The organism is Mycobacterium sp. 48b, from assembly GCF_048282725.1.
Lineage (GTDB): Bacteria > Actinomycetota > Actinomycetes > Mycobacteriales > Mycobacteriaceae > Mycobacterium.
In genome coordinates this window covers 6,053,465-6,960,256 of record NZ_JBLVUL010000001.1, presented here as the reverse complement: position 1 = coordinate 6,960,256, position 906,792 = coordinate 6,053,465, and the positions used below count along the sequence as shown (strand labels likewise).

At 66.6% G+C, this 906,792-nt stretch carries 887 protein-coding genes, 5 tRNA genes, 12 pseudogenes and 3 riboswitches (2 of these 907 only partly in view); of the genes and pseudogenes, 528 read left to right on the top strand and 376 right to left on the bottom strand.

Annotation, left to right across the window (positions count from 1 at the left end; genetic code table 11):
• Positions 1-1,629, top strand: partial view of an RND family transporter gene (locus tag ACNQR1_RS34075; RefSeq protein ID WP_418049915.1) — the 3' portion only. 1,251 nt of this gene lie to the left of the window's left edge; the window shows 1,629 of its 2,880 coding nt (coding positions 1,252-2,880); its start codon lies beyond the left edge, outside the window; the stop codon is at positions 1,627-1,629.
• 5 nt (positions 1,630-1,634) lie between these two features.
• Entirely contained in the window at positions 1,635-2,270 is a 636-nt protein-coding gene (locus tag ACNQR1_RS34070) for a TetR/AcrR family transcriptional regulator (protein ID WP_418050609.1), read from the top strand.
• A gap of 7 nt (positions 2,271-2,277) precedes the next feature.
• On the opposite strand, the gene ACNQR1_RS34065 is transcribed toward ACNQR1_RS34070, so the two are convergent.
• A complete protein-coding gene (locus ACNQR1_RS34065) occupies positions 2,278-3,231 on the bottom strand; it encodes a GlxA family transcriptional regulator (protein WP_418049914.1) in 954 nt (317 codons plus the stop codon).
• 30 nt (positions 3,232-3,261) lie between these two features.
• Between ACNQR1_RS34065 and ACNQR1_RS34060 the strand changes: the two genes are divergently transcribed.
• The 4 genes from ACNQR1_RS34060 to ACNQR1_RS34045 all read left to right on the top strand — a co-directional run bounded on the left by ACNQR1_RS34060 (position 3,262) and on the right by ACNQR1_RS34045 (position 5,840).
• Positions 3,262-4,065, top strand: coding sequence for an HD domain-containing protein (locus ACNQR1_RS34060; RefSeq protein WP_418049913.1), 804 nt, complete (start codon positions 3,262-3,264; stop codon positions 4,063-4,065).
• 110 nt (positions 4,066-4,175) lie between these two features.
• Positions 4,176-5,030, top strand: coding sequence for an oxygenase MpaB family protein (locus ACNQR1_RS34055; RefSeq protein ID WP_418049912.1), 855 nt, complete (start codon positions 4,176-4,178; stop codon positions 5,028-5,030).
• 178 nt (positions 5,031-5,208) lie between these two features.
• A complete protein-coding gene (locus tag ACNQR1_RS34050; protein WP_418049911.1) occupies positions 5,209-5,337 on the top strand; it encodes a hypothetical protein in 129 nt (42 codons plus the stop codon).
• Positions 5,334-5,840, top strand: a complete 507-nt coding sequence (locus ACNQR1_RS34045; protein ID WP_418049910.1) for a DUF5994 family protein — start codon at positions 5,334-5,336, stop codon at positions 5,838-5,840. Before ACNQR1_RS34050 ends, ACNQR1_RS34045 begins: the two co-directional genes overlap by 4 nt.
• 55 nt (positions 5,841-5,895) lie before the next feature.
• Here the strand turns inward: ACNQR1_RS34045 and ACNQR1_RS34040 are convergent, their stop codons facing one another.
• From ACNQR1_RS34040 to ACNQR1_RS34030, 3 genes are all read right to left on the bottom strand, one after another.
• Positions 5,896-6,099: a cold-shock protein gene (locus ACNQR1_RS34040; RefSeq protein ID WP_418049909.1), complete on the bottom strand. Its 204-nt coding sequence runs from the start codon at positions 6,097-6,099 to the stop codon at positions 5,896-5,898.
• A gap of 212 nt (positions 6,100-6,311) precedes the next feature.
• Positions 6,312-7,274: a DUF808 domain-containing protein gene (locus tag ACNQR1_RS34035; protein ID WP_418049908.1), complete on the bottom strand. Its 963-nt coding sequence runs from the start codon at positions 7,272-7,274 to the stop codon at positions 6,312-6,314.
• 35 nt (positions 7,275-7,309) lie between these two features.
• Positions 7,310-8,722, bottom strand: a complete 1,413-nt coding sequence (locus tag ACNQR1_RS34030; RefSeq protein WP_418049907.1) for an NCS2 family permease — start codon at positions 8,720-8,722, stop codon at positions 7,310-7,312.
• Between the two features lie 304 nt (positions 8,723-9,026).
• Here ACNQR1_RS34030 and ACNQR1_RS34025 point away from each other — a divergent pair, with 304 nt between their 5' ends.
• The 3 genes from ACNQR1_RS34025 to ACNQR1_RS34015 all read left to right on the top strand — a co-directional run bounded on the left by ACNQR1_RS34025 (position 9,027) and on the right by ACNQR1_RS34015 (position 13,200).
• Positions 9,027-9,644 (top strand): sigma-70 family RNA polymerase sigma factor, encoded by a 618-nt coding sequence (locus ACNQR1_RS34025; RefSeq protein ID WP_418049906.1) that lies wholly within the window; start codon positions 9,027-9,029, stop codon positions 9,642-9,644.
• A gap of 221 nt (positions 9,645-9,865) precedes the next feature.
• A complete protein-coding gene (locus ACNQR1_RS34020) occupies positions 9,866-10,294 on the top strand; it encodes an MmpS family transport accessory protein (protein WP_418049905.1) in 429 nt (142 codons plus the stop codon).
• Complete coding sequence (locus tag ACNQR1_RS34015; protein WP_418049904.1) at positions 10,291-13,200, top strand: RND family transporter; 2,910 nt, start codon at positions 10,291-10,293, stop codon at positions 13,198-13,200. Before ACNQR1_RS34020 ends, ACNQR1_RS34015 begins: the two co-directional genes overlap by 4 nt.
• Positions 13,201-13,301: 101 nt before the next feature.
• Here ACNQR1_RS34015 and ACNQR1_RS34010 read toward each other — a convergent pair whose 3' ends face one another.
• Genes ACNQR1_RS34010 through ACNQR1_RS33995 form a run of 4 tightly spaced genes read right to left on the bottom strand, consistent with a single transcriptional unit; the run spans position 13,302 to position 15,427 of the window.
• The gene (locus ACNQR1_RS34010) at positions 13,302-13,556 is read right to left on the bottom strand and encodes an Ada metal-binding domain-containing protein (protein ID WP_418049903.1); all 255 of its coding nucleotides are present in this window, start codon (positions 13,554-13,556) and stop codon (positions 13,302-13,304) included.
• Positions 13,553-14,272, bottom strand: coding sequence for a 2OG-Fe(II) oxygenase (locus tag ACNQR1_RS34005; protein WP_418049902.1), 720 nt, complete (start codon positions 14,270-14,272; stop codon positions 13,553-13,555). The genes ACNQR1_RS34010 and ACNQR1_RS34005 overlap by 4 nt, the downstream gene beginning before the upstream one ends.
• Entirely contained in the window at positions 14,269-14,880 is a 612-nt protein-coding gene (locus tag ACNQR1_RS34000; RefSeq protein ID WP_418049901.1) for a methylated-DNA--[protein]-cysteine S-methyltransferase, read from the bottom strand. Before ACNQR1_RS34000 ends, ACNQR1_RS34005 begins: the two co-directional genes overlap by 4 nt.
• Positions 14,873-15,427 (bottom strand): RNA polymerase sigma factor, encoded by a 555-nt coding sequence (locus ACNQR1_RS33995; RefSeq protein ID WP_418049900.1) that lies wholly within the window; start codon positions 15,425-15,427, stop codon positions 14,873-14,875. The genes ACNQR1_RS34000 and ACNQR1_RS33995 overlap by 8 nt, the downstream gene beginning before the upstream one ends.
• Before the next feature lie 74 nt (positions 15,428-15,501).
• Here ACNQR1_RS33995 and ACNQR1_RS33990 point away from each other — a divergent pair, with 74 nt between their 5' ends.
• Genes ACNQR1_RS33990 through ACNQR1_RS33980 form a run of 3 tightly spaced genes read left to right on the top strand, consistent with a single transcriptional unit; the run spans position 15,502 to position 18,710 of the window.
• Positions 15,502-16,725 (top strand): MFS transporter, encoded by a 1,224-nt coding sequence (locus tag ACNQR1_RS33990; RefSeq protein WP_418049899.1) that lies wholly within the window; start codon positions 15,502-15,504, stop codon positions 16,723-16,725.
• Positions 16,725-17,876, top strand: coding sequence for an acyl-CoA dehydrogenase family protein (locus tag ACNQR1_RS33985; protein ID WP_418049898.1), 1,152 nt, complete (start codon positions 16,725-16,727; stop codon positions 17,874-17,876). Before ACNQR1_RS33990 ends, ACNQR1_RS33985 begins: the two co-directional genes overlap by 1 nt.
• A gap of 27 nt (positions 17,877-17,903) precedes the next feature.
• The gene (locus ACNQR1_RS33980) at positions 17,904-18,710 is read left to right on the top strand and encodes an acyl-CoA thioesterase (protein ID WP_418049897.1); all 807 of its coding nucleotides are present in this window, start codon (positions 17,904-17,906) and stop codon (positions 18,708-18,710) included.
• Here the strand turns inward: ACNQR1_RS33980 and ACNQR1_RS33975 are convergent.
• Complete coding sequence (locus tag ACNQR1_RS33975; protein ID WP_418049896.1) at positions 18,700-20,178, bottom strand: PucR family transcriptional regulator; 1,479 nt, start codon at positions 20,176-20,178, stop codon at positions 18,700-18,702. The two genes, ACNQR1_RS33980 and ACNQR1_RS33975, sit on opposite strands and share 11 nt — an antisense overlap.
• A 112-nt stretch (positions 20,179-20,290) precedes the next feature.
• On the opposite strand from ACNQR1_RS33975, the gene gabT reads away from it, so the two are divergent.
• Together gabT and ACNQR1_RS33965 are read left to right on the top strand one after the other, a co-directional pair.
• The gene (gene gabT / locus ACNQR1_RS33970; RefSeq protein ID WP_418049895.1) at positions 20,291-21,637 is read left to right on the top strand and encodes a 4-aminobutyrate--2-oxoglutarate transaminase; all 1,347 of its coding nucleotides are present in this window, start codon (positions 20,291-20,293) and stop codon (positions 21,635-21,637) included.
• A gap of 32 nt (positions 21,638-21,669) precedes the next feature.
• On the top strand, positions 21,670-23,124 hold the full coding sequence (locus ACNQR1_RS33965) for an NAD-dependent succinate-semialdehyde dehydrogenase (protein WP_418049894.1): 1,455 nt from the start codon (positions 21,670-21,672) through the stop codon (positions 23,122-23,124).
• Between the two features lie 8 nt (positions 23,125-23,132).
• Here ACNQR1_RS33965 and ACNQR1_RS33960 read toward each other — a convergent pair whose 3' ends face one another.
• The 3 genes from ACNQR1_RS33960 to ACNQR1_RS33950 form a co-directional block, all read right to left on the bottom strand.
• Positions 23,133-23,414: a hypothetical protein gene (locus ACNQR1_RS33960; protein WP_418049893.1), complete on the bottom strand. Its 282-nt coding sequence runs from the start codon at positions 23,412-23,414 to the stop codon at positions 23,133-23,135.
• A 185-nt stretch (positions 23,415-23,599) separates the two neighbouring features.
• Positions 23,600-25,489: an acyl-CoA dehydrogenase family protein gene (locus ACNQR1_RS33955; RefSeq protein ID WP_418049892.1), complete on the bottom strand. Its 1,890-nt coding sequence runs from the start codon at positions 25,487-25,489 to the stop codon at positions 23,600-23,602.
• 136 nt (positions 25,490-25,625) lie between these two features.
• The gene (locus ACNQR1_RS33950; protein WP_418049891.1) at positions 25,626-26,102 is read right to left on the bottom strand and encodes a nitroreductase family deazaflavin-dependent oxidoreductase; all 477 of its coding nucleotides are present in this window, start codon (positions 26,100-26,102) and stop codon (positions 25,626-25,628) included.
• A gap of 63 nt (positions 26,103-26,165) precedes the next feature.
• Between ACNQR1_RS33950 and ACNQR1_RS33945 the strand changes: the two genes are divergently transcribed.
• The 4 genes from ACNQR1_RS33945 (at position 26,166) to ACNQR1_RS33930 (ending at position 29,155) form a co-directional block, all read left to right on the top strand.
• The gene (locus ACNQR1_RS33945) at positions 26,166-26,675 is read left to right on the top strand and encodes a MarR family winged helix-turn-helix transcriptional regulator (protein ID WP_418049890.1); all 510 of its coding nucleotides are present in this window, start codon (positions 26,166-26,168) and stop codon (positions 26,673-26,675) included.
• A 41-nt stretch (positions 26,676-26,716) separates the two neighbouring features.
• Positions 26,717-27,079, top strand: a complete 363-nt coding sequence (locus ACNQR1_RS33940) for a nuclear transport factor 2 family protein (protein WP_418049889.1) — start codon at positions 26,717-26,719, stop codon at positions 27,077-27,079.
• A gap of 64 nt (positions 27,080-27,143) precedes the next feature.
• The gene (locus tag ACNQR1_RS33935) at positions 27,144-27,884 is read left to right on the top strand and encodes an SDR family oxidoreductase (RefSeq protein ID WP_418049888.1); all 741 of its coding nucleotides are present in this window, start codon (positions 27,144-27,146) and stop codon (positions 27,882-27,884) included.
• 59 nt (positions 27,885-27,943) lie between these two features.
• Complete coding sequence (locus ACNQR1_RS33930) at positions 27,944-29,155, top strand: CaiB/BaiF CoA transferase family protein (RefSeq protein WP_418050608.1); 1,212 nt, start codon at positions 27,944-27,946, stop codon at positions 29,153-29,155.
• A gap of 147 nt (positions 29,156-29,302) precedes the next feature.
• On the opposite strand, the gene ACNQR1_RS33925 is transcribed toward ACNQR1_RS33930, so the two are convergent.
• From ACNQR1_RS33925 to ACNQR1_RS33915, 3 genes are all read right to left on the bottom strand, one after another.
• On the bottom strand, positions 29,303-29,617 hold the full coding sequence (locus tag ACNQR1_RS33925; RefSeq protein ID WP_418049887.1) for a hypothetical protein: 315 nt from the start codon (positions 29,615-29,617) through the stop codon (positions 29,303-29,305).
• Positions 29,614-30,000, bottom strand: coding sequence for a heme-binding protein (locus tag ACNQR1_RS33920; RefSeq protein ID WP_418049886.1), 387 nt, complete (start codon positions 29,998-30,000; stop codon positions 29,614-29,616). The genes ACNQR1_RS33925 and ACNQR1_RS33920 overlap by 4 nt, the downstream gene beginning before the upstream one ends.
• A gap of 133 nt (positions 30,001-30,133) precedes the next feature.
• Complete coding sequence (locus tag ACNQR1_RS33915) at positions 30,134-31,150, bottom strand: AraC family transcriptional regulator ligand-binding domain-containing protein (RefSeq protein WP_418049885.1); 1,017 nt, start codon at positions 31,148-31,150, stop codon at positions 30,134-30,136.
• Positions 31,151-31,303: 153 nt separating this feature from the next.
• Here ACNQR1_RS33915 and ACNQR1_RS33910 point away from each other — a divergent pair, with 153 nt between their 5' ends.
• The gene (locus ACNQR1_RS33910) at positions 31,304-33,643 is read left to right on the top strand and encodes an arylsulfatase (protein ID WP_418049884.1); all 2,340 of its coding nucleotides are present in this window, start codon (positions 31,304-31,306) and stop codon (positions 33,641-33,643) included.
• 169 nt (positions 33,644-33,812) lie between these two features.
• Here the strand turns inward: ACNQR1_RS33910 and ACNQR1_RS33905 are convergent, their stop codons facing one another.
• From ACNQR1_RS33905 to ligD, 5 genes and pseudogenes are all read right to left on the bottom strand, one after another.
• Positions 33,813-34,262 carry an STAS domain-containing protein gene (locus ACNQR1_RS33905; RefSeq protein WP_418049883.1) on the bottom strand — a complete coding sequence of 150 codons (450 nt, stop codon included), beginning with the start codon at positions 34,260-34,262 and terminating at the stop codon, positions 33,813-33,815.
• 146 nt (positions 34,263-34,408) lie between these two features.
• On the bottom strand, positions 34,409-35,029 hold the full coding sequence (locus ACNQR1_RS33900; RefSeq protein ID WP_418049882.1) for a LutC/YkgG family protein: 621 nt from the start codon (positions 35,027-35,029) through the stop codon (positions 34,409-34,411).
• Positions 35,026-36,491 (bottom strand): annotated as a pseudogene (locus tag ACNQR1_RS33895) (LutB/LldF family L-lactate oxidation iron-sulfur protein). The gene ACNQR1_RS33900 and the pseudogene ACNQR1_RS33895 overlap by 4 nt, the downstream one beginning before the upstream one ends.
• On the bottom strand, positions 36,488-37,222 hold the full coding sequence (locus tag ACNQR1_RS33890; RefSeq protein ID WP_418049881.1) for a (Fe-S)-binding protein: 735 nt from the start codon (positions 37,220-37,222) through the stop codon (positions 36,488-36,490). Before ACNQR1_RS33890 ends, ACNQR1_RS33895 begins: the two are co-directional and overlap by 4 nt.
• A gap of 14 nt (positions 37,223-37,236) precedes the next feature.
• Positions 37,237-38,469 carry a non-homologous end-joining DNA ligase gene (gene ligD / locus ACNQR1_RS33885; protein ID WP_418049880.1) on the bottom strand — a complete coding sequence of 411 codons (1,233 nt, stop codon included), beginning with the start codon at positions 38,467-38,469 and terminating at the stop codon, positions 37,237-37,239.
• A 54-nt stretch (positions 38,470-38,523) separates the two neighbouring features.
• Here ligD and fadD2 point away from each other — a divergent pair, with 54 nt between their 5' ends.
• Genes fadD2 through ACNQR1_RS33870 form a run of 3 tightly spaced genes read left to right on the top strand, consistent with a single transcriptional unit; the run spans position 38,524 to position 41,917 of the window.
• On the top strand, positions 38,524-40,197 hold the full coding sequence (gene fadD2, locus ACNQR1_RS33880) for a long-chain-fatty-acid--CoA ligase FadD2 (RefSeq protein WP_418049879.1): 1,674 nt from the start codon (positions 38,524-38,526) through the stop codon (positions 40,195-40,197).
• 29 nt (positions 40,198-40,226) lie between these two features.
• Positions 40,227-41,009, top strand: coding sequence for an SDR family NAD(P)-dependent oxidoreductase (locus tag ACNQR1_RS33875; RefSeq protein WP_418049878.1), 783 nt, complete (start codon positions 40,227-40,229; stop codon positions 41,007-41,009).
• Positions 41,010-41,056: 47 nt separating this feature from the next.
• The gene (locus ACNQR1_RS33870) at positions 41,057-41,917 is read left to right on the top strand and encodes an SDR family NAD(P)-dependent oxidoreductase (protein WP_418049877.1); all 861 of its coding nucleotides are present in this window, start codon (positions 41,057-41,059) and stop codon (positions 41,915-41,917) included.
• Here the strand turns inward: ACNQR1_RS33870 and ACNQR1_RS33865 are convergent.
• The 6 genes from ACNQR1_RS33865 to ACNQR1_RS33840 form a co-directional block, all read right to left on the bottom strand.
• A complete protein-coding gene (locus ACNQR1_RS33865; protein ID WP_418049876.1) occupies positions 41,910-42,221 on the bottom strand; it encodes a hypothetical protein in 312 nt (103 codons plus the stop codon). The genes ACNQR1_RS33870 and ACNQR1_RS33865 overlap by 8 nt on opposite strands.
• Before the next feature lie 17 nt (positions 42,222-42,238).
• On the bottom strand, positions 42,239-42,526 hold the full coding sequence (locus tag ACNQR1_RS33860) for a hypothetical protein (RefSeq protein ID WP_418049875.1): 288 nt from the start codon (positions 42,524-42,526) through the stop codon (positions 42,239-42,241).
• Between the two features lie 126 nt (positions 42,527-42,652).
• Positions 42,653-44,848 carry an acyl-CoA dehydrogenase gene (locus tag ACNQR1_RS33855; protein WP_418049874.1) on the bottom strand — a complete coding sequence of 732 codons (2,196 nt, stop codon included), beginning with the start codon at positions 44,846-44,848 and terminating at the stop codon, positions 42,653-42,655.
• Positions 44,849-44,933: 85 nt separating this feature from the next.
• Entirely contained in the window at positions 44,934-45,923 is a 990-nt protein-coding gene (locus tag ACNQR1_RS33850; RefSeq protein WP_418049873.1) for a 2-hydroxyacid dehydrogenase, read from the bottom strand.
• Positions 45,899-47,026, bottom strand: coding sequence for an alpha/beta hydrolase (locus tag ACNQR1_RS33845; RefSeq protein ID WP_418049872.1), 1,128 nt, complete (start codon positions 47,024-47,026; stop codon positions 45,899-45,901). The genes ACNQR1_RS33850 and ACNQR1_RS33845 overlap by 25 nt, the downstream gene beginning before the upstream one ends.
• The gene (locus tag ACNQR1_RS33840; protein WP_418049871.1) at positions 47,023-47,652 is read right to left on the bottom strand and encodes a TetR/AcrR family transcriptional regulator; all 630 of its coding nucleotides are present in this window, start codon (positions 47,650-47,652) and stop codon (positions 47,023-47,025) included. Before ACNQR1_RS33840 ends, ACNQR1_RS33845 begins: the two co-directional genes overlap by 4 nt.
• A 99-nt stretch (positions 47,653-47,751) precedes the next feature.
• Here ACNQR1_RS33840 and ACNQR1_RS33835 point away from each other — a divergent pair, with 99 nt between their 5' ends.
• Positions 47,752-48,330, top strand: coding sequence for a VOC family protein (locus ACNQR1_RS33835; protein ID WP_418049870.1), 579 nt, complete (start codon positions 47,752-47,754; stop codon positions 48,328-48,330).
• Positions 48,331-48,590: 260 nt separating this feature from the next.
• On the opposite strand, the gene ACNQR1_RS33830 is transcribed toward ACNQR1_RS33835, so the two are convergent.
• Positions 48,591-49,427, bottom strand: a complete 837-nt coding sequence (locus ACNQR1_RS33830; protein WP_418049869.1) for an SAM-dependent methyltransferase — start codon at positions 49,425-49,427, stop codon at positions 48,591-48,593.
• 7 nt (positions 49,428-49,434) lie between these two features.
• A complete protein-coding gene (locus ACNQR1_RS33825; RefSeq protein ID WP_418049868.1) occupies positions 49,435-50,316 on the bottom strand; it encodes a helix-turn-helix transcriptional regulator in 882 nt (293 codons plus the stop codon).
• 101 nt (positions 50,317-50,417) lie between these two features.
• On the opposite strand from ACNQR1_RS33825, the gene ACNQR1_RS33820 reads away from it, so the two are divergent.
• Positions 50,418-51,320: an MBL fold metallo-hydrolase gene (locus ACNQR1_RS33820; RefSeq protein ID WP_418049867.1), complete on the top strand. Its 903-nt coding sequence runs from the start codon at positions 50,418-50,420 to the stop codon at positions 51,318-51,320.
• Complete coding sequence (locus tag ACNQR1_RS33815) at positions 51,317-52,726, top strand: carboxylesterase/lipase family protein (protein ID WP_418049866.1); 1,410 nt, start codon at positions 51,317-51,319, stop codon at positions 52,724-52,726. The genes ACNQR1_RS33820 and ACNQR1_RS33815 overlap by 4 nt, the downstream gene beginning before the upstream one ends.
• On the opposite strand, the gene ACNQR1_RS33810 is transcribed toward ACNQR1_RS33815, so the two are convergent.
• Together ACNQR1_RS33810 and ACNQR1_RS33805 are read right to left on the bottom strand one after the other, a co-directional pair.
• Entirely contained in the window at positions 52,710-53,525 is an 816-nt protein-coding gene (locus tag ACNQR1_RS33810; RefSeq protein WP_418049865.1) for a helix-turn-helix domain-containing protein, read from the bottom strand. The two genes, ACNQR1_RS33815 and ACNQR1_RS33810, sit on opposite strands and share 17 nt — an antisense overlap.
• Before the next feature lies 1 nt (position 53,526).
• Positions 53,527-54,141: a TetR/AcrR family transcriptional regulator gene (locus ACNQR1_RS33805; protein WP_418049864.1), complete on the bottom strand. Its 615-nt coding sequence runs from the start codon at positions 54,139-54,141 to the stop codon at positions 53,527-53,529.
• A 76-nt stretch (positions 54,142-54,217) separates the two neighbouring features.
• On the opposite strand from ACNQR1_RS33805, the gene ACNQR1_RS33800 reads away from it, so the two are divergent.
• The 13 genes from ACNQR1_RS33800 to eccE all read left to right on the top strand — a co-directional run bounded on the left by ACNQR1_RS33800 (position 54,218) and on the right by eccE (position 70,735).
• The gene (locus tag ACNQR1_RS33800) at positions 54,218-55,120 is read left to right on the top strand and encodes an oxygenase MpaB family protein (RefSeq protein ID WP_418049863.1); all 903 of its coding nucleotides are present in this window, start codon (positions 54,218-54,220) and stop codon (positions 55,118-55,120) included.
• Between the two features lie 30 nt (positions 55,121-55,150).
• A complete protein-coding gene (locus ACNQR1_RS33795) occupies positions 55,151-56,044 on the top strand; it encodes a class I SAM-dependent methyltransferase (RefSeq protein WP_418049862.1) in 894 nt (297 codons plus the stop codon).
• A gap of 126 nt (positions 56,045-56,170) precedes the next feature.
• The gene (eccA, locus tag ACNQR1_RS33790) at positions 56,171-57,997 is read left to right on the top strand and encodes a type VII secretion AAA-ATPase EccA (protein WP_418049861.1); all 1,827 of its coding nucleotides are present in this window, start codon (positions 56,171-56,173) and stop codon (positions 57,995-57,997) included.
• Positions 57,994-59,547: a type VII secretion protein EccB gene (gene eccB / locus ACNQR1_RS33785; protein ID WP_418049860.1), complete on the top strand. Its 1,554-nt coding sequence runs from the start codon at positions 57,994-57,996 to the stop codon at positions 59,545-59,547. The genes eccA and eccB (ACNQR1_RS33785) overlap by 4 nt, the downstream gene beginning before the upstream one ends.
• On the top strand, positions 59,544-63,512 hold the full coding sequence (gene eccCa / locus ACNQR1_RS33780; RefSeq protein WP_418049859.1) for a type VII secretion protein EccCa: 3,969 nt from the start codon (positions 59,544-59,546) through the stop codon (positions 63,510-63,512). The genes eccB (ACNQR1_RS33785) and eccCa (ACNQR1_RS33780) overlap by 4 nt, the downstream gene beginning before the upstream one ends.
• Entirely contained in the window at positions 63,512-63,823 is a 312-nt protein-coding gene (locus tag ACNQR1_RS33775; protein WP_418049858.1) for a PE family protein, read from the top strand. Before eccCa (ACNQR1_RS33780) ends, ACNQR1_RS33775 begins: the two co-directional genes overlap by 1 nt.
• A gap of 1 nt (position 63,824) precedes the next feature.
• Complete coding sequence (locus tag ACNQR1_RS33770) at positions 63,825-65,408, top strand: PPE domain-containing protein (protein WP_418049857.1); 1,584 nt, start codon at positions 63,825-63,827, stop codon at positions 65,406-65,408.
• A gap of 61 nt (positions 65,409-65,469) precedes the next feature.
• The gene (esxG, locus tag ACNQR1_RS33765; protein WP_418049856.1) at positions 65,470-65,763 is read left to right on the top strand and encodes a type VII secretion system protein EsxG; all 294 of its coding nucleotides are present in this window, start codon (positions 65,470-65,472) and stop codon (positions 65,761-65,763) included.
• Between the two features lie 29 nt (positions 65,764-65,792).
• Positions 65,793-66,080 (top strand): WXG100 family type VII secretion target, encoded by a 288-nt coding sequence (locus ACNQR1_RS33760; protein WP_418049855.1) that lies wholly within the window; start codon positions 65,793-65,795, stop codon positions 66,078-66,080.
• Positions 66,081-66,089: 9 nt separating this feature from the next.
• Positions 66,090-66,995 (top strand): ESX secretion-associated protein EspG, encoded by a 906-nt coding sequence (locus ACNQR1_RS33755; protein ID WP_418049854.1) that lies wholly within the window; start codon positions 66,090-66,092, stop codon positions 66,993-66,995.
• A gap of 2 nt (positions 66,996-66,997) precedes the next feature.
• On the top strand, positions 66,998-68,425 hold the full coding sequence (eccD, locus tag ACNQR1_RS33750; RefSeq protein ID WP_418049853.1) for a type VII secretion integral membrane protein EccD: 1,428 nt from the start codon (positions 66,998-67,000) through the stop codon (positions 68,423-68,425).
• A 7-nt stretch (positions 68,426-68,432) separates the two neighbouring features.
• On the top strand, positions 68,433-69,812 hold the full coding sequence (gene mycP, locus ACNQR1_RS33745) for a type VII secretion-associated serine protease mycosin (RefSeq protein WP_418049852.1): 1,380 nt from the start codon (positions 68,433-68,435) through the stop codon (positions 69,810-69,812).
• Positions 69,809-70,735 (top strand): type VII secretion protein EccE, encoded by a 927-nt coding sequence (eccE, locus tag ACNQR1_RS33740; RefSeq protein ID WP_418049851.1) that lies wholly within the window; start codon positions 69,809-69,811, stop codon positions 70,733-70,735. Before mycP (ACNQR1_RS33745) ends, eccE begins: the two co-directional genes overlap by 4 nt.
• On the opposite strand, the gene ACNQR1_RS33735 is transcribed toward eccE, so the two are convergent.
• Positions 70,691-71,881, bottom strand: a complete 1,191-nt coding sequence (locus tag ACNQR1_RS33735; RefSeq protein WP_418049850.1) for an alpha/beta hydrolase family protein — start codon at positions 71,879-71,881, stop codon at positions 70,691-70,693. The genes eccE and ACNQR1_RS33735 overlap by 45 nt on opposite strands.
• Before the next feature lie 23 nt (positions 71,882-71,904).
• Positions 71,905-72,783 (bottom strand): amidohydrolase family protein, encoded by an 879-nt coding sequence (locus ACNQR1_RS33730; RefSeq protein WP_418049849.1) that lies wholly within the window; start codon positions 72,781-72,783, stop codon positions 71,905-71,907.
• Between the two features lie 47 nt (positions 72,784-72,830).
• Here ACNQR1_RS33730 and ACNQR1_RS33725 point away from each other — a divergent pair, with 47 nt between their 5' ends.
• On the top strand, positions 72,831-73,598 hold the full coding sequence (locus ACNQR1_RS33725; RefSeq protein ID WP_418049848.1) for a trans-aconitate 2-methyltransferase: 768 nt from the start codon (positions 72,831-72,833) through the stop codon (positions 73,596-73,598).
• A gap of 53 nt (positions 73,599-73,651) precedes the next feature.
• Positions 73,652-74,494, top strand: a complete 843-nt coding sequence (locus ACNQR1_RS33720) for an alpha/beta fold hydrolase (protein WP_418049847.1) — start codon at positions 73,652-73,654, stop codon at positions 74,492-74,494.
• On the opposite strand, the gene cysC is transcribed toward ACNQR1_RS33720, so the two are convergent.
• The 4 genes from cysC to ACNQR1_RS33700 form a co-directional block, all read right to left on the bottom strand.
• On the bottom strand, positions 74,491-76,392 hold the full coding sequence (gene cysC, locus ACNQR1_RS33715) for an adenylyl-sulfate kinase (protein WP_418049846.1): 1,902 nt from the start codon (positions 76,390-76,392) through the stop codon (positions 74,491-74,493). The two genes, ACNQR1_RS33720 and cysC, sit on opposite strands and share 4 nt — an antisense overlap.
• A gap of 83 nt (positions 76,393-76,475) precedes the next feature.
• Positions 76,476-77,390, bottom strand: coding sequence for a sulfate adenylyltransferase subunit CysD (gene cysD / locus ACNQR1_RS33710; protein WP_418049845.1), 915 nt, complete (start codon positions 77,388-77,390; stop codon positions 76,476-76,478).
• Positions 77,387-78,190 (bottom strand): trehalose 2-sulfotransferase, encoded by an 804-nt coding sequence (stf0, locus tag ACNQR1_RS33705; protein WP_418049844.1) that lies wholly within the window; start codon positions 78,188-78,190, stop codon positions 77,387-77,389. Before stf0 ends, cysD begins: the two co-directional genes overlap by 4 nt.
• A 78-nt stretch (positions 78,191-78,268) precedes the next feature.
• Complete coding sequence (locus ACNQR1_RS33700) at positions 78,269-79,639, bottom strand: sulfatase (RefSeq protein WP_418049843.1); 1,371 nt, start codon at positions 79,637-79,639, stop codon at positions 78,269-78,271.
• A 112-nt stretch (positions 79,640-79,751) separates the two neighbouring features.
• Here ACNQR1_RS33700 and ACNQR1_RS33695 point away from each other — a divergent pair, with 112 nt between their 5' ends.
• Positions 79,752-80,486, top strand: coding sequence for a TetR/AcrR family transcriptional regulator (locus tag ACNQR1_RS33695; protein ID WP_418049842.1), 735 nt, complete (start codon positions 79,752-79,754; stop codon positions 80,484-80,486).
• Here ACNQR1_RS33695 and ACNQR1_RS33690 read toward each other — a convergent pair.
• From ACNQR1_RS33690 to ACNQR1_RS33680, 3 genes are read right to left on the bottom strand one after another with little or no spacing between them, the layout of a single operon-like run.
• Entirely contained in the window at positions 80,462-81,892 is a 1,431-nt protein-coding gene (locus ACNQR1_RS33690; protein WP_418049841.1) for an FAD-dependent oxidoreductase, read from the bottom strand. The two genes, ACNQR1_RS33695 and ACNQR1_RS33690, sit on opposite strands and share 25 nt — an antisense overlap.
• On the bottom strand, positions 81,892-82,887 hold the full coding sequence (locus ACNQR1_RS33685; RefSeq protein ID WP_418049840.1) for an AurF N-oxygenase family protein: 996 nt from the start codon (positions 82,885-82,887) through the stop codon (positions 81,892-81,894). The genes ACNQR1_RS33690 and ACNQR1_RS33685 overlap by 1 nt, the downstream gene beginning before the upstream one ends.
• 52 nt (positions 82,888-82,939) lie before the next feature.
• Positions 82,940-83,422 carry a hypothetical protein gene (locus ACNQR1_RS33680; RefSeq protein ID WP_418049839.1) on the bottom strand — a complete coding sequence of 161 codons (483 nt, stop codon included), beginning with the start codon at positions 83,420-83,422 and terminating at the stop codon, positions 82,940-82,942.
• A gap of 58 nt (positions 83,423-83,480) precedes the next feature.
• On the opposite strand from ACNQR1_RS33680, the gene ACNQR1_RS33675 reads away from it, so the two are divergent.
• Positions 83,481-84,152, top strand: coding sequence for a phosphatase PAP2 family protein (locus tag ACNQR1_RS33675; protein WP_418049838.1), 672 nt, complete (start codon positions 83,481-83,483; stop codon positions 84,150-84,152).
• Here the strand turns inward: ACNQR1_RS33675 and ACNQR1_RS33670 are convergent.
• Positions 84,106-85,569, bottom strand: a complete 1,464-nt coding sequence (locus tag ACNQR1_RS33670; protein ID WP_418049837.1) for a bifunctional phosphatase PAP2/diacylglycerol kinase family protein — start codon at positions 85,567-85,569, stop codon at positions 84,106-84,108. The genes ACNQR1_RS33675 and ACNQR1_RS33670 overlap by 47 nt on opposite strands.
• A 78-nt stretch (positions 85,570-85,647) precedes the next feature.
• Between ACNQR1_RS33670 and ACNQR1_RS33665 the strand changes: the two genes are divergently transcribed.
• Positions 85,648-86,301, top strand: a complete 654-nt coding sequence (locus ACNQR1_RS33665) for a L,D-transpeptidase family protein (RefSeq protein ID WP_418049836.1) — start codon at positions 85,648-85,650, stop codon at positions 86,299-86,301.
• Between the two features lie 3 nt (positions 86,302-86,304).
• Here the strand turns inward: ACNQR1_RS33665 and ACNQR1_RS33660 are convergent, their stop codons facing one another.
• On the bottom strand, positions 86,305-86,763 hold the full coding sequence (locus ACNQR1_RS33660) for a nuclear transport factor 2 family protein (RefSeq protein ID WP_418049835.1): 459 nt from the start codon (positions 86,761-86,763) through the stop codon (positions 86,305-86,307).
• 302 nt (positions 86,764-87,065) lie between these two features.
• Here ACNQR1_RS33660 and ACNQR1_RS33655 point away from each other — a divergent pair, with 302 nt between their 5' ends.
• From ACNQR1_RS33655 to ACNQR1_RS33645, 3 genes are all read left to right on the top strand, one after another.
• The gene (locus ACNQR1_RS33655) at positions 87,066-88,889 is read left to right on the top strand and encodes an Hsp70 family protein (RefSeq protein ID WP_418049834.1); all 1,824 of its coding nucleotides are present in this window, start codon (positions 87,066-87,068) and stop codon (positions 88,887-88,889) included.
• 49 nt (positions 88,890-88,938) lie between these two features.
• The gene (locus ACNQR1_RS33650; protein WP_418049833.1) at positions 88,939-89,379 is read left to right on the top strand and encodes a cupin domain-containing protein; all 441 of its coding nucleotides are present in this window, start codon (positions 88,939-88,941) and stop codon (positions 89,377-89,379) included.
• Between the two features lie 87 nt (positions 89,380-89,466).
• Positions 89,467-90,345, top strand: coding sequence for a family 16 glycosylhydrolase (locus ACNQR1_RS33645; RefSeq protein WP_418050607.1), 879 nt, complete (start codon positions 89,467-89,469; stop codon positions 90,343-90,345).
• An 80-nt stretch (positions 90,346-90,425) separates the two neighbouring features.
• On the opposite strand, the gene ACNQR1_RS33640 is transcribed toward ACNQR1_RS33645, so the two are convergent.
• The 4 genes from ACNQR1_RS33640 to ACNQR1_RS33625 are packed head-to-tail and all read right to left on the bottom strand — an operon-like array spanning position 90,426 to position 94,803.
• Complete coding sequence (locus tag ACNQR1_RS33640) at positions 90,426-91,439, bottom strand: zinc-binding dehydrogenase (protein ID WP_418049832.1); 1,014 nt, start codon at positions 91,437-91,439, stop codon at positions 90,426-90,428.
• A complete protein-coding gene (gene phnE / locus ACNQR1_RS33635) occupies positions 91,415-93,010 on the bottom strand; it encodes a phosphonate ABC transporter, permease protein PhnE (RefSeq protein ID WP_418049831.1) in 1,596 nt (531 codons plus the stop codon). Before phnE ends, ACNQR1_RS33640 begins: the two co-directional genes overlap by 25 nt.
• Entirely contained in the window at positions 93,007-93,819 is an 813-nt protein-coding gene (phnC, locus tag ACNQR1_RS33630) for a phosphonate ABC transporter ATP-binding protein (protein WP_418049830.1), read from the bottom strand. Before phnC ends, phnE begins: the two co-directional genes overlap by 4 nt.
• A 6-nt stretch (positions 93,820-93,825) precedes the next feature.
• Positions 93,826-94,803 (bottom strand): phosphate/phosphite/phosphonate ABC transporter substrate-binding protein, encoded by a 978-nt coding sequence (locus ACNQR1_RS33625; RefSeq protein WP_418050606.1) that lies wholly within the window; start codon positions 94,801-94,803, stop codon positions 93,826-93,828.
• A gap of 177 nt (positions 94,804-94,980) precedes the next feature.
• Here ACNQR1_RS33625 and ACNQR1_RS33620 point away from each other — a divergent pair, with 177 nt between their 5' ends.
• The 4 genes from ACNQR1_RS33620 (at position 94,981) to ACNQR1_RS33605 (ending at position 99,421) form a co-directional block, all read left to right on the top strand.
• Positions 94,981-95,697: a GntR family transcriptional regulator gene (locus ACNQR1_RS33620; protein WP_418049829.1), complete on the top strand. Its 717-nt coding sequence runs from the start codon at positions 94,981-94,983 to the stop codon at positions 95,695-95,697.
• Positions 95,698-95,919: 222 nt separating this feature from the next.
• Positions 95,920-96,603, top strand: coding sequence for a hypothetical protein (locus ACNQR1_RS33615; RefSeq protein WP_418049828.1), 684 nt, complete (start codon positions 95,920-95,922; stop codon positions 96,601-96,603).
• Between the two features lie 57 nt (positions 96,604-96,660).
• The gene (locus ACNQR1_RS33610; RefSeq protein ID WP_418050605.1) at positions 96,661-97,575 is read left to right on the top strand and encodes a hypothetical protein; all 915 of its coding nucleotides are present in this window, start codon (positions 96,661-96,663) and stop codon (positions 97,573-97,575) included.
• Between the two features lie 22 nt (positions 97,576-97,597).
• The gene (locus ACNQR1_RS33605; RefSeq protein WP_418049827.1) at positions 97,598-99,421 is read left to right on the top strand and encodes an ABC transporter ATP-binding protein; all 1,824 of its coding nucleotides are present in this window, start codon (positions 97,598-97,600) and stop codon (positions 99,419-99,421) included.
• Here the strand turns inward: ACNQR1_RS33605 and ACNQR1_RS33600 are convergent.
• The 3 genes from ACNQR1_RS33600 to ACNQR1_RS33590 all read right to left on the bottom strand — a co-directional run bounded on the left by ACNQR1_RS33600 (position 99,418) and on the right by ACNQR1_RS33590 (position 103,441).
• Positions 99,418-100,047 (bottom strand): maleylpyruvate isomerase family mycothiol-dependent enzyme, encoded by a 630-nt coding sequence (locus ACNQR1_RS33600; RefSeq protein ID WP_418049826.1) that lies wholly within the window; start codon positions 100,045-100,047, stop codon positions 99,418-99,420. The genes ACNQR1_RS33605 and ACNQR1_RS33600 overlap by 4 nt on opposite strands.
• A gap of 219 nt (positions 100,048-100,266) precedes the next feature.
• Entirely contained in the window at positions 100,267-102,588 is a 2,322-nt protein-coding gene (locus ACNQR1_RS33595; RefSeq protein ID WP_418050604.1) for an arylsulfatase, read from the bottom strand.
• Between the two features lie 367 nt (positions 102,589-102,955).
• Entirely contained in the window at positions 102,956-103,441 is a 486-nt protein-coding gene (locus tag ACNQR1_RS33590) for a MarR family winged helix-turn-helix transcriptional regulator (RefSeq protein WP_418049825.1), read from the bottom strand.
• 223 nt (positions 103,442-103,664) lie between these two features.
• Here ACNQR1_RS33590 and ACNQR1_RS33585 point away from each other — a divergent pair, with 223 nt between their 5' ends.
• Entirely contained in the window at positions 103,665-104,315 is a 651-nt protein-coding gene (locus ACNQR1_RS33585; RefSeq protein ID WP_418049824.1) for a rhomboid-like protein, read from the top strand.
• Between the two features lie 44 nt (positions 104,316-104,359).
• Here ACNQR1_RS33585 and ACNQR1_RS33580 read toward each other — a convergent pair whose 3' ends face one another.
• The 3 genes from ACNQR1_RS33580 to ACNQR1_RS33570 all read right to left on the bottom strand — a co-directional run bounded on the left by ACNQR1_RS33580 (position 104,360) and on the right by ACNQR1_RS33570 (position 106,455).
• The gene (locus tag ACNQR1_RS33580; protein ID WP_418049823.1) at positions 104,360-105,001 is read right to left on the bottom strand and encodes a TetR/AcrR family transcriptional regulator; all 642 of its coding nucleotides are present in this window, start codon (positions 104,999-105,001) and stop codon (positions 104,360-104,362) included.
• A gap of 53 nt (positions 105,002-105,054) precedes the next feature.
• Complete coding sequence (locus ACNQR1_RS33575; protein ID WP_418049822.1) at positions 105,055-106,185, bottom strand: TIGR03857 family LLM class F420-dependent oxidoreductase; 1,131 nt, start codon at positions 106,183-106,185, stop codon at positions 105,055-105,057.
• 196 nt (positions 106,186-106,381) lie between these two features.
• Positions 106,382-106,455: transfer RNA gene (locus tag ACNQR1_RS33570), tRNA-Gly, on the bottom strand.
• 363 nt (positions 106,456-106,818) lie between these two features.
• Between ACNQR1_RS33570 and ACNQR1_RS33565 the strand changes: the two genes are divergently transcribed.
• The 8 genes from ACNQR1_RS33565 (at position 106,819) to ACNQR1_RS33530 (ending at position 115,761) form a co-directional block, all read left to right on the top strand.
• Entirely contained in the window at positions 106,819-107,850 is a 1,032-nt protein-coding gene (locus tag ACNQR1_RS33565) for a hypothetical protein (RefSeq protein WP_418049821.1), read from the top strand.
• Between the two features lie 16 nt (positions 107,851-107,866).
• Entirely contained in the window at positions 107,867-108,436 is a 570-nt protein-coding gene (gene dcd / locus ACNQR1_RS33560) for a dCTP deaminase (RefSeq protein ID WP_418049820.1), read from the top strand.
• Between the two features lie 201 nt (positions 108,437-108,637).
• Positions 108,638-109,981 carry an ammonium transporter gene (locus ACNQR1_RS33555; protein ID WP_418049819.1) on the top strand — a complete coding sequence of 448 codons (1,344 nt, stop codon included), beginning with the start codon at positions 108,638-108,640 and terminating at the stop codon, positions 109,979-109,981.
• A gap of 221 nt (positions 109,982-110,202) precedes the next feature.
• Entirely contained in the window at positions 110,203-111,837 is a 1,635-nt protein-coding gene (locus ACNQR1_RS33550; RefSeq protein ID WP_418049818.1) for a hypothetical protein, read from the top strand.
• A 99-nt stretch (positions 111,838-111,936) separates the two neighbouring features.
• Positions 111,937-113,268: a UDP-glucose dehydrogenase family protein gene (locus tag ACNQR1_RS33545; protein ID WP_418049817.1), complete on the top strand. Its 1,332-nt coding sequence runs from the start codon at positions 111,937-111,939 to the stop codon at positions 113,266-113,268.
• A gap of 38 nt (positions 113,269-113,306) precedes the next feature.
• A complete protein-coding gene (locus ACNQR1_RS33540; RefSeq protein ID WP_418049816.1) occupies positions 113,307-114,620 on the top strand; it encodes a cytochrome P450 in 1,314 nt (437 codons plus the stop codon).
• 1 nt (position 114,621) lies between these two features.
• Entirely contained in the window at positions 114,622-115,374 is a 753-nt protein-coding gene (locus ACNQR1_RS33535) for a maleylpyruvate isomerase family mycothiol-dependent enzyme (protein WP_418049815.1), read from the top strand.
• An 18-nt stretch (positions 115,375-115,392) separates the two neighbouring features.
• Positions 115,393-115,761, top strand: a complete 369-nt coding sequence (locus tag ACNQR1_RS33530; RefSeq protein WP_418049814.1) for a nuclear transport factor 2 family protein — start codon at positions 115,393-115,395, stop codon at positions 115,759-115,761.
• Here the strand turns inward: ACNQR1_RS33530 and ACNQR1_RS33525 are convergent.
• Both ACNQR1_RS33525 and ACNQR1_RS33520 read right to left on the bottom strand, forming a co-directional pair.
• Entirely contained in the window at positions 115,736-116,983 is a 1,248-nt protein-coding gene (locus tag ACNQR1_RS33525; protein ID WP_418049813.1) for a YibE/F family protein, read from the bottom strand. The genes ACNQR1_RS33530 and ACNQR1_RS33525 overlap by 26 nt on opposite strands.
• 41 nt (positions 116,984-117,024) lie before the next feature.
• Positions 117,025-118,314: a pyridoxal phosphate-dependent aminotransferase gene (locus ACNQR1_RS33520; RefSeq protein WP_418049812.1), complete on the bottom strand. Its 1,290-nt coding sequence runs from the start codon at positions 118,312-118,314 to the stop codon at positions 117,025-117,027.
• Positions 118,315-118,550: 236 nt separating this feature from the next.
• Here ACNQR1_RS33520 and ACNQR1_RS33515 point away from each other — a divergent pair, with 236 nt between their 5' ends.
• On the top strand, positions 118,551-118,796 hold the full coding sequence (locus ACNQR1_RS33515; protein ID WP_418049811.1) for a hypothetical protein: 246 nt from the start codon (positions 118,551-118,553) through the stop codon (positions 118,794-118,796).
• 69 nt (positions 118,797-118,865) lie between these two features.
• On the opposite strand, the gene ACNQR1_RS33510 is transcribed toward ACNQR1_RS33515, so the two are convergent.
• The 3 genes from ACNQR1_RS33510 to ACNQR1_RS33500 form a co-directional block, all read right to left on the bottom strand.
• Complete coding sequence (locus ACNQR1_RS33510) at positions 118,866-121,880, bottom strand: heterodisulfide reductase-related iron-sulfur binding cluster (RefSeq protein WP_418049810.1); 3,015 nt, start codon at positions 121,878-121,880, stop codon at positions 118,866-118,868.
• Positions 121,881-122,099: 219 nt separating this feature from the next.
• A complete protein-coding gene (gene iniR, locus ACNQR1_RS33505; RefSeq protein ID WP_418049809.1) occupies positions 122,100-124,607 on the bottom strand; it encodes an isoniazid response ATPase/transcriptional regulator IniR in 2,508 nt (835 codons plus the stop codon).
• A gap of 10 nt (positions 124,608-124,617) precedes the next feature.
• Positions 124,618-126,387: an Hsp70 family protein gene (locus tag ACNQR1_RS33500; RefSeq protein ID WP_418049808.1), complete on the bottom strand. Its 1,770-nt coding sequence runs from the start codon at positions 126,385-126,387 to the stop codon at positions 124,618-124,620.
• Between the two features lie 198 nt (positions 126,388-126,585).
• On the opposite strand from ACNQR1_RS33500, the gene ACNQR1_RS33495 reads away from it, so the two are divergent.
• From ACNQR1_RS33495 to ACNQR1_RS33475, 5 genes are all read left to right on the top strand, one after another.
• The gene (locus ACNQR1_RS33495) at positions 126,586-127,134 is read left to right on the top strand and encodes an Rv0340 family IniB-related protein (RefSeq protein WP_418049807.1); all 549 of its coding nucleotides are present in this window, start codon (positions 126,586-126,588) and stop codon (positions 127,132-127,134) included.
• Between the two features lie 282 nt (positions 127,135-127,416).
• A complete protein-coding gene (locus ACNQR1_RS33490; protein ID WP_418049806.1) occupies positions 127,417-128,472 on the top strand; it encodes an IniB N-terminal domain-containing protein in 1,056 nt (351 codons plus the stop codon).
• Between the two features lie 94 nt (positions 128,473-128,566).
• Positions 128,567-130,420, top strand: a complete 1,854-nt coding sequence (iniA, locus tag ACNQR1_RS33485) for an isoniazid-induced dynamin-like GTPase IniA (protein ID WP_418049805.1) — start codon at positions 128,567-128,569, stop codon at positions 130,418-130,420.
• Between the two features lie 67 nt (positions 130,421-130,487).
• Positions 130,488-131,990, top strand: a complete 1,503-nt coding sequence (locus ACNQR1_RS33480) for a dynamin family protein (protein WP_418049804.1) — start codon at positions 130,488-130,490, stop codon at positions 131,988-131,990.
• Between the two features lie 30 nt (positions 131,991-132,020).
• The gene (locus ACNQR1_RS33475; RefSeq protein WP_418049803.1) at positions 132,021-133,868 is read left to right on the top strand and encodes an Hsp70 family protein; all 1,848 of its coding nucleotides are present in this window, start codon (positions 132,021-132,023) and stop codon (positions 133,866-133,868) included.
• Positions 133,869-133,926: 58 nt separating this feature from the next.
• On the opposite strand, the gene ACNQR1_RS33470 is transcribed toward ACNQR1_RS33475, so the two are convergent.
• The 8 genes from ACNQR1_RS33470 to ACNQR1_RS33435 form a co-directional block, all read right to left on the bottom strand.
• On the bottom strand, positions 133,927-134,862 hold the full coding sequence (locus ACNQR1_RS33470) for a type IV toxin-antitoxin system AbiEi family antitoxin domain-containing protein (protein ID WP_418050603.1): 936 nt from the start codon (positions 134,860-134,862) through the stop codon (positions 133,927-133,929).
• A 122-nt stretch (positions 134,863-134,984) separates the two neighbouring features.
• A complete protein-coding gene (locus ACNQR1_RS33465; protein ID WP_418049802.1) occupies positions 134,985-135,440 on the bottom strand; it encodes a hypothetical protein in 456 nt (151 codons plus the stop codon).
• A gap of 19 nt (positions 135,441-135,459) precedes the next feature.
• Positions 135,460-135,942: a hypothetical protein gene (locus tag ACNQR1_RS33460; RefSeq protein ID WP_418049801.1), complete on the bottom strand. Its 483-nt coding sequence runs from the start codon at positions 135,940-135,942 to the stop codon at positions 135,460-135,462.
• A gap of 39 nt (positions 135,943-135,981) precedes the next feature.
• Positions 135,982-136,911 carry an LLM class F420-dependent oxidoreductase gene (locus ACNQR1_RS33455; protein WP_418049800.1) on the bottom strand — a complete coding sequence of 310 codons (930 nt, stop codon included), beginning with the start codon at positions 136,909-136,911 and terminating at the stop codon, positions 135,982-135,984.
• A 21-nt stretch (positions 136,912-136,932) separates the two neighbouring features.
• Positions 136,933-144,768, bottom strand: a complete 7,836-nt coding sequence (locus tag ACNQR1_RS33450; RefSeq protein ID WP_418050602.1) for a BTAD domain-containing putative transcriptional regulator — start codon at positions 144,766-144,768, stop codon at positions 136,933-136,935.
• Between the two features lie 177 nt (positions 144,769-144,945).
• Entirely contained in the window at positions 144,946-145,569 is a 624-nt protein-coding gene (locus tag ACNQR1_RS33445) for a TIGR03085 family metal-binding protein (protein ID WP_418049799.1), read from the bottom strand.
• Positions 145,570-145,614: 45 nt separating this feature from the next.
• Positions 145,615-146,181: a hypothetical protein gene (locus ACNQR1_RS33440; protein WP_418049798.1), complete on the bottom strand. Its 567-nt coding sequence runs from the start codon at positions 146,179-146,181 to the stop codon at positions 145,615-145,617.
• A gap of 19 nt (positions 146,182-146,200) precedes the next feature.
• Entirely contained in the window at positions 146,201-146,920 is a 720-nt protein-coding gene (locus tag ACNQR1_RS33435) for an MBL fold metallo-hydrolase (RefSeq protein WP_418050601.1), read from the bottom strand.
• A gap of 96 nt (positions 146,921-147,016) precedes the next feature.
• Here ACNQR1_RS33435 and ACNQR1_RS33430 point away from each other — a divergent pair, with 96 nt between their 5' ends.
• Positions 147,017-147,799: a hypothetical protein gene (locus ACNQR1_RS33430; protein ID WP_418049797.1), complete on the top strand. Its 783-nt coding sequence runs from the start codon at positions 147,017-147,019 to the stop codon at positions 147,797-147,799.
• Positions 147,800-147,805: 6 nt separating this feature from the next.
• Here ACNQR1_RS33430 and ACNQR1_RS33425 read toward each other — a convergent pair whose 3' ends face one another.
• From ACNQR1_RS33425 to ACNQR1_RS33410, 4 genes are read right to left on the bottom strand one after another with little or no spacing between them, the layout of a single operon-like run.
• Positions 147,806-148,777, bottom strand: coding sequence for an ABC transporter substrate-binding protein (locus ACNQR1_RS33425; RefSeq protein ID WP_418049796.1), 972 nt, complete (start codon positions 148,775-148,777; stop codon positions 147,806-147,808).
• A gap of 30 nt (positions 148,778-148,807) precedes the next feature.
• The gene (locus ACNQR1_RS33420; protein WP_418049795.1) at positions 148,808-149,566 is read right to left on the bottom strand and encodes an ABC transporter ATP-binding protein; all 759 of its coding nucleotides are present in this window, start codon (positions 149,564-149,566) and stop codon (positions 148,808-148,810) included.
• 1 nt (position 149,567) lies between these two features.
• Entirely contained in the window at positions 149,568-150,407 is an 840-nt protein-coding gene (locus ACNQR1_RS33415; protein ID WP_418049794.1) for an ABC transporter permease, read from the bottom strand.
• The gene (locus tag ACNQR1_RS33410; protein ID WP_418049793.1) at positions 150,404-151,729 is read right to left on the bottom strand and encodes an aryl-sulfate sulfotransferase; all 1,326 of its coding nucleotides are present in this window, start codon (positions 151,727-151,729) and stop codon (positions 150,404-150,406) included. The genes ACNQR1_RS33415 and ACNQR1_RS33410 overlap by 4 nt, the downstream gene beginning before the upstream one ends.
• A gap of 187 nt (positions 151,730-151,916) precedes the next feature.
• On the opposite strand from ACNQR1_RS33410, the gene ACNQR1_RS33405 reads away from it, so the two are divergent.
• On the top strand, positions 151,917-152,900 hold the full coding sequence (locus tag ACNQR1_RS33405; protein WP_418049792.1) for a LacI family DNA-binding transcriptional regulator: 984 nt from the start codon (positions 151,917-151,919) through the stop codon (positions 152,898-152,900).
• Here the strand turns inward: ACNQR1_RS33405 and ACNQR1_RS33400 are convergent.
• Together ACNQR1_RS33400 and ACNQR1_RS33395 are read right to left on the bottom strand one after the other, a co-directional pair.
• The gene (locus ACNQR1_RS33400) at positions 152,897-153,523 is read right to left on the bottom strand and encodes a TetR/AcrR family transcriptional regulator (protein ID WP_418049791.1); all 627 of its coding nucleotides are present in this window, start codon (positions 153,521-153,523) and stop codon (positions 152,897-152,899) included. The genes ACNQR1_RS33405 and ACNQR1_RS33400 overlap by 4 nt on opposite strands.
• Positions 153,507-154,352, bottom strand: a complete 846-nt coding sequence (locus tag ACNQR1_RS33395; RefSeq protein WP_418049790.1) for an oxidoreductase — start codon at positions 154,350-154,352, stop codon at positions 153,507-153,509. The genes ACNQR1_RS33400 and ACNQR1_RS33395 overlap by 17 nt, the downstream gene beginning before the upstream one ends.
• Positions 154,353-154,508: 156 nt before the next feature.
• Positions 154,509-154,599, top strand: a riboswitch (glycine riboswitch).
• 256 nt (positions 154,600-154,855) lie between these two features.
• On the opposite strand from ACNQR1_RS33395, the gene ACNQR1_RS33390 reads away from it, so the two are divergent.
• Positions 154,856-156,235, top strand: a complete 1,380-nt coding sequence (locus ACNQR1_RS33390; RefSeq protein ID WP_418049789.1) for an L-serine ammonia-lyase — start codon at positions 154,856-154,858, stop codon at positions 156,233-156,235.
• A 16-nt stretch (positions 156,236-156,251) separates the two neighbouring features.
• Here the strand turns inward: ACNQR1_RS33390 and ACNQR1_RS33385 are convergent, their stop codons facing one another.
• Positions 156,252-157,559: a DUF445 domain-containing protein gene (locus ACNQR1_RS33385; protein WP_418049788.1), complete on the bottom strand. Its 1,308-nt coding sequence runs from the start codon at positions 157,557-157,559 to the stop codon at positions 156,252-156,254.
• Between the two features lie 4 nt (positions 157,560-157,563).
• Positions 157,564-158,388, bottom strand: a complete 825-nt coding sequence (locus tag ACNQR1_RS33380; protein WP_418049787.1) for an Abi-alpha family protein — start codon at positions 158,386-158,388, stop codon at positions 157,564-157,566.
• Between the two features lie 384 nt (positions 158,389-158,772).
• On the opposite strand from ACNQR1_RS33380, the gene dnaK reads away from it, so the two are divergent.
• Genes dnaK through ACNQR1_RS33360 form a run of 4 tightly spaced genes read left to right on the top strand, consistent with a single transcriptional unit; the run spans position 158,773 to position 162,830 of the window.
• The gene (dnaK, locus tag ACNQR1_RS33375) at positions 158,773-160,632 is read left to right on the top strand and encodes a molecular chaperone DnaK (RefSeq protein ID WP_418049786.1); all 1,860 of its coding nucleotides are present in this window, start codon (positions 158,773-158,775) and stop codon (positions 160,630-160,632) included.
• Positions 160,629-161,240 carry a nucleotide exchange factor GrpE gene (grpE, locus tag ACNQR1_RS33370; protein ID WP_418049785.1) on the top strand — a complete coding sequence of 204 codons (612 nt, stop codon included), beginning with the start codon at positions 160,629-160,631 and terminating at the stop codon, positions 161,238-161,240. Before dnaK ends, grpE begins: the two co-directional genes overlap by 4 nt.
• Before the next feature lie 40 nt (positions 161,241-161,280).
• Entirely contained in the window at positions 161,281-162,447 is a 1,167-nt protein-coding gene (dnaJ, locus tag ACNQR1_RS33365; protein ID WP_418049784.1) for a molecular chaperone DnaJ, read from the top strand.
• Positions 162,444-162,830: a heat shock protein transcriptional repressor HspR gene (locus tag ACNQR1_RS33360; RefSeq protein ID WP_418049783.1), complete on the top strand. Its 387-nt coding sequence runs from the start codon at positions 162,444-162,446 to the stop codon at positions 162,828-162,830. Before dnaJ ends, ACNQR1_RS33360 begins: the two co-directional genes overlap by 4 nt.
• Positions 162,831-162,898: 68 nt before the next feature.
• Here ACNQR1_RS33360 and ACNQR1_RS33355 read toward each other — a convergent pair whose 3' ends face one another.
• Genes ACNQR1_RS33355 through ACNQR1_RS33345 form a run of 3 tightly spaced genes read right to left on the bottom strand, consistent with a single transcriptional unit; the run spans position 162,899 to position 166,007 of the window.
• Positions 162,899-163,801, bottom strand: a complete 903-nt coding sequence (locus tag ACNQR1_RS33355; RefSeq protein WP_418049782.1) for an aldose 1-epimerase — start codon at positions 163,799-163,801, stop codon at positions 162,899-162,901.
• 18 nt (positions 163,802-163,819) lie between these two features.
• Complete coding sequence (locus tag ACNQR1_RS33350; RefSeq protein WP_418049781.1) at positions 163,820-164,986, bottom strand: FAD-binding oxidoreductase; 1,167 nt, start codon at positions 164,984-164,986, stop codon at positions 163,820-163,822.
• Positions 164,973-166,007: an ABC transporter permease gene (locus ACNQR1_RS33345; RefSeq protein ID WP_418049780.1), complete on the bottom strand. Its 1,035-nt coding sequence runs from the start codon at positions 166,005-166,007 to the stop codon at positions 164,973-164,975. The genes ACNQR1_RS33350 and ACNQR1_RS33345 overlap by 14 nt, the downstream gene beginning before the upstream one ends.
• A 100-nt stretch (positions 166,008-166,107) precedes the next feature.
• Here ACNQR1_RS33345 and ACNQR1_RS33340 point away from each other — a divergent pair, with 100 nt between their 5' ends.
• Positions 166,108-166,737, top strand: coding sequence for a TetR family transcriptional regulator (locus ACNQR1_RS33340; RefSeq protein WP_418049779.1), 630 nt, complete (start codon positions 166,108-166,110; stop codon positions 166,735-166,737).
• A 16-nt stretch (positions 166,738-166,753) separates the two neighbouring features.
• Here the strand turns inward: ACNQR1_RS33340 and ACNQR1_RS33335 are convergent, their stop codons facing one another.
• From ACNQR1_RS33335 to ACNQR1_RS33305, 7 genes are all read right to left on the bottom strand, one after another.
• The gene (locus ACNQR1_RS33335) at positions 166,754-167,473 is read right to left on the bottom strand and encodes an EspA/EspE family type VII secretion system effector (RefSeq protein WP_418049778.1); all 720 of its coding nucleotides are present in this window, start codon (positions 167,471-167,473) and stop codon (positions 166,754-166,756) included.
• Between the two features lie 85 nt (positions 167,474-167,558).
• Positions 167,559-168,359: a DUF2510 domain-containing protein gene (locus ACNQR1_RS33330; RefSeq protein WP_418049777.1), complete on the bottom strand. Its 801-nt coding sequence runs from the start codon at positions 168,357-168,359 to the stop codon at positions 167,559-167,561.
• A gap of 25 nt (positions 168,360-168,384) precedes the next feature.
• Positions 168,385-168,972, bottom strand: a complete 588-nt coding sequence (locus ACNQR1_RS33325) for a hypothetical protein (RefSeq protein ID WP_418049776.1) — start codon at positions 168,970-168,972, stop codon at positions 168,385-168,387.
• Positions 168,973-169,071: 99 nt separating this feature from the next.
• Positions 169,072-169,389: an ESX-1 secretion-associated protein gene (locus ACNQR1_RS33320; RefSeq protein ID WP_418049775.1), complete on the bottom strand. Its 318-nt coding sequence runs from the start codon at positions 169,387-169,389 to the stop codon at positions 169,072-169,074.
• 129 nt (positions 169,390-169,518) lie between these two features.
• Positions 169,519-170,142, bottom strand: a complete 624-nt coding sequence (locus ACNQR1_RS33315; RefSeq protein WP_418049774.1) for a hypothetical protein — start codon at positions 170,140-170,142, stop codon at positions 169,519-169,521.
• Between the two features lie 37 nt (positions 170,143-170,179).
• Positions 170,180-170,848 carry a GAP family protein gene (locus ACNQR1_RS33310; RefSeq protein ID WP_418049773.1) on the bottom strand — a complete coding sequence of 223 codons (669 nt, stop codon included), beginning with the start codon at positions 170,846-170,848 and terminating at the stop codon, positions 170,180-170,182.
• Between the two features lie 19 nt (positions 170,849-170,867).
• On the bottom strand, positions 170,868-171,236 hold the full coding sequence (locus ACNQR1_RS33305) for a nucleotide disphospho-sugar-binding domain-containing protein (RefSeq protein ID WP_418049772.1): 369 nt from the start codon (positions 171,234-171,236) through the stop codon (positions 170,868-170,870).
• A 935-nt stretch (positions 171,237-172,171) separates the two neighbouring features.
• Between ACNQR1_RS33305 and clpB the strand changes: the two genes are divergently transcribed.
• The gene (gene clpB / locus ACNQR1_RS33300; protein WP_418049771.1) at positions 172,172-174,718 is read left to right on the top strand and encodes an ATP-dependent chaperone ClpB; all 2,547 of its coding nucleotides are present in this window, start codon (positions 172,172-172,174) and stop codon (positions 174,716-174,718) included.
• Between the two features lie 86 nt (positions 174,719-174,804).
• Positions 174,805-176,142, top strand: a complete 1,338-nt coding sequence (locus tag ACNQR1_RS33295) for an alpha/beta hydrolase domain-containing protein (RefSeq protein WP_418050600.1) — start codon at positions 174,805-174,807, stop codon at positions 176,140-176,142.
• Here ACNQR1_RS33295 and ACNQR1_RS33290 read toward each other — a convergent pair.
• Positions 176,132-177,211 (bottom strand): dihydrodipicolinate reductase, encoded by a 1,080-nt coding sequence (locus tag ACNQR1_RS33290; protein ID WP_418049770.1) that lies wholly within the window; start codon positions 177,209-177,211, stop codon positions 176,132-176,134. The genes ACNQR1_RS33295 and ACNQR1_RS33290 overlap by 11 nt on opposite strands.
• Positions 177,208-178,239 (bottom strand): Rieske 2Fe-2S domain-containing protein, encoded by a 1,032-nt coding sequence (locus ACNQR1_RS33285; protein WP_418049769.1) that lies wholly within the window; start codon positions 178,237-178,239, stop codon positions 177,208-177,210. The genes ACNQR1_RS33290 and ACNQR1_RS33285 overlap by 4 nt, the downstream gene beginning before the upstream one ends.
• Before the next feature lie 68 nt (positions 178,240-178,307).
• Here ACNQR1_RS33285 and ACNQR1_RS33280 point away from each other — a divergent pair, with 68 nt between their 5' ends.
• The 8 genes and pseudogenes from ACNQR1_RS33280 to ACNQR1_RS33245 all read left to right on the top strand — a co-directional run bounded on the left by ACNQR1_RS33280 (position 178,308) and on the right by ACNQR1_RS33245 (position 184,195).
• On the top strand, positions 178,308-178,946 hold the full coding sequence (locus tag ACNQR1_RS33280) for a TetR/AcrR family transcriptional regulator (protein ID WP_418049768.1): 639 nt from the start codon (positions 178,308-178,310) through the stop codon (positions 178,944-178,946).
• 59 nt (positions 178,947-179,005) lie between these two features.
• Positions 179,006-179,872, top strand: a complete 867-nt coding sequence (gene ttfA / locus ACNQR1_RS33275) for a trehalose monomycolate transport factor TtfA (RefSeq protein WP_418049767.1) — start codon at positions 179,006-179,008, stop codon at positions 179,870-179,872.
• Between the two features lie 34 nt (positions 179,873-179,906).
• Complete coding sequence (locus tag ACNQR1_RS33270; RefSeq protein ID WP_418049766.1) at positions 179,907-180,683, top strand: SDR family NAD(P)-dependent oxidoreductase; 777 nt, start codon at positions 179,907-179,909, stop codon at positions 180,681-180,683.
• A gap of 18 nt (positions 180,684-180,701) precedes the next feature.
• Positions 180,702-181,313 (top strand): annotated as a pseudogene (locus ACNQR1_RS33265) (hypothetical protein); the annotation flags it as partial.
• A gap of 113 nt (positions 181,314-181,426) precedes the next feature.
• Positions 181,427-181,603 (top strand): annotated as a pseudogene (locus ACNQR1_RS33260) (IS1380 family transposase); the annotation flags it as partial.
• A 116-nt stretch (positions 181,604-181,719) separates the two neighbouring features.
• Entirely contained in the window at positions 181,720-183,123 is a 1,404-nt protein-coding gene (locus ACNQR1_RS33255; protein ID WP_065204061.1) for an IS1380 family transposase, read from the top strand.
• Between the two features lie 129 nt (positions 183,124-183,252).
• Positions 183,253-183,549, top strand: a pseudogene (locus ACNQR1_RS33250) (hypothetical protein); the annotation flags it as partial.
• Positions 183,542-184,195, top strand: coding sequence for a TrmH family RNA methyltransferase (locus ACNQR1_RS33245; protein ID WP_418049765.1), 654 nt, complete (start codon positions 183,542-183,544; stop codon positions 184,193-184,195). The pseudogene ACNQR1_RS33250 and the gene ACNQR1_RS33245, both read left to right, overlap by 8 nt.
• Here the strand turns inward: ACNQR1_RS33245 and ACNQR1_RS33240 are convergent.
• The 3 genes from ACNQR1_RS33240 to cynR all read right to left on the bottom strand — a co-directional run bounded on the left by ACNQR1_RS33240 (position 184,161) and on the right by cynR (position 186,207).
• Entirely contained in the window at positions 184,161-184,688 is a 528-nt protein-coding gene (locus tag ACNQR1_RS33240; RefSeq protein ID WP_418049764.1) for a nucleoside deaminase, read from the bottom strand. The two genes, ACNQR1_RS33245 and ACNQR1_RS33240, sit on opposite strands and share 35 nt — an antisense overlap.
• A 25-nt stretch (positions 184,689-184,713) precedes the next feature.
• On the bottom strand, positions 184,714-185,184 hold the full coding sequence (gene cynS / locus ACNQR1_RS33235; protein ID WP_418049763.1) for a cyanase: 471 nt from the start codon (positions 185,182-185,184) through the stop codon (positions 184,714-184,716).
• 132 nt (positions 185,185-185,316) lie between these two features.
• Entirely contained in the window at positions 185,317-186,207 is an 891-nt protein-coding gene (gene cynR, locus ACNQR1_RS33230; RefSeq protein ID WP_418049762.1) for a transcriptional regulator CynR, read from the bottom strand.
• A 170-nt stretch (positions 186,208-186,377) separates the two neighbouring features.
• Here cynR and ACNQR1_RS33225 point away from each other — a divergent pair, with 170 nt between their 5' ends.
• On the top strand, positions 186,378-187,490 hold the full coding sequence (locus ACNQR1_RS33225; RefSeq protein WP_418049761.1) for a glycoside hydrolase family 76 protein: 1,113 nt from the start codon (positions 186,378-186,380) through the stop codon (positions 187,488-187,490).
• Between the two features lie 3 nt (positions 187,491-187,493).
• Positions 187,494-188,402 carry an LLM class F420-dependent oxidoreductase gene (locus ACNQR1_RS33220; RefSeq protein WP_418049760.1) on the top strand — a complete coding sequence of 303 codons (909 nt, stop codon included), beginning with the start codon at positions 187,494-187,496 and terminating at the stop codon, positions 188,400-188,402.
• 4 nt (positions 188,403-188,406) lie between these two features.
• On the opposite strand, the gene ACNQR1_RS33215 is transcribed toward ACNQR1_RS33220, so the two are convergent.
• Complete coding sequence (locus ACNQR1_RS33215; protein ID WP_418049759.1) at positions 188,407-189,363, bottom strand: LysR family transcriptional regulator; 957 nt, start codon at positions 189,361-189,363, stop codon at positions 188,407-188,409.
• A 28-nt stretch (positions 189,364-189,391) separates the two neighbouring features.
• Positions 189,392-190,420, bottom strand: coding sequence for an LLM class flavin-dependent oxidoreductase (locus tag ACNQR1_RS33210; protein WP_418049758.1), 1,029 nt, complete (start codon positions 190,418-190,420; stop codon positions 189,392-189,394).
• An 85-nt stretch (positions 190,421-190,505) separates the two neighbouring features.
• Between ACNQR1_RS33210 and ACNQR1_RS33205 the strand changes: the two genes are divergently transcribed.
• The 8 genes from ACNQR1_RS33205 to ACNQR1_RS33170 are packed head-to-tail and all read left to right on the top strand — an operon-like array spanning position 190,506 to position 198,940.
• A complete protein-coding gene (locus ACNQR1_RS33205) occupies positions 190,506-191,654 on the top strand; it encodes an XdhC family protein (RefSeq protein ID WP_418049757.1) in 1,149 nt (382 codons plus the stop codon).
• Between the two features lie 56 nt (positions 191,655-191,710).
• On the top strand, positions 191,711-192,613 hold the full coding sequence (locus tag ACNQR1_RS33200) for an FAD binding domain-containing protein (RefSeq protein ID WP_418049756.1): 903 nt from the start codon (positions 191,711-191,713) through the stop codon (positions 192,611-192,613).
• Positions 192,614-192,616: 3 nt separating this feature from the next.
• Entirely contained in the window at positions 192,617-193,108 is a 492-nt protein-coding gene (locus ACNQR1_RS33195) for a (2Fe-2S)-binding protein (protein WP_418049755.1), read from the top strand.
• Complete coding sequence (locus ACNQR1_RS33190; protein WP_418049754.1) at positions 193,105-195,504, top strand: aerobic carbon-monoxide dehydrogenase large subunit; 2,400 nt, start codon at positions 193,105-193,107, stop codon at positions 195,502-195,504. Before ACNQR1_RS33195 ends, ACNQR1_RS33190 begins: the two co-directional genes overlap by 4 nt.
• Before the next feature lie 11 nt (positions 195,505-195,515).
• Positions 195,516-196,241, top strand: coding sequence for an XdhC family protein (locus ACNQR1_RS33185; RefSeq protein ID WP_418049753.1), 726 nt, complete (start codon positions 195,516-195,518; stop codon positions 196,239-196,241).
• A 25-nt stretch (positions 196,242-196,266) separates the two neighbouring features.
• The gene (locus tag ACNQR1_RS33180) at positions 196,267-197,121 is read left to right on the top strand and encodes an AAA family ATPase (RefSeq protein WP_418050599.1); all 855 of its coding nucleotides are present in this window, start codon (positions 196,267-196,269) and stop codon (positions 197,119-197,121) included.
• Positions 197,118-197,753 (top strand): SRPBCC family protein, encoded by a 636-nt coding sequence (locus ACNQR1_RS33175; protein ID WP_418049752.1) that lies wholly within the window; start codon positions 197,118-197,120, stop codon positions 197,751-197,753. Before ACNQR1_RS33180 ends, ACNQR1_RS33175 begins: the two co-directional genes overlap by 4 nt.
• Entirely contained in the window at positions 197,750-198,940 is a 1,191-nt protein-coding gene (locus ACNQR1_RS33170) for a vWA domain-containing protein (RefSeq protein ID WP_418049751.1), read from the top strand. The genes ACNQR1_RS33175 and ACNQR1_RS33170 overlap by 4 nt, the downstream gene beginning before the upstream one ends.
• Here the strand turns inward: ACNQR1_RS33170 and ACNQR1_RS33165 are convergent.
• Positions 198,937-199,587, bottom strand: a complete 651-nt coding sequence (locus ACNQR1_RS33165; protein WP_418050598.1) for a DedA family protein — start codon at positions 199,585-199,587, stop codon at positions 198,937-198,939. The two genes, ACNQR1_RS33170 and ACNQR1_RS33165, sit on opposite strands and share 4 nt — an antisense overlap.
• 119 nt (positions 199,588-199,706) lie before the next feature.
• Between ACNQR1_RS33165 and fbaA the strand changes: the two genes are divergently transcribed.
• Positions 199,707-200,744: a class II fructose-bisphosphate aldolase gene (fbaA, locus tag ACNQR1_RS33160; RefSeq protein ID WP_418049750.1), complete on the top strand. Its 1,038-nt coding sequence runs from the start codon at positions 199,707-199,709 to the stop codon at positions 200,742-200,744.
• Here fbaA and ACNQR1_RS33155 read toward each other — a convergent pair.
• Complete coding sequence (locus tag ACNQR1_RS33155) at positions 200,741-201,331, bottom strand: CHAP domain-containing protein (RefSeq protein ID WP_418049749.1); 591 nt, start codon at positions 201,329-201,331, stop codon at positions 200,741-200,743. The genes fbaA and ACNQR1_RS33155 overlap by 4 nt on opposite strands.
• 9 nt (positions 201,332-201,340) lie before the next feature.
• Positions 201,341-202,141: a DUF4878 domain-containing protein gene (locus tag ACNQR1_RS33150; RefSeq protein ID WP_418049748.1), complete on the bottom strand. Its 801-nt coding sequence runs from the start codon at positions 202,139-202,141 to the stop codon at positions 201,341-201,343.
• A gap of 64 nt (positions 202,142-202,205) precedes the next feature.
• Between ACNQR1_RS33150 and ACNQR1_RS33145 the strand changes: the two genes are divergently transcribed.
• A complete protein-coding gene (locus tag ACNQR1_RS33145; protein WP_418049747.1) occupies positions 202,206-202,622 on the top strand; it encodes a DUF3151 domain-containing protein in 417 nt (138 codons plus the stop codon).
• Positions 202,623-202,624: 2 nt separating this feature from the next.
• On the opposite strand, the gene ACNQR1_RS33140 is transcribed toward ACNQR1_RS33145, so the two are convergent.
• The 3 genes from ACNQR1_RS33140 to ACNQR1_RS33130 are packed head-to-tail and all read right to left on the bottom strand — an operon-like array spanning position 202,625 to position 204,962.
• Positions 202,625-203,521: a cation diffusion facilitator family transporter gene (locus ACNQR1_RS33140; RefSeq protein ID WP_418049746.1), complete on the bottom strand. Its 897-nt coding sequence runs from the start codon at positions 203,519-203,521 to the stop codon at positions 202,625-202,627.
• A gap of 40 nt (positions 203,522-203,561) precedes the next feature.
• Entirely contained in the window at positions 203,562-204,341 is a 780-nt protein-coding gene (locus ACNQR1_RS33135) for a site-2 protease family protein (RefSeq protein ID WP_418049745.1), read from the bottom strand.
• Positions 204,342-204,380: 39 nt separating this feature from the next.
• Positions 204,381-204,962 carry a hypothetical protein gene (locus tag ACNQR1_RS33130; protein WP_418049744.1) on the bottom strand — a complete coding sequence of 194 codons (582 nt, stop codon included), beginning with the start codon at positions 204,960-204,962 and terminating at the stop codon, positions 204,381-204,383.
• 105 nt (positions 204,963-205,067) lie between these two features.
• Here ACNQR1_RS33130 and ACNQR1_RS33125 point away from each other — a divergent pair, with 105 nt between their 5' ends.
• Positions 205,068-206,363 (top strand): adenylosuccinate synthase, encoded by a 1,296-nt coding sequence (locus ACNQR1_RS33125; RefSeq protein ID WP_418049743.1) that lies wholly within the window; start codon positions 205,068-205,070, stop codon positions 206,361-206,363.
• On the top strand, positions 206,360-206,986 hold the full coding sequence (locus ACNQR1_RS33120) for a PaaI family thioesterase (RefSeq protein WP_418049742.1): 627 nt from the start codon (positions 206,360-206,362) through the stop codon (positions 206,984-206,986). The genes ACNQR1_RS33125 and ACNQR1_RS33120 overlap by 4 nt, the downstream gene beginning before the upstream one ends.
• A 2-nt stretch (positions 206,987-206,988) precedes the next feature.
• Here the strand turns inward: ACNQR1_RS33120 and ACNQR1_RS33115 are convergent, their stop codons facing one another.
• Positions 206,989-207,735, bottom strand: coding sequence for an SDR family NAD(P)-dependent oxidoreductase (locus tag ACNQR1_RS33115; protein WP_418049741.1), 747 nt, complete (start codon positions 207,733-207,735; stop codon positions 206,989-206,991).
• A gap of 62 nt (positions 207,736-207,797) precedes the next feature.
• On the opposite strand from ACNQR1_RS33115, the gene ACNQR1_RS33110 reads away from it, so the two are divergent.
• Positions 207,798-208,469, top strand: coding sequence for a hypothetical protein (locus ACNQR1_RS33110; RefSeq protein ID WP_418049740.1), 672 nt, complete (start codon positions 207,798-207,800; stop codon positions 208,467-208,469).
• Between the two features lie 42 nt (positions 208,470-208,511).
• Here the strand turns inward: ACNQR1_RS33110 and ACNQR1_RS33105 are convergent, their stop codons facing one another.
• From ACNQR1_RS33105 to ACNQR1_RS33085, 5 genes are read right to left on the bottom strand one after another with little or no spacing between them, the layout of a single operon-like run.
• On the bottom strand, positions 208,512-208,706 hold the full coding sequence (locus ACNQR1_RS33105; protein WP_418049739.1) for a ferredoxin: 195 nt from the start codon (positions 208,704-208,706) through the stop codon (positions 208,512-208,514).
• Positions 208,707-208,711: 5 nt separating this feature from the next.
• Positions 208,712-209,917, bottom strand: coding sequence for a cytochrome P450 (locus tag ACNQR1_RS33100; protein ID WP_418049738.1), 1,206 nt, complete (start codon positions 209,915-209,917; stop codon positions 208,712-208,714).
• Complete coding sequence (locus tag ACNQR1_RS33095) at positions 209,914-210,732, bottom strand: alpha/beta fold hydrolase (RefSeq protein ID WP_418049737.1); 819 nt, start codon at positions 210,730-210,732, stop codon at positions 209,914-209,916. The genes ACNQR1_RS33100 and ACNQR1_RS33095 overlap by 4 nt, the downstream gene beginning before the upstream one ends.
• A 24-nt stretch (positions 210,733-210,756) precedes the next feature.
• Positions 210,757-212,763 carry an MMPL family transporter gene (locus tag ACNQR1_RS33090; RefSeq protein ID WP_418049736.1) on the bottom strand — a complete coding sequence of 669 codons (2,007 nt, stop codon included), beginning with the start codon at positions 212,761-212,763 and terminating at the stop codon, positions 210,757-210,759.
• On the bottom strand, positions 212,756-214,348 hold the full coding sequence (locus ACNQR1_RS33085) for a Na+/H+ antiporter (RefSeq protein WP_418049735.1): 1,593 nt from the start codon (positions 214,346-214,348) through the stop codon (positions 212,756-212,758). Before ACNQR1_RS33085 ends, ACNQR1_RS33090 begins: the two co-directional genes overlap by 8 nt.
• A 43-nt stretch (positions 214,349-214,391) precedes the next feature.
• On the opposite strand from ACNQR1_RS33085, the gene ACNQR1_RS33080 reads away from it, so the two are divergent.
• From ACNQR1_RS33080 to ACNQR1_RS33055, 6 genes are read left to right on the top strand one after another with little or no spacing between them, the layout of a single operon-like run.
• A complete protein-coding gene (locus ACNQR1_RS33080; RefSeq protein ID WP_418049734.1) occupies positions 214,392-214,694 on the top strand; it encodes a UBP-type zinc finger domain-containing protein in 303 nt (100 codons plus the stop codon).
• A 24-nt stretch (positions 214,695-214,718) separates the two neighbouring features.
• Complete coding sequence (gene purT, locus ACNQR1_RS33075) at positions 214,719-216,017, top strand: formate-dependent phosphoribosylglycinamide formyltransferase (protein ID WP_418049733.1); 1,299 nt, start codon at positions 214,719-214,721, stop codon at positions 216,015-216,017.
• Between the two features lie 6 nt (positions 216,018-216,023).
• A complete protein-coding gene (locus ACNQR1_RS33070) occupies positions 216,024-216,479 on the top strand; it encodes a lumazine-binding protein (RefSeq protein WP_418049732.1) in 456 nt (151 codons plus the stop codon).
• Complete coding sequence (locus ACNQR1_RS33065) at positions 216,476-216,901, top strand: rhodanese-like domain-containing protein (RefSeq protein WP_418049731.1); 426 nt, start codon at positions 216,476-216,478, stop codon at positions 216,899-216,901. Before ACNQR1_RS33070 ends, ACNQR1_RS33065 begins: the two co-directional genes overlap by 4 nt.
• Before the next feature lie 18 nt (positions 216,902-216,919).
• Positions 216,920-218,128 carry an O-succinylhomoserine sulfhydrylase gene (locus ACNQR1_RS33060; RefSeq protein WP_418049730.1) on the top strand — a complete coding sequence of 403 codons (1,209 nt, stop codon included), beginning with the start codon at positions 216,920-216,922 and terminating at the stop codon, positions 218,126-218,128.
• 3 nt (positions 218,129-218,131) lie between these two features.
• A complete protein-coding gene (locus ACNQR1_RS33055; protein ID WP_418049729.1) occupies positions 218,132-218,545 on the top strand; it encodes a hypothetical protein in 414 nt (137 codons plus the stop codon).
• Here the strand turns inward: ACNQR1_RS33055 and ACNQR1_RS33050 are convergent.
• Positions 218,542-219,405 (bottom strand): SDR family oxidoreductase, encoded by an 864-nt coding sequence (locus ACNQR1_RS33050; RefSeq protein ID WP_418049728.1) that lies wholly within the window; start codon positions 219,403-219,405, stop codon positions 218,542-218,544. The two genes, ACNQR1_RS33055 and ACNQR1_RS33050, sit on opposite strands and share 4 nt — an antisense overlap.
• A gap of 73 nt (positions 219,406-219,478) precedes the next feature.
• Here ACNQR1_RS33050 and ACNQR1_RS33045 point away from each other — a divergent pair, with 73 nt between their 5' ends.
• From ACNQR1_RS33045 to ACNQR1_RS33030, 4 genes are all read left to right on the top strand, one after another.
• Positions 219,479-220,558, top strand: a complete 1,080-nt coding sequence (locus ACNQR1_RS33045; protein WP_418050597.1) for a class I SAM-dependent methyltransferase — start codon at positions 219,479-219,481, stop codon at positions 220,556-220,558.
• 581 nt (positions 220,559-221,139) lie between these two features.
• Positions 221,140-221,652, top strand: coding sequence for a GNAT family N-acetyltransferase (locus ACNQR1_RS33040; RefSeq protein WP_418049727.1), 513 nt, complete (start codon positions 221,140-221,142; stop codon positions 221,650-221,652).
• Between the two features lie 8 nt (positions 221,653-221,660).
• Entirely contained in the window at positions 221,661-222,755 is a 1,095-nt protein-coding gene (locus ACNQR1_RS33035) for an LLM class flavin-dependent oxidoreductase (protein WP_418050596.1), read from the top strand.
• 66 nt (positions 222,756-222,821) lie between these two features.
• Positions 222,822-223,103 carry a hypothetical protein gene (locus ACNQR1_RS33030; protein ID WP_418049726.1) on the top strand — a complete coding sequence of 94 codons (282 nt, stop codon included), beginning with the start codon at positions 222,822-222,824 and terminating at the stop codon, positions 223,101-223,103.
• On the opposite strand, the gene ACNQR1_RS33025 is transcribed toward ACNQR1_RS33030, so the two are convergent.
• Complete coding sequence (locus ACNQR1_RS33025; RefSeq protein ID WP_418049725.1) at positions 223,100-223,834, bottom strand: MBL fold metallo-hydrolase; 735 nt, start codon at positions 223,832-223,834, stop codon at positions 223,100-223,102. The two genes, ACNQR1_RS33030 and ACNQR1_RS33025, sit on opposite strands and share 4 nt — an antisense overlap.
• A gap of 62 nt (positions 223,835-223,896) precedes the next feature.
• On the opposite strand from ACNQR1_RS33025, the gene fgd reads away from it, so the two are divergent.
• Positions 223,897-224,907, top strand: a complete 1,011-nt coding sequence (gene fgd, locus ACNQR1_RS33020) for a glucose-6-phosphate dehydrogenase (coenzyme-F420) (protein WP_418049724.1) — start codon at positions 223,897-223,899, stop codon at positions 224,905-224,907.
• 10 nt (positions 224,908-224,917) lie between these two features.
• Here the strand turns inward: fgd and ACNQR1_RS33015 are convergent, their stop codons facing one another.
• Positions 224,918-225,679 carry a GntR family transcriptional regulator gene (locus tag ACNQR1_RS33015; protein WP_418049723.1) on the bottom strand — a complete coding sequence of 254 codons (762 nt, stop codon included), beginning with the start codon at positions 225,677-225,679 and terminating at the stop codon, positions 224,918-224,920.
• A 244-nt stretch (positions 225,680-225,923) separates the two neighbouring features.
• Between ACNQR1_RS33015 and ACNQR1_RS33010 the strand changes: the two genes are divergently transcribed.
• From ACNQR1_RS33010 to ACNQR1_RS32995, 4 genes are read left to right on the top strand one after another with little or no spacing between them, the layout of a single operon-like run.
• Positions 225,924-227,480, top strand: coding sequence for an APC family permease (locus tag ACNQR1_RS33010; RefSeq protein ID WP_418049722.1), 1,557 nt, complete (start codon positions 225,924-225,926; stop codon positions 227,478-227,480).
• Between the two features lie 30 nt (positions 227,481-227,510).
• The gene (locus ACNQR1_RS33005) at positions 227,511-228,836 is read left to right on the top strand and encodes an aspartate aminotransferase family protein (RefSeq protein ID WP_418049721.1); all 1,326 of its coding nucleotides are present in this window, start codon (positions 227,511-227,513) and stop codon (positions 228,834-228,836) included.
• A 16-nt stretch (positions 228,837-228,852) separates the two neighbouring features.
• Complete coding sequence (gene pta / locus ACNQR1_RS33000; protein ID WP_418049720.1) at positions 228,853-230,937, top strand: phosphate acetyltransferase; 2,085 nt, start codon at positions 228,853-228,855, stop codon at positions 230,935-230,937.
• Positions 230,931-232,067: an acetate kinase gene (locus ACNQR1_RS32995; RefSeq protein WP_418049719.1), complete on the top strand. Its 1,137-nt coding sequence runs from the start codon at positions 230,931-230,933 to the stop codon at positions 232,065-232,067. The genes pta and ACNQR1_RS32995 overlap by 7 nt, the downstream gene beginning before the upstream one ends.
• 6 nt (positions 232,068-232,073) lie before the next feature.
• On the opposite strand, the gene ACNQR1_RS32990 is transcribed toward ACNQR1_RS32995, so the two are convergent.
• Positions 232,074-233,030 (bottom strand): TauD/TfdA dioxygenase family protein, encoded by a 957-nt coding sequence (locus tag ACNQR1_RS32990; RefSeq protein ID WP_418049718.1) that lies wholly within the window; start codon positions 233,028-233,030, stop codon positions 232,074-232,076.
• A 90-nt stretch (positions 233,031-233,120) separates the two neighbouring features.
• On the opposite strand from ACNQR1_RS32990, the gene ACNQR1_RS32985 reads away from it, so the two are divergent.
• Positions 233,121-233,843 carry an IclR family transcriptional regulator gene (locus tag ACNQR1_RS32985; protein ID WP_418049717.1) on the top strand — a complete coding sequence of 241 codons (723 nt, stop codon included), beginning with the start codon at positions 233,121-233,123 and terminating at the stop codon, positions 233,841-233,843.
• Here the strand turns inward: ACNQR1_RS32985 and ACNQR1_RS32980 are convergent, their stop codons facing one another.
• From ACNQR1_RS32980 to glnX, 3 genes are read right to left on the bottom strand one after another with little or no spacing between them, the layout of a single operon-like run.
• On the bottom strand, positions 233,844-236,120 hold the full coding sequence (locus ACNQR1_RS32980; protein ID WP_418050595.1) for a serine/threonine-protein kinase PknG: 2,277 nt from the start codon (positions 236,118-236,120) through the stop codon (positions 233,844-233,846). It lies immediately after the preceding gene.
• Positions 236,120-237,058, bottom strand: a complete 939-nt coding sequence (locus ACNQR1_RS32975; RefSeq protein WP_418050594.1) for a glutamate ABC transporter substrate-binding protein — start codon at positions 237,056-237,058, stop codon at positions 236,120-236,122. The genes ACNQR1_RS32980 and ACNQR1_RS32975 overlap by 1 nt, the downstream gene beginning before the upstream one ends.
• Before the next feature lie 38 nt (positions 237,059-237,096).
• Positions 237,097-238,416 (bottom strand): protein kinase G-activating protein GlnX, encoded by a 1,320-nt coding sequence (glnX, locus tag ACNQR1_RS32970; protein ID WP_418049716.1) that lies wholly within the window; start codon positions 238,414-238,416, stop codon positions 237,097-237,099.
• A gap of 135 nt (positions 238,417-238,551) precedes the next feature.
• On the opposite strand from glnX, the gene ACNQR1_RS32965 reads away from it, so the two are divergent.
• Positions 238,552-239,058, top strand: a complete 507-nt coding sequence (locus ACNQR1_RS32965; protein ID WP_418049715.1) for an NUDIX hydrolase — start codon at positions 238,552-238,554, stop codon at positions 239,056-239,058.
• Here the strand turns inward: ACNQR1_RS32965 and thiE are convergent.
• Entirely contained in the window at positions 239,042-239,713 is a 672-nt protein-coding gene (gene thiE, locus ACNQR1_RS32960) for a thiamine phosphate synthase (RefSeq protein ID WP_418049714.1), read from the bottom strand. The genes ACNQR1_RS32965 and thiE overlap by 17 nt on opposite strands.
• 39 nt (positions 239,714-239,752) lie before the next feature.
• A riboswitch (TPP riboswitch) is annotated at positions 239,753-239,867 on the top strand.
• On the opposite strand from thiE, the gene thiO reads away from it, so the two are divergent.
• The 8 genes from thiO (at position 239,857) to ACNQR1_RS32920 (ending at position 245,070) form a co-directional block, all read left to right on the top strand.
• Positions 239,857-240,876, top strand: coding sequence for a glycine oxidase ThiO (thiO, locus tag ACNQR1_RS32955; RefSeq protein ID WP_418049713.1), 1,020 nt, complete (start codon positions 239,857-239,859; stop codon positions 240,874-240,876). Its footprint overlaps the riboswitch before it by 11 nt.
• On the top strand, positions 240,873-241,073 hold the full coding sequence (gene thiS / locus ACNQR1_RS32950) for a sulfur carrier protein ThiS (protein ID WP_418049712.1): 201 nt from the start codon (positions 240,873-240,875) through the stop codon (positions 241,071-241,073). The genes thiO and thiS overlap by 4 nt, the downstream gene beginning before the upstream one ends.
• On the top strand, positions 241,066-241,824 hold the full coding sequence (locus ACNQR1_RS32945) for a thiazole synthase (protein WP_418049711.1): 759 nt from the start codon (positions 241,066-241,068) through the stop codon (positions 241,822-241,824). The genes thiS and ACNQR1_RS32945 overlap by 8 nt, the downstream gene beginning before the upstream one ends.
• 80 nt (positions 241,825-241,904) lie before the next feature.
• The gene (locus ACNQR1_RS32940; RefSeq protein WP_418049710.1) at positions 241,905-242,672 is read left to right on the top strand and encodes an SGNH/GDSL hydrolase family protein; all 768 of its coding nucleotides are present in this window, start codon (positions 241,905-241,907) and stop codon (positions 242,670-242,672) included.
• Between the two features lie 44 nt (positions 242,673-242,716).
• The gene (locus ACNQR1_RS32935) at positions 242,717-243,016 is read left to right on the top strand and encodes a WXG100 family type VII secretion target (protein WP_418049709.1); all 300 of its coding nucleotides are present in this window, start codon (positions 242,717-242,719) and stop codon (positions 243,014-243,016) included.
• Between the two features lie 16 nt (positions 243,017-243,032).
• Positions 243,033-243,323: a WXG100 family type VII secretion target gene (locus tag ACNQR1_RS32930; RefSeq protein WP_418049708.1), complete on the top strand. Its 291-nt coding sequence runs from the start codon at positions 243,033-243,035 to the stop codon at positions 243,321-243,323.
• A gap of 47 nt (positions 243,324-243,370) precedes the next feature.
• Positions 243,371-244,315: an ABC transporter ATP-binding protein gene (locus tag ACNQR1_RS32925; RefSeq protein WP_418049707.1), complete on the top strand. Its 945-nt coding sequence runs from the start codon at positions 243,371-243,373 to the stop codon at positions 244,313-244,315.
• Complete coding sequence (locus ACNQR1_RS32920) at positions 244,312-245,070, top strand: ABC transporter permease (protein WP_418049706.1); 759 nt, start codon at positions 244,312-244,314, stop codon at positions 245,068-245,070. Before ACNQR1_RS32925 ends, ACNQR1_RS32920 begins: the two co-directional genes overlap by 4 nt.
• A gap of 7 nt (positions 245,071-245,077) precedes the next feature.
• Here ACNQR1_RS32920 and ACNQR1_RS32915 read toward each other — a convergent pair whose 3' ends face one another.
• Positions 245,078-245,779: a slipin family protein gene (locus tag ACNQR1_RS32915; RefSeq protein ID WP_418049705.1), complete on the bottom strand. Its 702-nt coding sequence runs from the start codon at positions 245,777-245,779 to the stop codon at positions 245,078-245,080.
• A gap of 389 nt (positions 245,780-246,168) precedes the next feature.
• Between ACNQR1_RS32915 and ACNQR1_RS32910 the strand changes: the two genes are divergently transcribed.
• Positions 246,169-248,847, top strand: coding sequence for a TIR domain-containing protein (locus ACNQR1_RS32910; protein ID WP_418049704.1), 2,679 nt, complete (start codon positions 246,169-246,171; stop codon positions 248,845-248,847).
• A gap of 111 nt (positions 248,848-248,958) precedes the next feature.
• On the opposite strand, the gene ACNQR1_RS32905 is transcribed toward ACNQR1_RS32910, so the two are convergent.
• Complete coding sequence (locus ACNQR1_RS32905; RefSeq protein ID WP_019348132.1) at positions 248,959-249,360, bottom strand: hypothetical protein; 402 nt, start codon at positions 249,358-249,360, stop codon at positions 248,959-248,961.
• A gap of 18 nt (positions 249,361-249,378) precedes the next feature.
• Here ACNQR1_RS32905 and ACNQR1_RS32900 point away from each other — a divergent pair, with 18 nt between their 5' ends.
• Positions 249,379-250,110: a DUF6933 domain-containing protein gene (locus tag ACNQR1_RS32900; RefSeq protein WP_019348133.1), complete on the top strand. Its 732-nt coding sequence runs from the start codon at positions 249,379-249,381 to the stop codon at positions 250,108-250,110.
• 24 nt (positions 250,111-250,134) lie between these two features.
• Here ACNQR1_RS32900 and ACNQR1_RS32895 read toward each other — a convergent pair whose 3' ends face one another.
• On the bottom strand, positions 250,135-251,478 hold the full coding sequence (locus tag ACNQR1_RS32895) for an IS256 family transposase (RefSeq protein WP_074328301.1): 1,344 nt from the start codon (positions 251,476-251,478) through the stop codon (positions 250,135-250,137).
• A 95-nt stretch (positions 251,479-251,573) separates the two neighbouring features.
• On the opposite strand from ACNQR1_RS32895, the gene ACNQR1_RS32890 reads away from it, so the two are divergent.
• From ACNQR1_RS32890 to ACNQR1_RS32865, 6 genes are all read left to right on the top strand, one after another.
• Positions 251,574-253,235: a WD40 repeat domain-containing protein gene (locus ACNQR1_RS32890; RefSeq protein ID WP_418049703.1), complete on the top strand. Its 1,662-nt coding sequence runs from the start codon at positions 251,574-251,576 to the stop codon at positions 253,233-253,235.
• Positions 253,236-253,285: 50 nt separating this feature from the next.
• Positions 253,286-254,791, top strand: a complete 1,506-nt coding sequence (locus ACNQR1_RS32885) for a M28 family metallopeptidase (protein ID WP_418049702.1) — start codon at positions 253,286-253,288, stop codon at positions 254,789-254,791.
• Positions 254,788-256,221 carry a M28 family metallopeptidase gene (locus tag ACNQR1_RS32880; protein WP_418049701.1) on the top strand — a complete coding sequence of 478 codons (1,434 nt, stop codon included), beginning with the start codon at positions 254,788-254,790 and terminating at the stop codon, positions 256,219-256,221. Before ACNQR1_RS32885 ends, ACNQR1_RS32880 begins: the two co-directional genes overlap by 4 nt.
• A gap of 78 nt (positions 256,222-256,299) precedes the next feature.
• Positions 256,300-257,367 (top strand): type III polyketide synthase, encoded by a 1,068-nt coding sequence (locus ACNQR1_RS32875; RefSeq protein ID WP_418049700.1) that lies wholly within the window; start codon positions 256,300-256,302, stop codon positions 257,365-257,367.
• Positions 257,367-257,876 (top strand): isoprenylcysteine carboxyl methyltransferase family protein, encoded by a 510-nt coding sequence (locus ACNQR1_RS32870; protein WP_418049699.1) that lies wholly within the window; start codon positions 257,367-257,369, stop codon positions 257,874-257,876. The genes ACNQR1_RS32875 and ACNQR1_RS32870 overlap by 1 nt, the downstream gene beginning before the upstream one ends.
• Positions 257,873-258,898 carry an NAD(P)/FAD-dependent oxidoreductase gene (locus ACNQR1_RS32865; RefSeq protein ID WP_418049698.1) on the top strand — a complete coding sequence of 342 codons (1,026 nt, stop codon included), beginning with the start codon at positions 257,873-257,875 and terminating at the stop codon, positions 258,896-258,898. Before ACNQR1_RS32870 ends, ACNQR1_RS32865 begins: the two co-directional genes overlap by 4 nt.
• Here ACNQR1_RS32865 and ACNQR1_RS32860 read toward each other — a convergent pair.
• A complete protein-coding gene (locus ACNQR1_RS32860) occupies positions 258,879-260,153 on the bottom strand; it encodes a uracil-xanthine permease family protein (protein ID WP_418049697.1) in 1,275 nt (424 codons plus the stop codon). The two genes, ACNQR1_RS32865 and ACNQR1_RS32860, sit on opposite strands and share 20 nt — an antisense overlap.
• A gap of 56 nt (positions 260,154-260,209) precedes the next feature.
• Between ACNQR1_RS32860 and ACNQR1_RS32855 the strand changes: the two genes are divergently transcribed.
• The gene (locus ACNQR1_RS32855) at positions 260,210-261,892 is read left to right on the top strand and encodes a SulP family inorganic anion transporter (RefSeq protein ID WP_418050593.1); all 1,683 of its coding nucleotides are present in this window, start codon (positions 260,210-260,212) and stop codon (positions 261,890-261,892) included.
• 12 nt (positions 261,893-261,904) lie between these two features.
• Here the strand turns inward: ACNQR1_RS32855 and ACNQR1_RS32850 are convergent, their stop codons facing one another.
• Genes ACNQR1_RS32850 through ACNQR1_RS32840 form a run of 3 tightly spaced genes read right to left on the bottom strand, consistent with a single transcriptional unit; the run spans position 261,905 to position 264,290 of the window.
• Positions 261,905-263,134 carry an APC family permease gene (locus ACNQR1_RS32850; protein WP_418049696.1) on the bottom strand — a complete coding sequence of 410 codons (1,230 nt, stop codon included), beginning with the start codon at positions 263,132-263,134 and terminating at the stop codon, positions 261,905-261,907.
• Between the two features lie 24 nt (positions 263,135-263,158).
• Positions 263,159-263,761 (bottom strand): PaaI family thioesterase, encoded by a 603-nt coding sequence (locus ACNQR1_RS32845; protein ID WP_418049695.1) that lies wholly within the window; start codon positions 263,759-263,761, stop codon positions 263,159-263,161.
• Between the two features lie 4 nt (positions 263,762-263,765).
• Positions 263,766-264,290, bottom strand: coding sequence for a flavin reductase family protein (locus ACNQR1_RS32840; RefSeq protein WP_418049694.1), 525 nt, complete (start codon positions 264,288-264,290; stop codon positions 263,766-263,768).
• Positions 264,291-264,415: 125 nt separating this feature from the next.
• On the opposite strand from ACNQR1_RS32840, the gene ACNQR1_RS32835 reads away from it, so the two are divergent.
• The gene (locus ACNQR1_RS32835) at positions 264,416-265,090 is read left to right on the top strand and encodes a PadR family transcriptional regulator (protein ID WP_418049693.1); all 675 of its coding nucleotides are present in this window, start codon (positions 264,416-264,418) and stop codon (positions 265,088-265,090) included.
• Between the two features lie 17 nt (positions 265,091-265,107).
• Here the strand turns inward: ACNQR1_RS32835 and ACNQR1_RS32830 are convergent, their stop codons facing one another.
• A complete protein-coding gene (locus tag ACNQR1_RS32830; RefSeq protein ID WP_418049692.1) occupies positions 265,108-266,811 on the bottom strand; it encodes a 3-ketosteroid-delta-1-dehydrogenase in 1,704 nt (567 codons plus the stop codon).
• Positions 266,812-266,913: 102 nt separating this feature from the next.
• Between ACNQR1_RS32830 and ACNQR1_RS32825 the strand changes: the two genes are divergently transcribed.
• Together ACNQR1_RS32825 and ACNQR1_RS32820 are read left to right on the top strand one after the other, a co-directional pair.
• Positions 266,914-268,059, top strand: coding sequence for a Rieske 2Fe-2S domain-containing protein (locus tag ACNQR1_RS32825; RefSeq protein ID WP_418049691.1), 1,146 nt, complete (start codon positions 266,914-266,916; stop codon positions 268,057-268,059).
• A gap of 2 nt (positions 268,060-268,061) precedes the next feature.
• Positions 268,062-268,340 carry a ferredoxin gene (locus ACNQR1_RS32820; protein ID WP_418049690.1) on the top strand — a complete coding sequence of 93 codons (279 nt, stop codon included), beginning with the start codon at positions 268,062-268,064 and terminating at the stop codon, positions 268,338-268,340.
• A 17-nt stretch (positions 268,341-268,357) separates the two neighbouring features.
• On the opposite strand, the gene ACNQR1_RS32815 is transcribed toward ACNQR1_RS32820, so the two are convergent.
• The 5 genes and pseudogenes from ACNQR1_RS32815 to ACNQR1_RS32795 form a co-directional block, all read right to left on the bottom strand.
• A complete protein-coding gene (locus ACNQR1_RS32815) occupies positions 268,358-268,915 on the bottom strand; it encodes a TetR family transcriptional regulator (protein ID WP_418049689.1) in 558 nt (185 codons plus the stop codon).
• A gap of 28 nt (positions 268,916-268,943) precedes the next feature.
• Positions 268,944-269,311: pseudogene (locus ACNQR1_RS32810) on the bottom strand (nuclear transport factor 2 family protein).
• 95 nt (positions 269,312-269,406) lie between these two features.
• Entirely contained in the window at positions 269,407-270,189 is a 783-nt protein-coding gene (locus ACNQR1_RS32805; RefSeq protein WP_418049688.1) for an SDR family NAD(P)-dependent oxidoreductase, read from the bottom strand.
• A gap of 18 nt (positions 270,190-270,207) precedes the next feature.
• Complete coding sequence (locus tag ACNQR1_RS32800; protein WP_418049687.1) at positions 270,208-271,284, bottom strand: hypothetical protein; 1,077 nt, start codon at positions 271,282-271,284, stop codon at positions 270,208-270,210.
• A 130-nt stretch (positions 271,285-271,414) separates the two neighbouring features.
• Positions 271,415-272,014, bottom strand: coding sequence for a TetR-like C-terminal domain-containing protein (locus ACNQR1_RS32795; RefSeq protein ID WP_418049686.1), 600 nt, complete (start codon positions 272,012-272,014; stop codon positions 271,415-271,417).
• A gap of 153 nt (positions 272,015-272,167) precedes the next feature.
• Here ACNQR1_RS32795 and ACNQR1_RS32790 point away from each other — a divergent pair, with 153 nt between their 5' ends.
• Entirely contained in the window at positions 272,168-273,058 is an 891-nt protein-coding gene (locus ACNQR1_RS32790; protein ID WP_418049685.1) for an LLM class flavin-dependent oxidoreductase, read from the top strand.
• Between the two features lie 36 nt (positions 273,059-273,094).
• Here ACNQR1_RS32790 and ACNQR1_RS32785 read toward each other — a convergent pair whose 3' ends face one another.
• The gene (locus ACNQR1_RS32785) at positions 273,095-273,712 is read right to left on the bottom strand and encodes a TetR/AcrR family transcriptional regulator (RefSeq protein ID WP_418049684.1); all 618 of its coding nucleotides are present in this window, start codon (positions 273,710-273,712) and stop codon (positions 273,095-273,097) included.
• A gap of 67 nt (positions 273,713-273,779) precedes the next feature.
• Here ACNQR1_RS32785 and ACNQR1_RS32780 point away from each other — a divergent pair, with 67 nt between their 5' ends.
• Positions 273,780-274,652, top strand: coding sequence for an alpha/beta fold hydrolase (locus tag ACNQR1_RS32780; RefSeq protein ID WP_418049683.1), 873 nt, complete (start codon positions 273,780-273,782; stop codon positions 274,650-274,652).
• A 33-nt stretch (positions 274,653-274,685) separates the two neighbouring features.
• Here the strand turns inward: ACNQR1_RS32780 and ACNQR1_RS32775 are convergent, their stop codons facing one another.
• The 9 genes from ACNQR1_RS32775 to ACNQR1_RS32735 form a co-directional block, all read right to left on the bottom strand.
• Entirely contained in the window at positions 274,686-275,624 is a 939-nt protein-coding gene (locus ACNQR1_RS32775; RefSeq protein ID WP_418049682.1) for an alpha/beta hydrolase, read from the bottom strand.
• A gap of 1 nt (position 275,625) precedes the next feature.
• Positions 275,626-276,489: an SDR family oxidoreductase gene (locus ACNQR1_RS32770; protein ID WP_418049681.1), complete on the bottom strand. Its 864-nt coding sequence runs from the start codon at positions 276,487-276,489 to the stop codon at positions 275,626-275,628.
• Positions 276,486-276,977: a polyketide cyclase gene (locus tag ACNQR1_RS32765; RefSeq protein WP_418049680.1), complete on the bottom strand. Its 492-nt coding sequence runs from the start codon at positions 276,975-276,977 to the stop codon at positions 276,486-276,488. The genes ACNQR1_RS32770 and ACNQR1_RS32765 overlap by 4 nt, the downstream gene beginning before the upstream one ends.
• 68 nt (positions 276,978-277,045) lie before the next feature.
• The gene (locus ACNQR1_RS32760) at positions 277,046-278,104 is read right to left on the bottom strand and encodes an acyl-CoA dehydrogenase family protein (protein WP_418049679.1); all 1,059 of its coding nucleotides are present in this window, start codon (positions 278,102-278,104) and stop codon (positions 277,046-277,048) included.
• Positions 278,101-279,216, bottom strand: a complete 1,116-nt coding sequence (locus ACNQR1_RS32755; RefSeq protein ID WP_418049678.1) for an acyl-CoA dehydrogenase family protein — start codon at positions 279,214-279,216, stop codon at positions 278,101-278,103. The genes ACNQR1_RS32760 and ACNQR1_RS32755 overlap by 4 nt, the downstream gene beginning before the upstream one ends.
• Complete coding sequence (locus ACNQR1_RS32750; protein ID WP_418049677.1) at positions 279,201-279,977, bottom strand: crotonase/enoyl-CoA hydratase family protein; 777 nt, start codon at positions 279,975-279,977, stop codon at positions 279,201-279,203. The genes ACNQR1_RS32755 and ACNQR1_RS32750 overlap by 16 nt, the downstream gene beginning before the upstream one ends.
• Positions 279,974-281,398 carry an aldehyde dehydrogenase family protein gene (locus ACNQR1_RS32745; RefSeq protein ID WP_418049676.1) on the bottom strand — a complete coding sequence of 475 codons (1,425 nt, stop codon included), beginning with the start codon at positions 281,396-281,398 and terminating at the stop codon, positions 279,974-279,976. The genes ACNQR1_RS32750 and ACNQR1_RS32745 overlap by 4 nt, the downstream gene beginning before the upstream one ends.
• Before the next feature lie 18 nt (positions 281,399-281,416).
• A complete protein-coding gene (locus ACNQR1_RS32740; RefSeq protein ID WP_418049675.1) occupies positions 281,417-282,550 on the bottom strand; it encodes a zinc-binding dehydrogenase in 1,134 nt (377 codons plus the stop codon).
• Between the two features lie 9 nt (positions 282,551-282,559).
• On the bottom strand, positions 282,560-284,146 hold the full coding sequence (locus tag ACNQR1_RS32735) for an acyl-CoA synthetase (protein ID WP_418049674.1): 1,587 nt from the start codon (positions 284,144-284,146) through the stop codon (positions 282,560-282,562).
• Between the two features lie 103 nt (positions 284,147-284,249).
• Between ACNQR1_RS32735 and ACNQR1_RS32730 the strand changes: the two genes are divergently transcribed.
• The 3 genes from ACNQR1_RS32730 to ACNQR1_RS32720 are packed head-to-tail and all read left to right on the top strand — an operon-like array spanning position 284,250 to position 288,371.
• The gene (locus ACNQR1_RS32730; RefSeq protein WP_418049673.1) at positions 284,250-286,175 is read left to right on the top strand and encodes a flavin-containing monooxygenase; all 1,926 of its coding nucleotides are present in this window, start codon (positions 284,250-284,252) and stop codon (positions 286,173-286,175) included.
• Positions 286,172-287,059, top strand: a complete 888-nt coding sequence (locus ACNQR1_RS32725; protein WP_418049672.1) for an SDR family NAD(P)-dependent oxidoreductase — start codon at positions 286,172-286,174, stop codon at positions 287,057-287,059. The genes ACNQR1_RS32730 and ACNQR1_RS32725 overlap by 4 nt, the downstream gene beginning before the upstream one ends.
• A gap of 43 nt (positions 287,060-287,102) precedes the next feature.
• Positions 287,103-288,371 (top strand): HNH endonuclease signature motif containing protein, encoded by a 1,269-nt coding sequence (locus ACNQR1_RS32720; RefSeq protein WP_418049671.1) that lies wholly within the window; start codon positions 287,103-287,105, stop codon positions 288,369-288,371.
• Between the two features lie 9 nt (positions 288,372-288,380).
• Here the strand turns inward: ACNQR1_RS32720 and ACNQR1_RS32715 are convergent, their stop codons facing one another.
• Positions 288,381-289,025 carry a Dabb family protein gene (locus ACNQR1_RS32715; protein ID WP_418050592.1) on the bottom strand — a complete coding sequence of 215 codons (645 nt, stop codon included), beginning with the start codon at positions 289,023-289,025 and terminating at the stop codon, positions 288,381-288,383.
• A 445-nt stretch (positions 289,026-289,470) separates the two neighbouring features.
• On the opposite strand from ACNQR1_RS32715, the gene ACNQR1_RS32710 reads away from it, so the two are divergent.
• Positions 289,471-290,676 (top strand): NADH:flavin oxidoreductase, encoded by a 1,206-nt coding sequence (locus tag ACNQR1_RS32710; RefSeq protein WP_418049670.1) that lies wholly within the window; start codon positions 289,471-289,473, stop codon positions 290,674-290,676.
• Here the strand turns inward: ACNQR1_RS32710 and ACNQR1_RS32705 are convergent.
• The 6 genes from ACNQR1_RS32705 to ACNQR1_RS32680 form a co-directional block, all read right to left on the bottom strand.
• Positions 290,653-291,576, bottom strand: a complete 924-nt coding sequence (locus tag ACNQR1_RS32705) for an alpha/beta hydrolase (RefSeq protein WP_418049669.1) — start codon at positions 291,574-291,576, stop codon at positions 290,653-290,655. The genes ACNQR1_RS32710 and ACNQR1_RS32705 overlap by 24 nt on opposite strands.
• Positions 291,573-292,412: an IclR family transcriptional regulator gene (locus ACNQR1_RS32700; protein WP_418049668.1), complete on the bottom strand. Its 840-nt coding sequence runs from the start codon at positions 292,410-292,412 to the stop codon at positions 291,573-291,575. Before ACNQR1_RS32700 ends, ACNQR1_RS32705 begins: the two co-directional genes overlap by 4 nt.
• Before the next feature lie 188 nt (positions 292,413-292,600).
• The gene (locus ACNQR1_RS32695; protein ID WP_418049667.1) at positions 292,601-294,067 is read right to left on the bottom strand and encodes an FAD-dependent oxidoreductase; all 1,467 of its coding nucleotides are present in this window, start codon (positions 294,065-294,067) and stop codon (positions 292,601-292,603) included.
• Positions 294,064-294,972, bottom strand: a complete 909-nt coding sequence (gene bphC, locus ACNQR1_RS32690) for a biphenyl-2,3-diol 1,2-dioxygenase (RefSeq protein WP_418049666.1) — start codon at positions 294,970-294,972, stop codon at positions 294,064-294,066. The genes ACNQR1_RS32695 and bphC overlap by 4 nt, the downstream gene beginning before the upstream one ends.
• Before the next feature lie 13 nt (positions 294,973-294,985).
• Positions 294,986-296,167: an acyl-CoA dehydrogenase family protein gene (locus tag ACNQR1_RS32685; protein WP_418049665.1), complete on the bottom strand. Its 1,182-nt coding sequence runs from the start codon at positions 296,165-296,167 to the stop codon at positions 294,986-294,988.
• A gap of 98 nt (positions 296,168-296,265) precedes the next feature.
• Complete coding sequence (locus ACNQR1_RS32680) at positions 296,266-297,330, bottom strand: 2Fe-2S iron-sulfur cluster-binding protein (protein WP_418049664.1); 1,065 nt, start codon at positions 297,328-297,330, stop codon at positions 296,266-296,268.
• Between the two features lie 146 nt (positions 297,331-297,476).
• Between ACNQR1_RS32680 and ACNQR1_RS32675 the strand changes: the two genes are divergently transcribed.
• The 10 genes from ACNQR1_RS32675 to ACNQR1_RS32630 are packed head-to-tail and all read left to right on the top strand — an operon-like array spanning position 297,477 to position 304,486.
• Entirely contained in the window at positions 297,477-299,075 is a 1,599-nt protein-coding gene (locus ACNQR1_RS32675) for a flavin-containing monooxygenase (protein WP_418050591.1), read from the top strand.
• The gene (locus tag ACNQR1_RS32670) at positions 299,075-299,878 is read left to right on the top strand and encodes a mycofactocin-coupled SDR family oxidoreductase (protein WP_418049663.1); all 804 of its coding nucleotides are present in this window, start codon (positions 299,075-299,077) and stop codon (positions 299,876-299,878) included. The genes ACNQR1_RS32675 and ACNQR1_RS32670 overlap by 1 nt, the downstream gene beginning before the upstream one ends.
• The gene (locus ACNQR1_RS32665; protein ID WP_418049662.1) at positions 299,875-300,708 is read left to right on the top strand and encodes a mycofactocin-coupled SDR family oxidoreductase; all 834 of its coding nucleotides are present in this window, start codon (positions 299,875-299,877) and stop codon (positions 300,706-300,708) included. Before ACNQR1_RS32670 ends, ACNQR1_RS32665 begins: the two co-directional genes overlap by 4 nt.
• A gap of 8 nt (positions 300,709-300,716) precedes the next feature.
• Positions 300,717-301,511, top strand: coding sequence for an SDR family NAD(P)-dependent oxidoreductase (locus ACNQR1_RS32660; RefSeq protein WP_418049661.1), 795 nt, complete (start codon positions 300,717-300,719; stop codon positions 301,509-301,511).
• A 2-nt stretch (positions 301,512-301,513) separates the two neighbouring features.
• Positions 301,514-302,365 (top strand): LLM class F420-dependent oxidoreductase, encoded by an 852-nt coding sequence (locus ACNQR1_RS32655; protein ID WP_418049660.1) that lies wholly within the window; start codon positions 301,514-301,516, stop codon positions 302,363-302,365.
• Positions 302,362-302,856 (top strand): nuclear transport factor 2 family protein, encoded by a 495-nt coding sequence (locus ACNQR1_RS32650; protein ID WP_418049659.1) that lies wholly within the window; start codon positions 302,362-302,364, stop codon positions 302,854-302,856. The genes ACNQR1_RS32655 and ACNQR1_RS32650 overlap by 4 nt, the downstream gene beginning before the upstream one ends.
• 9 nt (positions 302,857-302,865) lie before the next feature.
• Positions 302,866-303,177, top strand: a complete 312-nt coding sequence (locus ACNQR1_RS32645) for a hypothetical protein (protein ID WP_418049658.1) — start codon at positions 302,866-302,868, stop codon at positions 303,175-303,177.
• Positions 303,178-303,185: 8 nt separating this feature from the next.
• Positions 303,186-303,341: a hypothetical protein gene (locus ACNQR1_RS32640; RefSeq protein ID WP_418049657.1), complete on the top strand. Its 156-nt coding sequence runs from the start codon at positions 303,186-303,188 to the stop codon at positions 303,339-303,341.
• 21 nt (positions 303,342-303,362) lie between these two features.
• On the top strand, positions 303,363-303,641 hold the full coding sequence (locus ACNQR1_RS32635; RefSeq protein WP_418049656.1) for a hypothetical protein: 279 nt from the start codon (positions 303,363-303,365) through the stop codon (positions 303,639-303,641).
• A gap of 2 nt (positions 303,642-303,643) precedes the next feature.
• Complete coding sequence (locus ACNQR1_RS32630; protein ID WP_418049655.1) at positions 303,644-304,486, top strand: SDR family oxidoreductase; 843 nt, start codon at positions 303,644-303,646, stop codon at positions 304,484-304,486.
• A 7-nt stretch (positions 304,487-304,493) separates the two neighbouring features.
• On the opposite strand, the gene ACNQR1_RS32625 is transcribed toward ACNQR1_RS32630, so the two are convergent.
• On the bottom strand, positions 304,494-305,297 hold the full coding sequence (locus ACNQR1_RS32625; protein WP_418049654.1) for an IclR family transcriptional regulator: 804 nt from the start codon (positions 305,295-305,297) through the stop codon (positions 304,494-304,496).
• Positions 305,298-305,463: 166 nt separating this feature from the next.
• On the opposite strand from ACNQR1_RS32625, the gene ACNQR1_RS32620 reads away from it, so the two are divergent.
• Positions 305,464-306,108, top strand: coding sequence for a TetR/AcrR family transcriptional regulator (locus ACNQR1_RS32620; RefSeq protein WP_418049653.1), 645 nt, complete (start codon positions 305,464-305,466; stop codon positions 306,106-306,108).
• Here ACNQR1_RS32620 and ACNQR1_RS32615 read toward each other — a convergent pair.
• Positions 306,105-306,983: an alpha/beta fold hydrolase gene (locus ACNQR1_RS32615; protein WP_418049652.1), complete on the bottom strand. Its 879-nt coding sequence runs from the start codon at positions 306,981-306,983 to the stop codon at positions 306,105-306,107. The two genes, ACNQR1_RS32620 and ACNQR1_RS32615, sit on opposite strands and share 4 nt — an antisense overlap.
• Before the next feature lie 237 nt (positions 306,984-307,220).
• On the opposite strand from ACNQR1_RS32615, the gene ACNQR1_RS32610 reads away from it, so the two are divergent.
• The 8 genes from ACNQR1_RS32610 to ACNQR1_RS32575 are packed head-to-tail and all read left to right on the top strand — an operon-like array spanning position 307,221 to position 316,466.
• Complete coding sequence (locus ACNQR1_RS32610; RefSeq protein ID WP_418049651.1) at positions 307,221-307,991, top strand: MlaE family ABC transporter permease; 771 nt, start codon at positions 307,221-307,223, stop codon at positions 307,989-307,991.
• The gene (locus tag ACNQR1_RS32605; RefSeq protein ID WP_418049650.1) at positions 307,988-308,839 is read left to right on the top strand and encodes an MlaE family ABC transporter permease; all 852 of its coding nucleotides are present in this window, start codon (positions 307,988-307,990) and stop codon (positions 308,837-308,839) included. The genes ACNQR1_RS32610 and ACNQR1_RS32605 overlap by 4 nt, the downstream gene beginning before the upstream one ends.
• A 12-nt stretch (positions 308,840-308,851) precedes the next feature.
• Positions 308,852-310,039 carry an MCE family protein gene (locus ACNQR1_RS32600; RefSeq protein WP_418049649.1) on the top strand — a complete coding sequence of 396 codons (1,188 nt, stop codon included), beginning with the start codon at positions 308,852-308,854 and terminating at the stop codon, positions 310,037-310,039.
• Positions 310,036-311,067: an MCE family protein gene (locus ACNQR1_RS32595; RefSeq protein WP_418049648.1), complete on the top strand. Its 1,032-nt coding sequence runs from the start codon at positions 310,036-310,038 to the stop codon at positions 311,065-311,067. The genes ACNQR1_RS32600 and ACNQR1_RS32595 overlap by 4 nt, the downstream gene beginning before the upstream one ends.
• On the top strand, positions 311,067-312,149 hold the full coding sequence (locus ACNQR1_RS32590; RefSeq protein ID WP_418049647.1) for an MCE family protein: 1,083 nt from the start codon (positions 311,067-311,069) through the stop codon (positions 312,147-312,149). Before ACNQR1_RS32595 ends, ACNQR1_RS32590 begins: the two co-directional genes overlap by 1 nt.
• Positions 312,146-313,603, top strand: coding sequence for an MCE family protein (locus tag ACNQR1_RS32585; RefSeq protein WP_418049646.1), 1,458 nt, complete (start codon positions 312,146-312,148; stop codon positions 313,601-313,603). Before ACNQR1_RS32590 ends, ACNQR1_RS32585 begins: the two co-directional genes overlap by 4 nt.
• Positions 313,600-314,910 carry an MCE family protein gene (locus ACNQR1_RS32580; RefSeq protein WP_418049645.1) on the top strand — a complete coding sequence of 437 codons (1,311 nt, stop codon included), beginning with the start codon at positions 313,600-313,602 and terminating at the stop codon, positions 314,908-314,910. Before ACNQR1_RS32585 ends, ACNQR1_RS32580 begins: the two co-directional genes overlap by 4 nt.
• Positions 314,910-316,466 (top strand): MCE family protein, encoded by a 1,557-nt coding sequence (locus ACNQR1_RS32575; RefSeq protein ID WP_418049644.1) that lies wholly within the window; start codon positions 314,910-314,912, stop codon positions 316,464-316,466. Before ACNQR1_RS32580 ends, ACNQR1_RS32575 begins: the two co-directional genes overlap by 1 nt.
• 76 nt (positions 316,467-316,542) lie before the next feature.
• Here ACNQR1_RS32575 and ACNQR1_RS32570 read toward each other — a convergent pair whose 3' ends face one another.
• Entirely contained in the window at positions 316,543-317,055 is a 513-nt protein-coding gene (locus ACNQR1_RS32570; protein ID WP_418049643.1) for a hypothetical protein, read from the bottom strand.
• A 190-nt stretch (positions 317,056-317,245) separates the two neighbouring features.
• Between ACNQR1_RS32570 and ACNQR1_RS32565 the strand changes: the two genes are divergently transcribed.
• The 4 genes from ACNQR1_RS32565 to ACNQR1_RS32550 all read left to right on the top strand — a co-directional run bounded on the left by ACNQR1_RS32565 (position 317,246) and on the right by ACNQR1_RS32550 (position 319,383).
• Positions 317,246-317,578, top strand: a complete 333-nt coding sequence (locus ACNQR1_RS32565; protein WP_418050590.1) for a hypothetical protein — start codon at positions 317,246-317,248, stop codon at positions 317,576-317,578.
• Entirely contained in the window at positions 317,544-318,029 is a 486-nt protein-coding gene (locus ACNQR1_RS32560) for a hypothetical protein (RefSeq protein WP_418049642.1), read from the top strand. The genes ACNQR1_RS32565 and ACNQR1_RS32560 overlap by 35 nt, the downstream gene beginning before the upstream one ends.
• A 104-nt stretch (positions 318,030-318,133) precedes the next feature.
• Positions 318,134-318,787 carry a hypothetical protein gene (locus tag ACNQR1_RS32555; protein WP_418049641.1) on the top strand — a complete coding sequence of 218 codons (654 nt, stop codon included), beginning with the start codon at positions 318,134-318,136 and terminating at the stop codon, positions 318,785-318,787.
• Entirely contained in the window at positions 318,784-319,383 is a 600-nt protein-coding gene (locus ACNQR1_RS32550) for a twin-arginine translocation pathway signal (protein WP_418049640.1), read from the top strand. The genes ACNQR1_RS32555 and ACNQR1_RS32550 overlap by 4 nt, the downstream gene beginning before the upstream one ends.
• A gap of 36 nt (positions 319,384-319,419) precedes the next feature.
• Here ACNQR1_RS32550 and ACNQR1_RS32545 read toward each other — a convergent pair whose 3' ends face one another.
• The 3 genes from ACNQR1_RS32545 to ACNQR1_RS32535 are packed head-to-tail and all read right to left on the bottom strand — an operon-like array spanning position 319,420 to position 321,863.
• Complete coding sequence (locus ACNQR1_RS32545) at positions 319,420-321,279, bottom strand: DUF222 domain-containing protein (RefSeq protein WP_418049639.1); 1,860 nt, start codon at positions 321,277-321,279, stop codon at positions 319,420-319,422.
• A 22-nt stretch (positions 321,280-321,301) separates the two neighbouring features.
• The gene (locus tag ACNQR1_RS32540; protein WP_418049638.1) at positions 321,302-321,628 is read right to left on the bottom strand and encodes a hypothetical protein; all 327 of its coding nucleotides are present in this window, start codon (positions 321,626-321,628) and stop codon (positions 321,302-321,304) included.
• Positions 321,629-321,638: 10 nt separating this feature from the next.
• Entirely contained in the window at positions 321,639-321,863 is a 225-nt protein-coding gene (locus ACNQR1_RS32535) for a hypothetical protein (RefSeq protein WP_418049637.1), read from the bottom strand.
• A gap of 96 nt (positions 321,864-321,959) precedes the next feature.
• Here ACNQR1_RS32535 and ACNQR1_RS32530 point away from each other — a divergent pair, with 96 nt between their 5' ends.
• On the top strand, positions 321,960-323,207 hold the full coding sequence (locus ACNQR1_RS32530; RefSeq protein WP_418049636.1) for a TetR/AcrR family transcriptional regulator: 1,248 nt from the start codon (positions 321,960-321,962) through the stop codon (positions 323,205-323,207).
• Here the strand turns inward: ACNQR1_RS32530 and ACNQR1_RS32525 are convergent.
• From ACNQR1_RS32525 to thiC, 9 genes are all read right to left on the bottom strand, one after another.
• Complete coding sequence (locus ACNQR1_RS32525; RefSeq protein WP_418049635.1) at positions 323,174-323,443, bottom strand: hypothetical protein; 270 nt, start codon at positions 323,441-323,443, stop codon at positions 323,174-323,176. The two genes, ACNQR1_RS32530 and ACNQR1_RS32525, sit on opposite strands and share 34 nt — an antisense overlap.
• A gap of 16 nt (positions 323,444-323,459) precedes the next feature.
• Positions 323,460-324,944, bottom strand: a complete 1,485-nt coding sequence (locus tag ACNQR1_RS32520; RefSeq protein ID WP_418049634.1) for a flavin-containing monooxygenase — start codon at positions 324,942-324,944, stop codon at positions 323,460-323,462.
• A gap of 42 nt (positions 324,945-324,986) precedes the next feature.
• Positions 324,987-325,913, bottom strand: coding sequence for a DUF5996 family protein (locus ACNQR1_RS32515; RefSeq protein WP_418049633.1), 927 nt, complete (start codon positions 325,911-325,913; stop codon positions 324,987-324,989).
• Between the two features lie 106 nt (positions 325,914-326,019).
• The gene (locus ACNQR1_RS32510; RefSeq protein ID WP_418049632.1) at positions 326,020-326,289 is read right to left on the bottom strand and encodes a DUF3303 domain-containing protein; all 270 of its coding nucleotides are present in this window, start codon (positions 326,287-326,289) and stop codon (positions 326,020-326,022) included.
• Positions 326,286-327,665 carry a cytochrome P450 gene (locus ACNQR1_RS32505; RefSeq protein ID WP_418049631.1) on the bottom strand — a complete coding sequence of 460 codons (1,380 nt, stop codon included), beginning with the start codon at positions 327,663-327,665 and terminating at the stop codon, positions 326,286-326,288. The genes ACNQR1_RS32510 and ACNQR1_RS32505 overlap by 4 nt, the downstream gene beginning before the upstream one ends.
• Before the next feature lie 46 nt (positions 327,666-327,711).
• Complete coding sequence (locus ACNQR1_RS32500) at positions 327,712-328,275, bottom strand: septum formation family protein (RefSeq protein WP_418049630.1); 564 nt, start codon at positions 328,273-328,275, stop codon at positions 327,712-327,714.
• A complete protein-coding gene (locus ACNQR1_RS32495; RefSeq protein ID WP_418049629.1) occupies positions 328,272-328,904 on the bottom strand; it encodes an alpha/beta family hydrolase in 633 nt (210 codons plus the stop codon). Before ACNQR1_RS32495 ends, ACNQR1_RS32500 begins: the two co-directional genes overlap by 4 nt.
• Entirely contained in the window at positions 328,901-329,737 is an 837-nt protein-coding gene (gene thiD / locus ACNQR1_RS32490) for a bifunctional hydroxymethylpyrimidine kinase/phosphomethylpyrimidine kinase (RefSeq protein ID WP_418049628.1), read from the bottom strand. The genes ACNQR1_RS32495 and thiD overlap by 4 nt, the downstream gene beginning before the upstream one ends.
• Complete coding sequence (gene thiC / locus ACNQR1_RS32485) at positions 329,734-331,341, bottom strand: phosphomethylpyrimidine synthase ThiC (protein ID WP_418049627.1); 1,608 nt, start codon at positions 331,339-331,341, stop codon at positions 329,734-329,736. The genes thiD and thiC overlap by 4 nt, the downstream gene beginning before the upstream one ends.
• A riboswitch (TPP riboswitch) is annotated at positions 331,332-331,441 on the bottom strand. Its footprint overlaps the gene before it by 10 nt.
• Before the next feature lie 226 nt (positions 331,442-331,667).
• Between thiC and ACNQR1_RS32480 the strand changes: the two genes are divergently transcribed.
• The 4 genes from ACNQR1_RS32480 to ACNQR1_RS32465 are packed head-to-tail and all read left to right on the top strand — an operon-like array spanning position 331,668 to position 335,762.
• A complete protein-coding gene (locus ACNQR1_RS32480; protein WP_418049626.1) occupies positions 331,668-333,425 on the top strand; it encodes an MFS transporter in 1,758 nt (585 codons plus the stop codon).
• 51 nt (positions 333,426-333,476) lie between these two features.
• Entirely contained in the window at positions 333,477-334,343 is an 867-nt protein-coding gene (locus tag ACNQR1_RS32475; protein ID WP_418049625.1) for an LppU/SCO3897 family protein, read from the top strand.
• A 43-nt stretch (positions 334,344-334,386) separates the two neighbouring features.
• Positions 334,387-335,028 carry a class I SAM-dependent methyltransferase gene (locus ACNQR1_RS32470; RefSeq protein WP_418049624.1) on the top strand — a complete coding sequence of 214 codons (642 nt, stop codon included), beginning with the start codon at positions 334,387-334,389 and terminating at the stop codon, positions 335,026-335,028.
• Positions 335,025-335,762, top strand: coding sequence for a TIGR00730 family Rossman fold protein (locus ACNQR1_RS32465; protein WP_418049623.1), 738 nt, complete (start codon positions 335,025-335,027; stop codon positions 335,760-335,762). The genes ACNQR1_RS32470 and ACNQR1_RS32465 overlap by 4 nt, the downstream gene beginning before the upstream one ends.
• A gap of 12 nt (positions 335,763-335,774) precedes the next feature.
• Here the strand turns inward: ACNQR1_RS32465 and ACNQR1_RS32460 are convergent, their stop codons facing one another.
• The 3 genes from ACNQR1_RS32460 to ACNQR1_RS32450 are packed head-to-tail and all read right to left on the bottom strand — an operon-like array spanning position 335,775 to position 338,119.
• Complete coding sequence (locus ACNQR1_RS32460; protein WP_418049622.1) at positions 335,775-336,587, bottom strand: exodeoxyribonuclease III; 813 nt, start codon at positions 336,585-336,587, stop codon at positions 335,775-335,777.
• Positions 336,588-336,604: 17 nt separating this feature from the next.
• The gene (locus tag ACNQR1_RS32455) at positions 336,605-337,513 is read right to left on the bottom strand and encodes a GNAT family N-acetyltransferase (protein WP_418049621.1); all 909 of its coding nucleotides are present in this window, start codon (positions 337,511-337,513) and stop codon (positions 336,605-336,607) included.
• A gap of 12 nt (positions 337,514-337,525) precedes the next feature.
• On the bottom strand, positions 337,526-338,119 hold the full coding sequence (locus ACNQR1_RS32450) for a peptide deformylase (RefSeq protein WP_418049620.1): 594 nt from the start codon (positions 338,117-338,119) through the stop codon (positions 337,526-337,528).
• Between the two features lie 138 nt (positions 338,120-338,257).
• Between ACNQR1_RS32450 and ACNQR1_RS32445 the strand changes: the two genes are divergently transcribed.
• From ACNQR1_RS32445 to ACNQR1_RS32425, 5 genes are read left to right on the top strand one after another with little or no spacing between them, the layout of a single operon-like run.
• On the top strand, positions 338,258-338,569 hold the full coding sequence (locus ACNQR1_RS32445; RefSeq protein ID WP_044515534.1) for a DUF3263 domain-containing protein: 312 nt from the start codon (positions 338,258-338,260) through the stop codon (positions 338,567-338,569).
• Positions 338,570-338,618: 49 nt separating this feature from the next.
• The gene (locus ACNQR1_RS32440; protein ID WP_418049619.1) at positions 338,619-339,089 is read left to right on the top strand and encodes a LytR C-terminal domain-containing protein; all 471 of its coding nucleotides are present in this window, start codon (positions 338,619-338,621) and stop codon (positions 339,087-339,089) included.
• A gap of 10 nt (positions 339,090-339,099) precedes the next feature.
• Positions 339,100-339,810 carry a superoxide dismutase[Cu-Zn] gene (gene sodC / locus ACNQR1_RS32435; RefSeq protein ID WP_418049618.1) on the top strand — a complete coding sequence of 237 codons (711 nt, stop codon included), beginning with the start codon at positions 339,100-339,102 and terminating at the stop codon, positions 339,808-339,810.
• Positions 339,791-340,921, top strand: coding sequence for a glutamate--cysteine ligase (locus tag ACNQR1_RS32430; protein WP_418049617.1), 1,131 nt, complete (start codon positions 339,791-339,793; stop codon positions 340,919-340,921). The genes sodC and ACNQR1_RS32430 overlap by 20 nt, the downstream gene beginning before the upstream one ends.
• A gap of 11 nt (positions 340,922-340,932) precedes the next feature.
• Positions 340,933-341,352, top strand: coding sequence for a hypothetical protein (locus ACNQR1_RS32425; protein ID WP_418049616.1), 420 nt, complete (start codon positions 340,933-340,935; stop codon positions 341,350-341,352).
• Here the strand turns inward: ACNQR1_RS32425 and ACNQR1_RS32420 are convergent.
• A complete protein-coding gene (locus tag ACNQR1_RS32420; RefSeq protein WP_418049615.1) occupies positions 341,330-342,331 on the bottom strand; it encodes an Lrp/AsnC family transcriptional regulator in 1,002 nt (333 codons plus the stop codon). The genes ACNQR1_RS32425 and ACNQR1_RS32420 overlap by 23 nt on opposite strands.
• 61 nt (positions 342,332-342,392) lie before the next feature.
• Between ACNQR1_RS32420 and ACNQR1_RS32415 the strand changes: the two genes are divergently transcribed.
• Entirely contained in the window at positions 342,393-343,019 is a 627-nt protein-coding gene (locus ACNQR1_RS32415; RefSeq protein WP_418049614.1) for an LON peptidase substrate-binding domain-containing protein, read from the top strand.
• A 44-nt stretch (positions 343,020-343,063) separates the two neighbouring features.
• Here ACNQR1_RS32415 and ACNQR1_RS32410 read toward each other — a convergent pair whose 3' ends face one another.
• The 8 genes from ACNQR1_RS32410 to ACNQR1_RS32375 are packed head-to-tail and all read right to left on the bottom strand — an operon-like array spanning position 343,064 to position 350,812.
• On the bottom strand, positions 343,064-343,831 hold the full coding sequence (locus ACNQR1_RS32410; RefSeq protein ID WP_418049613.1) for a hypothetical protein: 768 nt from the start codon (positions 343,829-343,831) through the stop codon (positions 343,064-343,066).
• The gene (locus ACNQR1_RS32405; protein ID WP_418049612.1) at positions 343,828-344,742 is read right to left on the bottom strand and encodes an SAM-dependent methyltransferase; all 915 of its coding nucleotides are present in this window, start codon (positions 344,740-344,742) and stop codon (positions 343,828-343,830) included. The genes ACNQR1_RS32410 and ACNQR1_RS32405 overlap by 4 nt, the downstream gene beginning before the upstream one ends.
• A complete protein-coding gene (locus ACNQR1_RS32400) occupies positions 344,729-345,082 on the bottom strand; it encodes a cation:proton antiporter (RefSeq protein WP_418049611.1) in 354 nt (117 codons plus the stop codon). Before ACNQR1_RS32400 ends, ACNQR1_RS32405 begins: the two co-directional genes overlap by 14 nt.
• Entirely contained in the window at positions 345,079-345,363 is a 285-nt protein-coding gene (locus ACNQR1_RS32395) for a monovalent cation/H+ antiporter complex subunit F (protein WP_418049610.1), read from the bottom strand. The genes ACNQR1_RS32400 and ACNQR1_RS32395 overlap by 4 nt, the downstream gene beginning before the upstream one ends.
• A gap of 1 nt (position 345,364) precedes the next feature.
• A complete protein-coding gene (locus tag ACNQR1_RS32390) occupies positions 345,365-345,898 on the bottom strand; it encodes a Na+/H+ antiporter subunit E (protein ID WP_418049609.1) in 534 nt (177 codons plus the stop codon).
• A complete protein-coding gene (locus ACNQR1_RS32385; protein WP_418049608.1) occupies positions 345,895-347,493 on the bottom strand; it encodes a Na+/H+ antiporter subunit D in 1,599 nt (532 codons plus the stop codon). Before ACNQR1_RS32385 ends, ACNQR1_RS32390 begins: the two co-directional genes overlap by 4 nt.
• The gene (locus tag ACNQR1_RS32380; protein ID WP_077742554.1) at positions 347,490-347,948 is read right to left on the bottom strand and encodes a Na(+)/H(+) antiporter subunit C; all 459 of its coding nucleotides are present in this window, start codon (positions 347,946-347,948) and stop codon (positions 347,490-347,492) included. Before ACNQR1_RS32380 ends, ACNQR1_RS32385 begins: the two co-directional genes overlap by 4 nt.
• Positions 347,945-350,812 carry a Na+/H+ antiporter subunit A gene (locus ACNQR1_RS32375; RefSeq protein WP_418049607.1) on the bottom strand — a complete coding sequence of 956 codons (2,868 nt, stop codon included), beginning with the start codon at positions 350,810-350,812 and terminating at the stop codon, positions 347,945-347,947. The genes ACNQR1_RS32380 and ACNQR1_RS32375 overlap by 4 nt, the downstream gene beginning before the upstream one ends.
• A gap of 130 nt (positions 350,813-350,942) precedes the next feature.
• Here ACNQR1_RS32375 and ACNQR1_RS32370 point away from each other — a divergent pair, with 130 nt between their 5' ends.
• Positions 350,943-352,367 carry an FAD-dependent monooxygenase gene (locus tag ACNQR1_RS32370; RefSeq protein ID WP_418049606.1) on the top strand — a complete coding sequence of 475 codons (1,425 nt, stop codon included), beginning with the start codon at positions 350,943-350,945 and terminating at the stop codon, positions 352,365-352,367.
• A 5-nt stretch (positions 352,368-352,372) separates the two neighbouring features.
• On the opposite strand, the gene ACNQR1_RS32365 is transcribed toward ACNQR1_RS32370, so the two are convergent.
• Genes ACNQR1_RS32365 through ACNQR1_RS32355 form a run of 3 tightly spaced genes read right to left on the bottom strand, consistent with a single transcriptional unit; the run spans position 352,373 to position 354,161 of the window.
• Positions 352,373-353,659, bottom strand: a complete 1,287-nt coding sequence (locus tag ACNQR1_RS32365; protein ID WP_418049605.1) for an SLC13 family permease — start codon at positions 353,657-353,659, stop codon at positions 352,373-352,375.
• Between the two features lie 12 nt (positions 353,660-353,671).
• Entirely contained in the window at positions 353,672-353,827 is a 156-nt protein-coding gene (locus ACNQR1_RS32360; RefSeq protein ID WP_418049604.1) for a CBS domain-containing protein, read from the bottom strand.
• A 34-nt stretch (positions 353,828-353,861) separates the two neighbouring features.
• Positions 353,862-354,161: a CBS domain-containing protein gene (locus ACNQR1_RS32355; protein WP_418049603.1), complete on the bottom strand. Its 300-nt coding sequence runs from the start codon at positions 354,159-354,161 to the stop codon at positions 353,862-353,864.
• A 156-nt stretch (positions 354,162-354,317) separates the two neighbouring features.
• Between ACNQR1_RS32355 and ACNQR1_RS32350 the strand changes: the two genes are divergently transcribed.
• Positions 354,318-355,298, top strand: a complete 981-nt coding sequence (locus ACNQR1_RS32350) for a histidine kinase (protein WP_418049602.1) — start codon at positions 354,318-354,320, stop codon at positions 355,296-355,298.
• Position 355,299: 1 nt separating this feature from the next.
• On the top strand, positions 355,300-355,947 hold the full coding sequence (locus ACNQR1_RS32345; protein ID WP_418049601.1) for a response regulator: 648 nt from the start codon (positions 355,300-355,302) through the stop codon (positions 355,945-355,947).
• On the opposite strand, the gene ACNQR1_RS32340 is transcribed toward ACNQR1_RS32345, so the two are convergent.
• From ACNQR1_RS32340 to ACNQR1_RS32330, 3 genes are all read right to left on the bottom strand, one after another.
• Positions 355,914-356,363, bottom strand: a complete 450-nt coding sequence (locus ACNQR1_RS32340; protein ID WP_418049600.1) for a DUF1707 domain-containing protein — start codon at positions 356,361-356,363, stop codon at positions 355,914-355,916. The two genes, ACNQR1_RS32345 and ACNQR1_RS32340, sit on opposite strands and share 34 nt — an antisense overlap.
• 61 nt (positions 356,364-356,424) lie before the next feature.
• Entirely contained in the window at positions 356,425-356,919 is a 495-nt protein-coding gene (locus tag ACNQR1_RS32335) for a hypothetical protein (RefSeq protein ID WP_418049599.1), read from the bottom strand.
• Complete coding sequence (locus ACNQR1_RS32330; RefSeq protein WP_418049598.1) at positions 356,916-357,305, bottom strand: hypothetical protein; 390 nt, start codon at positions 357,303-357,305, stop codon at positions 356,916-356,918. Before ACNQR1_RS32330 ends, ACNQR1_RS32335 begins: the two co-directional genes overlap by 4 nt.
• Before the next feature lie 21 nt (positions 357,306-357,326).
• On the opposite strand from ACNQR1_RS32330, the gene ACNQR1_RS32325 reads away from it, so the two are divergent.
• Entirely contained in the window at positions 357,327-357,908 is a 582-nt protein-coding gene (locus ACNQR1_RS32325; protein WP_418049597.1) for a TetR/AcrR family transcriptional regulator, read from the top strand.
• Between the two features lie 9 nt (positions 357,909-357,917).
• Here ACNQR1_RS32325 and ACNQR1_RS32320 read toward each other — a convergent pair whose 3' ends face one another.
• From ACNQR1_RS32320 to ACNQR1_RS32310, 3 genes are all read right to left on the bottom strand, one after another.
• A complete protein-coding gene (locus ACNQR1_RS32320) occupies positions 357,918-358,226 on the bottom strand; it encodes an ESX-1 secretion-associated protein (protein ID WP_418049596.1) in 309 nt (102 codons plus the stop codon).
• Positions 358,227-358,271: 45 nt separating this feature from the next.
• Complete coding sequence (locus tag ACNQR1_RS32315) at positions 358,272-358,934, bottom strand: EspA/EspE family type VII secretion system effector (protein ID WP_418049595.1); 663 nt, start codon at positions 358,932-358,934, stop codon at positions 358,272-358,274.
• Positions 358,935-359,162: 228 nt separating this feature from the next.
• Positions 359,163-359,876, bottom strand: a complete 714-nt coding sequence (locus tag ACNQR1_RS32310) for a hypothetical protein (protein ID WP_418049594.1) — start codon at positions 359,874-359,876, stop codon at positions 359,163-359,165.
• 46 nt (positions 359,877-359,922) lie between these two features.
• Here ACNQR1_RS32310 and ACNQR1_RS32305 point away from each other — a divergent pair, with 46 nt between their 5' ends.
• A complete protein-coding gene (locus ACNQR1_RS32305; protein ID WP_418049593.1) occupies positions 359,923-360,375 on the top strand; it encodes an SRPBCC family protein in 453 nt (150 codons plus the stop codon).
• A 422-nt stretch (positions 360,376-360,797) separates the two neighbouring features.
• Here ACNQR1_RS32305 and ACNQR1_RS32300 read toward each other — a convergent pair whose 3' ends face one another.
• From ACNQR1_RS32300 to ACNQR1_RS32275, 6 genes are read right to left on the bottom strand one after another with little or no spacing between them, the layout of a single operon-like run.
• Entirely contained in the window at positions 360,798-363,011 is a 2,214-nt protein-coding gene (locus tag ACNQR1_RS32300) for an AAA family ATPase (protein WP_418049592.1), read from the bottom strand.
• Between the two features lies 1 nt (position 363,012).
• Positions 363,013-363,894 (bottom strand): CDP-diacylglycerol--serine O-phosphatidyltransferase, encoded by an 882-nt coding sequence (pssA, locus tag ACNQR1_RS32295; RefSeq protein WP_418049591.1) that lies wholly within the window; start codon positions 363,892-363,894, stop codon positions 363,013-363,015.
• Positions 363,891-364,589, bottom strand: coding sequence for a phosphatidylserine decarboxylase (locus ACNQR1_RS32290; protein WP_418049590.1), 699 nt, complete (start codon positions 364,587-364,589; stop codon positions 363,891-363,893). Before ACNQR1_RS32290 ends, pssA begins: the two co-directional genes overlap by 4 nt.
• Positions 364,590-364,624: 35 nt before the next feature.
• Positions 364,625-365,812: a gephyrin-like molybdotransferase Glp gene (gene glp, locus ACNQR1_RS32285; protein ID WP_418050589.1), complete on the bottom strand. Its 1,188-nt coding sequence runs from the start codon at positions 365,810-365,812 to the stop codon at positions 364,625-364,627.
• Positions 365,813-365,814: 2 nt separating this feature from the next.
• Positions 365,815-366,738, bottom strand: coding sequence for an SDR family NAD(P)-dependent oxidoreductase (locus ACNQR1_RS32280; protein ID WP_418049589.1), 924 nt, complete (start codon positions 366,736-366,738; stop codon positions 365,815-365,817).
• Between the two features lie 31 nt (positions 366,739-366,769).
• Entirely contained in the window at positions 366,770-368,065 is a 1,296-nt protein-coding gene (locus ACNQR1_RS32275; protein WP_418049588.1) for a flavin-containing monooxygenase, read from the bottom strand.
• 96 nt (positions 368,066-368,161) lie between these two features.
• Between ACNQR1_RS32275 and ACNQR1_RS32270 the strand changes: the two genes are divergently transcribed.
• From ACNQR1_RS32270 to ACNQR1_RS32250, 5 genes are read left to right on the top strand one after another with little or no spacing between them, the layout of a single operon-like run.
• Complete coding sequence (locus ACNQR1_RS32270) at positions 368,162-368,563, top strand: MerR family transcriptional regulator (protein WP_418049587.1); 402 nt, start codon at positions 368,162-368,164, stop codon at positions 368,561-368,563.
• Positions 368,564-368,608: 45 nt separating this feature from the next.
• Positions 368,609-369,604, top strand: coding sequence for an HAD family hydrolase (locus ACNQR1_RS32265; protein WP_418049586.1), 996 nt, complete (start codon positions 368,609-368,611; stop codon positions 369,602-369,604).
• Entirely contained in the window at positions 369,601-370,095 is a 495-nt protein-coding gene (locus ACNQR1_RS32260) for a PH domain-containing protein (RefSeq protein ID WP_418049585.1), read from the top strand. Before ACNQR1_RS32265 ends, ACNQR1_RS32260 begins: the two co-directional genes overlap by 4 nt.
• Positions 370,092-371,579: a PH domain-containing protein gene (locus ACNQR1_RS32255; protein WP_418049584.1), complete on the top strand. Its 1,488-nt coding sequence runs from the start codon at positions 370,092-370,094 to the stop codon at positions 371,577-371,579. The genes ACNQR1_RS32260 and ACNQR1_RS32255 overlap by 4 nt, the downstream gene beginning before the upstream one ends.
• Before the next feature lie 25 nt (positions 371,580-371,604).
• Positions 371,605-372,420, top strand: coding sequence for an HAD-IIA family hydrolase (locus ACNQR1_RS32250; protein ID WP_418049583.1), 816 nt, complete (start codon positions 371,605-371,607; stop codon positions 372,418-372,420).
• Positions 372,421-372,515: 95 nt separating this feature from the next.
• On the opposite strand, the gene ACNQR1_RS32245 is transcribed toward ACNQR1_RS32250, so the two are convergent.
• From ACNQR1_RS32245 to ACNQR1_RS32225, 5 genes are all read right to left on the bottom strand, one after another.
• Positions 372,516-374,744 (bottom strand): DUF1214 domain-containing protein, encoded by a 2,229-nt coding sequence (locus tag ACNQR1_RS32245; protein WP_418049582.1) that lies wholly within the window; start codon positions 374,742-374,744, stop codon positions 372,516-372,518.
• Positions 374,745-374,861: 117 nt separating this feature from the next.
• Positions 374,862-376,568, bottom strand: a complete 1,707-nt coding sequence (locus ACNQR1_RS32240) for a DEAD/DEAH box helicase (protein ID WP_418049581.1) — start codon at positions 376,566-376,568, stop codon at positions 374,862-374,864.
• A 178-nt stretch (positions 376,569-376,746) separates the two neighbouring features.
• Positions 376,747-377,649 (bottom strand): hypothetical protein, encoded by a 903-nt coding sequence (locus ACNQR1_RS32235; RefSeq protein WP_418049580.1) that lies wholly within the window; start codon positions 377,647-377,649, stop codon positions 376,747-376,749.
• Between the two features lie 2 nt (positions 377,650-377,651).
• Positions 377,652-378,158, bottom strand: coding sequence for a cupin domain-containing protein (locus tag ACNQR1_RS32230; protein ID WP_418049579.1), 507 nt, complete (start codon positions 378,156-378,158; stop codon positions 377,652-377,654).
• Between the two features lie 112 nt (positions 378,159-378,270).
• A complete protein-coding gene (locus tag ACNQR1_RS32225) occupies positions 378,271-379,194 on the bottom strand; it encodes an SDR family NAD(P)-dependent oxidoreductase (RefSeq protein ID WP_418049578.1) in 924 nt (307 codons plus the stop codon).
• Positions 379,195-379,310: 116 nt separating this feature from the next.
• On the opposite strand from ACNQR1_RS32225, the gene ACNQR1_RS32220 reads away from it, so the two are divergent.
• The 6 genes and pseudogenes from ACNQR1_RS32220 to ACNQR1_RS32195 all read left to right on the top strand — a co-directional run bounded on the left by ACNQR1_RS32220 (position 379,311) and on the right by ACNQR1_RS32195 (position 385,046).
• On the top strand, positions 379,311-379,856 hold the full coding sequence (locus ACNQR1_RS32220) for a TetR/AcrR family transcriptional regulator (RefSeq protein WP_418049577.1): 546 nt from the start codon (positions 379,311-379,313) through the stop codon (positions 379,854-379,856).
• A gap of 49 nt (positions 379,857-379,905) precedes the next feature.
• Positions 379,906-380,745 (top strand): LLM class F420-dependent oxidoreductase, encoded by an 840-nt coding sequence (locus tag ACNQR1_RS32215; RefSeq protein ID WP_418049576.1) that lies wholly within the window; start codon positions 379,906-379,908, stop codon positions 380,743-380,745.
• Between the two features lie 9 nt (positions 380,746-380,754).
• Positions 380,755-381,312: a hypothetical protein gene (locus ACNQR1_RS32210; RefSeq protein ID WP_418049575.1), complete on the top strand. Its 558-nt coding sequence runs from the start codon at positions 380,755-380,757 to the stop codon at positions 381,310-381,312.
• Positions 381,313-381,386: 74 nt separating this feature from the next.
• Positions 381,387-382,172, top strand: coding sequence for a polysaccharide deacetylase family protein (locus tag ACNQR1_RS32205; RefSeq protein ID WP_418049574.1), 786 nt, complete (start codon positions 381,387-381,389; stop codon positions 382,170-382,172).
• A 272-nt stretch (positions 382,173-382,444) separates the two neighbouring features.
• Complete coding sequence (gene groL / locus ACNQR1_RS32200) at positions 382,445-384,067, top strand: chaperonin GroEL (RefSeq protein WP_055110509.1); 1,623 nt, start codon at positions 382,445-382,447, stop codon at positions 384,065-384,067.
• Positions 384,068-384,213: 146 nt separating this feature from the next.
• A pseudogene (locus tag ACNQR1_RS32195) lies at positions 384,214-385,046 on the top strand (DUF559 domain-containing protein).
• An 87-nt stretch (positions 385,047-385,133) separates the two neighbouring features.
• Here the strand turns inward: ACNQR1_RS32195 and ACNQR1_RS32190 are convergent.
• Entirely contained in the window at positions 385,134-385,514 is a 381-nt protein-coding gene (locus ACNQR1_RS32190) for a pyridoxamine 5'-phosphate oxidase family protein (RefSeq protein ID WP_418049573.1), read from the bottom strand.
• Between the two features lie 102 nt (positions 385,515-385,616).
• Between ACNQR1_RS32190 and ACNQR1_RS32185 the strand changes: the two genes are divergently transcribed.
• A complete protein-coding gene (locus tag ACNQR1_RS32185; RefSeq protein WP_418049572.1) occupies positions 385,617-386,438 on the top strand; it encodes an SDR family NAD(P)-dependent oxidoreductase in 822 nt (273 codons plus the stop codon).
• Here the strand turns inward: ACNQR1_RS32185 and ACNQR1_RS32180 are convergent.
• Together ACNQR1_RS32180 and ACNQR1_RS32175 are read right to left on the bottom strand one after the other, a co-directional pair.
• The gene (locus ACNQR1_RS32180; protein ID WP_418049571.1) at positions 386,427-386,984 is read right to left on the bottom strand and encodes a carboxymuconolactone decarboxylase family protein; all 558 of its coding nucleotides are present in this window, start codon (positions 386,982-386,984) and stop codon (positions 386,427-386,429) included. The genes ACNQR1_RS32185 and ACNQR1_RS32180 overlap by 12 nt on opposite strands.
• Positions 386,981-388,705, bottom strand: coding sequence for an N-acyl-D-amino-acid deacylase family protein (locus ACNQR1_RS32175; protein ID WP_418049570.1), 1,725 nt, complete (start codon positions 388,703-388,705; stop codon positions 386,981-386,983). Before ACNQR1_RS32175 ends, ACNQR1_RS32180 begins: the two co-directional genes overlap by 4 nt.
• Positions 388,706-388,780: 75 nt before the next feature.
• On the opposite strand from ACNQR1_RS32175, the gene ACNQR1_RS32170 reads away from it, so the two are divergent.
• Positions 388,781-389,164 (top strand): VOC family protein, encoded by a 384-nt coding sequence (locus ACNQR1_RS32170; RefSeq protein ID WP_418049569.1) that lies wholly within the window; start codon positions 388,781-388,783, stop codon positions 389,162-389,164.
• A gap of 3 nt (positions 389,165-389,167) precedes the next feature.
• On the opposite strand, the gene ACNQR1_RS32165 is transcribed toward ACNQR1_RS32170, so the two are convergent.
• Both ACNQR1_RS32165 and ACNQR1_RS32160 read right to left on the bottom strand, forming a co-directional pair.
• Entirely contained in the window at positions 389,168-389,659 is a 492-nt protein-coding gene (locus ACNQR1_RS32165; RefSeq protein WP_418049568.1) for a hypothetical protein, read from the bottom strand.
• Positions 389,659-391,185 carry a protein kinase domain-containing protein gene (locus ACNQR1_RS32160; RefSeq protein ID WP_418049567.1) on the bottom strand — a complete coding sequence of 509 codons (1,527 nt, stop codon included), beginning with the start codon at positions 391,183-391,185 and terminating at the stop codon, positions 389,659-389,661. Before ACNQR1_RS32160 ends, ACNQR1_RS32165 begins: the two co-directional genes overlap by 1 nt.
• A 55-nt stretch (positions 391,186-391,240) precedes the next feature.
• Here ACNQR1_RS32160 and ACNQR1_RS32155 point away from each other — a divergent pair, with 55 nt between their 5' ends.
• From ACNQR1_RS32155 to ACNQR1_RS32130, 6 genes are all read left to right on the top strand, one after another.
• Complete coding sequence (locus tag ACNQR1_RS32155) at positions 391,241-391,759, top strand: mycothiol transferase (protein WP_418049566.1); 519 nt, start codon at positions 391,241-391,243, stop codon at positions 391,757-391,759.
• The gene (locus ACNQR1_RS32150; RefSeq protein ID WP_418049565.1) at positions 391,756-392,328 is read left to right on the top strand and encodes a PA-phosphatase; all 573 of its coding nucleotides are present in this window, start codon (positions 391,756-391,758) and stop codon (positions 392,326-392,328) included. The genes ACNQR1_RS32155 and ACNQR1_RS32150 overlap by 4 nt, the downstream gene beginning before the upstream one ends.
• A gap of 406 nt (positions 392,329-392,734) precedes the next feature.
• Positions 392,735-393,889, top strand: a complete 1,155-nt coding sequence (locus ACNQR1_RS32145) for a hypothetical protein (RefSeq protein ID WP_418049564.1) — start codon at positions 392,735-392,737, stop codon at positions 393,887-393,889.
• A 143-nt stretch (positions 393,890-394,032) separates the two neighbouring features.
• A complete protein-coding gene (locus ACNQR1_RS32140; RefSeq protein ID WP_418049563.1) occupies positions 394,033-395,562 on the top strand; it encodes an aldehyde dehydrogenase family protein in 1,530 nt (509 codons plus the stop codon).
• Between the two features lie 63 nt (positions 395,563-395,625).
• Positions 395,626-396,483 (top strand): polyphosphate kinase 2, encoded by an 858-nt coding sequence (gene ppk2, locus ACNQR1_RS32135; protein WP_418049562.1) that lies wholly within the window; start codon positions 395,626-395,628, stop codon positions 396,481-396,483.
• Positions 396,484-396,519: 36 nt separating this feature from the next.
• Positions 396,520-397,365, top strand: a complete 846-nt coding sequence (locus tag ACNQR1_RS32130; RefSeq protein ID WP_418049561.1) for a hypothetical protein — start codon at positions 396,520-396,522, stop codon at positions 397,363-397,365.
• A 50-nt stretch (positions 397,366-397,415) separates the two neighbouring features.
• Here ACNQR1_RS32130 and ACNQR1_RS32125 read toward each other — a convergent pair whose 3' ends face one another.
• Complete coding sequence (locus ACNQR1_RS32125) at positions 397,416-399,410, bottom strand: prolyl oligopeptidase family serine peptidase (RefSeq protein WP_418049560.1); 1,995 nt, start codon at positions 399,408-399,410, stop codon at positions 397,416-397,418.
• A gap of 68 nt (positions 399,411-399,478) precedes the next feature.
• Between ACNQR1_RS32125 and ACNQR1_RS32120 the strand changes: the two genes are divergently transcribed.
• A complete protein-coding gene (locus tag ACNQR1_RS32120; RefSeq protein ID WP_418049559.1) occupies positions 399,479-399,979 on the top strand; it encodes a DUF779 domain-containing protein in 501 nt (166 codons plus the stop codon).
• Here the strand turns inward: ACNQR1_RS32120 and ACNQR1_RS32115 are convergent.
• The gene (locus ACNQR1_RS32115; protein WP_418050588.1) at positions 399,963-400,826 is read right to left on the bottom strand and encodes a cyclopropane mycolic acid synthase family methyltransferase; all 864 of its coding nucleotides are present in this window, start codon (positions 400,824-400,826) and stop codon (positions 399,963-399,965) included. The genes ACNQR1_RS32120 and ACNQR1_RS32115 overlap by 17 nt on opposite strands.
• Positions 400,827-400,990: 164 nt before the next feature.
• Here ACNQR1_RS32115 and ACNQR1_RS32110 point away from each other — a divergent pair, with 164 nt between their 5' ends.
• Genes ACNQR1_RS32110 through ACNQR1_RS32095 form a run of 4 tightly spaced genes read left to right on the top strand, consistent with a single transcriptional unit; the run spans position 400,991 to position 403,447 of the window.
• On the top strand, positions 400,991-401,269 hold the full coding sequence (locus tag ACNQR1_RS32110) for a putative holin (RefSeq protein ID WP_418049558.1): 279 nt from the start codon (positions 400,991-400,993) through the stop codon (positions 401,267-401,269).
• Positions 401,262-401,756: a hypothetical protein gene (locus ACNQR1_RS32105; protein WP_418049557.1), complete on the top strand. Its 495-nt coding sequence runs from the start codon at positions 401,262-401,264 to the stop codon at positions 401,754-401,756. Before ACNQR1_RS32110 ends, ACNQR1_RS32105 begins: the two co-directional genes overlap by 8 nt.
• A gap of 30 nt (positions 401,757-401,786) precedes the next feature.
• Complete coding sequence (gene lpdA / locus ACNQR1_RS32100) at positions 401,787-403,181, top strand: dihydrolipoyl dehydrogenase (protein WP_418049556.1); 1,395 nt, start codon at positions 401,787-401,789, stop codon at positions 403,179-403,181.
• On the top strand, positions 403,178-403,447 hold the full coding sequence (locus ACNQR1_RS32095) for a hypothetical protein (protein WP_418049555.1): 270 nt from the start codon (positions 403,178-403,180) through the stop codon (positions 403,445-403,447). Before lpdA ends, ACNQR1_RS32095 begins: the two co-directional genes overlap by 4 nt.
• 107 nt (positions 403,448-403,554) lie before the next feature.
• Here the strand turns inward: ACNQR1_RS32095 and ACNQR1_RS32090 are convergent, their stop codons facing one another.
• From ACNQR1_RS32090 to ramB, 5 genes are all read right to left on the bottom strand, one after another.
• Complete coding sequence (locus tag ACNQR1_RS32090) at positions 403,555-404,106, bottom strand: carboxymuconolactone decarboxylase family protein (RefSeq protein WP_418049554.1); 552 nt, start codon at positions 404,104-404,106, stop codon at positions 403,555-403,557.
• 29 nt (positions 404,107-404,135) lie between these two features.
• The gene (locus tag ACNQR1_RS32085) at positions 404,136-404,693 is read right to left on the bottom strand and encodes a hypothetical protein (RefSeq protein WP_418049553.1); all 558 of its coding nucleotides are present in this window, start codon (positions 404,691-404,693) and stop codon (positions 404,136-404,138) included.
• Positions 404,694-404,758: 65 nt separating this feature from the next.
• Positions 404,759-406,249, bottom strand: a complete 1,491-nt coding sequence (locus ACNQR1_RS32080; RefSeq protein WP_418049552.1) for a hypothetical protein — start codon at positions 406,247-406,249, stop codon at positions 404,759-404,761.
• A 3-nt stretch (positions 406,250-406,252) separates the two neighbouring features.
• On the bottom strand, positions 406,253-406,549 hold the full coding sequence (locus ACNQR1_RS32075; protein WP_418049551.1) for a hypothetical protein: 297 nt from the start codon (positions 406,547-406,549) through the stop codon (positions 406,253-406,255).
• Between the two features lie 53 nt (positions 406,550-406,602).
• The gene (gene ramB / locus ACNQR1_RS32070; RefSeq protein WP_418049550.1) at positions 406,603-408,018 is read right to left on the bottom strand and encodes an acetate metabolism transcriptional regulator RamB; all 1,416 of its coding nucleotides are present in this window, start codon (positions 408,016-408,018) and stop codon (positions 406,603-406,605) included.
• 119 nt (positions 408,019-408,137) lie between these two features.
• Here ramB and ACNQR1_RS32065 point away from each other — a divergent pair, with 119 nt between their 5' ends.
• The 4 genes from ACNQR1_RS32065 to ACNQR1_RS32050 all read left to right on the top strand — a co-directional run bounded on the left by ACNQR1_RS32065 (position 408,138) and on the right by ACNQR1_RS32050 (position 412,511).
• The gene (locus tag ACNQR1_RS32065; RefSeq protein ID WP_418049549.1) at positions 408,138-408,959 is read left to right on the top strand and encodes an acyl-ACP thioesterase domain-containing protein; all 822 of its coding nucleotides are present in this window, start codon (positions 408,138-408,140) and stop codon (positions 408,957-408,959) included.
• Positions 408,960-409,237: 278 nt separating this feature from the next.
• Complete coding sequence (gene aceA / locus ACNQR1_RS32060) at positions 409,238-410,524, top strand: isocitrate lyase (protein ID WP_418049548.1); 1,287 nt, start codon at positions 409,238-409,240, stop codon at positions 410,522-410,524.
• A 98-nt stretch (positions 410,525-410,622) separates the two neighbouring features.
• Positions 410,623-411,483, top strand: coding sequence for a 3-hydroxybutyryl-CoA dehydrogenase (locus tag ACNQR1_RS32055; RefSeq protein ID WP_418049547.1), 861 nt, complete (start codon positions 410,623-410,625; stop codon positions 411,481-411,483).
• 152 nt (positions 411,484-411,635) lie between these two features.
• Positions 411,636-412,511, top strand: coding sequence for a cyclopropane mycolic acid synthase family methyltransferase (locus tag ACNQR1_RS32050; RefSeq protein WP_070185226.1), 876 nt, complete (start codon positions 411,636-411,638; stop codon positions 412,509-412,511).
• 131 nt (positions 412,512-412,642) lie between these two features.
• On the opposite strand, the gene ACNQR1_RS32045 is transcribed toward ACNQR1_RS32050, so the two are convergent.
• On the bottom strand, positions 412,643-413,509 hold the full coding sequence (locus tag ACNQR1_RS32045) for a polyphosphate kinase 2 family protein (RefSeq protein ID WP_418049546.1): 867 nt from the start codon (positions 413,507-413,509) through the stop codon (positions 412,643-412,645).
• Positions 413,510-413,513: 4 nt separating this feature from the next.
• A complete protein-coding gene (locus ACNQR1_RS32040) occupies positions 413,514-414,218 on the bottom strand; it encodes a TetR/AcrR family transcriptional regulator (protein WP_418049545.1) in 705 nt (234 codons plus the stop codon).
• Between the two features lie 106 nt (positions 414,219-414,324).
• Here ACNQR1_RS32040 and ACNQR1_RS32035 point away from each other — a divergent pair, with 106 nt between their 5' ends.
• From ACNQR1_RS32035 to deoC, 6 genes are all read left to right on the top strand, one after another.
• Positions 414,325-415,653, top strand: a complete 1,329-nt coding sequence (locus ACNQR1_RS32035) for a DUF445 domain-containing protein (protein ID WP_418049544.1) — start codon at positions 414,325-414,327, stop codon at positions 415,651-415,653.
• A gap of 90 nt (positions 415,654-415,743) precedes the next feature.
• Positions 415,744-416,139, top strand: coding sequence for a helix-turn-helix domain-containing protein (locus tag ACNQR1_RS32030; RefSeq protein ID WP_418049543.1), 396 nt, complete (start codon positions 415,744-415,746; stop codon positions 416,137-416,139).
• Positions 416,140-416,200: 61 nt separating this feature from the next.
• On the top strand, positions 416,201-416,845 hold the full coding sequence (locus tag ACNQR1_RS32025) for a heparin-binding hemagglutinin (protein WP_418049542.1): 645 nt from the start codon (positions 416,201-416,203) through the stop codon (positions 416,843-416,845).
• 73 nt (positions 416,846-416,918) lie between these two features.
• Positions 416,919-417,203 (top strand): DUF2516 family protein, encoded by a 285-nt coding sequence (locus tag ACNQR1_RS32020; protein WP_418049541.1) that lies wholly within the window; start codon positions 416,919-416,921, stop codon positions 417,201-417,203.
• A gap of 4 nt (positions 417,204-417,207) precedes the next feature.
• Complete coding sequence (locus ACNQR1_RS32015) at positions 417,208-417,624, top strand: DUF2599 domain-containing protein (protein WP_418049540.1); 417 nt, start codon at positions 417,208-417,210, stop codon at positions 417,622-417,624.
• Entirely contained in the window at positions 417,624-418,304 is a 681-nt protein-coding gene (deoC, locus tag ACNQR1_RS32010; RefSeq protein WP_418049539.1) for a deoxyribose-phosphate aldolase, read from the top strand. The genes ACNQR1_RS32015 and deoC overlap by 1 nt, the downstream gene beginning before the upstream one ends.
• A 16-nt stretch (positions 418,305-418,320) precedes the next feature.
• On the opposite strand, the gene ACNQR1_RS32005 is transcribed toward deoC, so the two are convergent.
• The 5 genes from ACNQR1_RS32005 to ACNQR1_RS31985 are packed head-to-tail and all read right to left on the bottom strand — an operon-like array spanning position 418,321 to position 421,879.
• Complete coding sequence (locus ACNQR1_RS32005; RefSeq protein ID WP_418049538.1) at positions 418,321-419,214, bottom strand: LmeA family phospholipid-binding protein; 894 nt, start codon at positions 419,212-419,214, stop codon at positions 418,321-418,323.
• Positions 419,211-420,026 carry a carbon-nitrogen hydrolase family protein gene (locus ACNQR1_RS32000; RefSeq protein ID WP_418049537.1) on the bottom strand — a complete coding sequence of 272 codons (816 nt, stop codon included), beginning with the start codon at positions 420,024-420,026 and terminating at the stop codon, positions 419,211-419,213. The genes ACNQR1_RS32005 and ACNQR1_RS32000 overlap by 4 nt, the downstream gene beginning before the upstream one ends.
• Before the next feature lie 27 nt (positions 420,027-420,053).
• A complete protein-coding gene (locus ACNQR1_RS31995; protein ID WP_418050587.1) occupies positions 420,054-420,863 on the bottom strand; it encodes a class I SAM-dependent methyltransferase in 810 nt (269 codons plus the stop codon).
• Positions 420,838-421,350, bottom strand: a complete 513-nt coding sequence (locus ACNQR1_RS31990) for a DUF2505 domain-containing protein (RefSeq protein WP_418049536.1) — start codon at positions 421,348-421,350, stop codon at positions 420,838-420,840. Before ACNQR1_RS31990 ends, ACNQR1_RS31995 begins: the two co-directional genes overlap by 26 nt.
• 22 nt (positions 421,351-421,372) lie before the next feature.
• Entirely contained in the window at positions 421,373-421,879 is a 507-nt protein-coding gene (locus tag ACNQR1_RS31985) for a DUF2505 domain-containing protein (RefSeq protein WP_418049535.1), read from the bottom strand.
• Between the two features lie 26 nt (positions 421,880-421,905).
• On the opposite strand from ACNQR1_RS31985, the gene ACNQR1_RS31980 reads away from it, so the two are divergent.
• Both ACNQR1_RS31980 and ACNQR1_RS31975 read left to right on the top strand, forming a co-directional pair.
• Positions 421,906-423,000 carry a UDP-N-acetylmuramate dehydrogenase gene (locus ACNQR1_RS31980; protein WP_418049534.1) on the top strand — a complete coding sequence of 365 codons (1,095 nt, stop codon included), beginning with the start codon at positions 421,906-421,908 and terminating at the stop codon, positions 422,998-423,000.
• Positions 423,001-423,006: 6 nt separating this feature from the next.
• Positions 423,007-424,335, top strand: coding sequence for a L,D-transpeptidase (locus ACNQR1_RS31975; RefSeq protein WP_418049533.1), 1,329 nt, complete (start codon positions 423,007-423,009; stop codon positions 424,333-424,335).
• Positions 424,336-424,453: 118 nt separating this feature from the next.
• On the opposite strand, the gene ACNQR1_RS31970 is transcribed toward ACNQR1_RS31975, so the two are convergent.
• Positions 424,454-425,203 (bottom strand): SDR family oxidoreductase, encoded by a 750-nt coding sequence (locus tag ACNQR1_RS31970; protein ID WP_418049532.1) that lies wholly within the window; start codon positions 425,201-425,203, stop codon positions 424,454-424,456.
• Between the two features lie 286 nt (positions 425,204-425,489).
• Here ACNQR1_RS31970 and ACNQR1_RS31965 point away from each other — a divergent pair, with 286 nt between their 5' ends.
• The 6 genes from ACNQR1_RS31965 to regX all read left to right on the top strand — a co-directional run bounded on the left by ACNQR1_RS31965 (position 425,490) and on the right by regX (position 431,348).
• Positions 425,490-426,740, top strand: a complete 1,251-nt coding sequence (locus tag ACNQR1_RS31965) for an ROK family protein (RefSeq protein ID WP_418050586.1) — start codon at positions 425,490-425,492, stop codon at positions 426,738-426,740.
• A 10-nt stretch (positions 426,741-426,750) separates the two neighbouring features.
• Positions 426,751-428,052, top strand: coding sequence for a D-inositol-3-phosphate glycosyltransferase (gene mshA / locus ACNQR1_RS31960; RefSeq protein ID WP_418049531.1), 1,302 nt, complete (start codon positions 426,751-426,753; stop codon positions 428,050-428,052).
• Between the two features lie 2 nt (positions 428,053-428,054).
• Complete coding sequence (locus ACNQR1_RS31955; RefSeq protein ID WP_418050585.1) at positions 428,055-428,555, top strand: YbjN domain-containing protein; 501 nt, start codon at positions 428,055-428,057, stop codon at positions 428,553-428,555.
• A gap of 23 nt (positions 428,556-428,578) precedes the next feature.
• Complete coding sequence (locus ACNQR1_RS31950; protein WP_418049530.1) at positions 428,579-429,322, top strand: phosphoglyceromutase; 744 nt, start codon at positions 428,579-428,581, stop codon at positions 429,320-429,322.
• A 143-nt stretch (positions 429,323-429,465) separates the two neighbouring features.
• Complete coding sequence (locus ACNQR1_RS31945; protein ID WP_418049529.1) at positions 429,466-430,653, top strand: sensor histidine kinase; 1,188 nt, start codon at positions 429,466-429,468, stop codon at positions 430,651-430,653.
• Positions 430,654-430,661: 8 nt separating this feature from the next.
• Positions 430,662-431,348 carry a two-component sensory transduction protein RegX gene (gene regX, locus ACNQR1_RS31940; protein ID WP_418049528.1) on the top strand — a complete coding sequence of 229 codons (687 nt, stop codon included), beginning with the start codon at positions 430,662-430,664 and terminating at the stop codon, positions 431,346-431,348.
• On the opposite strand, the gene ACNQR1_RS31935 is transcribed toward regX, so the two are convergent.
• Positions 431,330-432,151, bottom strand: coding sequence for a hypothetical protein (locus ACNQR1_RS31935; RefSeq protein WP_418049527.1), 822 nt, complete (start codon positions 432,149-432,151; stop codon positions 431,330-431,332). The genes regX and ACNQR1_RS31935 overlap by 19 nt on opposite strands.
• A 149-nt stretch (positions 432,152-432,300) precedes the next feature.
• Here ACNQR1_RS31935 and ACNQR1_RS31930 point away from each other — a divergent pair, with 149 nt between their 5' ends.
• From ACNQR1_RS31930 to ACNQR1_RS31890, 9 genes are all read left to right on the top strand, one after another.
• Positions 432,301-433,284: a hypothetical protein gene (locus ACNQR1_RS31930; protein WP_418049526.1), complete on the top strand. Its 984-nt coding sequence runs from the start codon at positions 432,301-432,303 to the stop codon at positions 433,282-433,284.
• Between the two features lie 19 nt (positions 433,285-433,303).
• Entirely contained in the window at positions 433,304-434,431 is a 1,128-nt protein-coding gene (locus tag ACNQR1_RS31925; protein ID WP_418049525.1) for an FUSC family protein, read from the top strand.
• 73 nt (positions 434,432-434,504) lie between these two features.
• Positions 434,505-435,350 (top strand): sugar phosphate isomerase/epimerase family protein, encoded by an 846-nt coding sequence (locus ACNQR1_RS31920; protein WP_418049524.1) that lies wholly within the window; start codon positions 434,505-434,507, stop codon positions 435,348-435,350.
• Between the two features lie 32 nt (positions 435,351-435,382).
• Positions 435,383-436,195: a thioesterase family protein gene (locus tag ACNQR1_RS31915; protein WP_418049523.1), complete on the top strand. Its 813-nt coding sequence runs from the start codon at positions 435,383-435,385 to the stop codon at positions 436,193-436,195.
• A 78-nt stretch (positions 436,196-436,273) separates the two neighbouring features.
• A complete protein-coding gene (gene proC / locus ACNQR1_RS31910; protein ID WP_418049522.1) occupies positions 436,274-437,134 on the top strand; it encodes a pyrroline-5-carboxylate reductase in 861 nt (286 codons plus the stop codon).
• Positions 437,135-437,272: 138 nt separating this feature from the next.
• Positions 437,273-437,500 carry a cell division/environmental response transcriptional regulator gene (locus ACNQR1_RS31905; protein WP_029110679.1) on the top strand — a complete coding sequence of 76 codons (228 nt, stop codon included), beginning with the start codon at positions 437,273-437,275 and terminating at the stop codon, positions 437,498-437,500.
• Positions 437,501-437,618: 118 nt separating this feature from the next.
• On the top strand, positions 437,619-437,720 hold the full coding sequence (locus ACNQR1_RS31900) for a 30S ribosomal protein bS22 (protein ID WP_003402602.1): 102 nt from the start codon (positions 437,619-437,621) through the stop codon (positions 437,718-437,720).
• A 29-nt stretch (positions 437,721-437,749) separates the two neighbouring features.
• Positions 437,750-438,886 (top strand): SDR family oxidoreductase, encoded by a 1,137-nt coding sequence (locus ACNQR1_RS31895; protein ID WP_418049521.1) that lies wholly within the window; start codon positions 437,750-437,752, stop codon positions 438,884-438,886.
• A 29-nt stretch (positions 438,887-438,915) separates the two neighbouring features.
• Entirely contained in the window at positions 438,916-439,989 is a 1,074-nt protein-coding gene (locus tag ACNQR1_RS31890) for a lysophospholipid acyltransferase family protein (protein ID WP_418050584.1), read from the top strand.
• A gap of 92 nt (positions 439,990-440,081) precedes the next feature.
• Here the strand turns inward: ACNQR1_RS31890 and ACNQR1_RS31885 are convergent, their stop codons facing one another.
• Both ACNQR1_RS31885 and ACNQR1_RS31880 read right to left on the bottom strand, forming a co-directional pair.
• The gene (locus ACNQR1_RS31885) at positions 440,082-440,615 is read right to left on the bottom strand and encodes an FAS1-like dehydratase domain-containing protein (RefSeq protein WP_090516009.1); all 534 of its coding nucleotides are present in this window, start codon (positions 440,613-440,615) and stop codon (positions 440,082-440,084) included.
• Positions 440,616-440,722: 107 nt separating this feature from the next.
• Positions 440,723-441,616 (bottom strand): HAD family hydrolase, encoded by an 894-nt coding sequence (locus ACNQR1_RS31880; protein WP_418049520.1) that lies wholly within the window; start codon positions 441,614-441,616, stop codon positions 440,723-440,725.
• 100 nt (positions 441,617-441,716) lie between these two features.
• Here ACNQR1_RS31880 and ACNQR1_RS31875 point away from each other — a divergent pair, with 100 nt between their 5' ends.
• The 10 genes from ACNQR1_RS31875 (at position 441,717) to ACNQR1_RS31830 (ending at position 449,379) form a co-directional block, all read left to right on the top strand.
• On the top strand, positions 441,717-441,962 hold the full coding sequence (locus tag ACNQR1_RS31875; protein WP_418049519.1) for a glutaredoxin family protein: 246 nt from the start codon (positions 441,717-441,719) through the stop codon (positions 441,960-441,962).
• Positions 441,963-442,014: 52 nt separating this feature from the next.
• Positions 442,015-443,373 carry a glutamyl-tRNA reductase gene (locus ACNQR1_RS31870; protein ID WP_418049518.1) on the top strand — a complete coding sequence of 453 codons (1,359 nt, stop codon included), beginning with the start codon at positions 442,015-442,017 and terminating at the stop codon, positions 443,371-443,373.
• Between the two features lie 24 nt (positions 443,374-443,397).
• Entirely contained in the window at positions 443,398-444,333 is a 936-nt protein-coding gene (gene hemC / locus ACNQR1_RS31865) for a hydroxymethylbilane synthase (protein ID WP_418050583.1), read from the top strand.
• Positions 444,330-446,009 carry a uroporphyrinogen-III synthase gene (locus ACNQR1_RS31860; protein WP_418049517.1) on the top strand — a complete coding sequence of 560 codons (1,680 nt, stop codon included), beginning with the start codon at positions 444,330-444,332 and terminating at the stop codon, positions 446,007-446,009. The genes hemC and ACNQR1_RS31860 overlap by 4 nt, the downstream gene beginning before the upstream one ends.
• A 130-nt stretch (positions 446,010-446,139) precedes the next feature.
• Positions 446,140-447,072, top strand: a complete 933-nt coding sequence (hemB, locus tag ACNQR1_RS31855; RefSeq protein ID WP_418050582.1) for a porphobilinogen synthase — start codon at positions 446,140-446,142, stop codon at positions 447,070-447,072.
• Positions 447,069-447,503, top strand: coding sequence for a hypothetical protein (locus tag ACNQR1_RS31850; protein WP_418049516.1), 435 nt, complete (start codon positions 447,069-447,071; stop codon positions 447,501-447,503). The genes hemB and ACNQR1_RS31850 overlap by 4 nt, the downstream gene beginning before the upstream one ends.
• A 21-nt stretch (positions 447,504-447,524) precedes the next feature.
• Positions 447,525-447,911, top strand: coding sequence for a hypothetical protein (locus tag ACNQR1_RS31845; protein ID WP_418049515.1), 387 nt, complete (start codon positions 447,525-447,527; stop codon positions 447,909-447,911).
• The gene (locus ACNQR1_RS31840) at positions 447,901-448,386 is read left to right on the top strand and encodes a DUF3093 domain-containing protein (RefSeq protein ID WP_418049514.1); all 486 of its coding nucleotides are present in this window, start codon (positions 447,901-447,903) and stop codon (positions 448,384-448,386) included. Before ACNQR1_RS31845 ends, ACNQR1_RS31840 begins: the two co-directional genes overlap by 11 nt.
• On the top strand, positions 448,383-448,610 hold the full coding sequence (locus ACNQR1_RS31835; RefSeq protein WP_418049513.1) for a hypothetical protein: 228 nt from the start codon (positions 448,383-448,385) through the stop codon (positions 448,608-448,610). The genes ACNQR1_RS31840 and ACNQR1_RS31835 overlap by 4 nt, the downstream gene beginning before the upstream one ends.
• A 4-nt stretch (positions 448,611-448,614) precedes the next feature.
• A complete protein-coding gene (locus tag ACNQR1_RS31830) occupies positions 448,615-449,379 on the top strand; it encodes an APH(3'') family aminoglycoside O-phosphotransferase (protein WP_418049512.1) in 765 nt (254 codons plus the stop codon).
• A 16-nt stretch (positions 449,380-449,395) separates the two neighbouring features.
• On the opposite strand, the gene ACNQR1_RS31825 is transcribed toward ACNQR1_RS31830, so the two are convergent.
• Positions 449,396-450,244, bottom strand: a complete 849-nt coding sequence (locus ACNQR1_RS31825; protein ID WP_418049511.1) for an alpha/beta hydrolase — start codon at positions 450,242-450,244, stop codon at positions 449,396-449,398.
• Between the two features lie 144 nt (positions 450,245-450,388).
• On the opposite strand from ACNQR1_RS31825, the gene ACNQR1_RS31820 reads away from it, so the two are divergent.
• The 4 genes from ACNQR1_RS31820 to ACNQR1_RS31805 all read left to right on the top strand — a co-directional run bounded on the left by ACNQR1_RS31820 (position 450,389) and on the right by ACNQR1_RS31805 (position 452,666).
• A complete protein-coding gene (locus tag ACNQR1_RS31820; protein ID WP_418049510.1) occupies positions 450,389-451,243 on the top strand; it encodes an oxygenase MpaB family protein in 855 nt (284 codons plus the stop codon).
• A complete protein-coding gene (locus ACNQR1_RS31815) occupies positions 451,230-451,868 on the top strand; it encodes a TetR/AcrR family transcriptional regulator (RefSeq protein ID WP_418049509.1) in 639 nt (212 codons plus the stop codon). The genes ACNQR1_RS31820 and ACNQR1_RS31815 overlap by 14 nt, the downstream gene beginning before the upstream one ends.
• A 63-nt stretch (positions 451,869-451,931) precedes the next feature.
• Positions 451,932-452,129 (top strand): hypothetical protein, encoded by a 198-nt coding sequence (locus ACNQR1_RS31810; protein WP_418049508.1) that lies wholly within the window; start codon positions 451,932-451,934, stop codon positions 452,127-452,129.
• A 93-nt stretch (positions 452,130-452,222) separates the two neighbouring features.
• A complete protein-coding gene (locus tag ACNQR1_RS31805) occupies positions 452,223-452,666 on the top strand; it encodes a pyridoxamine 5'-phosphate oxidase family protein (protein WP_418050581.1) in 444 nt (147 codons plus the stop codon).
• A gap of 495 nt (positions 452,667-453,161) precedes the next feature.
• Here ACNQR1_RS31805 and mddA read toward each other — a convergent pair whose 3' ends face one another.
• Both mddA and ACNQR1_RS31795 read right to left on the bottom strand, forming a co-directional pair.
• Positions 453,162-453,932 (bottom strand): methanethiol S-methyltransferase, encoded by a 771-nt coding sequence (gene mddA / locus ACNQR1_RS31800; RefSeq protein WP_418049507.1) that lies wholly within the window; start codon positions 453,930-453,932, stop codon positions 453,162-453,164.
• Between the two features lie 116 nt (positions 453,933-454,048).
• A complete protein-coding gene (locus ACNQR1_RS31795) occupies positions 454,049-454,330 on the bottom strand; it encodes a WhiB family transcriptional regulator (RefSeq protein ID WP_418049506.1) in 282 nt (93 codons plus the stop codon).
• A 220-nt stretch (positions 454,331-454,550) separates the two neighbouring features.
• Here ACNQR1_RS31795 and ACNQR1_RS31790 point away from each other — a divergent pair, with 220 nt between their 5' ends.
• Positions 454,551-454,733, top strand: a complete 183-nt coding sequence (locus ACNQR1_RS31790; RefSeq protein ID WP_418049505.1) for a hypothetical protein — start codon at positions 454,551-454,553, stop codon at positions 454,731-454,733.
• Positions 454,734-454,853: 120 nt separating this feature from the next.
• Here the strand turns inward: ACNQR1_RS31790 and ACNQR1_RS31785 are convergent, their stop codons facing one another.
• On the bottom strand, positions 454,854-455,900 hold the full coding sequence (locus ACNQR1_RS31785; protein WP_418049504.1) for an NAD(P)-dependent alcohol dehydrogenase: 1,047 nt from the start codon (positions 455,898-455,900) through the stop codon (positions 454,854-454,856).
• Positions 455,901-455,945: 45 nt separating this feature from the next.
• On the bottom strand, positions 455,946-457,523 hold the full coding sequence (locus tag ACNQR1_RS31780) for a DUF1254 domain-containing protein (protein WP_418049503.1): 1,578 nt from the start codon (positions 457,521-457,523) through the stop codon (positions 455,946-455,948).
• Between the two features lie 404 nt (positions 457,524-457,927).
• Between ACNQR1_RS31780 and ACNQR1_RS31775 the strand changes: the two genes are divergently transcribed.
• The gene (locus ACNQR1_RS31775; RefSeq protein ID WP_418049502.1) at positions 457,928-459,436 is read left to right on the top strand and encodes a DUF1254 domain-containing protein; all 1,509 of its coding nucleotides are present in this window, start codon (positions 457,928-457,930) and stop codon (positions 459,434-459,436) included.
• A 46-nt stretch (positions 459,437-459,482) separates the two neighbouring features.
• On the opposite strand, the gene ACNQR1_RS31770 is transcribed toward ACNQR1_RS31775, so the two are convergent.
• The 8 genes from ACNQR1_RS31770 to ACNQR1_RS31735 form a co-directional block, all read right to left on the bottom strand.
• Positions 459,483-459,863: a nitroreductase family deazaflavin-dependent oxidoreductase gene (locus tag ACNQR1_RS31770; RefSeq protein ID WP_418050580.1), complete on the bottom strand. Its 381-nt coding sequence runs from the start codon at positions 459,861-459,863 to the stop codon at positions 459,483-459,485.
• A 67-nt stretch (positions 459,864-459,930) separates the two neighbouring features.
• The gene (locus ACNQR1_RS31765; RefSeq protein ID WP_418049501.1) at positions 459,931-460,317 is read right to left on the bottom strand and encodes a nitroreductase family deazaflavin-dependent oxidoreductase; all 387 of its coding nucleotides are present in this window, start codon (positions 460,315-460,317) and stop codon (positions 459,931-459,933) included.
• 58 nt (positions 460,318-460,375) lie between these two features.
• A complete protein-coding gene (locus tag ACNQR1_RS31760) occupies positions 460,376-461,737 on the bottom strand; it encodes a cation:proton antiporter (protein ID WP_418049500.1) in 1,362 nt (453 codons plus the stop codon).
• Positions 461,738-461,753: 16 nt separating this feature from the next.
• Positions 461,754-462,584, bottom strand: a complete 831-nt coding sequence (locus ACNQR1_RS31755; protein ID WP_418049499.1) for an ABC transporter permease — start codon at positions 462,582-462,584, stop codon at positions 461,754-461,756.
• Positions 462,585-462,610: 26 nt separating this feature from the next.
• Positions 462,611-463,471 (bottom strand): ABC transporter ATP-binding protein, encoded by an 861-nt coding sequence (locus ACNQR1_RS31750; protein ID WP_418049498.1) that lies wholly within the window; start codon positions 463,469-463,471, stop codon positions 462,611-462,613.
• Positions 463,468-469,044 carry a type I polyketide synthase gene (locus ACNQR1_RS31745; protein ID WP_418049497.1) on the bottom strand — a complete coding sequence of 1,859 codons (5,577 nt, stop codon included), beginning with the start codon at positions 469,042-469,044 and terminating at the stop codon, positions 463,468-463,470. Before ACNQR1_RS31745 ends, ACNQR1_RS31750 begins: the two co-directional genes overlap by 4 nt.
• 41 nt (positions 469,045-469,085) lie before the next feature.
• On the bottom strand, positions 469,086-470,828 hold the full coding sequence (locus ACNQR1_RS31740; protein WP_418049496.1) for an NAD(P)/FAD-dependent oxidoreductase: 1,743 nt from the start codon (positions 470,826-470,828) through the stop codon (positions 469,086-469,088).
• A gap of 89 nt (positions 470,829-470,917) precedes the next feature.
• A complete protein-coding gene (locus ACNQR1_RS31735; RefSeq protein ID WP_418049495.1) occupies positions 470,918-472,468 on the bottom strand; it encodes an SDR family oxidoreductase in 1,551 nt (516 codons plus the stop codon).
• Between the two features lie 245 nt (positions 472,469-472,713).
• Between ACNQR1_RS31735 and ACNQR1_RS31730 the strand changes: the two genes are divergently transcribed.
• From ACNQR1_RS31730 to ACNQR1_RS31695, 8 genes are all read left to right on the top strand, one after another.
• A complete protein-coding gene (locus ACNQR1_RS31730; RefSeq protein WP_418049494.1) occupies positions 472,714-473,100 on the top strand; it encodes a nitroreductase/quinone reductase family protein in 387 nt (128 codons plus the stop codon).
• 57 nt (positions 473,101-473,157) lie between these two features.
• Complete coding sequence (gene hemL, locus ACNQR1_RS31725) at positions 473,158-474,468, top strand: glutamate-1-semialdehyde 2,1-aminomutase (protein ID WP_418049493.1); 1,311 nt, start codon at positions 473,158-473,160, stop codon at positions 474,466-474,468.
• 23 nt (positions 474,469-474,491) lie between these two features.
• Positions 474,492-475,079, top strand: coding sequence for a histidine phosphatase family protein (locus tag ACNQR1_RS31720; RefSeq protein ID WP_418050579.1), 588 nt, complete (start codon positions 474,492-474,494; stop codon positions 475,077-475,079).
• Entirely contained in the window at positions 475,080-475,688 is a 609-nt protein-coding gene (locus ACNQR1_RS31715) for a TlpA disulfide reductase family protein (RefSeq protein WP_418049492.1), read from the top strand. It abuts the gene before it with no gap.
• Positions 475,685-476,476, top strand: a complete 792-nt coding sequence (locus ACNQR1_RS31710; RefSeq protein WP_418049491.1) for a cytochrome c biogenesis CcdA family protein — start codon at positions 475,685-475,687, stop codon at positions 476,474-476,476. Before ACNQR1_RS31715 ends, ACNQR1_RS31710 begins: the two co-directional genes overlap by 4 nt.
• 80 nt (positions 476,477-476,556) lie before the next feature.
• Complete coding sequence (locus tag ACNQR1_RS31705; RefSeq protein ID WP_418050578.1) at positions 476,557-478,083, top strand: cytochrome c biogenesis protein ResB; 1,527 nt, start codon at positions 476,557-476,559, stop codon at positions 478,081-478,083.
• On the top strand, positions 478,080-479,078 hold the full coding sequence (ccsB, locus tag ACNQR1_RS31700) for a c-type cytochrome biogenesis protein CcsB (protein WP_418049490.1): 999 nt from the start codon (positions 478,080-478,082) through the stop codon (positions 479,076-479,078). The genes ACNQR1_RS31705 and ccsB overlap by 4 nt, the downstream gene beginning before the upstream one ends.
• Before the next feature lie 89 nt (positions 479,079-479,167).
• The gene (locus tag ACNQR1_RS31695; protein ID WP_418049489.1) at positions 479,168-480,571 is read left to right on the top strand and encodes an AAA family ATPase; all 1,404 of its coding nucleotides are present in this window, start codon (positions 479,168-479,170) and stop codon (positions 480,569-480,571) included.
• A gap of 5 nt (positions 480,572-480,576) precedes the next feature.
• Here ACNQR1_RS31695 and ACNQR1_RS31690 read toward each other — a convergent pair whose 3' ends face one another.
• Positions 480,577-480,738 (bottom strand): hypothetical protein, encoded by a 162-nt coding sequence (locus ACNQR1_RS31690; RefSeq protein ID WP_418049488.1) that lies wholly within the window; start codon positions 480,736-480,738, stop codon positions 480,577-480,579.
• A 75-nt stretch (positions 480,739-480,813) separates the two neighbouring features.
• Here ACNQR1_RS31690 and ACNQR1_RS31685 point away from each other — a divergent pair, with 75 nt between their 5' ends.
• Complete coding sequence (locus ACNQR1_RS31685; RefSeq protein ID WP_418050577.1) at positions 480,814-481,095, top strand: DUF4229 domain-containing protein; 282 nt, start codon at positions 480,814-480,816, stop codon at positions 481,093-481,095.
• Between the two features lie 147 nt (positions 481,096-481,242).
• Positions 481,243-481,473 (top strand): hypothetical protein, encoded by a 231-nt coding sequence (locus tag ACNQR1_RS31680; protein ID WP_418049487.1) that lies wholly within the window; start codon positions 481,243-481,245, stop codon positions 481,471-481,473.
• On the opposite strand, the gene ACNQR1_RS31675 is transcribed toward ACNQR1_RS31680, so the two are convergent.
• Positions 481,467-483,032 (bottom strand): GAF domain-containing protein, encoded by a 1,566-nt coding sequence (locus ACNQR1_RS31675; RefSeq protein ID WP_418049486.1) that lies wholly within the window; start codon positions 483,030-483,032, stop codon positions 481,467-481,469. The genes ACNQR1_RS31680 and ACNQR1_RS31675 overlap by 7 nt on opposite strands.
• Before the next feature lie 125 nt (positions 483,033-483,157).
• Between ACNQR1_RS31675 and ACNQR1_RS31670 the strand changes: the two genes are divergently transcribed.
• Positions 483,158-483,523, top strand: coding sequence for a LytR/AlgR family response regulator transcription factor (locus ACNQR1_RS31670; RefSeq protein ID WP_418049485.1), 366 nt, complete (start codon positions 483,158-483,160; stop codon positions 483,521-483,523).
• On the opposite strand, the gene ACNQR1_RS31665 is transcribed toward ACNQR1_RS31670, so the two are convergent.
• Positions 483,501-484,154: a response regulator gene (locus tag ACNQR1_RS31665; RefSeq protein WP_418050576.1), complete on the bottom strand. Its 654-nt coding sequence runs from the start codon at positions 484,152-484,154 to the stop codon at positions 483,501-483,503. The two genes, ACNQR1_RS31670 and ACNQR1_RS31665, sit on opposite strands and share 23 nt — an antisense overlap.
• Positions 484,155-484,201: 47 nt before the next feature.
• Positions 484,202-485,551: an MFS transporter gene (locus ACNQR1_RS31660; RefSeq protein ID WP_418049484.1), complete on the bottom strand. Its 1,350-nt coding sequence runs from the start codon at positions 485,549-485,551 to the stop codon at positions 484,202-484,204.
• Between the two features lie 211 nt (positions 485,552-485,762).
• Between ACNQR1_RS31660 and ACNQR1_RS31655 the strand changes: the two genes are divergently transcribed.
• Entirely contained in the window at positions 485,763-485,978 is a 216-nt protein-coding gene (locus ACNQR1_RS31655) for a helix-turn-helix domain-containing protein (RefSeq protein WP_418049483.1), read from the top strand.
• Between the two features lies 1 nt (position 485,979).
• Positions 485,980-486,546, top strand: coding sequence for a Clp protease N-terminal domain-containing protein (locus ACNQR1_RS31650; RefSeq protein WP_418049482.1), 567 nt, complete (start codon positions 485,980-485,982; stop codon positions 486,544-486,546).
• 216 nt (positions 486,547-486,762) lie between these two features.
• On the opposite strand, the gene ACNQR1_RS31645 is transcribed toward ACNQR1_RS31650, so the two are convergent.
• Positions 486,763-487,632, bottom strand: a complete 870-nt coding sequence (locus tag ACNQR1_RS31645; RefSeq protein WP_418049481.1) for a 1,4-dihydroxy-2-naphthoate polyprenyltransferase — start codon at positions 487,630-487,632, stop codon at positions 486,763-486,765.
• Between the two features lie 59 nt (positions 487,633-487,691).
• On the opposite strand from ACNQR1_RS31645, the gene ACNQR1_RS31640 reads away from it, so the two are divergent.
• Genes ACNQR1_RS31640 through ACNQR1_RS31630 form a run of 3 tightly spaced genes read left to right on the top strand, consistent with a single transcriptional unit; the run spans position 487,692 to position 489,949 of the window.
• A complete protein-coding gene (locus ACNQR1_RS31640; protein ID WP_418049480.1) occupies positions 487,692-487,979 on the top strand; it encodes a hypothetical protein in 288 nt (95 codons plus the stop codon).
• Positions 487,980-487,985: 6 nt separating this feature from the next.
• Positions 487,986-488,762 (top strand): S-methyl-5'-thioadenosine phosphorylase, encoded by a 777-nt coding sequence (locus ACNQR1_RS31635; RefSeq protein ID WP_418049479.1) that lies wholly within the window; start codon positions 487,986-487,988, stop codon positions 488,760-488,762.
• 59 nt (positions 488,763-488,821) lie between these two features.
• Entirely contained in the window at positions 488,822-489,949 is a 1,128-nt protein-coding gene (locus ACNQR1_RS31630) for a nitronate monooxygenase (RefSeq protein WP_418049478.1), read from the top strand.
• A gap of 14 nt (positions 489,950-489,963) precedes the next feature.
• Here the strand turns inward: ACNQR1_RS31630 and ACNQR1_RS31625 are convergent, their stop codons facing one another.
• Genes ACNQR1_RS31625 through ACNQR1_RS31610 form a run of 4 tightly spaced genes read right to left on the bottom strand, consistent with a single transcriptional unit; the run spans position 489,964 to position 494,099 of the window.
• A complete protein-coding gene (locus tag ACNQR1_RS31625; RefSeq protein WP_418049477.1) occupies positions 489,964-490,428 on the bottom strand; it encodes a DUF5078 domain-containing protein in 465 nt (154 codons plus the stop codon).
• Between the two features lie 16 nt (positions 490,429-490,444).
• Entirely contained in the window at positions 490,445-490,774 is a 330-nt protein-coding gene (locus ACNQR1_RS31620) for a DUF732 domain-containing protein (RefSeq protein WP_418049476.1), read from the bottom strand.
• On the bottom strand, positions 490,774-493,677 hold the full coding sequence (locus ACNQR1_RS31615) for an RND family transporter (RefSeq protein WP_418049475.1): 2,904 nt from the start codon (positions 493,675-493,677) through the stop codon (positions 490,774-490,776). Before ACNQR1_RS31615 ends, ACNQR1_RS31620 begins: the two co-directional genes overlap by 1 nt.
• Entirely contained in the window at positions 493,674-494,099 is a 426-nt protein-coding gene (locus ACNQR1_RS31610) for an MmpS family transport accessory protein (protein WP_418049474.1), read from the bottom strand. The genes ACNQR1_RS31615 and ACNQR1_RS31610 overlap by 4 nt, the downstream gene beginning before the upstream one ends.
• A 188-nt stretch (positions 494,100-494,287) precedes the next feature.
• On the opposite strand from ACNQR1_RS31610, the gene ACNQR1_RS31605 reads away from it, so the two are divergent.
• Both ACNQR1_RS31605 and ACNQR1_RS31600 read left to right on the top strand, forming a co-directional pair.
• Positions 494,288-494,950 carry a TetR/AcrR family transcriptional regulator gene (locus ACNQR1_RS31605; RefSeq protein WP_418049473.1) on the top strand — a complete coding sequence of 221 codons (663 nt, stop codon included), beginning with the start codon at positions 494,288-494,290 and terminating at the stop codon, positions 494,948-494,950.
• A 96-nt stretch (positions 494,951-495,046) separates the two neighbouring features.
• Positions 495,047-495,868, top strand: a complete 822-nt coding sequence (locus ACNQR1_RS31600; protein WP_418050575.1) for a GNAT family N-acetyltransferase — start codon at positions 495,047-495,049, stop codon at positions 495,866-495,868.
• Here the strand turns inward: ACNQR1_RS31600 and ACNQR1_RS31595 are convergent.
• The 3 genes from ACNQR1_RS31595 to ACNQR1_RS31585 are packed head-to-tail and all read right to left on the bottom strand — an operon-like array spanning position 495,862 to position 498,038.
• Entirely contained in the window at positions 495,862-496,476 is a 615-nt protein-coding gene (locus tag ACNQR1_RS31595) for a pyridoxamine 5'-phosphate oxidase family protein (protein ID WP_418049472.1), read from the bottom strand. The two genes, ACNQR1_RS31600 and ACNQR1_RS31595, sit on opposite strands and share 7 nt — an antisense overlap.
• Positions 496,477-496,506: 30 nt before the next feature.
• Positions 496,507-497,625 carry an o-succinylbenzoate--CoA ligase gene (menE, locus tag ACNQR1_RS31590; RefSeq protein ID WP_418049471.1) on the bottom strand — a complete coding sequence of 373 codons (1,119 nt, stop codon included), beginning with the start codon at positions 497,623-497,625 and terminating at the stop codon, positions 496,507-496,509.
• A 50-nt stretch (positions 497,626-497,675) separates the two neighbouring features.
• Positions 497,676-498,038, bottom strand: a complete 363-nt coding sequence (locus ACNQR1_RS31585) for a DUF3349 domain-containing protein (RefSeq protein ID WP_418049470.1) — start codon at positions 498,036-498,038, stop codon at positions 497,676-497,678.
• Between the two features lie 265 nt (positions 498,039-498,303).
• Here ACNQR1_RS31585 and ACNQR1_RS31580 point away from each other — a divergent pair, with 265 nt between their 5' ends.
• Genes ACNQR1_RS31580 through ACNQR1_RS31570 form a run of 3 tightly spaced genes read left to right on the top strand, consistent with a single transcriptional unit; the run spans position 498,304 to position 500,218 of the window.
• Complete coding sequence (locus tag ACNQR1_RS31580; RefSeq protein WP_418049469.1) at positions 498,304-499,578, top strand: anion permease; 1,275 nt, start codon at positions 498,304-498,306, stop codon at positions 499,576-499,578.
• 36 nt (positions 499,579-499,614) lie between these two features.
• Complete coding sequence (locus ACNQR1_RS31575; RefSeq protein ID WP_418049468.1) at positions 499,615-499,899, top strand: hypothetical protein; 285 nt, start codon at positions 499,615-499,617, stop codon at positions 499,897-499,899.
• Between the two features lie 10 nt (positions 499,900-499,909).
• On the top strand, positions 499,910-500,218 hold the full coding sequence (locus ACNQR1_RS31570) for a DUF3349 domain-containing protein (RefSeq protein ID WP_418049467.1): 309 nt from the start codon (positions 499,910-499,912) through the stop codon (positions 500,216-500,218).
• Between the two features lie 90 nt (positions 500,219-500,308).
• On the opposite strand, the gene ACNQR1_RS31565 is transcribed toward ACNQR1_RS31570, so the two are convergent.
• Both ACNQR1_RS31565 and ACNQR1_RS31560 read right to left on the bottom strand, forming a co-directional pair.
• Positions 500,309-500,692 carry a VOC family protein gene (locus ACNQR1_RS31565; RefSeq protein WP_418049466.1) on the bottom strand — a complete coding sequence of 128 codons (384 nt, stop codon included), beginning with the start codon at positions 500,690-500,692 and terminating at the stop codon, positions 500,309-500,311.
• Between the two features lie 45 nt (positions 500,693-500,737).
• The gene (locus ACNQR1_RS31560; protein ID WP_418049465.1) at positions 500,738-501,607 is read right to left on the bottom strand and encodes an SDR family oxidoreductase; all 870 of its coding nucleotides are present in this window, start codon (positions 501,605-501,607) and stop codon (positions 500,738-500,740) included.
• A gap of 65 nt (positions 501,608-501,672) precedes the next feature.
• Here ACNQR1_RS31560 and ACNQR1_RS31555 point away from each other — a divergent pair, with 65 nt between their 5' ends.
• Positions 501,673-502,167, top strand: coding sequence for a pyridoxamine 5'-phosphate oxidase family protein (locus ACNQR1_RS31555; protein ID WP_418049464.1), 495 nt, complete (start codon positions 501,673-501,675; stop codon positions 502,165-502,167).
• 58 nt (positions 502,168-502,225) lie between these two features.
• Here the strand turns inward: ACNQR1_RS31555 and ACNQR1_RS31550 are convergent, their stop codons facing one another.
• On the bottom strand, positions 502,226-503,143 hold the full coding sequence (locus ACNQR1_RS31550; RefSeq protein ID WP_418049463.1) for a 1,4-dihydroxy-2-naphthoyl-CoA synthase: 918 nt from the start codon (positions 503,141-503,143) through the stop codon (positions 502,226-502,228).
• A gap of 110 nt (positions 503,144-503,253) precedes the next feature.
• Between ACNQR1_RS31550 and ACNQR1_RS31545 the strand changes: the two genes are divergently transcribed.
• On the top strand, positions 503,254-503,532 hold the full coding sequence (locus tag ACNQR1_RS31545) for a hypothetical protein (RefSeq protein WP_044515776.1): 279 nt from the start codon (positions 503,254-503,256) through the stop codon (positions 503,530-503,532).
• Between the two features lie 40 nt (positions 503,533-503,572).
• Here the strand turns inward: ACNQR1_RS31545 and ACNQR1_RS31540 are convergent, their stop codons facing one another.
• Entirely contained in the window at positions 503,573-504,262 is a 690-nt protein-coding gene (locus tag ACNQR1_RS31540; RefSeq protein ID WP_418049462.1) for an HAD family hydrolase, read from the bottom strand.
• A gap of 80 nt (positions 504,263-504,342) precedes the next feature.
• Here ACNQR1_RS31540 and ACNQR1_RS31535 point away from each other — a divergent pair, with 80 nt between their 5' ends.
• The 4 genes from ACNQR1_RS31535 to ACNQR1_RS31520 are packed head-to-tail and all read left to right on the top strand — an operon-like array spanning position 504,343 to position 507,351.
• Positions 504,343-505,059, top strand: coding sequence for a glycosyltransferase (locus ACNQR1_RS31535; RefSeq protein ID WP_418049461.1), 717 nt, complete (start codon positions 504,343-504,345; stop codon positions 505,057-505,059).
• Positions 505,056-505,994 carry an acyl-CoA dehydrogenase family protein gene (locus ACNQR1_RS31530; RefSeq protein WP_418049460.1) on the top strand — a complete coding sequence of 313 codons (939 nt, stop codon included), beginning with the start codon at positions 505,056-505,058 and terminating at the stop codon, positions 505,992-505,994. Before ACNQR1_RS31535 ends, ACNQR1_RS31530 begins: the two co-directional genes overlap by 4 nt.
• A complete protein-coding gene (locus tag ACNQR1_RS31525; protein ID WP_418049459.1) occupies positions 505,991-506,731 on the top strand; it encodes a PIG-L deacetylase family protein in 741 nt (246 codons plus the stop codon). The genes ACNQR1_RS31530 and ACNQR1_RS31525 overlap by 4 nt, the downstream gene beginning before the upstream one ends.
• A complete protein-coding gene (locus ACNQR1_RS31520; RefSeq protein WP_418049458.1) occupies positions 506,728-507,351 on the top strand; it encodes an SAM-dependent methyltransferase in 624 nt (207 codons plus the stop codon). The genes ACNQR1_RS31525 and ACNQR1_RS31520 overlap by 4 nt, the downstream gene beginning before the upstream one ends.
• Here ACNQR1_RS31520 and ACNQR1_RS31515 read toward each other — a convergent pair.
• From ACNQR1_RS31515 to ACNQR1_RS31505, 3 genes are all read right to left on the bottom strand, one after another.
• Positions 507,348-508,577 (bottom strand): RNA polymerase sigma factor, encoded by a 1,230-nt coding sequence (locus tag ACNQR1_RS31515; protein WP_418050574.1) that lies wholly within the window; start codon positions 508,575-508,577, stop codon positions 507,348-507,350. The genes ACNQR1_RS31520 and ACNQR1_RS31515 overlap by 4 nt on opposite strands.
• A gap of 106 nt (positions 508,578-508,683) precedes the next feature.
• Positions 508,684-510,327, bottom strand: a complete 1,644-nt coding sequence (gene fadD8, locus ACNQR1_RS31510; protein WP_418049457.1) for a fatty-acid--CoA ligase FadD8 — start codon at positions 510,325-510,327, stop codon at positions 508,684-508,686.
• Between the two features lie 208 nt (positions 510,328-510,535).
• Positions 510,536-510,994 carry a YciI family protein gene (locus ACNQR1_RS31505; RefSeq protein ID WP_418049456.1) on the bottom strand — a complete coding sequence of 153 codons (459 nt, stop codon included), beginning with the start codon at positions 510,992-510,994 and terminating at the stop codon, positions 510,536-510,538.
• A gap of 207 nt (positions 510,995-511,201) precedes the next feature.
• On the opposite strand from ACNQR1_RS31505, the gene ACNQR1_RS31500 reads away from it, so the two are divergent.
• From ACNQR1_RS31500 to ACNQR1_RS31450, 11 genes are all read left to right on the top strand, one after another.
• Positions 511,202-512,821 (top strand): amidohydrolase, encoded by a 1,620-nt coding sequence (locus ACNQR1_RS31500; RefSeq protein ID WP_418049455.1) that lies wholly within the window; start codon positions 511,202-511,204, stop codon positions 512,819-512,821.
• Between the two features lie 29 nt (positions 512,822-512,850).
• Positions 512,851-514,416: a long-chain-fatty-acid--CoA ligase gene (locus ACNQR1_RS31495; protein WP_418049454.1), complete on the top strand. Its 1,566-nt coding sequence runs from the start codon at positions 512,851-512,853 to the stop codon at positions 514,414-514,416.
• An 88-nt stretch (positions 514,417-514,504) separates the two neighbouring features.
• Positions 514,505-515,467, top strand: a complete 963-nt coding sequence (locus ACNQR1_RS31490) for an esterase family protein (protein ID WP_418049453.1) — start codon at positions 514,505-514,507, stop codon at positions 515,465-515,467.
• 23 nt (positions 515,468-515,490) lie between these two features.
• The gene (locus ACNQR1_RS31485; RefSeq protein ID WP_418049452.1) at positions 515,491-516,462 is read left to right on the top strand and encodes an o-succinylbenzoate synthase; all 972 of its coding nucleotides are present in this window, start codon (positions 515,491-515,493) and stop codon (positions 516,460-516,462) included.
• A 45-nt stretch (positions 516,463-516,507) separates the two neighbouring features.
• The gene (locus ACNQR1_RS31480; RefSeq protein WP_418049451.1) at positions 516,508-517,653 is read left to right on the top strand and encodes an LLM class flavin-dependent oxidoreductase; all 1,146 of its coding nucleotides are present in this window, start codon (positions 516,508-516,510) and stop codon (positions 517,651-517,653) included.
• Between the two features lie 4 nt (positions 517,654-517,657).
• Positions 517,658-518,803: an LLM class flavin-dependent oxidoreductase gene (locus ACNQR1_RS31475; RefSeq protein ID WP_418049450.1), complete on the top strand. Its 1,146-nt coding sequence runs from the start codon at positions 517,658-517,660 to the stop codon at positions 518,801-518,803.
• An 80-nt stretch (positions 518,804-518,883) separates the two neighbouring features.
• The gene (locus ACNQR1_RS31470; protein WP_418049449.1) at positions 518,884-519,879 is read left to right on the top strand and encodes a GlxA family transcriptional regulator; all 996 of its coding nucleotides are present in this window, start codon (positions 518,884-518,886) and stop codon (positions 519,877-519,879) included.
• Between the two features lie 14 nt (positions 519,880-519,893).
• Complete coding sequence (locus ACNQR1_RS31465) at positions 519,894-520,619, top strand: DJ-1/PfpI family protein (RefSeq protein ID WP_418049448.1); 726 nt, start codon at positions 519,894-519,896, stop codon at positions 520,617-520,619.
• Between the two features lie 24 nt (positions 520,620-520,643).
• A complete protein-coding gene (locus tag ACNQR1_RS31460; protein ID WP_418049447.1) occupies positions 520,644-521,426 on the top strand; it encodes an alpha/beta fold hydrolase in 783 nt (260 codons plus the stop codon).
• A gap of 27 nt (positions 521,427-521,453) precedes the next feature.
• On the top strand, positions 521,454-523,148 hold the full coding sequence (gene menD / locus ACNQR1_RS31455) for a 2-succinyl-5-enolpyruvyl-6-hydroxy-3-cyclohexene-1-carboxylic-acid synthase (RefSeq protein ID WP_418049446.1): 1,695 nt from the start codon (positions 521,454-521,456) through the stop codon (positions 523,146-523,148).
• 32 nt (positions 523,149-523,180) lie between these two features.
• The gene (locus tag ACNQR1_RS31450; RefSeq protein WP_418050573.1) at positions 523,181-523,666 is read left to right on the top strand and encodes a DUF3592 domain-containing protein; all 486 of its coding nucleotides are present in this window, start codon (positions 523,181-523,183) and stop codon (positions 523,664-523,666) included.
• On the opposite strand, the gene ACNQR1_RS31445 is transcribed toward ACNQR1_RS31450, so the two are convergent.
• Complete coding sequence (locus tag ACNQR1_RS31445; RefSeq protein WP_418049445.1) at positions 523,650-524,342, bottom strand: DsbA family protein; 693 nt, start codon at positions 524,340-524,342, stop codon at positions 523,650-523,652. The two genes, ACNQR1_RS31450 and ACNQR1_RS31445, sit on opposite strands and share 17 nt — an antisense overlap.
• A gap of 89 nt (positions 524,343-524,431) precedes the next feature.
• Here ACNQR1_RS31445 and ACNQR1_RS31440 point away from each other — a divergent pair, with 89 nt between their 5' ends.
• On the top strand, positions 524,432-525,559 hold the full coding sequence (locus ACNQR1_RS31440) for a glycosyltransferase family 4 protein (RefSeq protein WP_418049444.1): 1,128 nt from the start codon (positions 524,432-524,434) through the stop codon (positions 525,557-525,559).
• Between the two features lie 23 nt (positions 525,560-525,582).
• Here the strand turns inward: ACNQR1_RS31440 and ACNQR1_RS31435 are convergent, their stop codons facing one another.
• From ACNQR1_RS31435 to ACNQR1_RS31425, 3 genes are all read right to left on the bottom strand, one after another.
• Positions 525,583-526,419 (bottom strand): alpha/beta fold hydrolase, encoded by an 837-nt coding sequence (locus ACNQR1_RS31435; RefSeq protein ID WP_418049443.1) that lies wholly within the window; start codon positions 526,417-526,419, stop codon positions 525,583-525,585.
• A gap of 4 nt (positions 526,420-526,423) precedes the next feature.
• A complete protein-coding gene (locus tag ACNQR1_RS31430; protein WP_418049442.1) occupies positions 526,424-528,421 on the bottom strand; it encodes an aconitate hydratase in 1,998 nt (665 codons plus the stop codon).
• Between the two features lie 62 nt (positions 528,422-528,483).
• Positions 528,484-529,308: an SDR family oxidoreductase gene (locus ACNQR1_RS31425; protein WP_418049441.1), complete on the bottom strand. Its 825-nt coding sequence runs from the start codon at positions 529,306-529,308 to the stop codon at positions 528,484-528,486.
• Positions 529,309-529,470: 162 nt separating this feature from the next.
• Here ACNQR1_RS31425 and ACNQR1_RS31420 point away from each other — a divergent pair, with 162 nt between their 5' ends.
• On the top strand, positions 529,471-530,163 hold the full coding sequence (locus ACNQR1_RS31420; protein ID WP_418049440.1) for a demethylmenaquinone methyltransferase: 693 nt from the start codon (positions 529,471-529,473) through the stop codon (positions 530,161-530,163).
• A gap of 163 nt (positions 530,164-530,326) precedes the next feature.
• Complete coding sequence (locus tag ACNQR1_RS31415; RefSeq protein WP_418049439.1) at positions 530,327-530,836, top strand: hypothetical protein; 510 nt, start codon at positions 530,327-530,329, stop codon at positions 530,834-530,836.
• Between the two features lie 56 nt (positions 530,837-530,892).
• On the opposite strand, the gene ACNQR1_RS31410 is transcribed toward ACNQR1_RS31415, so the two are convergent.
• From ACNQR1_RS31410 to ACNQR1_RS31360, 11 genes are read right to left on the bottom strand one after another with little or no spacing between them, the layout of a single operon-like run.
• Positions 530,893-531,561, bottom strand: a complete 669-nt coding sequence (locus ACNQR1_RS31410) for an oxygenase MpaB family protein (protein WP_418050572.1) — start codon at positions 531,559-531,561, stop codon at positions 530,893-530,895.
• 35 nt (positions 531,562-531,596) lie between these two features.
• A complete protein-coding gene (locus tag ACNQR1_RS31405) occupies positions 531,597-532,502 on the bottom strand; it encodes an oxygenase MpaB family protein (protein WP_418049438.1) in 906 nt (301 codons plus the stop codon).
• 39 nt (positions 532,503-532,541) lie between these two features.
• Entirely contained in the window at positions 532,542-533,153 is a 612-nt protein-coding gene (locus tag ACNQR1_RS31400; RefSeq protein ID WP_418049437.1) for a mce associated protein mas1a, read from the bottom strand.
• Positions 533,150-534,373, bottom strand: coding sequence for an MlaD family protein (locus ACNQR1_RS31395; RefSeq protein ID WP_418049436.1), 1,224 nt, complete (start codon positions 534,371-534,373; stop codon positions 533,150-533,152). The genes ACNQR1_RS31400 and ACNQR1_RS31395 overlap by 4 nt, the downstream gene beginning before the upstream one ends.
• On the bottom strand, positions 534,370-535,440 hold the full coding sequence (locus ACNQR1_RS31390) for an MlaD family protein (RefSeq protein WP_418049435.1): 1,071 nt from the start codon (positions 535,438-535,440) through the stop codon (positions 534,370-534,372). The genes ACNQR1_RS31395 and ACNQR1_RS31390 overlap by 4 nt, the downstream gene beginning before the upstream one ends.
• A gap of 6 nt (positions 535,441-535,446) precedes the next feature.
• Positions 535,447-536,550 carry an MCE family protein gene (locus tag ACNQR1_RS31385; protein WP_418049434.1) on the bottom strand — a complete coding sequence of 368 codons (1,104 nt, stop codon included), beginning with the start codon at positions 536,548-536,550 and terminating at the stop codon, positions 535,447-535,449.
• The gene (locus ACNQR1_RS31380) at positions 536,547-537,602 is read right to left on the bottom strand and encodes an MCE family protein (RefSeq protein WP_418049433.1); all 1,056 of its coding nucleotides are present in this window, start codon (positions 537,600-537,602) and stop codon (positions 536,547-536,549) included. The genes ACNQR1_RS31385 and ACNQR1_RS31380 overlap by 4 nt, the downstream gene beginning before the upstream one ends.
• Positions 537,603-538,655, bottom strand: a complete 1,053-nt coding sequence (locus ACNQR1_RS31375) for an MCE family protein (RefSeq protein ID WP_418049432.1) — start codon at positions 538,653-538,655, stop codon at positions 537,603-537,605.
• Positions 538,652-540,103 (bottom strand): MCE family protein, encoded by a 1,452-nt coding sequence (locus tag ACNQR1_RS31370; protein WP_418049431.1) that lies wholly within the window; start codon positions 540,101-540,103, stop codon positions 538,652-538,654. Before ACNQR1_RS31370 ends, ACNQR1_RS31375 begins: the two co-directional genes overlap by 4 nt.
• Positions 540,100-540,930, bottom strand: coding sequence for an MlaE family ABC transporter permease (locus ACNQR1_RS31365; RefSeq protein WP_418050571.1), 831 nt, complete (start codon positions 540,928-540,930; stop codon positions 540,100-540,102). The genes ACNQR1_RS31370 and ACNQR1_RS31365 overlap by 4 nt, the downstream gene beginning before the upstream one ends.
• A 23-nt stretch (positions 540,931-540,953) precedes the next feature.
• Complete coding sequence (locus ACNQR1_RS31360) at positions 540,954-541,766, bottom strand: MlaE family ABC transporter permease (RefSeq protein ID WP_418049430.1); 813 nt, start codon at positions 541,764-541,766, stop codon at positions 540,954-540,956.
• Between the two features lie 342 nt (positions 541,767-542,108).
• Here ACNQR1_RS31360 and ACNQR1_RS31355 point away from each other — a divergent pair, with 342 nt between their 5' ends.
• From ACNQR1_RS31355 to ACNQR1_RS31340, 4 genes are all read left to right on the top strand, one after another.
• On the top strand, positions 542,109-543,866 hold the full coding sequence (locus tag ACNQR1_RS31355; protein WP_418049429.1) for a hydroxysqualene dehydroxylase: 1,758 nt from the start codon (positions 542,109-542,111) through the stop codon (positions 543,864-543,866).
• Positions 543,867-543,909: 43 nt separating this feature from the next.
• Positions 543,910-544,851, top strand: coding sequence for a CobW family GTP-binding protein (locus ACNQR1_RS31350; RefSeq protein WP_418049428.1), 942 nt, complete (start codon positions 543,910-543,912; stop codon positions 544,849-544,851).
• A gap of 61 nt (positions 544,852-544,912) precedes the next feature.
• On the top strand, positions 544,913-545,194 hold the full coding sequence (locus tag ACNQR1_RS31345) for a pyrimidine/purine nucleoside phosphorylase (protein ID WP_418049427.1): 282 nt from the start codon (positions 544,913-544,915) through the stop codon (positions 545,192-545,194).
• 138 nt (positions 545,195-545,332) lie between these two features.
• Positions 545,333-545,815, top strand: a complete 483-nt coding sequence (locus ACNQR1_RS31340) for a TspO/MBR family protein (protein ID WP_418049426.1) — start codon at positions 545,333-545,335, stop codon at positions 545,813-545,815.
• A gap of 6 nt (positions 545,816-545,821) precedes the next feature.
• On the opposite strand, the gene menJ is transcribed toward ACNQR1_RS31340, so the two are convergent.
• On the bottom strand, positions 545,822-547,042 hold the full coding sequence (gene menJ, locus ACNQR1_RS31335) for a menaquinone reductase (protein WP_418049425.1): 1,221 nt from the start codon (positions 547,040-547,042) through the stop codon (positions 545,822-545,824).
• Positions 547,043-547,063: 21 nt separating this feature from the next.
• On the opposite strand from menJ, the gene grcC1 reads away from it, so the two are divergent.
• On the top strand, positions 547,064-548,071 hold the full coding sequence (gene grcC1 / locus ACNQR1_RS31330; protein ID WP_418049424.1) for a nonaprenyl/(2E,6E)-farnesyl/geranylgeranyl diphosphat synthase: 1,008 nt from the start codon (positions 547,064-547,066) through the stop codon (positions 548,069-548,071).
• A 74-nt stretch (positions 548,072-548,145) separates the two neighbouring features.
• Complete coding sequence (gene htpX / locus ACNQR1_RS31325) at positions 548,146-549,021, top strand: zinc metalloprotease HtpX (RefSeq protein WP_036441782.1); 876 nt, start codon at positions 548,146-548,148, stop codon at positions 549,019-549,021.
• A 426-nt stretch (positions 549,022-549,447) separates the two neighbouring features.
• On the opposite strand, the gene ACNQR1_RS31320 is transcribed toward htpX, so the two are convergent.
• Positions 549,448-551,610, bottom strand: coding sequence for a SulP family inorganic anion transporter (locus ACNQR1_RS31320; protein WP_418049423.1), 2,163 nt, complete (start codon positions 551,608-551,610; stop codon positions 549,448-549,450).
• Positions 551,611-552,087: 477 nt separating this feature from the next.
• Between ACNQR1_RS31320 and ACNQR1_RS31315 the strand changes: the two genes are divergently transcribed.
• The 4 genes from ACNQR1_RS31315 to ACNQR1_RS31300 all read left to right on the top strand — a co-directional run bounded on the left by ACNQR1_RS31315 (position 552,088) and on the right by ACNQR1_RS31300 (position 555,395).
• Positions 552,088-552,861, top strand: a complete 774-nt coding sequence (locus ACNQR1_RS31315; protein WP_328819280.1) for a response regulator transcription factor — start codon at positions 552,088-552,090, stop codon at positions 552,859-552,861.
• 7 nt (positions 552,862-552,868) lie between these two features.
• Positions 552,869-554,389 (top strand): sensor histidine kinase, encoded by a 1,521-nt coding sequence (locus ACNQR1_RS31310; protein ID WP_418049422.1) that lies wholly within the window; start codon positions 552,869-552,871, stop codon positions 554,387-554,389.
• A gap of 117 nt (positions 554,390-554,506) precedes the next feature.
• Positions 554,507-554,827, top strand: coding sequence for a hypothetical protein (locus ACNQR1_RS31305; protein ID WP_418049421.1), 321 nt, complete (start codon positions 554,507-554,509; stop codon positions 554,825-554,827).
• A 52-nt stretch (positions 554,828-554,879) separates the two neighbouring features.
• Positions 554,880-555,395 carry a hypothetical protein gene (locus tag ACNQR1_RS31300; RefSeq protein ID WP_418049420.1) on the top strand — a complete coding sequence of 172 codons (516 nt, stop codon included), beginning with the start codon at positions 554,880-554,882 and terminating at the stop codon, positions 555,393-555,395.
• Between the two features lie 105 nt (positions 555,396-555,500).
• Here the strand turns inward: ACNQR1_RS31300 and ACNQR1_RS31295 are convergent, their stop codons facing one another.
• Positions 555,501-556,526, bottom strand: a complete 1,026-nt coding sequence (locus ACNQR1_RS31295) for an NAD(P)H-dependent glycerol-3-phosphate dehydrogenase (RefSeq protein ID WP_418049419.1) — start codon at positions 556,524-556,526, stop codon at positions 555,501-555,503.
• Between the two features lie 54 nt (positions 556,527-556,580).
• Entirely contained in the window at positions 556,581-557,792 is a 1,212-nt protein-coding gene (locus ACNQR1_RS31290) for an MFS transporter (protein WP_418050570.1), read from the bottom strand.
• A 101-nt stretch (positions 557,793-557,893) separates the two neighbouring features.
• On the opposite strand from ACNQR1_RS31290, the gene ACNQR1_RS31285 reads away from it, so the two are divergent.
• The 16 genes from ACNQR1_RS31285 (at position 557,894) to ACNQR1_RS31210 (ending at position 574,766) form a co-directional block, all read left to right on the top strand.
• Positions 557,894-558,232 (top strand): ArsR/SmtB family transcription factor, encoded by a 339-nt coding sequence (locus ACNQR1_RS31285; RefSeq protein ID WP_418049418.1) that lies wholly within the window; start codon positions 557,894-557,896, stop codon positions 558,230-558,232.
• Positions 558,233-558,811: 579 nt separating this feature from the next.
• Positions 558,812-559,681 carry an MlaE family ABC transporter permease gene (locus ACNQR1_RS31280; protein WP_418049417.1) on the top strand — a complete coding sequence of 290 codons (870 nt, stop codon included), beginning with the start codon at positions 558,812-558,814 and terminating at the stop codon, positions 559,679-559,681.
• A gap of 1 nt (position 559,682) precedes the next feature.
• Positions 559,683-560,540: an MlaE family ABC transporter permease gene (locus ACNQR1_RS31275; protein WP_418049416.1), complete on the top strand. Its 858-nt coding sequence runs from the start codon at positions 559,683-559,685 to the stop codon at positions 560,538-560,540.
• A gap of 9 nt (positions 560,541-560,549) precedes the next feature.
• The gene (locus ACNQR1_RS31270) at positions 560,550-562,160 is read left to right on the top strand and encodes an MCE family protein (RefSeq protein WP_418049415.1); all 1,611 of its coding nucleotides are present in this window, start codon (positions 560,550-560,552) and stop codon (positions 562,158-562,160) included.
• Positions 562,157-563,212: an MCE family protein gene (locus tag ACNQR1_RS31265; protein ID WP_418049414.1), complete on the top strand. Its 1,056-nt coding sequence runs from the start codon at positions 562,157-562,159 to the stop codon at positions 563,210-563,212. Before ACNQR1_RS31270 ends, ACNQR1_RS31265 begins: the two co-directional genes overlap by 4 nt.
• Positions 563,205-564,251: an MlaD family protein gene (locus ACNQR1_RS31260; RefSeq protein WP_418049413.1), complete on the top strand. Its 1,047-nt coding sequence runs from the start codon at positions 563,205-563,207 to the stop codon at positions 564,249-564,251. Before ACNQR1_RS31265 ends, ACNQR1_RS31260 begins: the two co-directional genes overlap by 8 nt.
• Entirely contained in the window at positions 564,248-565,366 is a 1,119-nt protein-coding gene (locus ACNQR1_RS31255) for an MCE family protein (protein WP_418049412.1), read from the top strand. Before ACNQR1_RS31260 ends, ACNQR1_RS31255 begins: the two co-directional genes overlap by 4 nt.
• Positions 565,363-566,682, top strand: a complete 1,320-nt coding sequence (locus ACNQR1_RS31250; protein WP_418049411.1) for an MCE family protein — start codon at positions 565,363-565,365, stop codon at positions 566,680-566,682. The genes ACNQR1_RS31255 and ACNQR1_RS31250 overlap by 4 nt, the downstream gene beginning before the upstream one ends.
• Positions 566,679-567,929, top strand: coding sequence for an MlaD family protein (locus ACNQR1_RS31245; RefSeq protein ID WP_418049410.1), 1,251 nt, complete (start codon positions 566,679-566,681; stop codon positions 567,927-567,929). The genes ACNQR1_RS31250 and ACNQR1_RS31245 overlap by 4 nt, the downstream gene beginning before the upstream one ends.
• 13 nt (positions 567,930-567,942) lie before the next feature.
• The gene (locus tag ACNQR1_RS31240; protein ID WP_418049409.1) at positions 567,943-568,614 is read left to right on the top strand and encodes a tetratricopeptide repeat protein; all 672 of its coding nucleotides are present in this window, start codon (positions 567,943-567,945) and stop codon (positions 568,612-568,614) included.
• Positions 568,615-568,616: 2 nt separating this feature from the next.
• Positions 568,617-569,411, top strand: coding sequence for a mannan-binding family protein (locus tag ACNQR1_RS31235; protein ID WP_418049408.1), 795 nt, complete (start codon positions 568,617-568,619; stop codon positions 569,409-569,411).
• 139 nt (positions 569,412-569,550) lie between these two features.
• A complete protein-coding gene (locus tag ACNQR1_RS31230) occupies positions 569,551-570,582 on the top strand; it encodes an ABC transporter substrate-binding protein (protein WP_418050569.1) in 1,032 nt (343 codons plus the stop codon).
• Complete coding sequence (locus ACNQR1_RS31225) at positions 570,579-571,397, top strand: ABC transporter ATP-binding protein (protein WP_418049407.1); 819 nt, start codon at positions 570,579-570,581, stop codon at positions 571,395-571,397. Before ACNQR1_RS31230 ends, ACNQR1_RS31225 begins: the two co-directional genes overlap by 4 nt.
• Positions 571,390-572,241 carry an ABC transporter permease gene (locus ACNQR1_RS31220; RefSeq protein WP_418049406.1) on the top strand — a complete coding sequence of 284 codons (852 nt, stop codon included), beginning with the start codon at positions 571,390-571,392 and terminating at the stop codon, positions 572,239-572,241. The genes ACNQR1_RS31225 and ACNQR1_RS31220 overlap by 8 nt, the downstream gene beginning before the upstream one ends.
• Before the next feature lie 12 nt (positions 572,242-572,253).
• Entirely contained in the window at positions 572,254-573,591 is a 1,338-nt protein-coding gene (locus ACNQR1_RS31215) for an LLM class flavin-dependent oxidoreductase (protein WP_418049405.1), read from the top strand.
• A complete protein-coding gene (locus tag ACNQR1_RS31210) occupies positions 573,588-574,766 on the top strand; it encodes an MFS transporter (RefSeq protein ID WP_418049404.1) in 1,179 nt (392 codons plus the stop codon). The genes ACNQR1_RS31215 and ACNQR1_RS31210 overlap by 4 nt, the downstream gene beginning before the upstream one ends.
• Before the next feature lie 70 nt (positions 574,767-574,836).
• Here the strand turns inward: ACNQR1_RS31210 and ACNQR1_RS31205 are convergent, their stop codons facing one another.
• Positions 574,837-575,328, bottom strand: coding sequence for a YajQ family cyclic di-GMP-binding protein (locus ACNQR1_RS31205; protein WP_418049403.1), 492 nt, complete (start codon positions 575,326-575,328; stop codon positions 574,837-574,839).
• A 109-nt stretch (positions 575,329-575,437) separates the two neighbouring features.
• Here ACNQR1_RS31205 and ACNQR1_RS31200 point away from each other — a divergent pair.
• Positions 575,438-575,520: transfer RNA gene (locus tag ACNQR1_RS31200), tRNA-Tyr, on the top strand.
• Positions 575,521-575,585: 65 nt separating this feature from the next.
• Here ACNQR1_RS31200 and ACNQR1_RS31195 read toward each other — a convergent pair.
• Both ACNQR1_RS31195 and ACNQR1_RS31190 read right to left on the bottom strand, forming a co-directional pair.
• Positions 575,586-575,810 (bottom strand): hypothetical protein, encoded by a 225-nt coding sequence (locus ACNQR1_RS31195; protein ID WP_418049402.1) that lies wholly within the window; start codon positions 575,808-575,810, stop codon positions 575,586-575,588.
• 198 nt (positions 575,811-576,008) lie between these two features.
• The gene (locus ACNQR1_RS31190; protein ID WP_418049401.1) at positions 576,009-576,194 is read right to left on the bottom strand and encodes an excalibur calcium-binding domain-containing protein; all 186 of its coding nucleotides are present in this window, start codon (positions 576,192-576,194) and stop codon (positions 576,009-576,011) included.
• Positions 576,195-576,381: 187 nt separating this feature from the next.
• Here ACNQR1_RS31190 and ACNQR1_RS31185 point away from each other — a divergent pair, with 187 nt between their 5' ends.
• On the top strand, positions 576,382-577,590 hold the full coding sequence (locus ACNQR1_RS31185) for an RtcB family protein (RefSeq protein ID WP_418049400.1): 1,209 nt from the start codon (positions 576,382-576,384) through the stop codon (positions 577,588-577,590).
• Between the two features lie 16 nt (positions 577,591-577,606).
• On the opposite strand, the gene ACNQR1_RS31180 is transcribed toward ACNQR1_RS31185, so the two are convergent.
• Positions 577,607-577,831, bottom strand: coding sequence for a hypothetical protein (locus ACNQR1_RS31180; RefSeq protein WP_418049399.1), 225 nt, complete (start codon positions 577,829-577,831; stop codon positions 577,607-577,609).
• Between the two features lie 111 nt (positions 577,832-577,942).
• On the opposite strand from ACNQR1_RS31180, the gene ACNQR1_RS31175 reads away from it, so the two are divergent.
• Complete coding sequence (locus tag ACNQR1_RS31175; protein ID WP_418049398.1) at positions 577,943-580,663, top strand: cation-translocating P-type ATPase; 2,721 nt, start codon at positions 577,943-577,945, stop codon at positions 580,661-580,663.
• A gap of 24 nt (positions 580,664-580,687) precedes the next feature.
• Here the strand turns inward: ACNQR1_RS31175 and ACNQR1_RS31170 are convergent, their stop codons facing one another.
• On the bottom strand, positions 580,688-582,592 hold the full coding sequence (locus tag ACNQR1_RS31170; protein ID WP_418049397.1) for a hypothetical protein: 1,905 nt from the start codon (positions 582,590-582,592) through the stop codon (positions 580,688-580,690).
• Positions 582,593-582,775: 183 nt separating this feature from the next.
• Between ACNQR1_RS31170 and ACNQR1_RS31165 the strand changes: the two genes are divergently transcribed.
• On the top strand, positions 582,776-584,434 hold the full coding sequence (locus tag ACNQR1_RS31165) for a hypothetical protein (protein ID WP_418049396.1): 1,659 nt from the start codon (positions 582,776-582,778) through the stop codon (positions 584,432-584,434).
• Here ACNQR1_RS31165 and ACNQR1_RS31160 read toward each other — a convergent pair.
• The 3 genes from ACNQR1_RS31160 to ACNQR1_RS31150 all read right to left on the bottom strand — a co-directional run bounded on the left by ACNQR1_RS31160 (position 584,431) and on the right by ACNQR1_RS31150 (position 588,759).
• Complete coding sequence (locus ACNQR1_RS31160; RefSeq protein ID WP_418049395.1) at positions 584,431-586,083, bottom strand: PE-PPE domain-containing protein; 1,653 nt, start codon at positions 586,081-586,083, stop codon at positions 584,431-584,433. The two genes, ACNQR1_RS31165 and ACNQR1_RS31160, sit on opposite strands and share 4 nt — an antisense overlap.
• Positions 586,084-586,438: 355 nt before the next feature.
• Positions 586,439-587,152, bottom strand: coding sequence for a TetR/AcrR family transcriptional regulator (locus ACNQR1_RS31155; RefSeq protein ID WP_418049394.1), 714 nt, complete (start codon positions 587,150-587,152; stop codon positions 586,439-586,441).
• 41 nt (positions 587,153-587,193) lie between these two features.
• On the bottom strand, positions 587,194-588,759 hold the full coding sequence (locus ACNQR1_RS31150; protein WP_418049393.1) for a PE-PPE domain-containing protein: 1,566 nt from the start codon (positions 588,757-588,759) through the stop codon (positions 587,194-587,196).
• Between the two features lie 137 nt (positions 588,760-588,896).
• Here ACNQR1_RS31150 and ACNQR1_RS31145 point away from each other — a divergent pair, with 137 nt between their 5' ends.
• Positions 588,897-589,769 carry a cutinase family protein gene (locus tag ACNQR1_RS31145; RefSeq protein ID WP_418050568.1) on the top strand — a complete coding sequence of 291 codons (873 nt, stop codon included), beginning with the start codon at positions 588,897-588,899 and terminating at the stop codon, positions 589,767-589,769.
• Between the two features lie 3 nt (positions 589,770-589,772).
• On the opposite strand, the gene ACNQR1_RS31140 is transcribed toward ACNQR1_RS31145, so the two are convergent.
• From ACNQR1_RS31140 to ACNQR1_RS31125, 4 genes are read right to left on the bottom strand one after another with little or no spacing between them, the layout of a single operon-like run.
• The gene (locus tag ACNQR1_RS31140) at positions 589,773-590,048 is read right to left on the bottom strand and encodes a hypothetical protein (RefSeq protein ID WP_418049392.1); all 276 of its coding nucleotides are present in this window, start codon (positions 590,046-590,048) and stop codon (positions 589,773-589,775) included.
• Between the two features lie 14 nt (positions 590,049-590,062).
• On the bottom strand, positions 590,063-591,214 hold the full coding sequence (locus ACNQR1_RS31135) for an anion permease (RefSeq protein ID WP_418049391.1): 1,152 nt from the start codon (positions 591,212-591,214) through the stop codon (positions 590,063-590,065).
• A gap of 39 nt (positions 591,215-591,253) precedes the next feature.
• Positions 591,254-592,447, bottom strand: a complete 1,194-nt coding sequence (locus ACNQR1_RS31130; protein ID WP_418049390.1) for a Cmx/CmrA family chloramphenicol efflux MFS transporter — start codon at positions 592,445-592,447, stop codon at positions 591,254-591,256.
• Entirely contained in the window at positions 592,447-593,199 is a 753-nt protein-coding gene (locus tag ACNQR1_RS31125; protein WP_418049389.1) for an SDR family oxidoreductase, read from the bottom strand. Before ACNQR1_RS31125 ends, ACNQR1_RS31130 begins: the two co-directional genes overlap by 1 nt.
• A 76-nt stretch (positions 593,200-593,275) precedes the next feature.
• On the opposite strand from ACNQR1_RS31125, the gene ACNQR1_RS31120 reads away from it, so the two are divergent.
• Positions 593,276-593,863, top strand: coding sequence for a TetR/AcrR family transcriptional regulator (locus tag ACNQR1_RS31120; protein WP_418049388.1), 588 nt, complete (start codon positions 593,276-593,278; stop codon positions 593,861-593,863).
• Here the strand turns inward: ACNQR1_RS31120 and ACNQR1_RS31115 are convergent.
• A complete protein-coding gene (locus ACNQR1_RS31115; RefSeq protein ID WP_418049387.1) occupies positions 593,860-594,312 on the bottom strand; it encodes a hypothetical protein in 453 nt (150 codons plus the stop codon). The two genes, ACNQR1_RS31120 and ACNQR1_RS31115, sit on opposite strands and share 4 nt — an antisense overlap.
• 145 nt (positions 594,313-594,457) lie before the next feature.
• On the opposite strand from ACNQR1_RS31115, the gene ACNQR1_RS31110 reads away from it, so the two are divergent.
• Positions 594,458-595,618, top strand: a complete 1,161-nt coding sequence (locus ACNQR1_RS31110) for a hypothetical protein (RefSeq protein ID WP_418049386.1) — start codon at positions 594,458-594,460, stop codon at positions 595,616-595,618.
• On the opposite strand, the gene ACNQR1_RS31105 is transcribed toward ACNQR1_RS31110, so the two are convergent.
• Positions 595,602-597,551, bottom strand: a complete 1,950-nt coding sequence (locus ACNQR1_RS31105; RefSeq protein ID WP_418049385.1) for an SNF2-related protein — start codon at positions 597,549-597,551, stop codon at positions 595,602-595,604. The two genes, ACNQR1_RS31110 and ACNQR1_RS31105, sit on opposite strands and share 17 nt — an antisense overlap.
• Positions 597,552-597,670: 119 nt before the next feature.
• On the opposite strand from ACNQR1_RS31105, the gene ACNQR1_RS31100 reads away from it, so the two are divergent.
• Positions 597,671-597,796 (top strand): hypothetical protein, encoded by a 126-nt coding sequence (locus ACNQR1_RS31100; RefSeq protein ID WP_418049384.1) that lies wholly within the window; start codon positions 597,671-597,673, stop codon positions 597,794-597,796.
• A 27-nt stretch (positions 597,797-597,823) separates the two neighbouring features.
• Positions 597,824-599,598, top strand: a pseudogene (locus ACNQR1_RS31095) (molybdopterin-dependent oxidoreductase).
• Between the two features lie 365 nt (positions 599,599-599,963).
• Here ACNQR1_RS31095 and ACNQR1_RS31090 read toward each other — a convergent pair.
• Entirely contained in the window at positions 599,964-602,339 is a 2,376-nt protein-coding gene (locus ACNQR1_RS31090) for a flippase-like domain-containing protein (RefSeq protein ID WP_418049383.1), read from the bottom strand.
• Between the two features lie 247 nt (positions 602,340-602,586).
• Here ACNQR1_RS31090 and ACNQR1_RS31085 point away from each other — a divergent pair, with 247 nt between their 5' ends.
• Positions 602,587-604,386, top strand: coding sequence for a bifunctional serine/threonine-protein kinase/transporter substrate-binding domain-containing protein (locus ACNQR1_RS31085; protein ID WP_418049382.1), 1,800 nt, complete (start codon positions 602,587-602,589; stop codon positions 604,384-604,386).
• 13 nt (positions 604,387-604,399) lie between these two features.
• On the opposite strand, the gene ACNQR1_RS31080 is transcribed toward ACNQR1_RS31085, so the two are convergent.
• Positions 604,400-605,080 (bottom strand): sensor domain-containing protein, encoded by a 681-nt coding sequence (locus tag ACNQR1_RS31080; protein ID WP_418049381.1) that lies wholly within the window; start codon positions 605,078-605,080, stop codon positions 604,400-604,402.
• A 215-nt stretch (positions 605,081-605,295) separates the two neighbouring features.
• Here ACNQR1_RS31080 and ACNQR1_RS31075 point away from each other — a divergent pair, with 215 nt between their 5' ends.
• Entirely contained in the window at positions 605,296-606,444 is a 1,149-nt protein-coding gene (locus ACNQR1_RS31075; protein WP_418049380.1) for a fatty acid desaturase family protein, read from the top strand.
• Between the two features lie 22 nt (positions 606,445-606,466).
• Here the strand turns inward: ACNQR1_RS31075 and ACNQR1_RS31070 are convergent, their stop codons facing one another.
• Entirely contained in the window at positions 606,467-607,129 is a 663-nt protein-coding gene (locus ACNQR1_RS31070; protein ID WP_418049379.1) for a sensor domain-containing protein, read from the bottom strand.
• Positions 607,130-607,480: 351 nt separating this feature from the next.
• On the opposite strand from ACNQR1_RS31070, the gene ACNQR1_RS31065 reads away from it, so the two are divergent.
• Both ACNQR1_RS31065 and ACNQR1_RS31060 read left to right on the top strand, forming a co-directional pair.
• The gene (locus ACNQR1_RS31065; RefSeq protein WP_418049378.1) at positions 607,481-607,693 is read left to right on the top strand and encodes a hypothetical protein; all 213 of its coding nucleotides are present in this window, start codon (positions 607,481-607,483) and stop codon (positions 607,691-607,693) included.
• 96 nt (positions 607,694-607,789) lie between these two features.
• A complete protein-coding gene (locus ACNQR1_RS31060) occupies positions 607,790-609,130 on the top strand; it encodes a cytochrome P450 (protein ID WP_418049377.1) in 1,341 nt (446 codons plus the stop codon).
• On the opposite strand, the gene ACNQR1_RS31055 is transcribed toward ACNQR1_RS31060, so the two are convergent.
• Complete coding sequence (locus ACNQR1_RS31055) at positions 609,127-610,302, bottom strand: FAD-binding domain (protein WP_418049376.1); 1,176 nt, start codon at positions 610,300-610,302, stop codon at positions 609,127-609,129. The genes ACNQR1_RS31060 and ACNQR1_RS31055 overlap by 4 nt on opposite strands.
• A 115-nt stretch (positions 610,303-610,417) precedes the next feature.
• Between ACNQR1_RS31055 and ACNQR1_RS31050 the strand changes: the two genes are divergently transcribed.
• Positions 610,418-611,452: a patatin-like phospholipase family protein gene (locus tag ACNQR1_RS31050; protein ID WP_418049375.1), complete on the top strand. Its 1,035-nt coding sequence runs from the start codon at positions 610,418-610,420 to the stop codon at positions 611,450-611,452.
• Positions 611,364-612,563, top strand: coding sequence for a galactokinase (locus tag ACNQR1_RS31045; protein ID WP_418049374.1), 1,200 nt, complete (start codon positions 611,364-611,366; stop codon positions 612,561-612,563). The genes ACNQR1_RS31050 and ACNQR1_RS31045 overlap by 89 nt, the downstream gene beginning before the upstream one ends.
• Here ACNQR1_RS31045 and ACNQR1_RS31040 read toward each other — a convergent pair.
• A complete protein-coding gene (locus tag ACNQR1_RS31040) occupies positions 612,550-613,383 on the bottom strand; it encodes an NYN domain-containing protein (RefSeq protein ID WP_418049373.1) in 834 nt (277 codons plus the stop codon). The genes ACNQR1_RS31045 and ACNQR1_RS31040 overlap by 14 nt on opposite strands.
• 138 nt (positions 613,384-613,521) lie before the next feature.
• Between ACNQR1_RS31040 and ACNQR1_RS31035 the strand changes: the two genes are divergently transcribed.
• Positions 613,522-614,769, top strand: a complete 1,248-nt coding sequence (locus tag ACNQR1_RS31035; protein WP_418049372.1) for a KasA/KasB family beta-ketoacyl-ACP synthase — start codon at positions 613,522-613,524, stop codon at positions 614,767-614,769.
• Here ACNQR1_RS31035 and ACNQR1_RS31030 read toward each other — a convergent pair.
• The 5 genes from ACNQR1_RS31030 to ACNQR1_RS31010 all read right to left on the bottom strand — a co-directional run bounded on the left by ACNQR1_RS31030 (position 614,766) and on the right by ACNQR1_RS31010 (position 619,372).
• Positions 614,766-615,653 (bottom strand): cyclopropane mycolic acid synthase family methyltransferase, encoded by an 888-nt coding sequence (locus ACNQR1_RS31030; RefSeq protein WP_418049371.1) that lies wholly within the window; start codon positions 615,651-615,653, stop codon positions 614,766-614,768. The two genes, ACNQR1_RS31035 and ACNQR1_RS31030, sit on opposite strands and share 4 nt — an antisense overlap.
• Before the next feature lie 21 nt (positions 615,654-615,674).
• Complete coding sequence (locus ACNQR1_RS31025) at positions 615,675-616,553, bottom strand: cyclopropane mycolic acid synthase family methyltransferase (protein ID WP_418050567.1); 879 nt, start codon at positions 616,551-616,553, stop codon at positions 615,675-615,677.
• 162 nt (positions 616,554-616,715) lie between these two features.
• Positions 616,716-617,705: an ATP-binding cassette domain-containing protein gene (locus ACNQR1_RS31020; RefSeq protein WP_418049370.1), complete on the bottom strand. Its 990-nt coding sequence runs from the start codon at positions 617,703-617,705 to the stop codon at positions 616,716-616,718.
• A 1-nt stretch (position 617,706) separates the two neighbouring features.
• The gene (locus ACNQR1_RS31015; protein WP_418049369.1) at positions 617,707-618,756 is read right to left on the bottom strand and encodes an ABC transporter permease; all 1,050 of its coding nucleotides are present in this window, start codon (positions 618,754-618,756) and stop codon (positions 617,707-617,709) included.
• Between the two features lie 220 nt (positions 618,757-618,976).
• Entirely contained in the window at positions 618,977-619,372 is a 396-nt protein-coding gene (locus ACNQR1_RS31010; protein ID WP_418049368.1) for a hypothetical protein, read from the bottom strand.
• 110 nt (positions 619,373-619,482) lie between these two features.
• Between ACNQR1_RS31010 and ACNQR1_RS31005 the strand changes: the two genes are divergently transcribed.
• A complete protein-coding gene (locus tag ACNQR1_RS31005; RefSeq protein WP_418049367.1) occupies positions 619,483-620,430 on the top strand; it encodes a hypothetical protein in 948 nt (315 codons plus the stop codon).
• On the opposite strand, the gene ACNQR1_RS31000 is transcribed toward ACNQR1_RS31005, so the two are convergent.
• Both ACNQR1_RS31000 and ACNQR1_RS30995 read right to left on the bottom strand, forming a co-directional pair.
• The gene (locus ACNQR1_RS31000; RefSeq protein WP_418049366.1) at positions 620,423-620,905 is read right to left on the bottom strand and encodes a hypothetical protein; all 483 of its coding nucleotides are present in this window, start codon (positions 620,903-620,905) and stop codon (positions 620,423-620,425) included. The two genes, ACNQR1_RS31005 and ACNQR1_RS31000, sit on opposite strands and share 8 nt — an antisense overlap.
• A gap of 4 nt (positions 620,906-620,909) precedes the next feature.
• Positions 620,910-621,926, bottom strand: coding sequence for an ERCC4 domain-containing protein (locus tag ACNQR1_RS30995; RefSeq protein WP_418049365.1), 1,017 nt, complete (start codon positions 621,924-621,926; stop codon positions 620,910-620,912).
• Positions 621,927-622,084: 158 nt separating this feature from the next.
• Here ACNQR1_RS30995 and ACNQR1_RS30990 point away from each other — a divergent pair, with 158 nt between their 5' ends.
• The 6 genes and pseudogenes from ACNQR1_RS30990 to ACNQR1_RS30965 all read left to right on the top strand — a co-directional run bounded on the left by ACNQR1_RS30990 (position 622,085) and on the right by ACNQR1_RS30965 (position 626,515).
• Positions 622,085-622,414, top strand: a complete 330-nt coding sequence (locus tag ACNQR1_RS30990; RefSeq protein ID WP_418049364.1) for a helix-turn-helix domain-containing protein — start codon at positions 622,085-622,087, stop codon at positions 622,412-622,414.
• A pseudogene (locus ACNQR1_RS30985) lies at positions 622,414-622,671 on the top strand (HipA N-terminal domain-containing protein); the annotation flags it as partial. The gene ACNQR1_RS30990 and the pseudogene ACNQR1_RS30985, both read left to right, overlap by 1 nt.
• 147 nt (positions 622,672-622,818) lie before the next feature.
• The gene (locus ACNQR1_RS30980; protein WP_418050566.1) at positions 622,819-623,694 is read left to right on the top strand and encodes a HipA domain-containing protein; all 876 of its coding nucleotides are present in this window, start codon (positions 622,819-622,821) and stop codon (positions 623,692-623,694) included.
• 19 nt (positions 623,695-623,713) lie between these two features.
• On the top strand, positions 623,714-624,460 hold the full coding sequence (locus ACNQR1_RS30975; protein WP_418049363.1) for a Mut7-C RNAse domain-containing protein: 747 nt from the start codon (positions 623,714-623,716) through the stop codon (positions 624,458-624,460).
• A 142-nt stretch (positions 624,461-624,602) separates the two neighbouring features.
• Positions 624,603-625,031, top strand: coding sequence for an NAD(+)--rifampin ADP-ribosyltransferase (gene arr / locus ACNQR1_RS30970; protein ID WP_418049362.1), 429 nt, complete (start codon positions 624,603-624,605; stop codon positions 625,029-625,031).
• Positions 625,032-625,096: 65 nt separating this feature from the next.
• Positions 625,097-626,515 carry an SDR family NAD(P)-dependent oxidoreductase gene (locus ACNQR1_RS30965; protein WP_418049361.1) on the top strand — a complete coding sequence of 473 codons (1,419 nt, stop codon included), beginning with the start codon at positions 625,097-625,099 and terminating at the stop codon, positions 626,513-626,515.
• 26 nt (positions 626,516-626,541) lie between these two features.
• Here the strand turns inward: ACNQR1_RS30965 and ACNQR1_RS30960 are convergent, their stop codons facing one another.
• The 4 genes from ACNQR1_RS30960 to ACNQR1_RS30945 form a co-directional block, all read right to left on the bottom strand.
• Complete coding sequence (locus tag ACNQR1_RS30960; RefSeq protein ID WP_418049360.1) at positions 626,542-627,825, bottom strand: DUF2786 domain-containing protein; 1,284 nt, start codon at positions 627,823-627,825, stop codon at positions 626,542-626,544.
• A gap of 221 nt (positions 627,826-628,046) precedes the next feature.
• Positions 628,047-628,385 carry a hypothetical protein gene (locus ACNQR1_RS30955; protein ID WP_418049359.1) on the bottom strand — a complete coding sequence of 113 codons (339 nt, stop codon included), beginning with the start codon at positions 628,383-628,385 and terminating at the stop codon, positions 628,047-628,049.
• Positions 628,386-628,542: 157 nt separating this feature from the next.
• Positions 628,543-629,601: a hypothetical protein gene (locus tag ACNQR1_RS30950; RefSeq protein ID WP_418049358.1), complete on the bottom strand. Its 1,059-nt coding sequence runs from the start codon at positions 629,599-629,601 to the stop codon at positions 628,543-628,545.
• Position 629,602: 1 nt separating this feature from the next.
• Positions 629,603-629,899 (bottom strand): type VII secretion target, encoded by a 297-nt coding sequence (locus ACNQR1_RS30945; protein WP_418049357.1) that lies wholly within the window; start codon positions 629,897-629,899, stop codon positions 629,603-629,605.
• A 198-nt stretch (positions 629,900-630,097) separates the two neighbouring features.
• Between ACNQR1_RS30945 and ACNQR1_RS30940 the strand changes: the two genes are divergently transcribed.
• From ACNQR1_RS30940 to ACNQR1_RS30885, 12 genes are all read left to right on the top strand, one after another.
• Positions 630,098-633,196 (top strand): DUF3427 domain-containing protein, encoded by a 3,099-nt coding sequence (locus tag ACNQR1_RS30940; RefSeq protein WP_418049356.1) that lies wholly within the window; start codon positions 630,098-630,100, stop codon positions 633,194-633,196.
• A gap of 166 nt (positions 633,197-633,362) precedes the next feature.
• Entirely contained in the window at positions 633,363-633,956 is a 594-nt protein-coding gene (locus tag ACNQR1_RS30935; RefSeq protein WP_418049355.1) for a hypothetical protein, read from the top strand.
• The gene (locus ACNQR1_RS30930) at positions 633,941-634,942 is read left to right on the top strand and encodes a hypothetical protein (protein ID WP_418049354.1); all 1,002 of its coding nucleotides are present in this window, start codon (positions 633,941-633,943) and stop codon (positions 634,940-634,942) included. Before ACNQR1_RS30935 ends, ACNQR1_RS30930 begins: the two co-directional genes overlap by 16 nt.
• On the top strand, positions 634,939-635,841 hold the full coding sequence (locus ACNQR1_RS30925) for a hypothetical protein (RefSeq protein WP_418049353.1): 903 nt from the start codon (positions 634,939-634,941) through the stop codon (positions 635,839-635,841). The genes ACNQR1_RS30930 and ACNQR1_RS30925 overlap by 4 nt, the downstream gene beginning before the upstream one ends.
• On the top strand, positions 635,838-637,682 hold the full coding sequence (locus ACNQR1_RS30920) for a DUF3696 domain-containing protein (RefSeq protein ID WP_418049352.1): 1,845 nt from the start codon (positions 635,838-635,840) through the stop codon (positions 637,680-637,682). The genes ACNQR1_RS30925 and ACNQR1_RS30920 overlap by 4 nt, the downstream gene beginning before the upstream one ends.
• A 92-nt stretch (positions 637,683-637,774) precedes the next feature.
• On the top strand, positions 637,775-639,343 hold the full coding sequence (locus tag ACNQR1_RS30915; RefSeq protein ID WP_418049351.1) for a type I restriction-modification system subunit M: 1,569 nt from the start codon (positions 637,775-637,777) through the stop codon (positions 639,341-639,343).
• A gap of 116 nt (positions 639,344-639,459) precedes the next feature.
• Positions 639,460-640,452, top strand: coding sequence for a restriction endonuclease subunit S (locus ACNQR1_RS30910; protein WP_418049350.1), 993 nt, complete (start codon positions 639,460-639,462; stop codon positions 640,450-640,452).
• On the top strand, positions 640,449-641,195 hold the full coding sequence (locus ACNQR1_RS30905) for a TIGR02391 family protein (protein ID WP_418049349.1): 747 nt from the start codon (positions 640,449-640,451) through the stop codon (positions 641,193-641,195). Before ACNQR1_RS30910 ends, ACNQR1_RS30905 begins: the two co-directional genes overlap by 4 nt.
• Entirely contained in the window at positions 641,192-644,341 is a 3,150-nt protein-coding gene (locus ACNQR1_RS30900) for a type I restriction endonuclease subunit R (protein ID WP_418049348.1), read from the top strand. Before ACNQR1_RS30905 ends, ACNQR1_RS30900 begins: the two co-directional genes overlap by 4 nt.
• 92 nt (positions 644,342-644,433) lie before the next feature.
• Positions 644,434-645,816 carry a DUF2130 domain-containing protein gene (locus tag ACNQR1_RS30895; RefSeq protein ID WP_418049347.1) on the top strand — a complete coding sequence of 461 codons (1,383 nt, stop codon included), beginning with the start codon at positions 644,434-644,436 and terminating at the stop codon, positions 645,814-645,816.
• Between the two features lie 789 nt (positions 645,817-646,605).
• Entirely contained in the window at positions 646,606-647,349 is a 744-nt protein-coding gene (locus ACNQR1_RS30890; protein ID WP_418049346.1) for a hypothetical protein, read from the top strand.
• Between the two features lie 25 nt (positions 647,350-647,374).
• Positions 647,375-649,810: an AAA family ATPase gene (locus tag ACNQR1_RS30885; protein WP_418049345.1), complete on the top strand. Its 2,436-nt coding sequence runs from the start codon at positions 647,375-647,377 to the stop codon at positions 649,808-649,810.
• 456 nt (positions 649,811-650,266) lie between these two features.
• Here the strand turns inward: ACNQR1_RS30885 and mcrC are convergent, their stop codons facing one another.
• The 3 genes from mcrC to ACNQR1_RS30870 are packed head-to-tail and all read right to left on the bottom strand — an operon-like array spanning position 650,267 to position 653,744.
• Positions 650,267-651,400 carry a 5-methylcytosine-specific restriction endonuclease system specificity protein McrC gene (gene mcrC / locus ACNQR1_RS30880; RefSeq protein WP_418049344.1) on the bottom strand — a complete coding sequence of 378 codons (1,134 nt, stop codon included), beginning with the start codon at positions 651,398-651,400 and terminating at the stop codon, positions 650,267-650,269.
• Positions 651,397-653,226, bottom strand: a complete 1,830-nt coding sequence (locus ACNQR1_RS30875; RefSeq protein WP_418049343.1) for an AAA family ATPase — start codon at positions 653,224-653,226, stop codon at positions 651,397-651,399. Before ACNQR1_RS30875 ends, mcrC begins: the two co-directional genes overlap by 4 nt.
• A complete protein-coding gene (locus ACNQR1_RS30870) occupies positions 653,223-653,744 on the bottom strand; it encodes a hypothetical protein (protein WP_418049342.1) in 522 nt (173 codons plus the stop codon). Before ACNQR1_RS30870 ends, ACNQR1_RS30875 begins: the two co-directional genes overlap by 4 nt.
• Before the next feature lie 629 nt (positions 653,745-654,373).
• On the opposite strand from ACNQR1_RS30870, the gene ACNQR1_RS30865 reads away from it, so the two are divergent.
• Both ACNQR1_RS30865 and ACNQR1_RS30860 read left to right on the top strand, forming a co-directional pair.
• Positions 654,374-654,589, top strand: coding sequence for an antitoxin (locus ACNQR1_RS30865; protein WP_418049341.1), 216 nt, complete (start codon positions 654,374-654,376; stop codon positions 654,587-654,589).
• A complete protein-coding gene (locus ACNQR1_RS30860; RefSeq protein ID WP_418049340.1) occupies positions 654,586-654,969 on the top strand; it encodes a type II toxin-antitoxin system VapC family toxin in 384 nt (127 codons plus the stop codon). Before ACNQR1_RS30865 ends, ACNQR1_RS30860 begins: the two co-directional genes overlap by 4 nt.
• Positions 654,970-654,978: 9 nt before the next feature.
• Here ACNQR1_RS30860 and ACNQR1_RS30855 read toward each other — a convergent pair whose 3' ends face one another.
• The 4 genes from ACNQR1_RS30855 to ACNQR1_RS30840 all read right to left on the bottom strand — a co-directional run bounded on the left by ACNQR1_RS30855 (position 654,979) and on the right by ACNQR1_RS30840 (position 659,322).
• A complete protein-coding gene (locus ACNQR1_RS30855; protein ID WP_418049339.1) occupies positions 654,979-655,707 on the bottom strand; it encodes a hypothetical protein in 729 nt (242 codons plus the stop codon).
• The gene (locus ACNQR1_RS30850; protein ID WP_418049338.1) at positions 655,704-656,876 is read right to left on the bottom strand and encodes an amidase domain-containing protein; all 1,173 of its coding nucleotides are present in this window, start codon (positions 656,874-656,876) and stop codon (positions 655,704-655,706) included. The genes ACNQR1_RS30855 and ACNQR1_RS30850 overlap by 4 nt, the downstream gene beginning before the upstream one ends.
• Positions 656,877-657,167, bottom strand: coding sequence for a hypothetical protein (locus ACNQR1_RS30845; protein WP_418049337.1), 291 nt, complete (start codon positions 657,165-657,167; stop codon positions 656,877-656,879).
• A 181-nt stretch (positions 657,168-657,348) separates the two neighbouring features.
• Positions 657,349-659,322 (bottom strand): OPT family oligopeptide transporter, encoded by a 1,974-nt coding sequence (locus tag ACNQR1_RS30840; RefSeq protein ID WP_418049336.1) that lies wholly within the window; start codon positions 659,320-659,322, stop codon positions 657,349-657,351.
• Positions 659,323-659,548: 226 nt separating this feature from the next.
• Between ACNQR1_RS30840 and ACNQR1_RS30835 the strand changes: the two genes are divergently transcribed.
• From ACNQR1_RS30835 to ACNQR1_RS30815, 5 genes are all read left to right on the top strand, one after another.
• Positions 659,549-660,508, top strand: coding sequence for a mechanosensitive ion channel family protein (locus ACNQR1_RS30835; protein ID WP_418049335.1), 960 nt, complete (start codon positions 659,549-659,551; stop codon positions 660,506-660,508).
• 187 nt (positions 660,509-660,695) lie between these two features.
• Positions 660,696-661,094 (top strand): hypothetical protein, encoded by a 399-nt coding sequence (locus ACNQR1_RS30830; RefSeq protein WP_418049334.1) that lies wholly within the window; start codon positions 660,696-660,698, stop codon positions 661,092-661,094.
• Between the two features lie 101 nt (positions 661,095-661,195).
• Positions 661,196-663,499, top strand: coding sequence for an esterase-like activity of phytase family protein (locus ACNQR1_RS30825; protein WP_418049333.1), 2,304 nt, complete (start codon positions 661,196-661,198; stop codon positions 663,497-663,499).
• A gap of 37 nt (positions 663,500-663,536) precedes the next feature.
• Positions 663,537-664,616 (top strand): calcium/proton exchanger, encoded by a 1,080-nt coding sequence (gene cax, locus ACNQR1_RS30820; protein ID WP_418049332.1) that lies wholly within the window; start codon positions 663,537-663,539, stop codon positions 664,614-664,616.
• A gap of 112 nt (positions 664,617-664,728) precedes the next feature.
• Positions 664,729-665,262, top strand: coding sequence for an RICIN domain-containing protein (locus tag ACNQR1_RS30815; protein WP_418049331.1), 534 nt, complete (start codon positions 664,729-664,731; stop codon positions 665,260-665,262).
• Between the two features lies 1 nt (position 665,263).
• Here ACNQR1_RS30815 and ACNQR1_RS30810 read toward each other — a convergent pair whose 3' ends face one another.
• Entirely contained in the window at positions 665,264-665,632 is a 369-nt protein-coding gene (locus ACNQR1_RS30810; protein WP_418049330.1) for a hypothetical protein, read from the bottom strand.
• A gap of 3 nt (positions 665,633-665,635) precedes the next feature.
• Positions 665,636-667,258, bottom strand: a complete 1,623-nt coding sequence (locus ACNQR1_RS30805; RefSeq protein ID WP_418049329.1) for a peptide chain release factor 3 — start codon at positions 667,256-667,258, stop codon at positions 665,636-665,638.
• Positions 667,259-667,448: 190 nt separating this feature from the next.
• Here ACNQR1_RS30805 and ACNQR1_RS30800 point away from each other — a divergent pair, with 190 nt between their 5' ends.
• From ACNQR1_RS30800 to ACNQR1_RS30790, 3 genes are all read left to right on the top strand, one after another.
• Complete coding sequence (locus ACNQR1_RS30800; RefSeq protein WP_418049328.1) at positions 667,449-667,973, top strand: TIGR00730 family Rossman fold protein; 525 nt, start codon at positions 667,449-667,451, stop codon at positions 667,971-667,973.
• Between the two features lie 144 nt (positions 667,974-668,117).
• Complete coding sequence (locus ACNQR1_RS30795) at positions 668,118-668,567, top strand: hypothetical protein (protein WP_418049327.1); 450 nt, start codon at positions 668,118-668,120, stop codon at positions 668,565-668,567.
• A gap of 230 nt (positions 668,568-668,797) precedes the next feature.
• Complete coding sequence (locus ACNQR1_RS30790; protein WP_418049326.1) at positions 668,798-670,054, top strand: L,D-transpeptidase; 1,257 nt, start codon at positions 668,798-668,800, stop codon at positions 670,052-670,054.
• A gap of 15 nt (positions 670,055-670,069) precedes the next feature.
• Here the strand turns inward: ACNQR1_RS30790 and ACNQR1_RS30785 are convergent, their stop codons facing one another.
• Positions 670,070-670,831, bottom strand: coding sequence for a sensor domain-containing protein (locus ACNQR1_RS30785; protein ID WP_418049325.1), 762 nt, complete (start codon positions 670,829-670,831; stop codon positions 670,070-670,072).
• Positions 670,832-671,009: 178 nt separating this feature from the next.
• Positions 671,010-671,318: a hypothetical protein gene (locus ACNQR1_RS30780; RefSeq protein WP_418049324.1), complete on the bottom strand. Its 309-nt coding sequence runs from the start codon at positions 671,316-671,318 to the stop codon at positions 671,010-671,012.
• A gap of 36 nt (positions 671,319-671,354) precedes the next feature.
• Here ACNQR1_RS30780 and ACNQR1_RS30775 point away from each other — a divergent pair, with 36 nt between their 5' ends.
• From ACNQR1_RS30775 to ACNQR1_RS30735, 9 genes are all read left to right on the top strand, one after another.
• Positions 671,355-672,392, top strand: coding sequence for a hypothetical protein (locus ACNQR1_RS30775; protein ID WP_418049323.1), 1,038 nt, complete (start codon positions 671,355-671,357; stop codon positions 672,390-672,392).
• A 16-nt stretch (positions 672,393-672,408) separates the two neighbouring features.
• Positions 672,409-673,581 (top strand): hypothetical protein, encoded by a 1,173-nt coding sequence (locus ACNQR1_RS30770; protein WP_418049322.1) that lies wholly within the window; start codon positions 672,409-672,411, stop codon positions 673,579-673,581.
• Positions 673,582-673,609: 28 nt separating this feature from the next.
• Positions 673,610-674,875 carry a hypothetical protein gene (locus ACNQR1_RS30765; RefSeq protein ID WP_418049321.1) on the top strand — a complete coding sequence of 422 codons (1,266 nt, stop codon included), beginning with the start codon at positions 673,610-673,612 and terminating at the stop codon, positions 674,873-674,875.
• Between the two features lie 88 nt (positions 674,876-674,963).
• Positions 674,964-675,932: an AAA family ATPase gene (locus tag ACNQR1_RS30760; RefSeq protein ID WP_418050565.1), complete on the top strand. Its 969-nt coding sequence runs from the start codon at positions 674,964-674,966 to the stop codon at positions 675,930-675,932.
• Positions 675,933-675,939: 7 nt separating this feature from the next.
• A complete protein-coding gene (locus tag ACNQR1_RS30755; protein ID WP_418049320.1) occupies positions 675,940-676,812 on the top strand; it encodes a DUF58 domain-containing protein in 873 nt (290 codons plus the stop codon).
• Entirely contained in the window at positions 676,802-677,278 is a 477-nt protein-coding gene (locus tag ACNQR1_RS30750; RefSeq protein ID WP_418049319.1) for a hypothetical protein, read from the top strand. Before ACNQR1_RS30755 ends, ACNQR1_RS30750 begins: the two co-directional genes overlap by 11 nt.
• Positions 677,269-678,351 carry a hypothetical protein gene (locus ACNQR1_RS30745; protein WP_418049318.1) on the top strand — a complete coding sequence of 361 codons (1,083 nt, stop codon included), beginning with the start codon at positions 677,269-677,271 and terminating at the stop codon, positions 678,349-678,351. The genes ACNQR1_RS30750 and ACNQR1_RS30745 overlap by 10 nt, the downstream gene beginning before the upstream one ends.
• Entirely contained in the window at positions 678,348-679,424 is a 1,077-nt protein-coding gene (locus ACNQR1_RS30740) for a VWA domain-containing protein (protein ID WP_418049317.1), read from the top strand. Before ACNQR1_RS30745 ends, ACNQR1_RS30740 begins: the two co-directional genes overlap by 4 nt.
• Positions 679,421-680,641: a hypothetical protein gene (locus ACNQR1_RS30735; protein WP_418049316.1), complete on the top strand. Its 1,221-nt coding sequence runs from the start codon at positions 679,421-679,423 to the stop codon at positions 680,639-680,641. Before ACNQR1_RS30740 ends, ACNQR1_RS30735 begins: the two co-directional genes overlap by 4 nt.
• Before the next feature lie 11 nt (positions 680,642-680,652).
• Here the strand turns inward: ACNQR1_RS30735 and ACNQR1_RS30730 are convergent, their stop codons facing one another.
• Positions 680,653-681,213 carry a TetR family transcriptional regulator gene (locus tag ACNQR1_RS30730; protein WP_418049315.1) on the bottom strand — a complete coding sequence of 187 codons (561 nt, stop codon included), beginning with the start codon at positions 681,211-681,213 and terminating at the stop codon, positions 680,653-680,655.
• Positions 681,214-681,289: 76 nt separating this feature from the next.
• Here ACNQR1_RS30730 and ACNQR1_RS30725 point away from each other — a divergent pair, with 76 nt between their 5' ends.
• The gene (locus ACNQR1_RS30725; RefSeq protein WP_418049314.1) at positions 681,290-682,171 is read left to right on the top strand and encodes an SDR family oxidoreductase; all 882 of its coding nucleotides are present in this window, start codon (positions 681,290-681,292) and stop codon (positions 682,169-682,171) included.
• Between the two features lie 10 nt (positions 682,172-682,181).
• Here the strand turns inward: ACNQR1_RS30725 and ACNQR1_RS30720 are convergent, their stop codons facing one another.
• A complete protein-coding gene (locus ACNQR1_RS30720; protein ID WP_418049313.1) occupies positions 682,182-682,787 on the bottom strand; it encodes a TetR/AcrR family transcriptional regulator in 606 nt (201 codons plus the stop codon).
• Positions 682,788-682,958: 171 nt separating this feature from the next.
• On the opposite strand from ACNQR1_RS30720, the gene ACNQR1_RS30715 reads away from it, so the two are divergent.
• The 3 genes from ACNQR1_RS30715 to ACNQR1_RS30705 all read left to right on the top strand — a co-directional run bounded on the left by ACNQR1_RS30715 (position 682,959) and on the right by ACNQR1_RS30705 (position 685,526).
• A complete protein-coding gene (locus ACNQR1_RS30715) occupies positions 682,959-684,725 on the top strand; it encodes an alpha/beta fold hydrolase (protein WP_418049312.1) in 1,767 nt (588 codons plus the stop codon).
• A 71-nt stretch (positions 684,726-684,796) separates the two neighbouring features.
• On the top strand, positions 684,797-685,216 hold the full coding sequence (locus ACNQR1_RS30710) for a hypothetical protein (RefSeq protein WP_418049311.1): 420 nt from the start codon (positions 684,797-684,799) through the stop codon (positions 685,214-685,216).
• A 160-nt stretch (positions 685,217-685,376) separates the two neighbouring features.
• Positions 685,377-685,526, top strand: a complete 150-nt coding sequence (locus tag ACNQR1_RS30705) for a hypothetical protein (protein WP_090424544.1) — start codon at positions 685,377-685,379, stop codon at positions 685,524-685,526.
• On the opposite strand, the gene recD is transcribed toward ACNQR1_RS30705, so the two are convergent.
• The 5 genes from recD to ACNQR1_RS30680 are packed head-to-tail and all read right to left on the bottom strand — an operon-like array spanning position 685,523 to position 695,365.
• On the bottom strand, positions 685,523-687,184 hold the full coding sequence (gene recD / locus ACNQR1_RS30700; protein ID WP_418049310.1) for an exodeoxyribonuclease V subunit alpha: 1,662 nt from the start codon (positions 687,182-687,184) through the stop codon (positions 685,523-685,525). The two genes, ACNQR1_RS30705 and recD, sit on opposite strands and share 4 nt — an antisense overlap.
• On the bottom strand, positions 687,184-690,438 hold the full coding sequence (gene recB / locus ACNQR1_RS30695) for an exodeoxyribonuclease V subunit beta (protein WP_418049309.1): 3,255 nt from the start codon (positions 690,436-690,438) through the stop codon (positions 687,184-687,186). The genes recD and recB overlap by 1 nt, the downstream gene beginning before the upstream one ends.
• Entirely contained in the window at positions 690,435-693,620 is a 3,186-nt protein-coding gene (recC, locus tag ACNQR1_RS30690; RefSeq protein ID WP_418049308.1) for an exodeoxyribonuclease V subunit gamma, read from the bottom strand. Before recC ends, recB begins: the two co-directional genes overlap by 4 nt.
• A 24-nt stretch (positions 693,621-693,644) precedes the next feature.
• Entirely contained in the window at positions 693,645-694,892 is a 1,248-nt protein-coding gene (locus tag ACNQR1_RS30685; protein ID WP_418049307.1) for an MFS transporter, read from the bottom strand.
• The gene (locus ACNQR1_RS30680) at positions 694,889-695,365 is read right to left on the bottom strand and encodes a MarR family winged helix-turn-helix transcriptional regulator (protein WP_418049306.1); all 477 of its coding nucleotides are present in this window, start codon (positions 695,363-695,365) and stop codon (positions 694,889-694,891) included. Before ACNQR1_RS30680 ends, ACNQR1_RS30685 begins: the two co-directional genes overlap by 4 nt.
• 182 nt (positions 695,366-695,547) lie before the next feature.
• On the opposite strand from ACNQR1_RS30680, the gene ACNQR1_RS30675 reads away from it, so the two are divergent.
• Entirely contained in the window at positions 695,548-696,093 is a 546-nt protein-coding gene (locus tag ACNQR1_RS30675; protein WP_418049305.1) for a protease inhibitor I42 family protein, read from the top strand.
• 30 nt (positions 696,094-696,123) lie between these two features.
• Here the strand turns inward: ACNQR1_RS30675 and ACNQR1_RS30670 are convergent, their stop codons facing one another.
• From ACNQR1_RS30670 to ACNQR1_RS30655, 4 genes are all read right to left on the bottom strand, one after another.
• Positions 696,124-696,834, bottom strand: coding sequence for a crotonase/enoyl-CoA hydratase family protein (locus ACNQR1_RS30670; protein WP_418049304.1), 711 nt, complete (start codon positions 696,832-696,834; stop codon positions 696,124-696,126).
• Between the two features lie 23 nt (positions 696,835-696,857).
• Positions 696,858-697,709 carry a hypothetical protein gene (locus ACNQR1_RS30665; RefSeq protein ID WP_418049303.1) on the bottom strand — a complete coding sequence of 284 codons (852 nt, stop codon included), beginning with the start codon at positions 697,707-697,709 and terminating at the stop codon, positions 696,858-696,860.
• 73 nt (positions 697,710-697,782) lie between these two features.
• Positions 697,783-698,772, bottom strand: a complete 990-nt coding sequence (locus ACNQR1_RS30660) for a phospholipase effector Tle1 domain-containing protein (RefSeq protein WP_418050564.1) — start codon at positions 698,770-698,772, stop codon at positions 697,783-697,785.
• Positions 698,773-699,012: 240 nt separating this feature from the next.
• Positions 699,013-699,738, bottom strand: a complete 726-nt coding sequence (locus ACNQR1_RS30655; protein ID WP_418049302.1) for an MBL fold metallo-hydrolase — start codon at positions 699,736-699,738, stop codon at positions 699,013-699,015.
• 124 nt (positions 699,739-699,862) lie between these two features.
• On the opposite strand from ACNQR1_RS30655, the gene ACNQR1_RS30650 reads away from it, so the two are divergent.
• The 13 genes from ACNQR1_RS30650 to rplA all read left to right on the top strand — a co-directional run bounded on the left by ACNQR1_RS30650 (position 699,863) and on the right by rplA (position 706,392).
• The gene (locus ACNQR1_RS30650) at positions 699,863-700,312 is read left to right on the top strand and encodes an RrF2 family transcriptional regulator (RefSeq protein WP_418049301.1); all 450 of its coding nucleotides are present in this window, start codon (positions 699,863-699,865) and stop codon (positions 700,310-700,312) included.
• Positions 700,309-701,544 carry a globin domain-containing protein gene (locus ACNQR1_RS30645; RefSeq protein ID WP_418049300.1) on the top strand — a complete coding sequence of 412 codons (1,236 nt, stop codon included), beginning with the start codon at positions 700,309-700,311 and terminating at the stop codon, positions 701,542-701,544. Before ACNQR1_RS30650 ends, ACNQR1_RS30645 begins: the two co-directional genes overlap by 4 nt.
• A 110-nt stretch (positions 701,545-701,654) precedes the next feature.
• Positions 701,655-701,727 (top strand) — tRNA-Thr (locus tag ACNQR1_RS30640).
• Between the two features lie 39 nt (positions 701,728-701,766).
• Positions 701,767-701,840 (top strand) — tRNA-Met (locus ACNQR1_RS30635).
• Positions 701,841-701,886: 46 nt separating this feature from the next.
• Complete coding sequence (gene rpmG, locus ACNQR1_RS30630; RefSeq protein ID WP_003881823.1) at positions 701,887-702,054, top strand: 50S ribosomal protein L33; 168 nt, start codon at positions 701,887-701,889, stop codon at positions 702,052-702,054.
• Positions 702,055-702,063: 9 nt separating this feature from the next.
• Positions 702,064-702,528, top strand: a complete 465-nt coding sequence (gene hadA, locus ACNQR1_RS30625) for a (3R)-hydroxyacyl-ACP dehydratase subunit HadA (RefSeq protein WP_044516003.1) — start codon at positions 702,064-702,066, stop codon at positions 702,526-702,528.
• On the top strand, positions 702,528-702,956 hold the full coding sequence (hadB, locus tag ACNQR1_RS30620; RefSeq protein WP_418049299.1) for a (3R)-hydroxyacyl-ACP dehydratase subunit HadB: 429 nt from the start codon (positions 702,528-702,530) through the stop codon (positions 702,954-702,956). Before hadA ends, hadB begins: the two co-directional genes overlap by 1 nt.
• Positions 702,957-702,969: 13 nt before the next feature.
• Complete coding sequence (hadC, locus tag ACNQR1_RS30615; protein WP_418049298.1) at positions 702,970-703,479, top strand: (3R)-hydroxyacyl-ACP dehydratase subunit HadC; 510 nt, start codon at positions 702,970-702,972, stop codon at positions 703,477-703,479.
• Positions 703,480-703,641: 162 nt separating this feature from the next.
• A tRNA-Trp gene (locus ACNQR1_RS30610) sits at positions 703,642-703,714 on the top strand.
• A gap of 70 nt (positions 703,715-703,784) precedes the next feature.
• Complete coding sequence (gene secE, locus ACNQR1_RS30605; RefSeq protein ID WP_418049297.1) at positions 703,785-704,252, top strand: preprotein translocase subunit SecE; 468 nt, start codon at positions 703,785-703,787, stop codon at positions 704,250-704,252.
• 27 nt (positions 704,253-704,279) lie between these two features.
• On the top strand, positions 704,280-705,104 hold the full coding sequence (nusG, locus tag ACNQR1_RS30600; protein WP_418049296.1) for a transcription termination/antitermination protein NusG: 825 nt from the start codon (positions 704,280-704,282) through the stop codon (positions 705,102-705,104).
• A 69-nt stretch (positions 705,105-705,173) separates the two neighbouring features.
• Entirely contained in the window at positions 705,174-705,602 is a 429-nt protein-coding gene (gene rplK / locus ACNQR1_RS30595) for a 50S ribosomal protein L11 (RefSeq protein ID WP_003881829.1), read from the top strand.
• Positions 705,603-705,684: 82 nt separating this feature from the next.
• Positions 705,685-706,392: a 50S ribosomal protein L1 gene (gene rplA / locus ACNQR1_RS30590; RefSeq protein ID WP_301682862.1), complete on the top strand. Its 708-nt coding sequence runs from the start codon at positions 705,685-705,687 to the stop codon at positions 706,390-706,392.
• A gap of 138 nt (positions 706,393-706,530) precedes the next feature.
• Here the strand turns inward: rplA and ACNQR1_RS30585 are convergent, their stop codons facing one another.
• The 7 genes from ACNQR1_RS30585 to ACNQR1_RS30555 all read right to left on the bottom strand — a co-directional run bounded on the left by ACNQR1_RS30585 (position 706,531) and on the right by ACNQR1_RS30555 (position 714,009).
• Complete coding sequence (locus tag ACNQR1_RS30585; protein WP_418049295.1) at positions 706,531-707,754, bottom strand: RNA polymerase sigma factor; 1,224 nt, start codon at positions 707,752-707,754, stop codon at positions 706,531-706,533.
• Positions 707,755-707,760: 6 nt separating this feature from the next.
• Complete coding sequence (locus ACNQR1_RS30580; protein WP_418049294.1) at positions 707,761-708,456, bottom strand: YciI family protein; 696 nt, start codon at positions 708,454-708,456, stop codon at positions 707,761-707,763.
• A gap of 114 nt (positions 708,457-708,570) precedes the next feature.
• A complete protein-coding gene (locus ACNQR1_RS30575) occupies positions 708,571-709,431 on the bottom strand; it encodes a cyclopropane mycolic acid synthase family methyltransferase (RefSeq protein ID WP_418049293.1) in 861 nt (286 codons plus the stop codon).
• 186 nt (positions 709,432-709,617) lie between these two features.
• Entirely contained in the window at positions 709,618-710,496 is an 879-nt protein-coding gene (locus ACNQR1_RS30570; protein ID WP_418049292.1) for a cyclopropane mycolic acid synthase family methyltransferase, read from the bottom strand.
• 169 nt (positions 710,497-710,665) lie between these two features.
• Positions 710,666-711,583, bottom strand: coding sequence for an alpha/beta fold hydrolase (locus ACNQR1_RS30565; protein ID WP_418049291.1), 918 nt, complete (start codon positions 711,581-711,583; stop codon positions 710,666-710,668).
• Between the two features lie 10 nt (positions 711,584-711,593).
• On the bottom strand, positions 711,594-712,961 hold the full coding sequence (locus ACNQR1_RS30560) for an ABC1 kinase family protein (protein ID WP_418049290.1): 1,368 nt from the start codon (positions 712,959-712,961) through the stop codon (positions 711,594-711,596).
• A gap of 52 nt (positions 712,962-713,013) precedes the next feature.
• Positions 713,014-714,009: an oxygenase MpaB family protein gene (locus tag ACNQR1_RS30555; RefSeq protein ID WP_418049289.1), complete on the bottom strand. Its 996-nt coding sequence runs from the start codon at positions 714,007-714,009 to the stop codon at positions 713,014-713,016.
• A gap of 76 nt (positions 714,010-714,085) precedes the next feature.
• Here ACNQR1_RS30555 and ACNQR1_RS30550 point away from each other — a divergent pair, with 76 nt between their 5' ends.
• The gene (locus ACNQR1_RS30550; RefSeq protein WP_418049288.1) at positions 714,086-714,700 is read left to right on the top strand and encodes a TetR/AcrR family transcriptional regulator; all 615 of its coding nucleotides are present in this window, start codon (positions 714,086-714,088) and stop codon (positions 714,698-714,700) included.
• Here ACNQR1_RS30550 and ACNQR1_RS30545 read toward each other — a convergent pair.
• A complete protein-coding gene (locus ACNQR1_RS30545) occupies positions 714,697-715,296 on the bottom strand; it encodes a DinB family protein (protein ID WP_418049287.1) in 600 nt (199 codons plus the stop codon). The genes ACNQR1_RS30550 and ACNQR1_RS30545 overlap by 4 nt on opposite strands.
• 3 nt (positions 715,297-715,299) lie before the next feature.
• The gene (locus ACNQR1_RS30540) at positions 715,300-715,833 is read right to left on the bottom strand and encodes a DinB family protein (protein ID WP_418049286.1); all 534 of its coding nucleotides are present in this window, start codon (positions 715,831-715,833) and stop codon (positions 715,300-715,302) included.
• Positions 715,834-715,894: 61 nt separating this feature from the next.
• Between ACNQR1_RS30540 and ACNQR1_RS30535 the strand changes: the two genes are divergently transcribed.
• Positions 715,895-716,863, top strand: coding sequence for a helix-turn-helix transcriptional regulator (locus tag ACNQR1_RS30535; RefSeq protein ID WP_418049285.1), 969 nt, complete (start codon positions 715,895-715,897; stop codon positions 716,861-716,863).
• Here the strand turns inward: ACNQR1_RS30535 and ACNQR1_RS30530 are convergent.
• A complete protein-coding gene (locus ACNQR1_RS30530) occupies positions 716,860-717,408 on the bottom strand; it encodes a hypothetical protein (protein ID WP_418049284.1) in 549 nt (182 codons plus the stop codon). The two genes, ACNQR1_RS30535 and ACNQR1_RS30530, sit on opposite strands and share 4 nt — an antisense overlap.
• A 65-nt stretch (positions 717,409-717,473) precedes the next feature.
• Here ACNQR1_RS30530 and ACNQR1_RS30525 point away from each other — a divergent pair, with 65 nt between their 5' ends.
• Genes ACNQR1_RS30525 through ACNQR1_RS30510 form a run of 4 tightly spaced genes read left to right on the top strand, consistent with a single transcriptional unit; the run spans position 717,474 to position 723,968 of the window.
• Positions 717,474-718,226: an endonuclease/exonuclease/phosphatase family protein gene (locus tag ACNQR1_RS30525; RefSeq protein WP_418049283.1), complete on the top strand. Its 753-nt coding sequence runs from the start codon at positions 717,474-717,476 to the stop codon at positions 718,224-718,226.
• An 18-nt stretch (positions 718,227-718,244) separates the two neighbouring features.
• Complete coding sequence (locus ACNQR1_RS30520; protein ID WP_418049282.1) at positions 718,245-722,444, top strand: NEW3 domain-containing protein; 4,200 nt, start codon at positions 718,245-718,247, stop codon at positions 722,442-722,444.
• The gene (locus ACNQR1_RS30515; RefSeq protein WP_418049281.1) at positions 722,441-723,058 is read left to right on the top strand and encodes a malonyl CoA-ACP transacylase; all 618 of its coding nucleotides are present in this window, start codon (positions 722,441-722,443) and stop codon (positions 723,056-723,058) included. The genes ACNQR1_RS30520 and ACNQR1_RS30515 overlap by 4 nt, the downstream gene beginning before the upstream one ends.
• A gap of 13 nt (positions 723,059-723,071) precedes the next feature.
• Positions 723,072-723,968, top strand: a complete 897-nt coding sequence (locus ACNQR1_RS30510; protein WP_418049280.1) for an ROK family protein — start codon at positions 723,072-723,074, stop codon at positions 723,966-723,968.
• Here ACNQR1_RS30510 and ACNQR1_RS30505 read toward each other — a convergent pair.
• Positions 723,869-724,303, bottom strand: a complete 435-nt coding sequence (locus ACNQR1_RS30505; protein ID WP_418049279.1) for a winged helix-turn-helix transcriptional regulator — start codon at positions 724,301-724,303, stop codon at positions 723,869-723,871. The two genes, ACNQR1_RS30510 and ACNQR1_RS30505, sit on opposite strands and share 100 nt — an antisense overlap.
• A gap of 73 nt (positions 724,304-724,376) precedes the next feature.
• Here ACNQR1_RS30505 and ACNQR1_RS30500 point away from each other — a divergent pair, with 73 nt between their 5' ends.
• The 17 genes and pseudogenes from ACNQR1_RS30500 (at position 724,377) to ACNQR1_RS30420 (ending at position 745,344) form a co-directional block, all read left to right on the top strand.
• Positions 724,377-724,826, top strand: a complete 450-nt coding sequence (locus ACNQR1_RS30500; RefSeq protein ID WP_418049278.1) for an anthrone oxygenase family protein — start codon at positions 724,377-724,379, stop codon at positions 724,824-724,826.
• A gap of 329 nt (positions 724,827-725,155) precedes the next feature.
• The gene (rplJ, locus tag ACNQR1_RS30495; RefSeq protein WP_418049277.1) at positions 725,156-725,683 is read left to right on the top strand and encodes a 50S ribosomal protein L10; all 528 of its coding nucleotides are present in this window, start codon (positions 725,156-725,158) and stop codon (positions 725,681-725,683) included.
• Positions 725,684-725,764: 81 nt separating this feature from the next.
• Positions 725,765-726,151: a 50S ribosomal protein L7/L12 gene (gene rplL, locus ACNQR1_RS30490; RefSeq protein ID WP_418049276.1), complete on the top strand. Its 387-nt coding sequence runs from the start codon at positions 725,765-725,767 to the stop codon at positions 726,149-726,151.
• Positions 726,152-726,353: 202 nt separating this feature from the next.
• Entirely contained in the window at positions 726,354-727,439 is a 1,086-nt protein-coding gene (locus ACNQR1_RS30485) for an ABC transporter ATP-binding protein (RefSeq protein WP_418049275.1), read from the top strand.
• A 66-nt stretch (positions 727,440-727,505) separates the two neighbouring features.
• Entirely contained in the window at positions 727,506-728,606 is a 1,101-nt protein-coding gene (locus ACNQR1_RS30480; RefSeq protein WP_418049274.1) for a hypothetical protein, read from the top strand.
• 410 nt (positions 728,607-729,016) lie between these two features.
• Positions 729,017-732,526, top strand: coding sequence for a DNA-directed RNA polymerase subunit beta (locus ACNQR1_RS30475; protein WP_418049273.1), 3,510 nt, complete (start codon positions 729,017-729,019; stop codon positions 732,524-732,526).
• 36 nt (positions 732,527-732,562) lie between these two features.
• Positions 732,563-736,516 carry a DNA-directed RNA polymerase subunit beta' gene (locus tag ACNQR1_RS30470; protein WP_418049272.1) on the top strand — a complete coding sequence of 1,318 codons (3,954 nt, stop codon included), beginning with the start codon at positions 732,563-732,565 and terminating at the stop codon, positions 736,514-736,516.
• A gap of 85 nt (positions 736,517-736,601) precedes the next feature.
• Positions 736,602-736,700 (top strand): annotated as a pseudogene (locus ACNQR1_RS30465) (hypothetical protein); the annotation flags it as partial.
• 63 nt (positions 736,701-736,763) lie between these two features.
• Positions 736,764-737,093, top strand: a complete 330-nt coding sequence (locus tag ACNQR1_RS30460; RefSeq protein WP_418050563.1) for a transposase — start codon at positions 736,764-736,766, stop codon at positions 737,091-737,093.
• Positions 737,090-737,944, top strand: a complete 855-nt coding sequence (locus ACNQR1_RS30455; protein ID WP_418043522.1) for an IS3 family transposase — start codon at positions 737,090-737,092, stop codon at positions 737,942-737,944. Before ACNQR1_RS30460 ends, ACNQR1_RS30455 begins: the two co-directional genes overlap by 4 nt.
• Before the next feature lie 104 nt (positions 737,945-738,048).
• Positions 738,049-738,801, top strand: a complete 753-nt coding sequence (locus ACNQR1_RS30450) for a deoxyribonuclease IV (protein ID WP_418049271.1) — start codon at positions 738,049-738,051, stop codon at positions 738,799-738,801.
• A 64-nt stretch (positions 738,802-738,865) separates the two neighbouring features.
• A complete protein-coding gene (locus ACNQR1_RS30445; RefSeq protein WP_418049270.1) occupies positions 738,866-739,996 on the top strand; it encodes a phosphatase PAP2 family protein in 1,131 nt (376 codons plus the stop codon).
• A 93-nt stretch (positions 739,997-740,089) separates the two neighbouring features.
• Positions 740,090-741,253, top strand: coding sequence for a hypothetical protein (locus tag ACNQR1_RS30440; protein ID WP_418049269.1), 1,164 nt, complete (start codon positions 740,090-740,092; stop codon positions 741,251-741,253).
• A 51-nt stretch (positions 741,254-741,304) separates the two neighbouring features.
• Positions 741,305-742,936: an acyl-CoA dehydrogenase family protein gene (locus ACNQR1_RS30435; RefSeq protein WP_418049268.1), complete on the top strand. Its 1,632-nt coding sequence runs from the start codon at positions 741,305-741,307 to the stop codon at positions 742,934-742,936.
• Positions 742,933-743,847: a crotonase/enoyl-CoA hydratase family protein gene (locus tag ACNQR1_RS30430; protein WP_418049267.1), complete on the top strand. Its 915-nt coding sequence runs from the start codon at positions 742,933-742,935 to the stop codon at positions 743,845-743,847. Before ACNQR1_RS30435 ends, ACNQR1_RS30430 begins: the two co-directional genes overlap by 4 nt.
• Position 743,848: 1 nt before the next feature.
• On the top strand, positions 743,849-744,580 hold the full coding sequence (locus tag ACNQR1_RS30425; protein ID WP_418049266.1) for a PaaX family transcriptional regulator C-terminal domain-containing protein: 732 nt from the start codon (positions 743,849-743,851) through the stop codon (positions 744,578-744,580).
• Positions 744,577-745,344, top strand: coding sequence for a crotonase/enoyl-CoA hydratase family protein (locus tag ACNQR1_RS30420; RefSeq protein WP_418049265.1), 768 nt, complete (start codon positions 744,577-744,579; stop codon positions 745,342-745,344). The genes ACNQR1_RS30425 and ACNQR1_RS30420 overlap by 4 nt, the downstream gene beginning before the upstream one ends.
• A 3-nt stretch (positions 745,345-745,347) precedes the next feature.
• On the opposite strand, the gene ACNQR1_RS30415 is transcribed toward ACNQR1_RS30420, so the two are convergent.
• Both ACNQR1_RS30415 and ACNQR1_RS30410 read right to left on the bottom strand, forming a co-directional pair.
• A complete protein-coding gene (locus ACNQR1_RS30415) occupies positions 745,348-745,764 on the bottom strand; it encodes a DUF3060 domain-containing protein (RefSeq protein ID WP_418049264.1) in 417 nt (138 codons plus the stop codon).
• 31 nt (positions 745,765-745,795) lie between these two features.
• On the bottom strand, positions 745,796-746,185 hold the full coding sequence (locus ACNQR1_RS30410) for a DUF3060 domain-containing protein (protein ID WP_418049263.1): 390 nt from the start codon (positions 746,183-746,185) through the stop codon (positions 745,796-745,798).
• A gap of 132 nt (positions 746,186-746,317) precedes the next feature.
• Between ACNQR1_RS30410 and ACNQR1_RS30405 the strand changes: the two genes are divergently transcribed.
• The 11 genes from ACNQR1_RS30405 (at position 746,318) to ACNQR1_RS30355 (ending at position 756,633) form a co-directional block, all read left to right on the top strand.
• Entirely contained in the window at positions 746,318-746,902 is a 585-nt protein-coding gene (locus ACNQR1_RS30405) for a DUF3558 domain-containing protein (protein WP_418049262.1), read from the top strand.
• A 2-nt stretch (positions 746,903-746,904) separates the two neighbouring features.
• The gene (locus ACNQR1_RS30400; protein WP_418049261.1) at positions 746,905-747,435 is read left to right on the top strand and encodes a DUF3558 domain-containing protein; all 531 of its coding nucleotides are present in this window, start codon (positions 746,905-746,907) and stop codon (positions 747,433-747,435) included.
• A gap of 81 nt (positions 747,436-747,516) precedes the next feature.
• Positions 747,517-748,149, top strand: coding sequence for a TetR/AcrR family transcriptional regulator (locus ACNQR1_RS30395; protein WP_418049260.1), 633 nt, complete (start codon positions 747,517-747,519; stop codon positions 748,147-748,149).
• Positions 748,150-748,427: 278 nt separating this feature from the next.
• Positions 748,428-748,802, top strand: a complete 375-nt coding sequence (rpsL, locus tag ACNQR1_RS30390) for a 30S ribosomal protein S12 (protein WP_003881867.1) — start codon at positions 748,428-748,430, stop codon at positions 748,800-748,802.
• On the top strand, positions 748,802-749,272 hold the full coding sequence (gene rpsG, locus ACNQR1_RS30385) for a 30S ribosomal protein S7 (protein WP_003881868.1): 471 nt from the start codon (positions 748,802-748,804) through the stop codon (positions 749,270-749,272). Before rpsL ends, rpsG begins: the two co-directional genes overlap by 1 nt.
• Positions 749,273-749,359: 87 nt before the next feature.
• Positions 749,360-751,462: an elongation factor G gene (fusA, locus tag ACNQR1_RS30380; RefSeq protein WP_418049259.1), complete on the top strand. Its 2,103-nt coding sequence runs from the start codon at positions 749,360-749,362 to the stop codon at positions 751,460-751,462.
• A gap of 87 nt (positions 751,463-751,549) precedes the next feature.
• On the top strand, positions 751,550-752,740 hold the full coding sequence (gene tuf / locus ACNQR1_RS30375; protein ID WP_418049258.1) for an elongation factor Tu: 1,191 nt from the start codon (positions 751,550-751,552) through the stop codon (positions 752,738-752,740).
• A 192-nt stretch (positions 752,741-752,932) separates the two neighbouring features.
• Positions 752,933-753,799 (top strand): hypothetical protein, encoded by an 867-nt coding sequence (locus ACNQR1_RS30370; protein ID WP_418049257.1) that lies wholly within the window; start codon positions 752,933-752,935, stop codon positions 753,797-753,799.
• A 104-nt stretch (positions 753,800-753,903) separates the two neighbouring features.
• On the top strand, positions 753,904-754,746 hold the full coding sequence (locus ACNQR1_RS30365; RefSeq protein WP_418049256.1) for a cutinase family protein: 843 nt from the start codon (positions 753,904-753,906) through the stop codon (positions 754,744-754,746).
• Positions 754,747-754,802: 56 nt separating this feature from the next.
• Complete coding sequence (locus ACNQR1_RS30360) at positions 754,803-755,642, top strand: SHOCT domain-containing protein (protein ID WP_418049255.1); 840 nt, start codon at positions 754,803-754,805, stop codon at positions 755,640-755,642.
• A 136-nt stretch (positions 755,643-755,778) separates the two neighbouring features.
• Complete coding sequence (locus tag ACNQR1_RS30355; RefSeq protein WP_418049254.1) at positions 755,779-756,633, top strand: mycofactocin-coupled SDR family oxidoreductase; 855 nt, start codon at positions 755,779-755,781, stop codon at positions 756,631-756,633.
• Positions 756,634-756,647: 14 nt separating this feature from the next.
• On the opposite strand, the gene ACNQR1_RS30350 is transcribed toward ACNQR1_RS30355, so the two are convergent.
• Genes ACNQR1_RS30350 through ddaH form a run of 4 tightly spaced genes read right to left on the bottom strand, consistent with a single transcriptional unit; the run spans position 756,648 to position 761,196 of the window.
• Entirely contained in the window at positions 756,648-757,529 is an 882-nt protein-coding gene (locus tag ACNQR1_RS30350; RefSeq protein ID WP_418049253.1) for a universal stress protein, read from the bottom strand.
• Positions 757,526-759,034 (bottom strand): amino acid permease, encoded by a 1,509-nt coding sequence (locus ACNQR1_RS30345; protein ID WP_418049252.1) that lies wholly within the window; start codon positions 759,032-759,034, stop codon positions 757,526-757,528. Before ACNQR1_RS30345 ends, ACNQR1_RS30350 begins: the two co-directional genes overlap by 4 nt.
• 27 nt (positions 759,035-759,061) lie before the next feature.
• Positions 759,062-760,312: an ornithine--oxo-acid transaminase gene (gene rocD / locus ACNQR1_RS30340; protein ID WP_418049251.1), complete on the bottom strand. Its 1,251-nt coding sequence runs from the start codon at positions 760,310-760,312 to the stop codon at positions 759,062-759,064.
• Complete coding sequence (gene ddaH, locus ACNQR1_RS30335) at positions 760,309-761,196, bottom strand: dimethylargininase (RefSeq protein ID WP_418049250.1); 888 nt, start codon at positions 761,194-761,196, stop codon at positions 760,309-760,311. Before ddaH ends, rocD begins: the two co-directional genes overlap by 4 nt.
• A 113-nt stretch (positions 761,197-761,309) precedes the next feature.
• Between ddaH and ACNQR1_RS30330 the strand changes: the two genes are divergently transcribed.
• Positions 761,310-761,756: an Lrp/AsnC family transcriptional regulator gene (locus tag ACNQR1_RS30330; RefSeq protein WP_418050562.1), complete on the top strand. Its 447-nt coding sequence runs from the start codon at positions 761,310-761,312 to the stop codon at positions 761,754-761,756.
• Positions 761,757-761,826: 70 nt separating this feature from the next.
• Positions 761,827-763,014 (top strand): NAD(P)/FAD-dependent oxidoreductase, encoded by a 1,188-nt coding sequence (locus ACNQR1_RS30325; RefSeq protein WP_418049249.1) that lies wholly within the window; start codon positions 761,827-761,829, stop codon positions 763,012-763,014.
• Positions 763,015-763,076: 62 nt separating this feature from the next.
• Here ACNQR1_RS30325 and ACNQR1_RS30320 read toward each other — a convergent pair whose 3' ends face one another.
• Together ACNQR1_RS30320 and ACNQR1_RS30315 are read right to left on the bottom strand one after the other, a co-directional pair.
• Positions 763,077-764,366, bottom strand: coding sequence for a VOC family protein (locus ACNQR1_RS30320; protein WP_418049248.1), 1,290 nt, complete (start codon positions 764,364-764,366; stop codon positions 763,077-763,079).
• Complete coding sequence (locus tag ACNQR1_RS30315; protein ID WP_418049247.1) at positions 764,363-764,878, bottom strand: RNA polymerase sigma factor; 516 nt, start codon at positions 764,876-764,878, stop codon at positions 764,363-764,365. Before ACNQR1_RS30315 ends, ACNQR1_RS30320 begins: the two co-directional genes overlap by 4 nt.
• A 95-nt stretch (positions 764,879-764,973) precedes the next feature.
• Here ACNQR1_RS30315 and ACNQR1_RS30310 point away from each other — a divergent pair, with 95 nt between their 5' ends.
• Positions 764,974-765,705, top strand: coding sequence for a mitomycin antibiotics/polyketide fumonisin biosynthesis protein (locus ACNQR1_RS30310; RefSeq protein WP_418049246.1), 732 nt, complete (start codon positions 764,974-764,976; stop codon positions 765,703-765,705).
• Here the strand turns inward: ACNQR1_RS30310 and mftR are convergent.
• A complete protein-coding gene (gene mftR / locus ACNQR1_RS30305; RefSeq protein ID WP_418049245.1) occupies positions 765,702-766,307 on the bottom strand; it encodes a mycofactocin system transcriptional regulator in 606 nt (201 codons plus the stop codon). The genes ACNQR1_RS30310 and mftR overlap by 4 nt on opposite strands.
• Positions 766,308-766,400: 93 nt before the next feature.
• On the opposite strand from mftR, the gene mftA reads away from it, so the two are divergent.
• From mftA to mftG, 7 genes are all read left to right on the top strand, one after another.
• On the top strand, positions 766,401-766,496 hold the full coding sequence (mftA, locus tag ACNQR1_RS30300) for a mycofactocin precursor MftA (protein ID WP_019344466.1): 96 nt from the start codon (positions 766,401-766,403) through the stop codon (positions 766,494-766,496).
• A 23-nt stretch (positions 766,497-766,519) separates the two neighbouring features.
• Complete coding sequence (gene mftB, locus ACNQR1_RS30295; RefSeq protein WP_019344465.1) at positions 766,520-766,813, top strand: mycofactocin biosynthesis chaperone MftB; 294 nt, start codon at positions 766,520-766,522, stop codon at positions 766,811-766,813.
• A complete protein-coding gene (gene mftC, locus ACNQR1_RS30290) occupies positions 766,810-768,000 on the top strand; it encodes a mycofactocin radical SAM maturase (protein ID WP_418049244.1) in 1,191 nt (396 codons plus the stop codon). Before mftB ends, mftC begins: the two co-directional genes overlap by 4 nt.
• Before the next feature lie 3 nt (positions 768,001-768,003).
• Positions 768,004-769,194 carry a pre-mycofactocin synthase MftD gene (gene mftD / locus ACNQR1_RS30285; protein WP_418049243.1) on the top strand — a complete coding sequence of 397 codons (1,191 nt, stop codon included), beginning with the start codon at positions 768,004-768,006 and terminating at the stop codon, positions 769,192-769,194.
• A 133-nt stretch (positions 769,195-769,327) separates the two neighbouring features.
• Positions 769,328-770,071, top strand: a complete 744-nt coding sequence (gene mftE / locus ACNQR1_RS30280; protein ID WP_418049242.1) for a mycofactocin biosynthesis peptidyl-dipeptidase MftE — start codon at positions 769,328-769,330, stop codon at positions 770,069-770,071.
• On the top strand, positions 770,068-771,480 hold the full coding sequence (mftF, locus tag ACNQR1_RS30275; RefSeq protein ID WP_418049241.1) for a mycofactocin biosynthesis glycosyltransferase MftF: 1,413 nt from the start codon (positions 770,068-770,070) through the stop codon (positions 771,478-771,480). The genes mftE and mftF overlap by 4 nt, the downstream gene beginning before the upstream one ends.
• Before the next feature lie 42 nt (positions 771,481-771,522).
• A complete protein-coding gene (gene mftG / locus ACNQR1_RS30270; protein ID WP_418050561.1) occupies positions 771,523-772,929 on the top strand; it encodes a mycofactocin system GMC family oxidoreductase MftG in 1,407 nt (468 codons plus the stop codon).
• Here mftG and ACNQR1_RS30265 read toward each other — a convergent pair.
• A complete protein-coding gene (locus ACNQR1_RS30265) occupies positions 772,859-774,490 on the bottom strand; it encodes an MFS transporter (protein WP_418049240.1) in 1,632 nt (543 codons plus the stop codon). The genes mftG and ACNQR1_RS30265 overlap by 71 nt on opposite strands.
• 87 nt (positions 774,491-774,577) lie before the next feature.
• Between ACNQR1_RS30265 and ACNQR1_RS30260 the strand changes: the two genes are divergently transcribed.
• Positions 774,578-775,210, top strand: a complete 633-nt coding sequence (locus ACNQR1_RS30260) for a TetR/AcrR family transcriptional regulator (RefSeq protein WP_418049239.1) — start codon at positions 774,578-774,580, stop codon at positions 775,208-775,210.
• Here ACNQR1_RS30260 and ACNQR1_RS30255 read toward each other — a convergent pair.
• Positions 775,195-776,448, bottom strand: coding sequence for a cytochrome P450 (locus ACNQR1_RS30255; RefSeq protein ID WP_418049238.1), 1,254 nt, complete (start codon positions 776,446-776,448; stop codon positions 775,195-775,197). The genes ACNQR1_RS30260 and ACNQR1_RS30255 overlap by 16 nt on opposite strands.
• A gap of 108 nt (positions 776,449-776,556) precedes the next feature.
• Here ACNQR1_RS30255 and ACNQR1_RS30250 point away from each other — a divergent pair, with 108 nt between their 5' ends.
• Positions 776,557-778,179 (top strand): carboxylesterase/lipase family protein, encoded by a 1,623-nt coding sequence (locus ACNQR1_RS30250; RefSeq protein WP_418049237.1) that lies wholly within the window; start codon positions 776,557-776,559, stop codon positions 778,177-778,179.
• 5 nt (positions 778,180-778,184) lie between these two features.
• Positions 778,185-778,538 carry a nuclear transport factor 2 family protein gene (locus ACNQR1_RS30245; RefSeq protein WP_418049236.1) on the top strand — a complete coding sequence of 118 codons (354 nt, stop codon included), beginning with the start codon at positions 778,185-778,187 and terminating at the stop codon, positions 778,536-778,538.
• Positions 778,539-778,542: 4 nt separating this feature from the next.
• Here the strand turns inward: ACNQR1_RS30245 and ACNQR1_RS30240 are convergent, their stop codons facing one another.
• Entirely contained in the window at positions 778,543-778,989 is a 447-nt protein-coding gene (locus ACNQR1_RS30240) for a hotdog fold domain-containing protein (protein ID WP_418050560.1), read from the bottom strand.
• A 463-nt stretch (positions 778,990-779,452) separates the two neighbouring features.
• On the opposite strand from ACNQR1_RS30240, the gene rpsJ reads away from it, so the two are divergent.
• Genes rpsJ through rpsQ form a run of 11 tightly spaced genes read left to right on the top strand, consistent with a single transcriptional unit; the run spans position 779,453 to position 784,822 of the window.
• The gene (gene rpsJ / locus ACNQR1_RS30235) at positions 779,453-779,758 is read left to right on the top strand and encodes a 30S ribosomal protein S10 (RefSeq protein ID WP_003883485.1); all 306 of its coding nucleotides are present in this window, start codon (positions 779,453-779,455) and stop codon (positions 779,756-779,758) included.
• Between the two features lie 14 nt (positions 779,759-779,772).
• The gene (gene rplC, locus ACNQR1_RS30230; protein ID WP_044516127.1) at positions 779,773-780,423 is read left to right on the top strand and encodes a 50S ribosomal protein L3; all 651 of its coding nucleotides are present in this window, start codon (positions 779,773-779,775) and stop codon (positions 780,421-780,423) included.
• Complete coding sequence (rplD, locus tag ACNQR1_RS30225; protein WP_418049235.1) at positions 780,423-781,073, top strand: 50S ribosomal protein L4; 651 nt, start codon at positions 780,423-780,425, stop codon at positions 781,071-781,073. The genes rplC and rplD overlap by 1 nt, the downstream gene beginning before the upstream one ends.
• Positions 781,073-781,375 (top strand): 50S ribosomal protein L23, encoded by a 303-nt coding sequence (gene rplW / locus ACNQR1_RS30220; RefSeq protein ID WP_064885135.1) that lies wholly within the window; start codon positions 781,073-781,075, stop codon positions 781,373-781,375. The genes rplD and rplW overlap by 1 nt, the downstream gene beginning before the upstream one ends.
• A 28-nt stretch (positions 781,376-781,403) precedes the next feature.
• Entirely contained in the window at positions 781,404-782,240 is an 837-nt protein-coding gene (gene rplB, locus ACNQR1_RS30215; protein ID WP_044516133.1) for a 50S ribosomal protein L2, read from the top strand.
• Positions 782,241-782,261: 21 nt separating this feature from the next.
• Positions 782,262-782,543 (top strand): 30S ribosomal protein S19, encoded by a 282-nt coding sequence (gene rpsS, locus ACNQR1_RS30210; RefSeq protein ID WP_003883480.1) that lies wholly within the window; start codon positions 782,262-782,264, stop codon positions 782,541-782,543.
• Positions 782,540-783,031 (top strand): 50S ribosomal protein L22, encoded by a 492-nt coding sequence (gene rplV / locus ACNQR1_RS30205; RefSeq protein ID WP_418049234.1) that lies wholly within the window; start codon positions 782,540-782,542, stop codon positions 783,029-783,031. Before rpsS ends, rplV begins: the two co-directional genes overlap by 4 nt.
• Complete coding sequence (gene rpsC, locus ACNQR1_RS30200) at positions 783,031-783,873, top strand: 30S ribosomal protein S3 (RefSeq protein ID WP_418049233.1); 843 nt, start codon at positions 783,031-783,033, stop codon at positions 783,871-783,873. Before rplV ends, rpsC begins: the two co-directional genes overlap by 1 nt.
• A gap of 3 nt (positions 783,874-783,876) precedes the next feature.
• Entirely contained in the window at positions 783,877-784,293 is a 417-nt protein-coding gene (gene rplP / locus ACNQR1_RS30195) for a 50S ribosomal protein L16 (RefSeq protein ID WP_019348878.1), read from the top strand.
• Entirely contained in the window at positions 784,293-784,526 is a 234-nt protein-coding gene (gene rpmC, locus ACNQR1_RS30190; protein WP_036441250.1) for a 50S ribosomal protein L29, read from the top strand. The genes rplP and rpmC overlap by 1 nt, the downstream gene beginning before the upstream one ends.
• Entirely contained in the window at positions 784,526-784,822 is a 297-nt protein-coding gene (gene rpsQ, locus ACNQR1_RS30185) for a 30S ribosomal protein S17 (RefSeq protein ID WP_036441247.1), read from the top strand. Before rpmC ends, rpsQ begins: the two co-directional genes overlap by 1 nt.
• A 173-nt stretch (positions 784,823-784,995) precedes the next feature.
• On the opposite strand, the gene ACNQR1_RS30180 is transcribed toward rpsQ, so the two are convergent.
• On the bottom strand, positions 784,996-785,637 hold the full coding sequence (locus tag ACNQR1_RS30180) for a fasciclin domain-containing protein (protein WP_418049232.1): 642 nt from the start codon (positions 785,635-785,637) through the stop codon (positions 784,996-784,998).
• A 133-nt stretch (positions 785,638-785,770) separates the two neighbouring features.
• On the opposite strand from ACNQR1_RS30180, the gene ACNQR1_RS30175 reads away from it, so the two are divergent.
• Genes ACNQR1_RS30175 through ACNQR1_RS30165 form a run of 3 tightly spaced genes read left to right on the top strand, consistent with a single transcriptional unit; the run spans position 785,771 to position 788,775 of the window.
• Positions 785,771-787,486 carry a cytochrome c biogenesis protein DipZ gene (locus tag ACNQR1_RS30175; protein WP_418049231.1) on the top strand — a complete coding sequence of 572 codons (1,716 nt, stop codon included), beginning with the start codon at positions 785,771-785,773 and terminating at the stop codon, positions 787,484-787,486.
• 42 nt (positions 787,487-787,528) lie between these two features.
• Positions 787,529-788,092: a sigma-70 family RNA polymerase sigma factor gene (locus ACNQR1_RS30170; protein ID WP_418049230.1), complete on the top strand. Its 564-nt coding sequence runs from the start codon at positions 787,529-787,531 to the stop codon at positions 788,090-788,092.
• A complete protein-coding gene (locus tag ACNQR1_RS30165; protein ID WP_418049229.1) occupies positions 788,089-788,775 on the top strand; it encodes an anti-sigma factor domain-containing protein in 687 nt (228 codons plus the stop codon). The genes ACNQR1_RS30170 and ACNQR1_RS30165 overlap by 4 nt, the downstream gene beginning before the upstream one ends.
• A 15-nt stretch (positions 788,776-788,790) precedes the next feature.
• Here the strand turns inward: ACNQR1_RS30165 and ACNQR1_RS30160 are convergent, their stop codons facing one another.
• Positions 788,791-791,151, bottom strand: coding sequence for an arylsulfatase (locus ACNQR1_RS30160; RefSeq protein ID WP_418049228.1), 2,361 nt, complete (start codon positions 791,149-791,151; stop codon positions 788,791-788,793).
• Positions 791,152-791,466: 315 nt separating this feature from the next.
• Between ACNQR1_RS30160 and ACNQR1_RS30155 the strand changes: the two genes are divergently transcribed.
• Genes ACNQR1_RS30155 through ACNQR1_RS30140 form a run of 4 tightly spaced genes read left to right on the top strand, consistent with a single transcriptional unit; the run spans position 791,467 to position 798,087 of the window.
• Positions 791,467-793,392: a hypothetical protein gene (locus ACNQR1_RS30155; RefSeq protein WP_418049227.1), complete on the top strand. Its 1,926-nt coding sequence runs from the start codon at positions 791,467-791,469 to the stop codon at positions 793,390-793,392.
• Complete coding sequence (locus ACNQR1_RS30150; protein ID WP_418049226.1) at positions 793,389-794,912, top strand: hypothetical protein; 1,524 nt, start codon at positions 793,389-793,391, stop codon at positions 794,910-794,912. The genes ACNQR1_RS30155 and ACNQR1_RS30150 overlap by 4 nt, the downstream gene beginning before the upstream one ends.
• The gene (locus tag ACNQR1_RS30145) at positions 794,909-796,399 is read left to right on the top strand and encodes a glycosyltransferase (RefSeq protein ID WP_418049225.1); all 1,491 of its coding nucleotides are present in this window, start codon (positions 794,909-794,911) and stop codon (positions 796,397-796,399) included. The genes ACNQR1_RS30150 and ACNQR1_RS30145 overlap by 4 nt, the downstream gene beginning before the upstream one ends.
• Positions 796,399-798,087, top strand: coding sequence for an ArnT family glycosyltransferase (locus tag ACNQR1_RS30140; protein WP_418049224.1), 1,689 nt, complete (start codon positions 796,399-796,401; stop codon positions 798,085-798,087). The genes ACNQR1_RS30145 and ACNQR1_RS30140 overlap by 1 nt, the downstream gene beginning before the upstream one ends.
• 7 nt (positions 798,088-798,094) lie before the next feature.
• On the opposite strand, the gene ACNQR1_RS30135 is transcribed toward ACNQR1_RS30140, so the two are convergent.
• Positions 798,095-799,285 carry a lipase family protein gene (locus tag ACNQR1_RS30135; protein WP_418049223.1) on the bottom strand — a complete coding sequence of 397 codons (1,191 nt, stop codon included), beginning with the start codon at positions 799,283-799,285 and terminating at the stop codon, positions 798,095-798,097.
• A gap of 91 nt (positions 799,286-799,376) precedes the next feature.
• Between ACNQR1_RS30135 and ACNQR1_RS30130 the strand changes: the two genes are divergently transcribed.
• The 8 genes from ACNQR1_RS30130 (at position 799,377) to ACNQR1_RS30095 (ending at position 808,315) form a co-directional block, all read left to right on the top strand.
• Positions 799,377-800,663: a glycosyl hydrolase family 28-related protein gene (locus ACNQR1_RS30130; protein WP_418049222.1), complete on the top strand. Its 1,287-nt coding sequence runs from the start codon at positions 799,377-799,379 to the stop codon at positions 800,661-800,663.
• Between the two features lie 159 nt (positions 800,664-800,822).
• Entirely contained in the window at positions 800,823-802,562 is a 1,740-nt protein-coding gene (locus ACNQR1_RS30125) for a GMC oxidoreductase (protein WP_418049221.1), read from the top strand.
• Between the two features lie 24 nt (positions 802,563-802,586).
• Entirely contained in the window at positions 802,587-802,907 is a 321-nt protein-coding gene (locus ACNQR1_RS30120) for a Rieske (2Fe-2S) protein (RefSeq protein WP_418049220.1), read from the top strand.
• A gap of 214 nt (positions 802,908-803,121) precedes the next feature.
• A complete protein-coding gene (locus ACNQR1_RS30115; protein ID WP_418049219.1) occupies positions 803,122-805,164 on the top strand; it encodes an alkyl/aryl-sulfatase in 2,043 nt (680 codons plus the stop codon).
• Between the two features lie 36 nt (positions 805,165-805,200).
• On the top strand, positions 805,201-805,725 hold the full coding sequence (locus ACNQR1_RS30110; RefSeq protein WP_418049218.1) for an NUDIX hydrolase: 525 nt from the start codon (positions 805,201-805,203) through the stop codon (positions 805,723-805,725).
• 55 nt (positions 805,726-805,780) lie between these two features.
• Complete coding sequence (locus ACNQR1_RS30105) at positions 805,781-807,205, top strand: NAD(P)/FAD-dependent oxidoreductase (protein WP_418049217.1); 1,425 nt, start codon at positions 805,781-805,783, stop codon at positions 807,203-807,205.
• Positions 807,202-807,531, top strand: coding sequence for a cupin domain-containing protein (locus tag ACNQR1_RS30100; protein ID WP_418049216.1), 330 nt, complete (start codon positions 807,202-807,204; stop codon positions 807,529-807,531). Before ACNQR1_RS30105 ends, ACNQR1_RS30100 begins: the two co-directional genes overlap by 4 nt.
• 76 nt (positions 807,532-807,607) lie before the next feature.
• Positions 807,608-808,315, top strand: a complete 708-nt coding sequence (locus ACNQR1_RS30095) for a TetR/AcrR family transcriptional regulator (protein ID WP_418049215.1) — start codon at positions 807,608-807,610, stop codon at positions 808,313-808,315.
• A gap of 63 nt (positions 808,316-808,378) precedes the next feature.
• Here the strand turns inward: ACNQR1_RS30095 and ACNQR1_RS30090 are convergent, their stop codons facing one another.
• On the bottom strand, positions 808,379-808,924 hold the full coding sequence (locus ACNQR1_RS30090) for a TetR/AcrR family transcriptional regulator (protein ID WP_418049214.1): 546 nt from the start codon (positions 808,922-808,924) through the stop codon (positions 808,379-808,381).
• 77 nt (positions 808,925-809,001) lie between these two features.
• On the opposite strand from ACNQR1_RS30090, the gene ACNQR1_RS30085 reads away from it, so the two are divergent.
• From ACNQR1_RS30085 to rplO, 14 genes are all read left to right on the top strand, one after another.
• Positions 809,002-810,243, top strand: coding sequence for an MFS transporter (locus ACNQR1_RS30085; RefSeq protein ID WP_418049213.1), 1,242 nt, complete (start codon positions 809,002-809,004; stop codon positions 810,241-810,243).
• 54 nt (positions 810,244-810,297) lie between these two features.
• Complete coding sequence (locus tag ACNQR1_RS30080) at positions 810,298-812,649, top strand: arylsulfatase (protein WP_418049212.1); 2,352 nt, start codon at positions 810,298-810,300, stop codon at positions 812,647-812,649.
• Between the two features lie 21 nt (positions 812,650-812,670).
• Positions 812,671-813,372 carry a hypothetical protein gene (locus ACNQR1_RS30075; RefSeq protein ID WP_418049211.1) on the top strand — a complete coding sequence of 234 codons (702 nt, stop codon included), beginning with the start codon at positions 812,671-812,673 and terminating at the stop codon, positions 813,370-813,372.
• A 36-nt stretch (positions 813,373-813,408) separates the two neighbouring features.
• Positions 813,409-814,284 carry a formylglycine-generating enzyme family protein gene (locus tag ACNQR1_RS30070; RefSeq protein ID WP_418049210.1) on the top strand — a complete coding sequence of 292 codons (876 nt, stop codon included), beginning with the start codon at positions 813,409-813,411 and terminating at the stop codon, positions 814,282-814,284.
• A gap of 186 nt (positions 814,285-814,470) precedes the next feature.
• On the top strand, positions 814,471-814,839 hold the full coding sequence (gene rplN, locus ACNQR1_RS30065) for a 50S ribosomal protein L14 (RefSeq protein WP_029106885.1): 369 nt from the start codon (positions 814,471-814,473) through the stop codon (positions 814,837-814,839).
• Positions 814,840-815,157 (top strand): 50S ribosomal protein L24, encoded by a 318-nt coding sequence (gene rplX, locus ACNQR1_RS30060; RefSeq protein WP_003883431.1) that lies wholly within the window; start codon positions 814,840-814,842, stop codon positions 815,155-815,157.
• Positions 815,157-815,720: a 50S ribosomal protein L5 gene (rplE, locus tag ACNQR1_RS30055; protein WP_036441172.1), complete on the top strand. Its 564-nt coding sequence runs from the start codon at positions 815,157-815,159 to the stop codon at positions 815,718-815,720. The genes rplX and rplE overlap by 1 nt, the downstream gene beginning before the upstream one ends.
• Positions 815,721-815,724: 4 nt before the next feature.
• Complete coding sequence (locus ACNQR1_RS30050) at positions 815,725-815,910, top strand: type Z 30S ribosomal protein S14 (protein ID WP_003883429.1); 186 nt, start codon at positions 815,725-815,727, stop codon at positions 815,908-815,910.
• A 99-nt stretch (positions 815,911-816,009) separates the two neighbouring features.
• On the top strand, positions 816,010-816,408 hold the full coding sequence (gene rpsH, locus ACNQR1_RS30045) for a 30S ribosomal protein S8 (protein ID WP_029106887.1): 399 nt from the start codon (positions 816,010-816,012) through the stop codon (positions 816,406-816,408).
• A gap of 13 nt (positions 816,409-816,421) precedes the next feature.
• Positions 816,422-816,961, top strand: coding sequence for a 50S ribosomal protein L6 (gene rplF / locus ACNQR1_RS30040; protein WP_044516177.1), 540 nt, complete (start codon positions 816,422-816,424; stop codon positions 816,959-816,961).
• Between the two features lie 3 nt (positions 816,962-816,964).
• Positions 816,965-817,375, top strand: coding sequence for a 50S ribosomal protein L18 (gene rplR / locus ACNQR1_RS30035; protein ID WP_418049209.1), 411 nt, complete (start codon positions 816,965-816,967; stop codon positions 817,373-817,375).
• A gap of 25 nt (positions 817,376-817,400) precedes the next feature.
• Positions 817,401-818,057 carry a 30S ribosomal protein S5 gene (gene rpsE, locus ACNQR1_RS30030; RefSeq protein WP_076192879.1) on the top strand — a complete coding sequence of 219 codons (657 nt, stop codon included), beginning with the start codon at positions 817,401-817,403 and terminating at the stop codon, positions 818,055-818,057.
• A gap of 2 nt (positions 818,058-818,059) precedes the next feature.
• On the top strand, positions 818,060-818,245 hold the full coding sequence (rpmD, locus tag ACNQR1_RS30025; protein ID WP_029106891.1) for a 50S ribosomal protein L30: 186 nt from the start codon (positions 818,060-818,062) through the stop codon (positions 818,243-818,245).
• A complete protein-coding gene (gene rplO, locus ACNQR1_RS30020; RefSeq protein ID WP_418049208.1) occupies positions 818,245-818,688 on the top strand; it encodes a 50S ribosomal protein L15 in 444 nt (147 codons plus the stop codon). The genes rpmD and rplO overlap by 1 nt, the downstream gene beginning before the upstream one ends.
• A gap of 73 nt (positions 818,689-818,761) precedes the next feature.
• Here the strand turns inward: rplO and ACNQR1_RS30015 are convergent, their stop codons facing one another.
• The gene (locus ACNQR1_RS30015) at positions 818,762-819,691 is read right to left on the bottom strand and encodes an LLM class flavin-dependent oxidoreductase (protein ID WP_418049207.1); all 930 of its coding nucleotides are present in this window, start codon (positions 819,689-819,691) and stop codon (positions 818,762-818,764) included.
• Positions 819,692-819,775: 84 nt separating this feature from the next.
• Between ACNQR1_RS30015 and sppA the strand changes: the two are divergent.
• Together sppA and ACNQR1_RS30005 are read left to right on the top strand one after the other, a co-directional pair.
• A pseudogene (gene sppA / locus ACNQR1_RS30010) lies at positions 819,776-821,559 on the top strand (signal peptide peptidase SppA).
• 207 nt (positions 821,560-821,766) lie between these two features.
• Positions 821,767-823,194, top strand: a complete 1,428-nt coding sequence (locus ACNQR1_RS30005; RefSeq protein ID WP_418049206.1) for an MFS transporter — start codon at positions 821,767-821,769, stop codon at positions 823,192-823,194.
• Here ACNQR1_RS30005 and ACNQR1_RS30000 read toward each other — a convergent pair.
• The 3 genes from ACNQR1_RS30000 to ACNQR1_RS29990 are packed head-to-tail and all read right to left on the bottom strand — an operon-like array spanning position 823,180 to position 825,330.
• The gene (locus tag ACNQR1_RS30000; RefSeq protein ID WP_418049205.1) at positions 823,180-823,836 is read right to left on the bottom strand and encodes a GntR family transcriptional regulator; all 657 of its coding nucleotides are present in this window, start codon (positions 823,834-823,836) and stop codon (positions 823,180-823,182) included. The genes ACNQR1_RS30005 and ACNQR1_RS30000 overlap by 15 nt on opposite strands.
• A complete protein-coding gene (locus ACNQR1_RS29995; protein ID WP_418049204.1) occupies positions 823,833-824,552 on the bottom strand; it encodes a maleate cis-trans isomerase in 720 nt (239 codons plus the stop codon). Before ACNQR1_RS29995 ends, ACNQR1_RS30000 begins: the two co-directional genes overlap by 4 nt.
• Positions 824,553-824,592: 40 nt before the next feature.
• Positions 824,593-825,330 carry an Asp/Glu racemase gene (locus ACNQR1_RS29990; protein WP_418049203.1) on the bottom strand — a complete coding sequence of 246 codons (738 nt, stop codon included), beginning with the start codon at positions 825,328-825,330 and terminating at the stop codon, positions 824,593-824,595.
• 79 nt (positions 825,331-825,409) lie between these two features.
• Between ACNQR1_RS29990 and ACNQR1_RS29985 the strand changes: the two genes are divergently transcribed.
• The 3 genes from ACNQR1_RS29985 to ACNQR1_RS29975 are packed head-to-tail and all read left to right on the top strand — an operon-like array spanning position 825,410 to position 828,293.
• Complete coding sequence (locus tag ACNQR1_RS29985) at positions 825,410-826,393, top strand: D-2-hydroxyacid dehydrogenase (protein ID WP_418049202.1); 984 nt, start codon at positions 825,410-825,412, stop codon at positions 826,391-826,393.
• On the top strand, positions 826,390-827,799 hold the full coding sequence (locus ACNQR1_RS29980) for an amidase (protein WP_418049201.1): 1,410 nt from the start codon (positions 826,390-826,392) through the stop codon (positions 827,797-827,799). Before ACNQR1_RS29985 ends, ACNQR1_RS29980 begins: the two co-directional genes overlap by 4 nt.
• A complete protein-coding gene (locus ACNQR1_RS29975) occupies positions 827,796-828,293 on the top strand; it encodes a DUF3830 family protein (protein ID WP_418049200.1) in 498 nt (165 codons plus the stop codon). Before ACNQR1_RS29980 ends, ACNQR1_RS29975 begins: the two co-directional genes overlap by 4 nt.
• A gap of 114 nt (positions 828,294-828,407) precedes the next feature.
• On the opposite strand, the gene ACNQR1_RS29970 is transcribed toward ACNQR1_RS29975, so the two are convergent.
• The 4 genes from ACNQR1_RS29970 to ACNQR1_RS29955 are packed head-to-tail and all read right to left on the bottom strand — an operon-like array spanning position 828,408 to position 832,124.
• Entirely contained in the window at positions 828,408-829,328 is a 921-nt protein-coding gene (locus ACNQR1_RS29970; protein WP_418049199.1) for a class I SAM-dependent methyltransferase, read from the bottom strand.
• A gap of 18 nt (positions 829,329-829,346) precedes the next feature.
• Positions 829,347-830,252, bottom strand: a complete 906-nt coding sequence (locus tag ACNQR1_RS29965) for a class I SAM-dependent methyltransferase (protein WP_418049198.1) — start codon at positions 830,250-830,252, stop codon at positions 829,347-829,349.
• Positions 830,253-830,259: 7 nt separating this feature from the next.
• On the bottom strand, positions 830,260-831,165 hold the full coding sequence (locus tag ACNQR1_RS29960) for a class I SAM-dependent methyltransferase (protein ID WP_418049197.1): 906 nt from the start codon (positions 831,163-831,165) through the stop codon (positions 830,260-830,262).
• 44 nt (positions 831,166-831,209) lie between these two features.
• The gene (locus ACNQR1_RS29955) at positions 831,210-832,124 is read right to left on the bottom strand and encodes a class I SAM-dependent methyltransferase (RefSeq protein ID WP_418049196.1); all 915 of its coding nucleotides are present in this window, start codon (positions 832,122-832,124) and stop codon (positions 831,210-831,212) included.
• Between the two features lie 324 nt (positions 832,125-832,448).
• Here ACNQR1_RS29955 and secY point away from each other — a divergent pair, with 324 nt between their 5' ends.
• The 11 genes from secY (at position 832,449) to ACNQR1_RS29900 (ending at position 842,257) form a co-directional block, all read left to right on the top strand.
• Complete coding sequence (gene secY / locus ACNQR1_RS29950) at positions 832,449-833,774, top strand: preprotein translocase subunit SecY (protein ID WP_418049195.1); 1,326 nt, start codon at positions 832,449-832,451, stop codon at positions 833,772-833,774.
• Positions 833,771-834,316, top strand: coding sequence for an adenylate kinase (locus ACNQR1_RS29945; RefSeq protein ID WP_418049194.1), 546 nt, complete (start codon positions 833,771-833,773; stop codon positions 834,314-834,316). The genes secY and ACNQR1_RS29945 overlap by 4 nt, the downstream gene beginning before the upstream one ends.
• Positions 834,313-835,110 (top strand): type I methionyl aminopeptidase, encoded by a 798-nt coding sequence (map, locus tag ACNQR1_RS29940; RefSeq protein WP_418049193.1) that lies wholly within the window; start codon positions 834,313-834,315, stop codon positions 835,108-835,110. The genes ACNQR1_RS29945 and map overlap by 4 nt, the downstream gene beginning before the upstream one ends.
• A gap of 114 nt (positions 835,111-835,224) precedes the next feature.
• The gene (locus ACNQR1_RS29935; protein ID WP_418049192.1) at positions 835,225-835,752 is read left to right on the top strand and encodes a sigma-70 family RNA polymerase sigma factor; all 528 of its coding nucleotides are present in this window, start codon (positions 835,225-835,227) and stop codon (positions 835,750-835,752) included.
• On the top strand, positions 835,749-836,483 hold the full coding sequence (locus tag ACNQR1_RS29930; protein ID WP_418049191.1) for a zf-HC2 domain-containing protein: 735 nt from the start codon (positions 835,749-835,751) through the stop codon (positions 836,481-836,483). Before ACNQR1_RS29935 ends, ACNQR1_RS29930 begins: the two co-directional genes overlap by 4 nt.
• 209 nt (positions 836,484-836,692) lie before the next feature.
• Complete coding sequence (locus tag ACNQR1_RS29925; protein ID WP_418049190.1) at positions 836,693-838,450, top strand: thiamine pyrophosphate-binding protein; 1,758 nt, start codon at positions 836,693-836,695, stop codon at positions 838,448-838,450.
• Positions 838,431-839,111 (top strand): SRPBCC family protein, encoded by a 681-nt coding sequence (locus ACNQR1_RS29920; protein ID WP_418049189.1) that lies wholly within the window; start codon positions 838,431-838,433, stop codon positions 839,109-839,111. The genes ACNQR1_RS29925 and ACNQR1_RS29920 overlap by 20 nt, the downstream gene beginning before the upstream one ends.
• Positions 839,112-839,120: 9 nt before the next feature.
• A complete protein-coding gene (locus ACNQR1_RS29915; protein ID WP_418049188.1) occupies positions 839,121-840,170 on the top strand; it encodes a 3-oxoacyl-ACP synthase III family protein in 1,050 nt (349 codons plus the stop codon).
• Positions 840,170-841,204 carry a pyridoxal phosphate-dependent aminotransferase gene (locus tag ACNQR1_RS29910; protein WP_418049187.1) on the top strand — a complete coding sequence of 345 codons (1,035 nt, stop codon included), beginning with the start codon at positions 840,170-840,172 and terminating at the stop codon, positions 841,202-841,204. The genes ACNQR1_RS29915 and ACNQR1_RS29910 overlap by 1 nt, the downstream gene beginning before the upstream one ends.
• 55 nt (positions 841,205-841,259) lie before the next feature.
• Positions 841,260-841,763, top strand: a complete 504-nt coding sequence (locus ACNQR1_RS29905; protein ID WP_418049186.1) for a MarR family transcriptional regulator — start codon at positions 841,260-841,262, stop codon at positions 841,761-841,763.
• A gap of 56 nt (positions 841,764-841,819) precedes the next feature.
• Complete coding sequence (locus tag ACNQR1_RS29900) at positions 841,820-842,257, top strand: hypothetical protein (RefSeq protein ID WP_418049185.1); 438 nt, start codon at positions 841,820-841,822, stop codon at positions 842,255-842,257.
• On the opposite strand, the gene ACNQR1_RS29895 is transcribed toward ACNQR1_RS29900, so the two are convergent.
• Positions 842,254-842,637, bottom strand: a complete 384-nt coding sequence (locus ACNQR1_RS29895) for a nitroreductase family deazaflavin-dependent oxidoreductase (RefSeq protein ID WP_418049184.1) — start codon at positions 842,635-842,637, stop codon at positions 842,254-842,256. The two genes, ACNQR1_RS29900 and ACNQR1_RS29895, sit on opposite strands and share 4 nt — an antisense overlap.
• Positions 842,638-842,722: 85 nt before the next feature.
• On the opposite strand from ACNQR1_RS29895, the gene ACNQR1_RS29890 reads away from it, so the two are divergent.
• The gene (locus ACNQR1_RS29890) at positions 842,723-843,307 is read left to right on the top strand and encodes a TetR/AcrR family transcriptional regulator (RefSeq protein ID WP_418049183.1); all 585 of its coding nucleotides are present in this window, start codon (positions 842,723-842,725) and stop codon (positions 843,305-843,307) included.
• 26 nt (positions 843,308-843,333) lie between these two features.
• Here the strand turns inward: ACNQR1_RS29890 and ACNQR1_RS29885 are convergent, their stop codons facing one another.
• A complete protein-coding gene (locus ACNQR1_RS29885) occupies positions 843,334-844,512 on the bottom strand; it encodes a GAF domain-containing protein (protein WP_418050559.1) in 1,179 nt (392 codons plus the stop codon).
• Between the two features lie 29 nt (positions 844,513-844,541).
• A complete protein-coding gene (locus ACNQR1_RS29880; RefSeq protein WP_418049182.1) occupies positions 844,542-845,204 on the bottom strand; it encodes a response regulator in 663 nt (220 codons plus the stop codon).
• A 104-nt stretch (positions 845,205-845,308) separates the two neighbouring features.
• Here ACNQR1_RS29880 and ACNQR1_RS29875 point away from each other — a divergent pair, with 104 nt between their 5' ends.
• The gene (locus ACNQR1_RS29875) at positions 845,309-846,106 is read left to right on the top strand and encodes an HAD family hydrolase (protein WP_418049181.1); all 798 of its coding nucleotides are present in this window, start codon (positions 845,309-845,311) and stop codon (positions 846,104-846,106) included.
• A gap of 109 nt (positions 846,107-846,215) precedes the next feature.
• Complete coding sequence (locus ACNQR1_RS29870; RefSeq protein WP_418049180.1) at positions 846,216-847,052, top strand: hypothetical protein; 837 nt, start codon at positions 846,216-846,218, stop codon at positions 847,050-847,052.
• Positions 847,053-847,108: 56 nt separating this feature from the next.
• Here the strand turns inward: ACNQR1_RS29870 and mmsB are convergent, their stop codons facing one another.
• The 4 genes from mmsB to ACNQR1_RS29850 form a co-directional block, all read right to left on the bottom strand.
• Positions 847,109-847,981 (bottom strand): 3-hydroxyisobutyrate dehydrogenase, encoded by an 873-nt coding sequence (mmsB, locus tag ACNQR1_RS29865; protein WP_418049179.1) that lies wholly within the window; start codon positions 847,979-847,981, stop codon positions 847,109-847,111.
• Between the two features lie 12 nt (positions 847,982-847,993).
• On the bottom strand, positions 847,994-849,154 hold the full coding sequence (locus tag ACNQR1_RS29860; protein ID WP_418049178.1) for an acyl-CoA dehydrogenase family protein: 1,161 nt from the start codon (positions 849,152-849,154) through the stop codon (positions 847,994-847,996).
• Positions 849,155-849,193: 39 nt separating this feature from the next.
• Positions 849,194-850,714: a CoA-acylating methylmalonate-semialdehyde dehydrogenase gene (locus ACNQR1_RS29855; protein WP_418049177.1), complete on the bottom strand. Its 1,521-nt coding sequence runs from the start codon at positions 850,712-850,714 to the stop codon at positions 849,194-849,196.
• A gap of 157 nt (positions 850,715-850,871) precedes the next feature.
• The gene (locus ACNQR1_RS29850) at positions 850,872-851,696 is read right to left on the bottom strand and encodes an MOSC domain-containing protein (protein ID WP_418049176.1); all 825 of its coding nucleotides are present in this window, start codon (positions 851,694-851,696) and stop codon (positions 850,872-850,874) included.
• A gap of 30 nt (positions 851,697-851,726) precedes the next feature.
• Between ACNQR1_RS29850 and ACNQR1_RS29845 the strand changes: the two are divergent.
• Positions 851,727-851,861: pseudogene (locus tag ACNQR1_RS29845) on the top strand (ABC transporter ATP-binding protein); the annotation flags it as partial.
• Positions 851,858-852,182, top strand: a pseudogene (locus tag ACNQR1_RS29840) (fluoroquinolone transporter permease); the annotation flags it as partial. The pseudogenes ACNQR1_RS29845 and ACNQR1_RS29840, both read left to right, overlap by 4 nt.
• A 40-nt stretch (positions 852,183-852,222) precedes the next feature.
• Here the strand turns inward: ACNQR1_RS29840 and ACNQR1_RS29835 are convergent.
• The gene (locus tag ACNQR1_RS29835) at positions 852,223-853,158 is read right to left on the bottom strand and encodes a cupin domain-containing protein (protein WP_418049175.1); all 936 of its coding nucleotides are present in this window, start codon (positions 853,156-853,158) and stop codon (positions 852,223-852,225) included.
• Between the two features lie 83 nt (positions 853,159-853,241).
• Between ACNQR1_RS29835 and ACNQR1_RS29830 the strand changes: the two genes are divergently transcribed.
• Positions 853,242-853,937, top strand: coding sequence for an alpha/beta hydrolase (locus ACNQR1_RS29830; RefSeq protein WP_418050558.1), 696 nt, complete (start codon positions 853,242-853,244; stop codon positions 853,935-853,937).
• Here ACNQR1_RS29830 and ACNQR1_RS29825 read toward each other — a convergent pair.
• Both ACNQR1_RS29825 and ACNQR1_RS29820 read right to left on the bottom strand, forming a co-directional pair.
• Positions 853,934-854,803: an EamA family transporter gene (locus ACNQR1_RS29825; protein WP_418049174.1), complete on the bottom strand. Its 870-nt coding sequence runs from the start codon at positions 854,801-854,803 to the stop codon at positions 853,934-853,936. The genes ACNQR1_RS29830 and ACNQR1_RS29825 overlap by 4 nt on opposite strands.
• The gene (locus tag ACNQR1_RS29820; RefSeq protein ID WP_418049173.1) at positions 854,800-855,420 is read right to left on the bottom strand and encodes a TetR/AcrR family transcriptional regulator; all 621 of its coding nucleotides are present in this window, start codon (positions 855,418-855,420) and stop codon (positions 854,800-854,802) included. Before ACNQR1_RS29820 ends, ACNQR1_RS29825 begins: the two co-directional genes overlap by 4 nt.
• A 98-nt stretch (positions 855,421-855,518) precedes the next feature.
• On the opposite strand from ACNQR1_RS29820, the gene ACNQR1_RS29815 reads away from it, so the two are divergent.
• Positions 855,519-856,637, top strand: a complete 1,119-nt coding sequence (locus tag ACNQR1_RS29815; protein WP_418049172.1) for a P1 family peptidase — start codon at positions 855,519-855,521, stop codon at positions 856,635-856,637.
• Here ACNQR1_RS29815 and ACNQR1_RS29810 read toward each other — a convergent pair.
• The 7 genes from ACNQR1_RS29810 to ACNQR1_RS29780 form a co-directional block, all read right to left on the bottom strand.
• Positions 856,631-856,981 (bottom strand): hypothetical protein, encoded by a 351-nt coding sequence (locus ACNQR1_RS29810; protein WP_418049171.1) that lies wholly within the window; start codon positions 856,979-856,981, stop codon positions 856,631-856,633. The two genes, ACNQR1_RS29815 and ACNQR1_RS29810, sit on opposite strands and share 7 nt — an antisense overlap.
• Before the next feature lie 90 nt (positions 856,982-857,071).
• Entirely contained in the window at positions 857,072-857,677 is a 606-nt protein-coding gene (gene rfbC, locus ACNQR1_RS29805) for a dTDP-4-dehydrorhamnose 3,5-epimerase (RefSeq protein WP_418049170.1), read from the bottom strand.
• Positions 857,674-858,669 carry a dTDP-glucose 4,6-dehydratase gene (gene rfbB, locus ACNQR1_RS29800; protein ID WP_418049169.1) on the bottom strand — a complete coding sequence of 332 codons (996 nt, stop codon included), beginning with the start codon at positions 858,667-858,669 and terminating at the stop codon, positions 857,674-857,676. The genes rfbC and rfbB overlap by 4 nt, the downstream gene beginning before the upstream one ends.
• 25 nt (positions 858,670-858,694) lie before the next feature.
• Complete coding sequence (locus ACNQR1_RS29795; protein ID WP_418049168.1) at positions 858,695-859,546, bottom strand: LLM class F420-dependent oxidoreductase; 852 nt, start codon at positions 859,544-859,546, stop codon at positions 858,695-858,697.
• Positions 859,547-859,582: 36 nt separating this feature from the next.
• Positions 859,583-860,446 carry an LLM class F420-dependent oxidoreductase gene (locus ACNQR1_RS29790; RefSeq protein ID WP_418049167.1) on the bottom strand — a complete coding sequence of 288 codons (864 nt, stop codon included), beginning with the start codon at positions 860,444-860,446 and terminating at the stop codon, positions 859,583-859,585.
• A 66-nt stretch (positions 860,447-860,512) separates the two neighbouring features.
• Positions 860,513-862,000, bottom strand: coding sequence for an ATP-binding protein (locus tag ACNQR1_RS29785; protein ID WP_418049166.1), 1,488 nt, complete (start codon positions 861,998-862,000; stop codon positions 860,513-860,515).
• Positions 862,001-862,032: 32 nt separating this feature from the next.
• On the bottom strand, positions 862,033-863,724 hold the full coding sequence (locus ACNQR1_RS29780; RefSeq protein WP_418049165.1) for an FAD-dependent oxidoreductase: 1,692 nt from the start codon (positions 863,722-863,724) through the stop codon (positions 862,033-862,035).
• Positions 863,725-863,870: 146 nt separating this feature from the next.
• On the opposite strand from ACNQR1_RS29780, the gene ACNQR1_RS29775 reads away from it, so the two are divergent.
• On the top strand, positions 863,871-864,338 hold the full coding sequence (locus ACNQR1_RS29775) for an SRPBCC family protein (RefSeq protein ID WP_418049164.1): 468 nt from the start codon (positions 863,871-863,873) through the stop codon (positions 864,336-864,338).
• Between the two features lie 3 nt (positions 864,339-864,341).
• Here ACNQR1_RS29775 and ACNQR1_RS29770 read toward each other — a convergent pair whose 3' ends face one another.
• Positions 864,342-865,856 (bottom strand): flotillin family protein, encoded by a 1,515-nt coding sequence (locus ACNQR1_RS29770; protein ID WP_418049163.1) that lies wholly within the window; start codon positions 865,854-865,856, stop codon positions 864,342-864,344.
• 57 nt (positions 865,857-865,913) lie between these two features.
• Positions 865,914-866,408 carry a hypothetical protein gene (locus ACNQR1_RS29765; RefSeq protein WP_418049162.1) on the bottom strand — a complete coding sequence of 165 codons (495 nt, stop codon included), beginning with the start codon at positions 866,406-866,408 and terminating at the stop codon, positions 865,914-865,916.
• A gap of 332 nt (positions 866,409-866,740) precedes the next feature.
• Between ACNQR1_RS29765 and infA the strand changes: the two genes are divergently transcribed.
• The 8 genes from infA to truA all read left to right on the top strand — a co-directional run bounded on the left by infA (position 866,741) and on the right by truA (position 871,415).
• Positions 866,741-866,962: a translation initiation factor IF-1 gene (gene infA, locus ACNQR1_RS29760; protein WP_003418601.1), complete on the top strand. Its 222-nt coding sequence runs from the start codon at positions 866,741-866,743 to the stop codon at positions 866,960-866,962.
• Positions 866,963-867,048: 86 nt separating this feature from the next.
• On the top strand, positions 867,049-867,162 hold the full coding sequence (gene rpmJ, locus ACNQR1_RS29755; protein ID WP_003879483.1) for a 50S ribosomal protein L36: 114 nt from the start codon (positions 867,049-867,051) through the stop codon (positions 867,160-867,162).
• Between the two features lie 227 nt (positions 867,163-867,389).
• The gene (rpsM, locus tag ACNQR1_RS29750; RefSeq protein ID WP_004571523.1) at positions 867,390-867,764 is read left to right on the top strand and encodes a 30S ribosomal protein S13; all 375 of its coding nucleotides are present in this window, start codon (positions 867,390-867,392) and stop codon (positions 867,762-867,764) included.
• 5 nt (positions 867,765-867,769) lie between these two features.
• A complete protein-coding gene (gene rpsK / locus ACNQR1_RS29745) occupies positions 867,770-868,183 on the top strand; it encodes a 30S ribosomal protein S11 (RefSeq protein WP_004571524.1) in 414 nt (137 codons plus the stop codon).
• 14 nt (positions 868,184-868,197) lie between these two features.
• Positions 868,198-868,803: a 30S ribosomal protein S4 gene (gene rpsD / locus ACNQR1_RS29740; RefSeq protein WP_418049161.1), complete on the top strand. Its 606-nt coding sequence runs from the start codon at positions 868,198-868,200 to the stop codon at positions 868,801-868,803.
• 72 nt (positions 868,804-868,875) lie between these two features.
• Positions 868,876-869,928, top strand: coding sequence for a DNA-directed RNA polymerase subunit alpha (locus tag ACNQR1_RS29735; RefSeq protein ID WP_418049160.1), 1,053 nt, complete (start codon positions 868,876-868,878; stop codon positions 869,926-869,928).
• A 58-nt stretch (positions 869,929-869,986) separates the two neighbouring features.
• Entirely contained in the window at positions 869,987-870,535 is a 549-nt protein-coding gene (gene rplQ / locus ACNQR1_RS29730) for a 50S ribosomal protein L17 (RefSeq protein ID WP_418049159.1), read from the top strand.
• A 16-nt stretch (positions 870,536-870,551) separates the two neighbouring features.
• On the top strand, positions 870,552-871,415 hold the full coding sequence (gene truA, locus ACNQR1_RS29725) for a tRNA pseudouridine(38-40) synthase TruA (protein WP_418049158.1): 864 nt from the start codon (positions 870,552-870,554) through the stop codon (positions 871,413-871,415).
• Between the two features lie 259 nt (positions 871,416-871,674).
• On the opposite strand, the gene ACNQR1_RS29720 is transcribed toward truA, so the two are convergent.
• The 6 genes from ACNQR1_RS29720 to ACNQR1_RS29695 all read right to left on the bottom strand — a co-directional run bounded on the left by ACNQR1_RS29720 (position 871,675) and on the right by ACNQR1_RS29695 (position 876,552).
• On the bottom strand, positions 871,675-872,559 hold the full coding sequence (locus ACNQR1_RS29720; protein WP_418049157.1) for a hypothetical protein: 885 nt from the start codon (positions 872,557-872,559) through the stop codon (positions 871,675-871,677).
• Between the two features lie 63 nt (positions 872,560-872,622).
• Positions 872,623-873,270, bottom strand: a complete 648-nt coding sequence (locus tag ACNQR1_RS29715; RefSeq protein ID WP_418050557.1) for a cutinase family protein — start codon at positions 873,268-873,270, stop codon at positions 872,623-872,625.
• Between the two features lie 109 nt (positions 873,271-873,379).
• Positions 873,380-874,033 (bottom strand): cutinase family protein, encoded by a 654-nt coding sequence (locus tag ACNQR1_RS29710; protein ID WP_418050556.1) that lies wholly within the window; start codon positions 874,031-874,033, stop codon positions 873,380-873,382.
• Positions 874,034-874,120: 87 nt separating this feature from the next.
• Positions 874,121-874,801 carry a cutinase family protein gene (locus ACNQR1_RS29705; RefSeq protein ID WP_418049156.1) on the bottom strand — a complete coding sequence of 227 codons (681 nt, stop codon included), beginning with the start codon at positions 874,799-874,801 and terminating at the stop codon, positions 874,121-874,123.
• Between the two features lie 25 nt (positions 874,802-874,826).
• Positions 874,827-875,489 carry a cutinase family protein gene (locus tag ACNQR1_RS29700; RefSeq protein WP_418050555.1) on the bottom strand — a complete coding sequence of 221 codons (663 nt, stop codon included), beginning with the start codon at positions 875,487-875,489 and terminating at the stop codon, positions 874,827-874,829.
• Between the two features lie 25 nt (positions 875,490-875,514).
• Complete coding sequence (locus ACNQR1_RS29695; protein ID WP_418049155.1) at positions 875,515-876,552, bottom strand: EamA family transporter; 1,038 nt, start codon at positions 876,550-876,552, stop codon at positions 875,515-875,517.
• Positions 876,553-876,644: 92 nt separating this feature from the next.
• Between ACNQR1_RS29695 and ACNQR1_RS29690 the strand changes: the two genes are divergently transcribed.
• Positions 876,645-877,196, top strand: a complete 552-nt coding sequence (locus ACNQR1_RS29690) for a CGNR zinc finger domain-containing protein (protein WP_418050554.1) — start codon at positions 876,645-876,647, stop codon at positions 877,194-877,196.
• A gap of 20 nt (positions 877,197-877,216) precedes the next feature.
• On the opposite strand, the gene ACNQR1_RS29685 is transcribed toward ACNQR1_RS29690, so the two are convergent.
• The gene (locus ACNQR1_RS29685; RefSeq protein ID WP_418049154.1) at positions 877,217-877,831 is read right to left on the bottom strand and encodes a TetR/AcrR family transcriptional regulator; all 615 of its coding nucleotides are present in this window, start codon (positions 877,829-877,831) and stop codon (positions 877,217-877,219) included.
• Between the two features lie 77 nt (positions 877,832-877,908).
• Between ACNQR1_RS29685 and ACNQR1_RS29680 the strand changes: the two genes are divergently transcribed.
• The 4 genes from ACNQR1_RS29680 (at position 877,909) to eccB (ACNQR1_RS29665) (ending at position 882,630) form a co-directional block, all read left to right on the top strand.
• A complete protein-coding gene (locus tag ACNQR1_RS29680) occupies positions 877,909-879,090 on the top strand; it encodes a M28 family metallopeptidase (RefSeq protein ID WP_418049153.1) in 1,182 nt (393 codons plus the stop codon).
• The gene (locus ACNQR1_RS29675; protein WP_418049152.1) at positions 879,087-880,049 is read left to right on the top strand and encodes an enoyl-CoA hydratase/isomerase family protein; all 963 of its coding nucleotides are present in this window, start codon (positions 879,087-879,089) and stop codon (positions 880,047-880,049) included. Before ACNQR1_RS29680 ends, ACNQR1_RS29675 begins: the two co-directional genes overlap by 4 nt.
• Before the next feature lie 9 nt (positions 880,050-880,058).
• Positions 880,059-881,159 carry a saccharopine dehydrogenase NADP-binding domain-containing protein gene (locus tag ACNQR1_RS29670; protein WP_418049151.1) on the top strand — a complete coding sequence of 367 codons (1,101 nt, stop codon included), beginning with the start codon at positions 880,059-880,061 and terminating at the stop codon, positions 881,157-881,159.
• Positions 881,160-881,229: 70 nt separating this feature from the next.
• Positions 881,230-882,630 carry a type VII secretion protein EccB gene (gene eccB, locus ACNQR1_RS29665; RefSeq protein ID WP_418049150.1) on the top strand — a complete coding sequence of 467 codons (1,401 nt, stop codon included), beginning with the start codon at positions 881,230-881,232 and terminating at the stop codon, positions 882,628-882,630.
• Here eccB (ACNQR1_RS29665) and mycP (ACNQR1_RS29660) read toward each other — a convergent pair.
• Both mycP (ACNQR1_RS29660) and eccD (ACNQR1_RS29655) read right to left on the bottom strand, forming a co-directional pair.
• Positions 882,583-883,908, bottom strand: a complete 1,326-nt coding sequence (gene mycP, locus ACNQR1_RS29660) for a type VII secretion-associated serine protease mycosin (RefSeq protein ID WP_418049149.1) — start codon at positions 883,906-883,908, stop codon at positions 882,583-882,585. The genes eccB (ACNQR1_RS29665) and mycP (ACNQR1_RS29660) overlap by 48 nt on opposite strands.
• Positions 883,905-885,254 carry a type VII secretion integral membrane protein EccD gene (gene eccD / locus ACNQR1_RS29655; protein WP_418049148.1) on the bottom strand — a complete coding sequence of 450 codons (1,350 nt, stop codon included), beginning with the start codon at positions 885,252-885,254 and terminating at the stop codon, positions 883,905-883,907. The genes mycP (ACNQR1_RS29660) and eccD (ACNQR1_RS29655) overlap by 4 nt, the downstream gene beginning before the upstream one ends.
• A 121-nt stretch (positions 885,255-885,375) precedes the next feature.
• On the opposite strand from eccD (ACNQR1_RS29655), the gene eccCa (ACNQR1_RS29650) reads away from it, so the two are divergent.
• From eccCa (ACNQR1_RS29650) to ACNQR1_RS29635, 4 genes are all read left to right on the top strand, one after another.
• Positions 885,376-889,155: a type VII secretion protein EccCa gene (gene eccCa, locus ACNQR1_RS29650; RefSeq protein ID WP_418050553.1), complete on the top strand. Its 3,780-nt coding sequence runs from the start codon at positions 885,376-885,378 to the stop codon at positions 889,153-889,155.
• The gene (locus ACNQR1_RS29645; RefSeq protein WP_418049147.1) at positions 889,152-890,309 is read left to right on the top strand and encodes a type VII secretion-associated protein; all 1,158 of its coding nucleotides are present in this window, start codon (positions 889,152-889,154) and stop codon (positions 890,307-890,309) included. The genes eccCa (ACNQR1_RS29650) and ACNQR1_RS29645 overlap by 4 nt, the downstream gene beginning before the upstream one ends.
• Before the next feature lie 77 nt (positions 890,310-890,386).
• Complete coding sequence (locus tag ACNQR1_RS29640; protein WP_418049146.1) at positions 890,387-890,710, top strand: WXG100 family type VII secretion target; 324 nt, start codon at positions 890,387-890,389, stop codon at positions 890,708-890,710.
• A gap of 12 nt (positions 890,711-890,722) precedes the next feature.
• Positions 890,723-891,019: a WXG100 family type VII secretion target gene (locus ACNQR1_RS29635; protein ID WP_418049145.1), complete on the top strand. Its 297-nt coding sequence runs from the start codon at positions 890,723-890,725 to the stop codon at positions 891,017-891,019.
• An 80-nt stretch (positions 891,020-891,099) separates the two neighbouring features.
• Here the strand turns inward: ACNQR1_RS29635 and ACNQR1_RS29630 are convergent, their stop codons facing one another.
• On the bottom strand, positions 891,100-892,497 hold the full coding sequence (locus ACNQR1_RS29630; RefSeq protein ID WP_418050552.1) for a DEAD/DEAH box helicase: 1,398 nt from the start codon (positions 892,495-892,497) through the stop codon (positions 891,100-891,102).
• Positions 892,498-892,779: 282 nt separating this feature from the next.
• Between ACNQR1_RS29630 and ACNQR1_RS29625 the strand changes: the two genes are divergently transcribed.
• From ACNQR1_RS29625 to ACNQR1_RS29560, 14 genes are all read left to right on the top strand, one after another.
• Positions 892,780-894,084: a GAF domain-containing protein gene (locus ACNQR1_RS29625; protein WP_418049144.1), complete on the top strand. Its 1,305-nt coding sequence runs from the start codon at positions 892,780-892,782 to the stop codon at positions 894,082-894,084.
• Between the two features lie 165 nt (positions 894,085-894,249).
• The gene (gene adh, locus ACNQR1_RS29620) at positions 894,250-895,773 is read left to right on the top strand and encodes an aldehyde dehydrogenase (protein ID WP_418049143.1); all 1,524 of its coding nucleotides are present in this window, start codon (positions 894,250-894,252) and stop codon (positions 895,771-895,773) included.
• 415 nt (positions 895,774-896,188) lie between these two features.
• A complete protein-coding gene (gene eat / locus ACNQR1_RS29615; protein WP_418049142.1) occupies positions 896,189-897,604 on the top strand; it encodes an ethanolamine permease in 1,416 nt (471 codons plus the stop codon).
• A complete protein-coding gene (locus tag ACNQR1_RS29610; RefSeq protein WP_418049141.1) occupies positions 897,601-899,016 on the top strand; it encodes an ethanolamine ammonia-lyase subunit EutB in 1,416 nt (471 codons plus the stop codon). The genes eat and ACNQR1_RS29610 overlap by 4 nt, the downstream gene beginning before the upstream one ends.
• Positions 899,013-899,786 (top strand): ethanolamine ammonia-lyase subunit EutC, encoded by a 774-nt coding sequence (gene eutC, locus ACNQR1_RS29605; protein ID WP_418049140.1) that lies wholly within the window; start codon positions 899,013-899,015, stop codon positions 899,784-899,786. Before ACNQR1_RS29610 ends, eutC begins: the two co-directional genes overlap by 4 nt.
• Before the next feature lie 22 nt (positions 899,787-899,808).
• Entirely contained in the window at positions 899,809-901,101 is a 1,293-nt protein-coding gene (locus tag ACNQR1_RS29600; RefSeq protein WP_418049139.1) for a haloacid dehalogenase-like hydrolase, read from the top strand.
• Positions 901,102-901,202: 101 nt separating this feature from the next.
• The gene (locus ACNQR1_RS29595) at positions 901,203-901,460 is read left to right on the top strand and encodes a hypothetical protein (RefSeq protein WP_418049138.1); all 258 of its coding nucleotides are present in this window, start codon (positions 901,203-901,205) and stop codon (positions 901,458-901,460) included.
• Between the two features lie 15 nt (positions 901,461-901,475).
• Complete coding sequence (locus ACNQR1_RS29590; RefSeq protein WP_418049137.1) at positions 901,476-901,889, top strand: hypothetical protein; 414 nt, start codon at positions 901,476-901,478, stop codon at positions 901,887-901,889.
• 270 nt (positions 901,890-902,159) lie between these two features.
• Positions 902,160-902,603 carry a 50S ribosomal protein L13 gene (gene rplM, locus ACNQR1_RS29585; RefSeq protein WP_328816506.1) on the top strand — a complete coding sequence of 148 codons (444 nt, stop codon included), beginning with the start codon at positions 902,160-902,162 and terminating at the stop codon, positions 902,601-902,603.
• A 35-nt stretch (positions 902,604-902,638) separates the two neighbouring features.
• Positions 902,639-903,076 (top strand): 30S ribosomal protein S9, encoded by a 438-nt coding sequence (rpsI, locus tag ACNQR1_RS29580; protein WP_418050551.1) that lies wholly within the window; start codon positions 902,639-902,641, stop codon positions 903,074-903,076.
• A 394-nt stretch (positions 903,077-903,470) separates the two neighbouring features.
• Positions 903,471-903,896: a hypothetical protein gene (locus ACNQR1_RS29575; protein WP_418049136.1), complete on the top strand. Its 426-nt coding sequence runs from the start codon at positions 903,471-903,473 to the stop codon at positions 903,894-903,896.
• 154 nt (positions 903,897-904,050) lie between these two features.
• Positions 904,051-905,391 (top strand): phosphoglucosamine mutase, encoded by a 1,341-nt coding sequence (glmM, locus tag ACNQR1_RS29570; RefSeq protein ID WP_418049135.1) that lies wholly within the window; start codon positions 904,051-904,053, stop codon positions 905,389-905,391.
• 37 nt (positions 905,392-905,428) lie between these two features.
• Positions 905,429-905,725 (top strand): type VII secretion target, encoded by a 297-nt coding sequence (locus ACNQR1_RS29565; protein WP_418049134.1) that lies wholly within the window; start codon positions 905,429-905,431, stop codon positions 905,723-905,725.
• A 3-nt stretch (positions 905,726-905,728) separates the two neighbouring features.
• Positions 905,729-906,792, top strand: partial view of a hypothetical protein gene (locus ACNQR1_RS29560; protein WP_418049133.1) — the 5' portion only. The gene runs 412 nt beyond the window's last position; 1,064 of the gene's 1,476 nt are visible here — the first part of the coding sequence; it begins with the start codon at positions 905,729-905,731; the stop codon falls past the right edge of the window.

The window sequence follows — 906,792 nt, the reverse complement described above, 5'->3', positions numbered from 1 at the left end:
GCTATGGGCGTGGCCGACCGACACTTCTCTCAGGCCAGGATGAACCCCGAGCTGCTGATGCTCGAAGCAGATCATGACTTGCGCACCCCGGCGGACATGCTCGTCATCGAAAAGGTCGCCAAGAACGTGATGCACATGCGAGGCATCGAACGGGTGCAGACCATCACCCGCCCATTGGGCGCCCCGATCGAACACAGTTCTATCCCGTTCCTGCTCGGCGCGCAGAATGCCGGCACACTGCAGTCCGCGATCTTCAACAACGACAACTCGGCGCAGATGCTCGAGCAGGCCGACGAGATGAGCAAGACCGTCGCAAGCATGGAACGCATGTACGAGATCACGAAAGAGATGACCTCGATCACGCACAGCATGGCCGGCAAGACGCATGACATGGCGGATGCCACCAATGACTTGCGGGATCATCTCGCCGATTTCGATGATTTTTTCCGTCCCATCCGGAATTACTTCTACTGGGAGCCGCACTGCTACGACATCCCGGTCTGCCATTCGCTGCGGTCGATCTTCGACACCCTCGACGGGATCGATACACTCGCCGATCAGATCCAAGGCCTCACCGGCGACATAGACCGCTTGGATCAGCTGTTGCCGCAGATGTTGCCGGTTCTGCAGGACACCATCGGGACAATGAAGACCATGCGCGATTTCATGATCGCGACCCACAGCACCATGGCCGGCACCCAGGCCGCGCAACAGGAGGCGGCCAAGGGCGCGACGGAGATCGGCCTGTATTTCGATCAGGCCAAGAACGACGACATGTTCTACCTGCCGCCGGATGTGTTCGAGAACCCCGACTTCAACCGTGCGGTGAAGATGTTCATGTCGCCTGATGGCAAGGCGGTCAGGATGATCATCACCCACCAGGGCGATCCCGCCTCGGTCGAGGGCATCGAACATGTCCGTGACCTCAAAGGTGTTGTCGCCGACGCGCTCAAGGGCACCCCGCTGGCCAGTGCAAAGGTTTCACTCGCCGGAACGGCATCGCTGTACAGCGATATGCAGGATGGTGTGAAAACCGATCTCATGATCGTGGTGATCGCCGCCATGATTCTGATTTTTGCGATCATGTTGATCATCACCCGAAGTGTGGTGGCCGCCCTGGTGATCGTCGGCACCGTGGCCGCATCCCTGGGAACAGCGTGTGGTTTGTCCGTGTTGCTCTGGCAGGACATTCTTGGACTGGGCGTGCAGTGGATCGTGATCCCGCTGTCGATGGTGATCCTGCTGGCGGTGGGTTCGGACTACAACCTCTTGGTGGTCTCGCGCTTCAGGGAAGAGATACATGCGGGGCTCAACACCGGCATCATCCGCGGTATCGGCGCCACCGGGCGGGTCGTCACCGCAGCCGGTCTGGTGTTCGCCTTCACGATGATGTCGATGATCGTGTCGGACCTGCGAGTGGTCGGCCAACTCGGGATGACCATCGGTATCGGCTTGGTCGTCGACACATTGATCGTGCGCGCGTTCATGACCCCATCGATCGCCGCCGCGCTCGGCCGCTGGTTCTGGTGGCCGCTCAACACCTTTGAGATCACCCGGCAGGGCCGACTGGATCGGGAACGGAAGAAGCTCGACGACAACACCGCCCCCATCCAGACGACGTCGGTGTGACCATGATGATGGCCGGTTGTGGCGATCCGCCCGACGCAGGATCCAGGCTGCGCCGCCGTACCGACGGTCGCCTGGACCGATCGCGCGACGCGGCCATCCTCAACGCGGCGTTGGCGGCGCTGGCGGAGAACGGCTACGTCGACACCAACATGAACGACATCGCCGCGCGGGCAGGCGTGGGCAAGGCGGCGATCTACCGCCGCTGGTCATCGAAAGCGGCCCTGATCACCGACGCGCTCGTGTACTGGCGGCCCGACCTGCTGGATGATGACGCGCCCGACACCGGCAGTCTGGAAGGCGATTTCGACGAGCTCGTGCGCCGTGCGGTGCGCAACGACGAAGAGCATTTCTCCTACGATCTGGTGCTGCGGGCCGCGGTCGAGGCCACCCATGATCCGCACCTCGCCTCGGCCCTGGACGACCTGATGCTCCTCAAGGGCAGGCGGGTGGTGACGGCCATCCTGCAGCAGGCCGCCGCGCGCGGTGAGCTGGCACCGGACCGGGACTGGTCTTTGATCGCCGACGTGATGACCGGGATGTGCCTGATGCGGGTGATCAGTGGTCAGAGCATCGACGCGAAGTTCATCCGCGACGTCATCGACACATTGATCCTGCCCGCGGTACGTACAACGAACCGTTGAGGTCCGATCAGCGCCGGAAGGCCCGCCGGTAGGCGCTGGGAGTGGTCGCCGTGGTGTACCGCAGTTGCGCCCGCATGGCCGTCACACTGCCGAAACCGCACTGTGCAGCAATGGTTTCCATGGTGAGGTCGGTGTCTTCGAGTAGTTCGCGGGCCCGGGTGACACGCTGGGTGTCGAGCCAGCGTTTGGGCGTGGTCCCGACCTCTTCGCCGAACCGGCGATTGAAGGTCCGCAAACTCAGGTGGGTTGCCTTGGCCAGTGCGGAGACATCGCCGACCTCGGCCAGATTCTGTGCCGCCCAGGCCAGTACCGGTCCGAGGCCCTCCAGGCCGGTCGGTCTGCGGACGGGCGGGATGAACTGGGCTTGGCCGCCGTCTCGATGGGGCGCCATCACGTTCCAGCGGGCCAGGTCGGCCGCGGCGGCCGCACCCAGTTCCCGGCGCACCAGGTGCAGGCAGAGATCCATGCCGGCCGACAGGCCGGCCGAGGTGAGGATGTCGCCGTCGTCGACGTACAGCGCGTCGGGTTGCAGGTCCACCAAAGGGTAGAGCCGGCGCATGTCGTCGCAGTACTCCCAGTGCGTGGTGGCCGGCCTGCGGTCGAGCAGACCCGCCGCGGCCAGGACGAAGGCACCGACACAGATGCTCGCGACCACCGCACCGTGCTGGTGTGCACGGGCCAGGGCCGCGAGAACCTCGTCCGGCGGACTGCCGGCACGGGGTACGCAGCCGGGGACGACGATGAGATCAGCGGACGCCAGCGCTTCGAGGCCGTGCGGGACCGTGAGGGTGAATCCGTCGGGCGTCTCGACTGGGCCCGGCGTCACACCGCAGGTCATCAGTTCGAACCCGCCGGGCAGCCCGGTGCGGTCCGGGCCCCGGCGGAACATCTGCACGGCGCAGGTGAGGTCGTAGGTGATGACTCCGTCGAGGGCGAGCGCGGCCACGATCTTGTTGCCCATGATGACACTTTGGCACGAATCCGAGTAGGTATGGCATTTATGCCACTCGCCTCGGGCGGGCTGCCGCATTTCACTGGGGTCATGACGACGACAGAGTTGGATTGGCACTGGTCCACCCGCAGTGGCGGGGCGCTGACCCCGGCTCAGCGGCGGGCGCTGCTGAAGCCGTTGATCCGTGCGCTGCCGGCCGTGGTCGGTGATGCGATCAGAACCCGGCGGGGCCGGCGCGGGCAGGGACGCCTCGACTTCGGCTCGATTCGGTTGCCGGACTCGGCATTGGCCCGCGCCGCCGAGCAGGAGGCGCGAGAGGTGCTGAGCCCGCATGTCCTCGAACACAGTTACCGCACATACTTTTTCGGGAAGGCGCTGGCGGGGATCGATGGGGTGACCGTGGACGATGAACTGGTCTACGTCGCCAGCCTGTTGCACGACCTGAACCTTGAGCATCCCACGCCCGGCCGATGCTTCGCGGTGGCGGGCGGGGAGCGGGCCGCGCAGTTCGTCAGCGCACACGGAGGGGCGGACGAGCGTGCGCAGGCGGTCGGCGCGGCGATCACCGCCCACATCACGCTCGGGGTCAGCGAAAACCTCGCCGATCCTGGCGGATTCGTCTCGGCCGGAGCCGGCACCGACGTTTTCGGCTTGCGCATGTCGGAGTTGTCCGCGCAGTGGGTCGACGACCTCGTGTCCCGGCACCCACGGCTCGATTTCAAACGACATCTGCTCAGGGCCTGGGCGGCCGAGAGCGCGGCGGTGCCGGACGGACGGGCGGCCTGGATGACGCGTTATGCCGCATTTCCTGTGCTCGTAAGGCTCGCGCCGTATTCGGAGTAGCGCGCCGGCCCGTCGTGCGCGGTCCTGCGGTAGGTCCCGGATTGGCGAATTCGGGCCAGTTCGGTCACGATTATCTGAGAACGCAGGTTTCCAGATAAGGAGTGGCGGATATGGGGCCCAGTGCACAGCGCCTGTCTCGCGATGAGATGGACCAGATCGACTCCCGGTTTTTCGCCAGGTCTCTGCTGTCGATGGGCCAGACGATGAGCACCGCGAACGTGATCATGCAGTTGGCCAATCCGGCGGTTGGCTACGGTGTGGCCCGCAGCAAGGTCGAGAACGGCCGCCTCGATCGTCATCCTGTCAAACGAGCCCGCACCACGGCTTCCTACCTGGCCGTCGCGGTGCTCGGGAACGCCGAGGACCGTCGTCGATACCGGCAGGCGGTCAACCGCCAACACGCCCAGGTCCGCTCCGACGGTGACAGTCCGGTGGAGTACAACGCGATGGATCCCGAACTGCAGCTTTGGGTCGCGGCCTGTCTCTACTTCGGCTGGGAAGACATCTATCAACGGGTGCATGGGCCACTCGCCGGTGCCGCGCGCGAGGAGTTCTACCAGCAGGGGAAGGTCTGCGGCACGACGTTGCAGATGCCGGCCGAGATGTGGCCGCCGGACCGTGACGCCTTCGGACGCTACTGGGATGCGCAGGTTGGTAAGGTTCAGATCAGCGATGAAGTGCGCGAGTTTCTGCTCGACATCGCCAACTTCGGGTATGCGCACCCGGTGATCCAGAAGCGGTTCGGGCCGGTCAAGTACCGCCGCACCATCGGTTATCTCCCACCGGTGTTCCGCGAAGCGATGCGGGTGTCGTGGACGGACGAGGACCAGCGATGGTTCGACGAATATGTGGCCCAGCACGTCGTGCGCGAGCGGAAAAAACCACTCTGGCTGTCCCAGTTGGGATTCCGGGTGCTGCTGTGGGACGTCCGCACCCGATGCCGGCTCGGGCGGCCCCTGGTTTGACGCCGCTCAAGGCGCGACCGCCCATCGGGTGTAGATTCGTGATCAGACCGGATGCATCGGCAGGCGAACTGCGACGTTCAGGGTGGACTCTTCCGATGTCGGCGGTCAGCCGGTGATTAACGATCGCCTGCTATCCAATACCAGTGCGGTAGTCCCGTACCTCTCAAGGACACTCTTCATGGAATCGTCCGAACTGTTTTCGCACCGCGAGCACCAGGAACCCATCCCGGATCCTGACCGCTCGATCGAACCGGAGCTGATCTTCTCGGATCGGCCCATGCCACGCGCAGATGCGCAGTCGTCGTGAACGGGCTCAACGGGACTCGGCGCCTGGCCAGTCCTGTCCGGCTCGCTCTCGCTCACCGGTTGGGCGCCGACATCGACGGAGCGTGGTGGCCGCACACCGCGTCGGTGGCAAACGAACTGCCCGAACTCGTGGGCGTCCTGCACAGATCAATCGGGGAAGTCGTTGATATTCGCGTCAATTGGTCAGCCGCCGAGGGGCAGCTCGATCTGGACTCGATCGTGACCGGCACCCGAGGGCCGACCGGGATGAAGCTGAGCCGGCCACGTCTGATGATGGTCGCGGGACGCGACGCGTGCGTGAAACTCCTTGTCGTACCGTGCAAGACGTCGCCATCTCTCGGTGCGCTGGTGATGCGCTGTGCCGCGGCGATGCCCGTGGAGGAAACCGTGCGGCGTTCACCTGCTTTCGAGACGGCAGATCGCGTCCTGCACGTGGCTCAGATCGAATCCGCACGATGGTTGGGGCCGCTGCCGGGCCCCGCGGAACACGTCCGGGCGAAATGAAAATGGGCCGGTGCGGAATTCATCCGTACCGGCCCACTGTCAGGTCTTGGGGGGATCAGATCGCAGTGACTCCCACTGCCTGGGGGCCCTTGGCTCCCTGGGTGATCTCGAACTCGACGCGCTGGTTCTCTTCGAGCGAGCGGAAACCACCGCCGGTGATTTCGGAGTAGTGGACGAAAACGTCCGGTGCGCCGCCGTCAGGAGCGATGAAGCCGAAGCCCTTTTCGCCGTTGAACCATTTCACAGTTCCCTGTGTCATATTTTTACTTCTCTCATCGGTAAATCCGGACGTACCAAAAACGTCCGCGTCGAGTATGGCACGTGGACACGCTTGGTGCCTAAAAGTATTTGCCCGGGCGAATTTTCGGTGCGCCGGGACCTGCGCACCGACGAGCAGCCGCAGACCGCCCTGCGCCGACCACGATCGTCGCCGAAGCAGTGATGCGACAGCGGATTTCACGGGAGGGCGCGTCACGCGGATGCGTCGTGCTTCTCCTTCTTGCCGAACGGCAGCACGTGCATGATCCCCACGACCACGGTACCGACCACCAGACCGATGACGGCCGATGCGGCCGTGTTGGTCAGCCAGGCCAGCAGGCCGCCGAAGGTACTGCCCGTCGCATGACGTACCGCTTCCTCGGCGTGGTGGACCAGGCCGTAGAGCGTGTGCCAGCCGAGGGTGTCGGTGCCCACCAGCAGGATGTGCCCGCCGACCCAGAGCATCGCGACCGTGCCGATCGTCGAGAGCGCCGAGAGCAGCTTGGGCATTCCGGCGACCAGACCGCGGCCGATCTTCTGCGCCAGCCGTGACGACCGCTGGGCCAGTAGGAGACCGATGTCGTCCATCTTCACGATGCCGGCCACCACGCCGTAGACCACGGCGGTGATCACCAGCGCGACGATCACCAGGATGATCAGTCGTGGCCAGAAACTCTGATCGGCCACCTCGTTCAGCGCGATCACCATGATCTCGGCGGACAGGATGAAGTCCGTGCGGATCGCGCCGGTGATCATGTACTTCTCGGCGTCGCCACCGACCGCGGTGGTCGGCTGGCCTTCGGCGTCGTGTCCGCCGTGGCCGAGGAAGCGGCCCCAGACCTTCTCGGCACCTTCGAAACAGAGGTACGTCGCACCGAGCATCAGGATCGGCGTCAGCAGGAACGGCGCGAACTGACTGAGCAGCAACGCCGCGGGCAGGATGAACAGGATCTTGTTGCGCAGCGAGCCGATCGCGATGCGCTTGATCACCGGCAGCTCACGGTCGGCGGTGATCCCGTGGACGTACTGTGGCGTCACCGCGGTGTCGTCGATCACGACGCCGGCGGCCTTGGCGGTCGCCTTCCCGGTCGCCGCGCCGATGTCGTCGATGGAAGCCGCCGCCAGCCGGGCCAGCGCGGCAATGTCGTCGAGCAAACCGAACAGGCCGGCGCTCACGAAATCATCCCCATGACCGAGAAGGCTACCGGCCGCTACATACCGATGAGTGACTCGATCCAGCCGCGGGCGAAGTACAGGACGAACCCGGCCGCGACGATCCACAGCAGCGGGCTGACCTCACGGGCCTTGCCCGCGGCCGAACGCAGTACCGCCCAGGCCACGAAGCCGACGCCGATGCCGTTGGCGATCGAATAACTGAACGCCATGGTGGCCACCGTAAGCACCACGGGCAGGGCCACCGAGAACTCGGAGAGGTCGATGTGGCGCAGTTGCGACACCATCATGGCGCCGACGATCACCAGGGCCGCGGCCGCGACCTCGGTGGGCACGATGGAGGCCAGCGGGGCGACGAACATGGCGGCAAGGAACAGCGCGCCGGTGATGAGATTGGCGAAACCGGTCCGGGAGCCCTCCTCGATGCCGGCGCCGGATTCGATGAAGACGGTGTTCGACGACGCCGAGGACGAGCCGCCGACGACGGCGCCTGCGCCCTCGACGATCAGTGCCGACTTCAGCCGCGGGAAGTTGCCCTGGGAATCGGACAGCCCGGCCTCGCGGGACAGCCCGGTCATGGTCCCCATGGCGTCGAAGAAGTTGGCGAACACCAACGTGAACACCAGCATGATCGCGGCCAGCGCGCCGATCCGGCTGAAGGCCCCCAGGCTGACGTCGCCGACGAGGGACAGGTCGGGCAGGGCGAACGGTGAGCCGTACAGGGTCGGCACCGACAAGCCCCAACCGCCGTGCTTGTCCTGTGCCGATCCGAGGTGCCAGATCGCCTCGACGATGACGGCCACCACGGTGCCGGTGACGAGGCCGATCAGGATGCCGCCGCGGACTTTGCGGGCCACCAGGATGCCGGTGACCAGCAGGGTGAACACGAAGACGACCGTGGGCACTGTGTTGATCGAGCCGACGCCGCCCGTACCGAGGCCGACCGGGGGAGAGGGCAGACCGGTCGAGCCGACGAATCCGGCGTCGACGAGTCCGATGAACAAGATGAACAACCCGATGCCCGCGGTGATCGCGAGTTTGAGTTGCATGGGCACCGCGTCGAACACCAGGCGGCGGAACCCGCTGGCCGCCAGCGCCACGATGATCAGGCCGTCGATTACCACCAGTCCCATGGCCTCTGGCCAGGTGACCGTGCCCACCACGGTGGTGGCCAGAAAGGAGTTGATGCCCAGACCCGCGGCGAATGCGAACGGCAGCCGCGCGATGATCCCGAACAGGATGGTCATCACGCCGGCCGCCAGGCATGTGGTGGCCGAGACTTGCGCGAACTGCAGCTTGTTGCCCGCGACGTCGGCGGAGCCGGAGAGGACGACCGGGTTCAGCACGATGATGTAGGCCATCGCGATGAAGGTGACCACGCCGCCGCGGATCTCGGAGAGGACCGTGGAACCACGGGTCGAGATCTCGAAGAAGCGATCGACTCGATTCATAAGCGATGAGCCTAAGGCGAGAGCGCTCTGGTTTCCCGGCGTATGGGCGATGTTTGCCGCGCAGTCAATATCCAGTTGCCGAACGGCAACAGCCGCAAGGGGATTGAGCGCCGAAAAATCGTTTGACCTCAACTTGGGTTGAGGTGCCATGCTGCGTACATGACAGTTCGGCACGACCGCTGGGGTGCGGAAAACCGCCCCGAACCTGGGGGTAATCCCCCTGGGGGTGGGCTACGGCGCCGAATAGTTTCGAGTGGCGAAGTGTTTGAGGCCAGCGATATGAGCAGTGGCAGGAGCGGGGGCCATGCCGATGAGCACGGGTATGCACGTGAGCGGTGACGATTGTCTTTCCGAACGGTTCGAGCGCGATGCGTTGCCGTTGGTAGATCAGCTTTTTGCGGCCGCGCGTCGCTATACGCGCAATGTGTCTGACGCCGAAGACCTCGTTCAGGAGACAATGGTCAAGGCGTACAGCAGTTTTCATACGTATCGGGACGGCACGAACATCCGCGCATGGATGTTCCGGATTCTGACGAACACGTGGATCAACTCGTATCGCACCGCGCAGCGGCGACCGCAGGAGGTCTTCGCAGACGAACTCACGGATGCGCAACTCGCGGAGGTCGCGCAGCGATTCCCGCTCGGCGTGGTCTCGGCCGAACTGGCGGCGCTGGAGTCGATGGGTGATGACGACGTGCGTGCGGCGCTGCGGGCGCTGCCGGAATCGCAGGGCGTCGTCGTCTACTACGCGGACGTCGCGGGATTCCGGTACAAGGAGATTGCCGACATCCTGCAGATTCCGGTGGGGACGGTGATGTCGCGGCTGCACCGGGGGCGGCGCGCACTGCGTTCGCGACTGGTCGAAATGGCAGTCGCCCGAGGCTATCTCGACCGTCCGTCGCGCAACGGCACCGCGGCCTAGTCGCTGAACCGGGTTGTCGGGTCCGACGGCTGACAGTGATCGGACAGCAAGTTCCCAGAAATCGAGGCGCGGCTGCAGTCCCGGTCACGGCGGTGTAAAGTTCGTCCCCGCTGTACATAGTTATTCGAACTAATTCGCCGAGCGCCGAAGCGTCATCGCTGTCAGCGGGTTCGGGTAATCGTCGGGAGGTACCGGTGAGTCCTGGTCGGGGTGCTCGTCGTGTGTTGAAACACGCGTGGATTCCAGTGGTTCTGATTGTCGTACTGGCGGTGTCGGGCCTGGTGGTCTCACGGCTGCACCGGATGTTCGGCTCAGAGGATCTCAACGCGAATGCCGGCGCCGGTATCGAGATTGTCCAGTTCAATCCCAAGGTGGTCTTGTACGAGGTGTACGGACCTCCCGGAACTTCCGCCGACATCAGCTATTTCGATCCGGACGCCAAGGTGCACTCGGTCAACGCCCCGTTGCCCTGGTCCGTCACCCTGTCCACCACGTTGCCGACCGTCAGCGCGAACCTGATGGCGCGCAGCGACAGTGAAAGCAGCGGCGACCACATCGGGTGCCGTGTCACCGTCAACGGCATTGTCCGCGAGGAGCAATCCGCCGATGGCGTCAATGCCCAGACCTACTGCCTGGTGAAGTCCGCATGACCACAACCGTCACCCCGCCCGAGTCCACCGGCAAGCCCAAGCGGCCTGCCTTCCCGCACCTGCTCCGCATTCTGGCGTGGCCGATCATCCTGATCTGGATCGCGATCGCGGTCGTGGTGAATGTGATCGCGCCGCAGCTGGAGGTCGTCGGCGAATTGCACGCCGCACCGATGGCGCCCGAGGACGCCCCGTCGATGCAGGCGATGAAGTTGATGGGCGCCAACTTCAAGGAGTTCAACTCCAACAGCACGATCATGGTCGTCATCGAGGGCCAGGAGCCGCTGGGCCCGGACGCGCACAAGTACTACGACGAGATCATCCACAAACTGCAGCAGGATCCCGAGCACATCCAGCACATCCAGGACTTCTGGGGTGACACGCTGACCGCGGCCGGCGCGCAGAGCGCCGACGGCAAAGCGTCGTACGTGATGATCAACCTCGCCGGCGAGCAAGGCATGACGCTCGCAAACGAGGGCGTCGAAGCAGTCCGCAAGGTGATCGAGGAGACGAAGGCTCCGCCCGGGGTGCAGGCGCACGTCGCCGGCCCTGCCGCACTGACCAACGACATGCACGTCATCGGCAACGCGAGCCTGGCCGAGATCACCCTGATCACCCTGGTCGCCATCGCAGCCATGCTGCTGGTGGTCTACCGCTCGATCAGGACCACGCTGATCCAGTTGTTCCTGACGTTCCTGGCACTGCTGACCGCCCGCGGCGTGGTGTCCGTGCTGGCGATGCACGACGTGTTCGGGTTGACCACCTTCGCGGGCAACATCCTGACCATGCTGGCGATCGCCGCTGCCACCGACTACGGCATCTTCATCTTCGGCCGGTACCGCGAAGACCGCGGCATGGGCCTGGACCGGGATGACTCCTACTACGCGACCTTCAAATCGGTCGCGCCCGTCATCGTGGGTTCCGGTCTGACCATCGCCGGAGCGACCTACTGCCTCAGCTTCGCGCGGCTGCCCTACTTCTCCACCATGGGTGCCCCCGTCGCGATCGGCATGGTCGTCGTCGTGGTCATCTCGGTCACGCTCGGCCCGGCGGTGCTCTACCTCGGCAGCCGTGTCGGGCTGTACGAGTCCAAGCGGCCCCCGCAGAGCAAGTTCTGGCGCAAAGTCGGCACCGCGGTCGTGCGTTGGCCCGCACCGATTTTCGTGACGAGCCTGTTCGTCGTGCTGATCGGGGTGGTGGCCATCCCCGGATACAAGCCGGCCTACAACGACCGGTACTACCTGCCCGAGGATGCCCCGGTGAACGTCGGTTTCGCCGCCGCCGACCGGCATTTCTCCCAGGCCAGGATGAACCCCGACATCCTGATGGTCGAGTCCACCCATGACATGCGCAATCCCGCCGACATGCTTGTGCTGAACAAGATTTCGAGCAATGTGATGCACGCCGAAGGCATCGCGATGGTGCAGAGCATCACCCGTCCGCTGGGAATCCCCATCCAGCACAGCTCGATTCCGTTCCAGACCAGTATCTCTGGGCAGACCAGCAACATGAACCTGCCGTTCCAGCGCAAGCAACTGGACGACCAGCTTCGGATGATCGACGCGACCAACACCTCGATCGACATCATGAAGAGGCAATACCAGCTCTCGCTCGAACAGACCCGCCTCACCCAGGACTCCGCGGCAAAGTCGCAGGAGCTGCTCGAGGTCACCAAGAAGATGCGGGACAACATCGCGAACTTCGACGACCAGTTCCGGCCCATGCGTAACTACTTCTACTGGGAACCGCACTGCTTCGACATCCCGATGTGCTCCGCGGCGCGGTCGGTCTTCGACGCCCTCGACGGGATCGACGAGCTGACCGACAAGACTTCATCAGTCCAGGTCAACACCGATCAACTGGCGGACCTGGCACCGAAATTGACTGCGCTGCTTCCGCAGACGATCGCGTCGATGGAAACCAGCCGGGACCTGTCGCTGGCGTCGTACAACTCGCAGAAGGCGCTGATCGACCAGATGCAGGCGATGAACGACACCGCGCTGTCAATGGGTGCGGCCTTCGACGACGCCAAGAACGACGACCTGTTCTATCTGCCCCCGGAAGCCTTCACCAACCCCGATTTCGAGCGTGGCCTCAAGATGTTCCTGTCGCCGGACGGTAAGTCCGCCCGCATGTTCATCACCCATCAGACCGACCCGGCGACGGTGGACGGGATCGCCCGAGTCGAGTCCGAGCGCAAGGCCGCGCAGGAGGCCCTGAAGATGTCGTCGCTGTCGGACGCCAAGATCTATCTCGGCGGTGTCGCGGCGACCTACAAGGACATGTCCGACGGCGCCCGCTACGACCTGATGATCGCGGTGGTGTCGGCACTGACGCTGATTTTCATGATCATGCTCATTCTGACGCGCAGTGCGGTGGCCGCGTTGGTCATCGTGCTGACGGCCGGTAGTTCGATCGCCGCGTCGTTCGGCATCTCGGTGTTGTTGTGGCAGGACCTGTTCGGGATGCCAGTGCACTGGCTGGTCATGCTGATGTCGGTGATCATCCTGCTGGCGGTCGGATCGGACTACAACCTGCTGCTGGTATCCCGGTTCCAGGACGAGATCCACGCGGGCCTGAAGACCGGCATCATCCGGTCCATGGCCGGTACCGGTGGCGTGGTCACCTCGGCCGGGCTGGTGTTCGCGGCGACGATGGCCGGCATGATGGCGAGCAATCTGATTGTGCTGGCGCAGATGGGCTCGACCATCGCGATCGGCCTGCTGATCGACACCTTCATCGTGCGGTCACTACTGATGCCGTCGATCGCGACCCTGCTGGGCCGGTGGTTCTGGTGGCCGCAGGTGGTTTATCCACGTGGGGACAACCACTTCCGGAAGCCGGCTCCGCGACGGGTGCCTCGTGCGGATGACGACGACACCGCGGCCATTCCGGTGCCTACGAGCTGAACCCGGTGGGTTACGCCGAGGATTGCTGCTCGATAGTGACTGAGATCCTCGACATAGACCATGTCTGAACAATGTGAATGATGTTGTGGCAGAAGCACGCCCTATTGGCGGGCCTTCCACTGCCGGTAGGCCTCGGGCAGGCAGACCGCGCAGGGGCGGTAGCCCGCCGATATGGCGGTCTGCGTGTCGGCGAAGAACACGCGGTGGCCGACATAGCCGCCCGAGGCGATGGCGCGCAATGCCGACGGACAGTCGAGCCGGCCGTAGATCTTGCTGCGGCGGTGTCCCCCGACGGTTCCCGGGGCGCTGCCGAGGTACGGCCGGCCGTCGGCGCCGGTCAGGGTGTACGGGCTCACGCCGCGTCGTGGAAGACCAGGCCCAGGGTGTACCTGGTCCCGGAGCGGACGGTGGAGACACCGTGCCGGATGGGTGCCGCAGACCAGCCCCGCGCCGACTTGGTCGGTCGGTCGCGCGTGGTGAACACCAACCCGTGCCCGTGGGGGATGACGGTGGCGGTACCACGCGATTGCGCACGGGCTCGTTGCTCGTAGAGCAGGAACTCGCCGCCGGTGTAGTCGACGTCCGGGTCGGTCAGGTTGACCACGACCTGCAGCGGGAAGACCAACTCGCCGTAGAGATCGCGGTGCAGCGCATTCCAGTCCCCGGCAACGTATTTCAGCAGGATCGCCGTCGTCTTGGTCTGACCGGCCGCGTGACACATGTGTAGCCAGTCGTCGAGGTCGTCCGGCCACGGTGCCTCCCGGCCGAGCCGTGCCCACCACGTGCGGGCGATCGGCAGCAGGCGTGGATACAGGGCCTTCTTCAAAGCGGTCACGGCCGGCGGGTAGGGCTGCCGGAAGTAGCGGTACTGGCCCTCGCCGAACCGGTAGCGGGCCATGTCGATCGTCGAGCGGAACCGGGACACGTCGGAGTAGAGCGCGACGATGTCGTCGGCGTCCGCCGGGGTCAGGAGTGGCCCCGTCAACGCACACCCCGTGGTGTCGAGTTCGTCGCCGACTGCACTCCAGTCGGTGGTGTCGACGCGCCGCTGCCACGAGTTCGTGCCGCTCATGCGGCGGCCTCCAGGTCGAGCAGCAGGCGCTTGGCCTCCGCGCCGCCGAGGTAACCGCCCATCGCGCCGTCGCTACGGACCACGCGGTGGCACGGAACGACAACGGGCAGCGGGTTTTTCGCGCAGGCCGTGCCTACGGCGCGTACCGCTCGCGGGCTACCGGCCATGGCTGCGACCCGGGCGTAGCTGGCGGTCTGCCCGTAGTCGATCTCGGGCAGGTGATGCAGCACCGTGCTGCGGAATCCGGCAGCGAGGCGCCAGTCCAGCGGGACGTCGAAGCTGCGTCGCGTCCGGGCGAAGTACTCGTCGAGTTCACGGGCCGCGGTGTCGAGGCGGGCGGGTGCGTGCAGGATGCGCGGGCTCACCTGATCGGAGAGGTGCTGCAGAACACTGTCGTGGTCTTCGAGGGCGTAGGCGACGCGGACCAGGCCCTGCTCGGTGGCTGCCAGCAGCAGCGGCCCGACGGGGCTGTCGACGGTGCGGTAGGCGATGTCGAGAAGACCCTCTCGCTCGGCAGCGGCCGAGAGCCGGTTGTGCAGGTCGGCCAGCTTGCCGGGGCCGGGTTGGGTGATCCGGGTCAGGTCGGTGACGATGTCGTCGTTACTCATTGGTCTCTCCCTTCCTGGGGACGTCGACCTCGGTGAGTTCGCCGAGGTAGGTGCGTCGTAACGTGGCGATGCCGTCGCTGGAGGCGCGGCGTGCGGCCGCGGCGCTGCCGCCGAGGATCTCGGCGATTTCGTTGTAGGGCAGTCCCGCCAGGTAGTGGTAGGCGACGGCGTGTTTCTGTTTGTGCGGAAGTTGGTCCACCGCGGCGGCCAGGTCGTCGAAGTTCTCGGCGTTGTGCGGGACCGCTGCTTCGGGGACGACGTCGGTCGGTACGGGCCGGCGTGTCCGGGTCCGGGTGATGTCGACCGATTTGTGGTGGGCGACGGTGACCAGCCAGGCCTCGAAATTGGTATCGGCCGGAAGGCCGGGGTAGGCCTTCAGTGCCGCCAGGAACGTCTCGGACCACGCGTCGTCCGCGTCGTGCGTGCCGACGATGGCGCAGCAGACCCGAAAGACGGTGGAGCCGTGGTCGCGAACCACGGTCTCGAACGGCGGTTTGGCTTTCACACCCTGTAGACGCTCCGTGATCGAGGTTTGTGAGGTGTCCATCGTGGGTGAGATCCGCCCGCCGCGTCGAGGGCCGATCGGGATCGATCACGTGTCAGTGCAAAACTGACCGGTCTATGAGCTACTTCGGTGAGCTTCGTACCAACTGGCAACCGCTGGCGGCCGCGACTGTCGGTCTCAGTGCCGGGCTGAGCCTGAGCGCCTACACGAACGCGGCGATGGGGCCGCAGTTCCTCGCGGCCTTCGGATGGAGCCGCTCGGACTTCGCGCTGACCGGTGCGATCACGCTGCTCACCTTCGTGTTCCTGCCGATCTACGGCCGTCTCGCCGACCTCTTCGGGGTTCGGCGGATCGCATCCGTCGGTGTCGTCGGGCTGCCCGCATGCTGGATCGCCTACGCGCTGATGTCCGGACCCATCTGGCAGTACTTCGCCATCAACGTCGTCCTCATCGCTTTCGGCGTGACCACGACCCCGGCGATCTACAGCCGTCTGGTCGCAACCCGTTTCCGAACCGCCCGGGGCCTGGCCCTGGCCATCGCGATCTCCGGCCCGCCACTACTCGGCGCGATCGGCGTCCCGGCGCTCGATGTTGTCAATCGCACCTACGGCTGGCGGGCCGGATGTCTGGCCATCGCGGCGACCATCGCGGTGATCGGCATCGTCGCGCTGCTCCTCGTGCCCCGATGCGACGGCGATTCAGCGCAGGCAGCGGGAGAGCGCAAGGCCGGCAAGGATTACCGAGCGATTGCCCGCAGCAGGGTGTTCTGGATCCTGTTGGTGGGAGTGTTGCTGTGCAACCTGTATCACTCGGTCACCACCACCCAACTCGGGATCATGCTGGGTGACGCCGGGGCCGGCGGGCGCGTTGCGGTGCTCGTCACGGTGTTCGCCACTGCCGTCATCGTCGGCCGGTTCGTCTGCGGGGTGGCTCTCGACCGGTTGCCCGCACAGGTGGTCGCCGCGGTGGCGATGGCGTTACCGGGTCTCGGTTGCCTGCTCATCGCGTCGCCATGGGACCACATCGGAGTCCTCACGGTCGCCGTGTGCTGTCTCGGTGCGGCCTGGGGAGCGGAGGGTGACGTCATCGCCTACCTGGTGGCGCGGCACTTCGATCTGGGGGTGTACAGCACGGTGCTCAGCATCCTGTCGGCGGTCATCGGGGTCTCCTCGGCGCTGGGCGCGGTCGTGCTGAGCCGGATGCTCGCCGCCAGCAACAGCTTTGACGGGTTCCTGGTCGTGGCCGGCACCGCGGCCTTCATCGGCGGGGCGTTGCTGCTGTTGTTGCGCAAGCGCGACATCATATTTACAAATGAGTCGAGAAGTGTCACGGTGTCCTGATGGACTTCTCTCATGTCGAGCTCTCCGAGGAGGACCTGGCCTTCCGCGACGAGTTGCGGGCGTTCCTGGCCCGGGTCGTCACCGACGAGGTGATCGAGCGTGACCGCCAGACCGGCGAGAATTTCGACGAGACAGTGCATCTGGCCCTGGGCGAGGCCGGGTACCTGGCCGGCGATTACCAGGCCGAGACCGACGGGGGATTCAGCGCGGTGCGGCGCCGGATCTGGGAACTGGAGGTCGGCCGGGCCCATACGCCTTGGTTCCACTGGGGAACCACCGCGATGGTCGCGCACACGGTGGAGAAGTTCGCCTCGGCAGAGCTTCTCGACGAGGTGCTGCCGGGCGTCTTGGACGGAAGCCTGCGGCTGTGCCTCGGTTACACCGAACCAGAGGGCGGGTCCGACGTCGCGACCTGCAAGACCCGCGCGGTGCGGGACGGCGACAGCTGGGTGATCAACGGCTCCAAGATGTTCACCTCGAATGCGCACAACGCCCAGTACGTGTTCCTGTTGACCAACACCGACCCGGCCGCGCCCAAGCACAAGAGCCTGACGATGTTCCTGGTGCCACTCGATTCCGCAGGCGTCGAGATCCAGCCGCTGCGCACCGTCGACGGAGACCGCACCAACATCACCTACTACAGCGATGTCCGGGTCGGCGACCGGTACCGCGTCGGTGAGGTCAACGGCGGATGGACGGTGCTGCGGGGTGCCCTCGAACTCGAGCACGGCACGTTCGAACGCGAGACCCGCGGCCTGCAGAAGCTCGCCACCATGACCGAGCACATCAACTTGATGGCCGAAGCGGTCGACCGCGTGGCGGCCGTCGCCCCTGGCGACGCCGCGACCCGCTATCGGCTGGGTCGGGGCATCGCCCGGCTGGAAGCCGCGATGAGCAGCCCCGACATGTACGGTCGCGTGGCGATTGCCCAGACCATGCGCGAGGTGTCCCCGGATCTCATGGACATCGTCGGATCGGCGGGCGCATTGCCCGTCGGGACGCCCGGCGCGGCCGCCGACGGCGCCGCCGAGTACATCTTCCGGCTGGCCGGACCGACCGGCATCTACGGCGGCACCCTTGAGGTGTTCCGCAACATGATCGCGCAGCAGGCACTCGGGTTGGGCCGGCCGAACTACTCACCGGCAAAGTGAACACAGCCCCGTCGGTAGTGTGGCCGGGTGCATCCATTGGACAAGGCCCTGGAGCTCGAGCAGGCCGGTGACGGTCGGTGGCGCGGGCGGACTGTTCCGGAGTGGGCCAACATGGTCGGCCCGTTCGGCGGCATCACCGCCGCCACCCTGGTGCGGGCGGTAGAGCTGCATCCGCAACGTCACGGTCAGCCCATCGCCCTGACGGTGAACTACGTGGCGCCGATCGCCGACGGCGAGTTCGACATCGTGACGCGGGCCGTCAAGACCAACCGGTCCAACCAGCACTGGATCGTCGAACTCAGCCAGGACGGCGAGGTCAAGACCACCGCCACCGCGGTGTTCGGACTGCGGCGGCAAGGGTGGTCGGACACCGAGATCAGCGCACCGCCCGCCCCGGCACCCGAGGACATCAAGCCGTCGGTCCCACCGTTCGGGGTGGTGTGGTTCGACAACTACGACATGCGGTTCGTCGACGGAGGGATGCCCGATCCCGGCAATGAACCCGTCGCGTCGGCCAGTTCCACCACGACCCTGTGGGTGCGCAACAAGCCCTCCAGGCCAATGGATTTCGCTGCATTGGCTTCGGTGAGCGACATCTTCTATCCGCGCGTTTTCCTGCGCCACGGCCAGTTCGTACCGGCCGGCACGGTGTCGATCTCCGTGTATTTCCACGCCGACGAAGAGCAACTCGCGGCTCAGGGTGACGATTTCGTGCTGGGAACTGCACGGGCACACCGGTATTCCGGCGGATACTTCGACCAGACCGCGCACCTGTTCGGCCGTACCGGTGCATTGCTGGCCACCAGTCACCAGTTCGTCTACTTCAAGGCCTGAGATCGTCGGGAGCCGACTGCAGGGCGATCCACGCGCTCACCCGGGTCTGCGGATCATCGAGCTTGCCGGGCAGTGCCGCCTCGATGGCAGCGAGACGGTTGCGTACGGTGTTGCGGTGCAAGCCGAGCTCCTCGGCGACTTTCAGGCGCGATCCGTGGTGGCGCAGGAAGCACCGCAAGATCTCCAGTTGCTCGGAATCGAGCCCGTGCAACCAGGATTCGGCGAACGCCGCGGCCTTGTCGGGGTCGATCAGACCGAGGGGACCATTGTCGATCACCTGGTCCCACACCACCACCCCCGACACCTCGGTGGCCTGGGCGAGCGCCAGACCGGCCGTGCGGTAACCGGTTGCGCCGTCGCCGGGCGCCACCGCATTCCCGACGCCGACATGTAGTCCGTCCTGGGCGAGCTGCGAGCCCGTCGCTTCGGCCTGCGCGGGTTCGACGACCGCGCACAGCTCGCCGGCATACACCCCGGCCAGGAGGCCGCGCCGGTCCAGGGCAGCGGCCGCGTTCTCGATCGCGGATTCGTCTCCGGTGGCCCGGAGGAAGCGGATGTGCCTCGGCAACTCGGCCGCGGGCTGGTCCACCTCCAGCACCAATTGTGCCGTGCGGTCATCGCTTTCGGCGAGCAACTCCAGTGCTCGGCTGCGCAGGTGCTGGCGGGTCGTGGCGCGGCTGCGGTCCTGTTCGTCGATGAGTCCCAGCAGGGCCACTGCGGTCGTCACGGCCTGGCGCTGTCCCTCCGACGCCCGGTCTGGCACCAGGGCCGCCAGGTAGGCCGATGCCCGGCCGCGCAGCCCGATGGGGTGGACCGATACGGAGAGCGTCGGATTGGACTGCGCCGCAGCCGAACGCAATCCGTGGGCCCGCAACCGTTTGACGTCCCGGGCGACCTCGTCGAGCGGAAACTCGTTGCGACGGGCGCCAACCGGGCCTGTCACGACCCGGCCGTCGGGATTCATCAGGCATGCCGCGCCGTCGAGCGCCGCGGCCAGTGCGGTGATGACCGCAACGACAGGCTCGGGTTTGGCCGCTGCCGAGATCAGCTTGCGTTGTATCCGGAGCGACTCGCGCGTCGCGGTCGACTCCTGTTCCTCGAGCAGATGCGCGACGTGCCGACTGATCGCGACGAAGGTGGTGCGGCGCGGCACCTCGAACAGATTCACCCGGCGGCTTCGGCAGGCGGCTGCCAGCTCGGCCGGAGTCTCGGCGTGGGTGAGACCCACGGCGAACCCGACCGCGGCCACCCCGGCGTCGGCGAGCCTGCGTACGTAGCTGTCCCACTGGTCGTGCCAGTCGCCGGTTTCCAGACCCGTGGTCAGCAGGATCTCCCCGCCCTCCAGGAATGGCCCAGGATCGGCGAGTTCACTCGTGGCCACCCAGCGGACCGGGGCGTCGCGGCGGCAGATCTCGACGGCGAGCAACCCGAGGGAGCTCACATCCAGGACATCGCCGACCAGAACCATGGGTGCCAGTTTTGCACATTTCCGACTGTCTATTTGTGCAGTTCTGACCTGCCGGCGACATCCGCGGTTCCTTAGCGTGAGGACAACCAACCGCCAGCAGCAGGAGGAACACGTGACCATCGCTGAGATCGCGGGTGCGGCCGTCACCCAGGAACGCCGGCTCGTCACCGCCCTTCCCGGCCCGATCTCGCAGGAGATGCAGGCGCGGAAGACCGCTGCGGTGGCTGGTGGGGTCGGAACCACCCTGCCCGTCTACGTGGTCGCAGCCGGCGGCGGAATCCTCGTGGACGCCGATGGCAACCAGCTCATCGACTTCGGCTCCGGCATCGCCGTGACCACGGTGGGCAACAGCGCACCGGCAGTCGTCGAGGCGGTCACCGAGCAGGTCGCCGCGTTCACCCACACCTGCTTCATGGTGACGCCGTACGAGGGCTACGTGCGGGTGGCCGAGGAGCTCAACCGGCTCACCCCCGGTGACCACGAGAAGCGCAGCGTGCTGTTCAACTCGGGCGCCGAAGCCGTCGAGAACGCCGTCAAGATCGCTCGCGCCCACACCCGCAGGCAGGCCGTCGTGGTGTTCGACCACGCCTACCACGGCCGCACCAACCTCACCATGGCGATGACCGCGAAAAACCAGCCGTACAAGAACGGTTTCGGTCCGTTCGCCGGTGAGGTGTACCGGGTACCGACGTCGTTCCCGTTCCGTGACGGCGAGACCGACGGTGCGGTTGCGGCCGCCCGGGCCCTCGACCTGATCGACAAGCAGGTCGGCGCCGACAACGTCGCCGCCGTGGTGATCGAACCCATTCAGGGCGAGGGCGGGTTCATCGTTCCCGCACCGGGATTCCTGCGCGCACTGCAGAACTGGTGTACCGAGGCCGGCGCGGTGTTCGTCGCTGACGAGGTGCAGTCGGGCTTCGCTCGCACCGGTGCGATGTTCGCCGTCGAACACGACGACGTCGTGCCCGACCTGATCGTCACCGCCAAGGGCATCGCGGGTGGCCTGCCGCTGTCTGCGGTCACCGGCCGCGCCGAGATCATGGACGCGCCGCACGCCGGCGGCCTCGGCGGTACCTACGGTGGCAACCCGATCGCGTGCGCCGCTGCCCTCGCCGTCATCGACACCATCGTGCGTGACGGACTGCTGGGCCGCGCCGTGGAGATCGAGAAGACCATGATCGGCCGCCTCAATGCGATCGCCGCCGAGGATTCAAGGATCGGCGAGGTCCGCGGCCGCGGCGCCATGATCGCCGTCGAACTGGTCAAGGCGGGCACCACGGAGCCCGACGCCGACCTGGCCAAGCAGGTCTCTGCCGCCGCACACGCCCAGGGCCTGGTGGTGCTGACCTGCGGGACCTATGGCAACGTGCTGCGGTTCCTGCCGCCGCTGTCGATGCCCGATCACCTGCTCGAGGAGGGGCTGGACATCCTGGCCGCCATCTTCGCCGAGACCCGCTGACCGCCGGTCCGGTCCGACCTCTGGGAGACGCTGTGAACACGCAGAACGCGATCGCCGAACTCGATGCCAAGCACGGCATGCTCGTCGACGGACAAGCCCGCGGTGCCGCCTCGACATTCGAGGTGTACGACCCGGCCACCGGCCTGCCCATCGCCGAGGTGGCCGACGGCACGGTGGCCGACGCCCGCGCGGCCGTCGACGCCGCCCACCGGGCCTTCGTTGACTGGGCCAGGACCAGCCCGCGGCGGCGCAGCGACATCCTGCGCCGGGTGTTCGACCTGATGGTCGCCGACACCGAGCGGCTGGCGGCGCTGATCTGTGCCGAGAACGGCAAATCGCCGGCCGATGCCCGCGCCGAGGTGGGCTATGCCGCCGAGTTCTTCCGCTGGTTCTCCGAGGAGGCGGTGCGGTCCGACGGTGCTTACGGTGTCAGCCCTGCCGGCGGAACCCGGACGATGGTCACCCACAAGCCGGTCGGGGTCGCCGCACTGGTGACGCCGTGGAACTTCCCGGCGGCGATGGCGACCCGCAAGATCGCACCGGCATTGGCTGCGGGCTGCACCGTGGTCCTCAAGCCGGCGGCCGAGACACCGTTGACGGCACTCGCGATCGCCGGAATCCTCTCGGCAGCCGGCGTTCCCGATGGTGTGGTCAACATGGTGCCGACCACCGACGCCGCAGCTGTGGTCGAGAGCTGGTTGAGTGATGACCGGGTCCGCAAGGTGTCGTTCACGGGTTCCACCGGTGTCGGTCGCGTGCTGCTCAAGCAGGCTGCCGACCGGATCGTCAACGCCAGCATGGAACTCGGCGGCAATGCCCCGTTCGTCGTCACCGCCGACGCCGATGTCGAGGCGGCCATCGCAGGCGCCATGGTGGCCAAGTTCCGGGGCGGGGGTCAGGCCTGCACCGCGGCCAACCGGTTCTATGTGCACGCTTCGGTCGTCGACGAGTTCGTCGCCGGGTTCGGGGCCGAGATCGCGGCACTGCGGGTCGGGCCGGCGTCGGACCCGGCCTCACAGATCGGTCCGCTGGTGAGCGAGCGCGCAGCGCAGCGGGTGGCGGCCGCGGTCGATGCCGCGGTGGCCGACGGTGCCGTGATTGCCGCGCAGGCCGCCGCGCCGGCCGACGGCTGGTTCGTCGCTCCCACGCTGCTGACCGGCGTCGCCCCGGACGCCGCGATCCTGGCCGACGAGATCTTCGGACCTGTCGCCCCGGTGGTGGTGTGGGAGGACGAGGATGACCTCCTCCGGTGGGTCAACGACACCGAATACGGTTTGGCTGCTTATGTTTACGCAGGCCGACTGCAGGACGCGGTGCGACTCGCGGAATCCTTCGACGCCGGCATGGTGGGCATCAACCGGGGCATCGTGTCTGACCCGTCGACCCCATTCGGCGGGATGAAGCAGAGCGGGCTCGGTCGCGAAGGTGCACGAGTTGGTCTGCACGAGTTCCAGGAGACGCAGTACTTCAGCGTCGCTTTCGACTGAGCGGTCGCTCAGAACGGCGCTGAGTGCTGCATCAGGCTCAACATCAGCACGACCATGCACAACAGTGAACTGAACATGATCAGCCCCATGACGATGATCACGAACCAGGACGCGCAGCGTTGCTTGCCGCGCGCCAACTTCGCGATCCGCTCGTCGTGCATGAGTTCATCTGCGACAACGGCGAATTCGACGCCTGCCAGTTCAGTGTCGGCGGCCGGTGCGCCGCAGGATATCTCGCGGAGGCGCGCGGCGGCGATGCCTACCCCCACCCCGGCGAACCGCCGACTCATCTGACGTGCCTGTCTGCGGCTGAGACGGTGATCGAGCGCATCTATCGAATGCGGCCACTGTCCCCATCCGCCATGAGCGTTCGACGGGGTCGTCATAACCTACCGAGTCTACGAGCGCACCTGGCTGCCAGGAAGCTTTCAGGAAGCATTCGGTGGTGACTTATTCACGTGCGCAAGTACTCCGTTCACCGGATGACCCGGTGCACGTCCTCGGTCACCTCGCCGCCCTCCTGGGCAATCCACGGCCCTTCGATCGACGGGTCGATGATCCCGTCCTCCAGCCACGTGTGACGACCGGCGAGCACCTCATGGGCCAGCGTGCGGTCAGAGTCGTCGCTGTTGTCCCAGAGTTCGGTGAACAGCTTTTCCGCCCGGACCCGGGATTGGCGACAGAACGCGTCGGCGAGATCGACAGCGTCGCCCGGCGCATCGCTCTGGGCCCGGACACAAGCCGCCGTCATGGCGAACAGCTCTGCCCCGATGTCGACGATCCGGCCGAGGAAGCGTTGCTTGTGTTCCAACTTGCCCTGCCAACGCGACATCGCATAGAAGGTGCTGCGCGCGAGTTTTCGGCTGGCCCGCTCGATGTAGCGCAGGTGTTCGGCCAGCGGCCCGAATTCGGTGAATGACGTTGGCAACTGGCCTTTTCCGGCGACCAGGGTGGGCAGCCACCGCGCATAGAACTTGCCGGCCTGCGCGGCGGCTTTGGCCTTGTGCCTGAGGTCTGCCTCGGGGTCGATGATGTCGCCGGCCACCGAGAGGTGCGCATCCACCGCCTCCCGGGCCAGCATCAGATGCATGATCTCGGTGGAACCTTCGAAGATCCGGTTGATCCGCATGTCCCGCAGGATCTGCTCGACGGGCACGCCGCGTTCCCCGCGGGCGGCCAGTGACTCGGCGGTCTCGAAGCCACGGCCGCCACGAATCTGGACCAGTTCGTCAGCGATCAGCCACGTCATCTCGGAGCCGTAGAGCTTGGCCAGCGCAGCCTCGATCCGGATGTCGGTGCGTCCGGCGTCGGCCAGTTCACTGGCGAGCTCGACCATCGACTCGATGCCGTAGGCGGTGGCCGCGATGAACGCCACCTTCCCGGCCACCGCGTCGTGCTCACCGACCGGCCGGCCCCACTGCACACGTTCCTTCGACCATTCCCTGGCGATCTTCAGGCACCACTTCGATGTTCCGGTACACACGGCCGGCAACGACAAACGTCCCACGTTGAGCGTGGTCAGCGCGATCTTCAGCCCTTCTCCTTCGCGGCCGATGCGGTTCGCGGCAGGCACCCGCACATCGGTGAGCCTGGTCAGGCCGTTCTCGATTCCGCGCAGCCCCATGAACGCGTTGCGGTTCGTGACGACGATGCCGGGCGTATCCGCCTCGACGACGAACGCGGTGATACCGCCGCGATGCCCGTCGCTCGCAGGCACCTGGGCCATCACCACCAGCAGGTCGGCGATGACGCCGTTGGTGGTCCACAGTTTGACCCCGTTGAGCAGATAGTCGTCCCCATCGGGGGTGGCGGTGGCGTGCAGCCGGGCCGGGTCACTGCCGACATCCGGCTCGGTCAGCAGAAACGCGCTGATCTCCCGTGTGCACCGGGGCAGCCAGGTCTGCTTCTGCTCGGCGGTCCCGAACATGGACACCGGTTGCGGCACGCCGATCGACTGGTGTGCCGAGAGCAGTGCGCCGAGCGCGGGGTGTACCGAGCCGACCAGGGCGAGCGCCTTGTTGTAGTACACCTGCGACAGGCCGAGTCCGTCGTACTCGGTGGAGATCTTCATGCCGAACGCGCCGAGCTCCTTCAAGCCCTGGATCACCTTGTCCGGGATCTGCGCGTCGCGTTCGATGACCGCGGCGTCGATCTGCGTCTCGCAGAACGCCCGCAGCGTGGCCAGGAACGCCTCGCCGCGCTCCGTCTTCTCGGCGGGACCCCGCGGATGCGGATGGACCAGATCCAAACGCAATCTGCCGAGGAACAGTTCTTTGCCGAAGCTGGGCCCCCTCCACTGCGCTTCGCGCGCCTGTTCGGCGACCTGCCTGGCCTGTCGTTCGTTGACTTCTCCGGTTGCGGTCATCACCGGCCTCCATGCGTCGGGCCCTACTCGACGGTAACTCCGTTCGGGGGTGGGATACCCGGCATTCGGTCAGGTCACGCGCGTGGTTGAGGTCATCGCTGTGACCACGGCTTCGCCGGGCTCCGGGACTGTTCGGTCAGGAGCCGGTCGGTCGTAATGCGAATACCCGAAAAATGCGGTCACCCGCACGTTCCTGGGCCAGCGCGTAATTGGGCCAGAAGTCGAGAATGGCGGTCCACGCGCGCTGACGGTCCGCGTCGGCGAGCTGTTCCACGGAGACGGTTTCGCGGTGGCCGTCACGAGTGATCTGCGCAAGGTCGGTGGCTCGCAGATTGTGCGTCCAGTCCGGGTGCGTCGGGAGCCCCCAGTTGGACCCGACCAACAGCAGGGCACCGCCGTCGCGAACATATTGGACCGTGACCGTGCGCGGAACACCTGATCTGCGCCCGGCGACCGTCAGTTGCAGCGACGGCAGGCCGGCAAGTTCGAGCACGCCGAGGCGGCCGCCGCTGACCCGCCGCAACAGGCGCTCGATCGGCGGGACCAGCCGGTGCCATCTGAGCATCAGCCGATAGGAATACGGACTGCCGGCCACCGCGCGGAGGAGTCCCATCCGGTCAGCATAGGAGGCTCATGCAGGATGACCCGCCGATGCGCGGAGCGTCATACTGACGAAGTGGCGCCGAGAAAAGTGCGGGACACATCACCGAAGCAGGGGTGGCTGTCGCCCAAGCAGCAGCGGGCCTGGGTCGCCTACATGCGCGTGCAACTGGAGATGAACTATGAGATGAACCGCCAGCTGCAGGCCGATTCCGGGTTGTCGCTCGCCGACTACGACGTGCTGGTGGCATTGAACAGCGCGCCTGACGAGGGCATGCGTGTCGGCGATCTCGCCGCGCAGATCGGCTGGGAGCGCAGCCGGTTGTCACATCAGTTGCGGCGCATGGAGGAACGCGGCCTGACTCGACGCCGACCCAGCGCCGAGGACGGCCGCACCACCAACGTCATGCTCACCGAGAGCGGACAGCAGGCCATCGAGGAGGCCGCGCCCGGTCATGTCGATCTGGTGCGCGCCCTGTTCTTCGACCCCCTGCCCGACAACCTGCTCGCACCCTTCACCGCGGCGCTGGAGCACATTCACGTCAACCTCAACCACAACAGCTCGCTGCCTCCCGAACCGGGCTAGCATTTAGGTGAACTATCACCTAAAAGTCAGAGGTGGGGACAATGAGCGAAGTGATCGGCCGACTGATGGAGGCCAATCTGCTGGCCGTGTTCGACCAGCGTGATCCCCAGCTCCGCGCGGAGGCCATCGCAACCACCTACGCGGATGACGTGCAGTGGATCGATGACGAAGGGGTCGCCAGCGGCCACGTCGAACTCAATGCCAAGGCCGCTGAACTGCAGGAAAAACTGCCCGGCCTGCATTTCGTGAAGGCGGGCCCGGTCCGGCAGACGCGCGGGCTGGGATTCTTGGCGTGGGAGCTGCGCGCCCCGGACGGCGGCGCCGTGGCGTCGGGCTTCGACGTGGCCGAGATATCGGAAGAGCGAATCGTGCGGATGTGGACGGTACTGACCGCGCCGGAATAGGTGATGTGTCACCTATGTTGTGACGGCCGGAACGCACGAACCGCACACGAACGGAGTCCGAATCATGGGACAGCTCGACGGCAAGACAGCACTGGTCACCGGTGGAACCTCGGGCATCGGCCTGGCGACCGCCCGGCGGCTCGCCGATGAAGGTGCCTACGTCTTCATCACCGGGCGCGACCGCACTCGCCTGGACGCGGCGGCCGCCTCCATCGGCGCCCACGGCATCCAGAGTGACATCGGCAGGATCGAAGACCTCGACGCCCTCGCCGAGGAGATCGGCAAGCACGGCAAGGGACTCGACGTCGTCTTCGCCAACGCCGGCGGGGGTGATTTCGCCGTCCTCGCCGAGGTCACCCCGGAGCACTACCGGGACAACTTCGATCGCAACGTCGCCGGCACGGTGTTCACCGTGCAGAAGACCCTGCCGCTGCTCAACGAGGGTGCCTCGATCGTCCTCGCCGGGTCCACCGCCGCCTCTGAGGGTGTGCCTGCGTTCGGTCTCTATGCCGCGTCCAAGGCGGCCATCCGCTCGCTCGGCCGCACTTGGGCCGCCGAACTGGCCGACCGCAAGATCCGGGTCAACACCATCGTGCCCGGGCCGATCGAAACGCCGGGGCTGACGGGGCTGGCGCCGGCCGATCAGAAACAGGACCTGCTCGACGGGATGGCGGCGCAGGTGCCGATGAAGCGGCTCGGCCGCCCTGAGGAGATCGCCGCTGCGGTGCTGTTCCTGGCCTCGGACCAGAGCAGCTTCATGACCGGGGCGGAGCTGGCTGTCGACGGTGGGCAGATTCAGCTGTGACACGAGTCTCGCTACACTTACCGTAAGTCCAACGGTTAGGAGTGGCGTTGATCAAGGTCATGCAGGGCGTGCGAGTGCTCGAGGTTGCGCAGTTCACCTTCGTACCGGCGGCCGGGGCCATCCTCGCCGACTGGGGCGCCGACGTCATCAAGGTCGAGCACCCGCTGCGCGGTGACACCCAGCGGGGCTTCATCAACATGGGCGGATTCCAACTCGACCCGGACCGCCACCCCCTCATCGAGCACCCCAATCGCGGCAAGCGCAGTGTCGGTATCGATGTCTCGACCCCCGGTGGCCAGGAGGTGCTCTACGAGATCGCCAAGACGGCGGACGTCTTCCTGACCAATTACCTTCCGGCCCAACGGCAGAAGAACAAGTTCGACGTCGAGCACATCCGGGCGGTGAATCCGAACATCATCTACGCCCGTGGTAGCGCATACGGGGACAAAGGGCCCGAGCGCGATACCGGAGGATTTGACGGCACGGCCTTCTGGACCCGCAGCGGCGTCGGGCACGCGCTCACCCCGGAAGCGATCAATGGTGCTCTGTCCCAGGGCATTCCGGCGTTCGGAGACTCGATCGGCGGGATGAACATCGCCGGAGGAATCTCCGCGGCCCTGTTCCACCGCGAGCGGACCGGGGAAGCCGCCGAGATCGACGTCTCCCTGCTGAGCACGGCATGGTGGGCGGCCGGTGCCAGCGTCAACCAGGGCATGGAGACCGGTGAGACGATGCGCTCTCTGATGCCCGACGACGCCACTTCGGTGAACCCGTTCATGGCCAACTACCGGACTTCCGACGGCGGCACCATCAACCTGTGCATCGTCAGCCCGACCGGCTACATCCGCGATGCCTTCGAACATCTCGGTCTGCCCGAGCTGGCCGATGATCCGCGGTTCTCCGATGTGCTCCCGCTGATCGAGAACGCCTCGGAAGGGGTGGAACTCATCGCGAAGGCGATCGGCAGCAAGCCGTTCGAGTACTGGCGTCAGCACCTCAAGACCATGAAGGGGCAGTGGGCGCCGTTCCAGAGCCTGGTCGATCTCGCCTCAGACGACCAGGCCGTGGCCAACGACATGATCGTCGAGGTGGAGGCCGCCGACGGCGGCAAGCCGTTCAAGGTGGTGCGTGGGCCCGTGCAGTTCAACCACGAACCGCTGGAGACCTCCCGGGCACCGCAGGCCTCCGAGCACACCGAGATCGTGCTGATGGAGCTCGGCCTCGACTGGGACCGGATCGAAGAACTCAAGGACTCCGGCGCGATCGCCTGAGCCCGCGGGTTGGTCTTGCTCTGGCGCGGGCTCTGGCGCGGCGTCGTTTTCTACCGCGCGGCTGTTGATCGGCCGCGGCTGCAACCCCCGGGTAGAAATCGGCGAAACGCACGGCGGCGCAGAAACGCCGCCGCCCGCAAGCGAAACCTAGTTACACCCGCCCGCGTGGACCCAGCGTCCGTTGTAGCCGATGCACCCACTGACGTTCGCACCCGGCGGAGGCGGTGGCGGATCCTCGGGAAGCGGGGCGTAGTACGTCGGCGGCGGCACATAGGGCGAGACCGCGTCGGCGATGTTGACGCAACCGCCCACCGAGATCCGGCGCCCGGCGCTCGCGCACACGTCGGCGGTGGCGGTGCCGGCCGGGGCGGCCAGGACGATGGCGCCGGGCAGCGCGGTGAAGGCAAGCGCGACCGTGGCCGCGCGCAGCCAGGACGATCGAGGCTTCGAGGTGTACATCATTGTCCTAATGGCTGGTCAGGCGGCTTGATGCCGCACCGGGCGCGGAAGTCGGTGAGTGGTTGCCGAATCCCGGCGAGGTCGGCGTGGGCCTGCGGGTTGGCGTCGAAGAACGTGCGCGTGGCGTCCGGAGTCTCTTCCTCCGGGCGGCTTCGCAGACCGGTGTAGAAATTGTTGACATCCGGATGTGTGAACAGATAGCTGGACGTCGCGGCAGCGACCCCGGAGGCGATGCCGGCGAGGTCGGCAGCCGTGCAATTGGGTGGGCGCGGCGGCGGCTCGGCCGCGGCGGTCACGGGGCTGAACAGACCGACGGCGACCCCGACGGCACCGGCCGCGAAAGCCGGGACCAATCCGTAGCGCACGGTGGACGGTGTGCGGGACACAGCGGGACTCCTTCCCGAGGCGGGCAGGTGCCGATTGCATCGCCCGGCGGGCCGAACATTAGCAGGCGGGACGGGGAATGCGCGACGAATCGTTCGCTCGGCAAGGACGTGGCTTGGCTTGTCGTGCCGGTGTTTAGGGGCGCGGCGGCAGCGGGGTCCGGGCGTGGCGGTACGCCGTAGGAGTGGTGCCGAACCAGCGTCTGCAGGACCGGGTGAGGACACTTTGCTCGGCGTAGCCGAGTTGGTGGCACAGCTGGTCGAGGCCGAGATCGGTGTCGAGCAGCAGTTGTTGGGCGACTTCGCGACGTGTCTGGTCGACGAGGTCGGCGAACGTGGCGTTCTCGGCGCGCAGCCGCCGTTGCAGGGCTTTGGGGTGTAGGCCGATGTGCCGGGCGATGTCGGCCAGCCCTGTCGCTCCGGTGGGCAGCAGCTGGCGCACCAGGCTGCGCACCAGTTGGCTGGTCGCCGGGTTGAATTCGCCCATCACCTTGGCGAGGTAATCGACTGCGGTCTGATGGGCGAGCTGGTCGGTGGGCAGCGGCCGCTGCAGATCGGTGGTGCGCAGGGTGAAGCCTGCGACCGGCTCGAAAAAGCTGGGCGGGCAGCCGAAGTAGCCCTCATAGTCGTCCACAGGGGCCAGTGCGGGGTGGGGCAGGTGCACGGCGACGGGGCGGTAGGCGGCGCCGAGGAACAGCCGCAGTACCTGCAGCGTGACACCCAGCGACAGCTCAATGGCCTGGGCCTGCGGCGGCGACGGGTCGAGACGGTATTCGAATTCGAACCGCCGTAGATCGGGGTCGAGATGGGTCGTCACCCGTGCGGTGATCGAAGGGCTGTAGGCCGCCATGAACTTGTCGAAAATCACGAAGGCTTCGGCGACGGTGGCGGCATTGCGCCCAGCCAGTCCGACCGGGCCCAGGATGTCGATGCCTTGGCGAAGTGCCAAACGCCGTCCGAAATCAGGGATTTCGAGCGCAGCGGCGGTGTCCTCGAGCATCCGGGCCCCGTTGGGCAGGGAGATGAAGCGGTCGTGACGACCGACATCGTCGTATGGAATGTGGGCGGCAGTGACCAGGGCACGACTATCCCCGCCGAGTTCGGTGACGAGCTGATGAAAATTCGTGAGCGCCGTCCCGCGAATCACGGCCATGTCCCAGACTGTCAAAGATTTGTCCTGGAATGTCAAGACAGAAACTGTCGGTTTGCTGCACAGTAGATGCCCGGGTCGGGGTGAATCGGCTGCGCGGCTTGCCCCACCAGCGGTCGGCTGCACAGCCCCAGTTGCCAGTGAGAGAGGGGCGCGGTGTCTGACGTGCAGGGTGACCAGTTGGTGGCGGCGGTTTTACCGGACGGTGGCGTTTTGCCCTTCCCGCCGGTGCCGTCGGGCAGTACGGCGGGCCGCACGTTGCAGGAGTCGACGTACAACCCGCGCGCGGTCCCGAAGCGACTGCATGACAACTCCCCGAACATCGTCATCGTGCTGATCGACGACGCAGGCCCCGGTCTGCCCTCGACGTTCGGCGGTGAGGTCACCACATCGACGCTCGACCGAATCTGTGGTGAAGGCGTGTCCTACAACCGCTTTCACACCACCGCCATGTGCTCGCCGACCCGGGCGTCGCTGCTCACCGGCCGTAATCACCACGAGATCGGCAACGGTCAGATCGCCGAACTGGCCAACGACTGGGACGGGTACGCCGGCAAGATCCCGCGGTCGAGCGCCACCGTGGCCGAAGTGCTCAAGCAGTACGGCTATGCCACATCGGCCTTCGGGAAGTGGCACAACACCCCCGCCGAAGAGACCACTGCCGCCGGGCCGTTCGAGAACTGGCCCACCGGACTGGGTTTCGAGTACTTCTACGGATTCCTCGCAGGCGAGGCCTCACAGTACGAACCGAACCTGGTCCGCAACACCACGGTCGTCGCTCCGCCGAAAACTCCCGAAGAGGGCTACCACCTGTCCGAGGACCTGGCCGACGATGCCATCTCCTGGTTGCGCAGGCACAAGGCGTTCAACGCCGACAAGCCCTTCATGATGTATTGGGCCAGCGGTTGCCTGCACGGGCCGCACCACGTCATGAAGGAGTGGGCCGACAGGTACGCCGGCAAGTTCGACGATGGCTGGGATGCCTACCGGCAGCGGGTGTTCGAGCGGGCCAAGGACAAGGGCTGGATCCCGCAGGATTGCGAACTGACCGAACGTGACGAGACGCTGGCCGGCTGGGACGACATCCCCGAAGACGAGAAGCCGTTCCAGCGCCGCCTGATGGAGGTCGCGGCCGGCTACGCCGAGCACGTGGACGTCCAGGTCGGCCGCATCGCCGATGAGCTCGAATCGCTGGGGTACGCCGACAACACACTGTTCTTCTACATCTGGGGTGACAACGGATCCTCGGGCGAAGGCCAGAACGGCACGATCGCCGAACTCCTGGCGCAGAACGGGATTCCCACCACCGTGCGCCAGCACATCGACGCCCTGGAGGAGCTCGGCGGCCTCGATGTCCTGGGTTCGCCGCTGGTCGACAACCAGTACCACGCGGGCTGGGCGTGGGCAGGCAGCACGCCGTACAAGGGCATGAAACTGCTCGCGTCCCACCTCGGTGGTACCCGCAACCCGATGGCGGTCCGCTGGCCGGCCCGGATCAACCCGGATGCCGCTCCCCGCGACGTGTTCGTGCACTGCAACGACATCGTGCCGACGATCTACGACGTCGTCGGCATCGCACCGCCGCACACGGTCAACGGCGAACCCCAGATGCCGATCGCCGGGGCCAGTTTCGCCCGCACGCTCGCGGACCGAAATGCCCCTGGCGGCAAGAAGACCCAATACTTCGAGGTCATGGGCAGCCGAGGCATCTACCACGACGGCTGGATGGCCTCGGCGCGCGGACCACGGTTGCCGTGGGTGCCGGGCCAGCCGCCCGGTATCGCCACGTGGACGCCGGACAACGACGCCTGGGAGCTGTACCACCTCGACGAAGACTGGTCGCAGGCTAACGACCTCGCCGCCGAACAGCCCGAGAAGCTCGCCCAGATGCGGGAGATGTTCATGGTCGAGGCTGCCCGCAATGCGGTGCTGCCCATCGGCGGTGGGCTCTGGGTTCCGGTGTATCACCCGGAGTTGCGTATCGCCCCGCCCTACAAGGAGTGGGAATTCTCGGGTGACACCATCCGGATGCCCGAATTCTGTGCACCGGCGCTCGGCAACAAGAACAACGTCGTCACCATCGATGTCGACATCCCCGCCAACGCCAGCGGGGTGCTCTACGCCCTCGGCGCGGCCGCGGGCGGGCTGACGGTCTACCTCGACGACGGTCAACTCTGCTACGAGTACAACCTGTTCATCCTGTCGCGTACCAAGGTCCGTTCTGAAGGCAAGGTGCCGCCGGGGCGTGCCACGATCACCGTGACCACCCAGTACACGGACCCACGCCCTGGTGGTCCGCTCGACATCACCATCGCGCGCGACGGCGAAACGATTGCCCATGGTCAGGTGCCGATCAGCGCACCGCTGTTGTTCACCGCCAACGACTGCCTCGACATCGGTACGTGCCTGGGCTCACCGGTGTCGCTCGACTACCGCGAGCGCGCACCCTTCCCCTTCGAAGGCCAGATTCACCGCGTCCACGTCGCGTACACCTGATTTGCCGGGGTATTTGCCGCCAACACGCGAAATGGCTGCCAGACCAGGTCTGGCAGCCATTTCGCGTGTTGTCTGAAGGGTGATGGACTAGATGTGCACCGCCCGGTGACGATGGCGAAGCAGCCGGGTCAACCAGCGGACATCGATCAACATTGCGTTGGCCTTTCTCTCAGGCGCTCTTGGTAAGCAGGGGGAGCAACCGGCGGCGAGCCGTGTTGCCTTCGGCGAAGTGATGCAGGGCTTCGGGTACCGACGAGCTGAGCGGTACGTCCACGTCCTGGTGGTGGATCTCGGCGACGACCGGCTGGCTGGCGACTACCGTCCAGTCCACGCCCAGGGCGCCGCATTTCTCATCGATGTCGTAGAACAGCGATATCGCCTGCGGTGCAAAGCTGTTCACGCCACTCAGATCGAGGGCCAAAGGCTTCTCCGCAAGGATGAACCGATTTACATACGACGCGATCTGGTCGATGTTGTTGCTGTCGACGTCTCCCTTGACGGTCACCACTGTCGCCAGCTGCCGGCACTGGGCGCGCATTGATGCGCCCTCGCAGATGACCGCCGAGTTCCCGTATCGAAAGTGTCGATCCATTGCCGGGGTGTTGTTCGTGAATGTCATGATCAGCCTCCCGCCGTCTTTCTTGAGCTCTGGCTGAGCTCCGTCGCGTCAACCTGTCCCCAAAGTTATGCGGGCAAAATAAGGCGGCTGGGAGCCAGCGTTAATACTTTGCTAAGAACCCTTCGGGGCTTACTCGTCGGTAAGGTTCACACCACGAGCACGTCGAGCGTTCGGGGTCCGTGCACACCTTCTACCCGCTGTAGTTCGATATCGCTGGTGGCGCTGGGGCCGGAGATGAAGGTCAGTGGCCGTGTCGGCGCCAGCTCGGCGAATGCCTGCGGCACGGTGTCCACGACCTGATCGGCCCTCACTACACAGATGTGGTGGTCAGGCACCAGGGTCAGCGCACGTCGCCCTTGGCCGCGGCCCGCATCCAGCACGATCGTCCCAGTCGCGGCGATGCCGAGTGCGCATCCGGTCAGCACGGCGTCGGCTGTGTCGAGTTGCTCGACGCTGAGCGCGGGCGCATCGGTCACTGCCGTCAACCCCGCCGTCCAGTCGGGCGGCAAGTCTGCCGGGATGACCACCGTGGCCTCCGGCCCGACCAGTTCGAGGACGGTCGCCGCGATCGCGTCGGCCTGGATGAGGTGTACCCGGGCCCGGTATTCGGAGACCGTCTCGGCGAACCGCTCGATGCTGCCCGCGCCGGTCAACGGCTCGCGGTGATAGTCCCGCGGCACCGCGACGGCCCGAGGCGGCGCGGCGGCCAGAGCGGCGTGGACCCGGCCGAGTATCGCGGCTCTGGCCCCAGGCGTCGGGCCGGTCACTCGCGGTCTCCCTCATGGGTGCGGTTCCACCACTGCCGGAACGTCTCGGCAGGCGGCTCGGGAACGTCACGGCTGGCCGTCCACCTGGAGGCAGGCCAGGGCAGCGCCGAGATGCGGTGATCGCGCCCGGCGATCAGCCGCCCGGCGGCCAGGGCTTTTTCGGCCAGGGAGAACCGGCCGGCGCCGGACATGGCCCAGCCCGCAACCTTCATGGCCAGGTCCTGCCCGCTCGGCAGGCCTCCTCTTCCTGGTCCACCTGCTGCGCGCGCAGGTGGACCAGGATCGACGGAATGTCGATGCGCACCGGACAGGCTTCGAAGCACGCCCCGCACAGCGACGAGGCATAGGGCAGGCTGGCGTTGGGGTCGCCGTGGCCGGTGGTGCCGGTGAGCTGCGGGCTCAGAATCGCACCGATCGGTCCGGGATAGACCGAGCCGTAGGCGTGGCCGCCGGTGCGTTCGTACACCGGGCAGACGTTCAGGCACGCGCTGCACCGGATGCAGTGCAGCGCGGCGCGTCCCACCTCGTCGGCCAGTACCCGGCTGCGGCCGTTGTCCAACAGGACCAGGTGGAACTCCTGCGGGCCGTCGCCGGGATGTACGCCGGTCCACATCGAGGTGTACGGGTTCATCCGTTCCGCCGTCGACGAACGCGGCAACAACTGCATGAAGACCTCGAGATCGGCGAATGTCGGCACGATCTTCTCGATGCCCATCACGGTGATGAGCGTCTGCGGCAGCGTCAGGCACATCCGGCCGTTGCCTTCGGACTCCACCACCGCGAGCGTGCCGGTCTCGGCGATGCCGAAGTTGGCGCCGCTGATCGCGACTTTCGCGGTGAGGAACTTGCGTCGCAGATGGGCCCTGGCCGCCATCGCCAGCACCCGGGGTTCGTCGGTGAGCTCACCCGCGTCGGGCATCTCCCGTTCGAAGATCTCACGGATCTCGGCGCGGTTGCGGTGAATGGCGGGTACCAGGATGTGGCTGGGCTTGTCATGGCCGAGCTGCACGATCAACTCGGCCAGATCGGTTTCGAACGCGGCGATCCCCCGGGCTTCCAGGTACTCGTTGAGGCCGATCTCCTGGGTCGCCATCGACTTGACCTTCACCACTTCATCGGAGCCCGTGGCCCGGATGAGGTCGGCGACGATGCGGTTGGCCTCGTCACCGTCGCGGGCCCAGTGCACCACGCCGCCGCGCGCGGTGACGTTGTCCTCGAGCTGCTCGAGCAACTCGGGAAGCCTCGCCATGACGTCCTGCTTGAGGGCGCTGCCCGCTGCACGCAACTGTTCCCAGTCGTCGCATTCGCGGATTGCCTTGAGACGCTTGGTGCGAATGGTATGGGTGGCATGCCCGATGTTGCGGCGCAGCTGGGAGTCGGCGAGCGCGGTGCGGGCCGCGGCGGAAAAGGGCTCGTCGCCGCGGAGGTTGCCGACGCCCGGGGTGCCAAGGAATGTGCTCATCCTTCGGCCGCCAAGATCTCGGCCAGGTGCACGGTGCGCACACCGGAGCGCAGCCGGCTCAGCCCGCCGCCGATGTGCATCAGGCACGAGGAGTCCCCGGCGCTGCATACCTCGGCGTCGGTCTCCAGGATGTGGGCCATCTTGTCGGCCAGCATGGCGGTGGAGGTATCGGCGTTCTTGATCGCGAAGGTTCCGCCGAAGCCGCAACAGGATTCGGCCCCGGGCAGCTGGACCAGCGTCAGTCCGCGCACGTTGCGCAGCAGCCTCAGCGGCTTGTCGCCGACCCCGAGCATGCGCAGCGAGTGGCAGGTTGGGTGATAGGTGACGCGGTGCGGATAGTAGGCGCCGACGTCGTCGACGCCGAGCACGTCGATCAGCAGTTCTGACAACTCGTAGGTCTGTTCCGCAAGGAGTTCGGCACGGCACGCCAGCTCCTCGTCGCCGGCCCGGCGGGCCACCATCGCGTGTTGGTGCCGCACCGAACCCACACACGAGCCCGACGGCGCGACCACCGCGTCGCAGTTCGCGGATTCGAAGGTCTCGACGTGGTTGCGCACCAGCGCGGTGGCTTCCCTGAGATAGCCGGTGTTGACATGCATTTGACCGCAACAGGTTTGACCTTTTGGGAATTCAACCTGGTGGCCGAGGCGCTCGAGCAGCTGCACCGTGGCGATCGCGGCGGGCGGGAACATCGCATCCGCCAGGCAGGTCGCGAACAGGGCGATTCGCATGCGCACTCCTCACCTCACTCGCGGTGCCACTGCGCGCCGCGGTAGTTCTCCCATGGGTTGTAGTCGGCGAGCAGCTCTTCCTGCGGGGGGCGTTCGGCCTCGGGCACGTGCTGCAGGTTGATCCGCACCCGGTACCAGATCGAGCTCGGCCCCCGCATCCCGTCGAGCAGGATGTCGACGGGCTCGAGTCGCTCGGCCACCGCGGGATGGCGCCCGCGCCACACGTCCAGCGCCGCCATCGCCTCGTCCTTGGTCTTGGTCTTGGCGATCTCGATCAGCGGCATGCTCGACTGCCTGCGCCCATCGTGCGAGGCGCCCTTCGGTGCCTTCTCGGCGGGGCCGAGTTCCTTCGCGAGAGCGAGTAGGGGATCCAACTCGCCGACCGTGATGTCCATGCCCTCCCACGGATCGCCGATCTCGGCGAACCGGTCCGGAACTGTGGCGACCGTGAACGCCTCGGGGCGGCACCCGTCGACCTCGTCCCAGCGCAGCGGTGTGGACACCCGGGCGTCGGAGGTGGCTCGCACGGAGTAGGCCGAGGCCACCGTGCGGTCCTTGGCGTTCTGGTTGAAGTCGACGAAGACCCGGGAGCCTCGTTCCTCCTTCCACCATCGCGCCGTCGCCAGGTCCGGGACACGTCGCTCCACCTCGCGGGCCACTGTTTCGGCGGCCAGCCGGACCTTGGTGAACGGCCACCTCGGGTGGATGCGGGCGTAGATGTGGAAGCCGCGCGAGCCCGAGGTCTTGGGCCACGCCGTCAGGCCGTGTTCTTCCAGCACCTCGCGGGCGACCTGGGCGACGTCGACGATCTGTGTCCAGCCGACCCCGGGCATCGGGTCCAGGTCGACCCGCAGTTCGTCGGGGTGGTCGAGGTCTTCGGCCCGTACCGGGTGCGGGTTCAGGTCGACGCACCCCAGGTTCACCGCCCACGCCAGTCCTGCGACATCGCGCAGGACTGCTTCCTTGGCCGAAGTGCCGGACCGGTATTTGAGCTCGGCGACATCCACGTAATCCGGCCGCTTCTCCGGTGCCCGCTTCTGGAAGATGGCCTCGGTGGCGATGCCCTTGACGAACCGTTTGAGGATCATCGGTCGTCCGTACACCCCGCGCAGGGCACCGTCGGCCACTGACCGGTAGTAGTTGATCAGGTCCAGCTTGGTGACGTGCGCGTCCGGGAAGACCACCTTGTCGGGGTTGCTGACGGCCACCTCGAGGCCGTCTATCTCCAGCAACACTGCACCGGCCATGAGCACATGGTAGTTACTGCCCGCGGTGCGATAGATGTCACTTATTGTTGCGGCATGCCAAGTCTGTCTGATCTGCCCGCGAACCTGACCGCGAAGGCCAAGCAGTACGCGGAGCGTGGCGCGGCCGAATTGCACTACGCGCGCAAGATGTTCGAGGCGGGCGCACTGCGACTGGAACCGCCCCAGAACATCGTGGCCATGCTGGGTGACATCCGTACCTGGGGTGAGATCGGGATGATCCCGGCGCTCAACGCGCGCAGGCACCCCAACCGGGTCGCAGTCATCGACGACGAAGGCGAGTTCACCTTCGGTGAGCTCGACCACGCGGCGCACGCGGTGGCCCACGAACTGCTCACCATGGGTGTCCGCGGCGGTGACGGGGTAGGGATCCTGGCCCGCAATCACCGCTGGTTCCTGGTCGCGCTGTACGGCGCCGCCCGCGTTGGCGCCCGGATCATCCTGCTCAACTCGGAGTTCTCGGGACCGCAGATCAAAGAGGTCTCCGAGCGCGAGGGTGCCAAGGTGATCATCTACGACGACGAGTACACCGCCGCGGTGGCCCACGCCGAACCGGAGCTGGGCAAGTTGCGGTCCCTGGCCGTCAACCCGGATTCCGACAAGCCCTCCGGCAGCACCGACGAGACCTTGGCCGAGGTCATCGCGCGCGGCAACGGCAGGCCCGCGCCCAAGGCCGGTAAGCACCCGTCGATCATCATCCTGACCAGCGGCACCACCGGAACCCCCAAGGGTGCCAACCGGGCCGCCCCGCCGTCTCTCGCCCCGATCGGGGGAGTGCTGTCACACGTCCCGTTCAAGGCCGGCGAGGTGACCGCGCTTCCCGCGCCGATGTTCCATGCGCTCGGGTTCCTGCACGCCACCATCGCGATGATGCTGGGCACGACCCTGGTGTTACGTCGCCGGTTCAAGCCCGCCACGTTGTTGGAAGACGTTGAGAAGCACCAGGTCACCGCCATGGTGGTGGTGCCCGTCATGCTGTCGCGAATGCTCGACCATCTCGAGCAGATGAAGCCCAAGCCCAATCTGTCCTCCCTGCGGATCGTGTTCGTCTCCGGATCACAGTTGGGCGCCGAGTTGGCCTCACGGGCCCTCAAGGACCTCGGGCCGGTCATCTACAACCTCTACGGATCGACCGAGATCGCCTTCGCGAGCATCGCCCGGCCCAAAGACCTGTCCATCAACCCGTCGACGGTCGGGCCGGTGGTCAAGGGCATCACCGTCAAGATCATCGACGACAACGGCCACGAGCTCCCGCAGGGGCAGGTGGGACGCATCTTCGTGCGAAACACCTTCCCGTTCAAGGGCTATACCGGCGGCGGGGGCAAGCAGATCATCGACGGCATGCTGTCCTCCGGCGATGTCGGCTACTTCGACGAGCACGGTCTGCTCTACGTCAGCGGCCGCGATGACGAGATGATCGTCTCCGGCGGGGAGAATGTTTTCCCGGCCGAGGTCGAGGATCTGATCAGCGGCCATCCCGACGTCATCGAGGCGACGGCGCTCGGTGTCGAGGACAAGGAATGGGGTGCCCGGTTGAAGGCCTTCGTGGTCAAGGCCGAGGGGGCCAGCCTCGACGAGGACGCCATCAAGACCTACGTGAAAGAACATCTGGCCCGCTACAAGGTGCCGCGTGAGGTCGTCTTCCTCGACGAGCTGCCCCGCAATCCGACCGGCAAGATCCTCAAGCGCGAACTCCGCAACCTGGAATAGTTCGCTCACATCGGTGGTAGTACAGCCTTGTGAACATCGAACTCGCCGGAAAGACCGCACTCGTCACGGGCTCAACCCAGGGCATCGGGCTGGCCATCGCCGAGCAGCTGGCCCGCAGTGGTGCCCGTGTCGCCGTCAACGGACGCACGGCGGCGCGCGTCGATGAAGCCGTCTCCAAGCTGGGCGAGTTCGACGTCCTGGGTGTCGCCGCCGACGTATCCACCGAGGAGGGGACGGCTGACCTGCTGCGTCAGCTGCCCGACGTCGACATCCTGGTGAACAACCTCGGCATCTTCGGGGCGGTACCGCCGCTGGATATCACCGACGAGCAGTGGCGCACCTACTTCGACGTGAATGTCCTTGCCTCGGTGCGACTTATCCGCAGCTACCTGCCCGGCATGACCGAGCGGGGCTGGGGCCGGGCGATCCAGATCGCCAGTGACTCCGCCATCGTCACGCCGGCGGAGATGATCCACTACGGGGTGTCCAAGACGGCACTGCTCGCGGTGTCGCGCGGTTTCGCCAAGGAGGCTGCGGGCACCGGCGTCACCGTGAACTCGGTGATCGCCGGGCCGACCCACACGGCCGGCGTCGAGGACTTCGTCTACCAGCTCGTCGACAAGTCGCTGCCGTGGGACGCGGCGCAGCGGGAGTTCATGGTCAAGCATCGCCCGCAGTCGTTGATCCAGCGCCTGATCGAGCCTGAAGAGATCGCAAACATGGTGACCTATTTGGCCTCTCCCTTGGCTTCGGCCACCACTGGCGGGGCATTGCGGGTCGACGGCGGGTACGTCGACTCGATCCTGCCTTAGTCGAGCAACCCCCGGTGCGGCCGCGGAATCGAACGTATTCTGCGGCCATGGGCTCAAGCGTGTCGGGAAAGGTCGCCCTCATCACCGGTGGTGCGTCGGGCATCGGTGCGGCGCTGGCGACCAGACTGGCCGGTGAAGGCGCCGAAGTCTGGATAGCCGACCGGCAGGCCGACGCCGCACGGGACCTCGCCAGCCGCCTCACCGTGCGTGGCGGAACGGCTCACGCGATCGAGCTCGACGTGCGCGACCACGCGTACTTCGAGCGGGTGGCCGCTGAGGTCGTAGAGCAATCCGGGCGCATCGACTACCTGTTCAACAATGCGGGAATCGGCGTCGCCGGTGAAGTCGACTCCTACACCCTCGACGACTGGAACGACGTCTTCGATGTGAACCTGCGCGGTGTGGTGCACGGCATCCAGGCGGTGTACCCAATCATGATCCGGCAGCACAGCGGTCACATCGTGAACACGGCTTCGATGGCCGGGCTCATGACAGGGGCGGGCCAGGGCAGCTACGCGGCCACCAAACACGCCGTGGTCTCCATCTCACGGACGCTGAGAGTTGAGGCCGAGCGGCACAACGTGGTGGTGTCGGCGCTGTGCCCCGGGGTGGTCCGCACCCCGATCCTCGCCGGCGGCAAGTTCGGACGGATCAAGGCGCCCGTGGCCAGCGACGAGGAGTACGTCAAGAAAGTCTGGGAGCCGTTGCGGCCCATGGACCCTGACAAGTTCGCCCAACGTGTGGTGCGCGCGGTCACGCGGCGCGACGCGACCATCATCGTGCCCGCGTGGTGGAAGTTGTTGTGGTACCTGGAGCGGCTCTCACCCCGGTTGTCCCTGCGACTCGCGAAGACGGCACTCGACCGGGCTCGCGCTGTGGAAGCCACCCTGGGCGAGGGGACTAGCTGAGCATCGCCGAACCCGGCACAGCCAGGCCCATCAACGACAACGCCAGCAGGAACCAGCCCGCGCCCTGCCAGATGGGCCAGGTGCCCTCGGCTCGCCACACCTGGTAGGTCCGGACGAATGCCCCGACCCCTCCGACGAACAGGATGGTCGGCACCAGCGACGCCGACAAGGTGGAACGGTCGAAGGCATAGAAGGTCAGCGCGACCCCCGCGACTGCCACCACCGCCAAGACGTACCCCACCGCCGAGCGAAACATCTCCGGGTCATGCCAACGCTTTTCGACGTCGTCCTCGTCGCTGCCCATAAGGTCAACTCACATCGCTATGGCGGCCCGTTGATGTACCAGGCCAGACATCCCGGCTTGCCCCGGCACGCGATGATGGCGCCGGCGTCGGGGGCAGACCCGCGAATCCGCGGTGGTCTGGGCTGCAGATTGCAGTTCACCACGTACGGGTTCCACGGAATGACGCCGTTCACACACGGTTCGGCTCGGATCTCGGCGGGCGCCGGGGAAATCTGCCCCGAAACGGCGGTCGGCGCGATGACGACAGACAGCGCGGCTGCGCCCAGCAGCACCGGGCGCAGAATGCGTAGTCCTGACGTGCTCATCGTCGAGTGTCAACCGTTTCTGCCAGCCGCCTATTTCGACGGTACGCCTGAGCCTGGCGAGCAGACACAAATGTCGCCCAAAACCAGGGTTTCGGGCGACATTTGCGTCTGTTGGCGGGAAGAGGGTTACGGGTCGCGGGGCAGGCCCAGCAGGCGCTCGGCGATGATGTTGAGCTGGACCTCGGTGGTGCCGCCGTAGATCGTGGTGGCGCGGCTGGCCAACAGGTATTCGGCCCAGCGGCCGAACTCCTGCTCGGGATCCCCGACGGCGCCGTCGGTGCCGAAGGAGGCCACCGCGAACTCCGCATAGCCCTGGCCGGTCTTCATCGACAGCAGCTTGGAGATCGCCGCGGCAGGCATCGCATCCCCGCCGGCAAGCGTCAGCAGGGTCGACCGCAGGTTCAGCACCTTGGCGGCGTGGCCTTCGGCGATCAACTGGCCGGCGTGGTTCTGCTCGATCTGGTCGAACTGCCCGTCACGCAGGAACTCCACGAACTGGTCGAGGTTGGCCAGGAACGGCGGCTCGCTGCTGCCGATCGACACCCGCTCGTTGGTGAGCGTGTTGCGGCTGACCTCCCAGCCGCGGTTGACCTCGCCGAGCACCATGTCGTCGGGCACGAACACGTCGTCGATGAACACGGTGTTGAACATCGCGTTGCCGGTCAGCTCGCGGAGCGGCTTCACCTCGACGCCCGGGGCCTTCATGTCGAGCAGGAAGTACGTGATGCCATTGTGTTTCGCAGCGTTGGAGTCCGTCCGCGCCAGCAGGGCGCCCCACTCCGAGAACTGCGCACCCGTGGTCCAGATCTTCTGCCCGGTGATGCGCCAGCCACCGTCGACCTTGGTGGCCTTGGTGGTCAGGCTGGCCAGGTCCGACCCCGCACCTGGCTCGGAGAACAGCTGGCACCAGATCATCTCGCCGCGGAACGTCGGTGGCAGGAAGCGCTGTTTCTGCTCGTCGGTGCCGAACGCCACGATCGACGGGATGATCCACGAGGCGATCCCCATCTGTGGCCGCCGCACGCGGCCGGTGCTGAACTCCTGGGCGATGATGATCTGCTCGATCGGCTCCGACGCTCGGCCCCACGGCCTGGGCAGGTGCGGCTGCACCCACCCGCCCTCGGCGATCGCGGTATTGCGCTCGGCGCCACTCGGAATGGCCTTCAGCCCGGCAACTTCCGCGCGGATCTCGTCACGCAGCTTCTCGGTATCGGGATCGAGGTCGATGTCGACCGGGCGCATGCCGGTTGTGGTCGCGGTATCGACCACGGCCTGAGGGTAGTCCGAGGTCCGGCCGAAGCACGCGGCCAGCACGAGTGCCCGCCGGTAGTAGACGTTGGTGTCGTGCTCCCAGGTGAATCCGATGCCGCCGTGGACCTGGATGCAGTCCTGGGTGGTGTGCTGCGCGGCGGCCGGAGCCAACGTGGCGGCCACCGCGGCGGCGAATTCGAAATGGGTTTCCGCAGAAGGGTCTTCCTGCGCGTCGTCGAGCGCCCGGGCAGCGTCCCAGACCGCGGCCGTCGCCCGTTCGGTCTCGGCGATCATCCCGGCACACTTGTGCTTGATCGCCTGGAACTGGCCGATCGGCCTGCCGAACTGTTCGCGGATCTTGGCGTATGCGGTGGCGGTGTCGGTGGCCCAGCGGGCGACACCGATCGCCTCGGCCGACAGCAGGGTGGTGATCAGGGCGCGGGCGTGGGCTCGGCCCAGGCCGGCCAGTACGCGATCGCCGGTCACCTCGGTGGCGTTGGCCCGCACGTGGGCCAGCGGGCGCAGCGGATCGACACTCTGTACCGGCTCGATCTCCAGTTGGGCGGCATCCAGCACCACCCACTGGACTCCGGACTCGATCGCGACCGGCAGCACCAGCACCGATGCCTGTGCGGCGGCGGGTACCGCGCGTGCCTCGCCGCGGATGACCAGGCCGTCACCGTGCCGGGTCGCGGTCAGGCCGGAATCGATGGCGTAGGCGGCGATGGTCTCGCCTGAGGCGAGGCCGGCCAGGACCTTGGCCTCGGGGTTGTCGGCCGAGATCAGTGCGGCGGCGATCGCCGACGGGACGAACGGTCCCGGGACCGCGCCGTAGCCGAACTCAGCCAGCGTGATCGCCAGCTCGAGGATTCCGAAGCCTTGTCCGCCAACGGATTCCGAGAGATGGACGCCCTGAAGGCCCTGCTCGGCCGCGGCTTTCCAATACGGTGGGGGGTTGGGGATGGGCGTCTCGAGTGCCTCGTGGAGCACCTCCGACGGCGCCACCCGCGCTACCAGGGACCGAACAGAATCGGCCAGATCGCTGTGCTCAGACGTAATCGCAATGGGCATGCGGTTCCTCCATCCGGGGCATATCTCTATTAACCGGTCGGTTGGGCCGAGGGTACCCCGGCGTGACCGGCGCCACTCCAGCGGCCTATTTAACCCCGTTTACTACGTGGGCAAGGTGCTCGCCGTCGCGGATGCGCCGGCAGTTGGCGACCGCCATGGTCAGGTAGCGGCGCATGGTGTCGACGGTGTACCAGGTGACGTGCGGGGTGAGCACCACGTTGGGCAGCTCCAGCAGGGGATTGTCGGGCGGCACGGGTTCCTCGGCGAAGACGTCAAGGCCGGCCGCGGCCAGCTGCCCGGTGCGCAGCGCCTCGACGAGGGCGGACTCGTCGATGATCGGACCGCGCGCGGTGTTGACGACGACGGCGCCGCGTTGCATCGAAGCCAGGGCAGTGCTGTCGATCAGCCCGCGGGTGGCCTCGGTCAGCGGAAGGTGAAGCGAGACGATATCGGCGGCGGCCAACAGGTCGGGCAGGCTGCGCCACTGCGGATGGCCGGTGTCGCGGGTGCTGGTGTGGATCACCTGTGCGGGATCGGTGCCCATTGCGACCACGATCTTCTCGACCCGCTTGGCGACGTTGCCGTAGCCGAGCAGTCCCACCGTGCACCCGCTGATGTCGCGCACGGTTTCACCGAGGGTGTGATCCGAGGGCCAGCCCGTGCCTTCCCGCGTGGCACGGTCGAGCTCGGGTAACCGGCGCAGTGCAGCCAGCATCAGCAGCACGGTTCCCTCTGCCACCGACGGCGCGTTGGCCCCCGGCATGTTGGCCACCAGAATGCCCAGCCGGGTCGCGGTGTCGACGTCGATGGTGTTCACCCCGGCGCCCAACTTGTGCACCAACCGCAGCCGCAGGCCGCGCTCCAGGTCGTCGCCGGAGACCGGCCGCAATACATGCCAGAGCACCTCGGCCGAGGGCAGTTCGCGGTAGAAAGTTGCGTCGTCGTCCTCTGCGCAGAACGTGACGTCGAGCCAGTCCTGGTGAGGCGCAAGAAAATCCATCACCTTGTCACCTGGGGTGAAGTGGGCCAGGACCTTGATCCGGCCGGAGTTCACCGCCACCGCGTCGCGATCCATCGGGCGATGGTATCGGCCTGCTCGTCGCGCGCGCCCGCAGTGGTGAAGTAATGATCGGTGTCGATCGAGCATTGAGACTTGTCCGCGCCGGCCAGCGCGTCGTAGATGCGTTTGGCGTCGGACGGATACACCCCGGTGTCCCGGTCGGCGTTGATCACCAGGGCCGGACAGGTGATCCGGGCCAGGTGCGGCTCGGCCCGGGTCTGAGCGTGCCGAAGGCTCCACATGCCGATCCAGTTGCGCACCGTTGTGGCCGCCGCGATTCCGCGCGCCGAACGGTTGGCCTTGACCGGTGTCCCCGCGTAGCACAGGTTGGCCTGCCGGTTGGTCGGCTCGATGGCCGGATCGACCATCCTCGGGTCGGCCCAGGTGCGCATCACGGTGAAGGGGCGGTCCGAATATCCCGCCGCCTGAATCTTTTTGAGCTCACGCTCGGCCCAGTCGGTGATCCTCTCGTTGCGTGCGATCTGGGCCTCGCGGTATCGCGCAACGAACTCGTCCGAATACGGCGCCGGGTTGCGCTCGTCGAACAGGTCCAGCTCTCGGTCGGCGGCGATGGCGTCGTTCTCGTCGACGACGGAGGCGTCCATCCATGCGGTCAGCACATCCGGGCGGCCCGGATGCGCCGCGCTGGCCACATACCCGTCGGCGGGCAACAGGTCGGTCAGGCTCGCTGCCGGACGCATACCCTCGAGCGGCCGCACGTTCGGGGCGACGGCTTGGGACTGGTAGGCCGCCATCAGCGAGCCACCGCCGGAATTGCCCAGCAGGACTATGGTTTCGATGTTCTGTTTCTCGCGGAGCCAGCGCACGCCCACCCCGATGTCGACCAGGGCGTGGTCCAACAGGAAGCTGCTCTCGAATCCACGGAAGCGGGTGTTCCAGCCGAGGAAGCCGATGCCCCTGGCGGCCAGGTACTCGGCGATGTAGTGCTCGGAGAAGTCGATCTGGTAGTGCGTGGCGATCACCGCGACCGTGGGCTTGCGTTCGGCGCTCCGGTAATACAGGCCCTGGCACGGGTTTCCGCCCGCACCGGCGCGCTGGGCCGTCGGCGATTCCAGGCCGACGAACTCGCGAACCACTTCCGGTGACGCTGTGCTCATGAACGCGGGTTCCCCTCGTGGTAGATGGTCCGGTAGAAGACGTTGGCCAGGGTGGTGATGCAGGCGGAGTCGTCCGCAGCGGCATCGCGGCCGCCGGACAGCTGGGCGTAGCAGAACTGATTGAGCATCGACACCAATGCGACGGCAGTCAGGTGGGCGTCGTCGTCGGGGCAGAACCCTTGCTGCTGAGCGTGTTTGATCATCTCGGTGATCATGGCGATCGGCAGCTGGCAGATCTCGTCCCAGTATTCGGCGAAGTCGTCGTCGATCATCGCCATCTGGGACACGCTGATGATCTCGGCCAGGCGGTGCCGGTAGGTCATCCAGTGCGCGGAGGCTGCCTGATGGCAGCGTTCCCAGTTGGTCAGATTCGGTCCGGTCGCGGGCAGCGCGCGTTCGCGGGCCTCGTTGCGGAAGCGCAGGGCCCATTCGCGCACCATGGCCTCTTTCGAGGCGTAGTAGTTGTAGAACGATGCGGCCGACCGGCCTGCCTCGGAGGCGATGTCGGAGATCGTGGTGGCCAGGATGCCCTTGCGGGCGATCACCGCGCGGGCTGCGCTGTCGATCGCCGCCTGGGTCTGGCGCCCACGCGCGGTCGGCAACGGGGTGCGGGGGCTGACGGTCACGGATTTCCTAACGGCCATTGATCACATCTGAATCTGATGTTAGATTCAGATTCGCAGTCGCGCCAGTCCTTGGTGCGTTCGCCCCGGAGGTTCATCGACGTGATCAAGCCCAACAATCCCAACTCCGAGTTCGAGTTCGGCGGAATCAACCATGTGGCGCTGGTGTGCGCGGACATGGCGCGCACGGTCGACTTTTACACCAACGTGCTCGGCATGCCGCTGATCAAATCGCTCGACCTGCCCGGTGGCATGGGGCAGCACTTCTTCTTCGACGCGGGCAACGGGGACTGCATCGCCTTCTTCTGGTTCCGTGAGGCGCCCGACGGCGTGCCCGGGATCTCCGCGCCTGCCGCCATCCCCGGTATCGGCGAATTCGTCAGCGCCACCGGATCGCTGAACCACATCGCCCTGCACGTGCCCGCCGAGAAGTTCGACGAGTACCGGCAGAAGCTCAAGGCCAAGGGCGTTCGCGTCGGCCCGGTGCTCAACCATGACGACAGCCCGATGCAGGCGTCGGCTACGGTGCATCCCGGCGTCTATGTGCGGTCGTTCTACTTCCTCGACCCGGACGGCATCACGCTGGAATTCGCCTGCTGGACCAAGGAATTCACCGATAACGACGCGCAAGCGGCGCCCAAGACCGCGGCTGACCGGCGTCCGCCGGTGCCGGCCGGGTAGTTCGCTCCGGCCCGTCCGCCCGGCTAGCTCCGGCCTGCCCGACGTCGCCATTGTCACGCCAGCGTGGCTGTCGCCGTCGAGCGCCACTCCAACGTGACAATGGGCATGCGTCGGCCGGGTTGGCCGCAGACATTGTCACGCCAGAGTGGCCGTCGAGCCCGACAGCCACTCCAGCGTGACAAACGGGCGGCAACGGCCCGCGGCAACGGCCACAAAGGGGGCCGCAAAGGGGGCCGCAACCGCCCCCGGGCGTCAAGGCGTCAAGACTTGGTGGCGACGACGAAATACCCGCGCGGCACGCCCGGGACATCGAGCGGGACCGCGGGGGCGAACCACCGGTTCCACTCGTTCCCCGGTGCGGCCACATCGGTGACGACCGCCGACCAGCCCAGTCGCTCACACAGCTGCTCCGGGGCGTCGGTGCCGAACAGCCACGGCGCCCCGTTGCGGGACATCTGTTCGAGGACCGGGGCCAGCACCACGCTGTCGAGCAGTGTCTTGCCGACGATGTCGTAGAGCAGCACCGAGCCAGGCGCCGAGAGCGCGTCGACCCGCTCGAACAGTGTGTGCACGGCGGCTTCGTCGAGATACTGCAGCAGGCCTTCCATCAACCAGACCGCCGGTAGGCCCGAGTCAAAGCCGTTGGCTCGCAGGGTATCGGTCCAGTCGGTGGTGAGATCGACACCGATGGCGACCCGCCGGCAACGTGGGTCGTCGCCGGCCAGCGACTCAGCCTTGGCCGCGATCACCTCGGGCTGGTCGAGTTCGAACACCGTAGTCCCGTCGGGCCATGGCAGCCGGTAAGCCCGGGCATCCAGACCCGCGGCGACGATCACCACCTGCCTGACCGGTGGCACGGCGGTGAGCAGCGCCTCGTCCCAGAACCGGGTGCGCACCACGATCTGCAGCGTGGACTTGTCACCGCCGGCGGCGACGGCTTCGGCGAGCATCCGCTGCCCGGATTCACCGGCCAGGCGCTCCGCGAACGGATCATCGAAAAGCCGGTCGGGGCGGCGGGTTTCCTCGGCGCGGATGGCCGCCACCAGGACGCCGGTGTCCGCGACTGCCCGGCCGGGTGGCTGTCCAGAGTTGGTCATGTCGCCATCATGCGCGTGCGGCTGAGGTGGGGGCTTGGATATTTTTGTCCTGGATCGATTGCGCGAGGAGTTGCAGCGCGTCCGCCGAACTCGAACCTTGCGCGGTCGTGACGACACACAGCGATTGGTCGACGTCCCGGGCGATCGCCAGGTTCTGCATGGTGACGGTGAGTGATCCGGCCAGTGGATGACGCATGTCATAGGAGTCGGCCTCGCACGGCTTGACCCGGTGATCGGCCCACAGCGCGACGAATTCCGGGCTCTTGACCGACAATTCACCGATCAGGGCGGACAGCAGTACATCGTCGGGATATCGGCCCGCGGCCAGCCGCAGGCTGCCGACCACCGTGCGCACCTTGCGGCCCCAGTCCGCGTAGAGGTCGCGGGTGTGCGGATCGAGGAACAGCAGCCGCGCCAGGTTGGGCCGGGTCGCGGGGTGGTCCACCGAGGTGAAGTCCAGATGGCCGGCCAACAGGGCATAGCCCAGCTCGTTCCAGGCGAGCACGTCGGTGCGCCGGCCGATCACCAGCACCGGCAGGTGGTCCATGGAGCGCAACAGATCGCGGGTAAAGGTGCTGACGCGTTCGACGGGAGGTCGGCGGGGCCGCTGCACGCGCTGGGACGCCAACTCCCGCAGATGTGCCTGCTCGTGAACATCGAGCTGCAGAGCGCGGGCCAGGGCGTCGAGGATCGCTTCCGAGGCATTCACCGACTGCCCCTGCTCCAACCGGGTGTAGTAGGAAACGCTGACCCCGGCCAACTGCGCGACCTCTTCGCGCCGCAGACCGGCCACACGTCGTCGTTCGCCGTACCGGGCCAGGCCCACATCCTCCGGATGCAGCCGCCCGCGCCGGGCCCGCAGGAACTCGCCGAGTTGTCCGGTGCTCATCAGCCCACTATGCCTCCGGTTCGAGGGTCTGTGCCTATCCCTGCCAGTGGTAGGCACGAGCGGGACTGGTTGGCCGGTCGGGGTGTCGCCAGGCTGGGGACATGGACGAGATTGTGTTGGGCGACGTCACGGTGGCCCGGGTCATGGAGTACTACGGCTCGGTCCGGCTGTCGCCGCAGGAGTTCTTCCCGGAGAGCACCCGCGACATGTGGCAGCGCAACGAGGATTGGCTGGCCCCGGATTTCTACGATCCCGGCCACGATGACTGCGTCTCGGCCATCCAGACCTGGGTGCTGCGCAGCGAGGGCCGCACCATCCTGGTCGATACCGGTGTGGGCAACCACAAGGAGCGGCCGCACGCCCCGGTGTGGCATCACCTGGACACTGATTTTCTGGACAACCTGGCCCGGGCCGGGGTTGCGCCCGAAGACGTCGACGTGGTGATCAATACCCACCTGCACATCGACCACGTCGGCTGGAACACCTACCTCGACGACGGCAACTGGGTCCCGACGTTCCCCAACGCCACCTACCTGATGCCGCGGGCCGACTTTGACTTCTGGAACCCGGCCAACCGCGACGATCCCGTCGCAGGACGGGACAACGTCTTCCTCGACAGTGTCGCGCCTGTTCACGACGCTGGTCGGGCCACATTGTGGGAGAACAGCTTTCAGATTGACGGCAACCTCACCCTGGAGCCGGCTCCCGGGCATACCCCAGGCTCGGCGGTGGTCCGGCTGCAGTCCGGCGGTGACCGTGCGGTGTTCGTCGGCGACATGATGCATACCGCGCTGCAGATCGCCGAACCTGATGTCAACAGCTGCTACTGCGAGGATCAGGAACAGGCGCGGGCATCGCGGCGGCGGGTACTCGGCCACGCCGCCGATACCAACACGCTGGTGATACCAGCTCATTTCGGCGGTCACGGCGCGGCCGAGGTGATGCGGGACGGGGATCGGTTCGCGGTCAAGGAATGGGCAGCGTTCGAGCGGGTGACAGCGTGATCGACCCGACCGTCGACACCGCGACCGGGGTGGTGCGGGGAATCCGCACCGCACATGGCTCGGCTTTCCTCGGCATCCCGTTTGCCGCACCCCCCAGCATCACCGGCCGCTTCGCGGCTCCGGCAGCACCCGAGCCGTGGCGCGGCGTACGCGATGCGACCCGACCCGCGCCGACGGCACCGCAGCCACACCGAAACACCTTTGGGCGCCTGGATATGTCACCGTTCTTCGGGCCGGGGTGGGTGCGTGGCGCCGACTACCTCACGGTCAACCTCTGGGCTCCGCCGGACGCGCGACGACGCCCGGTCATGGTGTTCGTCCACGGCGGCGGTTTCGTGGCGGGCTCCACCCAGTCACCGCTCTACGACGGCACCGCCTTCGCCCGCGACGGCGTGGTGCTGGTGACGGTCACCTATCGGCTGGGCATCACCGGATTTCTCGAGCTGCCCGGCGCGGTGCCCAACCGCGGCTTGCTCGATGTGCTGGCCGCGCTGGAGTGGGTGCAGGCCAATATCGAGGCCTTCGGCGGTGATCCCGGCAACGTCACCCTGTTCGGCCAGTCCGCCGGTGCGACGATCACCGCCGGAGCCCTGGCAGCGCCCGGCGTGGACAAGCTGATCCGTCGCGCAATCATGCAGAGCGGCAACGGCTTCAGCGCGTTCCATCTGGAGCAGGCCGAACGGGTCAGCCGGGCGGCAGCCAAGGTTCTCAACGTCGAGGCCACGGTCACCGGATTTGACCCACTGTCCGACGAACAGTTGGTCCAGACGATCCCCGAGCTGGCCGGGCTGGATCTGCGCACCGGAGGACGTTTCGACCCGCTGCTGGGGTTGAGTCCGTTCAGCCTGGTGTTGGCCGAACAGCCCGCACGGCAGCTCAATCCGGACGTGGACCTGCTGATCGGAACCAACACCGAAGAGGGCAACCTGTACCTGGTTCCCCAAGGGAACTTCGACTCCTCGACCCGTGACGACGTCGAGCGGCTCGCCGCGCAGGTCGACGCCGACCCGGCCGCTGTGGTCCAGCGATACCGATCCCGTTTCCCCCGGGCGGGCTGGGGCCAGCTGCGCTCGGCAATCCTGGGTGACGCATTGTTCGGCACGGGCAGTGACCGCACGGCTCAGGCCCACGAGCAGCTGCCGGGCTCCGCCACCCACCGTTACGAATTCAGTTGGCGCTCAGAAGCGGTGGACGGCGCGTTGGGAGCAGCTCACGCGATGGAGCTGCCATTCGTGTTCGACCGCGTTGGTCTGGATTCGTTGCGTGGCCCGGGCGCTTTACTCGGACCTGGCGAACCGCCGGCCGAGTTGGCTGCCGCGATGCACAGTGCGTGGGTCCGTTACGCCACCACGGGAGACCCGGGTTGGGAGCCGTCGCTGACGCGCCGATTCAACGGGATGGGCTGATCCCGACATGGCTGGGTAACCCGATGCGGCGCTGCGTGTACTGCGTCGGCGTCATCGCGGTGAACGACCGGAACTCCCGGACGAAGTGCGCCTGGTCGAAGTAGCCCAGGTCGGCCGCGATCCGCGCACCGCCGACGTCTCCGGCGTCGAGCATCCTCATCGCGGCCTGGAACCGGCGCACCCGCAGATAGGCCTTGGGCGTCAGGCCCACCTCGGAACGGAACGACGCGATCAGCCGCCGGGCCGACAACCCGGTGAGGTCACAGGCGTCGGCGACCCGCAGCGAAGGCCTGCGTTCGGCGGCGTGCAGGACCGCCCCGACCGTCAGATCGCGGGATCGCATGCGCGCCAGAAGGAACGACTCGACCAGCGCGATCCGGCCCGCCACCGAGGATGCCTCGATCAAGCGTGAGCGCAGGGTTGACGCGGCCCGGCCCCAGATTGCTTCCAGCCCGACGCAGCTGTCCTCGAGGTCGTGCAGCGGGGCCGGCAGGAACGCCGCGGCGCCGCCGGGACGGAAATGGATGGTCAGCACGGTCTGTGCGGGGTCGATCCGGGTGACGTAGGAGGTCACCCCCGCGCCGGCGATGAAGGCCGCGCCGACATCGAGGCGGGTGGTGGCATCGGCGGCGTAGAAGTAAACCTGCTCACGGGGGTCGAGATCGATGATCACGGTCGCGGCGCCGCGGGGCAGGGCCCGGCTGTGATGGGTCGAGGCCTGCGTGTTCTGCCAATATCCGAAGAACTGAATGTGGGCGGCCAGGGCTGCGCTGGGGCGCAGCAGCGCCGGGCCCGGCACGTCAACTCCCCGGCTGTTGCATGCCGGCCACCGCGTCGAGCATCGAGCGCAACTGCCTGATCAGCTGTTCGGGAGACAGTGCGACCTCACCGGACAGCCATGCGCTGATGGTCTGTGTCACGCCGCCGACGGCGAAATATGAAGTGGCTCTGAGATAGTCGTTTTTCTGCAGGTGCAGGGCGTCGCCGGCGTGCTGGCCGAGCAGTGTGGCGAACAGCGCCACGGATTCGACGCGCTTGCGCGTCAGTACCTCGTTGGACAGTTTGACGCTGAACAGCAGCCGGCCGATCCGGCGATCCTGGGCGATCAGGTGCACGATGTTGGACATTCCGGCCATGGTCTGGTCGGCCAGCGGAACGGCTGCGACGGCGGCTTGCGTCGAGGTCGCGATGTCGGCGATCACCCAGTCGTAGACCGCGCCGATGAAGTCGTCTTTGTCGGCGAAGCTCTCATAGAAATACCGCGCGGCCAACCCGGCGGTACGGCACACGGCGCGCACCGTCACCTCGGCGTCTTCGGCCCCCAGCAGGTCCAGTCCCGCCTCCAGCAGTTGGCTGCGCCGCTGCGCGAGGCGGTCGGCAGCCTCGATGCCGCGGTACGGACGGACCTGCTTCACCCAAACATCTTGACACCCGTCACGCCGGCAGGCCAATATCAGGAATCACAGGTTCTCAGTTTCAGAAGGGGTGGCCATGACGGTCAGCGAACCGATCCCGCATGTCGAACGGGCGATGAGTGACTCGTCGCGGCCGGGGATCGCACCCAAACGCCGCCGGCGCGGTGCCGGTTTCGACGACGGACTGATGGGCGTGGCGCTGCTGGCCGGTCCGGCCAACGTGATCATGCAGCTGGCCAACCCGGGCGTCGGCTACGGCGTCGTGGAGAGTCGCGTCGACAGTGGCCGCACCGATCTGCACCCGATCAAGCGGGCGAGGACCACCTTCACCTACCTGGCCGTGGCGACTCGTGGTTCGGACGCGCAGAAGGCGGCCTATCGGCGCGCGGTCAACAAGGCCCATGCGCAGGTGTACTCCACCGAGGACAGCCCGGTGAAGTACAACGCGTTCGACAAGAACCTGCAGCTGTGGGTGGCCGCGTGCCTGTACAAGGGCGGGGTCGACGTGTTCCGGATGTTCGTCGGTGAATTGGACGACGAGACCGCCGACCGGCACTACCGCGACAGTGTCACGATGGGCACCACGTTGCAGGTGCCCGAGGATATGTGGCCGGCCGATCGGGCCGCGTTCGACCGGTACTGGGATGAGTCGCTCGAGAAACTGCACATCGACGACACCGTGCGCGGCTACCTGTATCCGATCGCCGCGGGCCGGCCCAAGAATCCGAAACTGCCCCGGGCGATCCAGCGCCGGCTCGACGCGGTGGCACTGCTGATCACCACGGGATTCCTGCCGCAGCGGTTCCGCGACGAGATGCGGCTGCCGTGGGATGCCAAGAGTCAGAAGCGCTTCGACCAGCTGATCAGGGTGCTGCGCACGGTCAACGACCTGCTGCCGTCGGCACTGCGGCAGTTTCCCTTCAACGTGCTGCTCAAGGACCTCGACCGGCGGATCCGCACCGGTCGACCACTGGTGTAGCTGCCAGATTCGCGGCGTACCCTCGCGCAGGTGCGTACCGATGATGACAACTGGGATATCACCACGAGCGTTGGACAGACAGCGTTATTCGTAGCTGCCTCAAGGGCATTGGAGGCGCAGAAGGACGATCCTCTCGCCGTCGATCGGTATGCCGAGGTGTTCTGCCGCACCGTCGGTGGCGACTGGACCACCGCCGTCGAGGGCACCGATCCCGACCATCCGCTGCAGACCGACTTCGGCACGGACTTCGTCACCTTCCAGGGCGCCCGCACGAAGTACTTCGACGAGTATTTCGCCCGGGCCATCGACGCCGGGGTGCGGCAGGTGGTGCTGCTGGCGGCCGGCCTGGACTCGCGGGCGTACCGGCTGCCGTGGGTCGACGGCACCGTGGTGTACGAGCTGGATCAGCCTCGGGTACTCGAATTCAAGCGGGACACCGTGGATCGGTTGGGGGAGGCGCCGACGGCCGAGCGCCGTGAGGTGGCGATCGATCTGCGGGACGACTGGCCGCGGGCACTGCGCGAGAGCGGCTTCGACCCGAGCCGGCCCTCAGCGTGGATCGCCGAGGGTTTGTTGATCTATCTGCCCGCTTCAGCACAGGAGCAGCTGTTTGCTGGAATCGATGCGCTGGCCGCCCCGGGCAGCTTCGTCGCGATCGAGGAGGCGGTTCCGATGCCTGCCGAGGCCTTCGAGGCCAAGCGCGCCGAAGCGATGTCCTCCGGGGAGGAGAACGCCTTTTTCACGCTCGTGTACAACCAGCAACACGAGCCCGCGGACCGGTGGTTCGGCTCGCGGGGCTGGGACGCCGTGGCGACGCCGTTGCACAGCTATTTGGTCGAGGTTGGTCGGCCCGTGCCCGATCCTGACTCCGAAGCCGGCGGAATGACAGGAACTATCAGCCTGGTGTCTGCGACCAAAAGGTGAGGCAGTTCACGACCTAGCGCGAGTACGTGCCTCTCGACACTTAAGTTATGCAATGCTAACTTCAGCAAAAGTTAGCTTAGCCATACATAAGGGAGAGAATCGGGGGCTTCGCTCCCGTGCACGCATATGGGTAGTGACACGCTTGCGGCTCCAACACAGGGAGCGCCCCGGCTCGATCGCGATGTGATCAGCCGCTTCGCCACATGTTGTCGTGCGCTGGGCTTGACGGTGAACGACCGGCAACGGCCGGCCGACGCCGACGCAGCCCGGACCGGCTTTGCCGGTCTGACACGTATCGCACATGACCACTGTGACGCCTGGACCGGCTTGGCCGCCGCGGGCGACGTATCCGGACCGGTCATCGACGCGGTGTGGCGCACCCGTGGCAGCGCGGGACTGCTGCAGCGGGAGATCGACCTGGCTGCAGGCGACCTCGGGTTCACCTACGACAGCGGGCTGTACCTGCAGTTCCGGGCCGTTGACGTGGACGACTTCCAGCTCGCCTACGCCGCGGTCCGGTATGCCGCGGGAGCCCGCGCCGAGGCAGACGCGCTGGTGGCAGACGCGCTCGACCGTCGCCCCGGGTGGCTCGACGCCACCTGGCTCCGGGTGGCGTTCAACCATCACGCCGAACGCTGGTCCGATGTGGTGCGGCTGCTCACCCCGGTCGTCACCAACCCGTCGCTCGACGAGGTCACCGCGCACGCCGCACGGATCACCCTGGGCATCGCCCTGGCGCGCCTCGGCATGCTGGCGCCCGCGCTGTCCTACCTGGACGACCCGTCCGGCCCGATCACGGTGGCCGCGCTCGACGGCGCGCTGGCCAAGGGCCTGACGCTGCGGGCCCAGGGCGAGGACGAGGACGCCAACGAAGTACTGCAGGATCTCTTTGCTGCCCACCCGGAGAACAAGCAGGTTGAAGACGCCCTGCTGGATTCGAGTTTCGGGCTGCTCATCACCACCGCCGCACGCATCGACGCGCGTACCGATCCGTGGGATCCGGACACCGAACCCACTGAATCGGACTTCGTCGATCCGGGCGCCAAGGAGCGCAAGGCGCACCTGCTGGTCGAAGCCGAAGCCGAGCTGGCCGAGTTCATCGGTCTGGAAGAAGTGAAGTTCCAGGTGGCCCGGCTCAAGAGCTCGGTGGCCATGTCGATCCGCCGTCAGGAACGCGGGCTGGCCGTGGCCCAGCGCACCAACCACCTGGTGTTCGCCGGTCCTCCCGGGACGGGTAAGACCACGATCGCCCGCGTCGTCGCCAAGATCTACTGCGGCCTGGGACTTCTCAAGAAGGAGACCGTCCGCGAGGTGCACCGTGCCGATCTGATCGGCCAGCACATCGGTGAGACCGAGGCCAAGACCAACGCGATCATCGACAGTGCGCTGGACGGCGTGCTGTTCCTCGACGAGGCGTACGCGTTGGTGTCCACCGGCGCCAAGAACGACTTCGGTCTGGTCGCCATCGACACCCTGCTGGCCCGTATGGAGAACGACCGCGACCGGCTCGTGGTGATCGTCGCGGGGTACCGCAAGGACCTCGACATGTTCCTGGACACCAACGAAGGTCTGCGCTCGCGCTTCACGCGCAGCATCGACTTCCCGTCGTACTCCTCGTCCGAGCTCGTCGAGATCGCCGAGCGGATGGCCGAGAAGCGCGACAGCACCTTCGAGAAGGCCGCCCACGACGACATGGAGAAGCTGTTCGGCTATCTGGCCGAGGCGACCATGCCCGACACCAACGGTGTGCCGCGGCGCAGCCTCGACATCGCCGGTAACGGCCGCTTCGTCCGCAACCTGGTCGAGCGTTCCGAGGAGGAGCGCGAGTACCGCCTCGATCATTCCGACAACGACGACTTCACCGACGAGGAGATGATGACGATCACCGCCGGTGACGTGAACAATTCGGCTGCCCCGCTGTTGCGTGGCCTGGGCCTGACGGTGCCCGAATGACCACCCAGGGGCCCGAGGAGCGGCGTTCTTTCTCCTCCCGCACACCGTCCAACGACAACCCTGATCAGGTCGCCTACCGGCGCGGCTTCGTCACCAAGAACCAGGTCACAGGCTGGCGATTCGTCATGCGCCGCATTGCCTCCGGCGTGGCGCTGCACGACACCCGCATGCTGGTCGACCCGCTGCGGACGCAGAGCCGAGCCGTGCTCACCGGCGCGTTGATCATGGTCACCGGCCTGATCGGGTGCTTTTTGTTCTCCCTGTTCCGGCCGGGCGGAGTCGCGGGTAACGACGTGATACTCGCCGACCGGTCGACCGCGGCGTTGTATGTGCGGGTCGGCGAGCAGCTGCATCCGGTGCTCAACCTGACCTCGGCCCGCCTGATCGCCGGCAAGGCGGACAACCCGAGCACCGTCAAGACCGCCGAGATCGACAGATTCCCGCGGGGCAATCTGCTGGGCATCCCCGGGGCGCCGGAACGGATGGTGCAGAGCACCAGTGATTCCGCGGATTGGACTGTCTGCGACAGCAATACGGGCACGGCGGCCGGCGTCACCCTGATCGCCGGGACGCTCGTATCCGGTGGTGAGCGTGCCCTGCCGCTGACCGCGGACGGAGCGGTGCTCGTGCACCACAGCGGTGGTCCCACCCCGGGTGACTGGCTGCTGTGGGACGGCAGGCGCAGCCCGATCGATCTGAACAACCGTGCGGTCACCGACGCGCTCGGCTTCGGCGCCGAGATCCCGGCTCCGCGACCCATCGCTGCAGGCCTGTTCAACGCGATCCCCGAGGCACCCGCACTGACCGCCCCGGCGATCGCCGATGCCGGCGCACCGACGAGCTTCGAGCTGTCGACCCCCGTGCCCGTGGGTGGCGTTCTGGCCGCGTACGACGCGGACAACACCGCCCGCTACTACGCGGTGCTGTCCGACGGTCTGCAGCCGGTCTCGCCGGTGCTGGCCTCGATTCTGCGCAACACCAACTCCTATGGGCTGGACCAGGCTCCGCGCATCGGGCCCGACGAGGTGTCGCGGCTGCCAGTCTCGCGTGCCCTCGACACCGCGGCCTATCCGGATGCGCCGGTCAACGTCGTGTCCGCGTCGACAGCCCCGGTGACCTGTGCCCAGTGGGTCAAGCCCGCCGGCGCCACCGAGAGCCGTTTGACCGTGCTGTCCGGAGCGACTTTGCCGGTACCGGACTCCCTGCGCACCGTCGACCTGGTCGGGGCCGGTGCCAACGGCGCCGCCAGCCGCGTCGCGCTGGCACCGGGCACCGGATACCTGGTGCAGACCGTGGGTGCCGAGCCCGGATCGCCGACCGCAGGCTCACGGTTCTGGTTGAGCGATACCGGTGTGCGCTACGGCATCGACACCAGCGGCGACGACAAAACCCTTGCCGCGCTTGGCCTCACCGCGCCGGCCCTGCCCATTCCGTGGTCGATCCTGACGCAGTTCGCGGCCGGTCCGACCCTGTCCCGTGGCGACGCCCTGACCGCGCACGATGCGCTGTCGTCCAACGCCAATGCTGCACGCCTGGAGGCAACCCGATGAGCCGGCTGATCTTCGAGCACCAGCGCAGGCTGGCTCCGCCGACCACCCGCAAGGGCACCATCACCATCGAGCCGCCGCCGCAGTTGGAGCGGATGGTTCCGCCGTCGCTGCTGCGTCGAGTGCTGCCTTACCTGATCGTCATCCTCATCGTGGGCATGATCGTGGCGCTCTTCGCGACCGGCATGCGGATGATCTCGCCGACCATGCTGTTCTTCCCGTTCGTGCTGCTCCTGGCGGCCACTGCGCTCTACCGCGGCGGCGGCAACAAGATGCGCACCGAGGAGGTCGACGCCGAACGCGCCGACTACCTGCGTTACTTGTCGGTGGTCCGCGACAACGTCCGTGCCCATGCCGCCGAGCAGCGTGCGGCCCTGGAGTGGTCCCACCCCGAGCCCGAGGCACTGGCGGTCATTCCGGGCACCCGCCGGCAGTGGGAGCGCGATCCGCGCGACCGTGACTTCCTGGTGCTGCGCGCCGGACTGCACGACGTGCCACTGGATGCGGCGCTGAAGGTCAAGGACACCGCCGACGAGATCGACCTGGAACCGGTGTCGCACAGCACCCTTCGTGGTCTGCTCGACGTGCAGCGCACCGTGCGCGACGCCCCCACCGGCATCGACGTCACCAAGCTCGCCCGCATCACCGTGATCGGTGAGGCCGAGGAAGTCCGGGACGCGCTGCGGGCCTGGATCGCGCAGGCCGTCACCTGGCACGACCCGACCATGCTCGGGGTGGCCCTGGCCTCGCCGGACGTCGACGCCGATGACTGGTCCTGGCTGAAATGGCTTCCACACGTTGATATTCCGTCCCAGGCTGACGGTGTCGGCCCGGCCCGGTACCTGACCACCGGCGTCGCGGAGCTTCGCGGACGACTGGATTCGGCCCTGGCCGGCCGGCCCGCATTCCCCGCTGTGGCCGACCAGGCGCTCAAGCACATGCTGGTCGTGCTCGACGATCCCGAGGCCGACCCCGACGACATCGCGCGGAAGCCCGGTCTGACCGGGGTCACCCTGATCCACCGCAGCGACAAGCTGCCCAACCGCGAGCAGTACCCCGATCCCGAGCGGCCCATCCTGCGGGTCACCGAAGGCCGGATCGAGCGGTGGCAGAGCAGCGGATGGCAGCCGTACGTCGACAAGGCCGACGCGATGTCGGCCGCGGCGGCCGCCCACATCGCACGTCGGCTGTCGCGCTGGGATTCCAACCCCGGCTACGTGCGGTCGACCGCCACCGGCGGTGCCACCTTCACCACGCTGCTCGACATCCCGGATGCCGCGGCACTGGATGTGGCCAGCCTGTGGGCTCCGCGTAACCGCGACGACGAACTGCGCGTGCCGATCGGTGTCACCGCCACCGGTGAGCCGCTGTTCTTCGACCTCAAAGACGAGGCCGAGGGCGGCATGGGCCCGCACGGCCTGATGATCGGTATGACCGGCTCGGGCAAGTCCCAGACCCTGATGTCGATCCTTTTGTCGCTGTTGACGACTCACTCCGCTGAGCGGCTCATCGTGATCTACGCCGACTTCAAGGGTGAGGCGGGAGCCGACATCTTCCGCAACTTCCCACAGGTCGTCGCGGTCATCTCGAACATGGCCGAGAAGCGGTCGCTGGCCGACCGGTTCGCCGAGACCCTGCGTGGTGAGGTGGCCCGCCGTGAGCAGCTGCTCAAGGAGGCCGGCCGGCGGGTCCAGGGCAGTGCCTTCAACTCGGTCACCGAGTACGAGGCAGCCATCGCTGCCGGGCACGACCTGCCCCCGATGCCGACGCTGTTCGTGGTCGCCGACGAGTTCACCTTGATGCTCGCCGAGCATCCGGAGTACGCGGATCTGTTCGATTACGTTGCCCGCAAGGGCCGCTCGTTCCGGATTCACATCCTGTTCGCGTCGCAGACCCTGGACGTGGGCCGGATCAAGGACATCGACAAGAACACGTCCTACCGGATCGGCCTGAAGGTGGCCAGCCCGAGCATCTCCCGTCAGATCATCGGGGTCGAGGACGCCTATCACATCGAATCCGGTCGGGAGCACAAGGGCGAGGGCTTCCTGGTACCTGCCCCGGGCGCGGTGCCGATCAAATTCCGCAGCACCTACGTCGACGGCATCTACGATCCGCCGCGCGCCGAGAAGTCGATCGTGGTGCGGGCGTTGCCGCAGCCGCAGTTGTTCACTGCCTCGCGCGTCGAGCCCGAGCCCGATACGGTGATCGTCACGAACGAACCAGAGATCGACGTCCTGCCACCGCGCAAGCTGATCGCCACCATCGGCGACCAGCTGGCCACCTACGGCCCGCAGGCGCCCAAACTGTGGCTGCCGCCGCTGGACGACACGATCGCGCTGGACGATGTGCTGGCCCGCACCGACGTCGAGCCTGGTCAACTGCGTTGGCCGCTGGGCGAAATCGACAAGCCGTTCGAGATGCGCCGCGACGCCCTGGTGTTCGATGCGAACTCGTCGGCGGCCAACGTGCTGATCCACGGCGGGCCGCGGTCTGGCAAGTCGACCGCACTGCAGACGTTCGTCCTGTCGGCGGCCGCACTGCACTCGCCGAGCGAGGTGAGCTTCTACTGCCTGGACTACGGCGGCGGACAGCTCGCCGGCCTGGCGGACCTGGCCCACGTGGGCAGTGTGGCCACCCCACTGGAGCCCGAGCGCATCCGCCGTACCTTCGGCGAGCTCGAGCAGTTGCTGCAGGCCCGTCAGCGGCAGGGCGCCGTGAGCCGGGTCGGCAGCTACGCCGACGGCTATGGCGAGGTGTTCCTGGTCATCGACAACCTGTACGCGTTCAGCCGGGACAACACCGATACGTTCAACACTCGTAACCCGTTGCTGGCCAGGGTGACCGAGCTGGCCAACACCGGGCTGGCCTACGGCATCCACGTCGTGATCACCACGCCGAACTGGCTGGAGGTGCCGCTGGCCATGCGTGACGGCCTGGGCCTGCGCCTGGAGCTCAAGCTGCACGACAGCCACGACAGCATTGTGCGGGTGGTGGGTGCGCTGCGTCGTCCGGCCGAGTCGGTGCCTGCCGACCAGCCGGGCCGCGGCCTGACGATGGCCGCCGAGCACTTCCTGTTCGCCGAGCCGCAGTTGAGCGACATCGCCGTCATCAACGCCCGCTACCCGGGACAGAGCGCACCGCCCGTGCGGCTGCTGCCCACCACACTGGCTCCGGCAGTGCTGGCGCCGCTCTACCCGGCGCCCGAGCAGGTGGTCATCGGGCAGCGGGAAGAGGACCTGGCGCCGGTCGTGGTCGACTTCAAGAACAACCCGCTGCTTGCGGTGTTCGGCGATACGAGGTCGGGCAAGACCACGCTGCTGCGTCACATCATCCGGACCATCCGCGAGAACTCGCGGCCGGACGAGGTGGCCTTCACGGTGATCGACCGGCGGCTGCACCTGGTGGAGGAGCCGTTGTTCCCGGACAACGAGTACACCGCCAACATCGACCGCGTGCTGCCGGCGATGCTGGGACTGTCGGCCCTCATCGAGAAGCGCCGTCCGCCGGCCGGTTTGAGCCCGCAGGAGCTCAGCGCCTGGCATCAGCGCTCAGGGACCGATGGCCACATCCACTACCTGATCATCGACGACGTGGACCAGATCCCCGACGGCCCCGCCGTCAGTGGGCCGTTCGCGGGCCAGCGCCCGTGGACCAACATCGTGAACTTGTTGGCAGAGGCAACCGATCTGGGTCTGCGCGTCATCGTGACCGCCCGGGCCACCGGGTCGGCGCACGCAGTGATGACCGCGCCGCTGCTGCGTCGCCTCAATGATCTGCAAGCGACCACGTTGATGCTGTCGGGCAATCCCGCCGACAGCGGCAAGCTCCGCGGGCACCGGTTCGCCCGGTTCCCCGCGGGACGCGGCATGTTGCTCGGCGACAGCGACGCGCCCGAGTTCGTCCAGCTCGTCAACCCACTCATCGATGACACGGCGATGTCCGTGAACAACGGGAGAAAGGAATTCTGATGACATTACGGGTAGTTCCGGAAGGATTGACCGCCGCGAGCGCGGCCGTCGAGGCGCTCACCGCGCGTCTCGCCGCGGCCCACGCCGCAGCCGCCCCCCTGGTCTCGGCGGTGATCCCGCCTGCCGCGGACGCGGTGTCCCTGCAGACGGCGACCGGGTTCAGTGCGCACGGCGCCCAGCACTCGACGCTGGCCGCACAGGGCGTCGAGGAACTCGGCCGATCGGGTGCGGGTGTCGCGGAGTCCGGCGCCAGCTATGTCACCGGTGACGCGATGGCTGCGTCGTCCTACATGACCGCGCGCGGCCTCTGACATGACCGCCCCCATCTGGATGGCCCTACCGCCCGAGGTGCACTCGACGCTGCTCTCCAGCGGCCCGGGCGCTGGGCCGATGTTGGCCGCCGCGGGGGCCTGGCAGTCGTTGAGCACTGAATATGCCTCGGCGGCAGCAGAACTCACCAGTGTGTTGGGTGGGGTGCAAGCCGGGTCGTGGGAGGGGCCGAGTTCGGAGCAGTACGTCGCCGCCCACGGGCCGTACCTGACGTGGCTGGCACAGCAGAGTGCCAACAGTGCCGCGGTGGCGGTGCAACACGAGACGGCGGCCGCGGCCTACACCACGGCGGTGGCCACCATGCCGACGCTGCCCGAACTCGCGCTGAACCACGTCGTGCACGGCGTCCTGATCGCCACGAACTTCTTCGGTATCAACATGATTCCGATCGCGGTCAACGAGGCCGACTACGTCCGGATGTGGATCCAGGCGGCCACCACCATGGCGACCTACCAGGCTGTTGCGGGAGCTTCGGTCATGGCGGCACCGGCCAGCATGCCGTCGCCGATGCTGCTCAAACCCGGTGTGGGGGAGGCAGGTACCGCCTCGGCCAACATGATGCAGACCGGCGCGCAGACACAGGCCGCCGAATCCGGCCAGGCCTTGAGCACTCCTGACTGGTGGTCCAACAACGAACTGATCAAGGCGCTGGCGAATTACTTCGCCGATCCGAACAACAACCTGATCGGCGGCGAGTACGTCGCCAGATTGTTGCTGGATCCGGTCGGAACCCTTCAACAGATGATCACCGACCTGCTCACCAACCCGTCCGGCTTCCTGACCACCTGGGGGCCGTTCCTGGCCGGTGTGCTCTACCAGGCGATCTTCCAGCCCGTGGGATGGGGCACCTGGATCGGTGTCGCCTTGTCGCCGTTCCTGATCCCGCTGCTGGGCATCGGTCTTGCCGCGCTGGGTTTTCTGGACCTGCTCCCCACCGACGCCCCTCCGGCCGATGCACCCGCCGAGGCCGAAGCTCCACCGGTTCCGGCCCGGGCCGATCAAGGTCTGCCGATGGCCGGCCTGGGCCCGGCAGGCGCCGGCGCCGGGGCGGCAGCTCCGGCCACGCCCAGCGCCGCACCTGCCTCGGGAGGGGCAGCGGCACCGGCCCCGGTCGCCGCTGCGGCGTTCGCACCCTACGCAGTGATGGGCAACGACCCCGACGAGGGCTTCAGCCCGACCGTGGGCGGCAAATCCAGTGCCTCGGCACCGGCTGCCGGAATTCCCGCGGCGGCCTCGGGTGTGGCGGCGTCGCTGGCAGCACGGCGGAAGCGCCGGCGCAAGCGGGGCGCGGCGCTGGAGGACCACGCCTACGCCGACGCGTACATGGACTATGAGGAGCCGGATCCGGACCCCGCACCGCAACCCGAACCCCGAGTGCGGGCATCGGAAAGCGGTGCAGGGGCCATGGGATTCACCGGCACCGAAACGAAATCCGACGCGGCTGCGGCCGGTTTGACCACCCTGGCCGGCGAGAGATTCGACGAGAGCCCCGTCTCGCCGATGCTGCCCGGTTCCTGGGACCCCAACGAGGCCCCGGGAGATCCGGAAGGGGGTTCGCGCAGCTGACCAGACCCGCATTGCATTTCTGGATGCATTACCCACCACCAACGATCCGAAAGGAAAAACCATGAGCATGTTGGACGCTCACATCCCCCAGCTGATCGCCTCGGAGGCCGCCTTCGGCGCCAAGGCAGCCCTGATGCGCAGCACCATCGCGCAGGCCGAGCAGGCTGCGATGTCCTCGCAGGCCTACCACATGGGTGAGGCTTCCGCCGCGTTCCAGGCCGCACACGCCCGGTTCGTCGAGGTGTCGGCCAAGGTCAACGCGCTGCTCGACATCGCGCAGCTCAACCTCGGCGACGCTGCGAGCACCTACGTCGCCCAGGATGCCGCCGCCGCCAGCACCTACACCTCGGTCTAGCCGAACAAGCAACGGATACAGGAGTTTTCATGTCTCAGATCATGTACAACTACCCGGCCATGCTCGCTCACGCCGGGGAGATGAACACCTACTCGGGTGCTCTGCACGCCGTGGGCGCCGACATCGCCGCCGAGCAGCACGCACTGTCCAGCGCCTGGCAGGGTGACACCGGTATGACCTACCAGGCCTGGCAGGCGCAGTGGAACCAAGCCATGGAAGAGCTCACCCGGGCTTACCGCGCGATGGCGTCCACTCACGAGATGAACACCATGTCGATGAGCGCCCGCGACGCAGCTGAAGGGGCCAAGTGGGGCTGATGGGCACTAGTGGGAGCTAACGCGGTCGAGCTCACCACCGATCAGGCCTGGTACCTCGCCGAGGTGCTCGGTGCCGGTGCGTTTCCATGGGTGCTTGCCATCACGCCGCCCTACAGCGAACCGGCTCAGCGGTTCGGCTTTGCCGCCGAGCAGACCGCTGAACTGACCCGGATGGGTGTGCTCGACGCCAGTGGAGGAGTCAATCCGCAGGTGGCGCATTGGGTTCGGCTGGCCTGCCGGGCAACCCAGTGGCTCGATCTGCGGTTTGTCTCCGGTCCCGGGGACCTGCTGCGCGGCATCGTCGCGCGGTCGGGTGGCCCGGACGGTCGGACTGTGGTGGTGTTGCGCAATGCGCAACTGGTGACGTTCACCGAGATGGACATCCACCACCCCCACGCCCTGGTTCCGGTGCTCACCGCCGGTCTGTCGCAGCGCAGGCCGGCGCGGTTCGAGGAGTTCGCGCTCCCGGCCGCGGCCGGTTCCCGCGCCGACGAGCAGATCCGCAACGGCACCCCACTGATCGAAGTGCTGGGATTCCTCGGTGTCCCGGCCTCGGCCCGGCCGATCGTGGAATCGGTGTTCGACGGACGGCGTACCTACGTCGAGATCGTTGCCGGAGAACACCGTGACGGTCACCGCGTCACGACCCAAGTAGGTGTCAGCATCATCGACACTCCCGAGGGCCGGATTCTGGTCTCCCCGTCAAAGGCTTTTGACGGGGAATGGATTTCGACCTTCACGGCGGGCACTGCCGAAGCGATCGCGATGGCGATCGAACGGCTCACTGCCTCGCTGCCCAGCGGTTCCTGGTTCCCCGACCAACCGCTCATCCGCGATTTCGACGAAGTTGCGGGCACCGACCACGCTGTATCCCACCGAGATTCACGTTCCATGAGAAGAACCCAGAAAGCATAGGAATGTCCGACAACACTGTGATGCCGATCGTTCGGGTGGCCGTGCTGGCCGCTGGAGACGACGGCGGCCGGCTGACCGAGATGGCCCTGCCGTCCGAGCTGCCGTTGCGCGAGATCCTGCCCGCCGTCCAGCGCATCGTGCTCCCCGCCGGGGGCGACGGTGCCGACAGCGGCGACAACGGCGCCGGCGACCCGGTACGGGTCAGCCTCGCCCCGGTCGGGGGAGCGCCCTACAGCCTGGATGCCACGCTCGACACCGTCGGCGTCGTGGACGGGGATCTGCTTGCGCTGCAAGCCGTTCCCGCCGGGCCTGCTGCCCCGCGCATCGTCGAGGACATCGCCGATGCCGCCGTGATCTTCTCGGCTGCCCGCCAGCGTCCTTGGGGTCCTGCGAACATCGCGCGCTATGCGTCGCTGGCCCTCATCGGGCTGATCCTGGTGGGTACCGGCCTGGCCGTCGCCCACCGCGTGGTGACCGATGAGATGCTCGGACTTCTGGTGGCCGGCGGCATCGCCATCGCGACCGTGCTGGCCGCGCTGTCGACCAGAGGCCGGTCGCCGGTGTTGGCCACCGCGCTGGCCGTCACCGCGCTGGTTCCTGTCGCCGCGGCGTTCGCGCTTGGTGTGCCAGGAGATTTCGGTGCACCCAGCATCCTGTTGGCCGCGGCCGGGGTCGCCGCATGGTCTTTGATCAGCATGGCCAGCTCGCCCGATGACCGGGGCATCGCGGTGTTCACCGCGACCACGGTGGCCGGAGTCGGCGTGTTGCTGGTCGCCGGGGCGGCCTCGCTGTGGGAGATCAACTCGACGGTGATCGGGTCCGCGCTGGTCCTCATCGGCTTGGTGGTCACCGTTCAGGCAGCCCAGTTGTCCGCGATGTGGGCCCGCTTCCCGCTGCCGGTCATCCCGGCACCGGGCGATCCGTCCCCGTCTGCGCATCCGCTTTCGGTGTTGGCCGACCTGCCGCGCCGGGTCCGGGTGAGCCAGTCGCATCAGACCGGCGTGATCGCCGCGGGCGTGTTGCTCGGTGTGGCCGGGTCGCTGGCCCTGGTTGCTTCGCCGACCGCGTCGCCGTGGGCCTGGTACGTCGTGGTGGCCGGCGCGCTCGCCGCCGCTCTGCGAGCCCGCGTCTGGGATTCGGCCTCGTGCAAGGCCTGGCTGCTCGGCCATTCGTATCTGCTGACCGTTGTCCTGTTGGTGGCGTTCGCAATCGACGGCCGCTACCAGGCCGCATGGTGGGCGCTGGCCGCGCTGGCCGCGTTGGTCGTGGTCTGGGTTGTCGCCGCGCTGAACCCGCGGGCCGCCTCTCCGGACACGTACTCGTTGCCGATGCGTCGCCTGGTCGGCTTCCTGGCCACCGGCCTCGACGCCTCGCTGATTCCGGTGATGGCTTTCCTCGTCGGGCTGTTCAGCCTCGTTCTCGACAGGTGATGAATCGGTGATCCACAAGAGCCTGGGTGTCCTGGCCACAGCCGGTCTGGTGCTGTTGGTCGGCTCCCCGTCGGCGGGTGCCGTCAGCCCGCCCGAGGTCGACCCGCAGGTCGCCCCACCGGCCGGTAGTGCCGGTCCGGTGGAGGCGATGGCGCAGCGTTCAGCCTGTGCCACCACCGGAGTGCTGCCGGGTACCGATCCCGGGGCCGTCAACCCGAATCAGGTGGCGCTCAATCTGTCCGGTGCGTGGAAGCAGAGCCGCGGACAGGGCCAGACCGTCGCTGTCATCGACACCGGGGTGCAGCCGAGCCCCCGCCTGCCCCACGTCGAAGGCGGCGGCGACTTCATCGAATCCACCGACGGGCTGACCGACTGTGACGGCCATGGCACCTCGGTGGCGGGTCTCATCGCCGGGCAGCCCGGACCCGACGGCTTCTCCGGGGTGGCACCGGAGGCCCGACTGATCTCGATCCGGCAGAACTCGCCCCGGTTCGCCCCGCGCACTCCCGGCGCCGATGCCGTCGAGGCCCGCGTGGCGGCCGATGTGGCCAGCCTGGCCCGGGCCGTGGTGCGCGCGGCCGACATGGGTGCGCGCGTCATCAACATCTCCGTGGTGACCTGTGTGCCCGCCGACAAGCACGTCGACCAGACCGAACTCGGTGCGGCGCTGCGCTACGCGGCGGTCGAAAAGGACGCGGTGATCGTCGCGGCGGCGGGTAACACCCAAGGTGGGGTTACCACCGGATCGGCGTGCGGTTCCAATCCGCTGGCCGACGCAGGCGCTCCGGGCGATCCGCGTAACTGGAGCGGTGTCTCGTCGGTTTCCATCCCCTCGTGGTGGCAGCCCTATGTGCTGTCGGTGGGGTCGCTGAACGCGACCGGTCAGCCTTCCGGCTTCACCATGGCCGGCCCGTGGGTGGGTATCGCGGCGCCGGGCGAGAACATCTCCTCGGTGAGCAATGCGCCCGGTGGAGGACTCTCGAACGCCATGCCCACCGATCAGGACAAGATGGTGCCGCTCAACGGCACCAGCTACGCCACGGCGTACGTTTCCGGTGTTGCGGCCTTGGTGCGCAGCAAGTTTCCCGAACTGAACGCGCGTCAGGTGGTTCACCGGCTGACCACGACGGCACAGGGCGCCTCCCGCTCGCCTTCGAACGTGATCGGCGCCGGCGGTGTCGATCCGGTGGCCGCGCTCACCTGGGATGTCTCCGACGTGCCGCTGGACGGGCCGGCCGCCCCAGAAGGCAAATCCATTGCCGCACCGGCAGATCCGGCTCCGCGTGACAACACTGGGCGAATCGTCGCATTCGCCGGCACCGGAGCCCTTGCGCTGGCGGCCATCGCCGTTGCGTTCAGCGCATACAGACGGAAGGACCATTCATGACCGCCCGACTTGCGTTGGCGTCCCTGTTCATCGTCGCGGCGGTCCTGGCCCGGCCGTGGCAGACCAACACCGAACGGTGGGTGCTCGGCGTCTCCGTCGCCGCGGTGGTGCTGTTGTTGGCCTGGTGGGGCGGGTTGTTCCTGACCACACGGGTGGCGCGGCACATCGCGGTGTGGCGACGCAACCTCGCCAAGAACCAGCCGGCCGAGAAGCCGGGTGCGGAGACGGTCGTGCTGCGAGTCGATCCCGCGGACCCGGCGCAGCTTCCGATCGTGGTCAGCTACCTGGACCGTTACGGCATTCGCTGCGACAAGGTCCGGGTGACCCACCGCGACGCCGGTGGTTCGCGGCGTAGCTGGATCAGCCTGACCGTCGACGCCGCCGACAACCTCGATGCGTTGCGCGCGCGGTCGTCGCGAATCCCCTTGCGGGACACCACGGAAATCGTCGGACGTCGCCTCCGCGACCATCTGCGGGAGCAGGGTTGGACGGTCACGCTCGTCGACGGTGTTGATTCCCCGCTGCCCGACCCGGGCAAGGAGACCTGGCGCGGCGTCAAGGACGACTCCGGAATCGCTGCGGCATACCGGGTCAAGGTCGGCGACAAGCTGGAGGCCGTGCTGGCCGAGATCGCCGCACTGCCGGCCCAGGAAACCTGGACCGCACTGGAGTTCACCGGATCTCCCGCGCAACCGTTGTTGACGGTGGGTGCCGCGATCCGTACGCAGGAGCGGCCGGCGGGCAAGGCGCCGGTGGCCGGCCTGAAATCGGCAGGCGGCCGCCAGCGTCCGGCGTTGGCGGCGCTGAACCCGTTGTCGTCGGACCGTCTGGACGGCACCCCTGTCGAGGTGCCACCGGCACCGGCCTCGGCCGCGCCGTCAGTCGAACATGAAGCCCTTCAGGAAGCGGGTCATCCGGCGTAGGTAGTCCGGCTGGCTCACATGCAGCAGGTGGTTGCCGGGGAACCAGTGGAACGCGCAGCGATCCCAGTGTTCCCACAGCATTTCGGCCTGCTGGGGTGGGGCCAGCCGGTCACCGAGGCCAGTGATGATCAGCCGGCGTTCCTTGGGCACCAGGGGGCGGTAGTTGAGCGGTGAGGCATACCGCGCCGCCGATTCCGTGAGCGAGCGGTCGGTTCTGGCCACGAGTCGTTGCAGGGCCACCAGCTTGTTGGCCGGGAACCACTCGTCGACCGTGCGATCCGGTGTCACCACAGGGACATTCGGGACCACAGCCTGAATTCGGTCGTCCACACTGGCCAGCAGCGCCGAGGTGAAGCCGCCAAGGGAGATGCCCGTCAGGGCGACCCGATCGACACCGGTGGACTCCAGATAGTCGATCACCGAACGGAAGTCGTGCACGGCCTGGGCCATGGCCTCGGAGAAGCCCGCGAATCCGTGGGAGAAGAATCCGTAACCGCTGAACGGGGAGAACCGTTCGGCGCGGCGACCGTGAAACGGCAGGGTGTACAACAACACGTCGTATCCCGAGCGGTAGAACCACGGCAACGACAGGAACAGGCCGTTCGCCAGGTACGGCGACCCCATGAAGCCGTGGATCACACACAACGTGGGATGTGGCCCGTCACCGTGGCGCCAATGCTGGGCTCGCACAACGTTGTTGCGGGTGAATCCGCTGCACAGGTCGCGCAGCGCAGGGTTGACCGCAGTGAAGCTGCTGTCGAACCGGATGTTCTCCACCCGGCCGTGCGCGATGGTCTCGGCCACCAGATTGGCCCGGCGAGTCGAGACCCGGGGTGGTCGGGTGGGCGCCGGAAACGACACCGCGGGATCTTGAGCGGTGGCCAGATCGGCGTAGAACCGCATGTGGTCGTGCTCGGTCCGCGACGCCGACGGATGCAGCATCGACGCCAGCGTGGTCGGCAGCATCGATGTCGCCACGATGGAGGCGACCCCGGTCCGCAACGCGATGTCGGCGATCGCGGAGGCGTCGACGATGGCCCGTTGTCGCACGGTCAGGTCGGCACGCCGGGGCAGGCCGCGTGCACCGGCGTCGCCGCCGGGGACGTCAGGAACAGGGATCGGGGGTTCGACCGGGTCCGGGTCCACGATTCCCGATGCTAGCCAACTGCTCAGCCCAGGCCGAACAACTTCGCGGCATTGTCGTGCAGGACGTTGCGGCGCCAGGCGTCGTCGACACCCGGCAGGTCGATCAGGTGGTGCACGGCCTCGGCGTACCCGTAGGGAATGTTGGGGAAGTCGCTGCCGAACAGGATGTGTTCACCCAGGGCTTTCACCCGGCTCAGCTCGGCGGCGGGGAACGGCATCATCTCCTCGACGAACGGGGTGAACGCCATCGTGGTGTCGAGTCGCACGTTGTCGTGTCGCTCGGCGAGATCCAGGAACGCGGAGTACTCGGGCATCCCCATGTGGGCGATGATCAGCGGGAGACGCGGGTAGCGACCCAACAGCCGGACGATCGGGTCCGGGCCGGTGAAGGCTCCGGGCGCCGGTCCGGAACCGCAGTGGATGACGACCGGGATTCCGGCGTCTTCGATCTGCCCCCAGACCTCGTCGAGCAGCGGGTCGTTGGGCTCGTAGTTGCCCACCTGAATGTGGGCTTTGAACACCTGCGTGCCTGCGGCGATGGCGTCGGCGACATAGCCTGCGGCGGGCCCTTCGGGGAAGAACGTGGCGGTGGCCAGGCAGTCCGGCGTGTCCTGGGCGAAGCCTCGGGCCCACTGGTTCAGCCAGGCCGCCATGTCGGGCTTGTGCGGGTAGATCAGCGAGGAGAACCGTCTGATGCCGAACTCCCGCAGCGTGGCGACCCGCTGCGCCTCGTCGGCGCGGTAGGTGATGGGCCATGCCCGGCCGATCAGCGGGCCCTGGCTGTCGAAGTACTGCCACACCTTGTCCATGACGTTCTTGGGCATGAAATGGGTGTGCACGTCGACGATGCCGGGCAGGCCCAGCTCGGTCCAGATCTTCCGCACCTTGTTCGCTTCGTCCATCGTCGTCGATGATGCACCGGCGACCGCCGGCGGGGATGATCGGGTAGGTGTGGAATCCAGATACCTACCTCGCTTTCGCCGATCATCGGGGCAGGCCGTTCTACGACCTGCTGTCACGCGTCGCGGTGCAGTCGCCGCGCCGGGTGGCCGACCTGGGGTGTGGGCCGGGCAACCTGACCGAGACGTTGCTGCAGCGCTGGCCCGACGCCACGCTGGAAGCCTGGGACAGCTCTCCGGAGATGGTGGCGGCGGCGCGGGACCGCGGGCTGGACGCCCACGCCGGCGCGATCGAGGACTGGCAACCGCAACCCGACACCGACGTGGTGGTGTCCAACGCGGCGTTGCAATGGGTGCCCTCGCATCGCGAGCTCGTAGTGCGCTGGGCTGGGCAATTGCCGGCCGGGGCCTGGATCGCCTTCCAGGTGCCGGGCAATTTCGATGCGCCCTCCCACCACGCGGTGCGGGCGCTGGCCCGGCGCGAGCCGTTCATCGAGCCGCTGCGGGACATGCCATGGCGTGATGTGGGGCAGGTCGACACACCCGGTGAATACGCCGGACTGCTGACAGATGCGGGCTGTGTGGTGGACGCCTGGGAGACCACCTATGTGCACCAATTGACCGGCGAGACATCGGTTCTGGACTGGATCACCGGCACGGCCCTGACTCAGGTGAAAGGCCGGCTGAGCGACGAGCTGTGGGAGCAATACCGCCAGGCGATCATCCCGATGCTGGCCGAGGCGTACCCGAAGCGGGCTGACGGCATCACGTTCTTCCCGTTCCGCCGCGTGTTCGTGGTCGCCCAAGTCGCCCGGTAGTCATTACCTACGACGTAATCGATTTTCCTACCGCGCTCGGCCAGCATTGGCGCATGCCGACATTCGAGACCGCAGATCGCACCGACATCCGCTACACCGACACCGGGTCCGGGCCGGTCCTGGTCTTCACCCACTCGTGGGGGCTCAATTCGGGCCAGTGGGACCAGGTGATCGAACGCCTGGTGGACAACGGTTTTCGCTGTGTCAGCTATGACCGGCGCGGGCATGACGGCTCCGGGCCATTCGACGGCGAGTGGACTGCCGATCTGCTCGCCGACGACCTGGCCGCACTGTTCGATCACCTCGATCTCGGCGACGCGACGCTGGTGGGCCACTCACTGGGATGCGGTGAGATCGTGCGCTATCTCAGCCGGCACGGGGCGGGCCGGGTCGATCGTGCGGTGCTCGTGGCGCCCCAGCTCCCGATGGTGGTCAGGACCGAGGACAACCCGGACGGCGTCGACGAGGCGATCCTCGAAGGGATGACCGCCGCACTGGAACACGATGTGCGGCAATGGTGTGTCGACAACGCCGCGCCCTTCTTCGGAGATCACCAGGTGCCGCCCGAGGTGGTCGAGTGGACCATGGACCAGGTGGCCGATCTGCCCGTTGCGACGCTGGTCGCCACCCAGCAGATGGGCGCCCACACTGACTACCGCGCCGAGCTTGCCGAGCTCGACCTGCCTGTTCTGGTGATCCAGGGCGATGCCGATGCGTCCACGCCCATCGAGCTCACCGGGCGCCGCACAGTCGCGCTGCTGCCGCGGGGCACGCTCATCGAGATCCCCGGCGCCGCCCACGGGCTGTACCTGACCCACGCCGACCGCATCATCGACGCGATTTCGGTGCAATCACCGGCGCTGACCGCCGCTGAATGCGCCGAAATCGCTGGTTAGCGGCGGGCGTTGAGCAGGTCGATGACCTGTTGGACCAGGTCGTCGATGACGGCGCCGGTGGTGTCGAGCACCAGATCGGGGTTCTCGGGCGGCTCATACGGCGCGTCGACGCCGGTGAGGCCCTTGAGCTCTCCGGCGCGGGCGCGCGCATAGAGCCCCTTGGGATCGCGGCGTTCGCACTCGGCCAGTGACGTCGCGACGTGCACCTCGATGAACGGCAGCCCCGCGGCGTCGTTGAGGGCCCGCGCAGTCTCCCGGTCGGACTTCAGCGGCGACACCAGCGAGGCCAGTGCCACCACGCCCGCGTCGGCCAGCAGCCGGGTCAGATGTCCGACGCGGCGGATGTTCTCGGTCCGGTCACCGGCCGAGAAACCGAGGTCGTCGGACAGGCCGTGACGCAGGTTGTCCCCGTCGAGCAGATAGGCCACCCGGCCTGATTCGACCAGAGCCCGCTCGACTGCCACCGCCAACGTGGACTTGCCCGATGCGGGCAGACCGGTGAACCAGATGGTGGCGCCCCGCTGGCCCGTACTGTTCCAGCGGTAGTCCCGGTCCAGTGACGACGGATGCCATTTGATGTCCGACCGGTTGTGCCCACTGGGCTTGAGCTCGCGCGCCTGCAGGATGATCCCGGCGCCGACGGTGTCGTTGGACACCTCGTCGATCAGAATGAACGCGCCGTTGTCGCGGTTGTCGGCGTAGTTGTCGGCGACCAGCACCGAGCTGGTGCGCAGCGTGACCGCTCCGATGTCGTTGAGCGCCAGCTCAACCGGGGACTCGACCTCGTCGAGGGTCTCCGGATCGAGCTTGGTGTGCAGCTCCTGGACCGTGGCCCGCACCGTGCGGGTGCCCTGCTTGAGAGCCAGCCGGTCGCCCGCGCGCAGCGGATTGTCGAAGAACCAGCACACGGTCGCATCGATCTCCCGGGCCAGGACCGGCGGCACCGCTTCCTCGGAGCCGCTCACGAGGACATCCCCACGCCCGACATCGATGTCGTCGGCCAACTCGATCGAAACCGACAGCGGCGCAACGCCGACCGATCGGTTGCCGTCGAGGGTATCCAGCGCGGTCACGACCGAACGGGTACCGGCAGGCAGGCTCACGACGGGGTCACCGACCTGAAGAGTGCCCGCCGACAACCGGCCGGTGTAACGGCGGCGTTGCTGGGTGGTCGGCCGGGATACCCACTGCACGGCCAGCCGCAGGCTCGCCGGATCGGCATGCGGCGCCGACAGTTCGATGCCCTCGAGGTATTCCAGCAGGGTGGGCCCGTCGTACCAGGGGGTGTTCTGTGAGCGGTGCACCACGTTGTCGCCGAGCTTGGCGGCGATCGGGATGACGGTGAGATCGAGCCCGCCGAGCCGGTCGGCGACCTGCTGTAGCTCACGCTCGACCTCGGCGAACCGGCCCTTGTCGAAGTCGACCAGATCAATCTTGTTGACGGTGGCGACGAAGTGCCTGATGCCCAACAGTTTCGCGATGCGGGCATGGCGCCGGGTCTGGCGCAGCACCCCGGCCCGGGCATCGACCAGAAGGATCGCCACGTGCGCATTGGAGGCGCCGGTGAACATGTTGCGGGTGTAGCGCTCGTGTCCGGGGGTGTCGGCCAGGATGTAGCTGCGGGTGGCGGTGGAGAAGAACCGGTAGGCCACATCGATGGTGATGCCCTGCTCGCGCTCGGCGCGCAGGCCGTCCGACAGTGCCGCCAGGTCGGCAACGCCGTCCGAATCGGTCACGGCCTCAAGATGATCCAGCGGCAGGCTGTCGGTGTCGTGCAGCAGTCGTCCGATCAGGGTGCTCTTGCCGTCGTCGACCGAACCGGCGGTGGTGATGCGAAGAAGTTGACGCGGCCGTGCGTGATTACCCGTCGCTGCGCTGCGCTCCGCTCGCTTCGTCACCTTATTCCCCGTCGCTCCGCTGCGCTCCGCTCGCCTCGTCACCTTATTCCCCGTCGCTCCGCTGCGCTCCGCTCGCCTCGTCATCAGAAGTACCCCTCTCGCTTGCGGTCTTCCATCGCGGCGACGGATGTGCGGTCATCGGCGCGGGTCTCGCCGCGTTCGGAGACGGTGGCCGCCGAGATCTCGGTGATCACCCGGTCGATGGTGGTGGCCTGTGAACGCACGGCCCCCGTGATGGTGAGATCACCGACGGTGCGGTAGCGCACCCACTCCACGGCCGCCGTCTCGGAACCGGTGGGGGTGGCGTACTCCGAGACCGCCAGCAGGATGCCGTCACGTTCGAAGACCTCGCGTTCGTGGGCGAAGTAGATCGACGGCAGTTCAAGGTTTTCCAGTTCGATGTAGCGCCAGATGTCCAGCTCGGTCCAGTTCGACAGGGGGAACACCCGCACCTGCTCACCCTTGCGGATCCGGCCGTTGTACAGCGACCACGGTTCGGGGCGCTGGGCTCGCGGATCCCACTGCCCGAACTCGTCACGGAAGCTCAAGATGCGTTCCTTGGCGCGGGCGCGTTCTTCGTCGCGGCGGGCGCCGCCGAACGCCGCGTCGAATCCGCCGGCCTCCAGCGCGTCGAGCAGCGTGCGGGTCTGTTGCCGGTTACGGGAGGCTCCCGGGCCCGGATCCGCGACCCGTCCACTGTCGATGGTCTCCTGCACCGACCCGACGAGGAGCTTGTGCCCGACGCCGGTGGTGCGGCGATCCCGGAACTCGATGACCTCCGGGAAGTTGTGTCCGGTGTCCACGTGCAACACCGGGAACGGCAACGGTGAAGGGCGGAAGGCCTTCTCGGCCAGGCGCAGCAGGACGATGGAGTCCTTGCCTGCGGAGAACAGCAGCACCGGGCGCTGCAGTTCGGCAACCACCTCCCGGATGATGTGCACCGCCTCGGCTTCCAGCAGTCGCAGCTCGTCGACGTGCAGAAGATCACTGACTGTCATACCGGCAGGCCCTCCTTCTCGGCGTCATTGCGGTAGCGGTCGACCCATTCGTCGGAGCGCTGGTCGGCCTGGCGTTCCAGCGCAGGCTGCGGTGCCAGTCGCGGGTCCAGGCCGAGCGCTTCCAGCACCGTGGCCACCACGGTCGTGAGGTTGCGCCACAGATAGGGATACGACACTTCGATGGGGGAGATGTTCTCCTCGGCGAACCAGGAGCGCCAGCCCTCCTCCTGGGCCTGCAGCAGCCTGACCACATGGGCGATGGCGCCGGCGTGATACTCGGCGCGGGCGTCGCGAACGGGATCGGCCCGGCCGCGCCAGACCCTGGTCTGCACGGCGCGCCAGAACGAAACCGCCTGTGACACAACGTCGGGACGGTAGACATGGATCAGCACCGGGTCGCTGCCGATCACATCGCGGATCGCTGCGAGCAGACCGGGGCCGGACCGCTCCGGCAGGCCCTCGGCGCGCTGCAGCAGCAACGGGGTCTGGTTCCACATCAGCTTGCCGCCCCACACCCCGTTGGGGGTACGACCGACCGTGCGAACGTAATCGCGCCAGATCTCGGACGGGGCCAGGTCCGGCTTGCCCTCGACCAGCGGATCGAGCAGTCGCAGGATCGATTCGTCTTCGACTCCGGCGAACCATTCCAGCGGCTGCGGCGACATGCTGGTGGTCGGCAGGTACTGGAAGAACTCCTGGGGTTCACCGGCCATACCGGTGGCGCGCAGGGATTCCACCAGCAAGGTGCTGCCGCTGCGCTGGGAAGCGAGCACCAGGTAGGCGGTCGGATGATCGGACATGGGCGAGACTCTAACCATCATTTATTTGCGGCGCCTATTCGAAGAAGCGTCAAGAGTTTCAGTTCATCGAGATGAAAACTATTGGTGGGTATCGGTGATGCCGCGGTCGGTCGCGATGGCAGATCGGCTGGTGGCGGGACGACCGTGAATGCTCAGATAGGTCTGGGTATAACGCTCCGAAATGCGGGTCCCCGCGAATTCGGAGGGTATGACGTCGAAAGTCTTCTGGCGCCAGTCGTTCAGCAATAGCGCGAGGTTCTCCGCGATTGCCTCGTCCTTGTCCGTGGCATCCGATCCCAGCAGGTTGTTGCGCTCCGTAGGGTCTGCGACGAGGTCGTACAGTTCGCGGTCGGGCCGGGGTGCGAGGACCCGGTCGCCGAGTGCCCGGCCGGGTGGGCTGTCGGCGATATCCCACGGCAGGTCCAGCAATGGCCGTACCGCGTAATTCTCGATATAGCTGTATTCCTTTGTGCGGATGGCGCGAATGGGGTCGAAAGAATCGTGGTAGGTCTTCGTGGTGTAGATCTCGGAACGGACGGCATCCGTTTCTTCCGAGTTTGCCGTGAGGTTGCCGGCGTGTGACAGTCCCTCGACGTCGGCGGGGATCTCGACACCGAGCAACTCGAGCAGGGTGGGCAGCAGATCGACCCCGCTGAACAAGTCGTCGTAGCGGCGCGGCGCAATTTCTGCACCCCGAGGCGGACGCACGATCAGTGCGATGCCGGTACCTGCGTCGTAGAGCGTCGACTTGGCCCGGGGCAGCGCCGGCCCGTGGTCGGTCATGAAGACCACCCACGTGCTCTCGTCGAGGCCTGCGTCGGCAACGGCATCGAGCAGTTCGCCGACCTTCGCGTCAGCTACCGCGATCGACCCGTAGAACTCGGCGAGATCGTCGCGAACGTCGCCGGTGTCGGGCAGGTAGTCGGGAACCTCGACGGACCCTGAATCGGCCGGGTCGTACCGGTCACGGGGATACGGACGGTGCGTCTCGAAGAATCCGGCCGTCAGCAGGAATGGTTGTCGTGGAGCGTCGGCCAGCCATGCGGTGGCCTGCTCGACCACATACTCGCAGAACGAATTCGACACGTCGAACTCGTCGTAACCGAGGTTCGCCGGGTACGACGTTTCGTGCTGCATTCCGAACAGTGCGGTGTGCCAACCTGATTCGGCGAGCAGATGTGGGAGAGTGCGTACTCCGGCGCGGTATTCCCAGCCGTGGTGGGCCAGACCCACCAGTCCATTGCTCTGCGGGTACCGGCCGGTGAACAGCGAACCCCGTGACGGTGAGCACAACGGTGCGGTGGCGTGTGCGCGGGTGAACAGGATGCCCTCGGCGGCGAGCTGGTCGAGGTGTGGGCTGGCCACGTCCGGGTGGCCGTACACGCCGAGATAGCGGCCGAGGTCATGCCAATGCACGACCAGCAGGTTCTGCCGTTGTGGCTCGGTCACGTCACATCCTTTCCATCCACCCTACGACCGAACCGCCTGCACCTCGCTTCCGCAACCGTTTGGATCATCGAGAGCTACTTATTCGGCGCGGCCCCGTCGGTAGGGTGGGACCATGCCGACCGCCACCGACCCCGCTGCGGTCAGCGGTTACGAGGCCCGCTGGGAGCAGCACAACACCGAGCGGCGTGCCCAGATCCTGCAGGCAGCGGTCGCGTTGATCGAGGAAAATCCGCCGGGCGCCGAGATCTCCATGGTGCGTATCGCCGACCGCGCCGGCGTGGCGAAGTCGGTGGTGTACCGCCAGTTCGCCGGCAAAGAAGAGCTTGAGCGACGCGTCCGGTCGTATGTGTTCGACGATTTCGCGGCGGTTCTGGACACCAACCTCGACGTCGGCAACGGCTCGTTGCGCGACATCCTGACCCGCACCGTGGCGGCGGTCGCCGATTGGATGCTCGATCACCCGCGGCTCGACGAGTTCGCCCGGCGCGGACCGACGTTCGACAGCGACGGCTCGCTGGACGCGGTGAGCGAGCTCAAGCTCCGCATGACCAGGCAATCCGAGGGGATCATCACGGCGATCGCCGAGACCATCCAGGTGGATGACAGTGCGTTCAAGACGGTCCCGTTCGCGGTGGTGACGATGGTGGAAGCCACCTTGTCGGCGTGGATCCACGGTGCGGCGCCCGAGCGGTCACGTGAAGAGATCGTGACGCACCTGGCCGACTTCGCCTGGTACGTCCTCGACGGCGCGGCGCGCGCGAGCGGGCTGGAGATCAACCGCGACGACGAGTTGACGTCGGTGATCGCCGCGCTGATGAACCGTCAGGACAGCAGTCCGCCGTTGTAATCATCGATCAGGCTGCGGACCGTCTCCTGTGCACAGGACTTGTTGGTCCCGATGAAACCGGTCGGCCCGCGTTTGATCCAGCCGGTGACGTAGGCGCCGCGGACCTGCGGCACCCGGCCGCCGTCATTCGGCACGGTGGCGGTGTCGTCGTCGAACGGCAGCCCCGGCACGGGCATACCGCGATACCCGATCGAGGTCAGCACCAGACCGGTCTCGATGACCCGTTGGAGCCCAGTCGATTTCACCCGGGTCGAACCGTCGGGCGCGGCGATCAGTTCGTTGTGGACGAATTCCACGCCCGAGGCTGAGGACTGACCGAGGATCGCGGTCGGCGACAACAGGTACTCGAGCACGATCCGGCGATTGCCGGTTCCGCGCGGTGCCGCGCGCAAGATGGCGGACCGGGGGTCCGACGCAGGCAGGGCGCGCAGGTCCTCGTCGCGGACCACGACGTCGACACCCGGTGTCGAGCACAGTCCGACCAGTTCGGGAACCGTGAACGCGGACTGCTCGACACCGCGCCGCCCCACCACGACGACCTCTTCGATTGCGCTGTCACGCAGAGCTTTCAGGGCGTGCGGAGCGATCTCGGTGCCGGTGAGCCGATCGGGGTCGACGGTGAGAATGCGTGCGACATCGAGGGCGACGTTGCCGTTGCCGATCACGACGGCGCGCCGGTGGGAAAGATCGAAGGACAGGCCCCTGTGATCCGGATGATCGTTGTACCAGGCGACGAACTCGGTGGCCGAGGTGACGCCGGGCAGATCGATGCCGGGAATGTCGAGGCGCCGGTCTGTCGAGGCGCCGACGGCGTAGACGACGGCGTGATGCTCGTTCAGGAGGTCGTCATGGCTGATGTGGCGGCCGACCTCGATGCCGAGTCGTATCTCCAGACGGGGGTCGGCCGCGATGTGGTCGAACTGGCGGGTCACCCCGCGGGTCCGTTGATGGTCGGGCGTCACCCCGAAGCGGGCCAGACCGTATGGCCGCGTGAGTCTTTCGTAGATCCTGACCCGGGCGCCGGGGATGGTCAGCACCTCCTCTGCGGCGTACATCGCGGCCGGACCCGAGCCGACGATCGCCACCCGCAGGTCACCGCCGGTGCGTACCTGCAACGGCGGGACCACCGGGGCCAGGATCGGGCGAGGCCGGCCCGCGGCGTAGAAATCGGCGTTCAGCGTGGCGAACACGTCCTCCGCGCCGCTCAGCTTGGTGTGCGGTTTGATCGCGTCCACCGGGCATGCCGTCACGCACGCCCCGCAATCGACGCACTCGACAGGGTCCACGTAGAGCATCTGTGCGGTGTGGAAGTCGGGTTCGTCGGGCGTGGGGTGGATGCAGTTCACCGGGCAGGCGTAGACGCACGACGCGTCGCTGCAGCAGGACTGCGTGATGACGTGGGGCATCAGGCGAGCGCAACCGCTTCGCGGTCCGGCACACCGCGGTAACGGGCGGCCGCACCGCCGATTCCGCAGCGCTTCCACACCCACCGGCCGACCCGGTTCATCAGGCCGAGTTCCTCGCTGAGGGAACGCATTTCACCGAAATATCCGGACAGGATCTTGCGCGAGTGCGGGCTGCGCCAGAACGCGTCCTTGATCACCTCTCGCGGAATCCCGAACTCCTCGCCGAACGACTTCGGGGGAGCCACGATCTCGTGGGCGAGCCAGCGCAGGGTGAGCGGGAATGCGACACTCGCGAACGCCTTCATGCGCCACGACCGTTCCGGCAGATGGGTTTTGAGGAATTCATGCGCCCACGCGATGTGGCGCGCCTCTTCGGCGATGTGGATCTGCATGGTCCGCAGCACCGCGGGCGGAATGTTGGCGCCCTCGCGGATCAGCCCCTTCTGGAAATGATCGATCGGTTCTTCGCCGGCCAGGATGCCCGCCATGAACGCCGTCGGGGAGTACTGGCCGACGAGGCCGATGTACGGCGACAACCGGCGGAACAGCGGCCGCATGCCCGGCACGTCGACGCCGCTGCGGTTGACCAGCTCCTGGAACATCTGGATGTGGTTGCACTCTTCGGTCATCTCGTGCAACGCGTAGCGGAACTCGGGTGAGTTGTTGGGCAGCTTCATGATGAACGCCATCAATCCGCGGATCAGGATGCTCTCGAAGGCGGCGCCGACCTTCACCGAGTTGAGGGTCCGCCAGCGACCGATCTCGATCTGCCGGGCCAGCGGCTGGGCCTGGTACCACGCGGTGGCGCCGAGCGGATCGACGTTCGGCGACAGCACCCACCGCGGATCGTCGAGGTCGATCGCGAGATCGGGCGAGTCCCATGCGATGTCCAGATAGGGATCGAAGCGGCGGCGCACGGAGCCCCCGGACAGCGTTTGCAACAGATCCTGGTACTCCGCATCCAGCGGTGCGGCGCCAGGCGTGGTGGAAGCCATGGCGACAATTTACCGAGACTTTGTGTCCCGGTAAATAGTGATTTGCGCGGACCTACGGGTGGTAGGGCACTCCGACCGCGCGGAACACGTATTCGGGACCGACGTCGAACGCCAGCGACCGGCGGGGCAGCTGGGCCAGGACGTCATCCGGAATCGCGGTCTTGTAGTGCAGCGACAGCTGGCCGCGGCAGCGCTTGTCGACCTCGGCGACATCAGCCGTCAGCGTCAACCCGGTCGGGTCGAGCTCGGCGTGCATCGCACCGATCTGCGGTGCCGACCACGGCTGGTCGATGCTGCGGCCGGCAAGCTTGGGCAGGGTGGACATCGTGGCCAGCGCGCGGTAGTTCGTCAGGACCAGCGCACCGGCATAGCTGGCGACGCTGCCTGCCGACCGCTTGCCCGGGATCGTGCCCGTGAAACGCCTGGTCACTGGGACGTACTCGGCGAGAAAGAGGATGCCTTCGGCTTCGGCTTCGGTCCGCAGACCCTCCGGCAGAGCGCCGATGTGCATCAGCTTTCGCAGGATCAGTGCCATGCCCTCGACGGTAGCGCGCAAACATGGCAAATCGGTTGGAGCTGGTAGAGATGATCTGGTGAAAACCCGGGACCGATGGCTGATCGTGAGCGCGGTGGCGGCCGTCGCGGTGTACGCGGCGCTATGGGTCGGCTACGCGATGCAGTGGACGTGGCTGGCCGACGTCGACGCCGCCGGGCTGGCCGGACCGTACCGGTACGGCGCGGCGCACCCGGCTTGGGTGACCGCGTGGGACGTGTTCTGCGGGGTGCTCGGACCGTTTGCGTTCCGGTTGCTGGCTTTGGTGATGATCGTTGTCGCGCTGATACGTCGGCGACCGAGAATCGCAATGTTCCTGGTGTTGACCATCGAGCTCAGCGCCGTGACGACCGAGCTCGCCAAGTTCCTGGTGAACCGTCCGCGTCCGGACACCGCACTGGTGCACGCTCTCTCGACGTCGTTCCCGTCCGGGCATGCGCTGGGAGTGATGGTCTCGGTGCTGGCGCTGTCGGCCCTGGCGTGGCCAGGGATTCGCCCCCAGCTGCGAGCCTGGTGGGTGGCTGCCGGAGTGCTCGTCATCGTCGCCATCGGGGTGGGACGTGTCGTGCTCAACGTCCATCACCCCTCTGATGTGGCGGCCGGATGGGCGCTGGGCTATGCCTGGTTCGTCGTGGTCTACCTGCTGTACCCGCCGTATCCGCCCGTCACGGCAGCGGACGAAACACCGGCAGTGCGCGGTAGCGCACGCTGAAACTGGCCTCGCTGAGCACCTCACCGACCTCACCGTCATGAGCCACCGTGGTGGGCCCGTCGACAGCGACGAACCGGAACTCCGGCACCTGCAGCTCGTGATACAGCGGGCTGCGTTCCAGCCGGCCCAGCGCCACCGCCGTTGCGATGCGCAGCCGGCTGAAGCGCCGCCCAGTCTCCAGGATCCGTACGTCGATCAGGCCGTCGTCGAGGCGCGGACGCTGCGACGGGGCGAACCCGGACGGGAAGTACGTCGAGTTGCCCAGGAAGAACAGCTCGGTCTCAAGGGTCTTGTCGTCGTAGCTGATCCGCACCGGGGCTTCCCGGCGCAGCGTCAGATACAACGCGTACATGCCGGCCAGGCGTTTACCCATCCGGTGCTCGAGCTTCTCCCGTGTCCGCACGTACGTCGGATAGGCGCCGATACTCGCGGTGTTGATCACCATGCGTTCCTCGTTGAGGCAGACCAGGTCGACGTAGGCCGCCGAGCCGTCGGTGATCGCCTTGACGGTCCTGGCCACCGAATCGCATCCGATGTCCTTGGCGAAGTGGTTGAAGGTCCCGCCGGGGAACACCGCGAGCGGAACACCGGCCTCGACCGCGATGCCCGCCGCACACGCCACCGTGCCGTCGCCGCCGCCCACCGCGAGTACCTCGGTGCGGGCGGCCGTCTCCCGCAACACCGCCTCGATGTCATCGTCGCCGCCGAGCTCGATGATCTCCGCGTCCGGCAAGGCTGTTCGAACTTCATCGATGATCCGCGCACCCGTCCCGTCGCCTGATGCCGGGTTGATCACCAGCGCGACGCCGGCACCGGCCGGTCGGGGCTCGGTGCGGTATCGCAGCGGTTCGGACTTCGGCAGCGCCGCGGCGGGGATGGTGGGTACGACGCGGGCGCCGAGGACCGCGATCGCGGCGCCGATGCCGAAACCGGCGAACACGTCACCGGGATAATGCGCACCGGTCGCGACGCGGGACAACCCGACCAGGCCGGCCAGCAGGGCCAGCGGCAGGCCGACGGGCGCGGACTCCAGGCCGACACCGACCGCGAAGGCCGCGGCACTCGCGGAGTGGCCCGAGGGCAGGGAGTGCGAGGTGGGGACGCGTCGGGTCCGCCGGGCCAGAGGGATCAGGCTGCGGTCCGGCCGGGGCCGGCGCCAGATCCGCTTGGCCACCTGATTGGTCAGCAGGCTCGTCACCGCCAGGCTGACGACACCGCGCGCGGCGCCACGCCGCACCGACGCGCTGCCCAGCGCACCCATTCCGGCCGCGATGGCAAACCACAGCTTGGAATGGTCTGCAGCCCTGGTCAGCCCCGGCATCACGGCGTCGAGTAGGGGGCTCGGTGACTCCGCCACCGCCTCGAAGACCTCGCGGTCCAATGTGCCAAGGCCCTTGCCGATCGCGCGCACGTCCATGCCGCCAACGTATCTGTCGCGACCAGATCGTGCCTCAAGCTTTATCCGGCCGAGAGGCACGGCAACGACGATGGACGGATGCGCCGACTGCTCGCCCTGCTGTGTGCCGGGGTGGTGGCACTGGCATGCGCACCCACCGCAGGCGCCGTCGACCCGCCGTGGTTCGCCTCCTCGGTCGGTAACGCCACCCAGGTGATTTCCGTTGTCGGCGTAGGTGGTTCGAAGGCCAAGATGGATGTCTGGCAACGCGGCCCGGCCGGGTGGCAGCCGATCGGCGCCGGGATACCTGCCAATATCGGCGCCAACGGAATGGCCCCGCAGACCCATGACGGTGAAATGAAGACGCCCATGGGCGTTTTCAGTCTGGACTTCGCGTTCGGTACCGCGCCCAATCCGGGCGGCGGCCTGCAGTACGTCCAGGTCGGTCCGGACCACTGGTGGGACGGCGACATGAAGAGCCCGACGTACAACACCATGCAGGTGTGTCAGAAGGCGCAGTGCCCGTTCAACACCGACCCGAGCAGCGGGACGGAGAACTTGCAGATTCCCCAGTACAAACACGCTGTGGTGATGGGTGTCAACAAAGCCCGGGTGCCCGGCAACGGTGGCGCCTTCTTCGTACACACCACCGATGGCGGGCCCACGGCCGGCTGCGTCGCGATCGACGACGCCACTTTGGTGAAGATCATGCAGTGGCTACGGCCCGGGGCCGTGATCGCCGTCGCGAAATAGCCGTCAGATATTAAGGGCGGTACCGGGTTCCAGCTTGAAGTTGAGCCCCTCGAGCGACAGCGTCGCGTCGTAGGTGCGGTCGTAACCGGTGGCGCTGATCTTCCAGCCGTCGGGGGTCCGGCGGTAGCGGTCGTGATAGAACGCCGAGCCGAACAACATGAAGTTCATGCTCGGGACGATGACGCGGTCCTGCAGGTACCAGGTGGCCGTCGCCTCGTCGCCGTCGACCTCGATCTCCGGGTGCGCGACGCGATGCTCGGTGATGACCTCGGGGCCCAACGAGCTCTTCATGTACTCGACCAGCGAGTCGCGGTCGGTGAAGTGCAGCGTCTTGCCCATGGACTGCCCGTAGTCGCCGGCGATGTCCTCGGTGAGGGTGGCGGCGAAATCGTCCCAATGCTTGGTGTCGAGGGCACGCAGGTACCGGTATTTGACTTGCTCGATGTCGTCGATGTCACCCATGCCCGACATTTGAGCACACCGCGAGCCGGTGCAATACCCTCTGTGTCCACTGTGAGGAACGTGCAGGATGTTGCGCGAGAGTCGCAGCTCTCGGCCCAAGAAGCGGCACACTCGCCACAGGGGCTGAAATCGTTTGCCGACCGGCCGATCTGATCTTTGTCCAAGGTGACCATCTATGTTCCTGTGTGGCGCATGAGCGTTGCTCATGTGATCAAAAGTGCACCGCCGGAACGTGCTTGGCCTGCCCATTGCGGAGTGTCGGACAGCTCCGAGGCTCTGCTACGGCTATCGTGGCGTGCGTTATGAGCGGCCCGTTGGGGTTGTCGATCGGGACCACCAACTTGGTTGCGGCGCGTGTCGGCAATCAACCTGTCAGCCGGCGTTCGGTGTTGACCTTGTCGACCGACCGGACGCCTCAAGTCGGCATGCCCGAATCCGGTTCCGGTGTCACCTTGAGCGGGTTCGTCGAGCGAGTCGGTGATCCGGTGCCCCTCGTGGCCCCCGACGGCGCGTCCTACCCGGCTGACACTCTGTTGGTCGAGGCTCTCGATGCGATGGTGGAGCTCGCCGGCGGACCCTCCGATCAGCTGGCCATCGCCGTGCCCGCGCACTGGGGAGCCCCCACACTGCGCGCCCTGCGTAATGCGCTGCGCACCAATCCCAGCTTTTCGCGGGACGGGAGGCCGCCGCGACTGGTTCCCGACGCTGTCGCATCCCTGGCCGCCTTGCGCGCCAACCCGGGCCTGCCGGCCAACGGTGTGGTCGCCCTGCTGGACTTCGGTGGCGGCGGTACCAGCATCACGCTGGCCGACGCCGCGTCGGCGTTCGAGCCGATCGACGAGACCACCCGCTACCCCGATTTCTCCGGTGACCAGATCGACCAGGCGCTGCTGACCCATGTACTCGACGGCGTGGCCCAGGCCGGCGGCATCGATCCGGCAGGTACCGCTGCGGTCGGGTCGCTGGCCCGGTTGCGTGAGGAATGCCGTCGGGCCAAGGAACGGTTGTCGGCGGACACCGCAACCGATCTCGGGGTCGAACTGCCGGGTTACTCGGCCACCGTGCGGGTGACCCGCACAGAACTCGAGTCGCTGATGCAGGCTCCGCTCGCCGGTGCGCTGGGCGAGCTGGAAAAAGCGTTGGAGCGCAACGGGATCAGCTGGCAGGCGGTCTCGGCGGTGGTGACCATCGGCGGCGGTGCCAGCATTCCTCTTGTCACCCAACAGCTTTCGGAGCATTCGCAGGCCGTGGTGGTGACCACTCCGCAGCCCGCGCTGGACGCCGCGATCGGTGCCGCCTTGTCCGCCGCCTACCTCGCCGACGCCGATGCACAGACCGGTATGGCGCCCACCCTGGGTGTGGCTGCCGTGGCGCCGACGGTCGGAATCCCCTCCGGTGCAGCGGGATCCGAGGGTTCCTCCACGTTCCGCGCGCTGGCCTGGTCTGAAGATGACGCGGGCGACGACGTGGTGCCCTATACCGGGCCCGACCTGGATTCCTATGGCAGCGAGACCGCGGCGCGTCCAGCCGTGCAGTATGTGCCGCCGACAGGTCCGATCGAACAGCAGCGTGGCGGCTGGGAGCGGTTGCCGTTGACGGTTTTCGCGGTGGCCGCGGCGCTGGTCCTGGTTGCCATCGGTGGGGTCACGTATGCGTTGACGAGTGCGACGGGCACCGCGCCGAGTTCAGAGGTCAAGCCGCCCGAACCCAAGCCGCTGCCTCCGCAGGAGCTGGCACCCAGCCCGGTCGAGGCACCGCCGCCGGCCCCGGTCGAGCCGCCGCCCGCGCCTGAGCCGGTGACCCAGGCGCCGCCGCCGGTCACGGTGACCCAGGCGCCGCCACCGCCGGTGACCGAGACGCGTGTCGTCACGCAGACAACTACGCCACCGCCCGTCACGACGACAACGACCACCACCACGACGACCACGACGACAACGCCGCCGACGACCACGACGACGACGCCGACCACGACCACCACCACGACGAACCCGATGACGACGACCTACGTCACGGTGCCGTTCGTTCCGGTGCCGATTCCGATCCAGGTGCCCAACCGGGGCGAGACCCAGCAGCCCCAGTACCCGTACCAGCAGCATCCGCAGTATCCGTATCAGCCTTACCCGTGACGAAAAGCGGCTGAGCAAGCTACCTTTCGATCAACAATCGGGAGGCATCGTGAACCGCATCTATGCCGTCGCTGTCGGCGTCATCGCCGCTTTCGCATCGGCCGCACCGGCCGTAGCAACCCCCGCCGAAGGCGATGTGGTGCGCACCGATCTCGGTAAGGGCACCACCACCGCACCGATCTGGGTGGTGACCACCGGCCAGCCCACCACCTTGCATGTGCAGGGTCTGCTGCTCAAACCCGGAGCAGCCAGCGGGTGGCACAGCCACCCCGGATGGGAGCAGTCGGTGATCAACGAGGGCGCAGTGGTGGTGCAAACCGCCGCAGACTGCGTACCGGTGGAGTACACCGCGGGGCAGGCGGTCGTCATCCCGGCCGGAGTGCCCCATCGGGTGACCAATGAGGGCTCCGCCGTCGCCGACGTCGTCGTGACCTACACCCTGCCCGCCGATGTCCCGGTGCGTGACGACGCGCCAGCGCTGTGTCCCTAGCTGCGGAAACACATCTGATGCCACGAAACTTTGGGCAGGGGTCAGCTATGTGGGTAAGAGTTCGGTTAAGGTTCTGCTGTGCCTGAGATGGATCGTCGCAGTGTGATGTTCATGATGGGTCTGGGGGTGGCAGCGGCTGCATTGCCTGCCGGGATGGCCAACGCCGACCCGGCTATTGGTGATAACCCGCCTGCGCCTGCCCCCGGTGCCCCCACTCCGCCTGCTGCCGCAGCGGCCCAGCCGACCTTCCTGTTCCAGGATGAGTTCAACGGCCCGGCCGGCTCGCCGCCGGACCCGGCATGGTGGCACCTGATCCCGGAGCGGGAGACCATCAAGAACCCGGTCGAGTGGGACAAGCCGTTCAACATGGGCCGCTACGTCACCGACACCGAGCACGCGTTCCAGGACGGCAAGGGCAACCTGGTGATCCGCGCGACGCGCGGCCCGGGCACCACGATCCAGGAGAAGTACGCCAGTGCCAAGGTCGTCGGAAACTGGCGTGGCGGCATCGGCACCACCTGGGAGGCCCGGGTCAAGCTCAACTGCCTGACCGACGGCGCCTGGCCCGCGTTCTGGCTCCTCAATGACGATCCCGTCCGCGGTGGCGAGGTGGACCTGGTGGAGTGGTACGGCAACCGTGACTGGCCGTCTGGCACCACGGTGCACGCCCGGCTGGACGGTGAATCCTTCGCTACCGACCCGCACCCCATCGACAGCGGCTGGCACACCTGGCGGATGTCGTGGACGCCGACGGGCATGTACTTCTGGAAGGACTATGCCCCGGGCATGGAACCCTTCTTCTCGGTTCCGGCGAACTCGTTGGACGACTGGCCATTCAACGATCCCGGCTACACCCTGGTGCCGGTGTTCAACATCGCCGTCGGCGGTTCGGGCGGTCGCGATCCGAGCGGCGGCAGTTACCCGGCCGAGATGCTGGTCGACTGGATCCGCGTCTTCCAGGGCTGATTTTTCTCTTTCTCTGCGCCGAAACTACGGGTTGTGACGGGTTTTCAGTGATTTCACGTCAGAACCCGTAGTTTCGGCGTTTAAGGGGTGACAGCGGTCCGGAGCTTTCCCGGCGGCGGCGGGCGCAACGCCTCCTCGATGTGATCGAGCGGCACCGGAGGGACGACGAGCGCGTCCCAGGGATAGAGCTCGCGGGTTTCGTCGAGGAATTCGACGGCTCGATGCAGGTGCCGGGGCTCGTAGTTGTGCACGCCGGTGATGGTCAACCAGTGCCGCACAACGGTTTCGGGATCCACGGCCACCGGCGGCCCAGGGGTGACCGACCCGGCCAGTACCAGGGTGCCGCCGATGTCGAGGCGGCCCAACGCATCTGCGACGGCCGCAGACGACCCCGTGTAGTCGATCGCGACATCGACGGGGCCGCCGTCGGAGGCGCGGCCGCCGAACCGCGTCGCCAGTGCCATCCGGTCGGCATTGCGGTCGAGCACCTGAACATCGGCTCCGGCCGCGACGCATGCCGCGACGGCGGTGAGACCGAGCATGCCCGCCCCGCCGATCAGCACGCGCCGCCCGGTCAGCTCACCGGCGGCTTCCAAGGTGGCCATCACCGTCGCCGTCGCGCATGCGGCCGGTGCGGCGACCGCATCGGAAAGCGTCTCGGGGACGACGGCGATAGTGGTGCCGCGGGGCAGAACCACGTGTGCGGCATAGGAGCCCGACAACGCCCAGTCCCCGTCGAACGCCTCGTGGCCCACCTTGCGCACCGACAGACACTTGGCGCTCAGGCCGGATCGGCACCTGTTGCACGTCCCACAGGCCACCGTCACCGACCAGATGACACGGTCGCCGACGTGAGCACCTGCGTCCGGGCCGACAGCGACGACCTCACCGACGGCCTCGTGACCGAGCACCGACGGGCAGGGCGCGCTGCGTCGTCCGGTGACGGTGTGCAGGTCGCTGCCGCACACCGTGGCCAGCCGCACCCGGACCAGCACCTCGCCGGTGCCGAGTTCGGGGATCGGGACGGTCCTGACGTCGACGCCGGAACCGGTCCACACCGCGGCCGCGGTCACACGAGGCGGGATCGGATCCATCCGGACAACCTTTCGATGGCGTAGACGATGACGAAGATGACGAGGACGATCGCACCGGCCACGTCGAAGTTGAGCGTGCGGATCGATTCGAACAGCAGGTAGCCCACGCCACCTGCGCCGACGATGCCCAGGATCGTGGAGGTTCGTACGTTCACGTCGAACAGGTACAGACTGGACCCGACCATCGCTGGCATGGCTTGCGGAATCACGGCCGAGAACAACGTCTTCCACCAGCCGCCACCCACCGAGTGAACGGCCTCCAACGGCCCCGGATCGATCTCTTCGACCGCATCGGCGACCAGTTTGGCCAGGAAGCCGATCGATCCGATGGCCAGCGCACAGGTACCGGCGACCGGCCCGAGGCCCAATGCCGCGACGAACACCACCGCCAGGATCAGCTCGGGCACGGCCCGCACCAACAGGATCCAGCCACGGGCCGCCCAGTAGACCGCAGGGTGGGGTGTCACATTGCGCGCGGCCAGGATGCCGACCGGAATCGACAGCACGACACCGATAGCCGTCGACACCACGCCGATCGCGACGGTTTGACCTGCGGCTGCGAACAATTCACTGCCCAGGGCCGAGAAGTTGGGCGGAATCATCCGGGCGAACACCTCGGTGGCCGGCCCTACCCAGGTGATCAGCGACAGTGGGTTGATCTTCAACACCACCAGCGCCGCGACACAGGCCGCGATCAGCCCGCCGCCGAACACGAACCGCACGACGCGCTCCCGGGCCGGGTTCGACTGCGCCGAATCCAGCAGCATCCGACGGATCACGATGGACAGCAACTCCATCGCCGCGATGATCGCCAGGATGACGCAGGCGATGCCGAGCGCGCGCGGATAGATCAAGCCCCGCAATGCATCCTGCAACGCGAAGCCGATGCCTCCGGCGCCGACGAACCCCAGCACCACCGACATCCGCAGGTTGATGTCGATGCGGTAGATGAAGGTGGCGATCCAGGACGGCACGACCTGAGGGACGACGGCATTGAGCATCTCGCGGAAGTACCCGACGCCCGTGCTGCGCACCGCCTCGCGTGGGCCCGGGTCGGTCTGCTCGATGGCATCGGCGAACACCTTGCCGAGCATGCCGATCGAGTGGATGGCCAGCGCGAGAATGCCTGGTAGCACACCGATTCCGAGGGCCCGGACGAACAGGACGGCGAACAGCAGGTCCGGCATGGCGCGGCAGAACGTGATGACGGCCCGGGCCACCGCCTGCACGGCTGGATGCGGCGTGGTGTTGCGGGCTGCCAAAAATGCCAGCGGCACTGAGGCAATCGCTGCGAGCACGGTTCCCAGCACGGCCATCAACAGCGTCTCGACCGCGAGCCCGGCGATCCGACCCGGATCATCCAAACGGGGCGGGATCATCCGTTCCAGCAGCGCGACGACTTCGTCGAACCCGTTGAGCAGCGTCGCCGGTGCGAAGTCGATCGACCAGGCCGCAACGATAGTGGCGAGCAGGGCTGCGACGGCGACCAGATGCAACAGGCCGGGCAGCGGCCGGCGCTGCGGTGGCGGGGGCACCGACGGTGCCGGGCGTTCGGTCAGTTCGGTACTCACGTCGGACGGGCCGCCGAACGGGCCGCGGGGTCGACGCGTTGGTAGATCTCCATGACGTCGTCGCGAGTCATGCCGACCGCGGGCCGGTCGAGGATCTTCTGGCCGTTGCGCAGGCCGACCAGCCGGTGCGCCCAGCCGAGCGCGACATCCACCTGGTGCAGCGTGCACACCACGGTCAGCTTCTCCTCGATGCACACCCGGAACAGCAGATCCATTACCACGCCGGCGTTTTCAGGATCGAGCGAGGCGACGGGCTCATCGGCGAGCAGCAGGCCGGGCTTCTGCATCAGGGTGCGAGCGATCGCGACCCGCTGCTGTTGTCCGCCGGAGAGGGTGTCGGCACGCCGCTCGGCGTAGTCGGCCAGGCCGACCCGGTCCAGGTAGGTCAGGGCTTCGGCACGCATCGCCTTGGGGTAGGTCAGTACGCCGTAGCGGGGGAGCCGCAGCTGCCCGAGGCCGCCGATCAGGACGTTCTCCAGGCAGCTCAGCCGTCCGACGAGATTGAAGTGCTGGAACACGAACCCCACGTTGCGGCGCAGTGCGCGTAGCTGTCTGGCCGAGGCGGTGTCGACGTGCGTGCCGCCGACCTCGACGCTGCCTGAGGTGACCGGATGCAGCCCGTTGAGGCAACGCAGCAGAGTGGACTTGCCCGATCCGGACAGACCGAGCAGCACCAGCATCTCGCTGCGCCTCACCTCGAGACTGACGTTGTCCAGGGCCAGCGTGTCACCGAAGCGTTTGGTGACATCGCGGGCGATGACGACGAGATCGTCACCGGCCACGGAATGGTGGGGTCCGCTGGTGCTCACCGACTTTCAGCCCTTGCACTTCTCGGAGCCGGTGACGTCGCAGACGTGGCGCACGCCGCTGTAGTCCGAATCCTCGACCGGGACGAAGCCCCACGCGCGTTCGTCGGTGATCCGGCAGGCATCGCCCTGGCAGAAGCCCTCGGCCTCAAGGTTGGGCACGTTGACCTTGTCCGCGAAGAGGGTCTTGAGCTTGCCGATGGCCTCACTGCCCAGCGAATCGTTGGCGGCGAAAACCGACCCGGCGATCATCTCCGACTTCCACACCGTCTTGAGCTGACCGGGTTTGAGATCACCCTTGGCGATCATGGTCTTGTCGACCATGGTGTCGAACGCGAAGCCGGCGTCACAGTCGCCGTTCGCGATCGCCAGCGCCGAGGAGTCGTGGCCGCCGGCGAAGATCGGGGACATCGCCGCGGACAGGTCGCCTTCCGATCCTGACTTGATCACCCCGGCCTCGATCAGTCCGGCGGTCGGGTAGAGGAAGCCAGAGGTCGAGCTCGGGTCCACGAAGCAGACCTTCTTGCCGGCAAAGTCCTTGAGGCCGTTGACGTTCGCCTCGTTCGCGCGGGCCAGGCCATAAGACTGATAGCCGGGCTTGGCGCCCTGTTCCTGGATCACCGCACCGACCGGGGTGACTTTGGCGCCGTTGACTCCGGCGACCACGTAGGCGAATGGGCCGAAGAAGGCGAGGTCGACGTTGTCGGCGATGATGCCCTCGACCACCCCGGCGTAGTCGGAGGCCTGCACGAACTCGACCTTGGCGCCGGTCTCCTTTTCCAGCAGCTTGATCAGCGGCTGGTAGCTGGCCTTGAGGTCGGTGGAATTCTCCGCCGGGATCGCGGCCAGGGTGAGGGTCTCCGGGAAGCCTTGAGCGGTCTTGGCGTCGGGGTTGTCGGAACTCGAACAGCCGGACAACACGAGGGCGGCGCTGGCGGCTGCCACGGCAGCGATCCGGGCAGGCTTACACGAGGTGCGGAACTTCATGGCGCGCGGGACCTTTCGGGGCGGGGTCGATTGACGGGCAGTACTCATGCGGAGGTGTGCCACTGCCATGCCCCACACCCTGTGTGTTGGTCTATACCAGCGGGTGCATCGAAGTTGGCGAGGAGGTTAACAACGCGGCAAGTCTTGGTCTATACCAAGACTTGCTACTGTGAGCGGGTGTCCGCGAGCGCAGAACCCCGGGTTCTCAAGCACCAGGTTGTGCGCGCACAACTGGAGCGACTGCTCGACGACCTGCAGGTCGGAGACCCGTTCCCCGCGGAGCGGGAGATCGCCGAGCGGTTTGACGTAGCCCGTGAGACAGTCCGCCAAGCACTACGAGAGTTGTTGTTGGCCGGGCGTATTGAACGGCGCGGCCGAACCACCATCGTGGCGCGGCCCAAGATCCTTCAGCCCCTGTCCATGGGGTCCTACACCGAGGCGGCCAAGGAGCAGGGCCGCAGCGGCGGACGCATCCTGGTCGGCTGGAGCGACCTGATCGCCGACGATGTTCTGGCCGGACAGCTCGCCATCAAGGTGGGTGCCCCCATCCTGCAGCTCGAGCGCGTCCTGACCACCGACGGCATCCGGGTGGGGCTGGAGACCACCAAGCTGCCGGCCGCGCGGTACCCGGGCTTGCGGGAGGCTTTCGACTATCGCGAGTCGCTCTACGCAGAGATTCGCAGTCGCGGAATCCACTTCGAGCGGACCGTCGACACGATCGAGACCGCGCTGCCGGATGCGCGGGAGTCGGCGCTGCTCACCGTCGACACCCGCACCCCGATGTTCTTGCTCAACCGAGTGTCCTACGACCAGGATGGGATTCCGATCGAGCAGCGTCGCTCCCTGTATCGAGGCGACCGGATGACCTTTACTGCGGTGATGACCGCGTCGTAGGCCGGCCCCGGCGATCGTCTACGGCCCCGCGAGGTGTTTTTGAATTGAAATGCCCGTCGACGCGGCAAATGGTGTCCTTAAGAAACCGGAGCGCCCGTGACCAATTCGTGACCTTTGACCTGCGTAAACACGCCGCAAATGTGCTTGACAGTCATTTAAGGAAACTCTCAGAACAGGGGAGCGGTTGCTGCGACCCCTCGGAAGTGCCCGTATGGTGCCCGTGTGGGCCGACACGCATTAGCCAGCCCCAGTCAGCGCAAACTGCCGACTGTCGCGGCTGCAATCATCGCGCCGGTCGCTGCGTTCTTCGCCGGCGGCAGTGATGTAGCTTCATCCCCCTTTTCCGACGCCGCTAAACCTGTCGTGGCTTCTGCGCCGGCCCCCGAGTCGCCGTGCTGCATGGAGATCGTGGCCGCGCCGGCCGCCTCGACGTCGACGGTCGTCGCGCAGACCGTGAGCCTGAGCGCGGGCCAGGCACCACCGGCAACGGCCTCGCGCTGGCGCGTCATCAACATCCCGCAGCTGTTGCCCATCGGCGACGCCCCGGAACGCGGCCTGCAGGTCAAGACCATCCTCGCGTCCCGCGCCGTCAGCGCCGACTTCCCCGAGATCCACAGCATCGGCGGCGTCCGTCCGGACGCACTGCGCTGGCACCCCGACGGCCTGGCCCTCGATGTGATGATCCCCAACCCGAGCAGCGCCCACGGGATCGAGCTGGGCAACCGGATCGTCGCCTACGCCCTGAAGAACGCCGACCGGTTCGCCCTGCAGGACGCCATCTGGCGGGGTACTTACTACACGCCCGACGGTGGAGCGAAGGCCGGCGGCTACGGCCACTACGACCACGTCCACCTCACCACCAAGGGTGGCGGCTACCCGACCGGCGGCGAGCTCTACCTGCGCTGAGCGTGTCATCGGACCGCGACCCCGGGTTCGGCTTAGATTCGCCTCGTGGCGCGCAGAATGTCGTTCCGCCGGGCGCGATCTGTGATGAGCGCCGAGATTGCCGCGATCCGCCGCACTGATCCCGACCTCGACGCCGGTGACATCGCCGGATTCACTCTCCCGATCCTGGTGCGCGCCCTGGGTGTGGTGGCCGTCGGTGTGGTGCCCCTTCTGGTGGTGCGCAACGGGGAAACCGCGAACGAGCAACTCGTCCCGGTCATCGGCTCCCTCGCACTCGTGATCATCTGCGCGGCCGTGGTGGCCTGGCTGATCTCGATCGTCATCTCCGGCCTCGTGGTGATGATCCTGTACCGGACCAGGCCCTCGTCCTCCTCGCGGCTGGTGATGCGCATCCTGACCGACTCCTTCATGCGCATCGACGACTCCACCTCGGCGCTGGCACTGCTGGCCCTGCTCGCCGGCCTGCTGTCGCTGGCGTTCGGCCTGCCCACGCGCAGCGGGGACGAGCTGGCGAACTCGGTACTCGACGATCTGCTGGCCGCCCAGATCGGCGTCCTGTTGGTGGCGCTGGGTTTCGCCTTCGTCGCCGAATCGATCCGGTCGGCCGCCGACATCGTCGACGACCAGTCGCTGCTGCTGGCCTGGCCGTGGGCGCTGATCATCGCGTCGCTGAGCTGGGTGCTGGCCACTGTCGCGGGCCCGTTCGAAGCGACCCGCATGCTCACCATCCTGCTGCACGAATGGTTGCCCGCCGTCGTCGACGATCACCCCAGCTCCCAGGTGATCGCCGAACTGGTCCCGCCCTCGGCGCGGTGGTGGGTGGCATTCGGCCCACTGCCGATCATCGCCGCGATCTGGGCGTACGAGGCATACCGGCACGGTGGGTTCACCGCGATCCGGCATTTCTTCGACGACGACGCGCCTTCGGAACTTCCGGACTCTCCGCGAGACAGCGACGCATCCGCGGGTTAGCCTTCGCGAAAAGGGGGTGCGCGTGGCCAACGTGGCGTCGCCGCTGCATGTGGTGTGGCGCAGTCTGCGGATGCTGCGCGCAGTCTGGAGCGTGCTCGCCCTGCTGGTGGTGATCGGGGTGATCGCCGCCGCGCTGCCGTATGTCACGGTGGCCGCCTTCGGGCCGATGGTGCAGGTCATCGCCGATGCGGGCAACAGCGGAAACCTCAGCAGTGTATGGGATTTGAGTGGGCCGCTGGTCGCCCGCCAGGACGGACTGCTGCATTCGTTGGCCGGGCCGGTACCGTTCGTGGTCCTGTTGGCCGTCTGGGCGTCCTCGCTGGTGCTGACCCAGCTGATGTACTTCGTCAACGCCTGGATCGGCGCTCACGTCGAACGGATCCTGTTGGTCGACATCCGACAGCGCGTCCACGACCACCTGCAGTCATTATCCCTCGACTTCTTCCTGGGTTCGCGCAGTGGCGAACTGATGCACCGAGTCATGACCGAATCCGCTGGTGTGCAACGACTCCTGACTGACTGCCTGCTGCCACCGCTGATCGATGTGGTGGTGTTGGTGGTGGTGATCAGCTACCTGTTGGCCCTCTCCTGGCAGATGACAGTGGCTGCGTTGGTGCTCACCCCGCTCGCGCTGATCACCCTCAGGTACGTCGGCCGCCACGTACAGGCGGTGATGAGGCGCGTGATGAATGCCGAGCGGGCGATGGCTGCCGAGGTCGAGCAGACGATCAGCGGGATTGCCGAGATTCAGATGTTCAACGCACAACCGGTCCGCAGCAAGCGATTTCATGAGGTGTCCGAGGAGGCTGCGAAGGGGTCGGCCGCCTCGGTGGTCTGGATGCAGGCCACCGTGAACGGCTCGCAGATCTTCGTGGCTCTCAGCACGGTCATCGTGCTGCTGGTCGGGGTGGGCCTCAGCACGCACTTCGGGCTGACGTTCGCGGGCCTTCTGGTGTTCGCGGGTGTGGTTCCGGTGATGTTCAGCGCCGCACAGCGGGTCCTCGGCGCGTACACCACGTATCAGGCTCTGGCGCCGAATGTGATGTCTACGTATGAACTGCTGGACACGAAGCCCTCGGTGCGTGAAGCCGAGGATGCCCTAGCGCTGGGCGAGGTGCACGGCAACCTGGTATTCGACGACGTGACCTTCGGCTACACGCCCGGACGGAACATCGTCGAAGGGCTGTCTTTCTCGATCGCCGAGGGGGAGACGGTCGGGCTGGTCGGCGGAATCGGGTCGGGCAAGTCGACGGTGTTCAACCTGATGCTGCGGTTCCGCGATCCCCAACACGGACGGATCCTGTTGGACGGCAACGATATCTCGACCGTCACCATCGAGTCGCTGCGCGATCAGGTGTCCAAGCTTGCTCAGTTCCCGTTCTTCACCAAAGACACCATCCGGGAGAACATCCGGTTGGCCCGGCCGGACGCCACCGACGCGGACATCGAAGAAGCCTGCACCGCAGCTCACATCCACTCGGTCATCACCACCAAGATGCACGACGGTTACGACACGGTGGTGGACGTCCAGATTCCCTCGGGCGGGCAGAAGCGCCTGATCGCGCTGGCGCGTTGTCTGTTGCGCCGGCCCGAGGTGCTGCTGCTCGACGAGCCGACCGAGAACCTCGACGCCGACGAGCGGGCCCGGATGATCGGGGTGATCCGCGGTTACGCCGGCGAGCGCACCTGCCTGGTGGTCAGCCACGATCTGGATTTCATTGCCGCGGTAGCCGATCGGATCCTGGTGCTCGAAGACGGGCGTATTTCACAGAGCGGCGATCATCAGGCCCTGATGGCCCAGGACGGCCTCTACAAGCGCCTGCACGAGGTGCAGAGCGAGCGTTAGTCGGCCTGGGCCTCGCCGTCGCCGTCGGCCCCAGGTTCGGGATCGGGGACATCGCGTCGCCGCGCGAACATCAGCACCACGTCGTGAATCGGCGCCTCACGCAGCCCACCCCACTCCGGCCCGACCGCGTAGTCGGCATCGGTGGCCACGAACCGATAGCCCGGCAGGTCGCGTTGCGGAGCGAACGGAAACTTCATGTGCCACAGGCGGTCTGCAACCGCGACGGCGGCGTCGGTGGGCATCGGCAAGTCGATCCCGAGCGGGATACAGATGTCCTGGGTGTGGATCAGGATGTCCAACAGCGGGTCGACTTCTTTGGTCAGGGGCGGCCGCTTGCGTGAACCAGCCATGGCTCGAATCCGTGCCGTGATGGCGGCGGGCTCGGCGGGATCCTCCAGCGCTGCCCGGCGCACCATGGCGTCGAACCGGAAGCCCGACTTGATCGCCGCCGGCAGCATCTCGCTGATGCTCGCGTGGCCCTGCGTGATGTGGATCGCGACTTCACGCACCGTCCAGCCGGCGCACAGCGACGGCGTCGCCCACTGCTGCGGTTCGAGAGTGTCGAGCAGGTCGGCGAGCCGTCCACGCTGTTCATCGATGTTGCGCCAGATCGTGTCGGAGTCCACGGCCCGCTCCTATCGTCAGGGTTCCCTGACCAAAGTAGCGTGGCCCGTCCGTGATGGGTCGTCGACAGCAGCGTTTGATGTGCTGCTGCCGACCCTGCGTCGAACGTGCAGGCTTTAGCGCAAAATTCGCGGTTTCGCCTCGACAAGCTGCACACTCGCCACAGGGTCCAGACATCACTCGGGCCCAGCACCGGGTGCTGGGCCCGAGTCGTCCGGGGATCAGTCGGTCGCGAACGCGGCCTGCGCCTCCCTGTTCAGGTCGATGTACTTCTCCTCGCTCACGTCCACCGCGACGCCCTTGATGGTGCCGCCGGTGAACCGACCCGGATTCTGGTAGAGATCGGACACGTTGTCGCCGCTGTCGAACCCGACGCACAACCCGTCACCGGCGAGGGTGAACTTGCCGGTCTGGGCCCGCATCGGTCCCTTCATGGCCTCTTTGCCGTCTACGTAAAGGATTGTGGTTCCCAGGGATTCACCGTGTTCACCCTTCTTCTCCCAGATGAATTCCATGCCCAGCGCGTGCTTGCCCTCCGGAAGCGGGCCGGAGACGAACACCTGCTCGGGTTTGATGCCCAGGAAGTTGTAGACGTAGTGCAGCTTGTTGTCCTTGATGAACAAGGCGTGCCCGCCGAAGCGTGAACCGTGCGCGAACAGCACGCCCTGGGCATCCTTGGTCATGTCGACATCGGCGATGATCTTGTAGGACCGGCCGCGGATGTTGACCGCCACGCCCTCGGGTACCGGAGCAGTGTCTGGGTAGTAGAGGTAGCGGGTGCGCGGCGGTTCGAATTGCGGCCGCTCGATGGTGATCAACTCGACCGCGGTGCGGTCATCGAGGGGCAGGACATAGTTGTTCTTGGCCTCCTCGTTCCAGGCGTCGATCAGCTCCTTGAGTTTGTCCGGATTCTGGTCAGCGACGTTCTTGGCCTCGGAGCGATCCTCGTCGACGTGGAAGAGCTCCCACTTGTCCTGATCGAAATGGCCCTTGCCGCTGATGGGCGCGTGGAGCGCCGACGCCTTCCAGCCGTCCTGCCAGATACCGCGGGTGCCCAGCATCGCGTAGTACTGACGCTTCTTGGTGGTGGGGGCATCGGCACCGTCGAAGCTGTACCGCATCGACACACCGTTTACCGGGTACTGCTTGATGCCGCGATACTCCTCGGGCATCTTGATGCCCGCGACGTCGAGGATCGTCGGGACGACGTCCGTGGCGTGGTGGTACTGATGGCGCACCTCACCCTTGGCTTTGATGCCCTTGGGCCAGTGGATCACCATCGGATCGCAGGTGCCGCCCGAGAACTGCGAATAGCGCTTGAACATCTGGAACGGTGTGGAGAACGCCACCGCCCAGCCCGTCGGGTAGTGGTTATAGGTATCCGGAGTGCCCAACTTGTCGAGCATCTTCATGTTCTCGGCGAGATCGTCGGGGTAGCCGTTGAAGAATTTGTTCTCGTTGACTGACCCGTTCGGTGATCCCTCGCCGGAGGCGCCGTTGTCGGCGCAGTAGAAGATGACGGTGTTGTCCAACTGCCCGGTCTGTTCCAGGTAGTCGACGACCCGCCCGACCTGGGCATCGGTGTACTCGGAGAAACCGGCGAACACCTCGGCCATTCGGCTGAACAACTTCTTCTCGTCCGGGCTCAGCGCATCCCACGGCCGCACCGCGTCGGCCTCCAGGGCCACGTCCTCGGGCAACGGATTGATCGGGGTCAGCTCGGTGCCCTTGGGCATGATGTCCTTGTCGATCATCCGGCCCAGCACCCACTCGCGGTAGGCCTCGTAGCCGTCGTCGAACTTCCCCTTGTACTTCGCGGAGTACTCCTCGGGGCTGTGGTGCGGCGCATGGTTCGCGCCGGGGCAGAACCACATGTACCAGGGCTTGGAGGGGTTGCTGGACCGCTGGTCGCGCAGCATCCGGATCGCCTGATCGGCAAGGTCTTTCGACAGGTGATAGCCCTGTTCAGGCGGATACGGCTGGTCGATGAACCGATTGTCCTCGGAGAGGTCGGGATACCACTGGTTGGTTTCACCGCCGAGGAAGCCGTAGAACCGGTCAAAGCCCTTCTGCAGCGGCCACTCCGACTTGCTGCCGCCGCTGGAGACGTCCTCCTCCGGCACGTTGTGGTCTTTGCCCACCCAGAAGGTGCTGTAGCCGTTGTCCTGCAGCACCTGGCCCACCGTCGCGCACTGCGCGGGTAGCCGGGCTGCCGCGCCCGGGAAGCCGTCGGAGCCCTCGGTGATGCTGGCGAACCGGTTCACATGGTGATTGCGGCCGGTCAACAAACAAGACCGGGTGGGCGAGCACAACGCCGTGGTGTGCCACTGCGAATAGGTGAGGCCGTTGTCGGCCAGCTTCTGCAGCGTCGGCATGTTGATCCGGCCGCCATAGGGCGACCACGAGGCCATGCCGGTGTCGTCGAACAGCACCACCAGGACATTCGGTGCGCCCTCGGGGGCGTGCTTGAGTTCGAAGGGCTTCCAGTCCGGCTTCGAATCACGAACGTCGAGTTCGATCTTCCCGTCGAAGCCTTCGTTGATTCCCGTCCCGTAGTCGGGCGGGCCGGCGTGTCCACCGGCTCCTCCGCCGACGCCGGGTTTGCCTGAGTCGTCGCAGCCGGAAACCAGTGCGCCCACGGTGGCCGCGCCTACTCCGGCGGCTGCGATGCCCCCGAGCATCGAACGTCGCGACAGCTTGCCGCGTTGATCGCGATCGGTCTCGGTCAGGTCATCGCTGTTCGATTCCATGTTGACTGACCCTATGCCCGATCAGGCGCGCTGTCCTGGAAAAACACCGCCCGTGTTGGCAACCGTCGAGAAGTGTTGTGTCTCAAGATGATTCTTGCAGGCGAGTGCCGAGGGCAAATTTGGGTAGGCGTCTGTCGGCCGCCCCTTCTGGGTGAGATCCCTAGAGGGGTATCGGACGGTTCAGGTCGTCGCCGTCGTCGTCGATGAGTAGCTCATGGAAACTCCGCAAAGCCGACGCGCACGCCGCGCGCTCCGTGGGGTCGAGCCGGTCGAGCACTCTGCTCAGTTCGCGTCGACGTCGGGTGGTGACCTGGCGGACCAGTTTGCGTCCGCGGTCGGTCAGCGACAGTGTGACGACGCTGCGGTTGGTGGGGTCCGAACCGCGGACCAGATGGCCGGAGGCGTCGAGCCGATCGGCCAGCCGCGTCACTGTCGAGCCCACCACCCCGAGCGCCTGGGCGCATTCCGTGGACGTCGACTTCCCCCGCTCATGGAGTACGAGCAACAGCCGGAACTGCGGGAGCGAGAGTTCCAGTTGCTCCACGCTACGGAGAGCGACGCCCACCAGATCTCGGGTTGCGACTTCGAATGCCGACAGTTCGTCGACCGGCGTTCGGGTCATCTCGTGCTGCGGCGCGCTGCCCATCCAGCGAGTATTCCACGCGGTGGGCCCTGGTGGCTGAGAGTCTCGTATGAGGTCAGAGGTTTTGACGCATGCATTCAATGCATTTGGGAATATCCATCGTGCGTGGGTCAAAGAACTTGTCCACCAATTGAATTCGGAAAACATGAATCGGCTCACAATTGCGGCGGCGCGCCGATTGTTCGGGGTTGGGTCGGACGCCGGTTCGGCGCACATACTGAATGCTGTGCGCCCGAAGTCATGGCCGGCGGCGGTGTGGCGGTACGTCCGCAGCGCCCCGCTGACCTATGCCTGGCTGGCCGTCCTGTTGGTCACCACCATCATCCAGCGTCAGACGCACGGGCGACAGCTGCACGACCTGTTGATCGAGAACTCGACCAACATCCACCACCTGGGCACCGACCCGCTCTACGTCCTGGTCACCAGTCTGTTCTGGATCGATGGCCGCTACTGGACGCCGTATCTGGTCCTGTTCAGTCTCATCCTCGCGCCCGCTGAACGCTGGCTCGGTCAAATTCGTTGGCTGGCAGTGGGTTTGATATCCCATGTGCTGTCCACCTACATCAGCGAGGGCCTGCTGTATCTGGCGATCCACGATCATCTCGCACCCGAACGGCTCGTCCACGTCCGCGATGTCGGGGTGAGCTACTTCCTCGTCGGGGTGGGCGCCGTGCTGGCCTATCGCATCCCTCGGCCATGGCGATGGGTCTATCTCGGCGCGGCGATCCTCTACTTCGGCGCTGCGCTGATCAGCAATATCAACTTCACCGCGATCGGCCACATGTCGGCGCTGCTGATCGGGCTGTGCTGTTACCCGTTGACGCGGAAACGTGGCCGGGCAGCTTCGTCTTCGTCGCTTTCTACTGAAGGGTCGTGACGGCGGCCGATCGGCAGCCGTGGCGTGGAAACCGGCGTGGCGTTCTATTCGCTGGACTGCGACAGCAACGCCACCACCGCGTCGGTCAACGTCGCGCGGGCGATCTCGAGATCCGAGGTGAAGCCCACTTGGCGTTCGTTGCTCAGGCCGCGGATCGCAGCGGGAAGCAGACACCGCACCCGGTACAGCTGGTCCGGATCGAGGTCGAGCCCGGCCATCAGATAGTCGAAGCCCTGAATCCAGTCGAGTTCGCGTGCCGCGAAAGCCGCTGCCGTCTGCGGGTATTCGGCGGCGATATCGGAACGACGAGGCGGCAGGGAGGTGCGCAATGCCGTGAGTGCCCGGCCCTCGGTGGTGTCCAGGTAGGTCCAGACGGAGTCGATGGCCGCGGCCACCCGTTCGCGCAAGGTGTCGCTGCGCTCCGGCAGGGCATCGGCGTTGGATGCCCAACTGCGGGAATGGATCTCGGTGATCACCGCCACCCACAGTCCGTCCAGGTCACCGAACTGGTGCTGCACCGTGCCCCAGGTGACTTCCGCGTCTTTGGCGATGCGATTGGCTGACACCGGCTCGCCGCCGCTGTCGGCCAGACAACGGATGGCGACGTCGAGCAGGCGGGCACGGGTCTCCAGGCCGCGCTTGTTCAGCCGGGTACCGGCGGCCGACTGGATCGCCGCCGACGGCACCGCGGCACGCCATTGCTCCAGGGCGCGGGCCGCCTGCGGGGATTCGTGGGTGTTCAGGCAAATCTCCCTGGGTTCGCCGCGACCGCCCGTCGCAGTGTCGGCCGGTTGGCGCTGTAGGCCTGCACGACGGGTTCGAGTTCGTGTGGGCTGGCCCCATGCATGATGACGGAATGGGTGCCCAGGTCGTACTGCCGGGCAATGGTTTTCGTGCAGTCCTGTGGTGATCCCTTGGCCACTGAGTCCAACCATTCGGCCGGAATCAGTTCGCCGATCCGCTGCAGCGTCTCGAATGAGGCGCTGGCGTCGATGGGCCCGGCGGTGGCCGCATCGGTGAACAGTTCGCTCTGCTTGATTCGTTCCCATGCCGCGGGATCCCAACCATTGGCCGAGACCAGCACGTCCGCGTATGCCTGCAGGTAGGTTGCCAGTCGCCCGACGCCACGACGCAACTGATCCTCCTCCGAGAGCGTGTCGCAGACCGTCGCCAGGCATGCCCAGATGCGAATGCTGTCGGGATCGCGGCCCGCGCGTTCGGCACCGCGACGCACCGCCGCGACCGACGACGTCGTCGCCTCGTCGGAGAAGAAGGTATGGAGCACAACGAAATCGGCGATCTCGCCGGCGAGCTCCATGGTCTTGGGGCCGACCGCGACCAAACCGATGGGCGGTCCGTCGGGCAGGCCGCTGGCGTGACGCAGGAACGGCCACTTCCCGGCCGGGCCCTCGTGGTTGAGGATCATCTCGCCGGCCCAGAGCCGGCGCAGGATGCCGAAGAAGTCGCGCAGCCGGGCCTCGGTGACGACGGGAAGGCCGATCGCGTTCCAGTACGCCGCCATCCCGCGGCCGAACGCCATGGCGAAGCGGCCCTCGGTGAGCGCGTGCATCGTCGATCCGATCGTCGCGGTGACCGTGGGATGCCGGGTGTGGTAGTTGGTCGACGGGGCGATTCCCAGCGTGTCGCTGGCGCCCGCGACCGCGCCGGAGAGAACCGCCGGGTCCTTCACGGTGAAGCGTTCACCGATGTGGCAGGAGCCCAAGCCGAGCGCGTCCGCCGTACGGGCCTCGGGGAGCACCACCCGGACATCCGCGGGGTGGCGGGTCACGGCGTAGTAGCCGAGCTCGTTGAGCTGGTCGAGCCGGCCATCGGTGCTCGACGGTTCCGTGACCTGCGGAGCAGTGCTCATTGCGTACCTCTCGTTCCGTGGATGACTAGCACTCTCGGTCGCGGTGGCCACCATTGTCAATGAGGGTTCTCAATGAATGGGAGATGCGGCTGGGGCTGCACAGGGTGAAGTGTTGAGCGTTGTCGGCGAGGGTTGGCAATGGAAGCGCCAGAATTTTTGAGCGCCTGATCGTCAGCGCGGCTCTGAAGAGTTGTTGTGGAGCCGATGACGGGAATCGAACCCGCGTATTCAGCTTGGGAAGCTGATGTTCTGCCATTGAACTACATCGGCATGGTGCTGACGAAGGATAGCAACCCGGCCCGGGTTGTGGGTACGGCGGGCAGACATCGTCTCGGTGAGTCTAAGAAATTGACGCCCAGTGATCGGCGGGGTGATGGCCTGCGGCCGGCGAAGGCCACAGACGCAGCCGACGGGCGGCTGTCCAGTGCGGACCCTGCACCCCAGCCGGTGCGGCGAAAACTTCCACCCCAGAACGTGATTGCTGTTCACGCCGCACCCTGAGAATCGGGTAAAAGCTCGCCCCGAAGTTCTCAGATGCTCTCTCTACCGTCAGTTGTCGTGGGCTCCATCCGGCGCTGAATGGAGCGAACAGGCCCGCAGCCCGGGCCGAATCAATCGAGGGGTTCAACCCAAATGGATGTTGTTATCGGTATCGCCATGACCTCGCGCGACGCCCGGCTTCTCCTGGTAGAGGGCACCTGCGGCGAGGGCGCGGTGATCGACCACGAATCGCTCGATGCGGACACCCGCATCGGAGTAGAGCAGCCCGGCTTCCGCGAGCGCGTCGTCAACGCCGTGATCGATGCCCGCGCCGCTGCCCCTGCGAACGGGTACAGCGTCGCCCGCGTTGAGCTGACCTGGACCGACGCGGTGGCCAGTGAGGCCAAGCTGGTTCTCGACGCCCTCGCGGAGCAGGGCATCACCAACGTCGCGGTGGTCTCCAGCGCCGACGCTCTCGAAGCGGCCGCCGAATACACAGTCCAGATCGCAGACTGCGACTCGATCGCCCTGTGCGTGGTGGAGCCCGACGAGGCCATGCTGGCCGTCGTAGGCGCCGAGGATGAGGACGGCTCACGCCGGATACGTAGCCGGCGACTGGAAGGACCTGACGAGGCCACCGCGATGCTGGCACTGCGCGGCGTCTGCGACAGCTTTCCCGAACCGATCGCCGCGGTCGCCATCGCGGGATCAGCCCAGGATGCGGAAAACCTTGTCGAAGAGGTGAATTCGGTGATGGCGCGCCCCGTCGTGCTCGGCGACGACGCCGCCCTGCTGCTCGCGCGCGGTGCCTTGCTCGCCAGTGCCTACGTTGGGGACGACGCCGCGCCGGCACCCAAGCGCGACCCGCTGATGCGCACCTTGAGCACAGTTATGGCGACGGCCGTGCTGATCGTCGTGGGGTCGGTGTTCCTGGTGCTCACCGTGCACAGGAACAGCGGCAGCGTTCCGCCGCAGGCGTCGAACCAGGCTGAACATGCCGCGCCGATGTCGCCCGCCGAGCCGCTGCTGCCCCCGCAGGCCGGGCCTGAAGCCGGCACCGCCCAGCCGGTCCACACCGTGGCGTGCAGGGTGCTGCCGTGGGAGGTGCGGGCGTCGGAGAAGCACATGATGGCGCCATGCGCAGGCACCGCTTTGCCGCCGTTGCCGCGGGTGGTCCGTCGCTAACCGATACGCTCGTCGGGTGCTGCTCTCCGATCGAGACATCCGGGCCGAGATCGCTGCGAAACGCCTGGCCCTCGAGCCGTTCGACGATGCCCTGGTGCAGCCGTCGAGCGTCGACGTCCGACTGGACAGCCTGTTCCGGGTCTTCAATAACACCCGCTACACCCACATCGATCCGGCCAAACAGCAGGACGAGCTGACCTCCCTCGTCGAACCCGCCGAAGGTGAGCCGTTCGTGCTGCACCCGGGCGAGTTCGTCCTCGGCTCCACACTCGAGGTGTGCACGCTGCCCGACGACCTGGCCGGGCGCCTGGAAGGCAAGTCCTCGCTGGGCCGTCTCGGATTGTTGACGCACTCGACGGCCGGGTTCATCGACCCGGGCTTCTCCGGGCACATCACCCTGGAGCTCTCCAACGTCGCCAACCTGCCGATCACGCTGTGGCCCGGCATGAAGATCGGCCAGCTGTGCCTGCTGCGGCTGACGAGTCCGGCCGAGCACCCGTACGGCAGCGACAAGGTCGGCTCGAAGTACCAGGGTCAGCGCGGTCCGACACCGTCACGCTCACATCTGAACTTCATCAAGTCGTAGGTGCGTTGCCGAGTGGCCACACTCCCGCGCTGATTTCTACCGGTGGGCCGTGGAAATTGCCGATGAGCTGCCCAGGCGTAGAAAACGGGGCCGACGGCGGGCGAGAGCTCTGGTGAACTTTCAGTAACCACACCGCAACACGAAACACGCCGGAAACACGATCGCCGCGCCGCTGAAACCCGCGGCCGACATTCTCGCCAAGTGCCTGAAATCGATCCGGCCGCCACCGCATGGCTGCTCGCCAGCACCGCGCTGGTCCTGCTGATGACCCCCGGCCTCGCCATCTTCTACGGCGGCATGGTCCGCACCACCGGCGTGCTCAACATGATCATGATGAGCTTCATCTCGATCCCGCTGGTCACGGTGGCCTGGCTGCTCGTCGGCTACACCCTGGCGTTCTCCGATGACGCCGGCGGCGGTCTGATCGGCGGCCTGCAGCACTTCGGCATGCTCGGCATCACGCCGAGCACGGCCCACGGCGCGGTGCCCGAGCTGCTGTTCGCCACATTCCAGCTGACCTTCGCGATCATCACTGCAGCCCTGGTCAGCGGTGCCATCGCCGACCGGGCGAAATTCGCCGCGTGGATGCTGTTCGTCCCGATCTGGGCCGTCGCGGTGTACGCCGTCGTCGCGCACTGGGTCTGGGGTCCGGGCGGCTGGCTGGCCGGCCTCGGCGTCCTCGACTACGCGGGCGGCCTCGTCGTCGAGATCGTCTCCGGCTCCTCGGCCCTGGCTCTGGCCCTGGTGCTCGGCCCGCGCATCGGCTTCAAGCAGGACGCGATGCGTCCGCACAACCTGCCGTTCGTGTTGCTCGGCGTCGGCCTGCTGTGGTTCGGCTGGTTCGGCTTCAACGCTGGCTCGGCGCTGGCCGCCAACGGCACCGCCGCGGCGATCTTCCTCAACACCCTGGTCGCAGGCTGCCTGGGCATGTTGGGCTGGCTGACCGTCGAGCAGGTCCGCGACGGCAAGCCCACGACCTTCGGCGCCGCCTCCGGTGTGGTGGCCGGCCTGGTCGCGATCACCCCGTCGTGCGGGACGGTCAACACCCTCGGCGCGGTCGTGGTCGGCCTGGCTGCCGGCGTGGTGTGTTCCTTTGCGATCGGCCTGAAGTTCCGGTTCGGGTATGACGACTCGCTCGACGTGGTCGGCGTGCACTTCGTCGGCGGCGTGGTCGGTGTCCTGCTCATCGGATTCCTGGCCACCGAGGTGATGACCGCGGGTCCGCAGGGCCTCTTCTATGGCGGCGGGCTGACCCAGCTGGGCAAGCAGCTGCTGGGCGCGGTCGCCGTGGCGGCCTACGCCTTCACCATGTCCTACGTGATCGCCAAGGCCATCGACCGGTTCATGGGATTCCGGCTCAGCCCCGAGGACGAGACGACCGGCGTCGATTTCACCCAGCACGCCGAGTCCGCCTACGCCGAAGGTGTGCACGGGCATCTGCCTCAGCGCCGGCCCGGATTGTTCGGCGGAACGCTGGGCCAGTTGGGCCAGTTCGGAGAGCGTGAACATCACCCGGATCCGGCCGATGAGGACAGCGCGGGATGAACCGGCCGGCGCCGTTTGTCGTAATGCCGAGTAGGGTCTAACTAACCGGCGCCGGCACGCACCATGCCGTCGCGGTCCGACCGGAATCTCAGCGCGGTAGCTAATCCGCCCGGGTGTAACGATCGAGCAGGTTGCACCGATGAAGGTTCTAGTTGTCGGCTCGTGCGGCATGTGTGCGTAATGGCGACAAACGCAGTGCAGCAAACACATTGGAGGGCTTGGTGGACATCGTATTGGGTGTGGCGATGGCACCTACGACAGTCCGCATGGTGCTGGTCGAGGGGGAGAAAGCCGACGGGGTCACCGTCGATCATGACGTCTTCGACGTCACTTCTGTTGACGATTCGGCAACCATCAGTGCGGCCGATCAGGTCGTCGCCGCGATCCTCGGAACCCAGGAGAGTGCCACCACGGGTGGGCACCATTTGAAGTCGATCGGCGTCACGTGGACTGACCATTCGGACGCGGCCGCGCTGCGCGACACGCTGTCCGCGCACGGCATCGACGACGTCATGTTGGTCTCCGAGGGCCACGCCGCCGCAGCGCTGGCCCAGGCGGTCGGGCGCGCGGTGGGTTACGACACCACGGCGCTGCTGTTCATCGACCGGGACACCGCGACACTGTCGGTGGTGAAGACCGACGACGGTTCGGTGGTCAAGGTGCTTGGGCGGTCCCTGCACAGTGCCGATGCCATGGCCGTGCTCACGGAGATGGCCGCCGCCGTAGACGCTGCCGAATCCGCGCCGGACGGCATGTTCGTCCTCGGCTCGGGAGTAGACGTCGCCTCGGTCAAGGCGCATCTGGAAAACCTGGTGTCGCTGCCGGTCAATGCCCCCGACGAGCCCGAGATGGCGCTGGCCCGCGGCGCGGCGCTGGCGTCGGCCAATGCACCGGCGTTCGAGGCCACCACGGTCGGTTTGGCGTACTCGCAAGATCCCGACGGCACCACCGCCGGCAGTGCCTACGCGTTGGCCGGTCTGGCCACCGAGATGGCCCCGGTGGGTGCCGAGTCGATCGACGGGGTTGACCTTGTCGCCGACGAGATGCCACTGGACGAGGAACGCAAACCGTTCCTGCTGGTCGGTTCCGCGCTGACCTCAGTGTTCGTGGTCGGTGTTGTGGCCCTGGTCATTTCGCTCGCGGTGAGCATCCGGCCGACGGTCGACCAGCGGCCTGCTCCGGCGCAGGGCGCGGTGGCGCCCAGCGCCCCGGCCAAGTTGCCCGCGCCGGCACCGCCGCCAGAAGCTGCGGTACCGCCGCCACCGGCGCCGCCGCCAGAGACCATCAAGGCACCGATCCCGGTGGTGCAGGAAGCCCCAGCACCCGCACCGCAGGCCCCGCCGCGCACGGTCTACGTCGAGCAGCCCGCCGCCGCGCCGCCGCCTGCGCCCGAGGCGCCGGCTCCGGCCCCCGAGGCTCCGCCGCCCGCCCCGGAGCCTGTGGCGCCGCCGCCGGCCCCGGTCTACAACCCGCCGGCGCCGTACATCCCGCCGCTGGTCGTGCTCCCGCCCGCACCGCGGCTGCCGAACATCTTCCGTCCGCCATGGGATCCGCCGCAGCGCCAGCAGCCGCAGCGTCCGCCGTGGCAGCCGCCGTCGCGCCATGAACCGGAAACCCCGCAGTGGCCCGGCTCCGGCTCGGATGACTGGGGACCCGGATCCGGCTCGGGCCCGAGCTCGGGGTGGAACCCCGGCCGGGGCTCAGGTGATTGGAACCCCGGTCGGTCCAGCGGTTCCGGTGACTGGAACCCGGGTGGTTCGGGATCCGGCGATTGGAATCCCGGCCGTTCCGGTGGTTCGCGCGGTGGCGGTGACGGCGGGTCGCTGTGGCCCTTCCCGTCGTTCGGCGGGCACTAGCCCCTGATCGGCGGCCCCGCCTCCAACCGTTACCTGACGTTGGCCTGCCGCTCAGTGTCACGTAGCAGCTAGCTCATACTGGCGGCCTATCCAGGCAGTATGCGATGCACCGTTTTCGGTACCGGCTATCTGGGCGCGACACATGCCGCAGGGATGGCCGAGCTCGGCCATGAGGTGATCGGGGTCGACATCGACCCGGGCAAGGTGGCCAAACTCGCCGCCGGCGATATCCCGTTCTACGAGCCCGGCCTGCGCAAGGTGCTGAACGACAACCTGTCTGCCGGCCGGCTGCGGTTCACCACCGACTATGACGAGGCCGCCGATTTCGCCGACGTGCACTTCCTCGGCGTCGGCACCCCGCAGAAGAAGGGCGACTACAGCGCCGATCTGCGTCACGTGCATGCCGTCATCGACACCCTGGTGCCACGGCTTCGCCGCTCGGCGGTGATCGTCGGCAAGTCCACCGTTCCGGTCGGTACCGCAGCCGATCTGGCCGAGCGGGCCCGAGGGCTGGCGCCCACGGGGGTGGACGTCGAGGTGGCCTGGAATCCGGAGTTCCTGCGCGAGGGCTATGCCGTGCACGACACGCTGCACCCGGATCGCATTGTGGTTGGTGTGCAGAATGATTCGGCCCGCTCCGAATCTGCGATCCGGGAGCTCTACGCCCCGCTGATCGCCGAGGGGGTGCCGTTCCTCGTCACCGACCTGCAGACCGCCGAGCTGGTCAAGGTGTCGGCCAACGCGTTCCTGGCCACCAAGATCTCGTTCATCAACGCGATCTCCGAAGTGTGTGAGGCCACGGGTGCCGACGTCACGCTGCTGGCCGACGCGTTGGGTTATGACCCGCGTATCGGTCGCCGATTCCTCAACGCGGGCTTGGGTTTCGGTGGCGGCTGCCTGCCCAAGGACATCCGGGCGTTCATGGCCCGCGCAGGCGAGCTCGGCGCCAACCACGCGCTGACGTTCCTGCGGGAGGTGGACAGCATCAACATGCGCCGCCGCACCGCCATGGTGGAGCTGACCACGCGGGCCTGCGGCGGATCCCTGCTGGGCGCCAACATCGCCGTCCTCGGCGCGGCGTTCAAACCCGAGTCCGATGACGTCCGCGATTCGCCCGCGCTCAACGTCGCCGGCATGCTGCAGCTGAACGGCGCCGCGGTCAACGTCTACGACCCCAAGGCGATGGACAATTCGCAGCGGGTGTTCCCCACGCTGAACTACTCCACCTCGGTCATCGAAGCCTGCGACCGGGCAGATGCGGTGCTGGTGCTCACCGAGTGGGCCGAGTTCGTCGACCTGGACCCGGCCGAGCTGGCCGACACGGTCCGCGTCAAAGTCGTTGTGGACGGTCGTAATTGCCTGGATGCGCAACGCTGGCGGGAAGCCGGATGGCGTGTTTATGCGTTGGGGCGCCCCGTCGCCACTGTTTGACACTTGTAGAACAAATTCTGCGGTCGTAGGCTCGGGCCATGCGGGAACGAATCCGGTGGATGGCCCTGCACGGGGTGGTTCGAGGCATTTCTGCGTACGGGATGCGGCACGGCGACGCGCAGGCTCGGCTCATCGCCGACCCGGCGGTGCGGGCCGACCCGGCGCCCTTCGCCGACGAGATGCGCCGGCACGGACCGATAGTGCGCGGTCGCGCCCTCCTGATGACCTTCGACCACGACGTAGCCACCGAGCTGCTGCGCTCCGATGACTTCCGGGTGTCGCGGCTCGGCGGCAACCTGCCGAAGCCGTTGCGCTGGGTGGCCGACAAGACCGACACCGGGTCACTGCACCCGCTGCTGCCGCCATCCCTGCTCGCGGTCGAACCGCCCGATCACACCCGCTACCGCAAGCTGGTGTCCTCGGTGTTCACCACCCGCGCGGTCGCCCGGCTGCGGGAACGGGTCCAGGAGACCGCCGACGAACTGCTGGACTCGATGGACGGCGCCGGTGTGGTCGACGTCGTCCACCGGTATTGCGCCCAGCTGCCGGTCGCGGTGATCAGCGACATCCTGGGTGTGCCCGATGCGGACCGGTCCCAGATCCTGCGTTTCGGCGAGCTCGGCGCGCCGAGTCTGGACATCGGGCTGACCTGGCGGCAGTACCAGGAGGTGAACTCCGGTATCCAAGGGTTCGAGTCGTGGCTGACCGACCACCTGCGTCAACTACGGCGCAACCCCGGCGAGGACCTGCTGAGCCAGATCATCCAGGCCTCCGATGCCGGTGCCGCCGGGGAACCGCTCAACGAGGCCGAGCTGCGGGCGCTGGCCGGGTTGGTGCTGGCGGCCGGGTTCGAGACCACGGTCAACCTGCTGGGCAACGGCATCCGGATGCTGCTCGACCATCCCGAACACCTCAACACCCTGGCCGCGCGCCCCGAGCTGTGGCCGAACACGGTGGAGGAGATCCTGCGGCTGGACTCCCCGGTGCTGATGAGCGCGCGGGTAGCCCTGCGGGAGACCGAAGTCGCCGGAACTCCGGTGCAGGCCGGAGAACTCGTCATCGTGCACCTCTCCGGGGCCAATCGGGACCCCGCGGTGTTCGCCGATCCGCACCGCTTCGACATCGAACGCGACAACGCCGGACGGCACCTGTCGTTCTCCGGCGGGCGCCACTTCTGCCTCGGCGCAGCCCTGGCCCGAGCCGAGGGTCAGGTGGGGCTGCAGACCTTCTTCGAGCGGTTCCCCGACGCCCGGGCGGCCGGTGAGGGCAGCCGTCGCGAGACCCGAATCCTGCGCGGCTGGTCGACTCTGCCGATCGCGCTCGGGAAGGCACGCACAGCGGTAAGTTCGTGACGTGGACTTCCGAGCTGCACTGCTCGACCAGACCCGTTCCTTCGGGGAGCTGATCGCCTCCAGCGATCCCGAGACGCCGGTGCCGACGTGCCCGGAGTGGACGCTCAAGCAACTGTTCCGCCACGTCGGGCGCGGAAACCGTTGGGCGGCACAGATTATCTCCGAGCGTCGGGTGTCGCCCCTGGACCCGCGTGAAGTTCACGAGGGCAAGCCGCCCGATGATCCCGAGGCCGCGATCGAGTGGCTCAATGCGGGTGCGGCCCTGGTCCTCAAGGCCGTCGATCAGGTCGGCACCGACACGCGGGTGTGGACGTTTCTGGGCCCCAAACCCGGCGGCTGGTGGATCCGGCGACGTGTCCACGAGGCAGCGGTTCACCATGCCGACGCAGCGCTGGCCGTGGGAACTGCATTCGAGCTGCCGGTCGACCTCGCCGCTGACGCCGTCAGCGAATGGCTGGAGATCTCGACCGGTATGGCCAACAAACGGCACGCAGAGCCGCTCCCGTTGGACACCAGCATCCACCTGCACGCGACGGACGACGGTCTGGGCCCCACGGGGGAGTGGACGGTCGAGCACGACGAAGACGGGCTCGGCTGGTCCCACAGTCACGGCAAGGGCACCGTCGCGCTGCGCGGGCCGGCCAGAGACCTGTTGCTGGCCATCACGCGGCGGCGCAGTGCGACCGAACTCGGGCTCGATGTGTTCGGTGACACCGCAACCTGGGATGCCTGGCTCGACCGCACACCGTTCTGAGTGGCGTACGTTGCGTTCATGACCACATCCGAGATCGCCACGGTTCTGGCCTGGCATGACGCGCTGAACGACAAGGACGTCGACACCCTCATCGCACTGTCAAGCGATGACATCGAGTTGGGCGATGCCAATGGGGCTGCTCAGGGACACGCCGCCCTCCGCGACTGGGCCGCATCCACGGGCGGCACCGTGACACCGGGGCGGATGTTCGTGCACGACGGCGTGGTCGTCGTCGAACAGACCGTGCGGGCCGCCGACGGCACGGCCCACTCCGGCGCTGCCGCCTTTCGGGTGGTCCACGACCATGTCACCTCGGTGTTCCGCCATGACACCCTGGCTGCCGCACTGGCCGCGACCGAGCTCACCGAGAAGGATCTCGCCGGCTGACGCCATTGACCGGCGTCGCCAGCACCGCGGCAATCCCCGTCGTCAACGGGACCGACAGCGCCAGGGCGATGCCGCCCACCGCGGATCGGGCGATCTCGATCGCCACGCTCTCACCCGTCAGCACGTCGCCCAGCGACCGGTTGGCCACGCTGAACAACAGCAGCAGCGGCAGCGCGCTACCGGCATAGGCCAGCACCAGGGTGTAGACGGTGCTGGCGATGTGGTCGCTGCCCACCCGCATGGCACCGGTGAAAATCGACCGCCGGCTCCCGCCGTGCTCGGCCAGTTCGAACACCGCCGAGGCCTGGGTGATGGTGACGTCGTTGAGCACACCGAGTGAGCCGATGATGAAGCCGGCCAACAGCAGACCCGTGATCGACACGTTGCCCATATAGGCGGCGACCTCGTTGTTCTGATCCTCGGAAAGGCCCGTCAAGTGGGCCATTTCGATTGCCGCCCAGGACAATATGGCGGCCAGAAGCAACGAGGTGAGGGTGCCCAGCAAAGCCGCGCTGGTGCGCAGGCTGACTCCGTGGGCCAGATAGATCACCGCGTAGAGAATGGCTGCCGAGGCCACCAACGAGACCGGGATCGCCGGGGCACCGTCACGCAGCGCGGGTAACAGGAAGATCATCAGCACCGCGAACGCCACCACGATGCCGATGATGGCGCGCAGTCCGCGCCACCGTGCCACCGCCACGATCACCACGGCGAACACCGCGGCCAGTGCGATCAACGGCCAGGTGCGCTCGTAGTCGAAGAACGCGTAGCTCGTGGTGCCGGCCTCATCGACCTGTCGGCTCACCCGGATATTGTCTCCGGCAACAAGATTCGGCTGCCCGGGGCCGGTGGTGAACTCCAGCAGAGTCTTGGCGCCCTTGTTCGGGCCCGAATCGATGGACACCAGGTTCTGCACACACGTGCCGCCGCCCGGCACGGCGGGCCTCGGCGCGGCCGTCAACACGCCACCGGCGGAGGGGCTGCCGCAGTCAGCCAGGGTGCTGGACACCACATGCCCCGCCTCGGTGGTGACGGCGCCGCCTGCAGCGTTCTGGAACGGCAGCGGGATGTCGACCTTCTGGTGGCTGGGCCACAGCACGGCGGCGCCGACGAGGACCGCGAGACCGATCGCGATCAACAGGCCGACGACGATACGGGCAGCCAGCGGACCCAGCGGAGACGGGCCTGCCAGTGAATGGGAGTGGGAATGCGTGTGCGCCACCCGGTCAGCGTAGAGGGGGCGGCTGAGTGTCGGCAGCGGTGTTACTGGCGGTAGCCGGCCAGGAAGTTACCCAGGCGCTCAATGGCCTGGGCCAGGTCCCGCGACCACGGCAGGGTGACGATCCGCAGGTGATCCGGTGTGGGCCAGTTGAATCCCGTGCCCTGCGTCAGCAGGATCTTCTCCTGCAACAACAGGTCGAGCACCAGTTGCTCGTCATCGTGGATGTCGTGCACCTCGGGATCCAGGCGCGGGAACGCGTACAGCGCCCCCGAGGGCTTCACACAGGACACCCCGGGGATCTCGTTGAGCTTCGTCCACGCGGTGTCCCGCTGCTCGAGGAGCCGACCGCCCGGCAACACCAGATCGTCGATGCTCTGATGGCCACCCAGAGCGACCTGAATCGCATGCTGGGCAGGCACATTCGGGCACAACCGCATGTTGGACAGCAGGCTGATGCCCTCGATGAAGCTGCTCGCGTGCTCCTTGGGGCCGGTGATGACCAGCCAGCCGGAGCGGTAGCCGGCCACTCGGTAGGCCTTGGACAACCCATTGAAAGTCAGACACAGAAGGTCGGGCGCCAATGTCGCCAGCGAGATGTGCTTGGCGTCGTCGTAAAGGATCTTGTCGTAGATCTCGTCGGCCAACAGCAGGAGCTGATGCTTGCGGGCCAACTCCACCATCTGCTCCAGGGTTTCGCGGCTGTACACCGCGCCCGTGGGGTTGTTCGGGTTGATCACCACCAGCGCCTTGGTGCGCTCGGTGATCTTGGACTCGATGTCGGCGACGTCGGGATTCCAGCCCTGGGTCTCGTCGCACATGTAGTGCACCGGGGTGCCGCCGGCCAGTGCGGTCGAGGCGGTCCACAGCGGGTAGTCCGGCGCCGGGATGAGCACCTGATCGCCGTTGTCCAGCAGCGCCTGCAGGGTCATGGTGATGAGCTCGGAGACGCCGTTGCCCAGGTAGACGTCTTCGATGTCGAACCGGGGGAAACCCTCGACCAGTTCGTACCGGGTGAACACCGCGCGGCGCGCACTGGCGATGCCCTTCGAATCCGAATAGCCCTGGGCATTCGGCAAGGCCTGGATCATGTCGCGCATGATCACGTCGGGTGCCTCGAAGCCGAACGGCGCGGGGTTGCCGATGTTGAGCTTGAGGATGCGGTGCCCTTCAGCTTCCAGCCGTGAGGCGTGCTCGTGTACCGGTCCACGGATCTCGTACAGGACGTCCTGCAGCTTCGTGGACTGGGTAAACGTACGCGGCTTCGGGTGCTGACCGGTCTGCCACGGCAACTGATGGGTAGTCACGTTCACCATGGTCTCATCACCGTCCACTGATTTTGGAATTTGCCGATGATGTGGGTGGCCACCGCCACAGTCCGCCGATTTGCCAAGGTGCGGCATCCGTGGGCGTTCCTGGGATTCGTATGCGAGCCGGCTGTGGATTCGCTTGGGTGAGCGCGCACCGTCCGAAAACCTGCGCAACCATGGCTGGAACGCAATCGCCCGACGATTTTCCCAGGTCAGAGGGTGTTTGCGTCGGCAATATTTCCACACGATTGGCAATCCACATGGCACGAATCACCAGCACTTTCCGAGTCAAGACGATGGCCGCGGCCCTCGGCGGCAGCGCCGTCGTCGCGATGGGCGTCCTCGCTGCGATGCTCGGCGGGGCCCAGCAGGGGCCGGCGACCGTCGTCTCCGATGGATCGATGACCCTCGGTGAGACCACCACCGTCACCTATACCGGCACCATCGCCCCTGTCGTCGCGGCGCCCGCGGTCAAGGCCAAGCCTTTCGGCGGTAGTGGCGGCTAGAACACCCCGGATACGCCGAACGGCCACCTCCGTTGTGGAGATGGCCGTTCGGTGCGTCAGCGACGTGCTCTAGCGCTTACCGGGGCGCTTGACGCCCGCTTTCATGCCCAGACCCACGACCGGCGGTTCCGGCTTGGCGGGTTCGGCAGACGCCTCGGCGGGCTTTTCAGCGGCCGGTTCCGGTGCCGGTTCAGCGGCCGGAGCCTCGGGTGCGGGCGCTGCGGGCGCGGCCGGGGCGGCCTTCTTGGCACCCGGACGACGTGCGCCCGCGGCGATGCCCAGACCCACGACCGGCGGTTCCGGCTTGGCCGGTTCGGCCGGTGCGGCAGCCGGAGCCTCAGCGGCCGGAGCCGCAGGGGCGGCGGGTGCAGCCGATGCTGCCGGAGCCGCTTTCTTGGCACCCGGACGCTTCGCGCCGGCCGCCATGCCCAGACCCTTCACCGGTGCCGCAGGTGCAGCCGGGGCGGCAGGAGCCTCGGCGGCGGGAGCGGCAGCGGCGGCCGGAGCCGCGGTCTTCTTGGCGCCCGGACGCTTGGCGCCACCGGCGATACCCAGGCCCTTGACCGGAGCAGCCGGAGCGGCGGTCTCGGCGGCGGGAGCGGCAGCGGCGGCCGGAGCCGCGGTCTTCTTGGCGCCCGGACGCTTGGCGCCACCGGCCATGCCCAGGCCCTTGACCGGTGCCGCAGCGGCGGCCGGTGCGGCCGGTGCCTCGGCAGCAGGCGCTGCCTCAGCCGCCGGGGCTTCCTCGACGACCGGAGCCGGGGCCGGTGCCGCAGCTGCGGCCTTGGCCTCTGCCTCGGCGCGTGCTTCGGCGAGCTTCTCGGATTCCTTGGCGGCCGTGCCCTTCTCGGGCAGGGTGACGTTGCTCTTGTCCAGCGAGTTCAGCAGCAGCTGAGCCACGTCGAGAACTTCGGCCTTCTCGACGTTGCGGGCGGCGGCCACGTCGTCGACACCGTCGGTGATCATCACGCGGCAGAACGGGCAGCCGGTCGCGATGGTCGAGGCGGTGTCCATCGCCTCTTCGGTGCGCTCGACGTTCACGCGCTTGCCGATGTGCTCTTCCATCCACATCCGCGCGCCACCGGCACCACAGCACAGGCCGCGGTCGGCGTGGCGGGGCATTTCCTTCAGCGTCACACCGGAGGCCTCGACCAGCTCACGCGGAGCCTCGTAGACCTTGTTGTGGCGACCCAGGAAGCACGGATCGTGGTAGGTGACCTCGGGGCCGCCGGTGGACTTGACGGGCACCAGCTTCTTGTCCCGGACCAGGCGGTTGAGCAGCTGCGTGTGGTGCACGACGGTGTAGTTGGCACCCAGCTGCGGGTACTCGCGGCCGATCGTGTTGAAGCAGTGCGGGCAGGTCACGATGATCTTGCGGTCGACCGTCTCGACACCCTCGAACAGCTCGTTGATGGTCTCGACGTTCTGCGCGGCCAGCTGCTGGAACAGGAACTCGTTGCCGGAGCGGCGCGCCGAGTCACCGGTACAGGTCTCGCCGGTGCCCAGCACCAGGAACTTCACGCCCGAGGCGGCCAGCAGCTCGGCGACCGCCTTGGTGGTCTTCTTGGCCCGGTCCTCGTAGGCGCCGGCGCAGCCGACCCAGAACAGGTACTCGAACCCGTCGAAGCTCTCGACGTCCTCGCCGTAGACCGGCACGTCGAAGTCGACCTCGTCGATCCAGTTGGTGCGGTCTTTGGCGTTCTGGCCCCAGGGGTTGCCCTTGGTCTCCAGGTTCTTGAACAGCACACCGAGCTCACCGGGGAACTCCGACTCGACCATGACCTGGTAGCGGCGCATGTCGACGATGTGGTCGATGTGCTCGATGTCCACCGGGCACTGCTCGACGCAGGCGCCACAGTTGGTGCAGGACCACAGCACGTCGGGGTCGATGACGCCGCCCTGCTCGGCGGTGCCGACCAGCGGGCGCAGCGCCTGCTCGGGGCCGGAACCCTCGATGCGTGCGAAGCCGTCCTCGGGCACCCCGTGTCCGTGCAGGCTGTCGCCCAGCGTGGCGAAGTCCACCGAGCCCTCTTCGGGCATCGGCTTGCCTTCGATGATGTAGGGAGCCTTCGCGAACAGGTGATCGCGGAGGTTCATCATCACGAGCTTGGGAGACAGCGGCTTACCGGTGTTCCAGGCCGGGCACTGCGACTGGCACCGACCACACTCGGTGCAGGTCGCCATGTCGAGGTTGGCCTTCCAGGTGAAGTCCTCGATCCGGCCCTTGCCGAACACCGCGTCCTCGGCGGGATCCTCGAAGTCGATCTTCTCGCCCTTGTATTCCATCGGCAGCAGCGGGCCGAGGCCGTCGGGCAGACGCTTGAACGTGACGTTGATCGGGGCCAGACCGATGTGCAGGTGCTTGGAGTGCAGCACGATCAGCAGGAAGGCCAGCATGACGGCGAGGTGGGCCAGCAATGCGATGCTCTCCAGCCACACGTTGGCGGTGTGGCCCAGCGGAGCCAGCAGCGCGGCCATGCCATCGGAGAAGAAGGCGCCGGACTGGTACGGGAAGTTCTCACCCAGCACGTTGACGGCCGCACCGCGGAACACCGCGTAGGTCGCGATGACCAGGAAGATCATGATCAGAATCGTCCAGGCGCCACCGTTGTGCGAACCGTAGAAGCGGGATTCGCGGCCCAGCTGCTCGGGGTTCTTACGGATGCGGATGATCGCGAAGACGATGATGCCGGCCAGCACGGCGACGGCGAAGAAGTCCTGCAGGAAGCCCAGCACGGCCCAGCGGCCGACGAACGGGATGTGGAACTCGGGGTTGAACAGCACCCCGTAGGCCTCCAGGTACACCGTGGCCAGGACGAAGAAGCCCCACATGGTGAAGAAGTGCGCAATGCCGGGGATCGACCACTTCAGCAGCTTCGACTGGGCGAAGACTTCCTTGTTCTGGTTCAGGAAACGCTGGACGAGATGGTCCTTGCGGCCGCGCTCGTCACCGACTGTCTGGCCCGAGCTGATCAGCTTCGTCAGCCACAGCATGCGCTTGGCGGCGAACGCCAACACGACGAGTGTGGCGAGCACACCGATAATCAGCCGTGACAGAGTCAGGGTGTGTTCGAGACTCTCCACAGAAACGCCTCCATTTCGCGAGTTACCCGACGGTAACTTAGGCCTAGTTACCCGTCGGTAACTTAGCTTCCTTCAGCTCATAGTGACATTTCTGTGTTTCCTGCCGCTACCGAGGCTTACCTAACTTGGAGCTGACTGTGGTACAGCTCTCAGCTGCGAAGAGCACTGCGCCGCGGATTGCTGCGACATATTGACCGCAATCCGCGGCGTTGGCGTCGTTCAGCCCAGCGGCGCCAGCATCGCCCGCAGCATCGACAGCATTTCCGTCCGCGACTCGGCGCCGAGGCGCCGCCGAATCCGGGCCACGTGGTGCTCGACGGTCTTCGCGGAGATGAACAGCTGACTGCCGATATCGCGGTAGGGCATCCCGAGCAGCAGTAGTTCGGCCACTTCCCGCTCGCGGTCGGACAATTTGGTCGAGGACGGGGCCGAAGTCGGCTGGGGTGCGGCGCCGGCGGGGACCGCAGACGCCACTGAGGCGATTTCCGTCTCCTCGACGGCACTGGTCTGTTTGAGGTCGCGGGCCAGTTGGAGCATCGCCTGGGATACCCGGGCGTCCGGCGTTTGCAGCGCGGCCTGGCTGGCCAGCCGGGTGCCGTCCCAGGTCAGGCCGAACTGGGACAGCGCGCGTGCCGCGGCGGTGACCTCATCGATGTCGACGTGGTTGGCCAGCACCCGCAACCAGGTGCGCCCGCCGTTGGCCAGTGCCCGGGCAAAGGCACTGTGTCCGGCCGCGGCCGTCAGCGCCTGACCGTGCGGGGCAACCGCTCCGGGGGAGTTGGCCAGAATCCCGGCGTGCACACCGGCCCAGTGCAGCGGCACCGACCACAACACCGGGTTGCCGAGTGCTGCGAGCAGATCCCAGGCCTCGGACAGCGCATGCTCCAGCCGGTCGACCTGACGCATACGGGCACCGGCCACCCACAACTCTCCCAGCGGCAGCAGGGAGAACAGATCCATCGAATACTCGGCGAGCACCTCCACCGCCGCATACCAGTGCTTCTGCACCGCGCCGCTGTCCCCGCTGCGCCGGGCGATCGCGGTACGCAGCGCGGCGGCCCACAAGGCGTCGCGCCGGTGCAGATCCTCTCCCGATTCGGCCGCGGCGACGTCGGCGCCGGCCGCGCCGAGCTGACCGTCCTGCATCTTCACCCAGCCCAACAGCAGTCGGTGTCGAGCCGCACTGAAAACTTCGTCACCCGCCCCGCCCGCTCGCACGGCCCGGCTGATCACGCTGCGCGCCCGCACCGAATCGCCGCCGTGCAGCGCCGCCAGCGTCACCAACGCGGCCGGGGTATCGGGGGCGACGCCGCCGGACTGATACTCCGACGTGACCGCCTGCCCCAGCCGGGCCACGGTCACCGCGAACGGTTGATCCAGCGACAGCACCAGCCCCTCGGCCAGGCTGCGAGCCGCGCGTGCCGTCGAGGTGGGCGGGCCGGCCGGTTCGGTACTCGCCGATGCCCGCGCGGCCTCGCCGTCACCGGCCGCGAGGAACGCTGTCGTACTCGCCGAACTGACCAGGACGTCCGGATACGGGCCGAGCCAGCGGAACAGGTCGGCGGCCTGGGCGGTGCCACCGTCGTGCATGGCGACGCTGGCTGCGACCCGCACCGCGGTGGCCCGTTCGGCCGGGTCCTCGGAGCTGAGCAGCTCATCGGCCATCCGGGCCGCGGTGGTGCAGTCTCCGGCGAGCGCCAGCGCGTCGGCCAGCCGGGTGCTCACCGCCGCCGCGCCGGCCGTGACCGCGGCCCGGTAGAGCCGGGCCGCCCGCGCGGGCCGGGCGCGATTGTGGGCGGCGTGCTCAGCGAGGGCCTCGGCCAGCCGATCGTCGCGCAATCCGTGCTCGGCCAGTCGAACCGCGAGGTCGGCCGACAGCGTGGACAACTCGAGTTGTGAAGAGAGAAGGGAGGATTCGATCTCGTGATGGCGAGCGGCACCGGTGATCTGGGCGAGTGACTCGTGAACCATCCGGATGAACCGGCGGTCATGTGACGGCTCCACCAGCCCGGCAGCCCGGGCCCGATCCACCACGGCCGACGCCTCGGCGCCAGTCAACCGCAGTGCCGCCGCTACGTCGTCGGGACCGAGATCGTGGCTCAGCGACAGGATCAGCAGCGCATCGCGGGTGTCGTCGTCGACCCTGCGTAACCGCTGCAACAGCTCGAACCGGGCTGCCTCGGCCGGCGCATCGACCGCATCCACCGCCACGCGCAACAGAAATGGCAACCCGGCGGTCGCGGCCAGCACCGACCTGACGGTTTCCTGGGTTGCCGGAGCTCCCATTGCCGTGCTCAGTGCCCGGCCCATCTCGGCTGTCGGTATGGACCCGAGCCGCAACACCGGGTGCTCCCGCTCCAGTGCGGTGCCCAACGCGACCAGCGGAACGCGGTGGGTCAACGGCTCGCACGCCACGACGACAGTCGCTGCTGGGTCAGCGACTGTCTCTGCAAGACAGTCGATTTCGCTGTCGCTGAGAAAGTGTGCATCGTCGACCACGAACGCGGACTCCGGTGCGTCACCCGGTCGGGGCGCGCGGGTCAACACGACGCGACCGGCCTCACGCAGCGCGTTGCGAACCGCGGCGAGCACCGTGCTCTTGCCGGTTCCGATACCGCCGGACACCAGCAGCTTGACCGGAGCGGCGGGGTTAGCCAGCACCTCATCGATCGCCGATCGGGCAGCCAACGGCAGCTCCGGGACGGGCTCCGGCGCCGGGTCGGTCATCAGTGCCGGCCTAGGCTCCGCCGCCGCCCTCTGCCGCAGTGGTCGTGACCGGCGGCTGGGTGGTGGTCGGCGGTTGCGTCGTCGTCGGTGGCTGCGTGGTCGTGGTCGGCGGTTGCGTCGTGGTGGTCGTGGTGCGCGTCGTCGTGGTTGTCGACGGTGTGGTGGTGGTCGTGGTCGTCGTTGTGGTGGTCGGGCTGGTCGTCGTGGTCGTTTCGGGCGACGACGTCGTCGTCTCCGGCGGCGGGGGCGGCGCCACGACCGTGGTCGTCTTGACGCCGTCGGGACCTTCGGTCACGGTGGTGACCGGCTCGGGCGGCGGTCCTTCCGGGGACGGACCCATCGAGTAGGTGGTGCTGGTTTCGGTGACCGGAGTCGAATCCCCTTCGGAGCTGGTCAAAGTCACCGCGAGTCCACCGGCGGCCAGCAGTGCGGCCGCCGCCGCGGCCCCGAACAGGATCGGCGGTCGTTTGTACCAGGGGAGCGGCGCCGGTCCGGCGTCGTACATCTCCTCCTCATGGCTGAACTCCACCGGTGGCCGCGCCGCGGTCATGCCTGCGGGAGTCTCATAGTCACCGCCGGTATAGGGCACCGGCTCGTTGCCCGGCGCGTCATCCTCCGACCAGGCCAGGGCCGCCGCATTGGCGCCGGGAGCCATGGCCGTTGGGGCCATGCCGGTTGCGGCGTCGGCGTCGGTCACCTCGGGAGCCAAACCCGTCGGCGCATCGGCGGCGGCCACCGCAGGGGCCAAACCTGTTGCGGCACCGGCCTCTGCGACGCGCTCAGCAACCAGAGCGGCCCCGACGGCCACATCCAGTTGGGGTCGCTGGGTTGTCGCCACCGGTGCACGCAACCGCTCCGATACCCGCTGGGTCACAAACGGGATCGCCGCGCCGCCGCCCACGGTGGCTACCGCGTTCACGCTCGACAACGCAATGTTGTTGCGCTGCAACGTGTCTTCGACGACATCCAGCAGACCCGCCAGCGGCGCCGACATGAGTTGGTCGAGTTCGGGGCGGGTCACCCGGAACTCGGAGTTGAATCCGGGCAGTTCGGTGGGAATCGAGGTCGCCGTTTCGGCCGACAGCCGCTCCTTGGCCTGGCGGCACTCCGCGCGCAGCCGCGCCAGCGAACCGACCGCTGCGGTGCCCGCCGGATCGGCGTCGCTGGCCGCCGCGATGCCGCTGAGTACGTGGTTGAGCAACGCCTGGTCGATCTGGTCGCCGGAGAAATCGGGATAACGGACCGTCTGGCCGATGGTGGCGAAACCCGCCCCGGCGTCGGCCAGCGTGACACTCGTGCCGCTGCCGCCGAAATCGCACAACACCACGACGCCCTCGGTGGGCAAGCCGGGATCGGCCCGAAGGGCTGCCAGTGCGGTCAGCGAGTCGGGCACCAGCGCCGGCGGCACGCCGCCGGGCGACAGTGCGGGCTTGTGGCGCAGCGCGCCGCGCAACGCGCCGACGGTGCTCGGGCCCCAGTGCGCCGGCACGGCGATGGCGACCGGTGCACCACCGCCCGCGGCGCGGGCCATCAGGTCCAGTGCCTCGGCCAGCACCAGTTCGCCGCGATGCTGGGACCCGTCGGCGGCGACCAGCGGCACCGGGTCACCCACCCGCTCGACGAAACCGGCCAGCGGCAATCCGCTGCCGGTGTACTCGCCCACATCAGGGGCGCGGTCGTTGTGCAGGGTGAAGATCGATCGGCGGATCACCGGTTGGCGGCCTTCGCGGGCTGCCACCAGGTTGGTCATCCCGATCGACAACCCCAGTGAGTCGGTCATCAGGCGTCACTCCTGTTGTCTCGGCCGAAACCTCACCCTAACTGCTGGGACCCCCTGCGCCCGTGATTGAACCCCTAGTGGCGTCAATCCCCTAATGTCCACCCCCCTAACGGCGGCCGGGCAGGGGTGGGTTCGGCACCGATCCCAGCGCCCTCACAGCTGGCTAGCATTCGAATCGAACTGTTGAGGAGGTGGAGCATGGCGAACACATTGCTGGACTTTGTGATGTCGCTGGTACGCGACCCCGACGCCGCTGCCCACTATGCCGCCGACCCGGCCCAGGCCATTGCCGACGCCCACCTGACCGATGTGACCAGCGCGGACGTCAACAACCTGATTCCCGTCGTATCGGAATCGTTGTCCATGACGGGCGCCAACAGCGGGCTCGGCGACTTCGGTACCGCAGACCCGGGCGGCAACGTCTGGGCGAGCGGCGCGGCGACCGCGGCGTTCGATGCCTTCGGCGACCACGTGCCGGTCGATGCCCCCAACGATGCCTGGGACTCGACGGCCGGCCAGGTCATCGATCAGTCAGGCGCTCTGGACCACCTGGTGTCTTCGGCTTCGGCCATCGACGACGGTGGCTTCGTGAATCAGCCGCTCGATGACGTATCGCTGCAGCTCAGCGAACCGGTCATCGAGGATGTGCCGATCGTCGACCCGGCACCGATCCCAGATTGGGACCATCCGGCCGTCGACGACCAACACCACACCGACAGCGGTGGCGGATTCGACATCTTCGACTGACCTGCCCCAGCGTTCCAATAGGCGCACGACCCCAGTGGTCGTGCGCCTATTGCGTTTACCTGCGAAAACGTCAATAGATTCGGGGTCGATCTGAACTGCCCCTAGGTATCCCCTAAGCCCCTATTGGGGCCACCCCCCACACCCCGAGTAGGGGCGATACGGGGAGGGGAATCGACCCCGTTTCCGGGGCTGCGGCGCGCCCATAACGTTGTCTCCAGATCGCCGGAGAGCCCGGCGGGGGACTCACCAGAGACTCCCAGAAACATCCGAAAGGTTGGAGAAATGACCACTCTGATCGACTTCATCCTGGACCTGTTCCGCAGCCCCGCCTCGGCAGCTTCGTTCATCGCCGATCCGGATGGCAGCCTGCGTGACGCCGGCCTGCCGAACGTCACCGCAGCCCAGCTGCACGCCGTCGCGGCCACCGCGGCCCCGGCCGGTGTGCTGCTCGGTGGCGGCAACCCGGTGCTCGGCCTGCAGCGCGCGGTCGCCGATCACCACAGCATCCCCGCCCAGTTCGGGAACCAGGTCGCCTCGCCGTTCTCCCCGCAGACGCAGGTGGCCAGCAACAACGACACCGAGTGGGCCAGCCACAACAACGTCCCGGTGATGAGCCCCAACCAGGACGCCGGCGCCAACGCCCAGCAGGGCGCGTTCAACCTCGGCTTCGGTGACATCACCCTCGGCGACAAGAGCACCAACACCGCCACCAACGGCGGCGTGGTGGTCGACGGCGAGAACAAGGGCGACATCGTCAGCGGTGACGGCGCGGTGCTCGGCGACGGCAACACCACCAACAACGGTGACGTCTGGGCCGGTTCCGGCTCGCACGTCAACGTGGGCGAGGGCAATGCCATCGAGGACAGCTCGCAGCACGCCGGCGGCGACGTGGTGTCCGGCAACGACGGCCCGGTGATCAAGGACGTCGACATGAGCGGCGGCCACGGTGGCGGCGCGTCCGGCGGCGACAGCCTGATCGGTATCGGCAGCGGCGGTGCATCCGGTGGCGACGGTGGCAACGCCGGCTCGATCATCCTCACCGATGCCTCGACCCACGCGGTCGGCGGCAACCAGACCACGGTCGACGGTGACTACGGCAGCCGCAACACCCAGGACAACTCGACGCACACCTCGGTGCAGACCGAATCGACGCACAGCGTCGAGGACAACTCGTCGAGCTACTCGTCCAACATCGCGTCGAACAACGACACGTCCTTCGGGTCGCACAACGACACCAGCTCGGCGCTGGGCTCGGGTAACAGCTACGACTCGCACTCGCAGTCCCACACCGACGTCGCGTCGCACAACGCGACCGACACCGGGTTCGACGCCTTCTGATCGATCCGCACAGGGGCGGGGGCCATCCGTACGCGGGTGGTCCCCGCCCTATTGGCGCGCCTACCGTTGAGCCCGGCACGCAGGAGGGACTTCCATGACGCAACCGAACGACCAGCGCAATGCCGCGGCAGGCGATCCGCGCAAGGTCAAGGTGATCGTCGAACTCATCGACCACACCAGCACGATCGCCGCCACCTATGACCGCGGGGACCTGGTGGAGCGGCTGAGGCTGGCGAAGGTGCGTATCAGCGATCCGCAGATCCGGGTGGTCATCGCCGGTCAGCTCAAGCAGGGCAAGAGCCAGCTGCTGAACTCGCTGCTCAACATTCCGGTGGCCCGCGTCGGCGACGACGAATCCACCGTGCTGGCCACCGTCGTGGCCTACGGCGAGCAGGCGTCGGCGCGCCTGGTGGTGGCCCGGCCCGACGGGGCCGAACCCGAACTGATCGACATCCCGCCGTCGGAGGTGACCAATGACCTGCGCCGCGCTCCGCAGGCCGGCGGCCGCGAGGTGCTGCGGGTCGAGGTGACCGCCCCGAGCCCCCTGCTCAAGGGTGGGCTGGCCTTCGTCGACACCCCGGGCGTCGGTGGGCTCGGGCAACCGCACCTTTCGGCGACCCTGGGCCTGCTGCCCGACGCCGACGCGCTGCTGATGGTCAGCGACACCAGCCAGGAGTTCACCGAACCGGAAATGACCTTCATCCGCCAGGCGATCGAAATATGCCCGGTGGCAACAATTGTCGCTACCAAGACCGACCTGTACCCGCATTGGCGTGAGATCGTCGGTGCCAACACCGGCCACCTGCAGCGGGCGGGCATCTCGACCCCGATCACCCCGGTCTCCTCCGTCCTGCGCACCCACGCGATCCAGCTCAACGACAAAGAGCTCAACGAGGAATCGAACTTTCCGGCCATCGTGAAGTTCCTGTCCGACCGGGTGTTGACGCGGGAGAGCGACCGGATCCGCGACGAGGTGGTGGCCGAAATTCATTCGGCCGCAGAACATCTGCTCCTATCGGTGAACTCCGAGCTGTCCGCGTTCACCGATCCGGATGAACGCGAGCGGCTGACCGCCGAGCTGGAACGGCGCAAGCAGGAAGCCCAGGATGCCCTGCAGCAGACCGCGCTGTGGCAGCAGGTGCTCAACGACGGCATCGCCGACCTGACCGCCGACGTCGATCACGATCTGCGCCACCGGTTCCGCAACATCACCCAGCACGCCGAGAAGGTCATCGACAACGGCGACCCCACGCTGCACTGGGCCGAGATCGGCTCGGAGTTGGAGGAGTCGGTGGCCACCGCCGTCGGCGACAACTTCGTCTGGGCGTACCAGCGTGCGGAGGCACTGGCGGCCGAGGTGGCCCGGACCTTCACCGAGGCAGGCCTGGAGGCGGTGCAGCTGCCTCAGATCGACGCCCGAGACATGGGTGCCGGATTCGGCGAGATGAAATCGCTGGCCAGGCTGGAGGCCAAGCCGATCAAGGCCGGGCACAAGGTCATCACTGGCATGCGCGGCTCCTACGGTGGCGTGCTGATGTTCGGCATGCTCACCTCGTTCGCCGGGCTGGGCATGTTCAACCCGCTGTCGCTGGGCGCGGGCCTGGTACTGGGGCGCAAGGCCTACAAGGAAGACATGGAGAACCGCATGCTCCGGGTCCGCGGCGAGGCCAAGACGAACATGCGCAAGTTCATCGACGACGTCGCCTTCGTCGTCGGCAAGGAGTCGCGGGACCGCCTCAAGGGCATCCAGCGGCAACTGCGCGACCACTACCGCGGGATCGCCAACCAGACCACCCGCTCGCTCAACGAGTCGCTGCAGGCCACGCTGGCCGCGGCGAAGGTCGAGGAGAACGAGCGCAACACCCGGGTCAGGGAGCTGGAGCGGCAGAAGAACATCCTGACCCAGGTGGTCGACCACGCCAACGGCATGGCAGGCGCGGGCTACTAAGCTCCAAGAGCCAGTTTTCGATGAACCCCGGGTTGACTTCCGGGTTGGAAGAGGTGGACTCCGCAGCGTGAGCACGGCCGATCAGGTGCGCTCGATTCTGGGCGGCACCATCAAGGCGTACCGGGGCGACCCGGCCTATCGCAATCGGCCCGACGTACACAACGAACTCGACCGCATCGGGCGCAGGCTCAACCAGCCCATCCGTATCGCGCTGGCCGGCACGCTCAAGGCGGGCAAGTCGACGCTCGTCAACGCCCTGGTCGGGGAGGACATCGCGCCCACCGATGCCACCGAGGCAACCCGCATCGTCACGTGGTTCCGGCATGGGCCCACCCCCAAGGTGACCGCCAACCACCGCGGCGGCCGTCGCTCCAACGTGCCGATCGCGCGGGGCACCAACGACCAGTCGAATTACCGGGGTCTGACGTTCAGCTTCACCGGACTCAACCCCGAGGACGTGGTGGATCTCGACGTCGAGTGGCCCGCGGCCGAGCTCATCGACACCACGATCATCGACACCCCGGGAACCTCGTCACTGTCGCGGGACGTCTCGCAGCGAACCCACCGGCTCCTGGTCCCAGAGGACGGCGTGCCCCGCGTCGACGCGGTGGTGTTCCTGTTGCGCACCCTCAACGCCGCCGACATCGCCCTGCTCAAGCAGATCGGCGAACTCGTCGGTGGATCCTCGGGCGCACTCGGCGTGATCGGGGTGGCCTCGCGGGCCGACGAGATCGGTGCCGGCCGCATCGACGCCATGATGTCGGCCAAGGACGTGGCCAAACGGTTCACCGAGGAGATGGACAAGACCGGGATCTGCCAGGCCGTCGTCCCGGTGTCGGGTCTGCTCGCACTCACCGCCCGCACCCTGCGGCAGAGCGAGTTCGTCGCCTTGCAGAAGCTCGCCGGCGTCGAGCCGGCGGCACTGACGAAGGCGATGCTGAGCGTGGACCGCTTCGTCCGCGAGGACAGTGCACTGCCGGTGGACGCATCCACCCGGGCGGCGCTGCTTGACCGGTTCGGCATGTTCGGCATCCGGATCTCGATCGCGGTGATCCACGCCGGGGTGTCCGACTCCGTGGCCCTTGCCGACGAACTGCTGGAGCGCAGCGGTCTGATCGCCCTGCGTGACGTGATCGACCAGCAGTTCGCACAACGTTCGGAGCTGCTCAAGGCACACACGGCGCTGTTATCGCTGCGACAGTTCGTGCAGCACAACCCGATCTACGCGACGCCTTACATCCTCGCCGACATCGACCCGCTGCTGGCCGACACGCATGCCTTCGAGGAGCTTCGGCTGCTCAGCCTGCTGCGGTCTCGCCCCACGACGTTGAACGAGGACGAGATGGCCTCGCTGCGCCGGATCATCGGCGGCTCGGGCACCGATGCGGCCAGCCGGCTCGGACTGCAACCTGACGCCCCGTTCGACGGGCCTCGCTCGGCCTTCGCCGCGGCCCAGCGTTGGCGGCGGAGGGCCGAACATCCCCTCAACGATCCGTTCACCACGCGAGCCTGCCGGGCCGCGGTGCGCAGTGCAGAGGCGCTGGTCGCCGAGTACTCGTCGCGCCACTAACGAATCAGGGCTCTCCGTCGACATACAGGTATGCGTGATTGCCTGGGGTTGTCCGTGGGGGCGACCAATCTGGTGGCGATCGCCGATCATGCGCCGCTGGTGCGGCGGGCGGTGTTCACCGTATCCGCGCAGCACGGTCCCCTGGTCGGCGCGCCGTCTTCGGCTGACGGCGGGTTGGTGTTCGCCGATTTCGTCGGACGGGTGGGCGACCCGGTGCCGCTGGTCGCCGCCGACGGGTCGACGCATCGCGCCGAGCGGCTGCTGGCCGGTGCGGTCGAGGCGCTGACGCGCGAGACCAGTCCGACGCACCGTCCCGACGTGTCGGTTCTGACGGTGCCCGCGCACTGGAGTTCGGCGGCTGCCGATTCCGTGCGAGCAGCGTTGCCCGGGGTTCGCGTGGTTCCCGATTCGGTCGCGGCGCTGACGGCCATCCAGGCGCATCCGGGCCTGCCGGCCCGCGGCGTCGTCGCCCTGTGCGATTTCGGAGGTTCCGGCACCAGCCTGACCCTGGCCGACGCCGGGGCAGGGTTCGCGACCATCGGGCAGACGGTGCGGTACCAGGACTTCTCCGGTGACCTGATCGACCAGGAAATGCTGCGGCATGTCCTGAGCAATCTGGACGCCGAGCCGGCCGGCACCGCGGCGGTGACCGCATTGGCCCGGTTGCGGGAACAGTGTCGCGAGGCCAAGGAACAGTTGAGCGATCAGAGCGCCACCAGCCTGCCCGGGGTGGGCGGCGCGATGAGGCTCACCCGCGCCGAACTGGACGCTGCGGTCGACCAGCCGCTCGGCGGTGTGATCGAGACCCTGCTGGACCTGCTGCGCCGCAACGGCATTCACCCGGCGCAGCTGGCGGCCCTGGTGACGGTCGGTGGCGGAGCGCGGATACCCCTTGTCACCCAAAGGCTTTCAGAGGCGTTCCGCATGCCGGTGACCACCGTGCCGCAGGCCCAGGTGATCGCGGCCGTCGGGGCCGCGCTGCTGGGACGCCGTGGCGCCGACGAGACAGCGACGCAGGTGGCATATGCCGCACCGGCATCCGGGCCCATGCTCGGTACCGGCACGATTGCGGCCTCTGCTCTGGCCTGGTCGGAGTCTGACTCGGTGGCTGAGGTCGCGGAGTTCGTCCCCGAGTCAGTGACCGACGATTCGGCCCGGCCGGAATTCGTGTTCTCCGAGCCCCCGCCGGCGCCCGCTCCCGCGGGTGTTCCCTGGTACCGGCGCGGGGGAGTGGTGGCCTACGCGGCGGTGTTCCTGACCGTCGTCGGCACGGTCGGGATGGTGCTGTCGGCGCGGGCAGACCGCCTCGATGCCGCGGCGACCGGATCCAGCGTGTTGGCGCCGCAGAACGTTCCGGCCGAGTCCCCGTTGGCTCAGAACGCGCCCGCGCCGCCGACCAGGACCGTGGTGGTGCGTGATCCGTCCTGGCCAGGACCCGGGGCGGCGCAAGCCGCACCCCGGCAGGCGTCCGCGCCGTGGCTGGTGCAGAGTCGGCAGAGCGCACCGCTTGCCCCGGCCCCGCAGCGGGTGGCGCCGATTCCTCGACCGGCCGCGCCAGCGCCGGCGCTGCCGCCTCCGCCCGCAGCGCTCCCGCCGATTCCGGTGCCGCCGTTGGTATTTCCGCCGGTGACGCTCCCGCAGTTGCCGATCCCGACGTTCAAACCGCCGGTCTCGGAGCCTGCGCCGTCGCCGTCGCCGTCGCCGTCGCCCAGTCCGACTCCCACGCCGGAGCCCAGCCCGTCGTCGGAGCCGACAGCGACGCCTCAGCCGACGCACACCCCGGAGCCGACGCCGGAACCGACCAAGGCGCCGGAGCCGACACAGGCTCCCGAACCGACGCCGGCGCCTACGCCCACATCAGCCGCGCCGACACCCTGACTCGCACCTGCGCCGCGGATTGCTGCTTGATAGTGACTGCAATCCGCGGCGTTGACGACTATGCGGCGCGGTCGAGCCGAATGAACTCACACCCCGGCCCGCACGGGCGGCCGGTTACGGCGATCCCGTGCCGCTGCAGCACCTGAGCGATCTTGCTCGCCGTTTGGCACGGTCGGTCGAAGACCTGCCCGTAGGACAGCCTGACGGTCGCCCGCCCGTCGACGGCGGCGTCGAGATCCCGTTCGAAATCCGCATCCCGCCTGGTAGATGAATCGTGGTAGATCCGGCCGTCGAGTTCGACGATGAGCTGTTCGCCGTATTCGGCATCGCGATAGCAGACGCCGACGGATGAGGCGGCCCGCTTCTGGCGTATGGCCTTGGGTAATCCATGTGGGCGCTCGACGCGGACGAGATAGCCGTGCTCGAGAACGGAGCAGGTGCCGTCGGCGATGTCGAGCAGCACCGCCCGCAGCCATCGGCGACGGCGGACGCGCCCCCGAGAATCGAGCAGTTGCAGCAGCCGCTGCGCGGTCGTTCGCCGCGATTGGCAGGCATTGGCCAGAGCGGCGATGGCATCGAGTTCGGACGCGGCGCGGCACGCGACATCGAGTACGGCTTCGTCGTACCGCATCCGCGGTGGGCCGACGTTCCACCACACCCGCTCCTGAAGGCTCGCAAGGTGATGGATGCGGACTCCTGCGGGCTCGGCAAGTGTCGTCCGGTTCCGCTCGACAGCGACATGGATGGGAGACGTCTCATTTCCCATGGCCGATTCGAAGCACAGGGCAGCCGGAGCCGCGTAAAGCACTGCAGCCCAAGCGCGTTGCGACCAGGCCGGCGGTCCGGTGTGGTCGACGTACACGCCCGCGTGGACCCGCGCCCATTCGTTGCGTCTGAGCAATCGTCGGATCTCGTGCTCCCGCAGCCCTGCGGCCAAGGCCTGCCGACGCGAGATCACGCCATCCTGTTGGCGAAGAAGCTCGTCGACGTCCACCGCGTCGATACTCGTGGACAGGCGCGTCGCCGACCAGAAGCTCTTCGAGGACCTGTGGATAACCATCAACGCCGCGGATCACTGCCCGATAGTGACTGCGATCCGCGGCGCTGAGTGCCGAGTCAGGCCGGGGGCTGCGTTGTCGTCGTCACCGGTGCAGTCGTGGTGGTGGTGGTCGTCGGCGCAGTCGTCGTGGTCGTGGTCTCGGTGGTGGTCGGAGGTGGTTCGGTTGTCGTGGTGGTTTCCACGACCGTCGTAGTGGTCGGCGCGACCGTCTCGGTGACGGTGTGCGTCGGGGCCGGAACCACTGGTGCCGAGGTGACGACCGATGTCGTGGTGGTCGGTGTGGTCGACGTGGTCGTGGTCGTCGACGACGGGGAATCCGACGAGAACAGCTGCACCAGGGCATAGATGACCAGTGCTGCGATGACTGCGCCCACCGCGCCCATGCCGATCAGTGCGGCGGGCTTGCGGTACCAGGGAAGGGGCTCGGGAGTGGGTGGTGCGGGTGGCTCGGAGTACTCGCCGTAGCTGGGGGCGTACTGGGTGGGCTCGTCGCCGTCGTAATAGTTCGACACGCGCCGATGGTAGGCGGGTTCAGCCGCCCGGCGGCGGATACAGCGTGCGTGTCACGTTGGTACGCGGTCGGTGGTGCGTCGTGGTGGGGTACTCGCCGTAGTCGGCGCTGCCCGACTCCGTCGTCGTAGTTGTGGTGGTTGTCGTGGTCGTCGACGTGGGCGAAGTCTCGGATGTGGTCGAGGTCCCGGAGGTGTCCGACGGCGAGGTCGTCGTGGTGTCGGACTCGCCCGGCACGCCGAACTCGGTGGTCACCGGAAGCTGGCTGGAGGTGCTCCGGGTGGTGGTCGACTTCGAGGTCTTCACCGATGTCGAGGTATAGGTGGGCGGGACGAAATCTATCGGCGCATCCTCAGGCCCGCCTGAGCTGGTCAGCGCAATCGCCGCCCACAGCACCAGGCCGATCACGGCGAGGGCGGCCGCGCTGGCCCCCGCCACCGCCGGCGTCGAATGATGCCAGGGCGCCTCGGGAGGCTGCCCCTGGTCGTCGTCGTCACCGGTCACGGGCACCGATACTATGCCCGGCCTCCGAGCGGGTCGCGGTCAGCTCAGCTGACGGATGACATCGGTGGCGAAGAGCTCGAGATGATCCAGATCGGACTGGTCGAGCAGTTGCAGGTAGACCCGCTGCACTCCGGCCTCCAGGAACGGGGCCAACTTGTCGACGATCTCGGCCGGCGTGCCGACCAGCGGCGAATTGCTGCGCAGCTCGTCCACCTCGCGGTTGATCGCTGCGGCCCGCTTGGCGATCTGAGCCTCATCGCTGCCGGCGCACACGACGAACGCCGCCGAGTAGGTCACCGCGTCGGCGGGACGCCCGGCGTCGGACACGGCTGCGGCTACTCGTGCGAACTGAGTCTTGAGGGTGTCCAGCGGCACGAACGGCACGTTGAACTCCGCGGCGAATTCGGCGGCCAGCGCCGGTGTGCGCTTGGCGCCCATCCCGCCGATGACGATCGGGAGGTTCGACTGGGTGGGCTTGGGCAGCGCCGGGGAGTCGACGACGGTGTAGTGCTTGCCGGCGAAGTCGAAGGTGTCGCCGACGGGCGTGCTCCACAAGCCGGTGAGGATGCGCAACTGCTCTTCGAGCCGGTCGAAACGCTCGCCCAACGGGGGGAACGGGATGGCGTAGGCCTGGTGTTCGGCCTCGAACCAGCCGGCGCCGAGGCCCAGTTCGACACGGCCACCACTCATTTCATCGACCTGTGCCACCGAGATGGCCAGCGGTCCGGGGTGCCGGAAGGTGGCCGAGGTGACCATGGTGCCCAGCCGGATCGAAGAGGTTTCGCGTGCGATGCCGGCCAGCGTCACCCAGGAGTCGGTCGGCCCGGGCAGGCCGTCACCGCTCATCGCCAGGTAATGGTCAGACCTGAAGAATGCCGAGTAGCCGAGAGCCTCAGCGGCGCGGGCCACGGCGAGCTGGTCTGAGTACGTTGCGCCTTGCTGGGGTTCTACGAATACACGGAAATCCACGACGCCAGCCTATCGGCGATCTCAAGTGGACGGCTGTTGACCGAGTTCGTCGAACCGTGCGAGCGCGGTGTCGAGGTCGGCCTCCTCGTACATCTCGCATCGGTTCACCTCGTCGCCGTCGACCGTGAAAATCACGACCTGTCGCCACTCGGCATAGAAGCCTTCCGGCGAACTCCCGTTGGCCGCCTGGGTGATGACTGCGCCGAGTTTGTTCAGGCGATGCGCCGTCTCGATGTGGATCTTCAGATCGGGAGAGACATCCCAGGCGGCCTGGAGGTACGGGAACAGGTCACCCGGCGTGAAGGCAACGCCTGGCCGATGGTCGACGTTCACAAGATCCGGGGTTGCGGGTGGCATCTCGTGCCGGTTCAGGGCGGCGTACCCCTTGGTCACCGCGGACCAGGTGCGCGCATGAGCGGCGGCCTCGCCCGCGAGGTACCGCGCGTCGAGTTCGGCGAACGCCGCGTCGAGGTCGTCCAGATCGAATGCGACGTAGGCGGTGATTCGGTCCGCTTCATCGACCTCGAAGACGCTGAGGGCCTCGGCGTAGAACCCTTCGGGCCCGTCGTCATTTCCCAAGGCCCGGATCCGGTTGAGGGTGAGACGTTGACCGCGCGTCGCCACCACGGCCGCGGTCATTTTCCGGGTCCCAGCGTCGGCAACGGCCCGAGTTTCGTCGAGAGCCGCGTCGCGACCCCGACGGACCCCAGCGTTGATCACGCGTCGACGATCATCGGTGGATACTTGGTCCGCAAGTATGTCGGATATAGCGGCCCAGTCGCGGCGGTTGAAGTAGCGGTTAAAGCGGTCATACGCGCGGCTTGCCGCGTTCTCCAGTTGCGTTGCAGGCCTGCCGACTTCGTCGAACCGCGCGAGCGCGGAGTGCAAATCGGTCTCGTCGAATATTTCGGAGCGGCTGATCAAGTCGCCGTCCACGGTCAGAAGGTGGATCACCCGCCACTCAGCATGAAAGCCCTCATGTGAGATCGCTTGAGCCGATTGGGTGATAACAGCTCCGAGATCGTTCAGCCGGTGCACTGCCTCGACGTAGAGGGACGCCTGCGGGGACAGATCCCATGTTGCCCGGAGATATGCTGTCATCTCGCCCGGCGCGAATGCTGTTGCGCGGCGGTGGTCGATGTTCACCCAATTCGGTGTTACAGCAGGCACTTTGCGACGGTTGAAGTTGCTGGAGATCCGACAGATTGCCGTCCAGGTGTGCGCATGCGGTGTCGCTTCGCCGGCGAGGTAGCGCGCGTCGAGCTCGTCAATCGCGGCGTCGAAATCGTTGTGGTCGAAGGTCACGGTCGCCGCAATGCGGTTGTCGGCGTCGATCTCGATCACGTGCAGGAGATCGAGGCCGAACTCTTCAGATGCCCCACCTCCGAGCGAGAATCGAGCGCTTACGAGGACGACGCTTTCGCCACGGATAGCTATGGGTGTCGGTGTTTGTGTGGCGCCGAGGTCAGCTGCTATCCGGAAGTTCTCGATGAAGGCATCCCGCCCGGTTTGCATGTCGGCGTTTATCACCCGACGGCGGTCGTCGAATCTGATGTCGTCAAGCACCATCTTCGCCATGGCATCCCAGTCGCGTACGACGAACCGTTCCAGAAAGCGTTCGGTCGCTTGGCTTGCCGCGTTCTCCAGGCTCGACGATCGCTGAGTGAGCACGTCGAACTTCGCGAGCGCGGCGTCGAGGTCTGACGCGTCGAACATCTCGCTTCGATTGAACAGCTCGCCGTCGAGCGTCAGGAGATGGATCTCGCTCCACTCGGCCTCGAAGCCTTCTCGTGAGGTGCCGCGCAGAGCGTGCGTGACGACGGCTCCGAGGTTCGTCAGCCGATGCACCCCGGCGATACGGAAACTGATGTCGGGGATCTGATCCCAGGCGAGGCGGGTGTATTCCTTGATGTCGCCGGGTGCGAACGATGTCACCCGCCGGTGGTCGAAACTCACGTGGTCAGTGGTTGTCTCGGGGAGCTCACGCCGGTTGAGCACGGCATACGCGCCCATGACGGCCGACCACACGTGCGCATGAGCGGAGGCCTCGCCGACGAGGTAGCGAGCGTCGAGTTCCTCGAAGGCGGCGTCGATGTCTTCGAGGTCGAATTGGACGGCGACCACTATCCGTTCCTCGGCATCGATCTCTGCGATGCCGAGCAACTCGGCGTGAAACGCCTCGGGCCCCTCGCCGGAGAACCGGAGATGACGGAGTACCAGGCGGTCTCCGCGGGTCGCAAGGACCGTCGAGGTTATGTACCTCGCACCGAGGTCGGCGCCTGCCCGCATGTTGGCGATCATCGCGTCCCGGCCGCGCCGGAGGCCGGCGTTCGCGACGCGCCGACGATCGTCATCGAGAATGTTCTCGGCCATCACCTCGGCCATGCCTGCCCAGTCACGGGAAGCGAAACAGGCGAAGACGCGGTCGTACACTCGACTGGCCGCGTTTCCCAGCATGGGTGTCGGCCGGCTGAGTTCGTCGAATCTCGCCAGTGCGCCATCGAGGTCTTCCTCGTCGAACAGTTCGGAGCGGCACAATAATTCACCTTCAACCGTGAGAACCTGCAGGCCCCGCCATTCGGCCTCGAAGCCGCCCCGCGACGTTCCGTGGGCAACATGGAGGACGACGGCCCCGTGTTCACTCAGGCGATGTACTGCCGCGATGTAGATCTTGGCGTCAGGCGAGTCAGACCATGTGTCTCGGATATACCTGGCCATGCCGCCAGGCGCGAAAGCTGCTGCACGACAGTGGTCGATGTTCACCCAGTCAGGCGTCGTCGCCGGGACCTCGCGCCGGTTGAAGCCGGCGTATGCGCCCATGACGGCCGACCACGTCTGCGCATACGGGGCGGCTTCACCAGCGAGGTAGCGGGAGTCGAGTTCCTCGAAGGCGGCGTCGATGTCGTCGGGATCAAAAGCGATGACGGTCTGGATCACCCCGTCACGAACCTCGGTTATCGTGAGCGACTCTGCGTCGAAACCATCACGCCCGTAGAGACTTACATGGCCGAGGGACAGGTGGTCACCTCGCACAGCAAGTGCTGTTGCCGAGATGTTCACGACGCCCAAGTCGGCGACGGCGCGAATGTTGGCGATCGCGCCGGCGCGGCCGTGTTGCTCTCCGCGGATACCCCGCCGTCGGTCATCCACCCACGCTGTGTCCGCGAACAGTCGGCCGATTTCGTCCCATCGGCCGACGGCGAACAACGAATTGACCCGATTGTTGATCTGTGTCGCATTGTTCTCCAGCAACGTCGGCGGGCGTTCTTGCTCGAACCTCATATGAAGTGAATTGAGTTCGGCGAGCGCGGCATCCATGTCGTCGACGTCAAACCATATTTGCAGTGCGATTCGACCTTCCTCGTCGACGCCGAACAGCTGGAGAAATTCGTCCTGCGGCGCGCCGGGGCTTTCGTCGACAGTGCTGATGCTTACCCGTGCGAGTGCGAGACGCTCGCCCCGTGCGGCAACGATGACCTCGCTCGCTCGCATGATCCCGCTCTCTAGATCGCACCGCGTCTGATGCACCACCTCGCATTGTCGGAAGTCGGTCGGTTTGAAGCCGACAAGCTTGCGTCGACTCTCCACGGAGCCTTCGGGCGCAAAGGTCTGCTCGAATGTGTCCCACGCCTCGGCATCGATAGCTGCCGCCGCACGTTCGCTTGCCCGTATGCAGGCGGTATCTGGTACGGAGTCCATCGCCCGCCACCGCAACGTTTCGAATCGGTCGTGCTGCGCGTCGAGTTCAGTGATGGCGATATCGATATCCTCGATATCGAACCAAATCTGAAGTGCGACGCGTCCCTCCTCGTCGAGGCCGACCAATTGGAGCATCTCGTCTTGCGGCGCCCCAGGGCTTGCGTCGTCAGTGCCTACGGACAACCTGACGAGAGCGAGACGCTCGCCGCGCGCGGCGACGAAGACCGGTCGGTGTTGGACCATTCCCAACTCGAGAAAGCGCCGCATCTCGCGTGGCCAATCGTGCGGCGGAAGGTTGATCGGCGTAAAGCCGACGATCCTCCGGCGGCTCTCGACGACGATGCCTGGCGCAAAAAGCCGCTCAAGGTCGTCCCAGGCTTCCCGCTCAACAGCGGTGGCCAGTTGCCTACACACTCGTACGCATGCGTTGTCCGGCTCGATGACCGGCGCTTCGGGTGACGCCGGTTCGGCTGGCGTTGGGCGCCGACCGAGAATGCGCTGCGCCTTCTCCGCAAGTCCCACAGCACCTTTTCGCTCATACAGCTCAGCAGCCCGCTCGGCCGCAGCGCGTGCGCCGGCGCTGTCACCGCCGGCGATCAGCACCGTCGCCATCGCCAGACACGCATCGCCGTGGTCGACCAACACGTCGGTGCGCTCGGCTATGGCCACGGCCTCTTCGGCGACGCGCCGGGCCTCCTCGTGGAAGCCACCATCTGAAAGGAGCTGTGCCCGAACCGTGCGCCAGGCGATGGCGGCCTTCAACGCATGTCCGGCGAGCCGCTCACTCTCCGAACACAATTCTTCAGCCTCAACCGCTCGGTCCAGCAAAAGACAAGCACGCGCCAAGAGCGCGGCGGTCTCCGCGGTATCGGCATCCAGCCCCATCCGACGGAAACCGTTGTAGGCCAGACGAAGGTGTTCCTCGGCCGCGGAGGGGTCGTCGAGCACCAGCTCGACGATGCCGGCGAAGTGCTCGACCTCTAGGAGCGCATGGCGCAGGCCGAGCTCGGTGACGGTGCGCCGGGCGGAGTCGATCATCCGTCGGGCAGCAGCGGCCCGGCCGCGGAACGCCTCCAACACAGCTTGGCATCGGGTCGAGGTCGCTTCGACCGCAGGCGAATCGGTGGTGATCCGCAGCAGACGCACCACGTCGAGGCACCGTCCGCCCGCGCGCGGAACCGGATTGGGCCCCCACAGTGCTGCCAACGGGGCGCCTGCCAGCACCGCGTTCACCATGCGGTGTTCACGCGCCTGACGCGCCGCGGTGAGCGCGTTGTCCAACGCGAGCTCGCAGTCGGCGACGCGCCCGAGACGGGCAAGACATCCTGCTCGTACGGTGTGCGCCTTGGCTTCCCCTGCGGCGTCGCCCAATTCGGCCAACATCACCGCGGCCGCTGCTACAGCGAGCTCGATCTCGTCCAGACGCTCGGGATCGACGAGCATCGAGAGCTGGCCATCGAAGCACGTCGCCCATGCCGCGAGGCGGGCTGAATCCCGTGTTCCTTCTTTCAGTTGCGACACCGCGCCTGCCGCCGACGACACATCGCCGGCGGCCAGCAGCGCCTCGCAGCGCGCAACCAGGAGTTCGACGCGCTGATCATCACGGTCGGGCAACTCGTCGTCGAGTTCCTCCAGTGCGTGCAGGGCGTGGTCGTACAGATCGGAGGCGCCTTCGTAGGCAAGTCGGGCCATCGCCTGGTCCGCGGCACGGCGGCAGTACTCGACGGCTTTGAGTGCGTTTCCCGCCCAGGCGCATTCGAAGTAGTGGTGCGCCAACTCGGCCAGCAGCTGGTCGTCGGCACCGGGCTCGTTCTCCAGCGCCGCCGCGATGCGCTGGTGCAGCCGCATCCGCCGTACCGACGCCAGCTCGGCAAGCAGCGACTGGCGGACGAGGGCATGGTTGAACCGGTAGCGACCACCGGATTCCTCGATGAGGATGCCGGCCTGGCATGCCTCGTCGAACGCGTCGACGAGATCCTGGCCGACCACGTGCTCGACCAGGTCGAGGGCGAACTGGCTGCCGACCACCGCAGCCGCGGCCAGCGCTTTGTTCGTCTCCACCGGAAGCCGGGAAAGTCTGCGGCTCACGGCTTCCCGGACCCCCTGCGGCAGCGTGCTAGGGTCCCAGTGCCCACCGCTCTCGTCGACGTGGCGTAATGCCTCGATGAGGAAGAACGGGTTGCCGCCGGTGACCGCCGCCAACGCGCGGGCCAGCTCTTCGTCGTCGTAGCCTGCCTCGACCACGTACGTGGTGACGTCGTCCGCATCGAGGCCGTTGAGGGCGATGCGGTCGGCAGTTCCGTCGCGGTGGAGGTCGGCGAGCATCGCCGCCAGCGGGTGCGAGCGGTCGAGGTCGGTACTGCGGTATGTGCCGACGATCTGCACCCGGGCGTGCTCGCCGAATCGCAGGAGGTGGCGTAGCAGCAGCAGGGTGGGCTTGGCTGCCCAGTGCAGGTCGTCGAGGACCAGGACGATGGGCGCGTCCGCCGAAGCGATGCCCAGCAGGGCCACGACGGCGTCGAACAGTGCGTAGCGTTCGGTATCCGGATCGCCGTGCGGCGGCGCGGCGAGATCAGGGAGAACGTCGGTCAGACCGGGGACCAGTGGTAGCAGCGCCTCGATGCCGCGCATGCCACGCAGCCGGCTGGAACTGACGCAGGGCACCAGCGTGCGCAGGGCTTCCGCGAACGGCTGGTAGGGCGCACCGAGGTCCTCGTCGGAGCGGCCGTAAAGCACGACGGCGCCCTGCTCATAGGCCTGTCGGGACCATTCGCCGGCCAGGCGGGTCTTGCCGACCCCCGGTTCCCCGGCGATCAGCACCGCCCGGGTGCCGCCGGTGAGCGCCGTCCGCCACGAGGCCACGAGTTGTTCGAGCTCGCGGCTGCGGCCGACGAACGGGCCGGGGCCGGCGAGTACCGCAGGCAGGTCAGGACGCTGGGTGGATGAATCGCTTTCGAGGGGCTCGGAACGGTCCTTCTCGGTATTGCGGCGGAGCTCGAATACGTGCTCTGGTCGCGCCAGGTTGCGCAACTCGCGCATCCCGAGGTCGACGAGCACAACCTCGTCGGACAGCGAGTCGACGACAAGTTCGGCCGTCGCGCCCGAGCACAGAATCTGGGCGCCCGCGGCGAGCGACCGCAGCCGGGCGGCACGGTTGACGGCGCGGCCGAAGTAGTCGCCGTCACGAAGCTCGGCCTCGCCGGTGTGCAGCGCCACGCGGATACGGAGAGGTTCGGCCAGGGCCCACGGTTCGTGAAAGATGGCATCCTGCAACTCGATCGCGGCGGCTGCGGCAGCTGACGGGCGGTCGAAGACCGAGAACGTGGCGTCCCCCTCGCCGCGCGTCTTGATCAGCCGGCCGCCGCGAGACGTGACGATCTGTTCGACGAGTTCGTCGTGGCGGGCGAGTGCGGCCGCCATGGCGTCGGCGTCTGCCTCCCAGGCTGCGGTGGAACCTTCGATATCGGTCAACAGGAAGGTCACTGCCCGCATCATCGATGGAATATTTTGTGCGGCAGGTACTTCCAGTGCAGCGTCCTGTGCGACGATCGCGGCTTCGAGCCGCCGCAGGTCCGGCCCCGGGTCGACCCCGAGCTCATCGGCGAGTACCGACTGTGCGCGTTTGAACGCCCCCAGGGCTTCACCTTGTCTGCCCGCGCGGTAGAGCGCGAGCATGAGTTGACCCCAACGTCGCTCGCGCAGCGGCGCATCCGCCACCGCGGCCTCGAGGTCGCCGACGATCTCCGCGGCGCGGCCGGTGGCAAGAAGCGAATCGGCGCGGTCCTCGACCAGCGCGGCGTGGCCCTCGATCCACCGGGTCTTCTCGGAGATCCCTCGTCGGCCGTCGGGCAGTTCCGGGATTCCCCGCCAGAGGGTGACCACCTCGTCGAACCGGGCCAGCGCCCCGCTGGTGTCTCCGGCACCGAGAGCCTCCCGTCCAGACCTGGCGAGCGACTGATAACGCGGGGCGTCGACCTCGCCGGCACCCAGGCGCCAGCCAGTCCCCTCGGTCAACACGAAGCCGTCGCCCAGGGCGTGACGCAGGGCGGAGATGTGGGTCTGCAGGGCCTTGGCGGCGGTGCGTGGTGGATCGTCTCCCCAGAGCAATTCCATCAGCAGATCGGCCGGTACCACCGAACCACTGTGCAGCCCGAGCATCGTGAGGATGGCGCGCGGCTTCGCGCCCGGTATCACGACGGGCGCACCGTCCATTCGGACCTGAAGAGGTCCCAAAACCCCCAGTTCCACCGATGAAAGCGTACCCACGCGCCAATCGTCGGGGTGACGATTCAACGCACGATCAAGAACGGGTAAAGCCGGGGACTGCCTGGTGTTTTACAGCCCGCGATGTGCAGTGCGCAGTGCGGCGACGGCGGCGTCGTCGCCGGAGAACGTCACCCGGGCCTGCTCTCGGCCCGCGGCGAACAGCAGCAACTCGCCCGGTTCGCCCGTCACCGTCACCTCCGGACCGGTTCCCACGGTGGCCAGCGTCTTTCCCGACGGGGTGGTCAGCGCCACCCGGGCCGGGGATTTGCTCATGGACATCCGGGCCATCGCACCGATCCCGCGGGACAGTGCCGAGACCGTCGCGTCATCGAGATCCCTTGGCTCCCAATTCGGTTGGGCCCGGCGCACATCCTCGTTGTGGATGAACATCTCGGCCACGTTCACCAGCGGGTCCAGCAGCTTGAACGGGGAGTACAGCGGTGGGCCCGCAGCGATCTGATCCACCAGCTCGGCCCATTCGGTGCTTTCGGTGACCTTCTGCTGCACGCGCTCGGTATAGCCGGCTAGCTGGGGAACCAGTATGCCGGGCGCGGCGTCGAGGCGACGCTCGCGCACTACCAGGTGGGCGGCCAGGTCGCGAGCCGTCCAGCCTTCACAGAGGGTGGGTGCATCGGGACCTGCAGCACGCATGGACTCGACCAGTGCGGCACGTTCGCGCCGAGCGACAGTCATGCGCGATCCGCCTTCGGCTCCTCGCTGGAAGTCATACGGTCAACTCTAGAAGGTTTTCACTCCTTCGACAGCGATGGTCATCCCGTGCCCGGTGTTGTCGTTGCTGATGCGGGTGCCGTCCTCGCCCGCATCGATGGTCCAGCCCACCGCGCTGTACTTGCGGTAATCGAGGGTGACCACCGGAATGTCACCGAGGTTGCCCACCACCCACTTGATCTGGCCATCGGGGGTGAGGCTGATCCCGGTCGCGTGCTCACCGTCGATCACCGGGGCGTTGGTGAAGTCTGATTCGCACCCGACGTACTGCTTGGACAGCTGGCAGCGGGTCTTACCGGACTTGGTCTCTATGTACACGTACCCGTTCTCAGGCTCCAGCGGGGTGGCGCCGGACGGTGCGCGGGAGGTGCTGGGGGGAGCCACAGCGGTGGTGCTCGGCGAGGGCGCCGGGCTGGACCGCGTCGGCCGCGCCGTCGGGAAACTGGGCTCGGTGGGTGATTGCGGGCTGGTGGCCGGTGTGCCCTCGATGCTTGATTGACAGCCTGACAACAGCACACCCGCAGCAAGCAGGGCGCCCAGTGATTGCCACGCCTTCACCGCGCCAAGGCTACGCATCGCGTGTGATCGCGGCGGGTTATGACGCGCCGAAAAGCCCTGCGTAACCGTCCGACAGCGCGTGGAGCTGCGCGGCCCCGTCGCCGTGGAAGGACGCTCCATGCATGATCGCCAGAGTGGCGGGCTCCAGCTCGGCGAGCTGGGTCAAGGTGGGCGTCAGATTCGTGGTCAGGCCGGTGGCGTGGAACAGCGCCTCGGCCTCCAAAGCAGGTGCCACGCAATCAGACTCAGTGAGGGCCGGGCATTGACCGATGTGGGTGAACAGGTCACCGGCCAGCAACGTCGACGTGGTCTCGTCGAACCACAGACCGGCTTCCCAGTTGTGCGGTACGTGTGGTGTGGCGATGAAGTGCAGACGATGCCCACCGATGTCGTGCACACCGTCCACAGGTGCTTCGACGGGCGGTCGATCGCACATATCAGTCAGCGACAGCATGATGGCCAGCGCGCCATGGATGACCTCGGCGTCGGGTGCAGCCGCCAGGAACTGGTTGACCGCCCCGCACTCGTCGGCCTCCAGGTGTCCGAACGCGATCCAGCGCAACCGGGGCAGCGGCAGGATCCGTTCGATCGCCGTCGAGACCTGCGGGAACAGGAATCGCTGGCCGGTGTGGAAAAGCAATGGCTCGTCGCCGGTCAGCAGGAACTGGTTGAACGTGAAGCCGTGCTCGGTGATCCCCGGGATCCAGGTGGACAGCCGGTAGATGTCCGGGGCGATCTCGTCGACGCGGGTTTCCAGGTCGGAGGCCATGTCTCCATGGTCCGCCCGGCGAAACCTGATGGACAGGTTTTGCCGTCTTGGGAATTTCCCAGTTGCGTCACCTACCGTCGTCGCGTGCTCGGCAAAGCCCTCGATGCGTTCCTGGACTCCCCGTTGTCCGGGATCCTGCCGTGGGCGCTGATGGCGATCCTTGCCGGCCCGGGGCGTTATGAGATCGCGGTGATGGGTGCGCTCGGCATCTCGCTGCTGGTTCTGCTGTTGACCTGGCGCCGCAACATTCCGGTACACGTGCTGGAGGCGCTCGGGGTGGCCTACTTCGTGGTACTGGCCGCCATCGGGCTGGTGGCCTCCAGCAGCCAGAAAGCGTGGCTGGAAATGTGGTCGGGAGAGATCACCAATGCGTCACTCGCGGTGTTCGCCCTGGCCAGCGTGCTGATCGGGCGGCCGTACACGACGGCGTACGCGCGCGACGTCACTCCACCGGACCGGTGGGACACCCCGCTGTTCAGGCACACGAACATGGTGGTGACCGCGGTGTGGGCGGCGGCCTTCGGCTTCTCGGCATCGGTCGGCTTCCTGGGTGATGTGGTCTACGGAAGCACCGACAACTTCTGGACCGGATGGATCCTTCAGCTGGCCGCGCTGTTCTTCGCGGTGGCCGTCACCGAGTTCTATCCCGAGTACGCCCGCGCCAAGGATGCGGCGCAGGCGCACCATCCGATGCCGTCGTGGTCGCGGGTGTTCGAGTGGCTGCCGCCGTTCGTGCTGGCCACCGGTGTCGCCGGCTGGGTGCTGGCGACCGTCAGCAGTGGCGTGGCCGCCGACCTGGTGGTGGTCGGTGCGTTCGGGACGGCATTGCTACGGCTGCGTGATCATCGAGCGCGGGTACGCGCCTAGTAACCATCACGACTTGCTCGGCTCCGGCAGGAACTGGTTGTCGAGGAACTTCGCGTAGTCGGGCAATTGCGTTCCCGGATCGATGGACTTCTGCGTCTTGGCCCACGCGCCCAGTTCGGCCAGCTTGTCCGCCAGGTCCGGCTTCAGTTGCAGCGTGAAGTCGAACTCGCCGAGCACGGTGCCCAGCAGCTCCGGGTCCAGCTGGGTGGCCTTGGCGACGGCGTCGGTGGCGGCCTGGTCATGCTGGGCCAGGGCGGTGCCGGCGTCACCGAGCGCGGCGAGGAAGGCGCTGATCGCCGTGCCCTTGGTCGAGACGGCCGATTCGGTGGCGACGAACAGGCTGTGCTGGTTGTAGGTTCCGCCGGTCAGGGCCACCGCGTCGGCGCCGAGTGCCTTGATGGTCTGCGCCTGGTAGGGCTGGAAGATCGACACCGCGTCGACATTGCGCTGAGTGGCGGCGGTGACGATCGCCGACGGGGCTACCTGGACCAGTTCGGCGTTGATGTTGTTCTGCGCCAAGGCGTTCGACACGTAGTAGGCGGCGCTCGTGCCCAGCGGGGTGCCGATCGATTTGCCGGCCAGGTCCGCCAGGTTGTTGATGCCCGCGCTGCGCCGGACGACGATACGCGAGCCCTCCCAACGGGAACCGTCGGCGATCACGCGCAGGGTCGGGGTGCGGGTCAGCGCGGCCGAGGTCGGCACGTCGGCGGCGGTGGTGATGTCGACCTGACCGGCGGCCGCGGCCTGCAAAGCCTCGACGCCGGACTGGAAGTTCACCACCTTGACGTTCACGTTGTGCTTGTCGAACAGGCCGGTGTCGGCGGCGACGGGAATCTGTGCCCAGGACGGGTCGACGACGAACCCGACGGTGAGTTGATCGGCGTTCGTGGTGCCCGGCTCGGTGCAGGCGGTGCCGGTGACAGCGAGGGTGGCAGCGGCGACGGCGGCGGCGACGATGCGCCGAAGGGGGGTCTTCACGTGGTGGATTCCTTTTGTGGGGGCGGGGGATCAGTGCGCGGCGTGGTCGATGCCGAGCTGGTGGTGCAGGGTCTTGCGGATCTCGCTGTAGCCGGGCTGGTCTGCCAGTGCGTCGGCAGGCCGGGGCCGGCTCAGCGGGTTGGTGATCTGATCGGCGATCTGCCCGTCGCGCAGCACGCTGACGGTGTCGCCGAGCCGGATCGCCTCGTCGATGTCGTGTGTGACGAAGACGATCGTCCGGTTCAATCGGGTCCACAGATCGATCAGGAGATCCTGCATGCGCAGGCGGGTCAGTGCGTCCAGTGCAGCGAACGGTTCGTCCATCAGCATCACCGTCGGTTCCCCGGCCAGCACGCGGGCGATGCTGACCCTCTGCCGCATACCGCCGGACAACTCACCGGGGCGCTGCGCGGCCACCTCGCCACGCAGGCCCACCAGATCGAGCAGTTCGTGAATAGTGTTCCGGCGCGCGGATTTCGGCAATCCACGGGCGGACAGGGCGAAGTCGATGTTGTCGGCGACGGTCATCCACGGGAACAGCACGTCGCGTTGGAACGCGACGCCGCGCCGGGGATGCGGAGCGGTGACCGTCTCGCCGCCGTCGGTGACCGAACCCGCGGTCGCGGTGGTGAGGCCGGCCAGACAGTGCAGCAGTGTCGATTTGCCGCTGCCCGAGGCGCCGACCAGGACGGAGAACGACCCGTCGGGAATGGTCAGGGAAATGCCCTTGAGCGTCGGCTCCTGCTTGCCGGGAAACTGCACCACGAGATTGTGGGTCTGGATGGCCATCTCAGCGCTCCTCTTGTGCCCAACGGGTGAACGGGGAAGTGGCCGACGCGACCAGCAGGTCGCAGAGGGCGCCGACGACACCAAGGATGATCAGGCAGAAGATCAGCCGGTCGGCCTGGGAGAACAGTTGGGCCTGAGAGATCCGGTACCCGATACCCGCAGTGGTGCCGGTCATCTCGGCCACCACGATGAGCACGAACGCCATCGCGGCACCCACCCGCAGACCCGATGCGATATCGGGCGCGGCCTCGGGTAGCACCACCTTCGACAACGTCTGCCTGCGACTGGCGCCCAGGCAGCGGGCCGCCTTGAGATAGTCGATCGGTGTGCTCGCCAATCCGGAATGGCTGTTGATCCACACCGGGACGAAGACGCCGAGCGCGATGACCAGGAGCTTGCTGTTCTCGCCGAGTCCGAACCACAGGATCGCCAGTGGGACGAGACCGATGGTCGGGATCGGTGAGAACACCCGGAGCGCCGGTTGCAGCAGATTGCGCCCTGCCGCGGTGGTCGCGGTGAACACGGCGACGACGATCCCGGCCACGGCGCCGATTGCGAAACCGGCTGCAGCCCTGCGCAAACTGGCGAGGATGTCGTCGGCCAGCAGACCCTCGGCCCACAGGGTGTGTCCCGCGGTGAGGATCTCGGGCACGCTCGGGAACAGTTGCCGCGGGAACCTGCCGGTCGCCACGATCAGCGACCACAACGCGGCGGCGATCCCCAGACCGGCCAGCGTCCAACCCAGGACGCCCAGCCGGGCGAAAGCCGCCCGCACCTGTGCCGGCCGCGGGCGCCGGGCTGGGCTCGCGGCCGGTGTCCGCACTGCCAAACCGGCTGTCATGGAAGGCTTCCCGGCTCGACGCCTACTGCCTGCAGCGGCGCGCGAGAGGTACCCGTGGGCACCCAGTCGAACGGCACAGCCTGCGACCGGTACACCAGAGCGGTCCTGGTGAGCCGGTCGACCCCGGGTACCCTGGTCTGTTTGACTTCCGGTTCGCCGGCCACGCCGTACCCCTGGTAGGGGCTGTGATACTCCCATACCACGTCGCCGTCGGGGGTGACCTGGAACAGCCGGCCCTGCATCCCCTCGGTGATCAAGGTGTTGCCGTTGGGTAGCCGCTGGGCATTGCTGACGAATGAGCTGAAGAACGTCCACGACGGCAGACCCGAGTCTTCAGCGGTGTACTGCCACACGATTTCCCTGGTGGAGGGGTCGATCTCGAGGATCCGGGAGCCGGCGTAGATGCCCAGCGGGGCGGCCGGGTATCCGGCGCCGCCCTGGTTGTCGAACACCAGGATGTTGCCCGCGCCCGGAAGACCGGCGGCGATCATGTGCGGGTTGTGTTGACCAGAGGTTTGATCGACCGGGCGCGGCACCTTGTGCACGTTGATCCGCTGATGCTGGGCGCCGGGTTCGGCGTCGTGGTAAGGCCCCAGCTTCCAGGCGATCGCCCCGGACGACTTGTCGATCAACGCGACGATGTTCGCCTTGCGGAAACTGACCAGGATGTTGTCGGGGTGGAAGACGGAGTCCGGATCGTCGACGTACCACCGGTTGGGCCCGAGGGTTTTGGCGCTGTTCATCTCCAGGTACCCCCATGGATCGTCGGGATCCCGAGCGATCGTCTGGCGCAGCGCATCCCAGCCGGCCTCGGAGAATCCGAACTCGTCGAGGTGATCCCCGGCCAGCCACTGCCAGACGATCTCACCTGCGGGTGTGACTTCGTAGAGTCCCTGATCGCCCACGGTGTGCGCGCCGAGGCCGGGGACCACCCGGGGAACGGTCACCAGGATCAGGCGGTTGCCATTGGGCAGCAGTTCCCAGTCGTGGTTCTGCCGGGCCGCACCGCCGGGCGCTTGCGTGCCCCATTCCCAGACGATCTCGCCGCCCCAGTCGAGTTGGCCGACCGTGCCGTTGGCGTAGATGCCGCCGCGGGCGTCGTCGCTGTCGGACAGTTGTACCCCGACGTCGCCGAGGCGTCCGTCGTTGAGCGCAGGGTCCAGGATGCGCGGAGGGACACCGGCATACGGCCACTCGTGCACCACGGTGCCGTTGAGGTCGATCACCCGGGTGGTTCCGTCGGCGCCCGTGAACAGGATGTAGCTGTCGTGGACAAGCTCGGGATCGAGGTAGCTGACTCCGCTGAGACGTACAAATGCCATGTCAGTTACTCCACCAACGTCCGGTTACAACCACGGGTCCTCCTCGTTAAGGTTCTAATCGATTAGCGTAGGCAAGCGAAGCGTGAGGGGAACCGTCACAATCGAGGTGATCGAAACTCTTTCGAGCGGTCATCGACGAGCGGAGGGTTCAGCCGTTGTGAATGGGAAACGTCCGACACTGGCCGATGTGGCCAGCCGCGCAGGCACTTCGACGGCAGTGGTCAGCTACGTGCTCAACAACGGGCCGCGCCCGGTATCAGAATTGTTGCGGGCCAAGGTGATCAGTGCGATCGACGAGTTGAACTATCGGCCCGACGTGCGCGCGAGGGCGCTGCGCCGGTCGCGCCGATGGCGGCAGATCGGCCTGTTGGTGCCCGATCTCACGCTGCCGCTGTTCGGTGAGTTCGTGGGGCGGATCGAGGTCGAGGCCCGTGCGCGCGATCACCTGACGCTGATCGGTAACACCGGCTACGACCCTGAGCGCGAACTCGAATTCGCGGCCGCGTTCGCCGAGGTCGGCGTCGACGGACTGTTGGTGGTCGGTGCGGCGAACGCCCCACAGACGGCGAAACTGTGTCGGCAAGAACGCATTCCGGTGGTATGGATGCACAACATCCGCGGTGAGGTGGAAGCCGACATCGTCGGGGTGGATCACGCCCGGGCCGGAGCGCTTGTCGCCCGGCACCTGCTCGACGTCCACGACTGTCGCGACATCGCGTTCGTCGGCGGTTTCACCGAGGACGACGTCCACCACGGTGACCGCGAAACTGTGCAGCAGCGTTTCGAGGGCGTCGCCTCCGTCGTCGACGACGATCTCCCGCTCATCCGGACAGACCTCACGCCGTCGGGAGCGTACGCCGCGGTCACCGAGTTTCTTCGTCGCGCAGTACATCTCCCGTGCGCGTTCGTGGTGGGAACCTACGGCCAGTCGGCTGCCACCGTCCGGGCGATCGTCGATGCCGGACTGCGGGTGCCCGGCGACATCGCGGTGGTCGGCTTCGACGGCGGCGCAGTCGACTACGGGCAGTTGCGGCTCACCACCGTTCAGCAACCCGTCGATGCGCTGGCCCGCCGGGCGCTCGGCCTGCTGCTCGGAGATGCTCCGGTCGAGGGGGATGGCCTGGCGCCTGCGCTGCGGGTGGGTGAGACCTGCGGCTGCGCGGCGAGCTAGGCGGTTTCGGGAAGCAGTCCCCGCAGCGCGGTCTCGGCCAGCCGGTGGGCGTGTTTCTCCGTGAGGGCGCAATGGCCGGTCATGCGCCGGAAGATGAGTGGGCCGAACAGGATATCGATGACATCATCGATAGCGACGTCCGCGTCGGCGTCGCCGCGATCCACTCCACGCTGCCACAGTTCGGTGATCGCGGCACGCCGGCCGTTGAGGAAGTACTCACGGAAATAGGCTGCGCCGGTTGCATCTTCGACGCACGCCGCGAGCAACTGGGCGAACACCTCACCGCGGGTACTGGAGTAGAACGTCGACACGCGTGCCACCTGCTCGGTGAGATCGCCTGTGGTGCTGCCGGTATCAGGCAGGGGAAGTGCTTCGGCCATCATCGTTCCGAAGGCTTCGGCCGCGACGGCGGTACGCGATGGCCAATGCTTGTACAGCGTGGCCTTGCTGGCACCGGACCGGGCCGCGATCGCATCCATGGTGGCTGCCGGGAATCCGCCCTCGTCGAGCAGTTCGGCTGTGGCGACCAGTATCGCCTGGTGGATGCGGTCGCTGCGGGCGCCGGTGGGGCGGGCGAAATCCTCGGCCGCCCCCCGCAGGTCGGTTTCAGCTCGCGGCGACATCATCGAAATCCGTTGATTCCGAGACGCTTCGCCACTGAGCGAGCTCGGCCTGTACGTGGGCGATCTTGCCCTCGACCGCCGCGATGGTGTCGTTGCCCAGCAGCAGGCGCAGCGGAGGTTGCGGCGATTCCACGACGTCGATGATGGCCCTGGCCGCCTTGACCGGATCGCCAGGCTGGTCGTGATTGCGCTCGCCGGCGGCTACGCGCATCTGGCCCGCGGGGCCGTCGGCGTAGTCGTCGATGACGGTGCGCTGGGTCTGCAGGCTCGACGAGTCGAGGAAGTCGGTGCGGAAGTAGCCGGGCTCGACCACCATCACGTGCACGCCCAGCGGTTGCAGCTCGGCATGCAAGGCCTCCGACAGTGCCTCGACGGCGAACTTGGTCGACGCGTAGACGCCCCACCCCGGTGAGCCGACGAATCCGCCGACCGAGGAGATGTTGACGATGGTGCCCGACCGCTGGGCCCGCAGTACGGGCGCGACGGCACGGGTCACGGTCAGCAGTCCGAAGACGTTGGTCTCATAGACGGCCCGGACCTCGGCGTCGGTGGCTTCCTCGACAGCGCCGAGCAGGCCGCGCCCGGCGTTGTTGATCAGCACGTCGATCCGGCCGAAGCGGTCCACGGCGGCTTGTGCGGCTTGCTGTGCCTGCTCCTCGTTGGTGACATCCAAGGCCACGGCGAGCACGTTCTCGTCCTCGCCGAGGGCGGCGGTGACGGCGGCCGCGTCGCGCGCCGTGGCGACCACCTGGTGGCCGCGGTCCAATGCGTCGCGGGCGATCTGCAATCCGAATCCGCGGGAAGCTCCGGTGATGAACCAAACACTCATGTCTCTGACCACCTGTTCTTGGCTTATCTGAACTGTACGTCCAGTTTAGTTATGTTGATGGTCGCTGCAACTGGGAGGACGGCGGGATTATTCCGCTGGTCGGGTGGCGACGGTGCCCTTGTCGAGTAGCATCCGTCACATAACTCAATACGTCGATGACGCATTGTGGGAGAGCCTCCGCTTCCGGAGGCGCCGTAGGAGCAACTCCTCCCCGGGAATCTCTCAGGCCCAATACCGCAGTGTCGAGACAACTCTGGAGAACAGTGCGATCGCGTGTGTCGCGCTTACCGAAGGGGAAAGGCGCGCGACGCGCTAAAGCTCTCAGGTTTCAGGACAGAGCGGGGAGGTGTCACCAACGACGCATCGCGTGACCGCGATGCCCGAAACCGGAGTCACCTCATGCCTGAGTGCACCGCCATCGTCGACGACGACAACGCTTCTCCTGACCGCCAATTCCGCCGCGTGCAGGCCCAGCGGTTCCCGCTCCACCCGGGGATGTAGTCATGTCGGTCAGCGTGTTCGACCTGTTCTCGGTGGGCATCGGCCCCTCGAGCTCGCACACCGTCGGTCCGATGCGGGCCGCAGGCATGTTCGTCGACGAACTGGTCGGTCGCGACATGATCGACCACATCGCCGAGGTCGAGGTGGATCTGTTCGGCTCGCTGGCGGCCACCGGTGCCGGGCACGGCACCATGCCGGCCATCCTGCTCGGTCTCGAGGGCTACCGGCCCGAGACGATCGAGACCGACGAGATAGAACGTCGGCTGGCGACCATCAGGGCCGACGGGAAGATCCGGTTGGCCGGCCGCACCGTCATCGCGCTGACCGAATCCGGCATGCGTCTGCAACCGGGCCGCAGGCTCGACCGGCACCCGAATGCCATGACACTGACCGCATTCTCGGCCGGTGGCGACCCGCTCTACCGCGAGACGTACTTCTCGGTCGGAGGCGGCTTCGTTGTCACGGAAACCTCGCCGGACCGGCGCGGGACGCCGGCAGCAGCGGCCGACGAAACCTTCCGCTCGGCCGCCGAGCTGCTGGCCCTGACCGAGCGGGACGCGCTGTCGGTCAGCCAGGCGATGATGCGGCAGGAATGCGTGGCCCGAAGCGAAGCCGAGGTGCGGGCGCGCCTTCTGCACATCCGCGACGTCATGGTCGCCTGCCAGGACAACGGGATGTCCCGCGACGGCTATCTACCCGGCAACCTGCAGGTCCGCCGTCGCGCCAGGGACTGGTTCGTGCGGCTCGATGCCGAAGACCCGCAGCGTGATCCGGCCTTCGCCGAGGACTGGGTGAACCTGGTGGCGCTCGCGGTCAACGAGGAGAACGCGTCGGGCGGCCGGATCGTGACCGCACCGACCAACGGTGCGGCCGGGATCATTCCGGCTGTCCTGCACTACGCGTTGCGCTACACCAAGCCCGGCATCGCCGATCCGGACGACACCACCGTCCGCTTCCTGCTCACCGCCGGAGCCATCGGATCGCTGTATAAGGAGCGGGCCTCGATCTCGGGTGCCGAGGTCGGCTGCCAGGGTGAGGTCGGTTCCGCGGCATCGATGGCTGCCGGGGGACTGGCCGAAATCCTGGGTGGCACACCGCAACAGGTGGAGAATGCCGCCGAGATCGCGATGGAGCACAGCCTCGGCCTGACTTGCGATCCGATCGGCGGGCTGGTGCAGATCCCGTGCATCGAACGCAACGCCATCTCGGCGGGTAAGGCGATCAACGCGGCCCGCATGGCGCTGCGGGGTGACGGCACGCACCGGGTGAGCCTGGACCAGGTCATCGAGACCATGCGGGCCACGGGCATGGACATGAGCGCCAAATACAAGGAGACCTCCACCGGCGGGCTCGCCGTCGCGGTCAACGTCGTCGAATGCTGAGGGGTACGGCCCCCGGCTAGTGATGAAGGAGTGCGCCCAGCGCGACAACCTCGGGGCTGTGGCCGAAGTGCTCGATGACCTGCACCTGGATTTCGCCGACGACGCCGCCGAGGATCGCGCCGACCGCGATCATCGTGGGCTCGTCATCCTTGAACACCGGCCGCAGGATCGACTCGTATTCCTCGTTGGTGAGTTGCCCCATCTTGTCGATGATCGTCGTTTCGAGGTCCAGCGCGTTCATGGCGTAGTCCTGGGCCTCGACCAGCGTCGTGGGCAGCCGCTCGAGCACCATCTTCACCATGTTGTCCTTGAAGGCGTTGTACCGCTGGGTGCCGACGGCGAACTTGACCAGCGGGGTCGCGATACCGGTCTGCGCATCGATGGCGGCTTCGACCTCCTTGCCGATCAACGAGAACAGCTTGTCGGAGCCCGGGCCGCGCAGCACGCCGTCGAACAGGATCTCGGGGGAGAACAAGTCCTGGGCCAGGATCCGCGCGTAGTCCGCCGTGATCTTGTCGCGCTCGGCGTGCAGCAATCCCTGGAACGGGATGAAGCCGAGGTATTTCGTCGGCCGCACCGGCCGGAACAACATGTTGAGCGCGATGTAGTCACTGATGAGGCCGACGCCGAAGCCGAAGGCCGGCATGATCCACGGATTCTGGAACAGCGCCCACGCGACCATCTGGACCAGGCCGATCGCGAGCCCGAAGTAGATTCCGCTGCGACGGACGAAGGCCATCGCGTTGTCGCCGAGCCCGCGCATCAGTTTGTTGAGCTTGTCCTTGTTCCGGACCAGCGTCGTGACCGCCAGGTACTGGATGTCGACGAACCGGTTGAGGTCCGACCGCATCTCGTTGAGCATCTTCTCGACGATCTTCGGCGTCTGGTCGTGGACGCGCACCATGATCGCTTTGCGCGCTGCGTCGGGCAGCGAATCCCACAGCCCGGGGCGGATCTGCTCGGCGATGTCGCGGGAGATCTCGTCGACGGCCTGGGTCAGCGGCTCTCGCAAGGTGTCGACGGCTTCTCTGGCGTCGACCTTCGCCAGCAGCTCTTCGGGTTTCAGAAGGTTCTGGGTGAGCAACTCGATGGTCTTGGATCCCACCTTGCCCGCGCGGCGGGGCACGATGCCCTGCCAACCGAGCAGGCCGATGCCCTTGAACTCCATCGGCCGGTACAGCATCTCCAGCGCGACGATCTTGGTGCTCCACCCGACGAAGGCGGCGACAAAGGGCATGGACAGATAAATCAGCCAATTGACGCCGAAATCTGCCTTGATCTCCTGCCAGGTCTGGATCGCGAGAAATGTCTCGCTGCCGCTCATGCGGTTACGAACCGTCCCGTTGCACCGCGGCCTCCCACAGGCCGCGACCCAGGCCTGACAGCGTCAAGGTCAGCTTGTCCACCCGGGCGGTGAGCGGCCCGCGCGATGCACTCTTGATCGCCCGCAACACCATGGGCTCCGCCATGAGCACCTCGTACTCCGCCTTCTGCGACGGATCCTCCGGCCCGGTCTCGACCAGCCCCAGCGACAGCAGATGGCCGACGTACTGCGGGACCATGGCGGGCAGCGCCACGTTGGCGGTGCGACCGATCAGACAGGCGTTCTCCAGCACCGCCTGCCCCGGCGTCCGGGCTCGTGTCCAGGTGTAGACGTTGACCAGGGGCGAAGCCGCACCCTCCGACAGCGCACCGATGATCCGGGCTTCGTCGGCGACCAGCTGGTCGAGCAGACGGTGGTAGAGCTCGACCTGGCTGCCGCTCGTGCTCTGGTCCAGGGCGCGGTCAAGCAGTCGGTCCATCTTGTTGTTGAGCGATTCGGCCGTGGGTTCCTCGGGCGTGGCGATCGTCACGGACCTGGCCGTCGATGCCGAATCGAGGGCCTCGAGCCGGTTCTTCACCAGGGTGGCCAGCTGTTCCTCACCCCAGGCGGCCAGCTTCATGCTGGTCTTCGCGGCATCGAGCGCGCGGTCGGCGATGCCGAACGGGTCGTAGCGCTTCGGCACGAGCGGGCGGGGGTTGCGCGGGGTACGGATGGCAATGGCGATGTCACCGACCGGAGTGGCCCACCTGAAGGCTCGGCGCTGGTAGCCGTGCTTGGCGGGCTTCTCCTCCGGCACGTTCGGTTCGGTCGTCGTGATCTCGTCTGCCATCGCCGTTCGATCCCCCTCGAGTGGCTGCTTGCGCCCTGGGGGCGACGGTGTGAGCCGGATGTCAAGCCGCGGTCGAGCCGACCGGCGGCATCTGATTATGGGGCACGGTACCTGGTCGGCGCGGGGTCGAGTGCGGCGGCGACCACGACCTTCGGCCCGCCGCGGATGACCTACCTGACCGGCAGGAAGCACCTGACCGGCGATATCAGAACCGTCGTCAAAGAAATCGCCGGGTCCGGGAACAAATCCGCCGAAACCCCCGTTGAGCACATCGACAGCAAGTTGAGTGAGACAGACTCAAGTCTGGGTTGACAATCTAGGTTCGTCCGGAGCAAGCTTGAGCGCAGTCCGCTCAGACCCCTATATCTATCAGGAGGCAACACCATGGCTCGTGCGGTCGGTATCGACCTCGGGACCACCAACTCATGCGTGGCGGTCCTGGAAGGCGGCGACCCCGTCGTCGTCGCAAACTCTGAGGGTTCCCGGACCACCCCGTCCGTCGTCGCTTTCGCGCGCAACGGCGAGGTGCTGGTCGGACAGCCCGCTAAGAACCAGGCGGTCACCAACGTCGACCGGACCATCCGTTCGGTCAAGCGTCACATGGGCACCGATTGGACCGTCGAGATCGACGGCAAGAACTACACGGCGCAGGAGATCAGCGCGCGCACGCTGCAGAAGCTGAAGCGCGACGCCGAGGCGTACCTCGGTGAGGACATCACCGACGCCGTCATCACCGTGCCCGCGTACTTCAACGACGCACAGCGTCAGGCCACCAAGGAAGCCGGCCAGATCGCCGGCATGAACGTCCTGCGCATCGTCAACGAGCCCACCGCGGCCGCCCTGGCCTACGGACTGGACAAGGGCAGCAAGGAACAGACCATCCTGGTCTTCGACCTCGGTGGCGGCACGTTCGACGTCTCGCTGCTGGAGATCGGCGACGGGGTCGTCGAGGTGCGCGCCACCTCCGGTGACAACCACCTCGGTGGCGACGACTGGGACGACCGGATCGTCGATTGGCTGGTCGACAAGTTCAAGGCCACCAGCGGCATCGACCTGACCAAGGACAAGATGGCGATGCAGCGGCTGCGTGAGGCCGCCGAGAAGGCCAAGATCGAACTCAGCTCCAGCCAGAGCACCTCGATCAACCTGCCCTACATCACCGTCGACGCCGACAAGAACCCGCTGTTCCTCGACGAGCAGCTGACCCGGGCCGAGTTCCAGAAGATCACGCAGGATCTGCTGGACCGCACCCGTCAGCCGTTCCAGTCGGTGATCAAGGACGCGGGCATCTCGGTCGGCGAGATCGACCACGTGGTTCTGGTGGGTGGCTCGACCCGTATGCCCGCCGTGACCGACCTGGTCAAGGAACTCACCGGAGGCAAGGAGCCCAACAAGGGCGTCAACCCGGACGAGGTTGTCGCAGTGGGCGCCGCGCTGCAGGCCGGTGTGCTCAAGGGCGAGGTGAAAGACGTTCTGCTGCTTGACGTCACCCCGCTGTCCCTCGGTATCGAGACCAAGGGCGGCGTGATGACCAAGCTGATCGAGCGCAACACCACCATCCCGACCAAGCGGTCGGAGACCTTCACCACCGCTGACGACAACCAGCCGTCGGTGCAGATCCAGGTCTTCCAGGGTGAGCGCGAAATCGCTTCGCACAACAAGCTGCTCGGCTCCTTCGAGCTGACCGGTATCCCGCCGGCCCCCCGCGGCGTGCCGCAGATCGAGGTCACCTTCGACATCGACGCCAACGGCATCGTGCACGTCACCGCCAAGGACAAGGGCACCGGCAAGGAAAACACGATCAAGATCCAGGAAGGCTCCGGCCTGTCCAAGGAAGAGATCGACCGGATGATCAAGGACGCCGAAGCGCACGCTGACGAGGACCGTAAGCGTCGCGAAGAGGCCGACGTCCGCAACCAGGCCGAGTCGCTGGTTTACCAGACGGAGAAGTTCGTCAAGGAGCAGCGTGAGGCCGAGGGCGGATCGAAGGTTCCCGAGGACACCTTGGCCAAGGTCGACTCCGCGATCGCCGAGGCCAAGTCGGCGCTGGAAGGCTCCGACATCTCCGCGATCAAGGACGCCATGGAGAAGCTCGGTGTCGAGTCGCAGGGCCTGGGCCAGGCGATCTACGAGGCCACCCAGGCCGAGCAGGCTTCGGGAGCTGACGCCGGAGCCTCCGCGAGCGCCGCGGACGACAACGTGGTGGACGCCGAGGTTGTCGACGATGACCAGGAGACCAAGTGAGCGAGAACGATTCGCACGAGCCGGTGACCATCACCGACAAACGGCGCATCGATCCCGACTCCGGTGAGGTTCGTGAGCAGGCGCCGGCCCCCAGTGGGCCGGCGTCGGCCGCCTCCGCTACTGGGGAGTCGGCGAGCGACAGCGACGAGGTTGCCGAGCTCAAGTCCACGCTGCAACGCGTAAAGGCCGAGTACGACAACTACCGCAAGCGGGCGCTGCGCGATCAGCAGGTGACCGCAGACCGGGCCAAGACCACCGTCATCACCCAGTTGCTGGGTGTGCTCGACGATCTGGACCGGGCCCGCAGTCACGGTGATCTGGAGGCCGGGCCCCTCAAGTCGGTCGCCGACAAGCTCGTCGGTGCCCTTGAAGGACAGGGTCTTTCCGCATTCGGCGACGAGGGTGACGAGTTCGACCCGTCGCTGCACGAAGCTGTGCAGCACGAGGGCGAGGGCACCCATCCCGTCGTCGGGACCGTGATGCGCCGCGGCTACAAGATCGGTGACCAGGTGGTCAGGCACGCCCTCGTGGGTGTGGTCGACACGGTGCCCGACGCAGCGGATAACGCTGACGCCGCGGGCGATCAGGCCGCAGAATCAGACAAATAGTCCATCCAACTAGAGAGAAGAGGTAAGGAGGTGGCGCAGCATGGCCCAACGCGAGTGGGTCGAGAAGGACTTCTACAAGGAACTCGGCGTCTCCTCTGACGCCAGCGCCGACGAGATCAAGAAGGCCTACCGGAAACTGGCCTCCGAACTGCATCCCGACCGCAATCCCGATGCGGGAGCGGCGGAGCGGTTCAAGGCGGTTTCCGAGGCGAACAGTGTTCTGTCGGACCCCGCGAAGCGCAAGGAGTATGACGAGACCCGCCGGTTGTTCGCCGGGGGTGGGCGTCGGTTCAACCCGGGCGGGAACTTCAGTGGCGGGTTCGGTTCCGACGGAGCCGAATTCAACCTCGGAGACCTGTTCGACGCGGCCGGCCAGAGCGGCGGCGCCAACATCGGTGACCTCTTCGGCGGGCTGTTCGGACGCGGTGCACAACCGCGGCCGAGCCGGCCTCGCCGGGGCAACGACCTGGAAACCGAAACCGAGCTGTCCTTCCTGGAAGCCACCAAGGGCGTGGCCATGCCGCTGCGGCTTACCAGCCCGGCACCCTGCACCAACTGCCATGGCAGCGGTGCACGGCCGGGCACCAGCCCCAAGGTGTGCCCGAACTGCAACGGCTCGGGTGTGGTCAACCGCAACCAGGGAGCGTTCGGATTCTCCGAGCCCTGCACCGAATGTCGGGGCAGCGGCTCGATCATCGAGCACCCCTGTGCCGAATGTCAGGGCACCGGTGTCACCACCCGGACCCGCACCATCAACGTGCGGATCCCCCCGGGCGTCGAGGACGGTCAGCGCATTCGGCTGGCCGGCCAGGGTGAGGCCGGGCTACGGGGTGCCCCGTCGGGCGACCTCTACGTCACCGTGCACGTGCGTCCGGACAAGGTGTTCGGGCGTGACGGCGACGACCTGACGGTGAGCGTCCCGGTCAGCTTCCACGAATTGGCGCTCGGGACAACGCTTTCCGTCCCCACTCTGGACGGCAAGGTCGGTGTGCGGGTGCCGAAGGGCACCTCCGACGGCCGGATCCTTCGGGTGCGCGGACGCGGGGTGCCGAAACGCTCCGGTGGCCACGGTGACCTGCTGGTCACGGTGAAGGTCGCGGTGCCGCCGAACCTGGAGGGTGAAGCGGCGGACGCGTTGGAGGCGTATGCGAAAGCCGAGCGGGCCAGCGGATTCGATCCGCGGGCCGGATGGGCAGGCAACATATGAGCCAGCGCAAAGAGGAAGCACGTACGTTCTTGATCTCGGTGGCCGCCGAGCTGGCCGGTATGCACGCGCAGACCCTGCGCACATACGACCGGCTCGGCCTGGTCAGCCCGCAGCGCAGTTCCGGCGGCGGGCGCCGCTACTCCGAGCGTGACGTCGACCTGCTCCGTGAGGTGCAGCGGTTGTCGCAGGACGAGGGCGTCAATCTGGCTGGGATCAAGCGCATCATCGAACTGACCAATCAGGTTGATGCGTTGCGTACGCGGGTTTCCGAGTTGACCCAGCAGGTCGAACAACTCAGCGACCAGCGCCGTGACGTCTCGGTGGCGTCGAAAGCGGTGGTCCTGTGGCAGCCCGGAGCCGCCCGGCGGCGACATCGGCAGTAGAGCCGCTCGGCGGCGACATCGGCAGTAGAGCCGCTCGGCGGCGACATCGGCCGTAGCAGGGGTGCGCGTTAGCCGACTTTGATCGAAAAGATGGCCGTCTCCGGACTTCCGGGGGCGGCCATTCTGTAATTTCCCCGGATCAGGGCATCGGTCGGTGCGGTCATCGGCTCGATGCCCACCACGTTGTCGCTGCGCGGAGCGAACAGCTGCGCGGCGGGATAACCCGCGTCGAATGTGACCGTGACCCGGTGGCTTCCGCCCGACAGCGTGAACACCGCACCCGCGTCGACGTTGTCGAACCCGTCGTCGAGTTCGGTAGCGCCCAGCGGTCTCGCCCCGCCCGGCCAGTCCCGGGATTCGCCGGTGGGCAGGCCCCGGTCATCCACGAGCAGATGCCGCATGGCGGGGGTGTGCAACTGCCAATGATCGCGGGGCACACCGGGAATCGTCACGTACGGGTGGTAGCCGTAACACAGCGGCACCGGCTGATCGGCAGTTGCCGCCACCGTGGTGGACACGGTGAGGGTGCGGTCTTCCAGCGTCACCGCCATCGTGAGGCGATGAGGGAACGGGAACGATGCCAGCAGGCCCGGTCGGGTGCCCCAGTCGAGGTCCGCGGTGAGCACGTTTTCGGATTGCCCGATCACCTGCCAGTCCGAATTGGCGGCCAGCACACCGTGCATCGGCGCCCCGTGTGCGTCGGCGCGCACTCCGTTCACGCCGGGCGACACATCCACCACCGTGTCCCCGACCCGGTATCGGTTGGCGCTCAAGCGGTTTGCCCACGGGTAGAGGATCGGGACCCCCATCGTCTTGCCGTCGGAAAGGTAGGCCTGCAAGCCGCGCCGCTGGCCCAGATACTCGACGTCATCGTCGGCAAGCGAGGTGCAGATCATCCCGGCGGCCGGAACATAGGTGGCCGTCAGCGACGACGACGGGTCATGCAGGGTGACTGTTCGAACCGAGGCCATGGCGCAAGTCTGGCATCCTCAGCGCGTCAGTGGGTCGTGCTGGATGCGCTCGGCCGGAGCGCCTCGCTCGACCAGGGCCGCCTTGGTGGCGGTGACCATGTCCGGTCCACCGCAGATGAGGATCTGACGATCGCCCCAATTGCCGTACTTGGTCACCACTTCGGCCAGGGTGCCGGTCTGGCGCACGTGCAGGCCGCGCGGCGGCTGGACGCTCGGATACTGACCGGCCCACGGGGGATCGGTGCTGTACTCCGACACCGGGGTCACCGAAAGCCATGGGTTCGTCGAGGCGATGTGCCACAGCGTCTTCAGGTCGTACAGGTCGCACGGATAGCGACCGCCGAAGAACAGGTGCACGCGGGGATTCTCGCCGTGCAACGTCATGTCCATGATGATGTTGCGCAGCGGAGCCAGCCCGGTGCTGCCCGCCACCATCAGTACGTCTTCGCCGTCACGGTCGACGTGCAGTCCGCCGTGCGGGCTGGACAGGCGCCAGCGGTCCCCGATCTTGGTCTCGGCGACGATCGCGGTGCTCACCATGCCGCCGGGGACCGACCGGATGTGGAACTCGACGCCCCCCGAGCGGTCGGAGGGGACGGCCGGACTCAGGTAGCGCCACCGGCGCGGCCACTGCGGTACCTGCACGGTGACGTACTGGCCCGGGTGGTAGAACAGCGCCTCGTCGAGTTGGAGCCGGATCACCGACACGTCCCGGGTGACCCGGTGGTGCTCGATGACGGTGCCGTCGCAATAGGCAGGGGAGTCCTCGGCGTCGGCCGCCCCGCGCATCACCCCGATGATCAGGGCCACGGCGTCCTGGGTGGCCTCGGCCAGCCGGTCGTCCCATTCGGGCTCGAGGTGGCGGCGCAGCGCGTTGTAGAGCGCCTCCTGCATGGAGTCGTAATGACTCTGCGTCACACCGTATTTGCGGTGGTCTCTGCCGAGCTGAGCCAGGAACGCCACCGGCTCCTCGGCGCGCTGGTCGATCAACTCCCCGAACAGCCAGGTCAGGGCGCGGGCAAAGACGTCGCGCTGGCTGTCCATGTCGGGAGGGAACAGGTCGCGGGCCGATAGGTCGGTGGCGAACCACTGGGTGTAGAAGTGGCGGATCAGGGGTGCGGAGCCCTGCGCGGGGTCGACAGCGTTCTGGAGTGTCTCCAGTGCTTGACGGTCATCGAGTCCCACGACGTCGCATCATAGGCGCGGAACTTCCCGGCCGCCGCAAAGCGGCGCTGATCACCAGCATCAGCCCGACGATTGCCCAGCAACTGAGCACGATGATCGCGCTGTCGGCCCCGGCGCCGCCGAAGTATGCGGTCGATCGCAGCAGTGTGGCGGTGGCGCCCTGCGGCAACAGTTGGCCGAGCTGCCCCCAGCCGGCGGGCAGCATCTCGGGTGCGGCCGTCAGGCCCGACAGCGGGTTGCCCAGCAACAGGGCCAGCGCCGCGCCCACACCCAGGCCGACCTTGCCGAACAGCGAGCCCAGGCCGAGCATGAACAGGCCGGCCGCGGAGATGCCCAGTGTCAGGCCGGCGGCCACGCCCCAGAAGTTGGAGTCGATCGAGCCGAACACGTGCTGGAGCAGGGCCGCGACCGTGATGCCGGCGAGCGCGGCGAACACGACCGTGGCGATCAGGCGGGTCCACACTTCACGTCGCAACACCAGCGCCAGGGCGACTGCGGGCAGCATCCCGGCCAGGGTGATGGGCAGGGCGGAGGCGGCCAGTCCGGTCCCGCGCGGATCCCGGCTGGTGGGCGGGGCCAGGTCTTCGGTGTGCAGCGTCACGCCGGATTTCGCAGCGATGCCGTTCCCGAGCTGGGTGAGCAGTTGCGCGACGGCGGGGCTGCCTCCGGTGGCGGTCAGCAGCTTCGGGCCTTCCGGGCCGAAGGCCATGCCGCCGTAAACGTTTCGGTTGAGGATCGCCTCGCGCAGGGCGTCTTCGCCGGGGTAGTAGGTCACCGCGAAGGCGCCCGGGGCCTGTTGTTCGAGGCGCTCGGCGATCTGGCTGGTGGCGGCCTGGGGGCCTGCCGCGCCGATCGGGACGTCATGGGGCTTGGAGCGCGAGGCGGGAAGGGCGAACGCGATGGCGACGACGGCGATCGCGATGGTCAGCACGGCGACGATGCCCGCGGCACGCACGGCGGCGGGTGGTTCGTGATCGGGCGCGGCGTGGCGGACGGGTGTGGGGGCCTGGGTCGAGAGCATCTTTCCCTCTTTTCATCCGACGTTGAATTAATCGGTTGAAGTGAGGGTAACGCCGCCCGGGGTAGTTTTTCAACAGGCATTGAAATGATAATGTCGATGTATGGCTTCACCTGGGAAAACTTCGGCTCGGCGCGGCCGCCGTCAGGGTGATCCGGTGTCACGCGACGCTGTGCTGGCGGCCGCCAAACTGCGCTTTGCGGCCGAGGGCTATGAGAAGACGACGCTGCGGGGCATCGCTGCGGACGCTCATGTCGACGCGTCGATGGTGCTCTACCTGTTCGGGTCGAAGGCCGACCTGTTCCGTGAGTCGCTGCGGCTGATCCTGGACCCCGACGTGCTGGTCGCTGCCCTGGAAGGGCCGGCCGAGGAGATCGGCGAGCGCATGGTGCGCGTCTACCTGAAGATGTGGGAATCGCCGGACACGGCAGCCAGCATGCGGGTCATGCTGCAGTCGGCAACATCGAATTCCGATGCGCACGTGGCTTTTCGGACGTTCATGCAGGACTACGTGCTCGCCGCGGTGTCAGGCGTGCTCGGTGGCGGCGAGCAGGCGCGACTGCGGGCGATGCTCGCGGCGTCGAGCCTGGTCGGCACCGCGATGCTGCGCTATGTGATGGCCGTGCCGCCGCTGGCGACGCTCGACGGTGACGACGTCGTGCGATTGCTCGCGCCGACGGTGACCCGTTACCTCACCGCCGATGCGGCCGAGTTGGGGTTGCCTGAGTTGTAGCGGGCCGGTGACGAGCTCACTTGCCGAATGTCGCGCTTGCGGCCACCTTGGAGTATTGCCCGATGACCTGCCCGACCTCGACCGCATTCGCCGCTGCGTTGGCGGACATCATCGACATCCGTCCGGCAGCAAGAGGTACTGAGCCGGCGACAGCGCCGATCTCGATGGCCATTGCGACCGCCGGTCCTTGCGGACCGGAGAACTTCGCAATCATTGCGGGCAGGATCGCATAGCCGAGAACAGTCGCGCAGGTGCCGAGGAACGAGCGCGTCTGATCGATTTGGCTCGCTTGCTTACTCACGATTGCTTCCAAGGCCTTGTCGGCCTCCGCAATCGAGCGCGCGCGATCTTGCTGTTTTGTGTCTTGGCCTGTGTAGGCCCGCGAGGCGTCGCCTTGCCATCCGGAGGTCGGCTTCGCCGATTCCAGGGTGTCATGGACTTGGCCCAATTGTTCTGCGCCCTGCCCGAACCTGTCGCCAGTATCCGGACTGCCGATTCCGCAGGTGAGAGTCATACCTTGGATGCCCAACAGGCCGACGTTGATGATGGGAGTTGCGAAAGACTTGCCGAGAAACATCTGCACGATGCCAATCGCGTCGGAACCCAGCCCGAGCTTGTCCCCGGCATCGTCATGAGATTTCGTGGACCACAGAGTGTTGGCATTCCCGAGTTCGCCGGCGGTCTTGCTGTTGCCGAGGGTGTCGCTGACCTTTTCCGCGGCGCTCCAAAAGCTCATCTAAGTCTGTCCCTCCCTTTGCTGAGGTGAGCCTAACAGCGCGTCAATACGGTGACGCGCACCAATTTTCGGCCCCGACGTCCACTTACTGCGACCAACGAGAAAGCGGTGCCACCGACGTGAGGCGGTCGTACAGAAAGTGCGCAAACGCTGTGACCAACATCAGGGAGGATATGGGCGGGGAAGTGGGATGGCTGCAGTCGAGTCGGTAGTCGAATGTTGCCTTCGTGAGTTTGCGGGTGATGCTGGATTGGTTCGGCTGGCTACGCACCCGTCCGATCTCTGCACCGTTTGCGTCGTTGATGGCCGCGTCGAGTTCCAACGTGGTGAACGGCGGGATGTGGGTACGTATTTTGGTGCTGCCCAGGACTTGATGCTGATACTCGAGATTGACTGACATTCGGGCGGTCCGGAAGTAGCTCCAGTATGAACTCGTCTGACGAAGGCAGCCGGCTTCACGGCCTTCCGGGTCGTGAACCTCTACCCGGTGGCCGGTCAGGCCCACGGTCCCAGTGGATCGATTGAACTGCAATAGTTGGACGCCATTGGGCCGAACGACCTCGAATGCCAGGTTGCTCAGTTCCCGACCTACCAGCGGGAGTTCCCCTAGCGGCTTGATCAGCGCCAGCGCTTCCCCCTGCGTATTCGTCACCGAGCAGCGAAGGTCGGAGGGAGAACCGCTACCGACGGGTCGCAGGAACAGAGTCGGTTCTCCGAACGGGTAACCGGCCGCCGATAACGGCGGGGTGGGGCACGGTGTCAAGGTCACCGGCTGCGGCGGCGAACCAGCTGCCACGTGGGCTGTCCAGTACCGGCCGTCAAAGTACCGGATCTGCTGCACGTTCCACGGGTCGGTGAACCACCCCGCCTGCGCGGGCGGTGGCACGCTTTCGTTGATGGTCGCCCCTCGGTCAGTCTTCGCGCTCGGTGTGCCGTGCGATGAGCGCGAGGTCGGCCTCATGGGCCTGTTCCGGGGTAGCGAACGGCATGTTCGTCTCCACGAAGTCCCGTGCGTCACGGAGATCCATGCCCTGCTCGACGAGCATGTTCACCACGCCGACGTGCACGGCGGCCGTAGCTTTCTTGGCCGCCACGCCTGCCACGAACCGGATTTCTTCGGCGAGTTGGGATTCGGTCAAAGTGGTTACCTTTGGATCCAGATCGACCTGGGCGACAGACCCGCCGAGGTAGGCCGTCACGGAGACGGTGCCGGGTGGGTTGACCGCCTGGACCACGGGCACCGGGTCCTCGTCCGCGGCAGCCGCGTCGTCTTCGACCGCGTCGAAACCGTCGGCCCCATCGTCTTCGACTTCGGCGTTGGTGAAATCATCGACGCCATCGAGGCTGGTTCCGTGGTGGATGTCACCGATGGAGTTGTCCGACAGGGCATCGAGTCCCGACGCGTCATCTTCGGGTTGCGGTGGTGTGTCGAGGTCAAGCGCGTCCAAACCCGTGTCTTCGGAGTGGAAGAACTCATCGTCTGGATCGTGTGTGGTCACGTATCTGCAGTCCCGATTCTGGTCGACGGCCGGCGCGAGCCGAGACAATTGGCTTTGATTCGTACGTTACCGCTGACGAAGTTGCCGGCCGGTAGAGGCTCAGCGTGGATGCATCTCTTTACCGAGTTTGCCGGCCTCTTGCGTGTCGGATTGGTCGTAACGTGACGCTGCCATCCCCAGTCGGCTCGATAGGCTGGTCGACACGGAGTTCAAACCAGAGCAGGCAGCAGCACGTGCCGCTTCTGCAGCTGCGACGGCCGCGTTGGCCGCTGAGCAGACGACGCCGTGATTAACCATCATCGACGTGCTGACACCGTGAGATGCGGCGGCCGCCGCGAGAATTTGTTGTGCGGCGGTGTTCTGTCGCTCCGCAAGATCGAGCACGTGTGAGGTAATCACGCGCAGTTCGCCGGACATCTGCATCTCCTCGCGTACCTGGCCGTCGTCCTATCCGTGGGTGAGCCTAACGGGCGACTGGGGCTCACCTTTGCACCAATTTCGGTCGCGAGCAGCAACGCGGGCAGCCGAGGCGATGTCGTTGATCGCTCAACTGCCTTCGAACTGATTCTGCCCCAAGGTATCCACGAAGGTGGGGCCGCGGCGCTCGAGCTCACCGCGGTATTCGTCGGCCCAGGTGCCGAATGGCCGGTGCGCCAGATACTCATTGCGGAACCGGTCATCCTCGGAGACTTCGGAAATGCAGAAAGCGGGAATGGCGAGATCGACCACGGGACCGCCGCGCTCGACTTCGGAGAGCAATAGCGGTGCGTTCCGTCCCAGGAACTGGTCGATGATCCAGCCGTCCTCGCCCAGCCACATCGAATAGCGAACCTTCGCGACGACATGTTCGGATCGGCCGACGATCTGCGCCGCGATCAATGGATCGAGCTCGCGTTCGGCCTCATAGCGGGTGCCGCCGACGGCGGGGCCTTTGGCGGTCATGGTTCCCAGCGATTCCTCGCCCAATGCCGCCACCAACTCGGCGGGGGTGGCATTCAATTCGGCGGGTGCGGGCCCCTGTACCCGGACGCGCACCGCGTATCCGTCGGAGGCGAACAGATATGCCTGCACGATCAGAGCGGGCATCGGATCCGATGCCGCAACGGCGGGCAATTCGCGGACAAAGAACTTCCGCTCGAATTCGAAATCACCGAAACCGGATTCGGACATGCGCATACCGTAGCCCGGTCTGCGCCGAAAGCGTCGCCTATAGGGCGTGAATTCCCTTGTAGAGCACGAGAAGGCCGATCACGATCAGAATTCCCGCAACCAAGACTGCGTGGTTGCGTTCCATCCATTCCTTGAGCCGGGCCAGCGCGGGGTCCAGGCGCTCACCGGACACCGCATACGCGAGGATCGGCAGGGCCACCGTGGACCCCGCGGCCACCACGAAGTAGAGACCTGCCGCCCACACGCCGGGCTGACCGAGGCCCGCGCTGCCGATCGCCAAACCCGCTGCGATGCAGATGAACAGCACCTTGGGGTTCACCACGGTGAGCGCCAGGCCGGCGGCACCTGCCCGGCCCGGTGTGAGCTTGCTCAGGCTGGCCATCCACTTCGGGCTGTGCTCGGACTTCGCCCGGGTGAGAAAGCGGTACACGCCGAAGACGATCAGCGCGACGCCCACCACGATGCGCAACCACGACGCCCACGTGGGCGGCTCGTCGAGCCGGCCGAACAGCCCGGAGACGCCGACGAAGATCGCCGTCAGCGCGGCCAGGCCGACAAACCATCCGGCGAGGAAGGCCAGCCCGGCCGGGCGGGGGCGGGGTGTGTGCAGGACCAGCACCGCCGGAATGATGGACAGCGGCGAGAGCGCCACCACCAGTGCCAGCGGGATGAGTTCGGCAAAAACCGAGCCCCAGCTTTCCGTCATGTGCAGAACCTAGCAACGCTCACCAATGTCCGGCCGCGATGTCCTCAACTGCGTCGGCGGCATGTCCCGGTCCGCCCTGGGCGTGGATCTCGGCCCGGATGGTGTCCAGGGCGAGCCGGATCTGTTGATCGGTTGCGACGCCGAGTGCGGCGTCGCAGATCGCGTCCACGCCCGGCAGATGGTCCGGCAGGTGGCGGCCTGCGCCGATGGTCTCCAGGCGTGCAGCGTTGGCCGGTTGATCGACGGCCTGTGGAATCGCCACCATCGGCACGCCGAACCACAATCCCTCTGTGCACGAACCCATGCCCGCGTGGGTGATGAAACAGTCGGCGTGCCGCAGCACCGCCGGTTGCGGAACGGATTCACGCAGCTGAACCCAGTCGGGCACCACACCGACATCGGCGCGGCCTGCGGCCAGTACGAGCCGCCAGCCTGCCCGTCGAGCGCCTCGATCACGTTGCGGTACACGTCGGCTCGCCCGGTGTAGGCGGTGCCGAACGCCAGCAGGGCCAGCGGGCCGTCGCCGGCAGGCGGGCTCCAATCAACCGGATCCTCGCGCCGCGGGTCGATGCACGGTCCGACGAACCGGTAGCGATCGCCGACCCGTTCGGAGTTGCGTTGCATCACTCGCGGGATCAGTACCAGGCACCGCCGGGGTGCGCCGGTCACGTCGTCGAACGTCAATCCCGAGCAGGAATCGGTCAGCCAGTCGTCGAACGCCCGGCGGTATGCCAGGCCGCTGGGACTGCCGAGGATCGGGCCGAGGATCTCGGCCATGTCGTCGTGATAGCCGTCCCAGGCCACCTCGCTGGGCGACAACTGAGCCGCGGGCACGCCCCAGCGATCGGCGGCGACCGGGCCCGCCATGCCGCCGATGTCGTAGAGCACCAGGTCGGGCCGGTCGGCGTCGAGGGCGGCGTGGACCTGAGGCAGGACGTGGACGGCCTCGTCGAAGAACATCCGCATGCCGGCCACCGGGTCGGCTTCGGCGAAGGACTCGGGTGCCCCGGGCGCTCCCGGCAGTACCGAGGTGCAGGCGATGACGTCGGCTCCGGTCGGGGTGGCCAGGCCGGCCAGATGGCCTCCGACCAGGTAACTCACCCGATGGCCGCGGCGTATGAGCTCGGTGACCACGGCCAGATGCGGGTACATGTGGCTGGGGGCGGACGCGGCGACCACTGCGATGTGCACGTTGTCGAGTCTGCCCGGCAAAAATTTTTAAAGTTGAGCGGAACAGACTCAACCTTGACTACGTTGTACATCGCGACAAGCATTTTCCACGTAGCCGATTAGGCCGTGGACAGACATAGAAGGGGAGGTGTCGTGGACTCGTTCAACCCGACCACGAAGACCCAGGCGGCGCTGACCTCGGCGTTGCAGGCGGCCACCGCCGCAGGCAATCCACAGATCACACCCGCCCATTTGTTGATGGCGTTGCTGACGCAGAACGACGGTATCGCCGCACCACTGCTGGAGGCGGTCGGAGTCGAGCCCGCGACGATCCGTGCGGAGGCCGAGCGCATCATCGGCCGCCTGCCGAGCGCGAGCGGCTCGAGTTCGCAACCGCAGCTGTCGCCCGAGTCGATCACCGCGATCACCACGGCGCAGCACCTCGCGACCGAGATGGACGACGAGTATGTGTCCACCGAGCACCTGATGGTCGGCCTGGCCACCGGGAGCTCCGAGGTCGCCAAGCTTCTGACCAATCACGGCGCTTCGCCGCAGGCGCTGCGTGAGGCATTCGTGAAGGTGCGCGGCAGTGCCCGGGTGACCAGCGCGGACCCCGAGGGCAGCTACCAGGCGCTGGAGAAGTACTCCACCGACCTGACGGCTGCGGCGCGTGAGGGCAAGCTCGATCCGGTCATCGGCCGTGACACCGAGATCCGTCGTGTCGTACAGGTTCTGAGCCGCCGCACCAAGAACAACCCGGTGCTCATCGGCGAGCCCGGCGTCGGCAAGACCGCGATCGTCGAGGGCCTGGCCCAGCGCATCGTCGCCGGTGATGTGCCGGAAAGCCTGCGGGACAAGACCGTCATCAGCTTGGACCTCGGGTCCATGGTGGCCGGTGCCAAGTATCGCGGTGAGTTCGAGGAACGCCTCAAGGCTGTCCTCGACGACATCAAGAACTCGGCCGGTCAGGTCATCACGTTCATCGACGAGCTGCACACCATCGTGGGCGCCGGTGCCACCGGCGAGTCGGCGATGGACGCGGGCAACATGATCAAGCCCATGCTGGCCCGCGGTGAGCTGCGACTGGTCGGCGCCACCACCCTCGAGGAGTACCGCAAGTACATCGAGAAGGACGCCGCTCTGGAGCGTCGCTTCCAGCAGGTGCTGGTCGGCGAGCCGTCTGTCGAGGACACCGTCGGCATCCTGCGCGGGCTCAAGGATCGCTACGAGGTGCACCACGGCGTGCGCATCACCGACTCCGCGCTGGTCGCGGCGGCCACGTTGAGCGACCGCTACATCACCAGCCGGTTCCTGCCGGACAAGGCCATCGACCTGGTCGACGAGGCCGCTTCCCGGCTGCGCATGGAGATCGATTCCCGGCCCGTCGAGATCGACGAGGTCGAGCGGCTGGTCCGCCGCCTCGAGATCGAGGAGATGGCGCTGTCCAAAGAAGAGGACGACGCGTCGAAGGACCGGCTCGAGAAGCTGCGCGGTGAATTGGCCGACTACAAGGAGAAACTGGCCGAGCTGACGACCCGTTGGCAGAACGAGAAGGGCGCCATCGACGTCGTCCGCGAGTTCAAGGAGCAGCTGGACACGCTGCGCGGTGAGGCCGACCGAGCCGAACGCGACGGCGACCTCGCCAAGGCTGCCGAGCTGCGTTACGGACGCATCCCCGAGGTCGAGAAGAAGCTCGACGCCGCACTGCCCGTGGCCGAGGCTCGCGAAAACGTGATGCTCAAGGAGGAGGTCGGCCCCGACGACATAGCCGATGTGGTCGAGGCGTGGACCGGCATTCCCGCCGGCCGAATGCTCGAAGGCGAGACCGCCAAGCTACTGCGCATGGAGGAGGAGCTGGGCAAGCGCGTCATCGGCCAGAAGGCGGCGGTGACCGCGGTGTCGGATGCGGTGCGCCGCAGCCGGGCCGGGGTGGCCGACCCCAACCGGCCGACGGGTTCGTTCATGTTCCTGGGCCCGACCGGTGTCGGTAAGACCGAGCTCGCAAAAGCGTTGGCGGAGTTCCTGTTCGACGACGAGCGCGCGATGGTCCGCATCGACATGAGCGAGTACGGCGAGAAGCACTCGGTGGCTCGGCTGGTCGGTGCGCCTCCGGGGTACATCGGTTACGACCAGGGTGGTCAGCTGACCGAGGCCGTGCGGCGGCGTCCCTACACGGTGGTGCTGTTCGACGAGATCGAGAAGGCGCACCCGGACGTGTTCGACGTGCTGCTGCAGGTGCTCGACGAGGGCCGGTTGACCGACGGCCAGGGCCGGACGGTCGACTTCCGCAACACGATCCTGATCCTGACCTCCAACCTGGGTGCCGGTGGCACCGAGGAGCAGGTGATGGCCGCGGTGCGGGCGGCGTTCAAGCCGGAGTTCATCAACCGGCTCGACGACGTGATCCTGTTCGACGCGCTCAACCCCGAGGAGCTGGTGTCGATCGTTGATATCCAGCTGCAACAGCTGCAGAAGCGGCTGGCGCAGCGCCGGCTCACCCTCGAGGTGTCGCTGCCTGCCAAGACATGGTTGGCCGAGCGTGGTTTCGACCCGCTCTACGGTGCCCGCCCGTTGCGCCGCCTGGTGCAGCAGGCCATCGGTGACCAGTTGGCCAAGATGCTGCTGGCCGGCGAGGTGCACGACGGTGACGTCGTGCCGGTCAACGTCAGCGCGGACGGCGAAGGCCTGATCCTGGGCTGACCCGACCCGGCCGAAAGGCATTGGAACTGCCCATGCTCCACGGAGCATGGGCAGTTTCGTATGTGGAGGGTAAAGATGAACGCGTGATCCCCTCCATCACCACGGTCCCCGGCAAGCCCAATCTGCTCCTCGGCGCATACGATCTGGCCGACCTGGGGTTACACGCCGAGGAGTTTCTGGTCTCCGGCACCGCGCACTCGTATGCGCCGTCCGGCTCGGCGAACTACACGACGCGCATCGTGGTCCTGCGCCCGATCGACGCGGGCGAGTTCAATGGCGTCGCACTGGTCGAATGGCTCAACGTCAGCGGCGGGATCGACGCTCCCGCGGTGTGGTTCATGGCGCACCGCGAGATCGCGCGGGCGGGCTACGCGTATGTGGCGGTGTCGGCCCAATACGTCGGTGTGGAAGGCGGGGACAGTCTCGTGGGCGCCAACATGTCGCTGAAAGCGCAGGATCCCGAACGCTATTCGGCTCTGCATCATCCGGGCGACGCATTCGCCTACGACATCTTCACCCAGATCGGCCGCCTGGTGCGCGACGGCGAGATCGACGGTCTCGGGCCGGAAACCACCCTGGCCGTGGGGGAGTCGCAATCGGCGATGTTCCTGACCACGTACGTGAACGACATCGATCCCGTTGCGGAGGTCTTCGATGGCTTCCTGGTCCACTCAAGGTTCGGCCCGGCCGCCGCCCTGGACGGAGCCACCGCGCTCGATGCGTCGCATCCGGTCCCGTTTCGAGCTGATCCGCGGGTCCCGGTCCTGACCGTGCTCACCGAAACCGACGTGGTCGACGGCCGGCTTCCCGGGTACCACCGGGCCCGCCGTCCGGATGCTGCGCACTTTCGGGCGTGGGAGATTCCCGGAACCTCTCACGCCGACAATTACACCGTCCGTGTCGGTTTCATCGATGACGGATCGACGCCGCTGGACGACATCGTCGCGGCGTATGCGCCGACGGCTCACCTGATGGGGGTCGAGCTGTCGTACTACATCAATTTCGCCCCGCAACACCATTACGTGCTGCAGAGCGCGATCGCGACCCTCACCCGCTGGGTACGGGCCGACGAGGCGCCCGCGTCCATTCCTCCCCTGGAGCTGACGGGGACCGAACCGGCCGGTTTTGTCCTGGACGCGAACGGGATTGCCGTGGGCGGAGTCCGCACACCGTGGGTCGATGTCCCAATTGCCCGGACATCGGGTCTTGCCCCTGACGAGAGCCCGATGTCGTTTCTCTTCGGATCGGGTGAACCGTTCGACGCCGCCAAGCTCGGTGAGCTCTACCCGGGCGGCAGCACCGAATACCTGGACCGTTTCACCGCGGCCCTGGACCGAGCCATCGAGGCGGGATTCATCGTGGCCGCCGACCGCGCCGAGATTCTCCAGCTCGCGGCTGCGATGTTTCCCGCCGTCAGATGTTGAACCGGCCGGCGAATCCGCGCAACGGCACGTCGGCGCTTGTCAGCAGTCCCGGCGGGGCCTTGACCACGGAGGCGATGGCGTTGAGCGCGGGCAGCCCGGTCACCGTCATGCCGATCGAGGCGAACGAGTCCGGGTCGGACAGGTCCACACCGGGCTTGGGGAAGATCATGTGCTTGTTGTAGACGCACGGATCGCCCTTGATCTGGGTGATGTAGCAGCCCTTGATATCCCAACTCGGATCGGTGTGCGGGGTCATCTGCCATTCCAGATGGGTTTCGACGCGCGCCACACCGTCGACCATGCCCTGGTACTTGATGTAGTTGCCGCCGAGTGATCCCTTGGGCAGCGTGTACCAGCCCAGGTCGACGTCCTTGGTGCAGGCGCCGAGCTCGTAGCTGAACTTGACCTCGTCGAGTTCCAACCCGAAGCAGTCGGCCATCATCAGCACGCTGTCGGCGAAGACCCGGGTGTACTTCTCCAGCTTGCCCGGGATCGACGGATCGTCGACGGGCAGTCCATAGCCGACCTCGATCCAGGTGTCCTTGCTGTGATGGCATGACACGTCGACGGATTCGATGGTGGTGACGTTCTCGATCTCGGCGACATCGGCCGAGCACACCACCCCGAGGATCTGGTTGACGCCGGGATTCATGCCGGTGCCGTAGAACGTCGACCCACCCGTGGCGCACGCCTCGGCCAGCAGCTGCGACACCGGCTTGCCGGAGGGGTGCGGGTGGTTGGTGTCGCGGTGCCAGCCGGTGATCCAGTCGGCGGTGGTGACGATATTGATCCCGGCCTCAAGGACTTTCACGTAGAGGTCCTCATCCGGAAAGACACCGTGGAACGTCAATACGTCCGGCTTGGCTGCGATGATCTCGTCGATCGAGCCGGTGGCCGTCACCCCGATCGGATCGATACCGGCGATCGCACCCGCATCCCGACCCACTTTTTCCGTTGTGTAGCAATGTAATCCGATGAGTTCGAGGTCGGGTCGCTTGCCGATACGTTTGATCATCTCGGTGCCGACGTTGCCGGTCGCCACCTGGAACACGCGGATCTTCTCGGTCATATGGTGTCTGCCTTCCTTATAAGCGCGAGATCTGCGGCACTACCGCCCAGACCGTCCGGATAGAACTGCATGGCCCACTTGCGAATAGCCGTGAAGCCCTCGTATTCGGCGGTGGCCAGTGCCGGAGGGTCGGAGTAGCGCTGGTGTGACCAGATGTGGATGTCCTGGGTGAATTGCCGGATCACCTCGTCACCGAACTCGGTGGCGCGCTCGGCGGCCCGGGGAGTGTCCTTGCCGGGGGTCCGGCCGATGTAGACCATGAACCGTACGTCGGACGTGGACTCGTCGACGGGTGTGACCGCCGAGATGGTGCGGTTGTCGATCATTCCCCAGCTCTTGGTCACCGCGATGCCCAGTCCGCCGTTGATCGCCTCGACACCGCTTTTCACATCGTCGATCGACTGTTGGTCGTCGCCCTCGAACGTGATGGTGAAGTCGACGTAGGAGATCGGTGCGGCGAAATCGTGGCGGGTGAACACCGGCACGATCGGGGTCTGGTGCACGTACTTGAAGTGAGCGAAGTCGACGCCGTTCTCCAGCACGTACTGCGGATGCAGCTCGAGCCCTTCGCGGAACAAGCGCTGCTGCGGGTAGTAGTCGGCGGCGCTGCTGCCGTCGGCGAAGGACGCGAACACATCCGGTGCGTCGAAGAACGGCTCACGTCCGTCGCTGTCGTGCCAGATGTAGATGGCCTCGTTGCGTTCGGCGACCGGGTAGGTACGCATCCGGCGGCCGCGATTGGGCCGATCCTGGTACGGGATGCAGACATTGCGGCCCTCGGTGTTCCACTGCCAGCCGTGGAACGGGCACTGAATGACCTCGCCGACGACCTGGCCGCCGAATCCCAGGTGGGCGCCGAGGTGCTCGCAGTAGGCGTTCATCACGGTCACCTGTCCGGACTCCGAACGCCACGCGACCATCTCCTCGCCGAAGTACTTCATGGCGTGTACAGCCCCGACCCCGACCTGGTCCGACCAGGCGACTTGGAACCATCCTGTCGGTTTCATCGACAACGGTGGTTTTGCCATGAGCGAATCGTAGGGGGCTCTGTGAAAGTTTGGAAGAGGGTTCTGTGAAATTGGGGTAGTCTCCGGAGATGACCGAGGTGAGCGCGCGCCGCACCAACCGGCGCGGCGAAGCCACCCGGGAGAGCATGCTGGAGGCTGCGCGCAAGGCCCTGGCCACCGGGGACCCGGGAGCGGTATCGGCCAACCGGATCGCCAAGGAGATCGGCGCCACCTGGGGGGCTGTGAAATACCAGTTCGGCGACATCGACGGATTCTGGGCGGCGGTCCTCCACCGCACCGCTGAGCGTCGTGCCGGCATGTTCAGCCACCACGACAGCCGTGCGCCGCTGAAACAACGCGTCGCCGCCATCATCGACCTGCTCTATGACGGGCTGACGATCGGTGACTCGCGGGCGATCGAGAATCTGCGCGCCGCGCTGCCGCGGGACCCAGCAGAACTGGAGCGGCTCTATCCGAAGACGGCGGCCGAGCTCGCGTCCTGGGGGCAGGGCTGGCTGCAGACCTGTCAGCAGGCGTTCGCCGACCTCGACGTCGACCCCGAGCGGGTACGCGAAGTTGCCGCGTTCATCCCCGGCGCGATGCGTGGCATCGCCTCGGAGCGGCAACTCGGCAGCTTCATCGACCTCGATGTGGCCCGGCGCGGGCTCACGAACGCAATCGTCTTGTACCTCGAAGAGTCCCGGTTGCGGCCTTCTGATCACCAGTAACCGGGTTGTGACCTCACAAGGCTGGGGCATTCGGGCCGCCAACAAGTAGGCTATGCCCGATGGTCCCGCTCTGGTTCACGCTGTCCGCACTCTGTTTCGTGGGTGCGGCGGTGCTGCTGTACGTCGACATCGACCGTCGACGTGGGTTGGGACGGCGCCGTAAGTCGTGGGCGAAGTCGCATGGCTTCGATTACGAGCACGAGTCGCACGAGATCCTCAAGCGCTGGAAGCGCGGGGTGATGTCGACCGTCGGTGACGTCACGGCCAAGAACGTCGTGCTCGGCCAAATCCGTGGCGAGGCGGTGTTCATCTTTGACATCGAAGAGGTGGCGACGGTGATCGCGCTGCACCGCAAGGTGGGCACGAACGTGGTCGTCGACCTGCGGCTCAAGGGCATCAAGGAGCCCCGGGAGAGCGACATCTGGCTGCTCGGCGCGATCGGCCCGAGGATGGTGTACTCCACCAACCTCGATGCCGCCCGTCGCGCCTGCGATCGCCGGATGGTCACGTTCGCCCACACCGCTCCCGATTGCGCCGAGATCATGTGGAACGAGCAGAACTGGACGCTCGTCAGCATGCCGGTCACCAGTACCCGCGCCCAATGGGACGAAGGACTGCGCACGGTGCGCCAGTTCAACGACCTGCTGCGGGTCCTGCCGCCGCTCCCGCAGAACGGTGTGGCACCGCAGTCGGGTCAGGGCAGCCAAGCTGCGCTGGCGCGTCGTGCGGGTTCGCCCAGCCGTCCGCTGGCCCCGACTCCCGCCGGGCGTCGGGAGCTGCCTCCGGGCCGGGCAGACGCGGCACCCGGACGTGGTGACGTCAGCCGCTACACCCAGCCGCGCCAGGAGCCCGGCCGTCCGGACGCGGTCCGTCGGACCCCGCCGCCGGCCCGCAATGGCCGTCACGCACCGCACTACCAGCGCTAGCCTGCGCAACAGAACAGTTCAGTAACCTGTCGGCATGCCTCGCCCCGTCGCGCTGATCACTGGACCGACCTCGGGGCTCGGCGCCGGCTTCGCCCGCCGGTATGCCCGCGACGGGTACGACCTCGTCCTCGTGGCGCGCGACGGCGCACGATTGGAACAACTCGCGGCCGAACTGCACGACGAGGCCGGCGCAGTGGTCGAAGTGCTTCCCGCGGACCTGGCGTCCGCTCCCGACCGGGCCAAGGTCGCTGACCGGTTGCGGGCCGGGGTGCAGGTGTTGGTGAACAACGCCGGATTCGGCACATCGGGTGAATTCTGGACCGCCGACCTCGCCCGGCTGCAGGCCCAACTGGACGTCAACGTCACCGCGGTGATGGAGCTGACGCACGCCGCGCTGCCGTCCATGATCGAGGCGGGCAGCGGGACCGTCATCAACGTTGCCAGTGTCGCCGGGCTGGTGCCCAGTCGCGGATCGACGTATTCGGCATCCAAGGCCTGGGTCGTCTCGTTCAGCGAGGGGCTGGCCAACGGACTGGGCGGCACCGGGGTCGGCGTGCATGCGCTGTGCCCGGGATTCGTCCACACCGAGTTCCATGCCCGCGCGGGCATCGACATGGCGGGCACACCGTCGTTCCTGTGGCTGCAGGTCGACGACGTCGTGCGCGACTGCCTGGCCGACGTGGCCGCAGGCAAAGTGGTCATCGTGCCGGGCCTGCAGTACAAGGTGCTCACCACCGGGGGCCGGGTGGCTCCGCGAAATCTGGTGCGCGCCATCACAAAAGCAGTGGGAAAAGGTCGTGGGAGAACTTAATTCAGAACTTCAGTGCCGGTGCGGGCGCTGATCGCGGCGGTGATGGCGGTACTTCTCGTCGTCACCGCGGGGTGCACAGCCGATCAGCCGGGACGCACGTATGAAGCGTCGACCGCCGCGGTCGGAGAATCGTTGGACATTCTCGGCTGGCACCTGAAGGTGTCGGACCTGCGGTTCGACTCCGAACACGTCCTGGTCGACGTCGAGGGTTCCGCGTCAGGCGATGCCCACGCCAAACCGGAAGACATCCGGTTCGGTCTGTACGGTGCCCTGGCGCATCCGATCGAGGCCGACGCGCTGCACGGTTGCGACGACATCACCAACCTGGGGATCCGGCCGTTGTCCGCGCAGGCGCCCGACAAGCTCAGCGGCACCGTCTGCCTGGGGCCGCAGCGGGATCAGAGCCAGGTACGCGGCGTGTACGTGTATTCCCCGCGCGAGCGCATCGCCGGCACCACCATCGCCTACCCGGCGGCCTTCCCGGTCGGGGTACTGCCCACCAACGTCGATGACGCCGGTGTCACCCTCAAGTCCACCAGCGTGGACGCGTTCAGCGCCGACGGCGGGCAACTGTCACCGGCCGCACTGGGCGACCCCGGCGCGTTCACCGGCAAGGGCTACACCTTGATCCACCGATGAATGGGCTGGTTGTTGGGGTGTCGGAATGAGGAAAGTGCCCTCTGAGCTGGAAAGATTGGTGTTCTCTACGCAACAATCCGACCAGCACAAGAAAGGCACTTCCAGTGCGAGTGTCCCACACGTTCGGTCCCGACTCCGCGGTGTTCGACGAGGACAACCTCGTGTCGTGCGCCGGGCTGGTCCCGGTGATGGCCCTGGCCGAGCAAGCTGGCCTGACACGGTTGTTGGACAACACAATTCACATCAGGTCGTCTCGGGTCAAGTCCGGGGCGGCTAACCCTCGATCCACCGATGAATCGCCTGTTCGGAGGGTGTTGATGTAAGGAAAGTGCCCTTTGAGCTGGGATGATTGGAGTTACCACACTTCGATCAGCCCACGTTCAGAAAGGCGCTTCCGGTGCAAGTGTCCCATAGGTTCGCCGTGTCGTCGGCGGTCTTCGATGATGCACATCTCGTGTCGTGCGCCGGGCTGGTGCCGGTGATGACCCTGGCCGACCAGACCGGTCTGTCGCAGCTATTGGCCGACAAGATCCGGTTCACCTGTGAGCGGATCCGTTCGGCCGCGGCCCATCCGTCACCGAAGCTGACCACGCTGATCGCCGGGATGTGCGCCGGCGCGGACAGCATTGATGACCTAGACGTTGTGCGCTCGGGTGGGATGAAGACCCTCTTCGGTGGTGTGTACGCCCCGTCGACGATCGGAACCTTATTGCGGGAGTTCACCTTCGGGCATGCCCGCCAGCTCGAATCTGTCCTGCGCGAACACCTGGCCGCGCTGTGCGGGCGTGTCGATCTGTTGCCCGGCGCCGACGGACGGGCGTTCATCGACATCGACTCACTACTACGCCCGGTCTACGGGCACGCCAAGCAGGGCGCCAGCTACGGACACACCAAGATCGCCGGCAGGCAGATCCTGCGCAAAGGCCTCTCACCGTTGATCACCACGATCAGCACCGACCACGGTGCGCCGGTGATCGCCGGGGCGAGGTTGCGGGCGGGCAAGGCCAACTCCGGCAAGGGCGCAGCCCGCATGATCGCTCAAGCGGCCGCTACCGCCCGTGCTGCCGGGGTCACCGGGCAGATCCTGGTGCGTGGCGATTCGGCCTACGGCAATAGCACCGTGGTCACCGCCTGCCACCGAGCAGGTGTCCGGTTCTCGCTGGTGCTGACCAAGACCGCAGCAGTTGCCGCCGCCATTGACGCAATTCCCGAGACCGCGTGGACCCCGGTGAACTATCCCGGTGCTGTGCGTGACCCCGACACCGGCGCCTGGATCTCCGATGCCGAAGTCGCCGAAACCACCTACACAGCCTTCGGTTCCACCAAGACTCCGGTGACCGCCCGGTTGGTCGTGCGCCGGGTCAAAGACGCGCGGTTCCTCGATGCGCTGTTTCCGGTGTGGCGGTACCACCCGTTCTTCACCAATTCCGACGAACCCGTCGACGCCGCTGACATCACTCATCGCCGCCACGCCATCATCGAAACCGTGTTCGCCGACCTCATCGACGGACCTTTGGCGCACATGCCCTCGGGGCGGTTCGGCGCGAACTCGGCCTGGATCCTGTGCGCCGCGATCGCCCACAACCTGCTGCGCGCCGTCGGCGTCCTGGCCGGAGGTGCCCACGCGGTCGCCCGCGGGGCGACACTGCGCCGCAAGATAATCACTATCCCGGCCCGCCTGGCCCGTCCGCAACGCCAACCTATCCTGCACCTACCAGCGCACTGGCCCTGGACAGAGCACTGGCTCACGTTGTGGCGCAACACCATCGGCTACAGCCCACCAGAAATCGCCACCACCTGACCATATGCCGAAAGGCCCGACCGGAGCGCACAGGAACAGCTGGACAGACCAGCAGATACCCCCTGCCCGCGACCAGGACCAGCCCTCAACAGCCCAGCGAGGCACACCTACCCCAATTCATCAGTGGATCGAGGCTACATGCTGATCGGTCTCGAAATCGACGGTGCGGCAAAACGTTACGCGGACGATGCGACGGCGCGTGGCGGTCCCCTGATGGTGGTGGCCGGACCATCGCTGCCGCCACCGGGGCTCAGCCATGCCTGCACGGCGTACGGCTCATCGGTGCTGATCATGCCCGAGGCCTCGCGTGAGGCCGTCAACGTGCGGGCCTCGCTGTGTACGCAGGGCGAGATGAACGCGGCGCTGCTGTACGCATCGGTCTCGGTGATCGGTACACACGCTGCCCTGTGGACCACCGGTGCCTGAGGCCGTCGGCCCCACCGAGTGGGGCGAGTCGCCCGGAGTGGGGCCATGGGAGGGGGAGTTACCATCCGGGGCGGAAGCCGAGCGCTATGACCCCGAACTCCTGCGCGCCGGAGATACCCGCAATGTCGTTGACGCTTACCGGTATTGGACCCGGGAGGCGATCATCGCCGACATCGACCGGCGGCGGCACCCGTTGCACATCGCGATCGAGAACTTCGGCAACGACGCCAACATCGGCGCCGTGGTCCGCACCGCCAACGCCTTCGCCGTCGACACCGTGCACATCGTCGGGCGGCGCCGGTGGAACCGGCGGGGCGCCATGGTCACCGACCGCTACCAGCGGCTGTGCCACCATGACACCACCGCCGAACTGCTGTCCTTCGCCGGCGACGCCGGGTTGACGGTCGTGGCTGTGGACAATGTGCCCGGCGCGGTACGACTCGAGCAGACCGAACTACCCCGCGACTGCCTGCTGATCTTCGGTCAGGAAGGCCCGGGTATCACCCCGGAGGCGCAGGCCGGCGCGGCGGTCACGGTATCCATCGCGCAATTCGGATCGACCCGCAGCATCAACGCTGGCGTCGCCGCCGGAATCGTGATGCACGCGTGGATCACTCGTCACGCGGATTTCTCCCGCGCCTGGTAGCGGTGGGGGCGTCGGCCACCCGGCGGTCTCCGCCGTTGCGTTCCTGCCACAAGCGGTAGACATCGACCGCAGCGTCGCGGGGGTCGTACCGCATCGGTAGGCGCCGCTCGTTCCACGGTTTGGCGAACTCGTCGTAGAACGTGTTGAGCTCGAAGTACTTTCGATCGTCCACATAGTGCGGTTCATAGGCGTCGCGGGTGGTCAGGAACACTACTTCGTCCGGCGAGCAGTAGTAGAGCGATCCCAGGCACATCGGACAGGGCTGGGCCAGGACGTAGATCGTAGCGCCGGCCAGGTGTTCGGTGCCGAGCTTGGTGCATGCCTCGCGGATCGCGAGGATCTCCGCGTGTGCGGTGGGATCGTGGGTCTGGGCAACCAGGTTCGGGCTCTCGGCCAGGATCTCACCGTCTTTGACGATGACCGTTGCGAACGGGCGGCCACCGGCGGCCACGTTCTGGCGGGCGATGTCGATGGTGCGTTGCGCGAAGTCCATGAGGCCTCCTCCGTGTCAGGTGGAATCAGAACGGTTTGGTGGGAAGGTATTTGCCGTCCAAGGTGATGACGGCGCGTTCTCCACCTTCGGGGTCGGCGACCTTGCGGACATCGAGCTTGAAGTTGATCGCGCTGATGATCCCGTCGCCGAACTGCTCGTGGACCAACGCCTTGAGGGTCGTGCCGTAGACCTGCAGCATCTCGTAGAAGCGGTAGATCGTCGGGTCGGTGGGGACGCCGCCGGGGATCGAGCCGCGGGTCGGGATGGTCTGGAGCAGCAGCGCGGCGTCGTCGTCGAGCCCGAGCAGCGCGGCGACCGCCTGCGCCGACTGCGCGGGTAGCGCGTGCTGGCCGAGCACGGCAGCGGTGACGAACGCCGGTGAGAGTTCGGCGGCGTCGGCGATTTGCTGCCAGGTGAGATCCTTGCGCGTCTTGGCTTCGACCGCGGTGACGGCCAGGGCCTGACGGGCGGTCGGATCAAATTGGGCGTGCACCATTTTCGGTGTCCTTCCTTGTGGGGACGATGTGTGGTGACGAAGTCGCGAACATTCGTCCCCACCACCAACCACCCTGCGCGCCCAGCGCTATAGCGTCCAATACTTAGTTTCCATCGGAGCTATAGATGCCATCTATGGTCCGGCCTGCCCGGCGTAACGTACCGCGATCGAACTGAAAGCCTGCGCCGCCGCGGACTGATATCCCGCCGACCGGTGCAGGAGCACGACCTCTCGCGACGGCAGCGGGGGACGGGGACGGATCGGATGCAGGTCGGCCTGCGCCTGCGTGATCGCATCGGGCAACACAGTGGCCAGCGTGCCGAGGCGCACGAACTCGATCAGCGCACTGATGGAGTTCGCCTCGATCGCGATATGGGGCGTCACGTGGTGGGCGGCGAAGAAGGCGTCGATGTAGTTGCGGGTGGCGAAGTCTCGGCTCAGCAGGGCCAGCGGTTGGGTGGGCAGGTCCCCGATCGCGAAGGTCTCGACATGCGCAGCGTGTGGGTGGGCCGCGCCGACGACGAGGCTGAGAGTCTCGGTGAAGAGCGCGGTCGCGGCGACACCGGCGGTGTGGTGACCGGCGAATGCGATGCCAAGGTCGATGCGGTCGTCGAGAAGGTCCGCTTCGATGAGATCTTGGGTGGTCTCGATGACTGTGAGAGTGACGCCGGGGTGCTCGGCGTGGAACTGCCGCACCAGCGGGCCGATCAGGTAGGCGGTGATGGTCGGTGTCATCGCTATCCGCAGGTGCCCGCGAGTCAGATCCTGCACGTCGTGGACGGCTCGCGCAGCGGCATCGAGGCCCTGCATGGCAAGCCGGGCGTGCTCGGCGTAGACCTGACCGGCGTCGGTGAGCCGGACCGTGCGTCCAGAGCGGTCCAGCAGCGTTGCACCCACCTCACGTTCGAGCTGTTTGATCTGCTGCGACAGGGTCGGCTGCGACACATGCAACGCCTCGGCGGCCCGGGTGAAATTGCCATGGTCGGCCACGGCGAGCAGGTAGCGGAGGTGACGCAGCTCCATCGGCCCAATGTATAGACAGCGCCTATTGCGACGATGGCAAATTCATGATGGGAGCTATGGCTTCCGTGCCGCAGTTCGTAGCCGCTCACTTCGGAGCCGACCCGACGGCGGGTGCGGAAACTGCTCGACATGCCGACAATTCGGCGGCCGGGTAAGGCAGGATCGTGGGCATGGATCAGCTATGGGCTAACCGTGCGGCCAGCGCCGAAGCTGCGATCACCCAACGGCACCTGACGAAGCTCTGGGGTCTGCCGGGCACCCAACTCGGTGTCGTGGCGTGGCCGGCGACCAAGAAGTACCGCAAGTTCGGAACCTGGCACTACTGGTGGCAGGCGCATCTGCTGGACACGCTGGTCGACGCCCAGGTGCGTGATCCGCAGCCGGAGCGGATAACCCGCATCGAACGGCAGATCCGGGCGCACCACATCCGAAACAACCTGTCCTGGACCAACAATTACTACGACGACATGGCCTGGCTGGCGTTGGCTCTCGAACGGGCCGGGCGGCTGGTCGGCGTCGAGAAATCCCGCGCCCTCAAGAAGTTGTGCGCGCAGTTCGTCGACGCCTGGGTGCCCGAGGACGGCGGCGGCATCCCCTGGCGCAAGCAGGATCAGTTCTTCAACGCGCCGGCCAACGGTCCGGCCGGGATCTTCCTGGCGCGGTACGACGACAGGCTGCGCCGGGCCCAGCAGATGGCCGACTGGATCGACGACACCCTGATCGACCCGGAGACCCACCTGGTGTTCGACGGCATCAAGGCCGGGTCGATGGTGCGCGCGCAGTACACCTACTGCCAGGGCGTGGTGCTCGGGCTGGAGGCCGAACTCGCGGTGCGTACCGAGGATGCCCGGCACGGCGAACGGGTGCGTCGCCTGGTGGCCGCAGTGGACAAGGAGATGGCCCCCGCCGGTGTCATCAAGGGCGCCGGCGGTGGCGACGGCGGACTGTTCAACGGGGTCACGGCGCGCTATCTGGCGCTGGTCGCGAATACCTTGCCGGGGGACACCGCAGACGACAAGACGGCACGCGATACGGCGCGCTCGATCGTGCTCAAATCCGCCCAGGCGGCCTGGGACAACCGCCAGACCGTCGACGGACTGCCGCTGTTCGGCGCGTTCTGGGACCAGACCGCCGAGGTGCCCGGGGCCGAGGGCCAGCAGGCACAGTTCGTCGACGGCGCGGTCAACGCGTCGGCGATCCCCGAGCGTGACCTGTCGGTTCAGGTTTCGGGTTGGATGTTGATGGAGGCCGCGCACACGGTGGCCGCAGACGATGAGGAGTAGGACTTGACCCAGGCGCAGCGAGCCAGGATCGATTTTCCGTCCCGGATCGGGGTGTGGTGGGCCAGCGAAACCTGGTCGATGCCGGACGCACAGGAGGTCGCGCGAGAGATCGAGGCACTCGGCTTCGGCTCGCTGTTCCTGCCCGAGGTCACCGGTAAGGAGTGCCTGACGCAGTCGGCGGCCTTCCTGGCCGCGACCCGGCGTCTGGTGGTGGGCACCGGTATCGCGAACATCCACGTGCGGGTGCCGAGTGCGGCCGAGACCGGCGCGCGCACCCTCACCGCGCTGTACCCGGGCCGGTTCGTGCTCGGGCTCGGGGTCAGCCACGGGCCGTTGGTCGAACACGGTCTGGGTGGCGTCTATCAGAAGCCGCTGGCCACCATGCGTGACTATCTGGACCGGATGGCCGCAGTCCCCGAGCAGATCGAACCGGGCGTCGGCCGCCCGCCGCGGCTGCTGGCAGCGCTGGGCCCGAAGATGATCGAGTTGTCGGGCACGCACGCCGACGGCGCGCACCCCTACCTGGTGACCCCCGAGCAGACCCGGGTCACCCGCGACATCCTCGGCCCTCAGAAGTGGATCGTCTCCGAGCAGGCGGTGGCCATCGGATCGACCGACGATGATCAGCTCCGCCGCGCCCACGCGCACCTGGATGTCTACAGCGGACTGCCGAACTACCGGAACTCGTGGCTGCGTCAGGGGTTTGACGAGTCCGACCTGGTGCGCGGCGGCTCTGACCGGCTGGCCCGTGCGGTGGTGGGGATGGGTTCGCTCGACAGCGCGGCCAAGGCGGTGACGGCGCATCTGGACGCCGGTGCCGACCATGTCGTGCTGCAGGTGCTCGGTGACAATCCGATGGCGGACCCGCGGCCGGCGCTGCGTGAACTCGCCGGCGCACTGGGGCTGGGATAGTCCGTCAGCTCCACAGGGTCACGTGCACCTTGGGCCGGAATCTGGTGACGCCCACCCCGGTTCCCCGGATCATGGCCTGGGTGCAACGCGGGGTGGTGATGAACCGCACCAGTTCGGACACCGCGGGCTGACGGGCCGCGGCGGGCAGCGTCGAGGCGAACCACTCCCCGGCGATCTGCAGGCCCGGACCCTTGAGCTGTGCGAGCCTGCCGCTGGTCAGGTCGGCCGCCACGGCGAACCCGATCGTCGGCATCACCCCGCCGACCCGGTGCACCTCCTCCAGCGCGGCCGCGTCGCTCTGGAAGATTCGCTGCCGGGCTTCGGGAATCGCGAGGTGTCGCAACATGGTTGCGATCTCACCGTCGATGCTGCCGCCGGACGGCCCGAGCGTCCACTGCTGCTCCCGCATCTGAACGGGGCTGGGGGACCGTCCGGCCAACGGGCTGTCCGGTGTGGTCACCGTGATGATCTGGTACTTCAGGAATGGGCGCACGGCGAGCGTTGCAGCATCGCCTTCGGGCGGCGGGCCCAGGGCGATGTCGATCGCACGGGTGGCGATCAGGTCAGCGAAGCGGCCGGCCGGGTGGACACTCAGCTCGACCGAAAGGTCGTCGGCGCGTGAGGAGAACAGCTCGATGAGTCCCGGCGCCGCGTGCTCGGCGAACGCGCTGGATGCCGCGATGCGCAACAACCGCCGCCCGTGCGCGGCCTCGGTCACCTCGATCGCCGTCTGCTTCTGCAGGCCGAGGATCTCGACGGCGCGGCTGGCCAGGCGCAGTCCACCCGGGGTGAAGGCCAGGCCGGCCGCGGTCCGGGTGAACAGCGGATCGTCGAGTTCCTTGCGCAGCTGGGCGACGTGCATCGAGATCCCTGCGTCGGACATACCCAGTTCCTCGGCCGCGGCCCGCACCGAGCCCAGCCTCACGACCGCCGAAAACGCACGCAATTGCGCGGGTGTCACGTACGCAGCGTAATTCCTCGACGCACAACTACTCGGAGAGAAACGGAACGACCTTCTCGGCGACCAATTCGAGGTGTGCCAGTGCCCTCTCGTGGCCGATGTGAGGGATGCGGTACCAGAACACGACCTCGTGGTAGGGCGCGCGGGCGCGGATGTCCTTGAGGCGTCGGACGATGTTCTCCGGGGTGTCGACCAGCATGGCCTCGCGTTGCCACGGCGTGTCGGAATCGCTGGGTACACCGGCGTTCGAGCGGTCACCGGCCCAGTTGGCGTACTGGTTGAACTGGTACTCGATGGCGTTCTTGTAGAAGAGGTTCCAGTCGCGCTCGGGATCCTCTGTCGCCCACAGCGGAACACAGACGATGAAGCGGAAGTCATCGAGGGATCGATCGTGACGTGCCAGGGCGGGCGCGAGCCGGTTCTCCCACACATCGGCGAATGCGGTGTCGGGGGAGAAGAAGTCGACCGGCATGACGCCGTCGGCGAGCCGAACCGCCCGGTCGAGCACCTTGGGTGCGCCACCACCCAGATAGACCGGGATGCGGTCCTGAACGGGACGGGGCAGCACCGCCACGTCGGTTCCGTCAGGGCCATCGGGCAGAGATCCCTCGTGGAGGCCTTGCCGGATGAAAGCCAGTCCGCGTTCCATCAGTTCGGCGCGCTTCTTGAAGTCGACCCCGAACAGGTCGAACTCGCGCGCGTATCCACCGGCCGCGACACCGAGTGCCAGCCGTCCGCCGGACAACAGGTCGGCCACGATGGCCTGTTCGACAACCTGGCGCCACGGATGCAAGGGCAGCAGTAACGCATTGGTCATGAACCGGATTCGCTGCGTGGCGACCCCCATGCCCGCGATCAGGGGAAGTTGTGCGGGCAGGTAGCCGTCGTCGACGCCGTGCTGCTCGGTGGTGGCGAACGCGTGGAACGGCAACGTGTCGGCGAGACGCGCCTCCTCGAGCAGTTCGGCGTAGCGCTGTTCGCCGCGGGTTTCACCGGGTTCGGGCCTGGCGTCGGTCCAGATGCTGACCGTGGGCGCTTCCAACTGGTTTTCTGGCATGCGAAGTACGGCGCTTTGAGCTTCGCGGTTATTCCGAAACACCGGCTACTCACCGGATCTGCCGCTGACGCTCTAGATTGAAACCGTGAGGGACGTGCTGAGCACCCTGTTAGCGGTGTGGCGGGCCGGTGGCACCGCAGGTGTGGGGACCGTGGTGCGTACATTCCGGTCCGCACCGCGCCCCGCGGGTGCGGCGATGGTGGTCGCCCCCGACGGGACCGTCGCCGGATCGGTGTCGGGCGGCTGCGTCGAGGGTGCCGTGTACGAACTGGCCACCGAGGTGATGGCGAGCGGCACCCCGGTTCTGCAGCGCTACGGTGTCAGTGACGACGACGCGTTCGAGGTCGGCCTCACCTGCGGCGGCATCCTCGACGTGTTCGTGGAACCGGTGTCCCAGAAGACGTTTCATCAGTTGAGTGTCATCGCCGAGGATATCGAGGCCCATCGGCCGGTGGCGGTGGCCACGATCATCGCGCATCCAGACGGGTCGTGGGTGGGCAGGCGGCTGGTGGTGCATCGCGATGCGGTCGAGGGTTCGCTGGGTTCCCTGCGCGCGGATGCTGCGGTCACCGACGATGCTCGTGGACTTCTGGCGGCGGGCCGCAGCGAGGTCCTGACCTACGGCCCTGACGGTCAGCGCCGCGGCGAGGGCATGGAGGTCTTCGTGGCGAGCCACGCGCCACGGCCCCGCATGCTTGTGTTCGGGGCGATCGACTTCGCGGCAGCGGTCGCCCAGCAGGGCGCGTTCCTGGGCTACCGGGTCACCGTGTGCGACGCCCGCCCGGTGTTCGCCACCCCGGCGCGATTCCCGACCGCCGACGAGGTGGTGGTGGACTGGCCGCATCGGTATCTGGCTGCCCAGGCCGAGGCCGGGGAGATCGATGCCCGCACGGTGATCTGCGTGCTGACCCATGACCCCAAATTCGACGTGCCCCTGCTCGAGGTGGCGCTTCGCCTGCCCGCGGCGGCCTACATCGGTGCGATGGGGTCGCGGCGGACCCACGAGGACCGGCTGGCCCGGCTGCGTGACGCCGGGATGGCCGAGGCCGAGCTGGCCAGGTTGTCCAGTCCGATCGGGCTGGACCTCGGCGGCCGGACCCCCGAGGAGACGGCGGTGTCCATTGCGGCCGAGATCATTGCCCGGCGCTGGGGCGGCGGCGGGCGACCGCTGGCCCAGACCGACGGCCGTATCCACCATGAGCAGGGCGAACGCCGGGTGCAGCCGGCCAGTTAAGTAATCGCTGAACTGGCAGTTGACGCCGGCGTCAGCATGGGTGTGAGCTGGCTCACATGCAAGTACCCGGCCCCTTTGAGTACGAACGCGCCACCAGCGTCGACCACGCGGTCGGCTTGCTGGACCGGTTGGGTGAGGACGCCAGGATCGTCGCCGGCGGGCACAGCCTGCTGCCGATGATGAAGCTGCGCATCGCCAACCCCGAGTACCTCGTCGACATCAACGACCTCGCCGCGGAGCTCGGCTATATCGTCACCGATCCCACCCTCGTCCGTGTCGGCGCGATGGCTCGGCATCGTCAGGTGCTGGAGTCCGATCGGTTGGCGGCGGTGTGCCCGATCTTCCGGGATGCCGAGCGGGTCATCGCCGACCCCGTCGTGCGCAATCGGGGCACACTCGGGGGCTCGCTATGCCAGGCGGACCCGGCCGAGGACCTGACCACGGTATGCCGAGTTCTCTCGGCGGCATGCCTGGTCTATGGACCGGCCGGCGAGCGGGAGATCCCCATCGACGAATTCCTCGTGGGGCCTTACGAGACCGCGCTGGCCCACAACGAGATGCTTATCGAGGTACGGATCCCGGTGCGCCACCGCACCTCCAGCGCGTACGCGAAAGTGGAGCGCCGCGTGGGGGACTGGGCTGTCGCCGCCGCCGGATGCCAGGTCACGCTGGACGGCAATTCGGACGGGGCGTCCATCGTCACTGCCCGTATCGGTCTGACCGCGGTGAACGCCGCCCCCGAGGCCTTACGTGCGGTGTCGGATTCGCTGGTGGGTCGGCCCGCCCTCGAGAAGACGTTCGTCGAGGCGGGTGCGGCCGCGGCGCAGGCCTGTGACCCGGTCAGTGACATGCGCGGCAGCGCCGACTACAAGCGCCACCTGGCGTCCGAACTGACCATCCGCACCCTACGGGCGTCCGTGGAACGGATACGCAATACCCCTGCACTGGAAGGGAATTGAACCATGCAGGTGAACATGACGGTCAACGGCGAAGCGGTGAGCGCCGAGATCGAACCCCGAATGCTGCTGGTGCACTTCCTGCGCGACCAGTTGGGCCTGACCGGGACCCATTGGGGCTGTGACACTTCCAATTGCGGCACGTGCGTCGTCGACCTCGACGGTGAACCGGTGAAATCCTGCACCATGCTGGCGGCGATGGCCTCCGGCCATTCGATCCGCACCGTCGAGGGCATGGAGATCGACGGGCATCTGGATCCGGTTCAGGAAGGGTTCATGCAGTGCCACGGACTGCAGTGCGGGTTCTGCACCCCGGGCATGATGATCACCGCCCGCGCGCTGCTCGACCGCAACCCGGACCCGACCGAAGATGAGATCCGCGAAGCGATCTCGGGCCAGATCTGTCGCTGTACCGGCTACACCACGATCGTGCGATCGATCCAGTGGGCGGCACGGCAGGGCCGCGAGTCGGCTGCGGAAGAGGAGGTCACAGCATGACGACGCTGGAGAACCCGGTCAGCCGGCCCGAGGACACCGCGACCAACGACGCGAAACCCTGCGGTCACGGCCGGATGCTGCGCAAGGAGGATCCGCGATTCATCCGCGGCCGCGGCACCTACGTCGACGACGTCACGCTGCCTGGCATGCTGCACCTGGCCATCCTGCGTTCGCCGTACGCGCACGCCAGGATCGCCGGCATCGATGTGACTGCGGCGCAGGCGCATCCGAAGGTCAAGGCCGTGGTCACCGGCGCAGATCTGGCGGAGAAGGGTCTGGCCTGGATGCCGACGCTGTCCAACGACGTGCAGGCCGTGCTGGCCACCGACAAGGTCCGGTTCCAGGGGCAGGAGGTGGCGTTCGTCGTCGCCGAGGACCGGTACTCGGCCCGGGACGCCCTGGAACTGATCGACGTCGACTACGACCCGCTGGATCCGGTCATCGATGCCCGGCGCGCACTGGACACGGACGCCCCGGTGATCCGCACCGACGTCGAAGGTAAGTCGGACAACCACTGCTTCGACTGGGAGACCGGGGATGCCGCGGCCACCGAGGCCGCCTTCGCCAAGGCCGATGTCGTCGTCAGGCAGGAGATCGTCTACCCGCGCGTGCACCCCGCACCGATGGAGACCTGTGGTGCGGTAGCCGATCTGGACCCGGTGACCGGCAAGCTCACCCTCTGGTGCACGTCGCAGGCACCGCACGCGCACCGGACCCTGTACGCACTGGTCGCCGGCCTTCCCGAGCACAAGATCCGGGTGATCTCGCCGGACATCGGTGGCGGGTTCGGCAACAAGGTGCCGATTTATCCCGGCTACGTATGCGCCATCGTCGGGTCTCTGTTGCTGGGCAAACCGGTCAAATGGATGGAGGACCGCAGCGAAAACCTCACCAGCACAGGGTTCGCGCGGGACTACATCATGGTCGGTGAGATCGCCGCGACCTCCGAGGGCAGGATCCTGGCGATCCGGTCCAATGTGCTGGCCGACCACGGCGCCTTCAACGGGACCGCCGCCCCGGTTAAATACCCCGCGGGCTTCTTCGGCGTGTTCACCGGCAGCTATGACATCGAGGCGGCCTACTGCCACATGACCGCGGTGTACACCAACAAGGCGCCGGGCGGGGTGGCCTATGCCTGCTCGTTCCGCATCACCGAGGCCGTGTACTTCGTCGAACGTCTGGTGGACTGTCTGGCCTATGACCTCAAGATGGATCCGGCCGAGCTGAGGCTGCGAAACCTGTTGAAACCCGAGCAGTTCCCGTACAAATCCAAGACCGGCTGGGTGTACGACTCCGGCGAGTACGAGAAGACGATGCGGCTCGCGATGGAGATGATCGGGTACGACGGGCTGCGCGCCGAGCAACGGGAGAAGCGCGAACGCGGCGAACTCATGGGTATCGGCATGTCGTTCTTCACCGAGGCGGTGGGTGCCGGTCCACGCAAGGACATGGACATCCTCGGGCTCGGCATGGCCGATGGCTGCGAACTGCGGGTGCACCCGACCGGAAAAGCCGTGGTGCGTCTGAGCGTTCAGACTCAGGGTCAAGGTCACGAGACGACCTTCGCCCAGATCGTCGCGGAGGAACTCGGGATCCCACCCGAGGACATCGACGTGGTGCACGGCGACACCGATCAGACCCCGTTCGGCCTCGGCACCTACGGCAGCCGGTCCACACCGGTGTCGGGCGCGGCGGCCGCACTCGTCGCGCGCAAGGTCCGCGACAAGGCCAGGATCATCGCGTCCGGGATGCTGGAGGCCTCGGTCGCCGACCTGGAATGGGACAAGGGCAGCTTCCACGTCAGGGGCGATCCGACGGCGTCGGTCACCATCGCCGACATCGCGATGCGCGCCCATGGTGCGGGTGATCTCCCGGAGGGGATCGAGGGCGGGCTGGACGCCCAGATCTGTTACAACCCGGAGAGTCTCACGTATCCCTATGGCGCGTACTTCTGCGTCGTCGACGTCGACCCGGGTACCGCCGTGGTCAAGGTGCGCCGGTTCCTCGCGGTCGACGACTGCGGTACCCGGATCAACCCGATGATCATCGAGGGGCAGGTGCACGGCGGCCTGGTCGACGGTATCGGCATGGCGTTGATGGAGATGATCGCGTTCGACGAGGACGGTAACTGCCTGGGCGGATCCTTGATGGATTATCTCATCCCCACCGCGATGGAGGTGCCGCACTTGGAGACCGGGCACACCGTCACCCCGTCGCCGCATCACCCGATCGGGGCAAAGGGCATCGGCGAGTCCGCGACGGTCGGCTCACCGCCGGCTGTGGTGAATGCCGTGGTGGATGCGTTGGCGCCGTTCGGGGTTCGGCATGCGGACATGCCGCTGACCCCGTCGCGCGTGTGGGAAGCCATGCAGGGGCGGGCCAGGCCGCCCATCTAGAGGGAGCACAGATGACTCTGAGCGAGCGCGTCGCACAACTTCGCCGGGCACGAACGCCATTCGTGCACGCGACAGTGGTGCGCGCGCAGCAGCCCACCTCGGCGCATCCCGGGGATGAGGCGATCCTGTTGGCCGACGGCACAATCGAGGGGTTCGTCGGTGGACATTGCGCTCAGAACTCGGTCCGCAAGGCAGCGCTGGGGGCGCTGCAGGTGGGCCAGAGTGTGCTGCTGCGCGTATTGCCCGACGGCGATGTGCATTTCCCGGAGGCGCCGGGTGCCTGCGTGGTGGTCAATCCCTGTCTGTCCGGCGGCGCGTTGGAGATCTTCCTGGCGCCTGAGGTGCCCGCGCCGCTGGTACAGATCTTCGGTGGCACACCGATCGCCGACGCCATGGTCGAGCTGTGCGCGATTCTCGGCTATGAGGTGCGGCGCCTCGACGAGCCCGGCCTCGATCCCGAAGATGCCACCGCAGTGGTGATCGCCAGTCTCGGTGGCCCCGAAGACCAGGTGATCCGGGCCGCGCTGGACGCCGGGGTCGGCTATATCGGGCTGGTCGCCAGCCGGGTGCGCGGGGCGTCGGTCCTGGACGGCCTGGGATTGACGGAAGCCGAACGTGGCAGGGTGCACACCCCGGTCGGCCTGGCGATCGGCGCGAAAACCCCGGCCGAGATCGCGGTCTCGATCGTCGCCGAGGTCATCGAAGGCATCCGGGTCGGTGGGCTGGGTGGACACTGAACCGGTCTTCAGCTGTGTCGAGGAGGTGGTGCGGCGGTTCGACGCCAGCGATTACCTGCTCGGCGAGGGCACCGCGACGGCCATCTATCTCGCCGTCACGATGGGGCGCCCTCTGTTGCTGGAGGGCGAGCCGGGGGTCGGCAAGACCACCGCCGCCAAAACACTGGCGGCCGTGTTGGATACCCCGCTGATCAGGCTGCAGTGCTACGAGGGGCTGACCACGAGCGAGGCCCTCTACGACTGGAACTACCAGCGCCAGCTGCTGTCCATCAGGTTGGCCGAAGCTCGGGGGGCCGAACGGCTCGACGAGGCACACCTCTACACGGAGGCCTACCTCATAGACCGGCCGATCCTGCAGTGCGTGCGGCATCGGGGACCCCGTCCACCGGTGCTCCTGGTCGACGAGATCGACCGGGCCGACGACGAATTCGAGGCGCTGCTGCTGGAGTTCCTCGGTGAGGCCGCGGTCACGGTGCCCGAGCTCGGCACCTTCGTCGCCGAGCGGCCTCCCGTCGTCGTGTTGACGTCGAACCGAAGCCGCGATCTGCACGATGCGTTGCGCCGTCGCTGCCTCTATCACTGGATCGAATATCCGCAGCGCGCCCACGCTGTCGCGATCGTCCGTCGCACGGTGCCGGGGGCCACCGACCCGCTCATCGAGCGTGCTGCCCAATTCGTAGGTGCGGCAAGGGATCTCGATCTCGACAAACCGCCGGGAATCGCCGAGATCATCGACTGGGTCGCCGCCCTGGTGACGCTCGGTGTCGGTGACCTGGTGGACCCCGCCGCGGTGGAGACGCTCGGGGCTCTGGCCAAGACCCCCGACGACACGGGACTGCTCCGTGACGCACTGCTGGAACTGAGAGGAATCGCCCTATGAAGATCGCCAACGAGTTCACCGTCAGCGTGCCCGTCGACGAGGCCTGGGACCTGCTCACCGACCTCGGGCAGGTGGTCCCACTGATGCCGGGCGCACAACTGACCGGTCAGGAGGGCGAGGACACCTTGGGCAAGGTGAAGATCAAGGTCGGCCCGGTCACCAGTGAGTTCAACGGGAAGGTCCATTTCGTCGAGCAGAACCGCGACGAGCACCGGGCCGTCATCGATGCGAAAGGCAGGGAAGCCCGAGGCACCGGCAATGCCGCCGCCACCGTGACCGCACGGTTGCACGACGCGGGGGAGGCCACCCGCGTCACGGTCGACACCGACCTCAAGGTCGTGGGCAAGCTCGCGCAGTTCGGCAGCGGCATGCTGCAGGACGTGTCGGAGAAACTGCTGGGCCAGTTCGTCGAGTCGCTGGAGGCCAAGCTGGCCACCGAGAAAGCTCCGGTGCAGCCCGTCGAGAAGCCCGCACCCGAGCCGACTCCCGCACCCGAGCCGATCGACCTGCTGGACCTGGCCGGCGGCAGCGCACTCAAGCGATACGGCCCTCGAGTCGCCGGTGCCTTTCTGCTTGCCGCCCTGGTGTTCACGATCGGCCGGCTGCGGATGGCCAGGCACGCTCGCCGGTGACGGCCTCCCTGCTACGCGGGGTCGACCTGGCCGCATTCGCCGTCGCGCTGGTCGACCGGCTGCGCGCGGGCGGGGTCACGGTGTCGGCGGTCGGACCCTCGACTCTGGTCCGGGCGATGCACGAGCTGGTGCCCGCCGCGCGCTCTCGGCTGTACTGGGCGGCCCGGCTCTCACTGCTCACCCGGGTGGAGGACCTGCCCGCCTTCGACGCGGTGTTCGACGGGGTTTTCGCCGACGCCGTGGTCGGACTGGATCCACCCGGCCTCAAACGGTCGGCGTTGTCGTCGACCGCGCCCGCGCAGAACTCGACGGCCGAGGGCGTCGAAGCCGTCGACGCCGACGACGCGCTGCCGTGGACGACCCGGCCCGTATCCGTCGCCGCGGCGACCGCCGCACCCGAGGGCAGGAACCTGCCCGACCTGATGCCCAGCTGGTTGGCCGCGCGCGCCGACGAGCCGTTCGAGCGGTTCGACGGTGACGAGCTGAGGCGCATCGGAGCCTGGCTGGAGAGCGCGCAAGCCCGCTGGCCGCACCGCCGCACGTTGCGTCGGCACCCTCACCCGGCAGGACGGCGCGTCGACCTCAGGGAAACCATCAGGGCCTCCCGGACCACCGGCTGGGAGCAGCTGCGGGTGGCCAGGACCCGGGCTCGTCTCCGTCCCCGGCGGGTGGTGCTGGTGTGCGACGTCAGCGGGTCGATGCAGCCGTATGCCGCGGTGTATCTGCATCTGATGCGCGCCGCGGCCGTTCGCCGACGGACCCGACCGGAGGTGTTCGCCTTCGCGACCGCGCTCACCCGGCTGACCGCGGTGCTGTCGCACCGGTCTGCCGAGGTGTCGTTGGCCCGGGCCAACGAGAAGGTGGCCGATCGCTACGGCGGCACGCGCCTGGCCCGCTCGATCGGTGCTCTGCTGAGTGGCCCGCACGGCCACGCGTTGCGAGGTGCGGTGGTGGTGATCGCTTCCGACGGCTGGGATTCGGACCCGCCCGAACTACTGCTGCGCGAGATGGTCCGGTTGCGCCGGCGGGCGCACCTGGTGGTGTGGCTCAACCCGCGCGCGGCGGCGCCGGGGTATGTGCCCCTGGCGGGGTCGATGGCGGTTGCCTTACCGCTGTGCGATCACTTCCTGCCGGCGCACACGCCTGCCGGCCTGCGCGAGGTGTTCGATGTGCTCGGCAGCGGTTAGGCCTGCTGCTCGGCGTTCCTCTTGGCGGCACGGCGGCGCTTGAGCCACTCGTAGAACATCGGCGCCACCGAGGCCACGACGATCAGGATGAAGATCGGCTCGAGCAGCTTCTGGATGATCTCGAACTGGCCGAGCCAGTAGCCGAGCAGGACGAGGCCGACGCCCCAGACGATCGCGCCGAGGACGTTGAACGTGGTGAAGACCGAGTAGCGCATCTTCGCGGCGCCGGCGACGATCGGCGCCAGGGTGCGCACGATCGGCACGAAACGGGCGATGACGATCGCGAACGGACCACGCTGCTCGAAGAACGCGTGGGCTTCGTCGAGGTATTTCTGCTTCAGCACCCGGGCATCGGGCTTGAACATCTCGACACCGATGAACCGGCCGATGAAGTAGCCGACCTGGCCGCCGAGGATCGCCGCCAACGGGATGAACACCAGCAGCTGCCAGAGCGCGAAGTTCGCGTCCACCGCCGTGCCCTGGGCGGCAGTGCCCGCGGCGAGCATGCCCGCCACGAACAACAACGAGTCACCGGGCAGGACCGGGAACAGCACCCCGGACTCCACGAAGACGACGACCAGGATGCCAACCAGGGCCCAGGTGCCGAAGGATCCGATGAGGTGCAGTGGATCCATGAAATCCGGCATGAGCGCCAGATTGGTCGTAGCCTCAGGGAGGGCGATGTCGATCACGACTCCCTAGGGTACCTGGGCCCCACCACCGGTCTTCACCTGCGATAACCCGCGTCCAGATGGAAGGACTAGCCATGCCGATCGCCACGCCCGAGGTTTATGCCGAGATGCTGAGCCGGGCCAAGGAGCATTCCTTCGCGTTCCCGGCCATCAACTGCGTCGGCTCCGAGAGCCTCAACGCCGCCATCAAGGGTTTTGCCGACGCGGGCAGCGACGGCATCATCCAGTTCTCGACCGGTGGGGCCGAGTTCGCCTCCGGGTTGGGGGTCAAGGACATGGTGACCGGCGCCGTCGCGCTGGCCGAGTTCGCCCATGTGATCGCCGACAAGTACCCGATCACGGTGGCCCTGCACACCGACCACTGTCCGAAGGACAAGCTGGACACCTATGTGCGGCCGCTGCTGGCCATCTCCGCCGAGCGCGTCGCCGCGGGCCGCAACCCGCTGTTCCAGTCGCACATGTGGGACGGCTCGGCTATCCCGATCGACGAGAACCTGACCATCGCCCAGGAACTGCTGAAGCTCGCGGCGGCGGCCAAGATCATCCTCGAGGTCGAGATCGGGGTGGTCGGCGGCGAAGAGGACGGCGTCGAGGCCGAGATCAACGAGAAGCTCTACACCTCGTCGGAGGATTTCGAGAAGACCATCGACGCGCTGGGCGCCGGTGAGCAGGGGGCCTACCTGCTGGCTGCGACGTTCGGCAACGTGCACGGCGTGTACAAGCCCGGCAACGTGGTGCTCAAACCCGAGGTGCTGGCCGAGGGGCAGCGGGTGGCCGCCGCCAAGCTCGGATTGCCCGACGACGCAAAGCCTTTCGATTTCGTCTTCCACGGTGGGTCGGGTTCGCTGAAGTCCGAGATCGAAGACTCCCTCAAGTACGGCGTGGTGAAGATGAACGTCGACACCGACACGCAGTACGCCTTCACCCGTCCGCTCGCCGCGCACATGTTCACCAACTACGACGGCGTGCTCAAGATCGACGGCGAGGTCGGCAACAAGAAGGTCTACGACCCGCGCAGCTACCTCAAGAAGGCCGAGGCGGCGATGGCCGAGCGCGTCATCGAGGCCTGCAACGACCTGCACAGCGCCGGACGCAGCGTCACCGGCGGTTAGGCGGCCAGTCGGCCGTACCCGAAGATCCCCGCGATCTCGGCTTCGTCGAGGGTGTGCACCCGGATGCCGCCCTCCTCGTTGCCGCCGACGGTGGTGATCGCGTTGTCATCCACGACCACAACGAAATTGGTGTGCAGTCCGAGGGGGCTGCCGTCGGCGTACATCACCACGTCGCCGGTGCGCGGCCGGTATTCGTCGGGCCCGGCGAACCGGCCGGCGGCCTGGTAGTACTCCTGCAGCGTGTACACACCCGGGATCCGCCAGGTCCCCGAGTTCGGATTGGACAGCGGCCGGCCCGCCTCGTTGAGCACCCAGCTGACGAAATCAGCGCACCACGGCTCCTCGACTCCCTCGGAGAAATGGCTACCGCCGGGCTGGGCGTCGTACTGCGCCTGGAGCACATCGACGACGCGGGCCTGGACCGGATCGAGTCCGGCGCGGTCGAGCTGAGGGAAGGCGACAGGCTTGCCGGGCAGCACGTCGAGTACCGAGTCCGGAACCCGGACCACCAGTGCGGCCACGCCGACGACGATGACCGCGCCGAGCGCGCACAGTGCCAACCAGAGTTTGGGTCCGCGCAGGGTCACCGGACCAGGTTAGCCGGTGGGTGCCTGGCAGATCTTCCACTGATTGTCGCGGAACTGGAGGTCGAAGCTGCGGGTGGACCGGGTTTGCGGGGCAAAGGCCATGAAGCTCGTGACGTTGGCTTCGGCATGATCGCCGTTGACGACGACCTGGTCGACGCTGGCCACCACGGGATACTGCTTGGCGGCTTCCACCCGGGCGTGGGTCTCATCCCAGGCCTTCTGGTCGTATTTGACGTAGTTGTCGCGGGTGGTGCCGCACGTGATCGACCGAAGGGCGGCCAGGTCGCCGCGCTGGATGGCCGAGTCGAAGTCCTGGATCGTCGTGCGCACATCGTCCTCCTGGGACGCGGCCGACGACGACTTGCGGGTCAGCAGGACGGTGCCGAGCACTGCGATCGCCACCAGAGCCGCGATCACCAGCACGACCGCGACCACCCACCCCCAGCTCCGGCGGGCCGCCGGCTGAGGAGCCTGGGCCGCTTCTTCGCGAGGCGGGATGACTTGTGGTGCAGCACCTTTCGGCACCTCGGCGGCGACGGTGTCTCCCTCCGCGGGCGGCGCGAAAACCTCGGTCTCCGGGTCGGGAGGGGTGTCGATCTTCTGCGTCGACGAATCGAACCCGGACGGCGCGGTGAAGCGGCGCTCTTCGTCGAGGTGTACCTCCCCGGTGACTTCGTCGGCCGAGCTGAAGATCTCGGTCGCCGGTTCGGACAGGGCGGACAACTCGGCCGAGGAAGGTAACTCGACCTTCTCGGTCGGTGTGTCGCTGTGGTCGGCGCGGTTCTCGTCAGGTCCCGTTGGGTTCGACATCCCTGCTGCGGTCCTCCCGTACGTCGGTACCGGTGGAGCTTATCGGTCGGTGCACAATAGGCCCATGACACGGATGGGTGATTTGTTGGGACCGGAACCGGTTTTCCTTCCCGGGGACCCTGAGGCCGAGGACGAATTGGCTGCGGGTGAGAAGGCGGCCGTGGTGGCCGCCGCCCACCCGTCGGCGTCGATCGCGTGGGCCGTGCTGGCCGAGCAGGCCCTCGCCGACGACAAGGCCGTCACCGCATATGCGTACGCCCGCACCGGTTATCACCGCGGGCTGGATCAGTTGCGCCGTAACGGCTGGAAGGGTTTCGGTCCGGTACCGTTCGCCCACGAGCCGAACCAGGGATTCCTGCGGTGCGTGGCCTCGCTGGCCCGGGCCGCCGACGACATCGGCGAGACCGACGAATTCCAGCGGTGCCTGGATCTGCTCGACGACTGCGATCCGGCCGCCCGCGCCGAACTCGGCCTGGCCTGACCTCAGTCCTTCGCCTCGCAGGAGCAGTCTTCGGCTGAGTCGGGCGGTTCCACCTGCACGGTGGCGTGCGCCAGGCCGCGGGCGTTCAGTACCGCGCGCGCGTCGTCGAGCACCCGGGCGGTGTCGGCGCTGCTGGTCAGGTGCGCGGTGACCATGTCCTTGCCGGGCACGAGCGTCCACACGTGCAGGTCGTGCACCTCGGTCACGCCGTCCACCGATTCGAGCGCGGCCCGCAGTTCGTCGACGTCGATGTGCTGTGGCGAGGACTCGCTGAGGATCCGCAGTGCGGCCCGGGCCAGTGCGATGGCCCGCGGCAGCACCCACAGGGCCACGAGCACCGCGACCACCACATCGGCGTAGGGCCAGCCGGTGGTGACCGTGACGATGCCCGCGATCAGGACGCCGATGCTGCCGACGGTGTCGGCCACCACCTCCATGTAGGCGCCCTTGACCGCGAGGCTGTCCTTGGAGTGCGACCGCAGCATCATCACGACGACGGCGTTGGCGACCAGGCCGGCCAATGCCACGACGATCATCGGCACGCCGGGGACGTCGGGAGCGTTGCCGAGGCGCTCGAAGGCCTCGTAGAGGATGAAACCCGCCACGCCCAGCAGCAGTGCGGCGTTGGCCACGGCGGTGAACACCTCGGCCCGGTGCCAGCCATAGGTGCGGGCCGGGGACGTACTGCCGCGCTTGGCCAACAGCACCGCGGTCAGCCCCATGAACATGGCGACCAGGTCGGTGAGCATGTGGCCGGCGTCGGCGAGCAGGGCGATCGAGTTGATCAGCAGTGCGGTGACCAGCTCAAGGACGAAGAACGCGCTGAGGATCGCCGCGGCGATGATCATCCTGCTGACGCGGGTATCGCTGCTGTGGCTGTGATCGTGGCCGGCACCCATGTCCCGAAATATATGCGGAAGTACGCATATGTGGCAAGCGTCAGAGCCAGGCAGACCAGAACCGGGTCAGCTGGCTGCCGATCGACACCAGTTGGCTCGGCACCCCGGAGAGGTCGACGAACCAGAACACCACCGAGAAGAACCATCGGTTCAGCACCGGCGTGAACAGCAGGATGATCAGGATGAACAGGCCCCACTGCTTGGCGGGCTCCAGTGCTCGCTGGGTGTCGGGGCTCAGATGCGGTTCCAGTGCGCCGTAGCCATCCAGCCCGGGAACCGGCAGCAGGTTCAGCACTACCGCGGTGACCTGCAGGAACCCCAGGAAGGCCATCCCGGACCAGAACACGCCGTGAGCCGGGTCGAAGAAGATCCGGGTGATACCGAGCAGCAGCACCGCGAGCACCAGGTTGGCCGTCGGGCCGGCAAGGCTGACCAGTGTTTTCTGGCGGGCCGTCATCCAGGACGTACGGACGTAGACCGCGCCGCCGGGCAGCCCGATCCCGCCGAGAGCGATGACCAGCACCGGCAAGCCCAGCGACAGCAGGGGATGGGAGTACTTGAACGGATTGAGGGTCAGGTAGCCGCGCACCGCGACGTCGTGGTCGCCGAACCGCCATGCGGTGAAGGCGTGGCCGAACTCGTGCAAACAGAGCGACACCAGCCAGCCCGCGATGACCAGGATGAAGACGCCCACATAGGACAGCGGCTTCACGTTGTCGGCCGCGAGCCAGGCCAGCACCCCGCCGGCCACGGCGAGCGCGACGACGGCCAGGAAAACCGGGCTCGGGCGTACCGACTGATGCAGCGGGCGGATGTTCACGATTCGACGCTACGGCAATTCGGCCGGCAATCCGGCGGCTCAGCCGACGCGCAGCCAGCCTTCGGTATGCCGGTAGAACGTCGAACGCCGAACGGACCGGGGCGCGGGAACTCCGTCGCGGATCACCTGCGCACCCGGGGTGCCCAGCTGCGCGGCGCGTCCGGCGATCCAGCGGCCCGGTCGGCCACGGTCCGACAGCACGCTCGCGCGCAGTCCCGGCATGTTCAACGTGGGCTCGACACGGACGCCCGGCGCCTCGCCGTCGAACAACACGACGTCGTCGACGATGGCCTCGCCCTGCAGCGGCGCACCGTCGGGTCCGTGCCATTGCGCCGCGCCCACCAGCACCGTTCCGGTCTCGTCGCGGATCAGCGGGACACGCCGGGCGGAGGCCCGCAGCGCCCGCCGCGCCGACCAGCCGCCGGCCGCCGCGGCGACCTCGACGTCGAGCCGATCGGCGCGCAGCAACGCGGTGAGCACCGTGGCCAGCTCGGCTTCGCCGCCGGTCACGACCAGTCTGCGGTGCGTGCCGAGGTCGTCGACATCGACTCTGGGCAGGTTGCGGAGCGGGCGCGGAACAGGCTCAGTACCGACCACCGCGACCCCGCCTGAGGTGGTCAAAACTGCTCCTTGCGGTCAGACAAATGTGTTCCTGGCGTGAGCTGGGATAAGGTGGCCTACCGGCTGCATCACATTAGTGCGGAAGATTAGGCGGGAGACTACGCCATGCCGGCAATCGTCCTCATCGGCGCCCAATGGGGCGACGAGGGCAAAGGTAAAGCCACCGATCTGCTCGGTGGACGCGTGCAGTGGGTCGTTCGGTACCAGGGGGGCAACAACGCCGGGCATACCGTCGTGCTGCCCACCGGGGAGAACTTCGCACTGCACCTGATCCCGTCGGGCATCCTGACGCCAGGGGTCACCAACGTCATCGGTAACGGCGTGGTGGTCGATCCGGGTGTGCTGCTCACCGAGCTCAAGGGCCTGGAAGATCGCGGCGTCGACACCTCGGGCCTGCTGATCTCCGCCGACGCGCATCTGCTCATGCCGTACCACGTCGCCATCGACAAGGTCGTCGAGCGCTACGCGGGCAGCAAGAAGATCGGCACCACCGGCCGCGGCATCGGTCCCTGCTACCAGGACAAGATCGCCCGCATCGGCATCCGGGTCGCCGACGTGCTCGACGAGCAGTTGCTGGCCGAAAAGATCGAGGGCGCACTGGAATTCAAGAACCAGGTGCTGGTCAAGATCTACAACCGCAAGGCGCTCGAGCCCGCCGAGGTGGTGGAGAACCTGCTCACCCAGGCCGAAGGCTTCAAGCACCGCATCGCCGATTCCCGGCTGCTGCTGAACCAGGCGCTGGAAAAAGGCGAGACCGTGCTGCTGGAGGGGTCGCAGGGCACGCTGCTCGACGTCGACCACGGCACCTACCCGTTCGTCACCTCGTCGAACCCGACGGCCGGCGGTGCCGCGGTCGGTTCCGGGATCGGGCCGACGCGGATCACGACGGTGCTGGGAATCCTCAAGGCGTACACCACCCGTGTCGGGTCCGGTCCGTTCCCGACCGAGCTGTTCGACGAGCACGGCGCCTATCTGGCCAAGACCGGCGGCGAGGTGGGCGTGACCACCGGCCGGGCCCGGCGTTGCGGCTGGTTCGACGCGGTGATCGCGCGGTACGCGACCCGGGTGAACGGCATCACCGACTACTTCCTCACCAAGCTGGACGTGCTCTCCAGCCTGGAGACCGTGCCGGTGTGCGTCGGCTACAAGGTCGACGGCAAGCGCACCAACGAGATGCCGATGACGCAGTCCGACATCCACCGCGCCGAGCCGATCTACGAGGAGCTGCCCGGTTGGTGGGAGGACATCTCCACCGCGCGGGAGTTCTCGGACCTGCCCGCCAAGGCTCAGGACTACGTGCTGCGGCTGGAAGAGCTTGCCGGCGCTCATGTTTCGTGCATCGGCGTGGGTCCGGGCCGCGAGCAGACCATCGTCCGACGTGACATCCTGGCCGCCAAGTGACGGACGAGCGGCCCTCTGTCTTCGAACAGCACGGCGGATTCCCGGTCTTCGAACCCGCTGATCCCGGACCGGGTTTCGCGCGTTTCCTGACCGCGATGCGCCGGGCGCAGGATCTCGCCGTCTCGGCCAACCCGGACAGCGACACCTGGGACGACGCGGCTGATCGAGCCGAGGAGCTCGTCAAGCTGCTCGGCCCGTACGAGGCGGCCGAGGGCGTCGGCCCGGCCAACCGGGTGCCGTCCCTGCCGGGTGTGGGCAGTCTGCTGATGCCGCCGTTCACGATGGCGAAGTTCGAGCCCGAGGGCGTCGAATTGCGGGTGCAGTTCAGCCGGTTCCACGTCGGCGGCAACTATGCGGTGCACGGTGGTGTGCTGCCGCTGCTGTTCGACTCGGTGTTCGGCATGGTGATCCACGCTGCGGGCCGGCCGATCAGCCGCACCGCGTTTCTGCACGTGGACTACCGCAAGGTGACGCCCATCGACACCGAACTGACCGCGCGTGGCTGGGTCCGTGAGGCCGAGGGACGCAAGGCATTCGTGAACGCCGAGCTGCGTGACGCCGACGAGAACCTGCTCGCCGAGGCCAACGGTCTGATGCTCAGGCTGCTGCCCGGCCAGCCCTAGAGCTAGATCGCAGTCCGGCCACCGTCGGCCGCCAGTACCGCGCCGTGGATGAAACTGGCGTCCTCGCTCACCAGAAAACCGATGGTCTTTGCGATCTCGGAGGGATCGGCGACGCGACGCGCCGGTGCCTGGGCAGCGAGCGCGGCGAGTCGGTCGGTGCCGTACTGAGCCGTGGTGCCCTCGGTGAGGGTCGGTCCCGGAGCGACGGCGTTGATCCTCACACCCTTGGGTCCGTACTCGGCAGCCCAGGATTTGGTCAGCAGATTCAGCGCGGCCTTGGATGACGCATACACCGCAGAGCCCGGTGCGCCGAACATGGAAACCATGGTGCTGACGTTCACGATCGCGCCCTCGCCGCGCTTGGCCATGGCCGGTGCCACCGCTCCGACCAAGAAGAACGGAATCTTCACGTTGAGGGCGTAGCAGTCGTCGAAGTCCTGTTCGGCGATCGCCGCGGTGGGCCCGAAGACGGCGATGGCGGCGTTGTTGACGAGGATGTCGATCTGGTCGGCGACCGTCAGGGCGTCCTGCACCAACGCGTGGGCGCTGGCGGCGTCGGTCAGGTTGGCGCCTAGGAAATCGGCGGTGCCACCGGCCCCGCGAATTTCGGTCACCACCCGCGCCCCGCGGTCCGGGTCTCGGCCGCTCACCAGAACGTGTGCGCCGCGTTCGGCGAGAAGCGCTGCGGTGGCGTGGCCGATGCCGCTCGTCGCTCCGGTGACCAATGCTGTTTTCCCACTGAGAGACACCCGGTCATCGTAGGGGGCCGAATGTCGTCGCGGATCCGCAGTTGAGGTGTCACGATTGCGCCGTGGTTCAACAACATCTGCACCGCTTGTCGACGCCGCGGGCAGCCGCATTCGCGGGGGTTTTGTTCGCCCTGCTGTTCGGGGTCGCCCTCGTACTGATCCGCACCGCGTTGCCGGAGGGGGCCGAGCCCGGTTCGCAATGGGTCGACGGCGCGACGACTCGACTGCGGGTGGCGTCGATTTTGATGCCGTTCGCCGGTATCGCGTTCCTGTGGTTCATCGGGGTGGTGCGTGACGGCTTCGGCCGATACGAGGACCGGTTCTTCTCGTCGGTGTTCCTCGGTAGCGGAATCCTGTTCCTGGCGATGATGTTCGTCTCGTCCGCCGTGGGTGCGGGGTTGATCGCCAGCCGGGCGGGGATCACCGACGCCACTGCCTACAGCCATGTCGCCACGTTCGGGCAGATGGTGTTGATGGCGTTGAGCAAGACCTACGGCGTCCGGATGGCGGCGGTCTTCATGATGTCCCTGGCGACGATCTGGCTGAAGACAGGTCTGATGCCGCGCTCGCTGGTGTACACGACTTACCTTGTCGCGGTGGCGCTTTTGATCTCGGGCAATGTCAGCATGTGGATCGTCCTGGCATTCCCGCTCTGGGTGTTCGCGGTCAGTGTGCTGATCCTGATTCGGGCCGGGGTCATCGACCTGCACGGCGATCGGGAGCATTCCGCCTAGTCGCAGAGGCAACCGCACCGTGCTGAACGGTGCGGCCCGATTTCACTCCCCGGTGAGCTTCAACGCCGATGCGGGGCACAGCTTGACGGCTTGGCGCGCCTGGTCGATCTGATCGTCGGGAACCTCGTCGACGAGGACCTCGACCACACCATCCTCGTCCTGATCGAAGACCACGTCGGAGACCATCACGCAGTTGCCCGATGCGATACAGGCGTCCTGATCTGCTTCTACTTTCATGGCATTCACCACGTTACCGCCAATGATTTGAGCCCGTAGATGAAGTGAAAAGACCGGTACTGCACGGCGTCGAAGGGTTCCGCGAGCGCCAGGGTGGGGAAGCGGCGCAGCAGCGCCGGAATGGCGATCCGCATCTCCATGCGGGCCAGCGGAGCGCCGAGGCAGTGGTGCACGCCGTGGCCGAAGGCCAGATGTCCGGGCGCGCCGCGGCGGATGTCGAGCACGTCGGGGCTGTCGACGAAGTCGGGGTCCCGGTTGCCCGCGGGCAGGGAGGCGAAGACCAACTCGCCCGCGGCAATCCGCACCCCGGCCACCTCGACATCGGTGGTGGTGAAGCGAGGGATGGCGTTCTGCACGATGGACAGCCAGCGCAGCAGTTCCTCGATGGCCGGGCCGACGGCATCCGGGTCGTCGCGGACCGCGGCCAACTGCTCGGGATGGCGCAGCAGTGCCAGGACACCCAGGCCGAGCATGTTCGACGTGGTCTCGTGTCCGGCGAGCAGCAGGAGCCCGGCAATGCCGACGAGTTCGTCATCGCTCAATTCGGTGCCGTGGTCACGGATCAGCATGCCGAGGATGTCCTCGCCGGGATCCAAGCGGGCCCGTGCGACGAGACCACGCATGTAATCCCGGCTCCGCTGTTGTAGCGCAAGGCGTTCCGCGATGGGCAGCGACAGGTCGAGCTGGAGCGTCGAGCGTTGCTGAAAATCCTCGCGGTCCTCGTAGGGGACCCCGAGCAGTTCGCAGATCACCAGTGACGGGATGGGCAGCGCGAATTCGGCCACCAGGTCGGCGGGCGGGCCCGAGGCGGCGATCGCGTCCAGATGGGAGTCGACGATCTCGACGATGCGCGGTTCCAGCCGCTTCATCCGGCGGATGGTGAATTCGGCGGTCAGCATGCGGCGCAACCGTTGATGCTCGGGCGGATCGAGGCCCAGCAGGTTTCCGGCCCGCGCGCTGGCCAGCTCCTCTTCGGACATCTCGGGCGCCCCGGGCAGGGTGAAACCAGGTGGTCTGCTGTTGGAGAACCGTTCGTGGTCGCTCAGCACCGCCTTGACGTCCTCGTGGCGGGTGATCAGGTGCACCGGGTTGCCGAGCGCACTGATGACGGTGCGCACCCCGTCGGTTTCACGAATCTCGGCGAGTTCCGGGGTCGGATCGAACGCATTGCGCCGCATGTGAAGTGGTGGCAGGGTGACCGGCTCAGTCATGCTTTGACGCTACCCGCGTCCAGGAAGTCCCTGATCAGGGAGTTGGTGAGGGCGGGATTCTCCAGCGCGGCCAGGTGCGCGACGCCGTCGAGGACCACGAACCCGGCGCCGGGGATGGCATCGGCCATGGCCTTGGTCTCGGCAAGCGGGAAAGTCGCGTCCTCGGCGCCTGCGACCACGAGCACCGGGGTTCGCACCTGCGCGAGCAGGGTCCGCTGATCGGGGCGTTGCGGCACCACGCTTCGCACGGCCCATGCGCTCGAGCCGATGTCGACCTGGTGTGCGGTGCCGCCGACGAACGCGACGACGTCTGGGCGGGTGCGCATCGACGTCGGCCCCAGGAACGCCTTGAGCACCGACCGGGTGAGGGGGCCGCGGATGCCGTCGAGCACTTTTGCCGCGCGGAGCAGCAGCCCGTACTCGAACCGCTGGCGCGGGCCGGCGGCCGACGCCGTGCAGTTCATCAACACCGCCCGGCCGATGCGGGTCGGGTACGACGCCGCGAACGTGCCGCCGATCATCCCGCCCCACGAGTTGCCGACGAAATGCGTACGTTCGACCCCCACCCCGTCGAGGATGTCGGCGACGGTGCCTGCGCAGTCGGTGAAACTGAATGGCGCGGTGAGCTTTTCGCTGCGGCCGTGGCCGGGCGGGTCTACCAGGATGACCCGGTGGGTGGTGCCGAACTCCGCTGCCTGGGCGGCCCACATGTCGCCCGTCATCAAGAGGCTGGGCCAGAACAGGATCGCCTCACCCTGACCGGCGACCTGAACGCGGAGCCGTCCGAGCCTGGTCGGCAGCGTCAACTCCTCCATGGGCGCCATGGTAGGCAGCTTCCCCTAGCGTTCGGCGTGAAGTCCTGGCCACCAGATCCGCGGGCCGATCAACGTGAACAGCGCCGGGATGATCACCGTGCGGACCACGAAGGTGTCCAGCAGGATGCCCAGCCCGACGATGATGCCCAGCTGCGTCAGCACGATCAGCGGCAGCACGCCCAGCACACAGAACACCGCCGCCAGCACCACACCGGCGCTGGTGATGACCGCACCGGTGGCCGAGACCGCCCGCACGATGCCCTGCCGGGTGCCGAATTCCGGGGTCTCCTCGCGGGCCCGGGTCACCAGGAAGATCGTGTAGTCCACGCCGAGGGCCACCAGGAACAGGAAGGCGAACAGCGGGGTGCTGTTGTCCAGGGCCGGGAAGCCGAACACATGCACACTGGCCCAGCCGCCCAGACCGAGCGCGGCAAGCGCGCTGAGCACCGTGACCCCGACCAATACCAGCGGCGCGAACGCCGAGCGCAGCAGCAGGTAGAGCACCGCCAGCACCACCACCAGGATCGCCGGGATCACCACGAGCCGGTCACGCTGAGCCGCCGCTGCGGCATCCCTGGCCTGGGCGTCGGAACCGCCCACGACGGCGGTCCGGTCGGCGGAGCGGACCGAATCACGCAGGGCATCAATGGTTTCGAACGCCTCGGCGGAGGCGGGTTCGGCCTTGAGTACCACCGACCATTGGCTCAGCCCGGTCGGCGACTGGCCCGTGGGCGCGGCGGAGACGACGCCCGGGGTGTCGGTGATCGCGCGCTGCACCGCACCGGCCTTGGCTGTGGAGGCGATGACGCGGGTGGGATCGGTCAGGCCGCTCGGGAAATGCGCGGCCAGGGTCTGGTATCCGGTCACGGATTCGGCCTGCACCCGGAACTGCTCGGTCTGGGTCAGTCCGATCGGCGTGGCCAGCAGAGCGGTGCACAGCACGGCCAGGCCGGCCAGCGAGGCCACCGCGACGCGGCCGGGTTTGCGTGCCACGGAGTCCGCAATCCGGTGCCAGACACCGCTTTCGGTCAGCGGCGTGGCACCGACCTTCGGGATGAACGGCCAGAACAGCCGCTTGCCGCACAGGGCGAGCAGTGGCGGCAACACCACCAGCACGAAGATCGCGGCGACCACCAGACCCGATGCGGCCTGCACGCCGAGGCTGCGGTTGCTCGGCGCGGAGGCGAACAGCAGTGTCAGCAGGGCCAGCACCACGGTGGCGTTGCTCGCCACGATCGCGGGGGCGGCGGCGCGCACCGCAACGACCAGAGCTTCCCGGGACTGCTCGGTACGCCCCAGCTCCTCCCGGTACCGCGAGATCAACAGCAGTGCGTAGTTGGTGCCCGCACCGAACACCAGAACGCTGGTGATGCCCGACGTCGAACCGTCCGGACTGAGCCCGAAACCGGAGGCCACCGCGGTCCCGACGACGGCGCCCACGCGGTCGGCGAAGGCGATCACCAGCAGCGGCACCAGCCACAGCACCGGCGAGCGGTAGGTGACGATCAGCAGCAGCGCCACCACCGCCGCGGTCACCGCGAGTAGTGTGATGTTCGCTCCGGCAAACGAATTGGCGATGTCGGCTCCGAAGGCGGGTCCGCCGGTGATCTCGGCCCGCAGCGCTGGCGGCAAGCCGTCGGTGGCGGTGGCGCGTAGTTCCCTTACGGTGTCGTTCAGCCCGAAACCCGACAAGTCGGCTTTCAGCGGCACGGTGACCACCGCGGCCTTGCCGTCGTCGGAGACCATCAGTGGCGGGCCGGGCGCATCGGTCATGCGGTGGCGCGCTTCGGCGGTGGCGTCGACATCGGCAGTCGTGAGCTCACCGCCGTCGGCCCGGGTCACCACCAGGATCGCCGGAACCTGGTCTCCGCCGGGGAAATCGGCGCGCAGGGTGTCGGCCCGCGCCGATTCCGCGTCGGAGGGGACGGCGACGGGCGACTGCGAGGCGGCGTCGCCTCCGCTGAGCAGGCCCAGCAGACCGCCGGAGATCACCACGACCAGCACGGCCAGCCACGTCAGACGCCTAATCACGATTCAGTGTCGCCTCTTCCAGATCGAGCCCATGCAGCACAGTACGCAGTACCTCGTCGTCGATGTGTCCGGCATCGCGCTCGGCGATGAAGGTGTCGCGTTCGGCGGCAAGCATTTCCAGCCGGAGCCGGCGGAAAGCAGCTGTCGGGCTCTCGCCGATGTCGGCGTCGTCGCGGCCCAGCCGCTCCCAGGCGGCATTGCGCCGCCGGGTGTTCCACGCCCGCAACACGTCGGCGGCGCGCTGAGGCACGTCGGTGGTGGCGGATTGTTCTGCCAGCAACGTGTCGAGCCGCTCAGCGGCGGCGCGGGCGGCCTTGTCCTGGGCGGCGGCGGTGGCGATCGCGTCGCTGTGCGCCTCGTCGCTCTGGGCGCCGAGGACCCGGATGAACCACGGCAGCGTCAGGCCGTGGAGCAGCAGTGTCCCGACCACCACCACGAACGTGAGGAACACCAACTGCGGGCGGCCCGGGAAGGGATCGCCGGCCAGCGTGGTGGCCGGGACACCGAACGCAGCAGCCAACGACACGACGCCACGCATACCCGCCCAGGCCACGACGAACACCTGGGCCCGTGGCGGTTCGGGTTCGCGGTCGCGGATCCGTTTGGACAGCAGCCGGGGCAGATAGGTGGTGGCATACACCCACACCATTCGCACCCCGATCACCGTGGTGAGCACTGCCGCCGACGAGATCGCCAGCGTGGCGGCCGAGATTCCGGCCAGCTCGCTGATCACCTTCGGAAGCTGCAGGCCGATCAACAGGAACGCGAACGATTCGAGGATCAGCTGCAGCGCCTTCCACACCGCCTTGTCCTGCAGCCGGGTGGCGTAGCCGGCCTGGGACTCGCGCTGGCCCAGCAGCAGGGCCGCCACCACCACCGCGATCACGCCCGAGCCGTGGATCTCCTCGGCCAGCAGATAGGTGAAGAACGGTGCCACCAGCCCGATCGCGCTCTCGACCAGCGGGTCGTCGAGCCGGGTGCGGATGAAGTGCACCATCATCCCGATCACCCAGCCCACCACCACGCCACCGACCGCGGCCAGGGCAAACGTGCCCAGCCCGCCGCTCCAGGTCGCGGCGGTGCCGATGGCGGCCCCGAGGGCCACCTTGTAGGCGGTCAACGCCGTGGCGTCGTTGAGCAGGCTCTCCCCGCCCAACAGTGTCATGGTGCGCCGGGGCAGCCCGAGCCGGCGGCCGACAGCGGTGGCCGACACGGCGTCGGGTGGGGCCACGATCGCGCCCAGGGTCAGGGCCGCGGCGATGGTGAGCTCGGGCACGGTGTGGAAGGCGACGATGCCGACCACGAATGTGGTGGCCAGCGGGAGCCCGACGGCCAGGAACCCGATCGGGCGGATGTTGCGGCGCAGCGCCACGTAGCTGCTCTCCAGCCCTGCCGACCACAGCAGTGGCGGCAGGATCACGAAGAGCACCAGATCGGGATCCAGGTGTACGTCGTGGAAGCCGGGGAGCGCGCTGCCGGCCAGACCGGCCACCACCAGCGCCAGCGGCGCCGAGACGTCGAAGCGGCGGGCCACGGCGGCCAGCAGAATTGCGGCGACCAGAGCCGCCAGGAGTGAGGCACCCACGTTGTCGTTCCTCCTTCGTGTGCCGTGCCTATCCTTGATCAACATGTTGAGGAGATCACGTCGGCGTGAGCAGAACCCGGCGCCTCGCACCTGCGAACATCTCGACGCAGCGGTCGGCGAGCCGCAACCGTTGACCCCCGGGAAGTGCCAGGAATGCGAGGAAGACGGCGAGAACAACTGGGCGCATCTTCGGATGTGCCTGACGTGCGGACACGTCGGTTGCTGTGACTCGAGCCCGCATCAGCATGCCACCAAGCACTTTCAGCGGTCCGGCCATCCGGTCATGCGTTCGGCGGAACCTGGCGAGAGTTGGCGTTGGTGCTATATCGACCATCGAGTCGGGTGACGATCTGGCAGGCTGGTGCGTGCGATGAGTGAATCGATTGAGGACGCGCAGACAACTGACCTGACCGACGGCCAGGTCGACGGCGCCGAAGAAGCTCCGGCCGAGGCCACCCCGTCCGACAACGGGCAGGAAACCGCCAAGACCGCCGACCCCGCCGCGACGGTGCTGCTGCTGGGTTCGGGTGACCTGAGCCGCGAGCTCGCGCTGGCGTTCCAGCGGCTGGGCGGCGTCGTGGTTGCCGCTGACCGGTACTACGCGCCCGCGCACGGCGTCGCGGACCGCTCCGCGGTGATCAAGATGAACGACGCCGAGGAACTCGCCGCGCTGATCGAGCGGGAGAAGCCGCGTTACGTGGTCGCCGAGTCGGGCGTCATCGCCGCCGATGCACTGGTCGCGGTGGCCGAGCGGGGCGACATCGAGGTTCTGCCTGCCCCGCGCAGCATCCGGCTCAGCCAGGACCGTGAGGGCCTTCGCCGGCTGGCGTCGGACGAGCTGGGCCTGCCGACCGTGCCGTTCTGGTTCGCCGGGTCGGTCGAGGAGCTGTCCGCGGTGGCCGAGCACGCCGGCTTCCCGCTGGTGGTCAAGCCGGTGGTGGGCGCGCAGCGCGACGGCGAGTCGGTGCTGCTGCGACCCGATGACGTCGAACCGGCCTGGCAGCGTGCGATCACCGCGGGACACATCGCCCACAGCCGCGTGCTGGCCGAGTCCGTCGTCGAGGTCGAATACGAGATCACGATGCTGACGGTGCGCACCACCGGGCCCTCCGGCCCGGGCGTGCAGTTCTGCGAGCCGATCGGGCACCGCCAGGTGGGTACCGACGTGCTGGAGTCCTGGCAGCCTCAGCCGCTGTCACCGGCGGCGCTGGACGCGGCGAAGTCGATTTCGGCCCGGATCGTCAACTCGCTGGGCGGCCGCGGGGTTTTCGGGGTTGAGCTGCTGGTTCAGGGCGACGACGTGTATTTCTCCGATGTGCGGATCCGTCCGCACGACAGCGGTCTGGTGACCCTGCGGTCGCAGCGGCTGTCGGAGTTCGAGATGCACGCCAGGGCCATCCTGGGCCTGGCTGTGGACACCATCATGATCTCGCCGGCGGCCGCCGAGGTCAGCTACGGCGGCGCCGACGCCGCCGAGCCGTCAGTTGACATCGGTGCCGTGCTGGCCGAGGCGCTGGCCACCTCCGAAAGCGATGTGCGGCTGTTCGGTCGCCCCGGTGAATCCGAACCTCCGCGCCGTCTCGGGGTCGCGCTGGCCACCGCTCCTGACGTGATCATCGCCCGTGACCGTGCCCGCCGGGTCGGCACCGCGCTGCGCAAACTGCGGTAGTGGTCGATGGCTGAGGAAGCAGACGAAACTGGGGATCGGCCCACGATGGCGCCGTTCCTCGGGGCGCTGGCCGTCATTGTGCTCGCGGTGATCGTTGTGGTCCTGCTCAACACTTTCGGTACCGACGGGCGCAGCGAGGAACAGAAGGTCAGCCTGGCAGCGGTCGGCCAGAACGACGCGCTGCAGCGGGAGAACTTCGGTGAATTCTCCGGTTACACCTGCGCCGCACAGCGCGGGGCCGAGGCAGATTTCATTGCCCGTCAGCGCGATTCGGTGGCCAAACAGGGCGCCAGGTACGTCGACGACGTGACCGGGGTCAAGGTCGACGGGGATCGGGCTACCGCAACCGTGGTCTACCACTTCGGCAATACCCCGGACGCCAAGGTGAACACGGAGACGACGTTCGTCCGTGAGGACGGCGAATGGCGCGTCTGCTCGAGTATGGGAGACTCACGCCCGTGAGCTATGCGGGAGACATCACGCCTGAGGAGGCCTGGAAACTTCTGAGTGAGAATTCCGAGGCCGTGCTGGTGGACTGTCGAACCGACGCCGAATGGCGCTTCGTCGGTGTGCCGGACCTGTCCACCCTTGAGCGTGACGTGGTGTACGTGGAATGGAACCGGACCGACGGCAGCCATAACGACGGGTTCGTCGACGATCTTTTCGAAAAATTGGGAGCGTCCGGCGACGTTTCGCTCGAGCGTCCTGTGGTCTTCCTGTGTCGCTCCGGCAACCGTTCGATCGGCGCTGCCGAGGCCGCCACCGCGGCCGGCATCGCGCCGTCCTACAACGTGCTCGACGGGTTCGAGGGCAACCTGGACGAGAACCGCCACCGCGGCGGCACCGGCTGGAAAGCCATCGGTCTGCCGTGGAAACAGAGCTGAAGTAGAGCTGAGAGCCTCATGACTGACATCCCATCTGTCCGGATCCCGGCTGCCCTGCCCGAGGGCGTCAGCCAGGCCACCATCGGTGTGCGCGGCGGCCTGCTGCGCTCGGAGTTCGAGGAAACCGCCGAGGCGATGTACCTGACCTCGGGGTACGTCTACGAGTCCGCGTCCGCGGCCGAGAAGGCATTCACCGGCGAGATCGACCGCTTTGTCTACTCCCGCTACGGCAACCCGACCATCTCGATGTTCGAGGAGCGGCTACGCCTGATCGAGGACGCTCCGGCGGCGTTCGCGACCGCCACCGGCATGGCAGCGGTGTTCACCGCGCTCGGTGCGCTGCTGGGCGCCGGCGATCGGCTGGTGGCCGCCCGCAGCCTGTTCGGATCGTGCTTCGTGGTGTGTAACGAGATCCTGCCCCGCTGGGGTGTGGAGACGGTGTTCGTCGACGGTGACGACCTCTCGCAGTGGGAAGAGGCACTGTCGGTCCCGACTCAGGCGGTGTTCTTCGAGACACCGTCCAACCCGATGCAGTCCCTGGTCGACATCGCCGCGGTGTCCGAGCTGGCACATGCCGCCGGCGCAAAGGTGGTGCTGGACAACGTCTTCGCCACCCCGCTGCTGCAGCAGGGCATGCCGCTCGGTGCGGATGTGGTGGTGTACTCCGGTACCAAGCACATCGACGGTCAGGGCCGGGTGCTGGGCGGGGCGATCCTGGGCGACAAGGAGTACATCGACGGCCCGGTGCAGAAGCTCATGCGTCACACCGGCCCGGCGATCAGTGCTTTCAACGCCTGGACGCTGCTGAAAGGCCTTGAGACGCTGGCAGTTCGGGTGGATTACTCGAACCGCTCGGCGCACACGGTGGCCGAGTTCCTGGAGGCCAAGGCCGGCGTGAACTGGGTGAAATACCCGTTCCTGGAATCGCATCCGCAGTACGACCTGGCCAAGCGGCAGATGCGTGGTGGCGGCACCGTCGTCACCTTCGAGCTCGACGGCGGCAAGGACCGTGCGTTCGAAGTGCTGGACAAGCTGCGGGTCATCGACATCTCCAACAACCTGGGCGATGCCAAGACCCTGATCACCCATCCGGCCACCACCACTCACCGGGCCATGGGTCCGGAGGGGCGTGCAGCCATCGGCCTCGGCGACGGCGTGGTCCGCATCTCCGTCGGCCTGGAAGGCACCGAGGATCTGATCGCCGACCTGGACCAGGCGCTGGGTTAGCGCGTGTCACGGGGATCCGACGCCAAGAAGGCTCGCCGCCGCAAGCGGCAGGCCGACCGGAGCGTGCACCGGGTGTCGGCGGAATCTGTCGATCAACTCGCGGACATCCCCGATGCCGTCGTCGCCGACCTGGCCGAGTTCGACGAGCGAATCACCCAGCGCGGCTGGGAGTTCGACGAGGAACAGTCCAACGACGACTACGCGGTGTGGTTCTACGAGCCGTCCGGATCTCCCGTGGCGGACGGCCTGCCGGTGACCTCACTGTGGCTGGACGCGGCCGAGGACGGCGAGATCGTGCGGGTGGTGTTCGTCGGCAGCGTCGAGCGCTACGAATTCACCCACGAGGAGCTGCTCGGCGGGGCCCTCGACGTGATCGAGGGCTACCGCGCCGGTCAGCCGCTGCCGGAATTCGGCTAGTTCTTTCCGTCGGAGTCGATGACGCCCTGAGCTGCCTGGGCCCGGTCCTCGTAGGCCTTGCGCTTGGCGGTGTCGAACTCCAGGAAGACGTTGTCCAGGCCCAGCTTCTTGTTCATCCAGCGGCGACCCTTGGGCGGCAGCATCTGCGCGGCCTGTGCGGTGAAGCGCAGCGGCGGCGGCACGGACACGTGCGTCTTGGGCTTGTTCAAGGTTTTGACGATGGCTGCGGCGATGTCTTCGGGCTCGACCGGCTTGATCGCCCCGCCGGACTTGGTGCCCGAGATCAGGTCGGTGTTGGTGAACGGCGGCATGACCACCGAGACGTCGACCCCGTGCGGTGCCATCTCGTCGGCCAGAGCGGTGGTCAGGCCGACCACGGCGTACTTGGCGCCGACGTAGACCACCTGACCGGGCAGCGGGATCAGGCCTGACAGCGACGCGATGTTGATGATGTGGCCGCTGCGACGCTTGACCATCTCCGGCAGCGCGAGCTGGCAGCCGGTGAGCACGCCGTAGACGTTCACCTCGATGTTCGACCGGATCGACTGCTCGCTCTGTTCGAGGAACGGGCCGACCGGCATGACACCGGCGTTGTTGATCAGCACGTCGATGTGCCCGCCGCCGTCGGTGCGGGCCTTGTCGAGGAAGGTCGCGAACGATTCGCGGTCTGTGACGTCGAGCGGGTAGCCGGAGACCTGGCCGAGCTTGGTCAGTTCGACGACGGCCGACTCCTGAAGGGCCACGTCACGGTCACCGATGACGACCCGGGCGCCTTTGCCCAGCAGGGCCTTGGCGGTGGCGTAACCGATGCCGCGGGCGGCGCCGGTGATCGCGATGGTCTTGCCCCTGATGTTGTCCATGGCGGCGAACTTTACACGTGTCAAGTTTTGTGCGGAAGAGGGTGGGGCAGGCGGCGTAGTCTGGGCGGGCGTGATGGCGAATGGCACCGGTCAGCAGGCAATTACCGAAACCGCGGACGAATTCTTCGAGCGGATCACCGCGGCGATCGACAGCGCAGGGTTGACCCTCCTGCTGAGCATCGGCCACCAGACCGGGCTGTTCGACGCGATGGCGAAACTACCGTCGGCGACCAGCGCCGAGATCGCCGAGGCGGCCGGACTCGACGAGCGCTACGTCCGTGAGTGGCTCGGCGGGATGGCCGCAGGCCGGGTGGTCGACTACGACGCGCAAGCCTCGACTTATCGGTTGCCCGCCCACCGGGCCGCTGCGCTGACCCGCGAGTCGGGCCTGGGCAATCTCGCGCGCCTGGCCCAGTACGTCCCGCTGATGTGCGAGGTCGAGCAGAAGATCCTCGGCTGCTTCCGCGATGGCGGCGGTTTGAGCTACGACGACTATCCGCGCTTTCACACCGTGATGGCCGAGCGGAGCGGCGAGGTTTTCGATGCCGCCTTGATCGACGCGGTGCTGCCGTTGGTCGACGACCTTCCCCGGCGCTTGGAAACCGGTATCGACGTCGCCGACTTCGGTTGCGGCAGCGGGTATGCCGTCGGGCTGATGGCCCAGGCCTATCCGGCGAGCCGGTTCACCGGTATCGATTTCTCGCAGGAGGCGATCGCCACCGGGGCGGACGGCGCGGCGCGGCGCGGATTGACCAATGTCTCGTTCGTGCCTGCTGATCTGGCGACCCTCGATCACACCGCGGCGTATGACCTCATCACCGCATTCGATGCCATCCATGACCAGGCGCAGCCGGCCGGGGTCCTGGCGAACATCTATCGCGCGCTGCGGCCGGGGGGAGTGCTGGTGATGGCCGACATCAAGGCCTCCAGTCGGCTGGAGGACAACATCGGCGTCGCGATGAGTACGTACCGCTACGCCGTGTCACTGACGCACTGCATGTCGGTGTCGCTCGGTCTGGGAGGTGCAGGGCTGGGCACGATGTGGGGCAGGCAGCTGGCCATCTCGATGCTGAACGACGCCGGATTCCGCGACGTGGAAGTCGCCGAGATCGAGCAGGACCCGTCGAACTACTACTACCTGGCTCGCAAATGAGCGCCTGTGCCCGGATGACTCATCGGCCCCCGTACGACGACCCTGCCGGGTAGGACGGCTCCGCGGGGTAGGACCCCCATGACGCGGGCGACGGCCACGACGGGTCCGCCGGGTACGTCGAGTCGGCCGGGTAGGACGAAACCGGCGACGTCGCAGCGGCGGTGCCGATACCGACAAAGGGCGCGGAAATGGCCGCCCCGAACATCAAACCGGCGATGAGCATTTTCTTTGCAGCATTCAACCGCAAATGTCCCCCCATTTGATTCCCTCCCCGGTTGCCACATATATGGCACATCAGAACAATGTGAGAATGCGCTCAGCGCCAGGTCAGTGCAAGTTTTACGGTGGCGACAAAAATGCCTTCATTGCCGAGGAAAATTAATTCGGCATTTCACCTCCGGCAGGATAGGCGGTCGAAATGTTGCTCAAGATCAACCATTCCCGTGGTTGGAGTGGGCGGGTGTCGTTTGCCGATGGGATCTCGGCCGAGGGTGGCGCAGCAGCAGGCTCCGGCAGGTTTTCGATCAGGCTGATCGTGGTTGGAATGGTGTGGCCGGATGTGCGTTGAAACAGCCGTGGGTATGCAAACGGTGGTTAAGTCAGCCTCCGTGAGTGGTGTGCGGTTCGTCGCGGTCGGCCTGGATGATCCACTGGCCGCGCCGCTGCTGGCCGAACTGTCGGTGGAGTACTCGGGGCGCTACGGCGGCACACCCGAACTGATGATGGGCTGGCTGCGCGGGAAGTCCGACGAGGAGTTCGCCCCGCCCGGCGGCGGGCTGTACATCGGCGTGCTCGACGGAGTTCCGGTCACCGGCGGAGCCTTCACCCGATTCGACGCCGAGACCGCCGAGCTCAAACGCATCTGGACCGACAGCCGTTTCCGGAAACGCGGATACGGCGCGGCGCTGCTCGCCCACCTCGAACTCCAGATCGCCGCACGCGGGTATTGCCGGGTCTATCTGACGACGGGGCACCTCCAGCCCGAGGCGGAAGCGCTCTACGACTCGGCGGGCTACACCCGGCTGATCGCCCCGATGCCGGCCGAGGGGGAGGGGACCGTCTTCCCGATCGCGTTCGAGAAGGAGCTGACGTGACAGCCAAGGTGGCGCCGCTCTCGATACTCGACCTGGCCCCGATCAGTGCCGGCAGCGACGCGGTGACCGCGTTGCGCAACACCGTGGACCTGGCTAAGCACGCCGAACAGTGGGGCTTCCAACGGTATTGGGTCGCCGAGCATCATTTCGTATCGGTGGCCAGCTCGTCGCCCGCCGTTCTGGTGGGGCAGATCGCCGCGGCCACCGAACGGATCAGGGTCGGCACCGCGGCTGTGCAACTCGGCCACACGACCGCCGTCGCGGTGGTGGAGAGCTTCGGCACGCTGGCGGCGTTTCATCCCGACCGGATCGATCTGGGGGTGGGCCGTTCGGGACAGAAGCGCTCCGAAGCGGTACGGGACAAACCCCGCGAGCCGCGGCCACCCAGAGAATGGCACGAGGTCGACGGGGTGGTCGTCCCGGCACCGTACGACATCAGCGCGCTGATGCGAGACCCGACGTTGCGGTCCAGGATGGCGGTGTTGCAGCAACCCGAAGCTGTCACACCGGATTTCGCCGAACAGCTGGATGACATCCTGGCCATGCTCGCCGGCCGGTACCAGGTCGGTACCGCCGTTCCCGGCGCAGGCGCCGCCCTGACCCCGTGGGTGTTCGGCAGCAGCAAGGGGCAGAGCGCCCGCGTCGCCGCCGCCCGCGGGCTGCCGTTCGTGGCCAGCTATCACATCACCCCGGCCACCGCGCTGGAGGCGATCGAGGTGTACCGCAACGGATTCACCCCGTCGGAGCACTTGTCCGAACCGTACGTGGCGGTGTCGGCGGATGTGGTGGTGGCCGAGGACGAAGCCACCGCACGGTATCTGGCGTCCAGCTACGGCCACTGGGTGTATTCGATCCGGGTCGGCGGTGGCGCGGCTCCCTACCCGGATCCGGCCGACAGCGAGCCGCTGTCCGACGAACAGCTGGAGGTGGTCCGGGACCGCACCGCAACACAATTCGTCGGCGATCCGGATCAGGTGGCCGCGCGGCTGGAAGCGCTGGCGCGGGTCAGCGGGGCGGACGAACTCGTCATCACCTCGGTGACGCACCGGCACGAGGACAGGTTGCGCTCCCACCAGCTGATCGCGCAGCGGTGGGGCAGTTAGCGGCTAGGCTGGCCCCCGAAGCTGTCGTCACCGCTAGGGGGGTATTTGCCGAGTCTGCAGGTAGTCGTGGGATCGTTGCTGCTGGCAGCGGCTGCGGTGGTGTTCGCGACCGGGCTGGCTTTGCGGCTGTTCATCGGTCGTCGGGCGGATTCGGCGAAATCACAACGACGGATGCACGCATTTCGCCGGAGCAGGTTTGCCCGGGTGCTGTTCGGTTCGGTGTACGACGACGAGGTTTTCGACCCTGACGAACTCGATCAGATGGTCCTCATGCCGACGATCGTGCTGGCCTGCGGCCTGTGCCTGACCGGGTTCTTCCTGCTGGGTTACCGCATCTTGCAGCACTAGGCGTGCCGGGCAGCGGCAGCAGACGCCGCGTCGGCGATCGATCCGCGCCACACCGGCCCGTGTCCGGGCAGCATCACCTCGGCCTCGACGTCCGCCAGCGTCTTCAAACTGGACAGGCAGCCTGCCTCGTCGTGGTTGAACAGTGCGGGCAGCAGTGTCGGGCCGGTCTGCCGCAGGAGCGGATGCCCGGTTACCAGGGCATCGCCGCTGACCAGAACCCCGTCGACGACGAACGAGCAGTGCCCGCCGGTGTGCCCCGGGGTGGGAACCGGCACCGGATCACCCGGGAGATCGTCGTTGTCGGTCAGGGCCTGCGCGGTGGGGATGCCTGCGTGGTTCATGCCGCCTTTGGCGGTGATGGTGGCCGCCCACTTCAGCCATCGGGGTTGCCAGATGTTGCGGACCACATCTGCGGGCGCGGCCTGCTCGAGATACTCACGCTTGGTGTGCCCGAGCTCCGCGTCGTGGCAAAAGACCGGTGTGCCATGGGTTTTCGCCAGCCAGATGGCGGTCCCGAAGTGGTCGATGTGGGCGTGGGTCAGCAGGACGGCGGTGATGTCGTCGACGGTGAACCCGAGTTGGCGCACCGAGCCGAGGACGTCCTCGCGCTGCCCGGGGAAACCGGCGTCGATCAGCATGACCCGATTTCCGTCGGTCACCAGCGTCCAGTTGACCAAGTCGGTTTGTGCGAAGTGCACGTGCTCGGTGATCGCGGTGAGGGCTGCTGCCATGTCGCGAGTTTAGGCATAGGAGTAGAAACGAACTGGCGCGCACGCGAGGAGCAGAGAGAGATATGGCTGAACTGAAACTGGGATACAAGGCATCGGCGGAGCAGTTTGCCCCGCGTGAACTCGTCGAGCTGGCGGTGCTGGCCGAAGCGGCGGGAATGGACAGTGCGACGGTCAGCGACCATTTCCAGCCCTGGCGCCACGAGGGCGGGCATGCGCCGTTTTCGCTGGCCTGGATGACGGCGGTGGGTGAGCGCACCGAGCGGCTGGTGCTGGGCACATCGGTGCTCACGCCGACGTTCCGGTACAACCCGGCGGTGATCGCGCAGGCGTTCGCGACGATGGCGTGCCTGTACCCGGACCGCATCTTCCTGGGTGTGGGCACCGGTGAGGCGCTCAACGAGATCGCCACCGGCTACGCCGGGGAATGGCCGGAGTTCAAGGAGCGCTTCGCACGGCTGCGCGAGTCGGTCAAGCTCATGCGTGAGCTGTGGCTGGGCGACCGCGTCGATTTTGACGGCGAGTACTACAAGCTCAAGGGCGCCTCGATCTACGACGTGCCCGAGGGCGGCGTGCCGGTCTACATCGCCGCCGGTGGCCCGGTGGTGGCCAAGTACGCGGGCCGGGCGGGTGACGGGTTCATCTGCACCTCCGGCAAGGGGGAGGAGCTGTACAAGGACAAGCTCATCCCCGCGGTCAAGGAGGGTGCCGAGGCCGCCGGGCGCAATGCCGACGACATCGACCGGATGATCGAGATCAAGATCTCCTACGATCCCGACCCTGAGCTGGCGCTGGAGAACACCCGGTTCTGGGCGCCGCTGTCGCTGACACCTGAGCAGAAGCACTCGATCGACGACCCGATCGAGATGGAGAAGGCCGCCGATGCCCTGCCCATCGAGCAGGTCGCCAAGCGCTGGATCGTCGCGTCCGATCCCGATGAGGCCGTCGAGAAGGTCGGCCAGTACGTCAAGTGGGGCCTGAACCACCTGGTGTTCCACGCACCCGGACACGACCAGCGCCGGTTCCTCGACCTGTTCAAGAAGGACCTCGAGCCCCGGCTGCGCAAGCTGGGCTGAGTAGCGCGACTCAGGCGCTGCTCACGGAGCGCTGTACCGCGCCGACCGCGCCATGGCTCGTCGCCGTGAGCCGGACCCGGTCGGCGCGGAACAGGTCCGAGGCGTACTCGAACGGCTCGCCGCTGCTGTCGCGGGTGATGCGTGTGATCGCCAAAAGTGGCTTGCGGTGGGAAATGTCGAGCCACTCGGCCTCGCGGGAGCTGGCGCTGACCACCTCGATGGTCTCGGTCGTGACGGCCGGCGTCAGCCCGTACCGCACCCGCAGCAACTCGTAGAGCGAACCGCCGAGCGGTTGTTCCAGCAGGTCCTCCATGCGTTCGGCCACGAAGCAGGACAGATCGACCGACAGCGGCACCCCGTCGGCGAAGCGCAGCCTGCGGATGGTGAATATCTCCGCGCCATCGGCGATTTCCAGTGCACGCGACTCCACCTGGGTGGCCGGTCTGCGGTCGGTCGACAGGACCCGGGTGGCGCTGCTGTGACCGCCGCTGTGCAGCCTGGCGGGCAGGCCGGCCAATTCGGCCGCGTTGCGTTCCACGACGTCGGCCCGCACGAACGTGCCGCCGTTGCGCCCGGTCCGGCGTTCCAGCACGCCGGCCTGGCTCAACGGCAGCAGTGCGCTGCGCAGCGTGGAACGCGACACCGCGAAGCTCTCCGCCATCTCCCGCTCGGTGCCCAGCCGGGAGCCGGGGCGCAGGGTGCCCAGGGCCAGCATGGACAGGATGCGTCGACGCACGTCTTCGGCGACAGGACCGCCCGGTGTCAGAGGCATACCCCGAGTGTGAACCAAATCGGGCGGGCGGAGCAGACCAAAAACGGCCGATTAACCTGCCCGTTGCACGATTCCCAGGTTCGAAACATGATGGCAACAAAGGTCTTGAACCGCAATAAGTTTCGAGTTGCCCGATGATCTGGGCAGGATAACAATGTGCTGCGTCGCACCACAATGCCGTAGTCGACATCGAACAATCAGACCAAATAGTGGTCCGAAAACCGTCCTTCAGTTAGGACCCGCAATGAGCGAGATCATCGATCCGCCGGCCCCGTCCGGTGCCCCCATCCAACGCCTCAAACCCAACGCCGTGGGACTGGTCGGCGTGCTGTTCATGGCGGTCGCCACGGCCGCTCCCATCACGGCCATGGTCGGCAACGTGCCGATCGCGGTCGGCTTCGGCAACGGCGCCTACGCGCCCGCCGGATACTTCGTCGCCACCATCGTGCTGACCCTGTTCGCCATCGGCTATGCGGCGATGAGCAAGCACATCACCGCGACCGGCGCCTTCTACGGGTACATCTCGCACGGACTGGGGCGCGTCGTCGGCCTGGGAGCGGGATTCCTCACGGCCCTGGCCTACATGGTGTTCGAGGCGTCGCTGATCGGTATCTTCTCATTCTTCGGCAACGATCTGTTCAAATCGTTCTTCAACATCGACGTGCCATGGGTCATCTTCGCCGTCGTGATGCTGGCCGTGAACGCCGTGCTGACCTACTTCGACATCAATCTGGCGGCCAAGGTGCTCGGGGTGTTCCTGATCACCGAGATCATCATGCTGGCCATGATGGCGCTGTCGGTGGTGTTCACCGGTGGCGGTCCGCAGGGGTGGTCGCTGGGATCGCTCAACCCGCTCAACGGTTTCCAGAGTCTCTCCGGTGAGGTGGCCGGTGTCGACGGCAGCATGATCACCGTCGCCGGATCGGCCGGCGTCGGCCTGTTCTTCGCGTTCTGGTCCTGGGTGGGCTTCGAGTCCAGCGCCATGTACGGCGAAGAGTCCCGAAACCCCAAGAAGATCATCCCGATTGCGGTGATCTGTTCGGTCGTCGGCATCGGCGCGTTCTACGTGCTGGTCTCGTGGCTGGCGATCGTCGGTACTGGTCCGCAGAATGCGATTGCGTTGGCACAGGATTCGGCAACAGCGGGTGACATCTTCTTCACCCCGGTGCACCAGCACCTGGGTGAGTGGGCCGTCGACATGTTCAAGATCCTGTTGATGACGGGCTCGTTCGCCTGCGGCATGGCCTTTCACAACTGCGCCGCGCGCTACCTGTACGCGATCGGCCGCGAGAACGTCATCCCGGGCATGCGCAAGACCATCGGCTCGACCCATCCGGTGCACGGCTCACCGCACATCGCCGGATTCGTACAGACCGGTTTCGCGACCGTGGTGGTGCTCTTCTTCGACATCACCGGACGTGACCCCTACACCGGTCTGTACGGCCTGATGGCATTGCTGGGCACCACGGCCATCATGATCGTGCAGGCCCTGGCGGCGTTCTCGGTGATCTCGTTCTTCCACGTACAGAAGCGGCATCCCGAGACCGCGAACTGGTTCACCACGTTCCTGGCTCCGCTGCTGGGTGGCGTCGGCATGCTCTACGTGATCTACCTGCTCGCCAAGAACGCGTCGTTTGCTGCGGGTTCCGCCGCTTCGGACTGGATCTTCACGTCGATCCCGTATGTTGTTGGCATCGCCGGAATCGGTGGTGTGCTGTGGGCGCTGTTCCTGAAATTCAGGGATCCGCAACGCTATTCCGATCTCGGGCGCACAGTGTTGGAGGAAGCGCACGAACGTTAGCGGGGCGCGCGGGTGGCGAAAGGACGTGCCATGGGGTTCTCGAACATCATGGACTCCAACAGCTATTCGGGGGGTCTGGCGACCGATCCCGACACCGAGAGGCTGATCGAGGCCCGCGCCCACCTGCTCGGCCCGGCGTACCGGCTGTTCTACGAACGGCCGGTACACCTGGTCCGGGGCAGCGGCAGTCACCTGTTCGACGCGGACGGCGCGCGCTACCTCGACGCGTACAACAACGTCGTCAGCGTCGGGCATTGCCACCCACGGGTGGTGGCCGCCATCACCCGCCAGGCCGAGACGCTCAACACCCACACCCGGTATCTGCACGACGGCATCGTGGACTACTCGCAGCGGCTGTTGGCCACGCTCCCGAAAGAAGTCGACCAGGTGATGTATGCCTGCACCGGCTCGGAGGCCAACGATCTGGCGCTGCGGGTGGCCCAGATGTACACCGGGGCACGCGGTGTGATCGTCACTCGCGACGCCTACCACGGCAATACCGAAGCGGTGACGGCGATTTCACCGTCGATCGGTGGCGCGACCAGCATCGGTTCGCATGTGCGCGCCGTGGCCGCTCCGGACAGCTACCGCGCGGGCGCCGAGGTGGCCGGCCGGTTCCTGGCCGATGTGGAAGCCGCGATCGCCGACCTGAAGGCGGCCGGGGCCGGCCTGAGCTGTCTGATCGTGGACACCTTCTTCTCCTCCGACGGCATCTACCCCGACCCCTCGGTGCTGGCGCCCGCGGTGGCCGCGGTACGCGCGGCCGGCGGCGTGTTCGTCGCCGACGAGGTGCAGCCCGGTTTCGGCCGCACCGGGGAGGCGATGTGGGGGTTCACCCGCCACGGCGTGGTGCCCGACCTGGTCACCATGGGCAAGCCGATGGCCAACGGATTGCCGGTGGCGGCGATGGCCGCGCGCAGCGAGGTGCTCGAGGTGTTCGCCCGCGAGGTGCCGTACTTCAACACGTTCGGCGGCAACCCGGTGTCCATGGCGGCCGCGGGCGCGGTGCTCGACGTCATCGAGGACGAGCACCTGATGGCCAACGCGGCCAAGGTGGGCACCGCCCTGCGCGACGAGCTCACCCGGGTGGCCGCCGGGAACCCGCGCATCGGTGATGTCCGCGGTGCCGGGCTCTACGTCGGCATCGAGATGGTCACCGACCGCGAGAGCTCAGGCCCCGACCGGGCCGCAGCGCACGATCTGGTCAACGCGATGCGGGATCGCAAGGTGCTGATCTCGGTCTGCGGGGCGGACGGCAACGTCCTCAAGGTGCGGCCGCCCCTGGTGTTCTCGGACAGCGACGTGGACTGGTTCTGCACGGAGTTCGTGGGGGCGCTGGCCGAGCTGCCCGGTTAGGGCAGAATCTGAGGCAATGAATGACGACAGTCGGGCCTCGATCGCGACCGCGATCTACATCGCCTCACCCGAAGGCGACACCGGTAAGTCGACCATTGCGCTGGGCATTCTGCACCGGCTTGCCGCCACCGTGCCCAGGGTGGGGGTGTTTCGGCCCATCACGCGCCTGGGTGAGGACCGCGACTACATCCTCGAACTGCTGCTGGCCGGCACCACCGCGGGGCTGAGCTACGACGACTGCGTCGGCGTCAGCTACCAGCAGGTGCATGAGGACCCCGACGTCGCCATCACCGACATCGTCGACCGGTTCCACCGGGTGGCCGAGCGCTGCGATGCCGTGCTGATCGTCGGCAGCGATTACACCGATGTCGCCACGCCCAGCGAGCTCAGCATGAACGCGCGCATCGCGGTCAACCTCGGCGCACCCGTGGTGCTCGCCGTCAAGGCTGCCGACCGCACGCCCGACGAGGTTGCCCACGTGGTCGAGGTGTGCCTGGCCGAGCTCAACCACCAGCATGCGCACGCCGCGGCCGTCGTGGCCAACCGCTGCGATCCTGCGCAGCTGACCGCGGTGGCCGAGGCTCTCAAACCGCTCGGCCCGCCCGCCTACGTGCTCCCCGAGGAACCGTTGCTGGTGGCGCCGTCGGTGGCCGAACTGAAGGTGGCGGTCGACGGCACCGTGATCGCCGGGGATCCGGAGTTGCTGTCCCGTGAGGCGATGGGTGTGCTGGTGGCGGGGATGACCGCCGAGCACGTGCTGGAGCGCCTGACCGAGGGTGTCGCGGTGGTGACCCCGGGTGATCGGTCCGACGTGGTGCTCGCCGTGGTGAGTGCGCATGCCGCAGAAGGATTTCCGTCACTGTCCTGCATCATCCTCAACGGCGGGCTCGAACTGCATCCGGCCATCGCCTCGCTGGTCGAGGGCCTGGGACTGCGCTTGCCCATCGTGGCCACCGAGTACGGAACCTTCGAGACCGCCAGCCGGGTCGCCGGCGCCCGCGGCCGGGTCACCGCGAAATCGCAGCGCAAGATCGACACCGCGCTGGCGCTGATGGACAAACACGTCGATGTCAACGATCTGCTCGCCCAGCTGAGCATCCCGATTCCGGCGGTCACCACTCCGCAGATGTTCACCTACCAGCTGCTCGACCAGGCCCGCTCCGACCGCAAGCGCATCGTGTTGCCCGAGGGCACCGACGACCGCATCCTCAGGGCCGCGGGCCGGCTGCTGCAGCACGAGGTGGCCGAGCTGACCATCCTCGGCGAGGAAAGTCAGATCCGTTCCCGGGCAGCAGAACTCGGCGTGAACATCGAAGCGGCCGTCGTTCTCGATCCGCGCACCAGCGAGTTGTGCGACCAGTTCGCCGAGCAGTACGCCGAATTGCGACGCAAGAAGGGCGTGACGGTCGAGCAGGCCCGCGAGATCATCCACGACGTCTCGTACTTCGGCACGATGCTGGTGCACAACGAGATGGTGGACGGCATGGTGTCGGGTGCCGCCCACACCACCGCGCACACCGTGCGTCCCGCCTTCGAGATCATCCGTACCGCGCCGGGAATCTCGACGGTGTCGAGCATCTTCCTGATGTGCCTGGCCGACCGGGTGCTGGCCTACGGTGACTGCGCGATCGTGCCCGACCCGACCTCCGAGCAACTCGCCGACATCGCGATCTCCTCGGCGCGCACCGCGGCGCAGTTCGGCATCGACCCGCGGGTGGCCATGCTCTCGTATTCGACAGGGACCTCGGGCACCGGCGCCGATGTCGACAAGGTCCGGGCCGCAACCGAACTCGTGCGCCAGCGCGATCGTGATCTGTTGGTCGAGGGTCCGATCCAGTACGACGCCGCGGTCGAGCCCTCGGTCGCGCTGACCAAGATGCCCGATTCGCCGGTGGCGGGCCGGGCCACCGTGCTGATCTTCCCGGACCTCAACACCGGCAACAACACCTACAAGGCCGTGCAACGCAGCGCCGGCGCGATCGCGATCGGCCCGGTGCTGCAGGGCCTGAACAAGCCGGTCAACGATCTGTCCCGAGGGGCGCTGGTGGAGGACATCGTCAACACCGTGGCGATCACGGCGATTCAGGCACAGGGGTGCTGATGACGGTTCTGGTGGTCAACTCCGGCTCGTCCTCGCTGAAATACGCGGTGGTCAAACCGGATTCGGGAGAGTTCCTGGCCGACGGCATCATCGAGCAGATCGGCTCGGCGCAGGTGCCCGATCATGACGCCGCGCTGCGGGCGGCGTTCGACGAACTGGCCGGTCAAGGCCTGCACCTGGACACCCTGGGTCTGGTGGCAGTGGGGCACCGGGTGGTGCACGGCGGCAAGACCTTCTACCAGCCCACCCTGATCGACGGTGATCTGATCGCCAAGCTCGAAGAGCTGTCACCGCTGGCCCCGCTGCACAACCCGCCGGCCATCCTCGGTATCGAGGTGGCCCGCAAGCTGCTTCCCGATCTGCCCCACGTCGCGGTCTTCGACACCGCGTTCTTCCACAACCTGCCTGCCGCCGCGGCGACCTACGCCATCGATCGGGAGGTGGCCGAGCGCTGGGGCATCCGCCGGTACGGCTTCCACGGCACCTCGCACCAGTACGTCAGCCGGCAGGCCGCCGTCTTTCTCGATCGGCCCTACGAGTCGCTGAATCAGATTGTCCTGCACCTGGGTAACGGGGCGTCGGCATCGGCGATCGCGGCAGGCAGGCCGGTGGACACCTCGATGGGCCTGACCCCGATGGAGGGTCTGGTGATGGGCACCCGCAGCGGCGATGTCGACCCGGGCATCATCATGTATCTGTGCCGCGCGGCCGGCATGGGGGTCGAGGACGTCGACACGATGCTCAACCGCCAGTCGGGCGTGCGTGGCCTCGGCGGCGAGAACGACTTCCGCAAGTTGCACGCCCGGATCGAATCCGGTGACGAGAACGCGCAATTGGCGTACGACGTCTACATCCACCGGCTGCGCAAGTACGTCGGTGCGTACCTGGCGGTGCTCGGCCGCACCGATGTCATCAGCTTCACCGCGGGGGTGGGCGAGAACGACGCCGCGGTACGCCGCGATGCGCTGGCCGGGCTGACCGGGTTGGGGATCGAGATAGACGAGGAACTCAACGCGGCAGGATCGCGCGAGGCTCGCCGGATCTCGACGCCGGACTCATCGGTCACGGTGCTGGTGGTGCCGACCAACGAGGAGCTGGCCATCGCGCGGGCGAGCGCGGCCCTGGTCTGACGGCCCTCAGACCGTCATCTCGAGGATCTTGTCGCCGACCGCGTTGCCCTCGAAGTAGCCCAGTCCGTAGTCGCCCTCGATGGTGGTGCGGTGCATCACGCGCGGCTCGTCGGGATCATGGCCGCTGACCGCGTGCAGCATGCGCAGGTTGTCCCAGATGACCATGTCGGTGGCGCGCCATTTGTGGAAGTACGGCTGGATCTTGGCCAGGATCTCCTTGCATACCGCTTCGAGAAGCTCGTCGCCCGAGGCGTTTTCGTCGTCCTCCAGCCCTTCGGCCATCCACGGCGAGACGTGTAGCACCTTCTCCCCGCTGCCGCGGGTCCACACCGCGGGATGGACAGCACGGGGCAGCTTCTTGCCGTAGTCGATCGTCTTCTGCAGGGCCTTGTGCGGCTGGATCTCGCGGAAGCCGTCGGCCAGGCCGAAACGCATGTCGCGGAACCGAAGGTTCAGGCTGTACAGGACGTTGCGGTCCTCGATGCGCTGCCGCAGTTCGGGTGACAGTGTCCGGTAGAGGTCGATGCCGTCGGCGAATCCGGTCTCGCCGCCTTCGGTGACACCGGTGATGCACCGCAGCACACCGGCCCGGTTGAGTTCGTTGTTGTAGCAGTGGTCGAAGTGCCAGGGCAGCCACGAGGTGAGTTCTCTGCCGTCGATCATCACGATGTTGCCGTCGCGCGGTGCCTGACCGATCTCGATGACGCCGGGATGCAGCGCTTCGCCCGCCCGCGGGACGGTGGGAATCGGATGGTCCTTCAGCGGCCCGAACACCTTGCTGATCTCGACCTGCAGTCGGCCGTCAGGTTCGACGTCCTCGAAAAGGATCATCCCGCGATCGTCGAACACCTCGCGGAGTCGGTCCCGGACCGCAGGGTCTTCCAATGTCCGCAGCGAGACGCCGGTGACCCGCGCGCCGAAGGAAAGGTCGGCCCGCAGGGGATCGACATGAATGGCGGCCATGGCAGATGTCCTCTCGGCAATGCTTGGTGTCTATGTCATTTAGTGATACAGTCAGATCAAACTCTGATATGACTGTAATGAGGATTGCCGATGGCCGTCAAGGGCAGCTCCACTGCTGCGCGCGTGCTGGTGGTGTTCGAGGCGGTTGCCGCGCATCAGCCGGTCGGGGTCGCGGCGCTGTCGCGGATGCTCGACGTCGACAAGAGTGCCGTGCAGCGCGCGCTGGTGACCCTGGCCGAGCAGGGGTGGATCCGGGCGCGCGAGGATCAGCTGACGCAGTGGGAGACGACTCCGCGGATCCTGGCCATCGCCCACAGCTCGCGCGCGAAGTCCGACATGCGCCAGGTCATCCAGCAAGCGCTTGAGCAACTGGCGGTGCAGACCGGCGAGACCGCCATCTTCAACGAACCTGTCGGGTCGAATCTCGTTGTGTCACAGGTGGCGGAGAGTTCGCAGCCACTGCGCATGGCGCCACGGGTCGGCACCGTCATCCCGGCCCGCGACAGTGCCACCGGCCAGATTCTGCTGCCGTTCCTGAGCCGCGAACGCCAGGTCGAACTGCTCGGTGACACCCCTGACGATGCCTATTCGGCACATCTCGAAACATGCCGCGCCCGTGGCTACGCTGCCAGCAACGGGGTGAACGAGCCTTCGATGACCATCGCGGCACCGGTGTTCGAAGCCGACGGCCGTCCGCTCGGCGTGGTGGCCATCAGCGGTCCGGCCGAGCGGATGCCGCAGCGCAGCCTCGCGGGCTTCGCCGAATTGGTATGCCAGGCAGCCAATCTGCTGTCCCGCGGTAATCCGGATTAGTCAGAAGGTGCTCATCGGCCGCACGCTGTTGGCCAGGTCGACCAGTGCGTAGCGGTGCGACTGGGTGGGGGCGACCCGGGCCAACGCCCGCAACGACGCCTCGACGCCGAGCTTGAGGCCGTGTTCGGTGAACGGGAATCCGAGAATGTGATTGCTGCTCGCCGTGTTGTCGGCCAGCCAGTCCATCGCGGTGCCCAACACCAGCGCCCGGATCTGCAGCACGCGCGGCTCGGAATCGGGCAGTGCCTCGACCCGTCGGGCCGCATCGCGGATGTTCTGTTCGGTGATCTCGCCGGTGGACCGTCCCGACAGCAGCGTGACCGCGCTGGTCAACCTGGCTGTGGTGAAATGCCTTGAGGTGGGCGGAACTTCGTCGAGGGTCTGGACCGCCTTGTCGCGCGATCCGGCGACCGACTCGGCGCGGGCCAGTCCGAAGCCGGCCGAGATCACCCCGTTGTCGGTGCTCCACACGGTGTTGTAGAACTTCAGCTCATCGGCCGTGCCGGCCAGTTCAGCCGTCGCAGCCAGCGCCAACTTGGGCGCCAGCTCCCCGGGTAGGGTGTCCAGGACCTCGGTGAAATGCTTTGTCGCCGAGTCGTAATCGGCTGAGAGCATCTCGGCCACCGCGCGGAACCAGAGCAGCTGCCAGCGCCACCCGGCCCAGGTCGCCAGGTCGTCCAGCTTGCGGGTGGCCTTGGCGACGTCGCCCAGATCCAGTAGGGCGCGCGCCTCCATCAACGGCAGCTCCACCGATTCGGACAGATCCACACCTTCGGCGTCGATCGCGCCGTGGCGGGCCGCGCGCAACTGGTCCAGGGTGTGCACGGGCTGGCTGAGCACACTTGCCACCAGCATCGGCGCCCCGACATCGGTGCGGTCCACCAGCGGCACCGGCAGTGCGCGCACGATCTCCTGCGCGGTCAGTTTCTCCGAATGCACCTGTCCGTCAACGTAGACATCGGTGTGGGCGACCAGCAGATCGACGCCGAACGTGGATCGCGACGGGCTGAACACGGTCGACAGACCGGGCCGGGGGATTCCGGTATCGGCCGCCACCACCTCACGCAGCACACCGAGCAGCTGCGATGACATCTCCTCGGCGCTGCGGAACCGGCGTCGCGGATCGGGATCGATGGCGCGGCGCAGGAACCGGCCGAAGGAATCGTAGGTGTCGAGCACCGTGTCCTCGGACGGCAGCCCGTCGACGTAGCGGCCCCGCCGGGTACGCAGGTTCATGGTCAGCGCGGCCAGCGTGCGTCCCACGGTGTAGATGTCGGTGGCCACCGTCGGACCGGTGCGCACGATCTCGGGCGCCTGGAATCCCGGTGTGCCGTACAGGTATCCGTAGGAGTTGAGCTTCGACACCGCACCGAGGTCGATCAGCTTGAGCTGTTCCTCGGTGATCATGATGTTCTCGGGCTTGAGGTCGTTGTAGGCCAGCCCGATCGAATGCAGATAGCCCAGCGCGGGCAGGATCTCCAGCATGTAGCCGATGGCCTCGGCCACCGGGAGCCGGGTACCCCTGGCCTGTTTGAGCGAGGTTCCGCCGACGTACTCCATCACGATGTAGCCGACCGGATTGCCGTGCTTGTCATCGTGTTCGACGAAGTTGTAGATCTTCACGATCCCCGGGTGCGTCACCTCGGCCAGGAACTGGCGTTCGGCCATGGCGATCACCTGGGCCTCGGCGTCACCGGAATGCACCAGGCCTTTGAGCACGACCGGGCGTTCGTTCACGTTGTGGTCGAACGCCAGATACACCCAGCCCAACCCACCGTGGGCGATGCAGCCCTTGATCTCGTACTGGTCGGCGACGATCTCGCCCGGGGACAGCTGCGGCAGGAACGAGTACGCGCTGCCGCAATGCGGGCACCAGCCCTCCGAGAGGGCATGTCCGTCGGACGAGGACCGGCCGACCGGCTTGCCGCAGTTCCAGCAGAACCGCTTCTGCTCGGCCACCACCGGGTTGGTCATCAACGCCGTCAACGGATCCCGCTCGGGCACCCGCGCGATCTCGACCAGTCCGCCGCCCAGCCTGCGGATCGGCGAGAGCATCCGGGTGGCGATCGTGGCGAGGTTCTGCGGCTCGGTGTCGCCGCCGCCGAACGTCGGATCGTCGGAATCGTCGAACTCCGGGCGGAACACCGCCTGGGTCGCCATGGGCCGCAGGGTCGACTGCGAATCCATGTCGAGGTCTTCGAGGCTCGCCGGCTGTGTCCCGGGTCCGCCCTCGGTGTCGGGGGTCTCGGGCAGCTCGGAGTCGTCGGGCTTCTTCATCAGTCGACGTACCTCGCGGCCGGGGGTGTCGGTGCCGGACCCAGGACGGTCAACCACTTGCGGTACAGCGTGTTCCAGGTGCCGTCACGGCGGATCCGTTCCAGTGTCGCGTTGACGACCCGGACCAGCGGCGTGTTCTGCAGGTTCAGCCCGATGCCGTAGGGCTCCTCGTTGAGGCTGGGGCCGACGATGTGCAGATACGGATCCTGGGCCACCAGCCCGGCCAGGATCGAATCGTCGGTGCTGACCGCGTCGGCCTGACGCTGCTGCAGCGCCACCAGGCAATCGGCCCAGGTCACCACCGAGACGATGATCGGTGACGGGCTGATCTGCTGGATCCGTTTGAGCGACGTCGTCCCGTCCACCACGCACACCCGCTTGCCGGAAAGGTCGGAGGCCTGCGAGATGTTGGAGTCACGCGCGGCCAGGATGCGTTGGTGGGCCATGAAGTACACCGTCGAGAAGTTCACTTCCTTGCGGCGCTCACAGGTGATCGTCATGGTCTTGACCACGATGTCGACCTGATTGTTCTGCAGGGCGGTGATCCGGTCGGCCGAGGACAGGATGCGGTACTCGACCTGCGACGGCGTGCCGAAGATGTCGCGCGCGACCTCTCCGGCGATGTCGACGTCGAAACCGTTGATCTGGCCGGTGATCGGATCGCGGAACGAGAACAGATTGCTGCCGATGTCGAGCCCGACGATGAGCCGGCCGCGGTCGCGGATCTTGGCGACCGCCGCGTCGGCGTCGGCCTTGTTGGGGAACGGCCGCAGGCTGGCGGTGCGGTTGCACTCGTCGGTCTCGGCTTCCGGCACCCGCACGGGTTGGGGTGCAAGCTCCTGCATGCCGGCCGGGCTGGGCGGCGCCAGCGTCATCGTCGGCAGCGTCAAGGCCGGTGCGCTCTGGCTGCACCCGGCCACCGCCAGGGCCGCGGTCACGACGGCCAATAGCTTCTGCACTGCCTTCTTCACGGTGCTCACCTGTACTCGCTGAGTCGAGGCCACAGTCCCAGCGCCACGGCCAGCGCCGCGGCGACACTGAGCAGCGCGGCACCCACTGTCGCGCCGGACAGCACCCGGCGGGCATTGGCGATGTCGTTGCGCAACTGGCTGCGGCTCTGTTCGATGCCCTTGGACAAGGCGCTGTCGAGCTTGTCGAAGGCCGATGTGGAATCGTCCTCGCCGGTGCCCAGCGCCACCTGCGTCGCGGCCTGGTAGTTGCCCACTGCGATGTAGGCGTTGATCCGGTCATCGGCCGTGCGCCACTTGGTGAGCAGATCCTCGGCACCGGTCAGATCGCTCTTGTCGATGCCGGTGTCGCGGGCCAGATACTGCGCGAGTTGTTGCTGCATGGCCTCGATGCGCTGGTAGTAGGACTGCTTGCGCAGGTTCTCGTCGCCGCGCCGGATCAGCGCCAGCGTCTCGTCGGCCCGGGCCTGTTGGGCGGTGATGGCCAGGTTGGTCACGGTCTTGAGGGATTCGGCGGCGGTGTCCTTGGCGCTGCGGCTGTCCGACGTCGAGATCACCAGGGCGGTGGTCACCCAGATCAGCATGACCAGCACGGCCATACCGCCGGCCACGAAACCGATGTTCACCCGCCGCCGGGTGCGCCGCGCCAGCCAGCGGTTGGCGAACGCGCCGAACATCAACGTCGCCAGCACCACCAGCATCACCGCGGCGGGGATCCGGGTGGAGGCCGTTGTCTCGGCATCCACCCGCGCCGAGGTCTCCTCGTACAGGCGTTGCGCGTCGGGCAGGATCTGCGACTGCATGAGCGCCGAGGCCTCGGACAGGTAGGACGAGCCCACCGGGTTGCCGGCCCGGTTGTTGGTCCGGGCGGTCTCCACCAGGCCGGTGTAGACCGCCAACCGTGCGTTGATCCGGCCGAGCAGCTGCACCAGCGACTCGTCGGTCAACCCGCTGGCGGCACGGGTCACGGCGACCGAGGCGTCGGTGATGGCCTGCTCGTACCGCTGCCGGACATCGCGGGGTTCGGCTCCGGCGATGAAGGCCGTGGCGGCGGCGGCGTCGGCGACCGACAGCGTGGTGTAGAGCTGGCCCGCCGCGAACGCCAGCGGCTCGGTGTGGTCGAGCACCGTGGTCAACGCCTGCTGGCGGTCGTTGATGGTGGTGGACGTTGCGAAGGCGCTGGCGATCACGAGCGCCGACAACACCAATCCGATCGTCAGGATGCGTCCGGGGGTGGTCCACAGAAACCACCAGCGCGGGTGGGCAGGAGTGGTCGGCGACCGGGACGCGAGCGGTTCGGTCGAGGGATGTGCCAACTCCACAGTCACCTGCGCACGGACCTCATTTAGTTTCGGTGCAAACGGGGTGTTCCAACACTATAAAAAAATTCTAAGAGCGCCGTGCTTAGGCTCGCGGAGAAATTGCGGCCCACCGAAACTGGCGACGTTCCTTATTCTGTACGGGTGCATGGCGACGGTGACGGCTGGGTGTTCTCCGACAACGGCGCCCGCTATTGGGGGCGACACGGTGCGGCCGGCCTGTTGCTGCGGGCACCGTGGCCGGGCGGAGCGGCGGCAGTGCTGCTGCAACACCGGGCCCCGTGGAGCCATCAGGGCGGAACGTGGGCGTTGCCTGGCGGCGCCCGAGACAGTCACGAGACCGCCGAGCAGGCCGCGGTCCGGGAGGCCCATGAGGAAGCCGGGGTGACCGCCGAGCAGCTCACCGTGCGGACCACCGTGGTGACGGCCGAGGTGGCCGGGATCGGCGGCACACACTGGTCCTACACGACGGTGATCGCCGACGTGCCCGAGCCGCTGGAGACCATCCCGAACCGGGAGAGCTCGGAGTTGCGCTGGGTGGTCGAGGACGAGGTGGCCGGGTTGCCGTTGCATCCCGGGTTCGCTGCGAGCTGGGAGCAGCTGCGCGCGGTGACGGCGTCCCTGCCGCTGGAGCTCAACCCGCCGCGCTGAGCGCCGCTTTCAATTCCGTGGCGGCGGCGCGGGGATCGGAGGCCGCGGTGATCGCGCGGACCACCACGATGCGCCGAGCACCGGCGGCCAGCACATCGGGCAGCCGCTGCTGATCGATCCCGCCGATCGCGAACCAGGGCTTGGCCGGATTCAGCGCGGCCGTCGAGCGCACCAGGTCCAGGCCCGGTGCGGACCGGCCCGGCTTGGTCGGTGTCGGCCAGCACGGTCCGACGCAGAAGTAGTCCACCTGCTCATCGATCGCGGCAGCAGCCTGCTCTGTGTCGTGGGTGGAGCGGCCGATCACGGGACGCTCGCCGATGATGCCGCGGGCGACCTCCAGCGGCAGGTCGTCCTGACCGAGGTGCAGGATGTCGGCTCCGGCGGCCAGCGCGATGTCGGCGCGGTCGTTGACCGCCAGCAACGCGCCGTGGCGGCGGGCCGCGTCGGCCAGGATCTTCAGCGCCTCGAGCTCTTGACGCGCCTCGAGCGGACCGAACTGCTTCTCCCCGGGCGACCCCTTGTCCCGGAGCTGGATCAGATCCACCCCGCCTGCCAGCGCGGCATCGGCGAATTCGGCCAGGTCACCGCGCTCCCGTCGGGCATCGGTGCACAGGTACAGGGTGGCGCGCTGCAGACGGTCGGCGGGTGATTCCACACCGCGACGGTAGCCGGTGGGGCCCGAGTACCCTGAACTGGCAATCAATACGGGAGTCCCTGGGACGAGGGGCTGAGAGTGGGCATCCGGACCGGCCCTGACCGTCACACCTGATCCGGGTCATGCCGGCGAAGGGAGCGGGTATGGCAGCAGGAAGCGCCAAGACACTTGCCGTCATCGGCGGCGGTGTGATCGGGCTGTCGGTCGCACGCCGGGCGGCGCTGGACGGCTGGACCGTGCGGCTGCACTGCACCACCGAGCGCGGCGCATCGTGGGTGGCCGGGGGCATGCTGGCCCCGCACAGCGAAGGCTGGCCGGGCGAGGAAGAGATCCTGCAGATCGGCCTGGAATCGCTGAAGCTGTGGCACTCCGGATTCCTCGACGGGCTGGCACCCGAGGTGGTCACGGCACGCGAGTCACTGGTGGTCGCGCTCGACCGGGCCGATGTCGCCGACCTGCACACCGTTGCCGAATGGCTCTCCGCGCAGGGTCAGCCGGTCGAGCTGACCAATGCCGCCCGGGATGTGGAACCCCTACTGGCCCAAGGCATCCGGCACGGGTTCCGGGCCACGACCGAACTCGCCGTGGACAACCGCGCCGTGGTCGACGGGCTCGCCGCGCACTGCGAGCGACTGGCCGTGCGGTGGGCCGGGCCCGTCGAGGATCTGGCCCAGGTGGACTCGGCCGACGCCGTCGTCGTCGCCAACGGGATCGACGCCCCGAAACTCGTGCCCGGACTGCCGGTGCGCCCGGTGAAGGGGGAGGTACTGCGGTTGCGGTGGCGTAAGGGCTGTATGCCGGTGCCGGAGCGGGTGATCCGGGCCCGCGTGCACGGCAGGCCGGTGTACCTGGTGCCGCGCGCCGACGGCGTGGTGGTCGGCGCCACCCAGTACGAGCACGGTCGCGACACCGCGCCGGTGGTCAGTGGCGTGCGCGATCTGCTGGAGGACGCCTGCGCGGTGATGCCCGCGCTCGGCGAGTACGAGTTGGCCGAGACCGCGGCCGGGTTGCGGCCGATGACACCGGACGGGCTGCCGATCGTCGAACGTGTCGACGAGCGCACGCTGGTGGCCGTCGGACACGGCCGGAACGGATTTCTGTTGGCGCCGTGGACCGCAGAGCGGATCGCGGCTGAGCTCGAGGTGAGCGTGGGAGCGAAATGATCACCATCACGGTCAACAACGAGACCCTCGAGGTGGACGAGCAGACCACCATCGAGGGCCTGCTGGAGAACCGGGGTTTCCCGGACAAGGGCATCGCCGTCGCTCTGGACTGGACGGTGCTGCCCCGGTCGGAATGGGACCGCAAGCTGGCCGACGGCGCCCGGGTGGAGGTCGTGACGGCGGTGCAGGGTGGGTGATTCGGCATTCGTCATCGGCGGCCGGGAGTTCGGCTCCCGGTTGATCATGGGTACCGGTGGCGCACCCAATCTGGCCGTGCTGGAAGAGGCGCTGGTGGCCTCGGGGACAGAGTTGACGACGGTGGCGATGCGGCGGGTCGACGCCGAGACCGGCACCGGGGTGCTCGACCTGCTCAACCGGCTGGGTATCGCGGCGCTGCCCAACACCGCGGGCTGTCGCGGTGCGGCCGAGGCCGTGCTGACCGCGCAGCTGGCGCGCGAGGCGCTGGGCACCGACATGGTCAAACTCGAAGTCATCGCCGACGAGCGCACGCTGCTGCCCGACGCGATCGAATTGGTCAAGGCCGCAGAGCAGTTGGTCGACGACGGGTTCATCGTGCTGCCCTACACCAACGACGACCCGGTGCTGGCCCGCAGGTTGGAGGACGCCGGCTGTGCCGCCGTCATGCCGCTGGGTTCGCCGATCGGCACCGGTCTGGGCATCTCCAACCCGCACAACATCGAGATGATCGTCGAGCGGGCCGGGGTGCCGGTGGTGCTGGACGCCGGTATCGGCACCGCCTCTGACGCCGCGATGGCGATGGAATTGGGCTGCGACGCAGTGCTGCTGGCCACCGCCGTCACCCGGGCGTCCGATCCGCCGACCATGGCCGCCGCGATGTCGGCAGCCGTCACCGCCGGATATCTGGCGCGTCAGGCGGGACGTATCCCGAAGCGGTTCTGGGCTCAGGCGTCCAGCCCGGCGCTGTGACTCGGCGTTGACTCTGCGGTGATGGCGTTGTCTACTCGCACTTTTGCGCCGTGGACGCAGAGTCAACAGGAGGGATCACTGTGAAGCGCTATGTCGCGCTGGGCAGTTCGATGGCCGCCGGGCCGGGCATCAAACCGTCGGCCGAAGGTGCGCCGTGGCAGGCGGGCCGCTCGGCCCGCAACTACCCGCATCTGGTCGCCGACCGGCTCGGGCTCGACCTGGTCGACGTGACGTACTCGGGGGCCACCACCGCGCACATCCTGCGGGAGCGCCAGAACGGGGCGCCGCCGCAGATCGACGCGCTCGACGGCTCCGAGGCGCTGGTCACGGTCACGATCGGCGGCAACGACGCCGGCTATGTGCCCCAGTTGATGGCGGCCGCGCTGCCACGATTCACCCGGTCGGTGCCACTGGTGGGGTCGTTCCTTCGCGGCCTGCTGGATCCCGATGCGCGGGAAGCGGCGCTGACCGAAGTGGCCGATTCGCTGGTGACGGTCGGGCGTGAGATCCGCCAACGCGCTCCCCGCGCCCGGGTGCTGTTCGTGGACTACCTGACGATGCTGCCGCCCGAAGGCGCCGCGGCTTCGCCGCTTTCTGCGGCTGACGCGGCGCTCGGGCGGCATGTCGCAGCCACGTTGGAACGACTCACCGGAACTGCCGCGGCCGAAACCGGTTGCGGATGGGTCCGTGCCGCCCAAGCCAGTCTGGCGCACCATGCGTGGTCAGCCGAGCCGTGGACCACGCGGCCGGGCCTGCCCTGGCCGGGACGGCCCGCGCCACTGCACCCGAACGCCGCAGGCATGCGGGCGGTCGCCGACCTGGTGGTGCACGCCGTCCCCGGCACCTGAATTCGTGCAATCGGACCTGATGGCGGCGTGCGAGAATTCTTTCTATGACCCTTGGGGTGAATGGCGACGAGCTTCGGAAGAAGTCTGCCCAACTCGCAAAATTCGCACAGGAACGCGCGCAGCACGAGCGCCGGGTGACGGAGATCGCGGGGGAGTTCGCCGCGACCTGGAAGGGAGCTGCGGGCTCAGCTGTCCAGTCCGCTCTCTCGAACTACCTGACGCAGGCGTCGGACGTCCGTCGGGAAGAGGCCGAGATGTCGCACCTGCTCGAAGAGGCGATCGCGGCGTACGAAGGGACCGACGGCAGTGCCGCGGGCTCCCTGGCCCAGTCGATGAACATCTGAATCGGAAGGTCGCCGAATGAGCACCGATATCGCCGTTCAGTTCGAACGGACGCGGCAACTGGCAGCCGAGCTGGATGCCGAGGCCGCCAAGGTCAAACAGATCCTGGAGGAAGAGACCGCGCTGGTATCGGACATCCGCGGGATGTGGACCGGCGCAGCGTCGGAACAGTTCAATCAGCAGTACACCGAGTGGAACAAGGAAGCCGACGAAGAGGCGGCGGCCCTGGACAAGCTGTGCACGGCGGTCCATCAGGGCATCGACACGATGTCGGCCACCGAGACCGACGTGACCGGAATGTTCAGTTGAACTGAACCTGAGCAGTAAGAACGACACCGCCTGCAATGATGGCGGTGATGATCGAACTGACCGGGCTGACAAAACTCTATGGATCCCACCGAGCCGTCGACGATCTGACGTTCACCGTCGAACCGGGCGTGGTGACGGGATTCCTCGGACCCAACGGCGCGGGCAAGACCACCACCATGCGGTTGGTCCTCGGGCTGGACCATCCCAACGCCGGGTCCGCGACCATCGACGGCAAGAAGTACCGGGAGCTGCGGGATCCGCTGCGGACGGTAGGCGCCCTGCTCGACGCGCGTCAGGCCCATCCCAACCGGTCGGCTCGCAATCACCTGCGCTGGATCGCGGCAGCCAACCGGATCGCGCCGGCCCGGGTGGACGAGGTGCTCGAGATCGTGGGGCTGACGTCGGTGGTGGACCGCACTGCCGGGACGCTGTCGCTGGGTATGAGCCAGCGGCTGGGAATCGCCGCCGCGCTGCTGGGCGACCCGCCGGTGCTGCTGTTCGACGAGCCGGTCAACGGTCTGGATCCGGAGGGCATCCACTGGGTGCGCACCCTGATGCGCAGCCTGGCCGCCGAGGGCCGCACGGTGTTCGTGTCCAGCCATCTGCTGGCCGAGATGGCCAATACCGCCGATCGTCTGGTGGTGATCGGGCAGGGCAAGTTGATCGCCTCGACCACGGTCAGCGAGTTCGTCAGCGGCACGTCTGCCGACACCGTGCGGGTCCGCACACCACAACTCGAGACACTGCGCGAGGTTCTCACCGACGCCGGACTCGAGGTGGAGACCGCCGCCGACGGCGATGCGCTCGCGGTGCACGGCGCGGCCATCGAGGTGATCGGTGATCTGGCCGCGCGCAATGCGATCACGTTGCACGAGTTGAGCCAGCGGCAGGCCTCGCTGGAGGAGGCGTATCTGAAACTCACCGATGATGCCGTCGACTACCGGGCTGATGTTGTGATGAGCGCTCGCGCGAAGAACCGAGAAGCACGATGAGCGCGCTGGCCGCGCTCGACGCCGAGCGCATCAAGCTGGCCACCACGCGCTCGTCGGTGTGGTCGACGGTCGGGGTGGCGGTGTTCAGCCTCGGGGTCGCGGCCATGCAGGGAATGAGCGCGCACCACTACACCGGGCTGTCCCCGGCCAAGGCCGCACTCGGCGTCGCGGTGTTCGGGGTTCCGGTGTTGATGGTGCTGTCCTCGATGACGATGACCGGCGAATACCGCAGCGGGCTGATCCGCACCACGCTGCTGGCCACACCGAACCGCACGCAGGTGCTCACCGCGAAAGCGGTGGTGTGCGCGGCCTTCTCGTCGGTGTGTGCGGTGTTCATGGTGCTGGCCTCGGTGCTGGTGGCCCGGATGGTGGCCGATCCGGTGGTCGGAACACAGCTGTCGCTGGCCAATCCGGCGACCTGGCGGGTGGCCGGCGGGTTCGCGTTGTACGCCGCATTGGCCGCGGTGCTCGGGGTGTCCGTCGGGGCGCTGGTGCGATTTGCGGCCGGTGCGGTGGCGGTCCTGCTGCTGTGGCCGCTGGTGGCCGAGCCGCTGCTGGGCAACATGCCCAACTCGGGCCCGCGGACGGGCCCGTGGTTGCCGTTCGCCAACATGTTCACGTTCCTTCACGTGGACTGGCTGTTCCCGACGTACAACATGCCGTGGGGTGAGCTGGGCTCGCTGTTCTATTTCCTGGTGTGGGTGGCGGTGGCGTTCGTGGCTGCCGCCGTGGTGCTGAACAGGCGTGACGCCTGACCCGGAATTACTCCGGGTCAGACGCCACATCCGTCGGAACCGCATCGCTGGTGCCCAGGGCCAGTACCACCTTCGACCCGTACGGCACGTGCTGGATCAGCTGCAGCTGGGCCAGCGCCGGGTGGGCGTCCAGCAGCTTGCCTGCGTTGGCCAGCGCACGCAGGGCCGCGGTCTCGGCACGGGCGGCTTCCAGCTTCGCCGCACCGGTGGCCTTGGCCGTCGCCAGCTGTAGTGCCGCGGCCCGGATCTCGGTCGGGATGATCACGTCCTTGATGAAGGCCCCGATCACCCCGACACCGGTTCGGGCACCGGCCGCCCGTGCCGCCGCGGCGATCGCGTCGGCGTCAATGCGATTGCCGCGCTGCATCACCTCGTCGGCGGTCACCGCGGCGACGAGATCGCGCAGCGCGATCTGCGCCGCCAGGTACACCGCGGCCATCGGGTCGGCCGCCGCCTCCACGTAGGCCACCGCATCGCTGACCTTGAACTGCAGCACGACGCTGATACGCAGCGTCACCGCATCCGAGGTCAGCACCTCCTGCGGAGCCAGCGTCAGCACCTGCTCACGCATCTCGACACGCACCACCGAGGCCGCCACATCAATGCGGTGGCGTCCCGGGGGCAGGACACGACCCAGGGTGCCGTCCGTGTACTCCAGCGCGCACTGGCCTGCGCAAACAGTGATTCGGTTGAACGTGAAGATACTCATGTCGTGTCCTCCTTCCGGTGTATGTGTCTGTGCAGCAAAGGGATACCGCCGCCGGGCACAATCGGTGACGGGGCGTCACGTCCCCGTACCGGCGGATGTGGGCCGCAAGGCCACCGACTGCGCGATCCCGGCGACGGTATCGGGGTTGCAAGAGAGGATTCGAACCTCAGGCCCTTTACCTGTGCCATGACGCCGCAGGCAACACGCAGAAACGTCGCGGTACCCCGCTCGGCCTGCTTCCCTCTCGGCGCCGGGAAACACCATGCCACCACAGCAAATCCGTGCGCAATCGATTATTCGAGTAGCCGACTACTCTAGGTCGCGATTCTCGGCGAGGTTAGCTTCAGATGTAACGAACATGAGTCACCTACCGGGATCGAGGTGCGCAAATGTCCCGCATCTTCGTGAGCCACTCCAGTCACGACAATCGATATGCTGTCGCGTTGAAACAGTGGCTTGAAGCGGCGGAGCCGGGCTTGGCCGGCGAGATTTTCCTTGATCTTGACCGAGACAACGGTATTCAGACCGGCCGTCGTTGGACCGACGCCCTGTGGCAGGCGAATGCGCGCTGTGAAGCGGTTATCTGCCTGGTTTCGAACAGCTGGGTGGACTCCAAGGAGTGCCATGCTGAATTCCGTCAGGCCGAGGGTATGCGCAAACCCATCTTCTGTGCTCGGCTGGAAAACGTCGACGGAAATGACGTGACCCGGGCCTGGCAGAGTTGCGATCTCTTCGGGGTAGGCCCGATTACGACGATTACCTCTGATGGCGAGCCGGCGGTGCAGTTGACCACAGACGGACTTGTCCGACTGCTGAGGGGGTTGCGCGCGGTTGGCATAGGCGCTGACAGCTTCCAATGGCCGCCGCCGGGGGACCCCGACCGCTCCCCGTACCGCGGCTGGGAACCACTAGAATCGGTCGACGCGGCAGTCTATTTCGGGCGAGACGCGCAGATTATTTGTGCCCTGGACGAGTTGCGGGCCATGCGCGAGGCCAGTCGAGAACGAATGTTCGTCATCCTGGGCTCATCCGGTGTCGGCAAGTCATCGTTTCTGCGAGCCGGTCTGCTGCCCCGTCTGGCGCGCGACGACCGCCGATTCCTCGCGATGCCGGTAGTACGGCCGGAACGTCACGCCCTCACCGGTGAGACCGGGCTGGCACGCGCAATCTACGGAATCCGAGACGAGGTCGGGCTAGCGGCACCGAGCCTCGGCGCGATAAAGACCGCGATTCGGAATCCGGAATCGGTGATGCAGTTGCTCCTCGAAACCGTTGCAGTAGTGCGTGATCGGCTACTGAATGCCGAAGCTTCCGAACGGTTCCCGACGTTGGTGCTGCCGATCGACCAGACAGAGGAACTATTCGGAGTCGACGCGGGAGAGGAGGGGCCGGCGTTTCTGGAGATCCTGAGAGCGATGTTGGACGGCTCCTCCGCTGGGCCGGACATCATGGTCGTTGCCACAATTCGCTCCGATCGCTACGAGCCGCTGCAGACAGCTCCGCAGCTGGCGGACGTGCAGAGCCACCTGTTCGATCGTTTGAAGGCCTTGCCGGCTGCGCAATTCGCTGAGGTCATCGAGGGTCCCGCTCGACGGGCCGCTGACTCGGAATCCACATTTACCTTCGCTCCCGAGCTTGTCGACCGACTCATCGAAGACGCCACGGGCGGTGCCGACACCCTGCCGTTGCTGGCACTGACGTTGTCGCGTCTGTATGAGGACTACGCCGGAAGTGCTGGCGCCGTCACCGTGGACCTGTACGAGGCGATGGGCGGTATGCCACGGGTGGTGCAGAACGAGATCGATAACCTTCTATCGGCTAATCCGGCCGAACGCACTGAGCAGTTGAGCCGTCTGCACGACGCGTTTATCCCCTGGTTGGTGACGGTGAACTCGGACACCGACCAACCGATGCGCCGCATCGCGCGGTGGTCAGATCTCCCGGAGAACAGTCATACGTTGCTGGATGCCTTTGTCGCCCGGCGACTTCTGGTCAAGGGGGAGCGCGAAGGGCAGGTTGTCGTCGAGGTCGCGCTGGAGAGCCTGCTGCGCCAGTGGGACGAGCTGGCGCAGTGGTTGCATGCCGAAGCCGCTGAACTGCGCGATGCGGACGCCATCGAGCGGGCCGTCGTCGCTTGGGAGCGAAGCTCACGTCACGATGACTGGTTGCTGGATGGTGCGAGACTGGTCGCGGCTGAAAACTTGAGTACGAGAGTTGGTTTCGGAGCCCGCTTGAATCCGGCAGGTGAGTTTCTGCTCGCATCACGCCGGCGCGTCAACCACAAACTCGAATCGGAGAAGCGGGAAGCGGAAGCACACGCGAAATCGCTGCGGCGGCGCTCGCAGGTATTAGCGGCATTGCTTGCCGTGATCGTGCTGGTTGCGGTCTATGCCCTGATCTCTCAGCGGCAAGCTCAAGCGGCCGAGCAGGCGGCCAATGAACAGGCGCGGCGGGCAGTTGCCGCAAAACTCACACTGGAGTCGCGGGCGATGCTCGGAGGCACCCGCCAGGGAGGCGAGCGGCGCGCGATACTGCAGATGCTTGCTGCCGAGCGGCTCGTGCCCGGTGGCGATTCCAACGCTCTGTTGGAGACCTTGGGTGACACCCGACGCCTGCTGAAAGTCATTGCGACACCGTCGAATGTGAACTCTTTTGCGCTTAGTCCCGATGGACACCAGATTGTGTCTGCCGGAGCAGACAACATGCTCCATCGATGGAATCTTCAAACCGGTGAGGCAATCGGAGACCCAATGGTTGGGCACACGGGCAGTGTGGACACGGTTGCGGTCGGCGCGCATTGGATCGTTACGAGCGGCGCTGACCGCACCCTGCGAATCTGGGATGCGCGAACGGGCAAAGCAGTCCACAGCCTGCCGGTTCAGGACGAAATGTGGAACATCGTCGTGAGCCCCGACGACACCTTGATCGCCACCGCAACCCGCGGCGGGGCTATCCAGCTGAGGCGGCTTCCCAGTGGTGAGCCGGTGGTCGCGTCCGAAAGTGGGTGTAAAAGCACCGGTCGGTTCGCAGCTTCGTGGGTGAGCATACGGGCTGGGGAACTCAAGTGACAGGCTCTTGCAGCTTGAGCTGGTGGTGTTGGGGATAACGGCGAGCGGGTTCGGTAGCTTGCTGCGGATGCTTTGGCGCGCCCAGGGCTGATGCGTAGGGCCGAGAGATGCTCAGCTGGAGAGGGTTTGGGCGGCGTCGGTCAGTGCGTTGAACGCGGCGTCGAGGCGGTCTTGGCGGCGGCGGTTGGGTTCGTGGTTGGCTTCGGCGGCTACGAACCCGATAAGCTCTTCGAGGTCGTCGGCATTGGTCAGTAAGGCAGCGCCGTTTGGGTGGGCGCGCATGCCGTACACCAGTCGCTCACAGTCGGGGTCAAGCAGCATCAGGTCGCGTAACACGGCGGCGGTCGTGTCGCTGACGATGACCTCCTTGAGGTCGCCGGCAACGCTGGAGCGGCGGCGGCGCAGGTCGTATGGGGAGTCTGCCCAGTTGCTGATCACCCCCTCGTCGTCGCAGACGCTGCACGACCATCGGATCGGCGCCGCCGTCTCGGCCGAGGCGATAGCGATGGTCATCCGCCCGGGGCAGCGCCTGTGGGCGGGGCGGCGCCGACACGGCAATGCCGATACCCACCGATCACCGACCTGGCCGGCGGTGCCCGCCCGGACAATGTCGCCCAGGTGTTGTGCCAGGCGGCGCGCGGGACCGGAAGCGTCGTGCGGCATGTCGAGGAAGTGATGCAGATCGGCGACCAACACGTCGCCACACTGTACCGGCGCCACGTCGCGGTGTTCTTGGGTACCGATCCTCGGGGACGCTGCCTACGATCATGGGTCGTGATGCTGCGATGTACCGCCAAGGTGTTGGCGCTGCTGAGGGCGCCTGAGCCGGCCATCGGCCAAGCCTGCGCGACCGACTGGTATGCCCACCTGGTCTGGATCGACCGACGCAAATGCCTGCTGGTGACCCACGCCGGGACCTTGTTCTCGGTGTTCATGCCGAACGTCACCGCCGCCGGGTTGCGCCCGATCGGCCCGCCGGTCGTCTCGGCGATCCAGGCCGCGTTGCACGTCGAGGGTCTGCCCGCCGATACGCTCGGCGATCTTGATCCCCAGCAGGTGGCCGTGGCCAAGACCGCCGACCGCCGCATCCTGGGCACGATCAACGACCTGGCGTTCACCACCGAACACGTCATCGCCACCGCTGGCGGCCTGGCCCGCTGCGACATCGACGCGCTGCACCACGGCCTGCATCGCACCATCAACAGCATCACCGGCTACATCCCACCGATCGACCTGGTCACCGCCAGCCGTCACCGAAACTGAGCCTGCCAAAGCGACACGGAGTTGTTACGCGGTGGCCGAGATGGGATCTGCGGGGTTGGTGCCGTTACTCGTGGTGGACGGTGTCAGCCGCAGTTCACGGGGTGGGTCCAGCAGCGATCGACGTAGGTCGTGCAGCAATCGGGTACCGACCGGTGTCATGGACAGCCCGCGCCAACCGGCCGAGGCCCGGTCGAGCACCGCCCATACCAGGCTAACGGCGCTGGTCTCGCCGGGGAATCGGCCGATGACCTTGGTCCGACGCTTGGTCTCCCCAAAGGAGCGCTCAATAAAATTCGAATGTCGAACGCGCCCATGGTGTTCGACCGGGAACCGCAGATAGGCAGTCAACCCAGCTTTGTCGGTGAGCAGAATGCGCATCGCCGCCGGATAGAGGTCGAAGTATTTGGCGGCGAACGCCTCGATCCGCTTGTCGATGATCTCAACGAGCCCAGGCCCCGGTTCAACCGTCAGATCGGCGGTATCGAAGATGGCCCAGTAGCCGTCGCGGACCTCGGCTTGCATCCCGGCGGGAATCTTCGCGAGCACGTTGCGGAGTCGATGAATAAGACATCTCTGCCGCAACGCTTTTGGGAAAATTTGTTCGATGGCTGCGATCAGGCCCTTGGCGCCGTCAGAGACAACCAACAGTGGACAACCCAGGCCGCGATCGCCCAGATCAGTCAGGAAGTCGGCCCATGCGTCGGTCGACTCGCCGGTCCCGGGCGCCAACCCGACGAACACCGGCTTGCCCTCGGTGGTGATGCCCCAGGCGGCCAGCACCGGCTCGGCCGGCGACCCCGGATGCATCCGAAAGAAGCTGGCATCCAAGAACAGGTAATCCAGCGTGATCTCGTCAAGTCGACGACGCGCCCACGCCTGGTATTCGGCTCGGATCGCCTTGCACACTTCCGAGACCGTGGATTTGGAGATCGCGGCCTGGTCGCCAAGTGTTTCGGCGAGGGTGGCCTGCACGTCGCGCACCGATAACCCGCGTACGAACGAGGCAATCACCAGCGTCTCCAAGGCGTTGGTTCTCGTCACGTGCTTGCCGAACAACCGCGACGCAAACGCTGCGGTGGTGCCACGCAGCTTCGGCCGCTCCAACGTAACCGGCCCAGTGGTGGTTTTCACCGTCACCTGTCGATACCCGTTGCGCGAGCCGCCGTTAGCGTCGGGACAGGCAGCAGCGCGTTGGTAGCGTTCGCGACCGAGGAACTCGGTGACCTCAGCCTCCAGGGCCGCCTGCATCAACAGTTGAGCGCCCAGCCGGGCAACCTCTTCAAGGATCTCCGAAAGCTCCCGATCCTCGGCAAATAGGGCATCGATTCTGGTGCGGATGCGATCGACGGCTGATACTCGAACAGGCACGGGCGTGACTCCTTCTTCGCAGACTTGCAGGTCGTGAAGCGGAACCTACGCCCGTGCTCCGTATTTACACCGCGTCCCGGACACGACCTGAGCCGGTGAACGACCCTGTCGATGCGCATGGCGGGATGCCGGTGTCCTCGGTCGCGTTCAGTCCAGATGGGAGAATGCTCGCCTCCGGTGCGTTCGACGGCACCGTACGGCTGCGGGAAGTCCCGACACTTCGACCCGCGAAGCAGGTAGTACCGGGGCATCAAGGTCAGACTGTCGCGGTCGAGTTCAGCCCCGACGGCCGACGTATCGCCTCTGTGAGCTTCGTAAACAAACTCACGGACGCCAGCAGCCGCGGAATGCAGCTGAGAGTCACGGAACTGGACACCGGGCGTCCCGTTGTCGATGTCACGGAATCCGGCCACGGAGCGCTCGCGCTGGCGGTGAGCCGTGACGGAAAACGGTTGGCAGTGGGTGCAGATGACAGGTCGATCCGGGTGTACGACGCGGACACCGGCGCCCAGATCGGGCAGCCCATCACCGGGCAATCCGGGAATCCCAACGTGGTTGCGTACGGCTCCGAAGGTTCCCGGCTTGTCAGCAACGGTGGTAGCACGCTGCATGAGTGGAGTGCCGATCCCGATCAATCCGTAGGCCGGAGTCTGGACATCTTCGCGCTTTTCGGACCGACTGCGGTGAGCCCCGATGGTCAAATGATGGCGACACGAGACGAGGCGAACGACTCTGACATCGCGCTGTGGCGAACGGACACCGGTCAGAAAGCCCGTACGATCCAAACCGGCCACAGTCGGCAGGTCACTGCAATGGCGTGGCGCGCCGACGGCCAGGCAATCGCTACGAGCGGCGACGGGGACAACTCGGTCCGAATTTGGTCAGCGGATACCGGCGCCCCCATCGGTTCGCTTTTGAGCGGACCGGCCAACCGCATCGTGGTGGTGACGTTCAGCCCGGATGGCAAGCGCGTCGCCGCTGGCGCCGTGGACGGATCGGCGTGGGCTTGGGACCTGTCGCAGAATCCGGCACGGGGACGCGAGCTGAAGGGAAGCGCGGGGTCGGTGACGTTTGCCGCGTTCAGCGCTGACGGCCGCCGCGTCATGGCGACCGCTCAGACTCACCTTGTGTCGGGCGATTCCACTGCATTGGAAGAGACCAGCAACCTATTCACATCGACCGAGGCGATGACCCCGTCTTCCGTCGTGGTTTGGGACGCTGACACTGCTGAGTCGGCCGGCCCGCCTGTGACTGGACGAGGCGGGCGGAGCAGCGAGTTTGCTTTTGCGAAGGACCGGCTCCCGATCCTCGGCGCAGCCATCAGTCCCGACGGAAAGCGCGTTTTGGTCGGCACCGCGTTGGGGCTGCAATGGTATGACGTCGCGTCCGGGCAGCCCGACGGCGAACCCTGGGTGGCACCGGAACGGACCCTGATCACCGCGGTTGCGATCAGCCCCGACGGGCACTTTGCGGCCACTGCCGATGCCTACTCAGCGAACATCCAGCTGTGGGACACGCACACCGGTCGTCCCGTCGGAGGGCCATTGAACGGTCACACCACGCGGATCCTGCGCATCGCGTTCATGGCTGACGGCAAGAGCATCCAGTCTTGGGGCGATCTGAACCTCTGGATGATCTGGCCTGCACCGTCAGGGTGGGTAGATCAGCTATGCGGCAAGGTCTCGCTTGATATGACCGAGGCCGAATGGGATGAGTGGGTGTCATCCGAGATCGATTACCAGAAACCCTGTACCTAGTCCGGCGCAGACCAGTCGGGTCGCCCGAACCACCGGCTACCGTGGGTGCAATGCGACGTACTTCGACGGGGGCGGTTCTCTGCGCGCTTGCGCTGACCGTGGGGCTGGCCGGCTGTGATGCAAAGACCGAACTCCAGACGGACGGGCGGCAGTCCCAGGACTCCTCGCCGGCCGCGGTGCAGTTCGCGGACCAGTTGCGTGAGCGGGTCTCGGCCGACGCGATGATGGGGCATCTGAGCAAGCTGCAGGACATTGCCGACGCCAACAAGGGCACCCGCGCGCTGGGTAGCCCCGGGTACGACGCGAGTGTCGATTATGTGGCCGACACGCTGCGCGATAAGGGGTTTGACGTGGAAACCCCGGAGTTCGAGGTGAAACTGCCGTTCGCCGAGGACCCCCAGGTCACCGTCGGCGGCCAGCCCGTGGCCGCCAAGCCGCTGGAGTTCACCATCGGCACCGCCCAGGAGGGGGTGTCGGGGCCGCTGGTGCCGGCGAAGACGGAGGACACCCCGGGGTGCGAGGCTGCCGACTACGACGGGCTGCCGGTGGCAGGTGCGGTGGTGCTGGTCGATCGCGGCTCATGCCCGTTCGCGGACAAAGAGGCCGCTGCCGCTGAGCGCGGCGCGGTCGCGATGATCGTCGTCAACACCAACAACGACGAGAAGATGGGCGGCACGCTGGGCCGCAACACCGACGTCAAGATCCCGGTGGTCAGCGTGACGAAGGACGAGGGCACCCGGCTGCGGAACGCGCCCGGTCCCGCCACGATCAAGCTCGTCGCGGGGGTGCGCGTCGAGCGCACCCGCAACGTCATCGCCCAGACCAAGACCGGCTCGACGTCGGACGTGGTCATGGTCGGCGCCCACCTCGACAGCGTCCCCGAAGGCCCCGGTATCAACGACAACGGTTCCGGTGTCGCCGCGGTCCTGGAAACCGCTCTGCAGTTGGGCGATTCGCCCCAGGTGGCCAACGCGGTGCGGTTCGGGTTCTGGGGAGCCGAGGAAGAAGGTTTGCTCGGGTCGACCAACTACGTCGAATCCCTCGACACCGAGCAGCTCAAAGACATTGCCATGTATCTGAACTTCGACATGCTCGGCTCACCCAACGCGGGTTACTTCACCTACGACGGTGACCAGTCCGCACCGCTGGAGGAGCAGGGCCGCCCCCGGGTCCCCGAGGGTTCTGCGGGTATCGAGCGCACCCTGGCGGCCTATCTGCAGAATGCCGGAAAGACGCCGCGCGACACGAGTTTTGACGGTCGATCCGACTATGACGGGTTCACCATGGCGGGTATTCCGTCGGGTGGGTTGTTCTCCGGTGCCGAGGACAAGATGAACGCCGAGGAAGCCAAATTGTGGGCCGGCGAGGCGGATCAACCGTTCGACCCGAACTATCACAAGAGCACCGATACCCTTGACCACGTGAACCGGGACGCATTGCAGATACATGGTGAGGGAGTCGCATTTGCTGTTGGGCTGTATGCCCAAGATCAGCGGGGCCGCAACGGTTTACCGGTTCGTTCGGACCGTACGCGCCACCAGATCACCGCACAGTGACGGCGCGTCGACTCGCTGTCCTATTGCTGGGTGTCGCTCTGGCGGGGTGCTCGGCGCAGCCATCGCCCAAGGCTGTCGAGCCGCAGGAGTTGGCGGGCAAGATCACCGTCGACGCCATGTTCACCCACCTGCGCAAGCTCCAGGAGATCGCCGACAGTCATGACGGGAACCGGGCGGTCGGTAGCCCCGGGTACGACGCCAGCGTCGACTATGTGGCACAGCTGCTGCGGGACAAGGGCTTTGATGTGCAGACCCCGGAGTTCGAGCGCATGGGCACGATGCGCGGGGGTAATCCGGCGCTGACCGTGTCCGGAAGCAAATACCAGGTGGATCAGGCGTCGATGCTGGTGACGACGGCGTCCGACGGGATCACCGCGCCCACGCTGCGTCCGGGCAACCCGTCCGGATGCGCGGCCACCGACTACGGCTCGATGAACATCACCGGCGCCATCGCGGTGGTCGATGCCAGCGGTTGTTCCGTTGTGGTCAAACAGAACACCGCGTTGGCCAAGGGGGCCGTGGGGCTGCTTGTGGTCAACACCGGCCAGCCCGTGCCCGGCGGGCTGTTCACCACCGGCTACTACCGCGAACTCACCGTGCCGGTCGGCATCATCGACGAAAGCGCAGATGCGGCGCTGCGGCGCACCAGCGCCCCGGTCCGGCTGACGCTCGACGGCAAAGCCGAAATGATCAAATCCCGCAACGTGACCGCGCAGACCAAGACCGGCTCGGCCTCCGATGTCGTGCTGGTCGGCGCGCACCTCGACAGCATCGGTGGCGGCCCCGGCATCAACGACAACGGGTCAGGGGTGGCGGCCGTACTGGAAACCGCACTGCAGCTGGGTAGTTCGCCGAAGGCGAGCAACGCGGTGCGGTTCGCGTTCTGGGGTGCCGAGGAGATGGGGTTGGACGGGTCGAAGCAGTACGTGCGGAACCTGCCGCTGGACCAGCTCGACGATCTCGCGCTGTACCTGAACTTCGACATGGTCGGCTCGCCCAACGCCGGGTTCTTCACCTATGACGGCGACCAGTCCGGTCAGGCCACCGACCCCAAGCCGATACCCGAAGGATCGGCCGGTATCGAGAGGACCATGGCCGGGTACCTCAACCTGGCCGGGGCGCGGCCCGCCGACATGCCGATCAGCGCCAACACCGACTATCACCCGTTCCTGCAGGCGGGCGTGCCGATCGGGGGCACGACCACCGGATCGTCGCAACGCAAGACCGAGGTCCAGGCCCGGTTGTGGGGCGGGCGGGCCGGCGCGGCCTTCGACCCGAACTATCACACCGCCCGCGACACCATCGACAACGTCGATGCCCACGCGCTCGGGATCATGGGGTCGGCGATCGCGTTCACCGTCGGCACGTACGCCCGGTCGATCGAGGGCCCCAACGGGGTGCCGGCACGTGACGAGCGTCACCGTGGCTGAACGCGGATTGACCGAGGGAGAGTTGAACCGGCGAGGGTAGGCCCCCGTGGTACGGGTATGGGAATTAACGTCGCGAGAATGCCCAGCCACAGCACCATTGCCGGCGTCCATGCTGTTCTGCCGCCACATCGATATACCCAGCAGGAGATCACCAGCACCCTGCTCGGACTACCGGGATACGCCGAGGTCGAAGATGTGGTTCGGGCCCTGCACAAGAGCGCGAAAGTGAACAGCAGGTATCTGGTGCTCCCGCTCGAGGAGTACGCCGATCTCGACGATTTCGGTGAGAGCAACAGCCTGTTCATCGAGCATGCAACGGAACTGGGCTGCGCCGCACTGTCCGGGGCACTCGACGAGGCGGGTCTGCGTCCCGAGGATGTCGACCTGATCGTCACGACGACGGTTACCGGCGCCGTGGTCCCCTCCCTGGACGCGCGCATCGCCGGGCGGCTCGGCCTGCGGCCCGATGTACGCCGCATCCCGATCTTCGGGCTGGGTTGTGTGGCCGGTGCCGCAGGCATCGCGCGGCTCAACGACTATCTGCGGGGCGCGCCCGACAAGGTGGCCGTGCTGGTTTCGGTCGAATTGTGTTCGCTGACCCGCAAACACAATCCCTCGATGCCGACGCTGGTGGCCGGCGCGCTGTTCGGTGACGGCGCCGCCGCGGTGGTCGCGGTCGGTGAACAGCGGGCCCGCAAGCTCAACCCGACCGGACCCGACGTGCTGGACTCACGCAGCCATCTGTATCCGGATTCGTTGCACGCCATGGGTTGGGACATCGGCTCGGACGGCTTCGAGATCGTGCTGAGCGCCGAGGTCCCGAGCTTCGTGGGGCGCTACCTGGGTGACGACGTCACCGGGTTCCTGGGCGATCACGGACTTTCGGTCGACGACGTATCCGCCTGGGTGAGCCATCCCGGAGGGCCGAAGGTGATCGAGGCGATCATCGAAACGCTCGGATTGCCCAAAGATGCACTGGATCTGACCTGGCAGTCGCTCGCCGATGTCGGCAACCTGTCGTCATCCTCGGTGCTGCACGTGCTGCGGGACACCATCCGCAAACGGCCGGAGTCGGAAACCCCCGGGGTGATGATGGCCATGGGGCCGGGCTTCTGCTCGGAACTCGTACTGCTGCGCTGGCGCTGATGACGGTCAAGAGATTCACCGCGCTGATCGCCATCGTCGCCGCCGAGCGGATCCTCGAACTGGTGGTGTCCAAACGGAACCTGAAGTGGAGTATCGCCCAGGGCGGCAAGGAATTCGGGGCCGGCCACTATCCGGTCATGGTGGCGCTGCACAGCGCGCTGCTGGTGGGTGCGGTGGTGGAGGCGCGCCGGCGCCGGCCATCGCCGGTGCTCGGCCGGATCATGGTGATGGTCGTACTCGCGGCCCAGGCGCTGCGGTGGTGGTGCATCACCACGCTGGGTAGGCAGTGGAATACCAGGGTGGTGGTGGTGCCTGGCGCAGAGCGCGTGGTCGACGGGCCGTACCGGGTGCTGCCGCATCCGAACTACGTGGCCGTGGTCACCGAGGGGGCCGCGTTGCCGCTGGCCGGCGGCGCATGGATTACCGCCCTGGTGTTCACACTGGCCAACGCCGCGCTGCTGCGAACCCGGATCCGGGTGGAAAACGAAGCGCTGCAAGGCTTGACGTGATCGACTTGCTCGTCGCAGGTGGCGGCCCGGCGGGGCTGGCAACCGCGGTGTACGCAGCGCGTGCCGGGCTGGAGACCGTGGTGGTGGAACGTCGCCAGGGGCCGATCGACAAGGCTTGCGGTGAAGGGTTGATGCCCCACTCGGTCCGGCAGCTGCAACGTCTGGGTGCGGAGATAAATGGAGGGAATTACAGGGCCTTTTTCGGCATCCGCTATCTGGACGGGCACCGCACCGCCGAGGCCAGGTTCCGCGCGGGGGCCGGGCGCGGAGTGCGTCGTACCGTTCTGCACGCCGCACTGTCTCAGGCCGCGTCGGATGCCGGGGTCCGGGTGGTCCAGGGAGAGGTGGGTCCGGTGACCCAGGACTCGACGTCGGTGAGCGCGGCGGGTTTTCGGGCTCGCTACCTCGCGGCTGCGGATGGCCTGCATTCGCCGATCCGCCGCTCGCTCGGGCTCAGTGGTGGTGAGGCCAGGCGCCGTCGCTGGGGAATCCGGCGTCACGTCCAGATCGCCCCGTGGTCGGATTGCGTCGAGGTGTACTGGGGACCTGACTCGGAGGCGTACGTGACGCCGGTCGGTGACAACTGTGTCGGGGTAGCGATCCTCACCTCGGTGCGCGGCGGCTTCGACGAGCACCTGGCGGCATTCCCGTTGCTGGCCGAGCGGATTCACGGCCTCGAGCACGGGCACGACCGGGCCGCCGGGCCGTTGCGGCAGAAGGTCCGCAACCGCAGCGCGGGCCGGGTGTTGCTGGTCGGCGACGCGGCGGGATACGTCGATGCCCTCACTGGGGAGGGGATGGGCCTGGCTTTCGGCGCGGCCGAACTCCTGGTGGGGTGTGTGCGGGCGGACCGGCCGGGTGACTACGACCGGCAGTGGCGAGCGATGACGCGCCGCTACCGGTTGCTGACGGCAGCCCTGTTGCACGGCAGCGGTTTTGGCCCGGTGCGGGCGTGTATCACCCCGGCGTCGGCGGCGCTGCCCTCGGTGTTCGCCCGTGTGGTCAACGCTCTCGGCTCCTAGGTTGTGCCAGGTTCCCCAGGTACTCCAACAATCTCATGCTGTGAAAGACCAGCAGTGCGGCGATGGAGCCCAGCGCGATCCCGGTGAACGTCAGAGAGCCGAGCTGCCAGGTGAAGTCGGCGATCCCGATGATCAGCGGAATGGCGGCGGTCATCTGGTTGACCGGCTTGGAGAAGTCGACGTGATTGGTGAGCCAGATCCGCACGCCCAGGATGCCGACCAGGCCGTAGAGCACGATCGTCGCGCCGCCCAGCACTCCCGGCGGGATCGCCGAGATCGCCGCTCCGACCTTGGGGCACAGCGACAATGCGATCGCCACTATCGCGGCAACCCAGTACGCCGCGGTCGAGTAGACCCGGGTGGCCGCCATCACCCCGATGTTCTCGGCGTAGGTGGTGGTGGCCGAGCCGCCCCCGGCACCGGCCAGCACGGTGGCCACGCCGTCGGCGGCCAGCGCACGGCCGATCATCGGATCGAGATCGGTGCCGGTCATCTGCCCCACCGACTTGACGTGCCCGATGTTCTCGGCGACCAGTGCGATCACCGCGGGCAGGAACAGCGGCAGAACCGCCAGGTTGAACGTCGGGGTGTGGAACTCGGGCAGCCCCAGCCACGGTGCCGCGGCGATCGCCGCGGTGTCCACCTCGCCGAGGACCAGCGCCAGCAGATACCCGACCAGGACCGCGCCGAAGATGGCCAGCCTGCCGATCAATCCCTTGAAGAACGCCAGGGTGGCGACGAGCAACACCAACGTCACCAGACCGACCAAGGGGCCCTTCTCGAAATTGGCCTTGGCGGCCGGTGCGAGGTTGAAGCCGATCAGTGCGACGATCGCGCCCGTCACCACCGGCGGTAGGGCCAGGTCGATCCAGTGGGTGCCGACCAGGTGCACCACCGCTCCGATGAGGATCAACAACACCCCGACCGCGATCAAACCGCCCAGCGCGCTTCCGGTTCCGTGCGATGCGACCGCCGCGGTGACCGGGGCGATCACCGAGAAACTCGACCCCAGGTAGCTCGGCAACCGGTTGCCGGTGATGAGCAGGAACAGAATGGTGCCAACGCCGGAGAACAGCAGCGTGGTGGCGGGCGGAAAGCCGGTGAGCACCGGGACCAGGAATGTGGCGCCGAACATGGCCACCACATGCTGGGCCCCGATGCCGATGGTGCTCGACCAATTGAGCCGTTCCCCGGGGTTGACGACGAAGTCGTCATCGGTGCGCGTCTCGACGTACTTCCAACTCAGCGGAATCACGAGTGTGACTACACACCATGATCGGCTGCCGCGCACGCGGACTGCGGCAAGAATCAATCGTGATGACGACGAACCTGGCGCGCTGGGTCCCCGGACTGGCGCAGTTCACCGGCTACCGGCGGCCCTGGCTGCGTGGCGACGTCCTGGCCGGGGTGACGGTCGCGGCCTACCTGGTGCCGCAGGTGATGGCCTATGCGACCGTGGCAGGCCTGCCGCCGGTCGCGGGGCTGTGGGCCGCACTGGTCCCGATGGCGGTCTACGCGCTGCTGGGTTCATCGCGGCAACTGTCGGTCGGGCCGGAATCCACCACGGCCCTGATGACCGCCTCGGCGCTGGCTCCGTTGGTCATCGGTGACCCGGCGCGCTACGCGGCGCTGTCGGCGGTACTGGCACTGCTGGTGGGGGCGATCTGCCTGGTGGCCGGGCTGTGTCGGCTCGGTTTCCTGGCCGACCTGCTGTCCCGCCCGGTCCTGGTCGGCTACATGACCGGCGTGGCCGTCATCATGATCAGCGGCCAGCTCGGCAAGGTCAGCGGCATCGAGGTCAGCGGCGACGAGTTCATCGATCAGATGCGCTCTTTCGTCACAGGCCTGGAGTCGGTGCACATTCCGACCGTCGCGCTGTCGGCCACGATGCTGGTGCTGCTGCTGGTGTTGTTCCGGATCTCGCCGCGGTTCCCCGGCCCGCTGGCCGCGGTGCTGGCGGCGACCGCGGTGGTGTGGCTGTTCTCCTTGGAAGACAAGGGGATCCGGGTGGTGAACGGCATCCCGGCCGGCTTGCCGCATCCCGTTCTGCCGCCGATGTCGGTTTCCGACCTGACCGCTCTGGTGATTCCGGCCGTCGGTGTCGCGGTCGTGGCGTTCTCCGACAATGCCCTGACGGCCCGTACTTTCGCAGCCCGTAAGGGTGAGGCCATCGACGCCAACGCCGAGCTGCGGGCGCTGGGGGTCTGCAACCTGACCACCGGTGTTACACAGGGCTTTCCGGTGAGTTCCAGTGGCAGTCGTACCGCCCTCGGCGACGCTGTGGGCAGCCGTACCCAGCTCTATTCGCTCGTGATGCTCTTGACGGTGTTGCTGGTCATGCTGGCCGGCCGTGATCTGCTGGAGAACTTCCCGATGGCTGCGCTCGGTGCCCTCGTGGTCTATGCCGCGTTGCGGCTGATCGACGTGGCAGAGTTCCGGCGGCTGGCGCGCTTCCGGCGCAGCGAGCTGGTCCTGGCGGTGGCAACCACGGTCGCCGTACTGGGTCTCGGCGTGCTCTACGGGGTGCTGGTGGCTATCGCGCTGTCGCTCATGGACGCCCTGCGGCGGATCGCCCGCCCGCACGACAGCGTGCTCGGCTATGTCCCCGGGGTCGCGGGGATGCACGACGTCGACGACTATCCGGATGCCGAGGTGGTGCCGGGGCTGGTTGTCTACCGCTACGACGCCCCGCTGTTCTTCGCCAACGCCGAGGATTTCCGAGAGCGCGCATTTGCCGCGGTGGAAAACGCCCCGGGCAAGGTCGAATGGTTCGTCTACAACGCCGAGGCCAACGTCGACCCGGACCTCACCGCTGTCGACGCGCTGGAGCAGTTGCGCCGTGAGCTGACCGCACGGGGCATCGTGTTCGCGATGGCCCGGGTCAAGGCCGATCTGCGCGACGACCTGGTGGCGGCGGGTTTTCTCGAGCGCGTCGGTACGGATCGGATATTCCCCACCCTGCCGACGGCGGTGGAGGCGTTCCGCAACCGTTGAGCACCGGGCCCATCAGCGCCGGCGAACGCCGTAGATCGCCGCGCCCACGGCAACTACAGCCAGCCCGGCGAGTACCGAACTCAACGGCAGCGAGAACGCCAGCACCAGGCAGCCGACGAGGCCGACGGCCGGGATCACGCGACGACGGACGAGCGGCTCCAATGTGTATGCCGACACGTTCGCGATCGCGTAGTACAGCAGCACCGCGAACGACGAAAACCCTATCGCTCCACGTAGATCCACCACGGCGGCCAGGATGGCCACGACAATTCCGACCAGCATCTCGGCCCGGTGCGGGACGGCGAACCGCGGGTGCACGGCGGCCAGTGCATGCGGCAGGTGATGGTCGCGGGCCATCGCCAGCGTCGTGCGCGATACCCCGAGGATCAGGGCCAGCAGGGAGCCCAGTGCCGCGACCGCCGCCCCCGCGCGCACCACCGGCTGCCACTGCGGCGAGCCCGCTGCGGCGACCGCGTCGGCCAGCGGCGCGGGTGCTTCCGCCAGGCCGGGGCCGCCGAGCACCGCCAGCACGGCGACCGCCACCACGGCGTAGATCACCAGCGCGATGCCCAGTGCGATCGGGATCGCGCGGGGAATGGTGCGGGCCGGGTCGCGGACCTCTTCGCCGAGTGTGGCGATCCGGGCGTATCCGGCGAACGCGAAGAACAGCAGCCCGGCGGCCTGCAGCACCCCACCGACACCAACGTCGTCGCCGATCCCCAGGTGGGCAGGGTCTGCCGCGCCGGAACCGGCGATGATCACCACCACCGCTGCCAGCACCGCCAGCACGCACGCGACGATGACGCGGGTCAGCAGTGCCGACTTCTGGATTCCGGCGTAGTTCACCGCGGTCAGGGCAATCACCGCGGCGACCCCTACGGCATGGGCCCACTGCGGCCACACATATACCCCGACCGTTAATGCCATCGCCGCGCACGACGCGGTCTTGCCGACGATGAAACTCCACCCGGCCGTGTATCCCCAGAACTCGCCGAGTCGTTCGCGCCCGTACACATAGGTGCCGCCCGATTGCGGGTAGCGCGCGGCCAGTCGGGCCGAGGATGTCGCATTGCAGTACGCGACGACGGCGGCAACGGCGAGGCCGATGAGCAGTCCGGTTCCGGCGGCGGCCGCCGCGGGGGCCAGGGCGGCGAAAATGCCCGCTCCCACCATGGACCCCAGGCCGATCACGACGGCGTCAGTGGTTCCGAGCCTGCGCTGCAGCCCGCCGGGCGTGGTCACCCGGCGATCCTAGTTCCGTGCCGGCTATCGGGTAGGCCGGAGAGGATGAAAGAAGACCCCTTCAGCGCGGACGGTGACGCCGTCCGAGGTGGAGAGGTGGCCGACGGCGAAGGTCTTCACACCTTCCACCCGGTCGATGTGCGCCTCGGCATGAACGTCGCCGAGTCGGGTGCCGGCCTCGTAGCGCAGTGTGAGTGTTCCCGTCACCGCGGGTCGCCCCGGCTGGTGTGCGGTGGCGCCGAGGACGTGGTCGAGTAGAAGGGCGCAGATCCCGCCGTGCACGTGACCGGCGGGTCCTTCGTAGGCCGCGCCCAGCGTGACATCGGCCCAGACTCGTCCATCGGATTCATGGTGGACCACCAAAGGCGGAGCCAACGCATTGCGGAGTCCGATGACTGCGTTCCCCCACGCGAGCGACTGGCCGTCGACGGGTTGTTGGACACCGAACGAACCAGGGATCAGCGACTGGCTGAGTTCATCGGCCGCCGCATCGATTTTCGCTTTCGCGGACGTGACAGCCCGGAGATCGGCCCGGCTGCGGATGGTCGCATCGACGAGTCGACGGACAGATCCCGTGAGTGACTCGTAAAGCGCTTGTGGGACCTCGGTTTCGCCGTTCACAGACAAGCCGTCACTCCGCTCGCCGCGCAGCCAGGGTCTCGTAATCACCGCGATAGAACAGCAGAGGCTGCCCGATGTGGGCCTGCAGACTGGTGACATGGGCGACCACGATGGTGTGATCGCCCGCCCCGTGCTCGTATTCAAGGTCGGCTTCGATGGTGGCCAGTGTGTCGTGCAGTCGCGGCGCTCCGTTCGCCGCGGGGCTCCAGGCGATTCCGGCGAACTTGTCCGCGCTGCTGCGGGCGAACTGTGCACATACCGCTTCCTGATGGCTGGCCAGGATGTTGACACACATCCGGCCGGTGGCCCGGATCAGCGGCCATGTCGAGGAGGAGCGGGACGGGCAGAACGAGACATAGGGCGGATCCAGTGACACCGATGTGACGGACTGACAGGTGAAACCGAGCGGTCGCTGCCCGTCATGACCGGTGATGACGGCGATGCCGGTGCAGAAATGCCCGAGCACTGCGCGCATGTCCTGGGGTCCCGGCCGCGGATGCGTGGCGTCCGCTGTCGCGGCGTACTCGAGGCTCATCGGTCTCCGTCCCTCGTGTGGTCTGTCCACCAAGAATCGGCCAGTCCTTCACCGTCGGCAACGGTGTCTCCCGGTCAGTGGTTCGGCCGGACAAGCATCGTGACCTCGATTGTTACCCTTGCACCATGGAAGAGTCCGAGCAGACAGCCAAGCCGGCGCTGGCCGCGAACAGCTGGGCGCTGCTCGGGTTGCTGTCATACGAGCAGGAACTCTCCGGCTACGACATCCGCAAGTGGCTCGGCTGGAGTATGCGCTTCTATCACGGCAGCCCCGCTTTCAGCCAGATCTATTCCGATCTGAAGAAGCTGGAAAAGATGGGTTACCTGACCTCGCGGGTGGACGGCACCGGTACGCGAAACCGCCGCCTCTACAAGATCACGCAGTCCGGCCTGGATGCCGTCACCCGGTGGGCCCGGGACACACCGCCGGATCCGCCGTCGTTGAAGCACCCGGCGCTGATGCGGGTGACGATGGGCCACCTGAGTGATCCCGCCACCCTGAAGCAGATGCTCCAGGAGCATCTTGCCTATGTGGATGGGATGCAACGCGACGCCGCCAAGGAGGCCCGCTGGTCCGCAGCCGATCCGGCGTGGGCATACGCCAAGATCGCGTTGGATTGGGCGGATCGCTACTACGCGTCCGAGCGGGAACTGACGCTGCAACTGATCAAAGACCTCGACGAAGCCGAGGCAAACTTCCCGAAAGTCGGTGAAGGCGCGAAGATCCCGTGGCCAGATCCTGCGTACTGGTACGAGATCGAGAGGAAAGCCGACGCCGAAGACATAGAAGACACAGACTGACCTTCCGCCCGTCGCGCTTACCTTCCCGCAGCGTCGCGGGCAGCGATGTAGCCGTAGACCAACCCCTGTGCGATGGTCGCGCCGGCACCGGGATAGGTGTTGCCGAATGCGTTGGCAGCGGTGTTGCCGATCGCATAGAGCCCGCCGATGACGGTGCCGTCCTCGCGAAGCACTCGGGCACGGTCGTCGGCTCGTAGACCGCCGCACGTACCCAGGTCGCTGAGCACCATCTTGATCGCGTAGAACGGGCCCTTGACCAGCGGACGCAGATTCGGGTTCGGCGTGATCGTGGGATCGCCGTAGTAACGATCGTATGCACTGCGGCCGCGTTCGAAGTCGGGATCCTCACCGGCGAACGAGTTCTCGTTGAACCGCCTGACGGTGGCCGAGAAGCTGTCTTCTGGCACCCGCATCTTGGCGGCCAGCTCGGTGAAATTGTCTGCCCGGACCGCAATTCCAGCGTCATACCACGCCTGAGGGATCGGCATGCGCGGAAACAGTTCGGCGGCAAAGACGTAGCTGTTGCGGTACTGCTGATCGAAGACGATCCACATGCTCTCGACCGGGGTTCCCGAAGCTTCCCGTTCCAGGACGCGTTGCCCGAAGCTCATGTAATCGGCCGATTCGTTCGCAAACCGATGACCGTCCTGGTCGACGATGAACGATCCGGGCAGCGACCGCTCGGCGAGCATCACCGCAGGAGCTGCTCCGGGAAGTGGCGCCACCGCCGGGAACCACCATGATTGATCCATCAAGGCGATGTCGGCGCCGACGTCCTGTCCCAGTCGGATGGCGTCTCCGGTGTTGGATTCGGCACCGAGGCTGAGATTGTCTCCGAGAGAGTCGGATTGGAACTTGCGCCGCATCTTCATGTCGTGATCGAAACCGCCGGCGGCGAGTACGACGCCGCGCCGGGCGGTGACGGTGAAGGTATTGTCGCCATGCTCGACGACGGCCCCCGTCACTCGGTCTCCGTCGGTCACCAGCTCGGTCAGTGAGGTTTCGAGCCAGATCGGAATGCCGGCCCGGATCGCCCCGGCGAACAATCCGGCGGCCAAGGCCTGACCACCGGCGGCGTAACGCCTACCGATGGCGAGTCCGCCGATGCCCTGTGCAAGTCGTTTGGCGATGGTGGGCAGCCCTTTTCGTGGCACCCGGCTCATCAGGTTCAGCCAGCGGTAGTCGGCACCGGTGGTCGGCATCGGAATCTTGACTTCCATGACCCCGGGCCGTAGGTCGGCCAGGTATTCGCCGAGCACGGCTGTGTCGAGCGGGCGGCATTCGCAGGTGCGCCCCGCCGCCGATCCACCGGGTGCCTCGGGGTGATAGTCGGAGTACTCCTTGGCCCAGAACAGCTTCATGGGTGTGGTTCGGCGCAACATGTCGACCGTGGCCGGCAGGTTGTCGAGGTATGCGGCGGAGCGCTCTCGAGGCGCGGAATCCCCGACCACTGACTCCAGGTACGTGTGTGCCCGAGACGCAGGATCGTTGCCACCGCAGTCCTCGATCACCGGGCTCGACGGCAGCCAGAGGGCACCACCCGAACGGGCTGTCGAACCCCCTACGTAGGACGACTTCTCGACGACGAGAACGGACAACCCCTGCTCGCGGGCTGCCAGGGCCGCGGCGAGGCCGGTTCCGGATCCGACGACGAGAAGGTCGACGTCGGTGGCGGCAACGGTCAGTCCGGCGGGAATGGTCTTGTGGCTGGTGGCGGTCACGACCGGAGACGATAGGGCGACAACCGGCAAAGTTGATTCTGATCTCCTGTTGAGCGGAACACTGACCTTCCCGCCGGTCCGTTACCGCAGTTCAATGGGGCCATGACGACGCACGCAGCTACCGACGAAATTCGGTTGATCGAGGCCGGCTCGGTTCCCACCAGATTCGCCCGCGGTTGGCACTGCCTGGGGCTGGTCCGCGATTTCGGTGATGGAAAGCCTCACCAGATCAACGCCTTCGGACAGAAGCTGGTGGTGTTCCGCGGTCAGGACGGCGCCATCAACGTGCTCGACGGATACTGCCGGCACATGGGCGGAGACCTCTCGCAGGGGACGGTGAAGGGCAATGAAATCGCTTGCCCGTTTCACGACTGGCGCTGGGGCGGCGACGGCCGCTGCAAGATGGTGCCCTATAGCAAGCGCACTCCGCGATTGGCGAGAACCGCGGCCTGGCCCACGCTGGAGCAGGACGGCATGCTGTTCGTCTGGAATGACCCCGAGCGCAAGCCGCCGCCGGCGGATGTGACGATTCCGCGCATCGAGGGGGCCACCAGCGACGGGTGGACCGAATGGCACTGGTACACCACGGTCGTCAAGACAAACTGCCGCGAGATCATCGACAACGTCGTCGATATGGCGCATTTCTTCTACATCCACGGTTCGCTTCCCACGCACTTCAAGAACATTTTCGAAGGTCAAGTCGCGACTCAGTACATGAAGAGTGCCGGCCGGCCGGATATCGGGGACCCCGAGGGGTCCAAGCTGCTCGGGACCACCTCGCTGGCCGCCTACCACGGCCCATCGTTCATGATCGACGATCTGACCTATCACTACCAGGAGTTCGATCAGCGCACGGTCCTGATCAACTGCCACTATCCGATCGATGCCAATTCTTTTGTGCTGCAATACGGCATCGTGGTGGAGAAGAATGCGGCCATGCCGGAGGAACTCGCCATGGAGACCGCTATCGCACTCGGCGACTTCGTCAAGATGGGATTCGAGCAGGACGTCGAGATCTGGCGCAACAAGACGCGGATCGACAATCCGCTGCTCGTGGAAGAGGACGGCCCGGTGTACCAGCTGCGGCGCTGGTATGAGCAGTTCTATGTCGATGCGGCGGACGTCGCGCCGGACATGGTGGACCGCTTCGAATTCGAGCTGGACACCACCCGGCCGTACGAGGCCTGGATGAAGGAAGTGGAAGCCAATCTGGCTGCCCGCACTGCCACCTCCGGGTCCGTGGGGTGAGGATGGCCGTCCGCCCGGACAATCGTCTCGACGACGCACCGATGGCGCCGGTGACCTGCGCACGCTGCGGTTCCGGCGTCGAGGTGCGCAAGAGCAGCTGGAACCAGACCAGCGTTCAGTGGACCAGGGCTGCGCTGGATCGTTGTGAAGAACGTTGTACCGCAGCGCAGTTGGCCGACAGCGGTGCGCGAGGCCTGTTCCTGGCCTGCTCGGCCTTGGGCGGGTCCATCGTCGACGCCGTGCGTTCGGGAGCGTTGCGGGTCGTCGACGAGACGTCGTGAAGCCCGGAAACCGTCGGCTACCCCTTCAAGAGGCCGACGGTACGGGCGATCCGTTCTGACAGTTCGCCCGATGCGATGCGCTGCTGAGTGAATGCGGTGATGTTGGTGATCCAGACGTCGGAGAGCAACTCGGCTACATCCATATGGCGCGACGTCAATTGTCGGTCTCCGAAAGCGCTGACGAAGATCCGGACTACCTGCCCGCGCACTATGTCTGCCTGGGCCGCAGCGGTGCCGTCAGCGTAGAGGTAGGGCCTGATCATGGCCTCCGCCAGAAGTGGTGACGAGGTGAGCTTTTCGGTGAGTTTCAGGGCCGCGTGCAGCAGACGCTGAAACGGATCCGAATCCCTGGTGCCGTAACCATGCTCGGTTTCGAAATCCCACAGCCACTCGTAGAAACACCCGAGCAGCAGGTCGTCTTTGGACGGAAAGTATTGGTACACAGTGCTGGCAGACACACCTGCGGCGGAGGCGACTGAACGGATCAGGCATGCGTCATAGCCGTGACGGGCCAGTTCGGCTGCGGCGGAGATGATCCGTTCACGTCGCGCGTTCCGCACGAGGCTGTGCAACACTGCCGACTCCTCAGCACATAGATCGGAATTAGTTGCCAAAGATTTCCAGTGGACCCACATACGCGCGGTTGGCCTTGATGCGTTCGGTGATACGCCAAGAACCATCGGCGTCCCGCCGCCAGGTGTCGTGATAGTCGCCCAGCGTGTAGAAACGGGTGGACGGGTCGCCGGCAGAATTCAGGTGGACGTCGCGGATGTAAGCCTTGCTCGTGGCGGTGTCGCCCACGACATCGATGATGATGTTCCCAACAGATGTTGGGTAGGGCCACAACTGCCGAGGAACCCGCGAATCATGTCGATGATCGCGGTAGCGCCCACCAAACGTCCGGTACCGAAATCTCCTTCGACGTCTTCGGCCAGGATCGCGGCCATCGTCGCCCAGTCGCGGTTGTCCATGGCGCGGGCGAACAGATTCAGCGCCCGTTCGATGTCTCGCTCGTCGCGCATCACGCTCAGAGCGACTGAATCCATACCCGTGTTCCTTCCATTGCTCAGGCGTGCGCGCCGCCGTCGACGCGAATCTCGGTGCCGGTGATGAACGCGCCGTCATCGGAGGCGACCATCGCGATGACCGAAGCGACAGCACTTGGATCACCGAGGATTTCGCTTTCGGTGCCGTGCAGCAGCGGGGTCTGCTTGGCCCACAGTCCGAGGTCGTATCCCTCGGGCATCTTGTCAAGCGTGCTGTTGGCCAGGGCCGTTGACACCCCGCCGGGCTGGATGTTCACCGCACGCAGCCCTTGCTTGGAGTACTCCAACGCCAGGGAGTGGGTGAAGCTGAGTATGCCGCCCTTGCTGGCTGCATACGCCGCCATGTACGGGTGCGCGAACGTCGCCGCTGTCGAGGTGAAGTTCACGACGACGCCTCGTCCCGATTCGAGCAGAGCAGGGAGCGCCTGGCGCGTCATGAGGAAGGTGCCGGTGAGGTTCACCGCCAGCGTGCGGTTCCATTCTTCGAGGCTGGTCTCGTGGGTGTGCGAACAGGTTTGCATCGCAGCCACATTGACCAGCACCTCAAGTCCACCCAGTTCGGCCACCGCCGCCGACACAGCGGCGATCACGTCCTCCTCGCGCGATATGTCGAGGACGGCCGTGGTGAGCCGCTTGACGGTGCCGGCATCTTCGGCGGCTGCAGCCGTCGAGGCCAGACCGTCGGCGGAGATGTCATAGGCCACCACGGTTGCGCCTTCGTCGAGCAGACGAGCGACGGTGGCCGCGCCGATCCCGGAGCCGGCGCCGGTGACGATGACACGGCGATCTATGAGGCGTTCCATCAGTTATTCCCTTTCGGATCAGGCGAGTTGAAAGGCGGAGATCGGAGCCTCTTCCGGATAGCTGCTGGGCCCACCGAGGTCGTAGGCGGCGTTGAGCGCAGCGATGAACGCCGGGTCGTGCAACGGCTCGGCAGGTACGTCGAGCTTGATGCCCTTGCCCTTGAGATCGTCGACCATCATTCCGATGGCGCGTTCGATCGTGATGTCGTCCGAGCCGTCCATGTTCTTCTTGAGTTCTTCGTAGTCGGAGAACACCTCAGCAGACCAGTGGACGAGGAACCTCAGCTCGTCGGTGTGGTGGCGGGCAATGACATCTTCGCCGTTCTTCAGCAGCCACTGGTCGCGGTCTGCCGGGTCGCCGGTGAACACGGTGTCGAACGCCAGGCCGGCCGGAACCTGTTGCTCCAATGGGCCATTGGCTTCCCCGCGGTGCACCATCATCTCGTTCTGCACGACGACGCCGCGGTTGTTGATCGGCGGCAGCACCCGGGCAGGCGGCTTGAGCGGACCCTCAGGCCAGTAGGTGAAGCCCGAACCTTCGTCGAGGGAGAACCAGGTGATCACCTGGGCCATCTTGATCAGGTAGTCGGTGAACAGGCCGGACTTGCCCATCACGCTGCACAGCCAGGTCGGGGCGTTCTCGTGGCGGACTCCCCGGAAGCTGGGGGAGTCCAGGTGGCCGGGATCGCGGTTGGCACACGGCCCGTTGATGTTGAACAGCATGATTTCCGGCTTGGCGTACTCCGCGTTCCAGTAGCTCTTGGCCTGCTCGATGAAACCGGCGTTGTAGAAGCAGTCATGCAGCTCGGGGTACAGAACGGTGCCGTAGTTGGCCAGGTAACCGCGGAACGTCGGCGTGAGGAACAGGTCCAGTGACGGGGTGAATCCTTCAGGGAAAGCGCCGCTCATGGTGGCCATCAACTCGTCAGCCGAGGCGAAGTGCTGGGCGATGATGAGCTTCCAAGGGCCCTGGGTATGTACGACGTCGAGCAGTCTGCGCTTCTGGTCTTCGGTGTAGATATCGGTGAGCTCGCGCGGCGGGGCGACAGGACGCAGGATGTCGGACAGGTCCATCCGTCGGTCGTCGGTCAGCATTCTTGTCTCCTAAAGGCTTTCAGCGGTATCGCTCGCTCGAGTCTGGAGCCACTGCGAATTTTCGAACGCGGAGGTGACCACTGATCGGGACACCAGTTCGAAGCTGCACCGGTACGTAGCGGCCGTTTGCTCAGCTGCGCGCAGATGTCGTCGCGCGGCAGATCAACGTCACGAGACCGTCGATCTCCTCGTGTGTCAGCGCTCGCCTTTCTAAGAGTGAGACGGACACGGCCGGCGCCAGCATCATCTGGAGCAGGATGGCGGGATCCTCATCAGGGCTCACTTCGCCGCGTTCGACGGCTCGTCCGATCATCGTGAACCAGTGTGGGAGGTCGTTTCGGTACCAACCCATCATCGTGTCGTTCAGTGACGGGTACCGACCCGAGATCATCGTGGCCATGATCCCGCGCTCGACGGGATCGGCTGCAAGCGAGGCGAGCTCGGTGACCAGGGAGCGGACATCGCTCTCCCACGCTCCGGTGTCCGGAGCATCGGTGCGATGACGAGCGTGGAAGGCAAGGGCATCGTTGAGCAACTCGGTCGAGGTCGGCCACCAGCGATAGATGGTGCCGCGGTTGATGCCCGACCGATCGGCGACCTCGGCGATCGGCAGTTCGACCTTGCCTTCGGTCAACAGTTCCAGGCACGCGCGCATCACCGATACCCGGACCTGCTCGCTCCGCCCTCCGGGCCGGACCCGTGGCTTGGCTGCTGAATCCGGGACACCCATGCGACCGGTCTACTACGGCAGGCCGGTCGTGAATCATCGCCTCCCACTGAGCGGTCCAACTGGAAGGCGTTAACGCGACATTCTGTTCAAATAACCCCTGCGGTGGTCGCCGGAACCCCTCGGAAAGGGACGTACTCCCAAATGCACATCAGCATGGGTCTTCCGACCCTCTTCCCTCACGGGCGCGAGACGGAGCTTGCGTGGTACCGCAAGATCGACGAAGGGCCGTGGGACGGCCTCGTCACCTACGAGCGGGTGCTCTACCCCGATAGCTGGTCGGTCCTCCCGCAACTCGCCGCCGCGGCAGCGATGACCGAGCGCGTGCGGCTCTGGACGGATGTCGTTGCGCTCCCGATGCGGGACCCGGTCCTGTTCGCAAAGGACCTGGCGACCGTCGATGTCCTGTCCGGGGGGCGCCTGACGCTCGGAGTGGGCATCGGCGCATGGGATGAGGACTACCTCGCGGTCGGCAGTGCACTCGACCGGAAGCGTCAACGTATGGACGAGGCCGTAGCGGCGATGCGCAGAGTGTGGGCCCAAGACCCTCCCATCGAAGGACACCATCCCGTAGGGCCGCAGCCCGTGCAGGTTGGGGGCATCCCGCTCGTCGCCGGAGTCGTCGGTCCCAAGGCGCTCGCGCGCGCCGCGCAGTGGGCTGACGGCGTGAGCGACCCGGCGCACTCACTCCATTTCGACGCCGACGCGTTGGCTGCGCAGCGTGAGCGCGTCATGGAGGCCTGGCGGGTGGCGGGAAGGACGGACCGGCCGCATTTCTCCGCACCGATCTGGTTCGCGCTCGGTCCGGACCCGGAGAACCAGCTCGGGGAGCATGTAAAGGATTTCTGGAACCAAGATGTCGACCTCACCGGAGCTGAGTCCTCCTTCCTCACCGCCCCGACCGCAGGGACGTTGAATTGTGGAGCATCCGGGCTCCTCGCAGCCGTGAACGGCGCACGCCAAGCGGGTCTCGATGAGCTCAGGCTCGTCCCGACGACCGCCGACCCCGACGAAATAGACCGGGCGCGAGAGGTACTCGGTATCTGATCCCGCCGCAAGGGGTTCCGAGGGCCTTCCGCAAGCTCACTGGCTGGGACTGTGCGATGTGCCGTCGAAGAGTCTGTCGAGGTAGTAATCGATAGCGGCCGACGCGGCGTCGGGATCGATGACGCCGAGGTCGAGAAGCGGGGTGAACCCGGTCAGCGCGAGCAGAAGGTTGGTCTCGATGACCGGATCGCGATCCGGCGGGATGTGGCCGTCGGCAATTGCCTGCCTGATCAGGCGTTCGGTCAGTGCTCTGCCGTCCCGGAGTCCGAGGCGGGCCCGGTCATGCAGCTCTGGGTCGTGCAGCGCCTCGAGGGTGTAGGCGGCACTCATACGGCTGGTGGCGCGGGCGTCTGCGTGCAGGGGCAGCATCTCTATGAGGATCACGCGCAGTGCGTCTCGGGGGTGCGGGGGTGAGCCGAGACGCTCGAGGCTTTGGGCCACGCGCTGCGAGGTCTGTTCGGAAGCGAACTCCATCGCGAATTCGAGCATCGCTGTCCGGGATGCGAAGTAGTGCTGGACCTGGCCGAGGGAGACGCCCGCCGCGCCGGCGACCTCGCGCATCGTCGCCCGGGACCAGCCTTGTTGTTCCACTACCCGCCACAGCGCGCGTGCGATGGTTTCACGGCGTTCTCGGTGGTCGACCTGTTTCGGCACGCGCACCCCCTTTCGTTATTACCATACATCTGACTTAATACATATGACTTGGAAAGGGGCGGTGCGAATGGCCAGGCGACCGAGGAACGACCCCGAGCTGGAGGCAGCATATTTCGCGGCCTACGACGCGGTGATGGCCAATTGGCCGGTGCCGGCCGAGACGGTCGATCTTCCGGGACGGTATGGGACGACACGGGTCACGTCCGCGGGCCCGACCGCAGCGCCGTCGCTGGTCCTGCTCCACGGATACAGCGGCACGTCCGGAATGTGGTATCCGGTAGTCGGTTCGCTGGCCGAGGAGCATCACGTGCGGGCCGTGGACACCATGGGCGAGCCGGGCCGCAGTCGACACACCGGCGCAGCCTTGACCAGCATGGAAGATCTCGTGGACTGGCTGGCGGAAACTCTCGATCTGCTCGAGTTACCCGCCGCTGACCTGTGCGGCCAGTCCCTGGGTGGGCACCTCGCGCTCCGGTTCGCGCTCGCCCATCCCGAACGGGTGCGGCGGCTGGTCCTGCTCGATCCGCCCTTGGCCTTCGCCGGTCTCAGCCCTGAGTTCGAGGAGCTTGGCCGGAACCGCGACCCGCACCCGACTTTCGAGGATGCTCGCGCGATGCTGGCACCGGGCGCTCGCGGCAGCGGGCCGGCCCATCTGGAGGTTTACCTTGACCTGCTCGCGCACGGAGCCGCGCACTTCCCGGCCTCGCCGATCGTTCATCCGCACCTGCTGGACGGGCTGACGCACCTGCCGGTCCCGACCCTCGTCGCCCTGGCCGGGGCGAGTCAGGTGCACGATTCGGAGGCGGCAGCGGAAGTCGCGCGGCGTGCCGGGGCGGACACGGTGATCCTTCCCGGTGCGGGGCACGGTCTCCTGGCCGACGTCGAACCTGTCCGCAGCCGGGTCCTCGAACACCTCCGGCAGCAGGACTCGCTGACCTGATACCGCGAAGGCGAACCCCGAACGGGGAGACCCTCAGAATCCCAAGGGATGCGCGAACTTCGCCCGCAGTAACGCGCCGATCTCCGCCAGGGCCAACCGTCCCCGCGCGGTGGTGTCCGAGCGCATCAGAAAGCCGTGGTACATACCGGGATAGCGCGTGACGGTGGTCTGCACGCCCGCATCGCGTAGACGCCCGGCGTAGCGCTCGCCCCAATCACGGATCGGGTCGCACTCCCCGGTCACCACGATGGCCGGCGGCAGGTCACGAAGGTCGGTCGCATACGCCGGGACCTGATACGGGTCTCGCGGTGCTCCGCCACGGTCGACCAGTTCGTGCATGTAGACAATGTCCTCATGCCGCAGCAGTGGGGCGTCGGGCATGGCGGTGATGGACGTCGCACCCATGTCCCGATCCAGGCCGGGATACAGTAACGCCTGGGCGCAGATTCGCGGGCCGCCGTGATCACGGGCCGCCAATGTCACTGCGGCAGCCAGCGATCCGCCGGCGCTGTCGCCGACGACCGCCAGTCGCCTTGCATCGAGGTTCAGTTCGTCGGCATGGGCGGCAACCCATTTGGTGGCCGCGTAGGAGTCGTCGAATTGGGCCGGTGACGGCGATTCCGGTGCCAGTCGGTACTCGACCGCCGCCACCGCGGCGCCGCTGGCGTGTGCCAGTTCGCGCGCGAGCGGCTCGAACGAACGATTGGAACCCATCACGAGCCCGCCGCCATGTAGGTACACGAGTACTGGCAGCCCGGGCTCGGGGCTGGGTCGATAGAGGCGTAGCGGTATCGGACCGGCCGGGCCCGTGGCCGTCAGGTCTTCGATGCCCGCCATGGCCGGCATCTCGGGCAGCGGTGCCGATTCGAGGCCGGCCCGCACGGCCTGTAGGCCGCGGGCCCGCATGGGAGCGACCTCGCCGAACGAGGCCACTCGGGCGGCGGCATCGGGATCCATTGGTGGATAGGTCATTTCAGCTCTGGGCCGGGTCGAAACGGCGCTCGGTCCGTAAGCGGGGAGCCTCCTGGTTGCTCAACACCCGGGCCCGCTCGGCCATCGCCGAGCCGACGTAGTCGGGTTGGGTGAGCAGATAGAACCGGCCTTCGGCGGCCTGCTCGAACACCACCTCGGCCGCGGCCAGCGGATCCATCGCCTCGGCCTTGATGTCGAGCATGGCGGCGCGCTGTCCTTCGGCCGCGCCGGCATCGCCGGACTGGACTCCGCCTGCCGATTCGAAGATGTTGGATACCACGGCGCCCGGTAGCACCGCCTGCACGTGCACATGATGGTCATGGCCGGCGGACTGCACTTCCAGGTGCAGGCATTCGGTCAGGGCCAGAACAGCATGCTTGCTCATGATGTAGGGCGCCTGCAGCGGGACAACGGCCACACCGCCGATCGAGGACAGGTTCCATACCCAGGCAGGTGCGTCGGTGGCCATCATCTTCGGCAGGAATGCCTTGACGCCGTGGAACACTCCGCTGATGTTGATGTCGACGACGCGTTGCCAGTTGTCGACCGGGGTGTCCCACAGATATCCGAACTGCTCGATGCCTGCGTTGTTCACCAGCAGGCGTACCGGTCCGAGTTCGCGGTAGACGTCGTCTGCCATCGCTTGCACCGCAGCGGCATCACGCACATCGCACTCCACGTCGGTCGCCATCCCGCCGGCGGCCATAATCTCGTCGCGCAGATCCGCGACGGCATCGGCGTTGATGTCGACCAGCACCACCGTCATGCCCAACCGGCTGGCATGCCGCGCGAGGCCGGCACCGATTCCGGCGCCGGCACCCGTGATGACGGCGACTCCGCCCCCGAAGAACTCTGCGGCGTTCACGCGGAAGGGGCGCCGGCGGCCACGGCCTTGGCGGTGTGCTCGGCGAACGGGACCGAGTCCTCGGCGTCGAGCACGACATTCAGCGAGGTGAAGACCAGACCGTCTTCCGACTGCCGGATCCCGGCATCGACGACCCCACTGGACACCGCGAACGGCACGTTGTTGGTGATCTGGTTGACGAACAGATAGAAGCGGACGTTGGTGACCTCGCCGTCGACTCCGGTGCGGAACACGTTGGTCGCGTGATGACGGCACGGGTAGGGGTTCTCGTTGCGGTGCTCGATGAGCCAGGCCAAGGTCTCGGCCCTACCGCGCAGTTCTGCGGCCAGAAGGTGCTCGAACGGGCAGGCACCGGAGTCCGAGCGGCTCAGGTACTCCATCTCGTCGGCGAGGCGGATGCCCACCTCATCGAAGTGACCCTGGTCGTAGTGGTACCAGAAACCGGAGATGAACTCTTGGACATCGGACAGGGCGATCTGGTTGCTCATGCCGGCAGTCAACCCGTGATGTGGCGCCGGTAACAGCACCGGTGACCGGTCAGCGGAACACCAAACCGCTAGGCGCCGGCGATCAACGCCCAGAGCTGTTGTCCGCCTGCCGCAACGGCCGCCGCCGCAACCCGGTCATCCCAGAAGCGCACGGAGCCGAATTCCGAACGCCAGGCCAGAGCTGCGCGGGTGAACTCGTGCAAACGATGCTCGTGGGTGGTGCCGATCGCGCCGTGCACCTGGTGCGCGTTGCGGGTCACGACCGAGGCGGCATGCCCGGCACACGATCGCGCGGTCGCGATCTGGAAGTCCAGTTGAGCTGACTGCCAGTCTGTTCCGATGGCGGTGTGCAGCGCCGCCTCGGTGGCGGCCCGCGCCAGCGCCGCCTCTGCCGCCGCATCCGAGATCAGGCTCTGAATCGCCTGGAATTTCGCCAGCGGGCGCCCGAACTGCACCCGTGACGCCACGTGTTCGATGGACAGCGCCACAGCACGATCGAGCGCCGCGCACACCTGAATCGCCCGTACCATCGCCGATTTGCGGCCGAGCTGGTCCACCAGGGCGGTGGGCACCGGATGACCGGTGATTCCGGTGGTGTCGACGGCGATGGTGTCGCGCGGCTCGCCGATCAAGTTGGTGCCGAGGGCGAGCGACAGTTCCGTGGTGTCGAACTCGGTAAGCCGGTAATCGTCGCCGGCCGGCCAGAGCGCGACGATCCGTTCCACGTCAGCGGCCCAGGGCACAGGCGTGGTGGATTCGCCGCGGAGTGGGGCCACAGACACCGTGCGCACGGCGTCATCGATGGGTCGGCCGAGGGTCTCCAACAGCCAACAGGCCAGCAAGTCGTGTTCGGCTAGTGGGATGCGGACACCGTGGCGGACTGCGGCACTGAGCAATTCGGCTGCCTCGAGCCAACCTGCGCCGCTGCCACCGGATTCCTCGGCGCCGGTCAGTCGGACCAGACCGAGGGAGTCGAGCCGCTGCCACAGTGCGCGGTCGTACTCGATGCGCTCGCCGGGGACCCCGGTGGGTGCGGTCTGGCAGTATCCGAAGACGCTGTCGATCATCGCCGCCAGGTCGGGGTCCACCGCGGACAGCGTGCTCAGGGCGAGCTCGGAGGTGCTCATCGCATACCTAATCCCCGCGCGATGACACCGCGCAGTACTTCGTTGGTTCCGCCGCGCAACGTGAAGCCGGGGCGCTGATCCACCGAGGTGGCCACCAGGTGCGCCCACTCAGCGTTCCTCGCGGCGTCATCTCCGGTCTGCCGATCGGCGAAGTCCGCGATGTCGCCTTCGACCGTGGTGCCGAGAACCTTGACGACGGCTGCTGGAACGTCGGGGTTCTCACCGCGCTCCAGGGCGCCGGCAACCGCAGTTGACATGTGATGCAGTCCGGCGACTCGCGCCACCAGACGGCCCAATTCGGGGCCATCTGAGGTGTTTTCGAGTGCGAGGGCCAAGAGCGGGAAGGTCGACAGGAATCTCTCCGGCCCGCTGCGCTCGAAGCTCAGCTCGGAGGTGACCTGGGTCCAGCCGCGGCCGATCTCGCCGAAGACCATGGCATCGGGAATGAACACCTCGTCGAGCAGAACTTCGTTGAAGTGGTGCCCGCCGTTCATCGAGATGATGGGGCGGACCTGCACCCCGGGGGCGCGCAGGTCGACGATGAACTGGCTCAACCCGGCATGCCGGTGCGCCGGATCGACCGGTTCGGTGCGGGCCAGCACGATGAAGGCATGAGCCCGGTGCGCTCCCGACGTCCACACCTTGGTGCCGGTGATCGACCACCCGCCATCGACCCGTACCGCACGGGTGCGGACGCTCGCCAGATCCGAGCCGGAATCCGGTTCGCTCATCCCGATTCCGAAGAAACACTCACCACGCACGATGCGAGGTAGGAACTCTGACTTCTGCTCTTCTGTCCCGTATTTCAGGAGCGACGGCACGATCTGGCGGTCGGCGATCCAGTGGGCGGCAACCGGGGCGCCCGCGGCCAGCAGTTCCTCGGTCACCACGAACCGTTCCTGAAATGAGCGGCCATGACCGCCGTAGTGCGCGGGAACCGTCATGCCCAGCCAGCCCTGCTTCGCCAGGGATGCGGTGAAATTCTCGTCCCATCCGCACAGCCAGGCATCGACGGAAGGCTTGAATGCACCGGCGGCCAACTGTTCGGCCAGGAAGCCACGGACTTCCCGGCGCAACTCGTCCAGGTGTGCGCCGGTCACGATGTCCGCCACTTCGCGATGCGGCGTTGGTGCTCGGCGTCGTGGTGGGCGAGCGGTTGCATCGCCGCCGCCATCGAGAGCGTCGATTCCAGGGAGCCGGTCGTCGATTCCTGCAACAGGCGCTTGGCCATCCGCAGCGCGTGCGGTGGGTTGACCGCGATCCGGTCTGCCAGCACCCGCGCTTCATTGAGGAGGTCTTCGTGAGGTACCACTCGGCTGACGAGTCCCCATTCCAACGCCGTTGCGGCGTCGATCCGTTCGCCGGTGAAGGTGAGCTCGGCGGCACGGGCATAGCCGATGGCGCGCGGCAGGAACCACGTGCCGCCATCGCCCGGGATGAGGCCGAGCTGCACGAAGCTCTCGGCGAAGGATGCGCGCTCGGAGGCAATCCTGATGTCGCACATCATCGCCAGATCGCACCCGGCGCCGATGGCGGCGCCGTTGACCGCAGCGATCAGAGGGACTTCGAGCCGACCCAGGGCACGTGGGATCCGTTGGATCCCATCGATGTAGGCCCGCCGCTGGTCGATGGCATCCAGACCGAACATGCCCTGGCGGTCGGCCATCTCCTTGACGTTGCCGCCGGCGGAGAAGATCTTGCCCGCACCGGTGAGGATGACCGCGCCCACGGTGTTGTCGGCGTTGACCGCGTCGACATTGTCCTCGAATGCGGCGATGACGTCCTTGCCGGTGATGGCATTGCCGACGTCGGGAAGGGTGATCGTCCAGATTTGTACCGGTCCGTCGGTGTGGACGTCGAGCGGTGAGGTCACGCACGCTCCTTGAGCTGAAGGGATTTGGTCTGGAGGTACTCCTCGAAGCCGAACCGGCCCAGTTCACGGCCGATCCCGGACTTCTTGTACCCGCCGAACGGGGCGGCTGGGTTGTAGGCGCCGCCGTTGATGTCGAGCTGGCCGGTCTGCACCTGACGGGCGAAGGCGATGGCGTCGTCGTCGGTGGCGGCCCACACCGCGCCCGACAGGCCATAGGGGGTGCCATTGGCGATGCGCAGTGCATCGTCGGTATCGGTGAAGGGCGTCACGGCCAGCACGGGGCCGAACACTTCTTCCTGACCGAGTTCGGAGTCGGGATCCACATCGGCGAAAACCGTTGGTGCCACGTAGTACCCGACATCGCGGATCGGTTCTGCGCCACCGATCAGGAGCCGAGCACCGTCGCGCTGGGCGCGTTCGATGAAGCCACGCACCGAGTCGAACTGCGACCGCGACGACGACGGTCCGATCCGGGTCGCCGGGTCGCGCGGATCGCCCACGGTATAGCGGCCCACGGCGGATTCGATGAGGTCCAGCGCCTCGCCATATCGATTCTGCGGCACCAGCATCCTGGTCCAGGCCATGCAGGTTTGACCGCCGTTGAGGAAGGCATTGCCCACCCCGACCTTGACCGCGGTCGCCAGATCAGCGCCGTCGAGGATGACGTTGGCCGACTTGCCGCCGAGCTCGAGGGCGACCTTCTTGATCGACTGGCCGGCAAGCTCTCCGACGCGCGCACCCACACCGGTGGACCCGGTGAACGAGACGAAGTCGACGTCCGGATGCGAGGCGAGACGTTCGCCGATCACCCGGCCGGGGCCCGAGACGAGATTGATGGTCCCCGGTGGCAGGCCCGCCTCTTCGCAGGCCTCGACGAAGGCGAAAACCGAAAGTGGGGCTTCGTTACTGGGTTTGAGCACGACGGGACACCCCGAGGCGATGGCCGGCAGCACCTTGGCGACCACCTGGTAGAGCGGATAGTTCCACGGCGTGATGGCCCCGACGACGCCGTAGGGCTCCCTCAGGACCAGCGAGTTGCCGATGTGCTCTTCGAATTCGAAGGTCTCCAGCACATCGGCGAAGCCCTTGGCCACCGCCAGCGGTACCTGCGTCTGCACCGTCTGCGCGATGCGTATGGGGGCACCCATCTCGGCGGTGATGAGTTCGGCGATGTCGGGTAGGCGTTTCTCCATCGCAGCGATGACCCGCTGCACCCGGTCCCGGCGTTCGTCAACGGTGATGAGCGGGTCGAACGCCTGACGGGCCGCGGCCACCGCGGTGTCGACGTCGGCGGCGTCGCCGTTGGGCACGTGGCCGATCACGGATTCGGTCGCGGGATCGATGACTTCGATGAACCCGTCCCCCGAGGGGGTGATCCAGCTGCCGTCGATGAACAGTCTGTCGTGTTCGAAAGTGGGCACTGTTGTCCTTACCTGGGTTTATGGCGCGATGCTGGCGCGGATATCGCGCTTGCCATCGGCCGCGGTGAACGCTTCGTTGATGTCGTCGAGTGAGTACGACGCCGCGGCGAGTCGCTCGAACGGCAGCTGGTGCTGGTAACGGTCGAGGAAGGTCAACGCGCGGGACAGGACTGCCGGGTCATAGAGCGAGACCCCGACCATGGTCTTGTTGGTGAAGACGAACCGGGACGGGTCGAACTCGAACGTCTTGCCGATGTTGATGTTGCCGATCTCGACGTAGCGGCCGAACTGGGCGAGCATCTGGAGACCCTCGTCGATGGCCGACGGGTGCCCGACAACCTCGACCACCACGTCGGCGCCCTGGCCGTCGGTCAACTTACGCACTGCTTTGGCGCGGTCCTTGGGCGTGGCGACCTCGTTGAGGTCGATCACCGAGTCAGCTCCGAATGCGGTTGCCAGTTCGAGCCTTTCGGGCACGCCGTCGATGGCGATCACGTTGGCCGCCCCGCGCGCCTTGGCCACGGCCACCGCGTAGAGACCGAGTGCGCCGGCTCCCTGAACCACCACGTGCTCGCCGAGTTGCAGATCGACCCGTTCCAGGCCGTACATCACTTGGGACAGCGCGCAGTTCGCGCCCGCGGCGATATCGTCGCTCAGGGTGTCCGGAACCGTGTAAACGACTGCCCCGGCCGGCAACAGGTAGTAGTCGCCGTAACCGCCGACGAAATACGGAGGTTCGTCAGCGCGGCCCAGCATCGCCATTTTCAGGTTCAGGCAGGCGTTACGGCGCCCTGCCAGACAGTTGCGGCAGCTGTGGCAGCAGTAGAAGTACGGGAACACCACTCGCGTGCCTTCGGCCAGGGATTTGCCGTTGGAGTCGGCCGTCACCCCGTCGCCAAGCACTTCGATGGCGCCGACCATCTCGTGACCCAAGACGGTAGGTAGCTGTCCACCCAAGCCGCGGGTGGCGAAGGTGCCGTGCCAGGCATGTACATCTGAACCGCAGATGTTCGTCCGCAGAACACGGACCAGGATTTCTCCGGGCCCGACGTCAGGCAAAGTCACCGTTTCGATCTGAAATGGTTTGCCGGGTTCGTCGAAGCGCGCGATGCGTCCGGTTCGAGAGGTGTTGGCGTGAGATTTGGAGTGCACAGTGTTCCTTCAGTTTCTGTTGGATTCGAGGCTGAATCGCTGTCGCAGATCGCGTTTGAGCAATTTGCCGCTGGGGTTCTTGGGCAGGGAATCGACGAAGAAGATCTGTTTGGGGGTCTTGAACCCGGCGAGATGGTCACGGCAGTGACGAAGGACCTCGTCTTCGGTCACGGTGGTGCCGGCGCGAGTCACCACTGCGGCGACGACGGCTTCCACCCAGATCGGGTGCGCCACCCCGAAGACCGCGGCTTCTTCTATCCCGCTGTGCCGGTAGAGAACTTCTTCGACCTCGCGGCTGGCGACATTCTCGCCGCCGGTTTTGATCATGTCTTTCTTGCGGTCGACGACGTGTAGCAGGCCGTGCTCGTCGTAGAAGCCCAGGTCGCCGGAATGGAACCAGCCGCCGGCGAAGGCCTGGGCGGTCTTGTCCGCATCGTCGAGGTAGCCCAGCATCAGATGCGGGCTGCGGTGGGCGATTTCACCGACGGTGCCGGGCGTGACCGGCACGTCGTTGTCATCGAGGATGACGGTTTCGACGTTGACCACAGGTCGGCCGGCCGCCCCCGCGTGGGCATCCTGCTCGGCAGGCCCCAGAGCTGAGGCCAGCGGGGCCATCTCGGTCTGGCCGTAGAAGTTCCACAGACGGAGATTGGGCAGGCGCCTGCGCATCTCGTGCAGGATCTCGGTTGGCATCGGTGAGGCGCCGTAGTAACCCTTGCGCAGGCTGGACAGGTCTACCTCGTCGAACACCGGACTGCGCAGCAGACTGATCCACACCGTCGGTGGCGCAAAGTAATTGGTGACGCCGTGGCGCTCGATCGTCCGCAGTACCAGCTCCGGCTCGGGGCGCGGCAGGATGATGCTGGTGGCACCCAGGTAGATGTCGGTAGCCAGGAAATTATCCAGCTGCGCGCAGTGATACAGAGGCAGGGAGTGGATTTCGACGTCGTCGCCGGACATCGAGCCGGCCACGATGGTGCTGATGTACTGCCACATCAAGCTGCGGCTGCTGTGCATGACGCCTTTGGGCCGCGACTCGGTTCCGCTGGTGTACATCACCCGCACCAGCTGATCGTCATCGATCCGGCAATCGGGTACAGCCGCCATAGTGGTGAGCCATTCGGCGAAATCCGTCCAGCCGGGGGGACTGGTTTGACCGGCGGGTACGAGCGCTGTCTTGGTGCGAACTGCTGTCCCCACGGCCATGGCCTGTTCGGCCACCGGGATCAGGTCCGCCTCGACGATGAATCCGGCGGCCCGGCTGTGGCCGAGGATGTACGAGATCTCCTCCGGCATCAGCATGAAATTGATCGGAACCAGCACCACGCCGGCGCGGGCGGTGGCGAAGGCCAACACTGCGTACTCCCAGCAGTTGCGCGACAACAACGCCACTCGGTCACCGGGAAGTAACCCGTTCTCGTGCAACGCGGCCGCCGCGCGGTCCACCAGGTGATCGAACTCGGCAAAACTCAGGACGACGTCGCCGTCGATGATGGCGGTCTTCTCAGGTTGCTTACGCGCCGACCGGCGGGGGATATCTGCCAGGCTGTGGCTCCGGGCCCGGGCGATGACGGCGGCAAGGTCGTCGGAATGCATGGTCGGCAGAGTAGGCATGCCACCGATGGCCACGGTGGTTCGTCTCCCGCTCAGTAGACAGGGTGGGCGCGGTCACGGTCCCGATCCTTCGATACTCGAAACCATGACCGCTACCACTGAATCCTCGTCACTCGCGGATCGTGCTCCAGACCCTCACGTCCTGCGCACCCATCTCCTGGAAGCGGACCCCGGTGTCCTGGTCGCGGTGTTGGCACAGCTGACAGGTGATCCATCGGTCATCGATCGGTACGCAGCCAAGATCGACCACGTGCCCGATCCGCCCGAGCGAGCCGGATCGACCGATCCCCAGACCGCCGAGACGCTGGCCGACGAAGTCATCGCCGCGCTCGGCCGGCCGAGACCGGCTGGTGCGCTGCCGGTAGACGATCGCGAGTTCTTCGCCAGCCTGCTCCCGATTGCGCTGGGCGGTCCCGTCGACGACGAACACGTCGACCTGCTGTTGGAGCAAGGCGGATTCCGCCCGTCTCATCCGACGTTGCCGCGAACGACGCCGATTCCCTCTTCCACGAAAGTGGCGATCATCGGTGCCGGTATCGCAGGTATCGCGGTCGCGCTGGCCGCTGCGGAGGAGGGCGTGCAGTTCGAGATCTTCGACCGCAACGACGAAGTCGGCGGAACCTGGCTGACCACCACCTACCCGGGCATCGGCGTGGATACTCCCTCGGCGTATTACTCGCTGTCGCGCGAGGTGAACCCGGACTGGTCGAACTACTATCCGCAGGGCGCGGAATACCAGGCCTACCTTGTTTCGCTGGCCGACAAGCATGACCTGCGCCGCCACATCCGGTTCGGTACCGAGGTCGAAGCCTTGTGGTGGGACGAGGAGCGGGGGCAGTGGGAGATCCACTCCCGCTCTGCCGATGGCACCCAGAGCATCGACCATGCCACTGTCGTCGTCACCGCTGCCGGCTACTTGAACCGTCCCCGATTCCCGGAGATCAAGGGTTCAGATACCTTCGCTGGAACGAGTATTCACTCGGCGCAATGGGACCCGTCACTGGATCTGACGGGTAAGAAGATCGCGGTGATCGGTGCCGGTTGCACTGCGGTGCAGATTGTCGACGCCTGCGTCGACGAGGTCGAGCACCTGACCGTCTTCCAGCGCCAACCGCACTGGGTTGCCCCCCGAAAGCGCCCTTCCGACGAGGTGCCCGAACATCGTCGCTACCTGGGGCGTGCACTGCCGTTCTATTCGATGTGGCATCGGCTCAAGTCGTACTGGGGTACCGCCGACAACAACTACCCCATCATCCTGCAGGACCCCGAATGGTCCAAGACGCACCTGTCGATCTCACCGGTCAACGATGTGCTTCTGCAGATGTGCCTGGATTACATCGACCGGATGTTCGTTGCCGGAACAGAATTGGCGAAGAAGGTGACGCCGGATTTCGCGCCCTACGGCAAGCGGATCATCCGCGATCCCGGTGGTTACTACGCCGCGCTGACCCGCGACCACGTCGACGTAGAGGCGAGCGAGCCCGCGGAGATCAACGAACGCGGCATCGTCACCGCTGACGGTTGTCAGATCGATCTCGACGTGATCATCTATGCCACCGGCTACCACTTGGATTTCCTGTCCACCGTGGATATTCGGGGTCGGGACGGTAAGACCCTGGCCCAGGTGTGGGGCGACAGTCCCAGTGCGTACCGTGGTGGCACCGTACCGGGGTTCCCGAACCTGTTCATCACCTCCGCACCGAACTACAGCCCGGGACATGGTGCAGGCGCGAACTTTTCGATGGAGATCCTGGCGCACTACATCGTGGAGTGCTTGCAGTTGATGGCGCTGCGCGGCGCGTCGACAATGGAAGTCACTCAGGCCGCGTTCGAGGATTACGTCGACGGGATCGACAAGACCATGCAGGGCACGGTGTGGTGCCATACCCCCAACGCGCACACCTACTACCGATCGCAGTCCGGACGCGTCGTGGTGGCCACGCCGTACCGTCTGGTGGATCTGTGGCACCAACATCGCGCGCCGATCGAAGAGGATTTCGTTCTCCGATGAGCCAGATGCTTGCCGGTAAAACAGCATTGGTCACCGGAAGCAGCCGCGGTATCGGTCGCGCGATCGCCCGGCGGTTGGCGGCCGAGGGCGCGACCGTGGCCGTGACCGCGCGCTCCTACACCCCGACACCGTCCACGCGCGCTGGTGTCGCCGAGGCGATCCCGGGAACGATCGAGGAGACCATCGCTCTCATCGAAGACGCCGGCGGTTCGGCCTTCGGAGTGGCTGCCGATCTCGAAGACAGCGCCGCCCGCGACGGCCTGATCCAGGCTGTGGTGGAGCACACCGGAAGGCTCGACATCTTGGTCAACAACGCGGGCTATGCGGACTATTCGGTTGTCGAGGAAATGCCGGTCGAGACCTTCGACCGCACGGTGGAGCATTATCTGAAGACACCGTTCGCGTTGACGAAAGGCGCTGTGCCGCACATGCGCTCGCAGGGTGCCGGCTGGATCGTCAACATCGGCTCGGTGACCGGGGTGGCCCCGGTGCGGCCGTACCGGGACTACAACAAGACGGCGGGCGACGTGATCTATGCGTCGTGCAAGGCTGCACTGCATCGGTTCACCCAGGGGGTGGCCGCCGAACTGCTGGATTCCGACATCGCGGTGAACTGTGTCGGGCCGTCGACGGCGGTACGTACGCCGGGTGCGGCGTCGCTGATCCCGGACAGCTTTCCGACCGAACCGGTCGAGTACCTGGCCGAAACGGTATTGGCGATGTGTCACCTGCCCGCCGCCGAGCGGACCGGTCTGGTCGCGTTCAGCCTGCACTACCCCTGGTCGCAACAACTTCCGGTGCACTCACTGGACGGCAGCACGGTATTGCCGCCGCTGCAGCCGCCGGCCGCGGCGAATCCGAACATCCTGCCCGCGGGGGTCTGAGTCGCCCTCAATTCTTGTCGGTGGTCGGTGCGATGATGGTGTCATGTCTTCGGCAGCAACCTCTTTGGACGCCCGGGTGCCGCCCGGTGAGCGCCTGGAGGTGTTGTTCGACGAGGTGGCCGAGCTGTGCGGTCAGCGCAACGCGATCGATGCGCGCTTGGTGGAGATTGTCGCCGAACTGGAACGCGACGAGCTGTGCGGCGCCACCGGCGCCCGCTCGATTCCGGCAGTGGTGGCCTGGAAAACTGGAGTTACCCCACGCAACGCCGAGACCATCGTCGCCGTCGCGCGTCGGCTCGAGGAGTTCCCCCGCTGCGCGCAAGGGATGCGCGAGGGCCGGCTGTCGCTGGATCAGGTCGGGGTCATCGCCGAGAAAGCCGCCGACGGATCCGATGCGCACTACGCCGAACTCGCGGCCAGCGCGACGGTCAGCCAACTGCGTACCGCGGTCAAGCTCGAACCACGCCCCGAACCCGAATCGAAACCCGAACCGCAGCGGTCGTTCACCCGAATCGAGGGTGACGGGCACACCACCTACAAGATCGTGTTACCACGAGTGGAGGCGGCGAAGTTCGACGCCGCCCATGCATCGCACCGGGACGCGCTGGTCGCCGACTGGAAACATGACCACGACATCGACGAGGACACCGGTGAGCCGACCTCGCTTCAGGCCCCGCCGTTCCCGAACAATGCCGACGCGTTCATGAGCCTGGTCGAGGCCGGCTGGGACTCCGACGTGGCCCGTCGCCCGCACGGGCAGCACACCAACGTCATCGTGCATGCGAATGCCGACAAGCCAGTCGCCTCACTGCATCTGGGTCCCGTGCTGACCGATGAGGAGCGCCAATACCTGCTCTGCGATGCAACATGCGAGGTGTGGTTAGAACGCCATGGACAGCCGATAGGCGTGGGCCGTACTACACGGACCATCAGTCGGCGCCTGCGCCGGGCATTGGAGTACCGCGACCGCTGCTGCGTCGTCCCCGGGTGTGGGGCCACCCGCGGCCTGCATGCCCATCACGTCCGGCACTGGGAAGACGGCGGCCCCACCGAACTCGACAACCTGGTGCTGGTGTGTCCTTATCATCACCGCCTGCATCACCAGGGCGGCATCACGATCAGCGGTACCGCTCACAAGCTCGTCGTGACCGATGACCGCGGCCGCACACTGCGCGGCGGATCACTGGCCCGCCCGCCAACTTCGCGGCCACCCGACGTACCGCCCTACCGCGGACCGACCGGGGAACGCGCAGACTGGTGGTGGTACCAACCCTTCCAACCGCAACCGCAACCGCCACCGACCCTGAACTAGGCAAGCGGCTCAGGAGAGCACAGGGGCAGGCAGTTCGCAGAAGCTGTGGCATACCCGGTCGCGGACGATGATGTCGGTGGTCTCGGGATCGAACCAGCGGTCGACCACCGCCCAGTGGATCGGATGCATGAGGTAGGGGCCCATCAGTCCGTCGACGTCGCTGAATTCCTGTTCGAAGACGTGGGTCCATTCGCTGGTGCCGATGGCCTGCTCGACCCGGCTGAGCTGCCACGCGGTGATGGTGGGGACGTATCGGGGCATCATCGACAGTTCACTCTCGAATGCTGCGACAGTCTCGGCCTCCACCTCGGGCGGTACACGCAGCAGCAGTGCGCGGTACACGGTGCCACTGCTGCTGCCGCGACGCAGCGGAGCTCCCCGGTAGGTCACTCCATTCACGCGCGAGATCGCCGGATCGGCCAGTGCGTCGTCGAAACCGCTTCTTTCCCAAGCATCGTCGTTCTCGAACCGCAGATGGACCAGGATGTCGCCACCATTGCGCGATCCCGGTAACGTCGGCTCCACGAGCGTCCGTAACGCACCGCTGCGTTCGGCTGCGTCGCGCAGGGCGCCCAGGATGCGGTTACGGTCGGACGCCTCGGCATCGACCAGGCGGGTGACCCCGAATGTGGCTGCACAAGTCGATGGGTCGATCGGGGCGGGTGTGGCAGGGGCATCGACGGCCTCGGCCGCAGATGCGACGTTGCGGGTGCGCTCCACCACCAGATCGGTGATGCTGTCCCACCACCGCGCAACGGTCGGGTCGGGCCGGCCCTGCCAGGTCATCTGCCACCAGGCTTGTGGACTCGGCAGCGTCCAGGTGATGGTGACGACGTTGGACCGGTCGTCGAACCAGATGGGCGGGCTGACCAGGACATCGCGCAGGCTCATGCCACGATCACGGGCACCCGGGGCATATCCGGTCAGGTAGGCGTCGATGAACTTCTGGGCACAGCCCGGCCTGGTGACTACCCGATCGATGACGAAAACCTCGGCCATGAACCGAGATTACGATCGCCCGCATTGATGGAGGCACAGCGTTCCCGGCCATCGGGAAACCACCGTTGACGATCGCCGGTGGTGGCGCGATGGTGTGGCGATGACCGATCCGTTCAGCCCGGCCCAGCTCGGGCCAGTGACGCTGCGCAACCGAGTGATCAAGGCCGCCACGTCGGAAGGCCGCTCACCCAATGGGCTGGTCACCGACGACCTCATCGATTTCCATCGCAGCTTCGCCGAGGGCGGCGTCGGGATGACCACCGTCGCCTACTGCTGCGTGTCGCCGCAGGGTGCGAGCGCACCCGGTCAGATTGTCATGGACAGCAAGGCGGTACCGGGACTGCGTCAGCTCACCGACGCGGTACACGGTGCGGGGGCAGCCATCTCGGCACAGCTGGGCCATGCCGGGGTGGTGGCGCAGAAGAAGCTGACCGGCGTCACCGCCGTGGCGCCGAGTAGATTCATCAACCCGACCTCCTTCGCCTATTGCCGCGAGATCACTCGCGCAGAAATCGCTCAGGTGATCGAACAGTTCGGCGACGCCGCGCAGGTGGCTGTCGACGCCGGATTCGACGCCGTTGAGCTGCATTTCGGGCATCTCTACCTGCCCAGCTCGTTCCTGAGTCCGCTGATCAACCGCCGCAAGGACGAGTACGGCGGCGATATCGACAACCGGTCGCGGTTCGTGCGGGAGATCGCAACGCGAGTGCGCGAGGTGGTAGGTGATCGGGTCGCGGTAGTCGCCAAACTGGACATGGACGACGGGCTCCCGGGCAGTATCTGGATCGACGAGGCGTTGCGGACCGCCCAACTCCTCGACACCGATGCCACCCTTGATGCCATCGAACTGACCCAGGGTTCATCGGTGTACAAACCCATGTACCTGTTCCGCGGCGACGTCCCGGTCAAGGAATTCGCGAAGGTGATGCCGCCGGCCTTGCAGCCGGCCGTCCGGCTCGTGGGCAAGCAGACGATGGGCGTCTACCCATATCGAGACCTCTACATGCTGGAGGCGGCCCGGCAGTTCGTGCCGATCATGCGCAACACGAAACTGATTCTGCTGGGCGGCATCAACGATCGTGAGCACCTCGAGACGGGGATGCGGGAGGGGTTCGATTTCTTCGCAATGGGCAGGGCATTGCTGCGGGAGCCGGACCGGGTCAACACGATGATCGCCGATCCGGCCTCACGCAGCCGCTGCACGCACAACAACAAGTGCATGGTGACGGTGTTCAGTCGCACCCACTGCGTGCTCGACCCCGAGCAGCGCTACGGTGCGGTGCTAAGGGCCGAGCAGATCACTTAGCGCCCGGCCGGCCTCTCGCCGGGCCCGGTGGGCGATGTCGAGCATCGGCATCGTCATGAAACCGTGGATGCCCCCGTCGAAGGGACGCCGGGTCACTGGCACCCCGGCTGCCTCCAACGCGTCGGCATAGGCGATGCCCTCGTCTCGCAGCGGATCATGACCGGCAAGAACCACGACAGCCGGTGGTAATCCACTGAGATCGCCGTGTAGTGGTGCGGCATAAGGGTTTTGCCGGTCGCTGACTTTCGGGACGTACTGATCCCAATACCACTGCAATGCCGTGCGCGGGTTGTAGAACCCCTCGCCGAACATGCGGTAGGAGTCGGTGTCGAAGTCCGAGGCGATCACGGGATACAACAGGAGCTGCCCGGCCAGGGCCGGCCCACCGCGGTCACGGGCCATCAGGGTGGTGACCGCGGCGAGATTGCCGCCTGCGCTGTCGCCGCCCACCGCCACCCGTGCCGGGTCGGCTCCGAAATCGGCGGCGTGGTCGATCGCCCACCTGGTGGCGGCGTAGAAATCTTCGGCTGCAGTGGGCCAGCGGTGCTCCGGAGCCAATCGGTAACCGACCGAAACCACTACGGCAGGAAGCAGATTCGCCAGGCTGCGGCACAGCCCGTCATGGCTGTCGAGGTCGCAGAACACGAATCCGCCACCATGGGCGAACACCAGCATGGGCAGTGGCCCAGCGGAGTCGGGTCGATAGACCCGGACATCGACGGTTCCGTTGTCGACCGGCACCCGTTCGTCGACGACGGCGGCCACCTGTTCGGGTTGAGGGTTGGCGACGAACCGGCTGCGGATCGCGGCACGGGCTTGTGCGCCGGTCATGGTATGTACCGGCGGGAAGCCCGAATCCAGGGCTTCGATCAGACCCGCGACCTGAGGATCGAGGGTCATGCCGGCAGCAGGGTGGCAGCGGCCCGCGGGACGACCGGGCTACCGACGCGCAACGGCCGGAGGGTTTGCAAGGTGGGCACCACCCGCCCCGGGCCATCTTCGGCATTGCGCCAGATACCCATTGCCGTCATGCGCACCGGAGCAGCCAGCCGCTGATCGAAGGTGATCCGATTCATGGGGCCGCACACCGAAACCGCGGCTACCGCTGCTCCTGCGGGCCCGATCGGCGCGGCCACACAGCCAAACCCGACCAACGATTCTTCGCGTTCGAATGCGACGCCGTGTGCACGGACCTTGGCCAGTTCGGCGGCGAGCTGCCGTTCGTTGGAGATCGAGAATCGAGTCCGGCCCGAGGCCAAGTCGACCTCGGCCGCTGGATTGTCGGCCAGGATCGCCTTGCCGACCGCCGTACAGTGCGCGGGCTGCCGTCCTCCGATCCGAGTCGGGATGGCCGCCACCATCTGTCCGCCGATCTTCTCGAGGTACACCACGTCGGCACCGTCCAGGACCGCCAGGTGGACCACCAGTCCGGTGGCCCTGTGCAGATCGCGCAACAACGGAATCGCGGCACGGTGGATGCGGTCCTGATGCAGCGCCAGCGAACCCAACTCGACCAGACGCATGCCCAACTCGTAATCGCGCCCGTCGCGGCGCAGCCACCGCAGGTGCACGAGACGCTCCAGGATCCGGTGGGCAGAGGAGCGGGGCAGTCCGGTGCGGCGCACGATCTCGGCCAAGGTCAGACGGCCCGGTCCGTCGAACACATCGAGGACCAGGGAAACCCGGTCGATGACGGCACTGGGCGTCTCGCCCGCCTTCTCGACAGCCATTGTCATGAGGACCTCCCATATCGAGCCACATGCCTGGACGTCATATGACTATTAGTCATATGACTGTTTGTAGCATATCGATGTGGGTGCTGTCACATGAACGACTGAATGCGAGCGGGGTCATGCCAAAACCCCCGCCGCGATGCGGCGGGGGTAAGGCGATATCAAGTTGCAGGATCGGCAATGACCAGCGGCTATGCCTGTGCTGCGGCCCGTCCTGCGCGCCGACCGTAGAAACTCCCGTCACCCAGTGACACACCGCTGGCATATCCCCAGGCGGCCAGGCCCGCAGTGCAGCGCCCGGCGGCGAACAGTCCCGGGATCGGCTCGCCGCTGACGTGCAGCACCTCGGCATCGAGCGTGGTGTGCAGGCCGCCGAGGGTGAAGCCACCGGTGGATTCGCGGAGGTCGATGGCGCCCACCGGGGACTTGATCGGCTTGAGCCACTGCGGCTTCTTGTGCAGCAGCGGGTCCACGCCGCGCGACGCGCCCTCGTTGTAGGCATCGACGGTGGCTTGCAGCGAGTTCGGTGGCAGGCCGATCTCGGCCTCCAGGTCGGCGATGGTGTCGGCCACCCAGGTCGGCGGCCGCATCATCAGCTGGGGAGAGAGCGAGGCCATCGCCTCCTCCTGGGCGTCGCCGTCGATGATCAGATATGCCGTGTTGTTCTGCTGATACAGCGTCAGTTGGCCCGCGCGGCCGGGATAGGTGTCCTCGGCGACATAACGCTGACCACGTTCGTTCACCAGAATCCCGCGCACCAACTGCTGGGGATCGATGAACAGGGCGACCTCGGTGGCGTCCATGTGCGCCAGATCGGCACCGAGCGCCTGCGCCATCCGGATGGCCTGCCCGTCGTGCTGCTCGATCGAGGCGGCCGGGCGCCCCGCGATGCGCGGGGCGTACCGGGCGATCATGTCCTCGTTGTAGGCAAAGCTTCCGGTGGCCAGCACGACGCCCCGCCGCGCTCGGATATCCAGCACGGTGCCGTAGCGCCGGGTCCGGATGCCGACGACACGGCCGTCGGACTCCACGATCAGGGCCTGCACGCGCACGTCGTACAGCGACCGTGCCCCGGCCGCGGTCGCAGTGTCGACGAGGCCCTGCATAAGCATGAAACCCGCGCTGGACTCGCCCTGCTTCTTGTTCTGCATCTGCGGCACATGCCCGCGCGGAGCCGGGACAGCAATGGTGTTGAACGGGTATGAGTTCTCGCCACCGCTGTACATGAGCCCCTGGTCGCCCATCGGCTCCCAGCCGGGCTCTCCGAAGAACTCGGCCTTGAACGGCACACCGCAGCCCACGAGCCAGTCGAAGTGCGCGACGCTTCCCTCGCAGTAATCGGCGATCCGAGCGGCGTCCGCGCCGGGACCCATGGCCGCGTTGAGGAAGGCCGCCATGTTGTCGACGGAATCCTCGAAGCCGCATGCTTTCTGGATATCGGTGCCACCGCCGAGGTAGATGAACCCGCCCGCCATCGAGGCGGCGCCGCCCCACGATCCGGTGCGTTCGAGTACCAGTACGTCGGCGCCGGCGCGGGCCGCCTCCACCGCTGCGGCGGCGCCGGCCACGCCGTAACCGGCGACCACCACGTCAGCCTCATCGGCCCACTCGGTGATCGCGCCGGCCGGGATCGGCTGGATGTCTTCGGTGAGTGTCACGGTTGCATGGCCTTCGGTAGATCGGTGACCCACTGGTGGCCCCAGTAGCTGTCGGCGGTGATTTCCTCAGCGGTGTAATAGGTTTCATCGACACGCATACCTTCGGTGCCGAACTCGATGTCCCAGTCGCCGGGGGCCCGTACGTAAAACGACACCATCTTGTCGTTGGTGTGGCGGCCCAGTGTCGACGACAGCTGGAAGCCTTCGGCATTTACCCGGTCGAGGGCTTGGCCCACCGCATCAAGGGTGTCGACCTCGACCATGAGATGAATGAGGCCGGGGTCGCGGAGTGTCTGTGCGGGGCAGATTGCCAGGCTGTGATGCCGCTCGTTGACACCCATGAACCGCACCCGAACGGGGCCGAACTCCGGCGGTACCGGCACACGGAACGCTCCGCGGGACTTGAAACCCATTATCTCGGTGTAGAACTCGAACAGACCGGGAACGTCGAGTGCGGGAAGGACGACGTGACCCAGGCCCTGATCGCCGGTGACGAACTTCGCGCCGAACGGCGTGATCACCGGTGAGTGGTCGAGGACGGGGCCGTGGAACACCTCGAGCGACGTGCCGGCGGGATCCTCGAACGCGATGGCCTCCTCGACGCGCCGGGCGTCCGTCTCTTCGAGCGAGAGCTGCTTGAACGGCATGCCTGCGGCATCGAGCGCTGCCTTCACCCGCTCCAGATCGGCGTGGTCGCGCACCTCCCATCCGACGGTCAGGATCTTGTCGACGTCGCTGGGCACGACGATGATGCGGGCCGCGCGCTCATCCATCCGCAGGTACAACGCAGACTCGTCGGGCCCGGCACCGGTGGCGAAGCCGAGCACGTTGAAGGCGAAGTGCCGCCAGCGCTCGATATCAGAGGCGGCGACGGTGACGTAGCCAAGGCTCTTGATCAATCCCATATGAGCTGTCCTCTCAGATCATCGCCCGCAGCGGGCCCTGCGGGTCCACGCCCAGCGAGCTGAGGGCCGAAGCGTGATAGACCGTGCTCGGAACGTGAATCGCGTGGGCCTGGCCGACATGAACATCACGCCAATACCGTTGCAGCGGTTTGTCCATCCGGGCGGCGTTGCCGCCGCAGCGCGCGAAGATCTCGTCGACCGCTGACACCGCGCGCCAGACCGCCCGAACCTGGGTGCGCCGGCCTGCGGCCCGGTCTTCGAAGGAAACCTCTCTACCCGAGTCGACGATGTCGTAGATGCGGTCGGCATTGGCCAACAGTTCCTGGCGCGCAGCGTTGATGTCCGCCGCGGCTTCACCGATCGCGTACATGACGTAGGGGTCATCCTTGATCGCCACACCACTGGAGTTGACCCGCTCACGCTGGTAATCAAGCGCGGCCGCCAGCGCGCCCTCGGCGATGCCGATGGTGGCCGAGCTGATGCCAAGCGGGAACATCGTCGACCACGGCATCAGGTACAGGGTTTCGGTCATCCCGGCCTCGCGTTGAGCCGTGCCGTCCATGACCTTCATCGCGTCCATCGTCCGGTAGGTCGGAACGAACGCGTCCTTGACGATGACATCCTTGGAGCCGGTTCCGCGCAGCCCCACGACGTTCCACGAGTCCTCAACGATCTCGTAGTCTTTGCGCGGCAGGATCATGTGCAGCATCTGCGGCGGCATCAGTGGCGTGCCTTCGGCGTCGCCGATCATCGCGCCCAGGAAGATCCAGTCACAGTGATCGGTGCCCGAGCTGAACTGCCAGCGACCGTTGAAGATGTAACCACCGTCGACGGGCTTGGCCACCCCCTGAGGTGCGTAGGGGGAGGCGACCCAGGTGTCGACGTCCTCGGCCCAGATCTCGGCGGCGACCTTGGGGTCGGCGTACGCGAGTTGGTACGGGTGCACGCCGACGACGCCGTTGATCCAGCCGGCCGAGGGATCCAGCGCCGCGGTGGCCATCACGGTCTCGGCGAACTCTCGCGGGTGGACCTCCAAGCCACCATGAGACTTCGGCTGCAGCAGGCGGATGTTGCCCGCCGACTTCATCATCTTGACGGTCTCGTCGGTGAGCTTGCCGATCTTCTCGGCTTCGGCGCCCTGGTGGCGCAATTGGTCGGCGAGGTCGCGCACCCGGTCGATTACGCGCTCAGTCATGGTTCGGTCCTATCGTCGAGGGCTGTACTGATGGTGTACCGCTTTGATCCGGGTAGCGGGGGCCAATCCCGGTCAGTGGAAACGTGGGGACGGACGGCTCAGAATTCGATGTGGACGTCGTCCGAGGCCGGCCGCGCCTGGCAGCCGAGAATCACGCCGTCGGCGATGTCCTCGGGCTCAAGAATGTCGCAGGCGGCCATGTCCACGTCACCGCGTACCACCGTGGCCGCGCACGATCCGCACTGTCCCTCCTTGCAGGAGTACGGAACGTCGACACCCGAGCGGATCAGCACGTCGACCAACGTCGCCTGGCGCGGCCACTTCAGCCGGTGACTGGTGCCGTCCAGATCGACCTGAAGGACGGCGGCGTCATCTTCGTCGGAATCTGTTGCCAGTGCCGTGGTGTCATCGGCGAACGGGTCACCCGACAGCGACTGGAACACCTCGAGGTGAATCCGGTCCCGCTCGACACCGGCCTCGAGGAGAGTCTCCTTGATGACCGCCATGAACGGTGCCGGGCCGCAGACGAATGCCTCGAAGCCCGTGGACCCGGCGAAAACGGTTTGGGCGAATCCGCTCAGCTGCGCGCGGGTCGGCAAGCCCTGAATCGATTCCAGCCAGTGCAGCACTGTCAGCCGGCCCGCGTACTGGGCGGCAAGTTCGCGAAGTTCGCCGGCGAAGATCACCGAGCGTTCGTCGCGGTTGGCGTAGCACAAGACCACCCGCCCGGTCCCCGCCGCCAACACCGATTTGAGTATCGACATCACCGGAGTGATACCGCTGCCCGCTGCCCACAACAGAAAGTCGGTGTCGAGGCTTGCCGGGGTGAACAACCCCGAAGGCGGCAGTACTTCGAGGGTGTCGCCGACATCGACGTTGTCGCACAACCAATTCGAACCGTAGCCGTCGACGGTGCGCTTGACGGTCACCTTGGGGGCGGGATCGGTGTGCGGTGAGCTGGCGAGTGAGTAGCACCGGGCCACCGATCCGGTCAGCTCACTTGGCACCCGCAGCGTCAGGAATTGTCCGGGCCGATAGGAAAATCGCTCCTGCTGGTCCTGCGGCACAGTGAAAACCAGAGAACGAGCGTCGGGGCTCTCATCGATGACATCGGCCACCGTGACAACGACGCTCCGTCTGGTCTGGAGGCTCGGGTCGGTCATGGGCCGAGATTCTCGCCGACACAGCCGATGGGGCAATCCGCCGATTCCGGTGGTCGGGACGTCAGGTCTCGCGGTCCGGTGACCGGGAACTGTGGCGGCCGCGCGCGTGATCGGCGCCTACCGTTCGCCCTGTGAGCAGTGGATCGATGAGCGTCGTAGATGTTGTTGTGGTGGGCGCCGGTTTCGGTGGCCTGTATGCGTTGCACAAGTTTCGGTCGCAGGGGTTGTCGGTGCGAGTCTTCGAGGCTGCGCCCGAGGTGGGAGGCACCTGGTACTTCAACCGCTACCCCGGGGCGCGTTGTGACGTCGAGAGTGTCGACTACTGCTACTCGTTCTCCGACGAACTCCAACAGGAATGGACCTGGACCGAGAAGTACGCCACCCAGTCCGAAATCCTGAAGTACATCAACTGGGTTGCCGACAAGCTCGATCTGCGCCGCGACATCACGTTCGAGACCAGGGTGAGTTCGGCGGTGCTCGACGAGCAGACGCTGCGCTGGACCGTCACCACCGATACCGGTGAAACCGTCGACGCGCGGTTCGTGGTCATGGCCACCGGCCCGTTGTCGGCGGCGATGACTCCCGACTTCCCGGGCCTGCACAGCTTCGCCGGCGACGTCTACCACACCGCGCACTGGCCGCATGAGGACGTGGACTTCACCGGCAAGCGCGTCGCCGTCATCGGCACCGGGTCCTCGGGGATCCAGTCCATCCCGATCATCGCCGAACAGGCCCAGCAGCTCTATGTCTTTCAACGGACCCCGAATTACAGCGTGCCGGCCGGTAACCGGCCTCTCACGGAGGAGGAGGTTGCCGACACCAAGGCCAACTATGCCGAGCGACGCCGGATGTCCTGGCGCAGTGGCGGTGGCTCACCACATGTCGCGCACCCCAAACTCACCATGGAAGCCACGCCCGAAGAGCGTCACGATGCCTTCGAAAAGCGTTGGGAACTGGGCGGAGTGCTGTTCTCGAAGACGTTCACCGATCAGATGGTCTCGCTGGAAGCCAACGAGGAGGCCCGCAAGTTCTACGAGAACAAGATCCGTGCCGTCATCGACGACCCGGCCTTGGCCGAGGCGCTGATACCCAACGATCACCCGATCGGGACAAAGCGGATCTGTACCGACACCAACTACTTTCAGACGTTCAACCGTGCCGACGTCGAGTTGGTGAGTGTCCGTACGACGCCGATCGAATCGATCGACGAAACGGGAATCAACACCTCCGACGCGCACTATGACATCGACGCGTTGGTGCTGGCCACTGGATTCGACGCGATGACCGGCACGCTGGCCAAGATCGACATCGTGGGCCGGGGCGGCAGGAAGCTGGTGGATGACTGGTCGGATGGGCCCCGCACCTACCTGGGTCTGGGTACCGATGGTTTCCCCAACCTGTTCCTGGTGTCCGGTCCCGGGGCGCCGGCCGTGCTGGCGAACATGGTGTTGCACGCCGAGGCGCACGTGAACTGGATCGCCGACGCCATTGCCTATCTCGACCAGAACAGCTACGCGGCAATCGAACCCACGGCTGACGCTGTGGACAGCTGGATCGCTGAGTGTGCCCAGCGCGCCGAAGCGACGTTGTTCACCAAGGCCAACTCCTGGTACATGGGCGCCAATGTGCCGGGCAAGCCTCGGATGTTCATGCTGTTCATCGGCGGCTTCGGGACATACCTCGATATCTGCAACGAGGCAGCGGCAGCCGGCTACAAGGGTTTCGATCTGCTGAAGGCGCAGTAGTGCCGGAACTGGCGGAACGGGTCGTCCTGGTCACTGGTGCGGCGAGCGGCACCGGGCGCGTACATTGCGAACGTTTCGCCGATGCCGGGGCCGACGTCATCGCGCTCGACCGGACTGAGGCCACCGTCGACCTACGAGAGACAGCCGAGCGAGTGCGGCAGCGCGGCAGGCGTTGTGCCATCGGCGCGGCCGACGTCAGCCATCTCGCCGAGGCCACGTCCGCGGTCGACTCGGGTGTGGCGACATTGGGCCGCCTCGACATCATCGTCGCCAATGCAGGTATCCATACACCCAACCGGCCGGCGTGGCAGCTCAGTACCCAGGAATGGCAACGCAATCTGGATGTCAACCTGACCGGTGTCTGGCACACCGTCAAGGCCGGGGTTCCCCACATCGGTTCCGACGGCGGATCGGTGGTGATCATCAGCTCCACCAACGGTTTACGAGGTACCGCGGGCACTGCGCCCTACACCGCGAGTAAACACGCGGTGGTGGGCTTGGCCCGCACGCTCGCCAACGAACTCGGGCCGCAACGCATCCGGGTCAACACCGTGCATCCCGGGGCAGTCGCCACCCAGATGGTGCGCAACCCCGATACCTATAAGCGGTTGCGACCGGATCTGGACAACCCCACCGAAGCCGATGCAATCGAAGTGCTCACCGCCCGGAACCTGCTCCCGGTGCCATGGGTCGAACCAGTCGACGTGGCCAATGCCGCGGTATTCCTGGCTTCCGACCAAGCTCGATACATCACCGGTACCCAGCTCGTGGTCGACGCCGGACTGACCCAGAAGACGACATGACCAGCCGGCTGAGGAACAAGACCGCGGTGATCACCGGTGCTGCCCGGGGCATCGGTCGCGCCCAGGCAGTGCGCTTTGCGGAAGAAGGCGCGGACATCATCGCAATCGATGTGTGCGGGCCGATCGACTCGGTGATGGTGCCACACAGCACCCCGGACGACCTGGCCGAAACCGCACGTCTCGTCGAACGTGCCGGCAGGCGGGTGGTCACCGAGATCGTCGACGTCCGGGACGGCGACGAATTGCGGGCCGCCGTGGATCGTGGAGTGACGGGTTGCGACGGCCTCGACATCGTCTGTGCCACGGCGGGAATCACTTCGCGCGGCACCGCTGTCGAACTCTCCGAGGCGGCGTGGCGCACCATGCTCGACATCAACCTGACCGGGGTGTGGAACACCTGCGCTGCCACTGCGCCTCACCTGATCGAACGCGGCGCAGGCTCGATGGTGCTGACCAGCTCAATTGCGGGCCTCCGGGGACTGGTGGGCGTCGCGCACTACACCGCCGCAAAGCACGGCGTCGTCGGACTGATGCGTAGCCTTGCCCACGATTTGGCGCCCCACAATGTCCGGGTCAATTGCGTGCACCCGACAAACGTCGACACACCGCTGATCCAGGATGACGCCGTACGTAGCGGCTTTCGGCCTGACCTGGGCCGGCCGCCCACCCGTGACGAATTCGCCGCCGCCGCCACTCAGATGAACCTGCTGGCCGTGCCGTGGGTGCAGGCAGTCGACGTCGCGAACGCCACCTTGTTCCTGGCTTCGGACGAAGCCCGCTATATCACCGCGGTCAGCCTGCCGGTTGACGCTGGAAGTACCCAACGATAGGAGGAAGCATGATTGATCTCGCCAAGTACGGCCCCTGGGCCGTGATCGCCGGGGGGTCCGAGGGCGTGGGCGCCGAGTTCGCCCGCAAACTGGCTTCGGCCGGATTCAATCTGGTGCTCATCGCCCGCAAGCCCGGTCCGTTGACCGACACCGCCGACCAGTGCCGTGAGCTGGGTGTCGAGGTCCGGGCGATCTCGGTGGATCTGCTCGATCCGCAGTCGGTTTCACGGATCGCCGAGGACACGGCCGATCTCGAGGTGGGCCTGCTGATCTACAACGCCGGCGCGAGCACCTGCAACGAGTTGTTCCTCGATACCGACCTGGCCGAATTCCAGAAGGTTACCGATCTCAACGTGACCCGGATGCTTGAGATGGTGCAGCACTATGGACGCTCGATGGCCGACCGCGGCCGTGGTGGCATCATGATTGTCGGCTCGCTCTCGGGCTATATGGGTGCGTGGCGGCACTCCATCTATGCCGGCGCCAAGGCGTTCTCCAGGATGTTTGCCGAAAGTCTCTGGCTGGAACTGCGTGAGCGCAATGTCGATGTCCTCGAACTGGTGCTGGGTGTGACTCGTACTCCGGCGATGGAGCGGGTCGGATTGAATTTCGATGCTCCCGGCATTCTCGTCAACGAGCCGGCGGAAGTGGCTACCGAGGGACTGGCCCACCTGGCCGACGGACCGGTATGGGTGGCCGGCGGCAACGCGGACCGCGCCGAAGCCAATAGCGCGCCTGACCGAAGCCGCGTGGTTCTGGAAACGCATCGGGCGATCGCGGCGCTGATCGCGGGGGCGCACTGACCGTGCGGCTGGGTCTGTCGACACCGGTCGTCGTGCAGGTCCCTGGCGTGGCATCGCCCTGGGAGACCGAAGCCGGGATCGCTGATCTGGCTCGAATATCAGCGGCGGCAGATGATCTCGGCTTCGACTACCTGACCTGCTCAGAACACGTGGCGGTGCCGTCCCAGGAGGCGGCGACCCGAGGTGCGGTGTACTGGGATCCGCTGGCGACGCTGGGATTTCTGGCCGCGCACACTCGACGGATCCGGTTGGCCACCTCGGTGCTCGTGCTGGGGTACCACCACCCGCTGGAGATCGCCAAGCGCTACGGAACCCTGGACCGCGTCAGTGCGGGCCGTTTGGTCCTCGGCGTCGGAATCGGTTCCCTGAAGGCAGAATTCGAACTGATCAACGCGCCGTGGCAGCAGCGTTCAGCACGGGCTGACGACGCGCTGCGCGCACTGCGCGCCTCATTGTCCAGTGCCACGCCGAGCTACCACGGTCCGTTCTACGACTACAAAGACATGACGGTGCTGCCTTACTCACAGCAGGATCGAGTGCCGATCTGGGTCGGTGGACGCAGCGCAGAGTCGTTGCGCCGCGCGACCGAGCTGGCCGACGGTTGGATGCCGTTCGGGTTGACACCGGGTGCGGTACGGGATCTGCTCGACGGCGTCGATCTTCCCACCGGGTTCGATGTCTTGCTCGCGGCTACGGTGGATCCCGAGGCCGATCCCGATGCCACGCGAAAGCGGTTGGCGACACTACGTGATGCCGGCGCCACCGCGGTTACCTGCGCGGTGCGGGCCGACAGCGTGGACCACTACTGCGAACAACTGGCCCGACTACGTGACATCGAGGAACAGTATTCATGACCACCGAACAGCAGATACTCATCCGACTGCAGCGCCTCGAAGATGAACAGGCCATCGCGAAACTGATTGCCTCATACGGTCCTTCGGTGGATGCCGGTAACGCCGACAATGCTGCCGCACTGTGGGCGGTCGACGGAACCTATGACGTCGAGGACTGGCTGATGACCGGCCGGGGCGGAGTGCATCAGATGGTCAGCTCGGATGGCCATCAGGATCTGGTCGCCGAGGGTTGTTGCCATTTCCTCGGCCCCGCGGTGGCCACGGTTGACGGTGACCGCGCAGTCGCGGTGTGCGAATCGCTGGTTCTGCTACGCGAGGGCGAGAGTGGCTATCGAGTGTGGCGGGCGACGGCCAACCACTTCGCGCTGGAACGTCTCGAAGGGCAATGGCAGATCACGGCGCGCACCAGCAGATTGCTCAACGGGAACCCGTACGCCCACACTCTACTGAACCTTGGATTGGCGGGAGCGCCTGTCCCCGAGCAGATCTGAGAGGCGGCCATGTCCGCTACTGATTGCCCGCTGGTGTTCTTCTCGTTCGTCGCACTCGGTAGCGGGGGAGCCGAGGAACACCGGCGCTACAACGAATGGCATCAACTGGACCACCGGCCGGAAAACCTCGCGCTGCCCGGAGTCGCCTGGGGCGACCGGTGGAGCCGCCCCGCCGCGTGCCGTGAGGTTTCTAGGGCTGAGTCCGAGCAGGCCGATACCGACTATGTCGCGATGTACTGGTTTCGCTCTCCGGTGGAGCAGTCGGTGCGGGAGTGGAGCAACTCGGTGCGGACTCATTTCAGTGGGGTCGTGGACCGATGATCCCCGGCGTGCGCCGCACACTGCTCGCCTTCTTCCGGCCGGTCAAGGGCTACGCGGCGGCCTCTGCGCTGGTGTCGCCCGGTGTCATTCCGTACCGCCCCAACCGTGGTTTGCACCTGACGATGACCCGGTTCGCCGAACCGTATGGCGCTGATGCTCACTAGCATCACCGATGGGAGGACCGGGTGGCGATTCCGGCGCTGCTGGAACTGGACGGAGTGGCCGGGGCGTGGACCTTCGCGCTGGATCGCCACCAGGACAACGGGCTTGGTCTTCGCTCGGCGGAGGCCGCAGATCCGCCCGGCGGCTTGCGCATCCGTCTGCTCTACCTCGATGACGATCCTGTCCGCGTCACCGGGGCCATCTCCGAGTGCCTGGAGCGGAACCTTTCCGGGGCTCCTGCGGCGGGAGAACGCGTCATCGACACGCCACTGAACACGATCACTCCCTGGGAGGACTGGTGAAAATGGGTACCTATGCGGTGACGGGATCGGCGTCCGGGATGGGTCGCGCGGCGGCCGAGCGGTTGCGGGCCGACGGGCACCGCGTGATCGGTGTCGACCTGCGCGATGCCGAGGTGATCGCGGATCTCTCGACTGCACAGGGCCGTTCGGACGCCGCTGCTGCGGTGCTTGAATTGGCTGCAGGCCGGATCGACGGCGCGGTCATGGCGGCGGGTGTCGGTCCACTGCCGGACCGTGACTCCGTACCGCTGATCCTGTCGGTCAACTATTTAGGCGTGGTCGACCTGCTGCAGCAGTGGCGACCGGCGTTCGTCGCCGCGGGCAACGCAAAAGTTGTCGTCGTCGGGAGCAATTCGAGTACCACGATGCCGATGGTGCCGCTACGTGCGGTGCGGGCACTGCGACACGGCGATCTCGACCGCGCGGTCAAGACCTTGCGTCGGTACCGTTCGGTCGCACCGTCGTTGACCTACGGCGCCTCCAAGATTGCGGTATCACGGTGGGTACGGCGCAATGCGGTGCTGCCGGATTGGGCCGGCGCCGGAATCCGCCTCAATGCGATTGCCCCAGGAGCGATTCGAACGCCACTATTGGAGAAGCAGCTGGCCTCTCCTCGGGAAGCCAAGGCGGTGCAGTCCTTCCCCGTCCCGGTCGGAGGCTTCGGCAATCCCGATCACCTTGTAGAGTGGATGGTCTTCATGCTCTCCGATGCCGCTGAGTTCCTCTGCGGCAGCGTGATCTTCGTCGATGGGGGGTCGGATGCGTATTTCAGGCCGGCGGATTGGCCGCGGCGGGTACCCACATCCCGGCTGCCCCAGTATGCCCTGAGGTATCTGCGCCGCTAGGTCTTCGTCACCTACTTCCGACGGCCGCCACGGTGGTCTCACCGGTTCGATGCACCATGGCCGGAGTCACCGAGCGATGAGCTGCACGTGCCTGGCTCACGCCGTTGCGCGGCACGTCCGACAGGCTGTGGCAAATGGCCCACGCCGCGCTGTGAACAGCCGCGACGACGGGCTCGACGCGCGTTGATCTCGTGGGCCCGCACAGCGACAGCGCGAATCGATTGCCTCCCTCGCTGACGCCGATGGGTGCCGCCACGACGGTGACTCCTCGCTCACAACCATCAGCGTCGACGGCAACCCCGCCGCGGGCGCGTACGGCGGCCAGACTTCGATCCAACTCCGCCCGGTTGCGAATTCCGTACCGCGACGTCACCTCGTACCGCAATTCCGGCCAGGCTGACTCGTCCAACTGTGCCAGCAGCGCGCGACCGGCGGCACTCTGTTCCACGGGCTGCTTGGAGCCGACCTGCCAACTGGTGCCGGCGCTGGGCCACTTCCCGAAGCGTTCGATGTGCAGCACTTGGGTGTCGGCAAGGACGCTGAGATGTGCGGTCAGGCCGGTGCGCCGATGTAGGTCGGCCATCACCGGTAGAGCCGCCTCGGGGACCCGACGCTGCCGCATCGCCTGGCAGCCGAGTTCGAACATCTTCAGCCCCAGCGCGTATCCGGCACCCTGGCGTTCGATCCAACCCAGCTGGACCAGGCTTTGCAGGATGCGATGAGCCGATGAACGGGGCACGTTCGAATGCCGGGTGATCTCCGCCAGTGTGGGCGCTTGTCGTGCGCCGAAGACCTCCATGAGCGAAGCCACCCTATTGAGCATCGCTATGGGAGTTGCGTCGTCATCCGACGTTGGCACAAAACCCTCCAGACCTGTCATACTCTGCACACATGTCACAACGTGATAGGTGTGAGTCTAGGCACAGCGTGCCCGCGAAGTAAAGGAGACCGCATGCCAGTGCGACGACAATCAGCGAATGCCCAAAGGTAAGGGACCGACGCTCACCGAGCGTCGCGCTGAGGAATTGCGGCTCAATATCGCCAGGACCGCATGCGACATCTTCATCGCCGACGGCGACACCACGGCAACCGTGGAACGCATCTGCGCCGAAGTCGGCATCGCGACGCGTACGTTCTACCGCCACTTTCCTGTCAAAGAAGACGTACTGGGGCCGCTGTTCGGTCGAAGCGAGACGAACATGCGGCGTCTGTTGTCCTGTGCTGCAGCCGATTCTGACCCCGTAGAGGTCCTTGTCGACATGTTCACGGTCGAGGTCCGGCACCGCCGGTCGGCCGGGGCCCAGCATCGGCAGTCGGTGGACAAGGCGCGGAAACTGATGTCGCTCGTCGCCGAGACTCCGCAGTACCGACTGCGATGGATGGAATGGAGCGAGAACCTCGCCGACGCCATCACCGAGTTCCTGGCGGGGCACTTCGACTTGAGCGACGACGTGTTCACGCGCTCATTGCCGAGCAGGCTTATCGTCCACGTCAGCACCAACGCCTACATCTGGTGGACCGACGCCAAGGAACCGCATGAACTCGACGAGTTGATCGCGGCGCACCGGTCCGGCATCGCCATGGTGCTGGCCGGACTACAACGGTCGGACGGAAGTCGTTAGACCCGTGCCAGGAAGTTCGTGACCACAGATTCGAAAGCGGACTTGGCCTCGATCATGGCCCAGTGCCCGCAGTTGGGGAATACGTGAAGCTCGGCGTTGGGAATCGTGCGCATCGGAATCAACGCCATGTCAAGCGGACTCACGCGATCATCGCGCCCCCACGTCAACAGTGTCGGCGCAGACACCTTGTGCATCCGTGCCCATGGCATGGGCAGATCCGATGCGGCCATCGACGCCATCATCGTCGCGAACGCAGCCTTTCCGTACATCCGGCGCGCGGCGGCCAATGTCTCGGGGTCGGTTGCCAGCGTCCAGCGTTCCTCGATGAGTTCCTCGGTGACCAAGAACCTGTCGTAGACCATGGAATGCAGCCAGTCGATGAGGCGCTGCCGGGTCGGGTCCTCGGTGAATTCCTGGAGCAGGCGGATCCCTTCGCTGGGGCCGGGGGAGAAGATGGTGGTGCCGATCCCGCCGATCGTCACGAGACGGCCGACCCGTTCGGGCGAGCTGATCGCCGTGTTGATGCCGACACCCCCGCCCATGGAATTTCCGACGATGTCCACCCGCTCGACACCGAGGGCGTCGAGGAACGGCGTCACGGCCCCCTGGGCAGTGATCATGGGATGACCACCCCAATCATCGGAAACCCCGAAGCCGGGAAACTCCAGAACCAGACACCGGAAGCGTTCGGCGAACGTGGGTAACACCCCGCGGAAGTTCCGCCAGCCCGTGACCCCGGGGCCCGATCCGTGCAGGAACAGCACGGCAGGACCGTCGCCGACGTCGTAGTACCGCAAAGTCCCTGCACTGGTGCTGATCTCACGCAGCGCATCCGCCGTACCGGCATTGTTGAGGATCGCAACAGAATCTGACATGCGTCTTCCTTCTCATCGCTGGGCTGGTTGCGTCCAGCCTCACAGGCGCCCGCAGAGGACGTCAATGGGGTGTTCCGCTCACCGGTGACCGGCGATTGTCCGGGGCGGCGGGGCGGTATTCCCGGTGGGTGGGACACGCAATGGTGCGCTCGGTTGTGAACTGCGATGGTTCCCGGTCGAGACGTGTTCCAGGTCATACGACCGCCAGCGTGAATCACACACAGAACGGAGAATCCGATGCTGCAGCGACAACTCGCCGGCCCACTCGAGGGGGTGGGTGGGTTGTTCGCCATGTCGGTGGATGCCGCCAGGTTCTCGGTGCGCAGACCATTTCAGTGGCGTGAATTCCTTGACCAATCCTGGTTCGTGGCACGGGTATCCATGGCGCCGACGCTCCTGGTGGCCATCCCGTTCACCGTCCTGGTGTCGTTCACGTTGAACATCCTGCTTCGTGAACTGGGCGCGGCGGACCTTTCCGGGGCGGGGGCGGCATTCGGCGCCGTCACCCAGGTCGGGCCGATGGTGACCGTGCTGATCGTGGCCGGCGCCGGGGCCACCGCGATGTGTGCCGATCTGGGCTCGCGCACGGTCCGCGAAGAGATCGACGCCATGGAGGTCTTGGGTATCAACCCGATCCAGCGCCTGGTCACTCCGCGGATGCTGGCCTCAGGGCTGGTGGCGCTGCTGCTCAACAGCGTCGTCGTGATCATCGGAATCCTTGGCGGATACCTGTTCTCGGTGTTCGTGCAAGACGTCAACCCCGGCGCGTTCGCCGCAGGCATCACCCTGCTCACCGGCATTCCGGAGGTCGTCATCTCCTGTGTCAAGGCGGCGTTGTTCGGCCTGATCGCCGGACTGGTCGCCTGTTACCGCGGGCTGACAGTGTCCGGTGGAGGTGCCAAAGCGGTGGGCAACGCCGTCAACGAAACAGTCGTGTACGCCTTCATGGCATTGTTCGTGGTCAACGTGGTGGTCACCGCCATCGGCATCCAGATGACGACGCGATGACGGCGGTACTCCAGTCGGCCTATCCGCGGCTGTCCCGGGCGGTGCGACGGCCCGGCGAGATGCTGAGCGGCATCGGTGACCATGTCCTGTTCTATGGGCGGGCGCTGGCGGGTATGCCCCACGCCGCCGTGCACTACCGCAAGGAAGTCGTCCGGCTGATCGCCGAAATAAGCATGGGTGCAGGGACATTGGCGATGATCGGCGGAACCGTCGTCATCGTGGGGTTCCTGACCCTGGCCACCGGTGGGGTACTGGCCATCCAGGGCTACAGCTCGCTGGGCAACATCGGCATCGAGGCACTCACCGGATTCCTGGCCGCCTTCATCAACGTCCGCATCTCGGCGCCCATCGTGGCAGGCATCGGTTTGGCCGCCACCTTCGGAGCGGGCGTCACCGCGCAACTCGGGGCGATGCGGATCAACGAAGAGGTCGATGCGCTGGAATCGATGGCCATCCGGCCGGTCGAGTACCTGGTGTCCAGCCGGATCGTGGCCGGGATGATCGCCATCACACCGCTGTACTCGATCGCGGTGATCCTGTCCTTCTTGGCCTCCCAGTTCACCACCGTGGTGCTGCTCGGGCAGTCGGGCGGCCTGTACGGGCACTACTTCAGCACGTTCCTCAATCCGATCGACCTGCTCTGGTCATTCCTGCAGGCCCTGCTGATGGCGTTGGCGATTCTGCTGGTGCACACCTACTACGGGTTCTTCGCCACCGGCGGACCGGCCGGCGTGGGTGTGGCGGTCGGGAACGCGGTCCGGACCTCGCTGATCGTCGTCGTCTCGATCACGCTGCTGATCTCGCTGGCCGTCTACGGCTCCAACGGCAACTTCAACCTCTCCGGCTAGAGAAGGCATCTGATGTCGCGTGACGCAAAACGTCTTCTGACCGGTCTGACCACGGTCGCGGTGATCGCCGCGATCGTCACCGGTTCGATCGTGCTGTTCCGTGGTGGGGTCGCACCCACCGCCTCGGTGACCGTGATCTCGCCGCGGGCAGGTCTGGTCATGAACCCCGACGCCAAGGTGAAGCTGCACGGCGCACAGGTGGGCAAGGTCGTCGCCATCGAGACGCTGCCGGATGGTCAGGCCGCTCTGCGCCTGGCGATGAATCCCGCTGACCTGCAACTTATTCCGGCCAACACCGGTGTGGAGATCGCGTCGAGCACCGTGTTCGGTGCCAAGTTCGTCCAACTTGTCCCGCCGGCGGAACCGTCGCAGAAATCGATGTACGCCGGCCAGGTCCTGGACGCCACGCACACCACCGTCGAGATCAACACGGTGTTCGAGCAGCTGGTATCGGTACTTTCGCAGATCCAGCCGGAGAAGCTGAACGAGACACTGGGCGCGATGGCTCAGGCCATCGACGGTCGCGGCGACAAGCTCGGGCAGACAATGGTCGATCTCGACGCTCTGCTGGCCGAGATCTCCCCGAGCCTCCCGACTCTGAGCCATGAGATGGCCGTCGCGCCACAGGTATTCAACGCGTATGCGGATGCCAGTTCGGACCTGGTGGACACCATCCGCAGCGCAACGCGGCTGAGCGACACTGTCGTCGATCGCCGCAACGACCTCGACGCGTTGCTGGTCAGTGCGATCGGGCTGGCCGATGTCGGGAACGAGGTGGTCTCGACCAACAGCGCCGGGGTGACCGACGCGATGCGCCTGCTGGTGCCGACCACGAACCTGCTCAACCAGTACAACCCGGCGCTCAACTGCGTACTCAAGGGCATGGTGCCGCTGGCCATGGGACCGCCGCAGCCGCTCCCTGGTGTCATGCTCTTGGACTCGTTCCTACTGGGCACCGAACGCTACCGCTACCCGGGCAACCTGCCGAAGGTGGCCGCCACCGGCGGTCCGCAATGCCAGGGCCTGCCCGAGGTCGGTTTCGAACAACGGCCGCCGTTCATCGTGACCGACATCGATGCCAACCCTGCGCAATACGGAAATCAGGGAATCTTGCTGAACTCCGAGGGTCTCAAGCAGGCGCTGTACGGCCCGCTCGACGGTCCACCCCGTAATACCCCTCAGATAGGACAACCGGGATGACGCGCAGCCGCGGCACCGCGATCAAGTTCGGAGCGTTCGGAGTGACGATGTTGCTCCTGACCGGAGCACTGTTCGCGATCATGGGCCAGTACCGGACGGGGTCGACCAACGGATACTCCGCCGTGTTCACCGACGCCTCCAGCCTCAAGGTCGGCGATTCGGTCCGGGTCGCCGGAATCCGTGTGGGCACGGTCAATGACGTTGCGCTGCAACCTGACAACACGGTCATGGTGCACTTCGACGCGGACCGAGAGGTCGTCATGACGACTGCCACCAAGATCGCGGTGCGCTATCTGGACCTGGTCGGCAACCGCTATCTGGAGCTGCTCGACAGCCCCGGATCGACCAAGCTCCAGCCGGTGGGTTCGCAGATCCCGCTCGACCGCACCGAACCGGCGCTGGATCTCGACCTTCTCCTCGGCGGGCTCAAGCCCGTGATCCAGGGTCTCAACGCCCAGAACGTCAACGCCCTGACGAACTCACTGATCCAGATCCTGCAGGGTCAGGGCGGCACGGTGGAATCCCTGCTGTCTCATACGACTTCGTTCACCGAGGCGCTCGCCGACAACGGGCAGACCGTGCAACAGCTGATCGACAACCTGAAAACCACCGTGGCAACCGTCGCCAAGGACGGCGACAAATTCTCCGGTGCCGTCGAGCAGCTGCAACAACTCATCACCGGTCTGTCACAGGAACGCGATCCCATCGGGGAGGCGATCAACGCTCTCGACAACGGAACCGCATCTCTGACGGACCTGATGTCCCAGGCCCGGCCGCCACTGTCTGGCACCGTCGATCAACTCACCCGGCTGGCGCCCTTGCTCTCCAACGAAGACGACATGGCCCGGATGGACCTGTCGCTGCAGAACGCGCCCAAGAACTACCGAAAGCTGGTCCGGTTGGGGGCGTACGGCAGCTTCATCAATCAGTACCTGTGCGGCATGAATGTCCGGGTCACCGACCTGCAGGGACGCACCGCGTACTTCCCGTGGATCATGCAGAACACCGGACGCTGTGGGGAGCCCTGATGCTCAAATACCGTGGATCGCATCTCATTCGGAGCGGACTCATCGGCATCGTGCTGATCGCGATGGTCATCGCAGTCGGACTTCAGCCGCAGGCGCTGTGGTCATGGGCCTCTTCGGTCAGATATCACGCACTGTTCGCCGAGGCGGGCGGGCTCACCACCGGTAACGACGTCAAGATCTCCGGGGTCACCAAGGGCATGGTCACCGACGTCAGCCTGAGCCACGGCAAGGCGCTGGTGACCTTCACTCTCGACAGCAAGGTGCGCCTGGGCTCTGCCACCACCGCGCACATCCGCACCGGGACGATGCTCGGAGCCCGGATGCTGACCCTGGAGCCGTCCGGCGGCGGCACCATGCGCGCCTCGGACACGATCCCCATCACCAGGACGGCGTCGCCGTATTCGCTGACCAACGCGGTCGGCGACTTCACGAACAACACCGCCGGCACGGATACCGCCGCGCTCACGCAGTCCCTGGACACGTTGTCGGACACCATCGATCGGATGGCGCCGCAGCTGGGACCGACGTTCCAAGGGCTGTCCCGGTTGTCGGAGACGTTGAACAGCCGCAACGAGTCGCTGTCCAACCTGCTCAAGAGCGCCGCCGACGTCACCGGCATCCTGTCGAAGCGCAGCGAACAGGTCAACACGCTGCTCCTGGACGCGAACGCGTTGACCGCGGTACTCGACCAACGCCGCTACGCGATCGTGAACCTGCTGGCCAACACCTCGGCGCTGTCTCAGCAGCTGTCCGGACTCGTACACGACAACGAGGAAGAACTCGCCCCCACCCTGAAGCAGCTCAACTCGGTCACGGCGATGTTGGAGAAGAACCGCGACAACATCGCGGGCGCGCTGGCCGGACTCGCCAAATACCAGGTGACGCAGGGTGAATCAGTGAACAACGGCTGGTACTACAACGCCTTCGTCGGGAACCTCCTGCCGGCGCAGACCCTTCAGCCCTTCCTCGACTACGCCTTCGGATTCCGGCGCGGTACCAACGCCGGCCAACCGCCGGACAATGCCGGTCCACGCGCCGAATTCCCCTGGCCCCACAACGGCATTCCTGGAGGAAGTCGATGATCGCCCGTAACCGGAAGCGGATCAGCCGCACCGTGCTGGTGCTGCTTGCTGTGCTGGCCCTGGCCGGCACGGCGATGATCGTGCGGCAGACCGCCTTCAAGCCGACGACCATCACCGCGTACTTCACCTCTGCCACGGCCATCTACCCGGGCGACGAGGTCCGTGTCGCAGGCGTCAAGGTCGGCTCCATCAAGAGCATCGAACCGGTAGGTGGGCAGGCGCGGATCACCCTCGCCGTCGATCACGGCGTGAAGATCCCGGCTGATGCCAAAGCAATCCTCATGGCCCAGAACCTGGTCGCTGCCCGGTACGTCCAGCTGGCTCCGGCCTACGAAGACGCCGGGCCGACAATGGCCGACGGCGCGCAGATCGGGGTCGAGCGCACCGCGGTGCCCGTCGAGTGGGACCAGGTCAAGGACCAACTGATGCGGTTGGCATCCGATCTGGGTCCGATCAACGGAGCGTCGGCCACCTCTCTGAGTCGCTTCGTCGACAGCGCAGCCGCAGCCATGAACGGCAACGGCGAGAAGCTGCATGAGGCGATCAGCCAGTTATCCGGTGTCGCAAAGATTCTCGGCCAGGGGAGCGGTGATGTCGTCGGCATCATCAAGAACCTTCAAGTCTTCGTGACGGCACTGCGGGACAGCAACACCCAGATCGTGGAATTCCAGGGTCATCTCGCCAACGTCACCAGTGTCGTCGACGACAGCCGATCTGATCTGGACGGCGCCCTGACCAACCTGGCGGACGCCGTCGGCAACGTCCACCGATTCATCGCCGGTACTCGCGACCAGACTGCCGAGCAACTTCAGCGCTTGAACAGCGTCACCCAGAACCTGGTGGACAACAAGACCAAGCTCGAGAACGTCCTGCACGTGGCGCCCAACGCGATCGCCAACGGCTACAACATCTACAACCCTGACAGCGGCACCGCCGTCGGTGCTTTCGCGCTGTCGAACTTCGCCGATCCGGTTTCGGTGGTGTGCTCGGCGATCTCGGCGGTGAAGAATGCCACTGCCGCGGAATCGTCGAAGTTGTGCGCCCAGTACCTCGGGCCGGCCCTGTCGTTGATCAACTTCAACTACCTACCGATGCCGTTCAACGCCTACCTTCGCAAGGCGCCGAGCCCGGAAAACCTGGTATACACCGATCCCAACCTCGCACCTGGCGGTGCGGGCGGGCGTCCGCAGCCATACGCGGATCTGCCTCCGGCCGTATCGGCCTTCTCCGGCGCCAATGACGTGGCGCCACCGGCCGGATGGGGTGCACCGCCAGGGCCGCCGGGGTCCTACGCACCCAACGGGTTGCCCGCGAATCCCTCGCCCGCGGCCTATCCCGGATCGCCAGTCGTCTCGGATCCGTCGGTACAGGGACCAAAGACATTGCGGGACATGCTGCTTCCGGCTGAAGCCGGCCCGATTCCCGCACCGCCTGCCCCAGGAGGCAACCCATGATCACTCGGCGGTCGCTGACTCGCCTGACTGCGGTAGCCGCCTGCTCGGTGGCGACCCTGACCGGCTGTGCGTTTCACGGGTTGAACTCGCTGCCCCTGCCGGGCACCGTGGGGCGCGGGAATGACGCCGCGACCTATCATGTCGAACTCGCGAATATCGGTACACTGGAAGCAAATTCGCCAGTCATGATCAGTGACGTCATCGTGGGGAGTGTCTCCCGCATGGTGGTGAAGGGCTGGCATGCGGACGTGGAGGTCTCCGTCAAGCCCGACGTCGCCGTTCCGGCCAATGCGGTAGCCACAGTCGGGCAGACCAGCCTGCTGGGCTCCATGCACATCGCACTCGATCCTCCGCTGGGCCAAACGCCGTCCGGGCGGCTGGCGCCGGGCGCGACGCTCGAGCTCAACCAGACTTCGACGTATCCGTCGACCGAACAGACCCTGTCGTCGCTGTCTGTGCTAGTCAACGGGGGCGGTCTGGGCAAGATCGGTGACCTGGTAACCGAATTCAACGCGGCGCTGAGCGGCCGTGAAGAACAGATCCGCGATCTGCTGACCAGACTCGACGACATCGTCGGGATGTTCGCCAATCAACGCGACGACATCAACGCGTCGATCACGGCACTGAACCGGTTGGCGGGCAAACTGTCCGGGCAGCAAGAAGTGATCACCACGGCGCTGGAACGGATACCACCGGCACTCGACGTACTGGTGAAGGAACGCCCCCGCATCACCACGGCGTTGGAGAAGTTCGGTCAGTTCAGCGACACCGCGACCAAGCTTGTCCATGCGACGCGAGACGATCTACTCACCAACTTGCGCAACCTCGAACCGGCGGTCAAAGCGCTGGCAGACGTCGGCCCGAATCTGGGCACCGTGTTGGCCTATGCGCCGACTTTCCCCTACCCGCAGAACTTCATCGACCGGGCGATTCGCGGGGATTACCTCAACCAGTTCATCACCTTCGACTTCACTGTTCCGCGGCTCAAGAGGGGATTGTTCCTGGGCACCCGATGGGGTCAGGAGGGTTTGCCGTTGACGCCGGCGCCCGGCGATCCCTGGTTCTCGAACTACACCAAGGACCCCCTGAACATGCCGCTGACCCCGACACCCCCGGCGGTCGCCACGATGCCGCCGCTTGTCGATCCGGCACCGGGCGATGGTGAGACCAATGAATCGGCGCCCGTTGCGCAGTCCGCGGGCGCACCTGCTGACCCGGGCGCCGCGGCGCCGACTCCGATGCCCGATCGGCCTGCCGAAACATCGCCTTCCGACCCTGCAACAGCGCCGAACGAAGGTGGCAACTGATGCTCACCCGTTTTGTCCGAATCCAGCTGGTCATCTTCGCGGTGGCGGCGGTGATCGGGATGGCCCTGATGGGCATCGTGTACATGCAGGCTCCGACCCTGTTGGGGATCGGGCGGATGACGGTGACCCTGCAACTGCCGGGAACCGGTGGCCTTTACCAGTTCTCGAATGTCACCTACCGCGGTGTGCAGATGGGCAAGGTCACCGAAGTGCGGCCGACCCGTGAGGGAGCTGTGGCCACGCTGTCGCTGAACACCTCACCCAAGGTCCCCGCGGACCTGCACGCAGCCGTGCTGAGCGTGTCGGCAGTGGGCGAGCAGTACGTCGATCTGCAGCCGCGCAACGACTCGGGACCGTATCTGCATGACGGTTCGGTGATCCCGGCGTCGAACACATCGATCCCCCAAGCCGTGGGACCGATGCTCGATCAGGTCAGTTCACTCATGGGCAGCATTCCCAAGGACAAGATCAGCCCCCTGCTCGACGAGACCTTCAAGGCCTTCAACGGCACCGGAAACGACATGGGGGCATTGCTGGACTCCTCGTCGAGACTGATCGGCGAGGCCAATGCTGCCTCCGATCAGTCCCGTGCGCTCATCGAAGACGGTGCGCCACTACTCGACGGACAGGCCGAATCGGTCGATGCGATCCGCACCTGGGCTCGCAGTATGGCCGGTGTCACCAAGCAGGTCGCCGACGACGATGCGCACGTTCGCACCCTGCTGAAGGACGGACCCGGAACCGCCGACGAAGCATCCCGCTTGTTCAATCAGGTCAAACCCACGCTGCCGCTGTTGCTCGCCAACCTCACCAGCCTTGGCCAGGTCGGGGTGACCTATCACCCTTCGTTGGAGCAGCTACTGGTGCTTCTGCCCCCGGTCGTGGCCTCCACACAGTCCTATGGTGCGCCGAAGAACAACCCGGTCGGAATGTCGCTGGGCGACTTCACCCTCAATATCGGAGATCCGCCTGCGTGCACCGTCGGATTCCTACCGCCGTCGGCGTGGCGGTCTCCGGAGGACACCAGCGACATCGACACTCCGGACGGGTTGTACTGCAAACTGCCGCAGGATTCGCCGATCGGTGTCCGCGGGGCACGCAACTATCCGTGCATGGGGCAACCCGGGAAGCGTGCTCCCACTGTCGAAATCTGTAACAGCGACCGACCTTACGAGCCCTTGTCGATGCGTCAGCATCCCCTCGGCCCCTACCCGATCGATCCCAATCTGCTGGCGCAGGGGATAGCACCGGATTCGCGAGTTGACCGGGACGCGGCCATCCACGGGCCTGTCGAGGGCACCCCGATGCCACCGGCTGCCGGGCCTGTCGAAGCGCCTGTCGCACCGCCCGCAGGTGAGGTGCCGCCAGGCCCGGACGCGCCGGCGATGGCACCGAGTGCGTTTACTCCCAACGTATCTGAGGGGCCATCGGTCGCGATTGCCACCTACGACCCGAAGACGGGCCGGTACGCCACGCCGGACGGCAAGGTATACCGACAGGCCGATCTTGTGCCGCACACCGGCGACCCGACGTGGAAAGACATGTTCACCACCTGATGGTCAAAGGCCCCCGTAATGGACTCCATTGCGGGGGCTCGCCAAAGGTGGCCAGATCAGTTGAAAAGTATTCCGGTCAGGCCGCTTTCACGAGCTTGAATGGCATCGTGATGAAGACCACCTTGCTGGTGCCGCACGATCCGCTGACGCCGGTGGTCGAATCCTCGCCCAACAACGTCGTCGACGCCGGATCGACCGCCGTGGCACTGTCGTTGGAGGGGAAGAAGCGGTACACCTGCAGACCCGGGCCGGCGGTGCCGTCGCCGCAGGGTTGCCAGTTGTCCACCGTCTTCTTCACATACCAGACGCCGCTCTTCTTGTAGATCGGCGCGCTCCAACCCCAGTCGGTGTCAACGGTTCCGGTGCACTCACTGGGGTAACTGCACGTCGTTGAGATCGTCCAGGTACCACGGAGACTGGCCTCGTCGTGGAAGATGTCGTTCGTTTTCGCCCACTCGCCGTTCGACGTGGCGGTGTAAGTGCCGTTGAGGCCCCAACTCGGAGACGCCGCGGCAACCGGGCTGCACAAGCCGGCCACCCCAGTGGCGGTGAGCACCGCCGCCCCAATGAACGCAGTCGACACCCGCATGACCAAACTCCTCTGTACGCCGGCCACCGGTGGTCGCCGCGGCAGTGTTTACTGTGCAACTTCTTCTGTCTTCTGACGGACAATGTCCCACCTAGTGGGCCATGAGCTGGCGGCCGGATTCAGCCGTGTCACAGTGTCGTACGTGCGAATACCGGTGGTAGCCACGGCAGGACTGCTCGTTGCGGCGGCGATGATCGCCCCGTCGCCGGCGAGCGCAGAACCTGTCGGCTGCAGTGAACCCTCATGCGTACCCGGAATCACCGGTGGCGTCGTGCTCGGCGCGCCGTGCTCGGATACCGCGTACTACGTCTTCGGCACCACCTCCTGGGGCCGGGTGGTGTTCTGCGGGTCGCCGCGCCGTTACGAGCCGCGTTACTTCCGGTCGCCGCCGCTGAAAGGCATTCGCGAGGAGAGCACCCCATGCACAGGTTTCGAGAATTCTGTCGCCCAGGCGCCCGACGGGCTGTTCCTGAGCTGTGTGTCGAGCGATGGAACGAGCAGGTGGCTTCGTGGTGACCTGTGATGCGGTAGACCGCACGGCGTTGAAGCCCTGGCGCACAGGCACCTTCAGCGCAATTCTCGTCGCCGGTCTAGGTGCCGGTATTGCCGTGGCCACCCCGGCACACGCCGACGAGGAGCCGATGCCCCACCGCGTGACCTACACGGTTACCGCCGAGCAGCCGACAACCGTGGGCATCTACTTCCGCGAGGTCGACCCGCCGACATGGGCCGACTACAGCCACAATCCGTACGAGTTCAGCCCCAGGGACGATGTCACGCTAGAGCCGGGAAAGCCCTGGGTCCGCGAGACGATGCTCGCCGACCCCATGAAGTGGGCCATGGTCACCGTCACCACGGCGGGAATGGCTCCGCAACCTACTCAGACTCTGCGTTGTGAGCTGGCCATCGACGGGATCGTCGTCCACCACGCTGCCGGCCCCAAAGGGGCGTTGTGCTCACTACGGAATTGGTGACGTCGCCGGTCCGGCAGGACGGATTTGTCCGCTGGGTGGGACAACGGCATCGACGCAGGCTCAGGCCGCACTAGCGTCCCGCCGAGACCAACCGGAGGTGCACTATGCGGTTACTCAGCCGCCCCGACGAGGAAACTGAGCCGACCGTGCTCGATGACGTCGACGACTCGCCATTGATTGACGATGACGTCGAGTTGCCAGATCAGGCCGCTCCTTCGGACGAGGACGAGACTGACGACCAGCCGCTGACCTCGGGCGAAAAACGCAGATGGCGGCCGAAACTCGCGACGGTGCTCGCCGGTGCCGCCATCCTCGTCAGCGGTGCGTCGATGGCAGCCAGCGGATACATGCTCTGGTTTCACCAGCAGACCGACCGTGAGCAGCAGCGCCGCGCGGAATTCGCGGCGGCGGCATCGCAGGCCGCCGTCACCCTGATGTCGATCGACAGTGCCAAGGCGAAGGACAACGTCAAGCAGATCGTCGACAACTCGACCGGACAGTTCAAAGAGGACATTGAATCGTCGGCCGATGACCTGGTGAGAGCCGCGCAGGATTCGAAGGCGACGACGAAGGCCGCGGCAAAGGCAACGGCTGTCCAGTCGATGGACGAGGATTCCGCAGTCGTCCTCGTCAGCACCGCAACCACGGTGAGCAACTCGGCCGGGGCGAATCAGCAGCCGCGCAACTGGCGGCTGAGCGTCACGATGGTCCGAGACGGGGGACAGATCAAGATGTCGAAGGTGGAGTTCGTCCCGTGAGTACCAGCACAGCAGAACCGAGCACCAGCATCGAACCTGACGTCGAAATCCCTTCGGAGACGGAATCAATCCCCGAGGAGACGCCACAGGCCCGGGAGCGTTGGATCCATCGCGTTGCCCGGTGGTGGCGACCGATCGCGGTCGTCTGTCTACTGCTGGCCTCGGCGAGCTCAGCGGCAGCGCTCTACTTCGGCGTGTACCGCGCCGACCACGGGAGTGCGGCAGCATCTGCGACGGTCGTCGATGCGGCCTACGAAGGTTCAGTGGCGCTGTTGTCCTATGCGCCAGACAGTTTGGATCAGGACTTCGCTACGGCGAAATCCAAACTGACCGGCGACTTCCTGGATTACTACAGCGAGTTCGCCAACAAGTTCGTCGCGCCAGCGGCCAAGCAGAAAGACATCAACGCCACTGCTTCGGTTGTTCGCGCTGCGCCGATCACCGTGCAGTCCGACACCGCGGAGGTGTTGGTCTATCTGAACCAGGCGACAACCAGCCGCGACAACCCCGAACCGGCGCAGGCCTCCAGCGCCGTGAAGGTCGGGCTCACGAAAATCGATGGGAACTGGCTGATCTCGTCGTTCGACCCGATCTAGCGGTCCAACTCGACGGTCCCCGGACGTAATTCCCAGCTAGGGCCCGCGTACTCCCTTGCCTCCGCCGGCGCGGTCGTTGCCGACGCGTTGCCATGCGTCAGGGTGGTCGAGCAGGGGCCAGTCGAGTGGGAGTCGGGGATCGGACAGGTCTGGGTGTAGCGGGTCTGTGTCCCAGGGGTGTTCGATGTTGGGTGGGGTGAGCCCGGGTGGGTCGAAGTCGTTGTTCCACTGCGGGTCCCAGTCCAGGTTCGAATCGGGGGCCCACTCTGGCTGGGGTTGCCGCTCCCACGCTGGATCCGGCTTCACGTCCCACTCTGGTGACCACTGCGGTTCCTGCGCCCGGTCCCACTCCGGTTGTGGTGTCGTGTCCCACGGCGGGTCGGGTGTGAGATCCAACTGTGGGTTGTGCTGGGGTGCGGGCTCAGGGTGCTCGTTGAGCAGCGGCGCGGCGTCCCGTTCCGGTTCCTGCTCTGGCTCGGCAACCGGCTGCAGGTTCTGTTCGGGTGGGGTGGGCTGGTGGGCTGCGGGTTCGGGTGGGGTGAGCAGCAGTTCGGGGCGGTGGAGGTAGTTGATGCGGTTCTGGCCGTGGTCGAGTTCTGGGGGTGGGTGCCATTCCACCTCGCCGTGAGCGTTGATGGTGGTGCTGTAGCCGCCGTCGGTGTGGACCAGACGGTTGTCGGGGCCGCAGGCCAATGCCATCTCATCGACATTGGTGTTGCCGCCGTCAGCCCAATCGGCGGTGGCGTGATGCACCTGGCAGCCGTAGGCACCGACGGTGCAGCACGGTTTGGTGCAGCCGCCGTCGCGGGCGATCAGCATGATCCGTTGCGCCGGGCTGGCGGTGCGCCGAGCCCGAAAATAGTTGAGTGCTGATCCGGTGGCGCGGTCGAACACCGCGAGGTGATGGTGGGCATGGCTACCCATCCGGATCACGTCTTTGATCGGAATCTTGGTGCCGCCGCCGCTGACTCCGATCCCGGCCCGCGATTCGAGGTCGTGCAGGGTGGTGCGGATGATGATCGACACCGGTAATCCGTTGAGCTGACCCAGATCGCTCATCAACGCGATCCGCCCGATCACGATCAGGGCGTCGTGTTGGCGTTGGGCCAGGCTGCGGTGATCATTGTCGATCTGGGCTTGGCTGGGGGTACCGAACGTGCAGGGTTCCTCATCGTCGGGATTGCACATGCCCGGCGCGGCGAACTTCGCGAACAATACTTCCCACACCGCAGCGGCTTCGGGGCTCAGGTTCGCCGTCAGCGCGGTGATGCCGTCACGGCCCTGTTTGCCCACCGACAGCCCGCGTTTGCGGGCGCGTTCGGTGTCGTCGGGTTCGGGTCCGTCCTGATCGAGCAGGAACAACCGCAACTCCGCGGTCTCTTTGAGTTCCTTGGGACCCACCCCGACCGCGACCCGCACCAGGTCGGCTTCGAACTGCTCACGCGTCGTGGTGTCGACGAATCCCGGCAGTCGGTTGATCGCGTCGCGCAACACCTTCACGTGATCACCGTTGATCAACCCGGCAGCTTGCGCGGCGGCGACCACTGGCAGCACCGGGGGCAGGGGTTGCCCGGTCAACGAACGCCGCGGACCCAACTCGGCGGCCTCACCCAACCGGCGGCCGGCCTCAGCGGTCGACAACCGCCACCGGATCCGCAGGACCTCATTCCACGACTTGGCACCCATCTCCCGAGGGGTCGCCTCGGCCTGCAGCTGCGCCAACAACCGATGCCACACCGCAGGCACCTGACAGGTCAACGCCTCGTACTCATCGAGCACCGCCACCAACTCGGACCGTGACAACGATCCGACATCACATGCAGCGAACACCTCGAACGCCGCACGAAGCGCCGCTAACGCCTGAGCCGCACCCGCCTCCATGAATCGAACATACATTCGACCCCCGACAAGTTCGCGATCACTCTGTGTCGCGGTTGGGCAGCAGCGTCTCGTGAGCCGAAGACGTTGCGGCGCGGAACAACACCGCGATCAAGGCCAGCGCGCCGACCGCGACGACCGGGATGGTCCACAACCGGCGCATGGTCAGGGCCGACCCGCACTTGTCCACGTACTCCTGGCCGGCGGCGCCTGCCTGCACGAGGTGTGCACTGAACCCGGACCCGCAGGGGATCTGCATGCCGAATTGATCGAAGTCGTCGAGGTAGACCGGCAGGCTCAACAAATACAGCCCGATGCCGAACACCACGGCTCCGGCGATTCCGATGTAGACGGCGCGAAAACTCACCGTTCCCCCTTCATGTCATGCATACGTCGGTGAACAACAGCACCGGCCACGAGACGATGGCACCCAGAAAAGACACCACCGCGTCGAGGCCGCCCATCTCTCGCAGGTGGTCGGTATGCGTGCCCGACCAGAAGGTGCCGATCAGCAGATACGGCACACCCAGCACCACAGCTACCACGATCAGTTCGCCGAGTGCGACGCGGTAGGCCAGCAACCTCCGCAACCTGACAAGCACGGGACCCCCATCCGACGTAATTGCCGTCTATGTTAATGACTATTCTCTTCCGAACTACCATTTTGACCCCGCTGTTCGGTCGGTTAGTGTGACGGAATGGCGCGCATCTCGCCCCGGTCGATCGACAGTGGTGCCAATGGTGTGCGACGTCGTCCGAAAGACCGAAAGGCCCAGATAGCGCGGGCCTCCGCGGAGTCTTTCAGCGCGCTGGGATACCACGGCGTCAGCATGGAGGCCATTGCCTCGCGGGTCGGGATCTCGGCGGCCGCGTTGTACCGGCACTATTCGAGCAAGTACGAATTGTTCCGCGACGCCGTACTCAACCTCAGCCAGCAACTCGTCGACGGCACGGCGTTTGCCGACGAGCCCGACGGGGACCCGCGTGAGCAGTTGCGCAGGCTCGTCGCGGCGCTCAGCGACACCGCATTGGTTAACCGCGAATCCGGTGGGCTGTACCGCTGGGAGGCGCGTTATCTGCGCGGTGACGACCAGAGCACCCTGGACGCGCAGGTTCGCACGGTGCACCGCCGGATACACCGCCCGCTGATGGAACTGCGGCCTGAACTCAGTTCGCGGGCCCGCTGGACCCTGTCGACCGCGGTGCTCGGCGTGATCGGCAGCGTCGTCGATCATCGGTCCAAACTGCCGGCCGGTCAGATCCGGGCACTGCTCGCCGATATCTGCGACAGCGTGCTGGCGGCCGAGTTGCCCGAGTTTCCCGGTCCGACCGACCCCGTGGCCACGGCCCCCGCTGCGGTGAGTGTGACGAAATACGAAGCGCTGCTGACCGAATCGATGCGGCTGTTCAACCAGAACGGCTACCGGGACACCACGATGGAGGACATCGCTGCCGCGGTCGGCATGCCCGCCTCCGGCATCTACCGGTACTTCTCCGGAAAATCCGACATTCTGGCGGCCGGCTTCCGGCGTGCCGCCGACCGGTTGTCGGCGGACATGTCGGATGTCCTCGGCTCGGCGTCGGACTCGGAACAGGCGCTGGGCGCCCTCATCGACGCCTACGTGGCCCGGTCGTTCGACCGCCCGGAGCTCGACTACGTCTACTACACCGAACGTCTGAACATGACGCCCGCCGACCAGAAGATCCTGCGCGACCTGCAGCGTGCGGCCGTGGAATCGTGGGTCGAGGTCGTCATGCCGGTACGCCCCGGATGGAGTGCCGGGCAGGCGCGCTTCGCGGTTCATGCGGCGATGGCCTTGGTGATCGACTTGGGCCGGCTCATCAACTATCAGAATTCAGAGCAGGCCCGAGCCGTCGTCGCGGTCCTGATCGACCTGACCCTGCTGGGTCGTTACCGGTTACGGACGGCGTTGCCGGCCAGGTAGGCCACATAGCCGAGGGTGCCGATGGTCGCCAGCTTGCGGGTCTTGGGCAGCAGGAGGCCCAGGCCGATCGCGGTCTCGATGCCGCCGTTGGTGTAGATGTGCTTCTGCGTGTCCTTGGGGAACGCCGGCTTGGTGATCGACTCGAACAGCTGCGGCTTCACAAAATGTGAGACACCGGCGCCGGCGACGCTGAGGCCGACCATCTTGACCAGCTTGGAGTTCTTGCCCTCTGCCATGTGTGATCCTCTCTGATCAGGCAAATATGTAGTCGCTCAACGGGAATCGTGAAGCTTCGGCGACGGCCCGGGGGGTCGTCATCGGCCGGAGCAGCGTTGCCTCGCCGCTCGGGTTGAAATAGTACGACCGTGCCGATGCGCAGTTTCCGAGGGTGAACAACGAGTCGCCCAGCGCATCGGTCATCCGGTCCAGGTACTGGCTGTTGGCCTCCTCGGTGACCTCGAACGTGGTTGCCTTCCGGCGCTTGACCTCGCCGAACAGGCGATCCATCAGACGCATCTGGTACTCCATCGTGTTGAAGAAGTTCAGACCCAGGAAGGCGTACGGACTGGCCAGGCTCAGGTAGTTGGGGAAATACGGCATCGAGACGCCCTGGTAGGCCTGGAATCGGGTTTCCCGCCACCACTTTCCGAGGTTGCGGCCGTCGCGCCCGATCACCTCGATGGCCGGGAAGTTGGCCTCCCACAGGTCGAACCCGGTGGCCAGGACCAGGGTGTCGACGGCCGTCTTGGTGCCGTCGGCATTGACGATGCCGTCGTGCTCCACGCGGTCGATCCCGTCGGCCTGCAAATGCACGTGCGGTTTGGTGAACGTCCGGTAGTAGCCGTTGGAGAACGTCGGGCGCTTGCATCCGAAGTCGTAGTCCGGGGTCAGCTTGCGGCGCAGCTCCGGGTCGCGGATCGAGGCGAACCGGTGCAGCTTGGCCAGGTCGGCCGCGGCGATGTTGAACCGGCGGAAGTACCGGTGCTTGAGCACCGCGGTGTCGACCATGAACGCGTAGATGGCGTCGGTGACGGTGCGGATCGCCCGTTGCGCCGCCGGTACGCGGGCGAACAGACGGCGCACCCGGGGAGGGAACTTCAGGTCGATCTTGGGTACGACCCAGATCGGGGTCCGCTGATAGACGGTCAGGTCCGCGGCGCACTTGGCCAGCTCCGGGATGAGCTGCACGGCGGTGGCGCCCGTGCCGATGATCGCGATCCGGCGGCCGTCTGGCCGGTAGCTCTCATCCCAGTCCGTGGTGTGGATGACCTTGCCGGCGAAGTCGGCGATGCCGGGGATGTCCGGCGTATGCGGCTGTGACAGGAAGCCGGTCGCGGTGAGCAGGAACCGTGCGTTCAGCGCCTCGCCGCCGGCCAGCGCGACCTGCCAGCGCGAAGCCTCCTCATCCCAGTGAGCACCTTCGACGGTGGTGTTGAACCGGATGTGGCGGCGCGCGTCGTATTTGTCGGCGACGTCGTCGGCATAGCGCTTGATCTCGGCGCCGGTGGAGAACAGTCGTGACCAGTTCGGATTCGGTTCGAAGAAGTAGGAGTAGGTGGTGGTGGGCACGTCGACGGCCAGGCCGGGGTAGTGGTTGACGTACCAGGTGCCGCCGAGGTCGTCCTCTCGATCCAGAATCACGAAGTTCTCGATGCCCAGCCGCTTGAGCTGGATGGCGGCGCCGATGCCGGCGAAGCCGGCGCCGACGATGATTGCCTCGTATTCCCCCGGGCTCATGCTGCAGACAGTACCGCAGGTACCGGGTACTTTGTCGAGAGGTCAGCTCCAGCGCTTCGGATCGCACTCCAAGCTCGAACGATCCCAGTCGGCCAGATCGGCCGCGGCGGCGTAGGTGGACTGCAGGAATTCCATCAGCGCACGGTCTGGATCGGTGGCGGTCCGCACCGCTTCGTACGGCAGCAGGAACTGTTTGAAGTCCGGGCTGTAGAAGGCTGCGTCCGGCCCGATGCGGTAGTCGGCGAATCCCTGCGGCTCGGGATAGGCGTACGCGTAGAAGGCGCCCTCTGCGCCACCGCCCGGCCAGAAGCCGCAACTGCTCAACTCGTGCGAATACCCTTCCACCATCACGCCATTGGGACAGTTGGGTGCGCCACCGGGGTGCTCCGGCGCGGGGCGCCCGGAGAATCTGGTGCACGCCAGGTCGAACGAGCCCCAGAAGAAGTGCACGGGACTCGCCTTGCCGATGAAGTACGCCCGGAAGTCGCTGATCACCCGGTGTGCCTGGACCAACTGGCGCCAGAACAGATTGGCGGCCTGCGCGTCGTACGACGCGTGCTGGTGATCGTCGGCGAACGGGATCGCGGGATCAACCTCGTTGGGGTGGGCGTGGATTCGCGCTTCGATGCCCAATTGATCGAGTGCGGCGAGAGTTTCGGCGTAGAACTCGGCGACCGACTTCGACTCGAGCGCTACGCTGCCTGCCCCGCCGTCGCTCGTGCGGATCGCGAGCACGTGGTCGATGAAATCGAACTCCATGTCGAACAGCATGTTTCGGTACGGGATCGATGACGTGGTCAGCCCGCGCGGACTCACATACAGCGTCACCTCCCACCAGTGGTTGAGCAGGGGCGAATACGTCAGGCGAATCTTTCCGACGATCTGCGTCCACATGTGGAGGGTGTCGCGCGTGGGTTCCCAATCCGATACCCGCAGTGCGGGCCAGGCGTTGTCGGGCGGAGTGCTCATGGGCCAGCCACCTGCCTTCCCGCCGCACCGCGGTCGGCATGCGGCACCGCGAGCATAGCTTCGCGCCGGACTCACCACCGGCGGAAAGGCAGTACTGGCCAGGTCGTCAGAACAGTCTGGCGAGCACCTCGCCGGCCTCGGTGTCCTCCACGCACGGGGTGATGTCGAACGTCAGGAACTCCCCCCACTCCGCGACCGACTCGAACATGGCCTTGGCGTCGTCCGTCTCCACGATGGCGAAGCCCTGGCCGTTCATGCCCCACCACCGGTGAAGCATCTTCGCGCCTTCGGGGACCTGGCCGCCGGTCTTCTTGAACTTCTCGACCGCATCCCGGTAGTTCGCCTGCGACTGGGTCCAGTGCACGATGAATTTCATGGCGTACTCCTTCTCGTGATGCGGGCCGGGATCGGCTCCGCGGCGATGACGGTGAAGGGGGTCTCCACCGGGAAGTCATCGTGCAGGGAGCTCACGCAGACCTCACGCACGATGGTCGCCAGCGCCAGGGTGGCTTCCAGCATGGCGAAGTGATCGCCGACGCAGGAGCGCGGGCCACCGCCGAAAGGCAGGTACTGCCAACGGTTTCGGCCGGCCGACCGTTCTGGGCTGAACCGATCGGGGTCGAAGGTCAGCGGATCGTCCCACAGCGCCGGGTCACGGTGCATGACATAGAAGTTGACCATCGCCATCGTGCCGGCCTCGGCGCGGTAGCCGTCGACGGTCACCTCCTCGTTCAGCATCCGAGGCGTGCCGGCGCCGGGTGGGCACAGTCGCAATGCCTCGTGCAGCACCCGCACGGTGTGTTCGAGGTGAGGTACGTCCTCGTGGGTCAGCGTGCGGTCGCCGAGCGCCGCGACTTCCTCGTACACACGGGCCTGCAGATCTGGGTTGCGGCCTAGCGCCCACAGCGAGTAGCACAGCGTCGTCGAGGTGGTGTCATGCCCGGCGAGCATGAAAAGCACCAATTCATCGCAGATTTCGTCATCGGTCAGCTGCCGGCCGGTATCCGGGTCGCGGGCCTCGATCAGCGCGCGCACCAGCGGCGCGTCCCGATCGGGATCGGTCCGCACTGCGGCGAGGATCTCGGCGCCCAGCCGATGGAGGCGGGCATTGGCCGCCTTCGCCCGGCGTTGGCCACCGGTGGGCACCCACTGCGGGAAGTTGACCGGGCGGACCGCCCGATCGGAAATCCAGGACAGCGCGGTACGCAGCGCCGGGCCCACCTCATCGGCCCGCTCGTCGAGATCGACGCCGAACACCGACCGGCCCAGCGCCCGCAGCGTGAGGGCCCGGCACGCGACATCCAGATCGACGGTCGTACCGTCGTCCCAGCCGTCGGCGATCGAATGCGCAGCGGCGGCCATGTGCCCCGCATATTGCGGGACGTTGCGCTTGGTGAACATCGGCTGCAGCGTGCGCCGGCGCGGCACCCAGCGTTCATGCGGCAAGTTCAGCAGGTTGCCACCCATCAGCCGGCGCAGGTCGACCATGTTGCGGGCGCCGCCGCGATCGGCGACCGCGTCGCGGCGCCCCAGCACGTCGCGCGCTCCCTGCGGGGAGGTGACCAACAGCACCGGGGGGATCAGCCACCGGGGGCCGAGCACCATCCGGCTGACGGGGCCTCCGGCGTCGCGGAGCCGCTGATGCCCCTCGATGAAGGACCGCATCGCCTTGATCGTTTGCCGGTAGGACAGCGGGTTGCGCGGTGCGAGCGGCAGGGTGGCTGCGTCGGTCCGCGAATCGATCTCGACCATGCGTCGAGTGTCCGGCCGCGGGAACTGGCCGGCCTAGAGTAGTGCGTTACTCTATTTTGCCGGTGCGGGGATTTTTGCTGGTAGCGATGCATGTCACGGTGCGGTCGCCGCGTTGCCAGGAGTCCTCGGTCGGGTACAGGACGAAGAGTTGGATGCCGGATTCCGAGTTGGCGTTCGGGGCGTACTGGGTGAGTGCCGGCGCGCACTTGTCGGCGTACTTGACCACCGCGGCGTCGCCGGGGAAATTCCCGTCGGGAAGCGGCAGCACCGCGAACACCTCACCCTTGTGCGGCTGATCGCAACTCACCGTCTTGACGTACAGCACGCGACTGCTGTCGGGGATCTCGGTCAGGCAATCGCCCGAGCGGACCTGGCTGGCCTCGGTGGCGCCCCGGTCCCGGGCGAGGTAGAACACCGCGCCCGCGGCGACCACGACCGCCACCAAAACCACGACACCCAGCAGCACCCACTTGAGTGTCGCGGACTTCTTCGGCGGCACCGAGAACTGGTCGGGACCGGTGGAATACGGCTGCGGCGGCGGTGGTGGGTAGTTGTGGCCGAGGGGGCCAGGGCGACCGGTGGGGCCGGGAGGACCAGGAGCGAAGGTCATGGTTCGACGATATCGACTGCCCGTAACGCCGCATCCACCGCAAGGGCGGGCACGTCCAGGCGCTTGGATCCGAGGTCGTGGCGGGCACCGTCGATGACGACGAGCTCGGTCGGTCCGGTCACCAATGCCGCAGCGGCGCTGAGCTCCTCGATCGTGCCGAACGGATCGGAGGTGCCGTGGGTGAACACCGTCGGCACCGTGATGCGGGACAGATGTTCGGTGCGCGCGCGTTCCGGCTTGCCCGGCGGATGCAGCGGGTAGGAGAACAGTGTCAGCACGTCCGGGCCCGCGTCCCCGTTGTCCGCGGCCACCATCGAGGTCATCCGCCCCCCGTAGGAATGCCCGCCGGCGATCACGGGGCCGTCGGCCAGAGTGCGGGCCAGGGCGATTGCCTCGGCGATCCCGTCCTGGTCACCGGCTGCCGATCCCGACGGTGGCCCCTTCGGCCTGCGGCGGCGATACGGCAGGTTGTAGCGGATGGCCGACCAGCCGCGGGCGGCCCACTCGTCGCACAGCTTGACCAGCATCGCCGAGTCGCGGTTGCCGCCGGCCCCGTGGGTGAGGACCACGACGCCCCGCGCCGGTCCCTCGGGTTCGTGCGCGACGCCCGCGATGGCCTCGAGGTTCATGACTGCAACCGGAACAGTGCGTTCACCGGGCCGTGGCCGTGACCCAGCGGATAGGCCGCGCGGATACACTCGGTCACCCAGGCCTTGCCGAACTCGACCGCCTGGGGAACCGAATAACCATGTGCCAGAGCGCAAGCCGTCGCGGCGGCGAGGGTATCGCCTGCGCCGTGATCGTTGCCGGTGTCGACGCGGGGGGCCCGGAACTCGTGGAAATCGGTGCCGTCGAACAGCAGGTCCGGGCTGGCTGACGACGAGCGCAGGTGTCCACCCTTGACAAGCGCCCACTGCGGGCCCAGGGCATGCAGGGCACGTGCCGCGTCCCGCTGCGAGGCCTGGTCGACGACCTCGACATCCACGAGCAACCGCACCTCGTCGAGGTTGGGGGTGACCAGCGTGGCCAGTGGGAACAGCTCCGTTCGCAGCGCGTCCAGTGCACTGTGGTGCAGCAGCGGATCGCCGTGCATCGATGCGCACACCGGGTCGACCACCAACGGCACGGTTCCGGCCAGCCCCTCGGCCCGCCAGGTCTCGGCGATCGTGGTGATGATCTCCGAGGAGGCCAGCATTCCGGTCTTGGCGGCCTGGATGCCGATATCGGAGGACACCGCCGAGATCTGGCCTGAGACGACGTCGAGCGGGATCTCGTGGAAACCCTTGACGCCGACCGAGTTCTGCACGGTCACCGCGGTGACCGCGACGCAGCCGTGCAGGCCGAGCATCGCGAAGGTCCGCATGTCGGCCTGGATCCCGGCACCACCGCCGGAGTCGGACCCGGCGATGGTCATCACCCGCAGCGGGGTGTCACCCGCGGGCGTCAACGGCAAGTAGTTCACGTCGTCAAGGGTAGATAGACGCGGTTGCCGTGGTCGGCGAACTCCTGGGACTTGGCGGCCATGCCCTCGGCGATGTCGTCGGGCACACCGTCGGGATAGGCGTCGCGGATGTCCTGAGTGATGCGCATCGAGCAGAACTTGGGACCGCACATCGAGCAGAAGTGCGCGGTCTTGGCGGGCTCGGCAGGCAGCGTCTCGTCGTGGAACTCGCGGGCGGTGTCGGGATCCAGCGACAACGCGAACTGGTCGTGCCAGCGGAACTCGAACCGCGCCTTCGAGAGCGCGTCGTCGCGTTGTTGCGCCCGGGGATGTCCCTTGGCGAGGTCGGCGGCGTGCGCGGCGATCTTGTACGCGATCACGCCGTCCTTGACGTCCTTGCGGTCGGGCAGGCCCAGGTGTTCCTTGGGCGTGACGTAGCACAGCATCGCGGTGCCGGCCTGGGCGATGATGGCCGCGCCGATCGCCGAGGTGATGTGGTCGTAGGCCGGGGCGATATCGGTGGCCAGCGGGCCGAGCGTGTAGAACGGGGCTTCCTCGCAGAGCTCTTCCTCGAGCTTCACGTTCTCCACGATCTTGTGCATCGGGACGTGGCCCGGACCTTCGATCATCACCTGCACGCCATGGGATTTCGCGATCTTGGTCAGCTCGCCCAGGGTGCGCAGCTCGGCGAACTGGGCCTCGTCGTTGGCATCGGCGATCGACCCGGGCCGCAGCCCGTCACCGAGCGAGAACGTCACGTCGTAGCGGGCCAGGATCTCGCAGAGTTCCTCGAAGTGCGTGTACAGGAACGATTCGGTGTGGTGCGCCAGACACCAGGCCGCCATGATCGACCCGCCACGGGACACGATGCCGGTGACGCGTTTGACCGTCAGCGGAATGTAGCGCAGCAGCACCCCGGCGTGCACCGTCATGTAGTCGACACCCTGTTCGCACTGCTCGATCACAGTGTCGCGGTACATCTCCCACGTCATCTTGGTGGGGTCGCCGTTGACCTTCTCCAGTGCCTGGTAGATCGGAACGGTGCCGACCGGAACCGGGGAGTTGCGCAGGATCCACTCCCGCGTCTGGTGGATGTCCTTGCCGGTGGACAGGTCCATGATGGTGTCCGCTCCCCAGCGGGTGGCCCACACCATCTTGTCGACCTCTTCGCCGATCGAGGAGGTGACGGCCGAATTGCCGATATTGGCATTGACTTTCACGCCGAACGCCTTGCCGATGATCATCGGCTCGGCCTCGGGGTGGTTGTGGTTGGCCGGGATCACCGCACGTCCGCGGGCTACCTCGTCGCGCACCAGCTCGGCTGAAACACCTTCACGTTCGGCGATATACGCCATCTCGGCGGTGATCTCCCCGGCGCGGGCCCGCTGCAACTGGGTGCCGCGGTCGCGGATCACGTTGGGGCGCGGCGGAAGCCCGGTGTTCAGGTCGATCGCCACGTCGTCGTCGGTGTACGGGCCCGAGGTGTCGTACAGGTCCAGATGCTCACCGTTGGTGAGGTTCACCCGGCGGAACGGCACGCGCATCCCGTCGATCTCGCGATAGACCTTGGTGCTCCCGGTGATCGGACCCGTGGTCACAGATGGGTCCACAACAGAACTACTCATTTTTCATCTCCCTACGCCGGCATTACCCGGTCAGGTTCGTACGGTCGACGGGCGTACCCGTCCTCTCAGTGCGCTCGTGCGCACTCCCGCGTGTGGTTTGCAGGCCCCAACCTAGCGCAGACGATGTGTGCCGGGGAACCCCGGAGGCCACCGTTTCCGACACGAGGGCTGTGCGTCGCGCCGGTCTACGCCCCTGACGTGGAAATCGGCGATGGCGGGATTGGTAGCCCGCTCCGATTGCCCCCACATGATTTGTATAGCTAATATATGTGTTTTGAACATGTTGGGCCCAGCCGCCCTTTCATTGCAACCAGAGCGAAGACGGAATGACGACTGAGACCACGAATGCGGCAGGCGACGTCGACGCCGCCCAGGCCGAGACCGCCGACCGGCGCAAACGCATGGATCACGACCACCCGTTCTACAAGTGGGTGGTGCTGTCCAACACCACGTTGGGCATCCTGCTGGCGTCCATCAACGCCTCGATCGTGTTGATCTCGCTGCCGGCGATCTTCCGTGGCATCGGCCTGAACCCCCTTGCCCCCGGCAACGTCAGCTACCTGCTGTGGATGCTGATGGGCTATCTGGTGGTGACCGCGGTCCTCGTGGTGCCGTTCGGACGCCTCGGCGACATGTACGGCCGGGTCCGTATCTACAACCTCGGCTTCGTGGTCTTCACCCTGGCCGCTATCGCGCTGTCGTTCGACCCGTTCCAACTCGGTGGTGGCGCCGTCTGGCTGATCGGCTGGCGCGTCATCCAAGGCGTCGGCGGCGCCATGCTGATGGCATCGTCATCGGCCATCCTCACCGACGCCTTCCCCGCCAACCAGCGCGGCATGGCGCTGGGTACCAACATGGTGGCCGCCGTCGCCGGGTCGTTCCTGGGGTTGCTGATCGGCGGGTTCCTGTCCGAGTGGCACTGGAAGGCCGTCTTCTGGGTGGGTGTGCCGATCGGCGTCATCGGCACCATCTGGAGCTACCGCTCCCTGAAAGAACTCGGTGTCCGCACCGCCGGGCGGCTCGACTGGGCCGGCACGCTGACCTTCGGGCTGGGCCTGACGGTGCTGCTGATCGGCATCACCTACGGCATCCAGCCCTACGGTGACTCCACCACCGGCTGGACCAGTCCGTGGGTACTGGGCTCCATCGCGGTGGGCCTGCTGTTGCTGGTGGCGTTCTGCGTCGTCGAGCTGAAGGTGTCCTCGCCCATGGTCGACATCCGGTTGTTCAAATCGGCGGCGTTCGGGATGGGCAACCTGGCCGGGCTGATGTCCTCGGTGGGCCGCGGCGGGCTGCAGTTCATGCTGATCATCTGGTTGCAGGGCATCTGGCTGCCGCTGCACGGTTACAGCTTCGAATCCACCCCGCTGTGGGCCGGCATCTACCTGCTGCCGGTCACCGTCGGGTTTCTGGTCGCCGCGCCCATCGCCGGGTCGCTCTCCGATCGCATCGGTGCGCGGCCGCTGACCGTCGGCGGCATGCTGCTGATGGCTGCCACCTTCGTGGCGCTGCTGATGATCCCGGTCAACTTCGACTACTGGGTGTTCGCGATCCTGGTGTTCCTCAACGGCCTGGGCGGCGGCATCTTCACCGCGCCCAACACGGCGGCCATCATGTCGAGCGTGCCTGCCGATCAGCGCGGTGCGGCCTCCGGCGTGCGGTCCACGTTCTTCAACGCAGGCAACTCGCTGTCGATCGGCATCTTCTTCTCGCTGATGATCGTCGGTCTGGCCAACACCCTGCCGGCGGCGTTGACCACCGGCCTTACCCAGCAAGGTGTTTCGGCCTCGGTGGCCCACGATGTGGCGAACCTGCCCCCGGTCGGCAGCCTGTTCGCGGCCTTCCTGGGCTACAACCCGATGGCCGAACTGCTCGCGCCCTACGACGCGCTGCACCAGCCGGGAGTGAACGCGGAGGTGATCACCGGGCAGACGTTCTTCCCGCAGCTGATCACCGAGCCGTTCCATTCCGGCCTGACGGTGGTGTTCACCGCCGCGGCCGTGATGATGGTGATCGGTGCGGTGGCGTCGATGTTCAGCGCGGGCCGCTATGGCACGGAGACCGGGGCCGACAACGAGGCCTGAGCGGGCTGCTCAGCAAACGATTTTCGTCGCCCGTCGTGAAATACTCGCGGTATGGTCGCTCACACATTGGCCGCCGCCGGAAGCGCCGCATATTCCGCGGGTTATCTCCTCGGCGCGCTGCTGATCCCGGGGCTGGGCCTGCTGCTGCTCATCCTCGGCCTGGTTCGGCGTTCGTCGTCCGGGTCGAAGCCGAGCGCCCAGCCCGGGTATCCGCCGGGCGCGTATCCGCAACCAGGGCATCCGCAGGGCTTTCCACCGCCGGGTTACCCGCAGCAGGCATACCCGCAGCAGGGCTATCCACAACAGGGCTATCCACCGCCGGGTTACCCGCAGCAGCCCGGCTACCCGCAGGCCTACGGTGCGCCACCCAAGAAGTCCGGCACGGCGATGATCGTGATCGGTGTGGTTCTGCTGGTACTCGGCCTGTTGGGGCTCGCTGGTCGGATGGCGTCACGCACGTCGGAGTCGGGCTCGAGCTCAGGTTCCGGGTCCTCAAGGGTGGGCGGCTCTGGTGGCCTGGCGGTGGGGGATTGCATCACCGGCGATCAGTACGCCGCGGCGGACATGAGCATCACCCCGGTCAGCTGCAGCGACGCAAAGGCCGTCTACGAATTGGCGTCCAAAGGGGACAGCTCCGCGACGTGTCCGGACGGCAAACGGGACGACTCGGATTACGCCGTGCTCATGAACCAGTCCCGCACCTACTGCTTCATCCTGGATGTCGACGAGGGCGAGTGCTTCGACATCGACGAAGCGAGCAAGCTCGTCACCCCGGTGGAATGCTCCGACCCGAGCGCTGTCACGAAGATCGTCAACAGGGTCGACGGATCGACAGACACCTCCGTCTGTGAATCCGGGGCGCGGGCGGTGGCCTTCCCCAAGCCGGCGCGGGTCTACTGCGCGGAGGAGCCGTCGTAGCCGTTCGGGCGTCCAGCGTGCCGGCCGACCTACACTCGGGGCCGTGACCACCACACAGCGCCGCGGATTCAACGACGCCATCACGCGCTTCTGGAGTTTCGCCGCACCGGCCTACGACCAGGGCTGCCTGCAGCGGTGGGTGTACCGACCCGCCCAGGACGAGGTGATCGCCCAACTGCAGGAGCGCGGTGCCCGTCAGATCGCCGATGTCGCCTGCGGTACCGGAATCCTGGCCGACCGTATCCAGCGTGAACTACTCCCCGACGAGGTCTACGGCCTGGACATGTCCGAAGGCATGCTCGCCCAGGCCGGCAAGCGGTCCGATCAGGTGCGGTGGAAGTCGGCCCCGGCCGAGGAACTGCCCTTCCAGGACGGCTTCCTCGATGCGGTGGTGACGACCTCGGCATTTCACTTCTTCGACCAGCCCGCCGCACTCGCGGAGTTCTACCGGGTGCTGGCGCCCGGCGGCATGGTGGCGGTGACGACGATGAGCCCGCGTCGCACCTTCCTGCCGCTGCACACGCTGTCGGCCGACCTGGGTGCGCCCGCACACAGCCCCACCGAGAAAGAGATGCGGGCGCTGTTCGAGGCGGCCGGATTGACCGTCGTCGAGCAGCACCGGGTGCGCAGGCCCGTGTGGACGCCGATCTCCGACGTCATCACCGTTGGCGTCAAGCCCGCATGACCGAGAACGACGACACCGAGCTCCAGATTCGCGGCTCGGTACAACTCCGGCGGGACCGCTGCGCCACCTCGACCGCCGACCAGCGCCTGCTGGACCGGCGCGGCCCCACCGATTGGGTGCACACCGACCCGTGGCGCGTGATGCGCATCCAGGGCGAGTTCGTCGACGGTTTCGATGCCCTCTCCGAAATGCCCAGGGCTGTCACAGTTTTCGGATCGGCCCGTACGCAACCTCATTCGCCGGAGTACCGGCTGGGTGAGGAACTGGGCATTGCGCTGGTGCGGGCCGGCTATGCGGTGATCACCGGGGGCGGCCCGGGCTCGATGGAGGCGGCCAACCGCGGCGCCAGCGAGTCGGGCGGCTACTCCGTCGGACTCGGTATCGAACTGCCCTTCGAGCAGCGCCTCAACCACTGGGTCGATCTCGGCATCAACTTCCGCTACTTCTTCGTCCGCAAGACCATGTTCGTCAAATACGCGCAGGCATTCGTGTGCCTGCCGGGCGGATTCGGCACCCTCGACGAACTGTTCGAGGCGCTGACCCTGGTGCAGACCCACAAGGTCACCCAGTTCCCGATCATCCTGCTCGGCGTCGACTACTGGTCGGGCTTGATCGACTGGATCCGCAACACGGTGCTGCCGGGCGGCAAGATCGATGAATCCGACCTTGCCCTCATCCATTGCACCGACAGTGTGGCAGAAGCCGTGGACCTGATCACGGCGTCGGCGCGATGACGCCGCGCCCCGTCAGCCCAGCTCGACCACGACCGGAGCGTGATCGCTGGGAGCGGTGGTGCCCTTCTTGGGGCGTCGTTCGTCCTTGACGATCTCGGCGCCGGTGACGCGCGAGGCCAGACCGGGGGAGCCGAGGATGAAGTCGATACGCATGCCGCGGCGCTTCTGGAATGCCAGCTGGGTGTAGTCCCAGTAGGTGTAGATTCCCGGCCCTTCTGTGAAAGGTCGCACCACGTCAGTGAATTGGGCGTCGTGCATGGCCTGGAATGCTGCCCGCTCAGGCTCGGACACATGGGTGCTGCCGTCGAAGGCTGCCATGTCCCAGACGTCCTCGTCCTTGGGGGCGATGTTCCAGTCGCCGACCAGTGCGATCGGCTGCTCCGGATCTTCCTTCAACCAGCCAGAGGCCGTATCCCGCAGGGCGGCAAGCCAATCCAGCTTGTATGCGTAATGCGGGTCGGCCAGCGTACGGCCGTTGGGCACGTACAGGCTCCACACCCGCACCCCACCGCACGTCGCGCCCAGGGCGCGGGCCTCGGCGATGGCCTCTTCCTCCGGCTTGCTGCTCCATGTTGGCTGGCCCGCGAACCCGATCTCGACGTCGTCGAGGCCGACCCGCGAGGCGATGGCCACGCCGTTCCACTGGTTGAGCCCGATGTGTGCGACCTCGTAACCCAGGGCTGCGAACGGCATCATCGGGAACTGCGCATCGGTGCACTTGGTTTCCTGCATCGCCAGCACGTCGACGTCGGCACGTTCCAGCCAGTCGACCACGCGGTCGGCTCGGGTGCGGATCGAATTGACATTCCAGGTGGCCAGGCGCATGGGGTTAGAGGTTACGGTCAGCGCGAACCGAGGACATCCTCGGCCGCGACATAACGGGTTTGGTGGTGCAGCCGGAAACCCAGCGCGGTGTACAGCGCGCTGGCCGCGTGGTTGTCGACCTCCACCTGGACGTAGGCCCGCCCGGCACCCGCCTCGGCGCCCCAGACCATCAGCGCCTCGCACACGGCGCGGGCGTGGCCCTGCCCGCGGTGGACGGAGGCGACGCGCACCGAGGAGATGCCCAGCCAGACCGCGCCGTCCGGTGCCGTCGTCACGGCACCGCGGCCGACCGCGGCATCGGGCACGGTCGCGAAGGTGAGCACTCCGTCGACCACCGCGGTGAGTACGTCGACCGGCACCTCACGTTCGTAGGTCTGCAGCCACCGTGCGTCCGGTTGCTGCGCGAGCGTGACAATCGACGAGGCAGGGGTGGGGGCCGCGGGCAGATCCCGCACCATCACCCGGGCCGGCTTGATGCCCGGGGTACGTATCGGCAGCAGCCGCTCGGGCAGGGCCAGCCAGGCCGGCAGGTTCCGCAGGCCGTACCAGTCGCGCACCGCGGACAGATCGGCGATCTGTGCCGACACGCCCAGTGGGATCGCCGAATTGGCGCGGCTGGTGACGCCGTGCCCGGCGCGCAGCAGCCAACCGCCCAGCCATTGCTGCTCGACGCCCGGCCAGGCCAGCGCGGCCGCGTGTTCGAGCGCGCGGATCTCAGACGCCCGCACCGGCGCGTGCGACAACTCGCGCACGCTCACGATGTCGGCATGGGCGATGTCGACGAGCTCGCCGTCCTTGGTGCGGATCAGCACCGTCGGGTCCAGGCGTTCCAGATGCCCGATGACGTCGGTGAGTGGCTTGGCCGACCCGGCGGGCAGCCGGTAACGCAGGCTGACCCGGGACCCGGGCGCGGGCAGCTCAGCCATCGCTGACCGGCTTCAGTGGCCGAACGGGTCGGGAACCTCGCCGGGCATCCACGACAGGCCCGGTACACCCCAGCCGTTGCGCTTGACGGTCTTCTTGGCCGCCCGCGCATGCCGGCCCACGAGCCGGTCGATGTAGAGGAATCCGTCCAGGTGTCCGGTCTCGTGCTGGAGCATCCGGGCAAACAAGTCGGTGCCTTCCAGAGTGACCGGTGAACCGTCGGCGTCGAGGCCGGTGACCCGCGCCCAATCGGCCCGCCCGGTCGGGAAGTTCTCGCCCGGCACGGACAGGCAACCCTCCTCGTCGTCGTCCGGGTCGGGCATCGTCTCGGGAACTTCGGAGGTCTCGAGCACCGGGTTGATGACGACCCCGCGACGGCGCGTGGTGTGGCCGCGGGTCGGGGCGCAGTCATAGACGAACAACCGCTTGGCCACACCGATCTGGTTGGCGGCCAAGCCAACCCCGTTCGCGGCGTCCATCGTGTCGAACATGTTCTGGATGAGTTCGGGCAGGTCTGCGGGTAGCGAACCGTCCGGGCCCACCGGCACCGGCTCGGTCGGCGTGTGCAGAACGGGATCCCCGACGATGCAAATTGGTACGACGGCCACCGGGGAATCTTAGGCGGAAGTCCTTCCCGTTCCGACTCGCGGGTTTATGTGTCAGCCAGACCCAGCAAGCCGTGGTTGAATAATCGCCGAACCACAGCGATGTTATTTCTCAAGTGTCGGAAGGGTCCAAGGAGCGATATGGACGGCGCTATGGCGCGGACTGAGCAATCCGGGGACGACTCTGACCTGAGCGATGGGCTCACCCGGCGCGAGCACGATATTTTGGCCTTCGAACGCCAATGGTGGAAGTACGCGGGGAGCAAGGAAGACGCCATCAAAGAGCTCTTCTCGATGTCGGCGACGCGGTACTACCAGGTGCTGAACGCACTGGTGGACCGACCCGAGGCCCTGGCTGCCGATCCGATGCTGGTCAAGCGGCTGCGCCGGATGCGGGCCACCCGGCAGAAGGCGCGGGCTGCGCGGCGGCTCGGCTTCGATATCACTACCTAAGGGTCACGCTGGTGAGGGATCGGGCGGTTCGCTCGATACAGTGGTGGCGATGAATCAGCGAGACTCCTCCGGGTTGCCCCTTCGTGCCATGGTCATGGTGCTGTTGTTCCTCGGGGTCGTGTTCCTGCTGGTCGGTTTCCAGGCGCTCGGCTCAGACGACGACTCAACGGATCAGTCGTCGTCCGTGTCCACGACCGCCGCGACGACCACCACGAAGACCTCGGCAAAGGCCGAACCCGCACCCGAGGCCAAGGCCGACGTGCGCGTGTACAACATCTCCGATGTCCCCGGTGCGGCCGAGACGACGGCCAACCGGCTCCGTGAGGCGCACTGGAATGTCACCGAGACCGGAAACCTTGCGATGGAGGGTGTCGCCGGCACCACCGTGTTCTTCGGAGAGACCGCGGGCGAGAAGGAAGCCGCCGAATCCGTGGGCAAAGCGATCCAGGCGCCCGTCGAACCCCGGCGTCCGGAACTTCTCGAGCAACCACCGGGCGTGATCGTAGTAGTCACCGGCTAGGCTTTGGGCCATGCTGAAGCCCGTCAGTGTTGCCGTCCTGTTTGCCGCCCCTGTTGTCGCGCTGAGCGCCTGCAGCCCTCCCGGGCAGGTGCCGTCCGACGCGCCCGGAACCACCCCGGCGATCTGGACCGGATCGCCCTCGCCCTCGGCCGCTCCCGGTGAGCACGGCAGCGGGCACGGTGCGCAGGCCACCACTGGCGGCGAGACGCTGACCGCAGAGCTCAAGACCGCCGACGGGACCGCCGTGGCAACCGCGGACTTCCAGTTCGCCGACGGCTTCGCGACCGTGACGGTCGAGACCACCTCTCCCGGTCGCCTGGCGCCCGGGTTCCACGGCCTGCACATCCACTCGGTCGGCAAGTGCGAAGCCAACTCGGTGGCCCCGACCGGCGGTGCGCCCGCCGACTTCAACTCGGCCGGCGGCCATTTCCAGGTGTCCGGACACTCGGGGCATCCCTCCAGCGGAGACCTCAGCTCCCTGCAGGTCCGCGCTGACGGCTCGGGCAAGCTGGTGACCACCACCGACGCCTTCACGGCCGAGGATCTGCTCGGTGGGGCCAAGACCGCCATCATCATCCACGAGAAGGCGGACAACTTCGCCAACATCCCGCCGGAGAAGTACCAGCAGGTTGTCGGCGGCGCTCCCGGCCCCGACCAGGCGACCATGGCGACCGGCGACGCCGGCAGCCGGGTGGCGTGCGGTGTCATCGGCGCCGGCTGACAGCCGCATCGATTTCGCCGGGTCGCCCCGGCCCACTGTCGGCGTCGAATGGGAGTTCGCTCTCGTCGACGCCGACACTCGTGATCTGAGCAACGGAGCCGCCGAGGTGATCGCCGAGGTCGGCGAGAGCCCGCACGTGCACAAGGAGTTGCTGCGCAACACCATCGAGATCGTCACCGGAATCTGCGAGAACACCGGTGAGGCGATGGACGACCTGCGCGGCACCCTTGGCCCCGTACGCAAGATCGTGCACGACCGCGGCATGGAGCTGTTCTGCGCGGGCACCCATCCGTTCGCGAAATGGTCGGCGCAACAGCTGACCGACGCGCCGAGGTATGCCGAGCTGATCAAGCGCACCCAATGGTGGGGCAGGCAGATGCTGATCTGGGGCGTGCACGTGCACGTCGGGATCTCCTCGGCGCACAAGGTGATGCCGATCGTCTCCTCGCTGCTCAATCAGTACCCGCATCTGCTGGCGCTGTCGGCGTCCTCGCCGTTCTGGGACGGCGAGGACACCGGGTACGCGAGCAACCGGGCCATGATGTTCCAGCAGTTGCCCACCGCAGGCCTGCCATTCCAGTTCCAGACCTGGCCTGAGTTCGAGGGCTTCGTCCACGACCAGAAGAAGACCGGCATCATCGACCACCTCAACGAGATTCGTTGGGACATCAGGCCGTCGCCGCACCTGGGCACCGTCGAGGTGCGGATCTTCGACGGGGTGTCGAACGTGCGCGAGCTCGGTGCACTGGTCGCGCTGACCCACTGCCTGATCGTCGATCTGGACCGCAGGCTCGACGCGGGTGAGCAGTTGCCGACCATGCCGCCCTGGCATGTGCAGGAGAACAAGTGGCGTGCGGCCCGCTATGGTCTGGACGCCGTGATCATCCTGGACGCCGACAGCAACGAGCGGTTGGTCACCGAGGATCTCGATGAATTGCTGAATCGCCTTGAGCCGGTCGCCAAGTCGCTGAAATGTACGGACGAGCTCGCCGCGGTGACCGACATCTACCGCGGCGGCGGCTCATACCAGCGGCAGCGCCGGGTGGCCGAGGAGAACGACGGGGACCTTCGCGCAGTCGTCGACGCACTGATCGGCGAACTCCAACTGTAAGGATGAGGGCTATGCGGCTGTGGATCGTGACGGGGATCGTTGTTGCGGGCTTGGCCCTCTCGGGCTGCAGCGCAGTCACGGCCGGAACACCGATGGCAGATCCGGATCAGACCGGGATCTCCACCACCACGACCACCACCACACGCCGGCCGAGCGCAACGGCGTCGCCGTCGACCCCGGTTTTCCCGCCCCCCGGGACCAGTGGCGGCGCCAGCACCCCGCCACCCAACGGGATGGCGACCACCTGCCGGGAATACGCGACGATGGATGAGGCGACCCAGCTCGGCATGGTCGAGTTGCTGGTGCAGAACGGCTATGCGGGGATGAAGAAGAATCCGTACATCTGGACCTCGTTCATCGGTGCCATGTGCGTGCTGGGTGACCGGGACGCGACCGTGGTCGACGCGATCAACAAAAAGGTTCCGGGCTGACATCTCTGGGATGAATTGCCTTGTAGTGCACCGCAAAATAGGGCCAGGCCTGCATCGCGGTGACCCCGTCGAGGCCGCGGACGCTCTCATCGAGCACGTCGAGCAGATCCTCGCCCCGCGCCGTCACCACCTCGGCCAGGACATCCCACCGGCCGGCGGTCAGCGCCACGTACGACACCGCGTCCAGGCGGGTCAGTGCCTCGGCAACCTTCTGCGCGCCGGCGCGGCCGCCGGTGCGCAGCGCCACCCAGCTGCTGTGGCGGTAGCCCAGCCGTAACGGGTTGGCGATGCACATCACCCGGGCCGCACCCGTCTCCGCCATCCGGTTGTAGCGCGACCGGATGGTGGTCTCGGACAGGCCCAGCGCAGAAGCGAAGTCGCGAAAAGCGGCGCGACCGTCGACGGCGAGGCGGGTGAGGATCGCGCGGTCGATCTCGTCGAGCGGGCGCGGCCGCACCGCGCCATCGGCCAGCGCACCGGACAGCCGGGCCTGCTGATAGTGCAGCCGCAGGTAGGGGAGCAGTTCGACCGAGCGCACGCCGGGCAGTGTCGCGATCTTGCCGAAGGCAACATCGTGCAGTTCGCGGGCGTCGGTGCAGACCAGCTCTAGCACCACTCCGTACGGCCCCGTCGTCGCCGTCACGTAATCGGCTTCGGCCAACTCGGCGAGCTCGGCGGCGAGGTCGACCGGCGTGCGTGATCCGTCGACGGTCAACAGGGCCAGCCCCAGCGAGCCGAACCCGAGGACCGCCGGATCGGTGACGGCGGCGATGGTCATGTAGCCCTCACCCAACAGCCGCGAAACACGGCGGCGGGCAGTCTTTTCCGTGATACCTGCTCGACGGCCCAGCTCCGCGTATGGAATACGGCCGTCGGCCTGCAGCAGTTCGATCAGTTGGCGGTCGACCGCATCGAGGTCGGTGTAGCCCGGATCGGACAGCAGCGTGCGGGTTGCCTCAAGCTCCGCTGACGGTGGCATCATCCGAGGCTACCGGCTCGCGCGCATTGACCAACCCAGCAGCGAGGACGATCCTGGCCTCATGACGGTCTCACCCATGTTTCCACTCGAAGTGGCCATGTTGCCCGGCCAGGAACTGCCGCTGCGGATCTTCGAACCGCGCTATGTGGCAATGGTGGGCGACTGTATGGCCATGTCAGAGCCGTCTTTCGGAGTCGTGCTGATCTCTGCCGGCCGGGAGGTGGGCGGCGGTGACCGGCGCTGCGACGTCGGCGCGCGGGCCAAGATCGTCGACTGCCAGGAGTTCGGGGTCGGCAAGTACCGGCTGCTGTGTGTGATGGGTGAGCGAATCCGGGTGCAGCGCTGGCTCGACGACGATCCGTATCCGCGCGCCGAGATCGAGTTGTGGCCCGACGAATCGGACAGCCCGGCCGACCCTGCCCGCATCAGCAACGTCGAGGACCGCATGGTGGCGCTGCTGGACCGCATCGGTGAGGCTCGCGGGACGCCGGTCCGCAGCCGCGAGATCGTCGAGTCGGCCAGTGTCGATCCGGAGAACCGTTTGTACGCCTTGGCGACTCGGTTGCCCATGGGCCAGGCCGACCGCTATTCACTACTGGCCGCGCCGTCGGAGGCAGCGCGGCTCGAGGTGCTCAGCGAGGCCGTGGACACCGTCACCGCGATGGTGGAGTTCCAGCTCTCGGAGTGAACACCAGGTGCTCATGGGCCCGTGTGGCATGCACACGAAAGTGACTACTCCGCAACGAAATCCTCGGTGCGGAGCCGCTCGAGGGCCCGGCCGTCGGTGAGTTCCATGCGGTTCTCCGGATGCAGCCAGTAGTGACGCACCATCCAGTACAGAGCGGCGCCGCTGGGCGCGTAGAAGCTCGCGTTCTCGATGACAATCGCTCGGTCGTGTCTGCGGACGAGGCAGATCGGGTGCCGTGAGTTGCGATTCGGTGGGACATCGGTGATATCGGTGATGCCGTCCCAGGATTCGGTGCGCGAGCTCGTGCCGTCGACGTAGGTGACACTGTGCGGGCCAAGGCGAAGCAGCGGGGTGCGGCCCTTCACGAGGTACCACACCAGCGCGATCACGGTGATGATCAGCAGGATCGCCATGGTCCAGATGGCGTCTCCTGGATCCTCGGGATTCATGAGCGGCAGGTCGTCGCGGTCTTGTGCGCAGATGAGATAGAACGTCGCGGTCAGCGCGAGAGCGATCCCCGTGGTTCCGAAGCACAGCATGCTTCCAGGCGCGCACCGAAGTGTCGTCCCGGCCTCGGTGGAGACTGCGCGCAGGCGTAGCGAACCGACTGCGCCGAAGGCGCAGCCCAACAGCACACCCCCGATGGTGAGGGCGAAACCGGCGGTGATGACGGCAGACACGTCGTCGCCGCGCTGTAGCGCGTTCACCGTCATCACGACGCAGGCGAACAACATGCAGCCGAACATCACGAGCGCCAACGTGAGTACGGCAGTCCGGTTCTTCCAGTTCTCGGGCTGCCGAAGACTCGTCATCCGGAATGCGTTCCGATCAGGACGCCTTCGACGAACTCCGTCGCCATGGTGCCCTCGGTGGTATCGGCGGGCAGGGTGCGGTGATAACGCGCCATCAGGTCATCGGCAGGCAGCGCCCCCACGTCCCAGCAGTGTTCGGCGAGCCAGTCGGGGACGTGGGCGCGGTCCTCGACGAACCACAGCCGCTCCGGGTCGGGCATGTCGTCACCGGCCTCGGCGGCCTCGGCACGCATCTGTTCGATGCGATCACGACGGCGGGCCAGATGATCTTCGGAGAAGAATCCGGCGCTGAACGCCTCGACCGCGATCCGGCTGTCGCGCGCCGACAATTCGGTGATGCGCTCGAACAGCAGGTCCTGCGCGTCGGCAGGCAGGTAGGGCAGCAAGCCTTCGACCGACCAGGCTGTCGGCTCGGTTACGTCGAAACCCGCATCCCGCAAGGCCTTCGGCCAATCCTGGCGCAGGTCGACCGCAACGGCGACGTGCCGGGCCTTGGGGGCCACGCCGTGCGCCGCGAGAACCTGTTCCTTGAACTGCAGCACCTGCGGTTGGTCGATCTCGAACACCACGCTGTCGTGGATCCAGGGCAACCGCCAGGCGCGGGCGTCGAGGCCTGCGGCCAGGATCACCGACTGGCGGATACCCGCCGCGCCTGCGGCGAGAAAGAACTCGTCGAACCACTTGGTCCGGGCCGCCGCGTAATTCCCGATGGCGCGAATCCGTTGGGCCATCGCGCCGGTAGGGGGACGCCAGCCCCGCGCGGCCGCAGCGTCGAGAAACAACTGCGCGCACGGGTCGGTGAACAGCGGAGTATCGGATGCGGTCTCGTGAGCGCGGGCCATGGCCACCGCGAGCGCGGTGGCACCCACACTCTCGGTGATGTCCCAGCTGTCGTCGTCAGTTCTGGCCATTGCCTTCAGTCTCCCCGAACTCGGCCATCTCGTCCCGGGTCAGCAGGTTCTCCCGGTTGCGCTGCTCGCGGTAGGCCAGCTGGCCCACCCGGTTGGCGATCACCGGCGCGGTGATCAGCGTGAACAAGCCGGTGAGGATCAACATGCCGACATCGGCGTGGCCCCGGAGCCGGATCGCCGCACCGGCCAGCACCAGCAGCAGCCCGAGCACCTGGGGCTTGGTCGCCGAATGCATCCGCGACATGGTGTCGCCGAACCGCACAATGCCGATCGCCGCGGTCAAGGCCAGCGTCGAGCCGGCCAGGATCAGGACCGCGGTGACGATGTCGAGGATGTTCATGACGCCCGCTTCCGCCGCGGTTGATCGGTGTCGGGCACGCGGAATCGCGCCACGCTCACCGAACCGACGAAGCTGATCAACGCCAATGCCGTCAGGCTGTAGGTCACCGTGGTATCGAGGCTGTACGCGGCCCAGGTTCCGATCCCGCACAGCGTGACGGCCACCAGGGTGTCCAACGCGACCAGCCGGTCCAGGGTGCTCGGCCCTGCCAACAAACGAAACATCGTGATCGCCGCGGCGGCGGTCAGCATGACCGCGGCAATCGTCCACACGGTGCTCATGTCAGGCGCCCTCCTTGTTGACTGCGGGGCGCCAATCGGACTCGCGCTCGAAGGCCGCCACCAAAAGCCTTTGCAGGGTGGTGATCTGGCTGTGGAACCGGTTGATCGCCCGGTCGGAACCCACGTCCACGACGTGTACGTAGATCAGCCGCCGCGTCTGATCGATCTCCAGCACGATGGTTCCCGGGGTCAGGTTGATGATGTTGACCCCAAGCGCCAGGACCAGATCCGATTTGATCGCCAGCTGCGCCCGCAACACCGCGTTGACCGGAAGCGGCCCGGGCCTGACCGCCAGCCACGCCATCTGGAACGAGGACATCACCAGCCAAACGGTGACCTGGATGACCAACCGCAGCAGCGACAACAGATGGACCCGGCCCTCCACCGGGACGGCAGGCAGCGGCAGCAGCACCGTGATCACCACGGCGATGGCCAGGCCCGACAGGATGTTGGCCGCAGAGATGCTGCCCCACAACAGCACCCACACCAACATCAGCCAGCACAGCATCCAGGCCCGGAGCAGCAGCCACCTCATCGCTCACCACCTCCGAGCACGGCCGAGATGTACTGCCCGCGGTCCAGGACTTCAGCCGCGGCGCGCTCGCTGTAGGAGAAGATGGGCCCGGCCGCCACGGTCAACGCCAGCCCGACCGCGATCAAAGCGCCCGTCGGAGCCAACATTCCCACCGGCATGCGTCCCACACTGTCCCGATCGGCGAACTCGATGTCCTCGATGTCGTCGAGCAGCACCGCCGGTGCCGCCCCGGCCAGGTGGCCCTCGGGTGCGTCGGCGCGGGCCCGCCAGAACGCCTTCGTCCACACCCGCGCCACCACGTAGAGCGTCAGCAGGCTGGTGACCACACTGCCGGCCACCAGGATCCAGGCCAGTGCCGAACCGTTCTCGGCGCCCGCCTCCAGCAGCGCCACCTTCCCGATGAAGCCCGAGAAGGGCGGGATGCCACCGAGGTTGAGGGCAGGCACCACGAAAACGAATGCCAGCACCGGACTGGCCGCGGCCAACCCGCCCAGTCGCTGCAGCGTCGACGCCCCGGCCTGCCGTTCGATCAGACCGACGACCAGGAACAGCGTCGTCTGCACCACGATGTGGTGCGCCACGTAATAGATCGCGCCGGACATGCCGAGCTGGTTGGCCAGCGCGACACCGAACACCATGTAGCCGATATGGCTGACGAGCGTGAAGGACAACAGCCGTTTGATGTCGCTCTGGGCGATCGCACCGAGGATGCCGATGACCATGGTGAGCAGGCCCGCCACCAGCAGGACATTGTCCAGCCCACCACCCGGGAACAGCAGCGAATGGGCCCGGATGATCGCGTACACACCGACTTTCGTCAGCAGGCCGGCGAACACCGCGGTGACCGGCGCGGGGGCGGTGGGGTAGGAGTCGGGCAACCACGTCGACAGCGGGAACACCGCGGCCTTGATGCCGAACGCCACCAGCAGAACCGCGAACAGTGCGGTGCGGGTGCCTGCCGGGATGTCGTCGAGGCGCAACGCCAACTCGGCCATGTTCAGCGTGCCGGTCGCGGCGTACACCAGCGCGATGCCGATCAGGAAGATCAGCGACGACACCATCGACACCAGGACGTAGGAGATGCCGGCGCGGACCCGGTCCTCGCTGGCGCCGATGGTCAGCAGGACGAAGCTCGCGGCCAGCAGCACCTCGAAGCCGACGAACAGATTGAACAGGTCACCCGCCAGGAACGCGGTGCACACACCGGCCGACAGCACCAGGTAGGTGGGCAGGAAGATCGACGTCGGCTGGCGTTCGTCGCCGTCGCGGATACCCTGCCCGATGGCGTACGCGACCACCGCCAGCAACACGATGGCCGACACCACGAGCATGAGCGCCGAAAGCCGGTCCACCACCAGGGTGATGCCCAACGGCCCCATCCCCGGCACACTCTGACCCCAGCCACCGACGTGCAGGACCAGGGTGCCGTCGCGGTCGGCGAGATACACCAGCGCCGCGCACACCACGACCACCGCCGTCAGGGCGAACTGGGTGATGACCCGCTGCAGCCGGGGCCGGCGCCCGGCCACGAGCGTCGCGGCCGCGGCGAGCGCCGGGATCAGCACCGGCAACGGGATCAGGGCCTGGGCCGTCACTTCGACCCCTCGAATCCCGGCAGCGCATCGAGTTCGTCGGGCGCGTCGGTGTCGCGGTTGGGATCGGCCTGCGGAATGACTTCCTCTTCCGGGCCCGACTGCTGCGACACCCGGGTGTCCTCGGGATCGTTACTGACTTCTTCGACCGTGGTGAGCCGATACGAGCGGTATGCCAGCGCCAGCACGAATGCCGCCAGTCCCATGCTGATGACGATCGCGGTGAGGATCATGCCCTGGGCCAGCGGATCGGCGTCGGTGGTGGCGCCGTTGCTGGTGCGCCCGCGGATCGGTGGATTGCCCGAGCGGCCACCGACCGTCAGGATCAGCAGGTTGACTGCATTGCCGATCAGTAACAGCCCCAACAACATCCGGGTCAGATTGCGCTCGAGCAGCAGGTACACACCGGTGCTGGTGAGCCCGCCGATGATGATCAGCGGGACCAGGAATGTCGTCATCGGACCAGCTCCGCATCCACGCGGGCGCCGAGGCTGCGCAGGATGTCGAGCACCAAACCGACAACGATGAGATACACCCCCAGATCGAAGAACAACGCGGTCACCATCTTGACCGAACCGAGCACCGGCACGTCGAAGTGCAGGACCGCCGACGACAACGCGGGCGCTCCCAACAGGATTGAGGCGACCGCCGTTCCCGCCGAGAGGCCCAGCCCGGTGCCGAGGATCTTGCCCGCGTCGAGCGGCAAGGTCTCGCCAAGCTCGTAGCGGCCGCCGGCCAGGTACCGCAGCACGAGGGCCAGGCCCGCGGTCAACCCGCCGGCGAAGCCGCCGCCGGGGGTGTTGTGGCCGGCGAAGAAGAAGTACGCCGAGAGCACCATGATGAGCGGGAAGATGACGCGGGTCGCGACTTCCAGAACCAGGGAGCGGTGCCGAGGGTCGCGCAGTTCGCTGCCGCGCAGCCACGTGACGTCGCCGACGGCCGGGCTGTACGCCCCGATGGGGCCGATGTCGGGCTGGCCGACGGCGGTACTGCCGACCGCCGAGCTGACGCGCGGCGCGGCACCGAATCGCTGGTGCCGGAACACCAGTGACGCCACACCTGTCGCGGCCACCAGCAACACCATCACCTCGCCCATGGTGTCCCAGGCGCGGATGTCGACCAGCAGCACGTTGACCGCATTGGCGCCGTGCCCGCGGTAGTACGCCGCATCGGGGATCAGCTCGGCGATACCCACACCGTTGCGCGCGGCCATCGCGAACACCGCGAGTGTCGTGACCGCGGCGCCCACCGCCAGTGCCAGAGCGGCACGCGGCAGCCGGTGACGGTTGATGTTGGTGGCATTGGCCTCTGCCGGAAGGATCCGGAGGACCAGCACGAAGATCACCAAAACCAGTGTCTCGACCAGGAATTGGGTCAACGCCAGATCGGGTGCACCGTGGAAGGCGAAGGTCGCACCGCAGCCGTAGCCGGTCACGCCGACCAGCAGCACCGCGGCCAGGCGGTTACGCATCACCGTCGCACCGATCGCGGCGGCCAACATCAACAACCCGACCACCACCTGCAGCGGGGAATCCCACAGCTGCAAGTCCGGGCGGTCCCGGGCGCCCAGCGCCAGCATGACGATGGGCAGCACCACCAGCGTCGACAGGATCACCGACTGGGTGGCCGGTAGCGAGCCGCGCTGGGTCTCGCCGGTCAGGCGTACCGAGGTGACGTCAAGGCCGCGGATCACCGCGTCGTACATGCGGTCGGCGTTGCCCAGCGGCTGATAGGCGAACCGGGTGCGGGGCAAGCGGTTTCGGCCGAAGAACACGGCGGTGCCTGCGGCGAGCACGACCACCGAGAGCAGCAGCGGCAGGCCCAGCCCGTGCCACAGGGCCAGGTGGTAGCCCGACCCGCCGGGCAAGGTGTCGGCATATTCGTCGAGCACCGCGTCCATCCCCGCGGGCCACAGCCCGAAGGCCAGGCCGGCGGCGGCGAGGACCGCCGGTGCGGTCAGGAAAGTGGCCGAAGGACGATGCATTTCGACGACGCGGGTGCTCGGGTTGGGCAGGCCCTTCCCGGAGAACGCGCCCCACATGAAACGCAGGCTGTAGATCGTGGTGAACACCGAGCCGAGCACGATGCCGGTCAGTACCCACGGTGCCGCCGAGCCGAGGGCCGGGCTGTGCAGAACGGTCTCGAGGTCGGCTTCCTTGGCGACGAAGCCGAAGAACGGTGGCAGCGCGGCCATGCTCGCGGTGGCGCACGCGGCGATGATCAACAGCGGCCGGTGATGGCGCCCCAGGCCCGCGAGGCGCCGGATGTCCCGGGTGCCGGTGGTGTGGTCGATGATGCCGACCACCATGAACAACGCGGCCTTGAACATCGCGTGCGCGCACAGCATGGCCAGCCCGGCCAGCATCATGTCGCTGCCGCCGGTGCCCACCATGACGGTGATCAGGCCGAGCTGGCTGACGGTGCCGAAGGCCAGGATCAACTTCAGGTCGTATTCACGGACGGCGCGCCAGCCGGCCAGCAGCATCGTGAGCAATCCGAGCCCGACCACCATCGGGCGCCACAGCGGGGTGTCGGCGAAACCGGGCGCCATCCGGGCCACCAGGTAGACACCGGCCTTGACCATGGCCGCGGCGTGCAGATAGGCGCTGACGGGAGTGGGCGCGGCCATCGCGCCCGGTAGCCAGAAGTGCATCGGCACGATCGCCGACTTGGACAGCGCGCCGATGAGGATCAGCGCTATCCCGATCGCGGCCGCGGTCCCGCCCGGAGGGGAGGCGATCAACTCCGACAGCAGATAGGTGCCGGACAGGTTGCCCAGCACGATGATGCCGACCAGCATGGCCAGGCCGCCGAAGGTGGTCACCAGCAGCGCCTGGGTTGCCGCCCGCCGGCTGGTGGCCCGCTCGGCGTAGTGACCGACCAGCAGGAAGGACAACACCGTGGTGGTTTCCCAGAAGATGTAGAGAACCAGCATGTTGTCGCTGACCACCAGGCCGAACATGGAGCCGGAGAAGGCGACGAGCTCGGCGGCGAAGCTGGGCAGCCGCTTCTCGATCTTCCCGTCGTGGTGGTGGAAGTACTCGCCGCAATAGAAGAGGACGAGGGCCCCGATGGCCAGCACCAGCACGCTCATGATGGCTGCGAGCGAGTCGAACCGCAGCGTGATGTCCATCGACAGCTCGTGCACCCACGGGATGCTGACGGTCGGGACGCGGTCGTGGCTCGGCCAGTTCGCGCCGACCCAGACCAGGGAGCCCAGCGGCACCAGAGCCAACGGATAGAACGCTCGCCTGCCCCATCTGGCCACCAGAAGCGGCGCCAGCGCGGTGGCGACCGCGTGGGCGAGCAGAACGGCGAGCATGGCACTCCGATCGGGTTGGGGTCGGGGTGTCGGCTACCGATGAGCGCTTACGCGAAGAGCACCGGCATGAGTGCCTAGGGCTTTGGCTTAACACCCAGTCTACGTGGCGGGTCATCGCTAGCATCGGCTGATGGCCCCCGGCGAGGTCGTGGTGGTCGGCGCCGGTCCGACCGGATTGATGCTGGCCTGTGAGCTCGCGCTCGGCGGGACGCCGGTCACGGTGCTGGAGGAACGCACCGCTACGCCCAACATCACCCGGGCATTTGCCGTACATGCGCGGACCCTGGAACTGCTGGACGGCCGGGGGCTGGTCGATCAATTGCTGAGCCGCGGCGTCGAGGTACACGAGGTGGCGCCACCCGGCGGGGCCACCCTGAATCTGGGGGCACTGCCGACCCGGTTTCCGATGGTGTTGATCGTTCCGCAGAGCGGAACCGAGCACGTGCTGGAGGCCAGGGCCGCCGAACTGGGCGTGCAGGTCCGCCGCGGTGCCGAGGTGGTGGGACTGCGTCAGGACGGCGCCGGTGTCACCGTCGAGCTGGCGGGCGGGCAGAGTCTGGGCGCCGAGTACGTGGTTGGCTGCGACGGGGCCCACAGCACGGTGCGACGACTGGTCGGCATCGACTTCGTCGGCAAACAGTACGAGACGCACATCTTGCTGGCCGACGTCCGGCTGGCCTCGCCGCCGGAGGAGACGTTGTTCGCCCGGACCGGGACCGAGGGCGTGGTGTTGTTCGTGCCGTTCGGTGACGGCTGGTTCCGCGCCATCGCGTGGGACCGGCTGCGCGAACAGGCGCCGCTGGACGAGCCGGTGACGCTCGAGGAGATGCGCGACGCGTTTGCCCGCATCGCCGGCGACGACTTCGGCATGAGCGACATGCGGTGGAGTTCGCGGTTCCTCAGCGAGCGGCGGCAGGCCCGGCACTACCGGTCGGGCCGGGTGTTTCTGGCCGGCGACGCCGCACACGTGCATTCCCCGCTGGGCGGGCAGGGCATGAACACCGGGCTCGGCGATGCGTTCAACCTGGGCTGGAAGCTGGCATCGGCGGTGCGCGGGCAGGCACCGTCGTGGCTGCTGGACAGCTATGAACGCGAGCGCCATCCCGTCGGAGCCGGGGTACTTCAGTTGACCGATACGTTCAATCAGATCGTGTTGAGCTCGGCGGCGACGCGGCGGTTGCGGGTGCTGCTGTTGGGGACGGTGTTGCGCATCCCTCGCGCCCGGCGCTTCGTGGCCGAGCGGCTCAGCGGGATCGGGATCGCCTATCCGCGGTCGAAGGACGAGGACTGGCTGGTGGGGCGCCGGATGGCCGATGTCGACTGTGGCGGGACGCGGCTCTACGAGCTGTTGCGCGCCGGCAAGTTCGTTCTGGTCACCGCTGCTCCGGTGGATGTGGCCGGTTGCGATGTGGTGCAGGCGATCGACAACCGCCCCGAACTTCCCGATGCCGTGCTGGTCCGGCCGGACGGCTACGTGGCCTGGGCCGGCGAGCGGTTGCCGGATGCGGCACAGGTGCGTGCGGCGATCACACACTGGATGTCCGCCGCCGGGTAGGTACCTCAGAAGTACCGCAGCCAGACGTACACCCAGGCCAGGACGGTGCTGAGCGCGGTGACCACAAGGCCGTACCGGGTGAACCGCCAGAAGCTGATCGGATGGCCGGCCCGCTTGGCGATACCGATGGCGACCACGTTGGCGCTGGCCGCGATGGCGGTGCCGTTGCCGCTGAAGCAGGCGCCGAGCGCGAACGCCCACCACAGCGCCTGGCCGGTCTGTGCTTCCGGAACCTGGGCCACCATGTCCTCCACCACCGGCGTCATCGTCGCGGTGTAAGGAATGTTGTCGACGAACGCGCCGACGATCGCCGAACCGAACAGCAGTGCCGTCGCCGCCGCGAACCAGTTGTCGCCGAACGCCGATTCGGCCACCGACCCGAGCGCACCGATGACCCCGGTGTGGACCAACCCGGCGACCATCACGAACAACCCCATGAAGAAGACCAACGTCGGCCACTCGACCTCGGGCAGCACGTCGGCCACATCGATGTCGGTGACCAGGAGCATCGCCCCGGCGCCCAGCAGCGCCACGATCGACGGCGCCACGTGCAGCACCGAATGCAACGCGAACCCGGCGATCACCACGTTGAGCACCAGAAGCGAGCGGATCAGCAGGCGCTTGTCCTTGATCGCGCGCCGTTCCTGCAGCGCCATCACCTCGTCGATCTGCACCTGGTCGGCGCGCAGGTCCCGGTGGAACAGCACCCGGGTGAACAGCACGAACAGCGCGAAGATGACGACCACCACCGGCGCCATGTGGATCAGGAAGTCGTTGAAGGTCAGGCCGGCACGGCTGCCGATGATGATGTTCGGCGGATCTCCGATCAGGGTGGCGGCACCCCCGATGTTGGAGGCCAGCACCTCGGCGATCAGATAGGGCTGCGGTGGGATACGCAACCGGTCGCAGATCACCAGGGTCACCGGCGCGATCAGCAGGATGATGGTCACGTTGTCGAGCACCGGTGAGGCGAAGGCGGTGATCGCCATCAACATCACCATCAGCCGGAACGGATTGCCGCGGGAGCGTTTCGCGGCCCAGATCGCCAGGAAATCGAAGAGCCCGGTCTGCTTGATCACGCCGACGATCACCATCATGCCGAGCAGCAGGAAGATGACGTTCCAGTCGATGCCCTGGTGCTCGGAGTGGAATACCTCGGCGCCGGGGATCAACCCGAGCAGGGCCATCAGGCCTGCGGCGACCAGGACGGTCTTCACCTTGTCGGCTCGCTCGGTGGCGATGAACCAGAAGGCGACAACGAAGATCGTCAGCGCCAGGACCGGAGCGAGCACGAGCTGAGGGGATCAGTCGCCGGGCCCGGCGACGGCGAGGCTGGTCAGGAGCCGCTCGAGCGTGACCGCTCCGGTGAGCCGCCCGTTGCGGTCGACCACGGCGATGAGCGGACTGCGCTTGTTGGCCATCACGGTGGCGATCTCCAACAGCGTCGCGTCCGGCGTCACCGTCGCCGGCTTGGTCGCAGGCCCCGGGAGACAGTCACCCCACCGTGAGTTTGCCCGGCCCGTGCCAGAACAGATCGGCGTGGATCTCGTCGACGGTGCGCACCAAAGCCGGATCGTCCTGGTAGGACTCGGGGATCGCCAACCGCAACACCTGGGTCCCCGGCAGCACTGCCACCGGTCGGTCGTCGTCATCGACCACCACCAGGCCGGGAAGCCGGTTGACCACCATCAGCTGGACGGCCTTCGAGACGGGGTCATCGATGCGCACCGTCGGCAGGTGGGCGGCGATTTCATGTGCCTGCATGAGCTCGTTCCAATGCGTCGCTAGTGTCATCGTCCTCGTTCTCCGATCAATTCGGGACGGCTCGGCTCCGGCGGTGCCTGCCAGTGTGGGGGACCAGGTCGCCGGTGACCATCGGGGCTGACACCCATTCCGTGGGGGGTGTGGCCTGTATGGACAACAGCGCCGGTCCCGGGTCACGCTGGTGGGGTGAAACCGGCGCGCACCCCGGCGGCCGCGTTGTTCCGCCGGGTTTTCCTGATCAACGGGTTGATCTTCACGCTCGGCACCCTGATCCTCGCGCTGTCGCCGGCCTCGGTGTCCTCACGGATAAAACTCACCGAAATCCCAGTTTTGGTCGTAGGTTTGGCGATTATCCTGACTGCCAACGCGCTACTTCTGAGGTCGAGTCTTGCCCCACTGGATCGGCTCGCCGCGTCAATGCGGCGAGTCGATCCGCCCAAGCGTAGCGACCGCGTCGACGACCGAGGCAGCGGCGATCTACAGCACCTCATCGAGTCGTTCAACACCATGCTCGATCGCCTGGAGACCGAACGGACCACCGCGAGTGCGTCCGCGCTGGCCGCGCAGGAGAACGAACGTCAGCGCATCGCACGGGAGCTGCACGACGAGATCGGCCAGACGCTCACCGTCGCACTGCTCACCCTCAAACGGGCCGTCGACCGGGCCCCGGAGTCGATCCACGCCGAACTGGCCGACGCCCAGGAGATCGTGCGGGCCAGTCTCGACGAGGTACGCGAGATCGCCCGACGGCTGCGCCCGGACGCGCTGGAGGACCTCGGGCTGCACAGCGCGCTCAACGCACTCTGCAACGACTTCGCCCAGGCGTCCGGTATTGCAGTGGTGAAACACATTGCGCTGCAATCGGACCGGTTGAGGCCGGACGTCGAGCTGGTGTGCTACCGGATTGCCCAGGAGGGCCTGACCAACGTGGCGCGTCACTCCGGGGCGCGAAAGGTGTGGGTGGATCTGCATACCGGGGAAGGCGAACTGACGTTGCGGGTGGCCGACGACGGCTGCGGCGGTATCGCCACCGAACCGATGCGGGAAGGGGCAGGCATCAACGGGATGCGTGAGCGGGCGCTGCTGGTGAACGCGGCCCTGACGATCAGCTCACCGCCGGGCGGTGGTACCGAAGTGCGGTTGGTCATCCCACTGCGGGGCGCCTGACATGGCCGCCCGGATCCTGCTGGCCGATGATCATGCCCTGGTCCGCAGCGGGCTGAAGATGATCATCGACGCAGAATCGGATCTGCAGGTGGTGGCCGAGGCCGCCGACGGGTACGAGGCGCTGACCGCGCTGGAAACGACGCCGGTGGACCTGGCGATCCTCGACATCGCGATGCCGCGGATGACCGGGTTGCAGGCCGCGCGTGAGATCAACCGGGCCCATCCCGACGTGCGGATCCTGATCCTGTCGATGTACGACAACGAGCAGTACTTCTTCGAGGCGCTCAAGGCCGGGGCGTCGGGCTACGTCCTGAAGTCGGTGGCCGACCGCGATCTGCTCGAGGCCTGCCGGGCGACCATGCGCGGGGAGCCGTTCCTGTACGCCGGCGCGGTGACCGCGCTGATCCGCGACTATCTGCACCGCTCCCGTCAGGGCGGCGAATTGCCGGACACCATCCTCACCCCGCGCGAGGAGGAGGTGCTCAAGCTGATCGCTGAGGGCTACTCGACCCGCGAGATCGCCGCGACGCTGACCATCAGCGCCAAGACGGTGGACCGGCACCGGACCAACATCCTGGCCAAACTGGGCCTGCGGGACCGGTTGGCGCTGACGCGCTATGCGATTCGCGCCGGGCTCATCGAACCGTGAGCCCAGATCGGAATGGCATGTGAGGCGACGCCGATGCCCCAGCCCATGATGGGCCAGACCGGCCAGAAGTACCAGCCGCCACCGCCGAACCCGACGGCCAGCCAGATGCCGAGCATGAGCAGGGAGCCGGCGACGTAGCCGGCGAGGTGGATCTTGACGCTCAGCCGGGCGGCCCGCTGTTGAGCGGCGTGGCGTCGGGGATCGTTACGGCGCAGACGGTTGACGGGTAAGTCGGCGACGAGGCGGCGCAGTTCGTCGGCGGTTTGGGCCCGGAACGCCGACTGCAGCCGCTCCTCGTACTCGGGCATGGCCAGATAACCCTGGGTGAGGGCCTGGCCGAGGTCGTTTGCAGTGCGTTCACGCTCTCGGTCGCCTGCGCGGGCGGTTTCAACGGCGGGTAAGGCGGTGTCGGCCATCTCGGACTCCCGTGAATCTAGTCAGTGACTAGTTGAACTATCCCACCGGAACTTGTCAGCGTCAAGATGTAATGCCGCTTGCTTCCCGCTCGGCCAGTTCGCGCAGGGTGAGCAGCTGTTTCCGCATCATCGCCACGTCGCCCATGGCCATCGCCCATCCGATGATCCGTGGACCGCCGAAGCGCACCCGTGCGTGCAGCCGGGCGCCGCCGGTTTCGGGCTGCACTGCATAGGTGACTGCGACCTGCCCCGACTGCAACGTCACGTGCTCGTCTTCGGCGAATGAGTGCAGCGTGAAGATCTGCATGAAGCGTTGGCCGGGGCGCAGCCGGGTCAGCTCCGGACTTCGGGTACGTGGACTGCGGCGGCCGAAGTTGTCGACGAGGTCGTAACTGTATGGCGCGACGCGCAACTGGCAGAGCCAGGCGAACACGATCGGCGGTGGCGCGTGGATGCTGACCGCCCGGTCGGCGGAGAGTGCGGTGGCCGGGGCGACGGTGTCGCACGGAAGTGTGGCGTTTCGCTCCCCGGCCGTGGCGCCCCAGTTCAGGATCACGCCATGACATCCGGACGTGGGCGCAGTTGTCCCGCAATGCGTTTGAGTGTCTGGCGCACCGCCACCGCGTGAGCGCCGGAGCTGATGACCAGGGCGCGGTAGATCCTTCCGTGGAGGCCGGGGAAGGCCGCCCAGGTTTGCGAGCGCACCCGGGTGCGATGCGGGCCGAGATCATCCAGCTCGAAGACCCATTCGTAGATCGAGAAGGGGTGGCGGCCCTTGAGGACCAGGCGTTGGCGCGGGGTGCACTCGCCGATGGCGAACCCGAACGGGGCGCGCGGCTCGGCCGGGTCACCGCACATCGCTCGAAGGACGGCGGCCCATGTCGTAGCAGCGTCGGCGTCGACGGTTATGGCATGCTCATCGATATAGGGTAAACGTTCCATATAGAAGGACTGTACTAGATCATGGCGCCTCCGCGGAAGCATGAGACCGATGCGATTTTGGATGCGACGCGGGCACTGGTGCTCGCCGAAGGGCCAAGGGCGGCAAGTGTTGCGGCGATTGCCAAGGTCAGCGGGGCCCCGGCGGGCACGCTGTATCACCGGTTCGGCAATCGCAACGGTGTGCTGACGGCGGCCTGGCTGCGGGCGCTCGAGCGGTTCCAGTCCCGTGCCATGGCCGCGACAGGGGACGACGCGGTGGAGGCGGCGGTCGCGATGGGCGTCGCTGCTGTGGACTTCGCCCGCGAGGTTCCCGACGATGCCCGATTTCTGCTGACCATCCGGCCGAGCGACCTGCTCGACGGCGCCCCCGACGCGGACTTCGCCGCGACACTGGCGGCGATGAACGCGCCACTGAGCGAACGACTACGGGAGTTGGCGCGCGAGATCTACGGCGATGACGACGCGCGCACGATGGACGCGATGTCGCGGGCGGTCGTCGACCTGCCCTATGCGATGGTGCGCCGGCACGCGAACGACGCCGAGCTGCCGGCGTGGATGGAGGAGGACTTGGCGGATGCGGTGCGAAAGTTGTTGACGGTGTAGAGGTTTGGCTCAGCGCGGCTGCATCTGGCCGTCGAGGTTGCCGCCCTCTTGGTGGTCGGTGGTCGTGTAATCGGTGGCGGCCTTGTTCAGTTTGACCGACAGATCGGTCGAGATCAGGTGCATCTTCTCGGCGGCTTCGCGGCGGGACAGTTCTGCTGACTTGAGCGCCATCGCTGTCGGCGAGCAGACCAGGCCGTGGGTCTGGAAGACATGGCCGGCGGTGCCATCCGGCGCCGACTTGGCCGTCTCGATCAACGACGCGGCTTGTCCCTGCACGGTTGCGGTCGAGCGGATCTGGTCGGAAACGGTCAGTGTCATGCGAGACTTTCTCGTCGGATTCGGGCGGGGCGATGGGGCGGGGTGTCAGCTGCCGAAACCGCCACCCGGCATCTCGGCAGTCGAACCGATCGACTCGTATTGCGAGGCCAGGTTTCGGATCTTGCTCGCGTTGTCTCCGGAACGACTGGCCATCTCGTGGCAGCGGATTGTTGCCATGGGCACGGTGCCCGCAACCGCCGCCACCTCTATTGCCGTCGAAACGGCCTGGCCGACGTAGGGGATGGCTTTGGCGGCGAGGGCCGGAATGATGCTCAAACTCAGTACTGTCTGCATTTGCGAAACGAAATCGCGGGTTTTGCCGACTTGGTCGGCTTCCTCGGCGACGACTTTTTGAATCGCGGTGTCGGTGGATGACATATCGGCGGCCCGCGCCTGTTGTTCCTTGTTCCTGTCGCCGTAGGCCGTCGAGCCGTCACCGGTCCAGTCGGCGGGTGGGGCTGATTTCAACAGGGTCGAGTGCGCATCGACAAAATGATTGGCCCCCTCGGTGAACCGCGCCCCATCCTCGGGCCTGCCGAATCCCAGCATGTTGCTTTCCATGGTCAGGGCGATCAGTCCGGCATTGATGATCGGTGTTCCGGCACCCTTCGCGAAATTCTTCAGGGACTGGGCCGAGGACGTCGCGCCACTTGCGGCTGCCGATTTGGCCAGTGCGCCTGCACCCTCGGTGGCGACCAGCTGACCCATTGACAGGAGGTCGCTTCCGATTCCGGCCATGGCCCACGGAACGCTCGACTTCGCTCCGTTGGCGTGATCGGCGATGCCGTAGACGTAGTTGCCCTGGAGGTAATAGAAACTTCCTACGCCCATACCGAATTCCGATCGTCGACTGGCTTCGCTCCGCCGAGCCTAACACCGGGTCAGGGCCCCGTCGCGCAGCAAATCTCGCCTGAAACCGCAGGTGAGAAAGGCTCCTTAGAGTGCCCGCAGCCTTTCTACGGCCCGCCCGTCGGTGAGCTCGTCGCGCAGCTCGGGGTGTTGCCAGTAGAACCTGACCCAGTCGACGAGTGCTGTGCCCTTCGGTGTGTAAATCCCGACAGATTCCATCACCAGTGTTTCGCCGCCGGTCACGGTCACCACCATCGGGTTCCAGAGTCGACCTTCTTCGGGCAAGCTGTCGGTGATGTTCTCGACCGCGTCCCAAGTGCCGGTTTTCGGTTCCCGCAAGGTGGAGAATTCAAATCCCTCAGGGCGAAGGACGAGATAGCTGAGGCTGCCTTGCGTGGACAATTTGAACCAGCTCCAGGCCAGCACCGCACCGGCGGCAGCCGCGCACAGTGGAAACACATGTCGGAATGAGCCGAGGGGAAGGTACAGCACACCGGTGACCCAGGCCAGGAACATCAGCCATGTGGAAAGGGTTCCGGCAACGATCAATCGGTGCAAGTTCCGTTCGATTCTTTTATCGGGCATTATCCGAGTGCCGCTGGTGTCGAATGTGGCTTGAAATGAGACTGCTTTCGACTCCAGCATCATGGTGATCGAGAATATGGACGTCAGCGTCAGGCCGAGCGCAACGAGGATCGTGACGAGTGAGAATTGCTTTGCCGCGTTGAATGCCCATATGGAGAGCATTGCGATGAACACCAACGTGACCGCGATACCGAATCTTCTGGAAAGTTTCTCCATCTCGCCCCTCGTCTGCGCCCGCCGATGTGTGGGTATGGTCTGGCTCATGGATGATAAGGCCGAGGCCGCAAGGGTTGTCGCAGCCAGCCGAGAGATCGCCGCGCCGGCAGAGGTCATCTTCGAGCTGATCGCCGACCCGTCACAGCAGCCCCGCTGGGATGGCAATGAGAATCTGGCCGAGGCTCCGACCGGGCAGCGGGTGCGTGCGGTCGGGGATGTGTTCGTCATGACGATCAGCCAGGGCGGGGATCGCGAGAACCGCATCGTGGAGTTCGAGGAAGGCCGGCGCATCGCCTGGCGGCCATCGGAAGTCGGTAAAGAACCGCCCGGGCACCTGTGGCGCTGGGAGCTGGAGCCCTTGAGCGACAACCGAACTCTGGTCACCCACACCTATGACTGGTCGAAGCTGACGGACGAGAAGCGGCTGATCCGCGCGAGGGCGACCACCGCGGACAAGCTGCAGGCGTCGATCGATCGGCTCGCGGCGTTGGCCGAGTAGGCACCAGTCACATCTGTCTCAGCGGCCACGGCTGGGCGGACGGGTGTCGTGGTGCCCGCCTACGAGCGACAATCGAGCGACAATCACCACATGCGTCACGGTGGCATCTTCCGTGGCAAGCGTCGCCACCACGTGCGTCACTGATGCCGCATTTTCCTCGTACGCAACGTATTTCGAGATGCCCAGCTATGAGCGACAGTGTCGCTGGTAGGCGGGCACTGGACTGGTGAGGCTGTAGAGGTTCCAGTGGCGCCAGCGCTGGGTGTGGCGGCCTCGAGTGGGATCAGTGATACGCAGGGGATGTAGGAGGCGATTGTCGCTCGATTGTCGCGCGTAGGCGGGCAGCTCTAGCATGCGTTCCGCGCCGTGGCCCATGGGGTGGCTCGCCCTCCGGGGCGGGACGCACCGGCAGCCGCAACGCCTCAGCGCCCGGCCGCGAACTCCCGCAATGACTGCACCTGGGCCGCGTCCAGTGACGGCCGCACCGTCTCACGAGCCTTGGCGACATCTGCCGCGGTGACGTCGGCCGCATCGATGGACCGGCGCATCGCCGTCAACGCCGCTTCGCGCAGCAGCGCGACACAGTCCGCAGCGCTGTAGCCGGCCAACTCGGAAGCCAAAGCGTCGAGATCGACGTCGGAAGCCAGTGGAATGGATTTTCCTGCGGTACGCAGGATTTCGCGGCGGGCATCGGCATCGGGCGGCTCGACGAACACCAGGCGCTCCAACCGGCCCGGCCGCAGCAGCGCCGGGTCGATGAGGTCTGGGCGGTTCGTCGCACCCAGCACGACGACGTCATTCATCGGTTCGATGCCGTCGAGTTCGGTCAGCAGGGCGGCCACCACGCGGTCGGTCACCCCGGAATCGAAACTCTGCCCGCGTCGCGGGGCCAGCGCATCGATCTCGTCGAGGAACACCAGCGACGGTGCTGAGTCGCGCGCCCGGGCGAACAGCTCGCGCACCGCCTTCTCGGAGGAGCCGACCCACTTGTCCATCAGCTCAGCACCTTTGACGGCGTGCACGGAGAGTCGGCCCGAACTGGCCAGTGCCCGCACCAGGAACGTCTTACCGCATCCGGGCGGCCCGTACAGCAACACGCCGCGCGGCGGCTGCACGCCGAGACGCTGGAACGTGTCGGGATGCTGCAACGGCCACAACACCGCCTCGGTGAGGGCCTGCTTCGTCTCGACCATGTCGCCGACGTCATCGAGCGTCACCGATCCGACCGACACCTCCTCGGCCGCGGACCTCGACAGCGGGCGGATCACCGTCAGCGCCCCGGTGAGGTCCTCCTGCCACAGCACCGGCTCGTTGCCGTCGGCGCTGGCTCGAGATGCGGCCCGCAGTGCACCCTCGCGGACCAGTGCCGCCAGGTCGGCGACCACGAAACCCGGTGTGCGGTCCGCGATCTGGCCCAAGTCCAATTCGGCAGCGGGAACGCCGCGGAGCAACACCTCGAGCAGTGACTTGCGGGTGGCGGCATCGGGCAGGGTCAGCGCGAGTTCGCGGTCGCACAGATCCGGTGCCCGCAACCGGGTGTCCACCCCGACGGGCACAGCCGAGGTGGCGACGAACGCCACGCCGCGGGTGGCCACGGCATCCCGCAGTTCGGCGATGATCAGAGCCGCGACCGGTTCGGGGGACCGGTCGGCGACGGTCGCCGGCAACAGGGCGTCGACGTCGGAGATCAGCAGCACCCCGCCGCCGTCGCGCACCGTGGCGACCGCGTCGGACACCCGGCCCAACCGGTCGTCGGCGGCCAGCGCGCCCACTTCCGGCCCGTCGAGTTCCACCAATCGCCGCTCGGCGCATACCGTCCGCACCATGGTGGCCTTGCCGACGCCGGCAGGGCCGGTCACCAGGACGCCGAGATTCGGTGTGGCGCCCAGGGTTTCGAGAAGCTGAGGTTCATCGAGTGACAGCTTGAGCCATTCGGTGAGCTTTCCGGCCTGGGTATGGGAGCCCTTGAGATCGTCGAAGCTGACCGCAGGCTCGGCGCGGGCGGGGCTGACCGTGTGCGCACCGGTGGAATCCGACATGCTCGGTTCGAGGCCCGACCCCCACGACACCACCGAATTCGGTTGAATGCTCACGGGTCCGGACGGATCGACTCCGGTCACCGTCAGCAGCTCCGAGGTCCAGGTGATGCCGACCGACGACGCCAGGGCAGCGGTGGCCGCCGATGTCGAGGTACCCGGCCCCAGATCGCGGGGCAGCAGCGACACGGTGTCGCCGACCGTCATCACCTTGCCCAGCAATGCCTGACGCAGCGTCGCCGACGATATCGAATCGGTCGCAAGCTTCGACCCGCTCACCGTGACCGCCCTGGCGCCGTACACCGTTACCGGCGCCACGATCACCGTCGCGGTTTCCCGTACCCCGGCGTTGGACAACGTCACGTCGTCGAGCAGAGCCGTCCCGGTCGGGGTGCCGCCGGGGGCGACGCCGACGACGGCTGCGGTGGTACGAGACCCGGTCAACGAGATCGCATCCCACTCGCGGAGCCCCAGGGCGGCGATCGCCTCCGGATGCAACCGGACCACCCCGCGGCGTGAGTCGAGCGCTGAGGTGTTCAGCCGTGCCGTCAGGCGCAGATGCCCGAGCGCGTGATCCTCGTCCACCTCGAGCTGCGACATGTCAGCGCCCCGGCTTCCGTAGTCCCAGACGTGCCATCGACCGCCGGTGCGGCTGTGCCCGGCGAATCGCGCGCCGCGTCGCACGGCGCTGCTGCGGCTTGTCGTCCCATGATTCGGGGTGGCTGGCCACCCACTTCTTGGTGCGTATCGCGAACGGGATGTGGATCACGTAGGCCACGATGATCACCATGATCACGATGTAGCCGTAGAAGACGGACGCGGCCACACCGATCGCGACCAGCGCGAGCAAGGGCGCGACCATGTTCGGCGGTACCGAGAAGGTGTGGATCTTGCGCATCGGGATCCGGCTGACCACCAGGAGCGAGACGCCGATCATCCAGAGCGACACGGCCCACTCGCTGGTCCACCAACCGTCGCCGAACTGCATCTTGGCCGCCAGCGGTCCGATCGCGCCGAGCGCACCCGCGGGGGCGGGCATGCCGACGAAGTACTCCTTCTCGTACGCGGGCTGATCCACGTCGAGCAACGCGTTGAACCGCGCGAGCCGCAAGACGATGCACACCGCGTAGAGCAGCACCACGATCCACCCCACCCGCGAATGCGACAGCAGAGTGCCGTACACGATGAGGGCCGGTGCGACACCGAAATTCACCGCGTCGGCCAGGGAGTCGATCTCCTCGCCCATCTTGGAGGTGGCATTGAGCATCCGGGCCACCCGGCCGTCGAGCGCGTCGAGGATCGCCGCGACCGCCAGGAACGCCATCGACTCGGTGGGCCGCTCGTCGAGCGCCATCTTGACCGCCGACAAACCCAGGCAGATGGCGGCCACCGTCATGGCACTGGGCAGCATCCGCACGCTGAACGGCGGCGGTTTCATGCGTCCCTTGATCAACGACGGGGGCCGCACGCGGGGTTTGATCATGGCAACTCCGCCAGGACGGTTTCTCCGGCCAGCGTCCGCTGGCCCCGGGAGACGAGCAGTTTCGAGCCGACAGGCAGGTAGGTGTCCAGCCGGGAACCGAACCGGATCAGTCCGTACGTCTCGCCGATGTCGAGCTTGTCGCCGACATGCGCATTGCACACGATGCGCCGGGCGATGAGGCCGGCGATCTGCACGGCGATCACCTCGGCGCCCTCGGGGGTGCGGATGACGACGCTGTTGCGTTCGTTGTCCTCGCTCGCGGCTTCGAGTTCGGCCGAATGGAAGCGTCCGGGCCGGTGCTGCACCGCGACCACGTCACCACCGATCGGTGCGCGCTGCACGTGAGCGTCGAGAACCGACAGGAAGATGCTGATCCGCGGCCGCGGGGTATCGGACAGGCCCAGCTCGGCCGGCGGGACCGCGTCCTCGATCAGGCACAACAACCCGTCGGCGGGGGCCACCACCACGCCGGGGCGCGTCGGCGGCACCCGGGGCGGGTGGCGGAAGAAGGCGGCGTTCGCCCCGGCGGCCAGCAGGCCGGCCCGGCGCACCCAACGGTGCTTGCGGCCCAGGGCCGCGACGGCGAGGCTGGCGCCGACGAACGGTAGGCCCGCCGAATGCATCGGCGGAACACTGGATCGCACCAGCGCCGCAAGGCGTTCTGGTCCGGACTGGAGGTCGGGGCGTCTGGCCATCGGGAGGATTCTACGTGCGGCAGGAGTCGGAATTGCTAGCTCAGGTCCCAGACGGGAACCGTCGACCCGGCCGTAACTTCGGTGATGTCCTCCGGGATCTCCAGCAGACAGTTCGCCGAGGCCAGCCAGCGCAGATGGTGCGAGGCCGGAGGACCGTAGCTGCTCACCGAATCCCCGGTCAGCACACCCCGCCGGAACTGCCGTTTTCCGCGCGGCGAGGTCAGATCCTCGGTCAGCGTCGCGGTGCGCCGCGGCCGGTCCGGTTCGGCGAGGCCCATCGCCGAACGCAGCGGTGAGCGGACGAACACCTCGAACGAGACCAGCGCGCTGACCGGGTTGCCGGGCAACGTGATGATCGGAACCCCGTTGACCGTGCCCGCGCCCTGCGGCATCCCGGGCTGCATGGCCACCTTCACGAACTCCACCTGATCCGACAGCGAATCCTTGACGACCTCGTACGCGCCCGCGCTGACTCCACCGGTGGTGATGATCAGATCCGCATCGCCGGCGTGCTCGGTCAGCGCGGCGCGGAATGCGTCGACGTCGTCGGCGGACATCGGGGCGATCGTCGCTTGCGCGCCCGCATCGCGGACAGCAGCGGCCAGCATCACCGCATTCGACTCGTAGATCTGGCCCGGCTGCAGTTCGGTGCCCGGGGCCACGAGTTCGGTGCCCGTCGACATCACCACCACGCGTTGCGGCGGCAGCACCGGCAGGGTGGCCAGCCCCAGTGCCGCGGCCAGCCCGAGGGCAGCCGGGGTGATCACCTGACCGGCCTGCAGCACGGTGGTGCCGGCGGTGACGTCCTCACCGGCGCGGCGGATGTGCTGGCCAGCCCGGGCCGCCGCGCGGATCGTCACCGTGTCCGTCGCCCCGTCGGTGGCCTCCACCGGGACCACCGCGGTCGCGCCGGACGGCAGCGGTGCCCCGGTCATGATGCGGTGGGCGGTTCCGGGTCGCAGGGTCAGCAGGTCGGTGCGACCGGCCGGGATGTCCTCGGCGACGGGCAACCGCACCGGGGCGTCCTCGGTCGCCCCTGCCACGTCGTCGGCGACGACGGCGTAGCCGTCCATCGCGGAGTTGTCGAAGCCGGGCAGCGACAGCGGGGCCACCACATCGGCGGCCAGCACCAGGCCGAGCGTGTCGTTCAGCGGAAGATCTTGTGGTGCGCGGGATTTGATCAGTCCCGCGACCACCTTCTGGTGTTCTTCGACAGTCCGCATCGTCACACCGGGAAACTGACGCCGGTGAGCTCTTCCGACACCGCCCAGAGCCGGCGCTGCAGCTCCTCGTCGTGTGACTGCTTGCTGGAGGACACCAGCTCGGGGTAGCCGCGCACTTCCCGGAACCCGTCCGGGCCGTAGTACTGGCCGCCGCGAACATCGGGATCGGTGGCCGCGCGCAGGGTGGCCCACGCGCCCTTCTGCGCGCTGTTGACGAGCAGCGCGGTGAGTTGATCGACGCCCGGCAGACCGGCGCCGGGGATATGGCGCGTGAGCTCGGTGGCCGAGACTCCGGGGTGGGCGGCCACCGCGATCGTGGGCTCGTTCTTGGCCGCCAGACGGCGCTGCAGCTCATAGGTGAACAGCAGGTTGGACAGCTTGGACTGCCCGTACGCGGCGACCCGGTTGTAGCTGCGTTCCCACTGCAGATCGTCGAAATGGATGGCGGCCTGGATGCGGTGCGCGACGCTGGCGACCGCGACGACGCGTGACCCGTCCACCGGCAGCAGGTGATCCAGCAGCAGGCCGGTCAGCGCGAACGCACCCAGGTGGTTGGTGCCGAACTGCAACTCGAAGCCGTCGACGGTGGTCTGCTTGGGCGGGTACATCACACCGGCGTTGTTGATCAGCAGGTCGATGCGGGGATAGGCGGCCTTGAGTTCGTCGGCAGCGGCACGGACCGAATCCAGCGAGCCCACGTCCAGCTGCTGCAGCTTGAGGTCGGCCTTCGGTGCGGCGGCGGCGATCCGGTCGACGGCCTCGCGGCCCTTGTCCAGGTTGCGTACCGCCACGACGACATGCGCGCCCCTGGCGGCGAGCACACGGGCGGTCTCGTAGCCCAGACCGGTGTTGGAGCCGGTGACGATCGCGATCCGGCCGGACTGATCGGGAACGTCGGCCTCGGTCCACTTGGAGTTGGCGCTCATGGCTCGAACTCTACGGGTGCGCGCGTGTGCCTCACACCGTCGCGAGCACGGAGGCCGAGGGCTTCGACCGCATCACGTGATCGATGTGGATCTGGCCGGCGATGAAGCGGCTGTTGTCGGCGACTGCCGCCAGACCCGTCCGGGCCAGCGATCTGCCGTCGGGCAGCCCCGCGTAGTACAGGCCGGGAAGAGCGCCCAGGATGCCGCCCTGCTGAAGCGGGACCCCGTTCTCGTCGAGCGCGTGAGCGGGCAGGATCCGGTAGTCGGGGCGGAATCCGGTGCACCACACGATGGTTGAGATGTTCTGGTGAGCGAGGTCGAGCCGGGTACCGAAGCCCGGGATCGCATCCAGATTCACCGCGGGCGCCGGCGCAGCCTCGGGGACTACGAAACCGCGGTCGCGTACCCCGGCGTCGATCTTGTTGATCACCGCCCGGAAGGAGAGTGCGGACTCCTCGGCGATGTCGACGACGTTGTCCTCCAGCATCAGCGCGGTTCCACGGGCGCCCCGCGCCGAACCGACCAGGACGACGCCCTTCTGCGCCAACGTGCCGAGATTGAGTTCGGCGGTGCCAAGCCTGTTGCCGCACACCGGCAATCCTGGGAGCCGTGAGCCGTCGTCGGCGCCTGCGGTGACGAAGTCGTCGTACAGCGAGAACACGTGCATCCATTCGTGGATGGTCCGGCCGCGGTAGTGCCGGGGCCAGGCTCGGTGCCGCCCCACGGACAGGAAGACCCGTCGCCCTGCGTCGGCCAGTTCGTCGGCGATCTGCTGACCGCTGATCCCCGAACCGACCACCAGGACCGACCCGCCCGGAAGCGCGCCAGGATTGCGGTAGTCCGACGAATGGGTTTGGTGGATGGTCGAATCGATGTCGCAGGACAGGATGGGCTTGCGTGGTTGGCCGTAGCCGCCGACTGCCGCGACGAGGTTGCGCGACTCGACCGTCTCGCCGTCGTGCAGCCGGGTTCTGAACCGCACGTCGCCGTCGGATGCACCGAACCGGCCCTCGACGGCCTGTACCGGGGTGTGCTCACGGACCCTCAGATTGCGGTCCCGCACATACCGCCGCAGATAGCCGGCCACCTGCGGTCCCGAGGGCAAGGCGAACGGGTCATCGCCGTCGTAATCCCACCCGGGCAGCCGGATGGACCGGTTTCCGCTTCCGACGAGCAGGCTGTCCCACCGTTCGTGCGCCCACCGTTGGCCGACCTCGCCCTTCTCGAACGCAATCGCCTCGCGCCCGAGCTCCTGTAGCGCCCCGGCCACACCACAGCCTTGCTGACCAGCGCCGATGATGACGGTCTCGATGTACTCGTTACTCATGGGAGAGCCTTTCTTTCCGCGCTCAGTTAGTTAGGGTGTCCTAACCAGATCACTTCAAGTCGGCTTTAGATCAAGGCCGTGAATGCGGTGGGTGACATGAATGACGACGACTTCATCGGCATCGGTGCGGCCGCGCGGCGGTTCGGTCTGGCCGAATCGGCGCTGCGGTACTGGGAGAAGCGCGGCCTGCTCCGTCCGGCCCAGCGCCGGTCCAGCTGGCGGTTGTACGGCCCCGAGCAACTCCACCGGATCGGGCTGATCAAGGTGTGGCGGGAAAGCGGCCTCATGAGTCTCGACGAGATCGAGGCCATTCTCACCGCAGGCAACCATGACTGGCGCGACGCCGTGCGTGACCGTCTGGCGGAGATCGAGCGGCAACAGGATCGGCTGGCCGAAGCCAAGGCGCACCTTGAGCACCTACTTACCTGCCCGGACGAGAATCCCGCACAGGACTGTCCGTACCTGCGGCAGATGACCGACGAGTACCCGGCGCGGTGAGCCCGGTGCTGGACGGCGCCCCCACTCCATAGCAGTGTGGGAGCCATGCGCGCCCTGATCGCGGTTCTGCTCACCGTGTTGCTGTGCATGACCGGCTGTTCGTCGAACGACCATGCGGCAGATCCGTTGTCCGCGTGGAACGACACGGCGGCGAAGAATTCGATCACCGAGTTCGTCAAGCGGGTCACCACCACCGGCGCACCCGAATTCGTCGAGCCGCAGGACCGCATCGCGGTATTCGACAACGACGGCACGCTGTGGGCCGAGGCTCCGCTGCCGTTCCAGGCGGCCTTCGTGGTCGACGAGCTCAAACGTCGGGCGCCGCACGAGCCGGCGCTGGCCGCAGACCCGATGGTGCAGGCGGCGCTGAAGGGCGATGTGGCGACCCTCCTCGCCGGCGACCGACATGAAGGCTTGCTGCGCGTCCTGGCGCTCACCCACTCCGGGATGACCACCGACGAGTTCGACCAGCGGGTGACCGACTGGATGGCGACCGCGCGGCATCCTCGGTTCGACAAACCCTACGACCAACTGACCTACGAACCGCAACAACAGCTGCTGTCCTACCTGCGGGACAACGGATTCCGCACCTTCATCGTTTCCGGCGGTGGCGCGGATTTCATGCGGGTGTTCTCCCAGCGGGTGTACGGCATCCCGCCCGAGCAGGTGGTCGGCTCCACCGGCACCACGAAATACGAACTGCGGGAAGGTAAGCCGGTACTGGTAAAGACCATGGACTACGTCTTCGTCGACGACAAGGCCGGAAAGCCCTCGGGAATCCACGAGTTCATCGGCAGGCGACCCATCCTCGCGGTGGGCAACAGCGACGGTGACCAGGCGATGCTGGAGTACACCACGATCGACAACCCGCGGCCCAGCCTGGGCGTGCTGGTCCACCACACCGACGCCGAGCGTGAGTACGCCTACGACGCCGATCCGCCGTCCTCCGGAAAGCTGGTCACCGCACTGCAGCAGGCCGGCCCCGACGGCTGGACCGTCGTCGACATGAAGAACGACTGGAAGACGGTGTTCGCCCGGTGAAGCTTGTCGATCCGGCCCAGCCGCCCAGCCGCAAGGCGCCACTGGTGTGGGCGTTGAGCGCCGCCATCCCGTGGGCGGTGCTGGTGGTGGCGCAGCTGATCTGGTTCGCACTCGACTCCCGGATCCCGTGGTTGCACGGTGTCGCCGCCGCCGTCACCGTCCTGGGCGCGCTGCTGTTCGTCGTGGTGGTCCCGATCTGGCGTTACCGCGTGCACCGCTGGGACATCAACATCGGATCCGGCACGCCCGCGGTGTACACCCGCACCGGGTGGCTGGTGCAGGAGCGCCGCATCGCGCCGATCTCCCGGGTCCAGACCGTGGACACCTACCGGGGCCCGCTGGATCGGCTGTTCGGCCTGGCCAACGTGACGGTGACGACGGCGTCCTCGGCCGGGGCCGTTCGGATCGTGGCGCTCGACAACGAGGTCGCCGAGACGGTGGTAGCGCAGCTGACCGATATCGCGGCGATCGGTGAACAGGACGCCACATGAGCATGCCGGCCGAGCCGGCCACCCAACGCCAGTGGCAGCGGCTGAGCCCGCGCATGCTGCTGGTCCACCCTGTTCACGAAGTGCTGCAACAGATTCCGCTGCTGATCGGCGCGGTGGTGCTGGGCTCGGCGACCGGAAACTCAGGGTGGACCATCGCGGCGATCGCGCTGACCGTCGCGGTCGGCCTCGCGCGCTGGTTCACCACCAGCTACCGCATCGAACCGGACGAGGTGCAACTGCGCACCGGGCTGGTGCAGCGCAAGGTGCTGTCGGTGCCGCGCAACCGGATTCGGTCGGTGTCCACCGATGCCCGGCTGCTGCACCGGATGCTCGGGTTGACCGTGCTGCGGATCAGTACCGGCCAGGAGGCCAAGGGCGACACCATGTTTGCCCTCGATGCGGTCGAGGCGCAGCAGGTGCCCCGGCTGCGCGCGATCCTGCTGGCCGACGCCGTCCCGGTCGAGGATGCACCGGTGGGCCGGGAACTGGCCCGCTGGCAGCCGTCCTGGCTGCGCTACAGCCCGCTGAGTTTCACGGGCCTGGCCATGATCGCGGCCGCGGTGGGAGTGGTCTACCAGGCCGGAGCGGGTGCGGCGCTGCAGGACTCCGAGTTGGCCCGGTCCGGGATCGCGGTCGCGGAACGCCTCGGCGTCCTGATCAGCGTGGTGGCCGGCGTCGTGGTGGTGTTGGTGGCCTCGGTGGTGCTCTCGGTGCTGCGGTCGTTGCTCACCTACGGAAATCTGGTGCTGACCCGCAGAGACATTCCTGGAAAGGGTGGGGCGTTGCACCTGCAGCACGGTCTGCTTCGGTTGCGCGAGCACACCTATGACATGCGACGGATGCGCGGCGGCACCCTGCGTGAGCCGCTGCTGGTGCGGGTCTTCGGCGGCGCACGCCTCGACGCCGTGATGACCGGCGTCGGCGGCGAAGGGGAGGCGTCGCTCCTGCTGCCGCCCTGCCCCGCCGTCACCGCCAAGTCCGTGCTGGCCGAGCTGATCGACAATCCCGGTGCGGTGGATGCGCGGCTGGTCGCGCACGGACCGGCGGCAGTGCGCCGTCGTTGGACCCGTGCGCTGACGCTGCCGGTGCTCGTGGGTGCGGTGATGTTGACGGTGGGGGTGCCGGTCTGGGTGTGGGTGCTGTGGGCGGTGTTCGTCGGGTGCGCCGCCCTGCTGGCCGCGGACCGGGCCGGGTCCCTCGGTCATCTGGTGCGCGATGGGTGGCTGGTGGCCCGAGCCGGAAGTCTCGAACGTCGCCAAGACCACCTGGATGCCGCCGGAATCATCGGATGGACGGTGCGGCAGACCTTCTTTCAGCGCCGTGCCGGGGTGGCCACCGTGATCGCGGCGACCGCCGCGGGGGAGAAGCGTTATGCCGTGATCGACATCCCGGCGGCACAGGCATGGTCGGTCGCGGTGGCCGCCTCACCATGGGTGGCCGACAACACATGGGCATCCGGGCAGGCAGGCCCCGAGTTGCGCTGAAATCGCGGACGTTTACTGTCGCTGCATGGCTATCGGTGGAGTGCTGTTCGACATCGATGGTGTGCTGGTGACCTCCTGGCAGCCCATCGACGGCGCGGCGCAGACGCTGCGGATACTGGCCGAGAATCAGATCGCCCGCTCCTACCTGACCAACACCACCACGCGCACCCGGGCGCAGATCGCCGACCTGCTCACCGCAGCGGGCATGGACGTCGCCGCCGACGAAGTGATCACCGCGGCGGCGCTCACCGCCGAGTACGTGCGCGACCGCTACCCCGGCGCCCGATGTTTCCTGGTCAACAGCGGCCAGATCGGCGAGGACATGCCCGGCGTCGACGTCGTGTACTCCGGCGACTTCACCGGACCGGCCGCCCCGGACACCCCAGATGTGGTGCTGCTCGGCGGCGCCGGCCCGGAGTACAACCACCTCACGCTGAGTTGGGTGTACGACTGGATGGCCCAGGGCGTCCCGGTGGTGGCGATGCACCGCAGCACCGCGTGGAACACCACCGACGGCCTGCGGGTGGATACCGGCATGTATCTGGCCGGCATGGAGGAGACCTCGGGTCGCAAGGCCACCGCCGTCGGCAAGCCCGCGCCGGAGGGGTTCCTGGCCGCCGCCAACCGTCTCGGCGTCGACCCCGAGGAGATGTACATGATCGGCGACGACCTCAACAACGATGTGCTGGCCGCGCAGGTGGTGGGAATGGCCGGGGTGCTGGTGCGTACCGGGAAGTTCCGCCAGTCCACGTTGGATCGTTGGGCCGCAGACGAATTCGCGATGCAGCCCAACTACGTCATCGACTCGGTCGCTGACCTTCCCGAACTCCTGGAGTTGTAGCCGCCGCGCATCGCTTTCTACAACCGGGTCGCGATTCCTCGCGGAGCGCAACCCTGCGGTGGGAAACGGCGAATATTGTCGGCGCGGGTGCCCGTCTACACCGTATAGCGCCGGTCGTATCCGGCCTCGCGCTCGGCGATCTGCTGGTCGCGGTCGTAATTGAGCTGCTCGGGGTTGTAGTTGGGATCATCCGGGTCGCCGACGATGCCCTGGACTTCGGAGATCTTCACCACCTGCGTCGTGACGGTGGGGTTGTCGGTGGAATCCGGGTCCACGCCCTGGAAGCGCATGGAGATGGTGCCCTGGTTCAGCCCGCCCGTGGACACCCAGTTGGCCACTCCGGGATCGTTCTTGGACACCACGATCGTGTAGGTGCCGTCCGCGTTCTTGATGGCCTGGCTGTTGTTGAGGCTGGTCTGCTCGTTGCGGGTGTCGTTGGTGATCGTCCAGTCGTTGGTCACCGGCACCACGAAGTACTCGGCCTCACCCGGATCGACGGTGATGATCATCGCCTCGTCGTCCTTGAGCTGGAAGTAGCCTGCGCTCTGCAACTGGGTGGACAGGAACTGGGCGTTGTGGGCGGGCTGCGACAAGGTGTTGGGCGCACCGGTGGCAGTGGCCACGGACATGTAGGTGTTCTCCCCGCTGATACCGGTGACCAGCATCAGCAGGGCAGTCTCGGTGGACGACAACAGCAGTGGCGCTTTGTCGAACGCCGGGATGATCGACACCAGGCTCATCAGGGCCGGATTCTCCACGACCGCCTGGCCGATCACCGGGATGGCGAATCCGCCGATCTGGCTGAACAAGCTGCTGGGCGGCCCGGCGGTCTTCTCGATGGTCAGCGTCATGGGTGTCTCGGTATTCCAGTCCCCCAAGGTGTTCCGGGTGGCCAGGATGGTCGAGTTGGCCGGGGCCTGGATGTAGTTCATGCCCTTCTCCGGGTTGGCCGGTGCCGCGTCCGGGCTCACCACGATGGTGAACGTCCCGTCGTCCCTGATGCTGAGGTCCTCACCGCTGAGATTGGCCGCGGTGACGCCGTTGATGCCTGTCAGCACACTGAAATTGGTGTTGGCGGAGGTGGGGTGGGTACTCGGGTCGGCCGGGTCGTATCCCGCGACCGTCCCGTGGATCTGGTAGGTGGAGGCGCCGTTGATGCCCGTGAACCGGTAGACGGTGTCGGGGTTGTCGTACCAGATCCGGGTGCCGCCGGCGTCCTGCCCGTTCCAGCTGTGCGGTGGGTTGACCTGGAGCAGCAGCTTCGGATCGTTCGAATTCAGCAGCAGGAACTCGGTTGCCGATTGGTTGGCGAACTCGGTGGCGGCCTGGTTGAGCTGAGAGAGGTTCGTGAAGTCGGGGCCACCGACCGTCGCGAAGTTCTTGACCGCCTCGACGTACCAGGCCGCCATCAGGACCACCTTGGCCAGCTGAACGATCGGCGTGTTGACGATCTGGCTGACCTGCTGTTCGGCCGCGAGCTGGTCTTCGGTGGCCAGGGTGCTCGTTGCCGCGTCGGTCACCTCCGCGGTGGTGACTTCCGAGGTGGTGACGCTGCTTTCGACCTGTTGGGTCTGCTTCGACCGGTTGAAGAGGTCGATCGACGGGGCCTGGCCGTCGCGGCGTGACCAGCCCAGCAGCGCCGCCAGGCCGATGTCCTGGACCGGGCTCACCGGCGATTCCGGGATGCGCGGTTTGAGCCGCTCGGTCACGTTCGCCACCAGCTCGGGTATGGCCTGGGCGGACGGCGCCTGGATCCGGGGTGTGAGCGCCGGAATCACCTTTCCCGCAAGGTCATTCGTCACGGTCTTGGTGACGACGGTCAGCGACTCCAAAGGGGAGGAGGCTTCGGCCTTGACCTCGCCCTGAGGCCTGGTGTCGAGCGTGGCCGGCCGCTTGCGGTGCGCATCGGCCGACGAAGTGATGGCCCGGGTGACCGCCTCGGTGGCTGTGGTGGATTTCGCCGCCACCTTGCTGTCCTTGCCACCGGCTTTCCGGTCGGTCGATGTCGCCGAGGATCGACGCTGGACGGCCTTCGCATTGTCCAGGGCCGACTCCACCTTGGCCGACACCTCGCCGAGCCGTTTGGCCAACTTCTCCGGACCCGAGGACGACGGCTTGCGGGGTCCTCGCTTCGGGGTCGAGCTGTCGGTCTTCGGGCTGCTGGTCGCCCCCGACGACGTTCCGGACGAGTCCGAGCCGCCGGTCCCGGCGGACGCGATCGCGGTGCCGTTGGCAACCGCGACACCGATTCCCAGGGCGACGGCAAGAGCGCCCACCCGCCCGATGAATCGTGCCCCTCCGGCGGTAGCGGACGTCGTCGTCATGTGCTCTCCCCCAACTGTTCTGGCTGCAACAGAACGCAATTGGCCGACTGTAACAAGTTCCAGTTCGGTCTCGGGCGAGTTTGGCGGGACTCTGATTTTTTGTCGTGCGGGCGGCTGTCAGGCCTTCAGGTCCCGCACGGCTTCGATGCGCGCCTTGAGCTGATCGGTGGTCGCGGCGGCGACCGGCGGGCCGCCGCAGATGCGGCGCAGCTCGTTGTGAATCCAGCCGTGCGGTTTACCGGTGCGGTGATGCGCGATGGTCACCAACGCGTTGAGTTCACGGCGCAATTCCCGTATCTGGCCGTGCGTGGTGCGCGGCGAGGGTGGACCGCCCGATACCGCGGCTTCGGCGGTGCGCTTGGTGAGTTGCTCATCCTGCCTGCGGCGCAACAGATCTCGCATCTGCTCGGCATCGAGCAGGCCGGGGATACCGAGGTAGTCGGCTTCCTCGTCGCTGCCGGCCGGGGTGGCGGTGCCGAAGGACGAGCCGTCGAAGATGACCTGGTCCAGCTCGGCGTCGGCGCCGAGGGACTCGAAGCCGTTCTCGAGTTCGCTCTTTTCGTCCTTGCGCTTCTCGGCAGCTTCGAGCGCCTCGTCGTCGAGCCCGTCGGACTCACGATGCGGCTTGCCCAGCACGTGGTTGCGCTGGGCTTCCATCTCGCTGGCGAGCAGAAGCAGGTTGGGAACCGACGGCAGGAAGATGCTCGCGGTCTCGCCGGGGCGGCGGGAGCGCACGAACCGGCCGATGGCCTGCGCGAAGAACAAGGGAGTCGAGGCGCTCGTCGCATATACCCCGACCGACAGCCGGGGCACGTCCACGCCCTCGGACACCATGCGCACCGCGACCAGCCAGCGGCTGGTGCTTTCCGAGTACTGACTGATCCGGTCGGACGCGGCCGGATCGTCGGAGAGCACCACGGTGGGCGCTTCGCCGGTGATCTTGGTGAGCAGGTCGGCGTAGGCGCGGGCGGTGGTCTGGTTGGTGGCGATGATCATGCCGCCGGCGTCGGGCACATGTTGACGCTTCTGCTGCAACCGCTTGTCGGCGGCGGCGATAACCGCGGGCATCCACTCACCGGCCGGGTTGAGCGCGGTACGCCAGGCCCGTGCGGTCTGCTCGGCGGTCAGCGGCTCGCCGAGTCGGGCCGCATGTTCCTCGCCGGCGCTGTCGCGCCAGCGGGCCTCACCCGAATAGGCCAGGAACACCACGGGCCGGACCACCCCGTCGGCCAGCGCATCGGAGTAGCCGTACACATGGTCGGCCCGGGAGCGCTGGAACCCGCTCTCGTCGGGCTCGTAGTTCACGAAGGGGATCGGGCTGTCGTCGCTGCGGAACGGGGTCCCGGTGAGGGACAGCCGCCGGGTGGCGTCGTCGAAGGCTTCGCGCATGGCGTCGCCCCAGCTCTTCGTGTCACCGCCGTGGTGGATCTCGTCGAAGATGACCAGGGTCTTGCGGTTCTCGGTGCGTACGCGGTGCCGGGTCGGATGGCTGGCGACCTGGGCGTAGGTGACGACGACGCCGTGATACTCCGCCGAGGTCTGGGAGTTGGAGTTGCTGAACTTCGGATCGAGTGCGATGCCGTTGCGCGCCGCCGACTGGGCCCACTGGATCTTGAGGTGCTCGGTGGGCACCACCACGGTGATCGCGTCGACCGTGCGATCGTTGAGCAGCTCCGCCGCGATCCGCAGCGCAAACGTCGTCTTACCTGCGCCCGGGGTGGCGACCGCCAGGTAGTCGCGCGGTTTGGCAGTCAAATACCGCACCAGCGCCTTGCGCTGCCAGCCCCGAAGTGCCTGGGTGCTGGGCGCTGCATCAGCCCGCACCCGAGGACTCCTCTCAGTCGGAAAGCAGTCTAGGCCAGCGCGTTACGCCGGCGCATCTCTGCAGGAAAGCGCCGGGCGTGTCGCTCGCCGAGCTGGTTGTCTGCCGCAGGCCCCGCTCGTTCGCTCACCCGGCGCGTGCCGTGTTCGCGCCGTGCACCCGCGGCGATGGAGCAAACGCTCAGCATCGCTCGTACTCGCGGGCCAGCTCGGCCTCGAGCACGGACGGCAGGTGCGCCTTCTCGTGCCGGAAGCAGCCGCCGATCGTGATCTCCACCCACTGGTGGCCGCCTTTGATGATCAGATCGACAGGCCGGCCGAGCCCGGCCAGAACGGCCGCGACGGACGTGGCGATTTCGCCATCCCGGGGTTTGGTGTTGGGCTTCATGCTGATCTCGATGCTGGAGACCGGTCGGTCGGTGGTCGGGTCGGTGCCGAATTTGCCCATGACCAGATGCGGGCCCGCGAGCCGGACGATCTCGGTCCATGCCTGCTGAGTTGCGGCGTCAGGAATCACGCCGTACGAGGTGTACGTACTGGTCGACTCGAATTCGCTCGTCTTCGGCACTTGCAGGAGCCACTGCGCGCCGTCGAGCTCCGGGTGCCGACGCAGCAACTCCTCTGCCGCGCCCGTGTCGACCGGTTGGCGCAGCGTCACGATCGCGGGGTGGTCGGCCCCCATCGCGACACGTTCGACGACAGGGGAGGACATCACGCCGAACCACCGCGCCACCACGTCGGTGCCCGTGCCGGACAACGGACGCAGTGTCACGTGGCCCTTGTTGTTGCCGATCTTCAGCACGGCGTAGTGGGTGTCGAACTCGACGCCGTTCGCGGCCGACACGAACGTGTGGACCACACCCTGGGCCTGTTCGGGGGTGGCTGCGGTAGCGAGCCCGACGTCGAGGTCGAAGAACTCGCCGTGGGTGAAGTCGTTCTTGTAGTCGACCTCGACGGTCTCGACGCCGGGTAGCTCGCGGATCTTTGTGCCGATCGACTCGGCTTCACCGCCCCGGTCGTCCACGCATCCGGCGAGCACCGTGGACGCCAACGCGGCGCAGGCGAGGGTCAGCCAGCGGTTCACGGTCAGAGGAAGTAGTTGTCGTTCTTGACGAACCACTCGGCGCGTTCCTCGTCGGTGAGGTCGGCCAGCTGGGCGAAGCCCTCGAAGTAGGCCTCCCGCGGCGCGCCGGGAGCAAACAACATCAACAACGACGTCGGCGCGTCCGCCTCATTGCGGAAGCCGTGGATTCCGCCCGGCGGGACATACAGGAAATCGCCTTGATTGCCGTCGCGCCAATCGTTTCCGTCGTAAAGCTTGACGGTGCCGGACAGGACGAAGAAGGCCTCCGACATGGCGCGGTGAAAATGCGGGCCGGGGCCGCCGCCCTGCGGGCTGATGTCGACGCGGTACAGCCCATAGTCGCCATTGGTCTGCTGCTGGTTGGCCAGGTAGTGGTACTTGACGAGGCCCAATGAGTCGTAGTCGGGCGGCTCGTCGCCGCGCTTCAGCCAGGCGCTGACTTCCGGCTCGTCCTTGGTGTAACGAGCCGGGGGATAGGGCGGCACATTCCTGGGATCCCAGAACGACACGAACGCCAGCCTAGACGCGGCGTGGTCGTTCGCGCCGACTTCGACACCAGGGTCGGTCGAATCGCGGCGGAACTGCCCTGGTGTCGAAATCGGCGAAGAGGGTGAAGAGAATTCAGGCGCGCGAGTCCTGCAAGACCGGGTACGTGACGCCGGTCAGTTCCTCGGACACCGCCCACAGCCGGCGCTGCAGCTCGATGTCGTAGGACCGCTCGTTGGAGGTCACCAGCTTCGGGTGGCCCTTCTGCTGGCCGAGTCCGTCGGGGCCGTAGTACTGGCCGCCGAGGGCGCCAGGATCCGTCGCCGCTCGCAGCGTCGGCAGTGCGCCCATTGCGGCCTCCTGGAAGAGCGGACGCAACAGCGGGACCGCGCGCTGTGCGACGCGGGGGAGATGCCGGGCCAGTTCGGTGTCGGACCCGCCGGGATGGGCGGCCAGGGCCGTGGTGTGCTGCCCGATCAGGCGGCGCTGCAGTTCATAGGTGAACAGCAGGTTGGCGAGCTTGGACTGGCCGTACGCCTGGAGACGGTTGTAGCTGCGTTCCCACTGCAGATCCTCGAACCGGATCCCGGGCGAGAAGCGATGGCCGATGCTGCTGACCGTCACGATGCGCGAGCCGGCAACCGGCAGGAGCCGGTCGAGCAGCAAGCCGGTGAAGGCGAAGTGGCCGAGGTGATTGGTGCCGAACTGCAATTCGAACCCGTCGGTGGTGGTCTCCTTCGGAGGCGTCATCACGCCGGCGTTGTTGATGAGCAGGTCGATGGTGTCGTGGTTGGCCCTGATCTCGTCGGCCGCATCGCGTACCGAAGCCAGCGAGCCCAGGTCCAGGCGCTGCAGTCCGAGGTCGGCGTCCGGTACCGACCGCGAGATCCACTCGACGGCGGCCTCTCCCTTGTCCAGGTTGCGTACGGCAAGGACGACGTGGGCGCCCTTGGCGGCCAGGGCCTTGGCGGTTTCGAGCCCGAGGCCGGTATTGGCGCCGGTCACGACGGCCGTGCGGCCCGACTGGTCCGGAATGTCGGCGGTGGTCCACTTTGTCATGAGAGACTCCTGATAGGGCTAAACGGAGTGGGCACTCCGGTTGCGTTCGAATATACGGAACGCGCGCCCCGTTTTGTCAATGGTTTGTCGCTGACTGGTTTGGAAGGTGATGGGAAATGCGCGCGGATGCGGCACGGAACCGTGCCCGGGTGCTGGAGGTCGCCTACGAAACGTTCGCGGCCGACGGACTGTCCGTGCCCATCGACGAGATCGCGCGGCGGGCGGGCGTCGGGGCCGGGACCGTCTACAGGCATTTCCCGACCAAGGAAGCGTTGTTCCAGGCGGTGATCGCCGAGCGGATCCGCAGCGTCGTCGAGGAAGGGCGGACCCTGCTGGCCGAGGCCGACCCGGCCGACGCGATGTTCATATTCCTGCGGTCGATGGTGCTGCAGTGGGGCGCTGCCGATCGTGGGCTGGTCGACGCGCTGGCCGGATCGGGCATCGACGTCAACACCGTGGTGCCCGAAGCCGAGGACGAGTACCTCACCGTGCTCGGCGAACTGCTGGCCGCCGCGCAACGTGCGGGCACGGCGCGCGGCGACGTCACGGTCGCTGATGTGAAGGCACTTCTGGTCGGGTGCCAGGCCATGCAGAGCTATAACGCCGACGTGGCCGAGCACGTCACCTCGGTGGTGTTCGACGGTCTACGGGCGAAAGGATGACGGTGACGATGGCGTCTTCGATGGTTGCATCGCGAGTAGCGTCGGCCAGATGAAATTCGGCATCTCGACGTTCGTCGACGACGACAGCATTGATCCGGTATCGCTGGCCCGAGCGATCGAGGAGCGGGGATTCACCTCCCTGATCGTCGCCGAACACAGCCACATCCCGGTAAGCCGGGAATCTCCGTATCCCAGTGGCGGGGATCTGCCGCCGTGGTACTACAACACGCTCGATCCGTTCGTCACGCTCGCGGCCGCGGCCGCGGTCACCTCGACGATCGAACTCGTGACCGGCGTTGCACTGCTCATCCAGCGCGACCCGATCCACGCCGCCAAGGAGGCTGCGAGCATCGACCTGATCTCCGGCGGGCGGTTCGTCTTGGGAGTCGGGGCTGGCTGGAACCTCGAAGAGATGCGCGATCACGGCACCGATCCGAAAACCCGCGGCGCACGGCTGGACGAGAGCATCGAGGCGGTCAAGGCGCTCTGGACCGACGAACCTGCCGAGTATCACGGCAAGTACATCAACTTCGATTCGTCCTATTGCCGGCCCAAGCCGGTCCGGAAACCGCACCCGCCCATCTATATCGGCGGCAACTCGGATGCCACGGTCAAGCGCGTGATCCGCCATGGCGCGGGCTGGATTTCCAACCCGCTCCCGAGGGACGTGTTGGCCAAACGCATCGGCCAGATCCGTGACGGCGGTGCAAAGGATGCGCCGTTGATGATGTTCGGCGCCCCCATCAAGCCCGACTATTGGCGCGCGGCCGAGGAACTCGGCTTCGGTCAGCTGGGGCTGTTCCTGCCGTCCGTCGGTAAGGACGAATCGCTGCGCCTGCTCGATGACTATGTCGAACAGGTGCACAAGTACGGGTCTCAGGCGCAATAGCCTGAGAGGGTGAGTCGGGGGACCAACTGGTGGATGGTGGCGGTGATCGCGGTCGCCGTCGTGGCGTCGGGTGTGGGGCTGCTGATCGTGGCCTCGGTGATCGTCTTCGGGTTGTCCTTCGGGGACGACGACTCCCTCGGTCTCCATGACCTGGATGCCGGTGGGGCCGGCAAGGCGATGGAACTGCGCCGCATCGGAATCCCCGACGGGTTCGCCTTCGAGGAAATGACCGTGGTTCGGCAGTTCGCGGGTGCTGATTTCTATCGAGGTCGCTACACCGCCGGTGGAGATTTCGACGCCGCGAAACAGGCGCTAAACCAGGGGAATCCGGACTTCCCTCCACTGCGGGATGTCGATTGCGATGACGAGATCGTGGATCAGGACTTCACTCACGACCCGAAATTCCACTGCGATACCCGGACCCGGCTCGCGGTCAGTACCCGGACCCTGCACGGCACCGACGTCCTGACCGACAACTACCGGGGCACCCCGCCGGACTGCGAGACCGTGCTGTTGGCCGGCAACGGCGACCGCGTCGAACTGTTCGTGCTCTCGCAGGGGCACTGACCATACGGGTCCCGCAGCCAACCCACAGCCAATCGACGGCCGGCCGGCAAGATGCGGACCTACCGTCGGCGGATGTGATCACCAGGCGCGCGTTCCTGGCGGCAGGTGCCGTCGGTTCGATCGCCGCCGGCTACGCATTGCGCGCCGGGGTGCCGGCCGCGCATGCCGACCCGAACGCCATCGCCCCGCCGTCGGTCGCGGTGACCAACAAGCGGCGCACGCCCACCCAGTGGGGAATGGCCCTGCCCGGAATCACCACGTCCTTCGCCGCCGTCGGCCGACAGGTCGCGTTGACGTTCGACGCCTGCGACGGGGCCTGTGACGACGCACTACTGGACACTCTTCAGCGCAACGGTGTGCCGGCGGTACTGATGCTCAATTCGAAGTGGCTCGACAGAAACCCGGACCGGGCGCGGCAGTTGGCCGGCAATCCGTTGTTCGAGATCGGCAACCACGGCACCCGGCATGTGCCGCTGTCGGTCACCGGGCGGTCTGCCTACGGCATCGCAGGCACCCGGTCGGCCGATGAGGTGGTCGATGAGGTGTGGGGCAATCACCAGCGGTTGACCGCCCTGACCGGCCGGGCCCCGACCTGGTTCCGTCCCGGCACCGCGCACTACGACGACGTGGCGGTCGAGATCGTGCACGAACTCGGCGAACAACCGCTCGGGTTCAGCGTCAACGCGGACAACGGCGCGACGGCGTCCGCCGCAGCCGTGCGGTCCAACGTGATGAATGCGGCCCCGGGGTCGATCGTCATCGCCCACATGAACCATCCCTCATCGGGTACCCACGCCGGATTCGCCGACGCGATCCCCGCCATGCAGGCCGCGGGCTGGCAGTTCGTGCTTCCCCGGTAGAAGCGGGCGGCGCGACCTCCCGGTGGTGCTGATGTGGCGTCTGATCCGCATTTCGCCAGCGGCGTAGTACGAGACGCTGAGCAAGCACTCATCAACCTTGCACTCGCCCTGGTCGAGTGCTAAGAATGCAGTTGGCACTCTCGATCAGTGAGTGCCAGGTCGGGCCGGTGAGGCAGGGACCGCACCTGCGGGAGCACACCCACGCCGTCCGTCGCGGGCACTGAACCTGACCACACAACGTGCGATCCCCTATCCGGAGGAATCACTTCGCAATGGCTAAGACAATTGCGTATGACGAAGAGGCCCGTCGCGGCCTCGAGCGGGGCCTGAACAGCCTCGCCGACGCGGTAAAGGTGACGCTGGGCCCCAAGGGTCGCAACGTCGTCCTGGAGAAGAAGTGGGGCGCCCCCACGATCACCAACGATGGTGTGTCCATCGCCAAGGAGATCGAGCTGGAGGACCCGTACGAGAAGATCGGCGCTGAGCTGGTCAAAGAGGTCGCCAAGAAGACTGACGACGTCGCGGGCGACGGCACCACCACCGCCACCGTTCTGGCCCAGGCACTGGTTCGCGAAGGTCTGCGCAACGTCGCTGCCGGCGCCAACCCGCTCGGCCTGAAGCGCGGCATCGAGAAGGCCGTCGAAAAGGTCACCGAGACCCTCCTGAAGTCCGCCAAGGAGGTGGAGACCAAGGAGCAGATCGCTGCCACCGCCGGTATCTCCGCCGGAGACCAGTCCATCGGCGACCTGATCGCCGAGGCCATGGACAAGGTCGGCAACGAGGGTGTCATCACCGTCGAGGAGAGCAACACCTTCGGTCTCCAGCTGGAGCTCACCGAGGGTATGCGCTTCGACAAGGGCTACATCTCGGGCTACTTCGTGACCGACGCCGAGCGTCAGGAAGCCGTCCTGGAGGATCCCTACATCCTTCTGGTCAGCTCGAAGATCTCGACCGTCAAGGACCTGCTGCCGCTGCTGGAGAAGGTCATCCAGTCCGGCAAGCCGCTGCTGATCATCGCCGAGGACGTCGAGGGCGAAGCCCTGTCGACCCTGGTGGTCAACAAGATCCGTGGCACCTTCAAGTCTGTGGCCGTCAAGGCCCCGGGCTTCGGTGACCGCCGCAAGGCCATGCTGCAGGACATCGCCATCCTCACCGGTGGCCAGGTCATCAGCGAAGAGGTCGGCCTCTCGCTCGAGACCGCCGATGTCGCGCTGCTGGGCACCGCCCGCAAGATCGTGGTCACCAAGGACGAGACCACCGTCATCGAGGGTGCCGGCGATGCCGACGCGATCCAGGGCCGTGTCGCCCAGATCCGCGCCGAGATCGAGAACAGCGACTCCGACTACGACCGCGAGAAGCTGCAGGAGCGCCTGGCCAAGCTGGCCGGCGGTGTTGCGGTGATCAAGGCCGGCGCTGCCACCGAGGTGGAGCTCAAGGAGCGCAAGCACCGCATCGAGGACGCCGTGCGTAACGCCAAGGCTGCCGTCGAAGAGGGCATCGTCGCCGGTGGTGGCGTGGCCCTGCTGCAGTCGGCTCCGTCGCTGGAGGAGCTGTCGCTCACCGGTGATGAGGCCACCGGCGCCAACATCGTGCGCGTCTCGCTGTCGGCCCCGCTGAAGCAGATCGCCTTCAACGGTGGTCTGGAGCCGGGCGTCGTCGCCGAGAAGGTGTCGAACCTGCCCGCGGGTCACGGCCTGAACGCCGCGACCGGTGAGTACGAGGACCTGCTGGCCGCCGGCGTTGCCGACCCGGTCAAGGTCACCCGCTCGGCGCTGCAGAACGCGGCGTCCATCGCGGCGCTGTTCCTCACCACCGAGGCCGTCGTCGCCGACAAGCCGGAGAAGGCGGCCCCCGCGGCCGACCCGACCGGTGGCATGGGCGGTATGGACTTCTAAGAAGTCGCAACGTAAACAGCCCTGGCGCGCTCCGCGTGCCAGGGCTGTTTCGTTGTCTGTCCCCAGCGTGGCGTTCATGCACAGCAATCCACGAGTTTCCGTGCACGGGCGTCACATTCGTCGGCATGGCTCGCCAGCCTGCGGGCATGGAACCCTTCATCGGAAGCGCCGCAGTTCGCCGCGGTGAGTTGACCCGCCGCGGATTGGCCCGCCATCACGTCGCTGTCTATCGGGACGTCTACGTCCGGCGCGACCTCGAGATCACCGCCCGGATCAGAGCTCAGGCTGCCTGGCTGTTCACCGGTGCGACGCTTGCCGGAACGTCGGCCGCGGCCGTCCTGGGCGCCAAGTGGCTGAACCCGGACAGACCCGCGGAGATCATTCGCACCGACCGTCGCGCACCCGCCGGAATTGTCGTGCGCTCGTGGACACTCGGTCCCGCCGAGACGTGCACGGTCGCCGGGATGCGTTTGACGACCCCGGCTCGCACGGCGTTCGACCTCGGCCGGTCACATCGTTCCGAGTCGCGGTGCCCCTCGTAGATGCGCTGCTCAACGCCACGAACATCAAGCCCGCCGATGTGCTCGCCGTGGCCGACGCGCACCCGGGAGTCCGGGGCGTCGCTCGGCTGCGTTCGGTGCTGCCCCTGCTCGACGGTGGAGCCGAGTCTCCTCAGGAGAGCAGGCTGCGTCTTGTCATCGTCGACGGCGGCCTACCGACCCCCGAGACCCAGATTGAGTTTCGTGACCTGCATATCCGCGTCGACATGGGATGGCGGGAGTGGAAGGTCGCAGTCGAGTAAGACGGCCTTCAGCACTGGACTGATCGGCGGCAGCGATCCTGGGACATCGACCGCATCGCATTGCTGGAAGAGGCCGGTTGGTCCGTCGTCCGGGTCAGCGCGGAGATGATGACCCGGCCGCAGATCATCGTCGACCGTGTGCGGGCGAAGCTGCGGGCCGCCGGCTGCCCGATCTGATTGGCGAGTGTGACTCTGATGCACGGATTCCGAGGTGATCGCGGGCATGAGCGCCACGCTCGGCGGGCTCGACGGGGTGTCCGCAGTTCAGTTCTCCGACAACACAATGCAGTCGCTGTCGCACTGGCCAGGCGGCCCGGGCGTCGCCGCCCGGCGATGCAACACCGCGCGGCTGGGCACGATCTGATGGGTCTCGTCGCCGGCCGTACCGGCTTGGCCTCGCCCGTCGACGATCAATGAATACCCGCCGGGCTGACGCGGGGGGCAGACCAGTGTCGCGTGCTCGTGGGACGCGAGGTTTCTCCGGGTGTGCCCTCCGACCGGGCCGACGTGGATGACGCCGTTGACCAGGTGCGGCTCCACCGCGACGGTGTGTGCGTGGTAGTTGTCGTCGACCGTGACGAGGTAGGCGAACGTGTAGTCCGCCAGCTTGTCGGCCAGCTGGTTGAGGTCCACTTTCACGCTCATGACGTGAGAATAGGCCGGTACGGGCGCCGGTGGGTCCGACCCGATGGACTGGTGCGGATTACCCTCCGCGCGGCGTGGATCCCAGCGGGTAGTTTCAACCCCATGCCCCTGCCGACGCCCTCACCCACCAGCACCGCCGTCGTCACCGGGGCGTCGTCGGGGATCGGCGCGGAGCTCGCACGGGAACTGGTTTCCCGGGGATATGGCGTCACCCTGGTGGCCCGCCGTGCCGACAAGCTGGCCGAGCTTGCGGCCGAACTACCGGGGGTCCGGGTCGAGGTGATCCCGTGTGACATCGCCGACTCCGCAGCCCGGGCAACGCTTTTCGACGAAATCGAGAGTCGTGGGCTGACGGTGGACATCCTGGTCAACAATGCGGGTATCGGCACCATGGGTGCGGTGGCACGTTCCACCCCGGACGCCGAGATCGCTCAGGTGCGGGTGAACGTCGAAGCCGTGATCGACCTGTGCACCCGGGCCGTGGCGTCGATGGTGCCGCGGGGCCGCGGCGCCATCCTCAACGTCGGATCCACGGCGGGCTTTCACCCGTTTCCGGGGCAGGCCGGGTATGCGGCCACCAAAGCGTTCGTTCGCAACTACACCGAGGGCTTGCGCGCCGAACTGGCGGGAACCGGGGTCACGGTGACGACGCTGAACCCGGGCCCGGTGCGTACCGAGTTCCTCAAGTCCGCGGGGATGGACGAACGTGCCTTTGCCGCCGCGTTCCCGAAATTCCTCTGGATGCCGGCCCGCGACGTGGCGCGGGTGGGCATCGACGCGCTGGCACACGACAGGGCTGAGGTGATCGCCGGTGCGCCCAGTTGGGTCAGCACCCGCCTGGCGCAGCTGATGCCGCGCCGGCTGCTGTTGCCGATGCTGGCCAGACAACATCCGGCGCTGCGCCGCGACTCCTCAGCCCGCTGAACCCGGCCAGCGCCGCATCCACCCCTCCACCGGAAGGTCCAGGCCGTTGCACAGAGTGCAGATGGTCCGGTACCAGCCGATGGCGATCAACAGCTCCATCCGCTGTTCCTCATCGAAGTTGTCGCCCAACGCATCCCACGTCGTCGTCGACCATGAGCCGGTGCGTTCCACCTCGTCGACCGCGTCGATGAGCACTCGTTCGGAGGCCGACCAGCCCACGTCGGCGCCGGTGACCAGAGCATCGCACTCGGCGTCGGTAACCCTCGCGATCGGACTCCAGAACGCGGCCTGCCCACCCCATTCATAGGCGCAGCCCAGGCGCGCACAGATCCGCAGGATCGCAATGGTGCGCACCCGCGGTGCAAGCAGCGTGTCCACATAGAGGGCCTCACCGAGCTTGCGCAGCTTGGCTGCCAGCTTCGGATGCCGCTGCAGGCAGCGCACCAGCAGCAGTGGCTCGTACGTCCGGTCGGGGTGACCCCAACTCTGGATGCCCGCGGCATCGTCCTCGCTCCACGGCGGGGCGAGCGGTGCGACGCGGCTCATGAGCGCGGCGCCGGCTGCCGTCCACGAACGAGTCGACCGGGGCGCGCGTCTGTCGGCACCCCGTTCTCGGCGATGACCTCACCGGAGACGACGGTCGCGACGTAGCCGTCCGCGGTCTGGTCGAGGCGACGCCCGCCGCCGGGCAGGTCGTAGGCGACGACCGGCCGGTGCAACCGCAGCGCAGCATGGTCGATGACGTTGAGATCAGCCTTGTAGCCCAAGGCAATTCGACCGCGATCGGCCAGCCCCGCGACCCGGGCGGGTACCGAGGTCAGTTCCCGGACGGCATCCGCGACGGTCAGCATCCCCGTGCCCCGGTCGCGGACCCAGTGCGTCAGCAGGTAGGTGGGGAAGCTCGCGTCGCAGATCATGCCGTAGTGCGCGCCGCCGTCTCCCAGGCCGAGGATGACGTCGTCGCGCCGGATCAACTCGGAGACGGTGTCGAGGGAATTGTCGCGGAAGTTGGCCAGCGTGACCAGCAGCATGGCGTGCCCGTCGTCGTCGAGCAGGCGGTCGTAGGCCTCTTCCAGCGGGTCCACGCCGCGGGCCCGGGCCCGGGAGCCGATGGAGTTCGACGGGTCGGGCTCGTAGTCGGGCTGCTCGCCCAGTGGATACATGTAGTCCCAGGCCTGCACCGCGAACATCAGCGGATGCCCGTCGCTGGCCGGAGAATCGGCCAGAATACGTTGGCGAACTTCGGGTTTGCGCATCTCCGCGACCCGCTCCGCGAGCGGCAGGTGAGCGATCTCGCGGTAGCTCGGGTAAAGGACGAACGGGTTGCCCGACAGCTCGAGGCCGAGCACGAGCCCGATCGGCCGGGGGAAGATCTGTGCGGAGATGCTGCCGCCGTTGGAGTTGGCCTTCTCCACCATCCGCAGCGCGTCCTCGAAGAACGGCGGCCCGGCATTGCCGACCGCCAGTGTGAACGTGACGGGCAGTCCCACGTCGGCGGCGACGTCGAACACCGTCTGCAGTGCCGGTTCGTAATCGCCGGCGACCAGATCGGGCACGAACTGGATCAGGCCGCCGCCGGCGTCGTCGACGCCCCGGGCTATCGCCTCGATCTCCGCATAGCCGGCGTCGTAACTGGGAATCGGCCTGCCGCTCTCGGTCTTGTGGATCGTCAGCCGCGACGAGGCGAAGCCCAGCGCGCCGCAGTTGACCGCCTCGGCGGCGAGCTTGCGCATCATCGCCAGATCTTCGGCGGTGGCCGGTTCCCGGTCGACGCCCCGTTGGCCCATCACGTACACCCGCAGTGGGGAGTGCGGCAGGAACGCCGCCACGTCGATGTCCAGGTGCCGCGACCCCAGGGCGTCGAGGAATTCCGGGAACGTCTCCCAGGTCCACGGCAGACCGTCGACCATGACGACGCCCGGGATGTCCTCCACGCCGGCCATCACGTCGACGAGCACGTCGTGATCGTCGGGGCGGCACGGCGCGAACCCGACTCCGCAGTTGCCCATCACCGCCGTCGTGACGCCGTGCGCCGAGGACGGGTTGAGCCGGTCCGACCAGATCGCCTGACCGTCGTAGTGCGTGTGCAGGTCGACGAAACCGGGAGTCACCAACAGCCCGGTGGCGTCGATCTCACGTTCGGCGGTCCCCGCCACCGACCCGATCTCGACGATGACGCCGTCGCGGACGGCGACGTCTCCCACGTACGGTTCGCCGCCCAGACCGTCGACGATGGTGCCGCCGCGGATGCACAGGTCATAGCTCATCTAACTAACCTACGACGCCATGGCCGATCGGGGAACAGGCGCTGAGATGTCGGTGCTGAGTGCAAGGATCGACCGGTGATCGATCACTTTGGAATCAACTGCAGTGACTGGGCCAAATCGAAGGAGTTCTACGACTCCGTGCTGGGCGTGCTCGGGTACAGCCGCCAGATGGACTACCAGGTCGCGATCGGCTACGGCAGTGAAGGAAAGCCCGACTTCTGGATTGCCGATGCCAGTGCGGGCGAGGCGGGCGGACCCAACCGGGAGATCCATGTGGCGTTCCATGCAGCCGACACCGATGCGGTGCAGGCGTTCTACGACGCCGCGCTGAAACTCGGGGCCGAGTCGCTGCACGCTCCGCGGCTGTGGCCCGAGTACCACCCGGGTTACTTCGGCGCCTTCGTCCGGGATCCGGACGGCAACAACGTCGAGGCGGTATTCCACGGTGCGGTGCAGTAGCCGCTAGAGCAGTTCCAGTTCCGAGATCAGCCAGTCGCCGTCGACGCGGGTGAGGCTGACCCGGTACGCCAGAGCGTCCTTGGTCGGTTCACCCCCACCCGCGGGCTCGGCCTTCTGGTCGACGAACGCCACCACCATGGCCTCGTCGGCAGACAGCGACTCCACACCGGTGTTGCGGACAGTCGCGGTCTGGGTGACGTTGTCCGGCTTCGTGCGGATCGTCTTGCGGTACTCATCGACCGCCGAGCCGGTCAGCAGTTCACTGACCGCGTCGATCTCACTGCGGCTGGTGGTGGGGGCGAAGCTCAGTACCTTGACCACGTTGGTGGCCACGAACTCGGTGACCTGCTCGCGGGCGTGGTCGTCGTCGGCGACGGGCACGGGCGCCGGCCGGCTCTTGACCGCCAACTGCCAGAAACCCAGGCCCATGACGACGATGATGCCGGCGACGAGGGCGCCGACCAGTTGCGTCCAACCCCGTGTGCGTGTCTGCATCAGTTCACGAACTCCAGCTTCGAGGCCTTGTAGGCGCCGTCGACATGGTCGACGGTGACCCGCACCCGTTGCAGTGAGACCACGCCGACCCGATTGCTCGTGACGGTGACCTTCGTGTCGACGGTGACGAGCACGACCGCCTCGTCGGAGAACAGCGATTCGACGCCGGCCCCGGTGACCGTGCCCTCGGTCTTGACGCCCAATTCCTGGGCCTTGCGCTTGATCTGCGGCGCCTGGCTCTTCAGATCGGCGCGGAACTCATCGGTGGCTCCATCCATGATCGCCTCGAGATCGCTGTCCGCCGTGTCGGCGCTCACGGTGACCGTGTGCAGCGCGAAGGTCCGGGCCGCGTCGACGTAGGGCTGCCACGACGGCGTGGTGCTCGCCGTCGGGGCGGCGCGGACGAACTGGCTCATCGCGAAGCCGATGGCGCACACCAGTAGTGCCGCCAGCACGCTCGGCACGACGACCCTTGCAGCGCTGCGCTTCTGGGGGCCACGAGGTTGCGGGATCGGGCTGGGGCCCGACCAGGTGGGGGAGTGGTGCGGCGCACTGAGCACCGGGGGAGCGGGTGCGGTGAAGGCCTGGGCCGCGATGATCCGCGGCGGATCTGTCGAGACCCGTTGCGCCGGCACCGGCCGGGCTGCCACCGGTTGCACCCTGGGAGGGCGCTGCGTAACCGGGGTGCTCGCCCGGGCGTCGGCGAGCGCCTTCGCGAAATCGCCGCACCGCGCATAGCGACCATCGCGGTCTTTTGCCATGCCCTTGAGCATCACCTCGTCCAGGTGGGCCAGTTCGGGACGATTGCTGCGCAGACTGGGCGGGAGCTCGTTGAGCTGCTTGCTGATCACCACGGCCGGATTGGAATGGTGGAACGGCGAATGTCCGGCCAGGAGTTGAAATGCACTGGCCGCCAAGGCGTATTGGTCGGCCCGTCCGTCCATCGCCTGCCCCAGGAGTTGTTCGGGGGCGGAGTAGGCCATCGAGCCGACGGCCATGTTGGTGGCGGTGATCCCGCTGATGTCGTCGATCCGGCGGGCGACGCCGAAGTCCGCCAACAGAATTCGACGCTGAGCCACCTCGGGTCCGGTCAGCAGGATGTTGGCGGGTTTGACATCGCGGTGGAGCAGGTGGCGCTCGTGCGCGTAGTCGAGGGCTTCGGCGATGGCGGTGACGATCTCGACAGCCTCGGACAGGGGCATGCCCTCGGGGTGCCGTTCGCGCACGTAGCGAGCGGCGTCGGTGCCGTCGACGTAGTCCATCGCGATCCACAGCTGTCCCTCGTGTTCGCCACGATCGTGCAGGCCGACGATGTGGGGATGCCAGAGCGAGGAGGCGATGTCGGCTTCGCGGTTGAACCGGTCGCGGTACTGGGCGTCACCGGTGAGCGCGGCGGGCATGATCTTGAGCGCGTCCTGGCGGGGTAGGCGCGGATGCTGCGCCAGATACACCTCGCCCATGCCGCCTGAGCCGAGTAGACGCTGAATCGTGTACCCGGCGAACACGTCGCCGGTATTCAACGGCATGCCCGTGATGGTAGTCGGACCGGTGCCGGGCCGGTTCGCGAGTAGCGTCGAGGCCATGGCTGCCGCTGATTCCGATGCCGTCCGAGAATTGCTGCGTGACGCATTCACCCGGCTCATCGAGCATGTCGACGATCTCACCGAAGGGCTGACCGAAGAGGTCTCGAGTTACCGCCCCACCCCGCAGGCCAACAGCATCGCGTGGCTGATCTGGCACAGCGCCCGCTGTCAGGACCTGCAGTTGTGCGACATCGCCGGGATCGAGCAGGTCTGGACCCGCGACGGGTGGAAGGACCGGTTCGGTCTCGATCTGCCGGGTAACGACATCGGATATGGGCACACTCCCGACGAGGTTGCGAAAGTGCACGCGTCGGCCGAACTGCTGGCGGGGTACTACCTGGCAGTGCACAAGGTGACGCTGGCCTACATCGCCGGGGTGACCGCGGAAGACCTCGGCCGCATCGTCGATCCGGGATGGGACCCGCCCGTGACGGCGAGCGCGCGGCTGGTCAGCATCATCGACGACTGTGCTCAGCACCTCGGCCAGGCGGCATACCTGCGCGGCATCATCCCTTGATCGTCCGGTGGTGGCCGCCCATCGGCCTCGCCGGGATGGTGTTGCTCGGTTGGGTGGTGCGTACCGGGCCGGTGGGCATCGATGACTGGTTCCAGCAGATCGGGGTCGGGCTCGGCTCGTATCGGGACGTCTTTCTGCTGTTCAGCAAGCCCATCGTGGGGGCCGTGGCATTGCTCGGCGGCATCGTTGTGGCCGTGCGGCAACGCCGGACCCGGCTGGCCCTCGCCATGGTGCTGACCCCGCTGTTGGCGATCGGCATCGTGCGGATCGCCAAGCCCCTCTTCGGGCGGGAAAAAGGGGGTGCCCTGGCCTATCCCAGCGGACACGCCACCTTCCTCGTGGCGGTGGCCGGTCTGCTCGTGGTGCTGGCCGGCGTCGCGCTCTGGGCGCTGATTCTCGCGATCACCGTGAGCGTGCTCGGCGTGTTCGGCCTCTCGATGACCTTCCACTACTTCACCGACACCATCGGCGCCGTGTTGCTGAGTACGTCGTTGGTGTGCGTCGCGGCGGTACTCGCTCGCGGTGCGCCTCACGGCCCGGCCGGCACCGCCTCCGCCGGACTTCGCTGAGCGATCAGCCGGGGGCCGCGCACGGTTCACCCGCTGGCCAACTCGAATCGCGAGGTCGTCAGGCACGACGCGCGACCCGGTCGCCCGCAGGCATGTTCAAGATCGATCAACCATCAAGCACCAGTTGGCAGTTCGGTCCACAGGCCGGCGACCGGTGTTGCATTCGGCAAGACTTTCAGATCGGGTGCCATGGCTCAGCAAACTCTGGTCATCGATCACGAGCTGGGCGTAAGGCTACTTTTCGGGTTTTGCGGCAACAGTGTCGGTCCGTGAGATATTTGCAAACGCAACAACTGAAAATCGTCACCTGAGAAAAAGCTGAGATCTTGATGAGCGAAGAGTAATTTTCTGCGCGTGCCGAGCTACCGGCGCAGCCCAAATAGCAAGTCATCGAGGGGATCTCATCTTGAACAGTCGTGTTTCGAGCAGTTTGACCGCGTGTGCCGCCATCGCCACCGCCGGTGCCATCGCGATCACTCCTGTCGTTGCGTCACCGCCGACGCCGCCACGCATGGTGGACGCGTCGGCGGCGCTGATGGCCAGCTTCGAGGGTATGAACCAAGCGGGTTTGGTGTTCATGGCCGGCCAGCGGCTCGCTGAGCAGTTCGTGCAGGCACCGCTGACCCCGTTCGTCCTTGCGGCCCAGCTCGCGGCCGGCGACAACGAGCGACTGTTCTCCCAGATCCGGCAGATTGTCGATTCGCCGGTGTACGTTGCCGATCCGCTCATCGAGGCGATCGCCATCACGTTGCCGGATGAGTTCGGCGGAGGCTCGGACCACGTCACCAACACCACGGCCGGCGACGGCGCCTTCATGCAGTTCCGCAACAACGAGCTGCTGGGCCTCCGGGACGCCATCAACGCTCAGTTCGCCGCGGCGCTCGACGTCGACACCCCGTGGCCGAACGAGAACTACACCGCGGCCCTCGCGCAGGGACTGCAGGAGTCGGCGGTGCGAAGCGTCAACGGCGTCGTGCTGGGGGCGGTCGGTCTCGTCTCGGTGGCGCAGGCGATGGCGTCCGGCGACAACCTTGCGGTATACAAGGCCGTGAAGGAATACATCGATGCCCCGCTGTGGGCCGCGGATCCGGCCATCGAGGGGCTGGCCGAGGCGCTCCCGGCCGGGCTCGGTGGCGGCACCAATCACGACCCGACCGACCCCACCGGTGACGGCGCCCTCATGCAGTTCCGCAACAACCAACTGATCGGTGCACGCGATTCCGTGCGCATCGCCGCCGCCAACGTGCTCGGCGTCCGCGACAAGGTGGACAGCACCGGCAACGTCATCACCAGCAGCCTCGATCGGAGCCGGCTCCTGTCGGCCCCCGGTGACGAGGACCGCAAGCCGGACGTGGCCAACCTCAAGCCCCACGTGACGAGTCTCAACGCCGCGGTGACCGACGCCAAGGACAAGGCCGAGCAGCGCAGGGCCAAGGCCAAGTCGAACGTGGACAAGGCGGTGGGGCAGGCACGCGAGGCGGTCAAGAACGTGGCCCAGAAACTCGCCCCGAAGAACAAGAAGGCGGCCGAGCAGAAGAAGGCCAAGGGTTCGGAGGACTGAGGGGTTCCTCCGGTACCGGGCCCGCGCCCAGATCGTGGACAAGGGGTCTCCGCGATCTGGGCGCGGGGTCGCGAATCGAGCGCACTTGACAGGTGTCAACCCCGGTGCGACGTGGGTCACACACGGTGATTAACATAGGCCTCATGACAGCGACGCCAGATGTAGCTCGGACCGCGGATTTCACGGGTTCCGGCACTATTCACAACCCCGCCACCGGGGCCGTCGCCGGCCAGGTGACCTGGACCGACGCCGCCGACGTGCCGCGTATCGCGGCCGGTCTGCGGGAAGCTCAGAAGGAATGGGAGGCCCGCGGCGCCAAAGGCCGCGCCAAGGTGCTCTCCCGCTACGCGGTGTGGTTGGGCGACCACCGCGACGAGATCGAGAAACTCCTGATCGCCGAGACCGGCAAGTCGGCCATGGACGCCGCGCAAGAGGTCCCGCTGCTGATCATGATCCTCTCCTACTACATCAAGGTGGTGGAGCAGGCGATGGCGCCGGATACCCGTCCGGCCGCGCTGCCCATCATGTCGATCAAGAAGATCTCGGTGCATTACCGGCCGCGCGCCGTCGTCGGGATCATCGCGCCGTGGAACTACCCCGTGGCCAACGCCATGATGGACGCCATCGGCGCCCTGGCCGCCGGGTGCGCAGTGCTGCTCAAACCGTCTGAGCGCACCCCGCTGACCGCCGAGGTGCTGCTGCGCGGCTGGCTGGATTCCGGTGCCCCCGAGGTCTTCGCCCTCGCACAAGGTGCGCGTGCGGTGTCCGAGGCCGTCATCGACAACTCCGACTACGTCCAGTTCACCGGTTCCTGTGCCACCGGAGCCAAGGTGATGGAGCGTGCCGCTCGTCGGCTGACCCCGGTGAGCCTGGAGCTCGGCGGCAAGGACCCGATGATCGTGCTCGAGGACGCCGACGTCGAGCTCGCCGCCAACGCCGCGGTGTGGGGCGGGATGTTCAACGCAGGCCAGACCTGCGTGTCCGTCGAGCGGGTCTATGTGCTCGATCCGGTCTACGACCAGTTCGTCGCCGCCACGGTGAAGGCCGTCGAGAACCTCAAGATGGGTACCGGCGAGGGCTACCACTTCGGCTCCCAGATCGACGACAGCCAGGTGGCGATCACCGAACGGCACGTCAACGAGGCCATCGCCGCCGGCGCCAAGGCGCTGACCGGTGGCAAGCGCCCCGAAGGCGGAGGCAGCTTCTTCGAGCCCACCGTGCTCGTCGACGTCGACCACTCGATGGCCTGCATGACCGAGGAGACGTTCGGGCCGACACTGCCGATCATGAAGGTGTCGTCGGTCGAAGAAGCCATCCGGCTGGCCAACGACAGCCCGTACGGGCTGAGCGCGTCGGTGTTCTCCAAGGACGTCGATCGCGCCAAGGCCATTGCGCTGCAGCTTGATTGCGGCGCGGTCAACGTCAACGACGTGATCTCCAACCTGATGTGCACCACCGCGCCGATGGGCGGTTGGAAGACCTCGGGCATCGGTGCGCGTTTCGGCGGCCTCGACGGGGTGCGCAAGTTCTGCAAGCAGGAGACCGTGGTGGTGCCGCGCACCAGTGTGGGCGCAGGCGGCAGCTACTACAACAACTCGGAGAAGGCGATCGTCCGGATGAACAAGCTGCTGACCAAGCTGGCGCTGGCGCGTCCACGCCGCAAGGCCAAGTAGCGACCTACCGGCCGTTCACCCCGGCGACACCTTGGTGTTCGCCGGGGTGGATACCGTCGGCCGGTGACTCTGGACATCACCGGCTACACCGTCCGTGACGACGATGACGACGACCCCGTGCTGTTGCTGGAACCCGGCGGCGAGGTCGTCGACACCTGGCGGGAGAACTACCCGTACGAGGACCGCATGTCGCGTCAGGAGTACGAGGAGCAGAAGCGCCTGCTGCAGATCGAGTTGCTGAAGCTGCAGAAGTGGAGCCAGGGCAACGGACTGCGGCACGTCATCGTCTTCGAGGGACGTGACGCGGCCGGCAAGGGCGGCACCATCAAGCGGTTCATGGAGCACCTCAACCCCCGCGGCGCCCGGGTGGTCGCGCTGGAGAAGCCGACCGAGAAGGAGCGCACGCAGTGGTACTTCCAGCGCTACGTGCAGCACCTGCCCGCCGCCGGTGAGATCGTGCTGTTCGACCGCTCCTGGTACAACCGCGCCGGGGTGGAGCGCGTGATGGGCTACTGCTCGCCCAAACAGCACGCCGAATTCATCCGCCAGGCCCCGTTGTTCGAGCAGATGCTGGTCAACGACGGCATCAGCCTGACCAAGCTGTGGTTCTCCGTCACACAGTCCGAGCAGCGCACCCGGTTCACGATCCGCCAGGTCGACCCGGTGCGGCAGTGGAAGCTCTCACCCACCGATCTCGCGTCGCTGGACAAGTGGGAGGACTACACGGCGGCCAAGGAAGACATGTTCGCCTGGACCGACACCGAAATGGCGCCCTGGACCGTGGTCAAGAGCAATGACAAGAAACGCGCCCGCATCAACGCCATGCGCTACGTGCTCGGTAAGTTCGATTACGACAACAAGGATTTTGACGTGGTCGGCCACGCCGATCCGCTGATCGTGGGGCGTGCCCTGTCGGACTGAGCAGTCGGACCGCCGCCCGAGAACTAGGAGGACGGCGTGCGATTCGTCATGACGCTGTTCCTGTGGGTGCTGACGACGATCCTGCTGGCGGCCGCCGTGCCCTCGGCGTGGGTGCAGAAGAACATCATCGACCAGCAGGGCTACTCGGCGTTCGCCGCGGCTGCGGCGACCGACCCGCAGTTACAACAGGCGGTGGCCGGTGAACTCACCACCCAGGTGCAGTCCCTGGCGGCGCAGAACGGAACCGACGTGGACTCGCGACGGATCCGCGCCGTGGCAGGTGCCTACACCTCACGTCCGGATTTTCCCGGTCAGTTCGCCCTGGCCAACCAGGTCGCGCACACCTGGATGTTCACCGACCGGTTGTCCCGGAACGAGAACGGCAACTGGGTGATCGACCTCGCCCCCATGCTCTCGGACGACTCGTTCCGCGAAACCCTGTCCGGTTTCGGTGTCGAGGTGCCGCAAACTCTGACGGTGCCCATCGCGTCGTCGGCGCCCGACAGCTTGCGGCCGGGCATATTGCGTCCGCTGGCCGTGTGGGGCCCGTGGGTCAGCGTCGGGGTGACGGTGCTGGCCGGTGTCTTCGCTCTGTTGACCTTGGCGGTGGCTCGGGCCCGCGGTAAAGCCCTTGCTGCACTGGGAATTTCCGCTCTGCTGGTGGGTGCGGCGGGTTGGGCCGGGTTGGAGACGGGCCGGCGCTACCTCAACGAGGCGCTCAACCACACCAGCGGCGACATCCGGCAGATCGCCGACGCCATGGCCGGCCATGCGATCGACAGCCTGCACCAATGGCTGAACCTCACCCTGGCCGCCGGTGGTGGGCTGGTGGTGTTCGGGATCATCGTGGCGTTGCTCGGTGGCCTGCGCCGTCGGGATTGACGGCCGGCCACCTCAGATGCGTTCCCACGGACGCAGGTAGGCCTGCTGGGCTAGGAGCCGATGGTCTGCCAGAGGAACTCGTAGGTCAGCGCCGCCTTGAAAGCCGCCTGCTTGTTGTCGGCCGCACCGCCGTGACCACCCTCGATGTTCTCGTAGTACAGCACCCGGTGCCCGGCTGCCTCCAGCGCCGCGGTCATCTTCCTGGCGTGGCCAGGATGCACCCGGTCATCGCGCGTCGACGTGGTGATCAGGATCGGCGGATACTTCGCGTCCTTCGAAATATTTTGGTACGGCGAGTATTTCGACATGAACTCCCAGTCGGCCGGGTCGTCGGGATTGCCGTACTCGGCCACCCATGACGCGCCCGCCAGCAGCAGGTGGAAACGCTTCATGTCCAGCAGCGGCACGCTGCAGACCAGCGCTCCGAACAGCTCCGGATAGTGCGTCAGCATGACACCCATCAGCAGCCCACCGTTGCTGCCACCGGATGCGCCGAGCTGCTCGACGGTGGTGATGCCGCGGCGCACCAGATCCGTTGCGACCGCGGCGAAATCCTCGTACACCAGGTGACGGTTCTCCCGCATTGCCTGCTTGTGCCAGCCCGGCCCGTACTCACCGCCACCGCGGATGTTGGCCTGCACATAGGTCCCTCCGCGGGCCAGCCAGGCCCGCCCGGCACCCCCGATGTAGCCCGGTGTCAACGAGTTCTGGAATCCGCCGTAGCCGTAGAGGTGCGTGGGGCTCGGCTCGTCACGGCGTCCGACCACAAAATAGGGCACCTCGGTGCCGTCCTTGGACGTGGCGAAGAACTGCTCGACGCGGATGCCGGTGGCGTCGTAGAACGCCGGTGCCGACTTGACCTCGACGAGTGGGCCGCCGGCGGTGCCGTACAGCAGCCGCGACGGGGTGGTGAATCCGCTTGAGTTGTAGAAGACCTCGTCACCTTCGTGATCGATGTCGACGACGATGGTGTCCGTCGCAGGCGGAATATCCGGCGCGTCCCTGCGCTCCCACGTCCCGGGTGTGACGACCTCGACGTGGCTGGCGACATCACGCAGCGTGATCAGGATCAGCTTCTCCTTGGTCCACTGCACACTCGACAGGCTGCTGTGCTCGTCGGGCTCGTAGATCATCGCGAGATCGGCTGTACCGGAGAGGAAATCGTCGAACTTGGTGCCCAGCAGCGCGCCCGCCGGATAGGTGACCTCACCCACCTGCCAGTCGCTCCGCAGTGAGATCAGCAGCCACTCGCGGTGCAGCGACAACGACGAGTCGGTCGGGACCTTGAGTTCGATGAGCTCGCCGTCGCGGGCCTCGTAGCGGATGCGGTGGTAGAAGTCGGTGTAGCGGCCCAAACGGGTGTGCTCGAACCCCGGGGTCCGGTCGATCGAGGCGATCACCCGGACATCGGTCGGCTCGGCTTCGTACACGGTCTCGGCATCGGTCAACGGCTCACCGCGGCGCCAGCGTTTGGCGATACGTGGATAACCGGATTCGGTCATCGAGCCTTCGCCGAAGTCGGTGCACACCAGCAGGGTGTCCTCGTCCTCCCAGGACACCGAGGACTTGGCTTCGGCCAACTCGAAACCGCCGGCGACGAATTCCCTTGTCCGCATGTCGAACTCGCGGACCACGGTGGCATCGGCGCCGCCCCGGGACAGACTGATCATGGCCAGCGTGTGGTCCGGCTCGATCACCTCGGGTCCGGCCCACACCCAGTTCTCGTCCTCGGCGCGGGCCAACTCGTCCAGGTCCAGGATCACGTCCCAGTCGGGCTCCTCGGCCCGGTAGCTCTCCAGCGTGGTGCGCCGCCACAGACCGCGCGGGTTCGCCTCGTCGCGCCAGAAGTTGTACAGGTACTCACCGCGCCGGCCCGGATAGGGGATCCGGGCATCGGTGTCGAGGATCTCCAGCACCTCGGAGCGCATCGCCTCGAAACGCTCACCGCCCAACTGCGCGACCGTCGGCTCGTTGTGTGCCCGCACCCACGCCAACGCGTCGTCGCCGGTGATGTCCTCGAGCCACAGGTAAGGGTCCTTCGCCATGCCCACATTGTTACCGCGCGCGTACTGTGAGCTGAACTACACCAGTGCCCGGGAGAAACGAGGATGTGATGGGTCAAGCGCCGGCGCGCGCCCTGATCACCGCCGCTGCCGCCGATCTGCTGGCACGGCTGCAGGAGCGCCACGGCCCGCTGATGTTCCATCAGTCCGGCGGCTGCTGTGACGGCTCCTCCCCGATGTGTTACCCCGATGGTGAGTTCATCGTCGGTGACCGCGACATCCTGCTGGCGATCCTCGACGTCGGTACCGGAGTACCGGTGTGGATCTCCGGCCCGCAGTTCGAGGCGTGGAAGCACACGCAGCTGGTGATCGACGTCGTCGCAGGTCGCGGCGGCGGCTTCAGCCTGGAAGCACCCGAAGGCATGCGGTTCCTGTCCCGCGGCCGCGCCTTCACCGAGGCCGAGAACGACGCGCTAACCGGGCAGCCTCCGGTGACCGGAACGCAGTACAGCGTCGGTGTCCGACCGCCCGACACCGGCAGCCACATCGTCGCGGCCGCCGAGGACGCGTGCCCGATACCGGCGCGGACGGTGCCTACTTCGCCAAGGTGAACTGGACGACGTCGGTCTGGCGCCGCCGGAACAGCTTCGCGCAGCCGGTCAGATACTTCATGTAGCGCTCGTAGACGTCCTCGGACTGGGTCGCGACGGCCTGCTCACGGTTGGCCTCCAGGTTGGCAGCCCAGACGTCGAGGGTCAGTGCGTAGTGCGGCTGCAGCGATTGCTCCCGGGTGACCGTGAAGTCGGCCGCGGTCGCGTGCTCGTTCACCATCGGGATCGACGGCAGCTGCCCACCCGGGAAGATCTCGGTCAGGATGAACTTGATGAACCTGGCCAGCTCGAAGGTGACGGGCACGCCCATCTCATGGGCTCTGCGCGGATCGATCCCGCAGATGGTGTGCAGCAGCATCACGCCGTCGGACGGCAGCGCCCGATAGGCCTTGTCGAAGAAGGCCGGGTAGCGGTCGCGGCCGAAGTGCTCGAACGCGCCGATCGAGACGATCCGGTCGACAGGCTCGTCGAACTGTTCCCAGCCCTGCAGCAGGACCCGCCTGCTGCGGTCGGTGTCCATACCGTCGAACATCTGGCCGACGTGCGCAGCCTGGTTCTTCGACAGCGTCAGCCCTACGACGTCGACGTCGTAGCGTTCGATGGCGCGTCGCATGGTCGCACCCCAACCACATCCGACGTCGAGCAACGTCATTCCGGGTTCGAGCCCCAACTTGCCGAGCGCCAGATCGATCTTGGCGATCTGGGCTTCCTCCAATGTCATGCCGTCACGTTCGAAGTACGCGCAGCTGTAGGTCTGCGTCGGATCGAGAAACAGGCGGAAGAAGTCATCAGAGAGGTCGTAGTGGGCTTGGACGTCGGCGAAGTGTGGAGTCAGGGATTTCGGCACGTGGTGCCTTTCTGCTGGTTCGTCGGTCAAGGAGCAGATCGCAGCCGCGACCCTCATATGGCATTCGGAGCCGCTCCCGACGTGGATGGCTACGAATCGATATCGGCCGGGGCGCGCCGTGCCGGTGCCGCTGACGTAGCGGGTTGCGGCGTTATCGTCGAAGAGTGATTCCGCTGCCACGGGCGTGGCTGCTGACCAGCGCCATGTTGGTCGGCGTAGCGGTCGGGCTGCTGGCAGGGATTGCCACGACATTGCTGGTGACGGCCACCGTCCGGCCCGACGCCGTGATCGCACTCGTCCTCGGGGTACCCGGCGTCCTCGGGATATTGACCGTCCTGGTTTCGGGGCGGCGGTGGGTCACGGCGCTGGGCGCCTGTGTCCTCGGCATCGCGCCCGGCTGGTTCGGCGCCCTCGCGATCATCCAGGTGGCCACCCATGCCTGAGAACGTCGACACCTCTACCGCGGACTTCACCCCGTTGTTCGACACGGGGGAGACCGCGGTCCTCGACGAGGAATTCCCAGCCGAAACGGCATCCGCGGAAGACATGACCCCGGACGAGACGGCGTCCGACGACGCGCCCTCGGCGCCGCTGCCCGCTCCGGCCCCGTCGGTGGTGGTGGAAGGGACCTACCTGTCGGTCAAGTGGTGGACGTTCGTCGGCGTGCTGGCCGGGGTTTGGCTCGTGTCCGCAGCAGCCGGAGCAGGCCTGTACTACTACTGGTACCAGTCGCCCGACAAGACCTGGCCGGTGTTCGTCGCACTCGCCTACATCGTCGTCACCACGGTCGGCGCCCTGGTGGCGTCGACCGCCCAGCGCAAACCCGTGGTATCTGCCCTGGCCATCGCACTGATGTCGGCGCCGCTCGCGGCGATGTCCGCCGCCGCGGTTTTCTACGGCGCCTACGTGTTCGGCTGGATCGCCCGGTAGGACCATTGCGCCGCCCACTAGGGTGGGGTCGTGACCCACTTTGACGTCGTCGTTCTCGGAGCTGGCCCCGGTGGATACGTCGCGGCCATTCGTGCCGCCCAATTGGGGCTGAGCACCGCAATTGTCGAACCCAAATACTGGGGCGGCGTGTGCCTCAACGTCGGGTGTATCCCGTCCAAGGCGTTGCTGCGCAATGCGGAACTCGCACACATCTTCAACAAGGAAGCCAAGACCTTCGGCATCAGCGGTGAGGCCACCTTCGACTACGGCGCGGCCTTCGATCGCAGCCGCAAGGTCGCCGACGGCCGCGTCGCCGGCGTGCACTTCCTGATGAAGAAGAACAAGATCACCGAGGTTCACGGCTACGGCACCTTCACCGGGCCCAAGTCGATGTCGGTGAAGCTCAACGAGGGTGGGACCGAGGAGCTCACGTTCGACAACGCGATCATCGCGACCGGATCGTCTACCCGACTGGTGCCGGGCACCTCGTTGTCCGACAACGTCGTCACCTACGAAACCCAGATCCTCTCGCGCGAGCTGCCGGGCTCGATCATCATCGCCGGCGCAGGCGCGATCGGCATGGAGTTCGCCTACGTGCTGAAGAACTACGGCGTCGACGTCACCATCGTCGAGTTCCTGCCGCGCGCACTGCCCAACGAGGATGCCGAGGTCTCCAAGGAGATCGAGAAGCAGTACAAGAAGCTGGGCGTCAAGATCCTCACCGGCACCAAGGTCGAGGGCATCTCGGACGATGGTTCGACGGTCAAGGTCACCGTGAGTAAGGACGGCAACACCGAAGAGCTCAAGGCCGACAAGGTGTTGCAGGCCATCGGCTTTGCGCCCAACGTCGAGGGCTTCGGCCTGGAAGCCGCCGGGGTGTCGTTGACCGACCGCGGGGCGATCGCCATCGACGACTACATGCGCACCAACGTGCCGGGCATCTACGCCATCGGTGACGTCACCAGCAAGCTGCAGCTGGCCCACGTCGCCGAGGCCCAGGGCGTCGTCGCAGCCGAAACCATCGGCGGCGCTGAGACTCTCGCGCTGGGTGACTACCGGATGATGCCGCGCGCCACGTTCTGCCAGCCGCAGGTGGCCAGCTTCGGTCTCACCGAGGAGCAGGCCAAGGCCGAGGGCTACGACGTCGTCGTCGCCAAATTCCCGTTCACCGCCAACGGCAAGGCCCACGGCCTGGCCGACCCGACCGGTTTCGTGAAGCTGATCGCCGACAAGAAGCACCTCGAGCTGATCGGCGGGCACCTGATCGGGCCGGACGTCTCGGAGCTGTTGCCCGAGCTGACGTTGGCGCAGAAGTGGGACCTGACCGCCAACGAGCTGGCCCGCAACGTGCACACCCACCCGACCCTGTCGGAGGCGCTGCAAGAGTGCTTCCACGGTCTGGCCGGCCACATGATCAACTTTTGAGAAACGAAATCGTCGCCGGCATAGTCGGATTGGTGGTCGGCCACATTGTGTGGCTGGCCGCCATCACGTTGGCGACCGAAGGCTCCCGGGTGAACATCTGGGTGCTGCTGGTCGCGGCACTGTCTCTCATCGGCGGTGCCGCGGGCGGATACTTCGGGTGGCGTAAGTATCAGCAGAAATCCCACACCTGGGCTGCGTTCCTGTGGGCGTTGCCGGTGTCCCCGGTGATCTTCTCGCTCGTGCTGCTCGGGGTCACCTACCTGTAGTGCTTCTGGCAGGCGCCGCGGTGTTGCCGCCGCGCCGTTTTCTACCGCGCGGTTGTTGATCGGCGGCGGCTACAACGCGGATGTGGAAAACGGCGCAATCGGTTGGCCTAGTCGGGAAAGTCCAGTGGGACTCGCAGTGTTGTCATCGTGGCGGCAAGACCGTCGTATTGGGCTGCCAGCAAGCAGAATTCGATGAGCTGCTGCTTGGTCAGCAGCTTCGACAGAGCAGCCCAGGTCTCGGGGGAGACCGACCGGGTGACGACGAACTCGTCGGTCGCCGTGATCAGCACCCGCTGCCGGTCGGTCAGGCCTTCGGCGTCAGGGCCCTTGAAGATGCGGGCCTGGGTCTCGGCGTCGACACCGCGGCTGCGGGCCAGCCGGCGATGCTGCTGCAGCTCGTATTCGCAATCGCGTAGATGCCCGACCCGGAGGATGACCAGTTCGGCATCCTGACGTGACAACTTGCCCAGCGGGCCGAGCAGCAGGCCCGAATACGGCAGCCAGGCCAGGAACAGCAGCTTGTGCTGGCCGAGCACGTTCATCAGGGTGAACCTCGGTGCCCGGATGGCCCTGGCGCCCAGCTTGGCGATGGCCCAGTTGACCGGGCCCAGCTCACGGAATCCGCCCGGCGCGATGCGGGCCGGCTCGAGTGCACTCACCCCGCCGAGTCTGGCACAGGCGGAGTGGCTTAGAAGGTCCAGGCGCCGGTGGGTTCGATGACGAACCCGTGGTTGTGGCCCTTGTCGATACAGGCGACGCGATCAACCGGGCCGACAGCGCAGGTGAATACACCCACCTGGGGTCCCCAGTCTGCAACCAGTTTCTGCCCAACCCCGAGCAGTCTGACGTTCGGGCGTGTGTCCGGCTGACACTCTCCGTCGAGACGCTCAATGGAGTAAGCGTGTTCGCGGTCAGGGCGGCCACGGTTGGATCGCCCTGCATGCGAGCAGATGTTGTCGGTCGATTCGTAGGGTTCGGTGGAGAATTTTCCCGAGCACCAAGGTCCGCCGAAATTGATCTCGCACCCAACGCTGGTTGGCGTGGTGAATTGATAGCTCGGTCCACCGCGTAGCGGTACGTAGAAATCTTCCGGATTAACGGCTGTGAACTCGTTGAGGTTAGGAAACACGTGAGGCGGCGGTTCTGCCTGCGCCGTACCTGAGCTCTGGCGTGTACAGCCTGCGATGGCAGCGCCAACCAGCGCTGCTAGAGCGAAAAATAGCGCTATCGAGCGGAACAATGACACGGTCCGCACCTTCAGAAACGCTGGATCCGTGCGTGCGCTTTTCCGATCCTTCACAACGGCTCCAATCAGTGCTGGACGGTGACAGTTGTCGTGTAGGTCTGCGGGTTATACGGCTTTGGGTCGCCGTCGTAATTAACGCCGTCCCACGTACTAACACGAAGATCAATTATTTCTTGTCCGGTCACCGGGTCATAGGTTGTGTCGACGATGGTCGGACCGTACGGTGCTGCGGGATCGCCGCCAGAGACCGTGGGAACGGGTCCGAGAATCGTGGTTGGAACCGCTGATTTCAATCCCTCTGCCGTTGAGGCAGTGACGGCACTCACCGCTTGGCGGGGAGGATCGGTCGTAGGGTTGAAGTTATCCGAACCGACCAACGCGAACCCTCCGCCTTTCAGAGCCACCAGTTGACTTTCGCGAGCTCCCGGAAGGCCTTCGATCTTGCCAGACATTTGTAGGGTCTTCATCCAGTCGGCTGGCTTCTGCCCTGGTTGAACCGGGGCGGATTCAAACATGAACCGCTCGATCTTGCCATCCCTGTTGGTGACGTTTCCGACGACGATCATTTTGCCGGTGGTCTTGTCGTAGGCACCGGTCGGTTGGTAAATCGGCATTTGCTTGCCATCAGGGCCTGGATAGCTGAGCGCGCCGAGCGGTTGCGGACTGTCCGGATTGCTGAAATCCCAAGCTTCGCCGGGAGTCGAGTACGGGTTTATCCCGTCCTCTACCTTGCCGTCCGGATAGCTGAAGAACGCGATCCGTTCTCCGTTGGGACCGATTGCGGTTCCGGTAGGGATCGGACGGGTGCCGTCGTCCGGCACATGCTTTGCCTTCTGGCTGTCCGGGTCTCGGGCAACCTCCTCGACCGGGTCCCAATTGGCGTCGTGGGTCTGTGGATCGCCGCCAAGTGTTGGGCCCTTCCCGTCGGGGAATGCAACTTGCAGGTCGTACTTGTCCTGCTCGTACTTCAACGGTCCCGCAGGGCCGGCAATTCGCGGCCCACCCGGATTGCTCGGGTGGTCAGGTGCGGGACCTTGCCCCTCGAAGTTGAACTCTCGCAGGGAGGCCGCGACCTTCTTGAGGTCTGAACCGACTCGTTCGTCGGTCGCAGCGAGAACTAATGCCTGTGCGCGAATGTCGGCTTCAAGTGCACGGGCAAGGTGCTGCCTCAACCACCGAAAAGGGCTGGGGAAGTTGGGCAATCGGTCCCTGAGAGTGAGGTCTTCTCTGACTTCGTAGAGTCGGTTCTCGGCGTTGCGGATGGCTGCCAACGCGGCTTTTCGCGCATCGGCTATCGACTCAGATCCCTTCCTGGCGACGTCTGCCGCTTGACGAAGTTGGTCCTCTGCGCGACGCATATTGACAAGATCTCGAAAGAGCCGATCTCGGGCCTGGTCTGCTCCGGCGCCGGACCAATGCGCCCCGCTCAGGGCGTTGAAGGCCTTCGCGTAGTTCTCTTGAATGAGATTGGCACGTTCGGTCCACAACTTGGCCGCGTTTTCCAAGTGCCTGGTAGTCCAGGCGTCGATCTGCGATTTCGTCGGGGTGTCGACCATCGGCTATCTGCCAGGCCGCATCGTGCCGTCGACGTTTTGGGCGTTTGTGGCATCGGTGGAGTCGTACGCCGAAGCGGCCTGGGAAAGCGCAATGCCGTATCCACTCAACCTGAAACCAGCGACCCGCGTCACGTGGTCTGCGCTGACGGCCAGCTCGGTCACCGCTGCTGAGGTCGGCTGGAAGTCGGGCCCGGGCTCCATGGGTGTGACCGTGTCCTGCAACTGTTTGCCGAGGTCGTTGAACTTGCCAGCGAGTGCCACCAGTTCGGCGGTATCCACTTCGAGACGCGGCCCAGTCATTGTCAAAGCCTACGACCCCTCAAGGCCGTCCAGAGCAGCAATCTCGCGCAGAACTACGGCTGCCGCACCAGATACGGCGACACCGTCGAGCGGTGCTCGTTGAGGTCCAGCGCCTTGCCGAGCGCCGGGAACGCACGTTGCGGGCAGTTGTCGCGCTCGCAGACCCGGCAGCCCGAACCGATGGGGGTGGCCACCTCACCGGAGAGGTCCAGGCCCTCGGAGTACACCAGCCGATGGGCATGGCGCAGTTCGCATCCCAGCCCGATCGCGAACGTCTTGCCGGGCTGGCCGTAGCGCGATGCGCGGCGCTCCACGGTGCGGGCCACCCACATGTAGTTGCGGCCGTCGGGCATCTGGGCGATCTGCACGCCGATCTTGCCGGGATTGCCGAAGGTCTCGTAGACATTCCACAACGGACAGGTGCCACCCGACGAGGAGAAGTGAAAGCCGGTGGCGGACTGGCGTTTCGACATGTTGCCGGCGCGGTCGACCCGGACGAAGGAGAACGGGACGCCGCGCATCGACGGCCGCTGCAGAGTGGACAGCCGGTGCGCGATGGTCTCGTAGCTCACCGAGTAGAACGCCGACAGCCGTTCCACGTCGTAGCGGAAATTCTCGGTCACGTCGTGGAATTGGCGGTAGGGGAGCACGGTGGCCGCGGCGAAGTAATTGGCCAGCCCGAGCCGGGCCAGGGTGCGGGATTCGTCGCTGGTGAACATGCCCTCGTCGACCATCCTGTCGATGAGTTCGCCGAACTCCAGGAAGGCCAGTTCGGCCGCCATCTTGAAGACCTGCTGGCCGCTGGAGAGGTGGTTGCCCATCTCCAGCGTCTTGGTGGCCGGGTCGTAGCGGTGCAGCACGGTGTCGCCCAGGTCGATCCGACGCACGATCCGGACCCCGTGCACCGTGGTCATCCGGTTGGCCAGCTCCCCGGCCAGGTCACCCCGGTGCATGCGGATCTTGGCGGTCAGATCTTCTGCTGCGGTGTCGAGTTCGTGCAGATAGTTCTGCCGTTGGTAGAAGTAGTCGCGCACTTCCTCGTGCGGCATGGTGATCGAACCGCTGCCGCTGCCGTCGGAATAGCGGTCCTCGGTGGCGGCCGCCAATTGCGTGGTGGTCAGCCGGTAACGACGGTGCAGATTGACCATCGCGCGGGCGAAGTTCGGATACGCCGCGACCATGTCGGCGACCTCGGCGACGTCCATGTCGGCGCCGAGGTCGCGGTCCATCGCCACCTCGCGCATCTCCGCGACCAGTCGGGTGTCGTCGTGGGAGGCGAAGAACGTTGCGTCCACCCCGAACACCTCGGTGATACGCAGCAGCACCGCCACAGTCAGCGGGCGCACGTCGTGCTCGATCTGGTTGAGGTAACTGGGGGAGATCTCGAGCATCTGAGCCAGTGCCGCCTGGCTCAGGCCACGCTCGCTCCGCAGTTGACGCACCCGCGACCCGACGAACGTTTTTGCCACGTCAAATAGCCTAACAAGGGTGTGAAGGCCGTCTTCGCATTCTTGGCAGTTCAGTCCGTACTGGCAGGATCGGGCTGCCTGGCATGATCGGCTCAGGCGACAGCGACTGGAGATGAATCATGACGGGAACCGCGCAGAATTCGACCACCGGGCTGAACAAGGTGATGATGCCGGTGCCCGATCCCCATCCCGATGTCTTCGACCGGGAATGGCCGCTGCGGGTCGGCGACATCGACCGGGTGGGTCGGCTGCGGTTCGACGCCGCGGCCCGGCATATCCAGGACATCGGCTCCGATCACCTGCGCGAGCTCGGCTTCGAGGAAACGCACCCGCTGTGGATCGTGCGGCGCACGATGATCGACCTGATCAGGCCGATCGAGTTCCAGGACATGCTGCGGATGCGGCGGTGGTGCTCGGGAACCTCGAACCGGTGGTGTGAGATGCGGGTGCGGATCGACGGGCGCAAGGGCGGGCTGATGGAGTCCGAGGCGTTCTGGATCAACATCAACCGCGAGACCCAGGGACCGGCCCGTATCTCCGACGACTTCCTGTCCGGCCTGCGCCGCACCACCGACGAGGCCCGGCTGCGCTGGAAGTCCTACCTGAAGGCCGGCAGCCGGGAAGATGCCGCCGAGATCCGCGAGTACCCGGTGCGGGTGTCCGACATCGACCTGTTCGACCACATGAACAACTCGGTCTACTGGACGGTGATCGAGGACTACCTGTACTCGCATCCCGAGCTGCTGGAGAAGCCGCTGCGGGTGACCATCGAGCACGACGCCGCGGTGGCCCTCGGCGAGAAGCTCGAGATCCTGTCGCATGTTCACCCGGCCGGGTCGACCGACAAATTCGGCGAAGAGCTCTCCGATCGCACTGTTAGAACGCTCACATATGCCGTCGGCGACGAGACAAAAGCGATCGCATCACTGTTCTCGCTCTGACCCCTCCCGGTTTAACAGTACGAGCGTACTGACCTGCACCTTTGGGCTACTCGTCGGTAGCTTCTGAACCGGTACAGCCATCATATTTCTTCGCAACCTTTGCAAGTTAACTAAGCGCTTTGGCGAAACTTGGCAACTGAAACGGGTGGACCTGCGGATATGTGCTGTGCCATCGTCGAGTTAGCACATCAGTGAAGCTGCCACGGCGTTAGCAATTAACAAGGCGAACGACCGGGCGGTGGAACAAGGCGACTGAAACAAACCGAAGGAGCAGTCCTATGTCGACCGTGGGCACCCCCAAGTCACCGGAGCAGATCCAGCACGATTGGGATCACAACCCCCGCTGGAAGGGCATCACCCGTACCTACACCCCGGCCGACGTGGTTGCCCTGCAGGGAACCGTCGTCGAGGAGAACACTCTCGCCCGCCGCGGTGCCGAGGTGCTGTGGGAGCAGCTCCACGACATGGACTTCGTCAACGCACTGGGCGCGCTGACCGGCAACCAGGCCGTGCAGCAGGTCCGCGCCGGCCTGAAGGCCATCTACCTGTCGGGTTGGCAGGTCGCCGGTGACGCCAACCTGTCCGGCCACACCTACCCCGACCAGAGCCTGTACCCGGCCAACTCGGTGCCGCAGGTCGTCCGCCGCATCAACAACGCGCTGATGCGTGCCGACCAGATCGCCAAGGTCGAGGGCGACACCTCCGTCGAGAACTGGCTCGCCCCGATCGTCGCCGACGGTGAGGCCGGCTTCGGTGGTGCGCTCAACGTCTACGAGCTGCAGAAGGCCATGATCGCCGCCGGTGTCGCCGGTTCGCACTGGGAAGACCAGCTGGCTTCGGAGAAGAAGTGTGGCCACCTCGGTGGCAAGGTGCTGATCCCCACCCAGCAGCACATCCGCACCCTGACCTCGGCCCGTCTGGCCGCCGACGTGGCTGACGTTCCTACCCTGGTCATCGCCCGTACCGATGCCGAGGCCGCCACCCTGATCACCTCCGATGTGGACGAGCGCGACCGCCCGTTCATCACCGGTGAGCGCACCAACGAGGGCTTCTACCGGGTGCAGAACGGCCTGGAGCCGTGCATCGCCCGCGCCAAGGCCTACGCGCCGTACGCCGACCTGATCTGGATGGAGACCGGAACCCCGGACCTCGAGCTGGCCAAGAAGTTCGCCGAGGGCGTCAAGGCCGAGTTCCCGGACCAGATGCTGTCCTACAACTGCTCGCCGTCCTTCAACTGGAAGCAGCACCTGGACGACGACACCATCGCCAAGTTCCAGCGCGAGCTGGGCGCGATGGGCTTCAAGTTCCAGTTCATCACCCTGGCCGGCTTCCACGCCCTCAACTACTCGATGTTCGATCTGGCCCACGGCTACGCCCGCGAGCAGATGAAGGCCTACGTCGAGCTGCAGGAGCGCGAGTTCGCCGCCGAGGAGCGCGGTTACACCGCCACCAAGCACCAGCGCGAGGTCGGCGCCGGCTACTTCGACCGGATCGCCACCACCGTGGACCCGAACAGCTCGACCACCGCGCTGGCCGGTTCCACCGAAGAGGGCCAGTTCCACTAAGTCTGGGACCTCTGGACCCGCAGGGTTGACAGCGCAGGCCCCGCTCAGAATTCTTGGGCGGGGCCTGTCGCATGTCCGCGTATTGAGAAAGTGAAGTCGTGAGCAATCAAATTGAACGAGTAGGTGTGATCGGCGCCGGCCAGATGGGTGGCGGGATCGCCGAGGTGTCCGCGCGCGCGGGCGTGGACGTGCTGGTGTTCGACACCGCCGACGCCTTCGTGACCGCCGGACGCAACCGGATCACCAAGTCCCTCGAGCGCGGAGTCAGTGCGGGCAAGATCACCGAGGGGGAGAAGGACGCCGCGCTGGGCAAGCTGAAGTTCACCACCACACTCGCCGATCTGGCTGATCGGCAGCTGGTCATCGAGGCCGTCATCGAGGACGAGGCCGTCAAGACCAAGATCTTCGCCGACCTGGATCGCATCGTCACCGACCCCGATGCGGTGCTGGCGTCGAACACGTCCAGCATCCCGATCATGAAACTCGCAGCAGCTACCCAGAATCCTGCCAGGGTTCTCGGTCTGCACTTCTTCAACCCGGTTCCGGTGTTGCCGCTGGTCGAATTGATCAGCGCACTGACCACCGACGAGGCCGCCGCCGCGCGCGTCGAGGAATTCGCCAGCACGGTTCTCGGAAAACAAGTTGTCCGCTGTTCCGACCGATCCGGTTTCGTGGTCAATGCGTTGCTGGTGCCGTACCTCTTGGCGGCGGTCCGAATGGTCGAAGGCGGCTTTGCCACAATTGACGATGTCGACAAGGCGGTAGTGGCCGGGCTGTCCCACCCGATGGGTCCGCTGCGGCTGTCGGACCTGGTCGGTCTGGACACCTTGAAGCTCATCGCCGACAAGATGTTTGACGAGTTCAAAGAGCCTTTGTACGCCGCGCCGCCGCTTCTGTTGCGCATGGTGGAGGCGGGACAACTGGGCAAAAAATCGGGCCAAGGCTTCTACAAGTACTGAATCGACCCGCGCTGGCACTATGGCCGAGGCTTAGCTAGTCTACCCACAGTAGGGCCTGCTGGCTCGCTCTATAGAGTCTGCATGTAAGAACACGTGTCGGCCCGCAACTAACGGTCGTCAGCAGCAGAAAACGCAAAGAGGTAATTTTTCGCATGTCTAACGTCGAGTCCGATCTTGCTCCGTACTACGAGGAGTCGCAGTCGATCTACGACATCTCGAATGAGTTCTATGCACTCTTCCTCGGGCCGACCATGGGTTACACCTGCGGTTACTACGAGCGCGAGGACATGAACCTCGAGGAGTCGCAGAACGCCAAGTTCGACCTGGCTCTGGGCAAGCTCGATCTCAAGCCGGGTATGACGCTGCTGGACATCGGCTGCGGCTGGGGTGGCTGCCTGGAGCGTGCGCTGATCAACCACGACGTCAACGTCATCGGGATCACGCTGAGCAAGGAACAGTCGGACTACGCCCGCAAGCGGCTGGCCAAGATCGACACCAACCGCAACGTCGAGATCCGGCTGCAGGGCTGGGAAGAGTTCAACGAGCCCGTCGACCGCATCGTCTCGATCGGTGCGTTCGAGGCGTTCAAGCAGGAGCGCTACCCGATCTTCTTCGAGCGGGCCTACAGCATCCTGCCGGACAACGGCGGCCGGATGCTGCTGCACACGATTCTGGCGCACACCCAGCAGTTCTTCCGTGAGAACAACATCAAGCTGACGATCAGCGACCTGAAGTTCATGAAGTTCATCGGTGAGGAGATCTTCCCCGGTGGGCAGCTGCCCGCGGTCGAGGACATCGAGAAGCTCGCCGACGGGTCGGGCTTCAAGCTGGAGCGCATCCACCTGCTGCGTCCGCACTACGCGCGCACGCTGGACATGTGGGCCGCCAACCTCGAGGCCAAGAAGGACGAGGCCATCGCCCTGCAGGGGCAGGAAGTGTACGACCGGTTCATGAAGTACCTGACCGGCTGCGCCGACTTCTTCCGTCGTGGCATCACCAACATCGGCCAGTTCACGCTGGTCAAGTAAGCCGAAAAGAAGGGCCCCCTGACGCCGTCGGGGGGCCCTTCTTTTTGCATACTCGGCACCGAAACTGAACTCAGGGACAGAATCCACGCGGATCTTGTCCTTGCCTTCAGTCTCGGCGCAAGGACAGGACGCTAGGCCTCGGCCAGCCGCTTCTTCTCCGTCTCGACGTCGAAGTCCGGCGGCGGCCAGGACATGTTGAGGCCTTTGAGCGCCTCGATGAGCAGTTCGGTGATGGCCAACCGGCTGTACCACTTCTTGTCGCACGGCACGATGTGCCACGGGGCGCAATCGGTCGACGTCTTGTCCAGCATGGCCTGATAGGCCTCTTCGTATTTGGGCCAGAGCAGCCGTTCGTCGATGTCTGCCGGGTTGTACTTCCAGTACTTGTCAGGGCGGTCCAGCCGTTCGGCCAGACGTGCCTTCTGCTCGGCGAGCGAGACGAACATGGCCACCTTGACCAGCGTGGTGCCGGCATCGACCAATTCGCGTTCAAAGGCGTTGATCTCGTCGTAGCGGCCGCCCCACACGTCGGGCGGCACCAGGTTGTGCACGCGGACGATCAGCACATCCTCGTAGTGCGAGCGGTCGAAGACCCCGATGTGCCCGGCCGGTGGCAGCGCGTTGCGGATCCGCCACAGGTAGTGGTGGGCCCGCTCCTCCTCGGTGGGCTTGCCGAAGCTGGTGTACCGGACGCCCTGGGGGTTGGCCGCTCCCACAACATGTTTGACGATGCCGCCCTTACCGGCGGTGTCCATGCCCTGCAGGATCAGCAGAACGGAGCGGTTGTCGTCGCCACTCTTGCTGCGCGCGTAGAGCATTTCCTGCAGCGAGGCGAGCCGGAGATTGCGTTCGGTCTGCAGGGTGGGCGCATCGCTCTTGCTCCCGCGGAATCCCGGCGTGCTGTTGGTGTCGATTCGCGCGACTTCGTCGCCGGGGCGGAATGCCAGATGCTCATGGGGTTCGTGGGTCCACAGGGCAGGCAGATCTCTGTCGCTCACCCGCTCAGTCAAGCAGTTGTGGCGGCAGAACTGGCGACGGGTGCGGCAGCGAGTTGAACTTTTCCAGCGAGCCGCCGACTTCGACGATGCCGCAGAGCGCGTTCCAGGACAGCATCGTCAGGTAGTCGATCAGTTCGTCGGCGGTCATCCGCGGATTCGACATCCACGAGTGGGTGGCCAGCTGCACACCGCCGACGGTGTGGAACGCCCACGCCTCGGCGCCGCGGGTGTCCATCCCGACCTGGGCCATCCGGCGTCGCAGCATCACGGCCAGCATGCGGGCGATGATCTGCTCGGAATCGGCGACGGCCTTGCTCTTGCTGGCCGAGTTGTTCGCCATCACGAACGGATAGATCTCCGGTTCGGCCGCAACGGTTTCCACGTACACCTTGATGATCTCGCGGGTCAGGGCGAAACCGTCGAGGTTGGACGACAGGGCCGCAGCCATGTTCGGGATCAGGGTGGTCTGGGCGAAGCGCATCATCACCGCGGTGGTGAGGTCGTTCTTGTCGACGAAGTAGCGGTACAGCACGGTCTTGGACACGCCGATCTCAGCGGCGATCTCGTCCATGCTGACGTTGCTGCCCTGGCGCCGGATCGCTTCGAGGGTGCCGTCTACCAGCTCATTGCGCCGCTCCACCTTGTGCTGGTGCCAGCGCCGCTTTCGTCCATCGGTCTTCACCGCCACCGGCGGAGTCTGCTGTGCCACAGTCGCAGTAGTCCCATTCCCTAGTTCCACTTGATACTACGGCGAATCTGCGCATACCGGTCTGTGGGTCAGACCGTCAGTCGCGGCGATGGCGCAAGATGGAAAGGTGGCACATCGAACCGACGCGGGAGTCCGCGCGCCTGCGGGCCCGCGGCCAAGTTTTGCCGAGACGCTGGCCGGCGCGGACAGCGCCGCTGATGCCGAGCGCCTGCGCGGTTTGCGGAGGATGAAGCTGGTTGCGCTGAGCTTCCTGGTCGGCGCCACAGTGATCTTCCTGCTGTGCACGTGGGCGCAGTCGCGGGGCGCCGCAGGCTGGGTGGGTTATGTGCGGGCTGCGGCCGAGGCCGGCATGGTCGGCGCGCTCGCCGACTGGTTCGCGGTGACCGCTCTGTTCAAACACCCGCTGGGTGTGCCCATCCCGCACACGGCGATCATCAAACGCAAGAAGGACCAGCTGGGAGAGGGTCTGGGCACGTTCGTCCGGGAGAACTTCATGTCTCCCGAGGTGATCGCGAACAAGCTGCACGATGCCCAGGTGGCAGGCCGGTTCGGTAAGTGGCTGTCCGACCGTTCGCACGCCGAGCGGGTGGCCGCCGAGGCGTCGACGGTGCTGCGGGTCGGCGTGGAGATGCTGCGCGACGAGGACGTTCAGCACGTGCTGGACCGCATGATCGTCAAGCGCATCGCCGAACCGAAGTGGGGCCCGCCGATCGGCCGGGTGCTGTCCACCCTGCTGCAGGAGGGCCGTCAGGAAGCGCTGATCCAACTGCTGTGCGACCGGGCGTTCCAGTGGTCGCTGAACTCCGGTGAGGTCATCGAGCGCGTCATCGAGCGTGATTCGCCGACCTGGTCGCCGCGCTGGGTGGATCACCTGGTGGGGGACCGGATCCACCGGGAGCTGATGGACTTCACCGACAAGGTGCGCCGCAATCCCGACCACGAGCTGCGGCGCTCGGCCACCCGGTTCCTGTTCGAGTTCGCCGACGACCTGCAGCACGACGACGCGACGATCCAGCGCGCGGAGAACGTCAAGGAACAGATCATGGGCCGCGAGGAGGTGGCCCGGGCGGCGGAGACCGCGTGGGCGGCTGCCAAGCGGATCATCCTGGAGTCGGTGGACGATCCGTCCTCGGCGTTGCGCACCCGGATCGCCGACTCGGTGATGCGCATCGGTGAATCGTTGCGTGACGACGCCGAGCTACGCGACAAAGTCGACAGTTGGATCATCCGCGGCGCAAAACACCTGGTCGCCGAGTATGGGACCGAGATCACAGCAATCATCACCGAGACCATCGAGCGTTGGGACGCGGACGAGGCCAGCCGCCGGATCGAGCTTCATGTGGGTCGTGACCTGCAGTTCATCCGGATCAACGGCACCGTGGTGGGCTCATTGGCCGGTCTGATCATCTATTCGATAGCCCAACTACTATTCTGACCTGCGCTAACTAGTGCTTGCAAAAGTTAGCACCCCGTCGTAGCGTGAGTTTTGTCGTTAACGGATACACGGCCTACGAGGGGGAATGACATGGCGCAAGACGAAAATCTCGCGGCTGTCGTCTCCAACGCTGCGCAGGACATCGGAAGCTTCATCCGGGCCCAGCGTGAGGCGGCGCAGGTATCGGTTCGGCAGTTGGCCGAGAAGGCCGGCGTCAGCAATCCCTATCTGAGCCAGATCGAACGGGGATTGCGGAAACCCTCCGCCGACGTGCTCAACCAGATCGCGAAGGCGCTTCGGGTGTCCGCGGAAGTCCTCTATGTGCGCGCTGGGATCTTGGAGCCCAGTGAGCCCAGTGAGGTCCGCGACGCCATCGTCAACGACGTGGGGATCACCGAGCGGCAGAAGCAGGTGCTGCTCGACATCTACACATCGTTTCGGCAGCAGAACGAAGCCGACGCAGGTGAGGAGCCGACCACTGACTGACACCTCACCAGCTGCCCGATAACCATTCGCACGAAATGCCCATCCTGAGAAAGGAATTCGCATGACCGAGAAGACTCAGCCCACCATCGAAGACCTCAAGGCCCCGCTGCTGGCCGCCGTCGGTGCCGCCGACCTGGCCCTGGCCACGGTCAACGAGATCGTCGCCAGCCTGCGTGAGCGTGCCGAGGGTGCGCGTACCGACGCCGAGGCTCGCGTCGAGGAAGGCCGCGCCCGCCTGACCAAGCTGCAGGAAGACCTGCCGGCCCAGTTCGACGAGCTGCGCGACAAGTTCACCTCCGACGAGCTGCGCAAGGCCGCCGAGGGCTACGCCGATCAGGCCACCGCGACCTACAACAAGCTGGTCGAGCGCGGCGAGGCGGCGCTGGAGCGCCTGCGCAGCCAGCCGGCCATCGAGGAAGCCGCCAGCCGGGTCGAGGGCTACACCGACCAGGTCACCGAGCTGACCCAGGATGCGCTGGGCACCGTGGCCTCGCAGACCCGCGCCGTCGGCGAGCGTGCCGCCAAGCTGGTCGGCGTGGAGCTGCCGAAGAAGGCCGAGAAGGCCGCTGAGAAGGCCGCTCCGGCCACCCCGGCCAAGAAGGCTGCCCCGGCCGCGAAGAAGGCCGCTCCGGCCGCTCCGGCCAAGAAGGCTGCCCCGGCCGCCAAGAAGACCACGGCCCCGGCCAAGAAGGTCACCCAGAAGTAGTACCGGTGCCGACCGGCGGGGACCTGAGCCCCGTCGGTCGACGCTGACGATGACGCCCGCATAGGCTGGTGAGGTGCAACTTGCCAACCTTGCGGGCGTCATTGTCTTTGTGCTGGTCGTCCTCGTCTTCTGCGTGGGCGTCTACTCATTCGTGCATGCCGCCGTGCAGCGCCCCGACGCTTACACGGCCACCGGCAAGCTGACCAAGCCGGTATGGCTGGCGATCCTGGGGGTGAGTCTGCTGCTGGCCCTGCTGCTGCGCGATGCCTTCGGCGCCGCGATCGCGGCCTGCGCCAGCGGGGTCTACCTCGTCGACGTCCGGCCGAAGCTGCTGGAGATCCAGGGAAAGTCGCGCTGACCCGATGCGCTCATCACTGGCCGCGCTCGGCGCGGCAGGTATCGCGCTGGGCGCGGTACTGACCACGGCTCCGGGTGCGGTCGCCGACCCCGGGCAGTACGTCTACGTCGACCACGTCGAATGGGCCAAATGGGGCGACCTGTCGAGCCTGCGCGTGTATCCCACCGACGCGGCCCGCGCACTGACCCACCAGCCGGGCAGCGGCGCCCAGGCTGATCAGGCCTGGGCCGAGGTGCTGAGCTTGTCGCCCGACGCCGACCTGCCCGGGATGCGCGAGCAGTTCCTGTGTCACTGGACGTTCGCCGAACTCGCCGAGCCCGGCAAGACCAGCTGGAACCTGGAGCCGTGGCGGCCCGAGGTGGCCCCCGAGGTGATGGTGGCCGCCGGATGCAACCCCGGCGGCAGTGAGGAACCCTTCTGATGGCCGGCTACACACGCGCACAGGTGGCCGCATTGGTCGACCACACCCTGCTCAAGCCCGAGGCCACCGTGGCCGATGTCGAGAAGCTGGTGGCCGAAGGCGTCGATCTCGGGGTGTTCTCGGTGTGCGTGTCGCCGTCGCTGGTGGCGGCCGCGGCTGCGGCGGCCCCGCCCCGCCTTGCAGTGGCCGCGGTGTCCGGCTTCCCGTCGGGCAAACACCTGGCCGAGATCAAGGCCCGCGAATCGCAACTGGCCGTGGCAGCGGGCGCCGTCGAGATCGACATGGTGATCGACGTCGGAACCGCGCTGACGGGTGATCTGGGGGCCACGGCCGCAGAGGTCGCCGCGGTGCGCGCCGCCGTACCGAGCGCCACGCTCAAGGTGATCGTCGAGTCCGCGGCACTGCTGGAATTCGCCGGCGAGGCGCTGTTGCAGGACGTGTGCCGGGCCGCCGTCAGCGCCGGGGCCGATTTCGTCAAGACATCCACCGGTTTCCACCCCAGCGGCGGTGCCTCCGCCCGCGCCGTCGAACTGATGGCGCGCGCGGTGGGAGGCGGCGTAGGGGTCAAGGCCAGCGGCGGCATCCGGACAGCCGAGGCGGCCGCGGCGATGCTCGATGCCGGGGCCACCCGGCTCGGACTGTCGGGCACCCGGGCGGTGCTCGACGGCCTCACCGGTTAGGCCCGGCGCGGACTCGTCAGATCTTGCCGAAGCAGGGGTCGTCGGCGGGCTTGGGCATCGACGCATTCGTCGTCGAGAACTTCGCCAGCACGCCGTTGTCGGTCACCTGCACGCTGTCGGCGTGGATCCCCATCGGGTAGTTCTCGGTGATCTGGGCGGTGAACTTGTCCAGGATCGGCTGCAGGGTCTCCCGTGGCCAGGACATGCCGATCGCGCTCAGGTCGATGATCTGCAGCGAGATGCCCTTGTTCACCACGGTGGGCTTGGCGGTGATGGTGCCGAGCAGGCCCTTGAGCTGGATGGTGCCGTTGGACGGGTTGGTCTTCACATCAGAGATCGCCGAGCCGATGAACGGCAGCTGCACCATGTCGGCCACGGTCTGACGGATGCCGTCGGTGTTCCAGTCGATGTCGGCGACCAGCGAGCCGACGGTGCCGCTGGAATCGGCGGTTTCCTTGATCCGGACATCCTTGATGCCCAGCTTCACCTTCATGCCCTTGGCCTCGCGGATCTGGTTGCCCGCCGTCTCGACGTTGATGTTGGTGTAGTGCCCGCTCACGTGCTGCATCAGGAACGGGGGCAGCGGATCGAACGACGCCTTCGCGCCGTCGCCGACGACGCATTCCACCGTGGACGCGACGATCTGGTCGGCACGGTTGCGGGCATACAGTTCACCGCCGAGCACACCGGCGGCGATCAGGGCCACCACGATCACGAAGACCAGCACCACCGACAGCGGATCGGAGAGCAGCTTCTTGACCTTCGCCAGCGCCGAGGTGTCCTGCGGCTGGGGAGCAGCAGGCGCCTGTCCGTCGACCTGACCCGGCTGTTCCGCCGGCGGTTGCGGAGGCAGCTCCTGGGTAGGTGCTGGCGGGGACTGGTCGGTTGGGCGAGCCCAGGGATCGGTCACCCCAGCGATTGTGCCTTACCGAACTGAGCGAACTGTGAGCGGTTCTGCAGCACCGCGATGGTGTCCCGGACCTGGTTGGCGGCATCGAGGTCGACGTCGAAGACCAGCAACTGCTCCTCGGCGCCGGCCGCGGCGAGTACCTCACCGGTGGGGGAGGCCACCAGGCTGCCGCCGACACCCGTCGGCCCGACTTTGGCGATCTCGTCGCCCGGATAGGCCTGGTCCACCGCGGCGACGAAGCCGGTGGTGTCCAGCGCACGGGCCCGGGCCAGCAGGGTCCACTGCTCGAGCTTGCCCGGCCCGGAACCCCAGGAGGCATGCACGGTGATCAGCCGGGCGCCGCGGCGGGCCAGCTCCACGTAGAGCTCCGGGAACCGGACGTCGTAACAGGTGGTCAAGCCGACCGTGGTCCCGTCGACGGTGATCGTCACCGGATCGAAACCCGGTGCCACGGTTCGTGATTCGGTGAATCCGAAGGCGTCGTAGAGGTGGATCTTGTGGTAGTGCGCGTCGACGCCGGGGCCCGTCGCGATCAGGGTGTTGGTGACCCGTCCGTCGCCGCCGGGGACGAACATCCCGGCGACCACGACCACCCCGGCCTGCGCGGCGATCTCGCGCACCCCCGTCGCCCACGGTCCGTCGAGGTCCTCGGCGACCGGTGCCAGCGGGACACCGAACCGGCACATCGTGGCCTCGGGGAACAACACCAACCGGGCACCGTCCGCGGCGGCGCGCCGGGTGAACTCGTCGACCAGCTTCAGGTTCGACGAGGGGTCCGTACCGGTGGCGATCTGCGCCAGGGCAATTCGCATGAAGACAGCGTAGCGGCGCCGCGCGGCCTAATTTGTGGCCGGCGCCACGGCAGCCCACGGCACCGTCAGCACGCCGTCACGCATCCGCCGGCGGGGGGCCGCGACCGGGTACCCCTCCGCGCGCAACAGCTCCACCATGGCCCGCCAGCGCACCCGTGGCCCGAACACGCCGTGTCCGGCCGCGCTCGCCCAGGCTCGGTCGGCAGCGCCGAGCAACGCGTGGATCGGCTGGCCTTCGACGTTGTGATGGATCAGCACCTTGGGCAGCCGTTCGGCCAGATCCGAGGGCCGCTCGATGGCGAACGGGTCGCAGGCCAGGGTCAGGCTCACCGGCCCGCGCTCGTCGAGCAGCACCCAGCAGCATCGGCGGCCCAGCTCGTCACAGGTTCCGTCGACGATCAGCCCGCCGGGGGCAAGCCGGCGCGACATCGTGGCCCAGGCCTCCGGCACCGCTTCGACCGGGTACTGACGCAACACGTTGAACGCTCGCACCAGCACCGGCCGCAGGCCGGCCAGTTCGAACCCGCCGAGCGCGAACTGCACGTCGGTGGCGGCCGCGAGCGCACGCGCCGTGGCCACCCGCTCGGGGTGGATCTCCAGGCCGACCACGCGGACGTCGGCGCGTACCGCCCGCAGCCGCGAGGCCAGTTCCAGGGTGGTGACGGGCAGCGCGCCGTAGCCGAGGTCGACGACGAGCGGATCGGCGGCGGCCCGCAGCGCGGTGCGTACCCGCGGCGAGTGCACCAGCCAGCGGTCGCTACGGCGCAGCCGGTTGTACCCGGTCGTGCCTCTGGTGACGGCCCCGACGGGTCTAGACGTGCTCGGAGATCCACTCAGCGGTGAACGCCCCCTCGATGGTGAACACGTCTCTGACGGACTGCAGGACCATGTCTTCGAGCTTGGCGCCGATCAGGGGCATCGGCACCTTGCACTTGCTGTCGACCTCCAGCCGGCTTCCTGCGGCGACCGCGGCGAGCACATACCGTCCGTCGAGCCGGCCCGGGACGTGGGAAACCGAGGCGGTGTAGCGCCCGTTCACGCCGTTCTGGTCGAACGGGCCGAATGAATGCCTGCGGATGATCGCCATGTCGAGCGGTATCACCGGCCGCAGGATCGGGGGCAGTTCCGCGCGCGGCAGCACCTGCCGGAACTCGACCTCGACCCCGCGTTCGTCGGTGCTGAATTCGGTGATGTCGGATTTGCCGGGCGTCAGTTCGTCGTATCGGTCCATCAGGGCCTGCCAGTACTTGCCGCTGGCGTACGCGGCATAGACCGTTTCGGCGGGTGCGTCGAACGCCATCGTGGACTGCTGGCTTCGGCTCATGGCTAACGACGGTACCGCCGGGTCAGCGGTGTTCGGCGATCCACACCGAGGTGAACCGCTGCTCGGCTTTCAGCAGGTCGGTCAGCTGGGAGCCGATGAATCCCTCGATCTTGCCGCCGACCAGCGGCACCCTCACCTCGACCGTGATGTGGACCGACAAGCGGGACCCGCCGTCTGTCGTGGTGAGCGTCGCGGTTCCGGACAGGGACACCGGTGCGCCGGCGACGGAGCCCTGGACCGTGCCATGGGACGCACCGTCCCGGACCGGCTGCCAGTGCTCCTCGCGCCGGATCCTCAGATCGCCTCGGTGGAACTGCGACACCAGTCCTGGCAGCCGGTTTGCGCGCAGGATCTGTGTGGTGATCGCCTCGACGGCGCCGTCGCCGGTGACGTTCAGGGCGTCCAGGGTGGTTTCGTCGGCCCCTGAATCGGCGAGCCGGGCCCGCCAATACCGTTCGTCGGCGAATGCCCGGTGGACCTGTTCGACGCTGCCTTCGTAGTCGCTGGCCATGTCGAATGATCGCGGCATAGCTGGTCAGGCTACCGTTACGGCCCGTGGTCAGTTCGTATGTTGCCGGTGTCGCGGTCGCCGAGGCGGTCGCGCTGGCCCCGCTGACGACGCTGCGGGTGGGACCGGTGGCCAACCGGGTGCTGACCTGCACCAGCACCGATCAGCTCGTCGATGTGCTGCGCGCGGTGGGCGACCCGGTCCTGGTGCTGGCGGGTGGGTCGAACGTGGTGCTGGCCGACGACCTGGCCGACACGATGCCCGACCTGACCGTGGTGCGGGTGGCCAACACGGCCATCACGGTCGAGGGCAATCTGCTGCGTGCTGAGGCCGGCGCGGTGTTCGACGACGTCGTGGTCGCCTCACTGGAGCACGGGCTGGGCGGACTCGAATGCCTTTCCGGCATACCGGGATCGGCCGGAGCCACCCCGGTGCAGAACGTGGGCGCCTACGGGACAGAGGTCTCCGACACCATCAGCCGGGTGCGGCTGCTCGACCGGCGCACCGGCGAAGTCCGTTGGGCCGCACCGGAAGAGCTCAAGTTCGGATACCGCACCAGCATCCTCAAACACTCCGATGCCGTGATCGTGCTCGAGGTCGAGTTCGCCCTCGACGCGGAGTTCCGCAGCGCACCGCTGCGCTATCGCGAACTGGCAGGCGCGCTGGGTGTCGAGCCGGGGGAGCGCGCCGATCCGATGCGAGTTCGCCAGACCGTCCTGCAGTTGCGCGCGGGCAAAGGCATGGTGCTCGACGAACACGACCATGACACCTGGAGTGTCGGGTCGTTCTTCACCAACCCGGTGGTGTCACAGGCCGAGTTCGAACGGGTGCAGGTCATTTTCCGGGCCGGCGCCGGGTCGGTGGAGGCCGGACCGGTGCCGCACTACCCCGCACCCGACGGCGTCAAGCTGGCCGCCGGCTGGCTCGTCGAGCACGCCGGCTTCGGGAAGGGCTACCCGGGTGACGGGGCCCCCGCACGACTTTCCACCAAACATGCGCTGGCGCTGACCAATCGTGGCGAGGCGAACAGTGCCGATGTGATTGCCCTGGCCAGAGCGGTACAGGCGGGTGTCCGGGACCGCTTCGGGATCACTCTGCAGCCCGAGCCGATTCTGATTGGGTGCGATCTATCAGTACCCTAGATCCACGTGAGCCCTGCCGGTGATATAGAGGCCGATGCGCCGTTGTTCAATCGGCGGCGTGCCCTGACGGTGTTGACCGTCGGAATGGGAGCCGGACTGCTGGCTGCCTGCTCGGGAGAATCGCCCCTCTCCGCGCCCCAGGCCGAGGAGCCCGCGGCGCCGACGGTGACCTACGAGCCTGCCGCCGACTCCGAGGATGTGCTGCCGACCGCGCCGGTCGGACTGAAGGTCGAGAACGGCTCGTTCCAACGTGTCAGCCTGACCAACGCCAACGGCAAGGTGGTCGCCGGCAAATTCAACAGCGACCGCACCGCGTTCACTGTCACCGAACCCCTCGGCTACGAATCGACGTACACGTGGGCCGGCTCGGTGGTGGGCAAGGACGGCAAGGCCGCACCCGTGCAGGGCAAGTTCACCACCGTCGCCCCGCAGAAACAGGTCAACGGCCAGTTCCAGCTCGCCGACGGCCAGGTCGTCGGCGTGGCCGCGCCGATCATCCTGCAGTTCGACGCCGCGATCGACGACAAGTACCGCGCGGCCATCGAAAAAGCCCTCCAGGTCACCACCACGCCTGCCGTCGAGGGCAGCTGGGCCTGGCTGCCCGACGAAGCCGGGGGCTCACGCGTGCACTGGCGCACCCGGGAGTACTACCCGGCCGGAACCAAGGTCAGCGTCAAGGCGCCGCTGTACGGGGTGAGCTTCGGTGACGGCGCCTACGGCGCGGCCGATTCCACCCTCGACTTCGAGATCGGGCGCCGCCAGGTGGTCAAGGCCGAGGCATCCAGCCACCGCATCCAGGTCCTCGACGGGTCCGGAGCGGTGATCATGGACTTCCCGTGCAGCTATGGCGAAGGCGACCTGGACCGCAACGTCACGCGCAGCGGCGTCCACGTGGTCACCGAGAAGTACGAGGACTTCTGGATGACCAACCCGGCCGCCGGGTACTCCAACGTGCACGAACGCTTCGCGGTGCGGATCTCGAACAACGGCGAGTTCATCCACTGCAACCCCAACAGCATCGGTTCGCAGGGCAACACGAACGTCACCAACGGCTGCATCAACCTGAACCTGGAGAACTCGCAGCAGTACTTCAACAGCGCGATGTACGGCGACCCGGTCGAGGTGACCGGCACCCGGATCGACCTGTCCTACGCCGACGGCGACATCTGGGACTGGGCGGTGGACTGGAGCGAGTGGAAGTCCATGTCGGCGCTGTCCTCGGAGGATTCACCGTCGAACCTGCCGGCTTCGGCTCCGGCGACGCCGACGGATGCCCCCACGTTGTCGGGCACGCCCACGACCACGACGCCGCCGAAGCCCGCACCCGGGGGCTAGGGCCGCGCGTTCGGCGCAATCGGTCGCCGTTCTCGACACCGAGGTCGTGCAGCTTGACGAAGCACGGCCGTGATGTCGAAACCGGCGAGGCGCGGACGATGAGGATGCCGTCGGTGCATCACACCTGACGGTTGAAGCGGCCGTGCGGCGCCTGGTCGCGCGGCCGGATCACGATCTGGTCGAGGTTGACGTGTGAGGGACGCGACGCGACGAACCCGATCACCTCGGCGACGTCCTCGGCGACCAGCGGAGTGATGCCCCGGTAGACGTTGTCGGCGCGTTCCTGATCGCCGTCGAAGCGCACCAGGGAGAACTCGGTCTCCACCGCTCCCGGCGCAATCTCGGTGAGCCGCACCGGTTTTCCGAGCAGCTCACCGCGCAGGGTGCGGTGCAGCGCACCCTGGGCATGTTTGGCCGCGGTGTACCCCGAGCCGCCGTCATATGTCTCGAGCGCCGCGATCGAGGTGACCGTGACGATCAGGCCGTCGCCGGAGTCGATGAGCTTGGGCAGCAGCGCCCGGGAGACCCGGAGGGTGCCCAGCACGTTGGTTTCCCACATCCACCGCCAATGGTCCAGGTCGGCGTCCAGTACGGGCTCCAGTCCGCGGGCCCCGCCCGCGTTGTTCACCAGCACGTCCACCCGGTCCAACTGGGCCGCCAGCGCGTCGACCGCGGCCTGGTCAGTGACGTCCGCCACAATCGCGGTGCCGCCGATCTGCTCGGCCAGAGCCTCGATCCGATCCTTGCGGCGGGCCACGCAGGCGACGTGAAAGCCTTGTGCGGCAAGAGATTCAGCGGTCGCGGCACCGATCCCGGCGCTGGCGCCGGTAACCACTGCCACCCTTTTTTCTGACTGTGATGTCGTCACCTGACCAACATTAGATGGCGTGCTAAGTTCTTCGTGTGTCCGGAAACCTCCAGTCCCGCTTCGTGCGGCGTGCGTGTTGTTGTTGCGCACCCCGCCGCGCCTGACTGAACCCGGACACCGTTCTTTCGTCCTGCTGAGTCGCCAGGTGTGGTCTCCACCCACCAGCCGACAACCAGTAAGGACCATTCACGTGACCAGCGCCATTGCCGCCCCCCGCCGGAACTCCACCCGTACCGGCTCCGTCTCGTCCGCCGGTGCGGGCAACCCCGCCCGCCCTGGCCGGTCGCTGGCCGCCGCCTCGCGCTATCCGCAGTCGCGGCTCCTGCACATCGTCGCCCCGTCGCTGAAGGTGCCCGACGCCGCCGCGGCTTCGGTGTTCAGCGCGGTTCGCACCCGCGGGCCCATCGCCAGGGACGCCATCGCCCAGCTCACCCAGCTGAGCATCGCGACCGTCAACCGTCAGGTCACGGCGCTGCTCGACGCCGGAATCCTGCGTGAGCGTGCCGATCTCGCGGTCTCGGGGGCCATCGGGCGGCCCCGCGTTCCCGTCGAGGTCAACCACGAGCCGTACCTCACCCTCGGCATCCACATCGGTGCGCGCACCACGAGCATCGTGGCCACCGACCTGTTCGGCCGCACCCTGGACGTGGTCGAGACGCCGACCCCGTCGGGATCGCAGTCCGCGGCGCTGGCCACGTTGGCCTCAAGCGCACGCCGCTACCTGAGCCGCTGGCACCGCCGCCGCCCGCTGTGGGTCGGTATCGCCGCCGGTGGCGTCGTCGACAGTGCCACCGGGTATCTCGATCACCCCCGGCTGGGCTGGGCCGATGCCCCGGTGGGCCCGGTGCTCGCCGAAGCCCTGGCGCTCCCGGTGTCGGTGGCCTCGCACGTGGACGCGATGGCCGGTGCCGAGCTGCTGCTGGGCGGACGGCGCTCCTCGCCGGAGGCCGTCGGCGCCCCGGCCCGGACCAGCCTCTACGTGTACGCCCGCGAGACCGTCGGCTACGCGCTGTCCATCGACGGCCGCGTGCACTCCCCGGCCAGCGGGCCCGGCACCATCGCCGGCCTGCCCGCCCAATCTGAATTGCTCGGTGGATCAGGGCAATTGGAGTCCACCGTGAGCGACGAAGCGGTGCTCAACGCGGCCCGCAAGCTGCGGATCATCCCGGCCGAAGGCCCGTCCTCGACGCTGCCTGCAGTGTTGCGCGCGGCCCGGCAGGGTAACGAGAAGGCGGTCGAGCTGCTGGCCGACCGGGCCCGCGTACTCGGCGAGGCCGTCGCGCTCCTGCGCGATCTGCTCAACCCCGACGACCTCGTGCTCGGCGGCCAGGCCTTCACCGAATACCCCGAGGGGATGTCGGTCGTCGAGGACGCCGTGGCCCGGCGTTCAGTTCTCGGGCCCCGCGATATTCGCCTGACGGCCTTCGGAAACCGCGTGCAGGAGGCCAGTGCCGGCATCGTTTCGCTGGGCGGCCTGTACGCCGATCCGATCGGCGCCATGCGGCGCGCTCAAACCCGCCGATCCGCAGCGGTGTAGACATGTCTGTGTGCGTCTAGCCACAGACCTCGAGATTCCCCGCCGCGTTGCGGTGTTATCCGTACACACTTCGCCGCTGGCGCAACCGGGCACCGGTGACGCCGGCGGGATGAATGTCTACGTGCTGCAGACGGCGTTGCAGCTGGCCCGTCGCGGTGTCGAGGTGGAGGTTTTCACCAGGGCCACCTCGTCGTCGGACGCGCCGGTGGTCCAGGTGGCACCGGGCGTGCTGGTGCGCAACGTGGTGGCCGGGCCGTTCGAGGGCCTGGACAAATACGATCTGCCCACCCAGCTGTGTGCGTTCACCGCGGGGGTGCTGCGGGCCGAGGCGACCCACGAGCCCGGCTACTACGACGTCGTCCACTCGCACTACTGGCTCTCGGGTCAGGTCGGCTGGCTGGCCCGGGACCGCTGGGCGGTGCCGCTGGTGCACACCGCGCACACCCTGGCCGCAGTGAAGAACGCCTCGCTGGCCGCCGGTGATTCACCCGAGCCGCCGTTGCGTGCGGTGGGGGAGCAGCAGGTGGTCGATGAGGCCGACCGGCTCATCGTCAACACCGAACACGAAGCACAGCAACTGGTTTCACTGCACAATGCTGATCCGGGACGGATCGATGTGGTGCATCCCGGGGTCGACCTGGATGCCTTCACCCCGGGCGATCGCGACGCGGCGCGGGCGGTGCTCGGGATCGCGCCCCGCGAGCAGGTGGTCGCGTTCGTGGGCCGGATCCAGCCGCTCAAGGCCCCCGACGTGCTGTTGCGCGCCGCCGCGAAACTGCCCGGGGTCCGGGTGCTGGTCGCCGGCGGACCGTCCGGCAGCGGCCTGGCCGAGCCCGACACCCTGATTCGGCTTGCCGATGAACTGGGTATCACCGACCGTGTGACTTTCCTGCCCCCGCAGTCCCGCGAACAACTGGTCAACGTGTACCGCGCCGCCGATCTGGTCGCCGTGCCCAGCTACTCCGAATCCTTCGGCCTGGTCGCCATCGAAGCCCAGGCCTGCGGCACCCCGGTGGTGGCGGCCGCGGTCGGTGGTCTTCCGGTCGCGGTGGCAGACGGAGTGAGCGGGGCCCTGGTCGAAGGTCACGATGTCGACGACTGGGCGGCCGCGATCGACGACGTGCTCCAGCGCGATCCGGGACCGCTGAGCGTGGCCGCCGCGGCCCACGCCGCGCAGTTCTCCTGGGGGCACACCGTCGATGCCCTGCTGAACAGCTACGCCCATGCGATGAGCGACTACCGGTCCCGGCACCGCAGGCCCGGCCGCCGTCCCGGGCGGCGGTTCGCCCTGCGTCGAGGGGTGCGGGCGTGACCATGGGCACCAGCGTCGAACAGATCATCATCACCACCCTCGACGAGCACGAACTCGTCTACCAGCGGCACGAGGGCGCCCATGGTGGCCTGCCGGGCATCGTCGTCGAGCTGCCGGGGGAACGGAAGCTCAAGACCAACACCATCCTGAGCATCGGTGAGCATTCGGTTCGCGTCGAGGCGTTCGTCTGCCGCAAGCCCGACGAGAACTTCGAGGGCGTCTACCGGTTCCTGCTCAAGCGCAACCGCAGGCTCTACGGCGTCGCCTACACCCTCGACAACGTGGGCGACATCTACCTCGTCGGCCGGATGGCGCTGGAAGCGGTCAGCGCCGACGAGGTCGACCGTGTGCTCGGCCAGGTGCTCGAGGCCGTCGACTCCGACTTCAACACCCTGCTGGAACTGGGCTTCCGCTCCTCCATCCAGAAAGAGTGGGAATGGCGGGTGTCGCGCGGTGAGTCGCTGAAGAACTTGGAGGCGTTCGAGCACCTGATCGAGGACTAGGTGCTCGTGAGAAGATCACGGGCATGCCGACGCTGATCCTGCTCCGCCACGGCGAGAGCGACTGGAACCAGAAGAACCTGTTCACGGGATGGGTCGACGTCGACCTCACCGACAAGGGCCGTACCGAGGCCGTCCGCGGCGGCAAGCTGCTGGTCGAGAACGACGTGCTGCCCGACGTGGTCTACACCTCGCTTCTGCGCCGCGCGATCACCACCGCGAACCTCGCCCTGGATGCCGCCGACCGGCACTGGATCCCCGTGCACCGCGACTGGCGGCTCAACGAGCGGCACTACGGCGCACTGCAGGGCCTGGACAAGGCCGCGACCAAGGAAAAGTACGGCGAAGAGCAGTTCATGGCGTGGCGGCGTAGCTATGACACCCCGCCGCCGGCCATCGAGAAGGGCAGCGAGTTCAGCCAGGACTCCGACCCGCGCTACGCCGACATCGGTGGCGGCCCGCTGACCGAATGCCTCAAGGACGTCGTGACCCGGTTCGTGCCGTACTACGAGGCGACGATCGTGCCCGACCTGAAGGCCGGCAAGACCGTCCTGATCGCCGCCCACGGAAACTCGCTGCGTGCGCTGGTCAAGTACCTCGACGGAATGTCCGACGAGGAGGTCGTCGGCCTGAACATCCCGACCGGCATCCCGCTGCGCTACGACCTCGACGAGAACCTCAAACCCCTGGTCGCGGGCGGTCAGTACCTCGACCCCGAGGCAGCTGCCGCCGGGGCCGCCGCCGTGGCCGCGCAGGGCGCCAAGAAATAGTTCGCTGGACACGCAGGCTTGCGGGCAAACAGCAGGTTACCGGGGGTTAACGAGAGCCGAACTCCTGTATTTGTCGGTGTGACTTGTCCCGTTTTGGCCGCACGCTGCTGGGATGACGTTCACCGTGTGCGTACGATTTTCGCGTGAGCTTGGTGTCGGCGTTACTGCTGACGGCGGTCGTGTCGTTGCTCGCGCTGATCGTCGGTGCGGGGGTGGCCGCCGTGGTCGCCCCCCGCATCGTGGCCAAGCGGCAGCAGCGCGAGGCTGATCAGGCAGGCCTGACGGTGTCGCAGATGCTGGACCACATCGTGTCCGCATCGCCCAACGGCATCGTCGTCGTCGACACGTTCAACGACGTGGTCTATGCCAACGACCGGGCCTCCGAACTGGGCGTCGTGCGCGACCGGCTGCTCGACGACCGGGCGTGGCGGGCCGCCGAGCAGGTGTTCGCCACCGGTCAGGCCATCGACGTCGACCTGTCGCCGCGCAAGCTTCCGCACCCCGGACGGTCGGGTATCTCGGTGCGCGGCTGGGTGCGGTTGCTGTCCGCCGAAGATCGCCGGTTCGCCGTCGTCTACGCCGACGACCAGTCCGAGCACGCCAGGATGGAAGCGACCCGGCGGGACTTCGTCGCGAACGTCAGCCACGAGCTCAAGACTCCGGTTGGTGCCATGCGGGTGCTGGCCGAGGCGCTGCAGGCTTCTGCCGACGACCCGGACATGGTGCGCCGCTTCTCCGACAAGATGGTGGCCGAATCGCTCCGGCTGGCCGACATGGTCGGCGAGCTGATCGAGCTGTCCCGCCTGCAGGGTGCCGAGCGGCTGCCCGACCTGGGTGCCGTCGATGTCGACACCGTGGTGTCCGAAGCGCTGTCGCGGCACAAGGTGGCCGCCGACAAGGCCGACATCGCGATCACCACCGACGCGCCGACCGGATACCGGGTGCTGGGTGACCAGACCCTGCTCGTGACGGCGATCGCAAATCTGGTTTCCAACGCAATTGCCTACTCGCCCAACGGATCCGGCATATCGATCAGTCGGCGCCGGCGGGGCGGCAGTGTCGAGATCGCGGTCACCGACCGTGGTATCGGCATCGCCAAGGCCGATCAGGAACGGGTCTTCGAGCGGTTCTTCCGGGTCGACAAGGCCCGTTCCCGCGCCACCGGCGGCACCGGACTGGGCCTGGCGATCGTCAAACATGTGGCAGCCAACCACAACGGAACCATCCGGCTGTGGAGTCAGCCGGGCACCGGGTCGACATTCACGTTGTCGATCCCGGCCTATCCCGAAACCGATGAGTCGACGAGTGACTCAGACGACCGAGAGGATTAGCGAGACCGATGACCAGCGTGTTGATCGTTGAGGACGAGGAGTCGCTGGCCGATCCCCTGGCATTCCTGCTTCGCAAGGAAGGCTTCGAGGCCACCGTTGTGGCCGATGGTCCCTCCGCACTGGCCGAGTTCGAGCGCTCCGGCGCCGATATCGTCCTGCTGGACCTGATGCTGCCGGGGATGAGCGGTACCGACGTCTGTAAGCAACTGCGTGCCCGGTCCAGTGTGCCGGTGATCATGGTCACCGCCCGCGACAGCGAGATCGACAAGGTCGTCGGCCTCGAGCTGGGCGCCGATGACTATGTCACCAAACCGTATTCGGCCCGCGAACTGATCGCGCGGATCCGCGCGGTGCTGCGCCGCGGCGTCGACACCGACGACAGTGCGATCGGTGACGGCGTGCTCGAGGCCGGCCCGGTGCGGATGGATGTCGAACGGCACGTCGTGAGCGTCAACGGGGAGCAGATCACGTTGCCGCTCAAGGAGTTCGACCTCCTGGAGTACCTGATGCGCAACAGTGGCCGGGTGCTCACCCGCGGCCAGCTGATCGACCGGGTGTGGGGTGCGGACTACGTGGGTGACACCAAAACCCTTGACGTGCATGTCAAGCGGCTGCGCTCCAAGATCGAGGCGGATCCGGCCAACCCGGTACACCTGGTCACCGTGCGCGGCCTCGGTTACAAGCTGGAGGGCTGAACCCCGTTGGAGGCCGGGGTCGCCCGATGCTCGGCGACGCGGGTCGCCGGATGCACGGCGACCAGCCCGAGGCCGCTGCGCCGCCGGCACATCGCGGCCAGTTCGGCGTAGGCCTTCTCGCCGAGCACCTCGGTGAGCTCGGGGGCGTACGACTCGAACACCGGGCGGGCGCCGACGTGGGCGTTGGGATCGCCGGTGCAGTACCAGTGCAGGTCGGCACCGCCCTCGCCCCAGCCGCGCCGGTCGTATTCGGTGATGACGGTCCGCAGGACCTGGGTGTCGTCGGGCCGGGTGATCCATTCCTGGCTCCGCCGGATCGGCAGCTGCCAGCACACGTCGGGCTTCATGGTCAGCGGCTCGACACCGAGTTTCAGGGCCTTGCTGTGCAGCGCGCACCCGATGCCGCCGGCGAAGCCCGGCCGGTTCAGAAAGATGCACGCCCCCTTGTACTTACGGGTGCGCAGGTTGGGCTTGCCGTCGTACTCGTCGTCTTCCAGGTAGCCCTTGCGGCCCAGGCCCTTCTCCCGGAACTGCCAGTCCTCGTCGGTCAGCTGTTTGACCGCGTCGTCGAGCCGGGCCCGGTCGTCGTCGTCAGAAAGGAACGCGCCATGCGAGCAGCAGCCGTCGTCCGGGCGGCCCTCGACGGTGCCCTTGCAGGCCGGTGTGCCGAACACACACGTCCAGCGGGACAACAACCACGTCATGTCGGCCGCGATCAGATGTGTCGCGTCCTCCGGGTCATAGAACTCCACCCATTCGCGGGCAAAGTCCAGTTCGACTTCGCCGGGATGCACATCTGTCACGGCGCAAACGGTACTCCCATATGCCTGAACGCATTTCCCAACCGGGCCACGACGCGTCGTGGGATGCGGCACAACCCGGGCCCGCGTATTCGGCGGGTTCCGGGAGGTCCGGCCACGAAGCGCTGGTCGACTGCGGTTAGGTTGGTGCGGTGCGGTTAGGCGTGCTCGATGTCGGTAGCAACACGGTTCATCTCCTCGTGGTGGATGCTCGCCGTGGCGGACATCCGACCCCGATGAGTTCCACCAAGGCGGCGCTGCGGCTCGCGGAGGCCATCGACAACTCGGGCAAGCTGACCCGCAAGGGTGCCGACAGCCTGGTGGCCACCGTCGACGAGTTCGCCAAGATCGCCACCAGCTCGGGATGTGCCGAATTGATGGCGTTTGCCACCTCGGCGGTGCGGGACGCCACCAACTCCGAGGAAGTGCTGGCCAGGGTGCGGGCCGAGACCGGGGTGTCCCTCGGTGTGCTCAGCGGCGTCGACGAATCCCGGCTGACCTTCCTGGCGGTGCGGCGCTGGTACGGCTGGAGCGCGGGCCGCATCATCAACATCGACATCGGCGGCGGCTCGCTGGAACTGTCCAGCGGGGTCGACGAAGAGCCCGAGGTGGCGCTGTCGCTGCCCCTGGGGGCGGGCAGGCTGACCAGGGAGTGGTTGGCCGAAGACCCACCTGGGCGGCGCCGGGTCGCGATGCTGCGGGACTGGCTGGCCACCGAGCTCGCCGACGCCGGGGCGACCATGCGCCGATCCGGGAACCCGGACCTGGCGGTGGCGACGTCGAAGACCTTCCGGTCGCTGGCCAGACTCACCGGGGCGGCCCCCTCTGGTGCAGGCCCGCGGGTCAAGCGGACCCTCACCGCCGCTGGATTAAGACAGCTCATAGCTTTCATCTCTAGGATGACAGCGGCTGACCGTGCCGAACTGGAAGGGGTGAGTGCCGAGCGGGCACCACAGATCGTGGCCGGTGCTTTGGTAGCTGAAGCTAGTATGCGAGCACTGGAGATCGATTCCGTCGACATTTGCCCCTGGGCGTTGCGGGAGGGGTTGATTCTGCGGAAACTCGACAGCGAGGCCGACGGCACAGCCTTGGTAGAGACGTCGGCGCGGGACGCCGGACGTGAAGTGAAGAGCTAGCCCCAAAGGCAACATAGGTATGACAGGACCAGAGAACACCCCACCCGGCACCCGACCGATCTCGGTAGCGGAGCTGCTGGCAAAGAACGGGACCATCGGGGCACCCCCGGTCGGCGGTCGCCGCCGACGGCGTCGCGGCAACAGCGACTCGGTGACCGTCGCCGAACTCACCGGCGAGATCCCGATCATCACCGACGACATCGAGCTCGAACCGCTCGGCGAATCGGTTCCCGACCCCGACCCACTGGTCGATACCGCCGTCGTGGCACCGATCGTGGACGAGCCGCGCGAAACGCGTGAGCCGCGCGAGCAACCGCAACCGCGCGACGAGGCCCGCGCCCGCAACGGGGGACGCAACGGCGCACCCCGGCCCCCTCGGGTCAAACCGGCCGTCCGGTCCGCCGAGCCCGACGATGTGCGCACCGACGCCGAGGACGACTACGACGCGCACCTGGCTGCGCGCGACGCCGACCCGGAACCCGTCGAGTTCCGGCCGCGTCCGCGCCGTGCGCCGAACAAGCGCCCGGCACGCGACTATCGGCCGTCGGGCACCGGCGCCGAGCGGATGAGCCCTGACCCCCTTTACGACCTCGACGAGGATGCCGCGGCGGAGCCCGCCGACGCGCTGGTCGAAGCCGACGCCCATGACGTCCAGGACGTCGACACCGGGTACGACGACTACGACGACGAGTACGGGGAGGGTTCCTACTCCTCGCTCGGCCCGTTGTTCGGCGGCGAGTCCGTCGCCGACGACATGGCCCGTCGCCCCCGGGGCCGCGGCGGCGTGGACGACATCGACGAGCTCGACGCAGACCTGTCCGAGGGCGCCCGCGAAGCCGACGCGTTCGACGAGCACGACGAATTCGACGAGGAACAGCCGCCCAGCTCCCCGATGGTCCGGGCGCTGTGGATCGTCGGCCAGTGCGTGATCGCGGTGGGCTTCGGTGCCGGTCTGTTCATCGCCTTCGATCAGCTGTGGAAGTGGAACACCATCGTCGCGCTGGTGCTCGGCGTGCTGGTGATCCTCGGCCTCGCCGGTGGCGTGCGGGTGGTCCGCAAGACCGAGGACATCGGCAGCACGCTGACCGCGGTGGCGGTCGGAGCGCTGGTCACCTTCGGACCGTTGGCTCTGTTGCAGGCGAGTTAGCGCCGCGCACGCGAGGAGTGGAAAAGGCGCCGCGCACGCGAGGAGCGAAACAGTCCCAGTACACAATTGGGTTGTGCGCCCCGCCATCAAGATCGGTCTGTCCACCGCCTCGGTCTATCCGCTGAGGACGGAGGCCGCCTTCGAGCACGCCGCCCGCCTCGGGTACGACGGTGTCGAGCTGATGGTGTGGGCGGAGTCGGTGAGCCAGGACATCGACACCGTGGCGAAGATGTCGGCCCATTACGGGGTGCCGGTGTTGTCCGTGCACGCGCCCTGCCTGCTGATCTCGCAGCGGGTGTGGGGGGCCAACCCGATCCCGAAGTTGGAACGCAGCGTGCGCGCCGCCGAACAGCTGGGCGCGCAGACGGTCGTCGTCCATCCGCCGTTCCGCTGGCAGCGCCGCTACGCCGAGGGATTCAGCGACCAGGTCGCCCGGCTGGAAGCCGACAGCGAGGTCCTGGTGGCCGTCGAGAACATGTTCCCGTTCCGCGCCGACCGGTTCTTCGGGGCCGGCGGCACGTCCATCGAGCGGATGCGCAAGCGCGGCGGCGGGCCCGGCCCCGGCATCTCCGCGTTCGCGCCGTCCTACGACCCGCTGGACGGCAACCACGCGCACTACACGCTCGATCTGAGCCACACCGCGACCGCGGGCACCGACGCCTTGGACATGGCCCGGCGCATGGGCGACGGCCTCGTGCACCTGCATCTGTGCGACGGCAACGGGGCCTCCACCGACGAACACCTGGTCCCCGGTCGCGGCGGCCAGCCCACCGTCGAGGTGTGCCAGATGCTGGCGGCGAGCGATTTCTCGGGCCACGTCGTCCTGGAGGTCACCACCTCGACGGCCAAGACGGCCGCCGAACGCGAGGAGCTGCTGACCGAGTCGTTGCAGTTCGCCCGCACGCACCTGTTGCGCTGAACCGATCCCGCCGACCCCACAGAGGACCGCACATGACTGGCTCGACCCTGTTCACCGATGCGATGGCGCTGACGCCCGCGGGCGACGGCGTCTATCACGGTGCGCTCAACGAGCACTGGACGATCGGGCCCAAGGTGCACGGCGGCGCGATGCTGGCGCTGTGTGCCAACGCGGCCCGCACCGAGCTGGGCACGTCGGCGCAGCCGCTGGCGATCTCGGGCAACTACCTGTGGGCACCCGACCCGGGCCCGATGCAGGTGGTCACCACGGTGCGCAAGCGCGGCCGCCGGATCGGGCTGGTGGACGTCGAACTCCGGCAGGGGGAGCGCACCGCGGTGACGGTGTCGGTCACCCTCGGCGAACCCGAGCACCACGTGCCGCCGCTGCTGTCGTTCAACCCGGTGATCCCGTTGATGACGCCGGAACCGCCACCGGGGCTGGAGTCGATCGGGCCGGGGCATCCGATGGAGCACGTCGTGCACCTGGCGCACGGCTGCGACATCCGGCCGGCGCTGCACACCATGGGGCCGCGTACCGATGGTGGCCCGCCCGTGTTCGAGTACTGGGTGCGGCCCAAGGGAGTCGCTCCCGACGTCCTGTTCGCCCTTCTGTGCGGCGATGTCTCGGCTCCGGTGACATTTGCCGTGGAACGCACCGGTTGGGCGCCCACGGTCCAGCTGACGGCCTATCTGCGGGCATTGCCGGCCGACGGCTGGCTGCGGGTGATGTGTACCTCGGTGCAAATCGGCCAGGACTGGTTCGACGAGGACCACATCGTGGTCGACTGCGAGGGCCGGATCATCGTGCAGTCGCGGCAGTTGGCGATGGTCCCGGCGAAGTCCTGACGCGGGCGGCGTCCATGCCGCCCTGACGCCGGAGGCGTCCACGCAGCACCGACCGGCGGACGTGGAATGCTGTCGCCCATGTCGAGAATCGCGATAATCGGCGGCGGAAGCATGGGCGAGGCGCTGCTGTCGGGGCTGTTACGGGCTGGCAGGCAGGTCAAGGACATGGTCGTCGCGGAGAAGTTCCCGGACCGGGCCAAGTACCTGGCGGACAAGTACTCGGTGCAGGTGGCCTCGGTGGTGGCTGCCGCCGAGAACGCCACCTATGTGGTCATCGCGGTCAAGCCGGCCGACGTCGAGAAGGTGATCGACGAGATCGCCGAGGCGGCGGTACGCGCCGACAGCGACACCGCCGAGCAGGTGTTCGTCTCCATCGCGGCAGGTGTGGCCACGTCGTACTACGAGAACAAGCTGCCTGCCGGATCGCCGGTGATCCGGGTCATGCCCAACTCTCCGATCGTGGTCGGCGGCGGGGTCAGTGCCCTGGCGCGGGGCCGGTTCGCCACCGCCGAGCAGCTCAAGGACGTCTCGGCGATCTTCGATGCGGTCGGTGGCGTGATCACCGTGGGCGAGTCGCAGCTGGATGCGGTGACCGCGGTTTCCGGCTCGGGGCCTGCGTACTTCTTCCTGATGGTCGAGGCCCTGGTGGATGCGGGCGTGGAATCGGGTCTGTCGCGGGCGGTGGCCACCGATCTGGCGGTGCAGACGATGGCCGGCTCGGCCGCGATGCTGCTGGAACGTCTCGATGAGGTGAATGCGGCCGGCGGCGCCGCGCTGGACACCACGCCGGCTCAATTGCGGGCGATGGTGACCTCTCCGGCCGGGACGACGGCCGCTGGGCTGCGGGAACTTGAGCGTGGGGGATTGCGGGCCGCGGTCTCCAACGCCGTTCAGGCCGCGAAAACGCGCTCTGAGCAGCTCGGAATTACATCTGAGTAATTAGATTAATTCCAACTGATTAGCCCACACCCGTCGCAGTAACCCCACCCGCCACGCTATTCTCCCTTTGTATGCGCGGGTCGGTGCCAGCGGTGGGGAAGCCGCTGGAACTGCCTGTGCCTGATTGATTGGGTTGCGATGACGTCTATGAACGGGCCATCGGCGCGGGATGCTGGCGACGGTCAGCCTCGAGCTCAATTTCTGACGGTCGCCGAAGTGGCGAACTTGATGAGGGTCTCGAAGATGACGGTGTACCGGTTGGTGCACAACGGTGAACTGCCTGCGGTTCGAGTGGGCCGATCGTTCCGGGTCCACGCCAAGGCAGTCCACGATCTGCTGGAGTCCTCGTACTTCGACGCCGGATAGGCACACACCGCAGCGGTCTGGGCGCCTCGAGCAGGCTGGCGTTTTCCGTTTCGGTGGCAGGCCCGGGTAAAGTGACCGGGTCAACCATCCAGCGTGAGTAGCGGAGACACCAGACTTTATGGGCTCAGTCATCAAGAAGCGGCGTAAGCGTATGTCGAAGAAGAAGCACCGCAAGCTGCTTCGCCGTACTCGGGTGCAGCGTAGAAAACTCGGCAAGTAGCTTTCCGCTGCGGCCGCTAGGCTGAGCCGATGGATTCTGATGGTCGTTCGGGGGGACGCCCGACGGGAGTCCCCGGGTCCCCTGGTGCGGATTCGCCCGGTGGAGCACAATCCGCCGACGCGGCGCCCTCTCCGAAAGTAGTCCTGGTCACGGGTGCGTGCCGGTTCCTCGGTGGTTATCTGACCGCCAGACTGGCGCAGAACCCGTCGATCGAGCATGTCATCGCCGTGGATGCGGTGGTACCCAGCAAGGACCTCATGCGTCGGATGGGGCGGGCGGAATTCGTCCGCGCCGACATCCGCAACCCGTTTATCGCCAAGGTGATCCGAAACGGCAACGTGGACACCGTCGTGCATGCCGCGGCGGCGTCCTACGCGCCGAGGTCCGGAGGCCGGGCCACGTTGAAGGAACTCAACGTGATGGGCGCGATCCAGCTGTTCGCGGCGTGCCAGAAGGCACCGTCGGTCCGGCGGGTCGTGCTCAAGTCCACCTCGGAGGTGTACGGCGCGAGCCCGCGTGACTCGGTGATGTTCAGCGAGGAGAGCGCGGCCCGGCGTCCGCCGGGCGACGGGTTCGCCCGCGACAGCATGGACATCGAGGGTTACGCCCGCGGCCTGGCGCGACGTCGTCCGGACATCAGCCTGACCATCCTGCGGCTGGCCAACATGATCGGTCCGGCGATGGACACCGCGCTGTCGCGGTATCTGGCGGGGCCGGTGGTCCCGTCGGTCTTCGGGCAGGACGCGCGGCTGCAACTGCTGCACGAACAGGACGCCCTCGGTGCGCTCGAACGTGCGAGCATGGCCGGCAAGGCGGGCACGTTCAACATCGGTGCCTCGGGCATCATCATGATGAGCCAGGCGATTCGCCGTTCGGGACGCATCCGGGTCCCGGTCCCGCGCGGGGCGTTGTCGGCGATCAATTCACTCAGTCGCGCAACGCGTTACACCGAACTCGACCGCGAACAGATGAACTATCTGAGCTACGGCCGGGTCATGGACACTACGCGAATGCACAGGGATCTGGGCTACAGTCCCAAGTGGACGACCGCCGAGGCATTCGACGACTACGTCCGTGGTCGCGGATTGACACCGATACTCGATCCGCGATGGGTACGCTCAATGGAGAGTCGCGCCGTGGGGGTGGCGCAGCGTTTGGGATATTAGAACTGGCTCTATCCGGGGTGGGAGAAGGTATCGACGTGGCGGGTGAATCCAAAGCGAAAGTTATTCCGCTACATGGGAACTCGAGCCGTTCCTCTGCTGCGCGCCGGGCTGCCGCCCGGGCCGACAGTGCCCGCAGGCATCCGTCTGTCCTGGCCGATCCGGGTAGCCGGGCCTCGGCCGAGCAAATCGCCGCGGTAGTTCGGGAGATCGATCAGCGGCGCAGCAGCGTCTCGGGCTCGTCGGGGGTCGACGACGGCCCCAGCGAACTCGTCAAGGGCATCGCGGCGGTGTCGGAATTCGTCCGCACCCGGATGGCCGGCGAGTACTCGGTGGACGAGTTCGGGTTCGACCCGCACATCACCAACGCAATCTTTTTACCTTTGCTGAGAACGTTTTTCAGGTCCTGGTTCCGGGTCGAGGTCTCGGGTATCGAGAACCTGCCCGAAAGCGGTGCGGCGCTCGTGGTGGCCAACCACGCCGGGGTGCTGCCCTTCGACGGGCTGATGACCCAGGTGGCCGTGCACGACCACCACCCCCTGCACCGCGATCTGCGGCTGCTGGCCGCCGACCTGGTTTTCGACCTGCCGATGGTCGGACAGGCCGCGCGCAAGGCCGGGCACACCGTGGCCTGCACCACCGACGCGCACCGGCTGCTCGCCAACGGGGAGCTCACCGCCGTGTTCCCGGAGGGGTTCAAAGGGCTGGGCAAGAACTTCAAGGACCGCTACAAGCTGCAGCGGTTCGGCCGTGGGGGCTTCGTCTCCGCAGCTCTGCGGGCACAGGCGCCGATCGTGCCGTGCTCGATCGTCGGGTCCGAGGAGATCTACCCGATGATGGCCGACGTCAAGCTGCTGGCCCGGTTGCTCGGTCTGCCGTACTTCCCGGTGACTCCGTTGTTCCCGCTGGCCGGTCCGCTCGGGCTGATGCCGTTGCCGTCCAAGTGGCACATCCAGTTCGGCGAGCCGATCGAGACGGCCGATTACGACGAGAGCGCCGCCGACGATCCGATGATCACGTTCGAACTCACCGATCAGGTTCGCGAGACCATCCAGTACACGCTGTATCAGCTGCTGGCGGGTCGTCGAAACATGTTCTTCGGCTGAGTTTTTCGCCTCATTTCACATCGCGACCAGAAACAAGAACTGCCCACTTCCACGCGGAAGTGGGCAGTTTTGTCTGCGTGGGCAAAGAAAAATCAGGCGCCGGACTTTTGCCCGGCAACCATCTTGGCGATCGCGGCATCGCGTGCGGCGGCGATCTGTGAACTGATCTCGTCGGCCTCGTCGATGGCCGCCTCACCCAGCATGGTGACGATGCTTGTGGCAACCGGGTTGCCGTCGTCGTCGGTGACCTCGGCCCGGACCTCGGCGATCACGGTGCCGTGCGATTCGATCACCGAGTCCAGGTACGAGTCGAACCACAGCTTGTCGCCGACCAGGATGGGCCGGTGGAAGATCAGCTTCTGGTCGCGGTGCAGCACGCGCTCCAGGTTGATCGGGATGTCGAACTTGTCGAACAGCTCCAGCTGGACCCGCCGACCGGCAACCGCCAGGAACGTCACCGACGCCACGACCGAGTCGTGGCCGTACTCCTTGGCGGCTTCGGCGTCGTAGAGCGCCGGATGCTCGTCTTTGACCGCGCGGGCGAACTCGCGGACCTTCTCCCGGCCGACCTCGAAGTAGTCGGGGTACCGGTAGTGCGTCCCGATGATGTTTGCGGCGATGCTCATGTTCCCTGCGCTGTTCGGTATGCGGTGCGCGGTGCGCACAAACGTGCATGGCAGCGGAGCCCATGGCGAGGGCCCGCCGCGGCAGCTTATCAGCGCGGGTGGCCCGCTCAGCGAATGTCGTGGCGGCGCGAGGCGGCGGCCGCCAGCGCGCCGCCCAGTGCACCGAGGGCCAGGGCCGACGGGACGCCGATGCGGGCTGCCTTGCGTGCGGTGCGGAAATCGCGGATCTCCCAGCCCCGTTCCCTGGCCACGTCGCGCAGGGCGGCGTCGGGGTTGATCGCCACCGCCGTTCCGACCAGCGACAGCATCGGCACGTCGTTGAAGCTGTCCGAATAGGCGGTGCACCGGCGCAGGTTGAGACCCTCCCGGATGGCCAGCGACCGCACCGCGTGGGCCTTGCCGGTGCCGTGGAGGATGTCGCCGACCAGCCGGCCGGTGAACACTCCGTCCACCGATTCGGCGACCGTGCCCAGCGCGCCCGTCAGGCCCAGGCGCCGGGCGATCGTGGCGGCCAGCTCGTACGGGGTCGCGGTGACCAGCCACACCTGCTGTCCGGCGTCCAGGTGCATCTGAGCCAGGGCCCGGGTCCCCGGCCAGATCTTGTCGGCGATGATCTCGTCGTAGATGTCCTCGCCGAGCTCGACGAGTTCGGCGGTCGAGCGGCCCTCGATGAATGCCAGGGCCTTCTGCTTGCCCTCGGCGACGTCGTCGCTGTTCTCCTTGCCGGTGAACTGGAACTTGGCCTGCGCCAGCACGAAGCCCAGGACGTCGCGGTAGGTGAAGTACTTGCGCGCGGCCAGGCCGCGGGCGAAATGCACCAGCGACGATCCGTGTACCAGGGTGTTGTCGACGTCGAAGAACGCCGCGGCCGTCAGATCCGGTGGCGGTGCCGGTGTCCCGACAGGGTCGGTGTCGGACTCGAGCTCGGTGACAGCGAGTTCGGCGCTCGCCTCGCCGCCAAGTTCCTGTTCGAGCGCATCGGCACTACCGGATTCGGGCACGTTTTCACCCTAAGTCACGGCGCCGGGATACTGGCGGTGTGGAGCGCGAGCAGGCGGGTGGCGGCGGTCGGGCCGGCGGGGGGACGGCGGGGGGAACACTGTGACGTTGCTGACCCGGGCGGGGTGCAGTATGTGCGAGCGGGCGGCCCGGCAGCTGGCCGTGCTGCACGAGGAACTGGAATTCGAGCTGGTGACCACGGACGTAGACGAGGCCGTAGCGGCCGGTGACGCCTCGCTGCGGGCCCGGTACGGCGACCTGTTGCCGGTGATTTTGCTGAACGGGACCGAACACAGCTACTGGGATGTCGACGAGCAGGCGCTTCGGGCTGACCTTCCCACCAGATGAAATTTGGTGGGCGGGCGGGAAACGATTACCTTGGTGACGTGGTGATGAAGCCGTGAGTGTGCTGCTATTCGGGGTTTCGCACCGCAGCGCGCCGGTGTCTGTTCTCGAACAGTTGAGCACTGACGAGTCGGATCAGGCCAAGATCATCGACGAGGTGCTGCGGTCCTCGTTGGTCACAGAGGCGATGGTCCTGTCCACCTGCAACCGCGTCGAGATATACGCCGTGGTCGAGGCCTTCCACGGCGGCCTGTCGATCATCGGGCAGGTGCTCTCCGAGCACTCCGGCATGTCTCTCAACGACCTCACCAAATACGCCTACGTGCGCTACGCCGAGGCTGCCGTCGAGCATCTGTTCGCGGTGACCAGCGGCCTGGATTCGGCCGTCATCGGTGAGGCCCAGGTGCTGGGGCAGGTGCGTCGCGCCTATGCGTCGGCCGAGGAACACCAGACCGTCGGGCGCACCCTGCACGAGCTGGCCCAGCGGGCGCTCAACGTCGGCAAGCGGGTGCACTCCGAGACCGGGATCGACGCCGCCGGCGCATCCGTCGTCTCGGTCGCCCTCGGAATGGCCGAAACCAAACTCAGCGGCGGGCTCGCCGGGCGTACCGCGGCCGTGATCGGCGCGGGCTCGATGGGCGCGCTGGCCGGCGCGCACCTGGTGCGGGCCGGGATCGAGCGGGTTCATGTGGTGAACCGCTCACTGCCGCGCGCCGAGCGCCTGGCCGAGAACCTCACCGAACAGGGTGTGCAGGCGCAGGCCTTCTCCCTGGACCATCTGGAGGAGGCGCTGGCCGAGGCCGACGTCGTCGTCAGCAGCACGGGCGCGGTGCGCCCGGTGGTCTCCCTGGCCGACGTGCACCATGCCCTGGCGCAGCGCAACGCCGCCGCCGGTGGCGATCGGCAGCTGGTGATCTGCGATCTCGGCATGCCGCGCGACGTGGATCCGGCGGTGGCCGGGCTGCCCGGTGTGTGGGTGGTCGACATGGACCGGATCCAGCGCGAGCCGTCGGCACGGGCCGCGGCCACCGACGCCGACGCGGCCCGCACGATCGTTGCCACGGAGGTTGCCAACTACCTGGCCGGTCAGCGGATGGCCGAGGTCACCCCGACGGTCACCGCGCTGCGGCAGCGGGCCGCCGATGTGGTCGAGGCCGAGCTGCTGCGCCTGGACAACCGGCTGCCCGGGTTGGAGGCGACCCACCGCGACGAGGTGGCCAAGACGGTCCGCCGAGTCGTCGACAAGCTTTTGCACGCGCCCACGGTGCGGGTGAAACAACTCGCCAGCGCTCCTGGCGGGGACAGCTACGCAGAGGCCCTGCGTGAGCTGTTCGAACTCGATCCGCAGGCCGTCGAAGCTGTGGCGGCCAGCGAATTGCCCTTCATGACAACAGATCTCGATAAGTCTGAGTAGAGCTTGGTAGAAACGCGCGATACGGTGATCCGGATCGGCACCCGGGGTAGCCTGCTGGCGACCACGCAGGCCGGCACCATCAGGGACGCTTTGCTGGCCGCCGGTCACGCCTGCGAGCTGGTGATCATTTCGACCGAGGGCGACCGCAACCAGGGCCCCATCGCCGAAATCGGCGTCGGGGTCTTCACCGCGGCCCTGCGAGAGGCGATCCACGACGGCCGGGTGGACATGGCCGTGCACTCCTACAAAGATTTGCCCACCGCGCGTGACGACCGGTTCGTGATCGCCGCCGTCCCGCCCCGTGAGGACCCCCGTGACGCGCTGGTGGCACGGGACGGATTGGTACTCGGAGAGTTGCCGGCAGGGTCTGTGATCGGCACGTCGAGTGCGCGACGGGCCGCGCAGCTTAGAGCACTGGGTCTCGGTTTGGAAATTCGCCCCCTACGAGGCAACCTAGATACCAGGTTGAACAGGGTTACGAGCGGTGATCTCGACGCCGTCGTGGTCGCCCGCGCGGGTCTCGCCCGTATCGGACGCCTCGATGCAGTCACCGAGTCGCTCGAGCCGGTGCAGATGTTGCCAGCGCCGGCTCAGGGTGCGCTCGCGGTGGAATGCCGCGCCGGCGACACCGAGCTGATTTCGGTGCTGTCGGAGTTGGATGACACCGACACGCGCGCCGCGGTCACCGCCGAACGGACCCTGCTCGCCGAACTGGAGGCGGGCTGTTCCGCACCGGTCGGCGCGATCGCAGAAGTGGTCGAGTCGATCGATGAGGACGGCAATGTCTTCGAGGAGCTGTCGTTACGCGGCTGCGTAGCGACGCTGGACGGATCCGACGTGATTCGTGCGTCCGGCATCGGAACTCCCGATCGGGCCGCTGAACTGGGTGTCTCGGTGGCCGCGGAGCTTTTCGAGCTGGGTGCACGCGAGCTGTTGGTAGAGCGCGGGAGTGAAGAATGACCATGCGAGGTCGCAAGGCGAAGCCCGGCCGCATCACATTTGTGGGCTCGGGCCCGGGAGATCCGGGGCTGCTGACGGCACGGGCGCAAACCGTGCTGGCGCACGCCGATTTGGTGTTCACCGATCCCGACGTCCCAGAAGCTGTGTTGGCCCTGATCGGCACCGAACTGCCGCCCGCGTCCGGCCCGGCCCCGGCTGAGCCTGCCAAGGCCGACGCCGCCGCGGACTCCGCGGACGCCGGCACCGCCGACGCCGTGCAGGCTGCCGTCATCGCCGGCGGACCCGAGATCCGCCCCGCTCTCGGCGACCCTGCCGAGGTGGCCAAGACGCTGGTCGCCGAGGCCCGCCACGGCTACGACGTGGTGCGCCTGGTCGCCGGGGATCCGCTGTCGGTGGACGCCGTCATCACCGAGATCGGCGCGCTGGCCAAGTCCCACGTGAACTTTGAGATCGTCCCCGGGCTGCCCGCGACCAGTGCGGTGCCCACCTACGCAGGCCTGCCGCTGGGCTCGTCGCACACCGTGGCCGATGTCCGCGGCGACGTGGACTGGGCGGCGCTCGCCGCTGCACCCGGGCCGCTGATCCTGCACGCGACCGCGTCGCACCTGCCGGATGCCGCGCGCACCCTGATCGAGCAGGGGCTGGTCGACAGCACCCCGGCTGTGGTGACCGCGAGCGGCACCACCTGCCAGCAGCGATCGGTGGAGACCACGCTCGGTGGCCTGATCGACAAGACTGCGTTGGACAAGCCTGCGGGCAGCGAGCTGGCCGGGCCGCTCACCGGTCCGCTGGTCGTCACCATCGGCAAGACCGTGGCCAACCGGGCCAAGCTGAACTGGTGGGAGAGCCGCGCCCTGTACGGCTGGACCGTGCTGGTGCCGCGCACCAAGGATCAGGCCGGCGAGATGAGCGAGAAGCTCGTGGGCCACGGTGCCCTGCCGATCGAGGTGCCGACCATCGCCGTCGAGCCGCCGCGCAGCCCCGCGCAGATGGAGCGCGCGGTCAAGGGTCTGGTCGACGGCCGGTTCCAGTGGGTGGTGTTCACCTCCACCAACGCCGTGCGTGCGGTGTGGGAGAAGTTCAACGAGTTCGGCCTGGACGCCCGGGCGTTCTCGGGCGTGAAGATCGCGTGTGTCGGACAGGCCACCGCCGACAAGGTGCGGGCGTTCGGCATCAATCCCGAGCTGGTTCCGTCGGGGGAGCAGTCCTCACTCGGCCTGCTCGACGAGTTCCCGCCGTTCGACGAGGTTTTCGATCCGGTGAACCGGGTGCTGCTGCCGCGTGCCGACATCGCCACCGAGACGCTGGCCGAGGGCCTGCGCGAGCGCGGCTGGGAGATCGAGGACGTCACCGCCTACCGGACCGTCCGTGCGGCTCCGCCGCCGGCGCAGACCCGCGAGATGATCAAGACCGGTGGTTTCGACGCGGTCTGCTTCACCTCGAGCTCCACGGTGCGCAACCTGGTCGGTATCGCAGGCAAGCCGCACGCCCGGACGATCGTGGCCTGCATCGGCCCGAAGACCGCTGAGACCGCAGCGGAATTCGGCCTGCGGGTGGATGTGCAGCCCGAGTCGGCCGCGGTGGGTCCGCTGGTCGACGCGCTCGCCGAGCACGCAGCCCGCTTGCGCGCCGAAGGGGCACTGCCTCCGCCGCGCAAGAAGAGCCGCCGCAGGTAGACACCCGCCGAAACGGTTCCAGCAGGGCCGCTCTCGAACTTTTCCTTCTGGAATACGGTTTCGCGGAGAAGGAGGCATTGCAGTGCCATTCCCAAGGCATCGTCCACGTCGGCTGCGGTCCACCCCGGCGATGCGTCGGCTGGTGGCCCAAACCTCTTTGGAACCACGCCATCTGGTGCTGCCCATGTTCGTCGCCGACGGAATCGACGAGCCGCGCCCGATCTCTTCGATGCCCGGAGTGGTGCAACACACCAGGGATTCGTTGCGCCGGGCGGCCGCCGAGGCGGTGGCAGCCGGTGTGGGTGGGCTGATGCTGTTCGGTGTGCCCCGCGACGAGGACAAGGACCCGACCGGTGCGGTGGGCATCGACCCGGACGGCATCTTGAATGTGGCGCTGCGTGACCTGGCCAAGGATCTCGGCGACGCCACCGTGCTGATGGCCGACACTTGTCTCGATGAGTTCACCGACCACGGGCACTGCGGCGTACTGGACGGGGCCGGCAGAGTCGACAACGACGCGACCAACCTGCGCTATGTGGAACTTGCTGTGGCACAAGCGGAATCAGGTGCACACGTGGTCGGCCCCAGCGGCATGATGGATGGCCAGGTGGCCGCCATCCGTGACGGTCTGGACGCGGCCGGGCACGCCGACGTCGCCATCCTGGCCTACGCGGCCAAGTTCGCCTCGGCGTTCTACGGCCCGTTCCGTGAAGCGGTGTCGTCCAGCCTGATCGGGGATCGGCGCACCTACCAACAGGATCCGGGCAACATCCGGGAAGCCGTGCACGAGATCGAACTCGACATCGACGAGGGTGCCGACATCGTGATGGTCAAGCCCGCGATGAGTTACCTGGACGTGGTGCGCGCAGCCGCCGATATCTCACCCGTACCCGTTGCGGCATACCAGATTTCGGGTGAGTACTCGATGATCTGTGCCGCCGCGGCCAACGGCTGGATCGATCTGCAGGCGGCGGCGCTTGAGTCGTTGACCGGAATCCGGCGGGCCGGTGCCGACATCGTGCTGACCTACTGGGCGGCAGATGTGGCCGGCTGGCTCGCGTGACCGAACAGGTGACCGAGCCGCAGAAGAGCCCGACCGGTCGTCCCGAGGACGTCGACACCGGGTTCTGGTTGTGGACCGCCGCGCTGGTACTCATGGCGCTCGGGTATCTGATCGACGCCCTCACCGGATCCGGCAGTGGGGTGCAACGGTCGATGACCGTCGTGTTCTCGGTGATGTTCCTCGTCGTGCTGTCCTCGATCGTGGCGGCGTTCCTGGTACTCATGCGCCAGGGGTACCGCTGGGCCCGCACCCTGCTGACCAGCGGAGGGATCGTCTCGGTCCTGCACGCGATCAGCAGCCTGCTGACCGGTGACCGCCAAGACGCGGCCGCGGTGGGCTACGCGGTCACCGCGATCGTCGGATCGGTGTTGATCGCGGGCGGGCTGTACATGCTGCACCGCAAGGACGCCGACGGTTTCTTCACCCGGTGATTTCGCTAGGCTTTGCCGACAATGCCTTCATCATCATCAGCGTCGCGGCGCGCGACCATCTCGTTCAGTTGCTGGCTGGTCGGCGCCGTGCTGTTGATCGTCGGCGGCCTGATCGCCGCCTCGGCGTCCTGGCCCAGCGCCGAGAGTGCCCTGTTCCGCAGCGTGGGCGTGCTCACGGCCCTGGCCGGTGCCGGCATGGCGTTCCTGGCCGGCCGCAGTCGTTCCGGCGACGGTCGGTACCGTCGGGCCGCGATCGCACTGTCCATGGCGATCGTGGTGGTGGTCGCGTTGATCGCGGCGTTCAGTCTGGCGCCGGTCCACATCCTGACGCTGCTGGCGCTACTCCTGCTGATCGCAGGGGCCGGCCTGAGCGCACTTCCGGAGCGAAGGGGTGACGATGGAGAGTGAACCCGTGAACAAAGTTGCCTCCGAGGTGCTGTTCTACGAGCAGGGCGCCAGCTGGGCCTGGCTCCTCTTGGGGCCGTTCGCCGGGGTGGGCATGGCGATTCTGCAGATGACCGGCGGTTACGGGCACGACCTGTGGATCCCGATCCTGTTCCTGGTATTGGTGTCGGGGTTCGTGGCCATCCAGATCAAGGCCGCGCGCATCCACACCTCGGTCGAGTTGACCGCCGACACCCTGCGACAGGGTGCCGAGATCCTGAAGCTCGACGAGATCGTGCTGATCTACCCCGAGGCCTCGGGGTCGGAGGCGCCGAAATGGCAGTCCGCCCGTGCCCTCGGGGAACTGTCCGGGGTGCCGCGGGGTCGTACCGGTATCGGGCTCAAACTCACCGGCGCCCGTACCGCCCAGGCCTGGGCGCGCAAGCACCGGAAGCTGCGGGAATTGCTGACGCCGTTGGTCGAGGAGCGCACCGCGTGAAGCGCCGGGCCGTCCTTGAGCTCGTGGTGGCCGCCGTTGCGGCGGTCGGCTGCGTACTGAGCTGGATGGCTGCGGCGACGACGATCGAGGTGGCGCCGGTGCTCGACGGGCAGCCGCCCACCACGGCCGTCAACTATTCGGCGCCACTGTTGGTGCTGGCGCTGGTGCTCGCGGGCCTGGCCGGCGTGCTGATCGTGTTGGGCGTCGCGCGGTTACGTCGCTGATTCCGTGACCGACTGGCTTCCCGTCACCCGCGGTGAATCCGGCGCCGGGGTGTTCCGCAGCGCGGACGGTTCCCGGTACGCCAAGGTGGTCAGCCCCATGGCCATCGCCGATCTGGCCGCCGAACGCGACAGGGTGACCTGGGCGCACGATCACGGCGTACCGGCACCTGCGGTGATCGATTGGGGGGCCACCGACGACGACGGCGCGTTCCTGGTCACCAGCGCCGTTCGCGGCGTCGCGGCCGATCAGCTCGCGGAAGCGGACCTGAGGACGGCGTGGCCCTCGGTCGTGCAGGCGGTCGGTGACCTGCACGGCATCCCGATCGAGGACTGTCCCTACCGGCGCGACCTCGACGACATGATGTCCCGGGCCCGGTCTGTCCTCGCCGCGGGCGCGGTGAATCCCGAGTTTCTGCGTGACGAGGACCGGGACGTTCCGCCCGCCGAGCTGCTGATGCGCGTCGAACGCGAGACCGGTCTACGTCGCCGCCAGGAGGCTGCCGATCGGGTGGTGTGCCACGGCGACCTGTGCCTGCCCAACATCCTGATCGACCCCGACCGGCTCACCGTCGAGGGCTTCATCGACCTGGGCCGGCTGGGCCTGGCCGACCGGCACGCCGACCTCGCGTTGGTGCTGGCCAACACCGCAGACACCGTTCCCGGCTTCGCCGACGACGCATCCGCAGGTCTTGCCGCGGGCTATCCGGCGGCGATCGATGAGGACCGGCTCCGGTTCTACCTCGCCTTGGATCCGCTGACCTGGGGATGAGAGCCCAAGGCGCGGTTCAGGAATCGAGCCAGGCCAGCTCGTCGGACAAGTGCGCGCGCCAGAAGTCCTGATCGTGACCGCCGGGGTAGAAGCCGACGGCCGGGGTCCTGGGCAGTTGGTTGACGAACATTCGGGTCGCTGCGTAGAACCCGTCGCCGGTGCCGCAGTCGATGCGGAGCGGGATCGACCCCAGTGCCGGGAGCAGTCTCAGTGCTGAGTTCTGCTGCCAGTCTTCGAGGCTGTCGAAGGCGTCGGGCGGTGCGCCCCAGTACGTCAGGTACAGCGCCGGGCTGATCGCGCAGACCGCCGCGGTGCGTGCGGCGCCCAGTCTGGCACCCAACAGCATGGCGCCGTAGCCGCCCATCGACCAGCCCATGAAGGCCACTCGGGAAGTGTCGATGCCCTTGGTGGCCAACATCGGGATCAGTTCGTTGAGCACCATCGCCCCGGCGTCCCCACCAGAGGCTCGACGGCGCCAGAACGAGTTGCCGCCATCGACACTGACCACCGCGAACGGCGGCCGGCCGGCCGCGGTCAGCCGGGCCAGCGCCTCCGGAATACCCAGGTCCATCACACCCGCGGCGTCGTTGTCCATCCCGTGCAGGGCGATCACCGGACGCAATGGGCCGTGCTGGCCCGGCGGGCGGGCGATGATCCAGTTGGTTTCGACGCCGCCGCGGGCCGCGGAGATGAATGACCCCGCATCGCGGGTCGGCGCGGGTCCGCCCGCGGAGGCCGGTTGGTTAGGGCTGGCAGACGCGCGGGGCAGCGGCGGATCGAGCAGGCTGCCCAATGCCATCAGTCCCGCGGCACCCGCGCCGGTGACACCTAGACGCAGCGCATCGCGGCGGGTCAGCGAGTTCACCTGCGCATCATTCCAACCCCGGGTGCGTCATGGGTCTCAGCACGCGACACGGTCCGGCAACAGCCCGATAACGCCGCTCACCGCCTCGGTGACCCTGCTCACACCGATGTTGGTACAAAGTGCAAAATCTGTAACACTGTGTCCATGACGGAATTGGCCGAACAGCCGCAGCAGACCGACGCACTGCCCCTGGGGCCGCAATCGCTGGTCTGGAAGTACTTCGGCGACAACCGGATGTACCTGATCGGGCCGCGGCCCGCCGTTCTCCAGAACATGCTGGCCGAGCTGGGTCAGGGCGTGCTGGACCATTCGACGTTCTTCTCCGACACCGCCGAGCGGCTCAAGCGCACCATCCCGCCGATCTACCGGACCGTCTACGGCACCGAGGACGAGAACGCCGGTACCCAGGTGCGCGATTTCCACCACCACGTCAAGGGCGATATGCCAGACGGGTCCCGGTATCACGCGCTGGATCCCGACACCTACTTCTGGGCGCACGCGACGTTCGTCGAGCAGGTGTTCTACTTCGCCGACACCTTCGTCAAACGGCTCAGCGACGCCGAGAAGGAACAGATCTACCTGGAGTCCAAGACCTGGTACCGGCGCTACGGTGTCAGCGACCGGCCCATGCCCGCCACGTATGCCGAGTTCGAGCAGTACTGGGACCGGATGATGAACGAGGTGGCCGTCCCGCACAAGTCCGCCCGCTACGGCGTCGGCTACGTCACCAAGGGTTTCCCCTGCCCCAAGGCGGTGCACCCGGCCGTGTGGCGCGTGGTCGCCACGGTGTTCAACCCCGCCGCGGCCTTCCTGACCGCAGGTGGCCTGCCGCCGCGCGCCCGAGACCTGCTGGATCTGCCGTGGAGCGAGCGTCAGGAACGCAATTACCAGCGCTTCGCGGCGTTCTGGCGATCCCGCCCGGTGAACTGGGTGTGGGATCATCTTCCGATGAGCGTGCGCTACAACAAGTTTGCGCAAAAGGGCTATGCCCAAGCCTGATTCGTCGCCCGCGACGGGGCCTGATTCGTCACCCGCGCCGGTGGCTGATTCGGTGACGGGCATCCTGGATGCGGCCCTCGTCGAGTTCGAGCGGCACGGCCTGCGCCGGGTCGCACTCGACGACGTCGCGCGCCGGGCCGGGGTCAGCCGAACCACGATCTACCGCAGGTTCGCCAACCGCGACGAACTGGTCGCCGCGGTGATCGAGCGGGAGAACGTCGCATTGTTCTCCGACATCGCCAACGAGTTGAAAAATGCAGGGCCGCAGTCGAATTACTACGTCGAGGCGTTCACGCTGTCGATCCTGAAGTTCCGCCGTCGCCACGTGCTCAACCGGATGATCTCCGATGAACCGGCCCTGGTGATGGAGCTGCTGCACACCCACTACGGGGCAGCGATCGAGCGCATGGCCGCGGCGCTCAAGGTGATCTTCCCGGCCGGATTTGCCGATCGGATCGGCGAGCAGGCGGTCAACGACCTGGCCGACACCATCCTGCGTTATGCCGGAATGGTGCTGCTGCTGCCCAGCGTCGAACCCCTCGACACCCCCGAGGACCTTCGGGCCTTCGCCACCCGGCATTTCCTGCCCAGCCTGCCGGCCTCGCTTCGCACCGTTTCGGCCTGATCGACTCGCGGGCACGCCGTGCCGAAGTGTTTGGCGGCTCACACTTTCGGGCAGCCGGTAAGGATGACCACAAACAAGCCACCACCTGTCACCGAAGAGAACCGCAAAGAGGCCGCGCGCGTCATGAGGTCCTATGACGACAGCCGGCCCACCGTCACCTTGCCGGGTAGCCACGGCACGGTGTCCGGCACCGCCGTCAATGACTGGGTCGACGACGACGGGAAGCCCATCTACGGCAACACGGACCAGGAGCAGCAGTAACCCCGAACCTGCGTCGTCGCGGGTCGCCGTTTGCCTACTGTGGCTGGTGTGACCGCTACCCCGCTTGACCGGATTGCCCCTGCATTCGTGACGATGGCCCACGAGATCGTGTGGGCCTCGGTAGCCACCGTCGACGCCGACAGTCAACCCCGCAGTCGCATCCTGCACCCGATCTGGGAGTGGGACGGAAACGACCTGTTCGGCTGGGTCGCCACTGTGCCCAGCCCGGTCAAACGGGCGCACCTGGCGGTGCACCCTCATGTCTCGGTCAGCTACTGGACCACCAACCACGACACCTGCGCCGCGGACTGCCTGGTGGAGTGGTACACCGACGACGAGACCTGCACGCAGGTATGGGACCGCTTCGCCAACGGGCCTGCGCCGGTGGGCTATGACCCGTTCGTCATCCCGCAGTGGAGTGGCGGGCCCACCTCGGATCAGTTCGCGGCACTGCGGCTGACTCCCTATCGGCTACGGGTGATGCCAGGCACGGTCATGACCGCGGGATCCGGTGAAGTATTGAACTGGCGGGCGTGAAAGCCCGCCAGTCCCATCCTCAATTGTTGTTTCCCATGCTTAGAGTGACCATTATTCATGCATGATCGGTCCGCAATAAATCGCGAAATTCTGATTGCGATAATTGCGCGAAAATCGGTGATGAAAAAGAACGGTGTTCGCTCCCCTGTGGGGAGGCGTGAAGCGGGTGGACTCGAGAAAATTCGCAGGTCATACCGTTAAACGCGGTCTGGACGCTTTCGCCTGAGAATGGTCTCCCCGGACTCCGCGGCCTTGGTGCGTTTTGCCGCTCGCCGCTCTTTGATGGTCATCGCCGGTTTTTTGGGAAGACGACCCTGGGATTTATCAGCCATCGTTGCTCCTTTATTCGCAAACAATCACTGGGCCCGACCATACATCAGAAAAAAATAAAAGCCAGTCCGCAATTCCTGGACCGGCCGCGGACTGTTGGTGCCGGTGCGCCGACGCCGGACAAGACCGAATCGCGGGCCGCACCCGGCTTCTCGACGGCGGTCGCTACGCCGGACGGTGCCTGACCTTGGGGGCGGCGCTGTCGTGCCCGACGTGCAGCCCGGGGACCAGCATCGCCACGCGGTGGCGGTAGTCGCGGTACTGCTCGCCCATCATGTCCGTCAGGTCGCGTTCCTCGAGTTGGATCGCCACCAGGATGTAGGCCGTGCTGACAGCTGCGAACAGCAGATGGCCTACGGTCATCGACGGGGTGGCCCAGAACGCCACGATGAATCCCGCCATGATCGGGTGCCGGATCATCCGATAGAACATCACCGTGCGGAACCCCAGCTCGCGGTACGGCTGGCCGCGCCAGTTCAGCCAGACCTGCCGCAGGCCGAACAGGTCGAAGTGGTTGATCATGAACGTCGAGGCGAACACTGTTGCCCAGCCGGCCCAGAACAACGCCCACAGGATCACCCGTCCCGCAGTGGATTCCACGTCCCACACGACTGCGGGCATGGTGCGCCACTGCCAGTACAGCAGGAACAGCGCCAGGCTGGACAGCAGCACGTAGGTGCTGCGCTCGATGGCCGGCGGGACGATCCTGGTCCACCGTTGTTTGAACCAGGGCCGGGCCATCACGCTGTGCTGAATGGCGAACACCGACAGCAGCAGCAGGTTGACGAGCACCGCCTCACTGGTCGGTGCGGCGATGCCGGAGTCGACCGTGCGTGGCACCACGAAATCGCCGACGAAGGCGATCGCATAGAAGAAGGCCACGACGAACGCCAGATAGCTCGCGATCCCGTAACCGATGATGAGTAGGCGCTTCATGGTGACCTCCTGCCACCGTTGGGACAGATGCCGCGCCCTGCTGCCGACCGCAGTAGTGGCTTATCTACGGTAAACCTTGAATCCCCAGGTGAACAGGGGTTTGCTAGTTTGCTGAATCAACCGGTTCCGGACTGTTTCGGGTCCAGCAGGCCGTGTCGGTCCGCCTCCGACAGTCCGCCCCACACACCGAACGGTTCGGCGATCGCGAGCGCATGTGTCCGGCATGGCGCGAGCACCGGGCAATCCCGGCACAGTGCCTTGGCCCGTTGTTCGCGATTCGACCGGGCGCGCCCGCGTTCGCCCTCGGGGGAGAAGAACACCGAAGCGTCCATGCCCCGACACCTCGCGTGCCGTTGCCAGCCCCATGTTTCCGCGTCCTCATGTGCCATGGCTGTCATCCCAGCGGCTCGCGGACCCGCTGATCGGATCCTTCACGACATCCATACGGGCGCGGCCCGATTCCGCACAGTCTCTTGACGTGTGCACATCACCGGCCCGTAAGGATTCGAGCGGCTGCCGTCAAGAAACCGTTGACATCGCGGCCGAGTGGCAGTGGCCGGAGTAGACCGGCAGGTATGCGATACGAAACACGCCGCGGGGTCCGAGGCGGAACCGGCGATGAGTGAGATGTTCCAGATCATCGCGCTGATGGCGGTGCCCGCGGCGATGCTGCTCGGCCTGCGCCGGGTGGTGATCTGTCAGAACCGTCGGCTGGATTCGCAGACCTGCCCGGTCCCGCTGGTGATCACGCCCCCTGCACGGCAGCCTTCTTCCACCTCAGGCGGGCTGCAGTACCGCTGACGCGTACCAATGGCACACCAAGAAAGCCATTGGTACGGCGACCGAAGCGCGTTCTGCACCGGCGCCGGTTTTGTCGTCGACGGTGCGCTGACCGCGAGCCTCATCTAGGCGCCCGGTCGATCAGGGCACTACGACCGCGCGGCCGCGGACTTTGCCCTCCTTGAGGTCGCGGTAGGCCTGGGCTGCGTCGTCGAGCGAATAGGTGGTCGACTCGACGTGCACCATCCCCCGGGCGGCAAGGTCGAGCAGTTCGACGAGTTCGGTGTGCCCGCCCCAATACGTGGTTTGGATGCTGACCTCATACGGCTGGGAGAAGAACGACATCGGCACCGAACCGCCGGCGATGCCGATGATCGTTACGTCGCCCAGGGGGCGTGACGCGCTGCGGGCGAGTTCGATTGTCGCAGTGGCGCCGACGAAATCGAGCAGGACATCCGCCCCGTGCCCGTCGGTGAGGTCCTTGATGGCCGATGCCGCGTTGTCGTCAGACGGCAGTACGTGATCGGCGCCGATCGTTGCGGCCAGGTCGAGTGCTTCCTTGCGATTGTCGACCGCGACAACCCGAGCAGAGGTCGTGGCTTTCACCAATTGCAATGCCACATGGCCCAATCCGCCGACACCGATCACCACCACCGTCGAGGTCGGGGTCATCTTGGACCAGGATCGGCGGATCGCATGATAGGGAGTCAGGCCGGCGTCGGTGAGCGGTGCGGCCGTCGCCGGTTCGAAGTCTTTGGGCAGTGGCAACAACAACCTCTCGAACGGCACGAGCAGGTACTCGGCCATCCCTCCGTCGAGTCCCAGGCCTCCGCCCCCGCTGACGACCGGAGCGGCCGTCGGGTTCTCGCAGTAGTTTTCGAAGCCGAGCCTGCAGCGCTGGCACGTGCCGCAGCCCCATGGGCCGTACACGGCGACGGCGTCACCCTCGGCCACCGTGGTCACACCGGCGCCGACCGATTCAACCCAGCCGGCGTTCTCGTGGCCCAGCGTGAAGGGCATCTGCCACGGCATGGTTCCCGGCTCGAAATCGTGCATCAGGTGCAGATCGGAGTGGCAGGCACCGGCCCCGCCGACCTTGATCACCACTTGTCCAGGACCCGGCGTCGGCTTCGCGATGTCGACGAGTTCGGGTTCGGTCTTCCAGTCCATCAACCGCAGTGCCTTCATGGTGCCCTCCGTAGGCGAATTCGGCAGGAGCTATCGGCTATCGGCTTACTGCTTGACGAAATCTCCAGGTTTGTATTTGTGGTCGAAGAACGCTTCTGTGGGTCCATACCAGCGGATGAGGCTGAACCAGCCCTTGCCCGGATTGGTCTTGAGCCAGTTCTTCGCTCCGTCAGGAGGATTGGGTCCGATGTGGAATGTCACCGAGCCGTCGGGGTTGAACTCGAGGTCGTTCATGGAATTCAGCGACGGATAGGCCTGCCCGGGGGCATCGACGCCGGAGGCGGATTCAGCGTCGTAGACGGTGACCGACCACAGGATGTTCGCCGGCGGGTTGGCGGGCAGATCGATGGTGTACGTGTCCTCCCCGCGGAGGTATTCGCCCTTGCTGTCCTTGTATGCCGCACCGTATTTGGCGCCGAATCCGACGATCGAGGAGATCATGCCGGTACTGATCGAGTAGGCGTTGATGTACATGTGCGCCTTGGCGTTGACGTCCGCGTAGCCGGTCTTGCGGTCGCGGAACTCCTCATCGAGCAGGGTGTGCCAGAAGTCGTCGAGCTCGGTGCGGGCATGGGCGACCCAGTGCCGATCCGACCACCAGAGTGCGTTCTGCTCCTGATCGAAGTGTGCGGCGATGTTCTTGGCCATCCGCCAGGCGGTCTTGGCCCCCTGGTCGAGCAGTTCCCGCTGCCGGTCACTGGGTTTGAACTCTTTGCCCTTCGAGATGCCCAGTGCCGCCAGGACGCCGTGCATGTACGGGTCGACGGTGTCGAGGCGTTCGCTTTGGATCAGTTCGTTGAGCATGTCGAAGTAGGCGCCGTCGCGGGGGAACAGCGCATTGGCCGGGATGTCGGAAACATGTTTGAAGTTCATCGGTTTCGCCTCGCCTTTGAGCGGGCGGATGACCAGGCCCTCGACTGCTTTCAGCCCGGGTGACAGATCGTCGACCGACTGGAAGAAGCCGCGCTGGAAGAAGAACACCCCGTTGGAGCGGCACTCGTACACGAAATAGTCAGCCGGGTTGACGCCCAGATCGTCGAACTTCTGGCCCGCAGGGACGACCAGATATTTGCCGCCGTTGCCCTTGTCAGGCCCGGGAATGCCGATGTCGCCGAGATACTGCACACCGTCGATGGTCGGTCCGGTTAGTGGCCGATGCCAGAAATCGTCCATCAAGCCTTGGATTTTCGGCGGCGCTTCGAGTACCAGCGGCCCCGTTTCGCCGAGATCGGCGAAGCCCAGGCAGTAGATGACATCGGAGTTCGGTGTGGTGATGAGAGTGTTCGGTTTGAGCCGTTTTTCGTAGACCGACATGACGTTGTAGCCGGTACCGGCGACCTCGCCGAGGCCTTTTTTCATGGCGAACATGTTGACCGCGGGCAACGACCACAGGTAACTCTGTGTGGCGCGCTGGAAATAGAGCTCGTCGGTCAACGTTTTCGACGTTTCTTCGGTGGGATAGCCGCGGTCGAACTCTGCATCGGCCAGGGCTTGGTATCGGTTCTCGTCAGGCATTGGCGACGTTCCTTCCTCGCGTGAGCAGGCGGCCAGCGCGGCCCCTGCGCTCAGCGCCGCCGCCGCCATGCCGGCCGAGCCGAGCGCCGTCCGTCGATTGATCTCCATGCTGGTGGCCTCATCTCGGGTAGAGCGGTGTCGCCCGACCGTGACTCACACTGCGCGGCGACACGAATGACTCTGCTCGATGGCGCACGCCGACGGCCATCTGTGCCCACGCTACGCGCGCACGCGCCTCTGGCAGGCGGTTCGGCGATGCCGATGGCGATATGTCGAATTCGCGACCGAATGACCGGCGCGGTTTTTCGCCCGAAACTGATCACAGACATGGGCGATCGGGCCGGAGTGGCCAGATGGGATGGATTCGGCCGCAGGCCGAATCTTCGACATGGTTACCGATTGCCGTGGTTAGGTGAAAGAGGCACGTTTTGGTGCTACTGCAGCGCTGGGACCCGGGGAGCCGCCACCGAATTTCCGATCAATCAGGGAGGCATTCGTTTATGAGTTGGCAGATGACACGGCGATCGGCATTGAGCGCGGCGGGGTTGGCAGTCGCTTCGGTCGGCGCCGGGACCGCATTGGCAGCCTGTTCGCGCGAGGACACCAACCCCGCGCCGACGGGACAGACTTCGGCGAAACCCACTCCCTCGCAGGCGCCCACGGCCGAGATCACCCAACCGGTACCCGGAGTGGTGATGCAGCCCGGCTATACCCGCACCTTCGGGCAGACCGCATATGTGTGGGGATGGCCGCTGGTGAACATGCTCAACCGAAAGACCGCGATCACCCAGGCGCCGCATCCCGGCCGCCTCAACGGGGTGTTGCCGGCCGCACCACGGGGTCGTCTGGCCATGCTGTCCGACTACATCGATCCTGCCCAGACCTTCATCGCCTGCCCGAATCAGGATGTCGTATACGGGTTGTCGTACATGTCGCTGGACGAAGAACCAGTCATCATCCAGGTGCCCGATTTCGGAGACCGGTTCTGGGTGTACGCGCTGTATGACCAGCGCACGGACCAATTCGGCGAGCTCGGCAAACCGTATGGCTCCAAGCCGGGGTTCTATCTGCTGGCCGGCCCGAATTGGAAGGGCGACAAGCCCGACGGCGTGGAGGCGGTCCTGCGGTCCTCGACCGCTCTGGCCGCGGCGATCCCGCGGGTCTTCATGGACGACACGCCCGAAGACCGGGCCGCCATTCAGCCGGTGATCAACCAGATCAACATCTACCCGCTCACCGAGTTCGACGGGAAGATGAAGAACGCCGAATGGGCCACGCTGCCCAGCATCCCCGGCCCATCCGCAGAGGGGGGCGGAGAAACCAGATGGGTGGTTCCTGAGCAGTTCTTCGACCAGATCGGCACAGCATTGGATGCCGTCGCCCCGCTGGCGGGCGAGGAAGCGCTCTACGCGCAGGTCAAAGCCGTCCTGGAGGCCGCCAAAGACCCCGAGGTCAAGAAGACTCTCACCGAAACCGCCGTGGCCGCCGAAACCGATGTCATCGCGCCGTTTCTGCAGTGGGTCCACAACGGCGTCCCGGTGGGCAACAACTGGAACCGGTCGGTCAACAACGCCATGTTCGGTTTCGACTACTTCAACCGGACCGCAACGGCCAAATCGAACATGTTCGAGAACCGCCCCAACGAAACCCAGTACTTCTACACCGACCGCGACGGTACCGGCGCTGCCCTGCAAGGCGACCGCACCTACCGCATCACTTTCCCCGCCGGGCAGGAACCCCCGGTCCAAGGATTCTGGTCGCTGACCCTCTACAACGAGCATCACTTCTTCAACCCGAACCCGTTGAACCGCTTCTCACTGGGCACGAAGAACAAAACCCTCACCCGCGGCCCGGACGGCTCACTGACCCTCTACGCAGGGGCGAAGTCACCCGGCCCCGACAACGAAGCCAACTGGCTACCTGCGCCCGCCGGGCCCTTCTCGCTCTACATTCGCGCGTACTGGGGTAAACCCGCCATCACCGACGGCACCTGGAAACCGCCGGCCGTCGAACCGATGTGATCGAACCGCCCGGCACCGATGGTGGACGACGGAGCCGGCGATCGAGCTACACCCGTTTGAGCAGGACTGCCTGTTCGAAGGGCAGACGCGCGAAGACCTTTTGCACCCGGCCCTTGATGTGCGCGGCTGCTTCGTCCTTGGACACCACCCGCGGGTCACGGACCTCGATGGTCTTGCCGTGGCGGCGAATCCGCGCGTGACCGGCTGAGGTGATGTTCTTCAGCCAGTCCCGATCCGGTCCGTAGGTCAGCATGATGGCCACGCCATCGTCGGTGCTGAAGACACTCAGCGGGGTCCGGTAGGTTTTGCCGGACTTCCTGCCGACGTGCTCCAGGATGCCGAATGTCGGCGCCCAGCCCGCCCACAGGCGCTGGATGGGGTTGGTGACGTACCGGTTGAGCCGGGCCAGCCATTGCGGAAGTTGCATGCCCGATTCAATCGCAGCAGTGACGGCGGTCACAACCTACTACGGTCGGATTCCGGCGCCCCGGCCCTCAGCCGGCACGCCTGAGCAACAGCGTGTGCTCGACACCCGCGCGCGCCATCAGCTGGCGCCACGGCGCCCTCAGCTGTGGCAGTGCCTCTGCCGTGGCCACGACGCGGGGCTGATCGACGGCGAACGTGCGCCCTTCGAACTTCACCCGGCCGCCGCCCGCGCTTTGCAGGTTTTTCACCCAATCCCGTTGTCGCCCATAGGGTAGCAACACTGCGACCCCGTCGGGGGTGGTGAATGCCGACACCGGGGTGCGGTAGGTCCTGCCGCTGCGTCGCCCGGTGTGCTCGACGATCGACCAGATCGGCAGGTAGCCCGACACGGGTCGGAAGAGCCGATTGGTGACGCGTCGATTGAACCGAGCGCGGCGTTCTGAGAATCGCACCATCGCTTCATCTTGCCGCGTCCGGACCATCTTCAACCGGATCGCCATACCTGACCGTGAACTACGGGCTGGACGTGACCCGCGCCTGAGGAACTTCGCCGTGCGGCTCCTCACCGGTAGGGCCGAACTTCCGTCCGGACTTCTCCATAGCGTGTTCGAACAGCCTCTGTAGCGGTGTGGCGACGAAAGTGGTGACGATCGTCATCAGCGCCAATACCGTGTACAGCTTCTCGGAGATGAGTCCTGACTCGAACCCGATGTTGAGCAGGATGAGTTCCATCAGGCCACGCGCGTTGGCGAGTGCTCCCATCGAACCGGCCTCGTACCAACTCATGCCCTGCCAACGCGCTGCCAATCCGATGGCACCGAACTTCGCAGCGAAGGCCACGAGCAGCACGACACCCGCCATCGCCAGAGTGGGGCCGTCGAAGATCAGGGTCAATTGTGTGTTGAGACCTGAGTAGATGAAGAACGCGGGCAACAGCAGATATGCGACGAGAGGTTCGAAACTGTCGCGGATGGAATTCAGAAGCGCGCCGCGTGGCATGACGGCGCCTGCCACGAAAGCGCCGAATACAGAATAGATTCCGACCATGTCGGCGAACGCGCTCGCGGCAAGCACGACAAGTAGCACGACGGTGACATGCGCGATCGGTAGGCCGCCCGTCCTCTCGATGTCGGAGCGCGGCGGAGTCCAGGTCTCCAATCTGCCGAGCAGCGGACGACCGACGTACAGCATGAACAACAGGTAGGCCAGGCCGCCTCCGATGGCCAGCACTGCGCCAAGCGCGCTGCCCTTGGCGGTCGCCACCACCGTCGCCAGCAGGACCCACGAGCATGCATCGTCGACAGCGGCGCAGGACAACGCCATGGTGCCCAACCTGGTGTTGAGCAGACCGGAGTCGTAGATGATCCACGCCAGCATCGGAAACGCCGTAATGGCCACGGCGGCAGCGACGAACAGCGCTCCCTGCCAGGGCTCGACGCCGGCGGTGAAGTAGCCACCGAGGCCGACCATCCACCATCCGAGGAAGCCGCCGACGATCAGCGGGACGCCGATGCCCGCGGCTGACGTCACACCGGCCTGCCGCGAATGAGCGCTCAGTATCTCGAGATTGAACGACGTTCCCACCAGGAACATGTAGAGCACCAGCCCGAGCTGGCCGACGACGTAGATGGCCACCAAGTTCGGGTGGGTCAACGTCTCCGCGCCGACGGTCACCTTGGCGGGGAACAACCACTGCTGTGTTGCCGGCGAGATCCACCCGAGCACCGAAGGCCCGAGCAGAAATCCGGCCACCATGATCGCGACCACTTGCACCTGACCGAGCCTGCGGAAGACCGGCCACAGCAGGCGGTAGGTCAGAAGGATGACAGCGATCTGGATGAAGAAGTGATAGGTGATCGTGAGCAGTGACGGCATGGCGGCTCCTTCCCGGTCACTTCTGCTCGGACCAGCGGAACACGGAGAGGCAGGCAATCAGACCGCCGACGCTCCACGCCAGCAACACCAGGAACGTCCGCAAGTGCTCCCAACTGCCCGCGGGTTCGAAGGCGACCATCTGCGCGGGGAGCAGGACGGACCGGAAGCCCTGTGCCATCCATTTGACGGGGAAGAACGAACCGACGATCAGCATCCATGTCGGCAACACCATGAGCGGTACGTAAGTGCCCGAGAGGAACTGCAAGCCGACTGCCGGACCGTTGGTGATGGCAGCAGCGGAAACGGCGTTGCCTGCGAAGTTACTGATGAAGATGCCGAGCAGTGAACAGCTGATGATGCCCAGGGTGAATACCCACGTCAGCGTGAACCATCCGAAGACGTCGGTGGGCAGCCGGAGCCGAAAGATCAGCACGCCCACCGTGAGCAAGATGACGGCCTCCGCGAGGCTCGCGATGGCAACCAGCATGATCTTCCCGATGAAGTATGACGACGCGGTCGCCGGCGTACCACGCAGTCGCCTCAAGGCACCCGTCTCGCGGTCGGCCGCGATACCGATGCCGAGGTTGATGAACGAAGTCGACAGGATGCCGTAGGCAAGCATGCTTGCCGCAATCACGGCACCGGTACTTGTCTGCGTCCCAGGCACTTTCGCCGAGAAGATCGACCCCAACAGAATGCAGATCACGGCCGGCATCGAGAACGTGAGTGCCAGCTGTTCGGGGCGTCGGTAGAACATCTTCAATTCGGGGACGACCCGTGACAGCCCTATGGCGACTGCCGAAGGAAGGGCTGGGCGTGAGTCATCCGGGCGCTGTACGGGTTTCATGGCATTCCGCACGGACTCGGTTGTCATCATGCCTGACCGATCAAGTGCAGGTATGCGTCTTCGAGCGTGGGTCGGGTGACGGTGAGTTGCGCCAGCTCCACCCCTTCTGCGGACCGCTTCCTGATCAGCTCGGTCGGATGGTCGGTCTCCTCCACTCGGACTTGGTCTCCCTCGATCCACCGCACCGTCGCTGTCGTTTTCGCGTGGGAGATCAACCGGGCCGGTGAGTCCACTGCAGCAAGCCGTCCGTCGGCAATGACCGCGACGCGATCTGCCAGAGCCGCGGCCTCCTCCAGGTAGTGAGTGGTCAGCAGAATGGTGGCGCCGTCGTCGGACAGCGCCCTGATGAGATCCCAGAACCTTTGTCTTGCTTCGGGATCGAAACCCGTGGTCGGCTCATCCAGGAAGATCAGTTCGGGGGTGGCGATGATCCCGAGAGCGACATCGAGCCGGCGTCGCTGGCCCCCGGACAGCGTCCTGACCCTGAGGCCAGAACTGTCGGCCAGCCCGACGAGATCGAGCAATTCCTCGGGAATGCGGGCCCTGCCATAGCACTTCGCGAACATCCGCACGGTTTCCAGTACGGTGAGCATCCCGAAGTCGCTGGTCTCCTGCAGCACGATACCGATCCTGGCGCGCCAGTTGCGGCCCGCGGTCCCGGGATCTTCGCCCAGGACGCGCACCTCGCCGGCATCGCGCTTCCGGTTGCCTTCGAGGATCTCGATGGTCGTCGACTTGCCCGCCCCGTTGGGGCCGAGAATCGCGAAGATCTCGCCGTGGTCGACATCGAGATCCAGATTCCGCACCGCGTGCGATCGACCATAGGCCTTCGACAGCCCGCGTACGCGAATGGCGGGGGACTGGTGTACGTGCGGTGGATAGGTCACGAGTGTGCCTCTCCCACTTCCGGATCGGCGTCCGCCTCCAATTCGGCCAGCAACTCTCGCAGATCGGCATCCGACAGTTCGTCCATGATCCGGTCCACGTCGTCGACGACGACAGGGGGCGCAGGTGGCGAATCTTCGTTGGTCGTCGGGGCGGGGCCATGGATCGAATGAAGCTCGGTGAGTACCCGATCGGACAGAGCGTTCACACTGGTGCCCTTGAGGATCTCGAGGACGGGGAGGTTGATCGAGAACACCGTATTGATCCTGATCCTGAACTCCATCGCCATCATGGAGTCCAGGCCGATGTCCTCCAGCAGATCGTCGGGCTCGAAGTCATCTACGGCACAGTCGAACACGGCGGCCGCGATGTGCCGCACCCGGTCGGCGATGACGGCCGGCCGATCGGCCTCCGACGTAGCCGCGAGCACGTCGAGTATCGATCCTTCGGAATCGGTTTCGGCGGAGAATGCTTCGTTGGTCCCGAGATCCGAGTACATCAGCGGTAGCGATCCGCTCGGTCCAGTGTGGCGGGCTCGAGCCCAGTCGGCGCTGATGGCGACGACGTTGGGTGTCTTCTGGTTGATGAGCCGATCGAGAATCCGGGTCCCCACCGCAGGTGTGATCAACGCGATTCCGCGCGCAGCGTAGATCTTCTCCAGCTTGAGCTCTTCGACCATTCCCACCGACCAAGGCCCCCACCCCACGGTGAGTGCCGGCAGGCCCTGCGCCCGGCGGTAATGCGCGAATGCATCGAGGAACGCGTTGGCAGCCGCGTAGTTCCCTTGGCCAGGCGAAGCGATGGTCGATCCGGCGGACCCGAACATGACGAAGAACTCGAGCTCGTGGTCCTTGAAGGTGTCGTGCAGTACACGAGTACCGGTGATCTTGGGTGCCATCACCTTGGCGAAGTCGAGGTCACTGGCGTTCACGAGCAACTGGTCGTTCACCGATCCCGCAGCGTGCACTACTCCGCGAACCGGCCTGCCGCCACCGCGGATGTGCTCGCTCAGCCAGGTCGCCACCTGGTCGCGATCGGCGATATCGACACTGGCGGTGGTGATCTGGACGCCGAGGTGTTCGATCTTGCGGATGGTGCGCACGATCGCGAAGTGGGGATCGTCTTCGGTCAGCGACGGCCAACGATCTCTCGGGGGGACGATGCTGCGGCTCAGCAGCGTGATGTGGCGTGCTCCGCGTTCGGCCAGGTAGGTGGCGACAATGCGGCCGAGTGATCCTGCCCCGCCGGTGACGACGTAGGTTGCATCTGGGGTGAGCTTGGTGGGAAACGGTCGCGTCAAGCCGTTGCATGGGCGCAGGCGCGGCACGAACGTGGTCCGGCCGCGGATCGCGATCTGATCTTCCGGCTCGCGGTCGAGAACGTAATCGCAGATGCGGGTGACGGTGTGAGAGCGGTCGGCGGCGGAATCGGTTTGCAAATCGATGTCGATCAAGCCACCCCAGTGTTCGGGAAGTTCCTGATGACCGATGACTCGACCGAGTCCCCACACGGCGGCCTGATCGACACCCCGGAGCAAGGTGCCGGGTGCCGGTTGTGCGTTGGCGGTGATCAGGTAGAGGCGGGACGTCAAGTTGTCGTGCTCTGCAAGGCTTTTGACGAGATGCAGGATGGCAAGGGTTCCCAGCTGTTGGTCCTCGTCGACGCTGCCGCCCTCGGGGATGTCGAGCGGCCAGCAATTGATGACGCCGGCCAGGTCTCCTGCTGCGGCGAGGCGGGTGAACATCCGGCCCATCTGCTCGGGGCACCTGGCATTCATCGCATAATCTCCGTCAACCTCGGTGAGGTCGGCGTCGTCATGGTGCTCGACTGTGCGGACGCGGTGGCCGCGGTGGCGCAGTTCTTCGGCGAGGGATGCCCCGACCCCGGCGTCGTCGACGAAGATGAGCCAGGACGAAGCGCCGGTCGTGATCTGGTGCTGATCGTGGGTATCCGTGCTCATCTCGTCCGGCGTGGCACACCATTGGATCTCGAGCAGGCTCTTGTCGATGTGATCGGGCGACATGTTCGACGATGTGCTCAGCGACTGCACTGTGAAACCTGCGAACACCGCCAGCGGCGTCCCGGCCAGGTCGGTGATCGTGATGTCGCTCTCGACCTCCGCTCTGGTCGCGGACACGACGTGAACGTGAACCTTCATGTGCTCTTCGGGCGCACGGTAGAAGGCGCAGCGGCGGATACGAGTCGGTAGGTAAGGCTCCTGGGTCTCTTCCTGCCCGAGGAACGGTGCACCGAAGAGTGTTTGGAAGGCCCCGTCGACGAGCGCGGGATGGAATCGGAAAGCGTCGAGCTGGCCGGCGACCGCAGCTGGAACGGTGATGTCGGCGATGGCCCAGTCCTCACCAGCGGTCACGCCTTGCACGGACCGGAATGCGTCGCCATAGTCGAAACCGAGTGATCGGGTACGCACGTAGAAGTCGTCACCGCCGATCGAGGCGGTCGGCTCCGCGCAGCCGTCTGGCGGATCGTGACGGGGCGGTGCCGCAGGCAAGGTGTTCAGTTCCGCCGTCGCGGTGATCGTCCACTTGGAATCCCCGTCGGCCGTGACCGTGAACGCGGCGAACTCCAACGTGCCGTCGGCCTCGTTGAGCGTGGTCCTGAGGATGGGGTCGCAGGTCTCGTCGAGAATGACGGCGCGGTGGAGCACGAGATTGTCCACGCTGTGGTTCGACCCATAGATCGACTTGGCCGCTGCAACAGCCATTTCGACGTACACCGCCCCGGGTACCACGACACTTCCCTGGACGCGATGATCGGCGAGAAACGCGTTGAGGACAGTGCTGAATTCGGCTTCCCAGGTGGGATGAAGCGCGCTCACGGATTGCCCCAGCAGCGGATGCTCAGGCTCGTAGAACAGTGCCTCCACGGCTTCCTGGGTTTCGTTCCAGAAGCGTTTCGTCTGCCACGGGTAGGACGGGAGTTTGAGAAGTCGGGCTCCGTTACGTGGCTGCACGACATTCCACGCGACGTCGTGGCCGCCGCAGTGCAGTGTGCCGACACAGTTGAGCAGTGCGCGGCTGTCGTCATGATCCCGTCGCTGGGTTGCGGTGACCAGAACCCTTGTTTGTCCCGCTGTTTCGAAGATCGATGCGGCCAGAACGGGATGCGGCCCCAGTTCGACGAAGTGCGTGTACCCGTCCTCCAGCATCCGGCGGATCGCGGGTTCGAAGAGAACGGTGGAGCGAGTGTTCTGCCACCAGTAGGCGGCGCCGGCCTGGTACTGGTCCAGCTGTTCACCGGTGACCGTCGAATACAGAGGCAGCGTCGCCGCTTTGGACGACAGACCGTCGAACGCGCTGAAGAGGTCGTCTTTCACCGCCTCCATGTAATGCGTGTGGTACGGCACCGTGACGGACAAGTAGCGGTGGAAGATCCCGGCCTTGTCCAGTTGCCGGGCGATGTCGGCGAGGAGGTCGTTGTCGCCGGCGATCGTCACTGCCGACGGGCTGTTGATCGCCGCCACCGATATCCGCCGGCCGAACTCTTCGTGCGCCCTGCCATCGATCGTCTGCATCACCGATTCGACGTCGAGGCCGACGGCGAGCATCCCGCCCTGACCGCTCGTGCGCTGCTGGAGCCGGCTTCGGTGATAGATCACCTCGATCGCCTGCTCGAACGTGAGCAGGCCGGCCAGATGGTGGGCGGCCACTTCACCCGCGCTGTGGCCGATGACGGCGTCCGGGTCGATGCCGAACTGCGAGAGCTGCTCGGCAAGCGCGAGTTGGATGGCGAAGTTGGCCGGTTGCGCGAACTCCGTCTCCGCCATGCGAGAGCGGGTCTCGTCGCGTCGGAGCTCGTCGACGAGGGACCAGCCCGTATAGCGGGACAGCTCTCGATCGGTGCGCAGCATGCTGTCTGTGAACGCGGGGTAGGTGCCCAGGAGTCCCCGGCACATCTTCCACCACTGAGGACCCATGCCGGTACACACGAACGCAAGTTTTGCCGCGACGGGAACGGTGCGGCCGGTGGCGGGATCACCGCCATCGGCGAGGGCTTGAAGTTGTTCCCTCGCATCGGCGACGTCGTCGGCGATCACAGTGCGGCGATGGTTCAGATGCGCGCGGCGCTGTCCGAGCGTGAAACTCAGATCTCGCAACGTGATATCGGGGTGGGCGGCCAGATGTCGGGCCAACTGGCCGGCCCTCGCGACCAGGGCCTCCTCGCTGCGGGCCGAGATCGGCAGCACGGTCGGCGGCGGCTGCGGGGCCTGAGCTGCGGCGGGCCCGACATGGGAAGGGGCCGGAGGCTCGGCGAGCACCACATGGGCGTTGGTGCCACCGAATCCGAACGAGTTGACCCCCACTATGCGACGTTCGTAGTCAGGGAATGGCTGCCCGTTTGCGACGATGTCGAGTTTGAGGTCCGCGAGGGACACGTGTCGGTTCGGAGTCCGCAGGTGCAGGTTGGCGGGAATGTATCCGTGTTTGGCGACCAACGCCGCCTTGATGAGCCCGGCCACCCCGGCGCCGGCCTCGAGATGGCCGATGTTGGTCTTGACGGATCCGATCAGAAGGGGATTCGTCGCCGACCGGTCCAGCGTCAGCGCGGCCGCGAGTGCTCGCATCTCGATGGGGTCGCCGAGAGGCGTTCCGGTGCCGTGCGCTTCCACGTAGCCGACCTCGGTCGGCTGGATGCCCGCGCGCCGGAGCGCAATTCGGATCGCAGCTTCTTGGGCTTCATCGCGAGGCACGGTGATGCCGTCGGTGTGGCCGTCCTGCGACACCGCCGTACCGAGGAGTTGCGCATATACCTCATCGCCGTCGTCGAGTGCGCGCTGAAGAGGTTTGATGACGACGATCGCCCCGCCTTCCCCGCGGGCATACCCGTCAGCCGAATCGTCGAAGGCCTTGGAACGTCCTTCGGGGCTGAGGAATCCGCTCTTCGACTCCGCGATCGCGGTGTTGGGACCGATCATGATGTTTACGCCGCCGGCAAGGGCGAGATCGCACTCACCGCGCCAGATGCTCTGCGCGGCAAGGTGCACCGCGACGAGCGAGCCGGAGCACGCCGTATCGATCGTCATGCTGGGTCCGCGGAAGTCGAACGCGTGCGAGATCCGGTTCGCCAGCATCGTCATCATCATCCCGGTGGCTGAATGAGCCTTGAACCGGTAACGACTGGTACGCCCCTGATTCTGCAGCAGCTGATAGTCCAGAGTGAATCCACCGATGAACACGCCGACGTCGGTACCCGCCAGTCCTTCGGCGGGTATTCCTCCGTCTTCCAGTGCCTCCCACGCGGTGTGCAGCAGGAGGCGTTGTTGCGGATCGAGGGAGTGCGCCTCGCGCGGGGAGATGCCGAAGAACTGTGGGTCGAATTGATCTATTTCCCGGAGGAATCCGCCTCGACGGGTGACGATCTTGCCGACCTTCGACGGATTGGGGTCGTGGTACCGGGCCGCATGCCAGCGGGTTTCGGGAACGACGCAGGTCGCGTCGATCTCGCTGCACAGCAAGCTCCACAGACTCTCCGCGGAGTCGGCTCCGCCAGGAAGGCGACATCCGATTCCGACGATGGCCAACGGTTCGTCGCCGTTACGCTCAGGAAACATGTTCATCCTCTGCCCTCGCAGCTGATTCGGATCGGGTGGACGTCGCGTCAACTCGACTGAAGGATCGGTGAGGTCGCGACGATCCAATCGCCGCTGACCGGGTTGACCGACTGTTCCCGGCGATAGGTCGAGCGAAACTCGTGCAGGAGCGAATCCCGTTGCCACGCCTGTACCTGCCGCATGACGTCGTCGTCCTCGAACATCGATGACTTCTCCGCGAGAACGGTTTCGACGAGTTGACCCGCCAGTTGGCGCAGCAGCCGGGAATTCGCATCGAATTGTCCGGCGAAGTCCGGGCTGGTTCCCGTCATCGCGGTGTGCAGCGCGACCATGAAGTTCAACGGCGAGTACAAGTCGACGAATGGCACAGCGGAGGTGCGGGTTTCGACGGCAGCCCACTCCCGGAAGAATCGCTGGATGCGGTTGCTCAGTGCGATGAGCCCATCCAGGTGGGGGACGAATCCGGGATCGTCGGCCAGGCTGACGAACCGGCCATTCATGTAGAGCAGACCGATGAATCCCCAGTAGAACGCGACATCCCAGATGATCTTCGACGACATCACGGTCGGTGTGCCCATCAGGGTGTACTGGTCCTGATAGACCGCGAGCCACATCTCGGTGAGCGATCGGAACAGGGAGTCGCTGATGTGCGCGCGCCCAACGACGTCATCACCGTCCAAACCCCTGGAGATCATGTCGGTGATCAGGCCGTTTCCGATCGCGACCAGATCGAGTCCTGACGAATACAACGGATCCAGGAATATCCCGGAATCTCCTGTGAGACACCACCGGTCGCGTCCATCGAACATTTTCGTGACACCGTGGCTGTATTTCCTCATGACCCGAAAGTCCATGATCTGGTGGGCATGCTCTGCCACCACCGCGGCGCACTGCGGCTCGTGCTCACGAAGCCATGCCCTGGCCTTGTCCAGCGTGTTGAACTGCTCGAAACGATGAATCGCCGGGTCGGCCACGATGCCGACGCTTGTGGCGCCGGATGCCAGTCGGATGAGCCAGACCCAGTATCCTTCGCCCATCAGGTGGTTGGTGGACATGGCCCGGTCACCTTCGATGAGACGCCCCTGCCACACCGGGTCGTCGCTCCACCGGCCGACGTCGATCTCCGTGGCGACGCGAAACCATACGGCGTTGCAATGGTGCTCGTTGGTCTGCTTGAGATCCATTTGGCGCGGCAGCATCCGGTTCCGTCCCGACGCGTCGACCACCCACCGTGCCGTCGTCTGCGTGACCGTGTCGCCGTCCTGAAACGTGATCGTGTGCGGGCGGTTCTCGGAGGCGAAGTCGACCGAACGCCCCCGTCCGCGGGTGATCTCGACGCCGTCCGACAGGCATCGTCGGTAAAGTTCGTTCTCCAACCTCCCGCGGTCGACCTGGTAGGTCACCTGCGGTACGAACGAGGAACTCCCCAGTTCCATCCGCTGCGCGATATCCGTGTTGCCACTGTGTGAGAAGAACATCCGCAAGCCCATCTTGCGGATGTGTGCGGTGCTCAAGTGGTCCGCCAGGCCGAGGTGGTCCCGCAGATAGTGCGCCGACACCTCCACGGTCGACTCGCCGACCGTATGTGTGATCTCGGATAGCGGATACGCGTTCGGTTCGATGACCAGAACTCGCGTAGTCGGACGCGTTCGACGAATGTCCAGCGCCAATGTGAGAGCCGCTACGCCGCCTCCGATGATGGTCACGTCGTGATCTGCCGCGCGATCATCGTCGTGGGACAGGCGCGACTTGATACGTTGCGCGAGAGCCTTTCGGGTGTCCTCACTCATTTGCGATATCTGCGCTTGTACGTCCACACCTACCCTCCTCTGAAGTTGGTGTCGGCATCCCGCCGAGGCCGACTCATGCCGCATCTCGATCACGTACGCCGCCGCGGGGGTAGTTGACTCGCCTCTGCCGATTCGATTGGCGGGCCGGTATTGGGGCCGCTTTGTGCGGCGACGGCGATGTTGTTCAGCATGCCGGTGAAGATGATGCCGTGGAAGGGCCGGAGAGCGTTCCAATAGATCCTTCCGGCAAGGCCTTTCGGGAAGAAGATCGCCCGCTGGTGCAGACGGGCCCGGTCCGCACCGCGCGACTCGAGTCGCCATTCGAGCCAGGCGCGGCCGGGAGCGCGCATTTCGGCCCGCAGTCTCAACAGCAGCGGTCGCTGGATTCTCTCGACCCGCCAGAAGTCCAGGGCGTCGCCGGTGTGCAGGGTGTGGGGATGGCGGCGGCCGCGTGTCAGTCCGACCCCGCCGGTGAGACGGTCCAGCCAGCCGCGAACCGTCCAGGCGAGCGGAAACGAGTACCACCCGTTCTCGCCGCCGACACCTTCGACGACCTGCCACACCTGCTCAACTGTCGCGTCGCAGTCGATGCTGCGGTCATCGGTGTAGATGGCGTCACCGGCCCAACTCGGATCAGACGGCAGTGGGTCGGAGGGTGCGCCAGTGGGAGATGCGTTGGCCCAGGTCGTTTCGACCTCACCGTTCTTGACACGACGTAGCGCCAGAGCGACTGCATCTCGATATCGGGTCGTCCCTCCGGGCGGTGGCGGGATGATCGAGTCGATGTCGCACTCGCCGGCGACGGCGTCGGTGCTCAGGGATTCGATCAGCGCACGACCGATCCGCGGCGGGACGGGGGTCACCAAACCGATCCACAGCCCGGCGAGTCTTGGTGTGAGAACGGGGAGTACGAGAATTCGGCGACGGGCCAACCCGGCGACGTCGGCGTAGATCTGCATCATCTCGCCGTAGCGCAGGACATCGGGGCCACCGATGTCGTAGGTGCGGCTGCGCGGCAGTTCGGCGGTGGCGGCCTCGAGCAGGTAGTAGAGCACGTCGCGTACCGCAATCGGCTGGATCCGGTTGTTGACCCAGCGCGGTGTGGTCATCACCGGTAGCCGGTTGGTCAGGTGCCGGATCATCTCGAAGGACGCTGATCCGGAGCCGATCACTACTCCGGCTTGCAGTACGAGGGTGGGGACACCGGAATTCAGCAGGATTTCTCCGACCTGGCTGCGGGATCGCAGATGCGTCGAGAGCCGGTCCGATTCCGGATGCAGGCCGCCGAGATAGACGATGCGTTGCACACCGCCTCGCCGTGCGGCGCCGACAAGATTCTCTGCACTGCGGCGCTCTGCTTCGACGAAATCCCCGCGGGTGTTCATCGAGTGCACGAGGTAGTAGACGACGTCGATGTCGCGGCAGGCGGCAACGAGCGTCTCCTGGTCGGTGAGGTCGCCGCGAACGACTTCCACGTCTGCTGTCCACGGGACATCGCTGATCTTGTCGGGGTTGCGGGCCATCGCCCGAACCCGGTGCCCGGCTTCGACCAGCCGAGGGACGAGTCGACCGCCGATGTAGCCGGTGGCGCCGGTGACCAGCACCCGCGATGACGTGTCGGAACCTGGCAGCTCTGTCACGGGGTCCCCTCAACCGGGTCTCCGAGCTGCCGGGTCGCGCCGGTGCACCCGTACCAGGCGAAAACCCCCTCCCACTCCGCGGCTACGAAGCTGCTGAACACGGTTGCCACCCCACCTCCCGGAATCGAAGCTTCTTTCCGGTGATTCGTAGCCACCTGGCCGGTGGATGGGCCGCAGATCGAAATCGGGCCCCCAGAAGCGACGTTTGGCTGGCGCGCCGGTCGATAAGTGCCGAGACTGGTGCCATGGCCTACCTCAAGCCCCCGTGGTTCGTCCAGAAGGTGTTCAACCGGATCGCGATGGCCACCGGCATCGGCCACAGCGAGACCCTGACCCTCACCACGCGGGTCAGCAAACAGCCACAGCAGATCCCCGTCGTGGTTCCTGTGGTCGAAGGTGTCAGGTACCTGGTCTCCACCCGGGGTGAATCGGAATGGGTCCGCAACATCCGGGCCAACCCGCGCGTGACGCTGGGCAAGTCCAGCTACCTGGCGGCGGAGGTGCCGGTGGAGCAGCGGGCGCCGATCATCGCGGCCTACCGCCCGCTGGCAGGCAAGGTGGTGGAGGGGTATTTCCGCGATCTGCCCGATGACGCCGATCACCCCGTGTTCGCGCTGACGCCCGCCGGGTGACCGCGCCCACTACACCCTGTAGTTGACGCATTTGCACCGGCTGGGACACTGGTGGCCATGCGTGTTGATCAACCGCAGACTCAGCGATCGGCCCAGCTGTTCGCCGACGCCTGCGCAGTCATCCCCGGCGGAGTGAACTCCCCGGTGCGTGCCTTCAACTCCGTCGGCGGCACCCCCAGGTTCATCACCTCGGCCAAGGGCTACTGGCTGACCGATGCCGATGACAACCGCTATGTCGACCTGGTCTGCTCGTGGGGGCCGATGCTGCTCGGCCACGCCCACCCGGCGGTGGTGGAGGCCGTGCAGAAGGTGGCGGCCGACGGGCTGAGCTTCGGTGCCCCGACCCCGTCGGAGACCGAGCTGGCCGCCGAGATCATCGGCCGGGTGGCGCCCGTCGAACGGCTGCGTCTGGTCAACTCGGGCACCGAGGCCACCATGAGCGCGATCCGCCTGGCCCGCGGCTACACCGGCCGTGCCAAGATCATCAAGTTCTCCGGCTGCTACCACGGTCACAGCGATGCGCTGCTGGCCGATGCCGGCTCCGGCGTGGCCACCTTGGGCCTGCCGTCCTCGCCCGGTGTCACCGGAGCGGCGGCGGCCGACACCATCGTGCTGCCGTACAACAACGTCGCCGCGGTGGAGGAGATCTTCGGCCGGTTCGGCGACGAGATCGCTTGTGTCATCACCGAAGCCAGCCCGGGCAACATGGGCACGGTGCCACCGTTGCCCGGCTTCAACGCGGCGTTGCGCCGGATCACGGCGGCCCACGGGGCGCTGCTGATCCTCGACGAGGTCATGACCGGCTTCCGGGTGAGCCGGGCCGGCTGGTACGGCCTCGATCCGGTCGATGCCGACCTGTTCACCTTCGGCAAGGTGATGAGCGGCGGCCTGCCTGCCGCGGCGTTCGGCGGCAGTGCCGACGTGATGGGGCGGCTGGCCCCGCTGGGGCCGGTCTACCAGGCCGGGACGCTGTCCGGTAACCCGGTGGCGATGGCTGCCGGGCTGGCCACGCTGCGCAATGCCGACGACGCTGCCTACGCACGCCTGGACGCCAACGCCGACCGGTTGGAAGGCCTGCTCACCGGTGCGCTCACCGACGCGGGCGTGGCCCACCGGGTGCAGCGCGCGGGCAACATGCTCAGCGTGTTCTTCACCGACGAGCAGGTCGACGACTTCGCCGCGGCCAAGGCCACCGAAACCTCGCGCTTCCCACCGTTCTTCCACGCGCTGCTGGAGGCCGGGGTGTACCCGCCGTGCAGCGCCTTCGAAACCTGGTTCGTCTCAGCGGCTCTGGACGACGAGGCGTTCTCGCGCATCGCCGATGCGCTGCCCGGCGCGGCGCGTGCCGCCGCGGAGGCCAAACAGTGACCGTCCGGACGACCGTGCACGTGATGCGGCACGGCGAGGTGCACAACCCTGAGAAGGTGCTCTACGGGCGGCTGCCCGGCTACCACCTGTCCGACCGCGGGCGGGCCCAGGCGCAGGCCGCCGCGGACTGGCTGGCCGGCAAGGACATCGTCTACGTGGTGGCCTCGCCGCTGGAGCGGGCTCAGGAGACGGCCACCCCCATCGCCGACAGCCACGGGCTGCCGATCTTCACCGACGACGAGCTCATCGAGTCGTGGAACATGTTCGAGGGGGAGCGGGTGGCCCCCGGCGACGGCGCACTGCGTGACCCGCGGAACTGGCCCCGGCTGCGCAATCCGATGAAACCGTCCTGGGGCGAGCCTTACGACGAGATCGCACCCCGGATGATGGCCGCCATGCACCGCGCCCGGGAGAAGGCGGCCGGGCACGAAGCGGTGTGCGTCAGCCACCAGCTGCCGGTCGAGACACTGCGCCGGGCCATGACCGGACGCAAGCTGGCCCACCTGCCGTTGCCGCACAGCCGGCTGTGCAACCTGTCCTCGATCACGTCGTTCACCTTCGATGACGCCTTGCTGGTCCGATGGGGCTACACGGAGCCCTGGGGAATCTGAATGAGGTCGTTGGTCGCCCGGGTGAGCGCGGCGGTGCTGGCAGGGCTGGTGCTGCTCACCGGATGCTCGACGGGTGACGACGCGGTGGCCCAGGGCGGCACCTTCGAGTTCGTCGCACCTGGCGGCAAGACCGACATCTTCTACGACCCACCCGAAAAGCGCGGTACGCCAGGCAAACTGAGCGGACCTGAACTGACCGATCCGAACAAGACCATCGCGCTGGAAGATTTCGCAGGCAAGGTCGTGGTGATCAACGTGTGGGGCCAGTGGTGTGGGCCGTGCCGGGCCGAGATCGGCCAGCTGCAGAAGGTCTACGACGCTACGCGCGACAAGGGTGTTGCCTTCTTGGGCATCGACGTGCGGGACAACAACCGCGAGGCCGCAGTCGATTTCGTCACCGACCGCAAGGTCACCTTCCCGTCTGTCTACGACCCGGCGATGCGGACCATGATCGCGTTCGGCGGCAAGTACCCGACCACGGTGATCCCGTCGACGGTGGTGCTGGACCGTCAGCACCGGGTGGCCGCGGTGTTCCTGCGTGAGCTGCTGGCCGAGGATCTGCAACCGGTCGTCGAGCGGTTGGCAGCCGAACCGGGGCCGCAGAAATGACCGGATTCGCCGAGATCGCCGCGGCCGGGCCGGTGCTGCTGGCACTGGGGATCAGTGTGCTGGCCGGGCTGGTGTCGTTCGCCTCGCCGTGCGTGGTGCCGCTGGTGCCGGGCTATCTGTCCTATCTGGCCGCCGTCGTCGGGGTGCAGGAATCCCCGGTCGTCACCGAGCCCGGGATGACGAAACAAGCGACCCGGACCGCGCGGCTGCGGGTTGCCGGTGCCGCCGCGCTGTTCGTCGCAGGTTTCACCGTGGTGTTCCTGCTCGGTGCGGTGGCGGTGCTGGGGATGACCACCACTCTGATCGCCAATCAGGTTCTGCTGCAACGCATCGGTGGTGTCGTGACCATCGTGATGGGCCTGGTGTTCGTCGGCTTCATCCCGGCGCTGCAACGTCAGGCCCGGTTCGCGCCACGGCAGTGGTCCACGATGGCCGGGGCCCCGTTGCTGGGTGCGGTGTTCGCGCTGGGCTGGACGCCGTGCCTGGGGCCGACGCTGACCGGGGTGATCGCGGTGGCCTCGGCCACCGACGGTGCGACCGTGGCCCGCGGGGTGGTCCTGGTGTTGGCCTACTGCCTGGGCCTGGGCATCCCGTTCGTGCTGCTGGCGCTGGGTTCGGCGCGGGCGGTGACCGGTCTGGGCTGGTTGCGTCGGCATACCCGCACCATCCAGATTCTCGGCGGGGTGCTGCTGATCCTGGTGGGCACCGCCCTCGTGACGGGTCTGTGGAGCGACTTCGTGTCGTGGGTGCGCGACGCGTTCGTCAGTGATGTGAGGCTGCCGATATGACCGACGCCGAAACTCGGCGCCCTGGAGTGTTGTCGCGCCTGGTCGCGCTGGTCCGGAACACCTGGCGGACCCTGACGTCGATGGGCACCGCGCTGGTGCTGCTGTTCCTGTTGGCGCTCGGCGCCATCCCGGGTGCGTTGTTGCCGCAGCGCAGCCTCAACGAGTCCAAGGTCGACGAGTACCTGGCCGCCCATCCCACGCTGGGACCGTGGCTGGATCGCCTGCAGGCCTTCGACGTGTTCTCCAGCTTCTGGTTCACCGCGATCTACGTGTTGTTGTTCATCTCCCTGGTGGGCTGCCTGACGCCCCGGATGATCGAGCATTTCCGCAGCCTGCGGGCGGTTCCCGTGGCGGCGCCGCGCAACCTGGGCCGGCTGCCCAAACACCATGCCGAGCAGCTGCGCGCCGACGCCGACGAGGTCGCCCAGACCGTGACACAGCGGCTCAAGGGCTGGCGCAAGGTCTCCCGCACCGAGGACGGGATCACCGAGATCTCGGCCGAGAAGGGATATCTGCGGGAGTTCGGCAACATCGTCTTCCACTTCTCGCTGCTGGGGCTGCTGGTGGCGGTGGCCGCGGGCAAGCTGTTCGGCTACGAGGGCAACGTCATCGTCATCGCCGACGGCGGCCCCGGATTCTGCACCGCCTCCCCGGCCGCGTTCGACTCGTTCCGGGCCGGTAACACCGTCGACGGCACCTCGCTGAGCCCGATCTGTCTGCGGGTCAACGACTTCGATGCGCACTATCTGCCCACCGGGCAGGCGCTGTCGTTTGCCGCCGACATCGACTACCAGTCCGGCGACGACCTGGCCGCCGACACCTGGCAGTCCTACCGCCTCGAGGTCAACCACCCGCTGCGCATCGGCGGCGACCGGGTGTACCTGCAGGGCCACGGGTATGCGCCGTCGTTCACGGTGACCTTCCCCGACGGCCAGCAGCGCAGCCAGACCATCCAGTGGCGGCCCGAGGAACAGATGACGCTGCTGTCCTCCGGGGTGGTGCGCATCGACCCGCCCGCCGGTACGTATCCCGACGCCGACGAGCGCCGCAAGCACCAGGTCGCGATCCAGGGCCTGTTCGCGCCGACGAAGCAACTCGAGGGCACGCTGTTGTCGTCGAGCTTCCCGGCGCTCAACGACCCGGCTGTGGCCATCGACATCTACCGCGGAGACACCGGCCTGGACACCGGCAGGCCACAGTCGTTGTTCTCGCTCGATCCCCGGTTGATCGAACGAAAGCAGCTGACCAAGGCGGCCCGCGTCAACCTGGTGCAAGGCCAGGACACCCGGCTCGCCGACGGCACCAAGGTCCGGTTCGACGGCGCGGTGCCGTTCGTCAACCTGCAGGTCTCGCACGACCCGGCCCAGGTCTGGGTGCTGGTGTTCGCCATGTCGATGATGGCCGGGTTGCTGGTGTCGTTGGTCGTGCGCCGGCGCCGGATCTGGGTTCGGATCCAACCGGCCGCTGCGGGTACGGTGAACGTCGAGCTGGGCGGGCTGGCCCGTACCGACAACTCCGGTTGGGGCGATGAGTTCGAGAAGCTGACCGCGCGGCTGTTGGAGGGCTACGACGACGCGCCGGCGGTAGAAGAGAAGGCGGAGCAGTGAATACCGAGCACATCGACATCGGGCTGGCCAGGTACTCCGACTGGGCGTTCACGTCGTCGGTGGTGGTCCTGGTCGGCGCGCTGATCCTGCTCGCCGTCGAACTCGCGTACAGCCGTGGCCGTCGTGTCGATGAGCGCTCGCGCGAAGAGCAAATGGCTGGAGCGGCCGTCCTCATCGGCGCCACGGTCGGTGCCGACAGTGCCACCCCCGGCGTCGTCGCCGAGGAACCGCGGCGGCCGTTCGACGAGCGGGTCGGCAAGACGGGCCTGGCACTGACCTATGTCGGCATCGGCATGCTGTTCATCTGCATCGTGCTGCGCGGCCTGGCCACCTCGCGGGTGCCGTGGGGCAACATGTACGAGTTCATCAACCTGACCAGCTTCTGCGGGCTGATCGCGGCCGCGGTCGTGCTGCGTAAGCCGCAGTACCGCGCGCTGTGGGTGTTCGTGCTGGTTCCGGTGCTGATCCTGCTGACGGTGTCCGGGCGCTGGCTGTACTCCAATGCCGCCCCCGTGATGCCCGCGCTGCAGTCCTACTGGCTGCCCATCCACGTTTCGGTGGTCAGTCTGGGTTCCGGGGTGTTTCTGGTGGCCGGTGTGGCCAGCATCCTGTTCCTGCTGAAGATGTCGCCGCTGGCCGACCGCGACAATGCGTTCGGGCGGATCATGCAGCGCGTACCCGACGCGCAGACCCTCGACCGGATCGCCTACCGGACCACGATCTTCGCGTTCCCGATCTTCGGTTTCGGTGTGATCTTCGGTGCCATCTGGGCCGAGGAGGCGTGGGGCCGGTACTGGGGCTGGGACCCCAAGGAGACGGTGTCGTTCATCGCGTGGGTGGTGTACGCGGCATATCTGCACGCGCGCTCGACCGCGGGTTGGCGGGACCGCAAGGCGGCCTGGATCAACGTCGTGGGGTTCGTCGCGATGGTGTTCAACCTGTTCTTCATCAACCTGGTGACCGTGGGTCTGCATTCGTATGCGGGGGTCGGCTAGACACCGTCGGTTTGGTGAGGTGACCGTGTGCCCCGAGGTGTGGGCGCAGCCGCGGTCCGGTCGGAAGCGTGTGGAAAAGAGGGGAATTCGTGTCCGAGCCAGTGTCCGATCCAGTGTCCGAACCAAGGTCTGAGTCGGCGTCCGAGCCGGCCGAGACGCCGGAGTCCGCCGCCCCGCAGGACACCAGCGAACCGTCAACGGATGCCACGCTCGACGAGCCGACCGTGGTTCGCCCGGCCGCACCCGCCGCGGATGCTGTGCCGTCGGCTTCCCCGGCCGTCGCTCCGCCCCCGGTCGCCGAGCCTCCGCCCGTTCCGTCGGTGTTCGCGCCGGTGCCCGGATTCCGCGGTCAGCAGCGGTTCAGCAATCCCGCCGAGCCCGGTGTCTCCACACCGCTGCCCGCGGAGTGGACCGCGCCGACACCGCCGCACGGTGTCCCGGTGATCACCGCACCACCGGTGCCCGGACACTTTCCGGGGCCCGTCGCCGCGAACTTTCCAGGCCCCGCGTCGGGGCCCTTCGAGCGTGCCGCCGGTGGTGACTTCGCCACGCCCTACCGGGACCTGTCCACCGCCGCACTGCTCGGTCAACGCAAGAACCCGCCCACCTCGGGCTGGCGCAAGGCCCTCTATGTCGCATCGTTCAAGCAGGTCAACGTTGGCGAGAGCCCCAAGGCCACGCACCGCAACAACCTGGTCGCCGAGGTCAGCCAGCCGCTGCAGGGCTGCTACCGGATCGCGCTGATGTCCCTGAAGGGCGGCGTCGGCAAGACCACCATCACCGCAACGCTGGGCGCCACGTTCGCCTCGATCCGTGGAGACCGGGTGGTCGCGGTCGATGCCAACCCCGATCGGGGCACGCTGAGCCAGAAGGTGCCGTTGGAGACGGCGGCGACGGTGCGGCACCTGCTGCGTGACGCCGAAGGCATCGAGCGCTACAGCGACGTGCGGGCCTACACCTCACAGGGCCCGAGCCGGCTGGAGGTGCTGGCGTCGGAGAGCGACCCGGCGGTATCGGAGGCGTTCAGCTCCGACGACTATCTGCGCGCGCTGGAGGTGCTGGAGCGGTTCTACAGCCTGGTGCTCACCGACTGCGGGACAGGGTTGATGCACTCGGCGATGTCGGCGGTGTTGTCCAAGGCGGACGTGCTGGTGGTGATCAGCTCGGGTTCGGTGGACGGGGCGCGCAGTGCGTCGGCGACGCTGGACTGGCTCGACGCCCACGGCCATCAGGATCTGGTGCGCAATTCCATCGCGGTGATCAACGCGGTGCGGCCACGTTCGGGCAAGGTCGATCTGTCCAAGGTGGTGGACCACTTCTCCCGGCGGTGCCGTGCGGTGCGGCTGGTGCCGTTCGATCCGCATCTTGAAGAGGGCGCCGAGATCAGCCTGGACCGTCTCAAGCCCGGTACCCGCGAGGCACTGATCGAGCTGGCAGCGGTGGTGGCGTCCGACTTCGCGGGGGCACGCCGGTCGACGAACTCGCGCGCCTGAGCAGGCTAGCTGCGGGGATTGTCGCCGTGCCCGAGCCGGCGCAGGAACTCCGGGTCGTCGTCGGGGCCGATCACACGGGTCTTGGTCTGACTGCCAGAAACCCGCGCCAGCCGCCAGCCGATGTACACCAGGCTTGCTGCGGCAATGAGCAGGAGTAGATACGCCACTCGAAACCTCCTTGATCCGAATATACGCGCCGTCGGTAGGCTCGGAGCGTGTCAGGAAGTGGTTCGACCTCCCGCATGGTCACCGACGTCGTGGTTTACCTCATTGCCCGGCTGGTGCTGGTCGCTGTGCTGACGGCAGCGATCTACGGCCTGGGTCATCTGGTGGCGGGGGATTTCCCGGTCGTGGTGGCGTTGCTGTTCGCGATCGTGATCGCACTGCCGCTGGGGATCTGGCTGTTCCGGCCACTGCGTGAGCGGGCGACGGCCTCCATCGCGGTGGTCGACGAGCGGCGCCGCAAGGACCGCGAGCAGCTGCAGGCCCGGTTGCGCGGCGACGAGCCGCCGAAATCCAAATAGCAGCAAATCTTCACTCCCAGAACGCGATCAGCCTTCTGGGGGATAGCCGGTAACAAGAATTGGGGGTCAGCGCCGTCGTTTCCGGCGCCCCGGTCGGCGAGGCTTGAGTTACTCGAATTGAGTTGGCTGACAAAGGAGTACGCCACCATGAGTAACCCGATACGTGTGTTGATGCTCGTGACCGCGTCCGCTGCGGCGATTGCGCTGGCACCCGCGGCCCAGGCCGATCCGGGCGCACAGACCTGTACCGCCGCAGGAGCGACCTCGACGGTGTGCCGATCCGAGGGCAATGCCCAGATCGTCGCGACCCCGCCGTCCGTCGACTACCAGGCCCAGTACCCGTTCTTCGGGCCGTACGGGCTGCTCTTCCATCACTGACCCGTCTGCGGCTGACCACAATTGAGCGGGATCGAGGCGCGGATGGTGGTGCCGCCTCCCGGTGGGCTGGTGACGCTGAGCTGACCGGACAGTGCCTCGGCACGGTCGGCCAGACCGATCAATCCCGACCCGGCCCCGGTGACCGCACCGCCCACACCGTCGTCGCACACCTCCAGGTGCAGGGTGTGGTCGGTGACGGTGGCCGCCACTGCCACGGCCGTGGCCCCGGAATGCTTGGCCGCGTTGGTCAATGCCTCGGCGAGGACGTAGTAGGCGGCCACACCCACCGACTCGGGGATCGGGTCGCTCAGGTCGACCTCGACGTCGACCGGGATCGGTGAGCGCCGGGCCAGGGAGCGGATCGCGGCGCCAAGGCCGCTGCGGGACAGCACGGCCGGATGCATTCCGCGGGACAGCTCCTGCAGTTCGGTCGACAGTGCCGACAGCCCGGCCACGAGGCTGTCGAGCTGATCGATGAGTTCTTCCTGGCCGGCCGGTATCGATGCCTGGGTGGCCCGCAGCGCCAGGCTCAACGACACGACCCGCTGCTGGGCACCGTCGTGCAGGTCGCGTTCGAACTGGCGCCGAGCCTGGTCGGCGGCCGTCACGATCCGCGCCCGCGAGGCGGTCAGTGCGGCACGGGTTTCCGAGTTGGCGATCGCGGTGGCCACCAGGTCCGCGAAGTCGCCGACACGGGCCTCGGTGCCGGCGTCGAAGGAGCGCGGCCGGGCCGATCCGACCACCAGCAGACCGCGCACCCGACCGTCGACGGTGATGGGTGCGCCGACGGCCGATCGGATCCCGATGCCCCTGATGCGCGACGCGGTGACCCCGGTTTCTGTGGCGTAGTCCTCGATGCGGGCCGGTCCGGCGGTGTCGGCGATCGCGGCCAGCAGCGATCCGCGCTCCAGCGGGAATCGTTCCCCGATGTGCAGCTTGGTCGCACCGTGTGGGTCGCGCGAGGCCAGCACCGCAGCGGTCCCGTCGTCCCGATAGAGCAGCAGCCCCACGTGGTCCATGCCCAGGCCGCCGGCCAACTCCGCGACCGCCACCGGGTAGACCTCGTCGGGATGCGATCCGCGGGCCACCAGGGTCGCGACGTGGCGCAGCGCCGCCTGCTGTCCTGCCAGTGCTGCGGCATCGGCAGCCCGCAGCCGGGCCTGCCCGACCAGCACATTGGTCAGCAGCGCCACTGGCAGAAAGACCAGGATCGCGGCGATGTCCTGGTCGTGGATCGGGAGCAGCGCGCCGTGGGTCTCCATGTGGAAATGCACGTACACCACGGCGCTGACCAGGGACGTGGCCACCGCCAGCCCCATTCCCCAGCCGGCCGAGACCACCAGAACCCCGAGCAGGAACACCGCGCCGAAGGAGCTTTCGGGCGCGGCTTTGCGCAACTGGGTGACGACAAGGGTCTCGGCGGTGATGAAGACGAGGGCGACGACGATCCCGACGGCCAGCGGCGGCGCCTTCGGCCGCAGCAGCATCCCGAGCAGCCGGGCACGCGCCGACCGCCAGGGCCGGTCGGCGAGGGTCGGGACAGCACGGGTGACAGTCATTTGAACAGTAGGAACGCTACGCCGCCGGGGTTCATGCCGGCTGTGCGGCGATTTTCCGGCTAGCGGTAATGCGACCGCGATCCGGGGCTGAGACGCTGGTTTCATGACTCGGAAGTGGAGGCCCGGTGCGTTGCCTCATCGTCGATGACAGCGCGGGATTCCGCAGCGCCGCGACCCGGCTGCTGGGCGGCGGCGGGGTCGAGGTCGTCGGTGCCGTGTCCGATGGCGAGCAGGCCCTCAAGCTGTGCGACGAACTACAGCCGGACGTGGTGCTGCTCGATGTGGTGCTCGGCGCCGAGAGCGGATTCGACGTTGCCGAGCAGCTGCACCGCAGCGCTCACCGGCCGCTTGTGATCCTCACCTCGACCTACTCCGAGCAGGATCTGGTGGAGGTGATCGCGGCCAGTCCGGCGCTGGGCTTCGTGCCGAAACACGCCTTGTCGGTCAACGCGATTCGCGAGCTGACGGCTACCGCGCTTCCAAATAGGTGATCACCGCGCGGACTCGGCGGTGGTCGTCGCCGGTCTCGGCGAGGTTCAGTTTGGTCAGGATGCTGCGGACGTGTTTTTCCACGGTGCCCTCGGTGACCCAGAGCCGGCGTGCGATCCCTGCGTTGGAGCGGCCCTCGGCCATCAGCATCAGGACTTCGCGCTCGCGGGCGCTGAGGGCGGCCAGCGGATCGTCGCGGCGGCGGGCGGAGACCAATTCGGACACCAGCGCGGGGTCGACCACGGAGGCGCCCTTCGCGATCCGTTCCAGGGTCTCGACGAAATCGTTGACGTCGGTCACCCGGGTCTTGAGCAGATAGCCGATGCCGTGGCCGCTGGCGAGCAGTTCGGTCGCGTGCTCGACGTCGACGTGCGCGGACAGCACCAGGATGCCGGTGTCGGGGGACTCGGCGCGGATCACCTTCGCCGCATCGAGGCCCTCGGTGGTGTGGGTGGGTGGCATCCGGATGTCCACCACCGCCAGCTGCGGAGCGTGATCCCGAACCAGGGCAAGCAATTCCGCGGCATCGGCGGCCTGTCCGACGACGTCGAACCCGGACCGGTCGAGCAGGCTGGCCAAGCCCTCACGCAGAAGCACGTCGTCGTCGGCGACGACCACCCGCAGCGCATTCATCACGACCATGAACGTACCGGTTGGCACCCCGTTCCGTCGGGGTGGTGCTACCGGATAAAGGCCGAACCCTTTTCCTGGTCCAGATAGGTTTCGGCCTTGTTCTTGAGGAAGACCACGTACACGCAGAGCGACAGGGCGATGCACACCGTGACGTAGGCGATGAACCACGGCACCATATCCCGGTCCTTGAGAGCCTGGTAGATCACCGGCGCGGTGCCGCCGAACATCGAATTCGCCAGGGCGTAGCCGATTCCCACACCGAGAGCGCGCACGTGGGAGGGGAACAGCTCGGATTTCACCAGGGCGTTGATCGAGGTGTATCCGGTCAGGATCACGTAGGCGACGGCGACCAGCAGGAACGACAGGATCGGTGAATGTGTCTGGGGCAGATAGGTGAACAGGACGTACGTGTAGATCACCCCGCCGATGCCGAACCACACCAGCAGCGGTTTGCGGCCCACCTTGTCGCTGATCATCCCGCCGACGGGCTGGATCGCCATCAGGAAGATCAGCCCGATCAGATTGATCCAGGTGGCCGTCATGGCCTGGTCCTTGTAGGTGGTCTTGACGATCGCCGGGGCGTTGACGCTGTAGGCGTAGAACGCCAGGGTGCCGCCCATCGTGATCAGGAAGCACAGCAGCAGTGGCTTCCAGTAGCGGGTGAGCAGCTCGCTCAACGAGCCTGAGCTCTTGTCCTTGCCTTCCCGGATGGCCTCGAGTTGTTCGGGGGACAGCGATTCGTCCATGGTGCGGCGCAGCCAGAACACCACGATCGCGGCCACGCCGCCGATGGCAAAGCCGATGCGCCAACCGAATTCGTGGACCTGCTCGGTGCTGAGCGTGGTGAGGATGATCAACAGGGTGAACTGTGCCAGCACGTGTCCGCCGACGAGCGTCACGTACTGGAACGAGGAGAAGAAGCCGCGCCGTTCCCGGGTGGCGGCCTCGGACATGTAGGTGGCCGAGGTGCCGTACTCGCCGCCGGTGGCGAAGCCCTGCACCAGCCGGCACAGGATGAGGATGATCGGCGCTGCGACACCGATGGTTTCGCGCGACGGCACGAGTGCGATCACCAGCGAGCACAGTGCCATCAGCGAGACGCTCACGGTCAGTGCGGCGCGGCGGCCGCGCCGGTCGGCGAAGCGGCCGAAGAACCACGAGCCGATCGGGCGGGTGAGGAACGTGACGGCGAAGATCGCGTACACGTAGACCGTCGCGTTCTTGTCGGCCTTGTCGAAGAACTGCGCTTCGAAGTAGGTGGCGAACACCGTGTAGACGTAGACGTCGTACCACTCGACGAGGTTGCCCGACGAGCCCCTGATGGTGTTCCAGATGGCCCGACGGGTTTCGGCACGGCCCGACGGTGCGGGCTGATGCGCCTCGGTCGAAGTGGTCATGCGCATCCCCCAGGTGGTCGGCGTTGCAGGCCGACGGCCACGTTAGTGCACCACTGTGGTGCCTCGCGTGGTTTGACGAAGCCCGAGCTCGCCGCTTTCCACGTGCGGGTCGTGCATGTCGACTCATCGCGACCCGCACGTGGAAATCGGCGCGCGGCGGAGCATGTCAACTTTCCTTGACGGCTGATACCTGTCAAGCTACCTTGACAGGATGAGCGATCTCGATGACCTGCTCGCCGACGGCGTCAGTAGCTCGGATCCTGCCGTCGGGCTGCGGGCGGTGCGGGCGCTGCAGCGGCTGCAGGAGCGGCTGGAAGCCATTCACGTGGCCAATGCTCGTGAGCAGGGTTGGAGCTGGCAGGCGATCGCCGAGGCACTCGAGGTCAGTCGCCAGGCTGTGCATCAGAAGCACAATCGGAAGGGGTGACATGTTCGAACGGTTCAGTCGTCACGCGCGCGTTGCGGTAGTACTGGCCCAGGAGGAGGCCCGAGAAACATCGGCCAACGACATCCGGCCGGAGCACATCCTGGTCGGGGTGTTGCAGAGCTCCGGACGTGAATTGTCGGCACTGCTGGCCGGATTCGGCCTGACGTCGGATGTGGTTCGTGCCAAGTTGGTGGCCGCCGATGCGCCTGGCGACGAATCGTTCGATGGCGACGCCGAGGCGTTGCGGTCGGTCGGAATCGACCTCCGGGCCGTACGCGACAACGTCGACCACACGTTCGGCGACGGCGCGTTCGACAACGCGCTGCGCAGCACCGGCCGTCGGCGTAGGCGCCGCGGGCATCTGCCTTTCACCAAGCCCGCGAAGAAGGTGCTGGAGCTGGCATTGCGGGAGTCGTTGGCGCACAAGGACGGCTACATCGGATCCGAGCACATCCTGCTGGGAATCCTTCGGGGCGGGGATGACCGTGCGGTCGGTCTGATCACCGAGCATGTCGATACCCGCGAGCTGCGCGACGACATCGTCGGACTCCTGGACAACGCGGCCTAAGCGCGACTCGCCGGTTTCGACGCCTGGGTCGTGGACATCGCCGAACCGCAGCCCTCTCGTGGAAAACGACGCGGGAGCGCCCCGGCCGGGGCTCGCCGGTTTCTACCTCTGGGTTGTGGGCGTCGCCGAATCGCAGCCCGCAGGTAGAAATCGGCGACGCGGGAGCGCCGGCGCAGAGAGCACCCGCGAAGCCCGACGCGCGCGGGGGAGCGCCTGCTAACCCAGGACCAGTGCCACCGACACCGCGACCGCCCACACCAGCATGGTCAGCCCGGTGTCGCGCAGAACCGGGATCAGCTGGGCGCCGGTGCTGCCGTTGCGCACCGGCCGCAGTGCCCGCACGGCCGGTGCGACCGCGAGCAGGCCGACCGCGCACCACGGGGTGGCCAGGATCAGCACCAGGGGCAGTACCAGGGCCACGGCGACCAGCAGTTGGTACAGCAGCCGGGTGCGCGCATCGCCGAGGCGCACGGCCAGGGTGATCTTGCCGGACTGGGTGTCGGTGGGGATGTCGCGCAGGTTGTTGGCCACCAGCACGGCCGACGACAACGAGCCCATGGCCACCGCCGCGACCAAACCGACCCAGTCGATGCGCAGGGCCTGGGTGTACTGCGTGCCCAGCACCGCCACCAGGCCGAAGAAGATGAACACGGCCACCTCGCCCAGGCCCAGGTAGCCATAGGGTTTCTTGCCGCCGGTGTATAGCCAGGCCCCCGCGATACACACGGCGCCGACCGCGATCAGCCATGGCGCGCTGACTGCCGCCAGCGCCAGTCCGGCCACCGCGCCGACCGCCAGGCTCACCACCGCCGCCGTCAGCACCGCCCGCGGCGAGGCCAGCTTGGAACCCACCAGGCGCAACGGGCCGGACCGCACGTCGTCGGTGCCGCGGATGCCGTCGGAGTAGTCGTTGGCGTAATTCACCCCGATGATCAGTGCCAGCGATACGGCCAGTGCCAGCAACGCTTTCCACCACACGGCGGAGCCCACCCAGGCGGCGGCGCCGGTACCGGCGAGCACCGGGGCGACGGCGTTGGGCAGGGTGCGGGGACGGGCGCCCTCGATCCATTGCGCGAAACTGGCCACGACGGCCATCGTATGAGCTGACCCGGTGCCACCTCGCGCGGACTCTTACACTGAGCCTCATGAAGGAGCAGCTCAGCAAGACCGAGATCGGCAAGGACGTGCTGCAGGAATCCGTCGAGGCAGTGGCCTCCACGGTCGGGCATGTCACCTCGATCATCACCACGGCCGTCAAAGACGTCGCGACCGCCATCGGTGGCCTGGCCACCGATGTCTTCGAGATCGCCGACGGCGCCCGCAAGGCGAACGAGGACTTCGACGACTTCGACGACGACCTCGACGCGGGCGTCGACACGGTTCTCGACGAGACCCCGGCGGATCCCGTCAAGCCCCACGACGAGGCCGAATAGCACTGCATGCTCGGCGTCATCGGCGGTAGCGGTTTCTATTCGTTCTTCGGGCCCGAGGCCCGCACCGTCACCGTGGACACCCCGTACGGTGCGCCGAGCGCGCCGATCACGGTCGGCGCGGTGGGCGGGCACGAGGTGGCCTTCCTGCCCCGGCACGGGGTCAACCACGAGTTCTCGCCGCACACGGTCCCGTACCGGGCCAACATGTGGGCCCTGCGCACCTTGGGGGTGCGCCGGATCTTCGCTCCCTGCGCGGTGGGCAGCCTGACGACGGAGCTGGGCCCGGGTTCGATCGTGGTGCCCGATCAGTTGGTGGACCGCACCCGTGGCCGCCCCGATACGTACTTCGACTCCGGCGGCATCCACGTGGGTTTCGCCGATCCGTACTGCCCGGCACTGCGGACCACCGCGGCCGCGCTTCCCGGCGTGGTCGACGGCGGCACCATGGTGGTGATCCAGGGGCCGAGGTTCTCCACCCGCGCGGAGAGCCGGTGGTTCGCCGACCAGGGCTTCACCCTGGTCAACATGACGGGTTACCCCGAGGCCGTCCTGGCCCGTGAGCTCGAGATGTGTTATGCGGCAATCGCTTTGGTTACCGACCTGGACGCCGGGATTGAGGCTGGTTCCGGGGTGACGACGGTGGACGTCTTCGCCGAATTCGAGCGCAATCTGGTGCCGTTCAAGAAGCTGGTGCACGAGGCCTTGGAAGCGGTAGACGGTGAGCGCGCCTGCACACACTGCCTGGCTCACGACGGGGTGAAGTTGCCGTTCGAGCTGCCCTGAAACCGTCTGATCGGCCCCCCTCTTGACACCCGTCAAGTCGGGGTGCCAATACTGACGGGGTGAAACCCGCGATCTGTGAGCAGTTCGGTATCGACTTTCCGCTCTTCGCCTTCAGCCATTGCCGTGACGTGGTGGCCGCGGTGACCAACGCCGGCGGCTTCGGCGTGCTGGGCGCCACGGCCTACACCCCCGAGCAGCTGGACCAGGAGCTGTCCTGGATCGACGAGCAGGTCGGCGGCAAGCCCTACGGCGCCGACATCATCGTGCCCGCGAAGTTCGAGGGCAAGGGCGAGAAACTGTCGCGGGGACAGCTCACCGACCGCATCCCCGCCGAATACCGCGAGTTCGTGGCGCAACTGCTCGCCGATCACGGCATCGAGCCCGAGGAAAAGCAGCGTACGGGCGGGTCTTCGCTTTCCGGCGACACCGGCCGCGAGTTGTTGGATGTGGCGATGAGCCACCCGATCAAGCTGATCGCCAACGCGCTCGGGGTGCCGCCGGACTACATGATCGAGGCAGGCCGGGAGCGCGGCGTACCGGTCGCGGCCCTGGTGGGTGCCCGCGAGCATGCGCTCAAGCAGGTGCAGGCCGGGGTGGACCTGATCGTCGCGCAGGGCACCGAGGCCGGCGGACACTGCGGTGAGGTGTCGACCCTGGTGCTCGTGCCGGAAGTGCTGGAGACGCTGGAGCAGGCGGGCAGCGACATCCCGGTGCTGGCCGCCGGGGGCATCGTCACCGGGCGGCAGATGGCCGCGGCGGTCGCGATGGGTGCGGCCGGGGCCTGGACCGGCTCGGTGTGGCTGACCACCGAGGAGGCCGAGACCGCGCCGCACACCGTGCAGAAGATGCTGGAGGCGACCTCACGGGACACCGTGCGCTCGACCGGGCGCACCGGCAAGCCGGCCCGCCAGCTCAAGTCGGAGTGGACCGACGCATGGCAGCCGAATCCCGGTGGCCACCAGACCCTTCCGCTGCCGCTGCAGAACATGCTGGCCGAGCCGATCATCCGGCGCGTGGATGTGCTTGCCGCCCAGGGGCATCCGGGCGCGCAGGCACTGGCCACCTACTTCGTCGGGCAGGGTGTGGGTTTGATGAACAAGGTCAAGCCGGCCCGCGAGGTGGTCCGCGAGTTCATCGAGGACTACCTCGCCGCGACCGAGCGGTTGAGCAACTCACTCCCGGACTGAGCCGGCCGGACCCGTCAGTGCCAGTCCCAGACGGACATGTCGCCTGCCGGGTAGTTCTGGCAGATGTCGGTGGTGTTGGCCGCGACGCCCTTGTTGTTGAAGAACAGCTTGGCCCAGTTCGGCCAGCGCCAGGACATGTTCTCGAAGAAGGCGTTGGTCGCCGTGTTCTCGGAGTACTGGCGGCGACCGGCGTAGTCCATCGAGAAGAACCAGTGGATCCGGTCCTGGGCGCCCTGCTGATCGGCGACCGGCTTGTTGTTGTAGTCGATCATGTAGCGCTCGTAGTACACCGGCTCGACGTCGCGGGCGGCGGCCATGATCTGCTCGGCGGTGCAGGGGGTGCGCAGGATCCGGTTGGGGATCGGGTAGTCGTCGGTGGCGTCGGCGCTTGCGATGCCGGCCCCGGCCAGCGCGCCGGCGACGGTGCAGGCGGCCACACCGGTGCGGATCAGGTTACCGAGGGTCTTGCGGTTCGACATGTTGCTCCAAAGTCCTTCAGTGCGCGGCTTGTTCGTAGACGAAGCGCTGATCGGGGCAGTAGTAGTTGATGGCGGTGCCCAGGAACTGCCACGACTGGGCGTCGGAGCTGTCCTTGGCCAGTTGCTTTTTCACGAAACCGACCGAGTCCTGCGCATTGTGGTCGACGCCGTTGTGCAACCGCTTGCACATGAGCTTGCCGATCCAGGCGTTGTAGTCCTTCTGCCCGTAGATCCCGAAGGTGTGCAACTCGTTGGCGAAATCCGTGTCCGGATCGGCGTATGCCGGAGCCGAGAGAGCGACACTGGTTGCGGCACAGAACGACAGGGCTATCAGCAGACGTTTCATCAGACCAGGGCCTCCTCGGGCTCGCGTTGGATGGGCTTCGGCCACGGTTGCGGCACCGGGCGCTGGCGGACACGTTGCGGCCACCAGAACCAGCGTCCGAGCAGTGTGGCGATGGACGGCGTCATCAGCGACCGCACCACCAGCGTGTCGAACAGCAGGCCCAGACCGATCGTCGTTCCGACCTGACCGATGACGATCAGGCTGCTGACGGCCATCGATCCCATGGTGAAGGCGAAGACCAGGCCTGCGGAGGTGACCACCGCACCGGTGCCGACCATGGCTCGGATGATTCCGGTCTTCAGCCCGGCGTGGATCTCTTCCTTTATTCGTGAGACGAGTAGCAGGTTGTAATCCGCGCCCACCGCCAGCAGGACGATGACCGACATCGGCATCACCATCCAGTGCAATGGGATTCCCACGATGTGCTGCCAGAGCAGGACCGACAGTCCGAAGGCCGAGGCCAGGCTCAGCACCACCGTGCCGACGATCACCGCAGAGGCCACCACGGCGCGGGTGAGCACCAACATGATGATGAAGATCAGGATCAGTGCCGCCGCGGCGACGATGATCAGGTCGTAGTCGGCGCCCTGTTGCATGTCGGCGAACGTCGCCGAGCTGCCGCCGAGGTAGATCTTGGATCCCTCCAGCGGTGTGCCCTTGATGGCGTCGGTCGCGGCAACCTTGAGCGGTGCGATGCGTGATGTGCCTTCCGGGGTCAGTGGATCACCCTGGTGAATGATGGTGAACCGCACCGCATGTCCGTCAGGTGACATGAACAGCTTGAGGCCCCGCTGGAAGTCGTCGGTCCCGAAGGCCTCCGGCGGCAGGTAGAACGAATCGTCGTTCTTGGCCGTATCGAACGCTTCGCTCATGGCGGTGGCGGTGTTCTGCATCGCCATCGTCTGATCCTGCTGGGCCTTCTGCACCTGGTACTGGTTCAGCAGGATCTGCTTCTGGTTCTTCATGGTCTGGATCTGCGCAGGCAGAACGGCGACCATTCGCGGCATCAGGTCGGCCATGCGCTGCATCTCCGGAACCAGATCCTGGAAGTCGTCGGACATCGTGTTGATGCCGTCGAGGCTTTCGAAGATCGACCGCATGGACCAGCACATCGGGATGTCGAAGCAGTGCGGCTCCCAGTAGAAGTAATTGCGGATCGGCCGGAAGAAATCGTCGAAATCTGCCAGGTGGTCCCGTACTTCAGACATGTCGCCGGACGTGGTCTTCATCTTGTCGGCCATCCGCTGCGACACCGCGGCCAGTTCGGTCTGGATGTTCATCATCTCGGTCATCGAGTCGATGCTGGTCTGCAGATCGTTGGCTTGGCTGAGCAGATTCTGAAGGTTGGTCTGCGCGTAGTCGTTGTTCATCAGCTGGGGCGTCCCGCTCTGGCCCAGCGTGTACGGCACCGTCGAGTGCTTGATCGGGTCGCCGTCGGGACGGGTGATGGTCTGCACCTGGGCGATGCCGTGCACGTTCTTGAGGGCCTTGGCGATCTTGTCGATCACCAGGAAGTCGGCCGGGTTCCGCAGATCCCGGTCGGACTCGATCATCATCAGGTCCGGGTTCATCTTGGCCTGCGAGAAGTGCCGGAATGCGGCGTCGTATCCGATGTTGGTCCCGACGTCCTTGGGCAGGAAGATGCGATCGTTGTAGGTGGTGTGATAGCCGGGCAGGGCGAGCAGGCCGACCAACGCTGCGACGATGGCGCACACCAGGATTGCGCCCGGCCAGCGGACGGTGGCGGTACCGACCCGGTGCCATCCACGCGAGTTCGAATGCCGCTTGGGCTCGAGGATCTTGCCGAAGCGGCTCAACACCGAGATGACGGCCGGCCCCAGGGTCAGCGCCATGGCGACCACCATCGTCATGCCGATCGCCAGCGGGATACCCATGGTCTGGAAGTACGGCAGGCGGGTGAAGTGCAGGCAGAACGTCGCGCCGGCGATGGTCAGGCCCGACGCGAGTACGACGTGGGCCGTGCCGTGGAACATGTCGTAGTAGGCCGCTTCCTTGTCTTCGCCGGCTCTTCGTGCTTCCTGATATCGGCCGATCAGGAAGATCGCGTAGTCGGTGGCCGCGGCGATGGCCAGGGTCACCAGCATGTTGGTCGCGAACGTCGTGAGACCGAAGAAATTGTGGAAGCCCAGCAGCGCGACGAGTCCACGGGCGCCGGACAATTCGAGCACCACCATCACCAGCACGATCAGCGTGGTGATGATCGACCGGTAGACCGCCAGCAGCATCACCGCGATGACGCCGAAGGTGACGAGCTCGATCAGCTGCATGCTCTCGTCGCCGACGATGTTCTGATCGGTGCTGGAGGCCGCCGACCCGGTCACATAGGCCTTCACGCCGTCGGGCGCGGGGCTTTCGGTGGCGATGCGCCGCACCGCTTCGACCGACTCGTTGGCCAGTGTCTCGCCCTGGTCGCCGGCGATGTAGACCTGCACGTAGGCGGCCTTGCCGTCGCGGCTCTGGGCGCCCTTGGCGGTCAGGGTGTCGCCCCAGAAGTCCTGCACATGCTGCACGTGGGTGGTATCGGCGCGCAGGTCACGAACCATCTGGTCGTAGAAGATGTGCGCCTCTAGGCCCAGCGGCTTGTCGCCCTCGAGGACAACCATCACCGAGCTGCTGGTGTCGTACTCCTGGAACTTCTTGCCGACCTCTTTGATGGCGATCATCGACGGAGCGTCGTTGGGGCTCATCGACACCGCGCGCATCTTGCCGACGACCTCGAGTTGCGGCACAACGGTGTTGAGCAGCGCGACGATCACGATCCAGATCAGGATGATCGGCAGGGCGAACGCCCGGATGAATCGTGGGATCGCTGGGCGCGGAGGCGCGGCGTGGCGCCCGGTTGCGATGGCGTCGGTCGGGGTGTCGTCCGTGGGCGCGCTCATGCTGCCTTCACAAAGCAGAAAGTTTGTGCGTTCAATCCAGTAGCCGTTCTCTCTTCTTTGACCTGGTCATCGACAGTGACTCGGCAACTGATGCTGTCCCCGTCGCCCTGGGCCATGATGTTGGGCTGGACCGACGGCAACGTGGTTTGCAGCGTCAAAGTCCATGGCAGCGGCACAGTTCCGGTGCGCTGGGGCCTGCCTTCGAGGTCCATGTAGTTGATGACGGCAGTGCCGCCGTTACCGAAGATCTCGTACTTCACGAACTTGGGGTTGAAGTCTTCGGCGTTGTCCGACGTGGTGTCGGTGATGATCACCGGATGTGCGCCGAAGACCTTGCGGACGTTCATCACGATCAGCGCGCCGGCCCCCATGGCGATGACGATCAGGACGGGGAGCCAGATCCGGCGGGCGGTCTTCAGCATTGCGGTGGCAGGGGGAGTGCGGTGACGTGATGCCTCGCGTGGACTGCAGTCAATGTATGGCCTCCCGACTTTCGATGCGCTCGCGACGACCTGGCTGTTAGGCGGCCTACGCAGTTCGAGGGTAAAGTTAGCCGAAGAAGTGGATAGGATCAATCCACTTATGACCCCGATCACTTAAACTGAGAGATATGACCGAGGAAACACGTCGCGTACTGCGCAGGGACGCAGAACGCAACCGGCAGCGGGTGCTCGATGCCGCGCGGGAACTGTTTGCCGAGAAAGGTCTTGAAGCGACGCTCAATGACGTGGCGCGGTACGCGAACGTCGGGGTGGGCACGGTCTACCGGCGGTTCGCGACGAAGGAAGAGCTGCTCGAGGCCATCTTCGCCGACGGCATGGATCAACTCACCGCGCTGGCTGAAATCGCACTGCAGCATGAAGATTCGTGGCAGGGATTCGCGTGGTACGTCGAGAGCATGTGCGAGATCACGGCCACCGACCGCGGGTTGCGCGAGATCGCGTTCAGCAAATGCTATGGGGGCGACCGGGTCAAGGCCTGTCAGGATCGGCTCGTCCCGGCGTTGACCAAACTTGTCGAGCGGGCGCAAGGCGACGGTCATCTGCGGCCGGAGGTGTCGTCCACGGACATGCCGCTCTTCGGGCTTCTGTCCGGCACCGTGAGTGAATTCGCCGGACACGTCGACGCCGAGCTGTGGCGCCGGTATGTGGCCATCCTGTTGGACGGCATGCGCTACCACGACGACCAGGCGCCGATTCCGGTGAAAGCGCTCGACAGCGATGAGCTCGATACAGCGATGCAGACGTGGGAACCCGCGGGGCCGCCCCGCTGACCGTCGCCAGGGTCGGTAGCCACGTTTCGGAAATGCCTGTGCGGGCACAATATCGACGTGGCTATCAAAGGTGACTCGGGAACCGAGACGGATCAAATGTTCTGCGGTGTCGATCTGGCGGGGCGCATCGAGAAGGCTGAGGCGGAGCTGATCGCGGCGGCGACGCACGCTGCCGGACACCGTGGTGCGGACGGGCTGGTCCTGCCCGTCGCCGGGGGGTACGCCTGTTTTGCGGAGGCGCAATCGCCGATGAACAAGGTGGTGGGCCTCGGCTTCGACGGATTGCCTGATGAAGCGGTGCTGGGCGAGATCGAACGCGCCTTCGCGGCCAGGGGCAGTTCCACCCGGGTGGAACTGGCCAGCCTGGCCGACCCTGAGATCACCGAATTGTTGTCCGGCCGTGGCTATCGCCTCGTCGAGTTCGAGAACGTGCTGGGCAGGCCGATCCACGACGAGCGCCCGCCGGTGACCGATGTGCAGGTGCGCCGGGCCGACGATCTCACCGCGTGGGTGAACGTCGTGGTGGAGGGCTTCGCCCATCCCGACGGTGAGGGCCCGGTCAGCCACGAACAGTTCCCCGCCGACATCATCGAGCGGGCCGAACGGGATATGGAAAAGGCCGGGGCCACCGCATATGTCGCGTTGCGCGACGGAGCGGTCGCCGGGGGAGGGATGATGCGGCTGAGCGGCCGGATCGCCCAACTGGCCGGAGCCGCGACGGCGCCTGCCCACCGGCGCCGTGGGGTACAGGCTGCGCTGTTGGCGGCGCGGCTGGCCGAGGCCGCCGACGCCGGATGCGAGATCGCGGTGGTGACAACGGCCCCCGGCTCCAAGTCACAGCACAATGTGCAGCGCCGGGGTTTCCAGCTGCTCTACACCCGGGCGATCCTGGTGAAACCGGTTGAGGCGGTTCAGTAGAGGATCTTGCGCAGGTTGTCCTCGCTGTAATACGCGTCGAGTTCCTCCTGGCTCTGATCGGGCTTGAAAGCCTTGGCCATCTGTGCAACCGAGGGCACTGCCGTCGGGTTCCAGGTCTCGGGCTTCCACGTCTCGGAGCGCAGGAATGCCTTGGGGCAGTGGAAGAACACCTCTTCGATCGCGATCTCCAGGGCCAGGATCGGCCGCTTGCCGTCCACCGTCATGGCGTCGAAATAGTCTGCATCGGAGAGGATCCGGGCGGTGCCGTTGATCCGGAGGGTGTCCCCGCGGCCCGGGATGACGAACACCGTGCCCACGTGCGGGCGCTGCAGCACGTTGAGGAAGCCGTCGACGCGCCGGTTGCCGGGCCGCTCCGGGATGGCGATCGTGGTGTCGTCGAGGATCTGGACGAATCCCGGCGGGTCGCCCTTGGGGGAGACGTCGACGCGGCCGTGCGCATCGGTGGTCGCCACGAAGCCCAGTGGCGACTGCTTGAGCCAGCCCTGCTGAGCTTCCGACAGGCGGTCGGTCACCTTCTTGGCGACGGCTGCGGTGGGTTGCCCGACGATGGCGCGCAGCTCATCCGCGGAGGTCACTTCTCGGCGCATGCCTCCATCATGCCTGCGATGGCGAATGGTTTATCGGCTACCGAATCGGGCCATGAGCGCCCGGCGGTCCACCTTGCCGATGCCGCGCCGGGGTAACGCCTCGACGACGTGGACTTCTCGTGGTGCCGCGGTTGCGTCGAGGGTCTGCGCCACGTGGCCACGCAGCTCGGCCACGTCGGGGGCCGATGCACCCGGGGTGAGTACCAGCGCGGCCACCACCCGCTGGCCCAGACGCTCGTCGGGGACCCCGAAAACCGCGCACTCGGCGATCGCCGGATGGCTGGCCAATGCCGATTCGACCAGTTGCGGCAGCACCGTCAGACCGCCGGTGCTGACCGCGTCGTCGACCCGGCCAAGAATCCGCAATACACCCGAATCATCCACGGTGCCAAGATCATCGGTTTGGAACCAGCCCGGCTCGGCGAACGGGTCGGGGCTGACCGGGTTGCGATAGCCCCTGGCCACGGTGGCGCCGCCCAGCATGACGCGGGAAGCCGCACCTGATGTCGGCGCCGGGGTGGCTCCGGCCAGACGCACCTTCACGCCGTCGAGCGCCACGCCGTCGTACACGCAGCCGCCCGCGGTCTCGCTCATCCCGTAGGTGCGCACCACGTTCACCCCGGCCGCGACCGCGCGTTCGGCCACTCCGGCCGGCATCGGCCCGCCGCCGATCAGCACGGCGTCGAGGTCGGCCAGCGCCTCCGCGGCGGCCGGATCACGCAGGGATTTGTCCAACTGCACCGCCACCAGTGAGGCATAGCGGCGTCCAGCGCCCAAAGCGGCCACCGCAGCGGGCAACTCGCCCGAGTCGAAGGACGCGGCGACGGTGACGGGCGCCGTGCCTGCCAGCAGACTGCGCACCAGAACCTGCAGGCCCGCGATGTGATGTGCGGGCAGGGCGAGCAGCCACCGTCCGTCACCGCCCAGTCGCGCGTGAGTGGCCGTCGCGCTGGCCCGCAGCGCGTCGGCGGTCAGCAGCGCGCCCTTGGGTGTGCCGGTGGTGCCCGAGGTGGAGATCACCACCGCGACGTCGTCGTCGATCGCTTCGCCGGCGCGCAAAGTGGTTGTCAGCAAAGCACTCTGACGGTCGTCGTCGGCGGGGACCGGCAGGATCGCCGAGCCGCGTCCGGTCAGGACGTCATCGAGCACTGCCAGCAACGTATCCGTCGTCGATCCGACGGTGACGGGGCGAAGGACGGCTATGCCGGGCCCCCTGGCTCTTTCGGGTCGTCGCCGTTGTTTCCGATGGGATCGTCGGCGCCGCCGGCTTCCTCGGCATCGCGCGGATCGTCCAACGGCCACCCCTTGGCCGCCAGCCGCTCGCGCACCCGTTCGACGTCCTCGGCGCGGGGCAGCTCGTCGGTGATCTGGGTGATCAGCACACCGATGTCGATGTGATCGAAATCACCGCGATCGATGAGATCCCGTGCGACGGCCTTGACTTCGTCGTTGGTCAGGCGCCGGGTCAACAGCGCCAACAACGGCACCCGGTCTGGCCCGGGCACCCCCTCGGGGTACCCGGCGTTCAGCCAGGCCGCGATCTTCGCGAGAAAAGCGTTCACTGTGCCTACTCCTGATGCACCCGAGCGAGGTTCCTCCGGCCATACGAGTTTGAGCCGGAGGACCGCATTGATGTTAGTGGTGCCAGCCGACTCTGGCTCGCAGTGAACTTATCGGCCGCGCGAGGATCGGCAAACCGCCCCGGCGAACAATCCGGGGTAGGCAGATGAACACTCGGTGAACTCATTCGCAGCGTATTCGAATTCCCAGCTCAGCAAGGTGTTTCCGGCTGGTCAAAATCGCCAATGGTCCTACAGAATTACCGCCATGAGCGCTGAGCTGATCGTCCTGGTGCTGTTGATAGCAACGGCACTGGCTTTTGACTTCACAAACGGCTTTCACGACACCGGCAACGCCATGGCCACCTCGATCGCCACCCGCGCTCTCAAGCCGAAGACGGCGGTGCTGCTGGCCGGGGTGCTGAACCTGGTCGGTGCGTTCCTCTCGGTCGAGGTCGCGATCACCGTCACCAGCTCGGTGCTGAAGATCCAGGACTCCAAGACCGGAGCCCTGATCCCGACGATCGATGCCTCGACCGGGCTGACGATCATCTTCGCGGGCCTGATCGGCGGCATCCTGTGGAACCTGCTGACCTGGCTGTTCGGCATCCCGTCGAGCTCGTCGCACGCGCTGTTCGGTGGGCTGATCGGTGCCGGTCTGGCTGCGATCGGCCTGGCCGGGGTCAACTGGACCGGCGTCACCCAGAAGGTGCTCATCCCGGCGGTGGCCGCCCCGGTGATCGCCTGCCTGGTGGCCGGCTGCGGCACCTGGCTGGTCTACCGCATCACCCGCAACGTCGCGCAGAAGCGTCGCGAGGCCGGCTTCCGCTGGGGACAGATCGCCACCGCGTCGCTGGTCGCGCTCTCCCACGGCACCAACGACGCGCAGAAGACCATGGGCGTCATCGCGCTCGCCCTGATCACCACCGGTCACCTCAGCGGTGACGTGAAGAACAACGGGCTGCCGTTCTGGATCATCGCCTCCTGCGCGCTGGCCATCGGCCTGGGCACCTACATCGGCGGTTGGCGGGTCATCCGCACCCTGGGCAAGGGCCTGGTCGAGATCGAGTCCCCGCAGGGTCTGGCCGCCGAAGCCTCCTCGGCCGCAATCATCCTGAGCTCCAGCGCGGCCGGTATGGCCCTGTCGACCACCCACGTGGCGACCGGATCGATCCTGGGCAGCGGCGTCGGCAAGCCCGGGGCCGAGGTGCGCTGGGCGGTCGCCGGACGCATGGCGGTCGCCTGGCTGGTGACATTGCCCGCCGCGGGCATCGTCGGCGCGCTGGCTTTCTGGCTGTCCCACGGTGTCGAGTCGCTGACCTCTTCGGCGCTCGCCGGTGACGGGCTCATCTTCCTGGTCCTGGTCGCCCTGTCCGGGTACATGTGGTGGCGCGCGCAGCAGCAGAAGGTCGACCACAGCAACGTCAACGCCGATTGGGACCACTCCACCAACTCGGTGGTGCCCGCCGACGTGCGCGACGCCGCCAAGCCCGCCACGCCCAGCGCCGAGAACAAGCCCGGCGCCGACAAAGCCAGCGTCTGATCGCCCCGATCGCATAAGCGGACACAAGGAATCGCAATGACTTATCTGGAAGCCATTTTCAAGGTGCTCGTAGTCGGGCTGATCCTCGGCGCCGGTCTGCCTGCGGTGTTCGCCGCGGGACTCGTTGCCTACTCCAACGGTGCCGGCGGCGCGAACGCCGACGGCACCACCCACGCCGCCAACCCCGCCCTGAGGTTCCTCGGGCTGGCGTTGTTCGCCCTGGTCGGTCTGGTGATCCTGGTTGCCATCGCGTGGATCACGCGGACCACGATCATCCACCACACCGGCATCGACCTCTTCCCGTTCCTGCCCAAGAAGTGAGCGGAGCATCGTGACCGAGACGACGAGCTTCCTGGACAACGTTCTGAACTGGCTGCGTGCCGGCTACCCCGAGGGCGTGCCGCCCACCGATCAGTTCGCCCTGTTGGCGCTGCTGACCCGGTCGCTGACCGAAGACGAGGTGGTCCAGGCCACCCACGACATCTTGAAGTCCAGCACCGGCGACAACCCGGTCACCGACAACGAGATCCGTCTGGCCGTGCGCAATGTCATCGACAAGGACCCGAACCCCGAAGAGATCAACCAGGTTGCGGCGCGGCTGGCCTCGGTGGGCTGGCCGTTGTCGACGCCGGCGCGCTGAGCCTGCGAACCCCTTTCAGGCCGCCGTTTTCTGCATCAGGGCTGTTGATCGGGCCGATCGACAGCCCTGGAGTGGAAAACGGCGGCCGAACTAGTCGCGGGTGTCGCGGCGCAGCGGGTGGGTGTCGGGCACCTGGACGAAGATCAGGGTGATGCCGTCGGGGTCGATCACGTGCATCTCGTGCAGACCCCACGGCTCCTGGGCCGCGGCCCGGGCTATCGACACTCCGCGACCCTCGAGTTCGGCCTGGGTGGCGTAGACGTCGCGCACCTGCAGCCACAGCGCCCCGGGAAACACCCCGGGCTCGGTGGGACTGTGGTGACCGGCCAGCTCGATCAGTGACTGCCCGGCGTAAAAGACTGTGCCCGCACCGTATTCGCGGGCGATGGCCAGACCGATCCCGTCGCGGTAGAACTCGACCGACTTCGGATAGTCGACCGGCCGGATCAGCATCCTGCTGGCCAGGATTTCCATGTCCCTTGTCTACCACCGCGGCCGGGCCGGTCGCCGCACGACACGTCAGACCGGCTGGACCCGTTGCCGTTTCATCACCGCGTCGACCAGCCCGGGGGCGACGGTGTTGAGCGCCTTGGCGGTCACGGCCATCCGCGGGGCGATCTGCACCGGGCGGGTGCGCGCCGCGGTCAGCATCCAGTCGGCGGCCTCGGCAGCAGACAGCCCGGGCAGCCCGTCGTAGGCCCGGGTGGGCGCGATCATCGGGGTCTTCACCAACGGGTAGTACAGGGTCGTGGAATGCACGCCGACGGAGGCCCATTCGGTCTCGATGACCCGGCTGACCGCGGCCAGGGCCGCCTTGGAGGCGTTGTACACGGCGAACAGTGGCGAGGATTCGTTCATCACGCCCCAGGTGGCGACGTTGATGATGTGCCCGTCGCGGCGCTCGCGCATGCCCGGGGCCAGGCCACGGATGAGCCGCAGCGGGGAATAGTAGTTGAGCGTCATGGTGCGCTCGACGTCGTGCCAGCGGTCCAGCGATTCGGCCAGCGGGCGCCGGATCGACCGGCCGGCGTTGTTGATCAGGATGTCGACCCCGCCCAGATCGTGCTCCACGGTGGCGACCAGCTCATCGATGGCGTCCATGTCGGACAGGTCCACCGCGTGGGCGCGGGCATCGCCACCCTTGGCGGTGATCCGCCCGACCAGTTCGTCGAGCAGTTCCTGACGGCGCGCCACCGCGATGACGGTGGCTCCCTTGGCGGCAAACTTCTCGGCCGCGGCCTCACCGATACCCGACGAAGCACCGGTCAGCAGGATCCGCTTGCCTGCGACGTCGACATCGCCGCGGGCCTGCAGCCGTTCGGTCAGCGGTGGACGCATGCTGGTCAGCAACAGCTGCTCGGACAGCCTGCGCATCGGGCTCTTGCTCATGCGCCGAGTTTAGGTCGCCTACCTTTCCGCGATGACTTGTGGGCCTCTGCCGAGTCGGTACTGCTATGACCATCACCGGCAAGCTTGACCAGCGCTTCAGCGAGGCGACCGAAGCGACGAGTTGGGGGTCCACCGAAGCCGTCCTCGCCACTGCCGGGCTGTACTGGCTCACGACGGTGCGGGGCGACGGGCGGCCGCACGTCACCCCGCTGGTCGGGGTGTGGACCGGCGATGCGTTCGTGTTCTGCACCGGGTCCTCCGAGCAGAAGGCACGCAACCTGCAGGCGGAAGCGGCCGTCGTCGTCACGACCGGAACCAACACGTGGAACGCCGGCCTCGACGTCGTGGTCGAGGGCACCGCCGCGCGCGTGACCGGTGCGCAGCGGTTGACCGCCTTGGCCGACGCCTACCGCAGCAAGTACGGCGACGACTGGGATTTCGATTGCGACGACGAGGTTTTCGACCCGCAGGGTGAGGCCGCGATCGTCTACGAGGTCACCCCGGCCAAGGTGCTCGCGTTCGCGAAATCACCGCACGGGCAAACTGTCTTCCGCTTCTAGCCCGGCGATTTGTGCACGTTTATCGGCGCTGACCGCGGATGAACGTGCACAAATCGCGCTAGAAGTAGCGCGGGAAGCCGCTCCAGTCCGGGTCGCGCTTCTGCAGGAACGCGTCGCGGCCCTCGACGGCCTCGTCGGTCATGTAGGCCAGCCGGGTGGCCTCCCCGGCGAACACCTGCTGGCCCACCAGGCCGTCGTCGATGAGGTTGAACGAGAACTTCAGCATCCGGATCGCCTGGGGCGACTTGCCGTTGATCTCGGCGGCCCACTGCAGGCCGACGGATTCCAGCTCGGCATGGTCGACGACCTCGTTGACCGCACCCATCTGGTACATGGTCTCGGCGTCGTAGGCGCGGCCCAGGAAGAAGATCTCGCGGGCGAACTTCTGCCCGGTCTGGCGGGCCAGGTAGGCGCTGCCGAACCCGCCGTCGAAGCTGCCGACGTCGGCGTCGGTCTGCTTGAACCGGGCATGCTCGCGGCTGGCCAGCGTCAGGTCGCAGGTGACGTGCAGGCTGTGTCCACCACCGGCGGCCCAACCGTTGACCAGGCAGATGACGACCTTCGGCATGAACCGGATGAGCCGCTGCACCTCGAGGATGTGCAGGCGTCCCGCCCGCGCCGGATCGACGGTCTCGGCCGTCTCCCCGTCTGCGTACTGGTAGCCGGACCGGCCGCGGATGCGCTGATCACCACCGGAGCAGAAGGCCCACCCGCCGTCCTTGGCCGACGGGCCATTGCCGGTCAGCAACACCACGCCGACGTCGGGAGACATCCGGGCGTGGTCGAGGACGCGGTACAGCTCGTCGACGGTGTGGGGCCGGAAGGCGTTGCGCACTTCGGGCCGGTCGAACGCGACTCGCACCGTGGGCTGCCGGGCGCCGTCGGCGACGTGGCGGTGGTAGGTGATGTCGGTCAGATCGTCGAAGCCGGGGACCGGCTCCCAGACTGTCGGGTCGAACGGGTTGTCTGCACTCACGTGCTCGACTGTAGAGCGACGGCGAATCGAGGTTTCACAGGTACCGTCGCGGGGTACGAAACCCGGCGCGATGATGCGTACCGCGCATCACCAGAACAGAGGGGACCGCGATGAAGCGCTCAGTGAGTGTGTTGTTGTCGGGATTGGCCACGGGCCTGGTGCTGGTCGGATGTTCGCCTGCGATCACCGGTGGCGACACCAAGTGCAAGGACTTCATCGGGCAGGACGAGAAGACGCAGAACGAAGCGGTGTCCAAGATGCTCAAGGACGAAAAGGGCACCGACGCCGCGCAGCTGGAGATCACCGGAACCCGGTTGGCGGTGCAGACCTTCTGCCAGACCGTCGGCAAGGAGGACTCCAAGATCAAGGAGGCCCCGCACCTGAGCTGACGGGGCTGACCGGGTCCGGCCGGAACGCCGTGGCTTCGCCCTAGGCGCGGATGCCGGCGCCCTGCAGGGCCGCGATCAGCCCGTCGGGTCGCTCGGCGGTGGGCAGCGGATCGACCAGTGCGAACCGGCAGCCCACCGCCCGGGCGCCGCCGTCGGCCTCCTCGCTGTCGCCGACCATCAGCGCGTCCGGTGCGGCCACGCCCAGGCGGTCCAGGGCCGTGGTGAAGATCGCCGGGTCGGGTTTGACCGCACCGACTTCGAAGGACAGCACGAACTCGTCGACGTGTCCGGCGGCGCCGATCGCCGTGAACGCCGGCCGCACGTCGAACGCGATGTTGGATACGACGGCAGTCCGGATCCCTTGTGCTCGTAGCTTTTCGAACACCCGCGCGGTGTCCGGGTAGGCGGTCCAGCTTGCCGGATCGATCACCCGGTTGTACAGCGACTCGGCGTGGTGGTCGGCCAACCCGGATTCCCGCAACACGTGCAGGTAGGCCTCACGGTGCAGGTGGGGCGCCAGGTCGCGGTTGGCCCAGGCCCGGTACTGCTCGTCGGTCATCGACACGGAACGTCCGGTCGGGGCGGTGAGCCTGCGCATCAATTCGGTCTGAACGTGACCGTCGACCTCTTGTTCGTCGACAGCCATCCCGGCGAACCAGCTGTCCTGTTCCTCGAGGCGGAAAAGGGTCCCGGAGAAGTCGAACAACACGGCCGCCACCATGTGTGCCATCGTGCCAAAGCCGCCGGCAATCAGTCGCGCTCTGCCGAATCCGAGGTGTAAAAACCGCGCTGACTGGGCATTTAGCGGACATGCCAGACGTTGAACGGATCGTCGTCGTGGTCCCCGCCCACGACGAAGCCGAGAACCTCCCCAGATGCCTGCGGGCCCTGATCACCGCAGCGGTGTGTGTGCCGGTCCCGGTGTCGGTCGTGGTCGTGCTCGACAACTGTGCCGACGGAAGCCACAGCCTGGCCGGCCGGTACGGCCCGGACGTGCACTTCGTGGAGGTGGACGCGACGAACGTGGGCGCGGCTCGGGCCGCGGGATTCCGGTTCGGCCAATCCCTGTGCACCGGAACCGATCCGGCCCGGATCTGGCTGGCCACCACCGACGCCGACAGCACCGTGCCCGCCGACTGGCTGCTCAAGATGACGCGCAGTGGCGCGGACATGGTGGTGGGTGAGGTGCGGGTTGCCGAGTGGCGGCACTTCCCACCGGAGGTGGCCTACCTGCACGAGCGGGAGTATGCCGAGAAAGGCAAGCAGCGCAACCATATTCACGGAGCCAACATGGGTTTCCGGGCGGACGTCTACTGGGCGCTGGGCGGATTCCGGGCGCTGGAGACCGGCGAGGACGTCGAGCTGGCGAAGCGTTTCGACAAAGCCGGTCTGCGGGTGGCCCCGGACCGCACCTTGTCGGTGGCGACCTCCGACCGGCCCGACTCCCGCGCCCCGGCCGGTTTCGCCGCCGACCTGGGCGCGCTCGGACGATCACTGCCGGCCGCCAAGGTGAGTGAGCCCGCGTGACGAACAAGGTTGTGCGGCGCTGGCTGGACACCGGCGCACTGGAGTTGCCGCTCCCCGGCGGCGGGCAGACCGCCGAACGCTGGCGCCGGCTCGCCGCGCTCAGCGAAGCGGACGTGGTGGCCGGGCGGTTGGCCGAGGCGCATTGCGACGCAGTGGCCATCCTCGCCGAACTGGGTGGCCCCCCGGTGCAGCCCGGGCAGTGGTGGGGCGTGTGGGCGGCCGAGTCGCCCGACGCGGTCCTGCTCGCCGAAATGGTCGGTGACCGCGCGTTCCTGCACGGCACCAAGCAGTGGTGCTCGGGTGCGGGTCTGTGCACACATGCCCTGGTCACAGCCCGGGTGGGATCCCGGCAGTCTGCGCTGTTCGCGGTGGAACTGCATCAGCCGGGCGTCCAGCCGATGCCCAACAGCTGGCGCAACGCCGGTATGGCCGGGTCGGACACCCGGTCCGTGCAGTTCAGTGGGGCACCGGCGGTGATGGTCGGTGCGCCGGGCGATTACCTGTCGCGGCCGGGTTTCTGGCACGGCGCAGCCGGTGTGGCGGCCTGCTGGCTCGGTGGCGCCCGGGCCGTGGCCGCGGCGCTGTACTCGCGGGCCGCCGGCGACGGGTTCGATCGCCACGGCTACGCCCACCTGGGTGCGATCGATGCCGCGCTCACCTCGGCCGAGGCCACCCTGACGCGGGCGGCCGCCCAGATCGATGCGAAGCCGTCGGACCGTACCGGAGCCGAGACCTGGGCGCTGCGAGCCCGTGCCGTGGTGGAGGACGCGGTCGACGAGACCATTCGGCGCACCGGCCGTGCGCTGGGGCCCGCGCCGCTGTGCGGCGACGCCGTCCATGCGGCACGCGTCGCCGATCTCACGGTCTATGTCCGCCAGAGTCACGCCGAGAAGGACCTTGAGCGGCTGGGGCAGTTGGTCGGGGCCGGTAGATGAGCAATGCGATGCGCTTCGCGGCCCGCCCGATCGCCGGGGGTGGCACCCCGGCGGCCGATTGGTCCGGCATCGCTTGCCCCGTACTAGATTTGACAGCCTGTCCCGAATTGATCGTGGTGGCACCGCATCCCGACGACGAGACGTTGGGCTTCGGGGCGACGTCGGCGGCGTTGGCCCGATGCGGAGTGCCGGTTCAGGTGGTTTCGGTGACCGACGGCGGGGCCGCCTATCCGGAACGTTCGCTGCGACAGCGTCGTTTCCTGCAGCAGCGCAGGCGACGCGAGTTGGAGTGCGCGGTCGAGGTGTTGGGTCTCCCCGCGCCGGTACACCTGGGACTGCCCGACGGCGGGCTGACCGGTTGTCGGTCCGAACTGGCCGATCTGCTGACCGGTCTGTTGGCCGGCAGGCCCGCGGGAACCTGGTGTGCGGTGACCTGGCGGGGAGACGGCCACCCCGATCACGAGGCGGCCGGCTGGGCTGCCGCCGAGGCCGCCGCGCGTACCGGGGCAGTCCTGTTGGAGTACCCGGTCTGGATGTGGCATTGGGCCGAGCCCGGCGACGACGCGGTGCCGTGGTCGCACATGCAGCAGGTTCGGCCCCCGGCGTCGGCGACGCAGCGCAAGGCCCGGGCAATCCGTTGTCATGCCAGCCAACTCGATTCGTCTCACGGCGATGCCGTGCTCCCGCCCTTCGTGGTGGACCGGCTGTTGCGGGTGGGAGAGGTGGTCTTCCGGTGAGCCGGCCGCTGTCCGACACGTACTTCGAGCGGCTGTACGAGCACAGTGACGACCCATGGCAGCTCGCTGACCGGTGGTACGAGACCCGCAAGTACGCGATCACGATGGCGCTGCTGCCCTCGCCGCACTACCGGCACGCGTTCGAGCCGGGCTGTTCGGTGGGGGTACTCACCGACGCGCTGGCCGCCCGGTGCGATCACGTGACCGCGGGCGACGTCGCGGCACGGGCTCTGGAGGCCACCGATCACCGGCTGGTGGCCTCGGGCAGGCGGGACCGGGTCACCCTGCTGAAGAGTTCGGTCGACGCACCGTGGCCCGCAGGGCCTTTCGACCTCGTTGTGTTGTCCGAACTCTGCTACTACCTCGAGGCGGCGCAGTTGCGGAAAGTCCTCGACGACGGCCGGTCCCGTCTCGCCGAAGGAGCCCACGTGGTGGCAGCGCACTGGCGCCACCCGGTCAGCGACTATCCGATCACCGGGGATGAGGCCAACGCCGTCGTCGCGGCCACCTCCGGCTGGCATCGCCTGGGTGGGTACCGGGACGAGGATGTCGTCATCGACGTCTTCGACACCGGATCGGGTGAGTCGGTGGCGGCCCGTACCGGTGTTCCCCGCGGCTAGCGGGTCCGGGCCGCAAGAGCCTTGCCCGCCAGCACCTCTCGCTCGCGTTCGTTGTCGGCCAGGGATGCGGCCAACTCGAACTGCTCGGCTGCCTCGGGATGGCGGCCGAGTCGGGACAACAGTTCGCCGCGAACACTGGGCAGCAGGTAAGAGTCGTCCAGGCCCTCGATGCCGTCGACGATCTCCCATGCCTCCTGCGGGCCCGAGCGCATCGCGACGGCCACCGCGCGGTTGAGCTGCACGACGGGGGAGGGCGTGATCTTCAGCAGCGCATCGTAGAGCGCGACGATGCGGACCCAGTCGGTGTCGGCTGCCGTCGGGGCCACCGCGTGGCACTCGGCGAGCGCGGCCTGTAGCGCGTACGGCCCCCAACCCCGTTGCTGCCGTGCGGCACCGGAGCGTTCGAGGGCGGTGATACCGCGCCGGATCTGGGCGCGGTCCCAGCGGGCCCGGTTCTGGTCTTCCAGCAAAATGGGCCGGCCCTCGGCGTCGGTGCGGGCCGCGAAGCGCGAGGACTGGAATTCCATCAGCGCCAGCAGGCCATGGATCTCGGGCTCGTCGGGTACCAGCGCGGCCAGCACGCGGCCCAGTCGCAGAGCTTCGGTGCACAGTTCGTCACGGATCCAGCGCTGCCCGAACGACGCCGAGTAGCCCTCGTTGTAGATCAGATAGATCACCGAGAGCACCGCCGACAGTCGTTGCGGGTACTCGTCGCGGGGCGGCACCTCGAACGGTGGATTGGCTTGGGCCAGAGCCTTTTTGGCCCGGGTGATGCGGGCGGCGGCGGTGGCGGTCGAGATCAGGAAGGCCCGGGCGATCTCGTCGGTGCTCAACCCGCCGACCATGCGTAGCGTCAGCGCGATCTGGGCCTCGCGCGACAGCACGGGGTGAGCGGCGATGAAGATCAGCCGCAGCACGTCGTCGTCGATCCGGTCGGGATCCCAGGCTTCCTCGACGTGCTCGGCCAGGTCGCGGGCCAGTGTCGCGTACTTGGCGTCAAGGTTCTCCGCCCGCCGCCAGTGGTCGATGGCCTTGCGTTTGGCGACCGTGGTCAGCCAGGCCCCGGGATTGCGCGGTACGCCGGTCTGGGGCCATTGCGTGAGCGCGTCGAGCAGGGCTTCGGAGGCCAGATCCTCGGCCAGGGCGACATCGCCGACCGTGCGGGTCAGCGTGGCCAGGATCTTGGCCGCCTCCATCCGCCACACCGCGTCGAGCGTTGCGCGCATGTCGGCAGCGGCCACCGGGGTTTCAGCCACGCCGCCATTCTGCCGACTTCACGCTGGAGTGGCACTCAAGTACGAGAGCCACTCCAGCGTGACAAAGCGGAGAAAATCAGCCGATCGCGCGGGTGGCGCCCTCCCAGAACTGGGCCCGGACGGCCTTCTTGTCGGGCTTGCCGAGTGCGGTCACCGGCACGGAGTCGACCACGATCACCTGCTTGGGCGCTTGCACCGAGCCCTTGCGGTCCTTGACGGAGGCCTGGATCTCGGCGGTCACCTTGGCCACCGCCTCGTCATCGGAGGCAGCGTCGGGCCGCAGCACGATCACCGCGGTCACGGCCTCGCCCCACTTCTCGTCGGGGGTGCCGATCACGCACACCTGGGCCACCGAAGGATGTTCGGCCACAACGTCTTCCACCTCACGGGGGAACACGTTGAAGCCGCCGGTGACGATCATGTCCTTGACCCGGTCGACGATGAACCAGTAGCCGTCCTCGTCCTCGCGGGCCATGTCACCGGTGTGCAGCCAGCCGTCGCGGAAAGTCTCCGACGTGGCGTCCTCGAGTTTCCAGTAGCCGCCGGCCAGCAGCGGTCCGGACACGCAGATCTCGCCGACCTCGCCCTGGGCCACCGGGTTGCCCTCGGCGTCCAGCAGCGCGGTGCGCGCGAACAGGGTGGGCCGGCCACAGGAGGTGAGCCGCTTCTCGTCGTGGTCCTTCTTGCCCAGGTACGAGATCACCATCGGTGCCTCGGACTGGCCGTAGTACTGCGCGAAGATCGGTCCGAAGCGCTTGAGCGCCTCGGCCAGCCGCACCGGGTTCATCGCCGAGGCGCCGTAGTACACGGTCTCCAGCGACGACAGGTCCCGGGTGTGGGAATCCGGGTGGTCCATCAGCGCGTAGATCATCGAGGGCACCAGCATGGTCGCGGTGATGCGTTGTTCCTCGATCACCCGCAGCACCTCGGCCGGGTCGAACTTGGTCAGCACCACCAGTTCGCCGCCCTTGACGATCGTCGGCGTGAAGAACGCCGCGCCGGCATGCGACAGCGGGGTACACATCAGGAAGCGCGGATTCTCGGGCCACTCCCACTCGGCGAGCTGAATGGTGGTCATGGTGGAGATCGAGCGCACGGTGCCCATCACGCCCTTGGGCTTACCGGTGGTGCCACCGGTGTAGGTCAGGCCGCCGACGTGGTCGGGATCGAGTTCGGCGGCCGCCAGCGGCACGGGGGAGTACTTGGCGGCCTCTGCGGTGAGGTCGGAGACCGACGCGCCGGAGGCGGCCAGTGCCTCGGGCACCGGGCCGATGGTCAGCACCTGGCGCAGTGAGGGCACCTTCTCCAGCAGTCCCAGGGCCCGCTCGACGAACGCCGGGGTGGGGTCGATGATGAGGGTGGTCACCTCGGCGTCGGACAGCACATAGGCGTGGTCGTCCAGTGAACCGAGAGGGTGTAGTGCCGTGCGGCGGTATCCCTGGGTCTGGCCGGCGCCGATGATCATCAGCACCTCGGGGCGGTTCAGCGACAGCAGGCCGACGCCCGCGCCGGTTCCGGCGCCCAGCGCTTCGAACGCCTGGATGTACTGGCTGATGCGTTCCGCGAGCTCGCCACCAGTCAATGTGGTGTCGCCGAGGAACAGCACGGGCTTGTCTTTGTTGCGCTTGAGCGCGCCGACCGTGAGGTGGCCGGAATGGATGGGATGGTGCAGCTGCGCTTCCGACGAGCGCTCGCGCGAGGAGACGTCGACCTGGGTCATGGACTCCAGACTAGAACGTGTTCCAGAAATTGCGGAGCCGATCCCCCGATGTGGGCGTAACACGAGGTCATCGGGCACCGATATACCGACCGAAATACAGGTAGCGCGCTACTCGTGTCGACCGGGTTGACGCTGCCTAATGTGACTCATTGTGGGGGTGGGAGCCAGGCCCCGGCGGGTTAGGGACCGCCGGGGTCTGTGCCCAAGCTCAGCGGTTGGCGGCCTCACGGGCCTGCTGCGCGAGCTTCTCGGCCAGCTCGGCCTTCCACTGGATCTCCTTCTGAATCCACTCGTTGTCCTGCGGAAACTCGTCGGTTTCGCTGACCCTGCGCACCTCCAGCTTCACGCCGCAGCCCAGCGGGCACTTCCGCGCCCACTGCTTGGCCTCCTCCTTGGAGGACACGTCGAGGATCCAGAACCCGTTGAACAGCGCCTTGGCCTCGGTGTAGGGCCCGTCGGTGACCACCGGGGGATCGGCGTTGAAATCGACGACGAAGCCCTCTTCGGGGTCGGTCAATCCCTCGCCGGCCAGCAGCACGCCGGCCTTGATGAGCTCTTCGTTGTACCGGCCCATCGACGCGATGATCTCGTCGAAGTCGATGTTCTGCTCGGCCATCGCGGTCTCGGCCTCGGGGGTGGACCGCATGATCAGCATGTAGCGCGACATTGTGTGTCTCCTTCGATTGTCGGGAAGGGGCCTGTCCATTGTTCTTGAGTGACCCTCGTAGATACGTCGAACGGCACCCCACCGAAATCGACACGGCACCCGAAAACTTTTCGGAGTTTCTCGAATCGGCAGGCCACGCCGTCCTTGACCACTACGGATATCTGAGGACGCACCCGGCCGAACGTCTCCACGCCTTAGCATCCGAGCATGACCGGCCCTGCTGCGCCAGCTGATCTCGTCCTACACGGAACCATCCTCACCGTCGACCCCGCACAGCCCACCGCCGAGGCGATCGCGGTGACCGACGGCCGGATCGTCGCGGTCGGGCCCAGGGCCGAGGTGGCCGCCTGGGTCGGCCCCGACACCGATGTCCGCGAGGTCGACGGCTGCGTCATGCCGGGATTCATCGAGGCGCACGGTCACCCGTTGATGGAGGCGGTGGCGTTGTCCGGTCGCATCGTCGACATCCGTCCGGTCACCTTGGCGAGCGCCGAGGAGGTGGTCGACGCGATTCACGCCGAGGTGGCCGAACGCGGGGCCGACGGCGCTTTTCTGAACGGCTGGGATCCGTTGCTGCAGCAGGGGTTGCCCGAGCCGACGCTGTCCTGGCTGGACACCGTCGCCCCGGAGACGCCGCTGGTGATCGTGCACAACTCGGGACACAAGGCGTTCTTCAACTCGGCGGCGGCGCGCCGGGCCGGCCTGACGAAAGACACCCCGGACCCCAAGGGCGCCAAATACGGCCGTGACGCCGACGGCAACCTCGACGGCACGGCCGAGGAGACGGGGGCGGTGTTCCCGCTGATGGGCGATGCCATCTCGGTGACCGACTATCCGGCGATGCTGGCCGCCGAATGTGCGCGGCTGAACCGGGCGGGGCTGACCACCTGCTCGGAGATGGCGTTCGATCCGATGTTCCGGCCGCTGCTCGCGCAGCTGCACGACCAGTTGACGGTGCGGCTGCGGACCTACGAGATGTCCACCCCCGATCTGCACACCGATGCCACCCCGTCCGAGGGTGACGACATGGTCCGCCAGGTCGGCATCAAGATCTGGGTCGACGGGTCGCCATGGATCGGCAACATCGACCTGACGTTCCCGTACCTGGACACCGACGCCACCCGGACCATCGGCGTGGTGCCCGGCTCCTGCGGGCACGCCAACTACACCAAGGAGCAACTGTCCGAGATCGTCGGCACGTTCTTCCCGCAGGGCTGGCAGCTGGCATGCCACGTGCACGGTGACGCCGGGGTGGACACCATCCTCGACGTCTACGAAGAAGTGCTGCGCGCGCATCCCCGGGACGATCACCGGCTGCGGCTCGAACATGTCGGCGCCATCACGCCGGCCCAGTTGCAACGCGCGCACGCCCTGGGCGTCACGTGCAGTCTGTTCGTCGACCACCTGCACTACTGGGGCGACGTACTCGTCGACGGACTGTTCGGGCCCGAGCACGGCGGACGGTGGATGCCGGCCGGATCGGCCGTCGCCACGGGCATGCGGATCTCCCTGCACAACGACCCACCGGTCACCCCGGAGGAGCCGCTGCGCAACATCAGCGTGGCCGTCACCAGGACCGCGCCGAGCGGCCGCGTCCTGGCACCCGAAGAGCGGCTGACCGTCGAGCAGGGGATCCGCGCGCAGACGATCGACGCGGCGTGGCAGTTGTTCGCCGACAACGTGATCGGATCGCTGGAGGTCGGCAAGTACGCCGACCTGGTGATCGTGTCGGCAGACCCTCGCGCGACTGCCCCGGAGAGCATCGCCGACCTGGAGATACGAGCCACGTTCCTGGCCGGGCGGCAGGTTTATCCGAAAGCCGGTTGACGGTCGGCGCGCCATGGCACGCTCGGGGGATGTCAGATTTGCCGGTTCCGCAGTTTCTCGACGAACGCGTCGCCCACTGGGCGGCGACCAAACCTGACGAGGAGGCGGTCACCTACCTGGGCCGGACCTGGACGTGGTCGCAGTGGTACGACCGCATCCAGCGGTTGGCCGGTGCTTTGAGTGCGTGGGGCGTCGGGCGTGGTGACGTGGTGGCATTCCTCGACAAGAACCACCCCGCCTGCGTCGAGCTGACGCTCGCGGCCGCGTCGTTGGGTGCGGCCAACGCCATCATCAACTTCCGGCTGGCCGCCGACGAGTTGGATTACGTGCTCAACGACTGCGGCGCCAAGGTATTGGTGGTCGGCGAGGAGCTCCGGGCCGGCATCGACGCGATCGCCGACCGGCTCACGTCCGTCGAGCACGTCGTCACGGTGACTCCGGAGGGCGGCGACGGCGACGAGTACGAGGCGCTGCTCGCCGGCGCCTCGCCGGTCGGCCATTCGCCCGAGGCCCAGCCGGACGACACGTGCATCATCATGTACTCGTCGGGCACCACCGGCCGGCCCAAGGGCATCGCCTTGACGCACACCAACGTCATCTCCCACACCCTCAACGCATTCGAGGGCTGGACGCTCAGCGCCGGGGACAAGAGCCTGGTGGCCATGCCGCTGTTCCACGTCGGCGGGTCGTCCTACATGCAGTGGGGCCTGCACCACGGCGCGCCGACATTCATGACGCGCGAAGTCGACGGCATGGCTCTGGCCGGTGGAATTCTCGCCGGGGCCAACCGCACGTTCCTGGTGCCCGCCGTGCTGGCCAAGGTGTTCGACACCGGCGAGGACGCGGTGAAGCTGTTCGGCGCGCTGAAGACCTTCGCCTACGGTGCATCTCCAATGCCGTTGCCGCTGTTGCGTTCTGCGTTGCAGGCATGGCCGGAAACAGAGTTCATCCAGGTCTACGGGCTCACCGAGGTGTCGGGCGCGATCAGCCGATTGGGACCCGACGATCACCGCGGGGCCAGTGAGGCGCGGCTCATGAGTGCGGGCACGGTTGTTCCCGGCGGTGAGGTGAGGGTGGTCGACCCCGACACCGGGGCGGAGGTTCCGGTCGGCGAGCAGGGCGAATTGTGGTTCCGCACACCACAGTTGATGAAGGGCTATCTCAACCGGCCGGAAGCCACGGCGGAGTCCGTCACACCCGAGGGCTGGTTCCGCACCGGCGACATCGGCCGGGTCGACGACGGCGGGTACATCTTCGTGGAGGACCGGCTCAAGGACATGATCATCTCCGGCGGCGAGAACATCTACTCGATCGAGGTCGAGCGGGTGCTGGCCGAACATCCCGCGGTCACCGAGGTCGCGGTGATCGGCGTGCCCGACGAAAAATGGGGCGAGTCGGTGAAAGCCGTTGTGACACTGGACGGGGACGTCACCGAACGGGATCTGATCGCGTTTGCCCGGGAACACCTGGCCGCCTACAAGTGCCCCAAGTCGATCGATGTCGTCGACGAACTGCCCCGTAACCCGACCGGCAAGATCCTCAAGAAGGACCTGCGCAAGCCGTACTGGGAGGGCCGCGACCGCGCCACGGTGTGAGAATCGGCCACCCGTTTGCTCTTCATTTCCCGTTCGCAGCGGAGTAGTTTCGGGCGCATACGTGTGCGCGGAGATGTGGGGTGCGGACATGGCAGATGCGCATGGATTGCGGAAGTTCTTCCGCGGCTTCGGGATCCTGACCGCCCTGGTCGTGGTGGTAGCCGGCGGATTGCTCGGACCGCCGCCGACGGCAAGTGCCTGGTCAAGGGCGGGTCTGCCGGTGGAGATGCTCACGGTTCCGTCGGGAGCCATGGGCCGTGACGTCAAGGTGCAGTTTCAGGGCGGCGGGTCGCGCGCGGTCTACCTGTTGGACGGCTTGCGGGCCCGCGACGACTTCAACGGCTGGGACATCGAGACGCCGGCGTTCGAGTGGTTCTACCAATCCGGGCTGTCTGCGGTCATGCCGGTCGGTGGCATGTCGAGCTTCTACAGCGACTGGTACCAGCCCGCGGCGGGCAACGGCGGGGTGTGGACGTACAAGTGGGAGACCTTCCTGACCAGCGAGTTGCCGCAGTGGCTGGCGGCCAACAAGCGGGTGTCCACGTCGGGCAACGCGGTGGTCGGACTGTCGATGTCGGGCACCTCGGCGCTCACTCTCGCCGCCTTCCACCCGGGGCAATTCATCTACGCGGGCTCGTTGTCGGCGTTCCTGAATCCGTCGGCCGGCCCGTGGCCCGGGCTTATCGGGTTGGCGATGAACGACTCCGGCGGCTTCTCGGCCGCTGCCATGTGGGGACCGCCCGGTGATCCGGCGTGGGCGCGCAACGATCCGACGCTGCAGGTGGGGCGGCTGGTCGCGAACCACACCCGCATCTGGGTGTACTGCGGTTCGGGTACTCCGGGCGAGCTGGGCGGCGGCGACGTCGCATCCACCTTCCTCGAAAACACGGCCTTGCAGAGCAATCTGAACTTCCGCGATCAGTATGTCGCGGCGGGCGGCAACAACGCGGTGTTCAACTTTCCGCCCACCGGCACCCACACCTGGGGCTACTGGGGTGCGCAGCTGAACCAGATGAAGCCCGACATCCAGCGGACCCTGGGCGCTGCCTGACCGCGTTGGGCATCATTGACGGCGTGACTGACGCGGCGCCGGCGCTGGACGACCTCTTGGAGCGCCTTCACGTCGTGGCCCTGCCGATGCGGGTTCGCTTCCGCGGCATCACGGTTCGTGAGGTGGCACTGATCGACGGCCCGGCCGGCTGGGGTGAGTTCGGCGCGTTCGTCGAATACGGGCCGCCCGAGGCCGCGGCGTGGCTGGCCGCCGGGATCGAGGGCGCTTACCGGCCGCCACCGGCAGTGCATCGCGATCGTGTCCCGATCAACGCCACCGTGCCCGCGGTCCCGGCCGCGCAGGTGCCCGAGGTCCTGGCGCGGTTCCCCGGCGCGCGCACCGCCAAGGTCAAGGTCGCCGAGCCTGGTCAGACCTTGGCCGACGACGTCGCCCGGGTCAACGCCGTACGTGCGCAGGTTCCGGTGGTGCGAGTCGATGCCAACGCCGGGTGGACGCTGGAGCAGGCCGTCGCCGCCGCCGCGGCGCTGACCGCAGACGGACCCCTGGAGTATCTGGAGCAGCCCTGCGCGACGGTCGAGGAGTTGGCCGCACTGCGCAGGCAGGTGACGGTGCCGATCGCCGCTGACGAGTCGATCCGCAAGGCGTCCGATCCGCTGCGGGTGGTGCGGGCCCGTGCCGCAGACGTCGCGGTGCTCAAGGTGGCGCCGCTGGGCGGAGTGTCGCGGATGCTCGAGATCGCCGCGCAGATCGACATCCCGATCGTGGTGTCCAGTGCACTGGATTCCGCGGTCGGTATCGGGCGCGGACTACTGGCCGCCGCCGCGCTGCCGGTGCTGGAGCATGCCTGCGGCCTGGGCACGGGCGGATTCTTCGTGGCGGACGTCGCCGACATGTCCGCCGCGGTGGACGGGTACCTGCCCGTCGAGGTGGTGGTGCCCGATCCCGCGCGGTTGTCGGCTTTGGCCGTGACGCCGCAGCGTCGGCAATGGTGGATCGACCGGGTGCGAGAGTGCTACCCGCTGATATTCGGGTAGGGCCCTACTCTAAGCAAATCGAGCTGGGCGTTCGACACTCACTGCATGACCCCGTTTCGCGTAGGCATCATGGACCCGACCATCGCCGCACGGCCCACCGTGGACCTGTTCACCCGGGCCAACTACCTGAGTGCGGTCGCCGGAGGCGTCGACTCGTTCTGGGTGCCTGACCACCTCAACGCGCTGTTCCCCCGGTCGTTGTGGCAGCCGAAGTTCTGCGGCGGCGCCAAGATGCTGCCCTCGGCCGACGCCTACCTGGAGCCGTGGACGATGCTGGGTAATCTCGCCGCCCGCAACCGGGTCGCCCGGCTGCGGTTGGGGGTGGGGGTGACCGACACCGGCCGGCGCAACCCGGCCGTCACCGCGCAGGGTGCGGCGACGATGAACCTGCTCACGAAAGGCCGGTTCATCCTCGGCATCGGCGCCGGGGAGCGCGAGGGCAACGAACCGTACGGGGTGGATTGGGCGAAACCGGTGGCCCGGTTCGAGGAGGCGATGGCCACCATCCGGACGCTGTGGGATTCCAATGGTGAACTGGTCAACCGTGATTCGCCGTTCTTCCCGCTGCGCAACGCGATCTTCGACCTGCCCGCATACCGCGGACGCTGGCCCGAGATCTGGATCGCCGCGCATGGCCCGAGGATGCTGCGGGCCGCGGGCCGTTACGCCGACGGGTTCTTTCCCGCGTTCCCCCATGCGCCACAGGAGTATGCCCAGCGCCTCGAGGTCGTGCGGTCGGCGGCCTCCGACGCCGGGCGCGATCCGATGGCCATCACCCCTGCCCTCTGGCTCATGGTCGTGCCGGCGCGCACGCCCGACGACCTCGACGAGGCACTGGAATCGGCGGTCCTGAAGGCCGGTGCGCTGAACGCCCCCGACGATTTCTACGCCCGGCACGGTGCCCAGCATCCGCTGGGTGTCGGTTTCTCGGGCGCGCAGGACATCCTGCCCCAGGACTGGGACGAGGAGACGGCGCTGTCCTACATCAAGGCGGTTCCGACATCGCTGCTGCGGGAGATGTACCTGTGCGGCACGGTGGACGAGATCGTCGAGCAGGCGGCCCAGTGGCACCGTCACGGTGTCCGGTACCTGGTGCTGGCGAATGTCGGTCCGCTGCAAGGCAAGCTCCGCAGGGGTCTGACGTCGCAGCTGCTGTACAGCCAGGTCATCCGCAAGCTGAAGAAGCTGTGATCCCATGGGCGGATTGCAGGTCGGCCTGCTGGATCTGATCACCGCGAGCAGGCCGGCCGCGGACACCTTCACCCGCGCCAACTATCTCTCGGCGGTCGGGGCCCGGGTCGACTCCTTCTGGGTGCCCGATCATCTGAACGCGATATTCCCGCGCGCGTTGTGGCAGGAGAAGTATTGCGCCGCAGCGAAACTGGTTCCGTCGGTCGACGCATGCACGGAACCGTGGACGATGCTGGGGAAACTCGCGGCGCGCAACCGCCTCGCGCGGATGCCGCTCGGCATCTGTGTCACCGATGCCGGCCGCCGGAACCCGGCGGTCAGCGCGCAGGCGGCGGCCACCATGCAGCTGCTGACCAAGGGCCGTTTCATCTTCGGTATCGGACCCGGGGAGCGTGAGGGCAACGAACCGTACGGGGTGGATTGGGCGAAACCGGTGGCCCGGTTCGAGGAGGCGATGGCCACGATCCGCGCCCTGTGGGATTCGAATGGTGAACTGGTCAACCGTGATTCGCCGTTCTTCCCGCTGCGTAACGCGATCTTCGACCTACCGCCCTACCGGGGCAAGTTTCCGCCGATCTGGGTCGCCGCGCACGGACCCAGGATGTTGCGCATCGCCGGACGGTTCGGCGACGGGTTCTTTCCGGCGTTCCCGCACTCTCCCCAGGACTACGCCCAGCGGCTGGACGTGGTGCGCGGGGCCGCGTCCGACGCGGGCCGCGACCCCATGGCCATCACCCCGGCGCTGCTGGTGATGGTCGTGACGGCGCGCACCCGCGCCGAGGTCGACGATGCACTGGAATCCGAAGTGATGCGTGCGGGCTGCCTCAGTGCGTCCGACGAGTACTTTGCGCGGCGCGGTGCCGAGCACCCGTTGGGTGTGGGCTTCTCCGGAGGGCAGGACATCCTGCCCCAGGACTGGGACGAGCAGACCGCGCTCTCGCACATCAAGGGCATCACCCCTGACCTGATGCGGGACATGGGGCTGATCGGCACCCCCGACGAGGTCCTGGACCGGGTGGCCGAGTGGCGCGACTGCGGGGTGCGTCACCTGGTGCTGACCAACGGTGGCCTGATGCAGCGCAGTCTGCGGCGCGGTGTGGCGACGGTGCCGTCGTTCTACCGGGTGGTGCGCGGGATCAAGAAGCTCTAGAACACCCGGACCGCGCTCATGTCCTGATCTGTGGGGTGCATGGCATAGACGCCATCGCCGAGGTCACGAACACTGGAGAGGTGACGCGATCGGTGGTGATCCTGGGCTACGCCGGGGTGCAGGCCCTGGACCTGGCCGGGCCGTTCGACGTGTTCTCCACCGCCACCCTGGCGCTGGCTGCCCAGGGCAGATCAGACGACGGCTATGGCATCACCCTGACCGCCGTGGACGGCCGGCCGGTCGCCACGCTCACCGGGTTGGAGTTCGTCGCGGCCCCACTGCCCGACCCCCACGTTCCGATCGACACGATCGTCATCCCGGGCGGCATCGGTGCCGACGCCGCCCGGGCCAACCCCGACGTCGTCGACTGGATCAGCACCGCCGCGCGTCATGCCCGCCGTGTCGTCAGCGTCTGCACGGGAGCGTTTCTGGCCGCACAGGCCGGACTGCTCGACGGCTGCCCGGCCACCACCCACTGGTCCTCGGCCCGCCGGATGGCCGACGAGTTCCCTTCTGTGGCGGTCAATCCCGATCCGATCTTCGTCCGAAGTTCGGAGCGCGTATGGACGGCGGCCGGGGTGACGGCAGGTATCGACCTGGCGTTGTCACTGGTCGAGGACGATTGCGGCACCGACATCGCCCAGACCGTGGCCCGGTACCTCGTGCTCTACCTGCGCCGCCCCGGCGGTCAGACGCAGTTCGCCGCACCGGTGTGGATGCCGCGGGCCAAACGTGCCCCGATCCGTGCGGTGCAGGAGTTCATCGAGGTCGAACCCGGTGGGGCGCACAGTATTTCCGAGCTGGCCCGGCGTGCGGCGATGAGCCCACGACACTTCACCCGGGTGTTCACCGACGAGGTCGGCGAGGCGCCCGGCGCCTACGTGGAACGCATTCGCACCGATGCCGCACGCCGCCAGCTGGAGGAATCCGACGACACGGTCACCGTCATCGCCGCCCGCTGCGGGTTCGGCACCGCCGAGACCATGCGACGCAATTTTGTCCGGCGCCTTGGAATTTCGCCTGACCAGTACCGCAAGACTTCCTCGCACGCCAGGAGCAGAGATTTAACCGTTTGAAAGGAAGATCCATCATGCAGATCGCAATCGTGGTGTACCCCAGCTTCACCGCCCTCGACTTCATCGGGCCCTACGAGGTGCTGCGCAACCTGCCGGACACGGAGGTGCGGTTCGTCTGGCACGAGCCGGGCCCCGTCACCGCCGACTCTGGCGTGCTGACGGTGGGGGCCACCCACAGTTTCGGCGAAACCCCGTCGCCCGATGTGGTGCTGGTGCCCGGCGGGCCGGGCACCACCATGGCGGCCCGCGACGAAAAGGTGCTCGACTGGCTGCGTCAGGTGTATCCGGGGACCACCTGGATGGCCTCGGTGTGCTCGGGTTCGGTGGTGCTGGCCGCGGCCGGGCTGCTCGACGGGAAGCCCGCCACCTCGCACTGGTCGGTGTTGAGCGCGTTGAAGCTGATGGGCGCGACACCGGTGGGGGATCAGCGCATCGTGCGCGCCGACCCCGACGGCAAGGTGATCACCGCGGCCGGCGTCTCGGCGGGAATCGACCTGGCGATGTGGCTGGCCGGTCAGATCGGCGGTGAGGCGAAGGCCAAGGCCATTCAGCTGATGATCGAGTACGACCCGCAGCCGCCGTTCGATTCCGGGCACACGTCGAAGGCGAGCGCGGCCACCAAGGCCGGTGCCACCGCGCTGCTGAGCAAGGACATGATCAAGCCCGAACCGCTCAAGGCCGGGGTGCTGCTGGCCTGGGATCAGGCGATCCGAAGGGTGCGTGGGCGCCGCAGCGCGTGAGTGCCATCAAGTAGCGTCGGCCGGATGAACTTGGCTTATGACGACCGAGGCAAGGGCGTCCCCGTGCTGTTCATCGCCGGACGGGGAGGGGCTGGCCGCACCTGGCATCTGCATCAGGTCCCGGCGCTGCAGCGAGCCGGCTACCGCGTCATCACCTTCGACAACCGTGGGGTCGGCGCGACGGAGAACGCCGCGGGGTTCGGCACCGAGCAGATGGTGGCCGATACCGCCGAACTGATCGAGACGTTGGGGGCAGGCCCGGCGCACGTCGTGGGTGTGTCCATGGGCTCGTTCATCGCCCAGGAACTGATGCTGGCCCGGCCCGACCTGGTGCGCTCGGCGGTCCTGATGGCCACCCGAGGCCGTCACGACCGGGCCCGTGAGTTCTTCCGCGACGCCGAGCGGGACTTCGCGACCTCGGGCATGCAGCTGCCACCGAAGTTCGACGCCAAGATGCGGATGTTGGAGAGCTTCTCGCCCAAGACCCTCAACGACGACCGCCTGGTGCGCGACTGGGCCGAGATGTTCACCATGTGGCCCACCAAGCAGACCCCGGGCCTGCTCACCCAACTCGACGTCGCGCCCGTGGACAACCGGCTGCCCGCCTACCGGGCGATCACCGCGCCGGTGCTGGTCATCGGGTTCGCCGATGATGTGGTGCTGCCCGTCCATCTGGGCCGTGAGGTCGCCGACGCGATCCCCAAGGCGCGCTACGTGGAGATTCCTGACACCGGTCATCTCGGCTTCATCGAGAAGCCCGAGGCGGTCAACACCGCGCTGCTCGAGTTCTTCGCCGAACAGAAGTGACGGAGAACTGACGAATAAGGTGGAGTGGTGAACCCATCGACGGCACAGGCGCGCGTAGTCGTCGACGAACTCATCCGTGGCGGCGTCCGCGACGTGGTGTTGTGCCCTGGCTCGCGTAACGCCCCGCTGGCCTTCGCGCTGTCCGACGCCGACCGGGCCGGACGGATCCGCCTGCACGTCCGCATCGATGAACGCACGGCCGGCTACCTGGCCGTCGGGCTCGCGGTCGCCGAACGGGCCCCGGTCTGTATCGCGATGACCTCCGGTACGGCGGTGGCCAACCTGGGCCCCGCTGTCGTGGAGGCCAACTACGCCCGGGTGCCGTTGATCGTGCTCAGCGCCAACCGGCCCTACGAGATGCTGGGCACCGGCGCCAACCAGACCTTCGAGCAGCTGGGCTACTTCGGCACCCAGGTGCGGGCCAACATCAGCGTGGGTCTTGCACCCGATCTCACCGGGGGGAAGCCGGGCGAACTCGTCTCGCTCAATGCCCAGTGGCGTTCGGCGACCTGCCGGGTGCTCGCGGCGGCCACCGGATCGCGCACCGCCAACGCCGGCCCGGTTCAGTTCGACATCCCGCTGCGCGAGCCGCTGGTTCCCGACAGCGCCCACGGGGACGCGTCGATCCCGGGGCTTGTCGGCTCCTCGCACGAGCACTCGTCGGAAGGCCGCCCGGACGGCAAGCCGTGGACCTACACCCCGCCGGTGAGCTTCGACCAGCCGCTGGAGGTCGACCTCACACCGGACACCGTGGTGATCGCCGGACACGGCGCCGGCATCCACCCCAACCTGGCCGGGCTGCCCACGGTGGCCGAGCCCACCGCACCGCTTCCGCAGAACCCGCTGCATCCGCTGGCGCTGCGCCTCGTGCATCCCAAGCAGGTCATCATGCTGGGCCGGCCCACCCTGCACCGGCCGGTCTCGGCGCTGCTGGCCGATCCGGCGGTGCCGGTGTACGCGTTGACCACCGGCCCGCGCTGGCCCGACGTCTCGGGCAATTCGATGGCCACCGGAACCCGGGCGGTGACGACGGGAACCCCGGACCCGGCCTGGCTGGCCCGCTGCGCAGAGGTCAACCGGCACGCGCTGGCCGCGGTGCGCCAACAACTCGCGTCGCACCCGCTGACCACCGGCCTGCACGTGGCCGCGGTGGTCACCGACGCGCTGCGCCCCGGGGACCAGCTGGTGCTCGGGGCGTCCAACCCGGTGCGCGACGCCGCCCTGGTCGGGCTGAGCACCGAGGGCGTCAAGGTGCGGTCCAACCGCGGCGTGGCCGGTATCGACGGCACGGTGTCGACGGCGATCGGCGCGGCACTGGCGCATGATCGGGCGGGTGACGGGACCGAATCCCGGCGGACCATCGCGCTGATCGGAGACCTGACCTTCGTGCACGACAGCTCGGGGCTACTGATCGGGCCCACGGAGCCGACGCCGCGCAACCTGACGATCGTGGTGTCCAACGACAACGGCGGCGGCATCTTCGAGCTGCTCGAGCAGGGGGACCCGAGGTTCTCCGACGTGTCGTCGCGGATCTTCGGCACCCCGCACGATGTGGACATCGCGGCGCTGTGCCGCGCCTATCACGTGGAATGCGCGCAGGTGGAGGTCGACGCACTCGGCGCGGCGCTGGCCGAACCCTTCGACGGGATGCGGGTGCTGGAGGTGAAGGCCGACCGGTCCTCGCTGCGGGCCCTGCACGCGTCGATCAAGGCCGCCCTGTGAGGCCCACGCAGATCGCCGCGCGACTGCGGGCGATGGTGCAGCCGCTGATTCCGCATCTGTACGGCGAACCGACGGAGACGCGGTCGCAGCGGATCATCCGTCGGGTGCGGATCGGTGTGGTGATCGCCGCCTGCCTGGTCACGCTGCAGTCGGTGCTACTGGTGGTGGGTGCCTGGCGCAACGACCAGCAGATCGAGCGCAACATGGGGGTGGCCGCGGCCGAGGTGCTCAGCGCCGGACCGCGGCGCTCGACGATCGAGTTCGTGACGCCCGACCGGGTGACCTACCGCCCCGAGCTCGGCGTGCTGTACCCCTCCGAACTCGACACCGGTATGCGCATCTACGTCGAGTACGACAAGAACAATCCCGACCTGGTGCGGGTGCGCGACCGCGACGCGTCGCTGGCGATCATCCCGGCCGGGTCGACCGCGGTGGTGGGCTGGCTGGTCGCGGCCGCGGCGCTGACGTTGCTGGCGTTTCTGCAGCGACGGCTCAGCCGGGTCAGCTCTGCGGCGTAGCCAGCAGTTTGGTCAGCCAGTCAGGGTCGCTGGTGTCGACCACCTGCTCGCCGATCAGGTCGTAGATCGCCGGGGTGGACACCTCGTACTGGGTTTCGCTGAGCAGTTCGGCGTTGGCGTCGTTCAGCGCTTCGGAGTCGATGACCTGCTCTCCCGCGGCGATCTTGTCGGTCTGCTCGGCACCGACACCGCTCTCCGACGCCATCGCGGCGATCGCCTCGTCGGTCGGGCCGGGCGAACCCTCGGGGTCCTGGTGGCGCCACAGGTCCTGGACGAACGCCTGGAACGCGGTTCCCGTGGTGCTCGGGCCCGCGGCCAGGAACATTGCGTTGGCCACGTGCGCCGAATATTCGGTGCCCAGGCTGTCCAGGAAGGTCAGCGGCCGGTAGGTCACCGCGAGGCGGCCTTGGCCGACGGCCGCGGCGATGGCGTCGCCGGCCTCGTGCTGCAGGTGCGCGCACGCCGGGCACTGCGGTTCGGTGAAGAACTCGATCTGAGCGGGCGCGTCCGGATAACCGATCTGGATACCCCAGCCGTCCTCGATGATCGCGCTGCCGGGCTTGTCGCCGTTGGCCTGCGCGGCGCCGTCGACCAGCCGGGTGCAACCGGTGGTGGACCCCGCAACGAACACAGCCAACGTGGCCAGCATCGCTGCAGCAACGCGCGACAATCGCATGTCGCAACACTAGCCCCGCGCATCAGGTTTTAGCGTGTCGTATCCCCGGACGCTACCTAGGGGACAGGTGCCGCTGCGACCATTCGGATGTGCGCGTTGCAATCGTTGCCGAGTCCTTCCTCCCGAATGTCAACGGCGTCACCAACTCGGTGCTTCGGGTGATCGAGCATCTCCGCCGCACCGGCCACGAGGTACTCGTCATCGCCCCGGACACCCCGCGGGGTCAGCCGCCCGCCGACCGGGTGCACGACGGCGTGCGGGTGCACCGGGTGCCCTCCCGGATGTTTCCCAAAGTGACCTCACTGCCGCTGGGCGTGCCGCGTCCCCGGATGGTGAACGTGCTGCGCGGCTTCGATCCCGACGTCGTACACCTCGCATCGCCGGCGCTGCTGGGCTGGGGCGGTGTGCATGCCGCCCGCTACCTGGGTGTGCCGACGGTGGCGGTGTTCCAGACCGATGTCGCCGGGTTCGCCGAGAGCTATGGCGTCGGCGTCCTCTCACGTGCCTCCTGGGCGTGGACGCGCCGTCTGCACAGCAAGGCCGACCGCACCCTGGCGCCGTCCACCTCGGCGATGGAAAACCTTGAAGCCCATCGGATTCCCCGGGTCTTCAAATGGGGGCGCGGGGTCGACATCACCGGTTTCGCACCGTCGGCCCGCGATGAGCAACTACGGGCGGCATGGTCTCCCGAGGGCAAGCCGATCGTCGGGTTCGTCGGCCGGCTGGCGCCGGAGAAGCATGTCGAGCGGCTGGCCGCGCTGGCCGGGCGGGACGATCTTCAGCTGGTGGTGGTGGGCGACGGCGTGGACCGCGCCAAACTTCGAACAGTCTTGCCCACAGCCGTTTTCACCGGGGAACTGCACGGAACCGAACTGGCGGCGGCCTACGCCAGCATGGACGTCTTCGTCCACCCCGGGGAGCACGAGACGTTCTGCCAGGCGGTGCAGGAGGCGATGGCTTCGGGCCTGCCGGTGATCGCGCCCGACGCCGGAGGGCCCCGGGACCTGGTGGCGCCGTACCGAACCGGGCTGCTGCTGCCCGTCGGGGAATTCGAGTCCGCCCTGCCCGCATCTGTGGAACACCTGATCGCCGAGCGGGCGCGCTACTCGGTGGCCGCGCGCCGCAGCGTGCTGAGCCGCACCTGGCCCGCCGTCTGCGACGAACTGATCGGGCACTACGAGGCCGTACAGGGCCTACGGCAGCTGCGCGCCGCCTGATTGCCCTTCGGCCGCAACGCGGCTCAGGAGCGCAACCACTCCAGCAGATCGGCCATGATCGTGTCGGCCTGGGTGGTCGGCATGCCGTGCGGGAAATCGGGGTAGCTCTTGAGGGTCCCGTTGGGCAGCAGCTTCGCCGACAGCGGCCCGGAATCCGCGTACGGCACGATCTGGTCGTCTTCGCCGTGCATCACCAGTGACGGCAGGGTGATCTTCTTCAGATCCTCGGTGAAATCGGTCTGGGAGAAGGCCACGATCCCTTCATAGTGGGCCTTGGGGTCGCCCATCATGCCCTGGCGCCACCAGTTGGCGATGATCGCCTCGCGGGCAGGCTGCGGGGTCTTCTCCTGTTCGCGGTTGAAGCCGTAGAACGGACCCGACGGCAGGGCGCGGTAGAACACCGAGCGGTTGGCCGCCAACTGTGCCTGCAGATCGTCGAACACCGACTTGGGCAGACCACCCGGGTTGGCGTCGGTCTTGACCATCAGCGGCGGCACCGAGCTGATCAGGACCGCATGAGCGGCCCGGTCCAGCCCGTGCCGCGCCAGATAATGCACCAGCTCACCGCCGCCGGTCGAGTGTCCGACGTGGATCGCGTCGTGCAGGTCCAGGTGGTGCACCACGGCGGCGAGGTCGTCGGCATAGTGGTCCATGTCGTGGCCGTCGGCCACATGGGAGGAGCGTCCGTGGCCGCGCCGGTCATGGGCGACGACACGGTAGCCGTGCTGCAGGAAGAACAGCATGAACGTGTCCCAGTCGTCGGCGGACAACGGCCACCCGTGGCTGAACACGATGGGCTGGCCCGAACCCCAATCCCGGTAGAAAATCTCGACATTGTCAGAAGTCGTGATCGTCGGCATGGGCTCAACGGTACGCCCGTGCGAGGTTTGCTGGCGGGGTTCGCCGCCTCGTTTTCTGCTGAGCCGCCAGCCACGGAATGAGGCCGCCGGCGAGTACATGCCGGATCTGCCGTGGTGAAAGGCGGTGGCGCACCGTGAAGGACGTGGCGCGCGTGGTGTTGGTCACCATGATCGGTTGTCCGCCGGCCAAATCCCGTCGCAGATCACCAAGGACGAGTTGGTCGTCCTGCGCCACCGCGTCGTAGTCGGCGGGATCGACGAATTCCAGTGCGAGCACACCGAAATTGGCGAGGTTCTGCCAATGGATCCGCGCGAACGATTTGGCGATCACCGCCTGCAGTCCGAGGTAGCGGGGTGCGATCGCGGCGTGCTCACGTGACGAGCCCTGCCCGTAGTTCTCGCCGCCGACGACGATGTGCCCCGATGGCGTGGATTGCGCGCGTTGCGGATAGGTCTCGTCGATCTGGGTGAAGCTGAACATCGCGAGTTTGGGGATGTTCGACCGGAACGGCAGCGCACGTGCACCCGCCGGTGAGATCTCGTCGGTCGAGATGTTGTCGCCGACCTTGAGCAGAACCGGTGCCTCGATCACATCGGGCAGCGGTGTCAGGTCGGGAAGGCTGGAGATGTTGGGGCCTTTGACGACGTCGACGGCGCGGGCCTGCTCGGGCGCCGCGGGGGCGACCAGCATGGCCGTGTTGACGCTGAAATGGGTGGGCAGATCAAGCTCCGGGTATTCGATCCCGTTGTCGGCGGCCCACTGCCGCGGATCGGTGATGACCCCTGTGATCGCCGACGCCGCAGCGGTTTCCGGTGAGCACAACCACACCGAATCCTCTTTGGTGCCGGACCGGCCGGGGAAGTTGCGGGGCATTGTCCGCAGCGAGTTGCGGCCCGTGGCCGGGGCCTGACCCATGCCGATACAGCCCATGCAGCCGGCCTGGTGGATGCGTGCCCCGTTGATGACGAGCTCGGTCGTGGCGCCCATCCTGGTCAGGTCGGTGAGGATCTCGCGGGAGGTGGGGTTGACGTCGAAGCTGACCTGGGGCGAGGTCTGGTGGCCGTGCACCATGGCCGCGGCGATCGCGAAGTCCCGCAGGCCGGGGTTCGCGCTGGAGCCGATGACGACCTGGGCGACGGGTTCGCCTGCCACCTCCGATACCGGGACGACGTTGCCGGGTGACGACGGTCTGGCGATCAGCGGTTCGAGTTGTGTGAGGTCGATGACCTCGTCGATGTCGTATTGCGCTCCCTCGTCGGCGACGAGTTCCGCCCAGTCGTCACCGCGATCCTCGGCGGTGAGGAACTCGCGTACCGCGTCATCGCTGGGGAACACGGTGGTGGTCGCCCCGAGTTCGGCGCCCATGTTGGCGATGACATGTCGGTCCATGGCCGACAGCCCGGCCAGACCGGGGCCGTGGTACTCGATGATGCGGTTCACCCCGCCCTTGACGTCATGGCGGCGCAGCATTTCGAGGATGACGTCTTTCGCCGAACACCATTGCGGCAGTTCGCCCTCCAAACGGACACCCCACACTTCGGGCGCGCGGAGGTGCAGCGGCTCGCCGGCGATGGCCAGTGCCACTTCGAGGCCGCCGACACCGATCGCCAGCATCCCCAGCGACCCGGCCGCGGGGGTGTGGGAGTCCGAACCCACCATCGTCTTGCCGGGTATGCCGAAGCGCTGCATGTGTGTCGGATGCGAGACCCCGTTGCCGGGTTTGGAGAACCACAGCCCGAAATGTTGCGCCGCGGTCCGCAGGTACTCGTGGTCCTCGGCGTTCTTCTCGTCGGTCTGCAGCAGGTTGTGATCGACGTACTGAACGCTGACCTCGGTGCGGGCGCGATCGAGCCCGAGCGCCTCGAGCTCCTGCATCACCAATGTTCCCGTGGCGTCCTGGGTCAGCGTCTGGTCGATCCGGATGGCCATCTCGTCCCCGGGTGTCATCGACCCGGAGACGAGATGGGACCCGATCAACTTCTGTGTGACGCTCTCCGGCATCCACCTAGCGTTCCCGCGTGCCGACCCCCCGAAACCGGCTCACCTTCCTCGCATCGGGAACGTCAGCCCTGGGCGAGCACCGACACCGGCTGCCACTGCTCCCACGTCGCCAGCCGGTTCTCGTAGTCGGCCTTGGCCAGCTGCAACGGCAGTTCGCCGAAGAACACCCGCAGCGGCGGGTTTTCGGCGTCGACGATCTTGAGCACCGCCTCGGCCGAGGCCTTGGGATCGCCGGGCTTGGCGCTGCGCTGCGCCCGGGCGCGTTGCGCGGCCTCGCGGGCCTCGTCGTAATCGGCAAGCGGGGCAGCATGTCTGGCCGAGGATCCGGCCCAGTCCGTGGAGAAGCCGCCCGGCTCGATCAGCGTCACATGGACACCGAACGGAGCCACTTCGGCGGCCAGGGACTGTGAGAACCCTTCGAGCGCCCACTTGGACGCGTGGTACATGCCGACCAGGGGAAACGCGGTGATGCCCCCGATCGAGGACACCTGGATGATGTGACCGCTGCCCTGGGCGCGCAGATACGGCAGCGCGGCCTGGGTGACCCACAGCGCGCCGAAGACGTTGGTTTCGATCTGATCGCGGGCGTCGGACTCCGACAACTCCTCGATGAACCCGAACTGGCCGTAGCCCGCGTTGTTGACGACGACGTCCAGCCGGCCGAACCGGTCGTGGGCCTGCTCGACGGCGGCGAAGTCGGCGTCGCGGTCGGTCACGTCCAGCCGGATCGGCAGCAGCGCGTCGCCGTACTTGTCGGCCAGATCGGTCAGCGTCGCGGTGTCGCGCGCGGTGGCGGCGACCTTGTCGCCGCGGTCCAGGGCCGCGATCGCCCACTCACGCCCGAAACCCCTCGATGCACCGGTGATGAACCACACTTTTTCGCTCATGATCAACCCTTCGACTTTTCGTTCCCTGCGGTTCAAGGCGTCGCGTGCACCCGCCCATTCCCGCACCATCCGACTTGCAGGAAGTCCACAGGGAGTGCCGACCGGGCGCCAGGGTTTCGGTCACTGTCAAGGTATTGGCCGCCGCCCGGTAGCGTCAGCACTGTGAGTCGAGCGAGCCTGGAGAAGAACCCCCACGAAGTGGCATCGATGTTCGATGCCGTGGCGCGACGCTACGACCTGACCAATACGGTGCTGTCGCTCGGGCAGGACCGGTTCTGGCGCCGGCAGACACGTGCGGCGCTGGGCATCGGCCCCGGCGACAAGGTGCTCGACCTGGCCGCGGGCACCGCGGTGTCGACGGTCGAGCTGGCCACCTCGGGTGCCTGGTGCGTGGCCGCGGACTTCTCGGTGGGCATGCTCGCCGCGGGTGCATCGCGCCCGGTACCCAAGGTGGGAGCCGACGCCACCCGGCTGCCGTTCGCCGACGGCGTGTTCGACGCGGTCACCATCAGCTTCGGGCTGCGCAACGTGGTCGACCATGTGGCGGGTCTCCGCGAGATGGCCCGGGTCACCCGGCCCGGCGGCCGGCTGGTGGTGTGCGAGTTCTCGACGCCGACCAACCGTGCGTTCGCCACGCTCTACAAGGAGTACCTGATGCAGGCGCTGCCGCGGATGGCCACCGCGGTGTCGAGCAACCCCGATGCCTATGTGTATCTGGCCGAGTCGATCCGGGCCTGGCCCGATCAGGACGAGCTGGCCCGGCGCATCGGCGAGGCCGGCTGGTCACAGGTCAAGTGGCGCAACCTGACCGGCGGCATCGTGGCACTGCACGCCGCCACCAAGCCGTCCCCCTGACGCACCGCGAGCGTGCGTGTCTGCTGCCCGGCACGCCGTGAATCGCCGACAGTCTGCGCACGCTCGCGCACGCCGCCCGGTGAAAATTGAGGTAGTCGACTACCCCAGATCTGTCGGGTTCCAGCGCTTTACCCTTCGGTCACGTCCACGAAGGGGAGACATGATGGCCGGAATCATCACGCCGGAATCGTTTGAGACCGAAGAGATCATGAACATTCCGGTGGCGAGCAGCGGAACCCAGTGCCGGGTCATCTCGGGCTACGCCAATTTCTTCGACAAGAGCAACACCAACGTGTACGGCGCGCCGATCGGGCTCGGACCGCCGCCGGGAAGCAATGTCCTGGACCCACTCCCGCTCAGCGGCGACTTCTACCCGAACGACGACGACAAGACGTGGAGAACGCACGAGGTGCACATGGAGGTCGGTCCCCCGTGGCGCAGCGTGCGCGATGTTTCACCGATCGTCGCCGTGGCGGGATTCTCGTTCAAAGACAACGATTCGGCTGATGCGTCGGGAACCGAAATCCGGAGCTGCACATGGGATACCGTCGGGCTGACCGGTGACCAGAGCAACCTGGAACGCATCCGCCTCAAGGTCGATGTCCGAATGTGCGGCGGCGCCGACTACTCGATAATCAAACTCGCGTATCACCTGGTGGCGGTGGGCAGGTAGCCAGTTCAGCGCCGAGCGTCGGCGACCAGCTTTGTCGACTGCGGCCCGGTCACCCCTCAGGACAGGGCCCGGCTCATCACCGCAAAACGTCGCAGCGAGCGCCGATCTCCGGCACTGACCTCGATGCCCGTCAACTCGGCAGCCCGCGGATGCTGCATGGCCCGGATCGCCCGGCGCGGCACGGCCCGCGGCCACCAGTCCGTCGGCGCGAACATCTGCCGGCGAAACGGCTCGAAATGCTCGCCCGCGGACAACCGGGTCCGGCACTCGTGCTCGAAGTATTCGCGGAAGTCGGGCCAGCTCGCCGGCATCGGTCGGGTGGAGATACCGTAGCGCCGGTACCACGCACAGCACTCCTGGTAGAGCTGCTCGTGTTCACCTTCATCCAGTGTCCGGATGAAGGTATTGACCATCATCACAAGGCTTTCCACGTAGGTGGCGTGCTGGAAGTGGAAGATGTCGGGGTTCAGCGCGTGGTATTTCTGCCCGTCCGGGTCGCGGCCCTTGACCTCCTCGTGGGCGAACCGGATGTAGGGCCGCATGTCGACTTCGGTGAAGGCGATCCTGATCGCCTGGGTCACTGTGCGCTTGTGGTGCAACCAGACCCGCCGGTGCAGCAGCGCGTGCTGCGAGATCCCGGTGGCGATCGTCGGATGCAGTGACTGCAGGCAGACCGCCCTCGGTAGGACGAACAGAAACCGCCGGTCCCGGAGATACTGCGACAGCAGCGTATCCGGGCCCAGCTGGGTGGCCGCCCCGCTCAGATCAGGGCTTTCTTGCGGCGGATCCGGCGGCGCAGGTCCTTCAGCAGCACCGCATAGTTGCCGGTGCGCAGGGACTTCGGTAGGAAGCGGTTGACGAACGCCACGAACAGGAACAGATGCTCGAAGCGGCGCCGGTCGGTCTCGGTCCACTCCAGTTCCATCGCATCGCGGAACACCGGCGCCAGGAAGCCGATGGTCAAGAACCGCAACAGCGGTGCCAGCATCATCCGCATCGGCCAGTTGATCATCCGCAAATCCACCAGGACCATGAGGTAGTCCCGCACGAACGGGGTCATCTCGACGCGTTCGCAAGCGGTGTTCCAGTACGCGTCGAAGTCGGCCCGCGTGGCCGGCCACATCTCCTCGAGCACCTGCAGCGTCGTGCCGATGGTCATGGCGCTCTGGTAGAAGCCCTCGGCCTGCTCCTCGGTCATCGTGCCGTAGAGCAGCTGATGGGTGTCCTCGTAGAAGATGAAAAGGCAGGCCGCCACCCACAACTGCAGTTCACGGTTGAACGCGTTGTACTTCACCGGGCTGTCCTCGGTGGACCGGACCTGCCGGTGCGCCACGTTGACGGCCTCGCGATACGCGGTCCTCTCCTCGTCGGTGCCGAGGATCGCCACGGTCAGATACTGGGCCGTGGTGCGCAGCCGCTTCCACGGGTGATGCACCAAACTGCCTGATTCCAACCGGCTTTCGGCCACGCCGTAGCCGACCTCCGGCCAGCTCATCTGCATGATGACGTTGGCGGCCGCCCCGGCAGCGGACCAGAAGTCCAGCGCGTCGGAGAGGTCGACGTTCTTCTTCCTGATCCACCGCGGCACCCGCTGGGTGACCGTGATGCGGGTCTCGGCAGTGGTCAACCGCGGCTCGGCGGCCAGATCCACATATGTCGCTGGCATGGGACTCCTCTCAGGGGCGAACTATGGCGAACAGTCGGGTTACACGGTCTGCACGTCGTCCACGATCCAGCGGTCGCCGCTGCGCACGAGCTTGACCACCATCCGGTACTTCTGATTGCTGCCTTGTGGCGCAGTCACGTTGGTGACGTGTTGGTCGACGAACGCGACGACGGTCGCGGTGCCGCCGTCGAGCGAGTCGACGACGACGTGATCGGCCGTTGCGGTCGCGACGCCCTTGCTGGTCACCACGATGTCGCGGAGCGCCTTGACCATCTCGTCGTACTTGGCCGCGAACCCGGGGGTGGAGTTGGCGACGATGTGCTCACGGTTGGCGTCCATCTTCTGGTAGTCGAATGCGGCCATCGCCACCAGATAGTCACGCGACATCGCCACGGCGTCGGTGCGCAGGGCATCGTCTCGGCGGTGCTGGTATTCGCCGAGCGACAACACCACCAGCGCGGCCGTGGCGGCGACGGCCAGCAGCGCGACCAGGCCCGCCACGAGCCGGCGCTTGAGCCGGCCGGGCGCGGCGATTTCGGACTCGGCCTCTGCCTCCGCAGTGGGCTCCTCGGCTTCGTCTGTCGTGTCTTCTTCGGGGTCCTCCAACGTCAGCACCGATTCGCTGCGGTCGTCATCGTCGGATTTGCTCACTGTGGGCCACCTTTCAGGATGCTGCGCCATTTGTAGGCCAGCTGGGCCAGGGTCGGGATCTTGACCGGGTCACTGACCACCTCGGGTCCGATCGGATGTCCGGGGGTCTGTGAGTTCTGCAGGCCGAGATCGTTGGGTCGGGGTGCGTTGACCGCGCCCCGCATCAGCATGTCGGGTGCGGGTGGGCAGTACATCACCAGGTTGGGTTCTTTCGCGCTGACATCGCCGATGGCCCGGCGGTCGACGTCGTAGTTGCACACCGGCCCCTGGGTGGCGATCAACGAGAAATCCGCCCGGGTCTGGCCGGTGGCGTCCAGCTTCACGATGGAGGTCAGATCCTGCAGGCCCTTGGGGATCGTGGTGAGCCCCGTCTGCAGTGAGTCGGTGCGGTCCCCGATGATCGGGGTGACGGTGGCCAGGTTGGCCAGGGTTGCGCCGAAAGTGCCCTGATAGGTGTCCAGAACCCGCTGCAGGGATTTCAGCGCGGCCGGTGAACGGTCGGTCATGTACAGGAACGCCGGGCCGCTGCCGTCGAGCTGGTTGGCCAGTCGTGCGCTGGCGCCCATGCCGCGTACGAAGGGATCGCCCTGGCCGGCCATGGTGGTGACCAGTTCCGCGGTGCCCTCGATCAGCGGCTGCAGCTGGCCGGTCTGGTTGTGGATGCGGGTGGACATGTCCGACGCGTTGTCGATCAGCATGGCCAGATCGGGGCCCAGCCCGTCGAACGCGTTCGACAGTTCGGTTCCGACCGACTGAACTGCCTGGGTGTCAATGCCTTTCACCAGCTGGGCGGTGTCGCCCATGATCCGGTCCATCTGGATCGGCTGGCGGTCGGCGGGTGCGGCGATGGTGTCACCGGAGGCCAGGTACGGCCCGGCGTCGGACTGCGGCATGATGTCGACGCTCTGGATCCCCGCGGCGGTACCCATTCCGACGGTCAGGATCGCATCGCGCGGGATCCGGGTGTCCGGGTCGATCGCCAGCCGCACCATCGCGGTGCCGTCGGGTGTGAGCCACACGTCGTCGACGGTGCCGACCTGTACGCCGCGCACCGTGACGCTGGTCCCTGCGGTCAGGCCGAATGCGTCGGTCATCGTCGCGGTCAGGGTCATCGGCGTCCGGAAGCCCTGCGGCCCGGCCACATAGCGGATACCGAACGGGATGACGATCGCGGCGATCACCGCGAAGATCGCCAGCTGAACCACTACCAGGCGTCTCAATTCAGTCCTCCCGACAGGAACCCCTCCAGGGCGACGTCCCCGGTGATCGGGGTGCCGTTGACGATCAACCCTCCGGTCAGCAGTTTGTCGATGGTGCCCGGAATGTCCAGCGCGCCATCGAACATCAGGTAGTCGCCGTGGACCGAGTTGCCGAACTTCTCCAGGAAGCTGTTCATCGCGGTGAGCATCCCGCCGAGCCGGTCGTTGAAGGTGCCCATCATCCCGACGACGGTGCCTGCGTCGGTCACCATGGTGTTGAGGTCGGTCGACGACAGCACGCTGTTGGCGGTGGCGGCCAGCGCGGTGGTCGAGGAGAACAGCGTCTGCAGCTTGGCGCGCTGCACATCGAGCATCGCCACGACCTTCGGTACCGCGTCGAGGTATCCGGCCACGGTCTTCTGCTCGCTGCTGAACTGTCCGGTGATGTTGGCGGCCAGGCTCATCGCCTGATCGAACTCGCCCTGGTGTTCGGAGGCCTTGGCGGCCAGCAGCGACATCGAGTCGATCAGTCCGCGCACCTTGTCCGCCCGCCCGGCGAACGCCTTGTCCAGTTCGGTGACGATGGTGGCGAGCTGGTCGACGCCGCTGCGGGACAGCAACGCGCCGAATGTGGCCAGCGCACTTTCGATCTGCGGCCCGAGCTCGGTGTGGCTGGGCGGGATCACGTCACCGTCGCGCAGCGCGCGCTGGGGCGCGAGCTGTGCACTGCTGAGCCGGACGAACGGATTGCCAAGGGCCGAGGGCAGTTCCACGCTGGCAACGGTCCCGGAGTCCAGCCCGTCGGCGTCGGCCAGGCTCAGCTGCACCGAGGCTCCCGAGGCGGCCAGGCTCATCCCGCTGACCCGGCCCACCACCTTCTGTCCGTTGCGGACGTCGGCTCCGATGGTGATGCCGTCCGCGGTGGGCAGCACCACCGTGACGGCCATGGCGTCGGTGGGGGAGGTGCGGCCCAGCGGCAGGTCCTGAATTCCGATCTCGCTCACCGCCCATACGCCGGCAGCGGCCACGACTATCGCGCAGCCGGTGGCGACACCGGTCAGGGTGGGGCGGGGCAGGGTTCTACGCATCACCGTTCACCTCGGGTACTTCGGGTTCGGCGCCGGGGCATTGCCGGTCACCGCGGACACGATGCCCAGCGGGTCCGACCGGCTGATCGGATAGGAGATCGGGTTGGTGATCCCGGCGCCCACGCACATCGGCAGCATGTTGCGGTCGCAGAAGTTCTGCGCCGCGGCGAACTGGCTCAGCACCGTGGACACGTTGAGCCGGATCCGGCCGCGCCGGTCCTGGCCGACGGTGTTGGACAGGTTCTGCATCATCAGCGGCACCAGGTCCATGAACTCGGCCAGCTGCGGCTGCTTGGCCGTCAGCACGTCGCCGACGGCGTTGAGGTTGGCCGCGATGGTGCCGAGGTCGTCGCCGTGCTGGGAGACGAAGGTGTCGACCTGGTTGAGCACCACCTTGAGATCGGCCATGGGCTGGGCGATGTCGACGTTGGCGTCGGCCCAGCTGTCGCCGACCTGGCCGAGTTCGTCCACCATCTGGTTCAGCGACACCTGACGCTGGTTGAACGCGGCCATCAGGGTGCTGAGGTTGTCCACCACCGCACCGATGTCCTCGGCGCGGGCACCCAGCACACCGCTGGCGGCGCTGAGGTTGCGCATCGCGGAGTTGAACAGCTTGCCCTGGTCGTGCCACTGCTCGGCGCCGCGGGTCAGCACCGCACCGATGTCGCCCTGTTGCGGGCCGATCGCCGAGGTCAGCGTGCTCAGGCTGCCCAGCATGCTGTCGAAGGTGATCGGGGAGTGGCTGTGGTCGGCGCCGATGACATGCCCGTCGGCCAGGGTGGGGCCCGACCCGCTGTAGGCCGGGCCGAGTTCCACACTGCGGTCACTGATCAGCGCCGGGCTCACCACGTAGGCGTCCGGTTCGGCGGGCAGCGCGACGTCGTCGGGCAGGGTCATGGTGACCCGCACCGTGGTGCCCTGCGGTGTCACGGCGGTGACGCGACCGACCGGCACCCCGAGCACGGTGACCTTGCTGCCCGGATAGATGCCGTTGATGTAGCCGAAGTCGGCGTGCACGGTGCGCGCCCGGTCGGTGCGGCCGAACACGTACCAGCCGCCGGCCACCAGGCACGCGGCCACGAGGATGGCGAGCACAGCTTTACGTTTCATCGGCACTCCCGTTGAACGTTGAGGAAGCACAACAGGTTGTCGGGCATCACCACGGACGGCGAGTTGACGTCGGCCCAGTTGCCGTTTCCGGTGGCGTTGGTGACCGCGCGGATCGCCGGCGGCATCTTCTGCAGGGTCTGGTCGATCTTGTCCACGTTGGCTTTCAAGGTTCCGGTGACCGCGGTCAGGCCGGCGATCAAACTGCCGAAATCGGCCTGCTTCTCGGTGTAGATCGCGGCCAGGTGCCGCATGATCGCGGTCAGGTTACCGACGATGTCGGTCAGGGCCTGACGACGTGCGGCCAGCGACGACACGATGTACTGCGCGTTGGCGGCGGTATCGGCCAGTGAATCCGTCTGGTGGGACAGCATTTCGGTCATCGACCGGCTGATCCGCAGGATCTCGTCGATCTTGTCGCCGTTGTCGGCGAAGGCCGAGCTGGCCGCGCTGATCCCGGCGAGCGCCTGGCCGAGCTCGGTGCTGTTGCCCGGCATGGTCTCGGCCAGGGTGTTCATCATCGCCGTCAACGGCTGCTGGTCGACGTGCTCGGCGGTGTCGGCGGCCTTGCGCCCCACCTCGTCGAGGCTGTAGGGAACGGTCGTGCGCGACAACGGAATGACGTTGGAGTCCATGCCGTTTATCGTTCCGGCCGGCATCACGTCGAGGAACCGCTTGCCCAGCACGGTCCGTAGTCGCACCGTCACCGTGGTGCGGTTCCCCAGGGCCTGGGCCTTGTCCAGCCGGAAGCCGACGCGCACCCGGTCGCCCGCCAGGCCCACGCCCTCCACCCGTCCGGCAGGCACTCCGGCGACGTAGACCGGATCACCGCCGCTCAGTCCGCTGGCGTTGGCCAGCTCGGCGACGTACGCGTTGGTCCGCACGTGGTAGACGGCTCGGGGAATCCCGATCGAGACCACCATGATCGCGATCAGGGTGATGGTGCCGATCATGCCCAGCGCCAAGGGGATTGACGGGTTGTGCTTGCGTTGATCTTTGACGAAGAGGAAGATCACCGCGCCGACGAAGAGGTCGATCAGTTTGACGAGGAACATCTACTGACACACCTCGGAATGCGTGTAGCCGAAGATGTTGGCTTCGTGGCTGCGGATCTTGAGGGTGAAGTTGCACAGGTACAGGCTGACGAACCCGCCGTAGCTGGAGGTCCGGTTGATCGCATCGCCGAACTCCGGCAGCCGCGCCAGCAGCGTGGTGAATTGCTCGGTGTTGGGCTGCCAGGTCTGCAACATGGTGTTCAGGTTGGTGATGGTGTCTCCGTAGGCGGCGCTGGAGTTGTTGACCGTGTTGGCCAGAGTGGCCAGCACGGCATTGCCCTGGTCGATGAGCATCTCGAACTGCCGGTCCCCGGAGGTCACCGCGGCACTGAGCCGGTTGAGCCCGGTGAGCATCTGCTCCAGCTGCGGCTGACGGGTGTTCATCGTGTGCATCAGGGCTGACAGGTTGTCGATCAGCTGGGTGAAGATGGTGGAGTTCCCCGCCAAACTCGATGTCATGGCGGCGATCTGGGTCAGCAGCGTCGTCAAGGTCTGCGCCTGACCGCTGAAGGTCTCGACGAATCCCCGGGTCAGGGTGTTGACCTGCTCGGGGGCCAGCGCGTCGAACAGTGGCTTGAACCCGTTGAGCAGCGCGGTCAGATCCACCGCCGGAGAGGTCTGGGCCAGGGGGATGACGCCCCCGGCGGCCAGCCTGGCCGGCGGTTCGTCGGTGGACACGTCCATGATGGCGCCACCCGGATCGGACAGGGCCACATAGCGCGCACCGAGCATGTCCCCGTAGCGCACCGCTGCGGTGACGTTGCTCGTTAGGGTGAAATCGGAGTTGACCTCGATGTCGACGTCGGCCCGGCTGGTGCCGTCGGCGTTGGGCGCGAACCGGATCGTATCCACTCGTCCGATCCGAATGCCGTTCATGGTCACCGGGTTTCCGACGTTGAGGCCCTCGACGCTGGTGAACTGCGCCTGGTAGGTGACGGTGCTCCCGCGCACCGGTACCGACAGGGTGTTGATCACCAACACGGCGCTGAGTATCCCGGCCGTGCCGAAGGCACCCACCTTGGTCCACGACTGCCACCGGCCGTTGCGGTTCATGAGACCTGCACTTCCGTGCCGCGCACCAGCGGGCCCAGCATGAGCACCGTGGCGATGTTGGGCTGGGTCGAAGGGGCGCCGGCAGGGGGAACCAGTTCATCTTGCAGGACCGCCAGCGCATGGGCCTGGCCGTCGGCGTCGACGACCGCTGACGCGGGCGCAGCCTCGGGACTCGATGGAGCCGGCGCGACCGAAGGCTCACCCGGAACTGCTTCGGCTGGAAGTGGTTCCGTGGGTATGGGTGCGGACTGCGGAAGTCCGGGCCCAGGGGGCAGGAACGAGTTCGTGGGCATGTGCGGGGCCGGTGCGGTGAACGGCGTGACCGGCAGGTCGGCGGCCGGGCGGGCCAGCACGTCCGCCGGCTGATCCGGCACCACACCCGACGGAGCCGATTCGGCGCAGCGGGCCCCCTGGGTGGTGCCGTAGACCGGACAGTCCTGCATCGAGTACGGCATCGGTCCGGCGAAGGTCGCCACGGCGGTGATGTTGAACTTGCCCGTCGCGAACACCTTGGCTCCGGCCTCACCGAACGACTGGGCGCCGGCCAGGGTGTCGACCAATCCCAGGGGCTGGGCGGCCGTGGTCGCCATGATCTTGCCTGCCGAATCCACCACGGTGATCAACTGCTCGCGATGATCGGACATGAACGAGGTGAGCACCGAGGAGAACCGGGCGAAACCGTCGATGGCCGAAGCGAACTTCTTCTGGTCGTCGACCATCCGGTTGGACACCGACGTCGCCGCCGACAGCGTCGAGATGATGTCGGGGGTGGCGGTGTTCAGCGAGGCCATCACATCCCGGAATTGCGGTGTGGTGTCGAGGAATCGCACCAGCGACGGGGTCAGCACCTGCGCGCTGGCGCTCAGGTTGTCGATCGTGGTGCCCAGTTGGGTGCCGCGGTTGCGCAGCGACTGGCTGATCGCGGTCAGGGCGGTCTGCATGCGCTCGGGTTTGATCTGCGAGAACAGTTCGACGATCTTGGTGAACACGTCGTAGAGCGCCATCGCGTCGGGGCTGTCGTCGATCGCCACGGTGTCACCCGGCTTCAGGCCGGTTGCCGACCGGTTGCCTTGCGGATCGACGAGTTGCAGGTAGATGTCGCCGAAGAAGGTGCGGGGCACGATGCGCGCGACCGCCGAGGACGGGATGATGCCAAGGCTGTCGGGTTCGATCGCCAGCCGGACCCGCGAGGTGCGGGTGCCCGACTCGATGTCGGCGATGCGCCCGACGTTCACACCGTGGTAGCGGACCGGGGATCCGCCGGTGATGAGTCCGGCCGACACCGGAACGCCGACGAACACGTCGGCGCTGCGTTCCAGATGTCCCGAGGCCCGGGCCACCAGGACGGATGCCACGGCCATCGCCACGGCGGCCGCCGCCAGCCCGCGCAGCGCCAGTTTCGCCCGGCTGGGTTCGGCCGACCTGCGGGATCTCTTGAGGCGCTTCACATTCCCATCCCAGGAATCTCGGGGACCAGGCCCCACAGCGCGAAGGTCAGCAACACGTCGAGGATGCCGACCGCGAGGATCGCGGTGCGAAGCGCCCGGCCCGCGGCCTGGCCCACCCCGGCGGGTCCGCCCGAGGCGAAGTAGCCGTAGGTGCAGTGCACCAGTGCCACCACGATCGCGAAGACGATGGCCTTGATCCCGGAATAGAGGAGGTCTCGCGGCCCGAGAGCCAGATGGAAGAAGTAGTCGTAGGTGCCGGGGGAGGCGCCGTTGAAGATCACCACCACGGTGCGCGTGGACAGGTAGCTCGCCAGCAGCCCGATCATGTAGATCGGGATGACGCAGACCACCGAGGCCAGCACGCGGGTGCCGACCAGGTAGGGGATCGAGCGCAGCGCCATGGCGTCGATCGCGTCGATCTCGTCGGAGATCCGCATGGCCCCGATCTGGGCGGTGAATCCCGTCCCGACCTTGGCGGCCAACGCGATTGCCACCACCACGGGCGCCAGTTCGCGGGTGTTGGCGATCGCGGCGAGCATGCCCGAGAGGGTGTTCATCCCGACCAGGTCCAGGCCGCGCTGGGTCTCGACGCCCAGCATCATGGCCGCGGCCAGCGACATGGCGAACACGATGCCGATGGTTCCGCCGCCCGACAGCAGCGAGCTGGTGCCGAAGGTGACCTCGCCGATCTGTCCCAGGGTGTGCTTGCGGTAGCGCACCAGGGCGTACGGCAGGGAGCCCAGGACCTTGGCGTAGAAGGTGACGTGTTGGCCGGCGACGGCGAGTGCGTCGTACCCGGCGATCGCCGGACGCGAAATTCGGTGCAGGGCAGCGCTGCTGGTGATCGCGGTCACCGGTAACTGCCCACGGCCGGAACCACGACGGTGTACAGCGCCGACATGGTGGTGTTCAGGATGAAGACCAGCGCGAAGGCCAGCACCACGGCCTCGTTCACCGCGTTGGCCACGCCGCCGGCCCCGCCCTTGGCGTGTAGGCCCTTGAAGGTCGCGACCAGGGTCGCGGTCAGCCCGAACACCGCCGACTTGATCAGTGCCATAACGAAATCCGACACCTGGCCGTACTGGCTGAAGGTGGCCAGGAACGTTCCGGCGGGCAGGTGCTGCACGCTGATGTGGTACAGGTAGCAGGCCATCACGCCACCGAAGGTCACGATCGAGCACAGGGCCAGGGCCACGATGACGGCGGCGACCAGGCGGGGCGCGACGAGACGCTCGATCACGTCCAGGCCCATGACCTCCATCGCGTCGATCTCCTCGCGGATGGTGCGCGATCCCAGGTCGGTGCAGATCGCCGAACCGGCCACACCGGCCATCATCAAGGCGCACACCAGGGCCGCGGCCTGGCCGACGATGATGAACGCCACCACCGCGCCCGAGTAGCCCCCGGCACCGATGCGCCCGGCGAGCTCACCGACCGAGACCGCGATGAACACCCCGATGGGCATCATCAGCAGCAGGGCCGGCCCGGTGCACACCCGGCCTATGAACAGGGTCTGGGTGACGACCTCGTCGAGCACCAGGCGCCGGCGGACCAATGCGGTGACGACGCTGACGAGCGCCTGCACCGAGAAGCCGAGCACGTAGCCGCCCTGGACCAGGACGTCCCGTACGGGGCCCTTGGACGCTGGTAGCTCGTAGGTCATCGAGTTCCTTCCCCGCTGTGTCGTGGCACGCGCGGGGCCGACCGGTGATACCGGATGTGCTGAGCACCGTTTCGACCCCCCGGTCGCCTGTGGAGCATGTCACATTTCATGACGCCACCGCAACAATTAAGTGAATGGTCATTCTCGAGTCTCGATACCCATCTTGTGGGGTCTGTAGTGGTTCGATCCCGGCTGATGTGATCAATTGATCACATCAGTCCAGGCTGAATTCAAGTCGGCGTGTCGGACCAGCTCGACGGAGAATCACTATTAACTTAGCGCCCACAGGGGTGGCCGATCTGAGGTGGTGTCGGTATGTCGGGTGGGGTTGGGGAGCGTCGCTTGTCGCGACGGTCGTTTCTGGCGGGTACCGCCACTGCGGGGGTTGCCGCGGCGGCGCTGGGCAGGCCGGGCAGCGCGCATGCGGCGCCGGGGTCCACGGTCGCGATATTCGGTGCGGGGGTGGCCGGCCTGACTGCCGCGCACGAACTGGCCGAGCGCGGCTACCGCGTCACGGTGTTCGAACGAAAGGCATTGGGCGGCAAGGCGCGGTCGATCCCGGCGCCGAGCCCGGCCGGCAGCCCGCTGCCGGCCGAGCACGGCTTTCGGTTCTTCCCGGGCTTCTATCGCAACGTCACCGACACCATGCGGCGCATCCCGTTCGCCGGCAACAGCTCCGGGGTCTGGCAGAACCTGACTAGGGCCACGTCCTATCTGCACTCGGGGCTGGGGCGGGCGGATCTGACCATCCCGCTGCCGTTCCCTTTCCCGACGCTGCCCAACCCGATCACGCCCAAGGCCTTCATCGAATCGGTGGCCGCGGTGTTCCAGACGCTGTTCCGGCTGCCTCCGCTGGAGGCCGTGTACGCCGCACAGAAGCTCGCGGTCTATGTCACCAGCTGCGACGAGCGCAAGCTCGGCCAGTGGGACAACATGACATGGGAGAAGTACATCGGGGCGGACCGCAAGAGCAAGGAGTACAACCGCTATCTGGCCGATGGCATCATCCGGAACCTGGCCGCCTCCAAGTCCAAGGACGCCAGTGCCCATTCGATCGGGCTGGTCGGGGAGGCCTCGGTGTGGTCGATCCTGCTGCTGGGCAACGACATCGACGGCAAGGGATTCGACCGGGTACTCAACGGCCCCACCAGTACCCAGTGGATCGATCCCTGGGTGGCGCATCTGCAATCGCTCGGGGTGACGTTCCAGCTCGGGCAGGCATTGGCCCGGCTGACCCCCAACGGCAGGCACATCGCGTCGGCCACGGTGGTCGACGGCAACGGGGTGGCCCAACCGGTGGTCGCCGACTGGTACATCTCCGCGGTGCCGTGCGAGAAGCTCGCGGCGGTGCTGACCCCCGACGTGATCGCCGCCGATCCCAAGCTGGCCTCGGTGGCGGCGTTGCGCACCGAGTGGATGAACGGGCTGATGTTCTTCCTGCGCGAGCGCGTCGACGTCACCAAGGGGCACGTCAACTACGTCGACTCCGGGTGGGGGCTGACCTCCATCAGCGAGGCCCAGTTCTGGAAGCGGCCACTGACGTCCTACGGGGACGGCACCGTCAAAGACTGTCTGTCGGCGATCATCTCGGACTGGAGCACGCCGGGCAATTTCAACGGCCTCAGCGCCAGGCAGTGCACGCCACAGCAGATCGCGGCGGAGGCCTGGGCGCAGATCAAGGCGCACCTCAACGACACCAGCATCGTGGTGACGGACCGGATGGTGCACTCATGGTTCCTCGACCCGTCGATCATCGACTCTGGCACCCCCAATGTGCGCAACGACGAGCCGCTGTTCATCCAGGACCCGGGATCGTGGGCGCGCCGGCCCGAGGCCGTCACCGGAATCGACAATCTGTTCCTGGCCGGCGAGTGGATCAAGACCGACCAGAACGTCACGACGATGGAGGGCGCCAACGAGGGCGGCCGGTACGCCGCCAACGGAGTCTTGCTGGCCTCGGGCTATCAGGGGCCGAAGGTCAAGATCGTCGAGCTGTTCCAGGCGCCGTGGTGGGGCCCGTTCAAGGCGGCCGACAAGGCGCGGTACCGGGCCAAGCTGCCCCACGCACTGGACATCGCCGACACCCGCTGGCCCACCTGACCCGCTTAGTGAAAACAGTTCCCAACAACCCTACGATGGCTCGGTGACGTCGACCGGATCGGTACCCGTGCTGGCGGTCGCCGGGCATCTGGGCGCAGGCAAGACCACACTGCTCAACCACCTGCTGCGCAACAGCCGCGGCGTCCGCATCGGCGCGCTGGTCAACGACTTCGGCGCGGTCAACATCGACGCCATGCTGGTGGCAGGTCAGGTCGACGCGATGGCTTCGCTGACCAACGGGTGCATCTGCTGTGCTGTCGACGGCGACGAGGTCGGCGAGATGCTGGGCAAGCTGGCGGCCGTCAAACCCCGGCTGGATCTGATCGTGGTGGAGGCCAGCGGCGTGGCCGAACCGGCCTCGTTGGCCCGCACCATCATCACGGTCGACGATCCCCGCTTCCACTACGCCGGGTTGGCCCTGGTGCTCGACGGCCTGCAACCCGACCTGAGTCACGGACTGCCGGTCGCCGACCTGGTGGTGCTCAACAAGGCCTCCGCGTGCGACGACGTCGACGCCCTGCTCTCGCGGATCCGTGAGCTCAGTCCCCGGGTTCCGGTGCTGCCCACAGACTTTGCCCGCATCGACCCCGCGATGCTGATCGACCCGCCGGAGCGGACCCCGCAGGCCCAGCTGTCCTTCGACGAGCTGCTGCACGAGGAGCACGATCACGACCATCCCGAGTACCAGAGCGTCGAGTTCCGCACCGACGCACCGGTGAACCCGCGCTTGTTCATGGAGTTTCTGCGGGATCGCCCCGTTGGGCTCTACCGCGCCAAGGGTTTCGTCGACTTCGGTGCTCAGCGCTTCCTGCTGCAGCTGGTCGGCAGCTCGTTGCGGTTCGAGAAGCGGCGCTCGGGCGCCACCGAACTGGTGCTGATCGGCACCGGGATGGACACTGCGGCGGTGCTGGCCGGGCTTGAGCGCTGCGCCGGTGAGCCTGCCGACGAGAACGCGATGCTCGGGGTCCTCAAGCACGTGGTGTAGCTGGTGGCGGCGGTTTTTGGCCCGGGTATCCTGACCGCTCACCCGACTTCAAGGAGCCGCATTGTTCAAGGTCAACGAGTACTTCGGTGGCGACGTCGCATCGATCGGCTTCACGACGCCGGAAGGGCCCGCGACCGTGGGCGTCATGGCCGTCGGCGAGTACGAGTTCGGCACCACCCAGCTCGAGATCATGCGGGTGGTTTCCGGCGCGCTCACCGTCAAGCTGCCCGGCAGCCAGGAGTGGGAGACCTTCGCGGCAGGCACGCAATTCACCGTGCCCGCCGACAGCAAGTTCCAGGTGCGCGCCGACAGCGAAACCGCCTACCTGTGTGAGTACCGCTGACGTGAGGCGCTGCCGGCCTCTCTCGGTGCGTCGCTTTCTACCTCAGGGCTGTCCCACTGCGGAAGACACCGCCCTGGCGTAGAAAGCGACGAGCACCGCGTACGTGTGCGGACCACCCGATCCGGGTAATAACCACGCATGCGACCGATCACCTTGGCCAAGACGGCCACCGCGGCACTGACCACTGCTCTCGTCGGCGGGCTGGCCAGCCGGCCCGCGCAGTCCAGCTGGTACGAGCAGCTGCGCAAGCCGTCGTTTCAGCCTCCGCGACAAGCCTTTCCGATCGTCTGGCCGATTCTGTACACCGGCATCGCGGTGGTGTCGGCCCGCACGATCGACCGGCTACGCACCGACGGCCGTCAGGACGAGGCCCGCGACTACACCGTCGCGCTGGCCGGCAACCTCGCCGTCAACGCCGCATGGTCGTGGGTGTTCTTCTCCCAACGCCGGCTCGGCGCTGCGGCCGTCACCGCGGCCGCTTTGACCGCCAGCAGCGCGGATCTGACCCGTCGGGCGGTACAGGCCCAGGGTGCTCCCGGTGCGGTGCTCACGCCCTATCCGCTGTGGTGTGCCTTCGCGACGGCACTGTCCACGCGGATCTGGATGCTCAACCGCGACTGAGCGCGATCAGCTGAACGGCTTGCGCTGATCCAGCCGGTGTGAGGCCAGCCCGGCGGTGCGCCACACCCGCGCGACCCAGTCGTCGTCCTCTTCGGTCACCAGGTTGCCCATCACCCGCACGGCGATGTTCATCAGGAACGACGAGCGGACCGCGAGCGGGCCGGAGGCCGGCAGAAAGCGGGGCAGCGTGAGCAACAGCGCCAGCCTTCGGGCGATCGAGAACCCCCGGGCGTAATGGTCCTGAAGGAGTGCGGGCCAGGCTTGCGAGTAGTCGCCGGACCCCAGCAGCTCGGCCGCCAGCCGGCCGGTCTCCAGCCCGTAGTCGATGCCCTCGCCGTTGAGCGGGTTGACGCACGCCGCCGCGTCGCCCACCAGCATCCAGTTGGGCCCGGCCACCCCGGACACCGCGCCGCCCATCGGCAGCAGCGCCGACAGCGCGGCCCGCGGCTCCCCGGAGAATCCCCATTCCTCGCGGCGCAGCTGGGCGTAGTACGACAGCAGTGGCCGCAGGGCGGCGTGGGCGGGGCGTTTGGCCGTCGCCAGGGCGCCCACACCGATGTTCACCTCACCGTTGCCCAGCGGGAAGATCCAGCCGTAGCCGGGCAGCACCTGGCCCTCGGGGGAGCGCAGCTCCAGATGCGAGGTGATCCACGGCTCGTCGGCGCGCGGTGTGGTGAGGTAGCCGCGGATGGCGGTGCCGTAGACGGTGTCCTTGTGCCACGTGCGGCCCAGCACGCGCCCCAGGGTGGAACGGGCTCCGTCGGCGACGATCAGATGGTTGCAACCGATCGTGGCGCCGTCGTCGAGCTGTACGGATTCGACCCGTCCACGTGAGTCGTAGCTCACCTCAACGACTTTGGCACCCAGGCGCATCTTGGCGCCGTCGTCGGCGGCGACCGAGCGGATCCGATCGTCGAGTTCGGTTCGCGGGACCGCACTTCCGGTGGAGGGAAAGGACGGCCCGGGCCACGGCACCTCGACATCGGCGCCGAATCCCGACATCCGCAGACCGTGGTGCCGGATCCGGGTGTCGAGCCATGGCCCCATGCCGAGCCGTTCCAGCTCGGCGACCGCCCGCGGGGTCAGCCCGTCGCCGCAGGACTTGTCCCGCGGGAACTGCGCCGCGTCGACCACCTGCACGTCACGACCAGCACGAGCCGCCCACGCGGCGGCCGCCGATCCGGCCGGTCCCGCGCCGACGACGACCACGTCTGACTTGATATCCATTGCTCCCAGTATGTTGGACGAATGAGGACACCAGCGACTGTGGTGGCAGGCGTTGATTTCGGGGACGCGGCGTTCGCCGCCGACGTCCGGGACAGCGTCGCCAGGATCGAACAACTGATGTCCGATGAGCTGGGCAAAGCCGACGAGCTCATGGCCGAGGCCGTCCAGCACCTGTTCCAGGCCGGTGGAAAGCGGTTCCGTCCGCTGTTCACCGTGCTCGCGGCCTCCCTGGGCCCCCGGCCCGACGATCCCGAGGTCGCGATCGCCGGTGCGGTCATCGAGCTGGTGCACCTGGCCACGCTGTATCACGACGACGTGATGGACGAGGCCCAGATGCGGCGCGGGGCGCCCAGCGCCAACGCCCGGTGGGGCAACAACATCGCCATCCTGGCCGGCGACTATCTGTTCGCGACGGCCTCGCGGCTGGTCTCACTGCTCGGACCCGACGCGGTGCGTGTGATTGCTGACACATTCGCCCAGCTGGTGACCGGCCAGATGCGCGAGACCCGCGGTGCGGCCGAGCATGTCGACTCCGTCGACCACTACCTCAAGGTGGTCTACGAGAAGACGGCGTGCCTGATCGCCGCTTCGGGGCGCTTCGGCGCGACGTTCTCGGGGGCTGACGCCGACCAGATCGACCGGCTCCACCGGCTGGGCGGCATCGTGGGCACCGCCTTCCAGATCTCCGACGACATCATCGACATCGACAGCGATCCCGACGAATCGGGCAAGGTCCCGGGCACTGACCTGCGTGAGGGCGTGCACACCCTGCCGGTGCTCTACGCGCTGCGTGAGTCGGGCCCGGACTCTGAGCGGCTGCGCGAGTTGCTGGCCGGCCCGGTCGAGCGGGACGAGGACGTCGCCGAGGCGCTGATGCTGCTGCGCCGGTCGGCCGGTATGGCGCGCGCCAAGGAGACGGTGGCCGAGTATGCGGCGCAGGCGCGCGAGGAGCTGGCGGGCCTTCCGGCCGGGCCGGGGCGTGACGCGCTGGCCACTCTCGTGGACTACACGGTGAACCGGCACGGCTGATTCCGGAACCACGGGCGGTAACTGAGCGTTTAATCAGCGATGGTTGCCGAGTAGTTGCCTAGGAGGAAACTGCGATGACGTGGAACCCGCACGCGAACCGGATCAAGACATTTCTGCTGCTGGTCGGTTTTTCGGCGTTGATCGTGTTCGTCGGTTCGTTGTTCGGCCGCAACGTGATGTACCTGGCGGTGCTGTTCGCCGTCGGCATGAACGTCTACGTGTATTTCAACAGCGACAAGATGGCGCTGCGCGCCATGCACGCCCAGCCGATCACCGAGGTGCAGGCGCCCGAGATCTACCGGATCGTGCGGGAGTTGGCCACCACGGCGCATCAGCCGATGCCGCGGCTGTATATCTCCGACACCGCCAACCCGAACGCTTTCGCCACCGGCCGGAATCCCCGCAATGCCGCCGTGTGCTGTACCACCGGCATTCTGCAGATCCTCAACGAGCGTGAACTGCGTGCGGTTCTCGGCCATGAGCTCTCACACGTCTACAACCGCGACATCCTGATCTCGTGTGTGGCCGGTGCGATGGCGTCGGTGATCACCGCCCTGGCCAACATGGCCATGTTCGCGGGCATGTTCGGCGGTAACCGTGAGGGTACGAATCCGATTGCGATGCTGCTGGTTTCGCTGCTGGGCCCGATCGCGGCCACCGTGGTGCGGATGGCGGTGTCCCGTCAGCGCGAGTACCAGGCCGACCAGTCCGGTGCCGAATTGACCGGTGACCCACTGGCATTGGCCTCGGCGCTGCGCAAGATCTCCGGCGGTGTCGAGGCGGCGCCGCTGCCCCCGCAGCCGCAGCTGGCCGATCAGGCGCATCTGATGATCGCCAGCCCGTTCCGGGCCGGCGAGCGCATCGGCAAGCTGTTCTCGACGCACCCGCCGATCGACGACCGGATCCGCCGCCTGGAGGACATGGCCGGCCGCGGCCCCGGCCACTACTGAGCCTCGCTCCTTTTGCACCGCGAGCGTGCGTGTCTGCTGGTAGACACGCCGCTCGCGGTTCCTTTTTGCGTGCATTTTGCGCACGCTCGGCGGTGACGTCTCGCGACACCGGTTCCGCGAACAGCTTCAGATCCGCCGGTGGCCGGCGCGTTGGCGTCGGGCTTGGCGTCGGCGAACACCGCGATGGCTCACATGGCGATGCTTGCTGCGCTGTCGGCGGCGCGGCGGTGGGGCTGCTGGCGGCGGCGGTCGCAGGAGTATCGAGTCGACGAGCGAGGTGCCGAGCCGGCGCTTCCCGTCCGACGTGCACCCGGAGGACTGACAAGACACCGCGAGCGTGCATGAACTGCTGCCGAAACACGGTGTGTCGGGCAGCAGACACGCACGCTCGCGGTGCTGGGTGCTGGGTGTCAGAACCTTCAGAACCTACGCAGCGTCGGCGAGGGTCTCGATGTGCGTCGGCGTCACCCGCAGCACGCCGGCGCTGGCGATGTCGTAGAACAGGCCGATCACGTTGACGCGGCGGGCCAGCGGGTGCGCCTGCAGCGTCTGCACCTGGACGGCGATGTTGACCATCGAGAGCTGATCCACCGTGCCGAAGCCCGCTTCGGCGGCGGACACGGCCACGGGGTGCCGGCCCTCGTCGAACGCCGCGACGGACGGATTGCCATGGGCCAGCCAGGATTCCAGGTGTTCGTCGCCGGCGTCGGAATCGTCCAGAAGTGCGGTCATCGCACCGCAGCTGGAATGGCCGCACACCACGATCGAGGAGACGTCGAGCTTGTCGACGGCGAACGCGATGGCCGCTTCGATCGAGGCATCGGCCTGGTCCGCCGGCACGATGTTGCCGACGTTGCGGACCGTGAACAGGTCGCCCGGACCGCTACTGGTGATGACATTGGGCACCACCCGCGAATCGGCGCATGTCAGGAACAGCGTTTCCGGGTTCTGCTCGTGGGTCAGATCCTGCATGTGCGGGCGCAGCACCGGTGCGGTGCGCCGGTGGTAGGCGGCCAGGCCGTGAAGTACCGACGGGCTCTCCTGGGGCTGCCAGGAGCTCCACGGCACCACGCCCGAACGCTTGTCGAACGGGGTGAAATTGCGGATCGGCGGTCCCAGCACCGCGCTGTCCATCTCGACGGCGCCCAGGTCGTGCAGGTCGACGTTGCCGCCGGTGGCGCGGTGCTGGCGGCACCAGTCCTCGATGGCCTGATGGGCGGCGTGGTCGATGAAGTCCACGGAGAGTTCCACCGTGACATCGGCGCCCTCGGGCACGGTGGCCAACGTCTTGGTCAGCTTGGGCAGCGACAGGAAGGTGCAGGAGCCCTCGATGGTGACTCGCCAATCGTCCTGGCCGGCCGGCTCGGCGTGAATCTTGGTGCGCACCACCCGCCACACGGTCAGCGCGACCGCCAACACCAGTCCGATCGCCACACCTTCGAGCAGATTGAGGAAGACCACGCTCACGATGGTGATCAGGTACACCGCCAAATCACCTGTGAGCTTTGCCGTTTCGATATGGGCACGATTGACCAGTCGCAGACCGATCATGATGAGCAGGCCGGCCAGGGCCGCGGTGGGGATCATCTGGGCCAGGCCGGCAAAGGGCACGGCGAAGGCCAGCACCCACACCCCGTGCATGATCGCGGAGGCGCGGGTGCGGGCTCCGGCGGCGACGTTGGTGGAGCTGCGCACGATGACGCCGGTGATGGGGAGGCCGCCGATCGCGCCGGAGACCATGTTTGCGGTGCCTTGCCCGATCATTTCGCGGTCGAAGTTGGTGCGGGGTCCGTTGTGCATGCGGTCGACGGATACCGCCGACAGCAGGCTTTCCACGCTGGCGATCAGCGCGATGGTCAAGATGCCGCCTGCGAAGGCGGCCCAATTGCCGTCGGGCAGACTGGGCAATGCCAGCGCATCGATCAGCGACTCGTTGATCTGGATGCGGCTGACGTCGAACGGGGCCAGCACCGACAGGGCCGTCACACCCACGATCGCCACGAGCGGGGCCGGCACCTTGTTGACCGGGGCAGGAACCCAGCGCCACCCCACCAGGGTGATGATCACCAGCAAGCCCAGCAGCACGGCGGGCCAGTGGGCACTCATGAGCTGGGCGGGCAGCTCAGAGATGTTGGCCCAGGCCGAGCTGTTGGAGCTGCCGCCGAGCAGCACGTGCACCTGCTGCAGCGCGATCGTGACGCCGATGCCGGCCAGCATCGCGTGCACGACGACGGGCGAGATGGCCAACGCGGCCCGTGCCACCCGGCTCAGTCCGAACAGCACCTGCAAAATGCCCGCGCCCACGGTGATGGCGCAGGTCACGGCCCAGCCGAACTGCGATATCAGTCCGGCGACCACCACGGTCAGGCCGGCCGCGGGCCCGCTGACCTGTAGCGGTGATCCACCCAGGGCACCTGCCACGATGCCGCCGACGATGGCGGCGATGATGCCGGCCAGTACCGGAGCGCCGGAGGCAACGGCGATGCCCAGCGACAACGGCAGGGCAACCAGGAACACCACCAGTGAGGCGGGTAGGTCGTATCGCAGAACGGCCCGGGCCCGTTCGGCGAGTTGGGTGGTTTGCTGCATGACGTGCCTCCGTCTGGAGTTGGTGATGTGCGGAACCGCCTCGTTGCGGGTCCGCACAAAGATATTGACGCCGTTGTCGGTAACAACGGCGAAAGGTGTTGGAGCACAGTGCGACACAAGTCGACTTATGGCTCATATGTAGCTGGGCAACACCCAATTGCTGTGGGCGAGCGTATTTATCGCTGTGAGCGCGTGCAAGGAAGATTGGGCCATGCATAGAGAACCCAAATGTTTCGGTGGAGTATCGCGACCAGTGAATATGCCTGGTGCGCAGGGGAAATGATTCAACAAATGGCGACCGGCAGCACCAATTGTTCATCTTTTCGTTTGAAACTGTATGTATCGCAATATGTTTGAGCTGGATCACCACAGGTCACGAACGTGATCAAGATCATAGAAGAATCATAGAAACAGCATTCCCTTAGAACTCCATATGAACTCCGTGACAACACTCTGTGTGCTCCGCACAATGGAGTCATGACGACGATGTCCGTATCCCCCCGAGCCCAGCAACCCCGCCAGGCCATCCTCGGACAGTTGCCGAAGATTCACCGCGCCGACGGATCAGCAATCCGGGTGTTGCTGGTCGATGACGAGCCGGCGCTGACCAACCTGGTCAAGATGGCCCTGCACTATGAGGGCTGGGAAGTCGATGTGGCGCACAACGGCCACGACGCGGTAGCAAAGTTCGACGAGATCGAACCGGACGTCGTGGTCTTGGACATCATGCTGCCCGACATCGACGGGCTGCAGATCCTGCAGCGGGTGCGTGAGGCCGACGGGTACACGCCGACGCTGTTTCTGACGGCCAGGGATTCGGTGCTGGACCGGGTGTCCGGGTTGACCGCCGGGGCAGACGACTACATGACCAAGCCATTCAGCCTCGAAGAGCTGGTGGCCCGGCTGCGCGGGCTGTTGCGCCGGTCCAGCCACACCACGCCGCCGGCCGACGAGACCCTCAAGGTCGGCGACATGGTGCTCGACGGCGCCAGCCGCGAGGTCACCCGGGCCGGTGAGCCGATCAACCTGACGGTGACGGAGTTCGAGCTGTTGCGCTACCTGATGCGCAACCCGCGCCGGGCGCTGAGTCGCGCAGAGATCCTCGACCGGGTGTGGAACTACGGGTTCGGCGGGAAGTCCAGCATCGTGGACCTCTACATCTCCTACCTTCGCAAGAAGGTCGACACCGACCGCGAGCCGATGATCCACACCGTGCGCGGGGTGGGTTACATGCTGCGGCCTGCGTCGTGACCCGCTGATGCCGCCCAAAACCAAATGGTGGTGGCCGCGCTCGCTACGCCGCCAATTGGTGCTGGGTGTCAGTGCGATCGTCACGGTGGCGCTGGCCGCGGTCGGCGCGTTGTCGGTGTACAGCCTGCACACCTACGTGTCGACGATGAGCGACACCGAGGTGTCGCGGTCGTTGGCGGCGTTCAGCCACTCTTACGAGAAGTGGCGCGAAGGCCAGGCCGGTCACGTGATCACCGCCGACGCCGAGGCCCTCACTGCGTTCGTCGGTCAGGCCCCCGGCAATCTGATCGCGGTGCTGCACGACGGCGAGGTGATCCAGTCGGCGGTGTTCTCCGACGGTGAGCCGCACCCGGCTCCGGTCTCGGTGACGCGCGCCCTTGACCAGTACGGCTGGACCGACGAGCACCCGCGCACGGTGAAGCTCCCGGTGCTCGGCTCATATCGGCTGGCCAGCCAGCCCGCGGGCAACGGCGACGTGCTGGTGTCGGGGGTCTCGATGGAGAGCGCGAACCTGGTGATCGCCCGCAAGACCGTGACGGTCGCGGTGATGATCGTCGTGGCGCTGATCGCCACCGCATTGAGCACCGTGGCGGTGGTGGGCATCGCGCTCCGTCCGTTGCGACGGGTGGCGGCCACCGCGGCCAAGGTCGCGACACTGCGGTTGGACGGTGCCGATCACCGCATCACCGCGCGGGTGCGCGACAAGGACACCGACCCGGACAACGAGGTCGGCATCGTCGGGGAGACGCTCAATCAGCTGCTGGCCAACGTCGACAGTGCACTGGCAGAGCTGGCGGCCTCCGACCGGCGCACACGGCAGTTCCTCACCGATGCCAGCCATGAGCTGCGCACCCCGCTGGCGGCGATCCAGGGATATGCCGAGCTGACCCGCCAGGACAGCGCGAACCTGCCGCCGACCACCGAGTACGCGCTGGCGCGCATCGAAGCAGAGGCGCGCCGGATGACCGGACTGGTCAGCGACCTGCTGTTGTTGTCCCGGCTCAGTGAGGGCCAGGACCTGGAGACCGACGACATCGACCTGAGTGACCTGGTGGTCGACGCGGTCAACGACGTGGCCGTTGGCGCTCCCGAACATCACTGGGTGGCCGAATTGCCCGACAATCCATTGTGGGTGCGCGGCGACCTGGCCAGGCTGCATCAAGTCGTCAGCAATTTGTTGACCAATGCGCGTATACACACGCCGCCCGGAGTGACCGTCAAAATTGCATTGACCGAGGCCGATGAATTCGCTGAATTGACGGTAACCGATGACGGGCCGGGAATTGATGCGGAATTGTTGCCGAATCTTTTCGGCAGATTTGTCAGGGCCGATAAGTCGCGCTCACGAGAATTGGGTAGCACCGGGTTGGGGCTGGCCATCGTCGCGACGATCGTAGAGGCCCACCAGGGCACCGTCGCGGTCGCCTCCAAGCCTGGTGAAACAGTGTTTACTGTGCGTATCCCGCTGGCGGGCGAGGCCGCTCCGGACGCTGCGGCCGAGTATGCAAAAAATATGAATCTCGCCTGAATATTCAATGCCCGCCAATTCGCATGCGCGCATTCGTATGTGTTCAATATGAGTTGATGGACCCGGGCGAATTACCTGCATAGGCTTGAATCAATAGCAAGGAAGGCAGGTAGTTCAATGAGGAACACCGTCAAAAACATCGTTGTCGCCACCATCGGAACCGGTCTGGCAGTCGGCGCGCTCGCGCTGGCCGGGCCGGCCACTGCGGCACCGAGCGGGGCCGGGTCGGCCCAGCAGACCATCAAGCAGCTGGAGGATGAGGGCTACCGCGTCATCCTTTCCCGCGTCGGCAGCGGTTCGATCAGCGACTGCAACGTCAAGGCGGTCCGGCCCGGCCGCGACATCACCGAACTCAAGGCCGCGCCGCGCGGTAACACCGAGGAGCGGGTCCGCTACACCACGGTGTACGTCGACCTCGCCTGCGGCCAGGGCAAGTAGACCTATCCCCGGAGCGGTGGCCCGCACTATCGCCCCGGGTTAGGGTGGCGGCGTGCTGAGCAGAGTGGTGATTGGCCTGGCGTGCGCCGCGGGGGCGGCCGTGATGAGCGTGCCCGGATCGGCGGCGGCAGAGCCGGAGCCCGCTCCGGCCGCCCCCAACATCAACGCGTACCCGTCGGTCAAGACCTCTGAATACGCGGTGATGGACAACAACTGGTATGCCTTCAGCATCCCCGAAGGCATCACCTGTGTGTTGCAGCGCAGTGGCAGCTACGGCTGCAGCGGGCCGATCCCGGCCGCGCCCAACGGTGCCAACCTGGTCAGCGGGGGGCCCGGGGTGCCCGGGTTCGCCAGTTCGCCGGCCCCGGTGTTCGGCGTCGTCGAGAATCCCAAGCCGTTGCCGCCGAACTCACGGATCAGCTACCAGACCATCAGCTGCGGCACCGACGGCGTCTCGACCTCGTGCATCGACGGGCGCAATCAGTCCGGGTTCGTGATCAGCCCGGCGGGCAGCTTCGTCATCGGTGAGCAGGAATCGGACTTCAAGCCCACCTTCCGGATCGGCTGAGCCGAGGCGTCAGCCGATCCCCTCGAGCCCGGTTCCGCGAAAGTGACGTAGGGGTCGTTGTCAGCGACCGAGAGCGACCACAGCGTCACTCTCGGCGCAGAATATTCAGAACCCCGAGCCGTGCACCTCGTGGCCGGGCTTCTCGATCATCAGGCCGTAGTAGGCGTCCTCGACCTTGGCGCCGTGGTTGATCACGCTGTCCACCTCGCGGGCGATGGGCATGTTGAGCCCGTACTTGTCGGCGAACTCCATGATCACGCTGGCGGCCTTGACCCCCTCGGCGACCTGGTTCATCGACGCGATGATCTCGTCGACCGTCTTGCCCGCGCCCAGTTGCTCGCCGACGTGGCGGTTGCGGCTGCGCTGGCTGGTGCACGTGACGATGAGGTCGCCCATGCCGGCCAGGCCGGCGAAGGTGTCACGCTGGCCGCCCATGGCCTCGCCCAGTTTGGCCATCTCGCGCACCGCGCGGGCCATCACCATGGCGCGGGTGTTCTCGCCGATGCCCAGCGAGTAGCCCATGCCAACGGCGATGGCGTAGACGTTCTTGAGCGCCCCCGCCATTTCCACGCCGATCACGTCGTCGGTGGTGTACGTGCGGAATCGCTTGGTGCGGAACAACTGTGCCAGGTTGGCGGCCAGATGCTGATCGGGCATGGCCAGCACGGCGGCGGCGGCATAGCCCTCGGCGACCTCGCGGGCGATGTTCGGCCCGGCCAGGATGCCTGCCGGATGCCCGGGCAGCACCTCGTCGACGATCTCGCTCATCCGCCGGTTGGTGCCCTGCTCCAGGCCCTTGACCAGGGAGACCACCGGGACCCACGGCCGCAGTTCACGGGCCAGTTCGGTGAGCACCCCGCGGAAGCCGTGTGACGGCACGCCCATCACGATCACGTCGGCGCAGTTGGCCGCCTCGTTGAAATCGTTTGTGGCCTTGAGGCTTTCGGGGAGCGCGACTTCGTTGCCCAGGTAGCGCGAGTTGCGGTGGTTGTCGTTGATGTCCTTGGCGGTCTCCTCCGAGCGCACCCACTGCAACGTCGGCCCGCGCCGAGCGCAGATGGAGGCGACGGTGGTGCCCCAGGATCCTCCGCCGAGGACGACGACGTTGGGTTCGCGTTGCGCTGGTGCCATGGCGATCAGAGTATTGCCGAGACGTCGTTGCTGAGCCCAAGTTGTCGAACTGGGTCAGCCCGTGACGGTTCGTCTGCGGCTCATCGCGCCGATGCCCGCGGCGGCCAGGCAGGCCGTCGCCACCGCGGCGGCGAACCACGGGAAGACCGTGGCCAGGTCCCAGCGGGTGGCGGCCCAGCCGGCCAGCAGTGTCGGGACCGCCATCGCGGTGTAGGCCAGCAGATAGAACGCCGACATGGTCTCGCCGCGCTGGTCGGCAGGGACGACGTGCGACAGGTGCCGCAGCGATCCGCCGAACCCGAGCCCGAACGTCGCACCCAGCATTGCAGCCGCCACGAACACCAGTGGCCATGAATGGGTGACCAGCACCGGAACGGTAAGGCCCAGGGCGATTGCCATGCCCACGTCGCCGATGATCGCCGAACGGTGTGCCGGGATGCGGGTGGCCGCCAGTTGGGCCATCGCTGCGGAGAACGCGGTGATGGCCACGACTCCGCCACCGAACACCAGGTTCTCGATGTGGGTCTGGTGGGCGGCCAGCGACGGATATAGCGAGAGCAGCACGCCCAGGACCGACCAGGACGCCATCACGCCGAGCGCGGCGAACCAGAAGTCTGACCGGATCTCCTTGGCGACAGCGGGTTTCGAGATCCGGACAGGGCCGGGGGAGCGGGTGGTGTGGGTTTCGCGCAGGGCGAGGACCCCGACGCCGACCAGGACGCAGATGACCGCGACGACGGCGTAGGGGGTGCGCAGCGGGTGCGGTGCGTACTGCGCGAGGACCGCGGAGCCGATGATCGCGACGGTCATGCCGATGTTGAACGCGACGCCGCTGAGCTGTCCCGAGCGCACACCGCGGTGTGGGCGCAGATCGAGCAGCGCGGCGGCGGCCACCACCACGATCGACCCGACGGATGCGCCGTGAATGGTGCGGGCCAGCAGCAGTAGTGCCATGTTGTCGGCCACCAGGAAGACGCCGAGCCCGATGATCATCGCGATCAGGGCGCCCACGAGTACGGGCTTGCGGCCGATCACATCGGAGATGCGGCCGGACACGAGGACGGCGGCCAGCGCGGCCAGTGCGTAGACCGCGAAGACGATGGTGGTGGCCAGCGGGGTGAGGTGCCAGGCGGTTTCGTAGATGCCGTACAGCGGGGCGGGCAGGCCGGAGACGCCGAGGGCCACCCCGCTGAGGATCAGCAGCAGCGGGTAGGCCCAACGCTGGTGCTCCAGACCGAGCGAACCTTCCGCCGAGATCCCTGCCATCGTCACGTCCCGTCCGGTAGGTTTGATGTTCATCGAACCTGACCGAGACTACGCTCGGTTTGACGTTCATCAAACTTATTTTCCGGTGACGGAGGGCACAGATGGCGGAGGCTTCGGCGGTCGAGGCGCGCGAGCCGGTGGGCTCGGTGGCGAATCTGGCCCAACTGCTGGCGGCCCTGCAGGACCCGGTCCGATTGGAAATGGTGCGCCGTCTGCACGCCGTCGGAGAGCCGGTGAAGTGTGCGGCGCTGTATGAGGGCATCAACAAGTCGACGGCCACTCACCACTTCAACATCCTGCGGGACGCCGGGCTGACCGAGCGTGTGGTCAGCGAGGGGCACATCTATCAGCGGCTGCGGGTGCAAGAGGTGGACACCGCGATGCCCGGACTGCTCGATGCGATCGTCGAGCAGGCGAACTGGGAATCGCACCGCAACTGAGCGGCGGTCGCCGGATTGCCCCGGCGCCCGGCGACACCATCGAGGTTCGGGATCACGAGATGTTCCGAAACCCGACTGACATCGCCTGTAGTCAGTAGACTTCGGCGCAACGGCGTGCGGGGCAGCGGGCGTCACCTGGTCGGCAAAATCTGGCAACTTTTCGCGCGGCATCGACACGATCGGCAAAGTTAACGCCCATACCGGGCACTGATTCCGTAGTCAGTTCGTCCGCTCCGTGCGAATCTTGACCGATCTGGGCGCGACCCTTACGTCGGCGTCAATGCCTGCGACGCCCACTGAGGCCTGAATGCCCTGCATTTACAGGTGATACGAGAAATGACACGTGTCCACCCGCGCGATGGGGCGGCCAGCCACCGCGCTGGGCGGTTGCTGCGGATTTGCCGGTAATTGATGAGCCAACCTGACTAAGTGAATGATAATTCGGCAAAACGTTGACGGGGGATGAGCGCCGACGATACGGTGCCAACCACTGCGAGTTATCCGGCCGGCGGTGGCCATATCTCGGCCTGGGGAGGGATTGATCTCTGTGTTCGTTCAGCTGCTGCTTAATGAGAGAGGATGACGGCGCCGCCTGAGAGCGTGGCTGGTGGTGTCGAGTCGCAACGAGGAATCGACGCCATCGAGAACTGGGCCACCGGTTATGCCAGGCGTCATCCATTGGCGTCGCTCACCACGGTCGGTGACCAGTTCGTCCTCGGAGTCCGGACCATCCAGATTCTCTTCCTCGACCTTGTGACCGGCCGCTTCCAATGGCGTGAGTTCATCCAGCAGGGATCGTTCATGGCGGGCACCGCCGTGCTTCCCACGGTGCTGGTCGCTTTGCCGATCGGCGTGACGTTGTCGATCCAGTTCGCCTTGTTGGCGGGTCAGGTGGGCGCGACCTCACTCGCCGGTGCCGCCAGCGGCCTGGCCGTCATCCGGCAGGCGGCATCGCTGACGGCCGCGATCCTGATGGCCGCCGCGGTCGGATCGGCGATCACAGCCGACCTGGGATCGCGAACCATGCGTGAGGAAACCGATGCCATGGAGGTCATGGGCGTCTCGGTGATCCAGCGATTGGTGGTGCCGCGTTTTGCGGCAGCGGTGATGATCGGCGTCGCGCTCACCGGCGTGGTGGCTTTCGTCGGCTTCCTGGCCAGCTACCTGTTCAACGTCTACTTCCAAAACGGCGCCCCCGGCAGCTTCGTCGCGACGTTCGCCTCGTTCGCCACCACCGAGGACATGATCGTGGCCTTGGTGAAGGCGGTGATCTTCGGCGCGATCGTCGCGGTGGTGTCCTGTCAGAAAGGGCTGTCCACCAAAGGCGGGCCGACCGGCGTGGCCAACTCGGTGAACGCGGCTGTGGTGGAGTCCATCCTGCTGCTGATGGTGGTCAACGTCGCGATCAGCCAGCTCTACATCATGTTGTTCCCCCGAGTGGGGCTGTGACGTGACGGCTTCCACTTACCGGCCGGCCGTTCTCGATCCCTGGGTCCGGCTCTACCGACGCGTCTCGTCCCCGGTCATCCGGCTCGGGCACATGCTGGTCTTCTTCGGCCGGGCGCTGACGGGCATCCCGATAACGCTGCGCCACTATCGCAAGGAGTTCGTCCGGCTGCTGTCCGATATCACCTGGGGGAACGGGTCGCTCGTGGTCGGCGGCGGCACCGCCGGCGTTGCGGTCGTGCTCGGCATCACCGTCGGTGCGTTGGTCGGCATCGAGGGTTACAACTTCTTGGATCTACTCGGACTCGGGCCTGCCACCGGCATCATCTCCTCGCTGGTGAACACCCGAGAGTTGGCCCCGATCGCCGCTTCTCTGGCATTCGCCACCCAGGCGGGTTGCCGGTTCACCGCGCAGCTGGGATCGATGCGCATCGCCGAGGAAATCGACGCGCTCGATTCGATTGCCATCCGCCCGATTCCGTATCTGGTGACGACCCGTCTGATGGCCTCGGTTGTCGCGATCGTGCCGCTGTATGTCGCCTGTCTGGCGGTCAGCTACCTGACCAGCCAACTCGTGGTCTTTGCCATCAGCGGTGGTTCGACCGGCTCATACATGCACTACTTCGCGTTGATGCTGTCCGGCCAGGACATCCTCTACTCCCTGCTCAAGGCGATCATCTTCGTGTGGATCGCGTCGACGGTCCAGTGCTACTACGGGTTCTACGCCAGCGGTGGTCCGGCAGGGGTGGGCGTCGCCGCCGGGCACGCCATGCGCGCCAGTATCACCGTGGTGATCATGGTCAACATGCTCCTCACGATGGCGCTGTGGAGCGTCGACTCCGGAGCGAGGTTCGGGGGGTGAACAAGCGCAATGCCGAATTCCCTTGAGCTGGACGGCCGCGGGCCGACCGACCGGCAGTTGCTGGGCTGCGGGCTCGCGCTGCTGGCGGTTGCAGCGATCGTGACCACCGCGCTGCTGGTCAAGTCGACCGGCCGGCTGGATCCCTATGTCCGAGTGGTGGCCAACCTGGTGAACGTCGGTGACGGGCTGCCGCAACGATCCGACGTCAAGTACCACGGCGTTTTGGTCGGCGTGGTTCAGGGTGTCACCCCGGCGGCGCACGGCGAACCCAACTATGTGCACATCGACCTGAAACCTGGCTACGCTCAGTCGATTCCGGCTACGGTCACGGCCCGGGTGGTACCCAGCAATGTTTTCGCGGTGTCCTCGGTGCAGCTGGTCGATCAGGGCCCGGGCCCGGCCATCCAGGACGGTGCGCACATCCCCGAGGACACCGAGTTGCCGACGGTGTTGTTCCAGAGCACGATCAGCAAGCTGCGCGACATCCTGGCTGCGACCGGCCGCGGTCGCGAGGACAAGACGGTCGGCATCCTGGCTGCGGTCAACGCGGCCACCGAGGATCGCCGGACAGAGCTGTTGGCAAGTGGCGCCCAGTTGAATCGGCTCATCGACGAAACCAACTCGATCGTTGCGGCCGAGCCGGACGAGACGACGGTGTCCGCCCTCATCGACGCCACCCGGGGGTTGCAGGCCACTGCGCCGGAACTGCTGGACTCGCTGCAACAAGCGGTCGAACCCATGCGGGTGCTGGTCGAGCAGCGTTCGCAGCTCGACACACTGATCAGCGGTGGTGTGCACACGATGGACACCACCCACACCGCGCTCAACAACCACACCGACCGGCTGGTGAAGATCACCTCGGACCTGACCCCGGTGCTCGGCAATCTGGCGCAGACCTCGAACAACTGGGTGCCGGCCTTCGTCAAGCTGAATCAGCTGTCGGACAAGTTCTTCAACGAAGTGTGGATGAGCGATCGAGACACCGGCAACATGCGAGTGAACCTGTCGTTCACGCCCAGCTACACCTATACCCGGGCCGACTGCCCACAGTACGGTGAGCTCAAAGGCCCGAGTTGTTTCACCGCGCCCCTGGTGGCGACCCGGCCGGCCATGCCGGATGTGTTGCTACCGCAGAACTACCAGCCTCCGAAGGATCTGGCGCCACCACCGGGCACCGTGCTGGGCGAGAGTGGCAACCTGATCGCCGTCGGCCCGCCGCTGGTCAATCCGAATCCGAGCTTGGCCGACCCCAATCCGCCACTGCCACCGGAGATGACGCCGTCACCGCCGGTTCCCGGTTCCGCGAACCCGGCGCTGGCCCCGACCCCGCCGCCGGCGGTGAACCAGTCCCCGCTCGCCCCGGTCGCGCCCAATCCGTGGGATCCCGCGCCGGCAACCCCGCCGGCTCCTGGCCCGGTTCCGGCGCCCGGACCGTCGCCGTTGTTGCCCGCCGAGGCCGCACCGGCGTCGTTCGGCGGCAACGTCGGCCCCGTCGGCAGCCCCCAGGAGCGGTTCGAACTCAGTGTCATCACCGGCCAACCGGCCACGGCGGCCACCCAGCTGCTCCTCGGCCCGGTGGCGCGGGGGACAACGGTGTCTGTTTCTGAGGAGCCCCAATGAAATACCGAGGCGCACTGATCGGACTGTCGCTGTTCATGGTGGTGGCGGTGGTGTTGACCTGGTTGGTCTACGTCACGCTGCGCCGGGACGTGGCAGGCAAGACGGTGCCGTACGCCGCGATGTTCACCGATGTGTTCGGGTTGCGCGAGGGTGACGACGTCCGGATGGCTGGGGTACGGGTCGGCCGGGTGGAAGGCATTGAGCTGCAAGGAAACCTGGCCAAAGTGTCGTTCGTGGTGCAAAGCGACCAACAGGTGCTGGGTAACACCGTCGCCTCGGTGACGTACCAGAACATCGTCGGGCAGCGCTATCTCGGATTGTCGTTGGGCAAGCTCGGGGAACCGGGTCTGCTGCCGGCAGGCAGTGTGATCCCGACCGAGCGCACCGACCCCTCGTTCGACGTGGGGACGCTGCTCAATGGCTACGAGCCGTTGTTCAGCGTGCTCGACCCGAAGAACGCCGACAACCTCACCAAGGGTGTCATCCAGTCCCTGCAAGGCGATGCGGGCTCGATCACCGCTCTGGTCGACCAGACCGGCAAGCTCACCGAGTCGTTCGCCGGGCAGGACGAAAAGCTCGGCGAGGTGATCACCGATCTGAATGTCGTGACGGCCAACCTGGCCCGCCACAACGACGACCTCGACCACATCATCGGACAGGCCCGAACCGTGGTGTCCACGTTCGACGCGCGGCGCCCCCAGCTGGTGGACTCGATGGGCTCGATCGCCAAGGTGGTGCGCCAACTGTCGACCATCTCGGATCAGGTGTATCCGTCGCTCAACCAACTGGTCACCCGCGAGCCGGGGTTCGCGGCGCACATGGTGGGCCTGGAGCCGCAGCTGGCGTTCACCGGCGCCAATCTTCCGCTGCTGCTCAAGGGCTTTGCGCGGATCACCAACGAGGGGACTTACGCCAACGCCTACGCGTGTGACCTGAACGCGACTGGCTTCTTCCCCGGTTTCAACGACGTGACACCGATCATCGTCGACGCCGCGACCCCTGGTAACAAGGCGCAGTACACCCCCAAGTGCAGGAATCTGGCCAATGGCTGACCAATCATCGAAGCCCAAGCGCAGGCGGATCCCGCTTGAGGGGCGCAACCGGACCTGGCTCGGAATCATCGCGGTAGCAGTGGTTTCGGCTCTCATCGCGACGCTGCTGCTGATCAAGGTGGCCAACATCGGCTATCGCGAATACACCGCGCAGTTCCTCCAGGCGGCGGCTCTGCGGCCGGGCAACCCGGTCACCATCGCGGGGATCCCGGTCGGGGAGGTGATGAGCATGAAACTCGCGGGCGACCACGTCGAAGCCCGGCTCAAGGTCCGCAACAACGTCGTGATGGGTGAGGATTCCCGGGCCTCGATCAAGATCACCACCATTTTGGGCTCACGCTATCTGGCGCTGAATCCCGGCGGATCGGGATCGTTGCCGGACAACAATTTTGACCTCGTGCACACCGAGGTTCCCTACGATCTGCAGGAAGCTCTGGCCGACGTGACCCGGACCTACGAGCAGGTCGACACCGACAAGTTCGCCCAGTCGCTGGCCATCCTGGGGGAGCAGATGAAGACACTGCCCCCGGTGGTCCCGCAGGCACTGAAGAACACCCATACCTTGTCGACGATCATCGCGCAGCGGCGTGACCAATTGGGTGAGCTGCTCAAAACCACTGATTTGATCAGCACCACACTCCGTCGCCAGCAGTCCACGCTCGGCAGCCTGGTGAACCAGGGAAATTCGCTGCTGGGGGAGTTCGTCGCACGGCGTGCCACCTTCCACGCGATGATGGACGCGCTCACCAATCTTGTTCAAACTCTCAGCAATATCGTCATCGACGATCGCCCCGAGTTGGAGGAGTTGCTGCGTAACCTGCGTGAGCTGTCGACCATGCTCGCCCAGCACGACGATCTGTTGCGCAGCACCCTGCAATCCGCTCCGGTCGCATTGCGCGGCTTGGCCAACGCCACCGGCACCGGCAACGCCGCGGACTTCAACGCCACCAACGGCCTGCTGATCGATTCCTGGATGTGCGCGATCAGCGGTCGGGCCAAGCAGTTCAACATGCTTCAGTACTTCAAGGACTGCAAATGAGAATTCTGAAGTCCCGGTTGGCACTCCTGGCCATCGCCGCGCTGACGGTGGCGGCAGTGGTCGTGGCCGGGGCGGTTGTCTACGCCAAGGATCAGCTCAACACCATCTCGGTGACCGCCCAGTTCGACAGCGCTGCGGGGCTTTACGAAGGCAACACGGTGGCGGTGCTCGGGATGCCGGTGGGTGAGGTCACCAAGATCACCCCGAAGGGCGGCTACGTCGAAGTCGAATTCACCGTCGACAAGGACGTGAAAGTTCCTGCTGACGCCCAGGCAGTCACGATCTCCAACTCGATTCTGACGGATCGGCAGATTGAACTGACCCCGCCGTATCGCGGCGGTGACGTCTTGGTCGACCACGCCACCATCGGCCTGAACCGCACCCAGACGCCGGTCGAATTCGCCCGGGTGCTCGACGTACTCGACAAGCTGTCGGTCTCGTTGCGCGGTGACGGCAATGGCAACGGACCGATCGCCGATGTGGTCAACGCCAGCGCTGCGGTCGCCGACGGGAACGGCCAACAGATGAAGGACGCACTCGGCGAGCTGTCGAACGCGTTGCGACTCAGTGCAGACAAGGGCACGGTCACCAAAGATCAGCTCACCACCATCATCCGCAACCTGAGCTCGTTGTCGGAGGCTGCCGCCCGCAACGACGCCACGATGCGGGACTTCGGTTCTTCGGTGCGGGCACTCAGTCAGATCCTGGCCGACGAGGATCTCGGCTCGGGCACCACCGGCAGGAAGATCAACGAGGTGCTGACCCATACGGGCGAGGTGCTCGAAACGCATCGCGACGCCATCAAGGACATCGTCGCCAACGGGGACAAGGTGTTGAAAACGAGCGTCGACCACGAACGCGATCTCAAGGAGCTCCTCGATGTTGCGCCGATGACATTGGACAACTTGTACAACATCACCGACAAGAAGAACGGCGCCCTACGGGTGAAGGTGCTCACTGATCGGGTGCTGTTCGACAACCAGTTCATCAAGGAGGTCTGCAACGTCATGGGGCTGCGGCAGTTGGGCTGTAGCACCGGCACTCTGCAGGATTTCGGACCGGACTTCGGACTGTCCTACATGCTGGACGGCCTCGCGGCGATGGGACAGAAATGATCTGGATCAGGAAGCGTCACCGCCGCATCGCCGGCGTCGCAATGGTGGCCTGTCTCACCGTTTCGGGCTGCGGCACCGACGGTTTGGCCAGTCTGCCGCTGCCGGCTCCCGGCGTGGGATCCGGTGGCTACCGGGTGACGGCGATATTCTCCAATGCGCTCAACCTGCCGGCCAACGCGAAGGTGAAGCTGGCCGGTGCCGACATCGGCCAGATGGAATCGATGGTGGCGCGTAACTACACCGCGGTGACGACCTTGCGCATCATGGATGGGGTGCGGATACCGCAGGGCAGCACCGCCGAGTTGCGCTCCGCCACACCACTGGGCGACGTATTCGTCGCCATCAAACCGCCGATGCCTGCCGACCCCGCCGCACCGTTGCTGGCCGACGGCGACACCATCGGTTTGAAGTCGACGACGGCCGCGGCCACTGTCGAATCGGTGCTGAGCTCGGCGGCGATCCTGGTGAACGGCGGTGCGGTGCGCAACTTCACCAACATCATCAATGGCTTGGGCAAGGCCACCGGCGAACAGGGCCAAGCGTTCGGCAACCTCATCAACAAGACCAACCAGACCCTGGGCACGCTGAACGCGAGATCCGGACAGATCTCGACCGCGATCAGCGAGACATCGGCGCTCGTCGCGCAGATCGAGTCCAAGAACGACACGATCAGTGAGGTGATGGCCCAAGCCCGCCCGGCCACCGATACCTTGGCCGCCCACACCGACCAGATTGCCGATCTGGTTCAGCAGGTCGGCGACGTCTCCAATCAGTTACGTAAATTCCCGTCGATCGCGGGTACCGACACCAGCGGCCGCAGTGTCATCGCCGATGCCAACACCGTCGCGAGTGCCTGGAACGACGTTGCGCTGGCCCCTGATGCCTCGCTGTATGCGCTCAACCGGCTCATGCCACCGTTCGTCAAAGCCACCACCAGCAACGCGATCGCGGTCAACGCGAGCATCGACCGGTTGGTCCTGGGCGAGATCCCCGATATCGGGTTCGCCGGTGATCCCGGGTTCCACGGGCCCAAGTGGCACAACTGGCACCAGCTGGTAGGCGCGTTCAGGTACACCATGTTCAAGTTGCAGGAGAGGGTCGTCGGCAGGGGGCCCGATGTGCCGCAGGTCCCGGTGATACCCAGCCCGACCGAGCCGGGTCAACTGGAAGTTGCACCCCCCGCAGGAGCTCCCGCCCCGGGGCAGGCACCAGGGCCTGACCCGGCGGCCGCACTGCCGCCGGGACCGGCCGAGCCGCCACTCAGCCCGGCGCCTGCGACCGCACCCGGACCGCTGCCCGCCGAGGCGCCGCGATGATCGGGGCAGCCGCGGACCGACTTGTCGATCTCGTCCGGTTCGGCTACCGGCGCAAGGCCTGGCTGTCGGCGGCCGGCTTGATCATGGTCCTGGTGGTGGCGAGCGGCTATCTACTGTTCGGCGCGCTGCGGGTGAACCCGCTCGCGTCGCAGTACAGGCTTACCGTTCAACTGCCCGAGTCGGCCGGCCTACTGCCCAACCAGGACGTCACGATGCGCGGGGTGCCGATCGGCCGGGTGCAACAACTCGACATCACTCCGTCGGGTGTGAACGCCGTGGTCAACGTCAGATCGACCGTGCAGATCCCGGAGTCCAGCGACGTCAGGGTGTCGGGCCTTTCGCCCGCCGGCGAGCAGTACATCGACTTCGTGCCCGAATCAAATCAGGGACCGTTCCTCGCCGACGGTGGCGTCATCGCACTCGGCAAGGCCACGGTGCCGGTGAGTCTGGCAGATCTGCTCGCCAATGCGGACGGAGCGCTGTCCCAGACCGATACGGACAAGCTCGAACTCATCCGGCGGGAGCTCAGCCTGTCCGACGCCGGTCCGCAGAAGCTGGCCGACATCATCGACGGAGGCACCTTCCTGCTCTCCACGCTCGACTCGGTGCTGCCCGAGACCAGCAGCCTGTTGCGAAGCAGCCGCTCGGTGTTCACCTTGCTGGCCGATAAGAACGCCGGAATCGATGTTGCGTCAGACAATCTCAGCGAGTCCTTCGCGGGCATCAACAAGATGCGCGAAGGCTATCGCCGGCTCACCAACCAGGCTCCGGGAACGCTCGCCGCGGTGGACAACCTGTTCATCGACAACTCAGACACCATGGTGCAGTTGCTCGGCAACCTGACCACCACCTCCCGGTTGCTCTACCTGCGGGTACCGGCGCTCAACGCGCTGTTCCCGAATTACCGTACGTCGGTGCTCGACGCGCTCGGATCGGCGATGCATGACCACGGCCTGTGGGCGACCGGTGACATTTACCCGCGGTACTCTTGCGACTACGGAACACCACGCCACCCGCCGTCTTCGGCCGACTACCCCGAACCGTTCATGTACACCTACTGCCGAAATGACCACCCCGGATTCCTGGTTCGCGGCGCCAGGAACGCGCCGCGGCCCGCCGATGACGACACCGCTGGTCCACCGCCGGGCGCCGATCTCGGCAGACAGACAGACCCGACTCCCAAGGGCCGGTACACGATTCCCACCCCATACGGCGGCCCGACGCTGCCGATCGAACCACCTCGCTGAGTAAGGAGATGAAGTGTCCGTGACCGCTGACAAGAACACAGATACCGACATCGAACCCGACAAGGATGTCGAGGAAACGACCGACGGCGTCGACGAATCAACCGATGATGTCGAGAAATCGGCCGATGATGTCGAGGACAAGGTCGAGGCCGACAACGAAAAGTCCGAGAGCGCACAGCAGTCCGACGGTGACGAGCCGCGTGAGCGTCGGCGGCCGCGCGCGGCCCTGATCGCGACCGCGGTCCTGCTGGTCGCCGTTTTGGGCGGGGCGGGCTATGTCGGCTGGCAATGGTGGCAGCAGCTGCAGGTCCAGCATGCCGAGGAGGCCGCCCAGCAGGCCGCCGTCGAGTATGCGGCGGTACTCACCAGCATCGATACGGCCAAGGTCGACGAGAACTTCACCCAGGTGCTCGACGGCGCGACGGGTGAGTTCAAGGACATGTACTCGAAGTCCAGTACCGAGCTGCGCCAGTTGCTGATCGACAACAAGGCGTCCGCGCATGGTGTCGTGCTGGAGTCGGCCGTGCAGTCTGCGACCAAGGACAAGGTCGTTGTGCTGCTGTTCGTCGATCAATCGGTGTCGAACACCCAGGTGCCCGATCCGCGAATCGACCGCAGCAGAATCAAGATGACGATGGAGTACGTCGACGGCCGCTGGCGTGCAAGCAAAGTGGAGTTGCCGTAGCCATGCGTCGCGCGTTTATGGGGGCGGTGGCAGCCGTGGTAGCGCTGGCTACCGCTCCGTGTGCGTCGGCATCAGCTCCGTCGTTCTGCGGTGAGCTGGGCGGGCAGTGGGACGGGCAGTTCTGCAGCACGTCCGTGGTCTCGGAGCGCAAAGCCGTCCGCGACATCAAGATGGCGCTGCCCGGCGACCTGCTGGACAACCCCGTCATCCGGCAGTACCTGACCAACCTGATGAACAACTGGCGCACCGCCGCACAGAAGATGGTCCAGGACAGTTTCGGCGAGGAGCAGTTCGAGATCTTCCAGCACGGCGACGCGGTGACGGCCGTCTTTCATGAGATGTATTCAGGCACATTCGGTACCGACGCGCTGTCCCACCCGAACGCACCCATCGTCAGCGATGCCTACCGCACCTTCACGTTCGCGGGCGGGCGGCAGGTGCAGCTGGCGGACCTGTTCAAACCGGGCGTCGACCACCGGGCCGAGATCCCGCGCCTGGGTGATCCGTTCATCGTCGCCGCACTGGATGCTGCACCGCCGCCGCACCAGCCCGGCACCTATCCGTTCACCCCGGACCGCTGGACCCCGGACAAGGTGTATTCGGGCGGCTACAAGGCCTGGGCGCTCACGCCCGACGAGTTGATCCTCTACATGCCGGACTACCCGGTCGGCCATGACACCCCGCTCGACTTCACCCCCGGGCGGATGCAGTGGTCGATGGACGGCGGCACGGTGCAGGCGCACATCCCGCTCTCGGCGCTGGCCCCCGTGCTGCAGCCGCAGTTCGGCGGGGTCTGACCGCCATGCCCTGACACTTTCGATTCTTCGCGAGGCTAAAGGGTTACCTGGCCCGAGTTTGTTGCCACCATGAGCCGCACCAATCAGTGCGACTCCATGGGGGACAACGGCCATGCGCCTATTCAGTTCGGTACTCGCGATGCTCAGCGCACTCGTGGTGGTACTGACCGCGTGTGGCTCGTCCGGTGAGTCGGCGCGCACGGAAGACGGCAAGACCGTGGTGCGCTATCAGGGCTGGGCCGGCGAGGTCCGGTTCCAGGAGCTCGCCGAGGATCTCGGCTACTACCAGAAGATCAAGCTGGACTGGGTGGGCAACACCACCAGCGGGCCGCAGGACATCCAGTCGGTGGCCACCGGCGACATCGACGTGGGCGAGGCGTTCAACGGCGCCGTGGTCAAGCTCAACGCCGCCGGTGCGCCGATCACCTCGGTGCTCAGCTCCTACGGCGCCGACGAGGGCGAGTACACCGGGTACTTCGTGCTGGAGAACAGCCCGATCCACTCGGCTCGTGACCTGATCGGCAAGAAGGTCGGGATGAACACCCTTGGCGCACACCACGAATTCCTGACCCGGGAATGGCTGGCCAAGGAGGGGCTCACCAACGACGAGATCAAGACGGTGACGCTGACCGTGGTGCCGCCGGTGAACACCGAGCAGGCGCTGCGCGAGAAGCAGATCGACGTCGCGGCGCTCAACGGCATCTGGCGCGAGACCGCGCAGGAACGCGGCGGGATCCGGCCGCTGTTCACCGACAAGTCGCTGTTCGGGGCGTTCAGCTACGGCACCTACGTGGTCCGCGACGATTTCCTGGCCCAGAACCGGGATGCGGTGGCCGATTACGTCCAGGGCACCGCGCGGGCCATTCGCTGGACCCAGGTGACCCCGCGTGACGAGGTGGTCGCCAAATTCCGCGAGATCATCAACAAGCGCAAACGCAACGAGGACACCCAGTCCATCGAATACTGGCGCAGCTCAGGCATTCCGGTTCCCGGCGCGGTGATCGCCGAACGTGAACTGCAGACCTGGATCGACTGGCTGGTGCGCAACGGTGAGCTCAAGGAAGGCCAGCTCAAGGCCAAGGATCTCTACACCAACGATTTCAACCCGTACGCCAACGGAACCTATCCCGAAGGCAGCGGTCCGGACGGGAAGGTGCTGGCGCACAAGTGAGTACCCACGCCGAGAGCACGGCGCCGAAGCTGCGGCTGCGCAATGTGACCAAACAATTCCCGATCCGTGGCGAGAAGACCGGCTTCACCGCGATCGAGGACATCGGCATCGACGTCACAGCAGGTGAGTTCCTGGTGCTGGTCGGGCCGAGCGGCTGCGGCAAGTCCACGCTGCTGGACCTGCTCGGCGGCCTGACCCAACCGACGTCGGGGGAGATCCTGCTCGACGGCAAGCCGATCACCGGCCCCGGCCTGGACCGCGGCATCGTCTTCCAGCAGTACGCGTTGCTGCCATGGCGCACCGCCCGCAAGAACATCGAGTTTGGCCTGGAGGCAAAGGGTCTGCCCTCGGCGGAGCGCCGCCGGCGGGCCGAGGAGTACCTGGAGCTGGTCGGGCTGCAGGGCTTCGCCGACCGCTACCCGCACGAACTGTCCGGTGGGATGAAACAGCGCGTCGCGATCGCCCGCAGCCTGGCGTTCGACCCCGAGGTGCTCCTGATGGATGAGCCGTTCGCCGCGCTGGATGCCCAGACCCGCGAATCCCTGCAGGACGAACTGCTGAGGATCTGGCAGGCCACCGGCAAGACCATCCTGTTCATCACCCACGGCATCGACGAGGCGCTGTACCTCGGCCAGCGGGTCGCGGTGTTGACGTCACGGCCGGGCCGGATCAAGAAGATCGTCGACGTCGACATCGACCGCAGCACCGACGACATCCGCTCCAGCGAGGGATTCCGGGCGCAACGCCACCACATCTGGTCGCTTCTGCACGACGAGGTGGAACGCGCCCGGTCCGAGGAGGTTCAACATGTCTAGCGCCGTCGCGGTGGCCCCCGCCGAGGCATCACCCGTCGAGATCCAGACCGAGGTGCCGGCCCCGGAGCCCGAGCGCGGCCGCCTGCGGGCCCTCGCATGGCGTCTGCTGCGTCCCACGGTGGTCGTCGCCGCGTTCCTTGCGCTGTGGGAGGTGGCGCCGCGGATCGGGCTGGTGGACAAGGTCTTTCTGCCGCCGTTCTCCGAGGTGGTCAGTGCGTGGTTCACCCTGCTGAACAACGGCCAACTGTGGGAGCATGTTTCGGCAAGCCTGTCGCGCGCCCTGGCCGGACTGGCCATCGCGATCGTCGTCAGCATCCCGCTGGGGGTGGCGATCGCGTGGTATCGACCGGTCGCTGAATTCCTCAACCCGATCCTGGAGTTGTTCCGCAACACCGCCGCCCTCGCCCTCCTGCCGGTGTTCATCCTCATCCTGGGGATCGGGGAGACCTCCAAAGTGGCGCTGGTGATCTACGCGGCGTCGTTCCCGATCCTGCTCAACACCATCTCCGGAGTGCGAACCGTGGATCCCCTGCTGATCAAATCGGCACGTTCCCTCGGGCTTTCACCGGTCCGGCTGTTCCAGAAGGTGATCCTGCCCGCGGCGGTCCCGACCATCTTCACCGGTCTGCGCATGGCGGCGGCCTCCTCGATCCTGGTGCTGATCGCCGCCGAGATGGTCGGCGCCAAGGCCGGATTGGGCTACCTGATCACCGCGTCACAGCTCAACTTCCAGATCCCCAACATGTACGCCGGGATCGTCACCATCGCGCTCGTGGGCGTGATCTTCAACGGCATCGTCGTCGCGATCGAAGGGCGCTTGTCGGGCTGGCGCGCCACCACCTAGGAAAGGGAACCATTGCCACGCCAACTGCATCTCAACGCATTCTTGATGGGTGTCGGCCACCACGAAGCAGCGTGGCGGCACGATCGCACCGACGTGCGAAACCTCACCGACGTCAGCCACTTCCAGCGCCTGGCCCAACTGGCCGAACGCGGCAAGCTGGATTCGGTGTTCTTCGCCGACGGGTTGGCCGTGGGGCCGCGGGTGAAGCACAACACGCAGGCGATCTTCGAACCGATCACCCTGCTGACCGCGATGGCGACGGTCACCGAGCGCGTCGGCCTGATCGCGACGGCGACCACCGGCTACATCGAGCCCTACACCCTGGCCCGTAGCTTCGCCTCCCTGGATCACATCAGCCGAGGCCGGGCCGGGTGGAACATCGTCACCTCGGCCGGGGAGGACGAAGCGGCCAACTTCGGCGTCGAGGGCATCCCGGACCATGCCGGTCGTTACCGACGGGCCGCTGAATTCGTCGATGTGGCAACCGCACTGTGGGACAGCTGGGAAGACGACGCCCTGGTCCTCGACGAGTCCACCGGGATCTTCGCCGACCCGGACCGGGTGCACCGGATCGACCACGACGGCGAGCACTTCACCGTGCGGGGGCCACTGAATTCACCGCGGTCGGTGCAGGGCCGCCCGCTGTTGGTGCAGGCCGGGTCCTCGGAGTCCGGCAGGGATTTCGCCGGGCGATACGCCGAGGCGATCTTCACCGCGCAGCGCTCGGTGGCCGACGGCAAGGCGTTCTACCGTGACGTGAAAGCTCGTGCGGTGAAGTTCGGCCGCACCGTCGACGATGTGAAGATCTTGCCCGGCATCGTGCCGTTCATCGGCCCCACCGAGGCCGCCGCCCGCGAACTGGAACAGCAGTTCACCGACCTGATCTCGCCCGAGTACTCGTTGCGTCAGTTGTCGCAGATGCTGGGAGTGGACCTGACCGCGCACGCACTCGATGCGCCGTTGCCCGCGTTGCCGCCCATCGAGCAGATCCAGGGCAACAAGAGTCGCTACCAACTGGTGAAGGATCTGGCCAGCAGCGAGTCGCTGACCGTGCGGCAACTGATCGCCAAACTCGGTGGCGGCCGGGGACACCGGACGTTCGCAGGCACCGCCGAGCAGGTGGCCGACGACTTGGAGTTGTGGTTCAGCGAGGGTGCCGCCGACGGCTTCAACATCATGCCGCCGTATCTGCCCGGCGGTCTGGAGGATTTCGTCGATCAGGTCGTGCCGATCCTGCAGCGACGCGGACTGTTTCGCACCGACTACACCGCGACGACGCTTCGCGGACACTACGGGCTGGCGCAACGGCCCAGCCGGTACACGGTGACGGCGGCCGAAACCAGCGCGTGAGCGAGGGCGTCCCGCTCCGCTCTCTGGCCGTCACAGTCTTCCTCCCGTCCGCGATCTTCGGGATCGGGCAGGGCGCAGGCGCACCCGTGATCGCGCTGATCGCACGGGATCTGGGCGCCTCGGTAGGTGTAGCCGGGTTCATCGTGGCGCTCGTCGGTCTCGGTGCGGTGTTCGGCGACCTGCCGGCCGGGCGGATGGTGGCCAGGTTCGGGGAGCGCCGGTCGATCATCGTCGGATCCTCGCTCGGTACGGCGGGTGTGCTGTTGTCCCTGGTCGCCTGGAACCCACTGATCCTCGGCGTCGGTGTACTGCTGACCGGGTTCTCCAGTGCGGTATGGGGTTTGGCGCGGCAGAGTTATCTTGCCGAGGCCGTGGGCGTCGAGAGGCGGGCCCGCGCGATGGCGATGTTCGCCATGACGTGGCGGCTGGGCTATTTCGTGGGGCCGCTCATCGGCGCGGCGGTGATCCTTGCCGTCGGGACGCACGGTGGCTTCATCGTGCAGCTGATCGGCATCGTGGTGTCGGGATATCTGATGGCCCGGCTGGCCGATCCGCCACGGGCCGAGGGGGCGGTGCCCGGTGGGGCCCGGCTCACCGAGATCGTGCGCGCGCACCGCGGACTGCTGGGCACCCTCGGACTGGGCGCGCTGATGATGGGGGCGGCCCGGTCGTCCCGGGATGCGGTGCTGCCGCTGTGGGCCGATCACATCGGGCTGAGCGCGGCGACCGCGTCGCTGGTGTTCGGTATCGGTGCGCTGGCCGACCTGTTGTGCTCCTACCCGTCCGGAATGGTGATGGACCGCTATGGCCGCCGTGCGATGGCGGTGCCGTCACTCCTGGTGATCGGTGCGTCGCTGTTCGCTCTGCCGTTCGCGGCCGGGGTGATCGGCATGACGGCCGTGGCCGTGTTGATGGGGGTGGGCAACGGGCTGGGCAACGGCGTGATCATGACCCTGGGCGCCGACGTGGCACCCACCGCGACCCGGGCCGAGTTCCTGGCCGCCTGGCGGCTCATGCACGACAGCGGGATGTTCCTCGGGCCGCTGGCGGTCGGCGGGGTGGCGGCAGTGGCCCCGCTCGGCGTTGCTGCGGCCACCGTGGGCGCGGTGGCATGCGCCGGGGCGGCCACCATGCACCGGTTCATCCCGAGGTTCTCGCCCTGGCCGACCCGTTGAGTGCGCCGGCTGTGCGCTCAGGCCGCTATGTCGTCGTCAGTCGCGATCTGAGCGCCCAGCCGAAGCCGCGTCAGCGGTAGTTGACGAACTGCAACGCCACGTCGAGGTCGGAACCCTTGAGAAGGGCGATGACGGCCTGCAGGTCGTCGCGCTTCTTCGAGCTGACCCGGATCTCCTCACCCTGGATCTGCGCCTTGACGCCCTTGGGGCCCTCGTCGCGGATGATCTTGGTGATCTTCTTGGCCTGCTCGCTGCTGATGCCCTGCTTGATGTCACCGGACACCTTGTAGGTCTTGCCACTGGCCTGCGGTTCGCCGGCTTCGAAGGCCTTCATCGAGATGTCCCGGCGGACCAATTTCTCCTTGAACACGTCGACCGCGGCCTTGACGCGCTCCTCGGTGCTGGAGGTGAGTTCGATCACCTCTTCGCCCTTCCAAGCGATGCTGGTGTCGGTGCCGCGGAAGTCGAACCGGGTGGACAGTTCCTTGGCGGCCTGGTTGAGCGCGTTGTCGACCTCCTGACGGTCGACCTTGCTGACGACGTCGAAGCTGGAATCCGCCATTGGACGCCCCTCCTGTTCCCTCGATATTCCTGCCGGTTTGTAACTTAGGTACATCCTCGTTGTACCCTGCTAGTCGCACCAAACCGGAAACGGGGCGGGGCGAAACCAAGGCAGATTGCCCGAGCGGCCAATGGGAGCGGACTGTAAATCCGTCGGCTTACGCCTACGCAGGTTCGAATCCTGCATCTGCCACCCTGATCAGGCCCCCTTTCGAGGGGGCCTGTTTGGTTTTGTGGGAGCGACAGCGAGGTTGGCGCCTACCTGCGTTCGTCGGACCCCTGGCGCCCGCGCGCCGGGTCGGCTGCGGTCTGCTGGCCGGCAGCGTCGGCGGACCACCAACCGAATCGATGGACCTCAAGGCGGTGGTCTGGTTCTGCGTGTTCATCGGCCCACCGCAACGCGGTGCGTTTGCGCCAGAACCCAGCGATCGGCATCACGCCACCGTCAGGGCGGTGCATGAACACGTACCAACCAAATTTCATCGGACCCCCCGGTGCCGACAACCGTCTACGTCTTTGGAGCTCTATTCTGGCGCGCGAGTACCGATTCCCTCAAATCTTGCGCAAGCCTTGCACCACGCAACACTCCTCGACCAAGCGGTGAATCCGTCGCTACGCAGGACGAATCCACCCACCCGCCGGCATGTGATTCCCCGCATTCGGCCGGCGTAAACAAACTCCTCACACACCTGACTCGATGCCGAACTCGCACGCGATGCCGTCAGAGTCGATGTCGAGTCCTGGTCGGTACCCGGGTTTGCCCTTCCGGATGTTGGACTGCCCGTCTTCCCAGGCCTCGTTGCAGCTCGCATACGGAGGATCGGCGGCAGCCGGTGCCGCGAGGGCGACGATTGTTCCCGTCGTCATCGTGGTCGCGATGAGTGATGTTGTGAAAATTCGACGCATCGCCGTCTCCTCGGAGCGCGCTCGGCATGACAAGAGTACGAGGATCGCTGCAGATCGGGGCGTGAATGCGGACCTGGGCAGCGATCGCGGCGCCGACCAGGCAGGGCGCGGAAACAAACCTCTCGACAGCATCGGGAGAATCGATGGCATGACCACGCACCGCGTCGTCGACCACAAGCTGCTGAATTTCGCCAGCCACATCGACGACAGCACCATCGAGCAGGCGAAGCAGACCGCCTCGATGCCGTTCGTGCACCCTCATGTCGCACTGATGCCAGATGCTCACAGCGGCAAGGGGTCCGCTGTCGGCACGGTGATTCCCACCATCGACGCCGTGATCCCGGCCGCGGTCGGCGTCGACATCGGGTGCGGGATGATCGCCGCCCGCACGGAATTCACTACCGCCGATCTGGCGGGGCGCGATCTGGCTGCGCTGCGTACCGCGGTCGAGACGGCGATCCCGCTCTCGCCCGGCAATTACAACGCCACGCTGGCCCGGTTCCCGTTTACGGCGGGCCGGATCACCGACCTCGAGCACCTGGCTCAGGACGGCGGAATCGACCTCTCACACTCGCCGAAGTGGCGTGAGCAACTCGGTTCCCTCGGCGGCGGCAACCACTTCATCGAGCTGTGCCTGGACCAGGCCGACCGGGTGTGGCTGTTCCTGCACTCGGGTTCTCGCGGTGTCGGAAACAAGATCGCCCAGAAGCACATCAAGGTCGCGCAGAAGCTCATGAAGCGGTGGTGGATCGAGCTGCCCAACCCGGACCTCGCCTACCTGCCGCAGGGCACATCGGAGTTCACCGACTACCTGAGGGAACTGAACTGGGCGCAGCGATTCGCTCTCGAGAACCGCGCCGAGATGATGGACCGCTACATGTGGGTGTTCGCCGCGTGGATGGGCTACGGGCATCTGGGCGAGCCGAAGACCGCCGGTGACTTCGAGGTCGAGCGGATCAACACTCATCACAACTACACCCGCAAGGAACACCACGGGGGCCGTGATGTGTGGCTGACCCGCAAGGGTGCGATCGATGCCCATGCGGGCGTCATGGGCCTGATCCCGGGCAGCATGGGGACGCGATCGTACGTGGTGCGCGGCAAGGGCAACCCTGCCGGCCTGTGCTCAGCTCCGCACGGGGCCGGGCGCCGGTTCTCCCGCAATGAGGCCCGCCGCCGGTTCACCGCGGACGATCTCGCGCAGCGGATGCAGGGCATCGAGTACCGGCACGGCGAGCAGTGGGTCGATGAGATCCCTGACGCGTACAAGGACATCGATGTCGTGATGGCTGACGCTGCGAGCCTCATCGAAGTCGAGCATGAGCTGCGTCAGGTGCTCAACGTGAAGGGCACGTAGGTCCTGGGCTCCGGGCTCAGGACCTACGGCCGGCGACGAGATAGACCACGGGCAGCACACCCGAGGTGCTCAATATTCCGAGAGCGCTGCCCCACAACCATTTCGGCCCGTTGATCCGGCTCGCGTCGCGGCCGGCGAGGTCGCGCAGTGCCCAGGCCCGTAGCCCGGCGTCGGCCGCGGCCGCCGCGACGACGAGCGTCTTGGCGGTGGGGGACAGGTCATTCCAGCGCTTCTTTGCCACTGCGGCGTTCCTTCCGGGTGAATGGGCGTCAGCCTCCAAGGTATCGGCTGCCGACGTCGCTGCAGCGAACTACCGTTTGCACGTCGGCGCCGCGCCGGGCACTATCCGAATATGGCGGAAACCACCGCCCCGGCAGTGGATGCATTGGTCAGCGCGCTCGCGCATTCCCGTAGCGCCACCGAAGTGCTTGAGGTTCTGGGCAGTTCGGGTGACGGGCTGGATGGTGACAGCGCGCGGGAGCGGCTGGCCGCCTACGGTCCGAACAAACTCCCCGAAAAACGTCCCCGGCCTGCCATTCTCCGATTCCTCGGGCACTTCAACAACGTTCTGATCTATATCCTGATCGCCGCGGGCGTGCTCAAGGCCATCCTCAACGAATGGGTCGATTGTGCCGTCATCGTTTCCGTGGCGGTGATCAACGCCGCGGTCGGCTTCATCCAGGAAGGACGGGCCCAACGAGCCCTCGACAGCATCCGGGGCATGTTGTCCGTCACCGCGCAAGTGCGCCGTGACGGTCACTGGCAGCAGGTTGACGCGCAGACCCTGGTGCCCGGCGACATCGTGCGCGTCGCCTCGGGTGACCGCATCCCGGCCGATATGCGTCTGCTTGCGGTCGCGAACCTGCGGGTGGAGGAGTCGGCGTTGACCGGTGAGTCGCTGCCGGCCAAGAAGGATGTCGCAGAGGTGGGCCCGGACGCCGGCCTGGGCGATCGGATGTCGATGGTGTACTCGGGCACCATCGTGGCGGCGGGTTCGGCCACCGGCGTGGTGACCGCCACCGGGACCAGCACGGAGATCGGCCGGATCCAGTCGCTGATTGCCGACGTCGAGACCATCGATACGCCGCTGACCCGCAAGTTGGCCCGGTTCGGCCGCCAGCTGTCGGTGGGCATCCTGGGTGCGGCCGCAGTGATGCTGGTGATCGGCAAGCTGGTGCACCAATTCACCGTGAGTGAACTGATCACGGCGGCAATTGGTTTCGCCGTAGCCGCGATCCCGGAGGGGTTGCCCGCCGTCGTCACCATCACCCTCGCGCTCGGGGTGCAGCAGATGGCTCGCCGACGGGCGATCACCCGCAAGCTTCCCGCTGTCGAGGCACTGGGCGCGGTCAACGTCATCTGCTCGGACAAGACAGGCACGCTGACGCAGAACGAGATGACCGCTCGAACCGTTGTCACCGCGCGCGACCGGTTCGACATCACCGGTACCGGATATCGCCCCGAAGGCGGTATCGAACTCGATGGCACACCGATCTCGCCGACCGACTATCCCGACTTGTCAGCACTGTTGACCACCATGGCCGTCTGCAACGACGCACGCCTGGACGAGGCCGACGGCCGGTGGCGGGTGGTGGGTGAGCCGACCGAGGGGGCGCTGCGCACGCTGACCCTGAAGGCGCAGATCGACGATGCGGATTGGCCACGTCTGGGTGTGGTGCCGTTCGAGTCGGCCAACAAGTTCATGGTGACCCTCAACGACACCCCCGGCGGTGAGCGCTACCTCTACGTCAAAGGGGCCCCGGACCGGTTGCTCGACCGGTCTGAGACCCAGGCCAGGGGTTCGTCCGCAGAGTCTCTCGACCGCGCCGCCTGGGAGGCGAGCATCGACAACCTGAGCGGACAGGGCCTGCGTGTGCTCGCCGCCGCCCGGCTGCCGGCGGCCGGTTCGGACAGTGTGGACATCGGTGACATCGAGAACGGACTGGAATTTCTCGGCATCGTCGGCATCGTCGATCCGCCCCGGCCGGAAGCCATCACGGCGATCGAGACCTGCCGTGCGGCCGGGATTCAGGTCACCATGATCACCGGTGACCACGCCGGAACCGCGCGGGCCATCGCGCGCGAGATGGGCATCGTCAAAGCCGGCGACGTGCCAGGGGTCGTCACCGGAGCCGAGCTGGAGGAGATGAGCCAGACCCGGTTGCGGCAGGTGGCCGACGAAATCGATGTCTACGCCCGCACGAGCCCGGAACACAAGCTGCGGATCGTCAGTGCCCTGCAAGCCCAGGGCAAGGTGGTCGCCATGACCGGTGACGGCGTCAACGACGCACCGGCATTGACCCGTGCCGACATCGGGGTCGCGATGGGCATCAAAGGGACCGAGGCCACCAAGGAAGCGGCAGGGATCGTCCTGGCCGATGACAACTTCGCGACCATCGAGCGGGCGGTCGAAGAGGGCCGGCGGATCTACGACAACATCCGAAAATCGGTGTTGTTCATGCTGCCCACCAACGGTGCGCAATCGCTCATCATTCTCGTTGCGATCCTGGCCGGGTTCGCGCTGCCGCTGCAGCCGGTGCAGATCCTGTGGGTCAACATGGTCACGGCGGTCACGCTGTCACTTGCGCTGGTGTTCGAGAAGGCCGAGGACGGCCTGATGCGGCGCCCGCCCCGGACGCCGCGGCAGGCACTGGTGAACCGGGCTGATGTCGCGATGATCTCGTTGGTGTCGGTCCTCATCGCCGGAGCGACCCTGGCCGAGTTCTTCGTGGCGCGCGCCGGTGGGTATCCGCTGGCGGTGGCGCAGACCGCCGCGGTGAACATGTTGGCCCTGGGTCAACTAGCCTATCTGCTCAACTGCCGGTTCGTCACCTCGTCGAGTCTGCGACCCGAGGTGTTCCGGGGTAATCCGTGGATCTGGCGGATGGCCGCCGCGATGATCGCCCTGCAGCTCGTGTTCACCTACGCGCCGTTCATGCACACCTGGTTCCATTCGGCACCCATCACGATCCGCGGCTGGTCGGTCGCGGTCGCGTTGTCCATCGTGGTCTTCCTGACCATCGAGACGGCGAAGTGGGTAGGGCGCAGATTCATGCCCGATCTGGCGACGTAGCTCCGGGCCCAACGGAACAATCGGCTACGGGCTGGCGGGCATCGTCGTCACGGGCGATCCGCCCGATCCGCCGTAGCCTCCGCTGCTGCTTGAGCCACCGCCGCGACCGAAGAGTCCGCCGCCGGACGAACCGCCGTCACTCGACGATGAACCGCCGCCCGACGACGAACCGCCACCGAACGGAGACTGCGGCGCCACCGTGGTGACCGGTGCCTGCGTCGCCGGCTGCTCCACCGGGGGCGTGTAGGCCGGCGCGGTGTGGGGCGGCGCCTCGATCGTCGGCACCGACGCCTCGGTGGACGTGTGTGTCGGCGGCACCGTGGTGGTCGGCGGCGCCACCGTCGTCGTGGGTGGTGCCGTGGTCGTGATGGGCGGTGCCGTGGTCGTGGTCGGCGGAGCAGTTGTCGTCGTTGGCGGAGCCGTCGTGGTGGTCGGCGGCGCGGTCGTCGTGGTGGGTGGCGCCGTTGTGGTGGTGGGCGGTGCCGTCGTCGTGGGTGGGGTCGTCGGCACCCAGGGGGACGGCAACGTCGGCCAGACGACCGGAGGGATCGGGATCGGCACGGGCACAGGTATCGGAACAGGAACCGGAACCGGGCCCGGTGCAACCTCGACCGGCGGCGGCGCCGGCACGACCGGAGGCGCGGCGGGCGGGGCCACGGGCGGTGCTTGGACCGGCTGGTTGCCGGTGCCCGAGCGCACCTTGGGTGCGGCGGGGGCGGCGGGCGGCGGGGTCAGCACCGAGACCGGCAGTGCCACCGGATCGGGTTCGTGCGGCACCGGCGGGAGGTAGTTGCCGGGCACGGTGTCGGCCTGCTGCGTGGGGGCGGGCTGCGCTCGCACGTCGGCCGCAGGCCGGACGTTGATGGCGACCGCGGTGGCCAGCGTGGCGAAGCTGACCACCACGAAGGTCAGGGCGCTGCCCATCAGCAGCATCCGCGGCGGTGGCGGTGCGATGACGGTCGTGTAGTCGGGATCCTCGTCCTGCTCGGGGATGAACTCGTTGACCGCGTCCATCGGCATCTCGTCGGCCCAGGGCTCGTTGTCGGCTTCCTGCGAGTACGCCAGGTCCGGTCCGACGGCGGCGGAGTCCGCGCGGGCAGGCGCCATCTGCGTGGCGTCGGCAGCCGGTGCCATCTGCGTGGCGTCGGTGGCCGCGGGAGCCATCTGCGTCGCATCCCCGGCGACAGGCGCCATTTGAGTGGCATCTGACACGGGTGCCATCTGCGTCGCATCCTGCGGCATCCCGACGACGGGTGCCATCTGAGTGGACGCACCTGCGGGTGCGATGTCGCCGACCAATCGGGCTGCGCCGCGGGCGATCGCGTAGCCGGCGTCCGGCGCCACCTCGACCGGTGTCGTCGAACGAAGCTCTGCCGCAACGGAATCAAGATCGAGCCGTTGCCCGACCAACAGCACCCGTCCCGGGGCTTCGTCGGCAGGTACCCGTTGCAGGACGGCTGCGCATGCGGCCGCGGCTCCGGCGGTTCCGATCGGCACGGTGGCCAATGCCGTCAAGTTCGATGCGGGGGTCCCGCTGGGCTGCCCGACCGTCGTCAGCGACACGGTGTCGTCGTCGGCCAGCAGCAACGCGGCGTCCGCGCCCACGCTGCGGGCCAGGGCCGCGGCAGCCTCGGCTTCGGTCACCACCTCGACGTTGGGCACACCGGCGTCGAGCACGGTCTGCCGCAGGGTGTCGGCGGCGGAATCGTCGGGCAGGCACAGTCGGGTCGCGGCGACCTCGTTACCCGACTCGGCCACCGCACGGTAGGTGCCGATGATGGTTTCGGCGAGCTCCGACATCTCGGCCATCAGGTCTTCGGGCAGGTCGAGCGCGTACTGGTCCAGAACCTGGCCGCCGCTCGCGGGCGAACCGATCATGGCCAAGCGCGCCACACGCCCGGTGACCGCCACCCCGAGGACTACGTCCACGGCTCCACTCCTTGCTCGATGGATCTCGTACGAGCCCCGACGGACAAATCCAAGCTACCGCACAGCTGCGACGGACCTCGGTGGTCGAACGACCGCGGCTGCCAGCGCTGCTTGTGCGCCGGAGCAAAAGTGAGCACGCTGGTTGGAATCCGTGCGGTGTCACTCATAGAGAGGAATCGGTACGTGAGCGACGAGCGTTACGACGCGTCCGCCACCGTCCAGGTGGCGACGGTGGCCGCGCCGGTCGGTCAGCGCCCGGCGCGGGCCGGCTACGTGCCCACCCGGACCAACCGGGTCCGTGACGGCCTCGCTGTGGCGTTGCTCATCGTCGGGCTGCTGCTCCCGTGGAACCTCGAATTCGGCCTCGGTGTGCCCGGCAGCGCCGGCTCGACGTTCGTCGTGCTGGCCGTCGTCACGCTGCTGGCCGTCGCCGCCGCGCTGGCGCCGCACCTCGGGCCGTTCCGCCTGGCCGCCCCCGAATCCGATGTCCGGCGCACCAGCAGGATCCGGCTCGCGCTCACTGCGGCCTATCTGGTCGTGGTCATCTGCTTCGTCGGCTATCACCTGCTGCAGACCGTGCGCAGCGGTGGAACCGGGGCCGTACCGCCGGGCGTGGGTCCGGGCATGCTGCTCGGCGTCGCGGGGGCACTGCTGGCGGGGCAGCCGCCCATCACCTCGATCACGATCGAGGACAACAAGTTCCGGCGCTGGTATGCCGTCGCACGGGTGATCGGCTTCGTCTCGATCGCGCTGGCGACGCTGTCGGTTGCGTTCAACCTCTACTGGCGGCTGCGGTACCTGTTCGTCACCCAGGTCGAGTTCGGCGGTCACGACATCGCCGTGATCGTCACCACCCTGCTCTATGGCGCGGAAGCGATGATCGCTCTGGTCATCGCCTCGCGCTGGCTCACCGAGCGCACCGGGGCAGCGCGATTGGCCACGACCGCCATCGGTGTCTCGGGTGCCATCGCCGCCACGCTGGTGTGGCTGTTCGGCATCGGCCGCGACATCGACGCCTTTCATGGCATCGCCCAGAACACCTCGACGGCAGCCGTGGGTTACGAGGGATACCTCGCCTGGGCCGCCGCCGCGGCGATCGTGGCGCCGACGACGCTGTACGCCGTCTTCCTGATCAAGCCGCCGACCATCGGCGCGTACCGCGGCGCCGCGCAGAAGTGCCTGACGCTCATCGCGTTCTGGGCGTTCGCGGCCGCGGCGCTGCGAGTCGTGGACTTCCTGATCGCCCTGTCGCTCGATCTTCCGCGTGCGCTGTACGACACCGTGGCGATGACGGTGTTCAACCTGGTCACCGCGTTGGTCGCGCGGTGGTTGCATCGTCAGCTCGACCGGGGGCTGACGTCGACGACCGTGGCCGCCGCATTCAGCGCGGTGCTGTTCGTCTTCACCGTGGCCAATGTGGCCATCGGCGTGGCCCTGGCTCCCCGCTATGCCGGACCGGCTCCCGCGGCGATCTACGGCAACAACCTGGCCCAGCAGATCACGAGCACCTTCGACGTCACGGTGTGTGTGCTGAGCCTGCTCGTGACGGCGGTGATGGTGTTCACCGGGCCGTTTGCCGGTTACCTCGTGCGACGCGAAACCCGTTCTGCCAAGCCTGCGCCCGAACCCCCGACGGAGGCCGTGCCGGCGAAACCGGCCGTCGAAGAGTCCGCTCCACCGACCATCGTCCGGCAGCCGCGCGCCGCGGCGGTACCGAGAATCGTTCGTCTGAAAGAGGATTCGACGACGGTGCTGGCCGCCCCGCCGACCACCGATTTCCAGGTGCCGACGCAGGCGCTGCGGATTCAGCGTCGGCCGCAGCGCCCGCCGTCGGAGCGTTAACCGGCCTTCGCGCTCTCGTGTTTCGCGGGCCGGTCGCGCTGAGTGTCCGCGGGCTTCGCGGCCTGCTTGGCCGCCCGCTTCGCGGCGCGAACGGACTTCCGGTCGGGCTGCGCCTTGTCCGGCGCTGCGCTGGGCGCGGACTCACCGGTCGACTCACCGGCGGGCGAAGCCTTCCGGTCGCGCGTGCCGGAATCGTCTGTGTCCGGGACCGCCCTCAGCCGCGGAGCCGATTCGGTGCGCGGAGACTCCGAGTGTGGTCTCGCAAGACGACTGAGTGGAGCCGGCTTCAGCTTCCTCTCGGCCTTGGCATCGGCGTTCGTGCCGGTGTCGCCCTCGCTCCCGACCTCGGCGTCGACCTTGTCGGTCTTGGCGGTAACCGTGTCGTCGGCCTTGATGTCCAGCGGGGCTGGGCTGTCAGCCGGGACAACCGTCGTGTGGGGCGCCGTCGCGCCGCCGATGGCCTGCAGCACCTTGGCCAGCGGACGGGTGGCGTCCGACAACGCCGCCGCGACCTCCTCCACCGTGTGGCGCACCCCTTGCTCGAACGGTGAGGTGCCCACCGGGTCGATGGGATGCTCGGTCACCGGGGTTTCGGGTTCGACGTCGGAGACGACGGGCTGGGGCAGCGTGGGCGTGTACTTCTCGCCGCCCAGAATCGCCAGGGACTGTGCGAACGCCGCCGGCAGCTCGTTGAGTGCCTCGTGGAACTTCTGCTCAGGGGTGACCCAGCTGAATTCCTTGACCTGGCTGGGATCTGCGGTGCGGTCGTAGCCCATTTCGACGAAGACCCGCAGGACCGGATCCAGGGCGTCGACGAATCGTTCGGCGCCGATCAGGGATGCGGGGATGCGCAGCGGGGCCAGCAGCGGCAGGTACTGGGGCAGCATCACGTAGGTGGTGTTGCCGACCTGGGTGGTGACGGCATTGGAGGCGTCGGGATGCTCCAGCACATAGCCCGGAAAGACGTGCTGGAACACGATGCCCGCGACGGCGTTCGCGACCGACAGCACGTTGAAATACGCTGGGAAATCAGCGAAGCCGTCGTACTGGTTCTGGTAGTACGTCGTCTTGAAGGGGCTGTCGGACGGTCCGGGCCGTCCGAACGGGAAGATGTCGCCGAGCACGGGCAGATCGCTCCACGAGGTGAAACGGGTCAGGATGCCGCCGTTGGGCTGGTACGGGTCGCCGATGAAGACGAACTCGTAATTATCAGCGTTGGCAACATAATTCGGGTCTTTGGCCATGGCGGCGCGCACGATCTCGGCGACCTCGGTGCCCTGTGACATGCCGATGATCGTGACCTTGTCGTCGGCCGGTGTGTTGGCGATGTCCTGCTGGAGGTAGCCGGCCCCGATCTCCTCGGACCGCTTGAGCGACTGCGGCCAGTACGGGATGTCGGACAGCCCGGGCAGGTCGGAGATGACCGGGATGCTGAGGGCGATCTGCGCGGGGTAGGGGACCGTGTGGAACGAGTCGCCCTCGGGCACTGTGCTCCCGTAGAAGAACAGCGGGATGCTCAATCCGAATCCGTCGAACGACGGGCCCACGCCGATCGTCGTGCCGATCAGCCGAACGGCCGCGCTGTAGGTGGCCTCAGGTGTGCTGACCGTGACACCCGCCGACACCGCGACGACGACGCCTCCGGTCATCAACATCGACCCCCAGCGGCGTGAACCCCGCTGCCGGCGCGCGCTGCGCGACGACTCCCCCCGACCCCAACCCCTCATGCTGTTCCTTCTTTCCCTCGTCGTGGCGGGCCGGCCGTCCAGATGGCGCGGCCGGAACAACTGAGCCTGCGATCAGCGGGTCATCGACAGAATGTGACGGGCGCCACTCGCGTGCTGCCGGAAAGTTACCAGCGGGTAGCGAGGTATGACAAGAGTCACTTTTTGAAACAAGAACTCTTGTTGCAAACCTGCAAGACGCGATTTGTGCACGAAAGTCCGCGGTAAGCGCGGAAAACCGTGCACAAATCGCGGCTGGCGAGGGCGCGGGTTTGCGGATTCAGCGGGTGGACGCCACGATGCCGGCCCGGACCACCGAGACAAAACTCGCCAGATTGCCGATCAGCGTGTCGATGGTCGGCGGTGAATCGCCGGCCGTCTCCCGCTGGTGCAGCCAGTCGGCAACGCTTTCGAAGAGCCCGCCCACGGTCGACACCGCCAGGGCGTGATAGTCGACCGCGCCGGTGTCGGGCAGGCAGGGAAACTCCCGCTGGCGCCACAGATTCTCGAGAAAAGCCGCAGTCCAGCGACGATTCTCGCGGCGCAGGCGCTCGACGCGCGGTGAGATGCCTGCGCATTCCCCGAACGCCACGACCGCCACCCGGGGATCGTCGACGAGAGCATGGGCGAATGCCGACAGCAGCCGGTGGACGGTTTCGTCGGGATCGTCCGGCGCATCGGCGAGGGCCTCGACCGCCTGCTTCTCGATCTGTGCCGCGATCTGGGCGAGCAGAGCCAGGTAGCAGTCTTCTTTGCTGTCGAAGACCTCGTAGAACGCCTTGTTGCCGACATAGGCCGTCTGACAGATCTGCTCGATCGAGGTGTTGGCGTATCCGTCGCGCGCGATCAGGTCAAAAGCGGCCGTCAACAACTGCTCACGGCGATGGGCACGACGCTGTTCGGCGTCGAGCCCGCGGATCGTGCGCTGCCCGCGAGGCTTTGCAGCCTGCCCCGACGTCGCACCTGCGCCGGGCGCCGCCGGCGGTCTACCCATGGCCGGGAGTGTAGTGCGGTCGGTATCCCGCGGTCAGATGGTTAGCCCGCGCGGTTGTGCTTGTGGTCCGAAGCGCGATGGCGCTGCGCTGGTCCGGACTTAGCGGACTTCTTGCCCGAGCCAACAGCCGAGCCGACCGACGAGCGGGCGGGCGAACCGCCCGACGCCCGAACCGACGAGCCGATCGACGACCGAATCGACGACCGAACGGAATCCCGGTCGGAGCCCCTCGCCTTCGAGACCGCCCTGGGCCGCTGCGCCGAATCGCTTCGAGGCATGCCTGATTGCGTCGTCGCCCTCTGACTGCGCGGTGACGTCGACGCGGAACCGGCCTCGGGCTCGACAGCGTTTTGTGTCCGCGTCGCCTGCCCGATGGCTTGAAACACCTTGGCGAAAGGCCGGGTGGCATTCGACAACGTCGCCGCGATGTCCTCCACCGCGCGGCGTACGTCCTGCTCGAACGGTGAGGTGCCCACCGGGTCGATGGGATGCTCGGTCACCGGGATTTCGGGTTCGGTGTCGGAGACGACGGGCTGGGGGAGCGTGGGGGTGTACTTCTCGCCACCGAGGATGGCGATCGATTGCTCGAACGCGTGCGGTAGTTCGTTCAGCGCATCCTGCAGCTTCGAGTCAGGCGTGATCCAGCTGAACTCCTGGGCGTGGCTGGGATCCGCGGTGCGGTCGTAGCCCATTTCGACGAAGACCCGCAGGATCGGGTCCATGGCGTCGACGAATCGTTCGGCGCCGATCAGGGATGCGGGGATGCGCAGCGGGGCCAGTAGCGGCAGGTACTGGGGCAGCGTCACGTAGGTGGTGTTGCCGACCTGGGTGGTCACCGCGTTGGGAGCGTCGGGATACTCCAGAACGTAGCCGGGGAATGCGTGCCCGAAGGCCTGCCCGGCAAAGGAGTTGACGAGAGACAGCACGTTGAAATAGGCCGGGAAGTCGGCGATTCCGTCGTATTGGTTCTGATAGTAGATCGTCTTGAAGGGGCTGTCGGACGGCCCGGGGCGGCCGAGCGGGAAGATGTCGCCCAGCACCGGAAGGGTGCTCCAGGATGCCAACCGCGTCAAGATGCCGCCGTTGGGTTGATAGGGATTGCCGATGAAGACGAACTCGTAATTTTGGGCGTTGGCAATGTAATTCAGGTCTTTGGCCATCGCGGCCCGCGCGAGTTCGGCGACCTGGTTGCCCTGCGATACGCCGATGATCCTGATGCGTTCACCTGCCGGCGTGCTGGCGATGTCCTGCAGCAGGTAACCCGCGCCGACCGACTCGGACCGCTTCAAAGACTGCGGCCAGTACGGAAGATCGGACAGCACCGGCAGATCGGAGATGATCGGGATGTCGAGGTTGATCTGCGCCGGGTACGGCATCGTGTGGTACGAGTCGCCTTCTGGGACGGTGCTTCCGTAGAACAACATCGGGACGGTCAGGCCAAACGCGTCGAACGAGGGCCCCACGCCGATCGTCGTGCCCACCAGTCGAATCGCTGCACTGTAGGTCGCTGTTGGCGTGCTGACGGTGAATCCCGCCGACACCGCGATCACGAGGCCGCCGGCGAACAGCATCGAAGCCCACCGACGCGATTTCCCCCGACCCTTCATTGCGAATTCCTTTCCTAAGAGTTCTCTTTGGTTTTTGAGGGACCTTTATGCCTCCGCTTGCTCGGGGCGCGCTCAATGCTGCGCTATGTCACTCTGAATTCGTGGGGAAATTCGGAAGTGCCGGTTTGGTTGCCGTCATGGCGGGGGCGGCTTCCGTGATGAACACTGTGGCGATGCCGTCCGCCAGTGCGGCACCGTGTCCGGATGCCGAGGTGATATTCGCCCGCGGCACCATGGAAGCGCCTGGCGTTGGGGATACGGGCGAGGCGTTCGTTAACTCATTGCGCGCCAATGTCGGTGCGAAGTCGGTGGAGGTGTATCCCGTCGATTACCCCGCCACCACGGACTTCCCAACTGCCGTCCAGGGAATCGCCGACGCGCGAGCGCACATCTTGGCCACCGCGGCCAATTGCCCAGACACCAAGATGGTGCTCGGCGGATTCTCTCAGGGCGCGGCGGTGATCGGCTTCGTAACTGCGAGCGTTGTGCCCGATGGGATTTCACCGGCAGACGTGCCTGCGCCCATGCCGCCGGATGTAGCTGACCACGTGGCAGCCGTCGCGCTGTTCGGGAAACCGTCGCCGCGATTCATGAAGGTACTCAACAATCCGTCGGTCGTCGTCGGGCCGAACTACACGGCCAAGGCCATCGATCTCTGTGTCGACAACGACCTGGTGTGTGATCCGCAGGGCAGAAGCTTCGGCATCCACACGCAGTACGCGGAGGCCGGCCTGGTGAACCAGGGCGCCGCTTTCGCGGCGAGCAAGCTTCAGGACGACTGGGAGCAGCAGGCAGCCCCGCCCGCTCCTCCCGTTCCGCCGGCCACGCTGGCAGGTGCCGGGCCATCGCAGCCTTCCCGTGTCCAGCCTGCGCAGGCGGCCCAGCCCGCTCAGCACATGGGCCCGGCGCCGCAGAACCTTCCCGGTCCGGCGCCGGCGCAGAGCCCGGCCGCGCCGACGTCGGCCGCGCCCTCGCCTGTTCCACCGGCACCGGTCGCGCCGCTGGCGTGAGGCCTAGTGCGCTGGACTGCCGAACAGGTAGACACCGGTGTGATGGCCGATGAAGTTGTTGGCGATGAACAGCACGCCGGCGACCACCACGACCAGCACCAACACGAAGAACGCCCAGCTCAGGCCGGCCAGCAAGCGTCGACGTCCGGCATGTGAGGGACCATCAGCGGCGATGTGCAGCCGGACGCCGATCGCGAACAGGGTCGGCACGGATGCACCCACTGCCAGGCCGAAGAGCAGGATCTTGCCGACGGCCACGAGATTGATCCAGTTGTTCATGTCAGTGCCCGCCCCTACTTGCTCTCAGCCTGGCCCTCGACCGCGGTCAGGCTGCCCTGCCACGCGTCGTTGACGTTCTTGTGGTCGATCGGCGGCTTGCGCGATTTGAGCCAGATGGGCACGGTCGAGGCGATCAGGGCCACGAACCCGATCAGCGGTCCGGCGAAGCCGCCGATCCCGTGCACCAGGACGTAGGTGAGTGCGCCGACCAGGCCTGCGGCCGGCAGGGTGATCAGCCACGCGGTGGCCATGTTGCGGGCGACGCCCCAGCGCACCTCGGTGCGACGACCCAGGCCGCTGCCGAGGATGGATCCGGTCGCGACGTGCGTGGTGGACAGTGAGTAGCCGAAGTGGCTGGACAGCAGGATGGTGGCCGCCGAGGAGACTTCGGCGGCCATTCCTTGCGGAGCCTCGGTGTCGACCAGGCCCTTGCCCAGGGTGCGGATGACCCGCCAGCCACCCGAGAGCGTGCCGAGTGCGATGGCGACGGCACACGCGGCGATCACCCAGAACGGCGGCATGCTCGCCGATTCGTCGACGGCGCCGTAGGAGATCAGGGCGAGAAAGATGATGCCCATGGTCTTCTGGGCGTCGTTGGTGCCGTGTGCCAGTGAGATCAGGGAGGCCGAACCGATCTGTCCGTACCGGAACGCGGCGATGGTGCGGTCCTTCGGCAGGCCGCGGATCAGCCGGTAGACGAGCCAGCTGGCGATGCAGGCCACCAGACCGGCGATCAGTGGCGACAACACCGCGGGCACGATGACGGTGGAGACCACCCCGTGCCAGATCACGCCGTGGCCGCCGACGGCGGCGATCATCGCGCCGACGATGCCGCCGATGAGAGCGTGCGACGAGCTGGACGGGATGCCCATCAGCCAGGTGAACAAATTCCACAGGATGGCGCCGACGAGCCCGGCGAACACCAGCTCCAAGGACACCAGATCGGCGTCGACGAGACCTTTGGCGATCGTTGCCGCGACGGCGGTGGACAGGAACGCGCCGACGAGGTTGAGCAGCGCCGAGAGGGCCACGGCGGTCCGTGGTTTGAGGGCGCCACTGGCGATCGAGGTCGCCATGGCATTGCCGGTGTCGTGAAACCCGTTGGTGAAGTCGAACATCAGGGCCGTGAAGACGACGATGCACAGCAGGAGGAACTGTAACGACACGGTAAACAATTGTTGAACACAAACACTACGGAAACCTAATTAACTGGCTGAGGTCTCGGTCACTTTTGTAGCGCCCAATGTGGGCCGCCGGCGCGGCGCCGGGGCATACACCTCGACAGCGAGCAGCAGCAGGGCCGCGGCGGCCAGGGCGGTACCGATCCACGCGACCGCGGGGTAGCCGAAACCGGCGGTGAGTGCCAGACCGCCCAGCCACGGCCCGATGCTGATACCGACGTTGAACGCGGACACGTTGCCGGCCATGGACAGCGTCGGTGCGGCCGGGGCGATACCGACAACGCGGGAATTGAGTGCGGGGTTGGTGCCGAACCCGGCCAGGCCGAACAGGAACACCCCGATCACCACAGGCGCGACGTGGGTGGCCGTCAATGCGATGAAACATGAGACGACCAGTAATCCGGTGAATCCGGCGGCCAGCACACCCAAGGGAAAGCGGTCGGCGATGTGGCCGCCCAATGCGATTCCGATGATCGACCCGGCGCCATAGACCAGCAGGACGAGCGGCACCCATCGTGGATCAAGCCCGGTGGTGTCCATCAGCATCGCCGCGAGATAGGAGAAGGTGCCCAGAAGCGCGGTGGTGGAGACCGCGGTCATCGCGTAGGACAGCCAGAGGCGCGGGGTCGCGAGGCCACGGATCTCGGCGGCCAGGCGCGGGGGAGTTCGCGGCTGAAGGTCGGGCACGCCGGCCAGGATCGCCACCGCGGCGACGACGCTCATCAGGGCGATCACCCAGAACGTCCCGCGCCAGCCGAGGTGCTGGCCGATCCAGGTGCCTGCGGGCAAGCCGATCACGGTCGCGACGGTCAGGCCCCCGGCGACGATGCTCATCGCGCGTCCTCGCCGTTCGGGTGTCACCAGTGCCATGGCAGTGGCGCTGCCGACCGCCCAGAATCCGGCGTAGACGAATGCCGCGACGAACCGGGTGAGGAACAGAACGGCGTAGTCATCGGTCACCGCCCCGACGATGTGCGCTGCGACGAACACGGCGAGAAATGCCAGCATCGTCCGGCGTCGCGGCAGTCGGAGTGTTGCGACCGCGAGCACGGGCGCGCCGACCAGCATGCCCAGCGCGAACCCTGTGATCAGCAGGCCTGCCTGTGGAATGCTGACGGACAGGTCGGCGGCGAGCCCGGGCAGGAGCCCGGCGAGAACGAGTTCGCTTGTGCCCTGGGCGAATATCGCGAGGCCGATGATCCAGATTGCGGTGGGCATCAGAGCATCGACCCGCCGGTGGCGTCGATCCACTGTCCGGTGACCCACCGGGAATCGTCCGATGCCAGGAAGGCCACGATATCGGCGACGTCGGCGGGGTCGGCCACCCTGTTGAACGGTGATTGGGCGGCCACCGCTGCCCGGCCCTCGGGCGTCGCCAGCCGGGCGGCGTTCATGTCGGTGTCGACGGTGCCCGGCCCGACCGCGTTGACCGTGATCCGGCGGGCGGCGAGTTCTTTGGCCAGGGTGGCGGTGAACGCATCGATCGCGGCCTTGGACATCGCGTAGGTGAGCAGGTCGGGAATGCGCATGCCATGGGTGAAACGGGTGGAGACGTTGACGATGCGTCCGCCGTCGCGCAGTCGGGTCAGGCCCTGCTGCGTCACGAAAACCGGTGCGGTGGTGTTGACCGCGAGCACCCGGTCGAACTCCTCGCGGGTGAGTTCGGTGAACGGCATTCGGGCGCCGAGGATTCCGGCGTTGTTGACCAGGATATCGACACCGTCGGCGTGCTGGTCGAAGGCCGTCCACAGCTGGGCGGCGTCACCGGGCGCGCCGAGTTGGGTGCCGACGGCGAAAGCCGTCCCGCCGGCATCGCGGATCTGCTGCACGGTCTGCCCAGCCGCGTCGGCTCCCGTGCCGTAGTGAACGCCGACCCTGGCTCCATCCGCTGCGAGCCGCTGTGCGATCGCCCGGCCGATCCCTCGGCTGCCGCCGGTGACCAGCGCCGTCTTGCCCGTCAGTGCGCCCATGAGCTGTCCTTTCTTTAGCGTACGTTACAAAATTCGACGCTAGCATATTTTGAAACGGTCGCTATAAAATGGCTGCATGGCGACGACGAGGGGACGGCCTCGGTCCTTCGATCGGGACGCGGTGCTGGACAAGGTGATCCGGATGTTCTGGCAGAACGGGTATGAAGCCACGTCCATGCGCGATCTCACCGACGAGATCGGCGTCGCCGCGCCCAGCATCTACAACACCTTCGGCGACAAACAACACCTGTTCGCCGAGGCGGTCGAGGTGTACGACCGCGAGTACGGCGGATTCATCGATGCCGCGCTGGAGCAGGAGCCGACAGCGCGCCACGCCGCGGCCAGGGTCTTCGCCGAGGCGCCCGCCCGGTATACCCGGCGCGGGCTTCCCTCGGGCTGCCTGATCGTCAGCGGCGACGCGGGGACCAGCGACCCGGTCGTGCAGAAATCCATGCGCCTGGTCCGGGAACGCAAGATCGCCCAGTTCGCCGACAAGATCCGCGCCGATATCGCGGCCGGGGTGCTGCCCGCCTCGACTGATCCGGACGCCTTGGCGCGCTATGTGATGGCCGTGCTGGCCGGTATCGCCCAGCAGGCCCGTGACGGCGCCTCGCGGGTCAAGCTCGACCAGCTGGCGGCGGTCGCCGCCGGCCTATGGCCCTAGCGTTTCGGGATGGGGACGCCCAGCAGCTTCAGCGCCTCCTTGATGTGCGCGTGGGCCTCGTCCATGGTGACGCCCAACTTCGTCAGCCGGCTCGAACTGTTCGCCGGCGTCAAGCCCACGCACTGGTCGGCCATGCTGCGGTATCCGTCGAAGCCTTCCTGCAGGGCCGTGTTGACCTTGATGTCGGGCCCGGGCAGCACCTTGTTCTGTACCGAGTCGAGGTAGTTGCGCATGTCGTTGCATGCGCTGTGTAGTGCGCCGTAGTCGGTCTTGTGGTCGGAGGTCACCATCGCATTGGCGACCGGACCCATCTGTGAGCCCAGTCCGGCCACCGCGTCCGTGACGGCCTGGCGCCATTCGTCGGTCACCGGGGCCATCGTCGGCTTGCCCGCGACGGCGCACCCGGCGAGCACGGATGTGGCGGCCAGAACGGCGGCGATGTACCTCATATGCAGCGAGCTTATGGTGTGCCGCAGCAGGAGTGCGGGCCGACGCCGGATGCAAGAGTTTGCGCGTAGATCGCCGCACCCACCTGTAAGCGGCGTCACACCGGTAACCTGAACAACGACTGACTAGGCAGATCGGGGGATCGGTATGGATCTCGTGCTCGGCCTCGCGATGACTTCGAGAGCCGTTCGGTGGGTGCTCGTCGAGGGCACGACGGGCGAGGGGCGCCCGTTCGATCGCGGCGCGATCTCCCTGGAGGATGTCGTCGGTTACGACCCTGACGGACTGCTGCGCGGTCTGGTGGACGACACCGAGCTCGAAGGCGGACACAACATCCACGCGATCGGTGTGACGTGGACCAACGACGCCGCCCCGCTCGCCGGCCACATCATGGAGTCCCTGGACAGCCGCGGCTACGGAAACGTCTTCGCGGTCTCGGAGATCGAGGCGGCCGGCATGCTGGCCAGCGGTATCGCCGAGATCACCGAGCATGACGACATCGCGGTCTGCATCGTGGAGCCCGACGCCGCCGTCGTGGCGATCGTGACCCCCGATGATGTCAGCGCCGACCGCATCGAGCGGTCCGACACCTTCGTTGCCGACATCGCCGGGTTGCTCGCGCTCACCGGCAGGCCGGTCAGCGCGATGTTCATCCTCGGCTCCGACGCCCACGATCCCACGGTGGCCGAGCTGGCCGAATCCATTCCGACCGAGGTGATCACCGCCGCTGAATCCGATCTGGCGTTCGCCCGAGGTGCGGGGCTGGCCGCGGCGCTCGCGGTGAATACGGTCGCCACCCCGGTCAAGGCGGTGCACTGGACCAAGGTCGGCGCCCTTTCGTCGGTCGTCGGCGGCGCCTTGGTGACGCTCGTCGTCGCGACCTCGGCCGCCATCGGCCTGCACCTGCACCCCGGAGCGGTGTCGGAAACCGCGCACGCCGCGAGCATCCAGGAATCGGCACCCGAAGCCGGGCCGGCACCGAAACCGGTTCAGAAGCCGGTCGACAAGGCCGCGACCAAGCCCGCGCCCGCAGCTCCGCCGCCCGCTCCTGCCGCTCCGCCGCCCGCTCAGCCGGTCGAGGCCGTCAACCCGCCGGCACACCAGCCGCCTGCCCAGGTCCCGCCGGCCCCCGCCGCCCCGGCACCTGCGCCCGCCTACGTTCCGCCCGCACCGGCCCCGGTCTACTCACCACCTCCGGCGCCGGTCTATTCGCCGCCGCCGTATGTTCCTCCGCCGGTCACCTATCCGCAGCCGCGGCTGCGGGACCGGATCATCGAGCGCATCCCGATCATCAACCGGTTCCACTGAACTTGGCCGTCAGGCCGGCCCGGGCCAGACGCGCCTGCTCGGCCCGCACCACTTCGTCCTGATGCGGTGGCGCCTGGTCGGGATGCTGGGCCAGACGCCGGATGGGCTCGTCGACGGTGCCCCGGGCCAGTAGCCGATACACCCGCACGGTGTGCAGTTCGCTGAGCCGCTGAGTGCGCCCGATCACCTGCCGTTCGGAGCGCGGCTGCCATTGCGGCTCGGTGATGATGAACACCACCGGGGCGTTCAGCCGGCGTAGATCCAGTGCGCCGGCACCGATGTGCGCCAACAAGGTGGCCGGGCCGCGGTCGGTCGCGAACGCGTCGACGACGGCCTGCTGATCGGGTACCGATGCGTCAACGGTTCCGAAGATATTGCCCGGCAACGCTTTCCGGACCACTTCGAGCACTGCGGGAAAGTGTGAGAACACCACCACCCGGGCGCCGTTGATGTGGGCCTCGTTGGTGAGTTCGATGAGCCGGTCCAGCTTGGCTCCCGGCTCCGGTGCGCCGGACGGCCAGGCGCCCTGCCGGATCGCGCTGAAATTGCCGCTGGAAACGGCTTGGCGGTACCGCTCCCGGTCCGTGCGGCTGAGCCGCACCCATTCTTCGGTGGCGATCCGCACCGGCAGTTCGTCGACCACGTCGCCGTAGTCGCGGCGCAGGTACACCCGGTCGACGGCGCGGCGGAAGGCGATCGACCCGCGCTCACCCGCATTGGGCGCCACCTTGCCTGCGACCTCGGGCTGCAGGAAGTCGGCCAGATGACGGAAACCGCCGATTCGTTGGTGCATCGGTACCCCGGACAGGAACAGCACCCGGTTGTCGGACGTCAGGACGTTGCGCACGGCGCGGGCCCGGTCGGATTTCGGGTCGCGCAGCAGGTGCGCCTCGTCGACGACGACCAGTGTGGGGCGTTCGGGCAGCTTGATGCGCTGCAGGGTGTCGTAGGAGACGATGGCCACGCCGCCGAAATTCTTCCAGTTCTCCAGGCGCGCATCGCGTTCACTGCCGCGGATCTCGATCGCCCGCAGCGCGGTGTGCTTGGCTGTTTCTGCGGCCCAATGGATTCCGGTGTTGGACTGGCAGATCACCAGGGTGTGGCGCAGCTGGTCGGCGGCGGCCAGATGGGCGGCGACGGTCAGCGCCTGCACGGTTTTTCCCAGACCCAGGTCGTCGCACAGCAGGACCCGTTCGCGAGCCACCGCGTAGCGGGCGCCGAATTCCTGGTATCCGCGCAGTTGGGTGCGCAGCAGCGCGCGGTTGAGCACCGTCTGCTCGACCTGCGCGGCCACCTCCGCCCCGACGAACCCTTGAGCCGCATCGACATCGGTTGTCCCGGATGCGAATTCACCGAGTAGCCGGTCGACCGGACCGGGGTCGGCACGGTAGATCGACCACACGTCGCCGTCGAGGTGATGCGCGTCGTCGATGCGGTCGAGCAGCCCGCCCACCGACTCGCGCAACTGATCCGATGCGGTGTGGCTGCGCAGCCGCGGCATCAACCGGTGCAGCTGTTTGACCGGCGCATCGGCCTGAACCAGCGTCAGCAGCGAGGTCAGCAATGCGGTGTCCCGTTCGGCCCGCGGCCGGGGACGCGTCGTGGTGCGGATGTGGTCGGCCATGGCCTGGGCGGCCGCCTGCACCGACTGTGCGGCCTCGATGTCGACACCGGGCACCTGGGTCAGCAGCCGGGCCGGCACGGTGTGGACGGCTGCCACGGTGCGGTACTCCGAGTTGGCCAGCCCGCCGAGGCGGGCGCCGCGCGCGAGATAGGGGCGTAGGTGCTGCAGCGGTGCTGATTGCAGCGCCTGCGTCACCACCTCGTCGGTGCCGGCCCGGATCCGGTCGGCGATCTCGGCACGAAGTTTGCCGACACCTGCGAGCGCGGCATCGGCATGCCGGATCAGCTCGGTGGGATCGGCGCTGTCCATGACACATCATCATGGCACCTCACCGCCGTCGCCGGGTGCACGGATTGTTCGGAATTCTTCGTCAGAATCTCGCGTCCGCTCAGTTTCGCCAAGGGAAATGCCCAGGCCAGAGCGCTAGCTTGAGGTTATGCACCACCACCAACGTCGGCAGTGGGTGCATCTCTCCGGGCAGCGCGCAGATCAACGACTCTCCGCCGTTCGTCGACACGTTCCCGATGTACGGGGCCTTCCCGTGGATTCTGTGACGCGCACGATTACCAGGAGGTCGGGGCATGGCGGTCGACAATCCGCTGGAGGCATTGCTGGATGACCACCGTCCGGCCCGGGCGCGGCGTGAACGCATCGACACCGGGCAGTTCGCCGGCGGCATCCCCCAGGTGCGGGCCGCGGTTCCGTCGATCCGGGTGGGCCGGCACTGGGTCAGCGCACTGTGGTTCGTGGCATTCGGGGTGGTGGCGCTGTTCGTCCTCGTCGCCGTGGCCCAGCAGCTTCGCCAGTACGGCTGGATGCAGGCGTTCATCGCGCGGTACCCGGGCACCGCGACCAGCTATGCACCTCCGGTCACCACAGGTTTCCCCGCCTGGCTGCGCTGGCAGCACTTCTTCAACATCGTGTTCATGATGTTCATCCTGCGGTCCGGGCTGCAGATCTTGGCCGATCATCCCCGGCTGTACCTGAACTCGGGGTGCCGCCCGGGCACGGAGCGCCTTCGGTTGCGCGGCGCGGTACCTGCCGACCGGATGGACAAGGCCGACCCGTCGCAGATGTGGACGTCCAAAGACGATGCGGTCGCCCTGCCGAAGTGGCTGGGAATACCGGGCTTTCGTCACTCGATCGGGCTGGCACGCTGGTGGCATCTCAGCTTCGACCTGTTGTGGCTGGTCAACGGAGCGGTGTTCTACGTGCTGCTGTTCAGCACCGGGCAGTGGCAGCGGATCGTGCCGCAATCCTGGGATGTGTTCCCCGATGCGCTGTCGACCGCGGTGCAGTACGCGTCGCTGAACTTCCCGGCCAACCAGGGCTTCACCGTCTACAACGGTCTGCAGGTGCTGGCGTACTTCGTCACGGTGTTCGTCGCGGCGCCACTGGCGTTCGTCACGGGCCTGCTGCAGGCACCGGCCGTGGCCGCGAGATTCGGCACGGGACGGGGTTCGCTCAACCGCCAGGTGGCCCGCACCGTGCACTTCATGGTGTGGCTGTGGATGGTCGGCTTCATCGTCGCCCACGTCAGCATGGTCTTCGCCACGGGTGCGCTCGCCAATCTCAACCACATCACGCTGGGTGGCGATACCCGGTCTCCTTGGGCTCTGGCAGTTTTCGGCGTGGCCGCTGCGATCGTTGTCCTATTGTGGTTGGCTGCCTCGCCTCTGACCTTGCGCTACCCGCGATTGGTACAGAACGCCGGTCGGTTCACTGTCGGGTGGGCAAGGCCTGGATGGAGCGCACCCATCCCCGGGCGTCCTACCGGGACAAGGACATCACCCCGTACTTCTGGGCCAACGGCCGGCCGCCCGACAACGAGGAGTACTGCCGATTGCGGGACGCCGGTTGGGCTCGGTACACGTTGCGCGTGCAGGGGTTGGTGGCAAATCCGGTGCGGCTGTCGTATCGAGAGTTGTTGGCATTGCCCAAACATGAGCAGATCACCCAGCACTACTGCATTCAGGGCTGGTCCGGGGTGGCCAAGTGGGGCGGGGTGCGGATGGCCGACATCCTCGCCCTGGTGCGTCCGCTACCCGAAGCGCGCTGGGTGGTGTTCTACTCGATGGGCGACGGCGCCGAACCTGGTCACGGGCGCTACTACGACTGTCACCGCATCGAGCACATGCGCGAACCGATGGCGTTGTTGGCCTACGAGATGAACGGCGAACCGCTGAGTGAGGCGCACGGTGCGCCGCTGCGGCTGCGCAACGAGTTGGAGCTCGGGTTCAAACAGGTCAAATGGATCGAGGCGGTCGAGTTCGTGGCCGATTTCCGATCCGTCGGTTGGGGCCACGGCGGGTACAACGAGGACCACGAATACTTCGGCCATCGCATGCCGATCTAGCCGGATCGGACCGATGGTCGATGTGCCCGCCAGTCAGCGACAATTCAGCGACAATCGCAACGCCAGTCGCTCCAGCCTCGTCAAACCCATTGCGCTGAGCATTTTCGCCAATCCAGAACCATGGGCCCCATCAGTCCCGCCCGTCCAGTGCCCGCCTGTCAGCGACACTGTCGCTGATAGCTGGGCAACTCGAATTCCGTTGCGTACGAGGCGAATGCACACAGGAGTGACGCAAGTTCACATCGCATTCGTGACCAACGGTGCTCACGATGTGCATGTGGCGATTGTCGCTGGAAAGTCGCTGACAGGCGGGCACATCGGCATGTGCTCGCCCGCGCGCGACACACCGGCCGCGACGCGCCGGCTCAAATCATGTCGTTCTTCGTGAGCCACCGCATCACAGGCCAACCGATGAACACCGGTAGCCAGCAGGTCAGTACCCGGTAGAGCAGTACCGCGGGCACGCCGATCCCGGCCGGCACACCGAACGCCGCCAGACCACCGATCAGGGCCGCCTCGACGGCGCCCACACCGCCGGGGGTGGGGGCCGCCGAGGCCAGGGTGCCACCGACCATGGTCACGACCGTGACGGTGATGAAGGAGGTGGTTCCGCCGAACGCCTCGACACTGGCCCACAGTGCCAGGGCCGCACCGAGGGTCGTTCCCGCGGCGCCCAGCACGATCAGGGCCAGCCGTTGCGGTTCGCGGGCCAGTTTGACCAGGTCGTCGGTGACCTCTTTGAGCTTTGGGCGTAACGAGGAGGACAGCCAGCGCCGCAGTTTGGGCACGGCCAGGAACGCCCCGACGAGCCCGAGGGCGAGCCCGGCGATCAGGTACAGGACCGTCGAGCTCGGCACGAAGTGCGACAGGTCGGCCGAGGCTCCGGCCATGGTGCTGAAGAAGATCAGCAGGATCACGTGCACGATCACCTGCACCGACTGTTGCAGTGCCACCGCCGCGGTGGCCCGTGCTGTGCTCAGCCCGCCCTTCTGCAGGAACCGGGTGCTCAGGGCCAGGCCGCCCACGCCCGCGGGCGTGGTGGTGGCGGCAAAGGTGTTGGCCACCTGCATGATCGAGAGGTTGCGGAAGCTCACCAATCCGTCGGCGCATGCCCATAGTGCGGCCGCCGCACCCACATACGTCAGCGCCGACACCGTCAGGCCGAGCAGCGCCCACGACCAGTCCACGGTGCGCAGTTCGGAGAAGAACGTCGGCACCGTGCTGATGAACGGGTAGGCCACATAGACCAGGGCGACCAGCAGCACCAGCTGGATGACCTGGGTGCGGGTGAACCGGGTGATGGTCTCGGCCTGGATCTGGTCGGCGCCGGTCTGGCGTTTGACCTCGTCGCGGGCGGCGGTCATCACCGCCTTGGCGTCGGGAATCTCCGCCCGAACCCGGGCCGGCACCGCGGCCTTGGTCAACCGGCGGGACGCGGTGAGCACGGTGTCGCGGCCGAAGGCGTCGATCGCCGCGGTGACCGCCGACTTCGCGTCGTACAGCGCGGTGGTGGTGACCAGCAGCTGGGCGATGTCGGACTGCAACTGGGCGTCGGTGGCTCCGTATTCGGCATTGCCGAACCCACCGAACAGCACCGCGCCGTCGTCGACGGTGATCTCCTTGCTGCGCAGGTCGCCGTGCGAGATCTGGTGGTCGTGCAGGGTGCGCAGGGCGTTCCACACCCGGCCGACGGTGGTTTCCTCGGTGCTCTGGTCCAGGGGGATGCCGCGTTTGCGGTTGTGCGCGTACAGCGTCCAGCCGCGGTCCAGGGCCGCCACCGACATGGTCGAGGTGCTGGCCAGGCCGAGGTCGCCGATGGCGATGGCCATCAAGGCGCGGTGCTCGACGGCGCGGCGCATCGAGGTCTGCAGGGGAGCGGTCTCGTTGGAGCGCAGCCGCAGTTTGCGCCACACCTGACGCACGGCGCCGCCGCTCTGCTGGTTGGGGCCGTAGAGCTCGACGACGGCGCAGGAGTCCGGGTCCGGTGACTGTGCGGTCAGTGTCAGCGGGCCGGCCCCGGCCGGGCGCACCACGTTGAACGCCGAGACGACGAATCCGCGGCGGGCCAGCGCGCGCACCGCGCCGTCGAGCGGGACTTCCAGCGCGGGGGTGCCGACGAGCCACACCACCAGGGCGCCGACGAACCAGCCGGCGGTCAGGCCCAGCAGTGAGCGGGCCGGCACCACGGCGCTGACCACCAGATGGATCGGGACGAACGCCAGCAGCAGCGTCCACCACCAGCGGCGCAGCCGGCGCGACAGCCACGGCCCGGAAACGGTGAGCACCGCGGCGAGCATGCCGATCCAGCGGGGGTCGTCGAGGAACTGCGACAGCTGGGAGCTGAGCCGGTCGGAGAGGTCGAAATGCCATCGGGGCGCGGCGATGCCGTTGGCGGTGATCGACAGCGACAGCATGGTGATCAGGGCCGCGGCCGCATAGGCGCCGAGCAGTTTCCACTGCCGTCCCAGGATCAGGCTGACCAGGATCACGAACGGTAGGGCCAGGATCGCGATGCCGTAGGCGAGGTAGACCAGGTTGGACTGGGTCGGGGTCAGCACGCCGACGATCTCGGAGATGGACTTCTCCAGCGCCACCCACTCGTAGCGGGTGATCAGCGAGCTGGTGATGACGGTGGCCAGGAAGATCGCGGCCAGGGTCAGACGCAGGATGTCGTTGGTGCGCCGGGTCGGCGGTTGCAGGAGGCTGCCGGTGACGGTGATGTCCCGTCCGTCAACGCGCATGTTCCCCCTTTCCCAGCCCGTTACCGAGACCCGCTATCAAAGCCCGCGACCAAGGTAGCGGGATCAGATGCCGATATCGGCATTTGGTGGCGATCTGGACCGTTACGAATTCACATCGGTCTCATTTGTCACCACGAGCGACAATTTTTGCCAGCCCGATGTGATCTAGGCCGACACATGCGGCAAACGTGATGTAACTTCGATCGACATGCCAACGCCGAATTGGCCGCTCCGGAGGAGTTGAACGGTGGATTCGACCCCATTCGGGCACTATCAGCTGCAGAAGCTGATCGGTCGGGGCGGGATGGGCGAGGTTTACCAGGCCTACGATTCCGACACCGACCGCATCGTCGCGCTCAAGGTTCTGCCGCCGCATCTGGCGCAGGATGCCACCTTCCAGGAACGGTTCCGCCGGGAGTCGCACGCCGCGGCTGGCGTGAGCAATCCGCATGTGGTGCCGATCCACGGCTACGGCGAGATCGACGGCCGGCTGTATCTGGACATGCGGCTGATCGAGGGACGCAACCTCGGCGCCATGCTCACCAAGACCGGCAAGCCGTTGGACCCGACCTTCGTGGTCGGCATGGTCGAGCAGGTGGCCGAGGCGCTCGACGGGGCACACGCAGCCGGCCTGATCCACCGCGACGTCAAGCCGTCGAACATCCTGATCGCCGACAACGACTTCGTGTACCTCATCGATTTCGGCCTGGCCCGGACCGCGGGCGACTCGGGCATGACCACCGCGGGCAGCACCCTGGGCACGTTGGCCTACATGGCGCCGGAGCGATTCGACGCGGGCAAGGTCGATCCGCGTTCGGACATCTACGCATTGGCGTGCGTGCTCTACGAATGCCTCACCGGGGAGCGGCCGTATCCGGCCGACAGCCTCGAGCAGCAGATCGCCGGACACATGGTGTCCCCGGCGCCGCGGGCCTCCGACAAGGATCCGCGTCTGGCGGCCTTCGACGAGGTGATCGCCAAGGGGATGGCCAAGAAGCCGTCCAAGCGCTATCAAAGCGCCGGTGCCTTGGCCGCGGCGGCGCGGGACGCGTTGGCGGTGCCGGTGCGCAACACCGGGCGGTCGGGACGCCATTCGGCGCAACGCGTTCCGACCCGGATGCGGGTGTCCAAGAAGGTGGCCGCGATCGCGGGCGCGACGGTGGTGGTGGCGGCGCTGGGCGCGGTGGGGGTGTGGCAGCTGCGCGACGACGGGTCGGACCGCGTCGCCAATGCGGTCGGTTCAGCCGGCTCCGGTCCGGTGCAGGCGCCGACGGGGGCCGTCGACAAGATCGCGCAGACGGTGCCATCCGAGATCCGCGACTCCGGGCGCCTGGTGATCGGCGTCAATGTGCCGTACGCGCCCAACGAGTTCAAGAATTCCAGCGGCGAGATCGTGGGATTCGACATCGATCTGATGAAGGCCGTGACCCGCACCATGGGATTGGTGCCCGATTTCCGCGAGACCGGATTCGAGGGCATCCTGCCGTCGGTGCAGGATGGCAACTTCAACGCCGGGATGTCCTCGATCACCGACACCGCCGAGCGCGAGCAGCAGGCCGATTTCGTCACCTACTTCCAGGCGGGCACGCTGTGGGCCCGGCGGGCCGGGGCATCGGCCGATCCTGGATCGCCGTGCGGGCTGCGAATCGGGGTGGCGTACAGCACGATTCAGGAGACCCAGGAGATCCCGGCCAAATCGGATGCGTGCGTGGCGGCCGGGCTGCCGCCCATCGAGAAGGTGGTCCGCACCCATCAGGACGAGGTGACGGCCGCGCTGATCGCCGGCGAGGTCGACGCCATGACCGCCGATTCACCCGTCACGGGGTTCGCGATCAAACTCAGCGGCGGCGCGCTGGAGCCGGCCGGTGAGGTGTTCGACTCCGCGCCCTACGGCTGGCCGGTGGCCAAGGGATCCGGTCTGGCAGAGTCGTTGCGGTTGGCACTGGAGCACGTGATGAACACCGGCGAGTACCGCACCATCGCCACGATGTGGGGTGTCGAGAAAGGCATGATCACCCAGCCGGTGATCAATGGGGCTGTCAGCTGAGGTTTTTCGCGTCTCACACCGCGGTGCGGCCGGCGATCGCCTTGGCCAGTTGCACCACCTGGCCGTCGGTCAGGTTCGTTCCGGTGATGCGCACATCGACGACGATGTTGTCCACGGCCAGGATCGCGCGGCGGCTGCCCTGCTGAGGGCTGATCGGCGACCGCTCGTTGGTGACGTCGATGTCGTCGACGACGCTCGGGTTGCCGAGCGCGAAGATGCTGGGCCGACGGTTGCCGGCATAGCTGATCGTGAGGTCGATCCCGGCGCACTGCCGCCAGGTGTCCACCGTGCGGGCGACGAGTGTCTTTGCGGCCGTGGGGGTGTCGAACGATGTGACGGCCTGGTCGACCTCGAGGCGGTTGGTTTCGTCGGCGAACAGGGACTCGCGGAACTGGCGGAATCCGCTGTCGCGGTACACCTCGTCCATCGCGTTGCCGATGACGGCCAGGCAGACCGGACGCGAGGCGTGCTCGTCGGCGTCGAGCCTGGCGGGCTGTCGCAGCGCGGTCTTGGGATGCAGGTCCGTGGTGGCCAGGATGGTGTTGAGCTCTGATTCGCTGGCCAGCATGCTGCCGAGGACGTCGACGTGTGGGGCGGCGTCATCCTCGGTTTGCCTGGTCCCGCACCCGCTCAGGGTGAAACCTGCCAGAGCGATGGCCGCGATGGCTGGTATCGCCGCCCGCTTCACATCCATCTGACCCCCTTGATCCCGTTTGCTGATCGTAATCGGTCAGCGGGGTCTGGCGCAGCGCTGGGGCGTTGCTGTGGACTCTGCTTTCACACCGGTCACAGCAGCACCGCGATCCAACGCATCGGGACCGAGGAGAGGCCTGACGTGCTTTCGTTGATACCTCAAGCTGGCGTTGTGGCAGGGATGCCCATCTGCACCTAGTCTGAAGGCACTCCCAGGTGGCCCGGACCACGCCGCCGCACACAGACGGACCGGGAACACTGACGACAATCAGAGATATCGCTGCCTACGCGGAGTTGAGCCGCGCGGACATCGACGCGTTCGGTGCCGAGCTCGACACCATCCGAAGTGATGTCGAGGAGTCGCTGGGAGCGCGCGACGCCGCCTACATTCGGCGCACCATCGTGTTCCAGCGGGCGCTGGAGGTGACCGCACGCCTGCTGATCGCCGGTACCCGGTCGAAACTCGGCCTGCTCGCCGGCACAGCTACGTTGGCCTACGCGAAATCCGTTGAGAACATGGAGATCGGGCACAACGTCGGCCATGGCCAGTGGGATTGGATGAACGACCCCGAGATCCACTCCACCACCTGGGAATGGGACATGGTGGGTCCGTCAGCGCAGTGGCGGTACTCGCACAATTACCACCATCACGTGTTCAGCAACGTGCTGGGTGTGGACGACGACCTCGGCTTCGGCATCCTGCGGATGAGCCGCGACCAGCAATGGGAGCCTCAGCACCTCGTTCAGCCGTTGCGAAATGTTCTGTTGGCCATGATCTTCGAGTGGGGAATCGCCCTGCACGACTTCTATTCCGCTCGGGACCGGGCGGACACCGAAGCCGGTAAACACGCCGCACGGCAGCTGTTGCGCACCAAGATCGGCCGCCAGCTCGCCAAGGACTTCGTCGTCCTGCCTGCGCTGAGCGGGCGGCGCTGGAAGCGAACCCTTGTCGCGAATCTGGGCGCAAACCTGCTGCGTAACCTGTGGGCGTACCTGGTGATCTTCTGCGGGCATTTCCCCGACGGCGCGCAGCGGTTCGGCCCGGAAACGCTGCGGAAGGAGAGCCGCGGCGAGTGGTACCTGCGACAGATGCTGGGTGCGGCGAACTTCAAAGCCGGACCTGTGCTGGCCTTTTCAAGTGGGAACTTGTGCTACCAGATCGAGCACCACCTGTTCCCGGACCTGCCCAGCAATCGTCTCGCGGAAGTGAGCGTGCGCGTGCGTGACGTGTGCGAGAAATACAATCTGCCCTACACCAGCGGGCCGCTGGCCCAGCAGTATCTGCAGACTCTGCGGACGATCTTTGCACTCGCCCTGCCCAATGCGGGGTGGCGATCGCTGTTCCGAGCGGCGCCACCCATCTGATCGGGAGACCCGCGTAGGCCGATCAGAGTGCGTTGCGACCGGCGATGATCTTCGCCAGCTGGACCGTCTGCCGATCGGTGACGTCGTAGCCGCTGATCCGCAGGTCGACTACGAAGGTGTCGACAGCCAGGATCGCGCGGTGGGTGAGGCGGTCGGCGACATCCAGCGGCACGTCATGGGTGATGTCGACTCCGTCGAGCACGGTCGGCACGCCCATCCGGCGGGCGTCCTGCGTTTCGCCGCCGTCGTAGCTGAAGATCAGGGTGTCCTCGCCGCAGCGGCGCCAGATGTCGAGGGTGCGGGCGACCATGGCCTGGGCGGCTTTGGGGTTGTCGAACCTGGCGATCGCCTGGTCGACCTCCACGGTGTCGGCGTCGTCGGCGAGCTGGGTTTCACGGAACGCCCGGTAGCCGCTGTCGCCGTAGACCCAGTCCATTCCATTGCCGATGACGACCATGCACTCCGGGCGGGAGATGGGCTCGTAGTTGGCGTTGGTCATCGGGCTGCGCAGCGCGGTCTTCGGCCGGACCTTGGCGTTCAGCACCGTGTTGATCTCGGATTCGCTGGCCATCATGCTGCCAAGGACGTCGACCTGGGGGCCGTCGGAATCGTGGACGGTGGGGGTGCAGGCCGCGAGCAGAACTATGCACAGCGCGATGCCTGCGACTTTCGGATCGATGCCCATCGGGACCCCCTTGGATCTGTTTGCTGATCCTAACCGTGAGCGTCGGATGCGCCAGACGGTAATTCGGTGGCCGGCGGCCTGGTTCGGTTGCCGCCGTTTTCTACCCCACGGCTGCTCGCCTACGCGGTCGACGACCCAGGCGTAGAAAACGGCGCACCGGCGCACTCCCGCAGTCCGCAGCGGCGCGGCGCCCGTGCCAACCGGGCCGTTCCCCCGATCGGGGGACACGAGGTTCGTCCGGTGGATGGTCCGGTCGGTCGATACAGCCGCGGGCCGGATCGGCGCATTCTTATTTCAACACCGGAACACACCGGAGAAACACCAAAAGCCTTATCCGACAAAGGAGTCGACATGAGCACCATCTCCCGCCGCATCGCCGCCGGTTTCACTCTCGCCGCCGCCCCCGCACTGATCGCCCTGGGTGCCGCCACCGCTCACGCCGACGCTTCCGCCGCCAACACCGGCCCGTCGGTCAGCGTGCACCAGGCCTTCCCGAACCAGCACAACATGCCGCAGCCCGGTTCCGCGACCCATCACCACCACCAGCGCAACCACGCCAAGTAGGCCAGGGGGAGGCGAGGCCCGGACGCAGCCGGCGTCCGGGCCTCTGGCTGTCACGCTTCCGCTCCGCCGGCGGTCGACGGCTCGTAGGGTGGAGTAATGGTGGGGTTACCTCCGGGGCCTCCGTTGCCCCCGTCGATGCAGGGCTTTTTGATGCTGCGTTACTGGCCGCGATTCGTATCGGCCTGTCGACGCCGCTACGGCGATGTGTTCACGGTGCGGGTGCCTGCGATGGGCACCATGGTGTACCTGGCCGATCCCGCTGACATCAAGGTGGTGTTCGGCGGAGATCCCACGATCTTCCATGCCGGGGAAGCAAACTCGGTGCTCAGTTCCCTGCTCGGGGACACCTCGGTGCTGGTGATCGACGAGGACGAACACCACCAACGCCGACGCCAGATGCTGCCCCCGTTCCACCGCGACGCCGTGGCCCGCCAGACCGAGATCATGACCGAGATCGCCGCGGCGAACATCGCCGACTGGCCCGTGGGCACCACCTTTCCGGCAGCACCCAAGATGGCCGAGATAACCCTTGAGGTGATCCTGCGGACCGTGATCGGGGCGTCGGACCCCGCTCGGCTGGCCGCGTTGCGGTCGGTGATGCCGCGGCTGCTCAGCGTTGGGCCGTGGGAGACGCTCGCCCTGGCCAGTCCTGGCCTGCAGCGGCGGCTCCCGTGGCGGGCCCTGCAGCGCAACATCGAGGAGGCCGACCGGCTGCTGTTCGCCGAGATCGCCGATCGCCGGGCTGATCCGGAGATTGCGATCCGCACCGATGTGCTGGCCATGCTGGTGCGCTCCGCCGATGAGGGCGGGCACACCATGACCGACCGGGAACTGCGCGATCAGTTGATGACCCTGCTGGTCGCGGGGCATGAGACGACCGCGACCGCGTTGTCGTGGGCGCTGGAACGCTTGACCCGCCACCCCGCGGTGCTGGACAAGGCGGTGCGGGCTGCGCGCGACGGCGACGACGACTATCTCGACGCCGTGGCCAAGGAGACGCTGCGGATCCGGCCCGTGGTGTTCGATGTCGGCCGGGTGCTGAAGCAGCCGGTGGAGTTGGCCGGTCATCGCCTGCCTGCCGGGGTGATGGTGGCACCGGGCATCGGGCTTGTGCACGAATGCGACGACGTCTATCCCGACGCCGACCGGTTCGACCCGGACCGGATGCTCGGCGCGACGCTCGGCCCGACCACCTGGTTCCCGTTCGGCGGCGGCAACCGTCGTTGCCTGGGCGCGACGTTCGCGATGGTCGAGCTGCGGGTGGTGCTGCGCGAAATCCTGCGCCGGGTAGACCTTTTCACCACGACCGCCGCCGACGAGCGGCAGCGCGTCAAGCACGTGACGCTGGTTCCGCACCGAGGGGCGCGCATCTGCGTGCGGGCGGTTCGGGAGCCACTACCGGCGGAGAGTTCCCGGTCCGAGTCGGGCCGCCGCTAGCCGATCCGGTAGTCGGGCAGGTCGAGGTCGTCCCGCACGCTGCCGGTGAACAGGCCCGCCACGGGGCGGCTCAGGTTCATCGCCCGCAGCGCCACATTGCGGAACCACAATCCGAACCGGGTCCTGGTGGCGAAGAACCCCAGCATCCGTTCGGCGCCGGCCTGCTTGCCCTCGATGAACGGCCGCAGCAGCGACTCGTAGCTCTCGAACGCGCGGCGGTGATCGCGCCCGGCGCGGGCGAGTTCCCCGGCCAGCGCGTAGGCCTCGGTGATCGCCAGCCCGGTGCCCTCGCCGCCGAGCAGCGAGATGCAGCCTGCGGCGTCGCCGATCAGCAGTACCCGGCCGTCGGACCAGTGGTCCATCCGGATCTGGCTGACCACGTCGAAGAAGAGGTCGTCGACCCCGTCCACCGCGGCCAGGATCTGACGGCATTCCCAGCCGGCATCGTCGAACTGCTTGTGCAGCTGCTCTTTTGGCGTCAGGCCGTGGTCGTCGTGCTCGTCGCGGAAGACGAACAGGAACATGGTGCGGTTACCACGCAACGTGAACTGCCCGACCTGCCGGCCGGGGATGCTGTAGGTGAGGTACGCGTCGGAATCGGCCCCGCCGCCAAAGCCGTCGACAACGCACGCGGCGACCTTGCAGCCGAGGTAATGCTCGTAGTGTTCCTCGGGCCCGAACACCAGGCTGCGCACGTTGGAGTGCAGGCCGTCGGCGCCGATGACGAGGTCGAAGTCGTCGGCCGGGCCGTTCTCCAACGTCACCCGGACCCCGTCACCGTGCTGAGCGATGCCGGTGATGCTGTCGCCGAAAATCGTCGGGACCCGGTCCTCGACGGTGCGGAAGATGGCGGCCGCCAGGTCGCCGCGCGGCAGGCTGGTGAAGTCGTTGCCGATCATGCGGCGGAACACGTCCACGCGGAGCTCGGCCTGGGTAGCGCCGTCAGGTTCCAACGTCCGCACCGACTGCACGTCGTAGCCGGCGTCGCGGATGGCCGGCTCGATGCCCATCTGCCGGGTCACGCGGTAGCCGATGCCCCAGAAGTCGATCATGTAGCCGCCGGTGCGAAACGCAGATGCGCGTTCGATCAGCGTCGGGGTGTGGCCGGTGCGATGCAGCCAGTGCGCGAGCGCCGTCCCGGCGACTCCGGCCCCACTGATCGCGATTCTCATGACCATTCGATGCTACGGGCGGCCTCGAGCCGGCCGGGCGCTGTTTTCGACGCCCCGTAGAAATCGGCGTCGGACGCTACGGCTGATTGTCAGGCGACCGTGCCAAGCTGGGGACATGGCTGCGAAACGATCCCCGCACCGTGCCGACCTCGTGCTTTCCGGGGGCGGGGTCAAGGGCATCGGCCTGGTGGGCGCCGTCGTCGCGCTCAAGGACGCGGGATACTCGATCGAGCGGATCTCGGGCACCTCGGCCGGCTCACTCGTCGGTGCGGTGGTGGCCGCGGCGGTGCAACGCAACGATCCGACCAGCGATCAGTTGCGGGAATTGGCGCTGAGCGTGCCGTATCGCAAGTTCCGCGACAGCGGGCCGATCGAGAGCATCCCGGTGCTCGGCACCGCGTGGAGCCTGCTTCGTGAGACCGGCATCTATCGCGGCGACTTCGCGTACGACTGGATTCGCAGCGAACTGAAAAACCTGGGCGTCAAGACCTTTGGCGATCTGGCCATCAAGGACGACAATCTGCTGCCCGAGCGGCGCTACCGACTGACGGTCACGGTGACCGACGTGACGACCGGTCAATTGGTTCGTCTGCCATGGGATTACCGGCGGGTCTACGGCCTGGACCCTGACGAGCAGCTCGTCGCCGACGCGGTGCGGGCCTCGATGGCGATCCCGTTTCTGTTCCATCCGGTCACGCTGGAAACCGCTGACGGGAAACCGTGCACGTTGGTGGACGGCGGGGTGCTGTCGAACTTCCCGATCGACTCCTTCGACCGTCCCGACGGTGCGGAGCCGCGCTGGCCGACGTTCGGGGTGACGGTGGTGCCCTATCTGCCGGCGCCCTCGGCCCAACAGCTGATCCCCGGCCTGGGCCTGCTGGGCTTCGGCAGCCCGACGTTCCTGGAAAGCCTGATCACCACCATGCTGGTCGGGCATGACCAGGCCCACCTGAGCCAGCCGTGGGTGAAGGTGCGTGCGATCCAGGTGGATTCGACCGACGTCGGGGTGCTGGACTTCGACATCAGCCGCAACGAGGCCGAGGCGCTGTTCGACAAGGGGTATGCGGCGACGACGGAGTTCCTGTCCACCTGGGACTGGCCGGCCTATCTCGATCGTTTCCGCCGGGCCCATCGGGTGGCTGCCAGGTAGCTCGCGGCACTATGGTTCGGCTATGACGGTCGGATACTCCGCCCCGGGCCGGATCAATCTGATCGGCGAGCACACCGACTACAACGGGGGATTCGCGCTGCCGATTGCCTTGCCGCAGAGGACGTTTGTGCGCTTCGATCCTGACCCGTCCGGGGTGCTGTCGGTGTCGAGTTCGTTGGGCGACGGGCCGGTGCAGATCGGTCTGGACACCGTGCCCGGGGACGTGACCGGCTGGGCGGCGTACGTCGCCGGGGTGGTGTGGGCGCTGCTGAATGCCGGGTTTGCGGTGCCGGGCGGGACGATGACGATCACGAGTGAGGTCGAGATCGGGTCGGGGCTGTCGTCGTCGGCGGCGCTGGAATGCGCGGTGCTGGGCACGCTGCTCACCGCGCTCGGTGTCGATCTCGATCGCGTCGAACAGGCCTGGATCGCCCAGCAGGCCGAGAACGAGTACGTCGGTGCACCAACGGGACTGCTCGATCAGCTGGCATTGTTGTTCGGCGAGCCCGGGCAGGCGATGCTGATCGACTTCCGCGACGTCACGGTGCAACCGGTGCGCTTCGATCCCGAATCAACCGGCACGGCGCTGCTGCTGATCGACTCCCGGGCCCGGCACGCGCACGCCGGTGGCGAGTACGCGCAGCGGCGGGCATCGTGTGAGCGGGCGGCCGCCGAGCTGGGGGTGGCTTCCCTTCGGGAGGTCTGTGCCGCGTCTGAGCTCACCAAGGTGAAAGATCAAATCGCCGCCCGGCGTGCGCGTCATGTGCTGACCGAAAACCAGCGCGTGCTCGATTGCGTTGCGGCCATGGGGACTTCGGACTTCGCGGCGGTGGGTGCGCTCTGGACCGCATCGCATGCGTCGATGCGCGACGACTTCGAGATCACCACCCCGCACCTCGATCTGATCGCCGCGACGGCGGTGCGGGCCGGCGCACTCGGCGCGCGGATGACCGGCGGTGGGTTCGGTGGCTGCGTCATCGCACTCGTGCCGCAGGAGCGGGTGAATGCGGTCAGTGAGGCGGTATCCCGGGCGGTGCGCGATACCGGATATCCGGAGCCGGTCATCACCAGAACCTATGCGGGTAAGGGTGCGGGCCCTACTTCAGTTTGACCATGCGCGTCGTCGAGCTCTCGTCCAGCTCGACGGCATCGGAGCGCGACCGCAGGAAGTCGCTGAAAGACTTGAACCCCAACGACTTCTCGCTGAAGGACGGGTCCATCCGTTTCATCTGCGCCTTGACCGCGGAGTTGTGCAGCCACTCGACGTCATCCTTCTCCAGGCCGATCTGCAAGGCGCGGGTGAGCAGCGCGGTGGCCTGCGCCTGCGGGTCCGGTTCTTCCTTCTTGCGGCTGCGTTTCGGCTGCTGACGTTCGGGCTCGGGAGCCGGGGTGGGGATGCCGGGCAGTGAGTCGTAGACGACGAACTCGTCGCACGCGGCGGCCAGCATCCGGCTCGACGAGCCGGCCACCCCGATCCCGACGACGTAGCGGCCCAGCCGTTTGCAGCGCTGGGCCAGCGGGATGTAGTCGGAGTCACCGGCCACGATCACCACGTGGGTGAGGTCGGGGAGGCGGAACATGTCCTCGACCGCATCGACGGCCAGCCGGATGTCGGCCCCGTTCTTGCCGTACGCGGCGGCCGGGAAGAGCTGCACCAGATCCACCGCCCGGCCGACGAGTTGCTCGCGGTATCCGGCGTTGACGTCGGCGGACCAGTCCGCGTAGGCGCGGGTGAGCACCAACGTGCCGAAGGATGAGGCGAAGTCCAGGATCGCGGCGACATCGACGGTGGCCTTGGTGAGTTTGTCGGGTTCCAGCCCCTTGGCCTTGTCCTTTTGGAAGGAGTTGCGGCCGTTCACCTGGTCGTAGCGGGAGATGACGATGTTGTCGAAGTCGAGGTAGACCGCGACACGGGTGGCGGGTTCGGACATGTGCCCAGTCTGGCGTATCGGTGTTCGGGTCGGGTTCGACTGTGAGAAACCGCTGCTACGCGGGTATGCCCGGACATACAGTGGAGTTTGTCACTGCCCAACTTTCGGCTGGTAAAGGGGAGAGCGAGAGCACAACACATGCCCGCGAAGGCCGCTGGTCGATTCGCCGATGTTGTCGTCACCGCGATCGCATCGACAACTCCCCTCGCGCCTGATGCCGAGGTGACGTGGGCGCTGTTGTTGGAGGGCCGGAGTGGCATCCACTCGTTGGACGAACCGTTCGTCGACGAGTTCGACTTTCCGGTGCGGATCGCGGGGAAGCTCACCGAGACCTTCGACGACGCTGTGAGTCGCATTGAGCGGCGCAGGCTTTCGTTCATGGGGCAGATGTCCACGGTGCTGGGTCGTCGGCTGTGGGAGGCGGCCGGTTCCCCCGAGATCGACACCCGGCGCCTGCTGGTCTCGATCGGTCTGGCACTGGGCAGCACCGAAGAAATGATCCTGCAGTACGACACCTGGCAGCAGAAGGGCTTGCGTGCGGTGCCGCCGACGGCGATCCAGAAGTACATGCCCAATTCGCCGGCGGCCGCGGTCGGATTGCAGCGGCAGGCGAAGGCCGGGGTCAGCTCCCCAGTGATGGGCGATGCCTCCGGGGCCGCCGCGATCGGGCACGCCTGGCGGCGCCTGATCTTCGGCGACGCGGACGCCGCGATCTGCGGCGGGGTGGAGAACTGCATCGAAGCGGTGCCGATCGCGGCGTTCACCCAACTGGGGATGATGTCGACGGCCAACGATGATCCGGCCGCGGCCTGCCGGCCCTTCGACCGGGACCGCGACGGCATGGTGTTCAGCGAGGCCGGGGCGCTGATGCTGATCGAAACCGAGGAGCATGCCAAAGCTCGCGGAGCCCCGATTCTGGCCCGGCTGATGGGCTGCGGGATCAATTCCGACGCCTATGACCCGATCCTGCCCGACCCGACGGGGGAGCGGGCCGGTGACGCCATCACCCGTGCCGTCGAGCTCGCCGGCCTGACCCCGGCCGACATCGACCACGTCAACGCCCATGCCACCGGGACCACGTGCGGGGATGCGGCCGAAGCGCAGGCGATCCACCGGGCGCTGGGTCGTCGGTCGCCCGCGGTGTACGCACCGAAGGCGGCGTTGGGGCACTCCCTGGGCTCGGCCGGGGCGCTGGAGGCAGTGTTGACGGTGCAGGCCCTGCGGGACGGGGTCATCCCGCCCACGCTCAACCTGAAGAACCCGGATCCGCGGATCGATCTGGATGTCGTGGTCGATCAGCCTCGCCGTGGCCACTACCGGTATGCGATCAGCGACTCGTTCGGGTTCGGTGGGCACAACGTCGCGTTGGCCTTCGGTGCGTATTAGGGCCGTTTGGTGAAGGTGAACTGGGCGACCTCGGAGATGCCGCGGCGGAAGAAGTCGGCGCAGCCGGTGATGTAGTGCATGTAGCGGTCGTAGACCTCCTGCGAGGTGGTGGCGATCGCCTCGTCGCGGTGCGCGGTCAGGTTGGCCGCCCACGTGTCCAACGTCCGCACGTAGTGGGTGTTCATCAGCTGCTGCTCGTCGGTGGAAAATCCCGCGTCGGAGGAGAATTCGACCATGTCCTGGTCGGAGGGCAGCTGACCGCCGGGGAAGATCTCCCGGCCGATGAACCGGGTGAACTTCATGTCGGACAGGGTGATGGGGATGCCGTGCTCGCGCCAGTAGTTGATCGGGTGGGTGAAGATCGTTTCGATGACCATCCGCCCGTCGGCGGGCATCACTCGGTGGGCGGTGTCGAAAAATGCTGCGTAGCGGGACTTTCCGAACGCTTCGAACGCCTCGATGCTGACGATGCGGTCCACGGGCTGCTCGAGTTGCTCCCAGCCCTGCAGGCACACCTGATGTGTGCGCTCGGTGTCGACCTGATCCAAAAGCGTTTGGCAGTAGGCGTATTGGTTTCTGCTGAGGGTCAGGCCCACCACGTCGACGTCGTAGTTCTCCATGGCGCGTTTCATCAGTGCGCCCCAGCCGCAGCCGATGTCCAGCAGCGTCATCCCGGGCTGCAGGCCCAGCTTGTCGAGCGCCAGGTCGATCTTGGCCATCTGCGCTTGTTCCAGGGTCATGTCGTTGTTCTTGTAGTACGCGCAGCTGTAGGTGCGCGATGGGTCCTGAAAGAGCCCGAAGAAGTCGTCGGAGAGGTCGTAATGGGCTTGAACGTCTTCGAAGTGCGGCCGCAGCTGGGCCGTCCCCGCCATACCGTCGGCCATGCGCAGTAACCTCCCCGGTAGTTACGCCTTTTCGCAGGTGAATTGGCAAACGTCGGTGTAGCCGTCGCGGAACAGGTCCGCACAGCCGGTCAGGTACTTCAGGTAGCGGTCGTAGACCTCTTCGGAGGTGATCGCGATCGCCTCGTCCTTCTTGGCCTGCAGGTTTGCCGCCCAGGTGTCGAGCGTGCGGGCGTAATGCGGCCGCAGCCGTTGTTTGCGGGTGACGTGGAAGCCGGCTTCGGTCGCGCGGTCCTCGACCATCTTGATGAGCGGTATCCGGCCGCCCGGATAGATCTCGGTGACGATGAACCGGAAGAAGCGCATCAGCGACATGGTGGTGGGCAGGCCCAGCTCGTCCACTTCTTCCTTGCTGGTCGAGACGATGGTGTGCAACAGCATCACGCCGTCGTCGGGCATCAACTCGTAGGTCTTCTTGAAGTAGTCGGCGTACTTCTCGAAGCCGAAATGCTCGAAGGCCCCGATCGATACGACGCGGTCGACCGGTTCGTCGAAATCCTCCCAGGGTTGCAGCCGTACTTCTTTGCTGCGCGGGCTGTCCGACGCGGCGAAACGTTGCTCGATGTGGGCCAACTGGTTGTGCGACAGGGTCAGGCCGATGACGTTGACATCGTGCTTTTCCACTGCGCGCATGATGGTCGAGCCCCAACCGCAGCCGATGTCGAGCAGCGTCATGCCCGGCTCCAGGCCGAGTTTGCCCAAGGCGAGATCGACTTTCGCCATCTGGGCCTGCTCCAGCGTCATGTCGTCACGCTCGAAGTAGGCGCAGCTGTAGGTCTGGGTGGGGTCCTGCCAGAGCCGGAAGAACTCGTTGGACAGGTCGTAATGCGAGCGGACCTCGTCCGCGGTCGATCCGTGCCGCTCCCCGGGAGCGGCGCCGATGAACGTTGTTCTGGTGTTTTTCTGGTGCGAAGAATCTGTCACTATCCGCCCCGTAGATCTTTCGGATTCGGTAGCTGACCTGGCGCACCGCTTTCTTCATACGCCGTTTCGGGACGTTACTCCTTTGGCTTTCCCACGGGTACCCCTTGGCGAAACCCGGGGTCAGTCCTCTGGTTCGGATCGCCCAATGAGGTTGCGGGCGCCGGTGGGGCCGAGCAGTTCCCGGAACGCCTGGACGGTGTAGCCGACGATGGTCGCGTCGGTCTTCGCGCGGGCGGTGGCCGATCGGGGCAGGCTGAACAGCGGTCCCATCTCGCCGAAGTAGTCGCCGGGTCCGACCGTTTTGATGACTTCCTCTCCACCGCTGGCCAATTCGCGAGCGAGCTCGATCTCGCCGTCGGTGATGATGTAGATCAGGTCGCCCATCTCGCCCTGGGCGAACAGCACCTCGCCGGCTTCGATGGTCACGGTTTCGGGGCCTTGATGCTCCACGGCGACGTGGGGGACGAGTTCCACGACCTGGTCGGCGAGCGGCAGGATGCGGGTGTCGTGGGTGGCGACGACGACGACGCGTTCGTCGCTGGCGAGCTCGCGGATGAGCCGGAGCACCTCCTCGACCTGGATGAAGTCCAGGTGGGCGGTGGGTTCGTCGGCCAGGATCAGGGGCGGGTCGAGGGCGATGGCGCGGGCCACGGCGACGCGCTGTTGTTGTCCGCCACTGAGATTGCCGGGGCGGTGGTGGAGCCGGTGCTCGAGGCCGACGCGGGTCAGCAGCTCCATGGCACGTTCCCGGGAACCGTAGCGGCTCATGCCGGCCGCCCTCAGCGGCACCATCACGTTCTCCATCGCGGTCAGGCTGGGCACCAGGTTGAAGGCCTGGAACACAATGCCGACGGTGTCACGCCGATAGTCCGACAACGCTTTCTTGTTCAGGGTGGTCACGTCGACGTCACCGAATTCGATGCGCCCGGCGGTGGGTTTGAGGATTCCGCCCAGACATGACAGCAGGGTGGTCTTTCCACAACCGCTGGGGCCCAACAGGATTGCCAGCGATCCGGCGGGGACTTCGAGGTCGAGGCCGTCGATCGGGCGCACCGCGTAGCCGCCGCTGGAGTACTCCACGACGAGGTCTTTGACGAGCAGGTCGGCCATGTCAGGGTCCTCGGAACGCCAGGGCGGGGTCGATGGTGACGGCGCGGCGCAGCCCGGCGACGCTGGCCAACAGGCCGATCACGACGGCGACGATCGGCAGCGCGACGAACGCCAGGGTGGGGACGTCGCAGCGCATCGGAAATGGCGGGCCCAGCACCAGCGACAGCCCCGCACCGAGGAGTGCGGCCAGCAGGGCGACAGCGACGGCCTGCATCGCCAGCCCGGCCATGATGGATCGGGTGGCCACGCCGACGGCCTTGAACACCGCGAAGTCGCGGGTGCGCTCCAGGGCGGACAGGTAGATCACCGAGCCTACGATCAGTGCCGCGACCGCCCACAACAGGCCGGCCATCAGGCTCATCGCCTGGTTGGCGCCGCGCAGTGGGCGCACCATGTCGTCGATGGCGCCGGCCCGGTCGACGATGCGGAACTCGGGTGGCGCCGCACCCGGGTTGCCGACTATGCCGACCGACGAGATCAGCTTTTGCCCGGAGAAGAGCAGTTGCTGGGCGCCGGGGACCGTTAGGTAGATGTTGTCCTGGGCGGCCAGGGCGGTGAGGTCATCGACCAAACCGACGACGCGCAGTTTCGAGGCGCCGACGGCGACGTCCGCGCCGACCGGATGGCCCATCGTCGTCGACACCGCGACCTCGTCGGGGGTGCGCGGTGCCCGGCCCTCCTTCAGCGCCGGGGCCCCGGGTCCCTGCTCCGGTACCCCGAACACGTTCACGTTCCGTGGGGTTCCACCGGCGGGGATGGTCGACGAGCCGTACACCAGTGGGACAGCGGTGACCACACCCGACAGTCTGGCCGCCCGCTGAACGTCGTTGAGCGGCAACGGCGCCGAGCCCAGGAACGGTCCGGCGGCACCGGCCTTGATCATGTATGCGTCGAGGCCCAGGGCGTCGACGCTGCGTTCGGCCTCGACGCGAAAACCGTTCGCCAAGCCCGTCAACACCAAGGTCATGGCAAAAACCAACGCGGTGCCGACTGCGGCGATCATGAATCGCCGTCGGCGCCACTGCAGATCGCGTAACGCCGCGATCAACACGTCGGAGCCCCGCTCATCACGCCCGACGTTACCGAGATGGGTGTGGCGGATGGCGGTTATTGGGGCATTTGGTGTGTGGGGGCGCGGCGACCCCGCCAGTCACACCCGTCACAGCGACTTTGGGATGACCGAAGTGCCCGCCTGCTAGCGACTTTTCAGCGACAATCGCCTCACCGGTCGCACCTGTCCCGTCGGACCCATCGGTGCTGGCGCTTCTCGTCTATCCCGCATCGTTGGCCCCACCGGCCTCACCAGTCCAGTGCCCGCCTGTCAGCGACACTGTCGCTGACAGGCGGGCATGTTGCGCGCTGTGCGACGTTCCGGGATCGACGGCGAGTGCGGCGAGGTGCAGTAGCCCGATGGCCAGCAGCACGGTACCGCCGACGATCAACCAGGTCCCGTTGGACGCCTGCGGCGGCGGCCGGTCGTCGGCCGGCCCGGAGCCGTCCGGGTGAAGCAATCGGTCGTCGTCGTGACGGACCCACCGGGTATGGGCGATGCGCCGGCGGACACCGATGGTCAGCAACAGGGCACCGACAGTGGGCCAGAGTATTGCGCCGATCGTGGAGCCGATCTGATATGCGATTCCGCCATCGGCAAGCAGGTTTTCAACCATTGCGCCCCCTCGGGCGGCAACGCTAGCGCATGGTGACCGCCGCGGCCGTGTCACCGCTCGGCGGTAATTGGCGCGTCGCCGGCCCCGGCAACAGCCTTACGCTGATCAGCATGCGACTCACCGCCGTTGCGGCCGCACTGTTGGTGGCAGTTGGCGTGAGCGGATGTACCGGCGCGCCGGACCGGGAACAGGAAGCACTCGACATCCGGGACCGCATCGCTGCGATGCCGGGAGTGGCGGACGTCGACCTGACCTATGACAACGGCGTCCTCGAAGGCACCCGGTTCGAACTCAAGGTGGCCATGGACCGGGCCAGCGACGAGCAGGTCGGCGCGGTGGCAGCCCAACTCGACGAGCTGCGCGGCGACGACTTCGCAAAGTTCGACCAGCAGATGAAGATCGTTGTGGCCCGCCAGACCTCGATCTCCGGGAGTGCCGGTCTGCCGGATGACATCGAGCAGGTGACCGGACTGGTGCGTCGCCTGCGGGCAGACACTCCGGCCGGTGACATCAGCTGGTTCGCAGGCGCCGCGCCTGACGCGTCAAAGGTGCGGATCCAGGAGGCCGAGAATCCTGGTGCTGCCGTCGACGCCGTCGTCCGCATCTTCGCCGACCGGCCCCCGGGCAACATCGAGGTCTCCGCGGCCGACCGGGTCGCCGACCCGTACTGGATGATCTTCAACCCGTTCACCCTCGCGGATAAACAACGCATCGACCGGCAGCTGGCCGCGGCCGCGCCCGCCAACCCCGGGTGGATCGGCATCCGCGACGGGAAGATCGAGCGCCTGACATTCAGCGTGCCCAGCCCGGCGACCGCCTATGACGACATCGTGCGGACCATTCACGCGATCGGGGCCGGTCCGGAGCATCCGGTCAGCCTCATCTGGGCCTGGCACGGCATTAAGTACCGGTATGACGAGCCACGCTGGGCGGGCAGCGCCATGATCGGCAAGTGCGACTACGTCAACGGTGACCGCACCAAGTCCGAACCACTGGTGCCCGATGCGTTGGCGCTGCAACAGCGCATCCGCGATGAGTTCGACACCTGCCTCAAGTAGCGGTCAGCTTGATGGCGGCGAGGTGCTCACGACCGACCGCCTCGGTGAACTCCGCCAGCGTGGGGATGCGCTGATCGCGGAACGTCAGCCCCATCATCCGCTGGGCGCGTTTGACGCCGTAGGACTCCGCGCAGCGGTGGCACAGCTCGGCGACAGTTGCGGGGTCCGTGATCAGTTCGCCACGCATGGTCGTTGTCTTGCCGTCGTGGAGGATTTCGGCGGTGGCGCCGTCGCGGAAGTTGTGCTTCCATCCGGCGTCGGTCAGTGCGTAGATGGTGTCGTCGACGACGTGCGCACTCAACGGAATTGCATACTGCCGTCCGGTCTTTCGGCCATGCACGGTCAGCACCATGAACTGCTTGCGCGCGGCGCCGGCGAACGGCGTGCGCAGCATCAACCGCAGGGCCGGGTTGACGACGCGCATCATCCCTTTCGGCGGATGCGCCACGGTGATCGCGGGTGACTGCTCTGTCATGTCCTCACGCTAGGCCGATTGTTCGACGTTGCCCAGGGTGTCGGTGAGCGTCTTGCCATGCCTGCCAGATGTCAGGGCGGAGTCGGCCGCGGGGTGGAACCTCCAGGCCGGCTTCTCGGGCCCAGGCCCGGACCTCGGCGGTGCTCGGGCCGGGGGCCGCGGTGCCCTGATAGACGATGGCAACGTCGACGTGGACCTGTGAAATGCGTTGTATCGCAGCATCTTCAGCCGTCGACCAGGCATGTGCGGCCGCGAGGAACCGGTAGGTCCATTCTTCCGCGAGTTGGCGAGCTTCGCAAAATATGATCGGTACATTCGGCCAGCGAACCTGCAGTTCTGCCAGCCCGTCGGCGACGACGGCGGGGCGTACCCGGTCGAGCTTGAACAGCTGCGAGTAGCGGTCCTCGACAACCACCGCCGCTCGGGGGAGCGCGGCCAGGTCGGCGACCTGATAGCGCAGCTTGCCGGTGGTGAGGCTGGAGACCAGGTCGTCCAGGGATTTGCGCTCCACGCTGGCGACGAGCGTCCCATCGATGAGCAGCCCATAGTCGCCGCATGGCAGCGCACGTTGAACGGTATTGGCTTGCTGGTCGGCGAACTTGTAGGCGTACCGCTCGTGGCTGTCCACCACGATCTGCAGCTCGTCGATGCCCTGGGCGCGTGCTGCCGGGGTCCGCACGTTGGGGCGCGCCTGCTTGCGGGTGCGCGGCGACTGCCAGAACACCGCGTCCCGGCCCCGGGCGGTGGTGAACACCAACTGGGAACGGTTCTCCCGGCTCCGCTGCAGAATCACGTCGATGGCAGCACCCCGGCGCTGGCACGACCGCAATGCGACGCGTTCGACGATCTGCGCGTCTGTCGGCCACTCGTCGAGGCCAACTGGATAGCAGTACAGCGCTTTGGCCCGGGGCCACGTCCCTGAAGTGCGAAACACGAGATCGCCGCCAGGTTGTGGAATGCGCAGCAGGTACGGCAGGCGAGAGCCTTCATCTGGATTGAGGGCTATGACCATCTCCGCCACACCGCGATTGTGCCGGGATTCGGTGGGGAGGCCAAGAGGTGCCGCCGGGAGTCGCCGGATAGACGCCTGATGTGCGGAAAGTGGTCGAACGACCTCTTTCGCAAAAGACGTCGAACGACTACAATCGAAAATGTCGTCGAACGACTACAAGGAGGAGCATGCAAGTCAAGACAATGGGCGACGTTGGCGCCCTCGTCCGCTCTGCTCGCACGGCCCGCGGAATGACTCAGGCTGAGCTGGCCGAGCAACTGCGCATGAGTCGGGACTGGGTCGTTCGGCTGGAGAAGGGGCATCCACGACTGGAAGCGCAAAGGGTGCTCGATGCACTTCGCGTCGTCGGTGTGAGCCTGGAGGCGACCGCGCCCGAGGCGCCGTCGAACGCTCGAAAACGTACCAGGAAGGGAGCTCCCGAGAAGTCCAAGCCTGCCGGAACGGCTCCCGCGTCCCTTGATCCGTTCGACGCGCTGTTCGGCACAGGGAAAAGGTGATGGCGGACAGGGCGTTGCGGATCTACCTGGACGGGATCCCGACCGGCACGGTGACACAGTCTGCTCACGGAGCGCTGGGTTTCAGCTATGACGATGAGTACGCCGAGCGGGCCGATCCGACACCGTTGTCGCTGTCCTTGCCTGTCGTGTCGAATCGGCATCGGGACAAGGCCATTCGTTCCTACCTTGAGGGTCTGCTTCCTGACAGCGAAGGTGCACGACAGCGGTGGGGGCGCGAGTACAACGTCTCACCGAACAATCCCTTCGCCCTGCTCGCTCACGTCGGACGCGACGCAGCCGGCGCAGTCCAGATTCTCCCGCCCGAAGCCGATCCGTCCGACGCGTGGGCTCGGCCGGGTGACATTCAATGGCTCGGTGAGTCTGAATTCGCAGAGCTCGTCCAAGTGCTCGCCTCTCATCAATCCGACTGGGACCCTGGCAGATTCGGGGGTCGGTGGAGCCTCGCCGGCGCGCAACCCAAGGTCGCGCTGTTCCGGGAGCCCGCGTCCGGGCGGTTCGGGATCCCGCGAGATTCGACGCCGACGACCGTGATCGTCAAGCCGGCAATTGCCGGTTACGCCCGACACCACATCAACGAGGCGCTGTGCCAGCGTGCTGCGAGCGAAGCCGGGCTGCTCGCAGCCGAATCCGCGGTGATGGAGATCGGTGACGTTCAGGTGTTGACCTCGACGCGCTACGACCGCCTTTATGACGGGACTACCTGGCACCGGGTCCACCAAGAAGACATCTGCCAGGCGCTGTCGGTCCACCCCAGTCTGAAATACCAGTCCGACGGAGGGCCCGGCGTTGGTGATATCGCTGACCCTCTCAACCGGCTGCCGATCGAGGACCGCGCTGTGAACGCCGAACGCTTCTTCAAAGCGCTGGCCTACAACGTTCTCATCGGCGGAACTGACGCTCACGCGAAGAACTACTCGCTCGTCCTCGTCGGGTCACGCGCCCAGGTATCGCCGCTGTATGACGCCGCCTCTGCGGCACCGTACAACCAGCGCGAGCGCCTGCACTCTTCGATGAAGATCGGTGACCACTGGAAGATGCTCGACGTCACCACCTCGGATTGGAGGAAGGTTGGACGCCGTCTCGGAATTCCCGCGGACCAAGCTGTGGCCTGGGTGGACGAACTCCGTATGGACCTTCCTGCTGCGTTCTCGCGTGCTGCGGCGGCTCTGCCAGAGAGCGTGCGACCCGAGGCGGCACGCATGACAGAGCGGATCATCGAGCATGTCTCCGGGACATGGAAGCCCAACCTGGAACGCTGAACAGCGCGACCATTGTGACATGGCCGGTTACGTGACCGTCCGGGCCTACGCCGAGCTCAACGACTTCCTCGACCCCGGGTCGCGGGGCCTGTCCGTGCACCGGCCGTTCCAGAGCCATCAGACCGTCAAGGATGTGCTTGAGGCGATGGGCATTCCGCACACCGAGGTGGACCTGATCCTGGTGAACGGGGATTCCGCCGGGTTCGAGCACCGCCCCGCCCTCGGCGACCGCATCGCGGTGTACCCGATGTTCGAGGCGCTCGACATCGGGGCGACGGCGCGGCTGCGTCCGGTGCCGCTGCGGGATCCGCGGTTCGTGATCGACGTGAACCTCGGTCGGCTGGCAAGGGTGCTTCGCGTGCTCGGGTTCGACGTGTGGTGGTCCAGCGACGCCGACGATCAGGCGCTGGCCGATATCAGTGTCGAGCAGCAGCGGATCCTGCTGACCCGCGATCGTGGACTGCTGAAACGTCGCGCGATCACCCATGGCTTGTTCGTCCACTCCCAGCAGACCGAGGAGCAGACGCTGGAGGTGCTGCGGCGGCTGGATCTACGACGACGGGTGGCGCCGTTCACCCGGTGCGTGCGGTGCAACGGCAAGCTGGCCGCCGTGACGAAGGAGGCGGTGATCGACCGGCTTGAGCCATTGACCCGCCGCTACTACGACGAATTCAGTCAGTGTCCGGAATGTGGGCGGATCTATTGGGCCGGATCACATTTCGAGCGGTTGACCCGTCTCGTCGACGGGCTTTTCGAACGACTCTGACCATTGCGGCTCGAATTGGATTGGCTGGGCGCGAAGGACATTGGACCTCTTCCCACTCTCACTATACGGCCGGGGGTGGGGCTTGCGGCAAGGCCCCGGACGTGCTGCACAATCTTCCGATCCGCGACGACAGGGGGAGATTGTGGCGAGTACGCCGAAACCGTTCGAGGTGCACGAGTCCGGTGCGCTCCTGCACGGCACCAAGGCTGACCTGGCAGTGGGTGATTGCTTGGTGCCCGGGCGGGAGTCGAATTACGAAGCCGGACGGATCATGAACCACGTGTATGTGACCCGCACGCTGGATGCCGCGGTGTGGGGAGCGGAGATGGCCGCCGGTGAGGGACCGGGCCGCATCTACATCGTCGAACCCGAAGGTGCGCTGGAGGACGACCCGAACGTGACCGACAAGAAGCTGCCCGGAAACCCGACCTGCTCCTACCGCACCCGCGAGCCGGTGAGAATCGTCGGTGAGCTCACCGACTGGGTGGGGCATTCACCCGAGCAGCTGCAGGGCATGCGCGACGGCCTGGCTGACCTCCGTCGGCGCGGACTGGACGTCATCTACGACTGATCTCTCCAGGCCCCGCCGGTTCGCTCGATACGGGGATTTGTGCCCACTCCCCGTACCCTTCCATCGTGAACGCGATCGACCCCGACCAGCTCAGCACCTGCCTACGGGTGCTGTCCGAGGTGGACAAGCTGCCTCCCGAGCACCCCGACGCCGTTGCTGTGCGGCAGGCCACCGCGAAGATGTTCAAGGCGCTGAAGAAGGCTCGTCGGACCGCCAGACGCGACGCGATCGCGGCCGCCGACCGCGCCGTCATCGCCGCGACCGCTACGGGTGCGCCGGGACGCATCGACGACGAGACGCAGGGCCTGCCGCTGGTGTCCACGGCGGTCGGGGCCAGTGCGGGCACGCTGCTGCGGTCGCGGGCCTGCTACATCTGCAAGCAGCATCACACCGTGGTCGACGCCTTCTACCACCAGCTTTGTCCGGACTGCGCCGCTCTCAACCGGGCCAAGCGCGATGCCCGCACCGACCTGACCGGGCGCACCGCGCTGCTCACCGGCGGGCGCGCCAAGATCGGGATGTACATCGCGCTGCGACTGTTGCGCGACGGCGCGCACACCACGATCACCACCCGGTTCCCCAATGACGCGGTGCGCCGCTTCGCCGCGATGGAGGACAGCGCCGACTGGCTGCACCGGCTGCGGGTGGTGGGGATCGACCTGCGTGACCCGGCCCAGGTGGTTGCCCTGGCCGACGAGGTGGCCGCGCAGGGGCCGTTGGACATCCTGATCAACAACGCCGCGCAGACGGTGCGCCGCCCGCCGGGCTCGTATGCCGCGCTGGTCGAGGCCGAGCGCACCCCGCCGCCGGCCCTGGTGGACGTGGTCACCTTCGACCACGTCAGTGACGCGCATCCGCACGCGCTGGCTGGGAGTCTCGGCGAGCACCCCACCGCGCACGCGCTGACGTCGCTTGCTTTGGAGGCCCGCAGCGCCTCGCCGGAGCGCATTGCCGCCGGGATTGCGATCGACGCCGGTGGGCTGCTGCCCGACACCGCGTCGGTGAACAGTTGGACCCAACGCGTGCACGAGGTCGACGCGATGGAGCTCCTCGAAGTGCAGCTGTGCAACCAGACCGCGCCGTTCATTCTGGTGAGCCGGCTGCGCCCGGCGATGGCCGCGTCACCTGCCCGACGCAAGTACGTGGTGAACGTGTCGGCGATGGAAGGCCAGTTCGGCCGCGGCTACAAGGGGCCCGGGCACCCGCACACCAACATGGCCAAGGCCGCGCTGAACATGCTGACCCGCACGAGTTCCGGGGAGATGCTGGAGCAGGACGGGATCTTGATGACCGCCGTCGACACCGGGTGGATCACCGACGAGCGTCCGCACCCGACGAAGCTGCGGCTGGCCGAGGAAGGTTTCCACGCACCGCTGGATCTGGTGGATGGTGCTGCGCGCGTGTATGACCCGATCGTGCGCGGGGAGCTGGGCGAGGATCTGTACGGGTGTTTTTTGAAGGATTACTCGCCGAGTAGTTGGTAGGGACGTCAGATCGGGTCGTCCAGCCATCACCCCGCGATCCGTCGACGCACACCCAGCTGTGCCAGGTCGGCTGCGATACGTCCGGCCGACCATCCGGCACCGTCGGACACCGACATCACGCGGGGAACGGTCGCGGGGAAGAGCCGGTCGGTGAGGTCATCGGTTGCCTGGCTGCGCGCCGCCAGTACCGGAAGCAGCGTGCCGTCCACCTCGGTGGCCACTGTCTTCGAGGTGGCTGTGAGGCGTTCGCCGATGCGCGCGGCGTACGAGAGGAGAAATGATTGGCGAAACGAGCGCGTCCGGGCCTGTGCGGCGCCGGTTGCGCGCCCCGCGGCCAGCATCGCCCGGTTGGCTTGGACCAATAGCGAAGTAGACAGCAGCTCAACGAATTCCAGATCGCAGTTGGCGCCGATGACGGCGACAAATCCGAGCTTCTCCTCGCACACCATGCGACACCGGTTTGCCGTAGCCACGGACTGCACCAGTGCTGCCTTCGCGCTGACGTAGGGACTGTCGATCCAGATCCGCCGGGCGACCGCCTCCGCTGCGCGACCGCTTTCGTGATCTCGGATCGCGTGGTGCAGCGAGTATCTACTCATCAGTTCTTGTGCCTTTGCCGAAAGCGCTTCAGCTTCTTCGGGAAACTTGGTCGCCTCTGCCTTGGCGAGCAGCCCGCGCACACGACTGAGGGCTTTCGCATCGGCCGGGTTCACAGCGACCGCCGAATGCTGGTGCGCCCCGGGCAACGGCAGCAACTGCTCGAGGATCGGAAGGGTTTCCAAGAGCCGCAACACCTTCAACGCGACCGTCAACGCTGCGTGATGGTCGACGGCATTCCTGTCTGCCCACTGCAACATCTGCGGAGCGCCGTGGTCGACGTCCGCGGGCAACGCGGTGAGTTCGGCGCGCCACCGCGGGTGCAATGAGGTGACGGGATAGTGCCGGGACTCGCGAACGACGGCCTCGGCCAGGTAGCCGGCTGCTGCTGCGTCGAGACGGCGACGAGAGAACTCGTGCAGGTCATTGGGCGACCAACCCGCCTGCCACGCTTTGCTGATGGCGCCCGCTAAGGTGCCCTCGGCGGCAAGGTCGAGTTCGTGTGGCCAGCCGGCGAATTCGTCGAGTAACTCGGCGGCGTGGAATTCGGCGTCGTGGGCGGGACACAATGCGGAGTTGTACAGCGCCGCGGTGAGGCGGTCGAGGAGGGCGACCCGGTCGTACCCGGGATCAGTGCTCCAGCGGTTCTGTTGGGACGTTGCGCGGCGGTTCTTGTGCTTGGCGGCGCGCTTCTGGCGGTTGCGGCGGCTCATGTCTGGAGTCTGGTGGAGGGGTCCGACAAGTTGCGTGTGCTGCGCATGTTGGACCGCCCCAGCCCACCGCAGTCAGGCGAACTGTCCGAGCGCCGCCGCGACCGACGCTCGCCCTGTCAGCACCAAGATCGACTTCGGGGTGGTACGGATCGATACGGAGAAGTGTCCGTGAGGTAGGCGGCCGGGCTGGCCCGCCTGTATGACGGGCCAGCCCGGTGAACCTAGTACGGATCCGCGTATCGACGAGGTTCAGCGCTTGGAGTGTCGTCGTTCTGCTGTGATTCGTCGGTTGCCATCGAGGTTGGGTTGTATCGGTAGGCCGAAGGGATGTCGGATAGGCCCTCCGGCAGACCGTCAGAGTGATCGCCGCGCCAACGGACTACGTCCGGATCCTTGCCCGGCTCCGGTGACAGTGGCCCCGCCCATCCTTCCTCGAAATCGAGCATGTAGTAGTACAGCGCTGGATTGTCGGCGTCGTCCCAGGGGCCTGAGTCGATGAGGGATTCTCTGGTGTCGCGGGACAATCCCCACGTGATGTCCAATGGCGGTGTTTGGTACACCACGTACATCATCGGACCGTCGGTCCACGCGTGGGAAACTTGGAAAACACGCTCTCCTGGCCGCTCACCATCTGACTGTTTGCTGTTCTCAACGGCGATGTGCCGCAGTAGTTTTTGCAGCACCTCAGCCGCGAACCTGTGCGCAGCTTCGCCGGGGTCAGTTGATGGGCACATTGTTGTTCACCCAAGGCGGGGTCCAAGTCCAATTTGGTCCGATTTCCACCACTCCGCTCCCTCCTGCAAGGGGATACATCGTGATCAATCCTTTCTGGCCCCTGTCCGGAATATCAGCATTTGCATTGGTATTCACGACAATTCTCATCGTGACGCTTTCTCCGGTGTCGTCGCAACTGACCCAACCCAGGGGGCCGGACGTGCAGTGAGCCCTGTTGATCGGAACGTCGTACACCAGTGTTCCACCATCGTTCTTCACCGGCCGACTGTGGGAAATGAGGTCTTTGAAGACGTTGGGGTTGACTACGCCATGCCTCCAGTACACCTTGTCCCACCCGAAGCCCTTTTTTGTCACCGCATCGTAGTATCCGCGTCGCATTACGACGTGGTTGCCGTCTAGGTCAGTTGCTTCGGCGATCACATCATTGATCGGATATGGGGGAGAAGGTGCCGGTGATTCTTTGAGGTCCAACGCATGGACGGTCCCATCGTTCGGTGCCTCTGAGAACCGGACGGTCTTGAGCGGGGAGAGGGCAGCAGTGATCTTGCCGGCGGCGATGTTGTCGGCGGCCGCGAGGTTCTGTGCCTGTGTGCGGATGTTGGTGGCGAATTCAACCGCTTTCACTTGGCGGACTTCCCAACCGCGCATAAGAGGCGTCCAGGAGCGGTCGGTAACCGAAAGATCCTCCCCAATAGTGAAACCCGCCTGCTCGGCCTCAACGATGGCATCCAATGCGCGTTGCCTGGCCCAGCGAATATCGTCGGCTCCGTTGCGTGCCGACATCGCGGCGTTGTGGAGGCAGTCGCCCACGCCGCGTACTTTGACCAGGTCAGACCACGCCCGATCCTGCGCGGCATCAGCACCCGTCCCCTCCCATACGGTGCCGCCGGGGGAAAGAGTTGCCGTGTGCAGTGTCGTGAAGTGCTCTTCCCACCGTTGTGCGGTTGCCGACCAGTGGCTGTCGGCAGACTCCAAGTGCCTGACATCCCAGTCTGCGATCTGCGAGCGACTGGGGATGTGTGCACCGGTCGCGTTAGCCATGTCAGGCCTCGACTGACTGACCGGTCGCGGCGATCCTGTTCGCAGCTCCATCATCAGTGCTGGTGTACGAGGTGGCCGCCGTCCGCAACTTCTTGGCGGTCTCTGTCACTCGCGAGGCGAGCACCGCGGCGGTGACTTCGACGAGACTGGAGCCCTGCTGGACCGCCGTTGTGGTGGCTTGACGAGGTAGCCCACCTGATGACGGATTGATGCTGCCCGTCAGTGCTGCCGCAGTGGCATCGCATTGGTCTGCGAGTGCGTGCAAGCCCTCGGCGCTGACCTTGACCTGGTCCCCCATGTCGGCCAACTATATCTGCAGGTCGAGGTGGTCTCGTGCACCAAATTGGCTAGCTGTCGACATCCCGTCCGGGAACATTTGATAGTCGAACTTGTCGACTCTTGACGAGAAGACACGGGGTCCTTTTACGACGTTTGTCTTGACGCCCATCCTTACCGGTCCCTCCCGCCAGTCGGCCCCTCGCGCTAACCTCCGGGCGTGGATGCCGGACTCTACGAATCCCTGCTTACGGAGCGACTTAACACTGCTCTGGCCGAGCGGCCTGACCTACAGCCAGACTTCAGCACTGTCGACGACGCTGAACAGGCGATCACGATCGCGCGGCATCTGACGCCACTGATCGAACGGCAGCTGAAGGCAGCAGGTAGTCCCGAGGCGCGAGCGGAGCTGCTGCGCAACATTATCGCGGTGCTTGGCGATGCCAATGCACAGCAAGAAGTGTTGTATCAGGACGATCCTGCGAAGATCCGTCGCCTGGACGCGGTGAGCGCGAAAACCCTCGGAGCGCTTCAGCTTCCGCGTCCAGCGACGCCGCTGTCTGACGCCGCGCTGATGACGAACGCCCGCAACGAGCCGACGCTGGCGGCAGAGTTGCGGGCCGAGCTGGGCAGCGCCGACCACGTGGACCTGCTGTGCGCATTTGTGAAGTGGCAGGGTCTGCGCCTGCTGGAACGCGAACTCATCGAACTGCGTGAACGCGGCGTGCCGCTGCGGGTCATCACCACCACCTACTTGGGGGCCACGGACGCCCGCGCCCTCGACGCGTTGGTCAACGACTTCGGCGCGGAAATACGGGTCAACTATGAGACTGACCGAACCCGGTTGCACGCGAAGGCATGGCTGTTGCGCCGCAACACCGGATTCCACACCGCCTATGTCGGCTCATCCAACCTCTCGCATGCCGCGCTCGTCGACGGCCTCGAATGGAACGTGCGGCTCTCAGCGATCTCCACCCCACACCTCTTGGACAAGTTTCGTGCAACGTTCGACTCGTACTGGGAGAATCGCGAATTCGAGCTCTATCGCCCCGCTGAAGATTCAGAGAAGCTCAGGCTGGCGTTGGAGGTGGCCTCCGGTAAAAAGCAGCGGGATCCGCTGGCAGTGACGCTGTCCGGGCTGGAAGTAACCGCCAAGCCGTATCAAGCCGAGCTCCTCGAACAACTGGACGCCGAACGCGTGCTGCATGATCGCCATCGCAACCTGATCGTGGCCGCCACCGGTACTGGAAAGACCGTGATCGCCGCCCTGGACTACCGCCGGCTCGTCCGAGAAGTTCACGGTCGTGACCTCACGCTGCTGTTTGTGGCACACCGCAAGGAGATCCTGCAGCAGGCGCGTCGGATGTATCAGGAGGTACTCACCGACCCGCTGTTCGGTGAGTTGCTGGTCGACGGCGATCAACCGACCCGCTGGCGCCACGTGTTCGCCAGCATTCAATCCCTCACCGCGGACCGGCTTTCCAGCATTGAGTCCAACCACTTCGACATCGTGGTGATTGACGAGTTCCACCATGCCCAGGCCGCGTCCTACCGCCGACTGCTGGCCCACATCGCGCCGATGGAACTGCTCGGACTCACGGCGACCCCGGAACGTGGTGACGGTATCGACGTGCGGGCATTCTTCGGCGGACGAGTGGCTGCTGAACTGCGGCTGTGGGATGCGCTTGAGCAGAACCTGCTGTGCCCATTCCACTACTTCGGCATCCACGACGGCACCGACTTGGAAACGCTGCAGTGGAAGCGCGGCGGCTACGACCTGGCAGAGCTGAACGAGATTTACACCGGCAACGACGCCAGGACGCGCATCGTGCTTGATCAGCTCCAGGACAAAGTCGCCGATGTCGGAGCGATGCGGGCGCTCGGCTTCTGCGTGAGCGTCGAGCATGCCCGATATATGGCCGACCAGTTTGTCGCTGCCGGCATCCCGGCCCGAGCCATCGTTGGACTCGACGATTCTGTCGAGCGGCGCACGGCTCTGACAGCGCTCCGCAATCGCGACGTCAACGTGCTGTTCACGGTCGACCTGTTCAATGAGGGCCTCGACATCCCGCTGGTCGACACCGTGCTGTTCCTGCGGCCCACCGAGAGCGCGACCGTGTTCCTGCAGCAGCTAGGGCGCGGCCTGCGGCTTGCTCCCGGCAAGACTGTGTTGACGGCGCTCGACTTCGTGGGCCACCAGCGTAAAGAGTTCCGGTTCGATCAGCGGTTCCGTGCGTTGACTGGGCTGGGCCGCAAGCAGCTGGAAAAGCAAGTCAAGGAAGGGTTTCCGTTCCTGCCGTCGGGTAGCCAGATCGTGCTCGACTCGGTGGCCCGGGAGCTGGTGTTGGAGAACGTGCGCCAGCAGGTCTCTCCGAAGAAGGCTGTGTTGGTGTCCGAGATTCGGGCGCATTCCGACGACCGACTGGCGTCGTATCTGGACGAGTCGGGCCGCGGGCTCGAAGATATTCTGCGGACCGACCGGTCGTGGACCACGCTGTGCCGAGACGCCGGGAAGCTGAGGAAGCAGCTCGGGCCCCGCGAGGCCGACCTGGTCAAACGAGTGAAGGCCTTGGCGCACGTGGATGACCAACGTCGCTGGAAGGCCTACAGCGCGTTCCTGCAGGATTACCAAGCTGAGAACGGCGTCGCCGAGGCCCGGTTGGCGGCCATGCTGTTCTACTCGTTGTTTCCCAACGGTGGTGGGTTCGGCAGTGTCGCAGAAGGACTCGGCTTTCTTCGCGGTGAGGCGGTAGCTTGGGAGATGCGCCAGGTTATCGATATCGCGTTCGATGCTGCCCATCGCAGCACCTACGGACTGTGGAATATGGGTGACGAATTCGTGGACGTGCCCCTAGCGCTGCACGCCAGCTATTCGCGGGAGGAGATCCTGGCAGGGCTGGGCTTCGCATCTCAGAAGCGGACGCCGAGCACGATGAGGGAGGGCGTCGCGTGGTGCCCGGAAGTCAACGCTGACGTGTTCCTCATCACGCTGAAAAAATCCGATACCGACTACTCACCGACCACTATGTACCGGGACTTCGCGCTGAGCCCGGAACTGTTCCACTGGGAGTCACAGTCCATGACCTCGGCGACGTCACCGACCGGGCGGCGGTACATCCACCACCGTGAGCGCGGGTCCCACATTCTGCTGTTCGTGCGCGAGACGAAGACCAATGCGTTCGGTGCATCGCCGTACATCTTCTTGGGCCCAGCGGACTACGTCTCGCACGAGGGCGAGCGGCCGATGGCAATCACCTGGCGTTTGCGTCAGGCAATGCCGATGGAGGTGTACCTAAGGGCGCGGGCTGCGGTGGCGTGATAGTGAGACTGGTCTGCGCAGTGAACCTGGTTGATATGTACCGGGTTCACTCCATCAGACTGTCCGGTAGGTCGATCGTCAAGGCTGACCTGCTCGAGTGGCATCGGTCCGCTCGCGAACGGTACGAGGTCCCCCGCATGGGTCCGCTCGATCCCACGCTGTGGTAATGGCGTCGTCATTACCGAATGCAGATGTCTGCCCGCAACAGGGAACAACCACACCCTGGTCGCACATCCAGTCGAGCCTGCGGAAAATCCGGTTGTTTCAGCGCCTGAATGAAAGCGTGCGGTTAGCCGGTCTCGATATACTCTGCCAAGTTTCGATGGCGCACACGGCCGAGCTCGGCTTCGGCAGCGAAGGATGTCGGGTGGGGTTCGATCTGTCTGATCTTGCAGGGCTGCTCAATATGGGCCCGCCTGTCGGCGAGGCGTGGTTCGCGCAGACCGAATCGATCGTCGGCTTCGCTCCGCAGAAGCCCAGCGCCAAAAGGCCGATCATCCTCCGCCACTGGCCGGGTTCCGGCGCGATCGCCTACGTATTCGCCCGCACGTCCAGCCTCGATCGCGTCGAAGTTCTCAACCCTGGGCACAACCATCGCGACGAATGGCCCAAATGCTGGCTCGGTGACGACGGCAGCATCGTGGTCTCGCGACCACTGCCCGTTCCGAAGGATGCCCTCGACGAGGCGCATCGGCTATGCAGCGACGATGACAACAGCACCATCGACGCAGTGATGAAGGCGCGATGGCAGACGAAGTAGACGCCGGCGACCTGCTGGAGGAACTCGACCTTGGCGATGTGAGCACTGGCGACCTGACGGCCTTGATCGAGGAGTACGAGCGCAGCGGTATCGGTTCGCGCTGGCTCCAAGAGATTAAGACGGCCGCATCGCGTGTTACCCGGCGATACAGCCCCCCGGTCTACGCGCGTAGTGCCACATGGGATGACGAGGCGATCAACGACCTGGTACAAGACGTCGTCGAACGCATGATGGCAAAGGGCCAGGCTGAGTACATCTGTGATGTCGCAAACGACTTCGGCCACGCCCGGGCGCTGATATACCGCCAGGTGAGAATGACGCTGATCGATCGCAGGCAGAGGACTGCGGTCGATAACTTGTTCGATCGAGCCGTCGATCGCCTAGGGGAGCCACCCTTTGAGCAGGTGACGATGAAGCCACGATCTTGGCGGATCGCTGGCCACAGTCTCGAGGCCACGCCTTACACACAACGGCTCACGGCATCTCTCGCGGCGCTACCGCGCCTTCCTGGTAATGGAACCGAAAGAGCCAGCCCGATCTGGACGGCGGAGACCCTGAGCGACGCTCTGGTCCTAATCTGTAACGCCGTTTGCGAGGTCGAGGAACTCGAACTTCGAAAGATTCTGGACGAATCGTTGACAGTCTTCGCAACAGCGGAGGTTGTCTCTGATGAGGCCGGGACTGAAGACAGATCCGGCGAACTCAACCCCGGTGATCTAGTCATGGCTAACGAACTCACAGAGCGACTTGTAGCAGCGCTGACGTCTGAGGAGGCGACGGTGCTCGCTGGCAAGTGGATTGGCGATTCTGACGGAGAAATCGCACACCGCCTCGGTGTCAGCCGGCCCACCGCAGCGAAGTACAAGGCGTCCGCATTCACGAAAATTCGTGACGAACTCACCTCGCACAGTGAAGCCGTGCTCGGGTACATCTTGGGGCGTCTGCAGTCCGCTGTAATCGCCAAGGTAGGAGGAGGTGCACCATGACCGATGTCGAAATCGGTGTTATCTACCGGGCCTTGGCGATGGACCGAGATACCCCGGCCGCGTTGGTGCTTGTAACAGATTTCGATGAGACGACGCAGTCTCTCGGAGTGACACTGCTCAGCCCCGACGTCGAGTTCGGCTCAAGCACCGACCTCGTCCTATCCGGCGAAGAGATCGGCCGCACCTACGACCTCCTCGCTGAGTCCGACATTTTCGGTTACGTGTGGGTGGTCCAGCTCGACCGGCGCATTGGGCGAGTCGGCGCGGAGGTTCTGGAGGCTCTCGCCGCGCTGCGCGAGGACGACGCGGTAGATCGTCCGGTTGCCGGCCCACCAGTTGTTGACCGCAGCGATCCTCGGTGGAACTTCAAACTCCAAGAGCTAAAGAGGCTTCAGAGCGTAACCGCAGACTGCACTCGCGAAATGATCGATGGCGGGCGGATTGCGTCTATCGACCCGAACGCGCTTCGCGCTCCCTCCACAGAAGCGGAAGTCGCAGCATTTGAGGAGTTCGTGGTCGAAGTCGTCGAAGGAGTGGGTCGCGGGGCAGCCCGAGTCCCCGGTTGGCTCGTAGATATCGCCTTGGACCATGAACTCGTCGCCGCCTACCGTGCGGTCGGCCTCTACAACTCGCTACGGCTCCTGTGGAGACTTGCCGACCTCACGGACGTAGCGCCCACAACTCAATCCGCCAACTCACCGCTGGAGCACTGCCAGGTTCTACAAGTGGAGATGGCGTCCGATTCTGGACATTCGAGTCTGCGGCTCCTGGGCCGGTCAACCGACATTCGAGGTCCGATTGAGGCGCGCCCCGCCCACACTCGCGATGGACGCCTCGTCCAGATAATCCTTGTTTCCGCCAGCGCGCGCGTCACCCAGTACCGAGAGGTCTACGCATGAGTAATCCGCTGATCGAGCGCCGCTTGCCCTCCGTGATGCGCCGGGGCATCACCCTTCGCCGCTGGCGTCTCCAGAACTTCAAATCAGTTCGAAACGCCGAGGTCGAGCTTCGCCCACTGACCGTCGTCGTTGGAGCGAACAGCGCGGGCAAGAGCACACTGCTCCAGAGCATCCGCGCCGCTAGCCAGGCGACAGGAACAACGGGTTACCTCTATCCGCTCAATGGCCGCGGGGTCCGTCTCGGCACCGTCGCCGAAGTAAAGTACCGGGGCCCCGGCAGCGACGAAGAACCGCTAATCATCGGCGCCGATTTCGAGATTCAAGCTCCGCGAGGCACATATCAGGAGGGCAAGTGGCTCGCCCCCAGACAGACAGCGCCAGTGCTGGCAACTCTGTCCTGGGAGGTCAAGCTTGGCGAATCGACGCAACAGAAGGGTGTCGCCAAGATCGAGCGGCTCAATGTCGACCTCAAGCCTAACGACCTTGACACGCTTCCCATTAACGCCCCGCGTGTGGACAGAGCGTGGGTACTTGCCATCGCGGATGACGACGCCGAAGAGCTCGTTCCGCTCGACGAAGACGATGATGCGCGTTCCATCCCGCACTACTTTTCGGGACAGTTCGCCGGTGCCAATGGAAACCTGCTAGAAGTCGTCGACATCCTCGTCACTGGTGGCTTTCCGCTCGACGCCTCGGTGATGCGCCCACGCGCAGAAGTCCTGTTCGAGGCTTGGCGCGATATGCTCCTCCGACGATCGATCCGAGAGCGCGACGAGATCGAACCTGACCTCTTCACCGAGGCCAAAGCAATTGAGGAAGTTGGCCGTGTTCTGCTCTCGGTGCATGCCGCGGTGGCCCACGCGAAGGCTGAGTACGCGGACGCTGTGCGCGTCGAGCTCAGTTCCAAGGCTCCTGAGACACGCGCCAAGATCGACCTCAACATAGCGTCGTCCGAGACATTCAGCGATGCGGTTGTCGACGAGCTGACCAAGGGTGGAATTCAAGGGGAAGTCCCGTTCCCTCACCGCCTGGACGACCTGGGCAGGGCGTCGAATCTCGCGTCCGCTTATCTGAGCACGAGTATCCGGTACCTCGGCCCGCTCCGCGACGAACCCCGGGCCTCATATCCAGACTCTCCTGAAGGCGACGACACCTATGTCGGACCGAAGGGTGAATTCACGGCGTCCGTACTGCAACGACACGGTGGCCGGAAAGTCAGCATCCCGACTCCGCAGCCTGACGGAACGATCAAGCCCTCCCGTCGTCCAATCCAGCTCATCACGGCCGTCAACCGATGGGCCGAATACCTCGATATTGGTGAGAGCTTCTCGGTTTCGGACCAAGGCCGCTTCGGGATCCAAATGCAGGTACGGCAAAAAGATGTCGACGGAGAACTCGACTTAACCAGTGTGGGTACCGGCGTCAGCCAGTTATTGCCGGTCATAGTTATGTGCGTGCAGGCACCTGTCGGCGCGTTGCTCCTGATCGAACAACCTGAATTGCATCTCAATCCACGGGTGCAACAGCGCCTTACTGACTTCCTATTGACGATCGCTCAAAGCGGACGGCACCTCATCGTCGAGACCCACAGTGAGTACATGATTTCGCGATTGCGACGGCATGTTGCTGAGCATTTCGATGATGCCCTTCAGGACACGATTGGTATCTACTTTGCGAAGCGCGTTAACGGCGCGACCACCTACGACCTCGTGGAGACGAACGAGTACGGCGGGATCGAGGAGTGGCCAGAGAACTTCTTCGACCAGGCCACCGAGGAAGAACACGCGATCCTTTCGGCGGCAATCAAAAAGCGCCGCGCCAAGGCTGCCCAGACGGAATAGACAGCAGCACTTTACATCGGCGCCACCTAGCCGGATTGGTCTTGGTGTCCGGTCGAGAATCCACGACAACGACGCAGATAGGGAGACGCCGAATGGCACGAGCCGCACGCAAGGTCGATACCAAGACCCTGGAGCAAAAGCTCTGGGATGCTGCCGACGCCTTGCGCGGCAACCAGGAGCCGAGCGAATACAAGCACGTTGTGCTTGGCTTGGTGTTCCTCAAGTACATCTCCGACCGATTCGAGGGTCGCCGCAAGGAGATTGAGGCCGAACTTGCAGCCGAAGGGCTGAAGCCCGAGCAAATCGAGCGTCTCGTCGAGGACCGCGACGAGTACACCAGCCACTCTGTCTTCTGGGTTCCCGCCGCTGCTCGGTGGGGCATCATTCAGAAGTCCGCCAAGCAGCCTGAGATCGGCGAATCCATCGACAATGCGATGGATCTCATCGAGCGTGAAAACCCGAAGCTGCGTGGCGTGCTGCCGCGCAATTACGGTCGCGAGGATCTCGACAAGGGTCGCCTCGGCCAGCTCGTTGACATCATCGGCTCCATCGGATTCACCCAGAGCGACGACCACGGCTCTGATGATGTGCTCGGTCGTGTATACGAGTATTTTCTCGGCCAGTTTGCCGGCAAGGAGACCGGCAAGGATGCGGGAGCGTTCTACACGCCGCGCTCCGTGGTCAAGACTTTGGTCGAGATGCTCGAGCCATACCATGGCCGCGTCTACGACCCCGCATGCGGATCGGGAGGCATGTTCGTTCAGTCCGCCGAGTTCGTGAAGGCGCATGGCGGCAAACGCAACGACATCTCGGTGTACGGCCAGGAATTCACCGCAACTACCTGGAAGCTCGCGAAGATGAACCTCGCCCTGCGTGGTATCGACGCGGACCTGGGCGACAAGTCTGCTGACTCCTTCACACAGGATCTGCATCCCGACCTACGGGCCGACTTCGTCCTCGCGAACCCTCCGTTCAATGTGAGCGAATGGTGGAACGCCAAGCTTGCAGATGACCCGCGCTGGAAGTACGGCACGCCACCTGAGGGGAACGCTAACTTCGCCTGGGTGCAGCATTTCATCCATCACCTGAGTCCACGCGGCAACGCTGGGTTCGTGCTCGCCAACGGGTCGCTCAGCTCTAAGACGGGTGGCGAAGGTGACATCCGGCGCAAACTCGTCGAGGCCGACCTCGTCGACTGCATCGTGGCAATGCCCGACAGGCTCTTCTTCAACACGGGCATTTCAGTGAGCCTCTGGTTCGTCAGCAGGGCCCGCGGCGGTAACGCACAGCACCGCGTACGCAAGGGCGAGGTGCTGTTCATCGACGCCCGAAGACTCGGAGGAATGATCAACCGCCGCCTACGAGAGCTGTCGGATGACGACATCGGGCAAATCGCGGATGCCTACCACTCATGGCGGAATCGCGATGGCAGCTACCAGGACGAACCCGGCTTCGCAAAGGCGGCCAGCCTCGACGAGATCAAGAAGCACGACTTCGTCCTGACCCCCGGGCGCTACGTCGGCACCGAAGTAGCCGAGGAAGACGATGAGCCAACATCCGACAAGATTGGGCGACTGACCAACGAGCTATTCGCCGAGTTCGATCGAGGACGAAAGCTTGAGGATGTGGTGCGCGGGCACCTAGGAGGACTACGTCTATGACACTGCCTTCTGGCTGGTCCCGCAAACCTTTGTCCGAGTTCATACTGCTCCAACGTGGCTTTGATCTTCCGAGTCGCCTCCGAGTGCCAGGGCCGTGCAAAGTGCTCTCGTCCGGGGTGGTCAGCGGTTGGCACAATGAAGCTCCCGTCAAAGGTCCCGGGTTTGTTATCGGGCGAGCAACCAACCTCGGCAGACCGACTTGGTCAGACGAAGACTTCTGGCCACTAAATACAGTCCTGTACGCGAAAGACTTCCTCGGCAACCATCCAAAATTCGCGTACTACTGGTTTTTGACAACGGACCTGAGTGCGTACAATTCTGGCAGCGTTCAGCCAATGCTCAATCGAAACTACATCGCCAACATTCCCGTTGACGTCCCCCCGGTTGATGAGCAGCGTGTCATCGCCGCGACGCTCGGAGCGATCGACGAAAAGATTGAGTCCAACCAGCGCCAGCGTGGTCTGTTGCGAAAGCTGGGAGCTGCGCGACTTTTTGGTGCCGTCGCTGAGGGGGGCGTTGAGCGTCCGCTCCGGTCCGTGACAATGAGTATCGCTCGTGGAGCTGCGCCCAGGTACGCCGACAACGAGATTTCGGCACCACTCGTGCTGAACCAGAAGTGCATCCGCGACGGCTGGGTGTCATTGGCGCCGGCACGGCGCACACAGAACCGAGTTGTCGCGCCCGCAAAGAAGGCGTCGGGCGGAGACATCCTGGTGAACTCGACTGGGGTCGGCACTCTCGGGCGAGTTGCTCGATGGCACGAGGGCTCTGTCTTTGTCGACAGTCATGTCTCAGTGGTCAAGCCAGAGCTCGCGGAGGTTGGTCCCACGGTGCTGGCATACGCGATGCTTGTGCGCGTGCCCGAGATCGAGGCACTGGGCGAAGGGAGTACGGGCCAAACTGAACTCAGTCCTACCCGACTCGGCGAACTTCAGGTGCTCCTGCCGGACGCCGCGAAGATGGCTGTCCTTGAGGTCGAGTTGCTCGCCATCGAACGCCATGCCGACCACCTAGCTATTGAGAATGATCGTCTGGCCGCGGTGCGCGATGCGCTCCTTCCGGAGCTGTTGTCGGGCCGGATTCGGGTTCCGATAGAGGAGGCGCCGTGAGCAATATCGACTCCGAGTGGGCCATCAACGCGTTACAGGAGCTCGTACGAGCAACCGACCAAGTCGGATACAACAACCGTCCGGGGAGCGGTGTCGTAATGCTGGGAACTCACCAGCGGTCTGCCGACTCTGAGGTCGCGGAACTTGCGCACGTCGAGCAGGTCCTCGATCGCGTGTTACCGAAGTGGCGCCATGCCGACGACCGGACCGCAGAGGTACGGAAGAAAGCTCGCTGGAACCACCTGCGCGACTGGGCCGGACGTGGCATCGCAGCCCTGCGGCGTGAGCAAGAGCTGCGCGAGAAGCTGGGCAACGATGCGCCGCAGTTCTCGGCGGGTCAACTACATCCATGGGTGTGGAGCGGCGCTCGGTCGCTGTGGCAGTCGGGGCACTACCGTTCCGCCGTCGAAGACGCTGCCAAAAAGCTCAACGCCGACACACAGAACAAGTTCAGGCGTCGCGATATCAGCGAGACCGATTTGTTCAAGCAGGCGTTCAGCCTCGATGCCCCGGCCCACGGGAAGCCACGGCTGCGGCGCAAGGAGCCTGACGACACCGACACCTACAAGTCGGTCCAGCGCGGTGCCTGGGCACTGGCAGAAGATAGCTACGCCGGGATTCGCAACCCGTTCAACCACGAAGACCCTAGGGACATTGACGAGCAGACCGCGCTGGAATACCTTGCTGCGCTGAGCGTACTCGCCCGGTGGGTAGGCGACGCGGAGGTAGAAACAGCACCGTGAGCAACTTCAACGAATCCGTCGTCGAACAGGCCGCTCTGGAGTGGCTCGCCGACCTCGGCTACCAGACTCTCCACGGTCCTAGTATCTCGCCTGGCGGCGTTGGCCCACAACTGCGCGACTCGTTCGCCGACGTCGTGCTCATCGACCGCCTGCTACCCACGGTTCGCGGGCTGAACGCTGGCGTCGATAACACAGTCATCGACCAGGCCATCAAGCGGCTCCTCCGCCCGGAATCCCAGAACCCGATCGATGAGAACTACCGAATCCACCAGTTCCTCATTGGCGGAGTGCCGGTCGAGCATCGTGGGGCCGACGGTCAGACGCGTACCGTCCGCGTGAGGTTGCTCGACTTCGAGAATCCCGACATGAACGACTGGGTGGCGGTCAACCAGTACACAGTGACGAAAGACGGAAAGAACCGTCGCCCGGACGTCGTCATCTTCGTGAACGGCATGCCGCTAGCCCTCTTCGAGCTGAAGAATCCCGCCGAAGAGAACGCGGATATGAAGGGTGCCTGGAACCAACTGCAGACGTACCGCCACGACATCGCGCCGATCTTTGACTTCAACGCGGTCACCGTCATCTCCGACGGAGTGCCTAGCGCCGCCATGAGTTCGTTCACGGGCGCGTTCGAGCACTACGCGCCGTGGAAGACCATCGACGGCCGAGACGTCGTCACCGCCCGGCCCTCCCTCGAAGTGCTCATCCGAGGCGTATTCGAGCCGAAGCGATTCCTCGACGTCCTCCGTAACTTCGTGGTTTTCAGCGACGAGACGATCACTGACAAGGCCACCGGTCAGCCGATGCGTTCTCTCGTGAAGCGGGTCGCGAAGTACCACCAGTACTGGGCGGTCAACACCGCGGTCGAGTCAACTGTGAAGGCCGCCAGCCCCGAGGGCGACAAACGCGGTGGTGTGGTCTGGCATACCCAAGGGTCGGGTAAGAGCTTCGAGATGGTGTTCTACGCCGCGAAGATAATGCGCGATCCGCGTATGGAGAACCCGACCCTCGTCTTCATCACCGACCGCAACGACCTCGATGACCAGCTCTTCGGCGAGACCTTCTCGCCCGCAACGATCCTCCCCGAAAAGCCGGTACAGGCAGAGGACCGCACGCATCTGCGCGAGCTGCTCCAGCGCGCCTCCGGCGGCATCATCTTCACGACGCTGCAGAAGTTCGCACCCGAGGCGCGCGGCGACACCAACCCTGTGCTTACCGACCGCCGCAACGTCATCGTCGTCGCCGACGAGGCGCACCGCTCGCAGTATGGCTTCGGCGAGACCCTTGACTCTGAGGGGCGGCTCAAGGCCGGCCTCGCCAAACACATGCGGGACGCGCTCCCCGGTGCAACCTGCCTGGGCTTCACTGGAACGCCGATCGAGACCGCCGACAAGTCCACGCAGGCTGTGTTCGGGGATTACATCGACATTTACGACCTTACCCGCGCCGTCGAGGATGGTGCGACCGTCAAGATCTTCTACGAACCCAGGCTCGTCAAGGTTGGGCTGAGCGAAGCGATCTCCGGCGAACTCGATGGCCTTGCCGACGAGATCACCGAGCAGGTCGAAGCGACCGCAGCAACGGCGGCCAAGTCTCGCTGGGCTCGGCTCGAAGCGATCGTCGGTGCGGACGAGCGTCTCGACCTGGTCGCGCATGAGATCGTCGAGCACTGGGAGAAGCGGCGAGAATCCCTCGTCGGTAAGGGCATGATCGTTGCCATGAGCCGCCGTATCGCGGTCAAGCTTTACGAGAAAATCGTCGCTCTACGACCCGAGTGGCACACAGACGACCATCGCACAGGCAAGATCAAGGTTGTTATGACCGGGTCCGCATCCGATCCGCAGGAGTTCCAGCCGCATCTACACGACAAGTCCACCCGGAAGGAAATCCAGCTCCGGGCAAAGAATCCCGACGACGAGCTGGAACTCGTGATCGTGCGCGACATGTGGCTCACCGGCTTCGACGCGCCCGCGATGCACACGATGTACGTCGACAAGACGATGCAGGGTGCGGGCCTGATGCAGGCCATTGCGCGCGTCAACCGGACCTTCCGCGACAAACCAGGCGGCCTGATTGTTGACCTGATCGGGGTCTACTCCAGCCTGCAAGAGGCGCTTAAGGTGTACTCGCCGTCGGACCGTGACCAAGCGGGCGTACCCATCGACGAGATGGTCGCCGTCATGCTCGAAAAGCATGACATCGTGACGTCACTTCTACACGGAGTGGCGTTCGACTCGTCCCCAGGGCTGACAGCGTCGGAGAGGCTAGCGCAGTACGCGAAGGTACTCGATTTTGTGATGGCCGATCCTGATCGTACTAAGCGCTACAACGACCAAGTGCTCGCTCTCGCAAAGACATACGCGCTGTGTGGGGCGCGGGACGAAGCAGCCGCGATCCGCGACGACGTGCGTCTGTTTGTCGATGTGCGTGCCGCGATCCTGAAGATTCTCGACCCTGGTTCCGGTCGCAGCGGATCGGGCGCGGTAGACCTGGATACCGCTATCGGGCAGCTTGTAAACGAAGCGGTGCTGGGCGACAAGGTTATCGACATTTACCAGCTCGCCGGCGTCGAGACACCCGAGCTGTCGATCATCTCCGATGAGTTCCTCGATGGCCTTGCGCACAAGGACAAGCCGAATCTCCAGATCGGTCTCCTACGTCGGCTTCTCGACGACCGGATCAAGACGGTCAAGCGGAGCAACGTCGTGCAAACCCGGAAATTCTCCGAGATGCTCGACGACGCCGTCAACCGGTACAACAACCGGTCGCTCACCTCGGCGCAGATCATCGCCGAACTTGTGACACTTGCAAAGCAGATGCGTGACGACATGAATCGACACGCCGCCCTTGGCCTTCGCGAGGACGAGATCGCCTTCTACGACGCCGTCGCTCAAAATGATTCGGCTGTAATGGAACTCGGAGACGAGACCCTGAAAGCTATCGCCCGCGACCTTGTGCGAACCATCCGCGACAACTGGACGATCGACTGGGACGTCAAGGAGAGCGTGCGTGCAAGGATGCGGGCAGCAGTCCGCCGCATCTTGGTTCGCTATGACTACCCGCCTGATGCTGAACTTGAGGCCATCGAGTTGGTCATCGAGCAGGCTGAGATGTTCGCCGATAACGATGAGGAATTCTCGCTCTGAGTTTTACATCCTCCCGGTCACGCCAGATTGAAATGAGTGACACAGGAAGGAGGTAGCCAATGAACGAGATCAAATGCCCGCACTGCGGGACAGTGTTCACCATCGACGAGGCAGATTACGCCAGCCTCGTGCAGCAGGTTCGCACAGCGGAGTTCGAGAAGGAACTGCACGTGCGGCTTGCTGAGGCCGAGAAGGCCAAGAAGGCCGAGATCAAGCTCGCCGAGGCGAAGGTCGCTCAGCAAGCGCATGAGGCTGCCGCAAAACAGGACGCTGAGATTCAGCGGCTAATGACCGAAGTTGAAGGGGCCGGCACCGCGCGGGCCCTGGCGATTGCGACGGCCGCTGAGGAGGCCCAGAAAGCACTCGGCAACAAGGATTCTCAGATCGAGCGTCTGAAGGCTGAGCTGGAAGGCGCGGACACCGCCCAGGCTCTGGCGATCGCGAAGGTGGGCGAGGAGGCCCAGAAGACCGCTGTCGAGAAGGATTCGGAGATCCAGCGGCTCAAGGCCGAACTCGATAAGGCAGCCACAACCCAGGAGCTCGCCCTCGAGAAGGCCGTCTCGGCAGTGCAGCACAAGCTCGCCCAGACCGAGAACAAGCTCGCTCTGCAGGAGGCTGAGCAGAAGGTCACCGAGGCAGCGCTCAAGGAGAGCCACTCCATGGAGATTGCCCTCAAAGATGATCTCATCGAACGTCTCAAGGACCTGAAGGCCAAGCTTTCCGTGAAGCTGCTCGGCGAGGACCTCGAGCAGCACTGCGAGACCGAGTTCAACCGGGTACGGGCGCTCGCGTTCCCGAACGCCGAATTCGCCAAGGACAACGACGCATCCGGCGGAGCCAAGGGTGACTTCGTTTTCCGGGACTTCAACGATGATGGGGTCGAGTACATCTCGATCATGTTCGAAATGAAGAACGAGGCGGACGGCTCGTCGAACAAGAAGAAAAACGCCGACTTCTTCGCCAAGCTCGACAAAGACCGGCGGGAAAAGGACTGCGAGTACGCCGTACTCGTGTCCATGCTCGAAGAAGGCTCCGAGCTGTACACCGGAATCACCGACGTCTCACACGAGTACCCGAAGATGTTCGTCGTACGGCCGCAATTCTTCCTCGCCATGGTCGCCCTGCTGCGCAATGCTGCCCAGGAGACCATCGTCGTCAAGGCCGAGTTGGAGCAGGTGAAGAAGCAGAACATCGACATCACCAACTTTGAGGCCGAGCTCGATGGATTCAAGTCGGCTTTCGGCAGGAACTACGACCTCGCGAAGCGAAAATTCGATGCGGCCATCAAAGATATCGACACCGCTATCGACCGCCTCCAGAAGGTAAAGGACGCTCTCCTCGGCTCCGAGAACAACCTGCGCCTCGCCAACGACAAGGCGACCGCGCTCAGTGTCAAGAAGCTCACCCGGGGTAACGAGACGATGCAGGCCAAGTTCGCCGAACTCGAACCGCCGCAAGAGTCTGGGGCCGCCTGACCAACCTGTTTGAGGACCCCCTTGGCCTTCACTCAACGAATCCCGCAGGTTTGCTCGTTGAAATTGTTCGTCCGTTGAGCGGTGGTCAATATGGTGAGGACGAGACACGACCAGGCGTTGTTCGTCAGCGGGTTCTGACATTCCGGTCGGTTCGCACCTGCGGACATTCATCAGACCGCTGGAGGCTCCGATGGCCACCGTGCGGATGGCTTGCGGGCAACAATGCTTGCGACCATCACGGCCTGTCAACCGCCTCGCCGACGGCGCAGTCCTTGAACCTCGGCTACTCGACGGACACCGTGACATGGCCTTCCGAAACGTTGCCCCGAAACGTCTACCACGCCGCCTCGGCGCATGCTTTCATATTCGTTAATTATCTCGTACGCAGGTCCCATTGTTCTGAGCTGTACAGCGCTGCATGGTGGGCACCAGACCATGAAGTGGCGGGTGTGAGTCATGGACCCTGTTGATCATCATTCACTTGTCGGGCAGGTGCTGCCGATGCTTGCCCGGGGCCTGTCACCGTTCGTCACAACGGTCCTGGCACCGCTGGTTCCGGCCGGCGGTGACCGGGCAGAGCTAATCCGCAAGAAGGACGCTGCAGATGGACCGGCGGTGTTGAGCGCGAGGAAATCAAACGGGAAGCCCTGACGCTCTTGGGCGGCAAACGAGTTACTCAGGCTATCGGTGCGCGGCTGGAAGCGGCGCTGCAACGGGCCCTGGACGTGGGCGTGCTCAAACTGTCGCCAGCCGGCGTGGTCGTCATTCCATGACTGAAATGAGTTACCGATGACGTACGTTCACGATGATCAAGCTTGTCAGGAAGCTGCGGAATATCCGCTGGCGGACCATCACGTTGAAAAATTACGGGGGCTCGTCACTGCTAAGCGAGATGAGCTTGGCGAAGGTGGGGTGCGAGCTCATCGCGTCGGCTACAACCCAGGAAGTTGGGCTGGGCTGTTACCTGATCGACTGGCTGAGAATGATCGTGTATCCCGTGGCGACGTGTTCGACATGGCCCAAACCGGCAATTTGACGGATGTTTTCACTGCATCTTATGTGTGGGGCACAGGGAAGATTGGTTATGGTCCGCATCGATACCGGGACATTGTCGAGTCGACCGCTGGACGCCTTGGCCTGCTGCTGAGCCGGGCGGCTGAAGCGGCCTCTGAGGACGTCATTGCCGGTTACACCATGTTCTACGGTGGTGAAGACCCAGAGCGCCGCGCCGTCGCCAATCTTGAACCCTGGTCCAGGATCAAAGGATTCGGACCAGCGTTCTTTACTAAGTTCCTGTACTTCACTACTCCTGGAGCGCTGATCCTGGACAACGTACTCGCCCGCAAGGTCGCCGCACTCAGTGGAATGCCACGCCTGGTGGGTGATGGTGGCAGGTCGCGAGCATGGAGCCCGTATCGGTACGCCGTTTATCTGCACTGGATGTGTCAAGCGGGTACGGCGTTGGATTGCTCTGCGGAAGAGCTTGAACTGACGTTGTTCACTGCGCCAGTGACATTTTCCGCTAGTCATTAATCAGGTGGCCAGAAAGTGGGGGGACATGTCGGACGACCGCTTGAAGAACTTCGTTCTGTCATTGGCAGACGCGGACGAGCAGCTGAGCGAACCGGCCAAGTTCGTGGTCCTCGCTGCGATGGAAGGCGGCGACGATCTAGCTGAGGTGCTGAGCGATAACGCCACGCCGGCAGAGCTGGTGCAAGCGCTGACCGCAGAGGCGAAAGGGGATACCGAACCCGTAGGCGCCTACCTGCATTCCATCACCGTTCGGGGCTTCCGAGGAATCGGGCCAGCCGTCACTCTGCTCTTCCAGCCTGGCCCGGGTTTGATCGTGGTGGCTGGCCGCAACGGATCGGGTAAATCCACCCTGGCCGAAGGACTTGAGCTCGCACTGACGGGCACGAACTCACGCTGGAAGAACAAGGCCGCGGTGTGGTCGCAGAATTGGCGGAACCTGCACGCGGGCGAGCCCGCGCAGATCCGGGTCAAACTGGCCGAAGAAGGTTCGGGCGCAACGGTGATTGGGGTGGACTGGCCGGCCGGCGATGTCGATGTTGACGCGCTCAAGACGTGGGTGCAGCGGGACGGGAAGAAGCGCGAAGACACGGCCGTGCTCGGGTGGGCCGGTGCCCTGGAGATGTACCGGCCCTTGCTCAGCTATGACGAGCTGGGCGGGATCCTCGAAGGACGGCCGAGCGACTTCTATGACCAGCTGCACAAGCTGCTCGGTCTGGAACAGCTGACGACTGCCATGGCCCGACTCGATGCTGAGGTCAAACAACTCAAACAGCTGTCAGCTGCACAGAAGAGCGCTCGCGATCTCCTTCGCCCCAAGCTGGAGTCACACGAGGACCCGCGCGCAGTAAAAGCGTTGGTAGAGCTGAAAAAGCGTCGCCCGGACCTGAACGCTGTGCGGCCGTTGATCACAGAGGGCGCCGCGCCGACCATGCCTTCGGCATGGAGCTGCGCACAGAATCTATCTGCCCCGGACGAACACGAGGTCGCGCAGGCCTGCCAGAACTTGCGATTGGCGGCTGATGCGGAAAAAGCTGAGGTCGGTCGCGCTGACATCCTCAACGCCGACCGCGTTCAGTTACTCGAGCTGAGCCTCGAGTTCCACGCCATTCACGGTGATCAGAAGTGCCCCGTCTGCGGCAGCGGTGATCTGACCGCGCAGTGGGTGGTGGCCGCACGGGCGGCGCTCGAAGAGTCCCAGCAATCAGCGCAGTCTTTGTCGTCAGCACGGGCGGCCACTAGGCAGGCGCGTGCGGAGCTGGCCAACGTGGTGCACGCAGTGGACGCGCCGCCGGAGCCGGATCCGTCACTGTCGCACTTGCCCACGGCACAGGCAGCATACGAAGCGTTCGCATCCCTGCCCACTGACGGTGAGCACGCGCTGGCCGACCACGTACAGCAGAAGTTGCCCGCATTGCGTGACGCGTACGCAGCGCTGCAGCAACAGGCAGCTGGGCTGATCAAAGAGCGGGAAGACGCCTGGAGCCCCGTCGCCTTACAACTCGCGGAATGGCTTGGCAAGGCAGAGCGAGCCGAGGCTGTGGCCTCCGCCCTGGCCGTAGCCTCTGAGTCTCTGAACTGGCTGCAGGACAACGCGACCAAGCTGCGTAGCCAGCGCATCGAACCGCTTGCCGAGCAAGCCCGACAGATTTGGGCGACGCTACGGCAGGAAAGCAACGTCGAGCTGGGTGCGATCGAGCTGGCGGGGCAGAAGACCACCCGGCGGGTCGTACTCAAGGCGGATGTAGACGGATCCGATACCGAAGCCTTCGGCGTGATGAGCCAGGGCGAGCTGCAAGCCTTGGCACTGGCGGTCTTCATTCCCCGCGCGACTTCGGCAGCTAGTCCATTTCGGTTCATGGTGCTCGACGATCCAATCCAGGCGATGGACCCGTCGAAAATCGATGGCTTCCTTCAGGTTCTGACCAAACTGGCTGTCACCAGACAGGTCATTGTGTTTACACACGACGACCGGCTACCCGCTGCCATCCGGCGATCCCGCGTTCAGGCACACATCGTAGAGATCGCCCGAGGGACGAACTCCGTTGTTGAGCCGTCAACAGCGAACCGGCCTGCGACGAGGATGCTCAAAGACGCCTACGCAATCGCTGCCGATGACGCCGTCCCTGACGCGATAAAGAAGGCTGCCGTTCCGGTCCTCTGCCGTGATGCCCTGGAGTCCGCCGCATGGGATGTCTTCTGTGCGCGACAACTAGCACGAGGTGTGCCACATGCCGAGGTCGAACAGGCGTGGGAGTTAGCGCCCTTGACCAGGGCCCGCCTCGGCCTGGCGGTGAACCCGGAAGACAAGGCCGCAGTGGATAAATGGCTGTCCGGTGGATCGGCGCGACGTGCGGCATTGTGGGTGGCCGCCAGCGGCGCACACAAAGGGGTAACCGACTACCGCGATGCAGTGAACTCCACTCGGCTGGCCGTCGGCGATTTGGAGAAGCTCGTCTCATGACAGATCGGGCAGAGTTGTTGGCATACGCAGAGCAAGTGTTGGGCGGAACTGTGGCCCTCGGTGTCCGCGGTCCACGGACCGCTGCGCTCCTCGCGCGCTGCGCCTTCGAAGAATGGCTGGACGAGATGAGTGCCCCGTGGGCGACGCAGGTGAACACTGACAGGCTGCCGACAACGAGCTCGAAGCTTGTCGCGTTGGGCGCACTTCACGGAGTTGGGTTGGGGGAGAAGGCCAAAAAAGCGTGGAACGGACTGAGCCGTGCTGTGCACCGCCATGCGTACGAGCTGCAGCCCTCGGCATCCGAGGTCCGTCACCTCGTTCGGCAGGTGATAGAGGTTTGCACCGACTCGACGGACAATGGGGCCGACTCACGAGAAACTGGCGGGACGAGTCTCTGAACCCCTCAGGTGCAGGCGTTTACGCTCCCGACAGGGATTGTTACCTCGTTGAACGCTATCAATTTCCACGGTGGTACATGGCAGGGTGCTTGGGCTCGGGCGAGCCCTCCGGAAAAGGCACACGCAGCAAGGTCTTTCGGATATGGCTGGCGCTGGCGGCTAGGTCAACGGTTAGAAACCGATAGCGATGCTCTTGAATTGTTGCGGACTCGTCCAACTGCTGCCCAACCACGGGGTACAACAGCACGCCCTCGGAAGTACGGGACAATTCGTCGTGATCATGTTGCGATTGCACGTAGGCGTATAGCTGGAAGATGTGGTCGCGCGAAAGTCTTGTCAAGCCATACTGGTTCGGTCTCAATGAATCGGCGAACTTGGTTTCGACGATGATGCGACGATCGGCGGTCTCGAGGAGTGTGTCGGTTTTCATGATCGGCAGAATGGCGATCAAACCGTCCGTCGCGTGACTAACCGGCCAGCGATGCTGCGTCTCCCCGTCAGCCACCGACCAGTTCGGCGGCAGCACCGCCTTATAGAAACCTCGCACCGCGGCCTCGTACAACCGACGAACCTCAGTGGCCTCCCGTTCGGGGTCGCGGCCGCTTGCCCGTCCAGAATCTTCGGCGGGGATAGCCATCTGTAGCAGCAGCCGTGCGGCATCCACTGCTTCGGCGTCGTCCTGCTCGTTGCGGCCGAGTCTCAGTTGGCATGCTTCGCGCACGGTGATCAGCCTCGGTGAGACCCCGTACTGGGTCAGCGCGTCCGCCAGGCCGCGCGCCCGGCGTTCGAGAGTCTGACTATCGACCTGCCGTGCAGCGATCACAAGAGCGGCAAGCAGGGTCCTGTTGCGCAGGTTGTCGACCGACAGTTCGTCGAATCGGCAGGCGACCCGGCCTTGGGCGAGAAGCTTTTTCGACTCCGTAGCTAGCAGATCAATCTGGCCACGCACGCGCGTGAGTGTGGCGGCACGCTCACGGTACTGGCGGCCGAGACTACGCTGCAGACGTCGCTCGACGGCGGTCACCAGCACCTCCGCCACCAGTTCGAACAGATCCGCGGGATTCTCCTCCACGCTTCGATGCCGCAGAAACTCGTTGCGCTGGTAGAGGCGAGACGCATACAGCATCAGTAACCACAGGTTTCGCACGGGGATGTGGGTGCTGCCACTGACGATGACCCCAGGACTGGTCACGGCGAGCCGATCAACGCTGCTGTCTCGGCGGCGACTCTAGCTGGGTCGTCAAACCAGTATTCGGCGAGCAGCGGCCGGACCTCCTGCGCGACAACGCCCCGGACCCAACTCGCGAAATCATCAATCGCGGAGTCGTGCGCCGGTGTGAAGAAGCTATGCCCTATGCGGTACTGCTCACCCAACGACGGATCGTCGGCGATCCGCTGGTTCAGCACGCGGATCCGATCCGCCAACGATTCGAGAATCGTCGTGTCGATGCCATTGCGAAGGGCGACCCATTTGCGCCAGGCCTCGTTGAACTGCGGTGACAGATCGGCGAAGGCAAACCTTCGGCGCAGGGCAAAGTCGACGATTGCCAGCGAGCGGTCGGCAAGATTCATCGTTCCGATGATGTAGAGGTTGGCCGGGATGTGGACGGGGGCCTCGCCAGCTTTACGGTACGTAAGGGTCAGCGCCTCGGCGGGGTCCCGCTTGTCCGCCTCCAGCAGCGTGAGCAGTTCGCCGAAGATCTGAGCCAGATTGCCCCGGTTGATCTCCTCGATAACCAGGACGTGCTTACTGCCGGGCGTGCTCTCCGCCCTCTTCATAACTTCCAGGAAAAGCCCGTCGACGAGGGTGAGCGTGCCGTCGCCACTAGGACGCCATCCCCGCACGAAGTCTTCGTAAGACAAAGTGGGGTGGAATTGGACGGACTGGAGCAGGTCGGCAGCCCCTGAACCGATAAGTGCCCGCCCTAGCCGTTTTGCCAGCCATGTCTTGCCGGTTCCGGGCGGCCCTTGCAAGATCAGGTTCTTCTTGCGCTCCAAGGCATCGAGGTAGCCGGTGAGTGTCTCCTCGGCGAGGAAGCACCCGTCTTCGATGATCTCTGACACTCCATAGGTGGGCGCCTCGGCAGTTTCTTCCTCGCTGGTTTCTTCCTCGCCCTCGTCGAGGACATCCGGTGCTGCGTCACCGAATCGCTCGACCCAGTAATCCGAGTTGCGGAACTCGTCGTAGTCCTGTTCGGCATCATTGAAGGTGAAGTCAATCAGTGCCTTGGACTTCCAATCGGTCTGCTTTACCCGCCACACCGTCTGCTGATTCGTGTAGAAGTACCACTCCTTCACGGGTTCCGGTGTATCCCAGGCGACATCGACTGTGTAGCCGTCACCGTGATTGTGGGTGATGGTGCCGGTGGCTTTGATAGCCATCACAGACACACGGTTTCCCTTGGGGTCGAACGGTAGGTCGTGCTTGCGCGTGAAGGCGGCCTTGATGGCGATCCGCTCGCCGGGCTTCATGGCCTTCACGATGTCGAGGTACTTACCCTGGTTGCCATTCACCCAGCGTCCGATCTCGATGAACCGCTCGGTCTGGTCACCGACGGGGCCGCTGTAGTCGTCATCAGGCGCCGTGTAGAACGCGCCGACGAACCAGTGGGACGGAAGGTTTTCCGTGTCAACGGCGACAGGAGTCGTCGCACGTTTCTTCGGGACGTATGCCTGGAATGCCGGGATGGCTTCTAGATCAGCCTCGGTGATCTCGGTCGGGTGGCTCGTGAGCATCTGCCTGCCGAAGTCGGTTATCCGGTTCTCGCCGTTTTTGATTTTCTCGACGGCTTCGGCACGCGTGAGGAATGAGAGGGCCCAGCCAGCTCGGTTGTCGGCTTGGCCTTGACCAGAGAGCAACGTGACGGTGCGCTGTTGATCGGACAACTGAAGGTGATCCATAGCCGCTGGCTTTAGATCACGGGTCCTCCAGACCTGACCGTCGCTGAGCACTTCAAGGATCGGCCTGGCAAATTTCGGCCAAGAGGGAACATCGTCGACAGAGTCCGGGCTGCTCATCGGTCAGCTCCAGTATCGATCGACTGCCGCTTCCCGTCGGCCAATGTTGCCGGGGATAATCCCTTCTCGATCATGAACCGTAAAACGGCATTGATGGCCTCCTTAGCGGCACCAAGTTGTCCGAGGCGCAGTGACTTTGGATCGCTGTATGGCTCTATTCGGTTCACAAGCGCCGAAAAATGGCCTTCGAAGTCGGTGAGCTGATACCTCAGTTTTGTGTCGTAGGGCAGATCCAGGAGCTTGCGGGTATGTTCGGCAGCTACACGTAGGCGCTGCACGCGGGCGTGCCGACGCTCGAACTCGCGCCGGGCCGTCGGCTCATCCTTTGGCTTGTACGTCACCGGGGGCAGTTTTGCCGAGCGGCCTTCGGTGCGGAGACAGGAGGAATAACGCGGCGCGATCACCTGCTCGCGGTCGATGGGACCATGACCGGCTTGAGTAAGCCCCTGGTTTAGCTCGCGCAGCCAGGCGAAGTGCGGGTCACCGTCACCGATGCCGTGCAGGAAAACTACCTTCACGCGTCACTCCTCGAGTCTGTGTTGGGGTCGGGCCTGTAGAACGTGTGACGAGTCGCTGAGCTACCGGTCGCGCGGCCGACTTTCACTGCACTTCATCTCCCTCGCCCCCTCAGGATTGTCACCGAGTCGTCTGCGTGGGCGACGCGATGCGAGAAGGACTGCTCGCTGTTCTATGCGGTGCATCGTCTCATCGCGGACCGACAGGCGTCGGCAAATGGCCCCCGACTTTGCTCCGGGCAACGAGGCGCCCTACTGGACCCGACTCGTGGCGTACGGAACCTACTCGACCAATGTGTGCGGCGTGTGATCCGCTGCGGTGGAGCGAGATCCGCATTGAACGCGCGATCGGGCGGCCGTGCTACGACGACACCTACATTCCGTTGGAAATCGTGTTGGACGCGCCCGATCTACTGCGTGCCTTCATCCCATGGGCTCACGCGCAGAGCGGGATTCGCGACGAGCTGACCGGGCGAACGATCGCGACGACGACAGGCTGAGGACTCGATACAAGCGGGAGATCCTCGGGCAGGCGGAGCGCTGGGACCTCGATGATGCGGGTTAAACGGGATGGGTACCCTTCAGCTAGCAAACTGCTAGCTGAAGGAAAGCGGTCAGCGTACGCTGAGACCGTGCGAACTCTGCATCTGCGGAATGTCCCCGACGAGGTCATGGATCGACTCGAACGGATGGCGCGTGCTGCGAGCACGTCGGTGACTGCCGTCGCGATCCGGGAACTCGACGCTGCAACCCGCCGAATCGACAACGCGGCGCTGGTGGCCACGCTGCCCGATCTCGACATCCCCGCGGAGACGATCGTCGAGCAGTTGGAATCCGAACGCAGGTGATCGTCCTCGACGCGTCGGCAGCAGTCTCTGCGTTGTTGAATGACGGGCCGGCCCGCAGACTCCTTGCTGCCGAAGCGATTCATGTACCGCACCTGGTGGACGTGGAAGTTGTCAGTGTGCTGCGTCGGCAAGCCGCAGTCGGACTACTGGGTGCGGAGGATGCGCGTCAGGCTCTGGATGTCTGGCGACGACTCGGGCTGATTCGCTACGCCGCTGCACCCCTTCTGGAACGTGTCTGGGAGCTGCGGACGACGGTAACGGCTTACGACGCAATGTATGTCGCTCTTGCCGAGAACCTGGACTGCGCGTTGGTGACCGCGGACTCACGGCTGTCTGGGGCCGCCGGACCGCGGTGCACCGTCACGGTTGTACCCCGGTAAGCGTCGCAGCTAATCGACGTCCACGGCGACGGGCGTCCAATGGCCCCAGTGGTGAACGAGCAGGATGGGAAGGGTGCGCGGCACGGGGGACTGTCCGGGACATTGTTGGTCCACATCGGCATTCAGTTGATAAATCTGCATCGGTTCTGACAACCCAGGAACGAGCCTTGTGCCTTGAACTCCGAGGTCTTCGATGTCCTTCAGGTCGTAGCGGCAGCCGTTCGGCGGCATGGCAGCCCGGATGTTGCGTTCCTGCTCCAGATAGGAATCGCTTTGCACCGTCGAGCCCGGGACGTATGCCAAACGGGTGAACCCCTGCTCCAGCTTGCCGTCGTTGAGCGCGTCGATAGCTGACTGGACTCTGCCTCGCTGAAGGGCGGGAGTGAAGTCTGCCAGTTCGGGATCAGTGGCGTCCTTGTCGTGAGCGAGGGTGACAAACCCCATATAGCCGACCATGACAACCGTGATGCTGCATCCCAGCGTGATCAAGGCTATTCCACTGCGGGCCAATGCTTTCGGCCGTGGCTGGCGTAGACGTGCGGATCTGCGCAGCGCAATTCCACCGACCAGTAGCACCAAGCCGCCGATAAAGACAGCGGTGGCCTGCGCTACCGCGACAGTGCTGATCGCCCCGCTGCTCCGATGGAGGACGAAAACACCGGCCGCAGCGAACGCCGCCAGCACCAAAGCGGCGATTACGGACTTGGTGGCGGGACCGCCCCGCTGTTCGAGGTTCATTCGCCTGGATACGTCACATGGATGAATTCGGCCTGCGCAGGTCCGCCGATGAATGCCGGATCCACTGGAACCCAGTTCTTTTGGTAATTGTCAGCTCCGGAATGCTGATCTACGACGTCCATCAAACTCCCATCCGGTGCATGGGCTTGCCCTACATATACCGCCACGTGGTCAATCTTTCCCTCGGTGTCTCGGTAATAGATCAGATCGCCGGGAACCAACCCAGCTTTCGACGGAGCGAGCGGGTCCAGCTGGCCCACTGTCTGTGTGGATACAGTGGCTGCGGTGTGCCCTCGGCCCGATTGAGTCATGAAGTCATGGTTCGCAGCGGCGTTGTCCCACGTTGTCGATTCCGTGTTCTTCGGATTCCATGTGTCGCGGTCGTAGTACCAGTCGTCTGAGTCACCGTGATGCCAATCATCCCAACCATCGCCTTGGTCTTGAAGCCCACCGGCTCGCAATACTTGGGACGCGAAATTCGTGCAGTCCTGGCCATATGTTTTGTAGTCAGGGTTGTGATCGTCGGCCCATCGTTCGGCGTAATCGACGGCGGCCTTTCGAGACGGCGACAAGGGCGGCTGCAGAAGAGGTCCATCCTTGAATCCGGGAAAGTCGCCCTGCATGAAGCCTGCTGGCTGTGCACTCATCTCGCCGAGCCCGCCGGGGAATTCAGCGGTGGCTGCGTCGAGGGCCGTGGCGATGTCACGGTCGCTGTCCATGAGAGCCGTGGCCTGGGCGCGGATGTCGGCAGTAAGTTCGTTGGCATAGGGCTGCAACATCATTGCGTCGGCCGTCGGCCTGCCCGGTGTGTAGGCACTCACGGTCAGGTCGTCTGTGACGGATAATCCTTCCCGGCGAGCGGCGCTGACCATGCTGAGCAATTTCTGCTGGGCGGCACGTAGATCGGCATTCCCTTTGCGGGCGACATCGGAAACGCTCCTGAGGCTTTCAGCGTGCGCTTGTGCCGCAGCCCGAGCGGTGTCGGTATGGCGAAGTGCGGCGTCACCGGCTTGGCCCTCCCAACGTGCCGCAAGCAATTGCTTGTGGGCCATGGTGAAGCTGTCTTCGATCACGCTGGCGTCGTGTGCCAACCGATCGGCGAGGTCAGTCAAGTGCGTGGTGTCGAGATTTTCGATCTGCGACAGTGTGGGCGCGGTAGTGACAGGCATCTACAGCGAGCCGATCGCCAAGTCGATCGTTCTCGATGTGTGGGTGTCACGGTTGGTGTAGCTGATCGCAGCGGTGACGATCTTGTGCGACGTCGCCCGCATCTGCCCCGCGAGTGCATCGCGTGCATTGTTTGCGCCCACGTAGGCGCGGGATACCGACGCTGAACTGGATAACCATGCTGGCCCTGAAGGCTCGCCGGACGGCTCACCTCTTGCGAGGTTCTCAGCAAGAATATTCAGCTGGCGGCCCGCCTCATGCAGATCGCTTACGTTCACGCGCAAGGTCGTCACCGCCGCGAGCCCTCGTCGCCGAAACTGGAATCAACGTGCATCGCCGTCCCCCCGGTCCGTCGTTGGCGGCAGAATATCGGCGATTGCTGTGGATTGGCTGGACATGATTGGGGCGGCGACCCGCCGCCCCAATCACGCCGATGGTGGCCTTACCTGGAGCTGCTTCTTGGGGTGCGGTTCCTCAGCTCTTGACCGGTTCGACGCTCGAGATCTTTTGCGTCCGCTTGTACAGCCACATGAGCACCGCTGCGAACCCGATAATCCCGAGAGCCTCAGCCAGAGTTCCGTCATTACCGGTGAAGATCGCGAACGGATCGTCACTTCCAGTCCCGGCGACGAACCCGGCGAACACCACGCCGTAGAGGCTTTCGCCGACGATCATGCCGGTGGCCAGCAGCACGCCGAGGCGCTTCTTACGCTCGACATTGCCGCCGGTGCGGTCGGCCCACTTGTTGTAGAAGTACCCCAGCAGGGACCCGAGCGGGATGATCAGGGTCAGGCTCATCGGCAAGTACATTCCCATCCCGACGGCCAGCGGCGGCAGCGAGAATCGGGTTGTCCGGGTGAGGATCTCGTCGACGATGACGATCACCATCCCGATCGCCGCACCCAGCCCGATCAGCGACCAGTCCAGCGACCCGCCGAACACGCCCTTGGCCAACGACGAGATGAGGGCGGCCTGCGGTGCGGCCAGGGCGTGGTCGGTGGCCCCCGGCGCCCCCAGGAACCCGAACGCCCGCTGCATGAGGTCGAGCACCGGCGGGATGATCGCCGAGCCGAACAACACGCCAATCACCAACGCCACCTGCTGTTTCCATGGCGTGGCCCCGACCAGCTGGCCGGTCTTGAGGTCTTGCAGGTTGTCATTGGAGATGGTGGCCACCCCGAACGTGATGGCCGCGACGAACAGCGTGAACGCCACCAGGGCCAGAGACCCGTCGTCGGAGGTCGGGCCGTACACCAGCTTGATCAGCACCGCGGCGATGAGCACCGTCAGGATGCCGACCCCGGAGATGGGACTGTTGGACGAACCGATCAGACCGGCCATGTACCCGCACACCGCGGCGATCACCAGGCCGATGATGAAGATGAACACCACGCTGGCCACGATGATCCCGGTCGAACTGCCGTGCAGCACGGTGGAATGACTGAAATCCCACAGCAGCACCGCAATTGGGATCAGCATCGCCACCACGATGCCGACGACGATGGGGAACGGGATGTCGCGTTGGGTGATGTCGACCATCTGGCCCTGCCGGCGGTCACGGGCCGAGACCAGCGCCTCTCGGATGCCCTTGATGATCGGGCGCAGGATCTTCAGCAGCGTCCACACCGCCGCGACGGCGATCGCTCCAGCACCGATGAACCGCACCTCGTGCACGAACACCCCGTCGATGACGTCGGCCGCCGACTCGTCGGTCCCGAACGTGCCGATGGTGCGGATCGGCAGCAGCACCCCGAAGGAGATGACCAGCCCGACGAGCATCGCGATGCCCACGGTCATCCCGATCAGATGCCCCACCCCGACCAACGCCAAGGACAGGCTCGCGCCGAACATCGAGCCGCCGGCGCCGACCCGGAAATAGGCCGCCACATAGTTGGCGAGCACCTTGAGATTGGCCAGCAGCGCGAACCCGGCCGACACCAGCGAGCCGAACGCGATCACCCGGATCCCGACGCGGTTCTCCTCGACCCCGCCGCTGCTGTCACCGACCTTGAGCACCTCGGCGGCGGCCACGCCTTCGGGGTAGGGCAGATCCGAACCGGTCACCAGGGCCCGGCGCAGCGGGATGGAGTACATCACGCCGAGGATGCCGCCGACCGCGCACACCGCCACGGTGATCCAGTACGGGAACCCGGTCCACCAGCCGATCATGATCAGCCCGGGCAGCACGAAGATGATCGCCGAGAGCGTCCCCGCCGCCGAGGCGATGGTCTGCACGATGTTGTTCTCCACGATGGAGTGGTTGGCGAAGTTGCGCAGCAGCGCCATCGAGATCACCGCGGCCGGGATCGCGGTGGCGAACGTCAGGCCGACTTTGAGGCCGAGATAGACGTTGGCGGCGGTGAACACCAGCGTGATCGCCCCGCCGAGCAGGATCCCGCGGACGGTCAGTTCGCGCAGCGTCGGTGTGGTGGGTTCTGCGACTGCCAACTCGGCATCCTCTCGGTTGCTGCTTCCATTGCTGCCGTGGCTACGCGACAACGTGGATACACGGTAGGCACTGGCAGGCGGCAGCGCTGGTTGATCCGCTCACAGAGCGAGGCAATATCCGGGTGTGGGCGAACAGACTTTTCAAAAATTTGATTGCGGGTACCTGAGTACGTTTCGCTCAACCTGTATTCGACGCACGTGAAAGTTCTGTCGTACGGTCGGAATCATGACTGTCTACAACCTGGCATTTGAATGGACAGACACCAACCGACATTGGTTCATCGAAGTACCGATTCGAATCGTGGCATACGCCGCCCTTGCGTTAATTCTGCGTTTTTTGCTGCACCGAATGATCGATCGGGCGACCACCGGTAGGGCGGTCAAGGCCAATAGCGGAGAGGTGGAGGGGCAAGCCAGAAAGCCACCGCTGCTCCGCTACTTGCGGGACCGGGCCTCGGCGACGGAAAGCAGTGCCCGGCTGGCCGAACGTCGGCAGCAACGCGCGCAGACCATCGGGTCGGTACTGAAGTCGACGGTGTCGATCGTGCTGCTGGTCTGGGTGGTGCTGGCCATTTTGAGTGTGCTCGGAGTGAACATCGCGCCCTTCATCGCCTCGGCCGGTGTGGTCGGGTTGGCCATCGGGTTCGGCGCGCAAAACCTCGTCCGCGATTTCGTCAGCGGTGTGTTCATGCTGCTGGAGGACCAGTACGGCGTCGGCGACACCGTCGACGTCGGCGACGTCATCGGGGAAGTGCAGAGTGTCGGGCTGCGCATCACCACCATCCGCGACATCGACGGCACCCTCTGGTACGTCCGCAACGGCGAGATCGCCCGCGTCGGCAACATGAGCCAGGACTATGCCGTCGCCCGTGTCGAGGTCCCCGTCGCCCTGACTGCCGATGTCGACCGTGCCGAACAGGTTGCCCTTGACGCCGCCAAACAAGCCGTCGCGGACCCTCTCATCGCGCGAAAAGTGTTGGGCGAGCCGGAAATGCTCGGCGTACAAGAGTTCTCCGCCGACCTGGTCACCTTGCGGATGACGGTGAAGACCAGACCGAACGCGCAATGGTCGGTGCAGCGTCGGCTGCGCCGAGAGATCCTGCGGGCGTACGACGAAAACGACATCGACCTGCCTTATCCGCAGGGACGCATACATGCCCTCGTAGGCGGTCGGGAGGCTGAGTAGGGCAGTGGTGGGCGCTGTGATGAGTGTGCATGCTCTTGGGGCGAAAGGCCGAAAAATTCGCAACAGGCTACACATTCGTCGCAGGGGCCGGACCTGGAACATCGCCGTTAGGGGTTCGTCCGGTCGACGCCTCCGCCAGTCGTTCAAACCCATCTGATCGAAGAGTCGGCTGAACTATCATCCCCACATGGCTCGGGCCATATTGGTGCTGTTGTCAGGACTCGTGATCGCGGGCGCTATCGCGACACCCGCCCACGCCGAACCCGCGCCGCCGTGCTCTTTCGAGCTGTCGCCACCTTCTGTCGTCCACGTCGACGGGGCCGACATGGTCAGCGCAACCGTCTCGCCGGCCGCATGCGGCGCGCCGGCAGACCCCCGCTTCAGCGTGGCCTGCCTGCAGCGTCAGGACAACGCCTCACCCGTCCAGTGCAATCAGGGCAGGGGAGCCCAACCGGCGCAGGTGCTGACTCCCTTCCGGCCCGGAGCGACGTACGTGTCCACCGGCCGGGGATGCGGCGGTTGGATGGGCATCGCGGAGATCGCCCCGCAGTGTCAGGTGCTCGGCCCACTCTCGACCCCGTTGTAACCGACAAGAACGTCGCCGACTGTTCATCTGTGCAATCCCTGTCAGTCACCTGTGCGCGCCAAGCTCGTCCGACTCACCGGCAGAACTGAAGAGGGTGGCGAATGATACGGGCGCGAGCGGCCGCAGCAGTGACCACAGCGGCAGCGCTGATCCTGGCGGGGTGCTCCACCGAGGCCAAGAAGCCAGGAGAAACCCCGAAGGCGACCCCGCCGATCGACTGGAACCTCCCAGCCCAAGACAGCTACCACCGCACCGCGACCTACCCGGTGTACCTCAACAGACCTGCCGCAGATCCGGTCGACAAAGAGACCGTCGCCGAGATCTCCACCGTCACCCCCGACGGCAACACGCTCATCTACACCGACGCCGCCGCCAAACGCATCGGCTTCCTCGACATCACCGACCCCGCCAAACCCGTTGTTAAAGGCACGCTTTCCCTCGCCGAGCTGGGGCACAAGGACGACCAGCCCACCTCGGTGGCGGCTGTCAAAGACCACGTCCTCGTCGTCGTCGACACCACCGGCGGTGACTTCGCCCACCCCTCCGGCCGCGTCGACATCGTGCGGACCGCCGACCGCACCCGCGTGCACAGCATCGACCTGGGCGGCCAGCCCGATTCGATCGCCATCAGCCCCGACGGCACCTTCGCCGCGATCGCCATGGAGAACCAGCGCAACGAGGAGTTCACCCCGCCGGGCAAGGAGGAAGGTGACCTTCCCCAGCCACCAACCGGATTCGTGCAACTCATCGACCTCGAGGGTGCGCCGAACACGTGGGCGCCGCGCAAGGTCGACTTCGACGTGGAGGCGGCGCGGAAGGCCGGCCTCGATACCCCCGAGGATCTCGAACCCGAGTACGTCAGCATCAACTCCCGCGGCCAGGTCGCGGTGACGCTGCAGGAGAACAACGGTATCGCCGTGATCGACGGTCATACCGGCAAGGTCTCCAAGATCTTCAGCGCCGGAACCCAATCCGTCGAGGGCATCGACACCAAAGAGGACGACGCGATCGACCAGACAGGCTCGATCAAGGACATCCCGCGCGAACCCGATGCCATCGGCTGGATCGGCGACGACCACTTCGCCACCGCCAACGAAGGCGACTGGAAGGGCGGCACCCGCGGCTGGACGATCTTCGACGCGAGAACCGGCGAGGTCACCTGGGATGCCGGAAACTCCCTCGAACAGCTCGCGGTGCGCACCGGCCTGCACATCGAAGGCCGTGCGGAATCCAAGGGGCCCGAGCCGGAAGGCTTGGCCATCACCACCATTGACGGCCACCCGACCGCGCTGATCGCCTCCGAACGCAGCAACTTCGTCGCCGTCTACGACGTCAGTCATCCCAAGGCGCCGGAGTTCCGGCAGATCCTGCCGACCACGCCGGGCCCCGAAGGTGTCCTGCCGATCCCGTCGCGCAATCTGCTGGCCATCTCCTCCGAAGCCGACGACGCCGAGGCCAAGGTGAGGGCCTCGGTCAACCTCTACGGTTACGGCGAATCTTTTGCCTCCGCAGGCAAACCCAACTTCCCGTCGATCGTCTCCGCCGACATAGACGGTAAGCCGATCGGCTGGGGCGCGCTCGGCGCACTCTCCGCAGCCCCGAAGGACCCCAACCGGCTCTACACCGCCACCGACATCGCCTACGGCCCAGCCCGCATCCTCGGCGTGAACGTGGCACAGAAACCGGCCCTGATCGACACCGAACTGCCGGTCACCGAAGCCGGCAAGCCTGTCAGCCTCGACATCGAAGGCATCTCGGCCCGCCCCGACGGGGGGTTCGTGCTGGCCGTGGAAGGCGAAGACGGTCCCGGTAACCAGCTGGTCTACGTTGCCGCCGACGGCCAGATCGAGAAGCGGGTCCCGTTGCCCAAAGACATTGTGGCCCAACTCGGCAGCAACGGACTCGAAGGCGTCGCCGTCGAGGGACACTCGGTCTGGGTGGCGCTGCAGCGCGAACTCAAGACCGACCCGAAGGGCGTGGTCCGCATCGGGCGCTACACGCCGCAGGGCGACAAGTGGGAATGGTTCGGCTACCAGCTGGACTCCACCAGCGCCAAGGACGACTGGATCGGCATCTCCGAAATCTCCGTCCACAACGGCGAATTGCTGATCCTGGAACGGGACAAACTCAACGGGCCCGACGCGCGTTTGAAAGCGCTGTACCGGGTCGCGATCCCCGGGAGCGCGAGGGCAGGCACGCTGCAAGTCCTGCCGAAGACGTTGGCCCACAACCTCGTGCCGGATCTGCAGGCCACCAACGGGTATGTGCAGGAGAAGGTCGAAGGCGTCGCGATCGCCGGCAACCAGAACCTGTACGTCGTCACCGACAACGACGGGCTCGACGACGCCAACGGCGAAACCGTGTTCCTCGATCTCGGACCTGCGGCCGAGGCGTTGAAGAGATAGGGCCCCTGAGGCCGGCCCCCGTGTCATGATGACGCGCATGAGGACGGCGCTCATCCGATCCGACAAGCTGTTGATCTTCGGTGGCCTCGCCATCTGCGTGGTGGCGGGGCTGTCTCATTACGGTGGCTGGCCGCACTTGGTCGCCTTCGTCGTCAGCGCGTTGGCGGTGTGCGTCCTGGCCTCCCTGGTCGGATTGGCCGTCGACCAGCTCGGGGACCGGTTCGGTCCCGGCGCCACCGGGGTGCTGCAGTCCGCGCTCGGCAATCTGCCGGAGCTGTTCATCTGCATCTTCGCGCTCAAGGCCGGACTGGTCGACGTGGTGCGGGCCGCGCTGATCGGCTCCATCCTGGCGAACCTGCTGCTGGTGCTGGGATTGGCGTTCCTGGTCGGCGGACTGAAGCACGGCCCGCAGAAGCTCGGCTCCGCGCAGGTCCGGACCATCCTGGTGCTGATGGTGCTGTCGGTCACCGCGATGGCGATACCGTCGATCGCCCACGAGGTGCACGCCCCGGCCTCCGAACACGAAGTGTCGTTCTCGATGATCGTGTCGGTCGTCCTGCTCGTGCTGTTCGGACTGTCGCTGCCGTACTCGCTGAGCCGGGACAAGCAGAACAAGACCAGTGACCCTGTGCCGCAGCCACATAAAGAACAACCCCGGTGGCCGGTGGGATTGGCGATCGGCATGCTGGCCATCGCCGGCGGATCGGCAGCGTTCGTCTCGGATTGGTTTGTCGCCGCGCTGGAACCGGCGATGGACTCGCTGCACATCTCGCAGGCCTTCGCCGGTTTGGTGATCGTGGCGATCGCAGGCAACGCCGTCGAGAACGTCGTCGGCGTGCAGCTGGCCGCCAAAAACCAGTCCGAGTATGCCTTCTCGATCATCCTGAACAGCCCGATCCAGATCGCCCTGGTGCTGGCCCCGGTGCTGGTGCTGGTGAGCCAGATCTTCGGGCTCGCGTCGCTGACCCTGGTGTTCGGGCCGATGCTGATCGTCGCCCTACTGGTCGCCGTCATCCTGGCGGCGATCATCGCCTTCGACGGGGAATCCACCTGGCTGGAAGGCGCGGCACTGATCGCCCTGTACTGCATCATCGCCGCTTCCTTCTGGTGGGGATGACGATTCGACCGACGACGATTGAGGTAGTCGGTTACGCGTGTGCCCGCATTGCCGTGCTGGTCAATCTGTAGGGGCGTGTTTGACAAACAAGTCCACACAGGGGGGTACTGCCATGGAAACTTCATCTGGCCGGCGGGTTTTCGCCGGCGCCGTTCTGACGGGCGTGTGTGCGGTGGGGCTGACGTTTGCGCCGCCGGCGCAGGCTGCGTCCCCGAAAGCCAAGCTCGTCAACACCCAAACCGGTCTGTGTCTGACGATCGCCGGTGGGGAGAGCACCGACAACAACGTTCGCGCACTGCAGTTCACGTGCGACTCCCATCCGTCGCGTCAGTGGTTCCTGGACGACATGGGCAACGGCACGGTGCAGATCAGGAACGTGCAGACCAACAAGTGCCTGACCATCGCCGGCGGCGTGAGCCGTGAGAACAATGTTCCCGCACTGCAGTTCACCTGTGACGATCACCCGTCACGCGCTTGGGTTCTCGACGATCAGGGCGACGGCACCACGCAGATCAGGAACGTCCAAACTCAGAAATGTGTGACGATCGCCGGCGGGGTGAGCCACGAGAACAACGTCGACGCCGTCCAATTCGACTGCGACGACCACCCGTCGCGGACCTGGCGACTCGTGTTCCAGGGCGGGTGACCTAGACGGCGAACGCCAACCAGTAGCCGATCGGGATCATCGCGACATACCCGAGAATTCCGACGGGGATCCCGATCAGCGGCGTCGACTTGCGCCACGCGGCCACCGCGGCACCCGCGACGGCCAAGACTGTGCCGGCCACCAGACACATCCACGGAATCCACACAAGGACGTTCTGGCCGGCCGCCGTCAGTTGGCACACCTTGTCAGTGACGCCTTCGTGACAGGGGTCGGTCGCCATGGCCAACGGCAGCATCAGCACGACGGCCGCCAGAAAGCCCAGAACACCCATGACGCTGAGCAATACGACGAACCACACCCAGTGCTTGCCGTAGTTGTGCTCGGCGGCAGGCGGTTCCGGGGTGGTCATGGATCAGCCTTCCGCGGCCACCAGCGACCCGAGTTTGATGTCGGGGTTGTCGCGCTGGAAACCCTCCAGCCGCCACGGCGTCGAGAACAGCACGAGCATGACGCCGTCGCTGCGGGTCAGCACCTCGCAGGAGACCTGACGGTTCACGAAGTCGGCGTCTTCGGGGCGGACAACCCGCGCGACCTGATAGGGCAGGTTCTCCAGGGCGATCGGCGCGCTGAGCTCAGCGGCCATCCGGTGGGCGGCCACCTCGAACTGCATCGGTCCGACGGCGGCGAACACCGGTGCCTGTTCACCACGCTTGTCCGAGCGCAGCACCTGAACGACGCCCTCCTGCTCCAGCTGCTCGATGCCCTTGCGGAACTGCTTGTGCTTGCTGGGGTCGGTACCGCGGGCCACCGCGAAGTGCTCGGGGGAGAAGCTCGGGATCGGCGGGTAGACTACCGGGACGTCGCGGTACAGCGTGTCACCGGGACGCAGCGCCGCGGCGTTCGCCAACCCGATCACATCGCCGGGCCACGCGTCGTCGAGCGTCGAGCGCTGCTGACCGAACACCGACTGCGCGTACTTGGTGACGAACGGCTTGCCGGTGGCGGCATGGGTGAGCACGTCGCCGCGCTCGAACGTGCCCGAGACCACCCGCGCATACGCGATGCGATCGCGGTGCGAGGAGTCCATCCCGGCCTGCACCTTGAACACGAACGCGCTGAACGGCGAGTCGACCGCCCGCCGGTTGCCGTCGACATCGACCGATCCGCTGGGGGCGGGGGCCAGTTCGACCAGGACGTCGAGCAGCTGGTTCACGCCGAAGTTCAGGGCGGCCGAGGTGAACAGCACGGGAGAGGACTCGCCGGACAGGAACGTCTCGCGGTCGTAGTCGGACCCGTCGATCGACAGCAGCTCGGATTCCTCGACAGCGGTGTCCCAGTCGTCACCGGCGGCAGCGTGGGCGTCGGCGGCGGCGATGTGCTCCTCGGGGGCCGCGGTGGCGCCACCCGCGGTGCGGGTGAAGCGGATGAACTTCTCGGCGCGACGATCCATCACGCCCTTGAAGTCCCCGGCGATACCGACCGGCCAGGTCAGCGGAGTGGTACGCAGCCCGATCCGCTCGTGGATCTCGTCCATCAGCTCGAGTGCGTGCCGGCCCGGACGGTCCCACTTGTTGATCACCGTGATGATCGGAATCCCGCGGTGCTTACACACCTGGAACAGCTTGAGGGTCTGCGGCTCAAGGCCTTTCGCGGCGTCGATGAGCATGACCGCGCAGTCCACCGCGGTCAGCACGCGGTAGGTGTCCTCGGAGAAGTCGGCGTGCCCGGGGGTGTCGAGCAGGTTGATGACGCAGTCGCGGTACGGGAACTGCAGCGCGGTCGAGGTGATCGAGATACCGCGGGCCTTCTCCATCTCCATCCAGTCCGACACCGTGGAGCGACGGCCCGCCTTGCCATGGATCGCGCCGGCCTCGGTGATCACCCGGGCGTGCAGCGCGAGCGCCTCGGTCAGCGTGGACTTACCGGCGTCGGGGTGGCTGATGACGGCGAAGGTGCGGCGACGGGCCGCCTCAGCGGAGATCTTGGCAGCTTGGGCGGTGTTGGCGGCTTGGGGAACCAGGGCGTTTTCGGTCATCTCGACTAGCGATGGTATGGCGGTTTGAGGGCAAACTCGTAATCGAGCGGGGCCGACGTGTGATCCGCAGCCCGTGGTACCGCCGGTGATACTGCATTTCCAGATCGCCTACTGGTCCCCTTCCCGGTGCTGATGTGACACCTGTGGTCACCCCCCGATACTCCCGCGCCGGAGGGCATGATCGTTCGTGATGAACATCTGTGTCTTCCTCTCCGCCGCCGACCTCGACGACCGCTATACGGAACCGGCGCGGGCCTTCGCCGAACTGCTCGGCAAGGGAGGCCACACGCTGGTCTGGGGCGGCTCCGACAAGGGGCTGATGAAGGTCGTGGCCGACGGCGTGCAGAACAGCGGCGGCCGGCTGGTCGGGATCTCGGTCGAGTTCCTGCGGGCGCATGCCAGGACCGGTGCCGACGAGATGGTGATCACCGCGGACCTCGCCGAGCGCAAGGCGACGCTGCTGGCGCGTTCCGACGCGCTGGTGGTGATGGCCGGTGGCCTGGGCACCCTTGATGAAGCCACCGAGATCCTGGAGCTGCGCAAGCATCGGCGTCACGACAAGCCCGTGGTACTGCTGAACACCGCGGGGTTCTACGACGGCCTGGTGATCCAACTGCGGCGGATGGAGCAGGACGGTTTCCTGCCGCTGCCGTTGGATGAGCTGGTGTACGTCACCGAGGAACCTGAAGCGGTGATGACGTACCTGCAGCAGTAAGGCTGAACCCTCCCTCAAAATGCGGAAGAGGCTGGCAACTGCCGTTGGTGTTGCCGCGCGATATGGAGTAGCCGACTACTCGCTGTTCTGAACTGCGATTAGCCCACGATAGGGAGAGGTGACGCTCAACTACAGGAGAGAGATATGCGATCGATCGATGTCAGGCTCCACAGCATTTCGTGCGAATACAACGGATTTGGCGGAAATATCCCCATCGAAGGGTCGATCAGTGGATCGACCTATTTCCGGGATTCGAACAACCCAGCTGATCTTCGCGATACCAGGGTCATCTACCCATTCCCCAACGGGCCCGTGAAGGTGAGTGAAGGCGAGACGGTCTCGATTCGAATGGACCGCAGCGTCAGCTTCACTCTGCGTACGCCGGTACATGATCCAGAGGCATATCCCGACTTCCTGAAGGTGACGGTCGCGCTGAACCACGAGCTGGGCACTCAGAGTTGGACCTTCCGCAATAATGACACCTTTCCTTTGCGTCGTGAGGATCCTCTGCTCAAAACCATGCACTTCAGTACGCCGAACATTCGCGTCAACCTCGTCTTTGCCTTCCAAATGTGGGTCGAGGGTGCGGTGTAACTCTGAGGTTTCAGTACCGCTCGATATTTCAAGGAATCGCCATGTCGGCGATCGGCCTCCGGAGGTCCTGCGGCATGGTCAGCGTCGCCGGCTGAGGCAACGACACCATCACGACTCGCCCACATCCCCGAGGCGTTGCGACGAAGGTCAAGGGGTCCGGTTAGGATTGAGGCACAGGTCGGGTTTCCTACCAGACCTAATCAAATTGGCCCTCGCCGAACCACATTGGAGTGAAGTTGACGTCTGTTCGTCGTGCCTACCTGGCGGTCGCACTTGCTGTGCTGGCCGTGTCGGGTGGTGTCGTTGTTTCGGCCCTGCCGGACTGCGCCGAGCACTGCCAGACGTTGGCCGCGCCGCCCCAGGGCGTGCCGCAGCCGTCGCCCACCGAGCCGGCCAAACTGACCATCACGCCCAAGCCTGACGCCGAGGTCGACCCGCTGGCCCGGGTGATGGTCACCGCGGACACCGGAACCGTGGCGCGCGTGACGATGCTCAATGACGCGGGCAAGGAGATCCCCGGCGTCCTCACCCCCGACGCCAGGACGTGGAAGCCGACCACGACGCTCGGCTACGGCCGCACCTACACGCTCAAAATCGACGCCCGCGGCCCCGGCGGCATGCCGACCCGCAAGTCCACCACCTTCTCCACCGTGACCCCCGGCTACCAGGCCCGCGTCTACCTCAACGGCACGAACTACGCCCCGCTGCAGGACGGCGCCACCTACGGCGTCGGCATGGTGATCGTCGCGCGCTTCGACGAGCCGGTCACCGACAAGGCCACCGCCGAGAACCGGATGAAGGTCATCACCCAGCCCAAGGCGCTGGGTTCGTGGAACTGGATCGACGACCAGACCGCGCACTGGCGTCCGGAGAAGTACTACGCCCCGGGCACCAAGGTCACCGTCGACGCCGGCATCTACGGCACCAAGCTCGGCGACGACCTCTACGGCGCGCAGGACGAGAAGGTCTCCTTCACCATCGGCGCGTCCCACGTCACCATCGCCGACGACACCGACAAGCAGGTCAAGGTCTACGAGAACGGCAAGCTGGTGCGCACCATGCCGACCTCGATGGGCATGGGCGGCACCGAGACCATCGGTGGCACCACGATGAGCTTCTGGACCCCGCGCGGCATCTACACCGTGATGGACAAGGCCAACCCGGTGATCATGGACTCCTCGACCTACGGCCTGCCGGTCAACTCACGGCTGGGCTACAAGACGACTATCCCGTGGGCCACCCGCATCAGCATCGACGGCATCTACCTGCACCAGCTCAACGCCACGGTGTGGGCACAGGGCAAGGAGAACACCAGCCACGGCTGCCTCAACCTCAACGGCGACAACGCCGAGTGGTTCTACAACTTCTCGGTGCCCGGCGACATCGTCGAGATCCGCAACACCGGCGGCGATCCGCTCAAGCCGACCAACAACGGCGACTGGTCCGTGCCCTGGGCCGAATGGATCAAGGGCAGCGCCCTGCACTGAGAACCCGCCGGTGCCCTAGTTGCCCGGCAGCTTGGCCGCGATCCGGTCGACGACCTGATTGGCCTGCGCGGCGGAATCGCCGTCACCACAAACGATCGACTCGACCACGGCGCTCCCGCGGGCCAGGACGGCGTGATAGCAGTTGCGGGCCGGGGCTTCCTGACGCTGGGCACCGCCCCCACCGCGGGCGGTGTCGCGGCGCGGATCGGGGAGGGCCTCGGGGTTCTCCGCGGTCACCGGCCCGGCCGTCCAATGCTGGGTGACGTCCTTGGCGGTGGTGGTGAACACGACGCCCTCGCGGCATTGTTCGTCGTTGATCATCCTTACGGTGTTGCCGGCCACCCGCAGGGCCTGCCGTCCGGGCTGCGGCCACACCGGTGACGTCTCCGGGAACACCTGGATCAGCTGGGCCGCCGACTGGCCCCGCGCGCCGCGGTTGTTGTCGCCGACCACGGCCTGGTAGCCATCGGCGCCGACGGCCTCCTGGAACAGCAGGCGGGCCGCGCAGTCCCGCGGCTCGATGCCGTTCGAGAGCTGCCCGGGTTGGGTGAACGTGGCGGTCTGCCGCAGATCGGTGTCGCCGATGATCTCGCCCAGCTCGCCGGGCGGCAGGAGTGCCGCACGCGCCGCCCGGGCCGGGTCGGCCGCACCGGCCGACGGGGTCGGGGCAGCGGCGGTGGTCGTTTCCCGCGGCGGGGCCCCTGCGTTGCCATCGGTGCTGTCCGAACACCCTGCCAACAGCAGACCGATTCCGAGCAAACCCATCACAGCCCGCACTGCGCCCCCTCGTCATACCTGTTGATCGTGCTGAAGCCCGCGTCACCGGCCCTCGTTCCGCAATAAATCTTGCCCCAGCCGCGGTGCACGCTGACGCGGCAAATTGTCCCGATGGCGCCGGGTGGATCGGAAAATTAGTGCCTGCGGACTCCGTTAGCTGCGGTTAGGATTTGCACGGTCACTGCCCGGTGGCCACCAGACACCGCGCGACGGTCTGGTCGGTGGTGAATGATTCGGGGGATGCGGTGCGATCCACGCTGACTGTTGGGGTGAGCCTGTGACGGGCGGGGGCTTCGGCGGCCCAGGCCCGTTCGGTGGCCAACCAGGTCCCGGCCCGCAGAACCAGCCCCCGCAGCAGCCCGGATGGGGCGGGCCTCCCGGCCCGCAGTATCCGCAGGCACCCGCGGGTGGGCAGCAGTTCGGCGCGCCACTCCCACCACCACCGCCGCCGCAGTGGGCACCGCAGCCCGGCCAGTTCGGCAACCAACCACCGTTCCCCGGGCAGCCCCCCGGCTACCCGCCGATGCCCACCCCCAAGCCCGCCCGCAAACCGCTGCTGAGGCTTCCGTCCACCAAGCGAGGCCGACGGATACTGCTCGGCGCGGGTGCAGGCGTCGTGGCGGTGGCGCTGATCGCCGGCGGCGTCGCGGTGTTCACCGGCGGCGGTCAGTACGACGGCGGCACGGGTAAGGCCGGTGAGGCGGTCACGGCCTATCTGGAGGCGCTGCAACGTGGCGATGCGAAGGCGGCGTTGTCGCTGGGCCGCGATCAGCCGCCGGACACCTCGATGCTCACCGACGAGATCCTCAAGCAGCAGATGGACAAGTTCCCCATCACCGACGTCAAGGTCCTCGGTGACATCCCCACGACCGACGGCGGTGCCATGGTGCACGTGATCGCCAAGGTCGGAGGCGTCGACAGCGACGAGCGCATCCTGCTGGAGAAGCCCCCGCCAGGCGAGGGGTGGAAGCTGAAATCAGGGGCGATGGCAGTCGAATTCAAGATCCAGGACATGAATCCGGGTCTGGCCAAGTCCATCACGGTCTGGGACAAGCCTGTTCCCAAGAGCGGCAAGGCCTATGTGTTCCCCGGGCTGGTCGAACTGGGTAGTTCGAACCCGGCGCTGCAGGTCGGCAATTCGCCGGCAGTGGGCAATGCCGACCCGACGCTGTACGAGATCTCGACCATGAGCAGAGTGGTCTATCCGGAGGTCAAGGTCAGCGACGAAGGCCGTCAGATGGTGCGGGACGAGTTGCAGAAGGCGTTGGACAAGTGCGCCGAGAGCACCAGTCTTGAGCCGCCGAAATGCCCGAACAAGGCTGCCCGGTCCGATTTCGTCCCCGACTCCGCAAAATGGACGGCTCCGTCCGACCTCGAAGCCGTCACCATCAACTTCATGGACCCGAAGACGGGCAAGGCCATGATCATCGGTAACGCCGAATTCGGTATCTCGGTCCGCACCCAGTCGGGCGAGACCGAAACCGGGACGTTCCTGGCGTCGGTCTTCGGCAACGCCGACATGACCCAGACCCCGCCCGTCGTCGATTTCGACAGAGCCTGAGCGCGGAGAAACCAACGTGACGAACTTCTCGAACTGGCCCGGGCCCGACGCGACGCGGGGTGCCCCGCCACCTCCGCAGTTCAACCAGCCGCCGCCGCAGCCAGGCTTCGGTGGACCCGCGGGTCCCGAAGCCGGCCAACCACATTGGGGCGGGCCGCCGTCCACACCGCCCGGCGGTGCAAAGCCGCGGCCGGCCAAGAACCGTAAACCGCTGATCATCACCGCCGCAGCGACCGTGGCCGTGCTCACGGTGATCGGCGTCGTCGTCGCGTTCTTGATGAGCAAGGGCGAGGACGGCGTCAGCTTCAATCCCAGCGGCGCGCCGACGGAAGTCGCCAAGGCCTACATGGAAGCCCTGGCGCGCGGCGATGCGCAGGCGGCGCTGGACCTCAGCGCCACTCAACCGGCGACCACCGACCTTCTGACCGATGACATCCTGAAGAAGCAGCTGGACAAGTTGCCCATCACCGAGGTCGAGGTGATCGGGGAGGCGGACCGGAAACCCGACGCCGACAAGCGGACCGCGGCGGTCAAGGTTGCGGCCAAGTTCGGTGGTCAGCGCACCGAAGGCAAACTCGACATGGTCGTGGTCGACAACGAGTGGAAGCTCTCGGCGGCGTTCGTCGATGCCACCACCGAGGAGATCCACGGATATGGGGACCCCGAGGCGGCCGCGGCGTTGACGGTGTTCGGCAAGCCACTGCCGCAGAGCCGCCACTTCTACGTTTTCCCCGGCTACCTCGAAATGGGCACGGCCACTCCGTATGTCAAGGTCAACGAACTGCCACCGACCACGCTCGACGATGTCTCCGCGCTGAAGGACACGGGGATCGAGCCGAAGTTCTCGATGGGCCCCGATGGCCTCAAAGCCGCACAGGACGCGGTACTGGCCTGGATCAACAAGTGCTTCAACCCGGGTGATCACACCGGGTGCGGCGATATCATCACCGGCACCTGGACCAACACCTACGACATGAGCACGATGCGGGTGCGCGGCCCGGTCGACTTGCCCCCGGACATCTTCCGGCTTCCCGATCACACCACCGTGGTGCAGGTGGGCGGCCTCAACGTTCCCTTCACCGCCAACGAGAAGACGACCGGGCGGGTCATCGACAACTCGGTCAGCATCTCCGACCAGGTCGAGGTGAACATCGGCGTGCAACCGCCGAAAGTGGCCTTGAACAGGTGAAGATGACGCCGACCGACCGGGAGACGCCGTGACCAACTTCGGGGGAGACAATCCCATCGGGGGCGATGCATCTCAGCCGCCACAAGGTTTTCCGCCTCCGGTGCGTCCGCAGCCGCCGGCCCCCGGACCGTATTCGCCGGGACCGGCCGGCGGTGGTTTCAGCGGCCCGGCGTTCGGCGCCCCACCGTCGGGCACGCCGCCGTTCCCCGGCGGATACCCGAATCCGCCAGGGAATGCGCCCTTTCCAGCCGGTGCGCCGTCGTTCGGTGCCCCGGCCTTCGAACCTCCGTCCTACGGCAGCCTCCCACCCAAGAATCGCCGCAGGCTGTTCGGCATGATCGCCGGCGCCGTGGTCCTCGTGGTCGCGGTGGTGGTAGGCGTCGTCGTGTTCGTCGGTGGGTCCGGCTCGGATGCCACGACCGCCGGCGGTGCGGTCGAGGGGTACCTGAAGGCGCTGGCGAAAGGCGATGCCGACAAGGCGCTGTCGTTCGGGATCAACCAGCCTCCCGACAAGACCTACCTCACCGACGAGGTACTCAAGAAGCAGATCGACAAGATGCCGATCACCGACATCAAGATCCTCGGCGAGGATTCCACCTCGGTGCATGTGCTGGCCAATTTCGGCGATCAGGCGGTCGACCAGGAAATCCCCGTCAAACAATCTGGCGACGGTACCTACAAGGTGGAATACCCCACCTATGCACTGAATTTCGAGAAAGAGAAAGCCAAAGGGTCGACGGCGCTGCTGGATTCGTTCAGCATATTCGGCAAGCCGCTGCCGTCGTCGGGCATCGCCTACCTCTTTCCGGGCGCGATCGAGGTGAGCAGCTCGAACCCCAACATCAGCCTGAAATACCGCCGCGATTCCTACCTGCAGTCGGGGGCGTCCTACAAGCAACCCGAAGAGGACGCCGACTATGAGCTGGAAGTCAGCGATGAGGGCGAGCAGGCCGCCGACAAGGCGATTTTGGACGCCATGACCGAGTGCGCCAAATCGACTGCCCTGGCACCGCCCAAGTGCCCCATGGACGCCTCCCGCGCCGCCTACGGACTGATCGAAGGCAGCGCCCGTTGGACCGCGCCGACCAACGCCGACAAGGTGACGCTGCGGATGCCGCCGCACGTCTTCGGGGAGGGACTCAGTGGCCACGCCACGGTCAGCGGCGCCGTCGACATGAAGCTGTCGGCGCAGTCCACCGAGCCGATGTTCAACGTCAACGACGAGACCGTGCGGGTCAACATGGGCGGCTACGTCGACCTCACCAAGAATCCCCCGACCTACACCTACGAGTAAGGATCACTGAGTGGAACTCCAACAGCCCGGCGTGGAGTCGGGGGAACGTACGACACTGACCAACCGGGTTCAGCCGGGCAATCAGGAACTGCAACTGGCCCTGCAGGCGGTCCGTGAGATCGGCTATGCCTTCGGCGCCAAGGTGGTTGGGCAGGAGCAACTGCGCGAGACGCTGCTGATCGGTCTCCTCAGTGGCGGGCACATCCTGCTCGAAAGCGTGCCGGGGCTGGCGAAAACGACGGCGGCACGCACCCTCTCGGACGCGATCGCGGGCAGCTTCCAGCGGATCCAGTGCACACCGGACCTGCTGCCCAGCGACATTCTGGGCACCCAGATCTACGACGCGACCACGGCCGAGTTCAAAACCCAGCTGGGCCCCGTGCACGCGAACATCGTCCTGCTCGACGAGATCAACCGCTCGAGCTCGAAATCGCAGAGCGCCATGCTCGAAGCGATGGAGGAGCGCCAGACCACCATCGCGGGAACGACCTATCCACTGCCCGAGCCGTTCCTGGTGATCGCCACCCAGAACCCCGTCGACCAGGAGGGCACGTATCCGCTGTCGGAGGCCCAGACCGACCGGTTCATGCTCAAAGAGGTGCTGCGCTACCCGACCCCCGACGAGGAGGTCGAGGTGTTACAGCGCAGGGACCGCGGCGTCTACGACCGGACGGGCGTGCCGCGGCCGGTGGTCAACCTGGAAACCATTCGGCGACTGCAGGTCACCACCCGCAACGTGCACATGGATCCGGTGCTGATGCAGTACGTCAGCCGGCTGGTCCACGTCACCCGTGAACCACAGCAGTTCCTGCGCCCCGAGGTGGCCCGCTTCATCGAGTACGGGGCCAGCCCGCGCGCGACCATCGCCTTCGTCAGTGCGGCGCGCGCCGCTGCGCTGATCGCCGGCCGCAATCATGTTCTGCCGCCGGACATCCACAAGGTGGCCTACCGGGTGCTGCGGCACCGGCTCATCCTCGGATTCGAGGCGGTCAGCGCCAAGGTCACCCCGGAGTCCGTGATCGATCAGGTACTGCAAGCGGTTCCGGTACCCGGGTAGTCCGGCGATGGGTAGGCACCTCAACCGCGCGCGGCAGTACTTCGGCAACGTCAGCCGCAGCATGCTGCAAGGCGGCAAGCATGCGTTGCTGCACACCCGCACGCTGGAGTTCGACGACCTGCGTCCGTACGTGCCCGGCGACGACATCCGCGACATCAACTGGAAGGCCACCGCCCGAGCCGGCGACACCCTGGTCACAAAGTTCGTCACGGAGAAGCACCACAAGATCCTGCTGGTGTGCGACACCGGGCGGAACATGTCGGCCCTGGCGCCCAGCGGCGAGTTCAAACGTGACATCGCCGGTGTGGTGGCCGGCGTCATCGGGATGATCAGCATGAGCCGATCCGATGAGCTCGGCATGGTCTACGGGGATGTCCGCGGCAGTGCCACGGTGCGAAGCCGCAAGGGCGAGAACCACATCGAGGGGATGCTCGAGCAGCTCGCGGCGCACAGCGTCGGCGACGTCGGGGAAAGCCGCATCGTCACCCAGCTCAATTACGTCGCGCACAGTCATCGGGCGCGGCTGTTGATGGTGGTCATCGCCGACGAGCCGGAGATCTCCGCCGAGCTTGAGGAGGCCGTCAAGCGACTGGCGGGCCGCCACGAGCTGCTGTGGGTCGCGATCTCGGACATGCCGGCCGTCGGCGCGGAGCAGGGGGAGATGGACGGCTACGACGTGGGTACCGGACGGTTCGTCCCCGACGGCACCACCCTGGGCCGGACCGTGGTCGACGCCTACCGCCGCGCCGAACAACAGCGGACGGTCGAGCTCGACCGGTTCTTCGAACGGATGGCGGTGCCTTTCGTCCGGATCGGCGGCAGCGCCGAAGTCCGGAACCGGATCACGCATCTGACGGAGGTGTACAGCAATGCCCGGTGATGACCTGCTGAGGTTCATCGGCGGACCGCTCGCCCCGTCGGGATGGTGGCTGGTGCTGGCCGCCGCGATCGTCGTGGCGCTGATCGCCTGGTGCGCCGGCGTGGTCATCTGGACGCTGCCGCCGCAACGGTTGCGGTCCATCCCTGTCCTTCGCGACTGGCACGCCCAGCTGACCCGGCGCCGGTTCACCCGGGCGATCACCGAGACGACCGCGCGCTACGGCCGACGGGAGCTGTCGCGGGAGGCCGCTGCCACCGCCTACAACCACACCCTGCGCAGCTTCCTGTACCTGCGTAGCGGGGTGTATGCCAAGAACCTGCTGACCGAGCACCTCGCCCAGAACGAGTTGTCCGATGCCGTCCCGCTGCTGACGCTTCTGCACGACGCGCAGTTCAATCCCGAATCCCGCGCTGACGTCGTGGCTTTGGGCCGCTCGGCCGAGGAGTTGATCCACGCATGGACCTGAGATGGACCTGGCTGCTCGTCATCGGCGTGCTGGGCCTTGCGGTGGCCGTGATCATCGCCTGGCGACTGCCGGTCGCCAAGGTGCAACGTCGGATGCGACCACTGGCCAACGTCAGCCGCCTGACCCGGCTGCCCGAATTCGCCCGCGTCCAACGGATCTACCTGATCTCGATGGCCGTCGTCGGATCGATGGTGGCGATCGCCTTCCTGGGCGCCATCGTCGCCGCGGCCCGTCCCGCCAAGCTCGCCACGGCCAACGACGGCTACGACGCTGCCTACCCCCGCGACGTCATGTTGTGTGTGGGCCAGCCCGTCAACGATCCGACCACCGCCGATTTCCTGAACTACTGGGCCGGAAAGGCCAAGGACTCCAAGGCAACCGCGTTCGGCATCACCTCCCAGAACCTGCGTGCGCTGCCGATCACCCGTGACCGCGCTTTCGCCGAAGAACGGATGCGCTACTTCGCCGGGCTGGCCGGGATTCAGCAGAAACTCGACACCCACCAGCAGGTGCCGGTGGAGCAGAAGCTCGAACTGGCAGCCGGTCTCGAGGCCTTCGCCCGGCCGATCAAGTACGTCGACTACGCGCCGAGCCTCGAAGACACCCTCGCGATGTGCCTGTCGGGGTTCGGCAACAGCAGCGGCTCCCACCGCCGCCAACTCGTCTACATCGGCTACAGCAAGTTCCGCGCTGACAACGAGAAACGGCCGTCGCTCTACGACCAGTCCCAGGTGCTGGCCATGGCGCAGCGCGAAGGGATTCAGATCAACGCCATCTCCCGGGCCGACGTCGGACAGATCAGCCAGGCCGGCAACGATTCCCTGCGTGCCCTGGCCGATGCGACCAAGGGACGCTTCTCGCTCTACAACCCCGCCGGAACCGGATCCTCCGAGGGCGCCAACGACATCCTCAACGGTGCCCTCGACAAGATCAACGACAATCCGCCGGTACCGCGCTACCTCGGGATCAACCAGGACTCGAAGCGATACTTCGACATCCCGACGGTGCCCCTGGCCATCGCGGTCGTGGCGGCACTGGCGCTGTCGGTCGGACTGGGGGTGCTGCGCCGATGAACTTCGCCCCGGTCCTGCCCGTCTACGTGCTCGCGATCCTGGCTTTCCTGATCGTGGCCGTTCGGGTGTTCACCCTCTATCAGCTGCTGGTGCGGACGAACCCGGGCCGCTACCGTCCCGTCGTATTGCGCTGGCTCGGACTGACATTCGCCGCACTGCTGCTGGTCCTGGCGGCGTTTCGGCCGGGGATCGCCGACGACGGCGATCGCAAGGCCTCCGCCGCAGGCGGGGGAGTCTCCGACATCAACGTGTTCTTCGTCGTCGACCGCTCGGTGACCTCGCGGATCCCCGACTACGGCAACGGCCAGGCGCGCATGGAGGGCATCCGGGCCGATATCGCCGCGCTGATGGAGAAGTACCGGACGGCCCGGTTCAACATGATCGGGTTCGCGACCAAGGCCAAGGTCAACTGGCCGCTGTCGCCCGACACCGACAGCTTCGAGGCCTACGTCAAGAACTTGTCGGCGTACTCCCTGACGCCCTATGACTCCTACAGTTTCATCGACCCGGTCGTCGCCAGAGATTTACTGCGCGAACAGCTCGAAGCGGCCAAGCAGGCCTACCCGGAGTCGAAGAGCCTGGTGTTCTACTTCGGTGACGGGGCCAAAGGCGATCAAGCCAAACCGGGATCGTTCGACATCCCCGAAGATCTCTTCAAGGGTGGGGCAGTGCTGGGATACGGCACCCCGGCCGGAGGACCGATTCCACACAGCTACGCCAATGGCCGCAAGAACTATCTCGGCGACCCGAACACCGGCGCGATCATCCGGTCCGGACTCGACGAGGCCCGCTTGCAGGAGATCGCGAAAAACCTTGGTGTCAAATACTTTCACCGTGAGCCCGGCGCGGAAATCGTGCCGGTGCTGCCGCCGGTCGCCTCGGGCGGCATGGTCGACGGCGGCGAGGTCAGCGGTGACGAGGATCCGCTGATCGGGCGCACCGAGTGGTACTGGGTGTTCGCGTTGATCAGCGCGGCACTGCTGTCCATCGAGGCGGTGTTGATGGTGCGTGAAGTCCGGCGTAACCGGTTGTCACGCAGCGACCTCACCGCAGAGGACGTGGTGGCCCAATGATGTTGCGTCAAAAGCCGAACCAGATACTGGGCCAGATCATTCCGCTGCTGCGGCAGTTCCTGCAGATCGCGCGCCACCGCACGGTGGCGTGGTTCAACCCGCCGCAGCGGCGGCTGCGACTGCGCCGTCGGCTCTTCCTCTACACCGTGCCCGTCGCCGCGCTCCTGGCGCTCGTGGTCGCCGGGCTGATCGCCGTGGTGTCGGTCGGACATTCGGCGGTGGACTCGTTCAACCGGCACGACATCGAGGCGTTGCGCGTCGACGTGGACAAACTGAAATCGTTCGGGGTGATCGAACCCGGCAACATCGCTTTCGCCGAGGGGGATCTGCTTGTCCTGGAAGGAAAACTCAACGATTCCGAAGCACGGTTCAGCGATGCGCTGGAACGCTTCGACGGCGACGACTCCTGCCCGGTACGGATCAATCTCGAACTCGTGCGGGAATCGCTGGCCGACCTGGCCGTGCGGTCCGGACGCCCCGAGGACGCCGACCGGCTCTACAACGCCGCACTGACCGTGGTCAAGGACGCCCCCGAGGGGTGCTTCCTGTACAACACGGATCCCAACGAGGAGCGGCGCGCCGTGCGGGCGGATGCCAAGCCGCGGCTGGAACGCAAACTGGCGGCGATGCACGCACCGCCCCCGCCGCGGCCGACCGGTCCCGCGGTGGTGACCCCGGAACCGCCTCCGCCTCCGCCGGCCCTGCCACTCCCGCCGGGTCAAGGTCTCGGCCAGGGCGAGGCGCCGGGCCAAGGCCCGGGCCAGGTTCCCGGGCAGCAGCAGGTGCCCGGCCAGGGCCAAGGTCCGCCTCCTCCGCCGAAGGGGTCGGGCGATGCGCCTGCCCTGCCGCCGATCGGGCAGGGCGGGGCGCCCGAACTCCCGCCGCTCGCCCCTGGCGGCGGTCAGTCGTCCTCGGAGACTCCGCCGTTGCCGTCGCTGCCCGGGGAGAACCTCCCGGCGGCGCCACCACCACCGCAGGGTGCACCACCGCCACCCGGCGGCGCCGGCGATGGCCCGTTGCAGGTGGCCGACCCCGCCGCGCCGAATCCCGCGCAGATCCTCGGACCTGTGGGGCCGGACGGACTTCCGTTGGGGGACAAGAACACCAGTGCTCCGGACCTGCATCTCGAGGACCGAGAAGGCGTCGGTTCAGGCCCGGAGGGCAAGCTGCAAGCCATCCTGGAGGACTCCAGCTCCTACGGTGGCGAGCGCGAGTGAGCCCGGCATCGCTAGGCGGATAACGCCTTCAAGTCGTCCATCGTCGACGTGACGATCTCGGCCAGCCCGGTGTCGGAGCTGTCCTGCACCCACCGGCTGAACGCGACCTTGAACACCGCCATCCCGGTTTCGGCGGCCAGGCGCGCCGCGGCATCGCCGACGCCACGGGCTCGCAGCGCCTCTGCCATCTGTCCGGACAGCGTGGCGAGCTTGATCAGCTCGCGCTCCTGAAGCGCGGGGTTGGCGTCGACGACGGACTGCCTGCGCAGGGCATGGTCGCGCCGCCCCTCGAACACCGGGCCGAGCGCGGTCAAGGCGGCGCCCACCACGTCGAGCGGCGGCGCTGCGGCCGGGGCATCGGCGATGGCGGCGGTCAAGAGCTCGGTGAGCATGGTCTGTCCGCCGAAGAGTGCCTCGCGCTTGTCGGCGAAATACCGGAAGTAGGTGCGCTCGGTCAGCCCGGCCCGCTCGGCGATCTCGGCGACCGTGGTCTGGTCGAACCCGCGCTCGAGATACAGCTGCAGGGCCGCCTCCTGCAGGCGGTCGCTCGCGTTGGGCTCCCAGCGGCTCATGAATGTGATCCTAGGGAATGTCAGTGACTGTCATCGCGTTGGCAGTGATGACAGTTTCTGACATCAGGAGGATTCCATGAAGGTTTTCGTCACGGGCGCGTCCGGTTTTGTCGGCACCGCGGTAGTTCGTGATCTCGTTGCCCACGGTCACGACGTCGTCGGCCTGGCCCGCTCCGACGCCTCGGCTGACGCGATCGGTGCGGCCGGCGCCCGCGTCCATCGCGGCGACCTGAACGATCACGACAGCGTGCGGACCGCGGCCGACGCCAGCGATGGCGTCATCCACCTGGCCTTCCGTCACGACTTCGACAACTTCACCGACGCCGGAGAGCTGGACCGGCGGGCCATCGAGGTCCTCGGGATGACCCTTGCCGGCTCGGACCGTCCACTGGTCGTCACCTCCGGCATGGCCGGGCACAGTGCCGGTCGGGTATTCACCGAGAACGACCCGTTCCAGCCCGGGCTGCCCCGGCACTCCGAGCCCGCGGTGCTGGCTTTCGCCGACAAGGGGGTACGCGCCTCGATCGTGCGGCTGTCACCGACGACGCACGGCGAGGGCGATCACGGGTTCGTGCCACGACTGATCCAGGTCGCGCGGGAGAAAGGTGTCTCGGCCTACATCGGCGACGGGGCCAACCGCTGGCCGGCGGTGCACCGCCTCGACGCCGCCCCGCTGTTCCGGCTGGCCGTCGAGCAGGCGCCGTCCGGGACGGTTCTGCACGCGGTGGCCGAGGAGGGCGTTGCGGGTCGCGACATCGCCACGGCCATCGGTCGCCATCTCGGGCTGCCTGTGACCAGCGTCCCGGTCGACCAGGCCTTCGACCACTTCGGGTGGATCGGCGGGATGTTCGCCCTCGACGTCCCGGCATCGAGCGCGTTGACCCGGCAACGATTCGGCTGGCAGCCCTCGGGAGCGGGACTGCTCGAGGATCTCGACCGCGGGCACTACTTCGAATGAGCGGCGCTACTCAGAACACCCGACGCGGCGGTGGTGGCTCCTTCACGATGGCCGGCAGGATGAACGTCTCGATGTAGTCTCGCGCCACCGCGGGATCCTTACGGACCGGCACGGCGTTCACCAGGAAGCTGAGCGAGGTCGCGATGATGAACTGCGCCAGGTCATTCGGGTGTACGCCGGGCCGGAACCGGGTGGCGTCGTCGGCGATGATGCCCTCGACGGTGGCGGTCACCAGTTCGGTCAGTTCGGAGTCCCTGGCGATCAACGACGCGATCGTGCCGTCGGGAGTCTGGTCGGCGATGGTGTTGAGCAGTGGATCGGCGACCAGCTCGGTGGCCACGATGACCAGGCTCTCGACGAGAAGCTCGATGGGCCCGGCGCCCTCGGGGATGCGCGTCAGGATCGAGGCCATGTGCCGCTGGGTGGTGCGTTGCACCATGGCCGCGATCAACTCGTTGCGGTTGGCGAACTGACGGTAGATCGCGGTACGTGAATAGCCGGCCTCGTGGGCGATGACCTCCATCGTCGCGGCCCGGTAGCCGCGGGTGGTGAACAGGTGCTCGGCGGCATCCATCAACACCTCGCGAGCCTGTTCGGCGCTGTTGCCCCCGCCCACCGGGCGCCCACGGGATCGGCGTACTGGTGCTGACAATCGACTGTCCTGCTCGGCTGTGTATTGGGATCTCAGTATGCCCGACGGGTGCTCATCCTCGGCATTAAAGAAACATTTGTGCCTATTTGTTCCATTTTCCTGCGGATCGTCGCCGCCGCCGGTTAGCGTGCCTGCGTGGCCAAACGGGGGAGTGCATTTCATGTGGTGCCGGCGATGGGGCTCGGCGCGCTGGTGGTCGCGTTGTGGATGGGACTGATCGCCGCCGCCGTTGCGCCGGCACATGCCGACGGTGCCGGCGAGAAGTCAACCACGCAGTCCGCCAACGACTCTGGCAAGTCATCGACGGCCCGCGACAGGTCCGCGCGGCTCGGTCCGCGCAAGGACAAACCGCGCCGGGTCGACGACGCCCCGGTACGTCCGCGTCCGCGGCTGTCGTCATCCAAGGCCTCGCCCGCGTCCCTGCCGACACCATCCGGCGTCCGCGATCTGGTCGAGGGCATCACCGACAAGGCCACGACCACACTTGCCGAGGTTGCCGCCCGCAGGCCGAACCTGCGGACCGCGCAGTCACTTCCGCGGCCCAAACCCGCGACGAAGCGTCCCGCGTCGGACGCTCCCGACATCACCGGTACCGCAGCAGTCGAGAAGGCGGCACCGGAAATCGCCGACGCGGTCGACGCCGTCACCCATGCACCCGAGGCAAAGACGCCACTCGCACAGGTGAACACGGCCGTCGACCGCATCGCCACGCAGGGCCGCGAGGTGATCGCCGATATCGCCGACCGGTTGCCGACCGCTCAGGCCGAGCGACCGGTGGCACAACTGGCCGTGGCCGTCGGCACTCCGGCCGGACAGGGTTCGGTACCGCTGGTCAACATCGTCGGATCCGTGGTGTTCAACGTGATCGGCGCTGCGCTGCAGGTGTTCTCGGGCCCGCCGGTGCTGCCGCCGGGCAGCAACGTCACCGTCCGCAGCTCGACGCTGGACATGCCGGGAACCAACCAGACCGTGCGCGCCGACTGGTACTTCCCCGAAGACCCAGAGTCCGCGACCGGCGTCATCTATCTACAGCACGGCTTCATGGCCACCGGCCCGATGTACAGCTACACCGCGGCATATCTGGCCGAGGAGACCAACAGCGTCGTCGTCGTCCCCACCCTGTCGTCAAACCTGTTCGACCCCAGCGGTGAATGGATCGGCGGGGAGCCGATGCAGCAGTCCGTCGCGGACCTGTTCGCCGATGACCGGTCCGAATTGACCGCGAGCGCCAGCGCCGCCGCAGGCCACCCCGTCACGCTGCCGTCCAAGTTTGTCCTGGTCGGCCATTCCCTGGGCGGCATGCTGGTCACCGGCGCCGCCGGACGCATGGTCGACAACGGCGCGGTCGACGACCTCGCCGGGGTCGTGCTGCTCGACGCGGTGGACACCCACAACGACCTGCCCGAGGCCCTGGCCGACCTGAACGGCGCCAATTACCGTCCGGTGCTGCTCATTTCATCTGAGCGGTACGTATGGAATCTCGACGGCACCGTCGGTGACGAACTGCAGGCCGCGCGGCCCGGCGAGTTCAACGGGGTCATGCTGGTCGGCGGGCGGCACATCGACGGTCTGCAGGGCGCCAATTCGATCCTGCAGTTCGCCGAATATCTCATCGCCGGCTTCTCGCAACCGCAGAACGTCGATGCGGTCAAGACGATCTCGGCCGGCTGGATCAACGACATGTACAACGGCACCGACACCGGTGTCCATGGCGCGCCGCAGGAGAGCATCCAGATCCCCACCTCGTCGGGTACCGCGACGGCGGTGGTCCTGCCGTTCACCTCGGCCGACCCCGTGCAGGCGACGCCTTGGGACGGGGTGGCCAAGGTGATCCTCGACGTCCTGTTCCAGTACGCGGTGTACGAACCGTTGGCCGGACAATCCCTCGCGGTCGCTGTCTGACGCCAAAATCGGTGCCTGCCACCCCGCGGTGACACCCATATCCTGGTGAGAACACCGAACCGGGGGGTGCCGTGGAGGAGACGCCGCCAGAGGAATACCCGCACGAATGGGTGGACCGGTACGGGCCCCAAGCCTTCGCGCCGCACGCCTACGCCCAGCCGCCGTCGGCGGCCCAGCGGCACTACCAGGCCATGCTGGCCATCCGGTGCGTCGTGGGCATCATCGGTGGCGGCGCCGCGGCGTTCTGGGCATTGATCGTCTACGTGATGCTGAGTTCGGCCTTCGACACGAACCCGGCCACCGATCCGCACGGCTACGGCATCGTCTTCGGCGTTCTCATCTCCGTGCCGTTGAGCCTTTTCTGCGCCCTGGTGTTGCCGTTCGCCGCACCCCGGCACCGGTGGGGGCGCGCGTTCGCGATCTCGTTGCTGACGCTCGTGGCCCTCAACGCGCTGGTGTTCTGGGCGCTGAGCATCTCGGGCGCTGGGTAGTCCGCGGCCCGAGTTCGCTGACACCCGCTGAACAAGGCATATACCAAGCTCAGCTATACATTTTGCCGCGAAATCGTTAACCGAATTGGTGCGCGATCCGTATGTGATTCAGCTTACGGACGATGTACATTGTGATCGCTGTCATACGAAAGGGCGTGCAATGTTCGGTGCTGTTGTGGGCGTACTTCTGCTGGTGCTCGGCATCGGCGCGGTCGCCGGCGTCGTGACGGCTGTGGCGATGGGCTTGCCCACCCTGGCCATCGTGATCGGCCTCATCTCCGGCGCGTTTTTCGCCGGACGCGCCGTTTAGAGCTTCAGCCGCTTTCGCAGGCCGGTCGCTCGGACCGCCTGCCGGGCGATAGCCGCGCGGATTTCGGCCTCCGTACCCACGACGCGTACCCGCGTCTTGGCCCGGGTGACCGCGGTGTAGAAGAGCTCTCTGGTCAACAACCGGGAGTCTTCCGGCGGTAAGAGCACGGTCACCTCGTCGGCCTGGCTGCCCTGGGACTTGTGGATCGTCATGGCGTGCATGGTCTCCACCTCGGTGAGCCGGCCCGTCGCGAATGACGCGGACCCGCCCACGGTCCCACCGACGACGGCGCGCAGCCCGTCCGGGGTGGCGACCGTGACGCCGGTATCACCGTTGTAGAGCTTGAGGCCATAGTCGTTGGCCGTCACCAGGATTGGCCGTCCCACGTACCACGTGGCCCACGTGGGTTCCCCGGTCGCCTCGGCCAGCCAGCGCTGTACCTGACGGTTCCACTGCGCGACGCCGAACGGGCCGTGCCGGTGCGCGCACAGCAACCGGTGCTCGTCGAGGATGGCCAGCGCGGTACGCGCATCCCCGAGAACCGCGGCCTGCCGTAGCGCAAGGGCATGCGGCACAAGCACTTCCCGCAGCCGCTCGGTGGGCTCGGAGGACACCCACTCGACGTGCTCACCGCCGGCGGCCAGCACCTGCACCGCGCTGGTGGCGTCCCCAGCCCGGATTGCTGAGGCCAGCGCGCCGATCGACTCACCGAAGCGGTGCGAGGTTTGCAGCGCAGCCACGCCACGCGAGCCCAGCCCGTCGACCAGATCTGCCAACACCGCCCCGGCTTCCACCGAGGCGAGCTGATCGGGATCACCGACGAGCAGCAGCCGGGTTTGCGGCCGCACCGCCTCCAGCAGCCGGGCCATCATGGTCAGCGACACCATCGAGGTCTCGTCGACCACGATCACGTCGTGCGGCAACCGATTTGCCCGGTGATGGCGGAACCGCGACGAGGTGTCCGGGCGGGAGCCTAAGAGCCGGTGCAGCGTGGTCGCCTGGAGGCCCGAGATCCGCTCACGGTCCACCGCATCGAGCCGGTCCACCTCGAGCTGCACGGCCTCCTGCAGCCGGGCCGCGGCCTTACCCGTCGGCGCGGCGAGCGCGATCCTCAGCGACGGGCGACCGGCCAGCGCGGCCTGCTCGGCCAGCAGCGCCAACAGTCGCGCCACCGTGGTGGTCTTGCCGGTGCCCGGCCCACCGGTCAGCACGGTCAACCCCTGCGACAACGCCACTTTCGCCGCGGCCCGCTGCTCCTCGAAGCCCGGCGGGAACAGCCGCGCCACATCGGGATCCGAGCCGCCCGGCCGGGCGCCCACCAACGTCAGCACGTCATCGCAGACCTGCTGTTCCTCCAACCAGTACCGGTCCAGGTACAACAGATCTCCGAACAAGCGCAGCACCGGAGGAGTGCCCGTCAACGGGCTGGCCGCCACCGCCGCCAACCACTCGTCGGGCTGGGGCCACGGCAGTTCCGGCAACTGGGTCTGCTCGGCCACCGTACGCAGGTCCACACACACCGAGCCGCCGCGCAGGGCCCGCACCGCCAGCGCCAGCGCCAGGATGACCGACGGCGTGCTCTCCTCGGCCAGCGTGCTCAACCTCCTGCCCACCTGCACATCGGCGGGTTCGAGGATCTCGGCGAAAGCGTCCAGCATCACGCGGCTCCCTGATCCAGCAGCTCCGACATGGCGATCACCAGCGCCGCGGGCGGCTCCCAGCTGAACACCCCCGCCGGGTGCCCGTCGACGACGGGCGTCTGTGCCCCGCACATCCCGCGCACGAACAGATACATCACGCCGCCCAGATGCACCGCCGGGTCGTAGTCCGGCAGCCGCCACCTCAGGAACCGGTGCAGCACAACGCTGTACAACAGCGCCTGCAGCGGGTAGTCCGAGTGCAACATGGCCTCGACCATCCGGTCCCGCCCATAGTCGGCCGCGGTCAGCGTCGCATCACCGGTGCCCAGCCAGTTGGTCTTGTAGTCGACGACGACGAAACGCTGCCCGATCCGCAGCACCACATCCACCGAACCGGACAGGTATCCGCGCAGCGGCTGACGGCCCAGCAGCCCCGTGGACAACCGCTCGGCATAGACGGCCATGGGATCGTCGGCAGGCAGGTGCTCATCGAGCAGAGTCCCGACGTCGGCCAGCCGCGCGAACTCGCCGCCGCGCAGATCGCCGCCGGCCATCGGGAACTCGAAATCCAGCTCGCACATCCGGTCGGTCAGCCCGATCTCGCGCAGTGTCACGCCGGATGCCAGCGGACCCAACGGAGTGTCATGCATCGGCACCAGCGCCTCGGCCAGCTCGTCAGCCGACACCTCGACCGGCCAGCGGGCCGCGTGGCGGACCACCTCGACCTTCAGCTCGGCCGTCAGATCCGCGGCCAACGGGTCGGTGGTCTCCAGCACCGCATGCACGAGCGAACCGAACGCGGCCCCGGTGGGCAACGACGCCATCGGGGACGGTACGTCGGCACCCTGGGCCGGGGCGATGACCGCGATGTCGGTCGACTCGTCATCTAGCTCGGCGACCTCGGGCTCGCTCGACACCCCGGGGTTCCCGTCCTCCTCGGCCGCCCGCAACAGCCCCGAGTACGACGTCCGTCGCCAGGCGGTGTCGATAGAGCGGTGAAAATGCCGCGCCGCCAGATCATCTGGCACGGCAAGGACGGGCACGGGCGTGGCCGGGCAGATCACCGACTCCTCCAGTACCGGACCGCCCACGGCTTCCCACGCCCGCAACCGGGCCAGCGCATCGTCATCGGAGACCTTGGCCGGCGCGCACCGGTCGGGCACCTCATCCTGCCCGGGGGCGCGGCCGCGCAACAGCCGCGACAGGCCGCCGTTCGGCTCGTCGTTCGACGGCGCCCACCACGCCACCACCTGCGACTGGGCCCGCGTCATCGCCACATAGGTCAGGCGGCTGTCGTCGGCGGCCGCCTCAGCCCGGCCTGCCCGGGTCACCGCCGGGTCCGGCCCCCCGATCTGCAGGCAGCGCACACCCTCGTCGTGGAACAGCACCAGATCCGGCTCCGGCACATAGCGATTGAACGCGAACGGCAGGTACACGATCGGGAACTGCAGCCCCTTGCTCACCCACACTGTCATGATCTGCACCGCGGCCGCGTCGCTGTCCAGGCGGCGGTTGCGTTCGGAGGTGCCGCCACCCTCGGAACGCTGGGTACGCAGCCAGTCCCGCAGCGCCGCCAGCCCGAAACCCTCCCGGTGGGCGGTGTCGCCGAGTAGTTGGGTCACGTGGGCCAGGTCGGTCATCAACCGTTCGCCGCCCTGCCAGGACAGCACCCGTTTGCCCATGCCGGCCAGTTGCGCGGCCTCGAAGACCGCCGCCACGCCGCGCTCGCGAGCATGCCCGGCCCACGTGCGCAACGTGTCGGCGACCCGGTCGGTCAGTGCATCGCCGCCGGCGGCAAGGGATTCCGCGGTCTCCCCAAAGAACATCGTGGCCGCCGCGGCGCGCACCAACCCGGGCCGGTGCGGCTGATCGAAAGCTTCCAGCAGATACAGCCAGTCCTCGGCGGCCTCGGAATTGAACACATCCGAATCCCCGGTGTAGACGGCCGGGATGCCGGCATCCAGCAGCGCGGTGTGGCAGGCCCTGGCGTCCTTGTGCGTTTCGACGATCACCGCGATGTCGCGGGCCTGCAGTTCTTCGCCGTCGAAGGTGGCGCCAGCGGTCAACAGCGCACCGATATCTGCGGCCAGGTCCTTGCCGATGTGATCGCGCAGATCTGCGATCGGAATCACCTTGGTACCGGTCCGATTCCGAGTCACCACGCGCAACCGGAACGGATCGTTGTGCGGCGCCCCGGCCAGCCGGTGGCCCTGGTGATTGGCCTGCACGTCATGCACCACGATGTCCGGTCCGCCGAGTTCGGCGCCGCGCAACACCGCCTGCAACCGGTCCACCAGCACACTGTCGCTGCGCCAGTTGGTGCCCAGCGTCTGCTTGTCACCGGCGGTGGCCGCGGCCCGCAGGTAGGTGTCGATATCCCCGCCGCGGAACGCGTAGATCGCCTGCTTGGGATCACCGATCAGGATCAGCGTCGACCGCCCGGAGAAGGCCCGCTCGATCACCTGCCACTGCACCGGGTCGGTGTCCTGGAACTCGTCGACCATCACGATGGGCCAGCGCTGCGCCATGCGCACCCGCGCCGCCGAACCTTCCGCCGCCAGCGCCCCGGCCAGCCGGGTCAACAGATCGTCATAGCCCAGCACACCGCGGCGGCGCTTGCGAATCTCCAACTCCGCCAGCACCGCCCGCGCGAACCCCAGCCGTACGCCCGCCGGCGATTCCGGCTCGGGATCCAGCGGGCGCAGCTCGGTGCCGGGATTGGCCACCACGACGCGGGCCAGCCGCAGCGCCTCGGCATACCCCAGCTCCGGGACGTCCCGCTGAGCGCCGAAGTGGGCGAGATACAGATCGTCCACGATCTCGCACACCAGCTCGTCAAGGCTCTCGACCAGCGTCACACCCGAATCGCTGTCCCCGGCCACACCGAGGGATTTGAGCACGATCTGGCAGAACTGATGCGTGGTCGCGATGGTGGCGGCATCGAAACCGGCCAGCGCATCGCGCAGCCGTTGTCGCCGGGCCTGCTGATCCTCGGCCACCAGATATCGCAGCAGATCATTGTCGGCGCGCGACGGATCCTCCAGCGCCACCAGCGCACCGAGGATCTGGGCGCGCACCCGCTCGCGCAGTTCCTGACTGGCGGCCCGGCCGAACGTGATGAGCAGCATCTGGTCCAGCGTCGCGGCGCCCTCGGCCACCAACCGGGTGACCAGGCCGGCCAGGGCGAATGTCTTGCCGGTGCCGGCACTGGCCTCCAGCACCGTGGTGCTGTTGGTCTGCGGCAACGGGCCGAGCAGATCGAAGACCTTCACGACGGCGACCTCTCGGCCTGCAGGACCGGAAGCCACAACCGCTCCGAATACTCACCCAGCCCGACCAGCCGGCTCAACGGCGCACCGCGGCCCCAGGCCCGCACATGCGCGGGTGCCTCATCCTCGCCGGGGAATCGGGAGCTACGCCACCGGAATCCGGCCTCGCGCTCCGGATCGTCACCGGCATGCCGCGCCGCCGCCCACGCATACGAGGTCTTGATGGGCAGCGGCAACGGCTCGCGGCGGCCCGCGTCGTAGATGGCGACCAGGTCGGCGAGCAGCGCGACCGGATCGTCGGGCCGGCCCAACCCCTCCACGCGCGGGTTGTCACCGCGCCGGGGCCGGCCGATACATACCGCCGACCAGTCGCGGTCCGGATACCCGGCGGCCAACGCCAACAACGGAATCCACGATTGCAGCAGGTGCTTGCCGTCGAGCTTGGAATAGGTCACGGACACCAGCCGGTCACCGAACACGGGTGAGACCGTGCCGGTCAGCCGGCGCCCGGCACCCAGGTCGATGTCGACGTCATAGGCCTGCGGGTCGGTGTTGCGATGTCGCAGTGCCTCGGTGGCCAGCAGTGCGCACTGATCGCGCAGCGCGATCGCACGCCGCCAACCCAACTGGCCCGGCGGCAGCGTGCCACGACGCCACTCGGCCTGCTGGGCGTCGGCGGGGGTCATGCCGCGCAGGATGTCGTTCAGCATGCGATCGCCGACGGTCCATTCCTCCAGTGCGTCGATGTCGACCGGCATATCGTCCGACACCCCGTCCACATCCCAGGGCAGCGTGTACTCGAGCGCGCGGAAGAAGCCCTTCACCGGGTCCTCGAAGAACGTGACGAGATCCTCCAGTGCGACATCGTCGGTGGCTCGCGGTGGCAGCTGGTGGGCGAAGAACGGCGGCCGCTCGGCCCGTTGCCCGGCACTGGCCTGCGCCGCGGTGAGCACCGTGGGGTCGAATGTGAACGGGCCGTGGGGCAACAGCGCGCCCGGGGTGACGTTGCGAACATCGAAGGGCTGCAATGGGTGTGCGGTCACCACTGCGACGGGCTGCTCGGCGGTGATCGTGAGCGTGTCGAGCAGCTCGGCCAACGGCACCGCCGGTGGGCGGGCCTGACCGGAGTACTCGTTGGCGCCGGTATAGGTGACGACCAGCGTCTGGGTGGCCGCGCCGATCGCGTCGAGCAGCAACTGGCGGTCCTCCGAGCGGATGTCGCGCTCGCCGGTGCGCGGGTCGCGGGCCAGCGCGTCGTCGCCGTCGACGGCACCCAGCCGGGGAAACACGCCGTCGTCCAACCCGACCAGGCACACCACCCGGTGCGGAACCGAGCGCATCGGCACCATGGTGCACACCGTCAGCGTGCCGGTGCGGAAATTGGCCCGCGTCGGCCGCCCCGCCAGGTGTCGATCGAGCAGCGCGCGAACATCGCTGAGTCGCACGGGTGTTGCAGCCGCACCCGCGGCCTCGGTGATCTCCGCGAACTCGCGCTGCACCTGGGCGGCAGGCCACTCCTCGTCGGAGTGCGCGAGCGCCTCGATCCCCGTGCTCAACGCGGACAGCCATTCACCGAGGGGGCGGACCCCGCTGAGCTGATCGACCGCCTGCCGGAGCTTTTCCACGAAATCGGCGAACCGGCCCGCCAGCTCCACCCGGTTGCTGCTGACGTCGTCGAGCGGCAGCGTGGTGCCCAGCCAGGCGTGCGAATCGTCGGACATCGCCACCCCGGCCAGCACCCGGTCGATGCCGAAACGCCAGGTGTTGTGCAGGAATTCGACGCCGTAGGGGCTGCGGTGCTCCTGATCGAAACCCCACCGGATGTTGGCCTCACGCACCCAGGCGGTGATGGCCTCCAGATCGTCGTCGGTGAACCCGAACCGGGCCCGCACCGGATCCGACTCGGCCAGGTTGAGCACCTCGCTCGCGGTGGCCCGCCCGCCGGCCAGGGTCAGTACCGACGCCGCCACCGACAGCAGCGGATTCGTCTGCACCAGAGCACGATCGGCCAACCGCACCCGCAACTTGTGCGCCGGATGCGCGCCCCGCACCACATCGCCGAGCCCGAAGCCGGCCGTGATCAACGGCGCAAAGGTCTCGATGTCCGGGCACATCACCAGGATGTCGCGCGGTTCCAGGGTCGGATCGTCGGCGAGCAGGCCCAGCAGCACCTCGCGCAGCACCTCGATCTGCCGGGCCGGGCCGTGGCAGCTGTGCACCTGCACCGAGCGGTCCTCGGGCCGCGGCACCCGCCCGGCCGGGCGCACCGCGTTGGCCGCGATGTCGGACTGCAGCCAGCCCAGCACGGTGTCGGGATACCCTGTGCCGCCGAGATATTCGTCGGTGTCGGGGGTGGGCAGGCTGCGCTGCAACTCCCGCAGGTCGCGGCCGAGAGTGGCCAGCAGCGGATGCCCGACATCGCGGTGGCTGCTGTCCGCACGGCGGGGGAGCGGTCCGGTGTGCGCGCTCAGCGACTGCCACAGGTCGTCACTGGGGTGCGGCAGCCACAGATGCAGATCATGGTGGGTGGCCAGCGCGGTCAACAGTTCGATCTCGGTGACCGGTAGCCGGGTGTGCCCGAACAGCGACAGCCGCTCGGGCAGGTCACTGGGCGATTCGGTCAGCCGGGCAAGGGTTTTCGCGTGCCGGATGTGCGGCGGTTCGGCGTCGATCCGCTCGGTCAGCGCCTGCCACAGCGGCGCCTGCCAGGACAGGTCGTCAGGCAGGCCGTCCCAGTCGACCAGCAGTTGCGGGCGCTGCCGTGCATAGGAGGCGAACAGCCCGGCCAGCCTGCGGGCCACCGCATAGCGCCGGCCCTGACGCAGCTCGTACTCGTCACCGGTCTCGAAGTGGCCGAGGTGGGTGGCCACCGGCGCACACCACGGCTGGTCCAGGTTCTCGTCGATGACCGCCAGCAGGGGCCAGGCCATCGCATCGGCTGACCACGGATCCTCCTCGGCAGTACCGGTCAGCTCGGCGATCAGCGAACGCGGGTTGCGGAACTCGACCGCCGCGCACACCCCGAGCCGGTTGCTCAGCCGCTGACTCAGCCAGCGCTCCACGCCTTTGGCGGGTACCAGCACGAGTTCCTGGGCGAACGGATCAGCAGGGGGTTGCGAGAGCAGACCTGCCAGCCCGTCGGCGAGCAGGTCGGTGCGCTCGGCCCGGTGCAGGTGCAGTGCCATCGACACACACGATAGGAGACCCGCTCAGAGTGTTGCTGCGTTTGGTGCCGACAGCGCGGCGGGCCGGGCGGCCAGTGCGACGACGAGCGTGATGGCAGCGGCGATCATGAACGCCACCCGCACGTTGAACACGTCGGCCGCACCGCCCAGCAGTGCCGCCGCAAACGGGCGTGACCCGAGGAAACCGACGAGCCACAAGGCCATGATGCGGCCCCGCAACTGTTCGGGGGCGCGCTCCTGCACGACGGTGCTCAACCCCGTCATCGCCCAGCCGAAACCCAGCCCCGCGATCGCGAAACCGGCCAGGGCCAAGGCCGTTACTGTGCTCAGTGCCAGCAGACCCGACCCGGCTACCAGCAGCCACAGCCCGATCGCCGACACCGGGGCAGCCGGTAGCCGTCCGCGTAGAGACGCCACCACCATCCCGACTGCCGCGCCGATGCCGAACGCCGCCGACAGCGCACCCACCAGATGGGCGCCGCCGCCGAGATCCTCGGCCATCGACGGGGTGAGCGTGATGGACGGATCGGAGGCGAACCCCACGGTCGCCACGGCCAGCAGCGCCAGCAGCAGTGGGCGGTCGCGCCAGACGTAGGCCAGTGCCGCGCGCACCCGGTAGTCGCCGTCCGGACTGCGTTCGGGTCGGGCGGGGAAGGTGACCAGCAGCAGGAAGATCGCGAAGACCATGTGCAGGCCCGCGCTGATCGCGAAGCCGGGCGCCGCACCGAGGCGGGCGGCCAGGAACGCGCCGATCGCCGGGCCCAGGATGCGGCCGATGGTCATCGGAATGCTGTTGAGCGCCATGGCCGTCGGTAGTTCGCCGTCGCGGATGAGGCTCGGCACGACCGACTGCATGGCCGGACCGCCGATGACGAATCCGAAGCCCACGAGGGTGGACCCGACGAGTACCGGGATGGCCGCGGCGGTGCCCTGCAGGTCGGGGGACAGGGTCAGCCAGAGTGCGGTCGAACCGGAGCCGATGATGCACAGCACCCTGCCCCACAGAATCTGGCGGGCCGGGTTGCCGACGTCGGCCCACTTGCCGCTGGTCGGGCTCAGGATGAGCTGGGGGAGGAACTGCGCGACGCCGACCATGCCGACCATCACCGCCGAGCCGGTGGCGTCGAAGATCACGATGGCCGCCACGATGCCGTGCGTCCACACCGCGACGACGGAGAACATCTTGCCCCAGAACAGCGCGCCGAAGACCGGGTCGAACATCAGCCGCAGGGCGCCGCGGGGCTGCGGGCGGGCAGTGGTCTGGGCCGTCATGAACAGATCCCCCGCTCGAAATCTGTCACCAACTGCTCCAACAGGTCGACGAGTTTGTCGACCTCGGACTCCGGCCAGTCGGCCACGGTCTCGGCGACCATCTCCCGCCGGCGTTCGGTGACGTCGGCCAGGGCCCGGCGTCCCGCGTCGGTCAGGGTGAGCACGCAGCGGCGCTGATCCCCGGCGTCTTGGGTCTTGGTGAGCAGGCCGGCCGCGACGACATTGGCCACGGTGCGGCTGGCGGTGGAGTGCTCGACGGCCATGTACTCGGCCACCTCGCCGACCGATGCGCCCTGCCCGGCCTTCGCCCGCTGCTCGACGGCCCGCAACACCCGCAGCGTCGACAGGGACGGGACACTGCCCGACGCGTCGATCAGCCGGCGCCGCCACCCCGGGCGTTGCCGGACGGTGTGGATGCGCACCAGGAGCTCATCGAGTTGGTTGTAGCGAGGCACTATATGTGCATAGCACATACATGTATTGGGGGCGATCGGCGGTGCGCGCGCGGAGTCGTCGGGCGCGCCTCTCCGCGTTCGTAACGTCAGGGCGAAGAATCGCGCGTTTCACCGCCGTGGCGTTACGAACGTGAGTGGACCGCCCCGTTGGGGCGAGATTGCCGTCAACCGCCGTGGTAGCGGGCCCATACGCTTGTCGGATGTCAGAGGGGATGGTCCGGCCCGTGCGTTGGCTGGCTCTTTCGCTTCTGTTCTCGCTGGTGCTGATGGCGGGGGGCTGTGCGCCGCAGCCGGATGTGATCGCAACCGACGATGACAATGGCGGTCATGTCCAGGTCCGGAGTGGTCAGCTCTTCGACATCGTGCTCGCCGACGATTACGACCAAACCGGTTGCCAGTGGCGCAAGGAGGACAACTCCGCCCCCGACGTCGCGGAGTACCTGGGCCAGCTTTACCAGCCGGCCCGGAAGCCGCCGGCCGGAAACGGCAATGGCACCAACACCATGAGATACCGGGCGCAGCAGACGGGAACCGCACAGGTCAGCCTGGTCGAATCCGACAATGGTGACCGGGTGTGCCGGCGCTACGCGCTGACCGTGACGGTGGGCCCTCCGACCTGGTGGGACGGCATCGCCTCGGGTGCCAAGTCCGTTCTGCCGTACGTGGCCGCGGTGGTGGTCCTGGTGACGGTGTTCGGGTTGATCGGGCGCCTGGTGTACCTGCTGGTACGGCGCCTGCGTGAGTGAGCCCGTGGGACAGGGCCGACCGGAAAGCGTCTAGCCCGCGAATTCCTGTGCCAGGCCGTCGATCCCGGCGCGAATCGCGGTCAGGGCCTCGGCACGGGCCTTGAGCTTGCTGGCCACGTGTGCACCGGTGTTCAAGGTCGCTGCGGCCTCTGCGGCCACCTCCTGGGCGCGAGACAGCACCGCGTCGGGCTCGACGACCTCGTCGAGCCAGCCGCCCGCGATCGCCGCATCGCCGGTGAACACCGCGGCCATGGAGATTCCGCGCTGAAATGCGGCCCGGGTCAAGCGCATCCGCATGATCTCGATGGCCGAGATCGGCAGCGTCATCCCGATCTTCACCTCGTTGGCCTGGCACCGCGACGTCACCGAGCCGACCCGGTGATCGCCGGACAGCAGCAGGAACGAGCCCATCGCGATGGCGTGCCCCGTCGCGGCCATGATCACCGGCACCGGAAAGCTCAGGCACCGCACAGACAGCTCGAAACCGCCGGCGAGCATGCCCAGGGTGGCTGCCGGGTCGCCGGCCGAGAACACGCTGAGGTCGAACCCGCCGCTGAAAACCTTCGAATTACCCGCCAGCACCACGGCTTTCACGTCGCCGGCAGCCGCGCCTGCGGCCGCCTGGTCCAGTGCCGCGTTGATCTCGGCCTGCATCGCAGGCGACAGTGCGTTGACTTTGCCGTCGTCCATCGTGATCGTGGCCACGGCATCGTTGAGCTCGTAGCTCACCAGGCTGCTCATCGCACCGATGGTAGCGAGTGGGCTCAGGCCCGATGCCGCCTGCCGGACGTTACGGCCGGTTTGATCAGATCGGTCTCGGGATCGTCGTCGTCGTAATCGTCGTCGTCATCGTCATGGCTGGCCTCGTAGCGATCGCGCCACCGGGACCGCACCTCGGCACCCAGGGCGTTGATGCGGTTGATCTCGTTCCGCAGCGTCTGCTCGTCGGTCTCCTTGGCCGCGTACTGGAAATAGGTCAGCACACCGCGCAACAACTCCAGTTTCTGCTTCTCCCGGCGCGCCTGGTCATGCGTGGTCAGCAGCTCCATGCGGTCCACCGGCGGCAGCGTCGCCCAATCCAGCACCGCGGTGTTGCGCAGCTTGCGCCCGCTGGGCTTGCCGGGGGAGCCCGGCTCGTCGTAGTAGGTGACCGCGCCGTCGAAACGGGACGCGATGGCCTCACCCAACTGCTTGCGGTCCAGCGCCGAATCCCACACGATGCGCCACTCCTGCGACGGCGCCAGATAAGGGATCTCGGCGGGAAGGTTCAACGGCACGATGTCGACGAAGTTGTCGTCGTAGGAACTTTCGTACTTGCCGACCGTCGGCGGGTTCGCGAATTCGAACCGCAGACCGTAGGCCGGCCGCTGCCCGTAATTGCGGACGACGAGTTCGACCAGATGCCAATCGGCACTGCTGGGCTCCATGAACATCGACACGTTGGGCTGGGTCAGTTCGGCCTGTCGTTCCTTGGCCTTCAGATACTGCCGCCACGCATAGACCAGCGCGATGACGACGACGACGATCGCCACCCATGCTGCGAGCGCAGTCCACGCACCCGGTTCGAAACTAGCCAACTCACGCCCCCGCTCCGTGACTGAATCGATGATCCCCACCAAGTGGGTATATCACGGACCTGGGGTGCGGGCACCGGTCCGGCTCAGCAAACTTCGGCCGAGGCCGGCCGTGTCACGAGGCGATGGCGGTGAGAATGTCGCGTTGCACGGACGGGATCACCGGTGTGTGCACCAACCGCTCACCGCGGGCCAGCCACTCGATATCGGCCCATTCGATACGCGCGGGCAGTCGCCGCCAGTAGTGCGGGTGCGACCGCAGATACACCTCGACACTGGCGTGCACCTTGGCGTCCAGCGGCGCCCGGCACCGACCGATCGCCGACGCGGTCCCGGCCAGCGCATCGAGGTCGGTGGGGCAGGCGCTGTTGTCGACAACCTGCAGCCCGGCGGCGATGGCCCCGTCCAGCATCCAGTCCAGGGTGATGTCGGCCAGCGGCCAGCACGCGCCGGTGCCACCGGTGACGTCGCTGCGCGTGCCCCGGAACCAGACCTCGTCGAGACGCTCGCAGTACCGCACGGTCCGGCGGCCGCCGTCCACGCCGACGGCGTGCCGGCCCGATTCCACGGTCGGCAGCGGGCCCATCCGCTGTTTCGTGCCCGGCGTGGCCGTCGCGTTCCACAACCCGACGAAGCGCACCGGTACGGCAGGGTCGCGGTCGCCGACCAGTTGTGCCGCCAGCACCCTGATCTGCCGCCAGTCCTGCGGCGTGCGGGGGGTGCGGGGGAGCACGTAGGTGGCCAGCGCGTAGTCCAGTAGGTCGTCGGAATGGGCAGGCAACAATCCGACCGTGCCGAGCAGGGTGGCCAGCTCTCCGGCGCGGTGCCCGCCCTCGCCTCCACCGAACACGAAGATCTGGTCGCCCGGATCCCACGCGTCTCCGAGGAATCGGTATGCCTCGACGATGGCGGCCCGGGCTTCGCTGACGGCATCGCCGCGGCGGCCCGGCGTGATTCTCCTGCCGTGTCGGGTGGCCGCGCCGCTGTGATACCAGATCAACTGATCGGTGTCGTCCAGCAACCGAAACAGCATCTCGGTATTCGATGCGTCACGGAGTCCGAATTGTTCATCTGTGTGGTCGAAGCACAGCACGATGTTCTTCACGGCGACCCCCGGCGGGACTGTCAACTACTGCTCAACTATTGCTGACAGTTACTTTGCCGGGTCTGCCGCCAGATGTCCTGAGTATTGCACTACTCGAATCGCGGAAAACGGCGCGTAGTTCCTATTGCAACCGTTTTGGCAACGAAATCCGTGGCAGATGGCCGGTAGCAAGGCGGAATCGCCCCGTTGCGGCGCCGTTAATTCAGTGGATTCCGCACTTGGCTCGACTGAAACGATTCATCAGCCGCCCATCAACATGCGCCATTGGTCGAGGTTCGACGCCCGATACACGTAGTTGCTGCGTTTGACCTCATCGAGCGGGGCGCTGGGTTCTTCCGAATACCAGTGCCCGGGGAAGACGGTCGGGTCGCCGGGCAGCTTGGCCAGCGCCTGAAGGCTGCGGAACATGTCGTCGACATTGCCGCCGGGAAAGTCGGTACGCCCGCATCCGTCGAGGAACAAGGTGTCCCCGGCGACCAGCCGGCCGCCCAGCAGGAAGCACTGGCTACCCGGCGTGTGGCCCGGAGTGTGGAGTAGCTCGATCTCCACCGCGCCGACCGAAACCTTGTCGCCGTGCACGTGCTCGGTCAGCTCGCTCTGCGCGATCCCGGTGACCTGGGAGACCCAGTTGGCCTCGTGGGTGTTGACGTGGACCGGCACGCTCTGGCGTTCCAGCAGCTCGGCCAGGCCCTTGAGGGAGAAGCCCGCCATCGTGCCGCCGACGTGGTCGGGGTGGTGATGGGTGACCAGCACACCGGACAAGTGCATGCCGTCGTTCTCGAGTGCGTCGACCAGATCGTTGGCCGCATAGGCAGGGTCGACCACCGCGGCATCGCCGGTCTCGCGGTCGCCGATCAGGTAGGAGAAGTTGCGCATCTGCTGGGCGATCACGTCGCCGGCCGCGTAGTCGCGACCCGACAGCAACTGCCGGAAGTACAAGCGGTCTTGGGCGTTGGGCTCGGCCATGGGTCAAGACTATTGCGGCTCCGTCCGGCCATCCCCGCAGGTCCAAAAACCGCACGTCATGACGTGTTTGAACGCACACCGATAAAACTCGCATCAAAAATGCGGAATTACTAGCGTCAGCGGTATGCACCTCACCCGGTTCACCGACCTAGGACTGCGGACGCTGATGCTGCTGGCCTCGGGAGAGTCCGAGGACCGGCGCATCACCACCCGCACCATCGCCACGGGGGCCAACGCGTCCGAGCATCACGTCGCCAAGGCGGTGTCCAAGCTGTCCGAGCTGGGCATGGTGCACGCCCGCCGCGGCCGGGTCGGGGGACTGGTGCTCACCGACGCCGGGCGCAACGCCTCGATCGGCTGGTTGGTGCGCGAACTCGAAGGCGACCGCGAGGTCATCGAATGCGGCGGGGATTCCCCGTGTCCGCTCATCGCGGCGTGCCGGCTCCGCCGCGTGCTGGCCGACGCCAAGCAGGCGTTCTATCGCGAACTCGACCGCTACACCGTGACAGACCTGACGGCAGACACCCGTCTGCCGATTGTTTTACAACTCACAACTGAAGGGAATCTCCGATGACCGTCACCAGCCCCGAGCCGTCCGCGGTACGCGACGAACTCGAGCCGCACCACGCCGAAATCGTCTCGGCGACACTGCCTCTCATCGGCGCGCACATTGACGAGATCACTTCGGAGTTCTACCGGCGGCTGTTTGCCAACCACCCTGAGTTGCTGCGCAACCTGTTCAACCGCGGCAACCAGGCTCAGGGCGCCCAGCAGCGGGCGCTGGCGGCCTCGATCGCCACGTTCGCCACCCATCTGGTCAACCCCGACCTGCCGCACCCGTCGGCCCTGCTGGCGCGCATCGGTCACAAGCACGCCTCGCTTGGCATCACCGCCGACCAGTACCCGATCGTGCACGACAACCTGTTCGCCGCGATCGTGGAGGTGCTCGGCGCCGACACTGTGACCGCCGAGGTGGCGCAGGCCTGGGACCGGGTCTACTGGATCATGGCCGACACCCTGATCGCGCTGGAGCGGGATCTGTACGCGGGCGCCGGCGTGGAACCCGGCGACGTCTTCCGGCGCCTGCACGTCGCCTCCCGTGTCGACGACCCGTCCGGTGCGGTGCTGGTCACCGTCCGCGCCGCCGAGCCCGTCAACTTCGCTGCCGGACAGTACGTCTCGGTCGGTGTGACCCTGCCCGACGGCGCCCGTCAGCTACGCCAGTACAGCCTGGTCGGCGCACCGGGGTCCACCGATCTGACGTTTGCGGTCAAACCGGTCGACGCCGTCGCGGACCAGCCCGCGGGCGAGGTGTCGTCCTGGATCCGGGCCAACGTCTGCGTCGGCGACCTGCTCGACGTCACGGTGCCCTTCGGTGACCTGTACAACGGCGGCCGGCCCGACGGCCCGCTGGTGCTGGTGTCGGCGGGAATCGGGATCACGCCCATGGTCGGCATCCTGGAATTCCTGTCCGCCGAGGCGCCCGAGACCCACGTGCGGGTCCTGCATGCCGACCGCAGTGACAGCGGCCACCCGCTGCGGGAGCGTCAGCACGAGCTGATCGACGCACTGCCCAACGCGAGCCTCGACCTCTGGTACGAGGACGGCGTCACCGGAGGGGCGGCCGGCGTGCACGCCGGACTGCTCAAGCTCGACGGGGTCGAACTACCCGCCGATGCCGCGTACTACCTGTGCGGCGGGGCCGGGTTCGTCGAGGCGGTCCGCACCCAGCTGAGTGACCGCGGAATCGCCCACGAGCGGGTGCACTGCGAGCTGTTCGCGCCCAACGATTGGCTCCTGGACTAGGCGACCAGGCAAAACAGCTCCCCGGCGGCCGCATTGACCTGCGGTTTGGTGCGGCTGCCGGGGAGGTTGTACCCTCTTTAAGGCCCCGCAGCCGCAACGCCGCGGGACAAGCCCCCTTAGCTCAGTCGGCAGAGCGTTTCCATGGTAAGGAAAAGGTCAACGGTTCGATTCCGTTAGGGGGCTCGGTGGACGCCCGGGCGGAGCCCCGTCCGCGTCGATCGGGGCGGTGTAGCTCAGCTGGTTAGAGCGCACGACTCATAATCGTGAGGTCGGGAGATCGAGCCTCCCCACCGCTACAGGAACATCAAAAGCAGAGCGTGATTTTGAGCAGGGAGAACTGACGTGGCGTCGAGTACCGACGTACGGCCGAAGATCACTTTGGCGTGCGAGGTGTGCAAGCACCGCAACTACATCACCAAGAAGAACCGCCGCAACGATCCCGACCGGCTCGAGATCAAGAAGTTCTGCCCCAACTGCGGCACCCACCAGCCGCACAAAGAGTCGCGGTAGCCATTCGCTGTGGCTCTTTCGACCAGCATCGTCGGGATGCACTACCGGCATCCTGAGCACTACGAGGTCGGGCGCGAGAAGATCCGCGAGCACGCGATCGCGGTCAAGAACGACGGTGCGTTCTACCACGACGAGGCTGCCGCAGCCGAGCTCGGATACGACTCGGTGCTGGCGCCGCTGACCTTTATCTGCATTTTCGGTTACCAGGCGCAGTGGGCCTTCTTCGAGTGGGCCGAGATCGGCATTCAGGATGCGCAGATCGTCCAGGTCGACCAGGAGCTGAAGTTCCACAAGCCGGTCAAGGCCGGGGACAAGCTGTACTGCGACGTCTACGTGCATTCCGTGCGCAAGGCGCACGGCACCGACATCATCGTGACCAAGAACATCATCACCAATGACAACGGTGAGGTGGTCCAGGAGGCCTACACGACCCTGGCGGGGCGTGCGGGTGACGGAGAAGAGGGTTTTAACTGATGGCGCTGCGCGAGTTCAGTTCGGTCAAGGTCGGCGACACGCTCCCCGAGCGGGTGATCCCGCTGACCCGTGGAGATCTGGTCAACTACGCCGGTGTGTCCGGTGACCTCAACCCGATCCACTGGGACGACGAGATCGCCAAGCAGGTCGGCCTCGACACCGCGATCGCCCACGGCATGCTGACCATGGGCGTCGGCGGCGGCTACGTCACCGAATGGGTCGGCGACCCGGCTGCCGTGACCGAGTACAACGTGCGGTTCACCGCCGTCGTGCCCGTCCCCAACGACGGTGTCGGCGCCGAGATCGTCTTCAACGGGCGCGTGAAGTCCGTGGAACCCGAAGAGAAACTGGTCACCATCGCCATCTCGGCGACCGCAGGCGGAAAGAAGATCTTCGGGCGCGCCATCGCGACCGCAAAACTGGCGTAAGGAGTTCTGGGCCATGGCACTCAAGGCTGACATCCGCGGAATGGTCTGGAAGTATCCGCATCCCTTCCTGATCGGCCGCGAGCAGATCCGTCAGTACGCCAAGGCCGTCAAGGCCATGGACCCGGCCAGCCACGACGAGGCCGCGGCCGCCGAACTCGGCCACGACACCCTGGTCGCCCCGCTCACTTTCGCCTCCACCCTGGCGCTGCTGGTGCAGGAACACTTCTTCCAGAACGTCGACATCGGCATGGAGACCAAGCAGATCGTCCAGGTCGACCAGAAGTTCCTCTACCGCAAGCCGCTCAAGGCCGGCGATCAGCTGCACGCCGTCATGGAGATCGCCTCGGTCGAGGAACGCTTCGGCGCCGACATCGTCGTCACCCACAACATCTGCACCGACGACGCCGGTGAGGTGGTCCTGGAGGCCATCACCACGATGATGGGTCACGACGCTGACGATTCCATCCAGGTCAAGTGGGATCCGGAGACCGGCAAGGTCGTGCGGAAGGCCGCCGGGGAGTAGCAATCGATTAGTAGATGGCACCTACGCCGGGGTACACTCGGCACTCGGGGTTTTTCCCATTTCAGCGCGCTGTCCGTCGGCTTGACCATCGAACGGGCCGCGCGCGAATTGTGTAAGCCTCGACGCAGTACGGTGACGAAAGGGCCAGCAAGTCACCAACAGAGGGGCGTAGCTCAACTGGCAGAGCAGCGGTCTCCAAAACCGCAGGTTGCAGGTTCAAGTCCTGTCGCCCCTGCTCAAACTGAATACTCGACAACGTGTGGACACTGGAAGGTGAACACACAAACCAGGATGAAAGGCATGCGGTGAGCGACGAGCGCGAAGGTGCCGGCTCCGCAGACGACACTGGAACCGACGCTGGCACCGACACCGGGGCAACGGACACCACCCACGGCCAGACCGCTGTGGTGACCCGGCCGCTGCGCCCGACCGGCAAGCGGACCCGTCGTGGCGCGGCTGCTGAGGCCGACGGTGACGAGGCCGCCGAGGGCGAGGCGTCGAGCGACGATGCCGAGGCCGACTCCGGAAAGTCGAAGAAGGCCAAGAAGAACGCGAAGGCCAAGAAGACCGGGCCGTCGCGGAACCCGATCATGTTCGTCGTCAACTACCTGCGGCAGGTCGTTGCCGAGCTCCGCAAGGTGATCTGGCCGAACCGCAAGCAGATGGTCAGCTACACCACGGTGGTGCTGGTCTTCCTGGTGTTCATGGTGGCGCTGATCTCCGGCGTCGACCTTGGACTGGCGCGGCTGGTGTCGCTGGTGTTCGGCACCTGATCTGGAATTTGAGAGAGGACTGACAACGTGACCACGTTCGACGGCGACGAGACCGTTGCCGAGACCGTTGACGTCGACGGCGTCGAGTCGCAAGACGACCTGGAAGCTGCCGACCAGGAGGCCACCGAGGCCGAGACGGTCGAAGAGACCGAGGCTGTCGCCGAGCAGGAGTCTGAGTCGGCTCCGGCCGAAGCCGCCGACGAGGCGCCGGCCGCCGACGAAGACGAGGATCCGGCAGTCGCGCTCAAGAAGGAGCTGCGACTCAAGCCTGGTGACTGGTACGTCATCCACTCCTACGCCGGGTACGAGAACAAGGTGAAGGCCAACCTCGAGACCCGTGTGCAGAACCTGGATGTCGGCGACTACATCTTCCAGGTCGAGGTGCCCACCGAAGAGGTCACCGAGATCAAGAACGGCCAGCGCAAGCAGGTCAACCGCAAGGTGCTGCCGGGCTACATCCTGGTGCGCATGGAACTCAACGACGAGTCGTGGGGCGCGGTGCGCAACACCCCGGGTGTCACCGGTTTCGTCGGCGCCACCTCGCGTCCGTCCCCGCTGTCGCTGAACGACGTGGTGAAGTTCCTGCTGCCGCAGGGCGCGGCCAAGAAGCCCGCCAAGTCCAGCGCCGCTGCCGCGGTCGGTGCCAGCACCGAAGCCACCCTGGAACGTCCCGAGATCCTGGTCGATTTCGAGGTCGGCGAGTCCGTCACCGTCATGGACGGCCCGTTCGCGACGCTGCCCGCCTCCATCAGCGAGGTCAACGCCGAGCAGCAGAAGCTCAAGGTGCTGGTCTCCATCTTCGGCCGCGAGACTCCGGTCGAACTGACCTTCAACCAGGTCTCCAAGATTTAGTCGCCACAGCGGCTAGAAACAACGGGCGTTTCACGCCCTTGGATGAGCAAGTAAAGGAACACCAGAAGCATGGCCCCGAAGAAGAAGGTCGCCGGGCTCATCAAGCTGCAGATCCAGGCCGGGCAGGCCAACCCCGCCCCGCCGGTCGGTCCTGCACTTGGCCAGCACGGCGTCAACATCATGGAGTTCTGCAAGGCGTACAACGCCGCGACCGAGTCGCAGCGCGGAAACGTCATCCCCGTGGAGATCACCGTCTACGAGGACCGCAGCTTCACTTTCGCACTGAAGACCCCGCCCGCCGCCAAGCTGCTGCTCAAGGCAGCCGGTGTGCAGAAGGGCTCGGGCGAGCCGCACAAGACCAAGGTCGCCAAGGTGACCTGGGATCAGGTGCGCGAGATCGCTGAGACCAAGAAGGCCGATCTCAACGCCAACGACATCGACGCTGCGTCGAAGATCATCGCCGGCACTGCCCGCTCCATGGGCATCACGGTCGAGTAGGTATTCGACCGCACTGGAAAGCGTGGCAGGGCTGGCATCGGCCCGCAGGACCACGACTCCAACACACACGATTGGATTCAGAATGAGCAAGAACAGCAAGGCATACCGCGAAGCCGCGGAGAAGGTCGACCGGACCAAGCTCTACACGCCGCTTGAGGCTGCGAAGCTGGCCAAGGAGACCTCCTCCAAGAAGCAGGACGCCACCGTCGAGGTCGCCATCCGCCTCGGTGTTGACCCCCGCAAGGCTGACCAGATGGTCCGCGGCACCGTCAACCTGCCCCACGGCACCGGCAAGACCGCCCGTGTCGCCGTGTTCGCCGTCGGCGAGAAGGCCGAGCAGGCACTGGCCGCCGGCGCCGACGTCGTCGGCAGCGACGACCTGATCGAGAAGATCCAGGGCGGTTTCCTGGACTTCGACGCCGCGATCGCCACCCCGGATCAGATGGCCAAGGTCGGTCGGATCGCCCGCGTGCTGGGCCCGCGCGGTCTGATGCCGAACCCCAAGACCGGAACCGTCACTCCCGATGTCACCAAGGCTGTGGCCGACATCAAGGGCGGCAAGATCAACTTCCGCGTCGACAAGCAGGCCAACCTGCACTTCGTGATCGGCAAGGCGTCCTTCGACGACGCCAAGCTGGCCGAGAACTACGGCGCCGCCCTCGACGAGGTGCTGCGGGCCAAGCCGTCGTCCTCGAAGGGTCGTTACCTCAAGAAGGTGACCGTCTCCACCACCACGGGCCCGGGTATCCCGGTTGACCCGTCGGTGACCCGGAACTTCACGGAGGCGTAGCGCAGCGGAGCCGACCATTGGCTCTGAGGCGTAGCGCAGCGGAGCCGACCATGGGCTCTGAGGCGTAATCCGTCTGTCGAGTGGCCAGTTACGGCACAAGATTCCTTGAATCGCGTGTCATAACTGGCCATTCGGCGTTTAAGGGTGGCACTCGGCGAGGCGGCGCCGCAGGAAGGCCCGGGCCGGCTCGGACCCGGGGCCTTCGCCGTCGAGCGCGATGCGGTACCAGCGCTGTGCCTCGTCGAACCGCCCGGCCCGGCGGAGGAGATCCGCGCGGATCGGTGCCACCGCATTGGTTCTCGCCAACCGCGGGTCATCGGCCACCTCGTCGAGTGCGTCCAGCCCGGCCGTGAAACCGTCGCGAAAGCCAACGGCCAGTGCGCGATTGGCGCGCACGACGGGCGAGTCGGTCATCGCCGCCAACTGGTCGTAGGCCATACAGATGGTGGCCCAGTCGGTGTGCTGCCAGGTGGGCGCGGTGGCGTGCAACGCGGCGATCACCGCTTGCGGGAGATATGTTCCGGGTGCGCCCTCGGCCGACCGCAACTGTTCCAGGCCCCGCGCGATACGCCCCCGATCCCAATGACTACGGTCCTGCTCGTCGAGCGGAATCAGCGCGCCGCTCTCGTCCACCCGGGTGCGACGACGCGAATCATGCAGCAGCACAAGGGCTGCGAGCGCGCGCGCGTCCCGGTTTCCTGGCATCAGCGAGCACAGCTCGCCCGCGAGGCGGACACCCTCGTCGCACAGCTCGTCGCGGATGGCCGACGGGCCGCCGGTCGACCAGTAGCCCTCGGTGAACACCGAATAGATGCAGCCGAGTACGTGCGGCGTTCGCTCCTCAAGAAGCTCCGGCGGCGGTACCCGCAGCGGGATGTTCGCCTGGCGAATCTTGTTCTTGGCCCGGGTGATCCGCTGTCCGACCGCGGCGTCGGACTGCAGCAGGGCGCGGGCGATCTCGGTGACGGTGAGCCCCGAGATCAGCCGCAGTGTCAGCGCCAGCTGCGAACTGCGGTCCAGAGCAGGATGAGCGCAGGTGAACATCATCCTCAGCTCGTCGTCACGCACGGGGTGCAGCTCGGCATCACTGCCCGGCGCGTTCACCTGCTCGTACACCGCTGCGAGTTCCTTTCCGGGGCGGGCAGATTCGCGCCGCAGCCGGTCCAGGGCGCGATTTCGTGCCACCGTGATCAACCACGCACCGGGATTGGCGGGCATGCCATCGGCAGGCCACACCCGCAGCGCCTGCGCGCAGGCCTCCTGAACGGCGTCCTCGGCCACGGTGAGGTCGCCTGACCATCGCGCGAGCGTGGCAACAGCCGGGCCCCACTCACGCCGGAAGACGCCGTCCAGTTGGGTCATCGACGCTTACAGGCCTGAAACCCCGGCCAACTGGCGGACCTCGATGGCCGACGCCGGAATCATCGACGCCAGCTTGACCGCCTCGTCGCGATCCGACGCCCGCAGTACATAGAAGCCGTTGGCCACCTCGGCGCCCTCGGCATACGGGCCGTCGGTCAGCGTCACCTTGCCCTCACGCACGCGCACGGTGGTCGCGGTGGACGGCGGATGCAGCGGCGCGCCGGCGAGCGTCCTGTCCCCGATGGTCTTGGCGAGTTCGACGTGCTTGCCCGCCTGCTCATTCCACTCGTCGGTACCCGGAGTGTTGACCTCCTCCGGAGGCTCCAGCAGCAGGGCCAGCCAGTCATTGCCGAGCGGCTGCTCGGGCGCCTGCCAATGGACCATCGGCCACACCTCCACCGCGCCGAACTGCGCGACCGGGATGTCGCGGGCCAGGGCCAGCGCTTCATCGAGGTTCTCGGCCTCGAACACGTAGTAGCCGCAGGCCACCTCGGCGCCCTCGGGGAACGGGCCGTCGGTGATCGTCGGGTTTTCCGGACCTCCGCTGATGCGGGTGGCGGCAGCGGCTCTGTCCAGCGCGTCGCCGGCCCGGATCGCCGACTCGGCCTTGGCGTGAAATGCCTGGAAGGCAGCCATGCCTTCGGTCCGCTGCTCGGGTGCGAGCTCCACGTCTTGACTGATCAGTAATGCGAAGTAATGCATCGTCGTCTCCCGGCGTCAGCGAGTGAGAACCGTCTGTTCCACTCTCTACCTATCCGACGAACGACGGTGCCGGGATCCGACAGGCCGCGCGAGATTACTTCTGACGACTTCCCGCTACTTCTGCAGCGTGAACTGATGCACGCTGATGTGACCCGAGGCGAAGTACTTCTGGCAGCCGTTGAGGTACTTGTCGTAGCGGTCGTAGACCTCTTGGCCCTGGATCGCAATCGCCTCGTCCTTGTGGGCCTCCAGGGCGTCGGCCCAGATCTTCAGCGTCCGGACGTAGTGCGGCCCGATCTCCTGCAGCTGGGTGATCTTGAACCCGGCTTCGGTGGCTTTCTCTTCCTCCATCGACACCGAGGGCAGCCGGCCGCCGGGGAAGATCTCGGTCATGATGAACCGGGCGAACCGGGCGTCTTCGAACGTCATGTGCAGGCCGAGCTTCTGGCCTTGGCGCAGGTCGAATCCGGTGATGTTGTGCAGCAACATGGTTCCGTCGTCGGGCAGCGCGTTGTAGGCCGTCTCGAAAAACGCCGGATACCGCTCGAATCCGAAATGTTCGAAAGCACCGATCGACACGATGCGGTCGACTTTGTCGTTGAACTCCTCCCAGCCCTGCAGCCGAACTTCGACATTGCGCTCGGTGGGCACCTTGGAGAGCTTTTCGATGGCGTATTCACGCTGCTCGCCACTCAACGTCAGGCCGATGACATTGACGTCGTACTTCTCGATCGCCCGCGCCATGCACGCGCCCCATCCGCACCCGATGTCGAGCAGGGTCATGCCGGGCTCAAGTCCCAGCTTGCCCAGCGCCAGGTCGAACTTGGCGAGCTGCGCCTCGTCCCCCGTCATGTCGTCGCGCTCGAAATAGCCGCACGTGTACCCCATTGTGGGGCCCAGAAACAGTTCGTAGAATTCGTTGGAAATGTCGTAGATCGACTGCAGTTCTTCATATTTCGGTGTCAATTTGGACATATTCGAATTGCTCCAAGCCCTAGAGTTCTCCCCGCGAATGTCAGAGTACCGCAGACAACCGCTGCGACCCCGGCACCACCACTATCACGGGATTTTGTCGGCAAACAAGATCAAGTTGCTGAATCTGTCAATTGTGCTTATTTTCCTGCGGAGATCGGTGACCGGGTACCGCGGGAGCGAAGAAAATTAACTCGCGACATGCAGGGTGAACTGGTTGACGTCGGTGTAGCCCTGCCGGAAGAGCTTCGCGCAGCCGGTGAGGTAGCGCATGTAGCGGTCGTAGACCTCTTGAGACTGGGTCCGGATCGCCTCGTCGCGACGGGCCTCCAGGTTGGCCGCCCAGATGTCGAGAGTGTGCGCGTAGTGCGGCTGCAGTGATTGTCGCCGGGTCAGGGTGAACGAGGCGCGCTGCGCATGCTCTTCGACCATCTCGACGGTGGGCAACCGCCCGCCCGGGAAGATCTCGGTGAGGATGAACTTGATGAACTTGGCCAGCTCGAAGGTGAGCGGTATGCCCATGTCGTGGGCGTTACGGGGGTGAATCCCGGTGATGGTGTGCAGCAGCATCACCCCGTCGGGCGGTAGCGCCCGGTGGGCGAAGCTGAAGAAGTCGTCGTAGCGATCGGGACCGAAGTGCTCGAAGGCCCCGATCGAAACGATCCGGTCCACCGGCTCGTCGAACTCTTCCCATCCGGCCAGCAGCACCCGTTTGGAACGTGGGCTGTCGGATTTGTCGAACGTCTCCTGGACGTGCGCGGCCTGGTTGCGGCTCAGCGTGAGGCCGACGACATTGACGTCGTAGCGCTCCAACGCCCGCCTCATCGTGGCGCCCCACCCGCATCCGACGTCGAGCAAGGTCATTCCCGGTTGCAGTCCTAGCTTGCCCAGCGCCAGGTCGATCTTGGCGAGCTGGGCTTCTTCGAGCGTCATGCCATCGCGTTCGAAATACGCGCAGCTGTACGTCCGCGTCGGATCCAGAAACAGGGCGAAGAAATCGTCGGACAGGTCGTAGTGGGCCTGTACGTCGTCGAAATGGGGTGTGAGATTGGCCGGCTGTTTTGCCATACGGCGCCTAACGAAGAAGACGGACTGGCGAGAGCCGCACTAAGCCACGTCTTGACCTAGCCGCCCCCCCAGACTGCTGTAAGAAACAGTAGAGCGGCTTCGGCCAGCTACCGAGCTTTCTGGCACCGGCAAAGTGGTGTTCGGGTAATTAACGTTGCAGACGCAGAAATCAGGCCGAGCTCGCGAAGTTCGTCTTGAGCTCGCCGACGATCTCGTCCCACACGGGCTCGGGCAGCTCGTGGCCCATCCCGTCGATCAACACCAGCCGGGCGCCGTCGATCGCGCGGGCCACCGCCCGACCCCCGAACGGGCGCATCAGCCGGTCGGAGCGGCCGTGGATCACCACGGTGGGTGCGCTGATCCGCTTGTCGTGGTGGCGCAGGCTGCCGCTGCCGAGGATGGCATCGAAATGCCGGGCGATCCCGGCCGGGTAGTAGGCGCGGTCGTACAGTTCGGCGGCCTGGGCCCGGATCTCCGCCTCGGGGGTCGGGTAACCGGGGCTGCCGTTGATCCTGCTGATCCGAACTGCGTTGTCGATGATGGCATCTCGCGACGAATCGGCGGGCGGACCGGTGATCACCGACAGCAGTTGTCTGATGCCGGGCGGCGGCAGCAGCGGCTGGTTGTTGCTGGAGAAGATCACCGCCAGCGACTTCGTGCGCTGGGCGTACCGGGACGCGAATACCTGGGCGATCATGCCGCCCATCGAGCCGCCGACGATGTGGGCGTCGTCGATGTCGAGGTGATCGAGCAGGGCGGCAGCGTCATCGGCGACGTCTTCGAGTGTGTAGACCGACGGGCTGCGCAGGCCCAGAAACGAGCGGGCCATCCGCAGCGACAGCGGAGAGTCCACCCGCTTACCCGACAGCTTGGTGGACAGGCCCACATCGCGGTTGTCGTACCGGATCACCCGCAAGCCCTGGTTCACCAGCTTTTCGCAGAAACCGGTGCGCCACAACAGCATCTGCGCGCCCAGACCCATGATCAGCAACACGGCCGGATCGTTGGGGTCACCCATGTCCTCGTAGTAGAGGTCGACGTCGCCTGGTTCCGCGGACGACTTGGCGAATCCGGACCGCACCTTCATACCGGCCAACTCAGGCCTCGTCCCCGTCGTCGTCCTGCTTGTGCTCACGGCCGATGTCCACCATGAAGTTGGCGAAGTACCCGGTGAGCTGGGGATCGTTCATCATCTGCCACTTGGGCGCCAGCAGCTTCATGTAGCGCTCGACGTAGAGGAACTGCTTGCCGATCAACACCAATTCGCGCGGCAGTTTGACGTCGTAGGCGTCGGCAAGCGCCGACAGCTGCTTGCCGATTTCGGCGTAGGACATATCGCCGAGCGACTTCATGGTGAGGGGGGTGGCAAACTTTTCCAGGTCCTTGGCGGCCTGCGCCTCTGGCTTCACCGTCCCCACGGCCCCCATCAGCACCACGATCTTGCCCGCGGCCGCATGGTCCTTCTTGACCAGCAGGGCGTACACGAGCTCACGCAACAGCCACCGGGTGCGCGGGTCGATGCGGCCCATGATGCCGAAGTCGAAGAACACGACCTTGCCGTCGTCGTCGACGTAGAGATTGCCCGCATGCAGGTCCCCGTGAAACAGGCCGTGCTTCAGGCCCCCCTCGAAGACGCTGAACAACAGGGCCTTGACCAGCTCGGTGCCGTCGAAACCCTTCTTGCGGATCGCGGCCACGTCGTCGATCCGCACGCCGGAGACCCGTTCCATCGTCAGCACCCGCTGGCTGGTCAGATCCCAGTACACCTGGGGTACCCGGATGTTCTCGCCGAGCGGGGAGGCGTGCATGTGCGACACCCACGCGTCCATCGACTGGGCTTCCAGCCGGAAGTCGAGCTCCTCGGCGAGATTGTCGGCGAAGTCGGCGACCACGTCCTGGGCCGACAACCGGCGGCCCAGCTTGGCGAGCTCGACGAGCTGCGCGCCACGCTTGAGGATCTGCAGGTCGGCGGCAACGCGGCGACGGATCCCCGGGCGCTGGATCTTGACCACCACCTCCTCGCCGCTGTGCAGCGTGGCGAAGTGCACCTGCGCGATCGAGGCCGAGGCGAACGGCTTTTCGTCGAAACTCTTGAACAGGTTCGTGGGCTCGTCGCCGAGTTCTTCGACGAAGAGCTTGTGCACCTCATCGGTGTCGGCCGGCGGTACCCGGTCGAGCAGGCTGCGGAATTCGCGGCTCAGCGGCTCACCGAAGGCGCCGGGACTCGACGCGATGATCTGGCCGAACTTGACGTAGGTGGGACCCAGATCCGAGAAGGTCTGCGGCACCTGCTTGATGATCTTCTGCTGCAGGGATCCGCGGCCGAACATGTTGGCGGCGACGCGGGCCCCGGTGCGGGTGATCTGCCATCCGGTGGCGCCGATACGGGCGGCCTCCACGGGCAACGGCACCCGACTCAACCTGGCGACCTCACGGTGCTTGGTTTTCGGCGGCGTAGTGCTCATAGCTGCAGTGTCTCAAAGGCCACGGTGCGGCCAAAAACATCTGTGCCGTGCGTCACACCGACGCGAAACTCTCTTCGACCTCTTCGCGGCTGAGGATCGGGTCGCTGCCGGGCACGTAGGCGGGCTCGGTGTGGGGCACGGTGGTCCCGGCGGAGACCCGCTTTTGTGCTGCCCGGAACTCCAGGGTCGTGCCCGCCGCGGTGTGCAGTCCGTTGATGATCGACCACACCAGGGCGCGCCTGCCGGCCCGCTCGATCGGGTTCGGGTCGGTGTGTCCGATCAGCTGCTTGGCCCACTTCGGCATGGTGTCGCGAATCGCCCAGTCCACGGCGCTCTGCGGCATCGGAAGGTTGGAGCCGGTGGCCATGGCCGCACCGTGGGTGAGCGCCAGCTTGGGCAGATAGGAGTGCAGGCAGTCCAGTGTCTCGGCCTTGGTTTCGGGCAGATCGGTGCCGCCCAGGGCGTGTCCGACGCGGATGAACTCCCCGTAGTAACGGTCAAGTTTCTTACCGCGCAACGGATTCGGATGGTAGATCTCGTGTGCGGTGGCCAGCCCCCACACCACGGTCGCGTAGTTCCAGCGCAGCCAGTCCGGGTCGTCGGCGTCATAGACGGCGCCGTCGGGGCGGGTGCCCTTGATGGTGTGGTGCATGGCCCGCACCGTCTTGGCCACCCGTTCGGCGGTCTCGGTGTTGCCGTAGGCGGTGCCGATGAAGAACGCGATGGAATGTCCCAGGCGTACCGCTGCACCCTGCGGGTCGATGACGGGGACGGCGGTGCCGTTCTCGTCGCGCTTGACCAACCGCGAATGGTGCATGCCCATCCAGTAGATCGACGGATCGAGGCGCTCGATGTAGGCCGCGCACTGCAGGCCGAAGATCAGCGCCTCGGTGTGAGAGTGGACATGCCAGACCGCGCTGCCCGGACCGAACCATCCCGGATCGCCCGCGGGCCCGGCGAACTCCATGCCGCGGAAGTAGTGCTGACGAATGTCCTTGTCGAACTTCCGCTGCAGCATCTGCTCGAGCACCTGGTGCGGCATGTCCACCGTGAACCCCCTTCTGGTTACGTCTGTAGCCAGAATACATTTTGGGTACGGGTGTGACCAGACTTAAGCTGAAGGAATGCCGGAAACGTCCAGCCCGACGCGATGGGCCGGCGTGCCGTTGACGGACCGCCGCGCCGAACGCCGCGCGCTGCTCGTCGACGCGGCATTCCGGCTCTTCGGAGACGGTGGTGAGGTCGCGACGTCGGTGCGTTCGGTCTGCCGCGAATGCGGCCTCAACACCCGCTACTTCTACGAGAGCTTCGCCGACACCGACGAACTGCTCGGTGCGGTCTACGACCAGGTGAGTGCGGCCCTGGCAGCCGATGTCGACGCCGCGATGGCCGGGGCCGGCGACTCCGTGCGGGCCCGGACCCGCGCCGGAATCGCCGCGGTGCTGGGCTTCAGTTCAGCAGACCCGCGGCGGGGACGGGTGCTGTTCACCGATGCCAGGGCCAACCCCGTGTTGGCCGCCCGGCGCGCGGCGACCCAGGACCTGTTGCGCGAGGCCGTGGTGTCCGAGGGTGGCCGGCTCAACCCGGGCTCGGACCCGGTCGCCGCCCAGGTCGGCGCGGCCATGTACACGGGGGCGATGGCCGAGCTCGCCCAGCAGTGGCTGGGCGGGAGCCTGGGCGACGACCTTGAGGTCGTGGTGGATTACGCGTTGCGGCTGGTTCTCGGTGCCGCCAATTAGGCCTCGATGGGCCGCCAGCGCTTGATCCATTCGGTCTCGGGCCACTGCTCCTCGGCCGCCATCAACTCGTACATCGTTGCGCGGTCGATGGATTCGCGGATGATGTCGGCATGGCCGGCGTGCCGGCTGAGTTCCTCGATCAGGTGCATGGCGACCCAGCGCACCGACCAGTAGTCGACGTCCTGCGGGAACCACGGCACATCGTGTGGCACCGGCACCGCGGTGTCGAGGTCCCGCTCGGCGAGAACCCGCAGCGTCTCGGCATTCTGGACCTTGAACGCCTCGAGTAGGCCGGCAAGGGTCTCGTCCTCGCGCATCACGTGCAGGTCGGCGTACTCGGCCGCCTTTTCCTCGAATGGGCGGGTATCCGGCGGCGGGAACTGTGGCGCGTGCTCGGCGCGGTCGGCCCAGCCCTTCTGTACGGCGGTGACGTGCTTGATCAGACCGCCGACCGACAGCGCGCTCACCGACGGGGTGGATCGGGCCTGCTCGTCGGTCAGGCCGTGCGCCACCGCGAGGAAGGCGTTCTGCTGAAAGGCGACGAACTCGATCAGGGTCTGACGTTCGTCGTTGGCGGGCGGGGGCATTCCTGGCATGGTTCAGTTCTCCTTGTTGTGGGCTGTTTGGCTGGAGTGCGCGTAAAGGTCACGGATGCAGGCGATTTCGGCGCCGTGGTGGATTACCTCCCGGTTGATGTGCAGGACCAGCACGGACATCGGCTCATTACCGTACGGTCCCTCGGCGGGCCCGCACGGCTTCTGCAGGGCGTTGTCGTCGAGGCTTCTGACCCCGTCGGTCCAATGTCGGTATGTGTCGTCGAGTTGTTTCAGGGCCGTGGCCGCGTCGGTGGCGTACGGCCAGGACTCGTAGTCGGCCGGCGGTCCGCCGAAGTGTGAGTGGTTGCGCATCGCGAACACGCCGACGATCACGTGCGCCAGTCGCCACGCGATGGTGGTGAACGGTTCTGGTTGTGGCGGTGGATAACTGAAGTCGATGGCGCCGTCGGGGTGAACGGTCCAGCAGTCTTTCACCGGCTGCCAGAAGTATTCGTCGTCGGTCAGGCCGTCCAATCGCGGCCTCAGTTGATGGGTCCAGTGGAAGTCCAGTTGGTCGGCCAGGAGGTTTGTCCACATGAGATAACCGTCTCACGCATATAGGACAGATTCGGTCCTAAAAGTGCGGCACACTTCTTGCATGGCTGTGAGCAGCGAAACCACCGGCCGGGTGCTGCAACTCCTCGGACTGCTGCAATCGCGCCGGGTGTGGACGGGTGAGGAGCTGGCCGAACGGCTCGACGTCACCACGCGCAGCGTCCGTCGCGACATCGAGCGGTTGCGCGAACTCGGGTACCCCGTCCACGCCAGCAAGGGCCAGGGCGGCGGGTACCAACTCGGTGCGGGCGCGGCGCTGCCACCGCTTCTGCTCGACCCCGACGAAGCCGTCGCGATGGCGGTCTGCCTACGGCTCGCTGCCGGCGGAAGCGTCGCCGGCGTCGGCGAATCCGCCCTCCGAGCCCTGTCCAAGCTCGACCAGGTCATGCCCGCGCGGTTGCGTTCGCAGGTCTCGGCGGTGCACGACGCCACCGTCACCCTGGCGCCCAACGCGTCGGACGCGCCCGTGGAGCCCGATGTACTGATGACCCTGGCCCGGGCCTGCCGCGACCACGAACACGTCAGCGCCGACTACACCGACATCAGGGGCAACCACACCCAGCGACGGTTGGAGCCCTATCACCTGGTGACCACTGGACGGCGCTGGTACCTGATGACCTACGACCGTGACCGCGAAGACTGGCGCAGCCTGCGGCTGGACCGGATGTCGGAGGTCGTGGCGCGCGGCACCACGTTCACGCCACGGGACGCGCCGGACGCAGCCGACTACGTGCGGCGGGCGATCAGTTCCTCGCCCTACCGCTACACAGCCCGGGTGCGGTATCAGGCACCGCAAGAGGTTGTCGCACAGAAGTTTCCACCGGCGTCGGCCACGGTGGAGGCCGACGGCCCCGACACTTGCATCGTCACCGCCGGCGCCGACGACCCTGAGCGCATGGTGCTGTATTTCGCCACCGTGGGCCATGACTTCGAAGTACTCGAACCGCCCGAGGTGGCTGCTGCCGTGGGAGTCGTCGCCGCGCGCCTGCACGCCGCCCTCCCGGGGCACTAGGTGATGCCGAGCCGGTCGATGAGCATCAGGAACGCGGCGGCGAAGTCGTTGTCGGCGGTCGCGACCCGCACCACGTCCCAGTCGACCTGCTCGCGGACCGCGCGGGCGGCCGGCAGGAGTGCCGCGAAGTCGCAGTGGTGTTCGTTGAGCGAGCGCAGCTTCTCCGACACCACCACCGTCGGCGGCAGGACCGGCATCCGGATGGCCAGCACATCGAGCACCTCGGCGGTTCCCAGCATGGCCGCGTCCACCGATGCCCCGTTGAGCTGGTAGAGCACGTCGACCAGGACGTCGTCATCGGGATAGGCCTTGAACAACCAGTCCTCGGGGACGTGCACGATCTGAAATCCGGCTTTGCGCAACGCCACCTCGGCCGCCTCGGCGTCACTCTCGGCCACCACGAAATCGACGTCGTGCACGGGCTCGGGCGCACCGTAGACCCACAGCGCGTAGCTGCCCGCCAGCGCGAACTGCGGCCCGTGCGCCTTGAACGCCGACGCGGCGCGCTTCAGCGCGTCACGCAGTGCGTCGTTGCGGTCGAGCATGTGCCGTCCCGGGTCGGTGGGGGCATCGATGATGGAGCCGATGCAGTTGTGGGTACTGAGTACCCATGCGGCTGGCCACTTTCAACATCCTGCACGGACGCAGTGTTCACGACGGCGAAGTCCACCTGGGCAGACTCGCTGCCGCGGTGGCCGAACTCGACGCCGACATCCTGGCGCTGCAGGAAGTCGACCTCGATCAGCCGCGCTCGGGCAAGGCCGACCTGACGGCCGTGGCCGCCGAGGCGATGAACGCCGTGCACCACCGGTTCGTGGCGGCGATCTCCGGAACACCGGGTGCCACCTGGATGGCTGCCACCGGGCGTGAACAACCCGGAACCGCCGCCTACGGCATCGCCCTGCTCACCCGGTACCCCGTCGAGAACTGGCAGGTGCTGCGCCTGCCGCGGATACCCGTGCGGTTTCCGATGTACGTCTCGGGGATCCGCCGGTTCCGCATCGTTCACGAGGAGCCCCGGGCGGCGATGGTGGCCCGAGTCGACACCCCGCTCGGCCCGATCTCGGTGGCCAACACCCACCTGTCGTTCGTGCCGGGGTGGAACCGGGTGCAACTGCGGCACCTCCTGCGCGACCTGAGCGGCTTTCCCGGGCCGCGGGTTCTCATGGGAGACCTGAACTCGGGCGCGCCGGAGCACTGGCGTCAGCTGGCGGCCGCGCCGACCTTTCCGGCCGACACGCCGACGACACAACTCGACCACATCCTCACCGACGACCCCACGCTGGCCGCCACCGCATCCGCCGCACCGCACCTACCGATTTCGGATCATCGGGCTCTGGTCGTCGACATTTCGGTGCCGTGAAGTCGTAGGGTTTTCCAGATGCACGTCACGTCAGTGGAGACGACGGAGCTGTTTGCCGGGCCGGACGATGCCCCTCGGCAGCTGGTTCGGGTGCGATACGAGGCCTGCGCCTCACCGACGCCGGTACGGGTCAGCGGCGACGGGCTCTCCGGCGAGGCGATGGCTGCCGCCGGTGACGGCACCGTCGAGATACCGGTGGACGTCGAGCGAGGTGTGCCCGGCGAGATCCGGCGCGCCCGCGTGGGCTCGACCGACTTCGAGTTCACCGTCGCCGAACCCGGCTGGACCATGTACATGATCAGCCATTTCCACTACGACCCCGTCTGGTGGAACACCCAGGCCGCCTACACCAGCGTGTGGACCGAGGACCCACCCGGCCAATGCCGCCAGACCAACGGGTTCGACCTGGTGCACGCACATCTGGAAATGGCTCGCCGCGAACCGGAATACAAGTTCGTGCTGGCCGAGGTGGACTATCTCAAGCCCTACTGGGACGCCCGCCCAGAAGACCGGGCCGATCTGCGCCGGTTCATCGCCGAGGGCCGGGTTGAGATCATGGGTGGCACCTACAACGAGCCCAACACCAACCTCACCAGCCCCGAGACCGCGATTCGGAACTTCGTGTCGGGCATGGGTTTCCAGCGTGACGTGTTGGGCGCTGACCCGGCCACGGCCTGGCAGCTCGACGTGTTCGGGCACGACCCGCAGTTCCCCGGGATGGCGGCCGACGTCGGCCTGACCTCCAGTTCGTGGGCGCGTGGGCCGCATCACCAGTGGGGGCCGATGCAGAACGACGGCGACCCCGAGCGCATGCAGTTCGCGAGCGAGTTCGAGTGGATCGCCCCCTCGGGGCGAGGACTTCTGACCCACTACATGCCCGCCCACTATTCGGCCGGATGGTGGATGGACTCCGCTGCCTCACTGGCCGAGGCCGAAGAATCCACCTACGCGCTCTTCACGAAACTGAAGCGAGTTGCGTTGACCCGCAACGTGCTCCTGCCGGTCGGCACCGACTACACCCCGCCCAACAAATGGGTCACCCAGATCCACCGCGATTGGAACTCGCGGTACGTCTGGCCGAAGTTCGTGTGCGCGCTACCGTCCGAATTCTTCACCGCGGTGCGGGCCGAAGTCGACGAGCGCGGGATCACGCCGTCCCCACAGACCCGTGACATGAACCCGATCTACACCGGCAAGGACGTCTCCTACATCGACACCAAACAGGCCAACCGGGCTGCCGAGGATGCGGTGCTCGACGCCGAGCGGTTCTCGGTGTTCGCCGGGCTGCTCGGGGGAGCGGACTATCCTCAGGCCGCCATGGCCAAGGCCTGGGTGCAGCTGGCCTACGGCGCGCATCACGACGCCATCACCGGATCGGAATCCGACCAGGTCTACCTCGACCTGCTGACCGGCTGGCGCGACGCCTGGGAACTCGGCGTCACCGCCCGGGACAACGCGTTGCGCGTGTTGTCGCGCGCCGTCGGCGGGTTCGGCGGGCAGGAGCGCAGCGACCGGGGGTTGAGCTTCGGCGGGCAGGAGCGCAGCGACCCGGGGCTGAGGACGGTGGTGGTGTGGAATGCCGTGGCGCACCACCGCACCGACATCGTCACAGTGCACCTGGACGCACCGTTCGCCGGCGCGCTGCTCGACGGCGACGGCAACGAGGTACCGGTGCTGGTCGAACACGACGGTGCCACGGTGAGCTGGCTGGCCCGTGACGTTCCGTCGCTGGGCTGGCAGTCCTACCGCTTCGTCTCCGGGGCGGCGCGCGGTTGGGAACCGCTGGCCGGGGCCGAGATCAGCAACGGCCGGTTCCGGCTGCGCGTCGATGCGGCGCGTGGTGGCGGGGTGTGCTCACTTGTGGACGACGGACGCGAGCTCATCGCCGACGGCGCCGTCGGTAACGAACTCGCTGTCTACGAGGAGTATTCGGCCCACCCCGTAGCCGGGGAAGGACCCTGGCACCTGCTGCCCACGGGTCCGGTGGTCTGCTCCTCGGCCGGTCTGGCCGACGACGTGCAGTGCTACCAGAGCCCGCTCGGGCAGCGGGTGGTCGTGAAGGGCCGCATCGGAGATCTGCTGCGCTACACCCAGATCATCACGCTGTGGTCGGGTGTGGACCGCGTCGACTGTCGCACCGTGATCGACGAGTTCGTCGGTGCCGACCGCCTGGTGCGGCTGCGCTGGCCCTGCCCGGTACCCGGTGCGTTGCCGGTGAGCGAGGTGGGCGACGCGGTGATCGGCCGCGGGTTCGGGCTGCTGCACGACGGTTCGGATCATCACGCCGTTGATGCCGCGCAACACCCGTGGACACTGGACAACCCGGCCTACGGCTGGTTCGGGCTGTCCTCGGCGGTGCGGGTGCGTATCGGTTCGGCGGTGCGGGCGGTCTCGGTGGCCGAGGTGGTCGCTCCCGACGGTGTGAACCCCCGCGATCTGATGGTGGCCCTGGTCCGCGCCGGCGTCACCGCGACCTGCAGCGCCGCCGACAAGCCGCGCTACGGCGACCTCAGCGTGGACTCCAACCTGCCCGATACCCGGTTCGCGCTCGGCGGTCCCGATGAAAACCCCTTCACTGCAGCCGTCCTCGCCGAGGCGGAGGTCGCCTACGCCGACGAACTCAAACGTCAGATCGACGCCACCGGATCCGCTCGGGTGTGGGTGCCTGCTGCCGCGCCGTTGACCGAGCACTGGGTGCCCGGTGCCGACCTGCGCGGCGTGCGCACCCTGCCGGTGCTGATCCTGGCCGGCGACCTCGATGCGGTGGTCGACGAGTTGGGCCGCGCCGAAATCATGGTCACCCAGCAGGCTCCCGCGGCCGCCGAGCCGTTCGAGGCCCGCACGGTGGCGCTGCTGAATCGTGGGGTGCCGAGCTTCGCGGTCGAGCCGGACGGCACCCTGCACACGTCACTCATGCGGTCCTGCACCGGTTGGCCGTCCGGCACCTGGATCGATCCGCCCCGGCGCACGGCGCCGGACGGCTCCAACTTCCAATTGCAGCACTGGACACACACATTCGACTACGTACTGGTCAGCGGTGAAGGCGATTGGCGGGACGCGGGAGTCGCCCCCAGCGCCGCCGAATTCAACCGTCCGCTGCAGCCGGTGGTGATCGACTCGGACGCCGGCGGCGGGCTGCCGGTGTGGGGATCCCTGCTGGAGATCGAGCCCGCCGGGGCCGTGCAACTCGGCGCGCTCAAGGCCGCCGGGAATCCGCTGGCGTCGGGCAGTGTGCGCAGCACCGACCCGGCCGACGGGGTAACGGTCCGTCTGGTCGAGATCACCGGTAACGCCGCAGAGGTCACCATCCGCTCCGGGCTGCGCGCGGTGTCGGCCGCCGCCAACCTGAACCTGCTCGAAGAGCCGGAGCCGGAGCAGCCGTCGGATCTGAGGCTGCACGGCTATCAGATCGCCACGGTGTCCACCCAGCTCAACCTGCCCAGGATGTTGCGCGCCGAGCATCGCCAGTTGGCCCCCGAGGCTGAGGCGGCTCAGCCGCTGTACGCCCGGTACTGGCTGCACAATCGCGGCCCTGCGCCGCTGGGCGGCCTGCCCGCCGTGGCGTATCTGCACCCGGAAAGCATTGCCGGACAACCTGGTACCGAACTCGTTGTCCGCTTGACGGCGGCCAGCGACTGCACCGATGCCGCGCTGCACGGAAAGGTCAGGCTGACCGCGCCGGTGGGGTGGGAGGTGCAACCCGCCGAGCTGCCGTATGTGCTGCCTCCCGGCGAGCATCTGGAAACCGAGGTGGTGCTCGGCATCCCGGCCGGGGCCGCACCCGGGCTGTACCCGTTGCGAGCCGAACTCGCGGTCACCGGTGGAGGAGCGGCCCTGCCGCCGTCGTGGCGGCAGGTGGTCGAGGACATCTGCGTCGTCACCGTCGGTGAGCCCGGTGGCCAGATGCTTAAACTGATATCCGAGCCGCAGGCGGTCGACGTCAGGGCCGGTGAGACGGCGCGACTGACGATCACGATCGGCACCGACGGACTCGCTGCTCTGACCGCCGAGGCGCACCTCATCAGCCCGTGGGGGACGTGGGAATGGATGGGACCCGCTGCCGTGGGTGCCGAACTGCCCGCGGGCGGTACGGCTGAGATCGGGTTCGACGTCGCGCCGCCGTCGTGGGTCGAGCCGGGGGAGTGGTGGGCGCTGATCCGGGTGGGATGCGCCGGGCGCTTGATCTACTCACCGGCCGTGAAGGTCACGGTCCGATGAACCACGTGGCGTGGGCGGCGAGGGTGGCCGGAAAGCCGGTGTCGATCAACGAGATCGACGAGCGGGAGGCCGCGCTGCGGGCGGGCAACCGGGCCTCGGCGCTGCCCCGGCCCGGAACCAGCGAGGGACGTCAGGTGCGGCGCTGGCTCACCCAATTGGTGGCTGCCGAGCGGGTGCTCGACGGCGAGGCGCTGGCGCGCGGACTGTCCGGCGTAAGTGCTCCCACGCTGGAGGAGGTGCTGCCCGACACCTCGGCCCGGCTGGAGATCGGCAGTATCGCCGCGGCCACGCTGGGAACACCGTCGGCGCGGGCGGTGTACACCGACATCACTGCTGCGGTGGACGTTTCGGATGCCCAGGTGGCGGCGTATCACGCGCGCAACCCGCTGCGTTTCGCCGAGACGCGGGCCGGGTCGCACGGATGGCGCACGCGTCCTGTCGCGCCCTCCCTCGATGAGGTTCGCGATCGGATCGCCGCCCATCTGCGGGCCGCCGCGCGCAGGCAGGCCTTCCGGCAGTGGCTCGACGCGCGGTGCGCCGCCCTGGTCGAATTGGCGCCCGGGTACGAACATCCCGGTGACCCCCGCCAGCCGGACAACACGCACAAGCACTAGAGGTGACTACCCCGTGGCACTGACCCTGGCACTCGACATCGGCGGCACCAAGATCGCCGCCGGCCTGGTGGATCCCGAGGGGAAGCTGGTCCATCGGGCCCAGCTCCCGACACCCGACGGTGACGCCGAGAGCGTGTGGGCCGTCGTGGCGAAGCTGCTCGGCGAGACCATGCAGACCGCGAACGGGGCCGCGACCGGAGTCGGTGTGGCCTCGGCCGGGCCGATCGACCTGCCCAACGGCACGGTCAGCCCGATCAATATCACCGAATGGCAACACTTTCCGATCGTCGAGCGGGTTTCCGGTGCCACCGGACTGCCGGTGCGGCTCGGCGGCGACGGGCTGTGCATGGCACTGGGCGAACAGTGGCGCGGTGCGGGCCGGGACGCGCAGTTCCTGCTCGGCATGGTGGTGTCGACCGGGGTCGGCGGTGGCCTGGTGCTCGACGGCGCACCGTACGACGGCCGCACCGGCAACGCCGGGCACGTCGGCCACGTCGTCGTCGCCCCCGACGGAGGTGACCTGTGTACGTGCGGCGGGCACGGCTGTGTCGAGACCATCGCGTCCGGGCCGAGCATGGTGCGGTGGGCCCGCAGGCACGGCTGGAGCGGGACGGACGCCAAGGCGCTGGGTGATGCGGCGAACAAAGGAGATGACCTGGCCATCAAGGCCTTTCAGCGTGGTGCCCGCGCGGTCGCGGCCATGATCGCCTCGGTGGGCGCGGTATGCGACCTGGACCTGGTCGTGATCGGCGGGGGAGTGGCCAAGTCCGGGACGCTGCTGTTCGACCCGTTGCGGGCGGCGCTCGCGGACTACGCCGGGCTGGACTTCCTGCGCGGGCTGCGGGTGGTGCCTGCCGGACTCGGCGGCGACGCCGGCCTGGTCGGGGCGGCAGCCCTGGTGCGGGGCTGACGCTTCCGCTGCTGAATCTCCATGTGGGTGCGACCCCATTCGCACAATGCCCCCAGTACCGGCGCCAGCGTCTTGCCGTACTCGGAGATCGAATAGTGCACGCACGGCGGCACCGTGCCCGCGTCGTGGCGGTCGATGATCCCGGCGTCGACCAGATCGTGCAGGTGCCGGATCAGCATCCGCTCGGTGATGTCGGGAATGCTGCGGCGCAGTTCAGCGGTGCGCATCGGCCCGTCGGCCAGCCGCCACAGGATGGTGCCCTTCCAGCGGCCGTCGATCACCGACAGCGTCGCGTCGATCGGGCACTCGCCGACCTCTTTCTTGGAAACCGCCATTTCCCGCCCTCCACGTGCTGACTAATTTGTCAGTACCTTGTTTTTTGTCAGCGTACTGACCAGGCTCGATGGTGTGAACGAAATCGTGCAGATTCTCGCCGTGATCATCACCGGCCCGCTTCTCGGCGTGGAGTTCGGCGTCGCCGCATTCACCAACCCGATCCTGCAGCGGCTGCCTGACGCCGCCTACTGGCAGGCACGCGGCACCGGCGCCAAGACCCTCGGAACCGCGATGCCGTTCTGGTACATGGCGTCGACGACGTTGCTGATCGCTACCACGGTGTTCAGACCCGGGCCGTTGCTTGTCACGGCGGTGGTGATGATGGTGCTGGTCATGTTGTTGAGCGTCACCGTGCTGGTGCCGATCAACAACCGTGTCGCTGCCGGCTTCGGTGGTGACGGTGCAGGTGAGGCCCCGGAGCAGTTTCACGAACTGGCCCGGCGCTGGGATCGATTGCACTGGGTGCGGGTCGGCCTGCTCGCAGTGGCCTTCGTATTGCTTGTGCTGGCCGGCGCACGCTGAGGCGCCGCGAGCGACCGCCCAGGTACGCAATTTGCCGCGTGTCGACCTACAGACACGGTCGCTCGCGGTGCAGTGCAGAGGGGGAAGCGTGCTCGTTTTGGCTGATTGGTGAGTGTTCGGCTACTCTGGTCGGGTTCCACCGAAGACCGTCGGTCACCGAGCAATCGGTTGAAGGTCCGGGAAATGTCCCGGCGGCCCACGCAGGAGGACGAGGCTGGACCAGTTTCATGCTGGATATCTCTGCGCCCCGACCTGTCTGCGTCGGGGCGTTCGTCATTTCACGGCCCCAAGTTGGTGGAGCGCCCGATACCCACCACAAGGAGGCATGCATGGCCAAGGCTGAGAAAGCCACGGCGGTTGCCGACATTGCTGAGCAGTTCAAGGAGTCGACGGCCACCGTCGTCACCGAGTACCGCGGGCTGACTGTGGCACGTATGGCTGAGCTGCGTCGTTCCCTCGGCGACTCGGCCACGTACACCGTCGCCAAGAACACTCTGGTGAAGCGCGCCGCGTCCGAAGCCGGCATTGAAGGTCTCGACGAGCTGTTCGCCGGTCCCACGGCGATCGCATTCGTCAAGGGTGAGCCCGTTGACGCCGCCAAGGCGATCAAGAAGTTCGCCAAGGACAACAAGGCGCTCATCATCAAGGGCGGCTACATGGACGGCAAGGCGCTGTCCGTCGCCGAGGTCGAGAAGATCGCCGACCTCGAGTCGCGCGAGGTTCTGCTCGCCAAGCTGGCAGGTGCCATGAAGGGCAACCTGTCCAAGGCCGCAGGCCTGTTCAACGCGCCCGCTTCTCAGGTTGCCCGCCTCGCCGCGGCGCTGCAGGAGAAGAAGGCCGCCAGCGACGCTGCCTAGTAGCTGCTCAACCGCTGTCGCTCAAACGCAACTGCACCAACCACCCAACATCTGTAAGAAAAATCAGGAAGGACCATAAACATGGCCAAGCTGTCCACCGACGAACTGCTCGACGCGTTCAAGGAAATGACCCTGCTGGAGCTCTCTGAGTTCGTGAAGCAGTTCGAAGAGGTCTTCGAGGTCACCGCTGCTGCTCCGGTCGCCGTTGCCGCCGCCGGTGCCGCCCCGGCCGCCGCCGAGGCCGCCGAGGAGCAGTCGGAATTCGACGTCATCCTCGAGGGTGCCGGCGACAAGAAGATCGGCGTCATCAAGGTCGTCCGCGAGATCGTCTCCGGCCTGGGCCTGAAGGAAGCCAAGGATCTGGTCGACGGCGCTCCCAAGCCGCTGCTGGAGAAGGTCACCAAGGAGGCCGCCGAGGACGCCAAGAGCAAGCTCGAGGCTGCCGGCGCCAGCGTCACCGTCAAGTAGTCCACAACTGGACCGCAAGGACCCCCGAATCCCCACGGATTCGGGGGTTCTTTGCTTGTATGAGCAGGAATGGTTCGGTCAGGGCCCGGGTACTCCCGAATATTGGGAGACAAGCATGTGTGGGCGGTGCCGCGTGCGCTATGGTGACTCAAGCCACAGGCCGCAGCAGGTGGCGGGGTGAGCCGTAGGCGGAAGGATCTTTATGGGCGTCCAGATCGATGTGACGGGGCTGAGCAAATCTTTCGGATCGTCAAAGATTTGGGAAGACGTCACGATGTCGATTCCCGCTGGCGAGGTCAGCGTGCTTCTGGGCCCGTCGGGTACCGGTAAGTCGGTGTTCTTGAAGTCCCTGATCGGTCTGCTGCGCCCGGAGCGCGGCTCGATCGTCATCGACGGCACCAACATCCTGGAGTGCTCGGCCAAGGAGCTCTACGAGATCCGCACGCTGTTCGGTGTGTTGTTCCAGGACGGCGCGCTGTTCGGCTCGATGAACATCTATGACAACACCGCCTTCCCGTTGCGTGAGCACACGAAGAAGAGCGAGAGCGAAATCCGCAACATCGTCATGGAGAAGCTCGACCTGGTCGGTATGCCCAATGACGGCCACAAGTTCCCCGGCGAGATCTCCGGTGGTATGCGCAAGCGTGCCGGCCTGGCCCGCGCGCTGGTGCTCGACCCGCAGATCATCCTGTGTGACGAGCCGGACTCCGGTCTGGACCCGGTCCGTACCGCTTACCTGAGCCAGCTGCTCATCGACATCAACGCGCAGATCGACGCCACGGTGCTGATCGTGACGCACAACATCAACATCGCCCGGACCGTGCCCGACAACATCGGCATGCTGTTCCGCAAGCAGCTGGTCATGTTCGGCCCCCGCGAGGTGCTGCTGACCAGCGAGGAGCCCGTCGTCAAGCAGTTCCTCAACGGTCGTCGTATCGGCCCGATCGGTATGTCCGAGGAGAAGGACGAGGCGACCGCCGCAGCCGAGCAGGCTCTGCTGGATGCCGGTCAGCATGACGGTGGTGTCGAAGAGATCGAGGGCGTGCCGCCGCAGCTGACCGCCACCCCGGGTATGCCCGAGCGTGCGGGTGTGGCCCGGCGCCAGGCCCGGGTGCGCGAGATCCTGCACACCCTGCCGCCGGCCGCGCAGGCCGCGATCCTGGACGACCTGGAGGGCACGCACAAGTACGCGGTGCACGAGTTCGGCGACGAGCCCACCACGCGCCACCAGCGTCCGGTCGAAGACGACGCCCCGACCGGAGCCATCGAGGTTCCTCACCAGAGCTGAGTGTCAACGATCAGGCCGGACCCCGAGGGTCCGGCCTGATTTGTGTTGTGAGAGAGCAGGAACCGAATGCACGTGCAGCGGGGTCAGCCCGCCCGATTCGAGGAATTGGGTGGTGGCGTCACCCGGGCGCACGGTTACGCCGATGCGCGGATGGCCAGACAATTGGCGCGCGCCGAGTACCTCTCCAAACGCCGGCTGTGGGTCGTTGTGGCCCTGGTGGCCGTGGTCGTCCCCGTCGTCGTCGTTCTTTTCGCCGGCATGCCGTTCTCGGGCGAGAATCTCCCTGATCTCCTGTACGCGCTGGCGTTCACCGTCGCCATGGGTGTCGGTACATTCATCGTGTTCGGGTTCGGCCTGCTGGTCCTCGCAGCGCCCCGGAGTTGGGCGCTCAAGCTGCCTGCTGGCACTGCCATGTGGGCCGAGTTCAGGCCGGAGGCCATCGGTATCGGGTGGTTGGAGCACTTCAATGCGCTCTACCTCGACCAGGTGCTCCAGGTCAGGCGTGTTGACTCGGTCCTGGTGGTGCAGGGCGTCGGTGGCATCGAACTGCTGATCCCCGACGAACTGGTACCGCCAGACATCGCCGCCAAGTTGGTGTCCACCGTCACAGAGCGTCGCAGGGTGCTTCCGACGTATCCGGAGGCCGCGAGGCCCGGTGCGAGGCAGCGGACGGGTCCCGACGGGGTGATCCGCACCATGGACATTGCCGACGCCGGTTTGGCCGACGAACTGGGCGCCGCAGTCAAGCGCGGTGTCGCGACTCGATTGGCGTTCGCACTCGCGATCCTCGTACCACTGGTGATGCTCGGCTATTCGTATGTCGAGGACGGGGAGCTGACGGCGACTTCGGTGCTCCGCGCCGCTGGGGTCTTGGTCGCGGCCGTCGGTGCGCTCACGTACGTGGTGTGCTTTGCGACGCCCGCGAAATTCCGTCAGTTGGTTCCGCCCGGAGCTCCCATCGCGGCCGAGTTCGGTTCGCAGCAGATCGGGGTACGTCTCGGGGGCCATCTGCAGATCTTGAAGCTGGGCGGCATCGAGCGCATCTGGCATTCTGACCACGTATTTCACGTGTCGGCGCGGGGTTTGGGAACGGGGCTGGTCATCCCGGAACGGTTGGTTCCGGCGGAGGTCGCATCAGGGCTGTTCGCCCAATTCGGCGCGGCGTGACCGGCGGACAAGATAACGCTCGCTCACCCGTTGCGCGAGCTGCCATTCCGGGGCAGAGTTGGGCGCATCAAACCGCGCGTCACCTCTTGACGGAAGGCCCTGGACAGGCCAATCTGTTGGGCAGCATGTGTGAAGGGTTTAGTGGACGCCAGCCAGCGCCGGGTGACCCAGTTCATGCAGTGGATGTGTGGTGGTTGAGGAATGCGCCGTTCTGCGCTATCGTTGGACGTTGCGCTGGCTGCACCCTGCCCACCCTCACCTGATCTGCACATAATGTTCTAGCCTGAGCGTTGCTCAGTATCTAGTCCTGTGCCGTGCGTATGGGGTTCTGGACAGGCCAAAGCCAGCCGAACCGACGCAGAATCGCGGCCAACGGACCGGCGCACCAGCTCTCCGGACAGTCGCATGAGGTGCTGGAAGGATGCATCTTGGCAGTCTCTAGCCAGAGCACAGCGAACGCTAACACCAATAACTCCGTCCCAGGAGCACCGAACCGAGTTTCTTTTGCCAAGCTCCGCGAGCCTCTTGAGGTTCCGGGGCTACTCGACGTTCAGACGGATTCCTTCGACTGGCTCGTCGGAGCGGACGGATGGCGGCAGAAGGCCGTCGATCGCGGCGAGACCGACCCCAAGGGCGGTCTCGAAGAGGTGCTCGAAGAGCTCTCGCCGATCGAGGATTTCTCGGGCTCGATGTCGCTGAGCTTCTCCGACCCGCGCTTCGACGAGGTCAAGGCGCCGGTGGACGAGTGCAAAGACAAGGACATGACGTACGCGGCTCCGCTGTTCGTCACGGCCGAGTTCATCAACAACAACACCGGTGAGATCAAGAGCCAGACGGTCTTCATGGGTGATTTCCCGATGATGACCGAGAAGGGCACCTTCATCATCAACGGCACCGAGCGTGTCGTGGTGAGCCAGCTCGTGCGTTCTCCCGGTGTGTACTTCGACGAGAGCATCGACAAGTCCACCGAGAAGACGCTGCACAGCGTCAAGGTGATCCCGGGCCGCGGTGCGTGGCTGGAGTTCGACGTCGACAAGCGCGACACCGTCGGTGTGCGTATCGACCGCAAGCGTCGTCAGCCGGTCACCGTGCTGCTCAAGGCGCTGGGCTGGACCAGCGAGCAGATCACCGAGCGCTTCGGCTTCTCCGAGATCATGATGGGCACCCTCGAGAAGGACAGCACCGCTGGTCCCGACGAGGCACTGCTGGACATCTACCGCAAGCTGCGTCCGGGCGAGCCGCCGACCAAGGAGTCCGCGCAGACCCTGCTGGAGAACCTGTTCTTCAAGGAGAAGCGCTACGACCTGGCCCGCGTCGGCCGCTACAAGGTCAACAAGAAGCTCGGCCTGAACGCCGGCCAGCCGATCACGTCGTCGACCCTGACCGAGGAAGACGTCGTCGCCACCATCGAGTACCTGGTGCGTCTGCACGAGGGCCAGACCACGATGACCGTCCCCGGCGGCGTCGAGGTCCCGGTCGAGGTGGACGACATCGACCACTTCGGTAACCGTCGTCTGCGCACCGTGGGCGAGCTGATCCAGAACCAGATCCGGGTCGGCCTCTCCCGTATGGAGCGTGTCGTGCGTGAGCGCATGACCACCCAGGACGTCGAGGCGATCACGCCGCAGACCCTGATCAACATCCGTCCCGTCGTGGCGGCGATCAAGGAGTTCTTCGGTACCAGCCAGCTGTCGCAGTTCATGGACCAGAACAACCCGCTGTCGGGTCTGACCCACAAGCGTCGTCTGTCGGCGCTGGGCCCCGGCGGTCTGTCCCGTGAGCGTGCCGGCCTTGAGGTCCGCGACGTGCACTCCAGCCACTACGGCCGGATGTGCCCGATCGAGACCCCTGAGGGTCCGAACATCGGTCTGATCGGTTCGCTGTCGGTGTACGCCCGGGTCAACCCGTTCGGCTTCATCGAGACGCCGTACCGCAAGGTCGTCGACGGCAAGGTCACCGACCAGATCGACTACCTGACCGCCGACGAGGAGGACCGCCACGTCGTGGCGCAGGCCAACTCGCCGATCGATGCGGACGGCAGCTTCACCGAAGACCGCGTGATGGTCCGTCGTAAGGGCGGCGAGGTCGAGAACGTGGCCCCGTCCGATGTCGACTACATGGACGTCTCGCCGCGCCAGATGGTTTCTGTCGCGACCGCGATGATCCCGTTCCTCGAGCACGACGACGCCAACCGCGCCCTGATGGGTGCCAACATGCAGCGCCAGGCGGTTCCGCTGGTGCGCAGCGAGGCCCCGCTGGTCGGTACCGGTATGGAGTTGCGTGCCGCGATCGACGCCGGCGATGTCATCGTCTCGGAGAAGGCGGGCGTCGTCGAGGAGGTCTCGGCCGACTACATCACCGTGATGGCCGACGACGGCTCCCGGCACACCTACCGGATGCGCAAGTTCGCCCGGTCGAACCACGGCACCTGCGCCAACCAGCGTCCGATCGTGGACGCCGGACAGCGTGTCGAGGCCGGCCAGGTCGTCGCCGACGGACCGTGCACCGAGAACGGTGAGATGGCCCTGGGCAAGAACCTGCTCGTGGCGATCATGCCGTGGGAGGGTCACAACTACGAGGACGCGATCATCCTCTCGAACCGCCTGGTCGAAGAGGACGTGCTCACCTCGATTCACATCGAAGAGCACGAGATCGATGCCCGCGACACCAAGCTGGGCGCCGAGGAGATCACCCGGGACATCCCGAACGTCTCCGATGAGGTGCTGGCCGATCTCGACGAGCGCGGCATCGTCCGCATCGGCGCCGAGGTCCGCGACGGCGACATCCTGGTCGGCAAGGTCACCCCGAAGGGTGAGACCGAGCTGACCCCGGAGGAGCGCCTGCTGCGTGCCATCTTCGGTGAGAAGGCCCGCGAGGTCCGCGACACGTCGCTCAAGGTGCCCCACGGTGAGTCCGGCAAGGTCATCGGCATCCGCGTGTTCTCGCGTGAGGACGACGACGAGCTGCCCGCCGGTGTCAACGAGCTGGTCCGCGTCTACGTGGCCCAGAAGCGCAAGATCTCCGACGGCGACAAGCTCGCCGGACGCCACGGCAACAAGGGCGTCATCGGCAAGATCCTGCCCGTCGAGGACATGCCGTTCATGCCCGATGGCACCCCGGTGGACATCATCCTGAACACCCACGGTGTGCCGCGTCGTATGAACATCGGCCAGATCCTGGAAACCCACCTCGGGTGGGTGGCCAAGGCCGGCTGGAACATCGATGTGGCCGAGGGAACGCCCGAATGGGCGAGCAGGCTGCCCGATGGTCTGCACTCGGCCCCGGTCGACAGCATCGTCAGCACCCCGGTGTTCGACGGTGCCCGCGAAGAGGAGCTGGCCGGCCTGCTCGGCTCGACGCTGCCCAACCGTGACGGTGACGTCATGGTGAACGCGGACGGCAAGGCGACATTGTTCGACGGCCGCAGTGGCGAACCGTTCCCGTACCCGGTGACGGTCGGCTACATGTACATCCTCAAGCTGCACCACCTGGTGGACGACAAGATCCACGCCCGCTCCACCGGCCCGTACTCGATGATCACCCAGCAGCCGCTCGGTGGTAAGGCGCAGTTCGGTGGTCAGCGGTTCGGTGAGATGGAATGTTGGGCCATGCAGGCGTACGGCGCTGCCTACACCCTGCAGGAGCTGCTGACCATCAAGTCCGACGACACGGTCGGCCGCGTGAAGGTGTACGAGGCCATCGTCAAGGGCGAGAACATCCCTGAACCCGGTATCCCCGAGTCGTTCAAGGTGCTTCTCAAGGAGCTGCAGTCGCTGTGCCTCAACGTTGAGGTGCTCTCCAGCGACGGCGCGGCGATCGAAATGCGTGACGGTGACGACGAGGACCTGGAGCGTGCTGCTGCCAACCTCGGCATCAACCTGTCGCGCAATGAGTCCGCCTCTGTCGAAGATCTCGCCTGAGTTGTTTTCTAGTCCCGAAAGGGGAAAGGGAGTTACGTGCTAGACGTCAACTTCTTCGATGAACTCCGCATCGGCCTCGCCACCGCGGACGACATCCGTAACTGGTCCTTCGGCGAGGTCAAGAAGCCGGAGACCATCAACTACCGCACGCTCAAGCCCGAGAAGGACGGCCTGTTCTGCGAGAAGATCTTCGGACCGACTCGCGACTGGGAGTGCTACTGCGGTAAGTACAAGCGCGTCCGGTTCAAGGGCATCATCTGTGAGCGCTGTGGCGTCGAGGTCACTCGCGCCAAGGTGCGCCGTGAGCGGATGGGCCACATCGAGCTGGCCGCACCCGTCACGCACATCTGGTACTTCAAGGGTGTTCCGTCGCGGTTGGGCTACCTGCTCGACCTGGCCCCGAAGGATCTGGAAAAGATCATCTACTTCGCGGCCTACGTGATCACCTCGGTCGACGACGAGATGCGCCACAACGAGCTGTCCACGCTCGAGGCCGAGATGGCCGTCGAGCGCAAGGCCGTCGAGGATCAGCGCGACTCCGACCTGGAGGCCCGGGCCCAGAAGCTCGAGGCCGACCTGGCCGAGCTCGAAGCCGAGGGTGCCAAGTCCGACGTGCGCCGCAAGGTGCGCGACGGCGGCGAGCGGGAGATGCGTCAGCTCCGTGACCGGGCCCAGCGTGAGCTGGACCGGCTCGACGAGATCTGGACCACCTTCACCAAGCTGGCTCCCAAGCAGCTCATCGTCGACGAGGTGCTGTACCGCGAGCTGCAGGACCGCTACGGCGAGTACTTCACCGGTGCCATGGGCGCGGAGTCGATCAAGAAGCTCATCGAGAACTTCGACATCGAGGCCGAGGCCGAGAACCTGCGCGAGACCATCCGCAGCGGCAAGGGTCAGAAGAAGCTGCGCGCCCTCAAGCGCCTGAAGGTCGTCGCGGCCTTCCAGCAGTCGGGTAACTCCCCGCTGGGCATGGTGCTCGACGCCGTCCCGGTGATCCCGCCGGAGCTGCGTCCGATGGTTCAGCTCGACGGTGGCCGTTTCGCCACCTCCGACCTGAACGACCTGTACCGCCGCGTGATCAACCGCAACAACCGGCTCAAGCGACTGATCGACCTCGGTGCGCCCGAGATCATCGTCAACAACGAGAAGCGCATGCTTCAGGAGTCGGTGGACGCGTTGTTCGACAACGGCCGTCGTGGCCGTCCGGTCACCGGGCCGGGCAACCGTCCGCTCAAGTCGCTGTCCGATCTGCTCAAGGGCAAGCAGGGCCGCTTCCGTCAGAACCTGCTCGGTAAGCGCGTCGACTACTCGGGCCGTTCGGTCATCGTGGTCGGTCCGCAGCTCAAGCTGCACCAGTGTGGTCTGCCCAAGCTGATGGCTCTGGAACTGTTCAAGCCGTTCGTGATGAAGCGTCTGGTCGACCTGAACCACGCGCAGAACATCAAGAGCGCCAAGCGCATGGTGGAGCGTCAGCGTCCCCAGGTGTGGGATGTCCTCGAAGAGGTCATCGCCGAGCACCCGGTGCTGCTGAACCGTGCACCTACGCTGCACCGCCTGGGTATCCAGGCCTTCGAGCCGCAGCTGGTGGAAGGCAAGGCCATCCAGTTGCACCCGCTGGTGTGTGAGGCGTTCAACGCCGACTTCGACGGTGACCAGATGGCCGTGCACCTGCCGCTGTCGGCAGAGGCCCAGGCCGAGGCCCGCATCCTGATGCTGTCCTCGAACAACATCCTGTCCCCGGCGTCGGGTAAGCCGCTGGCCATGCCGCGTCTGGACATGGTGACCGGTCTGTACTTCCTGACCACCGAGGTCGAGGGCGACACCGGCGAGTACGTGCCTGCCGCCAAGGACCAGCCGGAGCAGGGCGTGTACAGCTCGCCCGCCGAGGCGATCATGGCGCTGGACCGCGGTGCCCTGTCGGTGCGCGCCAAGATCAAGGTGCGGCTGACCGACGCGCGTCCGCCGGCCAACGTCGAGGCCGAGTTGTTCGAGAACGGCTGGAAGCCCGGCGATGCCTGGACCGCGGACACCACGCTGGGCCGCGTGCTCTTCAACGAGTTGCTGCCCAAGGGCTACCCGTTCGTCAACGAGCAGATGCACAAGAAGGTCCAGGCCCGGATCATCAACGATCTGGCCGAGCGCTTCCCGATGATCGTGGTGGCGCAGACCGTCGACAAGCTCAAGGACGCCGGCTTCCACTGGGCCACCCGTTCGGGTGTCACGGTCTCGATGGCCGACGTTCTGGTGCCGCCGCAGAAGCAGGAGATCCTGGAGCGGCACGAGGCCGAGGCCGAGGCGATCGAGCGCAAGTACCAGCGCGGCGCGCTGAACCACAACGAGCGCAACGAGTCGTTGGTCAAGATCTGGCAGGACGCCACCGAAGAGGTCGGTAAGGCGATGGAGGAGTACTACCCGGCCGACAACCCGATCATCACGATCGTGAAGTCGGGCGCCACGGGTAACCTCACCCAGACCCGCACCCTGGCAGGCATGAAGGGTCTGGTGACCAACCCGAAGGGTGAGTTCATCCCTCGCCCGATCAAGTCCTCGTTCCGCGAAGGCTTGACGGTGTTGGAGTACTTCATCAACACCCACGGTGCCCGTAAGGGTCTGGCCGACACCGCTCTGCGTACCGCCGACTCGGGTTACCTGACCCGTCGTCTGGTGGACGTGTCGCAGGACGTCATCGTCCGCGAGACCGACTGTGAGACCGAGCGCGGCATCGTCGTCACGCTGGCCGAGCGCGGTCCCGATGGTTCGCTGATCCGCGATGCGCACGTCGAGACCTCGGCATTCGCCCGCACCCTGGCCACCGACGCAGTCGATGACAAGGGCAACGTCGTCATCGAGCGCGGCCATGACCTGGGTGACCCGGCCATCGACGCGCTGCTGGCTGCCGGCGTCGCCCAGGTGAAGGTCCGCTCCGTGCTGACCTGCGCCTCGGCTTCCGGCGTGTGTGCCAAGTGCTACGGCCGCTCGATGGCCACCGGCAAGCTGGTCGACATCGGCGAGGCCGTCGGCATCGTCGCTGCCCAGTCGATCGGTGAGCCCGGTACCCAGCTGACGATGCGTACCTTCCACCAGGGTGGTGTTACCGGTGGCGCCGACATCGTCGGTGGTCTGCCTCGCGTGCAGGAGCTGTTCGAGGCCCGTATTCCGCGGAACAAGGCGCCCATCGCCGATGTCGCGGGCCGGGTCCGGCTGGAGGAGAGCGACAAGTTCTTCAAGATCACCATCGTTCCCGACGACGGTGGCGAGGAAGTTGTCTACGAGAAGCTCTCCAAGCGTCAGCGGCTGCGTGTGATCACCCACGAGGACGGCTCCGAAGGCGTGCTGTCCGACGGTGACCACGTCGAGGTCGGCGACCAGCTGATGGAAGGCTCCGCCGATCCGCACGAGGTGCTGCGCGTCCAGGGTCCCCGCGAGGTGCAGATCCACCTCGTCAAGGAGGTCCAGGAGGTCTACCGGGCCCAGGGCGTGTCGATCCACGACAAGCACATCGAGGTCATCGTCCGGCAGATGCTGCGTCGCGTCACGATCATCGATTCGGGTGCGACGGAGTTCCTGCCCGGTTCGCTGACCGAGCGTGCCGAGTTCGAGACCGCGAACCGTCGCGTCGTGGCCGAGGGCGGCGAGCCCGCGGCCGGACGTCCGGTGCTGATGGGTATCACCAAGGCATCGCTGGCCACGGATTCGTGGCTGTCGGCGGCGTCGTTCCAGGAGACCACTCGCGTGCTGACCGATGCGGCGATCAACTGCCGCAGCGACAAGCTGCAGGGTCTGAAGGAGAACGTGATCATCGGTAAGTTGATCCCGGCCGGTACCGGTATCGCCCGTTACCGCGACATCCAGGTGCAGCCGACCGAAGAGGCCCGCGCTGCGGCGTACACGATCCCGTCCTACGAGGATCAGTACTACAGCCCGGACTTCGGTGCGGCCACCGGTGCTGCGGTGCCGCTGGACGATTACGGATACTCGGACTACCGCTAGTAGTTCACGGAAAAGCCCCCGCTTCTGAAGTGCTCCCCGGAAGTTGGACTGAGAAATTCAGTTTCTTCTTCTGGGGAGTACTTTTTTGCATCCTTCTAGTTCGTTGACTGAGGCCCAGCGCGGTGCGGCGGTAGCGTTGTTCGAGCAGGGGCGGGGCTATAGCGCCACCGCGAGGTATCTGGGAGTGAGCCGGGGGCCGGTTCGCGAGATACATCGCCGTTGGGTCCTGCATGGCAGGAAGGCGCTGGTGGCAAAACCGACCAAAACGCAGTACTCGTTCGAGTTCAAGCTCGAAGTGGTGCGCAAGGTGGTCGACGAGGGTGCGGCCGCCCAGCAAGTAGCTCAGCAGTACCGGCTGTCCTCAGCCACGCTGGTGCAGACCTGGGTGCGGACCTACCGCCGGCTCGGTGAGGACGGGTTGAAACCCAAACCCAAAGGACGCCAACCCAAAGACGCTGATTCCTCGTCACAGGAGTTGACGGAGCTGGCGCGGCTGGAGCAGGAGAATGAGCGGCTGCGAGCCGAGAACGCCTACCTAAAAAAATTGCGGGCCTTGATGGCGCACGAACGGCGGTGAAAGCCGCCGCTGTCGCCGCTCTCAAGGCTGATCATCGGTTGCCGGTGCTGCTGGAAGTCGCGCAGTTGGCGCGGTCGACGTTCTTCTATCACCAGGGCAAACCCGAGGCGCTCGACCCGCGCGCCGACCTCAAAACCGCGATCACCGAGGTGTTTGAGGCTGCCCACGGCCGCTACGGGCACCGCCGCATCCACACGGTGTTGATCCGACGAGGTTTTGTGGTGGCCAAAAAGACCGTGCTGGCGTTGATGCGCGAGCTGGCGCTGATCTGCCGGGTGCGGCGCCGCCGGCGCTACACCTCCTACACCGGCGGGCCCGGTCAGGTCGCCGAAAATCTTCTCAACCGCGAGTTCAGCGCTGCCGCGCCGAATCAGAAGTGGGTCACCGACGTGACCGAGTTCCGCATCACCGATCGCAAGGTCTACTTGTCCCCGGTGCTCGATTTGTTCGACCGGTCGGTGGTGGCTTACGCGTGGTCGATGAGCCCGAATGTGGAGTTGACCAACACCTCACTGACCGCGGCGATCGCCACCTTGGAACCGGGTGAATGTCCGCTGGTGCACTCCGATCAGGGCTTCCAATACCGGCATTGGTCCTGGCGCAAGTTGCTCGGCGACGCTGAGGCGGTGCAGTCGATGTCGCGTAAAGCCAACTGCTATGACAACGCGGTCATGGAGAACTTTTTCGGTCACCTGAAGTCAGAAATGTTCCACCACAACAGGTTCGACACTGTCGAGGACTTCACTGCCGCCCTTGACACCTACATCCACTGGTACAACACCGAACGAATCTCGACAAAGCTCAAGGGCCTGAGCCCGGTCCAATACCGAGCCCAGGCCCTTGCCGCTTAAGCTCCAAACGTCAGTGTCCAACTTTCGGGGACCACTTCATTCGGCGGGGGCTTTTTCGTGCGCGGACCCGGGGGGTGTCACCGCACGCACCTAGACTTGGCGGCGTGCTCATCGGTTCGCATGTAGACAACACCGACCCATTGGCCGCAGCCGCCGCGGACGGTGCCGACGTGGTGCAGTTCTTCCTCGGCAACCCGCAGAGCTGGAAGAAGCCCAAACCTCGTGAGGACGCCGAGGTGCTCAAGGCGTCGACGGTGCCGCTGTACGTGCATGCGCCGTATCTGATCAACGTGGCGTCGGCCAACAACCGCGTGCGGATCCCGTCCCGCAAGATCCTGCAGGACACGTGCGACGCCGCTGCCGAGATCGGCGCCACCGCGGTGATCGTGCACGGCGGCCACGCCGATGACAATGACATGGACGCCGGGTTCGAGCGTTGGGTCAAGGTGCTGGATGCCCTGAACACCGATGTGCCGGTGTACCTGGAGAACACCGCAGGCGGCGATCACGCCATGGCCCGGCATTTCGACACCATCTCCCGGTTGTGGGATCGCATCGGGGACAAGGGAATTGGTTTCTGCCTCGACACGTGCCACGCATGGGCGGCGGGGGAGGCGCTGATCGACGCGGTCGATCGGATCAAGGCCATCACGGGACGCATCGACCTGGTGCACTGCAACGATTCACGCGACGCGGCAGGCTCGGGTGCCGACCGCCACGCGAATTTCGGTGCTGGGCAGATCGATCCGCAGTTGCTGGCGGCCGTGGTCAAGGCGGCCGATGCGCCGGTGATCTGTGAGACGTCCGAGGAAGGCCGCAAGGACGACATCGCGTTCCTGCGCGAGCACGCCGGCTGACACGTTCGCGACCTGAACCGTTTTCAACGGCACCGTGAAGCAAAGGTGAACTAACGTCACCTCTGTGACCGCGGTTGACGACTCGGTAACCGACGAAGCCCCAGCGCAATGGGGCACCAGCAACGGTGCCCGTCGACTGCGCATCCTGCGGTACGTCGCGATCCTCGGGTGGGCGGCCGTGGTCGTGTACCGCACCGTCACCGACGGATTCGCGTTCAACCGCGAACTTTTGCTGCTCTACATCGCCACCGGTTTGCTGGCCGCGAGCATCGGGCAGGGCCGACGGATGCTGTATGTGATCCGCGACTGGCTGCCGTTCGCCGTGGTGCTGGCTGCCTACGACCTGAGTCGCGGCGCGGCCACCCTGGTCGGCCGGCCCACCTTGTGGCACTGGCAGGTCGACGCCGACCGCTGGTTGTTCTTTGGCACGGTGCCCACGGTCTGGTTGCAGGAACGGCTGAAACTGCTGTACCCACCGTGGTGGGAAGTCGTGATCAGCACCGTCTACATGTCGTTCTTCATCCTTCCCTACGTCGTCGCAGGCGTGCTGTGGCTGCGCGACCGTGAGGAGTGGAAGCGGTTCGTGCGCTTGTTCGTCGGATTGTCGTTCGCGGCCCTGGTCATCTACGCGCTGCTGCCCGCCGCTCCACCGTGGGCCGCGGCGCGGTGCAGTGCCGATGACGTCGACGGCGGCCCGTCCGGGCCCCGATGCATGTTCCGATCGGCGCGCGAAGCCGTCGACGGAGGGCTCCTCGGCACCATGCAGGGCAGTCGCGACGGCGCACACGAGTGGATCGAACGGATCGTCACCCGTGGCTGGGGCAAGCTCAATCTGCACACGGCGACGGCGTTGATCGATCAGGGACAGGCCAGCGTGAACCTGGTCGCGGCGATCCCGTCCCTGCATGCGGGGCTCACCGCTGCGGTCGCGGTGTTCTTGTGGAACCGGGTGAACCGCGGCTGGCGCCCGGTGCTGGTTGCCTATCCGCTGATCATGGCCTTCACCTTGGTGTACACCGCCGAGCATTATGTGGTCGACATCCTGCTCGGCTGGACACTGGCGGGAGTGGTGCTGTTCGCGCTCAATCGCTATGAAGCGCGCCAGACCCGCGCGGCCGGGTGCGATCCTGCGGCCGCGATCGCGGACCCTGTGCCAGACGCCAGCCTGGAGGTCGCAGACCCTTCTCGCTCGTGAATCCGGCGTATATCGAGTAGTCGACTACGCGTGCCGCATGCGATCGGTGGAATTTACGGTCATCACCATCACCCACCAGGTGAGGAGGTAATCGTGATCATCACGAAGGCGCCGCCGGCCACGCCGAGTCCGTTGCCCCGCATCGATGCCGTCCGGTCGGTCGGGGGACCGGTCTGGGTGGCTTGGCGAGAGAGCACGCTGACCCGGGCATATGAGCTGGAGACACTGACCGACTTCCTGGCTCAGCACAGTTCGCGTGACATCGATTCGGCGTTGTCCAAGGCCATCAAATGCCACCTCAGTGCGGCCAGGGACGCGGCGTCGGGCAAGAAGCCGGAACTCGGCATGCGCATCAGGCTGTCCCGCAACGGCCCGCTGCTCGAACGCGCCATGAGCAACCTCGATGCGGCCGAGGCGCAGTTGCTCAACCTGGCGCCGACGGAGTATTTGGTGGGCCAGGTGCCGTCGCTGCTGCGGCACGTGCAGCGTCATCTGCGGTCGAGTGACCCGGGGCGGCAAGAGTTCGAGCGGTTGGTGCGGACCATCGGCAACGAGCGCGGGGCGGCACTGGACAAGGTCGAGGATGCTCGCGATCAGATCGTGGCTACCGTCCGGGCGGCCAGTTCTGCGGCCTTGCGCGAGAACATCCGGCTGCGCAGTTTCCGCAACATCGTCGTGAGCACCACGGTGCTCCTGACGATGCTGGTGATCATTCTCGGTGTGATCGGCTACTTCAAGCCGACGCTGATTCCGATGTGTTTCGCGCCGCAGGAAGCGTCTGAGCTGACGATGGTGTGCCCGACTGACGAGTCTGCGCCCTTCACGCCCGATCGTCCCGGGGCGGCCATCACGTCCAGCCCCCGCCAATTCGGCGACGTGTTGGCGGAGACCGTCAGGAAGACGGACGTGATCATCATCGAACTGGTCGGGCTGGTCGCCGCGGCCATCGCGGCTGCGGCCGCGATCAGCCATGTCCGCGGCTCGTCCGAGCGTTATGGCATTCCGGTGGCGCTGGCCGCGCTGAAGCTGCCGACCGGTGCGCTGACAGCCTTCCTGGGATTGCTGTTGATGCGCGGGGGGTTTGTCCCGGGCCTGAATGCGCTGGATACCTCGGCCCAGATCCTGGCGTGGGGGCTGGTCTTCGGGTACGCGCAGCAGTTGTTCACCAGGCTCATCGATCAGCAGGGGCAGTCCGTGCTGAACGCCGTCCGCGGGGCGGACACTGTCCCGCCGCCGCGCAAGGGCACCGCCACCTGAGGGCTCATTACAAGTATTGTGCGGTTGTCGGAAATTTGTAACACTGGGTGCATGGCTGCTGATACGCACGTCGTCACCAATCAGGTCCCCCCGCTGGAGGACTACAACCCCGCCACCTCGCCGGTGCTCGCCGAGGCCCTCATCCGCGAAGGCGGCCAGTGGGGCGTCGACGAAGTGCACGACCTCGGCGCGATCAACGGCAGTGCCCAGGCCCATCGCTGGGGTGAACTGGCCGACCGCAACCGGCCCGTGCTGCACACCCACGACCGCTACGGCAATCGGATCGACGAGGTCGAATACGACCCGGCCTACCACGAGCTGATGAATGTGGCCGTCACGCACGGTCTGCACGGAGCCCCGTGGGCCGATGACCGTGAAGGCTCCCACGTGGTGCGCGCCGCCAAGACCTCGGTGTGGACCGTCGAACCCGGGCACGTCTGCCCGATCTCGATGACCTACGCCGTCGTACCCGCTTTGCGGTTCAACCCGGAGCTGGCCGCAACCTACGAACCGCTGCTGACCAGCCGGGTGTACGACCCCGAACTGAAGCTCGCCACCACGAAGGCCGGCATCACGGCCGGCATGTCGATGACGGAGAAGCAGGGCGGCTCCGACGTACGCGCCGGCACCACCGAGGCCACGCCGAACAGCGACGGCACCTACTCCCTGCGCGGGCACAAGTGGTTCACCTCTGCGCCGATGGGCGACATCTTCCTGGTTCTCGCCCAGGCGCCGGGTGGCCTGAGCTGCTTCTTCCTGCCGCGCATCCTGCCCGACGGCAGCCGTAACCGGATGTTCCTGCAGCGGCTCAAGGACAAGCTCGGCAATCACGCCAACGCATCGAGCGAGGTCGAGTACGACGGCGCCACCGCCTGGCTGGTAGGCGAGGAGGGGCGCGGCGTCCCGACCATCATCGAGATGGTCAACCTCACGCGCCTGGACTGCACGCTGGGCAGCGCGACCAGCATGCGCAGCGGTCTGACCCGTGCCGTTCACCACGCCCAGCACCGAAAGGCGTTCGGCGCCTACCTGATCGATCAGCCGCTGATGCGCAACGTGCTCGCCGACCTGGCCGTGGAGGCCGAGGCGGCGACCATGCTGGCGATGCGGATGGCCGGCGCCACGGACAAGGCGGTCCGCGGTGACGAGCGCGAGGCTCTGCTGCGCCGTATCGGCCTGGCGGCAGGCAAGTACTGGGTGTGCAAGCGGGCCACCCCGCACGCCGCCGAGGCGATGGAATGCCTGGGTGGCAACGGCTATGTCGAGGATTCGGGCCTGCCGCGGTTGTACCGGGAAGCCCCGCTGATGGGGATCTGGGAAGGCTCGGGCAACGTCAGCGCGCTGGATACCTTGCGCGCCATGGCAACCCGGCCGGAAAGCGTCGAGGTGCTGTTCGACGAGCTCTCCAAGACCGCCGGGCAGGACCCGCGACTGGACCGCCACGTCACCACGCTGCAGACCGACCTGCAGGACATCGAGACCATCCAGTACCGCGGTCGCAAGGTTGCCGAGGACATCTCGCTGGCCCTGCAGGGTGCACTGCTGGTGCGTCACGGCCACCCGGCGGTGGCCGAGGCCTTCTTGGCCAGCAGGCTGGGCGGGCAGTGGGGCCAGGCCTTCGGCACCCTGCCGACCGGACTGGACCTGGCGCCGATCCTTGAGCGGGCACTGGTCAAGGGATGAGCGTCGAAACGCTCAAGACGATGACCTACGAGGTCACCGACCGGATCGCCCGAATCACCTTCAACCGCCCCGAAAAGGGCAACTCGATCGTCGCGGACACCCCGCTGGAATTGCAGGCCCTGGTCGAACGCGCGGATCTGGACCCGAATGTCCACGTCATCCTGGTGTCCGGCCGCGGTGAAGGCTTCTGCGCCGGATTCGACCTGTCCGCCTACGCCGACGGAACCGGCGAGGCCGGGGGCGGCCGCTACGACGGGACCGTGCTGTCCGGGAAAACGCAGGCGATCAACCACCTTCCGGATCAACCGTGGGATCCGATGGTCGACTACCAGATGATGAGCCGGTTCGTGCGCGGCTTCTCCAGCCTGATGCACGCCGACAAGCCGACCGTGGTCAAGATCCACGGCTACTGCGTGGCCGGTGGTACCGACATCGCGCTGCACGCCGACCAGGTGATCGCCGCCTCCGATGCGAAGATCGGCTACCCGCCGATGCGGGTGTGGGGCGTTCCGGCGGCCGGCCTGTGGGCGCACCGGTTGGGGGATCAGCGCGCCAAACGCCTTCTGTTCACCGGGGATTGCATCACCGGCGCGCAGGCCGCCGAGTGGGGCCTGGCCGTAGAGGCCCCCGAGCCGGACGACCTCGACGAGCGCACCGAGCGTCTCGTCGCGCGCATCGCCGCGATGCCCGTCAACCAGCTCATCATGGCCAAGCTGGCCTGCAACTCCGCCCTGCTGCAGCAGGGCGTCGCCACCAGTCGGATGGTCAGCACGGTGTTCGACGGCATCGCCCGACACACTCCGGAGGGGCACGCCTTCGTGGCCGACGCCGTTGAACACGGCTTCCGCGAAGCGGTGCGGCACCGCGACGAACCGATGGGCGACTACGGGCGCAGGTCTTCCGGGGTCTGACATGCCCGTGTTAACCCGGATGACCGCTCGGTCGGTGGTGCTGAGCGTGCTGCTCGGCGCTCACCCGGCCTGGGCGAGTGCCGCCGAACTGGTCAGGCTGACGGCCGATTTCGACATCCGCGAACCCACCCTCAGAGTGGCGTTGACCCGCATGGTCAGCGCCGGCGACCTGATCCGCTCGGAGGACGGTTACCGGCTGTCCGAGCGCCTGTTGATCCGCCAGCGCCGCCAGGACGCCGCGATCGACCCGAAGCTGCGGGAGTACGACGGACAGTGGCTGACGCTGGTCATCACCAGTGTCGGCACCGATGCCCGCACCCGCGCTTCGCTGCGGAACACCTTGCAGCAGTCCCGGTTCGGTGAACTGCGCGAGGGTGTGTGGATGCGCCCGGACAATCTGGACCAGGTGCTGTCCCAGGAGATCACCGGCCGGGTGCGGCTCCTGCACGCCCGGGACGGGGATCCGGCCGGCCTGGTCGCCACGCTGTGGGACCTGCCCGGCTGGCGGCGCACCGGCGAGCAGCTGCTGGCGGAGATGGCCGATGCGACCGACGTCCCGGGACGTTTCGTCGCGGCCGCGGGCATCGTGCGTCACCTTCTGTCAGACCCGGTGCTGCCGGAGGGCATGTTGCCCGACAACTGGCCGGGTGCTGCATTGCGTAAGACGTACAACGACTTTGCCGCCGAACTCGTCGAGCGGCGCGATCGCGATGAACTCATGGAGGCGACATGACCGAAGCTGTGCGAGTCGAGCGCAACGGGCCGGTGACCACGGTCATCATCGACCGCCCGCACGCGCGCAACGCCGTCGACGGCCCCACTGCCGCGGCACTGTTCGAGGCATTCGAGCAGTTCGACGCCGATGACGACGCCGCCGTCGCGGTGTTGACGGGTGCCGGTGGAACGTTCTGTGCCGGCGCAGATCTCAAGGCCTTCGGTACGCCGCAGATGAATCAGGTGCACCGCACCGGCCCTGGACCCATGGGGCCGAGCCGGATGGTGTTGTCCAAGCCGGTGATCGCAGCCATCAGCGGCCACGCCGTGGCCGGTGGATTGGAGCTGGCCCTGTGGTGTGACCTGCGCGTGGTCGACGAGGACGCGGTGATGGGCGTGTTCTGCCGTCGCTGGGGCGTGCCGCTGATCGACGGCGGGACGGTGCGGTTGCCCCGGTTGATCGGGCAGAGCCGGGCCATGGACCTGATCCTGACCGGTCGTGCCGTCGATGCGACCGAAGCCCATGCGATCGGCCTGGCCAACCGGGTGGTGCCCAGGGGACAGGCCCGCCGACATGCCGAGGAACTGGCCGGCGAACTGTCCCGGCTGCCTCAGCAGTGCCTACGGGCCGACCGCCTCTCGGCGCTGCACCAGTGGGGCGAATCCGAGCAGGCGGCAATGGAATTCGAGTTCGCCAGCATCGCCCGTGTCGCGGACGAGGCCGCCCATGGCGCCGGCCGGTTCGCGGGAGGCGCGGGCCGGCACGGCGCGAGCGCCGACTAGCAACTAGCCCTTGCTGACCTTGTTGTTGCTGCCGGTGTTGGTGACCTTGGGGTCACCCGCCGCGTAGGTGACTGTGTTGTTCAGCCCGATGATCGTCAGTCCCTTGTCGATCCGCTCGAAGGTGATCTTGTTGTCGGATCCGCCGATGTTCACATTGGCGCAGGTGCCCTTGACCGTCAGCGTGTTGTTGGTGCCACCGACGGTGAGTGACTTGCCGTCGGCGCAGTCGATGTCGGTCGTGGTGCCGACCGACATGTAGTTGATGGTGTTGCCGACCTCGACGTTGACCCCGGACTCACCTGCGGTGGCGCTCGGGGTGGCGGTGTCCGAGCTTTCGGAACCACAGGCCGCCAGGGTGAACGCCGCGGCCGCGGCGCCGATCCCGAGGATCAACTTGGTGTGGGGGAAACGGGTGAGCACGGTGAGTCTCTGCTTTCTGCCTCGGGCTTGATCAGGCGGGGACGCGACTGATCTGGTTGGTCATCCCCAGTTCGCGGCCGCGGTCGACGAGTATCGGATCGCCGTCCTTGAAGAACACGGTCTGGTCATAGCCGTACACGGTGACGTCATTGATGACGTTGTCGGCGACCACCACATTGGACGACCCCTGCACGGTCACCGCCCAGCAGGTGCCCAGCGCGGTGACCCGGATCCCGGTGCCGTTGACGAACAGCGTGGCGTTGTTGCAGTCCAAGGTTTGTTCGACGCCTTGGCCGGTGATGTGGGTGTCACCGTTCTTGGCTGCCGCGCCGGGCGCACCGACGGTGAGCGCCAGTGGCAACGCGAGGGTGCCGGCCGCCAGCCCAACAAGCATCCTCCGGCCCACAGCTGTCCATTTCACGGTGAGTTCCCCTTCCGATCCGCTGGGAGAAGAGTACGTGCCGCACTTCTCGTGGCGGCAAGTGTTGACCAGTTTGACGGGCGTTCGCCGACAGGTCGCGTGCTGTGTCGGTGCTGGGTACCGTGTTCAGCAATGCGTCGGTGTGTTGTTCAGGCTGCTGCCGTGGCAGTCACAGCCGTGGTGACCGTCGCGGGGTGTTCGCACACCATCGACGGGGCTGCCCAGCGCGCGTCGACCGACACCGCCGACCCTGACCGCAGTTTCGGATACGTCGACGACCGGTGCGGGCTGCTCGTCGACAGCACGATTCAGGAGATCCTGGCCGCCGACAACGTGGTGCGCCCGTACAGCGGTGCGGTCTGCCAGTACGTGTTGTCGCGAAAGGCGCAGCCGGGCGTCGGGCCGAGCGCGGGCTCGCCGGCGATGCTCGACGTGATCTTCTCCTGGTTCGAGAAAGGGTCGCTGGATCGCGAACGGGCCGTGGCGCGTAGCCGGGACGCCGAGATCACCGATGTCGTGGTCGAGCGGCATCAGGCATTCGTGGCGCGCCGTGATGTGACGGGTGCGGCCTGCTCGGCGACCGCGTCGGCCGGCTCGGGCGCGATCAGCTGGTGGGTGCAGTTCCGCGGTGCGGGCGGTGCCGGACAAGCCGCCAAGGGCGATCCGTGCCAGGACGCCAAGAAGCTGCTGTCGGCCACGCTTCAATCGGAACTCTGACCGTGGCCCACCGCTTCCTCGCAGTGAGGTGTCTGACCGGCGTCGCCGCCGCCGCGGCGCTGCTGACGGCGTGCGGATCGACGGACGCACCGCCGGCTGCCGAGCCGGTTCCCGCCGGCGACGGTTTTCACGGCGCGGACTGCAACGGCGTCACCGACGCCGACATCGCCGATGCCGTCGGGTCCGCGATGTTCACCAAGGCCGTGGTCAGCGATACCGGGTGCTTCTGGCAGGAGAATTCGGTCCTTGGCACCTTCGGCGCGGGGATGGGCATCTCCACCTGGTGGTACCGGGGAAGTGACATGGACACCGAGCGGACCTTGGAGACCCGGGCCGGCCGCACCCTCACCGAGCTCTCCATCGACGGCAATCAGGGGTTCCGCGCGGCGGATGCGAATGTATGCAGTATCTATGTGGCCAAGGGTGAAGATGTGATCACCTGGTCGATTCAGACGATGAACCCGGCCACGCTCCCTGATCTGTGTCAGGTCACCGAGAAACTCGCCCGGCTCAGTCAGGGCCGGATGAACTGATCGGCGCTGTCAGAGGGGCTACAGTTTCACGGCGACCCCAACGGGGGACGTCAATCAACTCGACTCGAAGGCAGTGCGTACATGTCAGCTCGGCCGGAGCCACAGGTGGCTGGCACTCGACGTGCCCCGGCGCGCACGGCACGGCCGGCGCGGACCACCAAGCTCAGCCGTGACGCCATCGTCAACGCCGCGCTGACCTTCCTGGACCGCGAGGGCTGGGATGCCCTGACCATCAACGCACTGGCCGGCCAGCTCGGCACCAAGGGCCCGTCGCTCTACAACCACGTCGACAGCCTCGACGACCTGCGCCGCACGGTCCGGATGCGGGTGATCGACGACATCATCGAGATGCTCAACACCGTCGGGTCCGGCCGCACCCGCGACGATGCGGTGGCGGTGATGGCCAGTGCCTACCGCAGCTATGCCCATCACCATCCCGGTCGCTACTCGGCGTTCACCCGGATGCCCTTCGGCGGAGACGATCCCGAGTACTCGGCGGCCACCAGGGCCGCGGCCGGTCCGGTCATCGAGGTGCTGACGTCCTATGGGCTGGAAGGCGAGGAGGCCTTCTATGCCGCACTGCAGTTCTGGTCGGCTCTGCATGGCTTCGTCCTGCTCGAAATGACGGGTGTGATGGACGACATCGACACCGATGCGGTGTTCACCGATATGCTGCGACGACTGGCCGCTGGTATGGGGCAGCGAGAGTCGTAGCGTCTGACCTGGGATTAGGTCGACGTACGCGGGTTTGGTTCGGCGCGGCCAGCCCTGGTATCGTGGTAGATCGTGCCTGGCCGGAAGGCGCATGCGGCTGAGTGTTTCGCAAGCGTGCCCGCACGCCGGGCCAATTTGCATGTCTAACACGCATCGGAATTCCACCGGTGTAAGAACGTGCGACACGCCCGGACGCGGGGTACGCGGCCGGGGGATAACTGCAGTACAGAGACTTAGAACAGCAAAGAGCAGCAGAGCAACACAGAGAAAGCCGGTACATGCCAACCATCAACCAGCTGGTCCGCAAGGGTCGCCGCGACAAGGTCGCGAAGGTCAAGACCGCGGCCCTCAAGGGCAGCCCGCAGCGCCGCGGTGTGTGCACCCGCGTGTACACCACCACCCCGAAGAAGCCGAACTCGGCGCTTCGCAAGGTTGCCCGCGTGAAGCTGACCAGTGGCGTTGAGGTCACCGCCTACATCCCCGGTGAGGGCCACAACCTGCAGGAGCACTCGATGGTGCTGGTGCGCGGCGGTCGTGTGAAGGACCTGCCCGGTGTCCGTTACAAGATCATCCGCGGGTCGCTCGACACCCAGGGTGTCAAGAACCGCAAGCAGGCCCGTAGCCGCTACGGCGCCAAGAAGGAGAAGAGCTGATGCCGCGCAAGGGTCCCGCGCCGAAGCGTCCGTTGGTCAACGATCCGGTCTACGGGTCGCAGCTGGTCACCCAGCTGGTCAACAAGGTTCTGCTGGACGGCAAGAAGTCACTGGCCGAGCGCATTGTCTACGGTGCGTTGGAGCAGGCTCGCGACAAGACCGGCACCGACCCGGTCGTCACCCTCAAGCGCGCGCTCGACAACGTCAAGCCCGCCCTCGAGGTGCGTAGCCGCCGCGTCGGTGGTGCCACCTACCAGGTTCCGGTCGAGGTTCGCCCCGATCGTTCCACCACCCTGGCACTGCGCTGGCTGGTCAGCTTCTCCAAGGCCCGTCGCGAAAAGACCATGATCGAGCGCCTCGCCAACGAGATCCTCGATGCGAGCAACGGCCTTGGCGCCGCTGTGAAGCGTCGTGAGGACACTCACAAGATGGCTGAAGCGAACCGGGCTTTCGCGCACTACCGCTGGTGATACCCGCGCCCGGCATCCAGCGTCGGGTGCCGGTAAGCGCGCAATCGAACACCTAATCAAGCAAGCGAAAGAGTTGGGAAGACTTCCGTGGCACAGGACGTGCTGACTGACCTGAACAAGGTCCGCAACATCGGCATCATGGCGCACATCGACGCCGGCAAGACGACGACGACCGAACGCATCCTCTTCTACACCGGTATCTCGTACAAGATCGGTGAGGTGCACGACGGCGCCGCGACGATGGACTGGATGGAGCAGGAGCAGGAGCGGGGTATCACCATCACCTCGGCTGCGACCACCTGCTTCTGGAACGACAACCAGATCAACATCATCGATACGCCGGGCCACGTCGACTTCACCGTCGAGGTGGAACGCTCGCTGCGCGTGCTCGACGGTGCCGTTGCCGTCTTCGACGGCAAGGAAGGTGTCGAGCCGCAGTCCGAGCAGGTGTGGCGGCAGGCCGACAAGTACGACGTCCCGCGCATCTGTTTCGTCAACAAGATGGACAAGCTGGGCGCCGACTTCTACTTCTCGGTGCAGACCATGAAGGACCGTCTCGGCGCCAACGTCGTTCCGATCCAGTTGCCGATCGGTTCCGAAGGTGACTTCGAGGGCGTCGTCGACCTGGTCGAGATGAAGGCCAAGGTCTGGCGTGGCGAGACCAAGCTCGGCGAAAAGTACGACGTCGTCGACATCCCGGCCGACCTTCAGGAGAAGGCCGAGGAGTACCGCACCGCCATGATCGAGGCCATCGCCGAGACCGATGACGAGCTCATGGAAAAGTACCTCGGTGGCGAAGAGCTCACGATCGACGAGATCAAGGGCGGCCTGCGCAAGCTGACCGTGACCAGCGCCGGCTACCCGGTCCTGTGTGGTTCCGCGTTCAAGAACAAGGGTGTGCAGCCCATGCTCGATGCGGTCATCGACTACTTGCCGACCCCGCTGGACGTTGCGGCCGCCGAGGGCCATGTGCCGGGCAAGGAAGACGAGATCGTACTTCGCAAGCCGTCGGCCGACGAGCCGTTCTCGGGCTTGGCGTTCAAGGTCGCGACCCACCCGTTCTTCGGCAAGCTGACCTATGTCCGGGTGTACTCGGGCAAGGTCGACTCCGGCGCGCAGGTCATCAACTCGACCAAGGGTAAGAAGGAGCGGCTGGGCAAGCTGTTCCAGATGCACTCCAACAAGGAGAACCCGGTCGATTCGGCGTCCGCCGGCCACATCTACGCGGTGATCGGCCTGAAGGACACCACCACAGGCGATACCCTGTGCGATCCGAACAACCAGGTCGTGCTCGAGTCGATGACCTTCCCGGATCCGGTGATCGAGGTGGCCATCGAGCCCAAGACCAAGAGTGACCAGGAGAAGCTGGGCACCGCGATCCAGAAGCTCGCCGAAGAGGACCCGACCTTCAAGGTGCACCTGGACCAGGAGACCGGCCAGACTGTCATCGGCGGTATGGGCGAGCTGCACCTGGACATCCTGGTGGACCGCATGCGTCGCGAGTTCAAGGTTGAGGCCAACGTCGGTAAGCCCCAGGTGGCCTACCGCGAGACCATCCGCCGCAAGGTGGAGAAGGTCGAGTTCACCCACAAGAAGCAGACGGGTGGCTCCGGCCAGTTCGCCAAGGTGCTCATCGACCTCGAGCCGTTCGTCGGCGAGGACGGCGCCACCTACGAGTTCGATAACAAGGTCACCGGCGGCCGCATCCCGCGTGAGTACATCCCGTCGGTGGATGCCGGTGCGCAGGACGCCATGCAGTACGGCGTGTTGGCCGGCTACCCGCTGGTGAACATCAAGGTCACGCTGCTTGACGGCGCCTACCACGAGGTCGACTCCTCGGAAATGGCGTTCAAGGTGGCGGGTTCGCAGGTGCTGAAGAAGGCCGCGCAGGCGGCCCAGCCGGTCATCCTGGAGCCCATCATGGCTGTCGAGGTCACGACGCCCGAGGATTACATGGGTGACGTGATCGGCGACTTGAACTCCCGCCGTGGTCAGATCCAGGCCATGGAGGAGCGCAGCGGTGCGCGCGTCGTCAAGGCGCAGGTGCCGCTGTCGGAGATGTTCGGCTACGTGGGCGACCTTCGGTCGAAGACCCAGGGCCGGGCGAACTACTCCATGGTGTTCGACTCGTACGCCGAAGTTCCGGCGAACGTGGCGAAGGAGATCATCGCGAAGGCGACGGGTCAGTAATCTCGTCGCGGCAACGTCGCGGCACACAACTGAACACATCATCACTGCTTTTAGGAAAAGCACCAACAAGTCCAGGAGGACACCACAGTGGCGAAGGCGAAGTTCGAGCGGACGAAGCCGCACGTCAACATCGGGACCATCGGTCACGTTGACCACGGCAAGACGACGCTGACTGCAGCAATCACCAAGGTTCTGCATGACAAGTACCCCGATTTGAACGAGTCGCGCGCATTCGACCAGATCGACAATGCGCCTGAAGAGCGTCAGCGCGGCATCACGATCAACATCTCCCACGTGGAGTACCAGACCGAGAAGCGCCACTACGCCCACGTGGACGCCCCGGGTCACGCCGACTACATCAAGAACATGATCACCGGTGCCGCCCAGATGGACGGCGCGATCCTGGTGGTCGCGGCCACCGACGGCCCGATGCCGCAGACTCGCGAGCACGTGCTGCTGGCCCGCCAGGTGGGTGTGCCCTACATCCTGGTGGCGCTGAACAAGTCGGACGCCGTGGACGACGAGGAGCTCATCGAGCTCGTCGAGATGGAGGTCCGCGAACTGCTGGCCGCCCAGGACTTCGACGAGGATGCCCCGGTCATCCGGGTCTCCGCGCTGAAGGCGCTCGAGGGCGACCCGAAGTGGGTCAAGTCGGTCGAGGACCTCATGGAGGCCGTCGACGAGTCCATCCCGGACCCGGTTCGTGAGACCGACAAGCCGTTCCTGATGCCCGTCGAGGACGTCTTCACCATCACCGGTCGTGGCACCGTGGTGACCGGTCGCGTCGAGCGTGGCGTGATCAACGTCAACGAAGAGGTCGAGATCGTCGGCATCCGCCCGACCACGACCAAGACCACCGTCACCGGTGTGGAAATGTTCCGCAAGCTGCTCGACCAGGGCCAGGCCGGCGACAACGTCGGTCTGCTGGTTCGTGGCATCAAGCGCGAGGACGTCGAGCGTGGCCAGGTTGTGGTCAAGCCCGGCACCACCACCCCGCACACCGAGTTCGAGGGCAGCGTCTACATCCTGTCCAAGGACGAGGGCGGCCGCCACACGCCGTTCTTCAACAACTACCGCCCGCAGTTCTACTTCCGTACCACGGACGTGACCGGCGTGGTTACCCTGCCCGAGGGCACCGAGATGGTGATGCCCGGTGACAACACCGACATCTCCGTCAAGCTGATCCAGCCCGTCGCCATGGACGAGGGCCTGCGCTTCGCGATCCGCGAGGGCGGCCGTACCGTCGGCGCCGGCCGGGTCACCAAGATCATCAAGTGATGATCTGACCTAGCAACGCGAAAGCGGCGCTCACCTTCGGGTGAGCGCCGCTTTTGTTTTCCCGCCGGTGATGCCCGCCGACGGACACGAGCACGGTGTGCGCGCGGATGATAGTTTGGCTGAGGCGACGTCGTTGAATCCGCAACGTTCGGGACCATTGATCGTTACGGGGCGAGCTAGATGGACGTTGATGTGACAGAACCGATTCCGGCGTCAGCACCGCTGGCCGAGCGGATCCGGAGCCAGTTGAGTCCGTCCCGAGTCGTCGCAGGGGTGTCCACAACGGTCGCGGTCGCCGCGGTCGGTGCACTGGTGTGGGTGGTCGGACAAGAGCCGGAAACGCCTGCGATCGAGAATCCGAAGCCGGCCGCGGCCGCCTTGTCGGCACCTGCCCCACACGCGCAACCGGTAGCAGCCCATTCCGCACCGTCGGTGATTCCGGACGTGCTGCCTCCCGTGACGCCTGCGCCCAAACCGCCGGAACGGCCTACCTCTGCATTGCCGGCCACCGGCGGGTCCAGTTGGCGTCCTGCCATCGCGAGCCGTTCCGAGCCCGTCGTTCCGTCATTGCCGGAGGCGCCGGCAGAGGTGCCCAGTATTTCCTGGCCGCAGTTCGACGCCGGAGCCATGCAGCCGCCATGGTCGGCTTTGATCGACACGAACGCACAGAACACCGCGGGCGCCATCGCCTCGTCGGTCTCCGGCGGAGTCGGTGGCATCGGCGGCGGCGCACTGGACTTCCTGGGCGCTCTCATCACCGCTGCCAGTTATGGCAATCAGAACGGCGGGTTGCCGTCCACGGATGGGTTGGCAGCGCTGATGCTGGGGCCCACCGCAGCTGCGAGCCTGCCGGCCCTGCCGCCTCCGCCGCAGTTCGACTTCACGAAGCTGCCGCCTCCGCCGCAGTTCGACTTCTCCAAGCTGCCGCCTCCGCCGCAGTTCGACTTCTCGAAGCTGCCGCCTCCACCCCAGTTGCCACCGCCGCCTCCGCCGCCGTCGTTCGACAACCCGCTCACCCACCTGCCGAGCATCACCAAGGCGGTCGGCCTTCCGTTCTGATCGGCCCGCACCCTGGTGCTCTGGTTACCGTTGGTCACTGATGTAACGCACGTGGCCCGTGAGGCGATGCACCCCACATAGGCAAAGGGTATGGGGGTCCGGTGATGTTTCGACGGATAAGTGCACTGGTAGGCGCAGGTGCGGTCGCTGGAGCGGCACTGATCGGCTTGGCAACAGGCCCGGCGCAGGCCGCCCCGGGATGCCCTGACGTGCACTGGATCGGCGTCGCCGGTTCGGGTGAGCGGGACGATCCGACGGCCGACGCAGGCATGGGGCGGGTGGTCTACAACTCCCTGCGCGATCTGTCCAGGTGGGTGCAGCAGGACGGCCGAACCATGACCGCCGAGGCCGTGGTCTATCCCGCGGCGCCGGTGCCGGTCGACGGGGATCTGCTGGGCTGGGGCGGCTTCATGAGCAGTGTCGACGCCGGGGTGGCAGCCCTGGGTAACCAGTACGCGGCGTTCACCCAGCAGTGCCCGGCCAGCGAAGTCGTTCTCGCCGGCTATTCGCAGGGCGCGATGGTGGTCCACCGCAACCTGGCCGCGTTGTCGGCGAGCCCGAATCTGGCCGCCGCATTGCTGGTCGCCGACGGGGACCGGTTGCCCGCCGACCCCACGGTCAATCTGGGAACCGCCACCGCGGTGCCCGGAGCAGGCAAGGGCGTCGCGCAGGACTGGCCGATCCTCGCCCACGCTCCGGCCGCGCTGCCGGTGTCGGTCGGCAGTCGCACGATCAGCGTCTGCGATCGCGGCGATGCCGTCTGCGACTACGACGAGGACGCCGAAGAGGTGACCGCAACGGCGATCGCCGTACACACCAGCTATGCCCGGTCAGCGGGCGGGGGATACCGGTGGACCTGGCCGTTGTACCGGATGCTTGGCCCGTCGCCGATGCAACAGCAGGTGGTGCCGACGGGTGGCTCGGCAGATGGAGTCGTTCACTCCTGATGTGAGCGGTCTCGGGCGTTAATCTGATGGCGCCCAACCGACGACAGGAGCCTGTGATGTCCACATTCTGGCGGTACGTGCGCATTCAGGCCTTCGTGCTGTTGTGCGGCATCGTCGGCCCGATCTTCCTGGTCATCTACTTCGCCAGCGGCGGAGATCCGATGATGAAGTGGATGTTCTGGACGGGTCTGTTGGTCACCACGATCGATGTGCTGATCGCGTTGGGGCTCACCGCTGCCGGGGCGAAGTCGGCCGCGCAGAACGAGAAGCTCGAACAGGTCGGTGTGCTGGCCCTGGCCCAGGTCACCGGTATCCACGAGACCAACACCCGTATCAACGAGCAGCCGCTGGTGAAGCTGGATCTGCAGATCTCGGGACCCGGCATTGCGCCGTTCGCCAGTCAGGACCGCGTGCTCGCCTCGGTGTCGAGGCTGCCGATGATCACCAACCGCAAGTTGGTCGCCCTGGTCGACCCGACCACCAACGAATACCGGATCGACTGGGAGAGAAGCGGTCTGGTCAGTGGTCTGATGCCTGCGACGTTCACCATCGCCGAGGAGAACAAGACCTACGATCTCACCGGCCAGTCCGGCCCGCTGATGGAGATCCTGCAGATCCTCAAGGCACATGGCATCGCGATCAACAACATGGTCGACCTGCGCGCGAATCCCGCAGCCCGTGAAGAGGTCCAGGCGGTGGTGCGGCGCACCGCCGCCCAGCAGACGCCGGCTGCCTCCACTCCCACACCGGCAACCGCCCCTGCTGCGCCCTTCCTCGCCCCGCCCGCACCGTCGACCGCGCAACGTCTGCAGGAACTGGAGACGTTGCGAGCCACGGGTGCCGTCAGCGAAGAGGAGTACGCGGCCAAACGACAGCAGATCATCGCCGATCTCTGATCACGTTGTGGATGAGGTTGCGTAGGCCCCGCGTGACCAGCCCGATCAACTGGTATCCCGTTGATCGGTACTGGGCCAGGAACACGTTCTACTTCTGCTGTTAGCCTGTGGCCAGGCTCACTGAAAGGACCCTGGGATGGCGGCAGGTAACGGATCACTGGAAGGCCGCGTGGCGTTTGTCACCGGTGCTGCACGCGGACAGGGGCGCGCGCACGCGGTGCGGTTGGCCAACGAGGGTGCCGACGTCATCGCCATCGATGTGTGCCGGCCCGTCGGCGACACGATCACCTATCCGGCCGCGACGTCGGAGGATCTGGCCGAGACCGTCGCCGCCGTGGAGGCCGCGGGCCGCAAGGTGCTCGCTCGGGAGGTCGACATCCGCGACCTGGCCGCCCAGCAGCAGGTGGTGGCCGACGGCGTCGAGCAGTTCGGCCGGCTCGACATCGTGGTGGCCAACGCCGGCGTGCTCAGCTGGGGCCGGTTGTGGGAGCTGAGCCCCGAGCAGTTCGACACTGTCGTCGACGTGAACCTCAACGGAACCTGGCGGACCATCCGGGCCGCGGTGCCCGCCATGATCGAGGCAGGTAACGGCGGCTCGATCATCATCGTCAGCTCCTCGGCGGGGGTGAAGGCCACCCCCGGCAACGGCCACTACGCAGCCTCCAAACACGGTCTGGTGGCGCTGACCAACACACTGGCTCTCGAAGTGGGCGAGTACGGCATCCGGGTCAATTCGATCCATCCCTACTCGATCGACACTCCGATGATCGAACCGGAGGCGATGGCCGAGATCTTCGCCAAGTTCCCGAGCTTCCTGCACAGCTTCGCCCCGATGCCGTATCACAAGGTGACCGACGGCAAGAACGAGGGACTCGCGGCGTTTATGGCGCCCGAGGAGGTCGCCGATGTGGTGGCATGGTTGGCCGGTGACGGTTCGGCCACTCTGTCGGGCAGCCAGATCGCCGTGGACCGCGGCGTGCTCAAGTACTGAGGTTTCCGGCGCGGTCAGCCCGGGAGGACTAGCACCGGAACCGGGCTGTGCCGCAGGATCTTTGATCCATGTGAGCCCAGGAAAACCCGGGCGACCGCGCCCCCTGGCGAGGTTCCGATCGCCAGGATCTCGCCTTCGATCCAGTCGACGGCATCGAGTGCTTCACTCCAGTCGTTGCCGGTGACGACCTGCAGATCCACGTCCTCACCGACGATCTCGTCGTCCCTCAGCCGGAACATCGCCTGCTGGGCCTGTTTCACCCACTCCTGCAGGATCGCGTCCTCGGCATGCAGTCCGACGGTCGGTGGGTACATGCTGCGACCACGCACCGCGAACGTCACCACGCGCATCGGCGTGGCCAGTCGCCGGCTCAGGTCGGCGACCTGCTGAACCACCGCCGCCGTTTCGGGGGAACCGGGGTAGGCGCATGTGATACGTGCCAGCACACCCGATTTCGGCCTGCGGTAGCCGCGCGGGCTGATCGCCAGCGGGACCGGGCACGAGTGCAGCAGCCGATCCGCGGTCGAGCCCACCACCACCTGGCCCAATTGGCCGTCGGCCGCCGAGCCGAGCACGAGCAGCGCGGCGTCCAGTTCGGCGACGGCTTCCATCAGTCCCCCGGAAACCGAGCGGTGCGCGAATTTGTGGAAGCTGACGTCGAGACGGTCGTCGAGGGCTGACACGTGCTGTCGTGCCTGCTCGGCCGAGGATGCCGCCAACTGTGCTGCGTACTCGGCATATTCGGCGTCGACGCGGGCCGGTGACGGGTTCAGCCACGGACGCGGGACCACGGTGGCCACCGCCAGTGAGGTGTTGAGGGTGCGGGCGGCACCGACCCCGAGGTGCAGTGCCGATGCCCCGCCCTTGCCTGCCAGGTACCCGACGACGACGGTCATCGGTTCTCCTCGGCTCCCGGCGTGGTCATCACGTCGTCTTCACCGGCCGCCGCACCCGGGATGTAGCCGTCGCCTCCGTCGTTCAAAGCGCTGTGGTGCCGGCTCCACAACAGATAGAACGCCAGGACCAGGGCGACCCAGATGCTGAACCACAGCCAGGTGATGCGCGGCAGGCCGTAGAGGACGAAAAGGCACGCCATCACCGAGAGGATCGGAGTCACCGGATAACCCGGAACCCTGAAGGCGCGCGGCAGGTCCGGCTCTCGGACCCGCAGGATGATCACGCCGATCGAGACCACGATGAATGCCACCAGGGTGCCGATCGACACCAGGTCCCACAGGTAGTCCAGTGGTACCAATCCGGCCAGGGTGCCGGTCACCGCCGCCACGACGATGGTGTTGTTCACCGGAGTCATGGTGCGCGGGTTGACCTTCGCGAACATGGCCGGCAGCAGACCGTCGCGTCCCATCGCGAACAGGATGCGGGTCTGGCCGTACATCACCACCAGCGTCACCGAGAAGATCGAGATCACCGCGCCCACGGCCAGCACGGTGCTGGCCCAGGTCTGACCGTGCAGGATGTTGGTGAGCATCACCGACAATCCGGCCTCGGACTGCTCGTCGGAACCGAATTCGTCGGCGGACTGGGTGCCCAGGCCCGCGAACGCGACCAGGATGTAGATGCTGGTGACGACGATCAGCGCACCGAGGATCGCCCGCGGCATGGTCTTCTGAGGGTTCTTCACCTCGTCGCCTGCGGTGGACACCGCGTCCAGGCCGATGAAGGTGAAGAAGATGGTGCTGGCGGCGGCGGTGATGCCGGTGAATCCCTTGTCCCAGAACCCGGCGAAGTGATCGGTGGTGAACGCGGTGAACGCGATGGCCACGAACATGCCGAGCACGCACAGCTTGAGGAGCACCATGACGGTGTTGACGGCGGCGGACTCGCTGGCGCCGCGAATCAGCAGCAGCGCGCACATGACGATCAGGACTGTCGCCGGCAGGTTGATCAGTCCGGGGTTTTCACCCCACGGGGCTGCGGACAGTGCGTGTGGCAACCGCCAGCCGAACAGGTTGTCCAGCAGTTGATTGAGATAGCCGCTCCAACCGACCGCGGTGGCCGACATCGAGACTCCGTATTCGAGCAGCAGGCAGGCCGCGACACCCATCGCGATGAATTCGCCCATGGTGGTGTAGGCGTAGGAGTACGTGGAGCCCGAAACCGGAACGGCCGCTGCCATTTCGGCGTAACAGATCGCCGACAGTCCGGCGGCGATACCGGCCACCACGAACGACACCAGCACTGCGGGGCCGGCCTTGGGGACGGCCTGCTGCAGCACGATGAAGATGCCGGTGCCGACCGTGGCGCCGACGCCGAACAGGGTCAGCTGGAATGTGCCGATACTGCGTTTGAGGTGGTCGGACGCGCCGTGGGCGACCGGTGCTCCGATGACCGGCCTGCGCCGCAGCATCTGGCCGGTCAGGTTGTTGGCTGGGGTGGGCATGGTGCCTCCTTGCTGCCGGTCAACCGATTATCGGCGCGCCTCGGCGAGGGTGTCGGCGAATTGGTCGACGGCCCAGTCGAGCTCGTCGGAGGTCACCACCAGGGGCGGGGCGAATCGCAGGGTCGAGCCGTGGGTGTCCTTCACCAGCACCCCGCGTTCTGCCAGCGCCAGGCCGAACTGCTTGCCGGTGCCCAGGGCCGGGTCGATGTCCACCCCGGCCCACAGGCCCATGCCGCGCACGGCGGTCACCCCGTGCCCGATCAACCCGATGAGCCGGTTGTGCAGGTGTTCCCCGAGTTGGGTTGACCGGAGCTGGAATTCGCCGCGGCGCAGCATGGCGACGACGGTGGTGCCGATGGCCGTGGCCAAAGGGTTGCCGCCGAACGTGGAGCCGTGCTCGCCGGGGTGCAGTACGCCGAGGACATCGCGGTCGGCCACCACCGCGGACAGCGGCACCACGCCTCCGCCCAGAGCCTTGCCGAGCAGGTACACGTCGGGAACCACATCCCAGTGTTCGCAGGCGAAGGTGCGTCCGGTGCGGGCCAGCCCGGACTGGATCTCGTCGGCGATCATCAGCACGTTGTTGCGGGTGCAGATCTCGCGGACCCGCGGCAGGAAGTCGGCGGGTGGGACGACGATGCCCGCCTCACCCTGGATGGGCTCGATCAACACCGCGGCGGTGTTCGCGTCGATCGCTTCGCCCAGCGCCCGGTGGTCCCCGAACGGTACCGAGCGGAACCCGGGCGTGTAGGGACCGAAGCCGCGCCGCGCGGACTCGTCGTCGGAGAAGCTGATGATCGTGGTGGTACGGCCGTGGAAGTTGTTGTGCGCCACAATGATATTGGACTGCTCGGCAGGCACGCCCTTGACGTCGGTGCCCCATTTGCGGGCCACCTTGATGCCGCTCTCGACAGCCTCGGCGCCGCTGTTCATCGGAAGCACCATGTCTTTTCCGCACAATTCGGCCAGGGCCTCGGCGAACGGGCCGAGCCGGTCGGAGTGGAAGGCGCGGCTCACCAGGGTCAGCCGGTCCAGCTGGGCGTGTGCGGCGGCGATGATCTCGGGATTGCGGTGGCCGAAGTTGACGGCCGAATAGGCGGCCAGGCAATCGAGGTAGCGCCGGCCGGTCACGTCGGTGATCCAAGCCCCTTCGGCGCTTTCCGCGACCACCGGCAGCGGTGAGTAGTTGTGGGCGACATAGCGATCGTCGAGCGCGATCGCCGAGGCGGTCTCCGGATCCGGGGTGGCCTGGCTGTCCACACTGTCCAGCATGGTCATGGATGCCGCTCCAGGGTGCAGCATTTGACGGATCCGCCGCCCTTGAGAAGTTCGGACAGATCGATGCCGATCGGCTCGAATCCGGCCCGTCGCAGTTGGTCGGCGAATCCGGTGGCCGCCGCGGGCATCACGACGTGCCGGCCGTCGGACACCACGTTGAGCCCGAGGACGTAGGCGTCCGCGGAGCCCACTTCGATGGCGTCACCGAACAGTTCGGTGATCAGCAGGCGGGCGTCGTCGCTGAAGGCCGGGGGATAGTAGGCGATGGTCGAGTCGTCGAGCACGGCCAGCGCGGTGTCGAGGTGGTAGAAGCGTGGGTCGACGAGTTCCAGGCTGGTCACGTTCAGGCCGGTGACGGCCGCGATCTCGTCGTGGGCGCGCCGGTCGGTGCGGAAACCGTATCCGGCCAACAGGTTCGGCCCGACCAGCAGCAGGTCTCCCTGCCCTTCGTTGACATGCTCGGTGCGAACCGTCCGATAGCCGGCCGCGGCCATCCACTCGGCGTAGGCATCGGCCTCTCCGGCCCGCTGCGGGTAGGCGAAGCGGGCCACCACGGCGGTGTCCCCGATCAGGAAGCCGCCGTTGGCGGCGTAGACCATGTCGGGCAGACCGTCGCGCGGTGTCACCAGGTCGACGGTGTGGCCGAGTTCGGCGTACGCCCCGCGCAGCGTGTCCCACTGGGCCAGCGCGAGTGCGGTGTCCACGGGTGTGGAGGTGTCCATCCAGGGGTTGATGGCGTATTCGACGGTGAAGTACTCGGGCGAGGTCATGGCGTAGTGGCGGTTGGTCGCGGTCCGCGCGGGAGACGCTGCGGTCCGTGTCGGGGCCACCGCCCCGCCGGTTTCAGGCGCGGTGCCGCGCACGACTTCGTCGAAAATCGTCATGAATCGACGATATGAAGCGCTCGCGGCGCAAGCAATCGTTTCTTGTTGCGTGATATGTAGGGATATATTGCAGAAATTGTCTGCTGGTGACGGTTTGTTGCGTGGAGGTCGATGTGGAACGTCTGGACGACACCGACGAGCGGATCCTGGCCGAACTCACCGAGCACGCCCGGGCGACGTTCGCCGAGATCGGGCAGCGGGTGAATCTGTCGGCGCCCGCCGTCAAACGGCGGGTGGACCGCATGGTCGCCGACGGGGTGATCCGGGGGTTCACCACCGTGGTCGACCGCAACGTCCTGGGTTGGCGCACCGAGGCATACGTGCAGGTGTTCTGCCAGGGCACCATCTCGCCGGATCAGTTGCGCGCGGCCTGGATCGACATCCCGGAGGTGGTCAGCGCGGCCACGGTGACCGGTACTGCCGACGCGATCCTGCATGTGCTGGCGCGCGACATGCGCCACCTCGAGGAGGCCCTGGAACGCATCCGCTCCACCGCGCGAATCGAGCGCAGCGAGAGCATCGTGGTGCTCACCAACGTCATCGAGCGCGGCCGGTCCTGATGTGAGCCGGCGGCCTGCGCAAACATAGGGTGACGCACAACGCTTAACCGGGATCGTGTAAAAACCCCACGTGACTACTTCAACGGGATCAGCGGCGGGCATCGTCATCGTCGGCGGCGGCTTGGCTGCGGCCCGGACGGCCGAACAGCTGCGCCGATCGGAGTACGCCGGGCCCATCACGATCGTCAGCGACGAGGATCATCTGCCCTACGACCGGCCGCCGCTCTCCAAGGAAGTGCTGCGCGCCGAGACGGATGACGTCACGCTCAAGCCGGCCGAGTTCTACGCCGAGAACGACATCACGCTGCGGCTCGGGTCCGCCGCGCAGTCGCTGGACACCGCAGCCAAGACATTGAAGCTCGCCGACGGCAGCGATGTGGCCTACGACGAGCTCGTCATCGCCACCGGCCTGGTGCCCAGGCGCATCCGGGCCTTCGGCGATCTGGCCGGTATCCACGTGCTCCGGTCCTACGACGAGAGCATGGCCCTGCGCGAGCACGCCGGGAAGGCCCAGCGCGCCGTGGTGGTCGGGGCCGGCTTCATCGGCTGCGAAGTGGCCGCGAGCCTGCGCAAGCTGGGTGTCGAGGTGGTCCTGGTGGAGCCGCAGCCGACACCGCTGGCCTCGGTGCTGGGCGAGCAGATCGGGGCCCTGGTCACCAGGCTGCACCAGGCCGAGGGCGTCGACGTCCGCTGCGGTGTCGGGGTGTCGGAAGTGCGCGGCGCCGACAAGGTCGAGCAGGTGGTGCTGGGTGACGGTACCGAGCTCGACGCCGATCTGGTGGTGGTCGGTATCGGTTCGCACCCGGCCGTCGAGTGGCTCGAGGGCAGCGGGCTCGAGCTCGACAACGGTGTGGTCTGCGACGAGGTCGGCCGGTCCAGTGCCGCACGCGTGTGGGCCATCGGCGACGTGGCGTCGTGGCGCGATCACGTGGGTGACCAAGCGCGCGTTGAGCATTGGAGCAACGTCGCCGACCAGGCGCGGGCCATGGTGCCGGCGATCCTGGGCCAGGAGGCCTCGCCCGTGGTGTCGGTGCCGTATTTCTGGAGCGATCAGTACGACGTCAAGATCCAGTGCCTGGGCGAACCCGAGGCCCAGGATGTCGTGCACGTCGTGGAGGACGACGGACGCAAGTTCCTGGCCTACTACGAGCGGGACGGCGTCGTGGTCGGTGTGGTCGGCGGTGGCATGCCCGGCAAGGTCATGAAGGCCCGCGGCAAGATCGCCGCGGGTGCCCCGATCTCCGACGTCCTGGGCTGACCTTCTCTGCGATTTGGGTGCGTTCGGCGGCGGTGGGCGCCGCTGAACGCACCCAAATCGCTCTAGAACTGGCCGAGGTAGAACCGGCCACCCTGGTCGTCGGTGCACTCGGCCATCAATCCGTAGTCCTGTCGTGACGGCTGTTGCAGCACCGTGCCGCCGGCCTCGACCACACGGCTGACCGCGGCATCGATATCGGCGACGGTCCACATCGGCACGGTCACGGCCCACTGCGCACCGCCGGCGACGCCCGACATCGGCTGGCTGCCCTGAACCCCCCAGCCGTCGTCGATCCGGCCGGGTTCGAAGGTCCAGAAGAACAGCCGGCTGTAGAAGGCCTTGAATGCCGCCGAGTCGGGAACCTCATAGGTGATGTACGAAAGCTCGCCCGGCCCAGCGCCATTGAGTTCGGGTCGGGGGATGGCGGTGGCCGGCTGGAACACCGCGAAGGCCGTTCCGGCCGGATCGGTGGCGTCCAGCACGGTGCCGAATTCCCGCACCTGCGGCTCACCGGCCACCCCGCCGCCTGCCACGATCGCCTGGCGGGCCCCGTCCAGATCGGTCACCGCGTAGCAGCAGAACAGGGTGGGGGTGCCGGGCATCGGATAGATGCCGATGTGCTGGCGCGTGTTGGTGACCTGGCGGGTGGCCGGGTCGAAGGTCCAGCCCAGCACGTGGCCGTAGAACCGGGCGGCCCGCGCGATGTCGGGTGCCCAGACCGAGACGTAGCCGACGTCGCCGTGCTGGATGGGGGTGACGGCTCCGGTCGCCGCCCCGGTCAGCATCCAGCGATGGCCGGACGGGTCGATGATCGCCGCATTGCGGGTGCCGTAGCCCTCGTAGGGCTCACGCTGTACGAGTGCCCCCAGGTTCCTGGCGCGTTCCAGCACCGCATCGGTGTCGGGGACCGTCAGCATCAGGCTCACCGAATTCGCCTGTGGAGCAGGCGCTTTGAGGCCGAGCTCGGGGTACTCGTCGGCCAGGTAGAACACCCCGCCGCCCAGCTCGAGTTCGGCGTGGCCGATACGGCCGTCGTCCATCACCACCGGTTCGCCGATCTGTACGGCCCCGAGGGCTTCGGTGTACCAGGCGATGGCAGCGCGGGCGTCGGGTACGGCCAGGTACGGGATAGCAGCGGGCCGTGGTGGAGCCGGGGCGGCCGGGGTGGCGGCGGGCTCATTCAGTTCGGCGATGGCAGTGTCGGTTCCGCTCATGTCAACTCCTTCGGCGTGGGTGGGCAGGGTGAGCGCCGATTCCAGCCGCGCGCGCAGCCGGGCCGCGAACGCCGGATCGGGGGAGACCGGGTGGTCGTTGCCGCTCAGCACGGTCAACGGATCGTGGCTGTTGATCACGACGTCCCTCCCTCCGGTGTCGGGTACTGGGACCTGAAGGCGCGGCGGGCCCGCACCAGCAGGGCCTCGGTGGCATGCACCGTGCGGCCGATCACCTCGGCGCATTCACCCACCGAGCAATCGTCGAGGTAGCGCAGGACCAGCACCGTGCGGTGGTGTTCGGGCAGCCGGGCCAGAACCGATTCGGCGACAATGCGATCCAGTTCGGCGTCCCAGTGGTCGGCCGGATCAGCCGGTTCGCGAAGCTCGGCCACCGGCACACTGAACCGGTCGTGTCGCCGACGGTAATGGTCGGCGAGTTTGTGCCTGGCCACTCCGATCAACCAGGGCACCGAGATCGGCGGCGGCGACGGTCGCCGGGCCGCGTCCATGGCGGCCAGGAACGTCTCCGACGTCAGGTCCTCGGCGGTTCCGCGGTCACCGCAGCGTCGTACGAAGTAGCCGTACACCACTGGAAGGGCCTCGTCGTAGCACCTCAGCAGTACCCGCGGAGCGTCAGTTTCGGCGCTCACATCCTTATCGTCGCCGCCGAGGGCCGAACTCCGACGGGGTTGGATCAAGAATTTTTCGCCGGAAAATCACTGGCCTCGGCCGGCCCGGGTACGTCATGGTGGTCGGCGTGGTGTGCGTCGAGGCGTTCGAGCGGGACGGATTCGTCAAGATCGAGCAGGCCGTTCCGGCCGAAATCGCAGATGGGGCCAGGGATCTGCTCTGGACCCAGATCGGGTTGTCCCCGGACGATCCGGCGTCGTGGGCCACCGCGGTCGTGTGGGCGGCCGATCTGACCGGCGCGGGCCCGTTCGGCCAGATGGCGAAAAGCGGCCCGCTCGCCGATGCCCTGGACCGGATCTGCGGCGCCGGGGGCTGGCTGCCGCGGGGCTCCCTGGGCAACATCCCGGTCCGGTTTCCCGTCGACCCACCTGCGCAGGACCGGGGCTGGCACATCGATGCCAACACCCCGCTGCCCGGAGGGCAATGGGCGGTCAGCGGCCGGCCGCACAACATCCTGGTGCTGACCCTGCTGTCCGAGGTGGGACGCGACGATGCGCCGACGCGTATCCGGGTCGGTTCGCACCGCGACGTGGCCGGGGTGCTCGGCCCGGAGCCGGTCGACTTCATCGAGGCGGGCGCGCTGGCGGACGAGGTGAGCCGGGCCCGGCCGGTGGCCCACGCCACCGGCCGGCCCGGCGACATGTATGTACTGCACCCCTTCACGGCCCATGCCGCCGACGTACATCGCGGTGGCACACCACGTTTCATGTCGCAGGCGCCCGTCATGCTCACCGAGAGGCTCGGTCCGGGAGGCCCTCAGGCACTGGCCTGCGTGTGGGACGGCTAGCGCTGGGCCAGCGCCTCCAGTCCGGGCCGCGCCACCTCGAAGGCCTCGGCGATGGCGTCTGCCAGTGCGACCGACTCGTCGGCGAGCCAGTGCTCATACGCCGACAGCGCGACGCCCAGCATCAGCCACCCCACGGTCTGGGGCATCAGATCAGCGGGCGCCGCGCCGATCCGTTGCGCAACGTAGGCCGCGATGACCTCACGCCAACCGGCATACATCGTCATCGAATATGCCTGCAGTCCAGCAGTTTCCAGGATCACCCGCATGCGCTGCCGGTGTTGGGCCATCTCCTGGTCGTCGTAGGTGTTGAACGACAGCAGGGCCTCGCGGAGGGCCTCGGCCAGCGGGATCTCGGTACTCAGAGAACCGAGCAGGTCACGCAGGTGCTGCAGGTGGGCGTCGAAGTCCCCCCAGGGGATGGCGTTCTTGGAGGCGTAGTAGCGGAACAGCGTGCGCCGGGCGATGCCGGCGGCCTTGGCCACGTCGTCGACGCTGACCTCGTCGAAGCCCCGGCTGGCGAACAGCGCCAGGGCGACGTCGGTGATGTGGTCCTGCGTGGTGGACGGACGCCGACCGACCCGGTGCCCGGATGCCTGCCGCATGAAACCCGCCCTTCCATTTGTGCACTCGATGCCATATTCTTGCGACTCAGGTCACAATTGTCGAGACCCACAGTTGCAGGAAAGGTGCGATTCATGGATCAGAACCCGCAGGTCGAAACCGAAACCCAGCTCGTCACCGAGACGCTCGTCGAAGAGGTCTCGATCGACGGTATGTGCGGGGTTTACTGACGGTGTCCGCAGAGGTTACCGATATGGCTGGGCGCACTGGCGTCGTATTCGACCCGGATGTCAGCTGGCGGTTGCACCACCAGGTGGCGGTGCGGCCGGAGCCGTTCGGTGCCCTGCTGTATCACTTCGGAACCCGCAAGCTGTCGTTTCTGAAGAACCGGACGGTCGTCGAGGTGGTCAACTCTCTTGCTGATCACCCCGACGCCCGGTCCGCGTGCCGCGCGGCCGGTATCGCCGACTCCGACCAAGGCCCTTACCTGCATGCCCTGAGCGTGCTGGTGTCCTCGAAGATGCTCATCCCCGGGAACTCACAATGACTTCTGTTGCCCCAGTGCCAAGGCTTGTCGAGCAGTTCGAACACGGACTCGACGCCCCGATCTGTCTGACGTGGGAGCTCACCTACGCCTGCAACCTGGCGTGCGTGCACTGCCTGTCCTCCTCGGGTAAGCGGGATCCGCGCGAGCTGTCCACGCAGCAGTGCAAGGACATCATCGACGAGCTCGAACGCATGCAGGTGTTCTATGTGAACATCGGCGGCGGTGAACCCACTGTGCGCCCGGACTTCTGGGAGCTGGTCGACTATGCGACCGAGCACCACGTCGGGGTCAAGTTCTCCACCAACGGTGTGCGCATCACGCCGGAGGTGGCCGCGAAGCTGGCTGCCAGCGACTACGTCGACGTGCAGATCTCGCTGGACGGCGCGAACGCCGAGGTCAACGACGCGGTGCGCGGCAAGGGCTCGTTCGACATGGCCGTGCGGGCGCTGGAAAACCTTGCTGCCGCAGGCTTTTCGGATGCCAAGATCTCGGTCGTGGTGACCCGGCACAACGTCGATCAGCTCGACGAATTCAAGGCTCTGGCTGACCGGTACGGCGCCACGCTGCGGATCACCCGGCTGCGTCCGTCGGGCCGAGGGGCAGACGTCTGGGACGAGCTGCACCCGACCCCGGACCAGCAGCGTCAGCTGTACAACTGGCTGGTCTCCCACGGTGAGCGCGTGCTGACCGGTGACTCGTTCTTCCACCTGTCGGGCCTGGGCGAGCCCGGCGCACTGGCCGGGCTGAACCTGTGCGGTGCGGGCCGGGTGGTGTGTCTGATCGACCCGGTGGGCGACGTCTACGCCTGCCCGTTCGCCATCCACGACAAGTTCCTGGCAGGAAACATCCTGGAAGACACCGGTTTTGGCGCCGGTTTCCAGAACGTCTGGCAGAACTCCCCGTTGTTCCGCGAGCTGCGCGAGCCTCAGTCGGCCGGTGCCTGCAGCGGTTGCGGGCATTACGACGCCTGCCGGGGCGGCTGCATGGCGGCCAAGTTCTTCACCGGTCTGCCGATGGACGGGCCGGACCCCGAGTGCGTCGAAGGCTGGGGCGAGCCGGCCCTGGCTCAGGAGCGCATCAAACCCAAGCCCAGCGGTGACCATTCCCGCGGTACCAAGCAGGGGCCGGTGGCACTCAAGCTGCTGACCAAGCCGCCCGCCCGAATCTGTAACGAAAGTCCGGTGTAATCCATGGCCCGTGATACCTGGTTCGAGACCGTCGCCATCGCCCAGCAACGGGCGAAGAAGCGGCTCCCCAAGTCCGCCTACTCGTCGCTGATCTCTGCCAGCGAGAAGGGTGTGACGGTCTCCGACAACGTGGAGTCGTTCTCCGAGCTCGGTTTCGCGCCGCACGTGGTGGGTGCCACCGAGAAGCGTGAGATGGCGACAACCGTGATGGGGCAGGACATTTCGATGCCCGTCATCATCTCGCCGACCGGTGTGCAGGCGGTGGACCCCGACGGTGAGGTCGCCGTGGCCCGCGCCGCCGCGGCACGGGGCACCGCCATGGGGCTGTCGTCGTTTGCCAGCAAGCCGATGGAAGAAGTCACCGCCGTCAATGACAAGATCTTCTTCCAGATCTACTGGCTCGGGTCCCGCGACGAGATCGCCGAGCGCGTGCAGCGGGCCAAGGATGCCGGCGCCGTCGGGCTCATCGCCACCACCGACTGGAGCTTCAGCCACGGCCGCGACTGGGGTAGCCCGAAGATCCCGGAGCGAATGGACCTGCGCACGATGCTGCGGATGTCTCCGGAGGTGCTCACCAAGCCGCGCTGGCTGTGGAGCTTCGGCAAGCACCTGCGCCCGCCGGACCTGCGCGTGCCCAACCAGGGCCGCCGCGGCGAGCCCGGGCCGACGTTCTTCGAGGCCTACGGGCAATGGATGGGCACCCGGCCTCCGACCTGGGAGGACATCGCCTGGCTGCGTGAGCAGTGGGGCGGACCTTTCCTTCTCAAGGGCATGGTGCGCGTCGACGACGCCAAACGTGCCGTGGATGCGGGTGTTTCGGCGATCACCGTTTCCAACCACGGCGGCAACAACCTGGACGGGACGCCTGCGGCGATCCGTTGCCTGCCCGCCATCGCGGACGCGGTGGGGGACCAGATCGAAGTTTTGCTGGACGGCGGGGTCCGCCGCGGCAGCGACGTCGTCAAGGCCGTGGCGCTCGGCGCCCGGGCCGTCATGATCGGACGCGCGTACCTGTGGGGCCTGGCTGCCAACGGCCAGGCGGGTGTCGAGAACGTGCTGGACATTCTCAGCGGTGGCATCGACTCCGCGCTGCGCGGGCTGGGCAAGTCCTCGATCCACGACCTGACGCCGGATGACATCCTGGTCCCCGAGGGCTTCACCCGAACCCTCGGCGTTCCGCGCGCCGACGCCTGACGCCGGCCTCGGCGCGTCGCCGGCGTGGCGTGACAGGGGTGGCAGGAGAGACGTACGTGATGCTCATTGCCCGTGTCGGGAAAGCTAAGGCAAATCAATTGCTGCCTGTGCTCCAACAATTGGCGCACAGTAGGTGAATTCGGCCTACGATCGGCACGTGGCTTTCCCCAGCGGGCTCGGGAACTCAACGTCGAGACAGCTACGAAGCATGTCGCCAATGTTGATCATCCCGGTGGGCTCTACCGAGCAACATGGCCCGCACCTGCCCCTGGACACCGACACCCGGATCGCCACGGCCGTCGCCAACGGGGTCCTCGAGCACCTCGACGGCGCTCCGGCCGGTGACTGGATGGTCGCGCCGCCCGTCCCCTACGGCGCCAGTGGCGAGCACGAGGGCTTCCCCGGCACGGTGTCGATCGGCACCGCCGCTTTGCAGTCGTTGCTCGTGGAGTACGGACGCTCCGCGTCGAGCTGGGCCTCGCGATTCGTCTTCGTCAATGGTCACGGCGGGAATGTGGAGGCGCTGGCTGCTGCGGTGACCCTGTTGCGCCGTGAGGGCCGCGATGTTGGCTGGATTCCGTGCATCGCCGCGGGTGCCGACGCGCATGCGGGGCATACCGAAACATCTGTATTGCTACATATTTCGCCCGGTGATGTCTGGATCGACGAGCTGGCGGCGGGGAACACGGCCCCGCTGGCCGAGCTGATGCCCGCGATGCGCAGCGGCGGGATCGCAGCAGTCAGCGAAGTCGGGGTGCTCGGTGACCCGACAACCGCCACGGCTGCCGAGGGGGAGCGTATCTTTGCTGAGATGGTCAACGGCTGCGCCGGTCGGATGAGGCGGTGGCAGCCGGACCGGAACGGATTGCTGACATGACCGGACCGAGGCTGCCCGACGGTTTTGCCGTGCAGGTGGATCGCCATGTCAAGGTGCTGGGGGCCGGCGCGGCCCTACTCGGCGGGTCGCCGACCCGGTTGCTGCGACTGGCGCCGACGGCGCAGACCATGCTCAACGGTGGCCGCTTGGAGGTGCACGACGCGCAGAGCGCGCAACTGGCGCGGACTTTGCTCGACGCCACGGTGGCTCATCCCCGTCCGCCCTGCGGACCGTCGCATCGCGATGTGACGATCGTTATCCCGGTGCGCGACAACGTGTCCGGTCTGCACCGGCTGATCGCGGGGCTGCGGGGCCTGCGGGTGATCGTCGTCGACGACGGCTCGGCGGTTCCCGTCGCCCAATCGGAGTTCGCCGGGATGCACTGCGATGTGCAGGTGCTCCGGCACCTCCGCAGCAACGGCCCGGCGGCCGCCCGCAACACCGGCCTCGCCGCGTCCGAGACCGACTTCGTGGCGTTCCTCGACTCCGATGTCGTGCCGCGGCGCGGGTGGTTGGAGGCATTGCTCGGACACTTCTGCGACCCAGCGGTGGCGCTGGTCGCGCCGCGCATCGTCGGGCTGCACACCGCCGACAACGTGGTCGCTCGATACGAGGCGGTGCGGTCGTCGTTGGACCTCGGGGTACGCGAGGCGCCGGTGGTGCCCTACGGCCCGGTGTCCTACGTCCCGAGCGCGGCCATCATCTGCCGGAGGTCGGCACTGGCCGCGGTGGGCGGGTTCGACGAGACCATGCAGTCCGGTGAGGACGTCGACCTGTGTTGGCGCCTGGTCGAGTCCGGGGCCCGGCTGCGGTACGAGCCGATCGCGCTGGTGGCCCACGACCATCGCACAGATCTACGAGAGTGGTTCAACCGCAAGGCTTTCTACGGTACATCGGCGGCACCCTTGAGCGTCCGGCACCCGGGCAAGACCGCACCTGTGGTGATCTCGGGATGGACGTTGATGGTGTGGCTGTTCCTGGCCATGGGGTCATACGTCGGGTATCTGGGCTCCGTGGTGATCGCGATCTTCACCGGCAGGCGCATCGCCCGCTCCCTCAGCACGGTCGACACCGAACCCACCGAGGTCGCCGCGGTGACCGCGCGCGGGCTCTGGTCGGCGGCCCTGCAGTTGTGTTCGGCGATCTGTCGGCACTACTGGCCGGTGGCCCTGATCGCCGCCCTTCTGTTCCGGCGGGCCAGACACGCGGTGCTGGTGGCCGCGGTCCTCGACGGCGTGGTCGACTGGGCGAGCCGGCGCGGCAATGCCGACGACGACACCAAACCGGTCGGGCTGCTGGCCCACATCCTGCTCAAACGTCTGGACGACCTGGCCTACGGGATCGGCTTGTGGACCGGGGTGGTGCGGGAACGTCAGCTGGGCGCGCTCAAGCCGCAGCTGCGGAGCTAGAGCCAGTTGCAGCCACCATCTTGTCCTCCGCCCGTGCGGGACATCCTGATCGTCGGTGCCGGAAGCGCCGGATCAATTCTGGCTGAACGGCTTTCCACCGATCCCGGGTGTCACGTCACCGTCGTCGAGGCCGGTCCGGCGCCGAGCGACCCGCGGGTGGCGGCCCAGATCACCGATGCGCTGCGCCTGCCGATCGGAGCCGCCAGCTCGGTGGTGCGGCACTACGCGTCGGTGCTGACCGAGAACCCGCCCCGGCACACCGAGATAATGCGCGGCTCGGTCGTGGGTGGCTCCGGGGCGGTCAACGGAGGCTACTTCTGTCGCGGTTTGCCCACGGACTTCGACACCTGGGCGGTGCCGGGCTGGGGCTGGGATGACGTCCTGCCGCACTTTCGGGCCATCGAGACCGATCTCGATTTCGACACCGCGCTCCATGGCGAGAGCGGCCCGATCACCGTGCGACGGATGCGCGAATTCGACGGCTGCACAGCATCATTCGTCGACGCGGCAACGCGGTCCGGGTTCGGGTGGATCGACGACCTGAACGGGTCGGACACCGGGGCGGCGCTGCCGGCCGGAGTGGGTGCTGTCCCGCTGAACATCAACGGCGGCAACAGAGTTGGGCCGGGCGGTGCCTTCCTGCAGCCGGCATTGGGCCGGCCGAATCTGAAACTCGTGACCGACACCCGGGTTCATGAGGTGCTGTTCCGCGCGAACCGAGCCATCGGGGTACGTTGCGATGACGGTTCAGTTCTTCATGCCGATCGAATTGTGCTGTGTTCCGGTGCAATTGGGTCGGCACATTTGTTGCTGCTGTCCGGTGTCGGGCCGCCGTCGGATCTTGAGGCACTCGGCGTCGAGGTGGTGGCAGGCCTGCCCGTCGGGATGCGCACCGTGGACCATCCGGAATGGGTGCTTCCGGTCTCGTGGGTGCCGACCCATGACCTGCCCCCGCTGGAGGCCGTGCTCACCACGGTCGAGGGTGTCGAGGTGCGCCCGTACACGGCCGGTTTCGCCGCCATGGTGCACGGGCCCGGACATGATCCCGCGGAACTCCCGCACCTGGGTGTGGCGCTGATGCAGCCACACTCGCGCGGCCGGGTCCGGTTGGCTTCGGCCGATCCTACGGTGGCACCGGTGATCGAGCACCGCTATGACACGGTGGCCGAGGACGTCGGCGCGCTGCGCCGGGGTGCTGAGCTGGCCCGTGAATTGGTCAGTCACACAGCTGAAGTCGGCCCTGTGTCGTGGTCGACATCGCAGCATCTGGCGGGCACCGCGCCGATGGGTACCGGACCCGACGCGGTACTGGATCCGACCTGCCGGGTGCTGGGGGTCGAGGGCCTGTGGGTCGTGGACGGGTCGATCATGCCGGCCATCACCAGCCGCGGCCCGCACGCGACCATTGCCATGATCGGTCATCGGGCCGCGGAGTTTCTCGCGATCTGAGCCTGTGGATCACGCCCAGCTGCCGACCGTCGCGGCCGGGCGCCCAGACTCCGACGAACATCGCGGCCACTGCCAGTACCACCGCCATCACGAGCAGGGCCGAGTTCGTCGCATCAAGGAATGCCTGCTTTGCCATCTCTGCGACGGCCGTACCCTGCGGGCCCGCCTGTGCGGCCACGGCAAGGGCTTCGGCCAACGAGCTCAGGATCGGCTCGCGCATCTCGGTGGGCATCCCGGACAGCTTGGGCGCCAAGTGATTCTGATAGTTCGCGGCCAGGATCGACCCGGCCACCGCGATTCCGAGGGCAGCGCCGACCTCCCGGGTGGTGTCGTTGACCGCCGACGCCACCCCCTGCTTCTCGTCGGGAACGGCTCCCATGATCGCCGATGTCGTCGGCGCGGTGCACAGGCCGATGCCGATGCTGATGATGATCAGCGGCCAGGTGTAGTCGAGGTAGCCGGAGTCGAGCTCGAGCAGACGCATGCACATCAGCCCCGCCGCGATCACCAGCAGGCCGATCGAGACGCACAGCCGCAGACCCAGCCGCGGCAGGTACCAATGCGTGGTGGCGCCGAGGGCGAGCACCGGAAGCATCAACGGGCACAAGGCGATTGCGGTCTGGATCGGGCTGTATCCCATGACGAGCTGGATGTACTGCATGCTGACGAAGAAGTAGCCGAAATTCGCGAAGAACAGGAACGTCACACCCACCGCGCCGGTGGCGAACTCGGGTTTGCCGAACAGTCTCATGTCCAGCAGTGGGTATGGGCGTTTGAGTTGGACGACCGCGAAGGCGGCGGCCAGCGCGACCCCGCCCGTCATGCAGCCCCACACCAACGGGTGTGTCCAACCACGCACGGGGGCTTCGACCACCCCGAGGACGAAGACAGCCACCGCGGCGCCGATCAGGATCGCGCCGACCCAGTCCAGTGGCGCGGCGTCGTCGTCCCGTGAGGAGGGCACCGTGCAGGTCAGGATGAACAGCCCGGCCCCGGCGATCGCGAAGGTCGCGAAGATGGACTGCCACTCCCAGAAGTGAAGCAGCCCACCGGTGATCAGGAAGCCGAACACCGCCCCCGATCCGACTACGCCGGCCCAGATTCCGATTGCCTTGTTGCGCTCGGACTTTGGAACAGCTGCGGTCAACAGGGACAGGGTGGCCGGCATGATGAAGGCCGCACCGGCTCCGGCGACCGCGCGCGCGACGATCAGGTGGACCGGGTCGTCGAAGGCGATCGGTGCCGCAGAGGCCAGGACGAAGACGGCGAGTCCCACCAGCAGGGCGCCGCGTCTTCCATAGCGGTCGCCGATCGCGCCGGCCGGCAGCAGGAGGCAGGCCAGCACCAAGGTGTACCCGTCGACCACCCAGGTGAGCTGGGCCTGGGTGGCTGCGGTCTGGCGGGCTATGTCGGGCAGGGCCGCATTCAGCGCCACCATCGACGCGACCACGATGGAGACGTCCATGCAGGCCACCGCGAGCAGCCAGTACCGCTGCCTGATCGACAGATAGGCCATGCCCGGGTCGATATCCTGGCTGGACTCGACGAGGGTGGCGGACATGCTGCGCCTCCTTCGCCGGTGGAGTTTCGAGACTAACAGTCTTGGAGCGAGACGGTAAGTCTGTTTTTCATGGAGGTGTGACTTCGGATGACTGCCGAGAGCGGAGACCCGCGCCCGGCCCGATCCCGGGCCCGGCTGTTGGAGGCGGCGACGGCGCTGCTGCGGTCAGGCGGGCCCAGTGCGGTCACGGTCGACGCGGTCACCCGGGCGGCGAATGTGGCCAGGGCGACGTTGTACCGGCACTTCCCGAGTGGAAATGACTTGCTGGCAGCGGCATTTCGTGCACTCATCCCGGCGGCGCCGATGCCGCCGGAGGATGGCACGCTGCGTGACCGGCTGATCGCGCTGGTTCAGGCGCAGGCCGACTCGATTGCCGAGGCTCCGATCAGTATCACCGCGATGTCATGGCTGGCGCTGGGCGGTGACATGGAGCAACTGCCCTGGCGGGCGGGCGACAGCGCCGAGGTGCGCACCCTGCGCGAGCGGGTGGCCGAGCAGTATGCGGCGCCGTTCGAAGCGATCTTCGACAGCCCCGAGGCCATTGCCGAGCTCGGCGAGGTGGACCGCACGCAGGCCGCCGCGCTGCTGCTCGGCCCGATTGTGCTGGGCAAGCTCAGCACGTTGTCCGAATTCGACTACACCGCGTGCGTGCGGGCCGCGGTGGACGGCTTTCTGGCCACCCACCGCACGCCTGCGGCCGATCCTCAGCGCAGCGAGTAGCGAATCGGCAGGTGCTTGAGGCCGCCGACGAACGTGGTAGCGGAAAGCTCTGGTGTGCCTGCCAATTCGATGGTGTCCAGCCGGCCCAACAGCTCGGTGAACAAGCTGTTCATCTCCATGCGGGCCAGCGCGGCGCCGAGGCAGAAGTGCACGCCGTACCCGAATGCCAGGTGCTTGTTCGGATCCCGTCCGACGTCGAAGCGGTGCGGGGCGTCGAACACGTCCTCGTCGCGGTTACCGGAAACGTAGGCCAGGTAGACGGAGTCACCCTTGGCGATCGGTACACCGCGCACGGTGGTGTCGGCGGTCGCGGTACGCATGAACTCCTTGACCGGGGTGGACCATCGGATCATCTCCTCGACCGCCGTGCCCATCATCTCCGGATGTGCCTTCAGCGTGGCCAGCTGGTCCGGATTCTCGATGAGCGCATGCAAGCCGCCGGAGATCGCGTCCTTCGTGGTGTCGTGCCCCGCGCTGGCGACGATGACGTAATAGGAGGCGGTGTCGACATCCGACAACGGCTCTCCGTCGATGGTGCCGTTGGCGATCGCCGACGCCAGGTCCTCGGTCGGGTCGGCGCGGCGCGACGCGGTCAGCGTGGAGAAGTAGGCGAAGAAGTCCATGAGTACCGCGAGCTGGTCCTCCAGTGAGCCGCCGTCGCGCTTGTACTCGTCGTCGTCGCCGCCGAACATCTCCTGGGTCAGCATGTGCATGCGGCCGAAGTCCTCCTCGGGCAGGCCGAGCAGCGACATGATCACGTAGAGCGGGAAGTCGACGGCGATCGCGGTGACGAAATCGCACTCGGGTCCGATGTCGCGCATCTTGTCGACGTAGCGCTTGGCGAGCTCGTCGACCCGGACCTTGAGGGCACGCATCGCCTTGGGGCGGAACCAATCTGCACCGATGGCCCGGACCTTGCGGTGGTGCGGATCGTCCATATGGATCAGCGTGCGCAGGCCCATGCCGGCCTCGAGCTGTTGCTTCGCGAGGTCGTCCGCCGCGGCTGTGGCCAGCAGCGGTCGTGGCTCACTGATGAACAGGTCGTTGTCCCGCTCGACGGCCATGATGTCGGCGTGTTTGGTGATCGCCCAGAAGGGTCGGTAAGGCCGGTTGTCCACCCAGGCCACCGGATTGTTGGCGCGCAGATGGGTCAGCGCGGTGTGCAGCCGTACGTCGTCGGCGTACGCCGTCGGGTCGGCGAGCACCTTCGCGGCGTCATCCATCGTCGGCGCACTCATACGGACTCCTCACATGGCCATTACTTGACGGGTGTCAATTACAACCATATGTGATCGGCGCCACGCAAGGAAGGTGATTCTTGCGATCCGCCCCGTACGCTCGCAGCCATGCGGTCGGGGCGGCGCTCTGTCGCGTTGCTGGCAATGCTGGCGATGCTGGTTGCAGGCTGTGTGCGGGGTGGCGGCGAGGCGGTGACGCCCGGCCGGGCGGGCCCCGCGCAGCGCCACGCCCAGGGGGCGGACCCGGCGGTGGTCCAGACCGAGGCCGGAACCCTGCGCGGCGCAGTGGTACCCGACCATCGGCTGTTCGCCGGGATTCCGTATGCCGCCGCACCGGTGGGTGCGTTGCGGTTCTCCGCACCTGTACCCGCGCCGGGATGGCCGGGGGAGCGTGACGCCACCCGCCCGGGCCCACGATGTATCCAGGACCCCGATTCCGATCCCGAACGGGGGGCCAACACCGCCGAGGACTGTTTGAGCCTGAACGTCTGGACGCCGCCGGTCTCGGATGAGTTGCGTCCCGTCATGGTGTGGATCCACGGCGGCGCGTTCGCCGGCGGCAGCGGTGACATCTACGACGCGGGGCGACTGGCCGCGCGGGGCGACATCGTCGTGGTCACGGTCAACTACCGGCTCGGGACCCTGGGATTCCTCGCCCACCCGGCACTGGGGGCCGGTGGGGATGTCGGCAATTACGGTCTGGCTGACCAGCAGGCGGCGCTGCGGTGGGTGCGGGACAACATCGCCGACTTCGGTGGGGATCCGGAAAAGATCACGGTCGCCGGTGAATCCGCAGGTGGCATGTCGGTGTGTGACCATCTGGTGTCGCCGGGCTCGGCCGGGTTGTTCCGCGCCGCGATCCTGATGAGCGCGCCGTGTCAGGCGCAGGCCGATCTCGCCGCCGCGACGCCCCGGTCGCTCGAATACGCGGCCGCCGCCGGATGTCCGGACCCCGCCACCGCCGGGGCCTGCCTGCGCGCGCTTCCGGTAGACGGTCTGCGAAAACCTGTGTGGTACTTCAATATCGGCAGCGACGAGCTGACCGGCCCGGTCACCGGGTCGGCGTTGATCCCCCAGCCGCCGCTGGTGGCGTTCGGCGGCGACCGGGCCGAACGGGTGCCGGTGTTGATCGGCACCACGCGCGACGAGTTCACGCTCTTCGTGGCGTTGCGCTACCTGCGGCAGGGGCAGCGCTACGAGGCGGGGGACTACCCGCGGTTGTTGGCCGAGACGTTCGGCTCCGACGCCGCGGCCGTCAGTGTGCACTATCCGATCGATCGTTACGGCGGTGTGGCGCAGGCGTATTCAGCGGCAGTCACCGACGGCGCCTTCGCGTGCGTGTCCGATCGGATTGCCGGTGAGCTGTCCCGCACCGGTCCGGTCTACGCCTACGAGTTCAACGACCGTGCCGCGCCGGCACCGGAGGTCATGCGGACGCTGCCCTTCCCGGTCGGGGCCAGTCACTCGCTGGAGCTTCGCTATCTGTTCGACGTCGGTGGCGCACCGCCGTTGAGCCCGGCGCAGCAACAGCTCTCGGATCAGATGATCGGCTACTGGAGCGCCTTCGTGCGGACCGGTGATCCCGCGGTCGACGGCCAGCCGGGCTGGCCGGAGTTCGACGGCTCGGGGACGCCCGCCCGAATGTCGTTGCAGGCCGACGGCAGTCGCGTCGACAATGGCTACCCGCACGTTCATCAATGCCCGTTCTGGGTGGGGCTGAGGGAGAAGTGAACTCGATGGTGACACCGGATCCGCAGGCATTCGCCGAAGAGTGGGTGAATGCGTGGAACGCACACGACGTCGACGCGGTCCTGGCCCATTTCCACGACGACGTGGTGTTCAGCTCACCGGTCGCGGCGCGCCTGTTTCCGGAGACTTCGGGCGTTATCCAGGGCAAGGACGCGTTACGTCATTACTGGACCACGGCATTGGTGGGTATGCCGGATCTGCATTTCGAGGTGCTCGGCACCTATCGCGGCGAATCGGCACTGGTGATCCACTACCGCAACCAGCACGGCGGCCTGGTCAACGAGGTGCTGCTGTTCGACGGCGCCCTCGTGCGCGAGGGGCACGGCACCTACCTGGATTAGGCCCTCAGGCCGGCGTGACCCAGGTGGTGATGTCGGCGTGCACCACTTCCGCGCCATGCCGGTCGGTGATGCTGACGGGCACCACGACGTCGGTGCCCTCGGTGATCGTGGCGAAATCCGGCGGTGCGAGCACTGCGGTGGCGCGTAGTGACGTAGTGGCCTTGGCGAGGTACTGCACGTTCATCGCCTTGGGGATCCAGCGGTGCGTCGTCGGCACCGTGGCCTCCATCAACATGCCCATCGCCATCTCGGCGGCATTGCACGACGCGATCGCGTGGACGGTGTGCAGGTGGTTGTAGACGTAGAACCATTTGGGCACCGTCACCTCGGCCAGCCCCGGTTCCATACGCACCACGTGCGGCAGGATCGACGCGAAGTAGGGCACCCGCGCCATGGCTGCGGCGGAGAACAGCCGCGAACCAAGGGGCTTGTCCGATAGCTGTTGCCACATCCGATACGTGCTGGTCGACTGGGTCACCGGGCAGACCTTACTCGTGAGTAAGAACGAGCGGGATCTCGAGTGTGGCCCTTATGTACGCTCGATGGTGGTTTTGCGTGCACAGCGCCCACGTTCGACGGGTTCCCACCTGCTCGATCGCGGATTTGGAGCACGCCCGGATCTAAGGCATACTGTTCGGGTTGCCTTGCGCCGGGTATTCCTGGCCGGGCATCCGACCCGCGCCCCCACGGGCGCATCCGGTCCCAACACTAGATCGCTACTGATTTCCAAGGCGAGAAAGTGTGCGAGAAGGCGACACGCCCGACCGCGGGGGCCGGTGGACCACAGACAGGTAAACAGCGGCGGCAATACTCGGCGCACCCGCGCCGGGGACCAGGCCCGACGGGTTTCGGTGGGTTTTCCCATCGAGGCTTCGATACGGCCGGCCGATGTACGAAGTAGAGGTAGGAGAAGCGTGGCGGGACAGAAGATCCGCATCAGGCTCAAGGCCTACGACCATGAGGCCATTGATGCCTCGGCGCGCAAGATCGTCGAGACGGTCACCCGTACCGGTGCCAGTGTGGTGGGCCCCGTGCCGCTGCCGACCGAGAAGAACGTGTACTGCGTGATTCGGTCGCCGCACAAGTACAAGGACTCGCGGGAGCATTTCGAAATGCGCACCCACAAGCGACTGATCGACATCCTCGACCCGACGCCGAAGACGGTTGACGCGCTCATGCGCATCGATCTGCCGGCCAGTGTCGACGTCAACATCCAGTAGGAGACCCGAGAAAAATGGCTAGAAAAGGCATTTTGGGCACCAAGCTGGGCATGACGCAGGTGTTCGACGAGAACAACAAAGTCGTCCCGGTGACGGTCGTCAAGGCCGGCCCCAACGTGGTGACCCTTATCCGTACCCCCGAGCGCGACGGCTACAGCGCCGTGCAGCTCGCCTATGGCGAGATCAGCCCGCGCAAGGTCAACAAGCCCGTCACCGGTCAGTACGCCGCCGCGGGTGTCAACCCGCGTCGCCACCTGGCTGAGCTTCGGGTCGACGAGGCTGCTGCCGCCGAGTACGAGGTGGGCCAGGAGCTGACCGCCGAGATCTTCGCCGACGGTGCTTACGTCGACGTGACCGGCACCAGCAAGGGCAAGGGCTTCGCCGGCACCATGAAGCGTCACGGCTTCGCCGGCCAGGGCGCCTCGCACGGCGCCCAGGCAGTGCACCGCCGCCCCGGCTCCATCGGTGGCTGCGCCACCCCGGGCCGCGTGTTCAAGGGCACCCGGATGTCGGGCCGCATGGGCCACGACCGGGTGACCACGCAGAACCTCAAGGTGCACAAGGTCGATGCCGAGAACGGCGTGCTGTTGATCAAGGGCGCCATCCCCGGACGCAACGGTGGTCTGGTGGTTGTCCGCAGCGCAATCAAGCGAGGCGAGAAGTAATGACTCTCAAAATTGATGTGAAGACGCCGGCAGGCAAGAAGGACGGCTCCATCGAGCTGCCCGCCGCGCTGTTCGACGTCGAGCCGAACATCGCGCTGATGCACCAGGTGGTCAACGCTCAGTTGGCGGCCAAGCGTCAGGGCACGCATGCCACCAAGACGCGGGCCATGGTGTCCGGTGGTGGCAAGAAGCCGTACCGCCAGAAGGGCACCGGCCGGGCGCGTCAGGGCTCGACCCGCGCACCGCAGTTCACCGGTGGTGGCGTCGTCCACGGTCCGCAGCCGCGCGACTACAGCCAGCGGACCCCGAAGAAGATGATCGCCGCCGCTCTGCGCGGTGCGCTCTCGGACCGGGCCCGCAACGAGCGGATCCACGCGATCACCGAGCTGATCGAGGGTCAGACCCCGTCGACCAAGAGCGCCAAGGCGTTCCTGGGCACGCTGACCGAGAACAAGAAGGTTCTCATCGTCATCGGCCGCACCGACGAGGTCGGCGCCAAGAGCGTCCGCAACCTGCCTGGTGTGCATGTGATCTCGGCGGATCAGCTGAACACCTACGACGTGCTCAACGCTGACGACGTGGTGTTCTCGGTCGAGGCCCTCAACGCCTACATCGAGGCCAACACGAAGAAAGAGGAGGTGTCGGCCTGATGGCTACCGTGACCGACCCCCGCGACATCATCCTGGCCCCGGTCATCTCGGAGAAGTCGTACGGGCTGATCGAGGACAACGTGTACACGTTCGTCGTGCACCCGGACTCCAACAAGACGCAGATCAAGATCGCCATCGAGAAGATCTTCGACGTCAAGGTGAGCTCGGTGAACACCGCCAACCGGCAGGGCAAGCGCAAGCGCACCCGCTCGGGCTTCGGTAAGCGCAAGGACACCAAGCGCGCCATCGTGACCCTGGCCGCCGGCAGCAAGCCGATCGAGCTTTTCGGAGCCCCGGCGTAACGCCGGGAACTAAGAGGATTTAACTGATATGGGAATTCGCAAGTACAAGCCGACGACCCCGGGTCGTCGCGGTTCGAGCGTCTCCGATTTCGCCGAGATCACTCGCTCGACTCCGGAGAAGTCGCTCATCCGTCCGCTGCACGGCACCGGTGGGCGTAACGCGCACGGCCGCATCACCACCCGGCACAAGGGTGGCGGTCACAAGCGCGCGTACCGCCTCATCGACTTCCGTCGCCACGACAAGGACGGCGTCAACGCCAAGGTCGCTCACATCGAGTACGACCCGAACCGCACCGCGAACATCGCGCTGCTGCACTACCTGGACGGCGAGAAGCGCTACATCATCGCGCCGCAGGGTCTGAAGCAGGGCGATGTGATCGAGCAGGGGCCGAACGCCGACATCAAGCCCGGCAACAACCTGCCGCTGCGCAACATCCCCGCCGGCACCGTGATCCACGCTGTGGAGCTGCGGCCCGGTGGCGGTGCCAAGCTGGCCCGCTCGGCCGGTGTGAGCATCCAGCTGCTGGGTAAGGAAGGCACCTACGCCTCGCTGCGTATGCCGTCCGGTGAAATCCGTCGCGTCGACGTGCGCTGCCGCGCCACCGTCGGCGAGGTGGGCAACGCCGAGCAGGCCAACATCAACTGGGGCAAGGCCGGCCGTATGCGGTGGAAGGGCAAGCGCCCGACCGTCCGTGGTGTCGTGATGAACCCGGTCGACCACCCGCACGGTGGTGGTGAAGGCAAGACCTCCGGTGGTCGTCACCCGGTCAGCCCGTGGGGCAAGCCCGAGGGCCGCACCCGCAAGCCCAACAAGCCGAGCGACAAGCTCATCGTCCGTCGCCGGCGCACCGGCAAGAAGCGCTAGGCCGCGGAAGGAGTAGCAGCGATGCCTCGTAGTCTTAAAAAGGGTCCGTTCGTCGACGACCATCTGCTCAAGAAGGTCGACGTTCAGAACGAGAAGAACACCAAGCAGGTCATCAAGACCTGGTCGCGTCGGTCGACCATCCTCCCCGACTTCATCGGGCACACCTTTGCGGTGCATGACGGCCGCAAGCATGTCCCGGTGTTCGTCACCGAGGCGATGGTCGGGCACAAGCTCGGCGAATTCGCCCCGACGCGCACCTTCAAGGGTCACATCAAGGACGACCGGAAGAGCAAGCGGCGATGAGTACCACAGTCACTGAATACCCGTCGGCGACGGCGAAGGCGCGTTTCGTGCGCGTCTCGGCCAGCAAGGCCCGCCGCGTCATCGATCTGGTCCGCGGCAAGAGCGTCGAGGAAGCCCTCGACATCTTGCGGTGGGCACCGCAGGGCGCGAGCGAGCCGGTTGCCAAGGTGATCGCCAGCGCTGCTGCCAATGCGCAGAACAACGACGGCCTGGACCCGACGACGCTGGTGGTTGCGACTATCACCGCCGACGAGGGCCCGACCGCCAAGCGCATCCGTCCGCGTGCCCAGGGGCGTGCGTTCCGGATCCGCAAGCGCACCAGCCACATCACCGTGATCGTGGAGAGCCGTCCGCCCAAGCAGAAGGGTGCGTCCGCGGGTTCCGCGCGTAGCCGTCGTGCTCAGGGCAGCAAGGCCTCCGCTGCCGCGAAGTCGGCAGCCTCAGACACGGCCGCGAAGTCCGCTGACTCGAAGGGAGGCTCGGAGTAGTGGGCCAGAAGATCAATCCCCACGGTTTCCGGCTCGGTATCACCACCGAGTGGAAGTCCCGCTGGTACGCCGACAAGCAGTACAAGGACTACGTGAAGGAAGACGTCGCCATCCGGCGTCTGCTGGCCACGGGTCTTGAGCGCGCCGGCATCGCCGACGTGGAGATCGAGCGCACCCGGGACCGTGTCCGCGTCGATATCCACACCGCGCGTCCCGGCATCGTCATCGGTCGCCGCGGCACCGAGGCCGACCGTATCCGCGCCGACCTGGAGAAGCTGACCGGCAAGCAGGTTCAGCTCAACATCCTCGAGGTGAAGAACCCTGAGTCGCAGGCTCAGCTCGTCGCCCAGGGTGTCGCCGAGCAGCTGAGCAACCGTGTGGCGTTCCGCCGCGCGATGCGCAAGGCGATCCAGTCCGCGATGCGTCAGCCCAACGTGAAGGGCATCCGGGTGCAGTGCTCGGGCCGCCTCGGTGGTGCTGAGATGAGCCGCTCGGAGTTCTACCGCGAGGGTCGGGTTCCGCTGCACACGCTGCGTGCGGACATCGACTACGGCCTCTACGAGGCCAAGACCACCTTCGGCCGGATCGGCGTGAAGGTCTGGATTTACAAGGGCGACATCGTCGGTGGTAAGCGTGAGCTCACCGCCGCCGCGCCGGCCAGTGACCGGCCGCGTCGTGAGCGTCCGTCGGGCACCCGGCCGCGTCGTAGCGGTTCTTCGGGCACCACGGCGACGAGCACCGAGGCCGGCCGCGCCGCGAATGCCGACGACGCCGCTGCAGCCACAACTCAGCCTGCTGCCGCTGTCGAGGCTGCGCCGGCCGCTGAGAGCACGGAGAGCTAAACCATGCTGATTCCCCGTAAGGTCAAGCACCGCAAGCAGCATCACCCGCGCCAGCGTGGCATCGCCAGCGGCGGCACGTCGGTGAGCTTCGGTGACTACGGCATCCAGGCCCTCGGCCATGCCTACATCACCAATCGGCAGATCGAGTCCGCTCGTATCGCCATCAACCGGCACATCAAGCGTGGCGGCAAGGTCTGGATCAACATCTTCCCGGACCGCCCGCTGACCAAGAAGCCCGCCGAGACCCGCATGGGTTCCGGTAAGGGTTCGCCGGAGTGGTGGGTCGCCAACGTCAAGCCGGGACGCATTTTGTTCGAGATCAGCTACCCCGACGAGAAGATCGCCAAGGAAGCCCTGACTCGCGCAATCCACAAGCTGCCGATCAAGGCACGCATCGTGAGTCGAGAGGAGCAGTTCTGATGGCAGTGGGAACTACGCCTGGTGAACTGCGCGAACTGTCCGACACCGAGTTGAAGGACAAGCTGCGCGAGTCGAAGGAAGAGCTGTTCAACCTGCGCTTCCAGATGGCGACCGGTCAGCTGGCCAACAACCGTCGGCTGCGCACTGTGCGCCAGGAGATCGCACGGGTTTACACCGTGCTGCGTGAACGTGAGTTGGGTCTGGCTTCCGGGCCCGGAGGTGAGGAAAGCTAATGGCGGAGACTAAGGGCCCCAAGCACACTCCGCGCACCGAAGAGACCCGTGGCCGTCGCAAGACCGCCATCGGCTACGTGGTGAGCGACAAGATGCAGAAGACCATCGTGGTCGAGCTGGAAGATCGTAAGAGCCACCCGCTCTACGGCAAGATCATCCGGACCACCAAGAAGGTCAAGGCGCACGACGAGAACGGCGACGCCGGCATCGGCGACCGCGTCTCGCTGATGGAGACCCGGCCCCTGTCGGCCTCCAAGCGGTGGCGTCTGGTCGAGGTGCTGGAGAAGGCGAAGTAACCCTTCTCGGGTGAGCAGACGGAAAAACCCCCAAAACCCACGGGTTTTGGGGGTTTTTCCGTCTGTTTTTGCATTCGGCTGCACCGTTTTCGACATGGGGGTTGCGAATTCTGCCGCGTCACAACCCTCATGTCGACAACGACGGGCACCCACGACTGCGCTGCTCGGCACCTCTAGGCGGGTGGCATCAGCACCGTGTCGATGAGATAGACGGTGGCATTGGCGGTGTGGACCCCGCCGCACACCACCGATGCGTCGTTGACTTTCAGTGCGTCACCCGAGCCGGTCACCGTTACGGATGCACCCTGCACGCTGGGCCGGGTGCCGACGACCTTGGCCGGGCTGGCCTGCCCCGGCACCACGTGATACGTCAGGATCTTGGTCAGCATCGCCGAGTCCGTCTTCAGCATGTCGATGGTGGCCGGGTCGACCTTGGCGAATGCGTCGTCGGTGGGCGCGAATACGGTGAACTCACCTCCGTTGAGGGTGTCCACCAGGTTCACGCCCGGATTCAGCTTTCCGGACAGCGCCGCGGTCAGCGTCGTCAGCAGCGGGTTGTTCGACGCGGCGACGGTGACCGGATCCTGCGCCATCCCGGTCACGGACCCAGGGCCTGACGGTACCTTTTCCGCGTACGACTCGCAGCCCGGGCCGACCAGGTCCGACGCCGGGTCGGCGGCCATCGCCGGTGCACTGGTCGCCTCCGGCGTGGGTGGTGCGGACTGTGCGGTGTCGTTCGAGCAGGCGGGCAGCGCGAACAGCGCGGCAGCAGACATTCCCGCAGCCGCGACCAACTTGTAGTGAAGGACCAACATTTTCCGACTCCCTGTGGGTGATTGACGGTGACCGCCGTCACTTTCTCGGTCACTGGGTATTCGGAGTGGACCCGAATCCGGATGGGTGTCGATTTCGACCAATCCGGCAGAGCGCCGGTGCCGAATACCCGGCATGTACACCTTGGTGCTCATCGGATTCCTCGGCGGACTCATCACCGGCATCTCGCCGTGCATCCTGCCGGTACTGCCCGTGATCTTCTTCTCCGGAGCGCAGAGCGCACGCGTCACCGAGTCGGACGGCACGACGATCGTTGCGTCGAAGCCGACACTGAGCGAGACGCTGCGTCCCTATCGGGTGATCGCCGGCCTGGTGCTGAGTTTCAGCGTGGTGACCCTGGTCGGTTCGGCGCTGCTGCAGCTGCTGCACCTACCGCAGGACGCGCTCCGCTGGGCCGGCCTTGTGGCCCTGACACTGATCGGGCTGGGCCTGATCTTCCCGCGGTTCGAACAGCTGCTGGAAAAGCCGTTCAGCCGTATTCCGCAGAAGCAGTTCGGCTCCGGGAGTAGTGGTTTCGGACTGGGGTTGGCGCTCGGTGTGCTCTATGTGCCGTGCGCGGGGCCGGTCCTCGCGGCGATCGTCGTGGCGGGCGCAACCGGTTCGATAGGTGTGAACACCGTTGCACTGACCCTGTCGTTCGCCATCGGCGCCGCGCTTCCCCTGCTCGTCTTCGCCCTCGCGGGACGTCGGGTTGTCGAGCGGGTCAACGCATTCCGACGTCAGCAGCGCAAGATCCGGCTGTTCGGAGGAATCGTGATGCTGGTCTTCGCGGTGGCGCTGGCGGCCAACGTGCCGGCGAAGCTGCAGCGGGCGATCCCGGATTACACCAGCGGCTTGCAGGACCGGGTGGCCACCGCGGGCGAGGTCCAGGACCGACTGAGCCCGACCGGCAGCGGGGAGCTGTCGGATTGTCCAGAGGGCGCGGAGGAACTCCAGAACTGCGGTCCCGCACCGGACATCACCGGCATCGCCGGCTGGCTCAACACGCCTGACGGCTCGCCCGTCGACCTCAAGTCTCTGCGCGGCAGGGTGGTGCTCGTCGACTTCTGGGCGTACTCGTGCATCAACTGCCAGCGCGCGATTCCCCACGTCGTCGACTGGTACGACAGGTACCGGGACTCCGGTCTGAGCGTGATCGGTGTGCACACGCCGGAGTACGCATTCGAGCGGGTTCCCGGCAACGTGGCCAAAGGTGCGGCCGACCTCGGCATCACCTACCCCGTCGCCCTGGACAACTCGTACTCCACCTGGACGAACTACGAGAATCGCTACTGGCCGGCCGAGTACCTGATCGATGCGAATGGTGTTGTCCGGCACGTGAAGTTCGGTGAGGGCGGCTACGACGACACCGAGCGGTTGATTCGCGAGCTGCTGATGGATGCGAAGGATTCCGCCTTGCCCGCCCCGGTGAACGCGCCCGACGCGACGCCTACGTCGGCACTCACACCGGAGACCTACCTCGGAGTCGGTAAGGAGATCAACTACGCAGGCGGCGGGACATACGACGAGGGCGACGCGGTGTTCGGCTACCCGACGAGCCTGCCTGCCGACACCTTCGCGCTACACGGGCCGTGGCATTTGGACTACCAGGGTGCAACTGCCCGAAGTTCCGATTCGGCGATCAAGCTCGACTACCGGGCCAGGCAGGTCTATCTGGTCGTGGGTGGGACCGGCACCGTGACCGTGCTGCGCGGCGGCGAGACGACGACCGTACCCGTCAGCGGACCGCCGACCCTGCGGCAGATCGTCGACGATCGCGATGTGCACCAAGGCGAGATCGAGGTTCGGTTGAGCCAAGGGCTGCAAGCATTCTCGTTCACCTACGGGTGACCGGCGATGAGCACCCCCGGTTCGGCGTTAGGCTACCGATCGATGGCACCTATGCCGGAAGTGAGCAACCTACTCGACGCACAGTTGCGGCGGGTGGCCCGCGGCGACGCCGACGCGTTCGCCGGGCTGTACGACGCCACCAGCGCCCGGGTGTACGGATTGATCATCAGGATCCTGCGCGATCCCGGTTACAGCGAGGAGACCACGCAGGACGTCTACGCCCAGGTGTGGCGCTCTGCCGCCGACTATGACCCGGAGCAAGGTTCGGCGCTGGCGTGGCTGATGACCTTGGCGCATCGCCGCGCGGTGGACCGGGTGCGGGCCGAGGTGGCGTCCAGCCGGCGCGAGGCGCGCTACGCCGCGGCGAGCGCCCAGCCCGACACCGATGTGGTCGCCGACTCGGCGATCCGCTCCGACGAGCAACGGCAGGTGGTCGATTGCCTGGGGTCCCTGACCGATCTGCAACGGGAGGCCATCGAGCTGGCGTACTACGAAGGGCTGACCTACCCACAGGTGTCCGAACGGCTGTCGACCAGTTTGGGCACGGTCAAGACCAGGATGCGCGACGGACTGCGCAGGCTCCGTGACTGCCTGGGGGTGACATGACTGGAGATTCCGAACTGCAGGATCTGGCGACCGCATACGCGTTGGACGCCGTCTCCGACTCCGAACGCGTCGACATAGAACGCCGGCTGGCCGGTGCTCCCGCCGAGGTCGCCGAGGCCTTCCGCGCCGAGGTGCGCACGGTGCGCGAATCGATGGCGATTGCGTCGTCGACGACGGCGGTGACTCCACCCGCGTCGCTGCGTGACCGCTCGCTCGCGGTATCCCGCAATCCCGAGCGTGGGCTTTTCCGTTGGCGCACAGGGCTGGTGGCCGCCGCGGCCGCCGTGGTGGTCGCCGCCGGCGGTTTCGGAGTGGGATTCGCGCTGCGCCCGGTGAGTGCTCCGAGCACTGCCGAGCAGGTGCTGTCGGCAGGTGATGTGCGCACCGCGACCGGACAACTCGGTGCCGGCGGCACCGCGACTTTCATGTACTCACGCGATGAGCGCACCGGTGTGCTGGTGATGAACAATGCGGCACCGCCACCGCCCGGGATGGTCTATCAAATGTGGCTGATGACCGATCAGGGCCCCAAGTCCGCCGGGATGATGACGACCATGTCGCCCTCGACCACGGCCATGGTGCGGGATCTCGGGGACTCGACCGCGTTGGCGTTCACCATGGAGCCCGACGGCGGGTCGCCCCAGCCGACGGGGGAGATGATGGCCCGGCTTTCGCTGACGTGACGACGAGGACGGTGCTCAGTCCAATTTTGTGGCGAATTTCAGCCGGTCCATGCCCGACGGTTCGTCGTAATCGCCGAACTTGAACGTCACCGATTCGAACTTTCCGGTGAACGGGAACGGCGCTTTGTCGGCATAGTCATCGCACACCGGTGACACGTTGTCCATACCGACGTCGAAGCACTCGGTCCCGCAGCGCTGTGGCACCTGTCGCTCGACGCGGCATTGTGCCACCTGGTCGCCGTCCACCATGACAGTCACCGATGCGGGGGCACCGGGCTGGAGGCTGTCGGGTTTGAAGTCGACGACGATGGTGTGTTTGCCCGGCGTCAGAGCCTGCTCGGCTATCGCGTCGTAGCGTTCGAGGCCGAAATAGTTGTAGTGGTAACGGACCTTGCCCTCCCACAGGAACAGCGCGAAGCCGGCAGCGTCGCCACCGAGGGCGGCCAGAACACCTTCGGCGCCGCCATCGGGAATTTCGACCGGCACCGTGATCTCGTGCGGAACACCCACCATCTTGGGCGCCGAACCTTCCGGCAGCCGGATCATGCCCGGATGGAAGGTGACTTCCTTACGGCCGGTGAAGAAGCTGGGACGCAGGGTCACGTCGAGACGTTCGGCGAACCGGTCATCGATGGGCAGCACGTTGTACTTGGCCGCTTCGGCCAGGAACATGTCTTGCAGCTCAGCGAGTTTCGCCGGCTCCTGCTCGGCCAGGTCCACTGATTGACTGAAGTCCCGGGTGATGTCGTACAGCTCCCACTTGTCGTCGTCGTAGGAGAACGTGCCGGCGGTTTCCCAGGGCAATCGGCCGTGCCGGACGGAGGCGATCCAACCGTCGTGGTACATCGCGCGATTGCCCATCATCTCGAAATACTGCTTGTCGTGGGTGCTCTTGGCGGCACCGTCGGAGAATGAGTAGGCGAAGCTGGTTCCTTCGATCGGTCGCTGGATGTACCCGTTGACCTCGACCGGTTCCCGTACACCAACGACCTCCAACAAGGTTGGCAGTACGTCGATCACATGATGGAACTGCGACCGGACCGCACCGTGCTCGGAGATCTTCTCGGGCCAGGAGACGATCATGCTGTTGCGGGTGCCGCCGAAGTGTGAGGCGACCTGCTTGGTCCACTGGAAGGGTGTATCGCCGGCGTGCGCCCAGCCCACCGCGTAGTGCGGGGAAGTTCCGGGCAGTCCCCAACGGTCGATGAAGCGCAAAGATTCCTCGATGGAGGGCTGATGGCCGTTGAGGCTCATGATCTCGTTGGGGGTGCCGATCAGGGAACCCTCGCCGGAGGACCCGTTGTCGCCGATGATGTAGATGACGATGGTGTTTTCCAGTTCGCCGATCTTGTCGATCGCGTCGACGACCCGGCCGACTTCGTGATCCGTGTGCTCAAGGAAGTCGGCGAAGTTCTCGGCTTGGCGGGCGAACAGTGCTCGATGTTCGGCAGGCTGACTGTCCCACGACGGGATTTGTTCTGGACGTTCGGTGAGCCGGGTGCCGGCCGGGATGATGCCCGCGTCGAGTTGGTTCTGGTGCACGGTTTTGCGGTACTCGTCCCAGCCCATGTCGAAGCGGCCCTGATTGCGGCCCCGCCAGTCCAGCGGTGGCTGGTGGGGAGCGTGCGCGGCCCCGGTCGAGAAGTATCCGAAGAATGGCCGGTCGGGGGCGATGGTCTTCTGGGCCTGGATCCAGGCGATGGCATCGTCGGCGAGGTCGCGGGTGAGCTGGTAGCCGTCCTCGGGACGCGCTGGGGGTTCGACAGGCGTCGTGTTGCGGATGAGTGACGGATAGAACTGGTCCGTCTCGCCGGAGATGAAGCCGTAGAAGTAGTCGAAACCTTGATTGGTAGGCCAGTTGTCGAATGGCCCGGCGGGACTGGTCTGGTTGTCGGGGACATTGTGGTTCTTGCCCCACCACGCGCAGGTGTAGCCGGCCTGTTTGAGCAGTTCACCCATGGTTGCGCAACTCTTGGGGATGATGCCGCAGTAGCCGGGATAGCCGGTGGCCATCTCCTGGATGACGCCGGTGGCCACTGAGTGGTGATTGCGTCCGGTCAACAGCGCCGCACGTGTAGGCGAGCACAGGGCGGTGGTGTGGAACTGGTTGTAGAACAGGCCCCGTTTGTGCAGGCGCTCGGCGGTGGGCATGCGCACCAGACCGCCGTTGACGCTCGGCCATCCGAAGCCGACGTCGTCGAGCAGCACCAGCAGGATGTTCGGCGAGCCTGCGGGAGCCTGGCGTACGGGTGGGAAATCGGGTGTCGAATCCTGGGCGTAGAGATTGACGGTGGCGTTGGGGAACGTCCACTCCGGTTCTGGCAGGTGATACCGATCAAGGTGCAGCGGGAAATCGGAACTGGAGTCGGCGGCCATGAAATCAATCGTGGCACCGGGGCGGCCGACATGCCGGGAATCTGAGCGAATCAGTCTGCATGCATTGGTAATTGAATCGGTCCATCGGGTAGTGCGCGATAACCCGGCAGCAATTGCGTGCCCGAATCGATTCGGTGGCCGATCTACACGCAGAGCTGGTGTCAGGGAGTTCGGTCAGCGTGTTTCGTCAGTCGGCGGCACTACGGCAAACGCCTCGCTCGCCATGCCGGCTGCCTCGTTGTCGCACTAAGAATGGCGCAAGAAATTTCACATTCGGCAAGCCAACGCTGCGTAACGGGGCATAGTCTGCTTCGAGTGACTGCCCGGATAACTCGACTGTTTGCCGCAGCAATCGTCGCTTCGGTGGCCATCACGCCCGGGACGGCCGTGGCCGCCCCGGAAGATGACGCCTCGCTGGTCAATTCTCCGACGCTGAATCTCCGAACGCTCGGTGTGAATCCCGATATTGCGTTGTACGGAATTCAGGGTTCCCAGACCCTGACGATTCCGGTGCCACGCGGACTGGTTCCCGCTGAGCTGGTTGCCGTGGTGCAACTCCCGGTCAATACCCGCGGTGGCACCCTCGAGGTGACACAGGACCAGCGCGTTCTGTCGCGGGTTCCGCTGCCGCCGGACCAGACGCCGATCACGGTTCCGCTGAACGGTGCCCGGGTGGTGGACAACGCCGTGACGGTGCAGCTGACCGACTACCTGACGATGCCCGACGGGTATTGCGCGTACGACCCGACCAACCCACTGCGACTGGTCAACAGCGACGTGCGATTCACGGGTACAGAACAGCCGCCGACGGTGATCGCCGACTTCCTGCCGCCGGTGCTGGACAAGCTGACTCTGTTCGTCCCGCCGAATCCGTCGACATCCGAATCCGACGCCGCGATCCGGATCGCGACGGCAGTGGTCGCCCGGTACGGCCTGCAGCGTCCCGCCGTCGACATCGTGACGACCGACGGCGGTCCGGTGGCACCGCCGCAGCCGCTGGAACGGCAGGTCATCGTGCGTGAGGGCGACGCAGTCGGATTGAGCTTGCTGGGCCCCAATGCGGTCCCGGCACTGCTCATTTCGGGCCCTGCCGGAGAGGTCACCAACCAGGCCAGGTTGATCTCCAGTGACATCTCGAAACTCGCAGTGCAGTCGAAGGCAGTGGTGGGGCCGCTGTCCAACACACCGCAGCTGCCGAGTGACAACACCACGATCCGTCAGCTCGGTCAGCCCGGGGTCAATGCCACGGCACTGGTCAACCCCCGGGTCACCGTTCCGCTGGATCAGACCCGGCTGGGCCGTGCGGTCCACGACGTCCGAATTCACCTACAGGGCTCGTACACGCCGCTGCCCGCCAGCATCGCCGGACAGGTCGTGGTCAGCATCGGCGGGCAGACCGTCGACCGGTGGCCCACCGAGGCCAACGGCCGGATCGACCGGTGGGTGGACATACCGGATTGGCACCTGCAGCGTTACACCAACGTCGACATCGCGATCGACGCGGCAGGCAACACCGGTCGGTGCGGCGAGTTCCAGCCGATCACCTTGACCATCGACGGAGAAACCCCGGTGGAGAGCAAGCGGGCCAAACCTCCTGTGCCAACGGGCTTCCAGTCACTGCCGCAGGCTTTGATGCCACGGGTCGAGGTTGGGTTGGACCCCGGTTTCGACAACCTCCGTCGTGCGGTGCAGATCCTGACGGGGCTGCAGCGCCTGAGCTCACGTCCCTTCGACGCCGTGGTCGGTTCGCTGGCCGACGCCGTCGCGTCGCCCAACCCGGCGTTGCTGATCAGTGCCGACGGCTGGAACGACGAGCGAATCACGTTGCCCGTCGCGGTGAATTCCGAGGGCGTGATCACCGTCGAAAACGTTGACGGGTCGGGCAACTCCTCCACTCTGACGCTGGACCCGACGGCGGGATTCGGGTCACTTCAGACCGTCTACACCGGGGGACGCTCGGTGCTGATCGCCACCTCCAGCAAGGCACCGCAGGAACTGGACCGGCTGTTGGGCTGGCTGGACGGTGACGTGGCACGGTGGTCGGGCTTGTCCGGCAACGCCGCGCTCGCGATGCCGGGGCGGGCGCCGTTCACACTGACCACCCCGTCTGCCCAGCCTGAAAGTGCTGCGTCCGCCGACCACAAGTCGCTGCGGCTGCGCGTCGGCGTCGGTGTCGTGGTGCTCGCGGCACTGGGAGCCGGACTGGTCGCATGGCGTGGGCGGTCCCGGGGACAGTCGTGACGACAACGCTGGAGGGTACCCGGCGCGACTGGGACCGGCTGGCGCACTGGTGGTTCGGTCTACCTCCGACGGTCCGGCTGGTGGCGCGTTGGGCGCTCATCGGCGTGCTCACGTTGGTGGCTTTCCGCGCGAGTCTGCGCAACCTGGTTGAGACCACCCTGCAGGGCGGACTCATCGGTTACGTCTGGATGGTCCCGATCGCCGCCGCGTTAGCCGCGGTAGGGGTGAACTTTCGGCGACGCACCGAGCTGCCGATCCATGACCGGCAGACCGACATCATCGTCGGAGTGATCGGCCTGGGTCTGGCGCTCATGGTCCAGGGGGTTCTGCTCAAGCGGTACTCAGAGTTCTTCCACCTGATGCGGCTGGATCTGCTGGCGCTCTGGTTGTTCATGGTCAGCAGTGCCCTGGTGCTGTTCGGAGTGCGGCCGGTGGCCCGGTTCGGCTGGGTGTGGGTGCTGTTGTCGCTGATATGCCCCCTGCCGTATCAGGTGGTCGTCATCGCACTGGGGGGCGGAAACTTCGCCGCCGGTGTCGGCACGCTGTTGATCGCCGCGGCGGCCACCGCAATCGCGGTGGGCCGCACTCGCAAGCGTGCGGTGGTCGGCGCGCTCGTCGCATTCGCATTCGGTTTCGGGATCCTCTTCGTGCTCGACAAACTGTGGCCGCATGCGCCGGTGATCGTCTATCAGATGATTCCGTCGCTCACGTCGATCGCTGTGGTGGGTGTCGCGGCCCGGTTCTATACCCGCCGGGGTCAGCCGAAAAAGCTGCTCGACCGCAAGATCGAACCTCTCGCCGCCAAACAGATCTGGACCGCGATTCCGCTGGTGACCGCGGTCGCGGTCGCGCTCGCTTTCATGCCGTTGCCGAACCAACTGAGCGCCACGCTGGTCAGCCGAAGCGCTCCCTACGATTTGACACCGGGCATGCGGCTGGCGGCGCCCCCAGGCTGGTCGATCACCGGGGATCAGCAATACACCGGCGTGAAGCGGTATTACGGCGACCAAGCCGTTCTCGTCCGCCAGCGGATGACCGCAGACGTCGGGGATCCGCGGTTCGACAAGCTGTCGGCGCGGCGAAACCTCATGGTGGACAGCATCGTCAGTGAGTTGCCGTTCTCGTTCGACGCATACCCGGGACAGGTTCTCTATGACACCACCGGGACCCGGCTCAGCAAGCCGCGTCCGGTCGATCTCGGCTACGGCGTGACGGGGGAGTTGTTCTCTGCGATCGATGACCGGCTGCTGGTGAGCTGGGATGTACTGCGCTTTGCCTGGGGCGACCAGGATGAGGATCAGGTCGTCGACATCTTCGCGGTGGACAATCACCTGCCCGACGCGCCGTTCCCCAATCCGCAGCGGGGCCTGGTTTCCACGCTGCGAAACCTGTTCACCGTGCTGTTTCGCGGCAATGCCGTGTTGGTGCAGCGCAAGCCGGCGTACAAAGACGCCGAGCTGCTCACCGAATTCGGCCGTGCCCTGGTGGCGGCACAGTTCGTGAAGGGTGCCGGGCAATGACTTTCGACGAGACATTCGACCCCGAGACCGTCACCGCGGATCAGCGCGATTACGCGCTCAACCGGGCGATCAACGGGTTGCGTGAGGACGATCCCGTTCATTCGGCGTCCAAGCCCTTGTTCGGTTGGCAGAAGCCGGTGCTGTGGGGCCTGCTGGCGATCGTGATCGCCTTCGGCATCTGGCGGCCCCTGCAAACCACGGTGACACTGATCGGGTTGTGCACGCTGGCATATCTTTTGACTCTCGGCGACCGGGTGTTGATCTTCAAGCGCGGGTTGGCGTCGCGTCCCATCGTGATCCCCGACGAGGTGGCGCGCGGGATTCCCGATGAGGAACTGCCGCCGTACACGATCCTGGTGCCGGCCTACAACGAGCCGGAAGTGGTCGCCGACCTCATCGCGGCCATGGATGCGCTGGAGTACCCGAGGGACCGGCTCCAGGTTCTGTTGCTGCTCGAAGCCGATGACCAGGTGACGATCGATGCCGCGAAGGCGTGTGGCGAATCCGACGTCATCACCATCCTTTTGGTTCCGCCCGCCGAACCGCGCACCAAACCCAAGGCGTGCAACTACGGTCTGCATTTCGCCACGGGCGACATCGTCACGATCTTCGACGCGGAAGATCTGCCCGAGCCTCTGCAGCTGCGTCGTGTGGTGGCAGCCTTCCGGGACCTCCCCGACGACGTGGCATGCGTGCAGGCCAAGTTGGTGTATCACAATGGCCACCAGAATCTGCTGACCGCCTGGTTCACCGCCGAGTACGCACTGTGGTTCGGCTACCTGCTGCCCGGCATGATGGTGAGCACCTCGCCGATTCCGTTGGGCGGCACCTCCAATCACCTCCGCCGCGACATCCTGCGGAGAATCGGAGCCTGGGATCCGTTCAACGTCACCGAAGACGCCGACCTCGGCCTGCGCATCGCCTCGCACGGCTATCACACCGCGGTGATCGACTCGTACACGCTGGAAGAGGCGAACAGTGACGTGATCAACTGGATCCGCCAGCGCTCCCGGTGGTACAAGGGCTACCTGCAGACCTGGCTGGTGCACACCCGTGAGCCGGTGAAGCTGTACCGCACGTTGGGGTTACGTAGTTTCATCCGGTTCAACCTGGTGCTGGCGGGAACTCCCATCATCGCGGTTCTGAACCTGCTGTTCTGGTTCATCACGGTGTTGTGGTTCCTGGGGCAGCCGGCCGTCGTCGGCTCGGTGTTCCCGCCGCTGATCTACTTCCCGGCGCTGATCGCGATGATCATCGGCAACTTCACGGTGATGTACATGAACATGATCGCCCTGCGCGAGGACGACAGATCTGATCTGCTGCTGGCCGCGCTCAGCGTGCCCCTGTTCTGGCTGATGATGAGCATCGCGGCCGCAAAGGGCGCGTACCAGATGATCAGGCAGCCGTCGTTCTGGGAGAAGACCTTTCACGGGTTGGCCGAGCGTCCGGAGGACAAGGCTGCCCATGAGCAGATGGCCTCGGCGTGATGTCAGCAGCGGCCGGACGGTCGGACTTCAGGCTGAAGCTGACGATCTTCGTCTTTCTGCTCTTCGTCTATCTCGCGGTCGGACACTGGTTGCAGGTCCAGCACGGGTTCATCATGGGCGACACGTTGTCCCGCGTGGTGGCCACCCAGTCGGTCCTGTTCAGCCGGGATCCGCATCTGGCTGCTCTGGGCTTCATCTTCACCCCGGTGGCCGCCATGGTGCAGATCCCGGCGGTCGCGCTGGGCGCGATCTGGCCGGATATCGCCGGCCGGGCGTTCGCAGGCACGATCATGTCGGCAACCTTCATGGCCGGCGCCGGTGTGCAGATGCTGAGCATGGGCACCGATCGTGGTCTGCCACGGGCATATTCGGTGACGCTCACGCTGCTGTTCGCACTCAACCCGATGATCATCTTCTACGGGTCCAACGGGATGAGCGAGGCGCCGTTCATCTTCTTCATGACCTGGGCCGTGCGCCGGCTCATCTTGTGGATGGTCGACGACGATGTGCACCACCTCGTCGCCGCGGGCGGTATCGCGATGGGATTGGCCTACCTCACCCGTTACGACGCCGCGGCCTGTGTGGCGGCGGCCGGATTCCTGGTGGGCATCACGACGTACCTGCGGGCCACGCCGCCGCCGCGGTTTCGGCGCGCCTTTCTGGACTTGTTGATCGTCGCCGGCCCCGGCTTTCTGGCGTTCCTGGGCTGGGCGGCGGCCGGCTGGCTGATCACCGGTGAGGCGTTCGCACAGTTCACCTCGCAGTACGGCAACACGGCCATTCTCGAGCAATCCGGACAGACGGCGCCGAACTTCGCCGACGGCGTGGAGTTCGCGCTGGTCTGCATGATGTTGCTGGCGCCCACCATGCTGCCGCTGGCGTTGTGGGCGGTGATGCAGCGATGGGGACGGCCCAACTGGCAGATGCTGATCGTGCCTCTCGCGTTGTTCGGTGCGGTGCTGGCATTTCAGACCTACAGCTACGCGTCGGGGGCGACATTCCCGTTCTTGCGGTTCTTCATCGTCGTGATACCGCTGTGCGTGACCATGGCGATGCTCGGGGTTCCGGACGGAGCCTTCAGGACGCCGACGCGCCGAGGCAGATACGCGCCGGCGGTCCAGGCCGCTGAACCGGTCAAACCCAGGTCTGCCGCGCGGTACGTCGCCGTCGCTGCGTTGGTCGCCATCGGCATTCCGGTGACGATGCTCGGTATGGCGCAACCGAAGTACGCGCCACAGGAATACGGTCTCGGCGCGGTGCTCAATCCGGATCCCTACAACGTGACCGAGCGTAAGGCCATCGAGCACCAGATCGCCCGGACGTTCAAGACCGAACGGGAGATCGCGCAGTATCTGGAGAACCTCGATCTGCCCGACAGCTCGGTGATCACCGATACGGTGTACGGGTTCGGCGTCCTGGCCGCGTCGAGCCGGCCCCGGGTTTTCGTGATCCCGTCGGACCCGGACTTCACCGAATTGCTCAACGATCCGACCGCCAACGGGGTCAGGTATCTGCTCGCGGTTCCGGCGACCGGTCGCGGCACGTCCGATGCGCTCAACGTGCGCTACCCAACGTTGTACGACACGGGGGCCGAGGTGGCCACGTTGGAGCTGGAGGTGCCCAATGACGGTGACGGCCAGCCGGATTGGCGACTCTATCGGGTGAACGAGCCGGTCGGCAGCAGATGACCGGTCGTCAGGGGTGGGCTGCGGTGAACGCCGGGCAGTCATTGGCTGCCGGGACCGATTTCATCCGATCGTTGAGCCAGCCCAACGCCGCGAGGGGTTCGGCCTGTTCGCGGGTGGCATCGGGCCAGAAGGCGATCTGAATGCCGTCGCCCATCTTGCAGGCCGCGGCGAGCGCCCGCTCCGTCGAAGCAGCCGGGATCACGGAGTCCCTGCCCGCATAGATGACGTACATGGGTGCCTTCGTGGGCCCCTGAGGGAGGTTCGTCTTCTGGACGTAGCCCCGCAGCGTCTCCAGCGCCGCGGGATTGGCAGGCCGCAGATCATCGGCACTCAGCTTGTCGGCCAGTGACTTTCGTTGCGCGTTGTCGGTGCAGCCGAGCAGGGCGTCCCAATTCTCCTGGGCGGCACCACGACGGTAGTCGTCGAGTTCGAAGTCGTAGTAGTACTGGTCTTTCAACGCGGCGAGGTAGGCGACGTAGGCCAATTTCTGGTCGGTGTTGAGCGTGCCGGCCATGGCCGCGTCCGCGAGGGTGTCGATGTTCGCCATCGGTGCCAGAGACGCGGTGGCGACCAGCTTGAGGTCATAGCCGTAGTTGTCGATGAGTTCGTTTGCGGCCCAGGCGGCTTGTCCGCCTTCGCGGGCGCCCAGTGCCGCCCAGGACGTGGAGGTGTTCGGCACGATCGTCCGCGCGGCCCGTACGGCGTCGATCACGTTGTAGCCGGCAGTGGTGGAGTCCAGGTACGGGTGGAAGTCGTACTCGTCGGGTTTGGTCGGTTTACCCAGGCCCTGGTAATCGGGGACGGTGACCACGTAACCTGCGTTCAGCAGCGCCACCACGGTCGGTGCCTCGCCGCGCAGGTCGGGGGACAGCGAGGGTGCGCAGTCCGCCGATGTGCCGGTGGTCGAGTGTCCCAGTGCCACCACCGGAAAACCATCCGCGGGCGGGTTGCCCTTGGGTACGAACACCGTTCCTGTCACGTGCGATACCGCGTCGTTGACACCGTTGCGAGAGGCGTATGTCATGACCTTGGCCTGCGCGCTTGCCTCGCGCAGCGCCGGTACCAGGTTGTCCAGGGGAGCTTCGGAGATGACGTGGCCTGCGCTGTCGGGGTCCTGGGCCGAGCCCTGGTTCGGCGATCCGCCACACGCCGTGAGAACGGCGAGAGCGACTGAGAGCAGGACTGTGACTCGAACCATCGAACGTCCCCTACCTGGTGATCCGTAGCTGGTTGGCGGCAGCCTCCATCTTTTCACCGGGATAGGGGTGCGGTCTGGCAGATTGGGCACCATGTCTGTGATCGATGTGATGTCGCACGGCGCCACGGGGGACGGCACGACCGACGATCATGCGGCGGTCCTGAGTGCCATCAAGGCGGCGGACGAAGCGGGTGGTGGCACCGTGTTCTTCCCGGCGGGCGACTATGCATTGTCGGATTCGATCGGCAACGGCGCTGATGGTTTCACCCAGATTTGCCTGCTGGGTGCGGGTGAGCGGGCCGCACGATTGCGGGTGACCGCGAATGTCGCGCCGATCAGCGGACGTTGGGTCGAATGCCGGATCGAAAACCTCAAGATAGATGCGAACTTTCAGGGATCACCGGGACTCGACGTCGACCTGGACAAGAGCTATGTCAGGCATTGTTGGATCGTTGGCTGGACCGATTACGGCATGCGGCTGAATTCTGCCGCGGAAGGCTTGCTGAACTGGATCGACGACAATTTCATCGAGCAGAGCACGGGCTACGGCATCTACACCACGTATCGGTTCTTCGATTCGTGGATCGTGAACAACAACATCGGGTCGACGGGCCCCAACCTGTCGATCGAGGCCGGTCCGGTGCGCATCCTGGCCAACCATCTCGACGGCGCGCCGAAGAACAACATCGAGTTGCGCGGCAACAAGCAGCTGACGATCATCGGCAACATCTGCGAGGGCGCGCGGAGGGAGGCCATCGTGTTCACGATGCCGTCGTGGCTGGAATCCGACGACGAACAGGTGGCGATCGTCGGGAACAACATCACCAACGGCGGCAAGGGTGCGCCGAACGAATATCCCGCCATCGGCATCTATTCGGTGGACTCCGACCATCGGACCAAGGGCTTCAACATCACCGGCAACTTCATCGCCAATACCGACGAGGGTGCCGGCTGGAGCTATGCGGTGGACGCCAGGTACGTCGATGACATCGCGATTTCGGGAAACCAGTGGGACAACAACGGATACAGCGTGGCGCCGGTACGGGCTGAAGGGCGCAATGTCGGGATTGCGGGCAACACATCGGGGAATCTGGTGACGCCCGCGGGGCGTGTCGTCATCACGTTGTCGGCACCCGGCGCGTTCGAGGATTCGCCCGGGCCCGACTACGTGTACCTGCTGTCCCCGGGAGCGTCGAAAGCCAAGCTGCCGTCTGCCCTACACAACTCCTCCCGCTACACGGTCAAGAATGTCTCGGGCGCCGGCGCGAAACTCGGTGCGGCCAAGGGGCAGACAATCGACGGTAAATCCGAGTTCGTTCTTGCCGATGGCCAGGCGGTGGACGTGATCTCCGATGGGGCCAGATGGTGGACCGTGTGATTCGTGCCCTCGTCGAATTCGAGTGAGTAGCCTGCAGCATCTCAACAATTGACGCGCGTTCGATGAATGTGCGTCATTCGACAGTTGATGAGTCAATTTGGTACTACGGTCGTATTTGTTCGCGCATTTCCCAGCTCAGCCCGCTAGGCGAAGGTGAACATGACCGAATCGGCTACGCATTACGACGTGATCGTCATCGGCTCGGGATTCGGCGGGAGTGTGGCCGCTATGCGCGCCGCCGAAAAGGGCTACCGCGTTGGCGTGATGGAATCCGGCAAACGTTGGCCTGACGAGGCCATCGCCAAGACCAGCTGGAATATCCGAAAGTTTTTGTGGCAGCCAGAGTTCGAGATGTTTGGTGTGCAACGCATCGAGCTGCTCGACGACGTGCTGATCCTGTCCGGCGCCGGTGTCGGCGGAGGCTCACATGTGTATGCGAATACCTTGTACGTTCCGCCGCGGCGATTCTTCAACGCCCCGGAGTGGTGCGGAATCACCGATTGGGCCGACGAACTGGCCCCGTACATCGACCAGGCCCGGCGCATGTTCGGTGTGGTCCGGGTGCCGTACATGCCCACCGACGTCGACCGCCACATGCAACAGGTGGCCAACGACATGGGGATCGGGCACACCTTCAACCGCGCTCCGGTCGGCGTGTACTTCGGAGCTCCCGACGAGGAAGCCGACGATCCGTACTTCGGCGGGGTCGGGCCTCGTCGGCGAGGGTGCGTGAACTGCGGTGACTGCATGATCGGCTGTGGGCGCAATGCCAAGAACAAGCTGACTGTCAATTACCTGTACCTGGCGGAGAAGCTGGGGGCCGTGGTCCACGAACTGCACGAGGTCTACGAGATCGACGAGCTGGACGGCGGAGGATTCGAGGTACTGACACGCCACCCGGGCTGGGGTCATCGTGCGACGCGAGCGCAACGTTCGCGTTACACCGCCGACCAGGTGGTCGTGGCGGCTCATGCTTACGGAACAGCCAAGCTTCTGTTGCACATGCAGTACGACGGGATGTTGCGCGGGATGTCGAGTCATCTCGGTCAGCGCGCGCGCACCAACTCCGAGCAGTTGCTGAGCGTCAATCGCCCCTACAGCGAATGGAAGAACGACCCAGAGAAGATTCACATCACGCCCGGGGCGGTGTCGATCACTTCCGGTGTCTGGCCCGACGAGATGACCAGTATCGAACCGGTGTACTACGGCGTGGGCAGCAACCTCATGGCGCTGCTGTTCAGCTACCACCAGCAGGGCAACCAGGAGCATCCGACGATCAATTGGATCAAGGAACTGGTCACTCATCCGAGCAAGGTGCTTGGAGGCCACGATCCCAGACACTGGTCTGAGCGCATGGCTGTACTGCTCTGCATGCAGGCTGACGACACATCCCTGAACTTGTATTGGAAGAACGGCATTCTGCGGAGCCGCAAGGGGAGTGAGAAGTCACCTCCCGTGCACATCCCGGTGGTCGAAGAGTATGCCGACAGGCTGGCCAAACAGATGAGCTGTGACCAGTATTCGATGCTGTTCGAGACTGTCAACCGCACTGCCTCGGCGCACTTCATCGGTGGCATGCCGATCGGCGAGACCGCCGACCAAGGTGCTGTGGATCCTTACCAGCGTGTTTTCGGTCAGCCGGGCCTGCACATCCTGGACGGAAGTGTGATGCCGTCCAACCCTGGTGTGAATCCGTCACTGATGATCAGCGCAATGGCTGAGCGAGCAATGTCTTTCTGGCCCAATAAAGGTGACGAGGACCCGCGGCCGCCGTTGGAATCCGGCTACGAGCGTCTCAGGCCGACGATGCCCCACCGGCCGTTGGTTCCAGCCGGTGCTCCCGGCGAACTCCGACTGGACGCCAGGCATCAAGACGTCATACCCGACTACCCCTACTGAGTGCAGAGAACCTGGGAGACCACCATGACGTCAACCAATGTCCGAAGCCTCGGCGCGGCGGACCAACTGACAGAGGGTTCCGTCAACCCGTATTACCTCGACGATCGCAAGTGGCGGGTATCGGTGGCGCGCATCGACGGTAAGCTCTATGCATTCGACGACCTCTGCACTCATGAAGCGTGCCCGCTGTCAGCGGGAATGCTGACCGGAACCACCATCCTGTGCCAATGCCACGGTTGTCGTTACGACGTGACCACCGGCTCGGTGCTCAACGGTCCCGCGGTGCGGCCACTGACGACATATCAGGTCACCGAGACGGACGGCGTGATCAGCGTTTTCGATTGAGGTGGCCCGTTTTTCATCTTCAGCGTGCGCAGTGAGGCGACATCCATTCGCTTGCTGTGTGATTCGATTTGGCGATAACAGGTGGGTAGTTGCATGATTTGCGCGCCGGGGCGGATCGCTGGGCCGATTTGTACGCAACATTGATTGCGCGCAGGCATAATTTACGGGTATGGATTCCAATTCGAAGTCATATCAAACCGATAAGCCTCACGAATTGCGAGCGAAGCTGCCGCGGCGCAGGATGTTGGGTGGATTGGCCGTAGCCGGTGTCGCGACCACACTGATCGCCGCGTGCGATGACAACTCGGGCAGCGGGTCTTCTGGTGGCGGCGGCAATGGCGGAGTAAAGACCGACAGCAGTGTCAAGGGCGCCACCGAGGCCACCAAGGCGGCCAACAAGAAGGTTGCCGACGCGCTGCCGTTCAACGACAAATCTGACTTCGAGGATGCCAAGCGCGGACTTCTCGAACGACCTGAGACCCTGACGATCAAGGATGCCAACGGCAACGTGGTGTGGGACCTTGAGGAGTACAAGAAGTACATCACCGACGAAAAGCCGGCGCCGGACACCGTCAACCCCAGCCTGTGGCGCAATGCCCAGCTGTGCATGGAGTACGGCCTTTTCGAGGTAGTGCCGGACAAGATCTATCAGGTCCGCGGGTACGACCTGTCCAACATCACGTTCATCAAGGGCAACACCGGCTGGCTTGTGTACGACACCCTTATTTCGCCGGAAACCGCAAAGGCCGCACTCGATCTGGTCAACCAGAAGCTGGGCCCGCGGCCAATTGTTGCCGTCCTGCACAGCCATTCGCATGTGGATCACTATGGCGGTGTCCGCGGCATCATCAATCAAGCTGATGTCGACGCCGGGAAGGTGAAAGTCATTGCTCCGGCGAACTTCGTCGAAGATGCCGTGAGTGAGAACGTGATCGCGGGCAACGCGATGGGTCGGCGGGCGGTCTACATGTACGGCGCCCTGCTGCCTCGCAACGCCGAAGGGGGCGTCAACGGCGGTCTCGGCATGACGGTGTCGACTGGTCTGCCGACGTTGGTGTTGCCGACCGACACCGTCTCGGCATCCGGGCAGAAGATGACGATCGACGGCGTGGACATGGAGTTCCAGTTCACACCCGGCACCGAGGCGCCCACGGAGATGAACACGTTCTTCCCCCAGTTCAAGGCCATGTGGATGGCCGAGAACACCACCAATACGATGCACAACCTGCTCACCCTGCGCGGCGCGCAGGTTCGCGATGCCCGGATCTGGGCGAAGTTCCTCGACGACACCATCAACATCTACGGGCCGAACGTCGACGTGAAGTTCCAGAGTCACCACTGGCCGATGTGGGGTCGGGACAAGATCATCGACTACTGGAAAAAGCAGCGTGACATGTACAAGTACATTCACGACCAGTCGGTACGTCTGATGAACAACGGCCTCATCGGTTCAGAGATCGCCGAAGAGATCCAGATGCCGCCGGAGCTGAGCAACTTCTGGCCGGACCGCGGATATTACGGCACACTCAAGCACAATTCGCGGGCCGTGTACCAGCGCTACATGGGCTGGTACGACGGTAATCCAGCCGACCTCGACGATCTGCCGCCGGAGCCGGCGGGCAAGAAGTACGTCGAATACATGGGTGGCGAGGACGCGATCTTGGAGAAGGCCAAGAAGGACTTCGACGAGGGTAACTACCGCTGGACGGCGATGGTGCTCAAGCATGTGGTGTTCGCGAACCCGAACAACACGGATGCCAAGAACCTGCTGGCCGACAGCTTCGAGCAGATGGGTTATCAGGCCGAGTCCGGACCATGGCGGTCGGTGTACCTGCAAGGTGCATACGAATTGCGCAACGGCGTGCCCGATGCGGGTGGAACGGATGTCGCCAGTCCGGACACCATCAATGCCATGCCGCCCGAGATGATGTTCGACTACCTCGCCGTGCGGCTGAACGGACAGAAGGCCGCCGGCAAGAACATCACGATGAACGTGGACTTCACCGACCTCAAGAAGCAGTACGGTCTGTCGGTTCAGAACGGTGTGCTGAACTACACCACTGCGCCGATCCCGAATGCCAATGCGAACCTGAAGCTGACCAAGGACACGATGAATCAGATCCAGTTGGGCAAGCTCAAACTCAACGACGGGATTGACCAGAACAAGGTCACCCTCGACGGTAACCGGCAGTCTGTCGACGACTTTGTGGGCATGCTCGATACGTTCCCGTTCTGGTTCAACATCGTCACGCCGTAGCTGGGTCGACGGTGCGTCGCCCGCTAACGTGACGACGTGACCGACGAACTCGTCAACGTTTACGACACCGACGGCAATGTGACTGGCGCGGCGCCACGTTCACGTGTCTACGCCGAGGGCTTGTGGCACGCCAGCGCCGGAGTGCTGGTGCGCTCTGTGGACGGGATGCGGATATACGTCCACCGCCGCACCATGACCAAGGCGGTCTTCGCCGGGATGCACGATTGTCTGGCCGGCGGCGTCGTCGACCCGGGGGAGACGCCGCTGCAGGCGGCAACCCGGGAATTGGCCGAGGAACTCGGTATCAGCGGCGTGCCGTTGACGCCGCTGGCATCGGTGGCCTGGGACGGGCGGTGGGCCGGAAAACCCATGCGCTGTCACCTGTTCGCGTTCGAGGCACGCTGGGACGGGCCCATCCGTCATCAGCCCGAAGAGATCGTGGATGGCTGGTGGTGGACGGATGAGGAGCTCGCGGCGCATCTGGCTGACCCGTCCTGGCCGTTCGTGCCCGATACCCGGGTGCTGATCCCGCAGCTGCTGCGCTTACGTCAACACCCTTGAGGTAGCGCTGGGGATGCGTCTTACTGGGTAGTACCTCACTGCCCAGGAAGATACCGTGCAAACCGTTTTCGAACGAAACACCCCCGCCACCGGCCTCGTCGACCGCGCGCTGGCAACGACTGCGCTTCAGCCGTTCTGGCTCGATGACATTCCTGTTCAACGCGCTTACCCGGGGTTGGTCAAGCCCTCGTCGCGCTACGACCTGATCGTCGTCGGCGGGGGGTACACCGGTCTGTGGTCCGCGTTGCTGGCAAAGCAGCGTGACCCCGGGCTGCGGGTCGCCCTGATCGAAGGTCAGACGATCGGATGGGCCGCCTCGGGCCGCAACGGCGGTTTCGTCGAGGCGTCGCTCACCCACGGTGCCGAGAACGGCCGCAGCCGCTGGCCTGACGAGATCGAGATTCTCGAGCGGCTGGGGTTGGAGAACCTCGACGGCATCGAGAAGACCGTCGATTCGCTGGGTCTTGATTGCGACTTCGAGCGGACCGGCTCGATCGCGGTGGCGGTCGAGCCCTACCAGGCAGCCGAGCTGGCGAGTGTGGCGCGGCGGCCGGACCAGGTCTACTTCGACCAGCAGGGGATCCGCGCCGAGGTGAACTCGCCCACATACCTCGCCGGGGTGTGGTCGAAGGACGCCGCCGCCCTGGTCCACCCGGCCAAGCTGGCCGGTGAACTCGCCCGCGCCGCAAGCGAACTCGGTGTCGAAATCTACGAGAACAGCAAAGTTCTCGGCCTCGGTCAGGACCGCCGCGGCGGACCGCTGTCGGTTCGCACCGAGCGGGTGACCGCGCAAGCCGACCGAGTGATCTTGGCGACCAACGGTTTTCCGTCGCTGTTGAAGCGATACCGCTACCACACAGTGCCGGTCTATGACTACGCCTTGATGACCGAACCGCTGACCGACGCCCAGCTGGCCGAGATCGGATGGGGCAACCGGCAAGGCATCAGCGACATGTCGAACCAGTTCCATTACTACCGGTTGTCGAAAGACAATCGCATTCTGTGGGGCGGGTACGACGCCATCTATCACTTCGGCGGCCGGATCCGGCCTCAGTACGAGGACCGCGATGCCACCTACCGCCGGCTCGCCGGCCACTTCTTCACCACGTTCCCGCAACTCGAGGATGTCGGCTTCACGCACCGCTGGGCCGGAGTGATCGACACCTCGACGCGGTTCTGTGCGTTCTTCGGTTCCGCGTACGGCGACCGCGTCGGATATGCCGCCGGGTTCACCGGGCTCGGCGTCGCGGCCACGCGTTTCGCCGCCGAGGTGATGCTGGACCGTTTCGCCGGCACGCCGACGGTTCGCACCGAACTCGACATGGTCAGGTCCATCCCGGCGCCGTTCCCCCCGGAGCCGTTGGCTTCGGCCGGGATTCAGGCGACCCGGTGGTCACTCGACCGCGCCGACCATCGTGAGGGCCGCCGCAATGTCCTGCTGAAGGCGCTCGACTCCGTCGGACTCGGATTTGACTCGTGAGCGCGGGTGTCGACGCGACGAGCCTGGGGCTCGACCACGCTCCGCTTCCCCGTGAGTCTGTGGTGAACGGGGCGCCGAGCACCGGCCATCGTGACGTGACATCGTTGGCCGGTTTGACGGTGGGCATCTGGGAACACACGCCCGGCGTCTCGAGGGACGTGGAGTCGGACGAGGTGTTCGTCGTCCTGAGCGGGGACGCCAGCATCGCGTTCGACGACGGTTGCCCGATGATCGATCTGCGGCCGGGCAGCCTGGTTCGCCTGCATGCCGGACAGCGCACCACCTGGACGGTCAGGGAGACGCTGCGGAAAGTCTTCGTCGCATAGCGTTTCCATGCGCCGAGGCGCGGTGGACCGCACAATGTGTCGCAGGCGTTGACATAAGCGCCGGGAGGCAGTGCGGATGAGCCGAACATTGAAGTCCGAGTCGCCGCGGCGGCGACGGCGACAGACGAAACAGGGCGTGGTGCTGTCCGAGCAGCTCATCGTCGAGGCTGCCCTGCGCGTGTTGCAGTACCACGGCGCGGCCGGCCTGAGCGTCAGGCGCCTGGGTGTCGCACTCGGTGCCGACCCGACCGCCCTGTACCGCTACTTCCGTGGCATCGAGGACGTGGTGCTGGCGATCACCGACGAGCTCTTGCGGCGAGTGGTCGAAGGATGGGAACCGACCGGCCGATGGCGGGACGACATGCGGGAACTGGGGCTGCGTCTGCACCGTGTCTACCTCGAGCATCCACAGGCCGGGGTGCTGGCCGCGAGCCGGGTGACCGGCGGCGCCCACGAGATCCAGATCATCGAAACGGTTTTGGGTTCACTGCGGTCAGCAGGCTTCCCCGAGCGGGAGGCCGTCGAGGTGTATCACGCCTTCATCGACCAGATGCTGGGGTTCGCCGCCCTGGACGCGGCTTTCGAAGCCTTGCCCGCCGAACACCAGAAGCGCGACGACGACAAGTGGCGGGACACCTATGCGCAGCTGCCCGCCGAGAACTATCCGAACATCGCGGCCACCAGCGGTCTGCTCGACGAGTCGATGCGGCGCAGTGCATGTGAATCGGCTCTGGATCTGCTGCTCGACGGTATTGCCGCGCGACTGGACGTCCGTCGGCCATGACCGACGCTCACCCTGCCTCGACGGCGATTCCGTCGAACAGCACGCACCGGTGCCCGGTCGCCGTCATTGAGCGGGGTCTGAGGTGGCGGTGATCCGATCGATCACCGCCAGCAAGCCGTCGTCCTCGTCGGTCTCCACGACGTGGCCGCCGAGTGCGCGGTGTAGAGCGCTGTAGTACAGACCGTCGCCCATGAGCTTCACCGCGCGGGCCACGTCGAGGTCGCCGAGTGCATCGTGCAGGACGTTCAGCCAGTCGGCCGAAACGGTCTCGATGACGGTCCGCGCGTGACCGTCACCCGCCTGCTGCAACCGGGACACCGCCACCAGGGCGCGATCGAGCGGTGTGCCCGCGTAGTGCGAGGACCGGATGTAGTAGCGCGCCGGCCCGTCCGGAGCGGTCCGCATCGCCTGCACATCCTCGGCCGCCAGCGCCAGGAGCCGGTCGCACAATGCGGCGGCGAGCCGGTCCTTGGACGGAAAGTGGTAGAGCAGACCGCCTTTCGACACACCCGCTTTGGCGGCCACCGCGTCGAGGGTGGCGTAGCGCTCGCCTTCGACGGCCAGGACATCCTCGTAAGCGTCGAGGATGCGGTCCCGCGACGAAGCCATTCCGAGAGCTTACGACAACGCCATGGAACTGTACCGTCTGGACGGTATAGTTGGGCCGGTCACATCGGTCGAGTCACATGGAGAAGCTGGTCATGCGGGTGTATCGCGACGTGCTCCGGACTCCCGGCGTACTGAACGTGACTGCTTCCCAGCTGTTCGCCCGCCTCCCGCTGGGCATGCTCAACCTGGCGATCCTCATGCACGTCCAGTCCAAGACCGGGTCCTACGCGATGGCAGGCGCCGCGGTGGCGTGCGTCAGCATCGGGGAAGCGCTGGCGATGCCCGTCACCGCGCGCCTCGCCGGGCGCGCCATGGTGATCACCCTGATCGTTGCGGCCCTGACGAACGGCGCCGCCATGCTGACGCTGGCGTTCGCCGGTGCCTCCGGGCCGATGCTGCTGATACTCGGGGTGCTCATCGGCGCATCCGTGCCGCCACTGATGCCGGTGGTTCGGGCGCTGTACCCGCAATTGGTGCCCAGCGACGGGGTCCGCGCGCTGTTCGCATTCGACACCACCGCACAGGAACTGATCTGGGTTGTCGGCCCGGTGGCCACTACCTTCCTCGCCTCTGCGCTGTCGACTGCAATGCCGCTGGTGGCATCCGCGGTCGTCACCATCGTAGGGACCGGGTGGTTTCTGTTGAGTGCCAGGCATCTTCGGCCGTACACGGGCAGAGGCGCATCAGCGTTCGGCCGGGTCGTCGCCAACCGCACCGTCATCCTCGCGATGGTCACCAGCCTCGCGCTGGTCGCCTCGTTCATGGCTCTGGAAGTCGGGATCGTCGCCGCCCACGGACGCACCGGAGTCACCGCGGGCCTCGCGATCGCCGTCGCCAGCGCGGGATCCCTGGTCGGAGGCTTGGTGTTCGGGCACCGGCGATTTGGGCTCACGGGGCTGGTGGCCGCGTTGGGAATCGTGGCTGCCGGGACGGTGGTGTTCGGCCTCGTCGATCGCCTCGTCCTGCAGTTCTCCGCTTTGTTCGGATCGGGATTGGGCTTCGCCCCGGCGATGTCCGCGTTGTATCTCATGGTGTCGCGCGAGATCGAAGAGCACTCGGCAGCAGAGGCGTTCGGATGGCTCAACAGCGCAGCACTGGTGGGTGGGGCGGCGGGTACCGCCCTCGCCGGCGTGGCCGCCGACGCGCATGGCGCCCACGGTGCCGTCGTGGTGTCGGCGGTGCTGGCCACGCTGGCCGCCTGCAGCCCGATCGTGGCTCGGATGGCCGGTCCGCTAAGAGGTCTCGGTGATCAACCTGAGCCGGCAAATTACCGGTCGGCAACGTCAATTTGCCCGGTGCAAGCCGGCGAGCAGGTGTAACCTCCTCCGCGACAGGCTTACCGGTGCCGAATCGCCAACCGGAGTGAGGTCGCCATGGCAACCGAGTTCAACGGCAAGATCGAACTGGATATCAGGGATTCCGAACCGGACTGGAGCCCCTACGCGGCGCCCACCGCTGTCGAGAACGCGCCGAACGTTCTGTATCTGGTGTGGGATGACACCGGCATCGCCACCTGGGACTGCTTCGGCGGCTTGGTGGACATGCCCGCCATGAGCCGGATCGCCGAACGCGGAGTTCGGCTGTCGCAGTTCCACACCACGGCACTGTGCTCACCCACCCGCGCGTCACTGCTCACCGGTCGCAACGCCACCACGGTCGGAATGGCCACCATCGAAGAGTTCACCGACGGATTCCCCAACTGCAACGGGCGGATTCCGCTGGAGACCGCCCTGCTCTCGGAGGTGCTCGTCGAGCACGGCTACAACACCTACTGCGTGGGCAAGTGGCACCTGACTCCGTTGGAAGAATCCAACCTCGCTGCCACCAAACGGCATTGGCCTTGCTCGCGGGGATTCGAACGGTTCTACGGATTCATGGGCGGCGAGACCGATCAGTGGTACCCGGACCTGGTGTACGACAACCATCCGGTCGATCCGCCGGGTACGCCCGAGCAGGGCTATCACCTCTCGCAGGACCTCGCCGACAGGACCATCGAGTTCATCCGGGACGCCAAGGTGATCGCCCCGGACAAACCCTGGTTCACCTACCTGTGCCCGGGAGCCGGGCACGCGCCGCATCACGTGTTCAAAGAGTGGGCAGACCGGTATGACGGTCGCTTCGACATGGGGTACGAGGCCTACCGGGACATCGTGCTGGAGAACCAGAAGCGGATGGGCATCGTGCCCCCGGACACCGAGCTGTCACCGGTCAACCCCTATGCGGACGTCAAGGGGCCCAACGGTGAACCGTGGCCTGTGCAGGACACCGTGCGGCCGTGGGACACCCTGAGCGATGACGAGAAGCGGCTGTTCACCCGGATGGCCGAGGTGTTCGCCGGATTCCTGTCCTACACGGACGCCCAGATCGGCCGGGTGCTGGATTTCCTGGAAGAGACAGGACAGCTCGACAACACGATCATCGTGGTGATCTCCGACAACGGGGCCAGTGGCGAGGGCGGGCCGAACGGGTCGGTCAACGAGACGAAGTTCTTCAACGGCTACATCGACACCGCCGAGGAGGGACTCAGGTTCATCGACCGCCTGGGCTCACCGGAGACCTACAACCATTACCCGATCGGGTGGGCGATGGCGTTCAACACCCCCTACAAGCTGTTCAAGCGTTACGCCTCCCATGAGGGCGGGATCGCCGACACCGCGATCATCTCCTGGCCCAACGGGATTGGCGCCCACGGCGCGGTGCGCGACAACTACGTCAACGTCTGCGACATCACGCCCACCGTGTACGACCTGCTCGACATCACGCCCCCGGCCAGCGTTCGCGGAGTTCCGCAGAAGCCGCTGGACGGGATGAGTTTCAAAGTAGCACTGGATGATCCGGACGCTCCGACCGGGAAAGAGACCCAGTTCTACACCATGCTCGGCACTCGTGGCATCTGGCACAAGGGGTGGTTCGCCAACTCCGTGCACGCGGCCACCCCGTCGGGATGGTCCCACTTCGACGCCGACCGCTGGGAGCTGTTCCACATCGAGGCCGACCGCAGCCAGTGCCACGACCTGGCTGCCGAACATCCGGACAAACTCGCGGAACTCCAAGAGCTGTGGTTCAGCGAGGCCGACAAGTACAACGGCCTGCCGCTGGCCGACCTCAACATCCTCGAGACGATGACCCGGTGGCGGCCGTACCTGGTCGGGGAACGATCCCGCTACATCTACTACCCGCACACCGCGGAGGTTGGCCTTGGCGCGGCCGCTGAACTGCGCGGTCAGTCGTTCACCGTGCTCGCCGACGTCACCGTCGACGGCGACGACACGCACGGCGTGTTGTTCAAACAGGGTGGCGCACACGGAGGTCACGTGCTGTTCATCGCCGACGGGCGCCTGCACTACGTCTACAACTTCCTCGGTGAACACGAGCAGTCCCTGGTCTCACCCGATCCGATCCCCGTGGGGCGGCACATCTTCGGCGTGCAATATCAACGGACCGGCACGGTCGAGGGCAGCCACACCCCGCTCGGGAACACCACCCTGTATGTCGACGACCAAGCGGTGGCCACGCTGGACGGAATGCAAACCCACCCCGGCATGTTCGCGCTCGCCGGGGGCGGCATCTGCATCGGCCGCAACCCGGGATCGGCCGTGTCGCAGCAATACCGGGCGCCGTTCGCGTTCGGCGGCGGCACCATCGGGCAGGTCACCGTCGACCTGTCAGGCCAGCCGTACCGGGACATGGAGAGGGAACTCGCAATCGCGTTCTCCAAGGACTGAGGGGACTGAGGGGGCTGATCGATGAGAGGAAAGACCACCTGGGTGGGCGTGTGTGCGTTGACGCTGCTCGCTCTGTCGGGCTGCGGGGACGGCCTCGACATCCCGGATCCACTCGCCGAAACCACGACGGCAGCGGCGCCCGTGACGACGCTGCCCGTCACGACGCCTCAGCGGGAACGGCCACCGGAGTTCGCGATGCCGGTATACGGGGTCGAGCCGACCACCACGCGGGTGTTGGCCTCCAGCGAGGTCACCTGTCCGCCACCGGCCGGCCCGACCGTGACCGTCAAGAGTCAAGCGCCCGGCTCGCCGTCGCTCACCGTCGCGGTGCCCGAAGGGTTCACCGAGGTGACGCCGCACGCGGCAGCGGTCCGGCTGACCGGCCCGGCGGGGATGGCCGCCGAGGTCACGCTCACACCGACGACGCGAACCGCGCGGGCCGACTTCGAGCACTACGCCGACGATCGCGTGGCGAAGTACCCGATCAACAGTGTCAGCGTGCTGCCCGGTGACCTGTGCGGTTACAGCGGCCAGAAGCTGATGGGCGTCCTGGCGGAGCGGCCGGGGAAGGGCATCGAATACGCCGACCGGGTCGTTCACGTATGGACCAATCAGGGCGCGTTCCTGGCCGTCGTGCGCCTCGAGGCCCCGAGCGATACGCCGGGGTTCGACGAGGCCAGTTCGGCGATGCTCGCCGACTTCGGAATCACCATGCCGGGCTGAATCGGCCGACGGCCGGGCCCGACTAGCCTCGACGCCGTGCTCACCGAACTCGTCGAGCTTCCCGCCGGGACCTTCCAGATGGGTTCCACGGCGTTCTACCCCGAAGAGGCTCCGGTCCACTCCGCCGCCGTCGGCGCATTCGCCATCGAGAAGCACCCCGTGACCGCCGCCCAGTTCGGTGAGTTCGTCGAGGCCACGGGCTACGTCACGATCGCCGAACGGCCGATGGACCCGGCGCTCTATCCCGGGGTGGACGAGGCGGATCTGATGCCCGGCGCCCTGGTGTTCACACCCACCGACGGCCCCGTCGACCTGCGGGACTGGCGTCAATGGTGGGACTGGGCGCCCGGCGCCAACTGGCGTCAGCCGTTCGGACCCGATCGAGCCGCGGCTGCCCCCGACCACCCCGTCGTGCAGGTGGCCTACCCGGATGCGGCGGCGTACGCGGCCTGGGCCGGGCGCCGGTTGCCCACCGAAGCCGAGTGGGAGTACGCGGCGCGCGGGGGAGGCGAGGGCATCTACGCCTGGGGTGACGAGGTGGCCCCGGGCGGAGCGCTCATGGCCAATACGTGGCAGGGCCGGTTCCCGTATCGCAACGACGGCGCGCTCGGCTGGCGCGGCACGTCGCCGGTCGGAAGCTTCCCGCCCAACGCGTTCGGCCTGTTCGACATGATCGGCAACGTGTGGGAGTGGACCACCACCCGGTTCGTGGGCCGACACCGGCCGGAGGCCGGCGCGCCCGCGTGCTGCCCGCCGCCGTCCGACCCCGATCCGGCGGTGAACCAGGTGCTCAAAGGGGGTTCGCACCTGTGCGCTCCGGAGTACTGCCACCGGTACCGTCCAGCAGCGCGTTCACCGCAGTCGCAGGACAGTTCCACTACGCACATCGGATTTCGCTGCGTCGTGAGCTGACGGCCGCTGATCCCGATCAGCCGCGATTTGGCGCATTCGCCGTGCTCACCTAGTATGTAGGGGTTGCCTTGGGCAGACCTCGGTTGACTGCTGTTCTGAGTCAACCCCGCGTGCCCTTCGGAAACAAAGACCGCGCACGTCCAGGTCGGTATCTGGCGTGCATACAAAACCAGGTCAGGAGATCGAGTGATTCAGCAGGAATCGCGGTTGAAGGTCGCCGACAACACGGGCGCCAAGGAGATCTTGTGCATCCGCGTGCTCGGTGGCTCATCGCGACGCTATGCCGGCATCGGCGACATCATTGTCGCGACTGTCAAAGACGCCATCCCGGGCGGCAACGTCAAGCGTGGCGATGTCGTCAAGGCCGTCGTGGTGCGCACCGTCAAGGAGCGTCGCCGGGCTGACGGCAGCTACATCAAGTTCGACGAGAACGCCGCCGTCATCATCAAGGCCGACAACGACCCCCGCGGCACCCGCATCTTCGGGCCGGTCGGTCGCGAACTGCGCGAGAAGAAGTTCATGAAGATCGTCTCGCTGGCTCCGGAGGTTTTGTAAATGAAGGTCCACAAGGGCGACACCGTGCTGGTGGTCTCGGGCAAGGACAAGGGCGCGAAGGGCAAGGTCATCGAGGCCTACCCGACCCGCGACAAGGTTCTGGTCGAGGGCGTCAACCGGATCAAGAAGCACACTGCCCAGTCGCAGAACGAGCGTGGCGCATCGTCGGGTGGCATCGTCACCCAGGAAGCCGCCATCCACGTTTCCAACGTGATGGTGGTCGATTCCGACGGCAAGCCGACTCGTGTGGGTTACCGCGTCGATGAAGAGACCGGCAAGAAGGTCCGCATCGCCAAGACCAATGGCAAGGACATCTGATGACCGCACCAGAGAAGGTTCAGCCCCGCCTGAAGCAGCGCTACCGCGAAGAGATCCGCGAGGCGCTGAACAAGCAGTTCGAGTTCGACAACGTCATGCAGATCCCGGGCGTCGTCAAGGTTGTCGTCAACATGGGCGTCGGCGACGCCGCCCGTGACGCCAAGCTGATCAACGGTGCGGTCAGTGACCTGCAGCTGATCACCGGCCAGAAGCCGGAGATCCGCAAGGCCCGCAAGTCCATCGCACAGTTCAAGCTGCGTGAGGGCATGCCCATCGGTGCGCGCGTCACCCTGCGCGGCGACCGGATGTGGGAGTTCCTGGACCGGCTGATCTCCATCGCCCTGCCCCGTATCCGCGACTTCCGCGGCCTGAACGGCAAGCAGTTCGACGGCACCGGTAACTACACCTTCGGCCTCAACGAGCAGTCGATGTTCCACGAGATCGACGTGGATTCCATCGACCGTCCCCGCGGCATGGACATCACCGTCGTCACCTCGGCGACCAACGACGACGAAGGCCGTGCGCTGCTGAAGGCGCTGGGCTTCCCCTTCAAGGAGAACTGAGCACATGGCAAAGAAGGCGTTGATCCACAAGGCCAACAAGAAGCCCAAGTTCGCGGTTCGCGCGTACACGCGGTGCAACAAGTGCGGTCGCCCGCACTCGGTCTACCGCAAGTTCGGGCTGTGCCGTATCTGCCTGCGCGAGATGGCGCACGCGGGTGAGCTGCCCGGCGTGCAGAAGTCCAGCTGGTAATCCAGCAGATCTCTGCGCAGTAGACCACACAGACCAATCCAAACAGGTTGCGGAAGGCCCTGAAGAGGGAACCGCCGCGAGGAAGGTGAGCCGGTTGTCATGACGATGACTGACCCGATCGCAGACTTTTTGACACGTCTGCGCAACGCCAATTCGGCGTACCACGATGAGGTGACTCTGCCCCACTCGAAGATCAAGGCGAACATCGCCGAGATCCTCAAGAAAGAGGGCTACATCTCCGATTACCGCACCGAGGATGCCCGCGTCGGCAAGTCCCTGGTGGTGTCGCTCAAGTACGGCCCCAGCCGTGAGCGCAGCATCGCCGGCCTGCGCCGCGTGAGCAAGCCCGGTCTGCGGGTTTACGCAAAGTCCACCAATCTGCCTCGGGTGCTCGGCGGCCTGGGCGTGGCGATCATCTCCACGTCCTCGGGCCTGCTCACCGACCGTCAGGCGGCACGAAGCGGCGTGGGCGGCGAAGTCCTCGCCTACGTGTGGTGAGGGGATAGAAGACATGTCGCGTATTGGTAAGCAGCCGGTCCTGGTTCCCGCCGGGGTCGATGTGACGATTGACGGCCGCAACGTCTCGGTCAAGGGCCCCAAGGGCACCCTGACCCTGGATGTCGCCGAGCCGATCACCGTCGAGCGCAACGAGGACGGCGCCATCGTGGTCAGCCGTCCCGATGACGAGCGGCGCAGCCGCTCCCTGCACGGGCTCTCCCGCACCCTGGTGGCCAACCTGGTCACCGGCGTCACCGAGGGCTACACCCGCAAGATGGAGATCTTCGGCGTCGGCTACCGCGTCGCACTCAAGGGTTCCAACCTGGAGTTCGCGCTCGGTTACAGCCACCCCGTGGTGATCGAGGCGCCCGAGGGCATCACGTTCGCCGTCGAGACGCCCACCAAGTTCTCGATCACGGGCATCGACAAGCAGAAGGTCGGTCAGATCTCCGCGGTCATCCGCCGCCTGCGCCGTCCCGACCCCTACAAGGGCAAGGGCGTGCGTTACGAGGGTGAGCAGATCCGCCGCAAGGTCGGAAAGACAGGTAAGTAAGTCATGGCTACTACAAAGAATGACGCAGCTGCGGCCCGCAAGCCGGTGGGGCAGAACATCTCTGAGACCCGCCGCAACTCGCGGCTGCGTCGGCACGCCCGGTTGCGCAAGAAGGTCTCCGGCACCGCCCAGACCCCGCGTCTGGTGGTCAACCGTTCGGCACGGCACATCCACGTGCAGCTCGTCGACGACCTGGAAGGCGTCACCCTGGCGGCTGCCTCGTCGATCGAAGCCGACGTTCGCGCGGTTGAGGGCGACAAGAAGGCGCACAGCGTTCGGGTCGGTCAGCTGATCGCCGAGCGCGCCAAGGCTGCCGGCGTCGACACCGTGGTGTTCGACCGTGGTGGCTACACCTATGGCGGCCGGATCGCCGCGCTGGCCGATGCCGCGCGCGAGGGCGGGCTGAAATTCTGATGACTGTCAACGAGAGGACTGCATGATGGCCGAGCAGGCAACTGGTGCCGGCGGCCCAGGCGCTTCCGACAACCGCGGTGGCCGTGGCCGCCGCGACGACCGCGGTGGCCGTGGTGGCCGCGACAGCGGCGAGAAGAGCAACTACATCGAGCGCGTGGTGTCGATCAACCGCGTCTCCAAGGTGGTCAAGGGTGGTCGGCGCTTCAGCTTCACCGCTCTGGTCATCGTCGGTGACGGCAAGGGCATGGTCGGCGTCGGCTACGGCAAGGCCAAGGAAGTTCCGGCCGCGATCGCCAAGGGTGTCGAGGAAGCTCGCAAGAACTTCTTCCGCGTCCCGCTGATCGGTGGCACCATCGTCCACCCGGTCCAGGGTGAGGCGGCTGCCGGTGTCGTCATGCTGCGCCCGGCCAGCCCCGGTACCGGTGTGATCGCCGGTGGTGCGGCTCGCGCGGTTCTGGAATGCGCCGGGGTGCACGACATCCTGGCCAAGTCGCTGGGCAGCGACAACGCGATCAACGTGGTGCACGCCACCGTTGCCGCGCTGAAGATGATCCAGCGTCCCGAAGAGGTGGCGGCCCGTCGCGGTCTGCCGCTCGAGGATGTGGCGCCGGCCGGCATGCTCAAGGCCCGGCGCGAGAGCGAAGCGCTGGCTGCCGCAGCAGCGCGTGAGGGATCGGCATAACCATGGCAGAACTCAAGATCACCCAGGTGCGCGGAACCATCGGCGCACGCTGGAAGCAGCGCGAAAGCCTGCGGACCCTGGGGCTGAAGAAGATTCGTCAGTCCGTGGTTCGTGAGGACAACGCGCAGACCCGCGGTCTGATCAAGGCCGTTCATCACCTCATCGAGGTGGAGGAGGTGAAGTCCTGATGTCTGTTATCAAGCTTCACGACCTGCGGCCCGCCCCCGGGGAGAAGAAGGCCAAGACCCGCGTCGGTCGTGGTGAGGGCTCCAAGGGTAAGACCGCCGGTCGTGGTACCAAGGGCACCAAGGCCCGCAAGAACGTCCCCGCGACGTTCGAGGGTGGCCAGATGCCGATCCACATGCGGCTCCCGAAGCTCAAGGGCTTCAAGAACCGCTTCCGGACCGAGTACGAGGTCGTCAACGTCGGCGACATCGCCAAGGCCTTCCCGCAGGGCGGCACCATCGGTGTCGACGAGCTGGTTGCCAAGGGCCTCGTTCGCAAGAACAGCCTGGTGAAGGTTCTCGGCGACGGCAAGCTGGCCGTCAAGGTCGACGTGACCGCCAACAAGTTCAGCGGTAGCGCCCGTGAGGCGATCACCGCTGCCGGCGGTTCGGCCACCGAACTGTAATTCTGCGCGAGCAGACACAAAAGCCCCCGCTTCGGCGGGGGCTTTTTGCGTTGGCCGTCAGTTCAGTTGGCCGTCAGCTCAGTTGCGGGATCACGTCGGCGGCCAGCCGCTCCAACTGCTCGCGGTCCTCGGCGACCGTCGCGCCCGTTGGGTTGAGCACGATGGTCTGCGCGCCCGCATCGAGAACCTCACGCAGGCCCCGCGTCACCTCCTCGGCGGTACCGGCCACGGCCACCTCGCCGAGCTGCCGGGCCCGGTCCCCGTAGATCCGCCCCAGGCCCGCATCCACCCGCTCCCGCGCCCGGGCACTGTCGTCGTCGACGATCAGGTACACGCGCTTGCCGATCCGGAAGGTGTCGGGATCCTTGCCCTGTTCGGCTATCTCGCGTCGCACCGTGCGCACCGCCTCGGCGAAGGCCGCCGTGGTCGAGGACCCCGCCCCGAGAAACGCGTCGCCGTGCCGGACCGCGCGCGCCAGCGCCGCAGGGGCATTGGCACCGAACCAGATCGGCGGGTGCGGGCGCTGAACGGGTTTGGGGCTGATGGCCAGATCGTCGACATCACGGAACCGGCCGTGGAAGGTGATCCGGGGTTCATCCGACCACGCGGCCTTCATCAACTCCAGGCCCTCGGTGAAACTGGAGATGAACGTCGAGGAGTCCACCCCGAACGCCGGGAACTGCCGGAAACCCCCGCCGGGCGCCACCCCGACGTCGAGGCGGCCGTGACTGAGCCGGTCCACCGCGGTGATCGCGGAAGCCAGCTGCAACGGGTCGTGCAGGGAAGTGACGAGGACCGCCACCCCAAGCCGCAGCGTCGTCGTGACGGCAGCGGCATACGACAGCAGCTCGAGCGGGGCGATCGTCGGTGCCGGGCCCACGGTCTGCTCGATCGTCCAACCACCCTCGAATCCGAGTTCCTCGGCGCGAGCCAGGTACGCCTTGAAACCCGCGTCGTCGAAGCCGTCGTGGTCGAGCTGCGGGAGCGAGATGGATAACGTCACCTGTCTCACGGTACGACGGCGGGTCCGGTGGGCGGCGACTTCTCGTCGACGCGCGCAGAATCCCCGCATCGGTAGGCTCGGTTCATGTTCGCTTTTCTCCCCGGATTTCCCGGCCAGGATGACCTCAGGACGTTGGTCCGGCGTGTCGACACCGCCCGGCACAACGGAGTTCCCAACGGGTGCGTCCTGGAGTTGGACCTGTTGTCGATACCGCCGGAGACCGCCGGCTTCGACCCGCTGGCCCTGATCGCGGGCGGGGGCAGGCCGCTGGTGCTGCGGCAGGCGATCGCGGCGATCCACCGCGCGGCCGAGGACGATCGCGTGGCCGGGCTGATCGCACGCGTGCAGCTGCCCGCCGCCGCACCCGGTCCGGTGCAGGAACTGCGCGAGGCCATCGCGGCGTTCAGCGATGTCAAGCCCACGCTGGCATGGGCGGAGACCTACCCCGGCACGCTGTCCTACTACCTGGCATCGGCGTTCCGCGAGGTGTGGATGCAGCCCTCGGGCACGGTGGGCCTGGTGGGCTTCGCCACCAACGCGATGTTCCTGCGCGACGCGCTCGACAAGGTCGGCATCGAGGCGCAGTTCGTCGCCCGCGGTGAATACAAGTCGGCGGCAAACGTTTTCACCGAAGACCGCTACACCGACGCGCAGCGCGAGGCCGACGGCCGGATGATCGAGAGCCTGCAGACGCAGGTGTGGCAGGCCATCGCCGAATCCCGGCAGCTGACCACCGAGTCCATCAACGCACTGGCCGACCGCGCGCCGGTGCTGCGCGATGACGCGGTGACCGCGGGCCTGATCGACCGGATCGGTTTCCGGGACGAGGCGTATTCGCGGATCGGCGAACTGTCGGGTGGGCCGGTCGAGGCCGGTGCGGATGCCGATAGCCACCCGGATGCCCTACCGCGGCTTTATCTTTCGCGATACGCCCGGACTTCCCCAAAGGTGCCCGCGCCGCAGCTGCCGGGCCGCAAATCCAAACCCACCATCGCGGTGGTGACGCTGCACGGTCCCATCGTGAGCGGGCGCGGCGGGCCTCAGGTGCTGCCGCTGGGTAATTCCAGCGCCGGCGGAGACACCATCGCCGCCGCCCTTCGGGAGGCTGCCGCCGACGACGAGGTGTCGGCGATCGTGCTGCGGGTGGACAGCCCCGGCGGCTCGGTCACCGGGTCGGAAACCATTTGGCGCGAGGTGGTTCGGGCCCGCGAGCGCGGCAAGCCCGTCGTCGCCTCGATGGGTGGGGTCGCCGCGTCGGGCGGTTACTACGTGTCGATGGCGGCCGACGAGATCGTGGCCAACGCGGGCACGATCACCGGATCCATCGGTGTGATCACCGGCAAGCTGGTCTCGCGCGAGCTCAAGGACAAGCTCGGGGTGGGTTCGGATTCTCTGCGCACCAACCTCAATGCCGACGCCTGGTCGTCCAACGCGCCGTTCACCGACGAGCAGCACGCTCACGTCGAAACCGAGACCGAGCTGTTCTATACCGATTTCATCTCGCGGGTGGCCGACGGGCGCAAGCTGTCGGTCGAGCAGGTCCATGAAGTGGCCCGGGGTCGGATATGGACCGGCGCCGACGCCAAGGACCGCGGCCTGATCGACGAACTCGGCGGGTTGCGCACGGCGATCACCCGGGCCAAGGTGCTGGCCGGGCTGGATCCGGACACCAAGGTGCGGGTGCTGAGCTATCCCGGCTCGTCCTGGTTGGACATGTTGCGGCCCAAGCCTTCGTCACAGCCCGCAGCAGCGTCGTTGCCGCAGGCGGTGGGCAACCTGCTGGGCAATCTGTGGTGGGAGTTCTCGAAAACGCCGGCCGCACGATGACCGGAGTCAACGCACTCTGGCTGGGAGAACACCGGTTTTGACGCTGGTGATAGTTACGACGCGGTAGCGGGCGCCGCTTTGTCGGGCGTGGGGCTGTAACGTCAGATCTCGACAACTGATGAATTGTCGACGAGACGACGGCCTGGCCCTGCGGTGTTCAACCCAGTCAGAGCAGCCGTAACAGAATGCGCGGCGGGGAACGGTGTCGTCAGACACATGGAGGACTCGTGCCCGCGCATAAAAGCCCGATGAGAGGCTTTGGAGACAAACCGGAGATCGACCATCGCGAACCCGCCGAGAATCCGCCGGACCCCGGCGTCCTGAGACGGGCGATCGCCGCGTCGGCGATCGGTAACGCCACAGAGTGGTTCGACTACGGCATCTACGCGTACGGCGTGGGCTACATATCCGCTGCCATCTTCCCTGGCGACGCCCAACAGGCGACGCTGCTGGCCCTCGCGACGTTCGCGGTGTCATTCCTGGTCCGCCCGCTCGGCGGATTCGTCTGGGGGCCTCTCGGCGACCGGCTCGGCCGCAAACACGTACTCGCGATCACCATCGTCTTGATGGCGGGCGCGACGTTCTGCGCCGGGCTCATTCCCTCCTATGCCGCGATCGGGATGTGGGCCCCGGTGCTCATGGTCGGGTTGCGGATGATCCAGGGCTTCTCCACCGGTGGCGAATATGGCGGCGCCGCGACATTCATGGCCGAGTACGCGCCGTCGCGTCGGCGTGGTTTCCTCGGCAGTTTCCTGGAATTCGGCACCCTCGCGGGCTTTTCGCTGGGTGCGTTGTTGATGCTCGGCTTCTCGGCACTGCTCTCCGATGAGCAGATGGGGCAATGGGGCTGGCGGCTGCCATTCCTCGTGGCCGCCCCGCTCGGCCTTGTCGGTGTCTACCTTCGTTCGAAGCTGGAGGACACCCCGATCTTCCGCGAACTCGAGACGAAGGGGGAACGGGAAGGCGGGCCCGCGTCGGAGCTCAAGGATCTGGTGGTCGAGTACTGGGGCCCCATCCTGCGACTGGGCGGTTTGGTCGTTGCACTCAACGTGATCAACTACACGCTGCTCACCTACATGCCGACCTATCTGGAACAGACGATCGGCTTGTCGAGCAGCCACGCCTTGGTGGTCCCCATCATCGGCATGCTCTCGATGATGGTGTTCCTGCCGTTCGCCGGCCACATCTCCGACCGGGTGGGCCGCAAACCGATGTGGTGGATCTCGCTGATCGGACTCTTCGTCGCCGGTATCCCGATGTTCCTGCTGATGTCGACGAACATGGTCGGTGCAATCATCGCGTTCGCGGTGCTGGGCCTGCTCTATGTGCCCCAGCTGTCGACGATCTCCGCGACGTTCCCGGCGATGTTCCCCACCCAGGTGCGTTACGCCGGCTTCGCCATCGCCTACAACGTGTCGACATCGCTGTTCGGCGGTACGGCTCCGGCGGTCAATGATTGGCTGGTGGCAAAGACCGGCGACCAGCTGGTGCCTGCCTATTACATGATGATCGCCTGCGTGATCGGGATGATCGCGCTGATCAAGGTGCCCGAAACCGCCCGATGTCCGATCAGTGGCACCGAGATACCCGGAACGCCCGAGGCGCCGGCGCAGCTGGAATACGAGACCGAGCCCGACGCCGACGCGGGCACGCCGCCTGCGTCAGCCGGCCGGTAGCCGGGCGATCAACCGGTCGACGGCGTCCTCCATGTGGGCCAGCATCAACTTGTCGGTGAGGGCGACGTCGCCGGATCGGATGGCGCAGGCCAGTGCCTGGTGCTCGTTGACCCGGTCGGTGGCGGTGTCATAGGTGTCGGCCAGCGCGTGCACGCACATCCGGGTCTCGACCAGGAACGTCTGGTGCAGACGGGAAAGCCGTGGACTGCCGGCGAGTTCGACGAGCACCTCGTGGAAACGCATGTCGGCTTCGCTGACCTCGTCCAGGTCCCTGGCGGCGGCCATCTCGTCGACCACTACGAGTAACGCGTCCCCGGCGGCCGCGTAGTCACCCTGCAGAATCTGGCGGCTCGCGGTCCGTTCGATCGCCTCACGGGCCAGGTACATGTCGCGGATCTCGCCGGAGTCCATGGTGTTGACGAACACGCCGCGGTTGCGGATCGCGATGAGCAGACCTTCCTGGGTGAGGCGCTGCATGCCCTCCCGCAGTGGGCCGCGACTCACCCCGAACTTGCGCGCCAACTCTGCCTCGCCCAGTTGCATGCCCGGTACGAGTTCGCCGTACGCGATGGCCTGCCGGAGCTTTTCGGCGACGATGCTCGGCGTCGATTCCTGTTCGACGGGCGTGATGAAGTCGGTCACGGCAGCGCTCCGAACAGGCGACCCAGTCCGGGTATCGGCGGCACCGGGCCGATCAGCTGCAGACCCTTCCAGACCGTGACCTGGTTGGCGGTGAGCACCGGTTTGCCGACGGCGTCTTCCAACCGGTCGATGAAACCCATTGTGTGCATGGCGGTGTCGGGTACCAGCACGGCCTCGGCGTCGGGGTGGTCGGCCGCGCGGACCATGGCGAGCACCTGGGGCTGCCCCAGCCGGCCGACCTCGGCCGCGGTGACGATGCCGTGACTGCCCATCGACACCACGTCCACGCCGCCGGCCGCCAGGAAGGCGACGAAATGCGCCGCCACGTCCCCGGGGTAGGAGGCCGCCACCGCGACGCGGTGGATGTCCAAGTGCCGCAGCGCATCGACGAAGGCGATCGATGTCGACGACGCCGGGACGCCGGACGCGGTGGCCACGTCGTCGGCCTGGCGTCGGGCACCGTCGGGGCCGAAAACGAAACTGCCGGACGTGCACGCCCACATCATCGAATCCGGGCGCGCCGCCCCCAGTCGTGCGACACCGTCGGCGAGGCGTTCGGTCCGGCCGAGGTCGAGGAGGGCGTCGACGCGATGTGCGTCCTCACCGACCGAGGTGATCGCGACCGGCAGTCTGACCGTCGCCTGCAAGCGTGCCTCCAACGCGCCGAAGTCGTCTTCGGCGCTGTGACCGGGATAGAGGATGCCCACCGTTGCCATGCGTTGTCCTTCCGACGGCGGCCGTGACACCGGCACGCGCTCACGTCTCCAGCAGCCGCTGACCGGCACCGATGGCCTTGCGGCCCGCAACCGCCAGGGCCGCCCACATGGTCACCTGGTTGGCGGTGACCACGGGCTTGTCGAGTTCACGCTCCAAACGGGCGATCAGATCGTACGTCGGCAGGTTCGTGCAACTGATGACGATGGCCTCGGCATCGGAACAGTCTGTGGCGCAAACCAACTCGGCGGTCGTCTCGTAGGGCACCGCCCAGATCTGCGATGTCATGCCCAGGCCCGCGGTGGCGGCCACCTCGATCCCGGCCTCCATGAGGTAGCTGGTCAGCCCGCTCGTCAGGTCCGCGGTGTAGGGGGTGACCGTGGCGACCGTCTTGACGCCGAGGTGCCGGAGTGCGGCGAGCATGGAGCCGCTGGTGGTCACCGCTGCCGGGGCGCCTGCCGCACGCATAGCCGAGACCAGTGCGGCTTCGCCGGCCATGCCCTTGACGAAGCTCCCCGCGGTGCACGCGTACGCCGTGACCAGTGGCGACACTGCGAGCACGTTCGCGGCACCGGCCTCGACCTGCTCGGGTTCGGAGACATGCACCGCCATGTCGACGGTCACCGGCAGCGGCGCGTACCGCAGGCGGGTGACGTAGAGGCTGACGTCGTTGGGCACCCAGCGCCACAGTTCGCGGTCGAGGGCAAAGTCGTAGGGCGTCACAACGCCTATCCCCACCTGCTGCAACGGTGGGGGAGGAACGACTTCCTCGAGCGTCATGTCCATAGTGTGAGGCCGAGTCGGCCAACCGGCAACAGATTGTTGACAATCCTACGAAGGCGTTCCTAGCCTCGGAACCGTGCCGCCTCACGCCGCCCGACCCGTGATCGCAGTGCTGTGTGAGCGCGAGACCGACCGGGTGCCGGGTCTGGCCTGCGTGGACGCGGAGTTCCGCTGCTGCGACGCCGACGGTCTGGTGCGGGCTGTCGAGGGCGCACAGGCGTTGCTGCTGTGGGATTACTTCTCGACCGCACTCCGTGAGGTCTGGGCGCATGCGGATGCGCTGGAGTGGATTCACATCCCCGCGGCCGGTGTCGACAAGCTGCTGTTCGACGGGTTGCGGGAATCCGACGTCGTGGTCACCAATGCCCGCGGCGTATTCGACCGTCCCATAGCCGAATACGTGCTCGGCGCGGTGCTGGCCCATGCCAAGGGCAGTCAGGCCAGCCTCGAGTTCCAGCGGCGCCATGAGTGGCGCCACCGGGAGACGCGCAGCATCGCGGGCGCCCACGCACTCGTGGTCGGGACCGGCGGAATCGGACGCGAGACCGCGCGTCTGCTGCGCGCGGCCGGACTGTCCGTGCGCGGCGCCGGGCGCGTGGCGGTCACCGAGGATCCGGATTTCGGGACGGTGGTCACCACCGACGATCTGGCCGCGGCGGTCGGCTGGTGCGACCACCTGGTGCTGGCCGCTCCGCTCACTGCGGCGACGCGGGGTCTGGTCGATGCCGACGTACTGAAGGCGATGAAACCCGATGCACACCTGGTGAACATCGCGCGCGGACCGATCGTCGACGAGGATGCGCTGCTGGCCGCGTTGACCGACGGCCGTATCGGCGGGGCCACCCTCGACGTGTTCAGCATCGAGCCCTTGCCCGCCGAACATCCGTTGTGGGACGCACCCGGTGCCGTCATCACCGCGCACATGTCCGGCGACATCGAAGGATTCCGCGACACCCTGGCTGATCAGTTCGCCGACAATGCGCGCCGCTGGCTGGCCGGGCAGCCGCTGCTCAACGTGGTCGACAAGTTGCTCGGTTACGTACCAGGGGATCCGGCGTGACGATCCCACAGGCGGTCGAGTTGCTCGCGGCATACCAGGCCGGGACACTCTCCCCGGTCGAGGTGACCGGGGAGGCCCTTTCGGGCATCGACCGCCACGACGCGGCGGTCAACGCGTTCGTGTTCGTCGACCCCGACGGGGCGATGGCCGCTGCGCGTGAGTCCGAGAAACGTTGGCACGAGGGGCATCCGCTGGGGCCGGCGGACGGCATCCCGACCTCGATCAAGGACGCGCTGTGGACCAGGGGCTGGCCGACCCTGCGCGGTAGCTGGCTCATCGACGAGGCGGGTCCGTGGAACGAGGACGCGCCCAGCGTGGCGCGGCTGCGGGAATCCGGTGCGGTGCTACTCGGCAAGACCACGACACCGGAGTACTCGTGGAAAGGCGTGACCGACTCGCCGCGCTACGGCGCGACCGGCAACCCGTGGGACCCCGCCGTGACCGCAGGCGGGTCGAGTGGCGGCAGTGCCGCTGCCGTGGCACTCGGCATGGGGGCGTGGTCGGTGGGCACCGACGGCGGTGGTTCCGTGCGTATCCCCGCCGCTTTCACCGGCACCGTCGCACTCAAACCCACCTACGGCCTCATCCCGCTGTATCCGCCGAGCCCGTTCGGCACGCTCTCGCACGCAGGCCCGATGGCCCGCACGGTCGCCGACGTGGCCGCGCTCCTGGACGTCATCACCGGATTCGACGCGCGGGACTGGTCGGCAATGCCTTCTCCGCGTTCGTCTTTCCGGGCCGCGCTGAACGGCGGAATCGCCGGCCTGCGGATCGCCTACTCTCCGAACCTCGGCTTCGGGGTCAACGACCCGGAGGTGGACATCGCGGTGCGGGCAGCGGTCGAGGTGCTCGTGGCGGCGGGCGCGGACGTCGAAGAGCTCGACCCGGGCTTCGCCGACCCCGTCCACGCCTTCCACGTGCTGTGGTTCTCCGGTGAGGCGAAGGTGTTGGAAGACAAGCTCAGTGGTCCGGACATCGGGCGTGCCGATCCCGGTCTGCGGCGCACGGCCGAAACCGGGGCGACCTTCACCGCGTCGGACTACCTGGACGCGACCGCCGTCCGGATGAAGCTCGGGGAACTGATGGGCAGGTTCCACCAGACCTACGACGTGCTGGTCACCCCGACCCTGCCGCTGACGGCCTTCCCGGTCGGCAACGACGTGCCCGACGGTTCGTCCTCACCGGACTGGACCAGTTGGACGCCCTACACCTACCCGTTCAATCTGACTCAGCAGCCCGCACTTTCGGTGCCGTGCGGGTTCAGCTCAACCGGCCTGCCCATCGGGCTGCAGATCGTCGGCCCCCGGCATGCGGATGCCCTGGTGCTCCGGGTGGGGGATGCTTATCAGGCCGCCACGGACTGGCATCGCCGGGCGCCCACGTTGCTCACCGAGGAGGTCGCATGAGCCGGTTGATCACCGTGTCGCTGGACAAGCGGGGAGTCAGTTGCGTTGCCCGGCTCTTCGAGGCGGCCGCACCGCGGACGTGTGCGGCCGTGTGGGATGCCCTGCCGCTGGCCGCGCAGGTATTTCACGGCAAGTACGCCCGTAACGAGATCTACACTCTGCTACCGGCATTCGGTATCGATCCCGGTAAGGAGAACACCACCGTCACACCCATACCGGGCGATCTGTGCTGGTTCTCGTTCGACTCCGACGATCTGGGCAACCCCGCATACGGATACGAGAACAGCACGGGCACGGGAACCACCGGAGCGATCGTCGACCTGGCGTTGTTCTACGGTCGCAACAATCTGCTGATCAACGGAGACCAGGGCTGGGTGCCCGGCAACGTGTTCGGCGAGATCGTCGACGGGCTCGAGGAGATGGCCGCCGCCTGTCAGGACTTGTGGATGGGCGGAGCCAGGGGCGAGACGTTGCGCTTCGCCAGGGCGTCGTGACCGTGTGTCGCACTCGTTCCGCGTCGCCGGCTTTGACGCAGCATCTACGCCGCGGATCACTGCTCAATGCTGACCGTGATCCGCGGCGTAACCACGATGCCGCGCCGGTCGAACTCAGCTCAGAGTGCCGCTGACGTAGACGATTTCGCCCATCGGGTCGTTCTCGTCACGGTCGGGGATCGGCAGGCCGTGGCGCGCGAACAGCTCGGATCGGGCCACCCCGGACATCTGCCAGCCCTTGGCGCTCAGATAGTCGGCGGCCGAATGCCTTTCGCCGTGGTAGATCAGCGACGGCATGTCCAGGTGCAAACCCATCTGGCTGAACACCGCGGTGGCAGCCTGGGCCTTTTCCGGGTCGAAATCCTTGAGTCCGGGGACGAACTCGGTGGCCACGGCGCTGCCGGGCGCGCTCAGCGCGACGATGTTGTCGAACAGCCGGTCCTGCGCCTCAGGTGGCAGGTAGATCAGCAGGCCCTCCGCGCACCACGCGGTCGGTTTCGCCGGGTCGAATCCCGCTGCCTTGAGCGCGGCCGGCCAGTCGTTACGCAGGTCGATCGGTACGGTGCGACGCTCGGCCGTCGGCTCGGCGCCGAGATCGGCCAGCGTGCGGGTCTTGAACTCGATCACCTCGGGCTGATCGATCTCGTAGACCACCGTGCCGTCGGGCCAGGGCAGACGGTAGGCGCGGGAGTCCAGACCGGAGGCCAGGATCACCGCCTGCCGGATGCCGGCCTTGCCAGAGTTGATGAAGAAGTCATCGAAGAACCGTGTACGCACGGCCATCTCGTCGATATTGGAGCGAGCGCGCTCGGCCGCGTCCGGCACGAGCTGGGCCAGCGTATCCAGACTCAGCTCACCATCGACCATCTTGGTGAACACGTCGATGCCCACCGCGCGCACCAACGGCGCCGCGAACGGGTCGTCGATCAGCCCGTGGGAATCCTGGCTGGCGATCGCCCGCCCGGTCGCCACCAGCGTGGCGGTGGCGCCGACGCTGGAGGCCAGATCCCAACTGTCGTCATCGGTACGTGCCATCGTGCGCCTCCCGGCCGTCTACTTCGGTGTCTTGAGTGTTGCTGACAGATAACCAGAATCGCCTGCGAGATCGGCAAGCTCCTCGGGGTAGGGAAAGCCGTGCGACTCGTAGGCTGCCCGGGTGGGTTGCACCGTGGCGTCCCACCCGTGCGCGGCGAGGTAGTCGCGGGCGGCCGTCCGCTCGCCGGAATAGAACAGGTCCTTCAGATCCACGTCGGAGCCGACCTTCTTGGACCATTCGCTGACCCGCTCGGTCCACTTGTCGTTGAGTGAGGCGGCGTCCATGTGCTCGGTGGCCAGTCTGCTGCCCGGGGCGCTGAGCGCGGTGATGTTGTCGAACAACCGGTCCTGGGCTTCCGGCGGCAGGTAGATCAGCAGACCCTCGGCGATCCAGGCGGTCGGAAGCTGTGGATCGAAACCGTTGGCGCGCAAGGCCGCCGGCCAGTCGTCGCGCAGGTCGACGGGCACGGTGTGCAGCTCGGCGGCCGGCTCGGCCCCGAGATCGGTCAGGGTGCGGGTCTTGAACTCCAGCACCGCCGGCTGATCCACCTCGAACACCACGCTGCCGGCAGGCCAGGCCAGCCGGTAGGCGCGGGTGTCCAGGCCGGACGCCAGGATCACCGCCTGGCGGATACCGGCTGCCGCGGCATCGGTGAAGAAGTCGTCGAAAAATCGGGTGCGAACGGCGATCTGCTCACACATCCGCTGCCGGTCCAGCATCAGGTCGCCCTCGACGCACACCTCGCCGTCGGCGAGCCGGATGCTGTGTTCCAGGCCCACTGCGCGCACCAGCGCGTCGGCGTACGGGTCATTGATCAGCGGGTCGGGTTGTTTGGTGGCCAGCGCCCGGGAGGCCGCGACACCGGTCGCGGTCGCGCCGACGCTGGTGGCGAGATCCCAGGTGTCGCCTTCGGTGCGGGTCATGGTGTTCCTAATCTCGTATTGCGATGACGGCTTGTGAATTGCGTTGCGGCGCGGCGGCTTCCCCGGCAGGGAAATCGCGGCCGTAGTCGGCGAACAGCTCGGGCCGCCGCCGGGCGGTCACCGACCATCCCCGGTCGGTGAGGTACTCGACGACCGAGTTGCGCTCGCCGTCGTACCAGAGGTTGGCCAGGTCGAGGTCGAGTCCGTGCTGACGCCACTGCTCGCTCAGCACCTGTCCGCGCTCGCGCAGGTTGGTCGCCATGCCGGGCAGGTGGTACTCGGTGGCCAGCCGGCTGCCTTGAGCGCTGAGCGTGGTGATGTTGTCGAACAGCCGGTCCTGGGCCTCCGGCGGAAGGTAGGCCAGGAGGCCTTCGGCGCTCCATGCGCTGGGGGCCGTCGGATCGAATCCGGCGGCGCGCAGGGCGGCGGGCCAGTCCTCGCGCAGGTCGATGGCCACGGTACGGCGCTCGGCCGTGGGGGTGGCCCCGATCTGGGTCATGGTGGCCGTCTTGGCCCCGATCACCGCGGGTTGGTCGATCTCGTAGACCACGGTGCCGTCGGGCCAGGGCAGCCGGTAGGCGCGGGAGTCCAGACCGGAGGCCAGGATCACCGCCTGCCGGATGCCGGCCTCGCCGGCGGCGGTGAAGAAGTCGTCGAAGAACTTCGTCCGCACCGCCATGATCCCGGTCATCAGCGCGGCCCCGTCGGCCAGCTCACCGTCTAGGTCGACCTCGCCGTCGACGAGCTTGGTGAAGAAGTCCACCCCGACGGCCCGGACCAGGTCCGCGGCGTATGGGTCGTTGATCAGCGGATCGGGTTCGGCGCTGGCGATCGCGCGGGCCGCGGCGACCATCGTCGCCGTGGCGCCCACGCTGGAGGCCAGATCCCAGGTGTCGGCGTCGGACCGTGTCATGGGGTTCTCCTGACTTCTCGACTTTTCGGTGTACGGCTCGGCTGCTACTTCTCGGCGGCGATGTAGAGGACGGATGCCGCGTGGGCCTCATCCTCGACCGGCGGCAGGCCGGTACGGATCAGCAGATCGTTCGACGAGATGCCCGTGGTCTTCCAGGCATGTCCTTCCAGATACGTCGTCACGTCGGCACGGTCGCCGATGAAGATCAGCTCGTTGAGGTCCATGTCCAGGCCGTGTGCCCGCCAGCGGTCGGTGAACTCCTGCATCCGGGCGCGGATGGTCTCCTCGTCGTTGGTCTCGGTCGCGGGGACACCCTCGACGCCGAAACGGCTGCCCGGCGCGCTCAACGCGGTGACCTGGTCGAGCAAACGGTCCTGCGCATCGCCGGGCAGGTAACCCAGCAATCCTTCGGCGATCCACGCCGTGGGCACCGACGGGTCGAACCCGGCCTCGGTCAGCGCCGCGGGCCAGTCGAACCGCAGGTCGATGGATACCGTGCGGCGGTCGGTGGTCGGGACCGCGCCCAGGCCGGCCAGGGTGGCGCTCTTGAACTCGATCACCTCGGGCTGGTCGACCTCGTAGACCACGGTGCCGTCGGGCCAGGGCAGCCGGTAGGCGCGGGAGTCCAGACCGGCTGCCAGGATGACCGCCTGCCGGATACCGGCGCGGCACGCGCTCAGAAAGAAGTCGTCGAAAAAGCGGGTACGCGCGGCCATGCCGTTGGCGAACCGGATCAGGCCGGACGCCGCCTCTTCGTCGAGGCCTTCGGTGGTGAAGCTCTCGTCGGCGAGCTTGGTGAAGAACTCCATCCCGACGGCGCGAACCAGGGGAGCGGCGAAGGGGTCGTCGATCACCGGATCATCGGAGTTGGTGGCCATCGCGCGGGCAGCCGCGACCATCGTCGCCGTCGCACCCACGCTCGATGCGAGGTCCCACGAGTCGTCAGCGGTCCGGGCCATGAATTCCCCTTTGTTCAGTCAATATCAACGTGTTAGTTAGATTGTGTAATGAGCTGTCGCCGACTGTACGCTCCGATTCTGAAGAGAAGCTCGGTCCGCAGTTCGGCCGCAGCGCGGACGGATCCCGGAAGGTTCGGGGCGGGTCGACGCGGGTGCATGCAGGGGTCCTCCCCGGGGCAACTGTTACTCTCGTAGACTGATTTGACGGCTGGGTCCGCAGGCTGCGCGCCTGCAGGGCGGCCGGACACGACTTGACCATTGACGCTGGCTCCACCAGCCCCGTTTGGCACGCCGCGCTGAGAGGTCGGCTGCGCAGGAGGAAGAGTGCTTTCGGCTTTCATCTCATCGCTGCGGACGGCCGACCTCAGACGCAAGATCCTGTTCACGTTGGGCCTGGTGATCCTGTACCGGGCCGGCGCGTCGATCCCGTCTCCGGGGGTTAACTACCCGAACGTCCAGAAGTGCATCGAGCAGGTCAGCGGCGGAGATTCGGCGCAGATCTACTCGTTGATCAACCTGTTCTCAGGCGGCGCACTACTGCAGCTGACCGTCTTCGCGGTGGGCGTCATGCCCTACATCACCGCGAGCATCATCGTGCAGCTGCTGGTCGTGGTGATCCCGCGTTTCGAACAGCTACAGAAGGAAGGCCAGGCCGGTCAGGCCAAGATGACGCAGTACACGCGTTATCTGTCGATCGCGCTGGCCATCCTGCAGGCCACCAGCATCGTGGCGCTGGCCGCCAACGGCGGGCTGCTGCAGGGCTGCAGCCTCGACATCATCCAGGACAGCTCGATCTTCGGCCTGATCGTCATCGTGCTGGTGATGACCGCCGGCGCGGCGCTGGTGATGTGGATGGGTGAGCTGGTCACCGAGCGCGGTATCGGCAACGGCATGTCGCTGCTGATCTTCGCCGGCATCGCGGCCCGCATCCCGTCCGAAGGCCAGACCATCCTGGAGAGCCGCGGCGGCCTGGTGTTCACCGCGGTGGTTGCCGCGACGCTGCTGATCATCGTCGGTGTGGTGTTCGTCGAGCAGGGCCAGCGCCGCATTCCGGTCCAGTACGCCAAGCGCATGGTGGGCCGCAAGATGTACGGCGGCACCTCCACCTACCTGCCGCTCAAGGTCAACCAGGCCGGCGTCATCCCGGTGATCTTCGCGTCGTCGCTGATCTACATCCCGCACCTGATCACCCAGCTGATCCAGAGCGGCAGCTCGAACCCGGGCACCGGCTGGTGGGACAAGTTCGTCGCCGACTATCTGACCAATCCGGCGGACCCGGTCTACATCGCGATCTACTTCGGCCTGATCATCTTCTTCACGTACTTCTACGTGTCGATCACCTTCAACCCCGACGAGCGCGCCGACGAGATGAAGAAGTTCGGCGGATTCATCCCCGGCATCCGGCCCGGCAAGCCGACCGCGGACTACCTGCGGTACGTACTGAGCCGGATCACCCTGCCCGGCTCGATCTACCTGGGTGTGATCGCCGTCCTGCCGAACGTGTTCCTGCAGATCGGAAACACGGGCTCGGTACAGAATCTGCCGTTCGGCGGAACCGCGGTTCTGATCATGATCGGTGTCGGCTTGGATACCGTCAAACAGATCGAGAGCCAGCTCATGCAACGTAACTACGAAGGGTTCCTGAAGTGAGAGTCGTTCTACTCGGACCGCCCGGTGCGGGCAAAGGCACGCAGGCGGAAAAGCTGTCCGAGAAGCTCGGCATCCCGCAAATCTCCACCGGGGACCTGTTCCGCAAGAACATCGGTGACGGCACCCCGCTCGGCCTGGAGGCCAAGCGCTACCTGGACGCCGGCGATCTGGTGCCGGCCGAGCTGACGAACCGTCTGGTGGAGGACCGCATCGACCAGGCAGACGCCGCCGACGGATTCATCCTCGACGGCTACCCGCGCTCGGTCGAGCAGGCCGGTGCGCTCAAGGACATGCTGGCCGCACGTAACCACAAGCTCGACGCGGTGGTGGAGTTCCAGGTGTCCGAGGACGAACTGCTGACCCGGCTGAAGGGCCGCGGCCGCGCCGACGACACCGACGAGGTCATCCGCAACCGCATGAAGGTCTACCGCGACGAGACCGAGCCGCTGCTGGAGTACTACCGCGACGACCTGAAGACCGTGGATGCGGTGGGCGGCCTCGACGAGGTGTTCGCCCGCGCGTTGCACGCACTGGGTAAGTGATCAGATTGCCGGGGTTGCGCAAGCGCAAGGTCGTTGCGCAGCGCAGCGCCGGAGAGTTGGACGCGATGGCCGTGGCCGGGGCGCTGGTCGCCTCGGCGCTGCGCGCGGTGCGTGCCGCCGCCGCCCCGGGCATGTCCACGCTCGAGCTGGATCAGATCGCGGAGTCCGTCATCCGTGACGGCGGCGGTACGCCGTCGTTCCTGGGCTATCACGGGTTCCCGGCCAGCATTTGCGCATCCGTCAATGACCGTGTGGTGCACGGCATTCCGTCGGCGGGCGAGAAATTGGCCGCCGGTGACCTGGTGTCCATCGACTGCGGCGCGATCGTCGACGGCTGGCACGGCGACTCGGCGGTGACCTTCGGGATCGGCGCGCTCATCGCGGCCGACGAAGCCCTTTCTGCGGCAACGAAATCGGCGATGGAGGCCGGCATCGCCGCGATGTTGCCGGGAAATCGGCTCACCGATGTCTCGCACGCGATCGAGGTCGAGACCCATGCCGCCGAGGCCCGCCACGACCGCAAGTACGGGATCGTCGACGGCTACGGCGGGCACGGAATCGGCAGGCAGATGCACATGGATCCGTTCCTGCCCAACGAGGGCTCGCCGGGGCGCGGACCGTACCTGGAGCCCGGCTCGGTCCTGGCCATCGAACCGATGCTCACCCTGGGCACTACCGAGACGAAGATCCTCGACGACGAGTGGACCGTCGTCACCGTTGACGGGACCCGCGCCGCGCACTGGGAGCACACCGTCGCCGTCACCGAAGACGGCCCCCGAATCCTCACTCAGTAATTAACGCCAGCAATCACTACTCGAATCGCGCGCTCACACTGGTGTCTGCCCGCGCGCAAAGGTAGTAATTGAACCGGATCGCCACCAACGTCGTATCACAGACGGAGGTAGGGAATGGATGATCCGGAGGCCGCCATGATGCGGGTGCTCTACGACGAGCACGCTGCAGCGCTGTGGCGCTATGCCCTTCGGCTCACGGGCGACCGCGCCCGGGCCGAGGACGTGGTGCAGGAGACGCTGCTGCGTGCGTGGCGTCATCCAGACGTCACAGCCGATACCGATCGATCAGCACGTGCCTGGTTGTTCACCGTGGCGCGCAATATGATCATCGATGAGCGCCGGAGCGCCCGGTTTCGGAACGAAACCGGAGTGCCCGACCCGGAACAGGTGGCAGACCACACCGGGACTGCTGCCACTCCCGACCAAGTGGACAATGCCTTGGATCGAATACTGCTGAGCACGGCGCTGAGCCAACTTTCCGACGAACACCGGGCCGTGGTCCGCCGGGCCTACTACCAGGGCTGGACCACCGGGCAGATCGCAGACGATCTGCAGATACCCGAGGGCACCGTGAAATCACGTCTGCACTACGCGGTACGTGCGTTGAGACTGAACTTGCAAGAGATGGGGGTGACACGATGACACAGTTCGGTGTACCCCACCTGCCCGATCCGGTCGAATCCGACCGTTACCGGACCTGGGATGCGGCCTACGTGCTGGGATCGCTGGAAAGTAACGAGCGACGTGAGTACGAGGCCCATCTGGAGGGCTGCGCGCGGTGCCGTTCCGCGGTGGCCGAGTTGAGTGGCATGCCCGCGTTGCTGGCCATGCTCGACCTCGACGACGTGCTCGCCCTCGAATCCGAACAGCCCGATCCGCCGCTGCGCCCCGAGGTGCTGCAGTCCGTGCTGGCCAAGGTCAGCTGGGGACGGCGCCGGTCACGATGGGTGACCACGGCCGCCATCGGCGTGGCCGCGGCACTGCTGGCACTCGGTGTCGTGGTCGGTATCCGTCCGGAGGTGTTCGGCCTGCACAGCGGCACCGAACAGCAGAGCGCGCAGATGCTGGCGATGAGCAAGGTCTCCGATACGCCCATCAACGCCAGCATCGCGATGACCAGTTACTCCTGGGGCACCCGGATCGACATGGCCTGCAGTTACGGGAGCTGGGGCAAGCAGGATGCGCCTCCGCAGAACCTGGGCATGGTGGTGATCGGCCGGGACGGCAGCCGCAACGAGATCGCGACCTGGCTGGGGCTGTCCGGCGCCACCGCACTGCCCAGTGGCAACACCCAGATGCCGAAGACGGATATCGCTGCGGTGCAACTGGTTACGTCCCCCGAGGGCAAGGTGCTGCTGGAAAAGCAGCTCTGAGCTTCCCGGCTCTGCCTGCCGATCGTTCGCGTGCTTCGTCACGCTGGAGTGACCCCCGAACCTGAGGGTCACTCCAGCGTGACGTTCGGCGTGTCTGCGACCTTGGGATGTCCTGCGATATCGCGGGGAGTTCGCACAAATCCGTCATCCCGGTGAACCGCTGCCGCCCACGGGTCGTGTCACTGGCAGAGCACGGAAGTAGGTGACACATGGTCGAGACGCACAGGGTGGTGGACCACATCGTCGGCTGGCTGGCGGCGAACGGGGTCTCGCACATCTTCGGCGTGGACGGTGCCAACATCGAGGACCTCTACGACGCGGCGTACTTCCGTGACGACATCACCGCGGTGCTGGCGAAACACGAATTCTCCGCTGCGACAATGGCGGACGGGTACAGCCGCAGCGGCGCCGGGATCGGCGTGGTGGCGGCGACCTCGGGGGGTGGCTGCCTGAATACCGTGCCCGGACTGGCGGAATCGCTGGCCAGCCGGGTCCCCGTGCTGGCGCTGATCGGGCAGGCGCCGACAACGCTGGACGGCCGCGGCGCCTTCCAGGACACCAGTGGGGACAACGGCAGTCTCGACGGGCACGCCTTGTTCTCGGCGGTGTCGGTGTACTGCCGCAGGCTGCTCAAGCCCGCAGACATCCTCACCGCGCTTCCGGCGGCACTGGCTGCCGCACGGACGGGTGGGCCCGCAGTGTTGTTGCTGCCCAAGAACATTCAGCAGGCTGAGCTGGGCAAGACCGGCGACACCGACGGTGCCGGCAACGGGCGGGCCGGGGCCACCTGGGCCGGTCCACGCCATTCCGATCTGGGCCCGCTCGAGCGGGCCCTGCGCGGTGTCGACGGCCCGATCACGATCATCGCCGGAGAACAGGTGGCACGTGACGACGCCCGCGCCGAACTGGAACGGCTGCGGGCGACGCTGCGCGCGCGGGTGGCCACGGTGCCCGACGCCAAAGACGTGGCGGGCACCCCGGGATTCGGTTCCTCCTCCGCGTTGGGGGTAGCCGGTGTGATGGGCCACTCCGGGGTGTCCGCTGCCGTGGCGAACAGCGCGATGTGCCTGCTGGTCGGCACCCGCATGACGGTGACCGCCCGGGCCGGTCTCGACGAGGTACTGGGTCAGGTGCCGACCTACTCGATCGGCTCGCAGGTGCCGTTCCCGGCGTCCACGCACGTCCACTCCGACGATCTGCGCCAGTCGCTGACACTGCTGGCCCAGGCGTTGTCCGGCCCCGGCCGGCCGGTTCAGGTCCGCGTGCCGGATCTGGTGCCGCGCATCGAACTGCGCCCACCGGCCCATGACGGCCCGGGTATCCGGTACCGGGATGCGATGGCCGTGCTCGACGAGGGCCTGCCCGACGGCACCGACATCGTCGTCGACGCGGGCAATGTCGGCGCCTCGGCCATCCACTATCTCCCGGCCCGGCGCGACGGCCGCTTCATGGTGGCGCTGGGGATGGGCGGGATGGGTTACAGCTTCGGCGCAGGCATCGGGATGACGTTTCACCGGACGTCTGCCGGCGGCCCCGTTGCCGCCAACCGGCGGACGGCGGTGATCGCCGGGGACGGCTCATTCTTCATGCACGGCATGGAGATTCACACTGCGATGCAGTACCGGCTGCCGATCACCTTCGTGCTGTTCGACAACCACGCCCACGCCATGTGCGTGACCCGCGAACAGCTGTTCTACGGCGATCGCTACTCGTACAACAGGTTCGGGCCGAGCCGGCTCGGTGCCGGCCTGGCGGCGATGTTCCCCGGCCTGCCTGCATACGACGTCACCGAGATGCGCCAACTGTCCGGGGCGCTGGGCATGGCACTGGACACCGATGGCCCGTCGGTGCTGAGCATCGAATGCTCGGCCGACGAGATCCCGCCGTTCGCAGCGTTTCTGACCACAACCGACAGCACACCATCGATCGCACAGGAGAACAGGTCCCATGTCACTGCCCGCGCTTGAAGACATCACGGCCCATCGGGCCACCCGTACCCCGCTGGACGGACTGATCCGGATCGAGACCTCGCCCAAGGAGCAGGCCACCCCGATCATCATGGACATGATGCGGTCGGTCTACCCGCACGACCAGGTGTTCGGCCAGTACTGCACGGTCAACGACTACATCGAGTGCCCACCCTACGAGTTGTTCGACTACCTGTCCGACACCCGCTGCCTGGAGGAGTGGACCTACAGCCTGCGTGGTTTCGCCCCGACCGAGGAGCCGGGGCTGTGGCTGGCCCACGATCGGCTCGGTGCCGGGCCGTCCGGGCCGGGCAGCGCGATCTACACCCGCACCGTGGCCAACCGCGACGCGCTCACCGTCGACTACCACTGCGCCTGGGACCAGGGCAAGCATCTGTGGATGATCTACCTGATGCGCGTCGTCGACGCGCAGGTGGTCCTCGACAAGCCGGGATCGGTTGTGCTGTGGACGAATTGCCACCACCCGTTCTACGACGAGAACCCGTATCCGGAGACCGCGCCGCCGGCGCGACCGGTCTGGGTGGGCGACTTCTGGGACATGTTCGGCCCAGGCCACCTGCTGGAACTGCGAAACCTCAAGGCGATCGCCGAATACCGGCACCGCAACGGTCTGCCGGTCACCCCGGCCTGGATGAAGTGAGGCCCGGCCATGACCGACCAGACTCCCGTCAGCCTCATCGACGTCTCCACCTACCTGCCCGGCGATCCGATCAGCGCCGACTACTACGCCGGGTTCGCCGAAACCGACGAGCTGGCCGAGAACGTGATGTTCCGGGCGCCGCGGTTCCGGCATCATGTGGCGCCCGAGGAAACCGCGATCGACATGGTCGAGCGGGCCGCCGCAGGGGTGATCGAGCGGCACGGTTCCGACGTCATCACCGGGGCCGATGTGCTGATCACCCACACCCAGCTGCCCGACATGCCGTTCTACGGTGGCGGTGGCGGCATGGCGCATCGGCTGGGGATGAAACCCAACTGGGTGATCGACCTGCACAACGGCGGATGCGCGGCATTCGTGCTGGGGCTCAAGGTGGCCCGCACTCTGCTCAGCGCGGGGGAGGGCCGGACCGCGGTGATCGCGATCGCCCAGAACTCGGCCGGCCAGGTCTTCGATCAGCAGACCATCCGGCGCAAGGCGCAGGCGGCGGTGCCCGGAGACGGGGCTGCCGTCGGGCTGGTGACGCTGTCCGATGCGTCACCCATCCTCGACATCGAATGCAGAACGTACGGCGAGTACGCCGGGGACATGACCGTCGTCATGGATCCGCCACGGAAATGGTGGCAGGCCGGCCCGGGCGAGGCGTGCATCGGCTTCACCGAGAGCAAGATCACCAAGGTGCTGGCCCGGGGCAACCGACAGGTTCCCGAGGTGTCCTACACCGTCTGCGACCGGATCGGTGTGCAGCCCAAGGACATCGATCTGTTCGTGACCAACCAGCCCAACCGGGTGTTCCTGCGCAACTGGCGCGACGCGCTGGAGTTGCCGCCCGAACGCCACGTGGACACCTTTGACGAATGTGGAAACCTCTTCGCCGCAGGCATTCCCGTGAACCTGGACCGCGCGGTCACCGGCGGGCGGGTGAAGGCAGGCGATACCGTGCTGATGGCCGCCTTCGCCCACGCCGGTGACTTCGCCGGGGCTGCCGCGGTGCGCTGGGGCGGCCGGCCTCGCAACGGCGGCGACCTGGGGAACGGATGATGGTGGCACCTCGCACCGCGCTGTCCGACGTCGTCGGCGCACTGCCGCAGGCGGTCAACCCGTTGGCGCTGTCGCTCAACGAATGTCCGTTTCCGCCGCTGCCCGCGGTGCGCTCGGCGCTGCGCGCATGCGACGAGGCCGCCAACCGGTATCCGGAATTCCTGCCGCAGCGGTTGCGCTCGCTGATCGCCGGCCACGACGGGGTGTCCGAGGAGCAGGTGATCGTCGGTGCCGGCGCCACGGGGGTCATCATGCAGGTGTTGCATGCGGTGACCAGTCCCGGCGACACCATGGTGATGGCGGAGCCCACGTTCGACGGGTACCCGATCTTCGCGCAGATGGCGCGGTTGCGGACGGTGACGGTTCCGCTCGATGGGCACGGCCGCCACGATCTGGATGCGATGGCCGAGGCCGGGAAGCATGCCCGGGTCGTGGCGGTCTGCCGGCCGCACAACCCCACGGGCACCATCGAACCGGCCGTCGAGGTCGAGCGCCTGCTGACCCGGCTCCCTGCGGACACCGTCGTGCTGCTCGACGAGGCCTACGTGGAGTTCCTGGCCGACGAACAGCGCATCGACGGGCCGAGCCTGGTGGCCCGGTTCGGAAATGTCGTGGTGGTGCGCACCTTTTCGAAGGCCTACGGCCTGGCCGGGCTGCGGATCGGCTACGGGTTCTGCGCCCCCGATCTGGGGCGCCAACTGTGGCGGATGCAGCTGCCGTTCGGGATCGGGCTCAGCGCCCAGGTCGCCGTCGCTGCCTCCTACGATGCGGAAAACCAACTGCGCCAACGTATCCGGATGATCGCCGCAGAGCGGCGTTATCTACAGATGCGGCTGCGGGCGCTCGGCGTCTACAGCACCGACGGGCAGGCCAACTTCCTGTACCTGCCCGGTGGGTCCCTGCCGTGGCCGGAGGTGTTCGACGGCACCGGACTTCAGCTCCGTCACTACGGCGACGGCGGCGTGCGGATCACCGTCGGATCGAGGCAGTCCACCAGTGCGGTGCTGGGTGCGGTGACAGCGGCCGCCGCCTGACACAGAATGCGCGCAGAATGCGCGGGGCGTGCGCGGCGATGCGGTAAGAAGAGGCGTGCCCTCGCCACCAGACAAACGTGACCCCATCGCGCAGGCCCGCGCGAACTGGGAGGCCGCCGGGTGGGGCGATGTGGCAGCCGGCATGGTCGCGGTGACGTCGGTGATGCGGGCCCACCAGATCCTGCTGGCCCGGGTGGAGTCCGCGCTGCGGCCATACGATCTGAGCTTCTCGCGGTTCGAACTGCTGCGACTGCTGGCCTTCAGCCGCGCGGGTGCGCTACCGATCACCAAGGCCTCCGATCGACTCCAGGTACACGTCACCAGCGTCACGCATGCCATCCGACGGCTGGAAGCCTCCGGTCTGGTGGAGCGCATCCCGCACCCCACCGATGGGCGCACCACGCTGGTGCAGATCACGAAGCTCGGGCGCTCGACGGTCGAGGACGCGACGGTGACCCTGAACGAGCAGGTGTTCGCCGACGTCGGGATGTCGGATGAGCAGTCCCAGGCCCTGGTGGCGTCGATCGAGACGCTGCGCCGACACTCCGGGGATTTCTGAGACGGGTTTAGGGGTGGGTACCCCACTACCCTCGGACGTAGTTGAGGGGAGCGAGCATGCAAGCCAAGCGGGCAGCCGCGGCGCTAGGCTCCATCGCTGTCGTGTTGATGGCCGCCTGTAGTACCACGACCACCGGGACAGCGACAGCGCCGGACAATGTCACGCCGTTCACGTCGGAGTCGAAGGCGCCCAAGCGAACTCCCACGAAGAGTCCCGCGCCGACCGCGGGGTCTCCGCGCGGCACGGCGGGTCTGCCGCCGGAGGCGTTCGCCGAGGTGCGCGCCGCCGGCATCGAAGGGTCCGACCGGGCCATCGGCAATCAGCTGATGATGGCCTGCATCATGGCGGCCGGCAGCTTCAACAAGACCAAGCAGGATGTCGTCAAGGTGCTGATCCAGATGGGCAGCAAGCTGCCGCCCGACGCGCTCACGACCATCGTCGACGTGGCGCTCAAGTACGAGTGCCCGGAGCTGTCCGGGAAACTCGGCGGCTAGTCCGCGATCTTCAGGCTGAGGAATTCCGGGGCCCGGATCACCCTGCGCAGCATGAAGGCGATGAACACCGGCATGTCGGCGGCCTTCTCGTCGCGGTAGACCTCGGGCGCGGTCAGCCGGTACCGATGGCGCCGGGCCTCCAACTCGCACCCGCCGGCGGCCAGCACGTTGCGGACCCAGTCGGCCTGCGGGCCGTAGGTCAGGGCGATGACGAAACCGCCCGGCCGTCGAAAGGCCCACAGCGGTGTCCGGAAGGTCCGGCCGGACTTGCGTCCCCGGTGGATGACGACCGCCCAGCCCGGTGCCCACGGGGCGATGAACCGGGTGAGCTGATTCAGGCCGACCTTGTTGGCGTGGGCGACCCATCGTGGAGCGGGCATCGGATAACTCCTCAGTTGTGGAATTACTGATCCGAGCGTAGACCTGCCCCGATCGAGAAGTCAACGACTGTAGAATTTCTGGACTATGCCGCCACGTGGACGACGGCCGGGGCAGCCCGGTACCCGTGAGGAGTTGGTGGCCACCGCTCGGCGGATGTTCGCCGAACGCGGCTACGACAAGACCTCACTACGCGACATCGCGGCCGCCGCGGCCGTGGATCCGGCTTTGATCCGGCACTATTTCGGCAGCAAGGCCGAGCTGTTCCGGGCCACCGTGGGCTGGCCGTTCGACCCCGAACAGTTCGGCGGACGAATTCTCGATGACGGCCCGGCCGGGCTGGCCGAACGATTGACCCGGGCCTTCTTCGAGCTGTGGGAGCAACCCGAGACCCGCGCACCCCTGTTGGCCATCCTGCGCGGCGCGGCGACGCACGAGGAGTCCGCCGCCCTGGTCCGCCAGTTCATCGAGCAGCGGCTCTACCCGCAGATCGCCACCGCGCTCACCGGTGCCGACGCCGAGTTACGGGTGGATCTGGCCATGGGCCAGCTGCTCGGCATCGCCTACCTGCGCCACATCCTGCGGATCGAGCCGATCGCATCGCAGCCGACCGAAGAGCTGATCGCGCGTGCGGTGCATGCCGTGCGCGTGCACCTGGGTGAGAACGGCTGACGACGGCTCAAGACATGACGCGGTCGCTACTCGATCACCGAGGGCAGGGGGATAACCGCGGTCACCGTCGTGCCCGCGCCGGGTCGGGACCGGATGTGCAGCCGGCCGCCGACGATCTCGGCCCGCTCGGCCATCGACAGCAATCCGTAGCCGCCCATCTCGTCGCTGCCCAACGGGTGCTCGAACGTGTCGAAGCCCTTCCCGTCGTCGACGATCTCCAGCCTGGCCACACCGTCTTCCACGGCGAAGGTGAGCCGGGCCCGGTCCGCCTCGGCGTGCTTGACCACGTTCTGCAGGCATTCCTGGGCGATCCGGTACAACGCGAGCTCGATGTGGTCGGGCACCCGGGTCTCGGCGAGGTCGACGTCGATCTCCACCCGCGGGATCGAGCGCGCCAGGCTGGCCAGCCCACCCGACAGGCCGAGGTCGTCGAGCACCGGCGGCCGCAGCCCGCTGATCGCGGCCCGGGCCTCCTGCAAGGTGAGCGCGACCAGTTCCCGTGCGGCGGCCAACTGCTCGGCCACCGCGTCCGGCTCGACCGCTCGGGCCGCGGCGTCGAGCCGGTAGGACAGCGTCACCAACCGCTGGGAGATGCCGTCGTGAATGTCGCCTGCCAAACGGCGTCGCTCAAGCTCCTGCGCCTCGATCACCTGCTCGACGAAATTCTCGTGCGCGCGCTCGCGGGCCACCAACTGGCGGTGCAGCCGCGCCTGATGCAGCGCGCCTGCGATGAGCCGGCCGATCACCAGCAGCAATTCGATGTCGCGTGGAGTGAACTCGCGGCGCTCGACGGTGTGCACGTTGAGCACCCCGACCAGCCCGCCCGGACCGGTCTCCATCGGCACCGACACCATCGAGGTGAAGTCGCGGCCGCGCAGCGACTCGAACGGCTTGTAGCGGGGATCGGATTCCTTGTCGTGACCGATCACCACGGGTTGGCGGTGGCTGGCCACCCAGCCGGAGATGCCCTGGCCCAGGGGCAGCCGGATCTTGCCGATCTCGGCGTCGAACGGCGGCGTGGCCCCGGCCAGCGTCAGCGCGCGTTCCGAGTCGTCGAGAACGTGCACGAAGCACACATCGGTGGCGGTGGCCTCGGTGATCATCCGGGCCGCCGCGGCGGCCAGCGGTTCCACGCCCGGGCCGCTCGACGCGGCGCGGATGAGCTCGCGCAGCAGGGCCAGCTCGCGGTCGGCGGTGAGGTCGATCGGTCCGAGTTCGCGCGCAGGTTTGTCGGTCACTGGTAGATGCCTTCCCGCAGCGCGGTGGCCACCGCGCCAGCCCGATCGCTGACCCCGAGCTTGCGGTAGATCGAGCGCAGATGGGTCTTCACCGTTTCCTCGCCGATCACCAGCTTGTTGGCGATCCCGCGGTTGGACAGGCCCGCGACCACGAAGGACAGGATCTCGCTCTCGCGTTGCGTCAGCCCCTGCCGCACGCCGGGCCAGAACTCGTCACGCTGCAGCCGGGCTGCGGTACCGGCCGCGCGGGCCGCCATCCCCGGATCGATCGCGGTCTGGCCGCTGTGGGCGAATTCGAGCTGACGCACGAGTTCGTCACTGCTGATGCTCTTGAGCAGGTATCCGGAGGCGCCCACCCGCAGCGCCTGGAACAGGTACTGCTCGTCGTCGTAAACGGACAGCATGACCACCTTGCGATCCGGGTCCCGCTCGCGCAGCACCCGGCACAGGTCCAGGCCGCTGGAGCCCTCCATGCGCACATCGCACAGCACGATGTCGGGGTCCAGCGTCTCGATCACACTCAGCGCGCGCTCCGCGCCCACAGCCTGGCCGACCACCTCGACCCGGTCGTTGAACGCAGCAAGCATGGCCTTGAGACCCTCGATGACCATCTCATGGTCGTCGACCAGCACAAGGCGCACTGGATTGGAGGGCGCCATGGCATCACCCTAGAGGGGGTGAGAGCCGGAGTAGATGAACTTGACCGGCCCAATCCCCCCTACGGGGGACGCGCGAGCGGTGTGACGTGGGCCACTCTCATGTGGTGTCGTCAACACAAGAGAAGTCATGGCGGGCCGGGCGGTTCTGGTGGGACTGTTCGCGGCCTGAGACCGGTGCCCATCCGCTGAGTGCGGTGATCCTGGACCTCGATGCGTTGTCAGACCTTGACGTCGACGGCCATCGCGTCGTCTTCAATGCCGCGTTCGCCGCGCACGGTCTGCCCATCCAGTGGGGGGTCGCGCGGTATCAGCAGCTGCTTGCACTGCACGACGAGCGCCAGCGGGTCACCGCCGAGCTGCGCAAACGGTGCGTGGGGCCGGACTGCGACGTGCTCACCGAGGTGCTCGCCGACGAGATCTGCATGACCAAGGACATGATGTTCGACGAGATGATCCTCGAGGCCGGCCTGACGCCACGGCCCGGGCTCGACGATCTGGTGAACGACGCGTTCCTGGCCGGCCTGCCGGTCGCCGTGGTTGCCGCGGGCCGTCGGCGCTGGGCCGAACCCCTGGTGCGCCAGCTCGTCGGTGACGGCCTGGTGGAGACCGTCGTCACCACCGACGACGTGAGCGCCAACGGGGCCGAGCTCTACCGGCACGCCCTGGCCGAACTGGGGGTGGCGGGCCACGACGCGCTGGCGATGGCGGGTTCGGCCGCGGGCCTGCGTGCTGCCAACAGCGCCGGGATCGCCGGCGTGCTCATCGACCCCGACGCCGGCCCCGGTTCATACGCCGCAGTGACGGTGCGAGCGGACTTCGCCGGCGCCGACGCGCTACGCCTGCCGGTATGCCAGCGCCTGCACAGCCAGTGGTGGGCTCAGCGCAGCCCGTCTGCGGCGTAACAGTCCGGCAAGATCCGCGTCCGTAACGTGGCGGCGGCGAAATGCGAATTCTGGCGCCACCACGTCACGAACGCGAGGCTGTCGGTGGGTGCGGTCACACTTCTCCCGCATGGTGGACCCGTTCATCGGGAGTGAGGCGATTGCGGCCGGAGGCCTGACCCGCCACGAACTGCGCGCCCGGTTCACCGCCGTGCACCACGACATCTATGTCCCGCGGGGGACTCGGCCTACCGCGGTGCTGCGCGCCAAAGCAGCTTGGTTGCGATCGCGGCGGCGGGGAGTGCTGGCCGGGTACTCCGCGTCGGCGCTGCACGGAGCCCGTTGGATCGATGCGGGGCTGCCCGCCAACATTCTCGACACCAATCGGCGGCCGACCCGGGGAGTCGTCGCGTGGGCCGACGTGATCGATGATGACGACATCTGCCGACTCGGCGACATCAGATTGACCACCCCGGTTCGTACCGCGGTGGATCTGGCCTGCCGACTGCCAGAAGACGCTGCCGTGGCAGCGATCGATGCGCTGGCTCGCGCCACTCGCCTGAAAGTCGCAGACATCGAACTGGCCGCGCAGCGGCACAGCGGACGCAAAGGCATCAAACAGGCACGGGCGAGCATTGCCCTGGTCGACCCTGGAGCGGAATCTCCGAAGGAAACGTGGTTGCGGCTGTTGGTTGTTCGCGCGGGCTATCCGCCACCGCAGACGCAGCACCCGATCTACAACGAGTACGGCGCGTTGATCGGGGAGGTCGACACTGCGTGGCCTGAGTTGAAGATCGCCATGGAGTATGAAGGCCTGCACCACACCGATCCCGATGTCCTCCGCAAGGACATCGCCCGAATCGACGAAATGATCGAAATGGGCTGGATCGTCATTCGGGTCACCTGCCGCAACGGCGAAGCGAATGTTCTCGGTCGGTTGGCCAAGGCCTGGGCTTCACGTTCGTAACGTGGCGGCGGCGAAACGCGAATTCTGGCGCCACCACGTTACGAACGCCGAGCGGGTCAGTCGCGGAGTGTCTCGATCACCGCGCTGAAGTCCTTGTCCGCATGCTCGTCGGCGAAGGCCGCGTAGATCTGGGCGGCATGCGTGCCGAGCGGAGCCGAGGACCCGGTCGACATCACCGCGGCCATCGCCAGACCCAGGTCCTTGTTCATCAGCGCGGTGGCGAACCCCGGCTTGAAGTCGTTGTTGGCCGGAGATGTCGGAACGGGGCCTGGCACCGGACAATTGGTGTGGACGGCCCAGCAGTTGCCGGTCGCGCCCGTGACCACGTCGAACAGCGATTGTGCTGACAGGCCCAACTTCTCGGCCAACACGAAAGCCTCGCCGACGGCGATCTGCTGCACCGCGAGCACCATGTTGTTGCAGAGCTTGGCGGCCTGGCCGGTGCCCGATCCGCCGCAGTGGATGATCTTGCCCGCCATGGGATCCAGCACCGGGCGGGCCCGCTCGACTGCCTCATCTTCGCCGCCGACCATGAACGCCAGCGTGCCCGCGGTCGCGCCCTTCACGCCGCCGGAAACCGGGGCGTCGAGCTGAGCGTGGCCGTGTTCGCCGGCCTTGGCGTGAATTTCGCGGGCGTCATCGACCGAGATGGTGGAGGTGTCGATGAACAACGTGCCTTTCGGCGCAACCGGCAGCACCTCGGCATAACACGCCTTGACGACGTTGCCGTTGGGCAGTGACGTGATCACCACGTCGGCCCCGGCCACGGCCTCGGCGCCGGTATCGAAAACCTTGGCGCCGTTGGCTTCGGCGGCTGCTTTTGACGCCGGCACGGGATCGAAACCGTGAACTGTATGGCCTGCTGCGACCAGGTTGGCCGCCATCGGCCCGCCCATGTGTCCCAAGCCGAGGAACGCGATCGTGGTCACGAATGTCTCTCCCTATGCAGAGTTGCGGGCCCGCACCGACTCAGATCGGCCGATGACCACGCGCATGATTTCGTTGGTGCCCTCAAGAATGCGGTGCACCCGCAGATCCCGGACGATTTTCTCCAGACCGTACTCGCGCAGATACCCGTAGCCGCCGTGCAACTGCAGCGCCTGATCGGCCACGTCGTAACACGTGTCGGTGACGTACAGCTTGGCCATCGCGCACAACGTGACCTTGTCGGGGTGATTGGCGTCCAGCGCGGAGGCCGCCCGCCACAACATGTTTCGGGAGGTCTCCAGGCCGGTGGCCATGTCGGCGAGGCTGAACCGGATGGTCGGCTCGTCGAGCAGGGCCCCGCCGAACGCCTGGCGGTCGGCCAAATAGCCCAGCGCCTTGTCGTAGGCGGCCTGAGCTCCACCGAGCGAGCAGGCGGCGATGTTGATCCGCCCGCCGTTCAGCCCGTTCATCGCGATGCCGAAGCCGGTGCCCTCGGTGCTGCCCAGCAGGGACTCGGCCGGAACCCGGACACCCTCGAAGATCACCTGTGCGGTGGGCTGGGCGTTCCAGCCCATCTTCTGCTCCTGAGCGCCGAAACTCAGCCCCGCCGCGTCCTTTTCGACGACGAATGCGGAAATGCCCTTCGGGCCTTCGGCGCCGGTGCGGGCCATCACCACGTACACGTCGGAGCTGCCTGCACCGGAGATGAACTGCTTGACCCCGTCGAGGACGTAGTCGCTGCCGTCGCGGACCGCTCTGGTCCGCAGTGCCGCGGCGTCCGAGCCGGCACCGGGTTCGGTGAGGCAGTAGCTGGCGATGGTCTCCATCGACGCCAGCCGGGGCACCCAGGTCTTGCGCTGTTCCTCGGTGCCGAAGCTGTCCACCATCCACGCACACATGTTGTGGATGGACAGGAACGCCGCCAGAGTCGGGTCGGCGGCGGCGAGCGCCTCGAAGATCCGCACCGCGTCCAGTCGGCGCAGCCCGCTGCCGCCCGCGTCCTCGCCACAGTAGATGGCGCCCATGCCGAGTTCGGCCGCCTCGCGCAACACGTCGGTGGGGAAGTGATGGGTCTCATCCCACTCCAACGCGTATGGCGCGATGCGCTTTTCGGCGAACGCGGCCGCCGTCTCGGCGATCACGCGTTCGTCTTCGTCCAGGTCGTGCAGATTCACCGGTCCGGTCTTCTCCTCGCGCAAGCGCTCGTCGGTGCGCTACTTCATGGTCGGGATGACGAACTCGGCGCCATCCTTGATGCCCGACGGCCACCGTTCGGTGACGGTCTTGGTCTTGGTGTAGAACAGGATCGAATGCGGCCCGTGCTGGTTGAGGTCGCCGAATCCGGACCGCTTCCAGCCACCGAAGGTGTGGTAGGCCACCGGAACCGGGATCGGCACGTTGACGCCGACCATGCCGACCTGCACGCGGGACACGAAGTCGCGGGCGGCATCCCCGTCACGGGTGAAGATCGCCACGCCGTTGCCGTACTCGTGCTCCGACGGCAGCTTGAGGGCTTCGTCGTAGTCGTGGGCCCGCACGATGCACAACACCGGACCGAAGATCTCGTCGGTGTAGATCGACATGTCGGTGGTGACGTGATCGAACAGGGTGGGGCCGATGAAGTAGCCCTTCTCCAGGCTCTGGTCATCGAAGGTCAGTTCATCGGTGGCACGCTCGCGGCCGTCGACGACGATCTCGGCGCCGGCCTCCACGCCCTGGCCGATGTAGTCGCGGACGCGCTCGAGGGCGGCGCCGGTGACCAGTGGCCCGTAATCGGCTTTGGGGTCAAGGCTGTGTCCGACGCGCAGCTGGTTGACGCGTTCGATGAGCTTGGCGCGCAGGCGGTTTGCGGTTTCCTCGCCGACGGGGACCGCGACGCTGATGGCCATGCAGCGCTCACCGGCGCTGCCGTAGCCGGCGCCGATCAACGCGTCGACAGCCTGGTCCAGATCGGCGTCGGGCATCACGATCATGTGGTTCTTGGCACCGCCGAAGCACTGTGCGCGCTTGCCATGCGCGGCCGCACCCGAGTAGATGTACTGCGCGATGTCGGAGCTGCCGACGAAGCCGACCGCGTGGATGTCGGGGTGCTCGAGGATGGCGTCGACGGCTTCCTTGTCGCCCTGCACCACCTGGAACACACCGGCCGGCAGACCGGCCTCGATGAACAGCTCGGCCAGCCGCAGCGGAACCGAGGGGTCTCGCTCGGAAGGCTTGAGCACGAACGCATTTCCGCATGCCAGTGCCGGTCCGGCCTTCCACAGCGGGATCATCGCCGGGAAGTTGAACGGGGTGATGCCCGCGACCACGCCCAGCGGCTGGCGGATCGAGTAGACGTCGATGCCGGTGCCCGCGCCCTCGGTGAACTCGCCCTTGAGCAGGTGCGGGATGCCGACGGAGAACTCGATGACCTCGAGGCCGCGCTGGATGTCACCGTGCGAGTCGGCGACGGTCTTGCCGTGCTCCAGGGACAGCATCTCGGCGAGTTCGTCGGCGTGCTGGTGCACCAGCTCGATGAACTTCATCAGCACCCGGGCGCGGCGCTGCGGGTTGTAGGCGGCCCATTCCTTCTGGGCCTCGACGGCGCCGGCCACCGCGGTGTCGACGTCGGCGGCAGACGCCAGCACCACCTGCGCCTGCACATCGCCGGTGCTGGGGTTGAGCACATCGGCGGTACGGGTCGACCCGGCGGTGGTGCGCCGGCCGTTGATGAAGTGGGGAATCTGAGTGGTCATGGCGTTCCGTCCAGAGAGAGATGCGCGGTGGTATGACTCGGGGCATACCCGAGATACTTGGATATCCTAGTAATTGGTCGGAGGGTTTGGCAAGGGCTCTGGCGGCTGCTCATGCGTCCTCTGTATCCGCGCCGGGCGTACTACGGCCGAGGGTGGGTCAAGCGAGCGAAACCCGGTCGCCGATCTGCATGGCGCCCTCGGATAGCACCTCAAGGTACGTGCCGGCGCATGGCAAAAGGCCGAGCCCGAAGGCGTCGACGCGATTCTCGGCGGCGGGTGTACGAAGCGCGTGTGGTGCCCGGGGGAGGTTTCCGTGCTCGAGCGTCGGAATGACGCAACGGGGAGTGGGGCCCATGGCGCGTAACCGCGTTCCGCCCACGTTGAGAATCTGACCGGTCCACTCGTTCTCGGCGTACGCGGGATAACCAGGTGGCGTAGCGATCACCAGGTTGGGTCGATATCGCGCGGCCTCGACGCCGATGTGCTCCAGGGTCGCCGTGGTGATCGCGTGCACGGGGGCCAGATCGTGGAACGAGTTCCCCGGGGTTGCCAAGGCCAGCTCCAGAATCGGGGCGTCGACTTCTGCGTCGACACCCATGTCGAGCACTTGATCGGGGTCTGCGCGCTCGATCGAAGCGCCGGCGGGCCTGCTGTCGATCAGGTGAACCGAACGCCCCACGAGCTGTGACAACAGGTCATCGACATCGTCTTCATCGGTTGTCGTCGTGCCGCCGTCCGGCAGATGTATTCGTACGTGCCGGTCTTCGGTGGCGGCGCCGCATGACAAGAGCTTCCGCCACAGTCGGGCCTGCTTTGCGGTCGCCACCCGGCCGCTGGATTCATCGATGAGGGCGAACTGGCGGTCGCCCTCGGCTCCGCCGGCGTTGACGAACAGCGTGTCGACGCTCTCCCCGAGCATCGACTTGACCGGATATCGGTACAGGCACTCCACCCGCATGTCCTCAACTGCCTCGGCGCTCATGGACCGAAGATAACCCTGCGAAGCGGGCGCGAGGGGATGGACGGGCTGGCCGACGACCCGGAATTCCATGCGGTCCTGCGCAATCAGCACATCGAGACCATCCACAGCCGCGAAGCCAGTCTCGACGACGTCTTCGTCGAGGTCACCGGGCGGCAGCTGTCATGACCCGGTTACTCACCGCGATCCGGGTCGAACTGACCATTGCGACCCGGCAGAAGTTCCTGCACGCAGGAGTGTTCTCCGGCCTGATCTGGCTGGCGGTGCTGCTGCCGATGCCGCGCGACCTGCGCCCGGTCGCCGAACCCTACGTGCTGGCCCTTGACGTCGCGATCATCGGGTTCTTCATCGTCGGCGGTTCGGTGTTCTTCGAGAAGCAGGAACCCACGCTCGGCGCCATCATCGCCACGCCACTGCGGTTCTGGGAGTACCCTTGTCGCCAAATGCGTTGTGCTGGTGGCCATCTCGTTGTTCGTGGCGATCACCTTGCCATTGTTCCGCCGGTTCCTCGCGAAGAACAGCTGACGGGTCAGGAGCTCAGCCCATTGCGCCACCGCAGCGGCGGTGCGCCGTACCGGCGCTGGAACGCCCGGCTGAACGCGGAATCGGATGTGTAGCCGACGGCTTGTCCGATCTTGCTGACCGAGGTGGTCGTGGATCGGAGCAGGTCGGCGGCGCGGTCGAGCCGGCGTTCGGTGACGTAGGCGGCCGGTGACTGCCCGAACAGCCGAGTGAACCGTTCGGCGAAGGTTGACCGGGAGTGTCGGGCGAGGTCGGCGAGTTCGGTGACCGACCACGGATGCGCCGGATCGTTGTGCACGGCCGTGAGGACCGGACCCAGTTGCGGGTCCATCGCGGCGGTCAGCCACCCCGGGCTGGCGTCGGCAGACCTGGACCACTCGCGCAGGGCATGGATGAACAACAGGTCGAGGATGCGGGAGATCATCACCCCGGCGCCCGGCCGCGGTTCGATGGTCTCGGCCAACAACAGCTGCAGGCTCAGCGCTAACCATTCGTGACCGGGCGCGCCGGCCAGGATCACGATGGCCGGCGGCAGCACCGACAGCAGCGGGCCGGCAACCGTGCTGTCGACGGCGAAGATTCCGCTGAGCCAGCGTGGTGAAAGCGAATGACCCTGCCCCGCATCGAGATTGCGGTCGTCGTCGGAGAGTGCGCGCGGGCCGGCGGGATCGCCACGGGAGATCCCGTGCGCATCGCCGCGGGCCAGCAGCGCCATATCGCCGCGATTCATCGACACGGTCCGGCCGTCGATGTGCAGGGTGAGTCCCGCGGTCTCGGCGATGTGTAGCACGCGGACCGCCCCCGGAATGGCCACGTGAAAGGACCCGGTGGGTGCCCACCGTGTGACGGTGTCCCCGTGCAGGCGCACGGTACGCAGGATCTCCGACAAGGCATCGGTGGCCGCACTCAGAGGATCGGCAAATTTTTCCGGCGAATCGATCATGGCTGTTGCCCCATCCTCCAAATATGGTGGAGCCATTGCAGGTGGTCAACACCTGGGGTTCTGAGACCGAGGAGGGTCCGAATATGACCGACAAGCCGGCAATCGTTCTGGTGCACGGGTTCTGGGGTGGTGCGGCGCACTGGGCGAAAGTGATCGTGGAACTACGCAAGCGCGGCTACGACAAGTTGTATGCGGTGGAGAACCCGCTCACGTCCCTGCGCGACGACACGGTCCGCACCCAGCAGATGGTCAAACAGGTCGACGGCCCGGTGCTGCTCGTCGGCCACTCGTACGGTGGGGCGGTCATCACCGAAGCGGGGGACCTGCCCAACGTCGTAGGCCTCGTCTACGTCGCGGCATTCGCGCCGGACGCGGGGGAGAGCCCCGGTCAGATCAGTGAGCAGACTCCTCCCGCGGCATTCGAGAACATCGCCCCGGATTCGGACGGCTACCTGTGGATCAAGCAGGACAAGTTCGCCGAGAGCTTTGCCCAGGACCTGCCCGAGGGCGAGACCCTGGTGATGGCGGTGACCCAAAAGGCGCCACTCGGTTCGACTTTCGGCGATACCGTGACCGTCCCGGCGTGGAAGACCAAACCCACCTGGTATCAGGTGTCGACCGAGGACCGCATGATCCACCCGGACAACGAACGCAGGATGGCGCAGCGGATGAATCCCCGCAAGATCGTCGAACTCGACGCCAGTCACGCATCATTGGCTTCGCAACCCACCGCGATTGCCGATCTGATCGACGAGGCGGTGGCCGAGCTCGACGGCTAACCGAGTGGTTCGGCCGGCCCGCCATGCGCGGACCGCACGGCACCGATGCTGGCGACGGTGACCAGGGCGACGCCCAGGTAGCCGAGCAGTCCGATCTGCTGACCGAGCACCACGAGGCCGGCCAGTGCCGCGGTGACCGGTGACAGGCAGGTGAGTACGGCGAAGGTGGCGGGTGGCAGGCGGCGCAGGGAGATCAACTCCAGCGAGTACGGGATGACCGACGACAACACCCCGACCGCCGCGCCCACCCCGACAACGCGCCAGTCGAGTGCGTCCGGGTGCACCGAGGCCACGGCGAACGGGGCGACGACCAGGGCGCCCATGACCGTGGCCAGTGCCAGGCCGTCGACCCGACGGAACTCCGCGGCCGTCCGTGCCGATGCCAGGATGTATCCGGCCCAGGCCACGCCTGCGGCGGCGGCGAAGGCGAATCCGGTGGCTTCGAAGTGCCCGCCGGCCCCACCCGGCAGGCCCAGCAGTGCGACCCCGGCGAAGGCGAGCGCAGCCCACAGCCACGCGACCCGGCGCGTACTGGTCACCACCGAAAGGATCAGTGGGCCAAGGGCTTCGACGGTCACCGCGATGCCGAGCGGAATCCGCTCGATGGCGAGGTAGAAGCAGAAGTTCATCGCGCCCAGCGTCCCGGCCAGTGCGATCGCCGCACCCCAGGCCTGCCGGGTCAGGCCCCGTACCGATGGGCGTACCGCTGCGCACAGGATGACACCGGCGACCGCGAAGCGGGCGAACAAGGCCCCCACCGTGCCGACCGCGGCGAACAGGCCGACGGCGAACGCCGCGCCCACCTCCTGGCTGATCGCGGCGATCACCACGAGCAGCGCAGCCCCCAGCGGGGCGCGGGTGGTCACACCGTCACCGGCAGCTGAGTCCCCGTAGCCAGCTCGGCATAGCCGCGCATCAGTCGCAGCGCCGTGGCGCGGTCGAGGTCCGGATCGCGCGCCACGATGCGGTAGCCGAGATAGTCCTCCATCGCCATGAGCGTCATGGCGATATCGCGTGCGGGTGCGGTCAGAGTGAAAGTCCCGGCAGTGGAACCTGTTTCGAGGATCTGAGCGTAGAGACTCGCCTGTCGGTGATAGATGTGCTGGATGTCGCGGCGCTGATCGAGCACGAAGCCGGCGGCCAGTACGGCCCGCCAGATCGCGCGCCACTCGACGTCCTCCGGCCCGGACGGCAACCCGGCGGCGATCATGAACGCGATCTGGTCCCGGGCGTCGCCGGTGCGCTCCACCACCGCGAGCCGGTCGTCGTAGAACTTGCTGTCCGAGCGCTGCGCCAGCGCCGAGAGCAGTTGGTCCATGTCCCGGAAGTAGTAGCGCACGGCGTTGGGGGTCAGCTCGAGCTCAGCGGCGACATCGGCGATCCGGAAGGTGGTCAGATCGTTGCGCTCGATCAACGCGATCGTGGCGTCGAGGATCTCTTCGCGTCGTTGAGCCTGTCGGTTCGGCCGTCCCACTGGTCCCATCCTTCACGAATCCGCCGCTTGAGTTGACGCCGGTGGTTACCCGCCGTCATTATTTTCCAATCCTGAAAACAATTCCGCCACAACTTTCCGGAGGATGCATGTTGGACTGCTCCTCACGTCCGCGTGCCCGAGATATCGGCGTCGTCATCGGCGAGCACCCCACGGGCCCGAACAACGCCATCACCGACGTGGCCGGCGTACGCGTCGGGCACACCACGATCCGGCGCCCCGGACCCAACCCGGTCAACACCGGCGTCACCGTCGTGATCCCACACCCGAGAATTTTCACCGAACCGGTGTTCGCCGGTGCACACCGGCTCAACGGCAGCGGCGAACTCACGGGACTGGAGTGGATCCGGGAGTCCGGCGAACTCACCTCGCCCATCGGCCTGACCAACACCCACAGCGTCGGCGTCGTCCGCGACACCCTGGTTCAGGCCCAGGTCCAGGCCCGCGGTGAAGGGCTCTACTGGTCCCTGCCGGTCGTGGGAGAGACCTACGACGGACTGCTCAACGACAACAACGGCCACCACGTCCGCCCCGAACACGTGGGCGCCGCACTGGCCGACGCCACGGGCGGCCCGGTCGCCGAGGGCAACGTCGGCGGCGGGACCGGCATGATCTGCCACGGCTTCAAGGGCGGGATCGGAACCGCCTCGCGCGTCACCGAGACCATGGCCGGGCCGTACACCGTCGGCGTGCTGGTGCAGGCGAATCATGGTCGGCGCGAACGCCTCCGGGTCAACGGGGTGCCCGTCGGGGAGATGGTCAGTCCCGAGCTGGTGCCGACCCCGGACCTTCCGATGCCGTATCCGGCGGGATCCGGCTCGATCATCGTCGTGATCGCCACCGACGCGCCGTTGCTGCCGCACCAGTGCACCAGGCTCGCGCAACGTTCCGCCCTGGCCGTCGGCCGGGTCGGCGGAACGGGCGAGCAGTACAGCGGTGACCTGATGCTGGCCTTCTCCACCGGCAACCGGGGAATCCCGCCGTACGGATGGGACGAGAACCCTGACGCCAACCGCCCCGAGATCGCGGTGCGCATGGTGGCGCCCCAGTTGATGACACGGTTGTTCGACCTGGCCATCGAGGCCACCGAGGAAGCCATCGTCAACGCGCTGGTGGCCGCCGAGACCATGACCGGCCGGGGCGGATTGACCGCCCATGCCCTCGACCACAAGCTGCTGCACTCGGCGCTGGTGCTGGAAGGTCACTGACCCAGGTCGGCGGGTCCGCACGGCCGGGGGAGGAACAGTGACCAGCACATGTTCGGAGGCTGCCACGGATACGGCGGTGGCGGGTTGTCGCCTTCCCACACGGTGGACGAGACATTGCCCTGCCCGGCATTCACATAGTGGTAGCTGTGGCAGACGTTCCAGTCCCAGTTCGGCCGGGCGTCGGCCGGGGTGTTGAACCCGCCGCCGTAACCGCCCGGTTCGTCGCCGGGGCACCACTGGTACGGGCCGCCGGCATGGGCGGCGCCCGCCCCGAGGGACAGCCCGGCCAGGGCCAGGCCGCCGGACACGAGCATCGTCGTCGCGAATTGCGAGGCTCGGTTCATCGTGGTCTCGTTTCGTCGGGCGTGTGTCGCGCTGATACGCCCATCGTCGCCCCACCGGACGAGCCTGTATGCAGTAGCCGACTACCTCATTCAGCCCTGGACCCGGGCCCGCAGCTCGTCGACGAACGCGCGGGTGTCGTCCCACGTCGGCAACAGGCCCGCAGCGCGCACCTGCTCCAGCGTCGGGGCGGCCGCGTCACGGTCGGACAGCACCGGCTCGGCCTCGATCGGCCAGTCGATCCCCAGGTCGGTCGCCAAGATGGTGTGCTCCCGGTCCGGGCTGTACGGGGCCGAACACAGATACATCACCGTCGAGGAATCCTCCATCGACAGGAAGGCGTGACCGAGACCCTCGGACAGGTAGACCGAACGCCGGTTGTGTTCGTCGAGCAGCACCGAATCCCACTGGCCGAACGTCGGGGAGCCCACCCGGATGTCGACCACCACGTCGAGCACGGTGCCGCGCACACACGTCACGTACTTGGCCTGGCTGGGCGGCAATTCGGCGAAGTGCACACCGCGCAGCACCCCGGCCGCCGACACCGAACAGTTGGCCTGCCGCAGGTCGAAGCGGTGCCCGGTCATCTCGGCGAACCCGCCCTCGGTGAACCACTCGAAGAACAGCCCGCGCGCGTCGCCGTGCAGCTTGGGGGTGATCTCCCAGGCCCCGGGGACGGTCAGTTCACGCGCGGTCATTGGCCGCGCACCGAGTAGTTGGTCTCCACGTTGTCCTTCAAAGGACCCCACCAGGATTCGTTGTTGCGATACCAGTCGATGGTGGCCGCGAGGCCTTCGTCGAAATCGGTGTGTTTGGGCGCCCAGCCCAGCTCGTCGTGCAGTGTCGACGGGTCGATCGCGTAGCGCAGGTCGTGGCCCTCCCGGTCGGTGACGTGGTCGAAGTCATCCGGGTCGCGGTCCATCAACCTGAGCAGGGTACGCATGACCGTGAGATTGCTGCGCTCGCATTCGGCGCCGATGAGATAGGTGCTGCCGATCTGGCCGCCGGTGAGGATCTGCCACACCGCACGGTTGTGGTCCTCGACGTGAATCCAGTCGCGCACGTTGGCGCCGGTGCCGTAGAGCTTGGGCCGCCGGCCGGTGAGGATGTTGGTGATCTGGCGCGGGATGAACTTCTCCACATGCTGATAGGGCCCGTAGTTGTTGGAGCAGTTCGAGATCGTCGCGCGCACGCGATACGACCGCACCCAGGCCCGCACCAGCAGATCCGCGGCGGCCTTGGTCGATGAATACGGGCTCGACGGGTTGTACGGCGTGCCCTCGGTGAACCGGGCCGGATCGTCGAGCTCGAGATCGCCGTACACCTCGTCGGTGGAGATGTGGTGCAGCCGGGCCCCGTGCGCGCGGACCGCCTCCAGCACCGTGAAGGTGCCGATCACATTGCTGTGCAGGAACGGTTGTGGGTTGGCCAGGGCATTGTCGACGTGGGTTTCGGCCGCGAAGTGCACGACGGCGTCCGCCTCGCCGACCAGCTGGTTGACCAGGCCGGCGTCGGCGACGTCACCCTGCACCAGCCGGATCCGGTCGGCCACCGGCGCCAGGGATTCCTGGCTGCCCGCGTACGTCATCGCGTCGAGCACGGTGACCGATGTGGTCAGCGCCTCCCCGACGGCAAGACGCACGAAGTTCGCGCCGATGAACCCGGCGCCGCCGGTGACCAGTAGCCGCATGCGCCAACCCTAACCGGCCGCAGCCTCAGCCTTTCAGACCCAGCGGTCCGGCCAGTTCGGTCAGTGTCGGGATCAGCTTGTCCTTGCCGCCGAGGACCTGGATGGCGACGTGATCGGCGCCGTTGGCGACGTGTTGCTTGAGACGCGCGGCAATGTTCTCGGCAGTGCCGTGTGCGACGACCGCGTCGATCAGCTTGTCGCTGCCGGGCTTGGCGATGTCGTCTTCGGTGAAACCGAGCCGGCGCCAGTTGTTCAGGTAGTTGCTCAGGTTCAGGTAGAAGTCGACCGTGTCGCGTCCGATCGCGCGGGCTGCCGCGCCGTCCGTGCTCAGCACCACCTTGTGCTCAGGTGCCAGGAACACGGCTTCGCCCAGCACATCACGGGCGTGCGCGGTGTGCTCGGGTGTGGTCAGGTACGGGTGCGCGCCGGCACTGCGCTGTGCCGAGAGCTTGAGCACCTTGTCGCCGAGCGCGGCGATCACCAGCCGGCTGGTCGGCACCTTGGCCGCGTCCAGCACGTCGAGGTACTCCACCAAAGCCTCATAGGGCTTGCGGTATTCGCCGGTGTGCTCGGGATGCCCCACCCCGATGCCGAGCAGGAACCGGCCCGGGTATGCCGCTTCGATGCGGTGATACGACTCGGCGACGGTGTTGGCGTCGGCGGTCCAGATGTTGACGATGCCGGTGGCCAGCTGAAGGTTCTGTGTGCTTTCCAGGATCGGTTCGGCGAACGAGAGGTCGGCGGCAGGCGAACCGCCCACCCACAGTCCGCCGTAGCCCAGCTTCTCGATCTCGACGGCCTGCTCGGGTTGCACCGCCCCGAAGGTCCACACCCCGTACTGGCCCAGATCCGGCTTGAGCGAGAGTGATTCGGTCATCTGTGAGTCCTTTTCTATCGCGGCCTGTCGACGCTTCTAGGCCAGGCCGAGCGGCCCGGCGAGTTCGGCGAGTGCGGGTACCAGTTTGTCCGGTGAGGTCAACACTTGTACAGGCACGTGGTCGGCGCCGGCGTCGCGATGCTGTCGCAGCCGCGCGGCCACCTCGTCCACCGTGCCATGCGCGACGACGGCGTCGATGAACCGGTCACTGCCCGGTTTGGCGAGATCCTCGTCGGTGAAGCCGAGCCGCTTGAAGTTGTTGAGGTAATTGCTCAGTCCGAGATAGATGTCGAGTGCCTTGCGGCCGACGGCACGCGCCTTGTCCTGATCGGTGGTGAGCACGGCCTTGTGCTCCGGAGCCAAGAACGCATCCGGACCGATCAGCTCGCGGGCCTGCGCGGTGTGTTCCGGTGTGGTCAGGTAGGGGTGCGCACCCGCCGAACGGTCCGCCGACAGTCGCAGCACCTTGGGGCCGAGCGCGGCGACGACCCGACGGTGTTTCGGAACGCCGTACTCGTCGAGCTTGTCGAGGTAATCGGTGAGCGCGTCGAGGGGCTTGCGATATTCGCCGATGGCCTCGCGGTGGCCGACTCCGATGCCCAGCAGGAACCGGCCCGGATAGGCCGCCTCGATGCGGTGGAACGAGTCGGCGACCGGGCCCGCGGCCGCGCTCCAGATGTTCACGATGCCGGTGGCCAGCTGCAAGGTGTCGGTGGCGGCCAGGATCGGATCGATCCACTCGAGCTCGGCAGGCGGCGACCCGCCGGCCCAGATCGCGCCGTAGCCCAGCGCTTCGATGTCCCGCAGCTGCTGCGGCGACAGTTGCTGGAACTGCAAGTAGTGGCCGAACGCGCCGAACGGGCCGAGATCGGGCTTGGTGCCCGCCGTGGTCTGGGTCATGAACGTCTCAACCCGGGTGCGTGCGGGCGCTATTCCGGGTGAATCACGCTGATTCTGGATCTGTCGCTACTCCGCCGCTTGCGTCTCCGCGGACTGGCCCTCGGGGGCGGGGGCCTGCAGCGGCAACAGCACGATGAAACGGGTGTCGCCGGGCTCGGACTGCACCCGCAGATCCCCGTGGTGCTTTTCCACCACGATGCGCCAGGCCAGGTCCAGACCCAGGCCGGTGCCCTCGCCGAACGGCTTCGTGGTGAAGAACGGCGTGAAGATCCGGTTGATGTCCTCGGCGGGGATCCCGGGGCCGTCGTCGCAGATCTCCACCCGGATCATCTCGTCGGTCTCGCGGCTGGTGCGCAGCGTCAGCGTGCCGTGGCCGTTCATCGCCTGGATGGCGTTGTCGATGATGTTGGTCCATACCTGATTGAGATCGCCTGGATAGCAATGCAATTCGGGCAGCGACTTGTCCAGGTCCTTACACAGGCTGACCGGCTTGTCCTTGCCGATCTTGTCGCCGAACATCATCAGCGTGCTGCGCAGCAGTTCGTGGACGTCGGCACTCTGATAGTCACCGCGGTCCATCTGCGAATACTGCTTGGCGCCGGCCAACAGCGCAGAGATGCGCTTGCTCGCCTCGGCGATCTCGTTCATCCGCAGTTCGGTGTCGATCGTGTACTTCAGCCAGCCCAGCGCGGCCTGCAGCGTCGCCGACGCCTCGCCGTCCTTGAGCGCGTCGTCCACGGACGCCGAGATGCGTTCCAGCCAGTCGATGTCGAGACCGGCCTCGACGAATGTCGGAGCGTAGTCCCAGGCGCCCACGATGTCGTGGTCCTCGAGCCAGTCGCCCATCTCGTCCTCGCGGTCGGACGTCTCCAGCGCGGTGAGCTCCAGTCCCTTGTGCTTGGCGACCTGCTCGGCGACCTCGTCCTGGATGGTCACCAGCATCCGCAGCGCCTGCGGGGTGAACTTGCCGTCGGCCAGCATCGCGAGCTTGTGGCGCATCTTGCCGACACCCTCGCGCAGGTCGGCCACGGCTCGGGCGGTGGCCGCCGCCGGGTTGTTGAGCTGATGGGTCAGGCCCGCGGTGATGTTGCCGAGGGCCAGCAGCTTCTCGCGCTGACCGATGATCTGGCTCTGCCGCCGACCGCCGACCTTGTGGCCCTCCAGCAGGTGCACGGCCATCGGGAACTGGGACTGCATGAAGCTCGCGAAGGCATTGGCATCGAGCACGAACACCCGCGACTGCTTCGTCAGGCGTACCGACGCCTCGTAGACGTGTTCCTCGCCGGGGATGTAGGCCGACCAGGCGCCGAAGTACACGCCGCGCATCGAGGTGCGGTTGGTCTGGATGTCGACGCCTCCCGAGCGCTTCGACATCACAAGCTCGCCTTCGAGCATCACGTAGAAGCACGTGGCCGGATCGCCCTCGGTGACGATCGGGCCTGCCGGGAACGTCTCGATGCTGCCGGCCTGGCACAACGTGTCGAGTTGCGCGTCGGAAAGGTGCTCGAACAGGAACAGCGTCCGCAGTTCGTCCCGCACGCAGGTCTCGCCCATATCCGTCCTCTACTCCTCAGGCCTCGCGGCCGTCACGCTTCTGCCAGGTAGCGGTGCACGAGCATCACAGCCATCGATCCTTCGCCGACGGCGGCAGCCACCCGCTTCGCGGACTCGGCACGCACGTCTCCTGCAACAAACACACCGGGCACACTTGTTTCCAGGTGATGCGGCGGGCGTTCCAGGCCCCAGCCGCACACGTCGCGCAGATCGGGGCCGGCCAGGATGAATCCGTGGTCGTCGCGGGCGACCACGCCGTCGAGCCACTCGGTGCGCGGGGTGGCACCGATGAAGCAGCACAGGCGTGTCGCACGCACGTCCTCGTGCTCGCCGGACTGCCGGTTCACCAGCTCCAGTCCCACCAGGTGATCGTCCTCGCCGATGGCACCGACCACCTCGGTGCAGGTGCGAACGAAGATGTTGGGGGTCTGCTCGATCTGCTGGATCAGGTAATAGGACATCGACGCTTGCAGCGACGGTCCGCGCACCAGCAGCGTCACCGACTTGGCCTCGCGTGACATGAACATAGCGGCCTGCCCGGCCGAGTTGGCGCCGCCGACGATGTACACGTCCTCGCCGCGACATTCGGAGGCGTCCGACACCGAGGCGCCGTAATACACGCCACGGCCGACGAAGTTGTTCGGGTTGTCGGGATCGGCGAAGCATCCCGGCACCGGGAGCTGGCGGTACTCGACCCCGGTGGCCAGGATGACCGCCCGGGCGCCGATGGTCTCGCCGTCGGCGAAGGTGATGGTGCGGGCCGCACCCGCGATGTCGAGGGCGACGGCTTCACGGGTCGTGATCACCTCGGCGCCGAACCGCTCGGCCTGCCTGCGGGCCGAGGTGGCCAGCTCGGCCCCCGACACCCCGGTCGGGAAGCCCAGGTAGTTCTCGATCCGCGAGCTGCGGCCGGCCTGCCCGCCGGTGGTGGTGCCCTCGATCAGCACGGTCTTGAGACCCTCGGAAGCGCCGTACACCGCGGCCGCCAGACCTGCCGGGCCACCGCCGATCACCGCGAGGTCGTACATGGTCAGCGACGGGGTGGTCGAGAGCCCCAACATGTCGGCGAGCTCGCCGTCACTGGGTTCGACCAGCGTCTCGCCGCCCTCGGTGATCACCACCGGCAGCTGCAGACCGTCGAGCCCCGCGGCCTCCAGCAGTTGGCGGCCGACGGGCTCGTCGGTGGTGAACGCGCGGAACGTGTGCTGGTTGCGGGCCAGGAACTGGCGCACCTCCCAGGACCGCGAACTCCACTGGTGCCCGATCACCTTGGTGTGCGGGATGGCCCGGTCGCCGACGGCGTGCCAGGCCTCCAGCAGGCCGTCGATCACCGGGTAGAGCTTCTCCTCAGGCGGGTCCCACGGCTTGAGCAGGTAGTGGTCGAGGTCGACGACATTGATGGCGTCGATGGCCGCGGTGGTGTCGGCGTACGCCGTCAGGAGCACGCGCCGGGCCATCGGGTAGAGGTCCATCGCCGATTCGAGGAACTCGATGCCGCTCATCTGCGGCATCCGGTAGTCGGCGACGAACACCGCGACGGTGTCGCCGCGCAGTTTCAGTTCGTTGAGGGTTTCCAGGGCGTCCGGGCCGGATTCGGCACGCACGATCCGGTAGCGCTCGCCGTAGTGGCGGCGCAGGTCGCGGGCGACCGCGCGCGAGACCGCGGGATCGTCGTCCACGGTCAGGATCACGGGTTTACGGGGCTGGGAGGCGGGGCCAGTCATCGCTACCAATTATGCGCCGCCAGTCCAGCGGATATCGGGTCAGGTCGCCACCTTCGTCACCAGATCAACCGGCCGGATTTCCCGTCGTCGTCGTCCCGTGCGCGGGTGGTCGTCCGGATCCGGGCCGGGCTCCTAGACTCCGGCTCGTGACTGTTCTTGAGTTCTCTGATTCGGTTGTTGTTGCGCGCGATCCGGATTCGACGTACGAGCTGGTCTCCGACGTCTCCCGGATGGGGGAATGGAGTCCGGTCTGCAAGTCGTGTTGGTGGGACGACCCGGCTGCGGGCGCGATCGCCGGAGCCTGGTTCACCGGGCGCAACGTCACGCCGGAGCGCACCTGGGACACCCGCAGCCAGGTGGTCGTCGCCGATCCCGGTCGTCAGTTCACCTGGGAGGTCAACAACGGCTGGGTCCGGTGGGGCTTCCATCTCGAACCTGCCGAGGGCGGCACCAGGCTCACCCAGGCATGGACTTTTCTGCCGGAGGGCATCGCCGGCTTCCGTGACCGCTTCGGTGAGCGGGCCGACGAGGAGATCGCAGCGCGCAGCGAGGCCGCACTGAGCGGAATCCCGGAAACCCTGGCGGCCATCAAACGCACCGCCGAGGCCGGTTGATCGTCAGTTGTCGGCGGGTTGCCCGTCCCGGTTGAGCATGGACGCCACGTCGATGCCCGAGGCCTTCAGCGACTCCAGGATGTTGGCCACCGCCAGCGGGCTGATGCCGAGCAGGCCGCCGACCGCGTCCTGGGTGTCACGGGACCCACCGATGATCGACAACCGCTCGATCTCGGCCAGTGGCGAGGCGGCCGCCTCGGTCGCCTTGACCACGGAGGCCAGCACGTCGGGCAGCATCAGCAGCCTCGCCGCGTCGGCGGTGTAGCCGTTGAGCGCCGCGGCGATCTCCTTCTTACCGTTGGCCTCGGCCAGCAGTTTGGCCTCGATACCGGCGGCCTCGGCCTGCTGCTCGACGCGCAGCGCGTCGGCCAGTTCCTTCTTACCGGCCGCCTCGGCGACCAACTTGGCCTGCAGGCTGTCGGCCTCGGCCTGCTTCTCGACCCGCAGGGCGTCGGCGGCGGCCTTGCGGGCGTCGGCCTCGGCCTGACCCTTGCGCCGTTCGGTCTCGGCAGCGGCCTCCGCGGCCAGGATCGACGACTGACGCTGACCTTCGGCGATCGCGACGTCGGCCTGTCGTTTCGCCTCGGCGGGCGCGATCACGTCGGCCTGCAGGGCGGCCTGCGCCTGCTCGGCGCGACGCTGCTCCACCTCGATGCGGGCCTGCACACGGGCCGCCTCGGCCTGCTCGATCGCGATGCCGACGTCCTTCTGGGCGCGGGCGTTGGCCAGTGGTCCGGCCTGGTCGGCCTGGGCGTTCTCGGCCTCGGTCTGCGCGCGCAACCGAGCCAGTTCGACATCGCGCTTCTGGTTGGCGGTGGCGATCGCGGTGTCGGCCTCGGCCTGGGCGATGGAACCTTCCTGGCGGGCCTTCGCCGACTGGATCTGGGCGTCGCGCTCGGCCTCGGCGGTGCCGACCGTGGCGTCCCGCTTGACCTCGGCGATGCGGCGCTGACCGAGTGACTTGAGGTAGTCGTTGGCGTCGGAGATGCCGGCGATCTTGAGGACGTCGACCTCCATGCCGATCCGGGCCAGGTCGCCACCGGCCTCCTCGACCACGCTGCGGGCCAGGCTGTCGCGGTTGGAGTTGAGGTCCTCGACGGTCATGGTCGCGGTGATGCCGCGCAGGCTGCCGGCCAGGATCTCGTTGATCTGCCGCTGCAGCTCGTTGAGGTCGGAGGTCAGGAAGCGTTGCACCGCAGTCTGCACGGCCTCGTCGGCCGAGCCGATGCGGACCAGTCCGACCGCCTCGACGTTGACCGGCACACCGTTGTTGGACAGTGCGTTCTGCAGGTTGATGCTGACGTTGAACGGTTCCAGGCTCATGATGTCGACCCGTTCGATGCCCGGCATCCGGAACCGGGCGCCGCCGCGGACCACCTTGGGCGTGCCGCGTCCGGTGAACACGGCCACCTCGTTGGGCGGCACCTTGATGTAGTTCTTCACATAGACCAACGGCAGCACCACCAGGATCAGGATCGCGGCGATGGCGACGAGGACGACGATGAGCAGCAGGGACACTGTGGTGCCTTTCTCGGTGGGTCAGTGCTCGGGTACAGCTCAGGTTTCTCGAACAGCTCAGGTCTCCGGAACCGCGACGACGTGGACGAAGTCCGGGTCGATGTCGGCGATGTAGACGCGGCTGGCCTTGGGTAGCGCGGCGGTCTCGTCGCTCTTGGCGCGGGAGAACACGCGGTTGCCGTCGGGGTCGACGAAGGAGACCTCGCCCCAGCCGCCCGGCGGGACCTCGAGGGTCACCGTGCCGAGCAGACCGACATAGGAGGAGCGGCCGCGGTGCGAGTTGGACTGCTGACGACGCATGTAGGGCAGCAACAGTCCGTTGAGGGCGAAGACGAGTACGACGGCACAGGCGGCCGCGAGCGCTGCGCTCCAGACGCTGCCCAGCCCCAGCCAGGTGCCGATCAGGCCCCCGGTGCCGGCGCCGAGCAGGGCGACCGACAGACCGGTCAGGCTCAGGAAGGGCATACCGTCCCCGTGCCCGACATCGGCGAGCAGCAGGGCGGCCAGGACAGCGATGCCGCCGACGACGAACGCGGCCAGGTACACAGCCATCACGTGCTCGTGGTCTCCGTTCGCCGGGTCAGCGGATCAGTCCGTACCATTCTCGCTTGATCCGGGGCTTCGCCGCGCACCAAATTTCGGTGGAGGTATCCGGCGCCCGGAGCTGTTCAGCCGTGATTTTGGCGCAGGCCGTCGAGCGGGTATTGTGGACCAACGGTGCGGCTATCGTGCCGACTTTTTGCGTGCCCCGTCTTGGAACTGCTGAATTTCTGCAATTTCGTCTCGATCCGGCTCACGTCGCTAAGTCGGTCGCCGGCAGCACCACGACGGGCTGCATTGAGACTGATGAAGCTACGAAACGAAAGCAAGGATCGCCGAACAGCATGGCCAAGAAAGACGGTGCCATCGAGGTCGAGGGTCGCGTGGTCGAACCTCTGCCCAATGCGATGTTCCGCATTGAGCTGGAGAACGGACACAAGGTCTTGGCCCACATCAGCGGCAAGATGCGGCAGCACTACATCCGCATCCTGCCCGAGGACCGCGTAGTGGTGGAGCTATCTCCCTACGACCTGTCCCGGGGCCGCATCGTGTACCGGTACAAGTGACCCGATAGAAGCCCGACCAGTAACGACGAGACCGGTGACGTGCGCATGTGCACGACACCAATAGAGCCAGAAGGATCGAAACAGCCGTGAAGGTGAACCCGAGCGTCAAGCCCATCTGCGATAAGTGCAGGGTGATCCGCCGGCATGGGCGGGTCATGGTGATCTGCAGCGATCCGCGCCACAAGCAGCGCCAGGGCTGATCGTCCCGTAAGGGACGGCACACGACAACTGAATGATGAACTCCCAGCACCACTGAGTTGCCCGGCGCGCCAAGCGCCACAAAAGACGTAACAGGGCCGCTCACCTGCGATGCGAGCCACGCGCGAGCATTCACGTCCGGAACGGAGGCCGGACCCCGGAGAGTCCTTAGGGGCTGATGGGAACGGGCTGGGACCAGACCTCTGCAGAGAAGAAGGAATACCGCCACATGGCACGCCTCGTGGGCGTCGATCTTCCGCGCGACAAGCGCATGGAGATCGCGCTGACCTACATCTACGGCATCGGCCGTACCCGTTCGAACGAGATCCTCGCCGCGACGGGCATCGACAAGAACATGCGCACCAAGGACCTGACCGACGATCAGGTGACCGTTCTGCGCGATTACATCGAAGGCAACCTCAAGGTTGAGGGTGACCTGCGCCGCGAGGTGCAGGCCGACATTCGCCGCAAGATCGAGATCGGCTGCTACCAGGGCCTGCGGCACCGCCGTGGTCTGCCGGTGCGCGGCCAGCGGACCAAGACCAACGCGCGTACCCGCAAGGGCCCCAAGCGCACCATCGCCGGCAAGAAGAAGGCTAGGTAACCCCGATGGCACCACCGAAGAAGGCCGCGGGCGCCAAGCGCGGTAAGACCACCCGTCGCAGGGAAAAGAAGAACGTCCCGCACGGCGCCGCACACATCAAGAGCACGTTCAACAACACGATCGTCTCGATCACCGATCCCCAGGGCAACGTCATCGCCTGGGCGTCGTCGGGTCACGTCGGCTTCAAGGGTTCGCGTAAGTCGACCCCGTTCGCTGCACAGCTGGCCGCCGAGAACGCTGCCCGCAAGGCGCAGGAGCACGGCGTGAAGAAGGTCGACGTGTTCGTGAAGGGTCCGGGTTCGGGCCGCGAGACCGCCATCCGCTCGCTGCAGGCCGCAGGCCTCGAGGTGGGCGCGATTTCCGACGTCACTCCGCAGCCGCACAACGGCTGCCGTCCGCCCAAGCGGCGCCGGGTCTAGGGAGGATCTAGAAAATGGCACGTTATACCGGACCCGCCACCCGCAAGTCGCGTCGTCTCGGCGTCGACCTGGTCGGCGGAGATCAGTCCTTCGAGAAGCGCCCCTACCCGCCCGGCCAGCACGGCCGCGCGCGGATCAAGGAGAGCGAATACCGCACCCAGCTGCAGGAGAAGCAGAAGGCTCGCTTCACCTACGGCGTGCTGGAGAAGCAGTTCCGCAAGTACTACGAAGAGGCCAACCGCAAGGCCGGCAAGACGGGTGAGAACCTGCTCCAGATCCTGGAGAGCCGGCTGGACAACGTGGTGTACCGCGCCGGCCTGGCGCGTACCCGCCGGATGGCCCGTCAGCTGGTCAGCCACGGCCACTTCACCGTCAACGGTGTCAAGGTGAACATCCCGAGCTTCCGGGTGTCGCAGTACGACATCATCGACATCAAGGAGAAGTCGCTCAACACCCTGCCGTTCGAGGTTTCTCGGCAGACCGCGGGTGAGCGTCCGATCCCGTCGTGGCTGCAGGTCGTCGGGGAGCGTCAGCGCATCCTGGTGCACCAGCTGCCCGAGCGCGCACAGATCCAGGTGCCGCTCACCGAACAGCTCATCGTCGAGTTCTACTCGAAGTAATGACTTACCGGCCACCCGGCCGGTAGGTACCCAGACGGCATCAAATAGCGGGTGCCGAGAAGGAGAAACACAATGCTGATCTCTCAGCGACCCACCCTGTCCGAGGAAACCCTCGCCGACAACCGCTCCAAGTTCGTCATCGAGCCCTTGGAGCCCGGTTTCGGTTACACGCTGGGTAACTCGCTGCGGCGCACGCTGCTGTCGTCCATCCCGGGCGCAGCGGTCACGAGCATCCGCATCGACGGTGTGCTGCACGAGTTCACCACCGTCCCCGGGGTGAAGGAAGACGTCACCGACATCATCCTGAACCTCAAGGGCCTGGTCGTGTCCTCCGAGGAGGACGAGCCGGTCACCATGTACCTGCGCAAGCAGGGCCCGGGTGCGGTCACCGCCGGTGACATCGTCCCGCCGGCCGGTGTGACGGTGCACAACCCGGACATGCACATCGCCACCCTGAACGACAAGGGCAAGCTGGAGGTCGAGCTCGTCGTCGAGCGCGGCCGCGGCTACGTCCCCGCCGTGCAGAACAAGGCGTCGGGCGCCGAGATCGGCCGTATCCCGGTCGATTCCATCTACTCGCCGGTCCTCAAGGTCACCTACAAGGTGGAGGCCACCCGCGTCGAGCAGCGCACCGACTTCGACAAGCTGATTCTCGATGTCGAGACCAAGAACTCGATCAGCCCGCGGGACGCCCTGGCGTCGGCCGGCAAGACCCTGGTCGAACTGTTCGGCCTGGCACGGGAACTCAACGTCGAGGCCGAGGGCATCGAGATCGGCCCGTCGCCGGCCGAGGCAGACCACATCGCCAGCTTCGCGCTGCCGATCGACGATCTGGACCTGACCGTCCGTTCGTACAACTGCCTCAAGCGCGAGGGTGTGCACACGGTGGGCGAGCTCGTGGCCCGCACGGAGTCCGACCTGCTGGACATCCGTAACTTCGGCCAGAAGTCCATCGACGAGGTGAAGATCAAGCTGCACCAGCTGGGTCTCTCGCTCAAGGACAGCCCGGCCACCTTCGATCCGTCCGAGGTTGCCGGCTACGACGCCGCCACCGGCACCTGGACCAGCGATGCCAGCTACGACCTGGACGCTGACCAGGACTACGCCGAGACCGAGCAGCTTTAAAGAATCCGTCCCGGTCCTACCTGATACGGGGACCGGCCCCATTTAGGAGATAGTCGCAATGCCCAAGCCCACAAAGGGTGCCCGCCTCGGCGGGTCGTCCTCACACCAGAAGGCGATCCTGGCCAACCTGGCCACGTCGCTGTTCGAGCACGGTCGCATCAAGACGACCGAGCCGAAGGCCCGGGCGTTGCGTCCGTACGCCGAGAAGCTGATCACCCACGCCAAGAAGGGTGAGCTGCACAACCGGCGCGAGGTGCTGAAGAAGATCCGTGACAAGGACGTCGTGCACGTCCTGTTCGCCGAGATCGGTCCCTTCTTCGCCGATCGCGAGGGTGGCTACACCCGCATCATCAAGGTCGAGAACCGTAAGGGCGACAACGCCCCCATGGCTGTCATCGAGCTGGTGCGGGAGAAGACCGTGACCTCCGAGGCGGACCGCGCTCGTCGCGCCGCCGCCGCGCAGGCCAAGGCTGCCGAGGCCGAAGCTCCCGCCGAGGACGCGGTCGAAGAGGCCACCGAGGCTCCTGAGGTCGAGGCAACCGAAGAGGCCGCTGCTGACGAGGCTCCGGCCGATGAGGCGGCTTCTGAGGGTGAAGCCAAGTCCTAACCAGGCATTGAACGACATGCCCGCCATCGATTCCGGTGGCGGGCATGTTCGTTTGCGCCTGGACATCGCCTACGACGGGACCGATTTCGCCGGCTGGGCGACGCAGGCCGGTCAGCGCACGGTCGCCGGGGTGATCGACGAGGCGCTCTCGACCGTGTTCCGGACAGCGGTGGTGACACGCACCGCGGGCCGTACCGACACCGGGGTGCATGCCACCGGCCAGGTCGCCCATGTCGACGTCCCCGCCGACGCGCTTCCACACGCGTACCCGCGGACCACCCGCCCCGCCGATGCCGAATTCACCCCGCTGGTCCGGCGATTGGCGCGGCTGCTGCCGACTGACGTCCGGATCCGCGACATCGTCCGGGCGCCTGCGGGTTTCGACGCGAGGTTCTCGGCGCTGCGCCGGCATTACACCTACCGACTGAGTCTCGCACCCTACGGGGTCGAGCCGGCCGAAGCACGGTACGTCACGCCGTGGTCGAAGCCCCTGGATCTCGACGCGATGGCCGCTGCTTCACGGGAACTTGTGGGGCTCAACGATTTCGCGGCGTTCTGCCGCCGCCGTCCCGGGGCGACCACCATCCGGGACCTGCAGCGGCTGGAGTGGGTCCGCGACGGCTTCTACGTGACGGCGTACGTCACCGCGGATGCCTTCTGCTGGAACATGGTCCGCTCCCTGGTCGGTGCGCTGCTGGCGGTGGGGGAGGGCAGGCGCCCGCCTGAGTGGACCGCGGGGCTGTTGGGTGAGACGAGCAGGTCCAGTGATTTCGCCGCTGCACCTGCCCGCGGACTCACGCTCGTACAGGTCGATTATCCGGCCGAAAACGAGCTCGAGGCACGCAACTTGATCACCCGTGACGTGCGGACCGTTGACTGAGTGTCTGGCCTGCACTTCGGTGCTGGGAGTGTGGGCTCACACCTCTCGATTCAGACCCCGCGACCGCGTAAGAGTGCACACTCGCTGCAGCGTCATTGACCGTAGGCGAACTGGACACGCCTCGGTCTCTGATGCTCCCGTGCCCGAGGTGTACTCATCTTCCAGGCCCTGCGACGAATGTGTATGGTGCTGCGATTGTTTGGCCGATCTGCCGCAACAGGATGCACACTCGCTGCAGTGTCCCAACCCAGTGGGTGTTCTACCCGCGCCGTGCGGCCGCCGACAACTTTCGCCGGACCCGCTCGACGAGGTCGTTCTGGCCTGAGAGCATCGACTCGGTCACCCAGACCACGGCCCAGTCGTACGATTCGAGTTCAGCCGTGTGCGAGTGCACCCACGCTCGGTACCCAGCTGTGTCCTTCTCCTCATCGCACTCGACGGCCAACTTCCATCGAGGCCAGCCCATCGCGGCCCGGTTCCACACCAACCCCCACTGGTCATAGAACGGGATCTGAGTTTGCAGGCCCGGTATGCCCGTGTGGCGTAGCCGTAGCCGAGTTCGCGATTCAAGCGGCGACTCGGCACCGCCATCGGCCCGCGCAAGCGACATCCGCACGCGGTCGATACCTCGAATTCCTGGATTCGCGTCGGCCAACGACCACACCGTCTCCGGCTCGATTCCGGAATTGTTCATCAACGCGTCCAACACCGGGACGGCATCTGCGCACGGCAGCAACCACCCCAGATCGAACATCGTCCGCGCCACGGTGGTGACCCGCATCCCGTCCACGTCACAAATATCTTCTGGGGCAAGGACATACGAGCGCACCTGGAGCCCGTCCGGCGCGCGTCGATTGTTCCGTACGACCTCGGCCGGCGCGTTGACGTCAAGCCACTTGACGCCGTGCACCGCAGCTGCCGAGATACCGCTCAGAACAGCGTCGGGACCGGCGAACAGCCAGGCGGCCCGGGCCCGCAACACCGGGGTGAGGGCGACGTCATCGGCGAGATACACATTGCGGTAGACGGCGCGATATCTCGTCCGCAGATCGTGGGCGGTGAGTAGTCCGGCTGTTATTGCGTCGCTGCCCAGGAAGGGGCCGGGCTGATTGCCGGAAGAAGGGTCCGGGAATTGTTCGTCCACGAGGTCAGCATCGGCGGGTCTACCGACAATCGAGCAGCCCCGGACGAACGTTGTCCACAGCCCTCAGAGGCGGGCGGAGACGAACCTGGCCGCTTGGGCCACCATGCCCGACCGGATGTAGCCGGGCGCCAGGTGATCCTGCCATCCTGCCCGCCAGTTGTACGGACTGCTCGGATTGCAGATCGGATCATCGGAGTGGCACAAGTCGATGGTGCGGTTCTGGTAGGCCGGATTCAACAGTGTGATCGGTGCAGCCCAGTTGGCGCCGTTGCCGAACAGCGCCACCGCCGCGACGTGCCGGTCGGTGCCCTTGGGCAGCGGGCTGTTGAAGGTGAACGCCGAGATCGGCATCGCCAGAATCAGGTCGGTCGCGACAGCGCCGAGCGAGTATCCGCCGAGGACGAGTCGGGTGTTCGGACAGTTGCGGGTCATCCACTGCACATGGCGGCTCATGTCGTTGGCGGCGACGTCGGCCTGGGTGTCGGCGGGGTATCGCACCGAATAGAGGGCGACGTTCGGGCCGCGCAGTGTGCGCAGCGCGTTGACGAAGGCGGCCCCGACTTGTCCGGGACCCGGGGGCTCCATCCGGCCGCGGGCGAACACCACCTCCGCCGGCGGGCACGTGGCGGCCTTTGCGACGCCAATCATGCTGGGCGCCACCGTCATCGGTACCACAACGGCAGTCAGAGCGGTGATCAGTGCGGCCGACATCCGACGGCCAATCACGCGTTAGATGGTATTTTCGGTGCCGTCGAGAATTGGTGGCGGTCCGGCAACGATCCGGCGACGAAGTTGATCCCGGCAATCGCCAGGGGCCGACTCAGATGCGTCCCGACACGAAGTCCGCGGCCTGGTTGACCATTCCGCCGTCGATGTAGGCACCGGCCAGGTGATCGGGCCAGTTGTTCTTCCAGGTGTCCGGATCGGCGGGGTTGCAGATCGGATCGGCGCCGTGGCACAGCTCGATGGTCCGGTCGGCGTAGACCGGGCTGAACCGGGTGATGGGACCGACCCACGCGGCGCCGTTGCCGAACAGGGCGACGGCCGCGATATGCCCGTCGGCGCCCGCGGGCAGCGGTGTCTTGAAGCCGAAGCCGGTGAACGGAACGGCCAGCACCACGTCGGCGACGGCGGCACCCAGCGAGTACCCGCCGATCACCAACCGGGTGTCCGGGCAGTTGTTCATCATGTACTGGATGTGGCCGCTCATGTCATTGGCGCCGATGTCGACTTCGGTGTCGGCCGGATACTTGACGGCATACACGCCGATGTTCTTGTCGGCCTTGGAACGCAGGGCGCTCACGAACGCGTTCCCGAGAGTGCCGACGCCGGCGGGTTCGGTACGGCCGCGGGCGAATACCACCTCGACCGGAGGACACGGGGCGGCGTTGGCGACGGCCGGCGAACCGGGCAGGACAGCCGAGATGACCGGCAGGACAGCTACGGTCGCCGCGATGATGACAGCCACCCCGATCCAGCGCCGAAATAGTGGCGCTAGATGGCTTCCTGGGTGACCCTGGTTAGGAAGTTCGACCACCTCAGCGATCGTAGCGGACACCGGCTACAACAGTCCGGCGACGAAGTTCGCGGCATCGTTGGCCGGGCCTTCGTAAGCCCGGTGTGCCTGCACGCTGTCGCCGTCGCCGCAGATCGGATCGCCCGGGTTGCACAGGTCGATCGCGCGGCCTCCGTAGACCGGGCTGGAGGTCAGCGGCAAACCGAGCTTGGCCGACGGGTTACCGAAGACGGCCACCGCGGCGACGTGCTCGGGGACGTTCGGCGGCAGCGGCGCATTGAAGCCGACGGCCGGGAACGGGACGGCGGCGATCACGTCGATCACCGCGGCGCCCTGCGAATACCCGCCCAGCACCAGGCGGGTGTTGGGGCAGTTGTCCACCATCCACTGGATGTGCCCGGAGGCGTCGTTGGCACCGCCGGCGGCGGCCAGGAAGTCGAAGCTGGCCGGGTAGCTCACGGCGTAGGCGCCGACCGAACGGCCGCCGACCTTGTTGCGCAGCGAACTGACGAACGCATTGCCGATCCGGCCGAGGCCCGGCGTGTCATTGGTGCCGCGGGCGAAGACCACCTCGATGTCGGGGCAGTCCGCGGCCTTGGCCATGGGAAGGCCTACGCCGAGCCCCGCGGTGGAGGTGGGCACCACAACCGGTGCGACGACGGCGGCAGCAGCGGTGAGCGCTGCCGCCACGAACACGGTGCAGCGACGAACAAGATCAATAGCCACACCAAATCCTAACGTCTGTTGTTGACTAGACGATTCCCGCGACGAAGCTGGCGGCCTGATCAGCCATGCCCACGTAGTCGCTGTGCGCGAACGGGTTCCGGCCCCGCGAACAGATCGGGTCCCCGTCCTTGCAGATGTCGATCGCCTTGCCGCCGAAGACCGACGAGGTGAGCGGGATGCCGAATTTGGCCGACGGGTTTCCGAAGACGACCGCTGCGGCGACCTGGGGGACCAGGTCACCCGCCAGCGGCGGTGCCGATCCGACTTCTCCGACCCGGTTGCCGAGCGGTGGGATGCCGGCCAGCATGTCCACGACCGCGGCGCCCTGTGAGTAGCCGCCAAGCACGACGCGGGTCGACGGGCAGGAGGACGCGAGCGTGGCGATGCGGTTTGCGGCGTCGTTGGCGCCGTCGGCTGCGGTCAGGAAGTCGTAACTGGCCGGGTAGTTGACCCCGTAGGTCGATACCGTCCGGCCGCCGACCCGGGAGCGCAGCGCGTCGGCAAAGGCCTGTCCCGGCCTGCCGAGGTCAGGCGCGTCGTTGGTGCCCCGGGCGAAGATGACCTCGATGTCGGAGCACGGTTCGGCTGTGGCGGGCGCGGCGAGCGCCAGCGGGAAAGCTGCGCTGACCAGGGTTGAGACGATCGCGGCCGCCCGGGCCGACTTCCGGAGGAGACTCACGGGGGACATAGTCACACAAAATGCTTAGCCGCGGCTAATCGATTGTGCGTTCGGACGTCTCCTGCAGCGCCATATCGGGCCAGGTCGCGAGCGCGACCTGAGTCGCCGTCTCGGGGTCCGCCTGCTCGCTGCGGTCGCCCTGGCGGGCCACGGCCAACCCCACCAGGACCACCGCGCCACCGATCGCCTGGCTCACCGACATGGCCTCACCGAGCATGATCCAGGCGATCAGGACCGCGAACAGTACCTCCGAGAGCCCGACCAGGGAGGCGAACCGCGGCTTGAGCCTGGCGATGCCGACGATGCCGAGTGTGTAGGCCAGGGCGGTGGGGATCAGGCCCAGCGCGATCACCGGCACCAGCCAGGCAGTGGTGTGCCCGGCGATGGTGACGGGATTGGTGGTGAAGGTCAGCGGCATGACGCCGGTGACGCCGAGCAGCGTCACGGCCGCGGTGCCGATGATCAGCCCACCGGCAGCCAGGCTGATCGGGCTGAGCCCGTCGCCGTCGGTGCTGGCCTTGTTGGACATCATGAAGTAGCAGGCGGCACATACCGCGGCGGCCAGGCCCCAGGTCACACCGGCGAGGTTGATCTGGGCGCCGCTGAACACATCGAGCACCAGGACGATGCCTGCGATGGCGACGGCCACGCCGCCGAAGGTCATGGCGCTGGGGCGGTGCCGGGTGGTGGCCCAGAGCCAGCCGACGACCAGGATCGGCGCGGTGTACTCCAACAGCAGGGCCACGCCGACCGAAAGGTGCGCGACGGCGTTGTAGTAGCAGAGTTGTGCGCCGGCGATGGGGATGAGGCCGTAGCCGACGACGGTCCTGGCGTGTCCGAGCACCTCGCGGATCCAGCCGGGCCGGACGATGCCGGCGAAAGCGGCCATCATGAGCGCGCCGCCGGCGAGGCGGGCGGTGACGGCGGCGGTGGGGCTCCAGCCCGCTTCCATCAGGGCTTTGGCGAATGGGCCCGATGAGCCGAACGCGAGCGCGGAGCTGACGGCGAACAATAGGCCGAGCCGGAAGTGGTTATCGGCGGTCGTGCGGTCGAGCTGGGCTTCGGCAGTCATCGGTACACCTCCCCTGGAGCTTGTCATGAGTAAAATCGACTATGGTAATGACAGTAGGGTTGAACCTACGGCGACAGGGGGTCATGAGTCAAATGCTTTTTACCTATGACACGGAGCTCACGCTCCGGGCGGCCATGGTGTTGGTGAACACCGACCGGGTAGAAGGCGAACAACTGTCTGACCAGGCCGACCTGAATGCCTATCTGGACGACTTCGGCTGGACCGGCCGGCGTGACCGCGACGACGCCGAACTGGAGGCCGTGCGCGCGCTGCGCAGGCGCGTCGGGGAGATCTGGGCGGTGGCCGACGACGAGGAGGAGACCGTCCGCCGGGTCAACGCCTTGCTGAGCGACACCAAGGCGTCGCCGTGGTTGACCCGGCACAAGGAAATGCCGGAATGGCACCTGCACCTGGCCTCGGTCGACGATCCGCTCGCCCAGCGAATGGGCGCCGAGATGGCGATGGCACTGGCCGACCTGATCCGCGGCGGTGAACTGCGCCGTCTCAAGATCTGCGCGGCGCCGGACTGTGAGGCGGTGCTGACCGACCTGTCGAGAAACCGCTCCCGCATTTTCTGCGACACCGGCAACTGCGGTAACCGCCAGCACGTCGCGGCCTACCGGCAGCGGCAGCGCGAGGACTGAAACAGGCCTCTACGCGTATCTCACGCGCCATCCGATGCTGAGCGCATGCCGCTCAGCAGCGTGAAAAGGACCGCTTCGACGTCCTTGGCGGTCTGGTCCGGATCGCTTCCGGCCGCGATGATCAGTACCGAATTGCAGAACAGGCTGAACAAGACGTCCGCAGCGGTGGCGACCGGAACGGGCACGGCTTCGCCCGTTGCAATGGCGTCGGCGAGCGTAGCTCGGATCAGGGGCAGCGACATTTCCTCGTCGAGTTCGCGGACCCGGTCCCAGCCCAACACGCCGACGGCCTGCCGGAGCAGCATCCGGGCGTCGTCGTCGTCGACATAACCGCGCAGAAAAGCCCGCGTCGCGACCTCCACCCGTTGCCACGCGGTGGTGTCGGCCGGCATCGAGGCAACGGCGGCTTGGAGCACCGAGGCCTGGGCGCTGCGGAAGACCTCGGCGAAGATCTCCTGCTTGTCCCGAAAGTGGTGGTAGACGGCGCCATTGCTCGATTCCGAGGCCCGGGCGATCTCGTCGATCGACGTGGCCTCGAACCCCTTGGTGACGAACAGGCGGCGCGCGGCGTCGAGCACTGCCGTGCGCGTGAGCGCTGCGCTGATATCGCGCCGGCGGGGCTTGACGGAGCTCATAGAGGCGAGCATAGTGTCCGACTATCAATCGGTTACAGAGCGACACTCTGTGAAATCTTTGGACAGCGGGAGGCGGCATGGTTTCGGTGGGGGAGCTCGACGAGGCGGCTGACGTCGACCTGATGCGTCGCGACGTCGAGCAACTGGTCAGATTCGATCGCCGAACGGCGGGCGAGGGAGAGCGTGCTTCTGCGCGCTACCTCGGCGACCGGTTGGGTGAGCTCGGCGCCAAGGACGTCGCAACCTCGACATTTCGCAGCCAATCATCTTGGGCGCCCGCACATCTCGCACATCTTGCGCTCGGAGCCGGCCTGTCGGCGCTTCCGCATCCGGTGGCGCGGTGGTTGGGTGCGGCGGCCGCGGCGTCCTATGAACTCGAAGTCTCCGGACGCCTGCAGTGGGTGCGGCGTCTCCTGCCGGCGCGGCGCGGCGTATCGGTGTGGGCACGGATACCCGCCACCGGCAACTCGCGTCGCACGCTGGTGCTCTGCGCTCACCACGATGCCGCGCACATGGGGGCGGTGTGGCATCCGAATGCCGTCGCGGCGAGCCGCCGTCTGGCCGCGGCCACCGGCCACGCGGTGCCCAGCCACGCCATCCCGTTGGCCGCACTGGCGGCGGCCGCCATCCCGTCCCACCGTGTCAGGGTGGCGGCAGGCGCGGCCCTGGCCGTGAGTGCGACGCTCATGGTGCAGTCGATGCGGAGCCGGACCGCCCCCGGGGCCAACGACAACGCCTCGGGAGTCGCCGCCGTGCTCGAGCTCGCCGGTCGGTTCGTATCCTCACCTCTGCCGGAAACCACTGTGCTGATTGTGTTTCCGGGCGGTGAAGAGGCAGGGAACACAGGAATCAGGGACTGGCTGCGTCGGCACCGGCGGCAACTGGACCCCGAGCACACCCTGGTGATCAATCTCGACTCGGTCGGCAGCCGTGGGCCGATGGTCGTGTCCGCGCGAGAGGCGCTGACGAACACGTTGTCGGCAGATGCGGTCGAGCGGGCCCATCGCGCCGCCGCCGACCTCGGTTTGGGCCTCGAGCAGGTTAGTTTCCCCAACGCGACCGACGCCGCGGTCATGACCAACGCCGGCCTGCCCGCGGTGTCGCTGCTGTCCGTCGAGGACGGCTGGGTCAGCCACCTGCATCGCCCGTCCGACACCGTGGACAACGTCGATTGGAACACCGTCAGCGACGCTGTCCGGCTCGCCGGGCAGATCGCCCGAACCTGGGTACGCGACGCACAGGGTCTCGTGGCGGCATGAACACCTCGCCGCGACTGGTCACCGACCAATCCGATCGCGTGCTCACGGTGGCCTTCAACAACCCGCCGCGACACTTCTTCGACGAGCGGATGAGCATCGAATTGGACGACCTCACCCGGGAATTGCGCCGCGATTCCACAATTCGGGCGGTGGTGTTCACGGGCTGCGATGACACTTATCTGACTCATTTCGACGTACCGTCACTGCTTCGGGGAGCCGAAACGGTGCCGGTGAGTGTCGGATACGGCCCCGCCCGGGCCGTCATCGCGGGTGCGCGGGTGGCCGTCGCCCACCGCCGCGTGGATGCCGTGCTGCGTCGTACCGGGCTGCGGAACACCCTGTTCCTGGCCCGCACCTACACGTCCCTGGAACGACTTTCCCGGCTGGACCAGGTGGTGATCACCGAGATCAATGGCCTCGCCCTGGGAATGGGGGCGATCTTCGCGCTGGCCTGCGACATCCGGATCATGGCCGATGACACCGAGATCGGGTTGGTCGAGTCGGGCATCGGCCTGCTCGCAGCGGCCGGCGGAACGCAACGGCTGACCCGGATCGTGGGTACGGCGGCCGCAGTCGAACTGCTCCTCGAAGGGACCCGGCTCACGGCGGACGATGCGGCTCGACTCGGCATCGTCCACCATGTTTGCCCACGAGAAAGACTGCGCGCGAGCACGATAGAGCTCGCCGGTCGCCTGGCAGCACGGTCGCCGACGGTCACCCGGGAGATCAAACGCGCAGTCTATGACTCGAGCGCCAGGCCTACTGCCGCCTCGATGCGGCGGGAAGCCGCGGGCCTGGTTCGGACGCTGACCGATCGCGACACCAAGCGTTCGATGACCGAGTACCGCGATTATCTGGCTGCCAACGCGCCGCTGACCGACGACGTGATCCTCCGTGGCTGGGAGCGGGTCGGGGTTTCGCGCCACACCAGTTCGCCGACAATTACTTCAGACCGATAGGGAGAATCCGTGCCTGACAATCGATTGACCGACGTCGCTGTCTTCGGGGCCACCGGATACACCGGCAAGCAGATCGTGCGTGAACTTCTCGCGGCGGGCTGCTCGGTGGTGTGCGTGGGGCGTGACGTCGACAAACTGCACAAGCTGGCGGCTGACGTCGGGCAGCCCGTCCGCGTGGAGGCCGCGGACCTGACTGAGCGGTCGCGAATCGAGGAGATCTGCTCGGACGTGCGCACTGTCGTCAACGCGGCCGGGTCGTTCGTCGAAACCTGCGAACCGGTCGCCCGGGCCGCGATCGCCACCCGGACCCACTATGTCGACATCAGCGGTGAGCAACGCTCGATCCAATACGTGTTCGACGGACTGGGCGCTGCGGCCGCAGGGGCCGGTGTCGCCTTGATCCCGTCCGCGGGGTTCTACGCGGCGCTCGCCGACGCGTTGGTCAGCTTGATAGCGGCCGACACTGGGCGGATCGACACCGTCGACATCGCGTACCACATCACGGACTGGACGCCGAGCGGTGCGGCCTATGCCAACTTCCTGCGCGGGATGGGGCAACCCATCGTCCAGTTCGATCACGACTACGTCGAGGTGAGAACACCCCTGCTCCGGACGACCGAATTCCCCGATCCGGTCGGGACCCGGACGGTGTTCACCTACCCGGCACCGGACGCCGTCACCCTCCCGCGTCATCTCGATGTCGGAACCCTCCGAACCTGGATGTCCGCCAGCACATTCGGCAGCCCGGTACCGGACCGCTTCGTCCCGCTGATGACCCGCGCGGTGGGCGCGGCACTGCGGAGCCCGCTCCGGTCACTGGCCGAAACCCTCTTCAGCGCGACGACCCGGTCCACTCACACCCGGATCGACGACGACCCAACACGGTTCTGGATATCGGTCAGGGTCGAAGGAGCATCGGGCGTGCGGGCGGCAACGTTGAGCGCCGACGGTATCTTCGATCTCACGGCCCCCATCGCGGCCTCGATCGTGGGAACGACTCTCGAGGACGCATTCGCTGTCACCGGAGCTGTGAGCCCGGCGCAGATCATCGAGCCGCGGGCGTTCCTCGACGGCCTGGCCGGGCACGGGCTCACCTACACGTTGAGCTGATGCCGCCGGGCGTCGCAATCACTGCGCGGGAGGTGCTCCAGGCCGGGTTAGGGTGATGGCCGGGGGACATATGGCACGGCGACCGGCCACTCGGCTACAGCTCAGCGGGCATCGATTCCTGTTGCGGCGCATGGCTCATGCGCTGGTTCGCGGTGACGCGCGCATGCTCGACGATCCGCTGCGCGCACAGGCGGTGGCCTACGGGGCGGGGTGTGCCCTGGCGGGCATCGCGATCGCGGTGTGCGCGGTGATCGCGCTGGTGGGCCCTGGCTCGGCGCCCGGCGACGCGCCGATCCTGATGACGCGTGACACCGGTGCGCTGTATGTGCGCATCGACGACGCGGTGCATCCGGTACCCAACCTCGCGTCGGCCCGGCTCGCCGTCGGCACCCCGGCGAATCCGGCGGTGGTCGACGACGCTGTGATTGCGAAGCTCCGGCGTGGGCCACAGGTCGGAATACCGGGCGCTCCTGCCCAGATCGGCCGACCATTGAACCTCGACGAGTCGGGCTGGGCGACCTGCGATGTCGCCGAACCGGCCGAAACGGTGCTGGTGGCGGGCCGGGTCGACACCGAACTGTCGCCACTGCTCAGCGGACAAGCCCTGCTGGTCTCGGCACGTGCGGTGGGAGCGTCGACCTTCCTGCTCGCCGACGGGTGGCGGGCCCGGGTGGATCTTCGCGATATCGCCGTCGTGCGGGCGTTACATCTGGAAGGTGTGTCAGCCCAGCCGGTTTCGCAGGCGTTGCTGGACTCCGTGCCCGAGGCTCCCGTTCTGCGGGCGCCCCTGATCGTCGGGGTGGGCGATCCCGGACCGGCCGCACTGGGCGGACTAACGGTCGGAACCGTGATCCGCGTCGTGCGTGCGGGCCCTGCCGAGTTCTATGTGGTGCTCGCCGACGGGTTGCAGCGGATCGACCGGGTGGCGGCCGATGTCATCCGCTTTACCGTGGCCCAACCAACCGACGAACCGCCCGTCGTTCCCGCCGATGTGGTGGCCGACGTCCCGGTCGCCACCGGACTGGCCGTGCCACGGTTCCCGGAGCGGGTGCTACCTCGTGGACGAGCAGTGGTGTGCGCCCGTTGGGATCCGCGTCGGCCCGGACCGGATACGAATACCGTTGTTGCCATGGCCGACTCACTGTCAGGCGGCATGCAACTCGCACAGGCCGACGGTCAGGGGCCGAGCATCGACCGCGTGCAGATCCCGGTCGGCCGCAGCGTGCTGCTGGAGGCCTGCGGTGTCATTCGCGGCGACTCCGCCGGTGGGCCGGTGTATCTGTTGAACGATCTCGGTGTGTTGTTCGGGATCCGTGACCGAGAGGCCGCCGAGCAACTCGGACTCGGGACCGACGCCGTCCCCGCCCCGTGGCCCATGCTGGCGATGCTGCCGCGCGGGCCCGAACTCAGCCGTGACGCGGCGTCAGTCGTTCGGGACGTCGTGCCCGGCAACCGGCTCGCGCCGGCGTAACCGATTGGCCGCGAGCATCAATGCGGTCAAGACCGTCACGGCGACACATACGGCGGCGCCGCCGAAGGCGATGCGCCGCGGCAGGGGATCGACCGATCCGGGGACCGTCGGCGTCACCGAAACCGGAACGGTCGGTGCTGATCCGGGCGACGGTGTGCCTTCACTGACCGCGGCCAGGGCGTCGACCACGCCGTGACCCACATACGGATTCCAGCTGTCAGCCGGTGTTCGTGCGGTGTCTTCGATACGCCGCATCACCTCTCGTGCGCTCAACTGAGGGAAGCGCGAGCGCACCAGCGCGGCGATCCCGGCGACGACGGGCGCGGCATAACTGGTTCCCGAAATCGGCGCTGCGTGCCCGATCGTGCGGATCAACTGCTCGCCGTCGGGATGAAGGGACACGAGATCCTCGCCGGGGGCGGCCACATCCACCCACGGCCCGGCCAGGCTGAAAGTCGATGCCGTGCCTTTGGATCCGACCGATCCGACGCACAACACCAGGTCGTCGTACCAGGCAGGGCTGGACACCGAGCGCACGCTGTTCCAGTCGGGTTCGCCCGGTGGCCCGACGGGACCGTCCTGCTGGACACATCCGGCGCCGACGTTGCCGGCGGCCGCGACCACCACGGCGTTGCGCACGTCGACGGCGTAACGCAGTGCCGCGCCGAGCGCGCGATCGTCGGGTGTGGCGGTGGCCGGCACGCAGGCGGGAGACGAGATGTTGATGACGGTCGCGCCGAGGTCGGCCGCGGTGCGCACCGCCATCGCGAGGGTGTCGACATTGCCGACCCCGGTGGTCCCACCACCTGCGGCGAACTTGTTGCTCGACTGCCGGATGGACAGTACCGCGGCGTCGGGCGCTACGCCGCTGAAGCCGGCGCTCGGTGCGGCAGCGGCGATTCCGGCCACGATCGTGCCGTGACCGTCGCAGTCCGTGGTGCCGTCACCGTGGGACACATAGTCGCCACCGCCGATCAGGTGCGGCAGCAACCGGTGCCGGGCCACCCCGGTGTCGATGACCGCGATCTTCTGGCCACCGCCGCGGGTGAGTGGCCAGACCGCGACCAGATCCAGTGGGTTACCCACCGCGCCGGTGATGCCCACCGCGGATTGGTAGCAGGGCTGGCGCTGCTCGGTGGGATCGACCGGCGCAGGCGGAGCCGGTCGCGGCAGCAGGGTGTTGTCGATCGCGGGTGGTACGACAGCGGCCGCCGGCGCGACGGACATCAGCGGAAGCCCCGCGATCAACGTCGCGATCAACCGGCCTGAACGCTTCACCGCAGTCCCAGGTCGCGGACCAGGTCGAAGGCGCCGGCGAGCCAACAGGCCAACGGCACCACCGCGGCCAGCGCCGCGTATTCGACGGCATCGGCGAGCCGGGCCGCCGCGGGACTCTGGACGGTGACCGGCCACAGCGCGGCCACACCGGCGGCCACCGCGAGAATGCCGGTCCAACTGCCATGCGCCGGAGCCCATGCCACTGCCAGGCTGAAAGCCGCGGTGAGCGAGAGGAATCCGCAGATCGCCGTAACTGTGCGGCAGTGTCCGGACGCGTAGGTACGCGAACGCAGCAACAGCGCTATCCCGACGGCCGCGGCGAACGCGACCCCCACGACCGTGACCCGCTGCAGGCTGCCGAGGGCGAGTATCACAGTGCCCAGTGCGGCGGCGGCCGAACAACCTGCCACCAGGCTCGCCAGGTTCCGATGCCCGAGAAGGGCACGCGCGCCGGCGTCTGATGCGTCGTCGGTCGCCACCTCCTCCTCGGGGCCGGGATATTCCGGCACCGGAGGCGTCAGGCCGGCGAGGGCGATGGACAGCCGCGGGGCCAACGGCAGCAAGCCCAGCCCGAGTGCCCCCGCCACTGCACCCAATGCCGGCGTGGCGAGCGGCCACAGTACTGCGAAAACTGTTGGTATGGCGAACAACACGGCGACGGTCACGGCTGCGAGCAGCAACTGTCGACTGTCGCCGGAGACCCGGATCAGCATCGCGCCCAACGAGCCCGCCGCCGTCATGGCCAGGAAGAAGTTCGCCGGCGCAGGGCCGCCCGGAACCACGAGGAATCCCAGAACCGCGACGGATGCCACGGCTGCGCCGTTGAGGGTCGCGGTCGCGGTCGACGAATGCAGACCCCGGCGCGGTGCGGCCATCGCGATGGCCGTGACGGTGACGCTGACCGCCGCGATGGGGGCGATACGGTCCCATCCATCGGTGCCGAGCCCGGCCCACATCAATGCCAGCAGGCCGAGCGTGCAGGCCCAGAAGGACGCGGCGACACGCAGCCCGGCCGGAAGGCCGTCACGGTCCGAGTTCGCGGCCAACGTGCCCACCTGCGGCCGCTCGGATGGGGGCTGGTCGCCGTATCCGGCCAGCACCAGTAGATCGCCGTCGTGAATATCGTTCTGCACCAGGGTCGATGACTCGTCCAGGCAGCGGCCGCCGAGGTGTGCCAGTTGCCACCGGCGTGGTGTGCCGTCCGTAGCGCCGAGCGCATCGACGATCCACGGCAGCAGTTCACCCACGGTCATCGCCGCGGGCAGGGACAGGTCGACCGTGGCCGCGTCTCGGGTATCGGTCGGAGTCCCGCGGTGAATCGAGACGTGGCGCAACGAATCCGGCATCGCATCACCCCCCGGTAGACGCCGATGCATGTCACGTTAACCGACCCGGCATGCACCGCCGCGCACCAAAATTTCGGTGGAGACCGGGAACCTGACGGGCCCGGCGGGCGTCCAAACGTCGATGGAACCCATCCGCCCGCAAACCGCCACCCGCGCGCTCCCGACACGGGAGCCGACGACCGGGGAGGTGGTTATCGACGCGCCTCCCGCGCTGCCTCGCGACACCCAGGTCACTCTGTTGACCAGGCTTTTGCCGCTGGTACTCGTAGTTGCGATGGCGGGCATGATCGCGGTGTACGCCACCTCGGGCGTGTTTGCCTCGCGCGGCCCGGCGTCCATGATGTTCCCGATCATGATGGCGGCGTCGGCGATCGGTACGGTCGCCTACAGCTTCCGGGGCAACGGCCGGGCTCAGCAGCTCCACCGGGACCGCTGTGAGTACCTGCGGTACCTGGACGGGATCGACACCGCGACCGGAGAAACGGCCCGCTCGCAGTGGCAGGCGCTGCATGCCGAACACCCCGCGCCGGGAAGTCTGTGGACGCTCGCGGGAAGCGGGCAGATGTGGAAGCGCCGCCCCGGTGACGCCGCATTCTGTGAGGTGCGGATCGGGGTGGGGGACCGGCCGCTGTGGACGCGGCTGGTCGCCGCCGGAACCGGCCCGGGACCCGACGCGGACCCGGTGACGGCATCCGCTCTGGCACAACTGATCCGGCGGCGGTCGATGGTCCCCGATGCCCCGGTGACGGTGAACCTGCGGGAGCACGGCCACGTGTCCGCGAGTGGGCCGCGCACCGCGGCCCGAGCCCTGTTGCGGGCCCTGATCTGTCAGCTGGCAACCGCCCACAGCCCGCGACACGTGCGCATCGCCGCCGTCGTCGACGGGTCGACGGCAGCGGAGTGGGAGTGGTTGAAATGGCTTGCCCATCACTGGTATCCCGACAGTGAGGGTGTGCCCGCTGCGCTGCGGTTGAGCACACTCGCCGAGCTGCCCGAGGCAACGACTCAGATGCACACCATCGTCATCGTCGACCCGGGCGGCGGGTCGGCCGCGACGCCGGTGCCCGATGCCGCCGTCACGGTGATGACGGTTGCCGGTCCGGCCGAAGCCACCCCGATCACCAGCGCAGACCTGCAGCTGGACCTGGACCCGGACGCGGAGGTGGTGCGATGCGGCACCGCACAGGTGCGACCCGATCAGATGAGCCGTGAGCAGGCCGTCACGTGTGCGCGGAGGCTGGCGCGGTACCGGAGCGCGCCCATACCGGATGACTCCGGCTGGCCGGCGCTGATCGGTATCGATCCGGCCGCGATCGACCCGCCGAACAATTGGACGACGTCGGATCCGCGGCGGTTCCTTCGGGTTCCGGTCGGCAAGTGTACGGACGGCGCTCCACTGCACCTCGACCTCAAGGAAGCCGCGCACGAGGGCATGGGCCCGCACGGGCTCTGCGTCGGCGCCACCGGCTCGGGAAAATCGGAGTTCCTGCGTACGTTGGTGCTGGGCCTGATCGCTACCCATTCACCCGAGGAACTGAACCTGGTCCTCGTGGATTTCAAGGGCGGCGCAACGTTTCTCGGCCTGCAACCGGCCCGGCATGTCAGTGCGCTGATCACCAACCTGGCAGAGGAGGAGCAGCTGGTGACCCGGATGGCCGATGCGCTGGCCGGGGAGCTGACCCGTCGCCAGGAGTTGCTTCGGGCGGCAGGAAATCTGGCCAACATCGGCGAATACCGGCGCCGCAGGGACCTGCCCGCCTTACCCGCGCTGCTGATCGTGGTCGACGAGTTCTCCGAACTTCTGCAGCAGCATCCGGATTTCGCCGAGCTGTTCGTGGCGATCGGCCGGCTCGGGCGGTCGTTGGGCATACACCTGCTGCTGGCCAGCCAGCGACTGGACGAGGGCAGGCTGCGTGGGCTGGACAGCCACCTGTCGTACCGGGTGTGCCTCAAGACGTTCTCGCCCAGCGAATCCCGGTCCGTGCTCGGCATCGCCGATGCGTACGAGCTGCCCAACACACCGGGAGCGGCCTATCTCAAGACACCGTCCGGCGAGATCATCCGGTTCCAGACGGCGTTCGTCTCCGCCGCCTGTCCGACACCTGCGCCGCAGCCACCAGCACCGCTGGGGCCGTCGAGGCCGCGACGGTTCACCGGGTCCCGGGCGACGATCCTTCCCCGCCCGGCGGCACCGACGACGATCACGCTGCTACAGCAGGTTGTCGACCGGCTGGCCGGGTGCGGGACACCGGCGCATCAGGTGTGGCTGGCTCCGCTGCCGCGTGCGGTCCCGCTCAGCGACGTGCTGCTGTCCGATTCCGAGCCGCTGGCGGTAGCAGTCGGGCTGGTCGACCGTCCCTTCGAACAGCGCCGGGACCGACTGATGCTGGCGTTCGGCGGCGCCGACGGCAACGTGGCGATCGTCGGTGGGCCCCAGTCCGGAAAGTCCACGGCTGCCAAGACATTGGCGGTGGCTCTGGCCGCCACCCACCATCCTCGTGACCTCGCGATCTACTGTCTGGACTTCGGCGGGGGAGCATTGAGTGCGCTGGAGGCGCTGCCACACGTCGGGGCGGTCGCCGGGCGGGCCGACGCCGAGCTGGTCCGGCGCACCGTTGCCGAATTGCAGACGCTGGTGAGTACCCGGGAAGCACGGTTCACCGCCCTCGGCATCGGATCCATGGCCGAATACCGGATACGGCGGGCAGCCGGGGACATCGATGATCCGTTCGGCGACGTGTTCCTGATCATCGACGGTTGGGCGACGTTCCGCGGAGAACTCGATTCCCTGGAGCCGTCGATCACCGCGCTTGCCGTGCAGGGGCTTTCGCTCGGGGTCCACGTGGTGGTGACCGCGTCGCGGTGGGCCGAGTTCCGCCCGGCGCTCAAGGACCAGTTGGGAGCCCGCATCGAGTTGCGACTCGGGGACCCTTCCGAATCTGAGATGGACCGCAAACGCGCCCGACAGCTGGCCCAGACCGCACCGGGTCGAGGCCTGACCCGTGAGGGGCGCGAGCTGCTGATCGCCCTGCCCCGATTGGACGGCACGCCGAGTGACGCCGGCATCGGCGCGTCGCTGGTACGGATCGGAGACACCCTGCGCAACCAGTACGGGGATGCCCGGGCGCCGGCTGTCCGGCTGTTGCCGAGGTGTGTGCGCGGGCCCGTTTCGGAGGCGACACCGCGGGCCCGGCCCGCAACCGAAGCGCTGCTGGGCCTTGGCGAACGCGAACTCGCCCCAGTGCTGGTCGATTTCGCCGCGCAGTCCGATCTGCTGATCCTCGGCGACACCGGTTGCGGCAAGTCCACCGCGCTGCGCGCCCTGTGCGGTGACCTGGTGGCCGTGAACGAACCGTCGAGCGTGCAACTGCTCATCGTGGACTTTCGCCGCGCTCTGCTGGGGGCAGTCGAATCGGATCACCTTGCCGGATATGCGCCCTCGGCCGGGGCGCTGGAGGCCGCGTTGCCCAGAGTGCTCGATGCACTGCGGAGCCGGATGCCCGGACCCGAGGTCACCCAGCGACAGCTCCGCGACCGCTCGTGGTGGAGCGGACCGGAACTGTATGTCGTGGTCGACGATTACGACCTGGTGGCCGGTGGCGGGATGAATCCGCTGTCGCCGTTGCTGCATTACCTGCCGCATGCCCGCGACCTCGGACTGCACCTGCTGCTGGCCCGACGCTCCGGAGGTGCGGCGCGGGCGATGTTCGACCCGGTCCTGGCCGCCGTGAAAGACCTCGGCTGTATGGGCCTGATGATGAGCGCGAATCCCGACGACGGAATTCTGCTGGGTTCGGCACGGCCGGTTCGGCTTCCGCCGGGGCGCGGAACACTGATCACGCGTTCGGCACCCGATCAGTTGGTCCAGGTCACGCTCCCTGAAGGGGCGGACCCGGAATGACATCGGCGGTCATCGAGGTGGGCCCGGTGACCGTCCGCGGACCCGGCCGGGTCTCGCACCGGGCCGCAGCCGCCGTGGCGGCTATCGACGACGAGATCATCCTGGTCGATGACGAGCCGGTCGCGGTGGCGGAGCTGTGGGCCGAGGTACTCGACGCCGCGGGTGCGGGGGCTCGCGATGTCACCCTGGTATGCCCGACCTGGTGGACCTCCGATCAGTGTGATCGGGTGCGGGGCGCCGCGGTCCGCTCAGGTGCCGACGTTGTTGTGATCCAACGGGTTCAGGCCCTGTGCGGGGCGTTGACCAGTGCTTCGTGGGCCGTGGTCGAGATCGCCGACGAGATCGTCATGGTGTCGGGCGCCGATGCCCGAAGTGCCGCGCTGGCCCGCCACGGCGAGAGCGACCTGGATCCGGAGGCGGTTATACGAGCCGCCATCGCGATTGCCGGGGCATCGGCGGAGGTGGTCGTCGACGCACCGGCCGCGGTAGCCGGATCGGCGACGCTGGGCAACGCCGTGATGGCCGGTCTGCGCCGTCACGGCGCGACGGTCACCCTGGCCGACATCCGGACGTGTTGCCACGGCCTGAAAGCCCCGGAGACGCCCGCTGTTCCGGCCACCGCAGGGCGAATCGGTCTGCGGTGGGGCGGCGTGGCGATCGGTGCCGCAGCGGCCCTGGCAGCGGTGCTGGGCGGCATCGCGTTCGCCGCCCAAAGCGGGCCGGCGGACACCATGGCGATGACGATCCTCGTCGAAGGCCGGGTCGGCATGCAGATTCCGGCGGGGTGGTCGGTACGACAGGTCACCGACGGGCCGGGATCAGCTCGGGTCGAGGTGGTCTCGCCGTCCGATCCGCAGGTGATGATTCATCTGACGCAATCCGGCGTCGCGGACGGCTCCGTGGCGGACACCGTGCAGCGCGCTCTTCGCGAGCAGCCCGCCGAGGTCTTCGTCGACTTCGATCCGGCTGCGGTCGTCGCTGCGCGCCCGGTGGTCAGTTACCGGGAAATCCGCACCGGCAGGGAGATTCGTTGGGCGGTGTTCGTCGACGGCGGCGTGCGGATCGCTGTCGGGTGCCAGAGCGCCCCGGGCCGAGCGGAGGCGGTCCGGGCGGCTTGTGAGGCTGCCACCGGTTCAGCTCACACGCTGTTCTGAAATCGGATGGAACCAAAACGGGCCGCCCCGCGTCGAATTGTTATATCCCGCAAGACAAAACCGGAGGGCCGGAAAACATGTCACCAGGACTGACGGGGCCGTTGGGCACCGACTTCGATGTAATGACGAGTGTGGCCGGCCAGATCGACGTCCTCAACGACGACGTCCGGGCCATGCTGCAGACGTTTATCGGGAAGATGAGCAGCGTGCCGCCGTCAGTATGGGGCGGTGTGGCCGCCGTGCGGTTCCGCGATGTGGTCGACCGCTGGAACGGCGAATCGTTGACCCTGCACACCACACTGGTCCGGATCGCCGAGACCATCCGGACCAACGAGCGCACGTTGCGCGCCGCTGCCGACACGCACGCGCAGCGCCTCGGCAATGTCGGCGACGGAATCTGATCGGAGCCGGCGATGGACCAGATCCTGTCCTACGACTTCGGCGAGATCGAGTACTCGGTCCGTCAGGAGATCCACACCACCTCACGCCGCTTCAACGCAGCCCTCGACGAATTGCGTTCGCAGATCGCGCCTCTGCAGCAGGTCTGGACGCGTGAGGCGGCGCAGGCCTATGCCGTCGAGCAGGCCCGGTGGAACCAGGCCGCGGCGGCGCTGAACGAAATCCTGTTCTCGCTGGGCAATGCGGTGCGTGACGGTGCCGACGAAGTGGCCGCTACCGACCGCAGTGCGGCCAACGCCTGGGGAGTCTGAGGCCGGCACCTGAGAAGACATGTGCGGCCCCGCCCGGTGGAGAGGACCGGGCGGGGCCGCACATTTTCGTCTGGTTCGGTCTAGCGACTCGAGCCCGAGTCGCGGCGGGGACGGCGGTGTCCGCCACCGCGCTGCTGTCCGCCTGCGCCGGCCCCGGAACGGGCCGACGGTCCGCCGCCGTTGCGGGAGGAAACACTCGGGCGGTTGCGGCGTTGCTGCTGACCTGACTTGCCGGGCTGCCCGGACTTGTTGCCCTGGCGCCGCGGCGCCGGAGCGGCCTGGGCGACCGGCTCGGGCCGAATCGGATCACCGAAAACGCGGTCGCCGGGGGCGATCTCACGCAGCACCGGATGGTCGGTGCCGTTCACCCGGGTGATCGTGGGTTTGACGCCGGCCTTCTTGGTCAGCATGCGCACATCGGAAACCTGCGCGTCGTGCATGAGCGTCACCACGGTGCCCTCGTTGCCTGCGCGGGCCGTGCGCCCGGACCGGTGCAGGTAGGCCTTGTGCTCGACCGGCGGGTCGGCGTGCACGACGAGGCTGACGTCGTCGACGTGGATACCGCGGGCGGCGATGTCGGTGGCCACCAGAACGGCCGCCGATCCGTCGGAGAACGCGGTCAGGTTGCGGGTGCGGGCATTCTGAGACAGGTTGCCGTGCAGCTCAACTGCCGACACCCCACGCGAATTGAGCTGACGAGTCAGGTTTTTCGCGCCGTGCTTGGTGCGGGCGAACACGATGGTCCGGCCCGGGGCGGCAGCCAGATCGGCGACCACGTTGACGCGTGCGGCGTTGTCCACGTGCAGCACGTGGTGCACCATCGCGGTCACCGGGGACTGGGCCGAATCGACGCTGTGCACCACGGGGTCGTGCAGGTAGCGCTTGACCAGCACGTCGACCCCGGCATCGAGAGTGGCCGAGAACAGCAGGCGCTGGCAGTCTTTCGGCGTGCGGTCCAGCAGGCGCTTCACGCCGGGCAGGAAGCCGAGATCGGCCATGTGGTCGGCCTCGTCGAGCACGGTGACCTCGACCGCGGACAGGTCCGCGTGGCCGGACCGCATGTGGTCTTCGAGCCGGCCCGGGCAGGCGATCACGATGTCCACGCCCCCTCGGAGCGCGGAGATCTGCGGGTTGGGGCCCACGCCACCGAAGATGTTGACCGACCGCAGGCCGGTGGCCTTGGCCAGCGGGGCCAGCGAGGCCTCGATCTGGGTGACCAGTTCACGGGTGGGCGCCAGGATCAGCGCGCGGGGGCGGTTCGGCGCGCGGCGGGTGCCGCTGGTCGCCAACCGCGCCACCAGGGGCAACAGGAATGCGTACGTCTTGCCGGACCCGGTCCGGCCGCGGCCGAGGACATCGCGGCCCTTGAGTGAATCGGGCAGGGTCGCGGCCTGGATCGGGAACGGGGTCTCGATTCCGTTCCCGGCGAGGGTGGCGACGATCTCGGCGGGCAGGCCGAGCTCGGCGAATGTAGGCACAGCGGTGCCCGGGGTTTCTTGGACAGACAAAATGAAAGCTCCGAAAATAGAGGGCGGTCGTCCTGCCCGGCGCGAGTGAGATCTCGCGGCGCTCGGTGTGACGATCGAGAAGGCGGCAAAGGCAGAACAGACAAGCCGCCGTGCCCCGACTATACGGGTAGCGGGCTGGATTCCCCGATTTCTGGCGGCTGACCTGCAGGTGGTATCCATCACAGGCCGGGCCGGTCAACTATCCTGGCGGTTACGCGTGAATGCCATACCCATGGCCCGACGCCGGGAGAGATGATCGCCGTGGCCGCATCGAGCAACGCGGGAGGCCGGATGTCTGCCCGGGCACTGCCCGCGAAGGTGCGCGCCATCCATGACCTGTTCATCGAGGGCCAGGTGGACGCCGATTCGCTGGATTCCACCCCGGTGCGCCGCTTCATCGTGGAGAGCTGGCAACGCAGCCTGGCCACCGGCGTCGACCCCGATCTGGGCACCCGGGCGGCGGCGGCCGCGGCGGCACTGACCGAATTGCGCAAGTCGCACCCGCTCGCGCCGACACTGCCGCTGATCCGTCGACTGCTGGTCGACGACGCCGTCGGCGCCGGGGTGGTGGTGGCGATCACCGCGGCCGACGGCACCCTGCTGTGGGTCGAGGGCGATGCCGGCGTGCGCCGCAAGGCCGAGGCGATGAACTTCGTGCCCGGCTCGGACTGGAGCGAGCGGGCCGCCGGGACCAACGCGCCGGGCACCGCGCTGGCGCTGGACCGGGAACTGCAGATCCTCGGGTCCGAACACTTCTCCCGCACCGTGCACTCCTGGAGTTGCACCGCGGTGCCCGTGCACGACCCGGCCACCGGGGTGCTGCTGGGTGCCATCGACCTGACCGGCGGGTCCGCGGTCGCGACACCACAGACATTGGCGCTGGTCAGGGCCACCGCGGTCGCGGTCGAGAACCAGCTGGCCCTGCTGCGTCTCACGGGGCCCGTCGCACCGGCCGGGCCCGAGGGGGCACGGTTGACGGTGCTGGGCGCCGACCGCCCGCGCTGGCAGGTGGCCGACGCCGCGGGTCGGCCCGAATCGAGCGGGCTGACCGGGCGGCACGCCGACATCCTGGTCCTGCTGATCCGGCACCCCGAGGGGCTGAGCGCCGATCACCTGGCCATGCTGCTCGACGACAAGGACCTCGACGTGGTCACCGTGCGGGCCGAGGTGTCGCGGCTGCGCCGGGTCATCGGCAGCACCTACATCGAGTCGCGGCCCTACCGGCTGATGGCACCGGTGGCCAGCGATATGGGCGATGTCTTCGACGCGCTGCAGGCCGGGAACGTCTCGGCCGCCCTTGACGCGTACACCGGGGCGCTGTTGCCGCAATCGGTCTCACCGGCCATCGCGCGGTTGCGCACCGAACTGAGCGCCAGCCTGCGCGAAGCGGTGCTGGCCGGGGGCAGCCTGAGCCTGCTGCGGCGGTGGTTGGCGCTGCCCGACGGCCGCGACGACCGGCAGGGTTGGCGGGTGCTGCACGACCACGCCGAGGCCGACCCGCTGGCCCGGGCGCAGGCCCGTGGCCACCTGGCCGGGATCGACTCCGAGCTGGGTTGAATTTGTCGGCCCGCCGACGTGCTGATTGTCGGCTCGCCGACGTGCTGACCGCGTCGCCGGCGACTCTGCAACGTTGCTTTTGATCAGTGCAACTGTGCTGCAACCTACTGCTGACTACCTTTAGTGACGACCGACACATCTGGGTGTCCGATGCAGGAGATTGCCATGACTGTTTATGCACGTCCGGGCGCCGAAGGCGCCCTGATGTCGTTCGAGGCCCGCTATGACAACTACATCGGCGGAGAGTGGGTCGCCCCCGCCGAGGGCCGCTACTTCGAGAACCCGACGCCGGTCACCGGTCAGGTGTTCTGCGAGGTGGCCCGCTCCACCGAGGCCGACGTCGAGAAGGCGCTGGATGCCGCTCACGCCGCCGCGCCGGCGTGGGGCAAGACCTCGCCCGCCGAGCGCGCCGTCGTCCTCAACAAGATCGCCGACCGGATCGAGGAGAACCTCGAATCCGTCGCGCTGGCCGAGTCGTGGGACAACGGCAAGCCGATCCGCGAGACGCTGAATGCCGACATCCCGCTGGCGGTCGACCACTTCCGGTACTTCGCCGGCGTGCTGCGGGCCCAGGAAGGCTCGCTCTCGCAGATCGACGAGGACACCGTCGCCTACCACTTCCACGAGCCGCTCGGCGTGGTCGGGCAGATCATCCCCTGGAACTTCCCGATCCTGATGGCGGTGTGGAAGCTGGCCCCGGCGCTGGCCGCAGGTAACGCGGTGGTGCTCAAACCTGCTGAGCAGACGCCGGTTTCGGTGCTCTACCTGATGTCGCTGATCGGTGACCTGCTGCCCGCCGGCGTGGTCAACGTGGTCAACGGGTTCGGTGTCGAGTGCGGCAAGCCGCTGGCCTCGAGCAACCGGATCGCCAAGATCGCCTTCACCGGTGAGACCACCACGGGCCGGCTGATCATGCAGTACGCCAGCCAGAACCTGATCCCGGTGACGCTCGAGCTGGGCGGCAAGAGCCCGAACATCTTCTTCTCCGACGTGCTGGCCGCCGCCGACGACTTCCAGGACAAGGCCCTGGAAGGGTTCACCATGTTCGCCCTGAACCAGGGTGAGGTATGCACCTGCCCGTCGCGGTCGCTGATCCAGGCCGACATCTACGACGAGTTCCTCGAACTGGCCGCCATCCGTACCAAGGCCGTTCGTCAGGGTGACCCGCTGGACACCGAGACCATGATCGGTGCACAGGCCTCCAACGATCAGCTGGAGAAGATCCTGTCCTACATCGAGATCGGCAAAACCGAAGGCGCCCAACTGATCACCGGTGGCGAGCGGGCCGATCTGGGTGGCGACCTCAACGGCGGTTTCTACGTGGCGCCGACGATCTTCACCGGACACAACAAGATGCGCCTGTTCCAGGAGGAGATCTTCGGGCCGGTCGTGGCCGTGACCTCGTTCAAGGATTACGACGACGCCATCTCCATCGCCAACGACACGCTCTACGGCCTGGGTGCCGGCGTCTGGAGCCGCAACGGCAACACCGCCTACCGCGCCGGGCGCGACATCAAGGCCGGCCGGGTGTGGACCAACTGCTACCACGCCTACCCCGCGCACGCGGCGTTCGGCGGCTACAAGCAGTCCGGCATCGGCCGGGAGAACCACAAGATGATGCTCGATCACTACCAGCAGACCAAGAACCTGCTGGTGAGCTATGGCAACAAGGCCCAGGGCTTCTTCTGACGGGCGCTCGCGCGAGGTACCGGTAAACCCGGTGCCCCCTGATCCGCCGTCGAGTGTGGAGCTGTTGCGACATCTGACCCGCACGCTCGCAACAGCTCCACACTCGCGGTACCTGTTGTGGAACAACTGAATACCGCAGAAGCCGTTGGCATCCGGCGGCGGCTTCGCCGTGCCTGCCGCGTCTGTCGAATCGACGTGGGAACAGCGAAATCACCTGTGCTGCAGTGTATAGCGACGATGTCACGGCGCGCTGAGGCGAGTTTCCCGTTGGGGTGGACAGAGTGACGGCTGAGGGTGATACTCATCTAGTCAAAGGTTGAGAAACATACCTTTAACCTCGCGCCGATGAGCGCGGGGACTGGCCGCAAGCAACCGGCCTCACATGCGAATAGCTTTGTCAATGAAGGAGTTTGAAATGGCGGGTGTGGAAGAACACCTGGAGAGCGCTGACTATCTACAGAAACGTCAGCTCAAATCCGGAAGTGCCGGGTGGCTGCTGTTGGCCGGCCTCGGCGTCAGTTACGTGATCTCCGGCGACTTCTCGGGCTGGAACTTCGGCCTCGAGCAGGGCGGCTTCGGCGGCCTGCTGATCGCCGTGGTGGTCATCGCCGCCATGTACTTCTGCATGGTGCTGGGCCTGGCCGAGCTGTCCTCGGCGTTGCCCGCGGCCGGTGGTGGCTACACCTTCGCCCGTCGCGCGCTCGGTCCCTGGGGCGGCTTCGCCACCGGGACCGCGATCCTGATCGAATACTCGATCGCCCCGGCGGCGATCGCCACGTTCATCGGCGGCTACGTCGAATCGCTCGGCCTGTTCGGCATTCACAAGGGCTGGTGGATCTACCTCGCGGCGTTCGTCATCTTCATCGGCATCCACCTCGCCGGGGTCGGTGAGGCGCTGCGGCTGATGTTCGTCATCACCGCGATCGCGCTGCTGGGCCTGGTCATCTTCGCGGTGAGCGCCATCGGCCACTTCGACGTCGCCAACCTGACCGACATCGCCCCCGACGCCGCCGCGGTGGGTGCGTCGAGCTTCCTGCCGCACGGCTACCTGGGCATCTGGGCGGCGATCCCGTTCGCCATCTGGTTCTTCCTGGCCGTCGAGGGCGTCCCGCTGGCCGCCGAGGAGACCGCCAACCCGGAGCGCAACGTGCCGCGCGGCATCATCGCCGCGATGACGGTGCTGATCATCACCTGCGTGACGGTGCTGTTCCTGACGGCAGGCGCCGGCGGTGCCGACGCGATGTCGACGGTGGACGATCCGCTGGTGCAGGCCCTCGGCGGTGCCGGGTTCGCCGCCAAGGCGGTCAACTACATCGGCCTGTTCGGGCTGATCGCGAGCTTCTTCTCGATCATCTACGCCTACTCGCGGCAGACCTTCGCGCTGTCGCGGGCCGGTTACCTGCCCACGAGGCTGTCGGTCACCAACAAGCGCAAGGCCCCGACGCTCGCGCTGATCGTCCCGGGCATCATCGGCTTCCTGCTGTCGCTGACCGGCCACGGTGATCTGATCCTGAACATGGCGGTCTTCGGCGCGGCGCTGAGCTACGTGCTGATGATGATCAGCCACATCGTGCTGCGGGTCCGCGAGCCCAACATGCCGCGGCCGTACCGCACCCCGGGCGGCATCATCACCACCGGATTCGCCTTGGTGATCGCAGTCGTGGCGCTCATCGCGACCTTCGTGGTCAGCCCGGTGGCCGCGGGCCTGTGCCTGGCCGTGTTCTGCGCGTTCATGCTCTACTTCGCGCTCTACAGCCGCCACCGCCTGGTGGCCAACTCGCCCGACGAGGAGTTCGCGATGCTCGCGGAAGCGGAGAGTGCCCTGAAATGAAGTACCACCAGCAGGTCTCGGGGGTGACCTACAGCTTCGACGGTCTCGTCGAGGTGATGGCCAAGGCCACCCCACTGCGCTCCGGCGATCAGCTCGCCGGCTGCGCGGCCGAGCACGACGGTGAACGCGCCGCGGCCGCCTGGGTGCTCGCGGACCTGCCGCTGGACATCTTCCTCAATGAGGAACTGGTCCCGTACGACACCGACGAGGTCACCCGGCTGATCATGGACAGCCATGACCGGCAAGCCTTTTCGGAGATCTCGCACCTGACCGTCGGCGGGCTGCGGGACTGGCTGATGGACACCGCCGCGCATGACCACAGCGCCGAGCGGCTGGCCGCGGTCTCCTCGGGGCTGACCCCGGAGATGGTCGCGGCGGTCAGCAAGATCATGCGCAACCAGGATCTGATCGCGGTCTCGGCCGCCGCGGAGGTGACCGCGGCGTTCCGGACCACCGTCGGCGCTCGCGGCACCCTGGCCACCCGGCTGCAGCCCAACCACCCCACCGACGACCCCCGCGGGATCGCCGCGGCGGTGCTCGACGGGCTGCTGCTGGGCTGCGGCGATGCGGTGATCGGGATCAACCCGGCCACCGACTCGCCGCAGGCCACCGCGGACCTGCTGTACCTGCTGGATTCGATCCGGACGCGCTATGACATCCCGGCCCAGTCCTGCGTGCTGTCGCACGTCACCACCACGATCGGGCTGGTGGAGGCCGGGGCGCCGGTGGACCTGATGTTCCAGTCCGTCGCGGGCACCGAGGGGGCCAACTCCGCGTTCGGGGTCAACCTGCAGCTGCTGCGGGAGGGCAACGAGGCCGCACGCAGCCTGCGCCGCGGCACCGTCGGCGACAACGTCATGTACCTGGAGACCGGGCAGGGGTCGGTGCTCAGCTCCGGCGCGCACCTGGGTGTGGGCGGCAAGCCGGTGGATCAGCAGACCCTGGAGGCCCGGGCCTACGCGGTGGCCCGCGACCTGCAGCCGCTGCTGGTCAACACGGTCGTCGGGTTCATCGGGCCGGAGTACCTCTACGACGGAAAGCAGATCATCCGGGCCGGGCTGGAAGACCACTTCTGCGGCAAGCTGCTGGGCCTGCCGATGGGTGTGGACGTCTGCTACACCAACCACGCCGAGGCCGACCAGAACGACATGGACAACCTGCTGACGTTGTTGGCCGCGGCCGGAGTGGCCTTCGTCATCACCGTGCCGGGAGCCGACGACGTCATGCTCGGCTACCAGAGCCTGTCGTTCCACGACGTGCTGACCACCCGCCGCACCCTGGGCCTGCGTCCGGCCGCCGAGTTCGAGGCGTGGCTGCGCAGCGTCGGGATGGTCGACGACTCCGGCAAGCTGACGCCGTTCGACCTGGAGCGTTCGGTGCTGCGGTCCCTGACTTCGGCGGAGACGTCATGAGTCCCAATGAGATTGCGGTTCAAGAGTTCTGGGATGAGCTGCGCAAGACGACGCAAGCCAGGATCGGGCTGGGACGGGCCGGTAACGCGCTGCCCACCCGCCGGGTGCTCGAGCTGGCGGCGGCGCACGCTGCGGCCCGCGATGCCGTGCACGTTCCGCTGGACGTAGATCGGCTCGCCGCAGAGGTCCGCGCGGTCGGCATCGGTGAGCCGACCGTGGTGACCAGTAAGGCCACCTCCCGCGACGAATATCTGCGCAGGCCCGACCTGGGGCGCGAACCCGCCGAGGGCATGCAGGTGCCCGACACCCCGGCCGACATCGGCTTCGTGCTGGCCGACGGGTTGTCGCCGACCGCACTGGATCGTCACGGTGCGACGCTGCTGGCGGCGTTGGTGGCCGAGTTGCGGGACCGCTACACCCTGGCCCCGCCGGTGATCGCGACCCAGGCCCGCGTCGCCTTGGGCGACCACGTCGCAGCGCAGGCCCACATGCGGACGGTGATCGTGGTGATCGGGGAGCGGCCCGGGCTGAGCGTGGCCGACAGCCTCGGCATCTACCTCACCCACCTGCCGATGCCCGGCCGCACCGACGCTGACCGCAACTGCATCTCCAACATCCACCCGCCCGACGGCCTGGGCTACGCCGAAGCCGCCCGGGTGGCGGCCGGCCTGGTCGACGGTGCACTGGCGCTGGGCCGCTCCGGCGTCGACCTGAAGGACACCTCACGGACCTCGGCGCTCGGCACCCCGGGTGTCGTCGAACTCACCTGAACCCACCAGAGGGGAACCCTTGATGACCTCACGTGCACCGCTGTCCCTACTCGTCGCCGCGGTGACCGCGGTGCTGACCGTTGCCGGGTGCGGCTCCGGTACCGAGTCGTCGCAGTCGTCGGGCACCCCGGCGGATCCGTCAGCCCCCGCCGCGAACTGCCGCACGCTGGCCGAGAACCCCGGTTGGTACGGCGACAACCGGGACCGGATCGACGCGATGCTCGCGGAGCTGGGGACCTGCGGGGCCAACGGCTCGGTGGCCGACGGCGCACCGCTCGCGCTGTTCGACTGGGACAACACCGTGGTCAAGAACGACATCGGTGATGCGTCGTTCTTCTGGATGGTGCGCAACGGCAAGCTGCGGGCACCCGTCGGCGGCGACTGGTCGACCACGAGCCCCTACCTCACCCCGCAGGCCGCGGCGGCCCTGGCCAAGGCGTGCGCCGCGGCCAAGCCCGGCCAGCCGATGCCGACCGACACCGACCTCGGCTGCGCCGACGAACTGCTGTCGGTCTACACCGAAGGGGAGACACGTGCCGACGAGCCGGCGTTCGCCGGGTTCAACGCCCGCCGGTTCGAACCGTCCTACGCCTGGGCGGCGCAGATGCTGGCCGGCTGGCACGAATCGGAGCTGACCGGTTTCGCCGAGGCCGCCCGCAAAGAGAACCTCGAGGCGCCCGAGGGTACCGAGCAGAAGGTCGGCAGCGGCGACGAGACCGGCTGGGTGCGGTACTACCCGCAGATGCGCGATCTGGTGGAGACCTTGCGCGCCAACGGTTTCGACGTACGCATCATCTCCGCATCGGCCGAGCCGGTGGTGCGGGTATGGGCGGCCGACCTCGGTTTCACGCCCGACAAGGTGATGGGAGTGCGGACCGAGCGCGACGGTGACGTCCTGACGTCGAAGCTGGTGCCGTGCGGCGGAGAGACGGCCATCCCGTACATCGAGGGCAAGCGGTGCCGGGTCAACGAGGACGTCTTCGGGGTCAAGGGGCCGGCCGCGTTCGAGCAGCAGGCCGAGCCCAAGCGCGCGGCCTTCGGCGCCGGTGATTCAGACACCGATGTCACGTTCCTCACCGATGCCACCGCCCTGCGCCTGGTGCTCAACCGCAACAAGACCGAGTTGATGTGCTCGGCCTACGACAACGCCGACGGTCGCTGGCTGGTCAATCCCATGTTCATCGAGCCGAAGAAGAAGCAGGGCGAGGCCTACGAATGCGCGACGGAGGGCTACATCGAGCCCAGCGGCAAGGAAGCCCCGCTGCACCGCCCGGACGGAAGCGTGGTGCCCGACCAGCAGGACGGGGTGTCCTGACACCGTGAGGATGCTGGCGTAAAGCTCGGAGTTTCCTGGCTCAGCAATTCCACAGCCCGGCGGCGGGGTGCCCTACAGAATTCGGGCGTCAGATACGTGCCATGAGCGCAGATGAGGGGCAGCTGAAACTCAAGGGGCACAGCCGGATACAGGTAACCGGCATGTTACTTGGCGTCGCCGCCATCTCGGCGATGGCAACGTTCGCGTTCGGGCATCCCGAGGAAATGCCTGCGGGGCAGGGCAACCCGCTTGCCGGATCCGGTGACGCCCCGACGAACACGGTGTTCACCCAGCCGGTGGTCGGCCAGATGAAACTCGGCAGCACGGTCACCGACACCACTCCTCCGGCCACGAAATAGGTTGCGGTGGAACGTATGTCAACCCGGACATTCGGGGTGTCGGTGGCCCTGGCGGCGCCGCTGGCTGCTCTGGTGATGAGCGGGATCGCCCACGCATCGTCGCCCGATGTGGTCGGCCAGAAGTACGGCGATGCCTCGGGCACTCTCAGCGGAGCCGGGTACTCACCGGTGGTGGAAACGACGGTCGGTGACCGCGAATCCTGGTCGGACTGCGTCGTCACCTGGCAACAGGACCGCACCGTGCAGCCGCCTCCCAACACCACGGGCTCGGCGACCAATCAGACGCTGGTCTCCCTCAACTGCGACAAGTCGGTGGCATCGGCCACGGGTCCGGGAAACTCCGCGGCCAGCCCGGAGGGCCGCGCGGCGATCCAGGCTGCTCAACAGCAGGCCGCGCAGGACCAGGCGCAGGCCGGGAAGAAGCACTAGGCTCGCGTCCTGGAAGTGCACGCCCGGAATCCGGGAGTTGGCCGGTCCTGCGCGTCGGGGTCCTTAAGGGCGTTGTGACCTGCGCTGTTTTGACCTCAAGGGAAGCCCACCGGTAAGCTGCTCCGTTGGTGTGTGCTGCCCTTTTGGGTGAGCGGGTCCCGGGTCAACGTCGGTCGCCGGGAAAACCGAGTACATGCGCCGCGACCGGCACCCGGATCAAACCGGGACTCAAAACCCGAGTCTAGAACTCGAAAGAGAAAGGTAAGCGCTGTGCCTACGTACACGCCGAAGGCGGGTGACACCACGCGTCAGTGGTACGTCATCGACGCCCAGGACGTGGTGCTCGGCCGGCTCGCCGCTGCAGCTGCCAATCTGCTGCGCGGCAAGCACAAGCCGACGTTCACGCCGAATGTCGATGGTGGCGATTTCGTCATCGTCATCAACGCCGAGAAGATTGCCGTCAGCGGCAACAAGCTCACCAACAAGTTCGCTTACAGCCACTCGGGTTACCCGGGCGGTCTGCGCAAGCGCACCATCGGTGAGCTGCTGGAGAAGCACCCGACCCGCGTCGTCGAGAACGCGATCATCGGCATGCTGCCCCACACCAAGCTCGGTCGGCAGATCCAGAAGAAGCTCAAGGTCTACGCCGGTCCGGATCATCCGCACGCCGCGCAGCAGCCGGTTCCGTACGAGATCAAGCAGGTGGCCCAGTGACCGAAACGATTGAGAACGGCGACGTCGTCGAAGCCGTGACCGAGACCGTCGAGGTGGAGCAGGAGCACCGCGAGCCGGTCATCATCGACCGTCCCATCCAGACCGTCGGCCGCCGCAAGGAGGCCGTGGTGCGTGTGCGCCTGGTGCCCGGCACCGGCAAGTTCGACCTGGACGGCCGCACCCTGGAGAACTACTTCCCGAACAAGGTGCACCAGCAGCTGATCAAGGCCCCGCTGGTGACTGTCGACCGCCTCGAGCAGTTCGACATCTACGCCCACCTCGATGGTGGCGGCCCCTCGGGTCAGGCCGGCGCCCTGCGCCTGGCGATCGCCCGTGCGCTGATCCTGGTGCAGCCGGAGGACCGGCCCGCACTCAAGCGTGCCGGCTTCCTGACGCGTGACCCGCGTGCCATCGAGCGCAAGAAGTACGGCCTCAAGAAGGCCCGCAAGGCGCCTCAGTACAGCAAGCGCTGATCTGTCGCCTTTACGGCCGAACGAACCCGCCGGGTGTGTCATGTACACACCCGGCGGGTTTGTTTTTGTGTCCTTTTGTGTCCCACCGGTGGGGTGCGTACTCCGTTTCGACGCCAGGGCTGTTCTGTGCGAAACCGCGCAACCCTGGGGTGGAAAACGACGCGATCCTCTCGACGCCGAACGAATTTTCCGCCCTGACCTCGGCAGATGGCGCCGCCAGGCAACTTTCTGCGGCTCCGACGTTTGAGGATGGCGGTCACGTGGAAGCCAACCAGGCGGAGAGCAGGGGGCCGCTTTGTGTCAGCAGGGTTGTGCCCGCAGGACCTTCCTGCCACCGGTGATGTCGTACCGACGTCGGGGGACCGGAGTCGCTTTCCCATCGGAAGGAGTAATTGTGGGGAACTTCGTGAAGACCGCGACCGCGGGCGCGATGCTGGGCGGATCGCTGCTGTTCACCGTCGGTATGGGGATCGCCAACGCCGCGCCTGACACCCTCGGTGACGGCAAGGTGAATCTCACCCTCGGCAACGTCTCGGTCCTGGAGAACGTCGACACCGCCGCAGCGGCTCAGATCGCGGCAGGGGTGTGCGAGAACACCGACACGTCATCGCTGACCACCGCCGTGCAGGGGGTCGACACCAACGGCGCCGACCACGTGGTGTGCACGAACAACCTGGGCACCATCTCGTTCAGCCAGAACGGCGCCACCGAGCGGCCCGGCAACGCCGCGCAGGGAACCGCGCCGCACAGTGTCGCGCCGACGACGGCACCGATGGCGCCGGGAGGCAGCCATTCCTCGTCGGACAGCGAGGGCAGCTAGCGATCAGTCGCCGACCCTGCCCGCGGTTCAGCTGCGGGCAGGGATTCGGTGATCACGGATTCGAGTATCACGACGACGCATCAATTCAGTCCCGGGATGGTCGCTGACCTCGTCGGTTGTGTTTCCGGCAGCCAATTATGAGAAGTTTAAGGGCATGGGTCGACTGTTCGGCACCGATGGGGTGCGCGGGGTCGCCAATCGCGATCTGACGGCTGAACTGGCAATGGCACTCGGTTCGGCGGCCGCCCGGCGTCTCGGCAACTCTGCGGGACCGGGCCGGCGGGTTGCCGTGGTGGGCCGTGATCCGCGCGCCAGCGGCGAGATGCTGGAAGCCGCGGTGATCGCAGGCATCACCAGTGAGGGCGTCGACGCCCTGCGGGTCGGTGTGCTGCCGACTCCGGCGGTGGCGTATCTGACCAGTGCTTATGACGCGGACTTCGGGGTGATGATCTCCGCGTCGCACAACCCGATGCCCGACAACGGCATCAAGATCTTCGGTCCCGGCGGGCACAAGCTCGACGACGCCGCCGAGGACCGTATCGAGGAACTCGTGCAGGCGGGTCCCGGGAACCGGCCCACGGGCGCAGGCATCGGCCGGGTGCTCGACGCCGAGGACGCGTTGGACCGCTACCTCCGCCACGCCTCCAAGGCCGTCACCACCCGGCTGGAAGGCATGACCGTCGTCGTCGACTGCGCGCATGGCGCGGCGTGGGCAGCCGCTCCGCGGGCCTACCGGGCCGCAGGCGCCAACGTCATCGCGATCAACGCCGAGCCCAATGGCCTCAACATCAACGACGGCTGCGGCTCCACCCACATGGATGTGCTGCAGGCCGCGGTTCTCGAGCACGGCGCTGATCTGGGACTGGCACATGACGGCGACGCCGACCGGTGCCTCGCGGTGGACGCCGCGGGCCAGGTCATCGACGGCGACGCGATCATGGTGGTGCTGGCGCTGGCCATGCAGGAGGCCGGCGAGTTGGCCTCTGACACGTTGGTGGCCACTGTGATGAGCAACCTCGGACTGCATCTCGCGATGCGGGCCGCCGGTATCGAGGTCCGCACCACCGGTGTGGGGGACCGCTACGTGCTGGAGGAACTGCGGGCCGGCGAGTTCTCGCTCGGCGGCGAGCAGTCCGGTCACATCGTGTTGCCCGGCCTGGGCACCACCGGTGACGGCATCGTCACGGGCCTGCGGCTGATGTCGCGGATGGCCCAGACCCGCAGCACCTTGGCGGCGCTTGCCGAACCGATGCGCACGTTGCCCCAGGTGTTGATCAACGTCGCCGTCGCCGACAAGGCTGCAGTGGCCCAAGCGCCGTCCGTGCAGTCCGCGGTGGCCGAGGCCGAGGCTGAACTCGGCGACACCGGCCGAATCCTGTTGCGGCCCTCGGGTACCGAACAGGTGGTCCGGGTGATGGTCGAGGCCGCCGACGAGAACACGGCCCGGTTGGTCGCGGTACGGGTGGCCGATTCGGTCAGCGGCCAGTCGGCCTGAGGGAACCGTACGGCACCCGGCTGCGTCTAACCCGGGTATGGGAGACGTAACTACCGCGCGCGTCGACGCTGCGGCGTTGCTGGAGGTGGCACGGCAGTACGATGCCGTCGCCGAGACCGTCGATTCCGGTGTCCGGATGCGCCCGGAGTTCGGCGGTGCGACGGCCGGGCTGGCGCACACCGCCGCGGGGGAGTCGGTACGCGCCGCGCTCGACGAGTGCATGGCATCGGTACGGCAATGGGCCCGCGCCGCGGGCGAGGTCGCCGCGGTGCTGCGGGGCACCACCGACCGCTACGTCGCCGCGGATGCCGACGCCGCTGCCAGGGTGGGTTGACGCGTGGTCCAAACCATCGACGTCGCAGCGCGTTTGGATCAGGGGCAGCCCGCGGTCGAGACTTTTGCCGAATTCGTGTGGGCGTGTGGACTTCTGGGTTACCAGCATCCGGACCTCACCGCACACGTCGGCCAGGTGCACGGCTGGTACGCCACCGAGGACGGCCTGGACCTGCGGGCACTGGACGTCGACTGCACAGCCCTGGCGGCGGCAGCGGGCTCCGCCGAGCAGGCGCTGCGACTGCAGGACGGTCAGCTGACGGTATTGACCCGGGCCTGGCAGGGCGGCGGTGCGCAGGCAGCGCGCGAGTTTCTGGTGCGCAACGGCGGAGCGGCCCAGCAGGTCGTCGCCGCCATACGCAGGGCGGCCGGCACCACGGCCGCGCTACGCGATCAGCTGTACCGTGCCGTCGACAGCAAGGTCGACGCCACCGAGCGGATCGCCACGCGCTGTGCGGCGCACCGCGAAACCTGGTTGGCCGCCGCGCGCACCGTGCGCAGCGGCCTCGGAGATCGCGACGCCGCCAGTGAACTGATCGATGCTCAGGTGAAACCGTTCGTAGACAGTGACATCGGCGCGGATTGGGTGGCGGCGATGCGTTCGGCGACCACCGCGGTGGACGATGCCTACAACGCCGCGATCGCCGCGCTGACCGACCGCCCGGTTCCGGTGTTCGAGATCCCCGGCGAGTTCGGCCCGTCGTGGACGCCCCGTATCGGTGCAGCGGTCTCGCCAGACCTGCTGGTGAGCAGTCCCCGAACGGTTTCCGCCGGCTTCGTCGCGCCTGTCGGCTTCGGCCCGGCGCCGGTGGCGGCCCCGACCGCCCCGGCTGCCATGCCACAGATGGTCCCGCAGATCGCCTCTACAACACCGTCTTTCGCACCGCCGGCCGTGGATCCGATTTCAGCGTCCGCTCAACCGGTCACCAGTCCCGCCGCGGCCGATTCGGCATCCGGCTGGGGTTCGCCGCTCGGCGGCGGACTGTCCGGGGGCGGATTGTCGGGTGCCGGATCCGGGTTGTCCGGCATCGGCGGGCAACTCGCAGACTTGTTCGGCAGATTGATCGG

Excerpts from the sequence above, each read along its gene's own strand:
- ACNQR1_RS34070 (WP_418050609.1), top strand. The coding sequence starts at position 1,635 with ATGATGGCCGGTTGTGGCGATCCGCCCGACGCAGGATCCAGGCTGCGC.
- ACNQR1_RS34065 (WP_418049914.1), bottom strand. The coding sequence starts at position 3,231 with ATGGGCAACAAGATCGTGGCCGCGCTCGCCCTCGACGGAGTCATCACC.
- ACNQR1_RS34060 (WP_418049913.1), top strand. The coding sequence starts at position 3,262 with ATGGCATTTATGCCACTCGCCTCGGGCGGGCTGCCGCATTTCACTGGG.
- ACNQR1_RS34055 (WP_418049912.1), top strand. The coding sequence starts at position 4,176 with ATGGGGCCCAGTGCACAGCGCCTGTCTCGCGATGAGATGGACCAGATC.
- ACNQR1_RS34050 (WP_418049911.1), top strand. The coding sequence starts at position 5,209 with ATGGAATCGTCCGAACTGTTTTCGCACCGCGAGCACCAGGAACCCATC.
- ACNQR1_RS34040 (WP_418049909.1), bottom strand. The coding sequence starts at position 6,099 with ATGACACAGGGAACTGTGAAATGGTTCAACGGCGAAAAGGGCTTCGGC.
- ACNQR1_RS34030 (WP_418049907.1), bottom strand. The coding sequence starts at position 8,722 with ATGAATCGAGTCGATCGCTTCTTCGAGATCTCGACCCGTGGTTCCACG.
- ACNQR1_RS34025 (WP_418049906.1), top strand. The coding sequence starts at position 9,027 with ATGCCGATGAGCACGGGTATGCACGTGAGCGGTGACGATTGTCTTTCC.
- ACNQR1_RS34015 (WP_418049904.1), top strand. The coding sequence starts at position 10,291 with ATGACCACAACCGTCACCCCGCCCGAGTCCACCGGCAAGCCCAAGCGG.
- ACNQR1_RS34005 (WP_418049902.1), bottom strand. The coding sequence starts at position 14,272 with ATGAGCGGCACGAACTCGTGGCAGCGGCGCGTCGACACCACCGACTGG.
- ACNQR1_RS34000 (WP_418049901.1), bottom strand. The coding sequence starts at position 14,880 with ATGAGTAACGACGACATCGTCACCGACCTGACCCGGATCACCCAACCC.
- ACNQR1_RS33995 (WP_418049900.1), bottom strand. The coding sequence starts at position 15,427 with ATGGACACCTCACAAACCTCGATCACGGAGCGTCTACAGGGTGTGAAA.
- ACNQR1_RS33990 (WP_418049899.1), top strand. The coding sequence starts at position 15,502 with ATGAGCTACTTCGGTGAGCTTCGTACCAACTGGCAACCGCTGGCGGCC.
- ACNQR1_RS33985 (WP_418049898.1), top strand. The coding sequence starts at position 16,725 with ATGGACTTCTCTCATGTCGAGCTCTCCGAGGAGGACCTGGCCTTCCGC.
- ACNQR1_RS33975 (WP_418049896.1), bottom strand. The coding sequence starts at position 20,178 with ATGGTTCTGGTCGGCGATGTCCTGGATGTGAGCTCCCTCGGGTTGCTC.
- ACNQR1_RS33960 (WP_418049893.1), bottom strand. The coding sequence starts at position 23,414 with ATGAGTCGGCGGTTCGCCGGGGTGGGGGTAGGCATCGCCGCCGCGCGC.
- ACNQR1_RS33955 (WP_418049892.1), bottom strand. The coding sequence starts at position 25,489 with ATGACCGCAACCGGAGAAGTCAACGAACGACAGGCCAGGCAGGTCGCC.
- ACNQR1_RS33950 (WP_418049891.1), bottom strand. The coding sequence starts at position 26,102 with ATGGGACTCCTCCGCGCGGTGGCCGGCAGTCCGTATTCCTATCGGCTG.
- ACNQR1_RS33940 (WP_418049889.1), top strand. The coding sequence starts at position 26,717 with ATGAGCGAAGTGATCGGCCGACTGATGGAGGCCAATCTGCTGGCCGTG.
- ACNQR1_RS33935 (WP_418049888.1), top strand. The coding sequence starts at position 27,144 with ATGGGACAGCTCGACGGCAAGACAGCACTGGTCACCGGTGGAACCTCG.
- ACNQR1_RS33930 (WP_418050608.1), top strand. The coding sequence starts at position 27,944 with ATGCAGGGCGTGCGAGTGCTCGAGGTTGCGCAGTTCACCTTCGTACCG.
- ACNQR1_RS33925 (WP_418049887.1), bottom strand. The coding sequence starts at position 29,617 with ATGATGTACACCTCGAAGCCTCGATCGTCCTGGCTGCGCGCGGCCACG.
- ACNQR1_RS33915 (WP_418049885.1), bottom strand. The coding sequence starts at position 31,150 with ATGGCCGTGATTCGCGGGACGGCGCTCACGAATTTTCATCAGCTCGTC.
- ACNQR1_RS33905 (WP_418049883.1), bottom strand. The coding sequence starts at position 34,262 with ATGACATTCACGAACAACACCCCGGCAATGGATCGACACTTTCGATAC.
- ACNQR1_RS33890 (WP_418049881.1), bottom strand. The coding sequence starts at position 37,222 with ATGCGAATCGCCCTGTTCGCGACCTGCCTGGCGGATGCGATGTTCCCG.
- ligD (WP_418049880.1), bottom strand. The coding sequence starts at position 38,469 with ATGGCCGGTGCAGTGTTGCTGGAGATAGACGGCCTCGAGGTGGCCGTC.
- fadD2 (WP_418049879.1), top strand. The coding sequence starts at position 38,524 with ATGCCAAGTCTGTCTGATCTGCCCGCGAACCTGACCGCGAAGGCCAAG.
- ACNQR1_RS33870 (WP_418049877.1), top strand. The coding sequence starts at position 41,057 with ATGGGCTCAAGCGTGTCGGGAAAGGTCGCCCTCATCACCGGTGGTGCG.
- ACNQR1_RS33865 (WP_418049876.1), bottom strand. The coding sequence starts at position 42,221 with ATGGGCAGCGACGAGGACGACGTCGAAAAGCGTTGGCATGACCCGGAG.
- ACNQR1_RS33860 (WP_418049875.1), bottom strand. The coding sequence starts at position 42,526 with ATGAGCACGTCAGGACTACGCATTCTGCGCCCGGTGCTGCTGGGCGCA.
- ACNQR1_RS33855 (WP_418049874.1), bottom strand. The coding sequence starts at position 44,848 with ATGCCCATTGCGATTACGTCTGAGCACAGCGATCTGGCCGATTCTGTT.
- ACNQR1_RS33850 (WP_418049873.1), bottom strand. The coding sequence starts at position 45,923 with ATGGATCGCGACGCGGTGGCGGTGAACTCCGGCCGGATCAAGGTCCTG.
- ACNQR1_RS33845 (WP_418049872.1), bottom strand. The coding sequence starts at position 47,026 with ATGAGCACAGCGTCACCGGAAGTGGTTCGCGAGTTCGTCGGCCTGGAA.
- ACNQR1_RS33830 (WP_418049869.1), bottom strand. The coding sequence starts at position 49,427 with ATGACCAACTCTGGACAGCCACCCGGCCGGGCAGTCGCGGACACCGGC.
- ACNQR1_RS33825 (WP_418049868.1), bottom strand. The coding sequence starts at position 50,316 with ATGAGCACCGGACAACTCGGCGAGTTCCTGCGGGCCCGGCGCGGGCGG.
- ACNQR1_RS33820 (WP_418049867.1), top strand. The coding sequence starts at position 50,418 with ATGGACGAGATTGTGTTGGGCGACGTCACGGTGGCCCGGGTCATGGAG.
- ACNQR1_RS33800 (WP_418049863.1), top strand. The coding sequence starts at position 54,218 with ATGACGGTCAGCGAACCGATCCCGCATGTCGAACGGGCGATGAGTGAC.
- eccA (WP_418049861.1), top strand. The coding sequence starts at position 56,171 with ATGGGTAGTGACACGCTTGCGGCTCCAACACAGGGAGCGCCCCGGCTC.
- eccB (WP_418049860.1), top strand. The coding sequence starts at position 57,994 with ATGACCACCCAGGGGCCCGAGGAGCGGCGTTCTTTCTCCTCCCGCACA.
- eccCa (WP_418049859.1), top strand. The coding sequence starts at position 59,544 with ATGAGCCGGCTGATCTTCGAGCACCAGCGCAGGCTGGCTCCGCCGACC.
- ACNQR1_RS33775 (WP_418049858.1), top strand. The coding sequence starts at position 63,512 with ATGACATTACGGGTAGTTCCGGAAGGATTGACCGCCGCGAGCGCGGCC.
- ACNQR1_RS33770 (WP_418049857.1), top strand. The coding sequence starts at position 63,825 with ATGACCGCCCCCATCTGGATGGCCCTACCGCCCGAGGTGCACTCGACG.
- esxG (WP_418049856.1), top strand. The coding sequence starts at position 65,470 with ATGAGCATGTTGGACGCTCACATCCCCCAGCTGATCGCCTCGGAGGCC.
- ACNQR1_RS33760 (WP_418049855.1), top strand. The coding sequence starts at position 65,793 with ATGTCTCAGATCATGTACAACTACCCGGCCATGCTCGCTCACGCCGGG.
- eccD (WP_418049853.1), top strand. The coding sequence starts at position 66,998 with ATGTCCGACAACACTGTGATGCCGATCGTTCGGGTGGCCGTGCTGGCC.
- eccE (WP_418049851.1), top strand. The coding sequence starts at position 69,809 with ATGACCGCCCGACTTGCGTTGGCGTCCCTGTTCATCGTCGCGGCGGTC.
- ACNQR1_RS33730 (WP_418049849.1), bottom strand. The coding sequence starts at position 72,783 with ATGGACGAAGCGAACAAGGTGCGGAAGATCTGGACCGAGCTGGGCCTG.
- ACNQR1_RS33720 (WP_418049847.1), top strand. The coding sequence starts at position 73,652 with ATGCCGACATTCGAGACCGCAGATCGCACCGACATCCGCTACACCGAC.
- cysD (WP_418049845.1), bottom strand. The coding sequence starts at position 77,390 with ATGACAGTCAGTGATCTTCTGCACGTCGACGAGCTGCGACTGCTGGAA.
- stf0 (WP_418049844.1), bottom strand. The coding sequence starts at position 78,190 with ATGTCCGATCATCCGACCGCCTACCTGGTGCTCGCTTCCCAGCGCAGC.
- ACNQR1_RS33695 (WP_418049842.1), top strand. The coding sequence starts at position 79,752 with ATGCCGACCGCCACCGACCCCGCTGCGGTCAGCGGTTACGAGGCCCGC.
- ACNQR1_RS33690 (WP_418049841.1), bottom strand. The coding sequence starts at position 81,892 with ATGCCCCACGTCATCACGCAGTCCTGCTGCAGCGACGCGTCGTGCGTC.
- ACNQR1_RS33685 (WP_418049840.1), bottom strand. The coding sequence starts at position 82,887 with ATGGCTTCCACCACGCCTGGCGCCGCACCGCTGGATGCGGAGTACCAG.
- ACNQR1_RS33680 (WP_418049839.1), bottom strand. The coding sequence starts at position 83,422 with ATGGCACTGATCCTGCGAAAGCTGATGCACATCGGCGCTCTGCCGGAG.
- ACNQR1_RS33670 (WP_418049837.1), bottom strand. The coding sequence starts at position 85,569 with ATGGACGTGCGCGCGATCGGCAAGGGCCTTGGCACATTGGACCGCGAG.
- ACNQR1_RS33665 (WP_418049836.1), top strand. The coding sequence starts at position 85,648 with ATGCGCCGACTGCTCGCCCTGCTGTGTGCCGGGGTGGTGGCACTGGCA.
- ACNQR1_RS33660 (WP_418049835.1), bottom strand. The coding sequence starts at position 86,763 with ATGGGTGACATCGACGACATCGAGCAAGTCAAATACCGGTACCTGCGT.
- ACNQR1_RS33655 (WP_418049834.1), top strand. The coding sequence starts at position 87,066 with ATGAGCGGCCCGTTGGGGTTGTCGATCGGGACCACCAACTTGGTTGCG.
- ACNQR1_RS33645 (WP_418050607.1), top strand. The coding sequence starts at position 89,467 with ATGGATCGTCGCAGTGTGATGTTCATGATGGGTCTGGGGGTGGCAGCG.
- ACNQR1_RS33640 (WP_418049832.1), bottom strand. The coding sequence starts at position 91,439 with ATGGATCCGATCCCGCCTCGTGTGACCGCGGCCGCGGTGTGGACCGGT.
- ACNQR1_RS33625 (WP_418050606.1), bottom strand. The coding sequence starts at position 94,803 with ATGAAGTTCCGCACCTCGTGTAAGCCTGCCCGGATCGCTGCCGTGGCA.
- ACNQR1_RS33610 (WP_418050605.1), top strand. The coding sequence starts at position 96,661 with ATGTCGTTCCGCCGGGCGCGATCTGTGATGAGCGCCGAGATTGCCGCG.
- ACNQR1_RS33590 (WP_418049825.1), bottom strand. The coding sequence starts at position 103,441 with ATGGGCAGCGCGCCGCAGCACGAGATGACCCGAACGCCGGTCGACGAA.
- ACNQR1_RS33575 (WP_418049822.1), bottom strand. The coding sequence starts at position 106,185 with ATGAGCACTGCTCCGCAGGTCACGGAACCGTCGAGCACCGATGGCCGG.
- ACNQR1_RS33565 (WP_418049821.1), top strand. The coding sequence starts at position 106,819 with ATGGATGTTGTTATCGGTATCGCCATGACCTCGCGCGACGCCCGGCTT.
- ACNQR1_RS33545 (WP_418049817.1), top strand. The coding sequence starts at position 111,937 with ATGCGATGCACCGTTTTCGGTACCGGCTATCTGGGCGCGACACATGCC.
- ACNQR1_RS33540 (WP_418049816.1), top strand. The coding sequence starts at position 113,307 with ATGCGGGAACGAATCCGGTGGATGGCCCTGCACGGGGTGGTTCGAGGC.
- ACNQR1_RS33530 (WP_418049814.1), top strand. The coding sequence starts at position 115,393 with ATGACCACATCCGAGATCGCCACGGTTCTGGCCTGGCATGACGCGCTG.
- ACNQR1_RS33515 (WP_418049811.1), top strand. The coding sequence starts at position 118,551 with ATGGCACGAATCACCAGCACTTTCCGAGTCAAGACGATGGCCGCGGCC.
- iniR (WP_418049809.1), bottom strand. The coding sequence starts at position 124,607 with ATGACCGACCCGGCGCCGGAGCCCGTCCCGGAGCTGCCGTTGGCTGCC.
- ACNQR1_RS33500 (WP_418049808.1), bottom strand. The coding sequence starts at position 126,387 with ATGACCGACTCACTGGGGTTGTCGATCGGGATGACCAACCTGGTGGCA.
- ACNQR1_RS33495 (WP_418049807.1), top strand. The coding sequence starts at position 126,586 with ATGGCGAACACATTGCTGGACTTTGTGATGTCGCTGGTACGCGACCCC.
- ACNQR1_RS33490 (WP_418049806.1), top strand. The coding sequence starts at position 127,417 with ATGACCACTCTGATCGACTTCATCCTGGACCTGTTCCGCAGCCCCGCC.
- iniA (WP_418049805.1), top strand. The coding sequence starts at position 128,567 with ATGACGCAACCGAACGACCAGCGCAATGCCGCGGCAGGCGATCCGCGC.
- ACNQR1_RS33475 (WP_418049803.1), top strand. The coding sequence starts at position 132,021 with ATGCGTGATTGCCTGGGGTTGTCCGTGGGGGCGACCAATCTGGTGGCG.
- ACNQR1_RS33450 (WP_418050602.1), bottom strand. The coding sequence starts at position 144,768 with ATGCTCGGGCTGCACAGTGGTTCGGTGGTACCGGCCGATCTGCTGATG.
- ACNQR1_RS33445 (WP_418049799.1), bottom strand. The coding sequence starts at position 145,569 with ATGACTGTCGCTCGGCGCGAACGTGCCGCACTGGTCGAGTCCATGCGT.
- ACNQR1_RS33440 (WP_418049798.1), bottom strand. The coding sequence starts at position 146,181 with ATGCGTAGCCTTGGCGCGGTGAAGGCGTGGCAATCACTGGGCGCCCTG.
- ACNQR1_RS33420 (WP_418049795.1), bottom strand. The coding sequence starts at position 149,566 with ATGGCCATCCAGACCCACAATCTCGTGGTGCAGTTTCCCGGCAAGCAG.
- ACNQR1_RS33415 (WP_418049794.1), bottom strand. The coding sequence starts at position 150,407 with ATGACAGCCGGTTTGGCAGTGCGGACACCGGCCGCGAGCCCAGCCCGG.
- ACNQR1_RS33410 (WP_418049793.1), bottom strand. The coding sequence starts at position 151,729 with ATGGCATTTGTACGTCTCAGCGGAGTCAGCTACCTCGATCCCGAGCTT.
- ACNQR1_RS33400 (WP_418049791.1), bottom strand. The coding sequence starts at position 153,523 with ATGTCGCCGCGAGCTGAAACCGACCTGCGGGGGGCGGCCGAGGATTTC.
- ACNQR1_RS33395 (WP_418049790.1), bottom strand. The coding sequence starts at position 154,352 with ATGAGTGTTTGGTTCATCACCGGAGCTTCCCGCGGATTCGGATTGCAG.
- ACNQR1_RS33390 (WP_418049789.1), top strand. The coding sequence starts at position 154,856 with ATGTCGGTCAGCGTGTTCGACCTGTTCTCGGTGGGCATCGGCCCCTCG.
- ACNQR1_RS33385 (WP_418049788.1), bottom strand. The coding sequence starts at position 157,559 with ATGAGCGGCAGCGAGACATTTCTCGCGATCCAGACCTGGCAGGAGATC.
- ACNQR1_RS33380 (WP_418049787.1), bottom strand. The coding sequence starts at position 158,388 with ATGGCAGACGAGATCACGACGACCGAACCGAACGTGCCGGAGGAGAAG.
- dnaK (WP_418049786.1), top strand. The coding sequence starts at position 158,773 with ATGGCTCGTGCGGTCGGTATCGACCTCGGGACCACCAACTCATGCGTG.
- dnaJ (WP_418049784.1), top strand. The coding sequence starts at position 161,281 with ATGGCCCAACGCGAGTGGGTCGAGAAGGACTTCTACAAGGAACTCGGC.
- ACNQR1_RS33360 (WP_418049783.1), top strand. The coding sequence starts at position 162,444 with ATGAGCCAGCGCAAAGAGGAAGCACGTACGTTCTTGATCTCGGTGGCC.
- ACNQR1_RS33355 (WP_418049782.1), bottom strand. The coding sequence starts at position 163,801 with ATGGCCTCGGTTCGAACAGTCACCCTGCATGACCCGTCGTCGTCGCTG.
- ACNQR1_RS33345 (WP_418049780.1), bottom strand. The coding sequence starts at position 166,007 with ATGCTCTCGACCCAGGCCCCCACACCCGTCCGCCACGCCGCGCCCGAT.
- ACNQR1_RS33340 (WP_418049779.1), top strand. The coding sequence starts at position 166,108 with ATGGCTTCACCTGGGAAAACTTCGGCTCGGCGCGGCCGCCGTCAGGGT.
- ACNQR1_RS33335 (WP_418049778.1), bottom strand. The coding sequence starts at position 167,473 with ATGAGCTTTTGGAGCGCCGCGGAAAAGGTCAGCGACACCCTCGGCAAC.
- ACNQR1_RS33320 (WP_418049775.1), bottom strand. The coding sequence starts at position 169,389 with ATGTCCGGCGAACTGCGCGTGATTACCTCACACGTGCTCGATCTTGCG.
- ACNQR1_RS33315 (WP_418049774.1), bottom strand. The coding sequence starts at position 170,142 with ATGTCCGAATCCGGTTTCGGTGATTTCGAATTCGAGCGGAAGTTCTTT.
- ACNQR1_RS33310 (WP_418049773.1), bottom strand. The coding sequence starts at position 170,848 with ATGACGGAAAGCTGGGGCTCGGTTTTTGCCGAACTCATCCCGCTGGCA.
- ACNQR1_RS33290 (WP_418049770.1), bottom strand. The coding sequence starts at position 177,211 with ATGACCGAGAAGATCCGCGTGTTCCAGGTGGCGACCGGCAACGTCGGC.
- ACNQR1_RS33285 (WP_418049769.1), bottom strand. The coding sequence starts at position 178,239 with ATGGCAAAACCACCGTTGTCGATGAAACCGACAGGATGGTTCCAAGTC.
- ACNQR1_RS33280 (WP_418049768.1), top strand. The coding sequence starts at position 178,308 with ATGACCGAGGTGAGCGCGCGCCGCACCAACCGGCGCGGCGAAGCCACC.
- ttfA (WP_418049767.1), top strand. The coding sequence starts at position 179,006 with ATGGTCCCGCTCTGGTTCACGCTGTCCGCACTCTGTTTCGTGGGTGCG.
- ACNQR1_RS33270 (WP_418049766.1), top strand. The coding sequence starts at position 179,907 with ATGCCTCGCCCCGTCGCGCTGATCACTGGACCGACCTCGGGGCTCGGC.
- ACNQR1_RS33240 (WP_418049764.1), bottom strand. The coding sequence starts at position 184,688 with ATGGACTTCGCGCAACGCACCATCGACATCGCCCGCCAGAACGTGGCC.
- cynS (WP_418049763.1), bottom strand. The coding sequence starts at position 185,184 with ATGGTGCACGCCCAATTTGATCCGACCGCCCGTCAGGCCCTGGCCGTC.
- cynR (WP_418049762.1), bottom strand. The coding sequence starts at position 186,207 with ATGGAGCTGCGTCACCTCCGCTACCTGCTCGCCGTGGCCGACCATGGC.
- ACNQR1_RS33225 (WP_418049761.1), top strand. The coding sequence starts at position 186,378 with ATGGATCAGCTATGGGCTAACCGTGCGGCCAGCGCCGAAGCTGCGATC.
- ACNQR1_RS33210 (WP_418049758.1), bottom strand. The coding sequence starts at position 190,420 with ATGCCAGAAAACCAGTTGGAAGCGCCCACGGTCAGCATCTGGACCGAC.
- ACNQR1_RS33200 (WP_418049756.1), top strand. The coding sequence starts at position 191,711 with ATGCAAGTACCCGGCCCCTTTGAGTACGAACGCGCCACCAGCGTCGAC.
- ACNQR1_RS33195 (WP_418049755.1), top strand. The coding sequence starts at position 192,617 with ATGCAGGTGAACATGACGGTCAACGGCGAAGCGGTGAGCGCCGAGATC.
- ACNQR1_RS33190 (WP_418049754.1), top strand. The coding sequence starts at position 193,105 with ATGACGACGCTGGAGAACCCGGTCAGCCGGCCCGAGGACACCGCGACC.
- ACNQR1_RS33185 (WP_418049753.1), top strand. The coding sequence starts at position 195,516 with ATGACTCTGAGCGAGCGCGTCGCACAACTTCGCCGGGCACGAACGCCA.
- ACNQR1_RS33175 (WP_418049752.1), top strand. The coding sequence starts at position 197,118 with ATGAAGATCGCCAACGAGTTCACCGTCAGCGTGCCCGTCGACGAGGCC.
- ACNQR1_RS33165 (WP_418050598.1), bottom strand. The coding sequence starts at position 199,587 with ATGCCGGATTTCATGGATCCACTGCACCTCATCGGATCCTTCGGCACC.
- fbaA (WP_418049750.1), top strand. The coding sequence starts at position 199,707 with ATGCCGATCGCCACGCCCGAGGTTTATGCCGAGATGCTGAGCCGGGCC.
- ACNQR1_RS33150 (WP_418049748.1), bottom strand. The coding sequence starts at position 202,141 with ATGTCGAACCCAACGGGACCTGACGAGAACCGCGCCGACCACAGCGAC.
- ACNQR1_RS33145 (WP_418049747.1), top strand. The coding sequence starts at position 202,206 with ATGACACGGATGGGTGATTTGTTGGGACCGGAACCGGTTTTCCTTCCC.
- ACNQR1_RS33140 (WP_418049746.1), bottom strand. The coding sequence starts at position 203,521 with ATGGGTGCCGGCCACGATCACAGCCACAGCAGCGATACCCGCGTCAGC.
- ACNQR1_RS33125 (WP_418049743.1), top strand. The coding sequence starts at position 205,068 with ATGCCGGCAATCGTCCTCATCGGCGCCCAATGGGGCGACGAGGGCAAA.
- ACNQR1_RS33105 (WP_418049739.1), bottom strand. The coding sequence starts at position 208,706 with ATGAAAGTAGAAGCAGATCAGGACGCCTGTATCGCATCGGGCAACTGC.
- ACNQR1_RS33100 (WP_418049738.1), bottom strand. The coding sequence starts at position 209,917 with ATGACTGAGCCGGTCACCCTGCCACCACTTCACATGCGGCGCAATGCG.
- ACNQR1_RS33095 (WP_418049737.1), bottom strand. The coding sequence starts at position 210,732 with ATGGAGGAGTTGACGCTGCCGACCAGGCTCGGACGGCTCCGCGTTCAG.
- ACNQR1_RS33080 (WP_418049734.1), top strand. The coding sequence starts at position 214,392 with ATGTTGAGGAGATCACGTCGGCGTGAGCAGAACCCGGCGCCTCGCACC.
- purT (WP_418049733.1), top strand. The coding sequence starts at position 214,719 with ATGAGTGAATCGATTGAGGACGCGCAGACAACTGACCTGACCGACGGC.
- ACNQR1_RS33070 (WP_418049732.1), top strand. The coding sequence starts at position 216,024 with ATGGCTGAGGAAGCAGACGAAACTGGGGATCGGCCCACGATGGCGCCG.
- ACNQR1_RS33060 (WP_418049730.1), top strand. The coding sequence starts at position 216,920 with ATGACTGACATCCCATCTGTCCGGATCCCGGCTGCCCTGCCCGAGGGC.
- ACNQR1_RS33050 (WP_418049728.1), bottom strand. The coding sequence starts at position 219,405 with ATGGACAACATCAGGGGCAAGACCATCGCGATCACCGGCGCCGCCCGC.
- ACNQR1_RS33045 (WP_418050597.1), top strand. The coding sequence starts at position 219,479 with ATGGCGAATGGCACCGGTCAGCAGGCAATTACCGAAACCGCGGACGAA.
- ACNQR1_RS33040 (WP_418049727.1), top strand. The coding sequence starts at position 221,140 with ATGCAAACGGTGGTTAAGTCAGCCTCCGTGAGTGGTGTGCGGTTCGTC.
- ACNQR1_RS33025 (WP_418049725.1), bottom strand. The coding sequence starts at position 223,834 with ATGGCAGCAGCCCTCACCGCGATCACCGAGCACGTGCACTTCGCACAA.
- fgd (WP_418049724.1), top strand. The coding sequence starts at position 223,897 with ATGGCTGAACTGAAACTGGGATACAAGGCATCGGCGGAGCAGTTTGCC.
- ACNQR1_RS33015 (WP_418049723.1), bottom strand. The coding sequence starts at position 225,679 with ATGCCTCTGACACCGGGCGGTCCTGTCGCCGAAGACGTGCGTCGACGC.
- ACNQR1_RS33010 (WP_418049722.1), top strand. The coding sequence starts at position 225,924 with ATGAGCGAGATCATCGATCCGCCGGCCCCGTCCGGTGCCCCCATCCAA.
- ACNQR1_RS33005 (WP_418049721.1), top strand. The coding sequence starts at position 227,511 with ATGGGGTTCTCGAACATCATGGACTCCAACAGCTATTCGGGGGGTCTG.
- pta (WP_418049720.1), top strand. The coding sequence starts at position 228,853 with ATGAATGACGACAGTCGGGCCTCGATCGCGACCGCGATCTACATCGCC.
- ACNQR1_RS32990 (WP_418049718.1), bottom strand. The coding sequence starts at position 233,030 with ATGGCCGCCATTCATGTCGATCCCCTGCGGGCCGACCTTTCCTTCGGC.
- ACNQR1_RS32985 (WP_418049717.1), top strand. The coding sequence starts at position 233,121 with ATGGCCGTCAAGGGCAGCTCCACTGCTGCGCGCGTGCTGGTGGTGTTC.
- ACNQR1_RS32980 (WP_418050595.1), bottom strand. The coding sequence starts at position 236,120 with ATGAAGAAGCCCGACGACTCCGAGCTGCCCGAGACCCCCGACACCGAG.
- thiO (WP_418049713.1), top strand. The coding sequence starts at position 239,857 with ATGGCAGCAGGAAGCGCCAAGACACTTGCCGTCATCGGCGGCGGTGTG.
- thiS (WP_418049712.1), top strand. The coding sequence starts at position 240,873 with ATGATCACCATCACGGTCAACAACGAGACCCTCGAGGTGGACGAGCAG.
- ACNQR1_RS32935 (WP_418049709.1), top strand. The coding sequence starts at position 242,717 with ATGACCCTTGGGGTGAATGGCGACGAGCTTCGGAAGAAGTCTGCCCAA.
- ACNQR1_RS32930 (WP_418049708.1), top strand. The coding sequence starts at position 243,033 with ATGAGCACCGATATCGCCGTTCAGTTCGAACGGACGCGGCAACTGGCA.
- ACNQR1_RS32925 (WP_418049707.1), top strand. The coding sequence starts at position 243,371 with ATGATCGAACTGACCGGGCTGACAAAACTCTATGGATCCCACCGAGCC.
- ACNQR1_RS32920 (WP_418049706.1), top strand. The coding sequence starts at position 244,312 with ATGAGCGCGCTGGCCGCGCTCGACGCCGAGCGCATCAAGCTGGCCACC.
- ACNQR1_RS32915 (WP_418049705.1), bottom strand. The coding sequence starts at position 245,779 with ATGAGTATCTTCACGTTCAACCGAATCACTGTTTGCGCAGGCCAGTGC.
- ACNQR1_RS32910 (WP_418049704.1), top strand. The coding sequence starts at position 246,169 with ATGTCCCGCATCTTCGTGAGCCACTCCAGTCACGACAATCGATATGCT.
- ACNQR1_RS32905 (WP_019348132.1), bottom strand. The coding sequence starts at position 249,360 with ATGACCATCGCTATCGCCTCGGCCGAGACGGCGGCGCCGATCCGATGG.
- ACNQR1_RS32885 (WP_418049702.1), top strand. The coding sequence starts at position 253,286 with ATGCGACGTACTTCGACGGGGGCGGTTCTCTGCGCGCTTGCGCTGACC.
- ACNQR1_RS32875 (WP_418049700.1), top strand. The coding sequence starts at position 256,300 with ATGCCCAGCCACAGCACCATTGCCGGCGTCCATGCTGTTCTGCCGCCA.
- ACNQR1_RS32870 (WP_418049699.1), top strand. The coding sequence starts at position 257,367 with ATGACGGTCAAGAGATTCACCGCGCTGATCGCCATCGTCGCCGCCGAG.
- ACNQR1_RS32840 (WP_418049694.1), bottom strand. The coding sequence starts at position 264,290 with ATGAGCCTCGAGTACGCCGCGACAGCGGACGCCACGCATCCGCGGCCG.
- ACNQR1_RS32835 (WP_418049693.1), top strand. The coding sequence starts at position 264,416 with ATGGAAGAGTCCGAGCAGACAGCCAAGCCGGCGCTGGCCGCGAACAGC.
- ACNQR1_RS32825 (WP_418049691.1), top strand. The coding sequence starts at position 266,914 with ATGACGACGCACGCAGCTACCGACGAAATTCGGTTGATCGAGGCCGGC.
- ACNQR1_RS32820 (WP_418049690.1), top strand. The coding sequence starts at position 268,062 with ATGGCCGTCCGCCCGGACAATCGTCTCGACGACGCACCGATGGCGCCG.
- ACNQR1_RS32805 (WP_418049688.1), bottom strand. The coding sequence starts at position 270,189 with ATGGAACGCCTCATAGATCGCCGTGTCATCGTCACCGGCGCCGGCTCC.
- ACNQR1_RS32800 (WP_418049687.1), bottom strand. The coding sequence starts at position 271,284 with ATGCTGACCGACGACCGACGGATGGACCTGTCCGACATCCTGCGTCCT.
- ACNQR1_RS32795 (WP_418049686.1), bottom strand. The coding sequence starts at position 272,014 with ATGGGTGTCCCGGATTCAGCAGCCAAGCCACGGGTCCGGCCCGGAGGG.
- ACNQR1_RS32790 (WP_418049685.1), top strand. The coding sequence starts at position 272,168 with ATGGGTCTTCCGACCCTCTTCCCTCACGGGCGCGAGACGGAGCTTGCG.
- ACNQR1_RS32780 (WP_418049683.1), top strand. The coding sequence starts at position 273,780 with ATGGCCAGGCGACCGAGGAACGACCCCGAGCTGGAGGCAGCATATTTC.
- ACNQR1_RS32775 (WP_418049682.1), bottom strand. The coding sequence starts at position 275,624 with ATGACCTATCCACCAATGGATCCCGATGCCGCCGCCCGAGTGGCCTCG.
- ACNQR1_RS32765 (WP_418049680.1), bottom strand. The coding sequence starts at position 276,977 with ATGAGCAACCAGATCGCCCTGTCCGATGTCCAAGAGTTCATCTCCGGT.
- ACNQR1_RS32760 (WP_418049679.1), bottom strand. The coding sequence starts at position 278,104 with ATGAGCACCTCCGAGCTCGCCCTGAGCACGCTGTCCGCGGTGGACCCC.
- ACNQR1_RS32735 (WP_418049674.1), bottom strand. The coding sequence starts at position 284,146 with ATGCATTCCGACGACCTTGCCGCCGTCATCGCCCGGGCCCGGAGCCAC.
- ACNQR1_RS32730 (WP_418049673.1), top strand. The coding sequence starts at position 284,250 with ATGACCGCTACCACTGAATCCTCGTCACTCGCGGATCGTGCTCCAGAC.
- ACNQR1_RS32725 (WP_418049672.1), top strand. The coding sequence starts at position 286,172 with ATGAGCCAGATGCTTGCCGGTAAAACAGCATTGGTCACCGGAAGCAGC.
- ACNQR1_RS32720 (WP_418049671.1), top strand. The coding sequence starts at position 287,103 with ATGTCTTCGGCAGCAACCTCTTTGGACGCCCGGGTGCCGCCCGGTGAG.
- ACNQR1_RS32710 (WP_418049670.1), top strand. The coding sequence starts at position 289,471 with ATGACCGATCCGTTCAGCCCGGCCCAGCTCGGGCCAGTGACGCTGCGC.
- ACNQR1_RS32705 (WP_418049669.1), bottom strand. The coding sequence starts at position 291,576 with ATGACCCTCGATCCTCAGGTCGCGGGTCTGATCGAAGCCCTGGATTCG.
- ACNQR1_RS32700 (WP_418049668.1), bottom strand. The coding sequence starts at position 292,412 with ATGACAATGGCTGTCGAGAAGGCGGGCGAGACGCCCAGTGCCGTCATC.
- bphC (WP_418049666.1), bottom strand. The coding sequence starts at position 294,972 with ATGGGATTGATCAAGAGCCTTGGCTACGTCACCGTCGCCGCCTCTGAT.
- ACNQR1_RS32685 (WP_418049665.1), bottom strand. The coding sequence starts at position 296,167 with ATGACTGAGCGCGTAATCGACCGGGTGCGCGACCTCGCCGACCAATTG.
- ACNQR1_RS32680 (WP_418049664.1), bottom strand. The coding sequence starts at position 297,330 with ATGACCGACCCGAGCCTCCAGACCAGACGGAGCGTCGTTGTCACGGTG.
- ACNQR1_RS32675 (WP_418050591.1), top strand. The coding sequence starts at position 297,477 with ATGAGCGTCGTAGATGTTGTTGTGGTGGGCGCCGGTTTCGGTGGCCTG.
- ACNQR1_RS32665 (WP_418049662.1), top strand. The coding sequence starts at position 299,875 with ATGACCAGCCGGCTGAGGAACAAGACCGCGGTGATCACCGGTGCTGCC.
- ACNQR1_RS32660 (WP_418049661.1), top strand. The coding sequence starts at position 300,717 with ATGATTGATCTCGCCAAGTACGGCCCCTGGGCCGTGATCGCCGGGGGG.
- ACNQR1_RS32650 (WP_418049659.1), top strand. The coding sequence starts at position 302,362 with ATGACCACCGAACAGCAGATACTCATCCGACTGCAGCGCCTCGAAGAT.
- ACNQR1_RS32645 (WP_418049658.1), top strand. The coding sequence starts at position 302,866 with ATGTCCGCTACTGATTGCCCGCTGGTGTTCTTCTCGTTCGTCGCACTC.
- ACNQR1_RS32630 (WP_418049655.1), top strand. The coding sequence starts at position 303,644 with ATGGGTACCTATGCGGTGACGGGATCGGCGTCCGGGATGGGTCGCGCG.
- ACNQR1_RS32620 (WP_418049653.1), top strand. The coding sequence starts at position 305,464 with ATGCCCAAAGGTAAGGGACCGACGCTCACCGAGCGTCGCGCTGAGGAA.
- ACNQR1_RS32615 (WP_418049652.1), bottom strand. The coding sequence starts at position 306,983 with ATGTCAGATTCTGTTGCGATCCTCAACAATGCCGGTACGGCGGATGCG.
- ACNQR1_RS32610 (WP_418049651.1), top strand. The coding sequence starts at position 307,221 with ATGCTGCAGCGACAACTCGCCGGCCCACTCGAGGGGGTGGGTGGGTTG.
- ACNQR1_RS32605 (WP_418049650.1), top strand. The coding sequence starts at position 307,988 with ATGACGGCGGTACTCCAGTCGGCCTATCCGCGGCTGTCCCGGGCGGTG.
- ACNQR1_RS32600 (WP_418049649.1), top strand. The coding sequence starts at position 308,852 with ATGTCGCGTGACGCAAAACGTCTTCTGACCGGTCTGACCACGGTCGCG.
- ACNQR1_RS32595 (WP_418049648.1), top strand. The coding sequence starts at position 310,036 with ATGACGCGCAGCCGCGGCACCGCGATCAAGTTCGGAGCGTTCGGAGTG.
- ACNQR1_RS32590 (WP_418049647.1), top strand. The coding sequence starts at position 311,067 with ATGCTCAAATACCGTGGATCGCATCTCATTCGGAGCGGACTCATCGGC.
- ACNQR1_RS32585 (WP_418049646.1), top strand. The coding sequence starts at position 312,146 with ATGATCGCCCGTAACCGGAAGCGGATCAGCCGCACCGTGCTGGTGCTG.
- ACNQR1_RS32580 (WP_418049645.1), top strand. The coding sequence starts at position 313,600 with ATGATCACTCGGCGGTCGCTGACTCGCCTGACTGCGGTAGCCGCCTGC.
- ACNQR1_RS32575 (WP_418049644.1), top strand. The coding sequence starts at position 314,910 with ATGCTCACCCGTTTTGTCCGAATCCAGCTGGTCATCTTCGCGGTGGCG.
- ACNQR1_RS32570 (WP_418049643.1), bottom strand. The coding sequence starts at position 317,055 with ATGCGGGTGTCGACTGCGTTCATTGGGGCGGCGGTGCTCACCGCCACT.
- ACNQR1_RS32565 (WP_418050590.1), top strand. The coding sequence starts at position 317,246 with ATGATCGCCCCGTCGCCGGCGAGCGCAGAACCTGTCGGCTGCAGTGAA.
- ACNQR1_RS32560 (WP_418049642.1), top strand. The coding sequence starts at position 317,544 with ATGGAACGAGCAGGTGGCTTCGTGGTGACCTGTGATGCGGTAGACCGC.
- ACNQR1_RS32555 (WP_418049641.1), top strand. The coding sequence starts at position 318,134 with ATGCGGTTACTCAGCCGCCCCGACGAGGAAACTGAGCCGACCGTGCTC.
- ACNQR1_RS32545 (WP_418049639.1), bottom strand. The coding sequence starts at position 321,279 with ATGTATGTTCGATTCATGGAGGCGGGTGCGGCTCAGGCGTTAGCGGCG.
- ACNQR1_RS32530 (WP_418049636.1), top strand. The coding sequence starts at position 321,960 with ATGGCGCGCATCTCGCCCCGGTCGATCGACAGTGGTGCCAATGGTGTG.
- ACNQR1_RS32525 (WP_418049635.1), bottom strand. The coding sequence starts at position 323,443 with ATGGCAGAGGGCAAGAACTCCAAGCTGGTCAAGATGGTCGGCCTCAGC.
- ACNQR1_RS32520 (WP_418049634.1), bottom strand. The coding sequence starts at position 324,944 with ATGAGCCCGGGGGAATACGAGGCAATCATCGTCGGCGCCGGCTTCGCC.
- ACNQR1_RS32515 (WP_418049633.1), bottom strand. The coding sequence starts at position 325,913 with ATGAGCACTCCGCCCGACAACGCCTGGCCCGCACTGCGGGTATCGGAT.
- ACNQR1_RS32510 (WP_418049632.1), bottom strand. The coding sequence starts at position 326,289 with ATGAAATTCATCGTGCACTGGACCCAGTCGCAGGCGAACTACCGGGAT.
- ACNQR1_RS32505 (WP_418049631.1), bottom strand. The coding sequence starts at position 327,665 with ATGGTCGAGATCGATTCGCGGACCGACGCAGCCACCCTGCCGCTCGCA.
- ACNQR1_RS32500 (WP_418049630.1), bottom strand. The coding sequence starts at position 328,275 with ATGACCTTCGCTCCTGGTCCTCCCGGCCCCACCGGTCGCCCTGGCCCC.
- ACNQR1_RS32495 (WP_418049629.1), bottom strand. The coding sequence starts at position 328,904 with ATGAACCTCGAGGCCATCGCGGGCGTCGCGCACGAACCCGAGGGACCG.
- thiC (WP_418049627.1), bottom strand. The coding sequence starts at position 331,341 with ATGAGTAGTTCTGTTGTGGACCCATCTGTGACCACGGGTCCGATCACC.
- ACNQR1_RS32480 (WP_418049626.1), top strand. The coding sequence starts at position 331,668 with ATGACGACTGAGACCACGAATGCGGCAGGCGACGTCGACGCCGCCCAG.
- ACNQR1_RS32475 (WP_418049625.1), top strand. The coding sequence starts at position 333,477 with ATGGTCGCTCACACATTGGCCGCCGCCGGAAGCGCCGCATATTCCGCG.
- ACNQR1_RS32465 (WP_418049623.1), top strand. The coding sequence starts at position 335,025 with ATGACCGAGAACGACGACACCGAGCTCCAGATTCGCGGCTCGGTACAA.
- ACNQR1_RS32460 (WP_418049622.1), bottom strand. The coding sequence starts at position 336,587 with ATGCGCCTGGCCACCTGGAATGTCAATTCGATCCGCACCCGAGCCGAC.
- ACNQR1_RS32455 (WP_418049621.1), bottom strand. The coding sequence starts at position 337,513 with ATGGCTGAGCTGCCCGCGCCCGGGTCCCGGGTCAGCCTGCGTTACCGG.
- ACNQR1_RS32445 (WP_044515534.1), top strand. The coding sequence starts at position 338,258 with ATGGACGGCGCTATGGCGCGGACTGAGCAATCCGGGGACGACTCTGAC.
- ACNQR1_RS32440 (WP_418049619.1), top strand. The coding sequence starts at position 338,619 with ATGAATCAGCGAGACTCCTCCGGGTTGCCCCTTCGTGCCATGGTCATG.
- sodC (WP_418049618.1), top strand. The coding sequence starts at position 339,100 with ATGCTGAAGCCCGTCAGTGTTGCCGTCCTGTTTGCCGCCCCTGTTGTC.
- ACNQR1_RS32425 (WP_418049616.1), top strand. The coding sequence starts at position 340,933 with ATGCGGCTGTGGATCGTGACGGGGATCGTTGTTGCGGGCTTGGCCCTC.
- ACNQR1_RS32420 (WP_418049615.1), bottom strand. The coding sequence starts at position 342,331 with ATGCCACCGTCAGCGGAGCTTGAGGCAACCCGCACGCTGCTGTCCGAT.
- ACNQR1_RS32415 (WP_418049614.1), top strand. The coding sequence starts at position 342,393 with ATGACGGTCTCACCCATGTTTCCACTCGAAGTGGCCATGTTGCCCGGC.
- ACNQR1_RS32410 (WP_418049613.1), bottom strand. The coding sequence starts at position 343,831 with ATGACGAGTCTTCGGCAGCCCGAGAACTGGAAGAACCGGACTGCCGTA.
- ACNQR1_RS32405 (WP_418049612.1), bottom strand. The coding sequence starts at position 344,742 with ATGGCCAGAACTGACGACGACAGCTGGGACATCACCGAGAGTGTGGGT.
- ACNQR1_RS32400 (WP_418049611.1), bottom strand. The coding sequence starts at position 345,082 with ATGAACATCCTCGACATCGTCACCGCGGTCCTGATCCTGGCCGGCTCG.
- ACNQR1_RS32395 (WP_418049610.1), bottom strand. The coding sequence starts at position 345,363 with ATGAGCACCGTGTGGACGATTGCCGCGGTCATGCTGACCGCCGCCGCG.
- ACNQR1_RS32390 (WP_418049609.1), bottom strand. The coding sequence starts at position 345,898 with ATGAGGTGGCTGCTGCTCCGGGCCTGGATGCTGTGCTGGCTGATGTTG.
- ACNQR1_RS32380 (WP_077742554.1), bottom strand. The coding sequence starts at position 347,948 with ATGACGACATTCCTGGTCCCGCTGATCATCATCGGCGGGCTCACCAGC.
- ACNQR1_RS32375 (WP_418049607.1), bottom strand. The coding sequence starts at position 350,812 with ATGCTCGCCGTTCTGCTCGCCCACGCGGTCGCCACCGCGCTGGCGCCG.
- ACNQR1_RS32370 (WP_418049606.1), top strand. The coding sequence starts at position 350,943 with ATGGCCCCCGGCGAGGTCGTGGTGGTCGGCGCCGGTCCGACCGGATTG.
- ACNQR1_RS32355 (WP_418049603.1), bottom strand. The coding sequence starts at position 354,161 with ATGACACTAGCGACGCATTGGAACGAGCTCATGCAGGCACATGAAATC.
- ACNQR1_RS32345 (WP_418049601.1), top strand. The coding sequence starts at position 355,300 with ATGGCCGCCCGGATCCTGCTGGCCGATGATCATGCCCTGGTCCGCAGC.
- ACNQR1_RS32340 (WP_418049600.1), bottom strand. The coding sequence starts at position 356,363 with ATGGCCGACACCGCCTTACCCGCCGTTGAAACCGCCCGCGCAGGCGAC.
- ACNQR1_RS32330 (WP_418049598.1), bottom strand. The coding sequence starts at position 357,305 with ATGGAACGTTTACCCTATATCGATGAGCATGCCATAACCGTCGACGCC.
- ACNQR1_RS32325 (WP_418049597.1), top strand. The coding sequence starts at position 357,327 with ATGGCGCCTCCGCGGAAGCATGAGACCGATGCGATTTTGGATGCGACG.
- ACNQR1_RS32320 (WP_418049596.1), bottom strand. The coding sequence starts at position 358,226 with ATGACACTGACCGTTTCCGACCAGATCCGCTCGACCGCAACCGTGCAG.
- ACNQR1_RS32315 (WP_418049595.1), bottom strand. The coding sequence starts at position 358,934 with ATGGGTCAGCTGGTCGCCACCGAGGGTGCAGGCGCACTGGCCAAATCG.
- ACNQR1_RS32310 (WP_418049594.1), bottom strand. The coding sequence starts at position 359,876 with ATGGAGAAACTTTCCAGAAGATTCGGTATCGCGGTCACGTTGGTGTTC.
- ACNQR1_RS32305 (WP_418049593.1), top strand. The coding sequence starts at position 359,923 with ATGGATGATAAGGCCGAGGCCGCAAGGGTTGTCGCAGCCAGCCGAGAG.
- ACNQR1_RS32300 (WP_418049592.1), bottom strand. The coding sequence starts at position 363,011 with ATGTCGCAGCTCGAGGTGGACGAGGATCACGCGCTCGGGCATCTGCGC.
- pssA (WP_418049591.1), bottom strand. The coding sequence starts at position 363,894 with ATGATCAAACCCCGCGTGCGGCCCCCGTCGTTGATCAAGGGACGCATG.
- ACNQR1_RS32290 (WP_418049590.1), bottom strand. The coding sequence starts at position 364,589 with ATGGCCAGACGCCCCGACCTCCAGTCCGGACCAGAACGCCTTGCGGCG.
- glp (WP_418050589.1), bottom strand. The coding sequence starts at position 365,812 with ATGCGGACTGTCGAAGAACACCAGAAGGTGGTCGCGGGACTGATCAAA.
- ACNQR1_RS32280 (WP_418049589.1), bottom strand. The coding sequence starts at position 366,738 with ATGAGCGCCAACTCCAAGTGGACCGAGGCCGACGTTCCCGATCAGTCC.
- ACNQR1_RS32275 (WP_418049588.1), bottom strand. The coding sequence starts at position 368,065 with ATGAGTAACGAGTACATCGAGACCGTCATCATCGGCGCTGGTCAGCAA.
- ACNQR1_RS32270 (WP_418049587.1), top strand. The coding sequence starts at position 368,162 with ATGAATGACGACGACTTCATCGGCATCGGTGCGGCCGCGCGGCGGTTC.
- ACNQR1_RS32265 (WP_418049586.1), top strand. The coding sequence starts at position 368,609 with ATGCGCGCCCTGATCGCGGTTCTGCTCACCGTGTTGCTGTGCATGACC.
- ACNQR1_RS32255 (WP_418049584.1), top strand. The coding sequence starts at position 370,092 with ATGAGCATGCCGGCCGAGCCGGCCACCCAACGCCAGTGGCAGCGGCTG.
- ACNQR1_RS32250 (WP_418049583.1), top strand. The coding sequence starts at position 371,605 with ATGGCTATCGGTGGAGTGCTGTTCGACATCGATGGTGTGCTGGTGACC.
- ACNQR1_RS32245 (WP_418049582.1), bottom strand. The coding sequence starts at position 374,744 with ATGACGACGACGTCCGCTACCGCCGGAGGGGCACGATTCATCGGGCGG.
- ACNQR1_RS32225 (WP_418049578.1), bottom strand. The coding sequence starts at position 379,194 with ATGACAAAGTGGACCACCGCCGACATTCCGGACCAGTCGGGCCGCACG.
- ACNQR1_RS32220 (WP_418049577.1), top strand. The coding sequence starts at position 379,311 with ATGCGCGCGGATGCGGCACGGAACCGTGCCCGGGTGCTGGAGGTCGCC.
- ACNQR1_RS32215 (WP_418049576.1), top strand. The coding sequence starts at position 379,906 with ATGAAATTCGGCATCTCGACGTTCGTCGACGACGACAGCATTGATCCG.
- groL (WP_055110509.1), top strand. The coding sequence starts at position 382,445 with ATGGCTAAGACAATTGCGTATGACGAAGAGGCCCGTCGCGGCCTCGAG.
- ACNQR1_RS32190 (WP_418049573.1), bottom strand. The coding sequence starts at position 385,514 with ATGAGCGTGAAAGTGGACCTCAACCAGCTGGCCGACAAGCTGGCGGAC.
- ACNQR1_RS32185 (WP_418049572.1), top strand. The coding sequence starts at position 385,617 with ATGCCCCTGCCGACGCCCTCACCCACCAGCACCGCCGTCGTCACCGGG.
- ACNQR1_RS32180 (WP_418049571.1), bottom strand. The coding sequence starts at position 386,984 with ATGAGCCGCGTCGCACCGCTCGCCCCGCCGTGGAGCGAGGACGATGCC.
- ACNQR1_RS32175 (WP_418049570.1), bottom strand. The coding sequence starts at position 388,705 with ATGAGCTATGACCTGTGCATCCGCGGCGGCACCATCGTCGACGGTCTG.
- ACNQR1_RS32165 (WP_418049568.1), bottom strand. The coding sequence starts at position 389,659 with ATGCAGACACGCACACGGGGTTGGACGCAACTGGTCGGCGCCCTCGTC.
- ACNQR1_RS32160 (WP_418049567.1), bottom strand. The coding sequence starts at position 391,185 with ATGCCGTTGAATACCGGCGACGTGTTCGCCGGGTACACGATTCAGCGT.
- ACNQR1_RS32155 (WP_418049566.1), top strand. The coding sequence starts at position 391,241 with ATGGCTGCCGCTGATTCCGATGCCGTCCGAGAATTGCTGCGTGACGCA.
- ACNQR1_RS32140 (WP_418049563.1), top strand. The coding sequence starts at position 394,033 with ATGACAGCGACGCCAGATGTAGCTCGGACCGCGGATTTCACGGGTTCC.
- ACNQR1_RS32125 (WP_418049560.1), bottom strand. The coding sequence starts at position 399,410 with ATGGCGAAGGACCCTTACCTGTGGCTCGAGGACATCACCGGCGACGAC.
- ACNQR1_RS32120 (WP_418049559.1), top strand. The coding sequence starts at position 399,479 with ATGGGTCAAGCGCCGGCGCGCGCCCTGATCACCGCCGCTGCCGCCGAT.
- ACNQR1_RS32105 (WP_418049557.1), top strand. The coding sequence starts at position 401,262 with ATGCCTGAGAACGTCGACACCTCTACCGCGGACTTCACCCCGTTGTTC.
- ACNQR1_RS32080 (WP_418049552.1), bottom strand. The coding sequence starts at position 406,249 with ATGGTCGACACCCCGACGAAATCGCAGATCGACGCCTGGACTACCAGG.
- ACNQR1_RS32075 (WP_418049551.1), bottom strand. The coding sequence starts at position 406,549 with ATGACTGGGCCGCGTCTCGAAGTGGATACCGCCGAACTGGTGGCACTC.
- ACNQR1_RS32065 (WP_418049549.1), top strand. The coding sequence starts at position 408,138 with ATGACGGGAACCGCGCAGAATTCGACCACCGGGCTGAACAAGGTGATG.
- aceA (WP_418049548.1), top strand. The coding sequence starts at position 409,238 with ATGTCGACCGTGGGCACCCCCAAGTCACCGGAGCAGATCCAGCACGAT.
- ACNQR1_RS32050 (WP_070185226.1), top strand. The coding sequence starts at position 411,636 with ATGTCTAACGTCGAGTCCGATCTTGCTCCGTACTACGAGGAGTCGCAG.
- ACNQR1_RS32030 (WP_418049543.1), top strand. The coding sequence starts at position 415,744 with ATGGCGCAAGACGAAAATCTCGCGGCTGTCGTCTCCAACGCTGCGCAG.
- ACNQR1_RS32025 (WP_418049542.1), top strand. The coding sequence starts at position 416,201 with ATGACCGAGAAGACTCAGCCCACCATCGAAGACCTCAAGGCCCCGCTG.
- ACNQR1_RS32015 (WP_418049540.1), top strand. The coding sequence starts at position 417,208 with ATGCGCTCATCACTGGCCGCGCTCGGCGCGGCAGGTATCGCGCTGGGC.
- deoC (WP_418049539.1), top strand. The coding sequence starts at position 417,624 with ATGGCCGGCTACACACGCGCACAGGTGGCCGCATTGGTCGACCACACC.
- ACNQR1_RS32000 (WP_418049537.1), bottom strand. The coding sequence starts at position 420,026 with ATGCGAATTGCCCTGGCGCAGATCGCCACCGGTACGGACCCCTCGTCG.
- ACNQR1_RS31990 (WP_418049536.1), bottom strand. The coding sequence starts at position 421,350 with ATGAGCCGAAGCCAGCAGTCCACGATGGCGTTCGACGCACCCGCCGAA.
- ACNQR1_RS31985 (WP_418049535.1), bottom strand. The coding sequence starts at position 421,879 with ATGCCGCGATCATTCGACATGGCCAGCGACTACGAAGGCAGCGTCGAA.
- ACNQR1_RS31955 (WP_418050585.1), top strand. The coding sequence starts at position 428,055 with ATGGGCACCAGCGTCGAACAGATCATCATCACCACCCTCGACGAGCAC.
- ACNQR1_RS31950 (WP_418049530.1), top strand. The coding sequence starts at position 428,579 with ATGCCGACGCTGATCCTGCTCCGCCACGGCGAGAGCGACTGGAACCAG.
- regX (WP_418049528.1), top strand. The coding sequence starts at position 430,662 with ATGACCAGCGTGTTGATCGTTGAGGACGAGGAGTCGCTGGCCGATCCC.
- ACNQR1_RS31925 (WP_418049525.1), top strand. The coding sequence starts at position 433,304 with ATGACAGGACCAGAGAACACCCCACCCGGCACCCGACCGATCTCGGTA.
- ACNQR1_RS31915 (WP_418049523.1), top strand. The coding sequence starts at position 435,383 with ATGACTGGCTCGACCCTGTTCACCGATGCGATGGCGCTGACGCCCGCG.
- proC (WP_418049522.1), top strand. The coding sequence starts at position 436,274 with ATGTCGAGAATCGCGATAATCGGCGGCGGAAGCATGGGCGAGGCGCTG.
- ACNQR1_RS31905 (WP_029110679.1), top strand. The coding sequence starts at position 437,273 with ATGACGTCTATGAACGGGCCATCGGCGCGGGATGCTGGCGACGGTCAG.
- ACNQR1_RS31900 (WP_003402602.1), top strand. The coding sequence starts at position 437,619 with ATGGGCTCAGTCATCAAGAAGCGGCGTAAGCGTATGTCGAAGAAGAAG.
- ACNQR1_RS31895 (WP_418049521.1), top strand. The coding sequence starts at position 437,750 with ATGGATTCTGATGGTCGTTCGGGGGGACGCCCGACGGGAGTCCCCGGG.
- ACNQR1_RS31885 (WP_090516009.1), bottom strand. The coding sequence starts at position 440,615 with ATGAGCATCGCCGCAAACATCATCGGGACGCACTACCGGTACCCCGAC.
- ACNQR1_RS31860 (WP_418049517.1), top strand. The coding sequence starts at position 444,330 with ATGACCATGCGAGGTCGCAAGGCGAAGCCCGGCCGCATCACATTTGTG.
- hemB (WP_418050582.1), top strand. The coding sequence starts at position 446,140 with ATGCGTCGGCTGGTGGCCCAAACCTCTTTGGAACCACGCCATCTGGTG.
- ACNQR1_RS31845 (WP_418049515.1), top strand. The coding sequence starts at position 447,525 with ATGCCTTCATCATCATCAGCGTCGCGGCGCGCGACCATCTCGTTCAGT.
- ACNQR1_RS31840 (WP_418049514.1), top strand. The coding sequence starts at position 447,901 with ATGGAGAGTGAACCCGTGAACAAAGTTGCCTCCGAGGTGCTGTTCTAC.
- ACNQR1_RS31820 (WP_418049510.1), top strand. The coding sequence starts at position 450,389 with ATGACGGAATTGGCCGAACAGCCGCAGCAGACCGACGCACTGCCCCTG.
- ACNQR1_RS31815 (WP_418049509.1), top strand. The coding sequence starts at position 451,230 with ATGCCCAAGCCTGATTCGTCGCCCGCGACGGGGCCTGATTCGTCACCC.
- ACNQR1_RS31810 (WP_418049508.1), top strand. The coding sequence starts at position 451,932 with ATGACCACAAACAAGCCACCACCTGTCACCGAAGAGAACCGCAAAGAG.
- ACNQR1_RS31805 (WP_418050581.1), top strand. The coding sequence starts at position 452,223 with ATGGCCCACGAGATCGTGTGGGCCTCGGTAGCCACCGTCGACGCCGAC.
- mddA (WP_418049507.1), bottom strand. The coding sequence starts at position 453,932 with ATGAAGCGCCTACTCATCATCGGTTACGGGATCGCGAGCTATCTGGCG.
- ACNQR1_RS31795 (WP_418049506.1), bottom strand. The coding sequence starts at position 454,330 with ATGACAGCCATGGCACATGAGGACGCGGAAACATGGGGCTGGCAACGG.
- ACNQR1_RS31790 (WP_418049505.1), top strand. The coding sequence starts at position 454,551 with ATGAGTGAGATGTTCCAGATCATCGCGCTGATGGCGGTGCCCGCGGCG.
- ACNQR1_RS31785 (WP_418049504.1), bottom strand. The coding sequence starts at position 455,900 with ATGAAGGCACTGCGGTTGATGGACTGGAAGACCGAACCCGAACTCGTC.
- ACNQR1_RS31780 (WP_418049503.1), bottom strand. The coding sequence starts at position 457,523 with ATGGAGATCAATCGACGGACGGCGCTCGGCTCGGCCGGCATGGCGGCG.
- ACNQR1_RS31775 (WP_418049502.1), top strand. The coding sequence starts at position 457,928 with ATGACACGGCGATCGGCATTGAGCGCGGCGGGGTTGGCAGTCGCTTCG.
- ACNQR1_RS31770 (WP_418050580.1), bottom strand. The coding sequence starts at position 459,863 with ATGCAACTTCCGCAATGGCTGGCCCGGCTCAACCGGTACGTCACCAAC.
- ACNQR1_RS31765 (WP_418049501.1), bottom strand. The coding sequence starts at position 460,317 with ATGGTGCGATTCTCAGAACGCCGCGCTCGGTTCAATCGACGCGTCACC.
- ACNQR1_RS31760 (WP_418049500.1), bottom strand. The coding sequence starts at position 461,737 with ATGCCGTCACTGCTCACGATCACCTATCACTTCTTCATCCAGATCGCT.
- ACNQR1_RS31755 (WP_418049499.1), bottom strand. The coding sequence starts at position 462,584 with ATGAAACCCGTACAGCGCCCGGATGACTCACGCCCAGCCCTTCCTTCG.
- ACNQR1_RS31745 (WP_418049497.1), bottom strand. The coding sequence starts at position 469,044 with ATGAACATGTTTCCTGAGCGTAACGGCGACGAACCGTTGGCCATCGTC.
- ACNQR1_RS31740 (WP_418049496.1), bottom strand. The coding sequence starts at position 470,828 with ATGAGTGAGGACACCCGAAAGGCTCTCGCGCAACGTATCAAGTCGCGC.
- ACNQR1_RS31730 (WP_418049494.1), top strand. The coding sequence starts at position 472,714 with ATGGCCTACCTCAAGCCCCCGTGGTTCGTCCAGAAGGTGTTCAACCGG.
- hemL (WP_418049493.1), top strand. The coding sequence starts at position 473,158 with ATGCGTGTTGATCAACCGCAGACTCAGCGATCGGCCCAGCTGTTCGCC.
- ACNQR1_RS31720 (WP_418050579.1), top strand. The coding sequence starts at position 474,492 with ATGCGGCACGGCGAGGTGCACAACCCTGAGAAGGTGCTCTACGGGCGG.
- ACNQR1_RS31715 (WP_418049492.1), top strand. The coding sequence starts at position 475,080 with ATGAGGTCGTTGGTCGCCCGGGTGAGCGCGGCGGTGCTGGCAGGGCTG.
- ACNQR1_RS31710 (WP_418049491.1), top strand. The coding sequence starts at position 475,685 with ATGACCGGATTCGCCGAGATCGCCGCGGCCGGGCCGGTGCTGCTGGCA.
- ACNQR1_RS31705 (WP_418050578.1), top strand. The coding sequence starts at position 476,557 with ATGGGCACCGCGCTGGTGCTGCTGTTCCTGTTGGCGCTCGGCGCCATC.
- ACNQR1_RS31685 (WP_418050577.1), top strand. The coding sequence starts at position 480,814 with ATGGTCACCGACGTCGTGGTTTACCTCATTGCCCGGCTGGTGCTGGTC.
- ACNQR1_RS31680 (WP_418049487.1), top strand. The coding sequence starts at position 481,243 with ATGAGTAACCCGATACGTGTGTTGATGCTCGTGACCGCGTCCGCTGCG.
- ACNQR1_RS31675 (WP_418049486.1), bottom strand. The coding sequence starts at position 483,032 with ATGACTGTCACCCGTGCTGTCCCGACCCTCGCCGACCGGCCCTGGCGG.
- ACNQR1_RS31665 (WP_418050576.1), bottom strand. The coding sequence starts at position 484,154 with ATGAATGCGCTGCGGGTGGTCGTCGCCGACGACGACGTGCTTCTGCGT.
- ACNQR1_RS31660 (WP_418049484.1), bottom strand. The coding sequence starts at position 485,551 with ATGACCACTTCGACCGAGGCGCATCAGCCCGCACCGTCGGGCCGTGCC.
- ACNQR1_RS31655 (WP_418049483.1), top strand. The coding sequence starts at position 485,763 with ATGAGCGATCTCGATGACCTGCTCGCCGACGGCGTCAGTAGCTCGGAT.
- ACNQR1_RS31650 (WP_418049482.1), top strand. The coding sequence starts at position 485,980 with ATGTTCGAACGGTTCAGTCGTCACGCGCGCGTTGCGGTAGTACTGGCC.
- ACNQR1_RS31640 (WP_418049480.1), top strand. The coding sequence starts at position 487,692 with ATGAAGGAGCAGCTCAGCAAGACCGAGATCGGCAAGGACGTGCTGCAG.
- ACNQR1_RS31635 (WP_418049479.1), top strand. The coding sequence starts at position 487,986 with ATGCTCGGCGTCATCGGCGGTAGCGGTTTCTATTCGTTCTTCGGGCCC.
- ACNQR1_RS31625 (WP_418049477.1), bottom strand. The coding sequence starts at position 490,428 with ATGTCGAACCGCAAGACCCTCGGTAACCTGATCCGCACCGGTGTGGCC.
- ACNQR1_RS31620 (WP_418049476.1), bottom strand. The coding sequence starts at position 490,774 with ATGAAACGTCTGCTGATAGCCCTGTCGTTCTGTGCCGCAACCAGTGTC.
- ACNQR1_RS31615 (WP_418049475.1), bottom strand. The coding sequence starts at position 493,677 with ATGAGCGCGCCCACGGACGACACCCCGACCGACGCCATCGCAACCGGG.
- ACNQR1_RS31610 (WP_418049474.1), bottom strand. The coding sequence starts at position 494,099 with ATGCTGAAGACCGCCCGCCGGATCTGGCTCCCCGTCCTGATCGTCATC.
- ACNQR1_RS31605 (WP_418049473.1), top strand. The coding sequence starts at position 494,288 with ATGACCGAGGAAACACGTCGCGTACTGCGCAGGGACGCAGAACGCAAC.
- ACNQR1_RS31600 (WP_418050575.1), top strand. The coding sequence starts at position 495,047 with ATGTTCTGCGGTGTCGATCTGGCGGGGCGCATCGAGAAGGCTGAGGCG.
- ACNQR1_RS31595 (WP_418049472.1), bottom strand. The coding sequence starts at position 496,476 with ATGCGCCGAGAAGTGACCTCCGCGGATGAGCTGCGCGCCATCGTCGGG.
- ACNQR1_RS31580 (WP_418049469.1), top strand. The coding sequence starts at position 498,304 with ATGAGCGCTGAGCTGATCGTCCTGGTGCTGTTGATAGCAACGGCACTG.
- ACNQR1_RS31575 (WP_418049468.1), top strand. The coding sequence starts at position 499,615 with ATGACTTATCTGGAAGCCATTTTCAAGGTGCTCGTAGTCGGGCTGATC.
- ACNQR1_RS31565 (WP_418049466.1), bottom strand. The coding sequence starts at position 500,692 with ATGGAAATCCTGGCCAGCAGGATGCTGATCCGGCCGGTCGACTATCCG.
- ACNQR1_RS31560 (WP_418049465.1), bottom strand. The coding sequence starts at position 501,607 with ATGAGCAAGAGCCCGATGCGCAGGCTGTCCGAGCAGCTGTTGCTGACC.
- ACNQR1_RS31555 (WP_418049464.1), top strand. The coding sequence starts at position 501,673 with ATGACCATCACCGGCAAGCTTGACCAGCGCTTCAGCGAGGCGACCGAA.
- ACNQR1_RS31545 (WP_044515776.1), top strand. The coding sequence starts at position 503,254 with ATGAAGCGCTCAGTGAGTGTGTTGTTGTCGGGATTGGCCACGGGCCTG.
- ACNQR1_RS31540 (WP_418049462.1), bottom strand. The coding sequence starts at position 504,262 with ATGGCACACATGGTGGCGGCCGTGTTGTTCGACTTCTCCGGGACCCTT.
- ACNQR1_RS31535 (WP_418049461.1), top strand. The coding sequence starts at position 504,343 with ATGCCAGACGTTGAACGGATCGTCGTCGTGGTCCCCGCCCACGACGAA.
- ACNQR1_RS31525 (WP_418049459.1), top strand. The coding sequence starts at position 505,991 with ATGAGCAATGCGATGCGCTTCGCGGCCCGCCCGATCGCCGGGGGTGGC.
- ACNQR1_RS31515 (WP_418050574.1), bottom strand. The coding sequence starts at position 508,577 with ATGCGCGCAACGCTCGACGCGGTGTGGCGGATGGAGGCGGCCAAGATC.
- fadD8 (WP_418049457.1), bottom strand. The coding sequence starts at position 510,327 with ATGACCCAGGTCGACGTCTCCTCGCGCGAGCGCTCGTCGGAAGCGCAG.
- ACNQR1_RS31505 (WP_418049456.1), bottom strand. The coding sequence starts at position 510,994 with ATGTCGCGCTACATGCTGATCATGCGGTCCACCCCCGAGGCCGAGACC.
- ACNQR1_RS31500 (WP_418049455.1), top strand. The coding sequence starts at position 511,202 with ATGACCGGCCCTGCTGCGCCAGCTGATCTCGTCCTACACGGAACCATC.
- ACNQR1_RS31495 (WP_418049454.1), top strand. The coding sequence starts at position 512,851 with ATGTCAGATTTGCCGGTTCCGCAGTTTCTCGACGAACGCGTCGCCCAC.
- ACNQR1_RS31490 (WP_418049453.1), top strand. The coding sequence starts at position 514,505 with ATGGCAGATGCGCATGGATTGCGGAAGTTCTTCCGCGGCTTCGGGATC.
- ACNQR1_RS31480 (WP_418049451.1), top strand. The coding sequence starts at position 516,508 with ATGACCCCGTTTCGCGTAGGCATCATGGACCCGACCATCGCCGCACGG.
- ACNQR1_RS31475 (WP_418049450.1), top strand. The coding sequence starts at position 517,658 with ATGGGCGGATTGCAGGTCGGCCTGCTGGATCTGATCACCGCGAGCAGG.
- ACNQR1_RS31465 (WP_418049448.1), top strand. The coding sequence starts at position 519,894 with ATGCAGATCGCAATCGTGGTGTACCCCAGCTTCACCGCCCTCGACTTC.
- ACNQR1_RS31460 (WP_418049447.1), top strand. The coding sequence starts at position 520,644 with ATGAACTTGGCTTATGACGACCGAGGCAAGGGCGTCCCCGTGCTGTTC.
- ACNQR1_RS31450 (WP_418050573.1), top strand. The coding sequence starts at position 523,181 with ATGGTGCAGCCGCTGATTCCGCATCTGTACGGCGAACCGACGGAGACG.
- ACNQR1_RS31445 (WP_418049445.1), bottom strand. The coding sequence starts at position 524,342 with ATGCGATTGTCGCGCGTTGCTGCAGCGATGCTGGCCACGTTGGCTGTG.
- ACNQR1_RS31435 (WP_418049443.1), bottom strand. The coding sequence starts at position 526,419 with ATGCCGACGATCACGACTTCTGACAATGTCGAGATTTTCTACCGGGAT.
- ACNQR1_RS31430 (WP_418049442.1), bottom strand. The coding sequence starts at position 528,421 with ATGCCGGAGAGCGTCACACAGAAGTTGATCGGGTCCCATCTCGTCTCC.
- ACNQR1_RS31425 (WP_418049441.1), bottom strand. The coding sequence starts at position 529,308 with ATGAGCGAAAAAGTGTGGTTCATCACCGGTGCATCGAGGGGTTTCGGG.
- ACNQR1_RS31415 (WP_418049439.1), top strand. The coding sequence starts at position 530,327 with ATGGCCGGAATCATCACGCCGGAATCGTTTGAGACCGAAGAGATCATG.
- ACNQR1_RS31405 (WP_418049438.1), bottom strand. The coding sequence starts at position 532,502 with ATGCCAGCGACATATGTGGATCTGGCCGCCGAGCCGCGGTTGACCACT.
- ACNQR1_RS31390 (WP_418049435.1), bottom strand. The coding sequence starts at position 535,440 with ATGCGTAGAACCCTGCCCCGCCCCACCCTGACCGGTGTCGCCACCGGC.
- ACNQR1_RS31385 (WP_418049434.1), bottom strand. The coding sequence starts at position 536,550 with ATGAAACGTAAAGCTGTGCTCGCCATCCTCGTGGCCGCGTGCCTGGTG.
- ACNQR1_RS31380 (WP_418049433.1), bottom strand. The coding sequence starts at position 537,602 with ATGTTCCTCGTCAAACTGATCGACCTCTTCGTCGGCGCGGTGATCTTC.
- ACNQR1_RS31375 (WP_418049432.1), bottom strand. The coding sequence starts at position 538,655 with ATGAACCGCAACGGCCGGTGGCAGTCGTGGACCAAGGTGGGTGCCTTC.
- ACNQR1_RS31360 (WP_418049430.1), bottom strand. The coding sequence starts at position 541,766 with ATGACCTACGAGCTACCAGCGTCCAAGGGCCCCGTACGGGACGTCCTG.
- ACNQR1_RS31340 (WP_418049426.1), top strand. The coding sequence starts at position 545,333 with ATGCGACCGATCACCTTGGCCAAGACGGCCACCGCGGCACTGACCACT.
- menJ (WP_418049425.1), bottom strand. The coding sequence starts at position 547,042 with ATGGATATCAAGTCAGACGTGGTCGTCGTCGGCGCGGGACCGGCCGGA.
- grcC1 (WP_418049424.1), top strand. The coding sequence starts at position 547,064 with ATGAGGACACCAGCGACTGTGGTGGCAGGCGTTGATTTCGGGGACGCG.
- htpX (WP_036441782.1), top strand. The coding sequence starts at position 548,146 with ATGACGTGGAACCCGCACGCGAACCGGATCAAGACATTTCTGCTGCTG.
- ACNQR1_RS31320 (WP_418049423.1), bottom strand. The coding sequence starts at position 551,610 with ATGCAGCAAACCACCCAACTCGCCGAACGGGCCCGGGCCGTTCTGCGA.
- ACNQR1_RS31315 (WP_328819280.1), top strand. The coding sequence starts at position 552,088 with ATGACGACGATGTCCGTATCCCCCCGAGCCCAGCAACCCCGCCAGGCC.
- ACNQR1_RS31310 (WP_418049422.1), top strand. The coding sequence starts at position 552,869 with ATGCCGCCCAAAACCAAATGGTGGTGGCCGCGCTCGCTACGCCGCCAA.
- ACNQR1_RS31305 (WP_418049421.1), top strand. The coding sequence starts at position 554,507 with ATGAGGAACACCGTCAAAAACATCGTTGTCGCCACCATCGGAACCGGT.
- ACNQR1_RS31295 (WP_418049419.1), bottom strand. The coding sequence starts at position 556,526 with ATGGCACCAGCGCAACGCGAACCCAACGTCGTCGTCCTCGGCGGAGGA.
- ACNQR1_RS31290 (WP_418050570.1), bottom strand. The coding sequence starts at position 557,792 with ATGGCAGGGATCTCGGCGGAAGGTTCGCTCGGTCTGGAGCACCAGCGT.
- ACNQR1_RS31285 (WP_418049418.1), top strand. The coding sequence starts at position 557,894 with ATGGCGGAGGCTTCGGCGGTCGAGGCGCGCGAGCCGGTGGGCTCGGTG.
- ACNQR1_RS31280 (WP_418049417.1), top strand. The coding sequence starts at position 558,812 with ATGACGGCGCCGCCTGAGAGCGTGGCTGGTGGTGTCGAGTCGCAACGA.
- ACNQR1_RS31270 (WP_418049415.1), top strand. The coding sequence starts at position 560,550 with ATGCCGAATTCCCTTGAGCTGGACGGCCGCGGGCCGACCGACCGGCAG.
- ACNQR1_RS31265 (WP_418049414.1), top strand. The coding sequence starts at position 562,157 with ATGAAATACCGAGGCGCACTGATCGGACTGTCGCTGTTCATGGTGGTG.
- ACNQR1_RS31260 (WP_418049413.1), top strand. The coding sequence starts at position 563,205 with ATGGCTGACCAATCATCGAAGCCCAAGCGCAGGCGGATCCCGCTTGAG.
- ACNQR1_RS31255 (WP_418049412.1), top strand. The coding sequence starts at position 564,248 with ATGAGAATTCTGAAGTCCCGGTTGGCACTCCTGGCCATCGCCGCGCTG.
- ACNQR1_RS31250 (WP_418049411.1), top strand. The coding sequence starts at position 565,363 with ATGATCTGGATCAGGAAGCGTCACCGCCGCATCGCCGGCGTCGCAATG.
- ACNQR1_RS31245 (WP_418049410.1), top strand. The coding sequence starts at position 566,679 with ATGATCGGGGCAGCCGCGGACCGACTTGTCGATCTCGTCCGGTTCGGC.
- ACNQR1_RS31235 (WP_418049408.1), top strand. The coding sequence starts at position 568,617 with ATGCGTCGCGCGTTTATGGGGGCGGTGGCAGCCGTGGTAGCGCTGGCT.
- ACNQR1_RS31230 (WP_418050569.1), top strand. The coding sequence starts at position 569,551 with ATGCTCAGCGCACTCGTGGTGGTACTGACCGCGTGTGGCTCGTCCGGT.
- ACNQR1_RS31220 (WP_418049406.1), top strand. The coding sequence starts at position 571,390 with ATGTCTAGCGCCGTCGCGGTGGCCCCCGCCGAGGCATCACCCGTCGAG.
- ACNQR1_RS31205 (WP_418049403.1), bottom strand. The coding sequence starts at position 575,328 with ATGGCGGATTCCAGCTTCGACGTCGTCAGCAAGGTCGACCGTCAGGAG.
- ACNQR1_RS31195 (WP_418049402.1), bottom strand. The coding sequence starts at position 575,810 with ATGAAATTTGGTTGGTACGTGTTCATGCACCGCCCTGACGGTGGCGTG.
- ACNQR1_RS31190 (WP_418049401.1), bottom strand. The coding sequence starts at position 576,194 with ATGACGACGGGAACAATCGTCGCCCTCGCGGCACCGGCTGCCGCCGAT.
- ACNQR1_RS31185 (WP_418049400.1), top strand. The coding sequence starts at position 576,382 with ATGACCACGCACCGCGTCGTCGACCACAAGCTGCTGAATTTCGCCAGC.
- ACNQR1_RS31175 (WP_418049398.1), top strand. The coding sequence starts at position 577,943 with ATGGCGGAAACCACCGCCCCGGCAGTGGATGCATTGGTCAGCGCGCTC.
- ACNQR1_RS31160 (WP_418049395.1), bottom strand. The coding sequence starts at position 586,083 with ATGACCGGAGGCGTCGTCGTCGCGGTGTCGGCGGGTGTCACGGTCAGC.
- ACNQR1_RS31155 (WP_418049394.1), bottom strand. The coding sequence starts at position 587,152 with ATGGGTAGACCGCCGGCGGCGCCCGGCGCAGGTGCGACGTCGGGGCAG.
- ACNQR1_RS31150 (WP_418049393.1), bottom strand. The coding sequence starts at position 588,759 with ATGAAGGGTCGGGGGAAATCGCGTCGGTGGGCTTCGATGCTGTTCGCC.
- ACNQR1_RS31145 (WP_418050568.1), top strand. The coding sequence starts at position 588,897 with ATGGCGGGGGCGGCTTCCGTGATGAACACTGTGGCGATGCCGTCCGCC.
- ACNQR1_RS31140 (WP_418049392.1), bottom strand. The coding sequence starts at position 590,048 with ATGAACAACTGGATCAATCTCGTGGCCGTCGGCAAGATCCTGCTCTTC.
- ACNQR1_RS31130 (WP_418049390.1), bottom strand. The coding sequence starts at position 592,447 with ATGCCCACCGCAATCTGGATCATCGGCCTCGCGATATTCGCCCAGGGC.
- ACNQR1_RS31125 (WP_418049389.1), bottom strand. The coding sequence starts at position 593,199 with ATGGGCGCACTGACGGGCAAGACGGCGCTGGTCACCGGCGGCAGCCGA.
- ACNQR1_RS31120 (WP_418049388.1), top strand. The coding sequence starts at position 593,276 with ATGGCGACGACGAGGGGACGGCCTCGGTCCTTCGATCGGGACGCGGTG.
- ACNQR1_RS31115 (WP_418049387.1), bottom strand. The coding sequence starts at position 594,312 with ATGAGGTACATCGCCGCCGTTCTGGCCGCCACATCCGTGCTCGCCGGG.
- ACNQR1_RS31110 (WP_418049386.1), top strand. The coding sequence starts at position 594,458 with ATGGATCTCGTGCTCGGCCTCGCGATGACTTCGAGAGCCGTTCGGTGG.
- ACNQR1_RS31105 (WP_418049385.1), bottom strand. The coding sequence starts at position 597,551 with ATGGACAGCGCCGATCCCACCGAGCTGATCCGGCATGCCGATGCCGCG.
- ACNQR1_RS31090 (WP_418049383.1), bottom strand. The coding sequence starts at position 602,339 with ATGCGCGTTGACGGACGGGACATCACCGTCACCGGCAGCCTCCTGCAA.
- ACNQR1_RS31080 (WP_418049381.1), bottom strand. The coding sequence starts at position 605,080 with ATGGATGTGAAGCGGGCGGCGATACCAGCCATCGCGGCCATCGCTCTG.
- ACNQR1_RS31070 (WP_418049379.1), bottom strand. The coding sequence starts at position 607,129 with ATGGGCATCGATCCGAAAGTCGCAGGCATCGCGCTGTGCATAGTTCTG.
- ACNQR1_RS31065 (WP_418049378.1), top strand. The coding sequence starts at position 607,481 with ATGAGCACCATCTCCCGCCGCATCGCCGCCGGTTTCACTCTCGCCGCC.
- ACNQR1_RS31060 (WP_418049377.1), top strand. The coding sequence starts at position 607,790 with ATGGTGGGGTTACCTCCGGGGCCTCCGTTGCCCCCGTCGATGCAGGGC.
- ACNQR1_RS31055 (WP_418049376.1), bottom strand. The coding sequence starts at position 610,302 with ATGAGAATCGCGATCAGTGGGGCCGGAGTCGCCGGGACGGCGCTCGCG.
- ACNQR1_RS31050 (WP_418049375.1), top strand. The coding sequence starts at position 610,418 with ATGGCTGCGAAACGATCCCCGCACCGTGCCGACCTCGTGCTTTCCGGG.
- ACNQR1_RS31045 (WP_418049374.1), top strand. The coding sequence starts at position 611,364 with ATGCGGCGACGACGGAGTTCCTGTCCACCTGGGACTGGCCGGCCTATC.
- ACNQR1_RS31040 (WP_418049373.1), bottom strand. The coding sequence starts at position 613,383 with ATGTCCGAACCCGCCACCCGTGTCGCGGTCTACCTCGACTTCGACAAC.
- ACNQR1_RS31035 (WP_418049372.1), top strand. The coding sequence starts at position 613,522 with ATGCCCGCGAAGGCCGCTGGTCGATTCGCCGATGTTGTCGTCACCGCG.
- ACNQR1_RS31030 (WP_418049371.1), bottom strand. The coding sequence starts at position 615,653 with ATGGCCGACGGTATGGCGGGGACGGCCCAGCTGCGGCCGCACTTCGAA.
- ACNQR1_RS31020 (WP_418049370.1), bottom strand. The coding sequence starts at position 617,705 with ATGGCCGACCTGCTCGTCAAAGACCTCGTCGTGGAGTACTCCAGCGGC.
- ACNQR1_RS31010 (WP_418049368.1), bottom strand. The coding sequence starts at position 619,372 with ATGGTTGAAAACCTGCTTGCCGATGGCGGAATCGCATATCAGATCGGC.
- ACNQR1_RS31005 (WP_418049367.1), top strand. The coding sequence starts at position 619,483 with ATGCGACTCACCGCCGTTGCGGCCGCACTGTTGGTGGCAGTTGGCGTG.
- ACNQR1_RS31000 (WP_418049366.1), bottom strand. The coding sequence starts at position 620,905 with ATGACAGAGCAGTCACCCGCGATCACCGTGGCGCATCCGCCGAAAGGG.
- ACNQR1_RS30990 (WP_418049364.1), top strand. The coding sequence starts at position 622,085 with ATGCAAGTCAAGACAATGGGCGACGTTGGCGCCCTCGTCCGCTCTGCT.
- ACNQR1_RS30975 (WP_418049363.1), top strand. The coding sequence starts at position 623,714 with ATGGCCGGTTACGTGACCGTCCGGGCCTACGCCGAGCTCAACGACTTC.
- ACNQR1_RS30960 (WP_418049360.1), bottom strand. The coding sequence starts at position 627,825 with ATGAGCCGCCGCAACCGCCAGAAGCGCGCCGCCAAGCACAAGAACCGC.
- ACNQR1_RS30950 (WP_418049358.1), bottom strand. The coding sequence starts at position 629,601 with ATGGCTAACGCGACCGGTGCACACATCCCCAGTCGCTCGCAGATCGCA.
- ACNQR1_RS30945 (WP_418049357.1), bottom strand. The coding sequence starts at position 629,899 with ATGGGGGACCAGGTCAAGGTCAGCGCCGAGGGCTTGCACGCACTCGCA.
- ACNQR1_RS30935 (WP_418049355.1), top strand. The coding sequence starts at position 633,363 with ATGGCGTCGTCATTACCGAATGCAGATGTCTGCCCGCAACAGGGAACA.
- ACNQR1_RS30930 (WP_418049354.1), top strand. The coding sequence starts at position 633,941 with ATGGCAGACGAAGTAGACGCCGGCGACCTGCTGGAGGAACTCGACCTT.
- ACNQR1_RS30925 (WP_418049353.1), top strand. The coding sequence starts at position 634,939 with ATGACCGATGTCGAAATCGGTGTTATCTACCGGGCCTTGGCGATGGAC.
- ACNQR1_RS30920 (WP_418049352.1), top strand. The coding sequence starts at position 635,838 with ATGAGTAATCCGCTGATCGAGCGCCGCTTGCCCTCCGTGATGCGCCGG.
- ACNQR1_RS30915 (WP_418049351.1), top strand. The coding sequence starts at position 637,775 with ATGGCACGAGCCGCACGCAAGGTCGATACCAAGACCCTGGAGCAAAAG.
- ACNQR1_RS30890 (WP_418049346.1), top strand. The coding sequence starts at position 646,606 with ATGACGTACGTTCACGATGATCAAGCTTGTCAGGAAGCTGCGGAATAT.
- ACNQR1_RS30885 (WP_418049345.1), top strand. The coding sequence starts at position 647,375 with ATGTCGGACGACCGCTTGAAGAACTTCGTTCTGTCATTGGCAGACGCG.
- ACNQR1_RS30875 (WP_418049343.1), bottom strand. The coding sequence starts at position 653,226 with ATGAGCAGCCCGGACTCTGTCGACGATGTTCCCTCTTGGCCGAAATTT.
- ACNQR1_RS30855 (WP_418049339.1), bottom strand. The coding sequence starts at position 655,707 with ATGAACCTCGAACAGCGGGGCGGTCCCGCCACCAAGTCCGTAATCGCC.
- ACNQR1_RS30850 (WP_418049338.1), bottom strand. The coding sequence starts at position 656,876 with ATGCCTGTCACTACCGCGCCCACACTGTCGCAGATCGAAAATCTCGAC.
- ACNQR1_RS30835 (WP_418049335.1), top strand. The coding sequence starts at position 659,549 with ATGACTGTCTACAACCTGGCATTTGAATGGACAGACACCAACCGACAT.
- ACNQR1_RS30830 (WP_418049334.1), top strand. The coding sequence starts at position 660,696 with ATGGCTCGGGCCATATTGGTGCTGTTGTCAGGACTCGTGATCGCGGGC.
- ACNQR1_RS30825 (WP_418049333.1), top strand. The coding sequence starts at position 661,196 with ATGATACGGGCGCGAGCGGCCGCAGCAGTGACCACAGCGGCAGCGCTG.
- cax (WP_418049332.1), top strand. The coding sequence starts at position 663,537 with ATGAGGACGGCGCTCATCCGATCCGACAAGCTGTTGATCTTCGGTGGC.
- ACNQR1_RS30815 (WP_418049331.1), top strand. The coding sequence starts at position 664,729 with ATGGAAACTTCATCTGGCCGGCGGGTTTTCGCCGGCGCCGTTCTGACG.
- ACNQR1_RS30810 (WP_418049330.1), bottom strand. The coding sequence starts at position 665,632 with ATGACCACCCCGGAACCGCCTGCCGCCGAGCACAACTACGGCAAGCAC.
- ACNQR1_RS30805 (WP_418049329.1), bottom strand. The coding sequence starts at position 667,258 with ATGACCGAAAACGCCCTGGTTCCCCAAGCCGCCAACACCGCCCAAGCT.
- ACNQR1_RS30800 (WP_418049328.1), top strand. The coding sequence starts at position 667,449 with ATGAACATCTGTGTCTTCCTCTCCGCCGCCGACCTCGACGACCGCTAT.
- ACNQR1_RS30795 (WP_418049327.1), top strand. The coding sequence starts at position 668,118 with ATGCGATCGATCGATGTCAGGCTCCACAGCATTTCGTGCGAATACAAC.
- ACNQR1_RS30775 (WP_418049323.1), top strand. The coding sequence starts at position 671,355 with ATGCCCACCCCCAAGCCCGCCCGCAAACCGCTGCTGAGGCTTCCGTCC.
- ACNQR1_RS30755 (WP_418049320.1), top strand. The coding sequence starts at position 675,940 with ATGGGTAGGCACCTCAACCGCGCGCGGCAGTACTTCGGCAACGTCAGC.
- ACNQR1_RS30750 (WP_418049319.1), top strand. The coding sequence starts at position 676,802 with ATGCCCGGTGATGACCTGCTGAGGTTCATCGGCGGACCGCTCGCCCCG.
- ACNQR1_RS30745 (WP_418049318.1), top strand. The coding sequence starts at position 677,269 with ATGGACCTGAGATGGACCTGGCTGCTCGTCATCGGCGTGCTGGGCCTT.
- ACNQR1_RS30740 (WP_418049317.1), top strand. The coding sequence starts at position 678,348 with ATGAACTTCGCCCCGGTCCTGCCCGTCTACGTGCTCGCGATCCTGGCT.
- ACNQR1_RS30735 (WP_418049316.1), top strand. The coding sequence starts at position 679,421 with ATGATGTTGCGTCAAAAGCCGAACCAGATACTGGGCCAGATCATTCCG.
- ACNQR1_RS30730 (WP_418049315.1), bottom strand. The coding sequence starts at position 681,213 with ATGAGCCGCTGGGAGCCCAACGCGAGCGACCGCCTGCAGGAGGCGGCC.
- ACNQR1_RS30725 (WP_418049314.1), top strand. The coding sequence starts at position 681,290 with ATGAAGGTTTTCGTCACGGGCGCGTCCGGTTTTGTCGGCACCGCGGTA.
- ACNQR1_RS30705 (WP_090424544.1), top strand. The coding sequence starts at position 685,377 with ATGTTCGGTGCTGTTGTGGGCGTACTTCTGCTGGTGCTCGGCATCGGC.
- recD (WP_418049310.1), bottom strand. The coding sequence starts at position 687,184 with ATGCTGGACGCTTTCGCCGAGATCCTCGAACCCGCCGATGTGCAGGTG.
- recC (WP_418049308.1), bottom strand. The coding sequence starts at position 693,620 with ATGGCACTGCACCTGCACCGGGCCGAGCGCACCGACCTGCTCGCCGAC.
- ACNQR1_RS30685 (WP_418049307.1), bottom strand. The coding sequence starts at position 694,892 with ATGACGGCCCAGACCACTGCCCGCCCGCAGCCCCGCGGCGCCCTGCGG.
- ACNQR1_RS30680 (WP_418049306.1), bottom strand. The coding sequence starts at position 695,365 with ATGTGCTATGCACATATAGTGCCTCGCTACAACCAACTCGATGAGCTC.
- ACNQR1_RS30675 (WP_418049305.1), top strand. The coding sequence starts at position 695,548 with ATGTCAGAGGGGATGGTCCGGCCCGTGCGTTGGCTGGCTCTTTCGCTT.
- ACNQR1_RS30670 (WP_418049304.1), bottom strand. The coding sequence starts at position 696,834 with ATGAGCAGCCTGGTGAGCTACGAGCTCAACGATGCCGTGGCCACGATC.
- ACNQR1_RS30655 (WP_418049302.1), bottom strand. The coding sequence starts at position 699,738 with ATGGCCGAGCCCAACGCCCAAGACCGCTTGTACTTCCGGCAGTTGCTG.
- ACNQR1_RS30650 (WP_418049301.1), top strand. The coding sequence starts at position 699,863 with ATGCACCTCACCCGGTTCACCGACCTAGGACTGCGGACGCTGATGCTG.
- ACNQR1_RS30645 (WP_418049300.1), top strand. The coding sequence starts at position 700,309 with ATGACCGTCACCAGCCCCGAGCCGTCCGCGGTACGCGACGAACTCGAG.
- hadB (WP_418049299.1), top strand. The coding sequence starts at position 702,528 with ATGGCGCTGCGCGAGTTCAGTTCGGTCAAGGTCGGCGACACGCTCCCC.
- hadC (WP_418049298.1), top strand. The coding sequence starts at position 702,970 with ATGGCACTCAAGGCTGACATCCGCGGAATGGTCTGGAAGTATCCGCAT.
- rplK (WP_003881829.1), top strand. The coding sequence starts at position 705,174 with ATGGCCCCGAAGAAGAAGGTCGCCGGGCTCATCAAGCTGCAGATCCAG.
- rplA (WP_301682862.1), top strand. The coding sequence starts at position 705,685 with ATGAGCAAGAACAGCAAGGCATACCGCGAAGCCGCGGAGAAGGTCGAC.
- ACNQR1_RS30585 (WP_418049295.1), bottom strand. The coding sequence starts at position 707,754 with ATGACCCAACTGGACGGCGTCTTCCGGCGTGAGTGGGGCCCGGCTGTT.
- ACNQR1_RS30580 (WP_418049294.1), bottom strand. The coding sequence starts at position 708,456 with ATGCATTACTTCGCATTACTGATCAGTCAAGACGTGGAGCTCGCACCC.
- ACNQR1_RS30575 (WP_418049293.1), bottom strand. The coding sequence starts at position 709,431 with ATGTCCAAATTGACACCGAAATATGAAGAACTGCAGTCGATCTACGAC.
- ACNQR1_RS30570 (WP_418049292.1), bottom strand. The coding sequence starts at position 710,496 with ATGGCAAAACAGCCGGCCAATCTCACACCCCATTTCGACGACGTACAG.
- ACNQR1_RS30565 (WP_418049291.1), bottom strand. The coding sequence starts at position 711,583 with ATGAAGGTGCGGTCCGGATTCGCCAAGTCGTCCGCGGAACCAGGCGAC.
- ACNQR1_RS30560 (WP_418049290.1), bottom strand. The coding sequence starts at position 712,961 with ATGAGCACTACGCCGCCGAAAACCAAGCACCGTGAGGTCGCCAGGTTG.
- ACNQR1_RS30550 (WP_418049288.1), top strand. The coding sequence starts at position 714,086 with ATGCCGGAAACGTCCAGCCCGACGCGATGGGCCGGCGTGCCGTTGACG.
- ACNQR1_RS30545 (WP_418049287.1), bottom strand. The coding sequence starts at position 715,296 with ATGCCAGGAATGCCCCCGCCCGCCAACGACGAACGTCAGACCCTGATC.
- ACNQR1_RS30540 (WP_418049286.1), bottom strand. The coding sequence starts at position 715,833 with ATGTGGACAAACCTCCTGGCCGACCAACTGGACTTCCACTGGACCCAT.
- ACNQR1_RS30535 (WP_418049285.1), top strand. The coding sequence starts at position 715,895 with ATGGCTGTGAGCAGCGAAACCACCGGCCGGGTGCTGCAACTCCTCGGA.
- ACNQR1_RS30530 (WP_418049284.1), bottom strand. The coding sequence starts at position 717,408 with ATGCTCGACCGCAACGACGCACTGCGTGACGCGCTGAAGCGCGCCGCG.
- ACNQR1_RS30525 (WP_418049283.1), top strand. The coding sequence starts at position 717,474 with ATGCGGCTGGCCACTTTCAACATCCTGCACGGACGCAGTGTTCACGAC.
- ACNQR1_RS30520 (WP_418049282.1), top strand. The coding sequence starts at position 718,245 with ATGCACGTCACGTCAGTGGAGACGACGGAGCTGTTTGCCGGGCCGGAC.
- ACNQR1_RS30515 (WP_418049281.1), top strand. The coding sequence starts at position 722,441 with ATGAACCACGTGGCGTGGGCGGCGAGGGTGGCCGGAAAGCCGGTGTCG.
- ACNQR1_RS30505 (WP_418049279.1), bottom strand. The coding sequence starts at position 724,303 with ATGGCGGTTTCCAAGAAAGAGGTCGGCGAGTGCCCGATCGACGCGACG.
- rplJ (WP_418049277.1), top strand. The coding sequence starts at position 725,156 with ATGGCCAAGGCTGAGAAAGCCACGGCGGTTGCCGACATTGCTGAGCAG.
- rplL (WP_418049276.1), top strand. The coding sequence starts at position 725,765 with ATGGCCAAGCTGTCCACCGACGAACTGCTCGACGCGTTCAAGGAAATG.
- ACNQR1_RS30485 (WP_418049275.1), top strand. The coding sequence starts at position 726,354 with ATGGGCGTCCAGATCGATGTGACGGGGCTGAGCAAATCTTTCGGATCG.
- ACNQR1_RS30480 (WP_418049274.1), top strand. The coding sequence starts at position 727,506 with ATGCACGTGCAGCGGGGTCAGCCCGCCCGATTCGAGGAATTGGGTGGT.
- ACNQR1_RS30435 (WP_418049268.1), top strand. The coding sequence starts at position 741,305 with ATGGCTGCTGATACGCACGTCGTCACCAATCAGGTCCCCCCGCTGGAG.
- ACNQR1_RS30430 (WP_418049267.1), top strand. The coding sequence starts at position 742,933 with ATGAGCGTCGAAACGCTCAAGACGATGACCTACGAGGTCACCGACCGG.
- ACNQR1_RS30425 (WP_418049266.1), top strand. The coding sequence starts at position 743,849 with ATGCCCGTGTTAACCCGGATGACCGCTCGGTCGGTGGTGCTGAGCGTG.
- ACNQR1_RS30420 (WP_418049265.1), top strand. The coding sequence starts at position 744,577 with ATGACCGAAGCTGTGCGAGTCGAGCGCAACGGGCCGGTGACCACGGTC.
- ACNQR1_RS30405 (WP_418049262.1), top strand. The coding sequence starts at position 746,318 with ATGCGTCGGTGTGTTGTTCAGGCTGCTGCCGTGGCAGTCACAGCCGTG.
- ACNQR1_RS30395 (WP_418049260.1), top strand. The coding sequence starts at position 747,517 with ATGTCAGCTCGGCCGGAGCCACAGGTGGCTGGCACTCGACGTGCCCCG.
- rpsL (WP_003881867.1), top strand. The coding sequence starts at position 748,428 with ATGCCAACCATCAACCAGCTGGTCCGCAAGGGTCGCCGCGACAAGGTC.
- rpsG (WP_003881868.1), top strand. The coding sequence starts at position 748,802 with ATGCCGCGCAAGGGTCCCGCGCCGAAGCGTCCGTTGGTCAACGATCCG.
- ACNQR1_RS30365 (WP_418049256.1), top strand. The coding sequence starts at position 753,904 with ATGTTTCGACGGATAAGTGCACTGGTAGGCGCAGGTGCGGTCGCTGGA.
- ACNQR1_RS30360 (WP_418049255.1), top strand. The coding sequence starts at position 754,803 with ATGTCCACATTCTGGCGGTACGTGCGCATTCAGGCCTTCGTGCTGTTG.
- ACNQR1_RS30355 (WP_418049254.1), top strand. The coding sequence starts at position 755,779 with ATGGCGGCAGGTAACGGATCACTGGAAGGCCGCGTGGCGTTTGTCACC.
- ACNQR1_RS30350 (WP_418049253.1), bottom strand. The coding sequence starts at position 757,529 with ATGACCGTCGTCGTCGGGTACCTGGCAGGCAAGGGCGGGGCATCGGCA.
- ACNQR1_RS30345 (WP_418049252.1), bottom strand. The coding sequence starts at position 759,034 with ATGCCCACCCCAGCCAACAACCTGACCGGCCAGATGCTGCGGCGCAGG.
- rocD (WP_418049251.1), bottom strand. The coding sequence starts at position 760,312 with ATGACCATGCTGGACAGTGTGGACAGCCAGGCCACCCCGGATCCGGAG.
- ddaH (WP_418049250.1), bottom strand. The coding sequence starts at position 761,196 with ATGACGATTTTCGACGAAGTCGTGCGCGGCACCGCGCCTGAAACCGGC.
- ACNQR1_RS30310 (WP_418049246.1), top strand. The coding sequence starts at position 764,974 with ATGGTGGTCGGCGTGGTGTGCGTCGAGGCGTTCGAGCGGGACGGATTC.
- mftR (WP_418049245.1), bottom strand. The coding sequence starts at position 766,307 with ATGCGGCAGGCATCCGGGCACCGGGTCGGTCGGCGTCCGTCCACCACG.
- mftA (WP_019344466.1), top strand. The coding sequence starts at position 766,401 with ATGGATCAGAACCCGCAGGTCGAAACCGAAACCCAGCTCGTCACCGAG.
- mftB (WP_019344465.1), top strand. The coding sequence starts at position 766,520 with ATGGCTGGGCGCACTGGCGTCGTATTCGACCCGGATGTCAGCTGGCGG.
- mftC (WP_418049244.1), top strand. The coding sequence starts at position 766,810 with ATGACTTCTGTTGCCCCAGTGCCAAGGCTTGTCGAGCAGTTCGAACAC.
- mftD (WP_418049243.1), top strand. The coding sequence starts at position 768,004 with ATGGCCCGTGATACCTGGTTCGAGACCGTCGCCATCGCCCAGCAACGG.
- mftF (WP_418049241.1), top strand. The coding sequence starts at position 770,068 with ATGACCGGACCGAGGCTGCCCGACGGTTTTGCCGTGCAGGTGGATCGC.
- ACNQR1_RS30265 (WP_418049240.1), bottom strand. The coding sequence starts at position 774,490 with ATGTCCGCCACCCTCGTCGAGTCCAGCCAGGATATCGACCCGGGCATG.
- ACNQR1_RS30260 (WP_418049239.1), top strand. The coding sequence starts at position 774,578 with ATGACTGCCGAGAGCGGAGACCCGCGCCCGGCCCGATCCCGGGCCCGG.
- ACNQR1_RS30255 (WP_418049238.1), bottom strand. The coding sequence starts at position 776,448 with ATGAGTGCGCCGACGATGGATGACGCCGCGAAGGTGCTCGCCGACCCG.
- ACNQR1_RS30250 (WP_418049237.1), top strand. The coding sequence starts at position 776,557 with ATGCGGTCGGGGCGGCGCTCTGTCGCGTTGCTGGCAATGCTGGCGATG.
- ACNQR1_RS30245 (WP_418049236.1), top strand. The coding sequence starts at position 778,185 with ATGGTGACACCGGATCCGCAGGCATTCGCCGAAGAGTGGGTGAATGCG.
- ACNQR1_RS30240 (WP_418050560.1), bottom strand. The coding sequence starts at position 778,989 with ATGTGGCAACAGCTATCGGACAAGCCCCTTGGTTCGCGGCTGTTCTCC.
- rplC (WP_044516127.1), top strand. The coding sequence starts at position 779,773 with ATGGCTAGAAAAGGCATTTTGGGCACCAAGCTGGGCATGACGCAGGTG.
- rplD (WP_418049235.1), top strand. The coding sequence starts at position 780,423 with ATGACTCTCAAAATTGATGTGAAGACGCCGGCAGGCAAGAAGGACGGC.
- rplW (WP_064885135.1), top strand. The coding sequence starts at position 781,073 with ATGGCTACCGTGACCGACCCCCGCGACATCATCCTGGCCCCGGTCATC.
- rplB (WP_044516133.1), top strand. The coding sequence starts at position 781,404 with ATGGGAATTCGCAAGTACAAGCCGACGACCCCGGGTCGTCGCGGTTCG.
- rpsS (WP_003883480.1), top strand. The coding sequence starts at position 782,262 with ATGCCTCGTAGTCTTAAAAAGGGTCCGTTCGTCGACGACCATCTGCTC.
- rplV (WP_418049234.1), top strand. The coding sequence starts at position 782,540 with ATGAGTACCACAGTCACTGAATACCCGTCGGCGACGGCGAAGGCGCGT.
- rplP (WP_019348878.1), top strand. The coding sequence starts at position 783,877 with ATGCTGATTCCCCGTAAGGTCAAGCACCGCAAGCAGCATCACCCGCGC.
- rpmC (WP_036441250.1), top strand. The coding sequence starts at position 784,293 with ATGGCAGTGGGAACTACGCCTGGTGAACTGCGCGAACTGTCCGACACC.
- rpsQ (WP_036441247.1), top strand. The coding sequence starts at position 784,526 with ATGGCGGAGACTAAGGGCCCCAAGCACACTCCGCGCACCGAAGAGACC.
- ACNQR1_RS30180 (WP_418049232.1), bottom strand. The coding sequence starts at position 785,637 with ATGTTGGTCCTTCACTACAAGTTGGTCGCGGCTGCGGGAATGTCTGCT.
- ACNQR1_RS30175 (WP_418049231.1), top strand. The coding sequence starts at position 785,771 with ATGTACACCTTGGTGCTCATCGGATTCCTCGGCGGACTCATCACCGGC.
- ACNQR1_RS30170 (WP_418049230.1), top strand. The coding sequence starts at position 787,529 with ATGGCACCTATGCCGGAAGTGAGCAACCTACTCGACGCACAGTTGCGG.
- ACNQR1_RS30165 (WP_418049229.1), top strand. The coding sequence starts at position 788,089 with ATGACTGGAGATTCCGAACTGCAGGATCTGGCGACCGCATACGCGTTG.
- ACNQR1_RS30160 (WP_418049228.1), bottom strand. The coding sequence starts at position 791,151 with ATGGCCGCCGACTCCAGTTCCGATTTCCCGCTGCACCTTGATCGGTAT.
- ACNQR1_RS30145 (WP_418049225.1), top strand. The coding sequence starts at position 794,909 with ATGACTTTCGACGAGACATTCGACCCCGAGACCGTCACCGCGGATCAG.
- ACNQR1_RS30140 (WP_418049224.1), top strand. The coding sequence starts at position 796,399 with ATGTCAGCAGCGGCCGGACGGTCGGACTTCAGGCTGAAGCTGACGATC.
- ACNQR1_RS30135 (WP_418049223.1), bottom strand. The coding sequence starts at position 799,285 with ATGGTTCGAGTCACAGTCCTGCTCTCAGTCGCTCTCGCCGTTCTCACG.
- ACNQR1_RS30130 (WP_418049222.1), top strand. The coding sequence starts at position 799,377 with ATGTCTGTGATCGATGTGATGTCGCACGGCGCCACGGGGGACGGCACG.
- ACNQR1_RS30125 (WP_418049221.1), top strand. The coding sequence starts at position 800,823 with ATGACCGAATCGGCTACGCATTACGACGTGATCGTCATCGGCTCGGGA.
- ACNQR1_RS30120 (WP_418049220.1), top strand. The coding sequence starts at position 802,587 with ATGACGTCAACCAATGTCCGAAGCCTCGGCGCGGCGGACCAACTGACA.
- ACNQR1_RS30095 (WP_418049215.1), top strand. The coding sequence starts at position 807,608 with ATGAGCCGAACATTGAAGTCCGAGTCGCCGCGGCGGCGACGGCGACAG.
- ACNQR1_RS30090 (WP_418049214.1), bottom strand. The coding sequence starts at position 808,924 with ATGGCTTCGTCGCGGGACCGCATCCTCGACGCTTACGAGGATGTCCTG.
- ACNQR1_RS30085 (WP_418049213.1), top strand. The coding sequence starts at position 809,002 with ATGGAGAAGCTGGTCATGCGGGTGTATCGCGACGTGCTCCGGACTCCC.
- ACNQR1_RS30080 (WP_418049212.1), top strand. The coding sequence starts at position 810,298 with ATGGCAACCGAGTTCAACGGCAAGATCGAACTGGATATCAGGGATTCC.
- ACNQR1_RS30075 (WP_418049211.1), top strand. The coding sequence starts at position 812,671 with ATGAGAGGAAAGACCACCTGGGTGGGCGTGTGTGCGTTGACGCTGCTC.
- rplX (WP_003883431.1), top strand. The coding sequence starts at position 814,840 with ATGAAGGTCCACAAGGGCGACACCGTGCTGGTGGTCTCGGGCAAGGAC.
- rplE (WP_036441172.1), top strand. The coding sequence starts at position 815,157 with ATGACCGCACCAGAGAAGGTTCAGCCCCGCCTGAAGCAGCGCTACCGC.
- ACNQR1_RS30050 (WP_003883429.1), top strand. The coding sequence starts at position 815,725 with ATGGCAAAGAAGGCGTTGATCCACAAGGCCAACAAGAAGCCCAAGTTC.
- rpsH (WP_029106887.1), top strand. The coding sequence starts at position 816,010 with ATGACGATGACTGACCCGATCGCAGACTTTTTGACACGTCTGCGCAAC.
- rplF (WP_044516177.1), top strand. The coding sequence starts at position 816,422 with ATGTCGCGTATTGGTAAGCAGCCGGTCCTGGTTCCCGCCGGGGTCGAT.
- rplR (WP_418049209.1), top strand. The coding sequence starts at position 816,965 with ATGGCTACTACAAAGAATGACGCAGCTGCGGCCCGCAAGCCGGTGGGG.
- rpsE (WP_076192879.1), top strand. The coding sequence starts at position 817,401 with ATGGCCGAGCAGGCAACTGGTGCCGGCGGCCCAGGCGCTTCCGACAAC.
- rpmD (WP_029106891.1), top strand. The coding sequence starts at position 818,060 with ATGGCAGAACTCAAGATCACCCAGGTGCGCGGAACCATCGGCGCACGC.
- rplO (WP_418049208.1), top strand. The coding sequence starts at position 818,245 with ATGTCTGTTATCAAGCTTCACGACCTGCGGCCCGCCCCCGGGGAGAAG.
- ACNQR1_RS30005 (WP_418049206.1), top strand. The coding sequence starts at position 821,767 with ATGAGAGGCTTTGGAGACAAACCGGAGATCGACCATCGCGAACCCGCC.
- ACNQR1_RS29995 (WP_418049204.1), bottom strand. The coding sequence starts at position 824,552 with ATGGCAACGGTGGGCATCCTCTATCCCGGTCACAGCGCCGAAGACGAC.
- ACNQR1_RS29990 (WP_418049203.1), bottom strand. The coding sequence starts at position 825,330 with ATGACGCTCGAGGAAGTCGTTCCTCCCCCACCGTTGCAGCAGGTGGGG.
- ACNQR1_RS29975 (WP_418049200.1), top strand. The coding sequence starts at position 827,796 with ATGAGCCGGTTGATCACCGTGTCGCTGGACAAGCGGGGAGTCAGTTGC.
- ACNQR1_RS29970 (WP_418049199.1), bottom strand. The coding sequence starts at position 829,328 with ATGGCACGTACCGATGACGACAGTTGGGATCTGGCCTCCAGCGTCGGC.
- ACNQR1_RS29965 (WP_418049198.1), bottom strand. The coding sequence starts at position 830,252 with ATGACCCGCACCGAAGGCGACACCTGGGATCTCGCCACCAGCGTCGGC.
- ACNQR1_RS29960 (WP_418049197.1), bottom strand. The coding sequence starts at position 831,165 with ATGACACGGTCCGACGCCGACACCTGGGATCTGGCCTCCAGCGTGGGC.
- ACNQR1_RS29955 (WP_418049196.1), bottom strand. The coding sequence starts at position 832,124 with ATGGCCCGGACCGCTGACGACTCGTGGGACCTCGCATCGAGCGTGGGT.
- ACNQR1_RS29935 (WP_418049192.1), top strand. The coding sequence starts at position 835,225 with ATGGATGATCCGGAGGCCGCCATGATGCGGGTGCTCTACGACGAGCAC.
- ACNQR1_RS29930 (WP_418049191.1), top strand. The coding sequence starts at position 835,749 with ATGACACAGTTCGGTGTACCCCACCTGCCCGATCCGGTCGAATCCGAC.
- ACNQR1_RS29925 (WP_418049190.1), top strand. The coding sequence starts at position 836,693 with ATGGTCGAGACGCACAGGGTGGTGGACCACATCGTCGGCTGGCTGGCG.
- ACNQR1_RS29920 (WP_418049189.1), top strand. The coding sequence starts at position 838,431 with ATGTCACTGCCCGCGCTTGAAGACATCACGGCCCATCGGGCCACCCGT.
- ACNQR1_RS29915 (WP_418049188.1), top strand. The coding sequence starts at position 839,121 with ATGACCGACCAGACTCCCGTCAGCCTCATCGACGTCTCCACCTACCTG.
- ACNQR1_RS29910 (WP_418049187.1), top strand. The coding sequence starts at position 840,170 with ATGGTGGCACCTCGCACCGCGCTGTCCGACGTCGTCGGCGCACTGCCG.
- ACNQR1_RS29900 (WP_418049185.1), top strand. The coding sequence starts at position 841,820 with ATGCAAGCCAAGCGGGCAGCCGCGGCGCTAGGCTCCATCGCTGTCGTG.
- ACNQR1_RS29895 (WP_418049184.1), bottom strand. The coding sequence starts at position 842,637 with ATGCCCGCTCCACGATGGGTCGCCCACGCCAACAAGGTCGGCCTGAAT.
- ACNQR1_RS29890 (WP_418049183.1), top strand. The coding sequence starts at position 842,723 with ATGCCGCCACGTGGACGACGGCCGGGGCAGCCCGGTACCCGTGAGGAG.
- ACNQR1_RS29880 (WP_418049182.1), bottom strand. The coding sequence starts at position 845,204 with ATGGCGCCCTCCAATCCAGTGCGCCTTGTGCTGGTCGACGACCATGAG.
- ACNQR1_RS29870 (WP_418049180.1), top strand. The coding sequence starts at position 846,216 with ATGGTGGACCCGTTCATCGGGAGTGAGGCGATTGCGGCCGGAGGCCTG.
- ACNQR1_RS29855 (WP_418049177.1), bottom strand. The coding sequence starts at position 850,714 with ATGACCACTCAGATTCCCCACTTCATCAACGGCCGGCGCACCACCGCC.
- ACNQR1_RS29850 (WP_418049176.1), bottom strand. The coding sequence starts at position 851,696 with ATGAGCGCCGAGGCAGTTGAGGACATGCGGGTGGAGTGCCTGTACCGA.
- ACNQR1_RS29835 (WP_418049175.1), bottom strand. The coding sequence starts at position 853,158 with ATGATCGATTCGCCGGAAAAATTTGCCGATCCTCTGAGTGCGGCCACC.
- ACNQR1_RS29830 (WP_418050558.1), top strand. The coding sequence starts at position 853,242 with ATGACCGACAAGCCGGCAATCGTTCTGGTGCACGGGTTCTGGGGTGGT.
- ACNQR1_RS29820 (WP_418049173.1), bottom strand. The coding sequence starts at position 855,420 with ATGGGACCAGTGGGACGGCCGAACCGACAGGCTCAACGACGCGAAGAG.
- ACNQR1_RS29815 (WP_418049172.1), top strand. The coding sequence starts at position 855,519 with ATGTTGGACTGCTCCTCACGTCCGCGTGCCCGAGATATCGGCGTCGTC.
- ACNQR1_RS29810 (WP_418049171.1), bottom strand. The coding sequence starts at position 856,981 with ATGAACCGAGCCTCGCAATTCGCGACGACGATGCTCGTGTCCGGCGGC.
- rfbC (WP_418049170.1), bottom strand. The coding sequence starts at position 857,677 with ATGACCGCGCGTGAACTGACCGTCCCCGGGGCCTGGGAGATCACCCCC.
- rfbB (WP_418049169.1), bottom strand. The coding sequence starts at position 858,669 with ATGCGGCTACTGGTCACCGGCGGCGCCGGGTTCATCGGCGCGAACTTC.
- ACNQR1_RS29795 (WP_418049168.1), bottom strand. The coding sequence starts at position 859,546 with ATGACCGAATCACTCTCGCTCAAGCCGGATCTGGGCCAGTACGGGGTG.
- ACNQR1_RS29790 (WP_418049167.1), bottom strand. The coding sequence starts at position 860,446 with ATGACCCAGACCACGGCGGGCACCAAGCCCGATCTCGGCCCGTTCGGC.
- ACNQR1_RS29785 (WP_418049166.1), bottom strand. The coding sequence starts at position 862,000 with ATGGGCGAGACCTGCGTGCGGGACGAACTGCGGACGCTGTTCCTGTTC.
- ACNQR1_RS29780 (WP_418049165.1), bottom strand. The coding sequence starts at position 863,724 with ATGACTGGCCCCGCCTCCCAGCCCCGTAAACCCGTGATCCTGACCGTG.
- ACNQR1_RS29765 (WP_418049162.1), bottom strand. The coding sequence starts at position 866,408 with ATGGCTGTGTACCTGGCCGCGTTCGTCGTCGGCGGCATCGCTGTCCTG.
- infA (WP_003418601.1), top strand. The coding sequence starts at position 866,741 with ATGGCCAAGAAAGACGGTGCCATCGAGGTCGAGGGTCGCGTGGTCGAA.
- rpsM (WP_004571523.1), top strand. The coding sequence starts at position 867,390 with ATGGCACGCCTCGTGGGCGTCGATCTTCCGCGCGACAAGCGCATGGAG.
- rpsK (WP_004571524.1), top strand. The coding sequence starts at position 867,770 with ATGGCACCACCGAAGAAGGCCGCGGGCGCCAAGCGCGGTAAGACCACC.
- rpsD (WP_418049161.1), top strand. The coding sequence starts at position 868,198 with ATGGCACGTTATACCGGACCCGCCACCCGCAAGTCGCGTCGTCTCGGC.
- ACNQR1_RS29735 (WP_418049160.1), top strand. The coding sequence starts at position 868,876 with ATGCTGATCTCTCAGCGACCCACCCTGTCCGAGGAAACCCTCGCCGAC.
- rplQ (WP_418049159.1), top strand. The coding sequence starts at position 869,987 with ATGCCCAAGCCCACAAAGGGTGCCCGCCTCGGCGGGTCGTCCTCACAC.
- truA (WP_418049158.1), top strand. The coding sequence starts at position 870,552 with ATGCCCGCCATCGATTCCGGTGGCGGGCATGTTCGTTTGCGCCTGGAC.
- ACNQR1_RS29715 (WP_418050557.1), bottom strand. The coding sequence starts at position 873,270 with ATGTCGGCCGCACTGATCACCGCTCTGACTGCCGTTGTGGTACCGATG.
- ACNQR1_RS29700 (WP_418050555.1), bottom strand. The coding sequence starts at position 875,489 with ATGTCCCCCGTGAGTCTCCTCCGGAAGTCGGCCCGGGCGGCCGCGATC.
- ACNQR1_RS29695 (WP_418049155.1), bottom strand. The coding sequence starts at position 876,552 with ATGACTGCCGAAGCCCAGCTCGACCGCACGACCGCCGATAACCACTTC.
- ACNQR1_RS29690 (WP_418050554.1), top strand. The coding sequence starts at position 876,645 with ATGCTTTTTACCTATGACACGGAGCTCACGCTCCGGGCGGCCATGGTG.
- ACNQR1_RS29685 (WP_418049154.1), bottom strand. The coding sequence starts at position 877,831 with ATGAGCTCCGTCAAGCCCCGCCGGCGCGATATCAGCGCAGCGCTCACG.
- ACNQR1_RS29680 (WP_418049153.1), top strand. The coding sequence starts at position 877,909 with ATGGTTTCGGTGGGGGAGCTCGACGAGGCGGCTGACGTCGACCTGATG.
- ACNQR1_RS29675 (WP_418049152.1), top strand. The coding sequence starts at position 879,087 with ATGAACACCTCGCCGCGACTGGTCACCGACCAATCCGATCGCGTGCTC.
- eccB (WP_418049150.1), top strand. The coding sequence starts at position 881,230 with ATGGCACGGCGACCGGCCACTCGGCTACAGCTCAGCGGGCATCGATTC.
- eccD (WP_418049148.1), bottom strand. The coding sequence starts at position 885,254 with ATGCCGGATTCGTTGCGCCACGTCTCGATTCACCGCGGGACTCCGACC.
- eccCa (WP_418050553.1), top strand. The coding sequence starts at position 885,376 with ATGGAACCCATCCGCCCGCAAACCGCCACCCGCGCGCTCCCGACACGG.
- ACNQR1_RS29645 (WP_418049147.1), top strand. The coding sequence starts at position 889,152 with ATGACATCGGCGGTCATCGAGGTGGGCCCGGTGACCGTCCGCGGACCC.
- ACNQR1_RS29640 (WP_418049146.1), top strand. The coding sequence starts at position 890,387 with ATGTCACCAGGACTGACGGGGCCGTTGGGCACCGACTTCGATGTAATG.
- ACNQR1_RS29635 (WP_418049145.1), top strand. The coding sequence starts at position 890,723 with ATGGACCAGATCCTGTCCTACGACTTCGGCGAGATCGAGTACTCGGTC.
- ACNQR1_RS29625 (WP_418049144.1), top strand. The coding sequence starts at position 892,780 with ATGATCGCCGTGGCCGCATCGAGCAACGCGGGAGGCCGGATGTCTGCC.
- adh (WP_418049143.1), top strand. The coding sequence starts at position 894,250 with ATGACTGTTTATGCACGTCCGGGCGCCGAAGGCGCCCTGATGTCGTTC.
- eat (WP_418049142.1), top strand. The coding sequence starts at position 896,189 with ATGGCGGGTGTGGAAGAACACCTGGAGAGCGCTGACTATCTACAGAAA.
- ACNQR1_RS29610 (WP_418049141.1), top strand. The coding sequence starts at position 897,601 with ATGAAGTACCACCAGCAGGTCTCGGGGGTGACCTACAGCTTCGACGGT.
- eutC (WP_418049140.1), top strand. The coding sequence starts at position 899,013 with ATGAGTCCCAATGAGATTGCGGTTCAAGAGTTCTGGGATGAGCTGCGC.
- ACNQR1_RS29600 (WP_418049139.1), top strand. The coding sequence starts at position 899,809 with ATGACCTCACGTGCACCGCTGTCCCTACTCGTCGCCGCGGTGACCGCG.
- ACNQR1_RS29595 (WP_418049138.1), top strand. The coding sequence starts at position 901,203 with ATGAGCGCAGATGAGGGGCAGCTGAAACTCAAGGGGCACAGCCGGATA.
- ACNQR1_RS29590 (WP_418049137.1), top strand. The coding sequence starts at position 901,476 with ATGTCAACCCGGACATTCGGGGTGTCGGTGGCCCTGGCGGCGCCGCTG.
- glmM (WP_418049135.1), top strand. The coding sequence starts at position 904,051 with ATGGGTCGACTGTTCGGCACCGATGGGGTGCGCGGGGTCGCCAATCGC.
- ACNQR1_RS29565 (WP_418049134.1), top strand. The coding sequence starts at position 905,429 with ATGGGAGACGTAACTACCGCGCGCGTCGACGCTGCGGCGTTGCTGGAG.